The organism is Pseudomonas fluorescens Q2-87 (genome assembly GCF_000281895.1).
GTDB lineage: Bacteria > Pseudomonadota > Gammaproteobacteria > Pseudomonadales > Pseudomonadaceae > Aquipseudomonas > Aquipseudomonas fluorescens_S.
Map to the genome: position 1 here is coordinate 1,875,779 of NZ_CM001558.1, position 919,503 is coordinate 2,795,281.

At 60.6% G+C, this 919,503-nt stretch carries 794 protein-coding genes, 10 tRNA genes and 11 pseudogenes (2 of these 815 only partly in view); 449 read left to right on the plus strand and 366 right to left on the minus strand.

Annotated features, from left to right (window positions below):
* The 4 genes from PFLQ2_RS19210 to PFLQ2_RS19195 form a co-directional block, all read left to right on the plus strand.
* Positions 1-284, plus strand: partial view of a response regulator transcription factor gene (locus PFLQ2_RS19210; RefSeq protein WP_003179704.1) — the final stretch only. The gene continues 385 nt to the left of window position 1, outside the view; only the last 284 of its 669 coding nucleotides appear in the window; the start codon falls outside the window, past its left edge; the stop codon is at positions 282-284.
* Complete coding sequence (locus tag PFLQ2_RS19205; RefSeq protein ID WP_003179707.1) at positions 281-1,594, plus strand: sensor histidine kinase; 1,314 nt, start codon at positions 281-283, stop codon at positions 1,592-1,594. Before PFLQ2_RS19210 ends, PFLQ2_RS19205 begins: the two co-directional genes overlap by 4 nt.
* 159 nt (positions 1,595-1,753) lie before the next feature.
* The gene (locus PFLQ2_RS19200; RefSeq protein ID WP_192814259.1) at positions 1,754-3,070 is read left to right on the plus strand and encodes a Na+/H+ antiporter family protein; all 1,317 of its coding nucleotides are present in this window, start codon (positions 1,754-1,756) and stop codon (positions 3,068-3,070) included.
* Between the two features lie 237 nt (positions 3,071-3,307).
* Positions 3,308-4,987, plus strand: a complete 1,680-nt coding sequence (locus PFLQ2_RS19195; RefSeq protein ID WP_003179711.1) for a methyl-accepting chemotaxis protein — start codon at positions 3,308-3,310, stop codon at positions 4,985-4,987.
* Between the two features lie 159 nt (positions 4,988-5,146).
* Here PFLQ2_RS19195 and yegQ read toward each other — a convergent pair whose 3' ends face one another.
* Positions 5,147-6,478: a tRNA 5-hydroxyuridine modification protein YegQ gene (gene yegQ, locus PFLQ2_RS19190; RefSeq protein ID WP_003179713.1), complete on the minus strand. Its 1,332-nt coding sequence runs from the start codon at positions 6,476-6,478 to the stop codon at positions 5,147-5,149.
* 147 nt (positions 6,479-6,625) lie between these two features.
* On the opposite strand from yegQ, the gene PFLQ2_RS19185 reads away from it, so the two are divergent.
* A complete protein-coding gene (locus tag PFLQ2_RS19185; RefSeq protein WP_003179715.1) occupies positions 6,626-7,687 on the plus strand; it encodes an AI-2E family transporter in 1,062 nt (353 codons plus the stop codon).
* Here the strand turns inward: PFLQ2_RS19185 and PFLQ2_RS19180 are convergent.
* From PFLQ2_RS19180 to PFLQ2_RS19170, 3 genes are all read right to left on the minus strand, one after another.
* Positions 7,684-7,866 (minus strand): hypothetical protein, encoded by a 183-nt coding sequence (locus PFLQ2_RS19180; protein ID WP_003179717.1) that lies wholly within the window; start codon positions 7,864-7,866, stop codon positions 7,684-7,686. The two genes, PFLQ2_RS19185 and PFLQ2_RS19180, sit on opposite strands and share 4 nt — an antisense overlap.
* Before the next feature lie 89 nt (positions 7,867-7,955).
* A complete protein-coding gene (locus PFLQ2_RS19175; protein ID WP_003179723.1) occupies positions 7,956-8,150 on the minus strand; it encodes a hypothetical protein in 195 nt (64 codons plus the stop codon).
* Positions 8,151-8,395: 245 nt separating this feature from the next.
* Positions 8,396-8,471: transfer RNA gene (locus PFLQ2_RS19170), tRNA-Asn, on the minus strand.
* A gap of 233 nt (positions 8,472-8,704) precedes the next feature.
* On the opposite strand from PFLQ2_RS19170, the gene PFLQ2_RS19165 reads away from it, so the two are divergent.
* On the plus strand, positions 8,705-8,932 hold the full coding sequence (locus tag PFLQ2_RS19165; RefSeq protein ID WP_003179725.1) for a hypothetical protein: 228 nt from the start codon (positions 8,705-8,707) through the stop codon (positions 8,930-8,932).
* A 68-nt stretch (positions 8,933-9,000) separates the two neighbouring features.
* Here the strand turns inward: PFLQ2_RS19165 and PFLQ2_RS19160 are convergent, their stop codons facing one another.
* On the minus strand, positions 9,001-10,197 hold the full coding sequence (locus PFLQ2_RS19160; protein ID WP_003179728.1) for an amino acid aminotransferase: 1,197 nt from the start codon (positions 10,195-10,197) through the stop codon (positions 9,001-9,003).
* Between the two features lie 331 nt (positions 10,198-10,528).
* Between PFLQ2_RS19160 and uvrB the strand changes: the two genes are divergently transcribed.
* The 11 genes from uvrB (at position 10,529) to PFLQ2_RS19105 (ending at position 18,687) form a co-directional block, all read left to right on the plus strand.
* Positions 10,529-12,544 (plus strand): excinuclease ABC subunit UvrB, encoded by a 2,016-nt coding sequence (gene uvrB / locus PFLQ2_RS19155; protein WP_003179730.1) that lies wholly within the window; start codon positions 10,529-10,531, stop codon positions 12,542-12,544.
* Positions 12,545-12,776: 232 nt separating this feature from the next.
* Positions 12,777-14,258 carry a glutamate--tRNA ligase gene (gene gltX, locus PFLQ2_RS19150; RefSeq protein ID WP_003179732.1) on the plus strand — a complete coding sequence of 494 codons (1,482 nt, stop codon included), beginning with the start codon at positions 12,777-12,779 and terminating at the stop codon, positions 14,256-14,258.
* 146 nt (positions 14,259-14,404) lie between these two features.
* Positions 14,405-14,480: transfer RNA gene (locus tag PFLQ2_RS19145), tRNA-Ala, on the plus strand.
* Positions 14,481-14,559: 79 nt separating this feature from the next.
* Positions 14,560-14,635 (plus strand) — tRNA-Glu (locus PFLQ2_RS19140).
* Between the two features lie 53 nt (positions 14,636-14,688).
* Positions 14,689-14,764: transfer RNA gene (locus tag PFLQ2_RS19135), tRNA-Ala, on the plus strand.
* Positions 14,765-14,840: 76 nt separating this feature from the next.
* Positions 14,841-14,916 (plus strand) — tRNA-Glu (locus tag PFLQ2_RS19130).
* 182 nt (positions 14,917-15,098) lie between these two features.
* Positions 15,099-15,638 carry a TetR/AcrR family transcriptional regulator gene (locus tag PFLQ2_RS19125; RefSeq protein WP_003179734.1) on the plus strand — a complete coding sequence of 180 codons (540 nt, stop codon included), beginning with the start codon at positions 15,099-15,101 and terminating at the stop codon, positions 15,636-15,638.
* 28 nt (positions 15,639-15,666) lie between these two features.
* Positions 15,667-16,500, plus strand: a complete 834-nt coding sequence (locus PFLQ2_RS19120) for an alpha/beta fold hydrolase (RefSeq protein WP_003179736.1) — start codon at positions 15,667-15,669, stop codon at positions 16,498-16,500.
* 45 nt (positions 16,501-16,545) lie between these two features.
* The gene (locus PFLQ2_RS19115; RefSeq protein WP_003179738.1) at positions 16,546-16,995 is read left to right on the plus strand and encodes an acyl-CoA thioesterase; all 450 of its coding nucleotides are present in this window, start codon (positions 16,546-16,548) and stop codon (positions 16,993-16,995) included.
* A gap of 161 nt (positions 16,996-17,156) precedes the next feature.
* Positions 17,157-18,116, plus strand: a complete 960-nt coding sequence (locus PFLQ2_RS19110) for a tRNA dihydrouridine synthase (protein ID WP_003179740.1) — start codon at positions 17,157-17,159, stop codon at positions 18,114-18,116.
* A 118-nt stretch (positions 18,117-18,234) separates the two neighbouring features.
* Positions 18,235-18,687, plus strand: coding sequence for an Hsp20 family protein (locus PFLQ2_RS19105; protein ID WP_003179742.1), 453 nt, complete (start codon positions 18,235-18,237; stop codon positions 18,685-18,687).
* 119 nt (positions 18,688-18,806) lie between these two features.
* Here the strand turns inward: PFLQ2_RS19105 and PFLQ2_RS19100 are convergent, their stop codons facing one another.
* Together PFLQ2_RS19100 and PFLQ2_RS19095 are read right to left on the minus strand one after the other, a co-directional pair.
* Positions 18,807-22,085 (minus strand): EAL domain-containing protein, encoded by a 3,279-nt coding sequence (locus PFLQ2_RS19100; RefSeq protein ID WP_003179743.1) that lies wholly within the window; start codon positions 22,083-22,085, stop codon positions 18,807-18,809.
* 67 nt (positions 22,086-22,152) lie between these two features.
* Entirely contained in the window at positions 22,153-23,043 is an 891-nt protein-coding gene (locus tag PFLQ2_RS19095; protein ID WP_003179745.1) for a LysR family transcriptional regulator, read from the minus strand.
* A 157-nt stretch (positions 23,044-23,200) separates the two neighbouring features.
* On the opposite strand from PFLQ2_RS19095, the gene leuC reads away from it, so the two are divergent.
* From leuC to PFLQ2_RS18990, 21 genes are all read left to right on the plus strand, one after another.
* A complete protein-coding gene (gene leuC / locus PFLQ2_RS19090) occupies positions 23,201-24,619 on the plus strand; it encodes a 3-isopropylmalate dehydratase large subunit (RefSeq protein ID WP_003179747.1) in 1,419 nt (472 codons plus the stop codon).
* Positions 24,620-24,630: 11 nt separating this feature from the next.
* Complete coding sequence (leuD, locus tag PFLQ2_RS19085; RefSeq protein WP_003179749.1) at positions 24,631-25,275, plus strand: 3-isopropylmalate dehydratase small subunit; 645 nt, start codon at positions 24,631-24,633, stop codon at positions 25,273-25,275.
* Between the two features lie 155 nt (positions 25,276-25,430).
* A complete protein-coding gene (locus PFLQ2_RS19080; protein WP_003179751.1) occupies positions 25,431-26,195 on the plus strand; it encodes a class I SAM-dependent methyltransferase in 765 nt (254 codons plus the stop codon).
* 66 nt (positions 26,196-26,261) lie between these two features.
* The gene (leuB, locus tag PFLQ2_RS19075; RefSeq protein WP_003179753.1) at positions 26,262-27,344 is read left to right on the plus strand and encodes a 3-isopropylmalate dehydrogenase; all 1,083 of its coding nucleotides are present in this window, start codon (positions 26,262-26,264) and stop codon (positions 27,342-27,344) included.
* Positions 27,345-27,398: 54 nt separating this feature from the next.
* On the plus strand, positions 27,399-28,511 hold the full coding sequence (gene asd / locus PFLQ2_RS19070; RefSeq protein ID WP_003179755.1) for an aspartate-semialdehyde dehydrogenase: 1,113 nt from the start codon (positions 27,399-27,401) through the stop codon (positions 28,509-28,511).
* 311 nt (positions 28,512-28,822) lie between these two features.
* On the plus strand, positions 28,823-29,833 hold the full coding sequence (locus tag PFLQ2_RS19065) for an aspartate-semialdehyde dehydrogenase (RefSeq protein ID WP_003179757.1): 1,011 nt from the start codon (positions 28,823-28,825) through the stop codon (positions 29,831-29,833).
* A 209-nt stretch (positions 29,834-30,042) separates the two neighbouring features.
* The gene (locus PFLQ2_RS19060; RefSeq protein ID WP_003179758.1) at positions 30,043-32,637 is read left to right on the plus strand and encodes a FimV/HubP family polar landmark protein; all 2,595 of its coding nucleotides are present in this window, start codon (positions 30,043-30,045) and stop codon (positions 32,635-32,637) included.
* A gap of 258 nt (positions 32,638-32,895) precedes the next feature.
* Complete coding sequence (gene truA / locus PFLQ2_RS19055; RefSeq protein ID WP_003179760.1) at positions 32,896-33,720, plus strand: tRNA pseudouridine(38-40) synthase TruA; 825 nt, start codon at positions 32,896-32,898, stop codon at positions 33,718-33,720.
* 62 nt (positions 33,721-33,782) lie between these two features.
* Positions 33,783-34,415: a phosphoribosylanthranilate isomerase gene (locus PFLQ2_RS19050; RefSeq protein ID WP_003179763.1), complete on the plus strand. Its 633-nt coding sequence runs from the start codon at positions 33,783-33,785 to the stop codon at positions 34,413-34,415.
* A gap of 255 nt (positions 34,416-34,670) precedes the next feature.
* Positions 34,671-35,591 carry an acetyl-CoA carboxylase, carboxyltransferase subunit beta gene (gene accD, locus PFLQ2_RS19045; protein WP_003179765.1) on the plus strand — a complete coding sequence of 307 codons (921 nt, stop codon included), beginning with the start codon at positions 34,671-34,673 and terminating at the stop codon, positions 35,589-35,591.
* Complete coding sequence (gene folC / locus PFLQ2_RS19040) at positions 35,588-36,895, plus strand: bifunctional tetrahydrofolate synthase/dihydrofolate synthase (RefSeq protein ID WP_003179766.1); 1,308 nt, start codon at positions 35,588-35,590, stop codon at positions 36,893-36,895. Before accD ends, folC begins: the two co-directional genes overlap by 4 nt.
* Positions 36,879-37,544 (plus strand): SPOR domain-containing protein, encoded by a 666-nt coding sequence (locus PFLQ2_RS19035; RefSeq protein WP_003179767.1) that lies wholly within the window; start codon positions 36,879-36,881, stop codon positions 37,542-37,544. Before folC ends, PFLQ2_RS19035 begins: the two co-directional genes overlap by 17 nt.
* An 89-nt stretch (positions 37,545-37,633) precedes the next feature.
* Positions 37,634-38,194, plus strand: a complete 561-nt coding sequence (locus PFLQ2_RS19030) for a CvpA family protein (RefSeq protein WP_003179770.1) — start codon at positions 37,634-37,636, stop codon at positions 38,192-38,194.
* A 41-nt stretch (positions 38,195-38,235) separates the two neighbouring features.
* Entirely contained in the window at positions 38,236-39,741 is a 1,506-nt protein-coding gene (gene purF / locus PFLQ2_RS19025) for an amidophosphoribosyltransferase (protein ID WP_003179772.1), read from the plus strand.
* A 56-nt stretch (positions 39,742-39,797) separates the two neighbouring features.
* Positions 39,798-41,009: an O-succinylhomoserine sulfhydrylase gene (locus PFLQ2_RS19020; RefSeq protein WP_003179774.1), complete on the plus strand. Its 1,212-nt coding sequence runs from the start codon at positions 39,798-39,800 to the stop codon at positions 41,007-41,009.
* Positions 41,006-41,779 carry an SDR family oxidoreductase gene (locus tag PFLQ2_RS19015; RefSeq protein ID WP_003179776.1) on the plus strand — a complete coding sequence of 258 codons (774 nt, stop codon included), beginning with the start codon at positions 41,006-41,008 and terminating at the stop codon, positions 41,777-41,779. The genes PFLQ2_RS19020 and PFLQ2_RS19015 overlap by 4 nt, the downstream gene beginning before the upstream one ends.
* Positions 41,780-41,947: 168 nt before the next feature.
* A tRNA-Val gene (locus PFLQ2_RS19010) sits at positions 41,948-42,023 on the plus strand.
* A gap of 59 nt (positions 42,024-42,082) precedes the next feature.
* Positions 42,083-42,159: transfer RNA gene (locus PFLQ2_RS19005), tRNA-Asp, on the plus strand.
* 89 nt (positions 42,160-42,248) lie between these two features.
* A tRNA-Asp gene (locus tag PFLQ2_RS19000) sits at positions 42,249-42,325 on the plus strand.
* 268 nt (positions 42,326-42,593) lie between these two features.
* Positions 42,594-42,866 (plus strand): CopG family ribbon-helix-helix protein, encoded by a 273-nt coding sequence (locus PFLQ2_RS18995; protein WP_003179778.1) that lies wholly within the window; start codon positions 42,594-42,596, stop codon positions 42,864-42,866.
* Positions 42,866-43,141, plus strand: a complete 276-nt coding sequence (locus tag PFLQ2_RS18990) for a type II toxin-antitoxin system RelE/ParE family toxin (RefSeq protein ID WP_003179780.1) — start codon at positions 42,866-42,868, stop codon at positions 43,139-43,141. The genes PFLQ2_RS18995 and PFLQ2_RS18990 overlap by 1 nt, the downstream gene beginning before the upstream one ends.
* 36 nt (positions 43,142-43,177) lie before the next feature.
* Here PFLQ2_RS18990 and PFLQ2_RS18985 read toward each other — a convergent pair whose 3' ends face one another.
* Complete coding sequence (locus tag PFLQ2_RS18985; RefSeq protein WP_003179782.1) at positions 43,178-44,461, minus strand: NAD(P)/FAD-dependent oxidoreductase; 1,284 nt, start codon at positions 44,459-44,461, stop codon at positions 43,178-43,180.
* A gap of 183 nt (positions 44,462-44,644) precedes the next feature.
* Here PFLQ2_RS18985 and PFLQ2_RS18980 point away from each other — a divergent pair.
* Positions 44,645-44,721, plus strand: a tRNA-Val gene (locus PFLQ2_RS18980).
* Positions 44,722-44,971: 250 nt separating this feature from the next.
* Here PFLQ2_RS18980 and PFLQ2_RS30595 read toward each other — a convergent pair.
* Positions 44,972-45,313, minus strand: a complete 342-nt coding sequence (locus PFLQ2_RS30595) for a hypothetical protein (protein WP_003179784.1) — start codon at positions 45,311-45,313, stop codon at positions 44,972-44,974.
* Positions 45,314-45,640: 327 nt separating this feature from the next.
* On the opposite strand from PFLQ2_RS30595, the gene PFLQ2_RS18975 reads away from it, so the two are divergent.
* The gene (locus tag PFLQ2_RS18975; protein ID WP_033045954.1) at positions 45,641-46,045 is read left to right on the plus strand and encodes a hypothetical protein; all 405 of its coding nucleotides are present in this window, start codon (positions 45,641-45,643) and stop codon (positions 46,043-46,045) included.
* Between the two features lie 104 nt (positions 46,046-46,149).
* Here the strand turns inward: PFLQ2_RS18975 and PFLQ2_RS18970 are convergent, their stop codons facing one another.
* Entirely contained in the window at positions 46,150-46,518 is a 369-nt protein-coding gene (locus tag PFLQ2_RS18970) for a hypothetical protein (RefSeq protein WP_003179789.1), read from the minus strand.
* A 230-nt stretch (positions 46,519-46,748) separates the two neighbouring features.
* Between PFLQ2_RS18970 and PFLQ2_RS18965 the strand changes: the two genes are divergently transcribed.
* Complete coding sequence (locus PFLQ2_RS18965) at positions 46,749-47,234, plus strand: hypothetical protein (protein WP_152632707.1); 486 nt, start codon at positions 46,749-46,751, stop codon at positions 47,232-47,234.
* A 163-nt stretch (positions 47,235-47,397) separates the two neighbouring features.
* Positions 47,398-48,438: a DMT family transporter gene (locus PFLQ2_RS18960; protein ID WP_003179793.1), complete on the plus strand. Its 1,041-nt coding sequence runs from the start codon at positions 47,398-47,400 to the stop codon at positions 48,436-48,438.
* Between the two features lie 475 nt (positions 48,439-48,913).
* On the opposite strand, the gene PFLQ2_RS18955 is transcribed toward PFLQ2_RS18960, so the two are convergent.
* Positions 48,914-49,339 carry a hypothetical protein gene (locus tag PFLQ2_RS18955; RefSeq protein WP_225970859.1) on the minus strand — a complete coding sequence of 142 codons (426 nt, stop codon included), beginning with the start codon at positions 49,337-49,339 and terminating at the stop codon, positions 48,914-48,916.
* A 711-nt stretch (positions 49,340-50,050) separates the two neighbouring features.
* Here PFLQ2_RS18955 and PFLQ2_RS18950 point away from each other — a divergent pair.
* The 3 genes from PFLQ2_RS18950 to PFLQ2_RS18945 all read left to right on the plus strand — a co-directional run bounded on the left by PFLQ2_RS18950 (position 50,051) and on the right by PFLQ2_RS18945 (position 51,016).
* Positions 50,051-50,254, plus strand: a complete 204-nt coding sequence (locus PFLQ2_RS18950; RefSeq protein ID WP_033045955.1) for a hypothetical protein — start codon at positions 50,051-50,053, stop codon at positions 50,252-50,254.
* Positions 50,255-50,393: 139 nt separating this feature from the next.
* Complete coding sequence (locus tag PFLQ2_RS27655) at positions 50,394-50,606, plus strand: hypothetical protein (protein ID WP_033045956.1); 213 nt, start codon at positions 50,394-50,396, stop codon at positions 50,604-50,606.
* 140 nt (positions 50,607-50,746) lie between these two features.
* Positions 50,747-51,016, plus strand: coding sequence for a YceK/YidQ family lipoprotein (locus PFLQ2_RS18945; protein WP_003179799.1), 270 nt, complete (start codon positions 50,747-50,749; stop codon positions 51,014-51,016).
* Here PFLQ2_RS18945 and PFLQ2_RS18940 read toward each other — a convergent pair.
* Entirely contained in the window at positions 50,994-51,908 is a 915-nt protein-coding gene (locus tag PFLQ2_RS18940; RefSeq protein ID WP_003179801.1) for a LysR substrate-binding domain-containing protein, read from the minus strand. The two genes, PFLQ2_RS18945 and PFLQ2_RS18940, sit on opposite strands and share 23 nt — an antisense overlap.
* 106 nt (positions 51,909-52,014) lie before the next feature.
* Here PFLQ2_RS18940 and PFLQ2_RS18935 point away from each other — a divergent pair, with 106 nt between their 5' ends.
* From PFLQ2_RS18935 to PFLQ2_RS30375, 3 genes are all read left to right on the plus strand, one after another.
* On the plus strand, positions 52,015-52,464 hold the full coding sequence (locus PFLQ2_RS18935; protein ID WP_003179803.1) for a PACE efflux transporter: 450 nt from the start codon (positions 52,015-52,017) through the stop codon (positions 52,462-52,464).
* 81 nt (positions 52,465-52,545) lie between these two features.
* Positions 52,546-52,785 carry a hypothetical protein gene (locus PFLQ2_RS27660; RefSeq protein WP_152632708.1) on the plus strand — a complete coding sequence of 80 codons (240 nt, stop codon included), beginning with the start codon at positions 52,546-52,548 and terminating at the stop codon, positions 52,783-52,785.
* A gap of 263 nt (positions 52,786-53,048) precedes the next feature.
* Complete coding sequence (locus PFLQ2_RS30375) at positions 53,049-53,201, plus strand: hypothetical protein (protein WP_160167764.1); 153 nt, start codon at positions 53,049-53,051, stop codon at positions 53,199-53,201.
* A gap of 99 nt (positions 53,202-53,300) precedes the next feature.
* Here the strand turns inward: PFLQ2_RS30375 and PFLQ2_RS28685 are convergent, their stop codons facing one another.
* From PFLQ2_RS28685 to PFLQ2_RS30435, 8 genes are all read right to left on the minus strand, one after another.
* Positions 53,301-53,477 carry a DUF3606 domain-containing protein gene (locus PFLQ2_RS28685; protein WP_003179811.1) on the minus strand — a complete coding sequence of 59 codons (177 nt, stop codon included), beginning with the start codon at positions 53,475-53,477 and terminating at the stop codon, positions 53,301-53,303.
* A gap of 107 nt (positions 53,478-53,584) precedes the next feature.
* Positions 53,585-54,013 carry a DUF2628 domain-containing protein gene (locus PFLQ2_RS18925; RefSeq protein ID WP_003179813.1) on the minus strand — a complete coding sequence of 143 codons (429 nt, stop codon included), beginning with the start codon at positions 54,011-54,013 and terminating at the stop codon, positions 53,585-53,587.
* A gap of 435 nt (positions 54,014-54,448) precedes the next feature.
* Complete coding sequence (locus PFLQ2_RS18920; RefSeq protein ID WP_033045958.1) at positions 54,449-54,655, minus strand: hypothetical protein; 207 nt, start codon at positions 54,653-54,655, stop codon at positions 54,449-54,451.
* Between the two features lie 298 nt (positions 54,656-54,953).
* Positions 54,954-56,165: an MFS transporter gene (locus PFLQ2_RS18915; RefSeq protein WP_003179817.1), complete on the minus strand. Its 1,212-nt coding sequence runs from the start codon at positions 56,163-56,165 to the stop codon at positions 54,954-54,956.
* A gap of 38 nt (positions 56,166-56,203) precedes the next feature.
* Positions 56,204-56,590 carry an ectoine synthase gene (locus PFLQ2_RS18910; protein WP_003179818.1) on the minus strand — a complete coding sequence of 129 codons (387 nt, stop codon included), beginning with the start codon at positions 56,588-56,590 and terminating at the stop codon, positions 56,204-56,206.
* A gap of 19 nt (positions 56,591-56,609) precedes the next feature.
* A complete protein-coding gene (locus PFLQ2_RS18905; protein ID WP_003179821.1) occupies positions 56,610-57,791 on the minus strand; it encodes an acyl-CoA dehydrogenase C-terminal domain protein in 1,182 nt (393 codons plus the stop codon).
* On the minus strand, positions 57,784-58,815 hold the full coding sequence (locus PFLQ2_RS30430) for a hypothetical protein (protein WP_003179823.1): 1,032 nt from the start codon (positions 58,813-58,815) through the stop codon (positions 57,784-57,786). Before PFLQ2_RS30430 ends, PFLQ2_RS18905 begins: the two co-directional genes overlap by 8 nt.
* Before the next feature lie 18 nt (positions 58,816-58,833).
* Positions 58,834-60,372, minus strand: coding sequence for a class I adenylate-forming enzyme family protein (locus tag PFLQ2_RS30435; RefSeq protein ID WP_003179826.1), 1,539 nt, complete (start codon positions 60,370-60,372; stop codon positions 58,834-58,836).
* Positions 60,373-60,879: 507 nt separating this feature from the next.
* Here PFLQ2_RS30435 and PFLQ2_RS18890 point away from each other — a divergent pair.
* The gene (locus PFLQ2_RS18890; protein ID WP_003179827.1) at positions 60,880-61,386 is read left to right on the plus strand and encodes an anti-virulence regulator CigR family protein; all 507 of its coding nucleotides are present in this window, start codon (positions 60,880-60,882) and stop codon (positions 61,384-61,386) included.
* Positions 61,387-61,664: 278 nt separating this feature from the next.
* Here the strand turns inward: PFLQ2_RS18890 and PFLQ2_RS18885 are convergent, their stop codons facing one another.
* Positions 61,665-63,509, minus strand: a complete 1,845-nt coding sequence (locus tag PFLQ2_RS18885) for a sigma-54-dependent Fis family transcriptional regulator (protein ID WP_003179829.1) — start codon at positions 63,507-63,509, stop codon at positions 61,665-61,667.
* A gap of 421 nt (positions 63,510-63,930) precedes the next feature.
* Here PFLQ2_RS18885 and PFLQ2_RS18880 point away from each other — a divergent pair, with 421 nt between their 5' ends.
* Genes PFLQ2_RS18880 through PFLQ2_RS18855 form a run of 6 tightly spaced genes read left to right on the plus strand, consistent with a single transcriptional unit; the run spans position 63,931 to position 69,882 of the window.
* A complete protein-coding gene (locus tag PFLQ2_RS18880) occupies positions 63,931-65,025 on the plus strand; it encodes an ABC transporter ATP-binding protein (protein WP_003179831.1) in 1,095 nt (364 codons plus the stop codon).
* Positions 65,025-66,134: an ABC transporter ATP-binding protein gene (locus PFLQ2_RS18875; RefSeq protein WP_003179832.1), complete on the plus strand. Its 1,110-nt coding sequence runs from the start codon at positions 65,025-65,027 to the stop codon at positions 66,132-66,134. The genes PFLQ2_RS18880 and PFLQ2_RS18875 overlap by 1 nt, the downstream gene beginning before the upstream one ends.
* Positions 66,131-66,997: a carbohydrate ABC transporter permease gene (locus PFLQ2_RS18870; protein WP_003179834.1), complete on the plus strand. Its 867-nt coding sequence runs from the start codon at positions 66,131-66,133 to the stop codon at positions 66,995-66,997. Before PFLQ2_RS18875 ends, PFLQ2_RS18870 begins: the two co-directional genes overlap by 4 nt.
* 10 nt (positions 66,998-67,007) lie before the next feature.
* A complete protein-coding gene (locus PFLQ2_RS18865; protein ID WP_003179835.1) occupies positions 67,008-67,808 on the plus strand; it encodes a carbohydrate ABC transporter permease in 801 nt (266 codons plus the stop codon).
* 10 nt (positions 67,809-67,818) lie between these two features.
* Positions 67,819-68,091, plus strand: coding sequence for a DUF2160 domain-containing protein (locus PFLQ2_RS18860; RefSeq protein ID WP_003179837.1), 273 nt, complete (start codon positions 67,819-67,821; stop codon positions 68,089-68,091).
* A gap of 48 nt (positions 68,092-68,139) precedes the next feature.
* Positions 68,140-69,882: an extracellular solute-binding protein gene (locus PFLQ2_RS18855; protein WP_003179840.1), complete on the plus strand. Its 1,743-nt coding sequence runs from the start codon at positions 68,140-68,142 to the stop codon at positions 69,880-69,882.
* A 233-nt stretch (positions 69,883-70,115) separates the two neighbouring features.
* On the opposite strand, the gene PFLQ2_RS18850 is transcribed toward PFLQ2_RS18855, so the two are convergent.
* Complete coding sequence (locus tag PFLQ2_RS18850) at positions 70,116-71,057, minus strand: alpha/beta hydrolase (protein WP_003179843.1); 942 nt, start codon at positions 71,055-71,057, stop codon at positions 70,116-70,118.
* A gap of 183 nt (positions 71,058-71,240) precedes the next feature.
* Here PFLQ2_RS18850 and PFLQ2_RS18845 point away from each other — a divergent pair, with 183 nt between their 5' ends.
* Positions 71,241-71,477: a hypothetical protein gene (locus PFLQ2_RS18845; protein ID WP_003179845.1), complete on the plus strand. Its 237-nt coding sequence runs from the start codon at positions 71,241-71,243 to the stop codon at positions 71,475-71,477.
* A 26-nt stretch (positions 71,478-71,503) separates the two neighbouring features.
* Here the strand turns inward: PFLQ2_RS18845 and PFLQ2_RS18840 are convergent, their stop codons facing one another.
* From PFLQ2_RS18840 to PFLQ2_RS18765, 16 genes are all read right to left on the minus strand, one after another.
* Positions 71,504-72,298, minus strand: coding sequence for a ChbG/HpnK family deacetylase (locus tag PFLQ2_RS18840; protein ID WP_003179846.1), 795 nt, complete (start codon positions 72,296-72,298; stop codon positions 71,504-71,506).
* A complete protein-coding gene (locus PFLQ2_RS18835; protein ID WP_003179848.1) occupies positions 72,270-73,445 on the minus strand; it encodes a GNAT family N-acetyltransferase in 1,176 nt (391 codons plus the stop codon). Before PFLQ2_RS18835 ends, PFLQ2_RS18840 begins: the two co-directional genes overlap by 29 nt.
* A 5-nt stretch (positions 73,446-73,450) precedes the next feature.
* Positions 73,451-74,140, minus strand: coding sequence for a GNAT family N-acetyltransferase (locus tag PFLQ2_RS18830; RefSeq protein ID WP_003179849.1), 690 nt, complete (start codon positions 74,138-74,140; stop codon positions 73,451-73,453).
* The gene (locus PFLQ2_RS18825) at positions 74,137-76,032 is read right to left on the minus strand and encodes a hypothetical protein (protein WP_003179851.1); all 1,896 of its coding nucleotides are present in this window, start codon (positions 76,030-76,032) and stop codon (positions 74,137-74,139) included. Before PFLQ2_RS18825 ends, PFLQ2_RS18830 begins: the two co-directional genes overlap by 4 nt.
* Positions 76,033-76,361: 329 nt before the next feature.
* Positions 76,362-77,666: an oligosaccharide flippase family protein gene (locus PFLQ2_RS18820; protein WP_003179853.1), complete on the minus strand. Its 1,305-nt coding sequence runs from the start codon at positions 77,664-77,666 to the stop codon at positions 76,362-76,364.
* Positions 77,663-78,667: a polysaccharide deacetylase family protein gene (locus tag PFLQ2_RS18815; protein ID WP_003179855.1), complete on the minus strand. Its 1,005-nt coding sequence runs from the start codon at positions 78,665-78,667 to the stop codon at positions 77,663-77,665. Before PFLQ2_RS18815 ends, PFLQ2_RS18820 begins: the two co-directional genes overlap by 4 nt.
* Before the next feature lie 12 nt (positions 78,668-78,679).
* The gene (locus PFLQ2_RS18810) at positions 78,680-79,816 is read right to left on the minus strand and encodes a glycosyltransferase family 2 protein (protein WP_003179857.1); all 1,137 of its coding nucleotides are present in this window, start codon (positions 79,814-79,816) and stop codon (positions 78,680-78,682) included.
* Positions 79,809-80,768, minus strand: coding sequence for a glycosyltransferase (locus PFLQ2_RS18805; RefSeq protein ID WP_003179859.1), 960 nt, complete (start codon positions 80,766-80,768; stop codon positions 79,809-79,811). Before PFLQ2_RS18805 ends, PFLQ2_RS18810 begins: the two co-directional genes overlap by 8 nt.
* On the minus strand, positions 80,765-82,135 hold the full coding sequence (locus tag PFLQ2_RS18800; RefSeq protein ID WP_003179860.1) for an O-antigen ligase family protein: 1,371 nt from the start codon (positions 82,133-82,135) through the stop codon (positions 80,765-80,767). Before PFLQ2_RS18800 ends, PFLQ2_RS18805 begins: the two co-directional genes overlap by 4 nt.
* Positions 82,132-83,235, minus strand: coding sequence for a glycosyltransferase family 4 protein (locus PFLQ2_RS18795; protein ID WP_003179862.1), 1,104 nt, complete (start codon positions 83,233-83,235; stop codon positions 82,132-82,134). The genes PFLQ2_RS18800 and PFLQ2_RS18795 overlap by 4 nt, the downstream gene beginning before the upstream one ends.
* A complete protein-coding gene (locus tag PFLQ2_RS18790; protein ID WP_003179864.1) occupies positions 83,232-84,824 on the minus strand; it encodes a GumC family protein in 1,593 nt (530 codons plus the stop codon). Before PFLQ2_RS18790 ends, PFLQ2_RS18795 begins: the two co-directional genes overlap by 4 nt.
* Positions 84,825-84,840: 16 nt before the next feature.
* Positions 84,841-85,863 carry a polysaccharide biosynthesis/export family protein gene (locus PFLQ2_RS18785; RefSeq protein WP_003179865.1) on the minus strand — a complete coding sequence of 341 codons (1,023 nt, stop codon included), beginning with the start codon at positions 85,861-85,863 and terminating at the stop codon, positions 84,841-84,843.
* Between the two features lie 21 nt (positions 85,864-85,884).
* Positions 85,885-86,529 carry a CpsD/CapB family tyrosine-protein kinase gene (locus PFLQ2_RS18780; RefSeq protein WP_003179868.1) on the minus strand — a complete coding sequence of 215 codons (645 nt, stop codon included), beginning with the start codon at positions 86,527-86,529 and terminating at the stop codon, positions 85,885-85,887.
* The gene (locus PFLQ2_RS18775; protein ID WP_003179869.1) at positions 86,530-87,276 is read right to left on the minus strand and encodes a sugar transferase; all 747 of its coding nucleotides are present in this window, start codon (positions 87,274-87,276) and stop codon (positions 86,530-86,532) included.
* Positions 87,263-88,342: an NAD-dependent epimerase gene (locus PFLQ2_RS18770; RefSeq protein WP_003179871.1), complete on the minus strand. Its 1,080-nt coding sequence runs from the start codon at positions 88,340-88,342 to the stop codon at positions 87,263-87,265. The genes PFLQ2_RS18775 and PFLQ2_RS18770 overlap by 14 nt, the downstream gene beginning before the upstream one ends.
* Positions 88,339-89,703: a UDP-glucose dehydrogenase family protein gene (locus PFLQ2_RS18765; RefSeq protein ID WP_003179873.1), complete on the minus strand. Its 1,365-nt coding sequence runs from the start codon at positions 89,701-89,703 to the stop codon at positions 88,339-88,341. The genes PFLQ2_RS18770 and PFLQ2_RS18765 overlap by 4 nt, the downstream gene beginning before the upstream one ends.
* A gap of 400 nt (positions 89,704-90,103) precedes the next feature.
* Here PFLQ2_RS18765 and PFLQ2_RS18760 point away from each other — a divergent pair, with 400 nt between their 5' ends.
* The 6 genes from PFLQ2_RS18760 to PFLQ2_RS30440 all read left to right on the plus strand — a co-directional run bounded on the left by PFLQ2_RS18760 (position 90,104) and on the right by PFLQ2_RS30440 (position 96,656).
* Positions 90,104-91,801 carry a sulfatase-like hydrolase/transferase gene (locus PFLQ2_RS18760; RefSeq protein ID WP_003179874.1) on the plus strand — a complete coding sequence of 566 codons (1,698 nt, stop codon included), beginning with the start codon at positions 90,104-90,106 and terminating at the stop codon, positions 91,799-91,801.
* 147 nt (positions 91,802-91,948) lie between these two features.
* On the plus strand, positions 91,949-92,617 hold the full coding sequence (locus tag PFLQ2_RS18755) for an ABC transporter ATP-binding protein (RefSeq protein WP_003179876.1): 669 nt from the start codon (positions 91,949-91,951) through the stop codon (positions 92,615-92,617).
* Positions 92,617-95,085, plus strand: coding sequence for an ABC transporter permease (locus tag PFLQ2_RS18750; protein ID WP_003179878.1), 2,469 nt, complete (start codon positions 92,617-92,619; stop codon positions 95,083-95,085). The genes PFLQ2_RS18755 and PFLQ2_RS18750 overlap by 1 nt, the downstream gene beginning before the upstream one ends.
* Positions 95,075-96,145, plus strand: coding sequence for a lipocalin-like domain-containing protein (locus PFLQ2_RS18745; RefSeq protein ID WP_003179880.1), 1,071 nt, complete (start codon positions 95,075-95,077; stop codon positions 96,143-96,145). The genes PFLQ2_RS18750 and PFLQ2_RS18745 overlap by 11 nt, the downstream gene beginning before the upstream one ends.
* Positions 96,146-96,211: 66 nt before the next feature.
* On the plus strand, positions 96,212-96,454 hold the full coding sequence (locus PFLQ2_RS18740) for a hypothetical protein (RefSeq protein WP_003179882.1): 243 nt from the start codon (positions 96,212-96,214) through the stop codon (positions 96,452-96,454).
* 28 nt (positions 96,455-96,482) lie between these two features.
* Positions 96,483-96,656 (plus strand): hypothetical protein, encoded by a 174-nt coding sequence (locus PFLQ2_RS30440; RefSeq protein ID WP_003179884.1) that lies wholly within the window; start codon positions 96,483-96,485, stop codon positions 96,654-96,656.
* Between the two features lie 476 nt (positions 96,657-97,132).
* Here the strand turns inward: PFLQ2_RS30440 and PFLQ2_RS18735 are convergent, their stop codons facing one another.
* From PFLQ2_RS18735 to PFLQ2_RS18710, 6 genes are all read right to left on the minus strand, one after another.
* Positions 97,133-97,651, minus strand: coding sequence for an Hcp family type VI secretion system effector (locus tag PFLQ2_RS18735; protein ID WP_003179885.1), 519 nt, complete (start codon positions 97,649-97,651; stop codon positions 97,133-97,135).
* Between the two features lie 299 nt (positions 97,652-97,950).
* On the minus strand, positions 97,951-99,327 hold the full coding sequence (gene hglS / locus PFLQ2_RS18730) for a 2-oxoadipate dioxygenase/decarboxylase HglS (protein WP_003179887.1): 1,377 nt from the start codon (positions 99,325-99,327) through the stop codon (positions 97,951-97,953).
* 86 nt (positions 99,328-99,413) lie between these two features.
* Positions 99,414-100,634, minus strand: a complete 1,221-nt coding sequence (glcF, locus tag PFLQ2_RS18725) for a glycolate oxidase subunit GlcF (protein WP_003179890.1) — start codon at positions 100,632-100,634, stop codon at positions 99,414-99,416.
* A 1-nt stretch (position 100,635) separates the two neighbouring features.
* Positions 100,636-101,694, minus strand: coding sequence for a glycolate oxidase subunit GlcE (gene glcE / locus PFLQ2_RS18720; protein WP_003179891.1), 1,059 nt, complete (start codon positions 101,692-101,694; stop codon positions 100,636-100,638).
* Positions 101,694-103,193: a glycolate oxidase subunit GlcD gene (gene glcD / locus PFLQ2_RS18715; RefSeq protein ID WP_003179894.1), complete on the minus strand. Its 1,500-nt coding sequence runs from the start codon at positions 103,191-103,193 to the stop codon at positions 101,694-101,696. The genes glcE and glcD overlap by 1 nt, the downstream gene beginning before the upstream one ends.
* Positions 103,194-103,241: 48 nt before the next feature.
* A complete protein-coding gene (locus PFLQ2_RS18710) occupies positions 103,242-104,171 on the minus strand; it encodes an alpha/beta fold hydrolase (RefSeq protein WP_003179897.1) in 930 nt (309 codons plus the stop codon).
* 260 nt (positions 104,172-104,431) lie between these two features.
* Here PFLQ2_RS18710 and PFLQ2_RS18705 point away from each other — a divergent pair, with 260 nt between their 5' ends.
* Positions 104,432-105,517: a diguanylate cyclase gene (locus tag PFLQ2_RS18705; RefSeq protein ID WP_003179899.1), complete on the plus strand. Its 1,086-nt coding sequence runs from the start codon at positions 104,432-104,434 to the stop codon at positions 105,515-105,517.
* A 90-nt stretch (positions 105,518-105,607) separates the two neighbouring features.
* A complete protein-coding gene (locus tag PFLQ2_RS18700; RefSeq protein WP_003179901.1) occupies positions 105,608-106,846 on the plus strand; it encodes a M20/M25/M40 family metallo-hydrolase in 1,239 nt (412 codons plus the stop codon).
* Positions 106,847-107,003: 157 nt separating this feature from the next.
* Here PFLQ2_RS18700 and PFLQ2_RS18695 read toward each other — a convergent pair whose 3' ends face one another.
* The 3 genes from PFLQ2_RS18695 to xthA all read right to left on the minus strand — a co-directional run bounded on the left by PFLQ2_RS18695 (position 107,004) and on the right by xthA (position 110,076).
* Positions 107,004-107,357 (minus strand): DUF6124 family protein, encoded by a 354-nt coding sequence (locus PFLQ2_RS18695; protein WP_003179902.1) that lies wholly within the window; start codon positions 107,355-107,357, stop codon positions 107,004-107,006.
* Between the two features lie 356 nt (positions 107,358-107,713).
* Positions 107,714-109,048: a substrate-binding domain-containing protein gene (locus tag PFLQ2_RS18690; protein ID WP_003179903.1), complete on the minus strand. Its 1,335-nt coding sequence runs from the start codon at positions 109,046-109,048 to the stop codon at positions 107,714-107,716.
* A gap of 215 nt (positions 109,049-109,263) precedes the next feature.
* Positions 109,264-110,076 carry an exodeoxyribonuclease III gene (gene xthA, locus PFLQ2_RS18685; protein ID WP_003179906.1) on the minus strand — a complete coding sequence of 271 codons (813 nt, stop codon included), beginning with the start codon at positions 110,074-110,076 and terminating at the stop codon, positions 109,264-109,266.
* 177 nt (positions 110,077-110,253) lie between these two features.
* Between xthA and PFLQ2_RS18680 the strand changes: the two genes are divergently transcribed.
* From PFLQ2_RS18680 to PFLQ2_RS18670, 3 genes are all read left to right on the plus strand, one after another.
* On the plus strand, positions 110,254-110,904 hold the full coding sequence (locus PFLQ2_RS18680; protein WP_003179907.1) for a GNAT family N-acetyltransferase: 651 nt from the start codon (positions 110,254-110,256) through the stop codon (positions 110,902-110,904).
* A gap of 65 nt (positions 110,905-110,969) precedes the next feature.
* On the plus strand, positions 110,970-112,697 hold the full coding sequence (locus tag PFLQ2_RS18675) for an autotransporter assembly complex protein TamA (RefSeq protein ID WP_003179909.1): 1,728 nt from the start codon (positions 110,970-110,972) through the stop codon (positions 112,695-112,697).
* A complete protein-coding gene (locus PFLQ2_RS18670) occupies positions 112,694-116,368 on the plus strand; it encodes a translocation/assembly module TamB domain-containing protein (protein WP_003179910.1) in 3,675 nt (1,224 codons plus the stop codon). The genes PFLQ2_RS18675 and PFLQ2_RS18670 overlap by 4 nt, the downstream gene beginning before the upstream one ends.
* Positions 116,369-116,385: 17 nt before the next feature.
* On the opposite strand, the pseudogene PFLQ2_RS30605 reads toward PFLQ2_RS18670, so the two are convergent.
* A pseudogene (locus PFLQ2_RS30605) lies at positions 116,386-116,475 on the minus strand (metal ABC transporter ATP-binding protein); the annotation flags it as partial.
* 115 nt (positions 116,476-116,590) lie between these two features.
* Between PFLQ2_RS30605 and PFLQ2_RS18665 the strand changes: the two are divergent.
* The 4 genes from PFLQ2_RS18665 to PFLQ2_RS18650 all read left to right on the plus strand — a co-directional run bounded on the left by PFLQ2_RS18665 (position 116,591) and on the right by PFLQ2_RS18650 (position 121,468).
* Complete coding sequence (locus PFLQ2_RS18665; protein ID WP_003179912.1) at positions 116,591-117,064, plus strand: MarR family winged helix-turn-helix transcriptional regulator; 474 nt, start codon at positions 116,591-116,593, stop codon at positions 117,062-117,064.
* The gene (locus PFLQ2_RS18660; RefSeq protein ID WP_003179914.1) at positions 117,061-118,530 is read left to right on the plus strand and encodes an efflux transporter outer membrane subunit; all 1,470 of its coding nucleotides are present in this window, start codon (positions 117,061-117,063) and stop codon (positions 118,528-118,530) included. The genes PFLQ2_RS18665 and PFLQ2_RS18660 overlap by 4 nt, the downstream gene beginning before the upstream one ends.
* A 15-nt stretch (positions 118,531-118,545) precedes the next feature.
* Positions 118,546-119,745 carry an efflux RND transporter periplasmic adaptor subunit gene (locus PFLQ2_RS18655; protein ID WP_003179916.1) on the plus strand — a complete coding sequence of 400 codons (1,200 nt, stop codon included), beginning with the start codon at positions 118,546-118,548 and terminating at the stop codon, positions 119,743-119,745.
* 193 nt (positions 119,746-119,938) lie between these two features.
* Positions 119,939-121,468: a DHA2 family efflux MFS transporter permease subunit gene (locus tag PFLQ2_RS18650; protein ID WP_003179918.1), complete on the plus strand. Its 1,530-nt coding sequence runs from the start codon at positions 119,939-119,941 to the stop codon at positions 121,466-121,468.
* A gap of 119 nt (positions 121,469-121,587) precedes the next feature.
* Here PFLQ2_RS18650 and PFLQ2_RS18645 read toward each other — a convergent pair whose 3' ends face one another.
* Together PFLQ2_RS18645 and PFLQ2_RS18640 are read right to left on the minus strand one after the other, a co-directional pair.
* Positions 121,588-122,355 carry a UDP-2,3-diacylglucosamine diphosphatase gene (locus PFLQ2_RS18645; protein WP_003179920.1) on the minus strand — a complete coding sequence of 256 codons (768 nt, stop codon included), beginning with the start codon at positions 122,353-122,355 and terminating at the stop codon, positions 121,588-121,590.
* Positions 122,352-122,855: a peptidylprolyl isomerase gene (locus tag PFLQ2_RS18640; protein WP_003179921.1), complete on the minus strand. Its 504-nt coding sequence runs from the start codon at positions 122,853-122,855 to the stop codon at positions 122,352-122,354. Before PFLQ2_RS18640 ends, PFLQ2_RS18645 begins: the two co-directional genes overlap by 4 nt.
* 249 nt (positions 122,856-123,104) lie before the next feature.
* Between PFLQ2_RS18640 and PFLQ2_RS18635 the strand changes: the two genes are divergently transcribed.
* From PFLQ2_RS18635 to PFLQ2_RS18625, 3 genes are all read left to right on the plus strand, one after another.
* On the plus strand, positions 123,105-124,802 hold the full coding sequence (locus PFLQ2_RS18635) for a glutamine--tRNA ligase/YqeY domain fusion protein (protein ID WP_003179923.1): 1,698 nt from the start codon (positions 123,105-123,107) through the stop codon (positions 124,800-124,802).
* A 21-nt stretch (positions 124,803-124,823) separates the two neighbouring features.
* A complete protein-coding gene (gene cysS / locus PFLQ2_RS18630; RefSeq protein ID WP_003179925.1) occupies positions 124,824-126,206 on the plus strand; it encodes a cysteine--tRNA ligase in 1,383 nt (460 codons plus the stop codon).
* A gap of 239 nt (positions 126,207-126,445) precedes the next feature.
* Complete coding sequence (locus PFLQ2_RS18625) at positions 126,446-126,901, plus strand: DUF2214 family protein (protein WP_033045962.1); 456 nt, start codon at positions 126,446-126,448, stop codon at positions 126,899-126,901.
* Between the two features lie 196 nt (positions 126,902-127,097).
* Here the strand turns inward: PFLQ2_RS18625 and csrA are convergent, their stop codons facing one another.
* Positions 127,098-127,292, minus strand: coding sequence for a carbon storage regulator CsrA (gene csrA, locus PFLQ2_RS18620; protein ID WP_003179932.1), 195 nt, complete (start codon positions 127,290-127,292; stop codon positions 127,098-127,100).
* 248 nt (positions 127,293-127,540) lie between these two features.
* Here csrA and PFLQ2_RS18615 point away from each other — a divergent pair, with 248 nt between their 5' ends.
* Positions 127,541-127,903, plus strand: a complete 363-nt coding sequence (locus tag PFLQ2_RS18615; protein ID WP_003179933.1) for an SPOR domain-containing protein — start codon at positions 127,541-127,543, stop codon at positions 127,901-127,903.
* 50 nt (positions 127,904-127,953) lie between these two features.
* Here PFLQ2_RS18615 and PFLQ2_RS18610 read toward each other — a convergent pair whose 3' ends face one another.
* Both PFLQ2_RS18610 and PFLQ2_RS18605 read right to left on the minus strand, forming a co-directional pair.
* Complete coding sequence (locus PFLQ2_RS18610; RefSeq protein WP_003179935.1) at positions 127,954-128,643, minus strand: endonuclease; 690 nt, start codon at positions 128,641-128,643, stop codon at positions 127,954-127,956.
* Between the two features lie 5 nt (positions 128,644-128,648).
* Entirely contained in the window at positions 128,649-128,948 is a 300-nt protein-coding gene (locus tag PFLQ2_RS18605; protein WP_033045963.1) for a DUF1654 domain-containing protein, read from the minus strand.
* A 310-nt stretch (positions 128,949-129,258) separates the two neighbouring features.
* On the opposite strand from PFLQ2_RS18605, the gene PFLQ2_RS18600 reads away from it, so the two are divergent.
* The 7 genes from PFLQ2_RS18600 to PFLQ2_RS18570 are packed head-to-tail and all read left to right on the plus strand — an operon-like array spanning position 129,259 to position 136,236.
* Positions 129,259-130,215, plus strand: a complete 957-nt coding sequence (locus PFLQ2_RS18600) for a sugar ABC transporter substrate-binding protein (protein WP_003179941.1) — start codon at positions 129,259-129,261, stop codon at positions 130,213-130,215.
* 58 nt (positions 130,216-130,273) lie between these two features.
* Positions 130,274-131,827 carry a sugar ABC transporter ATP-binding protein gene (locus PFLQ2_RS18595; RefSeq protein WP_003179943.1) on the plus strand — a complete coding sequence of 518 codons (1,554 nt, stop codon included), beginning with the start codon at positions 130,274-130,276 and terminating at the stop codon, positions 131,825-131,827.
* Positions 131,824-132,801 (plus strand): ABC transporter permease, encoded by a 978-nt coding sequence (locus tag PFLQ2_RS18590; RefSeq protein WP_003179946.1) that lies wholly within the window; start codon positions 131,824-131,826, stop codon positions 132,799-132,801. Before PFLQ2_RS18595 ends, PFLQ2_RS18590 begins: the two co-directional genes overlap by 4 nt.
* 3 nt (positions 132,802-132,804) lie before the next feature.
* Positions 132,805-133,824, plus strand: a complete 1,020-nt coding sequence (locus PFLQ2_RS18585; RefSeq protein ID WP_003179947.1) for a LacI family DNA-binding transcriptional regulator — start codon at positions 132,805-132,807, stop codon at positions 133,822-133,824.
* Between the two features lie 24 nt (positions 133,825-133,848).
* Positions 133,849-134,763, plus strand: coding sequence for a ribokinase (gene rbsK, locus PFLQ2_RS18580; protein ID WP_003179949.1), 915 nt, complete (start codon positions 133,849-133,851; stop codon positions 134,761-134,763).
* Positions 134,760-135,164 (plus strand): D-ribose pyranase, encoded by a 405-nt coding sequence (gene rbsD, locus PFLQ2_RS18575; protein ID WP_003179951.1) that lies wholly within the window; start codon positions 134,760-134,762, stop codon positions 135,162-135,164. The genes rbsK and rbsD overlap by 4 nt, the downstream gene beginning before the upstream one ends.
* A gap of 43 nt (positions 135,165-135,207) precedes the next feature.
* Entirely contained in the window at positions 135,208-136,236 is a 1,029-nt protein-coding gene (locus tag PFLQ2_RS18570) for a nucleoside hydrolase (RefSeq protein ID WP_003179952.1), read from the plus strand.
* 44 nt (positions 136,237-136,280) lie between these two features.
* Here PFLQ2_RS18570 and PFLQ2_RS18565 read toward each other — a convergent pair whose 3' ends face one another.
* A complete protein-coding gene (locus PFLQ2_RS18565) occupies positions 136,281-136,478 on the minus strand; it encodes a hypothetical protein (RefSeq protein ID WP_003179954.1) in 198 nt (65 codons plus the stop codon).
* Positions 136,479-136,608: 130 nt separating this feature from the next.
* Here PFLQ2_RS18565 and PFLQ2_RS18560 point away from each other — a divergent pair, with 130 nt between their 5' ends.
* Together PFLQ2_RS18560 and PFLQ2_RS18555 are read left to right on the plus strand one after the other, a co-directional pair.
* Positions 136,609-136,914, plus strand: coding sequence for a hypothetical protein (locus tag PFLQ2_RS18560; protein ID WP_003179956.1), 306 nt, complete (start codon positions 136,609-136,611; stop codon positions 136,912-136,914).
* Between the two features lie 162 nt (positions 136,915-137,076).
* Complete coding sequence (locus PFLQ2_RS18555) at positions 137,077-137,391, plus strand: I78 family peptidase inhibitor (RefSeq protein ID WP_003179958.1); 315 nt, start codon at positions 137,077-137,079, stop codon at positions 137,389-137,391.
* Positions 137,392-137,459: 68 nt separating this feature from the next.
* Here PFLQ2_RS18555 and PFLQ2_RS18550 read toward each other — a convergent pair whose 3' ends face one another.
* Positions 137,460-137,672, minus strand: a complete 213-nt coding sequence (locus PFLQ2_RS18550; protein WP_003179963.1) for a cold-shock protein — start codon at positions 137,670-137,672, stop codon at positions 137,460-137,462.
* Positions 137,673-137,961: 289 nt separating this feature from the next.
* Positions 137,962-138,264, minus strand: a complete 303-nt coding sequence (locus tag PFLQ2_RS18545) for a hypothetical protein (RefSeq protein WP_003179965.1) — start codon at positions 138,262-138,264, stop codon at positions 137,962-137,964.
* 372 nt (positions 138,265-138,636) lie between these two features.
* Between PFLQ2_RS18545 and thrS the strand changes: the two genes are divergently transcribed.
* The 14 genes from thrS to PFLQ2_RS18480 all read left to right on the plus strand — a co-directional run bounded on the left by thrS (position 138,637) and on the right by PFLQ2_RS18480 (position 149,170).
* Positions 138,637-140,559, plus strand: a complete 1,923-nt coding sequence (gene thrS / locus PFLQ2_RS18540; protein ID WP_003179966.1) for a threonine--tRNA ligase — start codon at positions 138,637-138,639, stop codon at positions 140,557-140,559.
* A complete protein-coding gene (gene infC, locus PFLQ2_RS18535; RefSeq protein ID WP_169432615.1) occupies positions 140,559-141,110 on the plus strand; it encodes a translation initiation factor IF-3 in 552 nt (183 codons plus the stop codon). The genes thrS and infC overlap by 1 nt, the downstream gene beginning before the upstream one ends.
* Positions 141,111-141,170: 60 nt before the next feature.
* Positions 141,171-141,365 carry a 50S ribosomal protein L35 gene (rpmI, locus tag PFLQ2_RS18530; protein ID WP_002553160.1) on the plus strand — a complete coding sequence of 65 codons (195 nt, stop codon included), beginning with the start codon at positions 141,171-141,173 and terminating at the stop codon, positions 141,363-141,365.
* Between the two features lie 28 nt (positions 141,366-141,393).
* Positions 141,394-141,750 carry a 50S ribosomal protein L20 gene (gene rplT, locus PFLQ2_RS18525; RefSeq protein ID WP_002553161.1) on the plus strand — a complete coding sequence of 119 codons (357 nt, stop codon included), beginning with the start codon at positions 141,394-141,396 and terminating at the stop codon, positions 141,748-141,750.
* A gap of 109 nt (positions 141,751-141,859) precedes the next feature.
* Entirely contained in the window at positions 141,860-142,876 is a 1,017-nt protein-coding gene (gene pheS / locus PFLQ2_RS18520) for a phenylalanine--tRNA ligase subunit alpha (protein ID WP_003179979.1), read from the plus strand.
* 35 nt (positions 142,877-142,911) lie between these two features.
* A complete protein-coding gene (gene pheT, locus PFLQ2_RS18515) occupies positions 142,912-145,290 on the plus strand; it encodes a phenylalanine--tRNA ligase subunit beta (RefSeq protein WP_003179980.1) in 2,379 nt (792 codons plus the stop codon).
* Between the two features lie 3 nt (positions 145,291-145,293).
* Positions 145,294-145,596, plus strand: coding sequence for an integration host factor subunit alpha (gene ihfA / locus PFLQ2_RS18510; RefSeq protein ID WP_002553164.1), 303 nt, complete (start codon positions 145,294-145,296; stop codon positions 145,594-145,596).
* Positions 145,577-145,933: a MerR family transcriptional regulator gene (locus tag PFLQ2_RS18505; RefSeq protein ID WP_003179985.1), complete on the plus strand. Its 357-nt coding sequence runs from the start codon at positions 145,577-145,579 to the stop codon at positions 145,931-145,933. The genes ihfA and PFLQ2_RS18505 overlap by 20 nt, the downstream gene beginning before the upstream one ends.
* A gap of 89 nt (positions 145,934-146,022) precedes the next feature.
* A tRNA-Pro gene (locus tag PFLQ2_RS18500) sits at positions 146,023-146,099 on the plus strand.
* Between the two features lie 178 nt (positions 146,100-146,277).
* Complete coding sequence (locus tag PFLQ2_RS18495) at positions 146,278-146,793, plus strand: hypothetical protein (RefSeq protein WP_003179986.1); 516 nt, start codon at positions 146,278-146,280, stop codon at positions 146,791-146,793.
* Between the two features lie 116 nt (positions 146,794-146,909).
* Complete coding sequence (locus tag PFLQ2_RS27670; RefSeq protein WP_152632712.1) at positions 146,910-147,359, plus strand: hypothetical protein; 450 nt, start codon at positions 146,910-146,912, stop codon at positions 147,357-147,359.
* 185 nt (positions 147,360-147,544) lie between these two features.
* Positions 147,545-147,760, plus strand: a complete 216-nt coding sequence (locus PFLQ2_RS18490; protein WP_003179987.1) for a tautomerase family protein — start codon at positions 147,545-147,547, stop codon at positions 147,758-147,760.
* Entirely contained in the window at positions 147,757-148,413 is a 657-nt protein-coding gene (locus PFLQ2_RS18485; RefSeq protein WP_003179989.1) for a DsbA family oxidoreductase, read from the plus strand. The genes PFLQ2_RS18490 and PFLQ2_RS18485 overlap by 4 nt, the downstream gene beginning before the upstream one ends.
* Before the next feature lie 43 nt (positions 148,414-148,456).
* Positions 148,457-149,170, plus strand: coding sequence for an SDR family NAD(P)-dependent oxidoreductase (locus tag PFLQ2_RS18480; RefSeq protein ID WP_003179990.1), 714 nt, complete (start codon positions 148,457-148,459; stop codon positions 149,168-149,170).
* 271 nt (positions 149,171-149,441) lie between these two features.
* Here the strand turns inward: PFLQ2_RS18480 and PFLQ2_RS18475 are convergent, their stop codons facing one another.
* The 4 genes and pseudogenes from PFLQ2_RS18475 to PFLQ2_RS30970 all read right to left on the minus strand — a co-directional run.
* The gene (locus PFLQ2_RS18475; RefSeq protein WP_003179992.1) at positions 149,442-149,705 is read right to left on the minus strand and encodes a hypothetical protein; all 264 of its coding nucleotides are present in this window, start codon (positions 149,703-149,705) and stop codon (positions 149,442-149,444) included.
* 181 nt (positions 149,706-149,886) lie between these two features.
* Positions 149,887-150,558: a class I SAM-dependent methyltransferase gene (locus tag PFLQ2_RS18470; protein WP_003179994.1), complete on the minus strand. Its 672-nt coding sequence runs from the start codon at positions 150,556-150,558 to the stop codon at positions 149,887-149,889.
* A gap of 174 nt (positions 150,559-150,732) precedes the next feature.
* A pseudogene (locus PFLQ2_RS30965) lies at positions 150,733-151,242 on the minus strand (methyl-accepting chemotaxis protein); the annotation flags it as partial.
* A gap of 351 nt (positions 151,243-151,593) precedes the next feature.
* Positions 151,594-152,676: pseudogene (locus tag PFLQ2_RS30970) on the minus strand (HAMP domain-containing protein); the annotation flags it as partial.
* Between the two features lie 249 nt (positions 152,677-152,925).
* On the opposite strand from PFLQ2_RS30970, the gene PFLQ2_RS18460 reads away from it, so the two are divergent.
* Positions 152,926-153,969 carry a GlxA family transcriptional regulator gene (locus PFLQ2_RS18460; protein ID WP_003179998.1) on the plus strand — a complete coding sequence of 348 codons (1,044 nt, stop codon included), beginning with the start codon at positions 152,926-152,928 and terminating at the stop codon, positions 153,967-153,969.
* A gap of 69 nt (positions 153,970-154,038) precedes the next feature.
* Here PFLQ2_RS18460 and PFLQ2_RS18455 read toward each other — a convergent pair whose 3' ends face one another.
* Both PFLQ2_RS18455 and PFLQ2_RS18450 read right to left on the minus strand, forming a co-directional pair.
* The gene (locus PFLQ2_RS18455; RefSeq protein ID WP_003180001.1) at positions 154,039-154,452 is read right to left on the minus strand and encodes a hypothetical protein; all 414 of its coding nucleotides are present in this window, start codon (positions 154,450-154,452) and stop codon (positions 154,039-154,041) included.
* Between the two features lie 200 nt (positions 154,453-154,652).
* Positions 154,653-155,849 (minus strand): YbfB/YjiJ family MFS transporter, encoded by a 1,197-nt coding sequence (locus PFLQ2_RS18450; RefSeq protein WP_003180004.1) that lies wholly within the window; start codon positions 155,847-155,849, stop codon positions 154,653-154,655.
* Positions 155,850-155,960: 111 nt separating this feature from the next.
* Here PFLQ2_RS18450 and PFLQ2_RS18445 point away from each other — a divergent pair, with 111 nt between their 5' ends.
* Complete coding sequence (locus PFLQ2_RS18445; RefSeq protein ID WP_003180006.1) at positions 155,961-156,836, plus strand: LysR family transcriptional regulator; 876 nt, start codon at positions 155,961-155,963, stop codon at positions 156,834-156,836.
* 39 nt (positions 156,837-156,875) lie between these two features.
* On the opposite strand, the gene PFLQ2_RS18440 is transcribed toward PFLQ2_RS18445, so the two are convergent.
* The gene (locus PFLQ2_RS18440) at positions 156,876-157,598 is read right to left on the minus strand and encodes a pirin family protein (protein ID WP_003180007.1); all 723 of its coding nucleotides are present in this window, start codon (positions 157,596-157,598) and stop codon (positions 156,876-156,878) included.
* Between the two features lie 328 nt (positions 157,599-157,926).
* Between PFLQ2_RS18440 and PFLQ2_RS18435 the strand changes: the two genes are divergently transcribed.
* Positions 157,927-158,877, plus strand: a complete 951-nt coding sequence (locus PFLQ2_RS18435) for a GlxA family transcriptional regulator (protein ID WP_003180009.1) — start codon at positions 157,927-157,929, stop codon at positions 158,875-158,877.
* 185 nt (positions 158,878-159,062) lie between these two features.
* Positions 159,063-160,544 carry an ATP-binding protein gene (locus PFLQ2_RS18430; protein ID WP_003180011.1) on the plus strand — a complete coding sequence of 494 codons (1,482 nt, stop codon included), beginning with the start codon at positions 159,063-159,065 and terminating at the stop codon, positions 160,542-160,544.
* Here PFLQ2_RS18430 and PFLQ2_RS18425 read toward each other — a convergent pair.
* The gene (locus PFLQ2_RS18425; protein WP_003180013.1) at positions 160,491-163,295 is read right to left on the minus strand and encodes an ATP-binding protein; all 2,805 of its coding nucleotides are present in this window, start codon (positions 163,293-163,295) and stop codon (positions 160,491-160,493) included. The two genes, PFLQ2_RS18430 and PFLQ2_RS18425, sit on opposite strands and share 54 nt — an antisense overlap.
* Before the next feature lie 234 nt (positions 163,296-163,529).
* Here PFLQ2_RS18425 and PFLQ2_RS18420 point away from each other — a divergent pair, with 234 nt between their 5' ends.
* From PFLQ2_RS18420 to PFLQ2_RS18385, 8 genes are all read left to right on the plus strand, one after another.
* A complete protein-coding gene (locus PFLQ2_RS18420; protein WP_003180015.1) occupies positions 163,530-164,351 on the plus strand; it encodes an alpha/beta fold hydrolase in 822 nt (273 codons plus the stop codon).
* Between the two features lie 44 nt (positions 164,352-164,395).
* Positions 164,396-165,343, plus strand: a complete 948-nt coding sequence (locus tag PFLQ2_RS18415) for a LysR family transcriptional regulator (protein WP_003180017.1) — start codon at positions 164,396-164,398, stop codon at positions 165,341-165,343.
* Complete coding sequence (locus PFLQ2_RS18410) at positions 165,340-165,750, plus strand: DoxX family protein (protein WP_003180019.1); 411 nt, start codon at positions 165,340-165,342, stop codon at positions 165,748-165,750. The genes PFLQ2_RS18415 and PFLQ2_RS18410 overlap by 4 nt, the downstream gene beginning before the upstream one ends.
* Entirely contained in the window at positions 165,743-166,369 is a 627-nt protein-coding gene (locus tag PFLQ2_RS18405; protein WP_003180020.1) for an antibiotic biosynthesis monooxygenase, read from the plus strand. Before PFLQ2_RS18410 ends, PFLQ2_RS18405 begins: the two co-directional genes overlap by 8 nt.
* Before the next feature lie 129 nt (positions 166,370-166,498).
* Positions 166,499-168,337, plus strand: a complete 1,839-nt coding sequence (locus PFLQ2_RS18400) for an amidohydrolase (protein ID WP_003180022.1) — start codon at positions 166,499-166,501, stop codon at positions 168,335-168,337.
* Between the two features lie 146 nt (positions 168,338-168,483).
* Entirely contained in the window at positions 168,484-169,113 is a 630-nt protein-coding gene (gene ycaC, locus PFLQ2_RS18395; protein ID WP_003180024.1) for an isochorismate family cysteine hydrolase YcaC, read from the plus strand.
* A 508-nt stretch (positions 169,114-169,621) separates the two neighbouring features.
* Complete coding sequence (gene ltrA, locus PFLQ2_RS18390; RefSeq protein ID WP_033045965.1) at positions 169,622-170,914, plus strand: group II intron reverse transcriptase/maturase; 1,293 nt, start codon at positions 169,622-169,624, stop codon at positions 170,912-170,914.
* Between the two features lie 338 nt (positions 170,915-171,252).
* On the plus strand, positions 171,253-172,131 hold the full coding sequence (locus PFLQ2_RS18385; RefSeq protein ID WP_003180027.1) for a LysR family transcriptional regulator: 879 nt from the start codon (positions 171,253-171,255) through the stop codon (positions 172,129-172,131).
* A 54-nt stretch (positions 172,132-172,185) separates the two neighbouring features.
* On the opposite strand, the gene PFLQ2_RS18380 is transcribed toward PFLQ2_RS18385, so the two are convergent.
* Both PFLQ2_RS18380 and PFLQ2_RS18375 read right to left on the minus strand, forming a co-directional pair.
* Positions 172,186-172,662, minus strand: a complete 477-nt coding sequence (locus PFLQ2_RS18380) for a hemerythrin domain-containing protein (protein WP_003180035.1) — start codon at positions 172,660-172,662, stop codon at positions 172,186-172,188.
* A 220-nt stretch (positions 172,663-172,882) separates the two neighbouring features.
* Complete coding sequence (locus PFLQ2_RS18375) at positions 172,883-173,992, minus strand: NAD(P)/FAD-dependent oxidoreductase (protein WP_003180036.1); 1,110 nt, start codon at positions 173,990-173,992, stop codon at positions 172,883-172,885.
* Between the two features lie 159 nt (positions 173,993-174,151).
* Between PFLQ2_RS18375 and otnI the strand changes: the two genes are divergently transcribed.
* A complete protein-coding gene (gene otnI, locus PFLQ2_RS18370) occupies positions 174,152-174,934 on the plus strand; it encodes a 2-oxo-tetronate isomerase (protein WP_003180038.1) in 783 nt (260 codons plus the stop codon).
* 454 nt (positions 174,935-175,388) lie between these two features.
* Here otnI and nuoN read toward each other — a convergent pair whose 3' ends face one another.
* The 23 genes from nuoN to PFLQ2_RS18260 all read right to left on the minus strand — a co-directional run bounded on the left by nuoN (position 175,389) and on the right by PFLQ2_RS18260 (position 203,268).
* On the minus strand, positions 175,389-176,852 hold the full coding sequence (nuoN, locus tag PFLQ2_RS18365) for an NADH-quinone oxidoreductase subunit NuoN (RefSeq protein ID WP_003180040.1): 1,464 nt from the start codon (positions 176,850-176,852) through the stop codon (positions 175,389-175,391).
* 7 nt (positions 176,853-176,859) lie between these two features.
* Positions 176,860-178,392 carry an NADH-quinone oxidoreductase subunit M gene (gene nuoM / locus PFLQ2_RS18360; protein ID WP_003180042.1) on the minus strand — a complete coding sequence of 511 codons (1,533 nt, stop codon included), beginning with the start codon at positions 178,390-178,392 and terminating at the stop codon, positions 176,860-176,862.
* Positions 178,393-178,431: 39 nt separating this feature from the next.
* The gene (nuoL, locus tag PFLQ2_RS18355; RefSeq protein WP_003180044.1) at positions 178,432-180,285 is read right to left on the minus strand and encodes an NADH-quinone oxidoreductase subunit L; all 1,854 of its coding nucleotides are present in this window, start codon (positions 180,283-180,285) and stop codon (positions 178,432-178,434) included.
* On the minus strand, positions 180,282-180,590 hold the full coding sequence (gene nuoK, locus PFLQ2_RS18350) for an NADH-quinone oxidoreductase subunit NuoK (protein ID WP_003180046.1): 309 nt from the start codon (positions 180,588-180,590) through the stop codon (positions 180,282-180,284). The genes nuoL and nuoK overlap by 4 nt, the downstream gene beginning before the upstream one ends.
* 4 nt (positions 180,591-180,594) lie before the next feature.
* Positions 180,595-181,095 carry an NADH-quinone oxidoreductase subunit J gene (gene nuoJ, locus PFLQ2_RS18345; protein ID WP_003180049.1) on the minus strand — a complete coding sequence of 167 codons (501 nt, stop codon included), beginning with the start codon at positions 181,093-181,095 and terminating at the stop codon, positions 180,595-180,597.
* A gap of 9 nt (positions 181,096-181,104) precedes the next feature.
* The gene (nuoI, locus tag PFLQ2_RS18340) at positions 181,105-181,653 is read right to left on the minus strand and encodes an NADH-quinone oxidoreductase subunit NuoI (RefSeq protein WP_003180051.1); all 549 of its coding nucleotides are present in this window, start codon (positions 181,651-181,653) and stop codon (positions 181,105-181,107) included.
* Between the two features lie 11 nt (positions 181,654-181,664).
* Positions 181,665-182,672 carry an NADH-quinone oxidoreductase subunit NuoH gene (nuoH, locus tag PFLQ2_RS18335; RefSeq protein ID WP_003180054.1) on the minus strand — a complete coding sequence of 336 codons (1,008 nt, stop codon included), beginning with the start codon at positions 182,670-182,672 and terminating at the stop codon, positions 181,665-181,667.
* The gene (nuoG, locus tag PFLQ2_RS18330; protein WP_003180056.1) at positions 182,669-185,383 is read right to left on the minus strand and encodes an NADH-quinone oxidoreductase subunit NuoG; all 2,715 of its coding nucleotides are present in this window, start codon (positions 185,381-185,383) and stop codon (positions 182,669-182,671) included. The genes nuoH and nuoG overlap by 4 nt, the downstream gene beginning before the upstream one ends.
* Positions 185,384-185,525: 142 nt before the next feature.
* Entirely contained in the window at positions 185,526-186,884 is a 1,359-nt protein-coding gene (nuoF, locus tag PFLQ2_RS18325) for an NADH-quinone oxidoreductase subunit NuoF (RefSeq protein ID WP_003180058.1), read from the minus strand.
* Positions 186,881-187,378, minus strand: a complete 498-nt coding sequence (gene nuoE, locus PFLQ2_RS18320) for an NADH-quinone oxidoreductase subunit NuoE (RefSeq protein WP_003180060.1) — start codon at positions 187,376-187,378, stop codon at positions 186,881-186,883. Before nuoE ends, nuoF begins: the two co-directional genes overlap by 4 nt.
* Before the next feature lie 2 nt (positions 187,379-187,380).
* Positions 187,381-189,165: an NADH-quinone oxidoreductase subunit C/D gene (gene nuoC, locus PFLQ2_RS18315; RefSeq protein ID WP_003180062.1), complete on the minus strand. Its 1,785-nt coding sequence runs from the start codon at positions 189,163-189,165 to the stop codon at positions 187,381-187,383.
* Between the two features lie 73 nt (positions 189,166-189,238).
* On the minus strand, positions 189,239-189,913 hold the full coding sequence (locus PFLQ2_RS18310) for a NuoB/complex I 20 kDa subunit family protein (protein WP_003180065.1): 675 nt from the start codon (positions 189,911-189,913) through the stop codon (positions 189,239-189,241).
* 10 nt (positions 189,914-189,923) lie between these two features.
* Entirely contained in the window at positions 189,924-190,337 is a 414-nt protein-coding gene (locus PFLQ2_RS18305; RefSeq protein WP_003180067.1) for an NADH-quinone oxidoreductase subunit A, read from the minus strand.
* Positions 190,338-191,173: 836 nt separating this feature from the next.
* Entirely contained in the window at positions 191,174-192,499 is a 1,326-nt protein-coding gene (aceA, locus tag PFLQ2_RS18300; RefSeq protein WP_003180068.1) for an isocitrate lyase, read from the minus strand.
* A gap of 491 nt (positions 192,500-192,990) precedes the next feature.
* Positions 192,991-193,752, minus strand: coding sequence for a secretin N-terminal domain-containing protein (locus tag PFLQ2_RS18295; RefSeq protein ID WP_003180070.1), 762 nt, complete (start codon positions 193,750-193,752; stop codon positions 192,991-192,993).
* 252 nt (positions 193,753-194,004) lie between these two features.
* Positions 194,005-194,430, minus strand: coding sequence for a GNAT family N-acetyltransferase (locus PFLQ2_RS18290; RefSeq protein WP_003180072.1), 426 nt, complete (start codon positions 194,428-194,430; stop codon positions 194,005-194,007).
* Complete coding sequence (locus PFLQ2_RS18285) at positions 194,423-195,589, minus strand: cupin domain-containing protein (protein ID WP_003180074.1); 1,167 nt, start codon at positions 195,587-195,589, stop codon at positions 194,423-194,425. The genes PFLQ2_RS18290 and PFLQ2_RS18285 overlap by 8 nt, the downstream gene beginning before the upstream one ends.
* Before the next feature lie 85 nt (positions 195,590-195,674).
* Positions 195,675-197,045 (minus strand): adenylosuccinate lyase, encoded by a 1,371-nt coding sequence (gene purB, locus PFLQ2_RS18280; RefSeq protein ID WP_003180075.1) that lies wholly within the window; start codon positions 197,043-197,045, stop codon positions 195,675-195,677.
* A 188-nt stretch (positions 197,046-197,233) separates the two neighbouring features.
* Complete coding sequence (gene hflD / locus PFLQ2_RS18275; protein ID WP_003180077.1) at positions 197,234-197,857, minus strand: high frequency lysogenization protein HflD; 624 nt, start codon at positions 197,855-197,857, stop codon at positions 197,234-197,236.
* Positions 197,854-198,978, minus strand: coding sequence for a tRNA 2-thiouridine(34) synthase MnmA (mnmA, locus tag PFLQ2_RS18270; RefSeq protein WP_003180079.1), 1,125 nt, complete (start codon positions 198,976-198,978; stop codon positions 197,854-197,856). Before mnmA ends, hflD begins: the two co-directional genes overlap by 4 nt.
* A 58-nt stretch (positions 198,979-199,036) precedes the next feature.
* Positions 199,037-199,483, minus strand: coding sequence for an NUDIX hydrolase (locus PFLQ2_RS18265; RefSeq protein WP_003180081.1), 447 nt, complete (start codon positions 199,481-199,483; stop codon positions 199,037-199,039).
* 199 nt (positions 199,484-199,682) lie between these two features.
* Positions 199,683-200,561 carry a hypothetical protein gene (locus PFLQ2_RS27675; RefSeq protein ID WP_033045966.1) on the minus strand — a complete coding sequence of 293 codons (879 nt, stop codon included), beginning with the start codon at positions 200,559-200,561 and terminating at the stop codon, positions 199,683-199,685.
* 481 nt (positions 200,562-201,042) lie between these two features.
* A complete protein-coding gene (locus tag PFLQ2_RS18260) occupies positions 201,043-203,268 on the minus strand; it encodes an NADP-dependent isocitrate dehydrogenase (RefSeq protein ID WP_003180083.1) in 2,226 nt (741 codons plus the stop codon).
* Positions 203,269-203,750: 482 nt separating this feature from the next.
* Here PFLQ2_RS18260 and icd point away from each other — a divergent pair, with 482 nt between their 5' ends.
* Positions 203,751-205,007, plus strand: a complete 1,257-nt coding sequence (gene icd, locus PFLQ2_RS18255) for an NADP-dependent isocitrate dehydrogenase (RefSeq protein ID WP_003180085.1) — start codon at positions 203,751-203,753, stop codon at positions 205,005-205,007.
* 78 nt (positions 205,008-205,085) lie between these two features.
* Here the strand turns inward: icd and cspD are convergent, their stop codons facing one another.
* Positions 205,086-205,355 (minus strand): cold shock domain-containing protein CspD, encoded by a 270-nt coding sequence (cspD, locus tag PFLQ2_RS18250; RefSeq protein ID WP_003180087.1) that lies wholly within the window; start codon positions 205,353-205,355, stop codon positions 205,086-205,088.
* A 226-nt stretch (positions 205,356-205,581) separates the two neighbouring features.
* Here cspD and clpS point away from each other — a divergent pair, with 226 nt between their 5' ends.
* Both clpS and clpA read left to right on the plus strand, forming a co-directional pair.
* Positions 205,582-205,944 (plus strand): ATP-dependent Clp protease adapter ClpS, encoded by a 363-nt coding sequence (gene clpS, locus PFLQ2_RS18245; protein ID WP_003180089.1) that lies wholly within the window; start codon positions 205,582-205,584, stop codon positions 205,942-205,944.
* Positions 205,945-205,973: 29 nt separating this feature from the next.
* Complete coding sequence (gene clpA, locus PFLQ2_RS18240; protein ID WP_003180090.1) at positions 205,974-208,244, plus strand: ATP-dependent Clp protease ATP-binding subunit ClpA; 2,271 nt, start codon at positions 205,974-205,976, stop codon at positions 208,242-208,244.
* 236 nt (positions 208,245-208,480) lie between these two features.
* Here clpA and infA read toward each other — a convergent pair whose 3' ends face one another.
* From infA to trxB, 4 genes are all read right to left on the minus strand, one after another.
* Positions 208,481-208,699, minus strand: coding sequence for a translation initiation factor IF-1 (infA, locus tag PFLQ2_RS18235; protein ID WP_002553999.1), 219 nt, complete (start codon positions 208,697-208,699; stop codon positions 208,481-208,483).
* A gap of 100 nt (positions 208,700-208,799) precedes the next feature.
* A complete protein-coding gene (locus PFLQ2_RS18230; protein WP_003180093.1) occupies positions 208,800-209,507 on the minus strand; it encodes an arginyltransferase in 708 nt (235 codons plus the stop codon).
* A gap of 56 nt (positions 209,508-209,563) precedes the next feature.
* Positions 209,564-210,244: a leucyl/phenylalanyl-tRNA--protein transferase gene (gene aat / locus PFLQ2_RS18225; RefSeq protein ID WP_003180096.1), complete on the minus strand. Its 681-nt coding sequence runs from the start codon at positions 210,242-210,244 to the stop codon at positions 209,564-209,566.
* Between the two features lie 72 nt (positions 210,245-210,316).
* Positions 210,317-211,276 carry a thioredoxin-disulfide reductase gene (trxB, locus tag PFLQ2_RS18220; RefSeq protein ID WP_003180098.1) on the minus strand — a complete coding sequence of 320 codons (960 nt, stop codon included), beginning with the start codon at positions 211,274-211,276 and terminating at the stop codon, positions 210,317-210,319.
* A 318-nt stretch (positions 211,277-211,594) separates the two neighbouring features.
* Here trxB and PFLQ2_RS18215 point away from each other — a divergent pair, with 318 nt between their 5' ends.
* From PFLQ2_RS18215 to cysG, 6 genes are all read left to right on the plus strand, one after another.
* Positions 211,595-214,000, plus strand: a complete 2,406-nt coding sequence (locus PFLQ2_RS18215) for a DNA translocase FtsK (protein ID WP_003180100.1) — start codon at positions 211,595-211,597, stop codon at positions 213,998-214,000.
* A gap of 57 nt (positions 214,001-214,057) precedes the next feature.
* Complete coding sequence (lolA, locus tag PFLQ2_RS18210) at positions 214,058-214,681, plus strand: outer membrane lipoprotein chaperone LolA (protein WP_003180104.1); 624 nt, start codon at positions 214,058-214,060, stop codon at positions 214,679-214,681.
* Positions 214,682-214,816: 135 nt separating this feature from the next.
* On the plus strand, positions 214,817-216,142 hold the full coding sequence (locus PFLQ2_RS18205) for a replication-associated recombination protein A (protein WP_003180107.1): 1,326 nt from the start codon (positions 214,817-214,819) through the stop codon (positions 216,140-216,142).
* Entirely contained in the window at positions 216,139-216,513 is a 375-nt protein-coding gene (gene crcB, locus PFLQ2_RS18200) for a fluoride efflux transporter CrcB (protein ID WP_003180108.1), read from the plus strand. Before PFLQ2_RS18205 ends, crcB begins: the two co-directional genes overlap by 4 nt.
* A gap of 15 nt (positions 216,514-216,528) precedes the next feature.
* Positions 216,529-217,809 (plus strand): serine--tRNA ligase, encoded by a 1,281-nt coding sequence (serS, locus tag PFLQ2_RS18195; protein WP_003180110.1) that lies wholly within the window; start codon positions 216,529-216,531, stop codon positions 217,807-217,809.
* Positions 217,810-219,204, plus strand: a complete 1,395-nt coding sequence (gene cysG, locus PFLQ2_RS18190) for a siroheme synthase CysG (RefSeq protein WP_003180114.1) — start codon at positions 217,810-217,812, stop codon at positions 219,202-219,204.
* A gap of 123 nt (positions 219,205-219,327) precedes the next feature.
* Here cysG and PFLQ2_RS18185 read toward each other — a convergent pair whose 3' ends face one another.
* From PFLQ2_RS18185 to PFLQ2_RS18150, 8 genes are all read right to left on the minus strand, one after another.
* Positions 219,328-220,332, minus strand: coding sequence for a glutathione S-transferase family protein (locus PFLQ2_RS18185; protein WP_003180121.1), 1,005 nt, complete (start codon positions 220,330-220,332; stop codon positions 219,328-219,330).
* An 88-nt stretch (positions 220,333-220,420) separates the two neighbouring features.
* Positions 220,421-221,422 carry a glycosyl transferase family protein gene (locus PFLQ2_RS18180; protein WP_003180124.1) on the minus strand — a complete coding sequence of 334 codons (1,002 nt, stop codon included), beginning with the start codon at positions 221,420-221,422 and terminating at the stop codon, positions 220,421-220,423.
* On the minus strand, positions 221,419-221,754 hold the full coding sequence (locus PFLQ2_RS18175) for a TusE/DsrC/DsvC family sulfur relay protein (RefSeq protein ID WP_003180126.1): 336 nt from the start codon (positions 221,752-221,754) through the stop codon (positions 221,419-221,421). The genes PFLQ2_RS18180 and PFLQ2_RS18175 overlap by 4 nt, the downstream gene beginning before the upstream one ends.
* A complete protein-coding gene (tusB, locus tag PFLQ2_RS18170) occupies positions 221,751-222,044 on the minus strand; it encodes a sulfurtransferase complex subunit TusB (RefSeq protein WP_003180128.1) in 294 nt (97 codons plus the stop codon). The genes PFLQ2_RS18175 and tusB overlap by 4 nt, the downstream gene beginning before the upstream one ends.
* Complete coding sequence (tusC, locus tag PFLQ2_RS18165) at positions 222,044-222,406, minus strand: sulfurtransferase complex subunit TusC (RefSeq protein ID WP_003180130.1); 363 nt, start codon at positions 222,404-222,406, stop codon at positions 222,044-222,046. Before tusC ends, tusB begins: the two co-directional genes overlap by 1 nt.
* A complete protein-coding gene (tusD, locus tag PFLQ2_RS18160; RefSeq protein ID WP_003180133.1) occupies positions 222,406-222,798 on the minus strand; it encodes a sulfurtransferase complex subunit TusD in 393 nt (130 codons plus the stop codon). Before tusD ends, tusC begins: the two co-directional genes overlap by 1 nt.
* A 104-nt stretch (positions 222,799-222,902) precedes the next feature.
* Complete coding sequence (locus tag PFLQ2_RS18155; protein ID WP_003180135.1) at positions 222,903-223,232, minus strand: DUF6388 family protein; 330 nt, start codon at positions 223,230-223,232, stop codon at positions 222,903-222,905.
* A 2-nt stretch (positions 223,233-223,234) separates the two neighbouring features.
* Complete coding sequence (locus PFLQ2_RS18150; RefSeq protein ID WP_003180137.1) at positions 223,235-223,495, minus strand: hypothetical protein; 261 nt, start codon at positions 223,493-223,495, stop codon at positions 223,235-223,237.
* A gap of 142 nt (positions 223,496-223,637) precedes the next feature.
* On the opposite strand from PFLQ2_RS18150, the gene PFLQ2_RS18145 reads away from it, so the two are divergent.
* Positions 223,638-223,988, plus strand: a complete 351-nt coding sequence (locus PFLQ2_RS18145; protein ID WP_003180138.1) for a hypothetical protein — start codon at positions 223,638-223,640, stop codon at positions 223,986-223,988.
* 190 nt (positions 223,989-224,178) lie between these two features.
* On the opposite strand, the gene PFLQ2_RS18140 is transcribed toward PFLQ2_RS18145, so the two are convergent.
* Positions 224,179-224,613 (minus strand): GNAT family N-acetyltransferase, encoded by a 435-nt coding sequence (locus tag PFLQ2_RS18140; protein WP_003180140.1) that lies wholly within the window; start codon positions 224,611-224,613, stop codon positions 224,179-224,181.
* A 163-nt stretch (positions 224,614-224,776) separates the two neighbouring features.
* Between PFLQ2_RS18140 and ggt the strand changes: the two genes are divergently transcribed.
* The gene (gene ggt, locus PFLQ2_RS18135) at positions 224,777-226,504 is read left to right on the plus strand and encodes a gamma-glutamyltransferase (RefSeq protein ID WP_003180142.1); all 1,728 of its coding nucleotides are present in this window, start codon (positions 224,777-224,779) and stop codon (positions 226,502-226,504) included.
* Positions 226,505-226,541: 37 nt separating this feature from the next.
* Positions 226,542-227,075 (plus strand): cysteine hydrolase family protein, encoded by a 534-nt coding sequence (locus PFLQ2_RS18130; protein ID WP_003180144.1) that lies wholly within the window; start codon positions 226,542-226,544, stop codon positions 227,073-227,075.
* A 149-nt stretch (positions 227,076-227,224) separates the two neighbouring features.
* Here PFLQ2_RS18130 and PFLQ2_RS18125 read toward each other — a convergent pair whose 3' ends face one another.
* Together PFLQ2_RS18125 and PFLQ2_RS18120 are read right to left on the minus strand one after the other, a co-directional pair.
* Positions 227,225-228,085, minus strand: a complete 861-nt coding sequence (locus PFLQ2_RS18125; protein ID WP_003180146.1) for a CAP domain-containing protein — start codon at positions 228,083-228,085, stop codon at positions 227,225-227,227.
* A 386-nt stretch (positions 228,086-228,471) separates the two neighbouring features.
* Positions 228,472-229,437: an EamA family transporter gene (locus PFLQ2_RS18120; protein WP_033045967.1), complete on the minus strand. Its 966-nt coding sequence runs from the start codon at positions 229,435-229,437 to the stop codon at positions 228,472-228,474.
* A gap of 218 nt (positions 229,438-229,655) precedes the next feature.
* Here PFLQ2_RS18120 and PFLQ2_RS18115 point away from each other — a divergent pair, with 218 nt between their 5' ends.
* Together PFLQ2_RS18115 and PFLQ2_RS18110 are read left to right on the plus strand one after the other, a co-directional pair.
* Positions 229,656-230,786 carry a sensor histidine kinase gene (locus PFLQ2_RS18115; protein WP_003180150.1) on the plus strand — a complete coding sequence of 377 codons (1,131 nt, stop codon included), beginning with the start codon at positions 229,656-229,658 and terminating at the stop codon, positions 230,784-230,786.
* A 96-nt stretch (positions 230,787-230,882) separates the two neighbouring features.
* A complete protein-coding gene (locus tag PFLQ2_RS18110) occupies positions 230,883-231,974 on the plus strand; it encodes an SMP-30/gluconolactonase/LRE family protein (protein ID WP_003180152.1) in 1,092 nt (363 codons plus the stop codon).
* A 56-nt stretch (positions 231,975-232,030) separates the two neighbouring features.
* On the opposite strand, the gene PFLQ2_RS18105 is transcribed toward PFLQ2_RS18110, so the two are convergent.
* Positions 232,031-233,032, minus strand: coding sequence for a LacI family DNA-binding transcriptional regulator (locus PFLQ2_RS18105; RefSeq protein WP_003180154.1), 1,002 nt, complete (start codon positions 233,030-233,032; stop codon positions 232,031-232,033).
* A 166-nt stretch (positions 233,033-233,198) separates the two neighbouring features.
* On the opposite strand from PFLQ2_RS18105, the gene PFLQ2_RS18100 reads away from it, so the two are divergent.
* From PFLQ2_RS18100 to PFLQ2_RS18090, 3 genes are all read left to right on the plus strand, one after another.
* Positions 233,199-234,365: a Gfo/Idh/MocA family protein gene (locus tag PFLQ2_RS18100; protein ID WP_003180156.1), complete on the plus strand. Its 1,167-nt coding sequence runs from the start codon at positions 233,199-233,201 to the stop codon at positions 234,363-234,365.
* Positions 234,366-234,382: 17 nt separating this feature from the next.
* Positions 234,383-235,459, plus strand: a complete 1,077-nt coding sequence (locus PFLQ2_RS18095; protein WP_003180158.1) for a sugar phosphate isomerase/epimerase family protein — start codon at positions 234,383-234,385, stop codon at positions 235,457-235,459.
* Between the two features lie 63 nt (positions 235,460-235,522).
* Positions 235,523-236,755 (plus strand): nucleoside permease, encoded by a 1,233-nt coding sequence (locus PFLQ2_RS18090; protein WP_033045968.1) that lies wholly within the window; start codon positions 235,523-235,525, stop codon positions 236,753-236,755.
* Positions 236,756-236,773: 18 nt separating this feature from the next.
* Here PFLQ2_RS18090 and PFLQ2_RS18085 read toward each other — a convergent pair whose 3' ends face one another.
* The gene (locus tag PFLQ2_RS18085) at positions 236,774-237,430 is read right to left on the minus strand and encodes a polysaccharide lyase family 7 protein (RefSeq protein ID WP_003180162.1); all 657 of its coding nucleotides are present in this window, start codon (positions 237,428-237,430) and stop codon (positions 236,774-236,776) included.
* A 248-nt stretch (positions 237,431-237,678) separates the two neighbouring features.
* On the opposite strand from PFLQ2_RS18085, the gene PFLQ2_RS18080 reads away from it, so the two are divergent.
* Positions 237,679-238,014: a hypothetical protein gene (locus PFLQ2_RS18080; protein WP_003180164.1), complete on the plus strand. Its 336-nt coding sequence runs from the start codon at positions 237,679-237,681 to the stop codon at positions 238,012-238,014.
* Between the two features lie 135 nt (positions 238,015-238,149).
* Here PFLQ2_RS18080 and PFLQ2_RS18075 read toward each other — a convergent pair whose 3' ends face one another.
* The 7 genes from PFLQ2_RS18075 to PFLQ2_RS18045 form a co-directional block, all read right to left on the minus strand.
* The gene (locus PFLQ2_RS18075; RefSeq protein ID WP_003180167.1) at positions 238,150-239,913 is read right to left on the minus strand and encodes an L-lactate permease; all 1,764 of its coding nucleotides are present in this window, start codon (positions 239,911-239,913) and stop codon (positions 238,150-238,152) included.
* Positions 239,914-240,193: 280 nt separating this feature from the next.
* Entirely contained in the window at positions 240,194-240,745 is a 552-nt protein-coding gene (locus PFLQ2_RS18070) for a thioesterase family protein (RefSeq protein WP_003180169.1), read from the minus strand.
* Positions 240,746-241,274: 529 nt separating this feature from the next.
* Positions 241,275-241,643, minus strand: a complete 369-nt coding sequence (locus PFLQ2_RS18065) for a DUF6124 family protein (RefSeq protein ID WP_003180171.1) — start codon at positions 241,641-241,643, stop codon at positions 241,275-241,277.
* A 554-nt stretch (positions 241,644-242,197) separates the two neighbouring features.
* Positions 242,198-242,578, minus strand: a complete 381-nt coding sequence (locus PFLQ2_RS18060) for a RidA family protein (RefSeq protein WP_003180173.1) — start codon at positions 242,576-242,578, stop codon at positions 242,198-242,200.
* Positions 242,579-242,652: 74 nt separating this feature from the next.
* On the minus strand, positions 242,653-243,531 hold the full coding sequence (locus PFLQ2_RS18055; protein ID WP_003180174.1) for an NmrA family NAD(P)-binding protein: 879 nt from the start codon (positions 243,529-243,531) through the stop codon (positions 242,653-242,655).
* Between the two features lie 17 nt (positions 243,532-243,548).
* Positions 243,549-244,232: an SOS response-associated peptidase family protein gene (locus PFLQ2_RS18050; RefSeq protein ID WP_003180176.1), complete on the minus strand. Its 684-nt coding sequence runs from the start codon at positions 244,230-244,232 to the stop codon at positions 243,549-243,551.
* Positions 244,233-244,408: 176 nt separating this feature from the next.
* Entirely contained in the window at positions 244,409-245,338 is a 930-nt protein-coding gene (locus PFLQ2_RS18045) for a LysR family transcriptional regulator (RefSeq protein WP_003180178.1), read from the minus strand.
* 100 nt (positions 245,339-245,438) lie between these two features.
* On the opposite strand from PFLQ2_RS18045, the gene PFLQ2_RS18040 reads away from it, so the two are divergent.
* Positions 245,439-246,302, plus strand: coding sequence for an aldo/keto reductase family oxidoreductase (locus PFLQ2_RS18040; protein WP_003180180.1), 864 nt, complete (start codon positions 245,439-245,441; stop codon positions 246,300-246,302).
* Between the two features lie 157 nt (positions 246,303-246,459).
* Here PFLQ2_RS18040 and kefC read toward each other — a convergent pair whose 3' ends face one another.
* The 4 genes from kefC to PFLQ2_RS18020 all read right to left on the minus strand — a co-directional run bounded on the left by kefC (position 246,460) and on the right by PFLQ2_RS18020 (position 251,040).
* The gene (gene kefC, locus PFLQ2_RS18035) at positions 246,460-248,286 is read right to left on the minus strand and encodes a glutathione-regulated potassium-efflux system protein KefC (RefSeq protein ID WP_003180181.1); all 1,827 of its coding nucleotides are present in this window, start codon (positions 248,284-248,286) and stop codon (positions 246,460-246,462) included.
* Between the two features lies 1 nt (position 248,287).
* Positions 248,288-248,809 carry a glutathione-regulated potassium-efflux system oxidoreductase KefF gene (gene kefF / locus PFLQ2_RS18030; protein WP_003180183.1) on the minus strand — a complete coding sequence of 174 codons (522 nt, stop codon included), beginning with the start codon at positions 248,807-248,809 and terminating at the stop codon, positions 248,288-248,290.
* A 177-nt stretch (positions 248,810-248,986) separates the two neighbouring features.
* Positions 248,987-250,333, minus strand: a complete 1,347-nt coding sequence (locus PFLQ2_RS18025) for a sensor histidine kinase (RefSeq protein WP_003180185.1) — start codon at positions 250,331-250,333, stop codon at positions 248,987-248,989.
* Positions 250,330-251,040: a response regulator gene (locus PFLQ2_RS18020; protein ID WP_003180186.1), complete on the minus strand. Its 711-nt coding sequence runs from the start codon at positions 251,038-251,040 to the stop codon at positions 250,330-250,332. Before PFLQ2_RS18020 ends, PFLQ2_RS18025 begins: the two co-directional genes overlap by 4 nt.
* A 340-nt stretch (positions 251,041-251,380) precedes the next feature.
* Here PFLQ2_RS18020 and PFLQ2_RS18015 point away from each other — a divergent pair, with 340 nt between their 5' ends.
* From PFLQ2_RS18015 to PFLQ2_RS18000, 4 genes are all read left to right on the plus strand, one after another.
* Positions 251,381-252,163: an MlaA family lipoprotein gene (locus PFLQ2_RS18015; RefSeq protein ID WP_003180188.1), complete on the plus strand. Its 783-nt coding sequence runs from the start codon at positions 251,381-251,383 to the stop codon at positions 252,161-252,163.
* Positions 252,156-252,410, plus strand: a complete 255-nt coding sequence (locus PFLQ2_RS18010) for a hypothetical protein (RefSeq protein WP_003180190.1) — start codon at positions 252,156-252,158, stop codon at positions 252,408-252,410. Before PFLQ2_RS18015 ends, PFLQ2_RS18010 begins: the two co-directional genes overlap by 8 nt.
* Before the next feature lie 133 nt (positions 252,411-252,543).
* Positions 252,544-253,845, plus strand: coding sequence for an Nramp family divalent metal transporter (locus PFLQ2_RS18005; RefSeq protein WP_003180192.1), 1,302 nt, complete (start codon positions 252,544-252,546; stop codon positions 253,843-253,845).
* Positions 253,846-253,912: 67 nt separating this feature from the next.
* On the plus strand, positions 253,913-254,392 hold the full coding sequence (locus PFLQ2_RS18000; protein WP_003180194.1) for a VOC family protein: 480 nt from the start codon (positions 253,913-253,915) through the stop codon (positions 254,390-254,392).
* Between the two features lie 240 nt (positions 254,393-254,632).
* On the opposite strand, the gene PFLQ2_RS17995 is transcribed toward PFLQ2_RS18000, so the two are convergent.
* On the minus strand, positions 254,633-255,034 hold the full coding sequence (locus tag PFLQ2_RS17995; RefSeq protein WP_003180195.1) for a RidA family protein: 402 nt from the start codon (positions 255,032-255,034) through the stop codon (positions 254,633-254,635).
* A 125-nt stretch (positions 255,035-255,159) separates the two neighbouring features.
* On the opposite strand from PFLQ2_RS17995, the gene PFLQ2_RS17990 reads away from it, so the two are divergent.
* Together PFLQ2_RS17990 and PFLQ2_RS17985 are read left to right on the plus strand one after the other, a co-directional pair.
* Positions 255,160-256,089, plus strand: a complete 930-nt coding sequence (locus tag PFLQ2_RS17990) for a LysR family transcriptional regulator (RefSeq protein ID WP_003180199.1) — start codon at positions 255,160-255,162, stop codon at positions 256,087-256,089.
* 114 nt (positions 256,090-256,203) lie between these two features.
* Positions 256,204-256,596, plus strand: coding sequence for a GFA family protein (locus tag PFLQ2_RS17985; protein WP_003180201.1), 393 nt, complete (start codon positions 256,204-256,206; stop codon positions 256,594-256,596).
* A 3-nt stretch (positions 256,597-256,599) separates the two neighbouring features.
* On the opposite strand, the gene PFLQ2_RS17980 is transcribed toward PFLQ2_RS17985, so the two are convergent.
* Positions 256,600-258,060, minus strand: coding sequence for an aldehyde dehydrogenase family protein (locus tag PFLQ2_RS17980; protein WP_003180203.1), 1,461 nt, complete (start codon positions 258,058-258,060; stop codon positions 256,600-256,602).
* Between the two features lie 525 nt (positions 258,061-258,585).
* On the opposite strand from PFLQ2_RS17980, the gene PFLQ2_RS17975 reads away from it, so the two are divergent.
* The 12 genes from PFLQ2_RS17975 (at position 258,586) to PFLQ2_RS17920 (ending at position 272,810) form a co-directional block, all read left to right on the plus strand.
* On the plus strand, positions 258,586-259,254 hold the full coding sequence (locus PFLQ2_RS17975) for a haloacid dehalogenase type II (RefSeq protein WP_003180204.1): 669 nt from the start codon (positions 258,586-258,588) through the stop codon (positions 259,252-259,254).
* 34 nt (positions 259,255-259,288) lie between these two features.
* The gene (locus PFLQ2_RS17970; protein WP_003180206.1) at positions 259,289-260,563 is read left to right on the plus strand and encodes an NAD(P)/FAD-dependent oxidoreductase; all 1,275 of its coding nucleotides are present in this window, start codon (positions 259,289-259,291) and stop codon (positions 260,561-260,563) included.
* 86 nt (positions 260,564-260,649) lie between these two features.
* Positions 260,650-262,293, plus strand: a complete 1,644-nt coding sequence (locus PFLQ2_RS17965) for an ABC transporter substrate-binding protein (protein WP_003180208.1) — start codon at positions 260,650-260,652, stop codon at positions 262,291-262,293.
* A 43-nt stretch (positions 262,294-262,336) separates the two neighbouring features.
* Positions 262,337-263,293 (plus strand): ABC transporter permease, encoded by a 957-nt coding sequence (locus PFLQ2_RS17960; protein ID WP_003180210.1) that lies wholly within the window; start codon positions 262,337-262,339, stop codon positions 263,291-263,293.
* On the plus strand, positions 263,290-264,165 hold the full coding sequence (locus tag PFLQ2_RS17955; RefSeq protein WP_003180212.1) for an ABC transporter permease: 876 nt from the start codon (positions 263,290-263,292) through the stop codon (positions 264,163-264,165). Before PFLQ2_RS17960 ends, PFLQ2_RS17955 begins: the two co-directional genes overlap by 4 nt.
* Before the next feature lies 1 nt (position 264,166).
* Complete coding sequence (locus PFLQ2_RS17950) at positions 264,167-266,011, plus strand: ABC transporter ATP-binding protein (protein WP_003180215.1); 1,845 nt, start codon at positions 264,167-264,169, stop codon at positions 266,009-266,011.
* Entirely contained in the window at positions 266,008-266,316 is a 309-nt protein-coding gene (locus tag PFLQ2_RS17945) for a (2Fe-2S)-binding protein (protein ID WP_003180217.1), read from the plus strand. The genes PFLQ2_RS17950 and PFLQ2_RS17945 overlap by 4 nt, the downstream gene beginning before the upstream one ends.
* Positions 266,298-267,674: an NAD(P)/FAD-dependent oxidoreductase gene (locus PFLQ2_RS17940; protein WP_003180219.1), complete on the plus strand. Its 1,377-nt coding sequence runs from the start codon at positions 266,298-266,300 to the stop codon at positions 267,672-267,674. Before PFLQ2_RS17945 ends, PFLQ2_RS17940 begins: the two co-directional genes overlap by 19 nt.
* Positions 267,671-268,825, plus strand: coding sequence for an NAD(P)/FAD-dependent oxidoreductase (locus PFLQ2_RS17935; RefSeq protein ID WP_003180221.1), 1,155 nt, complete (start codon positions 267,671-267,673; stop codon positions 268,823-268,825). Before PFLQ2_RS17940 ends, PFLQ2_RS17935 begins: the two co-directional genes overlap by 4 nt.
* Positions 268,822-269,979 carry an acetylornithine deacetylase gene (argE, locus tag PFLQ2_RS17930; protein WP_003180223.1) on the plus strand — a complete coding sequence of 386 codons (1,158 nt, stop codon included), beginning with the start codon at positions 268,822-268,824 and terminating at the stop codon, positions 269,977-269,979. Before PFLQ2_RS17935 ends, argE begins: the two co-directional genes overlap by 4 nt.
* A gap of 253 nt (positions 269,980-270,232) precedes the next feature.
* The gene (locus PFLQ2_RS17925) at positions 270,233-271,690 is read left to right on the plus strand and encodes an NAD-dependent succinate-semialdehyde dehydrogenase (RefSeq protein ID WP_003180225.1); all 1,458 of its coding nucleotides are present in this window, start codon (positions 270,233-270,235) and stop codon (positions 271,688-271,690) included.
* Between the two features lie 40 nt (positions 271,691-271,730).
* Positions 271,731-272,810, plus strand: a complete 1,080-nt coding sequence (locus tag PFLQ2_RS17920; protein ID WP_003180227.1) for a tartrate dehydrogenase — start codon at positions 271,731-271,733, stop codon at positions 272,808-272,810.
* Positions 272,811-273,105: 295 nt separating this feature from the next.
* Here PFLQ2_RS17920 and PFLQ2_RS17915 read toward each other — a convergent pair whose 3' ends face one another.
* The 3 genes from PFLQ2_RS17915 to PFLQ2_RS17905 form a co-directional block, all read right to left on the minus strand.
* Positions 273,106-273,813: a cupin domain-containing protein gene (locus tag PFLQ2_RS17915; protein WP_003180229.1), complete on the minus strand. Its 708-nt coding sequence runs from the start codon at positions 273,811-273,813 to the stop codon at positions 273,106-273,108.
* Between the two features lie 41 nt (positions 273,814-273,854).
* The gene (locus PFLQ2_RS17910; RefSeq protein ID WP_003180231.1) at positions 273,855-274,712 is read right to left on the minus strand and encodes a GNAT family N-acetyltransferase; all 858 of its coding nucleotides are present in this window, start codon (positions 274,710-274,712) and stop codon (positions 273,855-273,857) included.
* A gap of 245 nt (positions 274,713-274,957) precedes the next feature.
* A complete protein-coding gene (locus tag PFLQ2_RS17905) occupies positions 274,958-275,884 on the minus strand; it encodes a 2-hydroxyacid dehydrogenase (RefSeq protein ID WP_003180233.1) in 927 nt (308 codons plus the stop codon).
* A 285-nt stretch (positions 275,885-276,169) separates the two neighbouring features.
* Between PFLQ2_RS17905 and gabT the strand changes: the two genes are divergently transcribed.
* From gabT to PFLQ2_RS17890, 3 genes are all read left to right on the plus strand, one after another.
* Positions 276,170-277,462: a 4-aminobutyrate--2-oxoglutarate transaminase gene (gabT, locus tag PFLQ2_RS17900; protein ID WP_003180234.1), complete on the plus strand. Its 1,293-nt coding sequence runs from the start codon at positions 276,170-276,172 to the stop codon at positions 277,460-277,462.
* Positions 277,463-277,538: 76 nt separating this feature from the next.
* A complete protein-coding gene (locus PFLQ2_RS17895; RefSeq protein WP_003180236.1) occupies positions 277,539-278,195 on the plus strand; it encodes a hypothetical protein in 657 nt (218 codons plus the stop codon).
* A gap of 45 nt (positions 278,196-278,240) precedes the next feature.
* Entirely contained in the window at positions 278,241-278,729 is a 489-nt protein-coding gene (locus PFLQ2_RS17890) for an Lrp/AsnC family transcriptional regulator (RefSeq protein WP_003180238.1), read from the plus strand.
* A gap of 131 nt (positions 278,730-278,860) precedes the next feature.
* Here PFLQ2_RS17890 and PFLQ2_RS17885 read toward each other — a convergent pair whose 3' ends face one another.
* Together PFLQ2_RS17885 and PFLQ2_RS17880 are read right to left on the minus strand one after the other, a co-directional pair.
* The gene (locus PFLQ2_RS17885; protein ID WP_003180240.1) at positions 278,861-279,814 is read right to left on the minus strand and encodes an alpha/beta fold hydrolase; all 954 of its coding nucleotides are present in this window, start codon (positions 279,812-279,814) and stop codon (positions 278,861-278,863) included.
* 673 nt (positions 279,815-280,487) lie between these two features.
* Complete coding sequence (locus PFLQ2_RS17880; RefSeq protein ID WP_003180241.1) at positions 280,488-281,288, minus strand: DUF6630 family protein; 801 nt, start codon at positions 281,286-281,288, stop codon at positions 280,488-280,490.
* Positions 281,289-281,333: 45 nt separating this feature from the next.
* Here PFLQ2_RS17880 and PFLQ2_RS17875 point away from each other — a divergent pair, with 45 nt between their 5' ends.
* Positions 281,334-281,774, plus strand: coding sequence for a GNAT family N-acetyltransferase (locus tag PFLQ2_RS17875; RefSeq protein ID WP_003180244.1), 441 nt, complete (start codon positions 281,334-281,336; stop codon positions 281,772-281,774).
* A gap of 53 nt (positions 281,775-281,827) precedes the next feature.
* Here PFLQ2_RS17875 and PFLQ2_RS17870 read toward each other — a convergent pair whose 3' ends face one another.
* The 3 genes from PFLQ2_RS17870 to PFLQ2_RS17860 form a co-directional block, all read right to left on the minus strand.
* Positions 281,828-282,808: a hypothetical protein gene (locus tag PFLQ2_RS17870; protein ID WP_003180246.1), complete on the minus strand. Its 981-nt coding sequence runs from the start codon at positions 282,806-282,808 to the stop codon at positions 281,828-281,830.
* Between the two features lie 55 nt (positions 282,809-282,863).
* Positions 282,864-283,229 carry a hypothetical protein gene (locus PFLQ2_RS17865; protein ID WP_003180248.1) on the minus strand — a complete coding sequence of 122 codons (366 nt, stop codon included), beginning with the start codon at positions 283,227-283,229 and terminating at the stop codon, positions 282,864-282,866.
* 100 nt (positions 283,230-283,329) lie between these two features.
* Positions 283,330-284,007, minus strand: coding sequence for a phytanoyl-CoA dioxygenase family protein (locus PFLQ2_RS17860; protein WP_003180251.1), 678 nt, complete (start codon positions 284,005-284,007; stop codon positions 283,330-283,332).
* A 284-nt stretch (positions 284,008-284,291) separates the two neighbouring features.
* On the opposite strand from PFLQ2_RS17860, the gene PFLQ2_RS17855 reads away from it, so the two are divergent.
* The 4 genes from PFLQ2_RS17855 (at position 284,292) to PFLQ2_RS17840 (ending at position 286,915) form a co-directional block, all read left to right on the plus strand.
* Positions 284,292-285,077, plus strand: coding sequence for an SDR family NAD(P)-dependent oxidoreductase (locus PFLQ2_RS17855; RefSeq protein WP_003180253.1), 786 nt, complete (start codon positions 284,292-284,294; stop codon positions 285,075-285,077).
* A gap of 87 nt (positions 285,078-285,164) precedes the next feature.
* On the plus strand, positions 285,165-285,905 hold the full coding sequence (locus PFLQ2_RS17850; protein ID WP_003180255.1) for an NAD-dependent epimerase/dehydratase family protein: 741 nt from the start codon (positions 285,165-285,167) through the stop codon (positions 285,903-285,905).
* A 67-nt stretch (positions 285,906-285,972) separates the two neighbouring features.
* Positions 285,973-286,605, plus strand: coding sequence for a hypothetical protein (locus PFLQ2_RS17845; protein WP_003180257.1), 633 nt, complete (start codon positions 285,973-285,975; stop codon positions 286,603-286,605).
* Positions 286,606-286,609: 4 nt separating this feature from the next.
* Positions 286,610-286,915, plus strand: a complete 306-nt coding sequence (locus tag PFLQ2_RS17840) for an NIPSNAP family protein (protein ID WP_003180259.1) — start codon at positions 286,610-286,612, stop codon at positions 286,913-286,915.
* Positions 286,916-287,498: 583 nt separating this feature from the next.
* Here PFLQ2_RS17840 and PFLQ2_RS17835 read toward each other — a convergent pair.
* On the minus strand, positions 287,499-289,484 hold the full coding sequence (locus PFLQ2_RS17835) for a M10 family metallopeptidase C-terminal domain-containing protein (RefSeq protein WP_003180261.1): 1,986 nt from the start codon (positions 289,482-289,484) through the stop codon (positions 287,499-287,501).
* A gap of 298 nt (positions 289,485-289,782) precedes the next feature.
* On the minus strand, positions 289,783-290,406 hold the full coding sequence (locus PFLQ2_RS17830) for a TetR/AcrR family transcriptional regulator (RefSeq protein WP_003180264.1): 624 nt from the start codon (positions 290,404-290,406) through the stop codon (positions 289,783-289,785).
* Between the two features lie 152 nt (positions 290,407-290,558).
* On the opposite strand from PFLQ2_RS17830, the gene PFLQ2_RS17825 reads away from it, so the two are divergent.
* The 4 genes from PFLQ2_RS17825 to PFLQ2_RS17810 all read left to right on the plus strand — a co-directional run bounded on the left by PFLQ2_RS17825 (position 290,559) and on the right by PFLQ2_RS17810 (position 293,954).
* The gene (locus PFLQ2_RS17825) at positions 290,559-291,317 is read left to right on the plus strand and encodes an SDR family NAD(P)-dependent oxidoreductase (protein ID WP_003180265.1); all 759 of its coding nucleotides are present in this window, start codon (positions 290,559-290,561) and stop codon (positions 291,315-291,317) included.
* Positions 291,318-291,388: 71 nt separating this feature from the next.
* Positions 291,389-292,351, plus strand: a complete 963-nt coding sequence (locus PFLQ2_RS17820) for an SDR family NAD(P)-dependent oxidoreductase (protein WP_003180267.1) — start codon at positions 291,389-291,391, stop codon at positions 292,349-292,351.
* A 138-nt stretch (positions 292,352-292,489) separates the two neighbouring features.
* Positions 292,490-293,140, plus strand: a complete 651-nt coding sequence (locus PFLQ2_RS17815; RefSeq protein ID WP_003180269.1) for an NADPH-dependent F420 reductase — start codon at positions 292,490-292,492, stop codon at positions 293,138-293,140.
* Positions 293,141-293,219: 79 nt separating this feature from the next.
* Entirely contained in the window at positions 293,220-293,954 is a 735-nt protein-coding gene (locus PFLQ2_RS17810; protein WP_003180271.1) for a gamma-glutamyl-gamma-aminobutyrate hydrolase family protein, read from the plus strand.
* Positions 293,955-293,998: 44 nt separating this feature from the next.
* Here the strand turns inward: PFLQ2_RS17810 and PFLQ2_RS17805 are convergent, their stop codons facing one another.
* The 3 genes and pseudogenes from PFLQ2_RS17805 to PFLQ2_RS28715 form a co-directional block, all read right to left on the minus strand.
* Complete coding sequence (locus tag PFLQ2_RS17805) at positions 293,999-294,637, minus strand: hypothetical protein (RefSeq protein ID WP_003180273.1); 639 nt, start codon at positions 294,635-294,637, stop codon at positions 293,999-294,001.
* 617 nt (positions 294,638-295,254) lie between these two features.
* Positions 295,255-295,494 (minus strand): annotated as a pseudogene (locus tag PFLQ2_RS28710) (helix-turn-helix domain-containing protein); the annotation flags it as partial.
* A 446-nt stretch (positions 295,495-295,940) separates the two neighbouring features.
* Positions 295,941-296,785: pseudogene (locus PFLQ2_RS28715) on the minus strand (IS3 family transposase); the annotation flags it as partial.
* 341 nt (positions 296,786-297,126) lie between these two features.
* Here PFLQ2_RS28715 and PFLQ2_RS27680 point away from each other — a divergent pair.
* From PFLQ2_RS27680 to PFLQ2_RS17755, 9 genes are all read left to right on the plus strand, one after another.
* Positions 297,127-297,888 carry a phosphoribosyltransferase-like protein gene (locus PFLQ2_RS27680; RefSeq protein WP_033045969.1) on the plus strand — a complete coding sequence of 254 codons (762 nt, stop codon included), beginning with the start codon at positions 297,127-297,129 and terminating at the stop codon, positions 297,886-297,888.
* 356 nt (positions 297,889-298,244) lie between these two features.
* The gene (locus PFLQ2_RS17785; protein ID WP_003180284.1) at positions 298,245-299,636 is read left to right on the plus strand and encodes an ATP-grasp domain-containing protein; all 1,392 of its coding nucleotides are present in this window, start codon (positions 298,245-298,247) and stop codon (positions 299,634-299,636) included.
* Positions 299,637-301,199 carry an asparagine synthetase B family protein gene (locus PFLQ2_RS17780; RefSeq protein ID WP_003180286.1) on the plus strand — a complete coding sequence of 521 codons (1,563 nt, stop codon included), beginning with the start codon at positions 299,637-299,639 and terminating at the stop codon, positions 301,197-301,199.
* 4 nt (positions 301,200-301,203) lie between these two features.
* The gene (gene blsG, locus PFLQ2_RS17775; protein WP_003180288.1) at positions 301,204-302,316 is read left to right on the plus strand and encodes an arginine 2,3-aminomutase; all 1,113 of its coding nucleotides are present in this window, start codon (positions 301,204-301,206) and stop codon (positions 302,314-302,316) included.
* A 104-nt stretch (positions 302,317-302,420) separates the two neighbouring features.
* The gene (locus tag PFLQ2_RS17770) at positions 302,421-303,233 is read left to right on the plus strand and encodes a hypothetical protein (protein WP_003180290.1); all 813 of its coding nucleotides are present in this window, start codon (positions 302,421-302,423) and stop codon (positions 303,231-303,233) included.
* Positions 303,211-304,611, plus strand: a complete 1,401-nt coding sequence (locus PFLQ2_RS17765) for an MATE family efflux transporter (RefSeq protein WP_003180292.1) — start codon at positions 303,211-303,213, stop codon at positions 304,609-304,611. The genes PFLQ2_RS17770 and PFLQ2_RS17765 overlap by 23 nt, the downstream gene beginning before the upstream one ends.
* Before the next feature lie 437 nt (positions 304,612-305,048).
* Complete coding sequence (locus PFLQ2_RS30380) at positions 305,049-305,837, plus strand: aspartyl/asparaginyl beta-hydroxylase domain-containing protein (protein WP_160167765.1); 789 nt, start codon at positions 305,049-305,051, stop codon at positions 305,835-305,837.
* A gap of 39 nt (positions 305,838-305,876) precedes the next feature.
* Positions 305,877-306,983 (plus strand): pyridoxal phosphate-dependent aminotransferase, encoded by a 1,107-nt coding sequence (locus tag PFLQ2_RS17760; RefSeq protein ID WP_160167766.1) that lies wholly within the window; start codon positions 305,877-305,879, stop codon positions 306,981-306,983.
* A gap of 225 nt (positions 306,984-307,208) precedes the next feature.
* The gene (locus tag PFLQ2_RS17755; protein WP_003180297.1) at positions 307,209-308,558 is read left to right on the plus strand and encodes a KamA family radical SAM protein; all 1,350 of its coding nucleotides are present in this window, start codon (positions 307,209-307,211) and stop codon (positions 308,556-308,558) included.
* 635 nt (positions 308,559-309,193) lie between these two features.
* Here PFLQ2_RS17755 and PFLQ2_RS17750 read toward each other — a convergent pair.
* Complete coding sequence (locus PFLQ2_RS17750; protein WP_003180299.1) at positions 309,194-309,466, minus strand: hypothetical protein; 273 nt, start codon at positions 309,464-309,466, stop codon at positions 309,194-309,196.
* Between the two features lie 492 nt (positions 309,467-309,958).
* Here PFLQ2_RS17750 and PFLQ2_RS17745 point away from each other — a divergent pair, with 492 nt between their 5' ends.
* Positions 309,959-310,960, plus strand: coding sequence for a LysR family transcriptional regulator (locus PFLQ2_RS17745; RefSeq protein ID WP_003180301.1), 1,002 nt, complete (start codon positions 309,959-309,961; stop codon positions 310,958-310,960).
* Here the strand turns inward: PFLQ2_RS17745 and PFLQ2_RS17740 are convergent.
* Complete coding sequence (locus PFLQ2_RS17740) at positions 310,957-311,418, minus strand: RidA family protein (RefSeq protein ID WP_003180304.1); 462 nt, start codon at positions 311,416-311,418, stop codon at positions 310,957-310,959. The two genes, PFLQ2_RS17745 and PFLQ2_RS17740, sit on opposite strands and share 4 nt — an antisense overlap.
* 272 nt (positions 311,419-311,690) lie before the next feature.
* Here PFLQ2_RS17740 and PFLQ2_RS17735 point away from each other — a divergent pair, with 272 nt between their 5' ends.
* Positions 311,691-312,377: a hydrolase gene (locus PFLQ2_RS17735; protein ID WP_003180307.1), complete on the plus strand. Its 687-nt coding sequence runs from the start codon at positions 311,691-311,693 to the stop codon at positions 312,375-312,377.
* Between the two features lie 44 nt (positions 312,378-312,421).
* Here PFLQ2_RS17735 and PFLQ2_RS17730 read toward each other — a convergent pair whose 3' ends face one another.
* The gene (locus PFLQ2_RS17730) at positions 312,422-313,297 is read right to left on the minus strand and encodes a LysR family transcriptional regulator (RefSeq protein WP_003180308.1); all 876 of its coding nucleotides are present in this window, start codon (positions 313,295-313,297) and stop codon (positions 312,422-312,424) included.
* Between the two features lie 171 nt (positions 313,298-313,468).
* On the opposite strand from PFLQ2_RS17730, the gene PFLQ2_RS17725 reads away from it, so the two are divergent.
* Positions 313,469-314,338, plus strand: a complete 870-nt coding sequence (locus PFLQ2_RS17725) for an NmrA/HSCARG family protein (RefSeq protein WP_003180310.1) — start codon at positions 313,469-313,471, stop codon at positions 314,336-314,338.
* Between the two features lie 275 nt (positions 314,339-314,613).
* Here the strand turns inward: PFLQ2_RS17725 and PFLQ2_RS17720 are convergent, their stop codons facing one another.
* The 3 genes from PFLQ2_RS17720 to PFLQ2_RS17710 form a co-directional block, all read right to left on the minus strand.
* Positions 314,614-315,516 carry a sugar phosphate isomerase/epimerase family protein gene (locus PFLQ2_RS17720; RefSeq protein ID WP_003180312.1) on the minus strand — a complete coding sequence of 301 codons (903 nt, stop codon included), beginning with the start codon at positions 315,514-315,516 and terminating at the stop codon, positions 314,614-314,616.
* 61 nt (positions 315,517-315,577) lie between these two features.
* Complete coding sequence (locus tag PFLQ2_RS17715; RefSeq protein ID WP_003180316.1) at positions 315,578-316,747, minus strand: Gfo/Idh/MocA family protein; 1,170 nt, start codon at positions 316,745-316,747, stop codon at positions 315,578-315,580.
* A gap of 18 nt (positions 316,748-316,765) precedes the next feature.
* Positions 316,766-317,689, minus strand: a complete 924-nt coding sequence (locus tag PFLQ2_RS17710) for a TIM barrel protein (protein ID WP_003180318.1) — start codon at positions 317,687-317,689, stop codon at positions 316,766-316,768.
* 137 nt (positions 317,690-317,826) lie between these two features.
* Between PFLQ2_RS17710 and PFLQ2_RS17705 the strand changes: the two genes are divergently transcribed.
* From PFLQ2_RS17705 to arsH, 3 genes are all read left to right on the plus strand, one after another.
* Positions 317,827-318,879, plus strand: a complete 1,053-nt coding sequence (locus PFLQ2_RS17705) for a LacI family DNA-binding transcriptional regulator (RefSeq protein ID WP_003180319.1) — start codon at positions 317,827-317,829, stop codon at positions 318,877-318,879.
* Between the two features lie 195 nt (positions 318,880-319,074).
* On the plus strand, positions 319,075-319,545 hold the full coding sequence (locus PFLQ2_RS17700; protein WP_003180320.1) for an arsenate reductase ArsC: 471 nt from the start codon (positions 319,075-319,077) through the stop codon (positions 319,543-319,545).
* Entirely contained in the window at positions 319,545-320,279 is a 735-nt protein-coding gene (arsH, locus tag PFLQ2_RS17695) for an arsenical resistance protein ArsH (protein WP_003180321.1), read from the plus strand. Before PFLQ2_RS17700 ends, arsH begins: the two co-directional genes overlap by 1 nt.
* On the opposite strand, the gene arsN2 is transcribed toward arsH, so the two are convergent.
* Together arsN2 and PFLQ2_RS17685 are read right to left on the minus strand one after the other, a co-directional pair.
* Positions 320,276-320,719 carry an arsenic resistance N-acetyltransferase ArsN2 gene (arsN2, locus tag PFLQ2_RS17690; protein WP_003180322.1) on the minus strand — a complete coding sequence of 148 codons (444 nt, stop codon included), beginning with the start codon at positions 320,717-320,719 and terminating at the stop codon, positions 320,276-320,278. The two genes, arsH and arsN2, sit on opposite strands and share 4 nt — an antisense overlap.
* Before the next feature lie 203 nt (positions 320,720-320,922).
* On the minus strand, positions 320,923-321,789 hold the full coding sequence (locus tag PFLQ2_RS17685) for a LysR family transcriptional regulator (RefSeq protein ID WP_003180323.1): 867 nt from the start codon (positions 321,787-321,789) through the stop codon (positions 320,923-320,925).
* Positions 321,790-321,894: 105 nt separating this feature from the next.
* On the opposite strand from PFLQ2_RS17685, the gene PFLQ2_RS17680 reads away from it, so the two are divergent.
* A complete protein-coding gene (locus PFLQ2_RS17680) occupies positions 321,895-322,818 on the plus strand; it encodes a DMT family transporter (RefSeq protein WP_003180324.1) in 924 nt (307 codons plus the stop codon).
* Between the two features lie 17 nt (positions 322,819-322,835).
* Here the strand turns inward: PFLQ2_RS17680 and PFLQ2_RS17675 are convergent, their stop codons facing one another.
* The 14 genes and pseudogenes from PFLQ2_RS17675 to PFLQ2_RS17615 all read right to left on the minus strand — a co-directional run bounded on the left by PFLQ2_RS17675 (position 322,836) and on the right by PFLQ2_RS17615 (position 337,425).
* The gene (locus tag PFLQ2_RS17675; RefSeq protein WP_003180325.1) at positions 322,836-323,378 is read right to left on the minus strand and encodes a hypothetical protein; all 543 of its coding nucleotides are present in this window, start codon (positions 323,376-323,378) and stop codon (positions 322,836-322,838) included.
* Between the two features lie 80 nt (positions 323,379-323,458).
* Complete coding sequence (locus PFLQ2_RS17670; RefSeq protein ID WP_003180326.1) at positions 323,459-324,100, minus strand: response regulator transcription factor; 642 nt, start codon at positions 324,098-324,100, stop codon at positions 323,459-323,461.
* The gene (locus tag PFLQ2_RS17665; RefSeq protein WP_003180327.1) at positions 324,093-325,145 is read right to left on the minus strand and encodes a sensor histidine kinase; all 1,053 of its coding nucleotides are present in this window, start codon (positions 325,143-325,145) and stop codon (positions 324,093-324,095) included. Before PFLQ2_RS17665 ends, PFLQ2_RS17670 begins: the two co-directional genes overlap by 8 nt.
* A gap of 73 nt (positions 325,146-325,218) precedes the next feature.
* A pseudogene (locus PFLQ2_RS27690) lies at positions 325,219-326,522 on the minus strand (AAA-associated domain-containing protein).
* 10 nt (positions 326,523-326,532) lie between these two features.
* Positions 326,533-328,278 (minus strand): ABC transporter permease, encoded by a 1,746-nt coding sequence (locus tag PFLQ2_RS17660; protein WP_003180330.1) that lies wholly within the window; start codon positions 328,276-328,278, stop codon positions 326,533-326,535.
* A 445-nt stretch (positions 328,279-328,723) separates the two neighbouring features.
* Positions 328,724-329,800 carry a protein-glutamate methylesterase/protein-glutamine glutaminase gene (locus tag PFLQ2_RS17655; RefSeq protein WP_003180332.1) on the minus strand — a complete coding sequence of 359 codons (1,077 nt, stop codon included), beginning with the start codon at positions 329,798-329,800 and terminating at the stop codon, positions 328,724-328,726.
* Between the two features lie 2 nt (positions 329,801-329,802).
* Positions 329,803-330,300 carry a chemoreceptor glutamine deamidase CheD gene (gene cheD, locus PFLQ2_RS17650; RefSeq protein WP_003180333.1) on the minus strand — a complete coding sequence of 166 codons (498 nt, stop codon included), beginning with the start codon at positions 330,298-330,300 and terminating at the stop codon, positions 329,803-329,805.
* Complete coding sequence (locus PFLQ2_RS17645; protein WP_003180334.1) at positions 330,297-331,133, minus strand: CheR family methyltransferase; 837 nt, start codon at positions 331,131-331,133, stop codon at positions 330,297-330,299. The genes cheD and PFLQ2_RS17645 overlap by 4 nt, the downstream gene beginning before the upstream one ends.
* Positions 331,130-331,666, minus strand: a complete 537-nt coding sequence (locus PFLQ2_RS17640) for a chemotaxis protein CheW (RefSeq protein ID WP_003180335.1) — start codon at positions 331,664-331,666, stop codon at positions 331,130-331,132. Before PFLQ2_RS17640 ends, PFLQ2_RS17645 begins: the two co-directional genes overlap by 4 nt.
* Before the next feature lie 39 nt (positions 331,667-331,705).
* Entirely contained in the window at positions 331,706-333,364 is a 1,659-nt protein-coding gene (locus PFLQ2_RS17635) for a methyl-accepting chemotaxis protein (protein WP_003180336.1), read from the minus strand.
* Between the two features lie 33 nt (positions 333,365-333,397).
* Entirely contained in the window at positions 333,398-335,497 is a 2,100-nt protein-coding gene (locus PFLQ2_RS17630) for a chemotaxis protein CheA (protein ID WP_003180339.1), read from the minus strand.
* Between the two features lie 30 nt (positions 335,498-335,527).
* A complete protein-coding gene (locus PFLQ2_RS17625; protein ID WP_003180340.1) occupies positions 335,528-335,812 on the minus strand; it encodes an STAS domain-containing protein in 285 nt (94 codons plus the stop codon).
* Positions 335,813-335,827: 15 nt separating this feature from the next.
* A complete protein-coding gene (locus tag PFLQ2_RS17620; protein ID WP_003180343.1) occupies positions 335,828-336,196 on the minus strand; it encodes a response regulator in 369 nt (122 codons plus the stop codon).
* An 11-nt stretch (positions 336,197-336,207) separates the two neighbouring features.
* Positions 336,208-337,425, minus strand: coding sequence for a methyl-accepting chemotaxis protein (locus PFLQ2_RS17615; RefSeq protein ID WP_003180344.1), 1,218 nt, complete (start codon positions 337,423-337,425; stop codon positions 336,208-336,210).
* 284 nt (positions 337,426-337,709) lie between these two features.
* Here PFLQ2_RS17615 and PFLQ2_RS17610 point away from each other — a divergent pair, with 284 nt between their 5' ends.
* Entirely contained in the window at positions 337,710-339,056 is a 1,347-nt protein-coding gene (locus PFLQ2_RS17610; protein ID WP_003180346.1) for an MATE family efflux transporter, read from the plus strand.
* 1,083 nt (positions 339,057-340,139) lie between these two features.
* Positions 340,140-340,808 carry an HAD family hydrolase gene (locus PFLQ2_RS17605; protein WP_003180348.1) on the plus strand — a complete coding sequence of 223 codons (669 nt, stop codon included), beginning with the start codon at positions 340,140-340,142 and terminating at the stop codon, positions 340,806-340,808.
* Positions 340,809-340,957: 149 nt separating this feature from the next.
* Here PFLQ2_RS17605 and PFLQ2_RS17600 read toward each other — a convergent pair whose 3' ends face one another.
* The 3 genes from PFLQ2_RS17600 to PFLQ2_RS17590 are packed head-to-tail and all read right to left on the minus strand — an operon-like array spanning position 340,958 to position 343,550.
* Positions 340,958-342,139, minus strand: a complete 1,182-nt coding sequence (locus PFLQ2_RS17600; RefSeq protein WP_003180350.1) for an acetyl-CoA C-acetyltransferase — start codon at positions 342,137-342,139, stop codon at positions 340,958-340,960.
* An 11-nt stretch (positions 342,140-342,150) separates the two neighbouring features.
* Positions 342,151-342,816, minus strand: a complete 666-nt coding sequence (locus PFLQ2_RS17595; RefSeq protein ID WP_003180355.1) for a CoA transferase subunit B — start codon at positions 342,814-342,816, stop codon at positions 342,151-342,153.
* A gap of 35 nt (positions 342,817-342,851) precedes the next feature.
* Positions 342,852-343,550, minus strand: a complete 699-nt coding sequence (locus PFLQ2_RS17590; protein WP_003180356.1) for a CoA transferase subunit A — start codon at positions 343,548-343,550, stop codon at positions 342,852-342,854.
* Positions 343,551-343,716: 166 nt separating this feature from the next.
* Between PFLQ2_RS17590 and PFLQ2_RS17585 the strand changes: the two genes are divergently transcribed.
* Positions 343,717-344,619, plus strand: a complete 903-nt coding sequence (locus PFLQ2_RS17585) for a LysR family transcriptional regulator (RefSeq protein ID WP_003180358.1) — start codon at positions 343,717-343,719, stop codon at positions 344,617-344,619.
* 116 nt (positions 344,620-344,735) lie between these two features.
* Here PFLQ2_RS17585 and PFLQ2_RS17580 read toward each other — a convergent pair whose 3' ends face one another.
* Positions 344,736-345,575, minus strand: a complete 840-nt coding sequence (locus PFLQ2_RS17580) for an NAD-dependent protein deacetylase (protein WP_003180362.1) — start codon at positions 345,573-345,575, stop codon at positions 344,736-344,738.
* Between the two features lie 194 nt (positions 345,576-345,769).
* Here PFLQ2_RS17580 and PFLQ2_RS17575 point away from each other — a divergent pair, with 194 nt between their 5' ends.
* The 11 genes from PFLQ2_RS17575 to PFLQ2_RS17525 all read left to right on the plus strand — a co-directional run bounded on the left by PFLQ2_RS17575 (position 345,770) and on the right by PFLQ2_RS17525 (position 354,598).
* Complete coding sequence (locus PFLQ2_RS17575) at positions 345,770-346,279, plus strand: ferritin-like domain-containing protein (RefSeq protein ID WP_003180364.1); 510 nt, start codon at positions 345,770-345,772, stop codon at positions 346,277-346,279.
* A 57-nt stretch (positions 346,280-346,336) separates the two neighbouring features.
* Positions 346,337-346,606 (plus strand): hypothetical protein, encoded by a 270-nt coding sequence (locus PFLQ2_RS17570; RefSeq protein ID WP_003180366.1) that lies wholly within the window; start codon positions 346,337-346,339, stop codon positions 346,604-346,606.
* Positions 346,607-346,636: 30 nt separating this feature from the next.
* A complete protein-coding gene (locus PFLQ2_RS17565) occupies positions 346,637-346,885 on the plus strand; it encodes a metallothionein (RefSeq protein WP_003180368.1) in 249 nt (82 codons plus the stop codon).
* 391 nt (positions 346,886-347,276) lie between these two features.
* Complete coding sequence (locus tag PFLQ2_RS17560) at positions 347,277-347,654, plus strand: general stress protein (protein ID WP_033045972.1); 378 nt, start codon at positions 347,277-347,279, stop codon at positions 347,652-347,654.
* 248 nt (positions 347,655-347,902) lie between these two features.
* Positions 347,903-348,784, plus strand: coding sequence for a manganese catalase family protein (locus tag PFLQ2_RS17555; protein WP_003180373.1), 882 nt, complete (start codon positions 347,903-347,905; stop codon positions 348,782-348,784).
* A 103-nt stretch (positions 348,785-348,887) separates the two neighbouring features.
* Positions 348,888-349,817, plus strand: a complete 930-nt coding sequence (locus PFLQ2_RS17550; RefSeq protein WP_003180375.1) for a ZIP family metal transporter — start codon at positions 348,888-348,890, stop codon at positions 349,815-349,817.
* A gap of 215 nt (positions 349,818-350,032) precedes the next feature.
* Positions 350,033-350,686 carry a hypothetical protein gene (locus PFLQ2_RS17545; RefSeq protein WP_003180377.1) on the plus strand — a complete coding sequence of 218 codons (654 nt, stop codon included), beginning with the start codon at positions 350,033-350,035 and terminating at the stop codon, positions 350,684-350,686.
* On the plus strand, positions 350,686-351,117 hold the full coding sequence (locus PFLQ2_RS17540) for a phage holin family protein (protein ID WP_003180379.1): 432 nt from the start codon (positions 350,686-350,688) through the stop codon (positions 351,115-351,117). The genes PFLQ2_RS17545 and PFLQ2_RS17540 overlap by 1 nt, the downstream gene beginning before the upstream one ends.
* Positions 351,114-351,923, plus strand: a complete 810-nt coding sequence (locus PFLQ2_RS17535) for a DUF3618 domain-containing protein (RefSeq protein ID WP_003180380.1) — start codon at positions 351,114-351,116, stop codon at positions 351,921-351,923. The genes PFLQ2_RS17540 and PFLQ2_RS17535 overlap by 4 nt, the downstream gene beginning before the upstream one ends.
* Positions 351,924-352,014: 91 nt before the next feature.
* Entirely contained in the window at positions 352,015-353,421 is a 1,407-nt protein-coding gene (locus PFLQ2_RS17530) for a saccharopine dehydrogenase C-terminal domain-containing protein (protein WP_003180382.1), read from the plus strand.
* A gap of 172 nt (positions 353,422-353,593) precedes the next feature.
* Complete coding sequence (locus PFLQ2_RS17525) at positions 353,594-354,598, plus strand: hypothetical protein (RefSeq protein ID WP_225970861.1); 1,005 nt, start codon at positions 353,594-353,596, stop codon at positions 354,596-354,598.
* Between the two features lie 10 nt (positions 354,599-354,608).
* On the opposite strand, the gene PFLQ2_RS17520 is transcribed toward PFLQ2_RS17525, so the two are convergent.
* Positions 354,609-354,803, minus strand: a complete 195-nt coding sequence (locus PFLQ2_RS17520; protein ID WP_003180386.1) for a hypothetical protein — start codon at positions 354,801-354,803, stop codon at positions 354,609-354,611.
* Positions 354,804-354,939: 136 nt separating this feature from the next.
* Between PFLQ2_RS17520 and glsB the strand changes: the two genes are divergently transcribed.
* On the plus strand, positions 354,940-355,848 hold the full coding sequence (gene glsB, locus PFLQ2_RS17515; RefSeq protein WP_003180388.1) for a glutaminase B: 909 nt from the start codon (positions 354,940-354,942) through the stop codon (positions 355,846-355,848).
* 57 nt (positions 355,849-355,905) lie between these two features.
* Here the strand turns inward: glsB and PFLQ2_RS17510 are convergent, their stop codons facing one another.
* Both PFLQ2_RS17510 and PFLQ2_RS17505 read right to left on the minus strand, forming a co-directional pair.
* On the minus strand, positions 355,906-356,235 hold the full coding sequence (locus PFLQ2_RS17510; RefSeq protein ID WP_003180389.1) for a hypothetical protein: 330 nt from the start codon (positions 356,233-356,235) through the stop codon (positions 355,906-355,908).
* Between the two features lie 547 nt (positions 356,236-356,782).
* On the minus strand, positions 356,783-358,729 hold the full coding sequence (locus PFLQ2_RS17505) for a DNA topoisomerase III (RefSeq protein ID WP_003180391.1): 1,947 nt from the start codon (positions 358,727-358,729) through the stop codon (positions 356,783-356,785).
* A gap of 242 nt (positions 358,730-358,971) precedes the next feature.
* On the opposite strand from PFLQ2_RS17505, the gene PFLQ2_RS17500 reads away from it, so the two are divergent.
* A complete protein-coding gene (locus tag PFLQ2_RS17500) occupies positions 358,972-359,379 on the plus strand; it encodes a response regulator (RefSeq protein ID WP_003180394.1) in 408 nt (135 codons plus the stop codon).
* A 140-nt stretch (positions 359,380-359,519) separates the two neighbouring features.
* Here PFLQ2_RS17500 and PFLQ2_RS17495 read toward each other — a convergent pair whose 3' ends face one another.
* Together PFLQ2_RS17495 and PFLQ2_RS17490 are read right to left on the minus strand one after the other, a co-directional pair.
* Positions 359,520-361,142 (minus strand): MFS transporter, encoded by a 1,623-nt coding sequence (locus PFLQ2_RS17495; RefSeq protein ID WP_003180397.1) that lies wholly within the window; start codon positions 361,140-361,142, stop codon positions 359,520-359,522.
* 207 nt (positions 361,143-361,349) lie between these two features.
* The gene (locus PFLQ2_RS17490) at positions 361,350-362,993 is read right to left on the minus strand and encodes a GMC family oxidoreductase (protein WP_003180399.1); all 1,644 of its coding nucleotides are present in this window, start codon (positions 362,991-362,993) and stop codon (positions 361,350-361,352) included.
* Positions 362,994-363,121: 128 nt separating this feature from the next.
* On the opposite strand from PFLQ2_RS17490, the gene PFLQ2_RS17485 reads away from it, so the two are divergent.
* The 4 genes from PFLQ2_RS17485 (at position 363,122) to PFLQ2_RS17470 (ending at position 367,222) form a co-directional block, all read left to right on the plus strand.
* Entirely contained in the window at positions 363,122-364,006 is an 885-nt protein-coding gene (locus PFLQ2_RS17485) for a LysR family transcriptional regulator (RefSeq protein ID WP_003180400.1), read from the plus strand.
* Positions 364,007-364,155: 149 nt separating this feature from the next.
* Positions 364,156-364,527, plus strand: a complete 372-nt coding sequence (locus tag PFLQ2_RS17480; RefSeq protein WP_003180402.1) for a c-type cytochrome — start codon at positions 364,156-364,158, stop codon at positions 364,525-364,527.
* 62 nt (positions 364,528-364,589) lie between these two features.
* A complete protein-coding gene (locus PFLQ2_RS17475; RefSeq protein ID WP_192814261.1) occupies positions 364,590-365,939 on the plus strand; it encodes a D-arabinono-1,4-lactone oxidase in 1,350 nt (449 codons plus the stop codon).
* Positions 365,939-367,222, plus strand: coding sequence for a DSD1 family PLP-dependent enzyme (locus PFLQ2_RS17470; RefSeq protein ID WP_003180405.1), 1,284 nt, complete (start codon positions 365,939-365,941; stop codon positions 367,220-367,222). The genes PFLQ2_RS17475 and PFLQ2_RS17470 overlap by 1 nt, the downstream gene beginning before the upstream one ends.
* Positions 367,223-367,275: 53 nt before the next feature.
* Here PFLQ2_RS17470 and PFLQ2_RS17465 read toward each other — a convergent pair whose 3' ends face one another.
* The gene (locus PFLQ2_RS17465; protein ID WP_003180407.1) at positions 367,276-368,220 is read right to left on the minus strand and encodes a SphA family protein; all 945 of its coding nucleotides are present in this window, start codon (positions 368,218-368,220) and stop codon (positions 367,276-367,278) included.
* A 206-nt stretch (positions 368,221-368,426) separates the two neighbouring features.
* Between PFLQ2_RS17465 and PFLQ2_RS17460 the strand changes: the two genes are divergently transcribed.
* From PFLQ2_RS17460 to PFLQ2_RS17390, 15 genes are all read left to right on the plus strand, one after another.
* Positions 368,427-369,470, plus strand: a complete 1,044-nt coding sequence (locus tag PFLQ2_RS17460; protein ID WP_003180409.1) for an AraC family transcriptional regulator — start codon at positions 368,427-368,429, stop codon at positions 369,468-369,470.
* Between the two features lie 84 nt (positions 369,471-369,554).
* Positions 369,555-370,307 carry a GntR family transcriptional regulator gene (locus PFLQ2_RS17455; RefSeq protein WP_003180411.1) on the plus strand — a complete coding sequence of 251 codons (753 nt, stop codon included), beginning with the start codon at positions 369,555-369,557 and terminating at the stop codon, positions 370,305-370,307.
* On the plus strand, positions 370,304-372,049 hold the full coding sequence (locus PFLQ2_RS17450) for a fumarate reductase/succinate dehydrogenase flavoprotein subunit (protein WP_003180414.1): 1,746 nt from the start codon (positions 370,304-370,306) through the stop codon (positions 372,047-372,049). The genes PFLQ2_RS17455 and PFLQ2_RS17450 overlap by 4 nt, the downstream gene beginning before the upstream one ends.
* Positions 372,050-372,073: 24 nt before the next feature.
* The gene (locus PFLQ2_RS17445) at positions 372,074-372,319 is read left to right on the plus strand and encodes a 4Fe-4S dicluster domain-containing protein (RefSeq protein WP_003180418.1); all 246 of its coding nucleotides are present in this window, start codon (positions 372,074-372,076) and stop codon (positions 372,317-372,319) included.
* 238 nt (positions 372,320-372,557) lie between these two features.
* Positions 372,558-373,964, plus strand: a complete 1,407-nt coding sequence (locus PFLQ2_RS17440) for an ABC transporter substrate-binding protein (RefSeq protein WP_003180419.1) — start codon at positions 372,558-372,560, stop codon at positions 373,962-373,964.
* Between the two features lie 129 nt (positions 373,965-374,093).
* A complete protein-coding gene (locus tag PFLQ2_RS17435) occupies positions 374,094-374,876 on the plus strand; it encodes an ABC transporter permease (protein ID WP_003180421.1) in 783 nt (260 codons plus the stop codon).
* Positions 374,876-375,724 (plus strand): ABC transporter ATP-binding protein, encoded by an 849-nt coding sequence (locus PFLQ2_RS17430; protein WP_003180423.1) that lies wholly within the window; start codon positions 374,876-374,878, stop codon positions 375,722-375,724. The genes PFLQ2_RS17435 and PFLQ2_RS17430 overlap by 1 nt, the downstream gene beginning before the upstream one ends.
* Entirely contained in the window at positions 375,721-376,683 is a 963-nt protein-coding gene (locus PFLQ2_RS17425; protein WP_003180425.1) for a HEAT repeat domain-containing protein, read from the plus strand. The genes PFLQ2_RS17430 and PFLQ2_RS17425 overlap by 4 nt, the downstream gene beginning before the upstream one ends.
* Positions 376,680-376,958 (plus strand): DUF971 domain-containing protein, encoded by a 279-nt coding sequence (locus tag PFLQ2_RS17420; protein ID WP_003180428.1) that lies wholly within the window; start codon positions 376,680-376,682, stop codon positions 376,956-376,958. Before PFLQ2_RS17425 ends, PFLQ2_RS17420 begins: the two co-directional genes overlap by 4 nt.
* A gap of 535 nt (positions 376,959-377,493) precedes the next feature.
* Positions 377,494-378,111: a transcriptional repressor LexA gene (lexA, locus tag PFLQ2_RS17415; RefSeq protein WP_033045973.1), complete on the plus strand. Its 618-nt coding sequence runs from the start codon at positions 377,494-377,496 to the stop codon at positions 378,109-378,111.
* Positions 378,111-378,743, plus strand: coding sequence for a translesion DNA synthesis-associated protein ImuA (gene imuA, locus PFLQ2_RS17410; protein WP_003180432.1), 633 nt, complete (start codon positions 378,111-378,113; stop codon positions 378,741-378,743). Before lexA ends, imuA begins: the two co-directional genes overlap by 1 nt.
* A gap of 7 nt (positions 378,744-378,750) precedes the next feature.
* Positions 378,751-380,172, plus strand: a complete 1,422-nt coding sequence (locus PFLQ2_RS17405; RefSeq protein ID WP_003180434.1) for a Y-family DNA polymerase — start codon at positions 378,751-378,753, stop codon at positions 380,170-380,172.
* Positions 380,169-383,246, plus strand: coding sequence for an error-prone DNA polymerase (locus PFLQ2_RS17400; RefSeq protein ID WP_003180436.1), 3,078 nt, complete (start codon positions 380,169-380,171; stop codon positions 383,244-383,246). Before PFLQ2_RS17405 ends, PFLQ2_RS17400 begins: the two co-directional genes overlap by 4 nt.
* 174 nt (positions 383,247-383,420) lie before the next feature.
* Entirely contained in the window at positions 383,421-385,532 is a 2,112-nt protein-coding gene (locus tag PFLQ2_RS17395; RefSeq protein ID WP_003180438.1) for a hybrid sensor histidine kinase/response regulator, read from the plus strand.
* Between the two features lie 95 nt (positions 385,533-385,627).
* Positions 385,628-385,906 carry a hypothetical protein gene (locus tag PFLQ2_RS17390; protein ID WP_003180440.1) on the plus strand — a complete coding sequence of 93 codons (279 nt, stop codon included), beginning with the start codon at positions 385,628-385,630 and terminating at the stop codon, positions 385,904-385,906.
* A gap of 57 nt (positions 385,907-385,963) precedes the next feature.
* Here PFLQ2_RS17390 and PFLQ2_RS17385 read toward each other — a convergent pair whose 3' ends face one another.
* The 5 genes from PFLQ2_RS17385 to PFLQ2_RS17365 all read right to left on the minus strand — a co-directional run bounded on the left by PFLQ2_RS17385 (position 385,964) and on the right by PFLQ2_RS17365 (position 392,190).
* The gene (locus PFLQ2_RS17385) at positions 385,964-386,983 is read right to left on the minus strand and encodes a branched-chain amino acid aminotransferase (RefSeq protein ID WP_003180442.1); all 1,020 of its coding nucleotides are present in this window, start codon (positions 386,981-386,983) and stop codon (positions 385,964-385,966) included.
* Positions 386,984-387,230: 247 nt separating this feature from the next.
* Positions 387,231-388,616, minus strand: coding sequence for a dihydrolipoyl dehydrogenase (lpdA, locus tag PFLQ2_RS17380; RefSeq protein WP_003180444.1), 1,386 nt, complete (start codon positions 388,614-388,616; stop codon positions 387,231-387,233).
* A 3-nt stretch (positions 388,617-388,619) separates the two neighbouring features.
* Positions 388,620-389,894, minus strand: a complete 1,275-nt coding sequence (locus PFLQ2_RS17375) for a dihydrolipoamide acetyltransferase family protein (protein ID WP_003180446.1) — start codon at positions 389,892-389,894, stop codon at positions 388,620-388,622.
* Positions 389,895-390,953, minus strand: a complete 1,059-nt coding sequence (locus PFLQ2_RS17370; protein ID WP_003180449.1) for an alpha-ketoacid dehydrogenase subunit beta — start codon at positions 390,951-390,953, stop codon at positions 389,895-389,897.
* Position 390,954: 1 nt separating this feature from the next.
* Positions 390,955-392,190: a 3-methyl-2-oxobutanoate dehydrogenase (2-methylpropanoyl-transferring) subunit alpha gene (locus PFLQ2_RS17365; RefSeq protein ID WP_003180454.1), complete on the minus strand. Its 1,236-nt coding sequence runs from the start codon at positions 392,188-392,190 to the stop codon at positions 390,955-390,957.
* A 192-nt stretch (positions 392,191-392,382) separates the two neighbouring features.
* Here PFLQ2_RS17365 and bkdR point away from each other — a divergent pair, with 192 nt between their 5' ends.
* Complete coding sequence (gene bkdR, locus PFLQ2_RS17360; RefSeq protein WP_003180456.1) at positions 392,383-392,871, plus strand: Bkd operon transcriptional regulator BkdR; 489 nt, start codon at positions 392,383-392,385, stop codon at positions 392,869-392,871.
* Positions 392,872-393,022: 151 nt separating this feature from the next.
* Here bkdR and PFLQ2_RS17355 read toward each other — a convergent pair whose 3' ends face one another.
* A complete protein-coding gene (locus PFLQ2_RS17355) occupies positions 393,023-393,886 on the minus strand; it encodes an MBL fold metallo-hydrolase (RefSeq protein ID WP_003180457.1) in 864 nt (287 codons plus the stop codon).
* 204 nt (positions 393,887-394,090) lie between these two features.
* Between PFLQ2_RS17355 and PFLQ2_RS17350 the strand changes: the two genes are divergently transcribed.
* Positions 394,091-394,891: a sulfite exporter TauE/SafE family protein gene (locus PFLQ2_RS17350; RefSeq protein ID WP_003180459.1), complete on the plus strand. Its 801-nt coding sequence runs from the start codon at positions 394,091-394,093 to the stop codon at positions 394,889-394,891.
* A 26-nt stretch (positions 394,892-394,917) separates the two neighbouring features.
* Here PFLQ2_RS17350 and PFLQ2_RS17345 read toward each other — a convergent pair whose 3' ends face one another.
* The 7 genes from PFLQ2_RS17345 to PFLQ2_RS17315 form a co-directional block, all read right to left on the minus strand.
* Positions 394,918-395,787 carry an aldose 1-epimerase gene (locus PFLQ2_RS17345; protein ID WP_003180462.1) on the minus strand — a complete coding sequence of 290 codons (870 nt, stop codon included), beginning with the start codon at positions 395,785-395,787 and terminating at the stop codon, positions 394,918-394,920.
* 161 nt (positions 395,788-395,948) lie between these two features.
* A complete protein-coding gene (locus tag PFLQ2_RS17340; RefSeq protein WP_003180464.1) occupies positions 395,949-397,229 on the minus strand; it encodes a TRAP transporter large permease in 1,281 nt (426 codons plus the stop codon).
* The gene (locus tag PFLQ2_RS17335) at positions 397,229-397,756 is read right to left on the minus strand and encodes a TRAP transporter small permease (RefSeq protein WP_003180466.1); all 528 of its coding nucleotides are present in this window, start codon (positions 397,754-397,756) and stop codon (positions 397,229-397,231) included. Before PFLQ2_RS17335 ends, PFLQ2_RS17340 begins: the two co-directional genes overlap by 1 nt.
* Positions 397,757-397,831: 75 nt before the next feature.
* Positions 397,832-398,800 (minus strand): TRAP transporter substrate-binding protein, encoded by a 969-nt coding sequence (locus tag PFLQ2_RS17330; RefSeq protein ID WP_003180468.1) that lies wholly within the window; start codon positions 398,798-398,800, stop codon positions 397,832-397,834.
* Positions 398,801-398,858: 58 nt separating this feature from the next.
* Positions 398,859-399,764, minus strand: a complete 906-nt coding sequence (locus PFLQ2_RS17325) for an SMP-30/gluconolactonase/LRE family protein (RefSeq protein ID WP_003180470.1) — start codon at positions 399,762-399,764, stop codon at positions 398,859-398,861.
* 42 nt (positions 399,765-399,806) lie between these two features.
* The gene (locus PFLQ2_RS17320) at positions 399,807-400,625 is read right to left on the minus strand and encodes an NAD-dependent epimerase/dehydratase family protein (protein ID WP_003180472.1); all 819 of its coding nucleotides are present in this window, start codon (positions 400,623-400,625) and stop codon (positions 399,807-399,809) included.
* 190 nt (positions 400,626-400,815) lie between these two features.
* Positions 400,816-402,003 carry an OprD family porin gene (locus PFLQ2_RS17315; protein WP_003180473.1) on the minus strand — a complete coding sequence of 396 codons (1,188 nt, stop codon included), beginning with the start codon at positions 402,001-402,003 and terminating at the stop codon, positions 400,816-400,818.
* 725 nt (positions 402,004-402,728) lie between these two features.
* Here PFLQ2_RS17315 and PFLQ2_RS17310 point away from each other — a divergent pair.
* The 3 genes from PFLQ2_RS17310 to PFLQ2_RS17300 all read left to right on the plus strand — a co-directional run bounded on the left by PFLQ2_RS17310 (position 402,729) and on the right by PFLQ2_RS17300 (position 406,313).
* Complete coding sequence (locus PFLQ2_RS17310; RefSeq protein WP_003180475.1) at positions 402,729-404,390, plus strand: MFS transporter; 1,662 nt, start codon at positions 402,729-402,731, stop codon at positions 404,388-404,390.
* Positions 404,387-405,529 (plus strand): HlyD family secretion protein, encoded by a 1,143-nt coding sequence (locus PFLQ2_RS17305; RefSeq protein ID WP_003180476.1) that lies wholly within the window; start codon positions 404,387-404,389, stop codon positions 405,527-405,529. The genes PFLQ2_RS17310 and PFLQ2_RS17305 overlap by 4 nt, the downstream gene beginning before the upstream one ends.
* A gap of 163 nt (positions 405,530-405,692) precedes the next feature.
* Positions 405,693-406,313: a TetR/AcrR family transcriptional regulator gene (locus tag PFLQ2_RS17300; RefSeq protein ID WP_003180478.1), complete on the plus strand. Its 621-nt coding sequence runs from the start codon at positions 405,693-405,695 to the stop codon at positions 406,311-406,313.
* A gap of 44 nt (positions 406,314-406,357) precedes the next feature.
* Here PFLQ2_RS17300 and PFLQ2_RS28735 read toward each other — a convergent pair whose 3' ends face one another.
* The 5 genes from PFLQ2_RS28735 to hydA form a co-directional block, all read right to left on the minus strand.
* The gene (locus PFLQ2_RS28735) at positions 406,358-407,416 is read right to left on the minus strand and encodes an RHS repeat-associated core domain-containing protein (protein ID WP_003180480.1); all 1,059 of its coding nucleotides are present in this window, start codon (positions 407,414-407,416) and stop codon (positions 406,358-406,360) included.
* 138 nt (positions 407,417-407,554) lie between these two features.
* Positions 407,555-408,676 (minus strand): RHS repeat-associated core domain-containing protein, encoded by a 1,122-nt coding sequence (locus tag PFLQ2_RS28740; RefSeq protein WP_003180483.1) that lies wholly within the window; start codon positions 408,674-408,676, stop codon positions 407,555-407,557.
* 252 nt (positions 408,677-408,928) lie between these two features.
* A complete protein-coding gene (preA, locus tag PFLQ2_RS17295; RefSeq protein ID WP_003180485.1) occupies positions 408,929-410,203 on the minus strand; it encodes an NAD-dependent dihydropyrimidine dehydrogenase subunit PreA in 1,275 nt (424 codons plus the stop codon).
* Entirely contained in the window at positions 410,204-411,571 is a 1,368-nt protein-coding gene (locus PFLQ2_RS17290) for an NAD(P)-dependent oxidoreductase (protein ID WP_003180487.1), read from the minus strand.
* A gap of 179 nt (positions 411,572-411,750) precedes the next feature.
* The gene (gene hydA / locus PFLQ2_RS17285; RefSeq protein WP_003180491.1) at positions 411,751-413,190 is read right to left on the minus strand and encodes a dihydropyrimidinase; all 1,440 of its coding nucleotides are present in this window, start codon (positions 413,188-413,190) and stop codon (positions 411,751-411,753) included.
* Positions 413,191-413,811: 621 nt separating this feature from the next.
* Here hydA and PFLQ2_RS17280 point away from each other — a divergent pair.
* From PFLQ2_RS17280 to PFLQ2_RS17265, 4 genes are all read left to right on the plus strand, one after another.
* Positions 413,812-415,296: an NCS1 family nucleobase:cation symporter-1 gene (locus tag PFLQ2_RS17280; protein ID WP_003180493.1), complete on the plus strand. Its 1,485-nt coding sequence runs from the start codon at positions 413,812-413,814 to the stop codon at positions 415,294-415,296.
* 152 nt (positions 415,297-415,448) lie between these two features.
* Complete coding sequence (locus PFLQ2_RS17275; RefSeq protein WP_003180494.1) at positions 415,449-416,732, plus strand: Zn-dependent hydrolase; 1,284 nt, start codon at positions 415,449-415,451, stop codon at positions 416,730-416,732.
* 85 nt (positions 416,733-416,817) lie between these two features.
* Positions 416,818-418,302, plus strand: a complete 1,485-nt coding sequence (locus PFLQ2_RS17270) for a helix-turn-helix transcriptional regulator (RefSeq protein ID WP_003180497.1) — start codon at positions 416,818-416,820, stop codon at positions 418,300-418,302.
* A gap of 239 nt (positions 418,303-418,541) precedes the next feature.
* Positions 418,542-418,787: a DUF1652 domain-containing protein gene (locus PFLQ2_RS17265; protein ID WP_003180498.1), complete on the plus strand. Its 246-nt coding sequence runs from the start codon at positions 418,542-418,544 to the stop codon at positions 418,785-418,787.
* Between the two features lie 49 nt (positions 418,788-418,836).
* On the opposite strand, the gene PFLQ2_RS17260 is transcribed toward PFLQ2_RS17265, so the two are convergent.
* Together PFLQ2_RS17260 and PFLQ2_RS17255 are read right to left on the minus strand one after the other, a co-directional pair.
* On the minus strand, positions 418,837-420,222 hold the full coding sequence (locus tag PFLQ2_RS17260; protein ID WP_003180499.1) for a sensor histidine kinase: 1,386 nt from the start codon (positions 420,220-420,222) through the stop codon (positions 418,837-418,839).
* The gene (locus PFLQ2_RS17255; RefSeq protein ID WP_003180500.1) at positions 420,200-420,883 is read right to left on the minus strand and encodes a response regulator transcription factor; all 684 of its coding nucleotides are present in this window, start codon (positions 420,881-420,883) and stop codon (positions 420,200-420,202) included. Before PFLQ2_RS17255 ends, PFLQ2_RS17260 begins: the two co-directional genes overlap by 23 nt.
* Before the next feature lie 274 nt (positions 420,884-421,157).
* Here PFLQ2_RS17255 and hcnA point away from each other — a divergent pair, with 274 nt between their 5' ends.
* The 3 genes from hcnA to hcnC are packed head-to-tail and all read left to right on the plus strand — an operon-like array spanning position 421,158 to position 424,145.
* Entirely contained in the window at positions 421,158-421,484 is a 327-nt protein-coding gene (gene hcnA / locus PFLQ2_RS17250) for a cyanide-forming glycine dehydrogenase subunit HcnA (RefSeq protein WP_003180501.1), read from the plus strand.
* The gene (gene hcnB / locus PFLQ2_RS17245; RefSeq protein WP_003180502.1) at positions 421,481-422,899 is read left to right on the plus strand and encodes a cyanide-forming glycine dehydrogenase subunit HcnB; all 1,419 of its coding nucleotides are present in this window, start codon (positions 421,481-421,483) and stop codon (positions 422,897-422,899) included. The genes hcnA and hcnB overlap by 4 nt, the downstream gene beginning before the upstream one ends.
* On the plus strand, positions 422,883-424,145 hold the full coding sequence (hcnC, locus tag PFLQ2_RS17240) for a cyanide-forming glycine dehydrogenase subunit HcnC (protein WP_003180503.1): 1,263 nt from the start codon (positions 422,883-422,885) through the stop codon (positions 424,143-424,145). Before hcnB ends, hcnC begins: the two co-directional genes overlap by 17 nt.
* Positions 424,146-424,442: 297 nt before the next feature.
* Here hcnC and PFLQ2_RS17235 read toward each other — a convergent pair whose 3' ends face one another.
* Positions 424,443-425,366, minus strand: coding sequence for a MurR/RpiR family transcriptional regulator (locus PFLQ2_RS17235; protein ID WP_003180504.1), 924 nt, complete (start codon positions 425,364-425,366; stop codon positions 424,443-424,445).
* 312 nt (positions 425,367-425,678) lie between these two features.
* Here PFLQ2_RS17235 and PFLQ2_RS17230 point away from each other — a divergent pair, with 312 nt between their 5' ends.
* The 14 genes from PFLQ2_RS17230 to PFLQ2_RS17170 all read left to right on the plus strand — a co-directional run bounded on the left by PFLQ2_RS17230 (position 425,679) and on the right by PFLQ2_RS17170 (position 442,720).
* Positions 425,679-427,616: a bifunctional 5-dehydro-2-deoxygluconokinase/5-dehydro-2-deoxyphosphogluconate aldolase gene (locus PFLQ2_RS17230; protein ID WP_003180505.1), complete on the plus strand. Its 1,938-nt coding sequence runs from the start codon at positions 425,679-425,681 to the stop codon at positions 427,614-427,616.
* A gap of 160 nt (positions 427,617-427,776) precedes the next feature.
* The gene (gene iolE / locus PFLQ2_RS17225; RefSeq protein ID WP_003180506.1) at positions 427,777-428,670 is read left to right on the plus strand and encodes a myo-inosose-2 dehydratase; all 894 of its coding nucleotides are present in this window, start codon (positions 427,777-427,779) and stop codon (positions 428,668-428,670) included.
* On the plus strand, positions 428,667-429,476 hold the full coding sequence (iolB, locus tag PFLQ2_RS17220; RefSeq protein WP_003180507.1) for a 5-deoxy-glucuronate isomerase: 810 nt from the start codon (positions 428,667-428,669) through the stop codon (positions 429,474-429,476). The genes iolE and iolB overlap by 4 nt, the downstream gene beginning before the upstream one ends.
* 31 nt (positions 429,477-429,507) lie before the next feature.
* Positions 429,508-431,010, plus strand: a complete 1,503-nt coding sequence (locus PFLQ2_RS17215) for a CoA-acylating methylmalonate-semialdehyde dehydrogenase (protein WP_003180508.1) — start codon at positions 429,508-429,510, stop codon at positions 431,008-431,010.
* 36 nt (positions 431,011-431,046) lie between these two features.
* On the plus strand, positions 431,047-431,868 hold the full coding sequence (locus tag PFLQ2_RS17210) for a TIM barrel protein (protein ID WP_003180509.1): 822 nt from the start codon (positions 431,047-431,049) through the stop codon (positions 431,866-431,868).
* A 167-nt stretch (positions 431,869-432,035) separates the two neighbouring features.
* Entirely contained in the window at positions 432,036-433,967 is a 1,932-nt protein-coding gene (gene iolD / locus PFLQ2_RS17205; protein WP_003180510.1) for a 3D-(3,5/4)-trihydroxycyclohexane-1,2-dione acylhydrolase (decyclizing), read from the plus strand.
* Between the two features lie 29 nt (positions 433,968-433,996).
* Positions 433,997-435,007, plus strand: a complete 1,011-nt coding sequence (locus tag PFLQ2_RS17200) for a Gfo/Idh/MocA family protein (protein WP_003180511.1) — start codon at positions 433,997-433,999, stop codon at positions 435,005-435,007.
* Positions 435,008-435,142: 135 nt separating this feature from the next.
* Positions 435,143-436,195, plus strand: coding sequence for a Gfo/Idh/MocA family protein (locus PFLQ2_RS17195; RefSeq protein WP_003180512.1), 1,053 nt, complete (start codon positions 435,143-435,145; stop codon positions 436,193-436,195).
* 142 nt (positions 436,196-436,337) lie between these two features.
* Positions 436,338-436,490 (plus strand): hypothetical protein, encoded by a 153-nt coding sequence (locus tag PFLQ2_RS30445; protein ID WP_003180513.1) that lies wholly within the window; start codon positions 436,338-436,340, stop codon positions 436,488-436,490.
* 51 nt (positions 436,491-436,541) lie between these two features.
* Complete coding sequence (locus tag PFLQ2_RS17190; RefSeq protein ID WP_003180514.1) at positions 436,542-437,468, plus strand: sugar ABC transporter substrate-binding protein; 927 nt, start codon at positions 436,542-436,544, stop codon at positions 437,466-437,468.
* 76 nt (positions 437,469-437,544) lie between these two features.
* On the plus strand, positions 437,545-439,098 hold the full coding sequence (locus PFLQ2_RS17185) for a sugar ABC transporter ATP-binding protein (RefSeq protein WP_003180515.1): 1,554 nt from the start codon (positions 437,545-437,547) through the stop codon (positions 439,096-439,098).
* An 89-nt stretch (positions 439,099-439,187) separates the two neighbouring features.
* Entirely contained in the window at positions 439,188-440,210 is a 1,023-nt protein-coding gene (locus tag PFLQ2_RS17180) for an ABC transporter permease (RefSeq protein ID WP_003180516.1), read from the plus strand.
* 325 nt (positions 440,211-440,535) lie between these two features.
* Complete coding sequence (locus PFLQ2_RS17175) at positions 440,536-440,940, plus strand: TraR/DksA family transcriptional regulator (RefSeq protein ID WP_003180518.1); 405 nt, start codon at positions 440,536-440,538, stop codon at positions 440,938-440,940.
* 175 nt (positions 440,941-441,115) lie between these two features.
* Positions 441,116-442,720 carry a methyl-accepting chemotaxis protein gene (locus PFLQ2_RS17170; protein ID WP_003180520.1) on the plus strand — a complete coding sequence of 535 codons (1,605 nt, stop codon included), beginning with the start codon at positions 441,116-441,118 and terminating at the stop codon, positions 442,718-442,720.
* Positions 442,721-442,800: 80 nt separating this feature from the next.
* Here PFLQ2_RS17170 and PFLQ2_RS17165 read toward each other — a convergent pair whose 3' ends face one another.
* From PFLQ2_RS17165 to PFLQ2_RS17160, 3 genes are all read right to left on the minus strand, one after another.
* Positions 442,801-443,037 (minus strand): DUF2789 family protein, encoded by a 237-nt coding sequence (locus PFLQ2_RS17165; protein WP_003180522.1) that lies wholly within the window; start codon positions 443,035-443,037, stop codon positions 442,801-442,803.
* A gap of 85 nt (positions 443,038-443,122) precedes the next feature.
* Entirely contained in the window at positions 443,123-443,353 is a 231-nt protein-coding gene (locus tag PFLQ2_RS27695; protein ID WP_033045976.1) for a hypothetical protein, read from the minus strand.
* Positions 443,354-443,484: 131 nt separating this feature from the next.
* The gene (locus PFLQ2_RS17160) at positions 443,485-443,721 is read right to left on the minus strand and encodes a hypothetical protein (RefSeq protein WP_003180526.1); all 237 of its coding nucleotides are present in this window, start codon (positions 443,719-443,721) and stop codon (positions 443,485-443,487) included.
* A gap of 427 nt (positions 443,722-444,148) precedes the next feature.
* Between PFLQ2_RS17160 and PFLQ2_RS17155 the strand changes: the two genes are divergently transcribed.
* From PFLQ2_RS17155 to PFLQ2_RS17145, 3 genes are all read left to right on the plus strand, one after another.
* The gene (locus PFLQ2_RS17155) at positions 444,149-444,598 is read left to right on the plus strand and encodes a hypothetical protein (RefSeq protein WP_003180527.1); all 450 of its coding nucleotides are present in this window, start codon (positions 444,149-444,151) and stop codon (positions 444,596-444,598) included.
* A gap of 187 nt (positions 444,599-444,785) precedes the next feature.
* Positions 444,786-445,796: an ABC transporter substrate-binding protein gene (locus PFLQ2_RS17150; RefSeq protein WP_003180529.1), complete on the plus strand. Its 1,011-nt coding sequence runs from the start codon at positions 444,786-444,788 to the stop codon at positions 445,794-445,796.
* 128 nt (positions 445,797-445,924) lie between these two features.
* Positions 445,925-446,362: a DUF3995 domain-containing protein gene (locus PFLQ2_RS17145; protein WP_003180531.1), complete on the plus strand. Its 438-nt coding sequence runs from the start codon at positions 445,925-445,927 to the stop codon at positions 446,360-446,362.
* Positions 446,363-446,410: 48 nt separating this feature from the next.
* On the opposite strand, the gene PFLQ2_RS17140 is transcribed toward PFLQ2_RS17145, so the two are convergent.
* The 7 genes from PFLQ2_RS17140 to PFLQ2_RS17110 all read right to left on the minus strand — a co-directional run bounded on the left by PFLQ2_RS17140 (position 446,411) and on the right by PFLQ2_RS17110 (position 453,651).
* Positions 446,411-446,773 carry a Na+/H+ antiporter subunit G gene (locus PFLQ2_RS17140; protein WP_003180533.1) on the minus strand — a complete coding sequence of 121 codons (363 nt, stop codon included), beginning with the start codon at positions 446,771-446,773 and terminating at the stop codon, positions 446,411-446,413.
* Positions 446,770-447,048: a K+/H+ antiporter subunit F gene (locus tag PFLQ2_RS17135; protein ID WP_003180534.1), complete on the minus strand. Its 279-nt coding sequence runs from the start codon at positions 447,046-447,048 to the stop codon at positions 446,770-446,772. The genes PFLQ2_RS17140 and PFLQ2_RS17135 overlap by 4 nt, the downstream gene beginning before the upstream one ends.
* Positions 447,045-447,533: a Na+/H+ antiporter subunit E gene (locus PFLQ2_RS17130; protein ID WP_003180536.1), complete on the minus strand. Its 489-nt coding sequence runs from the start codon at positions 447,531-447,533 to the stop codon at positions 447,045-447,047. The genes PFLQ2_RS17135 and PFLQ2_RS17130 overlap by 4 nt, the downstream gene beginning before the upstream one ends.
* Positions 447,530-449,215, minus strand: coding sequence for a monovalent cation/H+ antiporter subunit D (locus tag PFLQ2_RS17125; protein WP_003180538.1), 1,686 nt, complete (start codon positions 449,213-449,215; stop codon positions 447,530-447,532). Before PFLQ2_RS17125 ends, PFLQ2_RS17130 begins: the two co-directional genes overlap by 4 nt.
* Entirely contained in the window at positions 449,212-449,556 is a 345-nt protein-coding gene (locus tag PFLQ2_RS17120; RefSeq protein WP_003180540.1) for a Na+/H+ antiporter subunit C, read from the minus strand. Before PFLQ2_RS17120 ends, PFLQ2_RS17125 begins: the two co-directional genes overlap by 4 nt.
* Positions 449,556-452,480 carry a monovalent cation/H+ antiporter subunit A gene (locus tag PFLQ2_RS17115; RefSeq protein WP_003180541.1) on the minus strand — a complete coding sequence of 975 codons (2,925 nt, stop codon included), beginning with the start codon at positions 452,478-452,480 and terminating at the stop codon, positions 449,556-449,558. The genes PFLQ2_RS17120 and PFLQ2_RS17115 overlap by 1 nt, the downstream gene beginning before the upstream one ends.
* Positions 452,481-452,628: 148 nt before the next feature.
* Positions 452,629-453,651 (minus strand): DMT family transporter, encoded by a 1,023-nt coding sequence (locus PFLQ2_RS17110; protein WP_033045977.1) that lies wholly within the window; start codon positions 453,649-453,651, stop codon positions 452,629-452,631.
* On the opposite strand from PFLQ2_RS17110, the gene PFLQ2_RS17105 reads away from it, so the two are divergent.
* Together PFLQ2_RS17105 and PFLQ2_RS17100 are read left to right on the plus strand one after the other, a co-directional pair.
* On the plus strand, positions 453,646-454,209 hold the full coding sequence (locus tag PFLQ2_RS17105) for a helix-turn-helix domain-containing protein (protein ID WP_003180545.1): 564 nt from the start codon (positions 453,646-453,648) through the stop codon (positions 454,207-454,209). The genes PFLQ2_RS17110 and PFLQ2_RS17105 overlap by 6 nt on opposite strands.
* Before the next feature lie 14 nt (positions 454,210-454,223).
* Complete coding sequence (locus PFLQ2_RS17100; protein WP_003180547.1) at positions 454,224-455,672, plus strand: FAD/NAD(P)-binding protein; 1,449 nt, start codon at positions 454,224-454,226, stop codon at positions 455,670-455,672.
* 167 nt (positions 455,673-455,839) lie between these two features.
* On the opposite strand, the gene PFLQ2_RS17095 is transcribed toward PFLQ2_RS17100, so the two are convergent.
* The 3 genes from PFLQ2_RS17095 to PFLQ2_RS17085 form a co-directional block, all read right to left on the minus strand.
* Positions 455,840-456,955, minus strand: a complete 1,116-nt coding sequence (locus PFLQ2_RS17095; RefSeq protein WP_003180549.1) for a Gfo/Idh/MocA family protein — start codon at positions 456,953-456,955, stop codon at positions 455,840-455,842.
* Positions 456,956-457,127: 172 nt separating this feature from the next.
* Positions 457,128-457,895: an SDR family oxidoreductase gene (locus tag PFLQ2_RS17090; RefSeq protein ID WP_003180553.1), complete on the minus strand. Its 768-nt coding sequence runs from the start codon at positions 457,893-457,895 to the stop codon at positions 457,128-457,130.
* A 24-nt stretch (positions 457,896-457,919) separates the two neighbouring features.
* The gene (locus PFLQ2_RS17085; protein WP_003180555.1) at positions 457,920-458,987 is read right to left on the minus strand and encodes a phosphotransferase family protein; all 1,068 of its coding nucleotides are present in this window, start codon (positions 458,985-458,987) and stop codon (positions 457,920-457,922) included.
* A gap of 199 nt (positions 458,988-459,186) precedes the next feature.
* On the opposite strand from PFLQ2_RS17085, the gene PFLQ2_RS17080 reads away from it, so the two are divergent.
* Positions 459,187-459,582: a DUF4280 domain-containing protein gene (locus PFLQ2_RS17080; protein ID WP_003180557.1), complete on the plus strand. Its 396-nt coding sequence runs from the start codon at positions 459,187-459,189 to the stop codon at positions 459,580-459,582.
* Positions 459,583-459,728: 146 nt separating this feature from the next.
* Here PFLQ2_RS17080 and PFLQ2_RS17075 read toward each other — a convergent pair whose 3' ends face one another.
* The 10 genes from PFLQ2_RS17075 to tssB form a co-directional block, all read right to left on the minus strand.
* Positions 459,729-460,271 carry a toxin-antitoxin system YwqK family antitoxin gene (locus PFLQ2_RS17075; RefSeq protein ID WP_003180558.1) on the minus strand — a complete coding sequence of 181 codons (543 nt, stop codon included), beginning with the start codon at positions 460,269-460,271 and terminating at the stop codon, positions 459,729-459,731.
* Between the two features lie 13 nt (positions 460,272-460,284).
* Positions 460,285-462,294: a type VI secretion system tip protein TssI/VgrG gene (tssI, locus tag PFLQ2_RS17070; RefSeq protein ID WP_003180561.1), complete on the minus strand. Its 2,010-nt coding sequence runs from the start codon at positions 462,292-462,294 to the stop codon at positions 460,285-460,287.
* 12 nt (positions 462,295-462,306) lie between these two features.
* Positions 462,307-462,780, minus strand: coding sequence for a hypothetical protein (locus PFLQ2_RS27700; RefSeq protein WP_033045978.1), 474 nt, complete (start codon positions 462,778-462,780; stop codon positions 462,307-462,309).
* Positions 462,781-462,805: 25 nt separating this feature from the next.
* Positions 462,806-465,349 carry a type VI secretion system ATPase TssH gene (gene tssH, locus PFLQ2_RS17065; protein ID WP_003180563.1) on the minus strand — a complete coding sequence of 848 codons (2,544 nt, stop codon included), beginning with the start codon at positions 465,347-465,349 and terminating at the stop codon, positions 462,806-462,808.
* 1 nt (position 465,350) lies between these two features.
* The gene (tssG, locus tag PFLQ2_RS17060) at positions 465,351-466,376 is read right to left on the minus strand and encodes a type VI secretion system baseplate subunit TssG (protein ID WP_003180565.1); all 1,026 of its coding nucleotides are present in this window, start codon (positions 466,374-466,376) and stop codon (positions 465,351-465,353) included.
* A complete protein-coding gene (tssF, locus tag PFLQ2_RS17055) occupies positions 466,340-468,130 on the minus strand; it encodes a type VI secretion system baseplate subunit TssF (RefSeq protein WP_003180567.1) in 1,791 nt (596 codons plus the stop codon). Before tssF ends, tssG begins: the two co-directional genes overlap by 37 nt.
* A complete protein-coding gene (gene tssE / locus PFLQ2_RS17050) occupies positions 468,114-468,557 on the minus strand; it encodes a type VI secretion system baseplate subunit TssE (protein ID WP_003180568.1) in 444 nt (147 codons plus the stop codon). Before tssE ends, tssF begins: the two co-directional genes overlap by 17 nt.
* 12 nt (positions 468,558-468,569) lie before the next feature.
* Positions 468,570-469,067, minus strand: coding sequence for an Hcp family type VI secretion system effector (locus tag PFLQ2_RS17045; RefSeq protein WP_003180570.1), 498 nt, complete (start codon positions 469,065-469,067; stop codon positions 468,570-468,572).
* A 198-nt stretch (positions 469,068-469,265) separates the two neighbouring features.
* On the minus strand, positions 469,266-470,747 hold the full coding sequence (gene tssC / locus PFLQ2_RS17040) for a type VI secretion system contractile sheath large subunit (RefSeq protein ID WP_003180572.1): 1,482 nt from the start codon (positions 470,745-470,747) through the stop codon (positions 469,266-469,268).
* 30 nt (positions 470,748-470,777) lie between these two features.
* Positions 470,778-471,338 carry a type VI secretion system contractile sheath small subunit gene (gene tssB, locus PFLQ2_RS17035; protein WP_003180574.1) on the minus strand — a complete coding sequence of 187 codons (561 nt, stop codon included), beginning with the start codon at positions 471,336-471,338 and terminating at the stop codon, positions 470,778-470,780.
* Between the two features lie 224 nt (positions 471,339-471,562).
* On the opposite strand from tssB, the gene PFLQ2_RS17030 reads away from it, so the two are divergent.
* The 5 genes from PFLQ2_RS17030 to tssA are packed head-to-tail and all read left to right on the plus strand — an operon-like array spanning position 471,563 to position 479,075.
* A complete protein-coding gene (locus tag PFLQ2_RS17030) occupies positions 471,563-472,012 on the plus strand; it encodes a hypothetical protein (RefSeq protein ID WP_003180581.1) in 450 nt (149 codons plus the stop codon).
* A gap of 51 nt (positions 472,013-472,063) precedes the next feature.
* Positions 472,064-473,395, plus strand: a complete 1,332-nt coding sequence (gene tssK / locus PFLQ2_RS17025) for a type VI secretion system baseplate subunit TssK (protein ID WP_003180582.1) — start codon at positions 472,064-472,066, stop codon at positions 473,393-473,395.
* An 18-nt stretch (positions 473,396-473,413) separates the two neighbouring features.
* A complete protein-coding gene (locus PFLQ2_RS17020; RefSeq protein WP_003180584.1) occupies positions 473,414-474,175 on the plus strand; it encodes a DotU family type IV/VI secretion system protein in 762 nt (253 codons plus the stop codon).
* Complete coding sequence (locus PFLQ2_RS17015; protein ID WP_003180587.1) at positions 474,172-477,996, plus strand: type VI secretion system protein; 3,825 nt, start codon at positions 474,172-474,174, stop codon at positions 477,994-477,996. The genes PFLQ2_RS17020 and PFLQ2_RS17015 overlap by 4 nt, the downstream gene beginning before the upstream one ends.
* On the plus strand, positions 477,993-479,075 hold the full coding sequence (tssA, locus tag PFLQ2_RS17010) for a type VI secretion system protein TssA (protein WP_003180589.1): 1,083 nt from the start codon (positions 477,993-477,995) through the stop codon (positions 479,073-479,075). Before PFLQ2_RS17015 ends, tssA begins: the two co-directional genes overlap by 4 nt.
* Here the strand turns inward: tssA and PFLQ2_RS17005 are convergent.
* Positions 479,072-480,025, minus strand: a complete 954-nt coding sequence (locus PFLQ2_RS17005) for a 2-hydroxyacid dehydrogenase (RefSeq protein WP_003180591.1) — start codon at positions 480,023-480,025, stop codon at positions 479,072-479,074. The genes tssA and PFLQ2_RS17005 overlap by 4 nt on opposite strands.
* Positions 480,026-480,403: 378 nt before the next feature.
* Here PFLQ2_RS17005 and PFLQ2_RS17000 point away from each other — a divergent pair, with 378 nt between their 5' ends.
* Positions 480,404-481,684, plus strand: a complete 1,281-nt coding sequence (locus tag PFLQ2_RS17000) for a serine/threonine transporter (protein ID WP_003180593.1) — start codon at positions 480,404-480,406, stop codon at positions 481,682-481,684.
* A gap of 256 nt (positions 481,685-481,940) precedes the next feature.
* Here the strand turns inward: PFLQ2_RS17000 and acnB are convergent, their stop codons facing one another.
* Positions 481,941-484,550 (minus strand): bifunctional aconitate hydratase 2/2-methylisocitrate dehydratase, encoded by a 2,610-nt coding sequence (gene acnB / locus PFLQ2_RS16995; RefSeq protein WP_003180595.1) that lies wholly within the window; start codon positions 484,548-484,550, stop codon positions 481,941-481,943.
* A gap of 406 nt (positions 484,551-484,956) precedes the next feature.
* Here acnB and PFLQ2_RS16990 point away from each other — a divergent pair, with 406 nt between their 5' ends.
* Positions 484,957-485,427, plus strand: a complete 471-nt coding sequence (locus tag PFLQ2_RS16990) for a DUF1289 domain-containing protein (RefSeq protein WP_003180597.1) — start codon at positions 484,957-484,959, stop codon at positions 485,425-485,427.
* A gap of 168 nt (positions 485,428-485,595) precedes the next feature.
* Here the strand turns inward: PFLQ2_RS16990 and PFLQ2_RS16985 are convergent, their stop codons facing one another.
* Complete coding sequence (locus PFLQ2_RS16985) at positions 485,596-486,459, minus strand: universal stress protein (protein ID WP_003180600.1); 864 nt, start codon at positions 486,457-486,459, stop codon at positions 485,596-485,598.
* A 160-nt stretch (positions 486,460-486,619) separates the two neighbouring features.
* On the opposite strand from PFLQ2_RS16985, the gene PFLQ2_RS16980 reads away from it, so the two are divergent.
* Positions 486,620-487,225, plus strand: a complete 606-nt coding sequence (locus PFLQ2_RS16980; protein WP_003180602.1) for a tRNA-(ms[2]io[6]A)-hydroxylase — start codon at positions 486,620-486,622, stop codon at positions 487,223-487,225.
* A 123-nt stretch (positions 487,226-487,348) separates the two neighbouring features.
* On the opposite strand, the gene PFLQ2_RS16975 is transcribed toward PFLQ2_RS16980, so the two are convergent.
* The 3 genes from PFLQ2_RS16975 to PFLQ2_RS16965 all read right to left on the minus strand — a co-directional run bounded on the left by PFLQ2_RS16975 (position 487,349) and on the right by PFLQ2_RS16965 (position 489,757).
* Positions 487,349-487,837 carry a GFA family protein gene (locus PFLQ2_RS16975; protein ID WP_003180604.1) on the minus strand — a complete coding sequence of 163 codons (489 nt, stop codon included), beginning with the start codon at positions 487,835-487,837 and terminating at the stop codon, positions 487,349-487,351.
* Between the two features lie 199 nt (positions 487,838-488,036).
* Entirely contained in the window at positions 488,037-488,651 is a 615-nt protein-coding gene (locus tag PFLQ2_RS16970; RefSeq protein ID WP_003180606.1) for a DNA-3-methyladenine glycosylase family protein, read from the minus strand.
* 23 nt (positions 488,652-488,674) lie between these two features.
* Positions 488,675-489,757: a bifunctional transcriptional activator/DNA repair enzyme AdaA gene (locus PFLQ2_RS16965; RefSeq protein WP_003180608.1), complete on the minus strand. Its 1,083-nt coding sequence runs from the start codon at positions 489,755-489,757 to the stop codon at positions 488,675-488,677.
* A gap of 144 nt (positions 489,758-489,901) precedes the next feature.
* Between PFLQ2_RS16965 and PFLQ2_RS30385 the strand changes: the two genes are divergently transcribed.
* A complete protein-coding gene (locus PFLQ2_RS30385; RefSeq protein WP_003180609.1) occupies positions 489,902-490,396 on the plus strand; it encodes a hypothetical protein in 495 nt (164 codons plus the stop codon).
* Between the two features lie 77 nt (positions 490,397-490,473).
* Here the strand turns inward: PFLQ2_RS30385 and PFLQ2_RS16955 are convergent, their stop codons facing one another.
* A complete protein-coding gene (locus tag PFLQ2_RS16955) occupies positions 490,474-491,928 on the minus strand; it encodes a TrkH family potassium uptake protein (RefSeq protein WP_003180612.1) in 1,455 nt (484 codons plus the stop codon).
* 199 nt (positions 491,929-492,127) lie between these two features.
* Between PFLQ2_RS16955 and PFLQ2_RS16950 the strand changes: the two genes are divergently transcribed.
* Positions 492,128-492,715, plus strand: coding sequence for a LysE family translocator (locus PFLQ2_RS16950; RefSeq protein ID WP_003180614.1), 588 nt, complete (start codon positions 492,128-492,130; stop codon positions 492,713-492,715).
* A gap of 158 nt (positions 492,716-492,873) precedes the next feature.
* Here PFLQ2_RS16950 and PFLQ2_RS16945 read toward each other — a convergent pair whose 3' ends face one another.
* Positions 492,874-493,698, minus strand: a complete 825-nt coding sequence (locus PFLQ2_RS16945; protein ID WP_003180616.1) for a helix-turn-helix transcriptional regulator — start codon at positions 493,696-493,698, stop codon at positions 492,874-492,876.
* 32 nt (positions 493,699-493,730) lie between these two features.
* Between PFLQ2_RS16945 and PFLQ2_RS29775 the strand changes: the two are divergent.
* Positions 493,731-493,871: pseudogene (locus PFLQ2_RS29775) on the plus strand (GGDEF domain-containing protein); the annotation flags it as partial.
* A 186-nt stretch (positions 493,872-494,057) separates the two neighbouring features.
* Here the strand turns inward: PFLQ2_RS29775 and fabI are convergent.
* From fabI to gloB, 8 genes are all read right to left on the minus strand, one after another.
* Entirely contained in the window at positions 494,058-494,852 is a 795-nt protein-coding gene (gene fabI / locus PFLQ2_RS16940; RefSeq protein ID WP_003180618.1) for an enoyl-ACP reductase FabI, read from the minus strand.
* Between the two features lie 19 nt (positions 494,853-494,871).
* Complete coding sequence (locus tag PFLQ2_RS16935) at positions 494,872-496,482, minus strand: ABC transporter ATP-binding protein (protein ID WP_003180620.1); 1,611 nt, start codon at positions 496,480-496,482, stop codon at positions 494,872-494,874.
* A 1-nt stretch (position 496,483) separates the two neighbouring features.
* Positions 496,484-497,503, minus strand: a complete 1,020-nt coding sequence (locus tag PFLQ2_RS16930; protein ID WP_003180622.1) for an ABC transporter permease — start codon at positions 497,501-497,503, stop codon at positions 496,484-496,486.
* Position 497,504: 1 nt separating this feature from the next.
* Positions 497,505-498,578, minus strand: a complete 1,074-nt coding sequence (locus PFLQ2_RS16925) for a microcin C ABC transporter permease YejB (RefSeq protein WP_003180624.1) — start codon at positions 498,576-498,578, stop codon at positions 497,505-497,507.
* Positions 498,579-498,582: 4 nt separating this feature from the next.
* Complete coding sequence (locus tag PFLQ2_RS16920; RefSeq protein ID WP_003180625.1) at positions 498,583-500,439, minus strand: extracellular solute-binding protein; 1,857 nt, start codon at positions 500,437-500,439, stop codon at positions 498,583-498,585.
* A complete protein-coding gene (locus PFLQ2_RS16915) occupies positions 500,436-502,268 on the minus strand; it encodes an extracellular solute-binding protein (RefSeq protein WP_003180626.1) in 1,833 nt (610 codons plus the stop codon). The genes PFLQ2_RS16920 and PFLQ2_RS16915 overlap by 4 nt, the downstream gene beginning before the upstream one ends.
* 266 nt (positions 502,269-502,534) lie before the next feature.
* On the minus strand, positions 502,535-503,974 hold the full coding sequence (locus tag PFLQ2_RS16910; protein WP_003180628.1) for a transglycosylase SLT domain-containing protein: 1,440 nt from the start codon (positions 503,972-503,974) through the stop codon (positions 502,535-502,537).
* A 98-nt stretch (positions 503,975-504,072) separates the two neighbouring features.
* Positions 504,073-504,840 carry a hydroxyacylglutathione hydrolase gene (gloB, locus tag PFLQ2_RS16905; protein WP_003180629.1) on the minus strand — a complete coding sequence of 256 codons (768 nt, stop codon included), beginning with the start codon at positions 504,838-504,840 and terminating at the stop codon, positions 504,073-504,075.
* Between the two features lie 65 nt (positions 504,841-504,905).
* On the opposite strand from gloB, the gene PFLQ2_RS16900 reads away from it, so the two are divergent.
* The 4 genes from PFLQ2_RS16900 (at position 504,906) to PFLQ2_RS16885 (ending at position 507,960) form a co-directional block, all read left to right on the plus strand.
* Positions 504,906-505,664: a class I SAM-dependent methyltransferase gene (locus PFLQ2_RS16900; protein ID WP_003180631.1), complete on the plus strand. Its 759-nt coding sequence runs from the start codon at positions 504,906-504,908 to the stop codon at positions 505,662-505,664.
* 88 nt (positions 505,665-505,752) lie between these two features.
* The gene (gene rnhA, locus PFLQ2_RS16895) at positions 505,753-506,205 is read left to right on the plus strand and encodes a ribonuclease HI (protein ID WP_003180633.1); all 453 of its coding nucleotides are present in this window, start codon (positions 505,753-505,755) and stop codon (positions 506,203-506,205) included.
* Between the two features lie 52 nt (positions 506,206-506,257).
* The gene (gene dnaQ, locus PFLQ2_RS16890) at positions 506,258-507,022 is read left to right on the plus strand and encodes a DNA polymerase III subunit epsilon (RefSeq protein WP_003180635.1); all 765 of its coding nucleotides are present in this window, start codon (positions 506,258-506,260) and stop codon (positions 507,020-507,022) included.
* 323 nt (positions 507,023-507,345) lie between these two features.
* Positions 507,346-507,960: a GNAT family N-acetyltransferase gene (locus PFLQ2_RS16885; protein WP_003180637.1), complete on the plus strand. Its 615-nt coding sequence runs from the start codon at positions 507,346-507,348 to the stop codon at positions 507,958-507,960.
* Here PFLQ2_RS16885 and PFLQ2_RS16880 read toward each other — a convergent pair.
* Positions 507,926-508,819, minus strand: a complete 894-nt coding sequence (locus PFLQ2_RS16880; protein WP_003180639.1) for a LysR substrate-binding domain-containing protein — start codon at positions 508,817-508,819, stop codon at positions 507,926-507,928. The genes PFLQ2_RS16885 and PFLQ2_RS16880 overlap by 35 nt on opposite strands.
* 84 nt (positions 508,820-508,903) lie before the next feature.
* Positions 508,904-509,137 carry a hypothetical protein gene (locus PFLQ2_RS16875; protein ID WP_003180640.1) on the minus strand — a complete coding sequence of 78 codons (234 nt, stop codon included), beginning with the start codon at positions 509,135-509,137 and terminating at the stop codon, positions 508,904-508,906.
* 185 nt (positions 509,138-509,322) lie between these two features.
* Here PFLQ2_RS16875 and PFLQ2_RS16870 point away from each other — a divergent pair, with 185 nt between their 5' ends.
* Positions 509,323-509,883, plus strand: coding sequence for an NADPH-dependent FMN reductase (locus tag PFLQ2_RS16870; RefSeq protein WP_003180642.1), 561 nt, complete (start codon positions 509,323-509,325; stop codon positions 509,881-509,883).
* Positions 509,884-510,201: 318 nt separating this feature from the next.
* Positions 510,202-511,485, plus strand: coding sequence for an arsenic transporter (locus tag PFLQ2_RS16865; RefSeq protein ID WP_003180644.1), 1,284 nt, complete (start codon positions 510,202-510,204; stop codon positions 511,483-511,485).
* A 130-nt stretch (positions 511,486-511,615) separates the two neighbouring features.
* On the opposite strand, the gene PFLQ2_RS16860 is transcribed toward PFLQ2_RS16865, so the two are convergent.
* Positions 511,616-512,581: a DUF1853 family protein gene (locus PFLQ2_RS16860; RefSeq protein WP_003180645.1), complete on the minus strand. Its 966-nt coding sequence runs from the start codon at positions 512,579-512,581 to the stop codon at positions 511,616-511,618.
* A 105-nt stretch (positions 512,582-512,686) separates the two neighbouring features.
* On the opposite strand from PFLQ2_RS16860, the gene PFLQ2_RS16855 reads away from it, so the two are divergent.
* Genes PFLQ2_RS16855 through pepN form a run of 6 tightly spaced genes read left to right on the plus strand, consistent with a single transcriptional unit; the run spans position 512,687 to position 519,221 of the window.
* Positions 512,687-513,577, plus strand: a complete 891-nt coding sequence (locus PFLQ2_RS16855; RefSeq protein WP_003180647.1) for an NAD(+) kinase — start codon at positions 512,687-512,689, stop codon at positions 513,575-513,577.
* Positions 513,574-514,548 carry a metallophosphoesterase gene (locus PFLQ2_RS16850; protein ID WP_172680599.1) on the plus strand — a complete coding sequence of 325 codons (975 nt, stop codon included), beginning with the start codon at positions 513,574-513,576 and terminating at the stop codon, positions 514,546-514,548. Before PFLQ2_RS16855 ends, PFLQ2_RS16850 begins: the two co-directional genes overlap by 4 nt.
* On the plus strand, positions 514,545-515,420 hold the full coding sequence (locus PFLQ2_RS16845) for a rhomboid family intramembrane serine protease (RefSeq protein WP_003180651.1): 876 nt from the start codon (positions 514,545-514,547) through the stop codon (positions 515,418-515,420). Before PFLQ2_RS16850 ends, PFLQ2_RS16845 begins: the two co-directional genes overlap by 4 nt.
* A 42-nt stretch (positions 515,421-515,462) precedes the next feature.
* Complete coding sequence (locus PFLQ2_RS16840) at positions 515,463-515,723, plus strand: YeaC family protein (protein WP_003180653.1); 261 nt, start codon at positions 515,463-515,465, stop codon at positions 515,721-515,723.
* Complete coding sequence (locus tag PFLQ2_RS16835) at positions 515,720-516,550, plus strand: DUF2797 domain-containing protein (protein ID WP_003180654.1); 831 nt, start codon at positions 515,720-515,722, stop codon at positions 516,548-516,550. Before PFLQ2_RS16840 ends, PFLQ2_RS16835 begins: the two co-directional genes overlap by 4 nt.
* A gap of 13 nt (positions 516,551-516,563) precedes the next feature.
* Positions 516,564-519,221, plus strand: a complete 2,658-nt coding sequence (pepN, locus tag PFLQ2_RS16830) for an aminopeptidase N (RefSeq protein ID WP_003180656.1) — start codon at positions 516,564-516,566, stop codon at positions 519,219-519,221.
* Positions 519,222-519,420: 199 nt separating this feature from the next.
* Here pepN and PFLQ2_RS27705 read toward each other — a convergent pair whose 3' ends face one another.
* Positions 519,421-519,849: a hypothetical protein gene (locus PFLQ2_RS27705; RefSeq protein WP_033045979.1), complete on the minus strand. Its 429-nt coding sequence runs from the start codon at positions 519,847-519,849 to the stop codon at positions 519,421-519,423.
* Positions 519,850-520,254: 405 nt separating this feature from the next.
* Here PFLQ2_RS27705 and PFLQ2_RS16825 point away from each other — a divergent pair, with 405 nt between their 5' ends.
* Both PFLQ2_RS16825 and PFLQ2_RS16820 read left to right on the plus strand, forming a co-directional pair.
* Entirely contained in the window at positions 520,255-521,307 is a 1,053-nt protein-coding gene (locus PFLQ2_RS16825) for a WD40/YVTN/BNR-like repeat-containing protein (RefSeq protein ID WP_003180658.1), read from the plus strand.
* Positions 521,308-521,347: 40 nt separating this feature from the next.
* Entirely contained in the window at positions 521,348-523,723 is a 2,376-nt protein-coding gene (locus PFLQ2_RS16820) for an efflux RND transporter permease subunit (protein ID WP_003180660.1), read from the plus strand.
* 449 nt (positions 523,724-524,172) lie between these two features.
* Here the strand turns inward: PFLQ2_RS16820 and PFLQ2_RS16815 are convergent, their stop codons facing one another.
* The 3 genes from PFLQ2_RS16815 to PFLQ2_RS16805 form a co-directional block, all read right to left on the minus strand.
* Complete coding sequence (locus PFLQ2_RS16815; RefSeq protein WP_003180662.1) at positions 524,173-528,885, minus strand: hypothetical protein; 4,713 nt, start codon at positions 528,883-528,885, stop codon at positions 524,173-524,175.
* 135 nt (positions 528,886-529,020) lie between these two features.
* Complete coding sequence (locus PFLQ2_RS16810; protein WP_003180664.1) at positions 529,021-529,740, minus strand: FadR/GntR family transcriptional regulator; 720 nt, start codon at positions 529,738-529,740, stop codon at positions 529,021-529,023.
* Positions 529,741-529,963: 223 nt separating this feature from the next.
* On the minus strand, positions 529,964-531,700 hold the full coding sequence (locus PFLQ2_RS16805; RefSeq protein WP_003180666.1) for an IlvD/Edd family dehydratase: 1,737 nt from the start codon (positions 531,698-531,700) through the stop codon (positions 529,964-529,966).
* A 193-nt stretch (positions 531,701-531,893) separates the two neighbouring features.
* Here PFLQ2_RS16805 and PFLQ2_RS16800 point away from each other — a divergent pair, with 193 nt between their 5' ends.
* The 7 genes from PFLQ2_RS16800 to PFLQ2_RS30810 all read left to right on the plus strand — a co-directional run bounded on the left by PFLQ2_RS16800 (position 531,894) and on the right by PFLQ2_RS30810 (position 538,278).
* Positions 531,894-533,216 carry an MFS transporter gene (locus PFLQ2_RS16800; protein WP_003180668.1) on the plus strand — a complete coding sequence of 441 codons (1,323 nt, stop codon included), beginning with the start codon at positions 531,894-531,896 and terminating at the stop codon, positions 533,214-533,216.
* 157 nt (positions 533,217-533,373) lie between these two features.
* On the plus strand, positions 533,374-534,366 hold the full coding sequence (gene araD1 / locus PFLQ2_RS16795; protein WP_003180669.1) for an AraD1 family protein: 993 nt from the start codon (positions 533,374-533,376) through the stop codon (positions 534,364-534,366).
* A gap of 13 nt (positions 534,367-534,379) precedes the next feature.
* Positions 534,380-535,960: an aldehyde dehydrogenase (NADP(+)) gene (locus PFLQ2_RS16790; RefSeq protein WP_003180671.1), complete on the plus strand. Its 1,581-nt coding sequence runs from the start codon at positions 534,380-534,382 to the stop codon at positions 535,958-535,960.
* Between the two features lie 236 nt (positions 535,961-536,196).
* Positions 536,197-536,493, plus strand: a complete 297-nt coding sequence (locus tag PFLQ2_RS16785) for a DUF5629 family protein (RefSeq protein ID WP_050551598.1) — start codon at positions 536,197-536,199, stop codon at positions 536,491-536,493.
* The gene (locus tag PFLQ2_RS16780; RefSeq protein WP_033045980.1) at positions 536,480-537,655 is read left to right on the plus strand and encodes a lactonase family protein; all 1,176 of its coding nucleotides are present in this window, start codon (positions 536,480-536,482) and stop codon (positions 537,653-537,655) included. Before PFLQ2_RS16785 ends, PFLQ2_RS16780 begins: the two co-directional genes overlap by 14 nt.
* Before the next feature lie 155 nt (positions 537,656-537,810).
* Complete coding sequence (locus tag PFLQ2_RS16775; RefSeq protein WP_003180676.1) at positions 537,811-537,990, plus strand: hypothetical protein; 180 nt, start codon at positions 537,811-537,813, stop codon at positions 537,988-537,990.
* Positions 537,991-538,152: 162 nt separating this feature from the next.
* Positions 538,153-538,278 (plus strand): hypothetical protein, encoded by a 126-nt coding sequence (locus PFLQ2_RS30810; RefSeq protein WP_003180680.1) that lies wholly within the window; start codon positions 538,153-538,155, stop codon positions 538,276-538,278.
* Between the two features lie 146 nt (positions 538,279-538,424).
* Here PFLQ2_RS30810 and PFLQ2_RS16770 read toward each other — a convergent pair whose 3' ends face one another.
* The 9 genes from PFLQ2_RS16770 to PFLQ2_RS16730 all read right to left on the minus strand — a co-directional run bounded on the left by PFLQ2_RS16770 (position 538,425) and on the right by PFLQ2_RS16730 (position 550,980).
* Positions 538,425-539,027, minus strand: a complete 603-nt coding sequence (locus PFLQ2_RS16770; protein WP_003180681.1) for a glutathione S-transferase — start codon at positions 539,025-539,027, stop codon at positions 538,425-538,427.
* Entirely contained in the window at positions 539,024-542,665 is a 3,642-nt protein-coding gene (locus PFLQ2_RS16765) for an AAA family ATPase (protein ID WP_003180682.1), read from the minus strand. The genes PFLQ2_RS16770 and PFLQ2_RS16765 overlap by 4 nt, the downstream gene beginning before the upstream one ends.
* Positions 542,662-543,906 (minus strand): exonuclease SbcCD subunit D C-terminal domain-containing protein, encoded by a 1,245-nt coding sequence (locus tag PFLQ2_RS16760; protein ID WP_003180684.1) that lies wholly within the window; start codon positions 543,904-543,906, stop codon positions 542,662-542,664. Before PFLQ2_RS16760 ends, PFLQ2_RS16765 begins: the two co-directional genes overlap by 4 nt.
* A gap of 230 nt (positions 543,907-544,136) precedes the next feature.
* Complete coding sequence (locus tag PFLQ2_RS16755) at positions 544,137-545,774, minus strand: BatD family protein (protein WP_003180686.1); 1,638 nt, start codon at positions 545,772-545,774, stop codon at positions 544,137-544,139.
* Complete coding sequence (locus tag PFLQ2_RS16750; RefSeq protein ID WP_003180688.1) at positions 545,771-547,507, minus strand: vWA domain-containing protein; 1,737 nt, start codon at positions 547,505-547,507, stop codon at positions 545,771-545,773. The genes PFLQ2_RS16755 and PFLQ2_RS16750 overlap by 4 nt, the downstream gene beginning before the upstream one ends.
* Positions 547,504-548,583, minus strand: coding sequence for a vWA domain-containing protein (locus PFLQ2_RS16745; protein WP_003180689.1), 1,080 nt, complete (start codon positions 548,581-548,583; stop codon positions 547,504-547,506). Before PFLQ2_RS16745 ends, PFLQ2_RS16750 begins: the two co-directional genes overlap by 4 nt.
* Positions 548,576-549,070 carry a DUF4381 domain-containing protein gene (locus PFLQ2_RS16740; protein ID WP_003180691.1) on the minus strand — a complete coding sequence of 165 codons (495 nt, stop codon included), beginning with the start codon at positions 549,068-549,070 and terminating at the stop codon, positions 548,576-548,578. The genes PFLQ2_RS16745 and PFLQ2_RS16740 overlap by 8 nt, the downstream gene beginning before the upstream one ends.
* Positions 549,067-550,011 (minus strand): DUF58 domain-containing protein, encoded by a 945-nt coding sequence (locus PFLQ2_RS16735; protein ID WP_003180693.1) that lies wholly within the window; start codon positions 550,009-550,011, stop codon positions 549,067-549,069. Before PFLQ2_RS16735 ends, PFLQ2_RS16740 begins: the two co-directional genes overlap by 4 nt.
* A gap of 9 nt (positions 550,012-550,020) precedes the next feature.
* On the minus strand, positions 550,021-550,980 hold the full coding sequence (locus PFLQ2_RS16730; protein ID WP_003180695.1) for an AAA family ATPase: 960 nt from the start codon (positions 550,978-550,980) through the stop codon (positions 550,021-550,023).
* Positions 550,981-551,583: 603 nt separating this feature from the next.
* Here PFLQ2_RS16730 and PFLQ2_RS16725 point away from each other — a divergent pair.
* On the plus strand, positions 551,584-551,952 hold the full coding sequence (locus PFLQ2_RS16725; protein WP_003180697.1) for a DUF6124 family protein: 369 nt from the start codon (positions 551,584-551,586) through the stop codon (positions 551,950-551,952).
* 247 nt (positions 551,953-552,199) lie between these two features.
* Here the strand turns inward: PFLQ2_RS16725 and PFLQ2_RS16720 are convergent, their stop codons facing one another.
* From PFLQ2_RS16720 to PFLQ2_RS16690, 7 genes are all read right to left on the minus strand, one after another.
* Positions 552,200-553,915, minus strand: a complete 1,716-nt coding sequence (locus tag PFLQ2_RS16720) for an ATP-binding cassette domain-containing protein (RefSeq protein WP_003180699.1) — start codon at positions 553,913-553,915, stop codon at positions 552,200-552,202.
* Positions 553,916-554,349: 434 nt separating this feature from the next.
* Positions 554,350-555,327 carry a 2-hydroxyacid dehydrogenase gene (locus PFLQ2_RS16715; RefSeq protein WP_003180702.1) on the minus strand — a complete coding sequence of 326 codons (978 nt, stop codon included), beginning with the start codon at positions 555,325-555,327 and terminating at the stop codon, positions 554,350-554,352.
* Between the two features lie 14 nt (positions 555,328-555,341).
* Complete coding sequence (locus tag PFLQ2_RS16710; RefSeq protein ID WP_003180705.1) at positions 555,342-556,640, minus strand: MFS transporter; 1,299 nt, start codon at positions 556,638-556,640, stop codon at positions 555,342-555,344.
* A gap of 58 nt (positions 556,641-556,698) precedes the next feature.
* On the minus strand, positions 556,699-557,667 hold the full coding sequence (locus tag PFLQ2_RS16705; protein ID WP_003180707.1) for a sugar kinase: 969 nt from the start codon (positions 557,665-557,667) through the stop codon (positions 556,699-556,701).
* The gene (locus PFLQ2_RS16700; protein ID WP_003180709.1) at positions 557,660-558,442 is read right to left on the minus strand and encodes a sugar phosphate isomerase/epimerase family protein; all 783 of its coding nucleotides are present in this window, start codon (positions 558,440-558,442) and stop codon (positions 557,660-557,662) included. The genes PFLQ2_RS16705 and PFLQ2_RS16700 overlap by 8 nt, the downstream gene beginning before the upstream one ends.
* 71 nt (positions 558,443-558,513) lie before the next feature.
* Entirely contained in the window at positions 558,514-559,539 is a 1,026-nt protein-coding gene (locus PFLQ2_RS16695) for a LacI family DNA-binding transcriptional regulator (RefSeq protein WP_003180711.1), read from the minus strand.
* A 366-nt stretch (positions 559,540-559,905) separates the two neighbouring features.
* Complete coding sequence (locus PFLQ2_RS16690) at positions 559,906-560,259, minus strand: hypothetical protein (RefSeq protein ID WP_003180713.1); 354 nt, start codon at positions 560,257-560,259, stop codon at positions 559,906-559,908.
* Between the two features lie 430 nt (positions 560,260-560,689).
* On the opposite strand from PFLQ2_RS16690, the pseudogene PFLQ2_RS27710 reads away from it, so the two are divergent.
* Positions 560,690-565,557: pseudogene (locus PFLQ2_RS27710) on the plus strand (NAD-glutamate dehydrogenase).
* A gap of 649 nt (positions 565,558-566,206) precedes the next feature.
* On the opposite strand, the gene PFLQ2_RS16685 reads toward PFLQ2_RS27710, so the two are convergent.
* A complete protein-coding gene (locus PFLQ2_RS16685; protein WP_003180717.1) occupies positions 566,207-567,445 on the minus strand; it encodes an MFS transporter in 1,239 nt (412 codons plus the stop codon).
* Between the two features lie 118 nt (positions 567,446-567,563).
* On the opposite strand from PFLQ2_RS16685, the gene PFLQ2_RS16680 reads away from it, so the two are divergent.
* Positions 567,564-568,448, plus strand: coding sequence for a LysR family transcriptional regulator (locus tag PFLQ2_RS16680; protein ID WP_003180719.1), 885 nt, complete (start codon positions 567,564-567,566; stop codon positions 568,446-568,448).
* Between the two features lie 112 nt (positions 568,449-568,560).
* Positions 568,561-570,300, plus strand: a complete 1,740-nt coding sequence (locus PFLQ2_RS16675) for an OPT family oligopeptide transporter (RefSeq protein ID WP_003180721.1) — start codon at positions 568,561-568,563, stop codon at positions 570,298-570,300.
* A 57-nt stretch (positions 570,301-570,357) separates the two neighbouring features.
* Here PFLQ2_RS16675 and PFLQ2_RS16670 read toward each other — a convergent pair whose 3' ends face one another.
* The 6 genes from PFLQ2_RS16670 to PFLQ2_RS16645 all read right to left on the minus strand — a co-directional run bounded on the left by PFLQ2_RS16670 (position 570,358) and on the right by PFLQ2_RS16645 (position 576,643).
* On the minus strand, positions 570,358-571,281 hold the full coding sequence (locus PFLQ2_RS16670) for a hypothetical protein (RefSeq protein WP_003180722.1): 924 nt from the start codon (positions 571,279-571,281) through the stop codon (positions 570,358-570,360).
* A complete protein-coding gene (locus PFLQ2_RS16665) occupies positions 571,281-572,552 on the minus strand; it encodes an MFS transporter (RefSeq protein WP_003180725.1) in 1,272 nt (423 codons plus the stop codon). The genes PFLQ2_RS16670 and PFLQ2_RS16665 overlap by 1 nt, the downstream gene beginning before the upstream one ends.
* A gap of 124 nt (positions 572,553-572,676) precedes the next feature.
* The gene (locus PFLQ2_RS16660; RefSeq protein WP_003180727.1) at positions 572,677-573,726 is read right to left on the minus strand and encodes a type III polyketide synthase; all 1,050 of its coding nucleotides are present in this window, start codon (positions 573,724-573,726) and stop codon (positions 572,677-572,679) included.
* Positions 573,727-573,882: 156 nt separating this feature from the next.
* Positions 573,883-574,323, minus strand: coding sequence for a Zn-ribbon domain-containing OB-fold protein (locus PFLQ2_RS16655; protein WP_003180729.1), 441 nt, complete (start codon positions 574,321-574,323; stop codon positions 573,883-573,885).
* Positions 574,324-574,333: 10 nt separating this feature from the next.
* Positions 574,334-575,530, minus strand: a complete 1,197-nt coding sequence (locus PFLQ2_RS16650; protein WP_003180730.1) for a thiolase family protein — start codon at positions 575,528-575,530, stop codon at positions 574,334-574,336.
* 30 nt (positions 575,531-575,560) lie between these two features.
* The gene (locus PFLQ2_RS16645) at positions 575,561-576,643 is read right to left on the minus strand and encodes a hydroxymethylglutaryl-CoA synthase (protein WP_003180733.1); all 1,083 of its coding nucleotides are present in this window, start codon (positions 576,641-576,643) and stop codon (positions 575,561-575,563) included.
* Positions 576,644-577,058: 415 nt separating this feature from the next.
* On the opposite strand from PFLQ2_RS16645, the gene PFLQ2_RS16640 reads away from it, so the two are divergent.
* Positions 577,059-577,667, plus strand: a complete 609-nt coding sequence (locus PFLQ2_RS16640; protein ID WP_003180738.1) for a TetR/AcrR family transcriptional regulator — start codon at positions 577,059-577,061, stop codon at positions 577,665-577,667.
* Between the two features lie 37 nt (positions 577,668-577,704).
* On the opposite strand, the gene phlG is transcribed toward PFLQ2_RS16640, so the two are convergent.
* Positions 577,705-578,586 carry a 2,4-diacetylphloroglucinol hydrolase gene (gene phlG / locus PFLQ2_RS16635; protein WP_003180740.1) on the minus strand — a complete coding sequence of 294 codons (882 nt, stop codon included), beginning with the start codon at positions 578,584-578,586 and terminating at the stop codon, positions 577,705-577,707.
* Between the two features lie 148 nt (positions 578,587-578,734).
* On the opposite strand from phlG, the gene PFLQ2_RS16630 reads away from it, so the two are divergent.
* Entirely contained in the window at positions 578,735-579,406 is a 672-nt protein-coding gene (locus tag PFLQ2_RS16630) for a TetR/AcrR family transcriptional regulator (protein WP_003180742.1), read from the plus strand.
* Between the two features lie 55 nt (positions 579,407-579,461).
* Here PFLQ2_RS16630 and PFLQ2_RS16625 read toward each other — a convergent pair whose 3' ends face one another.
* Both PFLQ2_RS16625 and PFLQ2_RS16620 read right to left on the minus strand, forming a co-directional pair.
* The gene (locus PFLQ2_RS16625; RefSeq protein WP_003180746.1) at positions 579,462-579,680 is read right to left on the minus strand and encodes a tautomerase family protein; all 219 of its coding nucleotides are present in this window, start codon (positions 579,678-579,680) and stop codon (positions 579,462-579,464) included.
* A gap of 214 nt (positions 579,681-579,894) precedes the next feature.
* The gene (locus PFLQ2_RS16620; RefSeq protein WP_033046447.1) at positions 579,895-580,764 is read right to left on the minus strand and encodes a helix-turn-helix domain-containing protein; all 870 of its coding nucleotides are present in this window, start codon (positions 580,762-580,764) and stop codon (positions 579,895-579,897) included.
* Positions 580,765-581,124: 360 nt separating this feature from the next.
* Between PFLQ2_RS16620 and PFLQ2_RS16615 the strand changes: the two genes are divergently transcribed.
* Positions 581,125-581,889 (plus strand): SDR family NAD(P)-dependent oxidoreductase, encoded by a 765-nt coding sequence (locus PFLQ2_RS16615; protein WP_003180749.1) that lies wholly within the window; start codon positions 581,125-581,127, stop codon positions 581,887-581,889.
* A 146-nt stretch (positions 581,890-582,035) separates the two neighbouring features.
* Here the strand turns inward: PFLQ2_RS16615 and PFLQ2_RS16610 are convergent, their stop codons facing one another.
* From PFLQ2_RS16610 to PFLQ2_RS16600, 3 genes are read right to left on the minus strand one after another with little or no spacing between them, the layout of a single operon-like run.
* Positions 582,036-582,290, minus strand: a complete 255-nt coding sequence (locus PFLQ2_RS16610; protein WP_225970862.1) for a YceK/YidQ family lipoprotein — start codon at positions 582,288-582,290, stop codon at positions 582,036-582,038.
* 57 nt (positions 582,291-582,347) lie between these two features.
* Positions 582,348-584,132 (minus strand): IlvD/Edd family dehydratase, encoded by a 1,785-nt coding sequence (locus PFLQ2_RS16605; protein WP_003180753.1) that lies wholly within the window; start codon positions 584,130-584,132, stop codon positions 582,348-582,350.
* Between the two features lie 46 nt (positions 584,133-584,178).
* Positions 584,179-585,360: a fumarylacetoacetate hydrolase family protein gene (locus PFLQ2_RS16600; protein WP_003180755.1), complete on the minus strand. Its 1,182-nt coding sequence runs from the start codon at positions 585,358-585,360 to the stop codon at positions 584,179-584,181.
* Positions 585,361-585,474: 114 nt separating this feature from the next.
* Here PFLQ2_RS16600 and PFLQ2_RS16595 point away from each other — a divergent pair, with 114 nt between their 5' ends.
* The 4 genes from PFLQ2_RS16595 to PFLQ2_RS16580 all read left to right on the plus strand — a co-directional run bounded on the left by PFLQ2_RS16595 (position 585,475) and on the right by PFLQ2_RS16580 (position 589,639).
* Complete coding sequence (locus PFLQ2_RS16595) at positions 585,475-586,425, plus strand: LysR family transcriptional regulator (protein WP_003180757.1); 951 nt, start codon at positions 585,475-585,477, stop codon at positions 586,423-586,425.
* Between the two features lie 213 nt (positions 586,426-586,638).
* Complete coding sequence (locus PFLQ2_RS16590) at positions 586,639-588,021, plus strand: MFS transporter (protein WP_003180758.1); 1,383 nt, start codon at positions 586,639-586,641, stop codon at positions 588,019-588,021.
* On the plus strand, positions 588,018-588,758 hold the full coding sequence (locus PFLQ2_RS16585) for an SDR family oxidoreductase (protein WP_003180761.1): 741 nt from the start codon (positions 588,018-588,020) through the stop codon (positions 588,756-588,758). The genes PFLQ2_RS16590 and PFLQ2_RS16585 overlap by 4 nt, the downstream gene beginning before the upstream one ends.
* 32 nt (positions 588,759-588,790) lie before the next feature.
* The gene (locus tag PFLQ2_RS16580) at positions 588,791-589,639 is read left to right on the plus strand and encodes an ureidoglycolate lyase (protein WP_003180763.1); all 849 of its coding nucleotides are present in this window, start codon (positions 588,791-588,793) and stop codon (positions 589,637-589,639) included.
* On the opposite strand, the gene PFLQ2_RS16575 is transcribed toward PFLQ2_RS16580, so the two are convergent.
* Positions 589,620-590,585, minus strand: coding sequence for a LysR substrate-binding domain-containing protein (locus PFLQ2_RS16575; protein WP_003180764.1), 966 nt, complete (start codon positions 590,583-590,585; stop codon positions 589,620-589,622). The genes PFLQ2_RS16580 and PFLQ2_RS16575 overlap by 20 nt on opposite strands.
* 126 nt (positions 590,586-590,711) lie before the next feature.
* Between PFLQ2_RS16575 and PFLQ2_RS16570 the strand changes: the two genes are divergently transcribed.
* Positions 590,712-591,326, plus strand: coding sequence for a DUF1989 domain-containing protein (locus tag PFLQ2_RS16570; protein WP_003180766.1), 615 nt, complete (start codon positions 590,712-590,714; stop codon positions 591,324-591,326).
* An 86-nt stretch (positions 591,327-591,412) separates the two neighbouring features.
* The gene (locus PFLQ2_RS16565) at positions 591,413-592,354 is read left to right on the plus strand and encodes a LysR family transcriptional regulator (RefSeq protein ID WP_003180769.1); all 942 of its coding nucleotides are present in this window, start codon (positions 591,413-591,415) and stop codon (positions 592,352-592,354) included.
* Here PFLQ2_RS16565 and PFLQ2_RS16560 read toward each other — a convergent pair.
* Together PFLQ2_RS16560 and PFLQ2_RS16555 are read right to left on the minus strand one after the other, a co-directional pair.
* The gene (locus PFLQ2_RS16560; protein ID WP_003180771.1) at positions 592,340-593,698 is read right to left on the minus strand and encodes an amidase family protein; all 1,359 of its coding nucleotides are present in this window, start codon (positions 593,696-593,698) and stop codon (positions 592,340-592,342) included. The genes PFLQ2_RS16565 and PFLQ2_RS16560 overlap by 15 nt on opposite strands.
* A 38-nt stretch (positions 593,699-593,736) precedes the next feature.
* The gene (locus tag PFLQ2_RS16555; protein WP_003180774.1) at positions 593,737-594,405 is read right to left on the minus strand and encodes an FMN-dependent NADH-azoreductase; all 669 of its coding nucleotides are present in this window, start codon (positions 594,403-594,405) and stop codon (positions 593,737-593,739) included.
* A 176-nt stretch (positions 594,406-594,581) separates the two neighbouring features.
* Here PFLQ2_RS16555 and PFLQ2_RS16550 point away from each other — a divergent pair, with 176 nt between their 5' ends.
* The 12 genes from PFLQ2_RS16550 to PFLQ2_RS16495 all read left to right on the plus strand — a co-directional run bounded on the left by PFLQ2_RS16550 (position 594,582) and on the right by PFLQ2_RS16495 (position 607,036).
* Positions 594,582-596,168, plus strand: coding sequence for a purine-cytosine permease family protein (locus PFLQ2_RS16550; RefSeq protein ID WP_225970874.1), 1,587 nt, complete (start codon positions 594,582-594,584; stop codon positions 596,166-596,168).
* A 46-nt stretch (positions 596,169-596,214) separates the two neighbouring features.
* Entirely contained in the window at positions 596,215-596,766 is a 552-nt protein-coding gene (locus PFLQ2_RS16545) for a VOC family protein (protein ID WP_003180777.1), read from the plus strand.
* A gap of 90 nt (positions 596,767-596,856) precedes the next feature.
* Positions 596,857-597,645 carry a creatininase gene (locus PFLQ2_RS16540; protein ID WP_003180780.1) on the plus strand — a complete coding sequence of 263 codons (789 nt, stop codon included), beginning with the start codon at positions 596,857-596,859 and terminating at the stop codon, positions 597,643-597,645.
* Between the two features lie 233 nt (positions 597,646-597,878).
* The gene (locus tag PFLQ2_RS16535; protein WP_003180783.1) at positions 597,879-599,297 is read left to right on the plus strand and encodes an LLM class flavin-dependent oxidoreductase; all 1,419 of its coding nucleotides are present in this window, start codon (positions 597,879-597,881) and stop codon (positions 599,295-599,297) included.
* Between the two features lie 4 nt (positions 599,298-599,301).
* A complete protein-coding gene (locus PFLQ2_RS16530; RefSeq protein WP_003180786.1) occupies positions 599,302-600,273 on the plus strand; it encodes an AMP-binding protein in 972 nt (323 codons plus the stop codon).
* Positions 600,270-601,040, plus strand: a complete 771-nt coding sequence (locus tag PFLQ2_RS16525; protein ID WP_003180789.1) for an ABC transporter ATP-binding protein — start codon at positions 600,270-600,272, stop codon at positions 601,038-601,040. The genes PFLQ2_RS16530 and PFLQ2_RS16525 overlap by 4 nt, the downstream gene beginning before the upstream one ends.
* A complete protein-coding gene (locus PFLQ2_RS16520; protein ID WP_003180791.1) occupies positions 601,037-601,918 on the plus strand; it encodes a branched-chain amino acid ABC transporter permease in 882 nt (293 codons plus the stop codon). Before PFLQ2_RS16525 ends, PFLQ2_RS16520 begins: the two co-directional genes overlap by 4 nt.
* Before the next feature lie 4 nt (positions 601,919-601,922).
* Positions 601,923-602,981, plus strand: coding sequence for a branched-chain amino acid ABC transporter permease (locus PFLQ2_RS16515; RefSeq protein WP_003180793.1), 1,059 nt, complete (start codon positions 601,923-601,925; stop codon positions 602,979-602,981).
* Positions 602,982-603,054: 73 nt separating this feature from the next.
* Positions 603,055-604,392, plus strand: coding sequence for an ABC transporter substrate-binding protein (locus tag PFLQ2_RS16510; protein WP_003180795.1), 1,338 nt, complete (start codon positions 603,055-603,057; stop codon positions 604,390-604,392).
* A 63-nt stretch (positions 604,393-604,455) separates the two neighbouring features.
* Entirely contained in the window at positions 604,456-605,232 is a 777-nt protein-coding gene (locus PFLQ2_RS16505; protein WP_003180797.1) for an ABC transporter ATP-binding protein, read from the plus strand.
* Between the two features lie 168 nt (positions 605,233-605,400).
* Positions 605,401-606,633 (plus strand): SfnB family sulfur acquisition oxidoreductase, encoded by a 1,233-nt coding sequence (locus PFLQ2_RS16500; RefSeq protein ID WP_003180799.1) that lies wholly within the window; start codon positions 605,401-605,403, stop codon positions 606,631-606,633.
* A 10-nt stretch (positions 606,634-606,643) separates the two neighbouring features.
* Positions 606,644-607,036: a hypothetical protein gene (locus tag PFLQ2_RS16495; RefSeq protein ID WP_003180801.1), complete on the plus strand. Its 393-nt coding sequence runs from the start codon at positions 606,644-606,646 to the stop codon at positions 607,034-607,036.
* 89 nt (positions 607,037-607,125) lie between these two features.
* On the opposite strand, the gene PFLQ2_RS16490 is transcribed toward PFLQ2_RS16495, so the two are convergent.
* From PFLQ2_RS16490 to PFLQ2_RS16465, 6 genes are all read right to left on the minus strand, one after another.
* The gene (locus PFLQ2_RS16490) at positions 607,126-607,974 is read right to left on the minus strand and encodes an amidohydrolase family protein (protein WP_003180802.1); all 849 of its coding nucleotides are present in this window, start codon (positions 607,972-607,974) and stop codon (positions 607,126-607,128) included.
* Entirely contained in the window at positions 607,971-609,101 is a 1,131-nt protein-coding gene (gene ssuD, locus PFLQ2_RS16485) for an FMNH2-dependent alkanesulfonate monooxygenase (protein WP_003180805.1), read from the minus strand. The genes PFLQ2_RS16490 and ssuD overlap by 4 nt, the downstream gene beginning before the upstream one ends.
* A gap of 150 nt (positions 609,102-609,251) precedes the next feature.
* A complete protein-coding gene (locus PFLQ2_RS16480; RefSeq protein WP_003180807.1) occupies positions 609,252-610,355 on the minus strand; it encodes a sigma-54 interaction domain-containing protein in 1,104 nt (367 codons plus the stop codon).
* An 8-nt stretch (positions 610,356-610,363) separates the two neighbouring features.
* Positions 610,364-611,551 carry an acyl-CoA dehydrogenase family protein gene (locus PFLQ2_RS16475; RefSeq protein ID WP_003180809.1) on the minus strand — a complete coding sequence of 396 codons (1,188 nt, stop codon included), beginning with the start codon at positions 611,549-611,551 and terminating at the stop codon, positions 610,364-610,366.
* Positions 611,552-611,610: 59 nt separating this feature from the next.
* The gene (msuE, locus tag PFLQ2_RS16470; protein ID WP_003180810.1) at positions 611,611-612,174 is read right to left on the minus strand and encodes an FMN reductase; all 564 of its coding nucleotides are present in this window, start codon (positions 612,172-612,174) and stop codon (positions 611,611-611,613) included.
* 284 nt (positions 612,175-612,458) lie between these two features.
* Positions 612,459-613,349: a LysR family transcriptional regulator gene (locus tag PFLQ2_RS16465; RefSeq protein WP_003180813.1), complete on the minus strand. Its 891-nt coding sequence runs from the start codon at positions 613,347-613,349 to the stop codon at positions 612,459-612,461.
* Between the two features lie 167 nt (positions 613,350-613,516).
* Here PFLQ2_RS16465 and PFLQ2_RS16460 point away from each other — a divergent pair, with 167 nt between their 5' ends.
* From PFLQ2_RS16460 to PFLQ2_RS16445, 4 genes are all read left to right on the plus strand, one after another.
* Positions 613,517-614,599 carry a 4-oxalomesaconate tautomerase gene (locus PFLQ2_RS16460; protein WP_003180817.1) on the plus strand — a complete coding sequence of 361 codons (1,083 nt, stop codon included), beginning with the start codon at positions 613,517-613,519 and terminating at the stop codon, positions 614,597-614,599.
* 40 nt (positions 614,600-614,639) lie between these two features.
* On the plus strand, positions 614,640-615,965 hold the full coding sequence (locus tag PFLQ2_RS16455) for a dicarboxylate/amino acid:cation symporter (RefSeq protein ID WP_003180818.1): 1,326 nt from the start codon (positions 614,640-614,642) through the stop codon (positions 615,963-615,965).
* A 138-nt stretch (positions 615,966-616,103) separates the two neighbouring features.
* Entirely contained in the window at positions 616,104-617,408 is a 1,305-nt protein-coding gene (locus PFLQ2_RS16450; RefSeq protein WP_003180820.1) for a CitMHS family transporter, read from the plus strand.
* Between the two features lie 91 nt (positions 617,409-617,499).
* The gene (locus PFLQ2_RS16445) at positions 617,500-618,753 is read left to right on the plus strand and encodes an OprD family porin (RefSeq protein ID WP_003180823.1); all 1,254 of its coding nucleotides are present in this window, start codon (positions 617,500-617,502) and stop codon (positions 618,751-618,753) included.
* Position 618,754: 1 nt separating this feature from the next.
* On the opposite strand, the gene PFLQ2_RS16440 is transcribed toward PFLQ2_RS16445, so the two are convergent.
* Positions 618,755-619,357 carry a TetR/AcrR family transcriptional regulator gene (locus PFLQ2_RS16440; protein WP_003180825.1) on the minus strand — a complete coding sequence of 201 codons (603 nt, stop codon included), beginning with the start codon at positions 619,355-619,357 and terminating at the stop codon, positions 618,755-618,757.
* A gap of 159 nt (positions 619,358-619,516) precedes the next feature.
* Between PFLQ2_RS16440 and PFLQ2_RS16435 the strand changes: the two genes are divergently transcribed.
* The 4 genes from PFLQ2_RS16435 (at position 619,517) to PFLQ2_RS16420 (ending at position 625,429) form a co-directional block, all read left to right on the plus strand.
* Positions 619,517-620,683, plus strand: coding sequence for an ATP-NAD kinase family protein (locus PFLQ2_RS16435; RefSeq protein ID WP_003180827.1), 1,167 nt, complete (start codon positions 619,517-619,519; stop codon positions 620,681-620,683).
* 34 nt (positions 620,684-620,717) lie between these two features.
* Positions 620,718-622,121 (plus strand): aminomethyl-transferring glycine dehydrogenase subunit GcvPA, encoded by a 1,404-nt coding sequence (gene gcvPA, locus PFLQ2_RS16430; RefSeq protein ID WP_003180829.1) that lies wholly within the window; start codon positions 620,718-620,720, stop codon positions 622,119-622,121.
* Positions 622,118-623,674 carry an aminomethyl-transferring glycine dehydrogenase subunit GcvPB gene (gcvPB, locus tag PFLQ2_RS16425; protein ID WP_003180831.1) on the plus strand — a complete coding sequence of 519 codons (1,557 nt, stop codon included), beginning with the start codon at positions 622,118-622,120 and terminating at the stop codon, positions 623,672-623,674. The genes gcvPA and gcvPB overlap by 4 nt, the downstream gene beginning before the upstream one ends.
* A gap of 132 nt (positions 623,675-623,806) precedes the next feature.
* Positions 623,807-625,429: an acyl-CoA synthetase gene (locus tag PFLQ2_RS16420; protein ID WP_003180834.1), complete on the plus strand. Its 1,623-nt coding sequence runs from the start codon at positions 623,807-623,809 to the stop codon at positions 625,427-625,429.
* A gap of 20 nt (positions 625,430-625,449) precedes the next feature.
* Here PFLQ2_RS16420 and PFLQ2_RS16415 read toward each other — a convergent pair whose 3' ends face one another.
* Positions 625,450-626,022 (minus strand): TetR/AcrR family transcriptional regulator, encoded by a 573-nt coding sequence (locus PFLQ2_RS16415; protein ID WP_003180836.1) that lies wholly within the window; start codon positions 626,020-626,022, stop codon positions 625,450-625,452.
* A gap of 138 nt (positions 626,023-626,160) precedes the next feature.
* On the opposite strand from PFLQ2_RS16415, the gene PFLQ2_RS16410 reads away from it, so the two are divergent.
* Positions 626,161-626,862, plus strand: coding sequence for a glutathione S-transferase (locus PFLQ2_RS16410; protein WP_033045982.1), 702 nt, complete (start codon positions 626,161-626,163; stop codon positions 626,860-626,862).
* Here the strand turns inward: PFLQ2_RS16410 and yfcF are convergent.
* From yfcF to PFLQ2_RS16385, 5 genes are all read right to left on the minus strand, one after another.
* A complete protein-coding gene (gene yfcF, locus PFLQ2_RS16405; RefSeq protein WP_003180839.1) occupies positions 626,859-627,491 on the minus strand; it encodes a glutathione transferase in 633 nt (210 codons plus the stop codon). The genes PFLQ2_RS16410 and yfcF overlap by 4 nt on opposite strands.
* 171 nt (positions 627,492-627,662) lie before the next feature.
* The gene (locus tag PFLQ2_RS16400) at positions 627,663-628,775 is read right to left on the minus strand and encodes an alkene reductase (protein WP_003180840.1); all 1,113 of its coding nucleotides are present in this window, start codon (positions 628,773-628,775) and stop codon (positions 627,663-627,665) included.
* A 146-nt stretch (positions 628,776-628,921) separates the two neighbouring features.
* Positions 628,922-631,159 (minus strand): xanthine dehydrogenase family protein molybdopterin-binding subunit, encoded by a 2,238-nt coding sequence (locus PFLQ2_RS16395; protein WP_003180842.1) that lies wholly within the window; start codon positions 631,157-631,159, stop codon positions 628,922-628,924.
* Positions 631,156-631,629 (minus strand): (2Fe-2S)-binding protein, encoded by a 474-nt coding sequence (locus PFLQ2_RS16390; RefSeq protein WP_003180845.1) that lies wholly within the window; start codon positions 631,627-631,629, stop codon positions 631,156-631,158. The genes PFLQ2_RS16395 and PFLQ2_RS16390 overlap by 4 nt, the downstream gene beginning before the upstream one ends.
* Positions 631,626-632,906, minus strand: a complete 1,281-nt coding sequence (locus PFLQ2_RS16385) for a c-type cytochrome (RefSeq protein WP_371261175.1) — start codon at positions 632,904-632,906, stop codon at positions 631,626-631,628. Before PFLQ2_RS16385 ends, PFLQ2_RS16390 begins: the two co-directional genes overlap by 4 nt.
* Positions 632,907-633,202: 296 nt before the next feature.
* Between PFLQ2_RS16385 and PFLQ2_RS16380 the strand changes: the two genes are divergently transcribed.
* Positions 633,203-634,402: an MFS transporter gene (locus PFLQ2_RS16380; protein ID WP_003180848.1), complete on the plus strand. Its 1,200-nt coding sequence runs from the start codon at positions 633,203-633,205 to the stop codon at positions 634,400-634,402.
* 100 nt (positions 634,403-634,502) lie between these two features.
* Positions 634,503-635,417: a LysR family transcriptional regulator gene (locus tag PFLQ2_RS16375; protein WP_003180852.1), complete on the plus strand. Its 915-nt coding sequence runs from the start codon at positions 634,503-634,505 to the stop codon at positions 635,415-635,417.
* Between the two features lie 87 nt (positions 635,418-635,504).
* Here the strand turns inward: PFLQ2_RS16375 and PFLQ2_RS16370 are convergent, their stop codons facing one another.
* The 3 genes from PFLQ2_RS16370 to PFLQ2_RS16360 are packed head-to-tail and all read right to left on the minus strand — an operon-like array spanning position 635,505 to position 638,635.
* Entirely contained in the window at positions 635,505-636,809 is a 1,305-nt protein-coding gene (locus tag PFLQ2_RS16370) for a CitMHS family transporter (protein ID WP_003180854.1), read from the minus strand.
* 49 nt (positions 636,810-636,858) lie between these two features.
* Positions 636,859-637,587 carry a transporter substrate-binding domain-containing protein gene (locus PFLQ2_RS16365; protein ID WP_003180855.1) on the minus strand — a complete coding sequence of 243 codons (729 nt, stop codon included), beginning with the start codon at positions 637,585-637,587 and terminating at the stop codon, positions 636,859-636,861.
* 1 nt (position 637,588) lies between these two features.
* Positions 637,589-638,635, minus strand: coding sequence for an Ldh family oxidoreductase (locus PFLQ2_RS16360; protein WP_003180857.1), 1,047 nt, complete (start codon positions 638,633-638,635; stop codon positions 637,589-637,591).
* Positions 638,636-638,730: 95 nt separating this feature from the next.
* Here PFLQ2_RS16360 and PFLQ2_RS16355 point away from each other — a divergent pair, with 95 nt between their 5' ends.
* Positions 638,731-639,618, plus strand: coding sequence for a LysR family transcriptional regulator (locus PFLQ2_RS16355; RefSeq protein WP_003180858.1), 888 nt, complete (start codon positions 638,731-638,733; stop codon positions 639,616-639,618).
* Positions 639,619-639,664: 46 nt separating this feature from the next.
* On the opposite strand, the gene PFLQ2_RS16350 is transcribed toward PFLQ2_RS16355, so the two are convergent.
* Complete coding sequence (locus PFLQ2_RS16350; protein WP_003180860.1) at positions 639,665-640,036, minus strand: winged helix-turn-helix transcriptional regulator; 372 nt, start codon at positions 640,034-640,036, stop codon at positions 639,665-639,667.
* 106 nt (positions 640,037-640,142) lie between these two features.
* Here PFLQ2_RS16350 and PFLQ2_RS16345 point away from each other — a divergent pair, with 106 nt between their 5' ends.
* Positions 640,143-640,877, plus strand: coding sequence for an SDR family NAD(P)-dependent oxidoreductase (locus PFLQ2_RS16345; protein WP_003180862.1), 735 nt, complete (start codon positions 640,143-640,145; stop codon positions 640,875-640,877).
* Positions 640,878-640,926: 49 nt separating this feature from the next.
* Here PFLQ2_RS16345 and PFLQ2_RS16340 read toward each other — a convergent pair whose 3' ends face one another.
* A complete protein-coding gene (locus PFLQ2_RS16340; RefSeq protein WP_003180864.1) occupies positions 640,927-641,661 on the minus strand; it encodes an NADPH-dependent F420 reductase in 735 nt (244 codons plus the stop codon).
* 32 nt (positions 641,662-641,693) lie between these two features.
* On the minus strand, positions 641,694-642,458 hold the full coding sequence (locus tag PFLQ2_RS16335; protein WP_003180866.1) for an SDR family oxidoreductase: 765 nt from the start codon (positions 642,456-642,458) through the stop codon (positions 641,694-641,696).
* 99 nt (positions 642,459-642,557) lie between these two features.
* Between PFLQ2_RS16335 and PFLQ2_RS16330 the strand changes: the two genes are divergently transcribed.
* Positions 642,558-643,148, plus strand: coding sequence for a TetR/AcrR family transcriptional regulator (locus PFLQ2_RS16330; RefSeq protein WP_003180868.1), 591 nt, complete (start codon positions 642,558-642,560; stop codon positions 643,146-643,148).
* A 55-nt stretch (positions 643,149-643,203) separates the two neighbouring features.
* On the opposite strand, the gene dctA is transcribed toward PFLQ2_RS16330, so the two are convergent.
* Positions 643,204-644,511, minus strand: a complete 1,308-nt coding sequence (gene dctA, locus PFLQ2_RS16325; protein WP_003180870.1) for a C4-dicarboxylate transporter DctA — start codon at positions 644,509-644,511, stop codon at positions 643,204-643,206.
* Between the two features lie 102 nt (positions 644,512-644,613).
* Entirely contained in the window at positions 644,614-645,783 is a 1,170-nt protein-coding gene (locus PFLQ2_RS16320; protein WP_003180871.1) for a mandelate racemase/muconate lactonizing enzyme family protein, read from the minus strand.
* 99 nt (positions 645,784-645,882) lie between these two features.
* Between PFLQ2_RS16320 and PFLQ2_RS16315 the strand changes: the two genes are divergently transcribed.
* The 5 genes from PFLQ2_RS16315 (at position 645,883) to map (ending at position 649,055) form a co-directional block, all read left to right on the plus strand.
* Positions 645,883-646,758 (plus strand): LysR family transcriptional regulator, encoded by an 876-nt coding sequence (locus tag PFLQ2_RS16315; protein ID WP_003180874.1) that lies wholly within the window; start codon positions 645,883-645,885, stop codon positions 646,756-646,758.
* 203 nt (positions 646,759-646,961) lie between these two features.
* Positions 646,962-647,375, plus strand: a complete 414-nt coding sequence (locus PFLQ2_RS16310) for a PaaI family thioesterase (RefSeq protein WP_003180876.1) — start codon at positions 646,962-646,964, stop codon at positions 647,373-647,375.
* A gap of 154 nt (positions 647,376-647,529) precedes the next feature.
* Positions 647,530-647,850 carry a hypothetical protein gene (locus PFLQ2_RS29795; RefSeq protein WP_003180878.1) on the plus strand — a complete coding sequence of 107 codons (321 nt, stop codon included), beginning with the start codon at positions 647,530-647,532 and terminating at the stop codon, positions 647,848-647,850.
* 201 nt (positions 647,851-648,051) lie between these two features.
* Positions 648,052-648,258, plus strand: a complete 207-nt coding sequence (locus tag PFLQ2_RS16305) for a ParD-like family protein (protein WP_003180880.1) — start codon at positions 648,052-648,054, stop codon at positions 648,256-648,258.
* A gap of 2 nt (positions 648,259-648,260) precedes the next feature.
* A complete protein-coding gene (gene map, locus PFLQ2_RS16300) occupies positions 648,261-649,055 on the plus strand; it encodes a type I methionyl aminopeptidase (protein ID WP_003180882.1) in 795 nt (264 codons plus the stop codon).
* Between the two features lie 90 nt (positions 649,056-649,145).
* Here the strand turns inward: map and PFLQ2_RS16295 are convergent, their stop codons facing one another.
* Complete coding sequence (locus PFLQ2_RS16295) at positions 649,146-650,063, minus strand: AraC family transcriptional regulator (protein WP_003180883.1); 918 nt, start codon at positions 650,061-650,063, stop codon at positions 649,146-649,148.
* A gap of 105 nt (positions 650,064-650,168) precedes the next feature.
* Between PFLQ2_RS16295 and PFLQ2_RS16290 the strand changes: the two genes are divergently transcribed.
* Complete coding sequence (locus tag PFLQ2_RS16290; protein ID WP_003180885.1) at positions 650,169-651,047, plus strand: NAD(P)H-binding protein; 879 nt, start codon at positions 650,169-650,171, stop codon at positions 651,045-651,047.
* Positions 651,048-651,102: 55 nt separating this feature from the next.
* Here the strand turns inward: PFLQ2_RS16290 and PFLQ2_RS16285 are convergent, their stop codons facing one another.
* Entirely contained in the window at positions 651,103-651,873 is a 771-nt protein-coding gene (locus PFLQ2_RS16285; protein ID WP_003180887.1) for an alpha/beta fold hydrolase, read from the minus strand.
* Positions 651,874-652,258: 385 nt separating this feature from the next.
* Positions 652,259-652,999, minus strand: coding sequence for a sulfite exporter TauE/SafE family protein (locus PFLQ2_RS16280; RefSeq protein WP_003180889.1), 741 nt, complete (start codon positions 652,997-652,999; stop codon positions 652,259-652,261).
* Positions 653,000-653,098: 99 nt separating this feature from the next.
* Between PFLQ2_RS16280 and PFLQ2_RS16275 the strand changes: the two genes are divergently transcribed.
* From PFLQ2_RS16275 to PFLQ2_RS16265, 4 genes are all read left to right on the plus strand, one after another.
* Positions 653,099-653,362 carry a helix-turn-helix domain-containing protein gene (locus tag PFLQ2_RS16275; protein WP_003180891.1) on the plus strand — a complete coding sequence of 88 codons (264 nt, stop codon included), beginning with the start codon at positions 653,099-653,101 and terminating at the stop codon, positions 653,360-653,362.
* A complete protein-coding gene (locus PFLQ2_RS30610) occupies positions 653,325-653,516 on the plus strand; it encodes a DUF6434 domain-containing protein (protein WP_083455133.1) in 192 nt (63 codons plus the stop codon). Before PFLQ2_RS16275 ends, PFLQ2_RS30610 begins: the two co-directional genes overlap by 38 nt.
* A gap of 267 nt (positions 653,517-653,783) precedes the next feature.
* A complete protein-coding gene (locus tag PFLQ2_RS16270; protein WP_003180893.1) occupies positions 653,784-654,323 on the plus strand; it encodes a kinase inhibitor in 540 nt (179 codons plus the stop codon).
* A 5-nt stretch (positions 654,324-654,328) separates the two neighbouring features.
* A complete protein-coding gene (locus PFLQ2_RS16265; RefSeq protein ID WP_003180895.1) occupies positions 654,329-655,147 on the plus strand; it encodes a helix-turn-helix transcriptional regulator in 819 nt (272 codons plus the stop codon).
* A 37-nt stretch (positions 655,148-655,184) separates the two neighbouring features.
* Here the strand turns inward: PFLQ2_RS16265 and PFLQ2_RS16260 are convergent, their stop codons facing one another.
* Positions 655,185-656,342: an alpha/beta hydrolase family protein gene (locus PFLQ2_RS16260; protein ID WP_003180897.1), complete on the minus strand. Its 1,158-nt coding sequence runs from the start codon at positions 656,340-656,342 to the stop codon at positions 655,185-655,187.
* Positions 656,343-657,649: 1,307 nt separating this feature from the next.
* Here PFLQ2_RS16260 and PFLQ2_RS30975 point away from each other — a divergent pair.
* Together PFLQ2_RS30975 and PFLQ2_RS30980 are read left to right on the plus strand one after the other, a co-directional pair.
* Positions 657,650-657,811, plus strand: a pseudogene (locus PFLQ2_RS30975) (HAMP domain-containing protein); the annotation flags it as partial.
* 57 nt (positions 657,812-657,868) lie between these two features.
* On the plus strand, positions 657,869-658,669 hold the full coding sequence (locus PFLQ2_RS30980) for a methyl-accepting chemotaxis protein (protein ID WP_371261176.1): 801 nt from the start codon (positions 657,869-657,871) through the stop codon (positions 658,667-658,669).
* Positions 658,670-658,693: 24 nt separating this feature from the next.
* Here the strand turns inward: PFLQ2_RS30980 and PFLQ2_RS16250 are convergent, their stop codons facing one another.
* The gene (locus tag PFLQ2_RS16250; RefSeq protein ID WP_003180901.1) at positions 658,694-659,605 is read right to left on the minus strand and encodes a LysR family transcriptional regulator; all 912 of its coding nucleotides are present in this window, start codon (positions 659,603-659,605) and stop codon (positions 658,694-658,696) included.
* Between the two features lie 323 nt (positions 659,606-659,928).
* On the opposite strand from PFLQ2_RS16250, the gene PFLQ2_RS16245 reads away from it, so the two are divergent.
* The 21 genes from PFLQ2_RS16245 (at position 659,929) to PFLQ2_RS16145 (ending at position 683,783) form a co-directional block, all read left to right on the plus strand.
* Positions 659,929-660,867: a VOC family protein gene (locus PFLQ2_RS16245; protein ID WP_003180903.1), complete on the plus strand. Its 939-nt coding sequence runs from the start codon at positions 659,929-659,931 to the stop codon at positions 660,865-660,867.
* A gap of 14 nt (positions 660,868-660,881) precedes the next feature.
* Complete coding sequence (locus tag PFLQ2_RS16240) at positions 660,882-661,265, plus strand: Rieske (2Fe-2S) protein (protein ID WP_003180905.1); 384 nt, start codon at positions 660,882-660,884, stop codon at positions 661,263-661,265.
* 155 nt (positions 661,266-661,420) lie between these two features.
* On the plus strand, positions 661,421-662,545 hold the full coding sequence (locus PFLQ2_RS16235) for an FAD-dependent oxidoreductase (RefSeq protein WP_003180907.1): 1,125 nt from the start codon (positions 661,421-661,423) through the stop codon (positions 662,543-662,545).
* 126 nt (positions 662,546-662,671) lie between these two features.
* Positions 662,672-664,351: a DUF1302 domain-containing protein gene (locus PFLQ2_RS16230; RefSeq protein WP_003180909.1), complete on the plus strand. Its 1,680-nt coding sequence runs from the start codon at positions 662,672-662,674 to the stop codon at positions 664,349-664,351.
* Between the two features lie 12 nt (positions 664,352-664,363).
* The gene (locus PFLQ2_RS16225; protein WP_003180912.1) at positions 664,364-665,728 is read left to right on the plus strand and encodes a DUF1329 domain-containing protein; all 1,365 of its coding nucleotides are present in this window, start codon (positions 664,364-664,366) and stop codon (positions 665,726-665,728) included.
* Between the two features lie 71 nt (positions 665,729-665,799).
* Positions 665,800-666,903 carry a YCF48-related protein gene (locus tag PFLQ2_RS16220; protein WP_003180914.1) on the plus strand — a complete coding sequence of 368 codons (1,104 nt, stop codon included), beginning with the start codon at positions 665,800-665,802 and terminating at the stop codon, positions 666,901-666,903.
* Between the two features lie 4 nt (positions 666,904-666,907).
* Complete coding sequence (locus PFLQ2_RS16215; protein ID WP_003180916.1) at positions 666,908-669,442, plus strand: efflux RND transporter permease subunit; 2,535 nt, start codon at positions 666,908-666,910, stop codon at positions 669,440-669,442.
* A gap of 123 nt (positions 669,443-669,565) precedes the next feature.
* On the plus strand, positions 669,566-670,780 hold the full coding sequence (locus tag PFLQ2_RS16210) for an MFS transporter (RefSeq protein WP_003180919.1): 1,215 nt from the start codon (positions 669,566-669,568) through the stop codon (positions 670,778-670,780).
* A gap of 19 nt (positions 670,781-670,799) precedes the next feature.
* The gene (locus tag PFLQ2_RS16205) at positions 670,800-671,840 is read left to right on the plus strand and encodes an aromatic ring-hydroxylating dioxygenase subunit alpha (RefSeq protein WP_003180922.1); all 1,041 of its coding nucleotides are present in this window, start codon (positions 670,800-670,802) and stop codon (positions 671,838-671,840) included.
* 33 nt (positions 671,841-671,873) lie between these two features.
* On the plus strand, positions 671,874-672,671 hold the full coding sequence (locus PFLQ2_RS16200; protein WP_003180924.1) for a Rieske 2Fe-2S domain-containing protein: 798 nt from the start codon (positions 671,874-671,876) through the stop codon (positions 672,669-672,671).
* Positions 672,671-673,624, plus strand: coding sequence for a PDR/VanB family oxidoreductase (locus PFLQ2_RS16195; RefSeq protein ID WP_003180926.1), 954 nt, complete (start codon positions 672,671-672,673; stop codon positions 673,622-673,624). The genes PFLQ2_RS16200 and PFLQ2_RS16195 overlap by 1 nt, the downstream gene beginning before the upstream one ends.
* 81 nt (positions 673,625-673,705) lie before the next feature.
* Entirely contained in the window at positions 673,706-674,278 is a 573-nt protein-coding gene (locus PFLQ2_RS16190; protein WP_003180928.1) for a cupin domain-containing protein, read from the plus strand.
* The gene (locus PFLQ2_RS16185) at positions 674,275-675,267 is read left to right on the plus strand and encodes a fumarylacetoacetate hydrolase family protein (RefSeq protein WP_003180931.1); all 993 of its coding nucleotides are present in this window, start codon (positions 674,275-674,277) and stop codon (positions 675,265-675,267) included. The genes PFLQ2_RS16190 and PFLQ2_RS16185 overlap by 4 nt, the downstream gene beginning before the upstream one ends.
* A complete protein-coding gene (locus PFLQ2_RS16180) occupies positions 675,258-676,265 on the plus strand; it encodes an NAD-dependent epimerase/dehydratase family protein (protein ID WP_003180934.1) in 1,008 nt (335 codons plus the stop codon). Before PFLQ2_RS16185 ends, PFLQ2_RS16180 begins: the two co-directional genes overlap by 10 nt.
* Entirely contained in the window at positions 676,252-677,037 is a 786-nt protein-coding gene (locus PFLQ2_RS16175; RefSeq protein WP_003180936.1) for a cyclase family protein, read from the plus strand. The genes PFLQ2_RS16180 and PFLQ2_RS16175 overlap by 14 nt, the downstream gene beginning before the upstream one ends.
* Positions 677,034-677,768: a FadR/GntR family transcriptional regulator gene (locus PFLQ2_RS16170; RefSeq protein WP_003180938.1), complete on the plus strand. Its 735-nt coding sequence runs from the start codon at positions 677,034-677,036 to the stop codon at positions 677,766-677,768. Before PFLQ2_RS16175 ends, PFLQ2_RS16170 begins: the two co-directional genes overlap by 4 nt.
* Before the next feature lie 49 nt (positions 677,769-677,817).
* Positions 677,818-678,744: a LysR family transcriptional regulator gene (locus PFLQ2_RS16165; RefSeq protein WP_050551569.1), complete on the plus strand. Its 927-nt coding sequence runs from the start codon at positions 677,818-677,820 to the stop codon at positions 678,742-678,744.
* A gap of 315 nt (positions 678,745-679,059) precedes the next feature.
* Positions 679,060-679,854: an ornithine cyclodeaminase family protein gene (locus PFLQ2_RS16160; RefSeq protein ID WP_225970863.1), complete on the plus strand. Its 795-nt coding sequence runs from the start codon at positions 679,060-679,062 to the stop codon at positions 679,852-679,854.
* A 27-nt stretch (positions 679,855-679,881) separates the two neighbouring features.
* Positions 679,882-680,898, plus strand: a complete 1,017-nt coding sequence (locus PFLQ2_RS16155; protein WP_003180944.1) for a dihydrodipicolinate synthase family protein — start codon at positions 679,882-679,884, stop codon at positions 680,896-680,898.
* A gap of 15 nt (positions 680,899-680,913) precedes the next feature.
* Complete coding sequence (locus PFLQ2_RS16150) at positions 680,914-682,383, plus strand: NAD-dependent succinate-semialdehyde dehydrogenase (RefSeq protein ID WP_003180947.1); 1,470 nt, start codon at positions 680,914-680,916, stop codon at positions 682,381-682,383.
* A 266-nt stretch (positions 682,384-682,649) separates the two neighbouring features.
* The gene (locus PFLQ2_RS16145) at positions 682,650-683,783 is read left to right on the plus strand and encodes an FAD-dependent oxidoreductase (protein WP_003180949.1); all 1,134 of its coding nucleotides are present in this window, start codon (positions 682,650-682,652) and stop codon (positions 683,781-683,783) included.
* Between the two features lie 90 nt (positions 683,784-683,873).
* Here the strand turns inward: PFLQ2_RS16145 and PFLQ2_RS16140 are convergent, their stop codons facing one another.
* The 4 genes from PFLQ2_RS16140 to gcvA form a co-directional block, all read right to left on the minus strand.
* Positions 683,874-684,602 (minus strand): EthD domain-containing protein, encoded by a 729-nt coding sequence (locus PFLQ2_RS16140; protein WP_003180950.1) that lies wholly within the window; start codon positions 684,600-684,602, stop codon positions 683,874-683,876.
* 277 nt (positions 684,603-684,879) lie between these two features.
* Positions 684,880-685,641, minus strand: a complete 762-nt coding sequence (locus PFLQ2_RS16135; RefSeq protein WP_003180952.1) for a glucose 1-dehydrogenase — start codon at positions 685,639-685,641, stop codon at positions 684,880-684,882.
* Positions 685,642-685,678: 37 nt separating this feature from the next.
* On the minus strand, positions 685,679-686,506 hold the full coding sequence (locus PFLQ2_RS16130; protein WP_003180954.1) for an EamA family transporter: 828 nt from the start codon (positions 686,504-686,506) through the stop codon (positions 685,679-685,681).
* A gap of 75 nt (positions 686,507-686,581) precedes the next feature.
* Entirely contained in the window at positions 686,582-687,487 is a 906-nt protein-coding gene (gcvA, locus tag PFLQ2_RS16125; protein ID WP_003180956.1) for a transcriptional regulator GcvA, read from the minus strand.
* Positions 687,488-688,254: 767 nt separating this feature from the next.
* Here gcvA and PFLQ2_RS16120 point away from each other — a divergent pair.
* Together PFLQ2_RS16120 and PFLQ2_RS16115 are read left to right on the plus strand one after the other, a co-directional pair.
* Positions 688,255-689,403 (plus strand): ABC transporter substrate-binding protein, encoded by a 1,149-nt coding sequence (locus PFLQ2_RS16120; protein WP_003180958.1) that lies wholly within the window; start codon positions 688,255-688,257, stop codon positions 689,401-689,403.
* 24 nt (positions 689,404-689,427) lie between these two features.
* Positions 689,428-693,150 (plus strand): ATP-binding protein, encoded by a 3,723-nt coding sequence (locus PFLQ2_RS16115; protein WP_003180961.1) that lies wholly within the window; start codon positions 689,428-689,430, stop codon positions 693,148-693,150.
* Positions 693,151-693,216: 66 nt separating this feature from the next.
* Here the strand turns inward: PFLQ2_RS16115 and PFLQ2_RS16110 are convergent, their stop codons facing one another.
* The 3 genes from PFLQ2_RS16110 to PFLQ2_RS16100 all read right to left on the minus strand — a co-directional run bounded on the left by PFLQ2_RS16110 (position 693,217) and on the right by PFLQ2_RS16100 (position 696,879).
* Positions 693,217-695,070 carry an ABC transporter ATP-binding protein gene (locus PFLQ2_RS16110; RefSeq protein ID WP_003180962.1) on the minus strand — a complete coding sequence of 618 codons (1,854 nt, stop codon included), beginning with the start codon at positions 695,068-695,070 and terminating at the stop codon, positions 693,217-693,219.
* A 228-nt stretch (positions 695,071-695,298) separates the two neighbouring features.
* Entirely contained in the window at positions 695,299-696,042 is a 744-nt protein-coding gene (locus PFLQ2_RS16105) for a cache domain-containing protein (protein WP_003180963.1), read from the minus strand.
* A 102-nt stretch (positions 696,043-696,144) separates the two neighbouring features.
* Positions 696,145-696,879: a FadR/GntR family transcriptional regulator gene (locus tag PFLQ2_RS16100; RefSeq protein WP_003180965.1), complete on the minus strand. Its 735-nt coding sequence runs from the start codon at positions 696,877-696,879 to the stop codon at positions 696,145-696,147.
* A 273-nt stretch (positions 696,880-697,152) separates the two neighbouring features.
* Between PFLQ2_RS16100 and PFLQ2_RS16095 the strand changes: the two genes are divergently transcribed.
* The 7 genes from PFLQ2_RS16095 (at position 697,153) to cydB (ending at position 706,910) form a co-directional block, all read left to right on the plus strand.
* Entirely contained in the window at positions 697,153-698,646 is a 1,494-nt protein-coding gene (locus PFLQ2_RS16095; protein WP_003180967.1) for an aldehyde dehydrogenase, read from the plus strand.
* Between the two features lie 87 nt (positions 698,647-698,733).
* Complete coding sequence (locus tag PFLQ2_RS16090; protein ID WP_003180968.1) at positions 698,734-700,212, plus strand: APC family permease; 1,479 nt, start codon at positions 698,734-698,736, stop codon at positions 700,210-700,212.
* Positions 700,213-700,340: 128 nt separating this feature from the next.
* On the plus strand, positions 700,341-700,859 hold the full coding sequence (locus PFLQ2_RS16085) for a hypothetical protein (protein WP_003180970.1): 519 nt from the start codon (positions 700,341-700,343) through the stop codon (positions 700,857-700,859).
* Between the two features lie 192 nt (positions 700,860-701,051).
* Complete coding sequence (gene fdhF / locus PFLQ2_RS16080) at positions 701,052-704,027, plus strand: formate dehydrogenase subunit alpha (protein WP_003180972.1); 2,976 nt, start codon at positions 701,052-701,054, stop codon at positions 704,025-704,027.
* Positions 704,027-704,509, plus strand: a complete 483-nt coding sequence (locus PFLQ2_RS16075; protein WP_003180974.1) for a DUF1641 domain-containing protein — start codon at positions 704,027-704,029, stop codon at positions 704,507-704,509. The genes fdhF and PFLQ2_RS16075 overlap by 1 nt, the downstream gene beginning before the upstream one ends.
* Positions 704,510-704,522: 13 nt before the next feature.
* Positions 704,523-705,869: a cytochrome ubiquinol oxidase subunit I gene (locus PFLQ2_RS16070; RefSeq protein ID WP_003180976.1), complete on the plus strand. Its 1,347-nt coding sequence runs from the start codon at positions 704,523-704,525 to the stop codon at positions 705,867-705,869.
* A gap of 27 nt (positions 705,870-705,896) precedes the next feature.
* Positions 705,897-706,910: a cytochrome d ubiquinol oxidase subunit II gene (gene cydB / locus PFLQ2_RS16065; RefSeq protein WP_003180978.1), complete on the plus strand. Its 1,014-nt coding sequence runs from the start codon at positions 705,897-705,899 to the stop codon at positions 706,908-706,910.
* A 55-nt stretch (positions 706,911-706,965) separates the two neighbouring features.
* Here the strand turns inward: cydB and PFLQ2_RS28755 are convergent, their stop codons facing one another.
* The 3 genes from PFLQ2_RS28755 to PFLQ2_RS16055 form a co-directional block, all read right to left on the minus strand.
* The gene (locus PFLQ2_RS28755) at positions 706,966-707,127 is read right to left on the minus strand and encodes a DUF2986 domain-containing protein (protein WP_003180980.1); all 162 of its coding nucleotides are present in this window, start codon (positions 707,125-707,127) and stop codon (positions 706,966-706,968) included.
* A 68-nt stretch (positions 707,128-707,195) separates the two neighbouring features.
* Complete coding sequence (locus PFLQ2_RS16060; RefSeq protein ID WP_003180982.1) at positions 707,196-707,798, minus strand: flavin reductase family protein; 603 nt, start codon at positions 707,796-707,798, stop codon at positions 707,196-707,198.
* Positions 707,799-707,956: 158 nt separating this feature from the next.
* Positions 707,957-709,729, minus strand: a complete 1,773-nt coding sequence (locus PFLQ2_RS16055; RefSeq protein ID WP_003180983.1) for a S8/S53 family peptidase — start codon at positions 709,727-709,729, stop codon at positions 707,957-707,959.
* A gap of 286 nt (positions 709,730-710,015) precedes the next feature.
* Between PFLQ2_RS16055 and PFLQ2_RS16050 the strand changes: the two genes are divergently transcribed.
* On the plus strand, positions 710,016-710,273 hold the full coding sequence (locus PFLQ2_RS16050) for a DUF2790 domain-containing protein (RefSeq protein WP_033045984.1): 258 nt from the start codon (positions 710,016-710,018) through the stop codon (positions 710,271-710,273).
* A 43-nt stretch (positions 710,274-710,316) separates the two neighbouring features.
* Here the strand turns inward: PFLQ2_RS16050 and PFLQ2_RS16045 are convergent, their stop codons facing one another.
* From PFLQ2_RS16045 to PFLQ2_RS16025, 5 genes are all read right to left on the minus strand, one after another.
* A complete protein-coding gene (locus PFLQ2_RS16045) occupies positions 710,317-711,252 on the minus strand; it encodes a LysR family transcriptional regulator (RefSeq protein ID WP_003180986.1) in 936 nt (311 codons plus the stop codon).
* 69 nt (positions 711,253-711,321) lie between these two features.
* Complete coding sequence (locus PFLQ2_RS16040) at positions 711,322-712,272, minus strand: aldo/keto reductase (protein WP_003180988.1); 951 nt, start codon at positions 712,270-712,272, stop codon at positions 711,322-711,324.
* A gap of 22 nt (positions 712,273-712,294) precedes the next feature.
* Positions 712,295-713,758 (minus strand): efflux transporter outer membrane subunit, encoded by a 1,464-nt coding sequence (locus tag PFLQ2_RS16035; RefSeq protein ID WP_003180989.1) that lies wholly within the window; start codon positions 713,756-713,758, stop codon positions 712,295-712,297.
* Between the two features lie 21 nt (positions 713,759-713,779).
* Positions 713,780-715,258: a DHA2 family efflux MFS transporter permease subunit gene (locus tag PFLQ2_RS16030; protein ID WP_003180991.1), complete on the minus strand. Its 1,479-nt coding sequence runs from the start codon at positions 715,256-715,258 to the stop codon at positions 713,780-713,782.
* Entirely contained in the window at positions 715,258-716,394 is a 1,137-nt protein-coding gene (locus PFLQ2_RS16025; protein WP_003180994.1) for an HlyD family secretion protein, read from the minus strand. The genes PFLQ2_RS16030 and PFLQ2_RS16025 overlap by 1 nt, the downstream gene beginning before the upstream one ends.
* 257 nt (positions 716,395-716,651) lie before the next feature.
* Between PFLQ2_RS16025 and PFLQ2_RS16020 the strand changes: the two genes are divergently transcribed.
* Both PFLQ2_RS16020 and mug read left to right on the plus strand, forming a co-directional pair.
* A complete protein-coding gene (locus tag PFLQ2_RS16020) occupies positions 716,652-717,275 on the plus strand; it encodes a TetR/AcrR family transcriptional regulator (RefSeq protein ID WP_003180996.1) in 624 nt (207 codons plus the stop codon).
* Positions 717,272-717,787: a G/U mismatch-specific DNA glycosylase gene (gene mug, locus PFLQ2_RS16015; protein WP_003180998.1), complete on the plus strand. Its 516-nt coding sequence runs from the start codon at positions 717,272-717,274 to the stop codon at positions 717,785-717,787. Before PFLQ2_RS16020 ends, mug begins: the two co-directional genes overlap by 4 nt.
* Positions 717,788-717,833: 46 nt before the next feature.
* Here mug and PFLQ2_RS16010 read toward each other — a convergent pair whose 3' ends face one another.
* The 3 genes from PFLQ2_RS16010 to PFLQ2_RS16000 form a co-directional block, all read right to left on the minus strand.
* The gene (locus tag PFLQ2_RS16010; protein ID WP_003180999.1) at positions 717,834-718,574 is read right to left on the minus strand and encodes an HvfC family RiPP maturation protein; all 741 of its coding nucleotides are present in this window, start codon (positions 718,572-718,574) and stop codon (positions 717,834-717,836) included.
* Complete coding sequence (locus PFLQ2_RS16005) at positions 718,555-719,418, minus strand: HvfB family MNIO-type RiPP peptide maturase (protein ID WP_003181001.1); 864 nt, start codon at positions 719,416-719,418, stop codon at positions 718,555-718,557. Before PFLQ2_RS16005 ends, PFLQ2_RS16010 begins: the two co-directional genes overlap by 20 nt.
* 64 nt (positions 719,419-719,482) lie before the next feature.
* Complete coding sequence (locus tag PFLQ2_RS16000; protein ID WP_003181003.1) at positions 719,483-719,947, minus strand: HvfA family oxazolone/thioamide-modified RiPP metallophore; 465 nt, start codon at positions 719,945-719,947, stop codon at positions 719,483-719,485.
* 423 nt (positions 719,948-720,370) lie between these two features.
* On the opposite strand from PFLQ2_RS16000, the gene PFLQ2_RS15995 reads away from it, so the two are divergent.
* From PFLQ2_RS15995 to PFLQ2_RS15985, 3 genes are all read left to right on the plus strand, one after another.
* Positions 720,371-721,612, plus strand: a complete 1,242-nt coding sequence (locus tag PFLQ2_RS15995) for a DUF1835 domain-containing protein (RefSeq protein ID WP_003181004.1) — start codon at positions 720,371-720,373, stop codon at positions 721,610-721,612.
* A 133-nt stretch (positions 721,613-721,745) separates the two neighbouring features.
* Positions 721,746-722,429 carry a type 1 glutamine amidotransferase domain-containing protein gene (locus PFLQ2_RS15990; RefSeq protein WP_003181006.1) on the plus strand — a complete coding sequence of 228 codons (684 nt, stop codon included), beginning with the start codon at positions 721,746-721,748 and terminating at the stop codon, positions 722,427-722,429.
* Positions 722,430-722,548: 119 nt separating this feature from the next.
* Entirely contained in the window at positions 722,549-723,499 is a 951-nt protein-coding gene (locus PFLQ2_RS15985; RefSeq protein ID WP_003181008.1) for a bifunctional helix-turn-helix transcriptional regulator/GNAT family N-acetyltransferase, read from the plus strand.
* A 90-nt stretch (positions 723,500-723,589) separates the two neighbouring features.
* Here PFLQ2_RS15985 and PFLQ2_RS15980 read toward each other — a convergent pair whose 3' ends face one another.
* Entirely contained in the window at positions 723,590-724,471 is an 882-nt protein-coding gene (locus PFLQ2_RS15980) for an NmrA family NAD(P)-binding protein (protein WP_003181010.1), read from the minus strand.
* Positions 724,472-724,594: 123 nt separating this feature from the next.
* Here PFLQ2_RS15980 and PFLQ2_RS15975 point away from each other — a divergent pair, with 123 nt between their 5' ends.
* From PFLQ2_RS15975 to PFLQ2_RS15950, 6 genes are all read left to right on the plus strand, one after another.
* Entirely contained in the window at positions 724,595-725,206 is a 612-nt protein-coding gene (locus PFLQ2_RS15975; protein WP_003181013.1) for a TetR/AcrR family transcriptional regulator, read from the plus strand.
* A 73-nt stretch (positions 725,207-725,279) separates the two neighbouring features.
* Positions 725,280-725,834, plus strand: coding sequence for a TetR/AcrR family transcriptional regulator (locus PFLQ2_RS15970; protein ID WP_003181014.1), 555 nt, complete (start codon positions 725,280-725,282; stop codon positions 725,832-725,834).
* Positions 725,835-726,020: 186 nt separating this feature from the next.
* Positions 726,021-726,665 (plus strand): glutathione S-transferase, encoded by a 645-nt coding sequence (locus tag PFLQ2_RS15965; RefSeq protein WP_003181015.1) that lies wholly within the window; start codon positions 726,021-726,023, stop codon positions 726,663-726,665.
* A 103-nt stretch (positions 726,666-726,768) separates the two neighbouring features.
* Positions 726,769-727,767, plus strand: coding sequence for a quinone oxidoreductase family protein (locus PFLQ2_RS15960; RefSeq protein ID WP_003181018.1), 999 nt, complete (start codon positions 726,769-726,771; stop codon positions 727,765-727,767).
* Between the two features lie 203 nt (positions 727,768-727,970).
* Positions 727,971-728,396 (plus strand): YciI family protein, encoded by a 426-nt coding sequence (locus tag PFLQ2_RS15955; protein ID WP_003181019.1) that lies wholly within the window; start codon positions 727,971-727,973, stop codon positions 728,394-728,396.
* Between the two features lie 23 nt (positions 728,397-728,419).
* The gene (locus PFLQ2_RS15950) at positions 728,420-728,845 is read left to right on the plus strand and encodes a VOC family protein (RefSeq protein ID WP_003181021.1); all 426 of its coding nucleotides are present in this window, start codon (positions 728,420-728,422) and stop codon (positions 728,843-728,845) included.
* Here the strand turns inward: PFLQ2_RS15950 and PFLQ2_RS15945 are convergent.
* The 6 genes from PFLQ2_RS15945 to PFLQ2_RS15920 form a co-directional block, all read right to left on the minus strand.
* Positions 728,805-729,821, minus strand: a complete 1,017-nt coding sequence (locus PFLQ2_RS15945; protein WP_003181022.1) for a LacI family DNA-binding transcriptional regulator — start codon at positions 729,819-729,821, stop codon at positions 728,805-728,807. The genes PFLQ2_RS15950 and PFLQ2_RS15945 overlap by 41 nt on opposite strands.
* A 75-nt stretch (positions 729,822-729,896) precedes the next feature.
* Positions 729,897-731,402: a glycoside hydrolase family 32 protein gene (locus tag PFLQ2_RS15940; RefSeq protein WP_003181023.1), complete on the minus strand. Its 1,506-nt coding sequence runs from the start codon at positions 731,400-731,402 to the stop codon at positions 729,897-729,899.
* Complete coding sequence (locus tag PFLQ2_RS15935; RefSeq protein ID WP_003181026.1) at positions 731,399-732,544, minus strand: ABC transporter ATP-binding protein; 1,146 nt, start codon at positions 732,542-732,544, stop codon at positions 731,399-731,401. The genes PFLQ2_RS15940 and PFLQ2_RS15935 overlap by 4 nt, the downstream gene beginning before the upstream one ends.
* 23 nt (positions 732,545-732,567) lie before the next feature.
* Positions 732,568-733,410, minus strand: coding sequence for a carbohydrate ABC transporter permease (locus PFLQ2_RS15930; RefSeq protein ID WP_003181028.1), 843 nt, complete (start codon positions 733,408-733,410; stop codon positions 732,568-732,570).
* A complete protein-coding gene (locus PFLQ2_RS15925) occupies positions 733,407-734,366 on the minus strand; it encodes a carbohydrate ABC transporter permease (protein ID WP_003181030.1) in 960 nt (319 codons plus the stop codon). The genes PFLQ2_RS15930 and PFLQ2_RS15925 overlap by 4 nt, the downstream gene beginning before the upstream one ends.
* 21 nt (positions 734,367-734,387) lie before the next feature.
* Positions 734,388-735,662 carry an ABC transporter substrate-binding protein gene (locus PFLQ2_RS15920; RefSeq protein WP_003181031.1) on the minus strand — a complete coding sequence of 425 codons (1,275 nt, stop codon included), beginning with the start codon at positions 735,660-735,662 and terminating at the stop codon, positions 734,388-734,390.
* Positions 735,663-735,819: 157 nt separating this feature from the next.
* On the opposite strand from PFLQ2_RS15920, the gene PFLQ2_RS15915 reads away from it, so the two are divergent.
* Entirely contained in the window at positions 735,820-737,376 is a 1,557-nt protein-coding gene (locus PFLQ2_RS15915; protein WP_003181032.1) for a carbohydrate porin, read from the plus strand.
* Between the two features lie 161 nt (positions 737,377-737,537).
* On the opposite strand, the gene kdgR is transcribed toward PFLQ2_RS15915, so the two are convergent.
* Positions 737,538-738,320 (minus strand): DNA-binding transcriptional regulator KdgR, encoded by a 783-nt coding sequence (gene kdgR / locus PFLQ2_RS15910; RefSeq protein WP_003181034.1) that lies wholly within the window; start codon positions 738,318-738,320, stop codon positions 737,538-737,540.
* A gap of 156 nt (positions 738,321-738,476) precedes the next feature.
* Here kdgR and PFLQ2_RS15905 point away from each other — a divergent pair, with 156 nt between their 5' ends.
* From PFLQ2_RS15905 to uxuA, 6 genes are all read left to right on the plus strand, one after another.
* Positions 738,477-739,469: a sugar kinase gene (locus PFLQ2_RS15905; RefSeq protein ID WP_003181036.1), complete on the plus strand. Its 993-nt coding sequence runs from the start codon at positions 738,477-738,479 to the stop codon at positions 739,467-739,469.
* Between the two features lie 4 nt (positions 739,470-739,473).
* Positions 739,474-740,685, plus strand: a complete 1,212-nt coding sequence (manD, locus tag PFLQ2_RS15900) for a D-mannonate dehydratase ManD (protein WP_003181038.1) — start codon at positions 739,474-739,476, stop codon at positions 740,683-740,685.
* 53 nt (positions 740,686-740,738) lie between these two features.
* A complete protein-coding gene (locus PFLQ2_RS15895) occupies positions 740,739-741,770 on the plus strand; it encodes a Zn-dependent oxidoreductase (protein ID WP_003181041.1) in 1,032 nt (343 codons plus the stop codon).
* Positions 741,771-741,848: 78 nt separating this feature from the next.
* Positions 741,849-743,141 (plus strand): MFS transporter, encoded by a 1,293-nt coding sequence (locus tag PFLQ2_RS15890; RefSeq protein ID WP_003181045.1) that lies wholly within the window; start codon positions 741,849-741,851, stop codon positions 743,139-743,141.
* Between the two features lie 17 nt (positions 743,142-743,158).
* Positions 743,159-744,616: a mannitol dehydrogenase family protein gene (locus tag PFLQ2_RS15885; protein ID WP_003181047.1), complete on the plus strand. Its 1,458-nt coding sequence runs from the start codon at positions 743,159-743,161 to the stop codon at positions 744,614-744,616.
* Positions 744,617-744,634: 18 nt separating this feature from the next.
* Positions 744,635-745,810 carry a mannonate dehydratase gene (gene uxuA / locus PFLQ2_RS15880; RefSeq protein ID WP_003181049.1) on the plus strand — a complete coding sequence of 392 codons (1,176 nt, stop codon included), beginning with the start codon at positions 744,635-744,637 and terminating at the stop codon, positions 745,808-745,810.
* Positions 745,811-746,036: 226 nt separating this feature from the next.
* Here the strand turns inward: uxuA and PFLQ2_RS15875 are convergent, their stop codons facing one another.
* The 5 genes from PFLQ2_RS15875 to PFLQ2_RS15855 form a co-directional block, all read right to left on the minus strand.
* The gene (locus tag PFLQ2_RS15875; RefSeq protein ID WP_003181051.1) at positions 746,037-747,140 is read right to left on the minus strand and encodes a sigma-54 interaction domain-containing protein; all 1,104 of its coding nucleotides are present in this window, start codon (positions 747,138-747,140) and stop codon (positions 746,037-746,039) included.
* 195 nt (positions 747,141-747,335) lie between these two features.
* Positions 747,336-748,367 carry an HlyD family secretion protein gene (locus PFLQ2_RS15870; RefSeq protein ID WP_003181053.1) on the minus strand — a complete coding sequence of 344 codons (1,032 nt, stop codon included), beginning with the start codon at positions 748,365-748,367 and terminating at the stop codon, positions 747,336-747,338.
* Between the two features lie 6 nt (positions 748,368-748,373).
* Positions 748,374-749,930: an MFS transporter gene (locus PFLQ2_RS15865; protein WP_003181055.1), complete on the minus strand. Its 1,557-nt coding sequence runs from the start codon at positions 749,928-749,930 to the stop codon at positions 748,374-748,376.
* Complete coding sequence (locus tag PFLQ2_RS15860; protein WP_003181057.1) at positions 749,927-751,393, minus strand: efflux transporter outer membrane subunit; 1,467 nt, start codon at positions 751,391-751,393, stop codon at positions 749,927-749,929. The genes PFLQ2_RS15865 and PFLQ2_RS15860 overlap by 4 nt, the downstream gene beginning before the upstream one ends.
* 231 nt (positions 751,394-751,624) lie before the next feature.
* Positions 751,625-752,002 (minus strand): response regulator transcription factor, encoded by a 378-nt coding sequence (locus PFLQ2_RS15855; protein ID WP_003181059.1) that lies wholly within the window; start codon positions 752,000-752,002, stop codon positions 751,625-751,627.
* 391 nt (positions 752,003-752,393) lie between these two features.
* Between PFLQ2_RS15855 and PFLQ2_RS15850 the strand changes: the two genes are divergently transcribed.
* The 6 genes and pseudogenes from PFLQ2_RS15850 (at position 752,394) to PFLQ2_RS15825 (ending at position 763,343) form a co-directional block, all read left to right on the plus strand.
* Positions 752,394-757,865 carry a trifunctional serine/threonine-protein kinase/ATP-binding protein/sensor histidine kinase gene (locus PFLQ2_RS15850; RefSeq protein ID WP_003181062.1) on the plus strand — a complete coding sequence of 1,824 codons (5,472 nt, stop codon included), beginning with the start codon at positions 752,394-752,396 and terminating at the stop codon, positions 757,863-757,865.
* Between the two features lie 171 nt (positions 757,866-758,036).
* Entirely contained in the window at positions 758,037-758,630 is a 594-nt protein-coding gene (locus PFLQ2_RS15845) for a lecithin retinol acyltransferase family protein (protein WP_003181064.1), read from the plus strand.
* 93 nt (positions 758,631-758,723) lie between these two features.
* Positions 758,724-759,373, plus strand: a pseudogene (locus tag PFLQ2_RS15840) (response regulator transcription factor).
* 112 nt (positions 759,374-759,485) lie between these two features.
* Positions 759,486-760,748, plus strand: coding sequence for a serine hydrolase domain-containing protein (locus PFLQ2_RS15835; protein ID WP_003181067.1), 1,263 nt, complete (start codon positions 759,486-759,488; stop codon positions 760,746-760,748).
* Between the two features lie 118 nt (positions 760,749-760,866).
* Positions 760,867-762,201 (plus strand): alginate export family protein, encoded by a 1,335-nt coding sequence (locus tag PFLQ2_RS15830; protein WP_003181069.1) that lies wholly within the window; start codon positions 760,867-760,869, stop codon positions 762,199-762,201.
* A gap of 38 nt (positions 762,202-762,239) precedes the next feature.
* Entirely contained in the window at positions 762,240-763,343 is a 1,104-nt protein-coding gene (locus PFLQ2_RS15825) for a polyamine ABC transporter substrate-binding protein (protein WP_003181071.1), read from the plus strand.
* A 56-nt stretch (positions 763,344-763,399) separates the two neighbouring features.
* Here the strand turns inward: PFLQ2_RS15825 and PFLQ2_RS15820 are convergent, their stop codons facing one another.
* Positions 763,400-764,011, minus strand: a complete 612-nt coding sequence (locus tag PFLQ2_RS15820; protein WP_003181073.1) for a TetR/AcrR family transcriptional regulator — start codon at positions 764,009-764,011, stop codon at positions 763,400-763,402.
* Positions 764,012-764,421: 410 nt separating this feature from the next.
* On the opposite strand from PFLQ2_RS15820, the gene gabP reads away from it, so the two are divergent.
* From gabP to PFLQ2_RS15800, 4 genes are all read left to right on the plus strand, one after another.
* The gene (gabP, locus tag PFLQ2_RS15815; RefSeq protein ID WP_003181074.1) at positions 764,422-765,822 is read left to right on the plus strand and encodes a GABA permease; all 1,401 of its coding nucleotides are present in this window, start codon (positions 764,422-764,424) and stop codon (positions 765,820-765,822) included.
* A 308-nt stretch (positions 765,823-766,130) separates the two neighbouring features.
* On the plus strand, positions 766,131-767,852 hold the full coding sequence (locus tag PFLQ2_RS15810; RefSeq protein ID WP_003181076.1) for a type I secretion system permease/ATPase: 1,722 nt from the start codon (positions 766,131-766,133) through the stop codon (positions 767,850-767,852).
* Positions 767,845-769,215 carry an HlyD family type I secretion periplasmic adaptor subunit gene (locus PFLQ2_RS15805; RefSeq protein ID WP_003181079.1) on the plus strand — a complete coding sequence of 457 codons (1,371 nt, stop codon included), beginning with the start codon at positions 767,845-767,847 and terminating at the stop codon, positions 769,213-769,215. Before PFLQ2_RS15810 ends, PFLQ2_RS15805 begins: the two co-directional genes overlap by 8 nt.
* Before the next feature lie 2 nt (positions 769,216-769,217).
* On the plus strand, positions 769,218-770,567 hold the full coding sequence (locus PFLQ2_RS15800; protein WP_003181081.1) for a TolC family outer membrane protein: 1,350 nt from the start codon (positions 769,218-769,220) through the stop codon (positions 770,565-770,567).
* Between the two features lie 301 nt (positions 770,568-770,868).
* On the opposite strand, the gene PFLQ2_RS30985 is transcribed toward PFLQ2_RS15800, so the two are convergent.
* Positions 770,869-776,481 carry a putative Ig domain-containing protein gene (locus PFLQ2_RS30985; protein ID WP_033045985.1) on the minus strand — a complete coding sequence of 1,871 codons (5,613 nt, stop codon included), beginning with the start codon at positions 776,479-776,481 and terminating at the stop codon, positions 770,869-770,871.
* Positions 776,482-776,864: 383 nt separating this feature from the next.
* Here PFLQ2_RS30985 and PFLQ2_RS15790 point away from each other — a divergent pair, with 383 nt between their 5' ends.
* The 3 genes from PFLQ2_RS15790 (at position 776,865) to hemN (ending at position 780,162) form a co-directional block, all read left to right on the plus strand.
* Entirely contained in the window at positions 776,865-777,308 is a 444-nt protein-coding gene (locus PFLQ2_RS15790) for a CopD family copper resistance protein (protein WP_003181084.1), read from the plus strand.
* A 95-nt stretch (positions 777,309-777,403) separates the two neighbouring features.
* Positions 777,404-778,777: a coproporphyrinogen III oxidase gene (locus PFLQ2_RS15785; protein ID WP_003181086.1), complete on the plus strand. Its 1,374-nt coding sequence runs from the start codon at positions 777,404-777,406 to the stop codon at positions 778,775-778,777.
* Entirely contained in the window at positions 778,774-780,162 is a 1,389-nt protein-coding gene (gene hemN / locus PFLQ2_RS15780) for an oxygen-independent coproporphyrinogen III oxidase (protein WP_003181088.1), read from the plus strand. The genes PFLQ2_RS15785 and hemN overlap by 4 nt, the downstream gene beginning before the upstream one ends.
* A 221-nt stretch (positions 780,163-780,383) precedes the next feature.
* Here hemN and PFLQ2_RS15775 read toward each other — a convergent pair whose 3' ends face one another.
* Positions 780,384-783,041 (minus strand): excinuclease ABC subunit UvrA, encoded by a 2,658-nt coding sequence (locus PFLQ2_RS15775; protein WP_003181090.1) that lies wholly within the window; start codon positions 783,039-783,041, stop codon positions 780,384-780,386.
* Between the two features lie 316 nt (positions 783,042-783,357).
* Between PFLQ2_RS15775 and nosR the strand changes: the two genes are divergently transcribed.
* From nosR to nahK, 8 genes are all read left to right on the plus strand, one after another.
* A complete protein-coding gene (gene nosR / locus PFLQ2_RS15770) occupies positions 783,358-785,523 on the plus strand; it encodes a transcriptional regulator NosR (protein WP_003181092.1) in 2,166 nt (721 codons plus the stop codon).
* Positions 785,524-785,578: 55 nt separating this feature from the next.
* Positions 785,579-787,498: a TAT-dependent nitrous-oxide reductase gene (nosZ, locus tag PFLQ2_RS15765; protein WP_003181094.1), complete on the plus strand. Its 1,920-nt coding sequence runs from the start codon at positions 785,579-785,581 to the stop codon at positions 787,496-787,498.
* A 26-nt stretch (positions 787,499-787,524) separates the two neighbouring features.
* Positions 787,525-788,844 (plus strand): nitrous oxide reductase family maturation protein NosD, encoded by a 1,320-nt coding sequence (locus PFLQ2_RS15760; protein WP_003181097.1) that lies wholly within the window; start codon positions 787,525-787,527, stop codon positions 788,842-788,844.
* On the plus strand, positions 788,841-789,758 hold the full coding sequence (locus PFLQ2_RS15755; RefSeq protein WP_003181099.1) for an ABC transporter ATP-binding protein: 918 nt from the start codon (positions 788,841-788,843) through the stop codon (positions 789,756-789,758). Before PFLQ2_RS15760 ends, PFLQ2_RS15755 begins: the two co-directional genes overlap by 4 nt.
* The gene (locus PFLQ2_RS15750; protein WP_003181101.1) at positions 789,755-790,585 is read left to right on the plus strand and encodes an ABC transporter permease; all 831 of its coding nucleotides are present in this window, start codon (positions 789,755-789,757) and stop codon (positions 790,583-790,585) included. The genes PFLQ2_RS15755 and PFLQ2_RS15750 overlap by 4 nt, the downstream gene beginning before the upstream one ends.
* Positions 790,586-790,608: 23 nt before the next feature.
* Entirely contained in the window at positions 790,609-791,139 is a 531-nt protein-coding gene (locus PFLQ2_RS15745) for a nitrous oxide reductase accessory protein NosL (protein WP_003181102.1), read from the plus strand.
* Between the two features lie 366 nt (positions 791,140-791,505).
* On the plus strand, positions 791,506-792,669 hold the full coding sequence (gene nosP / locus PFLQ2_RS15740; protein ID WP_003181104.1) for a nitric oxide-sensing protein NosP: 1,164 nt from the start codon (positions 791,506-791,508) through the stop codon (positions 792,667-792,669).
* Positions 792,599-795,241 (plus strand): hybrid sensor histidine kinase/response regulator NahK/ErcS', encoded by a 2,643-nt coding sequence (gene nahK, locus PFLQ2_RS15735; RefSeq protein ID WP_003181105.1) that lies wholly within the window; start codon positions 792,599-792,601, stop codon positions 795,239-795,241. Before nosP ends, nahK begins: the two co-directional genes overlap by 71 nt.
* A 155-nt stretch (positions 795,242-795,396) precedes the next feature.
* Here nahK and PFLQ2_RS15730 read toward each other — a convergent pair whose 3' ends face one another.
* From PFLQ2_RS15730 to PFLQ2_RS15705, 6 genes are all read right to left on the minus strand, one after another.
* A complete protein-coding gene (locus PFLQ2_RS15730; RefSeq protein ID WP_033046458.1) occupies positions 795,397-796,062 on the minus strand; it encodes a response regulator transcription factor in 666 nt (221 codons plus the stop codon).
* A gap of 56 nt (positions 796,063-796,118) precedes the next feature.
* Complete coding sequence (locus PFLQ2_RS15725; protein WP_003181110.1) at positions 796,119-796,652, minus strand: PQQ-dependent catabolism-associated CXXCW motif protein; 534 nt, start codon at positions 796,650-796,652, stop codon at positions 796,119-796,121.
* A 231-nt stretch (positions 796,653-796,883) separates the two neighbouring features.
* Complete coding sequence (locus PFLQ2_RS15720; RefSeq protein ID WP_003181112.1) at positions 796,884-797,675, minus strand: ABC transporter permease; 792 nt, start codon at positions 797,673-797,675, stop codon at positions 796,884-796,886.
* Complete coding sequence (locus PFLQ2_RS15715; RefSeq protein ID WP_003181113.1) at positions 797,672-798,403, minus strand: ABC transporter ATP-binding protein; 732 nt, start codon at positions 798,401-798,403, stop codon at positions 797,672-797,674. The genes PFLQ2_RS15720 and PFLQ2_RS15715 overlap by 4 nt, the downstream gene beginning before the upstream one ends.
* A complete protein-coding gene (locus PFLQ2_RS15710) occupies positions 798,400-799,389 on the minus strand; it encodes a YVTN family beta-propeller repeat protein (RefSeq protein ID WP_003181115.1) in 990 nt (329 codons plus the stop codon). The genes PFLQ2_RS15715 and PFLQ2_RS15710 overlap by 4 nt, the downstream gene beginning before the upstream one ends.
* Before the next feature lie 26 nt (positions 799,390-799,415).
* Positions 799,416-800,582 (minus strand): ABC transporter substrate-binding protein, encoded by a 1,167-nt coding sequence (locus PFLQ2_RS15705; protein ID WP_003181117.1) that lies wholly within the window; start codon positions 800,580-800,582, stop codon positions 799,416-799,418.
* A gap of 427 nt (positions 800,583-801,009) precedes the next feature.
* Between PFLQ2_RS15705 and PFLQ2_RS15700 the strand changes: the two genes are divergently transcribed.
* Both PFLQ2_RS15700 and PFLQ2_RS15695 read left to right on the plus strand, forming a co-directional pair.
* Positions 801,010-802,263, plus strand: a complete 1,254-nt coding sequence (locus PFLQ2_RS15700) for a sensor histidine kinase (RefSeq protein WP_003181119.1) — start codon at positions 801,010-801,012, stop codon at positions 802,261-802,263.
* The gene (locus PFLQ2_RS15695; RefSeq protein WP_003181121.1) at positions 802,263-802,901 is read left to right on the plus strand and encodes a response regulator; all 639 of its coding nucleotides are present in this window, start codon (positions 802,263-802,265) and stop codon (positions 802,899-802,901) included. The genes PFLQ2_RS15700 and PFLQ2_RS15695 overlap by 1 nt, the downstream gene beginning before the upstream one ends.
* A 176-nt stretch (positions 802,902-803,077) precedes the next feature.
* On the opposite strand, the gene PFLQ2_RS27725 is transcribed toward PFLQ2_RS15695, so the two are convergent.
* Entirely contained in the window at positions 803,078-803,722 is a 645-nt protein-coding gene (locus tag PFLQ2_RS27725; protein WP_033045987.1) for a pentapeptide repeat-containing protein, read from the minus strand.
* Positions 803,723-803,851: 129 nt separating this feature from the next.
* Positions 803,852-805,708 (minus strand): quinoprotein ethanol dehydrogenase, encoded by a 1,857-nt coding sequence (exaA, locus tag PFLQ2_RS15690; protein ID WP_003181124.1) that lies wholly within the window; start codon positions 805,706-805,708, stop codon positions 803,852-803,854.
* 254 nt (positions 805,709-805,962) lie between these two features.
* Between exaA and pedF the strand changes: the two genes are divergently transcribed.
* The 12 genes from pedF (at position 805,963) to mqo (ending at position 820,795) form a co-directional block, all read left to right on the plus strand.
* A complete protein-coding gene (pedF, locus tag PFLQ2_RS15685) occupies positions 805,963-806,424 on the plus strand; it encodes a cytochrome c-550 PedF (RefSeq protein WP_003181126.1) in 462 nt (153 codons plus the stop codon).
* Between the two features lie 5 nt (positions 806,425-806,429).
* Positions 806,430-807,305 carry a substrate-binding periplasmic protein gene (locus PFLQ2_RS15680; protein ID WP_003181129.1) on the plus strand — a complete coding sequence of 292 codons (876 nt, stop codon included), beginning with the start codon at positions 806,430-806,432 and terminating at the stop codon, positions 807,303-807,305.
* Between the two features lie 9 nt (positions 807,306-807,314).
* A complete protein-coding gene (locus PFLQ2_RS15675) occupies positions 807,315-808,073 on the plus strand; it encodes a quinoprotein dehydrogenase-associated SoxYZ-like carrier (protein WP_003181132.1) in 759 nt (252 codons plus the stop codon).
* Positions 808,074-808,089: 16 nt separating this feature from the next.
* On the plus strand, positions 808,090-809,025 hold the full coding sequence (locus PFLQ2_RS15670) for a quinoprotein relay system zinc metallohydrolase 1 (protein WP_003181134.1): 936 nt from the start codon (positions 808,090-808,092) through the stop codon (positions 809,023-809,025).
* Between the two features lie 284 nt (positions 809,026-809,309).
* Positions 809,310-810,410: an RHS repeat-associated core domain-containing protein gene (locus PFLQ2_RS28765; RefSeq protein WP_003181135.1), complete on the plus strand. Its 1,101-nt coding sequence runs from the start codon at positions 809,310-809,312 to the stop codon at positions 810,408-810,410.
* A gap of 407 nt (positions 810,411-810,817) precedes the next feature.
* A complete protein-coding gene (locus PFLQ2_RS15665; protein ID WP_003181136.1) occupies positions 810,818-812,593 on the plus strand; it encodes a PQQ-dependent methanol/ethanol family dehydrogenase in 1,776 nt (591 codons plus the stop codon).
* Positions 812,594-812,894: 301 nt separating this feature from the next.
* Positions 812,895-814,415, plus strand: a complete 1,521-nt coding sequence (gene exaC / locus PFLQ2_RS15660; protein WP_003181137.1) for an acetaldehyde dehydrogenase ExaC — start codon at positions 812,895-812,897, stop codon at positions 814,413-814,415.
* Between the two features lie 243 nt (positions 814,416-814,658).
* Positions 814,659-814,730, plus strand: coding sequence for a pyrroloquinoline quinone precursor peptide PqqA (gene pqqA, locus PFLQ2_RS28770; protein ID WP_003243383.1), 72 nt, complete (start codon positions 814,659-814,661; stop codon positions 814,728-814,730).
* A gap of 133 nt (positions 814,731-814,863) precedes the next feature.
* The gene (gene ercA, locus PFLQ2_RS15655) at positions 814,864-816,021 is read left to right on the plus strand and encodes an alcohol dehydrogenase-like regulatory protein ErcA (protein WP_088021814.1); all 1,158 of its coding nucleotides are present in this window, start codon (positions 814,864-814,866) and stop codon (positions 816,019-816,021) included.
* Positions 816,005-817,375, plus strand: coding sequence for a hybrid sensor histidine kinase/response regulator (locus tag PFLQ2_RS15650; protein ID WP_003181140.1), 1,371 nt, complete (start codon positions 816,005-816,007; stop codon positions 817,373-817,375). The genes ercA and PFLQ2_RS15650 overlap by 17 nt, the downstream gene beginning before the upstream one ends.
* Before the next feature lie 208 nt (positions 817,376-817,583).
* The gene (locus tag PFLQ2_RS15645; protein WP_430452962.1) at positions 817,584-818,768 is read left to right on the plus strand and encodes a DUF1624 domain-containing protein; all 1,185 of its coding nucleotides are present in this window, start codon (positions 817,584-817,586) and stop codon (positions 818,766-818,768) included.
* Between the two features lie 383 nt (positions 818,769-819,151).
* Entirely contained in the window at positions 819,152-820,795 is a 1,644-nt protein-coding gene (gene mqo, locus PFLQ2_RS15640; RefSeq protein WP_003181144.1) for a malate dehydrogenase (quinone), read from the plus strand.
* Between the two features lie 115 nt (positions 820,796-820,910).
* On the opposite strand, the gene PFLQ2_RS15635 is transcribed toward mqo, so the two are convergent.
* On the minus strand, positions 820,911-821,387 hold the full coding sequence (locus PFLQ2_RS15635) for an Rrf2 family transcriptional regulator (protein ID WP_003181146.1): 477 nt from the start codon (positions 821,385-821,387) through the stop codon (positions 820,911-820,913).
* Positions 821,388-821,533: 146 nt separating this feature from the next.
* Here PFLQ2_RS15635 and PFLQ2_RS15630 point away from each other — a divergent pair, with 146 nt between their 5' ends.
* The gene (locus PFLQ2_RS15630; protein WP_003181150.1) at positions 821,534-822,427 is read left to right on the plus strand and encodes an NAD(P)/FAD-dependent oxidoreductase; all 894 of its coding nucleotides are present in this window, start codon (positions 821,534-821,536) and stop codon (positions 822,425-822,427) included.
* A 76-nt stretch (positions 822,428-822,503) separates the two neighbouring features.
* Here the strand turns inward: PFLQ2_RS15630 and PFLQ2_RS15625 are convergent, their stop codons facing one another.
* Together PFLQ2_RS15625 and PFLQ2_RS15620 are read right to left on the minus strand one after the other, a co-directional pair.
* Positions 822,504-823,355, minus strand: coding sequence for a CAP domain-containing protein (locus PFLQ2_RS15625; RefSeq protein ID WP_003181151.1), 852 nt, complete (start codon positions 823,353-823,355; stop codon positions 822,504-822,506).
* A 193-nt stretch (positions 823,356-823,548) separates the two neighbouring features.
* Entirely contained in the window at positions 823,549-824,322 is a 774-nt protein-coding gene (locus tag PFLQ2_RS15620; RefSeq protein WP_003181153.1) for an L-iditol 2-dehydrogenase, read from the minus strand.
* 260 nt (positions 824,323-824,582) lie between these two features.
* Here PFLQ2_RS15620 and PFLQ2_RS27735 point away from each other — a divergent pair.
* Positions 824,583-825,470, plus strand: a pseudogene (locus PFLQ2_RS27735) (helix-turn-helix domain-containing protein); the annotation flags it as partial.
* Here the strand turns inward: PFLQ2_RS27735 and PFLQ2_RS15615 are convergent.
* Positions 825,392-827,365: a sigma-54-dependent Fis family transcriptional regulator gene (locus PFLQ2_RS15615; RefSeq protein ID WP_003181157.1), complete on the minus strand. Its 1,974-nt coding sequence runs from the start codon at positions 827,363-827,365 to the stop codon at positions 825,392-825,394. The pseudogene PFLQ2_RS27735 and the gene PFLQ2_RS15615 overlap by 79 nt on opposite strands.
* Before the next feature lie 284 nt (positions 827,366-827,649).
* Here PFLQ2_RS15615 and PFLQ2_RS15610 point away from each other — a divergent pair, with 284 nt between their 5' ends.
* The 6 genes from PFLQ2_RS15610 to PFLQ2_RS15585 all read left to right on the plus strand — a co-directional run bounded on the left by PFLQ2_RS15610 (position 827,650) and on the right by PFLQ2_RS15585 (position 836,726).
* Positions 827,650-829,122, plus strand: a complete 1,473-nt coding sequence (locus tag PFLQ2_RS15610; RefSeq protein WP_003181158.1) for a benzaldehyde dehydrogenase — start codon at positions 827,650-827,652, stop codon at positions 829,120-829,122.
* Between the two features lie 72 nt (positions 829,123-829,194).
* Positions 829,195-829,962: a coniferyl-alcohol dehydrogenase gene (locus PFLQ2_RS15605; protein ID WP_003181159.1), complete on the plus strand. Its 768-nt coding sequence runs from the start codon at positions 829,195-829,197 to the stop codon at positions 829,960-829,962.
* A gap of 90 nt (positions 829,963-830,052) precedes the next feature.
* Positions 830,053-831,702 (plus strand): DUF1302 domain-containing protein, encoded by a 1,650-nt coding sequence (locus tag PFLQ2_RS15600; protein ID WP_003181161.1) that lies wholly within the window; start codon positions 830,053-830,055, stop codon positions 831,700-831,702.
* A gap of 15 nt (positions 831,703-831,717) precedes the next feature.
* Positions 831,718-833,079: a DUF1329 domain-containing protein gene (locus PFLQ2_RS15595; protein ID WP_003181163.1), complete on the plus strand. Its 1,362-nt coding sequence runs from the start codon at positions 831,718-831,720 to the stop codon at positions 833,077-833,079.
* Between the two features lie 69 nt (positions 833,080-833,148).
* The gene (locus tag PFLQ2_RS15590; protein ID WP_003181165.1) at positions 833,149-834,252 is read left to right on the plus strand and encodes a WD40/YVTN/BNR-like repeat-containing protein; all 1,104 of its coding nucleotides are present in this window, start codon (positions 833,149-833,151) and stop codon (positions 834,250-834,252) included.
* A gap of 53 nt (positions 834,253-834,305) precedes the next feature.
* On the plus strand, positions 834,306-836,726 hold the full coding sequence (locus PFLQ2_RS15585; RefSeq protein ID WP_003181167.1) for an efflux RND transporter permease subunit: 2,421 nt from the start codon (positions 834,306-834,308) through the stop codon (positions 836,724-836,726).
* A gap of 289 nt (positions 836,727-837,015) precedes the next feature.
* Here the strand turns inward: PFLQ2_RS15585 and mhpT are convergent, their stop codons facing one another.
* Positions 837,016-838,239, minus strand: coding sequence for a 3-(3-hydroxy-phenyl)propionate transporter MhpT (gene mhpT, locus PFLQ2_RS15580; protein WP_003181169.1), 1,224 nt, complete (start codon positions 838,237-838,239; stop codon positions 837,016-837,018).
* Positions 838,240-838,553: 314 nt separating this feature from the next.
* Here mhpT and PFLQ2_RS15575 point away from each other — a divergent pair, with 314 nt between their 5' ends.
* Positions 838,554-839,861: an OprD family porin gene (locus tag PFLQ2_RS15575; protein ID WP_003181171.1), complete on the plus strand. Its 1,308-nt coding sequence runs from the start codon at positions 838,554-838,556 to the stop codon at positions 839,859-839,861.
* Positions 839,862-839,880: 19 nt separating this feature from the next.
* Here PFLQ2_RS15575 and PFLQ2_RS15570 read toward each other — a convergent pair whose 3' ends face one another.
* Positions 839,881-840,369 carry a MarR family winged helix-turn-helix transcriptional regulator gene (locus PFLQ2_RS15570; protein WP_003181174.1) on the minus strand — a complete coding sequence of 163 codons (489 nt, stop codon included), beginning with the start codon at positions 840,367-840,369 and terminating at the stop codon, positions 839,881-839,883.
* Positions 840,370-840,583: 214 nt separating this feature from the next.
* Here PFLQ2_RS15570 and PFLQ2_RS15565 point away from each other — a divergent pair, with 214 nt between their 5' ends.
* From PFLQ2_RS15565 to PFLQ2_RS15555, 3 genes are all read left to right on the plus strand, one after another.
* Complete coding sequence (locus PFLQ2_RS15565) at positions 840,584-841,414, plus strand: p-hydroxycinnamoyl CoA hydratase/lyase (RefSeq protein WP_003181176.1); 831 nt, start codon at positions 840,584-840,586, stop codon at positions 841,412-841,414.
* A 108-nt stretch (positions 841,415-841,522) separates the two neighbouring features.
* The gene (locus tag PFLQ2_RS15560; RefSeq protein WP_003181178.1) at positions 841,523-842,971 is read left to right on the plus strand and encodes an aldehyde dehydrogenase; all 1,449 of its coding nucleotides are present in this window, start codon (positions 841,523-841,525) and stop codon (positions 842,969-842,971) included.
* A 140-nt stretch (positions 842,972-843,111) separates the two neighbouring features.
* Complete coding sequence (locus PFLQ2_RS15555; RefSeq protein ID WP_003181179.1) at positions 843,112-844,989, plus strand: feruloyl-CoA synthase; 1,878 nt, start codon at positions 843,112-843,114, stop codon at positions 844,987-844,989.
* 50 nt (positions 844,990-845,039) lie between these two features.
* Here PFLQ2_RS15555 and PFLQ2_RS15550 read toward each other — a convergent pair whose 3' ends face one another.
* Positions 845,040-845,357, minus strand: a complete 318-nt coding sequence (locus PFLQ2_RS15550) for a DUF883 family protein (RefSeq protein WP_003181181.1) — start codon at positions 845,355-845,357, stop codon at positions 845,040-845,042.
* A 157-nt stretch (positions 845,358-845,514) separates the two neighbouring features.
* Between PFLQ2_RS15550 and PFLQ2_RS15545 the strand changes: the two genes are divergently transcribed.
* A complete protein-coding gene (locus tag PFLQ2_RS15545) occupies positions 845,515-845,769 on the plus strand; it encodes a hypothetical protein (RefSeq protein ID WP_003181187.1) in 255 nt (84 codons plus the stop codon).
* A 3-nt stretch (positions 845,770-845,772) separates the two neighbouring features.
* Here the strand turns inward: PFLQ2_RS15545 and PFLQ2_RS15540 are convergent, their stop codons facing one another.
* Positions 845,773-846,681 carry a LysR family transcriptional regulator gene (locus tag PFLQ2_RS15540; protein WP_033045990.1) on the minus strand — a complete coding sequence of 303 codons (909 nt, stop codon included), beginning with the start codon at positions 846,679-846,681 and terminating at the stop codon, positions 845,773-845,775.
* Between the two features lie 86 nt (positions 846,682-846,767).
* Between PFLQ2_RS15540 and PFLQ2_RS15535 the strand changes: the two genes are divergently transcribed.
* A complete protein-coding gene (locus PFLQ2_RS15535; protein WP_003181191.1) occupies positions 846,768-847,691 on the plus strand; it encodes a carbon-nitrogen hydrolase family protein in 924 nt (307 codons plus the stop codon).
* Here PFLQ2_RS15535 and PFLQ2_RS15530 read toward each other — a convergent pair whose 3' ends face one another.
* Positions 847,692-848,162 (minus strand): LEA type 2 family protein, encoded by a 471-nt coding sequence (locus PFLQ2_RS15530; protein WP_003181193.1) that lies wholly within the window; start codon positions 848,160-848,162, stop codon positions 847,692-847,694.
* Positions 848,163-848,308: 146 nt separating this feature from the next.
* Between PFLQ2_RS15530 and PFLQ2_RS15525 the strand changes: the two genes are divergently transcribed.
* From PFLQ2_RS15525 to PFLQ2_RS15510, 4 genes are all read left to right on the plus strand, one after another.
* Entirely contained in the window at positions 848,309-849,025 is a 717-nt protein-coding gene (locus PFLQ2_RS15525) for a helix-turn-helix transcriptional regulator (RefSeq protein WP_003181195.1), read from the plus strand.
* 51 nt (positions 849,026-849,076) lie between these two features.
* On the plus strand, positions 849,077-849,418 hold the full coding sequence (locus tag PFLQ2_RS15520; RefSeq protein WP_003181197.1) for a nuclear transport factor 2 family protein: 342 nt from the start codon (positions 849,077-849,079) through the stop codon (positions 849,416-849,418).
* Positions 849,419-849,522: 104 nt separating this feature from the next.
* Positions 849,523-850,644, plus strand: a complete 1,122-nt coding sequence (gene zapE / locus PFLQ2_RS15515) for a cell division protein ZapE (protein ID WP_003181198.1) — start codon at positions 849,523-849,525, stop codon at positions 850,642-850,644.
* 57 nt (positions 850,645-850,701) lie between these two features.
* Complete coding sequence (locus tag PFLQ2_RS15510; protein ID WP_003181200.1) at positions 850,702-851,202, plus strand: GNAT family N-acetyltransferase; 501 nt, start codon at positions 850,702-850,704, stop codon at positions 851,200-851,202.
* Between the two features lie 119 nt (positions 851,203-851,321).
* Here the strand turns inward: PFLQ2_RS15510 and PFLQ2_RS15505 are convergent, their stop codons facing one another.
* Both PFLQ2_RS15505 and PFLQ2_RS30450 read right to left on the minus strand, forming a co-directional pair.
* Complete coding sequence (locus PFLQ2_RS15505; protein ID WP_003181202.1) at positions 851,322-853,061, minus strand: phosphoethanolamine transferase CptA; 1,740 nt, start codon at positions 853,059-853,061, stop codon at positions 851,322-851,324.
* Between the two features lie 278 nt (positions 853,062-853,339).
* Positions 853,340-853,513: a DUF6026 family protein gene (locus tag PFLQ2_RS30450; RefSeq protein ID WP_172680601.1), complete on the minus strand. Its 174-nt coding sequence runs from the start codon at positions 853,511-853,513 to the stop codon at positions 853,340-853,342.
* 247 nt (positions 853,514-853,760) lie between these two features.
* Here PFLQ2_RS30450 and gnd point away from each other — a divergent pair, with 247 nt between their 5' ends.
* Genes gnd through PFLQ2_RS15490 form a run of 3 tightly spaced genes read left to right on the plus strand, consistent with a single transcriptional unit; the run spans position 853,761 to position 857,100 of the window.
* On the plus strand, positions 853,761-854,765 hold the full coding sequence (gene gnd, locus PFLQ2_RS15500) for a phosphogluconate dehydrogenase (NAD(+)-dependent, decarboxylating) (RefSeq protein WP_225970875.1): 1,005 nt from the start codon (positions 853,761-853,763) through the stop codon (positions 854,763-854,765).
* The gene (zwf, locus tag PFLQ2_RS15495; protein WP_003181207.1) at positions 854,762-856,282 is read left to right on the plus strand and encodes a glucose-6-phosphate dehydrogenase; all 1,521 of its coding nucleotides are present in this window, start codon (positions 854,762-854,764) and stop codon (positions 856,280-856,282) included. The genes gnd and zwf overlap by 4 nt, the downstream gene beginning before the upstream one ends.
* Positions 856,279-857,100, plus strand: a complete 822-nt coding sequence (locus PFLQ2_RS15490; protein ID WP_003181210.1) for a Cof-type HAD-IIB family hydrolase — start codon at positions 856,279-856,281, stop codon at positions 857,098-857,100. The genes zwf and PFLQ2_RS15490 overlap by 4 nt, the downstream gene beginning before the upstream one ends.
* Before the next feature lie 163 nt (positions 857,101-857,263).
* Here the strand turns inward: PFLQ2_RS15490 and nhaB are convergent, their stop codons facing one another.
* From nhaB to PFLQ2_RS15475, 3 genes are all read right to left on the minus strand, one after another.
* Positions 857,264-858,766, minus strand: a complete 1,503-nt coding sequence (nhaB, locus tag PFLQ2_RS15485) for a sodium/proton antiporter NhaB (RefSeq protein WP_003181212.1) — start codon at positions 858,764-858,766, stop codon at positions 857,264-857,266.
* A 94-nt stretch (positions 858,767-858,860) separates the two neighbouring features.
* Positions 858,861-860,150 carry a delta-60 repeat domain-containing protein gene (locus PFLQ2_RS15480; protein ID WP_003181213.1) on the minus strand — a complete coding sequence of 430 codons (1,290 nt, stop codon included), beginning with the start codon at positions 860,148-860,150 and terminating at the stop codon, positions 858,861-858,863.
* 184 nt (positions 860,151-860,334) lie between these two features.
* Positions 860,335-860,601 (minus strand): hypothetical protein, encoded by a 267-nt coding sequence (locus tag PFLQ2_RS15475; RefSeq protein ID WP_003181216.1) that lies wholly within the window; start codon positions 860,599-860,601, stop codon positions 860,335-860,337.
* Between the two features lie 341 nt (positions 860,602-860,942).
* On the opposite strand from PFLQ2_RS15475, the gene PFLQ2_RS15470 reads away from it, so the two are divergent.
* On the plus strand, positions 860,943-862,268 hold the full coding sequence (locus PFLQ2_RS15470; RefSeq protein ID WP_003181218.1) for a sigma-54 dependent transcriptional regulator: 1,326 nt from the start codon (positions 860,943-860,945) through the stop codon (positions 862,266-862,268).
* A 157-nt stretch (positions 862,269-862,425) separates the two neighbouring features.
* On the opposite strand, the gene PFLQ2_RS15465 is transcribed toward PFLQ2_RS15470, so the two are convergent.
* The 9 genes from PFLQ2_RS15465 to PFLQ2_RS15425 form a co-directional block, all read right to left on the minus strand.
* A complete protein-coding gene (locus PFLQ2_RS15465; RefSeq protein WP_033045991.1) occupies positions 862,426-863,709 on the minus strand; it encodes a transporter in 1,284 nt (427 codons plus the stop codon).
* Positions 863,710-863,755: 46 nt separating this feature from the next.
* Positions 863,756-864,502: a hypothetical protein gene (locus tag PFLQ2_RS15460; protein ID WP_003181222.1), complete on the minus strand. Its 747-nt coding sequence runs from the start codon at positions 864,500-864,502 to the stop codon at positions 863,756-863,758.
* Between the two features lie 60 nt (positions 864,503-864,562).
* A complete protein-coding gene (locus PFLQ2_RS15455; protein ID WP_003181223.1) occupies positions 864,563-865,243 on the minus strand; it encodes a C39 family peptidase in 681 nt (226 codons plus the stop codon).
* 234 nt (positions 865,244-865,477) lie between these two features.
* On the minus strand, positions 865,478-866,467 hold the full coding sequence (locus PFLQ2_RS15450) for a hypothetical protein (protein WP_003181228.1): 990 nt from the start codon (positions 866,465-866,467) through the stop codon (positions 865,478-865,480).
* Positions 866,468-866,530: 63 nt separating this feature from the next.
* Positions 866,531-867,109, minus strand: a complete 579-nt coding sequence (locus tag PFLQ2_RS15445) for a hypothetical protein (RefSeq protein ID WP_003181230.1) — start codon at positions 867,107-867,109, stop codon at positions 866,531-866,533.
* Between the two features lies 1 nt (position 867,110).
* A complete protein-coding gene (locus PFLQ2_RS15440) occupies positions 867,111-867,557 on the minus strand; it encodes a hypothetical protein (RefSeq protein ID WP_003181232.1) in 447 nt (148 codons plus the stop codon).
* 325 nt (positions 867,558-867,882) lie between these two features.
* Complete coding sequence (locus PFLQ2_RS15435) at positions 867,883-868,407, minus strand: AAA family ATPase (RefSeq protein WP_003181234.1); 525 nt, start codon at positions 868,405-868,407, stop codon at positions 867,883-867,885.
* Positions 868,404-868,967, minus strand: a complete 564-nt coding sequence (gene pnuC / locus PFLQ2_RS15430; RefSeq protein WP_003181236.1) for a nicotinamide riboside transporter PnuC — start codon at positions 868,965-868,967, stop codon at positions 868,404-868,406. The genes PFLQ2_RS15435 and pnuC overlap by 4 nt, the downstream gene beginning before the upstream one ends.
* 211 nt (positions 868,968-869,178) lie before the next feature.
* Positions 869,179-870,813 (minus strand): methyl-accepting chemotaxis protein, encoded by a 1,635-nt coding sequence (locus PFLQ2_RS15425; RefSeq protein WP_003181238.1) that lies wholly within the window; start codon positions 870,811-870,813, stop codon positions 869,179-869,181.
* Between the two features lie 270 nt (positions 870,814-871,083).
* On the opposite strand from PFLQ2_RS15425, the gene PFLQ2_RS15420 reads away from it, so the two are divergent.
* Entirely contained in the window at positions 871,084-871,914 is an 831-nt protein-coding gene (locus PFLQ2_RS15420) for an undecaprenyl-diphosphate phosphatase (protein WP_003181239.1), read from the plus strand.
* Positions 871,911-872,339: a DUF1294 domain-containing protein gene (locus PFLQ2_RS15415; protein ID WP_003181242.1), complete on the plus strand. Its 429-nt coding sequence runs from the start codon at positions 871,911-871,913 to the stop codon at positions 872,337-872,339. The genes PFLQ2_RS15420 and PFLQ2_RS15415 overlap by 4 nt, the downstream gene beginning before the upstream one ends.
* 3 nt (positions 872,340-872,342) lie before the next feature.
* Here the strand turns inward: PFLQ2_RS15415 and PFLQ2_RS15410 are convergent, their stop codons facing one another.
* Together PFLQ2_RS15410 and PFLQ2_RS15405 are read right to left on the minus strand one after the other, a co-directional pair.
* Positions 872,343-872,696, minus strand: coding sequence for an MmcQ/YjbR family DNA-binding protein (locus tag PFLQ2_RS15410; RefSeq protein ID WP_003181244.1), 354 nt, complete (start codon positions 872,694-872,696; stop codon positions 872,343-872,345).
* Positions 872,693-873,601: a LysR substrate-binding domain-containing protein gene (locus PFLQ2_RS15405; RefSeq protein WP_003181246.1), complete on the minus strand. Its 909-nt coding sequence runs from the start codon at positions 873,599-873,601 to the stop codon at positions 872,693-872,695. Before PFLQ2_RS15405 ends, PFLQ2_RS15410 begins: the two co-directional genes overlap by 4 nt.
* A gap of 129 nt (positions 873,602-873,730) precedes the next feature.
* Between PFLQ2_RS15405 and PFLQ2_RS15400 the strand changes: the two genes are divergently transcribed.
* Positions 873,731-874,339: an FMN-dependent NADH-azoreductase gene (locus PFLQ2_RS15400; protein ID WP_003181248.1), complete on the plus strand. Its 609-nt coding sequence runs from the start codon at positions 873,731-873,733 to the stop codon at positions 874,337-874,339.
* A 183-nt stretch (positions 874,340-874,522) separates the two neighbouring features.
* A complete protein-coding gene (locus tag PFLQ2_RS15395) occupies positions 874,523-875,560 on the plus strand; it encodes an alpha/beta hydrolase family protein (protein WP_003181249.1) in 1,038 nt (345 codons plus the stop codon).
* On the opposite strand, the gene PFLQ2_RS15390 is transcribed toward PFLQ2_RS15395, so the two are convergent.
* Positions 875,554-876,747, minus strand: a complete 1,194-nt coding sequence (locus PFLQ2_RS15390; RefSeq protein WP_003181252.1) for an MFS transporter — start codon at positions 876,745-876,747, stop codon at positions 875,554-875,556. The two genes, PFLQ2_RS15395 and PFLQ2_RS15390, sit on opposite strands and share 7 nt — an antisense overlap.
* A gap of 342 nt (positions 876,748-877,089) precedes the next feature.
* Between PFLQ2_RS15390 and PFLQ2_RS15385 the strand changes: the two genes are divergently transcribed.
* The 3 genes from PFLQ2_RS15385 to PFLQ2_RS15375 all read left to right on the plus strand — a co-directional run bounded on the left by PFLQ2_RS15385 (position 877,090) and on the right by PFLQ2_RS15375 (position 883,247).
* Positions 877,090-879,081 (plus strand): hypothetical protein, encoded by a 1,992-nt coding sequence (locus PFLQ2_RS15385; RefSeq protein ID WP_003181255.1) that lies wholly within the window; start codon positions 877,090-877,092, stop codon positions 879,079-879,081.
* Between the two features lie 305 nt (positions 879,082-879,386).
* The gene (locus PFLQ2_RS15380; protein WP_003181257.1) at positions 879,387-881,519 is read left to right on the plus strand and encodes an autotransporter outer membrane beta-barrel domain-containing protein; all 2,133 of its coding nucleotides are present in this window, start codon (positions 879,387-879,389) and stop codon (positions 881,517-881,519) included.
* A gap of 234 nt (positions 881,520-881,753) precedes the next feature.
* Positions 881,754-883,247 (plus strand): hypothetical protein, encoded by a 1,494-nt coding sequence (locus PFLQ2_RS15375; RefSeq protein WP_003181259.1) that lies wholly within the window; start codon positions 881,754-881,756, stop codon positions 883,245-883,247.
* Positions 883,248-883,291: 44 nt separating this feature from the next.
* On the opposite strand, the gene PFLQ2_RS15370 is transcribed toward PFLQ2_RS15375, so the two are convergent.
* From PFLQ2_RS15370 to PFLQ2_RS15350, 5 genes are all read right to left on the minus strand, one after another.
* Positions 883,292-884,389: a fimbrial protein gene (locus PFLQ2_RS15370; RefSeq protein ID WP_003181262.1), complete on the minus strand. Its 1,098-nt coding sequence runs from the start codon at positions 884,387-884,389 to the stop codon at positions 883,292-883,294.
* A gap of 61 nt (positions 884,390-884,450) precedes the next feature.
* Positions 884,451-886,958 (minus strand): fimbria/pilus outer membrane usher protein, encoded by a 2,508-nt coding sequence (locus PFLQ2_RS15365; RefSeq protein ID WP_003181263.1) that lies wholly within the window; start codon positions 886,956-886,958, stop codon positions 884,451-884,453.
* A 25-nt stretch (positions 886,959-886,983) separates the two neighbouring features.
* On the minus strand, positions 886,984-887,745 hold the full coding sequence (locus PFLQ2_RS15360; protein ID WP_003181264.1) for a fimbrial biogenesis chaperone: 762 nt from the start codon (positions 887,743-887,745) through the stop codon (positions 886,984-886,986).
* Between the two features lie 109 nt (positions 887,746-887,854).
* A complete protein-coding gene (locus tag PFLQ2_RS15355) occupies positions 887,855-888,403 on the minus strand; it encodes a fimbrial protein (RefSeq protein ID WP_003181265.1) in 549 nt (182 codons plus the stop codon).
* Positions 888,404-888,654: 251 nt separating this feature from the next.
* Positions 888,655-893,739, minus strand: coding sequence for an RHS repeat-associated core domain-containing protein (locus PFLQ2_RS15350; protein WP_003181266.1), 5,085 nt, complete (start codon positions 893,737-893,739; stop codon positions 888,655-888,657).
* A 429-nt stretch (positions 893,740-894,168) separates the two neighbouring features.
* On the opposite strand from PFLQ2_RS15350, the gene PFLQ2_RS15345 reads away from it, so the two are divergent.
* The 7 genes from PFLQ2_RS15345 to PFLQ2_RS15320 all read left to right on the plus strand — a co-directional run bounded on the left by PFLQ2_RS15345 (position 894,169) and on the right by PFLQ2_RS15320 (position 912,064).
* Positions 894,169-896,649 (plus strand): hypothetical protein, encoded by a 2,481-nt coding sequence (locus PFLQ2_RS15345; RefSeq protein WP_033045992.1) that lies wholly within the window; start codon positions 894,169-894,171, stop codon positions 896,647-896,649.
* Between the two features lie 284 nt (positions 896,650-896,933).
* Entirely contained in the window at positions 896,934-898,745 is a 1,812-nt protein-coding gene (locus tag PFLQ2_RS15340) for a hypothetical protein (protein WP_003181270.1), read from the plus strand.
* 178 nt (positions 898,746-898,923) lie between these two features.
* Positions 898,924-901,410 carry a hypothetical protein gene (locus tag PFLQ2_RS15335; RefSeq protein ID WP_033045993.1) on the plus strand — a complete coding sequence of 829 codons (2,487 nt, stop codon included), beginning with the start codon at positions 898,924-898,926 and terminating at the stop codon, positions 901,408-901,410.
* A 50-nt stretch (positions 901,411-901,460) separates the two neighbouring features.
* Positions 901,461-903,743, plus strand: coding sequence for a hypothetical protein (locus PFLQ2_RS15330; protein WP_003181273.1), 2,283 nt, complete (start codon positions 901,461-901,463; stop codon positions 903,741-903,743).
* Between the two features lie 29 nt (positions 903,744-903,772).
* Positions 903,773-906,682: a hypothetical protein gene (locus PFLQ2_RS15325; RefSeq protein WP_033045994.1), complete on the plus strand. Its 2,910-nt coding sequence runs from the start codon at positions 903,773-903,775 to the stop codon at positions 906,680-906,682.
* 48 nt (positions 906,683-906,730) lie between these two features.
* Complete coding sequence (locus PFLQ2_RS28340; protein WP_050551570.1) at positions 906,731-907,222, plus strand: hypothetical protein; 492 nt, start codon at positions 906,731-906,733, stop codon at positions 907,220-907,222.
* A 120-nt stretch (positions 907,223-907,342) separates the two neighbouring features.
* Positions 907,343-912,064, plus strand: a complete 4,722-nt coding sequence (locus PFLQ2_RS15320; RefSeq protein WP_003181277.1) for an RHS repeat domain-containing protein — start codon at positions 907,343-907,345, stop codon at positions 912,062-912,064.
* A gap of 195 nt (positions 912,065-912,259) precedes the next feature.
* Here the strand turns inward: PFLQ2_RS15320 and PFLQ2_RS15315 are convergent, their stop codons facing one another.
* On the minus strand, positions 912,260-913,849 hold the full coding sequence (locus PFLQ2_RS15315) for an ABC-F family ATPase (RefSeq protein WP_003181279.1): 1,590 nt from the start codon (positions 913,847-913,849) through the stop codon (positions 912,260-912,262).
* A gap of 414 nt (positions 913,850-914,263) precedes the next feature.
* On the opposite strand from PFLQ2_RS15315, the gene lpxO reads away from it, so the two are divergent.
* Complete coding sequence (gene lpxO, locus PFLQ2_RS15310) at positions 914,264-915,163, plus strand: lipid A hydroxylase LpxO (protein ID WP_003181281.1); 900 nt, start codon at positions 914,264-914,266, stop codon at positions 915,161-915,163.
* 12 nt (positions 915,164-915,175) lie between these two features.
* On the opposite strand, the gene ligD is transcribed toward lpxO, so the two are convergent.
* Together ligD and PFLQ2_RS15300 are read right to left on the minus strand one after the other, a co-directional pair.
* A complete protein-coding gene (gene ligD / locus PFLQ2_RS15305; protein WP_003181283.1) occupies positions 915,176-917,164 on the minus strand; it encodes a DNA ligase D in 1,989 nt (662 codons plus the stop codon).
* A gap of 33 nt (positions 917,165-917,197) precedes the next feature.
* Positions 917,198-918,088, minus strand: coding sequence for a Ku protein (locus PFLQ2_RS15300; protein WP_003181286.1), 891 nt, complete (start codon positions 918,086-918,088; stop codon positions 917,198-917,200).
* Between the two features lie 190 nt (positions 918,089-918,278).
* On the opposite strand from PFLQ2_RS15300, the gene PFLQ2_RS15295 reads away from it, so the two are divergent.
* Together PFLQ2_RS15295 and PFLQ2_RS15290 are read left to right on the plus strand one after the other, a co-directional pair.
* A complete protein-coding gene (locus PFLQ2_RS15295; RefSeq protein WP_003181288.1) occupies positions 918,279-918,620 on the plus strand; it encodes a hypothetical protein in 342 nt (113 codons plus the stop codon).
* Positions 918,621-918,667: 47 nt separating this feature from the next.
* On the plus strand, positions 918,668-919,503 hold the 5' portion of the coding sequence (locus PFLQ2_RS15290; protein ID WP_003181290.1) for a PQQ-dependent sugar dehydrogenase. Its footprint extends 313 nt past the window's final position; the window shows 836 of its 1,149 coding nt (coding positions 1-836); the start codon lies at positions 918,668-918,670; the stop codon falls past the right edge of the window.

A 919,503-nucleotide genomic window follows, 5' to 3' on the forward strand; every position in this document is an offset into this window, starting at 1 on the left:
AGTCGGCCGGGCTGCATCTGGATGAGGGCCGCCAATGCGTGGTTCGCGACGGCACGGACATCCAGCTGACCGCCGCCGAGTTCCGGCTGCTGCGCTACTTCATGCTCCACCCCGAGCAAATCCTGTCCAAGAGCCACCTCGCCGAACATCTGTATGACGGTGAAACCGAGCGCGACTCCAACGTTCTCGAAGTCCACGTCAATCACCTGCGGCGCAAACTGGGGCGCAGCGTCATCGAAACCCGTCGCGGCCAGGGCTACCTGTTCGGCGGGCAGGCGCAGTGAGATCGATCCAGCGGCGCCTGAGCCTGGGCCTGATCGGTGTCATGGTGGTGGTCGGCCTGGTTCTGGCGCAAACCAGTTTGTGGCTGTTCGAGCTGGGCTTGCAGCGCTACCTGGAAGCCGGGCTGCGTAACGACAGTGAAAACCTGCTGGTTGCCCTGGTGCGCGGGCCACAGGGTTTGCAACTGGATGAGCGGCGCTTGTCGCCAGCCTATCAACGGCCGTTTTCCGGGCATTATTTCCGCATCGACTTCGCTGATGTGCATTGGCGTTCCCGCTCGCTGTGGGACCAGGAACTGCCCCGGCTCGACCATCCAGGCCTGCACAGCAACCTGCAACTGGGGCCCGAGGGCCAGAAACTGCTGGTGTTGCGTACCGACTATCGGCGACTGGGCCAGGGGATTTCCATCAGCGTGGCTCAGGACTACACGCCGGTGCGTGACAGCTTTCGGCGGATGCAGCAGGTCGGCCTCGGCCTGGGGTTGGCGGGGCTGCTGTTGATCCTGCTGCTGCAACGCCTCACTGTGCGCCGGGCCTTGCGTCCGCTGGATCGCGCCCGGGAGCAGATCGCGCAGTTGCAACGCGGGCAGCGTTCGCAACTTGATGAACAAGTGCCGCGGGAGCTGGAGCCCCTGGTGGCGCAGATCAACCACCTGCTGGCCCACACCGAAGACAGCCTCAAGCGTTCCCGCAATGCCCTGGGCAACCTGGGCCATGCCCTGAAGACTCCGCTGGCGGTGCTGCAAAGCCTGGCGTCCAATGCGAAGCTCGACCCCTATCCCGAGTTGCGCAAGCTGTTGCTCGATCAGTTGGAGCAAGTCAGGCAGCGTCTGAACCGTGAACTCAACCGCGCCCGACTGTCCGGCGATGCCTTGCCCGGCGCGCACCTGGATTGCGATGCCGAACTGCCAGGGCTGCTGGCCACGCTCAACATGATCCACGGCGAACACCTGCAACTGAGCTACGTGGCCCCACCAGGCTTGCATTTGCCTTGGGACCGGGAGGATCTGCTGGAGCTGCTGGGCAACCTGCTGGACAACGCCTGCAAATGGGCCGACGCCGAGGTGCGCCTGACGGTAAACGAGACAACCGCAGGGTTCAGCCTGGCCGTGGAAGACGACGGCCCGGGCATTCCCAAGGATCGCCGCGACCAAGTGTTCAGCCGCGGCACCCGACTGGACGAGCAGACCGATGGACACGGCCTGGGGCTGGGCATCGTGCGGGACATCGTCGACAGCTGGGGCGGGATGCTGGCGTTGGACGACAGCGAGTGGGGCGGGTTGAAGGTCGTGATCGAACTGCCCAAGCGCTGAAACCTGCGCCAACCCCCTGTGGGAGCGGGCGGTGATGGGTGCAAACATTGCGAGACGTTAAAACCCGCCGCATGACGCTTGCAGCCTGGCGCCGCTTGCTGCAAAGTCGCGACCTTTTTGTCCGGTGGCTTTCCATCGCTGTGCTTTGAGGTAACGATGATAAATGCAGTAATTGCCGCGGTTGGCGTCATGCTGGTGCTCAGCCTGTCCCGGGTGCATGTGGTGATCGCCCTGATTATCGGCGCATTGGTAGGTGGCCTGACCGGCGGCCTGGGGATCGAGGCGACACTCAAGGCCTTTAATGCCGGCCTTGGCGGCGGTGCGACGGTGGCGTTGTCCTACGCCTTGCTCGGTGCGTTCGCGGTGGCGATTGCCAAGTCGGGCATGGCCCACGCCTTGGCAGACAAGGTCCTGGCCTTGGTGGATCGCCAGGACGCCGCCGGTGGTTCTGGGGTCAAATGGGTCCTGATCGGCCTGCTGGGTACGGTCGCGGTCGCCTCACAGAACGTGTTGCCGATCCACATCGCTTTCATCCCGCTCCTGGTGCCGCCGCTGCTCTATGTGCTGACCAAGCTGCAACTGGACCGCCGCCTGATCGCGTGCGTCATGACCTTTGGCCTGATCACGCCCTACATGTTCCTGCCGGTGGGCTTCGGCAACATCTTCCTCAATGAGATCCTGCTGGCCAACATTTCCCGCAGCGGCGTGGACGTCAGCGGCATCAACGTCACCCACGCCATGGGCATTCCGGCGCTGGGCATGGTGTTCGGCCTGCTGCTGTCGTTGTTCAGCTATCGCAAGAAACGCGTCTATGACATGAAGAAAATCGCCCGGGTCGAGCAGGTAGCGGTGCGCTACAACCCGCTGAGCCTGACGGTGGCCAGTGTTGCCGTGGCGGCCGCGTTCGCGATCCAGTTGCTGGTGGATTCGATGATCATTGGCGCGCTGGTCGGGTTCCTGATTTTCTCCTTGTCGGGAGTGGTGCGCTGGCGCGAAACGGACGATCTGTTCACCGAAGGCATGAAGATGATGGCAATGATCGGCTTCATCATGATCGCTGCCTCGGGGTTCGCCGAAGTGATGAAGGCCACCGGTGAAGTCCAGAGCCTGGTGGAAGCCTCGGCGGGCTGGATCGGTCACAACAAGGGCATCGGCGCGCTGATGATGCTGCTGGTGGGACTGCTGGTGACCATGGGCATCGGCTCGTCGTTCTCCACGGTGCCGATCCTGGCGACCATTTTTGTGCCGCTGTGCCTGCAATTGGGCTTCAGCCCGCTGGCGATCGTCTGCATCGTCGGCACCGCTGGCGCCTTGGGCGACGCCGGCTCGCCTGCCTCGGACTCGACCCTGGGCCCGACCTCCGGCCTGAACATCGATGGCCAGCACCATCACATCTGGGACACCGTGGTCCCGACCTTCATCCACTACAACCTGCCGCTGCTGGCATTTGGTTGGGTGGCGGCGATGGTTTTGTAACGCTTCAACAAGGCTCGCGGACCGAGTCGCGCCCTTCGCGAGCAAGCCCGCTCCCACACTGAATCTGCGGTAAACACAGAATATGTGAACATCCGCGATCCTGTGTGGGAGCGGGCTTGCTCGCGAAGGGGCCTTTGAATCCTGTGATCCGCTGAATTAGGCATTGCTCTACAGTTTTGCCGTGCCTGGCCGTTAATACAGCTAACCACGCCAATAACACCCATAAGAGTGAACAGCATGCGCATGAGCCTGAAGGCTAAAGTCCTGTCCCTTGCGATACTGCCGGTATTGCTGTCCGCCGTGATCATCAGCCTGACCACGGCCTTCATTCTCAATGAACAAGCCAGCAAAGAGGTCCAGCAGACCCGCGAACGACTGCTGGCCGACGCCAAGGCCACACTGCAGAACTACGTGGCGGTGGGGCTCACCGCCATCAAGCCGCTGTACGATGCCGCGGCCCCGGGTGATAAAGAGGCGCGCGCCCAGGCGATCAAGTTGCTGTCGAGTGTCAGCTACGGCAAGGACGGCTACTTCTTCGGCTACGATTCCGAAACCGTGCGCCTGTTCAAGGCCAACAGCCCCGACGGTGTGGGCAAGAGCTTCAAGGACAACCGCGACCCCAACGGCGTCTACGTCAACCGCGACCTGGTGAAGGTCGCCAAGGACGGGACGCATTACCTGGAATACAGCTCGCCACTGCCCAATAGCCAGGAGTTAGTGCCCAAGCTCGGCTACACCGAATACCTATCCAAGTGGGACATGGCGGTCGGCAGTTCGGTCAACCTGGACGGCATCGAAGCCCAGGTGGCGTTGGTGGAGGCTAAGGTCCACGAGCGTGTGCAAGGCGTGATCCTCAGTATTGTCGGTATTGCCGCCGTGGTATTGCTGGTGATTGCGGTCGTGGGCCTGTTGCTGGCCAACACGATCTTGCGGCCGCTGCACCTGATGAAAGACAACCTCGACGACATCGCAGCGGGCGAGGGCGACCTGACGCGCCGTCTGGCGATCACCAGCCAGGACGAACTCGGTGAATTGGCCGGCTCGTTCAACCGCTTTGTCGACAAGATCCACGGCCTGGTGCGGCAGATTACCGACATGACCTCGCAACTGACCGGGCTGGTGACGCAAGTTTCCGAACAGGCCCAGCGCTCGGAGCAGGCCATGGAGCGCCAGCGTCACGAAACCGATCAGGTCGCCACCGCCATCAACGAAATGTCTTCGGCTGCACAAGAAGTGGCCCGCAGCGCCCAAGGCGCCGCCGTCGCGGCCCAGCAGACCGACGAGGAAGGCCAGTCCGCCAAGCGCGTGGTGGCCGGCAGCATCCAGCAGATTCACGCGCTGGTGAACGACATTCGCAGCAGCGGCGTGTCCCTGGACAGCCTGCAGCAGGACGTCGCCTCGATTGTCAGCGTACTTGGGGTGATTCGTTCGATTGCCGAGCAGACCAACCTGCTGGCCCTGAACGCGGCCATCGAGGCTGCGCGTGCCGGGGAAGCGGGGCGTGGATTCGCCGTGGTGGCCGATGAAGTGCGGGCCCTGGCCAGCCGGACTCAGCAAAGCACCCAGGAAATCCAGGGCATGATCGACCGCTTGCAATCGGGCACCCATGCGGCAGTGGAAGCGATGCGCCGTTCCAGCGAGGCCGGCGATGGCACCTCGGTGCGAGCCAACGAAGCGGGTGCGTCCCTGGACACCATGGCGCAACTGATCGGCACCATCAATTCGATGAACGCCCAGATCGCCAGCGCCGCTGAAGAGCAAACCGCCGTGGCCGAGGAAATCAACCGCAGCGTGCATCAGATCGCGGTGGCGGTGGACAGCGTTGCCGACGAAACCCAACTTGGCGCCCAGACCTCCCGCAGCCTGGCAGACCTGGGCCAGCGCCTGGGCAAACTGGTGGGGCAGTTCCGAATCTGATCCCGCCGCAGCAGGAGCTGCCGAAGGCTGCGATCTTTCGCTCTCGATCCAGATGTTTCGCCTGGGCTACCAGGCCCTATCGGGAGTGGAGGATCGCAGCCTTCGGCAGTTTCTGCTGGACGAATCGTTCCGCGAATTCAGTCGGGCACATTGCCCTGATCAGGCAGGCAAACCGCTCAGATCCCGCATCAACAACCCAAACTGCAAATCCACCGCATCCGGAATCGGCACATACACCACATGCCCATCTCCCGGCGCCACTTCGATGCCTTGGCCTTTGGCGTTTTGCAACTGATGCAGGTCGAAGTGGAAATTGCCCTTGGGCGTCATCAGTTCCAAATGATCCCCCAGGCCGAAACGGTTCTTGACCCGCACCTCGGCCAGGCGTTCGCGCCGTTCGCCGGTCAGTTCGCCGACGAACTGCTGGCGCTCCGACACCGAGCTGCCGTTCTGGTAGTTCTGGTATTCATCATGCACGTGGCGCCTTAGGAAACCTTCGGTGTAGCCGCGCTGGGCCAGGGACTCCAGGTCGTTCATCAGGGTGCGGTCAAATTCCCGACCGGCCACCGCGTCATCGATGGCGCGGCGATACACCTGGGCGGTGCGTGCGCAATAGAAGTGCGATTTGGTCCGGCCTTCGATCTTCAGTGAATGCACGCCCATGCGGGCCAGGCGCTCCACATGCTGGACGGCGCGCAGGTCCTTGGCATTCATGATGTAGGTGCCATGTTCGTCTTCGAAGGCCGGCATCGACTCGTCCGGGCGGTTCGCCTCTTGAAGCAGGAACACTTGCTCGGTGGGCGCGCCCAGGCCCAGGGTCGGCTCGGGTTGATAGGTGTGCACGATGTCGCCCACGGCGTTTTCCATTGCCGGTTGCGCCGAATACTTCCAGCGACAGGCATTGGTGCAACTGCCCTGGTTGGCGTCGCGCTTGTTCAGGTAACCGGACAACAGGCAGCGTCCGGAATAGGCCATGCACAGCGCGCCGTGGACGAACACTTCCAGCTCCATGGCGGGCACCTGCTGGCGAATTTCGGCGATCTCCTCCAGGGACAGTTCTCGCGACAGGATGATCCGGCTCAGACCCTGTTGCTGCCAGAACTCGACGCTCGCCCAGTTCACCGTGTTGGCTTGCACCGACAGGTGGATCGGCATCTGCGGGAAATGCCGGCGCACCAACATGATCAGCCCCGGGTCGGACATGATCAATGCGTCCGGCGCCATGGCGATCACCGGCTCCAGGTCCTTGAGGAACGTGCGCAGCTTGGCATTGTGCGGCGCGATGTTCACCACCACGTAGAAACGCTTGCCCATGGCCTGGGCCTCGCGAATGCCCAGGGCCAGGTTCGCGTGGTCGAATTCATTGTTGCGTACCCGCAGGCTGTAGCGCGGCTGGCCGGCGTACACCGCATCGGCGCCATAGGCGAAGGCATAACGCATATTTTTCAGGGTGCCGGCGGGAGCGAGCAGTTCGGGGGCGATGAAGGTCATGGTGGCGTCGGGGTCGCAAAAGCGCCGAGGGTACGCCAAGGTGGGCCGGGCCAGATTGACGTGGATCAATACCGGATGCAGATGCGACGGCACTCCGGCGGGTCCGGGCGGACTAATACATATCCCGCCCCTGGACATGGAAAGCTGATGAACCGAAAGATGCTGCAAAATAAATCCCAGATGTTGCTGTTGATGCTGGTCACCATCGCCTTCATCTGGATCCTCTTGCCGTTCTACGGCGCGGTGTTCTGGGCAGTCATCCTCGGTATCGTCTTTGCGCCCATGCAGCGCCGCCTGCAATTGAAATTCGGCTGGCACCGCAACGTCACCTCGTTACTCACCTTGAGCGTCTGCGTGGTCATCGCGATTTTGCCGGTGATTGTCATCAGCACCCTGCTGGTCCAAGAAGGCGCGGCGCTCTACAAGAGCCTGGAAAGCGGCGAGCTGGACATCGCCGATTACCTGGCCCGCTTCAAGGATGCCTTGCCGCCGTACTTCCAGCATCTGCTGGACCGCTTCGGCCTGGGCAACTTGAATGGGTTGCGGGACAAGATCGTCAAGAGCGCAATGCAGGGCAGCGAATTTTTCGCCACCCAGGCCTTCAGTTTCGGACAAGGGACGTTCCAATTCCTGGTCAGCTTCTTCGTGATGCTCTATCTGCTGTTTTTCTTTCTGCGCGATGGTGCCGAACTGGTGCGCAAGGTGCGTTCGGCGGTTCCCCTGGCCGAGCACCAGAAGCGTCGCCTGCAACTGAAATTCAACCGGGTGGTGCGAGCGACGGTGAAGGGCAACCTGCTGGTCGCTATCACCCAAGGGGCACTGGGCGGGCTGATCTTTTGGATTCTGGGGATCGAGACGGTGTTGCCATGGGCCGTGCTGATGGCCTTCCTGTCACTGTTGCCTGCGGTAGGGGCGGGTATAGTCTGGGCGCCGGTGGCGGTGTATTTCCTGCTGTCCGGGGCCATCTGGCAAGGCGTGGTGCTGACGCTGTTCGGGGTGTTCGTGATTGGCCTGGTGGACAACCTGCTGCGTCCGATACTGGTGGGCAAGGACACCAAAATGCCCGATTACATGGTACTCATCTCGACCCTGGGCGGGCTGGCGGTGTTCGGGTTGAACGGCTTCGTGATCGGGCCGCTGATCGCTGCGCTGTTCATGTCGTGTTGGGCCTTGTTTGTCGAAAGCACGCCACGGATACAACTGCCCTAGGCGCTGAGCACGTAGGGCCCGATGCGCTGCGACAAGGCCTGGGCGGCGGGCAGGGAAGTCAGCGGGCCGCTGATGGTCACGCCGTCCTGCACCAGATACCAGCAGGCCAGCAAGCCGCGGTCCCGGAGTGGGGCGGGGACGGCGCTGCCAATGACAGACATGATTTGAACCTTGGGCATGGGAAACCTCCATCAATCGATGGGGTTACCCTACGGCTCCGCCGGGACGAGGAAAAATCAACCGCCTCAATAGTAGGAATCGACGCCGCTCAATCGACCACCAGGTCGAGCATGTGCACCACTTCCTGCTCGTTGAGCAGGCCCTTGCGTACCAGGTTTTCCGCCAGCAGCGAGAGGAACTTGGCGCTGCGATGGCCTTCCAGGTGCTTGAGTTCGGTCAGCGCGTTGTACACCTTGCTGGAGGTGCACAGGCCAACGATGCGGTGGGGGTTTTGTGTAGGCATACCTTCGTCCTTGTTTTTATGAAGCTGTTGTTGACGGACAGCGCCAGCTTGCGGCACGGCCATGACGCTCAAGTGACAGCTTGGGTTGTCGGAAAAAGAAAGCAGGATTCAGACCATAATGCCTTTTTGGCGCCAGATTAATGTTCCGGCAGCGACCTCGGACAGGCTGATACGGCCACCGGTTGGTTTTCGCCCACAAAAAAGCCCCTGAATCTTTCGATTCAGGGGCTTGATGTGTTGCTGTCTGGCTCCACGACCTGGACTCGAACCAGGGACCCAGTGATTAACAGTCACTTGCTCTACCAACTGAGCTATCGCGGAATGACGCGTATGTTACTGATTGGAAAAGAGAAGTCAAGCTTCTAATGCCGGCCGGCAGATTCCCATGGCCGATGCCCATCGATTCGCAATTTGACGGTTACCGTCACCGCTCGAGAGGGCTACCATGGCCGCCCGGAAGTGGCAGTACGCGCTGACGGCCATTCGCCAGCACAGGTACGCGCCATGAACCATCTGTTACCGCTCCACACAGCCAGTGGCACCGAGGTGTCTCCATGAGCACCGCACATATCAGCTTGCCCAAGGGTGTGGGGCCGCACGCCGAGAAGCTTTACGACGCCATCACCCAGGCTAGCTCCGCCGAAGAGCTGAACCGTGCCGGGGGCAAGGCCGAAGGGTTTGTCCTGGGATTGGAAAGCACCAAGGCCATCAAGAGCCAAGTCGCCGAGTCGTTGTATGTCGTTTATGACGATGCGGCGAGTCAGCGGGCGAGTGAGTTGTAGCCTCGCCGGATACTAAAGCTCCAAAAAAAACGGGAAGCCATGGCTTCCCGTTTTCATCCCGGCGACCTTCAGATCACCTGGACAATCGCCTGGGTCACCGCCTCGATGTTGTTCTGGTTCAGCGCGGCCACGCAGATGCGGCCGGTGTCCAGGGCGTAGATGCCGAACTCGTTGCGCAGACGCGTCACTTGTTCAACGGTCAGGCCGGAGTAGGAGAACATGCCGCTCTGGCGTGCCACGAAGCTGAAGTCATGGCCTGGCGCGGCCTTGGCCAGCATGTCCACCATCTGGTTGCGCATGCCGCGAATGCGCAGGCGCATTTCGGCCAGTTCGGCTTCCCACTGGGCCCGCAGCTCCGGGCTGTTGAGTACGGCGGCAACGATGCTTGCGCCGTGAGTCGGTGGGTTGGAGTAGTTGGTGCGGATCACGCGCTTGACCTGGGACAGCACGCGGGCGCTTTCTTCTTTCGATTCGCTGACGATCGACAGGGCACCGACGCGCTCGCCGTACAGGGAGAACGACTTGGAGAAGGAGCTGGAGGCAAAGAAGGTCAAGCCCGACTCAGCGAACAGGCGCACGGCCGCGGCGTCTTCTTCGATGCCGGCGCCAAAGCCCTGGTAGGCCATGTCCAGGAACGGGATGTGGTTCTTGGCCTTGACCACAGCCAGCACGTTTTTCCAGTCTTCGGGGCTCAAGTCCACGCCAGTCGGGTTATGGCAGCAGGCATGCAGCACGACGATCGAGCGGTCGGGCAGGGCGTTGAGGTCTTCCAGCAGGCCGGCGCGGTTCACGTCATGGGTGGCGGCGTCGTAGTAGCGATAGTTCTGCACCGGGAAACCGGCAGTTTCGAACAGGGCGCGGTGGTTTTCCCAGCTTGGATCGCTGATGGCCACGACGGCGTCAGGCAGCAATTGCTTGAGGAAGTCTGCGCCGATCTTCAGTGCACCTGTGCCGCCCACGGCCTGGGTGGTGATGACCCGGCCGGCAGCGATCAGCGGCGAATCCTTGCCGAACAGCAAGGTCTGGACCGCCTGGTCGTAGGCGGCAATGCCGTCGATCGGCAGGTAGCCACGGGAAACGTGCTGAGCCACACGGGTCGTCTCGGCTTCAACGACAGCGCGCAGGAGTGGAATGCGCCCCTCCTCGTTGCAGTAAACACCTACGCCCAGGTTCACCTTATTGGTACGAGGGTCGGCGTTGAATGCTTCGTTGAGGCCCAGGATGGGGTCGCGTGGTGCCAATTCGACAGCAGAAAACAGGCTCATTATTGCGCGGCTCTGAATGGAGTGAGAGGGGACGTGTCGCGCTCCAGCCGAATGCACTAGAGCGGTGCACAAACGGGGAGCTAGTATAGAGGCCATCACCGGGCGCGGCGACAGGCGATTCGGCTTTTACGGTAAGTATTTTCGTTTTTTTTCGACCGTTAGTCCCTTCGCCGCATCAAAGTCTTCAAGGGGTGTAGGACGTTCGTCTTGAAAGCGAAGGCATTCACCTCCACATTGTGGGTATTCCAGCTTTTTCCTCGGGCGACATCAGTCGTTTCGGTCTTTCTCGTTCCTGTCGGCTGGCCGACCGGGGTGAACCAGAGGTTATGTCATGTCTCAATTCCAGCTCGTCACTCGATTCCAGCCCGCCGGCGACCAGCCGGAAGCCATCCGCCTGATGGTCGAGGGCATCGAGGCTGGCCTGGCGCACCAGACGTTGCTCGGTGTGACCGGCTCGGGCAAGACCTTCAGCATTGCCAACGTGATCGCCCAGATCCAGCGCCCGACCCTGGTGCTGGCGCCGAACAAGACCCTGGCGGCGCAGTTGTACGGTGAGTTCAAGGCGTTTTTCCCGAATAACGCGGTGGAGTACTTCGTCTCCTATTACGATTACTACCAGCCCGAGGCCTACGTGCCATCGTCGGACACCTTCATCGAGAAGGACGCCTCGATCAACGACCACATCGAACAGATGCGGCTGTCGGCCACCAAGGCCCTGCTGGAGCGCAAGGACGCGATCATCGTCACCACGGTGTCATGCATCTATGGCTTGGGCAGCCCGGAAACCTATCTGAAGATGGTGCTGCACGTGGATCGCGGCGACAAACTCGACCAGCGCGCCTTGCTGCGGCGCCTGGCGGATTTGCAATACACCCGCAACGACATGGATTTCGCCCGTGCGACGTTCCGGGTGCGTGGCGACGTGATCGACATCTATCCGGCAGAATCCGACCTGGAAGCGATCCGCATCGAGCTGTTCGACGATGAAGTGGAAAGTATTTCGGCCTTCGACCCGCTCACTGGCGAAGTCATCCGCAAACTGCCGCGCTTCACGTTCTATCCCAAGAGCCACTACGTGACGCCGCGCGAAACCCTGCTGGGCGCCATCGAGGGGATCAAGGTCGAGTTGCAGGAGCGCCTGGAGTACCTGCGTTCGAACAACAAGCTGGTGGAGGCCCAGCGCCTGGAGCAGCGGACCCGGTTTGACCTGGAAATGATCCTGGAGCTGGGCTACTGCAACGGTATCGAAAACTACTCGCGCTACCTGTCGGGCCGCCCGGCCGGTGCGCCGCCGCCGACCTTGTACGACTATCTGCCGGCCGATGCCTTGCTGGTGATCGACGAATCCCACGTCAGCGTGCCCCAGGTCGGCGCGATGTACAAAGGCGACCGTTCGCGCAAGGAAACGCTGGTGGAATACGGTTTCCGCCTGCCTTCGGCCTTGGACAACCGGCCGATGCGCTTCGATGAATGGGAAAGCGTGAGCCCGCAGACGATCTTCGTCTCGGCCACTCCGGGCAACTACGAGGCCGAGCATGCCGGGCGGGTGGTCGAGCAGGTGGTGCGGCCGACCGGGCTGGTGGACCCGCAAGTCGAGGTGCGCCCGGCGTTGACCCAGGTCGATGATCTTCTCTCCGAAATCAGCAAGCGCGTGGCGGTGGAAGAGCGGGTGCTGGTGACCACGTTGACCAAGCGCATGGCCGAAGACCTCACCGATTACCTGGCCGACCATGGTGTGCGGGTGCGTTACCTGCACTCGGACATCGACACGGTGGAGCGGGTCGAGATCATCCGCGACCTGCGCCTGGGTACCTTCGATGTACTGGTGGGCATCAACCTGCTGCGTGAAGGCCTGGACATGCCGGAAGTGTCACTGGTGGCGATTCTCGACGCCGACAAGGAAGGTTTCCTGCGTTCGGAGCGTTCGTTGATCCAGACCATCGGTCGCGCGGCGCGTAACCTCAATGGCCGGGCGATTCTCTATGCCGACCGCATCACCGGTTCCATGGAGCGAGCGATTGGCGAAACCGAACGCCGTCGCGACAAGCAGATTGCGTTCAACCTGGCCAACGGCATCACGCCCAAAGGCGTGTTCAAGGACGTCGCCGATATCATGGAAGGCGCCACCGTGCCCGGCTCGCGAAGCAAGAAGCGCAAGGGCATGGCCAAGGCGGCCGAAGAAAGCGCCCGCTACGAAGCCGAACTGCGTTCGCCGAGCGAAATCACCAAGCGTATCCGGCAATTGGAAGAGAAGATGTACCAGTTGGCTCGGGACTTGGAATTCGAAGCGGCGGCGCAATTGCGTGATGAGATTGGCAAGTTGCGCGAGCGGTTGCTGACTGTCTGAGTCTTTGCGGTGGCTTTGATGGCCTCTTCGCGAGCAAGCCCGCTCCCACAGTTGACCGCGTCGTCCAGGCTTCATGCGGTCTCCTGTGTGGGAGCGGGCTTGCTCGCGAATGGAGCGACGCGGTCTGAAAGAAAAGACTCATATCCCGCTCTGACTGGAGCCCGCCCGCCATCGCCTGTTACCATTCGCCCCCTGTTCGACCTTCGCTTTTATATTCTTTTCGAGACAAGCCATGACCACCGTCCGCACCCGCATCGCGCCGTCGCCCACTGGCGATCCCCATGTCGGCACCGCCTACATCGCTTTGTTCAACTATTGCTTTGCCAAACAGCACGGCGGCGAGTTCATCCTGCGGATCGAGGACACCGACCAATTGCGTTCGACGCGTGAGTCCGAACAGCAGATTTTCGACGCCCTGCGTTGGTTGGGCATCGACTGGAGCGAAGGCCCGGACGTCGGCGGCCCCCATGGCCCGTATCGCCAGAGCGAGCGCGGTGATATTTACCAGCAGTACTGCCAGCAACTGGTCGACATGGGGCATGCATTCCCATGTTTCTGCACCGCCGAAGAACTGGACCAGATGCGCGCCGAGCAAATGGCCCGTGGTGAAACCCCACGCTACGACGGCCGTGCACTGCTGCTGTCCAAAGAAGAAGTCGCCCGTCGCCTGGCGGCTGGCGAGCCTCACGTCATCCGCATGAAGGTGCCGTCCGAAGGCGTCTGCGTGGTGCCGGACATGTTGCGCGGCGATGTTGAAATCCCGTGGGACCGCATGGACATGCAGGTGCTGATGAAGACCGACGGCTTGCCGACGTACTTCCTGGCCAACGTGGTCGACGATCACCTGATGGGCATCACTCACGTATTGCGCGGTGAAGAATGGCTGCCGTCGGCACCGAAACTGATCCTGCTTTACGAGTACTTTGGCTGGGAACAACCGCAGCTGTGCTACATGCCGCTGCTGCGTAACCCGGACAAGAGCAAGCTGTCCAAGCGCAAGAACCCGACATCGGTGACCTTCTACGAGCGCATGGGCTTCATGCCCGAGGCGATGCTCAACTACTTGGGTCGCATGGGCTGGTCGATGCCGGACGAGCGTGAGAAGTTCTCGCTGCAAGAGATGGTCGAGCACTTCGATCTGTCGCGCGTCTCCCTAGGTGGGCCGATTTTCGACATTGAGAAACTGTCGTGGCTCAACGGCCAGTGGCTGCGGGACCTGCCGGTGGAAGAATTCGCCGCGCGCGTGCAGAAATGGGCCTTGAACCCTGAGTACATGATGAAGATCGCGCCCCATGTGCAGGGCAGGGTAGAAACCTTCAGCCAGATCGCGCCATTGGCCGGCTTCTTCTTTGCCGGTGGCGTGACGCCGGATGCGAAGCTGTTCGAATCCAAGAAGCTTTCTGGCGACCAGGTGCGCCAGTTGATGCAACTGATCCTGTGGAAGCTCGAAAGCTTGCGTCAGTGGGAGAAGGACAGCATTACCGCGACCATCCAGGTTGTGGTCGAGTCGCTGGAGCTGAAACTGCGCGATGCCATGCCGCTGATGTTCGCCGCCATTACCGGCCAGGCCAGCTCGGTGTCGGTGCTCGATGCGATGGAAATCCTCGGGCCGGACCTGACCCGTTTCCGCCTGCGCCAGGCCCTCGATCTGCTCGGTGGTGTGTCGAAGAAGGAAAACAAGGAGTGGGAAAAACTGCTGGGCGCGATTGCATAATCGGTCGATGGGGCAGGGCATACCCCGGTTTTCCGGGGTTTGTCGGTAAGTGATTGTTATCCCGGCAAAAAATTTTCAAATATGTTGAAAATAAATTTGACAGCCCTCCGATACGCCCTTAAGATTCGCCCCGTCCTCAGCGATGAGGGGCTATAGCTCAGCTGGGAGAGCGCTTGCATGGCATGCAAGAGGTCGACGGTTCGATCCCGTCTAGCTCCACCAATTTTACACTTCAAGGCCTGGCCACACCGGCCTTGAAGGGATCAACACTCAGCGTTGATCAGTTGTAGAAAGGGTTTGCGTCCCCTTCGTCTAGTGGCCTAGGACACCGCCCTTTCACGGCGGTAACAGGGGTTCGAGTCCCCTAGGGGACGCCAGTTTTACAGAAGCGATGTTGCAAGATGTCGCTCCGCCGCGAGGCGAAAAATCCGGGGCTATAGCTCAGCTGGGAGAGCGCTTGCATGGCATGCAAGAGGTCGACGGTTCGATCCCGTCTAGCTCCACCAAACGTCAGGTTCAAGGTCTGGCCACACCGGCCTTGAATCGATCAGTTCTCAGCGCTGATCAAGCAAGAAGGTTTGTGTCCCCTTCGTCTAGTGGCCTAGGACACCGCCCTTTCACGGCGGTAACAGGGGTTCGAGTCCCCTAGGGGACGCCACGATTACCCGCTCTGCGGGATTTTATAAGGGTCATTCAATTCTTGAATGGCCCTTTTGTTTGTCTGGCGTTCAGCCAATTCTCTATTTATCGAAAAAAGCGCTTCTGACCAACGGTCAGAATTTCTGCTTGCAGAAAATTATTATAGAGATAATATTTCAATCGTAATATTCGGAGGCAGCGATGAGCGATAAAAAAGCACAGACCCGTGAACGTATTCTCAAGGCGGCCAGCGACGCGCTGATCCAACGCGGCCCGGCTGAGCCGAGCGTGGGCGAGGTGATGGGCGCGGCAGGGCTGACAGTGGGCGGTTTCTATGCTCACTTCGAAAGCAAGGACGCCTTGATGCTCGAAGCGTTCAAGCAGTTGCTCAATCGGCGTCGCGGCCTGATCGCCGATATGGATGCCGAGTTGACCGGTGAAGAGCGGCGCGCTTTGGTGGCGGCGTTCTATCTGTCGCGCAAGCACCGGGATTCCACTGAACAAGCCTGCCCGATCCCCGCATCGGTTGGTGAGCTCGGACGGCTGCCGGATGCGTTTCGTGACGTACTCAATGAACACATCGAGCTGATGGCCGCGCAGTTGGCGGCCAGCCCGGAAGATGCCGACAAGGCCTTGGCCGACATTGCCTTGATGGTCGGTGGCCTGGCCCTGGCACGGGCTTTGGGCCCCGGAGAGTTATCGGATCGTTTGCTGCGGGCCGCCAAGTCGGCGGTGCGTTGAGCTGAGGCGCAAGCCCTGGAGACAAGCAATGGACAGGTTGAGCTGGATTCGTGGTGTCAATGGCACGCTGGGCCGGGTAGCGCCGCAGCTGGTAGCGAAGAAAATGCGCACGCTGTTCATGCGGCCCCGAAACCTGCCGCCGCGGGACTGGGAGTTGCCATTGCTGGCGAGTTCCGAGCGCATCACCTTGCGCTTTGGCTTATCGGCCTTGCGTTGGGGCAAGGGGCCGGCGGTGTTGCTGATGCACGGCTGGGAAGGTCGGCCTACCCAGTTCGCGGCGCTGATCACGGCGCTGGTCGAGGCCGGTTACACAGTCGTCGCCCTGGACGGCCCGGCTCACGGTCGCTCGCCTGGCCGCGAGGCGAATGTCCTGCTGTTCGCCAGGGCCATGCTCGAGGCTGCGGCTGAATTGCCACCGCTCCAGGCCGTGATCGGCCATTCCATGGGGGGGGCCAGTGCGATGCTGGCGGTTCAGTTGGGTTTGCGTACCGAGGCGTTGGTCAGCATTGCCGCGCCAGCGCGCATCCTCGGCGTGCTACGCGGTTTCGCCCGGCTGATGGGCATGCCGCCCAAGGCGCGCTCGGCGTTCATTCGCCAGGTGGAAAGCGATGTAGGCATGCCGGCTTCGAAGATGGATGTGGCGCACTACCAACTGGATGTGCCCGGATTGATCGTTCATGCCGAGGATGACACTTCGGTTTCGGTCAAGGAATCCGAATTGATTCATGAAGTCTGGTTCGACAGTCGTCTGCTGCGATTGCCTCAGGGCGGACATCAGCGGGTGCTGGCCGATCAACGCGTCGTTGATGGCGTGTTATCACTGCTGGCCGGACGCAGCCTGCAAGCGCGGCAATCGGCTTGAGCATCCGTTACACTGCCCCGATCCAAATTCTGACGGGAGAGGGGCATGGGCTGGGATCGGGCAACGCCGTTCATCATTGATCTCCAGGTAGCGGCCGAAGACATCGACGGGCTGGGCCACGCCAACAATGCGGTATACGTTACATGGCTGGAACGCTGCGCCTGGCGTCATTCCCAGCGCCTGGGGCTGGACCTGGTGGAGTATCGGCGGCTGGACCGAGCCATGGCGGTGGTGCGTCATGAAATCGATTACCTGGCAGCTGCCTATGAAGGCGACGAGTTGCAGTTGGCCACCTGGATTGTCGACTGGGACCAGCGGTTGAAGATGACCCGGCATTTCCAGCTGGTGCGCCCCAGTGACAACACCACCTTGTTACGTGCCCAGACCACCTTTGTCTGCATCGAACTGTCCACCGGTAGGCCCAAGCGCATGCCGGCGGAGTTCATCGAAGGTTATGGTGTGGCGCTCGATCCGTCTGGCATTTCCATAGACTGACCCAGCGCTATCGCGAGCAAGCTCGCTCCCACAGGGGATTGGAGTGGACGCGACTTCTCTGCTCACCAAAATCCTGTGGGAGCGGGCTTTATGGTGAATGCCGGGTATGCCGGCAAAATCCGGTAAACTGCCGCACGTTTTTTCGTTGAGTGTGTTTTTCCATGCAAATTGCCCTGGCACCCATGGAGGGGTTGGTTGACAACATCCTCCGGGATGTCCTGACCCGTGTCGGCGGTATCGACTGGTGTGTCACCGAGTTCATCCGCATCAACGACCGCCTGCTCACGCCGGCCTATTTCCACAAGCTCGGCCCCGAATTGTTGACTGGAGCCCGGACCGCTGCCGGCGTGCCGTTGCGGGTGCAATTGCTGGGGTCCGATCCGGTGTGCCTGGCGGAGAACGCGGCGTTGGCGTGCGAGTTGGGGTCGCAAGTCATTGACCTGAACTTCGGTTGCCCGGCCAAGACGGTGAATAAATCCCGGGGCGGCGCGGTATTGCTCAAGGAGCCGGAGCTGCTCAACCAAATCGTCGAGCACGTGCGCCGCGCGGTGCCCAAGCACATTCCCGTTACCGCCAAGATGCGCCTGGGTTTCGACAGCCCGGACGGCGCGCTGGTTTGCGCCACGGCCCTGGCCGAAGGCGGCGCGGCGCACATCGTGGTGCATGCCCGGACCAAGGTCGACGGCTACAAGCCGCCGGCGCACTGGGAGTGGATTCCCCGGGTCCAGGACGTGGTGAAGGTGCCGGTGTTCGCCAATGGCGATATCTGGAGCGTGGAAGATTGGCGCCGTTGCCGGGAGATCAGCGGCGTCGAGGACATCATGCTCGGGCGCGGCCTGGTGTCTCGCCCGGACCTGGCCCGGCAGATCGCCGCGGCCCGGGCCGGCGAGGAGGTCGTCGAGATGTCCTGGGCCGAGTTGCAGCCGATGCTCCAGGACTTCTGGGTGCAAGTGGTCGAGCAACTGACCCCCCGCCAAGCGCCCGGTCGGTTGAAGCAGTGGTTGGCGATGCTGACCCGCAATTACCCCGAAGCCGTTGAGCTGTTCAGCGCCGTCCGGCGGGAAACCGACCTGGATGCGGTGGGCCGTTTGCTTGGGGTGCACCGCACTGAAGCGGCCTGAAAAAAATTCAAAAAAAGCTCTTGAAAAGTATTTGGCGGACCCTAGATAGGGGTTACGCGATGCCGAATTCGGGTCGCGGAGACAAAAAACCTTGCTGAATTTTCAGGAGATTTGAATCATGAGTACTGCATTTTCGTTGGCCCCTCTGTTCCGTTCCTCGGTGGGCTTCGACCGTTTCAACGACCTGTTCGAAACCGCACTGCGCAACGAGCCGGGTAGCAGCTATCCACCCTACAACGTGGAAAAATATGGCGATGACGAGTACCGCATTGTGGTCGCCGCCGCCGGGTTCCGGGAAGAAGACCTGGACTTGCAGGTGGAGAAAGGCGTGCTGACCATCAGTGGTGGTAAACGTGAGGCCAGCAACGACAGCGTGACCTACCTGCACCAGGGCATTGCCCAGCGCGCGTTCAAGCTGTCCTTCCGGTTGGCGGATCATATCGAGATCAAGTCCGCCGGCCTGAGCAACGGTCTGTTGAGTATCGACTTGTTGCGGGTGGTGCCGGAAGAGGCGAAAGCCAAGCGCATCCCGATCAATGGGGTGCAGCAACAACCCGCGCTGCAAAACTGATGCATCGCAACTGAAGAAGGGCGCCAGATGGCGCCCTTTTTCGTTTTTGCAAGCAATGAAGGAATAGTTGTGGCGAGGGAGCTTGCTCCCTCATCACAAGAGCTTCCTATCCCGAACACTTAGGGCAACAACCGCTCAAACGCTTCCAGCGGCAGTGGCCGGCTGTGCAGGTAACCCTGGTACAGATGGCAGTCCAGCCCCTGCAGAAAGTGCAACTGCTCCAGGGTTTCCACACCCTCGGCAATCATCACCAGGTTCAGGCTGCGGGCCATGGCGACGATGGCACGGATGATTTCCGCGTCGTTGGGGTCACTGGTGGCGTCGCGCACGAATGACTGGTCGATCTTCAACGTGTCTACCGGTAGGCGCTTGAGGTAGGTCAATGACGAATAACCGGTACCGAAATCGTCCATCGCGAAGCTAACCCCCAACTTTTTGAGGCGACGCATCTTGCTGATCGTGTCGTCCAGGTTCTGGATCACGATGCCCTCGGTGATCTCCAGTTTCAGCATGGAGCAGGGCAGGCCGTGGGTGGCCAGGCTGTTTTCGATACGCTCGACGAAATCGCTCTGGCGGAACTGCCGCGGGCTGATATTCACGCAGAGGCTGAACCGCTGCGGGTCGATCTTGCCCCTGGCGATCAGTTGCTTGAAGCCATCGCAGGCTTCGTCAAGGATCCAGGTCCCGACTTCCAGGATCAGGCCGCTGTCTTCCAGTACCTTGATGAATTCATTGGGCGATTGGGCGCCCAGGTCCGGGTGATGCCAGCGCACCAGGGCTTCGGCCCCGATGATGCGGTTATCCCGGGCATCGACCTGGGGCTGGAAGTGCACGCTGAACTCGCCACGGGCCAGGGCCTGGCGCAGGTCGGTTTCCATGCGCAAGCGTTCACTGGCGGCTTTTTGCATGGTGGCGTGGAACATCTGCGAGGTGTTGCGCCCCGAATCCTTGGCGCGATAAAGCGCAATGTCGGCGCGCTTGAGCAGGTCCGTGGGCGTGGCGCCATGGTCGGGTATCAGCGCTATGCCAATGCTTGGCGTGACCTGCAGCCGCTGGCCGTCGAGAAACATCGGCTCCGAGAGCAGCTCACGCAAGGTGTCGGCCAGCTTCAATACTTGCGTGCCGACTTCGTTGCGGCTGCCTTCCAGACCGCTGAGCAGCACCACGAATTCGTCGCCGCCCAGCCGCGCCACGGTGTCTTCCAGGCGCACACTGGCCTCCAGGCGCGCGGTGATGATCTTCAGCACCGTGTCACCCACCGGATGGCCCAGGGAGTCGTTGATGTGCTTGAAGTGATCCAGGTCGAGAAACAGCAGGGCACCGCGCAGGTCATGGCGCTTGAGCAACGCGATCTGCTGGCTTAGCCGGTCCATCAACAAGGCCCGGTTGGGCAGGTTGGTCAGCGGGTCGTGATAGGCCAGGTGGCGGATCTGGGCCTCGGCGTTGCGCAGCAGGCTCACATCCCGGGCGGTCAGCAACAGGCAGGCGGTTTCGTTGAGCGTGATGGGTTCGACCGATACCTCCACCGTGAGCAATTCCCCACGCTTGTTACGCCCAAGCATTTCCTGGTGAAGCACGCGGCCCTTGAGTTGCAGCTCGGCCAGCAGGGCCGTGCGTTGTTTTTCTTCGGCCCAGATGCCGACCTCATAGACCGTATGCCCGATCACCTCGTCGGCGCGGTAGCCGGTCAGGCGGCAGAAACCGTCGTTGACTTCAAGGTAGCGGCCACTGTCGAGTTCGGTGATGGTGATGGCGTCGGGGCTGGAGTGAAACGCCTTGGCGAACTTCTCCTCGCTGGCCTTGAGGGCCGCTTCGGAGCGTTGTTGCTGGGTGATGTCCCGTAGGGTGGTGACGATGCAGGGCTGGTTGCCGACGTTGATCTGCCGACTGGAGATCACGCAGGTCAGCGGCTGGCCGTTCTTGTGATGAACGACGATGGCGACGTTGCTCAAGGATTGCTCGCGAATCACCCGTTCGATCCGTTGCAGGCTGCTGCCCGACGCGTCCCAAAGGCCGATTTCATCGGCGCTGAGGCCAATTACATCGCTGGCCCCCCAGCCGAAGGTCTGGGTGAAGCTGGAGTTGATTTCAAGGAACCGGCCACTGTCCTGATGAGTGACGCAGATCGGGTCGGGGCTGACCTGGAACAGCGTGGCGAATTTTTCCTCCGAAGCCGCCAGGCTCTGTTCGCGCTCCACCTGGTCGGTGATGTCCAGCAACGTTCCGGCCATGCGCAAGGGGCTGCCGTCGTCGTTGCGGTAGAGGCGGGCGCGGCTTTCCAGATAGCGAGAGCTGCCGTCGGGCAGTTGCACGCGGTAGGTCAATTGATAATTGCCCGCCGGGCCTTCGCGCAGACTGCGGTAGGCGTTACGCATGTTGTTGCGTTCTTCCGTGGGCACCCCCTCGAAGAAGGCATCGAACGATTCATGGAAGGGCTTGGGTTCCAGCCCGTGAAGCTGCGCTGCCCGTGCCGAGCCGTAGAGCATGCCACTGGGAATATGCCAGTCCCAAGTGCCCAATTGTGCGGAATCCAGGGCCAGGTCCAGGCGTTCCTGGCTGTCCTTGAGGGCTCGTTCGGCCAGCTTGCGATCGGTGGTGTCGAGAAAGGTACTCAACAGGTAAGGCTGGCCTTCCAGCTCGACTTTTTGCGCGCTGAGAAGACCGCTATGGACTTGCCCGTTGCTGGCGCGCAGCTCAACTTCCATGCTTGCCAGTTCGCCCCTGCCCTTGATGGCTTCGAGCAGTTTCGCCCGCTGACCGGGATCGACCCACAACCCCAGTTCCAGAGTGGTCCGGCCAATTGCGTCATGCAACGGCCAGCCAAACTGGCTCTCGAAATACTGGTTGGCCTCGCTGATCAGCCCGTCTTCCTGGCGGGTCAACAGCACCATGTTCGGGCTGAGGTGAAACAGCGTGGCGAAACGTTTTTCCGAGCTGCGCAACGCCTGCTCGCGCTCGCGCTGATGGGTAATCTCGCGGATGACCCCGATCATGCGAGGGCGGCCATGCTTATCGGGCAGCACACTGCCATTGATTTCCAGCCAATGCAGGCTGCCGTCGGGCCAGACGATGCGGTGGTGCATCGCCTGTTCCAACGGTGCACCGGCCACCGCGGCGTGAAAGGCGCGCAGGGCTTTGGAACGATCTTCGGGCAGCAATAAGTCCAGGTAGTCCAGGTCTGCTGGCAGCGGATGGCGCGGATCGAAGCCGAACAAGGCCTGGGTGCCTCGGGACCAACTGATCTGCCCGGTCTCGATGTCCCATGACCAGGCACCCAGGCGCGCACCGTTCAGGGCGGCCAGCAACTGCGGCGCGCTGTCCCAGCTTTGCTCGGACCGTTTCGGGTCGAGCGCCTGGATTCGCGGCAGGGGCGGGAGGTGGTCAGCGGGTTTGGGCATTGTTTAAAGAGCCTTGACAGGTTGAGCGTTGGGCACGGGCGTTGCGGCTCTATAGGAGTAGCACAACCTATGCCCTTGTCCCTGGCAGATCGACTTGTGCGTCCAGTAAGGCCATGAAAGCCCGTGCAGCGTTCGACAGCGTGCGTTCGGTGTGCAGGATATAGCCTAGCTGGCGACTGAGCTGTATGCCTGGCAAAGGGATGCGCGCCACCTGCTCGTCGAGCATGGTGCGCGGCAAAACGCTCCAGGCCAGGCCGATGGAGACCATCATTTTTATGGTTTCCAGATAATTCGTGCTCATGGCGATGTTCGGCGTCAGGCCCTGGGCTTCGAACAGCCGCTGCACGATGTGATGGGTAAAGGTATTGCCACCCGGGAAAACCGCCGGATGCAAGGCAATATCCGCCAGGCTGACCGCCTCGTTGCCCAACAGCGCATGTTCCGGGGCGACCACGAAATCCAGCGGGTCGTCCCACACGGGCGTGGCGCGCACCAGCGTGTGGGGTTCGGGAGCAAGGGTAATGACCGCCAGTTCCGCCCGGCCATGGAGGATTTCCTCGTAGGCCACTTCCGAATCCAGGAACTGAATGTCCAGCGCCACCTGCGGGTAGCGTCGGGTGAACTCCCTCAACAAGGGCGGTAAACGGTGCAGGCCGATGTGATGGCTGGTGGCGAGTGTCAGGCGCCCGGTCACTTCGCCGGTCAGGTTGGTCAGGGCGCGGCGGGTGTCGTCCAGCACGTTGAGAATCTGATAGGCCCGTGGCAGAAGGGCCCGGCCGGCTTCCGTCAGGCCTACTTCGCGGCCCAGGCGGTCGAACAGGCGCACCTTGAGTTGCTGCTCAAGGCCGGCAATGCGCTTGCTGATGGCCGGCTGGGTCAAGTGCAGGCGTTCACCAGCACCGGAGAAGCTACCTGTCTCGGCGATGGCAATAAAGGCATTGAGATTGGCGAGGTCCATGGTGGTTTCGCTTGGATTCCAGTTGGTTATGCAAAGTATGAAAAATATGAATTTGAGTTATTTAATGTAACCCCATAGCATCAGCCTCACAAGCCGAGGGGTCATTGATTCCATTCAAGACCCAGGGCATAGAAACAAGCTGATGAGGAACCGTCTGATGGCCGGCAAAACGCTCTACGACAAGCTCTGGGATTCGCATTTGGTCAAGCAGCGCGACGATGGCTCGGCGCTGATCTACATCGATCGTCACATCATTCATGAAGTGACTTCGCCGCAAGCTTTTGAAGGCCTGCGCCTGGCCGGACGCAAGCCTTGGCGTATCGATGCCAACATCGCGACCCCGGACCACAACGTACCGACTACGCCGGAGCGCAAGGGCGGCATCGAAGCCATTGCCGACCAGGTCTCGCGTTTGCAGGTGCAGACCCTCGACGATAACTGCGATGAATACGGCATCGTCGAATTCAAGATGAACGACGTGCGCCAAGGCATCGTCCACGTCATCGGCCCGGAGCAGGGCGCGACCTTGCCGGGCATGACCGTGGTTTGCGGCGACTCGCACACCTCGACCCACGGCGCATTCGGCGCCTTGGCCCATGGCATCGGCACTTCCGAGGTCGAGCACGTGCTCGCCACCCAATGCCTGGTCGCCAAGAAAATGAAGAACATGCTGGTGCGCGTCGAGGGCAAGCTGCCGTTCGGCGTGACCGCCAAGGACATCGTCCTGGCCGTGATCGGCAAGATCGGCACCGCCGGTGGTAACGGCCATGCCATCGAGTTCGCCGGCAGCGCGATCCGCGACCTGTCCGTCGAAGGCCGCATGACCATCTGCAACATGTCCATCGAGGCCGGTGCCCGCGTGGGCCTGGTGGCCGCCGATGAAAAAACCGTGGAATACGTCAAGGGCCGTCCGTTCTCGCCAAAAGGCGCGGAATGGGACCTGGCGGTCGAGGCCTGGAAAGACCTGGTGTCCGATGCCGATGCCAAGTTCGACACCGTGGTCGAACTCGACGCGACCCAGATCAAGCCGCAAGTCAGCTGGGGTACTTCGCCTGAGATGGTGCTGGCTGTGGACCAGAACGTGCCGGATCCGGCCAAGGAAATGGACCTGGTCAAGCGCGACTCCATTGTCCGCGCCTTGAAATACATGGGGCTGAGCGCCAACCAGGCGATCACCGACATCCAGCTCGACCGCGTATTCATCGGCTCCTGCACCAACTCGCGGATCGAAGATTTGCGTGCCGCTGCCGTTATCGCCAAGGGCCGCAAGGTTGCCTCGACCATCAAGCAGGCCATCGTGGTGCCGGGCTCGGGTCTGGTGAAGGCCCAGGCTGAAGCGGAAGGGCTGGACAAGATTTTCCTCGAGGCCGGTTTCGAATGGCGCGAGCCAGGCTGCTCGATGTGCCTGGCGATGAACCCGGATCGTTTGGAGTCGGGCGAGCATTGCGCCTCCACCTCCAACCGTAACTTCGAAGGCCGCCAGGGCGCCGGTGGTCGTACGCACCTGGTGAGCCCGGCCATGGCCGCGGCGGCGGCTGTGAATGGCCGTTTCGTCGACGTCCGCGAATTGATCTGAAGGAGCGCAGCATGAAAGCTTTTACCCAGCACACCGGTCTTGTCGCGCCTTTGGATCGTGCCAACGTCGACACCGACCAGATCATTCCCAAGCAGTTCTTGAAGTCCATCAAGCGCACCGGCTTCGGCCCGAACCTGTTCGATGAGTGGCGCTACCTGGATGTCGGCCAGCCGTACCAGGACAACTCCAAGCGGCCGTTGAACAAGGATTTCGTGCTCAACGCCGAGCGCTACCAGGGCGCCAGCGTGCTGCTGGCCCGCGAGAACTTCGGCTGCGGTTCGAGCCGCGAGCACGCGCCTTGGGCCCTGGAAGAGTACGGTTTTCGCAGCATCATCGCGCCAAGCTACGCCGACATCTTCTTCAACAACAGTTTCAAGAACGGTTTGCTGCCGATCATCCTCAGCGACGCTGAAGTGGATGAGCTGTTCCAGCAGGTTGAGGCCAACCCTGGCTATCAGCTGCAAATCGACCTCGCGGCCCAGACCGTGACCCGTCCCGACGGCAAGGTGCTGAGTTTCGAGATCGACGCGTTCCGCAAGCATTGCCTGCTCAACGGTCTGGACGATATCGGCCTGACCCTGCAGGACGGTGAGGCGATTGCCGCGTTCGAAGCCAAGCATCGGGCGAGCCAGCCTTGGTTGTTTCGCGATGCTTGATTGATTTGAGATTGAGGCAGGCAGTGCCGGCCTCTTCGCGGGCAAGCCCGCTCCCACAGGGGTTCTGTGAACATCACAAATCCAATGTGGGAGCGGGCTTGCTCGCGAAGGTGGCGGCACTAACAACGGCAAGCTACAACCCAAAAGGAAGTCCCATGACCAGCACCGCCCACAGTCAGGTAGTACAAAAGCAATTCGGTGAACAGGCCTCGGCCTATCTGAGCAGTGCTGTTCACGCCCAGGGCGCTGAATTCGCGTTGCTACAGGCTGCGTTGGCCGGTCGGGGCGATGCCCGCGTGCTGGATCTGGGATGTGGAGCCGGCCATGTGAGTTTCCACGTGGCGCCGCTGGCCGATGAAGTGGTGGCCTATGATTTGTCCCAGCAAATGCTCGACGTGGTCGCCACGGCGGCTGCCGAGCGTGGCTTGGGCAATATCAGCACGGTATGCGGCGCCGCCGAGCGCCTGCCGTTCGCCGACGCTGAGTTCGACTTCGTGTTCAGCCGTTATTCGGCGCATCATTGGAGCGACCTGGGCCTGGCGTTGCGCGAGGTGCGCCGCGTGCTCAAGCCGGGCGGGGTAATGGCGTTCATTGATATCCTGTCGCCGGGTACGCCGTTGCTGGACACCTACCTGCAAAGCATTGAAGTGCTGCGCGACACCAGCCATGTGCGCGATTATTCGGCCGCGGAATGGCTGCGCCAGGTCAGCGAAGCGGGGTTGCACACCCGCAGCACCGCTCGCCAGCGTCTGCGCCTGGAGTATCACTCCTGGGTCGAGCGCATGCGCACCCCCGAAGTGATGCGGGCGGCGATCTTGCAGCTGCAGCGCTCGATGGGCGACGAAGTGCGTGAATATTTTGAGATTGAGGCCGATGGTTCGTTCAGTACTGACGTACTGGTGCTGTGGGCCGAGCGATAGCATTTTTCCCGGCCAGGCCAAGGGTACAAAGCCCCGGCCCATGTCGACAGAGCAAACGAGGAAAGCATGAGCAAGCAGATTCTGATTCTCCCAGGTGATGGCATTGGCCCGGAAATCATGGCCGAAGCGGTCAAGGTCCTGGAATTGGCGAACGACAAGTACAGCCTGGGCTTCGAACTGAGCCACGACGTGATCGGCGGCGCTGCCATCGACAAGCACGGCGTGCCCCTGGCCGATGAAACCCTCGACCGTGCCCGCGCAGCCGATGCCGTGCTGCTGGGCGCCGTGGGCGGCCCGAAATGGGACAAGATCGAGCGCGACATTCGTCCTGAACGCGGCCTGTTGAAGATTCGTGCGCAACTGGGCCTGTTCGGCAACCTGCGTCCGGCGATTCTGTACCCGCAACTGGCCGATGCCTCCAGCCTGAAGCCGGAAATCGTCTCGGGCCTGGACATCCTCATCGTTCGTGAGCTGACCGGCGGTATCTACTTCGGCGCCCCCCGTGGCACCCGTGAGCTGGATAATGGCGAGCGCCAGGCCTACGACACCCTGCCTTACAGCGAAAGCGAAATCCGCCGTATCGCCCGGGTCGGTTTCGACATGGCCCGCGTGCGTGGCAAGAAGCTGTGCTCGGTAGACAAGGCCAATGTGCTGGCGTCCAGCCAACTGTGGCGTGAAGTGGTCGAGCAGGTTGCCAAGGATTACCCGGACGTCGAATTGAGCCACATGTACGTCGACAATGCCGCCATGCAATTGGTGCGTGCGCCAAAGCAGTTCGACGTGATCGTCACCGACAACCTGTTCGGCGACATCCTGTCCGACGAAGCGTCGATGCTCACCGGCTCCATCGGCATGCTGCCATCGGCCTCCCTGGACGCCAACAACAAGGGTATGTATGAGCCATGCCACGGTTCGGCGCCGGACATCGCCGGGCAGGGCATTGCCAACCCGTTGGCAACCATTCTGTCGGTGTCGATGATGCTGCGTTACAGTTTCAATCAGGTCGCTGCCGCCGACGCCATCGAGAAGGCCGTCAGCGTGGTGCTGGACCAAGGCTTGCGCACCGGTGACATCTGGTCGGCCGGTTGTACCAGAGTCGGTACCCAGCAAATGGGCGACGCAGTAGTCGCCGCGCTGCGGAATCTGTAATCTTTCGGGCCCACCGCTTCGACGGTGGCCCACTTTTGTATAGGTGTAGTTGCGATGAAACGTGTAGGTCTGATCGGTTGGCGCGGCATGGTCGGTTCCGTGCTCATGCAGCGAATGCTGGAAGAGCAGGATTTCGATCTCATTGAGCCGGTGTTTTTCACCACGTCCAACGTGGGTGGCCAGGGCCCGTCCGTGGGCAAGGACACCGGTGTGCTCAAGGATGCCTACAGCATCGAAGAGCTCAAGACCCTCGACGTGATCCTGACTTGCCAGGGCGGCGACTACACCAGCGAAGTCTTCCCTAAGCTGCGTGAAGCCGGCTGGCAGGGTTACTGGATCGACGCCGCTTCCAGCCTGCGCATGCAGGACGACGCGGTGATCGTCCTCGACCCGGTGAACCGCAAGGTCATCGACCAGCAGTTGGACGCGGGCACCAAGAACTACATCGGCGGCAACTGCACCGTCAGCCTGATGCTGATGGGTTTGGGCGGCTTGTTCGAGGCCGGTCTGGTGGAATGGATGAGCGCCATGACCTACCAGGCGGCTTCTGGTGGCGGCGCGCAGCACATGCGTGAGCTGATCAAGCAAATGGGCGTGACCCACGGCGCTGTCGCTGATGAACTGGCCAACCCGGCCAGCGCCATCCTGGACATCGACCGCAAGGTCGCCGAGGCGATGCGCAGCGATGCGTACCCGACCGAGAATTTTGGCGTGCCGCTGGCCGGCAGCCTGATCCCATGGATCGACAAGGAACTGCCCAACGGCCAGAGCCGTGAAGAGTGGAAGGCCCAGGCCGAGACCAACAAGATCCTCGGTCGCTTCAAGAGCCCGATTCCGGTGGACGGCATCTGCGTGCGCATCGGTGCCATGCGTTGCCACAGCCAGGCGCTGACCATCAAGCTGAACAAGGACGTGCCGATCGCCGACATCGAAGGGCTGATCAGCCAGCACAACCCTTGGGTCAAACTGGTGCCGAACAACCGCGAGATCAGCATGCAGGAGCTGAGCCCGACCAAGGTCACCGGCACCTTGAACGTCCCGGTTGGGCGTTTGCGCAAACTGAACATGGGCTCGCAATTCGTCGGCGCCTTCACCGTTGGCGACCAACTGCTGTGGGGCGCGGCCGAACCGCTGCGTCGCATGCTGCGGATCCTGCTCGAGCGTTGATCGATTGCTGCTGTGAAAGAACCCGTGCCTTGTGAGAGGTGCGGGTTTTTTTATCGGCTCAAAAATGCTCTGCCAACCGTGGGAGCGGGCTTGCTCGCGAATGCGGTAGATCAGTTTGCATCAATATTGAATGTGACGTCGTCTTCGCGAGCAAGCCCGCTCCCACACGGGATCTTCAGTGGGCACAGACCTGTGGGAGCGAGCCTGCTCGCGATGGGGCCAGCCCAGATACCACAAATCCCCCCGCCAATTGCCCGCATACCCATCACCCGGTAAAGTGCCGCTCCCCACGTTTTACCTGAGGTAGACCCATGAGCCAGTCCTTTGATATTGCCGTGATCGGCGCCACCGGTACTGTCGGCGAAGCCCTCGTGCAGATTCTCGAAGAGCGGGACTTCCCGGTCGGCAACCTGCACCTGCTGGCCAGCAGCGAGTCGGCAGGCAGTTCGGTGATGTTTCGCGGTAAAAACGTGCGGGTGCGCGAAGTCGACGAATTCGATTTCAGTAAAGTCCAACTGGTCTTTTTCGCCGCGGGGCCCGCAGTGACTCTGAGTTTCGCCCCGCGTGCCACGGCCGCCGGTTGCGCGCTGATCGATCTGTCCGGCGCCTTGCCGCCGGAGCAGGCGCCGCAGATCGTGCCCGAAGCCAATGCCCCTGTGCTGGCTGGCCTGGGCAAACCGTTGCAGGTCGGCAGCCCCAGCGCTTCGGCCATCGTGCTGGCAGTCGCCCTGGCGCCGCTGCGTGACTGCCTGGATATTCAGCGCATCAGCGTGACCGCCAGCCTCGCGGTGTCCGCCCAGGGCCGTGCCGCCGTGAGCGAACTGGCGCGCCAGACCGCCGAGTTGCTCAATGCCCGTCCACTGGAGCCGAAGTTCTTTGACCGGCAGATGGCGTTCAATCTGCTGGCACAGGTCGGCACCCCGGATGAACAGGGTCATACGCAACTGGAAAAGCGTCTGGTGCGCGAGTTGCGCCAGGTCCTGAATCAACCTTTATTAAAGATTTCCGTCACTTGCATTCAAGCCCCGGTGTTTTTCGGCGATAGCTTTAGCGTGACTGTGCAGTCTGCAGGCGCCATCGACCTGGCCAAGGTCAACGCAGCCCTGGAAGCGGCGCCCGGTATCGAGCTGGTGGATGCGGGCGATTACCCGACGCCGGTGGGCGATGCGGTGGGCCAGGATGTGGTCTATGTGGGGCGTGTACGCGGCGGTATCGATGATCCGGCTGAACTAAATATGTGGCTGACGTCAGATAACGTACGCAAGGGCGCGGCGCTCAACGCAGTGCAGGTGGCTGAGTTGTTGATAAAAGACCTGCTGTAAAAGATACTTGGGCACAATTTGTCGAATGATTCTAGCTGGGCGCTATGCTTGGCCAGAGTGCTGAAGGCGAACCCTCCTCTGGAAGCGTTCCCGAGGCATGAGTGAAACGATCGCGCGCACCGTCGCTTTGGGGCTGCGCGCAATGCCTTACGGCAGCGGCATCAATACCTTCTCGCTGGCCGAGGAATGTTCAAACAAAGGAAGAGGCTATGGTTCAAGTTCGCAAACTGGTGTTAGCAATAGCGGCCGCCTCGGCGCTGTCCTCCGGTATGGCGCAAGCGCTCGGGCTGGGGGAATTGACCCTGAAGTCGGCGCCGAACCAGCCCCTGGTCGCCGAGATCGAGTTGCTCGACGTTCAGCAACTGACCGCTGCCGAAGTCGTGCCGAGCCTGGCCTCGCCCGAAGACTTCGCCAAAGCCGGCGTCGACCGCCAGGCCTTCCTCAACAACCTGACCTTTACCCCGGTGATCAACGCCAACGGCAAGAGCATCCTGCGGGTGACTTCCAGCCAGCCGCTGTCCGAGCCGATGGTCAAGTTCCTGGTGCAAGTGATGTGGCCCAACGGCCGCCTGTTGCGCGACTACAGCGTATTGCTCGATCCGTCCAAATTCTCACCCCAGGCCGCCGACGCCGCCCGGGCGAAGCCGGCCCAGGTCGTGTCCACGCCGGTCACGGGCGCTACCAAGCCGTCGCAATACACCACCACGCCACGCGATACCCTGTGGGAAATCGCCGCCAAGGTGCGTAACGGTGGTTCGGTCCAGCAGACGATGCTGGCGATCCAGGCCTTGAACCCGAACGCGTTCATCAACGGCAACATCAACCTGCTCAAGACGGGTCAAGTGCTGCGCCTGCCGGACCCCGTGCAAAGCACTGCGCTGCCACAGCCACAGGCCATCGCTGAAGTCGCTGCGCAGAACGCTGCCTGGCGTTCAGGTCGTCGGGCTGTGGCGGGTGCCGGCAAGCAACAGCTGGATGCCACCAAGCGGGGCCGTGGCGAAGGCGCGCCGGCACAGGCTGCCGGTCGCGATAACCTGAGCCTGGTATCGGCCGAGTCGGCGAAGGCGGGCGCCAAAGGCAAGGGTGCTGCGGGCGATGCCCAGGCGTTGAACAACAAGCTTGCGGTGACCCAGGAGAGCCTCGACTCGGCTCGCCGGGACAACGAAGAGCTGAAAAGCCGCATGGCGGATCTGCAGAGCCAGCTGGACAAGCTGCAGCGCCTGATCGAACTGAAGAACAATCAACTGGCCAAGATGCAGGCCGAAGGCGCCGCGGTACCGCCTGCCGGTGAAGCGCCGCCAGCGATGTCCGCCGAGCTGACCCCTGCGCCAGCGGCACAAGCCCCGGCGCCTGCGCCTGAAGCGACCCCTGAAGCGACGCCGCCTGCTGCACCGGTCGAGCCGGCGCCTGCCGCTTCCAACGAACAAAAGTACAACGACCTGCTGACCAACCCGGTCCTGCTCGGATTGATTGGCGGCGGCGCGCTGATCCTGCTGTTGTTGCTCTTGCTGCTTGCCCGCCGCCGGAAGGCCCAGCAGGAAGCCGAGAAACACGTGCGCATGGCGCGCGCCCTTGAGGAGGAGGCCGATTTCTCCCCGGAGCTCGATCTGCCCCCGAGCAGCTTCGAGGGCATTGATGTTCCGCCACCTAGCGTAAAACTCGAGCCAAAACCGGCGCCAGCGCCTGCGCCGGTACCCAAGCCGGCTCCGGTGGTCGCGCCTGTGGTCGTTACGCCGCCCATCGCCGCGCCGCTGGTGGCTCCGGCTGCCGACCCTTCCGACGACGTGTTGCCCCTGGCCCAGTCCCATATCGATCGTGGTCGCTTGAATCAGGCGGCTGATCTGCTTGAACAAGGAATCAAGGCCGAGCCTCAGCGCAGTGACCTGCGCCTGAAGCTGATGGAAGTTTACGGCCAACAGGGCGACCGCGACGCTTTTGTCGCCCAGGAGCGTCAACTGGTGGCCAATGGCGACAACTTCGCCCAGGTCGAACAGCTCAAGAGCCGTTTCCCTGCCATGGTGGTCGCGACCACCGCAGGCCTGGCCGCTGCGGCAGTCGCAGCGGAGCTGGACGCGCAGTACGTCAAGGACCTGCTCGAAGACAAAGCGCCGACCGATGAGGAACTGGACAGCGCCTTTGACCTGAGCCTGGACGATATGGAAGCGACCCCGGTCGCGCCGGCACCCGAGCCCGTCGCAGAGCTGGATGCGTTCCCGGAAGACGACGACCTGAGTTTCGAGTCGGTGCTCAAGCAGCAGACCGAAGCCAACGAAAGCCTGGACGACCTGTCGGAGTTTGACCTGGATCTGGGCGCCGATGCGCCGGCCCCGACACCAACTGCTGCGCTGGATGACGAAGACTTCCTGCTTGACCTGGGCGACGACCTTAAAGGTTTCGACCTGCCTGCGCAGGACACGCCGCCAGTCGCCGATATCCCGGCTGACGACCTCGAATTGCCGGCCGATTTTGACCTGTCCCTGGCCGATGAAATGGACGCCCAGGATGGACCCAAGGACGCCTTCGAGTCCGAGTTGGACGATGTCAACGCCGAGCTTGATCGCCTGTCCGACAGCCTCGGCCAGCCGACGTTCACCGCCGAGGATGCGTTGGTAGGCGCTGAAGACGAGCCGGACTTCGACTTCCTCAGCGGCACCGATGAAGTCGCGACCAAGCTCGATCTGGCCCAGGCCTACATCGACATGGGCGACAACGACGGCGCCCGGGACATCCTCGGCGAAGTCCTCAGCGAAGGCGATGCCACCCAGAAGAGCGAAGCGCAGGAAATGTTGTCGCGCTTGGCTTGAGAAGAGCGGTAAATAAAAACGGCAGCCAATGAGGCTGCCGTTTTTGTTTGTGTTGGTTCACTCACCACAGGGACTTGTCCTGGTCCCAAGACCCACCTGGCCCCTTGTGGGAACGAGCTTGCTCGCGATGGCGTCGGCCCATTCGCCGCCGGATCACCGGTTGCACTGGCATCCCACTCGGCGCGCCTTATAATGCCCGCCTTTGCGTACCTTAGCAGGCTGTAATCCTTGGCAAACATAGACAACCCAGCTGCCGAAATGGCGGCTGAAGGCTTTTTACGGGTCGCCTTGGGCGTTGAATACAAAGGCTCGCGCTATCGCGGCTGGCAGCGTCAGGCTTCCGGTGTATTGACGGTGCAGGAAACCCTCGAGAACGCGCTGTCCAAAGTCGCCGACTCGCCCGTGTCGCTGCATTGTGCCGGCCGTACCGATGCCGGCGTGCACGCCTGTGGCCAAGTGGTGCATTTCGACACCCAAGTCGAGCGTTCGATGAAGGCCTGGGTGATGGGTGCCAACATCAACTTGCCCCACGACGTCAGCGTCAGCTGGGCCAAGGTGATGCCGGCGCATTTCCATGCGCGCTTCAAGGCCATCGCCCGACGCTATCGCTACGTGATCTACAACGATCAGATTCGCCCGGCGCACCTGAACGAAGAAATTACCTGGAACCATCGGCCGTTGGACGTCGAGCGCATGGCCGAGGCCGCGCAATACTTGGTTGGGGTCCACGACTTCAGTGCCTTCCGCGCCGGTCAGTGCCAGGCCAAGTCGCCGATCAAGGAGCTGCATCACCTGCGCGTGACCCGTCACGGCAAGATGATCGTGCTCGACATCCGCGCCAGCGCATTCCTGCACCACATGGTGCGCAACATCGCCGGCGTGCTGATGACCATCGGTGCCGGCGAACGGCCGGTGGAATGGATCAAGGAAGTGCTCGACAGCCGCATCCGCCGTTCCGGTGGCGTGACCGCACATCCGTTCGGCTTGTATCTGGTGCAGGTCGAATACCGCGATGAGTTCGAACTGCCGGAGCGTTACATCGGGCCACATTTCCTCACGGGCTTCTCGGAACTCGACGGCTGACGCCCTGCGCAGCATTTGCTAACATCCGGGACTTTCACGGATTTGCCTGAGGTTTTAACGACATGTCGGCCGTTCGCAGCAAGATTTGCGGAATCACCCGCGTCGAGGACGCGTTGGCGGCGGTCGAGGCTGGCGCCGATGCCATCGGGCTGGTGTTTTATGCCAAGAGTCCGCGAGCGGTGACAGTGCAGCAGGCCAGGGCGATCATCCAGGCCTTGCCGCCGTTCGTGACCCCCGTGGGCCTGTTCGTCAATACCAGTCGTTGCGAGTTGGGCGAGATACTCGATGCGGTGCCGCTGGCCCTGTTGCAGTTTCATGGCGACGAGGCCCCGGCTGACTGTGAAGGCTGGCATCGGCCCTACATCAAGGCGTTGCGGGTCAAGGCCGGTGATGACATTGCGGCCAGTTGCGAGGCGTTTGCCGGTGCCAGCGGCATTCTGCTGGACACCTACGTGGAAGGCGTTCCCGGCGGTACCGGCGAAGCATTCGACTGGACACTGGTGCCGCAGGGCCTGAGCAAACCGATCATTCTGGCCGGTGGCCTGACGGCAGAAAACGTGGCCGAGGCCATTCGCCAGGTTCGCCCTTATGCAGTGGACGTGAGTGGCGGGGTGGAGCAGGCCAAGGGCATCAAGGATGCGGCAAGGATTCACGCGTTCATGGCCGCTGTACGCAGCAGCCAGTCGTCAATGTGACGGCTGGCAGACTGCCGCCGTCCATACCAGCACTGTACAAAGCAGGCAGGCGCCGCCTCCGGGTGGGCCGATAGCAAAGTGGTAATCGCACTGCAGCGGTTGCCGGGATGGCTGAGAAGATTTGGGTTGCACGCAGGTCATGCTTCGCGCTGACCGTGTCTGCCCCTCGACTCGCCGCACAATGAATTTAGCTCAAGGGCATACGCGGGGCCGCGAACCAAAGCGTTCGGGCCGCCGGTACTGGAGAAAGAAAGCATGAGCAACTGGTTGGTAGACAAACTGATCCCTTCGATCATGCGTTCCGAGGTGAAGAAAAGCTCGGTGCCTGAAGGTCTGTGGCACAAATGTCCGTCCTGCGAAGCGGTGCTGTACCGCCCCGAGCTGGAAAAGACCCTGGACGTTTGCCCTAAGTGCAACCATCACATGCGCATCGGCGCACGTGCCCGTATCGATATCTTCCTGGACGCTGAAGGTCGCGTGGAACTGGGCGCCGACCTGGAGCCAGTGGACCGTCTGAAATTTCGCGACGGCAAGAAATACAAGGACCGCCTGACCGCTGCCCAGAAGCAGACCGGTGAAAAGGACGCCCTGGTGTCCATGAGCGGTACTTTGCTGGGCATGCCTGTGGTGGTCTCGGCTTTCGAGTTCTCCTTCATGGGCGGTTCCATGGGCGCCATCGTCGGCGAGCGTTTCGTTCGCGCCGCCAACCATGCCCTGGAAAACCGTTGCCCGATGATCTGCTTCGCCGCTTCCGGCGGTGCGCGGATGCAGGAAGCACTGATTTCCCTGATGCAGATGGCCAAGACCTCTGCCGTGCTGGCTCGTCTGCGCGAAGAAGGCATCCCGTTCATCTCGGTGTTGACCGACCCGGTCTACGGCGGTGTTTCCGCCAGCCTGGCCATGCTGGGCGACGTGATCGTCGGCGAGCCCAAGGCCCTGATCGGCTTTGCCGGCCCGCGCGTGATCGAGCAGACCGTACGGGAAAAACTGCCGGAAGGCTTCCAGCGCAGTGAGTTCCTGCTGGAACACGGCGCCATCGACATGATCATCCATCGCCAGGAGCTGCGTCCGCGCCTGGGCAACCTGTTGGCTCAACTGATGGGCCTGCCGACGCCGAAATTCGTCGCTGCGCCGATCGAGCCGATCGTGGTTCCGCCGGTGCCTGCAGGCCTATGACCCAACGTACCCTGGGCGACTGGCTTGCCTACCTCGAGCAGTTGCATCCATCGGCCATCGACATGGGGCTGGAGCGCTCGCAAACGGTAGCATCCCGCATGGGACTGGCCAAGCCGGCGCCCCGGGTCATCACCGTCACTGGCACCAACGGCAAGGGCTCGACCTGCGCCTTCCTGGCTTCGCTGCTGCGCGGCCAGGGTTTGAATGTCGGTGTCTACAGTTCGCCGCACTTGCTGCGCTATAACGAGCGGGTGCAGGTCAACGGTATCGAAGCCACTGACGCCGAGCTGTGCGAAGCCTTCGCCGCGGTGGAAGCGGGGCGGGGCGAGACTTCACTCACTTATTTCGAGATGGGCACCCTGGCGGCGTTCTGGCTGTTCGCCCGTGCCGGCCTGGATGCCGTTGTACTGGAAGTAGGCCTGGGCGGGCGGCTGGATACGGTCAATCTGGTGGATGCCGACATCGCACTGGTCACCAGCATTGGCGTCGACCATGCCGATTACCTGGGTGACACCCGCGAATCCGTGGCCTTCGAAAAGGCCGGTATCTTTCGCCAGGGTGCGCCGGCGCTCTGTGGTGATCTCAATCCGCCGCAGCCGCTGTTGGATAAGGTCCGTGAACTGAGCTGCCCGTTCTTCCTGCGCGGGCGTGATTTCGATCTGGCAATGACCGAGCAGCATTGGCAATGGCGCGGCAGCGACGCCCAGGGCAATCCGGTGGAGCTGCGCGATCTGCCGCTGCTGGATCTGCCGATGGAGAATGCCGCGCTGGCACTCCAGGCCTACCTGTTGCTGGGCTTGCCATGGGATGCCGGGCAGATCATCCAGGCATTGCAGGCGACCCGGGTCGTAGGGCGCCTCGATCGCCGTCAGTTCGATTGGCAAGGCAAGCGCCTGAACCTGTTGCTGGATGTCGGCCATAACCCCCATGCCGCGCAATACCTGGCTGAGCGCCTGGCGCGGCGGCACGTGGCAGGGCGGCGCCTGGCGGTGTTCGGGCTGCTCTCCGACAAGGATCTGGATGGCGTTGTCGAGGCGTTGGGTGCTAGTGTCCAGCACTGGGCGGTGACGCCGCTGGATTCGCCGCGCTCGCGTACGGCGGCGCAATTGCAGGAAGCCCTGCTGCGCCACGGCGCGCCGGTGCAAGCCTATGCCAGCGTGGCTGCCGCACTGGAAGGGCAGAGCGCCCAAGCCACGGCCGATGACGAAATTCTGTTGTTCGGATCATTTTTTTGTGTTGCCGAGGCCCTTCAATGGTTGGCCCGGCGCTCCACGGAGGAGGCTGCAGATGGCATTGCTGGATAAGGCGTACAAGCAGCGCATGGTCGGGGCCCTGGTGTTGGTAGCCCTGGCGGTGATTTTCCTGCCGATGCTGTTTTCCCGTCAGGACGAGCAACGCCAGGTCACTGTCGATGCGCCTGCCGCGCCCCAGGCGCCTTCGATGCCGCCGGTTCAGGTTGAGCCTGTAGCGGTACCGGAGCCGCAAGTGCTGCCTCAAGAACCTATCCCCAGCGACGATGAACTGGCTGGGCAACCGGCTGCGCCTTCGACGCCGATTGTACCTGCACCTGCGGCGCCAGCTGCGCCGAGCAAGCCGGCCGTTGCGCCAACGCCTGTACCTGCGGCCCCGGCCAGCAAGCCAGCCCCAACCCAGCCGATTACCGCTGCCCCCACCAAGCCGGACACCACGCAAAGCCGTGTGGATGCCAACGGCCTGTCGGTCAGTTGGTCGGTACAGTTGGCGAGCCTGACCAGTCGCGAAAGCGCCGAAAACCTGCAGAAAACCCTGCGCAGCCAGGGCTACAACGCTTATATCCGCTCCGCCGATGGCAAGAACCGGGTATTTGTCGGTCCGCTGATCGAGCGTGCCGAGGCCGATCGGCTGCGGGATCTGCTCGGTCGCCAGCAGAACCTCAAGGGTTTCGTGGTGCGCTTCCAGCCTGAACGCGGATAACGACGATTTATCTGATTTGAATCACGCAGCTTACCGATAGCCCTGGGCTCTGCTAAAATGCGCCGCCTTATCCGTCCGTAGGCTGCACCGTGCCATTTACCTGGGTTGACTGGGCGATCGTTGCGATCGTCGCCATCTCCGCATTGATCAGTCTGAGCCGCGGCTTCGTCAAGGAAGCCCTTTCGCTGCTGACCTGGATCATCGCGGGAGTCGTCGCCTGGATGTTTGGTGGTTCGCTGTCCCAGTACCTCGCCGGATACATCGAAACACCGTCGGCCCGCGTGATTGCGGGCTGTGCCATCTTATTTATCGCCACCTTGCTGGTGGGCGCAATGATCAACTATCTGATCGGCGAGCTGATTCGCGTCACCGGGCTTTCCGGGACGGACCGGTTCCTGGGCATGGCCTTTGGCGCTGCGCGTGGCGCGTTGCTGGTGGTCGTGGCCGTCGGGCTCTTGAGCCTGGGGCCGGTGCAGCAGGATACGTGGTGGCAGGAGTCCCGGCTCGTGCCACAATTTTTATTGGTCGCAGACTGGTCCAAGAACCTGATCCTGGGTTGGAGCAGTCAGTGGCTTGCCAGCGGTATCAGCGTACCCGCTGAAATACCGTTCAAGGAACACCTCTTGCCGATGGCCAAAACGCCGCAGTGAGAGTTGTTCAGTTCAGATCCATTAAGTAGGGGTTGCGTCGCATGTGTGGCATCGTCGGTATCGTCGGTAAGTCGAACGTCAATCAGGCGCTGTATGACGCGCTAACCGTGCTCCAGCACCGCGGCCAGGACGCTGCCGGTATCGTGACCAGCCATGACGGCCGGTTATTCCTGCGCAAGGACAACGGCCTGGTGCGTGACGTGTTCCACCAGCGTCACATGCAGCGCCTGGTCGGCCACATGGGTATCGGCCATGTCCGTTATCCGACCGCAGGCAGCTCGACGTCGGCTGAAGCCCAGCCGTTCTACGTCAACTCGCCCTACGGCATCACCCTGGCGCACAACGGTAACTTGACCAACGTCGAGCAACTGGCCAAGGAGATCTACGAATCGGACCTGCGCCACGTCAACACCAGCTCCGACTCGGAAGTCATGCTCAACGTATTTGCTCATGAGCTGGCCCAGCGTGGCAAGCTGCAGCCTACCGAAGAAGACGTGTTCGCCGCCGTGACCGACGTGCACAACCGTTGCGTGGGCGGCTACGCGGTGGTGGCGATGATCACCGGCTACGGCATCGTTGGTTTCCGCGATCCCCACGGCATTCGCCCCATCGTTTTCGGCCAGCGCCACACTGACGAAGGCGTCGAATACATGATTGCCTCCGAAAGCGTGTCCCTGGACGTGCTCGGCTTCACCCTGATTCGCGACCTGGCGCCGGGCGAAGCGGTCTACATCACCGAAGACGGCAAGCTGCACACTCGTCAGTGCGCGACCAACCCGTCCCTGACCCCATGCATCTTCGAGCACGTGTACCTGGCGCGCCCCGACTCGATCATCGACGGTGTCTCGGTCTACAAGGCCCGCCTGCGCATGGGCGAAAAGCTCGCCGACAAAATCCTGCGCGAGCGTCCGGAACATGACATCGATGTGGTCATCCCGATCCCGGACACCAGCCGCACCGCGGCCCTGGAACTGGCGAACCACCTGGGCGTGAAGTTCCGCGAAGGCTTCGTGAAGAACCGCTACATCGGTCGTACCTTCATCATGCCGGGCCAGGCCGCGCGGAAAAAATCCGTGCGCCAGAAGCTCAACGCCATCGAGCTGGAATTCCGCGGCAAGAACGTGATGCTGGTGGATGACTCCATCGTGCGCGGCACCACCTGCAAGCAGATCATCCAGATGGCCCGTGAAGCTGGCGCCAAGAACGTTTATTTCTGCTCCGCGGCCCCGGCCGTGCGCTACCCGAACGTCTACGGCATCGACATGCCGAGTGCCCATGAGCTGATCGCTCATAACCGCACGACCCAGGACGTGGCCGACCTGATCGGCGCCGACTGGTTGATCTACCAGGACCTGCCTGACCTGATCGAAGCGGTCGGCGGCGGCAAGATCAAGATCGAGCAATTCGATTGCGCGGTATTCGACGGCAAGTACGTCACCGGCGACATCGACGAGGCCTACCTGAACAGGATCGAGAACGCGCGTAACGATGCGTCCAAGGCCAAGACTCAGGCGGTCAGCGCGATCATCGATCTGTACAACAATTGAGTAACGAACCGGCCCTGAGGGGCCGGTTTGCGTTTAACCCATAAAGGAGTGACAGCATGAGTCAGGATTGGGATGCCGGTCGGCTGGACAGCGACCTTGAAGGCGTAGCGTTCGATACCCTGGCGGTTCGCGCGGGTCAGCACCGTACACCGGAAGCCGAGCATGGCGATCCGATGTTCTTTACCTCCAGCTACGTGTTCCGAACCGCTGCTGACGCGGCTGCACGCTTCGCCGGCGAAGTGCCGGGCAACGTTTATTCGCGCTACACCAACCCGACCGTGCGGGCGTTCGAAGAGCGCATCGCCGCCCTGGAAGGTGCCGAGCAAGCCGTGGCCACCGCCACCGGCATGGCCGCGATCATGGCTGTGGTGATGAGCCTGTGCAGCGCGGGCGACCATGTACTGGTTTCACGCAGCGTCTTCGGCTCGACCATCAGTCTGTTCGAGAAATACTTCAAGCGTTTCGGCGTAGAAGTCGACTACGTGCCCCTGGCGGACCTGGCCGGTTGGGATGCTGCGATCAAGGCCAACACCAAGTTGTTGTTTGTCGAATCGCCTTCCAATCCCCTGGCCGAATTGGTGGACATCGCCGCGCTGGCGGAAATCGCCCACGCCAAGGGCGCCATGCTGGTGGTCGATAACTGCTTCTGCACCCCGGCGCTGCAACAGCCGCTGAAAATGGGCGCAGATGTGGTGGTGCATTCGGCGACCAAATTCATCGACGGCCAGGGCCGTTGCATGGGCGGCGTGGTGGCCGGTCGTGGCGAACAGATGAAAGAAGTGGTGGGGTTCCTGCGTACCGCCGGGCCGACCCTCAGCCCGTTCAATGCCTGGATTTTCCTCAAGGGCCTGGAAACCCTCGGTCTGCGCATGAAAGCCCATTGCGCCAATGCCCAGGCCTTGGCAGAGTGGCTGGAACAGCAGGACGGCATCGAGAAGGTGCATTACGCGGGCCTCAAGAGCCATCCGCAGCATGACCTGGCCACACGTCAACAACGGGGTTTCGGTGCCGTGGTGAGCTTCGAGGTCAAGGGAGGCAAGGAGGGCGCCTGGCGCTTTATCGACGCGACCCGGCTGATTTCCATCACCGCAAACCTGGGGGACAGCAAAACCACCATCACCCACCCGAGCACCACCTCCCACGGCCGTTTGGCGCCCCAGGAGCGTGAAGCGGCGGGCATTCGCGACAGCCTGATCCGCGTCGCGGTCGGCCTGGAAGACGTGGCTGATCTGCAAGCCGATCTGGCCCGCGGGTTGGCGGCCTTGTGATCGAGCTGGCAACGCCGCCGAGCAGCACTCATGGCCGGGTCGCACTGGTCACGGGCGCCGCACGGGGCATCGGCCTGGGCATTGCTGGCTGGCTGATCTGCGAGGGTTGGCAAGTGGTATTGACCGACCTGGATCGTGAACGCGGCTCCAAGGTGGCGAAGGCGCTTGGCGATAACGCCTGGTTCATCGCCATGGACGTGGCGGACGAGGCGCAGGTCGCCAACGGCATCGCCGAAGTGCTCGGGCAATTTGGACGGCTTGATGCGCTGGTGTGTAACGCGGCCATTGCCGATCCGCACAACATCACCTTGGAAAGCCTGGACCTGGCTCACTGGAATCGGGTCCTGGCGGTGAATCTCGGTGGGCCGATGCTGCTGGCCAAGCATTGCGCGCCGTACCTGCGTGCCCACAACGGCGCCATCGTCAACCTGGCCTCGACCCGCGCCGCGCAGTCGGAGCCCGACACCGAAGCCTATGCCGCGAGCAAGGGCGGCTTGCTGGCCCTGACCCACGCTCTGGCCATCAGCCTAGGGCCGGAGATCCGTGTCAACGCGGTAAGCCCTGGCTGGATCGACGCACGGGACCCGTCCCAGCGCCGTGAGAAGCCGTTGACCGAGGCCGACCATGCCCAGCATCCGGCGGGCAGGGTAGGCACGGTAGAGGACGTGGCGGCGATGGTGGCGTGGTTGTTGTCGCGCAATGCCGGGTTTGTCACGGGGCAAGAGTTCGTAGTGGACGGCGGCATGACCAAGAAAATGATTTATAAGTGAGGAGCAGCTGCAAGAAGCGAGCGACAAGCTGCAAGCGATTGTGTGGCGTTGGCGCTTTTGACTTACAGCTTGAAGCTTGCCGCTCGAAGCTATTTTTGAAAAAAATCCAACCCTGCTATTGACTTAGCTTCGGCACCTGCGTAAATTTCGCGGCCTCAACGAAGCAAAGGGTGATTAGCTCAGCTGGGAGAGCGTCTGCCTTACAAGCAGAATGTCGGCGGTTCGATCCCGTCATCACCCACCATGTTTTACGAGAGTCTTGCGAAAGCAAGATGGAAGCTGTAAAAAAGCCTCCACCGACGCGCAGCGGTAGTTCAGTCGGTTAGAATACCGGCCTGTCACGCCGGGGGTCGCGGGTTCGAGTCCCGTCCGCTGCGCCATATTTTCCGAAGCAGGTTCGCCTGGTTCGAGATCAAGACCCAAGGGTCATGATCAGACGAGTTAACTGGACGCAAGTCCATAGCGATACGCAGCGGTAGTTCAGTCGGTTAGAATACCGGCCTGTCACGCCGGGGGTCGCGGGTTCGAGTCCCGTCCGCTGCGCCATATCTGCTTCGAGGCCCACTGAACGCCTTGGAGCTAGGAAGAAAGCTGCAGGGCTATCTTCTAGTCGATAGCAAAGACCCTGGTCGAAAGACCGGGGTTTTTTGTTTTTGTGGTCTGGGTTTTTCTGTCCCCCTTTGTCAGCTCTGACGGCACGTTTGACGATGCGTTCTTATTCAGTATGATTAACTTTAAATCGAATCGCCGAAGAGTTGCGTAGAATCAGGCGACCTGAACTCAAGAAGACGTAACGATTTGGAGTAATCCTGACATGGCTACCACCACGAAAACCCGATCTGTCACGGCTCACGTCCCTGAGCAACTGGCCCAAAAAGTCGATTTGATGGCGGAGCGTCTGGAACGCTCCAAAAACTGGATCGTTAAACAGGCACTGTCGGCTTGGATAGATCAGGAAGAAGAGCGTAGTCGCATGACTCATGAGGCCCTGGCTGATGTTGACGCTGGTCGGGTGATTGACCAGCAAGCTGTCCAAGCCTGGGCTGATAGCCTTAGTACCGACACTCCGTTGCCGGTGCCGCGCTGATGGAGTTGAAGTGGACGAGCAAGGCGCTCTCTGATATATCCCGGCTTTACGAATTTCTGGCGGCAGTGAATCAGCCTGCGGCGGCACGAACGATGCAGCAGCTCACCGCTGCACCGATCACGTTGCTGACCAACCCGCGTATCGGTGAACGCCTTGAAGAGTTCGAGCCGCGGGATGTGCGCCGAATTCAGATCGGCCACTATGAGGTGCGTTACGAAATAATAGATTCCACCGTTTACCTGCTACGCCTGTGGCATACCCGCGAGAATCGATAGCAGGGTTAGCCGGCTGCGGGTGATTAATCGCGAGTCTCAAAACCCAAGCTTATCCCTCAGCCCGTAATACCAAGCCCCCATCGCCGCAAACGGCGTGCGCAACAGTTGACCGCCAGGGAAAGGGTAGTGCGGCAGGTCCGCAAACGCATCAAAACGCTCAGCCTGACCACGTAGCGCCTCGGCCAGGACCTTGCCCGCCAAGTGCGTATACGTCACCCCGTGACCGCTGCAGCCTTGGGAGTAATAAATGTTATCCCCCAGGCGCCCGACCTGCGGAAGCCGCGACAACGTCAGCAGGAAATTTCCGGTCCAGGCGTAATCAATCTTCACATCCTTGAGCTGCGGAAATGCCTTGAGCATCTTCGGTCGGATGATCGCCTCGATATTCGCCGGATCCCTCGCGCCATACACCACGCCGCCGCCGAAGATCAGGCGTTTGTCGCCTGTCAGCCGGTAGTAATCGAGCAGGTAGTTGCAGTCCTCGACACAGTAATCCTGAGGCAACAAACGGTGAGCCAGCTCATCGCCCAACGGCTCGGTGGCTATCACCTGTGTGCCGCAAGGCATGGATTTGGCCGCCAGCTCCGGCACCAGATTGCCCAGGTAGGCATTGCCCGCCACGATAATGAACTTGGCCCTGACCTTGCCCTGGGGGGTATGCACCACCGGACTGGCGCCACGCTCGATACGCACCGCCGGCGACTGTTCATAAATCACCCCGCCCAGCGATTCCACAGCCGCCGCTTCGCCCAATGCCAGGTTGAGCGGATGGATATGCCCTCCGCTCATGTCCAACATGCCACCCACATACTCCTCGCAAGCCACCACCTCGCGAATACGCCGCTGATCCAGCAGCTCCAGCTGGTTATGGCCGAAACGCTCCCATAAACGCTTCTGCGACTCCAGATGACCCATTTGTTTAGCGGTGAGGGCGGCGAATACACCGCCATCCTTCAAATCACACTGAATCTGATACTTCGCCACCCGCTCACGAATGATCCGCCCGCCCTCGAACGCCATGTTGCCCAGCAACTGCGCCTGTTGAGGGCCAACGCTACGCTCGATCACGTCGATGTCGCGGCTGTAACTATTAACGATCTGCCCGCCATTGCGCCCCGAAGCCCCAAAACCCACCTTGGCCGCTTCCAGGATCGTGACCTTGAAACCGTTCTCCAGCAAAAACAGCGCAGAGGACAGGCCGGTGTAACCAGCGCCGATCACGCATACATCGGTTTCGACGTCATCCTGCAGGGCAGGGCGGGGCGGAACCGGGTTGGCCGACGCGGCGTAATAAGACTCTGGATACGATGTGTTCGCCATTCTGGAACCTCTGTTTTATATTTTTTACGAATGCGCCGATCCTACCCGAGATAAAAATCGGCCGCCAGCCACCTCCAAATCTTCGTCCCATCGGTGAAATTAAATATTTTGCATATTCATAGGGTTAGGTGAAAAAAAGGTGTTGACACCCCTTTGGAATTCCGTAGAATGCCGCCTCACAGCAGGCACGTAGCTCAGTTGGTTAGAGCACCACCTTGACATGGTGGGGGTCGTTGGTTCGAGTCCAATCGCGCCTACCAAACAAAATCCGCTCTGCTGGGCGGTCTAGAAGGGCTCACCGAAAGGTGGGCCCTTTTTTGTTGTCTGCGATTTGCAAAACTTTTGCAAAACCTTCACCTCAGAACGCCAATCCGGCGCCCACCTCGACGTACTCGATCGTCTTATCGCCATGCCCCTCCTGATAATGCTTCGTCATCTTCTCGTCCGCGTGGCCCATCAGCGCCTGGATGTAATCCATCGGGAAGTTCTGCTGCTCGTACAGCCATGCTCCTAAAGCGCGGATCTCGTAAAAGTGGGGCGCTCGCCCGCCGGCACATGATCATAGGCGTGCGCCGCGTCCCGCACCTTACTGAACTCCTTGGTCAGGTAGTCCGGCGTGACCGACGTCCAGTGATCCTTCGCATCGATCTGCTCGCGCCGCCTGGCCTTCGGTTTGTAGTGGATCAGGTACGGCGAAGCCAGCGGCGACCGTAGGCACTCGCCGACGACCTCACGCCGGGCGGCGCCCATGGTTATTTTCAGGTGGACTGGATTGTCATAGCCCTGAGTTTTGCCGGGTGAGAAGGTCAGCGTGTTTTTGTCCATGTCCGCCGCCGACTTCAGCCAGGTCACGATGTCTTCCCGGCGCTGAAGGCTGGCCAGTGCCAGGCGGATCGCGCGCTTCAGCCACGGCGGCGTCGTCGCGGCGTCAATGGGAAAAGGTGTGGGAAAAGGGGACAGATTTATTTTTGCTTCGCTACGCTGAGAATTTTCATCGAATGGATTCGCTTGGATCTACTAGCAGCCTTGAAAAAATCCGTCCCTTTTTCCTTGCCCAAGATCCTTCAGTTGAGCGATATGAGTCACGGCGCGCGAGGCGCACCTCTCCGCGGGCTAGGGTGGCAATTTGATGGCTGATAAGATTGAATAACCCAATTTTGCGAATGGATGAGGCTGGTTATGCAGTTTGCGCGAGGTTTACGGATTTTCGGTATCGCGGCGCTGGCGGTGATGGCAGCAGGGTGCAAGTCATACACAGAGAAGGCGGCGGAAGGGCTGCCAAACGCTCAAACCGCCGGTATTCGTGCGATTGAGAAGACGCTCACGATTGCCAGCGTGGACGGAGCAGATACTCTTTATGTCCTCTATACGCAGCGGACTGAGTATCGATTGACAGCGGGGCACCACCGCTTAGAAGTAAAAAAGTGGACGGGTACACGGGCGACACGGCCGATTTTCCGGGACGTCAATCTGATCGCTGGTCGAGAGTACGGTCTCAAGTCAGTGCCAAGCGAAGACTGGTGGGACTTCATGCTTGAGGATATGGAAACGGGTCAACGTGTAGACAAGCCAGTCAACCCGTAAAGTAACCGGTTTAGGGAGAAGTGGCAGGTCAACTCACAGTTGTGGTCTGTCCTGGGTTCCCCTGAGAGCTGACAAACCCTGAATGTCGTAGCCCGCATACACATCTACCATTTTGCAGAAAACCAGTATCTGGCGAGCTTCACTTGAGTCCTGAGGCCTACCTGCCCTTTGATGCATAAATCTTCAAGTTCTTCGACTGATCTTGGAGAATCCTTCTTCAGGCTAGGTCTGAGGCCATCCTGATAGGTCGGAGCAAATTCAGGACTTGCTTGCGAAAGAAGCCGGATCGCTTTCGCGTAGTCATCCTCAAGATCCTGCGGCAGAGCTCCGCACGCTGCTTTTGTTTGCTGATAAACCTTCCCCCACATGTAGCCCGATTGGTCAGGGGTATTGAGATCAGAATAGGTATTGGCTGTTGCAGGGGCGAAGTAAAAACTGAACGACATTGCCGCGATTAAAGATTGCTTGTGCATTGTTAGCTGGCCCTTCCGTGGTTGAGAAGGTCCATTCTATACGGCGTGTCGCCCGGGCTTTAACAGCCGAAACAAAAAAAGCTCTGTTAAAATCGCGTCACCATTTTTGAAAAGGAGCCGTTATGAAACGGATTGCGCTTCTAGCGGTTGCGGTTGCGCTCCTTAGCGGGTGTGCGGGACCCGCTTGGAAAATCTCAAGCACGACTCATACGCTTACCAAAAGAACCAGCATGATGGTCATCACTGGGAATTACCCAGCGGCGCAATCGATCTTTGCCGATCCATTGGAGCTATATCCTGTTGTGCGTAAAGAGGGTGAAGAACTCTATGTTGGGTTGATGGCTGGAGGCGATATTCGGCCACCCGTTGTGACAGCCGATATATGGATTGATCAGAACGAGGTCTGGATGATTTCGTCGCAGGAAACTCCTATATCCCTGACGCTTCCATCTATGGAGCTGTTACTCGGACTGAGCCCTGATGTCACAGAGCAGGCCCGGACCCAGGGGTTGGATGTCCTCAAGGTCATGGGCGGCAACGTACTTGCCAGGGGCGACAAAGCCAAGGCCATTCTGAAACAGATGCTTGCGGGCCGGGTTTTGAAATACAGGACGGTTGATATCAAACGGGCAACGTCTCCAACCCGTGAGGTTATTTTGGACGAATCGTTTTCTCATTCACTCCAAATGATCGGGGTGGATCAGAGGAGCTTATGAACGAAACAGTAACCGCCGCTGATATCGAGATCGATCCTGGTCTTCAATAAATGGCTGAGCGTTTTTTTCCGTAACCGTCCAGCCAATACCCCTTAGCAAGCGAAGCAAACCGTGCGCCTCGCGGTATGATGACTCTCCACGAAATTCTGGTGCGGAGTTATTGATGAACCTGAGCGTTTTGTATGCGTTGGCCGCTGCCGCGTTATTTGGCGCCAGCACGCCGCTTGCCAAGTTGCTTGGTCTCAATGTTCCCCCTGTATTACTCGCCGGCCTCCTTTACTTGGGCAGTGGTCTGGGTCTGACAGTTGTCCGTTTTGTGCGTGACCATGGCTGGAAACCGGTCGGTCTCGCGTCATCTGAATGGCCTTGGCTTCTCGGCGCAATCGCGTTCGGGGGAGTGCTCGGGCCCGTTGCGCTGATGTTCGGATTAACCAGGACATCCGGCGCGACGGCTTCGTTGATGCTTAATCTCGAAGCTGTGCTTACTGCATTATTGGCTTGGGTCGTATTCAAGGAAAACGCGGATCGGCGCATCGTGTGGGGCATGATTGCGATCATTGCCGGCGGCATGGTTTTGGCTTGGCCTCTGGAAAACATGCAGGATCATGATTGGCTAGGGTTGTTGGCGGTCTCTCTAGCCTGTTTGTGCTGGGCAATTGATAACAACCTGACACGCAAGGTTTCTGCGTCAGACGCGCTTTTTGTGGCAGGTTTCAAAGGCTTGGTAGCTGGCTTGGTCAATTGTTCGTTGGCGCTGCTCCTGGGATCCAGGCTTCTTGATTTTTCGGTGCTTGCGCCGACGCTAGTGCTCGGTTTTCTGGGCTATGGCGTCAGTCTGGTGCTCTTTGTCCTGGCGCTGCGTGGCCTCGGTTCAGCGCGTACAGGGGCGTATTTTTCGACTGCGCCGTTTCTAGGCGCGGCCATCGCAATCGTAGCTATGGGCGAGCCTGTGTCATTGTCGTTTTGGGCAGCCGCTGTGCTGATGGGGATTGGGGTATGGCTTCACCTCACTGAAAGCCACGCGCACGAGCACCAGCACATGCCGCTGACGCATGCGCATCGCCACGTTCACGATGAGCATCACCAGCACGAACATTCGTTTGAGTGGAGCGGGACTGGTGCACATAGCCATGTTCATGAACATGCGCAGATCCGGCACAGCCACCCCCACTTCCCGGATATCCACCACAGGCATCCCCATTAGATGCATGGATTGAAATACTCACGGCGCAATAGGCTGGAGTCTTGAATAAAAGTTGCTGGCGCCAAGAAGTGGCGTCCGCCGAAGTCACCTTGCATGAATCAGGTCGGCACCCACTGAGAGGGCAAAGAGTTGATCAATTCCACTGGCACGCTGCGTTGGCAGCCGCGTCAGCATATTTTTGAGTGAATCCAGGGACAGACCACGATTATGCAGGCTCCACCAAGCTCGGTCCCTCAAGCGGCTGCGTCCTGATCGCTTGTTGCCTTGACTCGTGGCAAATTGATGTTATGTGTTTTTTGCGAAGCTTAGAAAGGTAGCGCGGTAGATGTACCGTAACCATCTTCGCAGGCTGCGAAAAGGAATCTGTGGGATGGGTTCGAGGGGGCTTGTTACGGGCTGCGCGAAGACGTCGAGCGGGCGGGTACGGCACGCATAAAAAGCCCGCAAGAGAGGCGGGCTTATTCAGGGCTGACCTTTAAAGACAATCGGACTTGCCTATCTGAAATTCAGTGATTGGAGAGCTGCTTGAGTCATTGATTATGTATTTGATTAAGAGCCCCGACTTCACGAACTGTCCTAGACCTTTTTCATCGCAGGATACAGAGGCCGCAAGGGTCTTTTTTTCCTTAGTAAATACGTCGGAATCGATTTCATCTTTCGAGATTTTTGTAAGCGTATAGGAAATACGCATGATCCCGTCTGTATAGGTTACCGAATCGAGGCGAGTGTCATCGATTATCTTAGGGGACTGGGCATTCATGATGAGCGCGATCCCTTTGAGCTGGCGTTCTTGCTCTTCCTTTTTGTCTTCCGAAGCAGACCGGGCATGCCAGAGCTGAAGCAGGACAAAGAGAGAGATCATTACTGAAAAAAATAGGACGGGGCCGCGGTACTGCTTCAATTGAAATATCCATGTCAAAAGGCTATCAGTTATTTGATCATGCCGTCCCGCTCATCTCAAGCTGGAAAATGCCGATGATCGTGTGGTTGAAGAGGGTCCTGGTCTGTCTCCAGTTTTCTTTCCCTCCCTCGTCCGGAGGAAAGCACCACAGCCTTAACGCGAACCTCGTCCATTAATAGATTCGGGTGCGCCCAACGCCAGTTCAGACGGCTGCTGTTTCTAAGATGGCTGGATGAAATACAGTAATCTGTTACCAAATTGATGGGGCTTATATGAAGAAAGTAGTTTTGGCACTCATGCTGGTCGCCCTGACAGCCTGCATGCCTTATCGATCAGTGACCTCGACAGATCCAAATTGGATGCGTTTGGGTGGAGATGAGCCTGAAGGTTATCCAAGGACGTTTGTTGAGAATCTGAGCGGCAATTGCTCTTTGGTTACCGAGTCATGGTCTGAGGGAAGAATCAATGGTCGTCTGCTGTGGACCAAGAAGCAGTCTCGAAAGGCTGTTACCTGTCCATAGGCGCCTGTGTAAGGGCTGATTCCGCGCCGGGAAGATAGGGCAAATCACGAATATGAGACCGGCTAAATTAATGTGGGCATATCGTGGTCTGCCCCCCAATTTTCCCGTAGCGGCGCAATAGTGATGGTAGATTTTCAGCGACATGTAGCGAGCGCCCTGTTCGCAATCCAATTCAATGCGGAGGAACCGGATGACGACGAAACAGTCAGCAGACTCCAAAACAGCAACTGCCGCCGATATCGAGCGATCGATCCTTGCCCTCAATAAAATGGCTGAGCGTCTTTGGGGTGATGGCCGTGAAGCTGAAGCAAAGGCTCTTTTAGACGCCTTGGATGCACTAAACCGCGCGTTGGATCGCATTAGGATTGGGGAGAGCCGCAGGGTTCTCCATTGAAACGAAGCGGTGCTCAGTTTATTCCTTAAATGAATTTACCGACGGTCCGACTATATGGAATTACCTCCGCCCAAGGGACTCCACTGCTTGAGGAATATGTATTCCCCAATTGCGGTGAACTCCGCCCGAGGCAAGCGCAATGACGTCGTTCGAAGAATTCAGGGCAACATCCCATGGGCTTCTCAAGGAGCTGGACGCAGCGACGACGAAAATGATGATGTTGGTTTCTGCCAAAGAAATATCCGGTCCTTTTTGGGAGGATGCCGCCCAGCGGCATCATGACGCTGTGGATGCTTGGCATTCCTTTCTCAATATCCGTTCAGATCTCGCGGTGGGTCCGCCTTCTTCTTAAAAGCGAGGACGGAAGGGGCGGGGTCGTTGCGGGCGCAGGCGGCGCAGTGAGGAAAACGGGCGGCTTATGTCGCCCGTTTCGGATGGCTTGGAGTAGAGTGCGGATGGCTTTTCTTCTGTCCCGTATTGATGAGTAACTGCATGAAACTGTTCTTTGGCATGTTCGCCGTTGCTCTATTGGCGGGATGTTCGACGCTGGCTGAAACCTTCGATGATCGTCCGCGTTGCGGTGTTCATCCCTATTGCGGGGCTTCCACGGATATCGAGGTAATCAAGGCTGCAACGGACGAAAACGCCGGCATATTTCGCGCCTTGGTGCCGCTGGCAGTGATCGATCTGCCGTTCAGCCTGGTCGCCGATACGCTGTTGCTGCCGTATACCGCGTTCGCTAAAGAACCTGTCCAGCCCTGACGGTCGTTCCCTGCGTCACGCTGCCCAGCAACCACTCGTTAAACGCCCGCACCAGCGGTTGCCGCTCTCGCCCGGGCACGCACACCACGGTGTATCGCGCTCCCGCCAGGCGAATCTCAGGGCGATAGCTGATCAATTGGCCGCGTGCGATCGCTTCGGCAACCAGTACGTTGCTGGCGAGTACCAGTCCGTGGCCGACGATTGCGGCTTGCAAGGCGTGGTGCTCCTCGTCATAGCGCCGCAAACGGGCGGTGCCCAGCCAGTCCAAAGTGTTGGCCTTGGCACACCAGGTAGGCCAGTCAACCGCGACATTCACGCTACTCAGCCACGGCACATCGATCAGTTCCACGGGCGAGCCCGGTGCGGGCGGTTGCCAGTCGGGGCGGCAATAGACGCCAAAGTACTCGTCCAGCAACGGCTGCTCGAACAGCTGTGGGTCGGGTGTGAAGAGGGCGCGGATCGCCAGGTCGATGCTTGCATCCCGTCGCAGGTCCACCACGTCATTGCTGCTGTGCAGGCTGATGTCGATCTCCGGATGCAACCGATGAAAATCGCCGAGTCGCGGTATCAGCCAGAGGCTGGCAAATGCCGGTGTGGTACTCACGACCAAGGACTTCGCGCCACACGGCGGCGACAGCGCTTGCAGGCCATGTTGAATATCCAGCAAGGCGCGGTGCAGTTGCGGGTGGAGGCGCTCGCCGTCGACACTCAGGCGCACGCTCTGACTGGAGCGCTCGAACAGTCGCACGCCAAGGTAGGCTTCCAGGCTCTTGACCTGATGGGAAATCGCCGCCGGGCTGACATTCAGCTCGTGGGCTGCCGCCTTGAAGCTGCCCAGTCGTGCGGCGGACTCGAAGCCGCGCACGGCGGTGAGGGGCAGTTTGGCAAACATGGGCGGGTAGGTTACTCAGGTTGAGCGTGGCTCAATTTAGCTCAATTGTGCGCGGCTGCTCAACTTGCCAGGCTGTGGTCTCCCACCTCACTCCAGGAGCCCAGCGATGCAAGGCACGCCCCGTAAAATCCTTCAGGCCATCCTTTACGAAGCCGGTGGTGTGCTGTTCGTGGCGCCGGCGTTGGCGCTGATCTACGGGCAGGGCATGGGCTATTCAACCCTGCTGTCTCTGGTGATATCCGCGGTCGCGCTCGCCTGGAACATGCTTTTCAACGGTCTGTTCGAGTGGTGGGAGCGCCGGCAACGCAACCGTCAGCGAAACTGGCGGCGGCGACTTCTTCACTCGCTGGGATTTGAAGGTGGCTTGACACTGATTCTTACCCCCGTAATTGCGGCATGGCTGGGGATCAGCCTGTGGTTGGCGTTGGTGACCAACCTGGGGTTGTTTGCATTCTTCTTTTTCTATTCGCTGGTTTTTCAATGGCTGTTCGATCGAATGTTTGATGTGCCGCTTTCGGCGCAATCCGGCGGCGGGCCGGTATCCGATGCTCGTTGAGTAAACGTCGCCTCTCCCAGGTAATTGGAACTGTCGCCACACCGCAGGCTCTCCTGAATATCAATGATCGGGAGGCGCGGCATGAAGTGCTATCTATGTGGATTGGAAGGGCAGGAAGCCGAACCCATGTCGGGGGGCGAGCTCGTCAGCTGTCAGGATTGCGGCGTGTATAGGATTTCAGGGCTTGTGTTGAAAGAGCTTGGCGCAAAGCAGATCGATTACCTGAAGATGCGTGAAGACTTGCATCGCCAACGCCAGGACAACGCTACGTCCATTGCTGAGATCAACACCGAAACGGCCATCTGGCGCGCGGGTTCCTGATGGAATGGCAAGGGCAGACGTCTACAGAATCGCATTCGAGAACCAGCGCTGGACGCTCTACAAGGCTCACGGCTACAAACCGATCCTGCACGCTGAGACCCACGACGAATTGATCAACCATGTGCTGACATTGACGCGGGGGAAGGGCGTCATCGTTCGTTTCGCTTCTGAGGCTGGGGTTCGTGAGCTGAGGCTTGGAGAAGTTGAAACGGACGAGTCTTAGCCGACCGCGCTGAGCTAATTTGAACTGCCAGTGCAGTGGTATGCCCAACCCCTATCACCATGAGGACTGGCCAATGACGGATGAGCAGAAAAAAGAACAACCAAAGGACAACGCTCCTGCGCATTCAACCGAGCAGGAGCGTGAGCGTCTGAAAGACTTCAATAAGGATGGCATTCCGCCGGGTTCCTCCTGATTGAAGCGATTTCCAACGAACTTATCGATCCTTGTTAAGAAAGCAAGGTAGAGGTTTGTCTCGACGTAAAAAAGCCCTACATCAATGTAGGGCTTTTGATTATTTCTTAAGTTGCCGGCGAACATCTATGACCGCCGATCCAACGGCTTTCACGGCTGCCTTGAGCTCGTCTTCGGTGACGCCGAGCTCTTTCGTCCAGTATCTGACTTCCCACTCTTCGGAGGTGCTGATGCGGCTGCGGTCTTGCGGTCCGCGGTTGCTCAAGTCGTCTGCCATTGTAGAGCTCCTGGGTAAGCCTGGTAACACCAGGCGACACCCAGTAGACAGTCAATCCGCGCCGTTTGCGTCATTCGTTTTGCGGCGCGTCATGGCCAAGCTTGCGATCAGAGACGCATGCCTTTGAACGGATTCCAGCCTTGTTCACCTTTCACTTCTTTCAGGTAGTACGCGTAGTTAGTCATGAGGGTGTACATCATCGACATCGCAACGTTCAGACCCATGCTCAACGGTCGTGGGAAATCCATGCCGATGACTGCGAAGATCACGCTCAATACGATATTGATCGCCAGGAAAATACCAAGCAGGGCAAGATTTTTCTTCCAGAGGCCCAAGACGAACAGGTAGATAGGGCCGAAGAAAAACGCGATCACGTTGGCGTTGATAAGTATTTTTTTCTTGACGCCGGGCAGCGTCTTGACGGCTTCCTTGTATCTCGGATCGTTTGGCGCACCATAGGTTTCAAAAAAATCAAAGCGTTCCTGCCATTTGGCACTGTGTTTACCGGTGCTTTGCACTTGTTCAGTTGTGCTCATTTCAAGGCTCCTGCTTCCATGAATAGTTTTTCTTTCTTTCAAGAAAATCCTGCGCTCTGTTCCAGAGCATTGATTGCCTTGATCTTCGACGAAGGGCTCGAGTGAGTCGCCTGAAGTATTTATTTTGCCGTTTTATAACCGTCGTTGTTGAATATTCCGCACGTGCAGCTTGAGCAGTCGTCCGGTCTGTGACGTGCTTCACTCTATTTCTTTAAACGATTTTCTACTAATCCGAGGCCAGCAAGTAGCCGGTCGCCGTCCGGTGCTTTTCAATTCAGTCCAGGTCTTTCTGGCTCGGCTCATTCAGGCGAGATAGATAACTGTTTTGCGCAAGGCCTGCGAGCTGTACTCGGCGCGCTATCGGGTCGCGTGCAGCCCGCTCGATAAAGGCTTGGTAAGCCTCACTTTCGCCTTGCGGATTGAATCAAGGTCAGGTCAGAAACCCAGCGCAGCCGCTTCCCCGAACGAATGATCCTGCAGTGCCGCCATAAAGTGCAGCGGCATTTTCTGTGGCGCCTCGATGGGGGGCAACTCGAAACTTCCCACCACCTGACCCTGAAGCGCACTCAGCCGTATCGACTCTTCTTCCTTTGCTTTTGCCATTCTCGCGTGGTTCGCTGCGATTTCACTAAGAGTTGACACGGTACATCTCCGTTTGCTGACCAAGCATTGATTGATTTGCCGCCGCGTCAGAATTACGTCGTTCTTGGCTGCTGAGACAGGCCAGTGCAAACCCTGAGCCAGGCATGGCCGCCTATCGAGCCCAATATTTAACAAGCGACGAATGGTGGGTCTACTAGCCAAAACCGCCGAGATAGACGCTCAACAATGCCGGGCAACATGACCACCATGCCTCAACGATAAGTCACTGATAATACAAACTGACCCCTTCGAACCATTGTTTTTCCGGGCACCCCGGCATTCTGGATGCCAACATCGATTACTCTGAATCGATTCCATAGGCTGCCGGTGCGGGTGTCGCTTTTTTAAACACGACGACCACGGCAATGCCGATCAGGCTGGTGGCGAAGGCCAGCAGCAAAATCACCTGTTGTGTGCCGATGGGTGCGGCCAACACTGCGACCAGCAGGCCTGCCAACGGTTGGGACAGGTTGTTGAGCAGCGTAATGACACCTACCGTCTTGCCGAAATCCTGGGGCGGAATGATTTGTTGGCGGATGCTGCGCATGTACACGTTGAACATCTTGTCGAAGCCGACGACCAGCAGGAGGCCGACCACATAGCCCCATGCGTGGGGGCTGAACGCCGTGATGAACGCACCAGCGACAATCAACGTGTACGACAGGATTCCCAGCAATTTCATGGGCAGCGTGACCCGCGCCAGGAAAAACAGAATGACGATGGTGGTCACGGCACCGGCTGCCTGCACGCCGGCGTAATAATCCTTACCGGCGCCGTATTGGCCGATGACCATGGCCGCCGAAGTGGCGAGGGTGACACCAATGATCAAGTTGACGCCCACTGCCAGACTGATGACCTTCTTCAGTTCCGCCAGGTTACGGATATGGCCGAAAGCGATGCGCAACGGGTTGAGCCAGAGATCGCGATGTTGCTCGAACGTTTCCAGGGTGACCGAACTGGTGCGCTGCCAGTACAGCATCGTCAGGTCCGCCAATAGGAACAGCCCGGCAATCGCCAATACCACCCAGTGCCACGCCCACACCTCGAGCATCAGCGCGGCGATCAGTGGGCCCAGTACCAATCCGGTCTGATCGGCAATTTGCGAGTAAGACAGGGTCTTGGTGTAGGTGTAGTGCTTGAAGATGTAAGGCATCACCACTTCCCGGGCCATGATGCCCTGGGTGGTCAGTACGCCACACAGTGCCGAGAGGGCCACGATCCAGTAGATGCCGCCAAAGATCGTGTACAAGACCACCGCCGCGACACACGCCACGGCGCGATAGACCTGGCTGATGTGCAGGATACGGATGGGCGAGAACTTATCGCACAGCGCGCCGCAGATCGGGAACGACAAGTAGCGCGGCAAGGATTCGACGAAGAAGGCCAGGCCCGCCCAGGACACGCTGTTGGTGGTCTGGAACACAATCAGCGGGACGATGAACAGCAGTATCTGGTCGGCCAGCCGGGAGAGAAACATTGAGGTGAAAAAGGCCAGGTAATCCTTGCGCATAGTGTTCTCGTGTCGAGGAACGGGGAGCCGGTTGATGCTCAATAGGCAGAGCCGGACGCGTCATTGAGGTTGTGTCGCTCATCGCCCTTCAGAGGCGGATTGAAGACGCTGACCAGAATCAGATCCTGGTCTTTTCCACCACGCAGGTAATGGCGGTCATGCTGGTCAAGTACATAGATATCGCCGGGGCGAATCGGGTACACGTTGCCCTCCATGTCTTCGATTTCACCCTCACCGGCAATGCAATAGCAGGCCTCGAGGTGGTTGCGATAGTGCAGCAATGACTCTGTCCCGGCGCGCACCACGGTATGGCACACGGTGTAGCCCATGCCGTCTTTTTCAGTCAGCAACCGATGGCTGGTGCCGGCTCCCCACTCGACGAAGTGGGCGGTTTTTTCGATGTCGGATTTATTGCGAACAAACATGCCTGTCTCCTTGGTGGTGTTACGGCGTGATCAGTGCATGGGGGCAGGCCGGCGCATCGAGGACAAAGTCGGCGTAGCCCAACATGGCACTGTCCCAATGGACGTCACGGTGTGCCACCATGGCCTGTAGGTCGCGCCATTGATGGTGAAGCGTGTTATCGCGGGTCATGGACGAGGCGCCCGCATGTTCGACCAGGCGCTGGATGGCTTGAAGACAAAGCCGCGCCACGTAGCTGCGATCACGCTTGAGCCGCAGCAGTTCGTCCATGGACAGCGACCGTCGTGTCTGACCGGATTCATGCAGCATGGACACCAGCGTCGTGTACAAGGCCGTCGCCGCGGACAGTTGCGCGGCGCTATGGGCCAGCCGTTCCCTGGCCGGTGCCGGGATTTTCTGCTGTCTCAGCGATTCGATATAACTGGCATAGGCCCCTTCGGCACAGCCCAGCACGGGCCCGAGAAGGGACGTGGTGATAAAAGGCACGATCGGTACGCTGTACAAGTAGTCGCCGGGTAATTCGCTTGTCCGGTGCGCGAAAATGTCTTCCAGGCGGAAGACCTGTTCGGCGGGCACCAGGACATTGCGCAGCAACACATCGTGCGAACCCGTGGCCGCCATGCCGCAGGTGTCCCACGTATCCAGTATTTCCACGTCGCGGGTCGACACCACCACCAGCATCCGTTCTGAACCGGGCGTGCCGTCGTGATCGGTCACGGGCGCATTGAGCAATAACCAAGTGGCTTGTTCGATACCCGAGCTGAAGCGCCAGGTGCCGTTGACTCTAGTACCGTCCGCGTCCGGCAATAACCGACTGTGGGGACCGACCGATGCGGAAGCAAATAGCTGCGGCCGACCATTCGCGAACAACCGGTGCTGGCATGCCCGGCTCAGGCGGCCCGCAATGGCAGCATGCCCCCCCACCAGGCTGATCATCCAGGCCGTCGAGGCGCACGCGCGGGCGGCCAGTCGGGAGGCTTCCATCAGCACGGGCCAGCCGGGCGTGTCCAAGGGCTCACGGCGAGGGGAGACCAGTTCAAGCAACCCATCGTCGAATAACTCGTCGAATGTCGCCTGGCTCAATGTTCGGTTCTGCTCGGCATCGGCCGCGCGCTGCTGCCAGCCTGCCAGGCGCTGTCGAACCCGCTCTACTGGCGTTGGTCGGATCGCCCCGTCGAGGCTGTGCCTGTCATTCTCAAGCATCGGCGCGTTCCTCTACGTGCGACCGCGGGGCGCAATTCACATAGCCTATGGCGCGAGCCTCGAAGCAAAACCCTTCAGGTTGGTGGCTCGGGCCCAGCACGTTGAGGAATTGCTCGAGTCGGGCCCCATCGTCCGTGGCAACGAACTCATAGAAATTCGTACTGTTCCACAGCAGGTAGACGTGTTTGAAATGACTGGATAGCGCTTCGACGAGCTCGTGCATCAGCACTTGGCCGTTTTGCATTTGCTCCAGCATCTGTTGGCGTTTCCAGTCGATCTCTTCTTGAGTGAAATAACGTGTCTTGAAGCAGTTGTCTTTCATCCGCTCACGCTCCAGGTACTGCCCGACATCCTCGTGGTTGAGCTTTTCAAGAAAAAACACCAGGGCGCCGGGTTTCAGCAATGGCTTGATGTGATTGACCTGGGCTTTGCGGTCGCGGGTATAAAACTGGAAGGCCGCGGTTTCATAGACGTAGTCAAACCCTTCCTTGAATCGCCCGTAAGGCTCTTCAGTGAACAGTCGGGATTGCAGGGTCAGGAACGACTGGGGATAGAACAGGGAGCGCGCCGGGTCGGCATGCCGGTCGAAGTGAGATTGGTTGGCTTTGTTGGGTGAGGTGGTGAAGGTGTTGATCAAGCCCCGGGAATGCGCGGCGAGTGCGCGCCCATTGCTGCCGTCAAAGGCATCAATCTCGAAAAAACTGAAGGGGCGGGGCTCAGTGGCCTGCCGGGCTAGTGAGAGCCGCGTGAGGGCGACGCCGACTCTCGCCATCTCTTCCAGGATGTACGGAACGCTCGCCAGGAAATGCAGGAACAGAGGGCCGGCGTCCGCCACCAGTTGGTCGTGGTAGGCCACGACATCGGTATCGGCCATGGTGTGCCGCAGATGGCTGGTCAACGACTGCGCCGGAACCTGGGTCGCACCCGTGGCCAGGCGATGGAAGTGATCGGCCAGATGCAGCATCGAGCTGCTTTTCAGGTCTTCGTCCGGGCTGAAAGAAATCGCCGGCTGTGTAACGTCCATTTTTATCGCTCCCTGATATCAGATCAGTCCATTGGCGGTGATTTTTCCCGAGTCGGTTTTCGGCAACGCATCCATGAATACGTATTGGGTTGGCACCATGTGCCAGTCCAGCGATGCCTGGCAGTGCTCCAACAGCATCTGCTCTGTTGTGTCCTGGCAATCAGCTTCCAGTACGACGCAAGCCTTGGGGACAAACCCGGCGGACTCGTCGGCGACGGGGACTACCACAACCTGTGCGACCGAGGGGTGGGACGCCAGGCATTGTTCGATTTCCCGGGGGTTCACTTTCCAGAGGTTGCGGGCAAACAGGTCGTCTTTCCGGCAAACGTAGTACAGATAACCTTGCGCGTCCCTCCGGAAGAAGTCGCCGGTCCGGTAATACCTGTCCCGGCCGAAACAGTCGTATTTGAATGCCTTGTCTGTCTCTTCAGGCATCTTCCAATATTCCAGCATCAAATAGTCGCTGCTCACTAGAAGTTCGCCGACCACTTCCGGTTGTGTAATCGGCTCATCATGTTCGTTAACGATCACGGCATACAAGCCTTTAAGCGGTTTGCCTACCGAGCCGGGGTACCGTGCAATATCGGCGGGCGGCAGATAACTGACTCGCTTGCATTCGGTAAGACCGTAGTTGGAAAAGATGTCGACGTTGGGAAGTGCCTGTCTTATTTGTTGAATGTGCCGTGGGTAAAGCGGTTGGCCACTGCTGGAGATATAACGAAGTGAGGGTAATTGCCGTTGCCAATGTTCGCCCATGCTTGCCAGCAGGAAAAATACCGGTGGGAAGACATGCAGGCCGGTCACCTGTTCCCGTCTGATCACTTCGAGCACGTCGTCCGCACAGTGCGCGGGTTGGCTCTCGATCACCGCAGTGCCGCCAAAGAACAACGGCATCATGATGTTGTAGACGCCGTAGTCGGAAGCCAGGGTTGAATAACTGAGGATGACATCGTTGGCGGTATTGCCCAGGTAATCGATCACGCTGGTGGCTGCCGCGATCATGATGGGGTGGTTGACCACCACGCCCTTGGGGTTGAAGGTGGATCCGGAGGTATAGAAGATCGAGGTTGGCAGGCGCTCGTTGATAATGGGAAGCGGTTGTTCCAGGTCTTCTGGAGTCAATGTTTCCAGGGCTCTCTCGAGGCTGGATGCGTCCGCCGGGAGGATCTGGCTCGCACCAAACACGAGGATTGTGTCCAGGTTCGCCGCCGAGGCCAGCGCCCCTGAATCCTCATGGCGATCAGTGAGCAATACCCGGGCATCGGTGTGCTCCAGTTGATACAGCAGTTTGCTGCGGTTGTAGGTGGGGTGCGTCGCGGCAGTGATTGCGCCTATTTTCAACACGCCCAGAAAAGCCGCGATCAGGTCCGCGCTGATCCGCGAGTACAGGGCCACACGGTCGCCGCGCTTGACGCCGTACTTGATCAACACGGCGGCGATCAATGTGGCGCGCTTTTCCAAGGCGTCATACCGGGTATGGACACCGTCGATCACCAGTGCTGATTTGGCAGGCGTACGGCAGGCGTTGTTCTCAAAAAAATGATGAAAAAGAGGCATCAGCGATCCCTTGCAATAATTGCCTGATATTTCAATTGAATCGATGGTTCACCGGGGCGGCGATACGCATAGGCGAGAACAGATATATACCTGTGCGATCGAGAAGAGTATGTAGAGGCGATAGGCATTGGGGTGCCGAGAGGCGGCATACGCGTGATCTCCTTATTATTTTTATTGCCGTCCATGATCAAGCTATAGCTTGAAGTTGGCCTGATAGTTCCATTCAGAAGTTTGACTGTCAAGCGTGTCGGGCCGTTCTGGCGCAAGGATTTTGTCACGGTATCGTGACAGTATTATAAGTCTGTAAAGGTGTGGGAAATTACCTAAATACAAACCTTCAACCTAAGTAGGAATATACTTGAAGCCCTGCAGGCCCGAGCATTGATGGAAAGTGAGTGTTGCCTCGGTGCGTGAGCCTTGTACCCGTGGTTGCGGCTGCACGAACCCATGACCGTGCTGATCGTCTACATTGACAGGGGGGATATCCCTTTTCTTGAGGGCACTACCATGTTCAGATCACGCTCGTTGATTGCAGCTTTTACCTGCCTCGCCCTGGTGGCGGGTTCCGAGGTTGTCGTAGCGGACCCGGGCAACGGCAAGGGCAACGCCCAATTCGATCAAGGCCCGGGTCAAGGGCACGGAGGTAAAGGCGGGCAAGGCAACAAGGGCGGACAAGGAAACCCCGGTAACAAGGGCAATCAGGGCGGCAAGGGAAACCAGGGTGGCGGCGATTGGCATAACGGCCCGAGCCTCGACCGTGGCGGCATCCTGGGTGTGATTGGCGGTTATCGCGATTATTGGAGCCCCGGCCCAGCGTTGCCGCCGGGAATTCAGAAAAACCTGGCACGGGGCAAGCCGTTGCCGCCGGGCATCGCCAAGAAGCTTGATGGGCGGCTGCTGGGGCGGTTGCCGCACTATGACGGTTATGAATGGCAGCAGGTCGGCACGGACCTGATCCTGGTGGCGATCGCCAGCGGCATCATCTATGAAGTGCTCAACGGTGCGTTCGACTAATTCGGAGTAATGCCAGTCAGTTAAGCGAAACGCCTGTGGGAGCTAGCTTGCTCGCGAAAGCGGCCGGTCATTCAACATTGATGTTGGCTGACCCGACGCCTTCGCGAGCAAGCTCGCTCCCACATTTTTTCCGGGTTGTTCTCAGGTGCCGTGTTCACCAGAGATCCCCTGTGGGAGCTAGCTTGCTCGCGAAAGCGGTCGGTCATTCAACATTGAGGTTGGCTGACCCGACGCCTTCGCGAGCAAGCTCGCTCCCACATTTTCCTCCGGTGTCAGGATCAGCTTTCCAGTTGCCGCAGGCGTTTGTACAGCGTATTGCGGCTGACTCCCAGCCGTCGCGCCAGGTGCGAAATGTTCCCGCCCACTGCTTGCAACTGACGGTTGAGGTCCTCGGCGTCGTTCAGGTCCACCGCCAGCGGCTCGGGTGTTTCCATCGGTTCCATTTCCAGGTCGACAAAGAAGTCGTCGGGCAGGTGTTCCGGGCGGATCGGCTGTTCCTCGGCCATCGCCAGCGCCACTTGCAGCACGCTACTGACCTGGCGCAGGTTGCCCGGCCACGGATGGCGTTCGAACAGGTCCAGCACTTCGCGGCTCAGGCCGGCCCACTGGGTCGGTTCGCGATGGTGTTCCCAGAGGCGTTTGAACAGGGCCTGTTTGTCGCTGCGTTCGCGCAGCGGTGGCAGTTCCAGGGTCAGGCCGCCGATGCGGTAGTACAGGTCTTCGCGAAACCGGCCCAGTTGCACCTGTTCGCGCAGCGAGCGGTTAGTGGCGGAGATGATGCGGATGTCCACCGGGAACAGCTCGGCGCTGCCCACCGGTTGCACGCAACGTTCCTGCAACACCCGCAGCAATCGGGCCTGGGTGGGCAGGGGCATGTCGCCGATCTCGTCGAGAAACAGCGTGCCACGGTCCGCCTTGCGGATCAGGCCGATGCTGCCCTTTTGGTTGGCGCCGGTGAAGGCGCCTTTTTCGTAACCGAACAGTTCCGATTCCACCAGCTCGGCGGGGATTGCCGCGCAGTTGACCGCGATGAAAGCCTGTTTACAGCGGGAACTGGCCTGGTGCAGGGCTTTGACGAAGACTTCCTTGCCGACGCCGGTCTCGCCGTGGATCAGCAGCGGGATGTCTTTTTCCAGCAAACGCTCGGCCTGGCGTACGGCTTTTTCCACGCGGCTGTCACCCAAGTGCAGCGTGTTGAGGCTGATAGCATTATTCGCCGGGGCAGGTGAGGGCGGTGTTTCGGTGAAAATCCGCGCCTTGATCGACACTTGGCTCGGACGCCGGAGCAAACACTGGAAACGATTATTTCCGGACGCTTGCAGGGCAAACGGCAGGCCGTCGGGTTGGTTCAACAGTTCCAGTAGCGAAACCTTGAACAGGCTTTCGATGCTGACCCGCGACAGGCTAAGGCCCAGCAGGTTGTCCGCCCGGCGGTTGGCGGAAAGTACTTGGCCACTCTCATCGAAGACCAGCAGGCCGGCCCACTGACTGTCGAGGTTGTTCAATCCGGTGTTGAAGGTCAGTTGGAAATGTTCACCGCGAAACAGGTTGAGGATCAGCCGATTCTCCACGGTCTGGCTCATCATCTTGACCATGCCCAGGGTGTGGGACGGCGGCAGGTAGCTGTCGCTGGAGACGTCCAGCACCGCGATGACCTTGCGCTCGGCATCGAAGATCGGCGCCGCAGAGCCGGTCATGAAACGGTTGGCCTTGAGGAAATGTTCATCGTGTTCGATGTGCACCGCCTGTTCACAAGCCAGCGCAGTGCCGATGGCGTTGGTGCCCGTGCTGCGTTCCATCCAGCTCGCCCCGGCGCTGAAGCCGTGGGCCAGTCGCGGTTCGATGAAGCGCTGGGTGCCCCAGGAGGTCAGCACCTGGCCCTGGTTGTCGGCGAGCATGATCAGGCAGTTGGAATTGCTCAGGATGTTTTCGTAATACGGCAAGACTTCCTGGTGGGTGGTCTGCACCAATGAATGCTGGCTTTCCAGCAACTGGGCGACGCCGTCGGCGGGCAACTGGTCAAATGAAGGCACGCTCTGATGGCTCAGGCCAAAGGCGCGGCAGCGGGACCAGGAAGCCTGGATGATGGCCTCGTGGGACAAGGCTGGAGCAGGTGCGGCCATGGGGCACTCTCGCAGGTGCTGTTTTTATTGTTGTGTCCAGTCTCGCACAGACTCCTTGTGCTGGGGCAGGCCTGAATACCACTTAATACACACAGAACGGGTGGGAGCGGGCTTGCTCGCGAATGCGGTGTGTCAGTGAACATCAATGCTGCTGATCCACTGCATTCGCGAGCAAGCCCGCTCCCACAAAGTCATCATCAGGCTGCCGAAAACGTTCATTCAGTGTTGTTCAAAATTGTTCATTGTCAACCTGTTCATTGTTCAGTTGTTCATTCGCGGCTGTTCACTTCTGTTCATCAATGAACCCATTTTTCCCTTCATAAAAAGTAAAAACAAAGCAGATCAATAGCTTGTAATTTCTGGCACGCCTTTCGCTTTCTAGCTCGGGTCGCTTGACTCCAAATAATAAAAAGGCCGAGCCATGTCATTAAAGCTTGAGCACATCTGTCGCACCGTCGAAGGCCAGACCTGGATCGACGATGCCAATCTGAGTTTCGAACCCGGATCCTTCAACGTCCTGTTGGGCCGCACCCTGTCCGGCAAGACCAGCCTCATGCGGCTGATGGCCGGACTGGACAAGCCCGACAGCGGCCGCATCCTGATGAACGGCGTCGATGTCACCAACCGCCCGGTGCGGTTGCGCAATGTGTCGATGGTTTATCAGCAGTTCATCAACTACCCGACCATGACCGTTTTCGAAAACATTGCCTCGCCACTGCGCCAGGCCGGTGTGTCCGACGAGGTGATCCAGAGCAAGGTGCTGGAAACCGCCCGGATGCTGCGGATCGAGAAATTCCTCAAGCGTCATCCATTGGAATTGTCCGGCGGCCAGCAGCAACGCACGGCCATGGCCCGGGCCCTGGTCAAGGATGCCGAACTGATCCTGTTCGACGAGCCGCTAGTGAACCTGGACTACAAGCTGCGCGAAGAACTGCGCCAGGAAATGCGCGAGCTGTTCCAGGCCCGCCACACCATTGCCGTGTACGCCACCACCGAGCCCAACGAGGCCTTGGCTTTGGGCGGTACGACCACGATTCTTCACGAAGGCCGAGTGATCCAGAGCGGCAAGTCGTCCTCGGTGTATCACCAGCCGCAAACCGTGCTGGCCGCCGAGCTGTTTTCCGAGCCGCCGATCAACCTCATGCCGGGGCGCATTGCCGGCAATGAAGTGAGCTTCGCCAATTTCGTGCACTTCCCTCTCAACGTCGATTTGCGTCCGGTGGGCGAGGGTGAGTTCCGCTTTGGTGTGCGTCCCAGTCATATCTCGCTGGTGCCGAGCAACGACGACGACCTCGAACTGGCGGTGACCGTCGAAGTGGCCGAGATCAGCGGTTCGGAGACGTTCCTGCACGTGCGCAACGAGCATTTCCTGTTGGTGCTGCATTTGCCCGGGGTGCATGAGTACGACGTGGACGCGCCGATTCGCATCTACATTCCGACTCACAAACTGTTTGTCTTCGATGCCCAAGGCAAGCTGGTCCAGGCCCCGGGCCTGCGTATTGCGAGGGTTGCCTGATGGCCGAAATACGTTTGCAGAACCTTGCCCACAGCTACACCAGCACCCCGGCGGGCCCTGAGGATTACGCGATTCGCGAGATGAACCACATCTGGGAACAGGGCGGCGCCTATGCGTTGCTCGGGCCTTCGGGCTGCGGCAAATCCACCTTGCTCAATATCATTTCCGGACTGCTCAGCCCTTCCGAAGGGCAGGTGATGTTCGACAGCAAAGTGGTCAACGAGCTGACCCCGGAGCGGCGCAACATCGCACAGGTGTTCCAGTTCCCGGTGGTCTACGACACCATGACGGTGTTCGATAACCTGGCATTTCCACTGCGCAACCAGGGCATGGCCGAGGCCAGGATTCACACCAAGGTGCAGGAAATCGCCGAGGTCCTCGACCTGCAGAATTTGCTGGATAAAAAAGCCCGCAACCTCACCGCCGATGAAAAACAGAAAGTTTCCATGGGCCGTGGGCTGGTGCGCGACGACGTGTCGGCGATCCTCTTCGATGAACCGCTGACGGTGATCGACCCGCACCTGAAATGGAAACTGCGGCGCAAGCTCAAGCAGATCCACGAGCAGTTCAACATCACCATGGTCTACGTCACCCACGACCAGTTGGAGGCCTCCACCTTCGCCGACAAAATTGCGGTGATGTACGGCGGCCAGATCGTGCAGTTCGGTACGCCGCGGGATCTGTTCGAGCGCCCGAGCCACACCTTTGTCGGCTATTTCATCGGCAGTCCGGGCATGAACCTGATCGAGGTCACCGCGCAACCCGGTGGCGTCGGCTTCGCCTCGACTCACTTGCCGCTGTCCGACAGCCTGCTGCGACGCGTCGCCGAAGCCGAAGGCAAAAGCCTGAAGGTCGGCATTCGTCCGGAGTTCGTCCATGTCTGGGACGGCCCCTACGACGACGCGTTGCGCGCCGATGTTGTCCACGTCGAAGACTTGGGCACCTACAAGATCCTGACCCTCAACCTCGACGGCGCACCGCTGAAGGTACGCCTGGCCGAAGACAAGCCGGTGCCCGAAGGCACTGCGTACATCAGCTTTCCGGCTCAATGGCTGATGGTTTATGCCGATGAATACTTGCTGGAACCGTTGAGCGAGGTACAGCCATGAATAAGGTGCAGAACAACAAGGCCTGGTGGCTGGTGCTGCCGGTGTTCCTGCTGGTGGCCTTCAGCGCCGTGATCCCGATGATGACCGTGGTCAACTATTCGGTGCAGGACATCTTCGATCAGTCCAGCCGTTATTTCGTCGGCGCCGACTGGTACAAACAGGTGCTGCTTGACCCACGCTTGCACGATTCTCTGTTGCGCCAGTTCATCTACTCGGCGTGCGTGTTGCTGATCGAGATTCCCCTGGGTATCGCCATCGCCCTGACCATGCCGACCAAGGGCAAATGGTCGTCGCTGGTGCTGATCATCCTCGCCATCCCACTGCTGATTCCGTGGAACGTGGTGGGCACCATCTGGCAGATTTTCGGTCGCGCCGACATCGGGCTGCTGGGCTCTACGCTTAATGGCCTGGGCATTAACTACAACTATGCGGCCAACACCATGGACGCCTGGGTCACCGTGTTGGTGATGGACGTATGGCACTGGACTTCACTGGTGGCGCTGCTGTGCTATTCAGGGCTGCGGGCGATTCCGGATGTCTACTATCAAGCGGCGCGGATCGACCGGGCGTCCAGCTGGGCGGTGTTCCGTCACATCCAGTTGCCGAAGATGAAAAGCGTGCTGTTGATCGCCGTGATGCTGCGCTTCATGGACAGCTTCATGATCTACACCGAGCCGTTCGTGCTGACCGGCGGCGGGCCGGGCAACGCCACCACGTTCCTCAGCCAGACCCTGACGCAGATGGCCATCGGTCAATTCGACCTGGGTCCGGCGGCGGCGTTTTCCCTGGTCTACTTCCTGATCATTCTGTTGGTGTCATGGCTGTTCTACACCGCCATGACGCACTCCGACGCCAACCGTTGAGGCCCGCACGATGAGCAAGAGAAAGCTGATTCCGCTGCTGATCTACATTCTGTTCCTGCTGGTGCCTATCTACTGGCTGCTGAACATGTCGTTCAAGAGCAACACCGAAATCCTCGGCAGCCTGACGCTGTGGCCGGCGGATTTTACCTTCCACAACTACAAGGTGATCTTCACGGACCCGAGCTGGTACACCGGGTATTTGAACTCGCTGTATTACGTGAGCCTGAACACGGTGATTTCCCTGGGCGTGGCGCTGCCGGCGGCCTATGCGTTTTCCCGCTACCGGTTCCTCGGCGACAAGCACCTGTTCTTCTGGCTGTTGACCAACCGCATGGCGCCACCGGCGGTGTTCCTGCTGCCGTTCTTCCAGCTGTATTCGTCCATCGGCCTGTTCGATACCCATATCGCCGTGGCGTTGGCCCACTGTCTGTTCAACGTGCCGTTGGCGGTGTGGATCCTGGAAGGCTTCATGTCCGGGGTGCCGAAAGAAATTGACGAGACCGCCTACATTGACGGCTACAGTTTCCCCAAGTTCTTCGTGAAGATCTTCGTTCCGTTGATTGGCTCGGGCATCGGTGTCACAGCGTTTTTCTGCTTCATGTTCTCCTGGGTCGAGTTGTTGCTCGCCCGCACGCTCACCTCGGTGAATGCCAAACCGATCGCGGCGGTCATGACCCGTACCGTGTCGGCGTCGGGTATTGATTGGGGGGTGCTGGCGGCGGCGGGGGTGTTGACCATTCTGCCGGGCATGCTGGTGATCTGGTTCGTTCGCAACCACGTGGCCAAGGGCTTTGCCCTGGGCCGGGTCTGAGGAGTCGATGATGGAATGGATGAACTGGACCGCCCCTACGGCGGCATTCTTCGGGGTCATTGCCTTGTTGCTGGCGGGCATGACCACTTGGGAGTTGCGTTCGCCGAGCATCCCTCGGCGGGGTTTCTTGCCGATTGTCACCACCCGTGGCGATCGGTTGTTTATCGGTCTTCTCGGTAGCGCCTACCTGCACCTGTTGGTGATCGGCGCTACCGACTGGAGCATCTGGATAGCGTTCGCGTTGTCCCTGGTGTGGCTGTTGGCAGTGATGCGGTGGGGCTAGTCGCGAAGGTTCGACGATCAGGCTCTTAAACCCAAACAGGAGGTCTCTATGTTCGATAAAAACAATAAGCTGCGACATAGCGTTTCATTGGCAGCCGTGCTGGCACTCAGCGGGCTGAGTGCTGCGGCCTGGGCCGACGCTTATGAAGACGCCGCTAAAAAATGGATTGGTAGTGAATTCAAGCCGTCGACCCTGACAGCCGAGCAACAACTCGAAGAACTGAAGTGGTTCATCAAGGCCGCCGAGCCGTTTCGTGGCATGAAGATCAACGTGGTGTCGGAGACCCTCACCACCCACGAGTACGAATCCAAAGTGTTGGCCAAGGCCTTCGCCGAGATCACCGGCATCCAGATCAACCACGACTTGCTGCAGGAAGGCGATGTGGTTGAGAAACTGCAAACCCAGATGCAGTCCGACAAGAACATCTATGACGGCTGGGTCAACGACTCGGACCTGATCGGTACGCACTTCCGCTACGGCAAGACCGAAGCGATCACCGACCTGATGGCCAACGAGGGCAAGGCCTACACCTCGCCAACCCTGGACCTGAAGGACTTCATCGGCACATCGTTCACCACCGCGCCGGACGGCAAGCTCTATCAACTGCCCGACCAACAATTCGCCAACCTGTACTGGTTCCGTGCGGACTGGTTCGAGCGCGCGGACCTGAAAGCCAAGTTCAAGGAAAAATACGGCTACGAGCTGGGTGTACCGGTGAACTGGTCGGCCTATGAAGACATCGCCAAGTTCTTCTCCGAAGACGTCAAGGAGATCGATGGCAAGCGCGTCTACGGCCACATGGACTACGGCAAGAAAGACCCGTCCCTGGGCTGGCGCTTCACCGATGCCTGGTTCTCCATGGCCGGTGGCGGCGACAAGGGCCTGCCTAACGGTTTGCCGGTGGACGAGTGGGGCATTCGCGTCGAAGACTGCCATCCGGTCGGCTCCAGCGTCACCCGTGGCGGCGACACCAACGGCCCAGCGGCTGTGTTCGCCACCACCAAATACGTGGACTGGCTGAAGAAATACGCGCCACCGGAAGCGGCGGGCATGACCTTCTCCGAATCCGGACCGGTGCCGGCCCAGGGCAACATCGCCCAGCAGATTTTCTGGTACACCGCCTTCACCGCCGACATGACCAAACCGGGCCTGCCGGTGGTGAACGCCGACGGCACGCCGAAATGGCGCATGGCACCTTCGCCACGCGGCCCATACTGGGAACAGGGCATGAAGCTGGGGTATCAGGACGTGGGTTCGTGGACGTTCATGAAGTCCACGCCTGAGAAACAGAAACTCGCGGCCTGGCTGTATGCGCAGTTCGTGACCTCGAAAACCGTGTCGCTGAAGAAAACCATCGTCGGCCTGACGCCGATTCGTGAGTCGGACATCAACTCCCAGGCGATGACCGACCTGGCGCCGAAACTCGGTGGCCTGGTGGAGTTCTACCGCAGCCCGGCCCGTGTGCAATGGACCCCGACCGGGACCAACGTGCCGGACTATCCACGCTTGGCGCAACTGTGGTGGAGCCACATCGCCGAAGCGGCCAGCGGCGAGAAGACCCCGCAACAGGCCCTCGACGGCTTGGCCAAGGACCAGGACGCAATCATGACCCGCCTGGAACGCTCCAAGGCCCAGGCCACCTGCGCCCCGAAAATGAACCCCGAGCGCGACGCGCAATACTGGTTCGATCAACCGGGCGCACCGAAGCCGAAACTGGCGAACGAGAAGCCTAAAGGCGAAACCGTAAGCTACGCCGAACTGCTGAAATCCTGGGAGGCGGCCCGCAAGTAAAACGCCATCCGCAATGAATGAACGGCACCGTAAGGTGCCGTTTTTTTTCGGTGCGCAGAATCTAAAGCGACCCCACATCAACGGTGGGAGCGGGCTTGCTCGCGAAGGCGCCATAACATTCTAAATCAATGCAAACTGACCCACCGCTTTCGCGAGCAAGCCCGCTCCCACAAAGAATTTGTGGTGCGCCCATTACCTGCAAACACCCCACAGGATCTCCAAGGGTTTGAGTATTAGCCGGGCTTGGCGGAGCTTGGCTGGGCGCGTCCGGCGACGGGTGTTGGGGCCGGTTTCATCAGGGCGTCGAGTGCCTGCCGGTAGGTTCGGCCCGCCAGGCTCATGCTGTTGTTGTGGGTGGCGCCGGGCACCAGCAGCAGGCGCTTGGGTTCCTTGGCGGCGTTGAACAGTTGTTCGCTGAAGCGCGGCGGGACGTAGCGATCGGCGGCGCCATGGACGATCAACAGCGGCATATTGATTTCGTGGATTTTGTCGATCGAGTCGAATTTCTGCGACAGCAACCAGCGTACCGGCAGGGAGGTGTCCGCCATGGCGGTGGCGACGTCACCCAGCGAGGTGAACGTCGATTCGATGATCAGCCCCCGCACCGGCACGACGCTGCCGTTTTTCGCAGCCTTCTGGCCGAGTTCCGCAGCGAGGTCCACGGCCACTGCGCCGCCCAGGGAATGGCCGTAGATCAGCCGCAAGGCCGGGTCCGGTTGCAGCGCTTCAAGGCGCTCCCAGGCGATCCGTGCGTCTTCATAAACGCTGGCTTCCGACGGCAAGTCGCCATGGCTTTTACCGAAGCCACGGTAATCGATGGCCAGCACCGAAAACCCCAGGGCCCGCAACTGCTCGATACGGAACAATTGGCCGGTCAGGTTCCAGCGCACGCCATGCAAGTACAGGATCGCTGGCGCGTTCTTGCGTTCGGCCGGCCACCACCAGCCGTGGATGTTTTCTCCAGCCTTGAAACGCTTGGGCTTGAGATCGAATTCCTGCAAGCCAGTTGGCAAGCCACTGAACCAGGTCGCCGTCCCCGGCTCGATGCGAAAGACCAGCTCCCGCTCCTTGTGCTGCAACACACTGCAGCCCACCGGCAGCCCGACCACCAGCAAGGCCATGCACAGTGACGCCAGCCAACGCCGGCGCAGGCGAGAGAGCAAAGGTAAAAGCATCGACATGATTCGCTACGTGAGACAAAGGATGCCTTTTAGCAGAATTCCTTCACGCGATGGAGGGATTTCGGACGGTTCACATCAGGCTCCCTAAGCCCTGGACAGACGTCCGGCATTCCAATCGAACTTAGCCCACCCACCTCACTCGAAAATTCATGACCCATGAACATCGAGGAGCACGCCATGACAACCCAGCAATCCAATGGACAAGCGCGGCCTGGCGAGGGCGCAGGGGCCGTGCCAGCGAAGGACGCGAACGGCGAGCCGGTCGAGGTCGTGAAACGGGATATACAGGACCCCAACCAGGCCACCGACAACGTGGACAAGGCGGTCACGCCCACCTCCATCAGGAGTCGGGAACAAGATGCCGAAAAGTTGCAAGACAAGGTTTCAGAGGTGGAAAAGAAACTCGATCGTTGAAGCGTGGCTGTGCGCCAAAGGCACGATCAATGGATATCCCAATACTCAGCCAACGCCATGATCTGCACCGCGGCGCCATAAGCCACCATCGGCACACCCGCCAGGCGCTTTTGCAGCACGAGGGTCAGTGAGTCCCCCGGAAGCAGGCTGGCGTCGCCAAAATCCCCGTCCAGTTGCAGCGGATGGACGATGACCTCCAGCGAACCTAGGCGCGGCGGCGCGGCGTGGTGCAGGTCGGCAGGCGTGCAGACGTAGTCGGCTGTCGCGCCGCACAGGCTGCGCATGCGGCGGTTGAGCAGGGTCTTGAAGATGCGTTTGCGCAGGTTCAGGTTTGCCCCGAGGTTGCGCGCCAGCCGCATGGGCACGCCTTGCCGGGCGGCGAAGCGCGCCACTACTTCCCCGATGGGCCAAATGTTGTGCACGTGTTGGTGGGAGTCGAGGTGGCTGGGACGCAGGCCATGGTCCAGGCAATGCTGCCATTGGGCCTGGAGTTCTTCTTCCACGGCGGCAAGGTCCTTCGAACCGAGGCGCAGGCAGTAACGGGACAGGTTCAGGTCGAATTCGCCGTTGGGGTTGCAGAACGCAGGCCGCGAAGTGATCGCCTGGCTCAGCGGCGAGCCATAACTGAGGTTGAAGTGCAAGCCGATACGCCCGTCGAGCAGTGGTTGGCGCGCCAGTTCACAAGCCTGCTCGAAACCCGGCATGTTGGCCATGGCCGTGGCGGAACTGATCACGCCTGCCTCGAAGGCCCGCAAGACAAGGGCGTTTTCGCTGTCGGTAAGGCCGAAGTCGTCAGCGTTGACGATCACTTGGCGAGGCATCTTTGTTCTCCTGTTTTTGGATCAAGGACGATGCCGTCGTCTCGTTTTTTTTGGCCCGGCGCCTGCCGACCCACGGCTTCAGGCTCTTCCATAGCCGTAAGGCGAACCCCAGGAGCAGGCCGTCGAGCTGCCAGGAGTAGAAGCTCCAGCGCCAGTGCTCCAGTTGTCCGGTCATGCGTTCATGCAGTTGGTGGCTGGAGTTTTCAAGGCTGACCCGTGACGCATCGATCCACCGCCAGTTTTCGTCCAGGCCCCAGCGAATCCACTCTTCGAGCAATACCCGGCCACTGCCCAGGTCCGCGTGCTGCGGCAAGAATGCCAGGTTGTAGTCGTACAATCGGCCTTGGTCCAGCAGGCCCAGGCGATAGCTGATGCATTCGCCGTTCAGCTCCAGCGTCACCACCCGCACCAGCCCTTGGGCAGCGAGGGCGGTGAAGGCGTGGGTCATCCATTGCCGGCGAATGGGGGTGGCGAAGATGCCGACACCTTCCTCACCTTTCCAGCTGGCGTCCTCGACATCGGCCAGGGCGCGCAACAATTGCCCCATGCTGATGGCGTCTGGCGTTATCCGGCGGATCTGTGCACCACACGCAGCGATTCGCTTGCGTGCTCGACGCAGCTTGTAGCGTGGATCGCCAGAGATCTCCTGATGGTCGCTGTCGCTGATCAGGTGCACCGGCACCCGGCAACTGAGTCGCCGCTCTCCGGTGGAACTCAGCGCCATCCAGGCGCTGAGGACGCTTTGCTCACCGACCGGCTCGATCACTTCATTCAATTGCAGTAATGCGTGAGGCAAGTGTTGGCGGATCTGCATCAGCGCCTGGCCCATGCCTTCGGCGTCCAGGCGTGCCAGCAGAGCGATGCGATCGGCCATTGGAAAACCCAAGTGATGCAGCACCCGAAACCCCAGCCCGCCGATACGTTCGAGTCCCGATATCAGGGGCAGGCAAAGACACAAAGTCTGGTCCCGCCAGCCGAGCAGCACACGCAATTGCTGCTCGGGCAACAGGGCGAACTCCGCCGCTTGCAGCCAGGCCAGGGTGTTGAACGGCGTTGCGTCGGCCACCTGGGTTCGCAGCTGTTCATAAGCTGATACAGGAAAGTCCGCCGCACCCAGCGAGCGACACCATTGGAACCGGATCGCCATGGGCATCAAGTCGCCGAAGCCGAGGCAGCCGGCTGGGCCGGTTTACGGAAGGCATCCAGTGCCGTGTCGGTGTAAGACGTATTGCGCAGGAACTGCCAGCGACCGAACAAGCGGTACAGGTGCGTAATCTGCCCGCGTTCCTGGAAGCCCATGCGAATATGCATCTTGATCGCCTGGGTGTTTTGCAAATCGCAGACGTCGACCATTGTGTTGCAACCCTGGTCCGCCATGACCTTCCACACCTCCAGCTGCATGTCTGCCGATATTCTGGAACCCCAGTATTCACGGATCGCCTCGCCACCGAACTGAAAGTACTCGCCAGGCTTGATCGCAAAGTTGCAGTGATAGAAATGGCGATCGAAATAGTCCCGCGTACTGGCCCAGGCGAACCCCACGGTGTCGCCCTGATCATCCAGGTACATCAAGCCTGTGTAGCCTTCGGTCGCCAGCTCGCGCATGGTTTCGACACGGTCGCCGAAGTGTCGGGCAAAAGCATCGGCATTGCTGACCGTGATGTGCTCCAGGCGCATCGGGGGATAGGGCTTGAGGTTATGCGGCGGGAGCGGGGTCCGCACATCGTGCTCCAGCCACACCAGTCGGATGTGGGAAAACAGGTAGCGTCTGCATAGCTGCTTTAAAACGGTGTGCAGACCTTTTTTCTGGATGCGATCACACAATTTCTGCAGAGCGTTCATGGTGCCTCCTGACGGGTGGCAGGTTGGGGGGGAAGGGGAGCTGTCCAACCGAGGGCGAACACGGTTTCCCCTGGCAGGAGAAAACCGACCTGGCCGGCCTTGCAATCAAACGTAGCGCTTTGGCTGCGGTTGTCCGGGCCGAAATACAGCAGGGTCATGCCTGGTTGAGGGCAGGCCGTGCCGTCGAGGCTGACCTGATGGGCTCGTGTGCTTTTGTTCACACCCAGCAGACTGCGTTGCTTGCCGGTCGCCATGGCCAGTACATCGACTTCAAAAGCATCGTTGTCCAGGCGCAATACCTGATCGAGCCAGTGCTGTTGAATGAACTGCTGAGCCAGGCCCACGGGCTTGAGCTCGAAGTGCTGATCGTCCAGCACCCGCACCATGCCTTTGGGGTATTCAGGTTCGTCGGCGAGCATGAACCAGTTGAGCATGTCGAGCCATCCATCGGCGGAGGCGTTGATCGCCACCGATGTCCACCACAAGGCGGCGTAGTGGGTTTCCTGGTCGTAAGGGCTCAGGCTCGAGCCGCTGGACATGTTGGTCTGGTCCAACAGCAACGCCTTGCGGGGCCGGCCCTGGCGGTCCAATCCAACCAGGTTGGCGGCCTGCCGGACACTGTCGCGGTAGACCCGGGTCGCCAGCAGATCGCGGACCATCCATTCGTGCCAGGCCAGGGCGTCGATCTGGTCGTCGGACGTCGCGAGCAGGCGCCGTGCCCAGTCGATCCCGCGTTTGTCAGCCGCGTTGTCGACGAAGGGGCCGTTGGTGAACCGGGAGCTGGCGGGTATGGCGATGCGGACACCGGCGCGTGCGTTGGCGGGGTCGGCGCGGACCTGGGCAGCCATGCTCTGGAACAGTTGCTGGAAACTGGCGAAGTCCGGGTAGTTCAGGTTTGGCTCATCGGCAAAACTGAGGTAATGGAGGCCGTTGTTACCCGAAGCCCGGGTCGACATGAGCCAGGCTTGCAAGCCGCTGAGACTGGTCCGGTCGGCCTGCAGATCGGCGCGGCGTTGGCTGGCGGCCAGCAAGGTAATGTCTTGGCTGATGCCGAAGCGGTCCCGGTATAAGCGTCGAAAAGCATCTTCATGATTGGCCTTGGCCGCCATGACATCGACGAAGCTGTAGAGGGTGGCCGCCTGGGGTTTGAGCGCATCGAGCACTGGGTAGCTGGCGGGCGGCAATAACTCATAGGGCAGGTATATGCCCAGCTTGGGGGTCGTGCCGAGCGCCTCGGCATACAACGTCAGGTGGGTCTGCCCCGGATCCTGGCGCAGCGGTTGCAGGTGCGACGGGTCTTGGGCGAACAAGTTGGCGGTGCCGTCCAGCCAGAACGCGACCTTGCCGTTGCCTTGCAGACGCAGGCGCCAGATTTGGTCGACGTCCGCCACCGGGAGGGCCACCTGATCGAATTGCCAGTAGGCCCGGTATGGCTTGAGATTCACTTGCAACTGCTTTGTGTCGTCGACACGCCGGGCTTGCAGCGCATTTACGCCGCCGTGGAACTTGCCTGCCAGCACGGCCTGCTCGCCGGCTGCGACTTTGAAATACAACTCATCGCCATCGTGGGCCTCAGCACTGAAATGCACCTTGGCCGGGGCAAACAGGGCACGGGTACGCGGGTCGTGTTCAACGCTATAGCGCCGAAAACTGTAGCCGGGGATTTCCAGCCGATAACTGGCGGTACCCGGCAGCAGCGGCCATTGCTGTTCGCCACGGGTCTGGTCCGCCTTGACCAGGCGTTCACCCACCAAACGTCCCTGGCCGTTGAGCAAGTAAAGATGTTCGGTATTGGCCTCGGCCTGCCACGCGGGCACCCAGCGCACGGTTACGCTGTCTGGCCGGTCGGTTTGCAGGTACAGGCTGCCGTCGCGGATACCGGTCCATTGCATGGACGCGCCATGGGCCACGAACGCCAGGGCCCAAAGTCCCAAAAAGACTCCCAGTTTCCACCTGCCCCGCACCGGCCCTATCGCGAGCAAGATCGCTCCCACAGTGGACCTAAGGTGGTAGCAGATATCGTGTCCGACACCGCCCCCCTGTGGGAGCGGGCTTGCTCGCGAAGACGGCGGTACATCCACCATCCTCGCAAGCAGACCCACCGCTTTCGCGAGCAAGCCCGCTCCCACAATGGATTGGGGGTGGTCGCAGATATTGCAATCCACACCAACCCCTGTGGGAGCGAGCTTGCTCGCGATGGCGGTTTGGTTGGCGACGGTGTTCAAGCGGATTTCCCCAACAGCATCTGGCGCATCGGCAGAAAATCGCTGGGCAGGATGATCAGCGTTTGCCACAGCGCCACGCCGCTGAGACGGCAATACATCACCAGCAGCCCCAAGGTCACGCCCAGGTAGGCAATAGAGGATGCCGCTGCGGCGCCGACGATGCCGTAGACGGGGATCAGAACCAGGTTCAGCCCCAGGTTCAACAGCGCCCCCCCGCCCATCAGCAGCGAAACAGTGCCAGGGCGGTCCTTGCCCAGCAGGTCCAGGCGCAGGATGCTCGCAAAGCACAACCCGAACACCCCTGGCAGCAGCGCCAGCAGGGCCGGGTACGCCGGTTGGTAGGCGACGCCGAACAAGGTGACGATCAGCCATTCGCCGACCAGTACCATGCTCAGGCAGGCGCCCAGCATGGCCGTGGAAGTCAGGCGCAAGGCCAGCGGGGTCAGGCGCTTCATGTCTGTGTCTTGCTGCAGCAGGCGTTTCATCAGTGGCGTGGTGACCGCTTCCGGCACGATATGCAGCAGTTCGGCCGCCGCGCTGGCCATGGCGTAGTGCCCCAACGCCGTGCTGCCCAGCAGTGCGCCGATGAACAGGTAATCCGAGCGCAGCATCAGTTGCTGGAACAACAGGTCCGGATGACTGCGGACACCGTAACGCAACAGTTCTTTCTGAAGGGTGCGATCCCACCGCAGCGTGAACGCATGATCTCGGCGCAACCACATCCAGCCCGCCAGTACTACCAGGCTCAGGCCCGCCAGCCAACTGATCAGCGCCGCCTCCAGAGCCGTGTCTTTCCACATCCAGAACAGCGCCACGAACAGCAACAGCGGGACCAGGGATTCCATCAGCCGCAAGGCGTTGAACGCGCCCACTCCGCCGGATGCGTTGTGCAGCGTCAGCAGGCCGCTCTTGAGCACCGCCAGCGGCACGGCCAACAACAGCAGCCAGGCCAGCAGTCCCAGTTGCGTAGTGACGTCCAGTTCGGCGCCGAACTCGCGTACCAGCGCCACCACCAGCAGGGTCAGCAACCCGGCAAGCAGACAACCGAAGACCAGCACGTGGCTGATCAAGAGGCTCATCGAGCGATGCTGCGCCGCCTGATAACCCACGGCGGAATTCAGGCCGCCACTGGTGATGGCGCTGATCAGGTCCGGCAGGGTGCTGAGCAGCGCCAGAAGTCCGCGTTCGCTGGGGCCCAGGATCCGTGCCAGCAGCACGTTGCGCAACAGGCGCAAACCGATCATCGCCAGGCTTGTGCCCATGCTCAAGGCCAAGAGCTTCAGATAACGTGCGCGATTCATGAGCGGGCTCCTCGGCGAATGCGCCAGGCCAACAATTCAGGGTGACAGGCGTTGCGCTGGCTGACGCCGAAACGTGGCAGATTCAGAGGGTCGCCGTCGTGGCGATACAGGCCTGCCTCGGTGCCCAGCGCGAACGGAAAACCGTGGGCCGCCACCTGCTCGCGCACTCGGGCGTCATTGTCACCGTTGGGGTAGCAATACACGGGCAAGGGCTGGGCGCAGCCATTTTCCAAGGCCGTCCAACTGCGTGTCAGCTCCTCATGCAGGCGCTGGTCATCCAGCCCGGTCAGGATGGCGTGGCTGGCGCCATGGGGGCCGAAGCGGACCAGGCCGGAATCTTCCAGCATGCGCACCTGGGGCCAGTCCAGCGCCTGGGGCTGGGAGCCTTGGGGACAGACTTCGGTGAGGTCGCTCAACGTTCTCGGATCGAGGGTCTTGAGGCTTTGCAGAAAGTGCAGCAGCGCCAGGCTGCGGCGCTCGTCATCGATGTCGTCGAGCAGCACCGGCAACGGCCGACCGACGTGCTGCAACTGCTCGATCAGCGAGTGCCGCGCCACCTGCCCATGGCTGCCCCAGAGGGTTTCGCCGATGCTTTCCCACCAGAAATGCTGGCGGCTGCCGACGAAATCGGTGGACAGGAAAATGCTCGCGGGCATCTGGTACTGGCGCAGCAGGGGAAAGGCGTTCATGGCGTTGTCGCGCCAACCGTCGTCGAAGGTCAGGGCCACTCGGGGACGGTTCGGAACGCTTTCAGAATCGGCCAGCAACAAGGTCATCAGGGGCACGCACTCAAAGTACCGTTGCAGCCAGATCAACAAGTGTTCGAACGCCTCGGGCCCCACGCACAACTCGTTGCGGTGGGGCAGTTCGGCGGCGCGGTCGTTGTTCAGCACACGGTGCAGCATCAGGATGACGCCGGCGCCACGCAAGGGATGGCGACCCAGGGACGTGTTCAGGTACAGCCAGCCGCCGGTGCGCTTGAAAACGTATTTGATCGACATCGGCCGTGCTCCTTAGCGATTCTGCTCGGGGTTCCATTGGCTGTAGCGCTGGCCGCGCAGAAACTGCCAGAGGCCGATGCTCATGCCCGCCAGCGTCACCAGCACGAACGCGGCCAGGCGAAACGGACGAGGCAGGCGGTGACCCGCGTCCATCAACCCGATCAGCGCCATGGCATAGCCGAGCAGTTGAGCGATCAGGCTCAGGCGATAAAACACCTGCTCGTTCCACAACCAGGCATTGCTCAGCAGTAACGGCAGCAACAAGACCGGGGCCAGGCGGCGGATCAGCTTGTGGCTGATCAGCCCGATCGCATAGAGCCCATGACGCAGCGGATTGAGCAGCTCACGACGCTGGGCAAGGCTTTGCAAGCCGCCGACGGTGACCCGCTGGCGACGGCGAAACTGCTTGTCGGCTTCATCCACGCCCTGGTCGGTCACTCGAGCCCGGGGGGCATAGACGATGGACTTGCCGGCCGCTGGCGCGCAGGTGCTGAGAAAAAAGTCATCGTTGACTTGCGCCGGTATCGGTTGGAATAACGCTCGGCGCAAGGCCAGCAAGGCGCCGTCTGCCGAGACCATGCAGCCGGTGCGGCTTTCGACCCGGCGCAGCCAACCTTCATAGTGCCGATACAGGCTGTCTCCCAGGCTCAGGCCCTTGCCCGGTACGGGGATTTCCATATGGCCGGCACAGGCGCCAACCTCAGGATCCGCCAGCGGTGCCAGCAAATGGCCGAGAGTGTCGGGGAACCACTGATTGTCGGCATCGGTGAACACCAGGATCGCGCCGTTGCTGTGGGCCACGCCGGTATTGAGGGCGGCCGCCTTGCCCTGGCGTGGCAGGTCGAAAACGCTGACGCGCGGGTCGATCACTTTGCGCGCGCAGGCCACCGTGTCATCCGTGGAACCGTCGCTGGCAAGGATGATTTGCAGCGAGCGTGCCGGGTAATCCTGGGCCAGCAGCGTGCGCAATTTCGCTTCGATGTGCCGGGCCTCGTTATGGGCGGCGATGATTATGCTGACGTCCATCGGCATTGCCTTGGTATAGCGCCTCACCGGAAACAGGGGGGTGAGCAAGGTCAACATCACGGGGTAGCCGAGGTAGGCGTACACCGGCAGCAAGAGGCAAGACCAGTAGAAAAATTCAGCCACGGGCAGGTCTCCTGACATTCCATTGAAAAATATTGAGTAGCAGTGCGGCGCCGGTGAGGTGCAGGCGCACCCCGTGCAAGGCCCATAACTGCAAGGTTAAATGCGGGTCGCGCTGGCTCTGGCGCAGGCTCAGGACCAAGGCCGGCAACGTGCTGATCAACAGCAGGATCAGGCCCAGGCGTGCCTGACCCTGGAGCAGGGCGACCAGCGCCAGGACGTCCAGCCCCCAGGCGCCAATCGACAGCGCGGGGAAGCGCAACAGGCGCAGGCTCGGCCCGTGGCTGCGCAGCAACTGCCAGTGGCTGCCTTGGCGCCACAGCTCCTTGCTCATCCACTCGCGCCAGCTGGCTTCGTAGCCCCAATGCAGGGCCACGCTTTCATTGACCAGCAGCAGTTGCGCGCCGGCTTGACGCAAACGCAGGGAAAAATCCTTGTCCTCGCCAGTGCGCAGGGTTTCGTCGAAGCCGCCGACCAGTTCGAACCACCTACGGCGCATCAGCAGGTTGGCGCTGGGCAGCCACGGCACCCGATGCAAGGGGCGCGAACCCGGACGTTGGCTGCGACGCTGCCAGGCGCGGGCGAACCATGGCGCTGGTAGGGGCGTGTCCAGGTCCAGGCCCAGCACATCGCCCTGGCAGCCTTCCATTTCGATCATCCGCTTGAACCCGTCGGCGGGCATTTCGATGTCGGCGTCGATGAACGCCAGCCATTCACCGCTGGCCACCGCGGCGCCACGGTTGCGCAGGGCGCCGATGTGCACGCCAGGTACGATCAGCACCCGCGCGCCCAGCTCGTTGGCGATGCGCGGGCCGTGGTCGTCCGAGCCGTTGTCCACCACGATCAACTCGCAGTCCAGGCGCGCCTGGCGAGCGGCTTGCTGCAACGCCCGCAGCGTGCGGCCGATGTGCCGGGCCTCGTTGAACATCGGGATGACGACGCTCACGCAGCTCATGAACGGGCCTCCTGCGGCTCGGACTGTTCGGCGTCGTAGCGCAAGATGCTGGTCAAGGCGAGCATGATCCACAGCAACTTGTGGTTCGGCGCGCTGAGGAACATCAGGAACAACGCCAGCGACAGGAAACTCATGCCCAGGTGCGTCAACAGGTCCGCTTGGGCCCAGTCCCGGCGCTGCAGCCAGAGTTGGCGAGTGCGCATCAGGTTATAGAGGCCCAGTCCAATTGTGCCGACAAACATCAAGCCGCCTGGCACGCCGATTTCGCTGAAGATTTCCAGGTAGGTGTTATGGGCCTGGCGGTACAGATCTCCCCGTTTGCGATTGGCCGAGAACGCCTTGGCGTAGCCGGTGGGGGCGTAGTGCTCCGGAAACGTCCCAGGGCCTGAGCCGAGTATCGGGTTCTCGCGGATCATCTGGCTGCCCACCACAATGTACGAGGCGCGGCGACCCAAGGACCCGTCCTGGTAGGCGTTGGCTCCGGAACTGAGGATGCTCAACGACTGGATGCGTGCCATGTAGCCAGCCGGCATCAAGGCGATGGCCGCCGGGACCATGAGTGCCACACCGAGCATCGCGAACCCCAGGTGCCGAGGACGTATGCGTGGCAGTTGCGCCCGATAGTGATACAACCCGATGATCAGGCTGAGCAACAGCACGACCAGCCCCGAACGCGATTCGGTCTTGGTCATGCCGCCCAGCAACAGGATCAGGGCGCCACCCCAGAACAACCGGTACAACAGGTTCCGGCTGCGTATGGTCAACAACAATGCCAGCGGTACGGTAAACGCAATCAACAGCGCAAAGGCGTTCGGGTCTTCCAGCAAACCCGAGGCGCGGCCTTGGTCCTGGTATTTGGCCGAAAACATCGCCAGCACGCAGGTGGTGGCGACGCTCACAGTCATCAACCGGGCGAATATATCCAGGTTCATCTCGCGACCGATCAGCAAAGTGATCACGAACAGAATCAGCCCTACTGTGAGTTCACGCAGTTGTGTCAGGGACAGGTCCATGTTCTCCGAAATCAACAGGCTCAGGCCATACAGCATCATGAAGCCGATCAGGGGCTTCCAGATATTGCTGCGCAAGCGTGTCGCGGGAATCTGATGCAGGGCCAACTGCAACATCAGGATCAGGATCAGCGCCAGGCCAAAGAATTTGCTGGCGGAAAACGCGCTGTCCTTGAACAGGCCCTCGAACGGCACCAGCGCGGCAATGCCCAACAGGCCCCAGGCGGGCTTGCGATACAGCATCGTAACGCCGACCAGCCCGAGCACCGCGCCCGGTGCCAGGAACGGATAAGGGCTGGCCAGCAATGCCAGGCAGACCAGCCCCAGCAGACTGACGATCGAGAGCGGGACGATCATGGCCGAGCCTCCCGTGCCGTGCGGATATAAAGTTGCGACCAGCGTTCCGCCAGCGTGCGCAGGTCGTAGCGGTCGCGTTGGGTGCGACGGGCGTTGTCGGCGAGGATCTGCGCCAGGGGCGGTTCGCTGAACAGCGTTTCGATCTGTCGGGCCAGTTCGTCGGCGTCGGCCGGCGTGGCGAGCAGGCCGTTGTGACGGTCCTGCAGCACATCGGGAATACCGCCGACGCCGAACGCCACCACGGGCACACCGGCCTGCATGGCTTCGAGCAGGATCATCGGCGTGCCTTCGGTGCGCGAGCTGATCACCAGGACATCGAGGCGGCTCCACCAGGCATCCATATCGGTCTGATAACCGGGCAGTTCGATGCGCGTGGGCAGCCCGGCATCGGCGATGCGCTTGAGCAAGGGTTGGCGTTCCGGGCCGTCGCCGAGCATCACGGCGTGCAGCGACGCATGGCGCTGGCACAGCGGGATCATGGCGTCGAGGAACAGATCCGGACCTTTCTCGCTACTCAAGCGACCGACGTAGCCGACCCGCCAGTGTTGCCTGTCGTCGCGATGGGGCAGCGGCGTGGTGATGGCGGGCAGGCCGTTGGGGATCACGTCGAGTTTTTCCGCTTTCACGCTGGCCTCGCGGTGCAGCGCCGCGATGCTTTCGGCCACGCAAACCACTCGCTTGACCGGCGCGGTACGGCACAGTTGCAGGCTCAACCACGTATAGAAGCGTTGCTTGGGGCTGCGTGGCGTGAAGCCGTGCTGGGTGATGACCAGCGGCAGATTCAGCAGGGTGGCCGCGGCCCAGCCGAACAACAGGCCTTTGAAATTATGCGTATTGATCAGCGGGCGCTCGGCGCGTCGTTGCCGCAGATGCTGCAACAGTTCGGCCCAACTGGCGCAGTGATGGCAGTCGATCCCGGCCTGGCGGAACCGCGTGATCAAGGTCGGCGGCGCCGCCAGGAACAGCACCTGATGCTGGCCGGGTGTCGCCACGCAATGATCGAGCAGCATCCGCTCGGCGCCATAGAAGCCACCGCTGTCGAGCAGATGAATGATCGACAGAGGAGGGCTGCAGTGGGACGGGCTGAACGGCGCGTTCAATTTTTCACCCAATGAACAAGACTGGGCACGCTCCAGTTGCGGTGTGGGTTGACCTGTTCGGGCGATTGCTCGTTGATCACCAGCAGCACCGGTAGATCCAGCTGATGGCTGATTTGCGCTGGGTGCTTGAAGCGATGGTCGAAGAACTCACGGACATAGACCAGGGCGATCGCCAACAGCAGCCCACTGAACAAGCCGAACGCGATGATCAGCACCGGCTTTGGAAACGCCGCGGCGGTGGGTTCGTATGGCGGGCTCAAGACTCGGGCGTTGGACAGGTCGTTGTCCAGCGAACGGACGGAGCTGGCTTCGGCGAACCGCTGGGCATAGGTGGAGAACGCCGCATGCAGGGCGTTGATCTCGGTGTCCATCTGCCGCAGCTTGCTCTGGGTTTCCTGAAGTTGGTGGATGCGCTCCTTGAAGGTGGCAATGCGCTCGACCTTCTGATTGATCACTGAACTGACCACCGCCAGGTCGGTGGTGCGTTCTTGAATGCGGTTGTTCACCACTTTCAGGAACTGCTGGCGGGTGCGCATGATCTGCTCCCGGGCCAGCAGCATCGGTTCGCTGCCGGGCTGGAAGATCGCCAGGTCATTCATGTAGCGGCTGACCTGGCTGGTCAGTTGCTCGCCCATTTGCCTGATTTCCCGGTCTTCGAAGGCAATGTTGTCCACGGTGGTGGTGAAGGTGAACGGGAAGGTGTAGTCGTTGAACCGCGAGCTGTTCGCCGTCGCGAGACTGGTCTTGAGGTAATCGAGCCAGCGTTGGCTTTGCAGCAAGCGGTCCTGAAACAGGTTCAACGCCTGCTCTTCGGTGTTGATGGCGTTCAGGCGGAAGGTAATCTCTTCCTTGGGATCGGACGAACCGATGCCTTCAAGCAGAGCCAGGCGGTTGCCCTCCAAGCCGTCAAGGCGCGTCTGGTACTGAAGCTTTTTCTGCTCATAGAACGTCTGAGGCAACTCTATCGATTGCAGGTCCTGGCGACCGGTGAGGTAGTTTTCCAGCAGTTGCGCCACGAACCGGGTGCCCTGGGCCGGGTCGCCGAAGCTGTAGACGATCGAAATGACATTGGAGCCGGGCAGGGTCTCGATCTTCAGGTTTTCGATGGCCTCGTCGGTCAGCGTATCGAGCACGGTGTCGCGCATCGGATCGACCTCAAGTCCCAGGCCGTCGCGCAGCGGGTTGATGACGTACTCGCGCAGTGGCTGGGTGACGTAGTGCTTGAACGGCTCGCTTACCCACTTGTTGAAAATGCCTGGGCTTGGGGTGTATTCGCCCTGTTCGCGCAGGGTCTTGATGGTTCCGCGAATCAACGCCGGCGAGCGCAGGATGTTGCTCTCGGTCTCCATGTCCGCCAGCGACGGTGGAATGAACGTCGCGTTTTCCTGGTTCAGCGAAGTCGTGGCGTCGCCTTGGGAGAGTTTTTTCGACTGGACGATCACTTGGGCGGTGATATCGAAGCTCTGCTTGAGCATCAACGGCAGCACCAGGGCGATCACGGCAAAAATCAGGAAGACGCGCTTCACCCACTGCTTGTTGGCGAAGAAGATCCTGAAGAACTCGTGCAGATAGTTTTCCTTGGGGTTCATGATCGGTCACCTGGGGTCAGTTGCTGCCACTTTTGTTATCGAGGTCGTAGCCGAAGCTGACGCCAACGCCCTGGAACAGCACCACGTCGGCCAGTTGCCGGGCCATTTCACCGGCTTTGGCCAGGCCGGTCTTGGGCACGAAAAGCATGTCTTCCGGTTGCAGGTAGGCGATCTGCGAGGCGTCTCCATTCAGGGCCTTCTCCACGTCGTAGTGGCGGGCTTCAACCTGATTGCCGTTGCGACGCATGATCACCACCGAGTCGAGCCTTGCCTTGACGTTCGTGCCCCGAGCCAGGGTCAGCGCCTCGAGAACGGAGATCGGCCGGCGGATCGGGTAGGAACCGGGTTGGGCCACTTCGCCGAGGACATAGATCTCGTTGCCGGCGGTGGACTTGAGCAGCACGTCCACGGTCATGTGGCCGGGCAGTTGGGCATAACGCTCGTTGAGGAAGGTCTCCAGCTGGGTAACGGTCATGCCCTGAAGCGGCACCGAGCCGACTTCCGGGAAGCTGGCGTAACCATCCCGGCCCACAGTGATCTCCCGGCTCATGCCCGTGGCCGGATGGGTCAGGGTGTTGCGCAGGGTTGTCTCGCCAGACAGCGGACTGGTCACCATTACAGTCAATTGGTTGCGATTGGGCTGGAACAGCGATTTCTGATCATAGGCACGCTGCACCGCCAGGCGAGCCTCGTCGGTGGTCAGGCCGGCGACTTTCACCGAGGTATTGGCTCCCGGCAGTTCGATGCTGCCGTCGGGCATTACCTGTTGCGTGCCGTTGAGCTGGTTGGCGGCGGTGAAGTTCAACGCGACCTGGTCGCCCGGTTGCACACGGTAGGCCTGGGGGCCGGTGGTGCTGATGTGGAAAATCACATCCAGCACGTCCTGGGGCCGCAGGGTCTGCTCGACCTTGGGCATGTCGGTGGCCTGGGCATTGGCCGGCGCGGCCGTGAGGATCTGCACTGGCATGGAGCGGGTATCGGTATTGCTGGAGCAACCGGCAAGCGGCAGCAACAGCAGGACAAGCATTTTAACGTTCATCTCGTCATCCTTTTGGCACGCTTACAGGTTGTTGTAGAGCCATTTGGGCATGTAGTACTTGCGGCGGTTGAACACGCTACCCACCACTTTCGCGCCGGCCTGGGCCAGGCGCTGGCGGGCGGCCTGGGCCACTTCCCAGCGGGTGTCCTCGCCGCGTACCACCAGCACCACGCCGTCTACCTGGGTGCTGAGCACCAGCGTGTCACCCGCCGAATACACCGCGTCGGAGTCGATCACCACAAAGCGGTATTGGGCCGCCAGTTGCCTGAACAGCGGGCGCAGGCGCTCGGGGCTCAGGCGATCGGCGTTGCGGCCCAGGCGGCCGAGGGGCAGCACGTCAAAGGGCAGGCTGGACACTTGCACCACGCAATCCTGCAGCAAGGGCGGGGCGAGGCTGTTGAACAGCAGGTCGCTGAAGCCGCGCTCCTTGTGCAGTGACAGTTGTTGGCTGAGGTTGTGGGGCGACTGGCTGGCATCCACCAGCAGCACGCGGCCGTTACTCATCTGCGCCAGTTGGGCGGCCAGCGCCATCGCGCTGGTACTGGTTCCGGTGCCGTTGTTGGCGGCCGTCAGAAGCAGAATCCGCAGGGAAGGATCGAGCACGGTCGAGGTCAGGTTGGTCTCGCTCGGGCTCGCGATGGTCAGGATATTCGTTGAACCGTCCATTTAACTCGCTCCGTGGCCGCTGAAAACTTTGAATGGGGTAATCATCAGGATCTTCAAATCCAACAACAGGCTCTGTTCCGCGATGTAGCTGAGGTCCAATTCCACGCGCTGGTCGAAGTCGATATTGCTGCGCCCGGAGATCTGCCAAAGGCCGGTCATGCCGGGGTAGATGCTCAGGCGCACAAGATGGTTGTCCTTGTAGCGATAGGCGTTGAACGAGGTCGGCCGCGGGCCCACCAGGCGCATGTCGCCCGTCACGACGTTGATCAGGTTCGGCAGTTCGTCGAGGCTGCTGCGGCGCAGGAACCGGCCGATGGGGGTGATGCGTGGGTCGTTGTCGATCTTGAAGTCGATGGCATCGACACCGTGTTTGTTGAGGTGGCGCAGCGACTCCTTGAGGGCCTCGGCGTCCGCCACCATGGTGCGGAACTTGTACATGCCGAAGACCCGGCCGCGATAACCGGTGCGCTTCTGCACGAACAGGACCGGGCCCGGGCTGGAAAATTTGATCAGCAGGGCCAGGCCCAGCAGCAGCGGGCACAGCATCAGCAGGATCGCCAGGGCGCCAAGGCAGGCCACCACCCGGTTGGTGCGCGACACGGTCCAGGGCCGGCCGCCGTCACGACCGGTCAGCCAGCCTCGGCCTTGGCGGTGAATGGCGGCGTCCAGACGTCGACGGTGATCGGGGTCGATTCGTTTGTCGCGTCCGAAGGCGCTGATGGGTATGTCTTGCTCATGTCGGGTCATAGACGCCTCCGTTGAGGTTTGGCCGCAGGCGTTCAGCCGCGAGCGGTGGGCGGGCAGGCAGTGAGTAGTAGTCGACGAACCATTGGACGAAGCGGCCCAGGCCTTCGTCGAGGTCGATGCCGGGTTGGAAACCGGTGGCGCGTGCCAGGTCGCTGGCGTCGGCGCAGGTGTTGAGCACATCCCCCGCTTGCAGCGGCAGCAGCTCGATGCGGGCCGTCCGGCCCAGGTGTTTTTCCAGCAGCGCCACATAGGCGCGCAGTTCCACCGGATGCTGACCTCCGATGTTGTAGATCCGCCAGGGCGCGCGACTGGTGGCCGGGTCAGGTTGTTCCCCATCCCACAGTGGCGTGATGTGCGGCGGCTGGCCGATCAGCCGGGCGATGCTTTCGACGATGTCGTCGATGTAGGTGAAATCGCGTTGATGCTCGCCATGGTTGAACAGCTGCAACGCGCGCCCTTCGGCGATGGCCCGGGCAAACTGGATCGGCGACATGTCCGGCCGGCCCCACGGGCCATACACCGTGAAGAACCGCAGGCCGGTGCAAGGGATGCCGAACAGGTGGCTGTAGCTGTGGGCCATCAATTCATTGGCTTTCTTGCTGGCCGCGTACAGCGACAATGGGTGATCGACGTTGTCCCGCACGGCATAGGGCGTGCGCTGGTTGGCGCCGTATACGGAGCTGGAGGAGGCGTAGATCAGATGCTTGACGGGATGGCGCCGGCAGCTTTCCAGGATGTTCAGGAAACCGGTGAGGTTGCTGTCGATATAAGCCTGCGGATTCTCCAGGGAGTAGCGCACCCCGGCTTGGGCGGCGAGATGAATCACCACGTCCGGGCGACGGGTCTGGAACAGTTCGTCGACCGCCGATGCGTCGGCCAGGTCGATTCGGGCCAGGGGGAAATCGCCTGCCTGATCCTTCACCCAGGCCACGCGATCATGCTTGAGCTGTGGGTCGTAGTAGTCGTTGAAATTATCCAGGCCGCACACTCGATAGCCGTCGCGCAGCAGCCGCAGCACACAGTGGGCGCCGATGAAACCGGCCGCGCCGGTCACCAGGATATTCACGCTTGTGGCCCGGCGGTCGGAGTGCCGGGCACGGTGTGCCGCAGCCCGATACCGCGATACAGCAGCCCGGCGGCGGCCGGATGTTCGGGGTTGTACAGGTTGCGGCCATCGATGATCACCCGGGCGCGCAGCTTGTTGGCCAGCAGGTCGAAATCCACCACGCGAAAGTTCTTCCACTCGGTGCAGATCACCAGCGCGTCAGCGTCTTCCAGGGTGTCGTCGCGGGTGGCGCACAGGTTCAGGTCTTTGCGATAACCGTAGAGGCGGCGGCATTCGGACATGGCTTCCGGGTCGTAGGCCTGGACACGGGCGCCTTCGCGCCACAGCGCTTCCATCAGGTAGCGACTGGGGGCTTCGCGCATGTCATCGGTGTTGGGCTTGAACGCCAGGCCCCAGATGGCAATCGACTTGCCGGCCAGGCCTTCGGCGAACTGCTTGGCCAGTTTTTCGAAAAGGATGTGCCGCTGGCTGTCGTTGACGTCGGTAACGCTGCGCAGCAGGCGCAGCGGCATGCCGCTCTGTTCGGCGGTGTGCAGCAGGGCGCGCAGATCCTTGGGGAAACATGAGCCGCCGAAGCCGCAGCCGGGGTAGATAAAGTGATAACCGATGCGCGGGTCCGAGCCGATGCCTTTGCGCACCGCTTCGATGTCGGCGCCCAGCCGTTCGGTAAGGTTGGCCAGTTCGTTCATGAAGCTGATACGGGTGGCGAGCATCGCATTGGCGGCGTACTTGGTCAGCTCCGCGCTGCGGTTGTCCATGAACATCAGTTTTTCGTGGTTACGGCAAAAGGGCGCGTAAAGCTCGCTCATCTGGTCGCGAGCCAGCGGGTCGGCGGTGCCGATGATGATCCGGTCGGGGCGCATGCAGTCGGCCAGGGCACTGCCTTCCTTGAGAAACTCGGGGTTGGATACCACGCGCACGTTCAACTGCTTCAGGCCCCGACGCGTCAACGCCTGGCGGGCGCACTCGGCGACCTTGTCGGCCGTGCCCACCGGTACCGTGGACTTGATGACCAGGGTGCGGTCGCTGTCCATGAAATCGGCGATCTGCCGGGTGACCGCCAATACATGGCTCAGGTCTGCCGAGCCGTCTTCGTCGGCGGGGGTGCCGACGGCGATGAAAATCACTTCGCCATGGTTGACCGCGTCGCTGGCCTGGGAACTGAACGACAGGCGTCCGGCCTTGATGTTGTCTTCGAGCAGATTGGACAGGCCCGGCTCACTGATGGGCGGTACCGCCTGTTGCAGTTGCCGGATTTTGTTCGGGTCGATGTCGATGCATAAGACGCGGTGTCCGACATCCGCCATGGCGGCGGCCTGGATCAGCCCCACATACCCCGTTCCAAATACGCTCACGTCCATTTTTGGCGCGCCTCGCAGACCGATTGATGTAACTCGGATGAAACTGTTTAGAGGGGTATAGCGCAGCTTCGGAAAAGCGTGTCAGCAAAATGACAGTTGTCACTGTTGGCAATTCAAGTGAAATCCGGCCTTTTGATATCAAGTCATTGACTGCCTTAGGAAACCGCCTGTTTTATTGGTGTTAACGGGAATTTGACAAAGCGATAAACGGTAGTAATTCATAGATTTTAGAATTTGACTGCGTATTTACGTGTCGTTTTTGGGCTAACTTTTTTTTGACGCTTAGCTGAGGAGAGGCATTTCTTGCGCTTTGAAAGTCCGCTGCTAATGTGCAAAAACAAACCGCTTTTGATGTGCGGGAACGAACCGCTTTCAACGCTGTGCTTTGGTCGAGGAACACATGGCCCGATACCTCAAGGAACTGCTGCTGGTTCTCTATTTGCTCAAGGGCTACGGCTATTACTTGGAGCGGCTGGACGCGTTGGGCCTGGGGTTCGCGACTTTGCTGTATGGCGCGATGTTCGCGCTGTTGGTGGCGGCGCTGTGGCTGAGTGCCTGCATACGCCAGACGCTGGTCAGGCACGTGTTCGCCTTGGCGATGTTCGTCTCAGCGGTATTTTTCGAGGTCTATACCAGGGTCACCGACAGTTATCTGACCTACAGCCAGTTTGTTTCCATGGTGTACTCGGGGGGCTTTATCCAGGAGGCGGCTTATCAGTATCGCGACGTGATCATCAGCGCAGCGGCCAGCGGCTTGTTGCTGTTGTTCGGCATTGGGCTCAAGCCCAGGCGGTCGCTGTCGATGCCCGGTTACCTGCCGGTGGTCGCACCGGTGTTGGGGGTGTTGCTGCTCAGCGCGGTGTTATTCGTGCGAGCGGGCGAGGGGGCGCGAGGCCTGCCGGTGATGTACACGCCGTTGGCCTATTTGAATCTCTTCACCTACGAGTCCTTGCACAACACTATCGGCCCACGGGAACCAGTCAGCTTGGGGCGGCCATCGGCGGCGATCGACCACGATATTGTGCTGATCATCGACGAAAGCATTGGCGGAAACTATCTGGATATCAACACCCCGTTCGGCGTTCACACCGGCCTCAAGACGCCGCCGGACGGGGTGGATATCTTCAACTTCGGCTACGCGGCTTCTATCGCCAATTGCAGTGCCGACACCAACGTCACCCTGCGTTACGGCGGCACTCGCGCCGACTACATACGCATCAACAGCACGCTGCCGTCGATCTGGCAGTACGCCAGCAAAGCCGGTTTGCGCACCGTCTACATCGACGCCCAGCGCACCGGTGGCAATCTGCAGAACTTGATGACCGACCTGGAAAAAAGGGACATCGACGTGTTCGTCCAGTTCGACCAGACCAGCGTGCGCGACCGCGACATGGCGGCCGCGGCGAAATTGATCGAACTGCTGGGCGATGACCAGGCCGAACTGATCGTAATCAATAAGGTAGGGGCGCATTTCCCGGTGCACGACAAATACCCCGACGACTTCATGAACTACCGTCCGGCGTTGCCCCGTGGGCAATTCCAAGAAGTGGCTGACACCGGCAGGCGTGATGGATTCAATGGTCAGAAAGATGACTGGTTGCTGTACCGCAATGCCTACCAGAACACCTTGCTGTGGAACGTCGGCGAGTTCTTCAAGCGCATTTTCCAGCAGGCTGATTTGAGCAACGCGGTGTTGATCTATACCTCTGATCACGGCCAGGACCTGCATGAACGTGGCAACCCGGGCCTCGACACTCACTGCGGCGGCAACCCGGTGGCGGAGGAGGGGTTGGTGCCGCTGGTGGTGATCCAGGGCAGCCAGTTGCAAACCCTTGATTGGAACGCTGCCTGGGCGCGCAACAAAGACCGCTCGAGCCACTACAACATCTTCCCGACCTTGCTGCAGCTGATGGGCTACGACCCCGCCGGAATCGAATCGGCCTATGGAAAATCCCTGGCCCAACCCACCGATGACGACTTCACCTTCAATTACCGCTTCAACGCCCGACTGGGGGCGAAACCGGCCTGGAAGCACATCGACCTGGGCAGCATCGTGACACCGCCTCCTGGCCAGGCTGAAATGGCGGTGGGGCATTGATGGTGGTGGGGCAGTTTGCAGGGGGCGTTGAATGTACCGGCGCCTTCGCGAGCTTGAAAAGCACAGGCCAGTTGGGCAAGTTCATCTCTGGGGGCGATCACACAACTCCGCTATCCTGAATCTCATGTTTATCCACTGAGCCTGTTCATGCTTGAAGTGCGCGAGGTTTTCAAAAGCTATGCCACACCCCAAGGCCCGTTGCCGGTGTTGCAAGGCATCGACCTGACGCTGTCGCCGGGCAGCAGCCTGGCGCTGATGGGGGAGTCAGGCAGTGGCAAAAGTACGTTGCTGCATTTGGTCGCCGGGCTGGACAAGGTCGATCGCGGCAGCATTCGCAGTGGCGAGTATCGGCTCGAGGGAATGAGCGAGAGCCAACTGGCGAACTGGCGGCGCACGGAAATCGGCTTGGTGTTCCAGCAGTTCAACCTCATCAGCAGCTTGCCGGTGGAGGACAACCTGGCGTTCCAGGCGCGCCTGTGTGGCCGCTATGACGCTGCCTGGCAGGCTCATCTGGTGCAGCGGCTGGGGCTTGCGGACTTGTTGCGGCGTTACCCCGAGCAGCTTTCCGGCGGGCAGCAGCAAAGGGTCGCGTTGGGGCGGGCGCTGGCTTCGCGGCCGCCGTTGTTGCTGGCCGACGAACCCACCGGTAGCCTCGACGAAGCCACCAGCGATGAAGTATTGCAGCTGTTGCTGGAGTTGCTGGACGGCAGCTCCACCAGCCTGCTGATGGTCACGCACAGTCCGCGGGTGGCCGCTCGCCTGGCCCATCGCGTGGAATTGCATCGCGGACGGCTGGCGCAGGTGGCCCTGGGGTGATGATTCTTCGCCAGACCCTCAAGGCCTTGCTCAGCCATTGGCGCCAACACCCGGTGCAGTTTTTCAGCGTGCTGACCGGCCTCTGGCTCGCCACCAGCCTGCTCACCGGCGTGCAAGCCCTGAACAGTCAGGCCCGGGAAAGCTACGCCCGCGCCAGCCAACTGATCGGCGGCGAACCCCAGGCCAGCCTCAGTGCCCCCGGCGGCGGCATCTTCCCCCAGCAATGGTTCGTCGAGCTGCGGCGCCAGGGCTGGCCGGTGTCGCCGGTGTTGCAGGCGCGGGTGACGCTCAAGGGGCACGAAGATCAACGCCTGCAACTGATGGGCATCGACCCGGTGTCGCTGCCCCCCGGCGCGGCGCTGGCGGGCCAGGCGCGGGAAATGAGCGAGGTGGTGGAATTTTTCACCGACCCAGGGCGTACCTGGATCGCTCCGCAAACGCTGCAAGCACTGGAACTGGAGGAGGGCGACCGGCCCCAGACCGTCGACGGGCAAGCGCTGCCGCCGCTGCGTGTCCAGCAAGACATGGCGCCGGGCGTGTTGCTGATGGACATTGGCTTTGCCCAGCCGCTGCTCAGGCTGCCGGATCAATTGTCGCGGTTGTTGTTGCCCGCCACGTTCCGCGCGGCAGTGCCGGAAGCGTTCAACGGTCGTCTGCAGTTCAAGCGCGCCGACGAAGAGAACAACCTGTCGCGCCTGACCGAGAGTTTTCACCTGAACCTCGACGCCCTGGGTTTCTTATCTTTTGTGGTGGGGTTGTTCATCGTTCACGCGGCTATCGGGTTGGCCCTGGAACAACGTCGCAGCCTGTTGCGAACCTTGCGCGCCTGCGGCGTCAGTGCGCGGATGCTGGTCACCAGCCTCGCCCTTGAGCTCGGGGCGCTGGCTTTGCTGGGCGGGATCGCCGGGGTGCTCAGCGGCTATTGGCTGGCGAGCCTGCTGCTGCCCGATGTCGCAGCGAGCCTGCGGGGGTTGTACGGCGCCGAAGTCGCCGGGCATCTGAATCTCAGCCCTTGGTGGTGGCTCAGTGGCGTGGGCCTGAGCTTGCTGGGCGCGCTGCTGGCCGGGGCTGACAGTTTGCTGCGCGCCGCGCGCCTGCCGTTGTTGGCCCTTGCCAATCCCCAGGCCTGGCATCAGGCCCACGCGCGCTGGCTGCGTCGCCAGGGCTGGGTGGCGACATTGGCGGCGCTGGTTGCCGCGTCGGCCTTGATTTGGGGCGACAGCCTGGCCAGCGGTTTTGTCTTGATGACGGCGTTGTTGCTGGGCGCGGCGCTGGCCTTGCCGGTGTTGCTCAACCTCGCGCTGAACCTGTTGTTGCGGCGCAGCCGCTCGGTGCTCGGGCAATGGTTTGTCGCCGATTGCCGCCAGCAACTGCCGACGCTGAGCCTGGCACTGATGGCTTTGCTCCTGGCGCTGGCGGCGAATATCGGTGCGGGCAGCATGACCTCGGGGTTCCGCCAGACGTTCAGCCATTGGCTCGAACAACGGTTGACCGCCGAGCTGTACATCAACCCGCAAACCCCGGCCCAGGCGGGCGAGTTGCACGCCTGGCTCAAGCAGCAGCCGGCGATCACGGCGGTGCTGCCCAACTGGCAAGTCCTGATTCCCCTGCAAGGCTGGCCGACGGATGTCTACGGAATCATCGACCACCCTGCTTATCGCCAGCATTGGCCGTTGCTGGCGTCGGCCGGTGATGATCCCTGGGAACAACTGGCCAGCGCCGACACGCTCATGCTCAGTGAACAACTGGCCCGGCGCTTGAAGGTGGGCATTGGCGATCCATTGACCATTCCCACACCCCAAGGGCCGTGGACGCCGCGCATCGTCGGGATCTACGCTGACTACGGCAATCCGAAGGGGCATGTGCTGGTCAATGCCGAGCATTTGCTGGCGCACTGGCCGCAACTGACGCCCAGTCGCTTCAACCTGCGCATCGAGCCTGCCGCGATCGGGCCGCTGCTGGCCGCGCTGCAAGACCGGTTCAGCCTGGATGACAGCCGCATCGTCGATCAGGCGCGGCTCAAGGGTTGGTCGACCCAAGTGTTCGAACGTACCTTTGCCGCCACCGCTGCGCTCAACAGCCTGACCCTGGCGGTGGCCGGAGTGGCGTTGTTCATCAGCCTGCTGACCCAGAGCCAGAGTCGCCTCGGCCAACTGGCACCGCTGTGGGCGCTGGGTGTGACGCGGCGCCAATTGATGTTGCTCAACCTCGGCCAGACTTGGCTCCTGGCGCTGCTGACATTGGTGTTGGCCTTGCCCTTGGGGATTGCCCTGGCCTGGTGCCTGGACGCGGTGATCAACGTTCAGGCTTTTGGCTGGCGCCTGCCGCTGCAAGTTTTTCCATTGCAATTGGCGCAATTGCTCGCCCTGGCGATGTTCGCCACGCTACTGGCATCGGCCTGGCCGCTGTATGCGTTGTACCGCACGCAGCCGGCGGATTTGCTGAGGACCTTTGCCCATGAAGATTAGAGTCGCTCTGATGCTGCTGGCGCTGCTCAGTGGTTGTGACGATGCGCAGCCGCCGCAGAAAGGCTTTGCCGGCCTCGGCGATCAGGCGGTCGCGTTCACCCCGGTGGTGCCGGGACGGGTGTTCAGTTTTCCGGCCGACCATGGCATCCACGATGGCTTTCGCATCGAGTGGTGGTACGTCACCGCCAATCTCAAGGATGCCCAAGGTCATGATTTCGGCGTGCAATGGACACTGTTTCGCAGCGCCTTGAACGCTGGCCCTCAAGCCAATGGCTGGCGCAACCAGACCATCTGGCTTGGCCACGCCGCCGTCACGTCCGCCACCGTGCACCATGCCGCCGAACGTTATGCGCGAGGCGGCGTAGGGCAGGCCGGCGTGCAGGCGACGCCTTTCGATGCCTGGGTCGACGACTGGCGCTTCAGCAGCGTGGCTTCGGCGGCCGACCCTCTGGCGGACATGCGATTGCAAGCCCATGACTCGCGCTTCAGCTATGCCTTGCGACTCACCTCGACCCGTCCGCTGGTGTTGCAGGGTGACAAGGGGTTCAGCCAGAAATCCGAACAAGGCCAGGCGTCGTACTATTACAGCCAGCCGTTTTTCCAGGCCAGCGGCGAACTGGAAATCGACGGCCAGCGCTATCAGGTCAGCGGCCCGGCCTGGCTGGACCGCGAGTGGAGCAGCCAGCCGCTGACCGCCAACCAGACCGGGTGGGACTGGTTCTCCCTGCACCTGGGCAGCGGTGAGCATGTGATGCTGTATCGCATGCGCCACAAAAACGGCGCGCCTTACCTGACGGGCACCTGGATCGATACCCGGGGCCAGGCGCAAACCCTGCAGGCCGGGGAAATCGACCTGGAGCCGCTGGACACTGGCAAGGTCGCCGGCCGCTCGATGCCGATGCGCTGGGCGATCAGGATTCCCGGCAAGCAGCTCGATATCACCACCGATGCCCTGAACGCCAATGCCTGGATGAACCTGCGCATTCCCTATTGGGAAGGTCCGGTGCAACTTCATGGCAGCCACGACGGCACTGGCTATCTGGAAATGACCGGCTACTGACAATTGCTGGAACTCCCCGCGAACGTCGACCCTCATAGGTTATGAATGTCTTGCACGGAGCCCGTGATGAGCGATGACCTCAAACCTCCGTCGCTGGCTGATTGGCAGCGGCTGTTCGACGACAAAGCCTATTGGCAGCAGTCCCCCGACGCTCATTTCACAGAGTTGATGCGGGTGGCTGATGACTTGTTCGGTCTCGGCGCCATCGACCTGACGCAATGGCAGGATTTGAAAACGAGGGCCGAGCAGCTTCACCAGCGCTCCCCCGATGCCAATGTGGCTGAAGAAGTCGCCGACCCTGATGCCTGACCCAGGTTGAACGACCAAGGAGTTCGCTATGAAGCACAGCCCCGATCAACCCCAGCAAAACCCTGATGACCCGGCGCTGCCCGGCGAAGTGGAACGCGACAACGATGCCTTGCGACCCAACGATCCGGCCAAGCGCAAACAGGAGCAGGGTCACCCCGGGGCAGGGGAAACCGATGCGCAAAAGACCGGGCGGCGTGGTTGAGGCCAGGCGTACTGGTCAATATATAAAAAACTGTTAATGAAAGTGTAACTTGCCGTTACTTTGCGCCTTTCATTGTCCAGAATTCTTGTCCGCTATTTATTTGTATAGATATTTGTACAAAAAAGTATCTAAAGATATGGATGCCAGTGGCGTGGGAGTTTCCTTGACTGGGCTCGGAGGCAGGCTCCAATGCGGCCACTGCGCGGCCGAGCGGGAGCAAGCGCCCTCGCCACGGGTTCGGTTTGCAAAGGTTTTGTGTAACTGTGACCAAGGTAAACAATTATTTAAACAGGCTCGCGGACATAACCAGGAAGTTCCACTATTATTGTCCCCGTTCGCCCAGTGTCAGGCTCTTTACCAGTGCATGGAATGCCGAGGCCGTCCCACTGGGCGAACACCTTTCGATGTCAAACATCACCCATCATTTAATGAACATCGGTCAGTAGAACCGACCGGTGCATGACGTTGCTTTCGAATTAGCCGGCGGCAGGTACACGCCAGTCGTCGGCACCCATGGTGCTGCACGCGACGTGATCCCACCTGATCTTGCGAAACGAGAAATGTACATCTTGCAGATGAGTGAAATGCGAATTCGCCGGGTCTTGGCAGTTATGCATGTAGTCCTTGATCTCGACGATGATCGCGTCCTCCAGCGTGGTGGTGTAGTAGTGCTCCTGGATGCCGGCGGCCGAAGTGCGGTACCACTTGATTTCAACGATGACCAGTACTTCGCCTTCGGTCATCGCTTGCAGCAGCAGCGGCGAGGCCTTGTCGAACACCTTCGTGACGACCAAGGGGCTGTGTACACGTTGGCCGGTTGGCTGTCCGGACTGTGGGTCGCGCGGAATGGATACCTGGTGCTGGAAGCCCTGCACCATGATCTGGTCTGTGTGACCTTCCTGGTAAGTGTTGCCCACCGAATCGGCGGTAAACGCGCCTGCAGTGATCTCGCCTTGTTTGGTGCCTACGATGGACATATACGCTGGGGTAGCCAATGGATGCTCTCCTTCCTGGATAACTAAAGGGCCCCGGGGCGGGAAATCGACCGGGGTGGCCTGACGGTTATCAAGTGCTGTGCCAGTTTTGCCAATGTCTTTTAAATCAACGGGTTGAACAGGTCCGCTGACGAGTTGCCCTCCAGATATACCGAAAAACACCCAAGCAATTGCGCGGCTCAATGCAGCTCCTCGCACACTGACCAAACCCGCGGGACCTGCACCGCACGACCTGCCCGACGCACCCAGCGGCAGCCAGTGCCGTGCAATTTGTTGCCGTTTCGGCTGAAGGCTTGTGCCTACAGACCCAACGCCGCCCTGCACTCATCAATGGAGCGCTGTTGCGTCTGGGCATACAAGCCCAGCTCATCGATGGTCGTGCACCCCAGCGCCTCTTCGAAGGCCTGGCGGTTGGATTGCCCGGCGTAATGGCTCTGGGCGGCATCGCCGAGGTTCGACTGGAAGATCCCTGCGGCGCTGACGGGCAGGAAGTCCTCGTAGACCAAGGGCTCGGCACGCAGGTATTGCTGTTCCAACAGATGTTCGAGTGTGACGGACTGCCCGAGCGTGCCCTTGGCGGCGAGGCCCTTCGGCGTTACGAAATAGCGAAAGTACGCCAGTGCTTGCCGGCGCAAATCATCAGCATTGTCGGGGAAAGGCGCAAAGTGTTCGGCCATCAGCGCGTTGTAGCGCTCGGCGTTGGCTTCGTTGGGGAATTCCCCGAGGGCATCGCGGGCCGCGTTGAGCAATTGGTCGTAAAGCGCGCGGCCTTTTGGCGTGAGGGCGGCGCCGCGTTGTTCGATTTCGCCAAAGCGGGCGCTGTGGCTGCCCTGGCTCTGTGGCTGGTCGGTGAAGGCGACGGGCTCGTCGAGTGCCTTGAAACTGGTCTGGCGCAACAGGATCGGGCATTGGCGGCGGGGAGGGCCTTCGATCACGGCTTTGGGGGTGATGCCGTGCACGGGCATCTGGGCCTGGACGATATCGATGTCCAGGGTGCGCGGCGTCAGGTGGTTGATGTGTGGCCCCTTGAAGGCCACCACGTCGGCGATCAGGCGATGCTGGGCGCTCAGTTGCCGGTATTGTTCTGCGGTGACGGTGGCGCTGTGGTGCCAGCGAAAGGTCTCCAATGCTTGTAGGACGAAGTCATCAGCCTGCGGCGCCGTCAGGCCACCCTGGCGTTCGGCCAGATCGATGAGGTCGAGGGCGCTGGCGGTGAATATCTGACGTTTATCCAGCACCGATTCGGCAAACGCCCGTAGCTCGGCGTTCTCGATCAATTCCAGGCGCAGCAGCGAGGTGAACACGCGGAACGGGCTGACTTGCAATGCGGTTTCATGCACCGCGCGAAATGCGGTGGAATGCACCGGCACCCCGGCCGGCGTCAGGTCGTAATAACCCACCGGCTGCATGCCCATGACCGCGAACAGGCGGCCCAAGGTCGCCAACTCTGCGGCGGTGCCGACGCGGATCGCGCCATGGCGTTCCAGGTCCAGACGCTGCAGTTCGCCGGTGTTGCGCAGGTGGTCGGCCAGGGGCGGATCTTCTGCCAGCACCTGGGCGTTGGTTTGCTCGACCAATTTCATCAGTGCGCCATACAGCGGCACCTCGTCGCGGTACATGTCGGACATCGCTCTGGAGAAGCGCTGGCGGATCAGGTCGGGACTGATGAAGCTCATGGCGGGCGTTCCTGGTTCGGCTGATGGAAAGTGAAGGAAAGATCGCAGCCTTCGCTTGCCCCGACAAACGAAGAATCTTCAGGACTTCATTCTGCCAGGGACTGATCCACCAGCTCGATCCAGTGCCGCACGGGCGTGCGGCCGGCGCCGTCGAGGTGGTTCTGGCAGCCGACGTTGGCGGTGACGATCAGCTCCGGCTGGCCGCTTTCCAGCGCATTGAGGCGATTGTCGCGCAATTGCCGCGCCAGGGCCGGCTGGGTCAGCGAATAGGTGCCGGCCGAGCCGCAACACAAATGGCTGTCGGGCACGTGGGTGAGGTTGAAGCCCAGGCGCGTCAGCAAGGCTTCGATGCGGCCACCGAGTTTTTGTCCGTGCTGCAAAGTGCAGGGGCAATGGACGGCGATGCGTTGGTTCCTCGCCGCGCAAATCTGTTCCAGCGGTTCCTTGCCGAGTACCTGCACCAGATCCAGGGCCCGCTCGCTCACCCGTTTTGCCTTGGCGGCATAAGCGCGGTCGTGTTCCAGCAGGTGCCCGTAGTCCTTGATGAACGCACCACAGCCGCTGGCGGTCTGGACGATGGCTTCGGCGCCGTTTTCCAAGTGCGGCCACCAGGCGTCGATGTTCTGTCGGGCGCGGTCCAGCCCGGTCGCCTGGGCGTCGAGGTGATAATCCAGGGCGCCGCAGCAACCCGCCTCGCGGCTGGGAATGACGCTGATGCCCAGACGGTCCAGCACCCGTGCGGCCGAGGCGTTGGTGTTGGGCGAGAGGCCCGGCTGTACGCAGCCTTCGAGCATCAATACCGTACGTCCATGCCGGACCGCTGGTCGCTCGCCCTCAGGCGCGGAGCGTCGCGGCAGTTTGGCGCCCAGGCTCGTCGACAGCAGGGGGCGAAACACCGTCCCCAGGCGCAGCAGGGCCTTGAACCGCTGGGGGCTGCTCGCCAGGGTTCGCAGGCCCAGGCGCAGCGCCCGTTGGCCGACGGGACGGGGCACGCTTGCATCCACCACCGCGCGGCCGATATCCAGCAAGTTGTGGTAATCCACACCGGACGGGCAGGTTGTTTCGCAGTTGCGACACGACAGGCAGCGATCCAGGTGCAGCTGCGTGCTGGCGGTTGCAGGCTGGCCTTCGAGCACTTGTTTGATCAGGTAGATGCGCCCCCGCGGGCCGTCCAGTTCATCGCCGAGCAATTGATAGGTCGGGCAGGTGGCGTTGCAGAAACCACAATGCACGCAGCTGCGCAGGATCCGTTCGGCTTCCTCGGCTCGGGGCAGGTGTTTGGCTTCGTCGCTGAAACGGGTTTGCATATCAGAACTCCGGGTACATCCGGCCGGGATTGAACAGCCCCAAGGGATCGAGCTGGGCCTTGAGCTGGCGGTGATAGCGCAGCAACGCCGGGGCCAGCGGTTGGAAAGGGGTATCGGTGGCGCCATGACGGTAACAGGTGGCGTGACCGCCCAATTCATGGGCCAGGGCCTGCACCGTATCGGCATCGGTTTTCAGCCAGCGTTGTGCGCCGCCCCAATCGATCAACTGTGCGCCGGGCAGGGTGAGTGGACCGGTAGGGTTGGGCAGCGACAGGCGCCACAGCGGCAAGCCTTCATCAAAAAAAGCCAGCCGGTGCTCGTTGAGTGCCGTCCAGTATTGATCGTCGATCACTTCGCCGCCGAAGCGATCATGGGCAGCGCTGACCGAACCTTCGCCACCTTCCAGGCGCAGATGCAAACAGCTCCCGTCGTGGCTGGCCGCACTCAGAGGCAACGGCTGCCGGCCCCATTCGGTGAGTTTTTCCAGGGCTTGGGCGCTGCTCATTTCCAGGCGGATACTCAGGCTGTGGCGAGGTTTGGGCAGCACCTTCAACGACACTTCCGTGATGACCCCCAGGCAGCCGAAACTGCCGGCCAGCAGGCGCGACAGGTCATAGCCGGCGACGTTTTTCATCACTTCGCCGCCGAACCGCAACAAGGAGCCGTGGCCGCTGATCAGGCGGGTGCCAAGGACGAAATCGCGCACCGAACCGGCCCAGGGGCGACGTGGCCCCGACAGCCCGGTGGCGACCATGCCGCCCACCGTGGCGTTGTCGCCGAACGCCGGCGGCTCGCAGGGCAACCGTTGTCCGGCGGCGTCCAGGGTCGCGAGCAATTCTTGTAGCGCAGTGCCGGCGCGGGCGGTGATGACCAGTTCGGTGGGGTCGTAGTGGACGATGCCGCGATGGACGCGGGTGTCGAGCACTTCGCCGGCCACTTCACGTCCCAGGAAGGCCTTGCTGTTACCGCCCTGGATGCGCAGCGGCGTGGCGCTGTCCCGGGCACGGTTGACCTGGTCCAGCAACGACGCGCTGGCGTCGCAATTTGCTTCGCCGGTCATCAAAAGCGCTCCAGTTCGGGAAACGGCAACTGCCCCCCATGTATATGCATGGCGCCAAACTCGGCGCAGCGGTGCAGGGTGGGAATGTTCTTGCCGGGATTGAGCAGCCCTTCGGGATCGAACGCTGCCTTGACCGCGTGGAACAGCTTCAATTCGTCGCTGTTGAACTGCGTGCACATCTGATTGATTTTCTCCCGGCCGACGCCGTGCTCGCCGGTGATGCTGCCGCCGACCTCAACGCACAGCTCAAGGATTTTTCCGCCCAGGGCCTCGGCGCGCTCCAATTCGCCGGGCTGGTTGGCATCGAACAGGATCAGCGGGTGCATGTTGCCGTCGCCGGCGTGAAACACGTTGGCGACCCGCAGGTCATGTTCGGCACCCAGGCTGGCGATGCGTTGCAGCACCTGGGGCAAGGCGCGGCGTGGAATGGTGCCATCCATGCAGTAATAATCCGGCGCCAGGCGACCCACCGCCGGGAACGCATTCTTGCGTCCGGCCCAGAACCGCAGCCGCTCGGCCTCGTCCCGCGCCTGGCGTACTTCGGTGGCACCGGCCTGTCCCAACACCTGGCGGACCCGTTCGCAGTCGTCGTGGACATCGGCCTCGACCCCGTCCAATTCGCACAGCAGGATGGCTTCGGCGTCCACCGGATAGCCGGCGTGAATGAAGTCCTCGGCGGCGCGGATCGCCAGGTTGTCCATCATCTCCAGGCCGCCGGGGATGATCCCGGCGGCGATGATGTCGGCCACCGCTCGCCCGGCCTTGTCCACCGAATCGAAACTGGCCAGCAGCACCTTGGCGACCTGGGGCCGGGGCAACAGCTTGACCGTCACTTCGGTGATCACCCCCAGCAGGCCTTCGGAGCCGGTAAACAGCGCCAGCAGGTCCAGGCCCGGCGAGTCCAGGGCCTCGCTGCCAAGGGTCAGGCGTTCGCCTTCGATGGTGAGGATTTCCAGCTTCAACAGGTTGTGCACCGTCAGGCCGTACTTGAGGCAATGCACGCCGCCGGCGTTCTCCGCGACGTTGCCGCCGATGGAACAAGCGATCTGTGACGAGGGATCCGGCGCGTAATACAGCCCGAACGGTGCTGCCGCCTGGGAAATCGCCAGGTTGCGCACACCCGGCTGAAGCCGTGCGGTGCGGGCATCCGGGTCGATGTGCAGGATCTGGTTGAAGCCCGCCATTACCAGCAAAACGCCGCTTTCCAGAGGCAGGGCGCCGCCGGACAGACCGGTCCCGGCCCCTCTGGCGACCACCGGTACATGTTGGCCATGGCAGAGCTTGAGCAGTGCCTGGACCTGTTCGACTCGCCTGGGCAATACCACCAGCATCGGCGTGGTACGGTACGCCGAGAGACCGTCGCATTCATAGGGCTTGAGGTCTTCGTCGCGGTGGAGGATTTCCAGGTCTGGCAGTTGGGCCTGCATGGTCTTGAGCAAGGCCTGTTTGTCCACCTTCGGCAGAGGGCCGTCGAGGTGTTCGTCGTAGAGGATGTTCATGGGTTATACCTTCGAAAACGGTGACCCGTGGTATTGCTTTTATAGGGATCATTGCCCCAATCCCTTGAGAAATTCCCGATACAACGCTGCGGTTTTTCCCGGCCGTTCAACCATGGGCATATGGCCGACGCCGTCCCAGATCTCCACCCGCAAATCGGTGATGCCCTTGCTCCACACCGGCACGCTGCTGACGTCGATCAGCCGATCCTTGCGGCCCCAGAGCAGCAGCGACGGGGCGCGGATATCGGCCAAGCGAGGTTCCATTGGCGGGCTGGCGCGAAAGTCCACGAAGATTTCCGCCAGTTCGTCCCGGCGCTGTTCGTAGCGCTCGGCCATGGCCGCCAGCACCACGCTGGGTACCCAGGGTGGCGAGGCCATGGTCATTGCGTAGAACGGCGCAAAGTCGTCTCGCGAATCCACCAGGAATGGGTTATGCCCGGCGGCCAGGTGGCGCTCCATGTCGCTGGCCTGGGGGGCGGTGACGCCGGCCGGATCGATCAGCGCCAGGGTCAATAGCCGCTCCGGCGCGGTCGCCGCCAGCCAAGCGGCAAGGTAACCGCCCATGGAATTGCCGATGACATGGACCTTGTCCAGGCCGCAGGCGTCGAGCAGTTCGATGACGCGCCGGGCCTGGGTTGGGATGTCATAGCCACCCCCGGCCTTGAAGCCGGTTTCGCCATGGCCGGCCAGGTCGGGCACCACCACTCGATAGTCACCGACAAAATGCCGGGCAAAGCGCAGCCAGAGGTTTTTATCGGCGCTGTAGCCGTGCAGCATCAGGATGCTGCCGGGCGCCTCATAAGGCCCACCCTGCCAGGTCGATACGGTCATCTCGCTGATGGGCACGGTGATCTTGTGCAGCCGATAGAGGCGTGCCTCCAAGGCCATGCCCATGTCGTAGAGGACATGGCCTATGCCTGGATACGTCAACCAGCTCCAGGCGGTAAACACGGCTAGGACTACCCACAACACCAGCATGTTTTACCCTCCATGGGTCAGGACGCAATGTGCTCGGCCAACCTGGGCCCGCAGGCCAGGCAGTGATAAGTGAAGCTCAAACCCGGGAACATCGTTGCCCAATAACCCCCTTGTCATATATAGCCAAAATCCGGCCAGAGTCCCGCTTTTGGAAGAGAATAAATAACCCTGCATTCGGTGATGGCTATTTGATGGTGCCCTGATAGACTCCAGACAACCCTATCCCGATGATTCGGGAGACCCGCCGTGCAGAGGCCTGTATGCAAACAACGGGAAAAAAGGGGCTGTCGTTGGCCAGGAGGCTCTATATCTCGCGCATCCTGGGCCTGACGCTGGGGTTGTTGCTGGTCAGTGCCGCCATGTATCCACTTGACCCGCCGCGGTGGGTCTGGGGCTTGATGCTGTTCAATGGCTTGGTCTGGCCGCATCTGTCGTATTTCTGGGCCCGTCAGAGCGCCGTGCCGTACCACGCCGAACACCGCAACCTGTTGATCGATGCGCTGCTTGGCGGTTTCTGGGTCGCGGCGATGCAGTTCAATCCGCTGCCCACGGCCGTCACATTGGCGATGATGGCGATGAACAACGTCGCTATCGGTGGCCTGCGTTTCCTCATTGCCGGGGCGGCGGCGCAAATCGCCGGCATCGTCGTGGGCGGTGTGATATTCCCGCTGGCCTACGTTCCCATGACCAGCCCGGCACAGATCTACGCCTGTTTACCCTTGCTGTGCCTGTATCCGATGGCGCTGGGTTGGATCTGCTTTCGCCAGGCCTATACCCTTGGCCGGCAAAAACGCGAATTGTTGGCCCTGAGCCGCACCGACAGCCTGACCGGGCTGCTCAACCATGGCGCCTGGAAAGACCGCCTCAACGAGGAATTCCAGCGTTGCCTGCGTCATCCTGCGGACGGGGCAGGGCGCGGCGCGATTGCGTTGATCGACATCGACCATTTCAAAGCCATCAACGACACCTACGGGCATGTGACGGGCGACATCGTGCTGCGTCGGCTCGGCAAGATGCTCAGGCAGAATCTGCGAGCCGCCGATCTGGCGGGGCGCTACGGCGGGGATGAGTTCTGTGTGATTCTGCCGGACCTGACCCTGGCTAATGCGATGCACGCCATGGACGGTTTGCGCGAGCGTTTCGCGATGCTTGGCTACGAGCAGAACCCGGGGCTGAAGGTCCGCTTGAGCATTGGCCTGGCGGCCTTCAACCCGGACTATAGCGACGCCACTCTCTGGCTCAACGACGCCGACCAGGCGCTTTATGAAGCCAAGACCACCGGGCGCAACCGGGTCACGTCTCATCGGATCCGACCCGTGTTGGGGGCATCGGCCGTTCCTCTTTGAGGCGATCAACGAGACTTGCGGTCTAGAGCCTTGGCGGAATGTCGGGTAGGGTTGCCAGGGCACCCTCCGACACGAAACAAGGATGACATCATGACGATCACCCCTTTTCGCTCCCGTCTGGCCGCAAGTTTTGGCCTGAGCCTGGCCCTTGGCGCCTTCCTTCCCAGCGCGTTTGCGCAACCCCATCAACAAGTCCTGGCCGATGCCGAACAGTCCAAGGGCGAGGCCCTGAAACTGCTCGAACGGCTGGTGAACATCGATTCCGGCTCCGGGTATGTGCCCGGGCTGACCCAGGTGGGCGACATTGCCATCGATGAATTGAAAAAGCTCGACGCCACCATCGAGAAGGTGCCGAACTCGGACGGCACCCAGCACATCCTGGCGACCCTCAAGGGCACCGGTAAGGCGAAAATCCTGCTGATGGCCCACATGGACACGGTGTTCAAGGAGGGCTCGGCCGCCGAGCGTCCCTTCCACATCAAGGACGGCCGGGCCTACGGGCCGGGCGTGATGGACGACAAGGGCGGCATCGTCGCGGGCATCTATGCCTTGAAAATCCTCAAGAACCTCGACTTCAAGAACTACGCGCAGATCACCTTCCTGCTCGATGCCAGTGAAGAAACCGGCTCGGACGCCGCCACCGACCTGATCAAGAAAACCGCCAAGGCCCATGACGTGACCCTGAACCTTGAACCGGGTCGTCCGGCGGATGGCCTGGTGGTCTGGCGCAAAGGCAGTGCCACGGCGCTGGTTGAGGTCAAGGGCAAGGCGTCCCACGCCGGTGTCGCGCCGGAACTGGGGCGCAACGCGGCGATGGAAGCGGCGCACCAGATCCTGCAATTGGGCAAGCTCGGCGACGCGGAAAAGAAAACCACCATCAACTTCACGGTGCTCCAGGCCGGCGACCGGACCAACGTGATCCCCGACAAGGCCAGCGCCAAGGCCGATGTACGGGCAGCGGTGCCGGAAGAATTCGACCGCATCGAAAAAGACCTGGCCCGGGTGTCGCAGGACAAGCTCATCGCCGACACCGAAGTCACCACCAGCCTCAAGCGCGGCCTGCCGCCGATGCCGCAGACGGCGGAATCGGATCGCCTGATGGCCATGGCCCAAGGCATCTACGGTGAACTGGGGCGCAAACTCACCGAAGAAGGCAGCGGCGGCGCGGCGGACGCCAGCCTGTCGGCCGGGGTTGGGACGCCGACACTGGATGGCTTTGGCATTGTCGGAGGCAATATTCACACGCCGGAGGAATATGCCGAGGTTGAGAGCGTGGTGCCCAGGATCTATCTGCTGTCGCGGATGATCATGGAGTTGGCGGGGCGGTAACGCGCTATGTCGTAACGTCGAACATTCATAGAGTGAACGCCTCGAAACCTGTGGGAGCGAGCCTGCTCGCGAAAGCGATCTGTCTGTCGATCAAGTGTTGACTGACACACCGCCTTCGCGAGCAAGCTCGCTCCCACAGGGGAATGTGCTGCTGCGGCTAGCGCGCTTCGACGTTGTCCAGCGCGCGGTTGGCCAGTAGTCCGCTCAGTTCGATCAATTGCTGGATGCCCAGGGCAACATGACGTCTCGAGCCGTCCAGCTCGAAGGCCAGGTCGTTGACCATGGCATTGGCCGAGGCCAGGGTTTCGCTGAGATTGGCGAGCAGGGATTCGGTGTCGACACCGTTGATGACAGTGAAGAGTTGGTCGGGATCAGCCTCGGTCTTGTTGGTTTTGGGCTTGAGGTAGTAGTCGAGGGCGCGGTCGGCGGCTTTGTCGCGTTTTTTGGGGTGCGGTTTTTTGCGTGGCGAAGTCGGATCGGTGTCTGGCGGGTTGGGGGTTACTTTGAACATAGTTGAAGCTCCGATGCATTTGAAAAGGAGCCATCACCTGCTCGCTACCAAACGAATTGGGTGGTGGCCATACGAAGGTTGGTAGACCGGGCATCGGAGCCGGCGCCTCCGAAGAGGCCCTGCGCATGGCCACCAAAAAGCGAAGTGCATGACTGCACTTGCGGAGGGTGACGCTATGCACCGACAACCCGGGCTACCAAACCCGATCGCTGATTTGTCAGCGACCGGGAAACGATAAAGCCGGGCCTCCAGGCGCACAAGCCGGCGGATTCTGGCGTAGTTGTAGGTAATGGCGCAAGGCGAGGTAGCCCGGTCCTACATTGAAGTCAGCTGGATAAACACCCGGCCTTGGAATTTTAGTAAACCCAAACCTCCACCCGCCGATTCCTGACCCGTCCTTCGTCTTCATTATTAGCCGCCACCGGCATCAGCGCGCCGAAGCCGCGGACTTCGCGCAGGGTCACGCCGTACTTGACCAGTTCCCGCCGCACCGCCATGGCCCGCAATTTGGACAACAGGTCCGCCCGCGCCGGGTCGTCCTTGGCGTCGCCAAACCCCACCAGCGTCACACGTCGGTCGGTTTTGCCGTGCTGCTTTATATAGTCGAGCACGCGGCTGAGGTCTTGATGGGCCTTGTTGTCGAGGCTGGCGCTGCCTTCTTCGAAGCGAAAATTCACGCTCAGTCGCTGGGCCCGGCGGCTCAAGGCCTGGTAACCCTCGGGCATCAAGGCATTGGGCGTGACGGTCATGGCCTGGACGGTCTGGGCGACAAACCCGTTGGCCGCGACGATGGCCTGGCCCCTATCGCTCTGTGTGAACTCCACCAGTGCCTCGGCCCACGGATTCGCCTCCAGGGGTGGCAAATAAAAGAACAGGCGCCGGGACAGGGGATAGTCCTCGGTGGCGATTAAATGATTCAACGGCAACATGGGCTGGGAATTGCCGTCGACAATCGCCAGCGCCTTGGCCTGGCGCACGTAGGGTAAGCCGATGAAACCGATGCCTTGCGGGTCCTGGCTGACCGCGTCGGACAACTGTTCGCTGGACTCGAAGCGCCGCGCTGTAGGATCCAGCCGTTTTGTCTGTCGGTTGAGTACCAGTTCCTTGAAGGTGTCGTAGGTGCCGGATTGTTCATCCCGAGCATAAAGATGAATCGCCCCGCCGACGCCGCCCACCGACTCCCAGGTTCTGGCTTCGCCGCTGAATATCCGCGCCAACTGGACAGTATCGAGCTGACGCAGCGGATTTTGTGGATGAAGAATGATCGCCAGGCCATCGATGGCGATGACCTGCTCAGCGGTGGGACTTTTCAGATCGCCGAGGGAGGACAGGTCCTTCAGTTCGCTGTCCTTGATCGGTCGGGACGAGGCGGCCAGGTCGGCGCTGGCCTGCTTGAGGGCGGCGAAGCCGGTGCTGGAACCGTGGGCCGCGATGTCGATTGTCACGCGCCGGCCATCGGCGGTCTGGCCGACAATGCGCTGTTCATTGTCGCGCCCGGTGATTTCGCTGCTCACCCTGAACAATCCTTGAGCCTCCATCAAACCCTTGGCCAGGGCTGGCCCCAGTGCCGCGCCGATGGTGTTGGAGCCTTGAAGGCGCAGGGCAGGGCCGTGTTCGGGGATAGGCAAATTGCCGGCCCATGCCATGAACGGCAGCCAGAGGCCGATAAAAACGACAACGCACAGCCGCATGCCGGTACCTTCTGAACCCGAGGAGGTGCCGGAAGATTAAGTCAGTGAGGTTACTGAAAGGTGACAGGGGGGCTAACTATCAACCAAACCCAGCGAAAATCCCCTGTGGGAGCGGGCTTGCTCGCGAAAGCGGTGTGTCAATTGACATCCATACCGGATGTGCCGACGCCTTCGCGGGCAAGCCCGCTCCCACAAGGGATACGGGAAGCTTTGGATCAGCCCAGTTGCAGCCAGATCGGCGCATGGTCCGAAGGTTTTTCCATGCCGCGCAGCTCATAGTCCACGCCGGCGTCCTTGACCCGTGGCAGCAGGCCATGGGAGGTGAGGATCAGGTCGATGCGCAGGCCGCGCTTGGGTTCGTCCTCGAAACCGCGGCTGCGGTAGTCGAACCAGCTGAAGCGGTCGGTAACGTCCGGGTTCAGGTGGCGGAAGCTGTCCACCAGGCCCCAGTTCTTCAGGCGGGCCATCCATTCGCGCTCTTCCGGCAGGAAGCTGCACTTGCCGGTTTTCAGCCAGCGCTTCATGTTGTCCGGGCCGATGCCGATGTCGCAGTCTTCCGGGGAAATGTTCACGTCGCCCATCACCACCACGGGCTGGTCGTTGCTGAATCGGCTTTCCAGCAACTGCTGCAAGTCGTTGTAGAAACGCTCCTTGGCGGGGAATTTAGTCGGGTGATCGCGGCTTTCACCTTGTGGGAAATAACCGTTCATGATCGTCACCGGCACGCCATTGGCATCGGCGAAGGTGCCCCAGATGAAGCGCCGTTGGGCGTCGTCATCATCGCCCTCGAAGCCTTTGTGCAGGCTCAGCGGCGCCTGGCGGGAGAGCAGGGCAACGCCGTAGTGGCCCTTTTGCCCATGGTAATGCACGTGATAACCCAGGGCCTGTACGTCCGCCAGGGGGAATTGTTCGTCGTGGACCTTGGTTTCCTGCAGGCCGATCACGTCCGGCTGGTGCTTTTCGATCAGCGCCGCCAGCTGATGGGGACGGGCGCGCAGCCCGTTGATGTTGAAGGAGACGATCTTCATGGTCGGCTGTCCTGGCAAAACTGCGATGCTAGCTGACATGTGGGAAGGGAGCCAGCGTGGCAGTAGGACAAATGCGCTGCTAATGTCCTTTGCATGTAGGAACGATCACAACCCAATCGGGTTCGTACTCAATAAGAGCAAGGCCTCACCGAGCCTCGCCCCAGGAGATCCAACGTCATGCCTGAAACCGCCACCGCGATTGCCGACATCCATATGCTCGACAGCGGTTATTCCCGCGAAGCGCGTTCATTGCTGTACCAGGCGTATCGCCATGAGCCGACGTTCAGCTTCTTGTTCGAGTCCGAACGGCCCGGTTATGAACAGCGGGTACGGGCTACGGTGCGTGAACTGGTCAAGCAGCATTTTCTCCAGGACCTGCCGGCCATCGGCCTGCTGGTTAACGATCGCCTGATCGGCATCGCCCTGATCGCCCCACCACAACGACGCCTAGGCATTACCGAAAGCTGGGCCTGGCGCTTGCGCATGGTGTTGAGCACCGGTTTTCGCTGCACCCGGCGCTACCTGGATTATCACGCAGCGGTAGTTGCGTGCCTGCCGTCGGATTCCGTCCACGTGTTGCCGTTGCTGGGGGTCCATCCTCAATTCCAGGGCCAGCATTTTGGCGAACAATTACTTGAGGCAGTGCACAATTGGTGCGCGGTGGACGAACATTCCCAGGGCGTGGTGCTGGACACCGGCAACCCGCGTTATCTGGAATTCTATAAACGCCAGGGCTATGAGGAAATCGGTGAAGTGGCAGTAGGACCGATCCGCGAGCATGTGTTCTTTCATCCCAATCCGCAGGTCCTGCAAAGCGCAACGGCATAATCGGGCGAACTTTTAGGATCTGTCCGGCTCTATCAGGCTCCCAAGCTCGTGATAGCATCCGCGCCATGAATTTCCCAGGACGAATGACCAGTGGCGCGCTCTTGCTGTCCCTCAGCTGTGTGGCGCTGGCACAAAGTGAATTGGATGTACGGGTCAAACCTTCCGACGACGCACTCAAGGCCAACGTAGAGGGCTACATCGGTGGCGTGGGTGATCGTGACGAGGAGGCCTTGCAGCGCTTCAGTCGCGGCGCCGAAGAGCAGGCGCGCAAGGCCGCCCAGGCGCTGGGCTATTACCAGCCGCAGATCGACAGCGAGGTCAAGGGCGGCAAGACCCCACGGCTGATCCTGACCATCGACCCCGGCGAGCCTGTGCACCTGCGCAATGTCACCCTGCGTGTCGACGGCCCTGCAGCTTCCCTCAAGTCTTTTCGCTTACCCGATAACGCCGCCCTCAAGCCGGGCGCGGTGCTCAACCATGGTCGCTATGAAGACGCCAAGCGGCTGATCCAGAACCAGGCCTCGCGCTACGGGTTTTTCAGCGGGCGGTTCGTCAGCCAGAAATTGAGGGTGGATCCCCAGGCGGGTATCGCCGACATCGAGTTGATCTACGACAGCGGCCCGCGTTATACCCTGGGCCCGGTGCACTTCGAAGGCGATACCCCAATAGATGAAGACCTGCTGCAACGCATGGTGCCGTTCAAGGCAGGTACCGCGTATGACTCCGAACTGATTGCCGAGCTCAACCAGGCCCTGCAATCGAGCGGTTATTTCGAAGGTGTCCGGGTGGACGCGGCGCCCAGTGCAGCGACAGACAACGTGATCCCGGTGGCGGTCAAGCTCGACACTCGCAAGCCGCGCACCATGGGCCTGGGCCTGGGGTTTTCCACCGATGTCGGCCCGCGCGCCAAGGCCAACTGGACGCGCCACTGGGTCAATGCCCAGGGCCACAGTTACGGCTGGGAGACGGAGGTGTCGGCGCCCCGGCAGAACGTCGGCCTGTGGTACGACGTGCCGCTCGACCCGCCGCTGACCGATAAGATGCGCTACGCCGGCGGTTATCAATATGAAGAACTGGCCGACACCGACACTCTCAGCAAGCTGCTGACCGTGGGCCCGGAATGGCACAGCAAGTTGTCCAGCGGCTGGCAGCGGGTGGTCTCGCTCAAGTGGCAGCGTGAGGAATACCGCCTCGGTGACGACTCGGGCCTGAGCACATTGCTGATGCCGGGCCTCAGCTATTCCTACTTGCGCAGCGATAACCGCATCGATCCGCACAACGGCTATCGCCTGCAGTTCGACACCAAGGTGGCCAAGGAGGGGCTCGGGTCGGACAACAACCTTGTATATGGCACCGCCATGGTCAAGGGCCTGACCACGGTGTTCGACAAACATCGCCTGCTGGCCCGGGCCCAGGTCGGCGGCAGCGCTACCAATGGCTATAGATCGATCCCGCCGTCCCTGCGCTTTTTTGCCGGGGGCGACCAGAGCGTGCGCGGTTATGACTACCAGAGCCTGTCGCCGGAGAATTCCGAGGGCGACCGTATCGGCGGGCGCTACATGATCGCCGGCAGCCTCGAGTATCAATATTCAATCGCGGAAAAATGGCGGGTGGCGACATTCGTTGATCAAGGCAACTCCTTCAATAGCCTTGAACTGCCGAGCCTCAAGACCGGCGTAGGCGTTGGCGTGCGCTGGGTGTCGCCAGTGGGCCCGATCCGCCTCGACCTGGCCCATGCGCTGGACGACGAGGGCGGCATTCGATTGCACTTTTCCATGGGGCCCGAGCTGTGAAGCGTGGTTTGAAAAGAACACTACTGGCGCTGGCTGGTTTGCTGGTGGTGGCGGTACTGGCGTTAAGCACCGTGCTGGGGACGAGCTTTGGCAGCCGTTGGGCCCTGGGCCTTGTGCCTGGCCTGAGGGTGGAGAATTTCCAGGGACGATTGGGCGGGCAATGGAGCGCCGATCACCTGTTGTGGGAGCAGGACGCCAGTCGAGTGGAGCTGGATCGGCTGATCTTCGCCTGGTCGCCGCTGTGCCTGGCGCGCATGACGTTGTGCATCGATCAGCTCAAGGCCGACACGGTCAGTCTGCAATTGCCTGAGTCTGCCGATGAGCCAAGCAGCGGCCCCGTCACCTTGCCCGACCTGGATTTGCCGATCGCCATCGAATTGGGCGACGTGCAGATTGGCAGCTTGTTGTTCAACGGCAGCGAACAGCTCAAAGGCTTGCAACTGGCCGCCCACTGGACCACCGAGGGCTTGCAGATCGACTCGGTGCAATTGCAGCGTGACGAGCTGAGTCTGAAGCTGTCCGGGTTGTTGAAGCCGGGCGGCGATTGGCCTTTGCATGCTGAAGGTCAGCTCACCTTGCCGGCACCGGGCGCCACGCCGTGGGCCCTGGATCTGAAAGTCGATGGCGATCTGCTCAAGACCCTCCACCTCAACGCCGACAGCAGCGGCTACCTGCAAGGCCACTTGGTCGGTGAGCTGCAACCGCTCGCCGACAACCTGCCGGCCAAGGTGCGCATCACCGCCGACGGCTTCAAGGCCAGCGCCGACCTGCCGGACACGCTGGTGCTCAATCAGCTTGAATTGACCGGCGATGGCGATCTGAAAAACGGCTACCAATTGCTCGGCAAGGCAACGCTACCGGCCGAGAGAGGGCCGGTGGCGCTGCATCTGCAAGGAACAGTCGACGCCAATGGCGCACAGATCGCCGGCCTGGATCTTGATGCCGGCGACCAGCAGAGCCTGAAGCTCACCGGCCAGTTGGACTGGCGTGAAGGCCTGAGCGCCGATGCGAACGTGGCGTGGCTGGATTTTCCCTGGCATCGCCTTTATCCGCTGATCGACGAGCCCCAAGTAACGCTGCGCAGTTTCGCCGGGGAAGTTTCGTACACCGATGGCAAATACCTGGGCAACTTTCAGGCGGCGCTGGACGGTCCTGCCGGTGCTTTCAGCCTGGGCAGCCCATTCAGCGGCGACCTGACGCAAGTGCATTTGCCAGAACTCAAGCTCACCGCAGGGCAAGGCAAGGCCGAAGGACACGTGGACCTGCAGTTTGCCAACGGCATCGCCTGGGACACGGCGCTGCAATTGTCGGCGATCAACCCGGCGTACTGGCTTGGTGAATTGCCCGGTACGTTGGCCGGGCCGTTGCGCAGCAAAGGGTCGGTGCAAAACGGTGCCCTCAGCCTCGACGCAGACCTGGACCTCAAGGGCAAACTGCGCGGCCAACCGGCGTTGTTCCAGGCCAAGGCCAGCGGCACCGGCGAGCAGTGGAACCTCAGCGCCCTGGACATCCGCCTGGGCGACAACCGCATCAGCGGCACTGGCAGCCTGCAACAGAAGCTCACCGGCCAGATCGACATCAAGCTTGCGCGCCTGGCCCAGCTCTGGCCGCAATTGCGCGGGCAGGTCATCGGTCGTGTCGACGTGGCCGGTACGCTGAAGGCGCCCCAAGGCAAGCTCGGCCTGCAAGGCTCGCAGCTGGCATTCCAGGACAATCACCTGCAAAGCCTTAATCTGGACGCGACGCTCGACAGTGCGCAACGGGGCAAAGTCGATCTCAAGGCCAGCGGCATCCGCGCCGGTGAAACCTCGCTGGGCGTGCTGACGGTAAGCGGGCAGGGCGACATCCGCCAGCAAAAACTCAGCCTGGACCTGCAAGGGCCGCAACTCGACACCAGCCTGGTGCTCGACGGCATGCTCGACCAAGGCAACTGGCGCGGGCGCCTGGCCAGTGGCGAGGTCCAGGCCGGCGGTCAGGATTGGCGCCTGCAAGCCCCGGCGAAGCTGGAACGCCTGGCCAACGGTACACTCAACATCGGCGCCCATTTCTGGCGTTCAGGCCCGGCCAGCCTGTGTGGTGAAGACCAGCGCCTGATGCCGGAGCCCAAGCTGCGTTATCACCTCAAGCAGTTCCCCATCGAAAGCCTGGCCCAGTGGATGCCCAAGGATTTCGCCTGGCAGGGCCGCCTCAATGCCGACCTGCAATTGGACCTGCCGGCCAGCGGGCCAAATGGCCAGATTTTGGTGGATGCCAGCGGCGGGACCCTGCGGATCCGGGACAAGGAACAGTGGCTGGACTTCCCGTACCAGACCTTGACGCTCGACAGCCGCCTGACGCCGAAACGCATCGACACCCGCCTGGATTTCGTCGGCGCCAGGCTTGGCGAATTGATGCTTCAAGCGCAGATCAACCCACTGCCGGCCAGCAAGCCGTTGAGCGGTTCGTTCCGCCTGACCGGCCTGGACCTATCCGTGGCTCGGCCGTTCGTGCCGATGGTGGAAACCCTGACCGGCCATCTGAATGGCAGTGGCACCTTGTCCGGTGGTTTGCTTGAGCCCCAGGTCAACGGCAACCTGACGCTCAGCGACGGTGAAATGTCGGGCCCTGAACTGCCGGTCAGCCTCGAAGCCTTGCAGGTGCGGGCAATGATTGCCGGGGAAACGGTACGGTTGGATGGCGACTGGAAAAGCGGCAAGAGCGGGCAGGGCACGCTGAAGGGGAATATTGGCTGGGGCGAGGCCCTGTCCCTGGACCTGGCGCTCAAGGGCTCGCAACTGCCGGTCACGGTCGAGCCGTATGCGGTACTGGACGTGGCGCCCGACCTCAACATCACGATGCACGGCGAGCGGCTTTCGATTGCTGGCAAGGTCTTGGTGCCCAAGGGCGAGATCACCGTCCGTGAGTTGCCGCCGTCTACCGTCAAGGTGTCGGATGACACGGTGATCGTCGGCCACCAGACCGAGGAGGGCAAGACACCGATCGCCATGGCGATGGACATCGATGTGATCGTCGGCCAAGAGAAACTGGCTTTTTCCGGGTTTGGGCTGACGGCCAACGTGCAGGGCCAGGTGCACATCGGCGACAACCTCGACACCCGTGGCGAACTCTGGCTCAACGACGGTCGTTACCGGGCCTATGGGCAACGGCTGACGGTGCGTCGGGCACGGCTGCTGTTCGCCGGGCCCATCGATCAGCCGTACCTGGACATCGAAGCGATCCGCCAGACCGACGATGTAATCGCCGGCATCCGCCTGAGCGGCAGCGCCGAGCAGCCGACCACGCAGATTTTCTCGGAACCGGCGATGAGCCAGGAGCAGGCCTTGTCCTACCTGGTGCTGGGCCGGCCGCTGAGTACCACGGGCGAAGACAACAACATGCTCGCCCAGGCGGCGTTGGGCCTGGGGTTGATGGGGAGCTCGGGCGTGACCACCAGCCTTGCCAATAATCTGGGGATCGAGGATTTCCAGCTCGACACCCAGGGCAGCGGCGAGGCCACCAGCGTGGTCGCCAGCGGTAATCTGTCGGAGAAACTCAGCTTGCGTTATGGCGTCGGTGTGTTCGAGCCGGCCAACACCATTGCCCTGCGCTACAAGCTCAGCAAGAAGGTCTATCTGGAGGCCGCCAGCGGCGTCGCCAGTTCGCTGGATATCTTCTACAAGCGCGATTTCTGAACCCTTCCACCACATCATTGTGGGAGCGGGCTTGCTCGCGAATGCGGTGTGTCATTCAACAGATGAGTTGACTGATCTAACGCCTTCGCGAGCAAGCCCGCTCCCACATTTCTCTACGTTTGTCTGTCAGTTAGTAGCAAGCTAACTATTTATTTGACATTTGCTGCCTAAGCAGTAATATCTCGACATACATTCACTGCCTAGGCAGCAAACGGTGATCAGATGAAGCATTTCACGCCAGACAACTTTCACAATTGCCATCTCGGCATGCTGCTCGGACGCACTGCGCTGCTCAAGGATCGGATCATCGATACCCACATGGAACCCGTCGGCATCACCGCCGCGCAGTTCAAGGTCCTGATCATCATGGCCCAGTACGGTATCGAGACGCCGGCCGAGCTGTGTCGCTACCTGTCCCTGGACAGCGGTTCGATGACGCGGATGCTCGATCGCCTGGAACAGAAAGGTTTCCTCGTCCGCGAGCGTTCCGCCCAGGACCGCCGTCAAGTGCGCCTGGTGCTGACCGAGGCCGGCCAGGCCCTCGCTGATCGCCTGCCGTACATCGGCGCCCAAGCCATGAACCAGTTGGCCGGCGCCATCAGCCCCGAGGAGCTGAAAATCCTCGAACAGATCCTTAAGAAAATTCTGCTCGCCGCGGGTGACCCCATCACTGTGTCGCGAATGGGGGAGAAATGAAGCGTAGAACCTTGCGTACCCAATTGAGCCTGGTGCTGCTGGCCATGAGCCTGGCCGGCTGCGCCAGCTACAGTGGCCTGAAGACCGAGGGTATCAGCCTCCAGGCCCAGAGCCTCAAGGCCGGGCAGTCGTTGAACGGCGTCACGCTGTCGCCGGCGGCGTGGCCGAAAAGCGACTGGTGGAAAAGCCTTGGCGATCCGCAACTCGATGGTCTGATCCGTGAAGCATTGCGCGACAGTCCGGACATGCAGGTCGCCAGCGCCCGGGTTCATCAGGCCAGTGCCGCTGCCTATGCGGCCAATGCGGCGCGCATGCCGACACTGGACGCCAGTGGTGGCGTCAGCCGTTCGCGTCTGTCCCGTGACCAGGACCCGAGCGGGCAGGGCGGGGCATACAGCACCCTGCGCACGCTGGGTGTGGATTTCAACTACAACTTCGATCTCTGGGGCGGCCAGCGTGCTGCCTGGGAGGCCGCGTTGGGCCAGGCCCGTGCCGCCGAGATCGACCGCCAGGCCGCGCAACTGACTCTCGCCGCCGATGTGGCCCGGGCCTACAGCGACCTGGGCCAGGCCCATATCATTTATGACTTGGCTTCCGAGGACCTCAAGCGCACGCGGCAGATGCTCGACCTGGGCAGGCGTCGCCTGAATGCCGGGATCGACAGCGAGTACCAGTTCCAGCAGACCGAAAGCCTGGAAGCCAGCGCCGATGCGACGCGCATCGACGCGGAAAAACGTCTGCAGAGCGCGAAAATCGCCCTGGCTGTATTGCTGGGCAAGGGCCCGGACCGCGGCAATGAAATTGCCCGGCCCAACGTGTTGCAGGCCAGCGCAGTGGCGTTGCCGTCGAACCTGCCAGCCGAGTTGCTGGGTCGGCGTCCGGACCTGGTCGCGGCACGCTGGCGAGTCGAGGCGGCCAGCAAGAACATCGAGGCCGGCAAGACCAATTTCTACCCCAATCTCAACCTGAGTGCGGCGGCGGGAACACGGTCCTTGCTTGGAGATGCGATGTTCGGCTCGGCCAGCCGGTTCTTCAACGTGGCGCCCACGGTGTCGCTGCCGATCTTCGACGGCGGACGCCTGCGGGCGGACCTGGATGCCCGGGATGCCGACTATGACCTGGCGGTGGCGCAATACAACCAGAGCCTGGTCAGGGCGCTTGGGGATGTCAGCGACACCATCAACCAGTTGCGCGACATCGCCCGCCAGATCGGCGCCCAGCAACATGCCACCGATATTGCCCAGAACTCTTACGACACCGTGGTCCAGCGCTACGGCTCGGGCATCGGTAATTACCTGGACGTGCTGAGCATCGAGCAGCAACTGCTCCAGGCCCAGCGCCAACTGGCGAACCTGAATGCCGAGCAGATCGATTTGTCGATCCAACTGATGCAGGCCCTGGGCGGTGGTTTCGATACCCAGGCCTTGGCCGCGGCCACACCGGCCTCCACTGCGCCGAATAACTGATTCGAGGTACTTGTCATGGCTACTGCCGAAACGACTCAATCCGAACACGCCCAAGACAGCAAGAATTCGCGCAAGCGCAAGGTGATGCTGGGAACCCTGGCGCTGCTGGTCATTCTCGCCGGCCTGGGTGTCTGGGCCTGGCATGAACTCTATGGGCGCTGGAGCGAAAGCACCGACGATGCCTACGTGAACGGCAACGTGGTGGAAATCACGCCGCAAGTCACCGGCACCGTGGTGAGCATCGGTGCCGACGACGGTGACCTGGTGCGTGAAGGCCAGGTGCTGGTGCAGTTCGATCCCAACGATGCCGAAGTCGGGCTGCAAAGTGCCCAGGCCAACCTGGCCCGCACGGTGCGCCAGGTGCGCGGCTTGTACAGCAACGTCGACGGCATGCGGGCGCAGGTCAACGCGCAAGAGGCCGAGGTGCAAAAGGCCCAGGAAAACTACAGCCGACGCAAGAACCTGGCGGCCGGCGGGGCGATTTCCCAGGAGGAACTGTCCCATGCCCGCGACGACCTGACCTCGGCGCAGAACGCCCTGGCCAATGCCCGGCAACAACTCAAGACCACCAGCGCGCTGGTGGATGACACCGTCGTGTCGTCCCACCCCGACGTGCAGTCCGCCGCCGCGCAATTGCGCCAGGCGTACCTGGCCAACGCTCGTGCCACGCTGATCGCACCGGTCACCGGTTATGTCGCCAAGCGCACCGTGCAACTGGGCCAACGGGTGCAGCCGGGTACGGCGCTGATGGCGGTGATCCCGCTGGACCAGTTGTGGATCGACGCCAACTTCAAGGAAACCCAACTGCGTGACATGCGCATCGGCCAGCCGGTGGACATCGAGGCCGACCTGTACGGCAGCGATGTGAAATACAGCGGCACCATCGACAGCCTCGGCGCCGGGACCGGCAGCGCATTTGCCTTGCTGCCGGCACAGAACGCCACGGGGAACTGGATCAAGATCGTCCAGCGGGTGCCGGTGCGGATTCATATCAACCCACAGGAATTGGCCAAGCACCCGCTGCGCATCGGCCTGTCGACCCAGGTCAGCGTCAACCTGCATGACCAGAGCGGCCCGGTACTGGCCCAGCAGCCACCGCAGAAAGCCTCGTTCAGCACCCAGGTCTACGACCGGCAACTGGCCGACGCCGACGCGATGATCACGCGGCTGATCCATGAAAACAGCGCGGTTGCCAGTAAGACGGTGCAGCGCTAGTCAGTATCGCAGGCTGGTCTTTGCATTAGCAGGATGGTGAAAAACCCCTGTGGGAGCGGGCTTGCTCGCGAATGCGCTGTATCAGCCAACACAAATGTTGAATGTGGAATCGCCTTCGCGAGCAACCCCGCTCCCACAGGTTTTGCGTTGTGAGCCAAACGATTTCGCCACCTTCGCTTCATAGGATTTCGCAATGAGCAATAACGCGTCCTTCACGCCGCCCAGCCTGTTGCTCAGCACCATCGGGCTGTCGCTGGCGACGTTTATGCAGGTGCTCGACACCACCATCGCCAACGTCGCCTTGCCGACCATTTCCGGGAACTTGGGTGTCAGCTCGGAGCAGGGCACTTGGGTCATCACCTCGTTTGCGGTGAGCAACGCCATTGCGCTTCCGCTGACCGGATGGCTGAGCCGTCGGTTCGGCGAGGTGAAGCTGTTCTTGTGGGCGACCATGTTGTTCGTGCTCGCGTCGTTCCTGTGCGGTATTTCCACCTCGATGCCGGAACTGATTGGCTTTCGTGTGTTGCAGGGGTTGGTGGCCGGGCCGTTGTACCCGATGACCCAGACCTTGTTGATTGCCGTGTATCCGCCGGCCAAGCGCGGCATGGCCCTCGCGTTACTGGCGATGGTCACGGTGGTGGCCCCGATCGCCGGGCCGATTTTGGGCGGCTGGATCACCGACAGCTATAGCTGGCCGTGGATCTTCTTCATCAACGTGCCCATCGGGGTCTTCGCGGCGATGGTGGTGAAGCAGCAACTCAAGGCGCGGCCGGTGGTCACCAGCCGACAGCCGATGGACTACGTCGGGTTGATCATGCTGATCATCGGGGTCGGCGCGCTCCAGGTGATTCTCGACAAGGGCAACGACCTGGACTGGTTCGAATCGAACTTCATCATTGTCGGTGCGCTGATCTCGTTGGTCGCCCTGGCGGTTTTCGTGATTTGGGAAATGACCGACCGCCACCCGGTGGTCAATCTCCGGCTGTTTGCCTACCGCAACTTTCGCATCGGCACCCTTGTGCTGGTGGGGGGCTACGCCGGTTTCTTCGGCATCAACCTGATCCTGCCGCAGTGGTTGCAGACCCAGATGGGCTACACCGCCACCTGGGCCGGGCTGGCGGTGGCGCCCATCGGGATCCTGCCGGTGGTAATGTCGCCCTTCGTCGGCAAGTACGCGCATAAGTTCGACCTGCGTCTGCTGGCCGGGCTGGCGTTCCTCGCCATGGGCCTGAGTTGCTTCATGCGCGCCGGGTTCACCAATGAAGTGGATTTCCAGCACGTCGCCCTGGTGCAGTTGTTCATGGGCATTGGCGTGGCGCTGTTCTTCATGCCGACCCTGAGCATCCTGATGTCGGACCTGCCACCGCACCAGATTGCCGATGGCGCGGGGCTGGCAACATTTCTGCGGACCTTGGGCGGTAGCTTCGCCGCGTCCCTGACCACCTGGATCTGGATCCGTCGGGCTGATCAGCACCATGCCTACCTGAGCGAAAGCATCAGCACCTTCGAACCGGCCACCCGCGAGGCGCTCAACCAGCTCGGCGGCGCCAGTACCCCGGCCTATGCCCAACTCGACCGGATCCTCACCAGCCAGGCGTACATGCTCTCCACCGTGGATTACTTCACGTTGCTGGGATGGGCGTTCGTGGGGCTGATCGTGCTGGTATGGCTGGCGAAGCCGCCGTTTGCGGCGAAGGCGGGGCCGGCATCGGCGGGGCACTGATCGCGAGGTGAAATGCAATCTCCTGTGGGAGCGGGCTTGCTCGCGAAGGCGGCCTGACAGTCAACCATGATGTTGAATGTGAAGGCCCTTTCGCGAGCAAGCCCGCTCCCACAGGGAATTCAGGTTGGGCTGGAAATTGTGTCAGGTGCTGGCAGCTGCGGCGGCGGGGTAAACCCGAACGGCGCCAGCGCAAACCCCTGTTCATCCACCTGCAAGGCCCAGCCTTGCTTGTCCCAGTCCCCCAGCACAATGCGCCGGGCAGCGTGCTCGCCCAGTTGCAGCTTATGAATGGCGGGACGGTGGGTGTGGCCGTGGACCAGGGTCTTCACCCCGTATTGCTGCATGATCCGCGGGACCTCTTCTGGCGTGACGTCGACAATGTCGTTGGCTTTCATCCGCGTCTGCGCGCGACTTTCGCTGCGCAGCTTGCGCGCCAGCTTCTGGCGGCTGGCCAGGGGCAGGTGGCGCAGGATGAACAGCGTGACCGGGTTGCGCAGCCAGCGCCGCAGTTTCATGTAGCCTTCGTCCCGGGTGCAGAGGCTGTCGCCGTGCATCAGCAGCACCGGTTCACCCTTGAACTGCACGACACTCGGGTCCTTGAGCAGGGTGCAGCCGGCCGCCTTGCAGAAAGCCTGCCCCAGCATGAAGTCGCGATTGCCGTGCATCAGGAAAATGGCCGTGCCGCTGTCGCTCAACTCGCGCAGGGCCTGGCAGATGGAGCGCTGGAACGGGGTCATGGCATCGTCGCCGATCCAGGCTTCGAAAAAGTCGCCCAGAATGTACAACGCTTGCGCCGAGCGGGCGCGTGTGGCGAGTAAATCCAGAAACGCCCGGGTAATGTCCGGGCGCTCCTCTTCCAGATGCAAGTCTGAAATCAGCAGTATCACTCAATGATCTCGGCTTTCTCGATGATCACGTCTTCTGCCGGGACGTCCTGGTGGCCCGCCTTGGAAGTGGTGGAGACACCCTTGATCTTGTCGACGACGTCAGTGCCTTCGACCACTTTGCCGAACACTGCGTAGCCCCAGCCCTGGGTGGTCTTGCTGCTGTGGTTCAGGAAGCTGTTGTCGGCCACGTTGATGAAGAATTGCGCGGAGGCCGAATGCGGCTCCATGGTACGGGCCATGGCGACGCTGTATTTTTCGTTCGGCAAGCCGTTGTCCGCTTCGTTCTGGATGCTCGGGCGCTTGTCTTTCTTTTCTTTCATGCCTGGCTCGAAACCGCCGCCCTGGATCATGAAGTTACCGATGACACGGTGGAAAACGGTGTTTTCGTAATGGCCGGCCTTGACGTATTCGAGGAAGTTGGCAACGGTCAGCGGTGCCTTCTCGGCGTTCAGTTCCAGGACGATGTCGCCGTGGTTGGTGGTCAGTTTGACTTGAGTCATGATCGGTACTCTTTCAAGGAATTCGTGGGTTTCGGGGCTTTGACGCCCGCAACCGGTCTGGCTGTAATCGGCCAGGCTGGGCAGTTTAGCGCGCCATGCGCGAATTTCGAGGCTGTTTTTCATCTGACCGTCGATTAAATTCAATCGTTTACCGGCCTGGCCTGTCAGGTGCTTGACAGCATCGGCTATGATACGGGCTTTGATTTATCAGGCCGCACCCGGCCGCGCACTTGTACGTTCAAGGATCCTATGAGCAAGCCCACTGTCGACCCTACCGCGAATTCCAAGACCGGCCCGGCTGTGCCGGTCAACTTCCTGCGCCCGATCATCCAGGCGGACCTGGATTCGGGTAAGCACACACAGATCGTCACTCGCTTCCCGCCGGAGCCCAACGGCTACCTGCACATCGGTCACGCCAAGTCGATCTGCGTGAACTTCGGCCTGGCCCAGGAGTTCGGCGGCGTCACGCACCTGCGTTTCGACGACACCAACCCGGCCAAGGAAGACCAGGAATACATCGACGCGATCGAAAGCGACGTCAAGTGGCTGGGTTTCCAATGGTCCGGTGAAGTGCGCTACGCCTCGCAGTATTTCGACCAACTGCATGACTGGGCCGTTGAGTTGATCAAGGCCGGCAAGGCCTACGTGTGCGACCTGACGCCCGAGCAGGCGCGCGAATACCGTGGCAGCTTGACTGAGCCTGGCAAGGACAGCCCGTTCCGTGGTCGCAGCGTCGAAGAGAACCTGGACCTGTTCGCTCGCATGCGCGCCGGTGAATTCCCGGACGGCGCACGGGTGCTGCGGGCCAAGATCGACATGGCCTCGCCGAACATGAACCTGCGCGACCCGATCATGTACCGCATCCGTCACGCCCATCACCACCAGACCGGTGACAAGTGGTGCATCTACCCCAACTATGACTTCACCCACGGTCAGTCGGACGCCATCGAAGGCATCACCCACTCGATCTGCACCCTGGAGTTCGAAAGCCATCGTCCGCTGTATGAATGGTTCCTCGAACACCTGCCCGTGCCGGCCCACCCGCGCCAGTACGAATTCAGCCGCCTGAACCTGAACTACACCATCACCAGCAAGCGCAAGCTCAAGCAACTGGTGGACGAGAAGCACGTCAACGGCTGGGACGACCCGCGCATGTCGACGCTGTCGGGCTTCCGTCGTCGCGGCTACACGCCAAAATCGATCCGCAACTTCTGCGAGATGGTCGGCACCAACCGTTCCGACGGCGTAGTGGACTTCGGCATGCTGGAATTCAGCATCCGTGACGACCTCGACCACAGCGCCCCGCGCGCCATGTGCGTGCTGCGTCCGCTGAAAGTCGTGATCACCAACTACCCGGAAGGCCAGGTCGAGAACCTCGAGCTGCCGCGCCATCCGAAAGAAGACATGGGCGTGCGCGTCCTGCCGTTCGCCCGGGAGATCTACATCGACCGCGACGACTTCATGGAAGAGCCGCCAAAAGGCTACAAGCGCCTTGAGCCAGCCGGTGAAGTGCGCCTGCGTGGCAGCTACGTGATCCGCGCCGACGAAGCCATCAAGGACGCCGACGGCAACATCGTCGAGCTGCGTTGCTCCTACGATCCCGACACCCTGGGCAAGAACCCGGAAGGTCGCAAGGTCAAGGGCGTGATCCACTGGGTGCCGGCCGCCGCCAGCGTCGAGTGCGAAGTACGCCTGTACGATCGCCTGTTCCGTTCGCCGAACCCGGAGAAGGCCGAAGACAGCGCCAGCTTCCTGGACAACATCAACCCTGACTCCCTGCAAGTTCTCACGGGTTGTCGTGCCGAGCCTTCGCTGGGCAACGCACAGCCGGAAGACCGTTTCCAGTTCGAGCGCGAAGGCTACTTCTGTGCGGATATCAAGGACTCGAAACCCGGTGCTCCGGTGTTCAACCGTACCGTGACCTTGCGCGATTCCTGGGGTCAGTGATCAAGTCTTAAGGGAAACCCTGTGCTTACGATCTACAACACGCTCACCAAGAGCAAAGAAGTCTTCAAGCCGCTGGATGGCAACAAGGTCCGCATGTACGTCTGCGGGATGACCGTGTACGACTACTGCCACATCGGGCACGGTCGCAGCATGGTCGCCTTCGACCTGGTGACCCGCTGGCTGCGTTTCAGTGGTTACGACCTGACCTACGTGCGCAACATCACCGACATCGAAGACAAGATCATCAATCGTGCCCGCGAAAATGGTGAACCCTACGATGCGCTGACCGAGCGCATGATCCAGGCCATGCACGAGGACGAGGCGCGCCTCAATATCCTCAAGCCGGATCTGGAGCCGCGTGCCACGGACCACATCCCTGGCATGCTGAGCATGATCCAGACCCTGATCGACAAGGGCTACGCCTACGCACCGGGCAATGGCGACGTGTATTACCGCGTCGCCAAGTTCATGGGCTACGGCAAGTTGTCGCGCAAGAAGATCGAAGACCTGCGCATCGGTGCGCGCATCGAAGTCGACGAGTCCAAGGAAGATCCGCTGGACTTCGTGCTGTGGAAGGGCGCCAAGCCGGGCGAGCCGAGCTGGGATTCGCCGTGGGGCGCCGGGCGTCCGGGCTGGCACATCGAATGCTCGGTAATGTCCACCTGCTGCCTGGGCGAGACCTTCGACATTCATGGCGGCGGCAGCGACCTGGAATTCCCGCACCACGAAAACGAAATCGCCCAGAGCGAAGCCGCCACCGGTAAGACCTACGCCAACGCCTGGATGCATTGCGGCATGATCCGCATCAATGGCGAGAAGATGTCCAAGTCGTTGAACAACTTCTTCACCATTCGCGACGTGCTGGACAAGTACCACCCGGAAGTCGTGCGTTACCTGTTGGTGTCGAGCCACTACCGCAGCGCTATCAACTACTCGGAGGACAACCTCAAGGACGCCAAGGGCGCCCTGGAGCGTTTCTACCATGCGTTGAAAGGCCTGCCGGCTGTGCCGCCGGCCGGTGGCGAAGGGTTCGTCGCACGCTTTACCGAAGTGATGAACGACGACTTCGGCACGCCGGAAGCGTGTGCGGTGCTGTTCGAGATGGTGCGCGAGATCAACCGCCTGCGTGAGAGCGATCTCAATGCAGCGGCGGGCCTGGCGGCGCGTTTGAAGGAATTGGCCAGCGTATTGGGTGTGTTGCAGCTTGAGGCTGACGACTTTCTCCAGGCCGGTGCCGAAGGTCGTGTGGACGCCGCCGAGGTGGACGCATTGATCCAGGCGCGCCTGACCGCGCGGACCAACAAGGACTGGGCCGAATCCGACCGCATCCGCGACCAGCTCACCGCCATGGGCGTGGTGCTGGAAGACGGCAAGGGCGGCACGACCTGGCGCCTGGCGGACTGAGTCCACCTGGTCTATGTGGGAGCGGGCTTGCTCGCGAAAGCGGTTTGTCAGTCAATATTTATGTTGCTGACTTGACGCCATCGCGAGCAGGCTCGCTCCCACACTGATTTGCGTCGTGTCTGGCAGAAAAAATGTGGGAGCAAGCTCGCTCCCACATTTTTTTGTGCCCAGTCTGGCAATCATCCTTTTATGAGCTAGTACTGTCAGGTCGATTCGACGTTCTCTGGCAGGGCTCTTCCATGTTGGCTCATTGGTTTCTGGCGGCCATTCATCTTCTTGCGTTCGCCCTAGGTTTCTGGGCGGTGCTGACGCGCGGCACAGCGCTACGACGCCTGGCAGGAGGCGTGGACGCTGTTCGGAATGTGTTGATTGCGGACAATGTCTGGGGCGTGTCGGCGCTGGTGTTATTGGTCACCGGCGGGATGCGGGCTTTTGGCGGCTATGAAAAAGGCTCGGACTATTACCTGCACCAACCGCTGTTCCACCTGAAGATGACCTTTCTGGTGTTGATCCTGTTGCTTGAGATCGCGCCGATGATCACTTTGATCAAGTGGCGCGTGGCCTTGGGCAAGGGGGCGGCGATCGATCCATCGAAAGCCGGGCGGTTTGCGCGGATCAGCCACATCGAAGCCTTGCTGCTGGTCTTGATGGTGATCGCGGCCACCGGAATGGCCCGAGGTGTAAGCCTGGGCTGACCGGCCACATGCCTGCTTCGTTGCCATTAAAACGAAACGTCTGACAGCCATGCTGGTAGCCATGCCATTAGTATCGGTTCACGGGGCTGGACGAAGAATCAAAGGCGGGATGGAGCAGGGTAAGGCTCGGTCGACCTGAATCTTTAGCCAGCCATTGCGTCAATGCAAACGGGCTGGCTACGGACTGCTGCGAGGCTCAGGGAGTTTGCGGTTTGTCAGGGGCGGTAAGGCCTGCCTGAATACGCTGATAAATCTCTTCGCGATGCACCGCAACGTTTTTCGGGGCGTTGATGCCGATCCGGACTTGCTGGCCGCTAACGCCCAGAATGGTGATCGTGATGTCGTCACCAATGTTTATGCTTTCACCGACTTTGCGGGTGAGTATCAGCATGGTGTTCTCCTTGATTGCTTTATAGGGCACCTGATTCAGACAGTGCAGATGTCGGTACTGCTTATAGATTAGTGCTAAGTGTCAGAATGTGGGTGCCTCTTTCTGACGTACAGACGCAGCATTAATTCCCAGGGTGCGACTATACAGAGACGTCGAACAGGATTCTCGTGTTTTGAGCACTGTTTGCGGCGTTCTTGGCGGGCACGGGTGCTAAAATCTGCCCCTCATGTCTTCCGGGGGAAACTGTTGTGCGCAAATTGGCTTGGGTTATCGCGGTAATGATGCTGGCAGGATGTGGTGAAGGACGTGATGTCCAGGCACCGAAGCCCAAGCCCGCCGCGACGTCCGTACCGGTGGCCGCCGCACCGCAATGGGCTGTCGAGGTGCGGGGTGAAACGCCGCAGGCCGTCAGCGACCTGACCGGGTGGCTCATCGAGCACAGCTTCATGTCGAGTGTCGTCAGGGAAAACGGCAAGGACCGGGTCCTGGTTGGCCCGTTCAGTTCCAAGGCCGAAGCCGAAGCCAAGCAAGAGCAGGTCGTTGCCGCGTTGGTTCGGGCGAAAAAACGCAACATCGAGACATTCGTGGTGGATTTCCCGACGGCCCAGTGATCGGGCAGTACAAAACCCACAGTCGATTTGTGCTGTTCACAAATGTCGGGTCAACCACAGGCCTTCATGTCCACCGGGCCCACGAACTCATTGCCGCGCCCCATCACGCACGCCACGCTCTGGTTGCGCTGGCGTTCCCAGCTTTCGACCGGGTAGGTCTTGTCCCAGGCTTCGTACAGGCGCCGGTCCTGCTTCGAAAGGCGCAAGCCGTATTGTTTACTCATGTAGAAATACGTCCTGGCGATCATGCCCCGGATCGACGGACGAGGCATGACCTTCTTCGCCTTGAAATCCACCTGGGTCAGGCATGAGCCATACTGGCCTTTCTGCACGGGCAGCCAACCGAAGCTGAAATTGCTGCGGTCGCCATTCACTTCCCCGATGCTCGGCACCAGGTTATGGAGGTCGGCCTCGGCCCGTTGATAGACCGGGTCGTAGCGCGTGCAATTCTTGCGACCGCCTGCCTGCCAGCATTGACGCTGATGGCCGATCTCCCACGCCGGGACGATATGTTCCCACTCAATGCGTGCGGCGCGGCTGGCATTCTTGCGGGGCACATAACCGCAAGCCGCCAGGTTCACGCGATTGCCGGTGTATTTGCAGCCGCAGTAGAACTCGGTGGATTGCGGGGCGTAGAGTTTCCAGGCGACTTTCTTGGCTTCGTTGAAGGTGCGCGGCGCACCGGCCTGTGCGCCCGTGGCGATGAACACAAGCAATAAAGCAAAACAGCGAATACTCATCAGGCTCAATCTTCCTTCGGCACTACCCAGAAAACCTGCACGCCGCCATCGTCGCGATAGGCGAGGGTCACGTTGTCGTTCTCGTCGATTTCCTCCAACAGGCGCTCCCACTCATCCACCGGTTCGTCGGGAAGGCGGAATATCAGGGCTGCCTTGGCTTTTTGGGCAGTGGGGGCGTTGATGATTTTCGAGACCCGAAGGCCAAGTCGCGTATAGGAATCTAAAGGGGTAGTTGCAGCGGGAGGGGTGGCCACAGGATTATCCTTATTAAGCTGTACGTGCATACAGTATTTAACCGTAGGCATTTACGCAACTGCTTAAAATTCAAGAAAATCGTCTGACAGCGCTTTTTTCGTTTTGATGTAGGAAAAGTAATTTTTTTATTGAGCCGCGTAAACGGGCAAACTACCTGTTCATGAAATCGGCCGCTGCCCAGACGCGTACCTATGTTCAGACTCGACGGTCAACACGACGGGCTTACATCGTTAGCGCTGCGGGCCAAACCGCAACGTTGACAAATCAACGATCCCTTACCATAGTTCATTCCACGCAAACGTTTGCGCGGCGTTCCGTGCATTGATTTGCCCACAATAATCATAAGATCGGAGTGAACCCATGAAGTTGCCATTCGCTGGACGCCTTCTCGCTGTCGCCATGCTCGCGGCCGCATCCGCTACGTTGCCTTTCTCCTCGGCATTTGCCCAGACCGCTGAAAAACCCAAGGTCGCCTTGGTCATGAAATCATTGGCCAATGAATTCTTCCTGACCATGGAAGATGGCGCCAAGGCCTATCAGAAGGAACACTCCGCCGATTTCGATCTGATCTCCAACGGGATCAAGGATGAAACCGACACCGCCAACCAGATCCGCATTGTCGAGCAGATGATCGTGTCCAAGGTCGATGCCCTGATCATCGCCCCGGCAGATTCCAAGGCCATGGTCCCGGTGATCAAGAAGGCCGTCGATGCCGGCATCACCGTGATCAACATCGATAACCAGCTCGACCCAGCCGTGGTCAAGAGCAAGAACATCAATGTGCCTTTCGTAGGCCCGGACAACCGCAAGGGCGCGCGCCTGGTGGGTGAGTACCTGGCCAAGCAGCTCAAGGCCGGTGACGAAGTCGGCATCATCGAAGGCGTGTCCACCACCACCAATGCCCAGGCGCGGACTGCTGGCTTCAAGGATGCAATGGAAGCGGCGCAGGTCAAGGTCGTTTCCCTGCAATCGGGCGATTGGGAAATCAACAAAGGCAACCAGGTTGCCGCGTCGATGCTCAGCGAATACCCGAACATCAAGGCGCTGCTGGCCGGTAACGACAGCATGGCGGTTGGTGCGGTCTCGGCCGTGCGCGCTGCGGGCAAGGCGGGCAAGGTGCAAGTGGTCGGCTACGACAACATCAATGCCATCAAGCCGATGCTCAAGGACGGTCGCGTGCTGGCGACAGCCGACCAGTTCGCCGCCAAGCAGGCGGTGTTCGGCATCGAGACGGCCTTGAAGATTCTCAAGGGCGAAAAAGTCGACAGCGGCACCAACGGCGTTATCGAAACTCCGGTCGAGCTGGTGACCAAGTAGTTATCCTGGCGACACAACGGTGCTCGCCCATCCGGGCGAGCGCATTGGAGAGTTTGTTATGTCCGTTCGCGACCCGAACGCTGTCCTTTGCGTCAGCGGCATCGGCAAGACCTATGCCCAGCCGGTACTGACCGGCATCGACCTGACGCTGATGCGCGGCGAAGTGCTGGCGCTGACTGGCGAAAATGGCGCCGGCAAAAGCACCTTGTCCAAGATCATCGGCGGGTTGGTGACGCCGACCACCGGGCAGATGCAGTTTCAAGGGCAGGATTATCGCCCCGGCAGCCGTACCCAGGCTGAAGAATTGGGCGTGCGCATGGTGATGCAGGAACTCAACCTGCTGCCGACCCTGTCCGTGGCTGAAAACCTGTTTCTCGACAACCTGCCCGGCTGTGGTGGCTGGATCAACCGCAAGCAATTGCGCCAGGCCGCGATCGAGGCCATGGCCCAGGTGGGACTCGATGCGATCGACCCCGACACGTTGGTCGGTGAGTTGGGTATCGGCCATCAACAAATGGTCGAGATCGCCCGCAACCTGATCGGCGATTGCCATGTACTGATTCTCGACGAGCCGACCGCCATGCTGACGGCCCGTGAAGTCGAGATGCTCTTTGAACAGATCACCCGCCTGCAGGCCCGGGGCGTGGCGATCATCTACATTTCCCATCGTCTCGAAGAACTGGCACGGGTGGCGCAGCGCATCGCGGTATTGCGTGACGGCAACCTCGTCTGCGTCGAGCCGATGGCCAACTACAACAGCGAACAACTGGTGACCCTGATGGTCGGCCGGGAGCTGGGCGAGCACATCGACCTCGGCCCGCGCCAGATTGGCGCGCCGGCCCTGACCGTCAAGGGCCTGAACCGTGCCGACAAGGTTCGCGACGTGTCCTTCGAAGTCCGCAGCGGTGAGATCTTCGGCATCTCCGGCCTGATCGGGGCAGGGCGTACCGAACTGTTGCGCCTGATTTTCGGCGCCGATGCCGCCGACAGCGGCACTGTGGCGCTGGGCTCGCCGGCCAAGGTCGCGAACATTCGGTCGCCGGCCGATGCGGTGGCCCACGGTATCGCCTTGATCACCGAAGACCGAAAGGGCGAAGGCCTACTGCTGACGCAATCCATCGCGGCCAACATTGCCCTGGGCAACATGCCGGAGATTTCCAGCGCCGGCCTGGTCAATGGTCGCGACGAAAGCGCCCTGGCGCAGCGCCAGATCGACGCCATGCGCATCCGCAGTTCCAGCCCGACGCAGTTGGTGTCCGAGTTGTCGGGCGGCAACCAGCAGAAAGTCGTGATCGGTCGCTGGCTCGAACGTGATTGCTCGGTGCTGTTGTTCGACGAGCCGACCCGTGGCATCGACGTCGGCGCCAAGTTCGACATCTATGCACTGCTCGGTGAGTTGACGCGCCAGGGCAAGGCGCTGGTCGTGGTGTCCAGTGACCTGCGCGAACTGATGCTGATCTGTGACCGCATCGGCGTGCTGTCGGCCGGGCGCCTGATCGATACCTTCGAGCGTGACAGCTGGACCCAGGATGACTTGCTTGCCGCCGCATTCGCCGGCTACCAGAAACGTGATGCGTTGCTCAACGAAGCAGCGCCTAGGGATCTTTCATGAAAACCGCATCTGCCGTCGGCAAATCCAATGGCAACTTTTATGGTTTGGGCACTTACCTCGGCCTGGCCGGTGCCTTGCTCGCCATGGTTGCGCTGTTCTCGACCCTGAGCAGCCATTTTCTGTCTTATGACACCTTCAGCACCCTGGCCAACCAAATTCCGGACCTCATGGTGCTGGCGGTCGGCATGACCTTCATCCTGATCATTGGCGGCATCGACCTGTCGGTGGGCTCGGTGCTGGCCCTGGCGGCCTCGACGGTCAGCGTGGCTGTCCTCGGCTGGGGCTGGAGCGTCTGGCCGTCGGCCTTGCTCGGCATGGCCGTGGCGGCGCTGGCGGGTACGGTCACCGGTTCGATTACCGTGGCCTGGCGGATTCCATCGTTCATCGTTTCCCTCGGCGTGCTGGAAATGGCCCGGGGCCTGGCGTACCAGATGACCGGCTCGCGCACTGCCTACATCGGGGACTCGTTCGCCTGGCTGTCCAACCCCATCGCCTTCGGTATCTCGCCTTCGTTCATCATTGCCTTGCTGGTGATCTTCATTGCCCAGGCAGTGCTGACCCGTACGGTGTTCGGCCGCTACCTGATCGGCATCGGCACCAATGAAGAAGCCGTGCGCCTGGCGGGCATCAATCCCAAGCCCTACAAAATCCTCGTATTCAGCCTGATGGGCTTGCTGGCCGGTGTGGCGGCGTTGTTCCAGATCTCTCGCCTGGAAGCTGCGGATCCAAACGCCGGCTCAGGGCTCGAGTTGCAGGTGATCGCGGCCGTGGTCATCGGAGGCACCAGCCTGATGGGGGGGCGTGGCTCGGTCATCAGCACGTTCTTCGGTGTGCTGATCATCTCGGTGCTGGCGGCGGGCCTGGCGCAAATCGGCGCCACTGAGCCAACCAAACGCATCATCACCGGTGCGGTGATTGTGGTGGCGGTCGTGCTCGACACCTATCGCAGCCAGCGCGCCAGTCGGCGGGCCTGAGCCATGGCGACGATCAAGGATGTGGCAGCGCTCGCGGGGATTTCCTACACGACCGTGTCCCACGTGGTGAACAAGACGCGGCCAGTGAGCGAAGAAGTGCGGCTCAAGGTCGAAGCGGCTATCGAGCGCCTGGACTACGTGCCCAGCGCCGTGGCCCGGTCGCTCAAGGCCAAGACCACGGCAACTATCGGCCTGCTGGTGCCCAACAGCCTCAACCCGTACTTTGCCGAACTGGCCCGGGGAATCGAGGATTACTGTGAGCGCAACGGCTACTGCGTGATCCTGTGCAATTCCGACGACAACCCGGACAAGCAGCGCAGCTATTTGCGGGTGCTGCTGGAAAAACGCATCGATGGCCTGATCGTCGCTTCCGCTGGGGGCGATGTCGGCCTGGCCGAAGGGCTGGCCAACGTGCGCACGCCCATGGTTATCGTCGACCGCGGTCTCGACGGCGTGGACGCGGACCTGGTGCGCATCGACCATGAATACGGCGCGTACCTGGCGACCCGGCACTTGCTCGAACTTGGCCACCGGGATATCGCGTTCATCGGTGGCCCGGCCGATACCAGCGTGGCGCAGATGCGCCGGGCCGGTTACTGCCGCGCCCTGGAAGAGGCCGGGATCGAGCTGCCCGTCGGTCGCATGTTCGAAAGCGATTTCACCAGTACCGGTGGCTACCGCGCAGCAGCGCAGTTGCTGGAGAACCAGCCGCCAAGCGCGATTTTTGCCGCCAACGACATGATCGGCATCGGCGTGTTGCGCGCCGCTGCCGAGCGCAACGTGCGGGTGCCCAGCGAACTGTCCGTCATCGGTTTTGATGACATTCAAATGAGCCGCTATGTCTACCCGGCGTTGACCACGGTGGGGCAGTCGATCCTGCAGCTCGGCGAGATGGCGGCGCAAGTGCTGCTGCAGCGTATCGCGACGCCACGGGTTGCCACCGAACAGCGGATTGTCACGCCCAGTATTGTCCTGCGAGAGTCGACTGCGCCGCTGTCCGGTACATTCGCCCAATACCGCTGAAACCGAATTGATGAGTAGTGATGTATGCCAGCAAAAGTAGTGGTAATAGGCAGCCTGAACATGGACTTGGTGGCTCGGGCGCCGCGCCTGCCCCGTGGCGGTGAGACGCTGATTGGTGAGTCGTTCTGCACCATCCCCGGTGGCAAGGGCGCCAACCAGGCGGTGGCCGCCGCGCGCCTGGGCGCGCAGGTATCGATGGTTGGCTGCGTCGGCAGCGATGCCTATGGGCAGCAACTGCGAGGGGCGCTGCTGGCCGAGGGCATCGATTGCCAGGCGGTCAGTGCGGTGGACGGCTCGAGCGGCGTCGCGCTGATCGTTGTCGATGACAACAGCCAGAATGCAATCGTCATCGTTGCCGGTGCCAACGGTGCGCTCATCCCCGATGTCTTGGACCGTTTCGATGAGGTGCTGCAAGGCGCCGATGTCGTCATCTGCCAACTCGAGGTGCCGGATGCGACGGTGGGTTATGCCCTCAAGCGGGCCCGCGAACTGGGCAAGATCGTCATCCTCAATCCTGCCCCCGCGTCCCACGCGTTACCGGCCGATTGGTACGCCTGCGTCGACTACCTGATCCCCAATGAAAGCGAAGCAGCCGTGCTCAGCGCATTGGCGGTGGACTCCCTGGAAACCGCCGAATCCGCCGCGGCGCATTTGATCGCGGCCGGTGCCGGCAAGGTAATCGTGACCCTGGGGGCCCAGGGACTGATGTTCGCCAATGGCGCCAGCTTCGAACACTTCCCGGCCCCGCGGGTCAAGGCGGTGGATACCACGGCGGCGGGTGACACTTTTGTCGGCGGGTTCGCCGCTGCCCTGGCCAGTGGCAAAAGCGAGGTCGAGGCGATTCGTTTCGGCCAGGCCGCCGCCGCGCTGTCAGTCACCCGCGCCGGCGCGCAGCCTTCAATCCCAACTTTGCTCGAAGTACAGGCTTTCAAATCATGAAAAAGACGCCGTTGTTGAATGTGGCACTGTCGCGACTGATCGCCTCGCTCGGGCATGGCGACAAGGTGGTCATCGGTGATGCCGGCCTGCCGGTGCCGCCCCAGGTCGAGCTGATCGACTTGGCACTGACCCATGGCATACCGGACTTCGTCAGCACCTTGAAGGTGGTGCTCAGCGAAATGCAGGTAGAGAGCCACGTGCTGGCCGAGGAAATCCTCGACAGACAACCGGCAGCCCTGGCGACGCTCGACGCGCTGCATGCCGAAGGCGCGCTGGGCACGCGTGAACGGGTCAGCCATGAGCAATTCAAGATTCTCAGCCGAGAAGCCCGGGCGATCATTCGCACAGGAGAATGCTCCCCGTATTGCAACATCGTGCTGATCGCCGGGGTGACGTTCTAACCCGGCACCGTCGAGTTCTGTCAACCTGCACAAGGAGTGCGCCATGCACCGCTATGCTCAGAAAATGCACCAATTGTTCCGGAGTCTGCTGCTCTTGTCCTTGATCACTGCTACGAGCGCCCAGGCGGCGGAAAAGATCGACCTGATCATCGACACCGATCCCGGTGCCGACGACGTGGTGGCGCTGTTGTTCGCCCTGGCATCGCCCGAGGAATTGAACATCCGCGCGCTGACCACTGTCGCCGGCAACGTGCGCCTGGACAAGACTTCCCGCAACGCTCGCCTGGCCCGGGAGTGGGCCGGGCGTGAAGAGGTGCCGGTGTACGCCGGTGCGCCGAAGCCGCTGTTGCGCACGCCCATCTACGCGGAAAACATCCATGGCAAGGAAGGCCTGTCGGGTGTCACCGTGCACGAGCCCAAGCAAGGGCTGGCCAAGGGCAACGCGGTCAACTACCTGATCGATACGCTGAAGGCGGCCAAGCCCCACAGCATCACCATCGCCATGCTGGGCCCACAGACCAACCTGGCCCTGGCGTTGATCCAGGAGCCCGACATCGTCCAAGGCATCAAGGAAGTGGTAATCATGGGCGGCGCGCATTTCAACGGCGGCAACATCACGCCAGTGGCTGAATTCAACCTCTACGCCGATCCGCAGGCGGCCGAGGTGGTCGCCAAAAGCGGCGTGAAGCTGACATACCTGCCGCTGGACGTGACCCACAAGATCCTCACCAGTGAAGCGCGCCTGAAGCAGATCGCCGCGCTGAACAACAATGCCAGCAAACTGGTGGGCGATATTCTCAATGAATACGTCAAGGGCGACATGGAGCACTACGGCATGACCGGTGGACCGGTGCATGACGCGACGGTGATCGCCTACCTGCTCAAGCCGCAGCTGTTTACTGGGCGTTCGGTCAATGTCGTGGTGGACAGTCGCGAGGGGCCGACATTCGGGCAGACCATCGTCGACTGGTACGACGGCCTGAAAGCGCCGAAGAACGCGTTCTGGGTGGAAAACGGCGATGCCCAGGGCTTTTTCGATCTGCTGACCGAGCGTCTCGCGCGCCTCAAATGACCTGCCTGTCTGCGCGCCCGCAGGGTAGTTCCTGGGCGCGCAGTTCAATCCACCGCGTCAACGACGCTGGTATATCGTTCGAACGCCTGCTGGATGAAGTTGCGGGCGACCTCCGTGCCCAATTCCTTGACCAGCAGTTCTATGCCGATGATCGCCAGTTCTTCCGGGCTGGCCGGGCTGTAGGAGCTGTGGCCCTCCGTCCATTTGGCATTGATGGTGGCTTCGATGCTGACGGTGCTCATGGTAGGGCTCGCGAGAGTGGGAGGCTGTAGGTTGAGTTAAGCATTTTTGCCTTGGATTTGGCACTGCCACTTAGGCATCAGGCAAGGGCTGTGCGACACTTGTTTTTTTGTTTTTCAAGGAGCCATCGCAGTGCAGATCGACTTGAACGCTCCTGGCGGCCTGACCCTTGAGGCGGTTCGCCAGTTGCTCGCCTCAGCCAGCGATGACGAGCATACCCAGCTGCGGGTGACCAAGGGCGGCATCGCCTATCTGTCTTCGGGTGTGGTCGGCGGTGCCGACATCGACGGCCTGCTGTTTCGGCTCGAGACGTGGGCCAAGGGCTCGGGCTATGTCGGGCGAGTCGCTGCCAGCGACGAGGTCTGGGTCATGCAGATCTATAACGCGCTGAAGGACAATTGGCCTCATCCGCCCTTTGATTACATCGACGTTTATTAAGCGTCGTTCATATTCAGTCACGATTGCGGGCTGAACGGACGGCCGGGCTCAGGCAAACTCCGATTTTCCGAATGAGGGGCGGGCCAGTAGCCAAGGCGTTGAAACCAAGCGCCGTTTGGGTGGTCGCACGCTCTCTGTTTATTTTTTGAAAAAGGAGGCTTCATGCCTTGGAAGCTCGCGTCATTGAGTATCGTGCTGGTCGCCGCAGGCTTGAGCGGTTGCAGCAGTTCCCCTGAGTCGGCCCCGGACGCTGTGGCAACCGAGAGCGCCAACAGCCGCTGCGAAGCAAAGGCCGCTGAGTTCGCCATCGGCAAACAGGCCTCGCCGCAATTGCTGGAGCAGGCTCGCACCCGTGCCGGCGCGCAGAATGCCCGGATCCTCAAGCCCAATGACATGGTGACGCTTGAGTACCGCTCCGACCGGCTGAATCTCAATACCGACGCCAACCTGGTGGTCAACCGAGTGAACTGCGGCTGATCGAGCGTTTTCAATCGCCCATAAAAAACCCCGTCACATGGACGGGGTTTTTTTAGCGCGCCGAGAAATTACTCTGGGCGAACCTGTGCAGCTTGCATACCCTTTTGGCCTTTCTCAGCCACGAAGGAAACGGTCTGGCCTTCTTTCAGGCTTTTGAAACCGTCGCTTTCGATAGCTTTGAAGTGTACGAACAGGTCGTCACCGCCACCTTGAGGAGTGATGAAGCCGAAGCCTTTTTCATCGTTGAACCATTTAACGGTGCCGGTTTGGCGATTAGACATGGTGTATCTCCAAGAAACATATATTTTCAGTGTACTGTGCTGCTCAGGCCAACTGGGCACACCCGGGTATCATAGTCGAAATGTTCGATTTGGGAGCCCCCCGGACGCACTGTTTGCCAATCAGTCGTGTTTTCTTTACCGTCCCAACCCGCTGAAGCCCCCGGTTTTAAAGGGTTTTAGCCGAAAGTAAAGACGATAAAAAAAGCTGTAAAACCTGAATAAATCGTTCAAAAAAGCCTGAAATCAGTGTTTTTTAGCGCCTCAAGGCCTGCCTCGAAACCCTGTCCCGTCACTTTTTCGGCTTGTCGGTTGCCTTGCATTTTGCAATCTGTCCAAGGGCCTTTTGCTGCAGTTCCGGGGTGGCCTTGTTGTCCATCAGCGCCTGGATATCTGACGCCGGGTAGGACTTGATCGCATCGGCCCCGCAGGCACAATGAGATTTGGCGGCCGCAGCGCCGATCTGCGGTGTTGCCGCTTCCGTGCACTGGGCCATGTATTTTTCGCGTTCGCCCTTGGGCCAATCGGCGTGGGCGGTGAGCGGAAGCAGCAGGGCGAGGGGGGCGACTACTGCGAACAATGTATTCAGACGCATGCGAAGATGCTCCTTTGGGTCGATGTCTTGATATCTGAGGCGTTGCGCTCGCTTCAGTTCAGCACTCTGGCATAAAAACCTGGATTTGCACCGGCTTGAATTCGAGCACGGTCATGACCGTTCATCTGTGCTAGCATGCCGGGCTCGGGTATTTCTCAGGCTCCGGATGACGACAGGTCCCGGCGGCGGCAAATGTTCGATTAACCCTGATTTGAATCCCAGTCACTCTGGTTCGGTTTTCCCGGTTGGCCGCAAGGCTCCTGCCGCTGTAAGGCAGGCGTTCCTCGTTGAACGGCCTGGACTGGATCTTGTACTGGCTCATCCCAACCCACGTGACCTTTGGTAGGGGTCACCACTAGGAGAGGAGGCGCCATGCCAACTATTACTCTTCCCGATGGCAGTCAACGTTCATTCGATCACCCGGTTTCCGTAGCCGAGGTCGCCGCATCCATCGGCGCAGGCCTGGCCAAGGCCACCCTGGCCGGCAAGGTCAACGGCAAGCTGGTCGACGCCAGTGACGTTATCGACAGCGACGCCACGCTGCAAATCATCACGCCAAAGGATCAAGAGGGGCTGGAGATCATTCGCCACTCCTGCGCGCACCTGGTCGGCCATGCGGTCAAGCAGTTGTACCCGAGCGCGAAAATGGTCATCGGGCCCGTCATCGATGAAGGCTTCTATTACGACATCGCCTTCGAGCGTCCGTTTACGCCCGACGACATGGCCGCCATCGAACAGCGCATGCAGCAGCTGATCGAGAAGGACTACGACGTCATCAAGAAGGTCACCCCGCGCGCCGAAGTCATCGAAGTGTTCAAGGCTCGTGGCGAGGATTACAAGCTGCGTCTGGTAGAAGACATGCCGGACGAGCCGTCCATGGGCCTGTACTACCACGAAGAATACGTCGACATGTGCCGTGGCCCGCATGTGCCGAACACGCGTTTCCTCAAGTCCTTCAAGCTGACCAAGCTGTCCGGCGCCTACTGGCGTGGCGATGCGAAGAATGAGCAGTTGCAGCGCGTCTACGGCACCGCCTGGGCGGACAAGAAGCAGCTGGCGGCCTACATCCAGCGCATCGAGGAAGCCGAGAAGCGCGACCACCGCAAGATCGGCAAGCGCCTTGGCCTGTTCCACACCCAGGAAGAATCCCCGGGCATGGTGTTCTGGCACCCGAACGGCTGGACCCTGTACCAGGTGCTTGAGCAGTACATGCGCCAGGTCCAGCGTGAAAACGGCTATCTGGAAATCAAGACGCCGCAAGTGGTCGACCGCAGCCTGTGGGAGAAATCCGGGCACTGGGCCAACTACGCCGACAATATGTTCACCACCCAGTCGGAAAACCGCGACTACGCGATCAAGCCGATGAACTGCCCGTGCCACGTGCAGGTGTTCAACCAGGGCCTGAAGAGCTACCGCGAACTGCCGATGCGCCTGGCCGAGTTCGGTGCCTGCCACCGAAACGAGCCATCGGGTGCACTGCACGGCATCATGCGCGTGCGTGCATTCACCCAGGACGATGCCCATATCTTCTGCACCGAAGAGCAGATGCAGGCCGAATCCGCCGCCTTCATCAAGCTGACCATGGACGTCTATCGGGACTTCGGCTTTACCGAAGTCGAGATGAAGCTGTCCACTCGTCCGGAAAAACGCGTTGGCTCCGACGAATTGTGGGATCGCGCCGAAGCAGCGTTGGCCGCTGCCCTCGATAGCGCGGGCCTTGCGTACGATCTGCAGCCGGGCGAGGGGGCCTTCTACGGTCCGAAGATCGAGTTCTCGCTGAAAGATTGCCTCGGTCGCGTCTGGCAATGTGGTACCTTGCAGCTCGATTTCAACCTGCCGATCCGTCTGGGCGCTGAATATGTGTCCGAAGACAACAGCCGCAAGCACCCGGTCATGCTTCACCGCGCGATCCTCGGTTCCTTCGAGCGTTTCGTCGGGATTCTGATCGAACACTACGAGGGAGCATTCCCTGCGTGGCTGGCGCCGACCCAGGCAGTGATCATGAATATCACTGATAAACAGGCAGATTTTGCCGCCGAAGTCGAAAAAACTCTCAATCAAAGCGGATTTCGTGCCAAGTCCGACTTGAGAAATGAAAAGATCGGCTTTAAAATCCGCGAGCATACTTTGCTCAAGGTTCCCTTTCTCTTGGTTATCGGAGATCGGGAGGTCGAGATGCAGACTGTCGCTGTGCGTACTCGTGAAGGTGCTGACCTGGGCTCGATGCCCGTCGCCGAATTTGCTGAGTTCCTCGCGCAAGCGGTTTCCCGGCGTGGTCGCCCAGATTTGGAGTAATTATTATTAAGCGTGAAATGAGACAAGATAAACGAGCTGCACCGAAAGCCCCGATCAACGAGAATATCTCGGCACGCGAGGTTCGGTTAATTGGCGCTGACGGCGAGCAGATTGGCATCGTCTCGATTGATGAAGCGCTTCGTATTGCTGAAGAAGCCAAGCTTGATCTGGTAGAAATTTCCGCAGACGCAGTCCCACCGGTTTGCCGGGTGATGGACTACGGCAAGTCGATCTTCGAAAAGAAGAAGCAGATTGCCGCGGCGAAGAAAAACCAGAAGCAGATTCAGGTAAAAGAAATCAAGTTTCGTCCAGGGACGGAGGAAGGGGATTACCAGGTAAAACTGCGCAACCTGGTACGTTTCCTGAGTGATGGGGACAGGGCCAAGGTATCCTTGCGATTCCGCGGCCGTGAGATGGCCCACCAGGAGCTGGGGATGGAACTCCTCAAGCGGGTTGAACAAGACCTGCTCGAGTACGGTTCGGTCGAACAGCATCCTAAGATGGAAGGACGCCAGCTGATCATGGTCATCGCCCCGAAAAAGAAGAAGTAATCAACAGGGCACGGCAGGCCTTCTGATTATGTTTATCAACTGAATGCGGAGTATCCGAACATGCCAAAAATGAAAACCAAAAGTGGTGCTGCTAAGCGGTTTCTGAAAACTGCTAACGGTATCAAGCACAAGCACGCTTTCAAGAGCCACATCCTGACTAAAATGTCGACCAAGCGTAAGCGTCAACTGCGCGGTAGCAGCTTGCTGCATCCGTCTGACGTGGCAAAAGTCGAGCGCATGCTGCGCCTTCGTTAATTTTAGTCAAGAATAGAGGAAGTAACTCATGGCTCGTGTAAAGCGTGGCGTCATTGCCCGTAAGCGTCACAAAAAAATTCTGAAACTTGCTAAAGGCTACTACGGCGCACGCTCCCGCGTATTCCGTGTTGCCAAGCAAGCGGTAATCAAGGCAGGCCAATACGCCTACCGTGACCGTCGTCAGAAAAAACGTCAGTTCCGCGCTCTGTGGATCGCTCGTATCAACGCTGGTGCTCGTGTTAACGGTCTGTCCTACAGCCGTTTCATCGCTGGCCTGAAAAAAGCGTCCATCGAGATCGACCGTAAGGTTCTGGCTGATCTGGCAGTGAACGAAAAAGCGGCGTTTGCTGCGATTGTCGAGAAAGCTAAAGCCACCTTGGCTTAAGTACCCCCGGCAGTCACCGGGGTCCACCTCTGTGGGCCCAGGTGTCAAACGTCATAAATAGGGGAAGAGCCTTAAAGCTCTTCCCCTATTTTGTATCTGGAGTCTGTACATGGAAAACCTGGATGCGCTGGTCGCTCAAGCACTAGAGGCTGTGCAAAGCGCTGAAGATATCAATGCCCTGGAGCAAATCCGGGTTCACTACCTTGGCAAGAAAGGCGAGTTGACTCAGGTGATGAAGACCCTGGGGAACCTGCCGGCTGAAGAGCGTCCGCAAGTCGGCGCGCTGATCAACGATGCCAAGGAGCGTGTCACAGAAGTCCTGAATGCGCGCAAGGCGTTGTTCGAGGAAGCGGACCTGGCTGCCAAGCTCGCCGCCGAATCCATCGACGTGACCCTGCCTGGCCGCGGCCAGACTTCCGGCGGTCTGCATCCGGTAACCCGGACCCTGGAACGCATCGAGCAGTTCTTCACCCACATCGGCTACGGCATTGCCGAAGGCCCTGAGGTCGAAGACGACTATCACAACTTCGAGGCGCTCAACATCCCAGGCCATCACCCGGCCCGGTCGATGCACGACACCTTCTATTTCAATGCGAACATGCTGTTGCGCACCCATACCTCGCCGGTACAGGTCCGCACCATGGAATCGCAGCAGCCGCCGATCCGGATCGTCTGCCCAGGCCGTGTGTACCGTAGCGACTCCGATATCACCCACTCGCCGATGTTCCATCAGGTCGAAGGCCTGCTGGTTGATCGCGACATCAATTTCGCCGACCTGAAAGGGACGATCGAAGAGTTCCTGCGGGTGTTCTTCGAAAAAGAACTGGCCGTGCGTTTCCGCCCTTCGTACTTCCCGTTCACCGAGCCATCCGCTGAAGTCGACATGGAATGCGTGATGTGCAGCGGTAAAGGCTGCCGCGTCTGCAAGCAGACGGGCTGGCTGGAAGTCATGGGCTGCGGCATGGTTCACCCGAACGTGCTGCGCATGTCCGGGATCGACCCGGAAGAATTCTCGGGCTTTGCCTTCGGCATGGGCGTCGAGCGCCTGGCCATGCTGCGTTACGGTGTGAATGACTTGCGCCTGTTCTTCGACAACGACTTGCGGTTCCTCGCGCAATTTCGCTAGGTCGCGGTCCGTAACGAATCTATTAGGAGAACAGGATGAAATTCAGTGAACAGTGGCTGCGCGGCTGGGTAAGCCCGCAGGTAAGCCGGGACGAGCTGGTTGCTCGCCTGTCGATGGCCGGTCTTGAGGTCGATAGCGTAACGCCGGCCGCCGGTGAATTCAGCGGCGTGGTGGTGGGCGAGGTGCTGGGCACCGAGCAGCACCCGGATGCTGACAAATTGCGGGTTTGCCAGGTCAGCAATGGTACGGAAACCTTCCAGGTAGTCTGCGGCGCACCCAACGTGCGCCCGGGCCTGAAGATCCCGTTCGCCATGATCGGTGCCGAACTGCCGGGCGACTTCAAGATCAAGAAAGCCAAGCTGCGTGGCGTCGAGTCTAACGGCATGTTGTGCTCCCAGGCCGAACTGCAGATCGGCGAAGGCAACGATGGCCTGATGGAGCTGCCGGCCGATGCGCCGGTGGGCCAGGACATTCGTGAATACCTGAACCTGGACGATGCCAGCATCGAAGTCGACCTGACGCCGAACCGTGGCGACTGCCTGTCCCTGGCCGGTCTGGCCCGTGAAGTCGGCGCGCTGTATGCCGCCCCGGTTGCACGTCCTGCGGTCGCGACCGTGCCGGCCGTGCACGACGAAGTGCGTTCGGTTGAAGTCCTGGCGCCGGCGGCGTGCCCGCGTTACCTGGGCCGCGTGATCCGTAACGTCGATTTGTCCAAGCCGACACCGCTGTGGATGGTCGAGCGCCTGCGCCGCGCCGACGTGCGCAGCATCGATGCCGCTGTCGACATCACCAACTACGTGATGCTGGAGCTGGGCCAGCCGCTGCATGCGTTCGATCTCGCCGAAATCAATGGCGGCATCCGCGTACGCATGGCCGAGGAAGGTGAAAAACTGGTCCTGCTCGACGGCCAGGAAGTGACCCTGCGCAGCGACACGCTGGTAATTGCCGACCATGCTCGCGCACTGGCCATTGCCGGCGTGATGGGTGGCGAGCACAGCGGTGTCTCCACCACGACCCGTGACGTGTTCCTGGAAAGCGCATTCTTCGACCAGATCGCCGTCGCTGGCAAGGCCCGCTCCTATGGCCTGCACACCGATGCCTCGCACCGTTACGAGCGTGGCGTGGACTGGCAACTGGCCCGCGAAGCCATGGAGCGCGCCACTGGCCTGCTGCTGGAGATCACCGGTGGCGAAGCCGGCCCAATCATCGAAACCGTCAGCGAACAACACCTGCCAAAGATTGCACCGGTCACCTTGCGTGCCCAGCGCATCACCCAGATGCTGGGCATGGAAATGGATCCGGCCGAAGTCGAACGCCTGCTCAGCGCCCTGGGCCTGAACATCAGCGCCGACGGGGCAGGGCAGTGGCGTGTCGAAGTGCCAAGCCATCGCTTCGATATCAGCCTGGAAGTCGACCTGATCGAAGAACTGGCCCGCCTATATGGTTACAACCGCTTGCCGGTCCGCTACCCGCAAGCGCGCCTGGCGCCGCAGGCCAAGGCTGAAGCCCGCAGCGACCTGCCGGAGCTGCGCCGCCTGCTGGTGGCCCGTGGGTATCAGGAAGCAATCACCTACAGCTTCATCGATCCGCGTCAGTTCGAACTGTTCAACCCGGGAGTCGAGCCGCTGTTGTTGGCCAACCCGATCTCCAACGACATGGCGGCGATGCGCTCGTCCCTGTGGCCAGGCTTGGTCAAGTCGCTTCAGCACAACCTGAACCGTCAGCAGGATCGCGTGCGCCTGTTCGAAAGCGGCCTGCGTTTCGTTGGTCGGTTGGAAGGTTTGAAGCAGGAGCCGATGCTGGCCGGTGTCGTCTGCGGCAGTCGTCTGCCGGAAGGTTGGGCACAAGGTCGCGATGTCGTCGACTTCTTCGACGTCAAGGCTGACGTGGAAGCGGTGCTGGGCTTCGCCGGCGCGCTCGACGCGTTCACTTTCGTACCGGGCAAGCATCCGGCGCTGCACCCGGGGCAGACCGCGCGCATCGAGCGAGATGGGCGTGAAGTCGGTTATGTCGGTGCCATCCACCCTGAATTGTCGAAAACCCTGGGTCTTGATCGTCCTGTCTTCGTTTTCGAGCTGGTTCTGGCCGAAGTCGCACTGGGGAAAATGCCGAAATTCCAAGAGTTATCGCGCTTTCCTGAAGTGCGTCGTGACCTGGCGTTGCTGGCTGATCTCGAGGTTGCATCCAGCGCTGTGCTGGAAGTAATTCGTGAAAATGCAGGCGAATGGCTGACGGACCTCAGGCTATTTGACGTGTATCAGGGTAAAGGCATTGATCCGCATAGAAAAAGCCTTGCAGTCGGCTTGACCTGGCAGCATCCATCGCGCACTCTTAATGACGATGAGGTGAATACCGCAACGCAAAACATCCTCACCTCGCTCGAAAACAGGTTGAACGCCACGTTAAGGAAGTGACGTATGGGGGCTCTGACGAAAGCTGAGATGGCGGAACGTCTGTATGAGGAGCTGGGCCTGAATAAACGGGAGGCCAAAGAATTGGTCGAACTGTTTTTTGAAGAAATCAGGCACGCTCTCGAGGACAACGAACAGGTGAAATTGTCGGGTTTCGGCAATTTCGACCTTCGGGACAAACGTCAGCGGCCTGGCCGCAATCCGAAAACGGGAGAAGAAATCCCGATCACGGCTCGCCGTGTGGTCACCTTTCGTCCAGGGCAGAAGTTGAAGGCCCGAGTTGAGGCTTATGCTGGAACCAAGTCATAACGACGAACTACCCGTCATCCCGGGCAAACGCTACTTCACCATTGGTGAAGTCAGCGAGCTGTGTGCGGTAAAACCGCACGTGCTGCGCTATTGGGAGCAGGAGTTTCCTCAACTCAACCCGGTCAAGCGCCGCGGCAACCGCCGGTATTATCAGCGACAAGACGTGCTGATGATCCGGCAGATCCGCGCGTTGCTGTACGACCAAGGGTTCACCATCGGCGGCGCGCGCCTGCGCCTCTCCGGTGACGAGGCCAAGGACGACACAACCCAGTACAAACAAATGATCCGCCAGATGATCGCCGAGCTTGAAGATGTGCTGGTGGTACTCAAGAAATAAATTTCTGTTTTAAATACTTCCAGTTTTCAAAAGCTTGCGATATATTCCTGAGCGTTCCGCTGAGAAGCGGGACAAGATTCACGCCTAGTCGGGGCGTAGCGCAGTCCGGTAGCGCACTAGCATGGGGTGCTAGGGGTCGAGTGTTCGAATCACTCCGTCCCGACCATATTTTTCAATGACTTAGCCCAACTCTAACCAGTTGGGCTTTTTCATTTTCTTTTTTTAATGACCCGCTGCTATTCCGATGCAGCCCTTTCGAGGTCATCGCCGTAGTCAAAAAAGTGGAAACACACTTGAGGCTGTGCCAGCATCCGGACACGAACTTATGGCAAGGAAGCTGAACAATGATGGATGCCCTGGAAGGCACGCCACTCTGGGTTTACGGCGCATTTCTCTTGGTCTGCTACTACGGCTTAAGCGCAAGGAAAACCAGTCGTGAGAGCCGGCGATCCCTGATCATCACACCGGTTATCCTGGTGATCTGGTCACTCTTTTCCCTCAGCTACGCGGGTCGTGTTGAGCTGACCGTGGGCAGTTGGTTGACGGGCATGGTCTTAGGTGGCTTGGCTGCATTTGCGTTATTCCCTCGACGTGGACTGACGTTGGATGAGGAGGGCAAGCACCTGATCGTGCCGGGGACATATAAAGTTCTTGGTATCTCGCTTCTCTTTTTTGCCGTGAAATACTTCATCGGTTATCAAGCTGCCGTACATCCAGAACTCTCGGCCACGGTGGAAATGCTCGTCCTTGCTGGCACCGCTTCAGGGTTTACGGTCGGCTTGTTCTGCGGCCGCTCAGGCGTCTTTTACTCAGCATGGCTTGCACGTCGAGATGGCCATGAAAATAAACGTACGGTTTGATCTCGCTCGTCGATGGCTCGATGCGCGCTTAATCAGGCCACCGGCATGATTGCCTATTCACCATGTTTTGCCGGCCCCGCCGAGCACCGATGGTTTAACTCAAGAACGCCCAAATAATGTCGATACCCCGTTATCGTGCATTCATGGAGCGGGTGGAGATGTTTGGATATTTGGCAGGCAAGGCAAAGGCGTTATCAGAGTCTGTTGGAGACAAGGCGCTTTCTGCAAAGGACTCTATCCTGGACTCTGTTGGCGAAGGCAAGCACGCAGCCGCTGATCAAATGAATAAGTACTGGCCGCAGATCGAACGCGTGCTGGTGGATGGTTTGCTTACCGTCGCGCATGACCGCATAAAAGACGACGAGGTCTTTTTGCTCGTGGCGGAAAAAGCATTTGAGTTACTGCCTGCCCCTGTACGCCTTATCCTGCCAAGGTCGGTTTTCCTGGCGCAAACTGAGAAGCGCCGTGCGTCTATCGTTGGGATGATCGAGTCCAAGCGGGAACAGCGTTTGGCGTTGGAAGGTCCTGCTTCGACCGAAGTCGCGACAAAACCAGCTGATTCGTAACGGTCTAGGAATCAGGTAGCTGAGCCGATCACGATAGATCGGCTTTTTTGTGCGCGGACAATTCATTACACCACGTCACAAATGAAGTACCCAGCCCCACCTTTATCCCCTCCAGGTAACTTCCTAACATCCACTCCATGTCGCCGCTCCGCCATTCCGGCGGGGGGCTCACTGGAGACTTTCCCATGCCTTTCATCAGCGTTCGTATCACCCGCGATGGCGTCACCCAGGAGCAGAAAGCCCAGGTGATCGCCGAGATCACCCAGACCATGCAGACGGTGCTCAACAAGGATCCGCACCTGACTCACATCGTCATCGAGGAAGTCGACACTGACAACTGGGGCTACGCCGGTATCACCACCACCCAGTACCGCAAACACCTGGCGGAGTCGAAATCATGACACGCACGGTCAGTATCGACTTTGTTTCGGATGTGGTGTGCCCCTGGTGTGCACTGGCGGCTACGGCGCTGGACCAGGCGATTAAGAATCTCGCTGGCCAAGTTGTTGTCGACCTGACGTTCAAGCCCTTCGAGCTGAACCCGGATATGCCGGCCGAAGGTGAGAACGCGGTCTTGCACATGATGCGCAAGTACGGCCGCAGCGCCGAGCAAGTCGCTTCGCGCAACGAAATGATCATCGCCCGCGGCGAGGCCATTGGTTTCAAGTTCGATCTGGAAAAACGCAGCCATTTCTACAACACCTTCGATGCCCATCGCTTGCTGTTGTGGGCGGCGCAAGAGAGGCTTCAGGCCGCGCTGAACAAGCTGCTGATCGAGGCGTATTTCACCGACGGCCAAAACATCAGCGAGCGGGAAACCCTGGTGCGCCTGGCCAGCGAGGCGGGGCTTTCTACCGCTGGTGCACGCAAGGTCTTGGCAGAGGGCACGTATGCCATGGAAGTGCGGGAGCTGGAGCGTTTCTACCATCAGCGGGGGATCGATTCGGTGCCGGCGATGGTGGTGAACGGGCGTCAATTGATCGCTGGATCACAGTCGGTCGAGCAGTACGAAGAAGTCCTCCGGCAGCTTTCACAAGAGCCCGCCGAAGTCTGATTGCACAACTTTCTATCCATTTTTTACTGAGCGAGAAATCATCATGAGCCATTCAAAAAAAGTAGTTGTTGTAACAGGTGCTTCCCAAGGCCTGGGTGCAGGCATTGTCGAAGGCTTCCGCAAACTGGGTTATCAGGTCGTCGCGACGTCCCGTTCGATCAAACCTTCTACCGATCCGGACATCCTCACCGTGGCCGGTGACATCGCCGATCCCGCCACCGCCGAGCGCATCATCCGCGAAGGCGTGGCCCGCTTCGGTCGCATCGACACGCTGGTCAACAATGCCGGGGTGTTCCTTGCCAAACCGTTCACCGACTACACCTTGGAAGACTATGTAAACGTCGTGGCCACCAACATGGGCAGCTTCTTCCACATGTCGCAACAAGCCATCGCGCAGATGGAAAAGCAAGGCGACGGTGGCCACGTGGTCAGCATCACCACCACGCTGGTCGACCATGCTGTAGAAGGAGTGCCTTCGGTGCTGGCCTCGCTGACGAAGGGCGGCATGAACGCTGCCACCAAGTCGCTGGCCATCGAGTACGCCAAGCGCGGGATCCGGGTCAACGCCGTTTCGCCCGGCATCATCAAGACCCCGATGCACAGCGAGGAAACCCACGCCGCGCTGGGCAGCTTGCACCCGGTCGGCCACATGGGTGAAGTCGAGGACATCGTGGGTGCGGTCCTGTACCTGGACAGCGCGGCTTTTGTTACCGGGGAAATTCTCCACGTCGACGGTGGGCAAAGCGCCGGTCATTGATCAGGCTTCCCCGTTTGGTCGCGGTAACCAAGCCCAATCTGCAAGGATTGGGCTTTTCCATGCCTGGAAAAAATGCCAGGCCGATGGTTGTCGCCGTTGCGATCAGAAGATGAACTTGAACAAGGCAATGACCACGATCAGGCCGATCAGGAAAATGATACCTACGGTGCCGCCTAGAAATTTCAACATGATAGTGCTCTCATCGGATGGGCTTAAATGTCTAGACCACCGTCGACAATGCTCGTTTCGTTGAATATTCGCTCACGACGAATCAGTGAACCGCCCAGGACCTTGGAATGGCGACCTGATCGAATTTTGAAACGGTCTTGATCCAATAGCGCCGGTAATCGGTCTGGTCCGGCGCCAGGGGTTTGTGGGTTGACCAGTGGTGCTCCGCCTTCAGGCTCGCGCGGTACGCTTCCCATTCTTTCTGCTCGGCAACTTCCCTGGCCTTGATCCTGTCATCGAACCAACCCAGGACATACGCTTCGCCCTGATCCGTGCCGTGTGCTATCAGCAGATAAATTTCTGTCATTACCTGGTCCGCCGTTCAATCCTGAAACCCAGTTACTGGCCTTATCTGGGTATCGGCCGCTGTTGGATGTTTTTGAGGGTTATTGATCAGCGGCGTGGTTCGCGGAGCTGGACAAGTCGGCGACAGCCTGACAAAGCCAGATAGTCCAGGGCTGTAACGCGATGGGTCGGCTGCGTTTCACTCAAGTTTTGGGTTCAGCCACCAGCAACAGCGACTGCGGCACTGGGCTTTGCGGGTGCTGCGGCTCCTGCAGGCCGGCCAGTCGGAAGCCGGCCATCTCCAGCGCATTGAGCCAACTGGACAAGGTGCGAAAGTACCAGGGCATGGGCTGCCATTGGCCTTGGAACTCGGCGAAGGTTTCTTCTCGCCAGCCATCCTGGTAGTTGCCCGCCGCCGCGCTCCATGGATGCAGGGTCTGGATCACCAGGGCGCCGCCAGGAGAGAGCAGGGCGTTCATGGCGGCGAGCAGCGGGATAATGTCCTGGTGGAGCAGGGCGAAGTTGGCGCAAATCAGGTTGTAGTCGCGGCCGACGTCCACCTTGGCCTGGGCCAGTTCATCGTAGTTCGCCACATACACTTGGGAAGAGCCTGCCGCCCGCGCGGCGTCGACCAGTGTTGCGTCGCCGTCCACGCCGACCGCTTCGATGGCCCGCTCGGCCAGGGCCCGCAACAACCAGCCCTCACCGCAACCCAAGTCGAGCACACGCTCGGGTTGACGGCTCAGCACCGCCAGCAGGATGGCCTGATCGGTCACCTTGACGCGGCTTTCAAGGGCGCCGGTGCGCACGGCTTCGATCCAGGATTGGGCGTTGTGCTGCCAGCTCTGCACGAGGGCGGATTCGGGGGCGGGCATCGTCATGTCCGGATGGATGGGTGGAATACAAGGATAGGACAAGTGCGGCCTGGTCACTAACAGTCGACGTGGGTGTCCAGGTTGCGGTGAGCTTGTCCTGCACGATGGACGAGTATCCCGGCGCTTATGTTGTTCGGTGCAAGAGCCATCCCTGGCCCACGCACGGGCTACAGCTTAGAACTTGAAGCGCCCCACCAACCCCTTGAGTTGCCCGGAAATATCCGTCAAACGCCCCGAACCGGTCTGCGCCGAGTGAGCAAATTCCTCGACCAGCTGCGCATCGGCATGAATCTGCGCGATGTGCCGGTTGATGTCTTCGGCCACCTGGTGCTGCTCCTCGGCGGCCGTGGCGATCTGGGTGTTCTGGTCGCGAATCGAGTCCACCGAATGGCGGATCTTGTCGAAACTGTCCCGGGCTTGTTGGATGCGCTCGACGCTGGTTTGCGACACCTGCAGGCTGCCTTGCATCTGCAGCGTGACTTCCTGGGTGCGCCGCGCGAGGTTGCCGAGCAGGCTATCGATCTCGCCAGTGGAGTCGGCGGTACGCCGTGCCAGGGCGCGCACTTCGTCGGCTACCACGGCAAACCCACGACCCTGGTCACCGGCGCGCGCGGCTTCGATGGCGGCGTTGAGGGCGAGCAGGTTGGTCTGTTCGGCAATCGAGCGGATGGTGTCGAGGATGGTGTTGATGTTCTTGCTGTCCTGTTCGAGCGCCTGCATGGTTTGGGTGGACTTTTGCAGGTCGTCGCTCAGTTTCAACACGCTGCCAGTGGCTTCCCCGATGTGCTGCTGGCCGGTGTGCACGTCGCGGTAGCCCTCGTCGGCACTGGTGGCGGCCTGGCTGCAGGAACGGGCCACTTCGTTGGCGGTGGCGACCATTTCGTTGAAAGCGGTGCTCACCAACTCCACGGCCTGGCGCTGGCGCCCGGCGGCTTCGTTCATGTTCTGGGCGACTTCGCTGGTGTCCGCCGCAGCATTTTGCAGGTCGGAAGAGGCGCTGCCGATGCGCTGCACCAGTTGCGCGATCATGCCCAGGAATTGGTTGAACCAGCTGGCCAGGGTTGCTGTTTCGTCCTTGCCCTGCACCGTGAGTTTGCGGGTGAGGTCACCTTCACCTTCGGCGATCTCCTGCAGGCCGTTGGCAACGCCGCGAATCGGCCGGACGATCACGCTGGCGAAACTCGCACCGACGATGGCGAAGACCACGGCGAGGGCGGCGGCAATGACCGCGATCAGCCACGTCAGGCTCGACGCCTCGGCCATCACTTCGTCACGCTTGATCAGGCCGATGAAGCGCCAGCCCAGGCCTTTGGAGCTGACCACGTTGGCCATGTAGGGCACACCGTCGATTTCGATCTGGGTCACGCCATCGCTGCTTTTGGCCAGCTCGGCATAGTTGGGGCCCAGGTCGGCCAGCGGCTTGAAGTTGTGCTTGGCATCGGCGGCGTCTACCAGGACGTTGCCGTTGGCTTCCACCAGCATCAGATAGCCGCTGTCGCCCAGCTTGATGTTCTTGACCAGTTCGGTGAGTTGCTTGAGCGACACGTCCAGGCCAACGACGCCCACCAGTTTGCCGGCGGCGTCGGAGACCGTATGGACGATACCAATCAAGGAAACATCATCCGGCGCCCAATAATAGGCGTCGGTGCGCACGTTAGTGCCCGGGGCGGCGATAGCGGCCTTGTACCAGGGGCGCACGCGTGGATCGTAGTTGGAGATCTTCGGATCATCCGGCCAACTGGCGTAGCCACCATCCGCCAGGCCCACGGAAAGGTAGGCGGTAGTCGGGTGGCTCTTGGCGAATCTGTCGAAGATTTCCAGGAGCTGTTTGTTGTTCTCGGGCAAGGGGATCTGTGCCGCGTCTGCACCGGAATAGTTTTTCAGGTCCTTGGCTGCGACGATCCGTGGATCCTTGGCGAAAAACTCGACGTTCTGGCTGATGCCGTCGAAGAACTGCTTCATGCCATTGTCGATCTGGCGAATCTCGCGGCCGCTGCTGTCCAGGAAGTTGGTTTTCGCGGCGTCGCGCAGGTTCAAGACAACCAGCACCGCCACCAGGACGACCGGAAGGCAGGCGATGGCCGCGAACGCCCATGTCAGCTTCTGTTTGATATTCATGACTTCTCCCGCGGATATTTTTTTAAGTGTTGGAACGGCGGAAACATCAGCGGTGAGCGTTACGTGTTGGGTAAAGGGAACGCGCCCATGCCTACCTATAGCGTATCGACCAAGGTCGTATGGACTTGAGCGGCAGCCGGTTACCCAGGAGCGACCTGGTCACAGCGAAGCGATTGCAGGCAATGTCGCTTATCTGGAAGATGGCGCCGATGCAGGTCCGGATCATCTTTTGTGTGTCAACGAGGCCCCATGCCAAGCGCATTCGAAAGCGTACTCAAAAACAAGAACATGGCTTATCGCCCCGTTGGATCGCCCGCTGCCAGCCAGGCGCCCACCCGCGTTGCGTTTGTATTGATGGACAATTTCTCGATGATGTCCTTTACCGGTGCGGTGGATGCGCTGGTGACCGCCAACCTGATGGGCGACATGCCTCTCTACGAGGTGCTGACCGTGGGGGTTTCGGGAGGGCAGGTGACCAGTGACCTGGGCATTGTCATCTCCACCGACATCGAGTTGGCACAGATGCCGGAAGACCTGGATGTGCTGATCGTCGCCGGGGGCTTTCGCGTGAAGTTGCAAGGCCACGCCTTGTTGCGGCGCAAACTGCGGGTCAATGCTGCGTCGGGAGCGATAATGGGCGGGCTGTGGAACGGGGTGTTCTTTATCGCCGATGCCAATCTGCTCGATGGCTTCGAATGCGCTGTTCACCCGGAAAGTCGCGCCATGATGGCGGAGGTCTTCCCCCTCGTGAAGGTTTCCAACCGCGCCTATGTCCTGGACCGGGGCCGAGTCAGCTGTGCGGGTGCCAACAGTTCGCTGCGCATGATGTTGCAGTTGATTCGCCAGACCGGGGGAGCGGCGCTGGTGGGAGCCATCGAGGAAATTCTGCGCTGTGACGAGTCCGGCGATGACGCGACGGATTTGCCGCCGGTCTTCGTCGAGACAGACCCGACACTGCCGGAAAGCCTCAAGCTGGCGCTGGAACTGATGTGGCAAAACATCGAGGAGCCGTTGACCGTCGATGAGCTGGCTGCCTGCGTCAAGATCTCCAAGCGACAGCTGGAACGACGATTCTGCAGTTTTCTCGGGGCGACACCCACCCGTTATTACCTGGAGTTGCGCCTGACCCGTGCCCGCCAGCTCATCCAGCAGACCAATCGCTCCGTAACCGAAATCGCCGTGGCGACGGGCTTCGTCAGCTCGCCACACTTCCAACGACGTTTCCGGGATTTTTTCGGGGTTCCACCGGGCAGTTATCGGACCAAGTTCGCCCGCAAGCAGGCTCCTCTGTAACCCGTTGCCAGGGCTTGGACGACGGCGATGCCGCCTGGCGCTGCGGGATCAAGCTCGTGCGCGATCAGGTCAGGTGTTGTCGCCGTCTTGGATCTCGGCGGGCTGTGCTTCGACTTTCGAGGCGGTCTGGGATGCGGTCATGGTCGTGCCAGTGCACAGCACCTTACCCACTTCGGCGGCTATCGAGCCGTCGATGATTCGGCCCTCCATCTGATCGAATTGAGCTTTTTCCAGCGCCGCGAGGCTGCTGTACATGCCCATGTGACGTACGTTCTGGCTGGCGCAGTCGAGTTCCAGCTTCGTATAGTTGGTGAAGTAGACACCTGATCGCTGTACGGTGGCCTGGATGACGGTGCCGCTGTCGATAAACGAGACGATGGAATACTTGGCGTCCGAATCGTCGTAGAGGTAGTTGATTTTTTGAACGTCCGCAGTCGCCGCGCAGGCAACGGACAATAACGCCAAAGAAATAATGGTTTTCATGCTTTCTTCCATGAAATAAGCAAGTCAGAGAGGGTGATGGCAAAGTGCTAATATTTTGCCTTCACTTGCACTTCAGATCAATTGCGTTAGGTCGCAAAAAACGCCATTGGTCAGGATTCTGGTCATTTGGGGAACTTTATAGATCGGTCTGTCCGATAGCAACAAATGAGCGCATCCCAATTGGGGATGCGCTGGCCAGATCAGGAATATCGACGTTTTTTCAGCCCAGGCATGAGGTCAAGCACCAAGGCAAACGCTATCGCGCCGGCGGCAATCAGGAACAGCGCCGCATGATGGCCGCCGCTGGCATTGAACAGCGCCGAATAGGCGAATCCGGCAAGCGCCTGGAATGTCGCGAACGAAACGGTGGCCCGGCTCCAGGCGACCTGTTGGCGATGAGCGTCAGGCACCAGTTCATGCATGCGGGCCAGGGCCAGGGGCACGATGCCCGGTGGAAACGAACCGATGATCACCGCCAGCAACGCCAACGCCAGGAACGTATGGGAGATCGCCAGCAGGCCGAGGGCAATCGCCTGCACGGCCAATACCAGGCGAATGCTCCTGCGCGCGCCGAGATGGTCGGCCAAGAAGCCATGGCTCACCGGCCCGATAATCGCGCCAAGGCCGTACATGACCCAGACCAGCGCCCCGACGTGCGCACCGGCACCGAGGCCACGGGCTACATAGTCCACCAGGAACACCATCGCCGGCACGAGCCCGGCGGCCATGAACGCATATTGGGCGAATAACCGGTAGACGGCGGCAGGCGTAGTCTCGTCGGGGTCGGTCGCGCTGGATGCCACCGGGGGCAGATCCTGGGGCCAGCCGAACCAGCTCAGCCCGGTCAGCACCAATACCAGGGCACCGAGCCCCAGCCAGGTGGCTTGCAGGCCCAGGCTCAAGAGCGGCGGCACAATCGTGCCGGACCCGGCGATACCAAGGCCGATACCAAGGAAAATCGCCCCACTGGCCAGTCCTTTACGCGCCGCCGGTACATGGGGCAACACGGTCGACGCCACCAGCACCATGATCGCGCCGCCGGCGATTCCCGACAGCAGTCGCCAGGCGAAATACCAGCTCACCGACAAGGGAAAGGCACAGGCAAAGAAGGCGGCCGTGACGGCGAGCATCATCAGCCGCAAGGCATTCTTGCGGCTCAGGCGATGGGCCATAGGCCGGCCGAGCAGGGCGCCGATCAGATAGCCGACCAGATTCGCCGCCCCCAGGTAAACCACGTCATTGGCCGCGAACCAATGCGCCTCGATCAGCTCAGGGATCAACGGCGTATAAGCGAAGCGCGCCAAGCCGATGCTGACGAAGCTGGCGCAGAGGCCGGCGAAGATAGGTAGCCAGATGCCCGAAGGCGGGGATTCGAGCTCAGCGCAGGTGGAGGTCACGATAGCGATCCTGTGAAAGGTTTATGGCGTTCAGCTTATCGGCTATCGTTGCCGCACTAATGCAGCGATTTTGCGACATGGCGATGCAATTCTGCATCGTTCGGAGGCCAGATGAATTGGGATGATGCGCGGGTGTTTCTTGCGGTTTGCCGCGAATCGACCTTGCGCGGTGCCGCACGGGTGCTTGGCGTGGACCAGGCCACCGTCGGGCGGCGTATCACGGCGCTGGAGAAATCATTGGACGCTGCGTTGTTCCTGCGCACTCCTGACGGTTACGCGTTGACGGCGGTGGGCGAAGCGGCGCTCCAGGCGGTAGAGAAGATGGAGCATTCGGCGCTGGAGCTGGAACGGCGGATCCAGGGACTGGATGATCGGTTGATCGGCAACGTGCGTGTCGCCACCACTGATTCCCTGGCCATCGATTTCCTGATTCCGGCCATCGCCAGCCTGCATGCGCGACACCCCGATGTGCGGGTGCAACTGGATGCCTCCACGCAGATCCTCAGCCTGGTCAAGCGCGAAGCGGACATTGCCGTGCGCAATACCCGGCCGGACAACCCCGACCTGATCGCCCGGCGCATCGCGCGTTGGCCGGTGGGGTTGTTCGCGTCCCAGGCGTACATCGACGCCCATGGCGCCCCGCCGCCTGGCAGCGCGTTCGAAGGTCATGACCTGGTGGTCTATCAGCCGTACTTTCAAGGGAGCAAGGACTTTACCCTGGTCTCGGAACCGGTCAGCCGAGGGCGGATCGTCGCGAGCCTGAGCTCCAGCCTGCTGGTGCGTCGTTCAATTGCCGCAGGCATCGGTGTCGGGGAGATCCCCGTGTATATGGGCGAGCGCGATGGGTTGGTGCGGTTGTGGCCGGAGCGCACGCGCCCGCTGCCCTATGAGGTGTGGCTGGTCACCCATGGGGACTTGCGTCACACCGCGCGGGTGCGGGCGGTGATCGATGAAATTGTCGGGATATTTGCCCGTGAGAATGAGTGAATCCTGCGGGAGCGAGCCTGCCCTCGCAGGATGTCAACGTCATGGCATTTGCGGCAATTCCTGTGGCCGCAGGTCAAACACCAGCACCTCGGCATCGCGGCCGTTGCTCAGTGTCAGGGCCTGCTCCTGGCGCACCCGCACGCCGTCGCCTTCCTGAAGCTGCACGCCATTGAGCTCGACGGCGCCTCGTGCCACATGCACATAGGCATAACGATCGGCTGCCAGCGTCAGGGTGGCGCTCTCCTTGCCGTCGAACAGTCCGGCATAGACCCGAGCATCCTGGCGCACCTGGAGCGAGCCATCGGCGCCATCTGGCGAGATGATCAGTTGCAGGCGACCGCGTTTTTGTTCGCGGCTGAAATGCTCCTGTTGATAGCGGGGCTCGGCGCCACTGACGTTGGGCACGATCCAGATTTGCAGGAAGTGCACCCGCTCGTCCGCGCTATGGTTGAACTCGCTGTGGGCCACGCCGCTGCCGGCGCTCATCAACTGGACATCGCCGGGGCGGATTACCGAGCCTGTCCCCAGGGTGTCCTTGTGCTCCAGCGCACCTTCGAGCACATAGGAAAAGATCTCCATGTCCCGGTGCGGGTGTTGGCCAAAACCTTTGCAGGCGGCGACCCGGTCATCGTTGATCACCAGCAGGTCGGAGAAGCCCTGTTCATTGAGGTCGCGGTAGCTGGCGAAAGAAAAGGTGTGGAACGAGGTCAGCCAGCCATGGCGAGCGATGCCGCGGTCCGAAGCTTTGCGAAGAGTCAGCATGATGGTTCTCCTGATGTCTGTGGGCGGCGGCTGGCGCCGTTCGCCGGGTTCAGAAGAAGATTAATGGTTATCCGTGGAAGCAATAAGTAGGTATAAAGCGTAATACTGTCCGCTATAAGTGGACAATCATCGACGCCTACCGACAGTCGCTTCGCTTCGCCATAATGCCAGTGGTCAGTTTGCCGATGAGACTGTGGGAGCGGGCTTGCTCGCGAAAGCGGTGCAACATTCCCTACGATGTAGAATGTGGCCCCCTTCGCGAGCAAGCCCGCTCCCACAGGGGATCATCTGTTGCCTTTAGTTCCCCTGATTTCTGGCGTCGTACCCGATGAAAACCGTTGCAATGGTGCTGTTCCCCGATTTCCTGCTGCTCGACATGGCCGGGCCGCTCGAGGTGTTTTCCATCGCCAACCGTTATCTCGAGCCGGACCAGCGTTACCAGTTGCTGACCCTGGGGACCGAGCGCGGGCCATTGCGTGCCTCCAACGGCGTAACGGTACAGGCCGATATCCATATCGATCAGGCGTGGGCGGCCTATGACGTGTTGCTGGTGCCGGGCGGGCCAGGGGCCTACAACGATCGCCATCCCGGGCTGCACACTTGGCTGCGGGCCGCAGCGCAACGGGCCACGCGCTACGGTTCCATCTGCACCGGAGCCTTTGTACTCGGCGAGGCGGGCCTGCTCGACGGTTACCGCGTCACCACCCACTGGCACTACACAGAACGCCTGATAAAGCGTTTTCCCAAGGCCCGGGTGGAAACCGACAAGATCTACCTGCAGGACCGGCGCCTCATCACCTCCGGCGGCGTCACGGCCGGTATCGACCTGGCGCTGTCTATCGTTGCCCAAGACTATGGCCGCCTGGTGGCGCTGGATGTCGCCAAGGTGTTGCTGGTGGTGATGAGACGCCAGGGCGGGCAGGCGCAGTTCAGCCCTCTGGTGGCGGCCGTAGCGTCCCAAGAATCGGCGATTACCCGGGTGCAGCACTATGTCATGGAGCACCTGGAAGAACCGTTCACCATTGAGCGCATGGCCGCCTTGGCCGCCATGAGTTCGCGGCATTTCGCCCGGGTCTTCGCCCGCGAAGTGGCAATGACGCCCATGGAGTTCCTGCAAGGCGCGCGTATCGACCGGGCTCGCCAGTTGCTGGAAACCACCGATCTGCCCCTCAAGACCGTGGCGTTTCGCAGTGGCTTCGGCAGTGTGCGGCACATGCGTTTCCTCTTCAGTGAAAAGCTTGGCCTGACCCCGGTGCAGTATCGCCAGCAGTTCAGCTGAGCCTTTGTTGTCCGTCCAGGGCACCGTGATGTCCGTGATGCTCCCTGTGCCAGCATTGTTCTGACGCCTGCGCCTGCCAAGATAACGGCGAACCCTCTGGAAAGGATGCGCAGGAGCCAGGGCAGACACGTTCGGTGATCCGCAACGTTGATGCCAGGATCGGTTATTTAGCGCTGGATTGCCCCATGAACAGTCTCATCAAACCCGATAGCGAGCCGGCGGTATGCTTTGGTCCGTTTGCCTTTTACCGGCAGCGGCGCCTGGTGACCCGCGACGGTGAACCCCTGGCTCTGGGCGGTCGGGCCCTGGATATTCTCCAGGTGCTGGTGGAGCACGCCGGTCACTTTGTCAGCAAACAGGCGCTCATTGCCTGCGTCTGGCCCGACAGCGTGGTGGAAGACATCAACCTGCGCGTGCACATCGCGGCGCTACGGCGGGCGTTTGGCGACGGTCGGGACGGCGCCCGCTACATCCTCAATCATCCCGGACAAGGCTATTGCCTGGCGATGGCGCCAGGGAATCCCCGACAATCGGTGCCCCTGCTGGCCGAGCGGCACAACCTGCCCGCGCGCCTGAGCCCGGTAGTCGGACGCGACCTCGTCCTGGGGCGGTTACTCGCCCAGGTGCCCCGCCAATCGTTGACCACCGTGACCGGCCCGGGCGGGGTCGGCAAGACCACCGTGGTGCTGCGGGTGGCGGAACTGCTGCTGGAACACTTTGACAATGGCGCCTGGTTCGTTGACCTGGCCAGCATCCGCGAGCCGGCTCAGGTGTCGGTGCAGATCGCCACTGCGCTGGGCCTGGCGCCGGGGCCTTTATGTGCGCAGCTGGCGAGCGCCCGGTTGTTGTTGGTGCTCGATGGCTGCGAACACTGGCTGCCGGCCTGCCGGGAACTGGCCCGGGAACTGGCGACGACGGCGCCTGGCGTGTCGCTGTTGTTCAGTAGCCGCGAACCCCTGGACTTGCCTGGCGAACAGATTGTGCAACTGCCGGGACTGGCCGTGGCCTCGGCCCTTGAACCCCAGCACCTGCTATTGGCATGCCCGGCGGTGCGGTTGTTGATCGAGCTGGTCGGCGCCCGGCAACAGGGTTTTGCCCCGAATGGCCGCGACGTGTTGAACCTCGCGCGCATCTGTCAGCGCCTGGACGGCTTACCGCTGGCGCTGGAGCTGGCGGCGGCTCAGGTCGACGCCTTGGGGGTGGCCGGCGTTCTGGAGCAATTGGACTATGGGTTGTCAGTCCTCAGCCATGGGCGGCGTACGGCAGTGGCCCGTCATCGAAGTCTTGAAGCCGTGCTGGACGCCAGTTTCGAGCGCTTGAGTGCCGACGAACAGACCGTATTCTTGCGCTTGGCGGTGTTCGAAGAGCCGTTCACCCTGAAGGCGGCACTGGCAGTCATCAGTTGTGCGCAGCTGAGGGTCGAGCAATTGCCTGGCCTGCTGATGCGGTTGTCGAGCCTTTCGCTGTTGATGGGCGAGCCATGTGCCGAGGGGCTTCGGTACCGATTGCTCCACACCACCCGCGCCTATGCCACAGAAAAGCTGAGGCGCAAGGGGGAGTGGCATGTGTACCACCGCCGTTATGTGTTGCAGCAGGCATGGGGCTTGCGCCGGTCAAGGCTCCAGCCGGCAGGCCAGCGTCTTGAGCAGCGCGTCGGCTTCCACTAGGTCGGGGGTGTCGAAACCTTCGCTGAAGCGCCGATAGACCGGCCCGAGCAGCTCCCGCGCGGCGTGGTCCTGGCCCTGACGCTGCCAGAGTCGGGCCAGGGACAGGGCACTGCGCAGTTCCCAGGCCAGGGCGCCATGCTGTCGCGCCACGGCCAGGGCTGCCCGCAGGTGCTCTTCGGCTTGCCCCTCCAAGGCCGGGTCGTTGCGTGCCAGCAAGGTTTCGGCGCTGGCCCGCAGGATCTCCGCCGAGCACCAGCCTGCGGCGCCGCTATGGGCGCGCTCGATTTGCGCCGGGCTGACCAGATCGGCGCGCAGCGTGACGAGAATGTCCTGGATCAGCCCATGTGTCGGGCTCGTTGTCGGGACGTGGCCGTCGAACATGCAATCGTAATGGCAGGCCCAGTCGCGAAACAGCATGACTGAATGCTTGCTGGCCTGCTGCTTCAACAGTTCGAGTCTTTCCCGGGCGGTCGAATGATCGCCGTTGTAGAAAGCGATCACGCAACCGGTAATCGCCAGGGTATAGCAGATCGAGATGCCGTGGTTGATCTGCAGGGCAATCTGCAACGCCAGGTTGGCGGTGCGCCGTGCCTTCTCGGCAAAGCCTTGCAGCCACAGGATGCGCGCCAGGACGGTCAGCGCCGCCACGCTCTGGTCGTATTGCACGCCGAAACCGTGGGTAAAACGGCTGAGATGACCGCTCTGGGCCAAACGCTGGACCACCTGTTCGGCATCGTGTCGGGCGGCACGTTGATCACCGGTGAAGTGCAATGCCAGCACGCGCAGGCGTTGGGAGCTCAACGACGGGACCGGCTCGCCATGCAGCCCCAGCCGGTCGAAATCGAGGCTTTGTTCCAGGGCTCGTCGATAGTTGCCGCAACTGAGATTGACAGTCATCTGCCCGGACACCGCGCGCAGTTCGCCGGCCAAATCCTGGCATTGTCGGGCCAACTGCCGGGCCGTGACGAAGGCGCGGACGGTCGCCGGCGTGCCGCCCTCGGTGTGGTAGTTGAAACTGGCGTGGGCCAGTTCAAGGGCGAGGGTCAACCTTGGGCACGGAGCGGGGCTGGCCCGCAACAAGGCCAGGGCCTTGTTCACATAAAGGCCGTGCTCCTTGAGCAACGATAGCTCCTGCCAGAGGGGCAAGGTGCGGGCGGTCAGGCGGATCGCCACCGCGTGGGAGCCCTGCGGGCCCAATCCCCGATCCAGTGCTGCGCGGATGTCGTCGCGATAGGCCGCATAGCGGGCGATCCACAGGCGCGTCGGGGTGTTTTCCCAGTCTTTTTCCGCCTGCTCCATAAGGGTCAGGCAACGCTCGGCGTGGCGTTCCTGGCTGACCGGCAATTCCCCGGCTTCGGCCAGTTTTTCCAGGGCATAACGGCGGGTGGTGTCCAGCAGGTGATAGCGCACCTCCTCGTCGCCGATTTCCACATTGAGCAGTGACTTGGCCACCAACTGGCTGACCGACACCAGCACCTGGTCGGGGGCGACCTGCTGCCCGACGATCACCGCCGCGGCCGCTGCCAGATTGAAACTGCCCATGAACACCGCCAGCCGCCGCAGGCAGGTCTGCTCGCAAGGGGTCAGCAGCGCGAAGCTCCAATCCAGCGTGGCGTGCAGCGTCTGCTGGCGTGGCGCCGCGTCAGTGTCGTTGTGGAGCAGGGCAACGTTGTCTTGCAGTTGCCGGTGAAGCGCTTGCAGCCCGAAGAGGCCGATCTGCCCGGCAGCCAATTCGATCGCCAGGGGAATGCCGTCCAGACGCTGGCAGATGTCGACCACCAACGGGACTTCCTGATCGGTCAATTCGAAACCGTCGTGGCAGGCCATCGCCCGTTCGGCGAAGAGCTGCAACGCGGGGTACTGCAGGGCAGGGTAGCCCTCGATGCAGGTTCCTCGGGGTGGAAACGCCAGGGAATCCAGGCGCTGCACGTGTTCGCCCTCGGCCCGCAGGCTTTCACGGCTGGTCGCGAGGATGTGCAAGTGAGGTGCGCCGCGCAGCAAGGTTTCGCAGAGCTGGGCGACGGCATCGATCAGGTGCTCGCAATTGTCCACCACCAGCAACAGATGCCGCTCCTTGAGCTGGCGGGCAATGGTGTCCAGCGGATGACCGTCGTGCAGGGGCAGCTCCAGCAGGGCGCACAGGTTGGGAACGATCATCGCCGGGTCGTTGAGCGATGCCAGGTCCAGCAGGTAAGTACCGTCGCGGTAGTGCCCGATCAGTCGTTCGGCAACTCGCAGGGCGACCGTGGTCTTGCCGATACCCCCGGTGCCGACCAGGGTGACCAGGCGCTTGCGCGGCAGTTGCGCGACCAGGTTTTCCACCAGCCCTTGGCGCCCGATGATTCGGGTGCGCCGCAACGGCAGGTTGCGCGCCAATGACGGATGAGGGATGTGCATCAACTGTTCGACGGGCCCCGACGACACCGGCGCGACAAAGCTGTAGCCGCGTTGCGCCACGGTGACGATGTAGCGTTGCCCGGCCTGGCCATCGCCGAGGGCCTTGCGCAACGCCGCGACGTGTACCCGCAGGTTGGTGTCTTCCACCACGCTTTTGGGCCAGACCCGGGCGATCAGCTGTTGCTTGCTTACCACCTCACCGGCGTGCTCCAGCAGCACCAGCAGAATCTCCACCGCGCGCCGGCCCAGGCGCAGCGGTTGCCCGGCCTCCAGCACCAGGCGCTGGCGCGGATGGACCCGGTATGGGCCGAAATGCACCGTCTGTTCGACGGGCACGCTGACGTATTGGCTCATGTCGCTTTCAATCTTCCTGGTCCTGATGCAGGGCTTTACCCGAGCATATTCCTCAGGATTGGCCTCAAGCGCAACGGCGAATGCCTTGCGCAGCCTGTCTTGCGGGTACAGAACCTCGCCACAAAAGCGAAGTTTTAACACTCCCGTCCCGAAAAAATTAACAACGTTTAACTCACGCAAATGCCTCCCGCGGCCAGACCATCAACTCATCCACCCATCTCAAGGAGTCATGTCATGAGCACCTTCACCACCCGCGACGGCACCGAGATCTACTACAAGGATTGGGGCACGGGTCAACCGGTGGTTTTCAGCCACGGCTGGCCGTTGAACTCGGACAGTTGGGAGGCGCAGATGCTGTTCCTCGCATCCAAGGGTTACCGGGTCATCGCCCATGATCGCCGTGGACACGGGCGCTCCAGCCAGCCGTGGGATGGCAATGACATGGACACCTACGCCGATGACCTCGCCGAGCTGATCGAGCGATTGGATCTCAAGGACGCGGTGTTGCTGGGCTTTTCCACCGGCGGTGGCGAAGTGGCGCGCTACATTGGCCGCCACGGCGCGGCCCGCGTCGCCAAGCTCGGCTTGATTTCGGCGGTCACGCCGCTGATGGTCCGGACCGCGTCCAACCCAGGCGGCTTGCCCATCGAAGTGTTCGACGGTTTCCGCCAAGCCTCCCTGGCCGACCGTTCTCAGCTATATAAAGATGTGGCCAGCGCGTTCTTTGGCGCCAACCGACCGGGTGCCAAGGTCTCCCAGGGCATGATCGACTGGTTCTGGATGCAGGGCATGCTCGCCGGCCACAAGAACACCTATGACTGCATCAAGGCCTTTTCGGAGACCGATCTTTCCGAGGACCTGCGCAACATCGACGTGCCGACCCTGGTGGTCCATGGCGATGACGACCAGGTGGTCCCCATCGAAACCGCCGGCATTGCAGCCGCCAAGCTGTTGAAGAACTCGCAACTGCTGATCTATCCGGGCGCGCCTCACGGCCTGACCGATACCCACAAGGACCGGTTGAACACCGACCTGCTGGCGTTCATCCAGGGCTGAGCAAGTTCGCTCCCACAGGTTCGGCATTAACAGGAATAGCATCCATGAACCGCAACGACCTGCGCCGCCTCGACATGAACCTGCTGGTGATTTTCGAGGCGCTGATGTTCGAGAAAAACCTGACCCGTGTCGCCGAAAAGCTCTTCATGGGCCAGCCGGCGGTGAGCGCGGCGCTGGGACGCTTGCGCGATCTGTTCGATGATCCGTTGTTGATACGCCACGGCCGCGGGATGGAACCGACCCCGCGAGCCATGGCGATCCTGCAAGAGCTGCAACCGGCAATGGACACGATCTCCGGCGCGGTCAGCCGCGCCAAGGCGTTCGATCCGTCCACCAGTTGCGACGTGTTTCGCATCGGTCTGTCCGACGATGCCGAATTCGGCCTGTTTCCACCGCTGCTGACCCAGCTGCGCGAAGAAGCGCCGGGCATCATCGTGGTGGTGCGCCGGGCCAATTTCCTGCTGATGTCATCGCTGCTGGCCAGCGGTGAAATCAGCGTCGGCGTCAGTTACACCACCGACCTGCCGGCCAATGCCAAGCGCAAGAAGCTGCGGGACATCCCTTGCAAGGTCCTGCGTGGCGACAAGCGCCCGGGGCCGCTGACCCTGGACGAATACTGCTCGCGGCCCCACGCCATGGTTTCGTTTTCGGGCGACCTGAGCGGCAACATCGACCTGGACCTGGCGCGCATCGGCCAAACCCGCAAAGTGGTGCTGGCGGTGCCGCAATTCAGCGGGCTGCGGGCCTTGCTGGCCGGCACTGAGCTGATTGCCACCGTGCCCGACTACGCCGCCTGCGCGCTGGTGGAGGGCTGTGCGCTGCGGGCCGAGGATCCGCCATTCGAGATCAATGCGGCCGAGTTGTCGATGGTCTGGAGCGGCGTGCATGACAACGACCCGGCCGAGCGCTGGCTGCGCTCGCGCATTGCCGACCATATGTCCCAACCGCTGCCGGCAGCCGCCTCGGCGGACCCAATCGGAGCTCACCGATGAATACCGATGAACGCCGCATGCAGGACCTGGGCTTGCTGTTCCTGCGCATGAGCGGCGCGCTGTTTCTGCTGTGGGTCCATGGCTTGCCCAAGCTGCTCAACTACAGCGTCGAGCTGACTCGCATCGAAGACCCGTTTCACCTTGGCGCCGCGCCTACGCTGATCCTGGCGATTTTCGCCGAGGTGCTCTGCCCGCTGCTGATCATGGCCGGCGTGCTGGTACGCCTGGCGTGCCTGCCGATCCTGTTTCTGCTGGCCGTTGCCCTGCTGGTCGTGCACCCGCAGTGGAGCTTGGAAGAGGGGCAGTTCGGCTGGTTGCTGCTGATCATATTTACCAGCGTCTTCATTGCCGGCCCTGGGGGCCTGGCACTGAACACGCGTTTTGTTGGAGTGCTTCGCCATGTCTGAATCCCAAACCCTCGAATCCACTGTGCGCCCGGCAAAGCCTGGCCCCGACGAAATCGTCACCCTGGTGGTCAAGCACCGGGTCAAGGCCGGGCAGGACGCGGCTTATGAAGCCTGGTTGCGTCGCATCGTCGGTGTGGCCGGCCAATGGCCCGGGCATCTGGGCGTGGATGTGGTCCGGGGCAAGCAGGGCGGTCTGTCGCTGTTCACCTGCGTGCTGCGCTTCTGCTCCACCGAGGCCATGCAACGCTGGCTGGATTCCCCCGAGCGCCGCGAACTGATCGAAGAGGCCGCGCCGCTGCTGGCTGACGGCGACCAGACCGAAGTCGCGCCGCTCAAGGAGTTCTGGTTCACCCCGCTGGCCGATGCAGCCACGCCACCGCCGCGCTGGAAGCAGTCGGTGGTGACCCTCTTTGTCATCCTGCCGCACACCTTGTTGGTGCCGCTGATCTGGGGGCCGTTGCTGCAACTCAACGGGTTTCTTTCCAACTACGTGGTGGCGACGTTCCTCATCACGCTGACCATCGTGCTTTCGGTGGTGTACGTGTGCATGCCCCTGGCGACCCGTCTGTTCGCCCCTTGGATGGAAAATTCCAAGGCCCATGAACATCTGGAGCCCTAAGCATTACCGAGCCGTCATGACAAGCACTGTTGTGGTGAGGGGATTTATCCCCGTGGGTTCGCGAAGCGAGCCCTTCAAATGCCACCGCTCATTGATTCATCTGCACATCCAACGTCAAAGGTAACCCCGATGAACGCCGATCTGATTCTATTCAATGGCCAATTCCACACCGTTGACCGGGAAAATCCCCGGGCCAGCGCCGTCGCCATCAGCCAGGGCAAATTCGTTGCCGTGGGCACCGACGCCGAAGCCATGGCCTTGCGCGGCAGCGGCACCCAGGTCATCGACCTCAAGGGCCGCACCGTCATTCCCGGGCTCAACGACTCGCACCTGCACCTGATTCGCGGCGGCTTGAACTACAACCTGGAGCTGCGTTGGGAAGGCGTGCCGTCCTTGGCCGATGCCTTGCGCATGCTCAAGGACCAGGCCGACCGCACGCCGACGCCGCAATGGGTGCGCGTAGTGGGCGGCTGGAACGAATTCCAGTTCGCCGAAAAGCGCATGCCGACCCTGGAAGAACTCAACCAGGCCGCTCCCGACACCCCGGTGTTCGTGTTGCACCTGTATGACCGCGCCTTGCTCAACCGCGCCGCGCTGCGCGTAGCCGGTTACACCCGCGACACACCGAACCCACCAGGCGGCGAGATCGTGCGCGACAGCAAGGGCGAACCTACCGGCATGCTGGTGGCGCGACCCAACGCGATGATCCTTTACTCGACGCTGGCCAAGGGGCCGAAGCTGCCCCTGGAATACCAGGTCAACTCCACCCGCCAGTTCATGCGTGAACTCAATCGCCTGGGCCTGACCAGCGCCATCGATGCCGGCGGCGGCTTCCAGAATTACCCGGACGATTACGCGGTCATCGAGCAATTGGCCCGCGAGCAGCAGTTGACGGTGCGCATCGCCTACAACCTGTTCACCCAGAAGCCGAAGGAAGAACTCAGCGACTTCAAGAACTGGACCGGCAGCGTCAAGTTGCACCAGGGCGATGATTTCCTGCGGCACAACGGTGCGGGTGAAATGCTGGTGTTCTCGGCGGCGGATTTCGAAGACTTCCTCGAGCCGCGTCCAGACCTGCCGCCGGGCATGGAGCAGGACCTGGAACCGGTGGTTCGCCATTTGGTAGAGCAACGCTGGCCGTTCCGCCTGCACGCCACCTATGACGAATCCATCAGCCGCATGCTTGATGTGTTCGAGAAGGTCAACCGCGACATCCCGTTCAATGGCCTGCCGTGGTTCTTCGACCATGCCGAGACCATCACGCCGAAAAACATTGAACGCGTGCGGGCCCTGGGCGGTGGTATTGCGATCCAGGACCGCATGGCCTTCCAAGGTGAATATTTCGTCGACCGCTACGGCGCCAAGGCCGCCGAAGCCACGCCGCCGATCAAACGCATGCTGGCCGAAGGCGTGCCGGTGGGCGCAGGCACCGATGCCACCCGCGTGTCCAGCTATAACCCTTGGACTTCGCTGTATTGGATGGTCAGTGGCCGCACCGTTGGTGGCCTCTCGCTGCACGAAGAGGGCCTGCCACGCCTGACCGCACTGGAACTGTTCACCCATGGCAGCGCCTGGTTCTCCTCCGAGCAAGGCAAGAAAGGCCAGATCAAGGTCGGCCAATTGGCGGACCTGGCGGCCCTGAGCGCGGATTTCTTCAGCGTCGAGGAAGAAGCCATCAAGTGGATCGAATCGGTGCTGACCGTGGTTGACGGCAAGGTGGTCTATGCCGCTGGCGACTTCGAAAAACTTGGCCCTGCCAGCGTTCCGGTGCTGCCGGACTGGTCGCCGGTGGTCAAGGTCCCAGGCCACTGGCGCCCGACTTCGCCGTTGCAGGCGCAGGTCCACCAGTGCAGCGGCCCTTGCACCGTTCACTCCCACAGCCATGAACGAGCGCGGCTGTCGAACGTTCCGGTCAGTGATTTCCAAGGCTTCTGGGGCGCGTTTGGCTGCTCCTGCTTTGCCTTCTAACTGAGCACAAACACCTATCCCCTGTGGAGCGGGCTCGCCCGCGAATGCGCACTGACATTCAGCATTTTTGTCAACTGACACACCGCTTTCGCGAGCAAGCCCGCTCCCACAGGGGTTTTGTAATATCCATCCCAAGGAGTCATCCCATGAGCAACGTTCCCGCCTACAACCGCTTGAACAAAGACGATGCAGTGGTCCTGCTGGTCGATCACCAGACCGGCCTGATTTCCCTGGTCCAGGACTTCTCGCCGAACGAGTTCAAAAACAACGTGTTGGCCTTGGCCGACCTGGCCAAGTTCTTTGGCCTGCCGACCATCCTGACCACCAGTTTCGAAAAAGGCCCCAACGGCCCGATCGTGCCGGAACTCAAGGAAATGTTCCCGGATGCGCCGTACATCCCGCGTCCAGGCCAGATCAATGCCTGGGACAACGAAGATTTCGTCAAGGCAATCAAGGCCACCGGCCGTAAGCAACTGATCATCGCTGGCGTGGTGACTGACGTCTGCGTGGCGTTCCCGACCCTGTCGGCGCTGGCTGAAGGTTTCGACGTGTTCGTCGTCACCGACGCCTCGGGTACCTTCAACGAAACCGTGCAACAGGCCGCCTGGGTGCGCATGACTGCCGCTGGCGCGCAAATGATGAACTGGTTCTCGGTGGCCTGTGAGCTGCACCGCGACTGGCGCAACGACATCGAAGGCCTGGGCAACCTGCTGTCCCAGCGCATTCCGAACTACCGCAACCTGATGAACAGCTACTCGGCGCTGACGGCCAAGTAAGCTGCTCTGCTGGATGACACCGATGCCCGCCAATGTGCGGGCATCTTTGTATCGTGCGCCCAGCATGGGCGCAATCTTGTGGGTGAGAGTCCCGCCGTAAGCTGACCACAGCGAACGAAGTGAAGCGCAACTGTATGAGGGCGACCGAGTGTGGGGAGGAAGCGTGAATCGAAACCGTGAGCCGATGAACAAGAACCGGATACAAGGCGAAGCCGATCAGGGCGAGCGAGCGATAAATCGCGAAGCTCTTGTGGTCAAGGATCAGGCTGCGTAAATCCGGCGGTTGTGCGGGGAAGGATTGCGTTCTTACCTGGGGAGATCTCGCCTTGTGCCTGAAAGGGCGACGGCGCCAGCCGGAGCGAGAAGTCAGCAGAGGCCGTAGTAGTCTTTTTTTTTTTTGACGAAGGGCTGAACGAGAGAAAGCGTTATAGGCCATGTTGATGTGAACGACCGGAAGTCAGATGCCTGCCAAACGCGGGGCGGATGTGAGGACGCGAGCGGTGAAGCCGTGAGAAGCCCCGTCAGCGACGAGGTCAATCGCCCGCAAGATGAATCCGACAACGCAGGGCAAGGGCTGCTGGATCGGGCCTTTGCGAGAGAAAACCTGAAGCGGGCATGGAAACGGGTCAAGGCCAACAAAGGTGCAGCAGGTGTGGATGGTTTGGACATTGAACAGACTGCCAAGCATTTGCTGAGCCAATGGCCGACGATTTGTGAACAGCTTATTTCAGGAGCCTACCGGCCCAGTCCGGTAAAGCGTGTGGTAATTCCCAAACCTGACGGCGGCGAACGCGAGTTGGGCATTCCAACGGTCACTGACCGGCTGATCCAACAAGCACTGCTGCAAGTTTTGCAGCCACTGCTCGATCCAACTTTCAGTGAACACAGCTACGGCTTTCGCCCGGGGCGCAGTGCGCAGGAGGCCGTCTTAGCGGCTCAGCGCTATGTGTCTTCAGGACGCAAAGTGGTGGTGGATGTTGATCTGGAGAAGTTCTTCGATCGGGTCGACCACGATATTTTGATTGATCGTTTAAGCAAGCGGATTGCGGATCGGGCGGTTATCCGTCTGATTCGGGCGTATCTGGATGCGGGAACGCTGATCAATGGCGTGGTCGAGAAAAGCCGCTGCGGGGCGCCGCAAGGCGGCCCGCTGTCGCCGTTGCTGGCAAATGTGCTGCTGGACGAAGTGGATCGGGAGCTTGAACGCCGGGGCCATTGCTTCGTGCGCTATGCCGATGATGCGAATGTGTATGTTCGCAGCCGCAGGGCCGGGCAGCGGGTGATGGCTTTGCTAAAGCGCTTGTATGAAAAGCTGAACTTGAGCGTCAACGAGAGCAAGAGTGCGGTAGCGAGTGCATTTGGTCGCAAGTTTCTGGGATACGCCTTCTGGGCATCTCCACAAGGCGTCAAAAGAGCAGTGGCGGTCAAAGCACGCAAGCGGTTCAAACAGCGGATACGCGAACTCACCCGTCGCTCAGGCGGTCGCAGTATGCGACACGTTGTCGAGAACTTACGGCCTTATCTCTTGGGCTGGAAAACTTACTTTGGGTTATCGCAAACACCGAAGGTCTGGCGAGAGCTGGACGAATGGATACGACGCCGACTGCGAGCGATCCAACTTAAGCAATGGCGGCGTGGACCGACGATCTATCGCGAACTGCGGGCCTTGGGGGCCAGCGCCCAAACCGCACGGAAAGTGGCGGCTAACTCACGTAGTTGGTGGCGTAATAGCCGCTTTGAGCTTAACCGAGTGCTGGATGTGGCATGGTTCGACAGGCTGGGTCTGGTGCGACTCTCATAACCTCAATCTCTCGAACCGCCCGGTGCGGACCCGCATGCCGGGTGGTGTGGCAGGGGAGCGGCCTATGAAGGCCGCCCCCTATGCCGATTGGCAAATGACCTGTGGGGATCTATTCCTGAACCCGTGGCGAGGGGATTTAGCGAAACGTCGCACCGCCCCGCTGGGCTGCGAAGCAGCCCTAAAGCCTGCCAACCCGGTGTGTCAGAATGGCCACTTGATTCAGTGATTGGGTCTGCTGCGCAGCCCAGCGGGGCGGTGCGACGTTTCGCTAAATCCCCTCGCTACAGGTTTTGTATTCGGCCTGGATGTCTAAATAAAGCCCCACCCATGGAATGACAATGAACCCCTTCGAAGAAATGCGCATCTTTGTCCAAGTCATGGAATCGGGCAGCTTCACCGCTGCGGCGGACAAGCTGGGGTTGTCCAAGCAGTTCGTCAGCCGCAAGCTCATGGAACTTGAGCAGCGACTGGGGGTGCGCCTGCTCAATCGCTCGACGCGGCGGCTGGATGTCACGCCCTTGGGGCAGCGCTATTACGAGGCGGCGCTACGCCTGCTCAGCGATGTCGAACAGGTGGAGCAGGGCATCAGCGGCCAGACCAGCGAGCCCCGCGGGACCATTCGCCTCAGCGCGCCGCTGTCCTTCGCGGTGGCGCACCTGGGTAGCCTCTTGCCAGCTTTTTTGCAGCGCTATCCCGACGTCAGCGTAGAGGTGGACCTGAGCGACCGCTCGGTGGACCTGCTTGGGGAAGGCTATGACCTGGCGCTGCGCATCGGCGTGCTGGAAGACTCGACGCTGATCGCCCGGCGCATCGCGACCATCGAACGGGTGTACTGCGCCAGCCCGGCCTACCTGGCACAACGTGGCAAACCTGCGCGGCCTGAAGACCTGCGCCAGCACGACTGCCTGCCCTATGGTCACAGCCGTCAGGTCCAATGGCGTTTCGGTGGGGCCGGCAAACCGGTGACCCTGGAGGTCGCAGGTCGCATGCGCGCCAATAACGGCGATTTGCTCAGGGACGCCGCCATTGCCGGCATGGGCGTCACCTACCTGCCGACATTCATCGTCGGCAATGCCTTGAAAGAGGGGCGGTTGATCAAGGTATTGGAGGGGTTCGAGACCGAGCCGTTGGCGCTATCGGCGGTGTACCCGCAACATCGGCAAAGCTCACGCCCGGTGCAGGCGTTGGTGGAGTTCTTACGCGAACAGATGCGTTAAATGCCCGAACGCCTTCAGCCGCCATCTGACGGCTGAAGCGTTGACAGCACCGGATCAGGCGGCGAGGTTGGCGCTGCTCAGTTCTTTTTTGTACTGCGCTTTCAGGGTTTCCATTTGTTCACCCAAGGCATCCAGTTTTGCCTTGCCCAGCACTTTCTTGGCTTGCGGGAACATTTCCTTTTCTTCTTCTTCGATGTGGTGCTCCAGCAGCTCCTTGACCACTTTCACCCGGCCGGCGAATTCAGGCTGGGACGGGTCAGTGGCTTTCAGGTCGGGCAACACCAGTGAATCGACGGTGCGGTGTTCTTCCTTGGCTTCGTAATACATTTCAGCCTCTTCCTTACCGCCTTCCTGTTTGAAGGCGGGGTAGAGGATTTCCTCTTCCAGGCGGGTATGGATGGTCACTTCCATTTCGAGCTTGGCCAACAGCTCGGTGCGCTTTTTGACGGCGCGGTCAGTGGACTCGCTCAATTGAGCCAGAATGGCTTTGACGCGTTCATGGTCGGCTTTCAACAGATCGATGGCGTTCATGTGCAGCTCCTGGCAATTCACGGATGCGGGCAGGCTTCAAGCGCCGACGCCGCGTAGGAGGTAAATTGCATCAGCCGTGCCAGCCGGGGCTCTAGATAAATGCTTTTAAAAACAGTGTGTTGGAGTTAGCTGGATTTTCCTTCATCGTGCAGCCTGCATGACGGTGCAAGAAACGCCCTTGCACTTTGCGCTGCCCGGGCGTCCCGCGTGCGAGGTCGTGCTAAGTGCTTTCGATCAATTCCCGTACCCGCACGGCAATCGCCAGGCAGGCGGTCAGCCCTGGCGATTCGATGCCGAACAGGTTGATCAATCCTGGCACCCCATGCTCGGCCTGGCTGTCGATGCGAAAGTCGCGCGAGGGCTCGTCGGGCCCGCCGATCTTCGGGCGGATGCCGCTGTAGGCTGGTTGCAGGCTCTGGTCCGGCAGGCCCGGCCAGTAATTGCGAATCGCTGGGTAGAAGGCGGCGGCGCGGGCGGGGTCCACTTGGTAATCCTCCCGGGTAACCCATTCGATATCCGGACCGAACCGGGCCTGGCCGGCCAGGTCCAGGGTCATGTGGATGCCCAGGCCAGCGGTTTCCGGCGCGGGGTAGACCAGATGCCGGAACGGCGCACGCTCGGCCAGGCTGAAATAGTTGCCCTTGCACAGATAGGCATCGGGTACCGATTGCGGCGCCAGGCCGTCAATGCGACGGGCGAGGGCGGGCGCCTGGAGACCGGCGGCGTTGATCAGTTGGCGGCAGGACAAACGCATCTGCGCCGTGCCGCCCAATGTCAGCGTGAAACCATCGGCGGTAGCCTGGGCCTCCAACAATGGCGTGTGGAACGCGACCTGCGCACCGGCCGCTTCGGCATCGCCCTGCAACGCCAGCATCAAGGCGTGTGAATCGACGATACCGGTGGACGGCGAATACAACGCGGCGACACACGCCAGGGCGGGCTCCTTGTCCAGCGCCTCTGCCTGATCGAGCAACCGCAGGTCGTCCACGCCATTCGTCAGGCCCCGTTCCAGCAGCGCCTGGAGCCCGGCTACCTGCGCCGCGCTCGTGGCGACGATCAACTTGCCGAGGCGGCGGGTCTCGACGCCGTGGCGTTCACAATAATCGTACAACCTGCGCCGTCCTTCGACGCACAGCTGCGCCTTGAGGCTGCCCGGTGGGTAATAAATGCCGGCATGGATGACTTCGGAATTGCGCGAGCTGATGCCCGTGCCGATGGCGGCGCCCGCTTCGATCAGCAGCACCTCCCGGCCAGCGCGGGCCATCTCCCGGGCCACGGCGAGCCCAACGACGCCCGCGCCTACCACCACGCATTCAAAATCGACGTTCAACCTTTTATCTCCTCCCGGGCCGGTAAGTTGGCCGATCTCAAGGATAGCCTTGCTGGGATATTTGGACGTCATGCCGTCTGGATAGAATCCACGCTGCTCGGTACGCTGGGCTTTGGTATCAATCTGTTGATCTGCCCTTTGTCCAAGGAGAGTACTGATATGCCTCGTTTTGCTGCCAACCTCAGCATGCTTTATCCGCAACACTGCTTCTTGGACCGTTTTGCGGCCGCAGCGGCCGATGGTTTCGACGCTGTTGAATATTTGTTCCCGTACGAATACGGCCCCCAGGAACTCAAGCAACGGCTGGCGGACAACGGCCTGGTACAGGCCCTGTTCAACGCGCCGCCAGGGGATTGGGCGGCGGGAGAGCGGGGCATCGCTACGCTGCCGGGGCGCGAGTCGGAGTTCCGCGACGGGTTTGACCGCGCCCTTGAATATGCCGCCGTGCTGGGCAATTCGAAGATCCACGTGATGGCCGGTCTGCTTGCGTCCGAAGTCGAGCGCGCACGGCATCATGGTGTGTATTTGGAGAACCTTGCCTATGCCACTGCCCAGGCGGCAAAGGTTGGGGTCACTGTGCTGCTGGAGCCGATCAATACCCGGGACATGCCTGGGTTTTTTCTGAACCGCCAGGATCAGGCTCACGCTGTTTGCCGGGAGGTGGGCGCGGCGAACCTCAAGGTTCAGTTCGATTGCTACCATTGCCAGATTGTCGAGGGCGACCTGACCAGCAAAATGCGCCGTGACTTCAGTGGTATCGGCCACATCCAGATTGCCGGGGTGCCGGATCGTCATGAGCCGGATTCAGGGGAAATTAACTATCCGTTTTTGTTCGAGTTGATGGATGAGTTGGGGTATGACGGCTGGGTCGGCTGCGAGTATCGCCCTCGGGGGGATACTTCGGTTGGGCTGAAATGGTTGCGCGACTGGAACGCACGCTGAGTTTTTGTGGGAGCGGGCTTGCTCGCGAAAGCGGTGGGTCTGCTTGGATTGATTTTGAATGTGCGACCGTCATCGCGAGCAGGCTCGCTCCCACAGTGGATCATCGGTAGCGAAATATCCGGGCATGACACAAATCCCCTGTGGAAGCGAGCCTGCTCGCGATAGCGGTGGGTCGGCTATGCAGCCCTCACGGCAGCAGCAGTTCGATACCCTGCTTGCGGATGCCATCAGCGGCGGCCGGTGCGAGGGCGTTGTCCATGCATCGGCGCCTATACCGAAGAGCAGCTATTGGCATGGACGGCTGATGCGGCTGCGGATGGCTATTACACACCGATGCGTTCATGACTTGGAGCAAGAGAGGCCGGTCACGGGTTCTGAAGAATCCATCATCCCTCAAACGCAAAAACGGCACCGAAGGTGCCGTTTATGTTTTCTGCAATCTACCGCTACACGATCAACCCGCCAACCCCGACTGTTGAACCAACGTCAGCAACGGCTGCGGATACACACCGAGGAAGAACGCCAGTACGGCGATGGCCAGCAGCATCACGCCGCCTGCCTTCTGTTCCCAGTGCAGCTCGGCATCGTGGCGACGCAGGTTCGGTTCCATCAGGTAGAGGGTGACCATCACGCGCAGGTAGTAGAACACGCCGATGGCGCTGCCCAGCACCAGGGAGCCGACCAGCCACCATTGGTGAGCCTCGACGCCGGTGGCGATGATGTAGAACTTGCCGATGAAGCCGGCGGTCAGCGGGATGCCGGCCAGGGACAGCATCATCACGGTCAGCACGGCGGTCAGGTACGGACGGCGCCAGAACAGGCCGCGGTATTCGTACAGGGCGTCGGCGTCGCGGCCGTTGTACGGCGAGGACATCAGGGTGATCACGCCGAAGGCGCCGAGGCTGGTGATCACGTAGGTGACCAGGTACACGCCGATGGCTTCCACGGCCAGGCCCTTGCTGGCGATCAGGGCGATCAGCAGGTAACCGAAGTGGGCGATGGACGAGTAACCCAGCAGACGCTTGAGGTTGCTCTGGGTCAGCGCCAGCAGGTTGCCGAACAGGATCGACGCAATGGCGATGATGGTCAGTACGTTGCTCAGCACACCGCTGCTGGCCACTGGCGAGATCTGGAACAGACGCACCATCACCGCGAACACCGCCACTTTCGATGCCGTAGCCAGGAACGCCGCCACCGGCGCCGGGGCGCCTTCGTAGACGTCCGGGGTCCAGAGATGGAAGGGCACCAGCGACAGCTTGAACGCCAGGCCGATCAGCATCATGCCCAGGCCCAGTTGGGCGATTGGGCTAGGCAGGCCGGTGGTCGCCAGGGCCTGGCCGATACCGACGAAGCTCAGGGTGCCGGCTTCGGCGTAGAGCAGGGCCATACCGAACAACAGGAACGCGGAACCGGCGGCCGACAGCACCATGTACTTGATGCCGGCTTCCAGGGAGCGCTTGTTGAAGAAGGCGTAGGCCACCAGGCCGTAGACCGGTACCGACAGCAGTTCCAGGCCGATGAACAGGCTGGCCAGGTGCTGCGCGCTGACCAGGACCAGGCCACCGGCGGCGGCCATCAGGATCAGCAGGTACAGTTCTTCGCGGTTACCCGGGTAACCCGAACCGCCATCGCCGAGGTAGGCGTGGGCGAGGGTGACACAGGCCAGGGTGGCGACCAGGATCAGCGCCATGTACAGGCAGGCGAAGCTGTCGATCTGTATCAGTGGGGTGACTGCCAGCGGTGCGACTTTCAAGGCCGGCAGGATCGACAACAGGGCCAGGTTCAGCCCCGCCACCGACAGCAGGAAGGTCTGTGAGTGATTGCGCCGCCAGGCGATCGCCAGCATCACCACGATGATCGTGGCGCTGGTGATCAACAGCGGTGCAAGCGCGATAAAGTGTTGAATCGTGAATTCCATAGCGCTCTTACCGGGCCGAAGCGAGTTGAGAGAAGGCGGTGCCAAGCCACTGCTGCACGCCATGCATCGTGGCGGCAGAAGTGTCGAGGAACGGCTGCGGGGAAACGCCGAGGTAAACCAGCAGCACCGCAAGGCCGAGCACCATGATCAGTTCGCGACCATCCATGCCACGCAACACTTCGTCCGACTTGGACGGGCCGAAGTAGGCACGGTGGATCATGATCAGCGAGTAGACCGAACCGAACACCAGGCCAGAAGTAGCGATGGCAGTGATCCATGGGGCGCTGACGAACGAGCCGATCAGGATCAGGAACTCGCCGACGAAGTTGCCGGTACCCGGCAGGCCCAGGGAAGCGGCCGCGAAGAACAGGCTGATGGCCGGCAGGTAAGCGATGCGCGACCACAGGCCACCCATCTCACGCATGTCCCGGGTGTGCAGGCGTTCGTACAATTGGCCGCTGAGGATAAACAGCGCCGCCGCCGACAGACCGTGAGCCAGCATCTGGATCACCGCGCCTTGCAAGGCCAGCTGGCTGCCGGAGTAGATCCCGATCAGCACGAAACCCATGTGCGAGACGCTGGAAAACGCGATCAGGCGCTTGATGTCGGTCTGGGCGAACGCCAGGAACGCACCGTAGAAAATCCCGATCAGGCCCAGGGTCATGGCAATCGGCGCGAACTCGGCCGAGGCATTGGGGAACAGCGGCAGGGCAAAGCGCAGCAGGCCGTAGGCGGCCGTCTTCAACAGGATACCGGCCAGGTCCACGGAACCGGCGGTCGGCGCCTGGGCGTGGGCATCCGGCAACCAGGAGTGGAACGGCACCACCGGCAGCTTCACCGCAAAGGCGATGAAGAAGCCGAGCATCAGCACGTACTCGGTGGTCTTGGACATCTGCACTTTCAACAGGTCGGCGTAATTGAACGTAATCACGCCGGTGTTGTTGAAGTTGACCAGCACCAGCCCAAGGATCGCCACCAACATGATCAGGCCGGAAGCCTGGGTGAAGATGAAGAACTTGGTCGCCGCGTAGATCCGGGTTTTCTTGCCGTCCGAAGAACTGTGACCCCAGAGCGCGATGAGGAAGTACATCGGCACCAGCATCATTTCCCAGAAGAAGAAGAACATGAACAGGTCCAGCGCCAGGAACACGCCGATGACGCCGCCCAGGATCCACATCAGGTTCAGGTGGAAGAAGCCGACGTGACGCTGGATCTCTTTCCAGGAGCAGAGTACCGAGAGGATACCCAGCAGACCAGTCAGCAGGATCATCAACAGCGACAGGCCGTCGAGGGCCAGGTGAACGCTGATGCCGAAGCGCGCGATCCAGACGTGCTTGAACTCAAGCGCCCAGGTCGGATCGGCGCCAGGGGCCGGAGCAAATGAATAGTCGCCGGTCGCCCACAGCCAGAGGCCGAGCGCGAGTTCCAGGGACATGGTCAGCAGCGCAATCCAGCGCGGGAGCGTGGAGCTGGAACGCTCCGCGATCCAGCACAGCAGGCCGCCGATGAAGGGGATCAGGATTAGCCAGGGCAGAATCATGACGGGCTCGTTTCCTTTCGCAAGTTCGCAAGGTTCATATCAGACCGCTACCAGCACGATGGCGCCGATAACCAGCACGGCGCCAGCCGCCATGGAAGCCGCATACCAACGCAGTTGACCGGTCTCGGTACGGCTCAGGGCAGTGTGGCCGCCCTTGGCCATGCGCGGGATCAGGCCAATGGTCTGGTCGAGCGGGTCTTTGCGCAGAATGTGGCTGATCGCAAGGTATGGCTTGACGAACAGTTTGTCGTAGATCCAATCGAAGCCCCAGGCGGCGAACCACCAGGCCGACAGGAACCGCCCGATGCCGCTGTTGGCGATGGCCGTGACGAAACGGCGCTTGCCCAGGAACAGCAGGGCCGCCAGCAGGATACCCGCCAGGGCGATGGCACCCGAGGCGATTTCCAGGCTGTGCTTGGCTTCGCCACCGGCATGGCCGACGCTTTGCGGCAGCACATCGGCCAGCGGTGGGGTGATCATGGCGCCGACGAACGTCGACAGCACGATCAGCACCGACAGCGGCAGCCAATGGGCAATGCCATGGCCGGCGTGGGCTTCGGTCTTGGCTTCACCATGGAACGCGATGAAGATCAGGCGGAAGGTGTACAGCGAGGTCATGAACGCACCCACCAGGCCGGCGTACAGCAGGCCTTGGTTACCGCTGGCGAACGCTTCCCAGAGGATCTCGTCCTTGGAGTAGAAACCGGCAGTGACCAGTGGCAGGGCCGCGAGGGCCGCGCCGCCAACGATGAAGCTGGCGTAGGCCAACGGCAGTTTCTTCCACAGGCCGCCCATCTTGAAGATGTTCTGCTCGTGGTGGCAGGCAACGATCACCGCACCGGAGGCAAGGAACAGCAGGGCCTTGAAGAAGGCGTGGGTCATCAGGTGGAAGATCGCGCCTTCCCAGGCACCCACGCCCAGGGCCAGGAACATGTAGCCGATCTGGCTCATGGTCGAGTAGGCGAGGATACGCTTGATGTCGGTCTGGACCAGGGCGGCAAAGCCGGCCAGTACCAAGGTCACGCCACCCACGATGCCCACCAGGTGCAGGATATCCGGCGCCAGGGCGAACAGGCCGTGGGTACGGGCGATCAGGTAGACACCGGCGGTCACCATGGTCGCGGCGTGGATCAGTGCCGAGACCGGGGTAGGGCCGGCCATCGCGTCCGCGAGCCAGGTTTGCAGTGGCAGTTGCGCCGATTTACCGACAGCACCACCGAGCAGCATCAGGGTAGCCAATACGATCCAGAAGTCGCCGACCTTGAAGTGCTCCGGCGCCTTGACCAGCAGTTCCTGGATATTCAGCGTGCCCAGTTGCTGGAACAGGATGAACAGGCCGATGGCCATGAACACGTCGCCGATCCGGGTCACGATGAACGCCTTGAGCGCTGCGTTACCGTTGTTGCGGTTGCTGTAGTAGAAACCGATCAGCAGGTATGAGCACAGGCCCACGCCTTCCCACCCGAAGTACAGGAACAACAAGTTATCGCCGAGCACCAGGAACAGCATGCTGGCGATGAACAGGTTGGTGTAGGCGAAGAAGCGCGAGTAACCGGCTTCACCGCGCATGTACCAGGAGGCGAACAGGTGGATCAGGAAACCCACGCCGACCACCACGCCGAGCATGGTCACCGACAGGCCGTCCAGGTAAAGGGCGAAGTTGGGCGTGAAGCCTTCCACCGCCATCCACCGCCACAGCACCTGCACGAACACACCGCCTTCAGGCGCAGCGACGTTGAATTGCCAGATCACGTAGGCCGTGACGAGGGCAGACAGGCCGATGGAACCCACGCCAACCAGCGCCGAAAGGTTTTCCGACCAGCGTCCACGGGAGAACGACAGCAGCAGGAAACCGATGAGGGGAAATACGAAAGTCAAAAAGAGAAAGTTCATCCGCGCATCTCGCTGGCAGCGTCGATATCGAGAGTGTGGAAGCGGCGGTACAGCTGCAACAGGATCGCCAGGCCGATACTGGCCTCGGCGGCTGCCAGGCTGATCACCAGGATGAACATGATCTGTCCATCCGGCTGCGCCCAGCGAGCGCCCGCGACGATGAAGGCCAGGGCGGAGGCATTCATCATGACCTCCAGGCTCATCAGCACGAACAGAATGTTGCGGCGGACCATCAGGCCGACCAGACCGAGACAGAACAGGATGCCGGCAACCGCCAGACCATGCTCGAGAGGGATAGCAGGCATGTGATTACTCCTTCGCCTCGTTACGGCCCAAATGGAACGCCGTGACGGCTGCGGCAAGCAGCAGCATCGAGGCGAGTTCGACCACCAGCAGGTACGGACCGAACAGGCTGATGCCCACGGCCTTGGCGCCTACGGTGGTGTGGCCGATGGCCTGGCCGCTCTGGTGAGCGAACAGCACATACAGCAGTTCACCCAGCAGCAGGGCGGACAAGATCACCGGTCCGGCCCAGATGCCAGGCTTGAGCCATGAACGTTCCTGCTGGACCGCGGCCGGGCCGAGGTTGAGCATCATCACCACGAACACGAACAGCACCATGATGGCGCCGGCGTAGGCGATCACTTCCAGGGCACCGGCAAACGGCGCGCCGAGGGCGAAGAAGGTCATGGCCACGGCGATCAGCGAAATGATCAGGTAGAGCAGGGCGTGCACGGGGTTGGTGTTGGTGACCACACGAAGCGTGGACACCACCGCGATACCCGATGCGAAATAGAAAGCGAATTCCATCTTTCTTCCTTAAGGCAGCAAGCTCTTCACGTTGATCGGTTCGGCTTCGTTCTGCGCGGCGCCTTTTGGCTTACCGGCAATGGCCATACCTGCAACACGATAGAAGTTGTAATCAGGGTTTTTACCGGGACCGGAAATCAGCAGATCTTCTTTCTCGTACACCAGGTCCTGACGTTTGAACTCGGCCATTTCGAAATCCGGCGTGAGCTGGATCGCGGTGGTCGGGCACGCTTCCTCGCAGAGGCCGCAGAAAATGCAGCGCGAGAAGTTGATGCGGAAGAAGTCCGGGTACCAGCGACCATCTTCGGTTTCAGCTTTCTGCAGCGAGATGCAACCCACCGGGCAAGCCACGGCACACAGGTTGCAGGCTACGCAGCGTTCTTCGCCGTCGGGGTCGCGGGTCAGGACGATGCGGCCGCGGTAACGCGGTGCCAGGTAGACCGGCTCTTCCGGGTACTGCAGGGTGTCGCGCTTGCGAAAGCCATGACCGAAGATCATGACCAGGCTTCGCAGTTGGGTACCGGTACCCTTAACGATGTCGCCAATATATTTGAACATGGGTCAAATCCTCACTGAACCGCGGCCGCAGGCGCGTTCATCAAAACGATCGCAGCGGTCACCAGCATGTTGATCAGGGTCAGCGGCAGGCAGAATTTCCAGCTGAAGTCCATCACCTGGTCGTAGCGCGGGCGCGGGATAGAGGCGCGCAGCAGGACGAACAGCATGATGAAGAACGCGGTCTTCAGGGCGAACCAGACGAAGGACAGTTGCGGCAGAATGCCGAACGGACCGTGCCAGCCACCGAAGAACAGCGTGACCAGCAGCGCCGAGATCAGGATGATGCCGATGTACTCGCCGACGAAGAACATGCCCCATTTCATGCCGGCATATTCAATGTGGTAACCGTCGGCCAGTTCCTGCTCCGCTTCCGGCTGGTCGAAGGGGTGACGGTGAGTCACGGCCACGCCAGCGATGAAGAACGTACAGAAACCGAAGAACTGCGGAATGATGAACCACAGGTTCTGGGCCTGGTACTCGACGATGTCGCGCATGTTGAACGACCCGGCCTGGATCACGATGCCCATGAGCGCCAGGCCCATGAACACTTCGTAGGACACGGTCTGGGCCGAAGCCCGCAGGCTGCCGAGCAGGGCGAACTTGTTGTTGCTCGACCAGCCGGCGAACAGCACCGCATACACCGACAGGCCGGCCATGGCGAAGAAGAACAGCAGGCCGATGTTCAGGTCCGCCACGCCCCAGGTCGGGGTGATCGGGATGATCGCGAAGGCGATCAGCAAGGCGCTCATGGCCACGACCGGTGCCAGGGTGAAGATCACCTTGTCGGCAAACGGTGGCGTCCAGTCTTCCTTGAAGAACATCTTGATCATGTCGGCGGCGATCTGGAACATGCCGAACGGGCCGACGCGGTTCGGACCGTAGCGGTCCTGCCACCAGCCCAGCAGGCGACGTTCGACGAAGCTCAACAGTGCGCCTGCGACCACCACGGCCAGCAGGATCACGATGGCCTTGAGGACCGTCAGGATCACATCGATCACTTCAGGGGTGAACCAGCTCATTGCGCTGCCTCCTGCAGACCGTCGACGGTTTTGCCGAAAATCGCCGGTGGGATGCCCGCCAGGCCAGCCGGCAGGGCCACCAGGCCGGCGCCGAGTTCTTCATTGATGCGCAGCGGCAGGCGCAAGGTCTGGCCGGCCACGTTCAGGCTCAGCAAGGCACCATCGTTGACGCCCAGGCGGTCGGCTTCGGACTTGGCCAGCGACACGTAGGCGGCCGGGATGCGTTCTTGCACCGGTGCGGCCTTGGAAGAGTTCTCTTCGCTGCCGAACAGGTGATGGAACGGCACGACTTGCCAAGTGCCCGGTGCCGGGTTGAAGGCGCGAGGAACGCTGGCGAACCAGCTCAGGCCATCACCTTGGCTTTCGATCAGGCGCGTGCCCGGGTCGCCAGCACGCAGGTGACCACCGACTTCGTCCTGGAACTTGTTCCAGGCCTGCGGCGAGTTCCAGCCCGGCGACCAGGCGAACGGCACTTGCGAGCGCGGTTCGGCGGAGCCCGAGTAACCTTCCATGGAGAACGAGAACGCGGTGTCCTTGTCCTGGGAGGTACGGGGTTCGTGGACGCTGATGTCGGCGCGCATCGCGGTGCGACCGGAGTAGCGCAGCGGTTCGCGCGCCAGTTTCAGGCCCTTGATGCGGAACGAGGCCGATGGCGCCGCATCGACGATGCGAGCCAGTTGCGGGCTGCTCGAAGCGACGGCGGCGGTGACGTGGTCCAGTTGCGTCCAGTCGATCGGCTGGTTCAGCAGGGTGGCGCGCAGGGCGTGCAGCCAGCGCCAGCCCTCGTGGACCAGGATGCTGGCGTCCAGGTAAGTCGGATCGAATACCTGGAAGAAGCGCTGGGCGCGACCTTCCTGGCTGACCAATGTACCGTCGCCTTCGGCGAAGCTCGCCGCCGGCAGCACCAGGTGGGCGCGGTCGGTGGTGGCGGTTTTCTGGTGGTCGGCGACGATCACCACTTTCGCGGCGTTCAGGGCGGCGTCCACACGGGCTCTGTCGGTGCGGGTGTACAGGTCGTTTTCCAGCACCACGAGGGCGTCGGCACTGCCGTCGATCACCGCTTGCAGGGCGGCGTCCACCGATTCGCCACCGAGCATGGCCAGGCCGAGGCTGTTGGCTTCCGGCACGATCAGGCTGATGGAACCGTTCTTCTCGCGCAGCTTCAAGGCCTTGGCGATGTTGGCGGCGGCTTCGATCAGCGCCTTGGAACCCAGGGAGGTGCCGGCGATGATCAATGGACGCTTGGCCGCCAGCAGGGCGTCGGCAATGCGTTGGGCGAGGGCGGCTGCTTCGCTGTCCAGGCCTTCGACGGCCGGGGCGCTGGCGTCCAGGGCGTGAGCCACGGCGAAACCGATGCGCGCCAGGTCGTCAGGAGCGGCGTGGACGCATTCTTCGGCCACATCGTCGAGCTTGGTTTCGGCGAGGCTGGCGATGAACAGCGGATTCAACGCGTGCTGGCCGATGTTCTTCACGGCGGCGTCGAGCCACGGTTGGACGCGCATGGCGTCGGCCATGTCTTCGGCCTTGCCCTTGACCGACTGGCGCAGGGCCAGGGCCATGCGGGCGGCGGTCTGGGTCAGGTCTTCGCCAAGGACGAACACGGCGTCGTGGTCTTCGATGTCGCGCATCGTCGGCACGGGCAGTGGGCTGTCCTTGAGCACTTGCAGCACCAGGCGGATGCGTTCCAGCTCGCCGGCTTCGATGCCACTGTAGAAGTGCTCGGCGCCGACCAGTTCACGCAGGGCGTAGTTGCTTTCCAGGCTGGCCCGTGGCGAACCGATGCCGACGATGTTGCGGCCGCGCAGCAGCTCGGCAGCCTTGTCCAGCGCTTCGTCCAGGCTCAGCTTGGCGCCGTTGGCCAGCAACGGTTGGCGTGGACGATCGGTGCGGTTGACGTAGCCATAGCCAAAACGGCCACGGTCACACAGGAAGTACTGGTTCACCGAACCGTTGAAGCGGTTTTCGATGCGACGCAGTTCACCGTAGCGCTCACCCGGGGAGATGTTGCAACCGCTGGAGCAGCCATGGCAGATGCTCGGCGAGAACTGCATGTCCCACTTGCGGTTGTAGCGCTCGGAGTGGGTCTTGTCGGTGAACACACCGGTCGGGCAGACCTCGGTGAGGTTGCCGGAAAACTCGCTTTCCAGGGTGCCGTCTTCAACGCGACCGAAGTACACGTTGTCGTGGGCACCGAACACACCCAGGTCGGTGCCGCCGGCGTAGTCCTTGTAGAAACGCACGCAACGGTAGCAGGCGATGCAGCGGTTCATCTCGTGGGAGATGAACGGACCGAGGTCCTGGTTCTGGTGGGTGCGCTTGGTGAAGCGATAACGGCGCTCGTTGTGGCCGGTCATCACCGTCATGTCTTGCAGGTGGCAGTGACCACCTTCCTCACAGACCGGGCAGTCGTGGGGGTGGTTGGTCATCAGCCATTCGACGACGCTGGCGCGAAACACTTTCGCTTCTTCGTCGTCGATGGAGATCCAGCTGCCGTCGGTGGCGGGGGTCATGCAGGACATGACGATCCGACCACGCTTGTCATTTTCGTCGGTGTACTGCTTGACCGCGCACTGGCGGCAAGCGCCAACGCTGCCAAGGGCGGGGTGCCAGCAGAAATAAGGAATGTCGAGGCCCAGCGACAGACATGCCTGTAACAGGTTGTCTGCGCCATCGACTTCGAGCTCTTTGCCGTCTACGTGGATAGTGGCCATGGTTCAAAGTTCTTCGTTGGCCCGGTGTCAGCGGGCGTGGCTAATGGAATCTTGTTATTCGTCCGAATCCAAACAGCCTCGGTGAAAAGGCGTCATCGGACGAAAGGCGAAGGGCACGGGCCCTTCGCCTTGTTAAGCGTCGTTACGCGCCGACCATGGTCGGCGTGACCACCTGATTGAGATCCCCGGCGCGCGTTGGCGCGATGCCGGCCTCGAATTCAGGGCGGAAATATTTGATCGCGCTGCCCAGCGGTTCCACGGCACCCGGTGCGTGAGCACAGAAGGTCTTGCCTGGACCGAGGAAGCCCACCAGGCCCAGCAGGGTCTCGATGTCCCCGGCCTGGCCTTCGCCGTTTTCAATGGCCCGCAGCAGCTTGACGCTCCAGGGCAGGCCATCGCGGCAAGGGGTGCAGAAACCGCACGACTCACGGGAGAAGAACTCTTCCATGTTGCGCAGCAGGGACACCATGTTGACGCTATCGTCCACCGCCATCGCCAGGCCGGTGCCCATGCGGGTGCCCACCTTGGCGATGCCGCCGGCATACATTTGTGCGTCCAGGTGCTCCGGCAGGAGGAAACCGGTACCGGCGCCGCCAGGCTGCCAGCACTTGAGCGTGTAGCCGTCGCGCATGCCACCGGCATAGTCTTCGAACAGCTCACGACCGGTGATGCCGAACGGCAGCTCCCACAGGCCAGGATTCTTGACCTTGCCGGAGAAGCCCATGAGCTTGGTGCCCATGTCTTCGCTGCCGTCGCGGGCCAGGGATTTGTACCAGTCGACGCCGTCGGCAATGATCGCCGGCACGTTGCACAGGGTCTCGACGTTGTTCACGCAGGTCGGTTTGCCCCACACGCCCACGGCGGCAGGGAAGGGCGGCTTGGAGCGCGGGTTGGCGCGGCGGCCTTCGAGGGAGTTGATCAGCGCGGTTTCTTCACCGCAGATGTAGCGCCCGGCGCCGGTGTGGACGAACAGTTCGAAATCGAAGCCGCTGCCCAGGATGTTCTTGCCCAACAGGCCGGCGGCCTTGGCTTCTTCCACGGCACGGTTCAGGTGCTTGGCGGCGGTGGTGTATTCGCCACGCAGGAAGATGTAGCCCCGGTAGGTCTTCAGCGCACGGGCGCTGATCAGCATGCCTTCGATCAGCAGATGGGGCAGTTGCTCCATCAGCATGCGGTCTTTCCAGGTGTTGGGTTCCATTTCATCCGCGTTGCACAGCAGGTAGCGGATGTTGATGGATTCGTCCTTGGGCATCAGGCCCCACTTCACGCCAGTGGGGAAGCCCGCGCCGCCACGGCCTTTAAGGCCGGAGTCTTTCACGGTCTGGACGATGTCGTCCTGGGCCATGTCGATGAACGCTTTGCGCGCGGCGGCGTAACCGTTCTTGGCCTGGTATTCGTCCAGCCACACCGCTTCGCCGTCGTCACGCAGACGCCAGGTCAGGGGATGGGTTTCGGCCGAGCGCTGGATGCGGTTGGCGGGCCCGAAGGAAGTCAGGGTCATACGTAGCCCTCCAGCAGTTTGGCGACGCCATCTGGCTTGACGTCACCGAAGGTGTCGTCGTCGATCATCAGCGCCGGTGCCTTGTCGCAGTTGCCCAGGCAGCACACCGGCAGCAGCGTGAAACGGCCGTCGGCGGTGGTCTGGCCCAGGCCGATGCCCAGCTTGCCCTGGATTTCGCTGACCACCGATTCATGGCCGCCGATGTAGCAAACCATGCTGTCGCAGACGCGAATGATGTGCCGGCCCACAGGCTGGCGGAAAATCTGGCTATAGAAGGTGGCGACGCCTTCTACGTCGCTGGCCGGGATGCCGAGGATCTCGCCGATGGCGTAGAGCGCGCCATCGGGCACCCAGCCACGTTCCTTCTGAACGATTTTCAGGGCTTCGATCGACGCCGCGCGCGGGTCTTCGTAGTGATGCAGCTCGTGCTCGATGGCCGAGCGCTCGGTTTCGCTCAGGGCGAAACGGTCTGTCTGGATAAGCGTGCTGTTCATGCTTAGCGGTCCACGTCGGCCATAACGAAATCGATACTACCCAGGTACGCGATCAAGTCCGCGACCATGCTGCCTTTGATCACCGAAGGGATCTGCTGCAGGTGCGGGTAGCTTGGGGTGCGAATCCGGGTGCGGTAGCTCATGGTGCCGCCGTCGCTCGTCAGGTAATAACTGTTGATGCCCTTGGTCGCTTCGATCATCTGGAAGGATTCGTTGGCCGGCATGACCGGGCCCCACGAAACTTGCAGGAAGTGCGTGATCAAGGTCTCGATGTGTTGCAGCGTGCGCTCTTTGGGCGGCGGCGTGGTCAGCGGGTGATCCGCCTTGTACGGGCCTTCCGGCATGTTGCGCATGCACTGGTCGATGATCTTGATGCTCTGGCGCATTTCCTCGACGCGAACCATGCAGCGGTCGTAGGCATCGCCGTTGACCGCCAGCGGGACTTCGAATTCGAAGTTTTCATAACCGGAGTAAGGGCGTGCCTTGCGCAGGTCGAAGTCGCAACCGGTGGAACGCAGGCCGGCACCGGTGACGCCCCATTCCAGGGCTTCCTTGGTGTTGTAGGCGGCGACCCCGATGGTACGACCCTTGAGGATGCTGTTCTGCAGGGCGGCCTTGGTGTATTCGTCCAGGCGCTTGGGCATCCACTCGACGAAGTCCTTGACCAGCTTCTCCCAACCACGGGGCAGGTCGTGGGCAACGCCACCGATGCGGTACCAGGCCGGATGCAGACGGAAACCGGTGATGGCTTCGATCACCGTGTAGGCCTTCTGGCGGTCGGTGAAGGTGAAGAACACCGGGGTCATGGCGCCGACGTCCTGGATGTAGGTGCCCAGGAACAGCAAGTGGCTGGTGATACGGAAGAACTCGGCCATCATGATGCGAATGACGTCGACCTTCTCCGGCACCTTGATCCCGGCCAGTTTCTCGACCGAAAGCACGTACGGCAGGTTGTTCATCACCCCGCCGAGGTAATCGATGCGGTCGGTATAAGGGATGTAGCTGTGCCAGGACTGGCGCTCGCCCATCTTCTCGGCACCACGGTGGTGGTAGCCGATGTCCGGGACGCAATCGACAATCTCTTCGCCATCGAGCTGCAGGATGATGCGGAAGGCACCGTGGGCCGAAGGGTGGTTCGGGCCCAGGTTGAGGAACATGTAGTCCTCGTTCGCGCCCGAACGCTTCATGCCCCAGTCTTCAGGCTTGAAGCGCGCGGCTTCCTCCTCAAGTTGCTGCTTGGCCAGGGACAGGCTGAACGGGTCGAACTCGGTGGCACGGGCCGGGAAGTCCTTGCGCAGCGGGTGACCTTCCCAGGTCGGCGGCATCATGATGCGGGTCAGGTGCGGGTGGCCGGGGAAGTCGATCCCGAACATGTCCCACACTTCGCGTTCGTACCAGTTGGCGTTCGGCCAGATACCGGTCACGGTCGGCATGCTCAGGTCGCTCTCGGATAAAGCGACCTTGATCATTACGTCACTATTACGCTCGATCGACAGCAGGTGATAGAACACGGTGAAGTCGACGCCGTCGGGCAGCCCTTGGCGCTTGGTGCGCAGGCGCTCGTCCACGCCGTGCAGGTCATAGAGCATGACGTACGGCTTGGGCAGGTTGCGCAGGAAGGTCAGGACTTCGACGAGTTTGGCGCGGGCAACCCAAAGCACCGGCATGCCGGTGCGGGTCGGCTGGGCGGTGAACGCCTCGGGGCCAAAACGGTTGTTCAGTTCGACGACCACATCCTGGTCGTCTGCCTTGTAAGGCGGGATGTACAGAGCACTGCCTGTAGTCATGGTTATTTATCGCTTTCGGTCAACGTAAAGAATGAAGCCAGGTTCTCGTTTCTATGGAAGGAACAGAGCTGGATCAGACTTCGTCGGGGCTGCGCAGGTTGGTGACTGCGATACGCTGTTCGCGGCGCTGTTCCTTTTGCGATGGCATCTCGGCGCGATAGACGCCTTGATCACCAACGACCCAGGACAGTGGGCGACGCTCCTGGCCAATCGACTCTTGCAACAGCATCAAGCCTTGCAGGAACGCTTCAGGGCGAGGCGGGCAGCCGGGCACGTAGACGTCCACGGGCAGGAACTTGTCCACCCCTTGAACGACGGAATAGATGTCGTACATGCCACCGGAGTTGGCGCACGAACCCATGGAGATAACCCACTTCGGCTCGAGCATTTGCTCGTAGAGACGCTGGATGATCGGCGCCATCTTGATGAAGCAGGTACCGGCGATAACCATGAAGTCCGCCTGGCGTGGCGATGCCCGGATCACCTCGGCGCCAAAGCGCGCGATGTCGTGGGGCGCCGTGAAGGCGGTGGTCATTTCCACGTAGCAGCACGAAAGGCCGAAGTTGTACGGCCACAGGGAGTTCTTGCGACCCCAGTTGACCGTGCTGTTCAGCACGTCTTCGAGCTTGCCCATGAAGATGTTTTTGTGGACTTGATCTTCTAACGGATCAGCGACGGTTTCCCGCTCGCCGATCGGATACTGCTCGTTAGGAGCATCGGGGTCGATCCTGGTGAGATTGTATTGCATTGCCAAAGCCTCATTGTTTCAGCTTCGCTTGCCGCTTGCGCCGAGCTTCCGGAGCCCAATCAAGTGCCCCCACCCGGTAAAGGTAGACAAGACCTGCCAACAGAATTGCTATGAAAACGAGAGCTTCGACGAATCCGGTCCAGCCGCTTTCGCGGACGGACACAGACCATGCAAAGAGAAAGAGGGCTTCGATATCGAAGATCACGAAGAGCATCGCGACCAGATAGAATTTGGCTGAGAGCCGCAAGCGGGCGCCACCGGTAGGTAGCATGCCGGACTCGAACGGTTCGTTTTTGCTGCGGCCCCAGGCTCGTGACCCAAGGAGGCTCGACACACCGAGCATGAAGGCACACAGGCCGACGACGCCCAGAAGGAAAATGGCAAAGCCCCAGTTGTGGGCCATGAGTCCTGTCGCTTCGGGCATGCTGGAAATCCTTAACAGAGAGCAAAGGTCTCTGAGCTTGAAAAGAAATAACGCAGTGACGATATGTCGCAGCAATCAATCGCGGTGATTTTATGGCTAAACACCGGGCAAGTAAAATTCCTATAGCGAAATTATTTATTGGAATAAGGACATAGCACACCTCCGGAGCCCCGCGACCCCGGCCTGGCGGGCATTGGCGGTGGATTCATCAATAATATTTCGCTTCGAATGTAACAATGGCCACGCCTTTCAAATGATAATTATTATTGTTTGGGTGGGCTTTCGCCTGGAACCTTCAAGTAATGACTGAGAACTTGTCTTACATGGCCGCTACTGAACTCGTCGGCGCCGGCCGTTTTACTCTTTTTCTGACTGCCCGATACTGCGTTCGATCAATTTTTTTATCAGTTTGCTGATCCTTGTGGGAGCGGGCTTGCTCGCGAAGAGGGGGGGTCAGAAACGCACCTGTCAGCTGACACACCGTTTTCGCGAGCAAGCCCGCTCCCACAGGGTAATGCTGTGCACTTAAGGCAATCGACAAAACCCGTGGCGAGGGAGCTTGCTCCCGCTGGGCCGCGAAGCGGCCCCAAAACCTGCCAGATGCGGAGCATCAGACACGCCGCACCCGCCGGTTTACGACTGCTTCGCAGCCGAGCGGGAGCAATCTCTGGCCACAGGTCCATCATCTTTCTTAAATGACCAGCATTAGCTCCCACAGAGGGGTGTGTTGTCTGTCAAAGCGTAGGCGAAAAAAAGCCCCGAACCAGTCGGGGCGTCAGATCGTCGGCTTTGCGGTTAGCTTTTATTCGGTCCGCAAGGGCCGTTTGCGTCGTGGATCAGTGGAACTGTTCTTCTTCGGTCGAACCGGTCAGTGCAGTCACCGACGAGGTGCCGCCCTGGATTACGGTGGTCATGTCGTCGAAGTAGCCGGTGCCCACTTCCTGCTGGTGAGCCACGAAGGTGTAACCCTTGGCGGCGTCGGCGAATTCCTGCTCTTGCAGCTTCACGTAGGCGGTCATGTCGTTGCGGGCGTAGTCGTGCGCCAGGTTGAACATGCTGTGCCACATGTTGTGAATGCCAGCCAGGGTGATGAACTGGTGCTTGTAGCCCATGGCGGACAGTTCGCGCTGGAACTTGGCGATGGTCGCGTCGTCCAGGTTTTTCTTCCAGTTGAAGGAAGGTGAGCAGTTGTACGACAGCAGTTGGTCCGGGTATTCCTTCTTGATCGCTTCGGCAAAGCGACGGGCTTCGTCCAGGTCCGGCTTGGCGGTTTCGCACCAGATCAGGTCGGCGTACGGCGCGTAGGCCAGGCCGCGAGCGATGGCCTGGTCGAGACCGGCGCGCACCTTGTAGAAGCCTTCCTGGGTGCGGGTGCCCGTCACGAATGGCTGGTCGTACGGGTCGCAGTCGGAGGTCAGCAGGTCAGCGGCGTTGGCGTCGGTACGGGCCAGGATGATGGTCGGAACGCCGGCAACGTCCGCGGCCAGACGGGCAGCGGTCAGTTTTTGCACGGCTTCCTGGGTTGGAACCAGTACCTTGCCGCCCATGTGGCCGCACTTCTTCACCGAAGCCAGCTGGTCTTCGAAGTGAACGCCGGCGGCGCCTGCTTCGATCATGCTTTTCATCAGTTCGTAGGCGTTCAACACGCCGCCGAAACCGGCTTCAGCGTCAGCCACGATCGGCGCGAAGTAGTCGATGTAGCCTTCGTCGCCCGGGTTCTTGCCGGCTTTCCACTGGATCTGGTCGGCACGACGGAACGAGTTGTTGATGCGCTTGACCACGGTTGGAACCGAATCCACCGGGTACAGCGATTGGTCGGGGTACATCGATTCGGCGGAGTTGTTGTCCGCAGCCACTTGCCAGCCCGACAGGTAGATCGCCTGGATACCCGCCTTGACTTGTTGCACGGCCTGGCCGCCGGTCAGGGCGCCCATGCAGTTGACGAAATCTTTCTCGGGGCGGAAGGATGGCTTGGCGCCCTGGGTCACCAGGTTCCACAGCTTCTCGGCGCCCTGTTTCGCAAAGGTGTGCTCAGGTTGAACCGAGCCACGCAGACGGACGACGTCAGCAGCGGAGTAGTTGCGCTTCACGCCTTTCCAGCGCGGGTTTTCAGCCCAGTCTTTTTCAAGGGCTGCAATTTGCTGTTCGCGTGTCAGTGCCATGGAGATAAACCTCGTCGCATAGGTCTGGGGTGGAAAATTCCTTGCTCCTGCCGACTGCCATCAAAGGCGGGTAAGGCGGCTCGCTGGCCAGGGGCCGGGCGCACAAGTCGGTTGAGGCGAGGAGGCGACGGGATGAACGATGGGCTCGAGGGGAAAGTGAGCAGGTAGAGGCGAACTGCGGGCGCATTCGGGCGTCGTGGGCCTTCATACGAACTCAGAGTGATGCCGGGTTACCTAGTTACGCTTCCGTCCCTCGGGACAACTTCGTTCCAGTCGCAACCTCGTCAAACACACCTTGTGGGCGGTACAGACACGAATCGGCTCGCAGGGTAGTTGCAAGCGTCGACCCGAAGGCCCTTGCCAGGGCCCCTGATTAGCGGGAGCGAGGCCATCATGCCTTCGGTTTTTTGCCTCGTCAAACGTTTTGTAGTGCTTTTTTTATGGCACTACATCTTTGGTCTAATACGACTCATCAGTCAGTTTTTGGTGCTTCAGTTCAGGGTGTCGACCTTGACCCGTAAAATCATGTCGTCCCGGCCTTGGGTCGAGTAGCTGCGGGTCAGACCCTGTTTGTCGGCCTGGTTCTGCCGATTCACGCCGGCCAGGGTGATCCATTCTCCCAGGCGCCCGCTGACCGTTGTGTCGGTACTCTGGACGTTCACTACATCGGGACGTTCCTGGCTCATGCGGTCACGGTTGGTACTGATGCTCAGATGAACGGTCTCGCCGGTGACGCTGGCGGTGACATAGAAACCCTGGGTGACGTTGCGGTATTCAGTCTGGCTTTGCATGCGGCCGTAGTTGTCAGTCTGATTGCTGGTGAATGGCACGCTTTGGCCGACCTGGATCAGTGCGGGCTGGCCTTCACTGGCTTGTACCTGCTGCACGCCGCCCTCACGGCTGACGGTGCTGCGGTTGATGATGCGGGTCTGGCTGGGGGCGGCGCCGTTGATCGAGTAGCCCTGGTCGCCTTGCAGGTTGTTTTCGTTGGTGTCGACGGTGATCAACAAGCGCTTGGGGGCGGTGTCCAGTTGGGCGAGGAACTGCCTCAGCTCTTCGATCTTGCCGGGCTCGGCATTGACGATCAGTTGGTTGCCGTAGGCGCTGACCTGGCCGTCCTTGCCGATGAAGTTCTGCGCCACCGGCAGCAGGTCTGCGCTGGTGCGGTAGTTCAGTGGCACGACTTGCGTGTCGGCCATGACCGCCAGGCTGCAGCCGAGCAGCAGGGTGGTCAGCAGGGTGCGTAAGGACATGTCCATTTCTCCGCGAGACAAAGGCTTGATATTGCCAGTTTGTCGGCCCCGGTTGGGGCAAGTTGAATGGTAGACGGCAAAACGCCCCGGCATCGAAGGATGGCGGGGCGTTCTGGTGTGCTGCGCAGTTGTGGCGAGGGAGCTTGCTCCCGTTGGGTCGCGAAGCGGCCCCAAAATAGAAGGGCCGCTACGCAGCCCAGCGGGAGCAAGCTCCCTCGCCACAGGATATTGCGTTGCTGCTTCCGGCGGGCGTCAGGCCGAATGCCGCACCATGTCCACGTGAGGAATCCCGGCTTCCAGGAATTCCTCGCTGACCACCGCAAAGCCCAGCCGCTCATAGAACGGCGTGGCATGCACCTGGGCGCTGAGCATCTGCTGCTTGAGCCCGCGTTTCTCGGCTTCGGTAATCACGGCGTGCATCAGCGCGTCGCCCACCTTCAGCCCGCGCCAGTCCTTGAGGACCGAGACGCGACCGACATGGCCATCGGTCAGCAGGCGCGCGGTGCCGATGGGAAAGTCACCCTCGAACGCCAGGAAGTGCACGGCCCCCTGGTCGTCGGCATCCCATTCCAGCTCGGGCGGGACGGACTGTTCGGCAATGAACACGGTCTCACGAATGCGCCGGATCTCGGCGTTATCCTTTTGCCAGTCTGCGACACGAACGTGGATTTTATTCATCGGCGAACCCCAGGCTGCCTTGCTTGACCAGCTCGCAGATCAGGCCGCGACCGTCTTCATCGGCCAGCCATGGGCCGAGGTTCTCGATGTGCAGGGCGTCGGCGGCGCAGATCATTTTCAACAGCTCGCGCAGCTTGCCCGGCAGGTAGCGGCTCTGGCCGCTGGCGAACAGCAGCAGGTCATCATCGACTTCCGACCAGGCCAGGCGGGCACTCGGGTTGCGGATGATCACCGCGCCTTGCTCCAAGCCGGCCAGCAGATCGTCTTCTTCCAGCTCTGGGCCCACTACCAGTTCCGGGTAGCGCGGTTCGGTCATGAACTGGCCGAACCAGGTCAGCAGCAAGCGCTCGTCGCTCATGTGCTCGGCCAGCAAACCCTTGAGGCGGTCGAGGGCGTCGTGCTGGATCTGGTGCGGGTCGGCGACCGGGCGGGCGTCGGCGTCGGTGTAGCGTTCTTCGTCCGGCAGGAACTGGCTGAGGAAGTCGGTGAAGTGGGTCAGCACTTCGGCGGCGCTCGGTGCGCGGAAGCCCACCGAGTAAGTCATGCAGTCATCCACGGCCACGCCGCAATGGGCCAGGCGCGGCGGCAGGTAGAGCATGTCGCCCGGTTCCAGGGTCCACTCGTCGGTGGCCTCGAAGTCGGCGAGGATGCGCAGGTCGGCGTGCTCCAGCAGCGGGCTTTCGGAGTTGCACATCTGGCCGATTTTCCAGTTGCGCTTGCCATGGCCCTGCAGCAGGAACACGTCGTAGTTATCGAAATGCGGACCCACGCTGCCACCCGGGGCGGCGAAGCTGATCATCACATCGTCGATGCGCCAGCTCGGCAGGAAGCGGAAGTGCTCCAGCAGTTCGCTGACTTCCGGCACGAATTGATCGACAGCCTGCACCAGCAGTGTCCACTCGCGCTCCGGCAGCTTGCTGAATTCGTCTTCGGCGAACGGGCCGCGACGCAATTCCCAAGGGCGTTCGCCGTGTTCGATCACCAGGCGCGACTCGACTTCTTCTTCCAGGGCCAGGCCAGCCAGTTCATCGGCGTCGATCGGGCTTTCGAAGTCAGGAATCGCCTGACGGATCAGCAATGGTTTTTTCTGCCAGTAGTCGCGCAGGAACTCCCGTGCCGTGATGCCGCCCAGAAGTTGCAGTGGAATGTCAGGATTCATGTGTAACCTATTGAAAAAATATACTTTTCAGACGCGAATAAAAACGCCCGGCGCGGCCGGGCGTCTCAAAGGTAAAAGCCGTGGATCAGATGCGCTTGGCTTGTGCCGCTGCGTTGCCGATGTAGCTGGCCGGCGTAAGCTTCTTCAGCTCTTCGCGGGCTTGGGCCGGCATGTCCAGGCCATCGATGAAAGTCTGCAACGCTTCAGGGCTGATGCCCTTGCCACGGGTCAGTTCTTTCAGCTTTTCATACGGGTTTTCGATGTTGTAGCGACGCATCACGGTCTGGATCGGCTCAGCCAGGACTTCCCAGCAGGCGTCCAGGTCGGCGGCGATTTTCTGCTCGTTCAGTTCCAGCTTGCTGATGCCCTTGAGGCTGGCTTCGTAGGCAATGACGCTGTGGGCAAAACCGACGCCCAGGTTGCGCAGCACGGTGGAGTCGGTCAAGTCGCGCTGCCAGCGGGAGATCGGCAGTTTGCTCGCCAGGTGCTGGAACAATGCGTTGGCGATGCCCAGGTTGCCTTCGGAGTTTTCGAAGTCGATCGGGTTGACCTTGTGCGGCATGGTCGACGAACCGATTTCGCCGGCGATGGTGCGCTGCTTGAAGTAACCCAGGGAAATGTAGCCCCAGATGTCGCGGTCGAAGTCGATCAGGATGGTGTTGAAGCGCGCGATCGCATCGAACAGCTCGGCAATGTAGTCGTGGGGTTCGATCTGAGTGGTGTACGGGTTGAAGCTCAGGCCCAGCTCGTCTTCGATGAAGGCGCGGGCGTTGGCTTCCCAGTCGATGTCCGGGTAGGCCGACAGGTGGGCGTTGTAGTTGCCCACTGCGCCGTTGATCTTGCCCAACAGTGGCACGGCGGCGACTTGGGCGATCTGGCGCTCCAGGCGGTAGACCACGTTCGCCAGTTCCTTGCCCAGGGTGGTCGGCGAAGCCGGCTGGCCGTGGGTGCGCGACAGCATCGGGACGTCGGCGAAGCGGATCGCCAGTTCACGGATGGCCTGCGCGGTCTGGCGCATCAGCGGCAGCATCACCTCATCACGGCCTTCGCGCAGCATCAGCGCGTGGGACAGGTTGTTGATGTCCTCGCTGGTGCAGGCAAAGTGGATGAACTCGCTGACGTTGGCCAGTTCCGGCAGCTTGGCCGCCTGCTCCTTGAGCAGGTATTCGATGGCCTTGACGTCGTGGTTTGTGGTGCGCTCGATCTCTTTCACACGCTCGGCGTGCTCCAGCGCAAAATTGTCCGCCAGGGTGTTCAGTACCGCGTTGGCTTCGGCGGAAAACGCCGGCACTTCGCTGATACCAGGGTGGGCGGCCAGGCGCTGGAGCCAGCGCACTTCAACCAGGACGCGGGCACGGATCAGGCCGTACTCGCTGAAAATCGGGCGCAGGGCCTGGGTTTTGCCGGCGTAGCGGCCGTCAACAGGGGAAACCGCAGTGAGCGAAGAGAGCTGCATGGGGTGTTCTCGGACAGTCGGGCAACGAAATGGGGCGCGTATCATACATGAAATCCATCGCCGGTCCGTCGCCAACTGACCGGCGTATTACGCGTAACGAGATAAAGCTGTCATGTGGCGAGGGAGCTTGCTCCCGCTGGGCTGCAAAACAGCCCTCAAAAATCCACAAAAAAACCGGTCGAGGCGATTTATTCGCTGCGCATCAACGGGTAAAGCTCCTTGAGCAATTTGCGCCGGCTGATCACCAGTTGCCAGCGATGACCACCCAGTTGCCGCCACAGGCGTGCCGAGCGAATCCCGGCCAGCAACAGCGCGCGAATTTTCGAGGCATTGCTCGGCTGCTGCAGGTTGCGCATGTCGCCATGCACCTGGATGCGTTGGCGCAAGGTGCTCAGGGTGTCCTGGTACAGCGCGCCGCAGGCGGCAATGACGTTTTCGTGAGACGGGCCGAAGTGCTCGACCTGGGACTGGATCTGCGGCAAGCGTTTGCCGATGGTGTCCAGCAGGTCGTCGCGCTTGGCCAACTGGCGCTCCAGGCCCAGCATCGACAGGGCGTAGCGCAGCGGTTCGCGTTGCAGGGCGCTGGGATCGCGCTCCAAGGCGCCGACCAGCGCGCGGTAACCCTCGCGCAGGTTTAGGTCATCGCCGCCGTATACCTCCAGGGTGTCCTTGGGGTCGCGAACCAGCAGGCTGCCGAGCATGCAGCCCACGCCCGCTTCGGTGGCCTGGCCGGTCTTGGCAATCCTGTCCACCAGCACGGCGGCGAGAAACACACCGCCCAATGCCGTCAGCTGTTCCTGGATAGGCGTCATGCCTTGCTGCTCCAGGGCTCGGCGACTTCGATCACGCCGCCGCCCAGGCAGATTTCGCCGTCATAGAACACGACGGACTGGCCGGGCGTGACCGCCCGTTGCGGGTCGTCGAACGTAGCGCGATAGCCCGTGGCGGTTTTTTCCAGCGTGCATGGCTGGTCGCTCTGGCGATAGCGGACCTTGGCCGTCAGGCGACGCGGTTCGCTCAGATCGACCGGGTTGACCCAATAGATGTCGGAGGCGAGCAGGGCGCGGGAAAACAACCAAGGATGGTCGTTGCCTTGGCCGACGATCAGCTCGTTGTGCTCCAGGTCCTTGATCAGCACGTACCACGGCTCTTCACCGGCGTCCTTCAGCCCGCCGATGCCCAGGCCCTGGCGCTGGCCGATGGTGTGGTACATCAGGCCATGGTGGCGGCCGATGACCTCGCCTTCGGTGGTCTTGATCTCGCCTGGCTGGGCCGGCAGGTATTGCTTGAGGAAGTCGCTGAAGCGGCGCTCGCCAATGAAGCAGATGCCGGTGGAGTCTTTCTTCTTGGCGGTGGCGAGCTCGTGTTTTTCGGCAATCGCACGCACTTCAGGCTTTTCCAGCTCGCCTACCGGGAACAGGGTCTTGGCGATCTGTTCGCCGCCGACGGCATGCAGGAAGTAGCTCTGGTCCTTGTTCGGGTCCAGGCCCTTGAGCAGCTCGGTGCGCCCATCGATGTCACGGCGGCGCACGTAGTGGCCGGTGGCGATCAGGTCGGCACCCAGCATCATGGCGTAGTCGAGGAACGCCTTGAACTTGATCTCGCGGTTGCAGAGGATGTCAGGGTTCGGCGTGCGACCGGCCTTGTATTCGGCCAGGAAGTGCTCGAACACGTTGTCCCAGTACTCGGCGGCGAAGTTGGCGGTGTGCAGTTTGATGCCGATCTTGTCGCACACGGCCTGGGCGTCCGCGAGGTCGTCCATGGCGGTGCAGTATTCGGTTCCGTCGTCTTCTTCCCAGTTCTTCATGAACAGGCCTTCCACCTCATAACCCTGCTCGATCAGCAGAAGGGCGGAAACGGAAGAGTCCACGCCGCCGGACATGCCGACAATGACGCGCTTCTTGGATGTGTCAGAAGGGGCTGGATCACGCATGGGAATTTATGAGTGTCTTGAAAAAGGACGCGATTCTATCAGGCCCGGGCGCGCAAGGCTAAAGAGAAGGACGGATCAGCGCCAGGCTGTGGCGATGGCCGGCCAGGTAATCGTCGATGCAGCGGATGATCAGCTCGCTGCGCCAATGATCGCGCTGTCCGAGCAGTTCGTCGTGACTTAGCCACTTGGCGCCGAGAATGCCGTCGTCCAGTTGATAGTCGGGGCGATGGTTCAAGGCCTTGGCGGCAAAACACACGCGCTGGTAGGTGACGCCATTACTGGGGGCGGTGTACAGGTAGATGCCCACCACGTCCGTGGGTTCGACGTCCCAGCCGGTTTCTTCCAGGGTTTCGCGCACGGCCGCTTCGATCAGTGTTTCGTCAGGGTCCAGGTGGCCGGCAGGCTGGTTGAGCACCGCGCGTCCGCCCTTGGACTCTTCCACCATGAGGAAGCGGCCGTTGTCTTCGACGATGGTGGCGACGGTGATGTGGGGTTGCCAGTTCATGGGAGTCCTTATCTTGAAATTGGAATGCAGGCCGCTGTGGGCAGAGCTTGCTCGCAATAGCAACGGGTTACTCGATATTAAACGAATGATGAATCGCCGTCCCGAGCAAACTCCCATGCAGGTGATTGAGTCCTCCTGTCAGTGACCTGAATGTTGAGTTCAATTGCCCTTCTGGGCGCTAAGCAAGGTATGGCTATTCCTACAGAGCGATGCATATCGCATTCGGATAGTATTTGTCGAGGTAAGGAAAGTCTCGTAGGTCACAAAGTTTGCCTGTGCCTGCAAATGATCTGATTGTAATGGTTACCTGTTTTTTTGAAGTGTCGTGGTCAAATTCGATGATGGCAGTTGCGTCCGAAAACCCATCTTCTATCGTCAGGGTCGTTACGCCAGGTGGATAGCTTTTGTCCGGTGTCAGGTAGAAGTCGGTAGACATCGTCCCAACGAGCTTGTTAATTTTTTGTATTTCTCCTGGTGGGTATTCTTGGTATACGTCGCAGCCTGAAAGATAGAGCGTGACGTTACCTAGAAAAGAAAATCTGTCCGTGGGGTTGATAACGACTTGTAGGGCCTTTTTTTTCGGGGCAGGAAGCACGGGGCTGGTTGAAGGATGTTTGACGGCCTGGTCGTTGATTTGGATCGCGAGCCATTCGACCTTGTCTGACTGTTGGTCGAATTTTTTACCGGGTCTGTGCATTTCAAGTTGAATTAACCCTGGAAAGTCCTCGAAGACAATAGAGGGAGCCCTGACGCTTGCGCCGGGTGAGTTGGTTGAATAGATAACTTGATTTCCGAATTTGTTTAAATTGAATGTGTAGGTGGTGTCTGGGCTTGTAAAGGTTAGTTGTTGTGTGGTGGGGATGTAGTTATATATCTGTCCATGGCGATTGGGGCGGATGTCTGTAGAGCAGCGTAGGGCGTAATGGTCGGGAAATTCCTCTATTTTAGGGTATTCAAAAGGCTCATCAAGGCCCTCTCTCCTGAATAGGGTGGGAGAGCCTCGCAGTGGTTGGAGGTCTAAATTCCCAATGGTGAAGGGTATTTGAGCGTTCATAATGACTTGCGCAGTCTTTTTCACGGTGTATTTCCTCAGTCTATGAGTCAGGTAGTGAGTTTTAAGTGCGTGTTTTTCGCTGAAAACTCAAACTATCTAGGAAGGACTGCTATCGCTACGTAGCCGATGTAAGCAATCCGGTTTCGCTCACTTGAGGTCGATACACCTGCAGGCAATCAGAATGACGCCTGATCTGACTCTCTCTCGTTCTCTTGCCGAGACATCTCGCATCCAGCAAGCGTTGAAGAGGCATGTTCGGGGCACGCCGTGGCTTCCAACGCTCATGGTTTACTTCATGCGCCTTCAGTGAAGAGGGCGTACTTAGAACGATGTCGTTAAGCCTAGGTTTTGTCTTGATTCTGTCAAGCAGGTTTCTTGGTCCGGACTTAAGATGCCGCACATAAAAAATGCCCGTATCTTGCGATACGGGCATTTTCTCGTCAGGCCAAAAAGGGCTGGGTCACACAGGCCAGCATGAGCAGCCTACGAAACCCGCCTTACGCCCTTACACCAGCGCAGCAATCGCCGCGTTGAAGGTGCTGCTTGGGCGCATGGCCTTGCTGGTCAGCTCTGGGTTGGCGAAGTAGTAACCGCCGATGTCCACTGGTTTGCCTTGGACGGCGTTGAGTTCGGCAACGATTTTCTCTTCGTTGTCGGTCAGCGTCTTGGCCAGGGTCGCGAACTGGGCCTTGAGGGCAGCGTCGTCGTTTTGGGCGGCCAGTGCCTGGGCCCAGAACAGGGTCAGGTAGAAATGGCTGCCGCGGTTGTCAATACCGCCGACCTTGCGCGAAGGCGACTTGTTGCGATCCAGGAATTCGCCAGTGGCTTGGTCCAGGGTCTTGGCCAGTACCAACGCTTTAGGATTGTTGTACGTCACGCCCAGGTGTTCCAGGGATGCGGCCAGGGCCAGGAACTCGCCCAGGGAATCCCAGCGCAGGAAGTTTTCTTCCAGCAACTGTTGGACGTGCTTGGGTGCCGAGCCGCCAGCGCCGGTTTCGAACAGGCCGCCGCCGTTCATCAGCGGCACGATGGACAGCATCTTGGCGCTGGTGCCCAGTTCCATGATCGGGAACAGGTCGGTCAGGTAGTCGCGCAACACGTTGCCGGTCACCGAAATGGTGTCCTTGCCTTCGCGAGTGCGGGCCAGGGTGTACTTCATCGCGTCGACCGGCGACATGATGCGAATTTCCAGGCCAGCGGTGTCGTGGTCCTTCAGGTAAGTCTGGACCTTTTCGATCACTACGCCGTCATGGGCGCGCATTGGGTCCAGCCAGAAAATTGCCGGAGTGCTGCTGGCGCGGGCACGGTTGACGGCCAGCTTGACCCAATCCTGGATCGGCGCGTCTTTGGTCTGGCACATGCGGAAGATGTCGCCAGCCTCGACGTTCTGCTCCAGCAGGGTGCGGCCGGTGCTGTCCGAAACTCGTACAACGCCGTCGGCCTTGATCTGGAAGGTCTTGTCGTGGGAGCCGTATTCTTCGGCTTTCTTGGCCATCAGGCCGACGTTCGGCACGCTGCCCATGGTGGTTGGGTCGAAGGCGCCGTGTTGCTTGCAGTCTTCGATCACCGCCTGGTAGATGGTGGCGTAGCAGCGATCCGGGATCACAGCCTTGGTGTCGTGCAACTGGCCATCGGTGCCCCACATCTTGCCGGAGTCACGGATCATGGCCGGCATCGAGGCGTCGACGATAACGTCGCTCGGCACGTGCAGGTTGGTGATGCCTTTGTCGGAGTTGACCATCGCCAGGGATGGACGCGCCGCGTAGACCGCCTGGATATCGGCTTCGATCTGCGCCTGCTGCTCGGCCGGCAGGGCCTTGATGCGGGCGTACAGGTCGCCGATGCCGTTGTTCAGGTTGAAGCCGATCTGCTCCAGCACTTGGGCGTGCTTGGCCAGGGCGTCTTTATAGAACTCGGCAACGATCTGGCCGAACATGATCGGGTCGGAGACCTTCATCATGGTCGCCTTGAGGTGAACCGACAGCAGCACGCCTTTTTGCTTGGCGTCTTCGATTTCAGCGGCGATGAAGTCGCGCAGGGCCTTTTTGCTCAGCACGGCGCAGTCGAGGATCTCACCGGCTTGTACGGTGGTCTTTTCCTTCAGGACAGTGGCAGTGCCGTCCTGGGCGATCAGCTCGATTTTCACGCTGCCGGCGGCGTCGATCAGGGCGGCTTTTTCGCTGCCGTAGAAGTCGCCGGTGCTCATGTGGGCCACGTGGGACTTGGAGTCGGCTGCCCAGGCGCCCATCTTGTGCGGGTGCTTGCGGGCGTAGTTCTTGACCGACAGTGGCGCGCGGCGGTCGGAGTTGCCTTCGCGCAGGACCGGGTTCACGGCGCTGCCCTTGATCTTGTCGTAGCGGGCGCGAGCGTCTTTTTCGGCGTCGCTGGTCACGGTTTCCGGGTAGTCCGGCAGTGCGTAGCCCTGGGCCTGCAATTCCTTGATCGCGGCCTGCAGTTGCGGCACCGAGGCGCTGATGTTCGGCAGCTTGATGATGTTGGCTTCAGGCGTAACGGCCAGGTCGCCCAGTTCGGCGAGGTGGTCGGCTACGGCTTTGTCACCCAGTTGCTCGGGGAAGCTGGCCAGGATGCGCCCTGCGAGGGAGATATCGCGGGTTTCCACGGCGATATCGGCCGAAGCGGTAAAGGCTTCGACGATCGGCAGCAGTGAATAGGTGGCGAGGGCGGGCGCTTCGTCGGTGAAGGTATAGATGATCTTCGAGCGGGTGGGCATATTCGGATTAACTCTCTTCTTTGCTAAAGCATGCGCAGAAACTCGAGGGGCGCCGGGTAAGCGCGTTCGTTCAAAGTCATCCGTGAGCCGAATGTCGAGGTTTCTTCGCGGTGATGTTGGGTGCATCAGTCGAGCGTCAAGCGGTCGGGCCGCGGTAACGGACCGGCTTTTAACGGGCTGAGAGTCTTGTCGTAGAGCAGTCAGCCGTCGTGACCCTGTGGTCAGCGGCGGCATTATACATAGGTAGCTGGCAATCTGCCGATGGTTCATAGACCTTCGTACACGTCCATTGGTCTAAACGTCGCAGGCCAGGGGAGGCAAACTATGCTCATGATTGGCACTTTCCCCTTGGTTTTCAGGCTTATACGCAGCGAACTGCACGGCTTTGGTCTCGATGAGTCTAACGTAGGGTTTGCGTGCCGATTCAAGTGGGGTACGCTCGAACGCAAGCCAGATGTTCAATCCAAGCAATGGAGTTCAGCATGGGGTATCAAAAGATTCAGGTTCCAGCCGTCGGTGACAAAATCACCGTCAATGCAGACCATTCTCTTAATGTTCCCGACAACCCGATCATCCCCTTCATCGAAGGCGACGGCATTGGCGTCGATATCAGTCCGGTCATGATCAAGGTTGTGGACGCTGCGGTGCAGAAGGCCTATGGCGGCAAGCGCAAGATTTCCTGGATGGAAGTCTACGCCGGTGAAAAAGCCACCCAGGTCTACGACCAGGACACCTGGTTGCCCCAGGAAACCCTGGACGCGGTCAAGGACTACGTGGTTTCCATCAAGGGCCCGCTGACCACCCCTGTCGGTGGCGGTATCCGTTCGCTGAACGTGGCCCTGCGCCAGCAACTGGACCTGTACGTGTGCCTGCGTCCGGTGCGTTGGTTCGAAGGCGTTCCGAGCCCGGTCAAGAAGCCTGGCGACGTGGACATGACCATCTTTCGCGAGAACTCCGAAGACATCTATGCCGGTATCGAGTGGAAGGCCGGTTCGCCTGAAGCGACCAAGGTCATCAAGTTCCTTAAAGAAGAAATGGGCGTCACCAAGATCCGTTTCGACCAGGACTGCGGTATCGGCGTGAAGCCGGTTTCCAAGCAGGGCACCAAGCGCCTGGCGCGCAAGGCCTTGCAGTATGTCGTCGACAACGATCGCGATTCGCTGACCATCGTGCACAAAGGCAACATCATGAAGTTCACCGAAGGTGCCTTCAAGGAATGGGCCTATGAAGTGGCGGCCGAGGAATTCGGCGCGACCCTGCTCGACGGCGGACCTTGGATGCAGTTCAAGAACCCCAAGACCGGCAAGAACGTCATCGTCAAGGATGCCATTGCCGACGCCATGCTCCAGCAGATCCTGCTGCGTCCAGCCGAATATGATGTGATCGCCACCCTGAACCTCAACGGCGACTACCTTTCCGACGCCCTGGCGGCGGAAGTGGGGGGGATCGGTATTGCGCCGGGTGCGAACCTGTCCGACACCGTGGCGATGTTCGAAGCCACCCACGGTACCGCGCCCAAGTATGCCGGCAAGGACCAGGTCAACCCGGGATCGCTGATCCTCTCGGCGGAGATGATGCTGCGTCACATGGGCTGGACCGAAGCGGCCGACCTGATCATCAAGGGCACCAACGGCGCGATTTCGGCCAAGACCGTGACCTATGACTTCGAACGCCTGATGGACGGTGCCAAACTGGTTTCGTCCTCGGGCTTCGGCGATGCGATGATCTCGCACATGTAAGCGGATCGACGCTCGACACAATGCCCGGCTCGAGTGATCGAGCCGGGCATTTTCATTTGTCCGGGCTGCGACGGCCGGTCAATGGGGTTCGGTGACCCTGGCGCTGGCAGGGGCAGGCGTTGCTTCGGCGGTCACGCTGCTGATGTTGATCGCGTGCAGGCCTTTGGGACCCTGGATGACGTCGAACGTCACCGGTTGTCCAGCCTTCAGCGTCTTGTAGCCATCCATGTTGATTGCCGAGTAATGGGCGAAAAGGTCTTCATCATCCCTGCCGGCTGCGATAATGAAACCGTAGCCCTTGGCGTTGTTGAACCATTTCACCTTGCCATTCATCTTGACGACCGACATAAACCATATCCCTCTGCAACGCACTCCATCACTGGAGTATCATCCAGTCCATCCGCAGGCTAATCTTGAATACAGGATAGATTCCACGGACCTTTTTAACCCACGATGGGCTCTATTGGTTGTAACACCGTTTTCCCGATAGTCAAGGCGGCCAGGTGGTCGTGGTTGAAATCACCCGAAAGCGCCCCCATCACTGTATTCGCCAACTAAACGAACCTTTCTTTCCATGCATGCAGTCAGCCAGATTCGACTAACATTCAATCAGGATCGCCCGGATCTACACGACGACGATTCCGCAGGCATTGCTGTTCAGGAAGCAAAGCCCGCATTACAGGCGCCACCGATGTACAAGGTGGTTTTGTTCAACGATGACTACACACCGATGGATTTCGTCGTCGAAGTGCTCGAGGTGTTTTTTAACCTGAATCGCGAGCTGGCGACCAAGGTCATGCTGGCCGTCCATACAGAGGGACGGGCAGTATGTGGAGTGTTTACCCGCGACATCGCCGAGACAAAGGCCATGCAGGTCAACCAGTACGCCCGGGAAAGCCAGCATCCGCTACTCTGTGAAATCGAGAAGGACGGTTAACGCCGACCACTTGGGTATGAGGTGAAGCTATGTTAAACCGCGAGCTCGAAGTCACCCTCAATCTTGCCTTCAAGGAGGCTCGTTCGAAGCGTCATGAATTCATGACCGTCGAGCACCTGCTGCTGGCCCTATTGGATAACGAGGCTGCCGCCACCGTTTTGCGTGCCTGCGGCGCGAACCTCGATAAACTCAAGCATGATTTGCAGGAGTTCATCGACTCCACCACGCCATTGATTCCCGTTCATGACGAGGATCGCGAAACCCAGCCAACCCTGGGCTTCCAGCGTGTCCTGCAACGTGCTGTCTTTCATGTGCAGAGCTCGGGCAAGCGTGAGGTCACCGGGGCCAACGTACTGGTTGCCATTTTCAGCGAACAGGAAAGCCAGGCGGTTTTCCTGCTCAAGCAGCAGAGCGTTGCGCGCATCGATGTCGTCAATTACATCGCCCACGGTATCTCCAAGGTTCCAGGGCACGGCGATCACTCAGAGGGTGAGCAGGATATGCAGGATGACGAGGGCGGTGAGTCTTCTTCTTCAGGCAATCCGTTGGATGCCTATGCCAGCAACCTGAACGAACTGGCGCGCCAGGGTCGTATCGATCCGCTGGTCGGGCGCGAGGCGGAAGTCGAGCGTGTTGCCCAGATCCTGGCCCGGCGTCGCAAGAACAACCCGTTGCTGGTGGGCGAGGCAGGCGTGGGCAAGACCGCGATTGCCGAAGGCCTGGCCAAGCGCATCGTCGACAATCAGGTGCCGGACCTGCTGGCCAATAGCGTGGTGTATTCCCTCGACCTGGGTGCCTTGCTGGCCGGTACCAAATACCGCGGCGATTTCGAGAAGCGCTTCAAGGCGTTGCTCGGCGAATTGAAAAAACGTCCACAGGCGATCCTGTTCATCGACGAAATCCACACCATTATCGGTGCCGGGGCTGCGTCGGGTGGGGTCATGGATGCTTCCAACCTGCTCAAGCCACTGCTGTCGTCGGGTGATATCCGCTGCATCGGTTCGACCACGTTCCAGGAATTTCGCGGCATCTTCGAGAAGGATCGTGCCTTGGCCCGACGCTTCCAGAAGGTCGATGTGTCGGAGCCTTCGGTGGAAGACACCATCGGTATCCTGCGCGGCCTGAAAGGGCGGTTCGAGTTGCACCACAACATCGAATACAGCGATGAAGCCCTGCGCGCGGCGGCCGAGCTGGCCTCGCGCTACATCAATGACCGGCACATGCCCGACAAGGCCATCGACGTCATCGACGAGGCGGGTGCCTATCAGCGCTTGCAACCAATGGAGAAGCGCGTCAAGCGCATCGAAGTGCCTCAGGTCGAGGATATCGTGGCGAAAATCGCACGGATTCCGCCTAAGCACGTCACCAGTTCCGATAAGGAGCTGCTGCGTAACCTGGAGCGTGACCTGAAGCTGACGGTGTTTGGCCAGGATGCGGCCATCGACTCGCTGTCGACCGCCATCAAGCTGTCCCGCGCCGGCCTCAAGTCGCCGGACAAGCCTGTCGGTTCTTTCCTGTTCGCAGGGCCCACCGGTGTCGGCAAGACCGAGGCGGCACGGCAGTTGGCCAAGGCGATGGGGATCGAGCTGGTTCGCTTCGACATGTCCGAGTACATGGAGCGCCACACCGTATCGCGTCTGATCGGTGCACCGCCGGGCTATGTCGGTTTCGACCAGGGCGGCCTGCTGACCGAAGCCATCACCAAGCAGCCTCACTGCGTATTGTTGCTCGACGAAATCGAGAAGGCGCATCCGGAAGTTTTCAACCTGCTCCTGCAGGTCATGGACCACGGTACGCTGACCGATAACAACGGGCGCAAAGCGGATTTCCGCAACGTGATTGTCATCATGACCACGAACGCCGGTGCCGAAACCGCCGCTCGCGCTTCGATCGGTTTCACCCATCAGGACCACTCGTCCGATGCGATGGAAGTGATCAAGAAGAGCTTCACGCCTGAGTTCCGCAATCGCCTGGATACCATTATCCAGTTCGGTCGCCTCAGCCATGAAGTCATCAAGAGCGTGGTGGACAAGTTCCTTACCGAACTTCAGGCGCAACTGGAAGACAAGCGTGTATTGCTGGAAGTCACCGACGCGGCCCGCAGCTGGCTGGCAGAGGGTGGTTACGATGTGACGATGGGGGCACGACCAATGGCTCGCCTGATCCAGGACAAGATCAAGCGTCCGCTGGCCGAGGAAATCCTCTTTGGCGAACTGGCCGAGCATGGCGGTGTGGTTCACATCGACATCAAGGATGGCGAGCTGACCTTCGACTTCGAAACCACGGCCGAAATGGCCTGATCGTTACCTGTAACAAAAGCAAAAGGCGCCGAAAGGCGCCTTTTTGCTGTCTTTACCCCCCGTAGAGTCCTTTGGGAGCGGGCTTGCTCGCGAATGCGGTGGATCAGCGTGCAATGATGCTGAATGTGCAGCCGCATTCGCGAGCAAGCCCGCTCCCACACGAGGCCGCAGGGTGGAAGGCAAATCGCGGACAAACAAAAACGCCCGACATCAGCCGGGCGTTTTGTATTGACCTGTTAGCGAGCGCGGTAAGTGATACGCCCTTTGCTCAAGTCATAGGGCGTCAGCTCGACGCGCACTTTGTCGCCGGTAAGAATACGAATGTAGTTCTTGCGCATCTTGCCGGAGATATGCGCGGTTACGACGTGCCCATTTTCCAACTCCACACGAAACATGGTGTTGGGCAGGGTGTCGACGACAGTGCCTTCCATTTCGAAGCTGTCTTCTTTCGACATGCAGTAAAGCCCTCGGTATCCAGTGAATGGCCCGGTGCAACTGCGCCAGGCAAAAGCGGCGTGCATTGTGCCCGAAAAAGGGGGTTTAAGCCAAGGGGTTCTAACTAAGGACAACCCAGCGCTGGTTAATCAGCAGTTCAATGGGCCGATATTGCGTCTTGTAGTTCATTTTTTTGCAGTTCTTGATCCAGTAGCCCAGGTAGACCGCTTCGAGCCCCAGGCGCCGGCATTCGTTGATTTGCCAAAGGATCGCGAAACGCCCCAGGCTGCGCCGTTCCTCCTCCGGCTCGTAGAAGGTATACACCGCCGAAAGCCCATTGGGCAGCAGGTCCGTGACGGCAATGGCCAGCAGCCGTCCCTGGAGGCGGAACTCATAAAAGCGGGAAAATGGCAGGTCGCGTACCAGAAACGTCGAGAACTGGTCACGGCTGGGCGGGTACATGTCGCCGTCGGCATGACGTTGCTCGATGTAGCGTTGATAAAGATCGAAGTATTCCTCGCTGAACTGCGGCTTGGCCGGTCGGACCTGGACATCGGCGTTGCGCTTGAAAATACGCTTCTGCTGGCGATTGGGCATGAACTCGGCCACGGGAATACGTGCCGGAACGCACGCATTGCAATGCTGGCAATGAGGCCGGTAGAGATGATCGCCACTGCGACGAAAGCCCATTTCCGACAGGTCTGCGTAGACATGCACGTCCATGGGCTGGCTAGGGTCGAGGAACAGCGTCGTGGCCTGCTCCTCTGGCAGGTAGCTGCAAGAGTGGGGTTGAGTGGCATAAAACTTCAAACGCGCCAACTCGGTCATGATCAACCCTCGGATAAGCTTTAAATCTAATTGTAAGCCAGGAGTGCGGATGTCGCTCAGCAAACCCAGGTTGCATGGTTGGGCTGGTCCAGGTGCGCCTTGAGGTAATCGGCGAACGTCGTGCGCGGGATCGACCGGGCGCCCAGGCTGAGCAAGTGTTCGGTGGGCATCTGGCAATCGATCAGCACAAAACCGGCTGCCTTGAGGTGTTGGACCAGGATTGCGAAGCCGAATTTCGACGCATTGTCGGCTCGGCTGAACATGGACTCGCCAAAAAACAGCTGCCCCATGGCCAGGCCGTACAGGCCCCCGACCAGCGTTCCCTGGTCCCAGACTTCCACCGAATGAGCGAAGCCACGGCGGTGCAGTTCCAGATAGGCGGTTTGCATGGCCTCGGTGATCCAGGTGCCTTCGGCATAGTCTCGCGGTGCTGCGCAGGCCTTGATGACGGCGGCAAAATCCTGATCGAACGTCACGTCATAGCGCTGCTTGCGCAGCAGTTTGCCCAGGCTGCGCGATACATGCAATTCGTCGGGAAACAAGACCGTGCGCGGGTCGGGCGACCACCACAAGATGGGTTGGCCTTCGGAAAACCATGGGAAGCAGCCGTGGCGATAGGCTTGGATCAGCCTGTCGGCGGACAGATCGCCGCCGGCGGCCAGCAAACCGTTGGGGTCGCGCATGGCTTTTGCCAGTGGTGGAAAATCGAAAGTATTGCGTTGTAACCAGGTCAGCATCGTTATCCGGCTTGCAGAAGGGGAGGGCGGCAGGCTCAGCTCGCAAGCGAAAGCCCGCCTAGAGGTTAACCGTCAAACGGCCGGGATGTCATCGAGATACTTTTCGGCGTCGAGCGCGGCCATGCAGCCGGCGCCGGCGGAGGTAATGGCCTGTCGATACACGTGATCGGCCACATCGCCGGCCGCGAATACGCCCTCTATGTCGGTCGCGGTGACGTTGCCCTCGCTGCCGCCGCGCACCAGCAGATAACCGTCGCGCATCTTCAGTTGGCCCTGGAACAGCTCGGTGTTGGGTTTGTGGCCGATGGCAATGAACACCCCGGCCAGGGACAACGTGCTGGTTTCGCCAGTCTCGCTATGGCGCAGGCGCGCGGCCGTCACGCCACTGGCATCGCCCAGCACCTCATCCAGGTTCTGGTTCCAGTGCAGCTTGATGTTGCCATTGGTGGCCTTCTCGAAGAGCTTGTCCTGCAATATCTTCTCCGAGCGCAGCTTGTCGCGACGGTGGATCAGGTGCACCTCCCTGGCGATGTTCGACAAATACAGGGCTTCCTCGACGGCGGTGTTACCGCCGCCGACCACGGCCACTACCTGGTTGCGATAGAAGAAACCATCGCAGGTCGCACAGGCGGAAACGCCTTTGCCGGCGAAGGTCTCCTCCGACGGCAGGCCCAGGTATTGGGCCGAGGCGCCGGTGGCGATGATCAGTGCGTCGCAGGTGTAGGTGCCGCTGTCCCCGGTCAGTTCGAACGGGCGCTGCTGCAACTTGGCGGTGTGGATATGGTCGTAGACGATCTGCGTGTCGAAACGCTCGGCGTGCCGCTGCATGCGCTCCATGAGCACCGGGCCGGTCAGGCCTTCGACATCGCCGGGCCAATTATCGACTTCCACCGTGGTGGTGAGCTGGCCACCGGCCTGCAGGCCGGTAATGACAACGGGTTTGAGGTTGGCGCGGGCGGCATAGACAGCCGCGCTGTACCCCGCAGGGCCGGAACCGAGAATGATCAGGCGTGAATGCTTCGCTTCGCTCATAAAAACACCTCATAAGCCTTTGTCACAAAAGAGAATGCATGCTCAAATTGGCGCCCGTGCAACCCGTTTCTGGCTAGGCTGTCACCCAGCGTGCGGGCGATGCCTTGGGCCCGGCAAACCCGTACAATGCTTGAGTTTTGAACGCAGGACGGGCAAAAGATCAAAATCTTTGGCAACGCCTGCGGTTTTCTGGATGCACGTCACAGTGGTAAAAGTAGTACCGGTTGTGCACATTCACTTTTTTACCTGCTCGTCATGGGCAGTTTTTTATAGTCATTCAACAGATGGACGCGCCGTTGGCGCAGGAAAAGAAGCGTTTTGAAGAAATCCACCGCAGCACCCAAAACAGTCGTTCCGCTCTGGCGCCAGCAGTTGCACTACCGGCTCAAGGAAGGTGCATTGATCGCCATCGGTGCCTTGTGCCTGTTCCTGATGATGGCCTTGCTGACCTACGGCAAGGACGATCCGGGCTGGAGCCACAACAGCAAGATCGACGACGTGCAGAACTTTGGCGGCCCGGCCGGCTCCTACAGCGCCGACATCCTGTTCATGGTGCTGGGCTATTTCGCCTATATCTTTCCGCTGCTGCTGGCGATCAAGGCCTACCAGATCTTCCGCCAGCGCCACGAGCCGTGGCAATGGAGCGGCTGGCTGTTCTCCTGGCGCCTGATCGGCCTGGTCTTCCTGGTACTGTCGGGGGCCGCGCTGGCCCATATTCATTTTCACGCGCCAACCGGTCTGCCGGCCGGGGCGGGCGGGGCGTTGGGCGAAAGCCTTGGCGACCTGGCGAAAAATGCCCTGAACATCCAGGGCAGTACACTGCTGTTCATCGCTTTGTTCCTGTTCGGCCTGACGGTGTTCACCGACCTGTCCTGGTTCAAGGTCATGGACGTCACCGGCAAGATCACCCTCGACCTCATTGAACTGATCCAGGGCGCGATGAACCGATGGTGGGCGGCGCGCACCGAGCGCAAGCAATTGGTGGCGCAACTGCGTGAAGTCGACGACCGGGTCCACGACGTAGTGGCCCCGACGGTGCCGGACAAACGCGAGCAGGCCAAGGTCAAGGAACGCCTGATCGAGCGTGAGCAGGCGCTGAGCAAGCACATGTCCGACCGCGAGAAACAGGTGCCGCCGGTCATCACCATGGCCCCGGCCAAGGCGCCGGAGCAGAGCAAGCGCGTGCAGAAAGAGAAGCAGGCGCCGTTGTTCGTCGACAGCGCGGTGGAAGGCACCTTGCCGCCGATCTCGATCCTGGACCCTGCGGAAAAGAAACAGCTCAATTATTCCCCCGAATCCCTGGCGGCCGTCGGCCATTTGCTGGAGATCAAGCTCAAGGAATTCGGCGTCGAAGTCTCGGTGGATTCGATCCATCCGGGCCCGGTCATCACCCGTTATGAAATCCAGCCGGCCGCGGGCGTGAAGGTCAGTCGTATCGCCAACCTGGCCAAGGACCTGGCGCGCTCCCTCGCGGTGACCAGCGTGCGGGTGGTGGAAGTGATTCCCGGCAAGACCACCGTGGGCATCGAGATCCCCAACGAAGACCGGCAGATCGTGCGCTTTTCCGAAGTGCTGTCGACGCCTGAGTACGACAACCACAAGTCGCCGGTCACCTTGGCCCTGGGCCACGACATCGGCGGCAAGCCGGTCATCACCGACCTGGCGAAAATGCCGCACCTGCTGGTGGCCGGTACCACCGGTTCCGGTAAGTCGGTGGGCGTGAACGCGATGATCCTGTCGATCCTGTTCAAGTCTGGCCCGGAAGACGCCAAGCTGATCATGATCGACCCGAAAATGCTTGAGTTGTCGATCTACGAAGGCATTCCGCACCTGCTGTGCCCGGTGGTCACCGACATGAAGGACGCCGCCAACGCCTTGCGCTGGAGCGTTGCCGAGATGGAGCGCCGCTACAAGCTGATGGCGAAGATGGGCGTGCGTAACCTCTCGGGCTTCAACGCCAAGGTCAAGGAGGCCGAAGAGGCCGGTACGCCATTGAGCGACCCGCTGTACCACCGCGAAAACATCCACGACGAAGCGCCGCTGCTGCATAAGCTGCCGACCATCGTCGTGGTGGTGGACGAATTCGCCGACATGATGATGATCGTCGGCAAGAAGGTCGAGGAACTGATCGCCCGTATCGCCCAGAAGGCCCGTGCGGCGGGTATCCACTTGATTCTCGCGACACAGCGGCCGTCGGTGGACGTGATCACCGGCTTGATCAAGGCCAACATTCCGACCCGCATGGCGTTCCAGGTGTCGAGCAAGATCGACTCGCGGACCATCATCGACCAGGGCGGCGCCGAGCAACTGCTGGGCCACGGTGACATGCTCTATATGCCGCCGGGCACCAGCCTGCCGATCCGCGTCCACGGCGCGTTCGTTTCCGACGACGAAGTGCACCGCGTGGTGGAAGCCTGGAAACTGCGCGGTGCGCCGGAATACAACGACGATATCCTCAACGGCGTCGAAGAAGCCGGCAGCGGATTCGAGGGCAGCAGTGGCGGCGGTGATGACGATGCCGAAACCGATGCGCTTTATGACGAAGCGGTGCAGTTCGTCCTGGAAAGCCGCCGGGCCTCGATTTCCGCCGTTCAGCGCAAGCTGAAGATCGGCTACAACCGCGCCGCACGCATGATCGAGGCCATGGAAATGGCCGGGGTCGTGACGGCCATGAACACCAACGGCTCGCGCGAAGTACTGGCGCCGGGCCCGATGCGCGACTAACGACCTGGGCGGCCTGGTGACAAGCCGCCCGACCCCCACGACTTCATGAGGACTCCCATGCGCCTGATTCGCATGTTGCTGTTGCCCGTACTGGCCCTGACCACCTTGTCGGCCCACGCTGATGAAAAGGACGTGGCTCGCCTGACCCAGTTGCTGGAGCGCTCCCAGACCCTGACCGCACGCTTCTCCCAACTGACCCTCGATGGCAGCGGCACCCAGTTGCAGGAAACCGCCGGCGACATGGCCTTGCAGCGTCCGGGTTTGTTCTACTGGCACACCGACGCACCGGCCGAACAACTGATGGTGTCCGATGGCAAGAAAGTCTCCCTGTGGGACCCGGACCTGGAGCAGGTCACCATCAAGACCCTCGACCAGCGCCTGACCCAGACCCCGGCATTGCTGCTGTCCGGTGATATTTCCAAGATCAGCCAGAGCTTCGACATCAGCGCCAAGGAAGCGGGCGGCGTGATTGATTTCACCCTCAAGCCCAAGACCAAGGACAGCCTGTTCGACAACCTGCGCCTGTCGTTCCGCAACGGCCTGGTCAATGACATGCAACTGATCGACAGCGTCGGCCAGCGCACCAACATCCTGTTCACCGGGGTCAAGGCCAACGAGCCGATCGCCGCGTCCAAGTTCAAGTTCGACATCCCCAAGGGTGCCGATGTGATCCAGGAATAAATACACAGCCCACCCCTGTGGGAGCGGGCTTGCTCGCGAAGGCGGCGGATCAGTCAACACTGACGTTCAATGCAATACCGCATTCGCGAGCAAGCCCGCTCCGACAAGGGTCAAGTTGAGGTTGCATAAGCAGTGATGGACCTGTTTCGAAGCGCCCCGATTGCCCAGCCACTGGCCGCCCGTCTGCGCGCGACCAACCTGGATGAGTACGTCGGCCAAGAGCATGTGCTCGCTCGCGGCAAGCCTCTGCGCGAAGCCTTGGAGCAGGGCGCACTGCATTCGATGATCTTCTGGGGCCCGCCGGGCGTGGGCAAGACCACCCTGGCGCGATTGCTTGCAGAAGTCTCGGACGCCCATTTCGAAACGGTTTCGGCGGTGCTGGCCGGGGTCAAGGAAATCCGCCAGGCAGTGGAAGTCGCCAAGCAGCAGGCCGGGCAGTACGGCAAGCGCACCATCCTGTTCGTCGACGAAGTGCACCGCTTCAACAAGTCCCAGCAGGACGCGTTCCTGCCCTACGTGGAAGACGGTACGCTGATTTTCATCGGTGCGACCACCGAAAACCCATCGTTCGAACTCAACAACGCCTTGCTGTCCCGGGCGCGGGTCTATGTGCTCAAAAGCCTCGACGAGGCGGCGATGCGCAAGCTGGTGCATCGGGCGCTGACCGAAGAGCGCGGCCTGGGAAAGCGTCAGCTGAGCCTCAGCGACGAAGGGTTCCAGATTCTGTTTTCCGCCGCCGATGGTGACGGCCGGCGCTTGCTCAACCTGCTGGAGAACGCCTCGGACCTGGCCGAAGACGACAGCGAAATCGGCGTCGAGCTGTTGCAGAGCCTGCTCGGGGATACCCGCCGGCGCTTTGACAAGGGCGGCGAGGCGTTCTACGACCAGATCTCGGCGCTGCACAAATCCGTGCGCGGCTCCAACCCCGACGGTGCCTTGTACTGGTTTGCGCGCATGATCGATGGCGGTTGCGATCCGCTGTACCTGGCGCGGCGCGTGGTGCGCATGGCCAGCGAAGACATCGGCAATGCCGACCCGCGCGCCCTGAGCCTGTGCCTGGCGGCCTGGGACGTGCAGGAACGCCTCGGCAGCCCGGAAGGTGAGCTCGCCGTGGCTCAGGCCATCACTTACCTGGCCTGTGCGCCAAAAAGCAACGCGGTGTACATGGGCTTCAAGGCCGCGATGCGCAGCGCCACCGAGCATGGCTCCCTCGAAGTGCCGTTGCACCTGCGCAACGCGCCGACCAAGCTCATGAAGCAATTGGGTTATGGCGACGAGTACCGTTATGCCCACGATGAGCCGGACGCCTATGCCGCCGGTGAAGACTATTTTCCCGATGAGCTCGAGCCCCAACGGTTCTATCAGCCGGTGCCCCGTGGCCTGGAGCTGAAGATTGGCGAGAAACTCAACCACCTGGCGCAACTGGACCGCTTGAGTCCACGGCAGCGGAGAAAGCCTTGATCCCCTTGATCGTTGCGGTGTCCGCCGGCGGTATTGCCGGCACGTTATTGCGCTTTGCGGCTGGCAACTGGATCAATGCAAATTGGCCCCGCCACTTCTATACCGCGACGCTGGCCGTTAATATCGTGGGCTGTCTGCTGATCGGCGTTCTATACGGTCTGTTTTTGATTCGCCCGGAAGTGCCCATTGAAGTGCGCGCCGGGCTGATGGTCGGCTTTCTCGGCGGCCTGACGACTTTTTCATCCTTTTCACTGGATACGGTGCGTCTGCTGGAAAGCGGGCAGGTGCCGCTGGCCCTGGGCTATGCGGCCATCAGCGTATTCGGCGGGCTGCTTGCTACCTGGGCCGGCCTGTCCCTGACCAAACTTTGATAACGAGAGACCGACATGCTCGATTCCAAACTGTTACGTAGCAACCTTCAGGACGTAGCGGACCGCCTGGCATCCCGTGGCTATGCCCTGGACGTTGCGCGTATCGAAGCGCTGGAAGAACAGCGCAAGACCGTCCAGACCCGCACCGAAGCCCTGCAGGCTGAACGTAACGCGCGCTCCAAATCCATCGGTCAGGCCAAGCAGCGCGGCGAAGACATTGCTCCGTTGATGGCGGACGTCGAGCGCATGGCGGGCGAATTGAGCGCCGGCAAGGTTGAACTGGACGCGATCCAGACCGAGCTGGATTCGATCCTGCTGGGCATCCCGAACCTGCCTCACGAATCGGTGCCGATCGGTGAAGACGAAGACGGCAACGTCGAAGTGCGCCGCTGGGGCACGCCGAAAGCCTTCGATTTTGCCGTACAGGACCACGTCGCCCTGGGCGAGAAGTTCGGCTGGCTGGATTTCGAAACCGCCGCGAAGCTGTCGGGCGCCCGTTTCGCCTTGTTGCGCGGGCCGATTGCGCGCCTGCATCGCGCCCTGGCGCAGTTCATGATCAACCTGCACGTCACCGAGCACGGCTACGAAGAAGCCTACACCCCGTACCTGGTCCAGGCGCCGGCGCTGCAAGGCACCGGCCAGTTGCCGAAGTTCGAGGAAGACCTGTTCAAGATCAGCCGCGACGGCGAAGCCGACCTGTACCTGATTCCGACTGCCGAAGTCTCGCTGACCAACATCGTGGCCGGCGAAATCGTCGACGCCAAGCAACTGCCGATCAAGTTCGTTGCCCATACGCCGTGCTTTCGCAGTGAAGCCGGGGCGTCGGGCCGTGACACCCGGGGCATGATCCGCCAGCACCAGTTCGACAAGGTCGAGATGGTGCAGATCGTCGAGCCTTCGAAGTCCATGGAAGCGCTGGAAGGCCTGACCGCCAACGCCGAGAAGGTCCTGCAGCTGCTGGAGCTGCCTTACCGCACCCTGGCCCTGTGCACCGGTGATATGGGCTTCAGCGCGGTCAAGACCTACGACCTGGAAGTCTGGATTCCGAGCCAGGACAAGTACCGCGAAATATCCTCGTGCTCCAACTGTGGCGATTTCCAGGCCCGGCGCATGCAGGCGCGTTTCCGCAACCCGGAAACCGGCAAGCCGGAACTGGTCCACACCCTCAACGGCTCCGGCCTGGCGGTGGGTCGCACCCTGGTGGCGGTGCTGGAAAACTATCAGCAGGCCGACGGTTCGATCCGTGTGCCCGACGTGCTGAAACCGTACATGGGCGGCATCGAGGTCATCGGTTAAATGGATTACTTGCCACTGTTCCACAACCTGCGCGGCAGCCGCGTGCTGGTGGTTGGCGGCGGTGAGATTGCCTTGCGCAAATCTCGCCTGCTGGCCGATGCCGGCGCTTTGCTGCGAGTGGTTGCACCCGAGATCGAACCGCAGCTGCGGGAGCTGGTCGGTGGCAGCGGTGGCGAGTGTGTCCTGCGCGGTTACCAGGAATCAGACCTGGACGGTTGCGGGCTGATCATTGCCGCCACTGACGACGAACCGCTCAATGCCCGGGTGTCCGCCGATGCTCATCGGCGCTGCGTGCCGGTCAATGTGGTGGACGCGCCTGCCTTGTGCAGCGTGATTTTCCCGGCGATTGTCGACCGTTCGCCGCTGGTGATCGCGGTGTCCAGCGGCGGCGATGCGCCGGTGCTGGCGCGGCTGATCCGGGCCAAGCTGGAAACCTGGATTCCTTCGACTTATGGGCAACTGGCTGGGCTGGCGGCGCGTTTTCGCAGCCAGGTCAAAGGCCTGTTCCCCGATGTGCAGCAACGCCGGGCATTCTGGGAAGAAGTGTTCCAGGGCCCCATCGCCGACCGCCAACTGGCCGGGCAGGGTGCCGAGGCCGAGCGCCTGTTGCGGGAGAAAATCGATGGTCAGGCGCCGAGCGCGCCAGGTGAGGTTTACCTGGTCGGTGCCGGGCCGGGCGATCCGGACCTGCTGACTTTCCGCGCCTTGCGCCTGATGCAGCAGGCCGACGTGGTGCTGTACGACCGCCTGGTGGCGCCGGCGATCCTCGAACTGTGCCGGCGTGATGCCGAACGGATCTACGTCGGCAAGCGCCGCTCTGAACACGCCGTGCCCCAGGACCAGATCAACCAGCAACTGGTGGACCTGGCCCGACAAGGCAAGCGTGTGGTGCGATTGAAGGGCGGTGACCCATTCATCTTCGGTCGTGGCGGTGAGGAAATCGAGGAATTGGCGGCCCATGGCATCCCGTTCCAGGTTGTCCCAGGCATCACGGCGGCCAGTGGTTGCGCGGCCTATGCCGGGATCCCGCTGACCCATCGCGATCATGCCCAATCGGTGCGGTTCATCACCGGCCATCTCAAGGACGGCACCAGCGACTTGCCGTGGGCGGACCTGGTGTCACCGGCCCAGACCCTGGTGTTCTACATGGGGTTGGTGGGGCTGCCGGTGATCTGCGACGAGCTGATCAAACACGGCCGCGCGGCGGACACGCCAGCGGCATTGATCCAGCAGGGCACCACGTCCAACCAGCGGGTCTTCACCGGCACCCTGGCGGACTTGCCGCGTTTGGTGGCCGAGCATGAGGTTCATGCGCCGACCCTGGTCATCGTCGGGGAAGTGGTGCAACTGCGCGAGAAACTGGCGTGGTTCGAAGGGGCTCAGGGGCAGATCTAGGGAGACCGTGTCGCGCCCTTCGCGAGCAAGCCCGCTCCCACAGGTTTTGTGGCCACTGTAGAGATCCAGTGTGGGAGCGAGCTTGCTCGCGAAGAGGCCCTCAACTGCAACAAAGGTCCCGGATCAATCCCGGGCCCCAAGCCAAATCCCTTTCCCCTCCAACCGCTCCCGATCATGGGCAACGGTGAAGTCCTGCTCCGGCCCCTTGGGCACGATCCCGTTGGGGTTGATGGTCTTGTGGCTGCCGTAGTAATGCCCTTGGATGTGCTTGAAGTCCACGGTCTCGGCAATCCCCGGCCACTGGTACAGCTCCCGCAGCCAGTTCGACAGGTTCGGGTAATCGGCGATACGGCGCAGGTTGCATTTGAAGTGACCGAAGTACACCGCATCGAAGCGGATCATCGTGGTAAACAACCGAATATCGGCTTCGGTCAGGTATTCGCCGGCGAGGTAGCGTCGGGTATCCAGCAAAGCCTCCAGCCGGTCCAGTTCGGCGAATAACCCGTCGAACGCTTCTTCGTAGGCGGCTTGGGCCGTGGCGAAGCCAGCGCGGTAGACCCCGTTGTTCACCGACGGGTAGATCCGCTCATTGAGCGCATCGATCTCGCTGCGCAAGTGTTCGGGGTACAGGTCCAGATGATTGCCGGTCAAGCCATTGAAGGCGCTGTTGAACATGCGGATGATTTCCGCCGACTCATTGTTCACGATGCGCTGCTGGCGGTTGTCCCACAGCGCCGGCACGGTGACGCGCCCGGTGTAGTCCGGTGTGTCGGCGGTGTAGCGTTGATGGAGGAAGCTCAGGTCGTCGAGTTTGTCACCGGTGGAGCCGTGGGCCTTGTCGAAGGTCCAGCCGTTTTCCAGCATCAGGTAGCTGACCACCGAGACATCGATCAGGTCTTCCAGGCCTTTGAGCTTGCGAAAGATCAGCGTGCGGTGGGCCCAGGGGCAGGCCAGGGACACATACAAATGATAGCGCCCGGCTTCGGCGGCAAAACCGCTGTCGCCCGAGGGGCCGGCGCTGCCATCGGCAGTGACCCAGTGACGGCGCTGCGCCTGCTCGCGCTGGAACGTGCCGTCCTTGCTTTCATACCACTGATCCTGCCAGCGGCCTTCGACTAACAAACCCATCAGGATGTCCTCGCTCAATATTCATTGGAGGCGAGTCTATTCCGATAGGTTCGAACAAAAAGCGCAAAGGTTAGGCGCTAATGATCGGTTATATCGAACGGTCCCGGGCGGCCCAATATTGCCGGGCCTTATCGAAGGCTTCGTCGCGGCTTAGGTCCAGGCCACGCAAGGCCAGGGCCATGGTGGCGATCAGCGCCAGTTGCGGGTAGCTGTCTTCCACGTCACCGCGCCAGATGGCCTTGAGGTGTTCAGGGTCGAGGCTTTCCGGTTTGACGTGGCGCTGCTCGGCCAATCGCGGCCATTCTTCATCCCAGCTTGCGCCACCCGTGGTGCCGTACAAATGGCTGTCGGCGTCCGGGTTGATCTCGATCTCGCCGCCGTCGCCCTTGATCACGATAGCGGTGTCGCCCAACAAGCCGCTGGCGTCGCGGTGTACTGCCTGGTAGCCCGGATGAAAAATGCTCTGCAAGCCGCAGCGAGCGGCCAACGGATTGAGGATCCGCGCCAGGGAATGGATCGGCGAACGCAGGCCCAGGGTGTTGCGCAGGTCGATCATGCGCTGCATCTGCGGCGCCCAATCCACCAGCGGCATGAAGGCCAGGCCGCCATGGTCCAGCGCGCTGCCGACCTGTTGCCAGTCGCGGCACAACGGGATTTGCAAGAACGCCAACAGTTGTTCGGTGTAGAGCCGGCCCGCCGTGTGGGCGCCACCGCCGTGCATGAAGATCCGTACGCCGTTCTGCCCAAGGCACTTGGCCGCCAGAAGGTACCACGGCAAATGACGTTTCTTGCCGGCGTAGGTCGGCCAGTCGAGGTCCACCGCCAGCGCCGGTACCACCAGGCGCTCGCGCAGGGCTTCGGTGAAGCCGGCCATTTCCTCGGCGCTCTCTTCCTTATGCCGCAGCAGCATCAAGAAGGCGCCGAGCTGGGTGTCTTCAACCTTTTCATCGAGCACCATGCCCATGGCCTCACGGGCTTCTTCGCGGGTCAGGTTGCGGGCGCCGCGCTTGCCTTTGCCAAGGGCACGCACGAACTGGGCGAAGGGGTGTTCGGTGGGGGTTTCAAGGGTCAGTGCTGGGAAGTCGGTCATAAGCAATTCGTCGGTTTGGGCAGGCCCGCCAGCTTGGCGGCGAGTTTGGCGGGAGTGCCTTTGAACAATCGGTTCAGATGCAGGCTGTTGCCCTTGTCCGCGCCCAGTTTCAGCGCGGTGTACTTGATCAGCGGCCGGGTCGCCGGGGAAAGCTGGAATTCGCGATAGAAGCCGCGCAACAATTCAAGGATTTCCCAATGCTCGGGGCTCAATTCGATGTCTTCGGCGGCGGCCAGGGCCGTGGCGACTTCAGTCGACCAGTCGTCCAGGTCGGCCAGGTAGCCGTCCTTGTCCAGCGCGATGGTGCGCTCGCCCAGGTTCAGCGTGTTCATAGCCAGGTGTTGACCTTGTCGTGTTCGATCGACAGCTCGACGAAACCTGAATAGTTGATGGCTTCGGCCCAGTCGGGCGTGTCCAGGGCGCGGGCCTGGAGGTCCTCGGCCAGTACGAACAGGTTCAGGCCGGCAGCCTGCAGCGTTGCAAACGGTGCGCTACCCGGTTGCAAGGCATACGTCGCATCGCCACAGAGCAACAGCGCGTCCTGCGCGGCCATTACCCGCAGGCAACTGGCCAAGCGGTTATCGCCGAAAGGTGAGTGAGACAACACATGCAAAGTCGACATCAGAGAGTGATCACCTGGTCATAACGGTCGATGAGCGTGGCGATGTCCGCCGCGGTCAGTACTTTCATGTCGCTCAGCGCCAGCGCATCGGTAGCAACGCCGCGCGCTTCGGCGCTGTCGGCGCAGACAAACAGGTCGTCGACGCCAAACATCGACAACGCCTGCAAGTTCGCGCTCAGGTCCTTTTGCTGGACGGCCTTGGCGTTCTGGCCGCTGGTCAATTGGAACACGCCGTCATCGAGAAACAGCAGGCCAATAGGCAAGTCGAAGGCACCGCCGGCCAGAACGATGTCCAGCGCTTCCCGGGCACCGGGGCCGGACCATGGAGCCTGGCGGCTGATCAACAATAAAGATTGGGCCATCACGCGCCTCCAAAACAGATCAAGCGGTCGGCGTCCTGGATCGCGTCGTGCAACTGGCCGAGGCCGGACAAGGCCCAAGGCGCTTGGACGCTGATTGCCGAACGCTGGTAGCGCTGGGCTTCCTCGTCGTTCAACACACCACGGCGCAACGCCGCTGCGATGCAGACCACGCCGTCGAGCTGGTTGTCGCTGACGAACGTGCGCCACTGTTTGGGCAGGTCCTGTTCGTCCTGGGGCGTGACGACGCTGTCGCAAGCGTTATAGACGCCGTCCTGATAGAAAAACAGCCGCACGATGTCATGCCCACCCGCCAGTGCGGCCTGGGCAAACAGCAAGGCCCGGCGCGAGGAGGGCGCATGGGCGGCGGAAAACAGCGCAATGGCGAACTTCATGGCAGACCCGATCAGCAAAACTGCGGCCATGATAAAGCTTTATGGGCAGTGGGGCGATTGGCAAGGGCAGGGCAGGGCAGGGCCCTGACCACAGGGGGGCAGTGCTAGGCCTTCAGCCCATGCAACTCGCAATATTCCGCCCACTCCATCCCCGCCATCTCCGCCACTTCCTTATGCACTTCCAGGCGCTGGGCCTGGTAGTCCTCGGGTGAGGCGGCGGTCAGTTGCAGGGTCAGTTCCCAGGCGAACAGGCCGAGGCGCTCGGCTTCGGCTTCGAATGCTTCATGCAACCGTTCGGCGCGGTACTGCGCAGCGGTCTCGCCCTTGGCCTGGGCCAGCAGTGGGTTGAGGTTGTCCAGTTCGAGGCGCAGTTCGGGGCGCTCATCGAGAAATTTCTCCAGGGCCCGCTCGTGTTGCTGTTCGGTTGCTGCCATGGTTACTCCTTGAGTGACGAAGACTGCTTCTTGCTGGCCTTGGCTGCTGCCGCCAGGCATTCGAGGGCGAATTGCTCGGTGTAGGTCATCTGGATCGGCGTGGTCTCGCCCTTGACGGTGCGTTCGCCGTCGAGGATGTAGCGGATACGTTTGTCGGTCACACCGATTCGCTTGGCGATCCAGGACGGTGTCTGGCCGATCTGGCTGATCAGTTTGTCAGCGTATTCGGGGGTGGGTTTGTAGAACTCGGCGTTGGGCGTCATGGGGCGGTCCGCGATGGCAGTTGGAAGTGGCGCGACAGATTGCGCGAATCGTTGCGCGCTGTCGCGGGTAAATTTCAGTAAAGCAGCACGAAGGCTTGGGCCGCAGTGCTACAGTCCGTTTTTTTCTCAATGAGTGAACGCAATGCGAATGTTGACGGTGGCCCTGGCTGCAACGTTGCTGGCCGGCTGCGCGGGTTCGGCGATGAACGAGGCCCGGACTCAAGCCCCTTACAAGACCCTGACGTCGGACAAGCCCGAGCAGGTCGTGGCCCAATGCGTGCAGTTTTCCTGGCAGGACGAAGCCGTATTCGGCGTCGATGCCGGTGCCTACCTGCAACCGGGCAAGAAGGGGGGCTCGACGGTGTACACGCGTTCAGCCGAATCGTTCGTCGACCTCGAAGCCAGCGCTACCGGCACGGCGTTGAATTACTACGCCAAGCATGACGACTTCGTGGCCAAGCGCCGGTTGGCGGCGTTGGCGACGTGCCTCTGAGTCGATAGACCGAGGTGCCGGCGAGCGCGAGCAGGCTCGCTCCCACAGTTTTTCAGGGGGGCGCTAAGTTTGCGTTCACCGCACATCCCCTGTGGGAGCGGGCTTGCTCGCGAAGGCGTTGGGTCAGTCGACAGTGATGTTGAATGATAAGCCGCTTTCGCGAGCAAGCCCGCTCCCACAGGGTCTGATTTCAATCGGGGGTATCCAGGCGCTTCTGGAGAAAGAAGTGCTGGTGGCCAGGCGGGTAGTCGTCGATCTGGCCGATCTCCGTGAAGCCGTGCTTCTTGTAGAACGCTGGCGCCTGGAAATCGAAGGTGTCCAGCCAGATGCCCACGCAGTTTTTCTCCCTGGCCAATTCTTCGGCCATCCGCATCAATGCCGATCCCGTGCCTTGGCCACGGGCCTGCTCCGGCACTACCAACAACTCGATATAGAACCAACGGAAAAACACTCGCCCGTAAAGCCCACCGACCACTTCGTTGCTGTGCTCGTCGCGCACCAGCCAAGCGACCGTTTCCGGCACTGTTGCGCCGGTCTTGCTGGTGTTGTAGGCGCGCAGCGGGACCAGGATGGCCTCGCGGTCTTGCGGGGTGGGGGCGTCCGTGCGTTCGATTCGCAGCGTCATCGGTGCTGTCCTTATGGGGGGAAAAATCAACCGCACGAGCCTATCGCAAAGGCGACCCTGACGAAACCGGGCCGACCGCGAACAGGCACATTGCGCAAACCGAGCCATACTGCCTAGTGCTTTTGAAGCGATCCCGACCTTTAAAACAAGAAGAGACCGACTCATGAAGTTCGAATTGTTCACCCGGACCCTCGTCGCCACCTCCCTGACGTTCAGTTGCCTTTACGCCCAAGCCGCCTCCCAGGCGCCGGTTGCCGCCGAGAACGGCATGGTGGTCACGGCCCAGCATTTGGCGACCCATGTGGGTGTCGATGTCCTCAAGAATGGCGGCAATGCCGTGGATGCGGCCGTGGCGGTGGGGTATGCCCTGGCGGTGGTCTATCCGGCGGCAGGCAACCTGGGTGGCGGCGGGTTCATGACCCTGCAACTGGCTGACGGTCGCAAGACCTTTCTCGATTTCCGTGAAAAAGCGCCCCTGGCCGCCACGGCCAACATGTACCTGGACAAGGACGGTAATGTCGTTCCCGACCTGAGCACTCGCGGACACCTGGCCGTGGGCGTGCCCGGCACGGTGTCCGGCATGGAATTGGCGTTGCAGAAGTACGGCAGCAAGCCCCGCGCCGAACTGATCGCCCCGGCCATCAAGTTCGCCGAAGAAGGCTTCGCCCTGGAGCAGGGTGACGTCGATCTGCTGGAAACCGCCACCGACGTCTTCAAAAAGGACATGCGCGACTCCGGCGCGATTTTCCTGCACAACGGCGAGCCCATGCAGGTCGGCCAGAAGCTGGTGCAAAAAGACCTCGCCAAGACCCTGCGGGAAATCTCCGCCAAGGGCGCCGACGGTTTCTACAAGGGCTGGGTGGCCGACGCCCTGGTGACCTCCAGCCAGGCCAACAAAGGCATCATCACCCAGGCTGACCTGGACAAATACAAGACCCGTGAACTCGCGCCGGTGGAATGCGACTACCGCGGCTATCACATCATCTCGGCGCCGCCGCCCAGCTCCGGCGGCGTGGTGCTGTGCCAGATCATGAACATCCTTGACGGCTATCCGATGAAGGACCTGGGTTTCCATTCGGCCCAGGGCATGCACTACCAGATCGAAGCCATGCGCCACGCCTATGTGGACCGCAACAGCTACCTGGGTGACCCGGATTTCGTGAAGAACCCCATCGATCACCTGCTGGACAAGCACTACGCCGCCCAACTGCGCGCTGCCATCGAGCCGCAAAAGGCCGGTGATTCGCAGAAGATCAAACCTGGCGTGGCGCCCCACGAGGGCAGCAACACCACCCATTATTCAATCGTCGATAAATGGGGTAACGCCGTTTCGGTCACCTACACCCTCAACGACTGGTTCGGTGCCGGCGTGATGGCGAGCAAGACCGGGGTCATCCTCAACGATGAAATGGATGACTTCACCGCCAAGGTCGGCGTGCCCAACATGTACGGCCTGGTGCAGGGCGAAGCCAACGCCATCGCCCCGGGCAAGGCGCCGCTGTCGTCGATGAGCCCGACCATCGTCACCAAGGATGGCAAGACGGTGATGGTGGTGGGTACGCCGGGCGGCAGTCGGATCATCACCGCGACCTTGCTGACCATCCTCAACGTGATCGACTACGGCATGAACCTCCAGGAAGCCGTCGATGCGCCGCGTTTCCACCAGCAATGGATGCCCGAGGAAACCAACCTGGAAACCTTCGCGGCCAGCCCGGACACCCAGAAACTATTAGAGAGCTGGGGCCACAAGTTTGCCGGCCCGCAGGACCCCAACCACATTGCCGCGATTTTGGTAGGTGCCCCATCGTTGGGTGGCAAGCCCGTGGGCAAGAACCGTTTCTATGGGGCCAACGATCCACGCCGCAGTACCGGTTTGTCGCTGGGTTATTGAAGGTGGCCGGGTCCAACACCGTTGAAGAGGGAGCGTCATGAACACCGCTTTGTTGATCATCGATGTCCAGCATGCGCTGTGCAGCGGCGAGGAAGAATGCTTCGACAGCCAGCGCATTATCCAGACCATCAACGATCTGGGCGCCAAGGCCCGGGCTGTCGGTTTGACTGTGATCCTGGTCCAGCACGAAGAGTTGGAAGGCTCGCTGGCCCATGGTTCGGCCGGTTGGCAATTGGCGGACAGCCTGCTGACCGTGCCGGATGACTTGCGCGTGCGCAAGACCACGCCGGATGCGTTCTACCAGACCGATCTGTTGTCGCTGTTGCAGGCCCGTGGGATTGACCGTCTGGTGATCTGCGGGTTGCAAACCGATTATTGCGTCAACGCCACGGTGCGCCAGGCCCATGCCTTGGGGTATGAAGTGGTTTTGGTTGCCGATGCCCATTCCACCGTGGACAACGGCAGCATGGCGGCGCAGCAGATCATTGCCAACCACAACGACAGGCTGGGACGTTTGAGCAGTGCGGTGTCGCGAATCGATGTGCTGGCGGCGGCGGAGGTGCGCTTTTAGCCAACTCATCGGCACGATAAAACCGTGGCGAGGGAGCTTGCTCCCGCTCGACCGCGTAGCGGTCGCAAAAGCTTGGGGTCGCTTCGCAACCCAGCGGGAGCAAGCTCCCTCGCCACATCATCATATGGCTCATCATCGCGGTCGGCTTTTCAAGGCGCGCCAAACACCATCGTCCAGTAGATCCCGGCCCCACGGCTTGAGTCGCTGGCGGAAGCGGCGCCCATTTGGGTGAACATCGGGTTCATCAGGTTGGCGCAATGGCCGGGGCTGGCCAGCCAATCGTGCATCGCCTGGCTTGGCGAGCCTTGGCCGGCGGCGATGTTCTCGCCGAATTTGCGTCCACGGAAACCGGCGCTCTTGGCGCGGTCGGCGACCGAGCGACCGTCCGGGTCGCGGTGGGCGAAATAGTTGCCTCGCGCCATCGCGCGACTGTGCCCTTGGGCGGCTGTCCCCAAGGCTGCGTTCCAGCTCAGCGGTCGGGCGGCGGCGAAGCGTTGGCGCCCGCACAGGCGAGGTTGTGCCCTGACGGCGTTGACCTGGGCCAGCAACGTCTTGTCCGACGAAGCACCGCTGCTCATCGAGCCACCGGCCATGGGCTGCGCCAGCACCACGCGCCACTCGTCACCGACCCGATTGACGCCGATGTCGGCGTACTGGTTGTCCAGCAGCGCCGCGCAATGCTCGTCCGCCAGCATCTCGAAGGCTTCTTCGGCGTCCCGTGCGTCGGTCAGGCGAATACTGCGCACGGCACGGGCTTGATAGCCCACGTCTTTAAGCGTTTCCCGCAGGCCACCGTCGAAGCCGATCGGCAAGGCCAGGCTCGACCGTAACCCCAACGGCGGTGCGGCGCGCACCGTACGCCATTCGCAACGGTGCGGTTGGCTGCGGTAGTCGTTGATGGCGTCCACCAATTGCCGCTCGCCGCGGGCATGGGCAGGGCTGGTGAATAATGGCAACAGGGAGAGCAGGCACAGCGAAACGAAACGGCAAGAGCGAACGGGGTGGCGCATGGAGTGAACGGCTCAAGAGGGGAATTGCGGTAGCGTCAGGCTTGACGCCGATCCATCGGAAAATGCCTCGCTGCAGTTCGCAAGGCTTTCACGGCTGGGGTAGGACTGTGGGTTTGAGAACAAGTTTCGGGCGGGTGGAGACTTATCTTTGGGCCTGCCAAGCCTCTAGTGGAGAGAGAGTCATGCGGCAACGACAGCCATTGTGGCAAGGGAGTTATTGTGGCAACGGGAGCTATTGTGGCGAGGGGATTTATCCCCGATGGGCTGCGAAGCAGCCCCCAAAAGGCTAAACCGTCATCAGTCTGATGTACGGGGGCGGCTGGTTTCAGGGCTGCTTCGCAGCCATCGGGGATAAATCCCCTCGCCACAACAGTGTTCAGCCTGATCTAACGTGCAGCGCCAGCCACCGGCGCCTTGACCCGCTCAACCTTGCGATACGTCAGCAACACAATGCCCGCCACCACAATCGCGCCACCCAGTACCTGGCCGGGATTGAGCATCTGGTCCAGCACCAGCCAGCCGATCAACAGGGTCGCCAGCGGTTCGATGTTCATTACCGGGGCATTGCGCGGCATGTCCAGGCGGGGCACGGAAATGAACAGCACGATAAACCCGGTGCCATAGAGCACCACCAACGTCGCCAGGGCGAACCAGCCGGTGCTGGTGGCGGGAAGGTCGAAACCGCCGGGCAGGGCACCGGTCAGGCCGGCGAGGTTGACGCTGCTGAAGACAATGAAAATGGTCAACAGGCTGCGCACCGAGCCGCGCACCTGGGACAGCTTGTGGTCGGTGATCCACAGCGCGCAGGCGAAGACGCACGCGGCACAGAAGGCCAGGCCGACCCCAAGCAACCATTGCGGGCCGACACTTTGCTCGGACGATAGCCGGGCTGGCACCTCCAGCACGAACACCAGCCCCACCAGGATCATGCCCATCAACGCGGCGGTGCGCGCGGTCGGCCGTGGCCCGCCCAAGGCCCATGTCAGCAGCGCGAGCAGAATCGGAAAGACATTGCCCACCAACAGCGCTAACGCCACTGGCACCCGCGCCACGGCTGAATACAGGCAGAGGCTCTGCGCACCGATCAACAGCCCCAGGGTCAATTGCCAGCGCCAGGCGCCGGGCGGCAAGCGCAGGCTTTGGCGTTGCCACAGCACCATCGCCGCCAGCACCAGCAGCGTCCCGCCCGAGCGCAGCAGGATGGCCAGCAATACACCGGCACCGTCGTCGAACGCCGCCCGCGCGGCGACATGGTTGCCGGCGAAGGCGCAGCCCATGCACAGCAGGACGAGTACTGCGAGGTGGCGTGGTAAAGGAGTGGGGGAGGCAGGTGCAGCGGTAGAGCGAGTCATGGCAGCGTCTCGAAGGGTCGAATTATTTTTTGGTTATAGGTTGTCGTACAACATGGTTTTTACCCTATGGAGTGGCTAGAGACAAGGCCAAGATCCACATGACGGCTTTGTCGGCACGGCGACGCCTTCGCAAGACATCGCACGCAACCCCACGCTTTGCTGTACAACAATCGAACCGTTGTGTTGTTTACATCATTTCCCCTTTTGCGGAGCTATCCATGCGCCTGGCCGACTTCATCCTCGACAATATCGAGCCGATTCTGCAGGCGTGGGAAGACTTCGCCAAAACCATTACCCCCGCTTCCCATGGCATGGATTCGGCAGCCCTGCGCGACCATGCCATGCAGATGCTGCACACCATCGCCACTGACCTGCGCACGCCGCAAACGCGCAGGGAACAGATCGCCAAGTCCCACGGCGAGGCCCCGCCGGTTGAAGCCGAAACCGCTGCCGAAACCCATGCGATCATTCGTCAGTCTTCGGGTTTTACGGTGGAGCAAATGGTCTCGGAGTATCGGGCGCTGCGTACCAGTGTGCTTATGCTCTGGATGCCCCACACACGACTGGATCACGATCAGGTCATGAGCGACGTGATTCGGTTCAACGAGGCCGTGGACCAAGCTTTGGCGGAGTCTGTCGTCAGCTACTCGGGGGCGGTCGATGCGTCGCGCAACATCTTTCTTGGCATCCTCGGACATGACCTGCGAAGCCCATTGGGGGCGATCCTGTTGAGTTCCGAGGTGCTGCTGCGGGCCGGAGACCTGCCCGCCAAAGCCACCAAGATCACATCGCGCATCTACACCAGCGTCAAGCGCGCCAATAAAATCGTCGGCGACTTGCTGGATTTCACCCGGACCCAATTGGGAGCGGGCATTCCGGTGCAGCGTTTCAAGGGCGACCTGGTGGCGGCTTGCGAAGGGATGGTGGAGGAGGCGCGGGCCTATCACCCGGAAAACACGATCCTCTTTGAAACCACCGGTCCGCTGGAAGGACGCTTTGACCCGGCGCGCATGGAGCAGGTGTTCGCTAACCTGATCGGCAATGCCGTCCAGCATGGCACCGAGGGCACGCCGGTCACGGTTTCGTTGAGCACCGAAGAAGATATGGCGGTCATTGCGATCAACAACCAGGGCCAGCCTATCGAGAAAGATGCGATTGCGAGCATCTTCAACCCGATGATCCGACATCTGCGCAGCGGTGAGATGCAATACGGTCCTGCGGCCGGGTTAGGGCTTGGCTTGCACATCGCCTCGGCGATCGTCTCGGCTCACCAAGGCACCATCGAGGTTCACTCCAAGGCGCGAACGGGCACCACGTTCACCGTTCGTATCCCGCTGCACTCTGACTGATCGATGGTTTCGGTGGGCTGGGGTTCATACTTGTACGATGTCTTATCACGTAGTAAAACTGTCGTCCCGTCCAATAATAATTAACGGAGACGCACGATGGATGCTTCGCAAACTGCAACCGCCGCCGATCAGGGCCGCCGGGTATTCCTGAAAAAATCGCTGGTGGTCTCGGCCGCTGCCGCCACCTTGGGCAACTTGCCAGGGCTCGCTCAAGCCGAGCCTCTGAGCCAGCGTTACCCGGACCCGCTGGTCAATATCCTCGACCCCAGCTTCATGGACTTGCGCATTTTCAACGCCAGCGTGGAGAAGCTCGCCACCGGCCTGCGCTGGGCGGAAGGGCCGGTGTGGATAGGCGACGGTCGATACTTGTTGGTCAGTGATATTCCCAACAACCGCATCGTGCGCTGGGATGAAGTGACGGGCAGCCTGTCGGTCTACCGTGAGAATTCCAACTTCTCCAACGGCATGTGCCGCGATCGCCAGGGGCGATTGCTGGTGTGTGAAGGCTCTACCACTACGAGCGAAGGCCGGCGCATCACCCGCACCGAACACAACGGCACCCTGACCGTGCTGGCGGACAGTTTCGAGGGCAAGCCGTTTAACTCACCCAACGACATCGTCTGCAAGCGGGACGGTTCGGTCTGGTTCACCGACCCACCGTTCCAGACCGGCAACAACTATGAAGGGCACAAGATCGCGCCTACCCAACCCCACGCGGTGTACCGCATCGATGGTGAAACCGGCAAAGTCACCCGGGTAATCGACGACCTGGCGGGGCCGAACGGGCTGTGTTTCTCCCCGGACGAGAAAATCCTCTACGTGGTTGAAGGTCGCGCCAAGCCCAACCGCCTGGTCTGGGCGATCACAGTCAAGGACGACGGCACCCTGGGCGAACGGCGCAAGCACATCGAAGGCCTGGACTACGCCGCCCTCGACGGCATCAAGTGCGATGAAAGCGGCAATCTCTGGTGCGGCTGGGGCGGCAACGGCGACCCCAAGGCCGACCTGGAAAAACTCGACGGCGTGCGGGTGTTCAATCCGGAAGGCAAGGCCATCGGGCACATTTCCCTGCCGGAGCGTTGCCCGAACATCTGTTTCGGCGGCAGGGAAGGCAACCGGCTGTTCATGGCCAGCAGCCACTCGCTGTATTCGCTGTTCGTCAATACCCGCGGGGCGACGTTCGCCTGAGTGCAGGTATCGCTGTGGCAAGGGAGCCATTTCCCTTGCCACAGGTGCGGTTACTGTTAACGGCCCGGCAGCGCCGTACTGCCCCGCACCGTCAACTCAAACGGCAGCAACACATGCCGCTCGGCAATCGGCTTCTTCTCGATCAGCGCAATCAGCATCTGCACCGCTATTTGGCCAAACGCTTCGGCAGGTTGCGAAATGGTGGTCAGGGGCGGGTCGCAATACGCGGCGAAGGGGATGTCATCAAAACCTACCAGGGAAATATCCTCGGGCACCCGCAGGCCCATCTGCTTGATGCGCTTGAGCGCACCGATGGCCATTTCATCGTTTTCACAGAACAGCGCGCTGGGGCGGTCGGCCAGTTCCAGCATGGCGCCGGCGCCCTCGTACCCGGCCTTCAACGTGAAATCGCCATGGCAGATCAAACCCGGGTCGAGCGCAATGCCGGCCTGCTCCAGGGCTTGCTGATAACCGGCGACACGGTCCAGGGTCAGCGGGCTGCTGCGGGGCCCCTTGATGATACCGATGCGCCGGTGACCAAGGCCGATCAGGTGCTCGGTCATGGCTTGGGCGGCGGCTTGGTTGTCGAGGCTGATGGTCGGGAAGGGCGCGTCTTTGACCACTTCACAAGCATTGACCAGCGGCAGGGAATCGACACCCGGGGGGAGCGATTGGAAAGGATCGCTGGCGCGCAGCTGGATCACTCCGTCGGCCTGATGGGCGTAGACCAGGGCAGCGAACTCGCGCTCGATCTGCTCCCGGCCCTGGGTGTCGCATAGCAGCAATCGATAACCCGCCGCCTGCGCGGCCTGCTGCGCGCCACTGATGACCCGGGCGAAAAACGTGTTGGCGATGGCCGGCACCAGAATCACCAGGTTGCCGGTCCGGCGGGAGCGAAACTGCACCGCCATCAGGTTGGGTCGATAACCGGCCTGTTCCACCGCCGCATTGACCTTGTCCCGCGTCTCGGGAAGCACCCGTTCGGGCGACTTCAGCGTTCTGGACACCGTGGCCACCGAAACCCCCGCGAGCCGGGCCACTTCACGAATGTTGGACAAAATCACCTCAGCAAACAGGGGTACGGCTGGGGAGCTTACCGCAGGTTGGGCGCGTTACAAATGTCCAGGCGTGAACCCTTTGGGTTTGACACGCCGGAAAACTGAGCCTAGATTTCCGCCATGATGTAACCGGTTACATCGTCATCCTGACGAGAAGAGAAACGCGATGAATCCTGTAGCACCGAAAATAAGAATGGGCTTCGTCGGCGGTGGCGAGGGCGCTTTCATCGGCCAGGCCCACCGCCAGGCGGCCGGGCTGGACGGCGGTTTCGAGCTGGTGTGCGGCGCGTTCAGCCGCGACGTCCAGAACAATCAGCGAACCGCCGCGACCCTGGGCCTGCCCGCGTCCCGCTGCTACAGCGACTGGCAGCACCTGCTGGACACCGAAGCGGCGTTGCCGGCGGACCAGCGCATGGAGCTGCTGGTCATCGTCACGCCCAATCATCTGCACGCCCCGATAGCCAGCCAGGCGTTGAAGGCCGGTTTCCATGTATTCAGCGAAAAACCTGCGGCGATGAGCCTGCGTGAACTGCTCGCCTTGAAGGAAGTGGTTCACAGCAGCGACCGGCTCTATGGCTTGGCCCACACGTACCTCGGTTACGCCATGGTCTGGCAGGCCCGGGCCATGGTGCGCTCGGGCGTGATCGGTGCGGTGCGCAAAGTGCTGGTGGAATACCCGCAAGGCTGGCTGAGCCAGGACGTCGCTGGCCAAGGCAACAAACAGGCTGGCTGGCGCGACGACCCGCACCAGTCGGGGCTGGGCGGCTGCATCGGTGACATTGGCACCCATGCGTTTTCCCTGGCCGAATTTGTTGCCGGCCAACCCATCGAGCGGATCTGCGCCGCGTTGGGCACCCATCTTCCGGGGCGACAGCTGGATGATGATGTGTCGGTACTGTTCCAAATGAGCGACGGGGCCAGTGGCGTGTTGATCGCCAGCCAGGTCTGCGCCGGCGAAGAGAACCCGCTGAAAATCCGCGTCTATGGCGACAAGGGCGCGCTGGAATGGCGCCAGGAAGAACCGGCGAGCTTGATCCACCGCGCCCTCGACCAGCCCATGCGCATCCTGCGATCCGGAGTCGGCCAGCCGTGGCTGTGCGAGGCCGCGACCCAGCGCATGCGCCTGCCGGCGGGGCATCCTGAAGGGTATTTGGAGGCGATGGCCAATCTCTACGGCGATTTCGCCCGCGCCATTCGCGGCGATGTCCACGGCCACGAAGTCCCGGGGGTACCCGGTATCGACGTCGGCCTGCGGGGCATGGCGTTCATCGAAGCCGCCATCGCCAACCACCGCGGCAACGCCAAATGGACCGAACTGGTCTGCACCGCATGAATCCGGAGAGCCTTGTAATGTCCAGCCCTCAAACCCCGACGGGCCTGCGCGGCCCGGGTATTTTCCTGGCGCAGTTCATGTCCGCCGAAGCGCCGTTCGACACCCTGGCCAACATCGCCCAGTGGGCCGCCTCGCAAGGCTACAAAGCGGTGCAATTGCCAACGTCGGGCACGCAGTACATCGACCTGGCCCGGGCCGCCGAGAGCCAGGATTATTGCGACGAACTCAAGGCTACTTGCGCGCAATTCGGCGTTGAGATCAGTGAGCTGTCGACGCACCTGCAAGGCCAGTTGGTAGCGGTGCACCCGGCGTTCGACGCGCTGTTCGACGACTTTGCCCCGTCGCATGTGCGTGGCCAGCCCGAGGCGCGGACCGAGTGGGCGATCGAGCAATTGAAACTCGCCGCCCGCGCCAGCCAACGCTTGGGCCTCAAGGCGCACGCGACGTTTTCCGGTGCGCTGCTGTGGCCGTACATGTACCCTTGGCCGCAACGCCCCAACGGTCTCGTTGAGCAAGGATTTGCCGAACTGGCCCGTCGCTGGTTGCCGATTCTGAATGCCTTCGATGCGGCTGGCGTGGACCTGTGCTACGAAATCCACCCCGGCGAAGACCTGCACGACGGCGCCTCGTTCGAACGTTTCCTGGAAGCCGTCGACCATCATCCGCGGGCGGCGATTCTCTACGATCCCAGCCATTTGCTGCTGCAACAGATGGATTACCTGGGCTTCATCGACCGCTACCACGAGCGCATCCGCATGTTTCACGTCAAGGACGCCGAGTTCCGCCCGGATGCCCGTTCCGGGGTGTACGGCGGATACCAGGGCTGGGTCGATCGCCCTGGCCGGTTCCGCTCCCTGGGCGATGGCCAGATCGATTTCAAATCGATTTTCAGCAAGCTGACGCAATACGACTTCAGCGGTTGGGCGGTCTTGGAATGGGAATGCTGCCTGAAGGATTCGCAGCAAGGCGCCGCGCAAGGCGCCGCGTTCATCCAGCGGCACATGATCAACAAGACCCGCAAGGCGTTCGACGATTTTGCCGGGGTGACGGCGGATGAAGACTCCAATCGCCGGTTGTTGGGTCTGTCGAGATAACCGGCCCGACACATAAGCAGCATTTGGTTTTAACAAGAACAACAAATAAAAACGGTGACGGCCATGAGCCCAATGTATGCGCGCTTGAGCGTGATGATGTTCCTGCAATTCTTCATCTGGGGTGGCTGGTTCGTCACCCTCGGTACTTTTCTTTCCAGCACCCTGGGAGCCAGCGGCGGGCAGGTCGGGATGGCGTTTGCCACCCAGTCGTGGGGGGCGATCATCGCGCCATTCGTGATCGGCTTGATCGCCGACCGCTACTTCAACGCCGAGCGCATCCTCGCGGTCCTGCACTTGCTGGGCGCGGTGTTGCTGTTCCAGCTGTACTCGGCGCCTGATTTCGGCGTGTTCTACCCGTATGTGCTGGCGTACATGGTGGTCTACATGCCAACGCTGGCCCTGGTCAATTCGGTGGCATTCCGGCAGATGCGCGACCCGGCGCTGGAGTTCTCCCGCATCCGGGTGTGGGGCACCGTTGGCTGGATCGTCGCCGGCGTGGTCATCAGCTTTGTGTTTGCCTGGGACTCACGCGAGGCGATCTCCACCGGCGGTTTGCGCAATACCTTCCTCATGGCGGCCATCGCCTCGCTGGTCTTGGGTCTCTACAGCATCACGCTGCCAGGCACGGCCCCGCTCAAGGACCAGGCGAACGCTGGAGGTATCAAGCAATTGCTGGGGCTGGATGCCTTGGGGCTGTTGAAGGACCGCAGCTACCTGGTGTTCTTTATCGCCTCGATCCTGATCTGCATTCCCTTGGCGTTCTATTACCAGAATGCCAATCCGTTCCTGGCTGAAACCGGCATGACCAACCCGACAGCGAAGATGGCCATCGGACAAGTCTCCGAAGTGCTGTTCATGCTGCTGTTGCCGCTGTTCATCCAGCGCTTCGGTATCAAGCGGGCGCTGTTGGTGGGCATGTTGGCGTGGGCGTTGCGCTACGTGTTATTTGCCTACGGCAATAACGGCGACCTGGCGTTCATGCTGTTCACCGGCATTGCCCTGCATGGCATCTGCTACGACTTCTTTTTTGTTTCCGGGCAGATCTACACCGACGCCCAGGCGCCGAAGCATTTGCGCAGCTCGGCCCAGGGGCTGATTACGCTGGCGACTTATGGCTTGGGGATGCTGATCGGCTTCTGGGTGGCGGGGCAGGTGACCGATCACTTTGTCGCGGCAGGTGGGCATGACTGGCAGAGCATCTGGCTGTTCCCGGCCGGTTTCGCGTTAGTGGTGTTGGTCTGTTTCCTTTTTACCTTCCGTGGCCAGCAGGCGCTCGTCGTGCCGTCAAAGGCTTGAAGCAGGGCTGGGCGTCAGTCATTTGTGACTGGCGCTCAGTTTGGTGTAGGTGACTTTCCCGCCTTCATTGGAGTAGCCCTTGTTATCCAAAGTGTAGACGCCGGCCTTGAAATAGAAGTCGTAGCCCTGCCAGGACTTGTCCAGCATCACCTGTTTGCCACTGTTGCCGATCAGCACCGAGAGCTGGCCTTGCTTGTCCATTTGCAATGTGTACGAGAAGGATTTATTCAACGGCACCTTGGGCACGGTATAGATCACCGGGCTTTTCTTGTCCTTGGGTTTGACCCGGTATTCCACGTCGATATTACCGATGCCCTTTTCGTAGCGGTACACCAGCTTCAACAAGGGCGTCGGTGCATCCTTGGCGTGGATCTGCGCCACGACCACACGGCCTTCCGAAGGCACCTGGTTCACCGACAATTCGCCCTTGAGCGTGTTGGTGCCGCTGTTGTAGCGCCAATTGCGATGTTTTCCGTCTTTGCTGGTTTCCCGCAGTTCGGAACGCGGGTAGTCGCTGTTACCGGTATGGGAGCCGGTGACGGGCGCCCAAAAGACGATCCTTTGGCCGTTATTGTCGAAATACTTGTTATTCAAACTCGGCATGGCTTTGGTCGCCACGACCTGCGCGGGCGTTTGCACCGGCAGGGTAACGCTCCAGACAGTGACGTCAATCATGATGAAACCTCCAACGGGACCGGCCGTTATCTGGCGGCCGTCAAGACAAGGAAATTGCCTTCCGTGGCGTGGTTTTCATGCTATCGACGGGAGTCTGTTTCGCTGGAGGCCCAACTGACGGATGGCTCTGCGATGAGCCTCTAGGGCCCTTGAATGGGCGAGATGACGTTGTGTCTTTTTGTTGCTGATCGGTTAGAGTACGCGCCGCCCGAGAGATGGATCCCGGGCGTTTATCCATGGAGCCTCAAATGAATCACTTCAGTAAAGTCGTTGCCGCCACACTGTTGGGCCTGGCCCTGGCGGGTTGCACCGGCGCCCCGATGAAAACCCAGCAATACGACAGCAGCCAATACACCGTTGTCGGCCACAGCGAAGCGTCGGCCACCGGCCTGATGCTGTTCGGCTTGATCCCGATCCGTCAGAACAGCCGTTTCGTGCGCGCCCAGACCGCAGCGATCCAGGCCAAGGGCGGTGACGCCATGATCAACACCCAAGTCCAGGAAAACTGGTTCTGGGCCTGGGTCCTGAGCGGTTACACCACCTCGGTGTCCGGTGATGTGATCAAGCTGAAGAACGTTCAGTAAGCAGTGCCGTACAGGTAAGTAAGCTTACCTGTGGCGAGGGAGCTTGCTCCCGCTGGGCTGCGTAGCAGCCCTTTTTATGCGATTGCCGCGCAATCGAGCGGGAGCAAGCTCCCTCGCCACCACAGCCAATCCTGGCTAACGTCCTCCCACCACCATATGACTGAACGGCGCCACATACGCCTGCAACGTCACCAGCCCGCCCACCAGAATCGCCAGCACCACCGAGTGGAAAAACACGTAGCGCAGGATTTCCCCTTCGTGGCCGTACCAGCGTGTCGCGGTTGAAGCGACCACGATCGACTGGGCATCGACCATCTTGCCCATGACCCCGCCGGAACTGTTCGCCGCCGCCATCAGCACCGGACTGATTCCCAACTGTTCCGCCGTGACCCGTTGCAAGCCACCGAATAGCACGTTCGACGCCGTGTCCGATCCGGTCAGCGCCACGCCGAGCCAGCCCAGAAGAGTGCCGAACATCGGGTAGAAAATGCCCGTCGCGGCAAAGGCCAGGCCCATGGTGGCGTCCAGTCCCGAATAACGCGTGAGAAACCCCAACGCCAGCATCGCCACGATGGTGATCAGCGAGTAGCGCACCACCCAGAGTGTTCGCAGGTACTGGCGCAGCAGTTGCGGGATCGAATAACCCATCAGCAAGCCGCCGAGAACGGCCGCCAGGAAGATGCCGCTGCCGGTCGCGGTGAACCAATTGAACTTGTAAATCGCCTCTTCGGTTTTAGGCTGAGGCACCACCGGCGGGACCTTTTCGATCTGCTGGTGCAGGGTGGTGAAGGTCAGCAGGGGTGAGAAGATCGGATTCGCCTCGCGCATCGGCTTGCCTTGGGGATCAAGCTTGGCCGATTGGGTTTGTGGGTCTAGCGCCGGACGGGTGTCGAACAGGTTCTTGAAGCCTTGGGTGCCCCAGGCGAACACGAACACGGTGAGGATGATCCACGGCATCCAGGCCCGCAGCACCGCAGGTTTAGCATCGCCGGCGAAGGCGCCGCTGGCCACCGGTTCCTGCGCCTCGCTGGCGTCGATCTTCGAGTCATCGTGGCGCCCCGACAGCGCGGCGGAGGTGTGCACCGTGGCTGGTTTCCAGACCTTGAGAAAGCCGGTGAGACAGGCCATGGAAATCAGCGCGGCGATCACATCCACCAGCATCGGGCCGTGGTAGTTGGAGACGAGGAATTGCGGGATGGCAAAGCTGACGCCGGCCACCAGGATCGCGGGCCAGATCTCCAGCATCTTGCGCCAACCGGCAAAGGCCCAGATCAACCAGAACGGCACGATCACCGAGAAAAATGGCAACTGCCGGCCGACCATCATCGACAGCTCCATTTCATCCAGCCCGGTGACCTTGGCGAGGGTGATGATCGGCGTACCGAGGGCGCCGAACGCCACGGGCGCGGTGTTGGCGATCAAGGCCAGGCCCGAGGCCGCCAGCGGCGAGAAACCCAGCCCGATCAGGATCGCCCCGGTCACCGCCACCGGCGTGCCGAAACCCGCCGCGCCCTCGAAGAACGCACCGAAACAGAAGGCGATCAATAGCAATTGCAGGCGCCGGTCGTCGGTGATGCGCGCCAGGGAATCCTGCAGCACTTTGAACGAACCGTTCTCGGTCGTCAGCCGGTGCAGGAAAATGATGTTGAGGACAATCCAGCCAATGGGCAGCAAGCCGTTGGCTGCGCCATACAGCGCCGCCGACCCGGCCATGCCGGCGGGCATGCCGAAGGCGAAAATCGCGATCAGCAAGGCCGAGGCCAGGGCCAGCAACGCCGCCAGGTGTGCCTTGATATGAAAGAACGCCAGAGACGCCAGCATCACCACCACCGGGACCGCCGCCAGAAACGTCGACAGCACCGCATTACCGAAGGGATCGTAGACTTGTTGCCAGACCATGTTCCACCTCTGCTTTTTATTGTTGGAAGTGCAGGCCCCGGGGGGATTGGCAGAAAAGTATAGGCGGGGATTGGCGCGGCAATGTGGATCAGGCTGTTGTGGTGAGGGAGCTTGCTCCCGCTGGACCGGACTGGCGCCTGCGAGCGATGTGGCGAGGGGATTTATCCCCGATGGGTGGCGAAGCCGCCCCAAGAATCTTGTGTCGGTAGAAAAAGCCTGGGCCTGCTGCGCAGTCCATCGGGGATAAATCCCCTCACCACAGAGAGAAGTGGTGTGCCGGCTAATGCGTGCGTTCGCTTTCTTCCTGGCGAAGCTCAAGGCTCAAGCCGTCGCAGCTTTGCGACCAGTCGGTAAGCCAATCGGGCATCGCCGGGGATTGTTCGGCCAGCCCCAACTCACGAATAAACTCACCCGGCGCAATCGTGCCTTTGGCCGAGCGGAACAGGCCGCGCATGATCACCACCCCGACCACGCGCCCCTGGCTCATGAAGCGGTGCTCCATGAAGGTCCACTTGTCGTCCCAGCCGAGCATTCGGGTGTGCACCTCGAAGGCCTCGAACAACCTCAGCTCCCGGCGAAACTTGCCCCAGACGTCTCCCACAATCGGCACCGCGCGGTTGCGCAACGCCACTTTATAAGCGCCGCTGCGCAGCACGTAATCCATGCGGCCCACATCGGCCAGAGTGAAATAACGCCCGTTGGTGACGTGGCGGTTGAGGTCCAGGTCCAGCGGCCAGACGCGCATGCGCACCACAGTGGTGTCCAAGGGCGCCGTGGTTTTGCGCCAGGGACGACGAAACAGCATCAGCAGAAGTCGGAACCAGAGATTCATAAATGCGCCATGGGAGGGGAAAGCGGCGCACTTTAGCCCCCGGCGCCGGGTGCGGGCTAGGTGCGTAAATGACGATTTTCACGGCAATCGCGCATTTGAGGCATGTTTGGGATGTTGGGTCCGTGCACAGGCTTATGTGGCGAGGGAGCTTGCTCCCGCTGGGTGGCGCAGCCGCCCCAAGAGTCTTATGCCGAAACATAGCGCTTGGGCCTGCTGCGCAGTCCAGCGGGAGCAAGCTCCCTCGCCACGGGGATTGATGTTTGGCTCAATTTCGGGGGCTGCCTGTAAGGCCGTCATCGCGAGCAAGCTCCCACAATTGGGTTGGGGGTGTCCTGCGTATGATCGCCATGACATATGCCAAAAAGAGCTGAGTCAGAGCAACCCTATATCTGAATACACACACACCTGTGGCGAGGGAGCTTGCTCCCGCTGGGTGGCGAAGCCGCCCCAAAATCTGTGCCGGAACAAAGATATCGGGCCTGCCACGCAGTCCAGCGGGGATAAATTCCCTCGCCACAAGAGCGATGCATTATGGCGACGGGTGAGCTTCGACGTTGTCTAGTGCGCGGTTCGCCAGCAGTCCGCCCAGTTCGATCAGTTGCTGGATGCCCAAGGCAAAGTGGCGTCGTGAACCTTCAAGCTCAAAGGCCAGGTCACTGACCATGACATTGGCCGAGGCCAGGGTTTCGCTGAGGTTGGCGAGCAGGCTTTCGGTGTCGATGTCCTTGACGACCGTAAATAGCTGCCCGTGAAGGGGATCCGCTTCGCACTTGTTAGGTTTGGGCTTGAGGTAGTAGTCAAGGGCGCGCTCGGCAGCTTCGTCGAGTTTCTGGGTGTTGGTTTTTTTGCGCGGTGAAGTCGGATCGGTGTCCGGTGGGTTGGGCGTTACTTTGAACATAGATGAATCTCCAAATCTTAAAAGGAGAGCCATCACCCTCGCTACCAAACGAAGGGTGGCGGCCATACGCGGGTTGGTAGACCGGTGACTTGGAGAACCGGCGCGTCCGAGGACGCCCTGCGCATGACCGCCATAAAAAACAGATACCAAAGGGCCTCTGTTAGAGGGGCTATGCGACAAGTCAAAGCCGGGCTACCAAACCCGATCGCTGATTCTCAGCGACCCGGAAACGATAGAGCCCAGCCCCATGGCGCACAAGCCGGCGGATTCTGGCGTAGTGGTAGGTAATGACGCAAGACAACGTAGCCGGAATCAGAGCAATCCTACATCTGGATAAACACAGCCCCTGTGGCGAGGGGATTTATCCCCGCTGGGTCGCGCAGCGGCCCCAAGAATTGTGCTGGTACAAAGAGCTTGGGCCTGCTGCGCAGTCCAGCGGGAGCAAGCTCCCTCGCCACGGGGATTGATGTTGGCTCAATTTTGCGGGCTGCCTGTAAGGCCGCCATCGCGAGCAAGCTCGTTCCCACAATTGGAGCGGCGATGTGCAGAGAGTGTCAGCCTTTCGCCGCCATCGCCGTCACTTCCACCCGCATTCCCTCGACTGCCAGCGCCGCCACGCCCACGGCGGCGCGAACCGGCCACGGTTTGGCGAAGAAGCGCTTGTAGACTTCATTGAATGCCGCACGATCCGCCATGTCAGTGAGGTAAATGGTCAAGTGCAGCACGCGATCCATGGAACTGCCGGCGCCCTCCAGGGCGGTCTTGAGGGCTTGCAGCGTGCATTCGCTCTGAAGCGTGATGTCACCCAATTCCAGGCTGCCGTCGGCGTGGGTGGGGATTTGCGTGGAAACCAGCAGGCCGCCGAAACCGGCGACGTCGGAGGAAATGGAGTCCGCATCCGGATCTGGAATAAACGTGATGTCTGGGTTGCTCATGCAAAGCCTCGTGCTGGAAAAGAAAAAGGACCGCCGCAGTTTACCGTCCATTGCTGCGTCGTTCCTGCATTCCTTTACTCGTGCGCTCCCAGCCCGTTGTTTTGCGCCAGCGCCTGGATGTAGGCCTCAAGCGTCAGGGTGCCGTGCACGACGTCGTCGCCCACGTCGAAGCCACTGTCGAGGCTGACGGCGCTCATGCGCGCATAGGATTGCGCCGCAGCAGGGCTGAAACCGAGGCTCCGGAAGGTGCTTTCCCATTGGTCCCTGGGTATCACCTGTACCTCGACCGGTCGGCCGAGCGCCTGGGAAAAAGCCTGCGCCACATCGTTGGGCGAGTACAGGTGAGGCCCCTGCACGTTACGCACGCCAACGTCATCAACCGACGATAGCAACCGCGCGGCCGCCACTTCGCCCAGGTCCCGGGGCGCAACCATGGGGAAGGCCAGGTCGGCTGGAAACAGCGTGGGCAGCTTGCCGGTCTCGCGCACGGTATCGAGCAGGCTGTCCCAGTTACTCATGTAGTAAGCCCCGCGATTGATCGCCGCCGGGATCGACTGCTTGCGCAGCCCTTCCTCCAATTCCCACAAGACGCTGAGATCGCCGATACGCTCGCCGGGTTGGGCGCCGGCGGTGGATTGCACGACGATTTTCTCAAGGCCCGATCCGTCGAGTGCGGCCAGGATGTTGGCGACCGTGCGCCGTTCCACCGCATCGGTATCGGTACTGGGAGCAGCCGGCGGATTGAGAATGAACGCCCTGCGCCCGAGCCGAAAGACGGCGCGCAACGACTCGACGTTTTCGGCGTCCGCTTCGACGATTTGAGCGCCCCTGGCGCGCCATTCGGTCGCGTGGGTGGCGTTGCGGGTCATGATAATCACGGCATGCCCTGGCGCCAGCAAGGCTCGGGCCGTGGCCGAGCCAACGTGGCCTGTGGCGCCCATGATCACGTACATGGCCTTATCTCCCAAAGTCAAAGTCCGCCCTGGGCCGGACGGTGGGGTGTCATTGCCGGCTCAAGGTGCGGTTGCGCGCCGTTCAGGCGTGCGGCCAGCTGTTGCGCCTGCTCCCATCCCAGCGCGGGTTCCAGCCAGTCAAGCGCATCTTCGGCACTGAAGGCCAGTACCCGCTGCCGCTGGTTGGCGATGTCGCCATACGTCACCAGGGCCAGGCCGTCACAGCCAAACGGGGTCTCGCTGGCCTGGGCCAGGGCGGCCAGGAAGATCGGGGCCGACTGCCGGGCGGTCGTGTAGGTGAGGCGCTGCGCCTGAGAGGGCGAGGCGGGGGTTTGCGACTCATACCAACCCTCCACGGCGACCAGTACGCGGCCTTCGTGCTTGATGGGGTCGAAGACCTTGGAACGCATCACCAGATGCAAAGGCAGATGGGTCAGCGGCGGCATCGTTCCGACCGACCAGATCGGCGACCAACCCCAGCGAACCTTGATGCACTCCAAGTGCCCACCGCGACGGCGAATGGCGCTGACCTGCATGTTTGGCTCGATCAGGCTCTGGCGGTCCTGGACCCTGGACGGTGTTGTCACGTACAGGTCCAAGGGCGTCACGCTTGCACCGCAACGACTGCCGGGCGTGTCTCGCTGGGCGAAATACGCCAGGGAGTCTTTTGAAGAAACGTGCTGAACAAGACGGTCACACATAACGAACTCCCGGCAGTGAAACGCAAAGCATTCTTGATGTACCCGCCGTTCAGGCCGCGACGGTCGAAGCGCGTCATCGGGGCTTTCAGCGGTGTCATGTAGGTCCGAGCCGTGGCGAATGGCTTGGTTCGAAAATCCTTGCGGCGGGGGGACGAGTGGGCAATGGGGTGAATGCACTATCGCCTTTCGCGAGCAGGCTCGTTTCCACGCTGTTGTGCATTGATGAAATCCACAAAAGCCCTCAACGGCGAGGGCAGGTAGCGGCGGCCGGGGTAGTAGAGGAACGGTCCGGTAAAGCGCTGCCACCAGGGTTCGAGTACCGGCTCCAGGACGCCGCTGTCCAAGTAGGGGCGTAGCCAGTCCTCGAACAGGTAGACGATGCCCAACCCATCCACCGCCGCTTGCACCGACAGGTCCACCGCGCCGCCGATCCGCACGATCAACGGGCCGCTGGGGTCGACACTTACCGTCTCACCGTTGCGCTCATAGTCCCAGAGCGGCAACGCGCCGCTGGGGAATTTGCCGCGCAGGCACGCGTGTTGGAGCAGATCCCGCGGATGCTCGGGCCGGCCCCTGGCGTCCAGATAAGCGGGCGAGGCGGCTGTTGCAAAGCGCTGGAATCTTGGACCAATGGGGATGGCGATCATGTCCTGCTCAAGGCGTTCATCGTAACGAATACCGGCGTCGCACCCAGCCGCGAGCATGTCGACGAAGCTCTCCTCGGCGACCACTTCCAGGCGAATATCTGGATGGCTCTTGAGAAACGGCGTGATGATCGAAGGCAGCACCAGGCGGGCGGCACTGACCGGCACGTTCAGCCTGAGGGTGCCTGAGGGGCGGTCGCGGAAATCGTTGACCACGTCCAGCGCCGATTCGACTTCGCCGAGCGCCGGCACGATGCGCTCCATCAACCGCGCACCGGCCTCGGTCGGCACGACGCTGCGCGTGGTGCGGTTGAGCAGGCGCACGCCCAGACGGCTTTCCATGCGCCTTACGGCATCGCTGAGGCTGGAAGCGGATTTGCCGCTTAGCCGTGCGCCTTCACGAAAGCCGCCCGCATTGACCACCGCCACGAAGGCCAGCAAGTCTTGTATATCCGTCGCCATTGTTCTCTCCGTCGTACAGCCCGTGCTGATTGCACCTGATTATCAAGGGAATGGTCAACGCCTATAGTCGGCTCAATCATATTGATCCAAGGGGCACGACATGAACATTGCAGGCAAGGCAGGCACTTTTTTACTGGGCGACCGCACGGTCAATCGCATGGGTTACGGCGCGATGCAGTTGGCGGGGCCCCAGGTCTTCGGACCGCCGAAAGATCCGGCGGCCGCCGTCGCCGTGCTGCGCGAAGCATTGGCGAGCGGGGTCAACCACATTGACACCGCCGATTTCTACGGGCCCCATGTCACCAATCAGCTGATCCGCGAAGCGCTGCACCCTTACGCCCAGGACCTGGTCATCGTCACCAAGGTCGGCGCCGTTCGTGGCGCCGACGCGTCCTGGAACCCGGCCCACAGCCCAGCCGAGTTGACCCGTGCGGTCCACGACAATCTGCGCAACCTGGGCGTGGAGGTATTGGAGGTCGTCAACCTGCGGGTATGGGGCGATCTGCATTCGCCCACGGAAGATTCCATCGGGCAATCGTTCACAACGCTGGCCGAGTTGCAGCGCCAGGGCCTTATCCGCCACCTGGGCCTGAGCAACGTCACGGCAGCGCAGGTCAAGCAGGCCCAGGGCATTGCCCAGGTGGTCTGTGTGCAGAACCACTACAACCTGACCCATCGCGACGACGAACAACTCATCGCTGACCTGGGCCAGCAGGGTATCGCCTATGTGCCGTTCTTCCCCCTGGGCGGCTTTACACCGCTGCAATCGGAGACCCTTTCCAGCGTGGCGGCGCGCCTGGAGGCGTCACCGCTGTGCGTGGCCCTGGCGTGGCTGCTGCAACGTGCGCCGAATATCCTGCTGATTCCCGGCACATCGTCCTTGGCGCACCTGCGGGAGAATCTCACCGCGAGTGAGCTGAGCATCCCCGCACCGATGCTCGCCGAGCTGGACGCACTGGTCTAGGCCGCCAGGAAAGCCAACGTCTCGCCATCTTCCGGTATCAACAACCGGCCTGCGACGTTGGCCAGCGCGGCGCTCCAATTTGCAGCGGATGTTCAAGGCACTGAAAGGGCTTACGCCGGTGGCGTACCGGTGTAAATTCGGGCGTGTGTGACGCCGGTCAACCAGTCGTCTTTTCCGTTTCGTTGCGATGGTGTTCCTGCCAGTTGTCGACGGGGCGGGCACGGTCTTCGTTGAACATGTCCGTGAGCAGCGCATTGGCACGCCGAAAGGCATCGTGGCGGAACTTGAGGTCGTCTTCCGGCTGGGCGACGATTTCCTCCAGCATCTTGAGGTTCAGTCGGCGGAACTGATCCGCCCGCTCGCGCGCTTCGTAAGCCCCGACGCCCATGTGCTCCAGCGCACTGCGACCCAATGACAGCGCACTCTCGAAGGTTTCCCGCTCAGCCGCCTCCACGCCCATCTGCCGAAGGATGATGAGGTGCCCCATGTCCCGCGCCCGCACGATCAACTGCAACGCGGGGAAGTGCTCCTGGGCCAGGCGGGTCAGCGTCAGGTTGTCTTCTCGATCGTCGATCGCATTGATCAGCACCACCGCTTGGGCCGCGCCGGCTGCGTGCAGCAAGTCGAGGCGCGTGGCATCGCCATAAAAGACTTTCACACCGAATTTACGCAGCGTCTCGATGTTGTCGGGGTCGTGATCCAATACCACCACCTCGACGCCGCAAGACATCAACAGACGTCCGGCGATCTGCCCGAAACGCCCGAACCCTGCGATGATCACTCGTGGATTCTGCTGGTCGACGAGGTCGGATTCGCGTTTGTTTTTCTTGGCGACGGACTCGAAGCGATCCAGCAACACGATCAGCAAGGGCGTCAGGCACATGGACAGGGCCACCGCCAGGGTCAGGCTCTTGCCCCATTGATCGGTCAAGATGCCGGCCACGGTCGCCGCGCCGAACACCACGAAGGCGAATTCGCTGCCCTGGCCCAGTAACACCGCCTGCCAGGAGCGCTGGGCGGCGGGGACGTTGAGGAACCGGCCCGCCATCTTGATCACCAGCAGCTTGATCAGGATGAAACCCAGGGTCAGGGTGATGACTTTCAGCGGTGCGTTGATCAGGGTGCCGAAATCGATCGACATGCCGACACCGATGAAGAACAGACCCAACAACAGGCCTTTGAACGGTTCAATGTCGCTTTCCAGCGCATGGCGGTATTCAGAGCTGGCGAGCAGGACCCCGGCGAGGAACGCGCCCATGGCCATCGATAAACCGGCTTCTTCCAGCAGAAAGCCAAAGCCGAACACCAGGAAAAGCGCCACGGCACTGAAAATCTCCCGCAAGCCTGACCGCGCTGCGAAGCGCAGCAGCGGTCGCGTCACGTATCGTCCCAACAGTACGACGATGGCGATGGCGGCGACGATTTTGCCAATCGATAGCAACAGCGCCGTGCCCGAAGGCGTGTCGCCGTGGGCCGACAACAACGGAATCATCGCCACCAGCGGAATGGCCGCGATGTCCTGGAACAGCAGCACGGCGAAGCTGCTGCGGCCGACGGCGGTGGCGGTCAGGTTGCGTTCGTTCATGGCCTGCATGGCGATGGCCGTGGAGGACAGGCTCAGGGTCAGGCCGACCAGCAGCGCTGCCGTCCAGTTCAGGCCAAGGGCCGTGCAGAACAAGCCAATGGCAGCGCCACAGGCGAGCATCTGCAGGGCACCGCCACCGAACACCATCTTGCGCAGGGCCCAGAGCCGTTTGGGGTCGAGCTCGAGGCCGATGATGAACAGCATCAGCACCACGCCGATTTCAGCGAACTCCAGGATCGCTTTTACATCGGTAATCAGCTTCAGCCCCCACGGGCCGATGATGCACCCGGCCAGCAGGTAACCCAACACCGGGCCCAGGCCCAACCGGACGGCAATCGGCACGATCAACGTCGCCGAGCCCAGGTAAATGAGCAGTTCAATCAGGCTGTGCGTCTCCATTTCAATCTTCCTTCCAGGCGGCCAGGCGAGCGCCATAGTGTTCGATTTGTGCGTGTTGGGCGTCAGGGTCGGCGGCATAGGCGCCATGCACGACCACCGGCTCCAGCCAGCGCATGCCACAGTAAATGGCCGTGGCGTGAAGAGGTTGGGCCAGCGCCGAAAAATCGGGGTAGTCGCCGATTGCAAAATGCGCGTGATCGCCACCGGTGGTGACGGTCCACAGCAAGCGCTTGCCTTTGAGGGCAACGGCGTCTTTACCGTAGGCCCAGCCGTGGGTGAACACCTTATCGATCCACAGTTTCAGCAGGGGCGGTGCGCTGTACCAGTACATTGGGTGCTGGAGGACGATAAGCTCTGCTTGTTCCACCGCTCGCTGTTCCGCCTCGACGTCGATATCGAAGTTGGGGTAAAGCGCGTAGAGCGAACGTATGACCACGTCCGGGTTGGTCGACACTCGCTTGAGCATCTGCTGGTTGACCCGCGATTTGTCGGGGTAGGGGTGCGCATAAATGATAAGAATCATCGGTGAATTCCTTGGTTTGGCTCCGTCGATTCCTGTCTGTCGTGAGCGCGAACGATGGCATTGGGTCGAGCGATACAAACAAGAGCGCCTTCCCGGAACAGGGTCCAGGCCGGAAAAGCCGGACATCCTACCGAGGAAGGCGCTGAATGTTTAGAGCGGATCGGTACATCGGGCACTTCAGTCAAGCGGCAGCGAGACCCTGGCCTCCAATCCGCCACCCCGTCGATTCCTCAGGATCAGCGTGCCGCCATGCTCCAGCACTGTCGCCCGCGCCGCCGACAGGCCCAGCCCGACGCCGCCGGTGTGCTTGTTGCGAGAGCCTTCGATGCGAAAGAACGGCGTGAATACCCGCTCAGCGTATTCAGGGGCGATGCCTGGGCCTCGGTCCAGGATGCGAATGACCACTCGGTGGGCGTCGACCTCCAGCCGGATGGCCGGTTCGTGCCCATATTTTATGGCGTTGTCGATCAGGTTGATCAGCGCTCGCTTGATGCCGATGGGCCGACCCACATAGACAAGGCGATGGGCGCCGTCGAAGGAAACCTCGATGCCGGCATCCTTGAGATCGTCGACAATGGTGTGCAGCAACTCGGCCAGGTCGAAGGCGGTGGCGGTTTCCAGGCGCGCATCGTCGCGGAAGAACTCCAGGGCCGAATTGACCATCGCCTGCATTTCATCCACGTCCCTGAACAACCTGGACTGTTGCTCGGCGTCTTCGATGAATTCCCCGCGCAGGCGCATGCGGGTCAATGGCGCCCGTAAGTCGTGGGAAATAGCGGCGAGCATCTGCGTGCGGTCCTGCAGGTAGTGTTTGAGCTGGGCCTGCATGGCATTGAAGGCGAGGATCGCCTGGCGGATTTCGTGGGGCCCGATGACTGGAATGGGTGGCGCCTGGTGATCGACGCCAAAGCGCCTGGCGCCTTCGGCGAAGTGCTCCAGGGGCGCGGCCAGGTGCCGCGTAGCGATCAGGGCGACGCTCAACGTCGACAGCAGAATCAGGGCGATGATGATCAGGTTGCGTAACCATTCTTCTAACCCCCAGCTGCGCGATGGCACCGAGAACATCAGCCACGAATGGTCGCTCAATTCAATGATCGCAGCGTACTGACCACCGGGTTGACTGTCCGGCCAGTCGCCCGGCTCGTAGACTTCTATCCTGGCGTCCGGCCGGCCCAGTTGCTGGCGCAGGAAGGCCGAACCTTCGTTGAACTCCGGGTCGTCGATCACCGGCAACCGGGCATCTTCGTAGTGCCGCAACCATTGCGCGTTGAAACCCCGGTCGCTGGCGGCCATGGCGACGCCCGGCCTTTGGGACGGTGCGACGGAATCAACGATGCGCGTAATGGCGGCGGCCTTATCCATCAGGCCGGTTTCCATCAGGGGAGGGCGCGCCCAAGCACCGGCCAGCAGGCTGAACAGCTCATTGAGGGCCAACAAGGTCAGCATGGCGACCAGTGTGGTCAGAGCGATCCAGCGCGCCACCGTGTCCCGCGGGCGAGGCGGGCCCGGGCGTGGCCATTTCATCGTTTCACCACGTGGGGGCTGAACAGATAGCCGCTGTTGCGCACGGTGCGGATCATCGACGCGCCGGTGACATCGGTTTCCAGCTTGCGCCGCAGGCGGCTGACCTGGACGTCGATGCTGCGGTCGAAAGCGTCGAAGGTTTCCCCGCGTGCCAGATCCAGCAACTGCTGGCGGCTCAGCACACGGCGCGGATGCTCGGCAAATACCAGCAGCAGTTCGAACTCGCCGGTGGACAGCGGGATCATGACTCTTTCCGGCGAGCGCAGTTCACGACGGGTGACGTCCAGTTGCCAGTTTTCGAATTCCAGGATCGGCCGCGAAGTGTCAATCAGCGAGCCCCTGGCCTCGCCGGTGCGCCTGAGCACGGCGCGCACCCGGGCCAGCAGCTCCCGCGCGTCGAAGGGCTTGGTCAGGTAATCGTCCGCGCCCATTTCCAGGCCGACGACACGGTCGCTCAACTCGCCCATGGCGGTGAGCATGATGATGCCGACCCGATGTTCGGCCCGCAGGCGCTGGCAGAGCAGCAAGCCATTGTCCCCGGGCAACATGACGTCGAGGATGATCAGCTCCGGCATCCGCCGCTCGACCGCCTGCCACAGCGCGGCACCGTCGGCCGCCACTTCCACGCTATAGCCGTGTTGTTCAAGGAATTTGCGCAAGAGGGCGAGGACTTCGAGGTCATCGTCGACCAGTAGTAAATGGCTCACGGCGGGCACGCAGGATGATGAATACAGGAGGCGATACTAGGGGCAATCCATGGCCTGAGTCATATATTTCAATGCGGAAATAAAGTTGCGGATGGGCAATGTTCTGGAAATCTTCGGGCAAAAAAGCAGCGGCAGGATGGCCTCGATGCCAGTCAGTTAAAAACCAGCCCTACACCAACCCCGTGGCGAGGGAGCTCGCTCGCGCTGGGTCGTGGAGCCGCCCTAAAAAAGCGATGAGCGCTTCGCACTCAAGCGGGAGCAAGCTCCCTCGCCACGGGGTTCGGTGTTCGGCTTTTAACCGGCATAGGCAACACCTCACTCCTCGCTGAGATAATCCCGTATGCCGATTCCCAAGCCTGCTTCGATGTTTGTTCGACCCGCCGTTGTGGTTGTCCTGGCTGCCCTCACCAGCGCCTGCACCAGCACGCCACCTGCTACGGCGGGGGCTTGCGAAAGCGCGACCTACACCGTCCACGATCCCGCAGAACCGGTCAACCGCGGTATTTTCGCCTTCAACCGGACTGTGGACGACTATGTCTTGGCCCCCGTTGCCCGTGGTTATCTCAAGCTCCCGGAGTTCGTGCAGGCCGGCGTCCATAATTTCGTCGCCAACTTCGGCGAACCCAAGGTGTTCATCAATGACCTGCTGCAAGGCAACGCTCAACGCTCGGTCAATACCCTGGGGCGTTTTGCGATCAACACCACCGTCGGCATCGTTGGTTTGATCGATGTGTCGGGCAAGCTGGGCATCGAGCGGCACAAGGCTGATTTTGGCCAGACCTTCGGCGTCTGGAACATCGCCTCCGGCCCGATCGTTGAGCTGCCGCTGCTGGGCAGCAGCAACCTGCGGGATGCGACGGGCAAGGTGGTGAGTTTTGCCGTCGACCCGTTCGGCGACAACAGCGATACCGTCGAGACGCTGGGCACGGTCAATACCGTAGGCGGGATAGTCGACGGCCGCGCCGAGGCGTTGCCGCTGACGGATGAGTTGCAGACCCGGCCGGACTACTACTCGGCACTGCGAGACGCGACAGCACAACGGCGCGCCGATCTTGTCGCCCAGGGCAAATTGGGTTCGGCGGTCAACGCCGAGTGCCCGGATGGAAAAACCGCCAATGAATAGCGATGTGCTGGTGTTGCATCGGCGAGTCAAAATCATCGGCCAGGGCTCGCTGCATTGCCGGGAGCTTGAGCTGCGGCTGGCGGAGGATGGTCGGCATGTCTTGCTCAGTCGCTACTTGGAGTTGTACCGCCAGGAGCAACTGGGCGAGTGCACGGTCGAGCATTATCGAGTGCCCCTGGCGAGCATGATTCGCTGGATGGTCCACAACGGGGAGCGGGGCGGCGCTGAATCGCTGTGCCAGGGCTGAATTGGAGGCTTCATGAGGTAAAAGACATGAAACATTTTCACATAATTGCAGGGTAATTATGGTTGTACGATGTCGTATGAAATATGTTCGACTGTGGCCGTTTCTCACAAAAAAAATAACGGAGATTCCATCCATGACGAGCATTCCTTCCGTTGAGGATCAGGCTGCGGCCCCAGCGCAAAGCCGTTTCGTGCGCCTGTTGAAGCTTCTTGGTCCCGGCATCATCGCTGTATTGTCCTGGCTCGGCGCAGGCGACCTGATCACCTCTTCCGTGGCCGGCTCGAACTACGGCTACGCCATGATGTGGGTGTTGGCGGTATCGCTTTTGCTTCGCTACCTGATCGTCAACATCATCGCGCGTTTCCAGCTCTGCAATAACCAGGGCATGACCATCCTGCAGGGCTACGCCCAGCTCAATCCCTTCTTCGCCTGGTTCCTGCTGGTGTATGCGCTGCTCATGGGACACCTGATGAATGCCTACATGATCAAGGGCGCCGGTGAGGCCTTGGCCATGTTGCTGAAGACCGATTACCCGCTGCTCTGTTCGGTGGCGGTGGTGTTGGCGGTGTGGATGCTGGTCGGTCGCAATATCTATTCGATGATCGAAGGCGTGATGAAAGCGCTGCTGGCGATCATGACCCTGGCGTTCCTGGCCTTGGCGGTGATGTCCGGCCCTGATGTAGTCGGGATCGTCAAAGGCACCATTGGCTTCAGCATCCCGCCCGATGAAGGCGTGCACGGCGCGCTGCTGGTGGCGGTCTCGGTGATCGGTGCGGTGGCCGGTTCCATCGCCAACTTCGTTCACCCCTATGTCATGCGTCAGAAGGGCTGGGTCGGGCCGCAGCACAAGCGCATCCAGCGTAACGACCTGCTGTTTGCGGTGTTCGTCGGGATCATCATCAACCTGGCCATCTGGATCGTCGGCGCGGAAATCCTGCGGCCCAATGGCATTGAGGTGAACACCCTCGGCGACCTGGGCAAAGCCCTGGAAATGTACTTCGGCCCGATCGGTTGGTACGTGTTCTTCATCGGCGTGTTCGCCACGCTGTTCGCCAGCGTTTCCGGCAAGACCACGGCATTTCCGATGCTCATCACCGATGCCTTCCAGCACGTCAAGCCAGAACGTCGGGAGCGCTACGGTAAAGAATTCCACCGAGACCCGGCGCACAAATGGTTCATGCTGTTCATCCTCGTGACGCCATTGATCTGGTCGCTGCCCGGCATGCCTGACTTCGTCACGCTGACCATCGGCGTCAACGCGCTGAACATCGTTGGCTTGCCGGTCATCTCCCTGGGCCTGTTGATCATGTCCAACCAGAAATCGCTTCTGGGCAAGGAATACCGCAACAACCTGTTCGAGAACATCGCACTGGTCTTTGCCACGGGCCTGGCGCTCTGGGTTGCGTTCCAGTTGGGCGTCGACCTGTTCACCTGAGATTGGCCTTCATCCGAAAGAGGGGCTGCTAGACTTCACCGTCCAGTCCCTCTCTAGGAGAATCCGGATGAACAACAAGAACAGGATTTGTCTCTGGTACGACGGCACGGCGCTGGACGCTGCAAGGTTCTACGCCGACACGTTCCCGGACAGCGCGGTACACGCGGTCTACCACGCCCCCGGGGATTTTCCATCGGGCAAGCAGGGCGATGTGCTGACGGTGGATTTCACGGTGATGGGCATTCCTTGCATCGGCTTGAACGGTGGCTCGGCGTTCAAGCACAGCGAAGCGTTTTCGTTTCAGGTGGCAACCGACGACCAGGCCGAAACGGACCGGTTATGGAATGCGATCATCGACAACGGTGGCCAGGCCAGTGCTTGCGGTTGGTGCAAGGACCGGTGGGGGCTGTCGTGGCAGATTTCCCCGCGCGTTCTGGTGGATGCGGTCACCAGCTCCGATAAAGCCGTTGCCAAGCGCGCCTTTGAGGCCATGATGACAATGACCAAGATTGACATCGCGGCCATTGAGGCGGCGGTGAAAGGCTAGCCTGCGCTCCCACGGTAGATTTGCAGCGGGCTCCAGATTCGGGGCACATCCGAAAGTGGTGGGAGCGGGCTTGCTCGCGAAAGCGGCGGTCCAGCTTGCATGGGTGCTGAATGTGCCGACGTCTTCGCGAGCAGGCTCGCTCCCACAGGGGAGTTGCAGTGGGCTCCGGATTCGGGGCATACCCGCAAACCCTGTGGGGCCTGCTCGCGATGACGCCAGTCCATCCAATACCGATCCGGATCAACCGACAGTTCCAGGCAACCTGGCAATCACCTTGATTTCAAACTGGAACCCATACAGCCAAGTCACACCCACGGCGGTGAGGGTCGGGTGTGGCGCGCTGCCCCAGAACTCGGGCACCACTTTCCAGACGGTCTCGAAGGTCGACTGCGGGTCGACCATGAACACGGTGACATCCACCACATCGTCAAAACTGCAATCGGCCGCGGCGAGGATCGCCTCCAGGTTGTTGAACGCTTGCCGTACCTGATCCTCCAGTCCAGGCTTCGGCGAGCCGTCTTCGGTACTGCCGACCTGTCCCGACACAAATAAAAAACCATTGGAACGGATCGCCGGGGAATAGCGATTACGTTCGTAAAGCGCCTGGCGCCCGGCCGGAAAAACCACGTCACGCTGTGTCATAGATGCCTCCATCGTTAAGGAATTCAAATCACAATGTCGACTCTAGGGGCTTGTATCCGGGCGATAAACGAGCAACCTTGGCGTTCACTGTTTGTAAATCCCAAACAATCTGAGCCGGGGCACTAATGGACCGTTTCGATGCGATGCAGGCATTCGTCCGAGTGGTAGAGGCGGGCAGCTTCACCAAGGCGGCCGAAACCCTGCACATGAGCAAGACCACCGTGACCCAGTTGGTCCAGCAATTGGAGGCACGGCTGCGGGTCAAGCTGCTCAACCGCACCACGCGCAAAGTCAACGTCACCGCCGATGGCGCCGTCTATTACGAGCGCGTCATCCGCCTGCTCGCCGATATGGACGATGCCGAGACCAGCCTGTCCGGCGCCCAAGCGTTGCCCCGAGGCCGGCTGCGGGTGGACGTGCCGAGCCCGCTGGCCGCGATGATCCTGATTCCGGCCCTGCCGGCGTTCCATGCGCGATACCCTGACATCCAGATCGACATGGGCGTCAGCGACCGCATCGTCGACATCATCGATGAGAACGTTGATTGCGTGGTGCGCGGCGGTGAGCTGACGGACCAGACGCTCATCGCCCGGCGCGTCGGCGACCTGACCTTGGGCGTCTTTGCGGCGCCGAACTACCTGGCGCGCATGGGCACGCCTGGACATCCATTGGAGCTTGAGGATTCGCCGCATCACATCGTCGGTTTTCTCTGGGCTCGCACCGGCAAAGCGGTGCCTTACGCCATGCACAATCACAGCGAGCATCTGCATATCAAGGGACGCTACGTGCTGGCTATCGACGATGGCAATGCCTACCTTGCGGCCGGTTTGGCGGGGCTGGGCGTGCTCTGGCTGCCTGAATACATGTCCAGGCACCACGAAGCTCGAGGTGAACTGGTGCGCCTGTTCCATGATTGGCGCCTCGACCCGATGCCGCTCTACATCGCCTATCCACCGAACCGCCACATCAGCGCCAAGTTGCGGGTGTTCATCGCATGGGTTGCAGAGCTGATGGCAGAACATGCGCCGGTAGTCAGCAAGGAAAGAGCCGAATGATGGGACCGCGATATTGCTAATCGCGGTGCCGATGGTGGGTTAATGCGCTAAACCAAAGACGGGCAGGGGCATCAAAAGAAAATTCCGAGCACTGGTTCGCAGAGGAACTACACCATGAACCGATTCACCGGCGGTTGCCTGTGCGGCAACGTCCGTATCGAAGCCTCGGGGCGCCCTTACCGGGTTGGCCTTTGTCACTGTCTCGATTGCCGCAAGCATCACGGAGCGCTGTTCTACGCTGCGGCCGTGTTTGCCCAGGACGCGGTGACGATCCTGGGCGAGACCCGGGACTATGCCGGGCGTTTTTTTTGCCCTCGCTGCGGCTCGTCGGTTTTCGCCCGCAGCGGCGACGAGATCGAAGTGAACCTGGGCTCCCTGGACGCTCCCGACCAATTGATGCCGACCTATGAAAGCTGGACCGTGCGCCGCGAAGCCTGGCTGCCGCCGTTCCCGCTCGCGCACCATTACATACGGGACCGTGAGGGCAAGGATCGATCCGAGGACTAGCGATCAACCAAACCCGACAATCGCCTTGATTTCCAGGTATTCCTCAAAGCCGTGGATACCGTATTCACGTCCGTTCCCCGAGCGCTTGTAGCCACCGAACGGCGCCATGGGGTTCCACGCCGGGTAATTCAAAAGCACTTGCCCGGAGCGGATGCGCAAGGCAACGCTGCGCGCCAGTTCAAGGTCCTGCCCCTGGACATGAGCACCCAGCCCATAGACCGTATCGTTGGCGATGGCGACGGCTTCATCCACCGTGTCATAGGGGATGATGCACAGCACCGGCCCGAAGATTTCTTCCTGGGCGATGCGCATGCTGCTGTCCACCTGCGAGAAAACCGTCGGGCGGGTGTAGAAACCTCTGTCGAAGCCCGGCGCGCGCCCTGGTCCGCCGCACACCAGTTTTGCGCCTTCGCTCAGGCCTGCTTCGATCATGGTTTGCACCCGATTGAACTGGGCCTCGTTGGCGATGGGGCCCAGGACCGTTGCTTGCGATTGCGGATCACCGACGATGATCGCGTTAGCGGTCTCGGCGGCCAAGGCTTCGACTTGTGCCAAGCGGTTGCGGGGCACGATCATTCGCGTCGGTGCGCTGCACGATTGGCCGACATTGCGAAACGCCGACATCACCCCTGGCGGCACAGCGGCGGCGAAGTCGGCGTCCGGCAGCAACAGGTTCGGCGACTTGCCACCCAGTTCCTGGGTGACACGCTTTACCGTGGGAGCGGCGGCCTGGGCCACGAGAGCACCGGCACGGTTCGAGCCGGTGATGGAGATCATGTCGATATCGGGATGCGCCGCCATGGCTGCGCCGACCTCGGCACCGCTGCCGTTGACCAGGTTGAACACACCTGCCGGAAGGCCCGCGTCATGCACCAGTTGAGCGAAAAGCAGCGCGCTCAGCGGCGACAGTTCGCTCGGTTTCAACACCACCGTGCAACCGGCGGCAATCGCCGGGGCGACTTTGGCGGTGATTTGATAGAGCGGCCAGTTCCATGGCGTGATGAGACCGCAGACGCCGATGGGTTCGCGTTGAATGGCCGTGCCATTTTCGACGTTCTGGAAACGATAGGTCGCAAGCACGTCACGGGCTACCCGCACGTGTTCGGCCGCCAACGGTACCTGCATGGCCCGGGCAAAACTGATCGCCGCGCCCATCTCCAGCGAGAGCGCCTGGGCCAATGCTTCCTTGCGCTCAAGGATCAGCTCGTGGATTTTTCCAAGTATCACTACCCGAGCGTCTACCGGTGTCGCGGACCAGCCGGCAAATGCGGCACGCGCGGCGGCTACCGCCCGATCGACGTCTTCGGCGGAGCCACTGGCCACCTCAGCGACAATTTCCTCGGTCGCCGGGTTGACCACCGGCAGCGTGGCCGGATGGACTGGGGCTGACCAGGCGCCATCGATATAAAGCTGTCGTAGCGTTTGCGGGTCGACACTGTGGCGGTTAGAAGAAGAGGTGGTCATCCAACGGGCTCCCTGGAGCAGTTATGGCGCAGCCGCCGTGTGTTCTCAATAAGCTAACAAAGCAGCCTCGATGACATGTGCCGTTGTTGAGCCCGGCAAAGAATAATCTGCTGTCTCGACCGGGGTAACTTCGCAAACGTAGCGTTAGTGCTGCGAGCCATCGCCATCGCCATCGCGAGCAGGCTCGCGATGACGCCCACCCCTCCAACGAAGATGCCGAGGCGGCCCCACGCCCAGGCGTAGATTCTGCCGCGAACCCGCCCCGGCGAGCCTGTTTTACGCACCATAACTGCCCGCAAACCCGCAGGAACATGGGCGCAACGCCCACGCCTGGAGCATCCCGCAAAGTCTGCTGAGCGAACCCCGCAAAACGGTGGTTTGTACCAAGCGGCCTATATTTTTAATGGTTTTTCCACGGTCTCATGGTGTTGTAATGAAAACGTGATGCAGCGTTGCACTGAGGCCTCACGAACGGCGTCAATGTTTGCATCGTCATGCCTTTAACAACAATTCAGGACCGCACTCATGAGCTTTCTTCGACCCAAGTACATCACCTTCGACTGCTACGGCACGTTGACCAATTTCCAGATGGGCAACATGACGCGCGAGCTGTTCGCCGACCGTGTCCCGGCCGAGCAGATGGACCAGTTCGTCAAGGACTTCTCCGCTTATCGCCTGGATCAGGTGATGGGTGACTGGCGGCCCTATGATGAAGTCATCAAGACGTCCTTGGCGCGGGTCTGCAAGCGTTGGGGCGTGGAATACCGCGGCGAAGGCCAGCTGTATTATGACGCCGTTCCAACGTGGGGCCCCCACGCCGACGTGCCGGCCGGCCTGTCGAAAATCGCCGACAAGATCCCCCTGGTGATTTTCTCCAACGCGATGGACGAGCAGATCATGTCCAACGTCGACAAGCTCGGTGCGCCTTTCCATAAAGTCTTCACCGCCCAACAGGCCCAGGCCTACAAGCCGCGCCTGGCGGCCTTCGAATACATGCTCGATAACCTCGGCTGCGGGCCGGAAGACGTGCTGCACGTCTCGTCGAGTTTCCGCTACGACCTGATGTCGGCCCATGACATGAAGATCAAGCACAAAGCCTTCGTCGCCCGTGGGCATGAACAACCGGCCAACGCCATTTTTGGCTACCACCAGATCCCGGACATCGGCGGGTTGGCCGGCCTGGTCGGGCTCTGAGTCTCGGCGCACTTTTCAAGGCAAGGGGTTAGACATGGGCAGTGAGTCCTATTGGCTCGATACCGCACCGGCATTTACCGGTGCTCAGCTCGGCGGGTTGCCCGGGCAGGTTGATGTCGCCATCGTCGGTGGCGGGTTCACCGGCCTGGCAGCGGCCCGGGCCCTGGCCTTGAAGGGCGCCAGCGTGGCGGTGCTCGAAGCGGGCCGGGTGATTGGCGAAGCCTCGGGGCGCAATGGTGGGCATTGCAGCACCGGCGTCGCTCAGGATTACGCGGCATTAAGCGCCAGCCTCGGCGCCGAAAAAGCGCGCGCCTATTACCAGGCTTATGAAAGCGCCGTGCACAGCGTTGTTGCGCTGGTGGAGCAGGAGCACATCGCCTGCGACCTGACGCGCAACGGCAAGCTCAAGTTGGCCGCCAAACCGATGCACTACGAAGGACTGGCGCGCACCTGCGAACTGATCCGCAAGGAGGTCGACGCCGACGTCGAGTTGTTGTCCGCCCAAGAAACGCGGGAGGAAGTCAACTCGGCCCAGTTCCACGGCGGTTTGCTCCAGCGCAATGGCGTACAGATGCACATCGGGCGATTCGGGGTCGGCCTGGCGGAAGCCGCGGCGCGTCACGGCGCATCGATCTTCCAGGGTGTGGCGGTGAAGGACTGGAAGGCCAGCGGCGGCGGCTACCAAGTCAACACCAGCAAGGGAACGCTACATGCCACGCAGATTTTGCTGGCGACCGGCACCTGCCAGCAGGGTGGCTTGGGCTGGTATCGGCGCAGGATCGTGCCGGTGGGCAGCTTCGTGGTGGCGACCGAAGTGCTGCCTCAGGCGTTGATCGACAGCTTGCTGCCGGCCCGCCGCTCCTATGTCACCAGTCGCATGATCGGCAATTACTTTCGGCTGACCCCGGACAACCGTCTGCTGTTTGGCGGTCGAGCGCGGTTTGCCATGTCTGACAGCGTCTCCGATGCCAAGAGCGGCAAGGTTCTGCAAGCCGCCATGGTGCAAATGTTCCCGCAGCTGGCGAACACCCGGATCGACTACTGCTGGGGCGGGTTGGTGGACATGACCTCCGATCGGCTGCCTCGGGCCGGCCAGCATGACGGGGTTTTTCACTCCATGGGCTACAGCGGCCATGGCGTGCAGATGTCGGTGCACATGGGCCAGGTCATGGCCGAAGTCATGGCCGGCAGAGTCGAGGCCAACCCGTGGCGCGAACTCGATTGGCCGGCCATTCCCGGGCACTTCGGCAAGCCCTGGTTCCTGCCGCTGGTAGGCGCGTATTACCGCCTGCAGGACTACCTACACTGATTCATATGGCGTTGTTTTGTGTTTCAACCACGTTGCGTAAACCGTGCGCAACCGAGCCCTAATCACTTGCGGAAGGTAGAACTGACATGACTGACAATAAGAACAGCATCGACGGCCAGTTGATTACCGGCACAGAAAGCCTGCGTGTTTTCGAAGGGCTCAATCGCGGCATGTCGCGCCGCCATGCATTGCAGATGCTGGGGGTGGCGGGTGTAGCGGTGGCGGGCGCCGGCAGCCTGTTTGGCGCTGCCGGCAAACTGTTTGCCGATGAGGAAGCCAGTCCCGGCAAAGGCAAGCCCGGCGGGCGTATCCGCGTCGCCGGTATCTCCAGTTCCACCGCCGACACCCTGGACCCGGCCAAAGGCTCATCGTCTACGGACTATGTGCGTCACTACATGTTCTACAACGGCCTGACCCGTTTCGACAGCCACATGGTGCCGCAACTGGAACTGGCCGAACGCATCGACACCACCGACGCCACGCTCTGGGTGATTACCCTGCGCAAGGAAGTGGTCTTCCACAACGGCAAAGGCTTGACCGCCGCCGACGTGGTGTTTTCCCTGTTGCGACACAAGGACCCGATCACTGGATCCAAGGTCCTGCCCCTGGCGGAGCAGTTTGCCGAGGTCAAGGCCAACGGTACCCACGAGGTGCAGATACGCCTCAGTGGTCCGAACGCCGAGCTGCCTTCGATCCTGGCCATTTCCCATTTGCTGATCGTGCCCGAAGGCACCAGCGACTTCAGCCAGGGCATCGGCACCGGGCCGTTCAAGGTCAAGGAGTTCAAGCCAGGGGTTCGCTCGGTTGGTGCGCGCAACGCCAATTACTGGAAACCGGGGTTGCCTTACCTCGACGAGATCGAATTCATCGGCATCGCCGACGAACCGTCACGGGTCAACGCGTTGCTGTCGGGCGACGTGCAGATCATCAACGAAGTCAACCCGCGCTCGACCACACGCATCAAGGACAGCACCAACCACCGGGTTGTCGATTCGCCGTCGGGTAACTACACCGACCTGATCATTCGCCAGGACCAGATGCCCGGCCAAAGCCCGGAATTCACCGAGGCCATGAAGCTGTTGCTGGACCGCGAGCAAGTCAAGTCGGCGATCTTCCGTGGCTTCGCCAGGGTCGGCAACGACCATCCCATCGCCCCTGGCGCGCGGTTCTACAACGCCGACCTGCCACAACGGGCCTACGATCCCGAAAAGGCGCGCTTCCTGCTGAAAAAGGCCGGCATGGAAAGCATCAGCATGCCAGTGATGTGCTCGCCGGCCGCCACCGGCTCGGTCGACGTTGCCGTGCTGTTGCAGCAATCGGCCAAGCAGGCCGGGCTCAAGCTCGATGTCAACCGGTTGCCGAGCGATGGCTACTGGTCCAACCACTGGGCCAAGCACCCGCTGAGCTTCGGCAACATCAACCCTCGGCCGAACGCCGACATGATCTTCTCGCAATTTTTCCAGTCAACTGCGCCCTGGAATGAATCCGGCTGGAAAAACCCGCAGTTCGACCAGTTGCTGATCCAGGCCCGGGGTGAAACCGATGAGGTCAAGCGCGGCAAGATGTATGGCGACATGCAGGCTTTGGTGCATGAGCACAGTGGTATCGGCGTTCCCGTATTCATCAGCAACATCGATGGCGTCGACCAGCGCGTCAAAGGCTACGGCACCAATCCGCTGGGTGGTTTCATGGGCTACATGTTTGCCGAGCAAATCTGGCTGGACGCTTGATAAGCAATGTTTGGCTGCGTGACACGGCACAAGGGGTAGGGTGATGAATAGCAATACACTGTGGCTGATCGGCCGGCGCCTGGGTGCCGCGATCGTGACGCTGTTGATCGTATCGATGGTGGTGTTCGCCATCACGGCGGTGTTGCCGGGAGACGCGGCGCAACAGTCACTCGGACAGTTCGCCACGCCAGAACAAGTGGCCGCCCTGCGGGTGAAAATGGGGCTCGATCAGCCGGGTGTATTGCGTTACCTGCACTGGTTGACGAGCCTGCTCAGCGGCGACATGGGACTGTCGGTCTCCAACGCCGTGCCGGTCACTGAGCTGATGGCCGGACGGGTGCCCAACACCCTGATGCTGGCGGCCGCGACGGCGCTGGTGTCGGTGCCGGTGGCGCTGCTACTGGGCATCGGTTCGGCCATGGGCCGAGGCGGGCGCATCGATGGCTTCCTGAGCTTTTGCACCCTGGCAATGGTGGCGGTACCGGAGTTTCTGGTCGCCACCCTGGCGGTGCTGATTTTCGCGGTGAACCTGGGCTGGCTGTCGGCGCTGTCGTATTCCAGCGAAATCACCTCACCGCTGCAATTCATGCGCACCTACGCGTTGCCGGTGATGACGCTGTGCTGCGTCATCGTTGCACAAATGGCGCGCATGACCCGGGCGGCGGTCATCGATCAACTCGACAGTCCCTACGTGGAAATGGCCCGCCTCAAGGGCGTCAGTTCGGTGCGGGTGGTGCTGCGCCATGCCTTGCCCAACGCCATCGGGCCGATTGCCAATGCCATCGCCTTGAGCCTGTCCTACTTGCTGGGCGGCGTGGTGATCGTCGAGACGATTTTCAACTATCCCGGTATCGCCAGCTTGATGGTCGATGCCGTGACGAACCGCGACATGGCGCTGGTCCAGGCCTGCACCATGCTGTTTTGCACGGCGTACCTGATGTTGGTACTGATCGCTGATCTGTGCGCGATCCTTTCCAATCCGAGGCTGAGAAACCAATGAACAATCTCATGGTGAAATCGCCGCCTGCGGCGCCCGAACTGGCGGTGGGCAAGGTCGCTCACAAAGCGCCCTGGCTCGGCCTGATTGGCGCCGCGATGTGTGTGATCTGGCTGCTGATCGCCATCTTTGGTCCCTGGCTGGCGCCGCACCCGGTAGGCGAAGTGGTTTCCGACAATGTCTTTGACAGCCTCAGCGCCACGTACCCGTTGGGCACCGATTACCTGGGCCGCGACATGCTCAGCCGCATCCTGGTCGGTGCGCGTTTTACGGTTGGCCTGGCGTTGGTGGCAGCGGTCCTGGCCAGTGGGCTGGGCACCAGTTGCGCGTTGCTGTCGGTGGTCTCGCCCAAATGGCTGGACGAACTGATCAGCCGCCTGATGGACGCGTTCATTTCCATCCCGAGCAAAATGCTCGCGCTGATCATGGTCTCGGCCTTCGGCTCATCGGTGACCTTGCTGATCTGCACGGCGGTACTCAGTTTCATGCCGGGCGCGTTCCGTATCGCCCGCAGCATGGCGGTGAACATCGAGGCCCTGGAATACGTGCAAGTGGCCCGTACCCGTGGCGAGCGTCGGTTGTACATCGCCTGTGTCGAGATCCTGCCGAACATTCTCAATCCGGTGCTGACCGACCTGGGCTTGCGCTTCGGCTTCATCGTCCTGCTGCTCAGCGGCATGAGTTTTCTCGGCCTGGGCGTGCAACCGCCGGATGCCGACCTGGGCTCGCTGGTGCGGGAAAACATCGGCGGCCTCAACCAGGGCGCGCCGGCCATCGTGATACCGGCGTTGGCCATCGGCACCCTGACCATCGGCGTCAATCTGTTTATCGATCGCCTGTCGTCACGGCGCAATCGACGTACGGGAGGCCATTGATATGAGCGAATTGATCCGAGTCGAAAACCTGCGTGTGGTCGCCGGTGGCGAGCGCGGCGAAGTTGAGATCGTCAAGGGCGTGAGTTTCTCCCTGGAAAAGGGCGAAGTGCTGGCGCTGATCGGCGAGTCTGGCTCCGGCAAGACCACCATCGCCTTGGCGCTGTTGGGGTATGCCCGGCGCGGTTGTCGCCTGGCCGGCGGCGTGGTGCGCATTGGCGAGCATGACATGCTGGCGCTGGGTGAAAGCCAGCTGCAAGGCCTGCGTGGCAACCGTGTGTCGTACATTGCGCAGAGCGCGGCAGCGGCGTTCAACCCGGCGAAGAAACTCATCGACCAGGTGGTGGAAGGCGCGTTGATTCATGGCCTGGGCACTCGGGCCGTCCTCGAAGCCAAGGCCATCGAGCTGTTCCGCGACCTGTCGTTGCCTGACCCTGATCGCATCGGCCAGCGTTATCCGCACCAAGTCTCCGGCGGGCAACTGCAGCGGGTAATGGCGGCCATGGCCCTGATCAGCGATCCGCTGTTGGTGGTGCTCGATGAACCGACCACGGCGCTGGACGTGACCACCCAGATCGACGTGCTGCGCGCCTTCAAGCGTGTGGTTCGCGAGCGCGGGGCCACGGCGGTCTATGTGTCCCACGACCTGGCCGTCGTTGCGCAAATGGCCGACCAGATCGTGGTACTCAATGGCGGGCAGATTTTCGAACAGAGCGCCACCGAACCACTGCTCAAAAACCCGGCCCATGCCTACACCCGCAGCCTGCTGGCGGCAGCGCGGCCGGACACGACGATTCGTCCGCCCTGCGGTGTGGCCGAAGACACGCCGTTGCTGACCATCAGCGGTTTGACCGCCGGCTACGGCAACAAGAACCAGCACGGCATGCCGGCGATCCGTGTGCTCGAGGATATCGACCTGACGGTGCGCCGGGGCCAGGCCATCGGTGTGATCGGTGAGTCCGGCTCGGGTAAGTCGACCCTGGCACGGGTGGTGGCGGGGCTTTTGACCCCCGCACTCGGTGGGCTGACGTTCGATGGCCAGCCACTGGGCGGCAGCCTGTCCGAACGCACGGGTGAGCAGTTCCGGCGCATCCAGATGGTCTTCCAGAACGCCGACACAGCGCTTAATCCGATGCACAGCATCAGCACCATTCTCAGCCGGCCACTGAAGATGTATTTCGGGCTCAAGGGCGCAGCGCTGCGCGAGCGGATCGGCGAACTGCTCGACTTGGTGCGCCTGCCACGGGACATGGCCGAGCGCCGCCCCAGCGAACTCTCCGGCGGTCAGAAACAGCGGGTCAACCTGGCCAGGGCGCTGGCGGCCAAACCGGACTTGATCCTCTGCGATGAGGTGACCTCGGCCCTCGACACGGTGGTGGGCGCGGCGATTCTCGAACTGCTGCGCGACCTGCGCCAGCAATTGGGGGTTTCCTATCTGTTCATCAGTCACGACATCTCGACGGTGCGAGCGCTGTGTGACGACATCGTGGTGATGTACAGCGGCCACAAGATCCAAGAGGGCACGCGAAAGTCGTTCGCCCAGGCGCCGTTTCATCCGTACACCGAGCTGCTGATTCATTCGGTGCCGGAGTTGCGTCAGGGCTGGCTGGAAAGTTGCGGCGCCACGACCTGCGGCACGCTGCCGGCGTTGGGCCCGCGCGCCGATGTGCCAGGCCTGTGCACCTTTCTCAATCGCTGCCCGGTGCGGGTCGACGGCGTGTGTAACCACACCGCGCCGCCCCGGCAATTCATCGACGGCGGCAGTGAGATCCTCTGTCATCACGACGGCGGCGAGTTGCTCAAGAGCCAGCAGAATTCAAACAGCATGATCGTGGGAGCCTATGCATGAACGGTCGTTTCGTGAGGTTGGCCGAACAGGGCCGGCCCATCGTCAAGTTGAAGGTGGACGGCATGCCCATCGAGGCGTTGCAGGGCGACACCTTGATGGTCGCGTTGCTGACCCATGGCCCGGCGTTGCGCCAGTCGGAATTCGATCCGGGCAGCCGGGCCGGTTTTTGCCTGATGGGTGCCTGCCAGGATTGCTGGGTCTGGACCCGCAGCGGCGAACGCCTGCGCGCCTGCTCCAACGAAGTGCGTGAGGGACTGGACATCATCACCCAACAACCGGAGGCGATATGGCCACTGCGCGGATAGTCATTGTTGGCGCTGGGCCGGCGGGCGTTCGTAGCGCCGAGACCTTGGTGGCCGCCGGTTTCAAGCCGATCGTCATTGACGAGAATCGTCGCGATGGCGGACAGATCTACCGACGCCAACCCGAAGGGTTCACCCGCAGCTACGTGACGCTCTACGGCACCGAAGCGCGCAAGGCCCAGGACCTGCACGAAACCTTCGACCGCCTGCGCCCCCAGATCGATTACCGTCCGGACACCCTGGTGTGGAACTTGACGCCGGGCCAGCTGTGCTGCGTCAGCCAGGGCCAGCATTCGGTGGTGGATTACGACGCGCTGATCCTGTGCACCGGCGCAACCGATCGCTTGATGCCGATTGAAGGCTGGCAGCTGGGCGGCACCTACAGCCTCGGCGGGGCGCAAATCGCCTTGAAGGCCCAGGCCGTTTCCATCGGCCATCGCGTGGTGTTCATGGGCAGCGGGCCGTTGCTGTACCTGGTTGCCAGCCAGTACCTCAAGGCGGGTGCCAATGTCGCGGCGGTGCTCGACACCTCGCCGCTGGCCAAGCGCATCCAGGCCTTGCCCCAACTCATGGCGCGCCCGGGGTTGCTGTTCACCGGCATGAAGCTGCTGGCGCAGCTGTATCGGGCCAAGGTCCCGGTGCACTTGGGGATTTCGCCGCTGCAAGTGCTTGGTGAGGCCACCACGGGTGTCAGCGGCGTGCGGGTCCGCACCGCCAGCGCAAAGACCTTGACGGTGGATTGCGACGCCGTGGCGCTGGGTTATCACTTGCGGCCGGAAACCCAATTGGCCGACCTGGCGGGTTGTCGCCTGCGCTTTGACGAGGCGTCTGGCCAGTGGTTGCTGGACACGGATGAGCAAGGTCGCACGTCGGTCAATGGCGTCTACGCGGCTGGCGACGGGTCGAAGATCCGTGGCGCCGACGCCGCCGAGCATGCCGGGCGCCTGGTTGCCATGGCGCTGTTGGGCGATCTGCAGCAACCGGTGGACGCCGTGCAAGTGGCGGAACAGCGCCAGGCGCTCAAGGTGATGGATGCGTTTCGCCTCGGCCTGGCCCAGGCGTTTCCCTGGCCGGCGGCGCAAGCCAAGGCATTGCCGGACGAGGCCATCGTCTGCCGCTGCGAAATGATCAGCGCCGGTGAACTGCGGCGCACCGTCAGTGAAAAGGGCGCCTGCGAAGTCAACCGCGCCAAGGCCTTCAGCCGGGTCGGCATGGGCCGCTGCCAGGGCCGTTATTGCTCCCAGGCCGGGGCCGAAGTGATCGCGGCGGCGGCCGGGGTCGATGTCCAGGAGGTCGGCCGGCAGCGCGGTCAGGCTCCGGTCAAACCGCTTTCCATGCTCACCCGGGAGGTGGCGCCATGACGATACACAAGGCCGACGTAGTGATCGTCGGCGGCGGCCTGATGGGCTCGGCGGCGGCGTTTTTCCTGCGCCAACGTGGGCAATCGGTGATCTTGCTTGAGCGTGACCAGATCGGTCAGTACGCCAGCGGCGTCAACTTCGGCAACGTCCGGCGCCAGGGGCGCTTTCTTGGGCAACTGGAACTGGCGAACCGTTCCTGGGCGCTGTGGAAACGCCTGCCGGAGCTGATCGACGACGACCTGGAGTTCATCGCCAGCGGGCATATGCGCGTGTGTTATCGCGATGACGAGATCGCCGAGCTGCAAGCCTACGCAGACGCTCCCGAGGCGGAGCAACTGGACCTGAAGATCTTTCGTGGCGACGAGCTGCACAAGCGCTTTCCGTTTCTCGGCCCGGATGTGAAGGGCGGCTCCTACGCGCCCCATGACGGTCACGCCAATCCGCGCCTGGCGGCCCCGGCGTTTGCCCGGGCGGCGCGGCGCCTCGGTGCGCAAATCGAAGAACGCACCGAGGTGGCCGAAGTGCAGAAGGGCGGTGACGGTTTTAGTGTTACCACTACCGACGGCCGCCAGTTCAACGGCACGCAATTACTGATTACCGCCGGCGCCTGGGGCCAGAAACTCTCGGCGCAATTCGGCGAGCCGGTGCCGCTGGACACCCACGGTCCGCAAATGGCCGTCACCGAACCGGTGCCGTATGCCTTGCCGACGGTGATCGGGGTGTACACCAAGATCCCTGAGGAAGTGATTTATTTCCGCCAGATTCCCCGGGGCAACATCGTCATTGGCGGCGGCTATCGCAGCAAGCCGGACATGCTCAACCGCCGGGCCTATGTCGAGCCGCGCAGCATTCTCAACCAGTTGGAGCAGATGCGTCGGCTGCTGCCGGGCGTCGGCAACTTGAACATCATCCGCGTGTGGAGCGGCATCGAAGGCTACATGCCCGATTCGCTGCCGGTGATGGGCCCCAGTGGCAATGTCGATGGCTTGTACTATGCGTTCGGGTTTTGCGGTCACGGTTTCCAGCTCGGCCCAGGCGTCGGCGACGTCATGGCCGAACTGATCAGCACCGGCAGTACTCGAACCTCGATCGAGCCGTTTTCCATCCGCCGGTTCGCCCTTTCAGCCGAGCAAAGGAGCAAGGCCTCATGAAGCCCCGGGTTTTAGCCATTTTCCAGCGCCTGCTGGCGTTTGAGACGGTCTCTTCTGAATCGAACCTGGCCCTGATCGAGTACGTGCGCGAGCTGCTCTTGGGCAAGGGCATCGAGTCGTTGATCGTCAAGGATGAAAGCGGCAAGAAGGCCAACCTGTTCGCCAGCACCGGTCCGCGTGAGTTGCCCGGAATCTTGCTGTCCGGCCACACCGACGTGGTGCCCGCGGCGGGGCAGGCCTGGACCGTCCCGGCGTTCCAGGCGACCGTGCGGGACGGGCGGGTGTATGGGCGCGGCAGCTGTGACATGAAAGGCTTTATCGCGCTGGCCATCGACGCCATGCTCGACGCCGCCGACCATTCGTTGAGCCGGCCGTTGCAACTGGCGCTTTCCCATGACGAAGAGATTGGCTGCGTGGGGGTGCGTCGCTTGCTCGACGTGCTGCACCTGGCGCCAATGCGGCCATTCCTGTGTGTGATCGGCGAGCCGACCAACATGCAGTTCGTTCTCGGACACAAGGGCAAGGGTTCCTACCGCACCTATTGTCGTGGCCTGGAAGCGCATTCGTCCCTGGCGCCGCGTTCGGTCAATGCCATTCACGTGGCCTGTGATTTCATCGCGGCGCTGCGCCAGAGCCAGCAGCAACTGCAAGCCCAGGGCGCCCAGGACAGCGACTACGACGTGCCCTACAGTACCGTGCATGTGGGGCAGATTGTCGGCGGCAAGGCGCTGAACATCGTGCCCAACCTGTGCACCCTGGATTTCGAAGTGCGCAACCTGCCGGCCGATAACCTGGATCAATTCCTGGAGCAATTGCGCGAACGTGCCGAAGTGATCGTGCGCGAGGCCCGGCAACTCTCCAGCGTGGCGGACATCGAAATCGAAACCCTGAACGTCTATCCCGGCCTGGATACGCATCCGAGCGTCGAGGCCGTGCGATTCCTGAAAAACTTCGCCGCCCCCGGCACGGGTACCGCCAAGGTGTCCTTTGGCACCGAGGGCGGTTTGTTCAAGCAACGCCTGGACGTGCCGGTGGTGGTCTGCGGCCCAGGCTCCATCGAACAGGCACACAAGCCGGACGAGTTCATCGAGATCAGCCAGATGGACGCGGGGGAACGGTTTTTGGATGGGTTGTTGGGGGCGTTGAAACTCTAAGCCATACACAAGACAAATGTGGGAGCGGGCTTGCTCGCGAAGGCAATGTGTCAGTTAACAATGAGTCGACTGGCACGCCGCCTTCGCGAGCAAGCCCGCTCCCACATGGGGATCAGTGGTGAGGCTGGCACCTCGGTATAGCCTGCCGCCGCAGCGCAAAACTTCAGCATCCAACGCTGCCCAAGACCCGCTTTCAGCATCCTGCTTCGTGGCATCTCCCTAGACTGGAAATACCTCGGAACAGGACACGACCATGCTCAAGAACCAATTGAAAGACCCCAGCCTGTTGGCAGAACTGGCCTACATCGATGGGCAGTGGATGGGCGCCGACAACGCCGCCACCCTTGACGTCATCGACCCCGCCAGCGGCCAAGTGCTCGCCCGGGTGCCGGCCATGCAAGGCGTAGAAACCCGTCGCGCCATCGAGGCCGCCGAGCGCGCCTGGCCGGCGTGGCGCGCGCGCCCGGCGGCGGAGCGTGCGGCGCTGCTGGAGCGCTGGTACCAAGCCATGATCGACAACCTCGACGACCTCGCGCTGATCATGACCTGCGAGCAGGGCAAACCGCTCAACGAAGCCAAAGGTGAAATCCGCTACGGGGCCGGTTTCGTCAAATGGTTTGCCGAGGAAGCACGCCGGGTTTATGGCGAGACCATCCCCGCGCCCAGCGGCGACCGTCGCCTGCTCACGCTCAAGCAACCGGTCGGCGTCTGCGCCGCGATCACGCCATGGAATTTCCCCAACGCGATGATCACTCGCAAATGTGCACCGGCCTTGGCCGCAGGCTGCCCGGTGATCGTCAAGCCGTCGGACCTGACTCCGTTGTCGGCCCTGGCCCTGGCCGTGCTGGCCGAGCGGGTCGGGATTCCAGCCGGGGTATTCAACGTCGTCACCGGTTTGCCCGCCGGCATCGGCGAAGAGCTGACCGGCAATCCGACGGTGCGCAAGATTTCCTTCACCGGCTCCACGGCGGTCGGTCGGTTGTTGATGCGCCAGAGCGCCGAGCACATCAAGCGCTTGAGCCTGGAACTGGGCGGCAACGCACCGTTCATTGTGTTTGACGACGCCGACCTGGAGCAGGCCGTTACCGGAATCATGCTCAGCAAATTTCGCAACGCCGGCCAGACGTGCGTCTGCGCCAACCGCATCCTGGTGCAGGACGGTATCTATGAGCGTTTCGCCGAGCGGCTGGTGGAAGAGGTGGGCAAACTCAAGGTCGGCAACGGCCTGGAGGCTGACGTCATGATCGGCCCGCTGATCAACCTGGCCGCCGTAAACAAAGTCGCCCGGCACATCGACGACGCGTTGAGCCAGGGCGCGCGCCTGCTCTGTGGCGCAGTGCCTGGCGGCGACAGTCAATTCGTCCAGCCGACGGTGCTTGGCGAAGCCCACGCCGGGATGTTATTGGCCAACGAAGAAACCTTCGGCCCCGTCGCGCCGTTGATGCGCTTTAGCACCGAAGAGGAGGCATTGGCCCTGGCTAACGCTACGCCGTATGGCCTGGGGGCTTATTTCTTTACCCAGGATCTGCGCCGTTCATGGCGCTTCGGCGAGGCGCTGGAGTTCGGCATGATCGGCCTCAATACCGGGATCATTTCCATGGAAGTCGCGCCCTTCGGTGGCATCAAGCAATCGGGCCTGGGGCGCGAGGGCAGCAAATACGGCCTGGATGAATACCTTGAAGTCAAAGCCTTCCACATCGGTGGGCTGTAATGCGGCCGTCGTTTGGACAGACACCTGGGAGCCATGATTGATGAGCAAAGCATTTCGAATTGCCGCCATCGCCGGCGATGGCATCGGCAAGGAAGTCCTGCCGGAAGGACTGCGGGTACTGGAGCAGGCTGCAAAAAAGTGGCAACTGGACTTGAGCATCGAAGTGCTCGATTGGGCCCATTGCGACTATTACCTGGAGCACGGGCAGATGATGCCCAGCGATTGGTTCGAGCAACTCAAGGGCTTCGACGCGATCTACTTCGGCGCCGTGGGCTGGCCGGATAAAGTGCCGGACCATATTTCCCTCTGGGGTTCGCTGCTCAAGTTCCGGCGCGACTTCGACCAGTACGTGAACATTCGCCCGGTGCGGTTGTTCCCCGGTGTACCGTGCCCCTTGGCCGGGCGCGAAGCGGGGGACATCGACTTCGTGGTGATCCGCGAAAACACCGAGGGCGAATACTCGTCCGTCGGCGGCAAGATGTTCGAAGGCACCGAGCATGAGTTCGTGCTGCAGGAGTCGGTGTTCACCCGGCGCGGTGTCGATCGCATCCTCAAGTTCGCCTTCGACCTGGCCCAGACCCGACCGCGCAAACGCCTGACCGCGGCGACCAAGTCCAACGGCATCTCCATCAGCATGCCGTACTGGGACGAGCGCACGGCATTGATGGCCGAGCAGTACCCGGACGTGAAATGGGACAAACAACACATCGATATCCTCTGTGCTCGGTTCGTGTTGCAGCCGGACCGCTTCGATGTGGTGGTGGCGTCCAACCTGTTCGGCGACATCCTCTCCGACCTGGGACCTGCATGTGCCGGCACCATCGGCATCGCACCGTCGGCCAACCTCGATCCGCAACGGCGCTTCCCATCGCTGTTCGAGCCGGTGCACGGCTCAGCGCCGGATATCTATGGAAAGAACATCGCCAACCCGATCGCGATGATCTGGTCCGGCGCGTTGATGCTCGACTTCCTGGGTAACGGCGACGAACGTTATCGCGCGGCCCACGACGGGATTCTCCAGGCCATTGAACAGGTTATCGCCAAAGGCCCGATCACCCCCGACCTGGGCGGCGAGGGCTCGACCCAGGATGTCGGCAAAGCCATCGCCGCCGCGCTTTGAAAGACCTGCGACACCCTTTTGCCCGCGCACACTGCGGGCTTTTTTGGGGCTATAGAAAAGTTGATATTCACCACCGATCCCTGTGGGAGCGAGCTTGCTCGCGATGGCGGCGTAATGCTGTTCACTTAAGGCAATCGACAAACCCGTGGCGAGGGAGCTTGCTCCCGCTGGGCCGCGAAGCGGCCCCAAACCTGCCAAATGCGGAGCATCAGACACACCGCGCCCGCCGGTTTACGACTGCTTCGCAGCCGAGCGGGAGCAAGCTCCCTCGCCACAGGACCAGCATGAGTCCAAGCTATTTGACGACGTAGACCTTGCGCACATAGACGCTGCTCTGCCAGGCACACGGTGCATTCAGGGGCACGAACACGGTATCGCCGGTGTTGACCGTCAGGTCGCTGCCATCGGCTGTCTGCAGAGTAATGCTGCCTTCGAGCACGTGCATCAGTTCATGCAGTTTGTGCGGGCGTGACCGGCGGGTGTAGGGCGTCGAATCCCAGACGCCGATACGCAGGTTGGACGCTTCTTCGACAAACAGATTGTGCGAGCGACATTGGGGCGGCGGGCTGATCAGAATCTCACCATCCGGCGCCGCGGAGGGCGAGAGATGGGTGTGGGCGGGGAGCGCCGTTAGCCCGGGATGACGCGCGTCAACTACCGGGACATCAGCACAGAATGCCCACAGAGACTCCGCTTGCGCCTCGATCTCAAGGGCCGTCCCCAGACCGATCACCGCGCTCTCACCCGGCTTGAGCTGCAGCGTTTGCGCCTGACTCCTGAGGGTGACCGCGCCCGCATGCACCACGATGGTTTCATTGAAGGGGTAGTCGTCGACGCTGAACCGGCCACTCGCCCGGACCACACCGGCAGCCATGCCATCCGCCCCGGCATAGGCGATGAGTCGGTCAAACGGATCATCGGCGCCCAGCGAGCCTGATGTGAAAGAGGTTGAAGCGAGACGGCCGTCGGCGTGTGCCAACAGCACTGCGGTCGGTTCGAGCATGAAAATGATTCTCCAGGGCAACGTTGATGAGGACGGTTTTTTCAGCCAATGGCCTGGGTCACCAGCACGAACTGCCGCACCGCGCCGGTAGCCTCTGGGGGTGTGCCCCGTGCCATCTGGGCGACCGTGTCGACGTGCTTGAGCCCGGCCTCTTCCAACCAAGGTGCCAAGCCGCTGTTTGAGGGAATGTCGATGCGGACAAAAGCATCCGGCACCTTGGCCAGCAGCACTGCGATCAAGTGCCGGGCCTGCTCCAGGTCTTGAGCGACGACCGGACCAATGCAGCGACCACGGCCAAAAGGGCGTAGCAAGGCGAAGGCGCACAAGCGACCGTCCCGTTCCACGCCCACGGCCTCTTCAACCACTTGGAACAGGTCGTTCAATACGGCTTCGCGGTCCAGCCCACTGGCGGCATTGGCCAGGCTGACCAGCTCGGGCTGATCGGCTTCGCTCAGCGAACGGCAGCGCTCGCCGACGGCCAATGCCTGCGGGGCCGGTGCCTGCGCTTGTCCTTGATGCTGCTGGACGTGCCCAAAGTCGACGAACCCCTGGCTCGCATAAAGCGGAGCACCGGCCAGCGTCGCATTGAGGATGGGGGTTCTTGAACCGCACGCCTCGATAGCCAGCTCCATCAGTTTGCGACCGATGCCCTGGCCCTGGTATTCATCATCGACGATGACCAAACCAATGGTGGCGTGGCTCCCCTGCGGGCAGGTGAACGCGGTGCCGATCAAACGGCCTCGATCCTCGACGACAAAACCCTGGGCGACGCGCTGCAGCATCGCCCAGTCTTCCAGGCGATGAGGCCATTTCAACTGCACGGACAAGGCATGCGCCGCAGGGACATCGGCGGCCGTCATGGAACGATAGAAGTAGGTGGGGCGTTGCGAAGTGGACATGGCAGATCACCATTGAGAAGGTACTGATCGGACGGTTTTAATCCGCTGAAAGCCTTTGTATCTCACCTGCCAAGGGGCCTGGCAAGGGCCTCGGGTGGATTCGGCAGGTTCACTAAGCAGCGGCTGCGTCGACCACATTTCTTGCTCAAATCCATGGTCGGGCCAGCAGTAAATATCGGGGTGGGTTTCAACGCGGATGCCAGATCCGAAGGGCGTTAAGGCCTGTGCGCAACAGCCCTTGACGGTCAATAGTTTCTTTCACGGTCAACCAGCCCCAGCATCGATTCGCCCCGTTGATGCCGACGGATATTGTCCAGCAACACGCCGAACGCACTTTCAGGTTGGGTCATTGCCGCGATGTGCGGCGTCAGCAGGATCTGCGGGTGGTTCCAGAAAGGGTGGTCCGGTGACGCCGGCTCCTGTTCCAGCACGTCGAGCACCGCCGCGCTCAGTTGGCCATCGGCGAGCGCTTCCAACAGATCCGTTTCTACCAAATGTCCACCCCGACCCATGTTGACCAGGGCCGCGCCTCTGGGCAGGTGTTGGAACAACTGGCGGTTGAGAATACCTCGGGTTTGTTCGGTCAGGGGCAGGACGCAGACGACGATGTCGCATTGACCGAGAAACGCTGGCAGTTGGTCGCTCCCGGCAAAACACTCCACGCCGGCGATGTCATGCGCGCTGCGTGCCCAACCCGACAGGGCGAAGCCGAATGCCTTCAACGTGGCGAGTATCTGTTGTGCCTGCAAACCGAGGCCCATGACGCCCACCCGGCGCTGCGCTGCGGGCACCAGGCGGTGTGCCTGCCAGCGGCGTTCTGCCTGCTGTTGGCGATAGCGCAGCATGTCCCGATGCAAGCTGAGTACGGCAAAACTGGCGTATTCGCACATGCCCTGGCTGATGCCCGGATCGAGCAGGCGCACCACCGGCAGCGTTGCTGGCAAGCGGTCGAGGTCCAGCTGATCGACCCCGGCGGACAAGGCGAACAGCACCTCCAGGTTTGGCAATAACGTTTGCACGTCGTCCGGCGCCTGCCAAGCCGCCAAGTAGCGGATATCCCGCGGATCGCCGATGTCCGGCCAGGCACGCCATTCGATATCCGGAGCGTGTTCGGCGAACAACCGTCGCCAGAGTTCACCGCGTACCGGGTCAGCTTTATAGAGCAGGGCCATGGATCGTTTCTCGCCGGGAAGGAGGGATAACTAGCATGCCTCAACGCCAGAGCAGGATCTGTCGAAAGGGCCCGCATGGAAGCATCACGCTGCGTTGTAGGGCACCGTTTCCGGCAGATTACATGGGCTGCGATGTCGCTGGAGGATTCTGCTGTTTGCCGGGGTGTAAACAGTCGATCCGAATTTCTCAATGACCAAGTTCGGCTTAGACAATCGCGTCGAACGCTTAACCTGTGAACACACCGCAACCGCTTCCTGGGTGCGAGGCTCACGATGGGAAATGCCATGAACAGTAAAGTCGAAGAAACCCCTAGTCTGCTCCGTCAGCGTGATCAATTCGTGCCACGTGGCCTGGTTACCGCGCATCCGCTGGTGATCGACCGGGCCCAGGGCTCGGAACTGTGGGATGTGGACGGCAAGCGCTACCTGGACTTCGTCGGCGGCATCGGTGTCTTGAACGTCGGCCACAATCACCCCAAGGTTGTCGCGGCCGTGCAGGCCCAATTGCAAAAAGTCTCCCACGCCTGCTTCCAAGTGGTCGCCTACAAACCCTATCTGGATCTGGCCCAGCGCCTGTGCGAAATGATTGGCGGCCAGCAGGCCTATAAAGCGGCGTTTTTCACCTCCGGCGCCGAAGCGGTGGAAAATGCCGTGAAGATCGCCCGTGCCCACACCAACCGTTCGGCCGTGATCGCTTTTCGTGGCGGCTTCCATGGCCGGACCTTGCTCGGCACCACGCTGACCGGGATGAGCCAACCGTACAAACAGAATTTCGGACCGTTTGCGCCAGAGGTGTTCCATACGCCGTATCCAAATGCCTATCGCGGTGTCACCAGCGAGATGGCGCTGGGGGCGTTGGATGAGCTGTTGGCGACCCAAGTGGCCCCTGAGCGCGTCGCGGCAATCATCATCGAACCGGTGCAGGGCGATGGCGGTTTTCTCTCGGCGCCGGTCGAGTTTCTCCAGGGTTTGCGTGCGCTGACCGAAAAACACGGCATTGTGTTGATCCTCGACGAAATCCAGACCGGTTTCGGTCGCACCGGTAAATGGTTCGGCTTCCAGCATGCCGGCATCCAGCCGGACCTGGTCACGGTCGCCAAGAGCCTGGCCGGTGGCTTGCCGCTGTCCGGCGTGGTCGGCAGGGCCGCGATCATGGACGCACCGTTGCCCGGTGGCCTGGGCGGTACTTACGGCGGCAACGCGCTGTCTTGCGCGGCGGCGCTGGCGGTGATCGAGGCCTACGAACAAGAACAGTTGCTGGCCCGTGGCTTGGCGTTGGGTGAGCGTCTGCGCGAAGGTCTGTTGCGCCTGCAAACCCGCTACCCGCAGATTGGCGATGTGCGCGGCAGTGGTTTCATGCTGGCCATCGAGCTGATCAAGGACGATGAGGCGCGCACGCCGGACGCGGACTTGAACCAACGCCTGATCGATGAAGCACGGGCGGGCGGGCTGTTGGTGATCAAGTGCGGGGTGTATCGCAACGTCCTGCGCTTCCTCGCACCGCTGGTGACGAGCGACGCGCAGATTGACGAAGCATTGCAGATTCTCGACGCTGCCCTGGCACGCGTGTTGGGCTGACACGTCTCGCATTCAGGGCGCTTGCCCGGCAAATCAAGGAGCGTGGAGTGATGGAACATCATCGGAGGCTTTACCCATGAGTCTGACTGACTATCGAGCGTTGCTGATCGACTGCGATGAAGTCGTGGTGGATCGCGACGCCGGCATCTGGACGGCGTTGCAGCCGTTGCTGGAGAGTTATGGCCAACCATCGGACAAGGCCCAGGTGTTGGCCGAATTCGACGAGGTGCTGCAGGCTTTGTATCCACGTTTTGGCGAGCTGGGCTTTAGCGGTCTGCTGTGTTTCGCCCATCGCCAATTGGCCGAACGCTGGAAGCTCAAGGCGAGCTGGGAGGAGGGCATGAGCTTCGCCCGGTCCGCGGCGAGTTGGTCGTTGTTCGAGGATGCACCGGGCGCAATGCTCTATTTGCGCAAGTTCTATCGCTTGCTGGTGCAGGGGGATCGCGATGCAGAAGACCGCGGTGCCTTGTGTGAACGCCTGGGCATCGAACCGGACGATTTTATTTCTCTGGCCATCGATCCTTTGCAGGATCACGATTGGCTGGCCGCCAACGATCTTGGTGCCGAAGCGATTCTCCAAGTCACCCGCCCCGGTGCCCGTCGACGCGAAGCGGGGGCTGTGTGCCTGATCTGCCGTAACCCTGAGCAGCCTCCCCAGCCGTGCGCGGCGGACTACTGCATCAACAGCATGGCCGACCTGGTGGCTCAGCATCAGCTGTCCTTACGGCGCTGATTTTGTTAGAAGATTGTCCTACGAACGGCAGGCAAGAGGTATGCGATGGAAGGTTTAGCGAAACTGGACCGAATCGACATCAGCATTTTGGTAGAGCTTCAAAAAGACGGCCGCATGACCAACGTCAGCCTGGCCGATGCGGTAGGCCTGTCGGCCAGCCCATGCTTGCAACGGGTCAAACGGCTGGAATCGCTGGGGTATATTTCCAGCTACAAGGCCCATCTGAACCTGGCCAAGATTACCGATTCAGTGACGGTTTTCACTGAAGTCACCTTGAGCGACCACAAGCGCGAAGACTTCGCGAAATTCGAATCCAACATCCGTCTGGTGGATGAGGTGCTCGAATGTCACCTGATCAGCGGGGGCTACGATTACCTGGTGCGCTTCATGACCCGCAGCATCCAGGATTACCAGGAGGTGATGGAGAGCCTGCTGGACAAGAACATCGGCATCTCCAAGTACTTCAGCTACATCGTGATCAAATCGCCGGTGCGCAAGGACGAGATTCCGTTGCGTAAGCTGTTGCGCCACTAAATCGATAGCCACCCCCAAACCAGTGTGGGAGCGGGCTTGCTCGCGAAGGCGTCGGGCCTGTTTGCATTGATGTTGAATGCGCCGACGCTTTCGCGAGCAAGCCCGCTCCCACAAATGGATGTACGCAGGGCCTATTCCTTGAGGAATGTCAGCAGATCCTGATTGAGGCGGTCTTTATGCGTCTCGATCAGGCCGTGAGGTGCACCTGCGTAGACGATCAGTCGGGCACCCTTGATCAGCGCCGCCGAGGCCCGGCCTGAAGCGTCGATGGGCACGATCTGGTCGTCATCGCCATGGATCACCAGCGTCGGCACGTCGAACTTCTTCAGGTCGCCGCGGAAATCGGTGGCCGAGAATGCCGCGATGGAGTCATAGGTATTTTTGCTGCCGCCGAGCATGCCCTGCATCCAGAACGATTGGATTTGCGCCTGGGAAGGCTTGGCACCCTTGCGGTTGTAGCCGTAGAACGGGCCCGAGGCGATGTCCAGGTAAAGCTGCGAGCGATTCTCCAGGGACGCCTTGCGCAGGCCGTCGAACACTGCGATAGGCAAGCCACCGGGGTTTGTATCGGTCTTGAGCATCAGCGGCGGCACGGAGGACACCAGCACGGCTTTCTTCACCCGAGCGGTGCCGTGGCGACCGATGTAGCGAGCGACTTCACCGCCGCCGGTGGAGAACCCCACCAGGGTCACGTCCTTGAGATCCAACGTTTCGATGACCGCTGCCAGGTCGTCAGCGTAGTGGTCCATGTCGTTGCCTTCCCACGGCTGGCTGGAACGGCCATGGCCGCGACGGTCATGAGCAATCACGCGATAACCCTTGGAGGCGAGGAACATCATCTGCGCGTCCCAGCTATCGGAGTCCAGCGGCCAGCCGTGGCTGAACGTCACCACCTGACCGTTCCGTGGGCCCCAGTCCTTGTAGTAAAGCTGCACGCCATCCTTAGTGGTGATGTAGCTGGCGGACTGGACCACGCTCCCGACCGCGGACACGGTCGTACCAGCCTGGACAGGTGTCGCGGCTTCGGCGCTGAGGGTGGCGAACGCCAGTGCAGCAATGGCCAGGGTGCGGTTGAGTGTGTTCATCGTTTCTCTCTCCATAAGGTCGGTTTGATCTGCGGCGACCTTCATCGATCGCGTTGGCGGGCAGATTAGAGAGAGAGGGCGATGACGAGAACTGAGTGATATCGATAGCGACTATACGAAAATCCGATAGCTGGGCTTCGCTTTGCTGCGCACCAAACGATACGGGTCAGTACTTTCCCGTGGCGAGGGAGCTTGCTCCCGCTGGGCTGCGCAGCAGCCCCACACAGGGTATGCGGTGCATCTGAATGACCGAGTCGGCTGACTTGAGGGCCGCTTCGCGCCCCAGCGGGAGCAAGCTCCCTCGCCACGGTGTAATTGACCTGAACCTCATGTGGGAGCGAGCTCGCTCGCGATAGCGGTGGGTCAGCTTGCATCGTCGTTGGATGGACTGCCGCCTTCGCGAGCAAGCCCGCTCCTACAGGATGCTGCTCGCTTGAGAAGTACATATTCCCGTGGCGAGGGAGCTTGCTCCCGCTGGGCTGCGCAGCAGCCCCACACAGGGCATGCGGTGTATCTGAATGACCGAGGCGGCTGGCTTGAGGGCCGCTTCGCGCCCCAGCGGGAGCAAGCTCCCTCGCCACAAAAAAACGTACTCTTTGATTTAACCGAAAGAAGGCACTGGCCCCAACGCGTGATAAATCCAAGTACTGCTGCGACGGTTGCAAGCGACTACTCAATATTTGTAGACGATCCTCAACCGACCCATGATCTCCAGCGCATTCACCAGGCTCAAACCGTTCATGGGCAAGCAAGCGAAGGCCTGGTACTCATCGAAATGCGTGCCGATGGCCAACAACTTCAAATCATGGGCCTCCAACTGCCCGTTGAAATACTGAAGCAGCGCTCGCTCCCAATCGTTGGCGCGGTTGACGGCATCGATGGTCTTGGCATCAGGCTCGGAAATTTCAAGGCCCAACTGCCGTAGCGGTGCGAGGGCATTGACGGCGCTTACCCCGTAGGAAGACCATTCCTTCCATTCGAACTCAGCCAGCCGATTGGCCTGGGCAAGCGCCGACTGCACCTGAGTCCACGCCCAATCCCACTGCGCGACAGGCGCCGGCATGTTCTGGACAAGCGCCTGCGCTTGCTCTTCGTCGAACAGTTCATAGAACAGATCCGCCAGCGTATCGGCCAAGTCCGGCTGCGGCCCTTGGCCCTGGGTGTCCAGGTCTTGGCTCAAACGCAGCCATACGCTGTCCAGTTCCTCCCAATCTTCTTCATCCATCTCATCCTCGACCACCTGCGCCTGATGCCCGCGCTTGTAGTTATCCAGCTGCGTCTTGCGCACACGAATAACACCTTCGGCGAGATCGACCTGGTAGCTGCGGTAGTCCAGGTAGTTGGTCTGGAAGACGATGCGGTCAGGGAAGATGTCATGAGTGATGCTTTCTTCAGCATCGAAATAGGTAGCGCCTTCGGGCTTGCCGTGGGCGGCGGTGATGCGTTGGAATGGCAGTGGGTCGATTGGGTTCATGTGGGTTGGGCCGTTACGTGAGGGTTTCACTTTGTTGAGGACAATATGAAAATTCGAAACGCCTTACTAACCGATGCAGAATCGGTGTCTAAACTCCTGGGGCAGCTAGGCTACCAAGCCTCGCCACGGCTTATCCGAGATAAGCTTGAGATCTTAGGAGCCAGTACTTGCGATACCGTGCTGCTGGCGCAAGACGGTGTAAATGTTGTCGGCGTCATAAGCTTACACGTGCTGGAGCTGTTTCATCAGCCAGGTAGACTCGGACGTATTACCTCGCTAGTCATTGACGAAAACTACCGGGGACAAGGAGTAGGGGCGATGCTAGTTGCCGCTGCCGATGCGTTTTTTACAAAGCAACTCTGCACTCGGGTTGAGGTAACCAGCGGTGACCACCGAACAGAGGCCCACGCATTTTACGTGCGGCAAGGTTTCGCCGTTGACGAGCGTCGGTTTGTAAAGCGGTATGGATTTTCCGAGGCCGAGTAAAGCCACGCTATTAACGACCCTAAGGCAGGTAAAACCTGTCTTGATGACCACTGTCAGGAGTCTGCGCGATGGCCAACAGCGGCCAATTTCATCCGGCCTTGGATCGCCGTGCGCAGGCAACCCCAGGCAATGAATCCGATGATCAGCACCTCGGCTACGCCCACCAGAAAGTTGAATGAAAAGCTGAGCGGTTGCTCGGCCCAGTAAAAAGTCGTCGGGCGCGTTCGAAAGCCGCTTACGCGCAGCCGTCCAGTAAACAGAGCAGGCACCAATGCGACGAGGTGGGTCAGCTCAAGCACCGCCATGAAGGTGCCCATCAGCGTGAGCAAGGCGCGGGTGGGAATACCGAGTTTCTCGGTGGGTTCAGGTTCGGGCGTGGCTCCTTTTTGACGCCGCTGCCTGGCTTCCCTCACCACTTTACCGCTGGCTGGGGACGGGGCAGGCCTATAGGCAGCCTTCACAACAGCCGCCGAATCATCAACGACCTCAGTGGGCACCGCCACGTTCAGGTAGTCGGCCAACTCACGCAGCCACACGTCAGTGCGTTCACTTCCCGGCACTACCGGAACGTTATTGGTCGTCAGGCGGTGGGCGGTGCCATCGCGCATCATCAGCCACAGTTGGGTGTAGGCTTGCTCAGCCTGAGGACGGCGGCGCAGTTCGAGGTATTTGGCAGCATCGATTCTAAACACCGATTGCACGCGCTCGCGGCGTCCAAAAAAGTTTTGGGTGAGGCGCTTGCCTTCGCCGTCCATCCGTGACAACACCAACGTCTCGCGCATACCGGTGTAGACCACCAGCAGCAGACCAAGCGCAGGAATCAACAGCAGGCCGAGCACGATCAGCAGTGCCGACAGCGGATGAATATCAGCAAACAGCGAGAGCCCATCCGCGAACACAAACACGACGAACGCCAGCGGCATGATGAAGGCAAGCGCGCCCGCCAGCAGCACGAATGTGCTATGCACCAAGTTGCGCGAGTGAATATGCAGATCACCCTGCGCAGTGCGTTCGAACCGATGTCCTGTCAACATTCGAATCTCCAAAGGCGCTCAATGGGGGCGCTCAACTTTTTCCTCCGATAAGAAACTATTCCACAAGCTCGACATAATCAGATTCGCCACCGCCCTCCGCGCCGGACAACCAACCCCAGACGAAGTGGAGCGTGGTGCGGCCTGCTGGGTCAGCGCCCACCGTACCGCGCGACCAACCGGCAAGGATCTCACCGTCAGTGGTCAAGCATTGATAAAGAAGGTCGATGGTATCTGGGCCAGTCACACGACCAATCTGGGTTCCTATACGAATCCGCCCGCCTTGGTAGTTGCCAGTAATGGCCTCTTCGTTGACGAAGTAATGAAAGACCGTGCCGGCACCCGATAGCCCCTGGGTATTGTTCGCTACAGTGAATCGGCGATTATTCAAGCGTTCCCCAAGTTGAGACAAAGCCGTTTCCATCCGTTGCGTCCTTTGAATAGTCCATTGCGTAGCTGCGCACCTTAAACCATTTTTCCAAGCCTGATGGCACGGTCATGACAGACAGACCACCCAAGGAATGCTAACCCCCAAAATCAAAACCCAAAGGCTCGAACCGCTCGCTCGTGTCCATGCGAATATTTCTCAAGCTCACGGTTTCCAAATGCGACGCGTACAACGACTCCGAAAAATAGCTGATCAGAATGGAGCGTCGGCGAGCGCCCATCGTATTCAGGCTACCCGCATGGACCAAATCGACATCGAACACCAGGATGTCACCGGCACAGCCTGCAAGTTGTACGGTCCGTGACTCGTCATTGAAGTCCAATGGCGCGGCTCCCGCTTCGGGGCGATGGCTGCCGGGAACGAGACGGGTCGCGCCGTTTCCAGGGCCATAATCGTCGAAAAAAGCCAGGGCAATCGCGATGTCGCCTGGCCGTTGCGCCGATAAGTCGCGGTGCAGTTGCTGGTGGCCGCCACCGGCAAGAGGCTCGCGGCCCTCCACCTGTGAGAGGAAAAACCGCTCGGCGATCAATTCTCCTGCCACCGCCAGCACCTGAGGCAGACGGCACACCGCTTGAACTCGCGCATCGTCGTCCAGCATCGAATGACGCCAGTCCATGCCACGCGGCACGGGCCATTGATCCGACGGCCTTACGCCGGCATCGAACATGGCCCGAAGATCGTCCAACCACTCGGCTGGGATCGCGCCACGGAGCAGGGCGTAGCCATCTCGATGGAGTTGCTCGCGGCCAGTCATGATTCCTCAACTTCCTTGTGTGGGTGTTGGGAAGGTTAGTGTTCAAACCAAAGGAAGGCCACCAGGCAGATGGGGCGCCCAATTCATGAGGGCTCTAATGGACCGAACAGGCGTCAAGTCATGGCTGAATATGATTGCTGCTCGGTGGTTAAGCTAAGGTCTACTGGGGAAACGGTATGGCCAGGCTCGATCGCTTGAATGCTGTTAAATGTGAGGGTGTTTGGGCAGTTGTCTCGGTTGGCCTGACTTCCACTCTCCTACACATCAAGTACGTGGGGAACACCATGTTGAATACTGGGTTGAGAGGACACGTGGCACTTATCAGTGGTGCCGGAAGTGAAGTTGGGATTGGTATGGCAATTGCTCGCAGGCTAGGTGCATCTGGGGCGAGGCTGATCGTCACGGCCAGCAGTAACCGCATCGCTGATCGAGTCAGCGAGCTACGCGCCGAAGGGTTTGAAGTTGAAGGCCGCCCAACTGACCTCACCGATGAAACTCAGGTGCGCGAATTCGGCAAGTGGGCAGAGTCGGTCTGGGGGCAGGTGGATATTCTGGTGAACAATGCGGGGATGTCCATGCAAGGAAGCCCAGAGTCTTTCTCGGAACTGGCAGCGATGGATCTGCACGAGTGGAATCTTTCACTGGCTAGAAACCTGACTACGGCTTTTCTTCTAACCCGAGCCGTTCTGCCCGGTATGCAGGCGCGAAATTATGGGCGAATCGTCCACATCAGTTCCACCACAGGCACCCGGTGCAGCAATCCGGGCGAAGCCGCTTATAGCGCCGCCAAGGCCGCGATGGTTGGCATGAGCATGGGGCTTGCACTTGAAGTGGCTAAGCAAGGAATTACCGTAAACAGCGTCGCTCCCGGCTGGATTACGACCGGCTCAACCTCACCCATTGAAGCCGAGGCTGGGCGCTTCACCCCAATGGGTCGGGCAGGCAGCCCCCGTGAAGTGGCAGCGGCGGTTGCGTTCCTGGCGTCTCCAGAATCCAGTTACATCACCGGTGAAGTCATCGTCGTGGATGGTGGAAACTGTCTGGTCGAGAATAAATCCCCCCAAGCCTGAAATTGACGTTTGTTCTTATCGAAGGTTGTAAACCGGCCACAAGGCTGGGAGGCTGGCGTCAGGTTTTTATCATAGGGACATGCTGAAATGAGAACACGAAAAATCCTGGTTACAGGTGCTGCTGGCAAGATCGGCAGCGCTTTTTGGGCAGCGCAAGACGACAAGTCGGATTTGCGTTTAGCCGATATAGACGTAACAACACTTCCTGACGCTGCACAGCGTGTCTCTCTCGATATCAGGGATCCAGGCAGTTGCCTTGAGGCTTGCGAAGGCATACACACCGTGATTCATCTAGCGGCTGACCCTAACCCGGACGCCGATTTCATGGCCTCGCTGCTCCCAGTGAATATCGTGGGCACTTACAACATGTTATTCGCCGCAAAGGCACAAGGTTGCAAGCGTTTCATATTTGCAAGCAGTGCCCAGGTTATCGAAGGATACCCAACGGATGTGCAGATACAGGAATGTATGCCACCTAAACCAGGCAACCTTTACGGGGTCAGCAAAGCGTTTGGCGAGGCTCTGGCTTCGATGTATGCAAACGATGGTCACATGACAACCATCGCCGTCCGTATTGCCAATGTCGCTGAATTTCAACAAGGTGAAAGCCACAGCCCCAGGGACGTAGCTGCTTTTATCAGCTTTAGGGATGTTGTCGCACTGCTTGAAAGTTGCGTTGACGCCGAGCTAAGCGGATTCCATGTTATCCACGGGGTCTCAGATAACAGGTATAAGCGCCTCTCGATTGATAAAAGCAGAAAAATTGTTGGGTACGCCCCCACTGATGATGGGTTTGAGATTTTGGAAGGACGCGTGCGGTCAGATTGAATGCATTTAGAGCCTCCCAATCCGAGATAACCTGCGAGCTTTCCCATAAACGACATTGGATACGGTTATGAAAAGCTCTTTGAGGACGCTCGGAGCTGGCCTCGCCAACAGTATGGTGATTCCCGCCGCTTGGTTGTCGGGACTTGTGACGATGGCATTCTTGTGGGGCTTCATAACGTATTGGCCCCAAGAGCTTACCGTCGAAGGCCGCCAACTTTTCCTGGCTTCCGTTTCGATTTTTTGTGTCGCCATATGGCACCTGATACGGCGCAAGCGACGATCAAAAGCGCTTGTTACATCCATCAACCTAAAGGAAGGACTGAGCCTTGACCATACTCAGCGGCTCGGCTATCCAGGCCCGGTCTTTTTCGTCTTTGACCTTTCCAACAAGAAACTCGCTCAGTGCCAAAGCGCCACTGGCGACTATCAAATTCGAGACTTTTCGTGGGTAACAGGCTGGCAGTATGAGTGGAAACAGATTGATACCAGGGTGACGGGCGGCGTTATTCGAGTAGTCGATGGGGCAGGCATGAGCGTTCCAGCTGACGCGCTTTACCGTAAATTCATAAAATTCACGCTGGTCCTGACGGTTGCCGATACAAGTCATCCTCTCCTGCGTTTTCCAATGAACCGGAGCGCAGCTGAAGAGTGGTGCGCCCGGTGTAATGTACTTTTCAACCGCCCGAATTCAAAGGATTGATCCCATGATTACCTGCCACGTCAAATATGTCATCGACCCCTATCAGGTCGATGCGTTCGAACGCTACTCCCGCCAATGGATCAGACTGGTGACCCGCTTGGGCGGTCAGCATCACGGCTATTTCCTGCCCGCCGAAGGGGCCAACAATATTGCGTATTGCTTATTCAGTTTTGCCAACCTCGCCGATTACGAGCGATATAGGCAGGCGGCAGCACAAGATCAGGAATGTGTACGTTTAGTGGAAGAGGCGACTGAGTTGAAATTTATCTTGAGCTACGAAAGAAGCTTTATGCGCCCTTTGCTTGAATGACTGGAGAGGCGATTTGTTATCCACTCGTCAACCCCAGCCACCGATAAACCAGGGACGCATAGACCTGCCGCTATGCCCCTCATAGGTTGATTTTGTTCCAAGCCGCTCTCGGCAATAAAACAAGCTGAACACCGCTGGAATAATTAATAAGTTGAACAGCCACATGCGTGCGTCGGCTGATTTCGAGGTGATCGTTGTAAGAAAGTTGATTAGCACTGCGCCGATGATCAGCAGGTTATAGGCGATATGACGACGTTTCGTTAAAGCAAAGCTTTCCCAGTCATAACTCAGCCACCCATGGGAAAATTTGTCACATGCAGGACATCTATGGGTTGGGCGGCAAGGAGTCTGCGATGTAACCACAGCCAGGACAGCGGTATTTCATGGCCTTTTCCTCTGTCGTTAGCTAAATACGCCATCTCGCATTTTCGTCGCTCTAGAACGAGACTTATCAAGGGGCGCGCGACAAGGACGGCACGCAGGCTATGTAAGGAGGCTAGCAGGACACTGTCTATTTACCACTGGGCTGCCTACCCCAATGCCTCGGGTACGGCCCAAGGCAAGGAATAACCGGAAGTACGTCCTACACCCAGTCGTTAGCGACTCCAATCAATTGCACCACCTCGTCTTCCGGCGGCTCGGCGAAGATGATGTTCAAGTCACGGTAACCGGAGTGATCCCCTACCAAGCTCAGCTCGAATCGAGCCCCAGATGCGTCGGCTTCGTAACTCTTCAAGTAGGTCAGGTTCTTGGCTTCGTTGACAACCACGTCCAACGTGCCGTTGTAACCATTCCCCAGCCGGGTAAAGTCCAAGGCAGACAAATCGATGGCGTCTTCCCCGGCCGTATAGTCAATCAAGCGATCAGTATGGTTTTCGGTGGCGGTGCGGTAGCTGTCGCTCAGTTCGTCAAAGCGGAACACATCGTTATTACCGCCACCCACCAATACGTCCCGGTCCGCTCCGCCAGCCAATACATCATTGCCCAGCGCTCCATAAAGGCGATCATCGCCCTCAAACCCTTCGATGGTTTCGCCTCGAGCATTGCCTTGTAAACGATCAGTCCCAACGGTGCCCATCAACCTGGCTTGCTGGAACAGGATGTTGGTTTCATTCAGGGTTTGGCTCAAGTCACCGTCGAAGACCAATTCGAAGCGCTCCCCATCCGCGTTGGCATCGAAACTCTTGAGGTAGGTCCTCGTCCCGCTTTCATCGACTCGTATCGCAAGCGTGCCGTCATGTCCGTTGCCCAACCCGAGGAAGCCCAGGGAGGAGAGATCGATCGTATCAGTGCTGGGGTCGAAGTCGGTGATTCGGTCGCTATGAGCTTCGGTGGCAGTCCGGTAACTGTCGGTGACTGACTGATACCGGAACGTATCGGCCCCGGCGCCGCCCGTCAGCAGATCGCGACCTTGCTGGCCATCGAGCAGATCGTCACCGGCCCCGCCAACGATCGCATCGTCGAACGAGGCGGTACCTAGCAAAAAGTCGTCCTCGCGGCCACCGTCGAGATGGTAATAGCCGTCGTCGGGATTGCCGAAGCTGTGGTCCAGGCTACCGTCGGCGTTCAACTGAACCAAGGCGGCCAGATAGCCATCCGCGCGGGTGCCTTGGCTTCCGCCGATCAATAGCTTGCCGTCGGCCAGCACGATCATATCGGCTACGGCGAAAGGCGCGCTTTCCGAGCCCCAACGTGCCTCACCCTGATCACCGAAACCGGTGTCGAGCGAGCCGTCGTCGTTGAGTCGGATGACGACCGCAACTCCGCCCGAGGCACCGGCCAGCAGGATCTTGCCATCGTCCTGTATCACGAGGGCGTCGGCGTGAACCTTCAGGGCCAGGCTGCCCCCATTCGCAAAGCTGGTATCCAGCGTGCCGTCCGGGTTGAGGCGGGTCAGGGTGTCTCGCCCCGTGACCAATACCTTGCCGTCTCCCTGCAACGAAACGTCGATCGTGCCGCTGGGTTGAATGCCGATGGACTCAGGTAGGTGCAGGACCCCAGCCTCTGCGAAAGATGAGATCAAGGTCCCCGTCGCGTCGAAGCGGGCAATGTAGATCTCCCCAGAGGGATACGCAGCACTTGCGAAAAAGCTGCCGTCGCGTTGGACAGAGAACGATGCTTGCTGGCCTAAAGAGTCATTCCAGTAGAAGGGCACCAGCGCGGTGCCGTCGTTCCCAAAACTGGTATCGAGGCTGCCATCAGCCAAGGTACGACTGACGCCAGACACCCAGGCGTCGCCTACCTTCACATACTGCGCCACCAGATAGCCCCCTCCCGGCTGCACCGCGCCATTACCGCCGTCCTCGATATCGAGCGCCACAGGGAGCAAGGATTTACCGTCTCCACTGAAGTTGCGGTCCAGGCTACCGTCGGCATTGAACCGGACCAGACTGCCGGTGAAACCCGAATCCTCTTCGCCCCCTAGTCCCAGCCGACTGTAAGCGCCAAGCCAGACAGTGCCGTCCGGATCGACCGCGATACCGGCGACGTTGTCTGAGCCCCACAGTGTCGTGGCTACCATGCCTGTATGCCGAACAGCTGAAGCGGCGGTTGAAATACGCTGGCTCATGTCTATGCCTCCAATGGCGATTTTGTCGCCAAAAACAATAGACACGGGGCAGTGGGGTTTCCAGTGACGAGACGACGGGAGGTTGTTGGATGGGCTTCTTGCTCTGCTGGGGATGCGACCAGTTTCCGGCGCCTGCGCAGAGGAATACGTGAAAAGGGGACAGATTTATTTGCTGGAAATAAATCCGTCCCGAATGGCACTTATTTAACAGCTAACTAGCTGATACGACTGCGAGAATCAGGTTTCCATTGGGTCGAAGAATTTTTACGCCACGCCCGAGCCAATCCAGCCGAACGCCTCATTGCTTTTCTGAAGACTTACGCACCTTGGCGACGCCGTCATTGGAAGGCCATGTTGCCAAAGTCTGGTCAACGACCAACTCCAAGACATCGCTGCTAAAACCGGCCTTGGCCTGGACAGCCATGCCGTGGAGCACCGCCAGCAAGTAGACGGCCAGCGCAGCGCTATTGGCTGTTTGTGGCAAGTCGGCTTCAAGCTTCGCGCGTTCGAAGCGCTCGCGTAATGACGCTTCACCGTTGGCTCGTGCATCTATCAGGGCCTGACGAACGGGCTCAGCATCGTCGGAGCCAGCCAGGACTCCATGAATGCCCAAGCACCCTAGGTGATCCGGAAACCGCGTATTCAACTCCACCGTTCTGCGCAGTATGTGTTCGACCACATCCCGTGAAGTCGGGAGATCCATCGCTGCCTGAAAGAAATCCAGGTAGTGCGTGTAGTAATGATCGAGCGCCCGCAGAAACAGGGCCTGCTTGTTGCCAAAGGCCGAGTAGAGACCAGGACGTTCAACGCCCGTTGCTTGCGTAAGGTCGGTATACGACGCGCCTTCGTACCCTTTGCGCCAGAAGACGGAAAGGGCGGCATCCAGCACCGCATCAAGATCGAATTCGCGATGTCGCCCCATCAGTTGGCCTCGGCTTTTTTCATAACGACCGATATTAAATACGTTGACAGCCTGTGTAAACTCAAATTAACTAACGATCGTTATCGTAATGGGCAGTATGGAAAATGTACGCCGCCCCGGTAGTGTTTCTTCACAGCAAAAGGTGGTCGCTCATGCATCGTTCGTTGATCGGTAAGGTGGCACTTATTACAGGCGGTTCGCGAGGGCTAGGCGCAACCACGGCCATGGCACTGGCCGAACTGGGTGCTGATGTTGCAATCAGCTATGTGGCGTCTGCTGAAAAAGCAGCAGAGGTCGTCAGGCAGTTACAAGCTAAAGGCGTACGCGCGCTGGCTATCAAGAGTGATCAGGCGGACATGGCCTCGGCCAAACCGATGGTCGACGCCGTAATTGCTCATTTCGGGCGCCTGGACATCTTGGTCAACAACGCAGCGATCGCTGTACAGGGCAAGACCGTTGACGCTCCGGATCTCGATACTGTGAATCTGGATCGTCAGTGGCAGATCAATGTCATGGGAACCATAGCAACTACACGCGCGGCGGCACCGTTGCTGACTGACGGTGGACGGATCATCTTCATCGGTTCTCTGTTAGGTGGCCACGTTCCGTTCGCCGGTGCTGCCGATTACGCAGGCACCAAAGCGGCCATCGCCGGGTACGCCAAGGGCGTGGCGCGTGATCTGGGCCCTCGCAACATTACCTCCAACGTGGTCCAGCCCGGCGTGATGCCCACCGACATGGCGGCTGAAGTGCTCGGAGAGGGGGCTCCCGACGCGCTGTTGGACTTGCACGCCATTCGCCGGATTGCCTCGCTTGAAGAGGTCGCCGCCTTGGTGTGTTTCTTGGCCGGCCCAAACGGGGCGTACATCACCGGGGGTGTGATCGACATTGCCGGCGGTTTGAGCATCTGAACCCAGCAACGGGGCGCCGTCTTTCGGGCAAAGCGCAACGTATCTTCCAATGAGCTTTACGGAACTCCACCATGACAAAGAAATTCGACGCAAAAACAACCGCTGACGATGTGCTTGCCGGCGTGGATCTTAGCGGCAAGCAATACCTCGTCACTGGAATCTCATCAGGAATCGGGCTGGAAACGGCACGCTCGCTCGTCGCCCATGGTGCCAGTGTGGTGGGAACAGCCAGGGCGCTTGATCGCGCCGAGTCAGCCACCGCTTTGATTCGCGATGCAGGCGCGCCGGGACAGGGTGATCTGGAGTTGATCGAACTTGATCTCGCCTCGCTGGGAAGTGTAAAGGCCGCTGCAGATCGGTTGGTCAAGACTGGAAAACGGTTTGACGCAATCATTGCCAACGCTGGTGTGATGGCTACCCCGTTTGGCCTTTCGGTCGATGGCTTTGAGGTTCAGTTCGCGACCAATTATCTCGGGCACTTCGCGTTGATCCGGCAATTGGACTCGTTAATCGCCGACAACGGTCGGGTTATCTTGCTGTCGTCACAGGCCCACCGAGTCGCCGATGTTGACCTCCAAGACCTTAATTTTGAACAGCAGGCCTATGACGCATTTGTCGCCTATGGACGCTCGAAGACCGCAGTCTCTCTTTTTGCTGCCGAGTTCGATAGACGCCATCGAGACCGTGGCATCCGTTCGGCCTCGGTGATGCCCGGTAACAGCCTGACTGATCTCCCTCGGCATTTTTCGCCGGAGGAGCTACAGGCTTTATTCGATTTCGTTGGCAATGCACGTTCACAGGCAAATCTGCCGCCGGCGGAGCTTAAAAGTATCGCGCAAGCAGCGTCCACATCAGTCTGGGCAGCCGTTGTGGCCGATGCTGACGAAATCGGAGGGCGGTATCTGGAGGATTGCGCGGTAGCCCCGGTAAATGACTCGCCTGTTCCGTTTGCAGAGGGCGTTCGGTCGTATGCCCTGGATGCGCAGATGGGTAAAAAGCTTTGGGATAAAAGCGAGGCGTTGATACAGATGTAAGGAAGGGTGAGCGCTCCTTCACGACCTACCCGGGGTTATCCGAATCGTGACGGACCGCTTTTAAGATGGCGGAGCTTGAGGATGTAGATTGGCATCACTCAGCTCCAGTGGTAGTTGGCACCGGAGATAGATTTGCTCATGACAACCATCGGCATCATTGGGGCAGGCGAGGTGGGCAGCAACATCGCACGTGCGGCCATTGCGAACGGCTACCAAGTCGTCATCGCCAACTCCCGGGGCCCAGAGACACTAAAGGCGTTGGTCGACCAACTTGGCCCGTTAGCACGTGCTTCAACGGCTATCGGCGCGGCGCAGGCAGGAGATTTTGTAGTCATAGCCGTTGCGTTGAAGATGATCAATGACATGCCGACGCAAGCGCTTGCAGGGAAAATTGTCATCGACACGAATAATTATATGGCTTGGAGGGACGGCCAGTTTCCCATCGTCGACGAGGGCGTGAAGACCGTTCATGAGCTGCGACAGGAACAGCTGCCTACTTCCAAAGTGGTCAAGGCCTTCACGCACATCCAAGCGCCAAGAATCAACCTGTGGGGGCAGGCTGCCGATTCTCCGGACCGCTTGGCTTTAGCAGCCTCAAGCAACTTTCCTGAAGCCGTAGAGTGTGTGAGGCGCCTATATGACCAGTTCGGTTTCGATACCGTCGACAACAGCCCTTTGAGCGAATCTTGGCGCACTGCACCAGGGCAGCCAGCCTGGCGGCAAGAGCGCCAGACCTACGCGCAACTGTCGGCCAATATTGAGAGCGGGCGGCCCCTGCGCAACAGCTAAATGGAACAACCGAGCCCGCGCCACAATCCGATCCATAAACGCCTGCCATAAAAAATCGGGGGTCAAATCGCGTCTGCCCATGATCGGAGTCATTGCCTGCTCAGGCAAAATCGGTCCGCACACCGTCCAGCTCAGCAACGACAAATATGCCCAGGCTGTCGCCACCGCGGCCGAAGCATTGCCGGTCATCCTGCCGGTGTTTCCCGCGCTGCTTGACCCGGTCCACATCCTTGCCGGGCTGGACGGGCTGCTTTTCACCGGTTCTCCCTCCAACGTCGACCCCCGTTGCTACGGCGGCCCACCCAGCCCCCCAGACACCGAGCACGACGAGGCCCGCGATCAATTGGCGCTGCCGCTCTGGCGCGCGGCGGTCGAAGCGGGCGTTCCGGTGCTGGGTATCTGCCGCGGCTTTCAGGAAATGAACGTCGCCTTCGGCGGCACGCTCGATCAACAGCTCGATGGACCAGGCGCCGAGCACGAACCTACGGGCAACGAACCCGTTGAAGATCAATACGCCCGCACTCATGCCTTGACCGTCCAGCCGGGTGGGGTGCTTACGCGGTTGGGATTGGCGCAGAAGATCGAAGTCAATTCTGTCCACGGCCAAGGCATTGCGCGAGTGGGGCAGGGCCTGCGGGTCGAGGCAGTGGCCGAAGATGGGTTGGTGGAAGGGCTTTCGGTGGAAGGCAGCCAGGCGTTTGCCTTGGGCGTGCAGTGGCATCCGGAATGGCAGGTGATGGAAAATCCGGATTATCGAGCGATATTCCAGGCTTTTGGTGAGGCGTGTCGCAAGCGGGCGGAGCAGTCGCGATGATGGCTGCGACTGCATCCGCCACGGCACGGTGAGTGGCGTGAGCCTTATGGCTTAGGCTTGCCCAACTGCTTGCCCGTCTCGGTCACGATGGCGCTGAGACCCTGTTCGTTGATCTTCTTCCAATCGCTGTCGGTGGCCAGTTGCATGCTGTCGCGTGCGCCGGAAATGACTTCCAGTGGCGCTGCGCCTGGGGTTTCGATTTTCAGGTGGGCCTTGTTGTTCACCGCCACGCTGAACGCGCCTGGAGAGAACCACGACCAGTATTCGACGATGTGCACGTTCACATTGGCGGCGCTTGGCGTGGGTGTGCTCACCACTTGGTAACCGGCCTGCTGATAGGCTGTCGCCACCGCATTGCCCACCAGTTGCGACACGGTTCGACCCGATGGCAGCACTACGTCGCCCAGCCCTTTGCCATAACCGTTGCGTTTGCGGCCGACGGCCCGTTGGGTGACGCTGGTATCGTTCACTTCCGCATCGTTCTTCAAGGAAGGAATATCGGCGCTGCGGGGATCGACCTGGAACACCCGCTCATCCACTGCGCTGATGTACACCTGCTGCCCTTGGCCGGCGGTGCTGGCTTGCGGCGCGGGGCCAATGATATCGACCTCGGAACGGCTGGTCGCGCACCCCACGAGTGAGGCGAGGGCGATAGCGGCGGCGATGGCTTTGAAAGTTGACATGGTTGCTCCTGGCTGTTCGGTTGTCCTTTTCCCCGGCCCTTGGACGGACGTTGGGGCAGCAGAGCTTAATGGTTGCGCGGGGATTGGGGAAGCTTGGTTTGTGGCTTAATGCCATTATGTGCTGGCGACCCCGTTCCAAGGTGAACGTGCGGGTTTTACACCCAGGCGTTAGCGACTCCGATCAATTGCACGGGCTCGTCTTCCGGCGGCTCGGCGAATGTGATGTTCAAGTCGCGGTAAGCCGCTTCTGTCACAGCTTTGCGATCCCCTTCAGGCTCACGCATTTTTGGTAACTGACAACACCTTGATCAGTGCGTCCAGTGACCAGGCGTTGATTCTTGCCGATGTCGACTTCGGTCGGTTAGGGACCGGCCGCTTTCGGCCGATTCTGTTGAAAAAGTCGGCCATGGTTGCCACGGCAGAAAAGTACGCGCCTGAGGTTGAAATCTTAACTTTGGGCAGAGGCTTCCAAGCTCAGATTTCACGTAGCAGCGTGCAAAAAAGGCGTTTTCACCGTCCAATATTCAGGCCATTTGGGCGAACCGACTTTTTCAACAGAATCGGCCAATAGCTGCCGGTCATGAATATCTTCGTTTCATTTTTAAACCGCGAGATGGTTAGGGCCTTACGGCGCTGATATTTCCGAGGATCCTACCGGCATCTTTTGCAGGAGGAAGTCCAAATAATCGTGCGTAATCTCGACTGAACTGAGTTGCGCTTTCGTAGCCAACCTCAAAGACCGCAGCCATGACACTCTTCGCATTGGCCACCATCAGCGTCCTGGTCTGCAGCAGCCGTACCCGCTTCTGGAACTGCGAAGGGCTCAGATTGGTAACTGCCTTGAAGTGGCGATGAAACCGATAAAACCGCAGTCGCCAATGGGCGCATTTCGCTGGACGAGGAGGAAAGCTCCCAATGCCAGCGTCCTTTGGTGGGGCAAAACGTTGGGCAATCATCGTTCAGCATGTAGTTCCATTCGTTGCTTTCCCACATCCACGGCGCGGGCTGAAGCAGACTTGGAGAGGTGCCTTCTCTATAGACGGCCACTTCATGGTTTCGACCATTACCCCAAACCTCGACCGGTCGCGCTTGGAAATATTTGAGGGCGCGCTCGCGTAGTTTGAAGGCTGCCAGTCGAGCGTCGATGCCGCTTTGCACCTGCGCTGGTGTCCTACCCTCGGCCACTTCCATCACTGCCGTTCCGATATCAATGTCCAGTTGATGCAGAGGTTGCAGATCCAGGTAGAAGCGTCCGATTAAAGGCTCAGGCAGCTGGTCCGCACACCCCGCTTCTAGGATGATCCGAAGGCCTGCCACACTGCTCATAAGCCATATCCAGCGCTTTGATCACCAGCTCAGCGTCTGGCTTTTCCGACAGCGCTCAGCACACGATCCGACGAGTACAAAGATCCAGGACGACAGCTAGGTAATGCCACTTTCCTTGCGCCCAAATGTTGGTGATATCGCCGCACCAGGCTTGATTAGGCGCTGGAACGTCGAACTCGCGGTTCAATGTGTTCGGGATATCCAGTTTTTCTACTGCTGCTCGTTTGTAGGCATGGGAGACGGGTTGTTTACTGACTAAATCAAGCTCGCGCATCAAGCTACGCACTTTGAACCGACCGAGTTGCTCACCGTCTTCACGCATCAGCGACAGGATTCTGCGACTGCCCGCAGAGCTGCGACTTTGCGGGAACAGCTCACTGACGCGACTACGCAATCGAAGCCGTTCTACATCGGGCGTGCGGCGCCGCGGGCGCTGGGCGTAGTAGCACGAGCGAGTGACGTCAGACACCTTGCACAGTCAATCAACCGGCTCATGTGCGCTCAACTGGTCAATCAGCGCGAACGCTCGGGATCTTCCGACATCAAGAGCGCGGTAGCCTCTTTTAGTATCGATTTCTCTCGCTCAAGCCGAGCAATCCGGGCTTCCAGCTCCTGAATTTTTTGCTGTTCCGGAGTCAGTGCCTTGCTCTGCGGGGTGACGCCTGTATGTTCTTTCTGAATCTGGTCAACCCAGCGGCGCAATGCCGACTCACCAATGCCGAGTGAACGGCTGGCTTCGATGTAGCTGTAGTTTTGTTTAAGCACAAGGTCGCCAGCCTCGCGCTTGGATTCAAGAAGGAACGGCGTTGTTTGGTCAGACACCTCGATCTGGCGAGCATTCTCACCTAAATGGATGTCCGGCTTCATTAGACCACTACAATCATTAGAGAAGAGGGTGGTTGTTACCGAAATGTGGCAGTTATTTTCAATTCCTACATTTGGCCTTACGCTTGCCTTTCATGATCAGTCTCATAAGCTGGACCGGTCGGGGAGGCTGGGGATACACCGCAACACTAGCACTGTGGAGGCTTGTTTCAAAATGTAAACGGAGTATTGCGTGCCTGTGTGTTTCGCATGTAGTCTAATTCTATTGCACAGTCTGAGTGCACCGGCCAGGGAACACGGCCGCGAAAAAGCAATGATTACATAGCACAGGATTGTCTATGGCTTTTCATGACCCAGAAGTAAACCATGGCCTGCTTGAGGATGTCCTGGACCGTTTTTGCGTCCTTCTCGAGAAAAGAGCCATCACCGGCATCGGCAAAATTAGACTCGACCGCTGGATCGTAAATTTTCGTACTGATGAAGAGCACTACTTGGCGGCATGCATGCTGAACCGCCTGATCTATCGCTCGCAGGCGATAATCATCGAGAGCTCTATCGACCATCTGCTCAACTGCCTATTACCGACGTACCTGCGGAAAATTGACCATTTTCCTCGGCTCGACATTGAGAACTTCCTCGAAGTGCTGCAACTCGACGACAGCGACTTTCCGATTCGGATTGTTGGTGTGGACGGCAGTCGCGCGTTCGACGCGGGCAAAAGCGGCGGTGTAATCATTCGCCAGTACAAACGGTACGCCGGAATACCCAGATTCTTGACCTGCCGGTCCGATGCGCTTAGTGAACTTTCAAGAGTTGTCCGGCGCCTCGTTTCTGTCGATGACATACTGGGGACGGTTACTCAATTCGACAAACTCGCAAAGGAACATGCCCTGCCTGAAAAAGAGCGCGTCCACATCGTTTACTGTCCTCTGATCGCTCACGCGGCGGGCCTGAAAGCACCCAAAGACGCGTGTCCTTGGCTGATCGTCCTTCCGGTGGAAGTCTTCGATCACCGACATAACTTCTTCAGCGAGCTGAAAGACCACCCCGGGATCTGGGAAATATGCGAGCCGAAAATAAAGCCGCAGCTAATGCACTAAATAATTATGCAAATGTTTCATGACTACCATGGCCAAGAAGGGCTGGAGATTCAACTCACACAATAGTTGAATCAACGCGCATAGCGAAGAATCTAAGGGAATAGATTGTCATGCTGAACTACCCGAGTGAGCGCAAGCTGAACGTCCTGGGTCATGCCTTTTCTGAGCGAGATCAGCTGCCCATATAGCTCATTTAACTTCAGTAGATCGAACCAGTAGAGATATTTATTATCTCGCTGAGATTAACCTTCTAGTGCAATTCCAAAAAGATCTATACCGATACCCGGGTGGCATACGGTGCATACGTTAGCTCACTATCTTATTACACAACGACGCCAATTATCATGGAGCTACACATGAAGCCCGAAATACTAATCTTTATCGACAACGATTATCTATCAACCTCATTATATTTATATAGAAAACTTCACTTTCAAGCCGCGGCAAAAGAGGGCATCAGATGCATAACAATCATCGCAAAAGATAGCAAAAATATCAGGGAGTCCAGCGATGAAAGTGACGAAGTTGTCTTGGTTGATAGTATTGAAACTAGCGAAGTACTCTGCGCAATAGAACGTTTAAGTCGCATATACAACGTGAAAGGACTGTTTTGTTACCCGGCGCATGTCACACCGCGTGGGGACGCCAACTATGCAGTTGAAGAGGTCGCTATTAAATGCGGGCTCAAATATTACAGCGCCGAGCCGCTAGAAAACTGCAATAATAAGCACCTAATGCGTTCACAACTTAGCAATATAAAAGGTGTTAAGCCAGTAAAATTCCGGCTATTCAATGGGGATTTCGAAACTATTGATGAGCTTATATTTCCCGTTGTGATGAAGCCAGTATATGGAGGCGGCTCGGCGTTTGTCTCGATATGTGATGACCGGAAGGGTCTTGAAAAGGCATACAATCACTTCATACAAAGATTTCCTGACGTACCTGGAGCATGTTCTTTCTCAGGAACTAAAAAATGGCTTAGCTCTTCAGAGGAAGGCCCAGTTCTATATACTCCGGGTGTTTCCGTTTTAATTGAAGAATTCATCGAGGGGCCTGAAGGTTCTTTAGAGTGCTTAGTTATCGACGGTAGCATTCACCCGATGCTAATCTTCGAAAAGATGATAACAAGCAATACTTCTAATACGGTATTAGAAAAGGTCATAGTCACACCGCCCCAAAGCTTTTCCAACGACCAAATTTCGATAATAGTATCAGCTATTAGCGATTCTATAAAAGCGCTGAAGATAAAGAACGGATTTTTACACGTTGAGTTCAAATTATCCCCAGGCGGCCCCCAGGTAATTGAGGTAAATCCTAGGCTGGGTGGGTTCTTCGTGGACGAAGCTCTTAAGGATTTGTGCTCATGTGATGCGTATTCTTTAAACGTAAATTACCTAACAAATAAGCCAGTGACCATAGGGCATTATTTGGGGGATGACCTTCCGATCTTGCCTGAGGACGCCGTATACGCGATGCTCCTATTCTATCCAAATCGCTCAGGCTACATCAAAGCTATAAAACTCCCAGAAATTGATTCTGCATGTGAGATTTTATCGCAGGTACTGCCTACTACTAACGGGCACAAAGATGGATTCTTCGATGTAGAGAACGAAGAAGCTTATATCGCTAAGTTGTGGGTGAGGGCAACGTCCATAGATGAGATACTTAACTTCCATAAAAAGTATGAGAAAAATATTGAAATCGAAGTATCTGAATATAGCGAAGACAAATTAATGGGGGAGTGCTAGATGTGTGGGATAGCTGCAATATTTGAAACGTCTACTAGTTCTGATGGACGGCGCGACATTGAGGCTACTTTATTAGAAATGTTGGGGAGAATCTCTCATAGAGGCGCGGCTGAAAGATTTGGAGAGCGTTTTATATTTTCTAATGCTGCCATTGGTACCAATCGCTTGCCTATCGTGGAGAGAGAAGAAAATAATCAACCGTTCATAGATAAAATTTCTGGCCACGCAATTATATTTAATGGCGAGATTTATAATCTCGATGAATTGCGATTGATTTTATTATCGCAACGAGTGGAGTTTTTAGGCTGCTCAGATACTGAGCTGGTTCTTAGAGCCTATATTCACTGGGGAAGGTCTTGTCTGAGCCGGTTCAATGGAATATTCGCCTTTATTATCTACTCACCGGAAGACAACACTGTTTTTGCTGCGAGGGATCGGTTGGGCGTAAAGCCTCTATACTGGGCTCAAGTGGGATCCGTCCTCTATTTCGCATCGGAACTGAAAGCACTGATTGGGCTGAGCAACAAGACACAAGAAATTCTCCCCGGATATTATTGGGAGGATGGTCAACAAAAAGCATATTATTTAATTAGCGAAAGCATAGAGCTGAAATTTGATTGCAAGTCCGCGGTAGCTAAATGCAACGAGTTACTGCACCTTTCGGTAAAACGCCAAGTTAATACGGATCTTCCGGTTGGAGTAGTTTTCTCTGGCGGGCTAGACAGCGCGATTATTCTTTATCTTGCTAACCTATATCATAATAACGTCACCGCGTACACGGTAGGCGTGCCTGGCTCATCTGACGTAGTATTCGCTCAGAGACTATGCAAAGAACTCGGCATAAAAATAGTTGTTTGTGATGTTGATCGCGCAGACCTCATGCAATCTATTAGAACACACATATACGTGTCTGAGCAGTTTGAGCCTGTGGATATAACTGACGCATTAACTATAAATGCTGCTTTCTCCCGGATGAAAGAAGACGGCATACGTATAGCTTTATCTGGAGATGGAAGTGACGAGCTATTTGCTGGTTATGACTTCTTTCAAGGGGTCAGTGACCGTCGTGCACTTCAATTACATAAGGTTAGGAACTTGTATCGAACTGATCTACAACGTGTGGATAGAATGAGCATGTTCAATACGGTGGAATGCCGTGTGCCGTTTCTTGATAAAGATCTTTTCGATTTTATAATCTCGTTACCAATGGAATTTCATGTAAGAGATGATTTTACGAAAGCTTTGCTTAGAGACGCCTTCTCTCTCGAATTACCAGATTATATCACTCGGCGACCAAAAATGAGAATGTCAGAAGGGTCAGGTATAGGCGGACTCATATTTGACGTACTTCAATCCATGAATCAGAGCCTGGATTACAAGCCATTTCCGCTAGAAGATGATGCAGTTAATAATGCTGCTTTGATATTCCAAGAGTTCGGCTTTGGGCTTCCAAATAGTCGATATAAGATACAAGGTCTCGACTATCATAGCGGCGGATGGACGACCTCAAAAACTGCAGATATTGACAAAAATCTTATCAGTCACCCTGCCATCCAAGGATAATAAAATGATTATTGCAAAGGACACTCTGAGTAAACAGGATTTACTTTCTTCCGACCAATGGGGTGACTACAAGTTCCAGATGAAGAATGCCATCCGCACCAAGTCTCAGCTGGAAACCTGGGTGAATCTCAGTGAAACGGAGTTGAGGGGGATTGAGCAAACAGAGAGCCAGTATAAGTGGATGATTACTCCCTATTATGCATCACTGATGGATGAGACCAATGAGAATTGTCCGATTAGGCTGCAAAGCATACCCCACCCAAAAGAAGTTGAAGAGAGCAATCAGCAGGAAGAAGTAGATCCGGTTGGTGATATGGCTTACATGAAAACCAGGCGCGTCGTACATAAATATCCAAACCGGGTCATATTCCTAGTTTCGGATACATGTCCAGTTTACTGTAGGCATTGTACTAGAAAATTTCATACAACTGATAAGTCAGGTACTTATTACAACAAAGAACTTCCCGCTTCATATGATCAAGACATAGAGTACATCGCGAATAACAAAAATATCAGCGACGTATTACTCACCGGAGGCGACCCGCTAATTCTTTCAGATAAGCTTCTGCATAGTATTATATCTAGGCTCAATGCAATCCCCCACGTCGATTTTGTACGAATTGGCTCACGATATCCGGTTTTTCTCCCGCAGCGGATAACAGATGATTTTTGTAAGATGTTGTCTGAATTCAGATCGATCTGGTTTAGCACTCATTTCAATCATCCCGTAGAAGTGACTCCTGAGGCCTTAAGCGCGGTAGATAAACTCCTTTCCCACGGGATACCGGTGCAAAACCAGACAGTGCTGTTGCGTGGAGTTAATGACGACGTTGAAACTCTTAGAACGCTGAACCGGATGTTAGTGAAAGGCAGGGTAAGACCTTATTATCTTTATCACGCGGACAATGTTCAAGGCGTGTCGCACTTTAGGACGTCGATTGAAAAAGGGCTTGAGATTATGGAACAGTTGCACGGTTATGAAACTGGTTTCAGTGTCCCACAGTATGTTTACACCACCAAGCTTGGAAAGATTCCTCTGAATAACCAGTACTTTTATAAACTAGGCTCAAAGAAGTTTGTGCTCGGTTATGATCATAAAACGCTTGAGATCTCTTGAGCTAAATTGACGCGTGAGTGGTTCACTACACCTCGTGGCTTTGAAGCTACCTAACTTACCATTTCTTCGGTGTTGATATGATACTTACAAAATTAGACTACTCGATGTTAAAGCCAGAAGCTGTTGTAGCTCAATTTAAAGAGGACTTTAGTTATTCGTCCGACATAATAGTATTAGACCTCCCTAAAGCCAATGAACAGCGTCCAACGCCGAAACACTGGAAAGACGACTGTCATTCAAACTACGATGATTTGTTTCTTCAGCTTTCAAGGCATGTTGGTGATGTCTTCGGTTATAGCGACCTGCAGAACGGTAATCTTATTCAAGAAATATTCCCCATATTCAAAGATAGAAATAAGCAGTTGGGGAGTGGTTCTGTGCATTTAGAACTTCATACGGAAGACCCCGCTCTAGCCTATAGGGCAGATGTGCTAGGATTTTTATGCGTAAGAAACGACGATAAAATCCCTAACTTGCTGTCTTGCCCAGACTTCTCAACTATTGATGCAACACTCAAACATAGGTTAACTGAGAATCGTTATACAATTCTTTCCGACCGACCATCCACGATCGAATATAAGCCGAAAGCTCTAGAGACGGCGGTATTGCAAGAGTCTCCAGCCGAAGGTTACAGCTTCATTTATGATCCGGTCTACGTTGACTACAGTAAAATGTCTCAGTGTGAAGAACTAGTGTTTAAGGATTTTATCGCGCTGGTTGAGTCAGCCACCTTTAACTTATCAATGAATGAAGCGCAGGTTTTATTTATCAACAACTACAAGTGCGCTCACGGCAGGCCGGAATTTACACCAAGGTACGATGGAACGGATCGATGGCTAAAAAGAGTACAGATTTCCAAGGATATATCTAAGCACCTAGATCGGGAGTACAGTCTTGACATCATCACTGATATATAATCGTGCCGTGAGGCTTTCCCGTAGATATACATCTGAGATGCGCGAGAGTTTCCGGCTCTCGCTTGCCTTCGTATTTGGCAATATCGCGCATGTGATTATTGCTACTACGGACGTAATAATGGCTGGATGGATTAGTACAGAGGCGTTAGCTGCGTCGACTTTGGCACAGGGCCTCTACTATCTCCTGTTCTTATTATTTTCCGGATTGCTAGTCTCTACAATCCCATTTATAACTGATGCGTTGGGCTCTAAGGAAAAAGAGGAACAATATATATCTGTATCAACCAGTTGCGTTCAGCTCATAGCAGCTGCGTTTTTAATATGCTTATCAATACTCTATTTTACGAAAGAAATATTAGTTTTTTTCGGCCAGGATATTCTTTTGTCTCTCGAGGCCCAGAGATATATGAGTAGCCTGATGTGGAGCATTGGACCAGCGATTTTATTTGTACACCTCAGAAATGTTTTATCTATAATGGGGTCCGCGCGATATGCAGTTATCGCAATTATTATAGCGTCGGTCTTTAACTTCGTTGCGCACCTGATTCTAATATTTGGGTTTTTGTGGATACCCCCCTTGGGTTTGTTCGGTGCAGGTATAGCCACGACTCTAACAAACGTTCTGCTTTGTATGTTGCTGATCACATTCGGTTTAATGAATCCGCAGTTTAGGGAGCGTCGGCACTGCATAAAATTAATGGTAGTGAGATGGCGGTTGATGTTGCCTATTTTAAAAAACGGTATTCCGGTCTCTTTAACTCAAGCAAACGACACGCTGTTTTTCTTCATCCTTACAATTGTAGTGGGTAAATTTGGAGTCGTTGCATTGGCTGCTCATGGTATCGCAATGCAAGTTCTTCAAGTTGTATTTACAATACCTAATGGTATTTCGCAAGCATCTACCACAAGAATAAGCCTTTGCTCACCTTTAGGTTTGTATTCGCGGCGGACTAGTGACACAGGATGGAGTGCTCTATGGCTCAGCTGGATAGTGCTCACTGTGACATCTTCTATTCTGATTATTTTTTCTAATGATATCGTTCAGTTATTTGTTGCTCGCGATGACGGTGTAAATGACGAACTCATCATGCTATCTAGCCTCTTTGTCAGCATCTTAGGAATCTTCCATTTCTTTGATGGTAGTCAAATGGTCCTGCTCGGTATATTTAGGGGTCTGAAAAAGACTGTTATTCCGATGCTGCTCTCAATCATTTGTTTTTGGCTAGTGGGGCTGCCGCTAGCTCTATTACTTGCATTTTATACTGACCTAGGAGCAGCTGGTATATGGTGTGGCTTAGCGCTCGGACTTTTAGCGCTGTTCTCTCTACTTTTATTTAGATGGATTCAATACGAGCCTTCGGCGCAGGTTGCGACATGAGAAACCTATACGGCATTCGAGGCATAAATTATATACTGAAACACAGTATATCCGTGATAGCTTGCTTATTGTTATATGTATCTCTTATTCTGGCTGTTCCGATCGATCTCTTGTCGATATATTCTGTTTCCTACTGCTGTTTGCTATTTTTTCTTCTATATTCCGTCAGCTCCTGGCCGATTATTCGTTCCCAATTCGATATCCTTAATATCGTCGTACCTTACTCTGCCGTGCGACGCTATAGTAGCTGCTTGTGTTGGTTTGTTCCTCTCTCTATTTTTACTTTAGTGGCGGGTCTATATTACAGAACCGAATTATTGGGATTTGGACTTTTAGGAGCGAGCCAGGTATTACTCATTTACCTCATAATCCGGCTATATGCGACTGTAGTGATTGCCTGCAGGTCTGCTCTAAAGTGGCGGGAGCCGGTCGTCACATTGTGGCGCGATGTATTAGATGAACTTGGCGATATCGATGATAAAACACGTGAGTGTGTCCTTGATCTAATAGAATTGGAATGTTATGAGAGTAAATCATCATTACCTAGCCGCCTATCCAACCGCCTATCCAGCGGCCTATCTAAGCATGTTTCGCCTGTACCTTATGCTACGAATATAAATATCAATGGGTTTAAGTCGTTGTTTGGACCAAGAAAGCCTCTTTGGTCTAAAGACGATTTCAGCTTTCTCTCAGGCGTTGATACTCTACTCGCCGAGATGACGCAGGAATTAATCCAGCTCTATGATAAATATAAGAACACGCAAGAAAAATATCCCTTTCATGGCGACCCTTTGTGGAAATCAATTCCACTTTATAAAGGTGGTCAAAAAGTTGTTGTATACGCTGACCTTGTACCAAATACTATTCGCTTTGTTGAGGATATTGTGCCAGGTGCGACTATCAGAGAGGTTGTGCTTTCAAGCCTAGAGCCTGGCGGTCATATCGAACCGCATCTAGATTATGTTTATCCTATGCTGACGTTACATCTACCTATAGTTTGTTCTGACGATGGTTTGTCTGGGCTGAGAGTCGGGGAAGAGATCGTTAGTTGGAGAACTGGTGACATAGTAATCATTGATACGACTTTTCAACATGAGTCTTGGAACTATAGTAAATGTACTCGTGTAAATCTAATGTTTGATTTCTGGCCCCAGGATCTGGGACCGTCGGCAAAAGCTTTTTTCACTGAAGTCTACTCGCGGCAGATGCTGCGACATCTAAAATAATTACAGTTGGTTAAAATTATGTTAAGCCCGAGTCAGAAGTTGTCGCAGGTCTTAAGTAAAAGTCCTCAAGTGGGCGACTTAATTCAGATGCACGATGGTGAGTTCAATCTTAAAGTTCCGCAGGAAATTTCTCGCGCAACGATTAACGCCTTAACGAATGGACATACTGGCTATTGTGATCTTACCGGCATAGAGTCTTTAAAAAGCTCTTTGATCGAGAAGTGTTTTCACATGCATAGTAAGTTGTACGACCCAGCCGAGATTTTAGTCTCTAATGGCTCGAGTCAGGCTTTGTTTATGTTGATGAAATGCATATTAGCCAAAGGTGACGAGGTTCTTATTCCGAACCCATGCTGGCCCGCTTATAGATCTTACATAGAGCTTAACGAGGGCATTGCCGTCGATTATGAAATGGGCACTAAGCGTATCGACATAGCTGAAATTCGTAAGTTGGTCACTAGCAAAACTAGGGCGTTGATCGTTAACTCGCCGCACAACCCCACTGGCTCGGTTCTAAGTCGACAAGAAATTCTAGAGTTGGTGCTCTTATCTCAAGAGTTTGGATTTTTACTAATTTCCGACGAAGCCTACGAAGGCATCGTTTTTGGTAGCGGTGAACATGTTAGTCCTCTGGATCTTATGGTGGATACTAGCCTGCTGGTGGTTACACGTACGTTTTCAAAACTGTTCTCCATGTCTGGTTTTAGAATAGGCTATATGTTCGCGGATAGAAATATTATCAATCGCTGCTCCACGCTTCAGGGCGTTATGACGGATAATGCTTGTACATTTGCTCAGCACGGTGCCCTGGCAGCAACAGCTTTGCCTAAAAATATTCTTAAAACGCGTGTTGATGAGTTGCAACGCCGAGCCTATTACTGCCATCAATTGTTAAGCACTACGTTTGATATTGTAATGCCGCAGGGTGGATTTTTCCTATTTCCTAATATTTCCCGCGTATTGGGTGCTACTTGGGATTCGGACGCTCAATTTGTAGACGATCTCCTAAACGTAAAATCTGTTTCTACCACGCCGGGCTCTTCTTACGGTATGAAGGACCATATCCGAATATCAATTGCTTCCGTTAATGAAGTTGAAATTAAAGAGGCTTGTGGGAGAATTGTAGATTTTGTCCACCGTCGCTGATTTTCATGCGGCAAGTGTTAATAGTGTGGAAAAATTTGTCAATTGGAGGTTGCGCTTTCTTGGTTAGCCCACGCTAACCTTGTTGAGGTTTGGTTAAGTTTATATGCCTAAGATGCCATTGCGTCATCAGATATTATATGTGATCACGCATTAATTTTAGGTCAAGACAGTTCCATATTTTATCATTTCCTATATTCCATTAAAGAATCTTATTGGCTACTAATTATGCATTCTATAGAAAATCTAGCGGTGAGTGTTGATGACTTCACAAACAAATCAGAGGTTGAACGTTTCAAGGTTTATACCTTGAAACAAATTGACCACATTTCTCAGCTTGCTAAATTAGACAGCCAGACTATTTGGGAGATGAAGGTTGTGGCAAGCGTCTTGCCATTTCGGGTCAATGAATATGTTATAAAGAATTTGATCGATTGGGACAATATTCCCAACGACCCTATATACCAACTTACCTTCCCCCAGAAGGATATGCTGGATAAAGAGTCTTTTGATCTAGTGTCATCTTTACTTTTAAGGAGTTCCGAACGTTCAACGTGTGAGGTTGCGATAAAACAGGTTAGAGCTAGACTGAACCCTCATCCAGCGGGACAGCTTGAGCGTAACATCCCTTCACTGTCTGGCGTGACGGTAACTGGTGTCCAGCACAAATATCGTGAAACTGTGCTTTTTTTCCCAAGCGCTGGTCAGATTTGCCATAGCTACTGTACTTTTTGTTTCCGTTGGGCCCAGTTCACTGGAGACCAATCGCTCAAAATTGCTGCTAAGGAAAACACCCAGCTGTTGGATTACCTGCGGGCCAACCCTCAAGTGACTGATGTTTTAATCACTGGTGGAGATCCGCTGGTTATGAAGACAAGCAATCTACGTGCTTATCTAGAACCTCTTTTGACTCCTGAGTTCGAGCACATCCACACTATCCGAATTGGTACGAAAGCGCTTTCTTTCTGGCCTCAGCGGTTTGTGACTGATAGCGACGCAGGTGAACTTCTTGATCTATTTAGGAAGATTAGCATGCATGGGAAACACTTAGCTTTAATGGCTCATTATAATCATTGGGCGGAACTTGAGCCTGCAATTGCTCGAGAGGCTATTCGTCGTGTTCGAAAAACAGGTGCTCAAATACGTAGTCAGGGCCCGTTGCTGGCTCATATTAATGACTCTGCTGATGTCTGGGCGCGACTCTGGCAGACGCAAGTTGAACTAGGTATTATTCCTTACTATATGTTTATCGAACGTGATACCGGGGCTCGCCGGTATTTTGAAGTGCCTCTTATACGTTCGTGGGAAATTTACCGAGACGCTGTCAAACAAGTCTCAGGTATTGCTAGGACCGCCAGAGGACCTTCGATGAGCGCAGATCCGGGGAAAGTTGAGGTCTGCGGTGTAGCTGAAATTAGAGGAGAAAAGGTGTTTGTTTTACGCTTTATCCAAGCACGAAACCCGGATTGGGTGCAAAGACCATTCTTCGCACGATTTGATCCCGATGCTACGTGGTTCGATCAACTAAAACCGGCTTTCGGGGAGACTGCCTTCTTTTTCGAGGAGGAAGTTTCTTAACCCGTTTTTCCAGCCTTGCCGCTGATGATCAAACTACCAGGCTGAGAAAATGTGCTCTCACTCAATACCCTGTGCCCAGTTTTCATGGATCCGCGTTTCATAACCGAAGGAAGCGAGATCAACTGTGCATTTAGTATGCTGCAGCCCCTAATAGACCTGTATCGAATCAAAAAAGACCTGTTTCAGGGCTTTAAGGGAACCGGGAGACTCGCAGAGGGGAATTGCCAAGATTCGCCCCTTTTTGGGCGAAGCGTTCGAATGGCTGCTTCTGGCCGATTCTGTTGAAAAAGTCGGTTCGCCCAAATGGCCTGAATATTGGACGGTGAAAACGCCTTTTTTGCACGCTGCTACGTGAAATCTGAGCTTGGAAGCCTCTGCCCAAAGTTAAGATTTCAACCTCAGGCGCGTACTTTTCTGCCGTGGCAACCATGGCCGACTTTTTCAACAGAATCGGCCGAAAGCAGTCCATAGTGAACGCCCGCAGACGCCAGTTTATTAAGCCACGGCCTCAAAACTGGGGGCGAAAATCACGCGTAGATGCTGGGTAAGACTCAGCACATGCAGTGCAATTGGCCTGCGGAACTCCGCTCTACCAAACAAGCAAAAACGGGCGCTTTCAGGCGCCCGTCACTCCATCAGCCCTCAACCTGCGCCTGAAGCCGCCGACCAATCACCTCCAGCAAATCACATCCATCGCGCAACGGAATCACCAACAGCTGTGCGAAATCCGAAAGCACCACCGTGTCGCTGGCGGTCTCGGAGCGAAACGCGATGTTTTCCAATACCTGCGTCACCACGCGAATGCGGTAATCAGCGGTTGCGTGCAGGACGTCAAGCGGGGCTTGGGTATCGATGAGGAGGGAAGCGGGGGTGCAGTCGATGCCGGTGATGGGGACGTATCTTTCCATGTTTGAAACTCCAATCTAACGAGGACTCGAATAACCCAATCGTCGCCAAACAATCGGGTGGCAGTTGTACGCAGGTTGGCGAACCGGGATTGGAACCGGCAGACCCCAAGGTCTCCCACGCACAACTGCCATAACAGGCAGCCGTGCAAGTGTGCCAAGCCTCCGCAAAAAAAGCAGTACTTTTGCACCCAATTCCCAGGTCGCCAAACCTGGTCACCCTTCCGAGCGACGGGAACGACTATAGGTTCGAACACCCAACGCGGACTAGGTGACGGCTTCCGAGTGTTTCGTAGGAATCGAGAGACTTCGCCATGGAAACGAACCGACGGTTTCAGCTTGCGTAGGAACATTCTGATCGGGCTGGCTTCCGCAAAAGGCAACAGGCCTTTGCCTTGGCCGCGCTAACGACCCACCTCCCGTGTTGAGCATCACCTTGGTCCTCCCGACGCTTTTTTCGTATGATCCCCCAACACTTCAACTGGATGCAGCGGCGTGAAATCGTCACCTAAAAGTGCTTCAACAGGCCCGGCTGTGCAGGGTGGCGTCAAGTGGGATCTGAGCGAAGCTGTGAACCAGCTGTCCTGGGACGATTTGCGCATCATCAAATCCCTGAGTGAATGCGGCAATCGCGCCGCCACGGCCAAGAAGCTGGGCATCAACGTGTCCACCGTATCGCGTCGAGTGGCTCAGGTTGAGAAAACGCTCGGGGTGGCTCTGTTTGATCACCGTCGCTCTGGGTACATGCTCACGGCGGAAGGTGCGGAGTTGCGGGCGCTGGCGGAGCGCGTCGAGCTCGATATCGTCAGCGTCGCGCGGCGTGTTTCGCGCTCGGGCCAGGGGCTGCTCGGGAAACTTCGCATCACGACCAGCGACTCGTTGCTGCTGTACTTTCTCACTCCCATCATCGCCGACTTCAAGACCCTTAACGAAGGGATAGCGATAGAGGTTCTGGTGGGCAACCAGACATTGAGCCTGGCCCGGGACGAATCAGACATCGCGGTGAGAGCGACCAGCAAACCAGCGGAAAGCCTGGTGGGGCGCAAACTGGCGACCATCGCTTGGGCGCCCTATGGCAGCAGCAAAAGTGCATCGACTTGCGACCCTTTCGCGCAAGGTCAGGCGTGGGTGTCTTACTCCGCAGCGTTGAGCGGTCTCAAGGCAACGAGCTACGTCGACAGCCGAGTCGATGCCAGCTGCATTTCGTATCGCACCGATTCGGTCGCCGCAGCGAGTGTGGCAATCGCGGCGGGACTGGGTGTTGGGTTTCTGCCGTGCATGGTGGGCGATATCACGCCGGGGTTGATGCGCGTGGGGCCGGTGATGCCAGAGCTTCAGGACGAGCTTTGGTTGCTGACCCACCAGGACATCCGCAAGTCATGGCGAGTCAAAGCGTTCATGACGTTTTGCGCAGCGGCCGTCGCGGACCAGAAATCCTTGATCGAAGGGCAGCGAGCGCTCCCGGCCGCGCTAATCGAAACCGGGAGTGTGGCTTAGTCGGCTCGTGCACCGATCACTGCCTTGCAGACGATTTCAATCAGCTGCGAACGCTGGGCCAGTCTCGACACGCCGATGATGTTGCTGGCGCACTGGGGGCGTTCAGCGTCATAGGCGGCCTTGCGAATATTGCCCACCACGGCAAAGGCCGCGTCCATATCCAATACATAAAGCGTTTCTTCAACGACGTCTTGAAGTGTTGCGCCATAGAGCGCCAGCAACTTGGAGATGTTGTCGTAGGACGTGCGCATCTGTTCGCCCATCGAGGAGAAATCGCTGGGTTTGCCCTCGCTGTCCAGCGGCGCTGGGGCTACCAGGTTGCCGTCTTCATCGTGGCTGAACTGGCCGGATACATAAATCTCGTTTCCCACTTGCCTTGCCTGCGGATAGCCATAGCTCTGTTCCCATGGAACACCCCAGTAAGCGGTTTTGTTATTGAACGGTTGTGAGGCTGCCATTGCATTCTCCTGGTGCGTGACGGATCGCTCGAAACGGCAATTCGTGTGGTTGGAAGGCAAAGGCTAGCACTGGGGAAGCGTGCAAAAGAGCGCATTTTTGCGCCCATGAAAGCGCATTAATGCGCCCCAAAAGATGCTGGCTATCGGTTAACTTGTTTCCAGTCCGGGCCGCAGCCCCTTGTGTAAAGCGCTGCGGCCTCCATGACGAAAACGAAACTGATGTCGCCGTCGCGATCCGCACACCAACCATCACTCATTTAAAGGGAACCACAATGAACAATCCAAAAAACGAAGTGCTGACACCTCTGAACAGCCAAGTGATCTTCATCGACCAACAGCCGCAAATGGCCTTTGGCGTACAGAGCATCGACCGGCAAACGCTGAAGAACAACACTGTGGGTCTCGCCAAGGCGGCCAAGATCTTCAACGTGCCGACCACCATCACCACGGTGGAAACCGAAAGCTTCTCCGGCCACACGTACCCCGAGCTGCTCGCCGTATTCCCTGATGCTCCGCTGCTGGAGCGCACCTCGATGAACTCCTGGGACGACCAGAAGGTACGCGATGCGCTGAAGAAGAACGGCCGCAACAAGATCATCGTTTCCGGCCTGTGGACCGAGGTGTGCAATACCACCTTCGCGCTCTCCGCGATGCACGATGCCGGCTATGAGATCTACATGGTCGCCGATGCTTCAGGTGGCACCACGAAGGATGCCCACGACTACGCCATGCAGCGCATGATCCAGGCCGGCGTGGTGCCGGTCACCTGGCAGCAGGTGCTTCTGGAGTGGCAGCGTGACTGGAAGAATCGCGACACCTACGATGCGGTCATGAACCTGGTCAAGGAACACTCCGGCGCCTATGGCATGGGTGTCGACTACGCCTACACCATGGTGCACAAGGCGCCTGAGCGCGTTGAACACGGTCCGACCCTGGCGCCGACTGCGGCACCTATCTGAGTTCAGGAACAGCCACATTCTGCAGGGGCTCTGGGCGAATGAGCCTATCCCCTCAGAACCAGCGACATGTCCGGGTATCTGGCGCAAATGAAGTCGACGAACGCGCGAACCTTCGGCGCAGCAAGGCGCCTGGACGTGTGCAAAACCCAAAGCGCTGGCTCGATGCCTGACACCGTGCCCCACTGAACCAGTTCGCCGCGGGCAAGGTGGTTCCAGGCAATCGACTGTGGAATGAGGGCAACACCGCCGCCGGCGATAGCCGCATCGCGGACCATCAGCAGTGAAGAGAATCGCATTTTCGGAACCGGCTCCAAGACCAGCTGCCCGCCATCGAGGCTCCATTGGGTGGGCTGGAAACTCGACGTCACGATGCTGGCAACCGGTCTGATTGCGCCGGGCATCGGCTTGGCTATTTCAGGCGCAGCGACGACGACCAGTCGATCCTTGGCGAAGCACCGGCCGACCAGATTGCTGTCCGGGCTGGGGCTGATGCGAATGGCGATGTCGAACTGTTCCTCGACGAGATCCACCAGGCGATCTTCCGCCACCACTTCAATTTCAACTTGCGGGTAGGCCGCGCAAAATTCGGCGCCGATACGGCCCATCGCGAGTTGGGAAAACAGCACCGGCGCGGCGACTCGCAAGCGACCACGCGGCGTCGAAACGCCTTCGCGCGCCGCCGTCATGGCTTCGGTGACTTCGCTCAGCGGGCCCTCCGTTCCAGACATCAACAGCTCGCCGGCTTCGGTGAGTTTCAAACCGCGCGCGCTGCGTTCGATCAGCCTCACGCCCAGTTGTTCTTCGAGATCGGCAATGCGGCGCGACAGGGTGGCCTTGGAAATGCCGCTCGCACGGCTGGCCTTTCCCAGCCCCTCATTGGTGGCGACGAGGATGAAATCGATCAGGGCGTTGAGGTTCATGGGGTGTTCCGTTTTTGAAACGAGGTGTCTGGATTTTGTGGTCTTCGTTTTGTAAGTGCAACGGAATATTGTCTCGGCATCGCAGCTCGGTATGCCATCTCACGCACTGGCAAGGCCGTTGCGGACTTCCACGTTGATCCATCCCATTTATTCGATGCAGGAGTTTCAAACATGAGCATTCTCGTTATTGGCGCCACGGGCACTATTGGTTCACTCGTCACCCAAGGCCTTGCTGATGCAGGCGCCGAGGTCAAGGCACTGGTCCGCCAGGCCGGTAAGTGGGCCTTCCCGGCGGGCGTCACCGAAGTGGTCGGCGACTTGACCGATGTGGCCTCGCTGCGCGCTGCACTGTCGTCGGTGCGTACGCTGTTCCTGCTCAATGCAGTGACGCCTGACGAAGTCACCCAAGCCCTCATCGCGCTGAACCTCACTCGCGAGGCAGGCATCGAGCGCATCGTCTACCTGTCGGTGATTCATGCCGACAAGTTCACCAATGTCCCGCACTTCACCGGCAAGCATACGGTCGAGCGCATGATCGAGAGCCTCGACATGCCGGCGACCATCCTGCGCCCGGCTTACTTCATGCAAAACGATCGCATGGTCCAGCAGACGATTCAGAACTACTCGGTGTACCCGATGCCCATCGGCTCGGCGGGCGTCTCGATGATCGATGCGCGTGACATCGCCGACGTCGCCGTTGCCGAGTTGCTGCGCCGCGACAAGGCCCCATCCGCGCTGGAGCGTGTGACGCTGGAGCTGGTTGGGCCGCACGCGCTGACCGGTGCCTCGGTGGCGAAGACCTGGAGCGCAGCCCTGGGGCGCGAGATCGCCTACGCCGGTGATGACGTCGCCGCGTTCGAGGGGCAACTGGCTTCGTACGGCCCGACCTGGCTGGCCTATGACATGCGCTTGATGATGTCGGGGATCCAGACGTTCGGCATGCAAGCGGCGCAAGGGGCAGTGGAACGGCTCCAGACCCTTATCGGACACCCGCTGCGCAGCTATGAAGACTTCGTGCGCGAGGCTGTTGCCGAGGGTTGAAAACCTGGCGGTCCGGTACATCAGGCTGATCGAGCGGTCCTTGGGGGGACGGCTTCGCAGCCCGGCGGGAGCAAGCGCCCTCGCCACAAAGGCATCCGCCACAGCCAGGAAGTTTATTGGCGGCTGATAGGGATGGAGAGGCCCCATAATTTGCGCCAAGCACAACTCCCGTGGCGAGGGAGCTTGCTCCCGCTGGGTCGCGCAGCGGCCCTAACATGCTAAGGAGAAGGGGGCGGACTCATCCAGTACCGCCCCATTGCTCTGTCTAGATCCTGCTACTTGAAGTACCTGTCGACGTAGCGCTGGATCTCCTTGCGCATGAACCGTCCGGAGTCGTCAGCCCGTTCCTCCCATCCGAATACGCACGCGGTGACGATGCCATCGAAACCGGTCTTGGCGAGGGATTGGAAAAACAGGTCCCAGTCGATTTCGCCCTGATGCATGTCCATGTGCTGATGCACCGTCACTTTCGCGCCAGGCGGATTGACGATGTAGCGCAGTCCCGACGAAGCCTTGTGGTTATAGGTGTCGGCGATGTGGACGTGGGTGATCATCGAGCCCGCGTCGGCGATCATTTGCGCCATGTCATCACCGAAGTAAAAGGTGTGCGGCGTGCAGTACAAGAATTTCACGTTGTCCGAGCCGATGGTTTTAAGCATGTCCAAGGCTGGGTGCAGCGTCTCGCACCAATCTTCAGGGTGAGGTTCAACGTTGAGCGTCACGCCTTCTTTTTCAAACACCGGCACAAGCTCTTCCATCGAGCGCCACCAGGCAGCTTCGCTGGATTCATGGCTGTGGGCGCCGCCACAGCAACTCACCTTGTGTCCGCGATCAGGCGATGGGCCACGACCGAACTCCGAATTCATCGTGGTGCAGCCCATCTCCACGGCAATCTGAATCGCTTCTTTCCAGTAATTCACCGCGGCGCGGCGTTCGTCCTCATGGGGGCTGGCCCAGCGGTACATGGGCAGTAATGAGGCGAGCTGCACATTGTGATCGCGCAGCGCCTTCTTGAATTCGCTGATGCGTTCTTTATGGGCCCGTGGACGAACCCACCAAGGCAAAAAGTCATCCCTGGGCGATAGCTCGATGTATTCGAAGCCGAGTTCGGCCGTCTTGCGGCACAGCTCTGGCAGGCTCAAGTGACGGTGCATGTAAGGGTCGAGGGCGATTTTCATTGTTGTTCTCCGTTGGCTGTTCGATTCGCGGCAAAGCTTGAGTAATGAGCAAGGCAGGGCCTCAATAGGCCACCCAGGCGGCATCGTTATTGGCCGATTGCACACAGCGCTCGACCCAGCGCACGCCTTCGACCCCGGCATCTATGCCGGGATAGCGGATTGCGTCGAGCGCTTTCGTGTCCCCTCTATCGGAGGCATCCATGGCCAAGGCAAACCGGTAATAGAGATTTGCCCACGCTTCGAACAGGCCTTCGGGATGGCCACCGCCGATGCGATCATCGACCAACGCATTCGGGTGCAAGTAACCCATGCCGCGCTCCAATATTTGCGTGGGTTGGCCTTGGACTTCGAAACTCAGCTGGTTGGGGCGTTCATCCCACCATTCGATGCTCGCGCGAGAACCGATGACGCGGATTTTCTGACCGTGCATCGACCCTGCATTGACGGCACTCGACCACACCATGCCCATCACGCCGCCGTCGTATTCCATCAGCGTGTAAGCGTTATCTTCCAGCGGCGCACGACTGGCGACGAAACTTTGCCGGCTGCACATCAGCCGTTTGATTTTAAGGTCAGGCAGCATCACCTCTGACAAGTACAGCGGGTGCGTGCCGAGATCGCCCAATACGTAGCTGGGCCCAGCCTGCCGCGGATCGACGCGCCATTGCGTAGCCGGGTTCTGCGCTTCCACCGGAGCACTATGGAAGCCATGGGCAAACTGCATATGCACCATGCGGATGTCACCCAACTCACCGGCAGCGATCATTTCGCGTGCCTGTTCGATCAGTTGATGGCCTGCATAACCGTAGGTCACACCGACGATGCGGTTCTTTTGCATGGCCAGCTCACGCAGGGTTTCGGCCTGCTCGACGATGAAACACAATGGCTTTTCACACACCACATGCAACCCGGCCTCCAGCGCCGCCTTGGTAATGGTATAATGCGTGCCGTTGGGCGTGGCGATGGATACCGCTTGGATGCCGTCCGCACGCAGGGCTTCCTGTTCGAACATGCTCAGGTAATCGGCGTAGCAGCGCTCACGGTCGACCCCCAGCTGTTCGCCAAATTCGCTGCCACGCGCAGGGTCGATGTCGAACGCGCCCGCCACCAGGACGAATGTGTTGTCACGAAGTGCTGCGCAACGGTGGATGTAGCCGATCTGGCTCTGGCTTCCGCCGCCCACCATGGCCCAGCGGATCGGTCGCGGGATACGTTTGCTGCCGTTGATCATAGGTTTGTTTCCTGTCGGTCAGAATCCGATGTCTGCAAGGTAGGTGCGACTGGACCTGACATCGTCCAGGCTGCCGTTGGCGTTGCGAGGGTCGCGTTCTTGTTCGACGGTGATGTAACCCTGGTAATCCAGGCTTCGAACCAGGCGATACAAGTGGGGGTAATCGATCACGCCTCGCCCGATCGGGCACATCACACCTTTGCCACAGGCGTCGAAGAACGTGATGCGTTCATTCATGACCTGGTCGAACACGGCTTGGTCGATGTCTTTGAAATGGATGTAATCGAGTCGATGGGCATAAGCCTGTAACGAGGCCGCGGGGTCCATACCGGCGTAATAGAGATGGCCGGTGTCCAGGCACAGCCCGGCGACTTCGTCCGGGATATCCTCGACCAGCCGCGCCAGTTCGTCCGCAAACTCGATATGACCGCCTGCGTGGGGGTGAATCACGGGGCGAATGCCGTAATCATTCCAAGCGATGTCACAGATGGCGCGGATGTGGCCCATCATCGTTTGCCACGCCGCATCATCGAGGCGTTGCGCTTGTTCCGAGTGGCCCGCTGCGTAATCGCGATGCTCATGGCCCCAATCAATGATTACCAGGTAGGGGCCGGCGAAGCGCTGCCCGGGTTCCTTTTCAATAGCGGGCAACTGCTTGAGCAGTGCGCAGATATCGTGTGCTTGGCGGAGCAAGGAAGGCAGCTTCGCGGGTGTCGTCAGATCATCGAAAATTGTTCCCGCGACAACGCGCAGGCAGTTATCGGCAAGGGCAGCGTTGACGACGTCGGCGTCAAGCGGCAAGTAACCATAGGGGCCCAACTCGATACCTTGATACCCAGCCTCTGCGGCTTCGCCGAGCACGTTGCGCCAGGGCGGCAGGTCAGGATTGTCGACATCGTCGACGCCCCAGCAGCAGGGCGCTGTGGAGATATGAATCGGCATGAACGCACTCCGGCTTTGTTGTTATGGATGAGTGTTTAGCGCTGCCTCGATGCTATTTCAGTCGTAAGGATCACGGCTACGGGGGGATGGCTAACTGTGTCAAAACCCTTCATTATCAAAAAAAGGAATGTCAAAACATGTCAAAAGCGCCACGCCGAAAACTCCGTCCAACCATGGCTGATGTCGCTCGCGAAGCGGGTGTGAGCCTCTCCACGGTGGATCGCGTGCTGAACCTGCGAGCAGACGTGCGCACGGACACGGCGCATCGCATCGCAACGGCTGCGGCGCGCTTGGGTTTTCATGCCAAAGGCGTGATCGAGCAACGGGTGCTCAACGACAAGCCGACGGTGCGCTTGGGCTTTTTGCTGCAAAAGAGCGGGGTGGCGTTTTATCAGGGGCTTGCTCAAGCATTGTCGAACGCCGCGACGACGTTCACGCGGGCGCGCATCCGTGTGGTAATCGGTTATCTGGACGATCTTGACCCGGCAACGGTGGCTCAGCGCGTGCTGGCGCTGGGGAATCAAGTCGACGGTATCGGCATGGTCGCGGTCGATCATCCGTTGGTGCGTGACGCCATCGGCCGCTTGCGAGGTGCCGGCGTTCCGGTGGTTGCCCTGATTTCCGAACTGGCAGGGCCCGCCGACGGCTCGTACGTTGGTGTTGATAGTCGGCTGATGGGTCGCACGGCAGGGTGGTTTGTCAGTCGATTGGTCAGGGCGCCCGGTTCGGCAGCGGTGATGGTCAGCAGCCAGCGTTTCCAATGCCAGGAGCTGTGCGAGCTGAGCTTTCGCAGTTATCTGTCGAAGCACTCCAGCGATTGGGAATTGCTCGCTTCGCGCCTGACGCTTGAGGATGATGATTTTGCTTATGGCAATGCGCTGGACTTACTGAGCGGTGAGCCGGATCTCTCAGCCCTGTACGTGGCGGGCGGCGGCGTCGCCGGGGTGCTGCGTGCTTTGCGGGAGCTCAAGCAACAGGCGATCAGGCTGCCGGTGGTGGTGTGTCATGACTTGACGCCCCTGACCCGGGACGCGCTGAAAACCGACCTGGTGCAGGCTGTGCTCTCTCACCCGGTGGTAGAAGTGGCGGAACAGGCGGTGCAAACCCTGGTTGCAGCGGTCTCGGACCCAAACCTTGTCGCGAGGGTGATGTTGCCTATACAGATATCGGTCAGCGAGAGTGTCGACTGACGGCACGCGATGTTGGGCCGCAATCGCGCTTGTTGGCGTAACCCTATTATTGAATTTATGCTTGCGCTGGATAGGCGGATACACATATACCAACGCCGCTCACCTGCAGGACATGGAAGGACGACCTGTCCGCGAAGCAGCCTGTTACTGAAATCCGATCTTGATGCCCGCAAAAAAGCGGCTGGAGTACTCTCCATGCGAGTCCTGTTCATGTGTACGGCCAACAGTTGCCGGAGCGTGCTTTCTGAAGGTTTGTTCAACCATGTGGCGCCCAAGGAAATGACGGCGATAAGTTCGGGAAGCTTCCCGAGCGGGCGCCTCAATCCACGGGCGATCAGCACCTTGCAATCCCTTGGCGTGGACACTTCGGTGCTCTACAGCAAAGGCTCCGAAAGTTTCACCGATAACCCACCGGACATCGTGATTACGGTCTGTGACAAGGCCGGAGGCGAACCGTGCCCTGTGTACTTCGGATCTGCAATAAAGACTCACTGGGGCTTATCCGATCCCTCCGAAGTGGACGGTAGCGACGAGGAAATACAAGCGGCATTTGACGCTACGGTCGCCAAGATCCGCCAACGATTCGCCGCGTTTTTTACGCTCGATCCAAGCTCCCTGAGCGCGATTGAACTCAAGCAGGCGTTGGACCGGATAGGAGACATGTGATGAACGAGTCCAATAGCGACGAGCTTAATGATTTTCCAAACCTCGATCGGGCCCTGCTGGATGTCCCGACCCTCGAGAAGCTTTCCGGGCGAGAAGTGCCGGCGCATAAACCCCGCATACTTTTGCTGTATGGATCCACCCGTGAACGCTCCTTCAGCCAGTTGCTGACGCGAGAGGCTGCGCGCCTCCTGGAGCTCATGGGTGCCGAAACGGCGATCTTCGATCCTAGTGGACTGCCGCTGCCAGATGACGCGCCTATCGATCATCCCAAGGTGCAGGAACTGCGTGACTTGGTGATGTGGTCAGAGGGGCAGGTCTGGTGCTCGCCGGAACGCCATGGCGCCATGTCGGCAGTGTTCAAGGCGCAGATCGATTGGATTCCCCTGGCGCTTGGAGCGGTTCGTCCTTCCCAAGGCAAAACCTTGGCGGTGATGCAAGTTTGTGGCGGCTCGCAATCATTCAACACGGTCAACCAGCTTCGTGTGCTTGGGCGCTGGATGCGCATGGTCACGATACCCAATCAGTCATCCGTGCCAAAAGCGTTTCTTGAGTTCGACGAAGCCGGGCGCATGAAACCTTCGTCCTATTACGACCGGGTTGTCGATGTCATGGAGGAGCTGATGAAGTTCACGTTATTGGTGCGGGGCAGGGAAGACTATTTGGTGGATCGTTACTCCGAACGCAAGGAAAGCGCTGAAGCGCTTTCCAAGCGAGTCAATCAAAGGTCCATTTAAGCGATGCGCTTGGTCATGTAACTCGCCGTGGCGGGACACAGGCTGCGGAACTCAAGAGTGCCCTGAATGGCAGAAGGCGCAGCAGCCCGGTCACGATGTTCAAAACCGTGACGCTCGAAGAATGGAGCGGCAGTATTGGTCAAGAGGTGCAACGACTTGACCCCGTGACCCACCAGTAGCGCTTCCACTGATTTGAGCGCTTCTGAGCCGAGGCCTCCGCCTCGATGGGAGGGGAATATCAAAAACGAACGCAACAGGCGATCAGCAGTGGAACCCTCCACACCGACATAGCCCACCGGTTGATCGTCCTGATGAAACGCAAAGAAATGGCGCTCAGGCTCGTGGAGATCGGCATAGGGTAATCCTTCGGCCCGGAGCGACTCCATTAGCGAGTCGAGGTTGCCCAGTGGTGAAACTTTCAAGTGTTGAGCGATAGACATGAAAAATCCCTTAAGCCAAGTGATGGTTGACAGTCCAATGGCTGGTTTCGTGGAGGATGAATTGTGGTGGTAGTTCCAAGGCAGACTCCGTGTCCTGGTGCGTTGAGGACCATTGCTTTAGCGGTGTGGCATTTTCCAGCGAGTGCCAGCTTGGGACTGCTTCGCAGTCCAGCGGGAGCAAGCTCCCTCGCCACGGGGTGCAACTATCCTTCGAATTGGGCCTGCAACATCGCTAGAAATGCCTCTCTGGCGGGGTGCCGGCCAGCGTTTTCATGCCAATAGAATAAGTTGTCCATGCCCGTCAGCCCAGGGAAGTCGTAGCCTTTCCAGCCAGCTCCCTGACGGTATTGCTCATAGATCCCACGGGGCACCAGCGAAACGCCTGCACCAGCACTGACGCAGCCGACTATGGCGCCATAGCTGGCGATGCTGATGATCGGTTGGGCTTGGTCATGGCGTAATAACCACTGTTCCAATGCCAAGCGGTATGGGCAGCCCGTGGGCCACATGAAGATCGCCTTGCCTTGCAGGTCTGCCGCGTTGCGCAAGGGGCCGTGGGATTCGGAGGCGATGAGTACCAGCTCTTCGCGGTACATCACGGCGCGCTTGAGTCCGGGGCGTTCCACGTCCACCGCTACGATCACGCCATCGAGCCGGTGATGCTGGGTATCGTCCAGTAACTGTGCCCACGTTCCGGTGCTCAGTTCCAATGTCACTTGCGGGTACTGCGCGTGGTATTTGGCCAGCAGCTGGGGCAGGCGCCCCGTGGCGCTGGATTCGATGGCGCCGATGCGCAGTGGCCCGTTCGGCGTGCCGGCCGGGCTTACCGCACGGCGGGCTTCTTCCGTCAGGCCGAGGATTTTCGTCGCGTATCCCAGAAGCACCTCACCTGCAGGGCTCACCCGCAAACCGCGACCTTCGCGGAAAAACAATGGTGCGCCGAGTTCCCGTTCCAGGGATTTGAGCCGTGCGGTGATGTTGGAAGGCACGCAATGCAGCACTTCGGCGGCACGGGCGATGCTGCCGGTGTCGCAGACGGTCTTGAGCATGCGCAGTTGGGACAGTTCCATGGCTCATCCAAAGTGAATGGTTGGCTGAGTTTAAGTCACTTGTATTGATGATGGGTGGTTTCGATACTTCGGGCATCGACAGAGGGTCAACGCGCCGGAGCCCGAATGGATAACCGCTGTGAGACGCTGGAACGCTTGAGCAACCCCAGTAGGTTCAAGGTAAAGATTATTCTGGTGACGTTGTTCGTGATTCTTTGCTGGGCCTATTCGCCGATTGGTATTCGCATCGGCTTGCAGGCTTATGAACCCGGTCAACTGGCGTTGATGCGGTTCCTCATCGCCTCGGTGTTCATGGCCTTCGTTGCAATGGTGAAGGGCATTTCCCGCCCGCGTCCCAAGGACCTGCCGATGCTGGCTATCTTGGGCCTGTTCGCCGTGAGCCTGCACCACATCGCCCTCAATTACGGCCAGCGGGGCGTCAGTGCCGGTGCGGCCAGTGTGCTGGCCCAGTCCACGCCTTTGTTCAGCACGCTGCTGGCGCATTTTGTCTTCAAGGACAGAGTCGGCGGTTGGCAATGGGCCTGCGTACTGTGTGGTTTGCTGGGCGCTGGCGTGGTCGTCGCGGGGGATCGGGGCTTGGGTGAGGTGGATATCCATGGGATGTTGATCCTGTTGGCGGCGCTGTCCTGGAGCGTGTATTTCGCTTTGCACAAGCACCACTCCCATCGCTACGACGGGTTGACCATGGTTTGCTACACCGTCTGGTCGGGCACGATCCTGTTGTTGGTCTTCGCGCCGGGGCTGTTGGGCGCGGCGCGGGAGGCTTCGGTTTCGGTGGCCCTGGCGGTGCTGATCCTGGGCATTTTTCCCAGCGCGCTGGCGTACCTAGCCTGGGCTTATGTGCTGGCACACAGCAACGTGAGCCGGGCGTCCCTGGCGCTTTACCTGATACCGCCCACCGCGATGGTGATGGCCTCATGGGTCCTTGAGGAACGTCCGTCGAGGATGGTCATGGTTGGGGCAGTGGTGGTGTTGATGAGCGTGCTTGCGTTGAATCTTGAACCGGCGAGCAGGACAAAAGCCGGCTGATTCTGTGAGGCCCAGCTTTATTTCTTGACCTGATAATCCTGCCCCCAGACGCGCACAGTATTGATTTTCTCGTTCAACCCTTCGAACACGAACTTCTGCCGCACTGCCGTCTTCGGCGGGATGGTGATTTCATCAGGGTTTTCAAACCCTGCCAGCCGGTTGGCGTAACCCGCCTGGTCGATGGCGAGCAGGGCGCCCGTCTGGCCGAGGTTGATCAGGCGCAGTTGCGTGTCGGTGCTGTTCTTGAAGCCGAGGGTGACGCTGAAGGTGTCGTCAACCGGCTCCAGCTTCAGTACTTCAATGGCGACGTGGTCTTTCAGTTGCTCGTTGGAGGAAATGATCGCGGCGCCATCGGTGCCCTGGACCGACTCGCGGCCGTCGAGCACGCCTTCACTGACGCCGCCCAGCAGGTTCTTGCCGGCGGTGATGAACGTCGAGACGGCGGCCTTGGTGGAATCCTTGATGAGGCTGCCGTCCGTTGGCTCACCTTCGGCCAGGCACAGCGAGCTGAGCAGGAGGCTGGAGACGAATAGGGTGGAGCGTGACGGCAGAAAGGTCATACCTGGATCCTTAAGGGTGGCCTGCAATATCGCCCATCAGCAGGGCGAACGGCATCATAGCCGTGATCGGCGACCACTTGCTATGAGCCGCCGGCATCCTTGAGTTTTTCCGACATCTTGACCAGCGCCGCCAGCGAATCGGCATTCATCTTGCGCATCAGCGACCCGCGCCGCACTTTCACGGTCACCTCGCTCAAACCCAGCTGGGCGGCAACCTGTTTGTTCAACAGGCCCGAGACGACCAGGGCCATCACCTCGCGCTCGCCGTCAGTGAGCGCGTCATGACGGCATTTCAATTCGTCCATCAGCGCCGCCGCCTTGCGTCTTTCCCGGTCATGGTTCAGGCCCTGGCCGATGGCATCGAGCAGGTCCTGTTCGCGGAACGGCTTGGTCAAGAACTCCAGTGCCCCGGCCTTCATGGCTTTGACCGACATGGGAATGTCGCCATGGGCAGTGATGAATACAACGGGAATCTGGATGTCCAGGTGGGTCATTTTCTGCTGGAAATCCAGGCCGCTGAGGCCCGGCATGCGCACATCAAGGATCAGGCACGCGGGGGCGTCCGGGCGCGTAGCGTCCATGAACTCGCGGGCCGAACCGAACGCCATGCTCGCCAGGCCCACAGAAGCCAGGAGGTCTTGCAGCGATGCGCGCACCGAGCTGTCATCGTCGACGATGTAGATCATCGCTTCGGCAGGGCTCTGAACCTCGGTTTTATTCATCGGGCTCCCGTGTAACGGCCGGCAGGGTGAAGTGGAAGGTCGAGCCGGATCGCGGATCGCTTGAGGCCCAGATACGCCCGTCGTGGGCTTCGATGATGGAACGGCTGATCGCCAGGCCCATGCCCATGCCGTCCTGTTTGGTGCTGTAGAAAGCATCGAACACCCGCTCACGGTCGCCGGCGGACAAACCGCCGCCCTGGTCCGACACTGAAAACAGCAATCGATCAGGTGATTCGAGCGCGACTTGCACCGTCAGTACGCGGCGCTCGATATCGACCTGGCGCATGGCGTCGACCGAGTTCATCGCCAGGTTGAGCAGCACCTGCTGGATCTGCACTTCATCCGCCAGCACCGGCGGCAACCCGTCCTCGACCTGAACGTGTAATGTGATGTCCTGCTCGTTCAGTTCCCCCGCCAGCAATCGCAGTGCGGCATTGACCGTGTCAGCCACGTTCAGCCATTGCTTGGTGGGTGCCTGATGCCTGGCCATGCCGCGCAATCGGGCGATGATTTCGCTGGCGCGGTGGGTGTCGGCAACGATCCGCTCCACCGCTTGGCGGGCCTTGGGCAGGTTCGGTGGTTCGGTGGCCATCCAGCGCAGGCAGGCTCCGCCGCTGGTGGCCACCGCAGCCAGTGGCTGGTTGACTTCGTGGGCAATGGAAGCGGCGAGCTCGCCCAGCATGTTGATCCGGGTGATGTGGGCCAGGTGCGCGCGGGTTTGATGCACGGTGCGGATGGCGGTCGACAGACGCAGTGCCAGATAAGTCGTTCCAGCGATGGCCGCGAGGCTGATCAACACGTTGATCAGCCCGGCTTCGGTGTCGCCGAAACGCGTGAATCGATAGCTCAGGATCGTCAAGAGCATGCAGATGGCCGAGACGCCGGCCACCGCCCGTGCGGGCAGGATCCTCACGGCGATCAGCACCACCACGATCTGGAACACCCCCACCGCGATTTCCAGATCGGTAACGGTGTCTATCGCGGCGATGCCCAGGGCAAGCCCCAGCAAAAGCGCCACACGGAGCGCCAACGGGGTGCTCCTCATCGAATCTTCATCCGCATCGCTCCAACGCCAGGCCCTCGATCCAAGCAGTCTATACCGGGGCAGGTGAATCGCCTCAGGAAGGATTGTCCAGGCTGAACTGGTCGGCCACTTCGTCGTAGGCGAACAGCTCGGCATAACGGCCCCACTGGATGACACAGTCCAGCGTATTGGCCGCGTCGTGTTCGGACATGAAGTCCTCCAATTGATCGCGAAAGCGCCTGGCCGGTGCCGTGCGTGTCGGACGGTCGTCGAGCACCTTGCGAACGTGGCTTACCAACGGAACGTACCTGAGCAGATGCTGGGCAAACAATTGCTTGCGCTCGTCAACCGTCGAGTGCGCGTAGCGTTGCCCGGCGGGCAGCAGCGTTATGTGGCCGTCCTGCATGTCGGCCAGGCGCATGAGTTGCAGCACTTCGGCGACAGGCAAGAGGTCGCTGGCGGAAAATCGCAATGCCGTCGCAAGCTCGCGCAAATCCGCCTGGCCAGCGAACGGCTGGTCCTGCACCGCCTCGATCAGCCCCGCCAGGGCATTGGTGGAGATCGACGGCAGGACCATGCCCTTGCCGCTGCCTGCAAACATGCCCTGGCGCGGCGCCCCTTCTTGCGCTCCGCCGGCCATCTGCACGTAGATATGTTCGACCAGGGCCTGGAAGGCCGGGTCCGAGCGATGGCGTGGTTGATTGAGCTCAACGGCGATTTCCTTCATGACCCGCCCGGGATTGGAGGAAAAATCAGGATCCGGTCGCACATCAACACGGCTTCTTCAATGTTGTGGGTGACCATCAACATGGATTTGATCGGCATCCGTCCTTCGCACCACAACTCCAGCAGATCGGTGCGCAGCGTTTCGGCGGTCAAGACGTCCAGCGCTGAAAACGGCTCGTCCATCAAGATGATATCTGGAGCGACGACCAGTGCCCTTGCCAGGCCGACGCGCTGGCGCATGCCGCCCGACAATTCCTTCGGGAACGCGCTCTCGAAGCCGTCGAGGCCGATCATGTCGATGGCAGCCAAGGCCCGGCGCCGTCGCTCGGGGGCCGCCACATTCAAGGCTTCGAGGCCAATTTCGACGTTCTTCAACACGGTCAGCCAGGGGAACAGGGCGAAGCTTTGGAAGACCATGCGCACTGAACTCGAAACCCCTTGGGCGTCGGCCGGAAACTCAACCGCCCCGGTCGTGGGCGAAATCAGGCCGGCGATGGAGCGCAGCAAGGTCGACTTGCCGGAACCGGAGCGTCCCAGCAGACCGACGATTTCCCCTTCGTTCAAGCGCATGCAGACATCGTCCAGCACCACGCGCTCGGCGCCCCCTGCGGTGCCATAGACATGCCCAAGTTGCTGAACATCCACCAGGCAACGTTTATCGATTACTTGCATCGGATCACCCTCAATCTATTCGAAGCCGGCGTTCGGCAAACCTGTAAAGCGGGCGCCACAGCAGCCGGTTGAAGCCCACCACGAAAATCGACATGACCGAGACGCCCAGTGCCACGCGTTGCAGATCCCCGGCCGAGGTGGCCTGGGCGATATAGGAGCCCAGGCCGGACGCGTACAAATGGTCATTTCCCCAGGAGACTGCCTCGGCGACGATGCTGGCGTTCCACGAGCCGCCGGCTGCTGTGAGAGCGCCGGTGACGTAGTAGGGGAATACGCCCGGCAGCGCGACCTGGCGCCACCATTGCCAACCGCGCACGTGGAAACAGCGTGCGGCTTCGCGCAGATCGGTGGGCAGTGCGCTGGCGCCGGCGATGACGTTGAACAGGATGTACCACTGGGTGCCCAGCACCATCAGTGGCGACAACCAGATATCGGGGTCGAGCTTCAGCGCCACGATGGCGATCACCGCAAACGGGAACAGGACGTTGGCAGGGAAGGCTGCCAGCAGCTGTGCAACGGGCTGCAAGCGCTCGGCCCAACGCGGGTTCAAACCGATCCAGACGCCGATGGGCACCCATAGCACGCTGGCAAGGACCGTCAGCACGGCGACTCGCAGCAAAGTGGCAAGGCCCAGCCCCAACGTGCTGGCTACCTCTTCCAGGCCCAAGGTGCTGCCGATGAAACGCGACAATTGCAGGATGCCGGCCATGCACGCGGCGACGACCAGGGCGATCCAGGCCACGTCGGCTACACGACTGATGCGGGCGTTGGTCTTGAAGCGGATTGACGGTAATCGGGGGAGTTTCTCCAGGAATAACGCGGCCTTGAGGTTGTCCAGCGCAAGTAATGCCAGGGGCGCCAGCCGAGCTGAGCGCAGCAGGTCATAGACCCTGGACCGTGGGCGTTTCTGGGAGGCGGTTTGTTCGAAGCGGAATTTGTCCGCCCAGGCGACGATTGGCCGGAAAAACAACAGGTCATAAATGACGATCACCCCAGCCATGGCCAGCACGGCCCACGCGATGGCGGCGATGTCCTTGCGTTCGATCGCCAGGGCCAGCCATGAACCGATGCCCGGCAGGCTCACGGTGGTGTCGCCCACCGTGATGGCCTCGGCGGCGACCACGAAGAACCAGCCGCCCGACATCGACATCATCATGTTCCACACCAGGCCCGGCGTGGCGAAAGGCAACTCGAGCCTGACGAAGCGCTGCCATGGCGAAAACGCGAACTGCCGGCTGACTTCATAGAGATCGTGGGGCACGGTGCGCAGCGATTGATAGACGCTGAAGGTCATGTTCCAGACCTGGCTGGTGAAAATGGCGAAGATGGCCGCGCATTCCACGCCGGTTTCCTTGCCGGGGAACAAAGCCATGAAAAACACAACGGTGAAGGTGAGAAATCCCAGTACCGGCACGGACTGGAGAATATCCAGCGCGGGCAGGATCACGATGGCTGCCTTGCGGCTTTTTGCAGCCAGCGTCGCGACGACCAGAGAGAAAAAAAACGATGCGAACAGGGCGATGAACATCCGCAATGTGGTGCGCAGCGTATATTCCGGCAGGTGGGCCAGATCAAGCGACAGAGGCGATGCCTCAAGGGCGGCGAGCGGCTGGCTCATCTGATCCAGGCCATGGAATATGAACGTAGCCAGGCACACCAGCAGGCTCAACAGCACGATATCGGCCCAGCCGCAATGGATGGGGACTGTCCTGTCCTTTACGCGAGCCAATGCCGGTGTCGGGAATGAAGGACGCATGGGTCACCTCTGTCTACCTGTTCAAAAACCAGGACTGCGACCTCGCCGGCGGCCATCGGGATTCATTGATTCGAAGCGCATCTGGTCTGCGGCGTTGGATGCCGGGCAAGGTTAAGCGGTGTTCCGGTTGATGGCCACGCTGCGTTGGCACATGAAAATATACGTTGGTATATCCGTTGCGTCGGACACGAGGTATTTGTCTGATCCGTATTTTCCTGCGCCAGGTGCATCTGTAATGAACGCCATCTCCAGCCCAGAATAAACACGCGGTTCGCCTGGCAGACGACCCGTGTACTGCAATTTTTTGTCCCAGGAGTGCTTATGGCGAAGATGGCGATTTTTCTAGGTGGTTTTTTGGCCCTGACCCTGCTGATTGGCGTGCTGGCGACGATCTCACCCACATAGGCACGGGGGATTGGGTTGGTTTGAGGGAAGGATGTGCTGGTTATTTGTGCAAAATCACCTGGGCAATGTCTTGCAACCCCATGACCCGTTGGGCCGCGTTGAGTTTGATGGCTTCCTTGGGCATGCCGAAGACCACGCAGCTGGCTTCGTCCTGGGCCACGGTGCTGCCGCCGGCGTCGAGCATTTCCTTCAGGCCGCGGGCGCCGTCGTCGCCCATGCCGGTCATGATGATGCCGGTGGCGTTGCGGCCGGCGAATTTGGCGACTGAGCGAAACAACACATCCACCGAAGGGCGATGGCGATTGACCAAGGGGCCGTCCACCACTTGCACGTGATAAAACGCGCCGCTGCGGGTCACCATCATGTGTTTGCCGCCCGGTGCGATGAGCGCCAGGCCCGGGTGGATGCGATCGTTGTTGCGGGCCTCGCGCACTTCGATCTGGCAGAGGCTGTTGAGGCGCGCAGCGAACGATGCGGTGAATTTTTCCGGCATGTGCTGGACGATGACGATGCCTGGGCATACCCGTGGCAGGGCGGTGAGTACCGCTTCCAAGGCCTGGGTGCCGCCGGTGGATGTGCCCAGGGCGACGATGCGCTCGGTGGTTTGCGCCATGGCGTGGCCGTTGGCGGCCGGCAGCATCGCGTCGGCAGTCAGTTTGGTGGCTGGCATCAGCGGCGGCGGGGCGGGGCGCTTGCCGAGGTTGCGGACGTTGACCTGGGCCGCCGCCCGGATTGCCGAGACCAGTTCCGGTGCCGATTCCAATAAGAAATTCTTCAGCCCGGTGGTTGGCTTGGTGATGATTTCCACCGCCCCGGCGGCCATCGCCTGCAAGGTGGTTTCCGCGCCCTTGGGCGTCAGGGACGAACAGATCACCACCGGCGTCGGACGCTCGCTCATGATTTTTTTCAGGAAGGTGATGCCATCCATGCGCGGCATCTCCACGTCCAGCACGATGACATCGGGCCATTCCTTCGCCAATTTATCCATCGCGAAGATCGGGTCGGAGGCTGCGCCGATGACATGGATGTCCGGCGTGTCACTGAGGATCGCCAGCAATACTTGGCGGACCACGGCGGAGTCGTCCACCAGCAATACGTTTATCTTTTTCCCTGGCATGGTTAATGGCGAGTCCTTATCGGTTGATGCCTGACCCATACATCGCCAGTGCAAAGGTCGAAAACAATAGTCCGGTGGCCAGTGCTGCCCATGTCATGGGCGATCAGGTCCAGGTGATAGAGAGCGGCCATTTCCAGCGCCGCGTTGACGTTCAAGCGCGCCACGTCGCCGAAGGGCACATGGCGCTGCAGCTCAGGGAACATCTCACCGCCGCCGAACAACTTGAGCTGGTAGTCCTCGGGCTCGGTGTCGTGGGCGTGTGCCTGGCGGATGAACAGTTCGATGGCCTCGTCGGCGTACAAACCGTTCAATGCGGTGGAACAGCGCACCCGGCTGGGCAACATGAAATGGCACATGCCGCCAATCCTGCGCTGCGGGTGCCAGAGAGTGATTGCGACGCAGGAACCGAGAATCGTGCGCATGCGGGTCGGGGAGGTCGCGAAGCGAAACTCCCCCGGCTTCAGATACGCCTCGGGCACTTCTTTTATCGCGGCGTTCATGGCTTGCGGTAGATCGACGGGGCGACCAGTTTCAACGCATCGGACACCCCGTTGAGGCTTTCCGAATGGCTGACGATGAAATACCCGCCGGACTTGAGCCGCGGGATCAGCCGGGCGACCACTTTGCTTTTGGTCGGCTGGTCGAAATAGATCATCACGTTGCGCAGGAAAATCACATCGAACTCGCCCAACTCAGGCAGGGTTTCGTTGAGGTTGACCTGGATGAAGTTGACCCGGTTGCGCAGCGCCCGGTCGATCAAGAGTGTGCCTTGTTGGCTTCCGGTGCCCTTGAGGCAATATTTCACCAGCAACTGATGGGGCAGGTTGCGGGCGCGTTCCATCGGATAATGCCCGGAACGGGCCTTGGCCAGGACCTGGGTGCTGATGTCCGAGCCGATGACTTCCCAAGGCGTAGTGCCGAGGCTTTCGGCCAGGGTCATGGCAAGGCTGTAGGGCTCCTCTCCAGACGAACTGGCCGCGCTCCACAGGCGAAAGGTCTTGCCCGGCGTCGCGTGGGGCAGCACATGTTCGCGCAAAAAATCGAAGTGCTTGGGCTCGCGGAAAAAATAGGTCTCGTTAGTGGTGAGCAGGTCCAGCGCCACCTGCAACTCATCGGTGCGCTGGCCGTTCATGATCAGCTTGAAATAATCGCCGTAGCTGTCCAGCTCATAGTGCTTGAGGCGCTTGAACAGGCGCCCGGCCACCAGGGCTTTCTTGGCCGGCGACAGGTTGATACCGGCGGCCTGGTACAGCCAGGATTGAAACTGGTTGAACTCCCGGTCGGTGAGGGCCATTGAGTTCACCGTGCGTTCCCTGCAAATGTCTGTGCTCATGATCCGGGCGCTTCCAGCGCGGCGGGGCTGGCCTGGGCGAGTTCGGACATCTCGTCGATGGACAGCACGCGATCCACCTCCAGGACAATGACGAACTTGCCGTCGACCTTGGCCATGCCGCTGATGAAATCGGCGCGGATCTTCGCTCCGAAACTTGGTGGCGGCTCAATCTGCGAAGCCGGAATTTCCAGCACTGCCGACACCGTATCCACCAGCAGGCCAATGTCCTGGGCCTGTCCGTCAACGCTGGCGGCTTCGATGATTACCACGCAACTGCGGCGGCTGATGGCGGAATTTGGCCGGCCAAAACGGGCCGACAAATCCACCACCGGCACCACCGCGCCGCGCAGATTGATGACCCCGCGCACGAAGGCCGGCATCATCGGCACGACGGTTAGGTTGCCGTATTCGATGATTTCCTTGATGCACAGGATGCCGATGGCAAACATCTCCGTGCCGAGCATGAACGTCAGGTACTGCGCTTCTTCCTCGACCGCGCTGGCCGTTTGACGTGTGGTCGCGATGGCGCCCATTGCCTTTTCTCCTTTAAGCAAGCCTGTGGAACCGGGCTATCAGAACCGGGTGAATTCCGACTCGTCCGGCGCGCTAGCCATGTTGTAGGCGAACGCCTTGGGCATCACCGGTGCAGGTGCCCGGGCCGTTTTGCGGCTGGACGGACCGGGCGTGTTATCCGCCCTGGAAACCTGAACGGCGGATTTCGACGGCGAGTCCAGGGTGAAGAAGCTCATGGCCTGCTGCAGCTGTTCGGCCTGGCTGCTCATCTCCTCGGCGGTGGCGGCGAGCTCCTCGCTGCTGGAGGCGTTTTGCTGGGTCACCTGGTTGAGCTGGGTCATCGCCGTGTTGATCTGCGCCACACCCGCGGCCTGTTCCTCGGAAGCGGCACTGATTTCCTGCACCAGGTCCGAAGTCTTGTTGATCGATGGGACCATCTCATTGAGCAGATGTCCGGCCTTTTCGGCCATGTCGACACTGCTGGAGGACAGTTCGCCAATTTCCTGGGCCGCCACCTGGCTGCGTTCGGCCAGTTTGCGCACCTCGGCGGCGACCACCGCGAAGCCTTTGCCATGTTCTCCGGCGCGGGCCGCTTCGATGGCCGCGTTGAGCGCCAGCAGGTTGGTCTGGTAGGCGATGTCGTCGATGATGCTGATGCGCTGGGCGATTTTCTTCATCGCCACCACGGTCTGCTGCACCGATTCGCCGCCGTCGGTGGCTTCCTTGGCCGCCTTGCTCGCCATGCCATCGGTGACCTTGGCGTTCTCGGTGTTCTGGTTGATGCTGGCGCTCATCTGCTCGATGGACGCGCTGGTTTCCTCGACACTGGCAGCTTGTTCGCTGGTGGCCTGGCTCATCGATTGTGCGGTGGCGCTGACTTCTTCGGAGGCGCTGGCCAGGTTATCCGCCGCGTTACGCACTTCACCGATGATGTGCGACAGCTTGCCCACCATGTTTTGCATGGCGTTGAGCACCATGCCGGTTTCATCCTTGGAGCCGGCTTCGATCTTCGCGTTCAGGTTGCCTTCGGCCAGTTGCTCGGCCACGGCGGCGGCTTGTTTCAATGGGCGCGAAATAATTCGCGAGATGAACAGTGCCAGGGCCAGCCCCACCAACAGCGCGACCACCAGCGCGGCGATGATCGACAGGCGCGCGTTTTCGAACAGCGTTGCGCCGCGCTCGCTGGCCGCGGCGGCCCCGGTATCGTTGAGCTCTACCAGCTTCTGCAAGTCGGCGGTCACCAGATCGAATTGACGCTTGGACTCGCCCTTGAGTAGCGCATGGGCCTGCTCGGTCAGGTTCTGCCGGGACAGCGCAAGCAGGTCCTTACTGATCGCCAGGTAAGCGACCCAGTCCTTTCGGGCAGCTTCGAACAACTGGCGATCTTCTGCGTTGGAGAGCAGTTTTTCATAGGTGTCCAGACGTGTTTCGAAGGCTTTCCTGGCCTCTGCGGCTTCCTGTTCGAGCGTGCTGCGCTCCTGGTCTGAGTCGGCGGCGATGTGGCGGTTTTCTTTCAGGCGATAGCTCGCCCCGAAGAAACGCATGCCCGACGCCGCACGCATGGAAGGCATCCAGTTTTCGCGAATTTCAACAGTGGTGCCGTTCACCTGGCCCAGCTGGATGATCGAGAACACGCCCATGACGGCAGTGAGCGCCAGCACCACCAGGAACGAGGTGATCAGTTTGGTGGCGATTCTAAGATCGTAGAACCATTTCATTGGGGAATACCTCTCCATGGAGTTGCTAAAGCGTCAGCGAGCAGTGGCGTGTTGTGATGGGTTTGAGGTGTAGCGGTTTTCTATCTGTGCGATTTGGGTCAGCAGTGCCGGCACGTCGAGGATCAATGCCACGGCGCCGCTGCCCAAGATGGTCGAGCCGCTGATGCCGCGCAGTGCGCCGAACAGCTTGCCCAAGGGCTTGATTACGGTTTGGAATTCACCGAGCAGGTCATCGACGACCAGGCCGGCCTTGAGTTCGGCGTAGCGCACTACCACCACGTTTTGCCGGCGCGAAGCCGGGCCTTCGTGGTGGAAGTGATCGCGCAGGTACACCAGCGGCAGCACTTCGCCGCGCAAGTCGAGGTAGCCTTGTTCGCGGCTGGCGACGCCATCGTCTTCGCTCAGTTCGATGCACTCCTGGACCATGTCCAGTGGAATCACATAGGTGGATTGGCCGATGCCGACCAAGAACCCATTGATGATGGCCAAGGTCAGGGGCAAGCGGATGCGCACCACGGTCCCTTTGCCCGGTTGGCTGTCCAGGTCGACGGTGCCGCGCAGCAGCGTGATATTGCGCTTGACCACGTCCATGCCCACGCCACGGCCAGAAAGGTTGGTGACGGCCTGGGCGGTAGAAAAACCGGCTTCGAAGATCAGGTTGTAGATCTCCTGGTCGGTCAGGTTCGCACCCGGTGCGATCAGCCCGCGTTCCTGGGCTTTTTCGACAATGCGGTCGCGATTGAGGCCGGCGCCGTCATCGGCGATTTCCAGCACGATACTGCCCGAGTCGTGGTAGGCATTGAGGTGCAGGTGTCCCTTGGCCGGTTTGCCTGCCGCCAGCCGCGCCTCGGCGGTTTCGATGCCGTGGTCCATGGCGTTGCGCAGCAAATGCATGAGCGGGTCGCCGATTTTTTCCACCACGGTTTTGTCCAGCTCGGTTTCCGCACCGCTGATGATCAGGTCGATGTCCTTGCCCAATTCCTGGCTGACATCGCGCACCACCCGACGGAAGCGGTTGAAGGTTTCACCAATGGGGATCATGCGCAGGCGCAGGGCGCCATCGAGGATTTCCTCCACCAGGCCGGACACCGACGAGGCCGCTTCTTGCAGTGGGTCGTTCTGGCAGGTGCGTGCGAGCAAGCTGGCACCGGCGCTGGCGATCACCAGTTCGCCGACCAGATTGATCAGTTCGTCGAGCTTGTCGGCGTTGACCCGTACATACGCTCCGTCCCTGGCTTTGCCTTCGCTGGCCACTGCCTGTTTGTCAGACGTGACCTGGGCCGGCAGGCGAGGGGTCTTGCGCTGGTCCGGCAACAGTTCGCCGGTGGTGACCAGGGCGGTGCTTTCGTCAGCCTGTGCCTGCGCCGTCGCGACCAGGTCGGTGCTCGCTTGGGGCTCGGCGTCTTGTGCGGCAACGATGTCGATCACGCAATCCTCGCGGACAAAATCGAAGACCTCGTTGATCGCCCCATGGCTGGCATTCGAGCGAAACTCGATGTCGAAGCCCAGGTAGCAGGACTCGGCGTCCCAAGCGTCGATGGTCGGCATCGCTTCGGTGTTGGTGTCGATGCGGACGATCTCACCCAGCGTCTGCAGATAACGCAGGAACGACAACGGGTCCATGCCGTTGCGGAACACGTCCAGGCCAAAACGCAGGGAAATGTGCCAAAGGCTCGCTTCGCCGGGTGCGTCCGTTTCGGTTTCCTGCACCGGTTCTGGTTCGGTTGCGGCTGGGGGCGCCTGGTATTCCTGGAGAATCTGGCACAGCTCTTTTTCCCGGGCCAGGGCAGGGGGCTGCAACGTCGCGCCTTTATTGGCGACGACGTCGATCAGCTCAAGCATGTGGTCGCCGGACTTGAGCAGTACCGCGATCAGGCCCGGGTCCACCGCAACGCTGCCTTCGCGCAGGCGATCGAGCACGTCTTCGACGATGTGGGTGAAGCTGACGATCGGTTCCAGGCCAAACAGCCCGGCCGAGCCCTTGATCGTATGGGCCGCCCGGAAGATCGCGCCGATGGCGTCATCGTCGCTCGGGTCGGTTTCCAGTTGCAGCAGCGATTCCTCCATCGCTTGCAGCTGTTCCCGTGCCTCGACGATGAAGGTTTGTTGTGCCTGATCGAGATTGATGCTCACGCTCATATCCTTGTCGTATCCGACGTGTCTCTAGGCAACCAGGTTGCACAGAGCGAGTGTTTCCGTAACGGCTTTGCTTTGGCCGGTCACTGTCAGTTGGGTGCCGGCCTTGGGGGCCTCGCGCTGAATCATCAGCAGCAATTGCAAGCCGGCGCCATCCATCTCGGTGACCTGCGACAGATCCAGCGCCATATGTGGCGTCGCGCCCAGTCGTGGCAGCCATTGCGCGGACAGATCGGCAGCGGTGTAGATCGTCAGTTCACCGTCGATCTGCACTTGGGCCATGTCGCCGTTTGTTTCGTACAGCAGTGGCATTGAAGCCTCCGGCCATCAAGGAAGAATCAGCTTGGATACCGCCGCCAGCATCTGCGCCGGTTGGAATGGCTTGACCACCCAGGCCTTGGCGCCTGCGGCCTGGCCTTCCTGCTTCTTCGATTCCTGGGATTCGGTGGTCAGCATGATGATCGGCGTGAACTTGTAGCTGGCCAGTTTCTTGACCTCCTTGACGAAGGTGATGCCGTCCATGTTCGGCATGTTCACGTCACTGATGATCAGGTGCACTTTCTGGCCGTTGAGCTTGCCCAAGGCGTCCTTGCCATCGCTGGCCTCGATCACGTCATAGCCGGCACTTTTCAACGCGATGCCGACGACCTGCCGAACGCTCGCGGAGTCGTCGACAACCAATACATTTTTAGCCATGAATGGCGCTCCTAAAAGAAGGTTATTTCCTGTGAATCCTGTTGCGCGGCCGAGCTGCCGTGGTGATTACGGCGTTGCTCGTCGGTGGCGTAGGTGGTTTCCATGCGCGCCAGCCATTGGCGGGCGTCGATGGAGGGCGCCTGTTCGGGCGACTGGCTGGCCTGCTGCACATGCACATGCAGGTCTTCGATGTTGTCGCGCACATGGCTGAGGATCTGGCTGACCCGATCCTGGAATTGAAGACTGACCAGCACTTCGGTGAGTTCGTCGCGAATGCCGAAGCTTTCCCGCTGCAGCAGGTCGGCCGAGTCGGCCAAGCGCCCGGTGACGCTCTTGAAACGTTCGAGCACGCGCTGGATGCTGCCCTCGGACACGACCACTGATTGGCTGTCCTGGTCGGCGCCGCTGGAGGCGGCCTGGACCAACTGGGTGATAGAGGTGTTGATGACGTCGACCTTGGCTGACATCTGTTGGCCAGTCTCGCTGGACTTGCTCGACAGCGCGCGCACCGCATCGGCCACCACCGCGAAACCGCGCCCCGCTTCGCCCGCCCGGGCGGCTTCGATGGCGGCGTTAAGGGCCAACAGGTTGGTCTGCGCGGCAATCGCTGCGACATCGGCAGCCATGGTCCGCAATTCGCCGGTGTAGGCGGTGAGGTTGCGCACTTGGGCCAGGGTTTCGTCGCGGCTGGCTTGGGTGGACTTCAAGGAGTCGATGACCTTCACCAGTTCGCCTTCGCTTTGCGCCAGCACTTGAACGGCTCCGCCGCTGCTGCTGCCCGCCAACTCTCCAGCGGCCAGTTGCGAGGCTTGCACCGTCTCTTCAAGGCGAGAGGAAATACCAGTGAAACGGCTGGTCAGCGAGACGATCGCGGTTTCAGTCTGCTGGCGTGAGCTCTCCACTTGCTTGGCCCAGATCGGCATGGCGCCGAGGATCACTTCGTTGAGCTGAGCACTGGCTTGTTGCTGAATGCTGTTGGCGGCTTGCAGAGCGTGCTGGGCATCGGTCGCTGCAATGATACCTTCAAGTTGGCGGCCTTGAGACCGCGCGCCGATAACGCCGACAGCTAAACCAAGGATCACCAGCAGCACACTCAAACCGATGTTTTGCCCGCTCGTGCCGTTCAGCGTCAGCGTGCCAATGCTGGCGACAATCGCCACAGCTACGGGGTGCCAAAGGAGTGGCGAGGTTTTTGCGGTAAAAGAATGACCGGGGGAATACGGCGTCATGGTTCGGTCCCTGAACAGGTATTGCTGAAGAGTTATTTGCTAATGCCAAGTTATCTGCTGTAGCTACCCGGACTTTATGACCGGCTGTCAGTTCCCCGGCGCCAGCGGCTTGTCGCTGGCCATGTGCCATTATCCTATGATGCCACTGGTAAATTGTCGAGACTAGTCCAAGAAAATGAAATCGGATGAGCAAATGCGTGGCGAAGGGATTAAATCACTCGCCACAGGGAGGGTTTGAGCTAGATTAACGGCAGCCGAATTTTGAACCTGCCATCAGAGCCCACATGCCCACCCAGCCTCTTTGGAAAACCTACCTCCTGTTCCTGACACCCATGGTCCTGTCCAACTTCCTGCAGTCCATGTCCGGTACGTTCAACAGCATCTATATCGGCCAAATGCTCGGTACCCAGGCGCTGGCGGCGGTGTCGGGGATGTTTCCCATCGTGTTTTTCTTCATCGCCCTGGTGATCGGGCTGGGCGCGGGAGCCGGGGTGTTGATCGGGCAGGCCTATGGCGCGGGGGAAACCGGTACGGTGAAGGCTGTTGCCGGTTCGACACTGTTGCTGGGGGCGATCATCGGGCTGGTGGCGGCGGTGCTCGGCAGCGTCTTTGCGCGCCAGGCGTTGCAAGGGCTGGGCACGCCGGCCGATGTGCTGGAGGACGCCGTTTCGTATGCCCGGGTCATGATGTGGATCTTGCCGATCCTCTTGGTGTTCGTGGTGTTTACCCAATTGTTGCGCGGCGTGAGCGATACGCTGTCGCCGCTGCTCGCGTTGCTGGTGTCCACCAGCATCGGATTGATGCTCACGCCTGCGTTGATTCGTGGCTGGCTGGGGTTGCCGCAAATGGGCATCCAGAGCGCGGCATTCGCAGGGTTGGTGGGGACTTCGTCGGCCATGCTCTTGCTCGCGTGGCGCTTGAACCGTCGCGAGCATGCCTTGGCGCCGGACCGCGCCCTGTTCGCAGCGATGCGCCTGGACCGGGTCATCCTCGGCAAGGTGCTGCGCATCGGCCTGCCCACGGGGTTGCAGATGGTGGTGATCTCCCTGTCGGAGCTGGTGATCCTGGCACTGGTCAACCGCCACGGCTCCCAAGCCACGGCGGCCTATGGCGCGGTGACGCAGATCGTCAATTACGTGCAATTTCCGGCGCTGTCGATCGCCATCACCGCCTCGATCCTCGGCGCCCAGGCAATTGGTGCCGGACGCCTGGAGCGCCTGGGGCCGATTCTGCGTACGGGGCTGCTGATCAATGTCTGGCTCACGGGTGGGCTGGTGGTGCTGGGGTACTTGTTGTCTCACTGGCTGTTGGGGCTATTCATCACCGACCCGGTGGCGCGGGTCCAGGCCGAACACCTGCTGCATATCATGCTCTGGAGCCTGCTGGTGTTCGGCTTCCAGGCAATCGTCGGCGGCATCATGCGCGCCAGCGGCACAGTGCTGGTGCCGGTGGCGATCTCGATCTTTTGCATTGTCGCTGTGGAAGTGCCGGCGGCGTACCTGCTGGATGCGCATTTCGGTCTGCAAGGGGTGTGGATGGCGTTTCCCGTGGCGTACCTGAGCATGCTGTTGTTGCAGACCCTGTATTACAAACGGGTCTGGCAGCACCAGGCGATCGAGCGACTGGTGTAGATGACCCATGTTAAGTAGCCGGGGTATTTTGGGCCTGGCATAAAAACCTGTGGGTGTACGCGGCATTTGCGCAAGGCACCGGACCCTGTGGGAGCGGGCTTGCCCGCGAAGACGGCAGCACATCCACCATCACTTCAAGCTGACCCACCGCATTCGCGAGCAAGCTCGCTCCCACAGTGGATCGCGGGTGTACACGGCATTTGCGCAAGGCACCGGACCCTGTGGGAGCGGGCTTGCCCGCGAAGACGGCAGCACATCCACCATCACTTCAAGCTGACCCAGCGCATTCGCGAGCAAGCTCACTCCCACAGTGGATCGCGGGTATACGCGGCATTTGAGTAAGGCACTGGACCCTGTGGGAGCGGGCTTGCCCGCGAAGACGGCGGCACATCCACCATCACTTCAAGCTGACCCAGCGCATTCGCGAGCAAGCTCACTCCCACAGTGGATCGCGGGTATACGCGGCATTTGCGTAAGGCACCGGACCCTGTGGGAGCGGGCTTGCCCGCGAAGACGGCGGCACATTCACCATCACTTCAAGCTGACCCAGCGCATTCGCGAGCAAGCTCACTCCCACAGTGGATCGCGGGTATACGCGGCATTTGCGTAAGGCACCGGACCCTGTGGGAGCGGGCTTGCCCGCGAAGACGGCGGCACATTCACCATCACTTCAAGCTGACCCAGCGCATTCGCGAGCAAGCTCACTCCCACAGTGGATCGCGGGTATACGCGGCATTTGCGTAAGGCACCGGACCCTGTGGGAGCGGGCTTGCCCGCGAAGACGGCGGCACATTCACCATCACTTCAAGCTGACCCAGCGCATTCGCGAGCAAGCTCACTCCCACAGTGGATCGCGGGTATACGCGGCATTTGCGCAAGGCACCGGACCCTGTGGGAGCGGGCTTGCCCGCGAAGACGGCGGCACATTCACCATCACTTCAAGCTGACCCAGCGCATTCGCGAGCAAGCTCGGTCCCACATGAGATCTGAGTATGCCGAGGTATGGTGGCTGGCATGCAAACCCGTGGAGGCGCATGACGGTGATACAGTGGCCGTCATTCGCCACGCCTTCACGAGGATCCGATGCCTGCCACAATCCCCTCCGACACTGGTTACCGCGCCTTCCTCTTCGACATGGACGGCACATTGCTCAATTCCATCGCCGCTGCCGAGCGGATCTGGACTCGCTGGGCCCTGCGCCACGGCGTGGATGTGGCGACGTTCCTGCCGACGATCCATGGCGTGCGGGCCATCGACACCATCGCCCGCCAGCGCTTGCCGGGCGTCGATGCCAGGGCCGAGGCCGAGCAGATTACCCGGGAGGAAATCGAAGACGTCGAAGGTGTGGTGCAGGTGCCCGGCGCCTCACAGTTCCTGAAAAGCCTGCCGCCGGATCGCTGGGCAATCGTCACCTCGGCTCCCTTGGCATTGGCCTTGCGCCGTATGGAAGCGGCCGGCATTGCGCGTCCGCACGTGATGATCACCGCCGAAGATGTCAGCGAAGGCAAGCCTGACCCCGCGTGCTATCGCCTGGCCGCCGAGCGGTTGCAAGTGCCACCGCAAACATGCCTGGTCTTCGAAGACGCTCACGCGGGCATCCAGGCTGGCGAGGCGGCGGAAGCGGACGTGATCGTGGTGACGGCGACACATACCCATCCGCTGGCCAGCATCCATCCGCTGATCGAGGATTACCGAGGCCTGGCGGTGGACATGGTCGAAGGTGGACTGATGCGCCTGGGCATGGCTCGATAACCCCTACACGCTTCACGAGGCTGCCCGTGACAAACGCACGCCAGGCGCCCGGCAAAAAAAAACGGCGAAACCGAGGTTGCGCCGGTGGTGTTGCCAGTGGCGGTGCGGACATTCGTGGGGCCGCACCGCCACCGTAGAACCCTCTGCGACTAGGCCCGTTCCAGCGCCAGTGCGACGCCTTGACCGCCGCCAATGCACAAGGTCGCGAGGCCTTTCTTGGCATCGCGCTTGATCATTTCATGCAGCAACGACACCAGTACGCGACAGCCCGACGCGCCAATAGGGTGCCCCAGGGCGATGGCGCCGCCGTTGACGTTGACCTTGGCCATGTCCCATTGCAGCTCCCGGGCCACGGCCAGGGACTGGGCGGCGAAGGCTTCGTTGGCTTCGATCAGGTCCAGTTGATCCAGTGACCAGCCGGCCTTGTCCAGGCAACGCCGGGTCGCCGAGACCGGGCCGATGCCCATGATCGCCGGATCGACGCCAGCATTGGCGTAGGCGCTGATCTTTGCCAGCACCGGCAGGCCCAGGACCTTGGCTTTTTCGGCGCTCATCAGCACAACGGCGGCAGCACCGTCGTTGAGCGACGAAGCATTGCCGGCAGTGACGCTGCCGTCCTTCTTGAACGCCGGTTTGAGCTTGCCCAGGGATTCGGCGGTGGTGCCGGCGCGCGGCTGTTCGTCAGTGGCGAAGGCGACGGGATCGCCTTTGCGCTGGGGAATCAGGATCGGCGTGATCTCATCGGCGAACCGACCGCCCTTGATGGCGGCGACGGCTTTCTGCTGGGACGAGGCGGCAAAGGCATCCTGTTCTTCGCGGCTGATGCCGTACTTGTCCACCAGGTTCTCGGCGGTGATGCCCATGTGGTAATCGTTGAAGGCATCCCACAGGCCGTCGGTGATCATGCTGTCGATCACCTTCGCGTGGCCCATGCGCAGGCCGGTGCGGGCGGCCGGCAGCACGTAGGGCGCCAGACTCATGTTTTCCATGCCACCGGCAATGATGACGTCAGCATCGCCACAGCGAATCGCCTGGGCGCCGAGGTGCAGGGCCTTGAGGCCCGAACCGCAGACCTTGTTCAGGGTCAGCGCTGGCACTGCGTGCGGCAGGCCCGCCAGGATCGACGCCTGGCGTGCCGGGTTTTGCCCGGAGCCTGCGGTCAGCACCTGGCCAAGAATCACTTCGTCGACTTGCTCGCCGGCAAGGCCGGTCTGTTCCAGCAGGCGACGAATCACCGCTGCACCGAGTTCCGGGGCGGGAATGGAAGCCAGCGCACCCTGGAAACTGCCGATGGCGGTACGGGTGGCGGCGACAATCACGACTTCTTGCATCGAATCTCTCCTCACTGGGCAGCGAACTGCATTTCAGGGACGTGGTCCGGCACGATCAACTTGCCAGCGGTCTTGGCGACGATTTCCTCGACGCTGACGCCCGGGGCCCGTTCTTTCAGGATGAAGGCGCCGTCCTGGATTTCCAGGTACGCAAGGTCGGTCAGCACGCGCTTGATGCAACCGGCACCGGTCAGCGGCAGGCTGCAGCGGGGCAGCAGTTTCGACTCGCCGTCCTTGGACGCATGGGTCATGGTGACGATGATGTTCTCGGCGCCGGCCACCAGGTCCATCGCGCCGCCCATGCCTTTGACCAGTTTGCCGGGGATCATCCACGAGGCAATGTTGCCTTCGACGTCCACTTCGAACGCGCCGAGCACGGTCAGGTCGATGTGGCCGCCGCGGATCATGGCAAACGATTCGGCCGAAGAGAAGATCGAGGCGCCGATGCGCGCGGTGACGGTCTGCTTGCCGGCGTTGATCATGTCGGCGTCGACTTCGGCTTCGGTGGGGAACGCGCCCATGCCGAGCAAGCCGTTCTCCGATTGCAGCATGACTTCCATGCCTTCGGGGATGTAGTTGGCGACCAGGGTCGGAATGCCGATGCCCAGGTTCACGTAATAGCCGTCCTGCATTTCGCGGGCGACGCGTTGAGCCATTTGTTCACGGGAAAGTGCCATGGTGTTATTCCTTCATTCGGGCCGGGGGCAGGGGATCACTTACGCACGGTGCGCTGTTCGATGCGCTTTTCGAACGTGCCGCAAATGACCCGGTCGACGTAGATGCCGGGGGTGTGGATCTGCGTCGGGTCCAGCTCGCCGGGTTCGACGATTTCTTCGACTTCCACCACGGTGATCTTGCCCGCCGTAGCGGCCAGCGGATTGAAGTTTTGCGCGGTATGGCGGTAGACCACGTTGCCGAAATGGTCGGCTTTCCAGCCCTTGACGATGGCGAAGTCGCCGGTGATGGATTCTTCCATCAGGTACTGGCGGCCATGGAATTCACGCACTTCCTTGCCCTCGGCCACCGGCGTGCCGACGCCCGTGGCGGTGAAGAATGCCGGGATGCCTGCGCCACCGGCGCGCATTTTTTCAGCGAGGGTGCCTTGGGGGGTGAGCACGACTTCGATTTCGCCGCTGAGCAGTTGCTTCTCGAAGAGGGCGTTTTCACCGACATAGGAGGCCACCACCTTGCGAATCTGCCGGTCTTCCAGCAACACGCCGAGGCCGAAACCGTCGACGCCGCAGTTATTGGACACCACGGTGAGGTCGCGGATGCCCTTGCGCTTGATCTCGGCGATCAGGTTTTCCGGGATGCCGCAAAGGCCGAAGCCGCCGGCGATGACGGTCATGCCGTCCTTCAAGCCTTCGAGCGCTTCTTCATAAGAACTCACGCGTTTGTCGAAACCTGCCATAGACACCTCTTTTATTCTTGATGGGGTCGCAATGAAATGCAGTGTTGCGCCAAGTCATATATTTGTTAAGTTGATTTTTAGGTTGGATTTATTGATTAATCTCATTAATGAGTGACAGCCACTTGCTGCTCAAAACTTACCGCTTGCCGCTGGGAGCACAGCGACCATGACCCTCAAGCAAATCCGTGCCTTCCTCGCCGTGGCCCAGAGCCTGAGCTTTGCCGTCGCGTGCGAGCGACTGCATTTGTCCCAGTCGGCCCTGAGCTTGACGATCAAGGCGCTGGAAGAAGGCCTGGGCGGGCGCTTGTTCAGCCGCAACACCCGCAACGTGGCGCTGACACCCGAAGGCGAATCCTTGCTGCCGCTGGCCCGCCGGCTGATTGCCGATTGGGACAACGCCGAGGATGAAATGCGCCAGCGCTTCACCTTGCAGCGTGGTCGCGTGACGTTGGCGGCGATGCCTTCGTTCGCCGGCAACCTGCTGCCACCCATCCTCAAGACCTTCCGCGCCCGCTATCCGAATGTCAACGTCACGGTGAACGACGTGATCAACGAGCAGGTGCTGGAGATGGTGCGTGACCGGCATGTCGAGTTGGGCGTAGCGTTCGAGCCGATGCAGAGTTCTTCACTGGCCTTCACCCCGCTGTATCTGGATCGCTTCGTCGCGGTGGTGCCGCTGGATTCACCGTTGGCCCGGGTCAGCGAGATCAAATGGCAGGCCTTGCTGGAGCAGCCGTTCATCACCCTGCAACGGCCGTCCACCGTCCGGGTGATGCTGGAAGAGCATTTGCAGGCACGGGGCATGAAACTGCCGGTGGAATTCGAAAGCCACCAGTTGGCGACGGTCGGGCGAATGGTCGCCAGTGGGCTGGGCGTGAGCGCGGTGCCGGCGCTGTGTGTCGGGCAAATGCATGAGCTGGGCGCGCGTTGCATCACCTTGAGCGACCCGGTGATCGAACGGGCCATTGGCGTGCTGACCAAGCCCGGGCATGAATTGTCGGCGGCCGCGCAGGCGTTGTTCGATACGATCAAGGGGCAGGAGTTGGGTGCGCAGCTGGCCGCGAGTTGACCCCGGCCACTGTGGGAGCGGGCTTGCTCGCGAAAGCGGTGTATCAGTCGACAGCAGTATTGAATCTTCCATCGTCTTCGCGAGCAAGCCCGCTCCCACAAAGGGTCCGGGCGTTGCTAAAACGGGTGCTGTGTCAGCAACGGCAACAACCACTCGCAAGGCTCTTCCAGTTTCAAGTCCAGCAACTCGTCGGCCCGGGTCTTGCCCCGGTTGATCGCCAACAGTGGCTTGCCCTGGTCCTTGATCGCCTTGCAGAGCCGAAACGCCGAATAAGCCATCAGCGACGAGCCCACCACCAGCAGGCCATCTGCTTGCCGGACGGCTTCAGTGGCGCGGGTCGCAGTGGCGGGAGCGACATTTTCACCAAAGAACACCACGTCGGGTTTCAAGCGCTCACCGTCGCAATGGGGGCAGCGGGGTACCTGGAAGCGCGCCTCGAACGCCGAGTCCAGCAGGGTGTCGCCGTCGGGCGCCTGCACGGCGTCGACACCGGCCAGGTAAGGATTCTGCGCTTCCATCAACAACTGGATCTGCTGCCGCTCGCTGCGCTGCTCGCAATCCAGGCACAGCACGCGGTGCAGGCTGCCGTGGAGTTCAATGACGTCCTGGCTGCCGGCCTGGTCGTGCAGCGTGTCGACATTCTGGGTAATCAACCCGCTGATGCGCTGCTGTGCCTGCAACTCGGCCAAGGCTTCATGGGCCACGTTTGGCCGGGCCTGCCTCACCCGTGGCCAGCCCAGCATCGCCCGCGCCCAATAGCGTCGACGGGACTCGGTCTGGGCGAGGAATTCCTGGTACATCATCGGCTGGCGCCCCCGACGCACGCCCTCACTGTCGCGGTAGTCGGGAATGCCCGAGGGGGTGCTGATGCCGGCGCCGGTGAGCACCAGGAATCGGCGCCCGGCCATATGCTCCAGCAGCTGATCGAGCGGTTCGAAGTGAAGGTCGTCGGGCATGGCATGTCTCCGTTGGCCTGGAGCCGTTGAGGTTAGCATTCCCATCGACCAGTGAAACGATGGCGGCGCCTTTCGTCGCCCTGAAAGGCGGTTCCGCCAAACTTTCCTCAGCGCCGCGATATCCACTTTTATGTACGGTATTTCCATCATTGTCGCGCTGCGGTGCGGTGGCGACCTCTCGCAAGGAGAACGAAATGGCAACGCCTAAAGAGAACCTCCTGGACTGGCTCAACGACGCCCATGCCATGGAGCAGCAAGCGGAGAAAATGCTCAAGGCCCAGGCCGAACGCCTGGAGCACTACCCCGTACTCAAGGCCCGGATCGAGCAGCACATCGAGGAAACACTCGGGCAACAGAAGCTGGTGGACCAGTGCATCCAGCGCTTGGGTGGCAGCACCTCGATGATCAAGGACATGGCCGGCAAACTCATGGCTTTCGGCCAAGCCATGGGCGGCATGATGATGACCGACGAGGTGGTTAAGGGCGCGATGAGCGGCTACGTGTTCGAGAACCTGGAAATCGCTTCTTATACGGTGCTGATCGAGGCCGCCAAAGTGGCCGGTGACGTGGAAACGCAACGGGCCTGCGAACAGATCCTGCCGCAGGAAATCGCCATGGCCGATTGGTTGCGCGAACACTTGCCGGAAATCACCCAGGCCTTCCTGGAACGTTCCGCCAACCCGCATACCGAAGCCAAGCGCTAAAGGGCCCGTGTGGCCGGTTACGCCTGTAGCCGGCCAGCAGCCTTCACGAGGAGAGGCATGAATAAAACCACCGGTGAAGTACGCGCCATCAATCGCCAGAGCGGCCTGGTCGGCGTGCTCGTGGCAGATGCGGGCGGCCATACCGTTTTCGAATTGCGTTCGGTCAATGACATCAGCGTCGGGGACGTCATGGAGTGGGACTGCGGGACAGCGCTCGGCACACAGGTCTACCGCAACCTGACCAAGGGCTGGGCCGCCGATGTTTATGTCGAAAACCATGGCGTCGCGGCGGCGAATCTGGAAGTTCAATTACTGGTGGGGTCTTGAAGAGACACCGGACAACGCAGGAGGACGAGCATGAACGAGTTACGTTGCGGCTGCCCGGATTGCCACTGCAAGGTAGATCCGGAGCGCGTATTCAATCACGACGGCGAAGCCTATTGCAGCCAGGCCTGTGCCGAGCAGCACCCCAACGGCGAGCCCTGTCCGGCGCCGGATTGCCATTGTGAGCGCAGCGGCAAGGTCGGTGGGCGGGACATTACCAACAATCAACTGGACGAGGCCCTGGAAGAAACCTTTCCAGCCAGTGACCCGATTTCTCCCTGATTTTTCGCTTGAATCCGGGCATTGGCAGCAGCGTGCCCGGACACCGCAAGCCGGTCAGTGCGGTGGTGCAAGACAACACCGGCAGCCCGCGAGTTTTGGCTTCCTGGAACGGCGCGAGGCCAGGGTGACGAGACCGGTGCAAAGGGGTGCCGGCGCCATCCGGTCTTTGGCGGACGGCGTGGAAAGACACGCACTGTTCAAATAATTAATGGCGCGCCGCTTGGGCGATAGCGGGTTGTAATAGATCCAACTAGTGCATTTGAAAGTGAACTTCATCGTTACGACCGTTCGTCGTGGTATGCGCGCCTTTTTTCAAACCTTGGGCGGGACAGGTTTTCTCAATAAGACGAGCCAATGCGGTTCGCTAACAGCAACTAACGAGGTGAATGAAATGGCTAACACAGGCAATAACAACCCTGGCAATTTCGCTAACGATCGTGAGAAAGCATCGGAAGCGGGCAAGAAAGGCGGCCAGGCTTCGGGCGGCAACTTCGCCAACGATCCAGAACGCGCAGCCGAAGCAGGACGCAAGGGCGGTCACGTCTCGGGTGGTAATTTTGCCAACGACCCGGAACGTGCCGCAGAAGCCGGCCGCAAAGGCGGCCAAGCCTCGGGCGGCAACTTTGCCAATGACCCTGAACGCGCCTCGGAAGCTGGCAAGAAGGGCGGCCAGGCGTCGGGTGGCAATTTCGCCAATGACCGGGAAAAGGCCTCCGAAGCAGGCAAGAAAGGTGGTGAAAACAGCCACGGTGGCGGTCGCAAGTCGTAACGTCCCGAGGCTGCAGGTCCCGCGTTAATAGCGCGGGACCTGTACTGTATTCCTTTTCAAACACAACAGGTTTTCGCTTGTTGCGTATTCAATGACGCGGCGATATAGACGGCGACTTAATTGCAGTTTGCCGTTCGTCTTGTTTGTTGAATAAAAACCAAATTATCAACCGTATAACTTCTTCAGAGTCTTGTGGGCCTGTCGTTGGCAGTGTCCGCGTGTCTTATTGCTGATCGAGGAGTTCAATCATGTTTCTACATAATAAACGACTGCAATACACCGTGCGTGTCGCTGAACCCAATCCTGGGCTTGCCAACCTGTTGCTCGAACAATTCGGGGGCGCCCAAGGTGAATTGGCGGCGGCGTCACGTTACTTTACGCAGGCGCTGTCCGAGGACGATCCAGGCCGCAAGGATTTACTGATGGACATTGCCACCGAAGAGCTCAGCCACTTGGAGGTGATCGGTTCGATCATCGTCATGCTGAACAAAGGCGCCAAGGGCAAGATGGCCGAGGGCGTCGAGCAGGAAGGCCAGCTGTACCGGGACATCAATGGGGCCGGAAACGACTCGCACATCACCAGCGTTTTGTACGGTGCCGGTTCGCCGCTGACTAACTCGGCCGGTGTGCCCTGGACCGCCGCGTACATCGACACCATCGGTGAACCCACAGCGGACATGCGCTCAAACATCGCCGCCGAGGCTCGGGCGAAAATCGTGTATGAGCGGCTGATGAACGTGACCGATGATCCAGGCGTCAAGGAGGCACTGGGCTTTCTGATGACCCGCGAAATCGCCCACCAACTGTCCTTTGAAAAAGCTTTGCATGCGATCCAGCCGAATTTCCCTCAAGGTAAATTGCCAGGCATGCCGGAGTTCACCCATGTGTACTTCAATATGTCCCAGGGCGAGCCGACCGTTCGCGGTCCGTGGAACCAGGGCGACGATTGGGAGTTCGTCGAGAACCCAACCCCTGCGGTGGATGGCGGCGACGGAATGGCCAGCGTACAGTTGAGTGAAGCAGATGAAGCGTTGCTGATGGACATGAAGGCGCGGACGATGTCCAACCCTGAAAGCGATCCCACCACGGGCGCCGACTTGGGTTCGGGGATGCAAATTGACAAACTGTAAAGAAAGGCGAGGGGGGCGACTCCCTCGCCTGAATTTTCGTCGGGTCGTTCCCATTTTCATGGTAACGATCGGATAAGCCATGGTTAGACAGTAAGGACATTCGATGGACCAGCCCACCTCCCGAATCCGCTCGCCCTGGCGCACCTGGCTGGGCCCCGTGCAAAACAATCTGTTGCTGGGGGTGAGCTTCTGGCTGGGCTTGGCAGTGGTCGCGGCGCTGCTGCTGTATAGCGGCTACAACGCATTGGTCGGTGCTGACCGGCACAACTTGGGCTACGCGATCCTGGGCGGCACGTCCGGTTTCGTCGCCACTGCCCTGGGTGCGGTCATGGCAGTGGTGTTGCGGGATATCTCGTCGCGGACCCAGGACATCATGCTGGGTTTCGCCGCCGGGATGATGCTGGCCGCCAGTTCCTTCTCGCTGATCCTGCCAGGCATCGAAGCGGCGCAGATCATCTGTGGTAACCAACTGCTCGCCGCGTTTGTCGTGGTGGTCGGCCTGGGGTTGGGCGTGGCCCTGATGATCGGCCTCGACCGTTTCGTGCCGCACGAACATGAGCTGAGCGGCCGACGAGGCCCCCAGGCCGAGCGCATCAATCGCGTCTGGTTGTTCGTGCTTGCGATCACCTTGCACAACCTGCCGGAGGGCATGGCCATCGGTGTGAGTTTCGCCGACGGCGATTTCAAGGTGGGCTTGCCCCTGACCACCGCCATTGCCATCCAGGACATTCCCGAAGGCCTCGCCATTGCCATGGCGTTGCGGGTCACCGGCATCAGCACCTTGCGTGCCGCGCTGATTGCGGTGGGCTCGGGCCTGATGGAACCGCTGGGCTCGGTGATCGGCCTGGGCATGTCGTCGGGCGTGGCCGTCGCGTACCCCATCAGCCTGGGGCTGGCGGCGGGGGCGATGATCTTCGTGGTGTCCCACGAAGTGATTCCCGAGACCCACCGCAACGGCCACGAAACCCCGGCCACGCTGGGGCTGATGATGGGGTTTGCCGTCATGATGTTCCTCGATACGGCGTTGGGTTGAGGAAGGCCTCGACCGTTTCGGAACCTGCTTATATGCGCCCCTCGGGCAGGCTTTTGCGTGCCCAAGCGGCGCTCGATACCGCACAGCGTCCCACCGCAAAACTCGTTTGAACTCCCCCCTGTCACCCTCCGTCATCTGTTCTGAGAGACACGTATTGGGCATCACTGCGGTGGTTGCTCGTTATTGAGTTTTCATCACGGAGGCGATGGACAGACATGACTATCCCGGACAACAACCCCGAACGGCAAAGTGGTACATCGAACCAGGCGCGACCCGAAGAACACGTGGACGCTATCAAGGAAGATGTGAACGAGGCCATTGGCAGCGCCCGCGAAAAAGCCGACGCGCAATTTAGTCAGTACCGCGACACGGCGGCGGATCAGATCGACGCACTGGCCCGTGGCGCCAAATCGGCGATGTCGGAGCTCGAAGACAACGACACCCTTGGCCTGTCGCATTACCTGGCGGACATGGCCGATCGCATGACAGGCCTGGCCAGCACCTTGCGCAACAAGAGCGCCGAACAGCTGCTGCACGAAGGTTCGCGCCTGGCCCGGGACAACCCAGCGCTGTTCCTGGCAGGCAGCTTGGCGGTAGGCTTCGGCTTGTCGCGGTTCCTCAAGGCCGGCAGTTCGCCGGTTGCCAGCGATGGTGAAGACCCTGCGCAAGGGCATTCGACACCACCCCAGGGTGGTTTCGCCGCGGACCGGCCGTTCGACCCCATTCCCGATCCCATCGGCCCAGGCGCCGGTACCGCCAGTGGGCTTGCCACCGGCATTACCCCCACGTCACCCAATGTCCAGGACCATCCCAGTGACGCCGCCACCGGCTCGTTGCCCGGTTCGGCCAATAGCAAAGGAGCGTTGTAATGAACCGACAAGACCCTGATTTCCAGCGTCCCGCCGCAACTTCCGTGACCGACAACGATGCGTCGGTGGCGGGGCTGTTGAAGCAGTTGAGCCGCGAAGTCCCTTCGCTGTTTACCAAGGAACTGGCGCTGGCCAAGGCCGAGATCCAGGCAAGCGTCAATACCCTCAAGGCGGGCGTCGCCGGTGTCGCGGGCGGAGCGATCGTTCTATTGGCGGGTTTTGTCATCCTGTTGATGGCGGTGGTCTACGGCTTGAGCACCATGATGCAACCCTGGCTGGCGGCGCTGATCGTCGGCGCGGTGACGATGATCATCGGGTTCGTCATGGTGCAGTCGGGCAAAAAACAATTCGAACCCTCGCACTTCAAGCCTGACCGAACCCTCGATGCGTTGAACAAAGACCAGGAAGCCCTGCGGAGGAAAGCCTCATGAAGGATGAATTCAAAACCGAATCCCAGAAGAGCCCGGAAACCATCGAGCGTGAAATCGACGAGCAACGGGATCACATTAGCCATATCGTCGATGCCCTGGGCAGCAAGTTCACGCCGGGGCAGATGCTCGATCAGGCCATGAGCCTGATGCAGGGTAACGGCGCGGCTTTCTTCAGCAACCTGGGCACCAGCGTGCGCAACAACCCGGTGCCCACGGTGCTCACTACCGTGGGCCTTTGCTGGTTGATGCTGGGCCAGAACCATCCCCCACGCGTCGGCTACCGTGTCGGTCCGGACCAGGCGTCCAGCGGTTGGAGCGAGGGGCTTTCAGGTGGCCTGGACAGCGCCAAGGAACATCTGCACAGCACCAGCGATTCGTTGCGAGAAGGTTTTCACCATCTCAAGGACAAGGCATCGCACTTGGCCGATGACCTGGGGGCAGGGGCTCGTCATGCCCGGCACAGCGCTCACGAAAGGCGCGAGCGCATGTCCCATTACTCCCAAGAGTCGGGCGCGCAATTGAGCCGTCTGCTCAAGGAGCAACCCTTGATGATGGCGGCTGCCGGGATCGCCCTGGGCGCCATGCTCGGCGCCGCACTGCCCAGCACGTCCACGGAGCAGCGGGTGATGGGCAAGACCAGTGCCGGCATGGCTGACAAAGCCAAACGGACGGCGCGTGAGGGGTACGAGGCGGCGCGCGATACGGTGAGCCGGACCACCAGCCACCGTGATGACACGGCGCCCACGGCACCCAATGGCCAGGCGCGCTCCGGCACTGACCTGTCGGAGGGGCTCGGCACCTCATAGGCGAGGGCCCGACGGGCCGGCGCAGTGTGACCAACACCTGCGCCGGTCGGTTTTACAGCGTGATCAATCCGTCTCTCCAAGGAGAGAACACATGGCACAGCGAATACCGTTCACCGGCCATCTGATTGTCATCGGCTTTGGCTCCATCGCCCGGGCCACCTTGCCATTACTGTTGGGCCAGGATCACATCCCGGTCAGGCAGATCACCGTGATCGCACCGGTGATCGAACAGCAGATCTGGTTCAAGGATCGGGGCATTCGCTTCGTGCGCAAGGCATTGACCGAGCCTACCTTTGCCAAAATCCTGGACCGCTTCGTCAAGCCTGGAGATTTCATCGTCAACCTCTCGGTGGAGGTCAGCTCGCTGGCGTTGATGGCGTATGCCTGCGACAAGGGCGCGCTGTACCTCGACACGTGCGTGGAACCTTGGGCGGGCGGCTACAGCGACCCACAACTGAGCTTGTCGCGCCGCACCAATTACGCGTTGCGCTACCAAGTCCTGGACCTGCGCAAAAAACTCGGCAGAGGCCCCACCGCCGTCGTGGCCCACGGGGCAAATCCAGGCCTGATAACGCACCTGCTCAAGGCCGGCCTGGTGGAACTGGCGATGCAACTGGATCATCCGTTGCCACAACAGCGCGCAGGCGTGGATTGGGCCCGCCTGTGCATGCAGACAGGCATCAAGGTGATTCACTTTGCCGAGCGTGATACCCAGCGTTCCCTGCGCCTCAAGCAGGACGATGAGTTCGTCAACACCTGGTCGGTGGAAGGGTTCATCAGCGAGGGCCGCCAACCAGCGGAGCTGGGCTGGGGCACTCACGAACGCCGTTGGCCATCGTCTGCCCAGCGGCATCGCTTCGGCACACGCAACGCCATCTATCTGGAACGCCCAAGCGCCAGCGTACGGATCAAGACGTGGACGCCAATAGGCGGACCGTGCCTGGGACTGATGATCACCCATCATGAAACGGCTTCGACCGCCGATCTGCTGACGGTGAAAGAGCGGCAGAAGCTGATCTATCGACCCACGCTGCACTACGCCTACCATCCGTGCAACGACGCGCTGCTATCGATTCACGAACTGATCGGCCGCGGCTGGCAGCCCCAAGGCCAGCAACGCATCCTCAACGACGAAATCGACAGTGGCGGCATCGATGCGCTGGGTGTGTTGTTGATGGGCCACGGCCTGAATGCCTTTTGGTATGGATCGGTGCTGAGCATCGACGAGGCCCGGGCCCTGGTGCCATTCAACAACGCCACCAGCCTGCAGGTGGCGGCGGGGGTGTTGTCGGGAATCGTGTGGGCGGTGGAGCATCCGGATCGCGGCATCGTCGAACCGGAGCAGATGGATTACGAACGGGTGCTGGAAGTGGCCAGGCCTTACCTTGGCACCTTGATAGGCCAGCAAACCGATTGGACGCCGGTGGGGGCCGTGCATGAGCCGTCCCGGGACGGTGCGGCAGATGCCTGGCAATTCGAGCATTTCACCCGGTTCTGAAGGCGTCGCGGTATTACTCGGCTGACCCGAAGGCACCCGCGATGAAGCCCCTTGTGTGAGCGAGCTTGCTCCCACAGGGTTTTGTGTTTAGGCCGGTTGCGGTTTTTCGCGGCCTATACTCAACCAAGGGGTGACATGAATCCGGGGTGGCGCGATTGTGCTGCGTTCGCTGATGTTGGCTGTCTTGCTCGTTCTGGCGGGGTGCGCCACGCCACAGCGCGGTCAACAGGCAGCGACGGTGGCGGTTTCCCAGGACACCTGGCGACAGGTCGACCGGCAGATCATCGCCGCTTCGAAAAGCGCCCTGGAGCAGACCGGCGTCTATGCTAGCGGTTCGATGGAGCATTGGCGGGTGCTGGTGTACGAGCGCACCGAGGCTGAGTTCATTCCCTGGTTCAGCAGCTACTGGACGCAGGAGTGGCTGGCGATGAAGGTCGGCTGGTATTCCGCCAGTGCCAAGGGCGCGGAGGACTCTTCGGCCCGGCGACTGGCGGTTTACCTGCAGGAGCAATATCGCGACCAGGTGCTGGAGCCCGTGGCGGTGGAGATCGACCCCGAGGCAATCAGGGCCAGTGCGACGGATTATTACGTGCGCCTGGTCAATCAGCAGGTCCAGGTCATCGCCCAGCGGCATCGAATCCCCATTGAATGGATCAATCGGCGCCTGCACGCCATTCCGGCCATCAACCTGGGTCCGCCGGCGACGCGCAATGCTTCGTTGTACGAGGTGGTCCATACCGAACCATTGAACACGTTGCCGGCGTACGCCGCGCTGATTGACCACGTCAACAAGGCCGCCGCCACCGGTTCGGGGCCATCGGACGCGGTGATTGCCACAGTGGCCCAGCGCACCAGCGAGAAGATCGAAGGGCAGTTCGCCACGCGAGGGGCGGCAGGTGCAGCGGCGGCCGTGGCCGGGAAGGCGGCGGGAGCGCTGATTTCTGTGGGCGTGGCAGGCGTTCGCGCGATCATCCACGAAGGCGAGCGCCCGGAAATGGAGGCACAGATCCGCAAAAGCCTGAGCGCCGCGTTCGACGAGGCCTGGTTCAAATCGCTCAAGCATCCCCTCAGCGGGGTGATGGCGCCGGTGTACTACCTGGACGAGGAAATCGAGGGCAACCTGGTGGAAACGGAGCTGGCGAATCGGGCAGTGGTGTTGCCACAGATCGAGCCGTGACGGTGCTGGCTCATTCCGACCCGAGGGTGACGCGGCAGCCCTTGCGGCGGCGGATCTGTTCGTCGGTAGGGCGTTCCCTGACGAATTCAAAACGCGGCTCGCCTTCGCTGTAGACCACCAGCCATCCCCATTCCAGCTCACTTTCATCCTGTCCCGGCCTGGGCGGCGAGGCCCACCAGGGTTCTTTTTGCACGATTTGACGCATGGTGTTCCTCCTGCGGTTTGATCCTTTTCACTATAGCCCGCTCGATTTAAAGACTCAGTGTGCTCTGATCCCGTCCATCAGCGTCTAGCGTCTGTATCCCCGCACTCGAACGGGGAATGACTGGACCCCTGCGCATATGCAAGCACTGTTGAACGAGATCCTCGATGCGGTTCGCCCCCTGATAGGTCAGGGCAAGGTGGCCGATTACATTCCTGCCCTGGGCACCGTGGCGCCCAATCAGCTGGGCATTGCCGTGTACGGCAACGACGGCGAGATGTATTGCGCAGGCGACGCCGATACGGCGTTTTCGGTGCAGAGTATTTCCAAAGTGTTCAGCCTGGTGCAGGCCATCGGGCATTCCGGCGAAGCGATTTGGGAGCGTCTGGGTCATGAGCCGTCTGGCCAGCCCTTCAATTCCCTGGTACAGCTGGAATTCGAGCGGGGGCGACCACGCAACCCGTTCATCAACGCCGGCGCGTTGGTGATTTGCGACATCAACCAGTCGCGTTTCGCCGCTCCGGCGTTGTCGATGCGCGATTTCGTACGCCGCCTGTCGGGTAATCCCCAGGTGATGGTGGACGGCAAGGTCGCCGAGTCGGAATACCAGCACCGCGCCCGCAACGCTGCGATGGCTTACCTGATGCAGTCGTTCGGCAACTTTCATAACGACGTCGAAGCGGTACTGCGCAGCTATTTCAGCCATTGCGCCCTGAGGATGAGCTGCATCGACCTGGCCCGGGCGTTCTGCTTCCTCGCCAACGACGGATTCTGCAAGCACAGTGGCGAACAAATCCTGAGCGCCCGCCAGACCCAGCAGGTCAACTCCATCATGGCCACCAGCGGGCTCTATGACGAGGCGGGCAATTTTGCCTATCGCGTGGGCCTGCCCGGCAAGAGCGGCGTGGGCGGCGGGATTGTCGCCGTGGTGCCGGGGCGCTTCACGGTGTGCGTCTGGTCGCCGGAGCTCAACGTGGCCGGCAACTCCCTGGCCGGCATGGCGGCGCTGGAACTGCTCAGCCAGCGGATCGGCTGGTCGGTGTTCTAGATTCCACGAAAAAGGGCCCGTTCCTGTTGAGGAACGGGCCCTTTTATTCAAGTGGAATCAGCAGAGGCGGTCGATGACCCGCACTGGCGAGGTGGCCTGCATCGACTCCCACGCCTGGGTCAGCGTTTGCAGGACGCGTCCCATGAAGTCCTTGTCCGCGGCGGCCTTCTTGCCAACGTAGCCTTGGCCGCGACGGTACATCTTCAGCCGGGCACACAGGTCTTGCGTGTTCCTTTCGAACTCTTCTTCCTGGGTGTACGGCGACAAGCAGTCCATATGCACCTGGCCAGTCTTGCTGATCCACAGGATATGGCTGTCGAGGGTGTCCTTGTGTGCTGCGAACATGCGAGCCAGTTCATCAATAGATGGTTGATTATTCAGATTCATGTGTAAGCTCCTTGACCATTTGGTTGATCTGTCTGGTGGTTCGCAAAAACTTCGCTTCTCGGTAAGTGCCTGCCTGCTACCGAAACCAGGCCGTCAGCGTTCGTCTGTCGAACTTAGACAGGGTCATGCATCGGTTGTGTAGTGTTATCGAAGGGCTGCTACGCAAATGCGCTACAACGAAGAGAAACCGCGAAGAATCTTCAACCAGTGTCAACTCTCGAGGGGTCGACCACGTGCGTCATGAGGATTGATCGCCAGCGTTTCTCGTCCTTGTTACCGGACGGTCAGGCCAGGTCAGCACCTTCAATCTGCCTTGTGGGCAGTCCCTTATCCAAAAAAACAGCTCGGCGGTCAGACGAGCTTGCTCAAACAGTTGCCTGTACTCCCGATCGGGGAGACGTCTTCATCATGCAAGGGCAAACCGGAGGCGTCAACGGTTTTGTAGTGATTATTTTTGGTCACTACATATTGTCGGACAAAATGGTTTGGGTATGAGGATTCCGGTCAAGCCCCATTGATATGGCGTTCATGCTAGGACTGATTTTGCTCAGGTCGCCTTGGCCTTGCTTGCTTTACGCGGTGTACCGGCAGCCTTGCGCTTGGCCGGTTTGCGTTTGTTCTTCCACGGTGTAGCGCCGCGACCGGCGGGGCTGGCGGGGCCGCTGATGGTCAGGCTCATGCCTTGGCAGCGGGCGATGTGCTTGCTCATCCAGGCCGCTTGCCGGGTCACGAATTCTTCCAGGCTCATTTCACCGCTTTGCACCATGTCCAGCGCCTGTTCCCAAATGGCGGTGGTGCCCGGGTCGGCGATGGCGCGGGGCACGGCATCGATCAGGCTGAAGGCCGCCGGGGTGGCTGACAACGCCTTGCCGTTTTTCACCAGGTAACCCCGGTCGAGCAGCCCCTGGATAATCGAGGCCCGGGTCGCTTCGGTGCCGATGCCGGTGGTGTCCTTGAGCTTTTGCTTGAGCAGCGGATCGTCTACCAACTTGGCGACGTTCTTCATTGCCTTGATCAGGTCGCCTTCGGTGAAGGGTTTCGGGGGCTGGGTCCACAGGTCCTTGGGTTTCACCTCGTCCACGGCACAATCACGCCCCTCGGTCAGCGCCGGAAGGGTTTGCGGCACGGGCGCCTCGCGGCCTTTTGTCGGCGCCAACGCTTCGGGCAATGCGCGTTTCCAGCCCGGCTCGACGATCTGCTTGCCCACGGCACGCAGCGCCTGGCCGGCACAGTCGAAGTCGGCCTGGGTCCGGTCGTATTCATGATTGGGCAGGAATTGCGCCAGGTAGCGCGCACGAATCAGCGTATACACGGCGCGCTGCTTGCCCGCGAGTTTGTCGAGGTTCTTCGCGGCAGCGGTGGGAATGATGCCGTGGTGGGCACTGACCTTGGCGTCGTTCCAGGCCCGGGATTTGCGCTGCGGCTGCAAATGTTCGCGCAGCGGTGCAAGGCTTGGGTCAGCCTGGGCGAGGGCGGCGAGGATGGCCGGGGCTTCGCTGTGCTGGCTCAACGGCAGGAAACCGCAATCGCTGCGTGGATAGGTGATCAACTTGTAGGTTTCGTAGAGCGACTGGGCAATGTCCAGCGTCTCCTGGGCGCCGAGGCCGAGCTTCTTCGAGCAGACCTCCTGCAGCGTGCCCAGGTCGAACGGCAGTGGCGCCGCTTCGCGCAGGCGCTCGGTGCGCACTTTCAACGCCCGGGCGGTGGCAGCGTTGCCCATGGCCTGGGCAGCGTCCCGGGCGAGGGCCTGGTTCAGGCAGCGTTCCTGGTCGTCGCAGGCATCCGGGTCGGCGCGCCACTGGGCCATGAACGCCGTGCCGTCATGGCTCAGTTGCACGTCGATGGCCCAGTAGGCGACCGGCACGAAGTCGGCAATGCTGCGGTCGTGATCCACCACCAGCCGCAACGTGGGCGTCTGCACCCGGCCAACCGGCAACACGCCCTGATAACCGGACTGGCGCCCCAGCAAGGTGAACAGGCGACTCATGTTCATGCCGATCAGCCAGTCGGCCCGGGAGCGACCCAGGGCGGAGTGATAGAGGTTGAACGTCTCCGCCCCCGGCTTGAGGGCGGCCAGGGCCTTGCGGATCGACGCTTCGTCCAGTGCCGACAACCAGAGTCGCTGGATCGGCCCGCGATAGCGGCAATGCTCCACCAGTTCCCGGGCGATCATTTCGCCTTCACGGTCGGCGTCGGTGGCGATCACCAATGCCTTCGCTTCCCCCAGCAAACGCTTGACCGCCTTGTATTGGCTGGCGGTTTTTGGCTTGACGGTCATTTTCCATTGCGCCGGCACGATAGGCAGGTCAGCCAGCACCCAGCGCTTGTAGCGCGGGTCGTAGGCGTCGGGCGGCGCGGTTTCCAGCAGATGGCCGATGCACCAGGTAACCGTGACGTTCGGGCCCAGCCAGCAACCATCGCCACGACGCGTGGCGCCGAGCACGGCTGCGATGTCCTTGGCCTGGGACGGTTTTTCACACAGGTACAGCTGCATAGCGCCGTTTCTCTCAGCGGTTTTCTTGGGGCCTAGCATGGTCATGGTTGCGCGCCGGAGCAAGTTTTATCTGTATGGATATACAGATGAAAACGTTGCCCTGCGTTGCGGCGGATATCTCCGGGGCCGCATTCAGGCGATCCGTAGGCAAGCAGAATGAATTTCTCGCAAGGGGATCGCTCATAACTTGCAGAGCGGTACAAACCGCAAGAGAAGTTAATGGGGCCAAGGAGAGTCACTTAATGAATTCGATGCCAAACGGCAACGGACAGGCGACCACACGTTTGATCCTCGTCGTTGAAGATGATCCAACGATCCTGGAATTCCTCTGTGAAATCCTGGAAGACGAGGGATTTGTCGTCGAGCCACGGGAAAGCGCAGATGCGGCGCTGACGTTTCTCGAAGAAAGCGCCGATTACGTCGACCTGTTGCTGACCGATATCACCATGCCGGGCCTGATAAATGGTGCGGACCTGGCCAACCTGACCGGCGACCGCTGGCCGCAGATACCCTTATTGATCATGTCCGGTTTCGAAACGCCGGAAAGCGCCGGGATCAAGCATCACGCTTCGTTCATCGCCAAGCCTTGGGCGTTGGGGCAGATGCTGGATCTGGTGGAGAGCACGGTGAAGGATCACTCGGTTCATTGAGAGACTTGGCAGACAGCCTGTGGCGAGGGAGCTCGCTCCCGCTCGGTTGCGCTGCGACCGCCAGAGGGGCCTGCTTCGCAGTCCAGCGGGAGCAAGCTCCCTCGCCACGGGAGGATCAGGTTCCGCAGGGTTAATTACCCTCAGTTCTTATCCAAGTCCACATTCCGCGTTTCCCGCAGGCAGAACATGCCCACTACGAGGCTCACGCCGGTAATCACCACCGGGTACCAAAGCCCATAGAAAATATCGCCGGTGTAGACCACCAGAGCGAACGACACGGTGGGCAGGAAACCGCCGAACCAGCCGTTGCCGATGTGGTAGGGCAGGGACATGGAGGTGTAGCGGATCCGCGTCGGGAACAGTTCAACCATGAGCGCTGCCAGTGGGCCGTAGCACATGGCCGAAATGATGATCAGCGCCACGATCAAGGCGACGATCATCGGCCGATTGATCTGCTGGGCGTCGGCCTTCTGCGGATAGCCGGCCAGGGTCACGGCGCCGCGCAGGGCCGCTTCGTCATAGCCTTCGAGTTTCACGTCACCGACGCTGACCTGCACTGTGCTGCCGGTCGGGGCTGCGACGCTGCTGTAGGGCAGGCCTTGCTTGACCAGGAACGTCTTGACCTTGTCGCAAGGGCTGTCGAAACGTGCCTTGCCCACCGGGTCGAACTGGAAGGTGCAGGTGGCCGGGTCGGCAACCACAGTGATAGGCGCCTGACGGCTCGCCAGGTCGATGGCCGGGTTGGCATAGTGGGCCAGGGTCTTGAAGATCGGAAAGTAGAGCGCCGTCGCCAGCAGCAGGCCGATCATCAGCACGGGTTTGCGTCCGACCTTGTCCGAGAGCCAGCCAAAGAAGATGAAAAACGGTGCGCCGATCACCACGCTGACGATCAGCAAACTGTTGGCCAGGGCCGGGTCCATCTTCAGGAACTGGGTCAGGAAAAACAGCACATAGAACTGCGCAGCGTAGAACGTCACCGCTTGGCCTGCGTTGATGCTGAACAGGGCGATCAACACCACTTTCAGGTTTTCCCATTTGCCGAAGGACTCGCGGATCGGTGCCTTGCAGCACTTGCCTTCTTCTTTCATTTTCACGAAGGACGGCGATTCATGCAGGCTCAGGCGGATCCAGGTGGAGATGCCCAGGAGCAGGATCGACAGCAGGAACGGAATGCGCCAGCCCCAGACTTCGAATTGATCGCCGGTGAAGTAGCGGCAGCCCAGCACCACCAGCAGCGAGAGCAATAACCCGAGGGTGGCCGTGGATTGAATCCAGCTGGTATGAAAGCCGCGCTTGCCTATCGGGGCATGTTCGGCGACATAAGTGGCGGCACCGCCATACTCACCGCCCAGGGCCAGGCCCTGGAGCATGCGCAGCAGCACGAGGATGATCGGCGCGGCGATGCCGATGCTGGCGTAGTTGGGCAGCAGGCCGACGCAGAACGTCGCCAGGCCCATCAACACGATGGTGGCCAGGAACGTGTATTTGCGCCCGATCATGTCGCCCAACCGTCCGAACACCAGTGCACCGAACGGTCGCACGATGAAGCCGGCGGCGAATGCCATCAGGGCGAAGATAAACGCCGTGGTGTCATTGACCCCGGCAAAGAACTGTTTGCTGATGACCGCCGCCAGAGCGCCGTAGAGAAAAAAGTCGTACCACTCGAACACCGTCCCCAGGGAGGAGGCGAAGATGACTTTCTGGGTTTCCTGGCTGGTGCCTGCGCTACGCGTGGCTTCCAGGGGCTGAACGTGTTCAGACATAGCACTATCCCTCACAGTGATTGTTTTTGTTGTTCCACTGCCGACGCCGGTAGGGCGTCTTCTGCTTTGATGCGTTCCTTGAATCGACACGTTTTTTCCCTGTGGGAGCGGGCTTGCTCGCGAAGGCGGTGTGTCATCCACCATAAAAGGTGGCCGTATGATTGCATTCGCGAGCAAGCCCGCTCCCACAGGAGGCTGACTTGTTCTTCAGACCGCGGCAGGTACTTTTTCGATGCTGGTGTTCCTCGTGGCTGGGTTGAGGATCATCTGCGCCGCTTTCTCGGCAATCATCAATGTCGGCGAGCAAGTGTTGCCCGAGGTGATGCGCGGCATGATCGAGGCGTCGGCGATGCGCAGGCCCCTGATGCCATGGACGCGCAATTGCGCATCCACCACCGCGTCGCGGTCCTGGCCCATGCGGCAGGTGCCGACCGGGTGGAAAATCGTCGTGCCGATGCGGGCGGCGGCCTGGTGCAGTTCCTCTTCGGTCTGCAGGCTGGGGCCCGGCAGGTATTCCACTGGGTTGAAGCTGCCCAGGGCCGGGGCCGCGACGATGCGCCGGGTCAGGCGGATGGCGTCGGCGGCGACCCGCAAGTCTTCGGGGTGGCTCAGGTAGTTGGGTTGGATCAGTGGTGCTTCGTGCGGATCGGCGGAGCGGATGTCTACCCGGCCTCGACTTTGCGGACGCAGGTCGCACACCGATGCGGTGAACGCTGGAAAGCTGTGCAGTGGTTCGCCAAAACGCTCCAGGGACAATGGTTGGACGTGGTACTCCAGGTTGGCGCGGGTCTGTTCCGGGCCCGAGCGGGCGAACGCACCGAGTTGGCTTGGCGCCATCGACAATGGGCCGCTGCGGTCGTACAAGTAGCGCAGGCCCATGCCCATCTTGCCCCACAAGGTGCCGGCGATCTGGTTCAGGGTCCGGGCGTTTTCCAATTGATAGATCAACCGCAGTTGCAAGTGATCCTGCAGGTTGCCGCCGACGCCGGGCAGCTCATGAACCACGCCGATACCCAGGCGCTGGAGCAGGTTGCGCGGGCCAATCCCGGAGCGCTGCAGGATTGTCGGCGAGCCAACGGCGCCAGCGCACAGGACGATTTCCTTGCGGGCCTTGAAGGTCATGCCTTTGCCTTGCCAGCGAGCGCTGACCGCGTGGGCCCGATTGTCACGCAACAGCACGCGATCCACTTCGACGTCGGTCAATACGGTCAGGTTGGTGCGGTTGCGAATCGGTTTGAGAAAGGCCTTGGCCGCGTTCCAGCGCACGCCGGCCTTCTGGTTGACCTGGAAGTAGCCGCAGCCTTCATTGTCACCGCCGTTGAAATCGTCGACGTTGGGAAGACCGCTCTGTTCGGCGGCGGTACGGAACGCATCGAGGATCGGCCATGACAGGCGCTGGCGTTCGACCCGCCATTCGCCGGCGGCACCATGGAGTTCGGAGTCTCCGGCGAAGTGGTTCTCGCTCTGCCGGAACAGTGGCAGCACGTCATTCCAGGCCCAGCCGGGGTTGCCTTCGGCGGCCCAGCCATCGTAGTCCGCGGCCTGGCCGCGCATGTAGATCATGCCGTTGATGGACGAGCAACCGCCCAACACCTTGCCGCGAGGGTAGCTCAGGGCGCGCCCTTGCAGGCCGGGTTGCGCCTCGGTCTTGAAGCACCAGTCGGTGCGCGGGTTGCCGATGCAGAACAGGTAGCCGACCGGGATATGAATCCACGGATAGTTATCGCGCCCGCCGGCTTCGAGCAGCAGCACTCGATGCTGTGGGTTGGCCGAAAGCCGGTTGGCCAGCAGGCACCCGGCCGGGCCGGCACCCACGATCACGTAATCGTATTCATCGACGACAGGTTGCATTCGCGACCTCATTTATTGTTCTTGTGGGTCCATCCTAGTTGTTAGTTTTCGTTAAAAGAATGTTAGTTTTTGCGCAGCCGCTGTGCGTTTATAAACAGTCCCGCCCAAGAGGAATGCAAGGATGGCCCATGTTTGACTGGAATGACCTGCGCTATTTCCTGGAGCTGCAACGCAGCGGCCGTCTGCTAACGGCGGCGCGGCGGCTGAACACCACTCACGCTACGGTGGCCAGGCACATCGAAGCCATCGAGAAAAGCCTGGGTACGGCGCTGTTCGTCCAGCATGCCCAAGGCTATGAATTGACCCCTGCCGGCGAGGCGTTGCTCAAACACGCCGAGGCCATGGAAAACGTGGCATTGCTGGCCCAGGAGGACATCACCCAGTCCAGCGCGCCCCTGGGCAAGATCCGCCTGGGGGTGACCGAAGGGCTGGGCATCATGTTCCTCGCCAGCCGCATGGATGGGCTGTTCCAGCGTTATCCGGGGTTGGAAGTGGAGCTGGTGGCGGTGCCACGCTTTGTCAGTATCCTCAACCGTGAGGCGGAAATCAGCATTCACCTCGAACGCCCGTCGGCCGACCTGCTGGTGACCCGCAAGCTCACCGACTACAGCCTGGCGCTGTACACCAGCCAGGCCTACCTGGACCGCTCGCCACCCTTGCGGAACCGGGAAGACCTGGCCCGTCACGCCTGGATCGGCTACGTCGATGACCTGCTGTTCAGCCAGGAACTGATGTTCCTCAACAGCTTTTGCCGCAACCCCCGGGTGGTGTTCCACAGCACCAGCGTCATCGCCCAGCAACAAGCCGCGCGCTCAGGTTTGGGGATCGCCGTATTGCCTTGCTTCATGGCCAGCGGCGATCCGGCGCTGGTGCCTTTGTTGCCAGACGAAACCATCCGCCGCAGCTATTGGATCAGCACCCGCCGCGAACTGCATAAATCCGTACGGTTGCGGGTGCTGTGGGATTACGTGGTGCAGTTGTGTGAGCGGGAGCAGGGGCTGCTGATCCCCTGATCTCGATAAATTGGGTACAAGGCCTGGCCGCCCAAGCCCCCTTTTATGGCCCCCAATGCCCTCAAGCCGATGCCCTGACGTGCCTTAGTGTGGGAACTGCCAGACCCACAACAAAAAAGGCGCAACCATCGCGCTGCCAAGAGGGCTTTATGTCGGCAACCACGCCTTCCATCCTGCTTCACTGCGCCACCTTTGTGCTGCTCGGTTCGCTGCTCGCTGGTTGCGGCGAGGAAGCCAAGCCTCCCGCGGCCACGGTATTCACGGCCATGCCCGCGGACGCAGCGTTGGCCCAGGTCTACGACAGCAGTTGCAAGCTCTGCCACGCCAACCCCGGCGCCGGGGCGCCGTTGACCGGCGATACAAATGCCTGGGCGCCGCGCGTGGCCCAGGGCGCCGACACCCTGTTGGACCACGCAATCAATGGCTACAACGGCATGCCTCCGATGGGGCTGTGCATGCACTGTTCCGAGGAGCAGTTCGTGGCGCTGATCGCCTTCATGTCCGGCCAACCGATCCAGTGACCAGCGGGGACTACAGCATGACGATGGATTTCTCACGGCGCCGGCTGCTGCAAGGGGCCGGCATGCTCGCAGCTTTTACCGCGCTGGGCAGCCAGGGCGCCCTGGCCGAGTTGATGCGCGCGCCGCGACTGATTCCCTGGCGCAACTGGTCGGGGGCACAGAGTTGCTTGCCAGCCGCTCGCCTGGCACCCAAGGATCTCGACGAACTGGTGCAAGTGGTGACGCGGGCCGAGGGGCGGATTCGTCCGGTGGGTTCCGGGCATTCCTTCAGCGCGTTGGTGCCCACTGACGGGACGTTGCTGTCGCTGAGTTTTTTCAGCGGACTACTGGACCACGACGCGGCCAGCCTGCAGGCCGAGTTCGGCGGCGGTACGCCCATGTCGCGCATGGGCCCGGCGCTCAAGGCCATCGGCCAGGCGCTGCCGAACATGGCCGACGTGGATTACCAGACCCTGGCCGGCGCCATCGCCACCTCGACCCACGGTACCGGCAAGGCGTTCGGCTCGTATGCCTCGCAAGTGGTCGGCCTGCAGTTGGTAACGGCCAGTGGCGAGGTGCTCGATTGCGATGCCAAGCGCCACCCCGAAGTATTCCTGGCCGGTCGGGTGTCCCTCGGCGCGCTGGGCCTGGTGACCCGCGTCCGCTTGCAGAACCGTCCGGCTTATCGGCTGCGTGAGCGCCAATGGGTGGCCAAAACCGAAGAGCTGCTCGAGGACGTCGAAAGCAACACCCGTGACAATCAGCACTGGGAGATGCAGGTCGTTACCCATTCCGACTATGCGCTGTCGATAGCCCTGAACGAAACCACGGATCCGGCCACGCCGCCGATCAGCCCCGAAGAGGAGGGCGGCAACGAATTCGTCAGCTTGATCGAGAATCTCGACAAGTACGGCAGCGATTTTCCCGCCGCCCGCCGAGCACTGCTCAACAGCTTGCGGCTGCTGGCCAGTTTCGATGATCGGGTCGGTGATTCCCATGACATCTACGCCAACTCCCGCACCGTGCGCTTCAACGAGATGGAATATTCGGTGCCGGCCGAATGGGGGCCCGCGTGTCTGCGTGAGATCCTCGCGTTGATTCGCGACAAGGATCTGCGCACCTGGTTTCCCATCGAATACCGCTATGTGAAGGCCGACGATATTGCCCTGAGCATGTTTGAAGGCCGGGACAGTTGCTCGATCTCCGTGCACCAGCACTATCAGATGGATCATCACAATTTCTTCGCGGCCATCGAGCCGATCTTCTGGAAATACCAGGGCCGTCCACATTGGGGAAAGTTGCATTCCCTCAACGCCAAGGCGCTACAGACGCTCTATCCGCGCTGGGCTGAATTTACCCAGGTGCGCCAGGCATTGGACCCTGCGGGCAAGTTCCTCAACGGGCATCTTTCATCGATTCTGGGGGTGAGCTGATGGGCTTCAATCGTCGCGGTTTCCTGAGGGGTACGCTGGGCGCGGGGGTCTTGCTTGCTGGCGCCGGCGCCTGGTTTCGGCCTGATGACCTGGGAGGGCCGTACAGCGATTATTTCCGCCAGTTGAACCGCGAACTCAAGGCCAACGGCCCCATGCGTCCGGTGATGGTGGTGGACCTGGATCGGCTGGACCACAACATCGACGTGGTGACGGCCTCGGTCCGGCGCACCGGCAAGCAACTGCGCCTGGTGGAAAAATCGTTGCCGTCGCCCGGGCTGCTGCACTACATCGCCCAGCGGGCCGAGACCCGACGGTTGATGTCGTTCCACCAGCCGTTTCTCAATCACGATGCGGTGCAATTTCCCGAGGCCGATATCCTGTTGGGCAAGCCCTTGCCGGTGCGCTCTGCCGAGTTGTTCTATCAACGCCACAAGGGGCCGTTCGATCCGTCGCGGCAATTGCAGTGGCTGCTGGACACGCCCGAACGGCTTGAGCAATACCGGGCGCTGGCCCAGAGCCTGGGGATGCGTTTGCGAGTCAATATTGAGTTGGATGTCGGCCTGCATCGCGGTGGCGTGGCCGACGACGCGGCGCTGGACGCGATGCTCAAGCAGATCCGCGCCCATCCGGCGCAGCTGGAATTCGCCGGGTTCATGGGCTACGACCCGTTCGTGGGCATGGGCGTGCCCGAACTGCTGGCCAGTCCCGAGACGCTGCTGGCCCGGGTCATGGCGATCTACAAAACCAGGGTGGACTTCGTCCGTTTGCGCTACCCCGATTTATGGCATCCGAGCCTGACCTTCAACACCGCCGGCAGCCCCAGCTATCGCCTGCATGAACAGGAAAATCTCAGCACCGAAGTGTCGGTGGGCACGGCCATGCTCAAGCCCAGCCACTATGACCTGCCGTCATTGAGCGAGCACGTGCCGGCGGCCTTTATCGCCACCCCAGTGCTGAAAAGCACCGGCGCGGTGAACATCCCGGCGCTGGATGAGCGGTCGCGGATTTTTTCCTGGTGGGATGTGAACCAACGCGCCACGTTCTTCATCTATGGCGGCAACTGGATGGCCGACTTCGAATCACCGCGCGGCTTGAAGAGCAACGGTCTTTACGGCCGCAGCTCCAACCAGGAAATGGTCAACGGTTCCGAAGCGGTGGGGCTGGCGGTGGAGGACCAGGTGTTCCTGCGACCGACCCAGACCGAGTCGGTGCTGTTGCAATTTGGCGACCTGCTGGCGGTGCGGGGCGGCAGGATTGTCGAGAGCTGGCCGGTTTATAGCTGATTCAGTCCTGCCAAGACAAAACCTGCGGTGAAACGAATGCCTGTGAAACATTTCTAGAACGCAAACGGAATACTGATCTTGGCCCACAGCATCTCGCCCTCGGTGCGGTTTTCCACGGCGAATTCCTTGGCCCAGCGGATTTCGGCGCTGGCGTACTTGAGGAAGGTCAGGTGCAACGCCGGGCCGATGGCGAAGACCTGGCCGCGCACGCCGTCGTCCACATCCTGCCCGGCGAATTGCACGGTGCGGCCGTACTGTTTGTCGTCGGTGGTCTGCTTGAGGTAATAGCCGTTTAGCCCCAGCCTCAGGTTGTCAGTCACGCGATAGCTGGCGGAATAGTCGAAGTGGAAAATCTGCCCAGAACGGTAGTCGGTGTCCTTGTTCTTGCGGTTGAAACTGTAGGTGGTTTTCATCGACACCTCGGTGTCTTCCGAGGGCAACCAGGTGAAGGAAAACAGCGGCTTGTAGGTATAGAAATTATTGCTCGTGTTGGCCAATCGATCGGTGCTGTATTCGCCGGTCGGCACGGTGATTTCCACTGCTGCGGCCAGGGTCAGGTTCTTGCCCATGTCCCAGAGCACAATGGGCGAAATGGTGGTATCGCCCATGCCCTCGCGGGTGTCGTGCAGGCCGAACACCGAGACTTCCTGCTTGATCCAGGGTTGGGCGATGTAGATCCCCGCCCGCCCGCCGGCCACCCGCAACGGGCTGAGGTAATCGATACGTGGGACCACTGCCGTGGATTCGATTTCCACGTCCGGCAGTTCACCGCCCAACGAGCTGATATTGAATTTCCGGGCTTTGTAATGGTTGTAGTAGAGGTTGAACGCGACCATGTGGTCCGGAAGGCTGTCGACTTCCAGCGGCAACACAAAAAAGCCATCGGTGCCGGGGCCGATGTTGTCGACCCCCGATTCGCTAGCCAATGCGGGCAGGGTACCGGCGCTGGCCAGGGCGAGGGTCAGTTGCAAGACATATCTGCTGCGGATCGGGTTCATGGAGGGGCTCATTATTATTGTTGGAGAGGCACCGAAAGTCCGAGCCATACAAATAAGCCGTTCGCCGCTGCCGGGGCAGGGTAATGGCGGCCACGCAGGGGACTTGCGCGGCCAGATTTTTGTACCCCCTGATCTGCCGGGCCATGCTAACGTTGATGAAACAACCGGTTACAAAAACGCCTCCTAACGTGCTCCGGAACCCGCCCATGCCGATGAAAGTCGTCGATCCCACCTATGAACTGGCGCTGGTGTCGCCGTTTCTGCTGCAAACCCTGGCCGAGGTGGTGACGGACAAGGGCTTCGATGCCGCCAGCTTGTGTCGTGGCGTGGGGTTTGGCCTCGACGATTTGCAGGATCCTGCCCAGCGCATTTCCTACCGCCAGGCGGTGGCCATGATACAGCGGGCGCTCAGGCTGTTGCCCGATCAGGGACTGGGGTTGTGGGTCGGCGACCGTAACGTGCTCGGCACCCTGGGCCTGCTGGGCCACGTTGTGTCGTTATGCGAGACCCTGCGCGATGCCTTCGCCTTGGGCGTGCGTTACCAGCACACCACCGGCGGCATTGCGGTGACCAGCGTCGGAGAAACCACTGACCGAATCATGGTCGAGGCGACCTGCCGCCTGCCTTTTGCCGAGATCCAGATATTTGCGGTGGAGGAGTTTTTCGCCAGCCTCATGGTTTATGGCCGCGCGCTGGCCGGGCCCGACTTCAAGCCCCAGGCCGTGGAGTTCATGCACGCCGCGCCGTCCTATGCCCAGGAATACCTGCGGATATTGGGACCGGATGTGCGTTTTGGTTGCCGGCACAACCGCATGCTGATTGACGCGCACTGGCTGGGCGTGCGCTTGCCCAATCACCACCCGCTGGCTTTGCGCCAGGCATTGGCGTTGCTGGAGCAGGAGGCCACCGAGGTCCACCAGAAGATCGATCTGATCCAGGCCGTGGAGCGGGCGATCGCCCGGGACCTGACCCGTGGCAGCCACATCGAAAAAATCGCCGGCGATCTCAACATGAGCAGCCGCACCCTGCGCCGGCGCCTGACCGAACACAGCCTGACCTTCGAAGCCTTGCTCGAACAAGTACGCCGCAGCCGGACCCTGAACCTGCTGGCCAATCCCGAACTGTCCATCGAGCGCATCACCGAGGAAGTCGGCTACAGCGACGTGCGCAGTTTCCGCCGGGCATTCCGGCGCTGGACCGGAAAGAGCCCCAGCGCCTTTCGCAGCGAGGGCACTGAGGCTCAGCTCTAAGGTTATGTCCAAACGGTATTTCTCAAGCCCCGGGCCGTTTCCCTAAGATCACGTCATAACTCGTTATGACAAGTGAAAGGGTCCATGTCCGACAACGTTCTTTCCCTCAGCAGCGTGCCGCTGCACACCCAGCTACGCGACGTGTTGCGCTCGCGCATTCTCGACGGCCAGTACCCCCAGGGCAGCCAGATGCCCTCCGAAAGCGAGCTTGGCGCGCTGTTTCGCGTCAGCCGCATCACTGTGCGCCAGGCCCTGGGGGATCTGCAAAAAGAAGGGTTGATCTTCAAGATCCACGGCAAGGGCACGTTCGTGGCCAAGCCCAAGACCTTCCAGAACGTCAGCACGCTCCAGGGCCTGGCGGAGTCCATGACCGGCCGTGGCTTCGAGGTGATCAACCGCCTGCACAGTTTCAAGTTCATCGCTGCCGACAAGCTGGTGGCCGAGCGCTTGAAGATCACCGAAGGGGACACGGTGGCGCAGATCAAGCGGGTGCGGCTGATCAACCGAGAACCGATTTCCCTGGAGGTCACCTACCTGCCCAAGGCCCTCGGTGAGCGACTGGAAAAAGCTGACCTGGTGACCCGTGACATTTTCCTGATCCTGGAAAACGACTGCGCCTTGACCTTGGGGCACGCGGACCTGGCCATCGATGCGGTGCTGGCCGACAGCGACCTGACCCAGGCGCTGGAGGTCGAAGCCGGTTCGCCCATCATGCGCATCGAGCGCTTGACCCATGATGCCGACGGCCAGCCGTTGGACTTCGAACACCTCTATTACCGCGGCGATGCCTTCCAGTACCGCTTGCGGATCGACCGACAAAAGGGGACGCAGGCATGACCCACAGCTCCACGACTCGAAGTACCCTCGAACAGGAATACGACATTGTGGTCATCGGTGGCGGCACCGCCGGGCCCATGGCGGCAATCAAGGCCAAGGAGCGCAACCGCGACTTGCGCGTGCTGCTGGTGGACAAGGCCAACGTCAAGCGCAGCGGCGCAATCAGCATGGGCATGGACGGCTTGAACAACGCGATCATCCCCGGCCATTCCACGCCCGAGCAGTACACCAAGGAAATCACTATCGCCAATGACGGCATCGTCAACCAGGCGGCGGTGTACGCCTATGCGACCCATAGCTTCGAGACGATCGAGCAGTTGGACCGGTGGGGCGTGAAGTTCGAGAAGGACGAAACCGGCGACTACGCGGTGAAGAAAGTTCACCACATGGGCGCCTACGTGCTGCCGATGCCGGAAGGGCATGACATCAAGAAAGTCCTGTACCGCCAGTTGAAGCGGGCACGGGTGAGCATCACCAATCGACTGGTCTGCACCCGCTTGCTGACCGACGACGAAGGCGCAGTGAACGGCGTGATGGGCTTCGATTGCCGCACCGCCGACTTTCATGTGATCAAGGCCAAGGCTGTCATCCTCTGCTGCGGCGCGGCGGGGCGCCTGGGCTTGCCGGCCTCTGGCTACCTGATGGGCACTTACGAAAACCCGACCAACGCCGGCGACGGCTATGCCATGGCCTACCACGCTGGTGCCGAACTGGCGAACCTGGAGTGCTTCCAGATCAATCCGTTGATCAAGGATTACAACGGCCCGGCATGCGCCTATGTCACCGGACCACTGGGCGGCTATACCGCCAACAACAAGGGCGAACGCTTCATCGAGTGCGACTACTGGAGCGGCCAGATGATGTGGGAGTTCCATCAGGAACTCGAAGGCGGCAATGGTCCGGTCTTTCTCAAGCTCGATCACCTGGCCGAAGAAACCATCCAGAACATCGAAGAGATCCTGCACAGCAACGAGCGGCCCAGTCGCGGCCAATTCCACGCCAACCGTGGCACCGACTACCGCACGCAAATGGTGGAAATGCACATCTCCGAAATCGGTTTTTGCAGCGGTCATTCGGCATCGGGCGTGTGGGTCAACGAGCGGGCCGAGACATCGGTCAAGGGGCTTTACTCGGCCGGCGACATGGCAGCGGTACCGCACAACTACATGCTCGGGGCGTTCACCTACGGCTGGTTCGCCGGCAACAATGCCGCGGACTTCGTGGCCGGGAAAGATTTTTCAACGCTGGATGCCGGGCAGATCGAACGGGAAAAGGCCCGGGTCTATGCGCCGTTGGACCGCGAGCACGGCCTGCCGCCAGCCCAGGTGGAATACAAGCTGCGGCGCTTCGTCAACGATTACCTGCAACCGCCGAAGGTCACCAAGAAAATGCAGATCGGCCTGCAACGCTTCAGCGATATCCAGCGCGACCTGGACCAGATCAAGGCCCACAACGCTCACGAATTGATGCGCGCCATGGAGGTCAGCATGATTCGCGATTGCGCCGAAATGGCCGCGCGGGCCTCGCTGTTCCGCGCTGAAAGCCGTTGGGGCCTGTACCACTATCGGGTCGATCACCCACAACGCAACGACAGCGACTGGTTCTGCCATTGCCACCTGAAGAAGGGCGACGACGGCGTGATGACCTCGTTCAAGAAAGCTGTCGAGCCCTACATCATCGCCCTCGATGCCGACGAACTGCAGGCCTACGACCGGCTGCGGGTCGGTGCCGACGCGGCGTGAGCCTTCCACCCAGAGAGACCGCCCATGGCCTATCAACCCCAGGAAATTTTTTTCCGCTCCAATGCCCCCGTCACCGTGGACGAGGACAAATGCATCGCCCACAAAGGCTGCACCGTCTGCGTTGACGTCTGCCCCATGGACCTGCTGGCGATCAACCCGGCCACCCAGAAGGCCTACATGGCGTTCGATGAATGCTGGTATTGCATGCCCTGTGAAAAGGACTGCCCGACCGGGGCGGTAAAAGTCGAGATTCCGTACCTGTTGCGCTGACCGCGACACCGCATTCGCGAGCAAGCCCGCTCCCACAAGGGATCGAAGCCAGTCGCAAATCTTATGTACACCGATAAACCTGTGGGAGCCGGGCTTGCCCGCGAATGCGGCCAGTCCTGACACCCAAAAAGCCATCCGGCCGCACCCGGACGCTCTATTCAGAACACCCCTCGTTTCCCACCGTGCCCTGATCACGGCGGAGACGAATATCCAATAAATGATTCGAGGGGACACACCCATGTTATTGCGTGCAGCACTGGCCGGTCTGGTACTGGCTTCATTGACCCTGCCTGCCCAGGCAGAAACCATCCGTATCGCCATCGGCACCCAGGACACCACCATCAACTGCGCCGCCGGCGGGTTGTTGATCCGTGAGCTGGGCCTGTTGGACAAATATTTGCCCCACGACGGCGCCTACAAGGACGTCCAGTACGACGTCCAATGGAAGAACTTCACCAGCGGTGCGCCGCTGACCAACGAGATGGTCGCCGGCAAACTCGACTTTGGCGCCATGGCCGATTTCCCCGGGGCGTTCAACGGCGTGGCGTTTGAAACCGCCGGCAAGCACAGCCTGTTCATCAGCGTGCTGTCGGGCAGCACCCAGGGCAGCGGCAACGGCATCGTAGTGCCCAGTGCGTCGGGCGTGCAGTCGCTGGCCGAGCTCAAGGGCAAGACCATTTCCGTGCCGTTTGCGTCCACCGCCCACGGCATGTTGTTGCGCGCCGTCGCGGCCCAGGGCTGGGACCCGCTCAAGGACGTGAACATCATTGCCCAGCCGCCGGAGGTGGCCGGCTCGGCGTTGCAGGCGGGCAAGATCGATGCCCACGCCGACTTCGTGCCGTTCGCCGAACTGTTCCCCAGCCGGGGCTTCGCCCGCAAGATCTACGACGGTGCCCAGGCCAGCACGCCGACGTTCCATGGCGCGCTGGTGGACCAGGCCTATGCGAAAAAGTACCCGGAGATCGTCGTGGCGTACCTGCGCGCGTCTATCGAGGCCAATCAATTGCTGGCCGCCGAACCTGAGAAGTACAGCGAGCTGATCGCCAAGGTCACCGGAGTGGATGCCGAGGTCAATTACCTGTTCCACGGACCGCTGGGCGTGCAGACCCGAGACCTGACCTGGAAGCCGGAATATCGCCAAGCCGTCGGCACCGCCATCGACACCCTCAAGCTGCTGAAAAAGGCTGATCGTGGCCTGGATCTCAACACCTTCATCGATGACCAGTACATCCGCGCCGCCTTCAAGGCGTCGAACCTGGATTACGCGGCGCAACTGGGCAACTACGCCCAGACGCCCCTCAACACGGCCGACGCCCTGACTGGCAAAGCCATCAGCGATTTCAGCCGTGTGGCCGAGATCTGGGTGCGCGGTGAACCGAAGGTGCGCCATTACGCCTCGGCCCAATCAGCCTTCGCCGCGCTGGCCAGCCTCAAGCAGGAAGGCAAGGGCATCCGCGCTGTCTATGCCCAGGCCAGCGACAGCGGGATCAAGCTGTTGGCCGAACAAGCGTGGTTCGCCAGTGATGCCAAGGGCCAGCTCAGCGCGTTCCTGCTCAAGGGCCAGGCCCAGCAGTTTGCTAGCGCCCAGGGCGGCAAGGTCTTGGACTTTACCGAGGCCACCACCCAGGCGGTCGCCGCCCGCTGACTTGCAAATAACCTGTGGGAGCGGGCTTGCTCGCGAAGGCGTCAGCACATTCGACATCTTTGCAGGCTGACCCACCGCTTTCGCGAGCAAGCCCGCTCCCACAGGGACTCCACACCAGAGGATAAATCAGTGTTCTCAACATCCAAACGCTGGCTCCTGCGAGCCGCTTCATTGCTGCTTTGCCTGCTGTTCTGGCAGCTCGCCGCCAACGGCCACTGGGACCTCGGCCTGGTGACCTTCGCCAACGTACCGACGCCGCTGGCGGTGATCCAGGCTGCGCTCGGCCTGGGGGAGTCCGGCAATCTCGCTCGGCACTTGGGCAGCAGTCTGGGGCGAGTGTTTGCCGGCTATGGCGCGGCGCTGGTACTTGGCGTGGCGCTGGGCGTCGCCATTGGTCGTTCGAAATGGGCCGAAGATTTGCTGTTGCCGCCGTTGGAAGTCCTGCGACCGATCCCAGCAGTGGCCTGGATTCCCCTGGCGATCCTGATGTTTCCCTCCTCGGAACTGTCGATGGTGTTCATCACCTTTACCGGGGCGTTGTTTCCGATCCTGCTCAATACCGTGCACGGCGTCGAAGGCGTGGACCGACGGCTGATCGCCTCGGCGAAAAGCCTCGGTGCCGGACGCCGGGCGATCCTGCTGGAAGTGATCCTGCCGGGTGCCGCGCCGAGCATCATTACCGGCCTGGCCATCGGCATGGGCACGTCGTGGTTCTGTCTGGTGACGGCAGAAATGATCGCCGGCCAATACGGCATCGGCTACTACACCTGGGCGTCCTACACCGTACAGAACTACCCCGACATCGTCGTCGGCATGCTGCTGATCGGCGTGCTGGGCATGGGCAGCAGTTTGTTGATCAAACGCCTGGGCGGGCTGGCCACGCCTTGGCATCGACCGCGAGGAAAAGCCTGATGAGTGCAATGCAAACGTCGGAGGGGCGGATCGATATCCGTCAGTTGTCCATTGTTCTCGGCCAAGGTACCCAAGCCTTCGAAGCCGTCCAGGGCCTCGATTGCCAGATCGAGGCGGGCCAGTTCGTCTGCGTCCTGGGGCCGTCCGGCTGCGGGAAGTCCACGTTGCTCGGCGCCCTGGCCGGGCATCTGCAACCGCGCACCGGCGCCCTGAATGTCGACGGCCTGCCAGTGTCCGGACCTTCGCCCCAGCGGGGCATGGTGTTCCAGCAACACACGTTGTTTCCCTGGCGTAGCGTGCGCGACAACGTCGCCTTCGGCCTGAAGATGCGTGGCCTGGGCAAGGCCGAGCGGCACCGGGCCGCCGATGAAATCCTTGCCCTGGTGGGCCTTGAAGGGTTTGCCGGGCACTGGCCGGATCAGCTCTCGGGGGGCATGCAGCAACGGGTGGAAATCGCCCGGGTGTTGGTCAATCGGCCACGGCTGTTGTTGATGGATGAACCCTTCGGCGCGCTGGATGCGTTGACCCGGTTGAACATGCAGGAACTGCTGCTGGATATCTGGACGCGCATCCGCACCACCGTGGTGTTCGTGACCCACGATATCGATGAGGCGCTGTTCCTGGCCGATCGCTTGCTGGTGATGAGCCCGCGCCCCGGACGAATCATCGAGGACCTGCGCCTGGATTTCCCCCGACCACGCACGACCGAGCTGGTCACCCGCCCTGAATTCGCCCGTTTGAAGCGCCACTGCCTCGAGCTGCTGCGCCATGAAGAAGGCCGGCAACTGCCGCGCCTCAATCCTCTCGGGCTTCCCTCTGAAACCTCCTTGCCGCGATTTGCCCTATGACCTCTCTATTCGAAGACACCGACAACGACGACATCCTCACCCTGCAACCGCGTCTCACCGACGAGGACCCGGGCGTGCGCCGCATCGCCCTGATCGAACTGGCCGACCTTGAAGAGCCCGAAGGCCTGCTGTGGTTGGTCGATCGCCTGGCCCAGGACCCCAGCGCCGAAGTGCGGGCCGAAGCCGCGCGATTATTGGAAGCCTGGGAAGACGCCCCGGTGGTCGCGGCGCTGTGCCAGGCCCTGACCGATCCGTGCGCGACCGTGCAGGCCGCCGCCGCCCAGAGCCTGAGCCTGCTCAAGAGCGAAGCGGCGGGGAGGGTGATCCTGCCTTGGGCCGTCCATGGGGATGTCAGTGTGCGCGTCGCGGCGTTCAGGGCTTTGCGCGAGTTGCGTCTGGCCGACGCCGCGCCGGCAGCCATCGCCGCCCTGGCCGATGGCGATGCCAGCGTACGCCGCGAAGCGGTCGGCGTACTGGGCTGGCTCAAGCACCTCGACGCCTTGCCGGCCCTGGCCCGGCTTGCCAGTGACGACCCGGACAGCGACGTGCGCCGCGCCGCCACCGGCGCCCTCGGCCTGGCCTCGGATGCGCAAGTCTTGCCGGCCCTGCGCCAGGCGTTGCAGGACCCGGCCTGGGCGGTGCGCGAAGAAGCCGCCACGACCTTGGGCAAGGTCGGCCACGCCGATGCCGGCCCGGCGCTGATCGACGCGCTGGGCGACGATTATTGGCAAGTGCGCCTGCGTGCCACCCGCAGCCTCGGCCGCTTGCGCTACGCCCCGGCGTTGCCGGCCCTGATCGAAACCCTGGACCATCGCATCAGCAACTTGCGCAAAGAAGCGGCCCTGGCCTTGGGCGAGTTGGCTGATCCCAACGCGATCCCGGCCTTGCAGGCAGCCCAGGACGACGGCGATCCCGAAGTGCGCAAAGCCGTGCGCATTGCCTTGGGCCAACTGCAATGAATCCCCTGGCGATTGGCAATTCCAAGGGCAAAGGGCAATTGAAGCTCGACTGGCCCGACGGCCGCGAACAACACCTGGACCACGCGGCACTGCGCCGCCACTGCCCATGCTCACAATGCCGGGCGTTTCGCCTGAAAGGGCTGACGGTCCAGGTCGACCCACGGATCCGAGTGGTTGAGGTCAATGCCCAGGGATATGGAGTGCAATTGGTCTTCAGTGACGGGCACGAGCGCGGGATTTATCCATGGGCGTACCTGGCGGAGCTTGAAAACTGACACACCGTTATCGCGAGCAAGCTCGCTCTCATAATTGAATCGGGGTACGGCCGGAGAGACAGGCCGGCTATAAGGCCGCCTCGCCGGCTTTTGACCTGGGGGCCCCGTTGACCACGCTGGCCGAACGCAGGCATTGCGCAGTGGGCATCCCGGCATGGATGCCGGGATAGCCGCGCTGGGTCATGGATGACCCTTCGCGGCGGGCCCACGGAGCAATGCCGGAGAGAGGGCACACCGAGCCTAGGCGAGGTGCCTAGTGGTGGGGCAAGCCTTTTTTGCTTACTTTTTTTGGCGTCTGAAAAAAAGTGAGTCGCCGTAAGGGCGAAACCCTAAGTTGCCGTTACCGCAAAAATGGATATGTACTCAGTCCTAAATAACCTAGCCAGATGCCAGCCCTCCATGGCGAGCAAGCGAACACGTGAATTTGTGAGCACAGGAAGAAATGTGGAAGCGAGCTTGCTCGCGATGGCGGCAATCCAGGCGACCTGTCGAACTGACTGGCGGCGCTTGTCAGAGAAACCCCGAAAGAGTACAAATGTACTCCATGACGACTCTCACCCCCCGCCGCACCGCCATCCTGACCTTCATCCGCGAACGCATCGCCGAGCAGGGCCAGTCTCCCAGCCTCGCTGAAATCAGCGAGGCGTTCGGTTTCGCCTCCCGTAGCGTGGCGCGCAAACACGTGCTGGCACTCACCGAAGCCGGTTTCATCGAGGTCAACCCGCACCAGGCCCGGGGTATCCGCTTGCTGAACCAACCGCCGCGTCCCGAGCTCCTGGACGTGCCGGTGCTGGGGCGAGTGGCCGCCGGACGGCCGATCAGCGCCGATGCCGAGGTCCACAGCCGCCTGATGCTGGACCCGGCGATGTTCACCAGGGCGCCGGATTACCTGTTGCGCGTGCAAGGCGACTCGATGATCGAAGATGGCATTCTCGACGGGGACCTGGTGGGCGTGCAGCGCACACCGCAAGCCTCCAACGGCCAGATTGTCGTGGCGCGCCTGGACGGCGAAGTCACCATCAAGCGCTTCGAACGCATCGGCGAGCGGGTGCGTCTGCTGCCGCGCAACCCGGCCTACCAGCCGATCATCGTCGAAGCCGACCAGGACCTGGCCATTGAAGGCGTGTTCTGTGGCTTGTTGAGGCAAGGCTGATGGGCGCTGTCGTTGCATTGGACACGCTGTTCAACGGCGGTCAGGTCTGGAAGGGCCGGCCTGCGCCGCCGGCCGCCAGCCCGCAACCCACCGGTCATGCTGCACTGGACGCGGCGCTGCCCAGCGGCGGCTGGCCGGAAGCGGCCTTGACGGAGTTGCTCATCGCCGCGCCGGGCGTGGGCGAGTTGCAATTGGTATGGCCTACCCTGGCGCGACTGTCGGCAGCAGGGGAGCGGATCGTGCTGGTGGCACCGCCGTTCGTGCCCTATCCCCAGGCCTGGCAGAGCGCCGGCATCGATTTGCGTCAGTTGTCAGTGATCCGCGCCGATGAGCGCGATGCCCTGTGGGCCACCGAGCAATGCTTGCGTTCGGGCAGTTGCGGCGCGGTGCTGTGCTGGCCCCGTCAGGCGGATGACCGGGCCATGCGGCGGCTGCAAGTGGCGGCTGAAACCGGCCAGACCCTGGCGTTCGCCTGGCGCTCGATCCAGGAGGCCATCAACCCGTCGCCGGCGGCCCTGCGCATTGCCATCGATACGCGACCGGCGCAATTGCGCGTGCTCAAGTGCCGGGGCGGACTGGCCCGTTCGGCGCCGATTGCCTTTGCCTCGCTCATCACACAGACAGGGCACTGAGGTTGCGATGCGCTGGGTCTGTATTCTCTTCCCGCAATTGGCGCTGGACGCCGCGCTGCGCCAGCGCCCCGATCCAGACGAACCCCTGGCGCTGCTGACCGGCCCGGCCCAGCGTCGGGTACTGCAAGCGGTGAATGCGCAGGCAAGGGCCCTGGGCTTGCGTCCCGGCCAGACCATGACGGCTGCCCAGGCCCTGAGCAAGGGGTTCGCCACGGCCGAATACGACGCGACGCAGATCGAGCACTGGCAACAGTTCCTGGCGGCCTGGGCCTACCGTTTCAGCTCCCAGGTCAGCGTGCATTATCCGCGCACGGTGCTGTTCGAGATCGAGTCGAGCCTGGGCCTGTTCGGGCCCTGGCCGGTGTTCGAAGCGCGGTTGCGGGCCGAGCTGACTGAACTGGGATTTCGGCACCGCATCGTCGCCGCACCGAACCCGGTGGCGGCGCGGGTGTTGGCCAATGCCTATGACGCCTTGGTGGTGCCCGACAGCGAGGCCTTGCAGGCGTGCCTGGGACAGATGCCGGTGGACCGCATCGGCCTGGAACCCGACGCCGCCCTGGCTTTGTCGCGCATGGGCCTGCGCCGCCTGGACCAGGTCCAGGCCTTGCCCCGAAACACCTTGGCACGACGCTTCGAAGCCCAGGTACTCAAGCACCTCGATGCGCTGGTGGGCAGCCGCACCCTGGCGCTGTCGTTCTATTTACCGCCGGACCGTTTCGATGTGCGCATCGAACTCAACTACGACGTCCAGTCCCACCAGGCGCTGCTGTTCCCGTTGCGGCGATTGACCGGTGACCTGGCGGCCTTTCTATGCGGCCGCGACAGCGGCGTGCAGCGTTTTGACTTGCATCTGGAGCACGCCGGCTTGCCGGATACGCTGATCAAGGTCGGCCTGCTCAGCGCCGAGCGGGATCCTTCGATGCTCTTCGAACTGGCCCGGGGCCGATTGGAGCAAGTCCAGGTCGAAGCCCCTGTGCGCGGCTTTCGCTTGTGTGCCGAAGACCTGCCGAGTTTCGTGCCCCAGCGCCTGGAACTGTTCGACGAACGTCCCCAACAATCCTTGCCCTGGGAACAACTGCGCGAACGGTTGCGGGCCCGGCTGGGGGACGAAGCGGTGCAGGGGCTGGGGTTTCGTGACGATCATCGGCCTGAATGCGCTTGGCAAATGATCCCTCAGCTTCGCCCCCAAGTCTGTCCGGTGCGCGAGGGCGTACAGCGTCCCGGCTGGCTGCTCGACGAACCCCAGGCATTGCCGCCAGGCCAGGCGCATATCTTCATGGGCCCGGAGCGCATCGAGACCGGCTGGTGGGATGGCGCCGATGTGCGTCGCGATTATTACCTGATCGAAACCCGCACTGGGCAACGTGGCTGGGCCTATCGCACGGTGGGCGAAGACGGGCCGCTGTGGCTGCAAGGGTGGTTCGCATGAGCGTTGAGTATGCCGAGCTGCATTGCTTGTCGAACTTCAGCTTCCAGCGCGGCGCCTCCAGTGCCCTGGAACTCTGCCGTCGGGCCAAGGAGCAGGGCTATCAGGCCCTGGCGATTACCGACGAATGCACCCTGGCCGGGATCGTCCGGGCCTGGCAGGCGGCCAAGGAACTGGACCTGCACCTGATCGTCGGCAGCGAGATCCAGGTCGAAAACGGTCCGAAACTGGTGTTGCTGGTGGAAAACCTGGAAGGCTATCAAGCCTTGTGCCGGTTGATCACCCGCGCCCGGCGCCGCAGCGAGAAGGGCCGCTATCGCATTGTGCGCGAGGATTTCGATGAGCCCCTGCCAGGATTACTGGCGCTGTGGGTGCCTGATAGCAAGGATGGCGAGGTGCAGGGCCATTGGCTCCAGTCGATCTTCGCAGGGCGCCTGTGGCTGGCGGTCCAGTTGCATTGCGGGCAGGACGACCGCCGTCGGTTGGCGGATTTGCTGGCCCTGGCTGAACGCCTGAATCTTCCTGCCGTGGCCAGTGGTGATGTGCACATGCACGTGCGTGGTCGTCGTGCCTTGCAGGACACCATGACCGCCATCCGGCACCACGTCACGGTCGCCGAGGCCGGGCAACGCCTGCACCCCAACGGCGAACGCCATTTGCGCAGCCGCAAGGATCTGGCCGATCTCTACCCTCGCGCCTTGCTCGACGAGACACTGGACATCGCCCAGCGTTGCACCTTCGATCTCAGCCAACTGCGTTATCAATACCCCCGCGAGCTGGTGCCGGAAGGTCATGACTCGACGTCCTGGCTGCGGGAATTGACTGAGCGCGGAATGCGTAGGCGGTGGGAAGCGGGGGTGGAAGACAAGGTCCGCACACAGATCGACACTGAGTTGAAATTGATCGCCGAGCTGGGCTACGACAGTTATTTCCTCACCGTGCAGGACATCGTCAGCTTCGCTCGCGAGCGGCATATTCTCTGCCAGGGGCGCGGTTCGGCGGCTAATTCGGCGGTGTGCTACGCCTTGGGCATCACCGAAATCGACCCCAGTCATACCAAGATGCTGTTCGAACGATTCCTGTCCCGGGAGCGCAACGAGCCGCCGGACATCGATGTCGATTTCGAACATGAGCGTCGTGAAGAAGTCTTGCAGTACGTGTTCCAGCGCTACGGCCGTCATCGTGCGGCGCTCACGGCGGTGGTCAGCAGCTACCACGGCGCCGGGGCGGTGCGCGACGTCGCCAAGGCCCTGGGCCTGCCGCCGGACCAGGTCAATGCGCTGGCCGATTGCTGTGGACGCTGGAGCGATGAAGCTCCGCCGGTAGACCGCTTGCGTGAGGGAGGCTTCGACCCGGACAGCCCGGTGTTGCGTCGGGTGCTGGGCCTGACTGGGCAACTGATCGGCTTCCCTCGGCACTTGTCCCAGCACCCTGGCGGCTTCGTGATATCCGAACAACCCCTGGACACCTTGGTACCGGTGGAAAACGCGGCGATGGCCGAGCGCACCATCATCCAGTGGGACAAGGACGATCTGGACGCGGTCGGCCTGCTCAAGGTGGACATTCTGGCCCTGGGCATGCTCAGCGCGATTCGTCGTTGTTTCGACCTGATCGCGCAATACCGGGGCGAGCGCCATACCCTGGCGTCGCTGGCCAAGGACGATCAGGCCACATTCCAGATGATCAGTCGCGCCGACACCATCGGCGTCTTCCAGATCGAGTCCCGGGCGCAGATGGCGATGTTGCCCCGGCTCAAGCCCAAGGATTATTACGACCTGGTGATCGAAGTGGCGATCGTGCGGCCAGGCCCGATTCAGGGTGGGATGGTGCATCCCTACTTGCGTCGACGAAATGGCGAGGAGGCCATCACTTTTCCTTCGCCGGAATTGAAAGAGGTCCTGGGACGCACCTTGGGCATTCCGTTGTTCCAGGAACAAGTCATGCAGATCGCCATCGTCGCCGCCGATTACACTCCCGGTGAAGCCGACCAACTGCGCCGCTCCATGGCCGCCTGGAAACGCCATGGCGGGTTGGAGCCCCATCGAGAACGCCTGGCAGCGGGGATGAAGAAAAACGGCTACACCCCCGAATTCGCCGCGCAGATCTTCGAACAGATCAAGGGCTTCGGCAATTACGGCTTTCCCGAGTCTCACGCTGCCAGTTTCGCCTTGCTGACCTACGCCAGCAGCTGGCTTAAATGCCACGAACCGGCGGCATTCGCCTGTGCCCTGATCAACAGCTGGCCGATGGGGTTCTACAGCCCGGACCAGATTCTCCAGGATGCCCGCCGGCATCAACTGCAGATCCGCCCGGTGGACGTGCGCGCCAGTGACTGGGATTGCAGCCTTGAACCCATGGAAGGCCAGCAGCCGGCGATCCGAATGGGGCTGCGCCTGGTCAAGGGCTTTCGCCAAGAGGATGCCCGCCGTATCGAAACAGCCCGTCGGCAGCGGGCATTCTGTGACGTGGCCGACCTGGGCGAACGCGCGCAACTCGATGCCCGGGCGCAGGCGCAACTGGCCGATGCTGGAGCCCTGCGCGGCCTGGCCGGTGATCGCCATCGTGCGCGCTGGGAAGTGGCCGGGGTGCAGAAGCAGCTGGGCCTGTTCGCCGGATTGCCTAGCCAGGAAGAACCGCCCGTGGAGCTGCCGACACCGACGGTAGGGGAGAACCTGTTTGCCGATTACGCCACGCTTGGCACGACATTGGGGCCTCATCCGCTGGCCTTGCTGCGTCCCGAGCTGCGCGCGCGACGCTGCCGCAGCTCAAGGGAATTGCAGGCTGTGGAACATGGCCGCAACGTCAGCGTCGCCGGGCTGGTCACCGGACGCCAGCGCCCAGGCACAGCCAGCGGCGTGACCTTCGTCACCCTGGAAGATGAATTCGGCAACCTCAACGTGGTGGTTTGGCGCGACCTGGCCGAACGTCAGCGAAAGATCCTGGTGGGCTCGCAATTGCTGCGGGTCGACGGACGCTGGGAAAGCGTCGGCGAGGTCCGCCATCTGATCGCCGGACGCTTGAGCGACCTGACGGAGTTGCTGGCGGGTATCCAGGTGCATAGCCGCGATTTCCGTTGAAGCCTGTTGTTGTGCTGCGGACTTTTGGACCTGGGCAGGGAAGAATCCCTTGCTGGGACAGTGCCCGGATCGACCGCCATGAAACCAAACGCCAACCCCGCGCTCGAAGCTCTGGGCGCAAGGGACTTGTGATGTGTCAACTCCCAGCAGGTATTTGAGGTTCAGAATCTAGCCATGCAGTTTCTATCCCAGAATCACGGGTGCTCCGGGTGGGGTGCAGAAATGGCCGGGCGTATCCGGGCGTTCGATTGGAGCCAGACCGAACTGGGCCCTATCGAGCATTGGACCGCCAGCCTGCGCAGCGCCGTGCAGGTGTTGTTGGCTTCGCCCTTGCCGATGGTGATGTTATGGGGCCGCCAGGGCTTCATGATCTATAACGATGCCTACGCCGAGTTCGCCGGTGGCCGTCATCCCTATCTGCTGGGGCGAGCGGTGGAGCTGGGCTGGCCGGAAGTCGCCGAATTCAATCGCCACGTGCTCGACGTCTGCCTGGCCGGCGGCACCTTGTCCTATCGCAGTAAAGAACTGGTCCTGCTGCGTGATGGCAAGCCGGAAAATGTCTGGATGGACCTTTACTACAGCCCGGTACCGGACGATGACCAAACCCCGGCGGGCGTGTTGGCGATCGTAGTGGAAACCACCGAACATGTATTGACCGAGCGGGCGCGGCAGCAGGCCGAGCGCAGTTACCGCGCGGTCAATGAGCGCATCCAGCTGGCGCTTTCGGCCGGGCCGCTGCTGGGGTCTTTCGTCTGGGATGTCCAAGCCGACACGCTGTCTGGCGACGAGCGTTTCGCCCGTACTTTCAACTACCCGCCCAGTTGCCCGCTGGACGCTTTACCCATCGAGATCGCACGCCAGAGCATTCATCCGGACGACCTTGAGGAGGTTAGCCAGAAGACCGAACTGACGTTGCGCACGGGCACGCCTTACAGCGTCGAGTATCGGGTGCGTCGCTCCGATGGTGATTACCTGTGGGTGCAGGCCAGCGGTCGATGCGAATTCGACGCGACCGGCAGGCCCCTGCGTTTCCCGGGCGTGCTGATCGACATCAACGAGCGCAAGACCGCCGAAGCCTCGCTGCTCAAGTTCACGCGGGATCTGGAGCAGCGCGTCGCCGAAGAAGTGCAGGCGCGGTTGACGGCAGAAGAACAGTTGCGCCAGTCGCAAAAACTCGAAGCCATTGGTGGCCTGACCGGCGGCGTGGCCCACGACTTCAACAACCTGCTGCAAGTCATCGCCGGCAACCTGCACCTGCTGGCCCGCCATGAGTCGGACAACGCTAACGTGCAGCGACGGGTAAGCGCTTCCATCGAAGCCGTGGAGCGGGGCGCTAGATTGTCATCGCAACTGCTGGCTTTTGCCCGGCGCCAGCCGTTGTCTCCGGCGATCTACAACCCGCGGCGCATTTACGATGGCATGGGTGAGTTGTTACAGCGGGCCCTGGGCGAAACCATCCGGATTGACGTGACTTTGCCTGAGGAACCCTGGTGCATCCACGTCGATCGCAATCAGCTGGAAAACGCCCTGCTGAACCTGGCGATCAATGCCCGCGATGCCATGGGCGGCGAGGGCAACATCGACATGATCGGCGAGAACATCGCGCTCGATGAGGCCGCCTGTGCCGGCAAAGGCATCCCGGCGGGCGACTACGTGCGATTGTCGGTAATCGATCGCGGCGCAGGCATGCCGCCGGACGTCTTGAACCAAGTGTTCGAGCCATTCTTCACCACCAAGACCGACGGCCAGGGCACTGGGCTTGGCTTGAGCATGGTGTTCGGGTTCGTCAAGCAGAGCGGCGGTCATATCGAGATTGCCAGCACCCTGGGCGAGGGAACCCGGGCGCAGATGTATTTTCCCCGCAGCTTGCAACCTGAAACCACAGAACAGGTACCACACGACTCGCTCGAGCCTGGGGGGCAAGAGACGATCCTGGTGGTGGAAGACAATGACGAGGTGCGCAGCGCGTCGGTGGAATTGCTGGAGCAGGCCGGATATCGGACCCTGACCGCCGTCAATGCCGATGCGGCGATGAAGCTGCTGCTTGAAGGCGCCTCGGTGGACCTGATCTTCACCGACGTGGTCATGCCCGGCCTGATCAAGAGTTCCGACCTGGCCGCCTGGGCCAAGGTGCAGAACCCGCCGGTCCCGGTATTGTTCACCTCAGGGCACACCCGCGACATCATTTCCCGGAACCACCAGTTGAGCCCCGACACTCATTTGCTGAGCAAGCCCTACGGTCCGGATGCCCTGACCCGAATGGTGCGCAGCGTCCTGGGCAGTTGATCGCGGCGACCTAAACAAATGGAACCGAAGCCATTGTGTCCCCTTCGAATGGCTATGGCCGATTCACATGCGGCCCTGTCATGAACGAGGTGCCTATGAACGACGAACCTGCAACCACGCAGCAACAAGGACAGACGCAAACGTCGTCCCCGCGCAACGATCCGGCCATCGACCCACAGGTTCCGGCCGGCTCACCCAATACCCCCGTCAGCCCCACCGAGGGAGGCCAGGCCCAGAGCGCGACCCCGGAGGTCGATCAGAAAAAACACCATCAGGACAATGACAACACCTTCAGCCCCGGCTTCAAGCCTGACCCGGACCGGCCGAAATCCGATGACAACACTGATGCCGATATTGATACCGATGGTGGCTAGCCAACGAAAAAGCCCGACTTCACAGCCGGGCTTTTTTTTGACACGCTCAGGCGTGGATCACACCTTGACGATCCAACCCGCCGGCGCTTCCACGTCGCCGGTCTGCACGCCGGTCAGCTCCTTGTAGAGCTTCTGGGTGATCGGGCCGACTTCGGTTTCGCTGTGGAACACGTGCAGCTTGTCCTTGTAGCTGATGCCGCCAATCGGAGTGATGACCGCAGCGGTACCGCAGGCACCGGCTTCCTTGAAGTCCGACAGCTTGTCGATAAGCACGTCGCCTTCGATCACTTCCAGGCCCAGGCGCGATTTGGCCAGTTCGATCAGCGACAGGCGGGTGATGCCCGGCAGGACCGAAGGGGAGTTGGGGGTGACGAATTTGTTGTCGTGGGTGATGCCGAAGAAGTTCGCCGAGCCGACTTCTTCGATTTTCGAATGGGTCAGCGGATCGAGGTAGATGCAGTCGGCGAAGCTGGCTTTCTTGGCCTGGGAGCCGGGCATCAGGCTGGCGGCGTAGTTGCCACCGACCTTGGCCGCGCCGGTGCCTTGTGGGGCGGCACGGTCGAAGCTGGAAATCAGGAAGTTATGCGGGGTCAGGCCGCCCTTGAAGTAGGCGCCGACCGGGATGCAGAAGATCGAGAAGATGAACTCCGGCGCGGTGCGCACGCCGATGTTGTCACCCACGCCGATCACGAACGGACGCAGGTACAGCGCGCCGCCGGTGCCGTAAGGCGGGATGAAGCGCTCGTTGGCGCGGACCACTTGCTTGCAGGCTTCGACGAACTGCTCGGTCTCGACGAATGGCATCAGCAGGCGGGCGCAGCTGCGCTGCATGCGGGCGGCGTTCTGGTCCGGGCGGAACAGGTTGATCGAACCGTCCTTGCAGCGATAGGCCTTCAAGCCTTCGAAGCATTGCTGGCCATAGTGCAGCGCCGTGGAGCCTTCGCTGATGTGCAACACATTGTCGTCGGTCAGGGTGCCGGCGTCCCAGGCGCCATCGCGCCAGTGCGACAGGTAGCGTTTGTCGGTCTTGATGTAGTCAAAGCCCAGTTTGTCCCAATTGATGCTCTCGTTACCCATGACACCCTCTATTTCTTAACAACCGTCGAAACGGTTCAAGGCTTCTGACGTATTTTGGATGGGGACAACAATACTTCATTCCGGGGTTGTTTCGCAGCCTGCTCGATAAGGGGCAGGCATATTTTCCCGGCGTTTCACCTGTGGCGAGGGAGCTTGCTCCCGCTCGAGTGCGCAGCACTCGCAAAAAAGCCAGGGCCGCTTCGCTGCCCAGCGGGAGCAAGCTCCCTCGCCACGGTGGATATCATCGCTACAGATGCAACGCATGCCCCAACGCCCGCAACGCCGCTTCCTGCACGGCCTCACCGAGCGTCGGATGGGCATGGATGGTGCCGGCGATGTCCTCCAGGCGTGCGCCCATTTCCAATGACTGGCCGAACGCGGTGGACAGCTCGGACACGCCCACGCCGACCGCCTGCCAGCCGACAATCAGATGATTGTCCCGGCGCGCCACGACCCGCACGAAACCGCTTTTCGATTCCAGGGTCATTGCCCGGCCATTGGCGGCGAACGGGAAATTGGAAACGATGCAATCGAGCCCGGCCGCCTTGGCTTCGTCCGGCATCTTGCCGACCACCACCAGTTCCGGATCGGTAAAGCACACCGCCGCGATGGCCGTCGGGTTGAACTCACGATGCTGGCCGGCGATCAGTTCGGCGACCATTTCGCCCTGGGCCATGGCCCGGTGAGCGAGCATCGGTTCGCCGCTCAGGTCGCCGATGGCCCAGACGTTGCGCATGCTGGTCTGGCAGCGGTGGTCGATTTTCACTGCCGAACCGTTCATCGCCAAGTCCAGCGCTTCAAGGTTCCAGCCCTGGGTGTTGGGTTTGCGCCCGACCGCCACCAGCACCCGGTCAGTGGCCAGGTTCAACGTGTCACCCTGGGGATCGCGCACCTGCAACGTGCTGGCCTGGGCATCGAAGCCTTCGACGCTGTGCTTGAGATAAAGCTTCACGCCCAGTTGTTTGAGCGCCTCGTGCACCGGTTGGGTCAATTCACCGTCGTAGGCTGGCAAGATCCGTTCCTGTGCTTCGACCACGCTGACTTCGGCGCCGAGCTTACGATAGGCAATGCCCAGCTCCAGGCCGATGTAGCCTCCGCCGACGACCACCAGATGCTTGGGCACCGAGGTCGGGGCGAGGGCTTCGGTGGAGGAAATGATCGGCCCGCCCACCGGCAGCATCGGCAGGTTGACGCTTTTCGAGCCGGTGGCCAGCAGCAGGTGTTCGCATTGGATACGGGTGTCGCCAACTTCGACGGTCTTGCCGTCGAGCACCTTGGCCCAGCCATGGATGACCTGGACCTTGTGCTTTTTCAACAATGCCGCGACGCCCGTGGTCAGGCGATCGACGATGCTATCCTTCCATTCCACGCTCTTGCCGATGTCCAGGGTCGGCGCCGACACCGTGATGCCCAGGGCTGAGCCCTGGCTGTGGTGTCGGGTCTGGTGGAACTGCTCGGCCACGTGAATCAATGCCTTGGACGGGATGCAGCCGATGTTCAAGCACGTGCCGCCCAATGCCTGGCCTTCCACCAGGATGGTCGAGATGCCCAACTGGCCGGCGCGGATCGCCGCCACATAGCCGCCGGGGCCGCCGCCGATGATCAGCAGCGTGGTGTTCAAAGTCTGTTGCATTCGTTACTCCACGAACAGCGTTGCGGGTTGTTCGAGCAGGCCGCGCAGGGCCTGGATGAATTGCGCCGCGTCCATGCCGTCGACCACCCGGTGATCGAAGGAACTGGAGAGGTTCATCATCTTGCGGATGACGATCTGGCCTTTGACGACCATGGGCCGCTCGACGATTTTGTTCACGCCGACGATTGCCACTTCCGGCAGGTTCAGCACGGGTGTGCTGACAATGCCGCCCAACGCCCCGAGGCTGGTCAGGGTGATGGTCGAACCGGACAGCTCATCGCGACTGGCCTTGCCATTGCGGGCCGCCGTGGCCAGGCGCGAGATCTCCGCCGCGCTGTCCCACAGGCTACGGGCTTCGGCGTGACGCACCACTGGCACCATCAAGCCAACGTCGCTCTGGGTGGCGACGCCCACGTGCACCGCGCCTGAGCGGTGGATGACCTGGGCTTCGTCGTCGTAGCGCGCATTCATCTGTGGGAAATCCCGCAGGGCCACGACCAGCGCGCGCACCAAAAATGGCAGCAGTGTCAGCTTGCCGCGACTGGCGCCGTGTTTCTCATTCAAATGAACCCGCAGTTCTTCGAGGGCCGTCACGTCGATTTCCTCGACGTAGCTGAAATGGGCGGCGCGCTGGGTCGCGTCCTGCATGCGCTGGGCGATCTTGCGGCGCATGCCGATCACCGGGATCTGTTGGTCATCGTGGCGTTCGGCATAGCCCGAACCGCCCTTGGCCTGGGTCGATGGACCTTGGGCCAGATAGGCTTCGAGATCTTCATGCAGCACGCGGCCGGCCGGGCCGCTGCCCTGGACCAGGCGCAGTTGAATGCCCAGGTCCAGCGCGTGCTTGCGCACGGCCGGCGAGGCCAATGGGCGTTCTTCTGGATTGCGGGCCACGGGGGCCACGGCGGCGCAGCGTGGCGCGGCGACGGTTTTTTCCGGGGCCGGTTCAGACGTTGTAACGGGCGCAGGCTTTGGGGCCTGCACTGTGGCAGTCGATTTTGCCGGTTCGTTCAAGCTTTCCTTTACGTTGCCGGCGCCTTCCACTTCAATACGGATCAGTTCGCTGCCCACCGCCATCACTTCACCCGGCTCGCCGCCCAAGGCGATAACCCGACCGTGTACGGGTGAGGGGATGTCGACCATGGCTTTGTCGGTCATGACATCGGCCAGCACCTGGTCTTCGACCACCATGTCGCCCACCTTGACGTGCCACACCGACAGTTCAACTTCGGCGATGCCTTCGCCAATGTCCGGCATCTTGATAACGTGCGTGCCCATTCAGACCTCCATGACCCGTTTCAACGCCGCGCCCACACGGGACGGCCCTGGGAAATACGCCCACTCCTGCGCATGCGGGTAGGGAGTGTCCCAACCGGTGACGCGCTCGATCGGCGCTTCCAGGTGATGGAAGCAATGCTCTTGGACCAGCGACACCAACTCGGCACCAAAACCGCAGGTACGGGTGGCTTCGTGGACGATCACGCAGCGGCCGGTCTTCTTCACCGACTTGACAATGGTCTCCAGATCCAACGGCCACAGGCTGCGCAAGTCGATGACTTCGGCGTCGATGCCGGTTTCCTCGGCGGCGACCTGGGACACATAGACCGTGGTGCCGTAGGTCAGGATGGTCACGTCCTTGCCCGGACGGGTGATGGCGGCGACGTCCAGCGGCACGGTGTAATAACCGTCCGGCACTTGTGCCGAAGGGTGTTTGGACCACGGCGTCACCGGGCGGTCATGGTGGCCGTCGAACGGGCCGTTATACAGGCGCTTGGGTTCGAGAAAGATCACCGGGTCATCGTTTTCGATGGAGGCGATCAGCAGGCCCTTGGCGTCGTAGGGGTTGGAGGGCATCACGGTGCGCAGGCCGCAGACCTGGGTGAACATCGCCTCGATGCTCTGGCTGTGGGTCTGGCCGCCGTAGATACCGCCGCCGCAGGGCATGCGCAAGGTCATCGGCGCGGTGAACTCGCCGGCCGAGCGATAGCGCAGGCGCGCTGCCTCGGAAATGATCTGGTCCGACGCCGGGTAGACGTAGTCGGCGAACTGGATCTCGGCGACCGGCCGCAGGCCATAGGCGCCCATGCCCACCGCCACGCCGACGATGCCGCTTTCGGAGATCGGCGCGTCGAACACCCGCGAAGTGCCGTACTTGTTCTGCAGGCCTTCGGTGCAGCGAAACACGCCGCCGAAGTAGCCCACGTCCTGGCCGAACACCACGACGTTGTCGTCGCGCTCGAGCATCACGTCCATGGCCGAGCGCAGGGCCTGGATCATGGTCATGGTGGTAGTGGTCATGGCGGTGTCCAACGCAATATTGTTGTTGTGATCGTTCATGTCAGATCCCCAACTGCTGACGCTGGCGCTTCAAGTGCTCCGGCATCTCTTTGTAGACGTCTTCGAACATGGTCGCGGCGCTTGGAATCTGGCCGCCGGCGAGGGTGCCGTACTGCTCGGCTTCCTTCTGCGCGGCGATCACCTCGGCTTCGAGTTCGGCCGTGACTGCGGCATGTTCCTCTTCGGACCACTGGCCGATCTTCACCATGTGCTGCTTGAGGCGTGCGATCGGATCGCCCAGGGGGAAGTGGCTCCAGTCGTCTGCGGGACGGTATTTCGACGGATCGTCGGAGGTGGAGTGCGGGCCGGCGCGGTAGGTGACCCACTCGATCAGCGCTGGGCCGAGGTTGCGGCGGGCGCGTTCGGCGGCCCAGCGCGAGGCGGCGTAGACCGCCATGAAGTCGTTGCCATCTACCCGCAGCGAAGCGATGCCGCAGCCGACGCCGCGTCCGGCGAAGGTGGTGGCTTCACCGCCGGCAATGGCCTGGAAGGTGGAGATCGCCCACTGGTTGTTGACCACGTTGAGAATCACCGGCGCCCGGTAGACGTGGGCGAAGGTGAGGGCGGTGTGAAAGTCCGATTCGGCGGTGGCGCCGTCGCCGATCCAGGCCGAGGCGATTTTGGTATCGCCCTTGATCGCCGAAGCCATGCCCCAGCCCACGCCTTGGATGAATTGCGTGGCGAGGTTGCCGGAAATGGTGAAGAAACCGGCGTCCTTGACCGAATACATAATCGGCAACTGCCGGCCCTTGAGCGGATCACGCTCGTTGGACAGCAGTTGGCAGATCAGGTCCACCAGCGGCACGTCGCGGGCCATCAGGATGCTTTGCTGGCGATAGGTGGGGAAGCACATGTCGTCGATGTTCAAGGCCAGGGCCTGGGCGCTGCCGATGGCTTCTTCGCCAAGGCTTTGCATGTAGAACGACATCTTTTTCTGACGCTGGGCGACGACCATGCGGTTGTCGTAGATGCGCGTCTTGAGCATGGCGCGCATGCCCTTGCGCAGGATCTCGACGGGGATATCCGCGGCCCAGTCACCCAAGGCATTGCCTTGGTCGTCGAGCACGCGGATCAGGCTGCGGGCCAGGTCGGCGGTGTCGGCGGGTTCGACGTCGATAGGGGGTTTGCGCACCGTGCCGGCATCGGACAGATGCAGGTAGGAGAAGTCGGTCTTGCAGCCGGGACGGCCCGAGGGTTCGGGAACGTGCAGGCGTAGCGGTTCATACGCTGGGTTCATGGCTTTCTACGCTCGATCTTGTGAATTTCTTGTAGTGGGCGCGCTAGCTGACGAATTTCCCCGGGTAAGGGAAATTGTCCTACAACAATCATAGGCTCGACGCAGAAGAATATTTTTCTCTGTTAGCTTGCTGTTCAGATCATTTGCAGATAAAAAATCTGCACAACGATAAAAAACAGGATTATTTGTCTCATGCGTAAATTGGATCGCACCGACATCGGCATTCTGAACAGCCTTCAGGAAAACGCCCGTATCACCAACGCCGATCTGGCCCGCTCAGTGAATCTTTCACCGACGCCGTGCTTCAACCGGGTCCGGGCCATGGAGGAGTTGGGGGTGATCCGCGAGCAGGTGACCTTGCTCGATGCCGATATGCTGGGCTTGCACGTCAACGTGTTCATCCATGTCAGCCTGGAGAAGCAGGTGGAGGAGGCGCTGCAGCATTTCGAAGAGGCGATCTCCGACCGGCCGGAGGTGATGGAGTGCTACTTGATGGCCGGCGATCCGGATTATCTGATCCGCGTGCTGGTGCCGACGATCCAGTCGTTGGAGCGGTTCATGATGGATTTTTTGACCAAGGTCCCGGGGGTGGCGAACATCCGTTCGAGCTTTGCCCTCAAGCAGGTGCGCTATAAGACCGCGTTGCCGCTGCCGGCCAATGGCTTGACGTTGGGGACTTGAACCAAAAGGCTTTTAGGGCCGCTTCGCGCCCCAGCGGGAGCAAGCGCCCTCGCCACAGGATGGGGTTTGGGCCGGCCACCGACTCGCCAACCACTCATTTCCCGTGGCGAGGGAGCTTGCTCCCGCTGGGCTGCGCAGCAGCCCCCAATTTCTAAAGCTGGTTGATCGGGATTTTCAGGTAGATCACACCGTTGTCTTCAGCAGGCGGCAGGTGACCGGCCCGCACATTCACCTGGATCGCCGGCAACAACAGTGTAGGCATGCCCAACGTCTTGTCCCGCTCGGTGCGCATGGTCACGAACGTAGCCTCGTCGACCCCATCGTGAATATGGATGTTGTGCTGGCGCTGCTCACCTACGGTACTCATGCAATGGGGCTCGCGGTGCTCCGGGGGATAGTCGTGGCACACGTACAGGCGAACGCCGGCGGGGAAGGCCAGCAGCTTGCGGATCGAGGCGTAGAGTTGCTGGGCGTTGCCGCCGGGGAAGTCGCAGCGGGCGGTGCCTACGTCCGGCATGAACAGCGTGTCGCCCACCAGAATCACGTCGCCGTCGATCAGATAGGCCATGTCTGCCGGAGTGTGGCCGGGCACGTGCAGCGCGGTGGCCTTGAGGTTGCCGATGGAGAAGGACTCGTCGGCAGCGAATAGGTGATCGAACTGCGAGCCGTCCACCGCGAATTGCGGTTCGAGGTTGAACAACGCCTTGAAGACGCCCTGGACCTGGTTGATGGACTGACCGATGGCGATCTTGCCGCCCAGTTTCTGGCGCAGGTAGGGCGCGGCGGACAGATGATCGGCATGGGCATGGGTTTCCAGCAGCCATTGCACGGTCAGCCGGTGCTCGTGGACGAAGGCAATGATGCGGTCGGCCTGTTCGGTGGCGCTGCGTCCCGAAGTCGGGTCGTAGTCGAGCACTGGATCGACCACCGCGCATTGCCCACCGTCGTGCTCAAAAATGACGTGGGTGTAAGTCTTTGAGGCGGGGTCGAGAAAGCTTTGGATCTGCGCGGGCATGACAGCGAACCTGTGCGGGAAGAACTCATGAAAGGGCTGCTATGCAGCCCCGCGGGAGCAAGCTCCCTCGCCACATACCAATCTAAAATAGCTTGTTGCAACGCTTGGGACTTACAACATATGGTCCGCAGCTTAATGAGGGCCAAGGCGTCCTGCAAATGCGATCACACCTGCCAACAGGTGTGCGCGGCTTGAGAGAACCTTATGTTACTGGCAAGTTTTTTTGGTGTAGTCATGGGCCTGGTGCTCGGCCTGACGGGGGCGGGCGGTGGCATCCTGGCGGTGCCGGCGTTGGTATTGGGCCTGGGATGGAGCATGACCCAAGCCGCCCCGGTGGCGTTGTTCGCGGTGGGCAGCGCCGCCGCAGTGGGGGCCATCGACGGGCTGCGCCATGGCCTGGTGCGCTATCGCGCGGCGTTGCTGATCGCGCTACTCGGGGCGGTGTTTTCGCCGCTGGGCATCTACGTTGCTCATCAGCTCTCGGAAAAAATCCTGATGATGCTGTTCAGCCTGTTGATGGTGCTGGTGGCGGCGCGCATGTTGCGTCGCGAAAGCGTACAACCAGGCCCCAGCGACCACGGCGCGGCCAGTTGGGGCCAGAAAAATTGCATGCTCGACCGCGAGACCGGGCGCCTGGCCTGGACCGGCCGATGCACCGCCACGTTGTCGGCGTTGGGCGCGGTGACCGGGATGGTCTCGGGATTGCTCGGCGTCGGCGGTGGCTTTCTGATCGTGCCGGCGTTCAAGCAACTGACCGATGTGCAGATGCGCGGGATCGTCGCGACGTCCTTGATGGTCATCAGCCTGATTTCGTTGATCGGTGTAGTAGGTGCGTTTCATGCCGGGGTAAGCATCGACCGGGTCGGCGGCGTGTTTATCGCGGCGAGCATTCTCGGCATGGTGTTGGGCCGACGGCTATCGGCCCATGTCCCGGCCCGGGCATTGCAGGTGGGGTTTGCGGCGGTGTGCCTGGGGGTGGCGGTGTTCATGTGGGTGCGGGCGTAGCTACCAAGAACCTCGGTTGCACAGGGTCATAGCAGCCTGCACTGCATCGAAAACCCCAGCGTCACCGATTCCCCCTGCCTCAACAAGCGCAACCCCGGCCGTCCTGGCAGGTGGTGGGCGTTGACCGGATGGCTGACCGGTTCGATGCAGAAGAACCCCAGGTCCACCGGACAGTACAGCAGGAAATAATCGCAGCCGCTGGCCCGGCACTCCAGCTCGTAGCCCAGGTCTGGCTGCTGGATCAGGCAGTGCCCATTCCAACCGCCGAAGCCGTTGTCGACAAGCGTGTTGGGCAGTGAGCGCAGGTTCTCGAAGTTCCACTGATCAGGGACGTCGATCCGTTCCGTGGGCAGCTTCGCGGTGTCGCACATCCAGACTTCAGTTGCGCGGGTTTGCAGGCGTGTGCCGGCGGTGCGCGGGAAATACGGGTGCAAGCCCAGCCCATGCCAGGCGGGTTGTTCCGCCATGTGGGTGACGTGCATCGCGAGGTGCAACTGGCCGCTGCTCAAGCGGATGCGCAGGCTGGCGCAGTAGGCGAACGGGTACTGGCTGTCGAGCTGCAGCAACACTTCCTGGGCACTTTGTTCGGTCACTTGCCATGGCTGTTGCCAGGCGCTGCCGTGGATTGGAAAGGGATCGTTGGGGCTGTTGGGTTCCAGGGCGAGCCAGCCGCCGGGGCAATCGAAACCACCCTCGGCGATCCGGTTCGACCATGGGATCAACGGAAAACCGCCGAGCTTGCCGGGCAGGCCGTTTTCCACGGCGTTCGGAGCCGGGGGACGTAGCAGCGGCGCGCCGTTACTGCGCAGCGTCCAGTCGACCAGGCTGGCGCCCAGATGCGGGGCCAAGGTGAGGCGGGTCAGTTCGTCTTCGAGGTGCAGAAGAGGTGGGCTCATGGTGGTCGCGTCCGTCGAGTGGGGAAGCCTGTGTGGCGAGGGAGCTTGCTCCCGCTCGGCTGCGAAGCAGACGCCCTGCGTTGGAACCGGATGGGCCTGCTGTGCAGTCCAGCGGGAGCAAGCTCCCTCGCCACAAGGGGGCTTGCTTGCTGATGGAATGGTTACAACACCAGATGCGGCAGCCACAGCGAGATGGCCGGAATGTAGGTCACGAGCATCAGCACCACGAACAGCATGGCGTAGAACGGCAGCAGGGCCTTGACGGTGCTTTCGATACTGACCTTGCCAATGGCGGAGCCCACGAACAGCACCGCGCCCACCGGTGGGGTAATCAGGCCGATACCCAGGTTCACCAGCATGATCATGCCGAACTGCACCGGGTCCACACCGATGCCCACAATCACTGGCATCAGGATCGGCGTCAGGATCAGGATCAGCGGCGCCATGTCCATCACGGTGCCCAGCAGCAGCAGCATCACGTTGATGCACATCAGGATCACGTAGCGGTTATCCGACAGCGTCAGGAACATCGTGGTGATTTTCGCCGGGATCTCCATCAGCGTCATGATGTAGCCGAAGCTGGCGGCGAAGCCGATCAGGATCATCACGATAGAGATGGTGCGTACCGTACGGTGCATCAGTTTCGGCAACTCGCTCCATTTGTAGTCGCGGTAGATGCACATGGTCACGAAGAATGCCCACACCACGGCGATCGCGGCCGATTCGGTGGCGGTGAAAATGCCCGAGAGAATGCCGCCCAGGATGATGAACAAGGTCATCATGCCCCACATGGCTTCCTTGCAGATCTTCAACGCTTCTTTGAGCGGGATCACTTCGCCCTTGGGGTAATTGCGCTTCTTCGCAAAAACCAGGCACAGCGCCATCAGGCAAAGGTTCATCATGATGCCGGGGACGATGCCGGCCATGAACAATGAACCGATCGAGACGGTGCCGCCCGCGGCGAGCGAGTACAGCACAGCGTTATGGCTTGGCGGCGTGAGCAGTGCTTGTACCGAACCGCTGACGGTCACGGCGGTGGCGTACTCCCGCGGATAACCTTGGCGTGTCATTTCCGGAATCAGTACCGAACCGACCGAGGCGGTGTCGGCAACCGAGGAGCCCGAGATTGCACCGAAGAAACTCGACGCCACGAGGTTGACCAAAGACAGGCCACCGCGCACGAACCCCACCAGTACACTGGCGAATGCCACCAGTCGGCGGGACATGCCACCCTCGGCCATGATCGCGCCCGCGAGGACGAAGAAGGGAATGGCCAGCAGCGAGAATTTGTTCACCCCGCCCGTCACCTGGATCATCATGGCTTGGAACGGGATGTCGATCCAGAATGCACCGATCAGTGCAGAGGCACCGAGGGCGTAGGCCACGGGCATGCCGATCATGATCAACAACAAAAAACTGCCCAGCAGAATCAGAGCGTCCATTAAGCGGCACCTTCGTTTTCTTCAACCAGGTCGAACTGCACGACCCGACGCTGGCTTTGATCGCCCAGCAAGAGTTTTTCCAGCACAAAAATCAACGTCAGGAAGCCACCGATCGGTATCGGCATGTACGTGATGCCGACGCGCAGGGTAGGGATGGCGCTCATGAATTGATTCCACGTGGTCATGCACAGCTTGGTGCCCCACACGGTCATGAAAATGCACACCGCTGCCATCAACAGCTGGGAGACAACCGATGCGGCGGTTCTCAAGTGAGGCGGCATGCGAGAGGTAACCATGTCCACGGCCATGTGCGAGCCGGAGCGGTAGCTGGCGGCGGCACCGATGAAGGTGAACACGATCATCAGCAGGATCGCGGTAGGTTCCGGCCAGCTCGAGCCTGAGCCGAGCACGTAGCGGGCAAACACCCCCCAAGGGATCATCAGCGCAACGGCAAGGACAGAAAGGCCGGCCACCCAGATGCACGTCATGTAAATCTTATCGTTGATACGCAGCAGCAAATTCTTCATCGGGTTCCACCGTAACCGGGCGCGCCTTTTAACCGCAGGCGCGCCCAGCCGTTTCATTAGTACAGATTGAGGGACTTACTGGACAGCTTCGATGCGCTTGATCAGGTCGGCATACGGCGCGCCGTACTTGGCCCGCACCGGTGCAGTGGCGTCGTAGAAGGGTTTCTTGTCGACGGTGATGAACTCGACACCCGCGGCCTTGAGTTTTTCTTCACTGGCGGCGGATTTCTGGTCCCACAGCACGCGCTCTTCGGCCTGGGCAGCCTTGGCAGCCTTCTTGACCATCGCCTGTTGATCCGGGGTCAGTTTTTCCCAGGTGATCTTCGACATCACGATCGGCTCTGGCAGGATCAGGTGACCGGTCAAGCTGTAGTACTTGGCGTTCTGGTAGTGGTTGTGCTCGAGCAAGGTCGGCGGGTTGTTTTCCGCGCCGTCGATCACGCCGGTCTGCAGGGCACTGAAAATTTCGCCGGTGTCCATCGCGATGCCGTTGGCGCCCATGGCGTTCATCATCTCGATGAACATCGGGTTGCCCTGGACGCGGATTTTCATGCCCTTTAGGTCTTCGAGCTTGCGCACCGGCTTCTTGGTGTAGACGTTGCGCGTGCCGCCGTCCATCCAGGCCAGGGCCACCAGGCCGAATTCAGAGTTGGTGATCCGGTCGAGGATTGCATCACCCACGTCACCGTCGATGACGGCGCGCATGTGGGCCTGGTCGCGGAAAATGAACGGCATGTTGAAAACGTTCACGTCCGGCACCACAGGGCCGACGATACCCAGGCTGACCCGAGACATCTGGATCGCGCCGGCTTGCATTTGCTCGATGACTTCTTTTTCGGAACCCAATACGCCACCCGGGAAGAACTTGAACTTCAGTTCGCCCTTGCTCTGCGCTTCCAGGGTTTTACCCATGGATTCTTCGGCGACCACGGTCGGGTAGCCTTTGGGGTGGATGTCAGCGATTTTCATATCAAGGGCGTGCGCCGCTTGGGCCAGGAAGGCCAGGGGCAGGGCTGCGATCAGAAGGGTGCGTTTGAAATCCATGGTCAATCTCCAGTTTGTTGTTTTTTTTATGGCTCATTCAGCAAAGCGGTGAAGCAGATCATTTCGCGGCGTGTTTTGGCCCTCCGAAAGCCGGTTCAGCCAGGCCCTTCACGCCAGGGTTCAGCGCGAACACGCCGCCGGCCAGGGATTGCGGATCGTTATCGTCACCCGGGCGAATCGAGGTCACGAACAGGGTGTCCAGGTTGCTGCCACCGAAGGCGCACATGGTCGGTTTCTTCACCGGTACTTCCAGCGAGCGATCCAGCCGGCCGTCGGGGGAGAAGCGGTGGATGAGGCCGGCATCGTTGGCGCAGATCCAGTAGCAACCGTCGGCATCGACTGCCGCGCCGTCCGGGCGTCCGGCCAGGGGCATCATGTCGACGAACAGCCGCCGGTTGGACGGCGTGCCGCTGTCGATGTCGTAGTCGAAGGCCCAGATCTGCTGGACCAGCGGGTGCGAATCGGAGAGGTACATCGTGCGTCCGTCCGGGCTGAAACCCAGGCCATTGGGCACGATGAAACCGCTCAGTTGTGCCTCGACCGGGCTGCGTTGCCCGGCCTCGTAGCGGTACATCCGTCCTTCGTCGGCATTGGCGCCCATGTTCAGCACCATGCTGCCGGCCCAAAAACGGCCCTGGCGGTCGCAACGGCCATCGTTGAGGCGCATGTCGCTGCGGCTGTGCTCGACGTTTGCGCACAGTTCACTGTCCAGGCTGCCGTCGTCATGCGGGTGCAGGCGGAAGAAACCGCTCTCCATACCTGCTACCCAGCCACCGTCCTGATGGCGGGCAATGCAGGCGAGCATTTCCGGCGCTTCCCAACCCTGGATTTTTCCAGTGCTGGCATTCCAGCGTTGCAGGCCACCGTTGGGGATGTTCACCCAATACAGGGCGTTCTCCTCGGGGACCCACACCGGGCTCTCCCCGACGGCGTTACGTGCATCGACAATCAATTCGGCTTGCATGGCGATTCCTTGGTTCGTTCGTATCCCATGAAAACAGGCGAATCATTCGAACGGGCCGGCCGCCACAAAGGCACCGCCCTGGTAAACCATGGCCGGGTCATCGGCGGCCGGCATCGGCTGCGCTTCGACCTTGGCGCGGAAAATTTCCGAGCTGTCCTTGGGCTGGTAACCCAGGTGCGCGGCGTGGCTGTTGTCCCACCAGACGTCGCGGTTGGCTGACACGCCATAGACCACGGTGTGGCCGACGTTGGGGGTGTAGAGCGAGCATTCGATCAGTTGGGTGAGGTCGTCGAAGCTCAGCCAGGTGCTCATCATCCGGCGGTTCTGCGGCTCGGGGAACGACGAGCCGATGCGGATGCTGACGGTCTCGATGCCGTAGCGATCGAAATAGAAACTGGCGACGTCTTCGCCGTAGGACTTGGACAGGCCGTAGTAGCTGTCCGGACGGCGAGCGCAGTGGGCGTCGATGGTCTCGTCCTGCTTATAGAAACCGATCACGTGGTTGGAACTGGCGAAAATCACTCGCTTGACGCCGTGCTTGCGAGCGGCCTCATAAATGTGGAAAACCCCGCTGATATTAGCGCCGAGGATTTCCTCGAAAGGGCGCTCAACCGAAACACCGCCAAAATGCAGAATGGCATCGACGCCCTCTACCAGTTGGTGCACGGCCTGTTTATCGGACAAATCGCATGGCACGACTTCTTCGCTTTCATCGATGGCCGGTGCCATGTTGGCGATATCGGACAGGCGAATGTGACGTGCGAAGGGCTTGAGGCGCTCACGCAGGACTTTGCCCAGGCCGCCGGCGGCACCGGTCAGCAGCAGACGATTGAGAGGGTGGCGAGTGTGTGTCGTAGTCATGGAATTACCTGAGCAAACAGTGAGAGGTATTAGTTGTTATAAGTTGTCGTATGACTGTGGAGAAATATCCTTATCCTTCCGCTACCTTGTCAATGTTTGATCGACGAATCGCTCTAGACCGGCATCCTTGGCGTGGCTTGCCGCGCTGCCATGACCCGCTGCAAACGGGCCATGGCGGCAGATCCTGCGCTTAGAGGAGCGAAATCGGGTAGCTGATGAAAATGCGGTTCTCGTCGAATTCGTTGGTGCTGTAGTCCCGACGAATCGATGCGTTACGCCATTTCACATTGAGGCTCTTGAGTGCGCCGCTCTGCACGGTGTAAGCCAGTTCGCTCTCACGGCCCCATTCCTTGCCGTCAGTGATGGCGCCGGTGTGCACGTTGTCACCGCTGATGTAGCGGTTCATCAGGGTCAGGCCTGGCACGCCGACGGCGGCGAAGTTGAAGTCGTGACGCAATTGCCAGGATTTTTCCTTGGCGTTGTCGTAGCTGGAGTTGTAGCTGTCGTTCGCCAACGTGCCGCCGCTGGTGCCGTTGACGCGCATCCAGGCGTTGTCGCCACTGACTTTTTGCAGGCCAACGTAGAAGGTGTTGCCGCCGTATTTGGCCGAGAGCATGGCGAATGCGGTTTTGTTGTCCAGATCGCCCGCCAGCGCGCTGCCGTTTTCCTTGCCGATGAAGTAGCCGAGGTTGGCGCCCAGGGTCCAGTCGCCGATGGGCTGGCTGTGGGTCAGGTTGAAATATTGCTGCTGGTAGATGTCGGACAGTTCCGAGTACCAGACGCCGACCTGGGTGCGTTTTTCGTTGAAGGCATATTCGCCGCCGCCGAAGTTGAAACGGTCGGAGGTGATGGCGGCGCGGCCATTCATCGACATGTCTTCCATGCTCGCGTCGTTGCGCGGGCTGTTGCCACGGAACTGGCCGCCGTAGAGGCTCAGGCCGTTGATTTCGGTGGAGGTCACCTGGCCGCCACGGAAGGTTTGTGGCAGGGAACGGCCATCGTCGGAGCGCAGGATTGGCAGGACTGGCATCCATTCGCCGACCTTCAGCTCAGTTTTCGAGACCTTGGCCTTCAGGGCTACACCCAGGCGACCGAAATCATCGGCCGGGCGCCCGTCGTCGTGCACCGGCAGCAACTGCGTACCCGCCGTGCCACGACCGCCGTCGAGCTTGACCGAGTACAGGCCCAGCACGTCCACACCGAAACCGACGGTGCCCTGAGTGAAACCGGACTTGGCGTCGAGGATGAAGTTCTGGGTCCATTCCTCGGCTTTGCCTTGGGCGTTGTTCGGGTTGGTGAAGTTGCGGTTGAAATAGGCGTTACGCAGGGTCAACGTAGCCTTGGCGTCATCGACGAAGCCTTCGGCGTGAACGCTCATGGGGAGGAACAGTGCGAGGCTGCTGCAACCAAGCAGTGTCAGCGCTGGGCCGGAGTTGAGAAGGGTACGGCGGTTTGGACGGTTGTCGGGCGAAAAACGGACACGTGTGCTCACTATGACGCTCCCTACTTTTTTGTTGTTTTTATTTGTCATACGTCGTCGTACAACATGAGGGCGATTATTTGGAAGCTGTTCGTCGTTGTCAACTGGCCATTATCGGAAATGTCCAACTTGGCCTTGCTGCAAAATGAGGCATATCAATGGTTGTGACAGGTTCAGGTACAGGCCGGAGGCATTGGGGCGGTGCAAATCCTGGCTTCCAGAGTAGCCGTCCTTGCTGGCGGTCATGCGATGACTGGTCTAAGACATTAGTCGAATGCTCCCGCCAGCGGACGGTGATACCTCCGTGGCGAGGGAGCTTGCTCCCGCTGGACTGCGCAGCAGGCCCTTGGATTTTCATTCCGGGCCGGAATACCTGGGGCCGCTTCGCGACCCAGCGGGAGCAAGCTCCCTCGCCACAGGGGCTTTGTTTATCCAGATGTCGCATCGGTCTGATTCGGGCTACGTAGCCTCGCGCTGTTGCCTACCACCACGCCAGAACCCGCCGACGTGGCGAGGGAGCTTGCTCGCAACGTTGCGTAAAAGAACGGCACTTCTTGCTGCCTTTTACCGTCGAAAGGGCATCCGCCCACCTCTTCGGGTCTGTGTCAGAACAAGGTTTTTGAATGGATCGCTACGCCCCTCGGAACTGGCAACCCCATGAGCGGCCAACGTTGCCCGGTTCCCCTTCGACGCCCCTGCACCCAACGCCCAAGCGATTCGCCTACGCGTTGGTCGGCATACTGGTGGCAGTGACCGGCGGGCTGGGCAATTCATTGGTGATTGCCAATTTGCCGTACCTGCAGGGCGCACTTGGCGCCACCACTGCGGAGATGGCCTGGCTGCCGGCAGCGTATGTCATGACCAACGTCTCGATGAACCTGCTGCTGGTGAAGTTTCGCCAGCAATTCGGCTTGCGTGCCTTCACCGAAGTGTTCCTGGCTCTGTATGCCCTGGTGACGTTCGGCCACCTGTTCGTCAATGACCTGAACTCGGCGATTGCCGTGCGCGCCGCCCATGGCATGGTCGGTGCGGCCTTGAGTTCCCTGGGCCTGTATTACATGGTCCAGGCCTTCCCGGCCAAATGGCGACTCAAAGCGTTGGTGTTGGGCCTGGGCACTTCGCAACTGGCCTTGCCCTTGGCCCGGTTGTTTTCCGAAGACCTCCTGCAAATAGCCGAGTGGCGTGGCTTGTACCTGTTCGAGCTGGGGATGGCATTGCTCTCCCTCGGCTGCGTGTTGTTGCTCAAACTGCCGCCGGGGGATCGTTTCAAGACGTTTGAAAAGCTCGATTTCCTGACCTTCACCTTACTTGCCAGTGGCGTGGCGCTGCTTTGTGCGGTGCTCTCGTTGGGGCGCATCGACTGGTGGCTGGAGGCGCCGTGGATCGGCGTCGCCTCCGCAGCGTCGATCGTGTTGATTCTTGCGGGATTGGCAATCGAGCATAACCGCCGCAACCCGATGTTGATGACTCGTTGGCTCGGCAGTGGCGTCATGATCCGCCTGGCGCTGGCGGTGATACTGATTCGCATGGTGACCTCGGAACAATCCACCGGAGCTGTGGGGTTCATGCAAGCGCTGAACATGAGCAGCCAGCAGATGCACAGCCTCTACGTCGTGATGCTGGTGGGCAGCATCGCCGGACTGGCCAGCAGCGCCTTGACCATCAACCCGGCGCACCTGTTCATGCCGCTGATCATCTCCTTGGTGCTGATGGCCAGCGGTTCGGTAATGGACAGTTATTCGAACAACCTGACCCGTCCGCAGAACCTGTATTTCAGCCAGTTCCTGCTGGCGTTCGGCAGTACTTTCTTCCTCGGGCCGACCATGGTCCTGGGGGTACGCAATGTCTTGACCAATCCGCGTAACCTGGTGAGTTTCTCGGTCTTGTTCGGCATCTGCCAGAACCTCGGCGGCCTGATTGGCGCCGCCGTGCTGGGAACGTTCCAGGTGGTGCGGGAGAAATTTCACTCCAGCCATCTGGTGGAAAACCTCAGCCAGTTCGATCCTCGCGTGACCGCGCGGGTGGACAGCGGTGGCTCGGCCGTGGGCGCGCTGATCGCCGATCCGGGCCTGCGTCACGTGCAGGGCATCCGCAGCCTCGCCACGGCCGCGACTCGCGAAGCCAACGTGCTGGCCTATAACGACGTATTCATGTTGATCGCGGTCATCGCCGTGCTGACCATGATCGCTATTTCCATCCGTGCCCTGTGGCTGATGAGCACCACCCAGCCCGTCGCCGCAGCGCCTGTCCCTTCCGTACCCAGCCGCGGTGCCACGCCTTCATGACCGAACCGACCCCGACGACCACCAATGCCATCGCCGCCACCCCCGAAGACCAGGCGCCGCCTGCTGCGCCGGTTACCGAACCGCGTTCCTTGCGGGTGCGACTGCTCTCATCGCTCGGTTTCGCGGCGGTGGCAATTATCGGCGTGCTGATCGTGCTCTATGCCTGGCAACTCCCACCGTTCAGCAGCGCCGTGGAAACCACCGAAAATGCTTTGGTGCGCGGCCAGGTGACGATCATCGGGCCGCAGCTCAGTGGGTATGTCCATGAAGTGCCTGTGCAGGATTTCCAGTTCGTGAAGGCAGGCGACCTGTTGGTGCGCCTGGACGATCGCATTTACCGCCAGCGGTTGGACCAGGCGTTGGCGCAGTTGGCAACGCAGAAAGCGTCCCTGGCCAACGTGGTGCAGCAACGCAACAGCGCCGAGGCCACCATCAAGCTGCGTCAGGCCGCGCTGGCCGACAGCCAGGCCCAGGCGCGCAAGAGCGCGGCTGATCTGCGCCGCAACGAAGCATTGATCAGCGATGGCTCGGTGTCCCGGCGCGAATTGGACGTGACCCGTGCCGCCAATGCACAAACCATCGCAGCCGTGGCCCAAGCCCAGGCCAGCCTGGAAATCGCCCGGCAAGACCTGCAAACGGTGATCGTCAATCGCGGCGCCCTCGAAGCCGCCGTGGCCAGCGCCGAAGCAGCGGTGCAACTGGCGCGCATCGACCTGTCCAACACCCGCGTCGTAGCGCCACGGGACGGCCAGTTGGGCCAGATCGGCGTGCGCCTGGGGGCTTATGTCAATTCCGGCGCGCAATTGATGGCGTTGGTGCCGAACCAGAAATGGGTCATCGCCAACCTCAAGGAGACCCAGATGAACAATGTGCGGGTAGGGCAGGCGGCGAGCTTCACCGTGGACGCCCTCGACCACCGAAGATTCCAGGGCCACGTCGAACACATTTCCCCGGCCACCGGTTCTGAATTCAGCCTGCTGCAGGCCGACAACGCTACGGGTAACTTCGTCAAGATCGCCCAGCGCGTGCCGGTGCGAATCACCGTCGATCCTGACCAGCCCGAAAGCGAACGGCTGCGGCCGGGGATGTCGGTGGTGGTCAGCATCGATACTGCCGGCCAGGATGATTCATCGAAGTAAGGCCACGGCCCGGTTGGGTTGACTTGGCACAGGGTGAGCCAGCTTGCAGACCGGCTGGATGTGCCGCCGCCTTCGCGAGCAAGCTCGCTCCCACAGGGATCTGCGGTGTTTTCGAGAGTGGGTGAATGCTAGTCTTGGACAACGCTGTCGCCAGGGAGCCCTCATGGGCAATCACAAGATCGAGATTCGTCGCAGTAACGTAGAGAAAATCCTGTTGGCCGCCGAAAAGGTCTTTGCCGAAAAGGGCTTCGGCAGCACGGCCATGGCCGACATCGCCGCCGAAGTGCAATTGCCTCGTTCCAACCTGCATTACTACTTCAGCACCAAGAGCGAGCTATACAGCGCGGTGCTGTTCGACCTGCTGGAGGTGTGGAAGCAGGACGCCTTGTGCTTCGAGATGTTCGACGACCCCCGGGTGGTGCTCAGCAGCTACATCCGCGCCAAGATGAACCACTCCCGCAGCCGCCCCTACGGCTCCAAAGTCTGGGCCAACGAAGTCATCCACGGCGCCCCGACCCTGGGCCAGGCACTCGACGCCAGCCTCTATGACTGGGCCAAGATGAAGGAAGCGAAAATCCGCCAATGGGTGGAAGACAAACGCATCCTCCCGGTCGAACCCTCAAGCCTGCTCTACATGATCTGGGCCTCGACCCAGCATTACGCCGACTTCGACCACCAGATCAACATCCTCAACGATCACCAGCCGTTGTCGGACATGCAATTCGAACGGGCGGTGCAGACGGTGACCAGCGTGATTTTGCGGGGGATTGGGTTGGAGCCGTAGCCTCAAGTTGACACGCGGTAGCGTATTCGTTGAAGTTGAGTTAGTTATGTTTGCTCGCGAACTTGGGTTTGGTTTTGTGGTAGATTTTCCCAACGGCTTCTATTGACTCTCAGTTTAATTCGTGAGACTTCTGTGCGTTGTATATTCAGAAAGTCGTGTCTAGCGCCCTTCGTTAAACCAAGTTTATTTGCTTCAAGTGTCTTGGCTTCAAGTTTTTCTAATTGCGATTTGAGCAACGATTTCAATTTAGGATCAGCCCGGTCTGGGGTGTCTGGATTTTCGGAAAAATATTTTTTCCATTTGTCTGATAGCTCTTTATTCTTAGCTCTTTTATTGCGTATTCTAGCCGTGTCCGTGTGTGTTGAAAGTTTTTTGGTTGAGTGAAAACCTTCCTTCTCATATATGAGCGTTTTTCTTCTTGTCACCGCTGACGAGGTGGCTTCGCTGGCACTGATAGATGAATATTTTTTGTTTGGGTCAAATGACCTGATTTTGGGCGGACTGCGCGAAATAACTTTCAGTTGTAATCTCAGTTGCCCCCATCCATATGAGTTCGCAATAGCAATCCGAACATTCCCACTCGGATCATACCGATTAACCGGATCATTCCCACAATAAGCATACGCATTGATCCCCCCATCCCCAAAAGGACTCAACTCATCCGGACTGTTGAACCGCATCAACACCGGATTAAAAGCCCGGTTACCCTGTCCCAACAAATAATGCCCAGTTATCGATTCAGGCCGCTCCCCGTTGAAGCCGAGCAGACAACTCAAACCGCTTTCCCCTGTGCGATAACCGTAGGCGGTATAGGCCATCTGTCGCGAGTCTGCATCCGCCACTGTCCTGAGCAACGAACGTTGTTGATCCGTTGCCAACAGCGTCGTCTCGGCGGCGGCGGCGGCGGTGCCTGATCGTTGCGCCAGCGGCTGGGGGCCGTGACGCATGATTGTCAGCTGCGATTGATCCTCTATCTCGTTAACCAACTCGTCTTCTTGATAGAAACGTTGTGTACCTGGGTTCTCCAAAGGCTTCAAGCCTACGAGGCGATCCAGTGGGTCATATTGATAGCGGCACAGGATTTTCATTGGCGGCGCTGACATGGGCTGGGTTCTGTTTGGTGAACTGGGCTGTGTCAGACTCGGATATTTTTGGGAGCTCGTCTACTAGCAGAACTGTTAGTTCGGAGGGCTATGGGCGGGCTCGGTAGCTGATTCAGGTGAAGAGCAGATACTCTCGCTCTATTTCTTGTTCTTGCGAATTGCCTCGACGGCCCGTTTGTTGTCTTCAAGGAACTGCAGTTTGCCGCCCTGTCGAGCAACTGTAACTCTAGAGTATGCACGGTCACGTTCCATCTGCATGGCTCTAGTAGCTCTAGTGGCTCTAGTGGCTCTAGGGGCTTTGTTGGCTTGAAGTTCTGCTAAAGCGCTGGTGGCGGTGTGAAAATCAGTTTCAAGACTCTGTCTTATCGGTACTAGGCTGTCTGGGTATTCCCTTAATAGGTCGTCGATGAGTTCGTCATACTCGCGTGCCTTTATTGTGCGCGCGCCTGAGCCGCTAGAGCTTTTTGATTGTTGACCATTTCGAGGCGCAAAGGAGCTTCGGGCTGGACCTTCTGCAGGGAATTTTTTTAATCTCTCCGGGGGCTTATTAGGAATGCCAAATATTGTTTCGGGTGTTGAGTGATTATTGGCTATCAATTTTACTGATTGGTTGGTTTCGGTTTTGGAGGTGTGGGTAACAATGGGAGGAGTTCTAGTCCTTGCGGGTCTTTGTATCGGCAAACTAGCTATTTCGGCTAATGCGTTACGCCTTTGTATCAGGTGATAAGCAATATTCCCACTCGGATCATACCGATTAACCGGATCATTCCCACAATAAGCATACGCATTAATCCCCCCATCCCCAAAAGGACTCAACTCATCCGGACTGTTGAACCGCATCAACACCGGATTGAAAGCCCGGTTACCCTGTCCCAACAAATAATGCCCAGTTATCGATTCAGGCCGCTCCCCGTTGAAGCCGAGCAGACAACTCAAACCGCTTTCCCCTGTGCGATAACCGTAGGCGGTATAGGCCATCTGTCGCGAGTCTGCATCCGCCACTGTCCTGAGCAACGAACGTTGTTGATCCGTTGCCAACAGCGTCGTCTCGGCGGCGGCGTCGGTGCCTGATCGTTGCGCCAGCGGCTGGGGGCCGTGACGCATGATTGTCAGCTGCGATTGACCCTCTATCTCGTTAACCAACTCGTCTTCTTGATAGAAACGTTGGGTGCCTGGGCTCTCCAAAGGCTTCAAGCCTACGAGGCGATCCAATGGGTCATATTGGTAGCGGCACAGTATTTTCATTGGCGGCGTTGACATGGGCTGGGTTCTGCTTAGGTGACAGGGCTGTGTCAGGCTCGGATATTTTTGGGAGGACGTCTACTAGCAGAACTGTTAGTTGGATACGGCGCTTCTGGTGGGGTTACCCTGAGGTTTTGCGCTGTGGCTGAGGGCCCCTTCGCGAGCAGGCTCGCTCCCACAGGGGATTGGCGGTGCAGGATTTGTATTCGCCGTATATCCCCTGTGGGAGCGGGCTTGCTCGCGAAGAGGCCAGCCCAGACGCCTCAAATCTCAAGCTGTTACATGATAGGGATTGCGCGGATCATGGTTCCAATCCAGGAACGGCTTGCCGGTGTCGACCGTCACCATTTCGATGCAGTCCTGCACCGGGCAGGTGATCTGGCAGAGGTTGCAGCCCACACATTCCTCATCGATCACTTCATATTTACGGGTGCCGTCGGCCTGCTTGAGGCTGGCGATGGCCTGGTGTGAGGTGTCCTCGCAGGCGATGTGGCAGCGGCCGCAACCGATGCAGGCCTCTTGGTCGATTTTCGCGATGACCTGGTAGTTGATGTCCAGGTACTTCCAATCGGTGGTGTTGCCCACCGCGCGGCCGGAGAAGGCCTGGAGGTTGGCGTGGCCGTGGTCGTCCATCCAGCGCGACAGGCCGTCCTTCATCTCTTCGACGATGCGAAAACCATGCAGCATCGCCGCCGTGCACACCTGCACCGCGCCGCTGCCCAGAGCGATGAATTCCGCCGCGTCGCGCCAGCTGCCGATGCCGCCGATGCCGCAGATCGGCAAGCCTTGGGTCTGCGGGTCGCGGGCGATTTCGGCGACCATGTTCAATGCGATGGGCTTGACCGCCGAGCCACAATAACCGCCGTGGGTGCTCTGGCTGCCGACGCTGGGCAGGGCGACCATGCGGTCCAGGTCGACGCTGGTGATGGAGTTGATGGTGTTGATCAGCGACACCGCATCCGCGCCGCCTCGATGGGCCGCTCGGGCGGCGACGCGGATGTCGGTAATGTTCGGCGTGAGCTTGACGATTACCGGCAACGAGCAATAGGTCTTGCACCAACGGGTCACTTGCTCGACGTATTCCGGCACCTGGCCGACCGCCGCGCCCATGCCGCGCTCCGGCATGCCATGGGGGCAGCCGAAGTTCAGCTCAATGCCGTCGGCGCCGGTGGCTTCCACCAAGGGCAGGATGCGTTTCCACGACTCCTCGACGCAGGGCACCATCAGCGACACGATCAAGGCCCGATCCGGCCAATCCTTTTTCACCTGGGTGATTTCCCGCAGGTTGATTTCCAAGGAGCGGTCGGTGATCAGCTCGATGTTATTGATGCCCAGTACCTCGCGATTGGCACCGTAGTGGGCCGAATAGCGCGACGACACGTTCACCGCGGCGGGATCCTCGCCAAGGGTTTTCCAGACCACGCCACCCCAGCCGGCCTCAAAGGCGCGGACCACGTTGTAGGCCTTGTCGGTGGGCGGCGCGGAGGCCAGCCAGAACGGATTGGGGGCTTTGATGCCAGCGAAGACAATCGACAGATCGGCCATTTACGCAGCCTCCACGTTGAGCATGAGTTGAGCGTTGATCGCCTCGGCAGCGAGCTTGCCATGCTGCACCGCTTGTACCGTGAGGTCCTGATCCAGACTGGTGCAATCGCCGCCGGCATAGACCCCGGGAATGCTGGTGCGCAGCTGTTCATCCACCAGAATCCGTCCATCCTGGCGCTTGAGTTCCCGGGCCAGGGGATCTACCAGTGCGTCGTCATCGAACGCCTGGCCGATGGCTTTGAAAATGGCGTCGGCGGGCAGGTCGAAGGTTTCGGCGCTGGCAATCAACCGGCCACTTTCAAGGTGGGTGCGGGAGAAGCGCATGCCCCGCACATGTCCGGCGTCATCGAGCAATACCTGTTGCGGCTGGGCCCAGGTCAGCAGGCGCACCTGATTGGCCTTGGCGATGTCCTGTTCGTGAACGGTGGCGCCCATGTCCTCCAGGCCGCGGCGGTACACCAGGTTGACATCGCGAGCGCCGAGACGGGCCATTTGCACGGCCATGTCGATGGCGGTGTTACCGGCGCCGAGCACGATGCAGCGGTCGGCCAAGGGCAACTGGCTGAGATCGTCGGCCTGGCGCAGTTCGCGAATGTACTCGGTCGCGGCGAGCAGGCCTGGTGCGTATTCATCGCTCAGGCCCAGTTGTTTGCTGGCGGCCAGGCCAAGGCCGAGGAACACCGCGTCGAACTGTTGATGCAGATCGCTCAGGCTCAGGTTTGCACCGAGCTTCTGACCGTGGCGGATTTCGATGCCGCCGATCTCAAGAAGAAAGTCCAGTTCGCGCTGGGCGTAATCGTCCACCAGCTTGTATTTGGCGATGCCGTATTCGTTGAGGCCACCAGCCTTCTCACGGGCTTCGAAAATCACCACGTCATGACCGTGCATCGCGCTGCGGTGGGCGCAGGACAAGCCCGCCGGGCCGGCACCCACCACTGCGATGCGCTTGCCGGTGCTGGCTGCACGCTTGAACGGGTGTTCAGTGAAGTGGGCGTTGTCCACGGCATAGCGCTGCAACTGGCCGATCAACACCGGCGCACATTCATGTGCGTTATTGCGCACGCAGGCTTGCTGGCAAAGGATCTCCGTCGGGCAGACCCGAGCGCAGCTGCCGCCGAGGATATTGGCCGAAAGAATCTTTTTCGCCGCACCCTGAACGTTGTCCTGGTGAATGTTGCGAATGAACGAGGGGATATCGATCTCGCTCGGACAGGCGTTCACGCAGGGCGCGTCGTAGCAATACAGGCAACGGGAGGCTTCCAGGTGGGCCTGGCGCGCGTTGAGCGGTGGCGCCAGGTCACTGAAGCGGGCGGCGAGGGTGGCCGGGTCTTCCAAAGAATGGGGGAGATGATTCAAGGGCTGGATCATGGAATGGCCTCACGGTGTTTGAGGTGCTGCCTCTGGTGGGCAGTGGTTTTTCGTTGCCTGGACTGACGCCTTCGCGGGCAAGCCCGCTCCCACAAGGGATTTGCTGCACACCACACCTCTGCGGCTATCCCAGATCCAATGTGGGAGCGGGTTTGCTCGCGAAGGCCGAAGGCCTGGATTCAGCGTTTCACAGCGGTTGGCCTGTGCAATTCAGCCCGCTTGCTCAGCAAGTCGAACACCGCCGGATACGCCGGCCGTTCGATGTAGCGCCCCGCACCGCGCTCGGCCCGCAGGTCGCCATCGGCCCAGACCAATCGGCCCTGGCTGATGGTGTGGCTGGGCACGCCGCGTACGGTCTTGCCTTCGAAAATGTTGAAGTCCACTTGCTGGTGGTGAGTCTTGGCTGAAATCGTCCGGCTACCCTGCGGGTCCCAGAGCACCAGGTCGGCATCGGCGCCGACGCGGATCGCCCCTTTGCGTGGGTAGAGATTGAAGATCTTCGCGGTGTTGGTGGAGGTGAGGGCGACGAAATCGTGCATCGACAACTTGCCGCTGTTCACCCCTTCGTCCCAGAGCACGGCCATGCGGTCTTCGATACCGGCGGTGCCGTTGGGGATCTTGCTGAAGTCGTCGCGGCCGGCGGCTTTCTGCTCGGCGCAGAAACAGCAGTGGTCGGTGGCGGTGGTGTGCAGGTTGCCGGATTGCAAGCCGTGCCAGAGCGCCTCTTGATGCCCGCGAGGGCGGAAGGGCGGGCTCATCACGTAACCGGCGGCGGTCTGCCAGTCCGGATGGCGATAGACGCTGTCATCCAGCAACAGATGGCCGGCCAGCACTTCACCATAGACGGGTTGACCCTTGCTGCGGGCATAGGTGATTTCGTCCAGCGCTTCCTTGGTCGACACGTGGACCAGGTACAACGGCGTCCCCAGGGTTTCGGCAATACGGATGGCCCGGCTTGCGGCTTCGCCCTCCACCTGCGAGGGGCGCGATAATGGATGGGCCTCGGGACCGGTGATGCCCTGGGCCAGCAGCTTGCGTTGCAGGTGGTAGACCAACTCGCCGTTTTCCGCGTGGACCGTGGGCACCGCTCCCAGCTCCAGGCAACGCTCGAAGCTCGCCACGAGGGTGTCGTCGGCGGCCATGATGGCGTTCTTGTAGGCCATGAAATGCTTGAAGCTGTTCACGCCGTGATGGCTGACCAGCTCGGCCATTTCTTCGCGCACCTGCTCGCTCCACCAGGTGATCGCCACATGAAAGCCGTAGTCACTGGCGCTTTTTTCGGCCCAGCCACGCCATTGGTGAAAGGCCTCCATCAACGACTGCTGCGGGTTGGGAATGACGAAGTCGATGATCGACGTGGTGCCCCCGGCCAGGCCTGCCGCCGTGCCGCTGAAAAAGTCCTCGCTGGCAACGGTGCCCATGAACGGAAGCTGCATATGCGTATGCGGGTCGATGCCACCCGGCATCAAGTATTGCCCGCTGCCATCGAGCACCTCGGCATCGGCCGGAACGTCGAGGTTTTCACCAATGGCCTTGATGATGCCGTCGGCACAAAACACGTCGGCGCGATAAGTTTCATCATGGGTAAGAACGGTGGCGCCACGGATCAACAAAGACATTCCGAGTTCCTCGCAGGCATGACCGACTGTTGCCGGTTCTTTATGTTTTATCGAGCACGGTTGATAAATAACGCAGGCGGGCCGGTTTTATTCCTGTCACGCCTGTCAGGATTAGACGCTAGCTTGAGTTTATAAAATGAGCAAGATTATTTTTTATAAGCTTATTACGTTTATAACCTATTGAATTTAAACAATAAAAAAGCAAAATCCCCAAAATGGTGAGCATGCTCACCATTTTGACGCACTTGACAGGATCGAGATTTGAGCGAGATTTGTCATGGTAAATCAGCGGCTTGAAAGCCGTTGAAGCGCGGTCTAGACACTTCTCGTCGATTCGAGATGCACCACTTTGAATCTTTGACTCGACAGCGTGTGCAAGTCATCTAGCCTCATGTCGGCGATAACACCATTAAGTTTGGCTTTGGTTGGGACTAAAAGAATTAAAGATCAACAGGTTGCAAGTGTTATATCGATCGTCCGGTCAATTCGGCGGATCATTCGGCACGGTTATTGAGTGCTGTCGCTGCCAGCCGGGCTATCGGTAGCACTTGTGCCAGACATGCAAGTACTCCGGCCATCGCCCGTCGATGAGCAAAGAATAATGAAAACAGTGGAGCGGACATGACCAGATCAACAGTGACTGAGCGCGACGGATTGTTCGAGCTTGAAGCCGGCAACGACGTCCTCGACAGCCCCCGTTATAACCACGATATCGCGCCGACCAAGGTGCACGAGCGAACCTGGAACAAATGGCACATCACCGCGTTGTGGGTGGGCATGGCGATCTGCGTGCCGACCTACACCCTCGGTGGCGTGCTCACGGCCTATTTCGGCCTGACGGTGGGCGAGGCGCTGCTGGCGATCCTGTTCGCCAATATCATCGTGTTGATTCCCCTGACCCTGAACGCTTTTGCCGGGACCAAGTACGGCATTCCGTTTCCGGTGCTGTTGCGTTCGTCCTTCGGTGTCATTGGCTCGAATGTGCCGTGCCTGATCCGCGCGCTGGTGGCGTGTGGCTGGTTCGGCATCCAGACCATGTTCGGAGGATTGGCGATCCACTTGTTCCTGGGCTCGGTGTTTGAAGGCTGGAAGAGCCTGGGCGGCACCGGTGAAGTGATTGGCTTCATGGTGTTCTGGGTCATTAACCTGTGGGTGGTGTTGCGCGGTGCCGAATCGATCAAGTGGCTGGAAACCTTGTCCGCGCCGCTGCTGGTGCTGGTGGGGGCCGGCCTGTTGGTATGGGCGTTGCCCAATGTCTCCCTGACCGAACTGATGGCGGTCCCGGCCAAGCGTCCTGAAGGCGCCGGGGTGACCAGCTACTTCCTCGCCGGGCTGACGGCCATGGTCGGTTTCTGGGCGACCCTGTCGTTGAACATTCCTGACTTCAGCCGTTATGCCAAGAGCCAGAAGGACCAGATCGTGGGGCAGATCATCGGCCTGCCATTAACCATGTTCCTGTTCGCCTCCCTTGGCGTGGTCATGACCGCCGCCTCGGAAAAACTGGTGGGGGTGACGGTCTCCGATCCAGTGACCTTGATCGGACATATCCAGAGCCCGGTCTGGGTGGCGCTGGCGATGGTGCTGATCATCGTCGCCACGCTTTCGACCAATACCGCCGCCAATATCGTCTCACCCACCAACGACTTCCAGAACCTGGCGCCCAAACTGATCGGCCGCACCAAGGCCGTGATACTCACCGGGCTGGTGGGATTGGCGCTGATGGCCCACGAACTGCTGAAGAAACTCGGCCTGATCGTGTCCGAGGTCAGCCTTGAGTCGGTTTATTCCAACTGGCTGCTGGGCTATTCGAGTTTGCTGGGGCCGATTGCCGGGATCATGGTGGTGGATTATTTCCTGATCAAGAAACAGCAACTGGACCTGGCCGGCTTGTACCGCGATGACGTGTATCCGGCGTGGAACTGGAACGGCTTCATCGCCTTTGGCGTACCGGTGGTGCTGACGCTGTTGTCCCTGGGCAGCGATGCGTTCAGCTGGTTCTACAGCTACGGCTGGTTCACCGGCTCGGCGCTGGGCGGGGTGATTTATTACGGGTTGTGCAGTTTGCAGGGCGCCAGTCCCGCCGTCGTTAAATCACCCCTGCAATAACAGATGGATGCGGTCGAATGTGGGAGCGGGCTTGCTCGCGAATGCGGTGGGTCAGCCAGCAGTGATGTCGACTGACCCACCGCATTCGCGAGCAAGCCCGCTCCCACACTGAACCGCGTTGAGATTGAGATAACTGGTTTAAGGAGATCCCCATGAACGCTGCCATCGACGTCCTACAGTCCACCCTCCCGCACATCAACCGCGACCGCCTGTGGCAATCGCTCATGGACCTGGCGCAGCTCGGGGCCACGGTCAAGGGCGGGGTGTGCCGGCTGGCCCTGACCGACCTGGACCGCCAGGCCCGGGATCTGTTCGTGCAATGGACCGAGGCGGCCGGCTGCACGGTCAGCATCGATGCGGTGGGCAATATCTTCGCCCGCCGCCCGGGACGCAATCCGAACCTGCCGCCGGTGATGACCGGCAGCCACATCGACACCCAGCCCACCGGCGGCAAGTTCGATGGTTGCTTTGGCGTGCTGTCCGGGCTGGAAGTGTTGCGCACCCTCAATGACCTGAACATCGAAACCGAAGCACCGCTTGAAGTGGTGGTGTGGACCAACGAAGAAGGCTCGCGCTTCGCCCCATGCATGATGGGCTCCGGCGTGTTCGCGGAAAAATTCACCCTTGAGGAAACCCTGGCCAAGACCGACGCCGAAGGCATCACGGTGGGGCAGGCGTTGAACGCCATCGGCTATGCTGGCCCGCGCCCGGTCAGTGGCCATGCGGTGGGCGCCTATTTCGAGGCGCACATCGAACAGGGGCCGATCCTCGAAGACGAGGGCAAGACCATCGGCGTGGTGATGGGCGCGCTGGGGCAGAAATGGTTCGACCTGACCTTGCGTGGCGTCGAAGCCCACGCCGGCCCGACCCCGATGCACCTGCGCAAGGACGCCCTGGTGGGGGCCTCGATCATCGTCGGCGCCGTCAATCGCGCCGCCCTCGGCCATCAACCCCATGCCTGCGGCACGGTCGGTTGCCTGCAGGCCTATCCGGGGTCGCGCAATGTCATCCCTGGCGAAGTGCGCATGACCCTGGACTTCCGTCATCTGGAACCGGCGCGGCTGGACTCGATGATTGCCGAGGTCAAGCAGATGATCGAAGACACCTGCCGGCAACATGGCCTGACCTATGAACTGAAACCCACCGCCGACTTCCCGCCGCTGTATTTTGACAAAGGCTGCGTCGACGCCGTGCGCGGCGCTGCCCAGGGGTTGGGCCTGTCGCATCTGGACATCGTCAGCGGTGCCGGTCATGACGCAATTTTCCTCGCCGAACTGGGCCCGGCCGGCATGATCTTCGTACCCTGCGAGGGCGGTATCAGCCACAACGAAATCGAAAACGCCGCCCCCGACGACCTTGCCGCCGGCTGCGCGGTGCTGTTGCGCGCCATGCTCGCCGCCTCCCAGGCCATTGCCGAGGGGCGCATGGCGGCATGAATGGCGCGCTGCACTAACGTCACCCCATGTGGTCGTAACCCTCAACGCATCCATGCTTGAAAGGCACTGACCACATGGAGACCCAATGAACCAAGACGTCCCCAATACAGATACCAATCGCCGTCAATTGCTGCAGATCATCGCCGGGCTGTCGGACGGGGTGATGTTGATCGAAGTCGACCAGACCATTGCCTGGGCCAATGAAGCCGCCCTGGCCATGCACGGTGTCCAGGACATCAGTGAGCTGGGCGCCAATGCCAAGCAATACGCCCGCCGTTTCAACCTGCGCTATCGCAACAATCACCCGCTGACGGAGGATAACTACCCAATTGCCCGGGTCGCCCGTGGCGATGAGTTCAGCGATATCCTGGTGGAGGTGACGCCCGAGGCCGATCCGGATCGCACCTGGGTCCACCGGATCCGCAGCATGGTGTTGAGCGATCGCGGGGGCGAACCGGAATATCTCGTGCTGATTCTCAGTGACGCCACTGAATGGGCCAGCGCCGAACAGCGGTTCGAAAAGACCTTCGGCGCCAATCCGGCGCCGGCAGTGATTTGCCGTCTCAGCGACCTGCGCTACATCAAGGTCAACCAGGGTTTCCTGGAAATGACGGGCTACAGCCGCGACCAGGTGATCGGCCGTTCGGTGTATGAACTGGACGTGCTCGAAGCTGCGGAAAAACGTGACCTGGCCGTCGAGCGCCTGGGGCAGGGCGCGACCATCCCGCAAATGCAGGCCGAGCTTAAACTGCCCGATGGCGGGAGCAAGCAAGTGATTGTCGCCGGCCAGCCCCTGGACCTGCAGGACGAGGACTGCATGCTGTTTTCCTTCATGGACATGGAGCCGCGCCGCAAGGCTGAAACGGCGCTGCGCCAGAGCGAAGAGCGCTTTGCCAAGTCGTTCCGCCTGTCACCCGTACCGACCCTGGTGTGCAACGCCGAACAGCAGTTGATGGAAGTCAACGAAGCTTTTCTGCATACCACCGGTTATGCCAGCGAAGAACTGTTGGGCAAAACCGTGGAGGAAATCGGCTTTCTCGATAAGGATGCCAGGGACACGCTATTCGCCAGGCTGGAAAAGACTGCGGCTCTTTCAAAGCTCGACGTCAAGGTGCAAAAGAAGGAGGGGGAACTTATCGACTGCGAAGTCGCTGCCGATACGGTGCTGATCGAGGACAAGCCTTGTTACCTGCTAGTGTTGATGAACATCACCGAGCGCAAGCGCTCGGAGCTGGAGCTGGTGGCGGCTATCGAGGAGGTGATGAAGGATGCTTCCTGGTTCAGTCGGACCCTGATCGAGAAACTGGCCAACGTCAAAAGCATCAATGCCCAGGTGCCCAGTGCCTCGTTCACTGAATTGACGGCTCGGGAGCGCGACGTGCTGGGCCTGATTTGCCAGGGGCTGGCCGACAAGGAGATCGCCGCGCGCTTGAAGTTGGCACCCAATACGGTACGCAACCATGTGGCGACGCTGTATTCGAAACTGGACGTTCATAGCCGCAGCGAGGCGATTGTCTGGGCTCGGGAGCGCGGGTTGTTCGCCAATGAATGGCGGATGAAGGCACCATGATAGCCAGTGCAAATGCACCTGGCATGCTGGTGCAAATTCGGGTTCTGCGTGTGGGTCGGGGTCCTTAGGCTGTCAGGGTGCGATATCGCTACGGATGTCGCGTCCCCATGAAACAGTCAAGGAATACGCCACAATGTGCATCGAACCCCGTAAGTGCGAGATCGACAGGACGTCCATGCCTGCCCGGAAGTGGACGCTGTCCACCGTTCATTTGCGCCTTCGCAGCTGAGGTGCAACCCATGACTCATCTGGCACCCTTGCGCACCCGCCTCGAAGAAAGCTTTACGCCGCTGGCCTGTGAATGCAGCCTCAACGGCGACGGCACCCTCACCGTACGCCTCTATCACCGCGAAAGCGGCGAAGTGGACCTGGTGGTGAGCGGCATGAGCCTGGACAGCGTCCGCTCCGATGAAAGCATTGCCAAGCTGATCGACGAGCTGCGCTACGAGCTGAAAAACACCCCGCTGCATCGTTCCGAGCCCTGAGAATCCAGAATGGTTTGACAAGTAACCCTGTGTTCCTACGAGCCGGCCGTCACAACAATGTTGGCCGGCAATCGAGCGCCAGCCGCGCGCCGCCGTATTCACTGCTGTCCACTTCCAGCGTAAAGCCGTGCAAATTGACAATCGCCGCGACGATCGACAGGCCCAGGCCGAATCCGCCGTGCTGGCTGCTGCCCTCGGCGCGGTAGAAACGACGAAACACGGCCTTGCGCTCTGTCTCGGGAATGCCGGGGCCGGAATCGAGTACTTCGATGCGCGTGCTGTCACCCTGATCGACCCCCCGCAGAATCACACGGCCCCCCGTCGGGGTGAACTTGATCGAATTGCTCAGCAGGTTCGACACGGCCTCGAACAGCAGCGCCCTGTCGCCATTGAGCAGGGGCAGGCTGTCAGGTACTTCCAGCACGAAGGTCAATTCGCGCTCCTCGGCCAGCGGCAGGTAGAAATCATGCAGCTCCAGCAATAACTGCAAGGGATCGAGGCGCACGAAACCCGAGCGTCGTTGCTGGTCTTCCAGTTCGGAAATGCGCAGCAAGCCACGAAACCGCGCCATCAGGGTATCGGTCTCGGCAATCACCTGGTCCATCTGCAACGCCTCGGGCGAGCCGTCCGCAGCTTCTTGCTGGATGCGGTACAACTGAGCGCGCAAGCGGGTCAGGGGCGTGCGCAGGTCATGGGCAATGTTGTCGCACACGCCCTTGACCTCGTTCATCAAGCGTTCGATGCGATCGAGCATGGCATTGACGATCGCCGCCAGCATGTCCAATTCATCGCGCCGGCTCGACAGTGGCAGGCGATGGGTCAGGTCTCCGGCGACGATGGCCTCGGCACTGGCCTGCAACTGGCGAATACGTTGCAGCGGGCGACGGCGCAGCAGGTGCCAGCCGGCAATGCCCGGGAGGATCGTCAGCGACACGCCCCAGAACAACGCGTGGAGGATGATGCGTGTCACGGCGAACAGCGAGCCGTTGTCCCGCGCCAGGACCAGCCAGCGTCCGTCCTGGGTCCGGGTGGCCACTGCATCACAACTGTCGGAAGGCACGCTGGGGTCATCGGAATCGATACAACCGCCGAGCATATGAATCTTGCCGTCCAGCGGCAGGTCCCCAGGGATTTGCTGGATCGGGCCGCTCAGGTGGCGCAGTTGCGGATCGAACAGGCCATAGGCATCGACGCCGCGCTCGTCCAGCGTCAGGCTGGCCATGAGCGCATCGTCCAGTTGTTCGCCATGGATCCGCGCGAACAGATGCTGGCGTTGCATCAGGGAGTGCTTGGCCAGGCTGTCGAGGTAGCCGAACACTTCGTAGTACATCACCCCCATCAGGATCGCGCTCCAGATCACGAACAGTGAACTGTACAGCGCGAGCAAGCGGCTGCTGGAGGAGCGCCAGCCCTTAGCGGGGTTCAGCAATGACATAGCCGGAACCCCGCACGGTGCGAATCAGCGGGTCCAGGCCTGGCGGGTCGATCTTCTTGCGCAGGCGGCCGATGTGGACGTCGATCAGGTTGGTGCCGGGGTCGAAGTGGTAGCCCCAGACTTCTTCGAAAATCATCATGCGCGACAGAATCTGACCGCTGTTGCGCATCAGGAACTCGAGCAGCTTGTATTCGGTGGGCAGCAGGCTGAGCAACTGGCCGTTGCGGCTGGCTTCGCGGCTGATCAGGTTCAGTTCGAGGTCAGCCACCCGCAGGACGGTTTCCGGTTCCCGGGCACCGTTGTTGCGCCGAAGCAGCACTTCGACCCGGGCGGCCATTTCGTCGGTGGCGAACGGCTTGGTCAGGTAATCGTCGCCACCGGCCCGCAGGCCGCGGACCCGCTCGTCGACATCGGAAAGGGCGCTGATCATCAGGATCGGCGTGGCCACGCCCATGGTCCGCAGCGTGGTGACGATCACCAGGCCGTCGAGCTCGGGCAGCATGCGGTCGAGGGTGATCAGGTCGTAGTCACCGCTTACCGCGCGTTCCAGGCCCTCGCGGCCATTGTCGACCCAGTCGACGTCCAGGCCGTTGCGGGTCAGCTCGGCGACGATTTCACGGGCGGTCACGGCGTCGTCTTCAATGGTCAGGATGCGGTTCATGGGCGGTACCGTGTTGGGAAGTTGGAGCTATTGCGCTGCATTCTGCCAAAGAATACCTGTCGGCTTTCTGAAAAAAAGTTCATGGGCCGGCAAGCGGATTCACTGGCCTGGATCAACACTTGGTCACAAATAATCCCTAACATCCATTTCGTGCGCACTACTATGTTGCGTCTGTCGCCCTGCGTTGGCGCATCGCCGCTACCGGGAACCGATGCAAACCGAAGGGCGTGCCGCAAGGAGCCGAAGCCCCTCTGAACCTTCAAGGAAGAGCAGCATGATTCAACCTCAAGAACTTCTGTGCCGCAAATTTGATATCCAGCCCTTGGCACGGGCCGACATGACGGTGCGCCTGGATGGGCAGGCCGTCAACGCCGCCCAGGGTGAAACCGTCCTCTCTGTCATCCAGTCCCTGGGGCAACGCCAGGTGGCTCGCAACGATCACGACCAGATCAGCGGCGCCTATTGCGGCATGGGCGTATGCCAGTGCTGCCTGGTCAGGATCGACGGACGCCACAAGCGCCGCGCCTGCCAGACCCTGGTTCGTCCCGGCATGCAGATCGAAACCCGTGCCAACCGCATCACCGGGACGGAGGCGCCATGAACCTCGATCCGGTCATTGTCGGCGGTGGGCCGGCGGGTATGGCGGCGGCCATTGAGCTGGCCAGCCACGGAGTACGCAGCACCTTGCTCGAGGAAGCGCCGCGCCTGGGTGGCGTCGTGTATCGCGGACCGCTGCGCGATGGCGTGAACCTGGATTACCTGGGGCCGCGCTACAACGAAGCCCTGGACAAACTTCACGGCACGTTCCAGCGCCACGCTGCCTTGATCGACGTGCGCACGAGCAGCCGTGTCGTCGGTGCCGAGGGGTTCCGGGCATTGATGTTGCTGGACGCCGACGAGCGCCTGCGTGAGATTGCCTATTCCCACCTGGTCCTGGCCGCCGGTTGTCATGAACGCAGCGTGCCGTTTCCGGGCTGGACGCTGCCGGGCGTAATGATGCTTGGTGGCCTGCAATTGCAGATCAAGAGTGGGGCGGTCAAGCCGCCGGGGCCGGTAGTGATCGCTGGCACCGGGCCGTTGCTGCCATTGGTGGCTTGCCAGCTGCACGCTGCGGGCGTGGCGGTGGCCGGGGTCTACGAGGCCTGCACGTTCGGCAGGATCGCCAAGGAAAGCCTGGCGCTGTTGAACAAACCGCAGTTGTTTCTCGACGGCTTGAGCATGCTGGCCTATCTCAAGCTCAATCGAATTCCCATGCGCTACGGCTGGGGCGTCGTGCAGGCTGACGGTGAAGGGGAGTTGAGTATCGTCACCGTGGCGCCATATTCCACTGCCTGGGTGCCCGATCTCAAGCGCGCCGAACAGGTGCCGGCCCAGACCCTGGCGGTTGGCTACGGGTTTATCCCGCGCACTCAATTGAGCCAGCAGATGGGTCTGGAGCATGGCTTCAGCGAGGACGGCTATTTGCGGGCCGTGGCCGATGCCTGGCAGCAGAGCAGCGAGGCGCATATCCACCTCGCCGGTGACATGGGCGGGATTCGTGGTGGAGAGGCCGCCATGTTGAGCGGACGTATCGCGGCGCTGTCGGTGCTGATGCAACGCAACGTACTGGATTCGTCCACCGCCCTTGAGCACCGCGAGCGGTACCAGGCGCAGCTTGACCGAATTGTCCGCTTCCGCGCTGCCGTGGATCGCTACACCCAGCGTGGCGCCGGGCAAACCGCATTGCCGGCCGCCGATACGGTGATCTGCCGCTGCGAGCACGCCACTCGCGCCGACATCGACCGCGCCTTGGAACAGGGCGTGCAGGACATGGCCAGCCTGAAGATGCGCACCCGCGTGAGCATGGGCGATTGCCAAGGGCGGATGTGCGTCGGTTATTGCAGCGACCGGTTGCGCGAAGCCACGGGACGTGCCGATGTCGGCTGGCTGCGGCCACGCTTTCCCATCGATCCGATTCCCTTCTCAGCTTTCCAGAACGTTGGCTCGGAGGCTATTTCCCATGACCCAGCACTATGACGTGATCATCGCCGGTGGCGGTGTGATCGGGGCCTCCTGTGCCTATCAACTGTCCAAGCGCACGCACCTGAAAATCGCCCTGATCGACGCCAAGCGGCCCGGCAACGCCACCCGCGCTTCGGCCGGCGGCTTGTGGGCTATCGGCGAGTCCGTGGGCTTGGGTTGCGGGGTGATTTTCTTTCGCATGATGTCCGCCGACCGCAAGCGCAAGACCCAGGGCAGCGCCGTGGCGGTGGATGCCAGCACGCCACATATCCTGCCCCAGTCCTTCTTCGATTTCGCCCTTCAGTCCAACGCCATGTATCCCCAGTTGCACCGTGAGCTGCTGGAAAACCATGGGATGGACTGCAAGTTCGAGCGGACCGGGCTCAAGTTCGTGATTTACGACGACGAGGATCGTTTGTACGCCGAGCACATTGTCGCGTGCATCCCGCACCTGGCGGACCAGGTGCGCTGGCTGGACCAGGCCGCCTTGCGCGAGGCCGAGCCGAGTGTCAGCCATGAGGCCCGCGGTGCGCTGGAGTTTCTCTGTGACCATCAGGTCAGCCCGTTTCGCCTGGCTGATGCCTACACCGAAGGCGCGCGGCAGAACGGTGTCGATATTTTCTTCAACACCAACGTCACCGAGGTCTTGCGCGAGGGCACGCGGGTCACGGGCGTGGAAACCGCCGAGGCGGGGACTTTCCATTGCCGGACGCTGATCAACGCCGCCGGCGCTTGGGCGGCGGACCTGAGCGAGCAGGCCACCGGCGTGCGGATCCCGGTCAAGCCGGTCAAGGGCCAGATCCTGCTGACCGAACGCATGCCGAAAATCCTCAACGGCTGCCTGACCACCAGCGACTGCTACGTGGCGCAGAAAGACAATGGCGAAATCCTCATCGGCAGCACCACCGAAGACAAGGGATTCGACGTGACCACCACCTACCCCGAGATCGAAGGGCTGGTGCAAGGCGCGGTGCGCTGTATCCCGCAATTGGCTGACATCAACCTGAAACGCACCTGGGCCGGCCTGCGTCCGGGCTCTCCCGATGAGTTGCCGATCCTGGGGCCGATGTGCGGCGTGGAAGGCTACCTCAACGCCTGCGGCCATTTCCGCACCGGCATCCTGACCTCGGCCATCACCGGAGTGCTGCTGGACAAACTGGTGAACAACGAACCGCTGCCGCTGGACATCACACCTTTCCTGGCGGATCGCTTCGAAGTCGCACCGATGGCCGTCGGACCGAAGGAAGTGGAACTGGCCTGAAGGGACCCAATGAAGGACCTGAGGTGAACACAATCCCACAGTCATCCGCAAATGGACTGTGGGGTCGTGCACGAATCTGCCCAACAGCCACCGTCACCCGTGGCGAGGGAGCTTGCTCCCGCTGGGGCGCGAAGCGGCCCTGAGACCTGGCGACCCGGTGTGTCAGGCAATTGATTGGGGCTGCTGCGCTGCCCAGCGGGAGCAAGCGCCCTCGCCACAAGGGCGAGGGTGAGTCCAGCCTGCCGATCAGTTTCATCGCTTTTCCTTCAGCGGTTGGTTACAGGGTGGGACGAGGCGTTAATCCTCGAACCCTACCTGTTCATGAATTTCATCGACCTTGAGCTCCAGCCGGTACGCCACGGCGATGAACAATGCCTGGCACAAGCACAGGGTGGCGCTCAAGGAACGGAAGGCGAACGAACTGCCCTCGTTCACCAGCAGCACCGCATTGGCCCGCTTGGCCAGGGGTGACAGGTTGCTGTCGGTGATAATCAACGTCTTGGCCTGGTGGTGCTGGGCGATGCGCAGGCAGTGCTGGGTTTCCTTGCCGTAGGGTGTGAAGCTGATGGCGATGACCAGGTCGTTGGCCCGCACGCTGCGCATCTGCTCCCGATAGCTGCCGCCCAGGCCGGACACCAGGTGGATGCGCTTGTTGGTGTGCTGCAGGTTGTAGACCAGGTAATCGGCGACGGCGAACGAGCGGCGTACACCCACTACATAGATGTTGTCGGCGTTGACCACCAGGTCCACGGCTTTCTCGAACGCCTGGTCATCCAGTTCCAATCCCAGGCGCTCGATGCCCGACAGGGTCGCATTGACGCATTCACGGGCCAAGTCGCCGCCGCTGGCTTTCTGCGACTTGTTGGCGATCATGCTGCGGATGCGCTGCTGGTAGTTCTGTACCGGCGTGGTCTTGTGGGTATAGGCCTCGCGAAACAGCGCCTGCATTTCGCTGAAACCGCTGAAGCCGAAGCGTTGGGAGAACCGCACGATGGCTGACGGATGTACTTCGCATTCCCGGGCAATGTCGCTGATGCGATCGACCATGATCCGATCACTTTGCTGGCTCATGTAGCTGGCGATGCGCTTGAGTTGGCGCGGCAGGCTTTCGTATTCGTCGGTGATCAGTTGCAGCAGGCGCTCGGCATTGATCGGTGGGCTCGGGAGGGCGGGTTCGGACGCGCTCTCGGACGGCGCCGTCAGATCATCGGGGCGGGTCATAGAAAATCCTTCTGGCTTGTTCTTATAGGGCGGCCCCGAAAAAGGCTCGCCCTCGACAATAGGTTGGCTGGTCGCAGTCTACAGCGTAGGCGCAGGGAACATCAGGGGTGGACAACGTTGCAGTGATTGCTGAAACGATGCACTGCGCCTGGGTCGGTTAACTCATAGCGTATTGGAAAAAATATTCCACGTAAAAAATTTATAGAATAATTATTGATTATTGGCCGCTGCTCGTTTTAGTCTGCATCCACCAAGAGCGTTGACGCCGGTTTCGGCGATAAACGCAGGCTGATAAAAATAACAGGAGCCAGCATGGGCCAGACTCGTTTTGCCAGTGGGCGTCAATTGGATGTGATCTGCCTGGGACGCCTGGGCGTCGACCTTTACGCGCAGCAAGTCGGGGCGCGCCTGGAAGATGTGTCGAGCTTCGCCAAGTACCTGGGCGGTTCGTCGGCCAACATCGCCTTCGGCACGGCGCGACTTGGGCTCAAGTCGGCAATGTTGAGCCGCGTGGGCGATGACCACATGGGGCGCTTCCTGGTCGAGTCGCTGGCTCGCGAGGGTTGCGATGTGCGTGGCATCAAGACCGATCCAGAGCGCCTGACCGCCATGGTCCTGCTAGGCATCAAGGACCGCGAAACCTTCCCCCTGGTGTTCTACCGGGAAAATTGCGCCGACATGGCCCTGCGCGCCGAAGACATCGACGAAACCTTCATTGCCTCCAGCAAGGCCCTGCTGATTACCGGCACGCATTTCTCCACCGAAAGTGTCTACAAAGCCAGCACCCAAGCCCTGGAATACGCCGAGAAACACAACGTCAAGCGTGTGCTGGACATTGACTATCGTCCAGTGCTCTGGGGCCTGGCAGGCAAGGCCGATGGGGAAACCCGTTTTGTCGCCGATCAGAAAGTCAGCCAGCACGTGCAAAGCATCCTGCCGCGTTTTGACCTGATCGTCGGCACCGAAGAAGAATTCCTGATTGCCGGCGGCAGTGAAGACCTGCTGACGGCGCTGCGCACGGTGCGTTCGCTGACGGCGGCGACGCTGGTGGTCAAGCTCGGCCCGCAAGGCTGCACAGTGATTCACGGCGCCATTCCGACTCGGCTGGAGGACGGCGCCCTTTACCCTGGCGTACGGGTCGAAGTTTTGAATGTGCTGGGCGCTGGCGATGCGTTCATGTCAGGGTTCCTCGCCGGGTGGCTGGAGGACGCCAGCGATGAGCGCTGCTGCCAATTGGCCAATGCCTGCGGTGGCCTGGTGGTGTCGCGTCATGCCTGCGCGCCGGCGATGCCGACCCGTGCCGAACTCGACTATTTATTCAAGAGCCCGGTGCCGATCACCCGACCGGACCAGGACGCCGTGTTGCAGCGGCTGCATCAGGTCAGCGTGCCGCGCAAAACCTGGAAGCAGCTGTTCATCTTCGCCTTCGACCATCGCTGGCAACTGGTGGAACTGGCCCAGAAGGGCGGTCGCGACCTGAGTTGCATTGGCGAGCTCAAGCAATTATTCATCAAGGCGGTGGAGCGGGTCGAAGCTGATTTGCAGCATCAGGGCGTCGAGGCGGATGTGGGGCTGCTGGCCGACCAACGCTTCGGCCAGGATTCGCTGAACGCCGCCACCGGGCGCGGCTGGTGGGTGGCGCGGCCGGTGGAAGTGCAGAATTCGCGGCCCCTGGCGTTCGAACACGGACGCTCGATCGGCAGCAATCTGATCGCCTGGCCCCAAGAGCAGATCATCAAATGCCTGGTGCAATTTCACCCCGACGACGAGCCGCTGCTGCGCCTGGAACAGGAAGCGCAGTTGATGGGCCTGTACAAGGCTTCCCAGGTCAGCGGCCACGAATTGCTCCTGGAAGTCATACCGCCCAAGGATCACCCATCACCACACCCGGACGTGCTGTATCGCGCCCTCAAGCGCCTCTACAACCTGGGCATCTACCCGGCGTGGTGGAAGATCGAAGCCCAGAGTGCGGACGAATGGAAACAACTCGATGAGCTGATCCAGCAGCGCGATCCGTATTGCCGAGGCGTCGTTTTGCTGGGGCTCAACGCTCCGGCTGCGGCCCTGGCCGAAGGGTTCCGCCAGGCCAGCCAGAGCAGCACCTGTCGCGGGTTTGCCGTGGGCCGCACGATCTTCCAGGAGCCGAGCCGGGCCTGGCTCGCCGGGGAAATCGATGATGAAACCTTGATCCAGCAGGTGCAGGGCCGGTTTGTGGACTTGATCGAAGCGTGGCGCAGTGCCCGTGCTTGATGAGTTAACGCAAATCCAATGTGGGAGCGGGCTTGCTCGCGAAAGCGGTGTGTCAGGCGACATCAATGTTGAATATGCCGCCGCTTTCGCGAGCAAGCCCGCTCCCACAAGTGTCCAGCGTCGTTCTTCCTGATTTGTAAAAACAATAAAGGTGCAGCCCATGCCCGCTATTCGAATTGGCATCAACCCGATTTCCTGGAGCAACGACGACTTGCCATCGTTGGGTGGCGAGACGCCGCTGAGTACTGCGCTGAGCGAAGGCAAGGCCATCGGCTATGAAGGTTTCGAACTCAACGGCAAGTTTCCCAAGGACGCCAAGGGCGTCGGCGATGTGCTGCGTCCGTATGACCTGGCGCTGGTTTCCGGCTGGTACTCCAGTCGCCTGGCCCGGCGCTCGGCCGCCGAGGAAATCGACGCGATTGCCAGCCACGTCGAGCTGTTGGCGCAGAACGGCGCCAAGGTATTGGTTTACGGTGAAGTAGCGGACTCCATTCAGGGCCAGCGTATTGCACTGGTCGAGCGGCCACGTTTCCACACGGACGAAGCCTGGCAGGTCTACGCCGATAAGCTCACCGAACTGGCGCGCTTCACCTTGTCCCGGGGCGTGCGCCTGGCCTATCACCACCACATGGGCGCCTACGTCGAATCGCCGTCGGACATCGACAAACTGATGGCGCTGACCGGCAGCGAAGTGGGCCTGCTGTTCGATTCGGGCCATTGCTACATGGGCGGTGGAGAACCGTTGCAGGTGCTGCGCAAACACATCGAGCGCGTTTGCCATGTGCACTTCAAGGACGTGCGCAAGGCCGTGGTGCAGCTGGCGCGCAACAACCTCTGGAGCTTCCCCGACTGCATCATCAACGGCACCTTCACCGTGCCTGGGGACGGCGACATTGATTTCGCCGCATTGCTGGACGTCCTTCTGGCCGCCCACTACCAAGGCTGGTTGGTCGTCGAAGCCGAGCAGGACCCCGCGGTGGCGCCGAGTTATGCCTACGCCAAGAAAGGCTACGACACTTTGCGCGCCCTGTTGCAAGAAAGGAGCTTGTCATGAGTCTGTTGATCAAGAGTCAGCCCAGCGGCCGGACCATGGTCCAGCTGCCTGCCGGTGAACTGGAATACGTCGGTTTCACCGCCTACCGCCTGAGCCTGGGCGAAACCCTGCCGGTGGCCGCCGCCGACAAGGAAGTGTGCCTGGTGCTGCTCAGTGGGCGCATCAACCTCAAGGGCGAAGCACCGGGGCAGGGCGCCTTCGATTGGGACAACCTCGGTGATCGCCAGTCGGTGTTCGAGGACAAATCACCCTATGCCGCCTACCTGCCGCCGGGCAGCCAGGCCCAGGTGACCGCCCTGAGCGACGTGCAGATTGCCGTATGTGCCGCGCCGGGTTCGGCGCAAAACGAATACGGCCCGCGCTTGATCCGGCCCGACAGCATGAAGCGCAGCGTGCGCGGCAAGGGCGCCAATACTCGTTATGTCTGCGACATCCTGCCCGACAGCGAACCGGCCCATTCGCTGCTGGTGGTGGAGGTGCGCACGCCGTCGGGGCATTCGTCGAGCTACCCGCCCCACAAACACGACACCGACGACCTGCCGCACCAGAGCTTCCTGGAGGAAACCTATTACCATCAGGTCAACCCGTCCCAGGGCTTCGTGTTCCAGCGGGTCTACACCGACGACCGCAGCATCGACCAGGCCATGGCCGTGGAGAACAGCGACCTGGTGGTGGTGCCCAAGGGGTATCACCCGGTCAGCGTGCCCTACGGGTACGAGTCGTATTACCTGAACGTCATGGCCGGCCCGAAGCGGGTCTGGCAGTTCCATAACGACCCGCAGCACAGTTGGCTGCTGGACCTCTGATTTGCACCCATTCCCATGGAGAACAAGAACAATGAGTGACGCCCCGGTAGTAGGCCATTACATCAACGGCCGCGTGCAGGACAGCGACAGCGTGCGCTTGAGCAATGTCTTCAACCCGGCCACCGGTGCGGTGCAGGCCCGGGTCGCCCTGGCCGAGCCGAGTACCGTCGAGGCAGCGGTGGCTTCGGCGCTGGCGGCGTTCCCGGCCTGGTCCGAGCAGTCGTCCTTGCGCCGCTCGCGGGTGATGTTCAAGTTCAAGGAATTGCTCGACCGTCACCACGACGAACTGGCGCTGATCATCAGCCGCGAACACGGCAAGGTGCTGTCCGACGCCCATGGCGAGGTCACCCGGGGCATCGAGATCGTCGAGTACGCCTGCGGTGCGCCGAACCTGCTCAAGACCGATTTCAGCGACAACATCGGCGGCGGTATCGATAACTGGAACCTGCGCCAGCCATTAGGCGTTTGCGCCGGTGTCACACCGTTCAATTTCCCGGTGATGGTGCCGCTGTGGATGATTCCCCTGGCACTGGTGGCTGGCAACTGCTTCATTCTCAAACCTTCGGAGCGCGACCCGTCCGCCAGTTTGCTGATGGCTCGTCTGCTGACTGAAGCTGGCTTGCCCGACGGTGTATTCAACGTGGTCCAGGGTGACAAAGGGGCGGTGGATGCGCTGTTGCAACACCCGGACATCGAGGCGATTTCCTTCGTCGGCTCCACGCCCATCGCCGAATACATCCACCAGCAGGGCACGGCGCACGGCAAGCGCGTCCAGGCCTTGGGCGGGGCCAAGAACCACATGATCGTCATGCCCGACGCCGACCTCGACCAGGCGGCGGATGCCTTGATTGGCGCCGCCTACGGCTCGGCGGGCGAGCGTTGCATGGCGATCTCCATCGCTGTGGCGGTAGGGGACGTAGGCGATGAACTGATTGCTCGCTTGCTGCCACGCATCGATCAATTGAAGGTTGGCAATGGACAGCAGCCCGGAACCGATATGGGGCCGTTGGTGACCGCCGAACACAAGGCCAAGGTCGAAGGTTTCATCGATGCGGGCGTCGCCGAAGGGGCGCGACTGATTGTCGACGGCCGTGGCTTCAAGGTGCCAGGGGCCGAGCAGGGCTTTTTTGTCGGCGCCACGCTGTTCGACCAGGTCACTGCCGAGATGAGCATCTACCAGCAGGAGATTTTCGGCCCGGTGCTGGGCATCGTTCGCGTACCGGATTTCGCCAGCGCGGTGGCTTTGATCAACGCCCATGAGTTCGGCAACGGCGTGTCGTGCTTCACCCGCGACGGCGGTATCGCCCGGGCGTTCGCCCGCAGCATCAAGGTCGGCATGGTGGGCATCAATGTGCCGATTCCGGTGCCGATGGCCTGGCATTCCTTCGGCGGCTGGAAGCGCTCGTTGTTCGGCGATCACCATGCCTATGGCGAGGAAGGCCTGCGTTTCTACAGCCGCTACAAAAGCGTGATGCAACGCTGGCCCGACAGCATCGCCAAGGGTCCTGAATTCAGCATGCCGACTGCCCAATAACGCCTTTTTCGAATGACTGCCGGAGGGAAAACAACAATGAACAAGCCCCTGCGTTTTGCCTTGAACCGAATGGTTGCCCCGCGCCTGTCGCTGCCGGATTTTATCGACTTGGCGCTGGCGCTGAAAACCGATGCCATCGAGATTCGCAACGATCTCAAGGGCGTCGAGATTGAAGACGGCATGCCGCCGGCGCGCGTGCGTGAGTTGTGCGAGGAGCGCGGCATCAAGGTGCTGTCGATCAACGCCCTGTACCCCTTCGATGTGTGGAACGAAGAGCGCCGTGCCCAGGCCGTGCGGCTGGCCGACTACGCTCGCGAATGCGGCGCCGAAGGGCTGGTGATGTGCCCGCTCAACGACCGCGCCGATCCACGCAGCGAGGCCGAGCGTGCGGCGGGGCTGCGCACGGCGCTCAGCGAACTGGCGCCGATCCTGCGCGCCTTCGGCATCTACGGTTTCATCGAACCCCTGGGGTTCGAGGAGTGCTCGCTGCGCCATAAGCGCACGGCGGTGGATGCGATCGAAGCCGTCGGCGGGCTGGATGTGTTTCGCCTGGTGCATGACACCTTTCATCATCATTTGGCGGGCGAGCAGGCATTCTTTCCCGAGCTGACCGGGTTGGTGCATATCTCCGGCGTCGAGGATGCCCAGGCCCCCTTGGCGACCATTCGCGACGGACACCGGGTGCTGGTGGGCGAGGCTGACATCCTGGGCAATGCCAGGCAGATCGAGGCGTTGCTGGCCGGCGGGTATGAAGGTTACTTGTCCTTCGAACCGTTTGCCGAGAGCGTCCATGAACTGGCGGACATTCGCCAGGCGCTGGGGGCAAGCATGAGCCATCTGCAAAGCTCCCAGGCCTGACCCCGTTATCGACCTGATGAAGATCCCCTTGTGGGAGCGGGCTTGCTCGCGAAGGCGGCAGTACATCCAATATTGATGTTGACCGACATGCCGCTTTCGCGAGCAAGCCCGCTCCCACAGGGGATTTGAGACAGCCACCGAATTTGCATTCCAGACAAGGTGCAAGCATGACCACAACCCGACTGACCATGGCCCAGGCCTTGGTGAAATTCCTCGATAACCAATACATCGAGGTCGATGGCGTCCAAAGCAAATTCGTCGCCGGCGTCTTTACCATTTTCGGCCATGGCAACGTGCTGGGCGTGGGCCAGGCGCTGGAGCAGGACAGCGGCGACCTGGTGGTCCACCAGGGCCGCAACGAACAGGGCATGGCTCACGCGGCCATCGGTTTTGCCAAGCAGCACCTGCGCCGCAAGATCTACGCCTGCAGCTCGTCGGTTGGCCCTGGCGCGGCGAACATGCTGACCGCCGCTGCCACCGCGACGGCCAATCGTATCCCGCTGCTGCTGTTACCCGGCGACGTCTACGCCAGTCGCCAGCCGGACCCGGTGTTGCAGCAGATCGAACAGTTCCACGACCTGAGCATCAGCACCAACGATGCGTTCAAGGCCGTGAGCAAATACTGGGATCGCATCAACCGCCCCGAGCAATTGATGACCGCTGCAATCCATGCGATGCGCGTGCTGACCGACCCGGCCGAAACCGGTGCGGTGACTTTGGCGCTGCCCCAGGACGTGCAGGCCGAAGCCTACGATTACCCGGATTACTTCCTGCAAAAACGTGTCCACCGCATCGACCGCCGTCCGGCCACCGGGGCGATGCTCGGCGATGCCTTGGCGCTGCTCAAGGGTAAGCGCAAGCCGTTGATCATTTGTGGCGGCGGCGTGCGCTATTCCGGGGCCAATGCCGCGTTGCAGGCCTTCGCCGAACGTTTCGAGATTCCCTTCGCCGAGACGCAGGCTGGCAAGAGCGCCGTGGTGTCGAGCCATCCACTGAACGTCGGCGGTGTTGGCGAAACCGGGTGCCTGGCGGCGAACCTGCTGGCCAAGGAAGCGGACCTGATCATCGGCATCGGCACGCGCTATAGCGATTTCACCACCGCGTCGAAATGGCTGTTCCAACATCCTGATGTGCAATTCCTCAATCTCAACGTCAGCCCATGCGATGCCTTGAAGCTCGATGGCGTGCAACTGCTGGCCGATGCTCGTTCGGGCCTGGAGGCGTTGTCGGCCGCGATGGGCGACTATCGCGCCGAATGGGGCGGGCAGATCGCCGATGCCAAGACGCAACTGGACGCCGAAGTGGACCGGGTCTATCAGGCGGACTTCCAGGTCGAGGATTTTGTCCCGGAGATCAATGACCACATGGACCCGGCAGTGTTTCGTGAATTCATCGAACTCACCGGTTCCTGCCTGACCCAGAGCCGCGTACTGGGCACGCTCAACCAAACCTTGGCCGATGACGCCATCATCGTCGCCGCCGCCGGTAGCCTGCCCGGCGACTTGCAGCGCAGCTGGCGCAGCAAGGGCGTGGGCACCTATCACGTCGAGTACGGCTATTCGTGCATGGGCTATGAAGTGAACGCAGCCCTGGGCGTGAAACTCGCCGAGCCCGACAAGGAGGTGTATGCCCTGGTGGGCGATGGCTCCTACATGATGCTGCATTCGGAACTCGCGACCTCGATCCAGGAGCGCCGCAAGATCAACGTGGTGTTGCTGGACAACATGACGTTCGGTTGCATCAACAACCTGCAAATGGAACACGGCATGGACAGCTTCGGCACCGAGTTCCGCTTCCGCAACCCGGACACCGGCAAGCTCGACGGCGCCTTCGTGCCGGTGGACTTCGCCATGAGCGCCGCGGCCTACGGCTGCAAGACCTACAAGGTCAAGACCCTCGACGAACTGCACGCGGCCCTGGCCGATGCGCGGCGCCAGAGCGTCTCGACGCTGATCGACATCAAGGTGCTGCCCAAGACCATGATCCACAAATATCTGTCGTGGTGGCGGGTCGGCGTGGCGCAAGTCTCCACCAGCGCCCGCACCGATGCTGTCGCCAAGACCCTCAACGAACGACTGGCCAAGGCCCGTCAATATTGATTGCCCCAACACTACGAAAGGAGTTCCAAATGTCTTTGAAGCTGGGCGTCATCGGCACCGGGGCCATCGGCCAGGACCACATCCGTCGTTGCAGCCAGACCTTGCTCAACAGCCAAGTGGTGGCTGTGACCGACATCAATCTTGCCCAGGCGGCGAAGGTGGTGGCGGACTTGAAACTGACCGCCGAGGTCTACCCCGACGGCCACGCCTTGATCAAGGCGCCCGACGTGGAGGCGATCCTTGTCACCTCTTGGGGGCCGAGCCATGAGGAGTTCGTGCTGGCGGCGATAGCGGCTGGCAAACCGGTATTCTGCGAAAAGCCCCTGGCGGTGACAGCCGAAGGCTGCCGCAGGATCGTTCAGGCCGAAGTCGCCCAGGGCAAGCGCCTGGTGCAGGTCGGTTTCATGCGTCCTTATGATGAGGGCTACCGAGCGCTCAAATCAGTGATCGACAGCGGCCAGATCGGCGAACCGCTGATGCTGCATTGCGCCCACCGCAACCCCAGCGTGGGCGAAAACTACAAGACCGACATGGCGATCACCGACACCCTCATTCATGAGCTGGACGTGTTGCGCTGGCTGCTCGCCGATGATTACGTCTCGGTGCAAGTGGTCTTTCCGCGCAAGACCAGCAAGGCCTTGGCGCACCTGCGAGACCCACAAATCGTCCTTCTGGAAACCACCCGAGGCACCCGCATCGACGTAGAAGTGTTCGTCAACTGCCAGTACGGCTACGACATCCAGTGCGAAGTGGTGGGGGAGACCGGTATCGCCAAGCTTCCGGAACCGTCCCAGGTGCAACTGCGCAGTGGCGCCAAGCTGTCCAATGCGATCCTGATGGACTGGAAGGACCGCTTCATCGCGGCCTATGACGTGGAGTTGCAAGCTTTCATCGACGGCGTGCGCGCCGGGCAAGTGGGCGGACCGTCGGCCTGGGACGGCTTCGCCGCAGCGGTGGCGGCGGATGCCTGTATCGAGGCGCAGCAGAGTGGGCAGATCGTCAAGGTCCAATTGCCTGAACGCCCGCGTTTCTACGGCTAACATGGTCCTTCTGTGGGAGCGGGCTTGCTCGCGAAAGCGGACTGACATTCAACATTGATGTTGCCTGAAACACCGCTTTCGCGAGCAAGCCCGCTCCCACATGAGTTGTGTTTGTTCAGACCTAAAGGAGCTTTCATGCGAATCGGATTAGTCGGCTACGGCAAAGGCGGGCGATTTTTCCATGCGCCGCTGATCAGCAGCCTGCCGGGGGCCACGTTTGTCGGCGTGGTGACCCGGTCCGCCGAGCGGCGTCAGCACTTGGCCAACGATCATCCGCAGGTCCAGGCTTTCGACACGCTGCAGCAACTGGTGGCGGCTGGGGTCGATGTGGTGGTGGTGTCCACGCCTCTGGACGGGCGTCCGGCGGTGGTGATGGAGGCCATCGAACTCGGCGTAGCGGTGGTCAGCGACAAACCGTTTGCCCGTGACGCCGCACAGGCCGAAGCCATGGTGGTGGCGGCCGAACGGCGCAACGTGCCGCTGAGCGTGTACCAGAACCGTCGCTGGGACTCGGATTTCCTGACCTTGCGCAAGCTGCTCGAATCCGCTGCCCTGGGGCAGGTCGTTCGTTTCGAGTCCAGTGTCGAGCGTTATTCGCCGACGTCGTTGGGTAAAGGCAGCGGCGGGGGATTCCTGCGTGACCTGGGCAGCCATTTGGTGGACCAGGCGCTGCAACTGTTCGGCCCGGTAGCCCGGGTGTACGCCGAGCTGGACTATCGGCAGCCAGGCCAGGTGTTCGACAACGGCTTCTTCATGTCCTTGACCCATGTCTCAGGGGTGATTTCGCACTTGAGCGGCAATTGCGTGCAGAACGCGCCGCGTCCGCGTTTTCGGGTCAACGGCACCCAGGGCTGCTACACCGTAGAAGGCCTGGACGGCCAAGAGGCCCAGGCGCTGGCCGGGTTGAGTCCGGCAACCGAAGGCGAGCGCTGGGGCGTCGAGGAACATCGGCGCTGGGGCTGGTTCGAACACGGCAACGAGCGCGAGCGGGTGGCCTCGGAGCGGGGTTGCTGGATCGAGTTCTACCAGCGCCTGCAAACCGCGTTGCAGGGCGCTGGCCCTCTGCCGGTGGAGGCCCGCGATGCACTGGCGACCACGCAGGTGCTGGACGCTGCCCGGCAGAGTGCCGAGCAGGGTGAAGTGGTGGTTTTGACCACGCCCGTGGGTCATGGAATAAAAAACGAATAAAATTCTAAAACAGGTTGATATGGAAAATATTTTCCAATAAAGTCGATTCCAGGTTACCGACAATCCTGTTTGTTTTCCGCCAAGCCAGCCTTGAACGGATGACAGACGAAACAAAAACAAGAAACACAGCTAGGTACCGTCGATGAAAACCTTCAGCCGCTCTGCGTTTCACCTGTCACATCTGCTGCGCCTGTCCGCAGTCCTTCCCCTGCTCGAATCCCTGTGTATCCAGCGCAAGGGCGCCGTGGTGTGTTGCATGCCCGGTGCGCCCATCGTGCGCTTGCCCCGTTCCTGATCCGTCACGCCTTATCCATAAAACCAACAAAAAAGTGGAGAAAGACCGTTCATGAAGACCAAGACCCGCATCGCCTCGCTGGCCCTGTCATTGATGCTCACCAGCGGCGCTGCCCTGGCGGACCTGAAGATTGGCGTCAGCATGTCCCAGTTCGATGACACCTGGTTGACCTACCTGCGCGAATCCATGGACAAGAAGGCCAAGTCCCTGCCGGACGGCGTTACCTTGCAGTTCGAAGACGCCCGCAGCGACGTGGTCAAGCAACTGAGCCAGGTGGAAAGTTTCATCAGCCAGAAGGTCGACGCACTCATCGTCAACCCGGTCGACACCGCCGCGACCCAGCGCATCACCAAGGCTGCGGTGGCCGCCGGCATCCCACTGGTGTACGTGAACCGTCGGCCGGACGATCCGAAGTTGCCGGAAGGCGTGGTCACCGTTGCCTCCGACGACCTGGAAGCCGGTCGCATGCAGATGCAATACCTGGCCGACAAGATGGGCGGCAAGGGCGACATCGTGATCCTGCTGGGCGACCTCGCCAACAACTCCACCACGAACCGCACCAAGGGCGTCAAGGACATCCTCGCCAAATACCCGAACATCAAGATCGAGCAACAACAGACCGGCACCTGGTCGCGGGACAAGGGCATGACCCTGGTCAACGACTGGCTGACCCAGGGGCGTGAGTTCCAAGCGGTGGTGGCCAACAACGACGAAATGGCTATCGGCGCCGCCATGGCTCTCAAGCAAGCGGGCACCAAGAAGGGGAGCGTCTTGATTGCCGGGGTCGATGGCACGCCGGACGGCTTGAACGCCATCAAGAAAGGCGAGATGGCGGTCTCGGTGTTCCAGGACGCCAAAGGCCAGGCCGATGGCTCGATCGATACGGCGGTGAAAATGGTCAAGAAGCAGCCGGTCGAGCAGGCTGTCTGGGTGCCGTACCGCTTGATCACGCCGGATAACGTCGACCAGTTCAAGTGACGCCCGACGCACCGGCTCTACCACAACAATAAAACAGGCAAGGTCGCTTGCGACCTTGCTCAGGGAGTACCTGATCATGTTCGCTTCAGCCACTGCTTCGAGCGCCCCGGCGATGACGTTCCAGCCGGATGTAATACCTGACGACCCGTACCTGCTGGAAGTCGTCAATGTCAGCAAAGGCTTTCCCGGCGTGGTGGCCCTGTCCGATGTGCAACTGCGGGTACGTCCAGGCTCCGTCCTGGCGCTGATGGGCGAAAACGGCGCGGGCAAATCCACCCTGATGAAAATCATCGCTGGTATCTACCAACCCGATGCCGGTGAACTGCGCCTGCGCGGCAAGCCGGTGACCTTCGACACGCCCCTGGCGGCCTTGCAGTCCGGCATTGCAATGATCCACCAGGAACTGAACCTGATGCCCCACATGAGCATCGCCGAGAACATCTGGATCGGTCGCGAGCAGCTCAACGGGCTGCACATGGTCGACCACGGCGAAATGCATCGCTGCACCGCCAGACTGCTGGAGCGCCTGCGCATCAAACTCGACCCTGAAGAGCAGGTGGGCAACCTGAGCATCGCCGAGCGGCAGATGGTCGAGATCGCCAAGGCAGTGTCCTACGACTCCGACATCCTGATCATGGACGAACCGACTTCGGCCATTACCGAGACTGAAGTCGCCCATTTGTTTTCGATCATTGCCGACCTGAAATCCCAGGGCAAAGGCATTATCTACATCACCCATAAAATGAACGAAGTGTTCGCCATCGCCGATGAAGTGGCGGTGTTTCGCGACGGCGCCTACATCGGCCTGCAACGGGCCGACAGCATGGACGGCGACAGCCTGATCTCGATGATGGTCGGGCGTGAATTGAGCCAGTTGTTCCCGGTGCGGGAAAAGCCCATCGGTGAATTGGTGTTGTCGGTACGCGACCTGAGCCTGGACGGCATCTTCAAAGGCGTGTCCTTCGACCTGCATGCCGGGGAAATCCTCGGCATTGCCGGGCTGATGGGCTCGGGGCGGACCAACGTGGCCGAGGCAATTTTCGGTGTGACCCCGGCGACCGGCGGTGAAATCCGGCTGGACGGCCAACCGGTGCGCATCGGCGATCCGCACATGGCCATCGAGAAAGGTTTCGCCCTGCTGACCGAGGACCGCAAGCTCAGTGGCCTGTTTCCCTGCCTGTCCGTACTGGAAAACATGGAAATGGCGGTGTTGCCCCATTACGTCGGCAACGGCTTCATCCAGCAAAAAGCCCTGCGCGCCCTGTGCGAGGACATGTGCAAGAAGCTGCGGGTCAAGACCCCGTCGCTGGAACAGTGCATCGACACGCTGTCCGGCGGTAACCAGCAGAAAGCGCTGCTGGCGCGTTGGCTGATGACCAACCCACGCATCCTGATCCTCGACGAGCCGACCCGCGGCATTGACGTCGGTGCCAAGGCCGAGATCTACCGACTCATTTCCTACCTCGCCAGCGAAGGCATGGCGGTCATCATGATTTCCTCGGAACTGCCGGAAGTACTGGGCATGAGCGACCGGGTCATGGTGATGCACGAAGGTGACCTGATGGGCACCCTCGACCGCAGTGAAGCGACCCAGGAGCGGGTCATGCAACTGGCCTCGGGCCTGTCCTGATGCCAGTCGGCTCAGATAGACAAGTCGAGCATTAATCCCGTGGTGACGGAGCTGGCTTCCTCATCACAGATAAAAAAAGGTGAATGGCTATGAACGCGATACTGGAAAACAAACCCGCCGCCGCACCGGCCAGGACGCGCCGACGGCTGCCGACGGAGCTGAGTATCTTCCTGGTGTTGATCGGCATCGGCCTGGTGTTCGAAATGTTCGGCTGGATCATGCGCGACCAGAGTTTCCTGATGAACTCCCAGCGCCTGGTGCTGATGATCCTGCAAGTGTCGATCATCGGCCTGCTGGCCATCGGCGTGACCCAGGTGATCATTACTACCGGTATCGACTTGTCGTCTGGCTCGGTGCTGGCGCTCTCGGCAATGATTGCCGCCAGCCTGGCCCAGACCTCGGACTTCGCCAGGGCGGTATTCCCGTCCCTGACGGATTTGCCCGTGTGGATACCCGTGGTGGCGGGGCTCGGTGTGGGGCTACTGGCCGGGGCAATCAACGGCAGCATCATCGCCTTGACTGGCATCCCGCCTTTTATCGCCACCCTCGGCATGATGGTCTCGGCCCGCGGCCTGGCGCGCTACTACACCGAAGGCCAGCCGGTGAGCATGTTGTCCGATTCCTACACTGCCATCGGCCACGGCGCCATGCCAGTGATCATTTTCCTGGTGGTGGCGGTGATTTTCCACATCGCCCTGCGCTACACCAAGTACGGCAAATACACCTACGCCATCGGCGGCAACATGCAGGCGGCGCGGACCTCGGGCATTAACGTCAAGCGCCACCTGGTGATCGTGTACAGCATTGCCGGGTTGCTGGCGGGGTTGGCCGGCGTAGTCGCCTCGGCACGGGCGGCAACCGGGCAAGCGGGCATGGGCATGTCCTATGAGCTGGACGCGATTGCAGCGGCAGTGATTGGCGGAACCAGCCTGGCGGGCGGGGTGGGACGTATCACCGGGACGGTGATCGGGGCGCTGATCCTTGGAGTCATGGCCAGCGGATTTACCTTTGTCGGTGTCGACGCCTACATCCAGGACATCATCAAAGGGCTGATCATTGTGGTGGCGGTGGTCATTGATCAATACCGCAATAAACGCAAACTCAAGCGCTGATCGGTTTTTTCTGCGACAAAGCGCCACGCCTGACCCGCGTGGCGTTGCCATTTGTCTTCTTAATACAGCTATTGCACCGAATTTCTTGTTATAAACGCACTCCGACGATCACCAAAAGCCTGTCAGAGAACATTTGAAGGGGTTGTCGGACATTTTCCCTATGTTTTCAGTTGCTGAGGCCTCGACTCGGCCTTAGACTGCCGCCCCTCGTAAATTGAGTGCCGGGTGGCGCTTGGAAGAGACGGCGCCTTCCCGATGAGCGCGGCAGCTGCGCTGCGGGACGCTCCATAATTCGCCTTAATGCACGTTTTTTATAGAGATATCAATGACAAAGGAAAAGTTGCTGGCCATGCCGGCGGATGACTACATGAATGCCGAGCAGCTGGCTTTCTTCACCAAGCTGTTGCAGAACATGAAAGTCGAAACCCACGAGCGCATCGAACAGAACCGAATCGCCATTGAGAGCCTGGACACCCCGGCTGACCCGGCTGACGCTGCTTCCGTAGAAGAAGAGCGTACCTGGCTGGTCAACGCCATCGATCGCGACCAGCGCATGCTGCCCCAACTGGAGCAGGCCCTGGACCGTATCAACGATGACAGCTTTGGCTGGTGCGACGACAGCGGCGAGGCCATTGGCCTCAAGCGCCTGCTGATCAGCCCGACCACCAAGTACTGCATCGAAGCCCAGGAACGTCACGAGCAGATCGACAAGCACCAGCGTCAGGCTTGATTCGCGCTCTCTAAAAGATCGCGGCCTTCTTGAAGGAGGCCGCGATCTTTTGCTTTCCCGTGTCTGTCTCTCTACTCCCGTTGACCTGCTGCAAGAACGCGACTAATGGACCATGGATAATGGCTCGGTAGTGGCGTTTAATGCGGTCATAACAACGAAAAGTGTGGTGACGAACATGGCGACAGACGGATCTCTAACGGGTGCGGTGCCGGCCTCGGTACCTGAGACACACAGCAAGGCACGCTGGCTGACGCCGACCTTGCAGAGTCTTGCCTTGTCCTTGCTGTTGTGCGGCATGGCCCTGGGCGGCTGGTCGCTGTACCTGGGACTGCCCTTGGTGATGCTCATCGTCTGGTTGCCGCGCCTGCGTTCGCGCCTGGCCGCCGCGCCTGAACCGGCGACCGACACATTGGCCGACCTGACTCGCGATTTGTCCTACACCACCAGCCATAACGCGCTCTCGGCGGCCGGTGTCGCCTATTCGGTCAAGCAATTGGCCGGCAGGGTCCAGTCACAACTCGATGCGGCGGCGCAGATCGTCAGCAGTGCCGAGTCGATGATCGAAACCGAGCAGGCCACTTCCCAACTCAGCCAGCAGGCCCTGAGCGCCGCCAGCGAGGCCCATCGCAGCAGCGTGGCCGGGCGCAGCGAGCTGGTGGAATCCATCAGCCGCATGCACCAGCTCAGCCAGCGTGCCAACGACAGCCGTGAGCTGATCGAGGCCTTGAGCGTGCGCAGCGATGAGATCCAACGGGTCAGCCTGGTGATTCAGTCGATTGCCAGCCAGACCAACTTGCTGGCGCTGAACGCGGCCATCGAAGCGGCACGAGCCGGTGAGCATGGTCGTGGGTTCGCCGTGGTGGCCGATGAGGTCCGTGGCCTGGCCGGGCGCACAGCGGCGGCGACCGGCGAGGTCGGGGTGATGGTGGCGGACATCCAGCAGCGCACCGCCCAAGTGGTGGAACAGATCCGTCAACTGGCGGCTGATCTGGACAGCGGCGTGCGACAGGTGGAGCACACCGGCCAGCATCTGGAAAACATCGCCCGACTCGCAGAAGGGGTCGAGACGCAGGTCAGCGCCATCGCCCAGGGCACAGACACCAATCGCGAACAACTCGACAGCCTGTTCCATGCCATCGAGCAGATGCGCGGCGACTTGTCAGTCAGCGACCAGCAGACCCAACGCCTGGCCGAGGCGGCTGTGCAGATGGAGGGGCAGGCCGAAACCATCAGCGAACGCCTGGCCGAGGTGGGCCTGGACGATTATCACCAGCGGGTCTACGACCTGGCGCTGGAAGGGGCGAGCCGGATCGCTGCGCAATTCGAAGCCGACATCGACCAGGGGCGCGTCAGCCTTGAAGACCTGTTCGACCGTAACTACCAGCCGATCCCCAATACCCAGCCTGCCAAGTACCAGACCCGTTTCGACCGCTACACCGATCAGGTGCTGCCGCCGATCCAGGAACCGTTGCTGGCCCGACACGAGGGCCTGGTGTTCGCGATTGCCTGCACTCAGCAGGGTTACGTGCCTACACATAACAAGGTCTTCAGCCAGCCACTGACGGGCGACCCGCAGGTGGACACACTGAATAACCGCACCAAGCGCAAATTCTCCGATCGCACCGGGATTCGCTGCGGTAGCCACCAGCAACCCGTGCTGTTGCAGACCTACACCCGTGACACGGGGGAGCTGATGCACGATCTTTCCGTGCCGATCATGCTCAAGGGCCGGCATTGGGGTGGTTTGCGGTTGGGCTATAAGCCTGAGAAGCCGCGCTAGGCTTCGATACAAAACCACTGGCTTGCACGGGACTATGGTGGCGAGGGAGCTGTCTTGCACTTGGTCAAGGGTGGTTGCCGCTATTTACCGTCGTGCAGGCGCACATTGAGTTGATCCACCAGCACCGCCTCTTCGCCATCAGCGAGCAGCCAATCCCGCAGCAGTTCTTGCTGCTGGTCCGACCAGAAATCGGCTTCCACCAGTTTGATGTCCGGCGGCAGTGGGTGCGCCATGATGAAGTCGTCGATAGCGTTGCCGTCCGACGGCAGGCCGAGTTGATCGAATAGGGTGCTGAGGTCGTGCGAAGGCTGTTCCATGGGGGGCTCCTTTGGGTGGGCGCCGTCATGGCGCCCGGTTGCTTCCCTTTATCTGAGGCAAGCGGTCGCCAGGAGTTCGATCGGATCAGGCTTTCAGGGCCCCTTCATCCACCGCGACCTTCAGTGCCTTGGCCGCTTCCCTGGCGGCTTCGGCAGCGATTTCCGGAGTCTTGAACCAGCGATCCTTTTCCACTTGGTGCCAACTGACGGCGGTCAGGGGCGGCTTGGCACGCATTACGATGACGGCCTGGAACTCGCCTTCGACCTCTCTGGCTTCGCCCCGGATAAAAAACTCGCCGATATCAAATTCCGTCACGTCGCGCCTTCTCCTCAAATCATGTCATGGGTGCGCGAACTGCCGATAGGGGGCAGTCTTTGCTGGCGGGCAGTATGGCAGCAGTTGCCTATCGGCGGCTGAGTTTAGTCACGCAGCGACGTATTTACCGATCAGCCGTTGCGTTCCAAATGCCTGGCCAGGTTGCAGGCCTCGTTATGGTCGGTGCGGAAACCTCTTACACGCCCGGTGGAAGTTTCTTCAATATGAAAAAAACACTTGCCCGCCAGGACGACCCGGTAACGCGGTTGAATCAACGAGACTGGGAGGCAATCGACCCTGTCCAGGGGGGCGTGAGCTTCAGCAATGCAAGGGATGATGGGTTGGGGCAGGGCGGTGAAACTGGCCATGTGAATTCCTTTTCTATGGTTTACCGACGAATTGACGGGTACTTCGAGTAGTCTCCACGCCTCAGGCTGCTCTAGAATCGCCGGTGTCGTGTGGACGGTTGTGCCTATCTAAAGCAATTTTTTTTCGGCTCGATGTCAGAAAAATGCTTTTATAAGTGAGAAATTTCCCTAAAGTTAGTAGTCCCACTTTTCCGATGCTCAGCGTGGCGTTTTCCTTCAGCCTCTGACGCCCCGTCGGGAAAGACGGCGAGAGCGACAACCATTAGTCTGCTCTGCGCCCGGGACAGGGCGCACCGTTCACTTCGAATTTCTAGTTACAGGTCCATTGCGACATGACAGTCGGCACGGGTTCTCGTGGTCCGTCCTTTCCTGAGGGTGGGCCGTTTTCAAAGATGGGGATGTTTCCTTGGCAGTAAGTAATCTCGACATGCATGCGCTGTTTGTACTGGGTGACCTGCGGGCAAAACTGGTCAAACTCTTCCAGTCACGTTTCGTCTACATCACCGAACAGACCGCTGAAGGTATCTATGTTGCCGAAATCGACACCGAGTCGGCCCTGGTAGTCGATGACAAGCCCAGGCTTGAGCTCAAGGTCGGTGATCATTTCCGGGCCGCGGTATTGCCCAGTCGTGAAGGCGGCAAGTTTGAAATCCGCTTCCGCGAAATCAAACTGACGGTCTATGGCCTGGGTGACTACGCCTTCGTCACGACCACTGGCGGCCAGGCCATCCTGTTCAAGGAAGGCCACAGCGTGGTGACCGTATTTGCGGCCAACGAACAGCTGCAGGAAGGCCTGACCAAGACGCTCAAGGCGGTCACAGCCAAGGCGGCCAAATGGCGCAAGGGTGAACTTATATCCTTCAAGGCCAGCGAGTGACACGCTCGGTATCGGTGAAAAACGCCTGAGGACCGGGTTTGCACGGCCCCTGCGGTCAAACCGGTTACAGTTTCACTGGGTCTCGCTGGAACCTCGGCTACAGTCAATTGACTGAACTATTCAGGGACTTGCGTTTGGTTACGCAGGGCCGTTCAGCTATGGCTAGGTCTGGCACGAGGGATAAAGCATGAAACGAGTTCGACAGTGGCTGGCTGCCTGGGCCACCTTCGCCGTGTTGGTTTCGCCACTTGGGGCGTCGGCTGCTTCAGCACCGATCCATTTCGCTGACTTGAATTGGGAAAGTGGCAGCCTGATCACCGATATCCTGCGGATCATCGTCGAAAAAGGCTACGGGTTGCAGACCGACACTTTGCCGGGCACCACCATTACATTGGAAACCGCCCTGGCCAATAACGACATACAAGTGATCGGCGAGGAGTGGGCCGGCCGCAGCCCGGTGTGGGTCAAGGCCGAGGCCGAGGGCAAGGTGATCGCCCTGGGCGATACGGTCAAGGGCGCGACCGAGGGATGGTGGGTGCCGGAATACGTGATCAAGGGCGACCCGGCCAAGGGCATCAAGCCCTTGGCGCCGGACCTGCGCAGCGTCGAGGACCTGGCGCGCTACAAGCACGTCTTCAAGGACCCGGAGAGCCCCGACAAGGGCCGCTTCCTCAACAGCCCCATTGGCTGGACCTCCGAAGTGGTCAATAAACAGAAGCTCAAGGCGTACGGCCTGTCCGACAGCTACGTGAACTTTCGCAGTGGTTCGGGGGCAGCGCTGGATGCGGAGATCAACTCATCGATCCGTCGGGGCAAGCCGATCCTGTTTTATTACTGGTCGCCGACGCCACTGCTCGGGCGCTTCAAACTGGTGCAGCTGCAGGAGCCGCCGTTCGACGCCGAGGCCTGGAAAACCCTGACCGATGCCGATAACCCCAATCCCAAGCCAACCCGGTCGCTGGCCTCGAAACTGTCGATTGGCGTGTCAGCGCCGTTCCAGAAACAACACCCGGACGTTGCCGAGTTCTTCAGCAAGGTCGACCTGCCCATCGAGCCATTGAACAAGGCCTTGGCGGACATGAGCGAGAAGCGCACGCCACCCCGGGAGGCTGCTGAGGCGTTCCTCAAGGCCCATCCGCAAGTCTGGCAAGCATGGCTGCCCAAGGAAGTGGCAGACAAGGTTTCCGCCGGCCTGTAGGTCCTGTGGGCTGAACTCTTGATCCTGAGCAATGCGTCATCGGCTGGCAACTGGCACCCTGTGTCCGTCCAGCAAAATGCCAAATTCAAGCTAGGATGATTGTTCAACCTTTTTCAGGAGGCTGGCGAATGACGCTTCTATTGGCTCGGTCGCTGGTCGCAGTATTTGCGGCCATCAGCTTTATGCATGTGTATTGGGCCCTGGGTGGGCGCTGGGCGGCCTTGGCGGTGGTGCCCCAGGTGCCGGTCAAGCAAGGCGGGTCGCTGCGTCCGGCGTTCAACCCCTCGGGCTGGCTGACCCTGGTGGTCGCGCTGTCGCTGTTGATGATTGCGGTTCTGGTGTGCCTGCGGGTCGGCCTGCTGGCACCGCCCGTCACCCATCGTGCATTGCAATGGCTGATCAGCGCAGTTGCCCTGCTGATGTTCGCCCGGGCCATTGGCGAGTCGAACCTGGTAGGCTTTTTCAAGGAGGTCAAGGGATCGAGGTTTGCCAAGCTCGATACTTGGGTCTATTCGCCATTGTGTGTCGTGCTTGGGGCGGGCTTGCTGACAGTGGCCTGGGCCTGAACGACAGCGGGACACAACCCGTTTTGTGTGGCAAGGATGTCCTCGCTGTCAGCCATCCTTGCCGTTTCGGCGGCTACTGACCTCCGCCGGCACATCATCCCCCGCCATGCGCTTGCGAAACAACGCGGCGCGGGCCAGCAGGAGGGTGGTCACCGGTACGGTAACCGACAGCAGGATCGGTATCAGCCAGGCATGCAGCACCGGCCCGGACTTGAGCGCCGAAAAATAGATGATCGAGGCCAGCGCCACGCACCAGGCTCCCAGCGTGGAAGCCAGGGCCGGCGGGTGCATGCGCTGGAAATAATCCTTCAAGCGCACCAGGCCAATGGCCCCGGCCAAGGCAAAAAGGCTACTGAGCACCAGCAGGATCGCCACCGGGATTTCAACCCACATCGACAATTGGCCGGTCATTCGATCACCTCGCCACGCAACAGGAACTTGGCCAGGGCAAACGAGCCGACAAAGCCGAACAGGGCGATCAACAACGCTGCCTCGAAATAAGTGTCGCTGGCATAACGGACACCCAGCACCAGCATCATCAACATTGCCACGATGTACAGGTAATCCAGGGCCAGGACCCGATCCTGCGCCGAAGGCCCCTTGAACAGCCGCAACAGCGTCAACACCATCGCCACGGAAAACAGGAACAGGCTCAACACAATCGCATTGGACAGCAGCGGGCTCATTCGAAAATCTCCATCAGCGGGCGTTCGTAGGTGGTCTTGAAATGCGCGATGAATGACGCCTCGTCCTCCAGGTCGAATACATGCAGCAGCAAGACGCTGCGGTCCAGGGCCAGTTCCGACCAGACCGTCCCGGGGATCACGGTAGTAATCATCGACAGCGCGGCCAGGCCGTTAGCGTCGTGCAGGTCCAGCGGCACCTTGATGAACCGCGAGCGAGGCGGCCGACGTCCGGCGTTCAATACACTCCAGGCCACCAGCAGGTTGGAGACCAACACGTCGCGGCCCACCAGCAGGAACAAGCGCAGCATCACCCACGGGCGGCGAATGCGGATCGGGCGCGGGCGCAGCGGACGCATCATCAGCGGTGCCACGAAGCCCAACGCAGCCCCCAACAACATATGGCCGGCGCTTACAGACGCATTCAATACCAGCCACAGCAGCCAGAGCGCCAGGGACAACCAGGGGGCAGGAAACAGGCGCTTCATGGCTGTACCTCCCGCAGGGCGGCGCTGGCTTCGGGGCTGGGCACGGCGCGGGTGGCGAGCACCGACATCACGTAGTGTTCCGGGGTGTTCAGCGCCTCGGCGGCGGACTGGGTATAGCGCAGCAATGGCTCGGCCTTGAACGTCAGTGCGATGCCCAGCCCCAGCAGCACGATGATCGGCAGGCATTCGAAAGGCCGCAGCAATGGTGATGGGCGCTCCTGTGGCGTCCAGAAACGTTGGATGCCCAGGCGGGAGAAGGCAATCAACGAGGCCAGCCCCGACAGGATCAGCAACGCCAACAGGCCCCACGCCTGGTTCGACACCGGTGCCCCGGCGCTGGCCCCGAGCCCTTGGGGATTGAGCAGGGCACTCAGCAGGCCCAGCTTGCCGATGAATCCCGACAGCGGCGGCATGCCGATGATCAGCAGGGCGCAGAAGATAAAACTCAAGCCAAGGAACGCCATGGTCCAGGGAATCACTTGCCCGACGACGGCTTTCTGTTCGTCGTCGAGGTTGATGCCCTTGGGCGGTTCCAGGGATTCCAATGGTTTTGGCAAGGTGTCCAGGTCATCGTCCATGGACATGTCGTTGGCCGAGCGTGAGCGTTCGATCAGTTCGGCCAGCAAGAACAGCGCACAAAGCGCCAGCGTCGAGCTCACCAGGTAGAACAGGGCCGCGCCCACCAGGTTAGGTTGGGCAAAGCCAATGGCCGACAACAGGATCCCCGCTGATACGAGGATGCTCAGGCTGGCCATGCGCTCCAGGCGCTGGGCCGCCAGGATGGCGATGGCGGCGCAGACGATGGTCGCCATGCCGCCGTAGACCAGCCAATCGGCGCCGAAATAGGCGGAAGCGCCAGCCTGGCCGGAAAACAGCAATGTCCACAGGCGCAGGATCGTGTAGACGCCGACCTTGGTCATGATCGCGAACAGCGCTGCCACCGGCGCGCTGGCAGCGCTGTAGGCCGGCACCAGCCAGAAGTTCAGCGGCCACATGCCCGCCTTGGCCAGGAACGCCACCGCAAGTATGGCGGCCCCGGCGTGGAGTAAGCCGCGATCGGCTTCCGGCACCAGCGGGATTTTCAGGGCCAGGTCGGCCATGTTCAACGTGCCGGTGACACCGTAGATCAGCGCCGCGCCGATCAGGAACAGCGACGAGGCCAGCAGGTTGATGGAAATGTAATGCAGGCCCGACGACACCCGCGCCCGCCCCGAACCGTGCAACAGCAAACCATAGGAGGCTGCCAACAACACTTCGAAGAACACGAACAGGTTGAACAGGTCCGCCGTCAGGAAGGCCCCGTAGAGGCCCATCAGTTGGATCTGGAACAGCGCATGGAAACTGGCCCCGGCGCGGTCCCAGCGGGCGGTGGCGAAGAGCAGGGCGCTGACGCCGATGATGCCGGTCAGCACCAGCATCAGGGCTGATAGGCGATCGACCACCAACACGATGCCGAACGGCGCCTGCCAGTTGCCTGGCAGGTACACGCCGATGGACGCGGGCAGGGCCTGGTCCTGGGTCCAGCGCAGCAACAGCACGGCGATGCCCAGGCCCAGCAGGCTGGAGAACAGATTGATCCGAGCCTTGAGCGGCCGGTGTTTCTCGCCCAGCATCAGCATCACTGCAGCGGTCAGCAGCGGCAGCAGGATGGGCGCGGCGATCAGGTGAGGCGTCAACATCATTCCCGGGGCTCCCGGCCGTCCACGTGGTCGGTGCCGGTCAGGCCCCTGGACGCCAGCAGTACCACCAGGAACAACGCGGTCATGGCGAAGCTGATCACGATGGCAGTCAGCACCAGGGCCTGTGGCAGCGGGTCGGTGTAGTGCAGCAGGTCCTGGGGCACGCCGTCCTTGATGATCGGTTCCTTGCCGATGAACAGGCTGCCCATGCTGAAGATAAACAGGTTCACGCCATAAGACAGCAGGCACAGACCCATGACCACTTGAAAGGTCCGGGGCCGCAACACCAGCCAGACACCGGAGGCGGCCAGGACGCCAATTGCGATTGCGATGACTTCTTCCATCAGGCGGTGGCTCCTTTGACGGGGGCGACGGGTTTGGCTTGCAGGCCCGGTTTATGGGCCCGCACCGACTGGTGAGCCAGGGCGGTGAGGATCAACAGGGTGGAACCGACTACCACGGCGTATACACCGATGTCGAAGAACAGCGCGCTGGCCACATGGATATCACCCAGCAGCGGCCATTCGAAATGCCAGGTGTGGGTGGTCAGGAACGGATAACCCACGGCCATCGCCCCCAGGCCCGTGGCGGTGGCGAACAGCAGCCCGGTGCCCATCCAGCGCAGCGGTCGCAGGCTCATTTGCGCCTCGACCCACTGGGTGCCGGCGACCATGTATTGCAGGATGAACGCCACGGACATCACCAACCCCGCGACAAAACCGCCGCCCGGTTGGTTGTGACCGCGCATGAACAGGTAGAACGACACCACCAGGGCGACCGGCAGCAGCAAGCGGACCAGCACCGACGGCACCATCATGAAGCCCAGCGCGGTGTCGCTGGCATGGCGCGGGTTGACCAGGTCGGTGACCACATCCGGCGCCAGCAGGCGCTGTTGCGCCGGTAACTGCATGCTTTCCTTCGGAGGGCGGAAACGCCGGAGCAGGGCGAACACTGCCAGGGCCACCGCCACCAGCACGGTGATCTCGCCCAGCGTGTCGAAGCCACGGAAATCCACCAGCATCACGTTCACCACGTTGCTGCCGCCGCCTTCGGGCAGGGCCCGGCTGAGGTAGAACGAGGAGATGTCGTTGGGCGTCTGGCGCGTCAGCATCGCATAGGCCAGCAGCGCCATGCCGCCACCCACCGCGATGGACAACAGCAAGTCCCGCAGGCGCCGGATGCGCGCGCGTCGCTCACTGTTGGGCCGTGGCGATGCATCTTCGATCCGCCGTGGCAGCCAGCGCAGGCCGAGCAGGATCAGTACCGTGGTGACCACTTCCACCACCAGTTGGGTCAAGGCCAGGTCGGGCGCGGAGAACCAGACGAAGGTCACGCAGGTCATCAGGCCGCAGACGCTGACCATGGTCAGGGCCGCGAGCCGGTGGTACTTGGCTTGCCACGCCGCGCCCAGGGCACAGGCGATGGCCAGCAACCAGAGAATGACGAACACGATGGAACCGGGGATCTTCGGCCGGTCGCCCCAGACCAGCGTGGAATTCAGCATCGGGATCAACCCGGCGAGTACCGCCGCCAGCACCAGCCAGAATAACTGGGCTTGCAGGCGCCGGGTGCTGATCAGCCGCTCCAGCCGGCGGCCCAGGCGCATCATCACCACCAGGCTGCGCTCGAACAGGCGTTTGCCGCTGAACCGACCAATGAACGGGGTGCGTTTGATGTGCCCGCGCCTCAACTGATTGCGCAACAGCAGGTACAACACGACGCCGCCGGACATGGCCACCAGGCTCATGATCATCGGCGCGTTCAGGCCATGCCAGATCGCCAGGCTGTACTGCGGCAGCGTGCCGCCCACCACGGGCAACGCGGCCGCAGCCAGCAACGAACCGACCACCTGGGCCGGGAAAATCCCTACCAGCAGGCAAGTGAACACCAATAGCTCCACCGGTGCGCGCATCCAACGTGGCGGCTCGTGGGGCGTATGGGGCAGGTCGGTGGCGGTGGGGCCGAAGAACACGTCCACGGTGAAGCGCAAGGAATAGGCAACGCTGAACGTCCCGGCAATGGTGGCGATGATCGGCAGCGCCAGCTCGACCCAGGCCGTGGCGGAAATGAACACGGTCTCGGCGAAGAACATTTCCTTGGACAGGAAACCGTTGAGCAGCGGTACTCCGGCCATCGCCGCGCTGGCGACCATTGCCAGCGTGGCGGTGAACGGAATCAAGCGGACCAGGCCACTGAGCCTGCGGATATCCCGGGTGCCGCTTTCGTGGTCGATGATCCCGGCGGCCATGAACAGCGAGGCCTTGAAGGTAGCGTGATTGAGAATATGGAACACCGCCGCCACCGCCGCCAGCGGACTGTTCAGGCCCAGCAGCAGGGTGATCAGCCCTAAATGGCTGATGGTGGAATAGGCCAGCAGCCCCTTGAGGTCGTTCTGGAACATCGCGCAGTAGGCGCCCAGCAGCAACGTACAGGCCCCGGCGCCGCCGACGATGTAGAACCATTCTTCACTGCCCGACAGTGATGGCCACAACCGCGCCAGCAGGAACACCCCGGCCTTGACCATGGTGGCCGAGTGCAGATACGCCGACACCGGCGTGGGAGCGGCCATGGCATGGGGGAGCCAGAAGTGGAAAGGGAATTGCGCGCTTTTGCTCAAGGCGCCGATCAAGATCAGCGGGAGCAGGATGGGATAGAGGGCATGAGCTCGAATCAGGTCGCCGGCGGCCAGGACCTTATCCAGGTCATAGCTGCCCACCACATGGCCGAGCAGCATAACCCCGGCCAACAGGCAAAGCCCGCCGGCCCCGGTCACCATCAAGGCCATGTAGGCACCGCGCCGGGCGTCGGCGCGGTGATGCCAGTAGCCGATCAGCAAGAATGAAAACAGGCTGGTCAGTTCCCAGAAAAACACCATCTGCACCAAGTTGCCGGAAATCACCAGCCCGAGCATCGCGCCCATGAACGCGAGGAAAAAGGCGAAGAAGCGTGGCACCGGATCGTCCGGCGACATGTAGTAGCGGGCATACAGGGACACCAGCGTGCCGATGCCCAGCACCAGCAACGAAAACAGCCAGGCGAACCCGTCCAGGCGCAGCACGAAATCCAGGCCCAGGCTGGGTAGCCAGGAATACGTTTCACGAATCACGCCGCCATCGGCGATTTGCGGGTACAGCAAGGCCACCTGAACGGTGCCGACCAGGGCCACCAGGCCTGCCAGCAAGGATTCGGCGTTACGGGCGTTATGCGGCAGCAGTGCCGCGACACAGCTGCCAATGAAGGGCAAAAGCAATAGAACTATCAGTGACATAGGCTTCTATTCGGCGGGGGATGGCAAGGATCATACGTGGCGTATTCCCGATCACCAACCGCGAGGATGTCGCAGAATCCTACAGGGTAGGTGGAGTTTTCCTGTTTCGCGCCATCTCAGCTGAGCGGATCGCAATGATTTTCCGGGCTCAGCCTTCGCGCTCAAGCACCTCATCCACCTCGACGCCGCCTTTGTTGCGCGTCTTCAACTCACTGACAATCACCGCCGCCACGATCAGCACCGCGCCGAACAACGCAATCGCGGGCAACCGCTCGCCCGCCAGGCGCCCGGCAATGCCGGCCCACACCGGCTCGCCGGCATAGATCAGCGTGGCACGGGTGGGCGAGACACTTTTCTGGGCCCAGTTCATCGCCACCTGGATCGCGGCACTGGCCGCTCCCAGGCCTATGGCACTGACCAGCAGCAGCCAGGAAAAGTCCGGGATCGTTTCTTGGGTCGGCACCACCATCAGCAATGCCAGCACCGCCGTGCTTGCCAGTTGCACCACGGTTACCCGGCGCACGTCGACCTGGCCGGCATAGGCGCTGATCAGGATGATTTCGGCGGCGATGGCGATGGCGCTGATCAACGTGGCGATTTCACCAGGACTGAAGTTCAGCGATGCGCCGGCGGGCCCCGATACCAGCATCAGGCCGGCGAATGCCAGCATGATGCCGATGCTGGGCATCAAGCCAGGGCGACGGCCGAGTACCAGCCACTGCAACAGCGGCACGAACGGCACGTAGAGCGCGGTAATAAATGCTGATTGGCTGCTGGGGATGGTTTGCAGGCCGACGGTCTGCAAACCGTAGCCGAGCATGATCGCCACGCCAATGAAGCAGCCGGCCTTGAACTCGAACAGGGTCAGGTCGCGCAAATGACGCCAGGAGAACAGCGCCACGAACCCCGCGGCGGCGGCAAAACGCAGGCCGACGAAAAACATTGGCCCGCTGACCGTCATCGCGTGCTGCACCAGCAAGAACGTCCCGCCCCAGATCATGGTGATCAGCACCAGCACGCACTCGGCCTTGCTGAACCGGGAGAAACGGGAGGAAGCTTGAGGAGAATTCACCGATGCCATGACCTTGCGCGCTACTTGAGGCAGACGCACAATGCGCCCGAAGTTGGGCAGTATAATGCGCAACCCCAGCAGATGAGCAATATAGTGCACAAAGATAACGGCCAGCGGGCCTCCGTCCTCCAACACGTCAGCCAGAACGTGCGTCGCCTGCGGCATGCTGCGCAACTCAGCCAGACCGCGCTGGCGCAGCTGTCCGGCGTCAGCCGGCGGATGCTGGTGGCCATCGAGGCCGGCGAAAAGAACGTCAGCCTGACCACCCTGGACCGCGTGGCCGAGGCGCTCGACGTGGCCTTCAGCGATCTGATCCAGGCCCCCGACGCCCGCGACCCGAGCCGCATCAACGAGCTGGCCTGGGCGGGCACCATTGCCGGCAGCAAAGCCGTCTTGCTGGCAAAAGCCACCGCCAACCGCGAAGTCGAACTTTGGGAATGGCGCCTGGAGCCCGGCGAGCATTACCCTAGCGAACCCGATGCTGACGGCTGGAGCGAACAGCTTTATGTCTTCGAGGGTTGCCTGACGCTACTGTTGGGCAATGAAGAGCGCCGCATCGGCGCCGGTGAGTTTTTCATGTTCGCCAGCAACCAGCCCCATGCCTACCGCAACGATGGGCCGGTGGCGGCGAGATTCGTACGCAACGTGGTGATTTGATCCTGGAGAGCGGTATGGACACAGCGTTGGATCGACAGGCTCGCGACGTTACTCGCGAAGCCGATATCCTGATTATCGGCGGCGGCCTGAGCGGTGCCATGCTGGCGGCGCAACTCTTGCGCCTGCCAGGCCGACGCGAGGTGCTGATCGTCGAGCCGCGCAGTGAATTGGGCCGGGGAGAGGCCTACAGCGCCGTGGAGTTGGGCCACACCTTGAACGGTAACGCGGCGCGCATGAGTGTCGATCCGGACAACGCCGATGACCTGACCCAATGGCTCACCGCGTTCATCGAGGCGGGTGGCTGGCCTGAGTCGGATCAGCAGCATGTGCCAGTCAGCGAGCTGTTCCCACCCCGGGGGATTTTCGGTCTATATGTGCAGCAGCGCTTGGCGCAAGCCCGGGCGCAGGGTGCGCAGCACGGTTCCACGGCGGACCACGTCCGTGCGCAAGCCGTGGATGTGCAGATCGAGGGCGGTGCTGTACGGGTGACCTTGAACGATGGGCAGACCTTGCGTGGACGTTTCGCCGTGCTCGCCACCGGCATGTTCCCGGCGGCGCGCACCCCGCAGACCGCATCCAGCGGCTTGAATGCCGCTGCGCTGGATCCTTGGGATGTGGCTGCGATGCGCCAACTCGATCCCCAGTCGACGGTGCTGATTATCGGCTCCGGGCTGACCATGGTTGACGCCGTCGTGTCCCTGGAACAGGCCGGGCATCGCGGGCCGATCGAAGTGTTTTCCCGTCATGGGCTGCTGCCTCATGTGCGCCGCCAGCCACCCGCCTGGGTGGATTTCCTGGCCGAAGACCACAGCTTGCGTTCACCTCGGCAATTGATGCGGGCCCTGCGCGATCAATGCCGCCAGGCGATGGCCCAGGGCATCGATTGGCAGGCGCCGCTGGATACGGTACGCGCCCATATCGGGCGCTTGTGGAATCAGGCCAGCGATGTGCAACGCCGACAGTTCGTCCGGCATGTACGGCCATGGTGGGAGAGCCATCACCATCGTTCGCCGCCGTTGAGCGCCGAGCTGGTGGCGCGTTTGCATGGGGAAGGGCGGTTGCGGATCCAGGCGGCGTCGTTCAAGGGGTTGGCGTCGTCTCCCGAGGGCACAGTGGGTATCCGCATCCGTCGACGGGGCGAGGTCGGACTGACCGTGGTGCAGGGCGCAGCGCTGATCAACTCCAGCGGCATCGAATATGATTGGCGCCGGGTTGCGCGACCGTTGCCACAGCAACTGCTGGCCCGTGGGCTGATCCAGCCGGGGCCGCTGGCCCTGGGCATTGCCGCCCGTCCCGACGGCACGGTGCTGGGTGCCCAAGGGGAGGCGACCGGGCGCCTGTTTGCCATGGGCCCGCCGCTGCGGGGAATGTGGTGGGAAAGCACCGCCGTGACCGACGTGGCGAGCCAGGCCAAGGCGCTGGCGGCGCGGTTGGTTGAGCTGGATACCCAGGCTTTAGGCTGAACGCGGTCCCCCGTGGCGAGGGAGCTTGCTCCCGCTGGGCTACGTAGTAGCCCCAAAACCATTCACCCGGGTGTGTCAGGGGCATCGCATTCAGTCTCTATCAGGGCTGCTGCGCAACCCAGCGGGAGCAAGCTCCCTCGCCACAAAAGCCTTCGCTGAAGTGAACGTTATAGCTCGCTGACCTGCACCCAACGCTGCTCCCTAGCCGCCACACGAATCGCCGCCGCCAGCCGCTCCACTGCCCAGGCCTCGTCGAAGTCGGTCCCGCTGCCGCCTTCGCCGGCGAGGGCCATGATCAGTTCCCGCACCTCCAGTGTCTTCAATTCGTTGTACCCCAACTGGTGCCCGGCGGCTGGGCTGAACGCCGCATAGCCCGGCAGGTCCGGGCCGGCAAGCAAACGTTGGAAACCGGCCTGGCCGACACGGCACAGGCGCAGCTCATTGAGTCGCTCCTGATCGAATGCCAGCGTGCCCAGGGTGCCGCTGATTTCGAAGCTCAGGTGATTCTTGTAGCCGTGCTTGAGCCAACTGCTGGTCACCGTGCCCCGGGCGCCATTGGCGAAACGCAGCAGGGCGTGGACTTGATCATCCACCGCGATGGTCCGTTGTTCGCTACTGCCCGCGCTGGCTGGGCGTTGGCTGTGCACGGTCTGGCTGTCGGCGCACACCGCCTCGATGTCGCCCAACAGATGCCGGGCCATGGACAACAAGTGGCTGCCCAGGTCGGCCAGTGCGCCGCCGGCGTGGGCCGCTTCGCAACGCCATGACCACGGCGACGTCGGGTCGGCCATGAAATCTTCGCTGAATTCACCTTGGAAGCTGATGATCTGCCCCAGATCCCCGCGCTGGATCAATTCCCTTGCCAATTGAATGATCGGATTGTGCTGGTAGTTGTAGCCGACCCGCGTCACCACGCCGGCCGCCTTGGCAGCCCGTTGCATCTGCTCGGCCTGCTCCAGGGAAACTGCCAAGGGTTTTTCGCAATAGACCGGCTTGCCCGCCGCCAGCGCCGCCATGGCCATCGGAAAATGCAGGTGGTTGGGGGTGGTGATGGCGATCAGGTTGACCTTCGGGTCGTCAATCAACTGTTGCCAGTCGCTGTGGGCCGTCTCGAACCCCCAGCTCTGGGCGCACTGCCGGGCACGCTGCGGATCGGCGTCGGCCAGGGCTGCCAGTTTCAGGTTCAGGGGAAGATCGAATACCGCCTTGGCATTGTGGAACGCCAAGGCATGGGCACGGCCCATGAAGCCAGTGCCAATCAAACCGATGCCGAGTTCGCGCATGAAAAGGAGCCCTTTGAATTTTTATTTTCAGAAGGACTCTTTATGGAATAAATATTCCCTAATTGCAAATATTGGAATAAATATTCACCTGTGTCGTCACTACATATCCCTTGTGGGAGCGGGCTTGCCCGCTCCCACAAGGGATTTCACAGGTCTGTCATGGCGCGGGCTGTCAGGACAAGAACCCCCCATCCACATTCAACGCCACACCCGTGGTATAGCTCGACGCATCGCTGGCCAGGTACAGCACCGCGCCGGCCATTTCACTCGGGTCGGCCACGCGCTTGAGCGGGATCTGTGCCAGGGCGGTTTTCAGGATGGCGTCGTTCTTGACCAGTGCCGAAGCGAACTTGGTATCGGTCAGGCCCGGCAACAAGGCGTTGCAACGGATGCCGAACTGCGCGCATTCCTTGGCGAACACCTTGGTCATGTTGATCACCGCAGCCTTGGTCACCGAATAGATGCCCTGGAAGATTCCCGGTGAGATGCCGTTGATCGACGCCACGTTGATGATGCTGCCGCCGCCGTTCTCGCGCATCAGCTTGCCGGCTTCCACCGACATGAAAAAGTAGCCGCGGATGTTCACGTCCACGGTTTTCTGGAACGCGCCCAGGTCGGTGTCCAGTACGTTGCAGAATTGCGGGTTGGTGGCGGCGTTGTTCACCAGGATGTCCAGGCGCCCGAACTGCTCGCGGATGCCGGCGAACACCTGGCTGATCTGCTCCATTTCACCGATGTGGCAGGCGATTGCGGTGGCCTTGCCGCCTGCGGCGATGATGGCATCGGCCACGTGCTGGCAACCGTCGAGCTTGCGGCTCGAGACGATCACATGGGCGCCTTGCTGGGCCAGCAATTTGGCGATGGCCTCGCCGATGCCGCGGCTGGCACCGGAAACGAAAGCGATCTTGCCGTCGAGGTCGAACAACTGGGTCTTGGACATGCTGTTTCCTTGTTATAGGTGCGCTCAGAGCGTGGATTTGTTGATGACCTGCAGGCTCATCTGCTCCAGCAATTTGTTCATCTGAACGAACTGCGCGAAGCGTTTGTCCTGGGTCTGGCCGTGGAAGAAGCGGTAGTAGATCTGCTGGACGATGCCGGCGAGGCGGAACAGGCCATAGGTGTAGTAGAAGTCGAAGTTGTCGATGCGGATCCCGGCGCGCTCGGCGTAGTAGTCGACGAATTCGCGGCGCGTCAGCATGCCGGGAGCATGGCTGGGCTGGCGGCGCATCAGTTGCACGGGAGCCGGGTCGTTGGCTTCGATCCAGTAGGCGAGGCTGTTGCCCAGATCCATCAATGGATCGCCGATCGTGGTCAGCTCCCAATCCAGCACACCGATGATCTGCATCGGGTTCTCCGGGTCAAGGATGACGTTGTCGAAGCGATAATCGTTGTGGACGATGCTCGAGGTCGGATGGTCGGCGGGCATCTTGTCGTTGAGCCAGGCCCTGACCGTCTCCCATTGCGGCGCATCGGGCGTCAGGGCTTTTTCGTAGCGCTCGCTCCAGCCACGGATCTGCCGGGCCACGTAGCCTTCGGGCTTGCCCAGGTCGGCCAGGCCACAGGCCTTGTAATCGACGCGATGCAGTTCGACGAGCCGGTCGATGAAGCTCTTGCACAGCGCTTCGGTGCGGGCGGCGTCGAAGCCCAGTTCCGGTGGCAGGTCGGAGCGCAGGATGATGCCCTTGACCCGTTCCATCACATAGAACTCGGCGCCCATCACTGATTCGTCGGTGCAATGCACATAGGCTTTCGGGCAGTACGGAAAACCGTCGCGCAATTGGTTGAGGATGCGGAATTCGCGGCCCATGTCATGGGCGGATTTGGCCTTGTGGCCGAACGGCGGGCGGCGCAGGACAAATTCCTGTCCGGGGTATTCCAGCAGGTAAGTCAGGTTCGACGCGCCCCCGGGGAACTGGCTGATCCGTGGCATGCCGGTCAGGCCTGGAATGTGGGCCTTGAGGTACGGGTCGATCAGGTTGGCATCGAGTTCTTCACCGTCGCGCACGCGGGTGGACTGATCAGTAAACGCCATGCTTATCCCTTCTGCTTATTTTGGAGGCCATCGATCATTGGCTAATCTAATGGCGGGTGGCAGGCGTCACAAGCACGCCGGGGTCTTATAGGTTAGCGTGTTGCTGGATAATCAGCGGGCTTGATGCATTGCGGCGTGCGCGTCGGGCGTGGGCGAGCTAAGGTTTTGGAGGTCTGTCGCTTTCCAGGGAGCCACCGCGATGGGATGCCCGCAAGTCTGTAGCTCCGCAACGTTGCAATGCAGCTTCGGCGCGGCCCCGGCGGTGCTCAATGTGCTACCGGTCAATCGCCTGCTGACCGGTGGGATGCCGGCGGCAAATATCATGGATCACATCCCACTGGTGAACATCACCACGTTCGGCATGTGTCAGAGCCTGGCCAACCCAACCGTGGCCGCAGCAACGGCGGCGGCCTTGGGCGTATTGACCCCCATGCCCTGCATTCCGGCCACCGCCACCCCATGGTTCCCCGGCGGCGCACCAACCCTGTTGCTGGGCAACATGCCGGCCATCGACGCCAACAGCACCCTGATGTGCACCTGGGCCGGGGTGATCAAAATCGTCGTGCCGGGGCAGGTGCAGATGTTGATTCCTTGATCGGCAATCTTGCAGCATTGCACAGCCCCTTGTGGGAGCGAGCTTGCTCGCGATAGCGGTGGGTCAGTTGGTGGTGATGTTGGATGTGCCGGCACCTTCGCGAGCAAGCTCGCCACACTGGTTCCGGGGGTGAGGCAAGACAATCGTTATGCCTGCGCCGGATCATTCCAGCGTCTGAACCACCAGCGCAGCCTGGAGATCGGTTTGCCCTCGGCGTCCAGCGGCCGGCCGTCTTCGGCGTAGGCGTGGGCCGGCTCCAGCAGTTGACCGTTGAGGTAGCGGGCCTCGACGGCGGGGTTGCCGTTGGGGTGCATGCGCCGGTAACGGCCATCACGCACGCCGTGGCGATAAAACTCCGCTTCGGCCAGTTTCCCGTCGGGGAAGAAATTGTTCGCCTCACCGTGCAGCAATCCGCGCTGATAGGCCGCCTGGCGCTGCAATCCGCCTTCGGCGGCGTAGAAGCTCGCCACGCCCTGCAACTTGCCCTGCACGAACGGCAACAGCGCCGAGACCCTTCCGTTCGGGTGATACAACGTGCTGGTGCCTTGCAGTTCACCTTGGCTGTAAGTGAGCTTCGCCTGCGGGCGCTGGGCTTCTTCGATCAGCAACGGGCCGTCCAGATGGCCGTCGACCAGTTGCCCGCTCAGTTGGCTGTCGCCGCGTTCCAGATCGAGTTTTTTCGAGCCCATCGGCGCGCTCCTGTCAGTTGACCTTCACCAGGCCACCCTTGATCGTCAGCATGCCGCCGCCGTCCACGGTTTGCTCGGCGGCGGCCTTGTTCACCAGGCTGATACCGGCGTCGTTGGTCAGGGTGGTGCCGGCCTTGTTTTCCAGCGATGTACCGGCCTGGTTGCTCAGGGCGGTGCCGGCTTTCTGGCTGATGGAGGTGCTGGCCTGGGCCGCGAGGTCGGCACCGCTCTTGATCGCGAAACTGCCGCCGCTTTGCAGGGTCAGGGTGCCACTGACCTTGATGGTCAGGTTGCCATCCACCGTCAGCTCGTAGTTGCCGGTGACCTTGTGTGTGTAATTGCCGCCGGTGCTGTGGTTCTGGTCCGAACCCACGGTGACGGTGCGGGTGTCTTTCACATCGAGGCTGTCGCTGCCGGTCTGGATCGTCACGCTGCGCTTGCCTTTCTCCAGGGTGATGGTCTCGTCGCCGTCCTTGACCGTGCGGGTGCGGGCGTTCTGCACCGTGAGGGTTTCATCGTGGCCGACCGTGGCAGTGGTGTCGTTGAGCACGTTGATGTTGAAGTCTTTCTGGGCCTGGAGGAACACCTCTTCAGCGTCCTTCTTGTCCTCGAAGCGCAACTCGTTGAAACCGCCGCCGCCCTTGGAGGAGTAGGTCTTGATCCCGGACTGGGTCTGGTTCGCCGGCAGGGCGTAGGGTAGGGCGTTGTCGCCGTTGTAGACGCAACCGGTCACCAACGGCCGGTCCGGATCGCCGTCGATGAAGGTCACTATCACTTCCTGGCCGATGCGCGGCACGAACTGCATGCCAAAGCCCTTGCCGCTCCAGGGCAAGACCACGCGCACCCAGCAGGACGAAGTTTCATCGTTCTTGCCGGTGCGGTCCCAGGGAAACTGCAGCTTGATCCGCCCATATTCATCGGTCCAGATTTCTTCACCGGCCTTGCCCACCACCAGCGCCGTCTGGGTGTGCATGCGCGGTTTTGGCGTGATACGCGCCGGGCGATAAGCGGTGGCCTTGGGAATCGCCTCGAAGCGGTTGCGATAACTTTCGTGACTGGCTTCGTGACGGACCGAGGTCACGACCCAATCGATGTTCAATGTCGTGTCTTCATGACCGGCGAGGGTGAACCAATAACCCGGCACCAGCCAGCGGCAGTCGCTTTCGCCGACAAAACGCTTCTCCTCGCTGCGCAGGCCGTCCACCCGCTGCTTGGTCAACGCATCGCCCTGGGCCTTGGCGGTATAGCCGCCCGGATGTTCGTACATCGAATTCGGGCCCGCCACGGCTTCGGCCTGGCTGAAGAGCGAGGTTGTCGGGGTCGTGAATTCATAATCGGTCGCCTGGTAAACCCCGGCCACTGCTTGCAGGCACACTTGCCCAGTGCGAATGCCGTGCAGTTCGCGTTCGCCCATTTTCTGCCCGAGATAATTCACGGTCGGCCCGTTGGGAATCGGTGCGAAGGCATCGTTGCTGTCGGCCAGCACCAGCGTGTGCTTGCCTTCGTCATGGGTGAAGAACCAGAAGATTCCGTCCTCTTCCAGCAGGCGCGAGACGAAGGCCAGGTCGGTTTCGCCGTATTGCACGCAATACTCCCGTGGCGTGTAGCTGCCGCTGAGCTTGAGTTGGAAATCGGTGAAACCGTGGGCCTTGAAAATCGTCGTGACGATGTCCGATGTGGCGAGGTTCTGGAACACCCGGTTGTTGCTGGCAAGGCTCAACCACCAGAGCCAGGGCCGGAGCAAAAGTTGGTAGCGCTCGGCGGTGGCATCGGCCGGAAGTTGGCGGATCTCGGCCACCAGCCAGTCCAGCGGGCGCAGCAGGGCATCCTTGTGCAGCGTGGTGGTGACGTGGCTGGCTACGGCAGTGGTGAGGGTCAGTGAAGTGCCGTCGTTGATGCCATTGAGGGTGTGCGAGCCCAAGGCATTGAGGCTTTCTTCGCCCGACAGTGATTCAGGGTACAACGCCGACAGCGCAGTGGCGGTGAGGGAGAGGGTGGCATTGCTGTCGATACTTCTAGCCATTGTGCGTCTCTGTCACTGCTTGTTAAGCAGGTTTCCTATCCCCATGACCATTCTTTGATCAAAGTTCGGTTGGGCCCGCTTCTCCTGATTATGATTCGTGCAAGTAATCCAAAGATTATTCAGGTCGTTATAGATAAGCTGGAGTTGGGCCAAGTCGTTCCAATCTATGGCGGTGGCTCCCCATGCGGCAAAGCCGTTTGAGATGAGCGCAGCAACATCAGCATCGTAACTATTGGTATTCATAAGGCGTGAAAACGGAGTCCTATGATCGACCTGCGTGTGCTCTTTGACATGCAGCGATCCATTGTTTGTCAGTATTCGAGCATCCATTGCGCAGTAAGGGCAGCGGTAATAATTGAGTACTCGACCGCTGAGGCTTCTTTGCGGAACCGAGGGCGCGTTCTGATAGACCCAGTTGATGGTTTCCACCTCAAGGTAAGGAGTCTCCGGAGCTCCGTATAGCATCATGTTCTTGGCCAATCTCATGTTTCACCTCATGTCATTGGTAGGGTTATTCCAACACCCACTCCGCCAATTTCCCCGTCACCTGCGTCATCAAAACATTCTCGACATCCCGTGCTCCAGCCGCGCTGCACTTGGCGAGTACGGCCTTGACGATCCCGGCATCGAACTCGAACTGCTTGCCCGTCGCGGCCTTGTAGCGCCCACGCAATTTTTCCAGCTTCGCCAGCACAATCCCTTCCAGCGTCGCCTCATCCAGCGGCCGATACGCCACCACCGTCATGCGTGCCAAAAACGCCGGGCGGAACGCTTGCAACAGCACCTTGTGCAAGGCTTCGTTGAAGGCATCGGTGCCCAGTTGCGCAGCCGGCGTATCCAGCAACAGTTCGGCGCCGACGTTGCTGGTGGCGAGCATCACGGTGTTCTTGAAGTCCACCACCAGGCCGGTGCCGTCTTCCATCAAGCCTTTATCGAAGACGTTGTAGAACGCCTCGAGCACATCCGGGTGGGCCTTTTCGATTTCATCGAGCAGCACCACCGAATAAGGCTTGCGCCGCACCGCTTCGGTGAGCACGCCGCCGCTGCCATAACCTACGTAGCCGGGCGGGGCGCCCTTGAGTTGGCTGACGGTGTGGGCTTCCTGATACTCGGAAAGGTTGATGCTGATGAGGTTGCGTTCGCCACCGTACAAGGCATCGGCCAGGGCGTAGGCGGTTTCGGTCTTGCCGACCCCGGTGGGGCCCACCAGCAGGAACACGCCGACTGGTTTCTGCGGATCGGTGAGACCGGCGCGGTAGGCTTGCAGGCGTTGGGCAATGGTATTGAGTGCGGTGCCCTGGCCCATGACCCGCTGGCCCATGCGCTGGCCGAGGGTGCGCACGGCGTGGGCTTCGTCGGCGAGCATTTTGCCGACCGGGATGCCGGTCCATCCGGCGATCACGGCGGCGACGGTCTTGCTGTCCACCTGTTCCGGCACCAGTGGATCGTCCTGGCGAATGGCATCGAGGCCGGCCTCCAGGCGCAGCAGTTCGGCGGCCAGGTGGTCGATGCGGTTATCGAGGTCGGTGTCGGGTTTTTCGCTATCGGCGCGTTCGCTCAGGGCCAGCAGCTCGCGCCGGGTGTCGAGCAGTTCGCGCACTGCTTCGCGTTCTTCGCCCCAGCGGGTTTCCAGTTCGCGGATAGCTTGCACATTGCTGGTCGATTCGTCCTCCAGCAGGGTGATGCGCTCGCGGTGATCCAGCCCGGTGGCCTGTTCCCGGCGCAGGCGTTCGACTTCGTCCTTGAGGCTGTTCTGGCGGTGACGCAGGCTTTCCAGGGGCGGCGGTACGTCGTGCTGGCCAAGGGCGACCCGGGCGCAGGCGGTGTCGAGGACGCTGATGGCTTTGTCCGGCAATTGTCGACCGGAAATGTAGCGGTGGGACAGCTTCACCGCTTCGTGGATGGCCGCGTCCAGCACCTGCACGCCATGGTGCAGTTCCAGTTTGCTCGCCACGCCACGGAGCATTTCCACGGCGGTGATTTCGTCCGGCTCTTCGACTTGCACCAGCTGGAAGCGTCGGGCCAGGGCCGGGTCTTTCTCGAAATATTTTTTGTATTCCAGCCAGGTGGTGGCCGCCAGGGTGCGCAGCTCGCCCCGGGCCAGGGCCGGCTTGAGCAGGTTGGCTGCGTCGCTGCCGCCCTCGGCGCCGCCGGCACCGATCAGCGTGTGGGCTTCGTCAATGAACAGGATGATCGGTTTTTCGGCGCTGCGCACCGCGTCGATCACGCCTTTGAGGCGCTGCTCGAACTCGCCCTTGACCCCCGCGCCGGCCTGCAACAAACCGAGGTCGAGTACCCGCAGGGTGACCTCCTGCAACGAAGGCGGCACATCTCCCGCAGCGATACGCAGGGCCAGGCCTTCGACTACGGCGGTCTTGCCCACGCCTGGCGCGCCCACCAGGATCGGGTTGTTCTGCCGGCGCCTGAGCAGGATATCGATGCACTGGCGGATCTCGCCGTCGCGCCCGACGATGGGGTCGATGCGTCCGGCCCGAGCGTCGGCGGTGAGGTCCTGGGTGTACTGGTCGAGTACCGGGTCCTGTTTCTGAGGGGCGTCACCGGGTTTCGCCGGGCATTTGCCACCGACATGTTCGCGTGAGCTTTCGGTCCACTCCAGAAGATTGGCGCGCAGGGCGTCCCGGGGGATGCGCAACAATGACGAGGCGCTGTTGAGCAGCAAGCTGCGGCGTTCATCGCGGTCCAGCAGCGCGAGCAGCAGCAAGCCGGAACGGATGCTGTCCAGGCCCAGCACACTGGCCTGGACCACGGCGTCTTCCAGCAGGCCGATGGTCTGCGCCGACAGGGCGGGGGTGCGGGTGCTGCCGGATTTGAACAGGTCCAGGGCCTTGTTGGTTTCAGCCGTCACCGCGTCACGTTCGAGGCCGAAGCGCGGCAGCAGGCAAGCGAAGTCGCCGCCTTCGATGTCCATCAGTTCCAGCAGCAAGTGTTCGATTTCCACGTAGTGATGGCTGCGCTGCATGCAGCGTTGTGCGGCCCGTTCGAGGGCGCGGCGGTTGTCCGGGTTGAGGCGACCGATCAGGCTGGCCAGTTCCATGTCAGGTGATCTCCGGCTGACGCAGGCGGGTGACGATCTGTTGCACGGCCAGGTTCGGCTGACGTTGAAGGCCGCCGTTCCAGTTCAACCGGGGCGGTGCCTGGCGGCCCAGTTGCAGTGGGCCGGCCCCGCGGATCAACAGCACCAGGGTGCAGTCCAGGTCGGGACCGAAGTACAAGGCGAACAGGCTGGCGAGCAACGGGTGGGTTTCGCCATTGGGCAGCAGTCCGCTGGCCTGGCCGGCGTTCAGCGGGCCGAGGGTCAGGCGCACACCGGCATGTTCGTCCCAGACTCGGGTGCCGGCCACGGCGCTGCGCCCCAGACGCAGGTTGCGCCCGCCCGGTTGCAGGCGACTGCGGCTGGCGGGCGGGATGTCGCGCCAACTTCCCTCATAGCCGTTGAGCGCCACCGGCAGCCCGAATTGTTCGCGGACTATCGCTGCGAACCCGGCCAGGGAGCGGCGCCCGTCGGCGTACAGCGCGGTGCAGGCCAGCACGGCGGAGTCGGGTGCGGCCTGGCGTTCCTGCAAGGCCTTGGGCAGCAGGCCGGTCAGGGCGCGCAGTTGCGCCTGTACAGCCGAAGACCCTGGCGCGGTGAAGCCCAGGGCGATGCGATGTTTGCGCATCACTTTGTAAAGCAGGCTCAACAAGCGATGTTGGAACAGGTCGAGAAATTCCGCCGGCGCGTGATCCCGCGCTCGCGCCCGTTGTTGCAGCCATTCCTGATAAGCGTAGGGCAGCGGTCCGTCGGGACCGCCGAGACCGAAAATCGGCGTGGTCAGGATCGGTGGCGAGCCGGGTTCCTGGGTCAGGCGTTCGATTTCACTGGCGGCGAACAACGGGGTCAACGGTCCGCGCAGACGCAAGGCTTCGGCGTGCGGCGCGGTGCCGCTGCCCAGGGGTTCGGCCTGGGGATGTTCGCGCTCCAACAGCAGCAATGCCTGGAGCCATTCGAAGCGTTGCGGGTCGCGCCGCAGTCGTTGGCTCAGGTTCAGAGCGTCAGGGGTTTGCCGGCTTGGGGTTGCCATGTCTTCACCTCCTTGTCGGACTGGACCAGCACGGTGCGCACGAAGCGATTGGCGGTGGCATAGAGGGAAAAGAACTGCGCCAGCACCCCGGAGAACAGCACGGCGCTGCTGCCGACGAAGTGTTGCGGGTCCAGTTGCAGGCGTACTTCCAAGCCATTGCGCCAACCGCGCCAGGCATCCTCGCCGACGTGGGCGATGACCCGATCGCAGCCCAGCCCGAGCACCCCTTCGATCTGGCGCCGGGCACTGGCCTCGTCGCGCAGGTTGTGCAGTTCGAGGATTTCCCGCAGCGCGTCCAGTGCCTGGGGACCTTCGACCAGCGACAAGTGGTTGAGGGTCAACTGCGACACCAGGCGCCAGCGCGACTCCCCGTCCAGCCGTGGCAGGCTCTGGGGGCTGGGAGGGTTGCGCAAACGGGCCCAGGCCACCGGCCCCGGACGCTCGAAGCCCAACGGTGTGCCGGCCGGCAGGCTTTGGGCAAGGTGGCGATTGGTGCACAACAGTTCCGCGGTCAGGCTGTAGTCACGGGTCTGGGCGAGCGGGTCGAACTGGGTGTCCACCAGGCTGACCATCAGATCGGTGCCCAGTCGGTTGGGGCTCATGCCGCTGACCCGACGCGCGTGCCAGTAACAGGTCTGGTCGCTGCCGTGCTGGCTGCCGTAATAGGCCGGCACTTTGCGCACGCCCTGGCTGGACGTCGCACGCATGCCTCGAATGCTATGGATCTCGACGCTGTTTTCGCGGTGACTGTCGGCCACCAACCGGTATTCGCTACGGGTGCCGTCCGGGCGCAGGGGCTCGGACGTCCGGGGAAAAAGGTTGATCACCGGCGTGCAGCCCAGGGCGATGTCGCTGGCTTGCAGCGGCAAGCGATTGGCGGGCGCCCGGTCGAAAACGATGTACAGGTACAGCGCCGGGTTGTCGCTGGCGGCTCCGGCCAATGGCAGGTCGAAAAAGCCGAACTTGTCGGGAAAGGCAAAGTACTCCGCGAGCAAGCGCATGCCGGGATGCACGCCGTCTTCGTCCGGCAACAAGACTTCGTCACTGCCGAAGCCGACGATTTGCGGCAAGCCCACCAGTGGTTCCGGCACGCTGCCCGGTGGGCCGGCCAGGACTTTGATGGCATGGGCGCCCAGCAAATCGTAGAGCCAGGCGTTGATCATCGGCGAGGCCGCAAGGTGCACTCGCAGGCGGTCGATGCCCAGGGTCGACCATTGGCTTTCCCCCAGGCAGCGCAGGTTCAGGCGCAAGGCCGAGCGCGCCTGCACCACGCCGGTCAGCGCCTGGGCCTCGTCACTGCCCAGCAGCAACGCTTCGCTGACTTCAATCGGCCACAGGTGCACGGCGGCCGTGGTGCGGAAATGAATGCTCTGGCCCGTGTCGGTGGTGACGAACAACGGTGTGTCCCGAGGCAGCGGGTAGCCCTCGTTGAGGTTGCCTTTGCTCGGGTCGGGTTCGAACTGCACGATTGCGCACGATGGCAGCGGGCGCATGGCCAATGGGTAAAGCTGTTCGAGCAGGGCGTCGCTGAACTCGGCGTAATCGTCGTCGAGCCTGCGTTGCAGGCGCGCGGCCAACAGCGCGAAGCCTTCCAGCAGGCGCTCGACGTGCGGGTCGGGGCATTCGCCGGGGGATAGCTCCAGGCGCCGGGCGACCTTGGGGTAACGTTCGGCGAACAGGCTACCGGCGTGCCGCAGCCAAGTCAGTTCACGCTGGTAATAATCGAGCAGTTGCGGGTCAATCGAGTCGCTCATGTCGTACCTCAAGGCCGTCGCCGGCGTGCTCGATGACAAATGCCACAGGCCATGAGTGCAGGTCGCCGCGCAGCTCGCCCGACAGCCGTATGCACAATTGCTGCGGATGACCCGGCACCGGCGTGACCTGCACCTCGCCGAGTTGCAGGCGCGGTTCGAAATGGGTGACGGCCTGGCGGATTTCCCGAGTCAGTTGGCGACGATCATCGCTGCGCTGCTGTTGCAGCGCGGTCCAGTCGGCGATGCCGTAATCCAGGATGCTCGGCGGCTCGGTCAGCGCCCGTGGGCCGCGTCGGGTATTGAACAGGCGTTGCAGTTCGGCATGGACCGAGTCCTGCAACGCCTGTCGATCGAACGTCCGGCCTGTATCGTCCGCCGGGCTGGCCAGGCGTTCGAACAGGGGCGGGCGAAGCCCGAAACCGGCCATGGGCGCGCGCCGTCACTTGGTCATTTTGTTGGCCGCCAAGTCCCAGGTCGTGCCCGCCGTGCCTTCCTTGGTGCCGTCGTCTTTCTGGGCGGTGAGCTCCCATTTGATCTTGGTGAAGTTCAGCGACAGGGTTTCCACCGGCTTGCCGCCAGTACCGCCGCTGACGCTGACGTTGGACAGCACGACGTTGGTCAGGGTGTAGATGATGAACGGCATGAGTTTGCCACTGCCCTCGGCGGCGTTGCGGCCGATGGTGACGACGGCCTGCGGGATCGGCTTGCCGGCGCAGCAATACTCATTGAGCGAAGGGGTGGAGCTGTCGATGAATTTTGTCAGGGTGAACTCACCGATGTGGGGCCGGCCGGAGGTGCGCTCCGAGTTGCTGACGTCGTTGGTGACTTGCATCGCCACGTTGTGGCTGTAGGACATGACCTCGATCTTGTCCGTGAACCCCTCCAGCAGGCTGTCGCCCTTGATGTCGCCGCCGAGGTCGAGAATGATTGCATCCATTGTGTGGAACTCCTGAAGTCGAGTGGGGTGTTACCCGATACCGATCCGTTAAAGACGAACGCTGAACCTGTGGCGAGGGAGCTTGCTCCCGCTGGACTGCGCAGCAGTCCCAAAAAGCAGGGCCGCTTCGCGCCCCAGCGGGAGCAAGCTCCCTCGCCACATAGCCACATAGCCACATAGCCACAAAGCCAACAGCGGTCAGGCAGCAACCGGTGGCGGCAGGGTCGCCACCAGGCGGATCGAGGCGGTCAGTTCTTCAAGTTGGAAGTGTGGCCGCAGGAATACCGTCGCCTTGTAGGCCCCCGGCTTGCCGGCCACCTCGGTCACGTCGACCCGGGCTTCGCGCAACGGGTATTGCGCCTTGATCTCTTGGGGGGCGTTGTCGTTGATCAGCACGTAATCGGCGATCCAGTTGTTGAGGTAGGTCTGCACGTTGTCGCGGGTCATGAAGCTGCCGACCTTGTCGCGCATGATCACCTTCAAGTAATGGGCAAAGCGCGAGGCCGCGAGCACATAGGGCAACATCGCCGAGATCCGCGCATTGGCGTTGGCCTCGTTGGTGTTGTAGACCTTGGCCCTGTTGGTGGTCTGGCCGCCGAAGAACACCGCCACGTCGCTGTTTTTCTTGTGGCACAGGGCGATGAAACCCAGGTCGTTGAGTTCTTTCTCGCGGCGGTCGGTGATCGCCACTTCGGTCGGGCATTTGAGCGACAGGTCCCCGGAGCTGGTGCGGAAGGTATGGGCCGGCAGGCCCTCCACCGCGCCCCCGCCCTCGGCCCCGCGAATCGCCGCGCACCAGCCATATTTGGCGAAGGCTTCGGTGATGCGTTGCGACAGCGCCCACGCCGCGTTGCCCCATAGGTATTTGCTGTGGTCGGTGCCGTTGACGTCTTCGATGTAGTTGATGCCTTCCACCGGCAGCGTGTCCGGGCCGTAGGGCAGGCGCAGCAGGAAGTGCGGCAGCACCAGGGACACGTAGCGCGAGTCTTCGCTTTCACGGAAGGAACGCCACTTGATCAGTTCCTGGCTCTCGAAAATTTTCGACAGGTCCCGCGGCACCGCCAGTTCCGTGAAGCTGGTCATGTCGAACAGCCGTGGGCTGGCAGCGGCAATGAATGGCGCGTGCGCGGCGGCGGCGACGTTGGAAAGTTTTTCCAGCAGGCCGATGTCCTGCGGATGGCGGCCAAAGGTGTAGTCGCCCACCAGCAGGCTGAACGGGTGCCCGCCGAAGGTGCCGTATTCCTCTTCATAGATTTTCTTGAACAGCGCACTCTGGTCGAATTCGACGGCTTTCTCCAAGTCGTTCTGCAGCTCTTTCTGGGTGACGTTGAGCAGGCGCAACTTGAGTCGGGTGCTGGTCTCGGTGTTCTGCACCAGCAGGTGCAGGCCGCGCCAGGAGGCTTCGAGTTTTTGCAGGTCGGGGTGGTGCAACACTTCGTTGAGCTGGGCGCTGATCAGTTGGTCGATCTGGCTGATGCGGTCGTTGATCATCGCCACCGTATCCTTGTCGATGGCCATGCCTTCGTCGAGGACTTGGGTGGCAAATTCGGCCAGCATGTCGCGGGCGTAATCCTGCTGGCTGTCGTCGTGGGCCATGCGGCCTTCGGCGATGATCTTGTCCAGCAGGGACAGGGTCTGGGTCGTGCTCTCGCTGGTTTGAGCGCTGGATGAAGCAGGCATGGCTTTATCTCCCTTCAATGCTGAGCACGATCAGGCCTGTGGTTCGGCCGGGGCTGGGTCGTCGTTGGCGGCCACGGTCGGCAGCTCGGGCGCTACGTCCTGGGGCCGGGCCGACTTGATCTCTTGCAGGCCTTCGGTGTTGGCGATCACGTCGCGCAGCAGCTTGTCCAGGTCGTCGTTGCCGTCGAGTTTGGTCAGCAGGTCCCGCAGGCGCTGGCGGGCTTCGAACAAGCGGCGCAACGGCGTGACCTGTTCCACGACCTTGACCGGGTCGAAGTCATCGATGTGGCGGAAGTTGAGTTCGATGTTCAGCTTGCTGTCATCGCCGCTGAGGGTGTTGTTCACCTGCAGCGTGGCGCGTGGGGAGATGGAGGCGAGCACTTCGTTGAAGTTATCGCGGTCGATTTCCGTGAAGCGCCGCTCATTGAGCTTGGGCAGCGGCTCCAGTGGCTTGCCGGAGAGGTCGGCCAGAATGCCGACCACCAGTGGCAATTCTTTTTTCTCGATGGCGTTGCCGATTTCCACGTCGTAAGTGATCTGGACGCGGGGAGGGCGGACTCTGTCGAGCTTGTGCTGGGTACTTTCTGCCATGGCGGCCGACTCCGATGCATGTATGGAAGCAATGCATCGGGAGTCCCGCTCATCGCATTCCCTTGCTGATCCGCAGGTTGCAAATGGACGGCAGAAAACCTGTCATTCCCTTGACGAACCTGGTCCATTCGACCGTGTGGGTCGAACTACCCAAGACGCTAGAACAGGTCTATAAAAATGCAAGCGAAAACAATTTATGACCGCTGAGAAAAGGAAAATTCATTTTGCGTGTCTTTTTTTGCGGATTATTTCTGAGCCTGGCGCTCAGCGGTTGCTCGCTCTTTGCGCCCAGCGTCGATCTGGACAGCCTGACCCTGGACGTGGCGCCCCGCGCCAACGACGACACACCGATCGCCGTGGATTTTATCGCGGTGAACGACCCGGACCTGCTCAAACAACTGTCGGGCATCACCGCCAGCCAATGGTTCGCCGAGCGCGAACAGTTCCAGCGCGACTATCGTCAACTCATGTCCGTATGGGGATTGGAACTGGTCCCGGGGCAGTTCATCGACCGCCAACCCTTCCCGCTGGAGGGCAAGCGCGCCGCTGGACTTTTGGTCTTCGCCAGCTATAACACTCCCGGAGCCCACCGGCTTCGGTTGGACGATCAGCGCGAGGCCTGGCTGAAGTTCGACAGTCGCGAGATGACCCTCGTCGATGCCAGCCAGCCTTGAATGACCGCGGGCCGCCAAGCGCGGCGACATTGGGATGTCGAAGGGAGTCGTATGAGTCTGTTACCTGACGCGGTGTGCTGGCATGAGGGCATGCAATTGCTGCCCCAGCATTTTCAATTGCAAGGGCTGCGCGCGGAGGCCCTGGCGGCGCATTTTGCCGGTGCCTGCAATCCTTGGTTCTGGGGTGTCAGTCAACTGGAGGTCGACCCTTCGGCCCTGAGCGCCGGCCAGGTGCGGCTGTTGCAACTGCAGGGCACCTTGCCGGACGGACTGCCGGTCAATCTGCAAGCCGGCGTCGGACCGATCCTGGAGCTGGACGTCACCGAGGCGATCGACAAGACCGACGACGCCACCGTGACCGTGTACCTGGCCGTCAGCCCGCTCTGGCGCGCCGGGCAATTGCTGCCCCTCAAGGGACGCTTGCAATCGGTGGTCGGCGACGCGTTGCCGGACCTCACCAGCGGCGAATTCCCCGAGTCGATCACCGTCTGGCGGCCCAACCCCAGGCTGTGCACGCACCTGAGCAAAGCCGATTCGATCTGCCTGCCGCTGCTGCGCATCCGCAAAGAGGGTGGCGGATTCTGGCGTGTGCCGTACACGCCGCCGACGCCGGTGTTGTTGCCGGACTCAGGACTGGGGCGACGTGTCGCCGGGTTGTGCGCACGGGCCCGGGAAAAATGCCTGTTCCTCGCCGGTCGGTTGCGTCAGGCCCAGGCGGCCGGTAACCAGGACGATGCCATGGAGATCCGTCGGCAGTTGACCGCCTTGTGGGCGCGGCTGCCGGAGGTCGAGGGGGCGCTGAACACCCGGGTGGCGACGCCCCAGTCGCTCTATGGCTTGCTGCTGGGCCTGGCCGGGACGTGGTCGGCCCTCGATCCGCTGGCGGGCGTGCCGGCATTCGCGCCCCTGGATTTTCTCGAGTTGCAGCGTGGCTACGAGCCGCTGCTCGACTGGCTGGAGACCACCCTGGAACTGGTTCGCGCCGGTTATCGCAGCCTGGCCTTCGAGCGCGACGAGCAGGTTTTTTCGATCCAACTGCCCGACGACCAGCCCAACCAGCGCCTGGTGATCGGCCTGCGCATGCCCAACGGCGCCAGCGAGCAGTCGGCCGCAGAGTGGTTGCGCGGGGCGATCATCGCCTCCGCGAAGCACATCCCCTTGCTGAGTCGACAACGCATGAGCGGCCTGCCCCACGAGGCCATGAGCCGCAACGAACAGGTGGCCTACAGTGTGGGTGACGACACCCGTTTGTTCGTCGTAGCCGCCAGTGGGCAATGGTTCGATGGGCAATTGCCGTTGCACATCGTGGCCCCGGCGTCGGCCCAGGCCAGTAGCCCGTGGCAGGTGGTGTTGTTCGTGGCGCAAACCGGTGAAAGTGCCTGATCGCAGAAGGGGAGTCGTATGCCTGACGGAAGTGGCGGGGCGGTTCGGGGTCTGCATGAGGCGCCGCTGAGCAGCGCTTTTCGGCAGGCCTGGCTGAAGTGGTCCCAGGAATGGCAGGACTTGCCCAAGGACAGCGACGCTGCGGTACTGGTCAACCGGGTGGTGGAGTTTTCCGGGCGTAGCGCCCAGCGCCTGTGGCGGACCGCCTTTGCCACGGTTGGCGACGCCGCCACCGAGCAGGTCAAGGCGCTGGTTTATGCGTTTGTGGCATTGGTGGATGAAACCTTGCTGTTCGCCTCTTGGCCCGGCCAACTCGCCTGGCAGCAACACCCCCTCGAATCGCGCATGTATTCCAGTCGCCAGGCCGGCGAGCGAGTGCCCGCCGCCATCAAGAAACTGCTGGATGAACAGATGCCCGGTACCCGGGACCTGGCGAATGTCTACCTGCAATGCCTGATCCTCGGGTTCCAGGGCCGACTGCGCGGCGAGCCAGGGCAGGTGCAGCACGAGCAGTGGCGCGTTGCACTGTTCACGTTCGCCTGGCAGCACGATCCCGATTACCAAGACGTCAGCGAGCGCCTGGCCATGTCAGCGTCGGCCCCGCCGGTACGCAGGCCAGTGCAGCAATCGCTGCCGGACGGGTTTCGCCTGGGGCTGGCGATCCTGGCCATGGTGGTGCTGCTGACCGGTTTGGGGCAGGTGTTCTGGCGTGACATCCGCTCGGAACTGGAGCCGGTGTTGCAACTGAACGAGTCGGCGGCCCAGGAGCAGGATTCATGAACCTCGTCAGCATCGTTGCCTGGGTGGTAGTCGCCATCATCGTGGTGCTGTTACTCGCGGCCTTGATCTGGTGGCTCAGGACCCAGGGCGGAGCGGCGATTCGCAGTTTCTATGGCGCGGTGCACCACATGGAGCAGGAGCAGGGCACCCGGGACCGTTACCAGGCGCCGTGGTTGCTGATGCTCGGGCAAGATTCCGACAATGCCCAGTTGTGCGCCCAGTGGCGCTTGCAACCGACGGACAAGGCGGCGTGGTTCGGGCGTTGGTGGTCGGATGCCGAAGGCGCGGTGCTGGTAGTGCCCCAGGCGTTGTTCTTGCCCGATGAGGGCATGAACCGCCAGCGTGGCAACTGGTGGCGCCTGTTGGGCCTGATCTTGCGGCTGCGCAGCAAGCGGCCATTGGACGCGGTGGTCTGGACCGTTCCATTCGCCCTGCTCGAAGACATCGAGCACACCACCGATTTGAGCCTCAAGGTCCGGCGCTGCTTTATCGACTTGCTGCAACGGTTCGGCCTCAGCCTGCCGGTGTACGTGGTGGTTACCGGGATGGAGGCGTTGCCCGGCTTTCAGGAACTGGTCAGCGCGTTGCCCGCCGAGGGCCGCGAATCGATGCTTGGCTGGTCGTCGCCCTACGCGCCGGATGCGGCCTGGCAGTCGCACTGGAGCGATCAGGCGCTGGACCAGGTCAACGCCGCACTGTCGCAATCGATCATCGAAATCGGTGCGTTATCGGGGCAGTTGGGCACTGATCTCTATGGCCTGCCGGAACGTTTCGAAGGCTTGCGGCGGGCCGTTCAGCTCTTGCTGGAGCCGGTGTTCCAAGGCAACGCCCAAGGCGAAGCGCCGCGTTTTCGAGGCATTTATTTCACCGCCAGCCAGGCCCCGGCCGCCAGCGGGGATGGCTTGACTGCCAACGACAACATGCTGCGGCAAACGGTTTTCGCCCGGCAACTGTGGTCCCGGCGGCTGATAGCCGAACGTGGCCTGGCGCAGCCGGTGTCACGCCTGCTGCGACTGCGCCAGCGCTGGCATCGGCTGGCCGCAATGGTGGCGCTGGTGGTGGGCCTGGTCTGGCTGGCAAGCATGGTGTGGGTCTGGCAAGACTCGGTGGAACAAGCCGAAGGCCTGTCGCGACTCATCCTTGCGACCCACAAGAACCACCTCGTGATTGATGCGGATGAGCCGAAATTGGAGCCGACCCGGCACAACGTGCAGAATTACTGGGACATGCTGGAAAAGGCCCCAAGCTGGCGCTTCGTCTCGGTGGTGTTCCCCACGTCGTGGTTCTCCTCAGTGGACACTCAACTGCAAGAGGGCCTGCGCCTGACCGCCCGGCAACACTGGGTCCTGCCCCTGCGTGACTTGCTCGAATCAGACCTGGAACAGCTCAAGGCCATCCGCAATACCGAGCGGCGTGGCAACGTGCAAAGTGAAGACCCGGCGCAATGGCCAAGCTATTTGAAGGCCAGGGAACTGGTGGAGCGCGCCGTGCGCCTGGAGCAGCACAACCAGATGTTCAGCCAGGCAGTGAACAATCCCAAGGCACCGTTGGACGAGCTGGTGCTGTTGAGTGACAACGCCTTGTCGCTGAGCCTCAACACGGGCACGTTGAGCCGGGCGCGGTTCTATAATCGTGTGTTGTTCGATTCACAAAACTCTGATTTGAAAGCGCTGGACTTGAACGCTGCGCGTTCGGTGGTCTCGGATAACTTCACCGGCCTGATGCAGCGTTGGCTCGATCATTATTTCCTGGCGGATAACTTCGTGCGCCAGGCTGGCTACCTCAAGCTGCATCTGCAACGCCTGGAAGCGGGCAGCGGCAACTCCTTGAGCGAGCTTGAAGACCTGATGGCGTTGATCGACGATCTGCAGACGCTGGTCAGCCTGACCAACTCGGCCTGGGGACGAGGCAAGGGACAGGACCTGGTGCCCGGTTACGCGCAGATGATGGAAAAGGTCAGCCACAGCGCACTCCTGGGGCCGGATGTCGAGCAGGACCTGGAAAGCCAGGCGGCCAAGCTGCAGCAGAGCTTTCGGGACCAATGGATCGTCCAGACCGGTTCTCGGGACAACCTGCTGGTGCAGCAGGGCAGCGGCCTGCTGGTGCTGCAAGAGCATGTCACCGCGCTGAACGGCGCGGTGCAAGCCTTGTTCAAGCGAGACTTCGTGGCGCTGGCATTGCAGAAGGATCCGTCGAGCGGCAACTCGGATTCGATGGGCCAGGGCGATGGCAGCGATGATTTCAGCGTCGCCTTGAACTACTTCGCCAGCTTCAAGAGCTATGCCAATGAAGAACTGCCGCGTATCCCTCCGGACTACCGTGCTGCGCTGATGCAGGCCGCTGAAGTCGCTGCGGCGCAAGCCATGTGGTTGAGCCTGGCTGAAGGCGACGAGCAATTGCCCGGCATGGGTTTCAACGTACAGACCAGCCAGGCCGTTGCGCTGCAAAAAGCCTTCATGGACGTGCACCGTAGCGACTTGGCTATTCGTTTCCAACGCCTGCTCAACCGCCGTGCGCTGGCACAGATCAAGAGCGGCCTGAACGAGATCGATGCCCAGCCGCTGTTCAGCCAGCGGGCTGACGTCCAGCGGTGGGACGGTTCGAAAAACTTTGGCTTGCAACTCTATGGCGCGACGGATCCACAGGATCTGAAGTTGAGCTTGGATCAGCAGTTCGGCGCCATGCTGCAGATTGCCGAGCAGCGGATGCCGGCCCTGGAATGGCTGATCGTCCAGCAGGACAATCTGTCCGCCCTGGAGCATGACCAGGTGGCGCGATTCATGGCCCTCAACGATGAACTGCTCAAATACAAAAATCAGAACCCGGCCAGTTCGGCGGCCCAGCTGGAGCAACTGGTGAGCCGGGATTTCATCGCCATGGACACCACGTCCTGCGCGCAGATCCTGCAGACCTCCAGCCTCTCGGGCGGACGGGGTGACCTGGCGCGGCGCGCTGTCGCGTTGCAGCAGGGCGCCTTGCAACGGTGCCTGTACCTGCAACAGAACCAGGCCGCGACCGCCTGGAATGACCTGGCCAATTATTTCAACCAGTACCTGGCTGGGCGCTTTCCGTTTTCGCAGGATGTGCGGGCCAGCGATGCCGATCCGGCCCGCGTGCAGCGCCTGCTGGAATTGATCGACACGCGTCTGCCTCTGGCCCAGGCCGGGTTGGCTCTGAGCCAGACGCCGGATCGGTTGGCGGCCGAAGATTTTCTCAACCGCTTGAAACAGGCCGGGACTTGGCTCGGGCCGCTGTTCGTGCGGGACAAGAGCGGCATTCTTGGCGTGGAAATGGACGTGCGCTGGCGCACCGACCGCGACGAAGAGCGCGGCGCCGACCAGGTGATCGCCTGGGGGCTGACCGCCGGCAACCAACAGATCAACTACCCCGGTGATGCCCAGCAGAACCTGCGCTGGATGGTCGGGCAGCCGGTGCGCCTGACCTTGCGCTGGGCCCGCAACGGTTATCAGCGCCCGGCCAACGACCCCTTGCAACCGAACCTGGTGGTGCGCGACCTGGAGGCGGGCTGGGAGTACCAGGGCCCATGGTCGTTGCTGCGCCTGATGCGCTCGCAGGTGTCGGTCCAGCGCCAGCCGAATATCGACTACACCGATTTTCCGCTGACCTTGCAACTGCCGGTGACGGCCCAGACCCAGGCCCGCACGGCGCAGCAAACATTGATGTTCGTACGCCTGTCGTTGATGAGCCAGGGCTCGAAGCTGCCGCTGTCGATCCCGCCGCTGCCGACCCGGGCACCCCGTTCACCGTTCATGGCAGGCCCATCGAGCCCGGCCATTGCCACACGCGAGGAGGGTCTGTGAGCTTGCCGATAACCCCGTTGCCTGATCGGGTCAGCCAGTTGCTCGAACCGCTGAGTACCGAATTGCCCTGCGGCCCGGACCTGCGCTACGAACCGGAATTCGACCAACTGCGCGAGTTGCGCCGCGAGGACGACACCAGCTTGCCCACCGGCGTCTGGCAGTCGGCAGTCAAGCGCGCCCAATGGCCGGAGCTGGAAAGGCTGGCCACCACGTTGTTGCTGGAGCGCAGCAAGGACCTGATGATCAGCGCCTGGCTGGGGGAGGCCTGGTTGCATCTGACAGGGCTGGACGGGCTGCCGAGCAGCTTGGCCTTGGTGGCGGGCCTGTGTGAGCGTTATCCCGACCAGTTGCACCCCCTGGCCGAAGAGGGCGACCAGTCCTGGCGGGTCATACCGCTGGAATGGCTGGCCCGTCGCTACAGCGAAGTACTGCTGACGCGGGTGCCGCTGTTCGACGGTCGGGAGCAGGCGTTCGCGGTCTTTTGCCTGGACGACTGGCAACGCCTGCAACGCCAGCAGGTACTGGGCAATGACAGCAAGAATGCCAAGGCTTCGGCGGAAGCCGCGCGCAACGACCAAAAGAAAATCAGCGAACTGATTCGTACCACACCGCTGTCGTTCTGGTTGCATCGTCAAGGCAGCCTGATGTTGGGCCTGCAACATTTGCAACGGCTCGAAGCCTGGAGCGACGCTTACCTGGGCAATCTGGCCCCGGGCTACAAATCCTTGCAGGATGTGATACAGGCCCTGCTGGCGCTGGTAGAGGAGTTCATTGCGATGCACCCACAGCAACCCACTGTCACCCCAGTGCAGACGCCACCGGCCGTTGCGACGTCGACTCCGCAGCCGCAAGCGGCACCGCCCCAGGCTTTCCAGGAGCCGGCCAGCCGTGAAGAGGCCTATCGTCAATTGTTGGTGATCGCCGGCTACCTGGCCCGTACCGAGCCCCACAGCCCGGTGCCCTACCTGATCCGGCGAGGCGTGGACTGGGGCAACAAGCCATTGAACGAACTGCTGGGCGAGCTGATCAGCGCCGATGCCGAATCCCGGCGGTTGTGGACCTTGCTGGGCGTTCTCTAAGGCTGCGCGTCGGGTAGCGGTACCGGTGTCAGCACCGGCTTGCCGGAAAAAAACGCGTTCAGGTTCTGCCCCACCAACTCCACGGTACCGCGCGTCGCTTCCGGCGACAGGCCGGCCACGTGGGGCGTCAGCACGACATTGGGCAACTGTTTGAGCGCGTCTGGCACCTCGGGCTCGTGGTCGAACACATCCAGGGCCGCGCCGGCGATTCGCCGTTGTTCCAGAGCACTGACCAGGTCGGCGGTAGCCACCACGCTGGCCCGGGCGATGTTTACCAAAAAGCCGTTGGGCCCCAAGGCATCGAGGGCCTGTTTGTTGATCAGCTGGCGCGTATCCAGGCCACCGGGCGTGGCGATGATCAGGAAATCCGAGACCCGGGCCAGTTCCGTAGGCGTGGCGCAGAAGGTATAGGGCACGTCGTTGCGCACCCGGCGATTATGGTAGCTGACGCTCATGTCGAAACCGAGGGCGGCCCGCTTGGCAATCGCCATCCCCACCGCACCGAGGCCCAGCACCCCCAACCGCTTGCCGGCCAGGGAAGGGCGCATGACCTTCGCCCATTCGCCGCGGCGTACACAGGCGTCGGCCCGCGGGATATCGCGCACCAACGCCAGCAACAGCGCCATGGCATGGTCGGCCACCGAAGAAGCGTTGACCCCGGCACCGTTGGTCACCACGATCCCCCGGTCGCGCGCGGCTTGCAGGTCCACTTGCTCATAACCGGCACCGATCACACAGATGATTTTCAGGTTTGGAAGAGCGGCGATTTCCTCGGCAGTCAAACCCAGGGGACCACGGGTCAACACCGCGCTGAACCGCTCACCATGCTCGAAAATCGCTGTCTTGCGCTCGGCAGGCGTTGGCGCCAATTCCAGGTGATAGCCCTGGCGCTCCAGAATCGGCAGGTATTCATTGACGGTTTCAACCAGTACCAGAACGGTTGCGGTCATGCTGTGCTCCTGTGGGCGCTGGATCGGTTTCGGCTATTCAACCTGATTGTAGGAGTCGAGGGCAGGGGGGGTTGGCTTTTATCTTCATTTCGGCCCCGACATCACCTCTATGGGAGCGGGCTTGCTCGCGAATGCGCTGCGTCAGGCGACATCAATGGTGGCTGACCTACCGTTTTCGCGAGCAAGCCCGCTCCCACAGGACGGTGGTGATTCACTATAAAATAATCTGATCCGCACAACCGCTCCTCAGCTAAGTCTTTGCTTCTGCTCATGAATCCCGGACAATCGCGCCCCTGTTTCGGCCAGGGCGCTGCCTGTCGGGTTTTTCCGACTCGTCCCGGCCGGGTGCATGTGACCGGAACGCGGAGATCCGACCGGATGAATGATCAGGCCAATAGCGTTGAAGAGCGCTTTGAAACGATAGCCCCAGCCACCCTCAGCCAATGGAGCCGCCAGGATACCACTTGGATGTTGGGTCTGTTTGGCACCGCCATCGGTGCAGGTACGTTGTTTTTACCGATCAATGCGGGCCTGGGCGGATTTTGGCCGCTGCTGATCCTGGCGGTGCTGGCATTTCCCATGACGTTCTACGCTCATCGAGGCCTGACCCGCTTCGTGTTGTCCGGTCGAGACGGCGCGGACATCACCGAGGTGGTGGAAGAGCATTTCGGCCTCAAGGCCGGCGCGCTGATCACCTTGCTCTATTTCTTTGCGATTTTCCCGATCCTGCTGATCTACAGCGTGGCGTTGACCAACACGGTCGGCAGCTTCCTGGAGCACCAGCTGCATTTGCAGCCGCCACCGCGCGCCGTACTGTCCCTGGTGCTGATACTGGGACTGCTGGCAGTGGTGCGTTGTGGCGAGCAGGCGATCGTCAAGGCCATGAGCCTGATGGTCTATCCGTTTATCGTTGCACTGCTGTTCCTGGCGGTGTTCCTGATCCCGCACTGGAACGGCGGCATCCTGGCCACGGCATCGACGCCGCCTGAAGCTTCGGCGTTGCTGCATACCTTGTGGCTGGCGATTCCGGTAATGGTGTTCTCGTTCAACCATTCGCCAATCATTTCGGCGTTTGCGGTGGACCAGAAGCGTCGCTACGGCGTCAACGCCGAGGAGCGCAGTTCGCAGATTCTGTCCCGTGCCCATGTGTTGATGGTGGTGATGGTGCTGTTCTTCGTGTTCAGCTGCGTGCTGACCTTGTCTGCGGCGCAACTGGCCGAGGCCAAGGCGCAGAACCTGTCAATCCTGTCGTACCTGGCCAACCACTTCAGCAACCCGACCATTGCCTTTGCAGCGCCGCTGATCGCGTTCGTGGCGATCTCCAAATCCTTCCTCGGCCATTACATTGGCGCCAGCGAAGGTCTCAAGGGCTTGATCGCCAAGAGCGGACGTCGTCCAGCGCCCAAGACCCTGGATCGCCTGACGGCTGCGTTCATGTTGATGGTGTGCTGGATCGTCGCCACGCTCAACCCGAGCATCCTGGGCATGATCGAAACCCTGGGCGGCCCGGTCATCGCAGCGATCCTGTTCCTGATGCCGATGTACGCCATCCGCAAAGTCCCGGCCATGGCCCGCTATCGCGGCCAGGCCTCCAATGTTTTCGTGGCGCTGGTGGGGCTGGTGGCGATCACGGCACTGGTCTATTCCCTCCTGGCCTGATCGCCCCCTGTGGGAGCGGGCTTGCTCGCGAAATGGTGGGTCAGCCAAATGTTGATGTTGGATGTGCCGGCCCCTTCGCGAGCAAGCTCGCTCCCACATTGGTTTTGGGTGGTTGAAGAGTTTGCATGTACCACCAATCTCCTGTGGGAGCGAGCCTGCTCACGATAGCGGTGATTCAGTTGGGATCGAAATGACAGGCATAAAAAAACGCCGCCCCTCGCAAGAAGGGCGGCGTTTTTAGTCGGGCGTTGAAGCGTTAGGCTTGAACGACCGGGATGTTGGCGTTTGCAGCGGCTTCACGGAACTCGGCGATCTGGTCGAAGCTCAGGTAGCGATACACGTCCGCTGCCATGCTGTCGATCTTGCCAGCGTATTCCATGTACTCCTCGACGGTCGGCAGGCGACCCAGGATCGAAGCCACGGACGCCAGCTCGGCCGAAGCCAGGTAGACGTTCGCGCCGTCGCCCAGACGGTTCGGGAAGTTACGGGTCGATGTCGACACCACGGTGGAATTCGGCTCGACGCGTGCCTGGTTACCCATGCACAGCGAGCAGCCTGGCATTTCCATCCGTGCACCGGCCTTGCCGTAGATGCCGTAGTAGCCTTCTTCGGTGAGCTGGTGAGCGTCCATCTTGGTCGGCGGCGACAGCCACAGACGGGTTGGCAGCTGACCCTTGACCTGCTCCAGCAGTTTACCGGCAGCGCGGAAGTGACCGATGTTGGTCATGCACGAACCGATGAACACTTCGTCGATCTTCTCGCCAGCAACGCTGGACAGCAGACGGGCGTCGTCCGGATCGTTCGGCGCGCAGAGCACAGGCTCGCTGATGTCGGCCAGATCGATTTCGATGACTTCGGCGTATTCGGCGTCGGCATCGGCTTCCATCAGCTCAGGGTTGGCGATCCAGGCTTCCATCGCTTGGGCGCGACGTTCCAGGGTACGTGCGTCACCGTAGCCTTCGCCGATCATCCAGCGCAGCAGGGTGATGTTGGATTGCAGGTACTCGGTGATCGACTCTTTCGACAGCTTGATGGTGCAACCGGCAGCCGAACGTTCGGCCGAGGCGTCGGACAATTCGAAAGCCTGTTCCAGGGTCAAGCCTTCCAGGCCTTCGATTTCCAGGATGCGGCCGGAGAAGGCGTTTTTCTTGCCTTTCTTCTCGACGGTCAGAAGACCATTCTGGATGGCGAAGTAGGGAATGGCATGAACCAGGTCACGCAGGGTGATGCCAGGTTTCATCTTGCCTTTGAAGCGCACCAGGATCGATTCCGGCATGTCCAGCGGCATGACGCCGGTGGCAGCGGCGAACGCGACCAGGCCGGAACCGGCCGGGAACGAGATGCCCATCGGGAAACGGGTGTGCGAGTCACCACCGGTGCCGACGGTGTCTGGCAGCAGCATGCGGTTCAGCCACGAGTGGATGATGCCGTCGCCCGGACGCAGGGAAACACCGCCGCGGGTCATGATGAAGTCAGGCAGGGTGTGGTGGGTGGTCACGTCGATCGGCTTTGGATAAGCCGCGGTGTGGCAGAACGACTGCATTACCAGGTCGGCCGAGAAGCCCAGGCACGCCAGGTCTTTCAGTTCGTCACGGGTCATTGGACCGGTGGTGTCCTGGGAACCCACGGTGGTCATCTTCGGTTCGCAGTAGGTGCCAGGGCGTACGCCTTGGCCTTCTGCCAGACCGCAAGCCTTGCCGACCATTTTCTGCGCCAAGGTGAAACCCTTGGTGCTTTCGGCGGGTGCTTCAGGCTTCTTGAACAGGTCGAACGCTGGCAGACCCAATTCGGCACGCGCCTTCTCGGTCAGGCCACGGCCGATGATCAGCGGGATACGACCGCCAGCACGAACTTCGTCCAACAGGACCGGGGTCTTCATTTCGAAGGTGGTCAGGACTTCGTCGGTACCGTGCTTGCAGACTTTGCCAGCGTGCGGGTACAGGTCGATCACGTCGCCCATGTTCATGTTCGACACGTCGAATTCGATCGGCAGGGCGCCGGCGTCTTCCATGGTGTTGTAGAAGATCGGTGCGATCTTGCTGCCGAAGCAGAAGCCGCCAGCGCGCTTGTTCGGCACGTATGGAATGTCGTCGCCGAAGAACCACAGGACCGAGTTGGTCGCGGATTTACGCGAAGAACCGGTACCGACCACGTCACCGACGTAAGCGATCGGGAAGCCTTGGCCGCGCATTTCTTCGATCTGCTTCATCGGGCCGGTCTTGCCTTGTTCATCAGGCACGATGCCGTCACGGGCCATTTTCAGCATGGCCAGGGCGTGCAGCGGGATGTCCGGGCGGGACCAGGCATCGGGAGCAGGGGACAGGTCGTCGGTGTTGGTTTCGCCGGTGACCTTGAACACGCGCAGGCTGATCTTGTCGGCCAGGGTAGGGCGCTTCTTGAACCACTCGCCATCAGCCCAGGATTGCAGCACGGCCTTGGCGTGAACGTTGCCGTTCTTGGCTTTTTCAGCCACGTCGTGGAAAGCATCGAACATCAGCAGGGTGTGCTTGAGTTCTTCGGCAGCCACTGGCGCCAGCTCGGCGTCGTCCAGCAGGTTCACCAGGGTCACGATGTTGTAGCCGCCCTGCATGGTGCCGAGCAGTTCAACAGCGCGTTTCTTGTCGATCAGAGGGGATTTGGCTTCGCCTTTGGCGACGGCGGACAGGAAACCGGCCTTTACATAGGCGGCTTCGTCGACTCCTGGCGGAACGCGGTTGGTGATCAGGTCAACGAGGAAAGCTTCTTCGCCAGCCGGAGGATTCTTCAGCAGCTCGATCAGGCCTGCGGTTTGTTCGGCGTTAAGCGGCTGGGGAACGATACCCAGTGCTGCGCGCTCTTCGATATGTTTGCGGTAGGCTTCAAGCACAGTTATTACCCTCATCAGTGGTCCCAAATGGGTGTCCGGGACGCTCATCCAGAAACTCACGGTACCCATGCGCGTCGGGGGCTTTTTGAGCCACCATGCCAGGGTTTCCGGAGTTCCTCACAGAAGCTGCTTTCAAAGTTTTACGCCTGCAGAACGGGAGCTGATGAGGGTTGGCGTTGGGCTTTCCCCGCTGGAAAGACCCTCCGCCAACACCGCTCTGAAGGAACGACTGTGCTCGTGACGCTTTGAAAACAGCTTCTAACGGACATTGGCGCCTTAAAAGGCTGGCTGATTCTACGGCAAAAAAAAATTAAAGGTAAGTTCGGCTCCGAAGTTTGAGGGGTGATCAATCTTAGACAAAGGGCTAACATGCCGGCCTGTCCTGTTTTTGCGTGTGTTTTTCCTTATGCCCAACCAGCTCATCAAGACCCCTTGCGTCGGCCTTTGCTCCACTGTCTACGGTGACTTGGTGTGCCGTGGCTGCAAGCGGTTCCACCATGAAGTGATTCACTGGAACGGCTACAACGAAGAGGAAAAGCGCGCGGTGTGGATGCGGCTGGAACAATTGCTGGTGCAGGTGATGGTGGCCAAGTTGGAGGTTTTCGACCCCGTTGTGCTACGTCAGCAACTGGAAGCGCGCAAGATCCGCTTTGTACCGCACCAGTCGGAATACTGCTGGGCCTACCAGTTGATCGCCCGGGGCGCGCGGGTGATCAACAACCTGGAAGCCTACGGGATGGTGCTGTTGCCGGAGTTTCGCGACTGGGAACTGCCGGACCTGCGCGATGCCATTGATCGAGAGTTTTTCCTTCTGTCCGAAGCCCATTACCAGCGCTACATCGCGCCGGGGTTCCTGAAGGATGCGATCGGCGGCTGATGGCCGGCCATGTGTGCAAAGGAGCTTTTGTGCTGGGGAGCTTTTGTGGCGAGGGAGCTTGCTCCCGCTGGGTTGCGAAGCGACCCCGCCTTCAATTGGTGAATTGCCAGGCGCCTGCTGCGCAGTCGAGCGGGAGCAAGCTCCCTCGCCACAAGAAGCGAATACTGTTTATTCCTTGACCGCCAACTCCACCAGATGGTCCTCGACTTCCTGCGGCTTGAGTACCAGCACGTCGCTTTCCAGCGTATCGAGCACCGCTTCAGCGGTATTGCCGATCAGCACCCCCGACAATCCCGAGCGCGCCACAGTGCCGATCACGGTGACCGCCGCCTGGAGCTTGCGCGCCATGTATGGAATCAGGACGTCCGCCGGGCCTTCCTCGATGTGCAGGTGCTCGTCGTCAATGTCGAATTCCGCCTGGAACGCCCGGCATTGTTCACGATAGCGGGCCTCGATGGTTTCCTTGAGCTGGAACGTCGGGTCGGCGGACGAAAGCATCGGCGAGGGATGGGCGCTGATCACGTGCAGGTGCGCCTTGGCGAGGAGGGCGATGTCGTAGCCATGATCGATGATCGTAGTGTGCAGGTGGCGATGCTCGCCGTCGGCATTGCCGACATCGACAGCGGCCAGAATCACCCGGTCCTTCCAAGAACCGGTGGTTTTCACCAGCAGTACCGGCGTCGGGCAATGGCGTAGCAGTTTCCAGTCCGCCGGGGTCAACAGGGCTTTTTTCAGCGGGCTGTCGGGGAAGTGCTGCTTGATCACCAGGCCGCAGCCTTCGGCCTGCTGTACGTCGATGATGGTTTCGTAGAGGCTTTCGTTCCAGGCCTGCTCGGTGGTTACGCTGTAGCCGTCCGCCAGCAGCGCGGCCTTCAATACACTGAGCAGACCCGCATGGTCATGCTTTTTGTCGCACACCAGCAGGTGCAGGTGGGCCTGGGTCACTCCGGCGATCAGTTTGGCGCGCTTGAGCGCCAGGCTTTCCGAATGTTCGGGGTTGATGACCACCAGTATGCTGCGGATGGATTGCATGATCGGCGTCTCCAGCAAAGAAAAGGCGTAGCGTTGCTCAACTATAGTTGCTGTGGGTGAGTCGTCGACTTGATGCATATCAACGACCGTGGCTGGTGGTCCGGGGGCAGGCCGGTATAATCGGCGGCCTTCGCTCGACTACCTTTTTTCCGTGAGCCCCATGATCCTTCCCGAAATTCATGAATTCCTTGGCTGCCGTACGCCCGATGGCTGGGTCCAAGCCGCGCTGGCCGATCAGGAAACACTGCTGATCGATCACAAGAACTGCGAGTTCAAGGCCGCCAGTACGGCCCTGAGCCTGATCGCCAAATACCATTCCCACGTCGACTTGATCAATTTGATGTCGCGCCTGGCCCGGGAAGAGCTGGTGCATCACGAACAAGTCATGCGCCTGATGAAAAAACGCAAGATCGGCTTGCGCCAGCTCTCCGCGGGGCGTTATGCCTCGGGGCTGCGCAAGGTGGTGCGTAGTCATGAGCCGGTCAAGCTGGTAGACACGCTGGTAGTCGGCGCTTTCATCGAAGCCCGCAGCTGCGAGCGTTTCGAGGCATTGGTGCCGCATCTGGACGAAGAGTTGGGCAAGTTCTATTTCGGCCTGCTGAAAAGCGAGGCCCGGCATTTCCAGGGGTACTTGAAGCTGGCCTACCAGTACGGCGACGCGAAGGACATCGCCCAGGTAATCGACAGGGTGCGCGAGGCGGAGCGGGAGTTGATCGAATCGCCGGACGTGGAGTTTCGGTTCCATAGTGGTGTGCCAGCGCTCTAAATCTGCGTTGGCTGCACTGACGCCATCGCGAGCAGGCTCGCTCCCACAGGGGATTTGTGAACTTCCCAAGTCCGATGTGGGAGCGAGCTTGCTCGCGAAGGGGCCTTATGCAGCATTGCATCTCTAAGTGACCAGCCCCAGGCGCTCGTGCCACTGGGCTATCGACTCCTCGGGGTAGACCTCGAACTGCTGGTCGCGCGGATGCGCCTCGACTTCCACCCAGGGTGCCTTGGAGCCGAGCATCAGGTGAGTGTGCTCCGGCGGTACCGGCAGCGGCGTGTCGATGGCCGAGGCAAACGGGTGGATCAGTTCCGGCCACTCAGGGCTGAACAACCACAATCCGGAGCCGCAAAGGGAACAGAAGTGCCGTTCGGCGCTGCTGCGGTGGGCACGTTTTTCACCTTCATCCTTGAGCCGCGCGTGGTAGATCGAGATGTGCTTGCGCCCGCGCACCTTCAGGCTTTGGGCCTCGCCTCCCAGGTTGATCGCAAAGCCGCCTGCGCCCTGGGTCTTGCGGCAGATCGAGCAGTAGCAACGCTGGTAAGGGTAGGGATGGGCGCAAGCCAGGCTGAATGACACCGCGCCGCAGTGGCAGGATCCTTCGAGCTGCATGAGAACCTCCAATCAAGGTTGGAATGACTCTGGACAGCCTAGACGGTCAATGTTGTTCCGTTGAGTTGAGGGTGTCCCTGCGATCGCTTTCGCGAGCAAGCCCGCTCCCACAGGGGATTTATGTCGTTCGCCAATTTTCTGCCCGCTTGCGGTCAGTGTGGGAGCGGGCTTGCCCGCGAAGGCGTCAGTACAGGCAGCATCACTTGGGCACACGCCACAAATACCACGCCGCCACCGTCCGATAAGGACTCCAGGCCAGGCCGATCTCGATCATCTGCTTGCGGCTGGGCTGCTGCTCCAACCCCTTGAGCCGCCGATAGCCTTCGCGCACGCCAAAGTCATCCGCCGGCAGGATGTCCGGCCGCTCCAGGCTATAGATCAGCAGCATTTCCACGGTCCAGCGCCCCACGCCGCGCAACATCGTCAGGCGCTCGATCAAGGCTTCATCGTCCATGACCAGCGCTGTGGCGTAATCGGGCACCAAGCCGTCCAGGGCTGCCTGGGCAATGCCGTGAAGGGTCGTGATCTTGCTGGCGGAAAAACCGCAACCGCGCATCTGCGCAATGTCTGTCGCCAGCAGCTGTTCGGGCCGGGGAAACGTCAGTGCCGGGTACAGGGCCAGCAGCCGGCCAAGAATCGCATCGCCGGCCCTGGCATGTAGTTGCTGATAAGCGATGGCCCGCACCAACGCCTCATAAGGTTCCCGGGACGGCTTGGGTTGCAACAGGCAAGGACCGATCGTCTCGACATGGCGTTGCCAATCGTCATCCAGGCTTGCCAGGAACGTGCTCGCTTCGTGGTAGGGCGCAGGCATCGGGTGGTCACTTCGCGGGCCGATCAAAATGCCAGCGGCAGGGAAACCTGCACCGCGGCTTTTTCCAGCCGCAACAGGAAAGCCTTGCGCGGCTGCCCGCCACCATAACCCGTCAATGAGCCATCCGCACCAATCACTCGATGGCAAGGAATGATGATGGCCAGGCGGTTCTGTCCGTTGGCCAGGCCCACGGCGCGGCTGGCGCCAGGGCTGCCAAGCGCGGTGGCGATGCTGCCGTAGCTGCGGGTTTCGCCGTAGGGGATCTTTTGCAGTTCAGCCCAGACCCGGACGGCGAAGGCGCTGCCGGGCATGTGCAGCGGAACGCTGAAGGCTGTGAGTTTGCCGGCGAAATAGTCGGCCAGTTCGCTTTCGATCCGCTGTAGATGGGCGTTATGCCCCGGCGCGACCATGTAGCCGTAGCGCTGCTGCAGTTCCTCCAGTTCTTTCGTTAATGCCGGGCGGTCGAGAAACTCCAGCAACACCAGGCCGCGTCGTTCGGCCATCGCCAGCATCGGTCCCAAAGGCGTGGTCAGGCGCGTGAACAGCAAGGGTTCGCTGAGGGCGGCGCGCCCTGGCGTGATGTGGAAAGACTTCACGAAGGCATCCCGAAAGCCGCTCAACGACTCATAACCCGAATCGAACGCCGCGTCGTCGATGGTGCTGCCGTCCTTGATACCGCCGAGGGCAATTCCCAGGCGGCGGGTGCGCAGGTACGCATGGAATGTCATGCCGAAGTGCTGCTTGAACCATCGGCGCAGTTTCAGCGGTTCGATGCCTTGCTCCAGCAGCAGGGCGTCGGTCCAACGCAGGTCGGGTTCGGCGTCCACGGCCCTGAGCAGTGCCTGGATCCAGTCCGGGGCGATGGCGGCGGCATCCAGCGGCTTGCAGCGCAAGCAGGCCCGGTAGCCGGCGGACAACGCGTCATCGGCATGGGCGAAGAATTCCACGTTCTCCGGTTTCGGCTTGCGCGCCGTGCAACTGGGGCGACAGAAGATGCCTGTGGTCTTGACCGCAGTGAAGAACACCCCCTCGTAGGCGGTGTCTCGTTCGAGCATGGCGCGGACCATCTCGGCATGGGGTGGGAGCAGCGAGTCTTGTAGGTTCATGGCGTTGAGCATAGAACCGTGCCCGCAATGACTCCACCGGAAAATCGACAGCGAATTACAGGCATTTTGTCGGACGATTCCGAACAAAAATTGAACCTTCGAGTCTTAAAGGTTCAATCGCTGTTTTTGTCTTTCGGAGACATCATGTCCAAATCCAAGAAATCCCTGATTGCCGTTGCCGTTTGCACCCTGATGCTCGGCGCCTCGGCCTTGCTGCCTGCCGATCTGTCCCCCATCGGTGCGAGCTATGCCGCAGGCGGCGGAAATGGTGGTGGTGGCGGTGGCGGTAACGGCGGAGGCAATGGTGGCGGAAACGGAGGCGGCAATAGTGGCGGCCACGGTGGCGGTGTGGGCGGCGGCCAGGGCAATGGCAAATCCGCCGATTCCAGCGGCCTGGGCAAGGGCTTGGCCAGCGACCACGCCGGCACCCGTACCCGCGATCATGGCCTGAGCGGCAAGCACACCGGCACCACCCGCACCGACCGGACCAGCAAGGCCTCGCTGACTTCGAGCATCGCCAAGGACCGGGACACCCGCGGCTTGACCAAGGCTTCGGCCATTTCCACCGCCACGCCAGGTACCCACAACACCAAGGGCCTGACCAACGCGACCAGCTCCTCGATCAAGAACGACCGCTGATCATCATAAAAAACCGCGGCGCCATGGACAGGCGTCGCGGTTTTTTTTCGTCTTCCTGTCACCCATTACCTGAGCGTTCAGTACTTCCAGAACACCGGCGTGAACAATACCAGCACGGTCAGGATCTCCAAGCGGCCCAGGAGCATGCCAATGGTCAGTAGCCATTTCGCCGCATCCGGCAATGTCGAGAAATTGCCGGCCGGCCCGATGATTGTTCCCAATCCTGGCCCAACGTTGCACACGGCGGTGGCCGCGCCGGTCAAGGCGGTTGTCCAGTCCAGGCCGATCAAAGCCAGCCCCAGGGCGATACCGCCGATGGTGATGGTGAAGAAGAACGAAAACGTCAGTAGGGAGCGGACGATTTCTTCATCGATGGGATGATTGTTGTACTTTTTCCGGATCACCGCCCGGGGATGGATCAGTTGTTTCAAACTGCCCATCAGCAGCGCGCCGGCCACCTGGAAGCGAAAGATTTTCAGCCCGCCTGCCGTCGATCCCGAACACCCGCCGACAAACGTCAGGTAAAAAAACAGCAGCAAGGCGAAGCTGCCCCACAGGGTGTAGTCACCCAGCGCAACGCCGGTGGTCGTGACCACTGAAGTCACGTTGACAGCCACGATACGGAACGCATCCCACCATGTGTAATCGCTGTTCAGGCTCAGCCAGGTCCCGACCAGTAGCCAGGTAATGACCAGGAAGCCGATAAAACCCCTGACTTGTTGGTCTTTGAACAGCGCGCGCCGGTTGCCGCGCAAGGTGGCGACATACAAGGTGAATGGCAGCGAACCGGCCATCATGACAACGACCGAAACCCAATGAATCGCTGGCTGGGGCCAGTGTCCCAGGGAGGCGTCCGAGGTGGAAAAGCCTCCGGTGGAAATCAGCGACATTGCATGATTGATCGCTTCGAAGGGCGTCATGCCGGCCAGCCACAAAGCGAGGGTCGCGAGGGCCGTCAGCCCGGTGTAGATCCAAAGAATGTAGTTAGCCGCGACATGGGAACGTGGGGTGACCTTTTCCGACCAGTCCGACGATTCGGTCTGGAACAGCCGCATGCCGCCGACCCGCAGCAGTGGCAAGATCGCCACGGCCATGCCGATGAAGCCGATACCGCCGAGCCAATGCAACATCGAGCGCCACACCAACAGGCCGGGGGAGGCTGTGTCGAGGCCGGTCAGGACAGTCGAACCGGTGGTGGTAATACCCGACATCGTCTCGAAAAAGGCGTCGGTGTAGCTGATGTGCTGGATAAGCACCATCGGCAGGGCGGCGAAGGTGCAGACTACGAGCCAGCTGCCAGTGGTCAGTACATACATGTCCCTCGGGCGTAGTTGCGCATGTTCCGGACGACCACGGGCGATCAGCGCGACGCCGCAAACAAAGGTAATCAGGCTCGACCATAAAAATGCCGACAGGTCATCGTTTCGCTCATACAAGAACAGCGTCAGGATCGGGATCGCCATGCTGGCGGCCAGGGTAATGAGAAAAATGCCCAGAATGAAACCGATGAGCCGTAATACCGCAAAAGACATAGTGCGCGCCTGATTGAATGAGCCCCCGGATAGAATTCGTCGGGCGAGTGCCGTGGAAAGTTTACCTAAAAGACGCTGGGACAGTTCTGTTTCAAGCGGTGGAGGGTGGCGCCGCTCATTGGGCAGTTTTGTTCAATACCCGCGATGGTGAGCCATTCATCCTGATCGCTACCTCAACGGACATTAAAAAGGTATTGCGATGAGTCTGATTCTTTCCATGGCGGCGTTTGCCCTGGTCGCTTCCATCACGCCGGGGCCGGTCAACATCGTGGCCCTCAGCTCCGGGGCTCGGTATGGGTTTCGTGCCACGTTGCACCACGTGGCCGGCGCGACCCTGGGGTTTGTCCTGCTGCTGGTACTCATGGGGCTTGGGTTGCATGAAGTGTTGCAGCGCTGGCCGGGCCTCACGCGGGTGGTGCAGTTGGGGGGCGTGGGGTTCCTGTTGTTCATGGCCTGGAAACTGGCAATGGACAACGGGCATCTCGGCACCAAGGACGAGGATCGAGCGCCCTCGATGTTCTACGGCGCGCTGATGCAATGGCTGAACCCCAAGGCCTGGCTGGCTTGCGTGGCGGGGATGGGTGCATTCGTGGCCGATGGCGAGGCGCGGCTGGTGTGGCAATTTGCGGCGGTTTACCTGGTGATCTGCTACGTTTCGGTGGGTTGCTGGGCCTACGCTGGCAGCTTTTTGCGCACCTGGCTGGGCAATCCGGCGACCATGCGCCTGTTCAACCGGGCGATGGCGGTGCTGTTGGTGACCAGCGCGGTTTATCTGTTGTTGCCTTGAGCCAGAAGTGATTGTAACCCGGGCTTTGGGGAAAGAATGCTGTTGTGGCGAGGGAGCTTGCTCCCGCTGGGCGACGAAGTAGCCCCAGATTCTGACGACTGCTACGCAGTCGAGCGGGCGCAAGCTCCCTCGCCACAGGGGTGTGCAGTGGGGCGGTATCAACCACGATACTGGCCCGGCGTAGCCGCCAGGTGCTGCTTGAAGGCCCGTTGGAAATGCGCCTGGTCGGCAAACCCGCTGTCCAGCGCCACATCGGCGATCAGCTTGCCTTCGCGCAATTGACGGCGGGCGAACTGGATCCGGTGGTTGACCAGGAACGCATGGGGCGTCATGCCGTAATGGCGCTTGAAGGCGCGGCTCAGGTAAGACGGCGAGAGTTGGGCGGCGCTGCAAATGTCTTCGAGCTTCAATGCCTCAGTGCAATGGTCATGAATGAACTGCGCTGCCCGCATCAGGCCCGGATGGCTGCCGCGATCCGGCCGGCCGGCGGGGTTGAGGCGTTGTTGCAGGTCAATGAAGAACGCCTCGGCAGCGGCATGCTTGCCAGCGCTGCCTATCCGCTCATCCAGCAGTTGCGCATACAGCCCCTGCAAGGCGGCAAACAGGTCGGCGTCGCGGCTGTGGGTAGTGGCAAAGCCCTGGAAATCCAAGCTCTCATCAAAACCTGTACGACGCTGCAAGTCCCTCAGCCAGACGGTATCCACGTACAGCATCACGTACGACCACGGCTGATCGTCGATCGGATTGCACGCGTGGACATCGCCAGGGTTCATCAGCACCACCGTACCGCTCTCTACCTGAAAGTTCGATTGCTCGTGAAGATAGGTGCTGCGTCCAGCGGTGATCGCCCCAATGGAAAAATGGTCGTGGGAGTGTCGCGAATAACAGACCTTGCGGCCATCGGCGATGGCCCGGGCCTCGATGAAGGGCAGGGCCGCGTCGCGCCAGAAGCGTGGGGCGTCGTTGTGGTTGGCAGGCTTCATCAGTCCGAGTCCTGTGGGGTTGGATGTGTCTGAGTGTACTGCAACGCGGCTATGACATTCGTTTCGGCGTCGGCCAGATTGAATACGACCTGCAGCGGCATCCGTCGATCGACAGCCTGTTGCTCGAAGCGGATGCGGCCATGTATGCGCAGAAGCAGGCGCTTCGCAGATAACTCAAGCCAACCGCCGATCCAATGTGGGAGCGAGCCTGCTCTCGATGACGGCGGCACATCCGGCATCACTGCAAACGGACCCACCGCATTCGCGAGCAGGCTCGCTCCCACAGGGGATTTGTGGTGGGCATAAAAAAGCCGCTTGGCCTTTTCAGGGCAAGCGGCGTTTTTGCTGCAGCGTGAAGATTACTCTTCGAGGCTACCCATGGCGGTGGTGTTGAAGCCGCCGTCCACGTACATGATTTCACCGCTGATGCCGGAGGCCAGGTCCGAGCACAGGAAGGCGCCGGCGTTGCCGACTTCTTCGATGGTGACGTTGCGACGCAGCGGGGTTTGCGCTTCGTTGGCGGCCAGCATTTTGCGGAAGTTCTTGATGCCGGAAGCCGCGAGGGTGCGGATCGGGCCGGCCGATACGCAGTTGACGCGGGTGCCGTCCGGGCCCAGGGAGCCGGCCAGGTAACGCACGCCAGCTTCCAGGGAAGCCTTGGCCATGCCCATCACGTTGTAGTTCGGCATGGTGCGCTCGGCGCCCAGGTACGACAGGGTCAGCAGGCTGCCGTTGCGGCCTTTCATCATTTCGCGACCGGCCTTGGCCAGGGCCACGAAGCTGTAGGCGCTGATGTCGTGGGCAATGCGGAAGCCTTCACGGGTGGTGGCTTCGGTGAAGTCGCCGTCCAGTTGGTCGCCCGGGGCGAAGCCCACGGAGTGCACGATGCAGTCCAGGCCGTCCCACTTCTTGCTCAGGGCTTCGAAGACCTTGGCGATTTCTTCATCGCTGGCCACGTCGCACGGGAAGCACAGCTCAGGGTTCGAACCCCAGCCTTGTGCGAACTCTTCGACACGACCCTTGAGTTTGTCGTTCTGATAAGTGAAGGCAAGCTCAGCGCCCTCGCGATGCATGGCGGCAGCGATGCCGGATGCGATGGACAGCTTGCTGGCGACACCGACGATCAGTACGCGCTTACCGGCGAGAAAACCCATGTGTTGCTCCTCTTTCAGGTTATTCGGCAGCTGTTGGGGCCAGGAAGGCGGCCTCCAGCAACTGCTGTGTATAGGGGTGTTGCGGCGCGGCGAATATGCTGCGGGCATCACCTTGTTCGACCACTTGGCCATGCTTGACCACCATCAACTGGTGGCTCAGCGCTTTGACGACAGCCAGGTCATGGCTGATAAACAGGTACGTCAGGTTGTACTTGGTTTGCAGCGACCGCAACAGCTCCACCACTTGGCGTTGCACGGTACGGTCCAGGGCCGACGTTGGTTCGTCCAGCAGAATCAACGCCGGCTTGAGCACCAGGGCCCGGGCAATGGCGATACGCTGCCGCTGCCCTCCGGAAAATTCATGGGGGTAGCGGTTCCGGGTTTCCGGATCCAGGCCTACCTCCTTCAATGCCGCGATTATCGCTTGTTCCTGTTCGGCGTCGGTGCCGATCTTGTGGATCCGCAAGCCTTCGCCGACGATCTGGCCGACGCACATCCGCGGGCTCAGGCTGCCGAACGGGTCCTGAAACACCACTTGCATCTCCCGGCGCAGCGGCCTGACTTGTTGCTGTGTCAGGCTGTCCAACTGCTTGCCTTCGAAGCGGATCCCGCCCTGGCTGCCGATCAATCGCAGGATCGCCAACCCCAGGGTGGACTTGCCGGAACCGCTTTCGCCAACGATGCCCAGGGTCTGGCCCTGGGGCAGGCTGAAGCGGATGCCGTCCACGGCCTTGATGTAATCTACCGTGCGCTTGAACAGGCCTTTCTTGATCGGGAACCAGACTTTCAGGTCCTCGACCTGCAACAGTGGCGGGCCGACAACGTTCGTCGCCGGCTTACCGCTGGGCTCGGCGCCAAGCAGTTCCCGAGTGTACGGATGCTGGGGGGCGCGGAACAACTCTTCGCACGATGCCTGTTCGACGATGCAACCACGCTGCATGACACATACGCGATGCGCAATTCTTCGCACCAGGTTCAAATCGTGGCTGATCAGCAGCAGCGACATGCCCAATCGCGCCTGCAATTGCTTGAGTAATTCGAGGATCTTCAGCTGGACGGTGACGTCCAGCGCCGTGGTCGGTTCGTCGGCGATCAGCAGTTCCGGCTCGTTGGCAAGGGCCATGGCGATCATCACCCGCTGGCGCTGGCCACCGGACAGTTCGTGGGGCAGGGCCTTGAGGCGCTTGTGGGGCTCGGGGATGCCAACCAGCTCCAGCAACTCAAGGGTCCGGCGCGTCGCGACCTTGCCGGTGAGGCCCTTGTGGATGCCGAGCACTTCATTGATCTGTTTTTCAATGGAGTGAAGCGGATTCAGCGAGGTCATCGGCTCCTGGAAAATCATCGCGATCCGATTGCCGCGGATATGGCGGATGGTTTTTTCCTTCAGCCCCAGCAAATCCTGCCCGGCGTACTGGATGGTCCCGGTGGGGTGATGAGCCAGGGGGTAGGGCAGCAACCGCAGGATCGAGTGGGCGGTGACCGATTTGCCCGAACCACTTTCACCTACAAGGGCCAGGGTTTCGCCGCGCTTGATGTCGAAACTGACGCCTTCGACCACCCGCTGGCGCCGTTCGCCGACAATGAACTCCACCGCCAGGTCGCGTACTTCGATCAGATTGTCCTGGTTCATTTCACTTCCTCGGATCGAAGGCATCGCGAGCGGACTCGCCGATGAACACCAGCAGGCTCAGCATCAGGGCCAGCACGGCGAACGCACTCATGCCCAGCCAGGGCGCTTGGAGGTTGGATTTGCCTTGGGCCACCAGCTCGCCCAGGGATGGCGAGCCGGCAGGCAAGCCGAAGCCAAGGAAATCCAGGGCGGTGAGGGTGCCGATGGCGCCAGTGAGGATGAACGGCATGAAGGTCATGGTCGAAACCATGGCATTCGGCAGGATGTGGCGGAACATGATCGCGCCATTCTGCATGCCCAGTGCTCGCGCGGCGCGCACATATTCCAGGTTGCGTCCGCGCAGGAACTCGGCGCGGACCACGTCCACCAGGCTCATCCACGAGAACAGCAACATGATGCCCAGCAGCCACCAGAAGTTGGGTTGTACGAAGCTGGCCAGGATGATCAGCAGGTACAGCACCGGCAGCCCGGACCAGATTTCCAGGAAACGCTGCCCGGCCAAGTCTACCCAACCACCATAGAACCCCTGCAAGGCGCCGGCGATCACCCCGACGATCGAGCTGAGCACTGTCAGCGTCAGGGCGAACAGCACCGAGATGCGGAAACCATAAATCACCCGCGCCAGGACATCACGGCCCTGGTCGTCAGTGCCCAGCCAATTCATGGCGGAGGGCGGTGCCGGGGCCGGGACTTTCAGGTCGTAGTTGATGCTCTGGTAGCTGAAGGGGATTGGCGCCCACAGCACCCAGGCGTCCTTGGCGGCCAGCAGTTCGCGGATGTACGGGCTCTTGTAGTTGGCTTCCAGCGGGAATTCGCCGCCGAACGTGGTTTCCGGGTAGCGCTTGAGGGCCGGGAAATACCAGCCATCGTCGTAATGCACCACCAGTGGCTTGTCGTTGGCGATCAACTCGGCGCCCAGGCTCAGCCCGAACAGGATCAGAAACAGCCACAGCGACCACCAGCCGCGCTTGTTGGCCTTGAACAGTTCGAAGCGCCGGCGATTGAGAGGGGACAGGTTCATCTCAATGCTCCCGGCTTTCAAAGTCGATGCGTGGATCGACGAAGGTGTAGGTCAGGTCGCCGATCAGTTTCACCACCAGCCCCAACAGGGTGAAGATGAACAGGGTGCCAAACACCACCGGGTAGTCGCGGTTGATGGCTGCTTCGAAACTCATCAGCCCGAGGCCGTCGAGGGAAAAGATCACTTCCACCAACAGAGAACCGGTGAAAAAGATCCCGATGAACGCCGAAGGGAAGCCGGCGATCACCAGCAACATCGCGTTGCGAAATACGTGGCCGTAGAGCACCCGATGGCGGGTCAGGCCCTTGGCCTTGGCTGTGACCACGTATTGCTTGTTGATTTCGTCGAGGAAGCTGTTCTTGGTCAGCAGGGTCATGGTGGCGAAGTTGCCGATCACCAAGGCCGTCACGGGCAAGGCCAGGTGCCAGAAGTAATCGAGAATCTTGCCCCCCAGGGTCAGTTCTTCGAAGTTGTTCGAGGTCAGCCCACGCAGCGGGAACCAGTCGAAATAGCTGCCGCCGGCAAAAACCACGATCAGCAGGATCGCGAACAGGAACGATGGGATGGCGTAGCCGACAATGATAGCCGAGCTGGTCCACACGTCGAAATGGCTGCCGTGCCGCGTGGCCTTGGCGATGCCCAGCGGGATCGACACCAGGTACATGATCAACGTGCTCCACAGCCCGAGGGAGATGGACACCGGCATCTTTTCCTTGATCAGGTCGATGACCTTGGCGTCGCGGAAAAAACTGTCGCCGAAGTCCAGGCGGGCATAGTTCTTGATCATGATCCACAGGCGTTCGGGCGCCGACTTGTCGAAGCCGTACATGCGCTCGATTTCCTTGACCAGCGCCGGGTCCAGGCCCTGGGCGCCGCGATAAGAGGAACCGGCCACCGACACCTCGGCACCGCCACCGGCAATGCGGCTGGTGGCGCCTTCGAAACCTTCGAGCTTGGCGATCATCTGTTCCACAGGCCCGCCGGGCGCGGCCTGGATGATGACGAAGTTGATCAACAGGATGCCGAACAGGGTCGGGATGATCAGCAGCAGCCGCCTAAAGATATAAGCCAGCATCGGGTTACTCCACGCTCTCAGGTGTGGCGTTGATCTGTTGTTCCATCACTTGTTTTTCTACTTCCGCAGCGGGCTTGGTGTCCGGCTTGACCCACCAAGTGGTGGTGCCAATGTCATAGGTGGGCGTGATCTTCGGATGGCCGATGTGGTTCCAGTAGGCTACGCGCCAGGTCTTGATGTGCCAGTTGGGAATGACGTAGTAACCCCATTGCAGCACCCTGTCCAGCGCACGGGCATGGGCCACCAGGCTCTTGCGTGAGTCGGCATTGATCAATTGCTCCACCAGCTGGTCTACGGCCGGGTCTTTCAAGCCCATGGTATTGCGGCTGCCAGGCTTGTCGGCGGCGGCCGACATCCAGAACTCGCGCTGTTCGTTGCCCGGCGAACTGGATTGCGGAAAGCTGCCCACCACCAGGTCGAAATCCCGCGAGCGCACGCGATTGATGTACTGGGACACATCCACGCGGCGGATGACCAGGTCGATGCCCAGGTCGCTGAGGTTGCGCTTGAATGGCAGTAACACCCGCTCGAACTCGGTCTGGGCCAACAGGAATTCCAGCACAACTGGCTTGCCTTGGGCATCGACCATCTTGTCGTCGACGATGCGCCAACCGGCTTCTTGCAGCAATTGATACGCCTTGCGCTGCTGGTCGCGGATCATGCCGCTGCCATCACACACCGAAGGTTGGAAAGCGTCGGTGAAGACCTGCTCGGGAATCTTGCCGCGCAGGGGCTCGAGAATTTTCAGCTCGTCCTCGCCGGGCAGGCCAGTGGCAGCCATTTCCGAATTCTCGAAATAGCTGCGGGTGCGCGCGTAGGCACCGTTGAACAGTTGTTTGTTGGTCCACTCGAAATCCAGCAGCAGGCTCAAGGCCTGGCGCACCCGTACGTCCTGGAAGACTGGGCGGCGCAGGTTATAGACGAAGCCCTGCATGCCGGTGGGGTTGCCGTTGGGGATCTGTTCCTTGATCAATCGGCCTTCGGTCACCGCCGGGATGTTGTAGGCGTTGGCCCAGTTCTTGGCGGTCATTTCCAGCCAGAAGTCGAACTGCCCGGCCTTCAGCGCTTCGACCGCCACCGTGTTGTCGCGGTAATAGTCGGTGGTCAATACATCGAAATTGTAGAAGCCGCGGTTGACCGGCAGGTCTTTGCCCCAGTAATCCTTCACGCGTTCATAGCGGATCGAACGCCCGGCTTTCACCTCAGCGACCTTGTAGGGACCGCTGCCGAGTGGGATCTCCAGGTTGCCTTTGTTGAAGTCGCGATTGGCCCACCAATGTTTTGGCAATACCGGCAGTTGGCCGAGGATCAGCGGCAATTCGCGATTGTTGGTGTGCTTGAACTTGAACAGTACCTTGAGCGGGTCTTCAGCGATGACTTCGGCGACGTCGTTGTAATAACCGCGAAACATCGGAGCGCCGTCCCTGGTCAGGGTTTGGAAGCTGAAGACCACGTCCTCGGCCCGCATGGGGTGGCCGTCGTTGAAGCGGGCTTCGGGGCGCAAGTAGAAACGTACCCAGGCATTGTCCGGGGCTTTTTCGATTTTTTCCGCAACCAGCCCGTATTCGGTAAAGGGTTCGTCGAGGCCTTGCCTGGCCAGGGTGTCGTAGATCAGACCGATGTCATCGGCCGGTACACCTTTGCTGATGAACGGGTTGAGGCTGTCGAAGCCACCGAAACCGCCCTGGCGGAAGACGCCGCCCTTGGGGGCGTCGGGGTTTACGTAGTCGAAATGCTTGAAGTCGGCCGGGTACTTGGGTGGCTCGCTGTACAAGGTCAAGGCGTGCTGCGGCGCAGCGCAGGCCAGCCCGGCGAATAGCAGGCTGCTGGCGTGCAGGAGCAGGGCGCGAAAAGGCTTCATTGATCTTTCTCCGAAGATTTCAGCCACCATGCGCTCAAACCCAAGGTGTAGGGCGGCGTGGTGACAAAGGCAAACCGGTTGCGGTACGCCAGGCGATGATAATTGAGATACCAGTTGGGAATGCAGTAATGCTGCCAGAGCAGTACGCGGTCCAGGGCTTTGCCGGCGGCAACCTGTTCATCGCGGGTCTGGGCGGCCAGGAGTTTCTCCAGCAGATGATCGACCACCGGGTTGGCGATGCCCGAGTAGTTCTTGCTGCCCTTGACCCCGACCTGGCTGGAGTGGAAGTACTGCCACTGCTCAAGACCGGGGCTGAGGGTCTGGTTCAAGGTCAGCAGGATCATGTCGAAGTCGAACTGGTCCAGGCGTTGCTTGTATTGGGCGCGATCCACGGTGCGCAGCCGGGCCTGGACGCCAATGCTGGCGAGGTTTTCGACATAAGGCTGAAGGATGCGCTCAAGGTTGGGGTTCACCAACAGGATTTCGAAACTCAGCGGCTGGCTGTCGGCGTTCACCAATCGCTGGCCGTTGAGGGTCCATCCGGCTTCTTTCAATAATGCCAAGGCTTTGCGCAGGGTTTCCCGAGGAATGCCGCGACCGTCGGTCTTGGGCAGGCTGAAAGGTTCGGTGAGCAGTTTGGGCGGCAGTTGTTCCCGGTAAGGTTTGAGCAGCAACCATTCGTGGCCCACCGGCAGGCCGGTGGCGGAGAATTCACTGTTGGGGTAGTAACTGAGGGTGCGCTTGTAGGCACCGCTGAACAGCGTGCGGTTGGTCCACTCGAAATCGAACATCATCCCCAAGGCCTCACGCACCTTGACCTCGGCGAAGGTGCCGCGCCGGGTATTCATGAACAGGCCCTGGGTCTGGGTCGGGATCTGGTGGGGGATTTGCGCCTTGATTACGTCGCCGCGTGTGACCGCCGGGAATTCATAGCCGTTGGCCCAGTTCTTGGCCTGGTGTTCGATGTAGATGTCGAACTCACCGGCCTTGAAGGCTTCGAAGGCCACGTCACTGTCGCGATAGAATTCCACGTCCATGCGGTCGAAGTTGTATTTGCCACGATTGACCGGCAGGTCTTTGCCCCAGTAATCCTGGACGCGTTCGAAGACCAGTTGGCGCCCTGGCTGCACTTTAGTGATGCGGTAAGGCCCGCTGCCCAGGGGTGGTTCGAAGGTGGTGGCCTTGAAGTCGCGGTCTTTCCAGTAGTGCTGGGGCAACACCGGCAACTCGCCCAGGCGCAGGATCAGTAGCGGATTGCCCGCGCGCTTGAAGACAAAGCGGATTTTCAGCGGGTTGAGGATATCGACCCGCAGCACTTCCTGCAGGTTGGTGCGGTATTGCGGGTGACCATCCTTGAGCAGGGTTCTATAGGAGAACGCCACGTCATAGGCGGTAATCGGCACGCCGTCATGAAACCGCGCCTCGGGGCGCAGGTTGAACACCACCCAGCTGCGATCTTCGCTGTATTCCACCGATTGGGCGATCAGGCCGTAGCTGGACGTCGGCTCATCGCCGGACGGTGCGTACTGCCCAGTGCCGACCATCAGCGGCTCGTTCAGCTCGTTGATGCCGTATTGCAGGAAATTCGCTGTGGAAATCGGGCTGCTGCCCTTGAAGGTGTACGGGTTGAGCGTATCGAAGGTGCCAAACGCCATGACCCGCAAGATGCCGCCCTTGGGCGCTTGCGGATTGACCCAGTCGAAGTGGGTGAATCTGGCCGGATACTTGAGCGTGCCGAACTGCGCGTAGCCATGGCTTTCGCTGATGGCTGCGCTGGCGGGAGAGCTCAAGGCCAGGCTGATCAGGAAGAAAAAGAGGGGACGTATCAAGTCTGAGATTCGATCCAGGCGGCTTGGGCATTATGGCCCGTACAGTAACAGCTTGTATCGGCAGGAAAAAGGCGGGGCTTAGGAGGAGGGCTGGCGGTTTAGCGGATACCTGTCAGGCAGAGCGCTTTTGTGGCGAGGGAGCTTGCTCCCGCTGGGTTGCGAAGCGACCCCGATTTGGCCCCTCGGTGTGACAGACGGATTGAGTGGCTGCTTTTGGGGCTGCTTCGCAGCCCAGCGGGAGCAAGCTCCCTCGCCACATGAACCCCTCAGTGAGGCGAGTAGACCGTCAGCATCTGCCCAGGCTTGAGCGCGTTGCCCATGCGCGGGTTCCAGCGCTTGAGGTGCTGCATCTCGACGTTGAAGCGCTTGGCTACAACGTACAGCGAGTCACCCTGTTTGACCTTGTACTGGGTCTGCTTCTTCTGGTCCTTGCTGTTGGCGGCTACCACGGTGCTGATGCGCTTGCCGGTGGCCTTGGCGTCCTGCATGACCAGGGTCTGGCCGACCTTGAGCTTGTTGCCGCTGAGTTTGTTCCAGCGTTGCAGGTCCTTGGTCTGGACATTGTTGGCCTTGGCGATCTGTGCCAGGTTTTCGCCGCGCTTGACGCGGTAGGTGCGCCGGGCGCCTTCCACTTCGCTGTCATCGGCGGTTTCGAAGACCGGCTGGAGCGAGCGCGGGCTGATCAATTCTTCCGGACGCATCGTCGACAGGCTGGCGGTGAGCAGTTGGGCCTTGGACGTAGGCACCAGCAAGTGCTGGGGGCCGTCGATGGTGGTGCGCTGCTTGAACGCCGGGTTGAGCTGGAACAACTCGTCTTCGTCGATGTTCGCCACCGCCGCGACCTTGGACAGGTCCATGCGCTGGTTGATCTCGACAACCTGGAAGTAGGGTTCGTTGGCGATCGGGTTGAGGTTCACGCCGTAGGCATCGGGGGAAAGCACGACCTGGGACAACGCCAGCAGCTTCGGCACATAGGCCTGGGTCTCGCTGGGCAGTGGCAGGTTCCAGTAATCGGTGGGCAGGCCAAGCTTTTCGTTGCGTTCGATGGCGCGGCTGACCGTGCCTTCACCGGCGTTGTAGGCCGCCAGGGCCAGCAACCAGTCGCCGTTGAACATGTCGTGCAGGCGTGTCAGGTAGTCCATGGCCGCCGTGGTGGATGCGGTGATGTCGCGCCGACCGTCGTAGAAACGCGTCTGGCGCAGGTTGAAGTAGCGCCCCGTGGATGGAATGAACTGCCACAACCCCACCGCGTTGGCCCGGGAATAGGCCATGGGGTTGTAGGCGCTCTCGATTACTGGCAGCAGCGCCAGTTCCAGCGGCATGTTGCGTTCTTCGAGGCGCTCGACGATGTAGTGGATATACAGGCTGCCGCGTTCACCAGCGTTTTCCAGGAAAGAAGGGTTGCTGGCGAACCACAGACGCTGTTGTTCGATACGCGGGTTGACGCCCGCCGTTTCCTGCAACTGGAAGCCCTGGCGCATACGCTCCCAGACATCCTGGGGCACTTGCGGGCTGGGCTTTTCACTCAGCCAGACAGGCTTCTGTTTGGCGCGAGCGGCGATATTCGGGGTGTGTGCCGCGTCGGTCTGCGACACCTGGCTCGTGCTCTGGCAGCCCGCCAAAGTGGCGGACACAGCCACCGCGATGGCTTGAGCCAAGCGGGTCAATGTGTCTGACTGGACGGACCTGCGTATAGATGACGACATTGGCTGGAAGTAAGTTCCGGGCAAAAATGTCGGCCGATTCTAGAAAGCGCACCCCAACAGGTCAACCTTTCAGAATTTTTGATCAATCGATAGCTGCCTTAGAACTTATCTTTCCAAGCTCTCAAGGCCGCAAAAACCTCACTCGGCGTCTGGTTTCGCTGGCCGTTCCGTTCGTCTGCTTTTTGTTTAACGGATGTTTCAGCGGTACGCAGAAACGGGTTGGTCATTTTTTCCAGGGCCAGGGTCGACGGCAGGGTCATGACGCCTTCGTTGCGTTGGCGGCTGACTTTTTCCAGGCGGGCGGCGATGTCCGGGTTGTTCGGCTCCACCGCGGCAGCGAATTTCAGATTGCTGAGGGTATATTCATGGGTGCAGTAGACCAGCGTATCTTCAGGCAGGGCGGCAAGGCGGCTGAGGGAATGGTGCATTTGCTCCGGCGTGCCTTCGAAGAGCCGGCCGCAACCGGCGGCGAACAGGGTGTCGCCACAGAAGAGCAGGCCCCCGTGGTAGTAGGCGATGTGCCCTAACGTATGGCCGGGCACGGTGTAGACATCGAAATCCCAGCCCAGCACGCTGATCCTGTCGTTGTCATTGAGGGCCTTGTCCCGCGCCGGGATGTTTTCGCTGGCCGGACCATAGACGGTGGCGCCTGTCGCGTCTTTCAACACCTGGACGCCGCCAACGTGATCATGATGATGGTGGGTGATCAATATATCGCTGAGGACCCAGCCGGGATGGGCATCGAGCCAGGCTTGCACCGGCACGGCATCGCCCGGGTCGACTACGGCGCAGCGTTGGGTAGAGTGGTCCTGTAACAACCAGATGTAGTTATCGGTGAACGCGGGCAGGGCAGTGATCTGTATCATCGCGGAATTCGCCAAGCGGAAAACAAAGGCGCATCTTAGAACTTCCCGGCGCGTTGGAGAATGCAATGACCGATGAAGCGTTCGCTCAGGCTGATCCTGACTGGCTGGCGTTGATCAGCGCCGCTCGTGAATGGCTGTCCGGCCCTGTCGGGCAATTTTTGCTGGACGAAGAACGACGCATGCTCGAAGACGAGCTGGGCCGGTTCTTCGGCGGCTACCTGGTTCACTACGGGCCTTCGGCGCAGACGCCACCGTCGGCGCCACAGGTCCAGCGTAACGTGCGCCTGGGGGCGCCCTTGCCCGGTGTGGAGATTGTCTGTGAGGAGCAGGCCTGGCCGCTGAGCGAGCATGCCGCCGACGTGGTGGTCATGCAGCATGGACTGGATTTCTGCCTGTCCCCCCACGGTCTGCTGCGCGAAGCCGCCAGCAGCGTGCGCCCTGGCGGGCACCTGTTGATCATTGGCATCAATCCCTGGAGCAGTTGGGGGCTGCGGCGTGTGTTTGCCCACGATGCCTTGCGCCAGGCCCGCTGCATCTCGGCCTCGCGGGTGGGCGACTGGCTCAACCTGCTGGGCTTCGCGCTGGAGAAACGCCGCTTCGGGTGCTATCGTCCGCCGCTTGCGTCGCCCAAATGGCAGGCCCGCCTGGCCGGCTGGGAGCGCAAGGCCGGTGACTGGCAACTTTCCGGGGGCGGTTTTTACCTGCTGGTCGCGCGCAAGATCGCGGTCGGACTGCGTCCGGTGCGCCAGGCACGACGTGAGCCGATGGGCAAGTTGATTCCCTTGCCGATGGCCAAGGTCAATCGTCGCCACATCGAGCCGTAACCCCTTTTTGATGGTCTTGCCGGTATCCGGCGGCGGGCAATGTCCGCCGCGATCGGCGGGCCTTTGCATTTATTCTGGATAGATTGGCATGAGCGATAGCGTAGAACTCTTCACAGATGGCGCCTGCAAGGGCAACCCCGGTCCGGGCGGCTGGGGGGCACTGCTGGTGTGCAAGGGCGTGGAGAAGGAACTCTGGGGCGGTGAAGCCAATACCACCAACAATCGCATGGAGCTGATGGGCGCGATTCGCGGATTGGAAGAACTCAAGCGGTCTTGCGATGTGCTGCTGGTAACGGACTCGCAGTACGTGATGAAAGGCATCAACGAGTGGATGGCGAACTGGAAAAAGCGCGGCTGGAAGACCGCCGCGAAGGAACCGGTGAAGAATGCCGACCTCTGGAAACTGCTGGATGAACAGGTCAACCGCCACAACGTCACCTGGAAATGGGTACGTGGCCACATCGGCCACCACGGCAACGAACGGGCCGACCAATTGGCCAACCGTGGGGTGGATGAGGTGCGGGGGTATAAGCAGGCCTGAGCGTGCTAACATCCGCGCTTTTGCAAGCATGCCCGTTGAGAGCTGAACACTGATGGCCAACAGATCTGTTGTACTCGATACCGAAACCACCGGCATGCCGGTGACCGATGGTCACCGGATTATCGAAATCGGTTGTGTCGAACTGATCGGCCGGCGCCTGACCGGTCGCCATTTTCACGTCTACCTGCAACCGGACCGGGAAAGTGACGAGGGCGCTATCGGCGTCCACGGCATCACCAACGAATTCTTGGTGGGCAAGCCGCGTTTCGCGGAAGTGGCCGATGAGTTCTTCGAATTCATCCAGGGCGCGCAGTTGATCATCCACAACGCTGCGTTCGACGTGGGTTTCATCAACAACGAATTCGCCCTGATGGGCCAGCACGACCGGGCCGACATCACCCAGCATTGCACCATCCTCGACACCTTGATGATGGCCCGGGAGCGGCACCCGGGGCAGCGCAACAGCCTCGATGCCTTGTGCAAGCGCTACGGCGTCGACAACTCCGGTCGCGAGCTGCACGGCGCCTTGCTCGACTCCGAGATCCTGGCCGACGTCTACCTGACCATGACCGGCGGCCAGACCAGCCTGTCCCTGGCCGGCAATGCCTCGGACGGCAACGGTACCGGCGAAGGTTCGGGCAACCAGGCCACGGAAATCCGTCGCTTGCCGGCTGACCGCAAGCCCTCGCGGATCATTCACGCCAGCGAAAGCGACCTGGCCGAGCATGCCGCACGTCTGGAAGCCATCGCCAAGTCCGCTGGCGCTCCGGCACTGTGGACGCAGTTGGCCGAGGCACAGGCCTCCGCGAACGGATGAGACCCCTGTGGGAGCCAATGCGCTCATTCAAGGAAGCGAAGAGTCTTGTGGCGAGGGAGCTTGCTCCCGCTGGACTGCGAAGCAGCCCCATTTTGTGAGCGCTTCGCACTCAAGCGGGAGCAAGCTCCCTCGCCACGATGATTCCGGTAAACCCTGAACGAACGGCTGCATCCATGTTCATTTCTCGCCACAATCGCCACGACCTTCTACCCTGAGGTAACGGCAGGCTACGGAACCCGCTTGATGTGTGAAAATTTGAAAGGCAAGGACACTGGATGGCAACGCGCCGTGGGTTGCCTCAAGGAATGAGGACTTTTCCCGCTATGCAGCCGGTTATGAATCCCAAGCACCCCGGGTTGTCGGTGCGTGTCGTCGATGACGGCTTCGCCGCCTACATCTGGGGCAGTGATTTCAGTTTCGAGGTCAGCCACTACGGTACGGCGCAGATGGGCCGCCCGGTGAGCCAATGGGCCGTGACGCCGATTGTTCCCTATCGCAAGTGCTATGGCATCGATCCCGAAGAGTTCGCCAGTTTTCGCGACGCCCCGGACAGCGAAATCTTCATGGCCTTTCTGGATGATCAGCCAGTGGGTCATATCGTGGTCAGTACCAACTGGAACGGTTTCGCCCATATCGACGAACTGGCGGTGCATGCCCCGGCGCGACGCCATGGGGTGGCCAAGGCGTTGCTCGATGTTGCGCAGTTCTGGAGCCGCAAGAAAAAACTCCCAGGGATCATGCTGGAAACCCAGAACAACAATCTGGGCGCGTGCCGTCTCTATGAGCGTTGCGGCTATGTGCTGGGCGGCATCGATCACCTGCGCTATCGCGCCATTGACCGCCACACCGCTGAGGTGGCCCTGTTCTGGTACCGGTTGTTCGACGATCCGCTGGGCATGTCGATCAATGGCCCAACAACGCCTCGGCTTGTTCCGTAATCCGCTCCAGCAGCGACTGGAGGGCGGGCGAGGGCGTCGTGCCATCCAGGCTCAGGGCATAAAGATTGATCGGTATGGCGGGCGACACCGGGCAGACATCCAGGCCGCCATTCCTGGCGCCTGAGGCGGTAAACGGGTCGACAATGGCCAGGCCTTCGCCGGCTTCGACCATGGCCCGCATCATTTGATGAGTCTGGACGCGAATCTGGATCAGCGGCGCTGGGCGTAGCGCTGCCAGTTTGTGCTCGAAGGCTGGGCTTAGCGGATCGTGGCCATCGAGCCCGACCAGCGACTGGCCTGCCAAATCTTGAATCGAAATGTATTTCTGCCGTGGTTGCAGCCAACCGTGGGGGGCCAGCAATTGCAGCTTGCCCTGGCCGATCATCTGGCAGCGGATGTCGGGATGCTCGGGGTCGTGCAGGCTCAGGCCCAGGTCGCTTTCCCGCAGCAGCAGGCTCTGGACGATCTCGCGGGTCGGCTGGCTGAGCAAGGTGCACGGCGCGTCCGGATGGCGTCGGCGCAACGCCGCGATGCTTTGCGGCAGCAACTGCTGGGCCAGCGGCGGGGTACAGATGATGCGCAGGGGCGGCGCCTGATAATGTTTCAGGCTGCTAGCCAATCGTTGCACCGGTTCGAGGGTGTCGTAAACCCGCGTAATGCCGTCACGCAGCTCAAGGGTTTCCCGGGTAGCCTGCAAGCGCCCGCGCACGCTGGCAAACAGCATGAAGCCCAGTTGTGCCTCGGCATCGCGCAAGATCGCCTCGACCTCCGCCACCGGCAATTGCAGCCATTCGGCGGCCGTGCCGAGGTGGCCGGTTTGCAGCAGCGCCTGGATCACTTCGATGTGGCGTAAACGCATGCAAGAGGTCCGTGTTCGGCGGGTGAGCCATTGAGTGGCCGAATCCTAACCCAACTCCGGGCATGACTTCTGCTTCATGGCAAATTATGAAGCTATTTGCGTTTCCGGTTCGCGTGTCAACTCGACGCCTGACTGCACCAGCACGAAGCGGTCTTCGTCGAGTTTCGTGACTCGATCACCGATGGCCAGCTTGTACGTGATGACAGGCTCCTTGCCGTTACCGTCCAGCGACGGGGTCGATTCCTGGAACTCATGCACCGAATAGACGCGACCTTCGGCGTCCCGCGCATGAAATTGTCCGACAAGTACTGCTGCCATTGCTTAGAACCTCTGGAAATAGATCACTCGATTTGCGGTTCTGTAGACCCTGCCCAAGCGCGGTAAGTTTTCCCACAAGAAAAAAATAGTCCAGCCGGCAAGTTTTCGTTGCTCCACTGGTCCAAATTGTCCTCCGATCATCTATAACTAGGGCTCCTTCGAACCGACAGTCGAGAATGCCTCTCATGAGTAATGTCTACACAGTGGCCGTTTTGGTGGGAAGCCTGCGCAAGGCATCGATCAACCGCAAGATTGCGCTGGCACTGGCTGAGCTGGCTCCTGCCAATCTGAAACTGAACATTGTTGAAATCGGCGAGCTGCCACTTTACAACGAAGACATCGACGTGACGCCGCCGCCGGCAGCCTACGCCACGTTCCGCCAGCAGGTCGGCGCCGCCGATGCCTTGTTGTTCGTCACCCCCGAGTACAACCGCTCGGTACCGGCACCGTTGAAAAATGCCATCGACGTCGGCTCGCGTCCCTACGGCCAGAGTTGCCTGAGCGGCAAGCCGGGCGCGGTGATCAGTGCTTCGCCAGGTGCCATCGGTGGTTTCGGTGCCAATCATCATTTGCGCCAATCCCTGGTGTTCCTCGATGTGCCCTGCATGCAGCAGCCGGAAGCTTACCTGAGCGGCGCCGGGACGGCCTTCGACGAGGCGGGCAACCTGTCGGAATCGCTCAAACCCTTCCTGCAGAAATTCATCGACGCCTATGGCAAATGGGTCGAGCAGCATAAAAAGGCCTGATCGGGTCTCGAACCCTCAGCAGCCCCCTGTGGCGAGGGAGCTTGCTCCCGCTGGGCTGCGCAGCAGACCCAAAAACAGGGACGCCAGGCGCTGGAGCGCCAGCCCGACCCAGCGAGAGCGAGCTTCCTCGCCACAAACGTATCCGAATGTTGTATCCCGGCTTTACTGAATAATCCAAGCTCCCTATATTCGCCCCTCGCACCCACGATCCACCTTCGCCATGCCCGATTCCCTCCGTCGCCTTGAAGTCTTCCAGGCCCCGGCGGCGGCATTGCTGCTGGTTTTATCCCTTCATTTACCTGCTCAAGGCTGTTGCGCATGCTCATCGCGTCGTTGATTTTCCTGCTGACCATCACCCTGGTGATCTGGCAACCCAAGGGGCTTGGCGTTGGCTGGAGCGCGACGCTGGGTGCGGTGCTGGCGTTGTTGAGTGGGGCGGTGCAGGTCAGTGATATCCCGCTGGTGTGGCAGATCATCTGGAACGCCACCGGCACGTTTGTCGCGCTGATCATCATCAGCCTGCTCCTGGACGAGGCGGGGTTCTTCGCCTGGGCGGCCCTGCATGTGGCCCGGTGGGGGCGGGGCAGTGGGCGCAAGCTGTTTGCGTTCATGGTGTTGCTGGGCGCACTGGTGTCGGCGCTGTTCGCCAATGACGGGGCGGCGTTGATCCTGACACCCATTGTGATTTCGATGCTGCTGGCGTTGCGTTTTTCGCCGGCGGCAACCCTGGCGTTCGTAATGGGCGCCGGTTTTATTGCCGACACGGCGAGCGTGCCGCTGGTGGTGTCGAACCTGGTGAACATTGTTTCGGCGGACTTCTTTGGCATCGGCTTCAACCGCTACGCGGCGGTCATGGTGCCGGTCAATCTGGTCAGCGTGGCGGCCAGCCTGGCGATACTGCTGTGGTTCTTTCGCCGAGACATCCCGCGGGACTACGACCCGCAGCAGTTGGACGATCCGGCGTCTGCCATTCACGACAAGGCCACCTTCTATGCCGGTTGGGCGGTGCTGGTGATCCTGCTGCTGGGCTGTTTTGCCCTGGAGCCGCTGGGAATCCCGATCAGCGCCATCTCGGCGGTATGTGCCATGTTGCTGCTGGCCATCGCCGCCAGAGGCCACAAGATATCCACCCGCAAAGCGATGAAAGAGGCGCCGTGGCAGATCGTGATTTTCTCCCTTGGCATGTACCTGGTGGTGTACGGCTTGCGCAACGCCGGGCTGACCGGATACCTGGCCCACTGGCTTGATGGCTTCGCCGAATATGGTGTGTGGGGCGCGGCCATGGGCACCGGTATTCTGACGGCACTGCTTTCGTCGATCATGAACAACCTGCCGACGGTGCTGATCGGCGCCTTGTCCATCGATGCCAGCCAGGCCACCGGCGCGGTGAAGGAAGCGATGATCTATGCCAACGTCATCGGCAGCGACCTGGGCCCGAAGATTACTCCGATCGGCAGCCTGGCGACCCTGCTGTGGCTGCATGTGCTGGAGCGCAAAAATATCCGGATAGGCTGGGGGTATTACTTCAAGGTCGGGGTCGTGTTGACGGTGCCGGTGTTGCTGGTGACGCTGGCGGCGCTGGCGGTGCGGTTGTCACTCTAGACCGAGGAGGCTTCATCGCGAGCAGGCTCGCTCCCACAGTGACCGCAGCGTCTGCAATTTCAATGGTGAACAGAGACACCATGTGGGAGCGAGCCTGCTCGCGATGAGGGCCTGGTAGACACCCTCAAATTCAGCCGTTGCCCGGCACATCCGGCCAAAGATCGGCCACCAGGAACAGCCGCTCGGCCTCTTCCCACTCGCCCTCTGCACTTTCGGTCAGGCGCACCATCAGTTGCGCTGGCGCCATGGAGTCGAGGGCCATTCGCCAGGCGTCCAGTTGCTCGGTGCTCCAGGTCTGGTCCGCTGGATAATGGGCTGGGGCCAGCCAGGCGGCGCGGGGCAGGGGTTGCCAGCGGCCTGGCGGACGTTGGGCGACGAAGGCTGGCCAATCGCGCTGATGCAGCCAGCTTCCCCGTAGATGCCTGGGGTGCGCACCGGCCGGTGGTTCGGCCTTGCCCGGCCAGGGATACAACAAATAACCGCCGAGCCAGAGTTCGGAACGAAACACCTCGATACCGGACGGCTCAACACCCAGTGCCGCCAAGGCCTTGCGGCTTTCCGGACGTGCCGAGATCGGCAGTTGGTGCTCGCGCAAATGCGCCAGTTTGCGGTCGAGTCGGTCATGGCAGCCCGGGCCGAGCCATTGCGCGGTGTCCTGGCCATTGCCGTGCTGGGGGCCGAGGTACAACTTGATCGCCAATTCCAGATGATGGACGCCGTCGCCATCGCGCAGCAGCAGGTCCAATTCGCCCAGCGTATGGCCGGCGTGCCGGATCGGCAGGTTCGCGGCAATCAGCTCGATGCCCGGGGCGTGTTGCACGGCAAATTGCCACAGCCTTTCGTAATACAGGCCCAGGCGCCGTGTTCGCCCTTGGGACAGGCAATGCAGCAGTGGATAGCTGTCACGGTCCAGTTGCCGCAACCAGTATTCCAGTCGATGAGGATCTTGCACCCAGCCACTGCCGGCCAGGGGGTGGCGCTGGGGCCAGGGTGGGTCGATGAGCATCGGCGGGGCAAGTATCGCCCACGCCAGATCGCGCACTTCGGGATGGCGCAGGCGGCGGGGCAAGTCCAGCAATTCAGGAAACAGGATCATTTTGCGAGCATAGCCGCTGTGGTGAAGGCTTAAAGAATTTTGTCTATGGAGCGCTTTCGCCCATAATCGTGTTTTTCGCCCGCAGCAGACCCTCGCAGGAGCCTCATGGAGCAATTTCGCAATATCGGCATCATCGGTCGCCTGGGCAGTTCGCAGGTGTTGGACACCGTTCGCCGACTCAAACGTTTCCTCCTGGAGCGGCACCTGCATGTGATTCTCGAGGACACCATTGCCGAAGTGCTGCCAGGGCACGGCCTGCAAACGTCCTCGCGCAAAATGCTCGGCGAAGTCTGTGACATGGTGATCGTGGTTGGCGGCGATGGCAGCCTGTTGGGGGCCGCCCGGGCCCTGGCGCGGCACAATATCCCGGTGCTGGGGATCAACCGGGGCAGCCTGGGGTTCCTGACCGATATTCGTCCCGACGAGCTGGAGATCAAGGTCGCCGAGGTGCTGGACGGCCATTACCTGGTGGAAAACCGCTTCCTGCTGCAAGCCGAGGTTCGCCGCCACGCCGAGGCTATTGGCCAGGGCGATGCCCTCAATGACGTGGTGCTGCACCCCGGCAAATCCACGCGCATGATCGAATTCGAGCTGTACATCGATGGCCAGTTCGTCTGCAGCCAGAAGGCCGACGGCCTGATCGTCGCCACGCCCACCGGATCCACGGCCTATGCGCTGTCTGCCGGAGGCCCGATCATGCACCCCAAGCTCGACGCTATTGTGATTGTGCCGATGTACCCCCATACCTTGTCTGGGCGACCCATTGTGGTCGATGGCAACAGTGAGCTGAAAATCGTCGTGTCCAAGGATATGCAGATCTACCCGCAAGTGTCCTGTGACGGTCAGAACCATTTCACCTGCGCGCCGGGTGACACCATCACCGTCAGCAAGAAAGCGCAGAAGCTGCGCCTGATCCACCCGCTGGATCACAATTACTATGAAGTCTGCCGGACCAAGCTCGGTTGGGGCAGCCGGTTGGGGGGTGGAGGCGACTGATGCTCGATCCCGCGCGCAGTTACGACCTGATCGGCGACGTGCACGGATGCGCCCTGACCCTTGAACGCCTGCTGGACCGACTCGGTTACCAGAAGCAGGGCGGGGTCTGGCGGCATCCGTCGCGCATGGCCGTGTTCCTGGGCGACATCATCGACCGGGGTCCGCGGATCCGCGAGGCGCTGCACATCGTCCACGACATGGTCGTGGCTGGCCAGGCGCTATGCATCATGGGCAACCACGAGTTCAATGCCCTCGGCTGGAGCACACCGGCCTTGCCCGGCAGTGGCCAGCGCTACGTGCGCGAACATACGCCGCGCCATGCTCGCCTGCTCAACGAAACACTGACCCAGTTCGAGCAGCACCCCGGCGACTGGCATGACTTCCTCAAGTGGTTCTATGAATTGCCGCTGTTTATTGATGCCGGCCATTTCCGGGTGGTGCACGCCTGTTGGGATGCCGGCCTGATCGAACCGCTACGCGGGCTGTTCCCGGACGGCTGCATCGACGAGCACTTCCTCCAGGCCTCCACCCAGGTGGGCAGTTTCGCCTGCACTGTATTCGATCGTCTGCTGCGCGGCACCGATATGCGCTTGCCCCACGGTTTGACCCTCACCGGTGGCGACGGCCTGACCCGTTCGTTTTTCCGCACCAAGTTCTGGGAAGACAACCCGCAAACCTACGGTGACATCGTGTTCCAGCCCGACGCCTTGCCCGAGCCCGTGGCGCGCACGCCGCTGTCGCCGGATGAAAAGAACAACCTGTTGCGTTATGGCGTCCACGAACCGTTGCTGTTCGTCGGGCATTACTGGCGCAGCGGCAAACCCGCGCCGATCCGCCCGAACCTGGCCTGCCTGGACTACAGCGCGGTGCTGTACGGCAAGCTGGTCGCTTATCGCCTGGACCGGGAAACCCGCCTGGACCCGCATAAATTCGTCTGGGTCGATGTCGAGCGCCCGGAGGCGATGCAATGAGTGCCGTCGCCGTCTTGCGCTTGCCCTTGGCTGCGGATCTGAGCGGGTTCGTCAAACTGTTGCAGCGCATGCAAGTGCCCCATCGAGTCAGCGAGGAGGCGGGCGAGCAGGTCTTGTGGGTGCCCGATGAAATCAGCGAAGACGTGCGCTCTTTGTACGCACGCTTTCCGGCCGGCGATCCCGAGCAGCAATTGCAACTGCCGGACGCGGGCAGTACCGCGCGCCGGCCGGGCTTTGTCGAGCAACTGACGCGCAGCCCGGTCACGGCCCTGATATTGCTGCTGAGCCTGATCGTCGGTGCGGTGACCCTGCTGGGGGAGAACCTGCAAACCTTGCGCTGGCTGACGTTCCTCGAGTTTCGCGTCGTCGGCGACTATATCCAGTTCACGCCCCTGGCCGACAGCCTGGCGGCGGGGCAGTGGTGGCGCCTATTCACGCCGATGCTGATCCACTTCGGTTTCCTGCACATCGCCATGAATGGCATGTGGTATTGGGAGCTGGGGCGGCGGATCGAAGCGCGCCAGGGCGGCATCAATCTGTTGGGGCTGACACTGCTGTTCAGCCTGGCGTCCAATTTCGTCCAGTATTTTGTCAGCGGCGCGACGCTGTTCGGCGGTTTGTCCGGCGTGTTGTATGGCCTGCTGGGGCATTGCTGGATTTATCAACTGCTGGCGCCGAACCCGGCTTATTACCTGCCCCGTGGCGTGTTGGTGATGATGCTGGTATGGCTGGCGCTGTGCCTGTCGGGGCTGGTCTCGCTGATCGGTTTCGGTGAAATCGCCAACGGTGCCCACGTTGGCGGGTTACTCGTCGGCTGCCTGACCGGACTGTTGGGTGGGCTGTTCGCTCGCCGTAAATGGCCCTCTGACTGACGCTAGTGTTTTTTGAAAAATGCGCGACTGCGCGGAGATCTCATGTCCTCGTTCAACGAAATGATCCAGAACATCACCCCCGACATCTACCAAAGCCTGAAGCTGGCGGTGGAAATCGGCAAATGGTCCGATGGCAACAAGCTCACCGCCGAGCAGCGCGAGCTGTCGCTGCAGGCCATGATCGCCTGGGAGATCCAGAACCTGCCCGAAGAAGAACGCACCGGCTACATGGGCCCGCAGGAATGCCAGTCGAAGTCCACCGAAGTGCCTAACATCCTGTTCAAGTCGGACGCCATCCATTGATCGAGATTGGCCGCGGTGCAATCAGCAAGATGTCGGCGCGCCTTGACGGGCCGACCGTTCAATACGCCTTTCGCCTGGGCGATATCGAGGTGCCGGTCAACCCGTTGATCGGCAGCACGGTACGCCTGGAGTTTCTCGGTGCGATCCACTGCACCCATTGCGGACGCCGGACCAAGACCAGTTTCAGCCAGGGCTATTGCTACCCCTGCATGACCAAACTGGCCCAATGCGACCTGTGCATCATGAGCCCGGAACGTTGCCATTTCGACGCGGGCACCTGCCGCGACCCGGCCTGGGGCGAGCAGTTCTGCATGACCGATCATGTGGTGTACCTGGCCAACTCCTCGGGCGTGAAAGTCGGCATCACTCGTGCCACGCAATTGCCGACCCGCTGGCTGGACCAGGGCGCCAGCCAGGCGTTGCCGATCCTGCGGGTCGCCACCCGCCAACAGTCTGGGTTCGTCGAGGACCTGTTCCGCAGCCAGGTGGCGGACAAGACCAACTGGCGCGCCTTGCTCAAGGGCGATGCCGTGGCGGTGGACCTGCCACAAATTCGCGATTCGCTGTTTGAAAGCTGCGCCCAGGGATTGCAGGGCTTGCAGGAACGATTCGGCCTGCAAGCGATCCAGACCATAGCGGACGTCGAACCCATCGAGATCCGTTATCCGGTGGAGCAGTATCCGGCCAAGATCGTCAGCTTCAACCTGGACAAGAACCCGATCGCCGAAGGCACGCTACTGGGAATCAAGGGCCAGTACCTGATTTTCGACACCGGCGTGATCAACATTCGTAAATACACGGCTTACCAGCTCGCCGTGCATCAGTAGAAGGATTCGACCCATGCGCACCGAACAACCGAAGATGATTTACCTGAAGGACTATCAGGCGCCCGAGTACCTGATCGACGAGACGCACCTGACCTTCGAGTTGTTCGAGGACCACAGCCTGGTCCATGCGCAACTGGTGATGCGCCGCAACCCTGAGCACGGCGCTGGGCTGCCGCCGCTGGTGCTCGACGGCCAGCACCTGGAGCTGATTTCGCTCAAGCTCGACGACGCCGACCTGGGGCAGGGCGATTACCAGTTGGATGACAGCCACCTGACCTTGCACCCCAAGGCCCAGGCCTTCACGGTCGACACAACCGTCAGGATCCACCCGGAAACCAACACCGCCCTGGAAGGCCTGTACAAATCCGGCAGCATGTTCTGCACCCAGTGCGAAGCCGAAGGCTTCCGCAAGATCACCTATTACCTCGACCGCCCGGACGTGATGAGCAAGTTCACCACCACGGTGGTGGCCGAGCAGCACAGCTATCCGGTGCTGCTGTCCAACGGCAACCCGATTGCCAGTGGCCCTGGCGAAGACGGCCGGCACTGGGCAACCTGGGAAGACCCGTTCAAGAAGCCCGCCTACCTGTTTGCCCTGGTGGCCGGGGACCTGTGGTGCGTCGAAGATACCTTCACCACCATGAGCGAGCGCACCGTAGCGCTGCGCATCTATGTCGAGCCGGAAAACATCGACAAATGCCAGCACGCCATGACCAGCCTGAAGAAGTCGATGCGCTGGGACGAAGAGGTGTATGGCCGCGAATACGACCTGGACATTTTCATGATTGTCGCGGTCAACGATTTCAACATGGGGGCCATGGAGAACAAGGGCCTCAATATCTTCAACTCCAGCGCTGTGCTGGCCCGCGCCGAAACCGCCACCGACGCCGCGCACCAGCGGGTCGAGGCGATCGTTGCCCACGAATATTTCCACAACTGGTCGGGCAACCGCGTGACCTGCCGCGACTGGTTCCAGCTGTCGCTCAAGGAAGGCTTCACGGTGTTCCGCGACGCCGGTTTCTCCGCCGACATGAACTCCGCCACCGTCAAGCGCATCCAGGACGTGGCTTACCTGCGCACCCACCAGTTCGCCGAAGACGCCGGCCCCATGGCCCACCCGGTACGTCCGGACAGCTTTATCGAGATCTCCAACTTCTACACCCTGACCGTGTACGAAAAGGGCTCGGAAGTCGTCGGCATGATCCACACGCTGCTGGGGCCTGAGGGTTTCCGCAAGGGCAGTGACCTGTACTTCGAGCGCCACGATGGCCAGGCGGTGACCTGCGATGACTTCATCAAGGCCATGGAAGACGCCAACGGCGTCGACCTGAGCCAATTCAAGCGCTGGTACAGCCAAGCCGGTACGCCACGGCTGGCAGTGAGCGAGTCCTACGACGCCGCAGCCAAAACCTACAGCCTGACTTTCAGCCAGAGTTGCCCGCCGACCCCGGACAAGCAGGAAAAGCTGCCGTTCGTGATTCCCGTGGAACTTGGCTTGCTGGACAGCAAGGGCGCTGAAATACCTTTGCGCCTGGCCGGTGAAGCGGCGGCAAGCGGCACCTCGCGGGTGATCTCGGTCACCGAAGCCGAGCAGACCTTCACCTTCGTCGACATTGCCGAACAGCCGCTGCCATCGCTGCTGCGTGGTTTCTCGGCGCCGGTGAAGCTGAGCTTCCCGTACAACCGCGACCAATTGATGTTCCTGATGCAGCACGACAGCGACGGCTTCAACCGCTGGGATGCCGGCCAGCAGTTGTCGGTGCAGGTGTTGCAGGAGCTGATCGCCCAGCATCAAAAGGGCGCTAGCCTGTCGCTGGACCCACGCCTGGTCAGTGCGCTGCGCAGCGTGCTATCGGACGAATCCCTGGATCAGGCCATGGTTGCGGAAATGCTTTCGCTGCCAAGTGAAGCCTACCTGACGGAAATCAGCGAAGTGGCTGACGTCGAGGCGATCCATGCCGCCCGCGAATTCGCCCGCCGGCAATTGGCCGAAAACCTCTTCGAAGCGCTGTGGCTGCGCTACGAAGCCAACCGCGACTTGTCGAAACGCACACCGTATGTGGCCGAAGCCGAGCATTTCGCCCGTCGCGCGTTGCAGAACATCGCCCTGTCGTACTTGATGCTCACCGGCAAGCCTGAGGTGTTGAGTGCAACCCTGGAGCAGTTCGATAGCGCCGACAACATGACCGAACGCCTGACGGCGCTGGCGGTGCTGGTCAACTCGCCATTCGAAGCCGAGAAGGCCAAGGCCCTGGAAGTGTTCGCGGAAAACTTCAAGGGCAACCCGCTGGTCATGGACCAGTGGTTCAGTGTCCAGGCCGGCAGCCCGCTGCCTGGCGGCCTGGCGCGGGTCAGGGCCTTGATGGAGCACCCGGCATTTAACATCAAGAACCCGAACAAGGTGCGGGCACTGGTCGGCGCCTTCGCCGGGCAGAACCTGATCAACTTCCACGCCGCCGACGGCTCGGGCTATCGCTTCCTGGCGGACCTGGTGATCCAGCTCAACGGCTTCAACCCGCAGATCGCTTCGCGGCAGTTGGCGCCGCTGACCCGCTGGCGCAAATACGACAGCGCCCGCCAGGCACTGATGAAGGCCGAGTTGGAACGCATCCTGGCGTCCGGCGGGCTTTCTGCCGATGTGTTTGAAGTGGTGAGCAAGAGCTTGGCGTGACCTTGAAGCCGCGGTCTGCCTGGCGGACCGCGGTGCACCCTATCGCGAGCAAGCTCGCTCCCACAGTAAATCTTCGGTGAACACATATTTTGTGTTCAAGCGCACAGGGTCTATACAAAAAAAGATCAATTTTGAGAGGTAAAAGGCAGGGCACTAGTATTCTGCAGCTTTATCTGCGGGGGCTCATGAGAGTACCGGCCTAAATGCTTCTTTTAGAGAAGTTAAGTTCTATTCCAGAGCCAAGAATGGCCAGTGACCATAGGTTGTCACTCACCGTATAGTTTCTAGCAAGTAGAATGTTCAAGCTGAGAGCCTCGACCAAGGCTTCTTCATTTTCTGCTGCTGGATCCTCTGTTTCTTTAATGAATTCAGTGCTTAAGCATCTAAGGTCATCATGGAAAGTAATACTGGCAGAATATTTATTACTGTGTCCAATGCTTCCCATTACTTTGTAATTTATAAAGGTGGCACCCATATATTTATTGATAAAATTGAATGATGGCAGATTCATGTCCCATGAGTATCCTGTTCCTTCCAGCAGCTTGCTTATGGTTGGGGTCTGCATGACGTAGCTATTGTAGGGTTCTACATCAAAGCCTTTTCCTTCAACATTTTTAGTGGTTGTCATGACACTCGCTCCTCTTGCGATTGTTAATGCAATTCTGCGCAAGTTCTATAAGTCACTGTTCGGTGTGATGAGTGTCGATTAGAAAAGGGCAGAGGGCTACTGTCAGAAATAACAGGGTTTTATATTGATTTTGAATAGGCGATATAGGTTGTCATGACAAAGTAATCCCCTGGCCAGCCCTCGCCATCACCCCACCGAATACCCCGCCATTCACCCCCTGCGCCAATCCCCCTGGTTAACAAAAGATAACGTGGCGTCGATTGTCAGACCTTTCGAAAGCCCGATAGGATAGGTCAGCTTCCGAAGTGGCTCTAGATTGCAGGTTTCAGGGCTATGCTCCAGGACTGCAAGGTGGAGGAGCCTGCTTACGGCGCCCACCTAACAATAATAATGGGGGAAAGGTCTATGAATGAGCCTGTCATGGCTGTGGGGCGCTGCCGCCCGCCGATGCTGCGCAAAGTCGCGTTGCTGGCTGCGGTGCTCTCGCTGCTGGGCTCTGCCGTGTTGTCGGCACCGGTGATGGCCGTTGCGGCCTCGACCACCGATATCATCTATTCCGTTGAATCGGCCAAGGCCAGCAAAACCCTGATGCTCGACGTGGTCCACGCCGGCCAGCGCCTGGTGGCGGTGGGGGATCGTGGGCACATCGTTTATTCGGATGACCAGGGCAGCTCCTGGACCCAGGCCAAGGTGCCGACCCGCCAATTGCTTACCGCAGTATTTTTTGTCGATGACAAACACGGTTGGGCCGTGGGTCACGACGCGCAGATCCTTGCCAGCGACGACGGTGGCAGTACCTGGACCAAGCAATTCGAAGACCTTGCCCGTGAAGCGCCGCTGCTGGACGTCTGGTTCAAGGACGCCAGCACCGGTTTTGCCGTGGGCGCCTACGGCGCGTTGTTGGCAACCACCGATGGTGGCAAGCACTGGGAAGATGCCAGTGATCGGCTCGACAACGAAGACCAGTTCCACCTCAACGCCATCGCCGCCGTGAAAGACGCCGGGCTGTTCATCGTCGGCGAGTCCGGCAGCATGTTTCGCTCCGCCGACTGGGGCCAGTCCTGGGAAAAGATCGAAGGCCCATACGAAGGCTCGCTCTTCGGCGTCATCGGCATCGCCCAGCCCTCGACACTGCTGGCCTACGGCTTGCGCGGCAATCTTTATCGCTCCGTCGATTTCGGCGATACCTGGGAGCAGGTCGAGCTGAAGGCCGCCCGTGGCGCCCTGGAGTTCGGCCTGTCCGGGGCCACGTTGTTGGCGGACGGGTCCATCGTGATCGTTGGTAACGGCGGCAGCGTGGTTCGCAGCACCGACGACGGCGAGACCTTCAGCGTATTCAATCGCCCTGATCGCATTTCCGTGGCGGCTGTCACGGCGGCGGGCAACGGCAACCTGATCCTGGCGGGGCAGGGAGGCGTTCGCGCCACCACGGCCACCGGTGCCGAACTGAGCAAATGAGTCGGGCCTGCAAGGGCATAAAAACAAGAAGGCGGACCCCATGAGCAGTCATCATCAAGACAAGGCGACGTTCCTCGAGCGCCTGATTTTCAATAACCGCCCGGCAGTGATCATCATTTGCCTGCTGGTCAGCATCTTCCTGTTCTGGCAAGCCACGCTGATCCGGCCGTCCACCAGTTTCGAAAAAATGATTCCCCTCAAGCACCCCTTCATCGAGAAGATGCTTGAGCACCGCAATGACCTGGCAAACCTGGGCAACACGGTACGGATTTCCGTGGAGGCCACCAACGGCGACATCTTCTCCAAGGAATACATGGAGACCCTGCGCCAGATCCACGATGAGGTGTTCTATATCTCCGGCGTCGACCGCTCCGGGCTCAAGTCGTTGTGGAGCCCAAGCGTGCGCTGGACCGAAGTGACCGAGGAAGGTTTCGCCGGTGGCGAGGTGATTCCCCAGAGCTACAACGGCTCGGCCGACAGCCTCGACCTGCTGCGCAACAACGTGCTCAAGTCAGGCCAGGTCGGACGCCTGGTGTCCAACGATTTCAAATCGAGCATCGTCGATATTCCGCTGCTGGAGTCCTATCCGGACCCTCAGGATCAAGGCAAGTTGCTGGCGCTGGACTACCAGAAGTTCTCCCACGAGCTTGAAGACAAGATCCGCAACAAGTTCGAAGCCCAGAACCCCAACGTGCAGATTCACATCGTCGGATTTGCCAAGAAGGTCGGCGACCTGATCGACGGCCTGGTCATGGTGGTGCTGTTCTTTGGCGTGGCCTTCGTCATTACGCTGATCCTGCTGTACTGGTTCACCAACTGCATGCGCAGCACCGTTGCGGTGTTGACTACCACACTGGTGGCGGTGGTCTGGCAACTGGGGTTGATGCATGCCGCTGGTTTCGGGCTCGATCCGTACTCGATGCTGGTGCCGTTCCTGATCTTCGCCATCGGCATTTCCCATGGCGTGCAGAAAATCAACGGCATCGCCTTGCAGTCCAGCGAGGCGGACAATGCACTGACGGCGGCGCGGCGCACGTTCCGACAACTGTTCCTGCCGGGCATGATCGCGATCCTGGCGGACGCTGTCGGCTTCATCACCCTGCTGATCATCGACATCGGCGTGATCCGCGAGCTGGCCATCGGCGCCTCCATCGGCGTGGCGGTGATCGTGTTCACCAACCTGATCCTGCTTCCGGTGGCGATCTCCTATGCCGGTATCAGCAAGCGTGCCATCGAACGCAGCAAGAAGGATGCGACTCGCGAACATCCGTTCTGGCGCACGCTGTCGAACTTCGCCAGTGCCAAAGTCGCGCCGGTGTCCATCGCCTTGGCGGTTATCGCCTTCGGCGGCGGGCTCTGGTACAGCCAGAACCTCAAGATCGGCGACTTGGACCAGGGCGCACCGGAACTGCGTCCGGACTCGCGCTACAACAAGGACAACAATTTCATCATCAGCAACTACTCCACCAGCTCCGACGTGTTGGTGGTGATGGTCAAGACCAAGGCCGAAGGTTGCTCGCGCTATGAAGCCATGGCGCCCATCGACGAGCTGATGTGGAAGATGCAGAACACGGAGGGCGTGCAGTCGGCGATTTCCCTGGTGACCGTGTCCAAGCAGATGATCAAGGGCATGAACGAGGGCAACCTGAAATGGGAAACCCTGTCGCGCAATCCTGATGTGTTGAACAACTCCATTGCCCGGGCCGATGGCCTGTACAACAACAGTTGCTCCCTGGCACCGGTGCTGGTGTTCCTCAACGACCACAAGGCCGAGACGCTGGACCGGGCGGTGAAGGCGGTGCAGGACTTCGCCAAGGAAAACAACCGGGACGGCCTGGAATTCATCCTCGCCGCCGGTAACGCCGGTATCGAGGCGGCCACCAACGAAGTGATCAAGGAGTCGGAACTGACGATCCTGATCCTGGTGTACATCTGCGTCGCGACCATGTGCATGATCACCTTCCGTTCCTGGGCCGCAACGTTGTGCATCGTGTTGCCGCTGGTACTGACCTCGGTGCTGGGCAACGCCCTGATGGCGTTCATGGGCATCGGCGTGAAAGTCGCGACGTTACCGGTGGTGGCGCTTGGCGTCGGGATTGGCGTGGACTACGGCATCTACATCTATAGCCGCCTGGAAAGTTTCCTGCGGGCTGGACTGCCGCTTCAAGAGGCGTACTACCAGACGCTGAAGTCCACCGGCAAGGCCGTGCTGTTCACCGGCCTGTGCCTGGCCATCGGTGTGTGCACCTGGATCTTCTCCGCCATCAAATTCCAGGCAGACATGGGCCTGATGCTGACGTTCATGCTGCTGTGGAACATGTTCGGCGCGCTGTGGCTGCTGCCGGCGCTGGCGCGGTTCCTGATCAAGCCTGAAAAGCTGGCGGGGCAGAAGGGCAATTCCTTGTTTGCACACTGATCACCAGCACAAAGCACACCCACCCTGGCAAGGAGCCGCTGGGGCTGGGTGAGTCAGGCCACTCAAGGCACTCATTGCCAAACACAATCCTGTGGTGAGGAGATTTATCCCCGCTGGGTTGCGGAGCAACCCCCAAACCCGGCACCCCGGTGTAATAGGCTGATCACCTCTAGCCTTTTAGGGCTGCTACGCAGCCCAGCGGGGATGAATCCCCCACCACAATACTGACAGCAACCCGGTTCATGTGGCGAGGGAGCTTGCTCCCGCTGGGTTGCGAAGCAGCCCCCAAACCAGGCACCCCGGTGTAATAGGCTGATCGCCTCCAGCCTTTTGGGGCTGCTACGCAGCCCAGCGGGAGCAAGCTCCCTCGCCACGGTCTTGTGTTTGGCTACAGGCTGGGTGAGTCAGGCCAATCAAGCCACTTCTGACCAAACACGAACCTGTGGTAATCAAGGCGCCAACGGCAAGAACTTGCTTTGCGCCAATGGCCTGCCGATCTGGCCTCGATGCACATTCACCACCGCGTAAGGGCTTTTGGCCTTGGCGAGCATCGAATGGTAGTGCTCCTTGCGTTGTTCCTTGGTTTTCAGGTGCGCGACGCTGAAGTCCGCTTTTGGCGTATCGGCGGTTTCGTAATGAAAATGCGCATACCAGAGGGGCCAACCGTCCCGGTCGTTGACGGCGTACTCCTGGAGAAAATCCTTGCGAATCCCGGCCAGGGCCTTGCGTTCGCCGAGCCTTGCGACTTGTATGAGGTTTTTCTCGAACAGGTAGCGAAGGTTGCTGTCGGTCGGGGGCAGTTGCAGGCTCAATTCGGTGCGCAGTTCACTGCCTCGGGTGGTCATCCGCGAAACGGCGCTCGACAGCTGCTCGGTCAACGCCTGATCGCCTGCGGTGCGTGGCGTTTTCGTCGCCGTGAAAGCCCTTTCCAGCTCTTCGGAAAATTTGCGGTAGCGACTCGCCTCGTTGTTCATGATCTCCTCGATTTCCTGAGGGAAGCGGCACTGTGTTTTGTAGCGCTCGGCGTTTGAGAGACTGTTTTCCAACTGATCCAGCAATTTTCGCGCATCGGCCTTGATCGTCTTGATCGACCGGGTGCGAGGCGTTGGGGCCGGTCGTTGAACTTCGACGACGTCCCAGACATCGTCGTGTTGCGAATACATGGCGAGCAATTTGTCATCGACTTCGGAGCGCAACTCCACGACGTCGATGGGCAGGCTGGTGCCGGCCGGCTTCAGGTCCCCGATCAAGACGCCCCCCTTGCGGGTCTTGATCACCTTCTTCTGCGGGCGTCCGGAAGGCGTCTTGCTGCGTTTTGGCGGGCGTTTGCGTGGTTGTGGTTCAGGTTTGAGTTCGGCGGCGAGTTTCCTGGAAGCGTCCTCGTACAGACTTTCCACCAGCCTGAATAACCTGCCGAAGTAAGAAGTGTCGATGTCGCCGGCATTGAAGGCCTTGATGCCCTGCATGGCATCGAGCGCTGCGCCATAGTGCTCGGTCAGGCTTACCAAGACTTCGAGCTGTTCCGATGGGGTCAGCTCGTAGGTGCCCAGGTCCGATTGGGAGCGCGCCTGTTCCATCAATAGCTTGGTGATGCTGTGCAAGTTCTCGGGAAGGTCAGAGTCGGGATCCTTGAACACGAGCGCCGCCAAGGTGGGTAATTGCAGGGCCTTGGTCGCCAGTGCGGTTCTTTCATCTTGTGGCCGGTCCCTGGTCAGGCGCTCGAACACTTGCGCGCCGGCGGCATCCAGGTTCAACAGCGCATCCAGGTAGCGGTCACGAAGCTCCAGCCAATGGATCGAGCGATCGTTGATGTCACTCAAAGCATCCAGGTACTTGAAGTAGCCCTGGACATTCGCAGCGACGGCGGCCTGCAATCCGTCCGCATTCTCAGTGAACTGGCTGTGGGCGGCATCCAGTGCCGTCAGATCGAACTCGCTGATCAGGAAGGCCTTGCGGGCGTTGTTGACTACATTTTCCATCAAGGCGCGAATGATCTTGGGCGGCAGGGCCATGTCCAGGCTGGCGTACTCGTTCACATGCTCCAGCAGCTTCAAATAGCAGTCGGTCTGTTCCTGGAGCAGCTTATAAAACTGCGCCCTTTTTGCCGCGCGTTGCTCCTCGGTAAACGCGCCTGCCTGGGTCCTGCTCATGACCTCTTGGGCGACATCCAAGGCTCGTTGTTGACTGGCTTCCTGCGCATGGTAATTCTTGAGTTCCTGGCTCAGTTCGGCTGCGCGTTGAGTCCTCAGGTTGCGCATTTGAGCCAAGCGCTTGGGTGGCATGCCACCGCGTAGCCGAAGGCGCAGGTCGAAGGACCAGTTGCCATGGGTATCTGCTCGCAACACCGGGCCATTGCGCGCCGGATCGCGCGGTGCACGAGGGTCGATCATCGTCGCGCTGCCATCCGATTCCGGGGTGACTCGATACAGCTTGTCGTCCACCAATGCGTGCCACTTGTTGTCGATCACGTATAAGCCGGTGTACGGGCCATAGGTGACTGGCCCGGGCAGCCTCGCCGGGCGCGGCACCTGCAAGTTTCCCAAGCGGGTGCGTTGCTGTGCGGTCAGGCTGCGGCGGGCGCTGGCGAAACTGAAGTCCAGGTTCATGCTGGCGGCCTTGGACGACTCCCCCGGCAAGGCAACAGTGCCCTCACGGATGACGGGCGGCTCGAGCAAGGGCCAACGCTCCGGGATGATGCGCGGCGCAGGCGGGCGCATGGCCTGCTGCTTCAGGGTTTCGGGCAAGGGCTCCGCCAGGGTAGCGCGAGTGGATGGCAGCTGGCCCGCCAACAGGGCGAGGTTAAGCAGCAGGTCGACGGCGGCGAGTTCCCGTGTCACCGCGTCTTCGCTACTCAATGCCGGAATGTCATGGCTGGCGCTGGCCATCAGGCTCCATAGCCAGACGGCGGCCATGGCCGGGCCTCGCAACAGGGGCATCAACAGCGTGTTGAACAGCAGGCTGGAACCTTGGAGCAGAACGGCCCAGCGACTTTCGCTGTTGGAAACCGATGCCCGGTCGGCCTGGCTGACCAAGGCTCGTGCGTTGCTGCCGTAGAGGTACTGCATCAACTCGCCGTTGCGCAGGAATTGCTGCAATTCGTCGTCGACGCTGTCGATGGCGAGTGTCGCCGGAGCAGGCTTGGCCGGAACGCTGAATTCATCGCCCTGGAAAAAACGCACGATGTGCGGCTCCAGGAAACCGCCGTTGGCATAGATCGGGCGCGCGGCGGCGGGCATCCAGGTCAGGACGCTGTTCTGCAGCTCACCGGGGGTGACGATGGCTTGCAGCAGCGCTTCGCGCGTCGGGTATTGCAGCAGCGACGGCGCGTAGAGTGGGCGATACAGCAGGTGCGGGCCGGTTCGGCTGTCTTGCGGCTCGATGATGAACATGTTGATCACGGTGTCGGGGTGGGCCTCGGGCTTGCGCAGGAAAGCCAAGTGCCGAATGACCACCGAGCGGTCGCGGACCCGCTGGCTGTCAGGATCGGATTTGAGCAGCGCTTCAACCAGGCGCAGACCTGGGCGGGTCACGCCGTGTTCGTTGCTGAGCATCTGCTTGAGCGCTTCCAGCGGCAGTTGAGCCGGGATCTGCTCGGCGAACATCCGTTCACGTTCCCGGGCTTGAGTCCCTTCGTCCAACAAGTGTTGTTGCAGATAGCGAGGGTAGCTCGTGCCGATATCGACCTGTTCGATCAACCCACCCTTGCGAGTGATGAAGTCCGGCGTCAGCCACGGGGGAAGCGTCAGCCCCAGGCGATGGGCGAGCGCCAGGTTGCCGCTGGGTCGGGCAACGAGGTTGTTGATGGCCAGTTCGGTCAGGGTCATCGTTGTTTTTTCGATGATCCCGGAAGTGCCGGGATAACCGGCGGCGACGCTGAAGGTCAGTTGCACATCGTCGGGCTGGTATTGGCGAGCATCTATCGTGTTCGACAGGCTGGCGTCGGTGTTCTGCAATTGTTCAAGCAAGGCGTCGGCTGCATAGGTCCTGATGTCCTTGATATCGCTGAGGTAGGTCCGGCCTTGATTGCGCTTCTTGGCGCTGGCCAGGGCCAGGCTGTAGTGCTGGAACGTCGTTTGATCGAGGGTGGACGCGTTTTTCAACCAGTCGGGCAATAGCGGTTCGAGTCGCGCCGAGGTTTCAGGCGTGAGGCGCGGGCCGTCCAGCAGATAACGGGCCGGGTCGCTCAATTCTGCGTAAAGCGACTTCAGGTCTTGCAGGCCGATTTGGGAAGGCAATTGCACAGCTGCCAGGTCGGCCAATTGCTGCTCCAGGATCAGGGCTGCCTGGGTGTCGAAGACGTTGCCATCGATCTCGTTGCGTCGGCAGGTAACGGTCTCGACGGCGTAGCGGCTGGCAATCCGTTCGCCCCAGTGGCTCGTAAAGGCGTCCAGGGAAGCGAAGGACTGCACGACGCCGCAAGGGCTGCATAACAGAAAGACATCGGTATTTTTTGTGGTGTGGGCCAGGAGTATTTCACTGGCGATCAGCACGGTGTCGTGGTCGCCCCCGATCATCCGGGTTTCCAGGCTGTAGGCATGCACGGCGGGCTGGCCCTTGCCAAGCAAGCGCCGGTCGCGATCCGGCCATCGGACGATCTGGTCCAACGCTTGGCGTGCCGCATTGGACAGGCCCGGCTGTTGCAAGGCGCAGGCGTGCAGTCTGTTTTTGAGCACGTCGCTGAGCCAGCGCCAGCGGCTGATGGAGTCTTGAGGATCGGCTTGAGAGGGGGCGGCGATGTCTGCGTTCCAATAGCGGGTCAGCGCATCGGCCAGGCCGATCTGCACGCTCCAGGGCAATTCAAGCAAGAGCTTTTCGATCACCTTCATGTCCAGCGTTCCCTCAGCCGACCTCAGTGGGTGCGGCATTTTTTCCGAGAGAAAGCACGCCAGGCCACCGGCATCGCTGAAATCCACGGGTGTGCCCAAGGCTAGGTAATCGAGGACGCGGGACATGAACGGCTGGAGTCGCCAGCCGCGAGTGGCGACGTCCGGAGTGGCGAGCAGGGTCTTGGAGAGGTCGAAGGCCAGCGACGGGTATTTTTCCTGAATGGCCTGTTCAAGCATGCGTCGAGCGAACTGCTCGAAGGTTGGGCGACTGGCAAATTGCAGGTTGACGCTCTGAGCAAATGCAGCGGGGCTGTCAGCCGGTGAAGGCGAGGTCATGGGAAATCCTTTTCATGGAGTCGTTGGAAATGACGCCTGGAAAAGTATCGACCTCTGGCTCTCGTGCGGGCGGTATATAGATACCGCCGCGGCGGATGAAATGTGTGTCAGGCCGGGGAGGGCCGAAGCATGGGATCAGGCGGGATCGGCGCCCAGCACCACATTCAAGGCACTGCGGGCATCGTCCAGTTGCACCAGCGTGGCATGCCGGGCACCGAGGGCATCACGGTTTTCGATGGCGGTGAGAATCGCCTTGTGCCGTGGCATCGCCAGCTCATGCAGGTTGGGGCGCTGGTTGGAATGCTTGAGCGCTTCGGCGATGGCGACCGACAACATGTTGCACAGGTTGGCGAGCAGGTCGTTGTGGGTGGCGTCGGCGATGCGGCTGTGGAAATCCAGGTCTGGTTGCAGCACGGCTTCGGGGGTCGGTGCGACCTCCATGCGCTGGTAGGCTTCGCGGATGGCGGCGATATCGCTCTCGTCGGCGAACTGGGCGGCGAGGGCGGCAGCGGCCGGCTCGATGATGCTGCGCACGCTGGTCAGCAGATTGAAGAACTCATTCTGCGGACTGCTCTGCATCAGCCAGTGCAGTACGTCCGGGTCGAGCATGTGCCATTCCCGCCGAGCCTTGACCACCGTGCCCACGCGCGGTCGCGAATACACCAGGCCCTTGGCGACCAACACCCGGGTGGCCTCGCGCAGCACCGGGCGGCTGACAGCGTACTCCTCACACAGCAAGGCTTCGGCGGGCAGTTTATCGTCCGGCTTGAAGCGCCCGGAGACGATCTGCATGCCCAGTTCCTGGACGATGCGCGCGTGCATGCTCTTGCGGTCGGAGGGTTTGCGGTAATCCATGGGGCGTGGCGCGATCCTGTGCGTGGGGGTGCTGCGCATGATAGCAGGCGCGGCGATGGCGGGTCGCTAGTGCGAGCACGGTCTGGAACTCAGAGAAGATCCAAATGTGGGAGCGGGCTTGCTCGCGAATGCGGTTGAACATTCAACATTTGGGTTGACTGTCACACCGCATTCGCGAGCAAGCCCGCTCCCACAGGACCTTCTGTTGAGCATGAATCAAGGGTCAGTGGGAGTGACGCGGCACCTCGGCCCCGCGGCAACCGACCAGGAAGTCGAAGTCACAGCCCTGGTCCGCTTGCAGCACATGGTCGATGTACAACTGGCGATAGCCGCCCACCAGCAGTTGCTGCGGCGGGGCGAGGTCGGCCAGGCGGGCGGCGAGTTCGGCGTCGGAGATGTCCAGGTGCAGGCGGCCACTGGCGCAATCCAATTCAATCCAGTCGCCTTCCTTCACGGCTGCCAAAGGTCCGCCGGCGGCGGCTTCCGGTGCCACGTGCAGCACTACTGTGCCGTAGGCCGTGCCGCTCATGCGTGCATCGGAAATCCGCACCATGTCCGTCACGCCCTGGGCCAGCAGCTTGGCCGGCAAGCCCATGTTGCCGACTTCCGCCATGCCCGGATAACCCTTCGGCCCGCAGTTTTTCATCACCAGGATCGAGTTGGCGTCCACATCCAGTTCCGGATCGTTGATCCGCGCCTTGTATTCGTCGAAGTTTTCGAACACCACCGCGCGGCCGCGGTGCTGCATCAGTTCAGCGGTGGCAGCGGACGGCTTGAGCACAGCGCCCAATGGCGCCAGGTTGCCGCGCAGCACGCAGATGCCGCCGTCGGCGCGGATCGGGTTGTCCAGGGTGCGGATGACTTCATCCTGGCCATAGATCGGCGCGTCCTTGGTGTTCTCGCCGAGGGTCTTGCCGTTGACGGTCAAGGCGTCCGGGTAGGGGATCAGATTCGCTTCGCCAAGGCGACGCAGCACCGCGGGCAGGCCGCCAGCGTAATAGAACTCTTCCATCAGGAAACGTCCGGAAGGCTGCAGGTCGACGATGGTCGGCATACCGCGACCGATGCGGGTCCAGTCGTCCAGGTCCAGTTGCACACCGATGCGGCCGGCGATGGCCTTGAGGTGGATCACCGCGTTGGTGGAGCCGCCGATGGCCGCGTTGACACGGATGGCGTTTTCGAAGGCTTCCTTGGTCAGGATTTTCGACAGTTTCAAGTCTTCGCGGACCATCTCCACGGCGCGCATGCCGGACATATGGGCCAGCACGTAACGCCGGGCATCTACCGCAGGTATGGCCGCATTGTGCGGCAGGGAAGTGCCGAGGGCTTCTGCCATGCAGGCCATGGTCGACGCGGTGCCCATGGTGTTGCAGGTACCGGCCGAGCGGGACATGCCGCCCTCGGCCGCGAGGAAATCGTCGATGGTGATGGTGCCGGCCTTGACCTGCTCGCTCAGTTGCCAGACGACGGTGCCCGAGCCGATGTCTTGGCCCTTGTGCTTGCCGTTGAGCATCGGCCCGCCGGTGACGACGATGGCCGGCACGTCGCAACTGGCGGCGCCCATCAACAGCGCGGGGGTGGTCTTGTCGCAACCGGTGAGCAGGACCACGCCGTCAATCGGGTTACCGCGAATCGCTTCTTCCACGTCCATGCTCGCCAGGTTGCGTGTCAGCATGGCGGTGGGGCGCAGGTTCGATTCGCCGTTGGAGAACACCGGGAATTCAACCGGGAAGCCCCCGGCCTCGATCACGCCGCGCTTGACGTGCTCGGCGATCTGCCGGAAATGCGCGTTGCATGGCGTCAGCTCCGACCAGGTGTTGCAGATGCCGATGATCGGCTTGCCGTGGAACTGATGGTCGGCGATGCCCTGATTTTTCATCCAGCTGCGGTACATGAAGCCGTTTTTGTCGGCGGTGCCAAACCATTGGGCCGAGCGCAGGGAGGGTTTCTTATCAGACATGATAGATTCTCTTATTGTATGACTATATTGTTCTAGCGTGAGCGTAACATAAGCGCAATTTGCGCGGTTTGGAAGTGTTGTTGGGTAAATAGTATTACTATATAGTCCGATTCAACGGAGGGGTTGTCCTGGCGGTCATTCGCGAGAGAAATCCCCCGAGGTTCTATAACAACAACAATCGGAGAACGGTCCCATGAGCCAGGAATTGCGGCTTATTCGTCGCATCACGCTGAAACTGATTCCCTTCCTTATCCTGCTGTACCTAATCGCCTACGTGGACCGCTCCGCCGTCGGTTTCGCCAAGTTGCACATGGGCGCCGACCTCGGCATTGGCGATGCCGCCTACGGCCTGGGTGCAGGGCTGTTTTTCATTGGCTATTTCCTGCTGGAAATCCCCAGCAACCTGATGCTGGAACGCTTCGGTGCCCGACGCTGGTTCGCCCGGATCATGATCACCTGGGGCGCCATCACCATCGGCATGGCGTTCGTGCAGGGGCCGCACAGCTTCTATGTGATGCGCTTTTTGCTGGGTGCGGCCGAAGCCGGGTTCTTCCCGGGCGTGCTGTACTACATCACCCAATGGTTCCCGGTGCGCCATCGCGGCAAAATCCTGGGCCTGTTCATTCTGTCCCAACCGATCGCGATGATGATCACCGGCCCGGTGTCCGGCGGCCTGTTGGGCATGGATGGGGTGCTGGGCCTGCATGGCTGGCAGTGGTTGTTCATCGTCATCGGCCTGCCGGCGGTGCTGTTGACCTGGCCGGTGCTGCGTTACTTGCCCGATGGTCCGCTACAGGTCAAATGGATGGACCAGGCCGAAAAGGACTGGCTGACCGGCGAGCTGAAGAAGGACCTGCAGGAGTACGGCCAGACTCGCCATGGCAATCCGCTGCATGCGCTGAAGGACAAACGGGTCCTGCTGCTGGCGCTGTTCTACCTGCCGGTGACCCTGAGCATCTACGGCCTGGGCTTGTGGCTGCCGACGCTGATCAAACAATTCGGTGGCAGCGACCTGGTGACTGGTTTTGTCTCTTCGGTGCCTTATATCTTCGGCATCATCGGTTTGCTGATCATTCCTCGCAGCTCCGACCGCTTGAACGATCGCTACGGTCACCTGGCCGTGCTGTATGTGTTGGGCGCCATCGGCCTGTTCCTCAGTGCCTGGCTGTCGGTGCCGGTGTTGCAATTGGCGGCGCTGTGCCTGGTGGCGTTTGCACTGTTTTCCTGCACAGCGGTGTTCTGGACCTTGCCGGGGCGGTTCTTTGCCGGCGCCAGCGCGGCGGCGGGCATTGCGCTGATCAACTCGGTGGGCAACCTGGGTGGCTACATCGGGCCGTTCGTGATCGGCGCGCTGAAGGAATACACCGGTAACCTGGCGTCGGGGCTGTATTTCCTGTCCTGCGTGATGGTGTTCGGCCTGGTGTTGACTGGCGTGGTGTATCGGTTGCTGGAGCGCAAGCATGCGTTGCCGGCGGATCAGTTCGCGGCCAGTGCCCGTGGGGCGACGCGTACATAAAATTCGAAGGCTGAGATGAACAATGTGGGAGCGGGCTTGCCCGCGAAAGCGGTGGGTCAGCTTGCATCAATGTTGAATGTACCGCCGTCTTCGCGGGCAAGCCCGCTCCCACAGGTGATTGACGGTGTATTTAAGTATTGTTTACAGGGAGAACATTATGCGTTTAGTTCAGTTCGAATTGCCTAACGGCGAACGTCGCGTCGGTGTAGTCGACGGCGACCAGGTGCGGGAAGTGCAGGGCGCCGGTACCGTGCGCGACCTGGCGCTGGCCGCCATCGAGGCGGGGGTGAAGCTTGAGCAGCAGGTCAACAGCCTGGGCCTGGGCGCCGGCCATGACTACGCGCAGTTGCTCAGTGAGCTGCGCATCCTGCCGCCGCTGGATCACCCGGATCCGGCGCACCTGCTGGTCAGCGGCACTGGCCTGACCCACCTGGGCAGCGCCTCGGCCCGGGACAAAATGCACCAGCAGGCGGGCGACGAAAGCGCCATGACCGACACCATGCGCATCTTCAAGTGGGGCGTGGAAGGCGGTAAGCCCCAGGCTGGACAGGCCGGTGTACAGCCGGAATGGTTCTACAAGGGTGACGGCAGCATCGTCGTGCGCCCGGGCCATCCGTTTCCGTTGCCGCCGTTTGCCGAAGACGCCGGCGAAGAGCCGGAAATCAGTGGCCTGTATGTCATCGGCCACGACGGCAAGCCTTATCGCCTGGGCTTTGCCGTCGGTAACGAGTTTTCCGACCACGTGATGGAGCGCAAGAATTACCTGTACCTGGCCCACTCGAAATTGCGCAGCTGCAGTTTCGGTCCGGAACTTCGCGTGGGTGAACTGCCTCAACATCTGTCCGGGACCAGTCGTATCTTGCGCAACGGCGAGGTGCTGTGGCAGAACGAGTTCCTCAGTGGCGAGGCCAACATGTGCCACAGCCTCGAGAACCTGGAATTCCATCACTTCAAGTACAGTCAGTTCCTGCGCCCGGGGGACGTACACGTTCACTTCTTCGGCACCGCGACGCTGTCGTTCGCCGACGGCATCCGCACCCAACCGGGGGATGTGTTCGAAATCAGCCAGGCTGAATTCGGCGCTCCGCTGGTCAACGGCATTGCTCCGGTAGACGCGGTGTTCAACCCGGGTACTATCGGCACACTTTAAAAGGAGACTTGCGATGAACCAGATCCTTGGTCACAACTACATCGGCGGGACGCGCAGCGCGGCCGGCCAGACTCGCCTGCAAAGCGTCGACGCCAGCACTGGCGAGGCCTTGCCGCATGACTTCGTCCAGGCCACGGCAGAAGAAGTCGATGCCGCCGCCAAGGCCGCCGCCGCGGCTTATCCGGCCTACCGGAGCCTGAGCGCGGCGCGCCGGGCGGAATTTCTCGAGGCCATTGCCGACGAACTGGATACCCTGGGCGACGAGTTCGTGGCTGTGGTCTGCCGTGAAACCGCGTTGCCGGCGGCACGGATCCAGGGCGAGCGCGGGCGCACCAGTGGCCAGATGCGTCTGTTTGCCAAAGTCCTGCGCCGCGGTGACTTCTACGGTGCGCGCATCGACCGGGCATTGCCTGAGCGCACGCCGCTGCCGCGTCCGGACCTGCGTCAATACCGCATCGGACTGGGGCCGGTGGCGGTGTTTGGCGCCAGCAACTTCCCCCTGGCGTTTTCCACGGCGGGTGGTGACACCGCGTCGGCCCTGGCCGCCGGGTGCCCGGTGGTGTTCAAGGCCCACAGCGGCCACATGGCGACCGCTGAGCACGTCGCCGACGCGATCATCCGCGCGGCGGAAAAAACCGCGATGCCAGCCGGCGTCTTCAACATGATCTACGGTGGCGGCGTCGGCGAATGGCTGGTCAAGCATCCGGCGATCCAGGCCGTGGGCTTCACCGGCTCACTGCGGGGTGGACGTGCCCTGTGCGACATGGCGGCCGCCCGGCCACAGCCGATCCCGGTCTTTGCCGAGATGTCGAGCATCAACCCCGTGATCGTGTTGCCGCAAGCGCTGCAAGCCCGCGCCGACAGCGTCGCTCGCGACTTGACCGCCTCGGTGGTGCAGGGTTGCGGCCAGTTCTGCACCAATCCCGGCCTGGTGATTGGCATTCGCTCGCCGCAATTCACTGCTTTCACCCAACAGGTGGCTGCGCTGATCGGCGACCAGGCGCCGCAAACCATGCTCAATGCCGGCACGCTGCAAAGCTACGGCAAAGGCCTGGAAAAACTCCTGGCGCACCCGGGCATCGAACACTTGGCCGGCCGCGCGCAACAGGGCAACCAGGCCCAGCCGCAACTGTTCAAGGCCGATGCCAGCCTGTTGATCAACGGCGACGAGGTCTTGCAGGAAGAAGTGTTCGGCCCGACCACAGTATTCGTCGAAGTGGCGGACCAGGCGCAACTCAGCGCCGCGTTGAATGGCCTGCACGGCCAGCTGACCGCAACGATGATCGGCGAGCCGGCGGACTTCGAGCAGTTCAGCGAATTGACGCCGCTGCTGGAACAGAAGGTCGGTCGCATCCTGCTCAACGGGTATCCGACTGGGGTCGAGGTGTGTGATTCGATGGTTCACGGCGGGCCTTACCCGGCGACCTCCGATGCCCGTGGCACTTCGGTAGGGACATTGGCAATCGATCGTTTCCTGCGTCCGGTGTGCTTCCAGAACTATCCGGACAGCTTGCTGCCGGAGCCGCTGAAGAACGCCAACCCGCTGGGCATCCAGCGGCTGGTGGATGGGGTGCCGGGGCGCGAGGCGCTCTGAGGGTTGCGGTGAGGCAGGCGCATTGAAGTTGGATGGGCCGGCCTCTTCGCGGGCAAGCCCGCTCCCACAGTGGATTTGTACGGATACAAAATGTGTGTTCGCCGCTCATCCCATTGTGGGAGCGGGCTTGCTCGCGAAGGTGACAGTCCAGTCAACCTCGCTTCTGAAGTTATGGCCCAAGGCCCACTCGCACATTGGGTTATCATGCCAACTTTCCCAACGACCGACTGATCACCATGACTGCCGTAACCGCCCCCCTGCTGCAAGCCCTCGAATCCTGCGACATGCTGATTATCGACGGGCTGCACGCATTCAATTTTGAGCTCGACGAGCAGGACCAGTTGCACGTCGAGTGCATGAACGGCCGCACCCTCGAGCACTGGCGCTTCACGCCGGCGCAAATGCAGGCCGCGACGTTCGACAAGGCCTCGAATCACTGGATCATCACCAGTGACTCCGGCGACCACCATCTGGAATGCGTGGAAGCGACCAGCGGCCACGACGATGAGGACGACGAAGATGAAAATGCGTAGTCTCTGGCCACTGTTGATGGCCGGCAGCGTGGGCGCCATGGGCGTCCAGGCAGGTACCGACGAGCGTCATCAATTGCTGGTCGGTTCCTACACCGCCGGCCAGAGCCAGGGCATCTACCGCCTGCAATTCGACAGCCGTACCGGCCAGCTCGATGCCAACCCACTGCAAGTGATCAAGACGGACAACCCTTCGTGGCTGACCCTTTCCCCTGACATGACCCGGCTGTTCGTGGTCAACGAAAACGGACCGGGCCAGAAAGACCCGGTGGGCAAAGTCAGCAGCTACGCCATCGACGCAAAGTCCCATGACCTGAGCCTGATCAACCAGGTGCAGTCCCTGGGCAACGAGCCGACCCATTCCAGCCTCACGGGCGACGGTCGGCATCTGCTGGTCAGCAATTATTCAGTCGTGGAAGACCCGGGCGGCACCCTGGCGGTGTTGCCGGTGGACGCCAGCGGCAAGCTGTCATCCGTGGTGCAGTTGAGTAGCCATCAGCCAAGTCGGGTCAATCCCGAGCGGCAGCTATCGGCTCATGTGCATTCTGCCGTGTCCTCACCCGATGGCCGGTTTGTGTTCGCCAACGACCTGGGAGCGGACAAAGTCTTCATCTACCGCTACGACCCCAAGGCCAACCCCGAGCTGCCGTTGACCGCCGCCGATCCGGCCTTCGTGCAACTGCCGCCCGGCAGCGGTCCGCGTCACCTGCTGTTCAGCGCTGATGGCAAGCACGCCTGGCTGACGATGGAAATGAGCGCGCAAGTGGCCGTGTTCGATTACCAGGACGGACGCTTGACCCAGCGTCAACTGGTCGACCTGGCGGCGGGCAAGCCTCAGCCGGGCAGGGCAGCGGCGGCGTTGCATGCTTCCCGGGACGGCAAGTTCCTCTATGTGAGTAACCGTGGCACCACCAATGAACTGCTGGTGTTTGCCATCGACCCGGCCGCAGGCACGCTGAAAGAGCTGCAGCGGCGCTCCGTCGAGGGAGATCATCCTCGGGAGTTCAGCCTCGACCCAAGCGGCAAGTTCCTGCTGGTTGCCAACCAGAAGAGCAACCAGATCGTGGTGCTGGAGCGTGATCCCAAGACCGGCTTACTGGGTAAAACCGTGCAGAAACTGCCCATCGATGCGCCGAGCGATGTGAAATTCATTGTCCCTCAATAGACCGCAGGCCCCGTTATTCGGGGCCTGCGCGGTTGTATCAAGAAGACTGATAGTCGCTAGTATTGCAAAGCATTTCAAAGCGGGACGCCTCGGCGCGTAAGTTTGCTTCACGGCCCCACCGGCCATTAAGCCAACTGAATCCGAGGACTACCGCCATGAACCTGAATCTCTTCTCCGTCATCGCCGCTTCCGCTATCTCCGCCACCGTAGCGCTGCCAGCCAGTGCCAGCATCGAGATCAGCAACAAAAAAAACAGCACCCAGAGCTACACCCAGAAATACCTGCAACAGAGCGCCAATTTCTATGCAGCGCTGGACCACAAGATCCAACACTGAGCGCCCCGCAACCAATGAAGCCTGCGATCTTTTCGTCTTTGACTGAAGAGAAAAGATCGCAGGCTTCGTCGTTTATGAAAATACTTGCTGTAATATCATATAGCCATGTGTTTAAATTTGACGCTGACAAATTGACTCCTTTGCAGATTAAGGATCGACACCATGGCAATGCGTCTGGCAGTGATGTTGCTGTTTCTTTATTCAACCCCGATTGTTTCAGCCGCCCAGCCGGATTCCGGCGAGTTGGAAGTGGCGCGCGAGCGATTGTTGAGTTTGCTTAGCGACTGATCGGGTCGGTTGGAAAGGGCAGGTTGCCTATGTGGCGAGGGAGCTTGCTCCCGCTCGATTGCGCAGCAATCGCCATAAAGGGTCCGCTGCGCGGCCCAGCGGGAGCAAGCTCCCTCGCCACGTAAGCGTTTGCATCGAATGAATGGTTACTTGGCCATGATCGCCACGAACAGCTCGGACGTCAGAAACCGTTGCAGCCACCGCTGCAAATGCGGATAAGGCGCCTGGGCGAACCACTCGCGATCGACATGGGCAAACTGCCGCACGAAGGGCATCAGCGCCACGTCGGCCAGGCTTTGGTGATTCGCCGCCAGGAACGGCCGCGCTTCGAGCAGCGCTTCCAACCGCCCCAGAAAAACCTCCCCCTCGGCCCGATAATGCTCCATCGGCTGTCCAGGATGGCGCTCGGGGTATTTGTAGCGGTTCAGGTGCTGCTTGAACACCTGGTCGTTTTCCTCGATCAGCGTCGCCGTCAACGCTTGTCCCTCGCAATCATGCAACAGCCGCCAATCGTTTGGGTCATTCCGGTCCAAGGCCCAGGCCATGATTTCCAGGCTCTCATCGATCACCCTGCCATCGGCTTCCAATACAGGCACCGTGCCTTTGCTGGACAGTGCGAGCATCTGGGCTGGCTTGGCCTTCAGGCTGACTTCGATAATGTCTACCTCGACAGCGCTGTAGCGCAGCGCCATCCGCGCTCGCATCGCATAGGGGCAGCGGCGGAAGGAGTAGAGCGTGGCGCAGCTCATTTCACCTCCACCGTGCTCAGTCCATTGCCCTGGCGACGAACCTGGATCTGTACCGGAATCCGCTCATGCATTTCCTGCACGTGGGAAATCACCGCGACCTTGCGACCCTGGGCCTGCAAGCCATCGAGGGCGTCCATCGCCAGTTGCAGCGATTCGGGATCGAGGCTGCCGAACCCTTCGTCGATGAACAGCGACTCGATTTTCAGCGTGCTGGATGCCATCGAGGCCAGGCCCAGCGCCAAGGCCAGGGAAACGAGGAAGGTTTCGCCGCCGGACAACGAGTGCACTGAGCGCAGTTCATCGCCCATCTCCGTGTCCATCACCAGCAGCCCGAGCATGCTGCCGCCGCGTTTGAGTCGGTAACGGCGCACCAACTGGCGCAACTGGGCGTTGGCGTGGTGCACCAGCAAGTCGAGGTTGTAGGCCTGGGCCAGTTTGCGGAAACGGTCGCCGGTGGCGGAGCCGATCAGGGCATCGAGGCGTGCCCAGCGCTGGTATTCGGCGTAGGCCTGTTCGATCTGTCGGGCCAGGGCCTGGTTGGCGTTCTGTCGGCGCAGGTCCTCGGCCTGCTGGGCTCGTAACTCGGCGCAGTTTTGTTCGCTGGCGGCGAATCGGGCTTGCAGCGCGGTGAGGGCTTCGGCCAATTGCTCCGGCAACAGATTGCCGTTGTGCTGGGTTTGGTGGTTCTGTAGGCGCTGCTCGCGTTCGGTCAGCAACACACGGGCCTGCTCGATGGCTTTTTCGCTGTTGAGCAAGCGCTGGCGCAATTGGCTGATATGTTGCTCATCCAGGCCGAGCAGGGCGTCGATAGCGGCGTCGTCCAGTTCAGGATGGCCGGTGCGCCACTGTGTGATACCTGCAGCCAGGGCCTGAAGCTCCTGCTCCAGGGATTGCGCCTGTTCCTGGCGGGCCTTGAGTTCGGCGGCCAGTTGCACAAGATCGTTGCGCAACTGCTGCAACCGTCGATTGGCCGTCGCCTCGGCCTCCCGTGTCTGTTCCAGGCTCTGGTCGAGTTGGTGCTGCCATTGTTCGGCGCTGGCGTGTTGGCCGAGCAGTTGCGCGAGTTTTTCCTGGCAGGCCTGCTGTTGCTCGCTCAGGGCGTTGAACTGCAGGCGTGCCGCTTCCAGTTGTTGGATGCGGGTCTGCTGGCGGTCCTGCTCTTTTTCCAGAGCTTGCAGGCGCTGGAGCTGCTCGCCGAGTTCGTCGCGCTGCTGTTCCAGTTGCTCAAGGCGCTGGGCGATCTGCTGGTCGAGCTGCATGAAGGTCGCGGCGGGCTCGGTGCGCAAGGCCTGTAGCGTATCGGCCGGCAACAGGGCGCTGAAGTGGTTCAACTCTTCGTCCAGGCGCTGGCGATCCTGAGCCAACGCTTGCTGCTGGTTGGTCAGGTGCTGCGAGGCCTGCTGGCTCGCTGTTTCGGCGTTGCGCAGCTGTTGCGCCAGGCGCGCGGCGTCCTGCTGCAGCGTCAGCAGGGCGGTCTGTCGCTGTTCGTCCTGGCCGATGCGCTGGTGCAGCTGGCTGTTCTGCTGGGCCAACCAAGCGTCGCGTTTTTCCGGATCCTGGGCCAGCAATTGCGCCGACAGCGGGTGGGCTTCCAGGCTTGGCGCCAGGCTTTGTTGCTGGACAGCGAGTTGTTCCTGCTGCTGTTTGAGTTCCTTGAGCTGGGCGATGACGCCACTGTATTGCGCGCGCAGGTCGATGACTTTTTCGTTGAGCTGCTCGACCGCTTTACGAACGTTGGCCTCTTCGTTTTCATCGTGACGACCGAGGCTCTGCAGCAGGGCTTCGGGCTGATGATAAGGATGCTCGACGCTGCCACACACTGGGCAGGGCTGTTCGTCCTGCAACTGTGCGCGCAATTGCTCGACGCTTTCGCTGCGGGCCAGGCGCTGACGTTCCAGCAGGTCACGGGTGACGCGCAGGGTCTGTTCGGCAATGGTCAGTTCGGCCTTGGCTTCGCCGCCTTCGCGCACCAGTCGGTCGCGTTCCTGCAACGCCTGTTGCTGGCGTTGTTCCAGGTCGGCGCCACGTTTGTCCAGGTCTTGCTGGCTGGCCCACAGCCGGGTCAGCTCTTCGAACGCTCGTAGTTGCTTGCGGTTGTCTTGCAGCAGTGTGCCGAGCAGTTGGAGCTGTTCGGTCACCGCTTCCGGTTCGGCGCCGGCTTCCTTGTAGAGCACTTCAAGTTCTTGCCGGCGGGTCGTCAGCTCTTCGGCGGTGCGGGCGGCATCCTGCTCAAGCGTGGCGAGTTCGGCCTGGCCCTTGCTCAATCGATTGCCGATCAACATCAATTGTTGGAGTCGATCACGATAGGCATTCCACGCATCGCTCAGCGGTGCAAGGTGGATGCTTTGTTCAAGCTCGCCAGCGATGCGCTGCAAACGCTCGGCCACTTGTTTCTGCTGTTCGAGCAAGGTGTCGATCGTGCGCTGGCCTTCGGCGCAGACCTGTTGTGCCTGTTCCTGGCGTTCGGCGGCAAGGTTCGCCTCTTGGGCCAGGCGGGCGAGGGTGCTTTGCTCGTCGAAGGCCTGGCGCAGCAGCGGTGCGCTGTCGACGCTTTGTTGCCGGGCGCTGGTCAGCGAGCGTTGCGCTTCGTCCAGGGCTTTTTCCAGTTCGGCCTGCTGTGCATGCAAATCGATCTGCTGCTGGGTGAGGTGCCGGATCTGCGCTGCCAGCGGTTCAAGCTGACGATTGAGTTCGGTCTGGCGAACGAATTGATGCCGTTGCGGCGCCAGTTGCTCCAGGCGCGTCAGTTTCAGGCGTTCATCGGCCAGGGCGCTCCAATCGGCCTGGGCCTGTTGCAACTGCTCGGCGGCACTGGCCTGTTCGTCCTTCAATACATCCAGGTCCTTGAGCCAGGTGTGCTGTTGCTCCAATTGCTTGAGCTGCGCCTGTTCGGTCTTGAGCTGTTGCTGGGCTTCGTCGAAACGCTGGTCGAGCTCGGCCCGGGCCTCGGGTGCCAGCGGTGTGACGCCGGTGGCCTGGTCCTGCAATTGTTTGTGGCTTTCCTTGGCCTGCTTGGCCTTGTCGAAGGCACGGCGGCCGAGGCGGGTGTACAGGGCGGTGTCGGTGAGTTTTTCCAACAGCTCACTGCGCTCGTTGTCGTCGGCCTTGAGAAAAGCACTGAACTCGCTCTGGGCCAGCAGCACGGCGCGGGTGAACTGCTCGAAGTTCAGGCCCAGGGCTGCTTCGAGCTGGGTCTTGTATTCGCCTTTCTGGCTCGCCAGCAGTTGATCGTTGTCCAGGTCGCGCAAGCTCTGGCGGCTGGCTTGCAACTTGCCGCCGGCTTTCTCCCGGGCGCGATTGGCTTCCCAGCGGGCGCGATAGCGGCGGCCGTCGATGCCGCGAAAATCCACTTCGGCATAACCGTCGCCCGTACCACGGCGCAACAGGGTACGTGGATCGCCCGTGGCGATTTCGCCGTCGGCGTCCGGCACCTTGGCATCGCGTCCGGTGTTGTTGAGGCGCGGCACGGCGCCGAACAGCGCCAGGCACAAGGCGTCGAGCAGCGTGCTCTTGCCGGCACCCGTGGGGCCGGTAATCGCGAACAGGCCGGCGCTGGCCAAGGGCTCAGCGGTGAAATCGATTTCGAACGGCCCGGCCAGGGAGGCGAGGTTTTTCAGGCGGATAGCGAGGATCTTCATGGTTGCTCGCTCTCCATCTGCACGTCTTGCAACAGCACGGCAAAATCCTTGAGGGTCTGTTCGTCCACGTCGTTGCCGTAGGTGTCCTGCCAGGCGCGGCTGAACAGTTCCTGCGGGCTGAGTTGGTCCAGTTCGATCAGGGCGGCGCCATCATCGCTGCCCCCGGCGCTGCCGCTGCCGGCGTATTCGGCGGCAATGCGCACCAGTCGCACGGCTTTGCCTTGCAGCGCGGTTTCCACTTGGTGGCGCAGGTCTGGCTGCGGCTCATCGAGGCGCACCCGCACTTCCAGCCAGGGTTGGCGCTGGATGTCGGCCAGCAGGTCGATGTCGGGCAGGTCCTCAAGTTGCAGAAGAATGTCGGCCAGCGCCGCCGGGCCCAGGCGTTGCAGGTTGACGGCACGGGGAATCAGCCGTGGCTCGACCTTGAGCAGCGTTTCCCCGTCCAGGGTCACGTCGAGGATCTGATGCTGGTAGCCGATTTCCGAGAACGACAGTGGAATCGGCGAGCCGCTATAGCGGATGCGCTCTTCGCCGTTGACCTTTTGCGGCTTGTGCAAATGACCCAGGGCGACATAGCTGATGCTCGAGCCGAACAGGCTGGCGGGCAAGGCCTCGGCATTGCCAATGATCAGGCTGCGTTCGGAGTCCTCGGACACCGAACCGCCGGCCATGTGCGCATGGCTGACGGCAATCAGCGCCTGGCCCTTCTTGCGCTTGGCGTTGGCGGCGGCGATCAGCCATTCATGAACCTGGCCGATGCCCCGCAAATAGTCATCGCCCAGTTGCGCGCCGGTGACTTCAGCCGGCCGCAGGAACGGCAGGGCCAGGCACCAGGCCTTGACCTTGCCCTTGGCGTCGGGCAGCGGCAACAGCAGACGCTCGACATCCAGTTGGCCGTCGTCCAGCCACAACACCCGACCCAAGGCATGGGTGCGCAAACGCCGCATCAGGGGCGCCGGCAGCTCGATCCGTGAGCCCGAGTCGTGGTTGCCGGCGATCATCACGATGGTCAGGTTGGCGTTTTGCTCATGGGCGCTGACGATGAAATCGTACAGCCGCTCCTGGGCTTTGACCGGCGGGTTCACCGTGTCGAAGATATCGCCGGCGATCAGCAGTACGTCGGGTTTTTCACTGTTGAGCTGGCGCAACAGCCATTCGAGAAAACAGGCGTGTTCGAAATCGCGGTCCTGGCCGTGCAGGTTTTGCCCCAGGTGCCAGTCGGAGGTGTGAAACAGACGCAAGGTGAACTCCAGAAACAGATGATGGCCGCCTGAAGAGGGCGGCTAAAAGAAGCAGAGTTTACTGGGAAACGGGGGAGAGGACCTGCTCGACTTTGCAGGATTGGAGCAAGGCCTGTGGCGAGGGAGCTTGCTCCCGCTCGATTGCGCAGCAATCGCAAGAAAGGGGCCGCTGCGCGCCCCAGCGGGAGCAAGCTCCCTCGCCACAAAAAACAGCGCCCCAGGAAACAGGATTATTTGGGATAAAGCGGCGGCAATCCGCTGTCGCCCAGAGGGTCCTGGGAGCGTTCGGCAGCGGGAATGGTGCGGATCGCCCGCCACAGGTCATCGCCTTGCCATGTCTGGCCGGTCTCGCTGTAGAGCGCGCCGTTGAGGCCGTCGAGGGCGTCGGACAGTGGCACGAAGCGCGCCGCCATGTCGGCCAGGGTTTCCGGTTGTTGCCGGGCCCAGGCGTCCAGGGCTTGGCGGGTGGCGTGGGGGTCGTTGGCCAGGCAGGTGCGCTTGAGATCATCGAGCAAGGTGCGCGGGCTCGGCCCGGCCTGGGTCGAGCGCAGGACGGCCGGCTGCCAGCGGCCTCGCCACCACAGGCCGAAGCCCAGCACGGTGGTGCAGGCCAGGATCAAGGTGCTCAGTTGCCAATACCAGAGCGTGTCGCTGTCGACCGTGGTCACGACCTGCGGCGTACCGGCCGGCGTGTCCACCATCAGGCTGGGATTGTTCGCCACTTGCAGGGTCCGCGCCGGAAGGCTGGTGCGGTCCAGGTGATCTTCCAGGGTGTTCCACCAGACTACTTCCACCGGCGGCAGCTCGATGGTGCCGCTGCGATTGGGTACCAGTGCTTCGCGGTCTTCACGGCTGCCCACCAGTCCGCGTTCGCTGCTGCGGCTGCTGAGGACCGGTTGGTCCGGGTAGCGCCTCAGGCCATTGATCTCGGTGGCCGGCAGAGGCGGCAGTTGGGCGCTGGCCAGGCCTTCGGCTTCCAGGGTCAGGCTGCGGGTCAGGGAGTCGCCGACCTGGCTGTGGGTCGGTTCCGGGCTCCAGCTCTCGCTCAATGACAGGCTGCGTGCCGGCAGCCAAGGTACATCGGCTGGGTAGCTGGCGGGCTTGGGGTTGACGGTCAGGCGCAGTTGCTCGGAACTGACGCGCATCAACTGGCCGGGCTTGGGACCCGAAGGGACGGCATCCTGGGCCACCGGTTCGACCAGGGTGGCGCTGAAGGTCTGGGCGGGAATCGCCAATTCGCCGCTGCGCTGCGGATAGATGCCATAACGCAGTTCGATCACGCCATGGCGCACATCGTTGATGACTTTCTCATAGGTGCGCGACTCGCCCAACTGCTCGGTGCGGGCGTCGGGGATGTGCAGCGGCGTCAGGCTGCTGTCGTCGTAGAGCGACACCGAATGGTAGATGCGCAGGGTCAGGATCGCCTGGGCCTGCACATACACCTGGGTCTGGTCGAGGCTCGCTTCGATGAATACCGGCGCCAGGGTGCCGGACGCATTGCGGGTTTCGCTCTCGATCACTTGCAGGGTAATGGGCTGGCTGGTCGTTTCCCCCAGTTGCAAAGGCGGGATGACCACGGTGCCGCTTTGGCGCGGCAGCAGGGTCACGATCCAACGGGTGGTGGCGCGGTTCTCACCGTCGAGGGTGGTCAGTTGGTTGACCTGGCGGGTACCGCGCACATCGAACAAGGCCTGGAGCGGGCCCAGGTCGGGTTTGCCAAACAAGGTCGCGTCATTGGATTCCAGGGTCAGCTCGACCGTTTCCCCGGAATTCAAGCGGCTGCGGTCCACGCTGGCCGTCAGCTGCGCGGCCTGGGTTGCAGAGGCCCAGAGCAGCAACACGAGAAGAAGGGCGGTGAAGCGGGTCATTGGGTTTTTCCCTGGGCCTGATGGCTTTGCTGTTCATACCAGAATTTACGCCTGAGCAGTTCGCCAGGGTTATCCGGGATCTGGCGCAGCCATTGTTCCATGGCCTGGCGCTGTTCTTCATCGTTGCGCTGCCCGGCGGCGGGGCGCAGGGGCGGCGTGGTGGTCTGCTCATCGGGCAGTTCGCTGCCCGGTACATCCTGGGCCGTGGGCGGTTGCGCTGTCCGGGGCGGCTGGGACTCGTCCGGCGTCGCTGTGCTCTCGGAGGAGGGCTGTCCAGGCTCCGAAGACTGGGTGGCGGTATCGGCATCCGGTGATTGCTCGGCGGGGCCCGGCTCCTCGCTTTCGGCAGGCTTGGGTTCTTCCGCAGGCGGTGCCTGTTCTTTCAACAGGCTTTCCACCAGTGCTTTGTTGGTCTGGGCGGGACGCAGGTCCGGTTGCAATTCCAGGGCCTGTTCATACGCATCCAGCGCCGCCTCCAGTTCGCCACTCCTGGCCAGGGCATTGCCACGATTGTAATGGGCGCGGGCGTCGGTGCCCTCGGCGAAGCGCCGGGCGGCTTCGCCGTAGTCGCCGGCTTCGTACAGGGCGACACCTTGCCATTGGCGGTCCTCGAAGTGCGCGGCGGCCTCGGCCGGGCGTTTCTGCTTGAGCAGATGCTGGCCCTGCTGATCGGGGCGCAACCACAGGTCCTGAAATTCGAAGGCGTGCCCGGTTTGCGGCAACATGAACAGCAGCGGCAGGCAGAACAGCCAGCCTCGACGCCCGGCGCAAGCGGCCAGCAGCAACAGCGGCAGTAGCAGCCAGTAACCCTGGTCGGCCCAGGTGTCCAGCCGCAACGTCTGGCCGTCGCTGCGCAGATGACGCGGGCCGTCCATCAGGCCCAGGCCGCGCAGGTCGCTGTCGTCCAGGCGCGCGGGCCGATAACGGCCGTCCAGCTCGTTGGCGAAGGATTTGAGGCCCGGGCTATCCAGGCGCGGCATCAGGATCGCGCCCTGGGCGTCCTTGAGGTAACTGCCGTCTTCTTGGGCGACCGGGGCGCCTTCGCGGGTGCCGATGCCCAACATCAACCATTGCGTGGCGGAGCCGTCCAGGACCTGACGGATGCCTTGGCGCTCTTGTTCGTTCAACGACGAACCAATCAGCAGGATCCGACCGTGACCCAGCTCGCCCTGGTTCAGCAGGGCAATGGCCTTGTTGATTGCGAGATCGGCACGATGGCCGCTTTGCGGCATGATCGATGGCGCGAGGGCTTCGAGCAGGTTGGCGCTGGTGGACAGGTCATCGGACAGCGGCACCAGCGTGTGGGCACTGCCGGCATAGACGATGATGGCGGTCTGGGCATCGCTGCGGCTTTGCAGCAGGTCCAGCACCTTGCGCCGGGCCTGTTCCAGGCGTGTGGGAGGAACGTCGGTGGCGAGCATTTCCGGGGTCAGCTCCAGCACTACCACCAGCGGGTCGGCGGGTTTCTGGCTGGTCTGTTCGACCCGCGCCCAGCTCGGGCCCAGCAATGCGAGCACGATCAACAGCCAACCCAGGCCCAGGGCAATCCACGGCAGTTTGCTTTCACGGCCGTTGCCGCCACTGAGCAGCGCGGCATGAAACGCGGCAGGCAGGATCATCTGCCAGCGGCCCACCCGTTTCTGCCGATGCCACAGTTGCCAGAGCAACCAACCGAGCAGCGGTAGCAGCAACACAAACCAGGGGCGCAGCCAATGCGGCCATAAAGCGATCATCGGCGCCTCCGCAAGCGCAGGCGCTTGAGGCGCTGGCGCCATTCGGTGTGTTGGGTCGGCTGGAACAGCGGTTGCGTAAACAGGCGCTGCAATGGGTTGTCAGGCCAGCGTACCCGGACCACCAGCAACACGCTCAACAACAGCGCAATGGTCAGTGGCCAATGATAAAGCGCCAGGGCGGGGCGGGCCTGGGTCGGTTGCTGGGCCACCGGTTCAAGCTGGTCGAGGGTGGTCTTGATCGTCAGTAATTGTTCACCATCCTGGGCGCGGAAATAACGGCCGCCCGTGACCTGAGCGATGTCCTTGAGGGTTGGCTCGTCGAGGTCCAGGCTCGGGTTGACCCCCAGGAAGCCTGCGGTGCCGCTTTGTTCCGGATCGGCGCCGATGCCGATCGGATAGATTTTCACGCCTTCTTCAGCGGCCAGCCGCGCGGCGGTCAACGGGTCTATTTCGCCGCCGTTGTTGGCGCCATCGGTGACCAGGATCAGCACGCGGCTGTGGGCCGGGCGCTGGCGCAGGCGCTTGAGGGCCAGGCCGATGGCATCGCCGATGGCGGTGTTCTTGCCGGCGATGCCGATGCGTGCTTCGTCGAGCCAATGTCGCACGGTGCGGCGGTCGAACGTCAGCGGGGCCTGCAGGTACGCCTGGCTGCCAAACAGGATCAGGCCGACCCGGTCACCTTCGCGACCTTCGAGGAAATCCCCCAGCATGTGCTGGACCAGCGAGAGGCGACTGATCTCCTCGTCCTTCCACTGCATGTCAGGGAAATCCATGGAACCGGAAACGTCCACCGCCACCAGCAAGTCGCGGCCGCTGGAGGCAATGGGCAACGGCTCCCCCAGCCACTGCGGTCGGGCGGCAGCCATCAGCAACAGCAGCCACAGCAGCATGAAGGGGGCTTGTTGGCGCCAGGTCGGCAGGTTGGCCCTCGCTCGACGCCCGACGAGGCCTTCGAGGTCGTCCAGGAAGCTGACCTTGAGCGCTGGCTCGCCGCTGTCGGCCGCCGGCAGCACCAGGCGCATCAGCCAGGGCAGCGGCAACAGGGCGAACATCCACGGCCAGGCGAATTCAAACATGTTTGCGAATCCAGGTTTCGACTGCCTGGGTCAGGCCAGCAATGGCTTTGTCGTCGAGCTTGCATTCGGGTTTGTAGGCACCTTCAACGAGCACCATCCAGCGGGTCAGGCCGGCCGCCGGGCAGCGGTTATCCAGGAAGGCCAGCCATTTACGCCCGTTCAGGGTATGACTCTGGCTGTAGGGATAATGGTTGCGGCACAGGCGCTTGAGCAGCCCGTTGAGTTGTTGCAGCCAGGCGCCTGCCGGCGCGCCGTCGTAGGGCTTGGGCAGCAGGGCGAGTTCGGCCAGGGCAGCCAGGCGCACCGGGTCCAGGGGCTGATCGGCACGGGCAGCGGTGCGCTTGGCGGGTATGAACCGACGCAGTTGCCACAACCCCAGGCCCAGCAGCGGCAACATCACCAGCAGCAACCACCAGCCCGGCGCCGGGGGCCAGAAACCGATAGGGGGCGGCGCCATCAGGGGCTGCAATTGATCCAGGCTGCTCATCGGCTTTTCCCGGCCCGCTTGGGGTTCAGGTATTCGCGCAGCTGTTCGACCATGTCGCCTTGGGTGCTGAGGGGCATCATCAGGATCCGCAACTTTTGCGCCAGCATCTCCCAGCGCTCCTGGCGAGCCTCGGCCTGGGCGCGATAGGCCTGGCGCAGTTCGAAGTTCAGCGTATCGAGTTCCAGTTGCGCGTCGCGTTGGGCGAAACGCAGCAAGCCGGCGGCCGGCAAGGCATGGTCCAGCGGGTCCGACAGCGGCAGCAGCAACAGGTCGCAATGACGCGACAGCAGGCTCAGTTGCTGCTCGGCGCTGTCGGACAGCGCGCGCTCGTCGCAAATCACGATCACCAGGCTACCGGGCCGCAGCACTTCCCGGGCCCGACGCAGGGCGATGCCGAACGAGTCGCGGTCCGGCTCGCCTTCGGTGTGCAATGACTGATTGACCCGCACCAGACGGTTGAGCAGTTGCAGAAGGCTCTGCTTGCTGCGCCGGGGCTTGACCTCGTAATGGGTGTTATTGCCGAACACCAGGCCGCCGACCCGATCATTGTGCCCCAGCGCGGCCCAGCCGATCAGGCTGGCGGCCTGGGCGGCGAGTACCGACTTGAACACCAGCCCCGAACCGAAGAACAGCCGATGGCTTTGCTCGATCATGATGAAGATCGGTCGTTCCCGTTCTTCGTGAAACAGCTTGGTGTGGGGTTCCTGGGTCCGGGCGGTGACGCGCCAGTCGATGGTGCGCACGTCGTCACCGGCCTGGTAGACCCGCACCTGATCGAAGTCCACCCCGCGCCCGCGCAGCTTGGAGTGATGCAGGCCGATCAACGGGCTGCGCTGGCCCGGCGTCGAGAACAACTGCACTTCGCGCACGCGATGGCGCATCTCGATCAGCTCCGAAAGGCTGACGCGGATGCCCGGTGCGGGCGCCAGTGGATTATTCATGACGCATGCTCAAGCGACAGCGACGACGTCGAGAATCCGCTGCACGACCCGGTCCTGGTCGATGCCGGCGGCCTCGGCTTCGAACGACAGAATGATGCGATGGCGCAGCACGTCGAACAGCACGGCCTGGATGTCTTCCGGGCTGACGAAGTCACGCCCGGCCAGCCAGGCGTGGGCACGGGCACAGCGGTCCAGGGCAATCGAGCCCCGGGGGCTGGCGCCGTAGGCAATCCACTCGGCCATCTCCGGGTCGAATTTGGCCGGGTTTCGGGTGGCCATGACCAGTTGCACCAGGTATTCCTCCACGGCATCGGCCATGTACAAACCGAGGATTTCCTTGCGGGCCGAGAAAATCGCCTGCTGGCTCACGCGGCGTTCGGGCTTGGTTTCGCCGTTCAGCGCTTCGCCCCGGGCCTGCTGCAGGATGCGGCGTTCTACCGCGGCATCGGGAAAACCGATCTTGACGTGCATCAGGAACCGGTCGAGCTGGGCTTCGGGCAGCGGGTAGGTGCCTTCCTGCTCGATCGGGTTCTGTGTGGCCATTACCAGGAACAGCGGCGACAGTTCATAAGTGCTGCGCCCAACGCTGACCTGCCGCTCGGCCATCGCTTCCAGCAAGGCCGACTGGACCTTGGCCGGGGCACGGTTGATTTCGTCCGCCAGCACCAGGTTGTGAAAGATCGGCCCTTGTTGGAACACGAAGCTGCCGGTTTCCGGGCGATAGATTTCCGTGCCGGTGATGTCGGCAGGCAGCAGGTCGGGGGTGAACTGGATGCGATGGAATTGCGCTTCGATCCCTTCGGCCAGCTCCTTGATGGCCTTAGTCTTGGCCAGCCCCGGCGCGCCTTCCACCAGCATGTGGCCGTCGGCGAGCAAGGCGATGAGCAGGCGCTCGATGAGTTTTTCCTGGCCGAGGATCTGCGTTGAAAGAAAGGTTCGCAGCGCCAGCAGCGCTTCACGATGTTCCATCGATGACTGTTCCTGGAAGGGGTGGCCCCGCACGTCTGGATAACGCCGGGGCTGGGGGCAATACTTTAATGCATGGCAGGGGGTGGCGACTAACGGGATTTTGATCGGCCGTGTGAATTGTGATCGGCTTGGAAAGATTGTGGGGGTGGGTTTGCTTGCCATAAATACCACCCCGACAGGCGCACTTACCCCGTGGCGAGGGAGCTTGCTCCCGCTTGACCGGGCTGGCGCTCCAGTGCGAAGCACTAACAAAATGAAGGGGTGTTTATCTGGATGTAGGAGTGTTCTGTATCGGGCTACGTTGTCTTGCGCCATTGCCTACGACTGCGCCAGAATCCGCCGGCTTGTGCGCTTGGGAGGCAGGTTTTATCGTTTCCGGGTCGCTGAGGAATCAGCGATCGGGTTTGGTAGCCCGGTTTTCTACATGACGCAAGCGTCACTTTTTACAAGTGCATCTCAGCATTTGTATTGATGGTGGCCATGCGTAGGGCGCTTTCGAGCGCGCCGGAGTTCATGTGGGCCGGTCTACCAACCTTCGTATGGCCGCCACCCTCGTTTGGTAGCGAGGTGGTGGTTTCTCCTATCCCGCATGAGATTCCATTTATGTTCAAAGCTACCCCGAATCCCCCGGACACCGATCCGACCTCACCGCGCCCAAAAACCAAGTCCCAAAAACACGACAAAGTCACCGACCGAGTCCTCAACCATTACCTGAACCCCAAACCGGGCAAACCCGAAGCGGAACCCGCCCCCGGCCAACTCTTCACCGTCAACAAAGACATCGACACCGAATGCCTGCTTGCCAACCTCAGCGAAACCCTGGCTTCGGCCAACGTCATGGTTAATGACCTGGCCTTCGACTTGGATGGTTCACGCCGGCATTTCCTCCTGGGCATCCAACAGCTGATCGAACTGGGCAGCCTGCTGGCGAACCGTGCTCTGGACAACATCGAAACCCGTCAGCCGACATAACCCCCGTGGCGAGGGAGCTTGCTCCCGCTGGGCTGCGCAGCAGCCCCAAACCGAGCCGGCGCGGTTCCCCAGACACACCGCGCCGGGCGGGCCTGCGACTGCTGCGCAGCCGAGCGGGAGCAAGCTCCCTCGCCACAAGGGATTTGTGTCATTCCGTAAGTGCTGGGTGAACCGCAAAACCTTGGGAGCGAGTCTGCTCCGGGCGGCGATCCGACGATGACGGCAGCAGATCCAGCACCCTATTTCGCTAGTTCTGCGTCCGAATCTCATCCACCAGCAGCTTGACTGCGGGCCTGTCGAGCAGCTCCCGCCACGGACCATCGTCCACGATTGCTCCTTCATGTATCACGATGACCCGGTCAAACCGATGCAGGTGGTCAATGTCATGGGTGACACAGATCAAACCCTGCCCGGAGAAAACGTCGAATAACAGGTCCCAAAGGGGCGTGGTCAGCCTGGGTTCGATGGATGCGCTGGGCTCGTCGAACAGATTGAATTTTCCGGGCTTGTTGATCAGGCGCAGCAGCGACAAGCGTTTAGCTTCGCCTCCGGAGATATTCGATGCATTTTCGCTGACCTGCCGTGTCGTCACGAGCTCATCCAGTTCCAGTTGCCGTATGGCTCTGGGCAAATCCGGCGATGCGCTGCCTCCGAACAGAACCGATTGTTCAAAAGAGCCTTCCAGAAACCGTGGTTGTTGAGGACAGTATCTCAAGGCGTCCAAGTGCGCTTGACCGGTCAAAAATGAGACCGGCACCGCGTCGATACTCAGTTGGTCTCGCGTTAATGCATCAAGCCCGGCGAGGGCTTCCAGAAAAGTGGTCTTGCCTGCGCCGCTAGGGCCCGTAACGGCCACTGACTGCCCTTGGGTAAACGCCAGGGAGCGCTTGATCGACAGGCGAAGCGATCCCGTTCCTGCCACTTCGCAGGCTCCGAGTTCCAGGACAGAGGACCGCTGCAAATCAACCCGCGCCAGCCGATTGCTGCAATCGAAATTCGGAAGTGATAGCAGACCCTGAAATTGACGCTGGTCTGCAAGGAACTGATCAAGCACACGATACCCTTCAGTCAAAGTTGAAATACTGACCAGATAACTCCCCGCGATTGAAAAAATGGCAACCAGCTGCCCGACACTGATACTGGGCTGCCCCGACAGTTGGTCCACGACGCCCCAGTAGAGCAAGCCCCCAGTGGAAAGGCTTACGAACAGTATCTTGGCGGTGCTCAGCAGGCCGCCGGATGATGCCGTCGTCACCGCCGCGTTGGCATAACGTCCGAACGCCGCATTCAACGGGTGCAGGGCCGTAGGTATGGCACTTTCCAGTTTTATGATTTTCCCCGCGTTGAGGGTGTTGTAGAGGTGGGCACTTAAATCGTCTTCCTGCTCATTGACAGCATCGATGTGTTTTCTCCGCCATCTGATGATTTTATGGGTGGCAGCCAGATAGATCATTCCGAATGCCGTCATGCTCAAGAAAACTCCAATGCCCCCTATGTAAATAAAAGCAGTCCCAACAACTATGAATTCCAACAGTACGGGGAGCGCAATGGTCACCATGAACGTCAGTAGTTGTTCGTGAGCAGTAATTCCGCGCTCAACCGATTTGATGAAGTGGCCGATTCTCCAAGAATTGAATAACGAAAACTCCTTGCCGATGAGTTCGGTGATCCACTCCTTGGAAGCGTTCATGATAATGCCCTGTACCAGTTTGGACAGTGCATGGATTTGCAGTGGAGTGATGATCGCGTGAATACATCCCGCGACAATCAGGCCTGTCGTCAGTGCGAGCAGTGTGCTGGAGGTTGGACTTTTATTGCCTTGCAGGGTGTCGATGATGGTTCCAAGTAACAATGGAGGGGCGAGCGTGATGAGTTTGAGTGCGATGATTGTTGCGACGGTTAATATCAGAAGCGACGTATGTTTTTCGCATGCGGTTTTAATAAGCATTTGTATAGATAGCATACGACCGTCCATGAGGAGCTGCGGTTTAGGCATTAACTGGCGTGTTAGCGGTGCGCGAAGGGCGTGCGCGTATGAAGTTATATGAATAGCAGTCGGTTTTTGGATGTGCTAGATCCCAACATCCGACGTTGTTGTGGGGGGCTTCCTGATAATCGGTAAGACGTATCTGAAGGAAAAGCTGCCGCGGATTTTTATGTGCATTTGTCAGGGCAGGATTTGTAGGGGGTTAACTTAAGGGGCGTCCACACACCCTGAAAGTCGGCCGTATTTTTCGGCTAACCCATTGTGGCGAGGGAGCTTGCTCCCGCTGGGCTGCGCAGCAGCCCCGAAGCCCCACCTCGGTGTATCAGGCTGGCCGCATCCAGCCCTTTAGGGGTCGCTTCGCAACCCAGCGGGAGCAAGCTCCCTCGCCACAGCTGTGCTTGGCTGATTGCTCAGCCCACCCAAGCCCCCGCATTCACCAGATTCACCGGCCGTTCACCCGCCAATGCCGCCAACAGATTGTCCACCGCACAGCGCGCCATCGCTTCCCGTGTCTCGTGGGTGGCCGAGCCCATGTGCGGTGTCGCCACCACGTTATCCATTTGCAACAGCGGCGAATCCGCATCCAAGGGTTCACGCTCGAACACGTCCAGCCCCGCACCACGGATCTGCCCGCTGCGCAGGGCGTCGATCAGTGCGGCTTCATCCACCACCTTGCCCCGGGAGATATTGATGAAGATGGTCTCGGGACGCATCCGGGCAAACGCCTGCGCGCCGACCAGCCCTTGGGTTTCAGCCGTCAGGGGCAAGGTCAGGCAAATGAAGTCGGCCTGCCGAAACAATGTTTCGAGGCTGCAATAGCGCGCATTGAAACGCTGCTCGACTGCCGGCTTGGCCGAATGGCTGTGGTAGATCACCGGCATGCCGAAGCCGAAGTGACCGCGCTGGGCCAGGGCTTCGCCGATGCGGCCCATGCCGATGATGCCCAGGGTCTTGCCATGGACATCGCTGCCAAAATGCTTGGGGCCGATGCTCTGTTGCCAGCCGCCAGCACGCACCAGGTTGGCCAGCTCCACCACGCGGCGGGCCGTTGCCAGGATCAGGGCAAAGCCGGTGTCTGCGGTGGTTTCGGTGAGCACGTCCGGGGTGTTGGTGAGCAGGATCCGGCGTTCGGTCAGGTAGTCGATGTCGTAGTTGTCGACCCCCACCGAGACGCTGGCAATGGCTTGCAGGTTCGGCGCCAGGTCCAGCAACGGTGCGTCCAGCTTGAGGCTGGCCCCCAGCAAGCCATGGGCGCTGGACAGGGCCTCGCGCAGTTGCGCCAGGCCCTGCGTGTCGAGGCGCTCGATGAGCGTGACCTGGGCCTGCGCTTGCAGACGGGCCATCAGTTGCGCTGACAGCGCTTTGTACAACACCACGTGCTTTTTCATGGGCAGGTCTCGATTCAGGAATGGGCGGACGCCGAGCGTGGCGTCGCGGTTTTGGACACGGCCCGGTCACTGGCGCCGGGCTTGAGGGCGAGGGTCAGCACCACTGACATCAACAAGGCGCCGCTCATCAGCAGGAAGGACATGCCAGGGGAGCCGGTGGAGCCGTTGAGGTAACCCACCAGGTAGGAACCGCCGAACGAACCCAGCGCACCCATGCTGTTGATCAACGCCATGGCACCGCCGGCGACATTGGCGGGAAGAATTTCTGGAACGATGGCGAAGAACGGCCCGTACGGGGCGTACATGCAGGCCCCGGCGATCACCAGCAGGCTATAGGACCACCAGAAATGCTCAGGCCCCAGCAGGTAGGAGGCGTAGAACGCGATGGAGGCGACCAGCAGCGGTGGCCAGACGAAGCGCTTGCGTTTTTGAGCCTTGTCCGATGCCCAGGACACGCCCAGCATGCCGATCACCGCCGCCAGGTAGGGCAGCGACGACAGCCATCCGGCCTCGACCATGCTCATCTGCAAGCCGGCCTTGAGAATTGATGGCAACCACAGCACAAAGCCGTAGACGCCGATGCTCCAGCAGAAAAATTGCAACGCCAGGATGATGACCTTGGGCGAGCGGAAGGCTTCGGCATAGTTCTTTACGGCCTTGATGCCGACCTGTTCGGCTGCCAGTGCGCTTTCCAGGTCCTGTTTTTCCTGGTCGCTGAGCCACTTGGCCTGGGCCGGACGGTCATCAGCGAGGCGCCACCAGATAAAGGCCCAGAGCACTGCCGGCAGGCCTTCGATGATGAACATCCAGCGCCAGTCGAATTGCTGCACCAGGTAACCCGACACCACCGACATCCACAGCATGGTCACCGGGTTGCCGAGGATCAGGAAGGTATTGGCGCGCGAGCGTTCTGCCCGGGTGAACCAGTGACACAGATATACCAGCATCGCCGGCATCACGGCGGCTTCGACCACGCCGAGCATGAAGCGGATCACGATCAGCCAATACGCGTTGGAGACCACGCCTGTCAGCGTTGCCAGTGAACCCCAGAGGATCAGGCTGACGAAGATCAGCTTCTTCACGCTGTGCTTTTGCGCGTAGATCGCCCCCGGTACTTGGAAGAAGAAGTAGCCGAGGAAAAACAGCGCCCCCAGCAATGACGACAGCCCAGGGGTAATCATCAGGTCCTTGGCCATGCCCGAAGCGGCGGCGAACCCGTAGTTGGCCCGATCCAGATAGGCCAGGCTGTAGGTGATGAACACGATGGGCATGATGTACCACCAGCGACGGGTGGCGAGGTTGAGCGTTTGCATGTCTTTGACTCCTGAGCTTGTTGTTTTTGTTTGCAGCAGGTGTGTTTTGCGGTGGCCTCTATCGCGAGCAAGCTTGCTCGCGATGGGCGGTTTCAAATTCAGCCAGTAACTCCGCTCGGGTCGGCAAACCCTCCATGTCTCCGCGGCTCTGTACTGCGCGGCTGCCAATCCAGTTGGCGCGCTGCACGGCCTCGGTGATGGCGCGGCCTTCGAGCAACGCACTGACCAGACCGACGGCGAAGCCATCGCCGGCGCCCACGGTGTCCACCACCCGGGCCACCGGCACGCCGGCGATAACGCCTTCGTCCAGGAGCGTGCGGTAATAGGCGCCGTCCGCGCCGAGCTTGATCACCACGGCTTCGGCGCCTTGGTCCAGATAAAACGCGGCGATGTCGGCCGGGTCATCGAACCCGGTCAGCAACCGCCCTTCGCTGAGCCCCGGCAAGACCCAGTGGGCGAGGGCGGCGAGGCGATTGATTTCGCTGATCATCGTCGACTCGCTGGCCCACAGGCTCGGTCGCAGATTGGGGTCGAACGACAGGCTGCGACCGGCCTCGCGCATACGTGTCATCAGTTCAAAGGACATGCCACGGGCCGTAGCCGACAGCGCCGGCACGATGCCGGTCGCGTGCAAATGACGGGCGCCAAGCAGCGGTGGCGCGATGGATTCGATCGACAGGCAACTGGCCGCCGAACCACGGCGGAAATACTCGACCTGCGGGTCGCTACCATCGTCGGTACGGGATTTGAACTGGAACCCGGTGGGGCGCTCCGGATCGACTGCCACATGGCGACAGTCCAGGCCTTCGTTCTCCAGCGTCCGGGTGACGAAACGCCCCAGGGAATCGGCGCCGACCCGGCTCAGCCACGCCACGTTGAAGCCAAGCCGCGACAGGCCAATGGCGACATTGCTGTCGGCCCCGGCGATGCGTTTGTGAAAGTGATCGACGCAGGCCAGGTCACCGTTCTGGTCGGCCACCAGCATCGCCATGGTTTCGCCGAACGACAACACATCGTACTCAGACATGGGCAGGCTCCCGGCGTGGCTGCCCGAGGCGGGCAAGGGTGGCGACATGTTCGGCGGTCAATTGCAGCAAGTCGTCGCCTTGCAAGGGGTACTCGGCGGCGCGCATCACGCCGGTTGGCATCTGCTTGAGCAACTGCTCCCAAAGATGCAGGTCCGCCATTGCCGGGGGCACCGCAACCAGTTTGCCGTCGGCGCGCCGGGCCACGGCCTTGCAGTGCACATAAACCACATGCCGTCCGAGCTGCCGGGCCGCCACGGCGGCCGATTGGTCCTGCCATTGCCAGTTGCCAATGTCGAAGGTCATGCCGATGGGCAACCCAAGCTGCTCAGCTGCGGCGAAGAACCGTTGCAAGGGTTCGATTCGCCCGCCCTGCAAGGTCTGGTCGTTTTCCACCAGAAGCTGTACCGGGCTTGTGGCGAGCGCATCCGCCAGGGCTGACAGGTCATGGGAGTCGCTGAAATGACCGAGTGAGACTTTCAGCCAAGTCGAGCCGAACGTCTCGGCGCGTTGCAAGGCAGGCGTCAGGGCGGCATTAGGTTTGGACCGGCCCGCCAGCCACAGCTCGAGCGGGGATGAAAAAATGCTTTGCAGACCTTGGGCCTGGGCATTGGCGGCCAGTTCGGCGGGCTGTTCGGTGGTGAGCAGTTCTTCGCGCCATTCGATCCGCGAGGCCCCGGCGGCCGCCAGCAGAGGGATGAAGCTGCCTTGGCCATGTTGCCGCACCAGGTCGGCGCCGTAGCTGGAAAGGCTGATGGAAACGTCTGGTTTGTGCATTGTTGTTATACCTCTGAAACCGGTTTCAGTTTGGTTCAAAAAAATTTATGGGGTGTGCTTCAGGGCCTCAATCACCGAAGAACGCCAGACGTCGACCCGCGCACAATCAACCGCGCCGCAAAATCCAGGGTCCGTACCGGCCCGGTGTCGCCGCGCAGGCGCTTGAGCAGACACTCGAAGGCTTGGGCACCCATTTCCGCCGTGGGTTGGGCGAGGGCGGTGATGCCGCTGCCGACCAAGGGGTACCAGTCCAGATCGTCGAGCGCGATCAGGCCGATGTCGTCGAACAAATGGCAGCCCAGTTCACGCAAGACTTGAGTGGCAGCCAACGCGGCAATGCCATTGGCGCAGAACAGCGCCTTGGGGCCGTGGCCTGGCTGGGCGAGAAAGGTCTTGATGCGCGTGGCCAACTGGTCGCAGATCTCCACGACGACGCCGGCCAAAGCTGGGCGTCGAGCGACTCCGTTGGTGAAACTGTCGACCCGCTCGATCCGCGAACTGGTGCCGTCGAACGGCTCGGTCACCAGCAGCAGATCGCGGTAGCCTCGTTGTTCAAGATGTTCGAGCGCCATCTCGACAGCGGCAGGGTTGTCCAGCCCCACCAAGTCGCTTTCGAGCCGGTCGACCTTGCGATCCACCAGCACCAGGGGCATTTCACGGCGTAGTTCCAGCAGTTCGTCACGATGATGGCCAAGGGTGTTCACGATCAGGCCTTCGATGTTGTACGCGCGCAACAGCGCCAGGTGCTGGCGTTCCTGCTCGTCATCGCGGTCGGTGTTACACACCACCAGGCTATAGCCATGGCGGCGGCAAGCGGTTTCCACGCCATGCATGACGGCAATTGAATAGGGGTTGCGGATATCGGCCACCAGCATGCCGATCAGACGGGTGCGGCCGCGCTTGAGGCCACGGGCCATCTGGTTTGGGCGATAGCCCAGCTCGCTGATCGCCTGCTCGATGCGTCGGGCGATGGCCTCGGAGAGCAGGGCGCGGTCTTCGCCAATGAAGCGCGAGACGCTGGCCTTGGATACCCCGGCGCGCTCGGCGACATCAAGCATGGTCACGCGACTGCGCTGGGCGGCGGAGAAAGAATTCACGGATAGAAACCTGCTTATTGGAATTATTGAGCGGTTCTGAAACCGGTTTCAGGAAACATCAGAATCCAGATGCCCGTCAAGCGGATCTCGACATGAGTGCGACCGACGGTGGTGAGCTCTAAGCGACGAATCAGCGGGAGGAGGGAAGAAAGGCCCCGACATACTGTGGCGAGGGAGCTTGCTCCCGCTCGGCTGCGCAGCAGTCGCCATTCGTGCTGGCGCGGTTTAGCTGCCAGATCGCGGTGTGTGGTTTTTGGGGCTGCTGCGCAGCCCAGCGGGAGCAAGCTCCCTCGCCACATGTGTTACCGACGCCATTGCTCTGTGGGAGCGAGCTTGCTCGCGATGGCGCCTATGAAAACGCTGGAATCAGTCCTGTCTTACATAGGTCCCTGTACCCCGCAGAATGTTCTGCAACGTCAGTTCCACTTCGGCCAAGTCCGCCGCATCGCTGTCATGAGTGATTTCCAAGACGTCATCGCCATTGAGCGCATCGGCGTCCGCTGCGGCAATTTCGATCTTCAGCAGGGTCGGGCTGAGCGTCACCTTCACCCCATCAAGCGTCGAAGGCTCGCCATCCAGAGTGATTTCCAGTTCATCTTCGTCGGGGTAGCGGGTCATCAGGAACATGTCGCCCTGGGCGCTGTGGCAGCAGAGCATGGCCATGTTGTCTTCTTCTTCATCACACGGGTTGGCGATCAGAAGGGCGGTGGTCATTTTCATGGTGATGGCTCCAGGATCGAGTGCACCTGCGGGGTGCAAAAAGTGGATTCTGCCAGTGCGAACGATTTTCTGCTGGTTTACCGCCTCGGGGTGCCGTTTGGTCCCCAGCCTGCTAGGGTTGTCCGGTGCGTACCGGCTGTTTAGCTAGCCGATGACCGAATATGTCGCAGCGCTGCAAGCAGGCACGTTGTCGCACTCGTTAAGCTGCGCAACGGATGTGCACCTGCAAAAGCCACCTCCGGGTGCTTTTTGCAGGTGTCCATGACATGAAATTACATGGAAAAGGATGTGACCTGCGGGTCTCGTCCAGCTTCACCCACCTGTCATCCTGTTTCCTCTGCCCGAGAATCAGGAACGGGATGGCCGACAGCCCTGCAAGGGGTTGCACGCGACGCTTTCATCAATAACAAGCCCAAGCGGAGTACCACAGATGGCGTTCTTCACCGCAGCCAGCAAAGCCGACTTCCAGCATCAACTGCAAGCGGCACTGGCGCAGCACATCAGTGAACAGGCACTGCCACAAGTGGCGCTGTTCGCTGAACAATTCTTCGGCATCATTTCCCTCGATGAACTTACCCAGCGCCGGTTGTCTGACCTCGCCGGCTGCACCTTGTCCGCCTGGCGCCTGCTTGAGCGCTTCGATCACACGCAACCGCAAGTGCGTGTCTACAACCCCGATTACGAACGCCACGGTTGGCAGTCGACCCACACCGCGGTCGAAGTGCTGCACCACGACCTGCCGTTCCTGGTGGATTCGGTACGTACCGAGCTGAACCGCCGCGGCTACAGCATTCATACCCTGCAAACCACCGTGCTGAGCGTGCGTCGCGGCAGCAAGGGCGAGTTGCTGGAAATCCTGCCCAAAGGCACCCAGGGCGACGACATCCTGCAAGAGTCGTTGATGTACCTGGAGATCGACCGCTGTGCCAACGCCGCCGAACTCAATGTCCTGAGCAAGGAACTTGAGCAAGTGCTGGGCGAAGTGCGGGTCGCGGTGGCTGATTTCGAACCGATGAAGGCCAAGGTCCAGGAAATCCTGTCGAGCCTGGACAACAGTGCCTACGCCACCGATGCCGATGAAAAAGCTGAAATCAAAAGCTTCCTGGAATGGCTGGTGGGCAACCACTTCACCTTCCTGGGCTACGAAGAGTTCGTGGTGCGCGATGAAGCCGACGGCGGCCACATCGAGTACAACCCCGATTCGTTCCTCGGCCTGACCAAATTGCTGCGCGCCGGCCTCACCGCCGATGACCTGCGCATCGAAGACTACGCGGTCAATTACCTGCGCGAACCGACCCTGTTGTCGTTCGCCAAGGCCGCGCACCCGAGCCGCGTGCACCGTCCGGCCTACCCGGACTACGTGTCGATCCGCGAGATCGACGCTGACGGCAAGGTCATCAAGGAATGCCGCTTCATGGGCCTGTACACCTCCTCGGTGTATGGCGAGAGCGTGCGGGTCATTCCGTACATCCGCCGCAAGGTCGCGGAAATCGAGCGTCGCTCCGGCTTCCAGGCCAAAGCGCACCTGGGCAAGGAATTGGCCCAAGTGGTGGAAGTACTGCCGCGTGACGATTTATTCCAGACCCCGGTGGACGAGCTGTTCAGCACCGTCATGTCCATCGTGCAGATCCAGGAGCGCAACAAGATCCGCGTGTTCCTGCGCAAAGACCCGTATGGCCGGTTCTGCTACTGCCTGGCCTATGTGCCTCGTGATATCTATTCCACCGAAGTGCGCCAGAAGATCCAGCAAGTGCTGATGGATCGCCTGAAGGCGTCGGACTGCGAATTCTGGACCTTCTTCTCCGAATCCGTGCTGGCCCGTGTACAGCTGATCCTGCGGGTGGACCCGAAGAACCGTCTCGACATCGATCCGGTCCTGCTGGAAAAAGAAGTGGTCCAGGCCTGCCGCAGCTGGAAGGACGACTACGCCAGCCTGGTCATCGAAAGCTTCGGCGAAGCCCAGGGCACCAACGTACTGTCGGATTTCCCGAAAGGCTTCCCGGCCGGCTATCGTGAGCGTTTCGCCGCGCACTCGGCCGTGGTCGACATGCAGCACCTGCTGAGCCTGAACGAAAAAATCCGCTGGTGATGAGTTTCTACCAGCCGCTGGGCCAGGTCTCCGGCCAGCGCGAGTTGCACTGCAAGCTGTATCACGCCGACACGCCGCTGGCGCTGTCCGACGTGTTGCCGATCCTGGAAAACCTCGGTCTGCGGGTGCTGGGCGAGTTCCCGTACCGCCTGCGCCACACCAATGGCCGCGAGTTCTGGATTCATGACTTCGCATTCACCGCTGCCGAAGGCCTGGACCTGGATATCCAGCAGCTCAACGACACCTTGCAGGACGCTTTCGTCCACATCGTGAGCGGCGATGCCGAAAACGATGCGTTCAACCGCCTGGTGCTGACCGCCGGCCTGCCGTGGCGCGACGTGGCGCTGCTGCGTGCCTACGCCCGTTACCTGAAACAGATCCGCCTGGGCTTCGACCTGGGCTACATCGCCAGCACCCTGAACAACCACACCGACATCGCTCGTGAGCTGACCCGGTTGTTCAAGACCCGCTTCTACCTGGCGCGCAAGCTCAGTGGCGACGACCTGGAAGACAAGCAACTGCGTCTGGAACAGGCGATCCTCACGGCGCTGGACGACGTCCAGGTGCTCAACGAAGACCGCATCCTGCGTCGCTACCTGGACCTGATCAAGGCCACCCTGCGGACCAACTTCTACCAGACCGACGCCAACGGCCAGAACAAGTCCTACTTCAGCTTCAAGTTCAACCCGCACCTGATCCCGGAACTGCCGAAACCGGTGCCCAAGTTCGAGATCTTCGTGTACTCGCCACGGGTCGAAGGCGTGCACTTGCGCTTCGGTAACGTGGCTCGCGGCGGCCTGCGCTGGTCCGACCGTGAAGAAGACTACCGCACCGAAGTGCTCGGCCTGGTAAAAGCCCAGCAAGTGAAGAACTCGGTCATCGTGCCGGTGGGCGCCAAGGGTGGTTTCCTGCCGCGTCGCCTGCCGCTGGGCGGCAGCCGGGACGAGATCGCGGCCGAGGGCATCGCCTGCTACCGCATCTTCATCTCGGGCCTGTTGGACATCACCGACAACCTCAAGGACGGCGCCCTGGTGCCACCGGCCAACGTCGTGCGTCATGACGACGATGACCCGTACCTGGTGGTGGCGGCGGACAAAGGCACCGCGACCTTCTCCGACATCGCCAACGGCATCGCCATCGACTACGGCTTCTGGCTCGGCGATGCGTTTGCGTCCGGCGGTTCGGCCGGTTACGACCACAAGAAAATGGGCATCACCGCCAAGGGTGCGTGGGTGGGCGTGCAGCGCCACTTCCGTGAGCGCGGCATCAATGTCCAGGAAGACAGCATCACCGTGGTGGGCGTCGGCGACATGGCCGGCGACGTGTTCGGCAACGGCTTGCTGATGTCCAACAAGCTGCAATTGGTGGCCGCGTTCAACCATCTGCACATCTTCATCGACCCGAACCCGGAGCCGGCCAGCAGCTTTGCCGAGCGCCAGCGCTTGTTCGACCTGCCGCGTTCGGCCTGGACCGACTACGACACCAGCATCATGTCCGAAGGCGGCGGTATCTTCTCGCGCAGCGCGAAGAGCATTGCCATTTCGCCACAGATGAAAGAGCGCTTCGACATCAAGGCCGACAAGCTGACCCCGACCGAACTGCTCAACGCCTTGCTCAAGGCGCCGGTGGATCTGTTGTGGAATGGCGGTATCGGCACCTACGTCAAGGCCAGCAGCGAAAGCCACGCCGACGTTGGCGACAAGGCCAACGATGCACTGCGCGTGAACGGCAACGAACTGCGCTGCAAGGTGGTGGGCGAGGGCGGCAACCTGGGCATGACCCAACTGGGTCGCGTCGAGTTCGGCCTCAATGGCGGCGGTTCCAACACCGACTTCATCGACAACGCCGGTGGCGTGGACTGCTCCGACCACGAAGTGAATATCAAGATCCTGCTCAACGAAGTGGTGCAGGCTGGTGACATGACCGACAAGCAACGCAACCAGTTGCTGGCGAGCATGACCGACGAAGTCGGTAACCTGGTGTTGGGCAATAACTACAAGCAGACCCAGGCCCTGTCCCTGGCGGCACGCCGCGCCTTCGTGCGGATCGCCGAATACAAGCGCCTGATGAACGACCTGGAAGCCCGCGGCAAGCTGGATCGCGCCATCGAGTTCCTGCCGGCTGAAGAGGCGATCAACGAGCGCGTCTCGGCGGGCCATGGCCTGACCCGTGCCGAACTGTCGGTGCTGATCTCCTACAGTAAAATCGACCTCAAGGAAGCGCTGCTCAACTCCCTGGTTCCGGACGACGATTACCTGACCCGTGACATGGAGACGGCGTTCCCGCCGACGCTGGTGAGCAAGTTCTCCGAGGCCATGCGTCGCCATCGCCTCAAACGCGAGATCGTCAGCACCCAGATCGCCAACGACCTGGTCAACCACATGGGCATCACCTTCGTTCAAAGGCTCAAGGAGTCTACGGGCATGAGCCCGGCGAACGTGGCGGGCGCGTATGTAATCGTTCGGGATATCTTCCACCTCCCGCACTGGTTCCGTCAGATCGAAGCCCTGGACCATCAGGTTTCCGCCGACGTGCAACTGGAGCTGATGGATGAGCTGATGCGCCTGGGTCGTCGCGCGACGCGCTGGTTCCTGCGTAGCCGCCGCAACGAGCAGAACGCTGCCCGTGACGTCGCTCACTTCGGTCCGCACCTGGCGGCGTTGGGCCTCAAGCTCGACGAACTGCTGGAAGGCCCGACCCGCGAAGGCTGGCAGACCCGCTACCAAGCGTACGTGGCAGCCGGGGTGCCGGAATTGTTGGCGCGCATGGTTGCTGGTACCGCCCACCTGTACACCTTGCTGCCGATCATCGAGGCGTCCGACGTCACCGGGCAGAATGCTGCCGATGTGGCCAAGGCCTACTTCGCCGTGGGCAGCGCCCTGGACATCACCTGGTACCTGCAACAGATCAGCGCACTGCCGGTGGAAAACAACTGGCAGGCCCTGGCCCGCGAAGCGTTCCGCGATGACATCGACTGGCAGCAACGGGCGATCACCATCTCGGTCCTTCAGGAAGGCGATGGCACCCAGGACGTGGAAACCCGCCTGGCGCTGTGGCTGGAGCAGCATCACGAAATGGTCGAGCGCTGGCGCGCCATGCTGGTGGACATCCGTGCCGCCAGCGGCACCGACTACGCCATGTACGCGGTTGCCAACCGCGAGCTGCTGGACCTGGCGTTGAGTGGTCAGGCGGTCGTGACGGCCAACTGATCCTGCGTTGAATAAAAAAGCCCCGCATCGAGAGATGCGGGGCTTTTTTCGTTTTTTTCTCGAAATTGACAGATAAAGCCGTTGCGGCATGCCTGTCGGTGGACCGCGCTAGGGTTTTGTCTTCGCGTCGGTCGAGACGACGCGATCATAACCGACAGGGTGTGACGCCTCGGTGGGCACCCATAGCCGTTCGCTTCGACATTTCAATTTCACGCCTTTGCGCGGTGCCATGACCCGGGTGGTCTCCAGGCACATTTCCTTGGTCGCGTAGGTTGGCTGCATCTTTCGTTCCTCCACGCAACCTTCGATACCACTGCAGATAGTCATGACCACAATGTATACCGTCATCATCCTGGTATTGCTCCCATCGAAACGATGCGATTGATGCGTCCTGCGTCAGCCTTCTCTGGCTTAAACGAGTAGCAATGACAGGCGGATGATGAGCCTGTATCCAAGCTCCCAGCAATGGCGTATTGATGCCTTCTGTCGGGAAAATGACGATATTTTCACAATTGTTATTTATGTCAAAAATGCCGCCAATATGTTGGCGAAAAAAAGATGTCGGGCGGGTTAAAGCTATGGGCAAAGCTGCCAGTTACGTGTCGATGGATGTCGCGAGCCGAGCCCACATCCGTCAGGCGCGACACGCTTACCGTGGGCCTTTACCCGCATTCGGGGCTTCGCCCGAAGGTGCTGGAAAGCCATGATGCTTCGCGGACCACACCACCACTAACGTCACCAGCAGAAGACCCACTAGCACAGGGGCGAATACCGCGACACCGCGGTGATCGAGCAGCAAGCCTCCGATGATCCCCCCACCGGCGATGGCCAGGTTCCAGGCCGTGACCAGCATCGATTGGGCTACATCTGCCGCCTCTCCCCCCGTCTTGGCAATTGCGGTTTGGAACAGTGTTCCCGCGCCGCCAAAAGCGATCCCCCAGGCGCCCGCCGCGATATAGACCGCAACCAGGCTATCGCTGAGCCCCCACAGCATCAGCGCCGCGATGGCGAACAGGCACGTGCCGGCGAGCGTCAATGGCCGAAGGTGCCGGTCAATCAGTACGCCGACGATCCAGATACCCACCAGTGACGCGACGCCGAAAACCAGCAATACGCGTTCTGTCCGGTCCGCCAGCCCGGCCGCGCCCAGGAACGGGGCGATATAGGTAAACAGAATGTTGTGCGCCAGCACGAACGAAAGCACCACGAGCAGTACGGGCCGAACGCCGGGCAGCGTGACGACATGACCCAAGCCAAAGCGCTTGTTCGCGGCTTGCCCAGGAAAATCAGGCACCTTGAGGCGCACCCAGACCATCAAGGCCACGGCGAATAGACTCATGATCGCGAAGCTCATGCGCCAACCGATCAGGTTGCCCAGCAAGGTGCCGGCAGGTACGCCCAGGGATAACGCCAGTGGCGCACCGACCATGGCTATCGCAATGGCCCGGCCTTTCTGGTGCTCGGGCACCATGCGCGCGGCATAGCCTGCCAGCAAGGCCCAGAGCAGCCCGGCTGATACCCCGCCCAACAGCCGGGCGATGATCGTCAAGACGTAGCTGGTGGAAAGTGTGGTGACCGTGTTGGCGACGGCGAAACCGGCGATGGCGAGCAACAGAAGAGACCGGCGCCGCACGCCCTGGGTCGCGGCCGTCAGTGGAATGGCCGCCAGCAGCGAGCCGATTGCGTAGACCGTCACCAGTTGGCCGGCCAGCGCTTCGGAAATGGCCAGGCCTTCACTGATTTGGGGCAGGAGGCCAGCGGGCAGCGCTTCGGTCAGGATCGTGACGAAGGCCGCCAAGGCCAGGGCAAACAGTGACCCGATGGGCAGCGGCGCGGCTTCGACAGCTGCTTGCGCAGGTGCAGCGATATGGGGGTTTGCAATCGTCATGTTTCACCTATCGATAGCGGGTTTCATACATGCCGACTACGGTAGGGGGCCGTCCACGACGGGACAAGAATGCTAGAGTGCCGAACACATCGGAAAAAATGTCCGTAATGGAGTGGCAATGGAATCGCTGAGTGGCATTGAGTTTTTTGTCCGGGCCGCTGAAACCCGCAGCTTTTCAGAGGCCGGACGGGCGCTGGGCATTTCTTCCTCGGCGGTGGGCAAGAGCGTCGCCCGATTGGAGGCGCGGCTGGGGGTGCGTCTGTTTCATCGCAGCACGCGAAGCATCACGCTGACGGCCGAGGGCGCGCTTTTTCTTGAACGCTGTCGGCGCATTCTCTGCGAAGTGGAGGCGGCCGAACTGGAACTGTCCGAGACCCGGAAGGCGCCCAGCGGTAAGTTGCGGGTGAGTCTGCCGCTCGTTGCAGATTTGGTGATGCCCACGTTGATAGCCTTCATGCGCCGCTATCCAAGCATTGAACTGGACCTGGATTTTTCCGATCGGCTGGTGGATATCATTGAGGAAGGCTTCGATGCGGTCATTCGTACCGGAGAGCCGAACGATTCGCGGTTGATGTCCCGTCCATTGGGCCCGTTCAAGCTGGTGGTGGTGGGTTCACCCCGTTATTTTGCCGAACACGGTACGCCGCGGGTCCCCGCTGATCTGCTGCGCCATGCCTGCCTGCTGTATAAATTTCCCAGCACGGGCAGGTTGCAGGCCTGGCCGGTCAGGCAGGAAGGGGAGGCCGAACTCAACCTCCCGGCCACCCTGCTTTGCAATACCACCGAGGCGTTGTTGCATGGGGTGCGCGATGCCTTGGGAATTGCCTGCGTGCCGGACTTTACGGTGCGCGATGCGATCGCCGGGGGTGAGCTGGTCACCGTGCTGGACGACTTCAACCAGCATCAGAGTACGTTCCGTATGCTGTGGCCATCCAGCAAACATCTGGCCCCGAAGCTGCGGGTGTTCATTGATTTCATGCATGCCGAGTTGTTCAAGCGTTGAGCGAAGTGGCCTGGGCAGCTCAAGGCATTGCCCTTGCCCGGTGTGAACCTTCCGGCAACACAGCGCTCACTTGTTAAGTCGTCGCGTTTGATTTTGCCGATAAGGATTTCGCATGCTGCCAACCTCTTCATCGATTCCCTTGAGCCCTCCTGTCGAGCGCGAGTTCAGCGTGCGTGCGGTCAGCACGGGCATCGTGCTCGGTATCCTGCTGACACCCTCCAATGTATACGCGGGGTTGAAGATCGGTTGGTCGTTCAACATGTCGATCATTGCCCTGCTGATCGGCTATGGCATCTGGCAGGGCCTGGCCCGGCGTTCAGCCGACGGGCTGCCCTGGACGCTGCACGAAAGCAACATCAACCAGACGGTGGCTTCTGCCGCTGCGTCGATCATTTCCGGTGGACTGGTCGCGCCCATTCCGGCCTACACGTTGCTGACCGGCGAACAGTTGGATGTTATCCCGATGGTTGCCTGGGTCTTCTCGGTGAGCTTCCTGGGAATCTGGATTGCGTGGTACCTGCGCCCGTCGCTGCTCAACGACAAGGCGCTGAAATTTCCCGAAGGGATGGCGACCCTGGAAACCCTGCTGCACATCTACAACCATGGTCATGAGGCGGCGACGCGTTTGAAGGTGCTGCTCAGTGCCGCATTGCTGTCCGCAACGGTCAAGTGGGTGGACACCTTTTTCTGGGCCTTTCCACGTTGGTCGCCCAACAGCCACTTGGAGCGCCTGACCTTTACCGCTGACCCTTCGCTGCTGTTGGTGGGGTTCGGTGGGATCATCGGTATTCGGGTTGGCCTGACGCTGCTGCTTGGCGCCGTGCTGGCGTGGGGTGGGCTGGCGCCGTGGCTGCTGGAGCAGGGGCTGGTGCAATTGCCGCAAGGCAGCAGCGGCCCGCAGTTCGCTGCGTTGGTGGAATGGCTGCTGTGGCCCGGCGTCAGTCTGATGGTGTGTTCGACGCTGGCCTCCCTGGCGATTCGTCTGTGGGCCTTGCATGCGTCGACCAAGGCGGGCGGCGCGGCAATATGGACGCGGCCCAAGGCAGGGCCTGCCAGCGGTTTTCTGTTGGCGATTGTCTTGGTGGTCGGCCTGCAGACGCTATTGTTCGGTATCAGCCCGTGGATGGCATTGCTGACCATTCCCCTGGCGATCTGCCTGGCGGCCGTGGCGGCGAGAGTGGTGGGCGCGACGGGTATCCCGCCCATCGGTGCCATCGGTCAATTGTCCCAACTGAGCTTCGGCATCGTTGCACCGGGGCAGGTGCCGATCAATTTGATGAGCGCCAACACTGCCGGAGGTTCAGCCGGCCAGTGCACGGATTTGATGAATGATTTCAAGGTGGGCCGGGCGATTGGTGCGACGCCGCGCAAGCAGTTGTTCGCCCAGACGCTGGGGATTTTCGTCGGTAGCATTGTTGGCGTATTGGCCTATCTGGCGTTGATCCCCGATCCTCAAGCCATGCTGCTCTCCGAAGAGTGGCCGGCCCCGGCGGTCGCCACATGGAAAGCCGTGGCGCAAACCTTGACCCATGGCCTGGATTCGTTGTCGGTGAGCATCCGCTGGGCGATTTTCGTCGGCGGTGCGGTCGGTTTGCTGCTGGGCGTTTTCGACAGCCTGTTGCCCGAGCGTCGCGCCCGTTATCTTCCCAGCACGGCGGCTTTGGGCCTGGCATTCGTCTTGCCCGCCTCGATATCACTGATGATGGCCCTCGGTGCGGTGCTCACGTGGGCTGTGAGCAGCCGCTGGCCGAGCCTTACTGAACGCTTTGCCATCACCGCTGCCGCCGGATTGATTGCCGGAGAGAGCATGACCGGCGTGGGGGCTTCGTTGTGGCAGATGATGGGCGGCTAGCGGATTTGGCCGGATGATTATCCGTGTCTTCGTCGAAAACCTCCCAGCGCCAAGCCTCTAGAACTTTTTAGGCGCCGACAGGGGATGTTCGCTGCACGGATTGTGCGAAGCGTGCGGCTTGGGCAGGGGAAGCAGCGACGCCAGTTCTTCCTCGACGATTTGATTGCTCATGGTCAATTCCAATTCGGGGCAATCAATGCTGAGCCAATCGCCATGCTGCAGTGGCACCGGCGTAGTGCGGTGGCTCAAGCTATGGAAGACATAGTGAACCAGCCCAGGTTCGAGAAATTGCTCATGTTTCTCCAGGAAGCCTTGCGAATACCGACGCAGGCTTTGCCAGCGGTGCACGCTCATCCGATGGTGGCTCGCCGCCAGGGGCAGGCCGTCGCGTTCTATCTGGACGTTGATGGCCAAGTCAGCCTGTAACTCTCCCAGGATCAGGGCGGGGGCGATGGCGCAGGTCCGCAAACGCGCATGGGTGGAGGAAACGGCGTCACGGCTGTGCAGCACATGATCCTGGATATCGGTGCCCAACGTAAAACCAATGAAGCGCAGCGCGCCAAAATGGTCGACCCAGTAAAGGCAGACAATGCATGGCTCGCTGCTGATGCTTTGGGCGTGGTAAGGAATCTGCAACGGGTCCCCGTCAGTCTTGAGCAATCGACCGTTGCCTTTGTAATACCAGGCCTGTTCCGTCTTGGCGGTGCACAGTGTGATCTCGCTGACCTGAACAGCCAAGTTGTCATCGGGTTTGAGCGGCGGCCTGTATTTCGCGCCTGTGGGCGAGAGCGGATAGGGCGTCGATGGGAGGCTCCTGAGGTAGGATTCCCAATCCATGTTCAGGCGAGCGCAGTGGCTCAGGGCTTCATAAAGGTTTCCCTGCGGTGATCGTACTTCCAGGCTTTGCCCGGATTTGAAGTCGAATACACCCAGCCCGCGCAGCGGCTGCGGCGAGTCCAATAGCATTACGTAATGCGTCATCACTTATCCTCCAGCGTCAAGCGAGCGGGCAGGGGGCCGTAGTCCGCACGGTCATTGAAAACAGGGCTGGCTTCCTTGAGCCGCAGGGACAGCAACCCGCCCATCAAACTACCAGCCAGTGCCAGAAACAGAATGGCGGTAAGCCCCCAGTTCACGGCGATGTACCCGGCGACCACGGGCGCAACGCCACCGCCCAGGATTTCTCCGCAACCCACCACCAGGCCCGTAGCGGTGGCCAGTAAACTGGGTGGCACTGATTCGCTGGTCAGTGGGCCGACGGTGATGCAGATCAGGCTGAAATTGATGAAAGATAAAAAGAACAGCTGGAGGAACAGTAGCCACGGTAACGGCGGGGAAATGATGAGCAAGCCGACCAGTAGTGTGCTGATCAGGAAGCAGATGGAAACGACAGGCTTGCGGCCCAGTTGGTCAGACAAACCGGGAATGACGAGCTGGCCGAAAAAACCACCCAGGCCGATCGCGGAGATGATCATGGCCATGGAGAAATTGCTCAGGTGCAAGACGTCTGTCAGGTAGCTGGGGAGCAGGGCGCACAGGACGAATTGGCACGTCAGTATGCATAGCATCAAGGCAATGTTGAGGCGCACGTTGCCGCTGGACAGGGCTGTTCGCCATTGGCTGCCGGAGGGTTCTACGAGCGGCCTTGGATGGGGCGCCTGGCTCGGTTGGTAGGTTCGATACAGATACCAGGCCACCAGCAGGCCCGGCAACGAGATGATGGCGAACACGGCGCGCCACGATCCGAACATTTCAAACAATACGCCCGCCAGCAGCGGCCCCAGGCACAGGCCGATGATGGGAAACAGTGCCTGCTGGATGCCCAGGTTGAGCCCGCGTCGGCACGGCTGCGAAACTTCATCGGTGACAATGATGCTGACCGGGGTGAAGGCGCCTTCGCAGATCCCCATCAAGGCGCGCAGGAGCACCAGGCCCATAAGGCTTGAGATCAACGCAGATGCGCCGGCCAGGAGCGATACCAAGGTAATCGAAAGCACCAGCAGTTGCTTGGTGCCCAATCGCCTGATAGCAACGCCCATGAAGAGGGCCGAGCCTCCCCAGGCAAATGCCAGGATCGCCGATAACAGGCCCAGGTCCTGATAGTCCAGGGCCAGGTCATGCATGATCACCGGGAACAACGGCATGATAATGAATCGATCAAGTCCTACCAGCCCGAAGCTCAGCGACAAAAGAACGACCATGCGTCTTTCGTAGCCACCCCAAGGTCGAGTGGCAAGATACGTACTCTCCATGTTCTTCCCCTTCTTTCCTTAGCCCTTTCGACGTTTTCTCGAAACGGGTGAACGCTTGTGTTCGATACTCCTGTAGCCAGGGGCGGATCCGCCCCCGGCTTGGTGCGTGCAATGTGTTGGTCTGTCAGGCCACCCACTTGCCCACGGCCATTTCAGCTGTGAAGCCAGGGCCGAAGGCTGCCAGCATGCCGGTCGCTCCATTGGCCGGCCCGCTGTCGAACTGGCGCTTGAGGACGTCGAAGACCACCACGCTGGCAATATTGCCGGCCTCGCTCAAGCTGTCGCGAGACTGCGCGACCCTGCCAGGTTCCAGATCGAGCTGCAGCACCAGCTCATCAAGAATTTTTCGTCCACCGGTGTGGAAGATGAAAAAGTCATTTTGAGCGCAATGTTGGTTGAAGGTCTCGAAGTTCAATTCCTCCATCATCGGGGCCACGTCTTTAATGGAGTTCATGACGGCTTTGTCCAGGGTGAAGTGAAAGCCGCTGTCCTTGACGTCATATTTAATGTAGTGCTCGCTGTCAGGCAGGAAATAAGAGCCGGTTTTGGCGATCTTGAATCCCGGCGCCTTATCGTCGGCGCGCATTACGCAGGCCGAGACGGCATCGCCGAACAGCGCTGCGGATATGAACGCGTGCAACTTGGTGTCCTGTGGTTGATAGCAGAGTGACGAGAACTCCAGCGAGACAATAAGGGCGTGGTTGTCTGGAGACAGGCTGGCAAAGTCGTTGGCTCGATTAATCGCCGCGGCGCCTGCCACGCATCCCAATTGAGCGATCGGCAATTGTACGGTCGACGTTCGCAGTCCCAAGTCATTGATCAGGTGGGCTGTCAGCGATGGCATCATGAACCCGGTGCAAGAGGTAACGGCGACCATCCGGATGTCGTCCGTGGTCAAGCCCGCGTTTTCAATGGCCTGGCGCGCGGCGATTGAAGACATGCGGCGAGCCTCTCGCTCATACACGATGCTGCGGTGGGTAAAGCCGGTATGCACCGCAAGTTCATCGATGGGCAAGACCAGATACCGTTCATTGACTTGGGTGTTTTGAATCATCCGTTTAGCCAATGCCATGCGCGGATGATCGTCATGCAACTGTTCCAAGTGATCGATCATCTGTTGTTGGGTAATTTTGTAATGCGGGAAAAGCAAGCTGGGTTTGCAAAGAGTAGACATGACAAGTCCTCGGCTGAAAGCCAATAAAGAGTAGAAAACCACGTTTAAGGCAATGGCAAAGCAGGACTCTGAAAAGCAGAATCAAACAACGGGCCGGTTGGCCGGAAATAGCGACTGTTGTTATGGATGGCGCGGTATGCAGCAGTAACTTGTTTGTTATTTCGCCAATACGAATTTATAAGCGTATTGCCACGCCAGGTTGCTTTCCCGAACGTGCTTGCGAATAACCATTCGCACTGGTGCTCCAGTCACGACTTGCCGGGGATCGACGACATCGACGATTTCCGAGGCGATCACCAAGCCATCGTCCAGGCGCACCATTGCCATGAAGCGCGGGACGGTTTCGCCATATCCCATGGCCGCGAGAATGGGGTTTTCAGCATGGGCGCTGACCTGGATCGTGCCGGTGCGTGCGCAGCGATACGGTTCCACGTTCAATGAGTTGCATGCGCCGCAGACGGTGCGCCGTGGGAAGAAGATTTCTTCGCAATCCTGGCAGCGGCTGCCTTCGAGACGATATTTTCCGCCATGTTCGCGCCATTCGCGCAACATGCTGGCGGTGGTCATGCGGTGTATTTGTTCTGGGTAAAGGGACATGGTCGGCTCCTTAATCGTTGGAAAGCACAATGACGCTGTTATGCGCGGCGTAACCGCCCAAGTTCTGCGAGACGCCAATGCGAGCGTCCTTGACTTGGTTGTTGGACTCGCCGCGAAGTTGTCGGAACAGCTCGGTAATGTGCAGGATGCCGTCGCAACCAGAGGCGTGGCCGCGGCCAATATTGCCGCCATCGGTGTTTAATGGCAGTTGCCCGTCGAGGGCTATGCCGCCTTCCAATACAAAGTCGCCTGCCTGGCCTGGACCACATACGCCCATGGATTCCATCTGAATCAATCCGGCACCCAGCAAGTCGTAGACTTGGGCCACATCGATATCCTTGGCGGTGATGCCGGCTTTTTTGTAGGCGATTTCGGCGCAAGCAATGGAGTTGGCGGAAACCGCCATGCCGACGTCTTTTGGCAGGCCTGGATATTTCAGGGTCGGGTTGTGATAGCGCGTCCCGAAATAATGGGATACGCCGGTATAGGCACAACCACGGACGAATACCGGTTGGGTCGTGTAGCGGTGCGCCAGGTGTTCGGCGACCAGGATGGCGCAACCGCTGGCTTCACCCCAGGCCAGCATCGAGCCACATGCTTCGCTGTTCTTGAGGGTTTCAAGGGATGGCACCGGCACGCCATAGCGGGTTGCCGTGGGCGTGTTGTGCGCATAGATGCGCATTTGCCGACCAAACGTTGCCAGGACATCCGCTTCGCGTCCTGCATAGCCAAATTTTTCAAAATATTCGGCGGTTGCGAGGGCAAAGGCGTCGGTGTGCGAAATGCCCAGGAAATAATCGTACTCACATTCGGTACTGGAGCCGATGTATTCGGCATAGTTGAAGTGGTCGGTCATTTTTTCAAAGCCACCACACAGGACGATGTCGTACTCACCCGAGGCGACCATCTGATGGGCCATCTGAAAGGAAACCGAGCTGCTGGTGCAGTTGGCAGTGCTCATGAACGTCGGGGCAGGGCTGATGCCCAGGGCATCGGAAATAGTCGGGCCCAGGCCGCCGTATTCGGAAATACCTTCACCGTGATATCCATAAGCGACTGCCTGAAGTTCACGGGGATGCATCTTGATGGCGTTGAGCGCCTGATAGGCGGACTCGACGATCATCTCCTTGAAGGTTTGACGGACTCTGGAGCTGCCGGGTTTGGAAGTATAGGCAGCCGAAACGATAGCAACGCGTCGTGCGCTCATTGGAAGTGCTCCTTGCTGGATGGTTGGGAATCAGAGGTAGGCTGTCAGGGCGTAGTCAGGCCGCAAGTATTTGAACTCGTACTTGATCGACGTCCCGTAATCCACGTAATACTTGTCTTCCAGCAGCGTGCGCAGCGCAACGTTGGTCTTTTGGTAGGCTTCGATGGCATCGGTCACTGTCAACGCAATCGCATCGCTGCCCGCACCAAACCCGTACGACACCAAGAGGATTTTTTCACCCGGACGCGCTCGGTCCAGTACGCTCACCAAGCCCAGCAACGGACTCGCGGCCCCCGCATCACCGACACTCTGGGCATAAATGCCAGGTTCGATCTGCGCTTTGGTGAAGCCCAGGCCTTTGCCAAGAGAGAAGGGGGTCGAAACCAGGTTTTGCTGGAATACGACATAGTCGAAATCGCTGGCCTGTACATTCATCTTGGCCATCAATCCCGACGCAGCACGATGGGTCTGGTCTTCAAGGCCAATGCTGTTCTTGTCGGAGCCCAGCCCCATTCCTGAGCGAATGTAGCGGTCTCCCTGGGGGCGGATGTTGTCAGCCACATCGGCGGCGCAAGAAAAGCTGGCATCGAAATGCGCGATCACATTTTCAGTACCCAACAACAGTGCGGCGGCTCCCGCTCCGGCGTAGGACTCGGTCAAGTCGCCGGGGGCGGTGTTGCGGTTGATCGTATCGGCGCCTATTGCCAGTGCATTGCCGGCCATGCCCGAGGCTACCAGGGCATAGGCGATCTGCAGGGCGCTGGTGCCTGATTTGCCGGCAAACTGTACGTCCGCGCAGAAGGCGTCATAACCGCAGCCGAGCATTTCCAGAATGACCGCGGCCGAGGCGCGGGAGTCATATGGGTTGGTGCACGTACCCAGGTACAGCGCTTCCAGGTCGCAAGAAGGGGCTTTGTCCAGCGCACGTTGAGCGGCCAGGACACTCAAGGTAATGACGTCCTCATCGGGTTGGAGTACAGCCCTTTCAACGACGCCCAGTTGGTTGGTGACCAGACTCAAGTCTGTGTTTTTCCAGACGTGGATCACGTCTTCCACTTTAAGGCGGCACACCGGGATGCCCGCGCCATAGCTCACAATTCCTACTTTATTCACGTGTACTTCCTCCAGATTCCTTTCTTCACCTGCCAGCGGATAGCCGTGACCGATGCATGAAATATTTAGAAACTATCTAACGGTGCCCGCAAAGTGTCGTTGGCAGTCCTATGCCCGGAAATCGGGCTCCTCAAGGGGGAAAACTACAGTTCCTTTGAGGGAGAACGGGTTTATTATCCTTCTATTATTATGTATGATACGAAACGTGCCGTATCGTTAAGGTCTTGTTAAAAATTGATGACTATTTATCGGGTTTCTTCCTATCTAGTGGCAAGTTCCGCTATTGAGGTGTGCAGTTAAGCAGAAACTTAGATCATAAAAACATACAAAACGAAACGATCCGTTTCATTGCTTTTCGAGAGAATCCTATACCTTGCGTCTCTTTTGTCAAGCGCCATATTGGAGATTTTGAATTATGGCCCGTAAACCGTCTCGGAGCTCCATTGGCTCATTGAGGAGCCCACATACGCACAAAGCGATCATCATCTCCGCTATAGAAACACTCAAGGAGTGCGGTTATTCAGGGTTGAGTATCGAGGCTGTGGCTCGCCGTGCCGGCGCGAGCAAGCCGACCATCTATCGATGGTGGGGTAACAAGGCGGCTTTGATCGCCGAAGTCTACGAGAGCGAAAGCGAGCAGATTCGCAAGGAGCCTGATAAAGGATCCTTCAAGGAGAACCTCAATTTCCTGCTGCTCAATCTGTGGAAGGTCTGGAGAGAAACGATTTGCGGGGAGGCGTTTCGGTGTGTCATCGCTGAAGCCCAGCTCGACCCCAGTACGCTGCCCAAGCTGAAGGATGAATTCATGGAGCGTCGTCGGGAATTGCCGCGAAAGCTGGTGGAAAACGCCATCCAGCAAGGTGAGTTGCCCAAGGACACGTCCCGTGAGTTGTTGTTGGACATGATCTTCGGATTTTGCTGGTACAGGCTGTTGACTGAGCAACTGGAAGTGGAGGGTGACATCAATGAATTCACGACGCTTCTGTTGAACGGCGTGTTGCGTACGACTTCGGCGGCGGAGTAAGGCGCCGCCGAAGCCTGTTCAAGGGTGAGGATTGGCCTTACGCCGCGCCGCTGAACTGTGCATGAAGGCCAGGCAGGATACTGGCCAGGTGGTTGAACTCACACAGATCATGCACAGCAAATTCATAAGCCAGGGTTTCCAGTTCGGCTTCCCCAAACCCGTTTTCCTTCAACAACTGCGCGGCGCGTTCGGCACCGGGAAAACGCAGCATCGCTGGGTGGCTGCCCACCCAGTAACGGCTGGTCAGGTACAAGCCTTCGGGGCATTCCTTGAACAAGTGCACCATGAGCGATATCGGCACTTGCGGCTGATCCGCCAGGCTCATCAAGGCGCTGACGCTGCCGTCTATTTTTGATTCGCGATACAGGTCCGCAGAGAAACCCAGCTCGCATGGATCCCTGAAGTGGATGTGCAGGTGCATAAGGCGGTCACCGACGTATTCGGACGCGCAGAAGGTGTTTCCATACAAGCTCTGTTCAAAGTTCAGGGTGTCATCGGTGAGGCGTTCGTTATGGACGCAGGGGTTTTCCACATGGGCATAGGGGAACCACAGGGTATAGCGTTCGGCCTCCAGTGGATGCCACATGAACCACCACTTGAGCATGTTGGCGGTGCAGTTAGGGAAAAACTTGCGACTTTGCACATAGGCCATCGGACCGGGCAGCAGGGCGTATCCGGCCTCTTCGCTGACGAAATCCGCCGCCAGCATGCGATTGAGGTCTTCAACACTTGGAGTCAGGGTATCGGCCAGGGGCATCGGTCCTTGCTGGATCTTCTCCACTGCGCTGAGCGGCACATTGATCTTCGAGCGGAAAAATTTGGCGTAGGGCTTACCCTGTACGGCTTTATGATTGACCAGGAACTGCTTCTGCATCGGCAATGAGAAGTAGGTGAAAGGTGTCATTACGCGCGCTTCCATGACGATGATTCCTTGCTGAGGCGTGAAAACCTGCAGATATCCGGGGCAGAGCCTTCACGCGGTGTTGTAAAGGGACAATGACGGGACCAAAATAGGTAGCCCGAAATAAAAAGTCAAATTTGAATTATAACTATCGAGAGTTGAGCTCATGGACAATGCCATTGGCAAGCCTTCCCCATCCCGCGCGTCGCGGCTCGATGGGCGAGCAACGCGGCTGCAAATCCTGGAAAAAGCGGGCGAGTTGTTTGCTGAACAGGGGCTGGCCAATACCACCAGCAAGCAGATTTGCGAGCATTCACACGCCAACAGTGCGGCTGTGAATTACCATTTCGTCAACAAGGAAGGGTTGTATCGTGCGGTGTTGCTCGAAGCCCATGCCCGACTCGTGCAATTGCAAACGCTGATTTCCCTCAGCGAGCAGCCAGGCTCGCCGCAAGACAAACTGCGCGCGCTCATCACACTGTTGGTCGAGCGCGTGCATAACCACCCGGATGGTTGGGCGCTGAAAGTGCTGACACGTGAACTGCTTTCGCCGTCTCCCGAATTCGAGGCGGTGCTCAAGGAGCAGTCTTTCCCCAAGGCACACATACTGCGGGGCTTGCTTGGCCAAATCATGAACCTGCCGGCCGACCATCCCACCACGCTGCGCAGTGCAATCAGTGTCTTCGCGCCCTGTCTTTTCTTGCTGATAGCGCATCAGCCTTTGAAGCGACATGTGCTGCAAGGATTGAGCATCGAGCCGCAGGGGCTGATCGAGCACATGATGAGCTATGCCCTCGGTGGCCTCCAGGCGGTGGCGGCCACGGCGCATGGAACATGATATTGGGTAAAGACCCCGGCAAGACGGGGTCGATGGCTTCGGCGGTGCGAGCGCGTTAACGGCCTTTTGCAGGCAAGCCCATTTTTTCAAGTGTCAGTGTTTCATCGGCACGTCCCCAGCCGCCGTCTGCGACCTCTTCGACCAGGACCATGCTGAAAGGGCGGACCTGCTCGCCAAAGTACTCGACGAACATCTCGGTCGTACGATGGATGATTTCCTCTTTGCGAGCGTGGTCGAGGATCCCTTCAGGGAATTTGTAGTTGGCGAATGGCATGGTTCTACTCCGTTGGCTTGATCAGATTGGGCGCTGAGCCCCGGAGCGCATTCTTCTGGGTCGGATCCATGGGATAAATCCCTGAAAGTTGCCATGTGAATTCAATGACGACGAACAATCGATACCTGAAATGGCGTTCCTTCGCGTCAGCCGGCTATCCGTAGCGTTGAGCTCAGATGCCATGAGCTGGATCGTAAAAGCCTCTGTAGATCCCTCACCCTTGGCGGTAGGCGCTGGGCGTGAGACCGATCTGGCGACGAAAGACCTGTGAAAAATGGCTGGGGCTGGAATACCCCACCTCCAGCCCCACGTCGATGACGCTGCGGTCGGTCTCGACCAGCAGACGCCGGGCCCGATCCATGCGCAGGCGGATGAAGTACTGCGATGGCGACAGCCCCGTGGCGCGCTTGAACATCCGGCTGAAGTGGTACTCACTCAAATCGGCAATCTGTGCCAGGTATCCGAGGCTGAAGTCATCGGCCAGCCGCTCATTCATCGCCTCGAGGACGCGTCGCAGCTTGTACGCTTGAAGCGCATTGCTGCGTCGCGTATTGCCGTGTGGGTCGGGATAACGGCGGATCAGATGCACGGCCAGCGCCTGGGCGAGGCTGTTTACGAATAACGGGCTGGGGTGGCGTTCTTCGATCAGCTCGATGCGCAGCTGATTGACGATGAAACTCACCCGCTCATCCTGGGCACCGGAAATGTCGGCGAAGCTTACCGCAACCGCGTGCTCACCCAGCAGATCGCGGGCGGCCATGTCGATCAGCGGCAGGCCGAGGTACAGGTGCATCACTTCGAAAGTTTCGCATTCGATTGTCTGCCAGCGCATCTCGTAGGGCTCACGGGTGCTGGTGAGAAAAAAACCGCCAGCCCGCACGATGGCCGCTTCCCACTCGCCGCCGAGGACACGCTCCTCGACCCTTGCCGTGCCTGCCAGCACCAGGACCAGCAAAGGCTCCGCTACGGCGGGCACCCGTATCGGTTCGACAATGCTGTGATGGCTGAAGAACTGCAGCACGACATCCTGCATCGGTGCCAGCGGTGGTAACGCCTTCGCCGTTCCCGGCAAGTGACGGGGCATCGATTCGGCTGTGACGCGCGGCACATTGGCGGCAGCCGGATCTTCATGTTCGTGTGGGTGCACAGCAGGCTCCATCGACGACGCCCCTCAACCGGGGCTGGCGGCGCTAGGTTAGCGCAGCCACCGTACCCCGGATCAAGCAACTCGCTGGGTCAGTTCGCCCAGGGCGGGAATGGAAACGCGCGGGACGATGGCGGCGGCGCATTGGCACTCACCTTGGCGCAAAACTGCGACAGTTCCGGCAATTCAGCGAAAGCTCGTTCTCCTGCATTGCGAGACAGTGAAGCCGTCGATAACGACAGCGCCTCACAGGCGCCGAGCCGGCGAATGTCTCTTCGGCTCGCAACGCAGGAGAGCACCATGACTGATATCAAGCAAACCCATCCCAACGAAGTCGAAGGCAAAATCGCGCTGGTCACCGGCGCCGCCAGTGGCATCGGCAAGGCCATCGCATTGCTGCTGCACGCGCGTGGCGCCAAGGTCATCGCCGAAGACCGCAATCCCGCCGTCGAAGAACTCGCCCGCCCCGGGCTGGTGCCACTGGTGGCCGACATCACCGAAGATGGCGCCGCGGAGCGCGCGGTCGGCTTGGCTGTCGAGCGATTTGGGCGGTTGGATATCCTGGTCAATAACGCCGGAATCATCATCAACAAGTTGGTCGTCGATATGACCCGTGAAGATTGGGAACGCATCCAGGCGGTCAACGCCACAGCGGCCTTCCTGCATTGCCGCGAAGCGGTCAAGGCGATGATGCCCAACCAGTCTGGAGCCATCGTCAATATAGCGTCCTACGCGTCCTATTTCGCCTTCCCGACCATTGCTGCCTACACCGCGTCGAAAGGTGCACTGGCCCAACTGACCCGCACATTGGCGCTCGAAGCGATCGGGCACGGGATTCGCGTCAACGCGGTGGGCGTCGGTGATGTGGTGACCAACATCCTCAACGACGTGGTCGATGACGGTCCAGCCTTCCTGGCCCAGCACGGCGAAGCCGCGCCCATTGGCCGCGCAGCACAGCCTGAGGAAATCGCCGAGGTCGTCGCATTCCTTGCCTCGGACCGCACGAGCTTCATCGTCGGCTCGGTGGTCATGGCCGACGGTGGAATGACTGTCACGGCGGGTTGACCGACCTTCCTGCTCGTCGGGTCTGACGTGCCGGGCCGGCCGCAAGCGATCGAGGTGTTGGCTGGCCGTCGGCTATCGCGAGCAAGCTCGCTCCTAGCCCAATGAGTTCATGGCATTGAGATTTCCACGAGCCCATCGGATGACGATTACTCTTCGGAGTCCCGCGGATGAAAAATGGTGTAAGGCAGGATCAACGTATCGGCGACGAAACTCAAAGGCAGGTCGATGATCGCAAACGGGGTCAACGCCCCGTAGGCTCCGGCGTTGCCCTCCGTCGAGGATTTTATTATTTCGATATCGGTAGAAACGCCGCAATAGGGATGGAGGCCGCACATATGCCCATAGCTGGAGCTTTCGTTGATCGTCGCGCAGCCTGTCAGCAGCGTTGTTGCCAAAGCCATTGGTACGATCCGCATGACATCGCCTCATCCTGATAAGTGCGCGACTGTAGCATTTTGTCAGTGCGAATGACGCGGCTCACCGCTACGGGCGATCACCCGCAGATGCAACGTGGCCGGCTCCAGGCACCCCCCTGTGGAAAGCTGTCCCACCAGTTGCCGATACAACTCCTGCCAAGGCGTTTGCGACGGCGGGATATTGGGCGTCCACTCCAGTCGACGCTGGGCCATTTCAGCCTCGTCGATGAGCAGGTTCACGGTGCGTGTGTTCAAGTCCACTTTCAGCCGGTCGTTGGTTTTCAGCAACGCCAGGCCGCCGCCTACCGCTGCTTCCGGGGACATGTTGAGGATCGACGGGCTGGCCGAGGTGCCGCTCTGGCGGCCGTCGCCGAGGCAGGGCAGGGAGTCGATGCCTTGTTTGATCAGGGCGGCGGGCGGGGCCATGTTCACCACTTCGGCGCTGCCCGGGTAGCCCACCGTGCCGGCACCGCGAATGACGAGAATGCAGCGCTCGTCGATGTCCAGCGCCGGGTCGTCAATGCGCGCGTGATAATCCTCCGGGCCTTCGAACACGATGGCTCGGGCTTCGAAGCTGTTTTCAGCGCCGGGTTCGGACAGGTAGGTCTTGCGAAACGCCTCGCCCACCACCGACATCTTCATGATCGCGCTGTCGAAAAAATTACCGCTGAGCACGATGAACCCGGCACGGTGCTTGAGCGGGGTTTCGAACGGATGGATGACATCGGCGTTGCTGGTCAGGCTGCTGCTGACGATTTCGCCAATGGTCTTGCCGCTCACCGTGGCGCAGTCTTCATGGAGACGCCCGGCTTTTTGCAGTTCATGCATGACCGCTGGCACGCCGCCGGCGCGATGGAAACCTTCACCCAAATACTTGCCGGCCGGCATGCAATTGACCAGCAGCGGCACGTCCTCGCCTATCCGTTGCCAATCATCCAGGCTCAGCTCGACGCCCATGTGCCGGGCGATGGCGATCAGGTGTGGCGGGCAATTGCTGGAAGCACCCAGCGCCGAGGCGACAGCGATGGCGTTCTCGAAAGCCTCGCGGGTCATGATCTGCGAAGGTCGCACGTCTTGCAGCACCAATTCGCAGATGCGCTTGCCGGTGGCATACGCCATTTGCCCGCGCTCGCGATAGGGCGCCGGAATGCTCGCGCAACCGGGTAGCGACATGCCCAAGGCTTCGGCCAGGGCATTCATCGACAAGGCAGTGCCCATGGTGTTGCAGTGACCCACCGACGGCGATGCGGCGGTGGTCATTTCCATGAAGCCTTCGTAATCGATCTCGCCGGCGGCCATCAGGTTGCGAGCGTGCCAGAGCACGGTGCCTGAACCGATCAGTTCGCCCTTGTGGTGACCGTCGAGCATCGGGCCACCGGACAGGACAATGGCGGGCAGGTCGGTGGTCGCAGCGGCCATCAGGCAGGCTGGGGTGGTCTTGTCGCACCCGGTGGTGAGCACCACGCCGTCCAAAGGATAGCCGTGAAGGATCTCCACCAATCCCAGGTAGGCCAGGTTGCGATCCAGCGCGGCGGTGGGGCGACGCGACTGTTCGGCGATCGGATGCACCGGGAATTCCATCGGAATGCCGCCGGCATCGCGAATACCGGCCTTGACCCGTTGTGCCAGCTCCAGGTGATGACGATTGCAGGGCGTCAGGTCGCTGCCGGTCTGGGCGATGCCGATGATCGGGCGCCCCGATTGCAGCTCCTCGCGGGTCATCCCGTAGTTCATGTAGCGCTCGACATACAACGCGGTCATGTCGGCGTGGGCAGGGTCGTTGAACCATTGCTCGCTGCGCAGGCGGCGTCTTGGTGTGTCACTCATGATTCGTTCTCTCTTGTAATTAGTAGAATCGCCAAACTCTGTTGCGTCAGCGGGCGAGCAACCCTCGCGATGCCAGGTTGCGCAGCAGGGCGCCCACGCCGAAGGTCCAGGGCGCGGCGTCAGAGCTATGGGTCACCTGGTTGTGCAGGCTTCCCAGCAACGGGCTGCTGATGCTGACCCGGTCACCCAGTTTGTGGGTGAAACCGCTGCCGGCATGGTCACGGTCTTCAGTGGGGGCGAACAGAGTACCCAGAAACAGCAGGAAACCATCCGGGTATTGGTGATTGGCGTTGAGTGTCTGCTCCACCAGATCCTGCGGGTCGCGACTGATCTGGCTCATGGAGCTCGATCCTCGCATGCGGTAGCCGTCTTCACCTTGGACTTCCAGGTCCACCACGCAGGCCCGCACATCATCCAGGCTGAAATGTTCGTCGAACAGGCGAATGAACGGACCGATGGCGCAGGACGCATTGTTGTCCTTGGCCTTGCTCAACAACAGCGCGCTGCGGCCTTCGAAGTCCCTCAGGTTGACGTCGTTGCCCAGGGTTGCACCGTGGATCCGGCCACGGCTGTCGACGGCCAGCACCACCTCCGGCTCCGGATTGTTCCATTGGGAATCTGGGTGAATACCGATCTGGCTTCCGCTGCCGACGGCAGCCAGCACCGGCGCCTTGGTGAAGATTTCCGCGTCCGGGCCGATGCCGACTTCCAGATATTGCGACCACATGCCCTGTTCGATGAGCAGGGCCTTGAGGCGCATGGCTTGCTGGGAACCCGGCACGATGGCGCGCAAGTTGTCGCCGATCACACTGCGCACGCTGGCCCGCACGGCTTCGGATTTCGCTGCGTCACCGCCGGCTTTTTCCTCGATCACCCGCTCGATCATGCTGGCGGCAAAGGTCACGCCAGCGGCCTTGATCACTTGCAGGTCCAACGGCGGCAACAACGATGGTTTGGACGGGTCGGCGCCAGCCCCCGTATTGGCCAGCAGGGCTTCGACAGTGGTTATGAAGGTGCCAGGCGTCTGTTCCACGGCTGCCAGTGGCGACTCGGTCTCCAGCAAGTCACTCAACGTCGCAAAATGATCCGATAGATCGAACACGCCGTCACTGCGCAGCACGATCGGCGATGGCCCGGCGATCCGGCCAGGCACCCAGGCGCGGCCAATCAGCGTTGCGGCCAAGCCATCGACCGGCAGGGTGTTTTCGGGAGTAAGCAGTAGCGACATGGAAAGTCTTCCTGATTCGTGAAGCTTTCACGCTAGGGCGGGCAGCCGATAAACTCCAATGAGATATATTCAGTATTTGATAACGCCCGGTTATTGCCTGTCCGAGGGATGTTCATGTCCGATCTGTCGTTCTCCAGCTTTTGTGGCTGGCTCAAGTTTCGTCATCTGGTGCTGATCGATACCTTGGGACGCACCTGCAACATGCACTTGGCAGCCCAGCAAATGAACCTCAGCCAGCCGGCCATCAGCAAGATGCTCAAGGAAATCGAAAGCCTGCTCGGCTTTGCCCTCTTCGAGCGGCGACCGCGCAGCATGCCGCCCACTGCGTTGGGCGAGCACGTGCTGCGTTATGCGCAGATTGCCTTGAACGATGCACGTTCGTTCGTCGAGCAAATCAGTAGCCTGCGCGAAGGCGGTCATGGCTATCTCAAGGTCGGCGGGATTTTTGCCGCCACGGCGGTGGCCTTGCCCGAGGCTATCCTGCAGATCAAACAGCGCTGGCCGCTGCTGTCGATCGAGGTGGTGGAGCAGACCAGCAATCATCTGATGGAAATGCTTGAGGAGAAAAAACTCGATCTCGCGGTGGCGCGTTTTACCGATCAAAGCCAGCAGCAGCGCTATGACTTCCAGCCACTGGCGCCGGAACCGTTCTGCATCGTGGTGAACAACCGCCACCCCCTGGCAAATACCGGGCCCACCGCTCTTGAACAACTGGTGGACCTGCCATGGATTCTCTATCCGGTCGGGACGCCGATTCGCGCGCGCATGGAATTGGCGTTTGCCGAAGCCGGGGTGCGGATGCCGCGTAATACGATCGATACCATCTCCATGCAGACCTTCCTCCAGGTACTGCAACGCGGCCCCATGATCGGCATGTTGCCCAACGCGATGGTCGATCCGCTGCTTGAGAGCGGCCAGCTCAACACCCTCGACACTCCCTTGCATCTGGTGCCGCAGGATTACGGCATCCTCACCCGAAAGGACGAACCCCTGGCCGGGGCGGCGCTGGAGTTCGCCGAAATCCTCAAGGAAAACGCTCGCCTGGGCGCGATGCCACCTGTTTAAAGGCTGGGGTGAACTTGTGGTGAGGGGATGAATCCCCTCACCACAGTGATTTATCTATTCGATAACTTGGAGTTATTGCCTAATCCAAAAATGCCATTGGGAAAGAATCGTTTCCCGACAGTAGAGTCCCCTTTCAATCGCCGGATGAGCTGCTCATTCGACGTGACCCAATAAAAACAATCAGGCATGTCCACATGCCCCAGGGGTTACCTCATGCAAACCATATCCGAGCATTTGCCCGCCCAGGCGCAGGCCGGCGAACTCGACTTCGAAGACCGCACCTACCGCAAAGTCATCTGGCGCATCCTTCCGGTGCTGCTGCTGTGTTACATGGCGGCGTACCTCGATCGGGTCAACATCGGTTTCGCCAAGCTCGATATGCTCAACGAGCTGCAATTCAGCAACACCGTCTATGCCTTGGGCGCCAGCATGTTTTTCTGGGGTTATTTCCTCTTCGAAGTGCCCAGCAACCTGCTATTGCATCGCTTTGGCGCACGGTTCTGGATCGCGCGGATCATGCTGACCTGGGCGGTGGTCTCCATGGCCGTGGCCTACACCGTGCCGTTGGCGGCCTTTTTCCACATTGAATCGAGCAGCATGTTCTACGTGCTGCGCTTCCTGTTGGGCATCTGCGAAGCCGGGTTCTTCCCTGGTGTCATCCTTTACCTCAACTACTGGTTTCCGACCCACCGACAAAGCCGCGTGATGTCCGGTTTCCTGCTCGCGCTGCCGGTCAGCCTGACCCTCGGCGGCATATTGTCCGGTTGGCTGATGAACAGCATGCAAGGGGTACATGGCCTGTCGGGTTGGCAGTGGATGCTGCTGATCGAGGGCATTCCTTCGATCATCATGGCGTTCGTGGTGATCGTCTGCCTGGCGGACAACATCGATAAGGCCAAATGGTTGTCCGCAGCGGAAAAAGCCATGCTCAAGGCCAACCTGCACACCGACAACCAGGGCAAGGCCACGCGTCTCAGTGAGGTGTTCTTCAACCCTCGGGTGTGGTTGCTGGTGTCGATCCTGTTGACGTTCAACACCGGTTTCTACGGCCTGGCCTTCTGGATGCCCTCGATCATCAAGAGCACCGGTATCACCAACAGCCTGCACATCGGTTTGCTCACCGCTATTCCGTATTCGGTGGCGGTGGTGGCGATGCTGCTCAACGCACGGCATTCCAACCGCACCGGCGAGCGACGCCTGCACGCGGCCATTCCGGCTTTTATCGGCGGTGCCGGGCTGATCCTCAGCGCTTACTTTGCCAACAACCTGGTGTTGTCGGTGCTGTTCCTCAGCGTTTCTGCCTCGGGGATCCTCAGCCTGATGCCGATCTTCTGGACCTTGCCAGGCACAGTACTGTCAGGCGTCGCCGCAGCTGCCGGCATCGGCATGATCAACGCGATCGGCAACCTCTCGGGCTTCACCGGCTCGATGATCACGGCCGTGGCCGAAACCCTGACGGGCAACATCAACAATGGCACTTACGTGTTGGCCTTGTGTCTGCTGGTTAGCGGCGGATTGATTCTGGCCATCCCTGCCTCGATGCTCGCCAGGACACCCAAGCCCGCCGCCACTGCAGCGGAACTGGAGACGGCATGAACATGCAGAACAAGCGGGTCCTGGTGACCGCGGCGGGACAGGGCATCGGCCTGGCCAGCGCCATGGCGTTCGCCGAGGCGGGCGCCGAAGTATTCGCCTGTGACATCGATATTCGCGGGTTGGCAGGTCTTGAAGGGATCACTGCGCTGACGCTCGATGTCACATCTGCCGAAGGCATCAGCGCCGCGTGCGAACGGATCGGCGGCCTCGACGTGCTGTTCAACTGCGCGGGCTACGTGCACAGCGGCACCCTCCTGGACTGTGACGAAGCGGCCTGGGCTCGTTCGCTGGACCTCAATGTCACGGCCATGTACCGGATGATCCACGCGTTCCTGCCCGGCATGCTGGCCCGTGGCGGCGGCTCGATCATCAACATGTCGTCGGTGGCTTCCAGCATCAAGGGCGTGCCGAATCGCTTTGCCTACGCTGCCAGCAAGGCGGCGGTGATAGGCCTGACGAAGTCCGTCGCCATCGACTTCGTCGGCCAGGGCATTCGCTGCAATGCGATCTGTCCGGGTACCGTGGACTCGCCGTCGCTGCGTCAGCGCATTGCCGCCCAGGCGGCTCAGCAGGGCGTCGATGAAGCGCAGGTCTACCGGCAGTTCCTCGAACGCCAACCCATGGGCCGTATCGGCAGCACTGAAGAAATCGCGCAGTTGGCCTTGTACCTGGGCAGCGATGCGTCGACCTACACTACCGGTGGCGTGCATGTCATTGATGGCGGCATGAGCCTCTGAATCCGGATTCACGTTGAGAACAGGAGAACTTCATGAAACTGTTGCGTTACGGCGAAAAAGGCTCGGAAAAACCCGGCCTGCTGGATGCCGACAATCAGATCCGCGACCTGTCGGCCCATGTACCGGACATCGCCGGCCAGGTGCTGACGCCGGACAGCCTGGCCGCGCTCGGCGCCCTCGATCCGCGCAGCCTGCCGATTGTCGCCGGCCAGCCTCGGATCGGCGCCTGTGTCGGACAGGTCGGCAAATTCATCTGCATCGGCCTGAACTATGCCGACCATGCCGCCGAGTCGAACATGGACGTGCCGAAAGAGCCGATCATCTTCAACAAATGGACCAGCGCCATTTGCGGGCCGAACGACGACATCCAGATTCCCCGCGGCTCGCTCAAGACCGACTGGGAAGTGGAACTGGGCGTGGTCATCGGCAAAGGCGGGCGCTACATCGACGAAGCCAATGCAATGGAGCACGTCGCCGGTTATTGCGTCATCAACGACGTATCTGAGCGCGAATGGCAACTGGAACGCGGCGGCACCTGGGACAAAGGCAAGGGCTTCGATACCTTCGGCCCCCTTGGACCGTGGCTGGTGACGCGGGACGAGATCGCCGATCCCCATACGCTGGACCTGTGGCTGGAAGTCGACGGGCACCGCTATCAGAACGGCAACACCCGGACGCTGATCTTCAGCGTGCCGCAGTTGATCGCTTATCTGAGCCGGTGCATGAGCCTGCAACCAGGGGATGTGATTTCGACTGGAACGCCACCCGGTGTCGGCCTGGGCATCAAGCCTGATCCGGTGTTCCTGCGCCCGGGGCAGACCATGCGGTTGGGGATTGCCGGGCTGGGTGAGCAACGCCAGGTCACGGTGCAGGCGGACTGAGCTGCTTTATTCGCTGCCTCACGTGGGCGCTGTTCGGTGAATCCCCCTCCGATACGCTCCGGGCGGGATGATCGACTTGCAGATTGGGCTTTAGGTACCGCGCGAATTCACGTGCCAGTTGCGACGGCTCTTCCTGCGTGGGAAGCAGCAGCGCAATGGCGTATTTGATCGCTGGCTTGAAGGGCCTCAGGACGAGGTCGCGGGTGAAGGGCCGGCTGACCACCGGATCGACGATCCCGACGCCCAATCCTGCACGGACCAGTTCGCATGCCGTGGCGAAGAACTCTGTCTCGGCCACCACGTTCCAGGATGACCCGTACGCCGAAAACGCCATCGCCAACTGCTGGTAGATGGGATCACCCTTGAACAGCGAAACGAAGGGCACGCCGTCCAGGTCCGCCGGGGTAATCATCTCCAAGGCTGCAAGCGGATGGTCGATTGGCAGCATGCATTGGCATTCGTAGGACAGCACTTCCATGCTGGAGGTCGGGTAGTCGAGCGGCAGTTCGGCAATGGCCAGGTCGAATTGCTGTGTAGTCACCAACTCGCGAACGGATTGTGAATTGCGAGTGATGATCTTGAGCTCCAGGCCCGGGCGCTCCTTGGCGAATTCAGCCATCAGGCGCGGCAGGAGGCTGATCGAGATGCTGGCGTAGGCGGCAATCGCCAAGTGGCCTCGTTTGCCCGTGCGAATTTCCTTGGCGATGCGCTGGGTTTTCTCCACGGCTTCCAACGCACGTTGCGCCTCGACAAAAAACAGCCGGGCTTCGGGGGTGGGTTGCAGGCGACCGCCCTTGCGCACGAACAACGTCAGGCCTGTCTCATGTTCCAAATTGGCGATGGTGCTGCTGATGGCCGGTTGGGAGATATTCAGCAGCTCTGCCGCACGGGTCATCGTGCCGTGGATCATCAAGGTTCTGAAGCACTCCAACTGCCGGATCCGCATCGGTCACCCTATAGATTCAACTTATACTGAAGCCACTTTATATTATTGGTTTGCGGTTTTCTCTTATGTTTTCCTTGATGGCAGGTACACGGTCGGCCGCCTATCAGCGCAGAGGAAAACAGCCCCATGAACACAATGACTTCGATTGGCCCCGGCGAGGGCATCCTCCTGCCTGCACGGCAGGGGGTAGCGATCCAACTGCACCAGGGGCAGGTCCTTAAGGTGATCAATACCCATGGCAAACAGGTCGTGGACACCTGGGCATTCAACCCGGGCGACCTGAGGGAAGCCATGTCGATGGAGCATAGCCGTCCCTTCTGGCTGAAGCTCAACCCCCGCGAAGGTGATAGCTTGCTGACCAACAAGCGCCGCAAGATCCTGACGCTGGTTGAAGACACAACTCCGGGTGTCCACGATACGCTGGTGGCCGCGTGCGACCCGACGCGTTACGTTCAACTCGGGGTCGTCGGCCACCACGCCAGTTGCAATGAAAATCTCTTCCAGGCCTTGGAAGTCATTGGCCTGCAAGCGCCCGACACGCCGAGCCCCTTGAATCTTTTCATGAATGTTCCGGTGCACCAGGACGGGCGTATCGAGTTTGTCGAGCCGGTCAGCCAGCCAGGGCAATATGTTTGCCTCCAGGCGGAAATGGACGCTGTGGTGGTCCTCTCCGCCTGCCCCCAGGACGTTACGGCGGTCAACGGTAAGCGGCCCCAGGACATCCATTACTGCATCCTCTGACGGACCGACAAACCTGCTGGCAAATGTCGCTCGCCGGCAGGACACTGGCTATATCGCAAGCACTCAGTCGGGTGCCGGAGAACACCATGCGCAAAATACCGCCCCTGAATTCCGTGCGAGCATTTGAAGCGGTCGCGCGCCACCAGAGTTTTTCTGCCGCGGCGAACGAACTCTCTGTGACCGTCGCCGCGGTCAGTCATCAAGTCCGGCAGCTGGAAGAGGGGCTGGGGCAAAAGCTCCTGGAAAGAGGACGGATGGTGACCCTCACGCCTGCGGGAAAAACCATCTATCCGCTGCTGCGGGATGGCTTCGACCAGATTGCCCAGGCGTTCACCCTGTTAGGCGGGGATAAGGCCGGCGATGCCATTCAGGTGTCGACCACACGGGCGTTCGCCGAGCGTTGGCTAATGCCGCGCCTGGCGAAGTTCAACGAGATTCATCCAAACATCCTGGTGTCCATTCACGCGTCGGAGAAGCTGGTGGACCTGCGGTCCGAAACCGTCGACCTGGCCATTCGATACGGTCCGGTCGATGCCGACGTGCGGGGTCCGGTGTTGTTCGAGGACCGGTTTATCGCGGTCGCGGACAAGAGCATTTGCCCGGTTGAGCACAACGCGACGATCGGCGATTTTCATAATCGCCCGCTGCTGGCATTCAAGTGGAAGAACCAGGCCCTCGAAGCGCCTTCATGGTCCGCCTGGTTGGCCGGGGTCAAGCACAACGCCGTCGGGGATTTGCGCATTTCCTGGTACAGCGAGGAAACCCTCGCGCTGCACGCTCTGGAGCGGGGCCTGGGGCCTTTGCTGTGCAGCGATGTGCTGATTGACGATGAGCTTCGTTCCGGGCGGATCCGGCGGGTGGAGGGACCGGCCTTGTCGGGGTTCACTTATCACCTGATCGAAGACAACCATGGCCGCCCACGACGCAGCCTTGCGTTGTTCAGGGAATGGCTGCTGGACGAGGCCAAGTCATTCAGGGCCAATACCCTCAATGACTTGGCCGCGCCTCAGCGGCTACTCACTACCTGAGGCCTGCCGGGAGAGGCTTGACTCTATCGCCAGGCATGCACCGAGCAATGTGTCATCACGGCCTCGGGTCGTCGAGAACAGGACAGAGGTGGCAAGCCCGAGGGTGTCCTTGCCGGACGGAATGGCCACTCCTGGCATGTCCAGCAAGCTGCCGATCATGGTGAGTGACAAGGTTTCGAGGTTGACGGTCGCGAACAGCGTGTCGTCATTTTCCAGAGGCGCCATGGGCGGGGCGACGTGCTTGACCGTCGGCATGACCAGGAAGGCGCCGTCGAGCTCTTGCTCGATGGCCGACATCAACACTGCGCGGGACTGTCGAATCCCGGCTTCGGCGGCTGGGTCGATACCCTTGGCCGAACGCAGCCGCGCGCCCACGCGCCTGTCCATCCGAGCCCCTTCCGGGCTTTCCACGATCGAGCCCAGGAGGCGCCAGGCTTCTATCGCCCCCAACCAGCCCGAGCGGCCAATCAATTCACGGGTAAGGGCGACGGCGGCAATCGTCCTAAATTCGACCCGGGCACCAGCGGCGCGCAGCCGGGCCATCATCGAGAGCAGATTCTGCCGTACCACTGGCTGTAGCGTTGGATTGGACAGCACGCCGTCGTCGACCACAAAGCGCAGTTTCGAAAGCTTCGCAGCCTGGGCAGTTGGACCCTTGAACCCGCGCATGGCCCCATCGAGGGCGGCGCAATCGGCCACGGTATGGGCGAAAACGCCCAGGCTGTCGAGCGTGACGGCAAGGGGATGAACACCTTGCATGCTGTAGCGGTCGGTGGAGGCCTTGTAGCCAACCAAGCCGTTGAACGCTGCCGGAATGCGTATCGAACCGGCCGTGTCCGTGCCGATGGCGCCGTTGACAATGCCCCGTTGCACCGCGATGGCCGAACCGGAAGAGGAGCCGCCGGGCACACGGATTTCATCGACCGTGAAATCGGCGATCGGTGTGCCGAAATGCGGGTTCAAACCCAGGCCGGAATAGGCAAACTCGGTGAGGTTGGTTTTTCCCAGTGGGATCATGCCCTGGGCCGTAAGCGCTGCGATGACTGCCGCATCCTCGACGGCCATGGCCGCGTCGACCCGTGTGATGGAGCCGGCCGTTGTACGGCTGCCGACAATGTCCAACAGGTCTTTGACTGCATAGGGGATGCCATCCAAGGCGCTTAGCGCGACGCCTTGCTGCCAGCGCCGGGTCGAGGCGCTGGCATCGTCGAGGGCACGTTGTTCCAGCAGCGAAATAAACACATGCTCCGCGTCTTTCGCCGTCGCCAATGCGGACGCGATCAACTCATCAGGTGTCGTGAGCCCCTGCCTCAATCGCTCGGCGGTTTGCAGCATCGTGATCATGTTGTCTCCCTGTTTGGATGGACGGCGATGCCTGGCGTTCACGCTGGAGACAGCTGGCATTGCCTTTCCTCGACCATCTGCCGGACCAGGACCGGAACCGCGTCGAAGGCGTTGGCGATGGACGCCTCATGGCGCGCGTCGGCAAACTCCTGGTAATCGATGGAGATGGCGTGGGTTTCATTCACGCCCAGGTAGTGCGCGCAGGTCTGGATATGCGTGTCCAGATGATTCATGGTCTCGCGAATGCCGCCAGGACCAAACCCGAACTCACCCCGGGAAGTCAGAATGACCAGCTTCTTGCCACTCATGATGGGCTCCAGCGGGTGGTCGCCGCGCTCCAGATCGAAGGTGAAGGTTTTGCCGATGCGAATCACTTTGTCAAACCAGGACTTGAGCGCGGCCGGCATCCCATAGTTGTACATCGGCGTACCAATGACGATCACGTCGGCGCGGTCGATCTCCTCGATCAGTTCGTCCGAGAGACGGATTTCCTCACGTTTCTGCGGCGTCAGGTGTTCTTCGGGAGTAAAGACCGCGGCAATCCACGCCTCGGTCACGAAGGGGGGCGGATTCAGGCCAACGTCACGGGTGATGACTTGGGCCCCGGCATCGCGCTCAAGCCAGGCGTCGACAAATGCCTGGGACAGTTTACGGCTGAGGGAGCGGTCGGTTCGTGCGCTGGCATCAATATGGAGAAGGGTGCTCATGTGGTTTTTTCCTGCTAAGCCTGGGGCGGAATTACCCCAGTGACGAGAGCAAGTTGGCCACGACGCTCAATCTTTACACCATTGATATTTCTTTGACCTGCGTTAAGTAAAACTCAACCAACGATTATTCTTTTCCGAACGACCCCAGACGTTTCTCGTTTTTGGGTTTGAAGTGGATGCTTCATGTTGGGAAGCAACGTTCAGTTGAGAAAAACTTAATCGGCACGTTTTCTAAAGGGCGCTTTAGTTATCGTCAATTACCTAAATTGGCAGACCTCGCTTTAATGGCTGCGGGCGATACACGTGGTCGCCGCTCAGCGAGGAAAACAATAATGTCAATGCGTCGCGAATCTGAAAAAAGCTTAATCAATGAGGCCAACTACGATGCGCTCGGGCTTGAGCCCGTGCCCGATAGCCATCGTACTTCTACGCCCCTGGATCAGTTCTGGATCTGGGCCGGGGCGAATGTGGCTCCGATCAATTGGGTGCTGGGCGCCATCGGCATCCAACTGGGTTTGAGCCTGCTCGAAACCCTGCTGGTGATCGTGGTCGGCAATCTGTTGGGCGCCGCCCTGTTCGGCGGCATCTGCATCATGGGGCACCGCACCGGGGTGCCTCAAATGGTGCTGTCCCGGCTGGCGTTCGGCCGTCGTGGTGCCTATCTCCCTACCTTCATGCAAGTGCTGATGCCGATGGGGTGGGTGGCCACCAACACTTGGATCGTGCTGGACCTTGCAGTGGCCGCCCTGGACAAAATCGGTATCAGCGGTGGCATGGAACTCAAATACGGCATCGCCCTGGCCGTCATGGTGCTGCAGGTCGGTATTGCCGCCTGGGGCTTCAATGCCATCAAGTGCTTCGAGCGCTACACCATGCCGGCGATCCTGCTGATCATGGTGGTGATGACCGGCCTGGCCTTCACCCATGTGGATATCCAGTGGCAGCGTTCGACGATCGAGGGCATCGGCAAGCTCTCGGCCATGAGCAGCCTGATGACGGCAATCGGGATCGGCTGGGGCATTTCGTGGCTGGTGTACGCCTCGGACTACACCCGCTTTACGCAGAGCGAGCTGTCGGATGGGCAAGTATTTCGCTCGACCTTTCTCGGCATGTTCCTGCCTACGGTGTGGCTGGCATTCCTGGGCGCCGCGATCGCGTCCGCCGGCGCCGGCTCGGACCCCGCGCAACTGATCATTGCGGTCTTCGGCACGATGGCGTTGCCGGTTCTGCTGGTGCTTCTACATGGTCCGGTGGCCACCAATATCGTGGTCATCTACTCGGCGGCGCTGGCGACGTTGTCCCTGGACCTTAGGGTTGCGCGCTGGGTGGTTTCGATGGTCTCGGGCGTGGTGGCGCTGTTCATCCTCTATCTGTTCCTGCAATCGGGCGAGTTTGTGCATGCCTTTGAAAACCTGATGGTGTTTTTCGTGGTGTGGATCAGTCCATGGGCGGGTATCACCTTGGTCGACTTTTTCCTGATTCGCCGGGGCAAAGTCGATGTGAAGTCACTTTATTGCCATCACTCTCGAAGTTCCTGCACTGATGTGAACTGGCGGGGTGTGTTTGCACTTGCGGTGGGTGTATTGGCGGCCTGGTTATTTCAAGTAGGCACCATTAAATCGCTGCAAGGTCCTCTTGCGATGGCATTGGGCGGTATTGATCTTTCGTGGTTGGCGGGGTTCTGCGTAGGCGGCGGTATGTATTACGCATTGCACCGCTCGCGGCGAACTGAAGTTGTTCGCTCGTCAGTCATGGCTAAGTAAACGTAAGTGCTGTGCAACGATTCATTCATCAAAGAGGTTATTGCAAATGTCTCATCTTGAACAAACCAATGTGCTGGCTGCGTTGAACGGCGGCGCCGAGATCGATGGGTTCCTGGGCAACGTCGTGGAGATCGCCATCGTGACCCGTGATCACAAACGCACCATGGACGGCTTGCTCAAGCTGGGGATCGGCCCATGGCGGGTTTACACCTTCAGCCCGGAGAACACCGAAAACCAGACTTACCACGGTGAACCAGCCGACTTTGTCCTGAAGGTCTGCTTCGCCCAATCCGGAAATATGGTCTGGGAGCTGATGGAGCCCGTCTCCGGGCCGACGATTTTTGCCGATTTCCTGGACAAGCATGGCGAAGGCATCCAGCACGTGGCCTATGACTGCAACAACATCCCGTTCGAGGAGCGCATCGCCGAGTTGCAGCGACGCGGTTTCAAATGCGTGCAGTCCGGCTCCTGGATGGGCGTGAATCATTTCGCCTTCTTCGGCACCGAGGCGGATACCACTACCGTATTCGAAACCTATGCCTTCCCTGGCGACTGGGATTACCCGGAACCAGAGTCGTGGTATCCGCCACGGGCATAACCCGCCGCGGCACCACGCAGCTTCGCCTGGGCGTTGGCAGCATCAGCACCCAGGCTTGGCCACTTCGCAACGACACGGGAGTAGAGCCTCATGAACAACGTCCGGATGGATAACATCAGTTGGGTCGACTATGAACGTCGAGTGCAATCGGGGGCGGTGGTCTTGCTGCCCATCGGTGCCACGGAGCAGCACGGGCCCCATTTGCCCCTGGGCACCGATGCCTTGTTGGCCAGTGCAATCAGCGAAGACGTGGCCAGGGAAATCGGCGGCGTGGTAGCCCCGGCCTTGTCCTATGGCTATAAATCCCAGCCCAAATGCGGTGGTGGGCAGCACTTCTGCGGCACTACCAGCGTGGACGGTGCGACCCTGATCGCCATGGTTCGCGATGCCGTGCGCGAGTTTCATCGCCATGGCGTGAAGCGTCTGGTCCTGGTGATCGGGCACTACGAAAACCAGTGGTTCGTGACCGAAGGCATCGAGCTGGCGATGCGTGACATCGGCGCGCAAGCGGGGCTGGAAGTCATGCGCCTTGAGCATTGGGAGTTCGTGAAATCGCAAACCCTGGACAGGATCTTCCCGAACGGCTTTCCGGGCATCGCGCTGGAGCACGCGGCGGTCATCGAGACGTCGATGATGCTGCACTATCACCCGGAGCTGGTGTGCCTGGAGAAGATTCCTGACCACGGGCCGGCTGAGTTCCCGGTCTATGACATGTACCCGACACGAACAGAATGGGTCCCGGCCAGTGGCGTGCTGTCCTCCGCGCTGGGGTCCAGCGCAGAGAAGGGACGCCTATTGGTGGTGGATGTGATCAGTGGCATTGCCCAGGCCGTCCGATCAGAGTTCCGGCTTGCTGCGACTCTGCCGTCGCTCTTCTGAGTGTCGACAGCTCCTGCCGCACTTCGGTGGTCATGGATGAATGGGTCATGTGTTGCACTGTTCGCCACCGGACAGTTGATCAACAGCGTTGTCCCCGTGCAGGCATTTCCAATGGATGGGGTTATTATCTAACCGACTGTATTTAAACGAATAATTACTTGGCATGAATCGTGTTGATAGTGCATTGAGAGGCACCGGGAAAGTGGTGCTGAACCTATCGAGCAGGAGTCACCATGCCACGGGAAATTCGTTTGAATGCCTTCGAGATGAACTGTGTCGGTCATCAGTCGCCGGGTCTTTGGAGGCACCCCAAGGATCGTGCCTGGCAATATAAGGATCTGGACTACTGGACCGACCTGGCCAAGCTGCTGGAGCGCGGCAAGTTCGACGGCATTTTCATTGCCGATGTGATCGGCATCTACGATGTGCTCGGCGGCAATGGCGATGCGGCCATCCGCCAGGCGACTCAGGTGCCGGTCAACGATCCGCTGGCGTTGATCACGCCGATGGCGCTGGTGACCGAACACCTGGGTTTCGGCCTGACTGCTTCGCTGACTTTCGAGCACCCGTATCCTTTCGCCCGCCGCCTCTCCACCCTGGACCACCTGACCAAGGGCCGCATCGGCTGGAACATCGTCACGTCCTACCTCGACAGCGGCGCGCGCAACCTCGGGCAAAAAGCCCTGAGCGACCACGACGCGCGTTACGACTACGCCGATGAATATCTGGAGGTGCTCTACAAGCTGTTCGAAGGCAGTTGGGAGGAGGGCGCCGTGGTGCGTGACCGCCAGCGCGGTATTTTCACTGACCCAAGCAAGGTTCACGAGATCCGTCACCAGGGCACGCATTTCCAGGTGCCGGGCATTCACCTTTGCGAGCCTTCGCCGCAACGCACGCCGGTGCTGTACCAGGCCGGGGCGTCGAGTCGCGGCAAGGACTTCGCCGCCGGGCACGCCGAGTGTGTATTCGTTGCCGCGCCGTCCAAGGTGATCCTCAAGAAGACCGTGGCGGATATCCGTCGTCGCGCCGCCGAGGCCGGGCGTGATCCGCGCAAAGTGCTGATCTTCAACCTGCAAACGGTGATCGTCGACGAGACCGACGCCAAGGCGCAGGCCAAATGGCAGGAGCTGAAATCCTATAGCAGCTACGAGGGCGCATTGGCGCTGATCTCCGGCTGGACCGGCATTGACTTCGGGCAGTACCGACCCGACCAGGTGCTCAAGCACATCCATACCAACGCCATTCAATCGGCGGTGGAAACCTTTTCCACCGCCGACCCGGACAAGCAGTGGACCGTACAGGAACTGGCGGACTGGGTCGGCATCGGTGGTTTCGGGCCGTTGATTGTCGGCAGTGCGCAGACCGTGGCTGACGAGTTACAGGCCTGGGTCGAAGACACCGATGTGGACGGTTTCAACCTGGCTTATGTCCTGGCCCATGAAACCTTCAGCGACGTGGTCGAGTTGCTGGTGCCGGAGTTGCAAAAGCGCGGTGCCTACAAAACCGAATACCGCCCCGGCACCCTGCGCGACAAGCTGTTCGGCGATGGACCGCGACTGCCGGCCAACCACCCTGGCGCGGGCTATCGGGACTTGGGCCGCAAGACCCCGCGGGCCAGCGTAGTTGAGCCGGCCTTGGCCGGCGAGGAGTAACCGCATGAGCATCTACGAACTCAATGCGCCGCTGCCCGACGTGGTCACCGACAGTGCCTTGGTGGCGTTGCAGCGCTGGGCCCGGGAACGGCCGACACAAATTGCCCTGCGTCATCGACGTCTCGGCGCGTGGAAGGCTTGGCGCTGGATCGATGTGCAGCGCGAGGTCGATCGCATGGCCGATGGTTTACGCCAGCAAGGCTTTGGCCCCGGTGCGCGACTGGCACTGAGCGGCGCTTTCGAACCGAGCCTGTTGATCCTGGCGCTGGCCGCCCGCCAATTGGACGGGCACAGCCTGGTGATCGACCGCGACAGCCGCGGTGAAGATTTGCAACGACAGTTGCGCCTGGCTCGCCCGGCGTTTGCCTTCGTCCAGCATCGCGAGAGCGTGTCCCACTGGCTCAACTGCGGTCTGGATCAGCAGTGGCCGCTGCGGCTGTACTCAACCCAGGTCAACGCCGCCGCCAGCGGTTTATGGCAAGTGCAGTCGTTGTCGGTGCTGTTCGTCACGCAGGCGCCGCAGGCCCAGCGCCAGGGTTGGGCACAAGCCGCAGCAGACGAGGTGGTGTGGGTCGATGAAGGCACCGAGTGGCACGAGGGTCTGGGCCATTTGCTCAGCCGTTGGCTGGAGCATGGCGAAGGCCTGGCGTTTCCGGAGACCCGTGAATCGGCGAGCCGCGACCGCCGCGAAATCGCCCCGACTGGCTTGCTGCTGTCCAGCGCACGTGTCGAGTCGCTGGCGGCGGAAATCGAAGCGCGCCTGCCACAGCAGGGCAGTTGGCAGCGGCGCCTGTGCGAATGGACCCTGATTGATCCGCGACGTGGTTTTCGCCGCTGGCTCAAGGCGCGGGTACGGCATCTGCTGGGCTTGCGGCGATTGCGTCGGATCGAGGTGCCGAGCGCGCCGGCCGGCGTCGCAGTGGGCAACCCGACACACCCATCCTGGTTGCATGAATACCTGGAGCGGGCGGCATGAATGCCTTGCTGGAGGTGCGTAACGTGTCGCTGTCGTTCAAAGGCGTAAAGGCGATTTCCGACCTTTCGTTCAGCGTGCGGCTGGGCGAAATCTGCGCGCTGATCGGGCCGAACGGTGCGGGCAAGAGTTCGCTGCTGAACATTCTCAACGGGGTCTACCGGGCCGATGCAGGACAGTTGTTCTTCGCGGCCGAGCCCCTGCGTCGGCCGCATCCGTTGAAGGCGGCCCGGCTCGGTATTGGCCGGACATTCCAGAACAATGCGCTGTTCAAGAAGATGAGCGTGGTGGACAACCTGCTCACCGGCCTGTCGCGTTTCCAGCGCACGTTCTTCCTTGAACAGGCGTTCGGCCTGCCGCGTGCCCGGCGGGAGGCGCGAACATTCGCCGAGCGTGCCGAGCGGGTGCTGGAGTTCCTCGAATTGCAGGCCTGGCGCGATGTCGCGGTGGGCAGCCTGGCCTACGGCCTGCAAAAGCGCGTGGAGCTGGGTCGGGCGCTGATTGCCCAGCCGACCCTGCTATTGCTCGACGAGCCGATGGCTGGGATGAACGCCGAGGAAAAACAGGAGATGAGTCGCTTCATCGCCGACGTCAATCGCGACCTGGGCACCACGGTGATTCTCATCGAGCACGACATTCAGGTGGTCATGGGGTTGTCCAGCCATGTGGTGGTGCTGGACTACGGACGCAAGGTCGGCGATGGCACGCCGGCTGAAGTCCAGGCCAATCCCGACGTGATCGCGGCCTATTTGGGGGCGCCTCGTCCATGAACTTCTTTTTTGAAACCCTGATCGGCGGGCTGTTGGCCGGCACCATGTACTCTCTGGTCGCCATCGGCTTCGTGCTGATCTATAAGGCCAGTGGCGTGTTCAACTTCGCCCAGGGCGCCATGCTGTTGTTTGCCGCGCTGACCTTCGTCAGTTTGCGCGAGCAGGGCCTGTCGTTTGCCTTGGCGCTGGTCTTGACGGTGCTGGTGATGATCATCGGTGCGCTGCTGATCGAGCGGCTGGTGTTGCGGCCGCTGGTCAACCGTTCGCAGATCACCTTGTTCATGGCCACGCTCGGCCTGTCGTTCGTCATCGAAGGCCTGGCCCAGGGATTGATGGGCGCCCAGGTGCGCGCGTTGGACCTGGGCATCGAGGACGTCCCGCTGTTTGTCGGCGAGATCATGGTCAGCCAGTTCGACTTGATCGCCGCCGGAGTGTCGGCGCTGCTGGTGGCGGTGCTGGCCTTGCTGTTCAACAAGACGCGCATCGGTGTCGCCCTGCGCGCGGTGGCCGACGATACCCGTGCAGCGCTGTCGCTGGGCATCAACCTCAACCGCATCTGGCAGATCGTCTGGGCCGTGGCCGGGGTGGTCGGGCTGGTCGCCGGGTTGCTCTGGGGCGCACGCCAGGGCGTGCAGTTCTCGCTATCACTGGTGGTGCTCAAGGCGTTACCGGTGCTGATCATCGGTGGTTTCACCTCGATCGGCGGCGCTATCGTCGGCGGATTGATCGTCGGTGCGGCCGAGAACCTGGCCGAAGCCTATATCGGCCCGCTGGTTGGCGGAGGCATCACGCCCTGGTTTGCCTATTTCCTCGCGCTGATTTTTCTCTACATCCGCCCGGCCGGCCTGTTCGGCGACCGGGTCATCGAGCGGGTATGACCTTATGACCAATCCTGTTGCGACCCTCAACGCCAGCTTCGATGAAGCACCGCTGACCCTCGTGCGTCGCCGCTGGCAACCCGGCTTGTTGGTCCTGCTGCTGGTGGCCTTCGTCGGGTTGCCTTGGTTGGGCAACGACTACTGGCTCAACGCGATTCTGATTCCTTTCCTGGTGCTGTCGCTGGCGGGCCTGGGGCTGAACTTGCTGACCGGCTACACCGGCCAGACGTCGGTGGGTGCGGCCGGCTTCATGGCCGTCGGCGCCTTCGCCACTTACGGCTTGCTCTTGCGGGTGCCAGGGCTGCCGCTGGCACTGATCGGCGGTGGCGTGATTGCCGGGCTGGTGGGGCTGGTGTTCGGCATACCCAGTTCGAGGATCAAGGGTTTCTACCTGATGGTTACCACGCTCGCCGCGCAGTTCTTCCTGGAATGGGTGTTCGCCAAGTTTCCCTGGTTCTACAACTACGCTTCGTCCGGCACCATCAGTGCCCCGCGCCTGGAGCTGTTCGGCCACAACCTGAGCACCCCGGTCGGTCGCTACCTGTTGACCCTCAGTTGCGTGGTGCTGTTGACCTGGGTGGCGGTCAACCTGGTACGCAGCCAGGTCGGCCGCAACTGGATGGCGATCCGCGACATGGACACGGCGGCCGCCGTGATCGGCATTCCGGTGGAGCGCTACAAGCGCATGGCCTTCGCCGTCAGTTCCTTTTACCTGGGCGTCGCCGGGGCGCTCTGGGCGTTCGCCTACCTGGGCACGGCCAGTGCCAGCAGCTTCGACATCAACCGCTCGTTCCAGATTCTCTTCATCATCATTATCGGTGGCATGGGCAGCATAGCCGGCAGCTTCATCGGCGCCGCGTTCATCAGCCTGACGCCCATCCTGCTCAGCCATGCGGGGCTATGGCTGTTCAACGGCAACGTCGATGGCGGGCAATTGCAGAACCTGCAAAAAGTTCTCTTCGGCGGCTTGATCGTCTGGTTCCTGATCAGGGAGCCGGAAGGACTGGTGCGCCTGCTCGGCGACCTGCGCGAACGCATCAAGGCCTGGCCGCTGCGGTTCTGATTTCAACTCACCCTGACGGACCTTGACCCAACCCTGGGAGAGGAGTCTCAACCTTTCATAAGAAGTGCATTCCATGCGTAAAATCTTGCCTCGCTTGCTGTTTTCCAGCCTCTTCGTATTGGGTGCCCAGGCCCTGCTACCTGCCGCTACCCAGGCGGCGGCCAACCAGCAATTCTTCCCACTGGCCACCTACCGGGTCGGCGCCTATGCCTCCAGCGGCATCCCGGTTTGGGCCGGCATGATCGACTACCTGCGCTACATCAATGAGGTGGAAGGCGGCATCAACGGCGTAAAACTGGTCTGGCAGGAATGCGAGACCGAATGGACGGCGGAGAAGGGCATCGAGTGCTACGAGCGCTTCAAGAACGGCCTCGATGGCGCACCCGTGGCGATCTATTCGCCCAACGGCGCGCCGGCTGCCTATGCCCTCGCGGACAAGGCCGAAGCCGACAAGATTCCCTTGATCACCCTCGGCTACGGCCGTACCGAAGCCACCGATGGCCGGGTGTTTCCCTATAACTTCCCGGTCATGTTGACCTTCTACAGCGAAGCCTCGGCGTTCATCAATTACGTGGCCGAGCGCGAAGGCGGGTTCGATAAGCTCAAGGGCAAGAAAATTGCCACGGTCTACCACGACTCCGCCTACGGCCGGGAAACCCAGGGACCGCTGGCGCTGCTGGCGCAGAAGTACGGCTTCGAAAACATCCAGATTCCGGTGGCTGATCCGGGCAATGAGCAGGCGGCGCAATGGCGCCAGGTGCGGCAGGTCAAGCCAGACTGGGTATTCCTGCGCACTTGGGGCGTGTCCACCCCGGTGGCGATCAAGACCGCGGCGCGGTTCGGCTTCCCGGTGGATCGCATCGTCGGCGACATCTGGGCCAGCTCCAACGAAGACGTGCTGCCGGCCGGTGAGGCGGGTAAGGGCTATTTGGCCCTGACGCCTTATCCGGGCGGCGCCGAGTTCGACATCCACCGGCGCATTCGTCAGTACATCCTCGATACCGGCAAGAGCGACCTCAAGGATCCGAAGAGCTTCGGCAGCGTGTACTACAACTCCGGCCTGGTGAACGCGGCCATCGCCGTCGAGGCGATCCGCACCGGACAGAAGAAATTCGGCAATCGTCCACTCAACGGCGAAGAAGGCCGCTGGGGCCTGGAGCACCTTGATCTCAACGACGCGCGCCTCAAGGAGATCGGTTACCTGGGGCTGATGCAGCCGCTGAAGTTGTCATGCAGCGACCATGAGGGCGGTGGCGCGGCCAAGGTACAGCAGTGGGACGGCCAACAGTGGAAGCTGATCACCGACTGGGTCCAGGCCGATCGCGCCACGTTGCGTCCGTTGATCGACGCCAAGGCGGCCGAGTATGCGAAGGAAAAAGGTGTGACCGCCCGTGATTGCGCAGCGCAGTAGGCAGCGCATGCTTGGAAAATCCAAAGACAACCGGGCGCCAGTGCGCCCAAGGGGTAGGAAACAATGACCAGTGCGATCCTTCCTGTCACCCAGGGCAACGAGTTGCTGGCGGTAGACGACATCGAAGTGATTTACGACGGCGCGATCCTCGCCGTGGCCGGGGTTTCCCTGCGGGTCGGACAGGGCGATATCGTTGCTCTGCTTGGCGCCAATGGGGCCGGCAAGAGCACCACGCTCAAGGCCATCTCCGGGCTGGTCCAGGCCGACCGGGCGCAAGTCAGCCGGGGCCATATCCACTTCCAGGGCCGCGACACTGCCGGCGTGGCGGCCAATGTGCTGGCCCGCCAGGGCATCGTCCATGTCCTGGAAGGCCGGCATGTGTTCGCCCACCTGACCGTCGAGGACAACTTGCGCAGCGGCGGCTTCCTGCGCAAGCCGACGCGACGTGAGCTGGAGCAGGACCTGGAGCGCATCTATGCCTGGTTCCCACGCCTGAAGACCAAGCGCAAGACCCAGGCCGGGCTGACGTCGGGCGGCGAACAGCAGATGCTCGCCATCGGCCGCGCCTTGATGACCCATCCGCGCCTGGTGTTGTTGGACGAGCCTTCGATGGGCCTGGCGCCGATCCTGGTCGAGGAGATCTTCGCCATCGTCGCTCAGCTCAATGCCCAAGAGGGCATGAGCTTTCTCATCGCTGAGCAAAACATCAATGTCGCGCTGCGCCACGCCAGCTACGCCTACATCCTGGAAAACGGCCGGGTGGTAGGCGAGGGTGGCGGGGCCGAGCTGGCGGCGCGGGAGGATATCCAGCATTTCTATTTGGGAGGCAAGGCCGGTTGATGCGTGACCGACGCACTGTTTGCCCGGCAACAGCGAATCTGCAATTTGCCGCTCCAGAGGCTTTTTCGTGTTGTTGATTGTCTTTCAACCAATTGAAAACAAAGGATTTTATAGGTTGGTACGGGCTGTGCTTAGGCCTAGGAGAACCCGTTACGCATGGAGTAGCACATGACCCAGTCAACGATTTTGGACTTGCCCCAACAGGCCCGCCCGGCGCCCCGCAGCCCGGCCCATATCATCCGCAGCGACGCCGAGGCCATTGAGGTGGCGCAGCGTCTGGCCGAGGATTTCGCTCGCGAAGCGGCGCTGCGCGATCGTGAGCGGCGCCTGCCTTGGGACGAACTCGAGCGTTTTTCCCAGAGCGGATTTTGGGCGATCACTGTGCCGAAAGCCTACGGTGGCGCTGGGGTGTCCTATGTCACCCTCAGTGAGGTCATCGCTACCATCTCTGCGGCCGATTCGTCCCTTGGCCAGTTGCCGCAAAACCATTTGGGCGTGCTCAGCAACCTCGGCCTGACCGGCAGCGAGGAGCAGAAGCAACGCTATTACGCCAAGGTGCTGCAAGGCTATCGCTTCGGCAATGCCTTCTCCGAGGCGCGCAGCCAATACGTCACCACGTTCCAGACGCAGATCCGTTTCGACGCTGACACGGCGGTACTCGACGGCGAGAAGGCCTACTGCACTGGGGCGCTGTTCGCTCATATCGTCCCGGTTGCCGGGGTGGACGAGGCGGGTCATGTGCACATCGCATTGGTTGCGCGCGACGCGGCGGGCCTGACGGTGCTCGACACCTGGGATGGTTTTGGCCAGCGAATCACCGCCAGCGGCCAGGTGCGCATCGAAGGCGTACGGGTGCCTGCCAGCGATGTGGTGCCGGCCGGCAAGGCCTATGAGCAACCCACCGCCGACGGCCCGATCTCGCAAATCATCCAGGCCGCGGTCGACACCGGCATTGCCCGTGGCGCTTTTGCCGAGACCTTGCGCGTCGCCCGCCAGGCACGTCCGTGGGTGGACAGTGGCCTGCAACACGGCTGGCAGGACCCCCTTGGGCAAGCGCTGATCGGTGAGCTGGCCTGGCGCCTGCAAGCGGCCGAGGCGATTTTGCATCGTGCGGCACAGGCAGTCGACCGTGCCGTCGCCGAACCCACCGAGGAGCGGGTCGCCGAAGCGTCGGTTATCGTCGGCCAGGCCAAGGTGCTCTCTACGGAAATTTCCCTGGAAGCCTCCAGCCGCCTGCTGGAGCTGGGCGGCACGCGCAGCGTCTCGGCCAGTCAAGGCCTGGACCGTTTCTGGCGCAACGCGCGGACCCACACCCTGCATGACCCGGTGCGTTGGAAATATCACCTGGTGGGCAACCAGCTTCTCAACGGCGTCAAGCCGCAACGTCATTCCTGGAACTGAGGTATCGAGCATGTCCAACGTACATTCTCAAGGTCGCAGCGACCTGGCCCATGCCCGTCATGTCGAGGCGGCACTGCTTGAATACCTGCGCGGGCAGAGTGCTCGTCACGAGGCGCTGGTGATCGCCGCGGTCGGCGAACTGCGCATCCGCATCGACGCCGCCGATGCCTTGCTTGAACGCGCCGACCAGTCCCAGTCAGCGGCGATTGCCTTTCGCTTGGCGGCGGCCGAGGCGGCGCGCCTGTCCGGCCATCTTTACTTCGAACTGGCCGGCCGTAGCCTGCCGCGACCGCTGCCGGACAGCGCCGAACCGGCGCTGCTGACCCAGCGTCGGCTGTTGGGGGATCATTACCTCAATGGCGCGGCGTTGGCTGATGGGCAAGAAGCTGGATCGAACGGATGAAGCATCCAGATTGAGACCGTATGCGCCACAGGGGATTTGCGTCCAACGCATCCCCCCCTGTGGCACGAGCTTGCGCAAGCGACCTCGCTTCAGCTCAGGCCGAATAACCTTCGTGCGTTACCGTGGAAAAACTTCTCCAGCGCCTCGTCCTTCAACCCCAGTTGCAGGGCGTCTTCGATGCTCTGACGGATCGGGCGGAAGGTGTAGGACGAGCCAAACAGCAACTGATCGGCCAGGTAACCATTGGCGGCCTGCACGTAACCCTCACTCCCCGGCAGGAACAGGTACATGTCCGGCACCAGGTGAACGTTTTCGTAGCGGAACGCGATGCCGAGGGCCTGTTGCACATTGGGCCAATAGCCGTGATAGACGACGATCGCCAAGTCCGGGAATGCGCGGGCGACCGCGGCCAGGCGCGCCGGGTCGTTATAGGTTGGGTTCGGCGTGGTCGGCCCGCTCATCAGGAACAACGGGATGCCGCGCTTTTGCAGGTGCTCGTAGATCGGCCAGTACAGCGCATCGTCGGGATGCCGGGCCGGTTCGGCGAAGCCCGGTTCCAGGTCGATGCCGGCCAGGCCCAGCGAGTCGATGGCCCGGTCGATTTCTGCCAGGGCGCCTTCGATGCCCTGTAGCACCGGCTCCACCGCGCCGATGCCGATCAGTGATGCATGACCGTGGACGATTTCGTGGATGCGCTCATTGGGCAGATGCTGCCCCGGGGTGTGGCGCCCGACCACCACGGCTTTGTCCAGCCCGGCATCACGCACCTCGGCGAGAAAACCCTGTGGGGTCAGCGAACGCTCGAAATGATCATCCGCGCCGCGGGTGCCGACGCGCCGATTGAGCCAGCGCGCCACGTCATGCTCGGGCGAGCCCGGGACGCCACCGAAGAAAGGATGCAGGTAGGCCGGGCGACAGCGCAGGTCGATGATTTTCATGCGACTTTCTCCTGGCCGGCACGCACATCGAAGGCGCCGCCGGTGAAGGCGCCATCCACGGTGACCTTGCCTTTGCCCGGCAGCAACGGAAACACCAGCTCGGCAAAGCGGTACGCCTCTTCCAGATGTGGGTAGCCGGACAGTACGAAGCTGTCGACGCCCAGGTCGGCGTATTCCTGCAGGCGCGCGGCGACGGTTTCTGGATCGCCCACCAGGGCTGTGCCGGCACCGCCACGTACCAGGCCGACGCCGGCCCAGAGGTTAGGCGCCACTTCCAGCTGGTTGCGATCACCGCCATGCAGCGCGGCCATGCGCCGCTGGCCTTCGGAGTCCATTTTGGCGTAGTTGGCCTGGGCGGCGGCGACAGTGGCGTCATCGAGGTGGCTGATCAGTTCATCGGCGGCGGCCCAAGCGGCTTCGCTGGTTTCCCGCACGATCACATGCAGGCGCACGCCGAAGCGCACGCTGCGGCCATGCCTGGCGGCGCGGGCGCGCACGTCGGCGATTTTCTCGGCCACGGCCGCCGGTGGTTCGCCCCAGGTGAGGTAGGCATCGACATGCTTGGCGGCCAGCTCGTGGGCGGCCTCGGACGAGCCGCCGAAGTACAGCGGCGGATAGGGCTTTTGCAAGGGGGCGAAGAAATTCTGTGCGCCCCGGACCTTCAGATGCTTGCCGTCGAAGTCGACGGTTTCGCCTTGCAGCAGGCGGCGCCAGATGGTCAGGAACTCATCGGAGGCTTCGTAGCGCTCATCGTGGGCAAGGAACACACCGTCGGCTTGCAGTTCGGTAGCGTCGCCGCCGGGAACCACGTTGAGCAGCAGGCGACCGCCGCTGGCCTGGTCCAGGCTGGCGGCCTGGCGCGCCGAGGCGGTGGGGTTGCCGAGCGACGTGCGCAGCGCCACCAGCAGCTTGATGCGCTGGGTCACTGGAACCAGGCTGGCGGCGGTCACCCAGGGATCGAGGCAACTGGCACCGGTGGGAATCAGCAGGCCGTCGTAGCCGAGCTGGTCGGCGGCCACGGCGATTTGCCGCATATAGGCGTTGGTCGCCGGTCGGCCACTGCCGGAATGCCCCAAGTAACGGGTATCGCCGGAGGTGGGAAGGAACCAGAAAATATCCAGGCTCATGGGGTTTGATCCTTTTGCTGTTGGGAGTCTGGAAGGGCGCTGGGCCCTTCCGGTATCGCAACGCTTGGCATTTTGGAAGGGTTGGCCGGTCACCCTGTGGCTACGGCTGGGGCCGTTGCGGCGGGCGGGGCATTGCCCGGTTTTTTGTTATCAGATCGACAATTGAATGGCCCGGGTGGGCCGTTCCTGGGTGTCCGGGCGGCGGCGATTGACCACCAATTCGCCAATGGCGATCAGGCGTGCGCGGGTGACGTTGCGACTGAGGCCAAGCAGGTTGGCGGTGCGCACCTGGTTGCAGTGGCAAAAGCGGTAGGCGGCCCGCAGCAGGCTGTCTTCGACTTTCTCGTGAAGGCCGCCGGACTGTTCTTCGAACAATCGGTGAAAGGTCCGCAATAACTGTTCATCGGCGCTTTCGCCGGCGCTTGCCTGTGGCTGTTCCTGGCGTTCGATGCGGATCGGCGACAGGCGCAGGTCGTCTTCCTGCACCAGGCCGTTGCGGCACACCAGAAGGGTGTGGTGGAGGACATTCTCCAGCTCGCGGATGTTGCCTGGCCAGCTGTAGTCCACCAGTTTGCGCTCGGCCTGCGGGGTCAGGCGTACTTCGCCGTAGCCCAGGCGCTGGCAGTAGGTTTTGATGAAGTGGCGCGTCAGCGGCACGATGTCGCCCGGTCGCTCGCGCAGTGGATAGAGTTGCAGACTCACCACATCGAGGCGGTAGTAGAGGTCTTCGCGAAAGTTGCCGGCACTGATGGCCTTGTCCAGTTGCACGTTGGTGGCAGCGACCACGCGCACGTTGATCGCAATGCTCTTGCGTGAACCCAGGCGCACCACCTCGCGTTCCTGCAACACACGCAGCAACTTGACCTGGATGGCCATGGGCAAGTCGCCGATCTCGTCGAGGAATAGGGTTCCGCCGTTGGCTTCCTCGAACCAGCCGGCCTTGGCGGCGAGGGCACCGGTGAACGCGCCTTTTTCATGGCCGAACAGCTCCGCCTCTACCAGCGATTCGGAGAACGCACCGCAGTTGACCGCGACAAAGGGACCGTTGCGCCGGCCGCTGAGGTTGTGGATGTGGCGTGCGACCAGCTCCTTGCCCGTGCCTGTCTCGCCAATGATCAGGACGCTGGCCTCACTGGGGGCGACCTGTTGCACGTGAGCGAGAAGCGCCTGCGATCTAGGGTCTTCGAAGACCTGCGCGGTCGCCCGGATCGAGGTGGCCAATGTCGGCGAAGGTGGAAGGGTCAGCAGTTGCATGGGCATCCCTATGAGTAGAAGGAGGGGGTGGGCCGCGTCTGGCTCAGCGCCCATTCACCCAGTTCGTGGAGTTTGTAATCCACCGGATCGTGCAGGCTCTGGGTGCGCAGGTTGCGCCAGTGGCGGTCCAGGCGCAGCGACGCATGGGTGGCGCGGGCGCCGGTGACTTCGAACAGGCGGCTGCAAATGTCCAGGCCGGTGCGCACGGCAGCGACCTTGGCGGTGGCGATGGACAGCGCCAGTTGCGCGCGTTCCTCGGCGCCCAGGGCATGGCCCTTGTTCCAAGCGGCATCGAGCTGCTCGGCGGCGCGTTCCACCAGCAGGCGCACCCCCTCCAGGCCGACCCAGAACTCGCCGAAGTGGCGCAAAATGTACGGGTCTTCGCTGACATGCTGGGCCTTGGAGCGGAACCACGGTCGACCTTCCTTGAGCGTGTAGTGACGGGCCTCTTCCAAGGCACCTTCGGCAATGCCGAGGAAAATATGGGCGAAGTGCAGTTGCGCGATCAGCGGACGCAGGCAGGCGAAGGGCGTGCTCAGGGGGCCGGGATCGAGCAGCAACTCGTTTTCTTCCACCCGCACCCGTTCGAAGGTGGCGCTGCCGCTGTCGGTCTGGCGTTGGCCCATGTTGTCCCAATCACCGTGCAGGGTAATGCCAGTGCGGCCGCTGGGAATGGCGGCGATCAATAGCTTGCCGCTGGCGCTTTCATCGATGGCCGAGGCGATCAGCATTTCCGAGTCGCTGGCGCCGGAGCAGAAGCTTTTCTTGCCGGAAAACTCACGCCAACCGTCGAAGGTCTTGACCACGGTGCGGGTATCCAGTGGGTTCAACGCATTGCCCCAGAACCAGTTCTTGCGGGCGGTCTGTTCGAACCAGGGCTGCCACTGATCGGGGCGGGAAAACAGGCGCACGGTGGCCAGCATCAAGTGCTGGAAACCGAAGACGTGGGCGATGGAGCTGTCCACCTTGGCAAATTCGCGCACCACGCCGAGGGTTTCGCTCCAGCTGGCACCGAGGCCGCCGAATTGCGTGGGGATGCTCAAGGCCAGCAAGCCGCTTTGGCGGATGGCATCGCGTTGCAGCTTGGGCGTGCCGCCGGCCTCGTCGCGCTCGACGGCGGTTTCAGCGAACTCCGCCGCCAGTCGGCGAGCGGTTTGCAGCGGCGTCAGTACCGTGGGTTGTTGATGGGTTCTCAAGCGATGTCCCTCGCAAAAAGGCCGTCCAGGCAAATGCAGTCGTGATTCATGCGGATTCCTCAGGCGATTTTGCGCAGTGCCTGCGCCTGGCCAGTGAACAGGCGAGCGGCACGTTCGGCGGCCAGTTCGATGCGGGCTTGCAGACCCTGGCTGGCGAGGCGGTAGTCAACGAAATCGGTCTCGCTGGCATAGACGCCGATGGGCAAGGTGAGGGACTGGAAGAAGCTGAACAGCGGACGCAATTGATGATCGAGGACCAAGGCGTGACGCTCACTGCCACCGGTGGCCGCGAGCAAGACCGGCGTGTTGACCAGCGCGTCCTGGCCGACCAGGTCGAACAAATGCTTGAACAAACCCGGATAGGTGCCACGGTAAACCGGCGCGGCGACGACTAGCAGATCGGCCGACTCAATCAGTCGCAGTTCATGCTCGACCGTCTCTGGCAATTCCTTGCGCCACAGTGCAGCGCCAAGCGGACGGGCAATGTTGCCCAGTTCGATCAGGTGGGGGTCGATGACCAGATGCTGACCGAGTTCGCCCAGGATGGCTTCGGTCAATGCCAGTGTGCGCGAGGGGCGGGCGGTACCGCCGGAAACGGCGACGACTTTCAGTGGAGTGCTCATCCTAGGTGTTCCTGTTGGACTGTTGATCGAGGTACAGGGGCTTGAGCAAGGGCCGTACCAAGGTGCGCCGCTCAGTGTTTGCTGGGGGCTGGAGGCGGGGAGTGGGGGCGGGCTGTTGATTTTGCGCAGGGTTTGTTGAGTTGCTGTTGCCCGGCAGACAGTTAGGCTACTGTTTCTGGCGCAACAGCTTCGCGTTCATAAGGCCAAGGAGTGCTTCAAATGCAGCGAGTGGAGTGGCTTGAGCATCAAATCGATCTGCTTCGTTAGGACTGCGTGTGAATCGCTTACTGCGGCCATTGCTCAAGCAGAATCGAGACGAACTTCTCCGCGGCGGGAGACAGAGATGCGCCCCGTCGATAGACCAACCCCAGTGATCGGTTTACCACGGGTTCGATCAGCGGCACGCTGACCAGCGTTGGGTGGTCCCCGGCGGGCATTGCCAGGCTGGGCATCGCCGACACCCCGAGGCCAGCCTCGACCAACCCCAGCGACGTGGACAAGTGCTGCACTTCGTAAAACCACTGCGGACGCCAACTCAGGCCTGACAAGGCGTGATCGAGCAGCATGCGGTTTCCGCTCAGGCGGCCCACCCCGATCAACCGATAATCGCTGAGTTCCGACCAGGTGACGGCGCTACGTTGAGCCAATTCATGGTCCCGTCGGCAGGCCAGCACAAACGGCTCGTTGACCAAGGGCACGAACTCGATGTCCGGATGCTGGCCGCTCATCATGTTGATGCCAAAATCGGCTTCGCCTCGTAGCACCGCCTCCAATCCTTCGTTGGCGCTGAGGTCGAGCAGGCGGATGCGGATCTTTGGGTAACGCTCGTTGTAGAGGCGGATCACCGAAGGCAGGAAATAGAACGCTGCGGTAGGAATACACGCCAGTGTCACCCGGCCGATCTGTCGCTCTGCCAGTTCGCGGATGTTGAGAATCGAGTCATCGAAATCGTCCAACAGGCGCCGCGCCTTGGGCAGGAAGTCACGACCGACGCTGGTCAGGCTGACTTTGCGTGTCGTGCGGTCGAGCAGGGCGGTGCCCAATCCTTCTTCGAGCTTTTTCATCCGTCGGCTCAGGGCCGGCTGGGACAAATGCAACGCATCGGCAGCCTCGTGGAAGCTGCCCAGCTCAGCGATTTTCACGAAAGAGCGAATGTCCTGAAGTTCGTATTCCATGGCCTTTCCCATCGATGTGCGCGATATGTCATGGGTTCATCCTAGGATAATTCTTTTGTGAAACGCAATAATCGCTCCGATCTTTGCATTGGAAACACTTTTTAAACCCTGCCACTCTTGTTCTCAGCACATCAATTGTCCAGATTGATCAACAAGAGTTAATGCTCATGCAACGAATTCCTTGTGTCTTAATGCGCGGCGGTACCTCCAAGGGGCCGGTATTCCTTGCCTGGGACTTGCCTGCTGCCATCGCGGAACGTGACGAGTTGCTGCTGAACCTGATGGGCTCCGGCCATGAGCTGGAAATCGACGGCATCGGTGGCGGTAGCCCGCAAACCAGCAAGGTGGCGATTGTCAGCCCTTCGCTTCACCCTGAGGCGGACGTCGACTATCTGTTTGTCCAGGTCATGGTCTCCCAGCGTCGGGTCGATACCGCACCCAACTGCGGCAATATGCTGTGCGCGGTCGGCCCGTTCGCTATCGAGCAGGGTCTGGTCAAGGCTTCCGGCGACTTGACCTGTGTGCGCATCCGCAACCTCAATACCGGGACCTTTGTGAATTCCGAGGTCCAAACCCCCGGCGGCAAGGTCAGCTATGAGGGCGATACCGCCATCGACGGCGTGCCGGGTACTGCGGCCCCGGTGCAACTGACCTTTCTCGATGCTGCCGGCAGCAAGACGGGGAAACTCTTTCCAACCGGGCAGCCTCAGGATCTGATCGATGGGATTGCGGTGACGTGCATCGACATGGCAATGCCGATGCTGATCGTTGAAGCTGGCCAGCTTGGCAAGCGCGGCGATGAAAGCCCTGCCGAACTGGACGCCGACCAGGCCTTTCTGAAACGCCTGGAGTCCCTGCGACTGAAAGCCGGCCTGGCCATGGGCCTGGGGGATGTCAGCGACAAGGTGATCCCCAAGCCAGTGCTGGTGTCTGCGCCCACCTCTGGCGGGACTCTCCAGGTGCGTTATTTCATGCCGCACAACTGTCACCGCGCCCTGGCGATCACCGGCTCCATTGGCCTTGCGACGGCGTGCGTGACCGAGGGCAGCGTCGTCGCCCAGTTGCTCGGCGGTGTCCGCGAGCCGCGCTTGCAGCAAGTTCGTATCGAGCACCCGAGCGGCGGGATCGATGTCGTATTGTCCTATACCGGCGAGAAGGGTGAGACGATTCGTGCCTCGGTGGTGCGTACCGCCCGCAGGCTTTTTTCAGGTTTCGTCTACGCGACCGCTACCCACCGACTCGCCGGCTAGCCAGGCAGTCCGGGTCGCTTGCATCAGAACAATTCTAAAAATGGGTGATGCCATGAAAGTTGTTAAATCGCTGTACTTTCAGATCATCTGCGCCGTGTTGCTGGGCGTGGTCGTCGGGCACTTCTGGTCGCAACAGGCAATCGCCTTGAAGCCTCTGGGTGATGCCTTCATCAAGTTGATCAAAATGATGATCGCGCCGGTGGTGTTCTGCACCATCGTCACCGGCATTGCCGGCATGAGTGACAAGCGATCCTTGGGTCGCTTGCTGAGCAAGACCATGCTGCTGTTCCTGGCGCTGACGTTGATCAGCCTGATCATCGGCCTGGTGTCGGTCTACCTGTTCAAGCCCGGTGCAGGCATGAATATCGATCCAACCCACCTGAGCACCCAAGGCCTGTCGCAGTACACCGAGTCCGCCGCGAAACTGGGTGTGGTCGAGTTTTTCATGCACATCATTCCCGACACGTTCATTGGCGCATTCGACAAAGGTGAAGTGCTGCCGGTGTTGTTCATCGCCGTTCTCTGTGGCTTTGCCTTGTCGTCCCTGGGCGAGCGCGGCAAACCCGTACTCGATGTGCTGGAGTCGGCTTCGCACATGGTCTTCAAGATATTTTCCTACCTGATGCGCTTCGCTCCGATTGGCGCATTCGGTGCATTGGCCTTCACAGTCGGGCAATACGGCATCACTTCCTTGGGTTCTCTGGCCAAGCTGATCATGACCCTCTACATCGCCTGCGCCTTCTTCGTCTTCGTGGTGTTGGGCGGCATTTGCCGCGCCCATGGCTTCAGCCTATGGAAGTTGCTGCGTTACCTGCGCGAGGAATTCCTGGTGGTGCTGGGGACCTCCTCGACCGAGCCCGTCATGCCGCGCATGCTGGAAAAACTCCAGGCCCTGGGCTGCAAGAGGGGGGTAGTAGGACTGGTGCTGCCCACGGGTTATTCGTTCAACCTCGACGGGACCGCGATCTACCTGTCGCTGGCGGCGGTTTTCATCGCCCAGGCCTGCAACATCGAGCTGACGCTGACCCAGACCATCACCATGTTGGCGATCATGCTGCTGTCGTCGAAGGGCGCCGCGGGGGTGACCGGCAGCGGTTTTGTCGCGCTGGCCTCGACCCTGACGGTCATCCATGACATTCCCCTGGCCGGCCTGGCCCTGTTGATCGGAATCGACCGATTCATGTCCGAGGCCCGGGCACTGACCAGCCTGGCGAGCAACGCCGTAGCAACCGTGGTAATCGCGCTCTCGGAGAATGCCTGCGAGCGTGAAACGCTGTTGAGAACATTGGACGGCAAGCCATCGCCCACAGTGGCCCAGGTGACGGACCAAGCCTGGAATGAGGCAAAAGCCGTCAAACACCTCTAGCGGTCACTGCTGAACCGACATCACGATCTTGTCTCACCAACCCTTCGCCAGGCACACCCGACCGTGCCGCCTGGCGGATGGGCGGCTGTGTGCCCGGGTGTCGGCCAAGCTCACTCATAACAACAAGAGATCTGACTTATGCTCGCTTTACTTGGCTTGGCCATGGTGGTGGTCTTCACGTTTCTGATCATGACCAAACGCTTGTCGCCGATCGTTGCCTTGACCGTTGTGCCGATTGTCTTCGCCGTGATCGGCGGGTTCGGCTCAACCACCGGCAAAATGATGCTGGACGGCCTGAAAATGGTCGCCCCATCGGCGGCGCTGTTGCTGTTCGCGATTCTGTTTTTTGGCCTGATGATCGATGCCGGCCTGTTCGATCCGCTGATTCGCAAACTCCTGAAGCGGGTCAACGGCGACCCGATGAAAATAGCCGTAGGCACTGCGCTGCTGTCGCTGGTGGTGGCGCTGGACGGTGACGGCACGACGACGTACATGATCACCTGCGCAGCGATGTTGCCGCTGTACAAGCGCATCGGCATGAACCCGATGATCCTGGCGACGGTGGCCATGCTCTCACTGAGCATCATGAGCGGCATGACGCCCTGGGGCGGGCCGGCGACGCGGGCCATCGCGGCACTGGGCCTTGATGCCGGTGAATATTTCGTGCCCTTGCTACCGACCATGATTGGCGGTGCGATGTGGGTGGTGTTCACGGCATTCCTGCTGGGCCGTGCCGAGCGCAAGCGCATTGGCAATGTCCAACTGCAGAGCGGCGGCGGTGACTGCTACATCAAGGCAATCATCGAGGACACCCCGCACAAGCGCCCGAAACTGGCCTACGTCAATCTGCTGCTGGTGATCGCCGTCATGACCGCGCTGGTGATGGGGATCATGCATTCGGCAATCCTCTTCCTGATCGGGTTCGTGCTGGCGCTGATGATCAACTATCCGCAGCTGGATATTCAGAAGGAGCGCATCCTTGCCCATTCGGGCAATGCCATGACGGTGGTCCTGCTGGTGTTTGCCGCCGGCATCTTCGCCGGGATTTTTTCCGGGACGAAAATGGTCGATGCGCTGGCGCAAACCCTGGTGGACTGGATTCCACCGTCCTGGGGCCATCTGTTTCCCCTGGTGGTCGCGATTACCAGCATGCCGTTGACCTTCGTGCTGTCCAACGATGCCTATTATTTCGGCGTCGTGCCGATCCTGGCCAACGCCGCCGCAGCCTACGGGATCGATCCGGTCGAAATCGCGCGGGCCTCCATTCTCGGTCAGCCGGTACACCTGATGAGCCCGCTGGTGGCCTCGACGCTGTTGCTGGTGGGCATGGTGGATCGCGATCTTGGCGATTTCCAGAAAGCCACCGTCAAATGGGCAGTACTCACCTCCCTGGTGATTACCACGCTGGCCTTGCTCACCGGGGCCTTGACCCTGTTTTCCTGATTCATCCATCACCTTCGCACTTATGCCTGTCGTGCCTCAATCGAGGCGCGCGCCGGCCTGCGCGCTCAATAACAACAACGAGTAGTTCGACATGACCGGTTTTTTTATCCGTGGGGCTTTGTTTCCAATGCTCGGCCTGTTGCCACTGGCCACCGCCAGCGCCGAGGGATTCATTGACGACAGCAAGCTCAAGCTGCAATTGCGCAACGTTTACTTCAACGAAAATTTCCGTGACGAGCATGGCATGAGCGCCCGAGCGGCAAGGACCGCCAAGAGCGAACGCACCGAATGGGCCCAAGGTTTTCTGTTGGATTACCAGTCAGGTTTCACACCCGGCACCGTCGGTCTTGGTGTCGACGCCCTGGGTCTGCTTGGCGTCAAGCTGGACTCTGGACGTGGCCGCAGCGGCACCGGTCTGCTGCCGGTGCAGGATGACGGTCGCGCAGCCGACGAGTTCGCCAGCGCGGGTATGACCGCCAAGGCCAGGCTGGCCAAGACCACACTCAAATACGGTACCTTGCTGCCCAAGACTCCGGTATTGGTCTACAACGACGCACGGCTGTTGCCCCAGACCTACCAGGGCACGCAAATCAGCAGTACGGACATTGATAATCTGGCGCTCACCGGTGGGCATCTGGAACGTTTCAAACTGCGGGACTCAAGCAACAGCATGCCGATTGTCCCCGATGGATATGCGGGCGATCAGTCAGGGGATTTCAATTATGCCGGTGCCGACTACAAGCTGGGAAAGAACCTCCGGCTGAGCTATTTCTACGGTGAGCTGGAGAACTTCTACCGCCAGAACTTTGCCGGCATCCAGCATGATCTGCCCCTTGGCGCCGGAGTGCTGACCAGCGACCTGCGTTACTTCCACAGCGTCGATTCGGGGACGGCCTACGCAGGCAAGATCGACAACGACATGCTCAGCGGCCTGCTGTCCTATGCGGTTGCCGGCCACACGCTGAGCGCTGGCTACCAGAAACTCAGCGGCGGGGCAGGCTTGCCTTACGTCAGCGGTGCCACGGTCTATTCCTTCAGCAACGTCGGTATCGGCAAGTTCATCGAGGAAGACGAGAAGACCTGGATGCTCGGCTACGGCTACGATTTTGCCCGCCTCGGTGTTCCCGGCCTGACCTTTTCCACTCGCTACCTGAGCGGTAGCGACGGCAAGTCCGATTCCACCGTCAACGAGTGGGAACGTGACGCCGAGATCGCCTATGTGGTGCAGCAGGGCAGCTTCAAGGGCTTGGGCGTGAAGCTGCGCAACTACGTCTACCGCTCGGATTTTTCAAGGGGCCGTGACAGCAACCGGATCTACTTTACCTACGATGTTGCCCTTTGGTAGGTCAGCGCGCCGTGGTGTCCGTCAGCAATAGTCCGGAAGCCAGGGCCAGGAAGCCCTCTACGACTTTGTCGCAGGCCAGGTGAGGATCCTGCGCATTGGCCATCCATAACGAAGCCCCGAGCAGGGCGCCCATGATCAGGCGCGCTGTCGCTTCGGTGTCGACCGTGCGGATCGTCCCCTCATCGAGCAGTCGCTGCAGGCTGCGTTGAGTGCTGCGGATGCAGGCGCTCTGGCTGGGCCACTGCGATGGATCGCCGAGTACGGCGGGTCCATCGAGAAATACGATGCGCTGGATTTCCGGTTCCAGGGACATCTTTATATAAGCGATGGACTCATCGATGAAGCCGTCCCAGGTCGTGGCGGCTTCGTCGATGATCGCTGACAGGCGCTTCACCATTTCTTCATCGATCTGGGCGATGACGGCCTGTAGCAGACCTTTCTTGTCACCGAAATGATGATACAGCGCCCCGCGTGTCAGGCCGGCTTGAGCGGTCAGATCGTCCATCGAACTGTCTGCATATCCTTTCGCTGCAAATGCCTCTCGCGCCGCCTTGATGAGCTTGCCGCGAGTCTCCGTAATCATGTCCGCACGCTTCTGCGCCATCGGTCGACGTCCTCAAAAAAATTTAACATTCATGGCGTATGCGAATTGACATACGTGGCGTATGTCGTATTGTGTCTCACATACGAGGCGTATGCAATCAGCCTGGCGACTTGTTTGCAGGCGCTGGAACGCCGTAAAGCCAGTACAGGATACCGATCGATGCATGAGCAGGGCGACTTCAATGTTTCTCTTTCGAGCCTGGGCGAGGGCAAGACCATTGGGCTGATCGTCAATCCCGTCGCCGGCATGGGTGGGCGCGTGGGCTTGAAAGGCACGGACGGTCCCGATGTGCTGCTCGAAGCGCTGCGCCGTGGCGCGCAGCCAGTCTCAAGCGAACGGGCTTGCCTGGCGCTCAAGCGTCTTGCCGTCTCGAAGGTGCCATTTCGATTGATCACCGGCTCTGGGGCGCTGGGAGAAGAGGCCGCGCGCGCCGCAGGCCTCGACCCTGTCGTGGTGTACCGCTCGACGCCCGGGTCGAACCGGCCAGACGACACGCGCAATGCCGCGCTGGTCATGGCATATGCCTCGGTCGATCTGCTGCTTTTTGCAGGGGGAGACGGCACGGCACGCGATGTGTTGGGCATGGTCAGTGACCGAGTGCCCATCCTGGGGATCCCGACGGGCGTGAAAATGTATTCGGCGGTTTTCGCGACCAACCCGCAAAACGCAGGACACCTTGCGGCGCGATACATCGCCGCAGAGCGCTCGGTGCGCGTTCGCGAGGCCGAGGTCATGGACATCGATGAGGATGCCATGCGCCGCGATCAGGTATCGACACGGCTCTATGGCTACGCGCTCAGCCCTCATGAGCGCCACCTGGCACAAAACGCCAAGGCGGGCTCAGCACCTGATGCGAATCTCGCGCTCGACGCCGTGTCGCGGCAGATCGCTCGCCAAATGAGAGCCGGCTGTCTCTATCTGCTAGGGCCTGGCACAACGACGCGACGGGTCATGAATGCGCTGGGCTTGTCGGCGACGCTGCTCGGCGTGGACGCGGTAATAGACGGCGCTCTCGTTGGTGCCGACCTCAACGAGCAGGCATTGCTCCAGCTCATGGAGGACCACGAAACCCGCATCATCGTCGGCGTGCTGGGGGGACATGGCAGCTTGTTTGGGCGTGGCAATCAGCAGCTCAGCGCCGAGGTCATCCGCAGGGCAGGGCGCGACAACATCATTGTCGTCGCCCCCATGGAAAAGCTGCTGTCGCTGGAGGCCGGCTGTTTGCGTGTCGACACCGGGGACACCGAAGTCGATGCCCTGCTTAGCGGCTACCTGCAAGTGCACACCGGGCCCGAGCGGTCCGTTTTCTTCAGGGTCCGATCCTGATCATTTGTCCCACCCGCAAACCGAGGATAACCCCATGAGCAATCATGTCGCCCACCCCTACATGGCGAACTCCGTACCTGCACTCAAGCAAGCAATGCTCGACTCGATCGGTGTCGACAGCATCGAGGCGTTGTTCCAGCAAATTCCACAGGCTCATCGCCTGCAACGTCCGATCAACCTGCCGCCAACACTGAACGAGAGCGAGTTGCGTCGGCATCTGATCAGCACGCTGTCGAAGAATAAAACCTGCGAGCAGAACCTCAATTTTCTCGGCGCCGGTTGTTGGCAGCATCACGTTCCTGCCGCGTGTGACGAAGTGGTACGGCGCAACGAGTGGTTGACGTCGGTGTTCGGCGAACCGAGCTCTGATCACGGTCGCAACCAAGCCTGGTTCGAATTCTGCAGCCAGCTCGGCGAGCTTTTGAACATGGACCTGGTTGGCCTGCCCGTGCGCAGTTGGGGCTGCGCTGCGGGCCATGCCCTTCGCATGGCCACGCGCATCACCGGGCGCAACGAAGTGGCAGTGGTGCGCGCCATCGATCCGGAACGGCTGTCGATCATCCGCAACTACTGCGAACCCATCGACATGCCCAGCCATATCACCGTGCGGCTCGTTGACTACGATCCGGCAACCGGCCTGCTCGATCTCAGTCACCTACGAGCTTCGATAGGGGCGCAAACGGCGGCGGTCTATTTCGAGACGCCGTCCTATTTCGGCGTGATCGAGCAGCAGGGTGCCGAAATCGCCGCTATTGCCCACGAGGCGGGGGCTGAAGTAATTGTCGGTGTCGATCCCATTTCCCTGGGCGTGCTGGCCGCGCCGATCGATTTCGGAGCGGACATCGTCGTTGGGACCACCCAGCCGCTGGGGGTGCATATGCATTGTGGCGGCGGCGTCAGTGGCTTCATCGCCACGCGGGACGAAGAGCGTTATGCCCACCAGTATCCGACGCTGTTCATCAGCATCGGCGAGACCACGCAGCCCGGCGAATACGGCTTTGGCCTGAGCCTGTTCGAGCAGTCGTCCTATGGCTTGCGCGACAAGGGCAACGATTGGACCGGGCACTCGGTGTACATGTGGGCCATCGCCAATGCGGTCTACATGGCACTGATGGGGCCAAAAGGCTTTGAAGACGTGGGCAATCTCATCCTGCAGCGGAGTCACTACGCGGCGAAGCTGCTGGGCGAAATCCCTGGGGTGCGCGTCACGTTCCCGAGCGGTTTTTTCAAGGAGTTCGTGGTGGATTTCTCCGCAACCGGGCTCAGCGTGAAGGACATCAACAAGCAGCTTCTGGCGCAGGGGATTTTCGGCGGCAAAGACCTGACGCAGGACTTTCCAGAACTGGGGGCTAGCGCCCTCTACTGCGTCACGGAGATTCACACACTGGCGGACCTTGAGCGTCTGGCCGCTGCACTCAAAGGGGTCATCGCACAATGAACACACCACTCAAGCAATACCATGCTCCCGTCTGGAGCGAACCGGTCATTCTGGAAATGGGTTATCCCGGGCGCCGTGGGGTGATTTTTTCCACCGCAGAAGAAGCGGTGCAAGCGGCCGTCGGCAGCGGCGCCGATCTGGTTCCGGCCAAGATGCGCCGTTCGCGCAAACCGGCATTGCCGGAAATGTCCGAGCCCGAGGTGCTGTATCACTATCTGCGCCTGTCGCAGCAGACCCTGGGCATGATGAATATCAGCCTGTTCGGCACCTGCACCATGAAATACAACGCTCAGATCAACGAGGCGACGGCATGGCGGCCGGAAATCACCCACGTGCATCCTTATCAGGACGAGGACACCTTGCAAGGCGCACTTGAAGTGGTGCATGGCATGGACATGATCCTGCGTGAATTGTCCGGGATGGATCAGTTCATTTTCCAAGCGGGTGGCGGTGCCGATGCCGCTTACACCAGTTGCGCGGTGACCCGTGCCTACCACGCCTCCAAAGGCGAGCTGGCGCAGCGTGACGAGATCATCACCACGATCCAGACGCACCCGAGCAGCGCCGCCACTGCCGCCGCTGCCGGCTTCAAGGTCGTCACACTGATGATTGAGGAGAACGGTTACCCATCGCTCGAATCGCTCAAGGCTGCGGTGTCCAATCGCACCGCAGCGCTGATGGTGAACAATCCCGATGACATGGGCGTGTATAACCCCGAGATCCGCGAGTGGGTGCGGGTGGTGCACGAGGCGGGCGGCTTGTGCTTCTACGATCACGCCAACTTCAACGGTGCGATGACCAGGATTCGCGCCCGTGAACTCGGTTTCGACGCATGCATGTTCATGTTGCACAAGACCTTCGGCGCGCCGAAAAGTGGCGTAGGCGGGCCAGCGGTCGGAGCTTATGGGTGCTCGGCGCAGCTCGCGCCTTTCCTCCCGGCTCCGGTGGTGGCATTCGACGGGGAGCGTTATCGCCTCGATCATGATCGCCCGCAGAGCACCGGCAAGATACGCGAGTTCTGGGGCAACGTTCCGGTGGTTCTCAAGGCCTACGCCTGGTCGCGGGCGATGGGCGCAGAAGGCATGGCGCAGGCCTCTGATATCTCCGTCCTGGCCAACAACTACATGGAAAAAGGGCTGTTGGCGATTCGCGGCGTGACCCGGTCTCACCCCGAAGCAACGAGCCCGCGTATGGAGATGACGCGCTACAGTCTCGAGCAGCTCAAGGAAGACACCGGGGTTGACGTCCATGATGTGCAGAATCGCATGAGCGATTTCGGCATCGATCCGATGTGGAGCAGCCATCACCCCTGGCTGGTGCCGGAGCCGTTCACGCCAGAACCGGGGGAAATGTATGGCAAAGAAGCGCTGGATACTTGGATTGCCGTGCTTGCGAGGATTTCCGACGAGGCCTACTCGACCCCGGAAATCGTCAAGACAGCGCCGCATAACCAGGCGATCCACAGGCTAAAGAGTGCCGCCCTGGACGACCCGCAACATTGGGCCATGACCTGGCGCGCGTTCTTGCGCAAAAACAAAAAGCAGGCGAGTTGACCCAGGATCATCCGCGTAGCGGCACCGTCGATCAGGCGAGGCCGCTCATGAAACCTGATCAGAGCTAACAATCAGCCATCGAAGGTAGCAGCATGACAGCACAGGCTGGCGGCCTTCCTACAGGAAAACATCATGTCGATTTTCGAAACGGGCCTGGCGCCCTCGGCGGTCAATCATATGGCTTTGTCGCCACTGAGCTTCATCGAGCGCACGGCCTCTGTGTATGGCCAATACCCGGCGGTGATCCACGGCTCGATACGGCGTAACTGGCAGCAGACGTACGAACGCTGCCGACGGCTCGCCGATGCGCTCAGCGGGCGGGGGATCGGCAAGGGCGATACCGTGGCGGTGATGCTGCCCAACATCCCGGCGATGCTCGAGGCTCATTTTGGCGTGCCCATGATCGGCGCCGTGCTCAATACCTTGAACGTCCGCCTGGATGCCCAGGCTATCGCCTTCATGCTTGAACACGGCGAGGCCAAGGTATTGATCGCCGACCGTGAATTCCACGGTGTTGTCCAGGAGGCGTTGAGTCTGTTGTCGAAACCGCCATTGGTGGTCGATGTCGACGATCCAGAATTCGGCGAAGGCCGCGCCATCAGCCCGCTGGACTACGAAGCGTTTCTGGAGGAGGGCGACCCAGCGTTTGCCTGGCCATGGCCGGACGACGAATGGCAGGCGATTTCCCTCAACTACACGTCAGGCACCACGGGGAACCCCAAGGGCGTGGTCTATCACCACCGTGGGGCCTATCTCAATGCACTGGGCAATCAGATGACCTGGGCCATGGGAAATCATCCGGTGTATCTCTGGACCTTGCCGATGTTTCACTGCAATGGCTGGTGCTACCCGTGGACAGTGACTGCGCTGGCCGGTACTCACGTCTTTCTGCGCCGCGTGGATCCGCAGAAGATTCTCACCCTGATCGGTGAACACCGGGTCAGCCACCTGTGTGGCGCGCCGATCGTCCTGAATGCATTGGTCAACTTGCCGGACGCTTCCAGGGTCACGATTGATCACCCGGTCAGTGCGATGGTGGCCGGCGCCGCACCGCCGGCCAAGGTGATCGAAGCCGTCGAGGCCATGGGCATCAAGATCACTCATGTCTATGGCCTGACCGAGGTCTACGGCCCGGTGACGGTGTGTGCCTGGCACGCGCAGTGGGATGAGCGATCAGTGGACGAGCGTGCGAGGATCAAATCGCGCCAGGGTGTGCGCTACCCGACCCTGGAAGGCCTGATGGTCGCTGATCCGCAAACCCTTCAGCCGGTCGCCTGCGACGGGACCCGCATCGGCGAAATTTTCATGCGCGGGAACACCGTCATGAAGGGCTATTTGAAAAATCCGCAAGCCACCCAGGAAGCCTTCAAAGGCGGATGGTTCCATACCGGCGACCTGGCGGTTCGTCACCCCGACGGCTACGTCGAAATCAAAGATCGTCTCAAGGACATCATCATTTCCGGTGGCGAGAACATTTCCACCATCGAGGTCGAGAACGTTCTCTATCGGCATCCTGCGGTACTGGAAGCCGCCGTGGTTGCCCGCCCTGACGAAAAATGGGGCGAAACGCCCTGTGCCTTCATCACGCTCAAGCCCGGACATCAGGACATCCTGGAGGCGGACATCATCCTGTTCTGTCGTGAGCACCTGGCGGGGTTCAAGCTGCCCAAAACAGTGGTCTTCAGCGAGTTGCCGAAGACATCGACGGGCAAGATCCAGAAGTATGTGCTGCGCGATTGGGCCAAGGCACTTTGAGGCAATCTCTGTAGCGGACCTCAGCCATCTGCCGTTGGGATCAATCCCGCTTCCTGATAACTGAGGACGAGGTCATCGAACAGGCCGATGTCGAGTCGCGTCCGGGCGATGAGTTGGGCGCCGGCGATCGCGGTATAGATGGCGCGGCCGCGCCGCTCGCACACCTGCGGGCTGCCCAACCCGAGCTCGGCCAGCATGCTCGCCAGCCATGCGACGTTCATGTCCGCAAACGCCTTGATCTGGACTTTGACTGTTTCGGGCAGGTCCTCGTATTCCGCTGCCATGAAGCTCGACAGGCATAACCGGTTGCCGTCTTCCAGCGACTTGCGAAAGATCGACGGGTAGCGTTGCAGGCAGTGACGCGGGTCAGGATCGGCCTCGCGTATCGCCTCCAGGAGGCGGGAGGCGTCTTGCCAATAACGTTCGGCGACGGCGGCGCCCAGGTCAGCCTTGCTTGAGAAGTGGTAATAGATACTGGCGTTCTTGATCCCCACTGCCTCGCCGATGCTGCGGAAGTTGATGCCGTTGTAGCCATGCGCCTGAGCGGCTGCCTTGGCAGCTTCCAGGATGGCTTCGCGCGCGTTCTCGGTCACTCTCAACTCCTCGCTGATAGATCTGGTAACGGCGATTCTACTCGCACAAGCGTTTACCTGCCAATTGGAAGGTAGGGGTTGACAGGGTAAAAATGAGCAGCCAAGCTTTGCCTACCAATTGACAGGCAGGTGAAAGAAATGAGCGCTTCAAAACCTCAGCCAGATACCTCGGCAATCCCAATGATGAAAGTCCACGACTGGTTCGATGGCCCGTACCCCGCCCGCGTACGCATTGCCCTGGCGGAAAAAGGCCTGCTTTCGCGCGTCGAATTTGTCCCGGTGGATTTGTGGAAAGGCGAGCACAAGAAACCAGCGTTTCTGGCGATCAATTATTCCGGGACGCTACCGGTGCTGGAGTTGAACGACGGCACGCTCATTGCCGAGTGCACCGCCATTACCCAGTACCTGGATGCGCTGGATGGCAGCCCCACGCTTACCGGCGAAACGCCGGTCGAGAAGGGCGTCATCCACATGATGACCAAACGTGCCGAAATCGAATTTCTCGATGCGGTCAGTGTGTACTTCCATCACGCCACCGCCGGGCTGGGGCCGGAGGTCGAGCTTTATCAGCACCCCGAGTGGGGCGGTCGGATGCGCGACAAGGCCATCCGAGGCATGCACTATTTCGACAACTTGCTCGAAACCCAACCCTTCATTGCCGGCGACAAATTCTCGATGGCCGATATAGCGGTCCTGGGCGGCATGATCTTCGCCTCCCTGGTGAAACTGCCGGTGCCTGAGGAATGTGAAGCCTTGCGCGCGTGGCACGCCCGGATGCAGGAGCGTCCCAGCGTGCAGCAATGGCGGGCGATGGTTGAGCGTGGCGCACCGCAAAACTAGATCGCAGGACGCAGCAGGCCGACCCACTCCTGTACGGTGGGTCGTTGCCATTGACGCTGCGCGTATTCCACCAGCGCGGTGGGCAAGGCGTCGCCGTTGAGTATCAACCGGTTGAGCATCAATGCCAGGTCGACATCGGCAATCGACCATTGGCCGAACAGGTACTCCGGGCTGTCCGCCAGCAGTGCTTGTGCGGCACCGATCAGCTTGCGCGTCGCCGACTCGGCAGCGGGTGATAGAGGCCCGGACTTGAGACCATAGAACACCACCATTGTGGATCGCTCCTGGCGAATGGGCAGCAGGTCACTGCGCAGCCACGCCTGGACTTGCCGTGCCTTCGCGCGCTGCCGGTGGTCTTTTGGGTAAACCGGTATCAGCGGAAAAACATCGTCCAGATACTCAGTGATCGCCGACGACTCGGACAAGGCGAAGTCGCCATGTACGAGCGTGGGGACCCGCTGGGTCAGGGAGAGGCTGGCATAATCCTCGGCCTGGTTTTCGAGGGTGTCGAGGTCCAACGGAGTCATGTCGAATTCGATGCCCTTTTCGCGAAGTGCCACGAAAGCCGACAGGGCGTAAGGGCTGGTGAACTGGGCATCGACGTACAAGCGCAGGCGGGCATTATTCACGGGTTCATCTCCATATGCAGGAAGGAGACACGCTACGGGTTCCGAGGCGATAAATAAAATGCATGATTTTCATGGGCGTATTCCTGGCCGGAATGCGCTGCCAAATGCCTTTATTTGAGCGCAGGTGATTCAGCCTCCGTTCGCATCCCCCCGAAACCCGCCGAGCCCGGCTCAGGAATAAACCGGATAATCCACATATCCACGCTCATCGCCACCAAAGAAGGTGCTCGGGTCCGCCGAATTAAGGGGCAGCCGGTCGCGAATTCGCCGTGGCAGGTCTGGATTGGCCAGGAAGGGTCTGCCGAACGCAATGATGTCTGCGCGACCGTCGATCAGCGCCTGTTCCGCTGTCTCGGGGTCATAGCCACCGGCGATCATCAACACACCGTCCCATGCCGCGCGCAACTGGCCGATGATTTCATCCCAGCGCGGATCGAAGTGCTCGTCCTTGACGGTGCCAACCACGGCGGGCTCGACGAGGTGCAGATAGGCCAGCTTCCATTGATTCAGCGAACTCACGATGTAGCCGAATGTCGCCTGAGGTGTTTCATCGCCCATGCCCATGAAGCGTCCCATCGGCGTGAGGCGTACGCCTACCCGTTCTGCGCCCACTTCATCGATGACGGCGGCGACCACTTCCAGTAGCAACCGTGCGCGGTTTTCCAGGTTTCCGCCGTAGGCATCCTCGCGCTGGTTACTGTTGCTGTTGATGAATTGGTCCAGCAGGTAACCGTTGCCTGCATGAATTTCCACGCCGTCCATTCCTGCATCGAGCGCATTGCGCGCGGCCCGGCGGTAGTCGTGGATGATGTCGACAATCTCAGGGGCTTGCAGTGCTCGTGGCACCGGTACGTCGCTCCAGACCCCATTGCCATCCGCGTCGACGATGAACGTCTTGCCCGGCACCGGCAGTGCGCTTGGGGCAACCGGGCTTGCGTTGTCGGGTTGAAAGCTTGGATGGGACACACGGCCCACATGCCAGAGTTGCATGAAGATCAGGCCACCGTCCTTGTGCACTTGGCTGCTGACTTCACGCCAGGCTTGCACCTGTTCGGCGCTGTAGATGCCCGGCGTCCAGGCATAGCCCTGGCCCTGCCGGGAGATTTGCGTCGCCTCGGTAATGATCAACGCGGCGCTCGCACGCTGACGGTAATACTCGGCGTTCATGGCCGTTGGAACGTCGCCCGGTTGCCCGGCGCGAGAGCGTGTCAGCGGCGCCATCGCCACGCGATGAGGAAGTGTGAAGGGGCCCATTGCGATAGGTTGGAACAGATGCTGAGTCATGCGGTGTCTCCAGTTTTGGATGCAGAAGCAAGTTGGCGTCGGACGTTGGGTCAGGCACCGGATGACTTAAGTTAATCGGCGGGAGGCGGCTTGATAATCCGTGCAAAGCCCAACACTGCGTTGCGTGAAGCGCAACGCAGGGCAGGTCAGGAGGGCTGCTCCGAGCGGGTCAGGGGCAGGTTCAACCAGCGTCGGCCGGTGGCGTCTGCCACGGCGTTGCCGATGGCGGCGGCCATGGGACCCTGGACGATTTCGGCGGCGCCCAGGAACGGCTGTCCCGGTTGGTCGAGCAGATGAATGTCAACTTTCCTGGGCACCTGTGCAAAACGCAGGATCGGGTAGCCGCTCCAGTCGTAGCTGCGTATACCCCCGGCGTCATAGGAGACTTTTTCATACAGCGTCCAACTGGTGGATTGGACGATCCCGCCTTCGACCTGGTTGCGCAGGCCATCGGGATTGACGATCTGGCCGACGTCCACCGCCGTGACCACATGATCGACGTGTATTTCGCCGGTCTGCGGGTGTACCTGGAGACGTACCGCGATGGCGCAATAGCCCATGATGTTCTTGTACCGAGCAAACGCGAAACCGATACCGGCGCCAGGTTCGTCGCTTTTTTGCGGCCAGCCAATGGCGTCGCGAACCCGCTCCACCACGGCCCGTGCCCGGGGATCCACCAGGTGGGCCAAGCGCAAGGCAACCGGGTCGACCCCGGCCCTGGAGGCGAGCTCATCCATACACGCTTCGATCGCGAATATGTTGATGTGCGCACCCAGCGAGCGCATCGCCGAGGTGCGAAACGGCATCTGCGTGACGAAATTCATGTCGATGCGGGTGGAAGCCAGCTCGTACAGCGGCACGGCGTTGCGATCGCCATCGCCTTCAGGTTGGGCGATGGGCACCGAAGGCGCGGACGCGAACGGTCGAGCCAGCAGTCGCGCCGGCAGCAGTCGTCCGGCATTGACGATGCGTTCGTTGTGCGGCGTCGTCCACAGTTCGTAGTGCCAGTCCTGCAATCGACCTTGCGCATCCAGGTTGGCGTCGACCTCGGTGACCATCGCCGAGCTGTATGGCTCCCAGAGGTTTTCCTGCTCGCGCATCCATTGGACCCGGATCGGCATGCCCGGCATTCGCATGGCAATCAACGCGGCGTCGGCCGCCGCATCGTCTGCGCCGTTGTGGCCATAGCAGCCGGAGCCCTCGGTGTGGATACAGCGAACGCGCTCGGGAGGGAGCCGGACCATCTCGGCGATCCCGGCCCGCAACGGATACACGCCCTGGGTGTGAGTCCACACCGTGAGGGTGCCGTCCTTGAACCAGGCCACGGCGCAGGACGGGCCGATGGAGCCATGCATCAGGTATTGCTTGGTCACACGGGCCTGGTAGCGAATGTCGGTCGCGCCCTTGGCCGTGCCTTCATGGCTGATCGGATAGGGCCGTGAGGGCAGGCGCTTGAGCAACGCGTGGATGTCTGCGGATTCGGGTATGGCTTGTCCGCCGCTCCAGCGCGCCGATTCGTATCCGCTGCGCATCGCTTTGATCGCTTGCCATTCATCCCGCGCCACCACCGCAAGATAATTGCCGTCGCGAATGACCTGCACGACCCCGGAGAGCGCTTCGATCGACGCCGCATCAAAGCCCTGCAGGGTACAGCCGGGGCGGGGTGGGCGAATCACCCGAGCGTGCAGCATGCCCGGTAAACGGATGTCCTGGACAAACGCGGCGCCACCGCTGACTTTGGCGGGGATATCCAGCCGTTGCAGCGAATGGCCGATCAGTTTGAATGGCATCGCAGGCGGTGCCGGCGAATCGGATTTGGCGTAGCGATGCAGATCGACGTGCTTGACGGCGTCGGCGTAGGCCATGCGTTGTCCGCTGGGGCCGAGAATGATGCCGTCCCGGGTCGTCAACAGCGCAGGCGTGACTTCCCAGCTACGCCCCGCCGACTCCAGCAGCAGTTCACGCACTTGCGCCGCCGCGTTGAACAGCGCGGTCCCGCTGTCGAAAATACTGTGACTGCCGGCGGTGTAGCCTTCGTTGGGTGTCAGCGCCGTGTCGGCGGTGAGCAAGTTGATCGCCGACGGGGAGACTTCCAGGCGTTCAGCGGCGATTTGCAGCAGAGCAGTCTTGACCCCAGTGCCCAATTCAACCTTGCCGGTGTAGACGGTGATGCCGTCTGGGTCGACGCGGATCCAGGCATCGAGATAGGGGTTGGTGCGCAGGCTGCCGGGCAGGTCTGGAGCCAGCACCACCGTGCCAAGGGTATCGACTTCGGTGTCCGCCCATGCACGTCGCGCCGCTGGCGCCAGCGTAAATGCCACCAACAAGGCGCTCCCCCGCAAAAACGCGCGGCGGCTGTAATCGGCGGTTTTAATCCCGGTCATAAAACACTCCCGTTTTGCCTGGCAACTTGGTTGATCGCGTCGATAATTCGCAAGTGGGTGCCGCAGCGACACAGGTTGCCGGACATGTGTTCTCGGATGGTCTGTTCATCCGGATGAGGGTTGCTCTCCAGCAATGCCTGCGCACGCATCAGCATCCCGGCGATGCAGTAGCCGCACTGGGCCGCCTGTTTGTCGATGAAGGCCGCTTGCAACGGGCCGGGATGGTCGGCTGTGCCGAGGCTTTCCACCGTTCGAACCTGCTTGCCGCCAAGGCCTGCGCAAGGGGTCACGCAGGAAAATACAGGCTGGTCATCGACGATGACCGTGCAAGCGCCGCATTGTCCCAGGCCGCACCCGTACTTGGCGCCGTTGAGCCCCAGGTGGTTGCGCAGCGCATAGAGCAGCGGCATGTCGGGATCGAGGTCCAATGCGTGGGCCGAGCCGTTGACGTTGAGCGTGACTTGGGTCATTTCGTCTCCTGACGTATCGCTTCGAGAATGGGGGAAAGGTCGGTCCAGGCTTGCTCGGGTCTGGCTTGCCGGCGCAGGTAGGCGGCGATTGCGCTGAGTTGAGCGTCGTCGAGACTGTCGGCGAACGGCGGCATCACCGGTCCCGGACTGCCTGGCGTTGCGGGGATGCCTTCGAGCACGGTCTTGAGGAAATTGCGCGGGCTCGGCGCTTGCAGGGTTGAGGTACGATCCAACGGCGGACGCTCGTCGATTTCGCGCATCGGTGCGGCCGGCCCATGGCAGCCGGCACAGGCGCTGGCGAACAGCAGGGCGCCAGTGGTTTGATCGGCGGTCTCGATATTTTTGGCGCCGGGTTGGATCTCGGTGACGGCAGCCCTGGCGGGAAGACTCAGCAGGTACTCGGCGATTGCCTCTGCGTCGCCGACCGGCAAGCGCGCCAGGCTGAGGCTGACCGGACGCATCGGGCCGGCAGCAGTCCCATGTCCATCCACCACTTCGCCGCGCAGGTAGTTCACCAGTTGTTCGTTGTTCCACCCATTGGCGCGACGGCTCATGCCCAGCAGCGAAGGCGCGTCCCAGCCATCCACGGATCCGCCGGCCAGGCTTTCGCCGGACTTCTCGGCACCGATCAGGTTCAGCGGGGAATGACAGCCCGCGCAATGGCCGGGGCCTTCGACCAGGTAGCGCCCGCGGTTCCATGCCTCGGATTGCTGCGCCACTGGCGTCAATGGCTGTCCGTGCAGGAACAGCAAATTCCAGAACGACACCAGCGGCCGGATGTTCATCGGGAAATTCATACGGTTTTGCCGGGCCGGGGAGTGCACGGCCGGGCCGCTCATCAAATACCCATAGGCGTCGGCAATGTCGCCCGCCGTCATGCGCCGGTAATGAACGTACGGGAACGCCGGATACAGGAAGTGGCCATCGCGGGCGATTCCTTCACGCATCGCCCGCTCGAACGCCGGCAATGACCATTGGCCAATGCCCGTCTGCGGATCGGGTGTGAGGTTTGTGCTGTAGAGCGTGCCGAACGGCGTCACCAGAGGCAACCCTCCGGCCATGTACGGACCGCCGGGGCGCGTATGGCAGACCGCACAATCACCCGCTTCGACGACTCGCGCACCGCGTTGCAACTGCGCGGCATCGAACGTTCGCGGGCGCTCGATGGGCGCAATCGCCGGGCGCCACATCAGCAGGGCGGCACCGATCGCGCCTATCGAAGCCAGGACCGCGACGCCGATCCATAGCGGCCTGGACCTCATGGAAATGCCCATCATGAGCATTCCAGGCGCCAGGCAGGCGCGATGAACATTGAGAATGGATTCGAGGTCATGAACGGCTCCTTGGGCAACCGGGGAAGGGCGCCGATGGGAAGTCCTGCGCCGAGTGCCCAAGGGTAGAGAAGAGCCGCGCGCCGGAGTATCAGCGGATCGCGCAAAGGCCCGTTGCGCCAAGCGCAACACCGCTGGCGTTGCGTGCCGCGCATCACTGCGTTGCCGGTGCGATGGATTCTCGCAACTGACGGCGGCCCTTAGCCTTGGCATCACTTTCCCGAACCTACCGAGGTGTCATCATGCTCATGGGCAATCCCGCAGCGACGGCCAAGGCCGAACAATCCGCATCACTTTCCGGCCTGATGGTCGCGTTCCTGGCGTTCTGCTGCGGCGCGGTCGTGGCCAATCTCTATTACGCCCAGCCGATTGTCGAACTGATCGCGCCGCAGATCGGCCTGTCCAGCGCCAATGCGAGCCTGATCGTGTCATTGACCCAATTTGGCTACGCACTGGGCCTGTTGTTGCTGGTGCCGCTGGCTGACCTTGCGGAGAACCGGCGCCTGGTGGTGGGCTTCACACTCGCGTCGAGCGTTGCCCTGTTGTGTGCCGGGCTGACGCATTCGCCGTCGATATTCCTCGTATTGTCATTGCTGATCGGCCTCACATCGGTCGCGGTGCAGATCCTGGTGCCGCTGGCGGCGCACCTGGCGCCTGAAGCGACCCGTGGCCGCGTGGTGGGCAACATCATGAGCGGCCTGTTGCTGGGCATCCTGCTGTCGCGTCCGCTGTCGAGCCTGCTGGTCAACGTGTTCGGCTGGCGCGGGGTGTTCTTCAGTGCGGCGGCACTGATGGCCGTCATCGCGATGATCACTGCGGTTGCGTTGCCGCGCCGCGTGCCGACGCATCGGGCGACTTACGCGGCGCTGATCGGCTCGGTGTTCGCGCTGGCTCGGCGCCATTCGGTCCTGCGTCAACGTTCGTTGTACCAGGGATTGTTGTTCGCCAGCTTCAGCCTGTTCTGGACCCTCGCACCCATCGAGCTGATGCGTCATCACGGCTTCAGCCAGGTGCAGATTGCGATTTTTGCCCTGGTGGGCGCCGTCGGTGCCGTGGCGGCGCCTATCGCCGGACGCCTTGCCGATGCCGGCCATGGCCGTCGCGGAACACTGGTCGCGCTGCTGTTGGCGCCGGTCTCCTTGTTGATCGCTGCGCTGCCCGGCAGTGGTTACATCTGGCTTGTGGTGTGCGCGGTGCTGCTGGATTTCGCCGTCCAACTGAACATGGTGCTGGGCCAGCGCGAGGTGTATTCCATCGACCCGCACAGCCGGGCCCGATTGAATGCGGTGTACATGACCAGCATCTTCGTCGGAGGTGCCTTGGGATCGTTGGTGGCGAGCCCGCTCTATGAGCATTTCGGCTGGAGCCACTCGGCGATGGCAATCGCCGTGCTGCCTGCCTTGGCCCTGGTGATATTCATGAGCCGCAAGGCAGATGCCTGATCAACAGGCACCGAGGAGCCCGGCGAAGCACGGTCCTGCGAGACGGCGAGCGAACGGTGAGGCACAATCAGCCCCGTTCCTTTTCGACCGGACTCCGCTTATGGACAAGTTGCTGGCATTGAAGATGTTTGTTGAAACCGTGCGTTGCGGTGGTTATTCCTCTGCGGCGCGCAAACTCGGGATCTCCACGTCTTCGGTGACTCGCCAGGTGGCGGGGCTGGAAAGCGAGCTGGGCGCCAGCCTCCTCAACCGCACGACCCGCAACACCAGCGTGACCGTCGCCGGGCAAGCCTACTTTGATAAAGCCGTGGCTATCCTGGAGGCCATCGATGAAGCCGACGCTGTGGTCGCCGACCGCGGCAGCGAGGCGCAAGGACATCTGCGAATCAGTGTCCCCGTCGAGTTTGGCCGGCGAATCATCGCGCCGCATCTGGACCAACTGCTCGACCGCCATCCGGGACTGGAGATCAGCGTATCGTTGAGCGATCAGGTCGGTGACCTGTTGAGCGAGCAGATCGATGTGTCGGTGCGCCTCGGTTCGTCGGTGGTCAGCGAGGACATCGTCAGCAAACGGGTCGGGACTTTCCAGCGCTGGGTTGTTGCCAGCCCGGATTACCTCGGTCGTCACGCAATGCCGGCGCATCCCCATGATTTGCTCGGGCATCAGTGCCTGCGCTTCGATTACGGCGGATCGCATCAACACTGGACCTTCCAGGGCGACGAGCAAACCCTCCAGCTCAACGTGCACGGCCGGCTGCAAAGCAACAACGCCGACATCCTGCGCGAGGCGGCCATCGCGGGTGGCGGGGTGGCCCTCCTGGCCGACTGGCTGGTACGCGATGACGTTGCCGCAGGCCGGCTGACACGCTTGCTGGAACATTACGAAGTCAATCCCGGCAGTGCGAGCAGTTGCATCAATGCGCTGTATTTGCCCAATCACCGAGGTTCCAGTCGCATCAATGTGTTCATCGATTTTCTTGGGGAGATCCTGGGTGCTGGTGGGCTGGAGCAGTGATTGCTCCGCTGGAGTATCTTGCACCGGGTCGGGTGCGGCCAGGTCTGGGCCGAAGGCCGCTCTCGAGTGCATCGGCTGGCACTGTTCTCAAGTGAACAGCGTGATTGCCCCCGTCAGTAGCGACGCGATGGTCATTAACAGCGAGAGCACCACCGCCCACTTGATCGTGGCTCTTTGAAAGTCTCCGAGGTCTCGATCGATCATGCCGACCAGCAGTAAGGTGGACGCCACCAGCGGGCTGATCTGGTGCACGGGCTGGCCCAATACGGATGCACGAGCAATTTCCATCGGGCTGATACCGTAGGCCGCCGCCGCATGGGCAAGGATAGGCACCACGCCGAAGTAATAAGCGTCATTGGACAGCAGGAACGTCAGCGGCATGCTGGTGACTGCCACCACCAGCGGGAATAGATGCCCCCAGGACGGTGGGATAATGTGCACCATCAATTGCGCGATCGCATCGACCATCTTGGTGCCGGAAAATATTCCCGCAAACACCCCCGCTGCAAATACCAGCAGCACCACGACCATGGCATTCGCGGCGTGAGCGAGCATTCGTTCTTTCTGTAAATCCAGGCGTGGGTAGTTCATGACCAGGGCGACCACGAAGCCCAGTAGAAAACTGACCACTGAATTCAATAGCCCGGTAACGAGGCAGACCATCACCGTCAGTACGAGGATCAGGTTGGGCACCACCCTGCCTGGTTTTTTATGTTCGCCATGGCCAATGATCGAGTCGATGTAGCAATCATCGCCACCACTGGACAACGTCATGACGCCGATTCGCCGACGCTCGCGCCGTCCCAGTACGTATGCGACGTACAGCACCCCGGATGCGCCGGCGGCCATGGTGGGCAGTAGCGGGATGAAAAACTCTGCGGCATCGAGCCCCAGCACCGCGATGACGCGAGTTGCCGGCCCGCCCCATGGTGTCATTCCCCCCATCACACTCAAGGAAAGCACACAAATGCTGGCAAGGATCATGGGGTTCATCCGGATGCGCTTGTACAGCGGCAACATGGCTGCACAGGTAATCATGTAGGTGGTTGTGCCGTCGCCATCCAGCGCAGTGGTCAACGACAGGATGGCCGTGCCGAGTGCAATCTTGACCGGGTTGCCGTTCACGGCCTTCAAGATCATCTTGATCATTGGATCAAACAACCCGGCGTCAAACAGCACACCAAAAAACAGAATCGCGAACAGCAATAACGCTGCGGACGGCGCCACCATCTTGATGCCGTCGAGCATCATTTTATCGGTGGTCAGCGCAAAGCCCGCGATGATCGAAAAAATCACCGGCACCACGACCAGCGCAACGATGGGCGAAAGCCGTTTCGCCATGATCAGGTAGGTAAATACCACGACCATTGATAAACCGAGAAATGCCAACATGTCAGGTACTCTTGTTTTTATTTGTGTATGACGCCGGTGTGCGCGACCGTCAGTCAGCGACCGTGGCGCCGACGATGCCGTGACGCTTGATGGCCTCGGCCACGAAGCCGCTGGCCTTGGCCCACTCGACGAACTGGCGCAAGCGTTCAGCGGCTTCCCTGCCATACGTATGGGGAACGCCCATGGCCTGGCGGATCTGCATGAAGCTTCCTGGCAACAGACGCAGGCCGGTAAAGCGCCTGGCATCGAGCTCGAGCTGTTGCTTCACGCCCGCCGCTACATCGGCGCCCCTGGCCAGGAAGATCTCGACGACGGTGGGCGATGTGGGTGAGCGAATAATCGCGGCGCGCTTCAGTTCGCGCGTCAGGTGCAGGTCGTAAGCGCTACCTTCGCCCACCACCAGTTCGATACCTGGGTTGTCCACCTGAGCTATGTCGCCCAGGGGTGAGTCATCTCGGACCAGGTAGCAGCCTTCGATCAATACATAGGGTTCGCTAAAGGCCAGTTGTTCGGCACGAAGCGGGTCGATGGCGAAGAAGCCGAAGTCGGCCTGGCCTTGCGAAACCGCTTCCACGGACCTGCCGGCGCTCTCGAACACATGCAGCTCAAGCTGCAACCCAAGCTGCGCAGCAAAGGCCTCGGCGAGATCGACCGATACGCCGGCCGCATGTCCGCTATCGTCCAGGCGCGCGAGAATGGGGTTGCCCACATTGATCGACGCACGCAGTACGCCAGTGGCGCTGAAGAGGGCAGCAAGGTTGTCTCTTGATGGGCTCATTTCAGGCCACCCGCTTGGCGTATTGGTCCAGGAGCCGTTCGGTGGCGGCATCCATCGGCACGCCATCTTGCAAATACCGCCGCATCTTCTTCAGTTCGATCTCCCCCGGTACGATCACCGGCGATGCGGCGTCGACCGCCGGGCTTTGATGCAGGATTGTGGCGAAATCGATCATCCGCGCCTGCAACCAGGCCGGGGAGCCAAGGCGTGCGGTGTCGATCAGAATGAAAAAGTGCCCCAGGTTTTGTGGTTCTTCGGGTGCATCGACCCAGGACTTCACGTGGGTCAGATAGGCGGCGTTCGAGAGCAGACCGGCCAGCAGATCCACCACCAGGGCAAGCCCATATCCCTTATGGCCACCGATGGGTAACAGGAAGCCGTCCAACGCCGCACGGGGATCAATGGTGGGCTTGCCGTTGGCATCTGTTGCCCAGGTGTCGGGAATACTTTCCTGGCGCGCGAGGGCATTGCGGATCTTGGCGCGTGCGACCACGCTCATGGCCATGTCCAACATGAAGTGATTGCCATCCGGGTTGGGTACGCCAAACCCCAGGGGGCTATTGCCCAGGCGCGCATCACTGCCGCCTGATGGTGCGATGGTGGTGGTCGCGTTACTGCCGATGATGCTGGCGAAGCCTTGCTCGGCCGCGATGTAGGAGTACGGCGAAACTGGCCCGAAGTGATTGCTGCCGCGCGCCAGGACCAGGCCGATTCCATACTGCCTGGCAATCTTCATCCCGGCTTCCAGGGCCGTCATGCCGACCAGTGGGCCGACTGCATTGCGGCCGTCAACCCGTGCAATGGCGGGGGCCAGACTCTCTAGCGCCGGCTCGGCTGAGGCACTGATACCACCGGACGCCAAGCGCTCGCCATAGGACTCAATGCGGCTCAGACCGTGGGTGGTCAAACCGAACAGATCCGCCAGCACCAACACGTCGCAGACGAGTTCGGCAGCCTTTTGGGTCAGCCCCAACCCTTGGAAGGCCAGGCGCCCGAGTTGGCGCACATCTTCAACAGCAATAGCAGAGGGTTCGTTGTTGTTATGCATGGAAATGACTCATTGATTTCGACTGAGTTGACAGGGTGCGGGGCGGAGATTAAAAAGAGAAACGCAAATAAGAGATGGATTTATGAGGGAAGCGCATGAATTTCGATCTCGCAGATCTGCGCGGTTTTCTCGCGGTGGCCGACCTGGGCAGTTTCAGTGCTGCCGCGCAGGCGCTGCACCTGTCGCAATCGGCACTGTCGCGTCGCGTCGAAAAGCTGGAACTGGCATTGGGGGTTCAGTTGTTCGAGCGCACGACTCGCCGAGTCGAACTCTCCACCATCGGTCGTGGTTTCCTGCCGCGGGCGAGAAACGTATTGAATGAGCTAGAGAATGCGTTGATAGGTTTTCATGACTTGGCCTACCGGCTCTCGGGAGAAGTCACCATCGCGTGCGTGCCCTCGGCGGTGGCGTATTTTTTGCCAGACGTCATTCGGCAGTACCACGCCAAATATCCCGGTATCCGGGTGCGGGTCATCGATGAATCTTCATCTGCCATTTTGACCGTCGTGGCCAGGGGCGAAGCGGATTTTGGCTTGACGTACATCGGCACCCAGGATGCCGACGTGGTGTTCCAGCCTTTGCTGGAAGAGGCGTTTGTGGTTGCTCTGCAAGTCGGCCATCCGCTAAGCGAATGCGAGTCGCTGACCTGGGATGACCTGACCGGGACGGACTACATCAGCCTGGCGCAAGGCAGCGGCAACCGCTTCCTGATCGACCAGGCGCTGGCCAACCGAGATAGACGACCCAGGTCTTTTTGTGAAGTGAAGCATGTGCCCGCCCTCGTCAGCCTGGTGGAGGCAGGGCTCGGCGTTGGAGTGGTGCCCAAGTTAGCCATGCCGGCGGAGGGTCACGCGACCCTGGTCACGCGCCCGCTGACGAACCCGGCGATCAGCAGGACCCTGGGGCTGATATCGCGTCGCGGACGAGCACTCTCACCCGTGGCACAACTGCTATTTGACCTGCTGATCGCGATCAAGCAGTAACGACCTACCGGGCACCGTGTCCGACTCAGCGGTTTTCAAGCACTTGCTAGGGCAACGTGTCGCGCGTGGCGAAGATACGAGTCATTTCCGCCATGTGCTCGGTTCCCCAGGTGCATAGCGGAACGATCGCTTCAGCCAAGCTAAGACCGAGCGGTGTGAGCGCATAGTCGACACGCGGCGGCACCTCCTTGTAGTCGGTCCGAGCCAGCACGTGATCGGCCTCCAGATCCTTCAACGCCTGGATCAGCACCTTGTCGCTGACGCCCTGGACCAAGCGCTTGAGTTCGCCGTAGCGCTTCGGACCGTCGCGCAGGAAAAACAGGACCAGCGGTTTCCACTTGCCCGAGATGATGCGCAGCGTGGCGTCGAGCCCGCAGGAGAAACCGCCGGTACCGCAGGTTTGAATAGGTGTGGTCATTTGATACTTACCAAAAGGTGCATACTTGTCCGAAGGTTATCAGGTCTGCATAGTGGTCCTCAAGCAAGCGATTCCCTGCTTGCGCTCACTTTAGAGGATGTATGTCATGACCAGACTGAATGGAAAGACCGCGGTGATCACCGGTGGCGCTACCGGAATCGGCCTCGCCGCAGCAAAGCGTTTCATCGAGGAGGGCGCTTTCGTCTACCTCTTCGGCCGCCGACAGGAAACGCTCGACGCCGCTGTGGCTGAACTCGGGCCCAATGCACGCGCGGTGAAAGGCTCGGTTTGCGACCTGGCCGACCTCGACCGACTCTACGCGGCGGTAAAGGCCGAGCGCGGGACCCTCGATATCGTCTTCGCCAATGCCGGGGCGGGAAGCCCGGTTGCGCTCGGCGAGATCACCGCCGAGCACATCGATAAGACCTTCGAGACCAATGTGAAGGGCACGATCTTCACGGTCCAGAAGGCGCTGCCGCTGATGGGCCGGGGCGGTTCGATCATCCTGACCGGATCGAGCGCCGGCACCACGGGCGCTCCGGCATTCAGTGTCTACAGCGCGAGCAAGGCCGCCGTGCGCAACCTTGCGCGGACCTGGGCGCAGGACCTCAAAGGCACCGGCATTCGAGTCAACGTGCTCTCACCAGGGCCGACGGCGACCGAACTGGCGAGGGCCGCGCTAGGCGAAGAGGGCATGAAAGTCTTCGCCTCGATGAATCCGCTCCAGCGCATGGCTGATCCGGCGGAGATCGGTGCGGTGGCGGCCTTTCTTGCGTCGTCGGACAGCAGCTTCATGACCGCCAGCGAAGTCGCCGCCGACGGTGGCCTGGCGCAAATCTGACGCACTCGCTGGCCGGTCGCTCCATTTGGAGTCCCACCGGATCCGGTAGTCAGGCCGTCATTGAACGATTCGTGGCAACAATCTGTTCATGGTTGAACTGACTGCCTGGGGCCATGAACTTGTCCATCAGTGCGTCGCGGTTCAGAGGAGCTCGCACCTTGTCAGCCGCGTCCAGCGCCAGTTTAAGTTCGGGCAATGTCAACTCGGTGCAATAAGCCGGTGTGCCTGGCTGCTGACGCCACGAGTCTTCAAGGCGGCCGGCGGCCAGCGCGGCAAAGCCTGTATCCTCGACAAGGTTTTTGGCGATTGTCACTGCTTTGGGGTCATTCCCAGCAACAGGCAAGGCGATGCGCGTAGACGATCCGGCGGGTTGGCCGTTGTCGGCAAGAGTCGCTGCGAGGACGGCGTTCCATGCCTTGATGACTGGCCGACCAATTTGTTCACTTACCCAGATGCTTTCGGGCTTACCGTCGTCGACTTCTTTGATCGCACCGTCACGTCCTGGATAGTAATTGGACGTGTCGATGACGACGGTTTGTTCGGCAGCATTACCTATCGTCTGCCTGAGATCCGGGTATTTGGCGAATGGAATCGACAGGATGACGGCGTCCACGTCGGACACGGCATCTTCCTTGGTGACCGCCCGCACACCGATTTCGTGGGCAAGGTTCTGTAGGCTCTTGGGGCCCTTCGAGTTGGCCAGTTTAACGTCATGGCCACACGCTGCGAGCTTACGGGCGAGGGTAGCGCCAATGTTGCCGGCGCCGATAATTCCGATCTTCATTTTTCACTACCTCAACAATGACAGCTTCAATTTCAATCCGCCGATGGTTTGTAACTTGCAAGCATCTCCAGAACTTCATCATGGGAACCGCTCGCCTCAGCGAACCGTAATGGTTTGGCGCGTTCGACGATGAGTTCGTGCGGAGTCGGAGAGATCTTGAGCAGTTCGAACACCTCATTCAGGAACTCATCCAAAGGCATCGCGTGCTCGTCATTTTCCTGCCCGAGCAGAGTGGTCCGCACACCCGGTGGCGCAAGTTCGAGGACCTCGATCGAGGAGGCCTGTAGTTGCACCCGAAGACTTTGAGTGAACGAATGGACGGCCGCTTTGGTTGCACTGTAGGTGGGTGTCGCGGGCAGCGGGACGAATGCCAAAGCCGAGCTGACGTTGATAATCGTTGCGCTGGGTTGCTTGATCAGTTGGGGAGTAAAGGCATACACCATGCGAATCGTGCCAAGTAAGTTCGTGGTCACGGTGTCTTCGGCTGTGCCCAGGTTTTCCGGACTCGTTAGATCTTCCCAATGCATGATGCCAGCGTTGTTTATGAGGACGTTGAGATCCGGATGACTGATCGCAAGCGCCTCGCTGCTGCGCTGGATGGATTTTGGGTCGCAGACGTCCAGCAATACTGAATCGATGCCTGGATGTTCCGACACGATCTTATCGAGCAGAGCCTTGCGACGTCCCGCGATGATGACCTTGTTGCCCGCGTTGTGAAGCCTGAGCGCCAGGCCAAGGCCAAGGCCTATGCCAGAGCTTGCGCCAGTAACCAGAATCGTGTTGCCAGTGCCGTTCATAGTAAACTCCAGTGGAAATGTGCAAGCGGACAGTTGTCCATTTGCAGAACGTACCGGACAGCTGTCCGCTTTGCAATGTAAAAAGGAAAAACTTTGCTCATGACTGACGAAGTGGTGATGCGTTCTGATGCCAAGAAAAACCGGGAGCGAATTCTCGAGGTCGCTGTGGTCGAGCTGACTGCCGATCCTGCGGTACCGCTGAGCACGATCGCGAAGAAGGCTGGCGTAGGGCAGGGCACGTTCTATCGCCACTTCGCGACCCGGGAGAAATTGGTCTTCGAGGTTTATCAATTCGAGATGCAACACGTGGCCTCGTTGGCGGAGCAGCTGCTGGCCACTAAGCCACCCAAAGAGGCTCTCCGAGAATGGATGGACCACCTTGCTGAATACGCAATGACAAAGGCCGGGCTCGCGGCTGCGATACGACAAGCTGCCTCTTCCTACGAGTTTCCGGGGAAGTCGGGATACGCACCCGTCCAGACAGCCGCCGAATTGTTGTTGAGGGCCAATGAAAAGGCCGGGACGATTCGTAGCGGGGTGACTCATGACGACTTTTTCCTGGCCATTGCCGGCATATGGCAAGTCGATTCCCAAAGCGAATGGCGCCCACGTCTCGCCAGATTGATGGACTTGGTGCTGGATGGCCTATGCGTTGGCAGCCCCGAAAGCCTGAAGAAAAACAGCGAGTAGAGAACCACCCGGGTCATGCCATGTTTGAAGCGCAATGACCCGAGTGGCTTGTGAATCATTTTTGCGCCAGCAAGGCCTTTCTGGCCGACTTTTCGTGTTTCATTGCCGCGATTTCGCGCTCGCAGGCCTCGACGTCGAACGAGTTGTCCCACTTGGCGATGGCGATGGTGCCGATGCCGTTCCCGATCAGGTTAGTAACGGCTCGGGCTTCGTTGAGGAAACGGTCGATGCCCAGCAGCAACACCAGGCCAACCAAGGGAATTGAATGGATGGTCGTGAGCGTTGCAGCCAGCGTCACAAACCCCGCGCCCGCCACGCCTGCCGAGCCTTTTGAGGTCAGCAGAAATACACCGAGCAGAATCATCTGGTCCACAAACGTCAGTGGCGTATTGGTCGCCTGGGCGATGAAGATGGCGGCCATGGTGAGATAGATGCAGGTACCGTCCGCATTGAAGGTGTAACCCGTAGGCAACACCATGCCCACGACCGATTTTTTGCAGCCTAGCTTTTCGAGCTTCACCATCATTCTCGGCAGCACGGCTTCGGTTGAGCAGGTGCCGAGGGTAATGAGAATTTCATCTTTGAAATAACGAAGAAATTGCATGAGCGGCATGCCCGACCATCGAGCCACCGTACCCAGCACGACCACGATGAAAATCAAGGTTGTGAGGTAGAGCGCGACCAGCAACTGGCCGAGCGACAACAAGGTGCCGATCCCGTATTTGCCGATAGTGAACGCCATGCCGGCACCGGCACCTATCGGCGCCAAGCGCATGACCATCGCAACGATCTTGAACAGGCCTTGCAGGAACAGATCAATGGTGTTGATCAGCGGCTTGCTGGTTTCACCCATTTGGACCAGCGCAACTCCCATCAATACCGAAAGCAGAATGACCTGCAGCATGACGCCATTGGAGAAGGCGCCCATGAAGGTCTGCGGGATGATATTGAGAAAGAAATCAATGATGCCGCCTTGCTCACTGGCCGCTTGGCTGTATTTGCTGACAGCACTTCCATCAAGGGCACCAGCGTTGATGTTCATACCGACGCCAGGCTTCACGATGTTGACCACGATGAGGCCAATGACCAGGGCGATGGTCGACAGAATTTCGAAGTAGACCAAGGCTTTTACGCCAATTCGCCCAACCTCTTTAATGCTGCCCATCTTTGTGATACCCACGACGACGGTCCCGAAAATAATCGGCGCCAACAGCATTTTTATCAGCTTGATGAAGCCATCGGCAAAGGGCTGGAGCTTGGCTCCGACATCAGGTACGAAGTAACCGATTGCAGCACCTATCACGATACCGATCAGCACCTGCACATACAGTTGGCCGTACCAGCGAGACTTGGAGATTTCCACGGGAGCACCTCATTTTATTTTTGTGATGGGCATGTGGCGTGGCGTCAGTGGATGACGCCTGACGCTGCGGCCTCTTTCACAGAGACCGCAGGATGTGAGTGATCAGCCTTCGCCCAACTCACGCATTACCGCGTACAAAGCGGACTTGGCTTCGAAGCCAACGCCAGGGATATCCGGCAGGCCGACATAACTGTTTTCCACCTGGATTCCGTCAGCGAAGCCGCCGAAAGGCTGGAACACGTCCGGGTACGATTCGTTGCCGCCCAGATGCAGGCCCGCTGCGATGTTCAGCGACATCTGGTGACCGCCGTGCGGAACGACGCGGCGGGAAGACCAACCCATTTCTTCCATCACCTTCAAGGTGCGCATGTACTCCACCAGTCCATAGGACAGCGCGCAGTCGAACTGGAGATAATCACGGTCGGGACGCATGCCGCCGTGGCGCAGGAGGTTACGGGCATCCTGGTGGGAGAACAGGTTTTCCCCGGTAGCCATAGGCAGTTCATAGTGATTGGCAAGCTCAGCCTGGAGTGCATAGTCCAGCGGATCGCCGATCTCTTCGTACCAGAAGAGGTTGTACTGCTTGATCGCTTCTGCGTAAGCGATACCTGTTTGAAGATCGAAGCGACCATTGGCATCGACCGCCAGGCGACGACCGTCCCCAACGACTTCCAGCACCGCTTCGATACGACGGATATCTTCGTCCAGTGGCACCGCGCCAATTTTCATCTTGACGACGTCGTAGCCACGATCCAGATAACTCTGCATTTCCGCTTTGAGCTTGGTCTGGTCTTTGCCCGGATAGTAATAGCCACCCGCTGCGTAGACCCAGACCTTGTCATCGGCCACGCCGTCACGGTAACGGTCGGCGAGCAGGCGATAGAGGGGTTTGCCTTCAATCTTGGCAACGGCATCCCACACGGCCATGTCGATGGTGCCCACTGCGACCGAACGCTCGCCGTGGCCACCTGGCTTTTCGTTGGTCATCAGGGCTTTCCAGATGGCGAACGGATCCAGGTTGTTGTTCTCATGGTCGACGAGCGTATCTGGATCCGCTTCCGTGATGCGCGCCAGGAAACGATCACGCATCAATGCGCCTTGCCCATAACGGCCATTGGAGTTGAAGCCGTAGCCGATGACGGGCTTACCGTCGCGAATAACGTCCGTGATGACAGCGACAACCGAGCAGGTCATTTTCGAGAAATCGATATAGGCATTGGCGATTGGGGAGGCAATCGAAACAGTTTTTTCGCGGATGTCTACGATGCGCATGACGGGTTCCTCTTGTTGTTGATGGCCCCACGTTATGCTTTGCGATGACACCCGCCCAATGCTATTAATGCCGCACCCTATGCACAGGAGGCATGGCCCTTGGAGCTCGTTTGGCTTGAAGATTTTTCGGCGCTTGCGGAGTACGGCAGCTTTGTTCGGGCGGCTGAGGCACGGCATGTTACGCAGCCGGCGTTCAGTCGCAGAGTGCGCTCGTTAGAGAGTTGGATGGGGGTGCAACTGTTCATTCGAACGCCTCAAGGCGCGACGCTTACTGAAGCAGGGCGGCAAATATTGCCAAGTGCCCAAGAGGCTGCCAGACGCTTGTACCGAATGCGCAATGAGGCCCAGGAGGTCGCTGGCATGGCCGCCAAGTCGCTTCAATTCGCGGCGACGCACTCCCTGTCATTTACCTTCTTCCCCAAGTGGCTGCGAAGCTCAGAGAGCGGCGCCCCAATCGAGGCTGTGCAACTGCACTCCGATAGCATGGCTGTCTGTGAGCAGATGCTTATACATGGCCAGGTTCAGTTTCTGCTCTGCCATCGCCATCCCGACGTTCCACCTCTACTGGCCCCTGATCAGTTCATCGGCAAGAAGGTGGGTGAGGACGTTCTCGTTCCCCTTGCGAGCGCTGGCGCTACTTTCGGCTCCTCGCCTGCGGCATTGCCATACCTTGCTTACACCCACGAGTCCGGCTTGGGACGCATCGTCGCTCACCGGCTGCGGGGCAAAGAAGAGTACCTTCACCTCAAACCGCTTTTCAGCAGCCACCTTGCAGCGGTACTGATGTCCATGGCCCTGGAAAGCAAAGGCGTGGCCTGGTTGCCCAAGAGCCTCACCGAGCAGGAAATACTGGATGGTCGCCTGGTCAGGGCGCTCGACGAAAGTTGGGATATACCGTTGGAGATCCATCTGACCCGTCCCTCTGCGCCACTCAGTCAATCTGCGGAAGAGTTTTGGGGCAGGGTGGGGCAGTGATTGTGTCCGCATACGGTTCAGCAACTGATAAGCAGCCGGCCGACATACCGTGTTGCTCATCCCATTTGAGGATGCTCTGTTTATGGTTGCAGATTCCGCATACGTATAGTCCTTGTCCCGGTGCCCGATCGCAAATAAACCCGCTTAGTTGAAATTTGGTATTCAGGCCAATACGCCGTCCAAAATGGACACAAGGAAGAACCATGGACGCTAGAGCTATTCCCGAAGGTTTTACCCCGTTTGGCCGCAGCAGTCCGCTGCTTGATTTGCTCGGCCCGATCTACGCGAGAGGCAGCGGGCTGGAATTGCAACTTGGATTATTGACTGACTCACGACATGCCAATGGCCGCGGCACCTTGCATGGAGGTGTATTGGCGACATTAGCCGATGTGGGCATGGGGTACGCCATGGCATTTTCCAGCGACCCTCCGCAGCCATTGATCACGGCCAGCATGACGTTGGATTATCTCGGCGTGGTGCAAATCAATGAATGGCTGGAGGTACGTCTCGAATACTCCAAAAAAGGACGTCAACTGGCGTTCGCTGCCGTCAGCTTGCATGTGGGTGATCGAACAGTGGCACGCGCGAGTGCGGTGTTCTCTGTGCCAATGAATTGAAAATATCCGTCCATCCAATTCGCCGAATACTGGGCATTTGCCGGTAAAGTTCGGAGCACGTACTTTTCCGGTCTAATCAATTCCTCTCTTTATTGAGGAGGGCCATTGCTCGCTGTTCTGAAATCGGCATTACCGTTGGATTTGTATTCTCGACATGGATGTAGACAAACCAGTGATCCGGGGAAGAGTGAAGAATCCTGTGAACATTGAAGGGCCTATTCCCGCCTATTCCGCGGGAGCCCAGCGCCGTGTGATCCTGTCGAATTTCCGCATGTTCAATACCGTGCCGCGCCATGGCGTTGCTAAATGCTTGGTCGACTCGTTTTTTGTTGCGGCGCTGAAGGGTCATATGCGCGCGGTATATCGCATAGCAAAAAAATACGCTGAACGTCATCAATATCAGCCCGAGGCCGAACTTGCTCCAGAGAGAATCGTCCATGCCGAGTTGCCCTTAGGTAGTCCCGATGCCCGTTGAGGCATGTTGACGGGATTCAAAGCAGCATAGCAGTAGCTCGCTGGCCGACCCGTTGAAATCGGTCTGTTGAAACTGCCGCCCCTCATCGCTCGGCGATACCGCCACTGCCTCCGATTCTGCTTTACCGTTTGGTCATTGCACTTGGTTTCTACGCTTACGAAGCATATGCTTGTCATATATGAAACGTATAGAGCGAAACCCATGGGCATTGTAAACATCGACGACGAATTACACGATCAACTGCGCCGAGCCACCAAGGTGTCCGGTCGGTCCATCAACGCGCAGGCTGCTTTCTGGATCAAGGTCGGCCTGTTGTGCGAGATAAATCCTGAGCTGACCTTCAACGAGATCATCCGCCGTGAACTCGGCAGCGCGGGCGTGCGTGCACAGCCATTGGTGGTGAGTTGAGCATGATCAAGAATCCCGGGCAGGTAGCCCTGCTAGCGGAGTCTGGCCGACTCCTGGCGTCTGTGTTCGAACTGCTGGATAGAACCAAGCTTACGGGGATGTCGACACTCCAGGTCGATGCCCTGGTGGAGCGTTTTATCGTCGATGACCTCAAGGCCCGACCGGCGAGCAAAGGCCAGTATGGCTATGGGTTCGTACTCAATTGCTCGGTGAACGAGGTGGTTTGTCACGGTGTGCCATCGCCTGCCAAAATTTTGCGGGATGGCGATATCGTCAATCTCGATATCACCTTGGAAAAGAATGGCTACATCGCCGACTCCAGCAAGACCTACCTTATCGGTGAGGTCAGCGCCGCTGCCCGGCGCCTGGTCGATGTCACCTATGATGCGATGTGGCGGGGTATATGCGCGGTGCGGCCAGGTGCGCGGCTGGGTGACATTGGGGCGGCCATCGAGCGCCACGCCAAATTGAATGGGTACTCTGTGGTGCGTGAATACTGCGGCCATGGCATCGGCCGGGAAATGCATGAGGAACCTCAGGTGCTGCATTTCGGCAAGCCCGGCACCGGCCTGGTGCTGCGCGAGGGCATGGTGTTCACCATCGAGCCCATGCTCAATCAGGGCACGAACCATGTCCGGACCGAGGCGGATGGTTGGACGGTCGTGACCAGGGACGGAGCGCTTTCCGCTCAGTTCGAGCACACCGTTGCGGTGACTTCTTCGGGTGTTTCGGTGTTGACGTTGCGCCCGGAAGAGTTGGGTAGGGCGCGGGAACTGGAACCTCTCGTCGTTTCGTAACTGAAAACCAGACTGAGCCGTGTCTATTGTTTCTGGCGACAAATCGCTACCGGAGGCATGGACATGAGGCAGCGTATTTCACCCGACGCTTCAGGCAGGCGCGGTTGCTTTGCTGGCGTACTGCCTGGGCGAGCAGCCCAGAATGCGTTTGAACGCCGTGCTAAACGCGCTCTCCGACTCGTAGCCAATCGACAGCGCGACAGTGGATACCGAGTCGCTTGAGCTCAGCAATTTTTCCGCCGCCAATAGCATCCGCCAGCGGCTGAGATATTCCATTGGCGAGGCGCCGACCTTGGCTTTGAATTTGAGCGCAAACGTGGAGCGCGATACGCCGGCGCAGGCGGCCAACGTCTTTAATGTCCAGGCCTGAGCGGGCGCCTCGTGCATGGCGCTAAGCGCGGCGCCTAATTGTTTGTCCGCCAGCGCATAAAACCAACCGATGCGCTCTGTCACCTGCTGCGCCAGATGCACGCGCAGGGCCTGGATCAACATCATGTGTGCCAAATGTTGGGCGATTAAAAAGCCGCCCGGCTGCCCTTCGCGCAGTTCGCGTCGCATGCGCTCCAGTGACCAGCGCAGGTCGGTCTGGTCGTCGTTGCCGCGGATATGCACGATGGGCGCAAGCAGGCCCAAGAGAAAATCAGCATGCAGGCCATCCAAGGAAAAACGGCTACCTGCCAGAAAGAAATCGCCGCCCCCGTTGTACGTCACGATGCCGTCCGGCCGTTTCGCCGGAAACAACGTGGCGCCGTCGATGGGCGCCAGCGCGGGGTCACTGGCCAAACGAAAGCGCCGCCCGCGTGGCAACAAAAAACAATCGCCCTCCTTCAGCAACAGGGGAGCCGCGACGCCTTCCATAATCAACCAACACTGGCCGGTAATAACCGCATTAAATTTGATCGCGTCATACGAGGTGAACTGGATTGACCAGTCCCCACCGGCAGCGAACCCGGCAGACACATAGCTGTGAGGTTTGAGCAGCGAAAGCACTTCAGAAAGCGGGTCCATGCAAGATTCCGGACGATGGCCAATGTATTTTAGATTTCCAAGCATAGATCGTATTGATCGACGCCGTCACCATGGAGATCATTTCGCCAGATTCAGGAGCGCACCATGATTGTCGTTACCGCCCCCACCAGCAACATTGGCTGCCAGGTCATTGAGCGATTATTAGCTGCCGATGCGCCCGTCAGGGTCATCGCACGCGACTCATCACGATTGTCGCCAACCGTACGGGAGAGTTGCGAGGTAATCGAAGGCTCTCACAGAGACGACGCTGTCGTGGATAAAGCCTTCCAAGGGGCTGACGCGATGTTTTGGTTGGTGCCGCCTGATCCGAAAGCCCCCAGCGTGAACGCGGCCTATCAGGATTTTAGCCAGGCCGCGTACCGGGCAATCAAACGTCATGGCGTGGCACGCGTGGTCAGTGTCTCCGCACTTGGGCGGGGCGCGGCGAAACAGGCAGGTCTGGTCAGCGCATCACTGGCCATGGACGATCTGCTGGCAAGTACCGGCGCCCACTACAGGGCTTTGGCGATGCCCACGTTTATGGACAACCTTCTGCGCCAAGTGAGCTCGCTCAAACAGGCCGGTGTATTTTTCTCACCCATCTCCGCGGACCTTAAACTGCCCACCTGCGCGACACGAGACATTGCCGCGGTGGCCTGCAAGTATCTGCTGGATAGCCACTGGACCGGGTACAGCGATGTGCCGGTACTAGGACCGGAGAACCTGTCATTTAACGACATGGCGCACATCATTTCGCAGGTGCTGGAAACCCCCGTGCGCTATCAACAGATACCGTTCGAGGTGTTCAAGGAGAATTTGCTCTCGCAAGGCATGTCGCCCGCTATGGCTCAAGGCGTGGTCGACATGATGATCGCGAAAAACCAGGGCCTCGACAACACAACCCCGCGAACTGCGCAAAGCACAACACCTACGAGCTTGCGGCAATGGTGCGAAGAAGTTCTTAAACCGGCTATACAGGCGTAACACGTATTCAACGACAAAAGGCCCGCATGCGCGGGCCTTTTGCTGCCGGTTGCCTTTATTTCGCAGCTTTCTCAATCAGGTTAGCCACCACCTTCGGGTTGGAAACCATCACCACGTGGGAGGCGCCTTTAACCACGACGGTCTGCTTGGAATGCGCACGCTCCGCCATGAACGCCATCGCCTGTGGAGGAATGTTCTTATCCTTATCGCCGTACACGAACCAGGACGGAATGGTTTTCCAGGCTGGGTCGGTAGCGGCTTCGTTCAGCGCGGCGACGGTGACGGGACGCTGACCGGCAGCCATCAGGCGAGCTTCAGCCTCAGGGACATCGGCTGCGAACTGGTCGTGGAATTTATCCTGTTGGATGTAGAGATCCTTACCGCCATCGGCCAGTTCGACCGGGGCCGACAAGGCCGAGGCCAGGGTGCCGCCCGGGAATCGTCCAGACAGTTGCGCCGCAGTCTCGCCAGCTTCCGGGGTGAATGCGGCCACATACACCAGGCCCTTCACGTTCTGCTGGCCGTACGCCGCCTCGCTGATCACCGAACCGCCGTAGGAGTGGCCGACCAGGACCACCGGTGTCTTGATGTTCTTGACGATGCTTGCCACGGATTGGGCGTCGCTGCTGACGCCACGCAGTGGGTTCGCTGCGGCAATGACGGGATAGCCGTCCTTCTCCAGGATTTTGACCACGCCATTCCAGCTCGACGAGTCGGCGAAGGCGCCATGTACCAGAATCACAGTGGGTTTGACGTCAGCAGCGTTTGCAAAACCAGCGGCTGCGAAAGCGGTGGCGAAGGCCAAGCCAGTAAGAATCTTTTTCATGAGTAACTACCTGTAAGAGAAGGAAAGGGAATTGCCGGGTTCGGTGTTATTGGACGACGACGTGCAGGTGCACATCGAGGTTGCTGCGGGTGGCGGTTGCTGCTGCGGTGTAGAGTGCTGTCATGATTTCGCTCCTGATATCGATCCAATCGCTGCTGGTTTTGCTTAGCGCTAAATGTTTGCGCGCTAAGAAGTTGAGATAAAGTTAGCGGTACAAACACTTGCGCGCAAGATAAATTTACAAAAAAATTGTTCTTTTTATAAGGTTCTGTTTTTAAAGAAATATTTTTCGACGTGGGAGGAAGGGGATCGCCCGACGACGCATGTGGATCGAAGAAAAATGATCGAAGGCGTTTGCGGACACAGGAAGCGCGGCGGATCGTTGTCAGGAGAGGCCTCGCACCAACAGCATAATGGCGCCGATGAATACGACGCCCTCCATCAAGAGCGAGTGCCGACCCGGCGTCACGTTGCGCAGCAAATGGCGGGCAACAAATGCTCCGGGCACCGTTGCCAGGCCAATCAAGAGTCCTGCAAGGACCAGTTCGGAATTGAGCTGCTGGAAGCCGCCAAATATGACGACCTTGACCAGCCCCATCGTTAGCGAGACGACGGCATCGGTGGCGATGAGAGGCGCGCCGAATAGCCCTGACGACAAGAGGATGCCGCTCAGGACCGGACCGGTTCCGGTCATCGCCCCGTTGATCAGCCCAAATCCCACGCCGGCAATACCTTCTCCATAGGCGCCAAGTTGGTGGCTGGACGGTGAGCGTAGGCGCCGGTGCATGATGCTCAGCAACATGACGCCGCTGAGCAGCAGGCAGATCCATCGTGACGACAACAGGGTGTAGCTGTATGCACCCAAGGCGCATCCGGGCAAGCCGCCGCACAATAACCTCTTGACGTGGACCCACTCGACGGCCTGCCGGAACGCCCATGCACGGCTTCCGTTGGTCAAGACCATGCCTACCGCCATGAGCGGTATGACATTCTCAACGCCCACGATGGGGATCAGCACCATGGGGAGGATCAACCCCGTCCCGAAGCCTGAAATGCCCCCAATCAACGATGCGGCAAATGCCACGGCGGCAATCAAGATGGCTTCATACGCGCCAACATTGTCCATTTGTAATCGCCTCATTCGTTCCGCAAAAAATCGCAAGAACGATCAAATGCCCCGCGTGTTCATTTGCTAACGTTGCTCCAGCTTTCTAGGAGCGTCTACATGCTGAACATCGAAAAAGCCTTGTGGTACATCGAGGCGGAGTTGAAATCCGGCCTGGATCTTGGGTGTGTTGCGCGCCACTGCAATATTTCTCCGTTCGCGCTAGCGCGTTTGTTTGCACTGTCGACGGGTTGGCCGGTGATGCGTTACATCCGCGCGCGGCGTTTAAGTCAGGCGGCGTTGGCGTTACGTCGAGGAGTACCGGATATCCTGCAAGTGGCGCTGGATGCTCACCCGAGATACCCACGTCTGCAAGGGTTATAAAAATACTCAGAATGTACGCAGATTCATGGTGGAGCACTGCGGCACGGGCTTTAAGTTCGACAGGGACTTTATGGCCTGGATACGTAATGGGGAAACGAAGACCATAGGGGATGTCGTTGACGAATGGGCACGAAGAAATCCTGGTGCCCACTGAGCCGAGTTATCCAAGAAATCCTTGAGTATGTCTGTGGATAACCGCGTCGCCGCCAGGCGGATCGGGCGTTTCAAGCGACGATCAAAAAATAGCCACATTGCCGGTGGCGCATCCCGCGGACCGGCAGGAATAACTGATAAATTTCCAAGGGTTGGCGAAATCTCATTCACCGGAGCGTTTCGGCACACTAGTCGAGCATTTCGGCACAGTAATCCCCCCGTGCGCTCTCTAGACTCATGCTTCTCACAAGGCTTAGAAGAGGTCACGATGAACATCAGAACAATCCTGTCCGCATTGTCCATGAGCGTCGCTCTCACCGCGCACGCTGCCGATTTTTCGTTGACGAGTCAGGATATTGCGCAAGACCGTCCGCTGACCAGTCGAGAGGTGTTCCAGGGGTTCGGTTGTGAAGGGGGCAATACGTCGCCGGAGCTTTCCTGGAGCAATGCCCCGGCGGGTACCAAGAGTTTTGCAGTCACAGTCTACGATCCTGATGCCCCGACCGGCAGCGGTTGGTGGCATTGGACGGTAGTCAACTTGCCGACTTCAACCACCCATTTGCCCCGGGGAGTGGGCTCGAACCTGCCTGCTGGTGCAGTACAAGGTCGCACCGATTATGGCCAAGCGGGATTCGGCGGCGTTTGCCCTCCAGTAGGGGATAAACCTCATCGCTATCAATTCACCGTATGGGCGTTGAAAGTCGATAAGCTACCCCTCGATAATCAGTCCAGTGGCGCCCTGGTGGGCTATATGCTCAATGCCAACGTCTTGGCCAAAGCGACCATCACTCCCATCTACGGACGTTAAAAACGATGCGCCCATGTGTCGGCACACAGCACCGGGAAAACACGATCGATGCGTTTGTCATCCGGGCGCGACAGCCCCATACCTTGCGGCGGGTATCGATATTCGCCACCACTTTGTGCCGCGTGCGCCAGGGACAAAAGCTGCTGCAATGGGATGATCGAGCGATGCGCGCCGGGTCGCAACATCTGATCCTGATGCCGGCCGGACGTGAGCTCGGTATTTCCAACTTCCCGGGTCGCCAGGGTCATTACATTGCCGATGCAGTGACCTTTCCCGGTTCGGTGTTGCGTGACTTCAGCGCCCGGTATGGCCAGCAGATCATGAGCTGCAACCAGGCTCCGACATCCGATCTATGTGTCCCCTTGGACAGGCATATCACCCAAGCGTGGGACCAGTTGTTGGCCGCCATTAATGCACAGGCTCCCCACGCTTTACGCACGCATTATGCGCAGGCGGTTCTATTGAGCCTGGGCCTTGGCGGCTTCGCCGGGCCGCTGCTGATGGATCGCAACGATTCACTGCGCGAGCGGGTGCAGCGACTGGTCATGAGTGGCCCGGAGAAAGACTGGACAGTTGCCAGCGTCGCACAGCAATTGAACCTCGGTGAGTCGACGCTGCGCCGGCAATTGGCCAATGAAGGGGACAATTTCAGGAACATCCTGGAAGGCGTTCGGCTGGCAATGGCGCTGCAATGGCTGCAAACCACTTCTCGACCCATCGGTGAGATTGCCGGCGCCAGCGGTTATGCATCGGCCTCACGTTTTGCCGTGCGCTTTCGCTCTCATTACGGCCTGTCGCCCCGGGATTTGCGAGCGACAATCTAAGTACCCACTTCAGCCAGTCATAAAGAAGACTCGACCGTCATGCGGTACGACCGCCGAGCACTTCTGCGACCCAGTCGGCAATGTACTGGCCGGCGTTGATGCTGTTGTCGAAGCTCGAATGCTGCACGCCTCCTTCCCGCTCGGTGAATATTTTCAGCTCGCGCTTAGGGCTGTTGATCAATTGTTCGTAGGTGCGCTGTGCCCACTTCAACGGGATCTGCGAGTCCTTTTCACCGTGGGTGACGAGGAAGGGCACCTTGATGCGATCCAATATGCCGTCCAAGTGGACATTCTCGGCGATGGCCATGAACTCATCGGTGTCTTTGGCGCCCCATACCCAGGCCACATGCGACCAGTAATGGGGAACCGGGAAGCTGCCTTCTTTTTCCATGCGGCGTTTCTGCACATCGCGCCAGTCGTGGTTGGCACCCCATACCACCCCACAAGCGAAGCGCGGTTCGAAAGCGACTGCGCGAGGGCAGTAATAGCCGCCGAGCGATACACCTTCCAGGCCGATGCGCTTGCCATCGATATCACTGCGGGTTTGCAACCAGTCCACCACGCGGCTGGCCCAATGCTCACTGTCGAAACGGGCGGTCAGGTGATGCAGGCGCAGTGCTTCGCCGGTACCGGGCTGGTCGATGATCAGCGACGACACGCCACGTTTCGCCAGCCAGGCGGGCAGGCCGACGCGGTATTTCATTTCTTTGGTGGAGTCCAATCCGTTGACCTGCACCAGAATCGGCGCCGGGCCAGTGACGCCTTCGGCACGGACCAGCAGACCTGAAATGTGCTTGCCCTCGTAGGGGATTTCAACTCGTTCGCAGTTCTCTTGCGACAGTTCGATACCGCGTTGGAAGGTCTTTAGAAAGCGCTGGTATAACTCTGCGCGGCCAGGCGCACCATGGGCTTGCAGGCGTTCGCAGCTCAAGTAGTAGGTGGCGGCGCGGTTGTATTTTTCCCCGGCCGATAACCGTCGGCCTTTGGTTTCGTCTTCCTCAGCCAAACCGCAAAGCTTGTCAGCCATTCTCGCCCAGGTTTCACGGAAGGCTTTGCTGCCAGCGGCGTCGGGCTGCTTGGCGGCCTCTTGGAGCGGCGCGCACATTTCTTCGATTTCGCCGATGCGGGCACCCATCTCGATGGCGAGGTCGACGGAAAGATTCCAAACGTAGTTAGTTGGGAAGTAGCGGAACATGATTGTTATTGTCCTTGTACAGGCAAAGGCAGGCAGCCAGGTCCGGGCCAGCTGGATCGGGCTCAGACGGTTTGAAGCAGGCTAAGGGGAGGCCAATTGTTTGGCCAATCGCGAGTCGGGATGGCAGGTATCGCGAACGACGATGGCCTGTGTGGATGGGGCCCGGGTTATGAGCTCCAAGCGCACATTCCAAGCCGTAAATCCAGATACCTATCATCGTACTTCACGATTGCTCCTAGCGAAGGATGCGATTGGTGCTGTCCAGATTCGATTCATTAAAGTCCGCCGCATACCGTACCGCCGTTGGCGGATGGCACCACTGGATCCTGCCGCTTGATGAACTGTAGCCACCGTCCGTCACGGCATTCTTTTCCCTGCTGTGTAAGGAGATGGGCATGTTTGCACTGAGCCGTGTGCTCGGCGATCTATCGGTGGGTGCCAAGCTGTTGCTGGGTTTCGGCCTGGTACTGCTGGTGACTCTCGGAGTGGCGGCCACCGCGTTCCATTCTCTGGGTGTATTGCAGCAGCGCGGGGAGCAATCGCGTCATGAGTCGTCGATCCAGGCACTTATCCTGCGTGCCCGCATCGCCGAGAAGGAATTCGCCCTGGATCTCTCTCCACAGCGCCTGGACCAGGTGCGCGAGATTATCGGCAAACTGAGCCAGCAACTCGATGACGCACCAGCCAGTAGCGCATCCCGCGCCACCATGCGCACGGCTGTCAGCGCGTATCTGGAGCAATTTCTCGGCTATGCCGATTCCTTGCGTCGAGCCCGCGAAGCCCGCCTGCATATGCAGGCGCTTGCGCAGACCGCAGGTGGCCGTTTCACCTTACTGTTTCTTGATCAACTGGATGCACTTAATGTCCAGCTAGGGCAAGGGACTCCGCCGAGCAGTGATCAGATGGTGCTGCTGGAGCAGACCGCTGCGCTGCGGGACAAGCTCGCCAAGCTGCGTGACAGCGAGCTGTATTACTCGCTCGACGGCGAGGAGCATTACCGCAGCGACTGGGAAATGAGCATGAGCGACCTGCTGGCCGCCATGCAGGCGCTAGATCTGGGTGAGCAACAAGGCGAGTCGCTGCAGGAGGCGAGCACGGCCTTGAGCGACTACCGCAAGGCTTTCGTCGAGTTCGTTGGCAGCCGTGGGCAAAGTGCGCAAAACAGCGCGGCGATGAATGCGCAAACCGAACAGGTGAGCCTGTTGCTGGCCCAGGCCGAAGAACAGCAGAAGCTGGCGGTACTGGACGATAATCGTAGCGCCTATCGTCAATTGGGTCTGATCACCGTCCTGGCGTTGGCCTTGGGCATGGGGGCCAGCCTGCTGATCCGCCAGTTGATTCTCCAGCCGCTGCGCCAGGCCGTGCAATTGGCTGAGCGTGTGGCGGCAGGGGATCTGAGTCAGCCGCCATCGGAGAGCGATCGTCGCGATGAATTGGGCCAGCTGTTGAGCACAGTGGGTAGCATGCTGGGCAATCTGCGCGGATTGGTCGGGCGCATCGACCGTGGTGTCGGCTCGCTTAACGGCATGGCCCGCAGCCTGGCCGAGGTGACCCAGAGCAATAGCCGTGGTGTCGAGCAGCAGCGCCAGGAAACCGAATTGGCAGCCACTGCCATGCAACAGATGGCTGCCACGGCGCAGGAAGTCGCCCGCAACGCGGGTGAGGCCAGCGAAGCGGTGGCCCACGCCGACGAACAGGCCCGTGAGGGCGATGAGCTGGTACGTCTGGCGGGTGGCAAGATCGATCATTTGGCAGTGGAGATGAGTGGTTGCGCACAAGCCATGCAATCCCTGTTGGTGGAGAGCGCAGCGATTGGCGGGGTGCTCGATGTCATCAAGGCGGTGGCCGCGCAGACCAACCTGCTGGCGCTCAACGCTGCCATCGAGGCTGCGCGTGCTGGTGAGCATGGTCGCGGTTTCGCCGTGGTCGCTGATGAAGTGCGTGGGCTGGCTCGGCGCACTCAGCGTTCAACCACGGAAATCGAAGGGCTGATCGCTCGTCTGCGAGGTGTTGCCGAGCACGCCGCCGAGCGCTTGCAAGGCAGCCACGTGCTGAGCGATGAGACGGTGGTGCTTGCCGCCCAGGCCTCCCAGGCGCTGGCGCGAATCACTCGGGCGGTGTCGCGCATCGAGCAGATGAACCAGCAGATTGCCGCCGCTGCCGAGCAGCAGAGCGTTGTGGCCGAGCAAGTCAGTCAGAGCATGACGCGGGTGCGCGAAGTGGCCGAGGGCAGCGCAAGGGAAAGCCTGCAGCTGCAAGTCTCAACGGCCGATTTGCAACAGATTGGCGGCGAGTTGAATGCGGCCGTCGGGCACTTTCGCACTTGATTCGTCTCTGGGCAGCGGGAGCAACTATTGCTCCAGCTCGTTGATGATCTGACTGATTTTCGCCCGCAGCCAACGATGCATCGGGTCCCCATCCATGGTGCGGTGCCAGAGCATGAACTCACGCATGACCGGGATTTTCACCGGTGGCTGCAGGATGCGCAGCGGCAGGTAGTTGGCATAGAGCTCGGCCATGCGCTGGAGCATGGTGGCGACACGTTGGGTGCCGACGATCAACTGCGGCAAGGTGTTGAAGTCGTGGGTGACGACTTCCATGCGACGCGTGAAGCCGTACTGGCTCATCAGCCATTCTTCGACGCTCAGTTGCCGGTTACGGCCAAAAATCACCGATACGTGGCCCATCTCGATGTACTGATCGAGCGTGATGCTATCGCCCACTTGGGTGTTGCCGTCCCATACAACACAAACGTGCTCTTCTTCGAACAATAGCTGCGATGGGTGGCCATCGATGAGGTAGCGCTCAGGCACGATCATCATGTCGGCTTCGCCGCGCATCAGCAGCTCGGTGGACGTGTCGCCGGGGCCAAGCAGTTCGAAAGTAATGTGCGGGGCTTCCAGGTAGATCTTCTGAATTACCCGGGCAAACAGGACACTGATCAGGTAGTCCGAAGTAATCAGGCGGAAATGGCGCTTGCTGGTGGCGGGGTCGAACACTGGTTTGGCGGTGATTGAGGACTGGATCGTCAGCAATATCTCCCGTACGGGCGCCGCCAGTTCACGGGCATAAGGCGTGGGCTGCATCTTGCGCCCGACCTGCGCCAGCAATTCATCTTCGAAATAGGCACGTAGCCTGCCCAGTACCCCGCTGGTGGCGGATTGGGTCATGTGCAGGCGTTCAGCGGCGCGGGTGATGTTCTGTTCTTCCAGTAACACATCAAGCGCCACCAGGAGGTTGAGGTCCAAATGGTTGAAACGCATGGCGGCCTCGATTCTTGTATTTATTTTGTAAATACATTCCGGCGTTCCCATCGCCGCGTCAAGCCCCTTGAAAGGGCGGATCGACGATGATTATTCGATCGTCCCCGCTCTTGGCTCGGTGCGCACAGGTATCGCGTTTGCCGATAGGTCGCATCCCGACAAGCGATTAGTCAGTGGGCTTTCCCGACGTCAGTATCGGCTCGCAGTCGGTTGGCCGTGACGCTTTATCGACTCCAAAACAACAAGATCGGCAGCGCATCGTCCGGCATTGCTCCGCAACGGGGTGTCGACCTTGCGCCGAATAAATTAATGGAGTGGTAACAATGAACATCATCGGCCTTGATGCCTTGGTTTTTGGCGTCGACGACATCCAAGCCTGTACCCATTGCCTGCGTGACTACGGCCTGCAACCTGTCGATGTCGACAGCGAGGGCGGCCGTTTTGAAGCCCTCGACGGCACTGCGGTGATTATCCGTCGTGCTGACGATGCCAGCCTGCCGGCGGCCATCGGGCCTGCGCCCTCGATTCGTGAAACCATTTATGGCGTGGCCAGCGCGGCTGACCTTGAGGCCATCGCCGACGAGCTGGGGCGTGATCGCCCGGTAACCCGCGGTGCCAACGGCTCGGTGCACAGCGTTGACGACATGGGGTTTGCCGTTGGTTTCCAGATCAGCGTCCGCCGTCCATACAGTGCGCCCGCCGACCTGACCAACGCGCCGGGCCATGTCGCCCAGCGCCCGGTCAACCAACCTGGCGTCAATCCCGATATGCAGGCGCTGCCGCGTACCCTTTCCCATGTGGTGTATTTCGTGCCGGATGCGGTCAAGGCCGAAGCCTTCTACAAGCGCCTGGGCTTCGTGACCACCGACACCTTTGTCGGCGCCGGTCCGTTCATGCGCCCGGCGGGTTCCGATGATCACCATTGCCTGTTCATGATCCAGACGCCACCGCATATGAAAGGCTGCGAGCACTTCACTTTCCACATGGGCAGCGGCACGGAAGTGCTACTGGCCGGGCGACGCTTCGAGCAGAACGGCTGGGCCAGCTTCTGGGGGCCGGGCCGTCACCTCTTTGGCTCCAACTGGTTCTGGTATTTCAACAGCCCGTTGGGTTGCCACATCGAATACGACGCCGACATGGACAAGCACGATGATGCCTGGCAAGCACGCCAGGCGCCGTTGTCGGCGGATAACTCGCAGCTGTTCCTGTTCACGTCCAGGGAAAAATGGTTTCCGAGCGGTCCGCCGCCCAAGCAGGCGTGAGTGCCGATCCGTCCATGAGCCATGCCGCCATTGCTCTGTGCCGCCTGGATGAACTGCTCGAAGGGCAGGCCCGTGGATTCGATCCGCTGGGTGCGGGAAAGGACAGCGTCTTCGCCCTGCGTCACCGCGGTGAGGTGCGGGTTTATCGCAACAGCTGCCCGCATCTGGACGTGTCCCTGGAGTATCGCAAGGACCGTTTTCTCAGCGCCGACGGTAGCCAGATCGTCTGTTACGCCCACGGTGCCCGGTTCCTTCCGGACAGTGGCCTGTGCGTCTACGGACCGTGCCTGGGGGAGCGCTTGGGCGCTCTGCAATGGAAGGTCGAGGCCGATTGGCTGGTGCTCGAAGCGGGTCAGTTGGAGGCATTTGGACCGTCATTAACGTATCGCGGTTTCTGATACATCGTATCCCTACATGCGATTAGTCAAACGCCTGCTTTGCCGAGAAAGTGGGCACAACGCGGTAGCGAATGCGTGCAGAAGTACCCAGTGGCGAGGCCTCGAATCGCTCCTGCGGAGCCAGCGTGAATAACAAGAATAAGAGTGAGACAAGCATGAACCCAGTGAAGAAGGTGCTTATTGTCGGCGGTGGTATCGGTGGTCTGTGTGCCGCAATCGCATTGCGCCGCCAGGGCATCGACGTCGAGCTTGTCGAACTCAAGGCGCAGTGGACCGTCTATGGCGTCGGCATCATCCAGCAGAGTAACGTCGTGCGTGAGATGGCCAAGCTGGGTGTGCTGGACGGCTACCTGGATGCCGCCTGCGCATTCGAGGATGTGACCATCTCCAACACCGCCGGGGAGCAACTGGCGCGCTTTCCAGGCCAGCGCCTGGCTGGCTCCGAGTATCCCGCCAACGTCGGCATCTCGCGTCTGGCCCTGCATCAAGTCCTCAGCGAAACCACGATTGCCCTGGGCGCCTCGATTCGCCTGGGCCTGAGCGTACAAACGCTGGAGCAGGCGGGCGAGGGCGTCGACGTGCTGTTCACCGATGGCAGTCGCGGCCGTTACGACCTGGTCGTGGGGGCTGATGGCCTGTACTCCCATCTGCGCGATTTGTTGTTCGGCGAGCAATACCAGCCGCGATTCACCGGTCAATCGGTGTGGCGCTACAACTTTCCACGTGCCCCTGGCATCGATCACCTGGCCACCTTCCAGGGACCCGCCGGCAATGCCGGGCTGGTGCCGCTGGGGCACGACCAGATGTACCTGTTCGTGACCTCCCATGAGCCCGGTAACCCGAGGATGGATGCCTGCACCCTGGCGTCTGAGATGCGCCAGCGCCTGAGCGGTTTCACCGGCCTGATTGGCGAACTGCGCGAGCAGATCAAAAACAACGACCTGGTCGTCTACAAGCCGCTGGAAGTGGTGTTCGTCAACGAGCCCTGGTACCGCGGTCGTGTCGTGCTGATCGGCGATGCGGTGCACGCCACCACCCCGCACCTGGGGCAGGGCGCTGGCATGGCCATTGAAGACGCCGTCGTGCTGGGCGAGGAGCTGGTCGCCGGAGGCAGCGTCGAACAGCAGCTCGAACGCTTTATGGCGCGCCGTTATGAGCGCTGCAAATTCATCAGCGAAAGCTCGGTACTGGCCGGTGACAAGGAAATGGACCACGACCGTAGCTTCGACCGGATCGGCCTGGTCAGGCGGATGCTCGAGGTCACGGCAGAGCCCATTTGAGGCGCAGGCAGGACTGATTTCGCTTTCCCAAGGATGTTCATGCCCGTGCAGGCCTGGCCTGGCTCTACGGCGGGCGCTGTTTACCAGAAGAGCTGACATACAACAACAATAAAGAGGGTTACTTCGATGGCTACTCGCAAGCTCGCTGCCTCGCGGCGCGTCCCCTTCACCCTGACCCTTGCGGCCAGCCTGGGGCTTGGCGCTTCGGCTGCCCAGGCGTTTCAGATCGATACCGGCAGTCCGGATCTCAGCTTGCGTTGGGACAATACGCTCAAGTACAGCTCGGCCTGGCGCCTGAAGGACTCCAGCAGCAAGCTCAGCCAGGGGCAGACGGCGCAGAACCAGAATGACGGCGATAACAACTTTGGAAAAGGGCTGATCTCCAATCGCCTGGACATTCTTTCCGAACTGGACATCGGCTATCACGACTTTGGCGCTCGCCTGAGCGGTGCGGCCTGGTATGACACCGTGTACCAGGACCGCAACGACAATAACGACGCAGCCAGTGCCAACCAGCGTTCGGTCGGCTTCGACGAGTTCACCAGCGACACGCGTCACCTGCATGGCGGCGATGGCGAACTGCTGGATGCGTTTGTCTACTGGAACGGTGAACTGGCCGACCGTGCGATGTCAGTTCGTGCGGGGCGTCACGGTCTGATCTGGGGTGAGAGCCTGTTCTTTGGCGGCAACGGCATTGCCGGGGCCATGGCGCCGGTGGACGTGGTCAAGGCGCAATCGGTGCCCAACACCCAGTTCAAGGAAATCACCCGGCCGGTCAACCAGCTTTCGACCACTTACCAACTGACCGATGATATGTCATTGGGGGCCTTCTACCAGTTGGAGTGGGAAGCTACCCGTTTACCCGGCGCCGGCAGCTACTTTTCCACCAGCGATACCATTGGCGAAGGCAATGAACGGCTGATCACTGGCGGGCCATTTCCGGATTTCCTAGGCGGTAATGCCAACAGCCCGGCGGCGTTTTTCCACGGCAAGGACAAGAAAGCCAGGAGCTCCGGCCAGGGCGGCCTGCAGCTCAAGTACAACACCGGGACGACGGATTACGGCCTGTACGCGCTCCAATATCACGAGAAAACGCCCTCGTTGTATTTGAAGCCGAATGCCACCGGACCGAACTTCAGTACCGGGCAAATCGGCGAATATTCCTGGGTTTACCCGGAAGACATCCGTGTCCTGGGTGCCAGTTTCGCGACTTCCGTGGACGAGTACAGCTTTGCCGGTGAGGCGTCCATGCGCTGGAACATGCCGCTGGTGTCCAACGCCCAGACCGTCCTGCCGGGCGTCGACGCGGACAACAATGATGACGCTTTGTACGCCGTTGGCCGGACGGCCCACGTCAACCTCAATGTCCTGGCATCGCTGGGCCCTTCCTTCGTCGCCAATGAAGCCAGCCTGGTAGGGGAAGTCGCCTGGAATCGCCTGCTGGCAGTGACCAAAAATCGCGCCGCTCTCGACCCTAACGCCACCGATGACGGCCTGGGCTTGAAGCTGGTGTACACGCCCACCTATCGCCAGTTCTTCCCTGGCGTGGATCTCAGCGTTCCGGTGGGCATCAGCTATTTCCCCATGGGCAAGTCGGCGGTGATCAGCGGGTTCGGCCCCGATAGAGGAGGGGACATGAACATCGGCGTCTCCGCCACGTACCTGGACCAAGTGACCGTGGGACTGACCTACACCCACTTCTATGGTCCCGAGGACACCAGCCTCAACGCCGCCAACCAGTTCAACTTCAAGCAGTCGCTGAAAGACCGGGATTACCTGGCTTTCTCCGTCAAGTCCACGTTCTAAGAGGATTCGCGCATGACCATTCAGTTCACTCTAAAGGCCTTGTGCTTAACCCTGCTGGCCGCCGCCGCGCCGATGGCCCTGGCCGCCAGCGCCGAACAAGCGGCCGCGCTGGGCAAGACCTTGACGCCCTTCGGCGCGGAGAAGGCGGGCAATGCCGACGGCAGCATTCCGGCTTGGGACGGTGGCTACACCAAGGCCGATCCAGGCTACGTCCCGGGCGGCAAGCGTGGCGATCCGTTTGCCGCGGACAAGCCGTTGTATAGCATCACCGCCCAGAACCTGGCCAAGTACGCCGACAAGCTCAGCGACGGCACCAAGGAGCTGTTCAAGCGTTTCCCGGAGACCTACCGCATCGATGTCTATCCGACCCGGCGCACGGCGGCCGCACCGCAGTGGGTCTATGACAATACGCTCAAGAATGCGACCCGCGCCAAACTGGTCAACAGCAGCGCCGGCCTGATCCCCGACGGGGCCTATGGCGGGATCCCGTTTCCGATTCCACAGAACGGTACCGAAGCCATTTGGAACCACTTGCTGAACTGGCGCGGCACCTCGGTGGCGGCGCATTTTCGCCACTATCTGATGACGGCCGACGGCAACCAGGTGATGACCAGCGACGGCCTGTTGACCCAGGAGATGCCCTACTACTTCGAGGAGGGCGGCCCTGAAAACTACTCGGGCGACTACTGGCAGGTGCACTTTGTCAATTCCGGCCCGGCGATTCGTGCCGGCGAGCAGATCCTGGGCCGTGAGAACATCAACGGTGACAAATCCCAGGCCCACGTCTATTTGAGCGGCCAGCGCCGGGTGCGCACGCTGCCCAACGCTTGCTGCGATACCCCTACGCCGTCCACTGCCGGGGTCATGTCCTTCGACGAACTGTTCGTGTGGCAGGGACGTACGGACCGGTTCGACTGGAAACTGGTGGGCAAGCAGGAAATGTATGTTCCCTACAACACCAACAAGGTGCAGGCGGCCGCTCAGCCGCAAGACCTGTTCGCCAAGCACCATCTGAATCCTGACTACGTGCGATGGGAGTTGCACCGCGTCTGGGTAGTCGAGTCGACGTTGGCCGCCGGCAAGCGTCACCAGTTGCCCAAAGGCCGCTACTACCTCGACGAAGACACGTGGCAAGCCCTGCTCGGCGACCGCTGGGACGCCAGCGGCCAACTGGCCAAGACCCTCTGGTCCCTGCCTTCCGTATTGCCCGACCTGCCAGGCCTGGTGCAGCTGTCGGCCGGTTTTTATGACCTGACTTCGGGGGCATGGTTTATCCAGAACGTCTACGCCGGATTGCCGGACCAGTATCACGCGGTCGATCGCTACAAGGCCTCCGAGTTCTCGCCAGCGGCGATGGCCGGGCGCGGCGTGCGTTGAGTCTGAGCTGAGCGTGAAGGGCAGGCCTGTTGGCCTGCCCTTGGGGTGCGAGTGTTTTTCCGAGGTGGGTTATGAACAGAATCAGTCAGGCGGGCGCTTTGCTCTTGGCCTTGTATTTGCCCTTCGCCACGAGCGAGTGCCTGGCAGGGGCAAACACCGTGGGCGCGCCGCTGAACACCCCGGCCATGGTGGTGCCGGCTGCGCAGAAGAGCGTATTACTCGATCTGGCGCGGGCCGGCACACGTGTGGTGGCCGTAGGCGAGCGTGGCCTGGTGCTGCTTTCCGATGACAACGGGCAAAGCTGGCGTCAGGCATCGGTGCCGGTATCGGTCAGCCTGACGGCGGTGCAGTTCGTTGACGCGCAAAAGGGATGGGCTGTCGGTCACTCCGGTGTGGTATTGGCCACTCGCGATGGTGGCGAGCACTGGACGCTGCAACTCGACGGTGTACGCGCGGCACAGCTTGAACTGGATGCAGCCAGGGCCGACCAGGCCACGGCGGCCAACCCGGATGACGCATTGGCACGTGTACAAACGGCCGAACGGGTCGTCGCCGAGGGCGCGGACAAGCCCTTTCTGGCACTGGACTTCATTGATGCACAACACGGGCTGATCGTGGGGGCCTACGGGCTGGCGCTGTGGACCGCCGATGGCGGTGCGACCTGGCAATCGCGGATGGGTCACATCGCCAACCCGAACGGGATGCACCTGTACGCCATCAGTCACCAGGGGACACGTTGGTTCCTCGCTGGCGAGCAGGGTTACCTGGCGCGCTCGGATGACGACGCGGTTTCGTTCAGTCAGTTGCAAAGCCCTTACGAAGGCAGTTTCTTCACCCTGCAAACCCGCGCCGATGGCGCCCTGTTGGCGGGCGGCCTGAGGGGCAACGCTTTTATCTCCAAGGATGGTGGCGACAGCTTCCAACGCCTGTCAGTCCTCATGCCGATTTCATTCAACGATGCCACCCGCCTGGCCGACGGCGAGGTGCTGCTGGTCAACCAAAGCGGTGCGCTGTTTCGCAACGGCGAACAGACCGGGGAGGCGCTGCTGCCACTCGGTGAGCCCTTGGGCAAGCCTGTTTCAAGTCTGATCGAGGCAGCCGATGGCAGCCTGATCGTCGCCGGTTTCACTGGGCTGCAGCGTATTGCGCAGCCATCCACTGCCGCTTCGGAGTGAGATCATGACGTCCCCTAGCCATTTCACCCCGTCTCCTGCGAATGCCTTCGATGACTTTGATCCGCGTTCCGGCTCGGTACTCGAGCGGGCCCTGTTCAACCATCGCCTGTGGGTGTTGCTGCTATGCCTGGCGACCACGTTGGTGCTCGGCTGGCAGTCCAGTCGCGTCGAGCTGAACGCCAGCTTCGAAAAAATGATCCCTACCCAGCATCCCTACATCGCCAACTACCTGGAGCACCAGCAGCAGTTGAGCGGGCTGGGTAACGCGGTGCGCATCGCCGTGGTCAACAAGCGGGGCGATAACTACGACAGCGCCTACCTCAAGACCTTGCAAGCGTTGAGTGACAAGATCTATCTGCTGCCCGGCGTCGACCGGGCTTACATGAAATCCCTATGGACGCCGGCCACGCGCTGGGTGGCGGTGACCGAAGCGGGCCTGGACGGCGGGCCGGTCATTCCCGACAACTACGATGGCGGTGCCGACAGCCTCGTGGCCTTGCGGCGCAATGTGCAACTGTCCAACGAAATCGGTCAGTTGGTGGCGTTCGACCAAGCCTCGAGCATCATCCATGTTCCGTTGTTGCAGCGGACCCCTGACGGGCAGTTGTTGGATTACACCAAGCTGTCGCAACAATTGGAGTCGCTGCGCAGCCAATACCAGAGCGACAGCGTCGACATTCGCATCACCGGTTTCGCCAAGAAAATCGGTGACCTGATCGCCGGCCTGCGGCAGATCCTGATGTTCTTTGCCGTGGCCATCCTGATCACCGCCGTGGTGCTCTACTGGTACACCCGCTGCATACGCAGCACGTTGCTGGTGGTGTTCTGCTCGCTGGTGGCGGTGGTCTGGCAGCTTGGCCTGCTGCCGCTGTTGGGCTATCAACTGGACCCTTATTCGGTGCTGGTGCCGTTCCTGGTGTTTGCAATTGGCATGAGCCATGGCGCCCAGAAGATGAACGGCATCATGCAGGACATCGGTCGTGGCATGCACCGTGTGGTCGCCGCGCGCTTCACCTTCCGCCGCCTGTTTCTCGCCGGCCTCACCGCATTGCTCTGCGACGCCGTGGGCTTTGCGGTGCTGATGATCATCAAGATCCAGGTGATCCAGGACCTGGCGATGATCGCCAGTATCGGCGTGGCCGTGCTGATTTTCACCAATCTGATCCTGCTGCCAGTGCTGCTTTCCTATGTGGGGGTCAGCCGCCACGCTGCGCGGCTGAGTCTGAAAAGCGAACACGCCGAACAAGCCGGCCAGAATCGCCACGGGTTCTGGCGTTTCCTCGATCTGTTCACCCAGCGTCGCTGGGCGGCGTTGTGCATCGCCCTGAGCCTGGCACTGGCGACGGCCGGCTTCGTGGTCAGCCTGCAATTGAAAGTCGGCGATCTGGACGCCGGCGCCCCCGAGCTGCGGGCCGACTCACGCTACAACCAGGATGACGCGTTTCTGACCCAACATTACGGCGCCAGCAGCGACCTGTTCGCGGTCATGATCAAGACGCCGGCCAGCGCCTGTTCGCGCTACGACATCCTGAGCAAGGTCGATGCCCTCGACTGGCAACTGCGCACCTTGCCAGGGGTGGATTCGACCAATTCGCTGGCGCTGCTCAACCGGCGGATGCTGGTCGGCCTGAGCGAAGGCAGCCCGAAGTGGTACGAACTGCAAAACAACCAGGCGATGCTCAACATGGTCACCGCCGGGGCGCCGCGTGGGCTGTACAACGAAGACTGCAGCCTGCTGACGCTCTATGCCTACCTCTCCGACCACAAGGCGCAAACCCTGACTCGCCTGGTGGATCACGTCGAGCAATTCGCTGCAAAAAACAATACCGACGAGGTGCAATTCCTCCTCGCCGCTGGCAATGCCGGGATCGAGGCGGCGACCAATATCGTGGTCAAGCAGGCCAATCGCGAAATGCTGTTCTGGGTCTACGGCGCCGTAATCCTGCTGTGCCTGATCACGTTCCGTTCCTGGCGCGCCACGATTTGCGCGGTGATTCCGCTGATGCTCACCTCGATTCTCTGTGAAGCGCTGATGGTCTGGCTGAACATCGGCGTCAAGGTCGCGACCCTGCCGGTGATCGCCCTGGGCGTGGGCATCGGCGTCGATTACGCGCTGTACGTGATGAGCATCCTGCTCGGCCATATGCGCCAGGGCACGAGCCTGTCGCAGGCGTATTACCGGGCACTGCTGTCCACCGGCAAGGTGGTGATGCTGACCGGTGTGACCCTGGCCATCGGCGTCGCCACCTGGATGTTTTCGCCGATCAAGTTCCAGGCCGACATGGGCGTGCTGCTGGCCTTCATGTTCGTCTGGAACATGGTCGGTGCGCTGGTCTTGCTGCCGGCCCTGGCTCACTTCCTCTTGCCGAGCAAGCGCGTCAGTAGGGGGCAGACCGAGTCTGGCCCCCTTGATGAGGCCCACCGCCCAGTGGCTGTGCCGCAGGCGAACGCCACGGTCGAGGCGGCCAAAGTGCCGCGCCTGCAAAGCAAGAAGACTTCCGGTCACGATCAAACAGCGGCTAATCCAGTCGCGCCATAACAAGAAAGGACTTAGCCATGCCTCGTCTGTATCTGTTCCAGCAGCCTCTCTGGCTTGACCTCATCGCCGGCCTGGGCGCCTTCGGTATGGCGTTCTGCGCGGCCCACCCGTCGGAGGTGCACCATGAGCGTTGAGCGTCAGGCGGGCTTGCCGCAGTCGTTTTTATTGTTGCTCGGCAGTTGCTTGCCGGTGCTGGGTGCAGTGCTGCTCGCACCCGTGCTGCCGCGTATGCAGGAGCACTTCGCCCAGACACCGGGCGTGGCGGTGCTGGTGCCGATTGCCCTGACGCTACCGGCGCTGATGATTGCTTTGCTGGCGCCCTTCGCCGGGATCATCGCCGACCGGCTCGGGCGCAAGCCGTTGCTGATCGGGGCCATGTTTCTCTACACCCTCTGCGGCGTGTTGCCGCTCTGGCTGGAGTCGCTGCCGGTCATCGTGATCAGCCGCGCCGGCATCGGTTTGGCCGAGGCGGCGATCATGACCTGCTGCACCACGATGATGGGTGACTACTACAGCGGCGCGCGGCGTGAACGCATGTTCGCGTTGCAGATGGTTGCCACCTCATTGTCGGCGGCGATTTTCATCGCCATCGGTGGCGTGCTCGGCGAGCACGGCTGGCGCACACCGTTTGCCTTGTATGGGCTAGGGCTGGTGTTCCTGCCGCTGATGGCCTGGCTGCTGTGGGAGCCGCGCGCGCAGGTTGTAACAGCAACAACCGCGGTGGGCAGGGCCTTTCCCTGGCGCGCCCTGGCACCCTTGTACCTGCTGTCATGCCTGGCTGGCTTGAGCCTGTTCATCGTGCCGGTACAAGTCGGTTACCTGCTTAACCTGTTGCACATCGACGGATCCCAGCAGATCGGCATGACCATGGGCGCCAGTCAGCTCGGTGTGCTTGCGGGGGCGCTGGGTTTTCGCCTGATCAGTGGCGTGCCGCCTTACCGGAAAATGTTCCTGGCCTTTGTCACGGCGGGGATTGGCGGCGCACTCCTGGCAATCGCCCAGAGTCATGGCGTGGTAGTGGTCGCCGTGCTGATCAACGGCTTGGGCATCGGGTTGATGATGCCGACCCTGATCACTTGGATCATGGCCCATGTCGACTTTCCTCAGCGCGGCCGCGCCGCCGGTGGTTTCACGGCGATGTTCTTCGCCGGCGAGTTCATCAGTCCGCTGGTCGTGCTGGCTATCACCGGCGCAGCGGGCGGCGCTTTGCCGATCGCGCTGGGGATTGTGGCAGCTGCCCAGCTCTTGATGGCCCTGGCCTGCCTTCGACTGCGCGGCAACGGAGTGGTTTTTCCGACAATTGTGGGCCAGGCGCAAAACGGCGTTTCACCAAAATAAGAACAACGAGGAGACCGTGATGAATTATTTGCTTAACACCTGGTACATCGCCGGGTGGGCAGACGAGCTTGCGCAAGAGGCGTTGCTGGGAAGAACCATTGTCGAGCGACCTGTTGTGTTCTTTCGCGACAGTCAGGGCGTGATCCAGGCGATCGATGACCGCTGCCCACACCGGTTTGCCCCGCTGCACATGGGCAAGGTTGTTGGTGACAGTATCCAGTGCCCCTACCACGGGCTGCGTTTCGATGGCGCCGGCAAATGTACCCATAACCCCCATGGCGAGGGGACCATTCCCAAGGCCGCGTGTGTTCGCGGGTATCCGGTCGTCGAGCGCCATGGGGCGATCTGGGTCTGGCTTGGCGATCCGGCGCTGGCCAGCGATGCGCTGATCCCCGACTTTTCCTTTTTTGAACAGGCGCCAACCCATGCCAAGGGCAAAGGGTACTTGCCAACCCGTGCGCACTACGAGCTGCTGTCCGACAACATCATGGACCTGAGCCATGTCGATTTCCTGCACCCCGATACGCTGGGCGGCGGGGCGTTGTCGCGGGTGCGCGCCAGTGTCGAGGAGTTGCCCAACGATCGCGTGCGCATCAGTTGGTGGGCGCCTGACGACGTGCCGCCGCCGGCGTTCGGCGCGCACCTTGAAGACTCGACTCGGGCTGACGTCTGGGCCGAAGTTATCTGGCATGCACCGGGCCTGATGCTGCTGGGCAGTGGCGCCACTTCCCCAGGACGCCCCAGGGAGCAGGGGCCGGTGACGTGGAACCTGCACTTGATGACCCCGCAGGACGCGACGAATACCCATTACTTCTTCGCCAATACGCGCAGTTTCGAGCAGCACAACGAACAGTTGAATGGCTTTGTTCAGAAGATGCTGATCGGCATTTTTTCCGATGAAGATAAACCCATGGTCGAGGCCCAGCAGCGCCAGATAGGTGAGGTTGAATTGCTTGACCTTAACCCCGTACTGCTTCCCGTCGATGCCGGTGCCGTGCGCTGCCGCCGGGTATTGCGTCGATTGATCGAGTCCGAGCGGACGAGTGCTGAACCCAAGTAGTCGGCAATCCATTGTCCGAAAAGAGGAATTGCGATGAGTTTTCTACGTAACGTCTGGTATGCGGCCGCATGGGGAAGTGAGGTCAAGGTCGGGGCGCTTTTCCAACGGACCCTGCTGAATGAGCCGGTTGTATTTTTCCGTGATTCCCATGGCGCTGCTCAAGCCATCGCTGATCGGTGCCCACACCGTTTCGCGCCCCTGGGCATGGGCGTGCTCAAGGGCGATGCCGTGCGCTGCCCGTACCACGGCTTGGAATTCGATGGCAGCGGCAGCTGTGTCCACTACCCTCACGGCGATGGCGCCATTCCCCGGGCAGCCAAGGTCAAGGCCTATCCCCTGGTTGAACGCTACAGCCTGCTGTGGATCTGGATGGGCGATATGAGTCTGGCCGATGCCACGCTGATCCCGGACTTCAGTTGCATGGACGGTGATCATTGGTATGTCGGCAAGCGTTATCTGCACGCCAAGGCCAACTATGTGCTGGAAACCGACAACATCATGGACCTTAGCCATATCGAGTTCCTGCACCCCAGCACGTTGGGGGGTGATGGCGTCAAAGGTGCGCTGACCAGCGTGCTGGAGGAGGGCAACACTGTCTGGTCCAACCGGCAGACGGTTGCCGAGGGCTTGGCGGAACAGCAGGCAACCGCAATCAACCAGCCTTTTCACGATGAAGACCTGCCGATGCTCGAGGCTCAGCAGCGGATGATGGGCGATAAGTCTTTCTGGGACTTGAAGCCGGTCTTGTTGATCGGCGATGCCGGAGCCATTCGAGCCCGTCGTGTACTCGACCGGCTGATCGCTGCTGAACAACAAGCGAGTGCCCAGTGATGATCGACGTCGTCGTGACCCGCAAGCATCGCGAAGCCGAGGGCATCTGCAGCTTCGAACTGGCCGCCGTCGATGACTCTCCACTGCCGGCCTTCAGTGCCGGCTCGCATATCGACGTGCACCTGCCCAACGGCCTGGTGCGCCAGTACTCGCTGTGCAATCACCCCGAAGAGCGCCACCGCTACCGGCTGGGCGTGCTGCTCGACCCCGTGTCTCGTGGCGGTTCGCAGGCCATGCACGAGCAGGTGCAGGAAGGTAGCCGGCTGCGTATCAGCGAGCCGCGCAACCTGTTCCCGCTGGAGCATGGGGCGCAGTACAGCGTGTTGTTCGCCGGCGGTATCGGCATCACGCCGATCCTTTGCATGGCCGAGCGCCTGGCCCAGATCGGCGCTGCCTTCGAGCTCCATTACTGCGGCCGCTCAACTGAACGGATGGCCTTTGTCGAATACATTCGGCGTTCGACATTTGCCCATCACGTGCAGGTTCACGTGGACGATGGCGAGCAGGCCCAGCGTCTCGACGCTGCACGGGTGCTATCGGCACCTGCCACCGACCATCACCTGTATGTCTGTGGCCCTAACGGCTTCATGGAACATGTGCTCGGTACGGCGCGCGAGCAGGGCTGGGCCGAGGCGCAATTGCACCGTGAATATTTTGCCGCCGCTGCTGTTCCTGCCCATGAGGCGGGTGGTTTCGAGGTGCAGCTAGCCAGCACCGGGCAGTGCCTGCCAGTGCCCGCCGATCGCAGCGTGGCCCAAGTGCTGCTGGAGGCCGGCATCGATATTCCCTTGTCCTGCGAGCAGGGCATCTGCGGCACGTGCCTGACGCGCGTACTGGAGGGGGAGCCGGAGCATCGCGACATGTTCCTGACCGATGCCGAGAGAGCCCGCAATGACCAATTCACCCCTTGCTGCTCACGAGCCAAAAGCGCGCGACTGGTGCTCGATCTTTGATGACTGCCCACGATCGAGCTCTGTCCGCTGCCGCGCCACTTTTCGCCAAGCCCCGTTGGCAAACTGATTGAGGAGTCTTACATGCAACAGCTTCCCGGATTCAAACGCGTGGTCACCGGGCACGATGCCCAAGGCCAGGCGGTGGTCGCCCTCAGCGGGCCGACGCCCAGTAGTTTTCCGCTCAAATCGGTGCCCGGCACGGTCTTCCATGAGATCTGGAACAGTGCCGCCAGCCCGGCCGTGCTGGATAACGGCGATGATCCCACGAGCAAGCCGCTGCAATTGAGCCCCGCACCGCTGGGCAGTGTGATCCGCGTGGTGGATATTCCGCCTGACAGTGTGCAGAACCAGGTCAGTGCCGACGCTGCCGCGGCGGCCTTCGCCGAAATCGGTCAGGCCCATGCAGGTACGGGGCAGGCTGACTCCAAACACAAGCTGATGCACCGCACCGAAACCCTCGATTACGGCGTGGTCACGGAAGGTGAGGTCTGGCTGGTATTGGATGGCGAGGAGGTGCATCTCAAGCGCGGTGACATCGTCGTGCAACGAGGCACCAATCACGCCTGGAGCAATCGCACCGAACAGATGGCACGCATGTTGTTCGTCCTGCTCGATGGTCGCTTTGCCCCCGAACTGCAAGGAGCACCGGTATGAAGCTGAGCACCCTGAAGAATCACAGCCGCGACGGCCGCTTACTGCTGGTATCGCGCGACCTGGCCTGGGCGGTGGACGCCAGCGACATCGCTGCAACGCTGCAGCAGGCCGTCGATCATTGGCCAAGCGTCGAGAGCGCTTTGCGCGCCCGCTATGACGCCTTGAACGAGGGGGCATTGGCAAGTGCCTTTGCCTTCGATCCGCAGCAGGCCGCGGCGCCGTTACCGCGTGCCTGGCAGTGGCTGGATGCCTCGTCGTTCCTCAGCCACGGGGAGCGGATGCAGAAGGCTTTTGCGCTTGATCCCATCGAAGGTGTCGAACACACACCGCTGATGTATCAAGGCTGTGGCGACGATTTCCTGGGGCCCCACGATGACATCGTGCTGCCCAGCGAAGCCCATGGCATCGACTTCGAAGGTGAGTACGCGGTACTGGTCGATGACGTACCCATGGGGTGTTCGGCAGAAGAGGCCGCAGGCCATATCCGGCTCATCCTGCAAGTCAACGATGTGAGCCTGCGAGCGCTGGCGCCCCGTGAAATGAAGACCGGTTTTGGTTTTATCCAGGCCAAATCCTCATCGAGCTTTGCCCCGGTGGCGATTACGCCCGACGAGTTGGGCGAGGCCTGGCGCGACGGGCGTGTGCATCTGCCGCTGCGAGTCGAGTGGAACGGCCAGTGGTTTGGTCACGCCAACGGCGGCGCCATGCATTTCGGTTTTCCTCAGTTGATTGCCCATGCCGCACTCACCCGGCGCCTCAGGGCAGGCTGTCTGATCGGTTCCGGTACCGTTTCCAATGCCGACCTCAGCGTGGGCGCTGCCTGTATCGCCGAACGGCGTGCCGTGGAAATGATCGAGCACGGCGCACCACAAACGCCGTTCATGCACTTCGGTGATCGTGTGCGCATGGAAGTCTTCGATCAGCAAGGGCAGTCGGTATTCGGAGCGATAGACCAAAGGGTCGTGAGGGGAGACCTGCCATGCGCGTAATGATTACCGGGGCCAATGGATTTGTCGGACGGGCCCTGGTGAAGCGATTGCTCGAATCCAATCAATTGCACGGCCGGTCGATCAGCGCGTTGATCTTGCTGGACAAAGAGTTGGTGGGCTTTGCTGAGGACAAGCGTCTGCGCCGGCATTGCGGCAGTGTGACCGACGCTGCGTTGTTGCGTCGTGCGCTGGCCGATGGCATCGACGTGGTGTTCCACTTGGTCAGTATTCCCGGTGGCGCAGCCGAGCAGCACTATGCCCTGGGCTATCGGGTCAATCTGCTGGCGAGCTTGGAGTTGCTTGACCAGTTGCGCGAGCAGCCTGGCGCGCCAGTGCTGGTGTACGCCAGCAGCGTGGCGGTGTACGGCGGCGACCTGCCGGAACGTATCGATGAGCGCACTGCACCGCGCCCGCAATTGAGTTACGGCGCGCACAAGCTAATGGTAGAGACGGCGCTCAATGACCTGGCCCGACGGGGCGAGGTGGACGGCCGTGCGGTGCGCCTGCCAGGCATTGTCGCCCGTCCACGGGAACCCAACGGGCTGCGTTCGGCGTTCATGAGCGATCTGCTGCACGCCTTCGCCGAAGGCGAGCCGTATTGCTGTCCGGTTTCGCCCCAGGCGCAGGCTTGGTGGATGTCCGTGAAGTGTTGCGTAGATAACCTGCTGCGGGCCGCCGAGCTGCGGGCAGACGAACTCGGTGAATCACGCGTCTGGCAGTTGCCGTTGCTGCACCTGTCCATCGCCCAGGTCATTGATGCCCTGGGCACTGCCTACGGCCAGGAACGCCGCGCGCTGATCAGTTTCGCACCGGATGCTGCACTGCAAGCGTTGTTCGGCCAGTTTCCCGCAATGAAAACTCCCCAGGCCCGGGCCCTTGGCTTTCGTCATGACGGCTCCGCCGGCGCCTTGATCCGCAACAGTTTGAATGCCGCTGCCCCGGCGCGCCGAGCGCGTGGGCGTGCCAAAACCGGAGTGACCGAAAATGCAATCGACTAAACGCCGTCTGGTGGACCTCTCCGTTACCCTGGACAACAACCCCTACACCGATCCGCCGCCGTTGTTGCCGAAGATCGACTACATGGACCATCAACAAGGTTGGCCGGAGATGGCCGCGATGTTTCCCGGGCTGTCCAAGGCGCAACTGCCTGGCGATGAGTCCTGGGCCGCTGAACGCCTGCAAATCACCACTCACAGCGGCACGCACATGGATGCGCCCTGGCATTACGCTTCGACCACTGACGGCGGCAAGCCGGCTTTTGGCATCGACGAACTGCCGCTGGACTGGTGCCTGCAACCTGGCGTGAAACTGGACTTTCGTCACCTGCCGGACGGCCATGTGGTCAGCGCCGTCGAGGTGCAAGCCGAGCTGGCGCGCATCGGCCATGACTTGCAGCCGTTGGACATTGTCCTGGTCAACACCCGCGCCGGAGCCTTGTTCGGTCAGCCGGGCTATCTGGATGCCGGAGTGGGCATGGGGCGTGAGGCCACTTTGTACTTGCTGGAGCGCGGTGTGCGTGTGGTCGGCACCGACGCCTGGAGTTGGGATGCACCATTCAAGTACACGCGCGAACGCTTCGCGGCCACGGGCGACGCCTCGATCATCTGGGAAGGGCACAAGGCCGGGCGCGACATCGGCTACGGCCAGATGGAGAAACTGGCCAATCTGGAGTGCTTGCCGGCCCATGGCTTCCAGGTGTCCTGCTTCCCCTACAAGATCAGGCACGCCTCGGCCGGCTTCGTCCGCGCTGTAGCGATTTTCCAGGAATGAGCGGGCCCGCGGACGGTGCAAAGAAACGTGGCAGCCTTTCCCAGGGGCTTGAGACCGTGCTGTCGGCGCACATTCTTGAGGGGCGGCTGCGGGGCGGTGAACAGTTGCCCACCGAGACGGCCCTCATGCTTGAGCATGGGGTCAGCAGAACGGTGGTGCGCGAGGCCATGTCGCGTCTGCAAGCCGCTGGAATGGTTGAGACACGCCATGGCATCGGGACGTTTGTACGCGGTAGCGCGCTGTCGCTGGAAACCTTTATCGACCCGGCCACGATTGGCATCATCGTCGATTCGTTGGCGATCATGGAGTTTCGCATCGGTCTGGAGGTAGAAGCCGCCGCACTCGCTGCCCAGCGACGCACCCCCGTTCAGCTGGATGAATTGCGAGTTCTACTCGATCAGCTCGGGCAGCGTGACGTCAGCGTGAGTGAGCGGGCAGCGTTGGATTTCCAGTTCCATTTGAGCGTCGCCCAGGCGACAGGCAATCCGTACCTCGCCAATACACTTCGCAACCTTGGCGTCGTCATCATTCCGCGCAGCCGCCTGGATTCTGCGCGTCTTTTTCATGACGAACCTTTGCACTACGAACAGCGCGTGCAAAGCGAGCATGAGCAGATTTACCAGGCCATCCTGAATCAGGACCCGGAGTGGGCGCGCGCTGCCATGCGCTTGCACCTGAGTGATAGTCGCGAGCACCTGCATCAGGTTCATGAAGAGCTGGAAGGAGGGTAGGCATGGCGAGCACGAGCTGCACCGCAACAAGAACCTGCGAGGGGCTCATATGCTCGATCCCATAGCGCAGCCTGCGGCCACTGCTTTGACAATTGTCGATCCCCGTTGGGCGTTGTTCGTCCAGGTGGCGGCGGCGGGCAGTCTCAGTAAGGCGGCAGTACTGCTGGATATGCCTCAGTCCATGGTAAGCAGAGGCATCGCCCAGCTCGAAACCCAATGCGGCGAGCGTCTGTTCCATCGCACCGGGCGAGGGGTGGTCCTGACTGAGTTCGGGGAGCAACTGCTGCCTTGCGTATCGGGTCTTCTCGCGGACGCCGAGGGCCTTGCCGACGATATTCGCAACCGGCGTGGAAAACCGGTGGGCGAAGTCGTCGTCGGCATGCTGCCTTCTGCGGTACGTCGGTATGCCGGTACACTTTTTGCGGCCGTGCAAGCCCAGATGCCGGGGGTGCGATTGCATCTGATTGAAGGTGCGAGTGCTCAGCTCGAAGAGCAGTTGCACGATGGTCGTCTCGACATGGCCTTGGTGTTGCGCGAGAACGAAGCCAGCATTGGCGAGGCGTATCTGCTGGCCAGGCTGCCGCTGCATTTGGTAGGGCCTGTCACCGATCCAGTCTTCGATCATCCAGATATCCCATTGAAGCAGTTATCCGGATTGCCGCTGGTGGTGCCAGGGCGCCCCCATCTGCTCAGAGCCAGGCTCGATCACCTGGCGAACGAGCATGGCGTGGAGCTGTGCGTCGCCGTGGAAGCCGACTCTGTCCAGCTCCAGTACGAAGTCGTGGCGGCGGGTGGGGGCTATGCGATTGCCTCGGTGCTGCCGGGCTCGCTGGATAACCGACTGATGTCGTCGCGTATCGTCGCGCCCGTTCTTGAGCGCTTTGTCGTGCTCGCCGAGTCTCCCCGCCGTCCGGTCACTCGTGCCTCCCGTGAGGTTCGGCGGTTGATCTGCAACCTGGCCATGCCATCGATTTGAGCGATAGCTGCTTTCGATGCCGAGCAGTATTCGGCGTGATGTGCGCCTCGTAGGGTGTCAGTCAATCAATGGCTGATACCCGATGGCGAGGTTAGCGATATGCATGATTCTCCAGTGTCTCCAGTAACTGCCCCCACGCTCTTTCTCAGCGACGCCGATGTTGCCTCGCTCTCTGACTGGAGCTCCGCCGTTGCTGCGCTCGCGCAGGCGTATGGCTGCCCCGTATCCGATGCCATGGTGCCGCCTCGGTCCATGGCCCGGGGCGAGGGGATCTGGCTGCGCAGTTTGACGGCTGTCCCTCCGGCGGGTGGCCACATGGGCTGCAAATTGATCGCGGCCTCCATGCGCGCCCGTTGTGCCAGCTATCTGATCGCCTTGTTCAATCAGAAAACCATGGCCCTCAGTGCGTTGATCGACGGCAACCGGGTCACCGGATTGCGTACGGCTGCAACCGCCGCCCTGGCGGTGGATCTGCTGGCGCCTAAGCGGGCGCTGCGGGTTGGCGTGATCGGTGCGGGGTTCGAAGCGCGTGGCGCGCTTGACTGCCTCAAGGCTGTGCGGGACGTGGTCCAGGTGCGGGTGTTCAGTCCGACGCCCGCGAGCCGCGAGCGCTTCGCCGAAAGTTTCAGGCCTGCCCTGGATATCCAGGCGGTCAGCAGTGCGCAAGAGGCGGTGCAGGATTGCGATGTAGTGATTTGTGCCGCGCGCAGTCGTGACGAATCTCCTGTGTTGCTGGGGGAGTGGCTGCCTGCGGGCGCTACGGTGGTGTCGTTGGGCTCCACCTTGCCCGAGCAACGGGAGGTCGACCCGACCACGATGGATCGAGCGGTTTGCATCGTCGCCGATATGCCGCAAGAAGTGCTCCACGATACCGGTGACGCCATTGCTGCGATCAGCGCTGGTGTGTATGTCGCCGACAAATTGGTCGCACTGGCGGACCTGGTCGCGGGCCGTGTCTCGCCGCGTCAAAACGCAAGCGACATCGTCCTCTACAAATCGGTGGGCTCGGCGCTGCAGGACGTCGTCATTGCCCAAGCGCTGTACGAGCGCGCCAAGCGACAAGGCCTCGGTATCGAGCTGCCCGCCAGCATCGTTCCTGTCTCGAAATAAACCCTCCACTGTTCGAAGGAAATCATCATGGCTACCTACCAGAAAGCTGATGCCCGTGTCTGGGCCCGCGACAACCTGATTGGCTGCTCGGCCGTCACCATCCCCAGCTTCAGCGCCGACTTGAAGCGTCTCAATGAGCGCGGCATTCGCCACGACATCGAACTGACGGTCGGATTGGGCTACAGCGCCACATTGCTGTGCAGCGAGTTGGCGATCACTCCCCAGGAAAATGCCCAGTTCACCGCCTGGGCCCGGGAGTCGGGGAAAGACTTGATCCTGTTCTTCCATGCGGCTTTTGGCACCCTCGCCGAGAACATCGAGGCGGTGAAGCTCGCCGAGAAAGCGGGGGCAGACATCGTGCTGCTCTCGTACCCACCGCAGTTCTGGCCGACCAACGAGCAGGAAATCTACGACTACACCAAGTCATTCTGCGATGCGACGGACCTGGCGGTCATGCTGTTCCCGATTCCGCTCTGGGGCTTTGAACGCGTGCATCCGGCGGGCATGTCGCTGGAGCTGGTGCGTCGTTTGTTGAAAGACTGTCCGAACATCGCGGCCATCAAGTCCGAGCAGGGATTCCCTCTGCCGGCCGGCATCTGCGAGATGTATTACCACTTCCGTGACCAGGTCGTGATCAGTTGCCCGATCGAAGGCGATGCCATTCCGTTGATGAGCCTGATGAAGCTGCAATTTTCCGGCACCAGCAACACCGCGTGGATGAGCGACTACTACCCCAAGGCATTCGAACTGGCGCGCACGGGCCGGTTCGAGGAGGCAATGGAACTGTACTGGAAGGTCAACCCGGCACGCAGTGCCAACGGCGCCGCCGCCCAGAGCTATGCGGGCGGCACCGGGGTACTCAATCGCACAATGTGGAAGTACCAGGACTGGCTCGCCGGCTTTAACGGCGGCCCACTGCGTGCCCCGGCGATGCGCGTGCCGGATCGCTTCATGAAGTCTTTGCGTCAAGGGCTGGTTGCGGCGGGTCTGCCGGTGACTTCCGATCCTGATAGCGCCTTCATGATCGGGCGTCACCCTTGCTGATAGGAGGATTTCAACGTGAAGCATTTATTGAAAGATCCCACCCTGTGGCGTACCGGTGCCTATATCGGTGGCGAGTGGCTGGACGAGACGCCCCATGGTCGGTACACGCTGCGTAATCCAGTCGATCAAACGGTACTTATCGAGCTGCCACGCTGCCGCGAAACCGAAGTGCGCCGCGCCATCGATGCCGCGCAGGAGGCCTTTGGTCCATGGCGCCGCTTGACGGCCAAGCGCCGTGGCGAGGTGCTGCGCCGCTGGTATGAGTTGATGGTTGAACATCGCGAGGATATCGCCACGCTGATCACCTTGGAGGAGGGCAAGCCACTGGACGAGGCCCGTGGTGAAGTCGATTACGCCGCTTCCTTCGTGCGATGGTTTTCGGAGGAGGCCACGCGAGTACGCGGTGACCTGATCCCTGGCGTGAAAGACACCCAGCGTATCGTCACCTTGCGGGAGCCTATAGGGGTTTGTGCTGCGATTACCCCATGGAACTTCCCTGCGGCGATGATCACCCGCAAGGCGGCTCCAGCGCTTGCGGCGGGCTGCACGATGGTGGTGAAACCGGCAAGCCAGACACCCATGACCGCGCTGGCGCTCGCTGAGTTGGCGCAACGCGCTGGGGTGCCCGCCGGTGTCTTCAGTGTGATCACGGGCAATGACACCCGAGACATCGCCGGAGAGCTCACGGCCAACCCGTTGGTGCGCAAGCTCACTTTCACCGGGTCTACAGAAGTGGGCCGGCTGCTGTTGGCGCAAGCGGCGCAAACCGTCAAGAAGTGCTCGATGGAATTGGGCGGCAACGCCCCGTTCATTGTCTTCGACGATGCTGATCTTGACGCTGCCGCTGACGGGGTGATGTTGGCCAAGTTTCGCAACAGCGGCCAATCCTGCATCGGCGCGAACCGTGTATTGGTGCAGGCTGGGGTGTATGACGCGCTGGCCGAGCGCATTGTCGAACGCGTGGCACGTCTGAAAGTGGGCAACGGTTTGGAGCCCGGTGTGCAGGTGGGGCCCATGATCGATGAAGCGGCGGTGCAGAAATCGCAAGCGCTTGTCGACGGTGCCCTGGCGCAAGGTGCCCGATTGCTGGCGGGTGGCAGCCGTCACGCCATCGGCGCAGGTTTCTTCCAACCCACGGTGCTCGCCGATGTGACGCATGGGATGCGGATCGCCCGGGAGGAGATCTTCGGCCCGGTCATGCCGCTGCTGCGTTTCGAGACGGATGACGACGCGATCGCAATGGCCAACGACAGCGAGTATGGCTTGGCCGCCTACTTGTACAGCCGTGATGCGGCGCGTATCTGGCGCAATGCTGCACGCATCGAGTCGGGCATGGTCGGGATCAACTGCGGTTTGATATCCAATGAAGTCGCCCCCTTTGGCGGGGTGAAGCAGAGCGGTCTTGGGCGAGAAGGATCCCACCTTGGCATCGACGAATTCCTGGAGGTGAAATACCTCTGTTGGGATGGCCTCGAAAGCGTCTGACATGAAGTAGCCTGGGGGCCATGGATGTCGGTGTGCACACGCCGGAATTCATCGGCCCTCTATACTTATCCGCGACACCCATCACCGCCAGCGATACCTCGGATTGTGGAATGCGATTTCAGCGTGGGTATCCGATTCGATAGTCTCGTCATTGATCCAACATTGTCAGTCGGAACTTCATGAGTCTGCGGCATCGACGCGGCAGGATTCGTCGGTGCGCAATGCAATGTCAGCCCGGTTGAAATAAGAATAATTAGGAGTGCGTGATGATTGCAGCAGTCAAGAAGGTCCTGGTTATCGGAGGTGGGTTTTCCGGTATGACAGCGGCCATCCAGCTCGCCCGTCAGGGCGTCGAAGTGGATCTGGTGGAAATAGATCCGTTGTGGTGCCCCCTGGGGGCAGGTATTACGCTGAGCGGTCCCACGCTGCGAGCGCTGGATACCGTTGGCATTCTTGAACGGGTGGCCGAGGAAGGGTATCTCTCCACCGATTTCGATGTGTTCTCACCGGCAGGCGACCTGATCGTGCAGTTGGCGCTTCGGCCTCCCGTCAGCCATAAGCAGATCCCCTGTGGCGGCGGCATCCTGCGCCCGGTGCTGGCTCGGATCTTCGCCGATAAGACCCGGGAAGTGGGCACTCACGTGCGCCTTGGCATTACCTTCGACAGTATCGTCGAGCGGGGGGATGGCGTTGAAGTGTCTTTCACCGACGGGACCGCTGGGCGCTATGACCTGGTCATCGCCGCCGATGGCGTGCATTCGCGGATACGAAAGGAGCTGTTTGCCGGGGCTCCATCGCCCAGACCCATACACCAGAGTGTCTGGCGTGCGGTGTTGAAGCGACCGCCGGAAATCGTCCGTCCTACTCATTGGCTGGGACGCACCAAGGTCGGTGTCAATCCGATTTCCGCCACCCATATGTACATGTTCCTCATGGAAAACCGCGACTCTAGCGAGTGGATTGATCCGGCGAATTGGCCAAGCGAAATGGCGCGCCTGTTGGGTGAGTTCCCGGCCCCGATCCTGCAGACGCTGGTGCCGCAACTGTACAAGCCGGGCGCCAGTATCGACTACCGCCCGCTGGCCAATCTGTTGGTACCGCTGCCATGGCATAAAGGCCGCATCGTGATGATCGGCGATACGGTGCATGCCACCACGCCGCATCTGGCATCCGGGGCCGGCATTGGTATCGAGAGCGCCATTGTGCTGGCCGAAGAGCTGTTCGCCGCCAGCGATCTACAGGCTGCCCTCAGCCGGTTCGAAGCTCGGCGCTGGGAGCGTTGCCAGTTAGTGGTCGAGAATTCCGCACGGCTGTGCGAGATCGAAAAGAGCGGCGGCGACAAGCAGGAGCATGCGCGGATCATGGGCGACTCCATGGCGACGTTGGCTGAGCCAATCTGATAGATCGCTGGCCTTCGGCTGGGTGGGGGAGGACAGGCCATTGCAACGGTGGCGTCCTCGCCCACGACGAGCGTCCTGCTGGGGGCTGCCCTAGAGTTCCAGGATGACGACTTCTTTAACGTAGACGAAAAAAGATTCGGACGACGCTGCGACCCCTTCATCAGAAAGCTGCTGGAACAGGGCTCTCTGGTACTGACGAAAGACCGAAAGATCGGCTTCGTTTTCAAACCACATGCTGGAAACGCCTTCGTAGACGGCTACTTCTGGTCCGAAATAAGCGGTCACCCTGTCACCCTCGGGAAGATACTTGGAGCGAACATGCCTGCGTAGCGCCTGTTGAAACTCAGGCTGCTGATCGCTCAGGGTGTCGTGGGCCAGATCCCAGGCGCTGAAAAAAGTCTCCAGCGTCACCGCCGGGTGCTTCTTTATAAAGATCATCGCCTTGCATTCAAGAGGCGCAGTACCGCCAGTGGATGTTTCTACTTCATCCATCAGTTGAGCAACTTGTTTGGAAAGGTCAGCGAAATTTTCTGCGTCAGGCCCAGTGGTTTGTTGGGTGTAGGGATCGCTGAAGGTTTGAATTAAACCTGGCATGTCGTCAAAGAATAATTCAGTGATCGAATCCCTGTGAAAGGTTTGGGTGTAAGCAGTGTCGGTGTCAACGCCGAAGGCGGAGTCAATAACATGATTTTGCACGTATCGCTTGACCCCTAAGGGTTTGGCTTTAGCGATTTTTCCATGCTCGTGCTCGATATAATCTAAAAATTCCCAATGGGTCATTCCGGGTTTTCGGCGTACAGCGGCTAGAATTTTAATCATGAGCGTGCTCGTTTTTGTGGGTTTTATTAGCCGAATTGATCGTCTGATATCGAATGTCTTTTCTTGCAGGCTATAGTTCTGCAAATAAAAGATACGGCTAAAATTGTTCCCCCAACCAATCGGTGTTTCTGCTGGCAGGTATCGCGTAAATATATAGTTGACGGGTCTTTACCTGGTTCTTTCGCCCTGGGTTACTTCTATTTGAATGTCTCAGGGTGGCCATGGATGGTTCCTGCAAGATAATGTCGATGTGATGATCGCTGTCTTTCGCACCAGCTCATTTCCCACCCGTCACATCGAGAAACGTACCAGTAACGAACGATGCCTCCGCACTGGCCAGCCATAAGATGGCCCGGGCCACTTCTTCTGGCTGACCGCCCCGGCCCATGGGGATCGAGTCCTTGACGCGATCGACCCGCCCCGGTTCGCCGCCACTGGCATGCATTTCGGTGTAGATGTGGCCGGGGCGAATACAGTTGACGCGGATTCCTTCTCGCGCCACCTCTTTGGCCAACCCGATGGTGAAGGTTTCCAGGGCTCCCTTTGACGCCGCGTAGTCGACATATTCATTGGGACTGCCCAGGCGCGCCGATGCCGAAGAGACATTGATCACCACGCCGCCCGGACCGTTGTGCCGGTAAGACATGCGCTTCACCGCCTGCTGGGCACAGAGAATCGGACCAATGGCATTGACCGCAAAGATGCGCTGCATGCGTTCGAAGCCGAGGTCCTCCAGGCGCGATTGTACCGACAGCATCCCAGCGTTATTGACCAGTACGTCGATACGTCCGAACGTTCGATCAATGGCCGCGAACAAATGGGCGACCTGCTCGGGGTCCGCACTGTCGGCCCGCATGGCCAGCGCCCGGCGACCCAACGCTTCTATATCGGCTGTTACAGCCAGTGCCGCGGCCTCGTTGGTTACGTAGCTGATTGCGACGTCATAGCCTTTTGAGGCGGCTAGCCGTGCGGTGGCGGCACCCACTCCGCGACTGCCGCCGGTTATCAGAATCAGCGGTGCCTGCGAGACGTTTTCCATCGAGATGACCTCCTGCAACAGTGAGAATTCGGCTGCGTCAGCCAATGATGAGGGTGCCACTGGCGATTACTGCGCATGCCAGGAGCCGGCGGACGGTAAGTGTCTCGCCGAGGAATGCGTAGCCAATCAACACGGCAAACAGCACGCTGGTTTCGCGCAATGCCGATACCGCGCCCAAGGGCGCTTCGTTCATGGCGTAGATAACTATTCCATAGGCCAACAGCGAGACCAGCCCGCCGGACAACGCGGCCAATACTCCGGGCCGCACGCAGAACAAGCTGCGGGCGTCGCGCAGACCGATGTAGACCGCCGGCATCAGCACGCCCCACAAGACGCTCATCCAGACGGTATAGGCGAGTGGCGCGCCGGAGAGCCTGGCGCCGATGCCATCGGTGACGCTATAGGCGGCGATGAAGCAGCCGGTTCCCAGCGCATAGGGCAGGCTGGGAACCGACAGGTTGCGTCCCCTGAAGGCCAGCGAAATGATTCCGCCTGACACCAGCGCAATTCCCAGCAACGCACCGGGGGCGATGCTTTCTCCGGCGAAGACGGCGCCGCCCAAGGTGATCAGCACCGGTGACGATCCACGGGAAATCGGATAGACCTGCCCGAGGTCGCCGACTCGGTAGCTGCGTACCAGAAACAGGTTGTAGCCGACATGCAGCAACGCCGAAAGCACCGCATAGCCCCAACTGGCAGCCGCTGGCGGCACCAGGAACACCGCGGCGATGGCACTGGCGATGGCCACGGCGATGCACATGACTGTCATCGACCACAGTCGATCAGCGCCGCCACGCAGCAGCGCATTCCAGCCGGCATGCAGGAGCGCGGCGAAAAGAACCAGCAAAGTGATATGGATAGGCATGCGCCATTTTTAGCAGGCTGCTCACCCGGACTACAGCGAAGTCTCCTCATTGCTTCATGAGTGAATCCTCATGCATCAGCCATAAGCGCGTTGGACCTTCAGTGCCTCACTGATCAACCACTGGCGAAAGTTGACGATGTGCGGCTGCGATTCGATGCCTCTTGGGCAGACGAAATAGTAGGCAAGCGGTGATGGGAAGGGCACATCGAACAGCCGCACCAGTCGGCCATCGCTGATTTCCGTTTCAACATGCCCGCTGCGTACCAGGGCGACGCCTTGGCCGAGCAAAGCGGCCTCTACCGTCATGTTGGTATCGCCAAACCTGACGCTTTCCTTGAGCGGCAAAAACTCCAATCCGACTTTTTGGAACCAGTCCTCCCACTTCGGTACCATTTCGGCGCCATCGCGGTTCAGCAGCGGGTAGTGCAACAACTCGGCCGGGCTGCGCGGTGTCCCGAAGCGTTGCAGCAGATCGGGACTTGCCACCGGAAACACTTGCTCGCCGAACAGGAACTCTGAGTGCAGGCCGGGGTAAATGCCCTTGCCAAGGCGGATTGCGACGTCGGCTTGGGCGTTGGAGAAGTGGATGATCTTGTCCGAGGTGTCTAGCGAAACCAATAATTCGGGATGCTGTCGGGACAGACCGGGCAAGCGTGGCAGCAGCCATTTCAAAGCGAAGGAATACGTAGTGCTGACTTCGAGTCGGACCCTGCCTTTTTGCTCACGCAAATCGCCCAGGGTCGCCTCCAGGCTCATGAAGAACTCCCGGACAATGGGTGCCAGGGTAGCTCCCGCTGCCGTGAGGCTTAATGATTTGCCACGCTCGAACAACTGCAATCCCCAGAGGGCCTCGAGATGCTTGAGCTGGTGACTGACTGCACTTTGAGTGACATGCAGCTCCTGCGCAGCGGCGGTAAAGGTCGCGTGCCGTGTGGCTACTTCAAAGGCGCGCAACGTCGCGGTCGGTGGCAAATCTCTCATGTATACGGTGTCCCGGCGAGTCGTCAGAAATGGCAGTCATGAACGCTTGCTCATGATAGAGCATGCTGGGAGGCATTGAGTGCGGGGCGATGCGGGGAGCAATCTGGTTTTGCCGAATAGGCGGGTACTCTTGTGCTTGGGCGGGTTACTGACACTTCCAGGGATGCATGTTCAAGGTCCCGTCCCTCCTGCCGCTCTTCACCGCGATCGCGGGCTGTCAGAGCCTTACCCGTCCTCAAGATTTCGAATCCTCCCTCGTTGGCTTGCGCTGCATGATGATTGTCGGTGCGAAGCCTTTCAAACAGAAAAACCTGCTTTATATCGTAATGCTGTTCATTTAAGAAAGATGATGGACCTGTGGCGAGGGAGCTTGCTCCCGCTCGGCTGCGAAGCAGTCGTAAACCGGCGGGTGCGGTGTGTCTGATGCTCCGCATATGGCAGGTTTTGGGACCGCTTCGCGGCCCAGCGGGAGCAAGCTCCCTCGCCACGGGTTTGTCGATTGCCTTAAGTGAACTGCATTAGCTTTATATCGAGCGCTATGCCAACTATGGAAATGCTGGGTGCATGGCTAAGTTGGGCAAGCTCTATCAAGAGGGCGGACACGGCGTTGACCCGGATATGCGGCGCAAAATCGTGTAGCTGATTGGGCTACGCGACCGGATTGATGGACATTTCCATGGCCGCGCGCGAAGCGGGCACGCGGAGACTATGCTCATCGCTACTGCGCGAATGTATTGATCCGTCAGTCGCCAAGGAAAGGAGTCTGTATGCGTCTAGTTCTTAATGCCCGGTTCTATGATCGGATGGGCCGGATGAGCCATCTGGCGACACGTCGATATCAGCGGACTTTGATCGCCTTGTGGGTAACCGGGCTGGCGATGGTGGCGGCCAATGCCACCCAAGCTGCCGACAGCGGCGTCGCCGGCGGCGCTACCGCAAGCTATAGCATTGCTTTCAGCAACTCCTACGCAGGCAGTGATTTCCGCAAGGTGATGGTGCGCAACTGGCAGGAGATTGCGCTCCAAGCGCAAAAGGATGGCTTGATCCGGGAGGCGCCGGTGGTCAGCGCGAATAACTCGGCTTCGGAACAAGCGGCCCATATCCAGGACTTGGTCGTTCAGGGCGTCAACGCCATCGTCATCCTGGCCGCGTCCGACACGGCCCTCAACGGGGTGATCCGCGACGCCTGCAACGCCGGCATCGTGGTGGTGGTCATGGCCAGCCTGGTTACCGAACGCTGTGTCTACACCGTGGACTACAACTGGTCCGCCATGGGCCGCGTGGAAATGGATTATGTCGCCGAGCGCCTCAAGGGCCACGGAACACTCCTGGAAATCCGCGGGATTGCCGGCGACGCCACCGATCAAAACATCAGCGACGGCATACGCAAGGCCGCCAGCGACTATCCGGGCCTGAAATTCGCCAAGACGGTCTACGGAAACTGGACCGCATCGGTCGCACGCAAGGAGGTGGCGCTGGCGTTGCCATCGCTGCCCAGCATCGATGCCGTCGCTACTCAGGGTGGCGACGGCTATGGCGCGGCCATGGCGTTCAAGGCGGCGGGACGCCCTTTGCCGATCATCGTGATGGGCAACCGCCAGGACGAACTGGCGCTGTGGAAACAGGAACGCGACGCCAATGGCTACGAGACCGTCTCGGTTTCCGCTTCCCCGAGCGTTTCCCAGGTAGGTTTCTGGGTGGCCCAGCAGATCCTGGCGGGCAAGCAGGTGCCAAAGTTCGTCGAAGTGCCGCTGGTACGTATCGACGCGAAAGACCTGGACGCCTGGCTCGCCACGATGCCGGTGGGTGGTGCCGCCAACCCTTTGTACAGCCAGGCTTCCGTGGCGGCGATGATCGACGCGGCCACCAACAATACGGCGCCGCCGACGCCTTTGCCGGAGGTTACGAAACAGTAGCGGCGGGCGAGGAGTCGAGGCGCCATGTTGATATTCAAGTCCGCCGGGGGCAGGCCCATTGCCGTCAGGATTGGCCTGGCGGTCGCCGCGCTGGTGTTCCTGATGCTGGCGGTATCGCTGGTGAACCTTTACGGCCTGCGAGGCATGGTCCGGGCGGTGGATTCTGCCAGCCATTCCGCGGAAATCCTGGCCTCGGTCAACGGCGCCACCGGGCGGGTGGAAAATTTCATCGCCACCCGCGACCAGGAAAGCCTGTCCCAGGCCGAAGGCATGGTGGCGACGGCTATCGCCGGGCTCAACGCCATTCCGGTGGTCGAGGCGCAATCGCTCAAGGGCAGCCTGGAGAGGCTCGCGGCGGCGATCGCTGCCTTGCGGACGGCGACCCTGACCATGGACGGCGAAACGGAGAACATGACCGCCCACCATGGCCGGATGCGAGAGGCGACGATCCTTGTCGAACAGGGCATTGCCGACGGGCTCAAGGAGGTTGATTCCCGCGCCGCCGACCACGAGGCGCGGGTGGACAACATCGAAAGCGCCCATCGCATCCTGGATATCCTGCGCAACGGCGAGGGAATCATCACCGCCAATGTAGCCAAGATGCTGGTGACCGGTGATAAAGCGGCGGCCACTGCGGCGCGCAACGCCTGCGCCGCACTTGCGCCCGTGGTCGAGCAATTGCGCGAGGCGATGGCCTCACCGCAAGAGGCGCAGGCCCTGGACCAATTGGCGGCGGCGGTCGCTGCTGTCAGCCTGGCAGTCGGGCACCTTGATGAGGCGCCCAAGCTTCGGGGCGGCGAGGCTTTGCGGCATCTTGCCGAGATTGGGGACGTGACCGAGCGCCTCGATGCAATGTTGGCTGACGTGGACGAACACGTTGCCCATGACGCCAGCGACATCCAGGCAGCCACCGGTTTGCTGCACAACGCAGCCGCGTTGTCCAAGCGCTTCGCCGAGCGTGTGGCCACCCTGGAGGCGCAAACCTTGTCGTTTCGCCTGTCGCCGTCGGCCGAGGTCGCCAGCTCTGTTGGCGACATCCTGGACGAACTCTCTCGTCTTTCTCGCGTCCTTCCGTCATCCGTTGGGCTGAAAGCCGAGGCCAGGCCGCTGACGGTCAGCGATCAGATTGCCGGCTACCGGGCGGCATTCGCCAGGTTCCATCAGGCCAGCAACGCCTTGAGTGACGCGCGCGACCAGGTTCGCAACGAGGCACGGAGCGCCGGCCTGCTGGTTGCGCGCTTTGCTGGCGAAGCGCGCTCCGCCGCCTTGATCCACAATGACCGCGGCATGCTTGCGACGATCCTCGCCGGTACCGTCGCCATCCTGCTGGCCGGCGCTATCGCCTGGAGCACGTCGCGGTTTATCGCGCAGCCCATCGTGGCCTTGGCCTCGGTCATGCGCCGCCTTGCGGCCGGCGACCTGAACGCCGAGATCGCCAGCGCCGGGCGCGGTGACGAGATAGGGATCATGACCAGCGCCGTACGGGTGTTCCAGGAAAATGCCCAGCGCATCCAGGTACTGGAAGCCGAGGCCGAGGCCGAACGACAGCAAGTCCAGGCATCGTTGGAGAGGATGGTCGCCGAACGGACTGACACGCTGCACCAGCAGACCGAGGTGTTGGAGGCGCAGGCCGTCGAGCTCATTCAGGCGCGCAACCAGGCCGAGACGGCAAATCAGGCAAAGAGCGATTTTGTTGCCACGGTCAGCCATGAACTGCGCACGCCCTTGACCCTCATTCTCGCGCCTCTGGAGCAGCTCTCGGCGGCCACCACGCCACCGGCGGACTGGCATGTGCAAATCGACCGCGCCCAACGCAACGCGCTGCGCTTGATGAATCGGGTGAATGACATCCTCGATTTTTCCAAGGCCGAAGCGGGCAAGTTTGAGTTGTGTCCGGCGCCCATTGACCTGAACAGGACCGTTGGCGTGCTGGCTGAAGACGCCGCCATGGTGGCTCAGGGCAAAGGCTGCACCTTGACCAGCAGCATCGATCCCAGCCTCGGCACGGTGTTCCTGGATCCCCGGCATTTCGAGAAGATCCTCCTCAATCTGGTGAGCAATGCCATCAAGTTCACGCCCGCTGGCGGTACCGTGCATCTGGCAGTGACCGCGCTCGACGGCGAGCGATTTGAGTTCGCGGTGCATGACTCGGGCATTGGCATCGCGGCTGACAAACTGCCGCTGCTGTTCCAGCGGTTTTCCCAGATCGACAATTCCGCCACGCGCCACTACAGCGGCACAGGCATCGGTCTCGCCCTGGTCAAGGACCTGGCCGAACTGATGGGAGGCGAAGTCGGTGTCAACAGCGAGCCCGGACGGGGTTCGTGCTTCTTTGTCCGGCTTCCACTGGGCACTGAGCCCAACACCGTGCCCACCGAAACCAACGACTCCCACGAGCGATCCTCACCCAGCACAACGACCACCGCCGAACAGCGCCACCTGCGTTTGGACGACGGCCACCCTGGCAGTCGCAGCGACCGGGCCTGGACGGAAGGCGAGGGCGACGAGCAGCGCCCGGGACATGCTTTGCAATCCAGCGTGCTGGTGGTAGACGACAGTCCGGAAATGCTGAGCTACCTCAGCGAGCTTTTGCATGCCGACTACAACGTCGCCACCGCAGTCGATGGCGAGCAGGCCTGGGCGCTCCTGCAGCGTCGCCCCATCGATGTCGTCGTCTCGGATGTAATGATGCCGAAGCTCGACGGCTTCGGCCTGACCGCCAGAATCAAGGCGAGCGCCGGTTTCGCCCATCTCCCCGTGATCCTGCTGACCGCCCGTGGTGGCAGCGAGGCCTGCGTCTCGGGGCTGGAAAGTGGCGCCGATGACTACATAGCCAAACCCTTCTCGCCGCTGGAGCTCCAGGCTCGCATACGTGCAGTGCTGCGCATGAGCCAGGTGCAAGCCGAGCTGAATGCAAAATCCCGCCAGGCGGGCATGGCCGAAATCGCCACCACGGTGCTGCACAACGTTGGCAACGTCCTCAACAGCGTGAACGTATCGGCCGAGCTGGTCAGCAGCCTGATGCGCGGCTCCAAGGCGCAGGGGCTGGGCAAGGTGGCTCAGCTGATGAACGACCACGTCCATGACCTGAGCGATTTTCTCACCAGGGACCACAAAGGAAAGATGTTGCCCAGCTACTTGCTCAAGCTGGCGGAGGTGGTGACGGCAGAGCAGCAGGGCATCATCGAAGAACTCGGGCAACTCACCAAGGGCATCGACCACATCAAAAACATTGTCGCTGCCCAGCAGTCCTATGCCGTTGCCGTCAGCATTGTCGAGACAATGCCGGTCCCGGAGTTGATCGATGACGCCCTGCGCATGAGTGCCGGCTCACTGGCGCGCCAGGAGGTGACAGTGGTCAAGAAGATTGCCGAGTTGCCCCTGTTGTCGCTGGACCGGCACCGGATGCTGCTGATATTGGTGAACTTGATCACCAATGCCAGGCAGGCGTTGAGCGGCGTGATCGATCGCAGCCCGCGTATCACATTCAGCGCCTTTATCGCTGACGGGCCGGCACTGCGCATTACCGTGGCCGACAACGGCAACGGAATTACGCCAGAGCACCTGACGCGGATCTTTTCGCATGGTTTCACGACCCGTAAAGACGGTCACGGTTTCGGCCTGCACAGCTGCGCCCTAGCCGCGCGGGAAATGGGCGGCAGCTTGATCGTGCAGAGCGACGGGGCTGGGAAGGGCGCGACTTTTATCCTCGATATTCCTCTCGATGCTCCACCGGATAAGCGATGAGCACCGAGCTGGTGCCGGCTCGGTCTGCACACGCTGTCGCTGCAACCGTGTTATTGGCAAGCGCGGCTATTCCACCGCCTCGGCGACTCCTTGATCCTCACCCAGGAACCCGCCGCTCTGGTGGTGCCACAGACGCGCGTAGGTGCCGTTTTTCGCCAGCAGTTCGGCGTGGGTACCTTGTTCAATGATGCGCCCGTCATCCATGACAATCAGTCGGTCCATGGCCGCGATCGTTGACAGTCGATGGGCGATGGCGATCACGGTCTTGCCCTTCATCATTTCATCAAGACTTTCCTGGATGGCGACTTCGACTTCCGAGTCCAGGGCGCTGGTGGCCTCGTCAAGCAACAGGATGGGAGCGTTCTTGAGCATCACCCGGGCGATGGCGATGCGTTGGCGCTGGCCGCCCGAAAGCTTGATGCCGCGCTCGCCCACCAAGGTGTCATAGCCGCAATGACCTTGTCGGTCGCTCAGTTGGTTGATGAAACCATCGGCCTGGGCGTTGGCTGCGGCCCTGCGGATTTGCTCATCGGTTGCATCCGGGCGGCCATAGGCGATGTTGTCGCGTATGGAGCGGTGCAGCAGGGAAGTGTCCTGAGTGACCATGCCGATGGCGCTGCGCAGGCTGTCTTGCGTCACCTGGGCGATGTTCTGGCCGTCGATACGAATCTCACCGCTGTCGACGTCGTAAAAGCGCAGCAACAGGTTGATCAGCGTGGACTTACCTGCACCGGAACGACCCACCAGGCCGATCTTTTCGCCCGGGCGAATATCCAGGCTCAGGCCATCGAGGACCTGGCGTTCACCGTTGTAATTGAAACTGACATTATTGAAAGTCACCGCGCCGCCAGCGGGCACCAGCACGCCGGCGTCAGGCGCATCCACCACCTTGGGGCCTCGGGTCAACGTCTCCATGCCATCCTGCACGGTGCCGATGCTTTCGAACAGCGAGGTCATTTGCCACATGATCCAGTGCGACATGCCGTTGATACGCAACGCCATGGCGGTAATGGCGGCCACGGCCCCGGTACCGACTTCATCCTGGTGCCACAACCACAGGGCATAGCCGCCGGCGCCAAGGATCAGCCCGACCACCAGGGCCTGGTTGACGATCTCGAACTGGCTGACCAGGCGCATCTGGCGAAAGCCGGTGAGTTTGAAATCTTCCATGGCTGCCCGTGCGAAATGCGCCTCGCGTTTGGAGTGCGAGAACAGTTTCACCGTGGTGATGTTGGTGTATGCGTCGGAAATGCGCCCGGTCATCGAAGACCGTGCATGGGCCTGTTCCTGCCCGACTTGCCCCAGGCGCGGCACGAAGTACAGCATGGCCAGGCCGAACAACGCGATCCAGGCAATAAACGGCAACATCAGTTTCAGCGCGAAGCCGCCGGCCAGGGCGATGATCGCAATGAAGTACACGCCGATCCCGGGGGCGATTTCGATGACGGTGAACAGCACTTCGCGCACAGCGAGCGCCGTCTGCATCACCTTGGTCGTCACCCGGCCGGAGAACTCGTCGGAAAAAAAGGAAAGGCTTTGCCGCAGCATCAAGCGATGGAAGTCCCAGCGCAGCCGCAGCGGCAGATTGATCGCCAAGACCTGGTGCTGCACCATCGTGCGCAACGCCACCAGCCCGATACTGGTGAGTAACACGATGGCGATGCCCCACAGCACTCGACTTTCCTGCCCTTGCGCATCGCCACCCGCTTTCCAGGTCGAGAGCAGGTCCACGACTTGCCCCAGGAAGGAAAACAACCAGGCTTCATAAATCGACACGCCAGCGCTGAGCAACGCAAACGCAAGGATATAACCGCGGGCGCCGCGGGTGCAGGCCCACAGGAACCGTACCAGGCCGACAGGGGGCGGTGGTGCTTCATCAGGTGGAAAGGGATCGAGTCTTCGTTCAAACACACGAAGCATTGTGGCCTCCGAAAGGTACAGGGTCGGCAGATTTTGCCATTTAATGGCTGTCTTGAGGATTTTACGAGGGCAAGCGGCGGCGTTGTTCTCGGCCGGCAAGTGAGCGATGCCGCGCCGAGACTCAGGATTGCGTGCAGCTCATTGAGGCGCTGCTGAGGGATTAGTTCGGTTTAAGCGCTTTTCGTTTAATTCAGTTCTGCTTTCCACCGACGAAGCGACAATACGACTTCAAAACCTTGGGACAGGCCGTTCGACGACGCGCCAATAGGACGATGTATCGATAAGGCTCAGGACTCGACCTTGCTCGGTGTCCTGGTTCAGAGCACCTCGGATCAAATCACCGGCCAGCCAACTTGGGGTATTGGCTGCCAGTACTCGGCCTTCGGAATTGAGCAGTAATGCTTCGTTACTGACTCGCATGAGGCTGCGTACGAGCAGCGGCTCCAGGGAATGCAGGGAAATATCGGCGGCGGCTACACCGATAAAATGATCGTCGAGAAAAATGGGGACCGAAAAGGCAACGATGTACAACTCAGTACCGTACAAATCCACAAACGGGCCATCTATCGAAGGCTGTCGGGTTTGCTGGGGACGGGTGTACCAAGGCATGTGCACATAATCGTAGAACCGTTCGCTACGGCTATTGAAATTCAACGTCAGAGGCTGGATCTCATCTTTTTGCGCTCGGCACCACCACTCCAGATGCATCTCGCGATCTTCCAACTCTCCAGGCGCGAAGACCACGCCAGCGCCATGAAACTTGAGGCTTTCCGAGTTCAGGATCTGCCGGATCACAGGCAGCAATGGCTTGAGATCAGCTTGGCCAGGGCGCTTCGTTTTGCTGCGCCGATATTCCCAGATGCTCAGTACTTGGGCGCTCATGTCATTGAGCCCCTTGAACACGTTACCAATGGAAGCGTTGATCAATGAGGCACATTGGGACAGTTCTGTTGCTGACATTTCGTTAGCCATGGCTCTACCTCATGACTCGGAGGGGACAATGCAACGCCAGCGGTTGGCGCGGAGTGCGTCGAGCCGTGTGGCGAGCAGGTAGTTCAGCAAGTTTCATTCCACTCAGGAGTCATCTTCGGCCATTTGCTGTAGCCGCAGGGAACTCAGGCGGCGAACGCCGCGTGCGACATGTGCTTCGGCCAATGCGCCAGCCAGGTTTGCATCGTTGGCTGTGATGGCCTCCAGAATAGCCCTGTGTTCCCGCTCGATGGTTTGCGGCTCCGGTTGTCCGGCGAAGGGCAGCCATAGCAGTTCCCCAAGCTCCGCCTGCAAGCGCGCTTCGCTGTGGGTCAGGCGCACGGATTGCGCGGCCACGGCTATCTCGATATGAAACCGGGCATCGGCTCGCCGGTACTCTCGTCGCCCTTGGGCGTTGGCTAGCGCATCGATGAAACCACTGAGTCTTGCATGCTGCTCGGGCCCGGCGCGCTGGGCGGCGAGTCGGGCGGCAGCGCCTGAAATGGCGGCATGTTCATCGGCCAGGTCACGCAATTCCAGCGTGCTGAGTTCCCGTAACTGATCGAACAGCGACTGATCTGTGGTTTGCGGCGCGGCGCAAATGAAGCTGCCACCGTTGCGTCCACGTCGGGTTTCGATAACCCCACGCTCGCGCAAGACCGCCAATGCGTCCCGCAGGGTAACCGTCGCAACGCCAAGTTGGGTGGCCAGGGCGCTTTCGCTGGGTAGCTGTTCGCCTTCTGCGAACAGACCCAAGTCGATCATTTCTATCAGGCGACGGGTAACGGACTCCGTTTTCCCTTCCTGATGAATGCGGATGAGACCTGAAGCAGGGCTCATGGTTGATTCATTCATGAACGACGCCGTTTGCGTGTGTGGCAAGAAATCGGTGAACGCGTCAAGCGCGCACGGACGTGATGCTTAAAAATTCTATTTCATATTTTATATATTTTTTTGCGTCTGGAGCCTGGCGATTCTAGATATTTACCGCATAAAAAGTCAAAAGTAACCGCCATTTTCTGATTTTTAAGGGGTTCTCAGCGGTTAAAAGATATGGTTCCATATGTTTAAGCGATCTGAGATCGCATCCCCCGAATCCAGGAGCGCGTTGAAATGAGTCAGTTGACCCGATCAGAGTGGGAGACCAAAGCCAAGGCGTTGAGCATTGAGGGGCGAGCTTTCATCGATGGCAATTATGTGCCGGCCGATTCTGGCGCCACCTTCGAATGCTTGAGCCCGATTGATGGGCGCTTGCTTGGCTTGGTTGCCAGCTGCGATGCGGAGGATGCGGATCTGGCGGTCGTCAGCGCCCGGTCAGCATTCGAATCCGGTGTTTGGTCACGCCAGGCTCCGGCAATGCGCAAGGCAGTGATGGTGCGTTTTTCCGAGTTGTTGCAGATCCATGCCGAAGAGCTGGCGCTGTTGGAAACACTGGACATGGGCAAGCCCATATCCGATTCGCTGTCTGTCGATCTCCCAGGGGCCATCGACAGCATTCGATGGTGCGGTGAGGCCATCGACAAGATCTACGATGAGGTCGCGGCGACCTGGGTCGATCAGATCGGCCTGGTCACCCGGGAACCGGTTGGGGTGGTGGCTGCCATCGTGCCGTGGAATTTCCCGCTGATGATGGCGTCCTGGAAACTGGGGCCGGCGCTGGCGACCGGCAATTCGGTCATTCTGAAACCCTCGGAGCGTTCGCCGCTGACCGCAATCCGCATCGCCCAGCTCGCGTTGGAAGCAGGGTTGCCCGCAGGCGTGCTCAATGTTCTGCCTGGCTATGGCCACACGGTGGGCAAGGCGTTGGCCTTGCACCGCGATGTGGATGCCATCGCCTTTACCGGATCGACCCAAGTGGCCAAGCAGTTGTTGGTCTACGCGGGCCAGTCGAACATGAAGCGGGTCTGGCTTGAAGCTGGCGGTAAAAGTCCGAACATCGTATTTGCCGATGCCCCTGATTTGCAGGTGGCCGCCGAGGCAGCGGCGGCGGCTATCGCTTTCAACCAGGGTGAGGTGTGCACCGCAGGTTCACGCTTGCTGGTTCAGGCCTCAATCAAGGAGCGTTTTGTGCCCATGGTGGTCGAGGCGATGAGAGGCTGGAAGCCAGGGCATCCACTCGATCCGGACACGAACGTCGGCGCTCTGGTGGACGGACGTCACCTGGAAGGTGTGCTGCAGCGCATCCAGGAAGGGCAGGCGCAAGGTGCGCGATTATTGTTGGGTGGGCACGCCGCGCAGGTGGAAGTCGGCGGCAGTTATGTCGAGCCAACGTTGTTCGATCATGTCAGCAACTCGATGAAAATCGCCCAGGAAGAAATCTTCGGGCCCGTACTGTCGGTGATCGAATTCGACGATGCCGAAGAGGCGGTGCGCATAGCCAATGACACCCCCTACGGGCTGGCGGCTGCTGTTTGGACGGCTGACCTGTCTCGCGCCCACACCATGGCCCGCGCACTTCGTGCCGGGAGTGTCTGGGTCAACCTCTATGACGGCGGGGACATGATGGCGCCGTTCGGCGGCTACAAGCAGTCCGGCAATGGTCGGGACAAATCTTTGCACGCCTTTGATAAGTACACCGAGATCAAAGCCACCTGGATACAGCTTTGAGCTAGTCCTCGTTAAGCGCTCGCAGGCGGGGCTGCTCCGCCTGCTTGATTCCCACCCATACAAATTCCTTTTTAAAGGATGTAAACCATGAACAGCTCGTTAGGCTCCACGGTGGTTGCGGACCAGGACGCGGAGCAACTCCGTGCGCTTGGGTACACGTCGAATTTCGAACGCAGCATGAGCCTGTGGGAGAACTTCGCCCTCGGGTTCACCTATCTGTCGCCAGTGGTGGGGGTCTACACCTTGTTCGGCCTGTGCCTGGCTGCGGGTGGGCCGCCGATGTTCTGGTCCTACCTGTTGGTGGGAGCCGGTCAAATGCTGGTGTGTCTGATTTTTTGCGAAGTGGTATCCCAGTATCCGATTTCCGGTGGTGTCTATCCTTGGGCCCGTCGCCTGGTGGGCAAGAAATGGGCGTGGATGGTCGGGTGGATCTATGCCATTTCCCTATGTGTGACCATTGCTGCCGTTGCGCTGGGTGCTGGTCCATACATTGCCAACCTCATGGGCTTTGAATCGTCGCCAGTGACCAATACCGTCGTCGCTCTGATTCTGACGGCCATCGCCACGGTCCTGAACCTCAGTGGCACCAAGCTATTGGCGCGGGTGGCGATGTTTGGCTTCCTTTGCGAATTGGTTGGGGCCCTGCTGATCGGTGGATACTTGCTGATCTTCGAGCGCCACCAGCCCTTCAGCGTACTGTTCAATACGTTCGACATTTCTATCGACGGCGCTTATTGGCCGGCTTTCCTTGCCGCCTCGCTGGCGGGGATGTTCCTGTACTACGGTTTTGAAGCCTGCGGTGATGTTGCTGAAGAAACACCCAACCCCAGTCGTCAAGTCCCCAAGGCGATGCGGATGACCATTTGGATCGGCGGTGCCGCCTCGATTTTCGCCGCCCTGGCGTTGATCCTTGCGGTGCCTGACATCGCCGCCGTTATCTCCGGCCAAGACAAGGACCCGATGTCCACTATATTTGGAGCGGCGTTTGGTCCTGTCATGTCTCGTGTAGTCATGGGCGTGATCACGGTTTCGTTTGTTTCCTGCGTGCTGAGCTTGCAGGCATCTGCCAGTCGCCTGCTCTATGCCTACGCCCGAGACGAAATGCTCATGGGTAGCGCCATGTTGAAAAAGCTCTCGCCCGCTACCCATGTTCCGACCGCCGCCCTGATGGTCTGTGGTGTGCTGCCGGCGATCATCGTGTGTGTCGGCTTCTATCTGCAAAACGCGGTTGCGTTGGTGGTGAGTTTTGCCGCCATCGGCATCTACCTGGCGTTCCAGATGATTGTCAGTGGTGTGTTGTACGCGCGCATGCGTGGTTGGAAACCCCAGGGTCAGTTCACCTTGGGGCGGTGGGGCTGGATCGTGAACATCGCAGCGCTCTGCTACGGCTTGTTCGCGATTGTAAACATGTCCTGGCCGCGTACTCCGGATGCGCCCTGGTACGTGAACTACGGCATCGTGCTGGTCGGCGCCATTGTGATTTTCGTGGGGCTTGTCTACATGGTTCTGTTTCGTCCCTACGAAAAAGGTACCGCTCCGGCCGCGGATGCGTGGAAAAAAACCTAGATGACATCGCCGCCTGCCGCCCAGTGCGGCAGGCGGATCCATTACACCCAATTTTTCATAAGCCTGTTTAATTTCAGAAAACCCGCTAGCATCCGCAACGATCCCTCCGCATCCTTGGACCCCACTTCATGAATTTGCGTTTGCTTGCAGCCAGTCTGTTTCTCACCAGTACCCTGAGTCATGCCGCCGGGCCGGAACCCACTCCCAAGGCCTTGGAAGAACAGATCGGCCACTTGGTGGCGCTCCTCAAGGACAGCTATGCCACTGGCTACCCCGACGCGGCGATGACCCAGACGTTGGATACCGGAGAGGATAGCCAGGTAACGCTTGTGGTCTTCACCATCGAAGGCTTTGGCATGGGCAACAATTACAGCCAATACCTGGCGGCTTTTACGCCCGAAGAGAACGAAGAGGGCGTGACGCACTACAACCTGCTGGATGTGATGCGCATTGGCGGCGACAGCTGGCGTTCGATCGATAAGCTGGACGCCAAGCTGGTCAGTGACCCTACGGGCGAGCAAACCCTGATCGATATCCCGGCGATGCAGAACACCGACGACGATGCGCCGAACTTTCCAACCAAAGCCGCGGTTATTCACTTGTCGCTGGATGGCGCCCAATCGGTCCGGCTGATGGAAGTGAAGTGAGGCACTTCTGACCCGTCTCATGGGCGCTCACTCCCATCGAAACGCCAGCCTCCCGGGCTGGTTGCGAAAAAAAGGAACGTTTAAGCCTACTGAACGTCGACTCTGTAACTAAACATTTCACCTAAGTCCATACGCTGTCGCGCGGTTCTGAAACAGACGCAACGACAGCGAGCGGCCAGCAGGTCAGCCCTTATGAGCGAAGAAATGAAGTGCAGTGTCGAGTTCAACGGTCGTGCCCTCGAAGGGAAGGCCGACCAGCCGCTGATTGATTTCCTGGCAGAGCAGGGCATCCATCTGCCCCATATCTGCTATCACCCAGCCCTCGGGCCGATACAAACCTGTGACGTCTGTTGGGTCGAATACAACGGCGAAATGGTCCGCGGTTGTACGCTGCGTTCAGCCGACGGTATGAACCTGACCAGCAATGTTCCCCATGTCCAGGCCGCGCAGGAGGAGGGGGTCGACCGTCTTCTCGCCAAGCATGAGCTGTATTGCACGGTGTGTGAGCACAACACCGGCGATTGCACGCTGCACAATACATTTGCCGACATGAACCCTGCGATTCAACGTTACAAGTACCAGCGCAAACCGTACGACAAGGATCATTCGAATCCGTTTTATACCTATGACCCTGACCAATGCATCCTCTGCGGGCGCTGCGTAGAGGCTTGTCAGAACGTCGAGGTCAACGAAACGCTCAGCATCGATTTCACCCAGGAACATCCGCGGGTGTTGTGGGATGGCGCAACCACCATCGAAGGCTCCAGTTGCGTGAGTTGTGGCCATTGCGTCACGGTTTGTCCGTGCAATGCGTTGCTGGAAAAAACCATGCAACCGGACGCAGGTCCTCTAACGTCGATGCCGCAAAACATCAAACGGCCCATTATCGATGCAGTGAAAATCATTGAAAACACCATCGGGGCACCGCCCATTACCGCTGTTTCGGTCATGGACATGCATTGGCGACAACCTGAAATCAAGCGCACCAAAACCGTATGCACCTATTGTGGCGTGGGCTGTTCGTTCGAAATGTGGACCCGTGACCGCCAGTTGCTGAAAGTGCAGCCGGTGATAGACGCGCCGGCGAACGGGATTTCGACGTGCGTCAAAGGCAAGTTCGCCTGGGACTTCGTCAATAGCGAAAAACGCCTGACCACCCCGTTGATCCGGGAGAACGGCCAGTTCCGCGAGGCCGGCTGGGATGAAGCGTTGGCGTTGGTCGCCGAGCGTCTGTTGAGCATCAAGCGTGATCACGGTGCCGACGCCATCGGGTTCATCGGCTCCAGCAAGGCCAGTAACGAAGAGGCCTACCTGACGCAGAAAATCGCGCGCTTGATCATCGGTACCAACAGCGTCGACAACTCCTCGCGTTATTGTCAGAACCCCGCGACACAAGGGCTTTTCCGCACGGTCGGCTACGGAGGCGATGCCGGTACGATCAAAGACCTGGAACAAGCGGACCTGATCGTACTGGTGGGCAGCAATCTGGCGGAGAACCATCCGGTGATTGCCTCGCGAATCAAGGCAGCACGCAAGCTCCGCGGGCAAAAACTGCTGGTGGTCGATCCTCGCAGACACGAAATGGCCGAACGTGCCGACCTGTTCCTGCAAATCAGGTCCAGCACCGACATCGTCTGGGCCAGCGCAATGTCGCGCTACATGTTCGATCATGGCTATGCGGACACGGCATTTTTGCAAAATCGAGTGAACCAGGTGGACGAGTACCGTCGCTCGCTGGAGCCGTTTACCCTGGGCTTCGCCGCCCAAGTGACCGGCCTGGCGGAAACCGACCTGACCGCTGCGGCGCAGATGATCGGTGAGGCAAAAAGTGTCTGCCTGTTGTGGGCAATGGGCATCACCCAGCACAGCCACGGCGCAGACACCAGTACGGCGCTCTCGAACCTGCTGCTGGTCACCGGCAATTATGGACGTCCGGGCACCGGCGGATACCCGATGCGGGGCCATAACAACGTTCAGGGGGCCAGTGATTTTGGCTGCCTGAAGAACGTTTATCCCGGCTATGAAAAGGTCACCGACGAAGCCGTCCGTGCCAAATGGGCCAAGGCGTGGGGGGTCGCCCCCGAGCAGTTGTCGAACAAGGTGGGCGAAGACAATTTCCTGATGGTGCAAGACGCCGCGAAGCGAAAGATCAAGGCGATGTACGTGATTGGCGAGGAGACCGCGTTCTCCGACGCTGACACCGAAAACGTGCACGAGGCGTTCAAAACGTTGGATTTCATGGTCGTCCAGGACATTTTCTTCAGCCGTACCGCGCAGTTTGCCGACGTGGTCCTGCCAGGCTGCCCCAGCGTTGAAAAAGAGGGGACGTTCGTCAACACCGAGCGTCGAATCCAGCGCTTTTATGAAGTGTTTGCCCCGTTGGGAAACAGCCTGCCCGACTGGCGCATCCTGACCGACCTGGCGAAGAAGATGGGGCATGACTGGGGTTATGAGCACCCCTCGCAAATTCTTGACGAAGTCGCCGGCATTGCGACGTTGTTCGCCGGTGTGAGTTACGAGCGCCTGGAGGGCTGGAAATCGCTGTTATGGCCGGTACGGCCAGATGGCACGGATACGCCGCTGCTCTACACCGACCGTTTTCACACCAGCGACGGCAAGGCGGTGCTTTATCCGCTGGAGTACAAGCCCCCGGCGGAAGCGCCGGACAGCGAGTTCGATCTGATGCTGGACAACGGCCGGATGCTTGAGCATTTCCAGGGCAATAACCAGACAGGGCGCGGCGACCGTCTCGATTCACTGTCGCCAGAATGGTTCGTCGAAGTCAGCCCCGAGCTGGCCGCGCAGCGCGGCATCGAGGACGGCACGATGGTCCGGATCACGTCTCGTCGCGGCGCTGTCTCGGTGCCGGCCGTCATCACTGATCGGGTTCAGGGAAACGTGCTTTTCCTGCCAATCCACCAGGGCAAGCCCGGCATCAATGAACTGACCGGGGAACATCATGACCCAGACGTGAACACGCCCGCCTACAAGGAAGTCGCGGTGAAAATGACCATCATGAGGGAACAATCCCGAAGGCCCACCTTGCCCCGCGGCAATTTCCGCAATGGCCACCGGACGCCGAACGACGGCGTGGACGTTGCGGCGAAATGGGCACGAGACGATTACGCGCCAATCGACGCACCAGCGCCCCACCCGGAGAGATGCTAATGGCCGAGCCCATCGACTACGACGTCAAGCCGAGTAAAACCGGGCTTGACGCAAGGGAGGAACTTGATCGACTCCTCCAGAGCCTCCACGAGCACGGCGTGTTGCGCATGGCCAATGATCTGGTCTGCGCGAACACCGCGATCGCCAAAGTGCTTGTGGACGGTCTGAACAAAGAGGGAACGCTCAACGTCATCCAGAACCTGTCGATTCTGGCGATGGCGCTGTCTCGTGTTCCCCCCGAGGATTTTTACCGCGTGGTCTTCGCCTTGAAGGATGCCGGCGCCGCCATCAGCCAATGGACCGCACCCGATGACAAAAGGGCCGCGCCGGGCGTTCGCGGCACCTATCGCCTGCTGCAAGACGAATCGCTTTGGCGGGCGATAACCCCGCTGCTGGAAGGTTTGAAAGCGATGGGCGAGGGGATGAAAAGACCGGTCGACAAACCCATCAGTGACTTCGCTGGCAAACCCAGCGACGCGTGACTGGAGCCTGTCCATGGAACCGATGGATCCGGCGTTGCTGCTGGCGCGCTACCAGTTCGCGTTCACCATCAGCTTCCATATTGTCCTGGCGGCATTTTCCATTGGCTTGGCCAATTACTTGATGGTGCTCGAGGGGCTGTGGTTGTGGCGCAAGCGTCATGTCTACAAGGACATCTACACCTTCTGGCTGAAAATTTTTGCATTGACGGTCGCGGTCGGCACGGCGTCCGGGCTGGTCATGGAATTTCAGTTCGGCATGCACTGGAGTGCGCTGTCGCGGCGCGCAGGCGCTGTGCTGGGGCCCTTGATGTTCTACGAGGTGATGGTGGCTTTCTTCCTTGAAGCCGGCTTTATCGGTGTGATGCTCTTTGGCATGAACAAGGTCGGGCCACGCCTGCATTTTCTGTCCACCTGCGCCGTGGCCGTGGGTTCGTTGTTCAGTGCTTTCTGGATACTGTCCGCCAATTCATGGATGCACACGCCGGCTGGATTCAGCATCGGCGGCGATGGCCGCTTCGTCCCGGTCGACTGGCTTGCGATCGTGTTCAATCCATCGTTTCCCTACCGCATGGTGCACATGAGCCTTGCAGCCTTTCTCGGCACGGCGATGCTGGTCGGCGGCGCGGGGGCCTGGCACTTGTTGCGCAACAGTGCTCATACGTCGGCCAGGGTCATGTTTTCCATGGCGCTATGGATGGCAGCGCTGGTGGGGCCCTTGCAAATCGTGGCGGGTGATCTGCACGGTGAAAATACCCGAGACCACCAGCCGCAAAAGCTCGCCGCCATGGAAGGGTCCTGGCGGCGGCCTGAGGCAGGCCAAGGCGAACCACTCAGGCTGTTTGCGGTGCCTGACCAGGTCAACCGCAAAAACCAATTCGAGCTGGCCATTCCGCATCTGGGCTCGCTGTATTTGCGACATGACTGGACCGGCACCATCAAGAGTCTGGAGGAGTTCGCGCCGCAGGATATTCCGCCGGTGGCCGTGGTGTTCTATGCGTTCAGGGCCATGGTGGGCATCGGACTGCTGATCGTTGCATTGGGGATTGCCAGTCTTGTCCTGCGTTGGCGCGGTCGGCTCTATGAGTGTCGATGGCTGCTGCGCTGCTCGGTCATCATGGCCCCGGCGGGATTTGTGGCGATGATCTGTGGGTGGATCGTGACTGAGGTCGGGCGCCAGCCGTTTACCGTCTACGGATTGATGCGCACGGTCGACAGCCACTCCGGGCAACCGCTGTCGTTCGTCGCGGGCAGCACGCTGGCCATCATGGTGGTCTACCTGATGGTCTTTAGCCTGGGGTTATTTTATTTGCTGCGGGCGATTGCCCGCTTGCCAGCCGATGCCCAGAGGGCCGAAGAATGAACACCTGCGCTGGGCAAGGACATCGTCATGTTCATTTCTGAGGCGTTGCTCCCCGATCTTGCCGCCGCAGCGATCGCGTTCACCATCATCACGTACGTCGTCCTGGATGGGACTGACCTGGGTGTCGGAATACTCTTCGCCACGCGCCGTGACGCCAACGAAAAAGCAATCATGGTGAGTTCCATCCTGCCGATCTGGGACGGTAACGAGACGTGGCTGGTGCTGGGTGGCGGAGGGTTGCTGGCCTTGTTCCCGGTAGCCTACAGCCTCATTTTTTCCGCCCTGTACATGCCGGTCATCGTCATGCTGCTGGCGTTGATTTTCCGGGCGGTTGCGCTTGAGTTTCGCGCTGATGCGTCTTCGCGGATGAGGCGTTGGCTTGACGTTACATTGGTCGCCGGATCGTTGATCGCGGCGTTTTGCCAAGGCGCCATCATGGGCTGCGTGGTGCAAGGCATCGAACAGCAGGATGGCCAGTTCGCCGGCAACGGTTGGGAATGGCTGAGTGCGTTTTCGCTGACCTGTGGCGCGGTGTTGGTCATCGGCTACGCGTTGCTGGGCAGTTGCTGGTTGGTCTGGCGTACCGAAGGCCACTTGCAAGCGACGGCCAGGCGCCAGGCGCGAATACTTGGCTGGCTGACGTTGTTGGGGATGGCCGCCATCGTCGTCTGGACCAGCCAGTTGCTGCCGGTCTACCGCGACAATCTTGCAGAATCAAGCCTGAGCGTGCCGCTGTTGTTGGTCCAGGGTCTGTTGCTGGTAGGGTTTCGTTGGGCCTTCTCCAGCCGTTTCGAATTCCTGCCGTTGTTTGCCGTACTGGGATGGTTCGGCGTGGCCTTCGTTGCGGCGATCATCACGCTGTACCCGCTGATCGTGCCGTCGGCGCTTTCGATAGAGCAAGCCTCGGCCCCGGCGTCGAGCCAGTCTTTCATGCTGGTCGGTTTCGCTGTGCTGGTGCCGGTCACGCTTGCCTACAACACCTGGGGGTTCTGGGTGTTTCGAGGCAAGGTGAAGCGCGAGCAGGTTGACTCAGGCGCATGACGGAAGTGCCCCTTCCCATGCTTGTAGAACCGGGGCAGATGTACGTTCTATCAGTTCAATCCTCGGCGGGAATCTCGGCGTCTTGACTGGCTTGCTCGGCCAGCTTCAATCGGTCAGCCTTGCTGATGTATTGGGTTTTGCTTTTGGGCGCCAGTTTGGCGCTGGCTTTCTTGGCGTTGGCCTTCAACAACTGGTTGATCTTCTTACGACGGTTCATACCTTTTCTACTCGGCTGGCAGGTTTACGCATCATAACAGCTTGGATCATCGGTCAGGCTCGTCGCCATCAGGCATCTTCCGGCAGCACGGCCCCGGCACTTTCGGCGACCAGCGAGTCGCCAATGGCGTAGAACTGCCCACCGGCAATGTAGTGCAGGCTGCGCAGTTGCGTGGGCGCAGTGTCGAAATACCAATGCCCGTCGCGGAATACGCGGGTGTCTGCCCAGGCGCCGACGACTTCTGCGATGAACAGGTCATAGGCCTGCTGGTTGTGGGTTTCGGGGATCAGTCGACAGGCCAGCCAGGCCGAGCAGCCGGCAACGAATGGCACATCGTGGCCGTCAATGCTGAACAGCTCGACACCGCTGTGTGCAAGTTTATGCGGGTCGTCGAGCAGGCTGAGATTGCCTACCTGATAGGTGAGCTCAAGCTGGGCCACGGTTGGCACTTGAATCACCAGCATGCCGCTTTTTTCCACCAGCGCTCGCGTCCGGGTGCTCTTGTCCAGGACCACGGTGAGCTTGGGCGGCGAAAAGTCCAGCGCACAGGCCCAGGCAGCGGACATGACATTGTCGACACCGTCGTGGCGGGCAGAAACCAGGACGGTGGGGCCGTGGTTGAGGAGGCGATAAGCTTTCGGCAGCGGGACGGGGGCAATGTTGGCGTTCATCGATGCTCCTTGGGTCAGGGGAGGGTTAACAAGCCAGGCGGCAACCGGGCGCTATTCTGTCAGCTTACGCAATGGAGCGCGGAGCATCATTGCAACAGAACGTGCGATGGCTGCCTTTGCTCCGGACAATCGCCTTGCGCCGCCCGGCAGTGCGCGTTTCAGCGCACGCGCTTGCGGCTCTGCACCGCCAGGTCCAGGGCTTTTTGCATGTCCAGCCGCGCCGAACGGCCCACGTCCTTGTCGTTGAGCTGGTAGCTGCGCTCGGAGGGCAGGATGGGCGCGGTGAGGTCCTCGGCATCCATCCGTTCGAAGTCGTGATTGTCGCCGATAGTCATGGCGCTGCGGCGCAGCAGCATGCGCACTTGCTCGGGTTCGAGTTGCGGGTTGATGGACAGCATCGCCGCCACCAGGCCCGCAACCATGGGCGTTGCGTAGGACGTACCGCAATGCACCGCACCGGCCTGGCCGGCGCTGACCGTCGAGGCGTGGGCGCAAGCGGCGGCTGTGATGTCGACGCGCATGTCGATATTCGAGGAACGGCGCTTGACCGCATAGGCCGGGTCGTCGACTGCGATCCCGGCGCGCGCGCTGCGCTGGTGGCCGCCGACCACCAGCAGTTGCTCGGTAATGAACGAGGAGGGCAAGCGGTATTCATCGCTGCCCGAGAACGATGAGCCATTGCCGGCGGAGTTTATTACCACCACGTCGGGATGTTCCTTGCGCAGCCACAGGAAGAACTCCTCGAGCAACTCCTCGTACCCACCCATGGCGATGCCCGAGCGCAGCAGTGAGTCCACCTCGTCGCCTTTGACGTCTTTGGCGCCGACGCGATGAATGCCCCAGCTCCAATTGAGCACGCGCACGCCGTCTTCCACGAGGTTAACCGAGGCGGCGATATTGGCAGTGATTCCGGCATCGGAATTGCGCTCGACAATGACCTCGAAGCCACCGCTCGCCTGGTCCAGACCACGCAGCAAGCCCGTGTTGCCGCCATTGTCCCAGCGCGCGGCGAGGATGCCGGCGACTGTGGTGCCATGGTTGTCCGGCTTATCCGCATCGCGTGCGTAGACGCAAGTGCGCGGCAGCGAGCAAGCCCCGACGTAGTCCGCAAAGTCCGCGGTGTCGAAATCCACCGCGCGCTCGATCAAGCCGATGCGCACCGGTTGGGGCTGCACAGGCGTCTGCCGCCCGGGGACGCGCCGCTGATAGTAGTTCACCGCATCGAGAAAGCGATTCGCGGCCCATTCATCCGAGTCCGTGGCCGGTTTTTTCGGCTCCTCAGCCTGTGCCTCGACAGGGGCTTGTTCGGCCTCTTCGGCGGCGGACTCCTCGATCACCACGGCGTCCACGCTGGTCTCGCTGCCCAGGCGCAGTACCAGTGCGTCACGCTGCACCAGGTCGCTGGCGGGCAGGCGCAGTTGGTACAGGTTCAGCGGCGCAATGCTGCCGACGACCGTCGCGCCGTACTTATGGGCAAGACGCTCAGCCTCCTGGTGGCCGTCCTGGTCTTCTTCGATCAGCACGCTGACCAGATCGACGTATGTGGTCAAGCCGTCCATGTTCTTCGCCACTTCGTCCGGCCCTGCGGCCAGTACGTGGCTGTTACGCAGGGTCAGCCAGGCCGCGTTGCTGGAGCGTGGGCCGTCCTCCAGCCAGAGGGGAGCGCTCTGGTAACCGTCGCTGGCCAGGCGCAAGCGCAAGTTTTGCCCGTCGCGCTGCACCGCATCCGCAGGTATCGCCTTCGCACCCAACTTCAAGCGTGGGGTTCCATCGCCCATGCCGTGCACGGTCAGGCACCATTCCTGGTGCTGGCTTTGCAGCAGGTCACCGCACCGTTTCAGGCTTGCCAGGCGCAGTGGCTCTTGCGCAGCGGCCGGCGCACTGGCGGCCAAAGCGAACAACGTGGCGAGGGCAGCGGATCGAAGGGGCATTGGGCGGGGTTCCTGGGCAGGCTCGTTTTGTTCCGACTGCGGCAATGCCTGCTTCGTTCAGGGCGAGACCATTCAAGGAGGGGCCGGTAGCAATTATCGGCACAAGCGCGGCAATCGACTTTTCGATCAGCAGTGGGTCTAGGAGTGCCCAGCGCTGATTCATAGGGATTTGAGCAACACTGTTTGTCCTGTCGATCGATTTTTACGCGCTCGGGCACCCCTTAACATCGTCTCCAAGCCGCAAGCATTAGCTGATGCGGACACAACCAACGAGACGGTGAAGAACATGAACATGAAAAAAATCGCAGCGCTCCTGATGCTTGCCAGCCTGGGCGCCAATGCTTATGCGGACACGACGAATACTTCGAGCACCCCGATCGAAACCTACAATTACTCGACGAAGCTGGACATCGAACACGTGATCTCCATCACCGAACCAGCGAACGAATGTGCGCCCGTGCCGGTACAGATGACTTATGAAGACTCCCATGGCCAGCGGCATGTCCTGCAGTATCAAACGATGGGGACCGGTTGCTCCAATTGACCGGTGCGTAACGATGGAGGGTCGACACTCCATACCTGCCGCACTAAGTGTTTTTAGCTCCGACAATAGCTGCATCCGATGCCAGCAACTGCGGGATTGATTGCTTGAGAAAATCCACCCAGGTTTTGGTTTTCGCATCCATGAACTTGCGCGATGGATAGATCGCGAACAGGTTCAACTCCTCCAGTCGGTACTCAGGCAACACCCGCACCAATGTCCCCGCCCTCAGACCGCGTACGGCCGATGCGATTGGCTGAACGCCGATTCCCATGCCTTTTTCAATCGCTGTGGTCATGCCATCGGCAGTATTGATGTGAAAAGGCGAAGCGCCAATGGTGATGGTTTCCAAGCCTCGCGGGCCGTCGAACGTCCATTCCTCAGCCGGCATCACGGTGTTGACGATACGCAGGCACTCATGCCCGCCAAGCTCGCCGGGAGAGTCCGGCACACCGCGTTTGGCCAGATAGGCAGGTGATGCGCAGAGGACGCTGTAAGTCATGCCCAGCCGTTGGGCGACGAAGCCCGAGTCCGGCAGGTCGCGTGCCAGCACAATGGACATGTCGTAGCTTTCCTCCAGTAAATCCGGAACGCGGTTGGTGAGGGTCAGGTCGAACAAGACCGTCGGGTGAATTTCCCGGTAACGGGCAATCGCGTCGATTACGTAGTGATTGCCAATGGCCGACATGGCGTGAATCTTTAAACGACCGACTGGCACGGTGTGGGCAGTTCCCGCTTCTTCCTCGGCCTCGCGTACGTTGTCGAGGATCTGTTCGCAGCGTTGCAGGTAGCGCACGCCCGCTTCCGTGAGCGCGAGACGGCGGGTGGTGCGGTTGATCAAACGGGTGTGCAGGCGGGCCTCAAGGGCCGTGACGGCTTTGGAAACGTTGGTGGTCGTGGTGTCGAGCAGTTGCGCTGCGGCAGTGAAGCTGCCGCTTTGGGCTACGGCGTTGAAAAAACGCATGCTCTGGAAGAGGTCCATTTTTTCATCTCGCGGTTCGGGCAGGGAAGTTTGGGGAGGGCGGCCCTTGCGCAACCGCACCGTCGTCTATCAGCTTGTACGGGCAATAAAGCCTGGAACACCGGTTTCGATCACTGAGTTGAATCGAATCCGGGTGGTAATGTCCTCTTTGATTTCTCGCATCGCCCGGTGCGGCAGCGTCGCCAGATGGAAATTTTCCCGTATACGGTCCGGTTTCGCCGAAGTCGTCAGGAAAGCCGTCCCGCGTTGAACTGCCCACGCCAGCGCCACTTGTGCCGGGGTGCGTTGTACATGCCGGGCGATGCCGGTGAGCACCGGATCTTCCAAGACATTGGGCAGCATTCCATGCCCCAGCGGCGCAAACGCCAGCAAGATAATCCCGTGTTGTTTGCAAAACTCCAGCATTTCCCATTCCGGCAGGTAAGGGTGCGATTCTATCTGCACCACGGAAGGCTTGATTCGCGCGCCGGCAACGATGGTTTCCAATGCCTCCAGCGTTATATCCGAAAGGCCGATGGATTTGCAGAGGCCTTCGTCCACCAAGCTTTCAAGGGCGCGCCAGGTGTCGAGCAGGGTAATGCCGCCATCGTATATGACGTGTCCGAAAACGTCCCGTGGATCCTGTTCGTCGCCGGGTTGGAAGGCGAACGGAGTGTGGATCAGATAGCAATCGAGGTAGTCGACCTGAAGGCGCCGGCAGCTCGCTTCGAACGCCGGCTTGACCCGTTCGGGTCGATGGTTGGTATTCCACAGTTTGGTGGTGATGAACACATCCTCACGGCGGATTTTACCGGCGGCAAATACCTGCTGGAACGCTATGCCAATCCTGTCTTCGTTGCGATAGCGCTCGGCGCAGTCAAAGTGCCGGAAACCCGCCTCCAACGCATATTTGACTGCGTCGCAGGTGGCTTCCAGATCACGGAACAGCGTGCCAAATCCTACGGCGGGCATCGAGCCAGCGCCGTTATTCAGCGGCAGGCGCGTGTCGCGAAGGTCATCGTGAAAGGCTTCGTATGTCATGTCGGTTCTCCTAAAGGGGCCATCAGAGTGGTAAGGAATCGGTACGAATCGTGGCGACATTGGGCACGATGACGCCTGCGTCATTGCCGCCCAGGGCCACGAACAGCTGGACCACGTCCAGATAACGCGCGGTCTGTACGCGGATCTGCCCGAGCAGCGCTTGCTCATAGGCGCGTTCGGCTTCAAGCACTTGCAGGATGCTGTTTTCGCCCTGGGCGTAAGCCTGTTGGTTCAACTGCAAACTGGTGTCGGCGGCGCGCAAGGCGTCGTCCTGCGCAGCGTTCTGCTCGGCACCGTGATTGATGGCCTGCAAGGTGTCCGCAATCTGGCCAAATGAGCTAACGACCGTGTGCTGATAGCGGGCGAGGGCGGCGTTGTAACCGTCAACGGCGGCCTGGCGCTCAGCCTTGAGTGCGCCGCCATTGAAGATCGGCGCAGTCATTCCGGCGGCCAGACCCCAGAGGGCGGCGCCGCCATTGCCGGATGCGGCTTGGGTCAGTGAGGCCGAAAGCTCGACGTGCGGATAAAGGCTGGCAGTCGCTACGCCCACTGCTGCGCTGGCCATATGCAACTCGGCCTCGGCTTGCAGGATGTCCGGACGTGTGCGAGCCGTCTCGGACGGCAGGCTGACCGGAATGCTCGACGGTGAAGCAAAGTCATCGAGGACGAAGTCTGGCGCGATCCAGTCCGCCGGGCCTTTGCCGGCAAGGATCGACAGTGCGTGCCGAGCAGCGTCGCGCTGTTGGGCGAGTGGTGGCAGCAGCGTGCGATCCTGGGCAAGGCGGGTTTCGGCCAGTGACACGTCGATCCGGGTCGTGGTGCCGCTCTGGTGTGCCCGGCGGACCAGTTCAAGGTTTTTCGCATCGTTGGACAGCAGCGTTTGTACTGCCCTGATTTGCGCATTGGCTGAGGCAAGCAGCAGCGCTTGCTGGGTGACGTCCCCGGTCAGCGTGAGGTAGGCCGCCTCATAACGATGCTTCTGCAGGTCCGCGAATGCTTGTTGCCCTTCGACCGCGCGTTCGAGGCCGCCAAACATGTCCAGGTCGAAAGCCACCCGTGGGCCGATCGCATAAACATTCGACACGCTCGGCTCAGACGCTGTGTGGGTGCGTTGACGCCCGGCGGTAGCGCCAATATTCACTTGCGGATAAAAGGCACCTTCCGCCGCCGCAACAGACGCCGCGGCTTGGCGAATGGTCGCATCGGCGGCCACCAGTTCGAGGTTGCCATCGATGGCTTGGCGCATGACTTCGTCGAGCTTGGGCGAACGGAACGCCGACCACCAATGGCCATTGATCCGCTTGCCCATTTCAAACTGCCCACCGGCCGATTGCTGCTCGGCCTGTGGGTCGTAGTGCTGCGACGAACGGGTGGCAGGGCGCACAAAGTCGGGGCCGACGGTGCAGGCGCAAAGCATCAAAGCCATCCCTAGCGCGTTGACGGTGCACAGGAACGCAGAACGGGTGAAGCGCAGGGACGTTTTCATTTTCCGGACTCCACGAAAATATCAGTTGGCTGCAACAGGCTTGCGAAGGAACAACACCAGTGGGCTGACGATGAGTATCGCCACCAGCAAGATCTTGAATTGACCCACCACTGCAACGAACGCCGCCTGGTGGGTGACCAGATGATTAAGACCTTCAAGCGCCGATGGCGAGATGGGCGGTGTCATCCGATAGGGCGTTAAATGACTCGCCAGCGCCACGTGCATCGCCTGGGTGTTATTGAAGAAATAGAGTTGCACCACCGCCACGCCGAGAGTGCTGCCGTAGACGCGCATCAAGTTGAAGAATCCGGCGGCCTCGGGACGCAAGGTCGGCGCGATCGTGCTGAACGCGACCTTGCTCAGCGCCGGCATCAGGATGCCGAGGCCGATCCCTTGGACGAATCCGGTCACCGCCACGGGCGTCCAGTCCATGAGGGGTGAATAGCCGAGCATCAGCCAATTGGCATAGGCCACCAGGGTGATGCCGACCACGATGAATAGGCGAACGTCGATCCACACCGGCGCGCGCCCCATCAGCAGGAACGCCCCAACCAATGCGATGCCCCGCGGGACTGTCAGCAAACCCGTGGTATCCGGGGGGTAGCCGAGGATTTCATCGAGCATCGGCGAGGTCAGCGCCATCGTCGACAGCAGGACGAAGCCAAGGGCGAAGAACATCACCGTCGACAGGATGAAGTTGCGGTCCCTGAGCAATCCCTTGCCGAGAAAATGCACCTTGGCAGTCAGCACATGGACGAGGAACAGGTACAGCCCGAGTGCACAGGACAGCGCTTCGACCCAGATTTCCGGCGAGTCGAACCAATCCAGGCGTTCGCCACGGTCCAAGAGCATTTGCAGGGCGATCATGCCGAGGGTGAACGTGCCAAAACCGAAGAAATCAAACGGCGGGCGTTGGTCGACTTTCCTCTCGATGAGCAGCAACGCGACGACCATGAAAATGTACGCGGCCAGCGGTAGGCTCAGGTAGAACATCCAGCGCCAGTCGAGCCATTCGCAGACCCAGCCGCCGATACCAGGCCCGCTGACGATCCCCAGCAGCACCAGCGCCGTCCACTTCGGGCCAAATGCCGGGCGGCGCTCGGCGGGCAGCGTCTCCAGTGCGATCGCCATCGACAGCGGTGCCAGGACGCCGCTCGTCAGGCCTTGCAAGATGCGTGCGCCAATGAACGCCGGCGGCGAGCTTGCCAACGTGCCCAGCCACAAGCCGAGGGCGAACAGCAGGATGGCGACTTGGTAGACACGTTTGAGGCCAAAGCGCGCAGCCAGCCATTGCGCCACGGGCAGGGTGATGGCGCTGGCCGCCAGGTAGGCCGTGAAGATCCACCCGGCCTGATCGTCCGTCATCGAAATGCTGCCTTGTATCAAGCGCAATCCGGCATTGGGCAGCGGCAAGTTCACCGACTGCATGTAGGTGGCCAGCAAGGCAACCAACCTGAGCGAGCGCGCGTGCGGTGCGGTAAGAGCAGCGGTGGCGTTCATCAGGAGTTACCCGCAGTCAACAGCGACTTGAGCGGATACCACCAAGGCGTGCGGTACCCGGTATCGACTCGGACCGTGGCGCTGGTGCCAGAAAACAAAGGCATCGATGGATCCGCCTCGTCCAGCTCGAGACGCACCGGAACCCGCTGTACCACCTTCACCCAGTTACCGGTGGCGTTTTCCGGCGGCAACAGGGCGAAGTCGGCCCCGGCGCCGGGGCTTAGGCTGACCACGTGCGCCTTGAACTGCCGATCCGGGTACGTGTCGAGGGTGATGGTCGCCGTCTGGCCGGCTCGCATGTGCGTGACTTGCGTCTCGCGAAAGTTAGCCTCGACCCAGATCTCCCCGTCGCGGATCATCGCGAACGCCGCCGCGCCGTTATTGACGTAGTTACCGACTTGCAGGTCGTCGACTTTGGCGACGATACCGTCTTGCGGCGCGGTGACCGTGGCGTAGGCCAGGTGCAGCTGCGCTTCGTCAAGCTGAGCCTTGGCCTCACGCACCGTCGGGTGGCTGTCAATCGTGATGTCTGGATTGCCGTTCAGGGCAACGACGGTGCTGGCGATTTGTTGTTCCATCGAGGCGATGCGTTGACGGGATATCTTGAGGTCGGTTTCGGCGCGCTCATAGACGGCTCGCGACACGAACTCGGTGGCGACCAGGGCTTTTTTACGGCCGAACTCCTTCTGGTCGTAATCCGCCGCCGCCTTGGCCGATTGCAGCTCGGCCTGTTGCTGGCGATAGCTCGCCTTGAGTCCGTCAATGCGCAAACGTGCGATATCCAACTGTGCTTCGGCACGCTGGACGTCGATCAGAAAAGGTTCCGGGTCGATACGGAACAGCATTTCGCCCTTGCGGACCCGTTGGTTATCGTCGACAGCGATTTCAACCACCTGCCCGGAAATACGCGAGTTGATCGATGTCTTGGCCACGCGGGCATAGGCATTGTCGGTAGACACAAACGGTACGTTTGCAAGGTATTGCCCGTAGCCGATGACGGCCAGGAGCGCTGGAACGCCGGTCATCAGCAGCGGGCGCAGTTTCTGTTTCAGCGATTTTTCCGGTGGCGCGTCAGCAAGGTTCGGCCCTGGGTGTGCATTGGCTGGTGTTGCTGGGAGAACGAATGGCTTGGTCATGATCGAGTACACCCTTAACCGGGAAGTCGGCCGGTCCTGCGCGAAGTTCGCCAGGTCCGATGTCGTTGATTGCTGTGAGTCACCAAACTCGTACGCGGTGGGGAGGATCACTCCGTGCCGCTGTTTCGTCGTCACCAGAGCCTGATTCGAGCGCCGTTACAACAAAGCTGAGGGTCGAGGAATTTTTGATTCCTTAATTTTGTGCGATGGTGTAAGAATATGGCTGACCCTATTGGCATGCAAGGAATTTATACGACATGGCACAAAATAAAACTCCAGGCGCGAAAGGCCGTGGCCGGCCACGCGCCTACGACCCGCAGACAGCGCTTCAACAAGCGCTAGGGGTGTTCTGGAATACGGGTTATTCCGCCGCCTCGCTGGACAGCATCGCCAGCGCCGCCGGCATGAACCGCCCGAGTCTCTATGCAGCCTTTGGCGATAAACATGCGATCTACATCAAGGCGCTCGACCAATACTGGGAAACGGCCCATTGCGCCATGCAAGACGCATTGACCGATACCAGCCTGACGCTGGAGCAAGCCCTGATGCGCTTTTACGAAGGGCAGTTGGCGATTTACTTTTCGGGCGATGGCCAGCCTCGTGGCTGCTTCGCGATTGGCACGGCGACCACCGAGGCTGTCGAGGATCCGCAAATCCGTGATGTGCTTTCGCTTCGACTGAGCCAGCTCGACGCCGACCTTGAGGCACGCCTGCGCCAAGCCATCGACTCGGGAGAGTTAAAGGCCGATGCCGACCTGAGAGCCCTGGCCGGTCTTGCCTCTTCGCTATTGCACAGCATTGCCATTCGCGCGCGGGCGGGTAAATCCCATGATGAGCTGGCTCACCTTGCGCGCAGTGCCGTCAAAGTCATGTGCCGTTGAGCGGCGCAACAGAGGGGCTGGAAGACATTCTGGCTGAAGGCCTGTCGGTGATTTTTTGCGGAATCAATCCGGGCTTGTTGGCGAAGGCGCAGGGGCATCATTTCGCCGGGCGGGGCAATCGTTTCTGGCGGACGTTGCATCTGGCTGGGTTCACTGCGCAACCAGTGTCACCGGAAAATGACCGATCAATCCTTGGCTATCATTGCGGATTGACCACCGTGGTTGCCCGTCCGACTGCCCGCGCTGATCAACTGACGGCCCAGGAGTTCGAGGCTGTCGCGGTAGAGTTCGAGCAAAAGATTGCCCGCTATGCACCGCGTCATGTGGCGTTTCTCGGCAAGGTGGCCTACGCCGGTTTGTCCGGGCAGAAAGTCATTGAATGGGGGCTTCAACCCAGGACGTTCGGCGGAGCAGCCGCCTGGGTGCTGCCCAACCCCAGTGGACGCAACCTGGCATTCACATTGGAGCAACTGGTGGCTGCGTATCGGCAACTGCATCGGGCTGCGCGCTGACGGGCGACTCCATGCGATCGCCCAACGGGCCAGGCGATCTGTCCGTTCAGTCCATACGAGTGCCCAACACAATACCTTGCACCCTGAAATCATTGAGTGCCGCCACCCCGACAGGCAGAAGTTCCTGGGGCGGGACGCCTACCGTTTCGGCCAGGGCGATCAGATGCTCATGCCCGCTGCGCCGATGCTCAGTCAGCGATACCAGCAAGGTGTACGCCAGCGGTGCAAGGCGTGAAAAGATCACTTGGTCGCCACGACGTCGAAGCAGGAGCAAAGTGGGCGCCGATGATGGTTCGGCAGGCTGATGACCGGGCCCGATGTCGCACACCGGCCAAAGATAGGCGCGGGTCCAGGCCAGTGCCGAGACCACGGGAATGCCTTGGATCAGGTCGCCGTTCGGGTCATGGGCTGGGTCTTTCGCATCGCTCAATAGAAGCGCGCTCTCGCTCCATTCGTGGTGTGCCAGTTCGGCCAGCCACGCAGGGTAACCATGGCTATCGGTGCGTTGTTCCAGATGGCCGACAAACTCACCGGCGATCTGGGTGAACAGAGGTGTCTGGCTCCGGTGTCCGGCATAGAAATCGTTGACCAGCCTCTGCCAGTCTGCCGTAGCCAGGGTGCGGCGGATGACTGGGAAACTGCCTGCCAACAACGACTCGATATTGCCGAGAAACAGTTGCCGATAGACGGCCAGGCGCCGTGCTTGCAGCCCAGGCGGGCCCGGATTTCTTGGGTCGCGCACGTAATTGGCCATGCAGCTCAGTTGTTCAAGCAATCGTGCGGACATGCTGCGCCTCCAATCCTGTTTGCCGACCGAACTGCTGGAGGCGCTTGATCTGATCGATCTCCGCAAGCAGCTGCGGCAATGGAGGGAAATTGAAGTCCCGCTCCAGCAGCGTCGGCACCGGTCCCAGTCGTTCATAGGCCTGATGCAGTAGCGCCCAGACGTCTTGCTTGACCGACGCACCGTGGGTGTCGATTTTCAGGTCATCGGCCTCATCGTAATGCCCAGCGACGTGCAGGTAAGTGACCCGCCGCGTCGGGATCGCCGCGAGGAATTCGCTGGCGTCGTACCGGTGATTGATGGCGTTGACGTAGAGGTTGTTGACGTCCAGCAGCAGATCGCAGTCGGCTTCATCGAGCACGGCCCGTATGAAATCGATTTCGCTCATGGCTTGGAAGGGCGCTGCGTAATAGGAGATGTTTTCCACTGCGATGCGCTGGCCCAACACGTCCTGTGCCTGACGTATGCGCGCCGCGACATGGTGCACGGCTTCGTCGGTGAAGGGGATCGGCAGCAGATCATAAAGATGGCCCTGATCGGCGCAGTAGCTCAGGTGCTCGCTGTAGATCGTCACGGCGTAGCGATCCAGAAAGCCGCGTGTTGCACGCAACAGCTCAAGGTCGAGCGGCTGGGCACCGCCGAGCGAGAGCGACAGCCCGTGGCAGGTAATCGGGTATTGCTCGGCCAACCGATCCAACTGCTGGGCATAGACCCCGCCGACGCCGATCCAGTTATCCGGCGCGCACTCCAGGAAATCCACGGCGCCGGCGTCCATCGTCATGAGGTCCGCGAGCATGGCGCGGCGCAGGCCGAGCCCGGCGCTGGTGGGTGAGACGGTAATATTCATGGCTGTCTCCATACATGACAAAGCCCTCCCGGCATAAAGGCCGAGGAGGGCGGGCGTGCAGAAATTATTCTTTGGCCTGGCTCATGCGGGTGAACAGTTCGGTGGGCACCTTTTTACCGTTGGCGGTGTATTGGCCGGTGCGGTACTTGTAGGTTTCAGCCTCGGACAGATAGCCGTCGTGATTGCTGTCCATTTTTTCGAACTCAGCCTGCTGGGTCGGTGCGACGCTCAGGAATTCCTTCAGCGATACGCGATCGTCATGGTCGTTGTCGGTGCGGGCAAAGGAGGCATCGCCACATTTGCCTTCACCGCATTTACCTTCCGACTGGCTGACTTTTTTGCTCGTCTCAGCCGCGCCACACTTGCCTTCGCCGCACTTGCCCTCGGAAGTTTTTTCAGCCGAGGCCAATTGGTAGCCCTGGGGCAGGGCTTCTACTGCGAAGGCCGATTGGGCCAGGCTGAAGCCGCCAGAAATGGCCAGTGCGGCGAGAGCGAGGCGAGCGGAACTCAAGGTGTTTTTAGCGTGCATATCGTTTCTCCAAAGAAGAACAGCGTGTCCCCGGGCAACGTTGCGCGGGGCTTGTACCGTGACGCCTGTGCCGATGCCTGGAACCCGGCCCTGCGAGCAATTCGTCAGGATCCGGTAGCGGGAGGCAGGTGTGAGCGGACGGGGCTATTTGGCGTTTTCGATGTATCCCGGATGTTTCGGTTCGAGGGGTAATTTGTATTGGAGTGTGTCGCGGATACAGTGCGGTGATAGCAGGCTTGCACAAAGGCCAGGATCATCTGCCGCGTCAGTGCCGATTGCGATGATCAGGCGTTACCGCTAAAGTCCGGCCTTGGGCGTGCGCTGCGCCCGCGGTCCGCGCGAAGGGTAACCCCAGGCATGCTTGTAGAATTCCCTAACCCAGCTCCCGGCTTGTCGGCGGACCGAGCCCCTTGAGGAGTTGGCATGCCCGCTAACAAAACTTCCCGTCATCACGGCCTGGTGGATCTGGCCTCACTGCGCAAACGCGCCAAGCGCCTGCTCAAGGCATTGAAAAACAACGAGGCCGACGAAGCCTGCGAACAGTTGCGCATGCTTGGCCTTCCGGGCCCCGATTACCGCCTCGCCGACGTCCAATGGCTGGTGGCCCGTGAGGCCGGATTTGCCAGTTGGCCGAAACTGGTCGCCCACGCCGATGCTGTCGCGTTTACCTCCCGCCACCCCGATTTTGCCGCGACCGGCGAAGCCAGGGTGCAACATTGGCGTTGCGGAAATGACATCGAGCGCAGCCTGCGTGTCGCAGGTTTCGGCGGGGCGTTTCACATGTTCGATGATCCGATGGTGATGGGTCCCGTGCCTGCGTTGCCCGAGGATGAATACTGGTCGGTGCGCGCCAAGTACATCCAGCAAACGTTCGGTCTCTCGGCGGCGCAGGTCGAGAGTCGCCAGGCCCGGCAGCGGGCGGCATTGGCGCAGTTGCACCGGGACAGCGAATTGGTGCTGTGGTGCGAGGGCGACGCCTACGATCAGCTGTTCCTGATCCGGCTGCTGGCAAGCCTGCCCTGTCTGCCACGCCGACTCGAGCTGATCGAGATGAACCAGGTCCCCGGTGTAGAGCGGTTCATCGGTATCGGTCAGCTGGCGCCGGACCTTCTCGCCTGGCTGTGGCCGCAGCGACGCCCGTTGGCAGAGGCAGCCTTGTCCCTGGCGCGCCAAGCCTGGGCCGCTTATACCGCCCCGAACCCGAGCGCCTGGGCAAGCCTTGCCGGCCAGTCGCATCCGGCCTTGCCCCTGTTGGGGCCGGCCCTGGCGCGGCAACTGCAGGAGCTTCCCGGCGCGGACGATGGCTTGAGCCTCACCCAGCGATTGGCGGCGCGCATCCTCGCCACCCACGGCGAGTTACCTGCCGGCAAGGTGTTCGAGCATCTGATGATGCGGTATGAGCCATTACCGTATCTAGGCGACTTGATGTTCCACGCGCTATTGCAACCGTTGATCAACGCGCCCGCGCCGTTGATGAGCGAGGCCTCGGGCGCCGACTGGAGGCAGCGCTCGTTGCGACTGACTGCGCTGGGGGAGCGGGTCCTGGCCGGGCAGGCACACTGGCTTGACCAGGCGCCACCGGATCGCTGGGTGGGCGGGGTGTTTATCGTTGCCGACCAGGCGCCTTGGGTGGTCAGTGCACAGGGGCAAGTGTGGCGTCGCTGAAGCGCTGCGAGAGCGCTTCGTTCACCGGCTGATGGGTTGGCACGGCCGTTTGAACGTCTGCTCCAACGCAGCCTCTGAGAAGAATGCAGGGCGGACCGCGCACTGCCTCTTCACGTTTGGAGGATAGGCTCACATGAACATCTTAATGGTCCTTACATCCCACGATCAGTTGGGCGACACCGGCAAGAAGACCGGTTTTTGGCTGGAAGAATTCGCCGCTCCTTACTACGTTTTCCTCGACGCCGGAGCGACCGTCACGCTCGCCTCGCCCAAGGGTGGGCAACCGCCGCTGGACCCCAAGAGCGATGAAGAGAATGCCCAGACCGATGCGACGCGCCGCTTCGGCACGGATACCGCGGCCCAAGCAGCGTTGGCCGACACCTTGCCACTGGGCGAGATCGACCCCTACAACTTCGATGCAGTGTTCTATCCAGGCGGTCACGGGCCCCTGTGGGACCTCGCCGAAGACGTGGACTCCAAGACCCTGATCGAAGCCTTCTACGCGGCCAATAAACCGGTGGCAGCCGTGTGCCACGCTCCCGGCGTGCTCAAGAACGTCAACGCACCGGATGGTCAGCCCGTGGTCAAGGGCAAGAAAGTCACCGGCTTTACCAACTCCGAAGAGGAAGCCGTCGGGCTGACCCAGATAGTGCCGTTTTTGGTGGAGGACATGCTCAAGGCAAAAGGGGGCGAGTATTCCAAGGCTGCGGACTGGGCGAGCTACGTGGTCGAGGACGGGCATTTGATCACGGGCCAGAACCCGGCTTCGTCTGAAGCTGCCGCCAAGGCGTTGTTGAAGCGTCTGGCGCAGGAATGAGCTGTCCAGGATCGATAGTTTCAACTGGCAGGGCGTCTGGAGGAGAACCAGGTGCGTGCTGGATAGCGCATACTGAGTATGGTTGTATCGTGCAACCATATTTAAATTGGAGTTCCCACATGAATATCGATCCTGCCCTGGTCGACGGAATTCGCACGGCGTCGCGCACGATGGTTCGAGAGTGGGGATTCTTGGGCGCAACGCTTGCAACCACCGTCTATTCGCCTTCGGCCGTGCACGCCCTGCTGGAAATCGAGGCAGCGAATACCCTGACCGCAGCCCAGCTCGTGCAGGTGCTTGGCCTGGATAAATCCAGCGTCAGCCGCATGGTGGGTAAACTCATCAAGGCGGGAGAGTTGCAAGAAAGCGCTGGCAATGATGGTCGCATCAAAAAACTTCAACTGACCCAGCAGGGGAGAATGACCGTTGCCCGAATTCATGCTTATGGGCAAGCGCAGGTGAAATCCGCAATGCAAAAGTTGAATCCTTCGCAACAACGGACCGTTGCACTAGGGTTGGCGGCGTATGCCCACGCCCTGACGATAGCCCGTACGGGCGAAGCTGAAGCTCCGGGTGTTTGCATCGAACTGAGCACTGGCTATCGTCCGGGGATCATTGGGCGGTTGGCCGAGATGCATGCGGGTTTCTATTCCACGCATTGGGGCTTCGGTCCGGTTTTCGAGAGCCAGGTCGCGTGTGGTGTCGCCGAGTTTGTTGGCCGTCTGGATCAGCCATGTAACAGCATCTGGAGTGCGATTGTCGATGGACGCATCGTGGGTTCGATTGCCATTGATGGCGAAGACCTGGGCAGAAATGAGGCCCACTTGAGGTGGTTTATTCTTGAGGACGAATGTCGTGGCTGCGGCGTAGGCCGCCAGTTGCTGGATGAGGCGGTGGGATTTTGTGACCGAGTCGGTTTCGACGCTATTCAGCTCTGGACCTTCCAGGGCCTGGACGCTGCACGCAGACTCTATGAGGCCTCTGGGTTCGAGTTGACAAAAGAGGAGCAAGGAAACCAGTGGGGCACAGTCGTCACCGAACAGCGATTCACGCGGTACAGGAACGGCTGATGGAGCGGTACATTTCATCGACGAATAGGGTGATGCAGGGCGCCTGAAATGACATAAATCCATGGCACCCCGCAAACACCTCGCAATGCATCAAGCGTCAAACAAAGCCTTGTGCCGTGTGACGAAGGTTTTCACGGTCATCGGCGGCTGGCCGGTTACCTCTTTGATGATTGAGTCTTCGCCTGCGAAAACGCCGTGCTGGTAGTCCTGTGCAACCTCAATCAGGTGTTGAATCAGGAACGCTGGTAGCCCATCGGCGGACAGTTCCCGGCGGTATTCATCAAGGCTGATGGGCACATAGGTGATTTCTCGACCCAGAACCTTGCCGACTTCGTCCGCTACGCCTTGCTGGCTCAGTTCAACCGGGCCGTGCAGCGGGTAGATCTTGCCCTGGTGGGGTTCTGGATTTTCCAGGATTGCCGCGATCAGTCGTGCTTGATCCTCTGCCGCGATGGGAGCATGACGACCGTCGCCAAAGGGCAGGCGGATTTCGCCGTTCCTGACGATGTGTTTGCGCCAGTGTGGGTAGATCAGCCATTGGGCGAAATAAGTTGGGCGCAGGTGGGTCATGGCCAGGCCCGACCAATCGAATACTTGTTCCGCCGTGAAGTGGTCGAGTGCCGCATTGCTTTTTGCCACTCGCCGCGAAGAAATCTGCGACATATTGACGACAGCTTCCACGCCCGCCTCTCGTGCAGCCAGCGCAAAGCGAGCCGTTGCCTCGATTAGACCTGGTGCAATTGGATATACGAAGTACGCTCGCTTGATGCCTTCCAGGGCGCTCCGAATCGCGTTGAGATCCAGCAGGTCCGCAACGACAACCTCTGCGCCGGACACACGCAGCTTCGCGGCTCTTTCATCGTCGGTGTGCACCAGTGCACGAACCGGCATATTTTTCTCGAGCAATATTTCAACGGTCTTGCGCCCGGTAAAACCGGTAGCACCTGTGACAAGCGTTTTTGGCGCATTCATCGTTCATCTCTCTCTGTGGAATTCCGCTCATGCGGAGGGGGTGGGGAATATGATGATTGAAATATTATTAGATTACGATCACAATCCAAGTCAATGGGCAGCCTGTAAATAAAGGGGATTCGAATGCGCAAGACCAGAGATGAGGCGGCCGCTACGCGGCGACGGATCATCGAGTCGTCCCGAAGTGAGTTCCAGCGCAACGGCATCGATGGAAGCGGTCTGACAGGGCTGATGGCGGCTTCGGGATTGACCCAGGGGGGCTTCTACAAACACTTCAAATCCAAGGCGCACTTGGTGTCTGAAACAACGGCGTCTGCCGTGACCGATCTGGCCGATCAGCTTGATGAGCTTGCGCGAGAGGAGGAGGGAGCACTGGAGGCGATCGTCCGCGCATACCTTTCACCGGGTCATCGTGATGGGGACAAAGGCTGTCCTTACGCCGGCTTGGGCAGTGAATTGGCCAGGGGCGATCAGCACGTGCGTGGCGTTGCTGTAGAGGGTTTCGAGCAGATGGTGAACGTGCTGTCGCGACAAATAACTGATGCGCCTGCCGAAATTGCCAGGGAGCGGGCAATATTGACGATGTGCGCGATGATGGGGGCGTTGACCATCGCGCGAATCGCCAAGGGGGAGGCGTTATCCGACGAGGTGCTGCAGGCTGTAAGCGCCCAGTTGATGCATGGGTTGCAAGCCCGTGGTGAAGGCTGCGATGAAAGATACGGTCCTGGCCAATGAGTACTTGAGTCAGTGGACGGAGCGTTAATCATCGATATACTCGTCAGCTTCCCTATCAACAGCTAGATAGTCTATGGACACCCGCCAGCAGATTCTCCAGATTTCCCGTCGCGACGTTCAAGCGAGGGGTTATAACGCCTTGAGCTTTCGCGAGTTGGCCAAGCAGATTGGCATCAAGAGTGCCAGCATCCACTACCATTTCCCCACCAAGGGAGATTTGGGTGCTGCATTGGCAAGGCAATACACCGAGGACGGCGCGGCCTACCTCAGCACCTTGCTCCAGACTTGCACCAGCGAGCGTGAGTGCCTCGACCAATATGCGGCGATCTTTCGCGCCGCGCTCGAAAATCAAAACCGTATGTGCCTGTGTGGGATTCTTTCGGCCGAGGTTGAAGACCTGCCACCTGAGGTTCGCCTTGAGGTGCGGAGGTTCAACGAGGCCAACCTCGATTGGCTGACCGAGGTCCTCGCGAAGTGGCGCCCAGAGCTGGAAGACGAGACCAGACGTCGTCGAGCGCTCGGAATCTTTTCAGCACTGGAGGGCGCGCAACTGATCGCCCGGGGCAGTGAAGACATTGCTGCCTTCGACCTGGCCTTGCAGGCCTATCGTGAGGTGGGTCTGCTCTGAGCAGGCCCGCAACCCAAGCCATTTGTACTTGCGAGGGTGCCGCTTCCTTGAAGCGGCACCCGATCCGACATCGAGTTTCAATCTCTGGGAAATTATTAATAACCTATCGGTAGATAGGTGTTGACACGGCATAAGCTTTCGAGCGAACTTATACCTACCGATAGATAGGTGTATTTGGAGCTTTGCATGAAAGTTTATGACATCCCTGGTTTCCCCAACCCCCTGCGCGTTCGTATTGTCCTGGCCGAAAAGGGCTTGGGGGCGCACGTTGACTTCATCAAAATCGACCTGCCCGCAGCGGAACACAAGCAACCGGCGTTCCTGGCCATCAACCCGCTCGGTACCGTGCCGGTACTGGAGCTGGATGACGGCACCTACATTTGCGAATGCACGGCCATTACCGAGTACCTGGATAATCTGGACGGCAACCCGATCCTTACGGGCAAGACGCCGAAGCAAAAAGCCATCATCCACATGATGCAAAAGCGTGCGGAGTCTGAATTGGCGGATCCGGTGGGATTCTATTTCCACCACGCCACGCCTGGCCTGGGCGCCGCTTTGCAGCCTTACAAAAGTCCAGAGTGGGAAGGGCGTGTGGAGTGGGGCAACCGTCAACGCGACAAGGCGGTGAACGGCATGAGGTACTTCGATCAAGTCCTGCGTGGCCAGCCGTACATCGCCGGTGAGCAGTTCTCCATGGCTGACATTACTGTGCTCGCCGGACTGATCTTCGCCGGCTTTGCCAGCATTGCCATTCCGGAAGAGTGCACCGCGCTCACTGGATGGCAGGCGAAGATACAAGAGCGTCCCAGCGTGAAGCATCCAGCCTGATACCACACGTGCCTCGGCCGGGAAGTGGCCGAGGCACACACACACACAATCGCCCTTGCCAGGGTGAAACTGATCTGATGTGGCATTTATCGAGGATCTCACTATGAAAGCGATGCAGTTCCGCAGCTTTGGTGGCCCGGATGTCCTTGAATACCTCGATTTGCCGTCCCCGTTGCCAGGGCGCGGAGAGGTATTGATCGACACCAGCGCCATCGGCGTGAATTTTCCCGATATCCGTGAACGGTTGGGGATGTACAACCGCCCCGAAACTCGTGTCGGCGGTGTCGCGTTGCCGCACGTGGCGGGGCTTCAAGCGGTAGGACGGGTTTGCGCGGTCGGAAAGGACGTCGCCGTTGAGTTGATCGGGCGCAAAGTCATGGCCTTGATGGTCAGCGGCGCCTACGCACAGCAAGCCGTTGCCCGGGTAGACATGTTGGTGACATTGGCCGACTCTGCCGACGACATCGCCATGGCAAGCCTGCCTTGCCAGGGCGTTACGGCATTTCTCGCCCTGCGCACTTGTGCGCATTTGCAGGCAGGCGAAAGCGTGTTGATCCAAGGGGCTGCGGGAGGGGTTGGCAGTCTGGCGGTGCAGATCGCTAAAGCGTTGGGCGCGCAGACGGTCTTTGGAACGGCCAGCACCGAAGACCGCCGCGCATTCGTGCGCAGCCTCGGGGCTGACCATGCCCTTGCCTACGACACGGCCAACTGGCCCCACGAGGTGCTGGAACTGACTGCTGGGCGCGGGGTGGATGTGATACTCGAGACCATCGGTGGTGACGTGTTCGATCAGAACTTCGAATGTCTGGCCATGTTGGGGCGCTGTGTTGTCGTCGGTTCCACGCGAGGCCCCGGCCTGCCGTTTGCGCCGCGTCGACTGATGGCCAAGGCGCAAACCCTGGCGGGTATCTATTTACCGACTTTCTTCCACTATCCAGGATTGATCCGCGAGGCCCTGCAGTTTCTCGCTGACGGCGTCTCAAGCGGTGCGATCAAACCGATAGTCGGAGCCACGCTGCCGTTGAGTCAAACGGCAGAAGCCCACGCTATGCTGGAGGGACGACAAGTACACGGCGTGATTGTCCTTGATCCGCAGGCCTGAGCGCACTGCTGCCATGAAGTCGGACCTCCCGTGCTAGCGTCTTGGCTTCGTTGAACCCTCGCCCGGTGTTTGCTCGCGCATGCCTACGCTCGCGCGAGTTGACGAAAAATAATTTCGCCAGCCTGTCGATTTCCTCCGTCGCCGTTCGACTAGCCTGTAGAGCCGCCACCAGGACGGCTTATCTGCCAACAGGAGATCAGGCCATGCGTTTTTTGGTAATCGTCAAAGCCAGCCCCGAATCGGAAGCCGGAGAAATGCCCAGCGAAGAGCTGCTGACGGCAATGGGTGCCTACAATGAAGCGCTGGTCCAGGCCGGGGTGATGCTCGCCGGTGAAGGCCTGCATCCCAGCGCTAATGGCGTACGTGTGCAGTTTTCCGGAAAGAACCGGACCGTGATCGACGGCCCCTTTGCTGAAACCAAAGAGCTGATCGCCGGTTTCTGGATCTTCAAGGTCCAGTCGTTGCAGGAGGCGATCGACTGGGTCAAGCGCTGTCCGAACCCGATGGTCAGCGACAGTGAAATCGAAATCCGCCAGATCTTCGAGCTCGAGGATTTCGGCGAGACCTTTACCCCCGAGTTGCGTGAACAGGAAGAACGCCTGCGCACGCAGATGTCCGGTCAATCCTGAAACCTGACAACAGGAGATTCACCGTGAGAATCATTCCCTACCTGACCTTCAACGGAAACTGCCAGCAAGCCTTCGCGTTGTACCAGGAAGTGCTGGGCGGCGAGCTGTTTTCCATGTCTTTCGCACAAGCGCCAGAGGAAGCCGGCGTGCCCAAGGACCCGAACCTGATCCTGCACGCTTGCCTGACCGTCGGCGCATTCAGCCTGATGGCCTCCGATTGTCCGCCGGGCCAGCCGTTTCGCAAGCCGCAAGGCGTGTCGGTTTCGCTCAATGTCGACAGCGTGGCCGAGGCCGAGCGCCTGTTCCATGGCTTGAGCGCCGGTGGCAGCGTGTACATGCCCTTGGAGAAAACGTTCTGGGCGGAACGTTTCGCCATGTTCGAAGACCGCTTCGGGGTTGCCTGGATGGTTAATTGCGAGGGGGCGAAGCAGGAACGACTGAAGCTCTGACAACCAGCGGACAATCCACTGGCTGGACGCCCGGCATCTCAAGACCCTCGATCAGGTGCCGGGCCGCCTGGCGGCCAATCTCGTAGTAGGGCAGTTGCACCGTGGTCAGTGGCGGGATGAACAACTCGGCAATGCCGATCATATTGTCGTAGCCAAGCACCGCGACGTCGCCAGGAATTTTCAAACCACGGCCCAACAACACTTGGTAGGCACAAAACGCAATGCGGTCATTGCCACAGATGAGAATGTCGAATTGTGGGCGGCCGTCGATGATGTGCCGGTCGAGGATGGGGGCGGTTTCATCGTAGGCATCATGATCGGAAAGGTCGTATTGCAGGAGGGCTTCATGGGCCAATCCGAACGCCTGACAGGCACGTTGCAGGCCTTTTTGGCGCAAGCCCCAAGCGAGGCTCTGTCTTGGTAGGTTGATGCACAAAGGGCGTCGATAGCCCTGGCTGAAGGCGTGATGTACGGCGCGATACTGTCCCGCCTCATCGTCAGGTACATAGCTGACCACGCGATTGTCATCGGCCAGGCAATTGGCAAGTATCAGCGGCTTGTTCTGCAAACGCTCAGGAATACTCACCTGGCGCAAGCCCATGGCGCTGAAGATCAATCCGTCGGGACGGTGCGACAGCATCAGGTCGATGTTCTGGTCGGTGGGCGGATTGCTCAGCAGGTTGAGGATAAAGACGTTCCAGCCCGCCTGCTGCGCAGTCTGCTCGATGGACAGTAGAAGCTCTACCGCGAACGGCGTGGTTGCGGTGTCCAGTGCGAATACGCCAATGGTTCGGGACTGCAGGTTGTCGCCGCGCATCTTTCGTGCCGAAAGGCTTGGGACGAACTGCAATTCGTCAATCGCGCGACGTACCCGCTGAAGGGTCTCGGCGCTCAACTTTTCCGGATTGTTGAGCGCTCGGGAAACCGTCATCAGAGACACGCCGGCCAGCTGTGCAACGTCTTTTACTGAAGTCATGCGGGATGCGACCGGTCGGGTTGACGCGCAATCATGACATAAGGGCCGGGCTTGCCGCGACTCGAATGACGAGGCTCATAGCCATCCCGAAGCCAGCGGCCAAGCCTTGGGGATGGCGACGCGGCCGCCGTTCCCGCTCGCGAACAGCTTCACTGCGAGGCTGTCAGGCCTAGGATAGAGGCGGCTGCTGAAACTGAAGCATCCCTTCATATCGAACACTTCTATGGACGAGCGATCGAGAAAGATGCGCAGTTCCAGCTGCGCTTGTGCCGGGTCGATCGACACGCTGCGCTGGCCACTCACCTGTGCACCCGAGCGATTGCGATCGAGCACCAAGCGTTGCAATGACGCATCGTAGTAAAGCAGGGTTTGTTCCTGGCCATCGGCACTGCAGCGCAAGGCGATACCCAGATGGCCGTCGGTGCAGTCGCGTAGGTCCAGATGCACGTGGATTTCGAGCCGATCGCCGGTCACCTGTGGCACCCATAGGCTGCCCGACTCGTCCCACCAGGGCGTGCTCGGTAGCGGCGACTCGCGCAAAGCCGTCAACTCCCGGGCCGGAAATACGCAAAGTCGATCAGCCCGCAACTCCAGTTCGCGCGGTAACCCGAGCATGCCGCACCAGTGATGAGCCTGGCTGGGCATCGGGCTTTCCCACATGTCGAGCCAGGCCCAAACCAGGCGCCGGCCATCGGCGGCCACGAGCGTTTGTGCGGCATAGAAATCGTGCCCGTTATCCAGCTCGATGAAAGGCCCGCCAGTGAAGTGCCATTCATTGTCGAGTCGGCCCACTCGATATCCGGTCTGGTACTTGTTCAACCGTTCGTAGCCTTGGGGTTGCATGCCCTGGGGGGAGTAAAGCAGCACGTCGTGCCCGTCCATTCGAAACAGATCCGGGCATTCCCACATGTAGCCATCGCCCTCTGTGCCGCTGGAAACATAATCGAGGAACTCCCAGGCGTGCAGGTCGGTTGAGCGGTACAGCGGCAGCAACGGCCTGTCGCCCAGGCGGGCGCCGGCTATCAGGTACCAATGGTCACCTTCCTTCCAGACCTTGGGATCACGAAAGTGCATGATCGCGACTTGCGGCGCGCTCTCGATGACGGCGCCATGCTTGACGAAGCGGATGCCGTCGACACTGGTGGCCAGGCACTGGACTTGGCGAATCAGGCGTTCATCGCCCACTTCTCCCAGCCAGGTGTGCCCGGTATAGATCAACGCCAGCGTATCACCGCACACCACCGCACTCCCTGAGAAGCACCCGTCGCGGTCGAAGTCATCCCCCGGTGCGAGGGCGATGGGCAGATGCTGCCAGTGGACCAGGTCAGCGCTCTTTGCATGCCCCCAGTACATCGGGCCCCATTTCGCGTCGAAAGGGTGGTGTTGGTAGAACACGTGATATTCGCCACGAAAGTACACCACACCGTTCGGGTCGTTCATCCAGCCTGCCGGAGGGCTGAGATGATAGGCCGGTCGATAATCCTCGATGATGCGAGACTGGCCGTGGCTCAGTGCCTGTTGGGCAAGTTCGAGGGTGGAGGGCAAGGAGGGGATAGCTATTGCATCGGCAGGCAAGGTCATAGCGCACCTGCCCGTGCCGAGCGCTGGATAACGCCATCCGGCAGGGCTTCCACAGCATGCGAATGGGCCCTCAAGGCCGAACCGGCGGCATCGAACAAGTGCAAATTGTTGGCCTCCAGTTGCAGTTCGACCCGGTCACCCACTTGCCACCCGGGGTTGGCCTCGCACCGGCAAATCAGCGGATCATCCTGGCCGGTTTCCATGTGCACGTAGGTTTCGCTGCCCAAGTATTCGACGCCCGTTACCACGACGCCTGCAGCACCTTCAGCGGCTTTGAGCGAAACATGTTCCGGACGAATTCCCAGGGTCAGCGGGACATCCGCTATAAGGTGGGAGCTGTCCAAGGGCAGGGAAGTCATGCCCAGCAAATGGCAGTCGACCAGGCTGGTTGCGCCTGGGGCATGCAGGCGTGCCGGCAGAAAATTCATCCGAGGCGCGCCCAGAAAGCCAGCGACAAAACGGCTGGCCGGACGCTCATAGAGTTCACGCGGCGAGCCCACCTGTTCAATGTGTCCACCATTGAGCACGACGATCTTGTCTGCCAGGGTCATCGCTTCTACCTGGTCGTGGGTGACGTAGATCATGGTCGAGCCCAGGCGTGCATGCAGCCGGGCGATTTCATCACGCATTTGCACACGCAAGGAGGCGTCCAGGTTGGACAGCGGCTCATCGAACAACAAGATGTCCGGTTCCCGCGCCATGGCTCGCCCCATGGCTACGCGCTGACGCTGCCCTCCCGATAATTCCTTTGGCTTGCGTTGCAGCAGTTTGTCCAATTGCAGGATCTGTGCGGTTTTCAGTACACGCTCGCGCAGGCTGCTTTTTTCGGTCTTGGCCAGTTTGAGCCCAAAGCTGATGTTGTCGTAGACGCTCATGTGTGGATAGAGCGCATAGGACTGGAACACCATGCCGACGCCGCGCTCGCGCGGCTCCAGGTCGTTGACCCGTCGTCCGTCGATCAGCAGGTCGCCATCACAAATGGAGTCCAGCCCGGCGATCAGTCGCAACAAGGTCGACTTTCCGCAGCCAGAAGGACCGACGAACACCACGAATTCGCCCGCCGCGATCTCCAGGCTGACATCGCGCAGAATGCGTGTACCGCCCAGTTGCTTGTTCAGGTTGTGTAGCTTCAACTTGCTCACGATGCTGCTCCTTATGTTGGGCTTCAACCCTTTAACGCGCCGGTAGTGAGACCGGAAACGATTCGGCGCTGGAAGATCAGCACCAGAACCACCAATGGGACGGTGACCAGCACCGATGCGGCCATCAACAGCCCCCAAGGCAACTCATGGGGGCTGCCACCGGAGATCAGGGCGATGGCGACCGGGACCGTGCGTTGCGTGTCTGTGAGGGTGAAGGTCAGGGCAAACAGAAACTCGTTCCACGCGGCGATGAACGCCAGCAGGCCGGTGGTGACCAGGGCCGGCCAAAGCAACGGCAACAGCACGCGGGTGAGGGTGACCCAGGGCGAGGCGCCGTCCATGATGGCTGCCTCTTCCAGTTCATGGGGCAGTTGTCCCATGAAGGTCGTCAACACCCAGACGGTGAAGGGCAGAGTGAAAATCGTGTAGCTCAGAATCAGCGCCCAGGACGTGTTGTACAGCCCCAGGGCGCGTATCACCTCGAACAATCCCGACAGCACCGCGACCTGGGGAAACATCGACACGCCAAGGACCAACATCAATACCGTGCCACGCCCCCGGAATTTCACCCGGCCCAAGGCGTAGGCGGCGGTCAGGCTGAGGAACAGCGCCAGGGTGACCACGCACAGCGCCACGACCAGCGAATTGCCAATCGCCCGTAGGAATGAGGCTTGGTTGAGTACTGCGGCGTAGTTGGAAAAGCCAGGGTTGTCGACCCAATAGCTCACCTGGAACAAGGCGCTGGAGGGCTTCAGCGACGTCACGATGGCGTAGTAGAAAGGAAATACCGCATACAGCAGTAAAAGCCCGATCAGGCACCAGAAGCCAAGGCGCAACAAGGTTTTTTTCAGCTGGCGAGGGCTCATGAGCGCACCTCCAGTTGACGGCGTCCCAGGTACAGATAAAGCATGGCGATTATCGCAACGACCAGAAACAACAGGGTCGACGCGGCGCTGCCGTAGCCGACATCCTGGAACTCAACCAAGTGCTGGCGGGCATAGACCGACATGCTCATGGTGCTTGACGAGTTCGAGGTCAGCACATAGATAACGTCGAACACTCGCAAGGAGTCGAGGATGCGAAAGATCGCCGCCACCAGCAAGGCAGGTACCAACAACGGCAGGGTGACCCGCCAGAACACCTTCAATGGATGAATGCCATCGACCCGGGCGGCCTCGTAGCAGTCGCCCGGCAACATTTGCAAGGCTGCAAGCATCAGCAACGTCACAAAAGGAACCGTTTTCCAGACATCGACGATGATCACCGCCCACATCGACAAATCCGCGTCTGCCGTCCAGGCCAACGGCGCGTCAATCAGGCCAAGGCTCAGCATCAAGTGATTGATGATCCCGAACTGGTCGTTGAGCATCCATGACCAGATCTTCGCCGAGACAATGGTAGGGATCGCCCAGGGAATCAGGATCAATGCGCGCACCAAGGGACGTCCCGTAAACGTGACGTTCAACAGCAGCGCCACCATCAGCCCCAGGAAGATCTCCAGTCCGACCGACACCACAGTGAACTGCAAGGTGTTGCGCACGGCGTTCCACCATTGTGGGTCGACCAGGACGCCTGACCAGCCGGAACTATTGTGGAACAGGTAATTGCTCAAGCCGACGAAGGTGGCGCCGTGGGTGTCCGCCAGGCTGGCGTCGGTCAGGCTGAACCAGAATGTGCGCAATAGCGGCCAGGCTGCCACCAAGGCCAGGCAGAGCAACATCGGAGTGAGAAACAGCCAGGCGGCGCGTACTCGACGACGCTGGAGCGGGGTCTCCCGGGAGGGCAGGTACTCGGGGGTTGCATGGGTAGCGGAGACAGACATGGCGATTTTCTTCCTTGTGGCTTACCAGTTCCGGTGTTTGATGCGCGTCAGTTCGCTTTCCAGTTCCACCAGCGCCTGGTCGACGGGTCGCTCGCCCGACAGCACACCGTGCACTTGATCGAAGAACGCGTTGGAGACCCGCGGATAGCGTGAGGCGGTGATCGCGGCGGGGCGCATGACCCCATCGTTGAGGATGCTGTGCAGTTGGCTGTAGTACGGCATCGCCGCGAGCAGTTCGGGATCTGCGTAGAGGGATTCGATTACCGGGTTATAGGCGCCGACCAACGCACGGTGTTTTTGTTGTTGAGCGCTGCTGAGGTAGCTCACCAAGTCCGCGGCGAGTTTTGGATGAGCGCTGTAGCGCGATACTGCCAAGCCCCAGCCACCGAGCGTGGAGGCATGGGTGCCGGTTTCGCCACCGCGGGGCAGGGGCGCGACGCCAACCTTGTCTTTCACGGCGCTGTCCGGGCTCTGCACCAGGGCCCAGACATACGGCCAGTTGCGCATGAACAGAGCATTGCCCGACTGGAACACGCCACGTCCTTCTTCCTCGGTGTAATTGAGCACGCCACGGGGGGAGATGTCGCCCACCCAGCTTTTCGCCAACGTCAAGGCCGCCCTCGCAGCCTGGCTGTTAATCACGATCTCGCCTTGTGAATTGACCAGGCCACCTGCTGGTTGGCTGCTGATCCATTCCAGCGCATTGCACGTCAAGCCCTCGTAGGCGCGGCCCTGGAACAGGTAGCCCCAGGCATTGGTGTTGCCGGCGCTGCGTTCGGCCTGTTGAACCGACCTGGCGGTAGCGGTCATTTCCTCCCAAGTCTGTGGCACCGGCTTGTTGTACTTCTCAAGCAGGTCCTTGCGGTAATACAAAAGCCCCGAATCGGTGAACCACGGCATGGTCACCAAGCGCCCGTTCACCGTGGCGTTATCCACCTGGGCCTGAAAGTAGCCCTGGGTCGCGTTGGCAGGAAGGAGTTCCCGCAAATCCATTAAATGCGTGGCCAGCATGCCCGGCCACACCATATCGATCTGGATGATGTCGATGTCGCTGGATTGCGCACTGAGGATTTGTTGATAGAACGACAGCCGCTCGGTCGCCGAGTTTGGCGTGGACACGACTTCAACGCTGTTGCCGGTTTGTTTCGACCATGCCTCGACGGCCTCCTTGCAGAGTTGCAATTCCGCGCCCACGGCGCCGCAGGAGATCGTCAGATTGGCCGCCATAGAGAGGGAAGGAAACCCGATGCAAAGGCCGAGCAGCGCTGCGGGAAGGAGCGATTTGAGCTGTTTCATGAAGCCCTCTTTATTTTTGTTTTTAGAAAAGTTAACGTTAACATCGCCAAATGTAGCAGTGTATTTGCGGTGAGGCATCCTTTTTTTCCTGGATTTAGACAATTCAGAAAAGGTCGGTTGCGGGACAGAACAATAAAAACAAAATTGGGAAAAACACATGCAGAAAGCATCAAGCTGGTTACTCGCAAGCGTGCTCGGCGCGTCGGCGGCCACTTCTCAGGCCGCGACGTTGGAGGAGCGCATGGCGGCGTTTGAAGCTCGGGCAAGTGCCGCCGAAAAGCGTGCCGCCGCCGCCGAACAGCAAACCCAGGCACTCGCCAGGGAATTGCAGCAAATCAAACTCGCCGCGCCCGCTCCTCAATCGACTTTGCCTGCCGTTGTGACGTCCACAGTCGACGCCCGCCTGGCGAAACTCGAAGCCCACCAGCAGGGCACCGACAAAAAGGGCGGCAGTGCGAGCCTCGCCGACGGGTTCAGCTTCAAGGGCTACGCTCGCTCTGGCTTGCTGATCAACGATGGGCTCGGAGGCGGTCGCGGCGGTCCTTATACGACCCCGGCCGGTTCAGTCGGGGGGGCCGTTGGGCGGCTCGGCAACGAGGATGACACCTACATGCGCATTGACCTCTCGAAAGAAACGTATGCGCAGAACGGCACCCGCGCCAAGTTCACTGTCTCCATCGCCGATGGCGTAGAAAGCTCCAATGACTGGACGGCCAACGAAAGTAATCTGAACGTGCGCCAAGTGTTCACCGAACTCGATCATCTCGCGGAATTCAAGGGCAACGCGACGTTTGAAAACGCCACGCTTTGGGCTGGCAAACGATTTGACCGGGACAATTTCGATATCCACTGGCTGGACTCGGACGTTGTCTATCTGGCCGGCACGGGAGGCGGGATCTACGACATACAGATGGGTAAGGATTGGCGTTCGAACTACTCGCTGATCGGTCGCAACTACGGGGATTTCAGCGAGGGCGGCGTCGATGCCGATGTGGAAAGCTACATTCTCACCTCCAATCAGTTCTTTGAAGGTGGGCAGTGGCAATGGATGTTCAACGCCATAGGGGCAAGGAAAAACGACGTTGGCACCCGCACCAATGAAGCAGGCCTGACGCCGGCCGATTCCGGCTTGCACAGCATGGTGGCCAATCACCAGAAAAACTTTTTCGGCCGCGAGGGGTTTTTCAAAACAGCACTGCTCTATGGTCAGGGGCTGGGTGCCGAGGTCAAGAACGTCGGCTCGGATGGCGAGCTGATCGACGATGCCCGGGCCGTACGCCTGGCGCTTTACGGCGAGACGCCCATCGCGTCTGCCTGGCGCATCGGCCCAAGCTTGCTGGCTGAACGGAGCAAGAACCGGTACGTCAAGGGTGACGACTATCGCTGGATGACCCTGAACGTGCGCCTGGCCAATGAGATCAACAGCAATTTCGAGATGGCCTACGAAATGAGCTGGCAGACCATGAAGCTCGATCCCAAGGGCTACCTGCAACGCAATGCAGTCGACGGTGACTTCTGGAAATTCACCGTCGCCCCAACCTTCAAGCCTGACTTGGGGGATCTGCTTACCCGTCCTGAATTACGGCTGTTCGCCAGCGTCATGAACTGGTCTTCGGACCTGGACCGATACAGCGCCACGGATGCCTTCGGCAAGACGGACTTCAACGCAGGCGGGGTGTGGCAATACGGCATCCAGATGGAAACCTGGTTCTGAGTTTCGTCTTGCAGGATTCACAAGCTTAGAGAGATGCCCGTGGTGCCTGTGGAAGCGAGCTCGCGATAGCGGTATTCAGCTAGTTCACTGTTGGATTAGCTGTCCTCTTCGCGAGCAAGCTCGCTTCCACAGGTTTAATGGGCTCTGGGTTGGCACACGACTCAACCTGGATGCCACCCCAACTGGCTCGAAATCTGTTGGCTGGCTTGCATCAGCTGTTTGACATAGTCCTGCTTCAACTCCTCCCTGAAGCGAAAGCACGGGAAGGACACGCTCATCCCACCGATGACATGACCAAAACGGTCACGAATCGGTGCCGCCAGGCAGCGCATGTTGTCTTCGAACTCTTCATGGTCTTCGGCATAGCCTTGCCGGCGGACGGTTTCCAGTTCCTGCAGGTACGCCTCGACGCTGGTCAAGGTGTTGGCCGTTCGGCGCTCGAAGCTTTCTTCTGCCAGGTGCGCGAGTAACTCCTGCTCTTCGAGCCAGGCCATCAGCACCTTGCCGATGCCGGTGCAGTACAGCGGCGCGCGCCGGCCGATGCGCGAGTACATGCGAAGGTTGTACTTGGAGTCGATCTTGTGCACGTAGACGATGCTGCCCTCGTCGAGAATCCCCAGGTGCACCGTCTCGCCGGTCAGTTCGTTGATCCGGCGCATGCCCGGTTCCGCTTCCCGAACGATGTCCAGGTGGGGCAGGGCCTGGGCCCCCAGTTCGAATAGCCGGACGCTGAGGCGATAGCGATCCTCGGCATCCTGCACCACATACCCACGGGCCTTGAGCGACTGCAAGAAGCGATAGACCGTGGCTTTGGACATGTCCAGTTTGTTGGCGATTTCCGAGACGCCGCTTTCTTCCGGATGCTCGGCCAAGGCCTCGAGTACGGCCATGGTCCGGCCGACTGCCGACACCTGGTCGTTGCTTGGGATGACGCTGTTGTCCATGAAGGCTCCAACGTGAAAAGTAAAACCCAAGGATATACGCAAGCAGATTAAAACGCTGTTTCATTTTTTCTTGACGAGGGAAAAAATCTGACTAGACTCGGGCCTTGAGAGAAAAATGAAACGCCGTTTTAAAAAAACACAAAAAGGCGCGTAATGATGAATCAAACACGGACCCATGGCTCGCATACCTGCCCCTTGAAAGTGGCGCTGGTGGGCGAGTGCATGATCGAGATGCGCGGCGAGCCGGGTGCAGTGATTACCCAGACCTTCGGCGGCGACACGCTCAACACGGCGGTCTACCTGGCGCGATTGACTCCTCGTGCCGCAGTGACGGTTGACTATGTGACGGCCGTGGGCAGCGATGCATTCAGCGTGGCCATGCGCCGCTCCTGGCTGAACGAAGGGGTCGCCGACGCCCATGTACGGGTGTTCGAAGATGCACTGCCGGGCCTGTATTTCATCCAGACCGATCTGCACGGCGAGCGGCGTTTTCTTTACTGGCGTGGTGAAGCAGCGGCACGGCGCATGTTCGATGGTCCCGAGGCCGACGCGACGCTGAATGCGCTGGCGGATTTCGACTACGTCTATCTGAGCGGCATCAGCCTGGCGATCCTGACCCTCGATGGCCGCGAGCGCTTGATGCACGCCTTGCAGCGCGCTCGCCGAGCAGGCACCCGCATCGTCTTCGACAACAACTACCGTCCCCATCTCTGGCCCGATCCGGAAACGGCGCGTCAGGCCTACCGCGACCTCCTGCACCTGACCGACCTGGCCCTGGTCACTTGGGAAGATGACGCCATCCTGTTTGGCTATCCCGACGCTGACGCTTTGTTCAGCGCCTATGCGCAGGCCGGAATCGGCGAGGTGGTGCTCAAGCGCGGCGCGGCTTCCTGCCTGATCCAATGCCCGGCGGGCCGTTTCGAAGTGCCCGCGCAAAACGTTGCCCACGTCATCGACACCACTGCCGCCGGCGATTCGTTCAGCGCCGCTTACCTGGCTTGCCGCCTGCAAGGCGGGGAGCCGACGCAGGCCGCGCGCTGGGGCCATCGCCTGGCTGCCCAGGTCGTTCAGTTTCGGGGTGCACTGATTCCCCCGGCGGCCATGCCGAACATGGGCACGTCCTCACTTCCTTCTGTTGCACAGGTCTGACTTTATGAAAATTGTTGAAGCGCGCGTCATTGTTACCTGCCCGGGCCGCAATTTGGTCACCTTGAAGATCGTCACGGACGAAGGCATTTACGGCATCGGTGATGCGACCTTGAACGGCCGCGAACTGGCGGTCGTCGCTTATCTGGAAGAGCATGTCCTCCCGGCGCTGATCGGCCGCGACGCCCACCGCATCGAGGACATCTGGCAGTACCTGTACCGTGGCGCCTACTGGCGGCGGGGCCCGGTGACCATGACCGCCATCGCCGCCGTCGATGTGGCGCTCTGGGACATCAAGGCCAAGACGGCGAACATGCCGTTGTATCAGCTGCTCGGCGGCAAGAGCCGGGAGCGGGTGATGGTCTACGGGCACGCCACCGGTAAAGACATCGAAGGTTGCCTGGATGAAGTCGCCCGCCACGTCGAATTGGGCTACAAGGCCGTGCGCGTGCAGTGTGGGATCCCGGGTATCGCCACCACGTATGGCGTCGCCAAGCGCAGCGGTGAACGCTATGAGCCTGCCGACAGCGATCTGCCGGCTGAACACGTCTGGGACACGGCCAAGTATCTCAACTACGTGCCCAAGCTGTTTGCCGCCGTGCGCGAGCGTTTTGGCGACGACCTGCACATCCTGCATGACGTGCACCATCGCCTGACGCCCATCGAAGCGGGGCGCCTGGGCAAGGCCGTGGAGCCGTACAACCTGTTCTGGCTCGAAGACTGTACGCCGGCGGAAAACCAGCAGGCCTTTCGCCTGATTCGCCAGCACACCACCACACCGTTGGCCGTGGGCGAGGTGTTCAACTCCATCCATGACTGCCGCGAGTTGATCCAGGAACAACTGATCGATTACATCCGCACGACGCTGGTGCATGCCGGCGGCATCACCCATGTGCGGCGCATCGCCGATTTTGCCGCGCTGTTCCAGGTGCGCACCGGCTTTCACGGCGCCACCGACCTGTCGCCGGTGTGCATGGGCGCGGCCCTGCATTTCGACACCTGGGTGCCCAATTTCGGCATCCAGGAACACATGCCTCACGAAGCACGCATCGATGAAGTCTTCCCCCATGCCTATCGCTTCGAGGACGGCCACTTCACCCCGGGCGATGCACCGGGGCACGGCGTCGATATCGACGAAAACCTGGCTCGCCAATACCCCTACAAGCGCGCCAGCCTGCCAGTCAACCGTCTCGAAGACGGCACGCTCTGGCATTGGTGAAACAGTCTTGCCCATTCAACAAACGGGGCGAGTGTCCCGTCAGGAGTGACCCGATGAAAGCGTTCCAGGTAAGAGCACCCTTCGAGTTCGGGTTGGCCCAGGTCGACTCGCCGCAGGTTGCCCGTGGCGAAGTCCAGGTCGATGTAGCCTATGCCGGCATCTGTGGCTCGGACATGCACATCATTCACGGGCAGAACGCATTCGTGCGTTTCCCCCGTGTCACCGGCCATGAGTTTTCCGGGGTGGTCCGGCAAGTCGGCGAAGGCGTAGAACACCTTCAAACGGGCGACCGCGTGTGCATTGATCCGGTGATCAGCTGCGGCACCTGCTATCCGTGTCGCATCGGTCGGCCCAACGTCTGCACCCGGCTGCAAGTGATCGGCGTGCACCGCGACGGCGGCTTCAGCGAGCAGGTTTGCGTACCGGCGCAAAATGCCCACCGCTTGCCCGATTCGATGTCCCTCAGCCACGGCGCCTTGGTCGAGCCTTATTCCATTGCCCTGAACGTGCTCGATCGCATGCAACCCCATCCGGGCGACAGCGTGCTGATCTACGGTGCCGGTGTCATCGGCCTGACGTTGGTGCAGATGGCCCGGGCGCTGGGCCTGACCGACATCACCGTGACCGATGTCATCGACAGCCGCCTGGAAACGGCGCGGGCACTCGGCGCGAGCCGGACCCTCAACGGCCAGGAAGTCGATGTCGAAGCAACCATGCGAGAACTCACCCAGGGCGAGGGCGTGCCGTTGATTGTCGATGCCGCCTGCATTCCCGCGCTGATGCCGCAGATGGTGCGCCTGGCTTCGCCGGCCGGTCGCATCGGCTTGCTGGGCTTCAATGCCACGCCCAGCGACCTGGTGCAGCTGGAAATGATCAAGAAAGAACTGACCCTGGTGGGCTCACGGCTTAACAACCGCAAGTTCCCCAAGGTGATCGAGCTGATCGCCAGCGGCCAGTTGCAGGTCCAGGACCTGATCAGCCATCGCGTCACCTTCGACGACATGCCCGGCGCCATCGAGCTGATCGAAAAACACCCTGAGCAAACCCGAAAAATCCTGGTGGAGCTGACGAGCGCCCATCACTGAGTCGTTGGTCTCACCGGTTTCATCGTGCCTGTAATGGGCATCCTCACCGAATAAACACAACAAGCGGGAGGTTCCACCATGTTTGGTCAAGGACGTAGCTTAATCATCATCATGCTGTTCCTGGCCGGGGTCATCAACTACCTCGACCGGTCGGCATTGTCCGTCGCGGCCCCTTTCATCCAGAAGGACTACGGTCTTAGCACGGGTGAGATGGGCATGATCTTCAGTAGCTTTTTCGTCGGCTATGCCGCCTTCAACTTCATCGGTGGCTGGGCCGCCGACCGCTACGGCGCCAAGACCACCTTACTGCTGGCAATGGTGCTGTGGTCGCTGTTCAGTGGCCTGACCGTGCTGACGGTGGGCTTTGCTTCACTGGTGCTCATCCGGATTCTGTTCGGCATGGGTGAAGGACCGCTGAGCGTCACCACCAGCAAGATGGTCAACAATTGGTACACCCCCAAACGCAGGGCTCGGGCGATAGGCGCGTCGATGTCCGGCACACCGCTGGGCGGGGCGATTTCCGGCCCGGTGGTGGGCTTCATCGCCGTCACCTACGGCTGGAAGATGTCGTTCATTATCATCATGGTGATCGGCCTGGTCTGGGCCGCGGTGTGGTTCAAGTTCGTCAGGGAACGGCCAGTGGGCGAGGGCGCTGAGGATATTCTTCGCGCCGAGGGGCAAAGCGAGTTGGCGGCACAACCGGTGCTCCCGCTGCGCTTCTACCTCAAGCAGCCGACGGTGCTGTTCACCTCCCTGGCGTTCTTTTCCTACAACTACACGCTGTTCTTCTTCCTGACCTGGTTCCCCAGCTACCTGACCATGGCCCACGGCCTGAACGTCAAGGACATGAGCATCGCCACGGTCATTCCGTGGGTGTTGGGCTTCCTCGGCCTGGCCCTGGGTGGTTTCATTTCCGACTTCGTGTTCAAGAAGACCGGGCGGATGATGTTCTCGCGCAAGGTGGTATTGGTGACGTGCCTGTTGGCCTGCGCTGCCTGCATCGCGTGTGCCGGGATGGTCAGCACGCTGTATCCGGCGGTCATTCTCGTCGCCTTGGCGGTGTTCTTCCTTTACCTCACCGGCGCCATTTACTGGGCGATCATTCAGGACACCGTTCCGGCGGCGCGGGTTGGCGGCGTGAGTGGTTTCATGCATTTCCTGGCGAACACATCGGGGATCATTGGCCCAACCCTCACCGGCTTTTTGGTGCAGTTCACCGGTTCGTTCACCAGTGCATTCCTGCTGGCGGGGCTGCTGACCGTGATTGGTGCCGCGTGTGTGGCGCGTTATGTGAAACCGCTGGCGGTGGCTGACGCCGGCGACTTGGCGGCAAAACGCCCGCAATCGGCTTCGGCCCTGAGCCACCCCTGAACAGAAGGAGCGTGTCGATGCTTGATGTGAAACTTGTTCCCAGCACGGGCGCCTCGCCGCAGATCGGTATCGTGCACCTGGGCCTGGGGGCGTTTCATCGCGCCCACCAGGCGGTCTACCTGCAGCGTCATCTCAATCGCCATGGCGAGAGCGAATGGGGGCTGTGCAGCGCCAACCTGCGCTCCAATCGCACACTGGTCGATCAATTGCGCGAGCGGGACGGTCACTATCACGTTGCCGAATACCGTGATCGCGAGCAGGTGACGCTGCGCGAGATCGGCGTACTGCGCGAGGCCTTGTACGTAGGCGAGGGCGGCCAGGACTTGGAATCGTTGTTACAGCGCATGGCCGCACCGCAGACACGGATCGTCACCCTGACCGTCACCGAAAAGGGCTATTGCCTGAGTCCATCCTCGGGACAGTTGCGCCGCGAAGATCCGCTGATTGCCCATGACATGGCTCATCCGCAAACGCCCCGTTCGGCCCCCGGCATCGTCCTTGAAGCCCTGCGTCGTCGCCGCGCCGCCGGCACTCCGGCCTTCACGGTGCTGTGCTGCGACAACATGCCGGACAACGGCCAGCGCACCCGCCAGGCGGTCAGTGCATTGGCGGCGATTCAGGATGCAGCCTTGGCGAAGTGGGTCGAGGAACAGGTAGCGTTTCCCAGTTCCATGGTCGACCGCATCGTGCCGGCCATGGATGGCGAATCCTTTCGCCGACTCGCGCAGGAACTCGACTGCCACGATCCGGCGGCGGTGGTGTGCGAAAGCTTCAGCCAATGGGTGATCGAGGATCGCTTTCCCCTCGGCCGCCCGGACTGGGAGCTCGAAGGCGTGCAGATGGTGGACGACGTGCGCCCGTTCGAAACGATGAAGCTGCGCATGCTCAATGGCAGCCATTCGCTGCTGGCCTATGTGGGATTGCTGGTCGGCCACGAAACGGTTTTCGATGCCGTCAGTGACGCGAACCTGCTGCGCCTGATCGGGCGTTACATGGCCGAGGAAGCCGCGCCCACCCTGGACATGCCGGCGGGTATCGATCTTTCAGTCTATGCCAATGACCTGAAGGCCCGCTTTGCCAATGACAGCTTGCAGCATCGCTTGCGCCAGATCGCCATGGACGGCTCGCAGAAACTGCCGCAACGCTGGTTGCTCGGGGCACAGCAGTTGCTCGATCAAGGGCGTGATATCGCTTGCATCGCCCTGGGTATCGCCGCGTGGATTCGCTATTGCACTCAACCGTTGCCTGGCCAACTGGCGCAGCTGATTGACGATCCATTGAACGCCACCTTTGCCGACCTGGCGGGGCGTTTCGAAGGCGAAGCGCTGGTGAAGGCCTTTCTTGAAGTGGATGAGGTTTTTCCGGCGCAGTTGTCGGCTCGTGCAGCCTTTCACGATGCCGTGCAAAGCGCCTATGCCGCCCTGGCCCGTGACGGCATGGGCAAGCTTCTAAGCACCTTTGCCGCACCCAACTGACAAACAAGGAGAAAAAATATGGAACAGACATGGCGTTGGTTTGGCCCCAAGGACCCGATATCCCTGGCGGACGTCCGTCAAACCGGTGCGACCGGCATCGTCACGGCGCTGCACGACATTCCTAACGGCGAAGTGTGGCCGGTGGAGGCCATCGCTGCGCGCAAGCAGATGATCGAGGACGCCGGCTTGAGCTGGTCGGTCGTGGAAAGCATTCCGGTGCACGAGGACATCAAGCGAGGTTGCGGGCGGCGTGACGAGTACATCGCCAACTACCAGCAAAGCGTGCGTAACCTGGCGGCTTGCGGCATCGATATCGTCTGCTACAACTTCATGCCGGTGCTGGACTGGACCCGCACCGACCTGACTTATGAACTGGCGGATGGCGGCTGGGCACTGCGGTTCGACCAGACTGCATTTGCCGCGTTCGACCTGTTCATCCTCCAGCGTCCGGGCGCTGAGGCCGAGTACGCTGCCGAGGATGTCCAGCAGGCCAAGGCCTACTTCGAACAGCTTTCGCCTACCCAGCGCGACACCTTGGTCGATACCCTGATCGCAGGCCTGCCCGGTGCCGAGGAGCATTACAACCTGGACAATTTCCGGGCCTTGCTGCGCACCTATGCCGACATTGACGAAGCCAAACTGCGTGAACATTTGGGTTATTTCTTGCGCGCGGTGATCCCGGTCGCGCAGGAGGTGGGTGTGCGAATGGCCATCCACCCGGACGATCCGCCCCGGTCGCTGCTCGGTCTGCCGCGCATCCTCTCCACCGCAGAGGATGCCCAGTGGCTGCTGGACGCTGCGCCAAGCCCGGCCAATGGCTTGACGTTCTGTACCGGTTCCTATGGCGTGCGGGAGGACAACGATTTGGTGGCGATGGCCAAGCACTTTGCTCCGTTCATCTACTTCACCCACCTGCGCTCCACCCGTCGTGAAGCGAACCCACGAAGCTTCCACGAAGCCCATCACCTGGATGGCGACGTCGACATGGTCGGGGTCATCAGTGCGTTGGTGGCTGAAGAACGCAGGCGTGAACGCGAAGGCGGCCCGCGCTTGCCACTGCGACCGGACCATGGCCATCAACTGCTCGACGACCAGCACCGCAAGAGCAACCCCGGCTACTCACTGATCGGCCGCCTCAAGGGCCTGGCCGAACTGCGCGGCGTGGAACTGGCCGTGCGCCGGCAACTGGGTTAGCCCTGTCCGGTTTGGCTGGGCAAGCCAGCCAAACCTCACCCAACGCTGGGCCGTGGCCGGGGGCAGGTGCTCGCTTGATTGTTCATAAATCCCCAGCCAACCCACCCAAAGCCGGGCCGGTGTTCTTGTGGTAAGGGCATGTCATGGCTGGCCAATACCTGCCTGCATATTCCACCGTTCCTCCAACCACCCCCAACCACCAGGGCTGAGTTGTAGGGATATACGTTCAGGTTGACAGGTTGATCACCTGGCCGTCCCGCGTGTTCAGCGACGGTCGGCGTTTGTTGACCACCAGTTCGCCGATCTGGATCAGCAGCGTACGGGTGACGTTGCGGCTCAGTCCCAACAAGCTCGCGGTGTGGACTTGATTGCAGTTGGCGTATCGGTAGGCGGTGCGCAACAGCTGCGCTTCGACCTTTTCATACAGGTCGCCATGCTCTTGCTCGAGCAGCTTTTCAAAGGCTTTTTGCAGCAGCGCGTCGGCCGTTTGGGGGATGGACGCTTGTGGGCTGTCTTGGCGTTCGATGCGAAAGTTCGACAGGTGCAGGTCCTGTTCGCCGATCACATTGTTGCGGCAGATCAGCAGCGTGTGATGGATGACGTTTTCCAGTTCGCGGATATTCCCCGGCCAGGAATAATCGAGCAATTTTCGTTGTGCCTGGGCATCCAGCGTCACTTCGCCGTGACCCAATCGGCGGCTGTACTGCGCAATGAAATGGCGTATCAACGGCAAGATGTCGCCGGGCCGTTCGCGCAGGGGCTTGAGCGCCAGGCTGACCACGTTCAGGCGGTAATAGAGGTCTTCGCGAAAGTGCCCGGCATTGATGGCTTTTTCCAGCTGCACGTTGGTCGCCGCCAGCACGCGCACATCGATCTTGATGCTCTTGCGTGAGCCCAGGCGAACCACTTCCCGTTCCTGCAACACCCGCAGCAGCTTGACCTGGATCGCCAGCGGCAAATCGCCGATTTCATCAAGGAACAAGGTGCCGCCGTCGGCCTCCTCGAACCAGCCGGCCTTGGCCGTCAAAGCGCCGGTGAAGGCGCCTTTTTCGTGCCCGAACAGTTCGGCCTCCACCAGCGACTCGGAAAAAGCCCCGCAGTTGACCGCAATGAACGGCTTGTCGCGACGGGCGCTGAGGTTGTGTACGTGGCGAGCCACCAACTCCTTGCCGGTACCGGTCTGGCCGATGATCAGTACGCTGGCATCACTGGGCGCCACTTGTTGCAGGTGGGCCAGCAAGGCGCGGGAGGTCGGGTCTTCGAAGACCTGGGCCGTGGCGCGTATCGAGGTGGCCAGGCCGGGAGAAGGGGGAAGCGTGAGGAGCTGCATGACGGTGGCCCGTTTAATGAAATTGCAGTGACTGAGAGGTGCTTGCCCGTGGTAACGACAGAGCGCACCGCGCGAGCCATTCGGCTTAAGGCTTAATCTAAATGATCTAAAAAACATAAAACAAATAACTTTAAGTTATTTGCTTAAGTCTTTAGCCCATACCGATGCCCCTCGTCTGCTGCTGTTGGCCTGTGGTTATGGAGCGGTTCGAATGTGCGGAGTGACAGACATGCCTACCCGTAGCCTGGCCGCTGCGGGCTGGTCGGGATTGAGGCGAATGCGCACCGGAATGCGCTGCACGATCTTGGTGAAGTTGCCAGTGGCGTTGTGCGGTGCGATGGCCGAGTAGCTGGCTCCGCTGGCTGGTCCGAGGCTTTGCACCGTTCCTTCCAGTGCCTGGCCCGGCAACGCGTCGACGTCGATACTCACGGCTTGGCTTGTCTCTACCTGGGCCAACTGCGTTTCCCGGAAATTGGCGGTGATGTAGACCGCATCGAGGGGCACGATCGCCAGCAACGGGCTGCCAGTCCTGACGAAAGCACCGACACGCACGGATTTTTGCCCGATCGTGCCGTCGAGCGGTGCGGTGATTCGGGTATAGGAAAGCTTCAATTCGGCGATGGCTTGTGCGGCCTGTGCATGGGCAAGGGCCGCCGTGGCTTTTTCCAGGTCGGCCTTGAGCACGTCAACTTGTTGCCGCGCCGCCTCCAGCACGGCTTGGCTCTTGTCTCGGCTGGCCGATTGAATGCTCAGTTGCGCTTCGGCCTGTTGCTGCGCTTGCACGGTTCCCGATCCGTCAGTGGCCAGGTTGCGATAGCGGGCATGGTTGACGCTGGCCAGCTTCAGCGCAGCCTCATCGGCGGCCAACGCGGCTTGGGCCTGGCGAATGGTGGCGTGCTGTTGGGTCAGGTGCGCTTGCAGGCTGGAAATGCCTGCTTGGGCGCTGGCGACCTGGGCTTTCGCCGCGTTCACGGCTGCGACGAAATCGCGGTCGTCGAGGGTGGCGAGCAGGTCGCCTTTTTTTACCCATTGGTTGTCCTCGACCGAGACCGTCTCGACTGTACCTGAGACCCGTGGCGCCACGACCGTGAAGTCGGCCTGGACATAGGCGTCATCGGTCGACTGTATCGATGCGCCGGATTCCGGACGATTGAAATAAACAACACCACCGATTGCCACGACGAGCAGCATGGCACTGGTGATCTGGGCTTTCTTTGGAAGGGCCATGATGGATTACCCGTAGGAGGAGGGTGACGAGGCGGCCTGGATGACAGGCGCGGGAATATGAGTCAGGCGAAGCACGAGGGGAATCAACAGCAGTGCCAGCACACCCAACACGCGATAGGCATCGGCGACCGACAGCACCAGCGATTGCTGGCCGAAAATGCCCATCAATTGTGACGGTTCAAGGCCTTGGGCATTGCTCGCCAGCGCTGCGTGATCGAGCAGCCTGTCGCCATGGAAACGGCCCCGCAGCGTAATGAGCTGTCCCACCACCGCCGCACCGAACAACGATCCGAAGGCTCGCAACGTGTTGATGGTCCCGGACACGTAGGGCCCTTCGGCGGGCTGCACCACGCTGGTGATCAGGAACAGCATCGACACCACCGCCATGGGTTGTCCAAAGGCTTGCAGCGTCTGCGCCAGGACAAACTGGTCGCGGTTCCAATCGCTGGTCAATTGCGCGCCGCAAAGGCAGGCGAGGGCGATCAGCAACAATCCCAACGCGAACACATGGCGTGCATCGACCCACTTCTGGTACAGCAGCAGCGCCACCACCGGACCGAGGATCAACTGCGGCAGCGCGACGATCAGGCCCGTCGAGGCCATCTGCAAAGGACGATAGTCCTGTAGTGGGCCGAGATAGCTGGCCGGCAACAGCGAGCTGGACATCAGCACCACCAGCAGCGAGACGAACAGGGTGCAACCGAGCCCAAGGTTGCGGCGTCCCAGGATCTGCAACTTGATGAATGGCGAGGGGTGATACCACTCGGTGATCAGGTAGACCGTCAGCAGGGCCAGGCCGGCGACCAACGAAGCACTGATCAATGACGAATTGAACCAGTCCAGCCGCACGCCCTGGTCCAGTGCGATGGTCAGCAGTCCGAACGCGAATACACCGCAAAGCATGCCGGGCCAGTTGGCTTGCCTAAAGCGTGGGATTTGGATCGGTTCCTGGGGCAAGCCCCAGGCAATCAGCCCGGCAGCGATCAGGGCGAGGGGAATGATCTGCCAGTAAACCCAGCGCCAGTCATACAGCACATCCGTCCAGTGCCCGGCGAGCCAGATGGACAGATTGGGCGCGAAGGTCGCCGTCATCGCATACATGGCCAACCCATACAGGCGGATGGGCGGCGGCAGGAATTTCAGGGCAGCCATCATCAGCAACGGAATTGTCGTGCCGCTGGCAAGACCCTGTGCGAAGCGCAAGACCAACAGCAGATCCAGGTTGTGGATGAAGGGCAGGATCAACGCCAGCAGCGAACACGTGCCGAGCATCCACAATTCCAGACGGCGGACCGAAAGCGTAATGGCAAACCACGCCGAAAACGGCATGGCGATCAGTTCCCCGGCGCTGTACGCCGTCGTGAGCCAGGAGGCATCGTCGAAGCCCAGGCCCATGGCGCCTCTGACATCGGCCAGCGCCAATGCGCCGACCCGAGTGTTCAACCCTGCCATCATGGCCGCAATAAAGATGCCCAGGAGCCCGACCAATGGGCGCTTCGAAGGCTTGGCCTGGGTGGCTTCGCGCGCCACGACATGGATGGGCGACGGTGCGAGGCTGTTCATTGGACCGCCTCCGGCACCCAGCCACCGCCCAGGGACTTGTAGAGATTGACCACGGTCAGCGTGGCATTGGTCGTACTGTCATTGAGACGGGTCTGGCTGGAAAGCAGGTTGAGTTGCGCCGTCAGTACACTCAGATAATCGGTGGCGCCTTGCTGGTAGCCTCGTTCGGCCGCATGCAGTGCCTGCTTGTTCTGCTCATAGGAAACCTGCAAGTCAGCGTGCTGACGTTGCTGGGCGGCCCAGGCGTCCAGGGCGTTATCCACCTCGTGCCAGGCACGCAACACGGTTTGCCGATAAGCCAGGGCAGCGCTTTTTTGCCGTGATTCGTTCAGCGCCAGGCGCTGGACCAGCCGTCCGCCCTGGAAGATCGGCAGGTAGACCGTTGGGCCGACTGAAAAGAAACGCGAGTCCCAACTGGCGAGATCGCCACCCTCGAAGGCTTCGACGCCGATTTTTCCTTTCAAACCGATGCGTGGATAGAAATCCGCCTTGGCCACGCCAATGGCCGCGGTGGCGGCATGCAGCTGTGCTTCGGCGCGAAGGATGTCCGGACGTCGGCGGGCCAGGTCAGACGAGACGCCCACCGGAACGCGAGCAGGTAGCGAAGGCAGAGGCATGGCCGTGCGCAGTTGCGCGTCGAGGGCCCGGGGCTGTTCTCCCATCAATAACGCCAGCGCATTCATCTGGGCGTTGCGACGCTGGCTCAGCTCTGGCACCAGGGCCTTGATCGTTGCCCATTGCGCATGAGCGGAAGAGGTTTCAAAGCGCGTCGCGACGCCGTTACGTTCGCGGCTTTCGGCCAGGCTGAGGGTCCGTTCGGCAATCGCCAGGTTCTGCTCGGCGATGTCCAGTTGAGCCTGGGTTCCGCGCAGTTGCAAATAGGTTCGAGCCACTTCGGCGGACAAGGCCACCCGCGCAGCTTCACGGTCATACACCGTGGCTTGCAGGCTCGCCGCGGCACCCTCGCGCAGGCGCTGGGCGCGGCCCCACAGATCGATTTCCCAACTGGCGTCGAAGCCCAACTGCCAGAAATTGCTCGGGTCAGTCGGGGCGCCCAGTGCGGCAAACCTGCCGTTTTCGCTTAGCGCCTCACGGGTGTAGCTGGCGTTGGCGCCGACGCTGGGTAGCAGTTGTGAAGCGGCAATCCCCAGCTGAGCCCGGCTTTGTTCGATGCGTTCGGAGGCCACTTGCAGATCGAGATTGCCCATCTGTGCGCGAGATTGCAGCTGCGTGAGCATTGGGTCGTCGAACAGCAGCCACCATTGGCTTGGAACAGCGGCTTCGGATGGCGGGACGACGCTTTCGTATTCTGGCCGCGGCGTCAGTTGCACGGCCTCAAGCGTGCCCTGCGGTTTCATGAAATCCGGGCCCACCGTGCAGCCGGCAAGGGAAACTGCGCCGAGCAGGTTGATCGCGCCCATGAGTTTCAAGATGCATCGAGGTGAATCGAAGAAGGCCAACATAGCCCGGTCCCCCGAAAGGTCGCAGTGTTGCTCGGTAAGCGCAAAAAGGGCGGTGGCCGGGCACGAAGTGCAGAGGTTGGTGTTTGGTCCAGCGAGTGGCCCGCTGTGAGGTCATGTTAGGGGTGGATGCAGGCGGGGGGCACCTCTACCTCGGTTCAGTCGCGCCATACATAGGTGGTGCATGGCTATACCAAGGTATACCGGGCGCAAGGGGGGCATTGCGCAGCCGTCTCAAGGTCGCTGGCGCAGGGCGACTTCGATGCAGTTCAACAATTTATTGGCATCACAGGGCTTAGGCAGGCACGCGATCAGCCGCGGTGTGTTGGCGCCGAGGCTCGGATAAGCGGTGATGAATATGGTGGGGATCCGAAAACCCATCGCGTCGAGCCGCTCATGCAATTGCACGCCGGTCATGCCTGGCATCTGGATATCGGAGATCAGGCAGTGCGTCTGCGCTGGGGCTTTGGCGTCGAGAAAGGCTATCGCGCTGGGATAGGTCTGGACTTGATAACCGCTGGACCGCAAAAGGCTTTTCAGGGCGATGCGAACGGATTCGTCATCATCAACCACGGCAATGGTCGTCGTATTGCGCATCGGCATGTCATGCATAGGAGTCGCTCGTAACAGCGCCTGTCGTCGCTACAACATACGCGCTCTCATGAGGTGAAAAAGTATACCTGTGTATGACGCGCTAAACCCTAAGGGTGGAGGTGAGCCGCTGTTCACTCGCGTATAACGGCGCGCAGCCAGGGTGTATTGACCAGTGGAAATTCACTGTGAAGGGCTTGCGCGAGGCGCTAATCTAGACGGTGGCAACACAACCGTTTTGGATCCCGACGCCGCCTCCCGTCGTCGGGTATCCGGCGCAGCCACGGAAGCCGCCTGTCTGGCGACCACATCGGCACCTGCGACACGGCACTGGACGACAGCCCAACGGCAAAATGCGGCAGATAACAACCTGCATCAATCTACATAGCGTTCCTGTGCCGGTGATAAGAGCATGCAAATACGATGGGACGATGGTGAGCGTATCTTCTGTCGGGAATTACGTTCAGGGGTAGACGGCGATTGCAACGTCCTGGTTGTGCGGCCCGCCGCCGAGCAGCCGCGCCCTGGCTGTCTTGAACGTCTCGCCCACGAGTTTGGCCTGCGGGACGAGTTGGACGGTACCTGGACGGCTCAACCGCTCGAGCTGTTGCGCGAAGGCGCGCAGGTGCAACTGGTGCTGGAGGATCCGGGTGGCGAGCCGCTTGTCCAGCTGTTGAGCGCGCCCATGGAGACAGGCATGTGTTTGAGTCTGGCCGTGGGCATCGCCGTGGCGTTGGGCAAGCTCCACCAGCGGGGCCTGGTTCATAAAGACATCAAGCCCAGCCATATCCTGGTGAACTGCGCCGATGGGCAGGCCCGGCTCACCGGTTTTGGCCTTGCCTCGCGTTTGCCCCGCGAGCGGCAGGCGCCCGAGACCCTCGCCGGTACGCTCGCCTATATGGCTCCCGAGCAGACCGGCAAGATGAATCGTTCGATCGATTCGCGCAGCGACCTCTATTCCTTTGGCGTCACCCTTTATCAAATGCTGACGGGTTCACTGCCATTCATGGCCAGCGATCCGATCGAGTGGGTGCACTGCCATATCGCCAAGAAACCTTTACCTCCTCGTGAGCGGGTGGCAACCGTTCCCGAGGTGCTTTCACGTATCGTCATGAAACTGCTCGCCAAGACCGCCGAGGAACGCTACCAGACGGCGGCGAGCGTTGAACACGACCTGAAACGATGCCTTGAGGACTGGCAGCAGTCGGGCCAGATCAGTGCCTTTGCCTTGGGTGAACATGGCGCGTCCGACCGGCTGCGGATTCCCGAGAAACTCTATGGCCGCGAGCGCGAGGTCGACACCCTGGTTGCCGCGTTTTCCCGGATCGTTCACAGCAGCGCACCGGAACTGGTATTGGTCACTGGCTATTCAGGTATCGGCAAGTCCTCGGTGGTCAACGAACTGCACAAGGTGCTGGTGCCTCCTCGGGGGCTTTTCGCCAGCGGCAAGTTCGATCAATACCAGCGCGACATTCCTTATGCGACGCTGGTGCAGGCTTTCCAGAGCCTGGTCCGCACGCTGCTGGGCAAGCACGACGCGGAACTGGCGAACTGGCGCGAGGCGTTGCAGCAAGCGTTGGACGCCAATGCGCGGCTCATCACCGACCTTATTCCGGAGCTCAAGCTCATCATCGGTGAGCCGCCACCGGTTCCGGCACTTGACCCGCAACAGGAACAGCGTCGTTTCCTCCTTGTGTTGCGGCGTTTTATCGGTGTGTTTGCCAGGGAAGATCATCCGCTTGCATTGTTCCTCGATGACCTGCAATGGCTCGACGCGGCAACGCTCGACTTGCTGGAGGATCTGCTGACCAGCTCCGATGTAAGGCACCTGATGCTGGTGGGGGCTTACCGCAGCAACGAAGTGGACGCCACGCACCCGCTGACGGGCAAGCTGCAGGCCATTCGCAACGCGGGCGGCAAGGTCAACGAAATCATGCTGGCGCCGCTCGCCAAGACGCATATCGAACAATTGATCGCCGAGGCGCTGCATGACGAGCGTGAACGCATCGAGCCACTGGCACAGTTGGTGCTCGACAAGACGGCGGGCAATCCGTTCTTCGTGATCCAGTTCCTCCAAGCGCTCGCCGACGAACAATTGCTGACTTTCGATCATGAGGCGCGGCAGTGGTGGTGGGATCCGGACCGCATCCATGCCAAGGGCTACACCGACAATATCGTCGACCTCATGGTCGGCAAACTGATCCGCCTGCCGGTCGAGACGCAGCAAGCGTTGCAGCAGCTGGCCTGCCTGGGCAGCGTCGCCGGGCTCAAGGCGCTGTCCACGGTCCTGGGCGTCCCCAAGACGCAGGTGCGAGCGGCGCTGTGGGAAGCGGTTCGCCAGGAACTGGTCGAGCGGCTGGACGGCGCCTATGGTTTTGTCCACGACCGTATCCACGAAGCCGCCTATTCACTCATACCCAAGGCTTCCCGTGCCGAGGTGCACTTGCGTATCGGGCGGCAATTGGCCGCACAGATGTCCTCGCGCGGGCTTGAAGAGGCGATTTTTGAGATCGTCGGCCAGCTCAATCGCGGCGCGGCGTTGCTGACCGACCCGGCTGAGCGAGAGCAGTTGGCACAATTCAACCTCATGGCCGGCCAGCGTGCGAAGGCATCGACGGCCTATGCGTCGGCACTCAATTATCTCGCTAGCGGGGCCCAGCTGTTGGATGACGATTGCTGGACGCGTCGCCCCGGGCTGGTTTTCGCGTTGGAATTGAACCGGGCTGAGTGTGAATTGCTCACCGGGCAGCTCGCTGCGGCGGATGAACGCCTGACCCTGTTGTCGAGTCGCGCTACGACGGTGAACGACCGTGCCAGTGTTGCATGCCTGCTGATGGACGTTTACCTGCTCCTGGACCGCAGCGATGGGGCGGTTACTGTTTGTCTCGCCTACCTGCGGCATGTGGGCATCGAGTGGTCGGCGCATCCGAGCGACGAAGACGTGCGCCGCGAGTATGACCGTATCGGTGCGTTATTGGGCGGGCGGGCAATCGAGGATCTCATCGACTTGCCGATGATGGAGGACGCGACGTCGCTCATGACCGTCAATGCCCTCGGCAAGCTCTTCGCACCGGCCTTGCAGAGCGATGCGAACCTGGCGGACCTGCTGATTTGCAAAGCGATCAACCTGAGCCTGGAGGGAGGCAATTGCGACGCTTCCTGTGTGCTTTACGCGAATTTTTTCCGAGTCGCCGGGCGGCGGTTCGGTGATTACCAGATGGGGTTCCGGTTCGGCCAGCTCGGCTGCGACCTGGTTGAGCACCGCGGCTTGAAGCGATTCGAGCCCAGCACCTATCTGTGTTTCTCGTGTTTTGCCGTGCGCTGGATGAGGCCCGTCGGGCAATGCCGAGACTTGCTGCGTCGTTCGTTTGCCGCAGCAAACCGGATCGGCGATCTGCCCTACGGCGCCTACGCGGGCAATAACCTCACCGCCGATCTGCTCTTTGCTGGCGAGACGTTGTCCGACGTGCAGGGCGAGTCCGAGCGCGGCCTGGCTTATGCGCGTAAGGTGCGCTTCGGGTTGGTGGTCGATTTCATCCTCACGCAACTGATGCTGATCCGAATGATGCGCGGCTTGACGCCCACGTTCGGTCGATTGGACGACGGCGAATTCAATGAGCGGGAAACTGAGGCTCACTTGGCCAGCAATCCGGACCTGGTCCTGGCCGAGTGTCTGTATTGGGTTCGTAAACTGCAGGCCCGCTACATGGCCGACGAACCTCAAGCGGCGTTGGAAGCTGCCGCGCGGGCACAGCGCTTACTCTGGGTTTGCCAGGCATTCTTCGAAGAAGCCGAATATCATTTTTATGGCGCGCTGGCCTGCGCCGCCTGCTGCGACAACGCCCCGGAGGAGAAGTACAAGCACTACCAACTGACGCTGACTGCCAGTCATCAGTGGCTACAGAACTGGGCACAGCAATGTCCGCAGAACTTCGCGAGCAGGGCGCTGCTGGTCGGCGCCGAAATCGCCCGTGTCGAAGGGCGCGTGGTCGATGCCCAGTTGCTCTATGAACAAGCCATAGAGGCTGCGCAGGAGAGCGGCTTTGTCCATATCGAGGCGCTTGCCAACGAGCTCGCAGCGCGTTTCTATACGGCGCGCGGCTTCGCCAAGATTGCCCGTGTCTACTTGCAGGACGCCCGTTACGGCTATCAGCGTTGGGGCGCCGATGGCAAGGTCAGGCAACTTGAGGGCCGATACCCGTCGCTGAGGACTGAAGCGCCTGCGTTCGGCCCGACGACCACAATAACGACACCGGTTGAACATCTGGATTTTGTCACCGTGCTGAAGGTCTCCCAGGCGTTGTCAGGCGAGATCGTCCTGGAGAAACTGATCGATACGATCATGGCCACGGCAATCGAGCAGGCCGGCGCCGAACGTGGGCTGTTGATTCTGTCCGACGGCGCTGAGCAGCGGATCGCCGCCCAAGTGATCGCTGGCGACAACACCACCCAATTGCGCGATGCGCCGGTGAGCGCGGCGTTGCTGCCGGAGTCGATTCTCTATCATGTCCTGCGTACACAAGAGAGCGTGTTCCTCGACGATGCCGCGGTCGATGCGCCATTTGCCGCGGATCCCTATATCCACCAACAACAGGCCCGTTCGATTCTCTGCCTGCCGTTGATGAACCAAGCCAAGCTCGTCGGCGCCCTGTATCTGGAAAACAATCTTGCCGCCCACGTGTTCAGCCCGAGCCGGATCGCTGTGTTGAAGTTGGTGGCTTCCCAGGCGGCCATCTCGCTGGAAAATGCCCGTTTGTACCGCGAGGTCGCTGAGCGCGAGGCGAAGATTCGGCGCCTGGTGGACGCCAATATCATCGGCATCCTGGTCTGGAATGCCGACGGCGATATCATCGAGGCCAATGACGCCTTTCTTCGGATGTTGGGATACGAACGGGACGACCTGACCTCGGGGCGCTTGAGTTGGCGAGACCTGACGGCACCGGAATTTCGAGAGTTCAGCGAGCGTTCATTGGCGCAGGCCCTGGAGACCGGACACGCCCGGCCCTACGAGAAGGAATATTTCCGCAAGGACGGCAGCCGATTGCCGGTCATCGTCGGTTTGGCGATGTTTGAGGCCGGCAGCCGGGAAGGGGTGGCCTTTGTGCTGGACCTGACCGAGCGCAGGCAGGCGGAAGAAAAAATCCGCGAAAGCGAGCGACGCTATCGTGAGGTGCAAACCGAACTGGCCCACGCCAATCGTGTCGCCACCATGGGCCAGTTGGTGGCTTCGATTGCCCATGAAGTCAACCAGCCGATTGCCGCCGCCATCCTCAATGCCGATGCCGCGCTGCGTTGGTTGAATGCCCAGCCGCCTGAACTGGAGGAGGTTCGACAGGTGTTGGGCCGGCTCATCATCGATGCCAATCGCGCGGCGGATGTGTTGGGGCGCATCCGGGGCCATATCCGCAAGGCGCCACCACAAAAGGAACCAATGGATATCAGGGCCGCCATTGACGAGATGATCGAATTCACCCGTGGCCAGGTCATCAAGAGCGGCGCCTCGATCCAGACCCGACTTGCCGACCGCTTGCCGCTCATCAAGGGCGACCGTGTCGAGCTGCAACAGGTGCTGCTCAACCTGATCGTGAATGCACTTGAGGCGATGAACAGCGTCCCTGAAGGCGAACGGCACTTAACGATCTGCGCAACGTTGCAAGATGTGGGTTGTGTGCTGGTGAGTGTGAGCGATTCGGGGCCAGGGTTCGCCTCGCAAAGCGTCGAGCAGGCGTTCACGTCGTTCTACACCACCAAGCCGACCGGACTGGGCCTGGGGTTGTCGATCTGCCATTCGATCATCGAGTCCCATGGCGGCTGCTTGAAGGCAACCATCAACCCACCTCGAGGGGCCACGGTTCAGTTCACATTGCCGGTTGTGCAGGGGTGAGCTCGTTTATCGGTGCCAGGCCATGACAAAGCTGGCGGGCAGTGGCGCTGTTCGCTTAATACTTAAGTTTTAAGCCCGCATATCAATAGGTCGCTTGAACCAATCTTACGTACACATGATGCGCCGCAACCTTGGCGATACAGTGACTTCAAGGGTTGCGGAGCATCAGCCATGAACTATTTAACCAGCCGGGCAATTGATGAACGTTCTGCACTTCGTTCAATAGCGCTTGTTTGCATGGCGCTCTTAACGACGAATGCTTGCTATCGCGTGAGTATCTCGATACCTGAGGGACGACTTCCCGCAGAAACTCGCAAGTGCGACACGACTGACGGCTTGGTGAAGTTGGTCGATCTTGAACAACCGACGAACAACGTACCGATAGGTGCGCATCTGATCAGCCCACGCGGTTTCTACCTGCACCATGGGATATACCTGGGCGACCATGACGTCGCTCATTATTCCGGGTTCAGCGGTTCGCTCAGATCCGGGCCCATCGAAGTGACCGACCTGGAGCATTTCGCCAACGGCAAGCCGATCTGGATGTTGCCAGAACAGGGTCAGTATTCCTGCGATGAAATTGCCCAGCGGGCGCGATCGAGACTCGGTGAGAATCGTTACCGCATTCTCTCCAACAACTGCGAGCACTTTTGCAACTGGTGCGTCAGCGGCAAAAACTACAGCCTCCAAGTCAACGCTTACTTCAAGCGGCCCCGTTATCTATTCGCTTTTATTTCGGCGTTGGAGCCGTATCTGATTGCCTGATTTTTGGCCCAGGGCAGGGGGACTTGCGAGCCCATTACGACACGGTCGCTGTGCTACAATTTTTTCTCTTTCAATCCGTCCAAGGTAACGTCCATGACTGGCAGTTCTTCATCCAGTGAACCGGGCCGCAAAGGCTCTGTCGTGTTCGTAGTGGATGACGATGACTCCATGCGCAATGCGCTGAGTAATCTTTTGCGCTCTGTTGGGATCCATGTCGAGACGTTCGCCTCCACCGCTGAGTTTCTTCGGCAACCCAAGACCGAAGGCGCCAGTTGCCTGGTGCTTGACGTACGGCTCCAGGGCGTCAGCGGCCTGGACTTCCAAGCTCAGTTGGCCAACTCGAACGCCAATATCCCGATCATTTTCATCACCGGCCACGGCGACATCGAGATGTCGGTCAAGGCGATGAAAGCCGGTGCCGTGGATTTCCTGGCCAAACCGTTTCGCGAACAGGACTTGCTGGACGCGGTGTCCGCCGCGCTTCAGGCGGATGTCAGGCGCCGGGAAATCGAGCAACAATTTTCGGATCTGCATGCCCATTACCAAACGCTCACGGTCCGTGAAAAAGAAGTCATGGCCCTGGCCGTAAAAGGCCTGATGAACAAGCAAATTGCCGGGCAAATGAACCTGAGCGAAATCACCGTGAAAATCCATCGTGCCCACGCCATGAAAAAATGCAGGCCAAATCCTTCGCAGATCTGGTTCGCATGGCGCAATCCTTGGGCACCGGGCAGGGGAACTGAGCCAGACAGATTTTCTGCTTGTCGGTAAAAAGATTTATTGACTAAAAAATTACATCGGGTAATTATTCTCCTGCATCTGCTTTTACGCAGAGTCATTTCCAGGGGCAACCCGATGAATCAGAACACCGTGCCTTCATTGGCCAGTCTTTACGTCGAGACTCATGAATTGTCATCCGACGCCCGCAACGCGCCTTTGCTTATGCAAGGTTTTCCTGCCGAGTCCAACCACCGCGTCACCTGGAACAACTGGATGCAGCCCCCTTTCAACCAATGGGGGTTTCGCAACCTGGCGCGCCTGCGCCCGAGTATTGATGTGCAGGCAGGTACTGGGCCGGTCAGCCCTTTGATAGCGGCTCACCAAGTGTTGGATGCGCTGCATTTCGACAGCGAGTCGGGTTTGAGCATCAGCGTGATCGAGCACCTCGTTGCCAGCCAGACCGATGGGTTCCTGGTGCTTCAGGGCGACACCGTACTGTTCGAACGGTACTTCAATGGCCAGCGTCCCGAGGACCGGCATGTCATGTTTTCCGTGACCAAATCGCTGATCGGCACCTTGGGCGAACAGCTGGTTTGCGAGGGGTTGCTGGACACCGCGTTGCCTGCGGCGCATTACGTGCCGGAACTGGCTGGAAGCGCATTTGCCGATGCAACCGTGCGCCAGTTGTTCGACATGGCCGTGGGCATCGATTACAGCGAAGTCTATGAAGATCCGCATTCAGAGAGTTCCCAGTACGGCTATGCCAGCGGTTTCCAACCGGCGCCCGCGCAATACGGGCAGTTCGAATCCCTGTACCAATACTTGCCAACCCTGAAGAAACGCGGCAGCCACGGCGGGTTTTTTCATTACGTGACAGCCACCACCGAAGCGTTGGCCTGGGTCATGGAACGTGCCTGCGGCAAGGCTTGTCATCAGTTGCTGCAAGACATCTGGAGCCAACTGGGCTGTGAGCGCGACGGCTATTTCCTGGCCGATCCCTGGGGGCGCAACGTTGCCGGCGCCGGTTTCAGTGCCACGTTGCGGGACATGGCGCGGTTCGGTCGGCTACTGGCCAACGAAGGTCGTCATGAAGGGCGACAACTGCTCTGCGGCGAGGCAATCGCCGGTATCGTCGCTGGCGCCGATCCGGCGATCTACACGACATCCCCGGACTTCAGCGCGTGGACCCCAGGCGCGTCCTACCGCAGTCAGTGGTACGTCTTCAACGACCACAGCCAGGCGCTCTTGGCGGGCGGTATCCACGGGCAATACCTGTTCATCGACAAGCCATCCGGCGTGGTGGTCGTCAAGCAATCGTCCCTGGACGAAGCCGTCAGTCCGTTCGACGGCGACAGCGTGCGCATGCTGCGGGCTATCGCGGCGCACCTGACTCGCTGACCACGTCCGCCCATTACAAGAATTTGTGTTCCGTTCACCTGGCCCGGCCAGGTGTTGGCGAGGCCCTGCGCCGCCATTTACTGCCCTGTAACAACAATAAATCAGACAGGAGCTTCATATGGTTTGCATGACACGTTGGTCCCGAACGCTGTTGGCGTTCGGCTTACCCCTGACCGCCCAAGCCGCTTGGGCGGGATACACCTTCGAGGAAGGCGCCCTCAAGGGCGAGGTCAATCTTAGCGCCGGTGCGGCGACACTCTCCACGCGCAACGTCAATTTCGGCAGTGGTCGGGTGGACATGCGTAGCCGCAGCAACGACGGCACGAAAATCGACTGGCAGGAATTCTACGTCAAGCCTGGCGTCACGCTGGACTACGCCTTGCAGCCGGATTTCAGTCTGTTGGCCGGCGGTTCACTCGTGGCCGCGACCACGGTAGGTGATGGTGATGCCGGTGGTTTCACGCGCAGCTCCGATGGTGATGTGGCGCTGGAGGAGTTGTACGGTGGTTTCCGGGCTGGGGAGTGGAAGTTCACGGCTGGCCGGCAGAACTACATGATCGGCAACGGCTTTATCGTCATGGACGGCAACCTCGATCAGCTCAAGGACGGTGCCTATTGGCTCGCGCCAAGAACGGCGTTCAAGGATTCGGCGATCCTGGCCTGGGACCACGGCGCCCTGAAGACCCAGGCGTTCACCCTGCGCACCGATGACGATCTGGGAGATTTCCGGATGACCGGTGTCAACCTGGACTACAACCTTGATAGCCAGGTGACGTTGGGCGCCATGGCGATGAAGGTCAACGCGCTTGCGCCCAAGGGCACGACGCCATTGAGCCGGGACGGCATGCAGGTGTACAACGTCCGGGCTCTCAACGCCAAGATGCCGGGGTTGCCGGCGCTGACGCTGAACGCCGAATATGCGCTGCAGCGGGGCAACGGTTCCGGAGTCGATTACCACGCCAAGGCGTGGTATGGCCAGGCGGACTATGCCTTCGACACGTTACCGCTGACGCCTGTCCTGGGTTATCGCTACGCCAGTTTCTCCGGTGACAGTGATCTCAGCGACAATCGCCAGGAGTCCTGGGACCCGCTCAGCAAAGGGTTTATCGATTGGGCAACCTGGCTGGTGGGCGATGTCGTTGGCAATTACCTGCTGTTCAACAGCAACGAAAACGTCCAACAGTTTTCTCTCAAGACTCATCTCAATGAAACCCTGACACTCGGTGCGATTCACTACCAGTTCTGGTTGGACGAGAAAAACTACCTGGGGGCAGCGGTCAGTGACCGGCGCTTCGCCGACGAGAGCGTCATCTTCCTGGATTGGGCGGCGTCGAAGTCACTCACCACCTCGCTGTCCTATAACTGGGTCAAGCCAATGGCCGCGGCCAAGCAAGTGTTTGGCGACGATCAGAAGTTCAGCGCGCTGGAACTCTATCTCACCTACCGCTACTAAGTGCCGCGAGCCCCGGGGCCGCGCTGGAGTGTTTGAGCATGAACAAGTTTTTGCGTAACACCTTGCTGGGCGCAGTCGTTTCCTTGTCGGTAAGTGGGGCAACCCTTGCCGAGGAGCGGACGGTGCGGATCTACAACTGGATCGAGTACCTGCCGCCGGAGATCCTGAAAAGCTTCCAGGAAGAAACCGGGATCCGCCCGATCTACGACGTCTTTGATAGCGTCGAAACCTTGGAGTCGAAACTGCTGACCGGTAACTCCGGGTACGACGTGGTGTACCCAAGCAGTTCCAATGTCAGCCACATGATCGCCGCCGGGGCAGTGCAGCCGCTGGACCGCAGCCAATTGCCGAACTGGCAACACCTGGACCCCGAGTTCATGAAATCCCTCGAAGCGGTGGGTGACCCGGGCAACCGTTACGCGGCGCCGTACCTGTGGGGCACGACGTTGATCGGCTACAACGTCGACATGGTCCGCAAGGCGTTGGGTGCCGATGTGCAAATGAACACCTGGGACATTCTTTTCAAGGAAGAGAACATGGCCAAGCTGGCCAGTTGCGGCGTCGGCTTGCTCGACGCCGCCAACGAAATCGTGCCGATTGCCCTGCATTACGAAGGCCTCGATCCCAACAGCCAGAAACGCGAGGATTACCCGCGGGCCCAGGCGGCGATGCTCAAGGTCCGTCCCTACATCACTTATTTCAATTCGTCGCGCTACGGCATGGACCTGGCCAACGGTGAGATCTGCGTCGGGGTCGGTTGGTCCGGCGGCGTAGCCTTGGCCAAACGACTGGCAGAAGATGCAGGGAAGGGGGTCAAGGTGGAGATGGCCTTGCCCAAGGAAGGCGCACCGATGTGGTCGGACGTGATGATGGTGCCGACCAACGCGCCCCATGTCGCGGAAGCCTACGCGTTCATCAATTACATCTTGCGTCCGGACGTCATTGCGCGGATCAGCAACAAGATCGGCTACCCCAACCCGAACAAGGACGCGACGGCGCTGGTCAATCCTGAGATCCGCAACAACCCGGCGATGTATGTGCCGGACGAGGCGCGCAAGACCCTGTTCGCATTGGCGCCCGTGCCGGCAGCGGTGGAGCGGATTCGTACCCGCACCTGGATCACCATCAAGACTCAGCGTTGAGCCTGCTGCCCGGCGTGTAACGCCGGGCTTGCCGGAACGCGTTGCGCCACGTTTGTTCAGGCGCGCATGCCGTAGAACAGCAGTTCGGTGATGCGCCTGACCTGGGCGGAATGAGCTTCGACGTCCGGCTGCTCCTGGTTGACCAGCCGATACAGTTGCAGGTGCGAATAGTCGTTCAGCAGGAACGCGGCCAACTCAACGTCAAGGTCGGGCCGCAGTTTGCCGGCCTGCTGCAACTCCCTGATCAGCCCACTGATTTCGGCCCTGAGCGCATCGTTCATGGCGCGATAACCTTCGGGCAATCCGTTGTCGCCACCAAACAGGATCAGCGGCAGCAACTCGCGCCACAGGCTTGGGTGCATGACTTCCAACGCGTAACCGGTCAACAGGCGCTCCAGATAACACAGCGCTTGGACCGGGTCTTGGATTTCAGGAATCTGGCTGCGGGTGTCCTTGAGCGCACGCCGGTCGGCCTCGTGGAGAATTTCGAGGATGATCTCCTGCTTGTTGCCGAAATACTTGAACACCGTAGGGGCCGATACACCGGCCTGGCTGGCGATCTGTTCGATGGTGGTGGTCTGGAAACCCTGGCGTTCGAACAATTCGACGGCGGCCTTGCTGATGGCTTGGCGGCGTTCGGCTTTCTGACGTTCACGCAGTCCGCTCACGGGAGGTCCTTGTTGATAAGAAGAGGTTGAAGACCCTTGGCGCACCAACAGGATTGCTGGTTGGCAACGAGCTGGGCATAGGCATGCAAAATACTTAACCCAGTAAAGTTTTTAAAGGGTTTATTTCCTTGGCGCTCCTCAATGCCAGGCTGGATACCGCGGCCTAGACGCCTGCCAGCAGGCAAAACGCCATGCTCCACTTGGCGAAATCAGGCACGGAGATGGCGCGTTCAGGTAACTGACTCGGCAGGGAAGACAGGTAACGTGGCGCGACTTTCGCCATAAGTGCGCACGTTCGCCCGGGGTGGATCAACACAGCCAAGAGGTGCCGCTTCCAGGAGGGGCGCGAAAACCGCAAACACCGACTGCCCTGCGCGCGGCTCAATGTTCGATTACAAGAGAATAAGAAAATGACCAGCCCCAGTTTCAAGGATTCGAACGGACATCTGGCACAGGGCTTCAAGCCTCGTCACGTCACTATGTTGTCCATTGCCGGAATCATCGGTGCAGGTCTGTTCGTGGGATCGGGCCATGCCATCGCCGCCGCCGGCCCGGCCGTCATGCTGGCCTACCTGTTTTCCGGGTTGCTGGTGGTCCTGGTCATGCGCATGTTGGGTGAGATGGCGGTCGCCAACCCGGACACTGGCTCCTTCTCCACATATGCCGATCAAGCCATCGGACGCTGGGCGGGCTTCACCATCGGTTGGCTCTACTGGTGGTTCTGGGTGTTGGTGATTCCTATCGAGGCGCTGGCCGCCGGTCATGTATTGAATCAATGGTTTCCCGCCATCGATGCCTGGTTGTTTGCCTCGGTGTCGATCGTGGCGCTGGCCGTGACGAATTTGTTCAGCGTGTCCAAGTACGGCGAGTTCGAGTTCTGGTTCGCCATGGCCAAGGTCGTGGCGATCATCGGCTTCATCTCCCTGGGTTTTGCTGTGCTGATGGGGTGGATTCCCGAACGTGAAGCCAGCGGCCTGAGTCGGTTGATGGAGGAGCATGGCGGGTTCGCCCCCAACGGCTTGTCGGCGGTGGTGGGAGCGTTCATTACCATCATGTTCAGTTTTATCGGCACGGAGGCGGTGACCATCGCGGCGGCTGAATCCGATAATCCCGCGCAGAACATCGCCAAGGCCACTCGTTCGGTGATCTGGCGTATCGGTGTGTTCTACCTGCTGTCGATCTTCGTGGTCATTTCCGTGGTACCTTGGGACGATCCGCTCCTCGCTTCAGTGGGGTCCTACCAGCGTGCATTGGAGCTGATGAACATCCCTCACGCCAAATTCCTGGTGGACGTGGTGGTGCTGATTGCCGTGGCCAGTTGCATGAACTCCTCGATCTATATCGCTTCGCGGATGCTGTACTCCCTGGGGCGCCGTGGCGATGCGCCAAAGGCATTGAAGGTGACGTCATCGGCCGGCGTTCCGAGGTCTGCAGTCATTGCCAGTACCGTGCTGGGTGCTGGTATCACCTTGTTCAGTTATTTCATGCCCGCCGGGCTGTTCCAGTTCTTGCTCGCCAGCTCCGGCGCCATCGCCTTGCTGGTGTACCTGGTGATCGCCATTTCACAGTTGCGCATGCGGCGGATGTTGCAGCGCCAGAATATCGAGTTGCCTTTTCGCATGTGGCTGTTTCCCTGGTTGACCTGGTTGGTCATCGTGTTCATTTCGGCGGCGCTGGCAGTGATGATGGTTGCGCCCGAGCACCGCAGCGAGGTCAGTACAACCCTGGGCCTGGCGCTGATCATTTCTCTTATCGGCCTGCTGACGTCGCGGCATCCGCCCGAGCCGGAGCGGGTCGCTTCCCTCGGCTAGCCCGCTCGTTTTTGCCCTGTTGACGCCACGTTACTGGCGTCAACAAACCCGCCTTTCTCGCCCATTCAAGCGGCAAGAACCTCAGTCTTGAGGCGCGGCCCCTCCGCCTGTCACCCACTTGCAAACCCAGCCCTGCGAACCGGCACTAAGCTGCGGCCGCGTTGTCAGTAATTGGCGTCTGTAGGGATGAGGATCGTCCCTGGTATCGGCACGTTAGCTGGATAGTTTTTTCTCGAGCATCCTCGGGAAAAAGAGCCTCGCGATGGATTGCGTCCTGGACCGACAATTTCTCTTGCAGGCGATTTTCCATGGGGTTTCTACTTGATCCGCGTCATGACATCGATGCTGCCTTACTGAGCTACCGCCGCGTGTTCTGGTCGTTGGCGCTGTTCAGTGGTGTCATCAATCTACTGGTGCTGGTGCCGTCGCTGTACATGATGCAGGTGTACGACCGGGTCCTCACCAGCCGCAACGAAACCACGTTGTTCATGCTCACCCTGATTGCCTTGGGGCTGTTCATGTTCAGTGCCCTGATCGAATGGGTACGCGGCGAGGTGATGATTCGCATGAGCGCAGGGCTGGACGAGGCCCTGGGCGAGCGGATTTTCGATGCGGCGTTCGCCCGCAGCCTGCGCGAGCACAACGCCAACCCGGCGCAAGTGCTCAGCGATCTGGCCACGCTGCGGCAGTTGATCACCGGCCAGGGCCTGATCGCCTTGCTCGATGCGCCTTGGCTGCCGATCTTTCTGCTGGTGGCGTTCATTTTTCATCCCTGGTTCGGTGTGCTGACGCTGGTGCTGGCCTTGGTGCTGATCGGCCTGGCGCTGTGGGGCGAACTGGCGACGCGTTCGCGCCTGGGGGAAGCCAATCGGTTGGGCGTGCAGTCGTCGATTTATGTGAACAGCACGCTGCACAACGCTGAAGTCATCCAGGCCCTGGGCATGCTCGGGCCGTTGCGCCAACGCTGGAGCCTGCTACAGCGACGCATCATCGCTGCCCAGGCCCACGCCAGCGACCGTGGCGCACGCATCACGTCTGCGACCCGTTTCGTGCGGATTTCCGGGCAGTCCCTGGCCCTGGGCCTCGGAGCGTTGCTGGTGCTTGAGGGGCAATTGTCGGCGGGCATGATGATTGCGATGTCGCTGTTGCTGGGCCGGGCCCTGGCGCCCGTGGAAATTGCCATCGGCTCGTGGAAACAATTCAATTCCGGCCGCCAGAGCTATCAGCGCCTGAGCCAATTGCTGACCCAACACCCACGTGAGCGCCTGCGCATGCCTTTGCCCCCGCCCACCGGTGCGGTACGCCTGGAGCAGCTGTATGTCGGCCCGCCCGGGGCCACGCAACCGATCCTGCGGGGCATTCATTTCAGCCTGGCCAAAGGCGAAGTACTCGCTGTCGTCGGCCCCAGCGCCAGCGGTAAATCGACCCTGGCCAGGGCAATGGTCGGGGTGTGGCCAGCCATGGGCGGGTCGGTGCGCCTGGACGAGGCCGAAATCAGCCAATGGACCCACGACGCCCTCGGCCCGCACCTGGGCTACCTGCCGCAGGACATCGAGCTGTTCGACGGTACGGTGGCCGACAACATTGCCCGCTTCGGTGAGCAGGATGCCGACAAAATCATCGCCGCCGGGCGGCACGCGGGTATTCACGAGATGATCCTGAGGTTTCCCAAGGGCTACGACACGCCGCTGGGGCCAGGCGGGCTTGGCTTGTCCGGCGGCCAGAAGCAGCGCCTGGGCCTGGCTCGGGCGCTCTACGGACGACCTTCACTGATTGTGCTCGATGAGCCCAATTCCAATCTCGACGAGGCCGGCGAGCTGGCGCTGATCCAGGCCATCAATGTGCTCAAGGCAGCTGGCAGCACGGTGGTACTGATTACCCATCGGCCCAGTGTGCTGGCCGTGGTCGATCACATCCTGGTGCTCAAGGACGGGACTCAACAGGCCTTCGGTCCACGGGAACGGGTACTCAAGGCACTGATGCCGGGGCCGAGGGCGGCAGCGGTCAGGGAGGCGGGCGAAGATGCGTGATCTGACACCGGCGGCACAAACGTTCAGCGAGCAAGGGCTGAGCGTGCGCAATTCAACTTTGCTGCCCAGCGCCAGTACCGACGCCAGGGGCGCGGCGCGCTACGGGGTGGGTTTTCTGGTCTTGACGCTGGGAGGTTTCCTGCTTTGGGCCTGCCTGGCGCCGCTCGACCAAGGCGTGGTCGGCAGCGGCACCGTAGTGGTGGCGGGCGAACGCAAGGCGGTGCAGTCGCTGGTGGGCGGCGTGGTGGAAAAACTGCTGGTCAGCGACGGCGACCGTGTCACCCAAGGGCAGCTGTTGGTGCAGCTCAACACCGTGCAGGCCCAGTCGCAACTGGACGTGACCTTGGGCAAATTGCTCAATGACCGCAGCGTTGAGGCGCGGCTGATTGCCGAGCGTATAGGCGCTGCCGAGATCCAATGGCCCGCTGAATTGCTTGAGCGTGCCGATGAGCCACGGGTCAAGGCTGCGATGGCTTTGCAGAACCAGTTGTTCATCACCCGTCGCGCTGAGCTGGGCAGCCGCTTGCAGATCATCGAGCACGAAGCCGCGGCGTTGCAGCAGCAATTGCAAGGCTACGAGGGCGTCAAGCGCAACTACGATGCGCAGATGCGCTTCCAGCAGCAGGAGCTTGAAGGCCTGCGGGACCTGGCCCGAGAAGGCTACGTGCCGCGCAATAAACTTTTCGAGGCCGAGCGCAACGCCGCCCAACTGGCGGGGCAGATCGCGTCCGGGGTGGGCGACGTCGGCAGGACGCGCCAGGCGATCAACGAAAGCCGGCTCAAGGCCTTGCAGGCGCAACAGGAATTTCGTCGCGATGCCGAAACCCAACTGAGCGAAGTCTCGGCCGAAGCCGCAGGGTACGCCGATCAGATCCGCGCCTTGCAGTTCGAAGTCGACAACGGTGCGATCCGCGCCCCGGTATCGGGGCAGGTCATGGACCTGAGCATCCATACCGTGGGCGGTGTCGCGCAGGCCGGCCAAACCCTGATGCAAGTGGTGCCACTGGACGCGCCGATGGCGATCACGGCGCGTTTCGAGCCGCTGATGGCCAACAAATTGCGCCCGGGGCTGCCGGTGCATGTGCATTTCACCGCGCTGCAACGGGTGGATACGCCGACGGTGACCGGCACAGTGACCACCGTATCGGCGGATCAGTTGATCAATGAGCAGACGCACCAGCCGTACTTTTCCGCCAAGGTCGAGATTCCCGCCGACACCGTCGCATCGTTGCAGAGCGCCGGCCTGCTGGTGCGTCCGGGCATGCTCGCCGATGTCACCGTGGTGACCGGCGAGCGCACGTTGATGAACTACCTGATGAAACCTTTGCGCGAGCGCTTGTTGGCCGCCTTCAAGGAGGAATGAAGATGATGGGGCGGTTCCGGTATGGCGCTCGTGTGTTGCTGAGCCTGTGTACCAGTTATGGGGCGGTCAGCCCGGTGTGGGCTGCCGAAGGTGGGCTGAGCCTGACGGCTGCCTACGATGCCTCGCGTCTCAATGACCCGACCGTGCAATCGGCTGCCCATGCCTACGATGCTTCGCGGCATGAAGAGGCGATCGGGCGCGGTGGCCTTTATCCGCAGGTGTCGCTGACGTCCCGTTATGGCTATGGCGGGCGCACCGATGGCGGTGACGACCGTGGCTATGTCAACAGTAACGATTACCAGGCGAACAACGTCACCCTCGCGGCGCAACAACCGCTGTACGACAAGGGCCGTTGGGCGGCGTACCAGGAGGGCAAGGCGCGGGGGCAGTTGGGCGTGCAAGTATTCGATGTTGCTGGCCAGACCCTGTTTGACCGGGTCGCCAAAGGCTATTTCGACGTGGCCCGGGCCGAGAACGAGATCAAGCTGATTGCCCAACAAAAAACCGCGATCCAAGGCTTGGTCATCCAGAGCAAAAAGCTCTATCAGGGCGGCCAGGGCGCGGTCACCGATATCGATGAAGCCCAGGCGCGGCTCGATCTGGTGGAAGCCCAGGAGACTGAAGCCCAGGCCCGCCGCGTGGCGGCGCTGCGGGCCTTGTCCGGTCGCGCCAGTGTGCCGATCGATGACATCCAGCCGATGCGCGAAGAACTGGCCACTGCCAGCCCAATCCCACCGGAGCAGGACCTGCCGTACTGGACGGCGATCGCCCGCGAAGCCAGCCCCGAGCTGGCCGCCCGGTTGGCGGCGGTGAAGGTCGCCGAAGCCCAGGCCGACAGCCAGCGCGCCGGGCATTATCCGACCTTGTCGCTGACCACTCAGTTGACCCGCCGGGAAACCCGCCAATACCAGGAACTCGACCCGCGCCAGGACACCTATTACGTCGGCGTGCAACTGGACATTCCGCTGTATCGCGGCGGGGCGGTGCGTGCCTCAGTGGCCAAGGCCGAAGCACAACTGGCCGGGGCCCAGTCGGAATACGATGTACAGCGCCAACAATTGGCCGAGGACATCGAGACCGATTACCTGGGCGTCGTCGCCGGTTTCACCAAGAGCAAGGCGATGCAGCGGGCAGTGGAGTCCAATCAGCGGGCACTGACCTCGACCGAAAAGGGCTTCCAGGGCGGCGTGCGTTCCACCGTCGACATTCTCGATGCGCAGCAGCGACTGTTCCAGGCCCGGCGAGACCTGCTCAACACCAAACTCGACATGCTGCAAAGCTACGTGAGCCTGCACACCCACACCGGCCAAATGAACCGCGCCGTGCTGGAACAAGTGCAAAGCCTGTTCTAGACAACCCACTTGCAGGACGGCTCGCAACCCGGTTCACGTGGCGAGGGAGCAAGCTCCCTCGCCACGGTTTTGTGGTTGGCTCGGGCTGGGTTGATAAGGCCACAAAAGCACCCACTCCCAGACCCTGTGGCGAGGGAATAAATCCTCACCACAAAAGCCGCCTACATTCTCAGCTGTGATTCACCTGGGTTTCCCTTGGCACCGCATACCCCTGTGGGAGCGAGCTTGCTCGCGAAGACGGCGGATCAGCTTGCATCCATCTTGGATGGGCTGCCGTCATCGCGAGCAAACTCGCATCGTTTCAGGCGGTAAAGTCGCTGGCGTGCAGCTCCTTGACGCCGACCAGTTCGAACTCGAACTCGGGGGTGGCGTCGGCGTTGGTACTGCCGGAGAGGATGCCGTCGGCGAAACGCAGTTGGCCGGTGGCGTTGGTGGGGTCGAAGGCGGCGCTGCCGATGAACGTGAAGGCATCCAGCGTCGCGGTCTGTGGGTTGGCGTCCAGGCCGGTGAGATCCAGATGATCACCCTCGGTGCTCTTGAAACCGTTGATCACATCGCGCAAGGCACCCACGCCCATCTCCGACAACGCCCCGAACACGTAGGTGTCCGCGCCGGTGCCGCCGGTGAGGTTATCGGTGCCGGCGCCACCGATCAGCCGGTCATCGCCCGAACCGCCCACCAGCGTATCGTTGCCCGCGCCGCCGTTGAGGATATTCCCCGCGCTGTTGCCCGACAGTGTGTCGGCATAGGCGCTGCCGGTCAGGTTCTCGATGAATTTCAAGGTGTCGAGCCCGGAGCCCACGGTGTTTTGCTGCGCTGACGTGGAAAGGTTGACGGTAACGCCCGAGAGGGCGCGTTCAAACGACGCCGTGTCGTTGCCGTCGCGCCCGTCCAGCACGTTGTTGCCGGCGCCGGCGAACAGCGTGTTGTCCAGGGCGTTGCCGGTGCCATTGGCGGCGCCGGCGCTATCGATATACAGATTCTCAACGTTGCTGCCCAAGGTATAGGCCGCCAGACTGCTGTGCACACTATCGATTCCGCCTGGCGTGGCGTTGCTGTTGGTCTCGATCACGTTGTCGTCGACGTTGTCGACATAGTAGGTGTCGTTGCCATCGCCGCCGCTCATGCTGTCGGCCCCGGCGGCACCGTCGATCACGTTATGGGCGGCGTTGCCGGTGATGAAGTTGCGCCGTTCATTACCGGTGCCGTCGATGTCCGACACGCCGGTAAGCACCAGGTTCTCGAGGTTGGCCCCCAGCGTCCAACTGACCGAGGCCTGCACCGTATCAATCTGCGAGGCCGAGGTGTTGGTTTCCACCACGCTGTCGAAGGCATTATCGACCACATAGATATCGTTGCCATCGCCACCCGTGAGGGTATCGGCGCCCAAGTCGCCATCCAGCGTGTCATTGCCGGCGCTGCCCACCAGGGTATCGTCCTGATCGGTGCCGGAAATGTGCCCACCTTGGTTCTGGGCGTTATCGAAAATGTCCTGCACGCTGTTGTTATCGTTGGGATTGCCCTGGAAGCCCAAGTCTCCGGCAATGTAATCGGCCAGGCGCTGGCCGACGATTTCCGCCGACTCCTCGTGTAGATGCCAGACGTCATCGGGGTACACCAGTGGATCGACTTCATAGCGCAAGGGCAGGTCGGTGTAGTCCACCGCCAGCTTGACGTCGGCGCGCTCGGCGGCGATGGCTTCCTGGACGGCGCGGACGTAACCGACGCCGTCGACGATGGACGCGATTTTGTCTTCCGAATAACCCCGGGCACGGGCCGCATCCTGCTCGTAGTGACCAGTCTCCATCAGGTACACGCTGAAGTTGCCGAACTGAGCGTGCAGGTAATCGAACACTTTCAAGGTCGCGGCTTTATAGGCTGCAGCCGCTGCGGCCTTGTCGGTCGAGCGGGCGATTTCCTGGGCGGCTTCTTCGCCCTGGCCCCAGATGATGCCCATGGTCACGTTGTCGATCGATTGCAGTTCGGTGAGCTGATCGCGCAGCAACGTCACGGCCCGCAACAGCGCAGGCCCGGGTTGGTTGGTGTCGGTCAGCCACCAGCACAGCTTGAGCTCCTCGGCGCCCAGGGTCGACAGGCCATTGACCGTGCTGCCGCCCACGGCGATATCGATGCCGTTGCCATCGGCATCGGTGAACTGGCTGCGCACGTCATAGGTGGTGTAGCGGTCCAGGTCCTTGACCAGCATCGAGGTGCCGGATTGATCGTCGTCCTCGGTCATGCGCAGCAGGCGCGCGTTGGATTGGCCGAGGGTCGGCAGGTAGAGGATGTCTTGTTGGGCGCGTTCGCCGAAGACAAAGTCGCTGGCAGTCAGCGTATTGAGGTAGTTGCCGTTGAGGGCGATCTCAAAGCGATTGCCATCGGCGTCGGCTTCGGCGGACTTGATGTAGGTCTTGTCGCCAGCCGCGTTCAACGTCATGTACAGCGTGCCGTTGCTGCCATCGCCAAGACCGATGAAGCCCAGGCTCGAAACGTCGATCTTGTCGACCCCGACGGTGAAGTCATAGAGCGTGTCGGTGGCCGTGACGCCGCCGGTGTCGTAGTCGCGGTAGCTATCGAGCATGTTGGTGTAGCGGAACGTGTCGGCGCCGTCGCCGCCGTATAGCGAGTCGCGGCCTGCACCACCGTCGACTATGTCCGCACCGGCGCCGGCCTTGATGGTGTCATTGCCTGCGAGGCCGAGAATCAGGTCGGAACCCGCCGTGCCATTGAGGGTTTCGCCATTGCTGGTTCCGGTGATGGTGTTGGCGGGTGCGTCGGCCACCGCCAAGGCGAAGCTGTCGCTGACCGACGCACCGGACGGGTCGGTGGCCTTGACCAGCACGTTGTAGTTACCCGAAGCGGTGCTGGTGGGCGTACCGGTGAAGGTCAGGTTGGTAGCATTGAAATGCAGCCAGGCGGGCAGGGCGCTGCCATCGGCCAGGGTCGCGGTGTAGCTCAGTACATCCTGGTTGGCGTCGGTGAAGCTGTCATGGGTCACGGTGTAGCTGAACGGCGTGCTTTCGGTAGCATTCTGGTCGAGGAGCGGGATCGTCACCACCGGTGCCACGTTGCTGGGTGTGTTCTGGTCGGCGAAGACAAAATGATTGGCCGTCAGGCTGTTCACCAGATTGCCTGCCAGAGACACCTCGAAGCGGTTGCCATTGGCGTCGACGGTGAGGTCCTTGAGGTAGGTGCGATTGCTCGTGGCGCTGTAGGTCACTTGCAGCGTGCCGTTCAAACCGTTGCCCAGGCCGGTGTAGCCAAGGGCCGAGACATCGATTTTGTCCGCCGCCACATCGAAATCGAGAATCTGGTCACTGACGCTGGTGGAGCCGGTGCGGTAGCTGTCGAGTTTCGAGGTGTAGCGGAACACATCGGCCCCGGCCCCACCGGTGAGTTTGTCCACGCCGGTGCCGCCCACCAGGATGTCATTGCCCGCGCCGCCGTTGAGGGTGTCGTTGCCGGCACCGCCGAACAGCTGCTCGTTGGCCGCCGTGCCGGTCAAGGTGTCGTTGTTCGGCGTGCCATTGATGATGACGGATGTGGGGACGTCTTGTACGGCGAGGGTGAAGGCGTCGCTGACGGTGGCGTTGCTTCCATCGGTCGCCGTGACTTGGATGGAATAAGTGCCCGACGCCGTGTCGGGTGGCGTGCCGCTGAAGGTGCGGGTCGCGGCATTGAACGTCAGCCAGCTGGGCAGGGCGCTGCCGTCGGCCAACTTGGCGGTGTAGCTGAGGCTGTCGTTATCCGGATCGGTGAAGCTGGTGGCGGGCACCACGTAGCTGAACGGGGTGTTTTCGGTCGCGTTCTGATCCAGTAGCGGCGTCGCCAAAACGGGCGCCTGGTTGGTTGGCGAGGACGTGGCGAAGACGAAGTTGGCGCTGGTCAGCGTATTGAGGTAGTTGCCGTCCAATGCCACTTCGAAGCGGTTGCCATTGGCGTCGGCGTCCAGGGACTTGATGTAAGTCTTGGTGCCGGCGCTGTTGAGTACCAGGTACACGGTGTTGTTCTTGCCGTCTCCCAGCCCGGTGAAACCCAGGGCGGACAGATCGATCTTGTCGGCGCTGACGTTGAAGTCGGTGATCAGGTCGCCCAGGTTGGCGCCGCCGGTGTTGTAGTTGCGGTAGCTGTCCAGGCGATTGGAGAACACGAACGTGTCCGCACCGGCGCCACCGGTGAGGGTGTCCATCCCGGCGCCGCCGTCGAGCTTGTCGTCGCCCGCGCCGCCACTGAGACTGTCATTGCCCGCCAGGCCGAGCAATGTGTCGGCGGCGTCACTGCCCAGTAGCGAGTCGCTGCCAGGGGTGCCGGTGATGACCCGGTTGAAAATGAAGTTGCTGGCAGTCAGGGTACTGGCCAGGTTGCCCGAGAGAATCAGCTCGAAGCGATTGCCACTGGCGTCGGCATCGTAGTCCTTGATGTAGGTGCGGTTGTTGCTGGCGCTGTAGCTGATCTGCAGGGTGCCGCCCCGGCCGTTGCCCAACCCGGTGAAGCCCAGGCCCGCGAGGTCGATCTTGTCCTGGGTGACATCGAAATCGGTGATGGTGTCGTCGAAGCTTGCGCTGGCGTTGCGGTAGCTGTCCGACTGGGCGACGAAACGGAACGTGTCCGCACCCGTGCCGCCGGTGAGCTTGTCGACGCCGGCCCCGCCCACCAGGATGTCGCTGCCGGCCGCGCCATTGATGGTGTCGTTGCCCGCGCCGCCGTAGAAGATCTCACTGGCGGCGCTGCCCAGCAGGGTGTCGTTGCCGGCCGTACCTTGTACGGTGGTCATCGGCACCGTGGCGCTGACGTAGCTGCCATCGCCGTAGACCAGGGTCGCGCCCTTACTGGTGTGGCTGATGGTATTGGCGATGATGGCGTTGCGATCGGTGCCGTCCTCATTGCGCTCGGCCACACCGTAGGTCGACAGGTTGCTGCCGCTGATGATGTTGCCCTGGATGATGTTATCGCTGCCGTTGAAATACTTGCCGGACACGCCCAGGGTGTCATCGTAGGACTGGATGATGATCTCCGGTACCGGGCTGCCCAGGGAGTTGTTGTTGAGGGTGTTATCGATGATCTCGACGTGGTTGCTGCCGTAGATACGAACACCGGCGCTGGCGTTGTCATGGATATCGACGCCGCTGACGGTCACGTCGCTGGAGAGCTTGACCAGTACACCCTCGGCACCGTTGCCATAGACCTCGCCACCGGTGATGGTGATGTTGCTCGGAGAGGGGATGTTCTCGCTGCCGCGCTGCACGACGATGCCATTGCCGCCGTTGTTGTAGGCCACATTATTGGTGAGCGTGAAGTCATGGGTGCTGGTCACGACGTTGAAGCCGTGGCGGTCGTTGTCGTAGGCGACATTGTTTTCAAAGGTGCTGTCGCTGAGGAAGTCGGCGACGAAGCCGTCCAGGCCGTTGCCGTGGGACACGCTGTTCTTGATGACCATGTTGACGGTCTGCTCGTGGGGGTCGAAACCGTACCCGGAGCAATCCTTGATCTCGACGCTGTCGAGGGTGACGTTGGAGTCGTAGCCTTCTTCACCAGGGATATAGCCGTTGAACCAGCCGTCGATCTTGCCCGTGGTGTGGTCGCGGTTGCCGTCGATGGTGAGGTTGCTGACCCCGAAATCGTGGGTCTCCTCGCCATAGGCCGAGCGGATGACACCGGTGATCTTGGTGTCGGAGCCGTCAGCCACCTTCACGGTGGTTTCACCCATGCCGTCGCCATACAGGTAGACATTGCTCTTGAGCATCAGGCAACCGTCGGAGGGTTCCTCGCCTCCCGAAACGATGTACGTCCCAGTCGGCATATAGACCTGCCCACCCCCCGCGGCTGCCGCCGCATCGATCGCACTTTGTATCGCCGCCGTGTCGTCAGTAACGCCATCTCCTTTGGCGCCAAAATCTTGAACATTAAAAATCATGAGCTTATCTCCGTATCAGGCTTAAAACCTCGGTAGATGCCAATATTCCATCGGCGGCCACCGTGTTATGACCCAGCGGAGCGAAAAAGTTGTGACCGCGTATCGGCAAAGTGTCAAAAAAACGGACTTAACTGATCAGCGGTTGTGAGGTGTTTCAAAAAAGTAACGTTCTATTGACGGTTGGCGAGCCCTGTGGGAGCGAGCTTGCTCGCGAAGACGTCGGCACATTCAACGCGGATGTAACAGACCTGCGGACATCGCGGGCAAGCTCGCTCCCACAGGGGGCCTGCGTTTTCCTTGATTGGCATCAACCCCAGGTCGGGCCGCAGGCGCTAACCTCGGAACAACCGCCGTCCCGCAGAAGAGGGCGGCCGAGGAGCGCCATGATTTATCCGCTGTTTCTGACGTTGCACCTGTTCGCCGCGCTGGCCTTCATCGGCACGGTTTTCTTCGAGGTGCTGTTTCTCGAAAGCATCCGCAAACAACTGCCCGCCAAGGTCATGGTGCTGCTGGAACAGGGCATCAGCCGGCGTGCCCGACAACTGATGCCCTGGATATTGCTGGCGTTGTTCGGTGCCGGTGGTGGCATGGTCTGGCTGCGGTACTGGCCGGCGTTGATGTCGCCGCTGCAATCATCCTTCGGCCTGTTGTTGAGTCTCAAGATCGTGCTGGCGGTCAGTGTGCTGGGGCATTTTCTCTGGGCCATGTGGCTGTTCAAAAGCGCGCGCATGAATGCTCGCTACGTCCACATCATCCATACCAGCGTCTTCCTGCACATGGTGGCGATCGTGCTGCTGGCCAAGGGCATGTTTTATATCACCTGGTAGCCCCGGCGGCGTGGCGTCGAGGCGCTTGATACAAGTCAAGGTGACCTGGCGGGTTACAGCGGACACTGTCGCTGCGCAGCCACTCGGAGATTGTCATGTTCGACCTGTTCCAAACCCTCGGCGAGCGACCTTCGGGTCGCGTCCCGGTGCTGGGTGATTTCGATTGTCCGGTCGGTACACGGAAATTCCACAGCGGCATCGGTTCGCTCGATTTGCTTCGAGGGTTGCGCAGCAGCCGTCAGAAGCAACGGCCGCTTTCCCTGGCCGTGCACCTGCCGTCGCAATTGCGGCTGGCATCGTGTTCGCCCCTTGCCAGCGATTGTCGGTGCGGCGAGATCGAGGGTTACCTGCAACGCCTGACCTATGAAATGGGCCTGGTCGGTTGTCACCTGGGCGCAGGCCGGTATGTCGAGCAGTTTTGCCTGACCGGTGGCACGCCGGTGATTGCCCATTTGCAGAAGCTGATGGGGAACCTGCGCAAGCGCTTCGATTTCTGCAAATACGACGGCGGCGACTACAGCATCGAGGTGGATCTGCATCATACCGACTGGTCGACCATGGGTTTGATTCGCGACCAGGGCTTTACCCACGTCAGCATCGGCGTTCCGGATATCGGTGCCGACAGCGACCTGCCGGTGGATTGTTATCAAAATCCGGCCCCGATCCATTCCCTGATCGATGCGGCGCGCACGTTCGGTTTCCGCTCGATCAACATTGACCTGGGTTACGGCCACGCCTGGCAGACGCCGAACAGCTTCGCCCTGAAACTGGCAACGCTGATCGAGCTGGAGCCGGACCGGCTGCACATTTTTGACTATGCCCATGCGCCGTACCGTTATCGCTCGAAAAATGCCGGGGCGGCCGGCGCGTTTTGCAGCCCGGCGGACAAAGACGCCATGCGCAGGATCTGCTGCGAACAGCTGATCGGGGCCGGTTATCACTACATCGGCCTGGGCCAGTTCGTCAGGGCTGACGATGACCTGGCAGTGGCCCAGGAACACGGACGCCTGCATCGCAACTGCCAGGGTTTTACCCGCCATGGTTGCTGTGACCATGTGGGGTTCGGGTTGTCGGCGGTCACTCAAATCGAACACCTGTACGTGCAGAACACCGACGACCTGCTTGAGTATTGCCAGCAGCTGGACGCTGGGCAGTTGCCGGTCTGGCGCGGTTGGCGCTGTGAGGCGCAGGACCAGGTCAAGGCCTGCGTGGTCGAGCAGCTTGCCTGTGACCTGGAACTGGATATCGCGGCCATCGAGGCGCGTTTCGGCTTGGTGTTCCGGGACTATTTCGCACCTCTCTGGCCGGTGCTGGAGGCCTTGCACGACGAGGGGTTGATCGAGCTCTCGAACCGTTTCATCGGCGTCCTGCCCGCCGGGCGGTTGAACGTGGATGCGATCTGCAATCTGTTCGACCAAGGCCCGGATGACGCAAGCCCCTATCCTTTTGAAAAGTTGAACCGCTCATGAATGCTGCCTCCGGTTTCAATCGTGCCCTGGTGGAGAAATACGACCGTCCCGGGCCGCGCTACACGTCTTATCCCACGGCTCCGCAGTTCCATCAGGCGTTTGCCATGGACGAATATCGCCACGCAGCCCAGCGCAGCAACTTGGCACCGGTGCCGAAACCGTTGTCGGTGTACATCCATATCCCGTTCTGCCAGAGCCTGTGCTACTACTGCGCGTGCCATAAAATCATTACTCGCAAAAGCCATCGCGCCACCGAATACCTGGCGTACCTCAAGCGCGAAATCGCTTTACAAGCGGCGCTGTTCGACCGCTCGCGCAAACTGACCCAACTGCACCTGGGCGGCGGCACGCCGACTTACCTGACCCATGAACAGTTGGCCGACCTGATGGTCTGTCTGCACCAATCGTTCGACATGGACGACAGCGAAGAGCATGAGTTTTCCATCGAGGTCGACCCTCGGACCATCGATGCGCAACAGATCCAAGGTCTACGTCAGCTGGGGTTCAATCGCTTGAGTTTTGGCGTCCAGGATTTCGATGCCCGGGTGCAGGCGGCCGTCAATCGAGTGCAGAGCGAAGCCCAGGTCGTCGAGTTGGTGGAAGCGGCGCGCCAGGCGAATTTCAAGTCGGTGAGCGTCGATTTGATCTATGGCCTGCCGTTGCAGACCATCGCCAGTTTTGACGTGACCCTGGACAAGATCATCGCCTTGCGGCCCGACCGCATCGCCACCTACAGCTACGCGCACCTGCCGCAGCGGGTGCGGGCGCAACGGATGATCCGGCCCGAAGACATGCCGCCGCCGGAGCGCAAGCTGGAACTGCTCGAACTGACCATCAACCGCCTGACCGAGGCCGGCTACGTTTACATCGGCATGGACCATTTCGCCTTGCCCGACGACGAACTGGTGCGCGCGCGCGCCCAAGGCACGCTGCAACGCAATTTCCAAGGGTATTCCACCCATGCCGATTGCGACCTGATTGGCCTGGGCGTGTCCTCGATCGGCAAGGTCGGCGACAGTTACAACCAGAACGTCAAGGAAATCTCCCAGTATTACGCGCGTCTGGATCAAGGCTTGCTGCCGGTGCAGCGCGGCTATCGGCTGAGCGACGACGATCGGCTGCGGCGCGAAGTCATCAGTGAACTGATGTGCCATGGAAGAGTGGAATTTGGCCAGATCGACTCGGCCCATGGCATTCGTTTTACCGAGTACTTTGCCGATGCACTGAGCCAGCTCCAGGAGCAGGTGCGCGACGGACTGCTTGAAATTCACGATGACGCGTTGGTATTGCTACCCCAAGGCCAATTGATGATGCGCAGCGTGGCCATGACCTTCGATGCCTACCTGGAGGCGGATCGGACGGTCCAGTATTCGCGCACGGTTTGATTTCAACGAATGAATCGCCATACCCGTGGCGAGGGAGCTTGCTCCCGCTGGGCTGCGCAGCAGCCCCTCAGTTCAGTCGCTGCGGTGCGTCAGGTTGATCGAGTGCGGGTTTTGGGGGGCGCTTCGCACCCCAGCGGGAGCAAGCTCCCTCGCCACGGGTTGTGTGGGCGGTTAGTTTTTTTCGCCGCTTGCTCCCGCTGGGGTGCGAAGCGCCCCCGACCTTATTGGCCAGGCAGCAATGCCCTCGCCAGAAACCCTGCCGTCCGGCTGTCCGGGCATTCGGCCACGTCGGCCGGCGCACCGCACGCCACGACGCTTCCGCCTTGGGAGCCCGCGCCAGGGCCAATGTCGATGACCCAGTCGCTTTGGGCCACTACCCGCATGTCGTGCTCCACGACCACCACGGTGTGGCCTTCATCGACCAGTCGATTGAGTTGCACCAGCAGGCGATCCACGTCCTGGGGATGCAGCCCGTTGGTGGGTTCATCCAGAACGTACAGTGTTGCCCCGCGGGCCTTGCGCTGCAGTTCGGTCGCCAGCTTGATCCGCTGCGCCTCGCCGCCGGACAGTTCGGTGGCCGGCTGGCCGAGACGCAGGTAACCCAGCCCGATATCCTGCAGCACTTGTAATGCGCGCCTGGCCGGGGCTTGCTCGGCAAATACCTCGAGCGCCTGGTTCACGGTCAGTTGCAATACCTGGGAAATGTCCAGGCCCTGCCAGCGAACTTCCAAGGTCTGCGGGTTGTAGCGCGCGCCGTGGCAGGTGGGGCAGGGAGCGTACACGCTGGGCATGAACAACAATTCAACACTGACAAAGCCTTCTCCTTCGCAGGTCTCGCAGCGGCCCTTGGAGACGTTGAAGGAAAACCTCCCGGCGTCGAAGCCCAAGTCCCGGGCCTGTCCCGTCGCGGCGAACAACTTGCGCACGTGATCGAACAAGCCGGTGTAGGTGGCGAGGTTGGAACGCGGCGTGCGGCCGATGGGTTTCTGGTCCACCTGCACCAGTCGCTTGACCGCGTCGAGCCCGGCGCTGATGCGACCGCCGCTGATTTGCGCAGGTTCGTCTTCCAGGCTCTGCTCGTCGGCTTCGCTATCAGAGGTGGCCTGACCCAGATGGGTGCCGACCAGATCCAGCAGGGCCTGGCTGACCAGGCTGGATTTTCCTGAGCCGGAAATGCCGGTCACAGCGGTGAAGCAACCCAAGGGGAAGGCCGCGCTCAGGTTATCGAGGTTGTTGCGAGTGATGCCTTCCAGGCGCAGCCAATCCTTGGGTGCCCGTGGGCTGCGAGCGGTGGCGTGTTGCTCGCCGAATAGGTAGCCGCGGGTCCGTGATTCGGGCACGTGTCCCAGGCCTGCCGGTGGACCGCTGTAGAGGATTTTCCCGCCTTGTTCGCCGGCGTCCGGACCCACGTCGACGAGCCAGTCGGCGCGGCGCATCGTATCCAGGTCATGTTCGACCACAAATACCGAGTTGCCCGCTTCCTTGAGACGTTGCAAGGCGCCAAACAGCGCTTCGCTGTCGGCCGGGTGCAGGCCGGCGGAGGGTTCGTCCAGCACATAAATCACTCCGAACAACTGGGAATTGAGCTGCGTCGCCAGGCGCAGGCGTTGCAGTTCGCCGGACGAGAGTGTCGGCGTGCTGCGCTCCAGGGCGAGGTAACCGAGGCCCAGGTCGATGAGGGTGACGATCCGTTCCAGCAGTTCGGCGGCGATGCGTTGCGCGGCCAGGCGTTTTTCCAGGGAAAGGTTGGGGGTGTGGCGCGCGTCGGGCCCTCCGGCATGAGGATTGTCGCCCCGAGCAGCGCGTTGGTCCCGGGCCAGGCGGGTTTGCTGGTGCGTCAGGACCTGCCCTGGTTCTTCGGCTTGTTCGAGGTAGGCGGGCGCCAGGACACTTCGGAGCACCTCGGCCAATTCCAGCAGGGGCAGTTGCGACAGCTCGGCGATGTCCAGGCCGGCGAAGGTCACCGTCAGTGCCTCGCGCTTGAGGCGCTTGCCTTCGCACAGCGGACAGGGACTGGCCCGCATGTACTGGGCGACGCGCTTGCGCATCTGCGCGCTTTGCGAATGCATGAATGTGTGCAACAGATAACGCCGGGCGCCGCTGAACGTACCCTGGTAACTGGGCTCGAGCTTGCGCTTGAGGGCGGCGCGGGTCTGGGCCGGGGTGAGCCCGGCGTATACCGGGACGGTGGGCGTTTCTTCGGTGAACAGTATCCAGTCGCGCTGTTTTTTCGGCAGGTCGCGCCAAGGGATGTCGACGTCATAGCCCAGGGTCACGAGGATGTCCCGCAGGTTCTGGCCTTGCCAGGCCATGGGCCAAGCGGCCACGGCCCGTTCGCGAATGGTCAAGGAGGGATCCGGCACCATCGACGCTTCGGTCACTTCGTAGACGCGCCCCAGGCCATGGCATTGCTGGCAGGCACCTTGGGGCGTGTTGGGCGAGAAGTCCTCGGCGTAGAGCATCGGCTGGTCGGCCGGATAACTACCCGCACGGGAATAGAGCATACGGATCAGGCTCGACAAGGTGGTGACGCTGCCCACCGAGGAGCGTGCGCTGGGTGTGCCGCGCTGTTGTTGCAAGGCCACCGCCGGCGGCAAGCCCTCGATGCTGTCGACATCCGGCACGCCCACCTGGTCGATCAGGCGCCGCGCATAAGGCGCGACGGATTCGAAGTAGCGACGCTGGGCTTCGGCGTAGAGCGTGGAGAAAGCCAGCGATGATTTGCCCGACCCCGACACGCCGGTAAACACCACCAGGGCATCGCGAGGGATGTCCACGTCGACATTCTTGAGGTTGTGTTCGCGAGCACCACGTACCCGGACGAAGCCGGTGCCTTGCGGCGAGTCAACGGTTGAAGCAGGAGCGGAGCGTGGGGGCATCGGGCATTCCTTGTGGACGTTGGTGCAACGCATCGGGGCGTTATGGCGATGGGAAAGTGGACTGGAACACAGCGCTGATCATTATGCGACCGGGTTGAACCGTTGGGGTGCGATAAAAATTTGCTCCGGGCGCAAGAGGTGACAAAGCGCTGCAGGTTTCCCCTCGCCACAAGAAGCAGTTCAGCTGGACTGCTCACTGACCACCGGGTCCTGGATCGCCGGGTTTAGTTTTTCCAAGTTGATTTCAATCAAGGGCCGGGCAGGGGGGCGGGTCTTACCATGATCGCCAAGATCCTGTCCTTAAGCCCTGGCGTCCATGACCCCTCACTTTGTGATGTTCCCCTCCCGCTTTTGGCTTCACGGGCTGTTCGTTTTCCTGCTGTTGTTCGCGGGCCATGCCCAGGCCAAGGACTACGGTGAAATCCAGCAGCAACGCATTCACCATGTCTTGGACCAGACCGACTCGATTTCCGCGCCCGAAGGACAGTTCAAGGTTCGCAAGCTGTCCGCTGCCGGCAAGCTCCTGGGCTATGTGTTTCAAAGCCTGGACGTGGTGGACATTCCCGCGTATTCAGGCAAGCCGATCAATGTCCAGGTGATCCTTGATCCGGCCGGTGTCATCCTCGACGCCTACGTGCTGGAACACCACGAACCGATTCTGCTGATCGGCATCGCCGAAGAAAAACTTCACGCGTTCAGCGCCCGCTACAGCGGCATCAAGGTCAATCAACGGGTCGTGGTGGGGCATTCCAGCGACCCGAACGCGGTGACGGTGGATGCGATTGCCGGTGCCACCGTGACGGCGATGGTGGTCAATGAGGTCATCATGCGCGCCGCCCATGATGTGGCGGTGTCCCTGGCCCTGGTCAAGGGCGATGCGGGATTGGCGGTGGCGCCGGCCCGGGTGCGGCAAGACATTTACCAACCCGCCGACTGGAAGACCCTGACCGGTAATGGCGCCATACGCCGCCTGCACCTGACCCGCGGCCAGGTCGACGCGTCCTTCAAGGGGACGGAGGCTGAGCAGGTTGAACTCGCCAGCGCCGAGCAGGCCGACGATACGTTCATCGACCTGTACCTCACTCACCTGAACCCGCCCACCATTGGCCGCAACCTGCTGGGCGAAGCGCAGTACCGCAGTCTGATGAACACGCTCAAACCCGGCGAGCAAGCCATCGCTGTCATGGGCAGCGGGCGTTACTCCTTCAAGGGCTCGGGCTACGTGCGCGGCGGCATTTTCGACCGGGTGCTGTTGCGCCAGTTTGGCGACGTGATCAGCTTTCGCGACATGGATTTCCAGCGTCTGGATGACGTAGCCGTCGAGGACATGCCTGAATTCGACGAAATGGCGATTTTCATTGTCCGTGCCGTCCACCGCTTCGATCCCGGCTCGCCCTGGAGCCTGGAACTGCTGATACGTCGGCAGACCGGGCCGGTCAGTGGGATCTTCAGCAGTTTCGAACTGGCTTATCAACTGCCCGAGCCTTACCTGGAACGGCCATTGCCCACGCCCGAGCAACTGGCGGCGGCCGAAGAAGCCAGCCGGCCGATGTGGCTGACGCTCTGGTATCAGAAAAGCCTGGAAATCACGGTGCTCGGCGTGGCGTTGCTGGTGCTGACGGCAATCCTGTTTTTCCAGGATTCGCTGGCCCGGCGGCCGAGGTTGTTGCATTGGTTGCGTCGGGGCTACTTGGTATTCACCGTGGTGTTCCTTGGTGGCTACGGGCTGGCGCAGTTGTCGGTGGTCAACGTGCTGACCTTCGTCCACGCCTTGTTCGAAGGTTTTCGCTGGGAACTGTTCCTCACCGATCCGCTGATCTTCATCCTCTGGGTGTTCACCGCCGCCAGCATCCTTCTGTGGGGACGCGGGGTGTTCTGCGGCTGGCTGTGTCCGTTCGGCGCGTTGCAGGAACTGATCAACGAACTGGCGCGCAAGCTCAAGGTGCCTCAATACGAATTGCCGTTCGCCGTGCATGAGCGGCTGTGGGCGATCAAATACATCATTTTGCTTGCCCTGTTCGGCATCTCGCTGGAGTCGATGGCCACCGCCGAACGGCTGGCCGAAGTTGAGCCGTTCAAGACCGCCATTACCCTGCGGTTCGACCGCCAGTGGTGGTTCGTCGCCTATGCGGCGGGCCTGCTGCTGATCAACGTGTTTACGCGAAAAGTCTATTGCCGCTACGTCTGCCCGTTGGGCGCGGCCCTGGCGATGCCTACCCGCCTGCGGTTGTTCGACTGGCTCAAGCGCCGCAAGGAGTGTGGCGACCCCTGCCAGTTGTGCGCCAAGGAATGCGAGATCCAGGCGATTCATCCCGACGGCCGCATCAACGCCAACGAATGCCACTACTGCCTCGACTGCCAGATGACCTGGCACAACGAAAACAAATGCCCGCCGCTGATCAACAAGCGCAAGAAACGCGGCAAGGCGAGCAACACCGATTCGCAGTTGATCCCCGTGGTGCAGGTGAGTTCGACGCCATGAGGCTCGCCAATGGCCTGTTTCCCTTGACCCTTTCCTTCTTCATGGAGCACACAGCATGAGCGATAAAAAAACCGAACCCACTGGGGTGGCGGAAGAACCCCGGGGTGTCAGCCGGCGCAGCTTCCTCGGCACCGGTGCGGTAACGGGTGCGGTCCTGGCCGGCGCCACGGCACTGGGCGCCGGGACGTTCACTCGCGAATCCTGGGCCGCAGCAGCCAAGGAAGCCAAGTCCAAGATCCACGTCGGGCCCGGTGAGTTGGACGAGTACTACGGTTTCTGGAGCGGCGGCCACCAGGGCGAGGTGCGGGTGCTGGGCGTACCGTCGATGCGTGAGCTGATGCGCATCCCGGTGTTCAACGTCGACTCGGCTACCGGTTGGGGGCTGACCAACGAAAGCAAGCACATCCTCGGCGAAAGCGCGAAATACCAGAACGGTGATTGCCATCACCCGCACATTTCCATGACCGACGGCAAATACGACGGCAAATACCTGTTTATCAACGACAAGGCCAACTCCCGGGTCGCGCGCATTCGCCTGGACATCATGAAGTGCGACAAGATGCTCACGGTCCCCAACGTGCAAGCCATCCATGGCCTGCGCCTGCAAAAGGTGCCGTACACCAAGTATGTGTTCGCCAACGCTGAGTTCGTGATCCCGCACCCCAACGACGGCCATACCTTCGACCTGCAGGACAAAAACAGCTTCACGATGTTCAACGCCATCGATGCCGAGAAAATGGAAATGGCCTTCCAGGTCATCGTCGACGGCAACCTGGACAACTCCGATGCTGACTACACCGGCAAATACGCCGCCAGCACCTGCTACAACTCCGAGAAGGCCTACGACCTGGGCGGCATGATGCGCAACGAGCGCGACTGGGTGGTGGTGTTCAACATCCCGCGTATCGAGGCGGCGATCAAGGCCGGCAAATTCATCAACCTGGACGGTTCGAAGGTGCCGGTGGTCGACGGTCGTAAAACCGATGGAAAGGACTCCGAGTTCACCCGCTACATCCCGGTGCCGAAGAACCCCCACGGGCTCAATACTTCGTCCGACGGCAAATATTTCATCGCCAACGGCAAGCTGTCGCCCACGGTGTCGATGATCGCCATCGACCGCCTGGATGACCTGTTCAACGACCGTTTCAAGGATCCACGCGAAGTGATCGTCGCTGAGCCTGAGCTGGGCCTTGGGCCTTTGCACACGACCTTCGACGGACGTGGCAACGCCTACACCACCTTGTTCATCGACAGCCAGGTGGTGAAGTGGAACATGGACGAGGCCATCCGCGCCTACAAGGGCGAGAAGGTCAATTACATCAAGCAGAAGCTCGACGTGCAGTACCAGCCCGGCCACAACCACGCGTCCCTCACCGAAACCAGCGAGGCGGACGGCAAGTGGCTGGTGGTGTTGTGCAAATTCTCCAAGGATCGCTTCCTGCCTACCGGCCCACTGCATCCGGAGAACGATCAACTGATCGACATTTCCGGCGAGGAAATGAAGCTGGTGCACGACGGCCCGGCCTTTGCCGAGCCCCATGACTGCATCCTCGCCCGGCGCGACCAGATCAAGACGCAGAAGATCTGGAACCGCGCCGATCCGTTTTTTGCCGAGACCGTGGCCCGGGCGAAAAAGGATGGAATCAACCTGGAAACCGACAACAAGGTCATCCGCGACGGTAACAAGGTGCGCGTGTACATGACGTCGATGGCGCCGGCTTACGGCCTGACGGAGTTCACCGTCAAGCAGGGCAACGAGGTGACCGTGACGATCACCAACATTGACCAGATCGAGGACGTCACCCACGGCTTCGTCATGACCAACCATGGCGCAAGCATGGAGATCAGCCCGCAACAGACCTCATCCATCACCTTTACCGCCGACAAGGCTGGCCTGCATTGGTACTACTGCAGCTGGTTCTGCCACGCCCTGCACATGGAAATGGTCGGCCGCATGCTGGTTGAAAAAGCCTGAGTCAACTCATCAAGGAGACCCTTTCAATGACCGGGAACACGCAGCCACCTGCGGGCCACGCTTGCCGACCGGTCATTGCACTGGTGCTTTGTCTACTGTCGGGCGGCGCGATGTGCGCGCCGCAGCCGATCACGAATCTGCCCTTGCAGGCCGATGGCGAGCAACAATGGCGCCTGCCTGCGGGGCATTACCAAGGCTCGTTCAGTATCGATCAGCCGATGACCCTGACCTGTGCGCCGGATGCGGTATTCCAGGGGCAGGGCGAGGGCAACGGGTTGATCATTCGCGCGCCGAACGTCCAAGTCCAGGGTTGTACGTTCCTGGATTGGGGCCATGACCTGACCGCCATGAACGCTGCCGTGTTCATCCAGCCGGTCGCCCAAGGCGCCGTGGTTCGTGCGAACCGCATGCAGGGGCAGGGCTTCGGCATTTGGGTCGATGGCACGCGAGACGTCAGCCTGATCGACAACCGCATCCAGGGCGACCCCAACCTGCGTTCCCAGGATCGCGGTAACGGCATTCATCTGTACGCCGTGCACGGTGCCCGAGTCATCGGTAACCAGGTGCACGAAACCCGCGATGGCATCTACATCGACACCTCCAGTGGCAACCTGCTCCAGGGCAATGTCCTAGAGGACCTGCGCTACGGCGTGCATTACATGTTCGCCAACGATAATCGCCTGCTGGACAACGTCACCCGGCGTACCCGCACCGGTTATGCCTTGATGCAAAGCCGGCAACTGACAGTCATCGGCAACCGCTCCGAGCAGGATCAGAACTACGGGATCCTGATGAACTACATCACCTATTCGACCTTGCGCGACAACTTCGTGACCGACGTGCGCGACGGGTCCACCGGCGACACCATGATTACCGGCGCCGAGGGCAAGGCCCTGTTCATCTACAACTCGCTGTTCAACCGCATCGAAGGCAATCACTTCGAGCGCAGCGCCGTGGGCATCCATTTGACTGCCGGCTCGGAGGACAACCGCATCGCCGGGAATGCCTTCGTGCATAACCAGCGCCAGGTCAAATACGTCGCCACGCGATTGCAGGAGTGGTCGGCGGACGGGCGCGGCAATTATTGGAGCGATTACCTGGGCTGGGACCGTAATGGCGATGGCCTGGGCGATGTGGCCTATGAACCCAACGATAACGTCGATCGCCTGCTGTGGTTGTACCCGCAGGTACGGCTGTTGATGAACAGTCCGGGGATCGAACTGCTGCGCTGGGTGCAGCGGGCCTTCCCGGTAATGAAATCCCCTGGGGTGATGGACAGCCATCCGCTGATGGAAACGCCGGCCCGTCCCCCCCAACGCAACAGTGCCCAGGAGGACGCGTCTTGAACGTCGTCGAGATCGAAGGCGTCAGCCAGCGCTATGGTGACGTCGCCGTGTTGCGCGAGCTGAACTTGAACCTGGCCCAGGGCGAAGTGCTCGGCCTGTTCGGCCATAACGGTGCGGGCAAGACCACCACCATGAAGCTGATCCTCGGTTTGCTGCGGGCCAGTGAGGGTGAGGTGCGTGTTTTCGGGCGCAATCCCGGCGATCCGGCCGTGCGGCGAATGCTCGGTTACTTGCCAGAGAACGTGATGTTTTATCCGCAGTTGAGTGGGCTGGAAACCTTGCGCCATTTTGCTCGGCTCAAAGGCGCCGCGCCGGAACAGGTCGAGCGCCTGCTCGAAGAGGTGGGATTGGCCGAGGCCGCCCGGCGCCGCGTGCGCACCTATTCCAAGGGCATGCGTCAGCGCCTCGGGCTGGCCCAGGCGCTGCTCGGCCAACCGCGCCTGTTGCTGCTGGACGAACCGACCGTTGGCCTGGACCCCATCGCCACCCAGGACCTGTATCAACTGCTGGATCGCCTGCGTTGGCAGGGCACCAGCATCATTCTGTGTTCGCACGTCTTGCCTGGGGTGGAAGCTCACATCAACCGCGCCGCGATTCTCACCCGAGGCCGCCTGTTGGCCCTCGGCAGCCTGGCTCGGTTGCGCGAGGACGCCAGGCTGCCGACGCTGATCCGCGCCTCGGGCCTGTCTCGGGCCGACTGGCTTCGCCAACATTGGCGCAGCGAAGGGCACGTCACCCAGGGATGGGGCGCGGAAGGAGTCCAGGTGTCCGCGCCGGACGGCAGCAAGCTCGCCTTGTTGCGCCAGTTGCTGGCCCAGGACGACCCGACGGATGTCGAGATCAAGCCGCCGTCCCTGGAAGACCTGTACCGTCATTACATGGTCCGTGCGGCCGCCGAGGAGGCCAGCCAATGAACCCGATCTGGAACATGGCGCGCAAGGAGTTCAGCGACGGCCTGCGTAATCGTTGGTTGTTGGCGATCAGCCTGTTATTCGCGGTGCTTGCCATTGGCATCGCCTGGCTTGGCGCGGCGGCGTCCGGGCAATTGGGCTTTACCTCGGTACCGGCGACGGTGGCGAGCCTGTCCAGCCTGGCGACTTTCCTGATGCCGTTGATTGCGTTGCTGCTGGCCTATGACGCGATTGTCGGTGAGGACGAGAGCGGCACCTTGCTCTTGTTACTCACTTATCCGTTGGGGCGCGGCCAACTACTGTTGGGCAAGTTTGTCGGCCACGGCTTGATTCTGACTCTGGCGACGTTCATCGGCTTCGGCTGCGCGATGCTCGCCATCGCGCTGTTGGTCGATGACGTCGAGCTGAGTCTGCTGCTCTGGGCGTTCGGCCGTTTCATGCTGTCCAGCACCTTGCTGGGCTGGGTGTTCCTGGGGCTGGCCTATGTGTTGAGCAGTCTTTCGGCGGAAAAATCCACCGCGGCCGGGTTGGCGCTCGGAGTGTGGTTTTTCTTCGTACTGGTGTTCGACTTGGCCTTGCTGGCGCTGCTGGTGCTGAGCGAGGGCCGGTTCAGTCCGGATTTGCTGCCCTGGTTGCTGCTGTTCAATCCCACGGATGTGTATCGGTTGATCAATCTGTCCGGGTTCGACTCGGCGTCCACCGGTGCGGCGGTGCTGACCCTGGGCAGCGACCTGCCGGTGTCGGGGCCTTGGCTCTGGTTGTGCCTGTGGGGGTGGCTGGCGGTTCCGTTGTGGCTGGCGCACCGGTTGTTCAATCGCCGGGCGCTGTGAATGTCTGATCTGAGGAGCATGCAATGATTAACAAGGTGTCTTTGACGGCGGGCCGTTTCCTGGCCGGGATAATGGTGTGCCTGGCGCTGGCGGCGTGCGGCAAGGCTGGGCCACCGCCGGCCACCGAGGCGGCGCTGGCGTTTCATCCCAGCGATGAATGCCATGTCTGCGGCATGCTCATCAACGACTTTCCCGGGCCCAAGGGCGCGGCAGTCGGGGCGAACGGGGTGAAGAAGTTCTGCTCGCCGGCAGAGATGCTGGGCTGGTGGCTGCAGCCGGAAAACCATCGCGCCGACGTCAAGCTGTACGTCCATGACATGGGCCGCAGCCATTGGAACACACCGGACGACGCCCACCTGATTGATGCTCGCACGGCCTATTTCGTCGTCGGCTCGGGGCTCAAGGGTGCCATGGGCGTCGTACTGGCCTCGTTCTCCGACGCCCAGGCAGCACAAAAACTTGCCAGTGACACCGGCGGCCGCGTGCTGCGCCTGGAAGACATCGACCAGAAACTGCTCGGGCAGGCGACAGCCATGGCGCCGATGAGCCACTGATACACAGCCCTGGCGCCTATGTGGCGAGGGAGCTTGCTCCCGCTGGGGTGCGAAGCGCCCCCAAAACGCCGCACGCAGACAACCTGACCCACCGCAGTAATTGAGCTAAGGGCTGCTGCGCACCCCAGCGGGAGCAAGCTCCCTCGCCACGGGGGCTGTGGGGGCCGGGGGTTTTGGGGTAGGTCATGCGGCGCCGCCACAAGAAACAGCTCACCCTGATGGCCGCTGTGGTGGATCAGATTTGCTTGCCACAGCATCAACCTTCTCATCCCATGGAAGCGTCCACCCACTACCCAAGTAGCATTCGTGGCTCAGGCGCGGGTTCGTACACTCAGGGTTCCTATCACGCACCCGCCGGAGGCGACGATGCAGCAGGCCCAGAGCGAAGGTGTGGTGAGCGCCATGTCCCAGGCTACGGATGTCCAGCAGGTGGCCCAGGCACTGGCGCGGCAGTTGTTGCACCCACACTTGGGGTTCGTGCTGTTTTTCTGTTCCGCCGAATACGATTTGCCGGCCCTTGGCGCGGCGTTGTCCCAGAGTTTCGGCGGGATTCGCCTGGTGGGTTGTACCAGTGCCGGGGAAATCACCACCCAGGGTTATGGCCGCAATTGCGTGACGGCGGTGGGGTTCGATCACCGGCATTTTTCCATCGCCGCCGAGCTGATCGGCGAAATGGAGCACTTCAGCCTGATCGACGCCCAGCAAATGGTCGAGCGCCTGGCCAGCGGCTGTCGCAGCAATGCCTTGGCCCCGATCAAAGGCCACAGTTTCGCCCTGACTTTGCTCGACGGTCTGTCCAGCCGCGAGGAAATGGTGCTGGCGGCCCTGAGTGCCGCGCTGGGGGATATTCCGCATTTCGGCGGCTCGGCCGGCGACGACAACTACCTGACCCACACCCACGTCTATTTCGAAGGCCAGTTCCACAGTGGTGCGGCCGTGGTGGTGCTGATCAATACCTGGCTGGAGTTCGAAGTCTTCACCACCCATCACATCCTGCCGCGTCAGGAAAAACTCGTGGTGACTGGCGCCGACAGCACCTCGCGACGAGTTTTTGAGCTCAACGCCGAGCCCGCCGCCGAGGAATATGCCCGGCACATCGGCGTGCCGGTGAGTGCGCTCGATTATCGGGTGTTCGCCGCCCACCCCCTGGCCGTGCGCATCAATGACCAATATTACGTGCGGGCGATCCAGCAGGTGCACCCGGACCTGAGCCTGAGTTTCTATTGCGCAGTGGAAAACGGCATCGTCCTCACGGCGATGACCCCGGGCCCGTTGCTGCACAACCTGCAAGAGCTGTTCGAAGGTTTGCAGGCACGCCTCGGCGACTTGCTGTTGACCATCGGCTGCGACTGTTTCCTGCGGCGCCTGGAACTGGAGGACCGCGGTGGCCTGGAGCAGATCGGGCAATTTTTACGCGAGCAACGGGTGATGGGCTTCAACACCTATGGAGAACAGTTCAATGGCATGCACATCAACCAGACCTTCACCGGAGTTGCCATTGCCCGCCATCGCGTCCCTGGCCACCGCTGAGCTACAGGCGCAGATCGCCAGCCTGCAGCATGAAAACCACAAGCTGCGGCGCATCAACGAGGCGCTGATCGAACGGGTGGAGTCCGGTGTGACCCGGGGCAACGACCCGTATGCGGCGTTCCAGCATTCGGTGGTGCTGGCCGAGCAGGTGCGCGAGCGCACCGATGCCCTGAACCAGGCCATGGCCGAGCTCAAGGCCGGTAATCATTTGCTGGGCGAGGCGCGGCTACGAGCGGAGACCGCCCACCGACACCTGATCGATGCCATCGAGAGCATCTCGGATGCGTTCGTGCTGTTCGATGAGCAGCAACGCATCGTCCTCTTCAACAGCCGCTTCAAGGCCTTTTGGGTCAACAGTCGGGTGCGGATCATCGCCGGGATGCGACTTTCCGAGGTCAAACGCCTGATGACGGCCAACGGGCTGTTCAGTGAGGAGCCTCGGGGCCAAGCCGACGAGCATGTGCTGTATCGCTTGCAGAACGGTCGCTGGCTGCAAGTCAGCGAACGGCCGACCCAGGAAGGCGGACGGGTGATCCTGTTCACCGACATCACCGACGTCAAGCTCAGTGAAACTGTGCGCCGCGAACAGGCCATCGCGCAAAAATCCCACCTGTTGCAGCGGGCGGTGGACAACTTGTCCCAAGGCGTGGCGATGGTCAACGCCCAGGGCGTGCTCGAATTGTGGAACCGACGCTTTCTCGAACTCAGCGGCCTGGCACCGGTGGCGGCCCATCGACCTTTCAACGAAGTGATCGCCGACAGTGAGCTGCAGTTGCTGACGCCTGCCAGTCGCGACAGCAGCGGCCGGATGATCCATGAGTGCGAGCAGCGCCTGTCCGATGGCCGGGTCCTGGAAATCCGCACCCATCCGCTGCCCACCGGCGGCTACGTCAATACCTTCACCGACATCACCGAGCGCTACCAGCACGCCGAGGCGCTCAGTGAAAGCGAGCGCTGGATCCGTCTGATCACGGACCATGTGCCGGCGCTGATTGCCTACCTCAACGCCGACCTGGTCTATGAATTCACCAACAAAGTCTACGAACAATGGTATTGCTGGCCCCGTGGCGTGATGCTCGGCCAGAGCCTGCGCGAGGCCCACAGCGAGCAGCATTACCAACGCCTGGAGGCCTACGTGGCGAGGGCGTTGGCGGGCGAAAGCGTGACGTTCGAGTTCGCCGAAACCAATATCAACGGCCAGGAGCGCTACATGCTGCGCTCCTACGTGCCCAACCGCTTGGCCAACGGTGAGGTGGTGGGGATTTTCGTGCTGATCCGCGACATCACCGAGCGCCGACGCACCGCCGAAGCGTTGCACCAGGCCTACCAGAATCTTGAACAACGGGTCCAGGAACGCACGGCTGAACTGACCTTGCTCAATGACCAGTTGCTCAAGGAGATCGACGAGCGCAGCCGCGTTGAATTACGGCTGCGCGAGGCCAAGCGCGAGGCCGAGCAGGCCAATCTGTCGAAAACCAAGTTCCTGGCCGCCGTCAGCCATGACTTGCTGCAACCCCTCAACGCCGCGCGCCTGTTTACCAGCGCATTGCTGGAGCGCCGCGAGCCGGTGGCCAACGCGCATCTGGTGCGCAACGTCAGCAACTCACTGCAGGACGTCGAGAACCTGTTGGGCACCTTGGTGGACATCTCCAAGCTCGACGCCGGGGTGATCAAGGCCGATGTCGCGCCATTCGCGCTCAGTGAGCTGCTCGACAACCTGGCGGCCGAGTACGTCCAGGTGGCCCGCAGCGAAGGGCTGGCGCTGCACTATGTTGGTTGCTCGGTGCTGGTACGCAGCGACATGCAATTGCTGGCGCGGATCCTGCGCAATCTGCTCAGCAACGCCATCCGGTACACCCCGGGTGGCCGCGTGGTGCTGGGCTGTCGTCGCCACGGCCGGCGGGTCTCGATCCAGGTTTGGGACAGCGGCATCGGCATTGCCGAAGATCGCTTGGAGGAGATATTCCAGGAGTTCAAGCGCGGCGATGTGCAGCGTCCGGACCAGGACCGCGGGTTGGGCCTGGGGCTGGCGATTGTCGAGAAGATCGCCGGGATTCTCGGGCACCGGATCCAGGTGCGCTCCTGGCCGGGCAAGGGCTCGATGTTTGCCATCGAAGTGCCCTTGAGCGCCACGGCACCCAAGCCCTTGCCATGCCTGGACATGAGCGAGCCGATGCTGGAGCGACTGCGCGGGGCGCGGGTCTGGGTGCTGGATAACGACGCGGCGATCTGCGCCGGCATGCGCACGTTGCTGGAGGGCTGGGGTTGCCAGGTGGTGACGGCATTGTCGGAACAGGACCTGGCGCGCCAGGTGGACAACTACCATGCCGAGGCCGACTTGCTGATCGCCGACTATCACCTGGACCACGATCAGAACGGCGTGGACGCGGTGGCGCGGATCAACGCCTGTCGCGCCTCAGCGATCCCGGCCATGATGATCACGGCCAACTACAGCAACGAACTCAAGCAGCAGATCCGCGAGCGCGGCCACACCTTGATGCACAAGCCGGTGCGGCCGATGAAGTTGAAGATCGCGATGAGTCATCTGTTGGGTCTGCCCCGCAACCCTTGAGCCGAACCCGATTCTGTGGCGAGGGAGCTTGCTCCCGCTGGGGCGCGAAGCGGCCCTGAAACCTGAGAACTCGGTCTGCCTGTCAGATCCATGGGGCTGCTGCGCAGCCCAGCGGGAGCAAGCTCCCTCGCCACAGGGGACCAGGGGGTATCTGTTCAGCGCCGCAGGTAAGCCCCGAAATCAATGTCCCCGGCACTGAGGATCGCCTGCACCCGGTTGTGTACGTTGAGCTTGCGCAGGATCGCCGAGACATGGGCCTTGACCGTGGTTTCGGCGATGTCCAGGGTGTAGGCGATCTGCTTGTTCGACTCGCCCTTGGTCATGCGTTCAAGCACCAGCAGTTGCTTGCGGGTCAGGGCCTGGAGCAGTTCCGGGGGGAACGCCGGGGTTTCGTTCAGGCGCCGGCCCATCGGGCTTTTCTGGGTACGGATGATGTCTGGCGGCAGGTACACGTTGCCATTGAGGATTTGCTCGATGGCGTCGGTCATCTGTGAGCGTGGCGAGGATTTAGTGATGAACCCCACCGCACCATAAGTGATGGCTTGCAGCACCACCTGCTTGTCCTGCTCGGCGGAAACGATCACCACGGGAATCGTCGGCGCCTCGTTGCGCAGGTTGATCAGGCCATTGAGCCCATGCATGCCCGGCATGTTCAGGTCCAGCAGGATCAGGTCCAGGTCGTCGTGTTCGCGGGTCAGTGCCAAGGCGCTGTCCAGGTCGGCGGTTTCCATCACCTCGCTGCCAGGAAATCCGTCGCTGATGACGTTGTGGATGGCTTCGCGAAACAGTGGGTGATCGTCGGCTATCAGGATTTTATACATGGCCATTCACCTCGTTATTGTCTTATGGGCAGAGCAGTTGCACGCAGTATTCAACATCACGGAAAGGGCTCGGGCCGGGCTGCTTGCACGGGCAGGTTGGCCGCTTCCCAGGCATCGAGGCCATCGCGATACCAGTACAGTTGCTTATAGCCCATGGCAGCGGCGCGTTTTACCGCGTTCCAGCTCAACCAGCAATCGGAGCGGCAATAAAAGACCAGCGGTTGGTCCGTCCGCCCGGCGGTGGCCTTGCGCAAGTGCTGGCTGAAGTAATCCTGCCAGGCCGGGTCCAGGTCGCCGTCGCCGGTGTTGGCCAGCCACAGGCTGCCTGGAAGATTGGCATGGGGTTCGTTGTCGATAAAGCGTCCCTGGACCCACGGCCGGCGGTAGACGTCGATCAGGAGGGGCGGCGAGGGTTGTTCGAGCAGTTGCTGCAAGGCGGGCGTATCGAGGGTCTGCGCACCGTCAACGGCGGCGGGTGTCGGGCTGCGGTATTGGGCAATGCGATAGCCCTGCGGGGAAAACAGCAGCGTATCGGCCTGGGCGGCATTCAGCGCCAGGCCCAGCAAGACCATCGCCAGCAAACGGGGCATAGGATTTATCCTTTTTGTTATGCGCCCATTACATGCCAGGGTGAAGGTCTTGTGAATGCGACCATAGACAGGAAAACCGGTACTAAAGTAGTAATTTGGATATATGCAGGTCGACACAGCCCTGTGGGAGCGGGCTTGCTCGCGAAAGCGGTGATTCAGCTTGAATCAATGTTGAATGTGCCGCCGTCTTCGCGAGCAAGCCCGCTCCCACAGGGCCTGGCGCTAACTGGTTCAACCCGCCTTGCGCAACGCCGCTTGCTGCGGATTGAAGGTCCACACCGCCAGCAACGCAAACAGCAACGTCAGTCCCACGCACACCGCCATCGCCAACGGGTTGAACTGTTCGTACAGGGCAAAACGTACCAACTCCACCCCATGGGTGAACGGATTGACCGCGCACAGCCAGTACAGCCAAGGACTGGCCTCGAGCATTTTCCACAACGGATACAGCGCCGAAGACAGGAAGAACATCGGAAAAATCACGAAATTCATCACCCCGGCGAAGTTCTCCAGTTGCCGGATGGCGTTGGACAGCAACAGGCCCAGGGCACTGAGCAGCAGCGCCACCAACAGCAGGGCCGGCAAGGCCATTAGCAGGCCCATGGTCGGCGGCTGGATGCCATACAGCCAAGCGATGGCGAGAAACGCATAGACCTGCAACAGCGAGATCAGCGAAGTCGCCAGCAACTTGCTCGCCAGCAGGAAAGCCCGGGGCAGGGGACTGGTGAGCAATACGCGCATGCTGCCCATTTCCCGGTCATAGACCATCGACAGCGAACCCTGCATGCCGTTGAACAACAGGATCATGCAGGCCAGCCCCGGCACGATGTACACCTCGTAGGGGACGTAGGTGTCATAGGGCGCAATGATCGCAATACCGAGGGCCGCGCGAAACCCGGCGGCGAACACCAGCAACCACAGCAGCGGCCGCACCAGGGCACTGAGCAGTCGCGTGCGTTGCAGCACGAAGCGCAGCCACTCGCGCGTGACGATCCCGCTGAAACAATGCCAGTACGCGCTCATGGCTGGACTCCGGAGGCAGTCAAACGGTTAAAGGCCGAACCCAGGGTGCCGCCATGTTCCAGGCTCACCGCGTCGGCCTGCCCGCTGGCGACCAGGCGGCCCTGGTGCACGATCAATAGATCGTCGCTGGGTTGCACCTCGTCCAACAGGTGAGTGGTCCAGAGCACGCTGATGCCGTGTTCGCTGCACAGTTGCCGAATATGCAGGCCGAGGGCCAGGCGGCTGGCCGGATCAAGGCCGACGCTGGGTTCGTCCAGCAGCAGCAAGCGCGGTTCATGCAACAGGGCCCGGGCGATTTCCACCCGGCGCCGATGCCCTCCGTTGAGGTCGCGCACCCGCTCATGGCGGCGCTCGGTCAGGTGCTGGCGGGCCAGTTCGGCATCGAGACGGGCGCTGCCATGACGCCGCGAAAAACCATGCAACGCCAAGTGGTAGCGCAGGTTTTGCTCAATGCTCAAGTCCAGGTCCAGGGTGCTCTGTTGGAACACCACGCCCAACTGGCGCAGGGCCGGCCGGGGCGATTTTTGCAGTGAATGCCCCCCGACGCGGATATCGCCGCGTTGCAGATCGTACAGGCGCGTGAGCAGGGCGATCAGCGTCGACTTGCCGGCTCCGTTGGGCCCCAGCAGCGCTGCGAAACGCCCGGCGGGCAGGTTGAAAGTCATGCGTTTGAGGGCTTCGCGTGCGCCGTAGGCAAAGCTCAGGTCAATCACCTCAAGGGCGTTCATGGTGTCACCACCACGCCCCACGGATAGCGCCCGACCTTCACCGACTTGAGCACCTTGCGGCTCTGTACATCAATCACCGAGACATCGCCGCTGACGCCATTGGTTGCTAGCAATTGCTTCTGGTCCGGGGTGAACGCTAACTGCCAGACCCGTCGGCCCACCAGCAGGTAATCCAGCACTTCGAAGGTCTTGGCATCGATGACTGCCACGTGATTGGCCGGGCCCAGGGCAACGAAGGCGAACTTGCCGTCGGCGCTGAGCTTGATGCCCACCGGTTGCACCTTGTCCGGGTGCACACCCTTGATCTGGAACGTCAGGGTCTCGAGGATTTTGCGCGTCGCCACGTCGAGAATCGTCAAGGTCCCGCCGATTTCCGCCGAGGCCCAGAGCTGTGAGCCGTCGCGGCTGAACTCGACGAAACGAGGCCGCTGGTCGACCAGGGTGCTGTCGGCCAGGGTCTGGGTGCTGGTGTCGATCCAGTGCAGCATGTTGGTGGTCTCACTGGTGTTGACCGCCCACCTGCCATCGGGGCTGACCGCCATGCCTTCGGGCTCGACGCCCACGCCGATCTGCCCCAGCACTTCGGAGGTCTGGGTGTCGATCACCGTCACCAGGGCGTCGTCCTCGTTGGAGACGTAGAGCCAGCGGTCGTTGGGGTGCAGGGCGAATTGCTCCGGGTCTTTGCCGGAGGGCAGTTCCTTGATGATCTTGCGTGTGGCCACGTCCATCACCTGGACCCGGTCCGAATCACTGGCGCAGATGTACAGCAGGCGATTGTCGTGGGAGAGCAGCAGGCCTCGGGGACGCTGGCCCACCGGCAGGGTCTCGATGACTTCCAGGCTCTGCATGTCGATCAGGCTCAGGCTGTTGTCTTTCTCGTTGGAGACCCAGGCGATGCTGGCGGCGGCGGGACCGGCGGCAAGCAACGCAGCGCCCAGGGCGAAGGCTTGGCAGAGCAGGGCCGGGTAAAACGGCGGGCGGCGCATGGCGGTTTCCTTATTGTTGTTATCGATCAGGGATAGCGGCAGCTCACTTCGGGCTGGTCGTAGCCCAAGCTGTCCATTTCATTGGTGGGGTGCAGAAAACCTTCCTGGGGCGAAGTGCTGACCAGCGCGCGCGGCTGGACCAGCTCGATCGGCTGGCGCAGTTGGCCGTTCCATGGCCGATAGCTGAGCTTGCGGCCTTTGAAACCGTCCAGGGGCAATTGCTCGCTGAGGGCCAGTTGGCGGATCGCGAACGGGTCGTCCTGCCGCAACTTGCTCACGGCGGCGGCGATGCTGCGCACAGCGATCCAGGCGGCAAAATCCCGGTCGTTCATCCAGCGTCCGGCCAGGGCTTCGAAGCGTTTTTGCAGTTGCGCCGCGCCGTAGGTTTCCACGGTCTTGTGCCAGCCGGTGGGTGTCAGCCCTTGGGTGCCGGCCACCGGGCGGGGAAACCAGGTCTGGTAGGGCACGTATTCGCCGAAGTCGCCGCGTTCGTCGGCCACCAGCACCACGTCGTACTCGGCTGTCTGGGTGAAGAGTGGCATGTCGGCCTGGGCGCTGCGGCGCTGGTCGTTGTCGAACTGCCAGGGTTTTTCCGCGACGATTTTCATGCCGAAGCGTTTCATGGCCCGGCGCAGTGCGGCGGCGTAGGCCTGGTCCTCGGGCGTTTGGCCGACGATGAGCAAGGCTCGCTGCCATTTGCGCACCACGCTGAACTGCACCAGCGCATCGGCGAGCATCGCGCGGTCGGGCAGGCTGTGCAGCACGTTGCCCAGGCAGTCGGTGGTGCGCAGGCTGTCGTCGGGGCTGCCGGCGTTGAACAGGAGGCTATCGGGAAAAGCGGCACTGAGTTGGCGCAGGGTGTCGGCAGGGGCGTTGACCACGAACAGCCGCAGGCCTTGGTCGTGTTGCGTCCGGGCGGCCTGGAGCAGTGCCTCGGGACTGTCGACGCTGGCGCTTTCCAGACGGTAGTCATGCTTGAGGAAACGCCCGGTGCTGTTGCTGTCGATGATGGCCAGCTCGGCGCCGCGCAAACCGGCATCGGTGGGTTCGGCAATCACGTTGGACAGCAGCGGCCCTGGGTCGGGGCGATACCCCAGGTAGCCGATGCGCACCTGCAACGGCGCAGCATCGCCCCCATGAGCGGAGGCCGCTGCCAGCAGAAAAACCAGGGCGTAACCGACGAGCCGGCGCATGACATCCTCCATTGCAGGTAGCGCCAGCATAGGAACCCCGTGGCCGTGGGGAAATATGCAGAAAGTACCGCCGGGGCAGTACCAAGGTAGTAACTCAACGGGGATGGCAGGGTTTTACGATGCAAGGCAATCGTCATCATCTGGAGCGACAGACCATGCGGATTCTCAAGACCCTGCTGCTGCCGTTTCTGTTGATTCTGAGTTTGATCGGGGTTGATCGGCTGCCCGGTAAACACGGATTGTGCGATCGCCAAAGAACATGCAAACAACCCGGATCTCCTGTGGGAGCGGGCTTGCTCGCGAAGGCGGCAGCATTGTCGAAATCGACGCAAGATGATCCACCGCTTTCGCGAGCAAGCCCGCTCCCACAGGGGATTTGCGTCCGGAGCTGGGGGTGTGAGTTTGTCCCAGCAATGGAGCGCTAAGCATGTCGGCCCTCTGGCGAATCAACCTCTGGGTCACGGCGTTTTTTGCCCTGGTGACCCTGGCCTGCGCCATCCTGTTGTTGCATCAGGCTGTCGCTGACGTGAAGCGCGAGCTGCAATCGGCCGAGTCGGTGGTGCATTACCTGCGCGAAACCGCCGAGCGCGATCCGGCCAGCCTCCAGTCGCGGTTGACCGGCAGCCTGCGTCATGTGCGGGTTCATTGGCTTGCGCCAGGGGCCGCGCTTGCGGCGGATGAAGGCGGGATCCAGGCCTGGCTGGGCCGTCACTTGCTGGACGATGGCCCTGCTGCGCAGGTGGTGGACCTGCGTGACGGTCGGCGGGCGTGGATTGCCGTCGATCCGAAGGATGAGATCGAGGAAATTATCGATTCGCTTGTGCAACTGCTGGGCGTCTGCGCGATGGCGCTGTTGCTCAGCCTGCTGGTGATTCGCTGGGGCGTGCGCCGGGGCATGCGCTGGCTGGACGAGTTGCTGCATGCGCTGCGCCAGGTGTCTGCCGGGAACTTACAGGTGCGCTTGCCCGCTGAAGGTGTCCCGGAGGCGCAGCAACTGGCGGGGCATTTCAACCGCATGACTACCGGCCTGGCCCAGGCCCGGGCGGACAATGCCCGGCTCACCGAGGCCTTGTTGGCCGTGCAGGAAGAAGAGCGCCGCCAACTGGCGCAAACCCTGCACGACGACCTGGGCCAGTACGTGGCGGGCATTCGCGCCCGGGCCTGTCTATTACGTTTGGTGGCCGATCAGCCGGCATCGCTGGCGCAGACTGTCAGCCAGCTGGAAGATCATTGCGAGCACCTGCACCAAGGGTTCCGAGCGTTGGTGCATGACCTGTACCCGGTGGTGCTGCAGCACCTGCCGATGGGCGACGCCATCGCTTCGCTGGCCGAGCAATGGCAAAAAAACCAAGGCATTCGCTGTCGTCTTTGGGTCGATGAGGTGCTGCCGCAGCTGTCCGCACCGGACAAGACTCATCTGTATCGCCTGTTGCAGGAAGCGCTGACCAATGTAGCCCGGCACGCGGACGCAACCGAGGTGCGGATTCGCCTGCGACATCGCGCAGGACACCTGCGTTTGCTGATACGCGACAACGGCCGCGGGGCGACGCAGCCAGCGCGCGCTGGGGTTGGCCTGCATTCGATGGCTGAACGAGCCCGTAGCCTCGGTGGCGAGCTGCGCATCATCAGTCGACCGAATTGCGGGTGGGCGTTGGCTTTGAACATACCTTTGGAGGCGTGATGAACATCTTGTTGGTGGACGACCATGCAGTGGTTCGGCAGGGCTATGCCAGTCTTTTGCGAGCGCTGATGCCGCAGCTGCAGGTCCGGGAAGCAGCCACCGGTGAGGAGGCGCTGAACCAGGTCCAGGAGCAAGTGCCCCACCTGGTGATCATGGATTTCAGCCTGCCGGGCATCAGCGGCCTGGAAACCACCCGGCGCTTGCGCCAGCGCCTGCCGCAACTGCGGGTGTTGTTCTTCAGCATGCACGATGAGTTGCCGTTGGTGCGCCAGGCGCTGGACGCCGGTGCCGCCGGCTACCTGACCAAGAACTCGGCGCCCCAGGTGTTGATGGAGGCGGTGCGACGGGTACTGGCCGGGCATGCTTACATCGAGCCATCCCTGGCCACGCAACTGGCCTGCGCCAACTCCCGGGACAACACCGACCCGCGCCTGCAATGCATGACCCAGCGAGAGCTGGAAATTTTCGTCATGCTCGCCAAAGGCACCCCCGCGCGCACCATCGCCGAACAGCTGTGCATCAGCGCCAAGACCGTGTCCAACCACCTGACACTGCTCAAGAGCAAGCTACAGGTCAGCTCCCATGCGGAATTGGTGCACTTGGGGATCGATATGGGGGTGGTGCGGGTGGCGGGCTGAATATCTGGTTTGAAATGCGATCATTTGTGGCGAGGGAGCTTGCTCCCGCTGGGGTGCGGAGCGCCCCCAAAACCCGGCACCTCGGAGTATCAGGTTCATTGAGTTTGACCCTATTGGGGCTGCTTCGCAGCCCAGCGGGAGGAAGCTCCCTCGCCACAGGGGAGGCGCGCGACCCGCTATTTATCCCACGACGTTGGACATCCCGTACACCCGCGCATATTCGCATCCTGGTAATTCCCATAGTGCTGGCGTGAACCGCTCAGGTTGGCGTCTTCCAGATTGCTTTCGCCGAGCTTGGCTTCCTGCAGGTTGGCGTCGCGCAGGTCGGCGCCCTTGAGGTCGGCCTTGCTCAACCAGGCCATCTCAAGGTCGGCAGCCTGCAGATTGGCCTCGGTCAGCTTGGCGCCGGACAGTCGAGCGAACTGAAGGTAGGCGGCCGTCAGGTCGGCACGCTGGAATTGCGTCCCTTGGGCGAACAGGCCCCAACCCTGGATTGCCTTGAGCGTGGCGCCGCTGAAGTCGGCCAGGCGCAAGTTACTTTGCTGCAGGCTGGCGCGGGTCAGGTTGGCGCCTTGCAGGTTGGCCCGTTCCAGATTGGCAAGGTCCAGCCGTGCATGACGCAGGTCGGCGTTGCGCAGGTCGGCGCCGCTGAGATTCATTTTGCGCAGGTCCTGGTTGGCCAGCCGGGCGCCACGCAGGTCGGCGCCAGGGCATTGGCTGGATTCGGCGATGACGCAGCCGTTGAGGGTAAGGGGGGTGTCGGTGTCGTCGGCGTTGGCAAAGGCGCCAACGAACAGAAGCAGCAATGACAATGATTTCATGGTATGAGCTCTAGCAATTGTGGGAGCGGGCTTGCTCGCGAAGAGGCCAGCACAGTCAAAATATTCATTAACTGAACCACCTCATTCGCGAGCAAGCCCGCTCCCACTGAGGACATAGGGAGGTCAGTGCTACTTTTGCGCCGTCGCTTTATCCCAACTCGGAATCTTGAACACCCAGAACGACCCACCCTGGGCGACGGGTTTGGTCAGCTCGGCCATGTCGCCGCCCCACAACGGCACGGCACCGCCGTAGCCGACGGTCACGCCAATGAATTGCTCGCCGTCCTGTTCCCAGGTGATGGGCGGGGAGACGATGCCGCTGCCGGTCTGGAATTTCCACAGCTCCTGTCCCGTCTTGGCATCAAAAGCCTTGAAAAAGCCGTCGCCGGTGCCGGTGAACACCAGGTTGCCTTTGGTCGCGAGGACGCCGGCCCACAGTGGCAGCGGCTCTTTGTGCTCCCAGACCACCTTGCCGGTGGTGGGGTTCATCGCTCGCAGGGTGCCGACGTGATCGTCATACATCCGCTTGATGCGAAAGCCCATGCCCAAGTACGCAGAGCCCTTTTTGTAATTCACTTCCTCGGTCCAGTATTCCTCTTTCCACTGGTTGCCGGGGACATAGAACAGCCCAGTGTCCTGGCTGTAGGCCATGGGGTTCCAGTTCTTGCCGCCGAGGAAGGGTGGCGAGACTTCCACCGGTTTGCCCTTGGTTTCACCGGGCAATGGCTTGGCCGGACGCTGCCCCGGGTTCTCCACCGGGCGACCGGTCTTCAGGTCGATGTGGCTGGCCCAGGTGATGTTGTCGACGAAGGGGAAGGCGTTCTGCAGTTTGCCGTTGTTGCGGTCCACCACGTAGAAGAAACCGTTGCGGTCGGCGTGGGCGGTGGCCTTGGTCACCTTGCCGTCCTTGTCCTTGTAGTCGAACAGCACCAGCTCGTTGTTACCGGAAAAATCCCAGGCGTCGTTGGGGGTGTGTTGATAGAACCACTTCACTTCGCCAGTGCTCGGGTCGACGCCGACCTGGCCGGAGGTATAGAGGCTGTCATAGTCGTGTGGGTTGCCATCCTTCGCGGTGCGGGCCCATGTATTCCATGGGCCGGGGTTGCCCGCGCCGACGATGATGGTGTTGGTCTCGGCGTCAAAACTGGCGCTCTGCCAAGGCGCGCCACCGCCATGGCTCCAGGCTTCGACCTTGCCGGTTTCGGTGGTTTTGTCGTCGGGCCAGGACGGCGCCTTGACGTCGCCGGTCGGGGTGCTGTCCTTGCCGTTGAGGCGGCCCATGTGGCCCTCGACGAAAGGTCGCATCCAGACTTCCTCACCGGTATCCGGGTCGCGGGCAAACAACTGCCCGACCACGCCGAACTCGTCGCCGGAACTGCCATGGATCAGCAGCACCTTGCCGCTGGTCTTGTCCTTGATCAGCACTGGGGCACCGGTCATGGTGTAGCCGCCAGCGTGGTCGCCGAATTTCTTGTTCCACACCACCTTGCCGGTGTTCTTGTCCAGGGCGACCAGCCGCGCATCCAGCGTGCCGAAGTAGATCTTGTCGCCGTAGATGGCCGCGCCGCGATTGACCACATCGCAGCACGGGCGAATGTTGTCCGGCAGCCGGTGATTGTAGGTCCACAGGCGCTTGCCGGTCTTGGCGTCGAGGGCGAATACCCGCGAATAGGATCCGGTGACGTACACCACGCCGTCGCTGACGATGGCCTGGGATTCCTGGCCGCGTTGCTTCTCGTCACCGAACGAGTAGGACCAGGCCGGTGTGAGCTTGAACACGTTCTTGTCGTTGACCTGGGCCAATGGGCTCCAGCGCTGGGCGTTGGTGCCCATGCCGTATTGCAAGACGTCCTTGGTGGTGAGGTGGTCGTTGGCGATGTCTTCCCAGGTCACGGCTGCGTTGGCATGGGTGCTCAACGACAGACTGCCGGCCAGCAGCAAGGCAACGGTCAGGGAGGAGAGGGCGGGTAGCGTTTTTATTCTCATGGTGGCAGTTCCCAGTGAAAGGTTTTGGCCTGACTAGGGTGAGTTGCGCCACGACCCGGCCGATACGGAAAAAGTCCCGCCCTTGCCGGGAAGACTTCCCGAACCGCCTGTCTTTGCGACTTGCTTCGGATGGCTTGCTACCAAGGAACTACACCGCGGCCACCAAAGCAGCATTCGGCTGGGGCGAGGGGGTTCCTAAGATGACGGCACGGCCTCTGTAGAGAGGTCTTGCGTGCAATCCAGAGGGCATAACAATGACAACAAAACGCAACGCCATCATCGCTTCCGCATTGCTGATTGGGCTGATCGGCGTAGGCTCCGCGTGGGCCCATGGCAACGTAGTGCCCCAGGCAGTGGAAACCAAGGGGCTGACCCCGATCAAGGACACCGGCGTGACCGTGGACGGCGACGGCTGGGCCGCGGTAAACCCCTATCGCACCTCGCCCGAGCATGACCGGGCCCTGGAAATCGGCTCATCGGCCTACAACCAGAACTGCGCCGCCTGCCACGGCCTGGAGGCCAAGTCCGGCGGCATCGCCCCAGACTTGCGGATGCTCGACGCGGCCGAAGCCGGCGATGAATGGTTCGTCGAACGCGTGCGTCACGGCGCGGTGCGCGATGGCCGGGTCTACATGCCGAAGATGGCCGACTACCTGAGCCAGGAAGCCTTGTGGGCGGTGCGCACTTATCTTGACAGCGTGCACGTCGAGGAGTGATCGCCATGCGCCTGTTCGCGTGGGTAGTGTGCGGCTTGTTGCTGTGCGGGCAGGCGGCGCAGGCACAGGTGCGCAGCTACGACCAGATGATCGTTGCCGGTGAGCTGAAAGTGGCCGTCTACAAGGACTTCGCCCCTTACAGTTTTGAAGACAACGGCCAACCCAGGGGCGTAGACGTGGAACTGGCTCAGGCGCTGGCCAAGGCATTGGGCGTGCGTCTGCAATTGATCTGGGCGCCGCCCGGCGAGAAGCTCGATGACGACCTGCGCGATTACATTTGGCGCGCCAGTCCGCTGCACCACCGACAACTCGCCGATCTGATGATGCGTGTTCCGTACGATCACGACTACGTGCAGAGACGCAACGACATCGGGGAACTGGAAAACGCCCAGGTGGTGATGTTCGGGCCCTACCAGCAAGAGTGCTGGCAGGTGGCGTATGACCGTCGCCGGTTGGATTCGGTGGGCAGCGTCGCGGTGTTCCAGCAGCACCCCATAGGCGTTGAAGTCGACAGCGTGCCGTCGTTCTACCTGACTTCAGTGTTCAACGGCATGCTCAGCGCCAAGACTCGCCATTACCCAGGCGTTGGCCAGGCTTTCAAGGCCATGCAGGCTGGGGAAGTCGACGCGGTCATGGCCATGCGCGCAGAAGTGGATTGGCAAGTGCACGAGGCCGCCGATCCGCAACTGGCCCTGGCGGAAAATGCCTACCCGAACATGGGCAAGCAACGTTGGGAAATCGGCATGGCGGTGCATGAAAGCAACCGACAGCTGGCCTATGCGGTGGAAGAAGCGCTGGAAGGCTTGATCCGCGACGGCAGTGTCAAGACGGTCTATGCCCATTACGGCCTGCGCTATGAAGTGCCGGAAATGTATCAATAGGAGCGCGGGATGAAATGGCCCATGTGGTGCCTGTTGTGGTGCGGCCTGCCGATGATCGCGCTGGCGGCGGTCGAGCCGGGCAAGGATCCGGTGCCCTCGGTGATGTGGGTCTTCTATCACAAGCAACTGCTGGGCGACGCGCCGTTCGTGTTCGACGACCGGGTCCGGTTGCTGGCGCCACCCTTCGCCGAGGATGCGCGCCAGGTGCCGCTGGAAATCGATGCCCGGGCGTTCACCGGCGACGTGGTCCGGATACTGGCCTGGGCCGAACTGAACCCGTTGCCGAAAATCGTCGACTTCCAACCGGGGGAGCGGGTGCTGCCCTGGCTGTCGATCCGCATCCGTATCGAACAAGCCACTCCGCTGCGCGCCGCTGTACAGACCCGCGATGGCCTGTGGCACGTTGGCTCGACCTTGATCGACGCGGCTGGCGGCGGCTGCACCGCGCCCAGTGTGGTGCGTACCCAGGCCGGTTGGGAGGAGCATCTGGGCGAAGTGCTCGGCGCCCGTTATCCCCGTGGTGACGCCAGTCGCCTGCGCCTGCAAGTGGCCCATCCGATGGATAACGGCCTGGTCAGTGGCATCCCTGAATTCTTCCTCAATCAAGCCCAATTACTGGATGTCGACGGCCACGTGCTGGCACGCCTGGAGCTATTCCCGGCGGTCAGTGAAAACCCCAACCTGGGTTTCGACATCCAAGGCCCCGGGCAGACCCGCCTGGTGATGCGCGATAACAGCGGCAACGCCTTCGAAGCGGCGATTCCCTGACTCAAAGGAGCGCGCCATGCGCTGGTTATTGCTGATTCTCATAAGTTGGAACGTGGCTGCATGGGCCGGGACGGATTATTCACTCAAGCCACGGCAAATCGCTGAGGGTACCTGGCTGCTGGAAGGCAGCACCGAAAACTTTGCCAAGGACAATGGCGGCAACATCGTCAACACCGCCTTCATCATCACCGACGCCGGTGTCGTGGTGATCGATACCGGGCCGTCGAAACGCTATGGCGAGGCTTTGCGCCAGGCCATCGCGGCGACCACCGACAAACCAGTGATCCAGGTCCTGCTGACCCATCATCACCCCGACCATGTGCTGGGCAACCAGGCCTTCAGCGACGTGCCCATCGGTGCGTTGGCGGGGACCACGGACCTGCTGCGCCAGCAGGGCGATGCCATGGCGGAGAACATGTACCGGCTGGTGGGCGACTGGATGCGCGGCACCGAGGTGGTATTGCCCACTCAGGTGGTAACGCCCGGTGTGCTCAAAGTGGGTAATCACGCCTTGCGCCTGCTGCAACTGGCCGGGCACACCGGGGCGGACCTGGCGATTCTCGATGACACCACCGGCGTGCTGTTCGCCGGTGACCTGGTGTTTTACGAGCGCGCCCTGACCACCCCCAACAGCCCGGGCCTGGACGTGTGGCTCAACGACCTCGATACCCTGCAAGCCTTGCCTTGGAAACAGATCGTGCCCGGTCACGGCCCACTGGCGACTGACGCCCAGCCCTTTGCCCAGATGCGCGATTACCTGGGCTGGCTCGACCAACTCATGCGCGACGGCGCGGCCCGGGGCGACGACATGGCCGAGATGATCCGCAGCCCCATCCCAGAGCGCTTCGCCGGGATCAGCTTGAGCCGTTATGAACTGATTCGCAGCGTCAGTCATCTCTATCCACGCTATGAGCGGGCGGGGATGAAGCGGGTGGATGCCCAACCGCAATAGTCTTGGCGGTATGAGATCCTGTAGTGAGGGGATATATCCCCGTTGGGGCGCGAAGCGACCCCGTCTTCAGTCATTTGGTACTGAGTTAACCGAACTGGGGCTGCTGCGGAGCCACCCCCCCTCGCCACAAAGGGAGGTGCTCGCCTAATTGAGATCACATTGCCGAACTGTGTCCAAAAGCGTGGTGTTCCAATTCGCCAACCTAACAGTTCTGTTAGTAGTCGCCTGATGAAGTTACCGAATACCCTTCAGTTGCACGTCAACACTTACGAGGGTGTCATCCTATGCCTACCCAACACGAACCGTTGCTCTGTCGATACCATTACGACCCGCTCGACCGTTTGATCGGCTGTACGTTGCTGAATGGGCCTGAATCTCAGCGTTTCTACTGCAAAAAACGCCTGGTCACAGAGATTCGAGGCACGATAAAAAAATCAATATTCCAATACAACGACCAGCTACTCGCGCAACAGTGTCATGGCGTTAAGTTTGACACTGCGCTGCTGATAACCGATTGCCAGCGGTCGGTGTTACACACGCTCAGTGAGAACAGCCAGCGACAACCCATCGCCTATTCACCTTACGGTCATCGCCCCATTGAACGCGGTGTAGCCAGTTTGCTGGGGTTCAACGGCGAACGAGCGGATCCGGTGACCGGGCATTATTTATTGGGTAATGGGCGTCGGGCGTTCAGCCCGGTGTTGATGCGATTTAACAGTCCAGACAGTTTTAGTCCGTTTGGGGAAGGTGGGCTAAATGGATATACATACTGCTTGGGTGACCCGATTAATAGATGCGATCCTACAGGGAACTCTCCACTGGCATGGGTAGGCCTGAAAACAAAGCACGTGGGTGAAGGTCTTTGGACAAAGAAAGGGGTCACCAGCTTTGAAGGAAAACGTGCGTTAAAAAGAATTCAAGCTTTAGATGAAGCGATTGAGGCGATTAAACGTGATGCTCAGAGGCAGCTCTTCCAAGCAGATAAGAAGGTATTGAACGCGGGGGGCGGCCCCAAAAAAAACACCACGCCACAAACCGGAATCCGACTTGATAACCTTGCTTATAAGGCGGCGCGCCCTGAAGAACATCCGTTTTCTTCACTGGCAGGCAAATTCAAAGAACCTTATTTAGAGCCGATGCAGCGCCAAGCGGGCATCGAACAAACTAAGCATCGTGGTATCTTCGATTATTTGGAGAAGAAGGTAGCGGATAAAAACGAGTATCTTGCAGGCGCCCTAGAAGACAACAGTCTCAAGTTCGACGAGGAAATAGTTGATGCATATAAACGTAGGTTGCGATTGTATGCACTGAAAGCTAGGTCTCAGTCTGATTTGGTTGCAGAGCAAAACCGAATTCGCAATAAATACTTGACTTATTTTCCTTAAGGGCATCGCCCCGGAAATAGTTGAATCCGTATCGCGCTAGACTGCAATCAGCCACATTTCAAGAGGTTGCTACATTGGTGAAAGAACGTAACCGAGCTCACGCAAAGTACTTGCGCGGTGGATAGAAAGACCTTAAGCAGACTGCATTGGACAGATGCCCAAGGAATTGTGGGGTTTTACCGACGAGACCGCCGCACAAACGTCAGGGTGCTCAAATAAGAGGGAGCAGTTGCTCATTCCTTCACCACGGAGGCGTTGCGTTGGCCGACCAAGCCGCCTTTGGCATGTACCAAGGAACTAGAAAACTCAACACTGCGGGCAATTGTTGCCAGAGGCCCTGAGCCCAAGAATCTGCGACAGACCGGGAAAATTTCCCGGGTATAACAATAACCGCAGAGGTAGCCGTCATGAGTCATCCCGCACGTCGCCAACCGTTCGCCGTGAGCCTGCTGCTCAGTGCCATGCTGCTGTCCGGTTCGGCCCTGGCCGCCGTGACCGATCAGGAAATTCTCCAGGACCCGAAAAATACCCAGCAGATCGTGACCAACGGCCTGGGCGTCCAGGGCCAGCGCTATAGCCCGCTCGACACGCTCAACATTGATAACGTCAAGGACCTGCGCCCGGTCTGGGCGTTCTCCTTCGGTGGCGAAAAGCAGCGCGGCCAGCAGGCCCAGCCGATGATCAAGGACGGGGTGATGTACCTCACCGGTTCCTATTCTCGGGTGTTTGCCGTGGATGCACGCACCGGCAAGAAGCTGTGGCAGTACGATGCGCGCCTGCCCGATGACATTCGTCCATGCTGCGACGTAATCAACCGTGGTGTGGCGCTGTATGGCGACCTGGTGTTCTTCGGCACCCTCGACGCCAAGCTGGTGGCCCTGAACAAGGACACCGGCAAGGTGGTGTGGAGCAAGAAGGTTGCCGACCACAAGGAAGGCTACTCCATCAGCGCCGCGCCCCTGGTCGTCAACGGCAAACTGATCACCGGCGTGGCCGGTGGCGAGTTCGGTGTGGTGGGCCAGATCAGCGCCTACGATCCGAAGAACGGCGATTTGCTCTGGACTCGCCCGACGGTGGAAGGGCACATGGGCTACGTCTACAAGGACGGCAAGGCGGTCGAGAACGGCATCTCCGGCGGCGAAGCCGGCAAGACCTGGCCGGGCGATCTCTGGAAAACCGGCGGCGCGGCGCCTTGGCTGGGCGGCTACTACGATCCGGAAACCAACCTGCTGCTGTTCGGCACTGGTAACCCGGCGCCATGGAACTCCCACCTGCGTCCTGGCGACAACCTCTATTCTTCGTCGCGCCTGGCACTGAACCCGGACGACGGCACGATCAAGTGGCACTTCCAGAGCACGCCGCACGACGGCTGGGATTACGACGGCGTCAACGAGCTGATTTCATTCAACTACAAGGAAGGCGGCAAGGAGATCAAGGCTGCGGCCACCGCTGACCGTAACGGCTTTTTCTACGTGCTCGATCGCACCAACGGCAAGTTCATCCGTGGCTTCCCGTTCGTTGACAAGATCACCTGGGCCACTGGCCTGGACAAGGATGGCCGGCCGATCTACAACGAGGCCAGCCGTCCGGGCGCACCGGGCAGTGAAGCGAAGGGCAGCTCGGTGTTCGTCGCACCGGCGTTCCTCGGCGCGAAAAACTGGATGCCGATGGCCTACAACCAGGACACCGGGTTGTTCTATGTGCCGTCCAACGAATGGGGCATGGACATCTGGAACGAGGGCATCGCCTACAAAAAAGGCGCCGCATTCCTCGGGGCCGGTTTCACCATCAAGCCGCTGAACGAAGATTACATCGGCGTGTTGCGGGCCATCGATCCGAAGACCGGCAAGGAAGTCTGGCGCCACAAGAACTATGCGCCGCTGTGGGGTGGGGTGTTGACCACCAAGGGCAATCTGGTCTTCACCGGCACGCCTGAAGGGTTCCTGCAGGCCTTCAACGCCAAGACCGGGGAAAAGGTCTGGGAATTCCAGACCGGCTCCGGCGTGCTGGGTTCGCCCATCACCTGGGAAATGGACGGCGAGCAATACGTCTCCGTGCTCTCCGGCTGGGGCGGCGCGGTGCCGCTGTGGGGCGGCGAGGTCGCCAAACGCGTGAAGGACTTCAACCAGGGCGGGATGCTCTGGACCTTCAAGTTGCCGAAAGAGTTGGTGGCCAAGCGCTGAAGTCTGTCTTGCACTGTGGCGAGGGAGCTTGCTCCCGCTCGGCTGCGAAGCAGTCGCCAACCTGGCGGTCCTGGTTTCGTCCAGGAACAGAGGCACGGGAGTGCTCCGCACTCCAGCGGGAGCAAGCTCCCTCGCCACAACCGCATGTGCGACAGACTTGAGCTGGCGCTTCTTACCCGAAAACCTACGACCAAATAACGAGAGGCCCCCTGCCAACGACGCATTCGTCAGGCAGGCGGGGCTCTCTACCATCGGCCTATCGCCTGTCCCGTGACAGGCATCGACCAGGCAGAGGCCCAATATGATCTACGCACAACCCGGAACCCCAGGCGCCGTCGTTTCTTTCAAACCACGCTATGGCAATTTCATCGGCGGCGAATTTGTCGCGCCGGTCGACGGCGAGTATTTCACCAACACGTCCCCGGTCAATGGCGAAGTCATCGCCCAATTCCCGCGCTCCAATGCCGCCGACATCGACAAGGCCCTGGATGCCGCCCATGCCGCTGCCGACGCCTGGGGCAAGACCTCGGTGCAGGACCGCTCCCTGGTGCTGCTGAAAATTGCCGACCGTATCGAGCAGCACCTGGAAGTGCTCGCCGTCAGCGAGACCTGGGATAACGGCAAGGCCGTGCGCGAAACCCTCAACGCCGATGTGCCGCTGTCGGCCGACCATTTCCGTTATTTCGCCGGTTGCATCCGCGCCCAAGAAGGCGGGGCTGCAGAGATCAACGAGCTGACCACGGCCTATCACTTCCACGAGCCACTTGGCGTAGTAGGGCAGATCATTCCGTGGAACTTCCCGCTGTTGATGGCCGCCTGGAAACTCGCCCCGGCCCTGGCCGCCGGTAACTGCATTGTGCTCAAGCCGGCGGAGCAGACGCCGCTGTCGATCACCGTGTTCATCGAACTGATCGCCGACCTGCTGCCGCCCGGTGTGTTGAACATCGTCCATGGTTTCGGTCGCGAAGCCGGTGAAGCCCTGGCTACCAGCAAGCGCATCGCCAAGATCGCTTTCACTGGTTCGACCCCAGTCGGTTCGCACATCATGAAATGCGCCGCCGAGAACATCATCCCGTCCACCGTGGAGTTGGGCGGCAAATCACCGAACATCTTCTTCGAAGACATCATGCAGGCTGAGCCGGCCTTCATCGAAAAGGCCGCCGAGGGCCTGGTGCTGGCGTTTTTCAACCAGGGCGAAGTCTGCACCTGCCCATCGCGGGCCCTGGTACAGGAATCGATCTATGCGCCGTTCATGGCCGAAGTCATGAAAAAAATCGCCAAGATCAAGCGCGGCAACCCGCTGGACACCGAGACCATGGTCGGTGCCCAGGCTTCGCAGCAGCAATACGACAAGATTCTTTCGTATCTGGAAATCGCCCGGGAAGAGGGCGCTGAACTGCTGACCGGCGGCGCGGCCGAGCACTTGGACGGGGACTTGTCGAGCGGTTACTACATCCAGCCGACCCTGCTCAAGGGCCACAACAAGATGCGTGTGTTCCAGGAAGAAATCTTCGGCCCGGTGGTGGGGGTGACCACCTTCAAGGACGAAGCCGAAGCCCTGGCAATCGCCAACGACACCGAGTTCGGCCTCGGCGCCGGCCTGTGGACCCGCGACATCAACCGCGCCTACCGCATGGGCCGGGCGATCAAGGCCGGTCGCGTGTGGACCAACTGCTACCACCTGTACCCGGCTCACGCTGCGTTTGGTGGCTACAAGAAGTCCGGTGTCGGCCGTGAAACCCACAAGATGATGCTCGATCATTACCAGCAGACCAAGAACCTGCTGGTGAGCTACGACATCAATCCGTTGGGGTTCTTCTGATCCCAATGCCCCATAAAACCCTGTGGGAGCGGGCTTGCTCGCGAAAGCGGTCTGTCAGTCACCACGATGGTGAATGTGTTGACGCCTTCGCGAGCAAGCCCGCTCCCACATGGGCGGTTAGGTGATGCTTCAATTGCTACCAACGCACCCCACCCACCGCTTCGAAAGTAGCATTCGAGCCCTGGGCGCCGCGTGCATTAATGACCTTGCCGGAATCGCCCGGTACAAGAAGAGGAAAGACCCATGTGGACTAAACCCGCGTACACCGACCTGCGTATTGGCTTTGAAGTGACGATGTACTTCGCCAACCGATGAGTATCGGCCCGGCCTGGTGGTTTCCAGGTCGGGCTACCCATTGGTCTGATTGCAATCACGGCGGGATGCTTTAGGCTCAGGGGATCCCCAGACAATAACAACAGGCTTACCGATGAGCCACGCACCTGAAAAGATGAGCCTCAGCCCGCTGCGCAAGTTCGTTTCCCCTGAAATCATGTTCGGTGCAGGTTGCCGCCACAACGTCGGCAATTACGCCAAGACGTTCGGCGCACGCAAGGTGCTGATCGTCACCGACCCCGGAGTGATCGCCGCCGGATGGGTGGCCGACGTCGAAGCCAGCCTGCAGGCCCAGGCCATCGACTACTGCATCTGCAGTGCCGTATCGCCCAATCCACGGGTCGAGGAAGTGATGCTCGGCGCCGAGCTGTACCGGGAAAACCATTGCGACGTCATTGTCGCGGTCGGCGGCGGCAGCCCCATGGATTGCGGCAAAGGCATCGGCATCGTCGTTGCCCATGGTCGCAACATCCTCGAGTTCGAAGGCGTCGACACGCTGCACGTGCCCAGTCCGCCACTGATCCTGATCCCCACCACCGCGGGCACTTCGGCGGATGTGTCGCAATTCGTGATCATCTCCAACCAGCAAGAGCGCATGAAGTTTTCCATCGTCAGCAAGGCGGCGGTGCCGGACGTGTCGCTGATCGACCCGGAAACCACCTTGAGCATGGACCCGTTCCTGTCGGCCTGTACCGGCATTGACGCGTTGGTACATGCCATCGAGGCATTCGTGTCCACCGGTCACGGTCCGTTGACCGATCCCCATGCGCTGGAAGCGATGCGCCTGATCAACAACAACCTGGTGCAGATGATCGCCAACCCGGCTGACATCGCCCTGCGGGAAAAAATCATGCTCGGCAGCATGCAGGCCGGCCTGGCGTTTTCCAACGCGATCCTCGGTGCGGTGCATGCGATGTCCCACAGTCTGGGCGGGTTCCTGGATTTGCCCCACGGCTTGTGCAACGCGGTGCTGGTGGAACACGTGGTGGCGTTCAACTACAACTCGGCGCCGGATCGCTTCAAGGTGATTGCCGAGACGCTGGGCATCGACTGCCGGGGGCTCAACCACCGGCAGATCCGCACGCGCCTGGTGGAACACCTGATCGCCCTCAAGCGCACCATCGGGTTCCACGAGACCCTGGGGCTGCATGGCGTGAGCACCTCGGACATTCCGTTCCTGTCGCAACATGCGATGCACGACCCGTGCATCCTCACCAACCCTCGGGAGTCGAGCCAGCGGGATGTCGAGGTCGTCTATGGCGAAGCCCTCTGACGAACAGCAAAAAGCCTTGGCCGGGCTGCTGGGGCTGGGCAATCACTCGACGCGCAAGAGCCACTATCCTGAGCTGGCGGCGCGCCTCGATGAACTGGAACAGGCCCGGCAGCACTTGCAGCGGCTCAATGACCAGTTGGAGCAACGGGTAGCCGAACGCACCGACGCGTTGTTGGAGGCCAACCATAACCTGCAACGGCAGATCGCCCAGCGCGAGCTGGTCGAGCAGCAGTTGCGCGACGCCCGGGACGCGGCCCAGGCCGCCAATCGCAGCAAGGACAAATACCTCGCCGCCGCCAGCCATGACCTGCTGCAACCGCTCAACGCTGCGCGCCTGTTGATTGCCACCCTGCGCGAGCGGGAATTGCCGGCGACCGAACGGGTGCTGGTCGAGCGGACCCACCAGGCGCTGGAGGGGGCGGAAGACCTGCTCACCGATCTGCTGGATATTTCCCGGCTGGACCAGGCCGCGGTCAGGCCCGACGTGGCCCCGTATCGCCTGGATGAATTGCTTGGGCCGCTGGTTTCGGAATTCCAGTCGGTGGCCGGTGCCGCAGGGTTGGAGCTGCGCGTGCGTTTCGCCGATGAAGCGGTCATGACCGACCTGCGATTGATGACCCGCATCCTGCGCAACTTTCTCAGCAATGCCTGCCGCTACACCGAGCGCGGTGGCATTCTCCTGGCCGCCCGGCGCCGGGGAGAGCGGTTGAGCCTGGAAGTCTGGGATACCGGGCGCGGCATTGCTGCCGATTGCCTGGAGTCGATCTTCCTCGAGTTCAACCAGTTGGACGTCGGGCGTGCGGCAGATCGCAAAGGCGTGGGCCTGGGGCTGGCGATCGTCGAGCGCATCGCCCATATCCTCGGTTATCGGGTGCAGGTGCGTTCCCGGCCGGGACGCGGCTCGGTGTTCAGTATCGAGGTGCCGCTGTCCGCTGAAAAACCTTTGCCTGCGTCGCTGGCACCCGTGCAGGCAGTGACCGGAAATCCCCTGCCAGGGCGCCGGCTGCTGGTGATCGACAATGAACTGAGCATTTTGCAAAGCATGGCCGCGTTGCTGGGGCAGTGGGGCTGTGAAGTGCTGACCGCCACCGACGAAGCGGGCGCCCTGGATGTGTTGCAAGGGCGGGCGCCGGAACTGATTCTGGCGGATTTTCATCTGGATCATGGGGTGGTGGGCTGTGAAGTGGTCAAGCGCCTGCGCGAGCATTTCCGGCAATCGATCCCGGCCGTGATCATCACCGCCGACCGCAGCGACCAGTGCCGCCGCGCCCTGCGCAAACTGAACGCGCCACTGCTCAACAAACCGGTCAAGCCCGGCAAGTTGCGAGCGGTGCTGAGTCAGTTGCTCGGGTAGCGACACGGCAAACTAAGTTGGGGCCGCTTCGCGCCCCAGCGGGAGCAAGCTCCCTCGCCACAAAAGCTGGGCCGGTGTGTTTTGTGGGGGAGGGCTAGAAAATTTATGTTATGTTATCCGATCTCGTTTGGCAGGAGTTCTCATCCTGGCCTTGCATGGACCAACGACCTTCATTCCGAGTACCACCATGAGCCTGTCCCATAGCGTGATGAGTCCACCCGGCGTCATCACGCCCGCCCTTGCGACCCTTACCACCAAAACCTCTATGCGTATGCTTGCCATCGACGCCCTGCGAGGGTTTGTCATGTTGCTGATGCTGGTGGACCATGTGCGCGAAACGTTTTTCCTGCACCACCAGGTCAGCGATCCGATCGACGCCCTGAGTGTCACTCCGGACCTGTATTTCACTCGGCTGCTCAGCACGCTTTGCGCTCCGGTGTTCATCTTCCTCACTGGCCTGTCGGCCTGGCTCTACAGCCAGAAACACAGCGCCGGCGAAACCTCGCTATTTCTGCTCAAGCGCGGTCTGTTCCTGATCTTGCTGGAACTGACCTTCGTGTGTTTCGCCTGGAACGCCGAGTTCCCGCCCAAGACGTTGTGGCTGCAGGTGATTTGGTGCATCGGTCTGTGCATGATTGCCTTGGCCGCGCTGCTGCACCTCAAGCGCGGTTGGTTGATTGTGCTCGCAATCGTCATTGTCGCCGGGCACAACCTTTTCGACGGCGTGGTACTGGGGCCGGATTCGCCGTTTTTCGTGCCGTGGTCGATCCTGCATCAGCGAGCGTTCATCGACATCACCGAGTTCACTCGCGCCCGCACCACCTATCCAGTGTTGCCGTGGATCGGCGTGATCCTGCTGGGCTGGGCCATCGGCCCGTGGTTTGGCAAAGAGGTAGAGTCGGCCGTGCGGCTGCGGCGATTGTTCAAGGTGGGCATCGGTATGCTGCTGGCCTTCGTGCTCATTCGTTACCTGAACGTTTATGGCGACAAGCCCTGGATACAGACAGGCGATGCGCTGCGCACCGTCATGAGTTTCCTGAGCGCGACCAAGTATCCACCTTCGCTGATGTTCCTGATGCCGACCCTCGGTGTGGGTTTGATCCTGCTGGCGTGCTTTGAAAAGGCCCAGGAGCGCGGAGCCATTGCGCTCTTGGGCATCTATGGCGGCGCGCCGATGTTCTTCTACCTTCTGCACCTTTATGTGCTCAAGGCGCTGTACCTGCTGGCGATGGCCATCTGGGGCGCCAACCAGGGCGCCTATTTCGGCTTCGACCATTTGCCTTGGGTGTGGCTGTGGAGCGTGCTATTGGGCACCGTGCTGTTTTTCCCGACGCGCTGGTTTGCCGGGTTCAAGCAGCGTCGTCGTGATATCGCGATCCTCAAGTACTTTTGAGCCGAAGCGTACCAATCCCACGGATCGCGCTGGCCAGAGCCATTAAAATGCCGTCATTTGGTCGGCGTTTTTGCCAAGAATGTAAAAAGACGCTTCGGTCTGTTTATTTCCTTATGTAAACTCCCCCCGCTGCGACAATCGGGCACGGCCATGCCAGGCCCGATGAACACGGTTCGCAGCGTCCCTCACCCAGCTGAAGCCAAGACCTACAAGAAGTCAGCGCCGGAGAGATATAAACGAGAGGCCGACGCATTGTTCGGCCCTGTAGGTCCATCCTCCAGTCCGTCTCGATACCCATCCTGCTGGCGTTGCCGGGCTTAGGATGTGCTGTGTCGTTGATTCGGACAGGTGGACGGAATGGCGTTCATCCTAGGGATACACACATGTTGAAGAAAACACACACGGCGCTTCTGGGCCTGGCGATGGCGATGGGTCTTGCGACCACGCACGCCGCCGAGCCAAAAAAAGTGGATGTCTTGCTCATTGGTGGGGGCATCATGAGCTCGACTCTAGGCGTCTGGCTCAATGAGCTGGAGCCGGGCTGGACCATGGAAATGGTCGAGCGCCTGGACGGTGTTGCCGAAGAGAGCTCCAACGGCTGGAACAATGCCGGTACCGGTCACTCCGCGCTGGCCGAGCTGAACTACACGCCGGAAGACAAGAACGGCAGGGTTGATATCTCCAAGGCCATCGAAATCAACGAGGCCTTCCAGATTTCCCGTCAGTTCTGGTCCTGGCAGGTCAAGAACGGAGTGCTGAAGAACCCGCGCTCGTTCATCAACTCCACGCCGCACATGAGTTTCCTGTGGGGCGACGAGAATATCGCGTTCCTGAAGAAGCGCTACGACGCCCTCCAGGCCAGCCCGTTGTTCGCCGGTATGCAGTACTCCGAAGATCGCGAGCAGATCAGCAAGTGGGTTCCCCTGATGATGCAAGGGCGTGACCCGAGCCAGAAGGTCGCGGCCACCTGGAGTCCGTTGGGTACTGACGTGAACTTCGGCGAAATCACCCGCCAATTCGCCGCATACCTGCAAACCAAGCCAAACTTCTCCCTGAAGCTCTCCAGCGAAGTGGAAGACATCACTCGCAATGCAGACGGTAGCTGGCGCGTTTCGTACAAGAACCTGAAAGACGGTACCGAAACCGAGACCGATGCCAAGTTCGTATTCATCGGCGCCGGCGGTGGTGCCTTGCACCTGCTGCAGAAGTCCGACATCCCCGAAGCGCGTGAATACGCTGGCTTCCCGGTCGGCGGCTCGTTCCTGGTCACCGATAACCCAACCGTTGCCCAACTGCACTTGGCCAAGGCCTATGGCAAGGCTTCGGTTGGCGCACCGCCGATGTCGGTCCCGCACCTGGACACCCGTGTGCTCGATGGTAAGCGTGTGATTCTGTTTGGCCCGTTCGCAACGTTCTCCACCAAGTTCCTGAAGAACGGTTCGTACTTCGACCTGCTGACCAGCACCACCACGCACAACATGTGGCCGATGACCAAGGTTGGTATTGAACAGTACCCACTGGTTGAATACCTGGCCGGCCAACTGATGTTGTCGGATGAAGACCGTTTCAACGCCCTGAAGGAATACTTCCCGGACGCCAAGCAAGAAGACTGGCGCCTGTGGCAGGCCGGCCAGCGCGTGCAGATCATCAAGCGTGACGAGGAGAAGGGCGGCGTCCTGAAGCTCGGCACCGAAGTGGTCGCTTCCCAGGATGGCAGCATCGCTGGCCTGCTGGGTGCCTCGCCAGGCGCCTCGACCGCCGCGCCGATCATGCTGACCGTGCTTGAGAAGGTCTTCAAGGACAAGGTTGCCAGCCCGGCCTGGCAGGAAAAACTGCACCAGATCGTGCCAAGCTACGGCACCAAGCTCAACGAGAGCCCTGAACGTGTCGCCCAGGAATGGGCCTACACCAGCGATGTCCTGCAACTGGCCCCGCCACCGGTAATCGGCAAGACAGGCGCCACCGCTGCACCGGCCACGCCGGCCGCTGCGCGCGAAGCCAATCCAGCGGCTGACATGGCGCTGTAACCGGACGCTGTCTGGTGAAATACAAAAAAACGCCGCTCATTGAGCGGCGTTTTTTTGGGTGATCGATAAACCCAATGTGAGCGAGCTTGCTCGCGATGGCGACCTGAAAGCCGCATCAATCCTTGATCGGCCCCCGATGCGTAAGGTCATGAACACCTGTTCCACCGATTTCCTTGAACCTCGCCTCAAAATCCTCCGCCAACTGCGCCAGGGTAATCGCCCCCAGGCGCTGGAGCAGCAAGGCCTGGGCTTCGTCGAACGCATCCGTCAGCGCCGCATTCACCGCTTGCTCCACCAGGCATTGCGGATGATCGGTGGAAAGGCCGATGGCAAAAATCGACGTGCTGCCCAAGGCCTGGTGGATGTCGAGCAACGTCATGTCCGACAGCGGCTTGCTCAAGGTCCAGCCGCCGCGATGGCCTTTCTCCGAGGTGACATAACCCTGTTCCTTGAGCAGCGCCATGGTCCGGCGCACCACCACCGGGTTGGTGCCAAGCATTTGCGCGAGGGTGTCGGACGTGGCCGATTGTTGGTGGCGGTCCATGTGGATCAGCACGTGAAGCATGCGGGACAGGCGAGTGTCGGTTCTCATGAGCGTTGCAGCGTTCTGTGGCGGAGACGGCCGTGAGTATCGCCTGTAATTGCAAAGGTTACGAGATCGTTGACAGTCGCTTTTCAAGGAACTTACGATGTATCGAGAGTTTCGAGTTTCGTCGAAACCATTCCAGGAGATTGATCATGCGCTACGACGTCATCATCGTAGGCGGCAGCTATGCCGGTATGTCCGCAGCCCTGCAACTCGCCCGAGCGCGGCGCAACGTGTTGGTGATCGATGCCGGCCAGCGGCGCAACCGGTTCGCGGCCAGCGCCCATGGCTTTCTCGGGCAGGACGGCCGGGCCCCGGGTGAGATCATTGAGGACGCCCGATTTCAGCTATTGGCTTACCCGACGGTGGAATGGCTAGCGGATACCGCGACCAAGGCCAGCCAGGAAACGGCGGGCTTCACTTTGGAAACCCTCGGCGGGAAACGCTACAGCGCCCAGCGCCTGTTGTTGGCCACCGGGGTTATCGATGACTTGTCAGACGTCGAAGGGCTGGCGCAGCGCTGGGGCAAAAGCATATTTCACTGCCCGTATTGCCACGGCTACGAATTGGAACAAGGGCCGATAGGCGTGCTGGCCACTTCCGAAATGTCCTTGCACCACGCATTGATGCTTCCGGACTGGGGACCCACGACATTCTTTACCCGCGGCGTGTTCGAACCTGACCCATTGCAGCGCGCCAGCCTGGAACAGCGCGGAGTGACAATCGTGCCAGAGCGCGTCGATCGCATCGAAGGTTCCCGGGCCGATGTCGTGTTGGCCAATGGCCGCGTGGTGGCTGTCGACGGCTTGTTTGTGCTTCCCCATACGCGGGCGGCCAGTCCATTGGCCGCCTCGCTGGGTTGCGAATTTGAAGACGGACCGCTCGGGTCTTTCATCCAGACCGACATGACCGGCCAAACCAGCGTTCCCGGGGTGTTTGCCACGGGCGACGCGGCCATGCCGTTCGGATCGATCGCGTTGTCGGTGGGGGATGGCGTACGGGCGGGATCAGGCGTGCACCGGTCGTTGATCTTCGCGGCTCACTGAAGGCAGCACTCACCAACCCCGTTTTAGGGACTGCTTCCTCTACACCTGAACCGCTATCGCGAGCCCAGCCACCGCATTATTGAGTGCCAAACATCGCCGTCCAATAAATACCGGCATCGCTTTTCGGATCAGTCGCGTACCCAGCCCCGAGTTCGCGAAACTGCGGATTCATCAGGTTGGCGCAGTGCCCCGGGCTCGCCAGCCAGCCGTCGACGACCTTGAGGGCCGTGTCTTGTCCGGCGGCGATGTTCTCGCCGATCAACTGTCCCAGGTAACCGGCCAGTTCGGCGCGGTCGCCGGGCATGCGGTTGTCGCGGTCCTTGTGGTCGAAGAAGTTGTTGTTGGCCATGGCGCGGGTATGGTTCACGGCGGCCAGGGCCAGCGTAGCGTTCCAGGCCAGTGGGGTGGTGGCGGCAAAGGCTTCGGTGCCGCAGCGGCGAGGCTGTGCCCGAGCGCTGTTGATCAGCTTCAGCAGCTTCTGGCCTTCGGCCTGCCAGTCACCCAGGCGCGCGGACAGCAGCGGACGGGCCAGTACGATGCGCCATTCGCGATCCAGGCGGCTGACACCGATGTCGACGAATTGCGGGTCCAGGACCACCTGGCAGAAGCTTTCCTGCACGGCCTTCATGGCCGATTGTGCATCCCGTGGCCCGGACAGGCTGATGGCTTGCACGTTGACCATCGGATAGGCCGCTCGCGCCAGCGCCTGCTGCAGGTCGCCGATGCCATTGGCCGACAGGATCAGCCGGGTGTCCATCGCCAGGGGCGGTAACTCCAGCGAGGCCTGGCCGGCGCAGCTTTGGGATTGGCTGCGGTAAAGGTTGATGGACTCGACCAGTTGCGTCTCTTCGGTGGCGGCGGCACTGGCGGCGAATGCCAGGCCGAGCGAAAGCACGACAAGACGCATGGCGGATGAAATGGCACGCATGTAAATCTCCCTTGAGCGGACGGCGCCTATGATGCGCAATTTTTGCCCCGCTGGGGCAACGGTATTCACGCTCTCTTGAAATCCCTTGGAACGGCACCGTTGGGTACCGTTCGGGACAATCCTCAAGTAGTGGGATCAGTTTTCGAGCGAATAAGTCCATTTCCGTCGTTCCAAGGCCTGAAAACATCGACCATCAGCTCATCCAATTGCCTCCGTCGACATTGTAGGTCTGGGCCACTACATACTCGCTTTCCGCCGACGCCAGGAAAATCGCCATGCCGACGAGGTCTTCGGCAGTGCCCATCCGGCCATAAGGCACCTGCTGCCCGACTTGGCGTTTCTTTTCCCCCAGCGGCAGGTTTTCGTGGCGGGCGAACAGCGCATCCACGCCGTCCCAATGCTCGCCGTCCACCACGCCGGGCGCGATGGCGTTGACGTTGATGCGGTGCTTGATCAGATCCAGCCCGGCGGACTGGGTCAGGCTGATCACCGCCGCCTTGCTGGCACAATACACGCCCACCAGCGCCTCGCCACGCCGGCCGGCCTGGCTCGCCATGTTGATGATCTTGCCGCCATGCCCCTGGCGGATCATCTGCCGGGCCGCAGCTTGCAGCGTGAACAGGGTGCCGGCGACGTTGATGGAAAACAGTCGCTCGTAGCTCTGGCGGGTAATGTCGACGATGGGCGCCAGGTCGAATAGCGCGGCGTTATTGATCAAGATATCAAGCTTGCCGGCCTGGGCCACCACTGCGTCGATCGCCTGGTCAATGGAAGCCTGGTCGGTGACGTCCATTTTCACCGCGTAGGCGCTCTCGCCCAGCTCGGCAGCGGTGGCCGTGGCTCGTTCAAGGTCGATATCGGCAATCGCCACCGTGGCCCCCTCGTTGATGTAGGCCTGGGCAAACGTCCTGCCGATACCACGGGCGGCGCCGGTTACCAGGGCGCTTTTTCCTTCCAGTCGTTTCATAAGGTTTTCCTGCCTCAAGTTGCGTCAAATGGGTGGAGCCACGGGGGTAGGGCGGACCTGCCGTCTCCAACGGCCGGCCGATTACAGCAGCGCCCATGGAGGCCGGCAAACGCAGGGATGATCGCCCGCTGATACTTTTTTAACGCGTAACCGCAGGGCACCCTCGGGTTAAAAAAGTATCGGTGAGGGGGCGTGTCGAGACTGGCGAAACACCGCAGGCGCGGCGTAAGGTGCTCGTCATAACGACTAAGAGGCGCGACATGCCTGATCACCGAACGCCCCTGTTCGAGCAGCGACCGGCCGAACTGGAAGTCATCCTGCCCGAGCCCGAACACAGTTTTCGCTGGTACGAGCACGATTACCCGTACCCGTTGGCGCGCTGGAACCATCATCCCGAATTTGAAATCCATCTGATCCGCCAGGGCAGCGGAAAGCTGTTGGCCGGTGACTATATCGGCCCGTTTGGCCCCGGCCACGTCGCAATGATCGGCCCGAACCTGCCCCACGACTGGATGGGCGACCTGGCGCCCGATGAGCACTTGGCCGGGCGCGACGTGGTGCTGCAATTCGACGGCGCGACGCTGCTGAGCTTGCGCCGGACCCTGCCCGAACTGGGCGATCTGCACGGGTTGTTCGAGCGCGCTCGCCGTGGACTGGCGTTCCGCGGCAGCACCGCGCAACACGCCGGCTACCTGCTTGAAACCATCGGCCCGGCCCAGGGGTTGGCGCGCCTGGCGCTGTTCCTGGAACTGCTCGATACGTTGAGCCGGGCCCCCGAGGACGAAGCGCAAGTCCTGGCGAGCCCGTTCTACGCACCCAGCCTTGACGCCCGCAGTTCCGAGCGCATCCATAAAGCCTTCGAATATCTGCAAGCTGAACTCACCGGCGATGTGCGGCTGTCGGTCATCGCTCGCCAGCTGGACATGAGCGAACCGGGTTTCTCGCGTTTCTTCAAGCGCATCACCGGGCATGGCTTCATCGACCTGATGCGCAAGCTGCGGGTCCAGCGCGCCTGCCGGTTGCTGCTACAAAGTGAAATGCCGGTGACCGACATCTGTTTTGAGGTGGGCTACAACAACCTGTCCAACTTCAACCGACACTTTCGCATCGAGATGAACCAGACGCCGAGTGAGTATCGGCGGGGCGCGTTCGCCCTGGTTGAGGGAGCTTCCCCAGGAGCGAGCTGTGGGAGCGAGCTTGCTCGCGAAGACGGCAGCACCGCCACCATCGATGCGAACTGAGCCACACAACTAAGGCAGGTCCGGCATTTAGTCCGGGATACTTTTTGATGTTTTTTCAACCGATAGGCGAACTGTGCCCGGCTCAGCCCCAACGAGCGCGCCGCCGCCGCCAGGTTGCCGCTGCTCAGTTGCAGGGCTTCGCTGATCAGTCGTGATTCCAGGCCGTCAATCGAGAAGTCCGAGTCCAGTTGGCTGAGGGACTGGAGCAACGGCGGTTTTTCTGCGGCATCGTTGGCGGCCAGGCCCATCGGCGAGAGGCCGCCGTGATGGTCCACGGAATACGCATCCACCGGCAGTTGCTCATTGCGAAACAGGTGCATCAGGTCGATCGCCTGGCCTTCTTCGCTGGCGATCAGGCCGCGCTCGATGAGGTTTTGAAGTTCCCGGACGTTTCCCGGAAAGTCATAGCGCAGCAGGACCTTCAAGGCGCGCATGGTCAAGCCCATCGGGACGCGCCCGTATTCCTGGCAAAAGCGCTTGAGGAAGGCATTGATCAGCAACGGTATGTCATCGCGGCGTTCACGCAGGGGCGGCAGGGCGATGGGGTAGACATTGAGCCGGTAGAACAGGTCTTCACGAAACGCGCCGTCCGCCACGGCTTTGCGCAGGTCGATGTTGGTGGCCGCCACGACCCGCACATCGACCTTGATGCCGTGGCCGCCGCCGATCCGTTCGATTTCCCGCTCCTGCAAGGCGCGCAGCAACTTGCTTTGCCCGGCCAGGCTCAGGCAGGTGATCTCGTCCAGGAACAACGTGCCGCCGTGGGCGCGCTCGAAACGACCTGGGCGCGAATGGGTGGCGCCGGTGTAGGCACCACGCTCGACGCCGAACAGTTCGGCCTCGATCAGGTTGTCGGGAATCGCCGCGCAGTTGAGGGCTATGAACGGCCCATCACGGCGGCGACTCAGTTGATGCAACTGGCGGGCGAACATCTCCTTGCCCACGCCGGATTCGCCGCTGACCAGCACGGTAGCGGGCGTCAAGGCCACCCGTTGCAGGGCTTGGGTCGCGGCGTTGAAGGCTGCGCTGGCACCGATCAGTGGTTGTTCGCTGTCAGCCAGCGGGGCGGTGCCGGCAACGTTGTCGGACCGAGTGTCGGCGCGCGCGACAATCGCAGGTTGTGAGGCGTTGAGGTAATTCAGGTCTTGCTCGACGTCCCCCCATTGCTCTGCGGTCTTGCCGACGACGCGGCAACGCTCGTGGCCCATGCCTCGGCATTCCACTTCGCGGAATATCACCAGTTGCCCGAACAGCCCACTGACGAAGCCGATGGCATAGCCCAGCTCAGTCCAGCACACCGGATCCTGCCCGGTGCCATAGGCCGCGACATGCTCGTCAGCCTCGCAGGAGTGATGCCAGAGGAACTCCCCCTCATAGAATCCCGAGTCGGAGTCGAACTTGAAATGCAGCGGTTCGACTTTGGTCATGCCTTCAAGGGTATGCAGATGCGTGCCTGCGCGAAACACCGCCGCGGCATTGGCGTGGGGCCAGCGTTCGCGAATCAGCCGCGCGTCCCGGGCGCCCGAGGAATAGCCGGTGCGGGTGAGCATGCCCCGTGCCTGCTCCAGTCCTTGGCGTTCGATGATTTCCCGGCGCAACGCCCCAAAGGACGAGCTGTGCAGCAACAACATGCGTTGGTCGTTGAGCCAGATACGCCCATCGTCGGGGGAAAAGAACAGGCAATCGGTGAGCTCTGCCGGCGTGGGCGAACTGCTGTCGCTCAGCTCGTTGCTGTCTCCGCGGGGGTGGTAATGCTCGGTGGCGACCCGCAGGTCGGGCAATTGGCAGTGGGGATTATTCATTGTTATGCCCCTGGATAGTGATGATCCAAATGATCACCTGGCGAGATAGTTATTAAGCATAACTTTATCAAATGAACAAGCGGCAGCTGGCCAACGGCCAGGTCGGTGATGGTTAAGCGGGCACGGTGCCAGACCAAGAGCCTTGAACCAGAGCCCTGAGTCAGCTTTATCGCGGTACGCAGGCAAAACCGGCACAGCGCTTGCTCAAGCACTTTCACGGCGTTTGCGGCGCGACCTTCCAGGTGCGGCAAACGATGACAACAACAAAGAGCCGGGAGTTATACATGTCTGCAGCCAAAAGCCACCTGCTGTCTGAGGTGATCGAGTCGGAATGCGTTTTCAACGGTGACTGGGTGCCTGCCTCGGGCCCGCTGCAAGCGATTATTGAGCCGGCCACCGGCGAGCGACTGATGCGCAGTGCCACGGCTGACGCCGCCGACATCGCCAAGGCCAGTCGCGATGCAGCCCTGGTCCAACCGGCATGGGCAGCGCTGGGCCCACGGCAACGCGCGGCGATCTTTCGCAAGGCGGCCGATGTGGCCGAACGGTCTTTTGCGGAACTGGCGCTGTATGTCGCTCGGGAAACCGGAGCGGCCTTGTTCAAGGGTCAGCACGAGGTTCGTGAGGCGATCGTGCTGCTGCACCAGGCGGCGGGCATGCTGTCCCAGGCCCACGGGGTGGTGCTGCCCAGCGAGGCGGGGCGCTTGTCCTATGCGCGCCGCTTGCCCCACGGCGTGATTGGGGTGATCTCGCCGTTCAATTTTCCGTTGGTGCTGTCGATGCGTTCCGTAGCGCCAGCCCTGGCAGCGGGAAACGCGGTCGTGCTCAAGCCCGATCCGCAAACGCCGGTCAGTGGCGGTTTCCTGATTGCCCGGCTGTTTGAAGCCGCCGGGTTGCCCAAGGGGCTGTTGCAAGTATTGCCCGGTGCGGCGGATGCGGGGGAGGCGCTGTGCCGCGACCCCAACGTGAAAATGATTGCTTTTACCGGCTCTACCGGTGCCGGTCGCAAAGTGGCCGAAGTGGCCGGGCGCAACTTGAAGAAAGTCGCGCTGGAATTGGGCGGCAAAAACCCGCTGATCATCCTCGAAGATGCCGATCTGGATCTGGCCGCCCGCAATGCAGCGTGGGGCGCCTGGATGCACCAGGGGCAGATTTGCATGGCGACCGGGTTGATCCTGGTCCATGAATCCATTGCCCAGGACTTCACGCGCAGATTGGTCGAGAAAGCTCGGGCATTGACCGTGGGCGACGCCGCCCGCGAAGAAGCGGCGTTGGGCCCGTTGATCAATCAGCGGCAGCTGCAACGGGTGCATGACATCGTCAGCGACAGCGTCCGGGCCGGCGCCACGCTGGAAACCGGCGGTGAATACGACCGGTTGTTTTACCAACCCACCGTGCTCAGCGGTGTGAAACCGGGCATGCGCGCGTTCGAGGACGAAGTCTTTGGTCCTGTGGCGACGGTGGTCAGTTTCGCCAGCGACGATGAAGCCATCGAACTGGCGAATCGCACTGAGTACGGCTTGTCGGCGGCGATCATCTCGCCCTCGGTGGGACGGGCCATGGCCATCGGCGAGCGGCTCGAGTGCGGCATGTTGCACATCAATGACCAGACCGTCGCCGATGAGTGCGTCAACCCGTTCGGCGGACGCGGTGCCTCGGGCAACGGCGGCAGCGTCGGCGGGCCGGCGGACTGGGACGAATACACACAGTGGCAATGGGTGACGGTGAAGGATAAGGCGCCGATCTACCCGTTCTGAGGCTTGTTTTTTAAACAGGGGCCAATGAGCTGAGGCCCCTGCGAGCAGACAAAAATAATAAGAGGACTCAACATGAAACTCGACAACAAGATTGTGCTGGTCACCGGTGTCTCGTCGGGTATCGGTGCTGCCACGGCAAGCGTGTTGCGCGCTCACGGCGCCCAAGTGATTGGCGTGGATCTCAAGGCTCCGAACATGACCCTGGACGGTTTTGTGCAGGGCGATTTGAGTAGCGCCGAGAACATCGAACGCTTGCTGCCACAGCTACCCGCACGGTTCGACAGCCTGTGCAATATCGCCGGTGTGCCGGGCACCGCAAACCCGCAACTGCTGGCGCGGGTCAACTACCTTGGGCTGCGCCACCTGACCGGTTCGCTGTTACCGCGCATCAGCGCTGGCGGCAGCATCGTCAACATCGCCTCGATCCTCGGCGCCGAGTGGCCGTTACGCCTGGAGCAGCACAAGGCGCTGGCGCGTATCGAAGGGTTTGCCGCCGGGCAAGCCTGGCTCGCCGATCACCGTGTGCCGGACCAGACCTGTTACCAGTACTTCAAGGAAGCGCTGATCGTCTGGACCTACCTACAGGCCCAACCCTGGTTCCTGGAGCACTCGGTGCGCATGAACAGTGTCGCGCCAGGTCCGGTTTTCACACCGATCCTCGACGACTTCGTGAGCATGCTCGGCGAGGCTCGGACCCAGGCCGATGCCCATCGCATGAAACGTCCCGCGTATGCCGATGAGGTGGCGGTGGTGATTGCTTTCCTGTGCGCCGATGAGTCGCGATGGGTCAACGGCATCAACCTGCCCGTCGATGGCGGATTGGCCTCCACTTACATCTGAATGCACACCCGTAGAAAGCGGCGCACGCCGCTTACCCGAGCGTGGTGGCTGCAAAGCCATGCCTGAAAATAACAATAACGAGAAGCGTCCATGGATAACGTCAAAGATTGCCTTCGTTTCAAGCATTGCGCCTTGTTCCTGGCGTTGTGCAGCACCGGTGCGATGATCGAAAGGGTCGAGGCCATGCAAATGGACCTGGGCGACTCCGACTGGAAACTGCGTTGGGACAACACCATCAAGTACAGCCAGGCCTGGCGTCTGCAGGGCCAGGACAGTCGCGTGGTCAACGCGCCTACCGCCAACGGCCTCTACCCGTCGATCCAGAGCCAGGGCGACAAGAATTTCAGCAGTGGCCTGGTCTCCAACCGCCTGGACCTGTTTTCCGAAATGGACCTGAGCCGGCAAAACTATGGGCTGCGCGTGAGCGGCGCGGCTTGGTACGACGACATCTATAACAAGGACACCGACAGCAGCGAGCAGACGCACTTTCTCAGCGAAACCCGCAAGCTTCATGGCCGCGACGCGGAAATTCTCGACGCCTTCGTGTTCTTGCGCGGTGATTTGGGCGAAGACTCCCAGGGCGTGGCGCGTCTGGGCCGCCACAGCCTGATCTACGGCGAAAGCCTGTTCTACGGCGGCAACGGCATCGCCAATGCCCAAGGCCCAACCGATGTGGTCAAGTTGCTCAGCGTGCCGGGGACCCAGTTCAAGGAGATCCTGCGCCCGGTCAACCAGATCTCCGGCCAATTGCAGATCAACCCGCAGTTGTCGGTGGGTGCGTACTATCAGTTTGAGTGGGAGCGTTCCAATCTGCCGGGCGCCGGCAGCTACCTGAGCGATGCCGATGCCATCGGTCATGGCAGCGGCCCCCTGCGGGAAGTGTTCGGCAACGACACGGTGAATGGCGGCGATCTGAAACCGCGCAATTCGGGGCAGGGCGGCATGCAGATCCGCTTCAAGCCGACCGGCACCGAGCTGGAGCTGGGTTTCTACGCGGCCCAGTATCACGATAAGGCGCCGATCGGGTTGTACGCGTACCTGGACGGTCCCGCCGCAGCGGCCACTGGGTTGCCCATCCTGGGTTCCTATCGTCAGGTCTACGCCGAAGACATCAAGACTGCCGGTGTCAGTTTCTCCACTGCCTACGGTCCGTTCAATTTTGCCGGTGAAACGTCGGTGCGCTGGAATGCGCCCTTGGTGAGCAACCTGCAAGTGGTGACGCCCGGGATGGAAGCCGACGGCGACGACCATTCGTTGTTCGCCCGGGGCAAGACCGCTCACGCCAACCTGTCGGCGATTTACCTGCTGTCGCCCACAGCATTCTGGGATGGCGGATCGGCCCTGGCCGAACTGGCTTGGAACCGCACCCTGAGCGTCACTGAAAACGCCGCCGCGCTGGATTCCAACACCACCCGCGATGCCACCGCGCTGCGAGTGTTGATGGAGCCGGCGTACTTTCAGATCGTCGACGGAATCGACCTGACCGTGCCGATCGGCATGGGCGTGGTGCTCGATGGGCGGTCCTCGGCCGTCAACAAGTCCGGCTTCGGCAATACCCATTCCGGCGACTGGAGTGTCGGGCTCAAAGCCACCTATTTGCAGCGCTGGGACGTCGGCCTCAACTACGTGAATTTCTTCGGCGCACCGAAAGCCGGGCTGCGCGAGGACGGCAATTTCAGCTACGGACAATCGCTGGCCGACCGCGACTTCGTCTCGCTCTACGTAAAAACCTCATTCTAATAAGGTGGATTCGCCATGCAGAACAAAGGATTCCTGAACATTTGCGTCCTGGCCCTTGCCCTTGCCGGCATGAGCCTGGCCCAGGCGGCGGTGTCGCCTGAACAGGCCGCACGTTTGAAAACCGATCTGACTCCCCTGGGCGGCGAGCGCGCCGGCAATGCCGATGGCAGTGTCCCGGCCTGGCAGGGCGGCTACACCCAGGTCTCACCCGGCTATAAAGCGGGCGACAAGCGCCCCGATCCGTTCGCCAGCGAAAAACCGCTGTATACGATCAAGGCCTCGAACATGGAGCAGTACGCCAGCGAGTTGGCCGAAGGCACCAAACTGCTGTTGAAGAAGTACCCGGACTATCGCCTGGACGTGTACCCGACCCATCGCTCGGCCGCCGCCCCGCAGTGGGTGTATGACAACACCAGCAAGAACGCCACCCGCGCTACGTTGGAGGTGGACAGCGAGAAGGTCTCCAACGCTTATGGCGGCATCCCGTTCCCGATCCCGGAAAACGGTGCGCAAGCGCTGTGGAATTACCGGTTGTCCTGGCAGGGCGGCGACACCATCAGCTCGCCTTTCGATACCTGGCTGATGACCGCAGGCGGCAAGAAAGTCCAAGCGACCCGGGCCCAATACACCTACCAATTTCCTTATTACGTCGAAGGCGGCAGCCTGGAAAACTATTCGGGCAAATACCTGCTGGGCAAACTCTTGACCGAGCTGCCGTCGTCCAAGGCCGGCGAAGGCCTGATGACCCATTGGGACCTGGACCCGGCCAATCGCGCGGCCTGGCAATATCTGGTCGGCCAGCGCCGGGTTCGCCGGGCACCGAACATTGCCTATGACACGCCGGACTTCGTGACCTCGGGTGTCGGCCTGTTCGACGAAGCGTTCATGCTGTTCGGGCCTACCGATCGTTATGACCTCAAGCTGGTGGGCAAAAAAGAACTGATCGTCGCCTACAACAATAACCGTGCCGCGCTGGCCAAGAGCGACGACCTGGTCAAGGTGAATTTTCTGAACCCCGATCTGGTGCGTTGGGAGAAACATCGGGTCTGGGTGGTCGAGGCCACGCTCAAGTCCGGCAAGCGCCATGTCGTCCCGCGTCGGACTTACTACATCGACGAAGATTCCTGGCAGATCCTCATGGCTGACGGCTATGACGCCCAAGGCAAGCTCGGCCGCCAGATGTATTCGTTGACGCTACTGGCCCCGGACCTTCCGGCCCTCACCGCACAGGTCATGTGGGGCAGCTACAACCTCGACACCGGCGCCTACTTCCTCAACTCATCGAGTAACGACTTGGCGGTCCAGTACCAGAAAGTCGCGAAGCCTTCGGCGTCCTATTTCACGCCGGATGCCATGGCCAACGAAAACATGCGCTGATCCGGTGGCGGCCGTGGCGAGAAAGAGCTTTGCCGCGGTCGCTTACGATTGTTCTGGCGGGATAACGATATGAATGTTGAAAAAATCGTTGCGAGACGCGGTCCGTTGTGGGGTGTTTGTGCCTTGGCGTTATGCCTGTTGGCGAGCGTGCCTCTGGGGGCACAGGCCTCGACGTTTGCAGTGCTGCAGCAGCCGGCATTGCCAACTTCCAAAGCCCCGCGCACGGTATTGCTCGGGCTGGCCCGGGCCGGCGACCGACTGGTGGCGGTCGGCGAGCGCGGGATCGTGTTGCTTTCCGATGATACAGGAGTGAATTGGCGCCAGGCCAAGGTGCCGGTCAGCGTCAGCCTGACGGCGGTGCAATTCGTCGATGCCGAGCAGGGCTGGGCGGTCGGTCATCTGGGCGTGGTGCTGCATACCCAGGACGGTGGGGAAACCTGGCAAAAACAACTCGACGGTGAGCGGGCCAACGCACTGGCGGTGCAGATCGCCGAGCGCGACGCCCATCAACCCGGCGGTGCCAGCAATCTGGTGCAAGCACGACACATGCTCGATGACGGGCCGGATAAACCGTTTCTCGACCTGTATTTCAGTGATCGCCTGCGCGGGTACGTCGTGGGCGCCTACAACCAGATCTTCCGTACCGACGACGGCGGGCGGAGCTGGCAGCCGTGGATGCGGCATGTGGACAATCCGCAGGGCTTGAACCTGTATGGCATCCGCGCCTTGGGCAACGATCTGCTGCTGGTGGGAGAGCGCGGCCTGCTGTTGCGTTCGGCCGATGCCGGCCAGTCATTCCAGGCATTGAAATCGCCTTATGAGGGCAGCTTTTTCGGCCTGCTCAGTACCCGCGATGGGGCGTTGATTGCCTATGGTTTGCGCGGAAATGCGTGGTGGTCCGATGACCGTGGCGGCAGTTGGCGACGCCTTGATACCGGTGTCGAATCAACATTGGCGACTGCGCTTGAGCTGCGCGACGGCAGCCTGCTGTTGGCCAGCCAAAGTGGTGAGCTTCTATTCAGTCACGACCAGGGTCGAAGCTTTGACAAGCGTCAGAGCCGCAGCGGCCGGACCGTCGCCGCCATGCAACAGGCGGTCGATGGCAGCCTGGCTAGCGTCGGTTTGAGCGGCGTGGCCGCTGACCAGGATCCGCGTGCCTCCGGTAAACCTTGAAACTTCACGGTGTAGCGCTATCGGGCCACGGCTCGTGCAACAGGGAGTCAAACTTGAAAGACGACAAAATCCAGACCGTGATCAGCCGCCAGGAAGACTTCGACCGGGCGTCAGGCAACTTCGCCGAACGCGCGATCTTCAACCATCGACCGCTGGTGATCCTGCTGTGCCTGTTAGTGACGTTGGTGCTCGGTTGGCAAGCCACGCGCATCGGCATCAATGCCAGCTATGAGAAAACCATTCCCACGGGGCATCCCTACGTCGCCAACTTCCTCGACAATCGCAGTGAGTTGAGCGGCTTGGGCAACTCGTTGCGCATCGCCGTGGAGGTCAAGCAGGGGAGTATTTTCACCAAGGACTACCTCAACACCCTGGCCAAGCTCAACGATGAACTCTATCTGTTGCCGGGCGTCGACCGGCCTTATATGAAGTCGCTCTGGACGCCGACCACCCGCTGGACTGCCGTCACCGAAGAAGGACTCGACGGCGGCACGGTGATTCCTGACGACTACGATGGATCAGCGACCAGCCTCGAGCAGGTGCGGACCAACGTGTCCCGCTCCGGAGAAGTCGGTCAACTGGTCGCGGGCAACTTCAAGTCCAGTGTGATTTTCGTGCCGTTGCTGGAAATCAATCCACAGACGGGTAAGGCGTTGGACTATGGCGAGTTTTCCCGTCAATTGGAGGCGTTGCGAGACAAGTACCAGACGGACGACCTGCAGATTCATATCACTGGTTTTACCAAGATCGTCGGTGATCTGATCGAGGGGATGACCCAGGTACTTCTGTTCTTTGTCGTGGCGGTGCTGGTGACGGTATTGGTGCTGTTTGGCTACACCCGTTGCGCGCGCAGCACCCTGGTGGTGGTGATCTGTTCGCTGGCGGCGGTGCTCTGGCAACTGGGGCTGCTGGCCCTGCTCGGTTATGAACTGGATCCTTACTCTGCATTGGTGCCGTTCCTGGTGTTCGCGATTGGCATGAGCCATGGCGCGCAGAAGATGAACGGCATCATGCAGGACATCGGCCGTGGTACTCACAGGGTGGTCGCCGCGCGCTATACCTTCCGCCGACTGTTTGCGGCGGGCATCACCGCTTTGCTCTGTGATGCGGTGGGCTTTGCCGTTCTGCTGTTGATCAATATTCGGGTGATCCAGGACTTGGCAATCACCGCCAGCCTCGGTGTGGCGGTGCTGATTTTCACCAACCTGATCCTGCTGCCGATCCTGCTCAGCTATATCGGCGTGAGCCCGGCGGCGGCACAACGCAGCCTGAGTTCGGAAACCACCGAGCAGCAGGCGCAGATCAAGCATCCGCTGTGGCGTGTACTCGACCTGTTCACCCAGCGGCGCTGGGCCATTGGCGCCATGGTGGTTGGCTTGCTGTTGGCCGCGTGTGGTTTTGCCGTGAGCTTGCATTTGAAGATCGGCGATCTGGACCCCGGCGCTCCGGAATTGCGCGCCGACTCGCGCTACAACCGCGATGCGCTGTTCATGACGCAAAACTATGCGGCCAGCTCGGATATTTTCGTGGTCATGATCAAGACCCCGGAGGACCAATGCACCCGTTACGCCAGTTTGTCGGCGGTGGACGCGCTGGCCTGGCAACTGGAGCAGTTGCCCGGCGTGGAGTCGACCACTTCGATGGCGGCACTGAGCAAGATCGCCACGGCCGGTTATAACGAAGGCAACTTCAAATGGTATGAACTGATCCCCAACGACGGCGCGTTGGGCGCCGTGCAAACCCGTGCACCGCGGGAGCTGTTCAACCAGGGTTGTTCAATGCTGTCGTTATACGTCTATCTTGCCGATCACAAAGCTGACACCTTGAACCGGGTGGTGGAGGCCAGTGAGCAGTTTATCGCTGGACATCACGTGCCAGAGGTCAAGTTCATGCTGGCGGCCGGCAGCGCGGGTATCGAAGCGGCGACTAATATCGTGGTGAAGAAGTCCATGCGCGAGATGCTGTTCTGGGTCTACGGTGCGGTCAGCCTGCTGTGTCTGCTGACCTTCCGCAGCTGGCGCGCAACCCTGTGCGCGATGCTGCCGCTGATGCTCACCTCGATCCTGTGCGAGGCACTGATGGTGGGGCTAGGCATGGGGGTGAAAGTTGCGACGCTGCCCGTCATTGCCCTGGGCGTGGGCATCGGCGTCGACTATGCGCTTTATGTGCTGAGCGTGATCCTGGCTCGAATGCGTGCCGGTGACACCCTGGCCCAGGCGTATTACCAGGCGCTGCTGTTCACCGGCAAGGTGGTGTTGCTGACAGGTATGACGCTGGCTGTGGCTGTGTCGACCTGGGCCTTTTCACCGATCAAGTTCCAGGCCGACATGGGGATCTTGCTGGCCTTCATGTTCCTGGTGAATATGCTCGGTGCCTTGATCCTGCTGCCGGCCTTGGCCTGGCTGCTGCTGCCACAGAAGGTCTTCGCAAAAAAGCCTGAACTGACCCGGCAGGAGCGGTGGGTTAGGGGGTGACTGCGTTCATTCAGGTGAACATCGAATCTGTGGGAGCGAGCTTGCTCGCGAAGGCGGCGTACCAGTCGACCTGTTGCTTCCTGATGTACCCAATCCAATGCTGTGGGTCATGGCAAATAGGTTGAATTCGCTGACATCATCGCGAGCAAGCTCGCTCCCACAATTGGATCGAAGCACGCCGAAGAGTCAGGCCGCCTCGCGGCGGCCCACGGAGCAATGCCGAAAGTGGGCCGCTGTAGGAGCGAAGCCATAAGCCGCCGTTACGACGACAACGGATAGGTACGCCGAATCAGGAATGCTTCACAACCGGCCTTGCCGCCCCGAGCCCCAGCCCAGTCGAACGGCGCATCACCCCAAGAACAGCCAGCGTCGCGACCACCAACCCCGGTGAAGTCGCCAACAATACGGCAGCAGTCCCACCCCCAGCCGCCAGGATCTGTCCAGCCGCCAAAGGACCAGCAACCGAACCCAACCGTCCGATAGCGACCGCCGCACCTACGCCAGTCGCACGCACAGCAGTGGGGTAGGAGGGCGGTGCCAGGGCATAAAGCACCAACTGCGCAGCCATGACAAACAACCCCGCGGCGAACCCTGCCATCGCCATCGGCACGATGCCGACGGACAAGCCGACCCCGGCCAGGGCGCTCAGCAGACCGGCATAGACAAACAGCACCACCTTCACGCCATTGCAGCGGTCCAGCAACAGGCCACCCAGTAACGAGCCAAGTGCACCACCGATGTTGAACAGCATCTGCACCAAGCCGGCCTGAGGTTTGCTGAAGCCCTGTTCCACCAATAACGATGGCAGCCAGTTCAGCAGCATGTACATGACCGTCAGGGTGAAAAAATAGCTCAGCCATAGCGCCACGGTAGTACGGCTGCGACCTTCAGCGAACAGCGCCTGGGCGGTTGTGCCGCGCCGTTGGCCGCCATCCTGCGCCTGGCGAAAAGCGCTGGATTCAGGCAGCCACAACAGCATCAGCGGAACCACCAACAAGGGAGCCAAGCCACCGATGAAAAAGGTCATCTGCCAGTGCTCGCCAAAAACCATGGCGACCACCGCGGCCAAGGCACCGCCCAACGGCACCCCCGCATACATCACGCTGATGGCCGTGCCACGGCGTTCTTCTCCCACGGCTTCGGCACACAACGCAATGAGGTTGGGCAGGGCGGCGCCCAGGCCCAGGCCGGTCATGAAGCGCACCAACAGCAGGCTGGAAAAATGCTCGACATGCGCAGTGCTGAGGGAAAACACACCGAACAGCAGGACGGCGGCGATGAGGATCTTCTTGCGACCGATGCGATCGGCGATCCAACCGCCGAAGAACGCCCCAGGCAAAAGGCCGATGATCCCGGCGCTGAAAACCCAACCCATCATTTTCGGGTCCAGGGCAAACGTCTGCCGCAAGCCGGCGGCGGCAGTGCCGGCCGATTGCAAATCGAAACCTTCGATCAACGCAACGATAAAACACAAGGCAATGGTCAGCGTCGCACGACGCGCCGGCTGGTTCATGGCAAATCCTCTTATTGTTTTTGTCCGGACACCGGCCTGGGAAGCAGTCCGGTCGCTGGATTTAAGATTAACAAAGCTAACTAAAAAATGAATGACATGCAGTGGAGGGCTGTAAGTGGAAGGATTCGGCCGAAGAATCAGAGGCTTAAGCATAAAGACCGAAAAAAACAGTAAATTGGTTAATGATATTAATGTTCGATTATCGGTCACTGCAGATTGACGAAGCGCCATCACCGTTTCCATTCTTGGTGCGCATGGCCCGCCGACACCCAAGGCCGGCCGATCAAAAACAACAACAATAAGTGGACTCGAACATGCCGAAAATTGCCCGGGGCGCTGTTGCGCTGCGTCCTGTTTCACCCTTCGTCCCCCTGCTGGCCAGCCTCGGCTTGAGCCTGGGTTCCAGTGCCGTACTGGCCGAGGGATTGCTCGACGACAGCCACGGCACCTTGACCCTGCGCAATTACTACCTGGACCGCGACTACAAGGACGACGGCGCCAAGACCGCAGCGCGGGAATGGGCCCAGGGCCTGATGATGAACGTGGAGTCCGGGTTCACGCCGGGCACCGTCGGTTTCGGCATGGACGCCCGGGGATTGGTGGGCATCAAGCTCGATTCGTCGCCGGATCGCAGCGGCACTGAACTGCTGCCGGTCTCCAGCAGCGACAAACGTGCAGCCGACGAATATTCGCGCTTGGCGCTGACCGGCAAGCTGAGGGTCGGCCAGACTTTGGTAAAGACCGGCGATGTCTCGATCTTCCTGCCGTTTGCCTTTGCCAGTCCGTCGCGCCTGCTGCCGCAAACCTTTCGCGGCACGACGCTCAGCTCCAAGGATATCGACGGACTGACGTTGAACACGGGCTACATCGACCGGATCAACCGCCGCGACTCCACCGACTACCAGCCGATGACCATCGCTTCGCCCAATCGCCGTTTCAATGGCGCGGCAACCTCGTCCCACATGGCGTATCTGGGCGGTGATTATCAAATCAATAAAGACCTCAGCGTGCGGGCCTACCACGCCGAAGTGGCGGACCTGTACCAGCAGGACACCCTGGCATTGCTGCACAACCTGCCGTTGGGCAACGGTGTGTTGACCACCGACTTGCGCAGCTTTTTCAGCGATGACAACGGTGCTGCCAAGGCGGGGAAAGTGGATAACCGCAATGTCTCGGCGCTGATCGGCTATCGCTTGGGTGGGCATCGCGTGAGCCTGGGTTACATGCATTCCAGCGGCGATACGGCCACGCCTTATGTGTCCGGCACCGAGTTGATGGGCTTGAGCGAAATGACCATGAGTTCGGATTTTCTCAACGCCCGGGAACGCACCTGGCAGGCGATCCATGATTATGACTTTGCGGCCGTGGGCGTACCGGGCCTGAGGACACGACTGCGTTATGTGCGCGGCGATCACATCGACCTGGCGGCCCTCAACGCCGAGGATCGCAAGGAGCGTGAATTCCAGATGGAACTGGGCTACGTGATCCAGGGCGGCCCGCTGAAAAACGTCGGGCTGCTGGCGCGCAAGTCGATCTACCGTAACGATTTTCCAGGCACGGCGGCGTTTCGCGATGAAAACCAGACCCGGTTCCTGGTGACCTACAGCGTACCGATCTGGTAGCGAACGGTGTGCCTGTCAGTTACTGCTGATAAACCTTCTTCAACAGCCGCAACAATTGCGTCCGCTCGCCGTCCGAAAGCGCCGCCGTGGAATCCAGATCGCTCTGCACGGCAATCTGCTGGAGTTCTTTGAGCAGGGTCTCTCCGGTCTTGCTCAGGAAAATCCCGTACGAACGCTTATCCGGCTTGCAGCGCACGCGCACGGCCAGGGCCCGGCTCTCCAGTTTGTTCAACAGCGGCACAACCTGTGGCGGCTCTATCGCCAGGGCCTTGGCCAGGTCGGCCTGCATCAGGCCAGGATTCTGGTCGATGATCGCCAGGGCCGAAAATTGGGCGGGCCGTAAATCGTGCACGGCGAGCCGGTTGATAAGGTTCTGGAACAATTTCAACTGGGCGCGGCGCAGGGCATAACCGATCAGGTCATCCAGCGCGGCGTCCAGCGGCGCCTGCGCGTCGGTACCGGTGGCCAGTGGCTCAACGGGTTCGGCAAGCTTGGAAGACTTGGTCATCGAAGTGAACATCCTCAAGGTGAGTGGTTAACAAGGCTATCCAGTTTGCCGGGGTTGCGCCGCCGTGGCTACGGCCGAGCGCGAAATTCAAGATCCCGCCAATCCCAGCAAGTACTCAGAAAATACAGATAAACGAATTAATAGTTAATTGACATAACTAAATTTGCGGTTTAGCTTTTACTCATCTTCAGCCAAGAACAAGAGAGCGCGCATCATGAGCAATTACGACGGTCGCTGGAAAACGGTCAAGGTCGACATTGAGGAAGGCATCGCCTGGGTCACCCTCAATCGCCCGGAAAAACGCAACGCCATGAGCCCGACCCTCAACCGCGAGATGATCGACGTGCTCGAAACTCTGGAACAGGATCCCGCCGCCGGTGTACTGGTGCTGACCGGGGCCGGCGATGCCTGGACTGCGGGCATGGACCTCAAGGAATATTTCCGCGAAGTGGATGCCGGGCCGGAAATCCTCCAGGAAAAAATCCGTCGCGAAGCCTCGCAATGGCAGTGGAAATTGCTGCGCATGTACGCCAAGCCCACCATTGCGATGGTCAATGGCTGGTGCTTCGGTGGTGGTTTCAGCCCTCTGGTGGCCTGCGACCTGGCGATCTGCGCCGACGAAGCGACTTTCGGCCTGTCGGAAATCAATTGGGGCATTCCGCCTGGCAACCTCGTCAGCAAGGCCATGGCCGATACCGTGGGCCATCGCCAATCGCTGTACTACATCATGACCGGCAAGACCTTCGGCGGGCAGAAAGCTGCCGAGATGGGCCTGGTCAACGAAAGCGTCCCCTTGGCGCAACTGCGTGAAGTCACCGTTGAACTGGCGCGCAACCTCCTGGAGAAAAACCCGGTGGTGCTGCGGGCCGCCAAGCATGGCTTCAAGCGCTGCCGCGAACTGACCTGGGAGCAGAACGAGGATTACCTGTACGCCAAGCTCGACCAGTCCCGTCTGCTCGATACCGAAGGCGGCCGCGAGCAGGGCATGAAACAGTTCCTCGACGACAAGAGCATCAAGCCCGGCCTGCAAACCTACAAGCGCTGAAGCGCCAAGGCGAACAGCGGGCGCATCCCGCTGTTCGCCGTGTCGCCCTGGCGCTACTGTTACACCGCTTTGATGCATTCCCGATAAAGACAATAAAGAGGAATCACCATGCTGGACGTGCCCCTGTTGATCGGCGGCCTGTCGTGTCCCGCCCGTGACGGCCGGACCTTCGAGCGCTGCAATCCGGTAACCGGTGAGGTGGTCTCGCGCGTTGCCGCCGCCACCCTGGAAGATGCCGATGCCGCCGTGGCCGCCGCGCAAGCCGCGTTTCCCGCCTGGGCCGCGCTGGCCCCCAACGAACGCCGCACCCGCCTGCTGCGCGCGGCCGAGCAATTGCAGGCTCGTAGCGGCGAATTCATTGCGGCTGCCGGCGAGACCGGTGCCATGGCCAACTGGTACGGTTTCAACGTGCACCTGGCGGCAAACATGCTGCGCGAAGCCGCTGCGATGACCACCCAGATCAATGGCGAAATCATTCCTTCGGATGTGCCCGGCAGCTTCGCCATGGCCTTGCGTCAACCCTGCGGCGTGGTACTGGGTATCGCACCGTGGAACGCGCCGGTGATTCTCGCCACCCGCGCCATCGCCATGCCGCTGGCCTGTGGCAACACGGTGGTGCTCAAGGCTTCCGAGATAAGCCCGGCCGTGCATCGGTTGATTGGCCAGGTGCTGCAGGACGCCGGTTTGGGCGACGGCGTGGTCAATGTCATTTGCAACGCCCCGGCCGATGCGCCGGCGATTGTCGAGCGCTTGATCGCCAACCCGGCGGTACGCCGAGTGAATTTCACCGGCTCGACCCATGTCGGCCGTATCGTCGGTGAGCTGTCGGCGCGCCACCTCAAGCCGGCCTTGCTGGAATTGGGCGGCAAGGCACCGTTGCTGGTGCTGGACGACGCCGACCTGGACGCAGCAGTCGAGGCCGCAGCCTTCGGCGCGTACTTCAACCAGGGGCAGATTTGCATGTCCACCGAGCGCCTGATCGTCGACGCCAGCGTGGCCGACGCCTTTATCGCTCGGCTGACCGCCAAGGTCGCCACGCTGCGCGCCGGCGATCCCACAGCCGGTGATTCGGTGCTCGGTTCGCTGGTGGATGCCGGCGCCGGCCTGCGCATCAAAGGGCTGATTGACGATGCCTTGGGCAAAGGGGCAACGCTGCTGGCGGGCGGACAATTGGACGGCAGCATCCTGCAGCCGACCCTGCTTGATGGCGTCACCGAACACATGCGCCTGTACCGCGAAGAATCCTTCGGCCCCGTGGCGGTGCTGCTGCGCGGTGACGGCGATGAAGAACTGCTGCGCCTGGCCAACGACTCCGAATTTGGCCTCTCGGCGGCCATTTTCAGCCGCGACACCGCGCGTGCACTGGCCCTGGCCCAACGAATCGAATCGGGCATTTGCCACATCAATGGTCCGACCGTGCACGACGAGGCGCAAATGCCCTTCGGCGGGGTCAAGTCCAGTGGTTACGGCAGCTTTGGCGGCAAGGCGTCGATCGAGCATTTCACCCAGTTGCGTTGGGTGACCCTGCAGAACGGTCCACGGCATTACCCGATCTGAAACCCGTCGCACCGCAGGCGACGCGCTTCGAATCCGTCGCCCGGTGCAGGCCAGAATAACAATGACAAGGCCGCAGCCAGACGCTGCGGGGCTGCGCTCGCTTTGTGCGAACCGAGTCTGCCTTGGTGGAGGAAATGTACGTGAGTTCCCTATTCAGATCGTCCTCCCAACCCGACCCAGGGCGTTATCGCCAGGTGTCGATTGGTCATCCCGCCGTCGAAGTCACGCAAGAGCACGGCATCTTGCACATGCGCTCCCTCGAGCCCTTGGCCCCGATGCCGGCGCGTCTGCTCGATCGCCTGGTGCATTGGGCCGAGGTGCGTCCGCAACAGACTTTCATCGCGGCTCGCGAGGCTGGCGGCGACTGGCGCAGGGTCGGTTATGCCGAGATGCTCGAGCGTGTCCGGGCCATCGCCCAAGGCCTGCTGAGCTTCGGTTTGTCGGCCGAAAGGCCCTTGGTGTTGCTCTCGGGCAATGACATCGAGCATTTGCAAATGGCCCTCGGCGCGATGTACGCCGGGATTCCGTACTGCCCGGTGTCGCCGGCCTATTCATTGCTCTCCCAGGATTTCGCCAAGCTGCGTCACGTCTGCGACCTGCTGCAGCCAGGGTTGGTGTTCGTCAGCGAGGCCGCACCGTTCGAACGAGCGATAAATGCGGTATTGCCGGCGGATATTCCCTTGGTTACGGTGCGCGGCGAGGTACCGGGGCGAGCCAGGACCGGTTTTGCCAGCTTGCTGGCACAACCCGGCGGCGTCGAGGCCGAGAGCGCTTTCGCGGCCACCGGCCCGGACAGCATCGCCAAGTTCCTGTTCACCTCGGGCTCCACCCGGCTGCCCAAGGCGGTGATCACCACTCAACGGATGCTCTGTGCCAATCAACAGATGCTGTTGCAGACCTTTCCGGTGTTTGGTGAAGAGCCGCCGGTACTGGTGGACTGGCTGCCGTGGAATCACACCTTCGGCGGCAGCCACAACGTCGGTATCGTGCTGTACAACGGCGGCACATTTTACCTGGACGACGGTAAGCCCACGGCCCAGGGCTTTGCCGAAACCCTGCGCAACCTCAAGGAAATCTCGCCCACCGCCTACCTGACCGTCCCCAAGGGCTGGGAGGAATTGGTCACTGCCCTGGAGCAGGACGCTCAATTGCGCGAGCGCTTCTTCAAGCGCATCAGCCTGTTCTTCTTTGCTGCGGCCGGCCTGTCACAAAGCACTTGGGATCGCCTCGACAGGGTCGCCGAGCAGCACTGCGGGGAGCGCATCCGCATGATGGCGGGCCTGGGCATGACTGAGGCTTCGCCGTCCTGCACGTTCACCACCGGGCCATTGTCCATGGCCGGTTACATCGGCCTGCCGGCCCCTGGTTGTGAAGTGCGCCTGGTGCCGGTGGACGGCAAGCTGGAAGGACGCTTTCGCGGGCCGCACATCATGCCTGGCTACTGGCGCTCACCGCAGCAGACGGCCGAGGTGTTCGACGAGGACGGTTTCTACTGCTCGGGAGATGCGATCAAGCTGGCCGATTCGAGCAATCCGCAGTTGGGATTGATGTTCGATGGGCGGATCGCCGAGGATTTCAAATTGTCGTCCGGTGTGTTCGTCAGCGTCGGGCCGCTGCGCAACCGCGCGGTGCTGGAAGGCACGCCTTACGTTCTGGACTTGGTGATTACCGCGCCTGATCGCGAATGCCTGGGCGCGCTGGTATTGCCACGGCTGGCGGAATGCCGACGTCTCTCAGGCCTGGGCCCGGACGCCAGTGATGCCCAAGTGCTCGCCAGCGCAGCGGTCCGCCAGTGGTTCGCCGACTGGTTGCAACGCCTGAATCGCGAAGCCAGCGGCAACGCCAGCCGCGTGGAGTGGATTGCCTTGCTCGATGAACCGGCGTCCATCGACCGCGGCGAAATCACCGACAAGGGCTCGATCAACCAAAGGGCAGTGCTGCAATGGCGGGCGGAAAAAATCGAGGCGTTGTACCGCGGTGAAGACACATCGATCCTGCGTGCGGGATCGCAAGGCTAGATAGAACCCCCTGTGGGAGCGAGCAAGCCCGCTTCCACAGTTCGTGGTACTTAACGCCGTCCGAGCAGCAGGCCCACCACCAAACCAAAACCGGCGGAAATCGCCACGGTTTGCCATGGATGTCCGCCAATATAGACCTCAGTGGCATCGACCATCGGACGGGTGCGTTCGCGTGCGCTGTTCAGCGAATCCAGGGCCTGTTGCAGTTTCTGGGAGATCTGGCCGCGCAGGTTTTCCGCGTCTTCGCCAACCAGCGACACACTGCTTTTGAGCAGCTTTTCTGATTCTTCGATCAGTGCCTGCAATTCGCTGAACGCTTGATCCTTGATTTGCTCTCCGTTGGCTTGGACAGTGCTTTTACGGGCCATTGAGGTACTCCTTGGTGATGGTGCAGTGAACAATGGAGTGCGGCGCCTGGGCAAAAGTTGCAGTGACCGGCCTTCGCAGCGCAGCCCATCACAAATGGGTTAAGACGTTTCCCTGCAAGGTGTAAGATGGCGCCTATTTACGCAACAGGTAATTCCCATGAGTTTCAATCTGGCTGACAAGCCCTTGGCCGAGCGTGCCGCGCTGGAAGACGAAAAATCCCGACTCTTTGAACTGTGGCAAAACAACCTGGGCAAGGCCAAGGGCGATGCCGCCCGCCTGTTCGGTGAGCGTTCCAAACGCAAGGGTAAATGGGCCGAGTGGGTGCGTGCCGAGCTGGATGGCATGTCGCCGCCCGAATACGCCAACATGGTGCGCAGTGAAGTCAATCGCCTGATGGCCGCCAACAAGTAAGCCTTATGAGAAGGTCGCGACGATGGACTCACGAACCCTGACCACCGCCGGGTCCATCTGCGTGGGGGTTCGCCAGCCCAATTCGATAGGGTAGCGGGGCAGAGCCAAGGGGCAGGGCAGCAAGGCCAGGCCGCTGAGGGATGCGATGGCCCGGGCGGCGTGGGCCGGAATGGTCGCCACGGCCTGGCTGCCCCTGAGCAGGAACGGTAGCGCGGCGAAGTGCGTGGTCGAGGCGCATACCCGCCGGCTCAGGCCAAGCCCGGCCAACCCTTCATCGGTAATGCCGATAAAACCGCCCGACGACACCAGCAAATGCTCACGAGCCACGAATGCGTCGAGGCTGAGCGCTTGCTGGCCCTCCGTCAGGCTGGCCGGGTCCACCAGGCAGGCGTAATCGCCTTCGCCCAGGATGTGACGGCTTAGCAACCGCTGCGCAAATCCGCCCGCCGTGATCGCCAGATCAAGGTTGCGCTCCATCAGGGCCCGTCCGACGATCTGGCTGTGGGTCTGCCGGAAAATCAAGCGCAGGCCCGGGGCCCGGCGGGCCACTTCCTCGATCAGCTGTCGCCCGTGGGCAATCTCGAAATCATCAGATAAGCCAACGATCACCGAACGGCCTTCGTAATGGCTGGCGTGCGGGTCGACCATCGCCAGGCTCTGGCGGCATTTGTCCAATGCGTCGCTAATCACCGGCTTCAGCTGATTGGCCCGCAGGGTGGGCGCCAGGCCTCGACCGGTGCGCACGAACAATGGGTCGCCATACAAATCTCGAAGTCGGCGCAGGGCCGCGCTGATGGCTGACTGGGTCACGCCCACGCGCAAAGCCGCACGACTGGCGCTGGATTCGTCGTGCAGGGCTTCGAAGATCTTGAGCAGGTTGAGGTCGACGTCGGCGATATTCATATGGCTCATATCATTTAGCAGCGATTGGGGCTTTATTCATGATCGGCTGGCGTCTGAAAATCAGCAACACCTGATGACCCGAGGAGTTGCAAACCATGCCCAAATCCATTGTCGCCGCCCTGCAGATAGGTTCGATGCCTGGAGGCAAAGAGCAGACCCTGGCGCAGATTCTTTCTTACGAAGATGCCATTCGCCAGGCCGGTGCTCGTCTGGTGGTGATGCCCGAAGCCCTGCTGGGCGGATATCCGAAGGGTGAGGGGTTTGGCACTCAGCTGGGTTATCGTCTGCCGGAGGGGCGCGAGGCATTTGCCCGCTATTTTGCCAACGCCATTGACGTGCCCGGTGTCGAGATCGAAGCACTGGCCGGCCTTTCGGCACGCACCGGAGCGAGCCTGGTGCTGGGGGTCATAGAGCGAGCCGGTAGCACGTTGTACTGCACCGCGCTGTACTTCGAACCCGATGCCGGCCTGGTGGCCAGGCACCGCAAGCTGATGCCCACCGGCACCGAGCGGCTGATCTGGGGCATGGGCGACGGTTCGACCTTGCCGGTGGTCGACAGCCAGGTCGGTCGTGTCGGCGCGGCGGTGTGCTGGGAAAACATGATGCCGCTGCTGCGCACCGCGATGTATGCCAAAGGCGTGCAAGTCTGGTGTGCGCCGACGGTGGATGAGCGGGAAATGTGGCAGGTGACCATGCGCCACATCGCCCACGAAGGTCGCTGTTTCGTGGTCAGCGCCTGCCAGGTCCAGGCCTCGCCGCAGGCGTTGGGCATCGACGTACCGAATTGGCCGGCCGAGCGTGCGCTGATCGCCGGTGGCAGCGTAATCATCGACCCGATGGGCGAGGTGCTGGCGGGGCCGCTGAAAGACACGGCCGGGTTGTTGACGGCTGAAATCGATACCGATGAACTGGTGCGGGCACGCTACGACTACGACGTGGTCGGGCACTATGCCCGGCCCGACATCTTCGAGCTGGTGGTGGATGAGCGCGCCCGGCCCGGCGTGCGTTTTACCGGCTGATCACCATGTGGCCGTGGAGCCCCGCAAGTCGAGGGTGCCGCGATCGACGAAACGCATCGTGCCGAACAAACCACCGGCGAGCTTGCCCTTGAGTACATAGGGCAGGTTGTCCAGGCGTTGGGTCTGGCTCAGGCCCAGGGTCTGGCGCAGGACAGTAAACGCCGAGATGCTCACGGGGACCGTCAGTATTGCTTCGGAAAAACGGGGGATGGAGCCGGTCTGGTCACTGACCCCGGTCGCGAGCGTACGGCCGTTGACCTCCAGGTCCAGGGCCACGCCGTTGTAGTCGATGGTGGTTTCGTTGGGGTTCTGCAGGCGCAGCTTCACGGCAAAGCGCACCTCCAAGTCCTGGCTGGCCAAGGGTTCGATGCCGACTACATTGATATTCAGCGGATCACGGTGGGGGAAGAGGGCGCAGGCGCTCAGGTTGAGCAAGATCAGTAAGAGGGACAAGCCGAAGATTCTGCGCATGGGTAGTGGTTCTCATAATAAAAAGGCAGAGCTATCGCTCACCATAACTCACAATCTCCAACGCCGGAGGCAAGCGGGTAGGCTCCTGACAGTTTCTGACACCAGCCTCTGCTAATCTGCATCATCTTTTTCCCGGACAATCCATCGTGTCGCGAACCAGTCGACTGCTCACTCTGCTGCAAGTCCTGCGAGGCAAGCGTTGCCCGGCCACCGCCGCGAGTCTGGCTAGCGAACTGAAGGTCTCGGAGCGCACGGTATACCGCGATATCGCCGAACTGACAGCCCTCGGCGCGCCGATCCAGGGCGAGGCGGGTATTGGCTATGTGTTGCGCAGTGGGCTGTTCCTGCCGCCGCTGATGTTCACCGCCGATGAAATCGAGGCCATTGTCCTGGGCTTGCGCTACGTCGACCAGCGTGCCGACGAGGTGCTGGGCAAGGCCGCTGCCGATGCGTTGGCGAAGGTTGCCGCAGTATTGTCGCCAGACGTGCGTGATGCCTTGCGCAATCCCACGGTCCTGCCCGGGCCAGCGGGTTATGGCTATCCGCAGAACACGGTGGAGCTGAACGTGTACCGCCAGGCCATTCGCGCCCAAGCCAAGCTGCACATCGATTATGCCGATGTGAACAAAACCCCGAGCCAGCGCTTGATCTGGCCCCTGGCCCTGGGCTTTTTCAATGAGGCGCGGGTGGTGGTGGCCTGGTGTGAACTGCGCGGCGCCTACCGGACCTTTCGCACCGATCGGATTGCCGCCGCCACCGAACAGGGCGAGCGATACCCCGGCCGACGCAGCGATCTGCTGCGGGCCTGGTTCGCGCTGATGAAAGTCGATGAGTCAGGGCGTTTTACTCCTGACAAAAACTGACACAGCGCTGGTCTAGCATGGAGCCAGATCGATTAAACAAGGAGCCGTATCATGTCCAATCCAGTCGCTTCCCTGGCCCCGGCCATCGCCGGTTACATCGCCGCCGCCAATGCCTGCGACAGTTCTGCTGTGACGCGTTTTTTTGCCGAGGATGCCAACGTGTTCGATGAGGGCCAGCACCGCGTCGGTACCCAGGCCATCGCCCAATGGATGGAGGACACCGCCCGGCGCTTCCGGCCCCGGGTTGAAGTGCTCGATGTCCAGCAGCGCACCGGCAAGGTGCTGGTACACAACCTGATTTCCGGGACATTCCCGGGCAGCCCGCTGGAGTTGCGCTACACCTTCCGCCTCGATGGACAGGGCAAGATCACCCGCCTGGATATCTCGACCTGAAGGCGCAACCTGGAAGCTGTTCGGGTAGTTTCATGGTGCAGGTGTAATCACTCGCTCAAGGGGCATGGCATACTCCTCACCTTCGTTTACCGGACCTGGGCCGTATGACTTTCGACTCCCCCCTGAGCGCCTGGCAGCAAGCCATCGAACAGCACGGCTTCGTCCAGGACGAGGCCCAGGAATTGGCCATCATGGCCTTGGAACAATGCCATCAGGCCTTGCATGAAGGGCGCAAGTCAATCAAGGGTGTCTACCTCTGGGGGCCGGTGGGGCGTGGCAAGACCTGGTTGATGGACCGTTTCTACGAAAGCCTCAGGGTCCCGGCCCGCCGCCAGCATTTCCACCATTTCATGGCCTGGGTGCATCAGCGTTCGTTCCAGCTCACCGGTACCCCAGACCCATTGCAGGCTCTCGCCCGGGAACTGAGCCAAGAAGTCCGGGTGCTGTGTTTCGACGAGCTGTTTGTCAACGACATCGGCGATGCCATCATCCTCGGGCGCCTGTTTCAGGTGATGTTCGAGTTGGGAATGGTCATGGTCAGCACGTCTAACCTGCCGCCGGAGGAACTCTATGCCAACGGCCACAACCGGGAGCGATTCCTGCCGACCATCACCGCCATCAAGCAGCACATGCAAGTGGTGCCGGTGAATGGCTGGCAGGATCACCGCCAGCATCCGGGCACGCTGCAGCAGCGCTATTGGGTGCGCGAGGGCGGGCAGCCCGACCCGCTGGCCGAAGTCTTCGGCCAATTGGCCGCAGGACAGGCGTTGGGCAACGGGCCGGTGGAAGTCGGGCATCGATTGCTGGAGCCGATCCAGGCCAGCGATACGGTGCTCTGGAGCCGCTACTTCGATGTATGCGAGCAACCGTTCTCGGCCGTGGATTTCATGGCCCTGTGCGACCGCTTCAGCGTCATCCTGCTCAGTGATGTGCCCAGCCTCAGCGCCGTGCAACGCGAAGGACGCATCGCCCGCGGTACGGAAGATGGCGTCGAGCGGGTCGAGGCCGGTGATCGCGAGCTGCCGCAGTTGTCGGTCCATGACGATGGCGTTCGGCGCTTCATTGCCTTGGTCGACGAGTGCTATGACCGCAAGGTTCCGCTCTACCTTTCGGCCCAGGTGCCCATGGATGAGTTGTACACCGAGGGCTATCTGCAATTCCCGTTTCGCCGTACGCTCAGCCGCTTGCAGGAAATGCAATTGCAACGTTTCGGTCAGCCCGCCTGACCAGCCACCCGCCGACGGCCAGGCCGCCGGTTTTACTCAAGAGAGATGGTAATGGTCATGGAAGAAGCCAGGGATGTCCTGGTACTGCAAGCCAGCTACAGCAATCCGGTCCACGCTGAAGCGATCTGTCATGTGCTCAACGCCTATGCCGAGGATCCGATGGGGGGCGGTCATTCGCTGCCCGCTGAGGTGCTGCTGCACCTGCCCGAGGAATTGGCCAAGCGCCCCCATGCATTCAGCGTACTGGCGTTCGTCAACGGCGAACCGGCCGGGCTGGTCAATTGTTTCGAAGGATTTTCAACGTTCGCCTGCCGGCCGCTGGTCAATATCCACGACGTGGCGGTAATAAAGGAATTTCGTGGGCTCGGGTTGAGCCAGAAGATGCTGCAGAAGGTTGAGGACATTGCCCGCCAGCGCGGTTGCTGCAAGATCACTCTCGAGGTGCTCGAAGGCAATGCCGTGGCCCAGGCCAGCTATGCCAAGTTCGGCTTTGCCGCCGGCATGTTTGACCCCGCCCACGGGCGTATGCAGTTCTGGATCAAGCCCCTTCAGGCGTGATGCTGTTCAATCGGGTGTTGTTGGAATGACTGGCGCGGGAGCAAGCTCCCTCGCCATAAATTCCCTAGATCCCTAGCCGCTCAGCATTGCCTGTAGAAGCGGGGCGCCTATCGATTTCGTTACTTCTGTACGACTTCAGCCACCGGCGCCTTGGGCTTCATCAGGCTGAAATCGATCAGCCCTTTGTGCTGGCTTTCGTACGGGTTGCCGATCAACAGCGGCCGTGCCTTGAAGTCTTTGCTGACCAGGCTCTTGCTGCGATCCAACTCATCGAAACTCAGGCCCGCCAAGTCTGCCCAGGTATGGATCAGTTGGGAGCTGCTGTAGGGCCGTGACAGATCGCCGGCAAAGCTCCAGTCGTGGGTTTCGCGCCACTTGGGCGAAGCCCAGGCCATGAACGGGATGGTGTACATCGGCGCGGTCGGCTTGGCTTCGTTGCGGCCCAGGGTGCTGTGGCCCACCGAGTCGAAGACATCCTCCCCATGGTCCGACAGGTACAGCAGGAAACCATTGGGGTCGCTCTTGGCGTAATCCTTGATCAGGCTGGAGACCACGAAGTCGTTGTACAGCACGGCGTTATCGTAGCTGTTGTAGGTCGGGACCTGATCGTCGCGCAGGCCCGCCGGTACGCCCTGGCGGTCGGTGAACTTGTCGAAGGTCGGCGGATACCGGTACTGATAGCTCATGTGGGTACCGAGCAGGTGCACCACGATCAGTTTGCGCGGTGCGCTGTCGGCCAAGGCCTTGTTGAACGGCTCGATCACATCGCCATCGTACTGGGCGGCGTTCTGGTTGCGGTTGTTGTTCAGGTACACCTGTTCATCGGCCTGCTGGGAGAAGGTCGTGAGCATGGTGTTGCGCTTGGTCATGGTCTGCTGGTTGGTGATCCAGAAGGTCTTGTAGCCCGCCTGTTTCATCATGCTGACCAGCGATGGCGTGCTCAAGTACAGGTCTGGGTTCTCTTCGTCAGCGAACGTCAGCACTTGCTGCAACGCTTCGATGGTGTAGGGGCGCGGTGTGATGACATTGTCAAAAACCGACAGTTGGTCCTTGAGCTTGTCCAGTTCCGGCGTGGTTTCCCTCGGGTACCCATAAAGGCTCATGCGCTGGCGGTTGGTGGATTCGCCGATGACCAGTACCAAAGTGGCTGGCTGGTCAGCCATGGTGTCCTTGAGATTGCGCAGCGGCGCGATGTTGCTGGCGCTATGGAGCATGCCCTGCATGTTTTCCAACTGCTCACCGTAGCGACGATAGGCCACCAGCATCTGCCATGGCACCGCCGGCTCGATGCGATCTTCGAACTTCTCGAGGCCTCCGGCGAAGCTGCCGGTACGCTGGGTCTGCTTGATCAGCGGATAACCGACCACCGCCAGCACAATGGCGGCTGCCGCTACCAGGGCCTGGCCACGTGGCAAGTAAACCGGGCGAACCCGAGTCCACAGCAAATAGCCGACAACGGTATGGGCCAGGAACGCGGCGACCATCCACCAGGCAAAATATTGCGTCAGGTACTCGCCCGCTTCAGACACGTTCGATTCGAACATGATGAAGATGACGCTCTGGGAAAATTCCTGCTGGTAAATGAAGAAGTAGCCCAGGCTGGCCATGGAGCAAGCCCACAGCACGATGCCGATCAGGGCGGCGAGCAGGCGGGTGCGGGCGGGGAAGAGCAGCAGGGGCGCGAGCCACACCGCACTCATCACGAACGCTTGGCGAAACCCCGTGAAGCCGGACGTGTCACTCAGCAGGATGAGCAGTTGGGTGATGCCCGAGAAATACCAGAAAAACAGAAAAAGCCAGCAAAGTCCGGCCCAGTCGAAACCTTTCGCAGTCGTTTTGCTGCGTTTGAACAAACTCATCAAGCGCTCCAGCCTCAATCGACGCAGCAGCCGGCACCGGATTGGTGACCGCAGGCCCGCGCCGAGCAACCTTAAAGGTTGCGAGTATCACGATTGGGGTGTGAAAACTTTGTGAGTTTTTCGGTTATAAAACGCTGGCTTGAGTGCGAAAGCACCTGAGGCTCGGGAGTTTGCTCCTGCTGGGGCGAGCAGCGGCCCCAGGTTTTTGCGGTTGCTGCGCAACCGAGTGGGAGCAAGCCCCCTCGCCACAGATATTGCTTGCCATGCTGCGGGCGCGTTTACCGCGCCACAGCCTGGCCTTGGTGGGGGAGTTGTGCGTGTTGCAATTGCATGCGCAACTGCATCACTTCATCGAGCAGCAGATCACGTTCTTCCTTGAGAAGGCGCAATTCGTCGCGACGAATGGTCACATAAAGGGTTTGGGGAGGACGTGCGGTAACGACAGGGCCCATTGCTCACCTCGCAAATGGCTACATCAACTATAGAGATGCCGCCAGGTTTTGGTCGACACCTCTACTATCGGCGCCGATTCTGATTTCTTTTGCTTGTGATTGGAACTTTTTATTTTCATGGTCGCTGTGTCTTCGGCCGGATCTTGAGCGTTATCCCTTGTGATCGCTCGAATTACCCGGAAACTATGTCGCAATGCTCTGGACTAACCTCCAACTGTCGTTTGAGCTAAACCTTTGACTTACCTTTATTTGTAGTAGGGAGCATCAGCACATGCAACTCGGGATCATCGGACTGGGCCGCATGGGCGGCAATATTGCGCGGCGCCTGATGCTCAATGGGCACACCACCGTCGTCTATGACCGCAATGCCGCTTTCGTCGAAAACCTGAGCCAGGAGGGCGCGACAGGCGTCGCGGACCTGCCGGCGCTGGTCGCCGGCCTGGAGAAACCGCGGGCGGTCTGGGTGATGCTGCCGGCCGGCGCACCCACCGAAGACACCATCAATGTCCTCAGCGATCTGCTTGAGCCGGGGGATGTGATCATTGATGGCGGTAATACGTATTACAAGGACGACATCCGACGCGCCCAGGCCCTGTCGGAAAAAGGCCTGAGCTACATCGACGTTGGCACTTCCGGCGGCGTTTGGGGCCTGGAGCGTGGCTATTGCATGATGATCGGTGGCGACACCGACGTGGTGAAACGCCTGGATCCGCTGTTCGACAGCCTGGCGCCGGGCATGGGCGACATTCCGCGCACCCGCGACCGCAAATCGGACGATGACCGTGCCGAACGTGGTTATATTCACGCCGGGCCGGCAGGCTCCGGGCATTTCGTGAAGATGATCCATAACGGTATCGAATACGGGATGATGCAGGCCTTTGCCGAGGGTTTTGACATCCTCAAGACCAAATCCAGCGAAAGCCTGCCGCCGGAACAGCGTTTCGACCTGAACGTGGCCGACATCGCCGAAGTCTGGCGCCGTGGCAGCGTGGTTTCATCCTGGTTGCTGGACTTGACCGCCGACGCACTGGCCAGCGATCCGAAACTGGACGGCTTTTCCGGCGAAGTCGCCGACAGCGGTGAAGGGCGCTGGACCATCGAGGCCGCCATCGAACAAGCGGTGCCGGTCCCGGTACTTTCCAGCTCGCTCTTCGCCCGTTTCCGTTCCCGCCAGCAAAGCACCTACGGCGACAAAATGCTCTCGGCGATGCGCTTTGGCTTCGGCGGCCATGTGGAGACGCCGAAAAAATGACCTCGATCGCCAGCAAATCCAAGGCAGAACCCGCGCCGCCGACCACGTTGTTCCTGTTCGGCGCCCATGGCGATCTGGTCAAGCGCCTGCTGATGCCGGCGCTCTACCACCTCAGTCGTGACGGTCTGTTGGGCGATGGGCTGCAGATCATCGGTGTCGACCACAACGCCATCAGCGACGTGGACTTTGCCAGGAAACTCGAGGACTTCATCCGCAACGAAGCGGCGAGCAAGGGCGGCGATGCCGACCGCGCGCTCGATCCGGTGCTGTGGGCCAAATTGGCCCGGGGCATCAGCTACGTCCAGGGTGACTTTCTCGATGACAGCACCTACCAGGCGCTGGCGGCTAAAATCGCCGCCAGCGGCACCGGCAACGCGGTGTTCTACCTGGCCACCGCGCCGCGCTTTTTCAGTGAAGTGGTCAGCCGCCTCGGCGCGGCCGGGCTGCTTCAAGAGCAGGAGGATGCTTTCCGGCGGGTAGTGATCGAGAAGCCGTTCGGCTCCGACCTGCACACTGCCGAAGCATTGAATACCTGCTTGCTCAAAGTAATGAGCGAAAAACAGATCTATCGGATCGACCATTACCTGGGCAAGGAGACGGTGCAGAACATTCTCGTCAGCCGTTTCTCCAACAGCCTGTTCGAGGCGTTCTGGAACAATCACTACATCGACCACGTACAAATCACCGCCGCCGAAACCGTCGGTGTGGAGACCCGTGGCAGTTTTTATGAGCACACCGGCGCCCTGCGGGACATGGTGCCCAACCATCTCTTCCAATTGTTGGCGATGGTGGCCATGGAGCCGCCGGCCGCATTTGGCGCAGACGCGGTACGCGGGGAAAAAGCCAAGGTGGTGGGGGCGATTCGGCCCTGGTCGGTGGAACAGGCTCGTGCCAATTCGATACGCGGCCAGTACACCGCCGGCGAAGTCGCGGGTAAACCGGTCAGCGGCTATCGCGAGGAAGCCAACGTGGCCGCCGACAGCAGCACCGAAACCTACGTGGCCCTGAAGGTCATGATCGACAACTGGCGTTGGGTGGGCGTGCCGTTCTACCTGCGCACCGGCAAACGCATGAGCGTGCGGGATACGGAAATCGTCATCTGCTTCAAGCCGGCACCTTACGCGCAGTTTCGCGACACCGAAGTCAACGAATTGCAACCGACCTACTTGAGAATCCAGATTCAGCCCAATGAAGGCATGTGGTTCGACTTACTGGCCAAGCGGCCGGGGCCGGCCCTGGACATGGCCAATATCGAATTGGGTTTTGCCTACAAGGACTTCTTCGAAATGCAGCCGTCCACCGGTTACGAAACCCTTATCTACGATTGCCTGACCGGTGATCAGACGCTGTTCCAGCGCGCCGACAACATTGAAAACGGCTGGCGTGCGGTGCAGCCGTTCCTCGATGCCTGGCAGCAGGACGCCACGGTCCAGCCGTATAGCGCCGGAGAAGACGGCCCGTCGAGCGCCAATGATTTGCTGACACGCGACGGTCGCGTCTGGCATGGCCTGGGATGAGCGATCTGTTGAAACAGCCCATCCGCTTTTTGCTCAGTGACATGGACGGCACCCTGCTGCTGCCCGATCACAGCCTGAACCAGCGCACCATCGAAGCCGTGCGTTCGCTGCGCGAGGCCGGCGTGTTGTTCAGCCTCGCCACCGGGCGCCCGCCTCGGGCGATGCTGCAGCAGATCGAGGCCTTGGGCGTCGACCTGCCTACGGCCGCGTTCAATGGTGGCACGCTGGTACACCCGGACGGCAGCTTCCTGGCGGTTCATTACCTGCCGCCCGAGGCGGCCCTGGCCACGCTGGCGCTGTACGCCGACCAGCCAGGCATCGAGGTGTGGGTCTTTGCCGATGGCGATTGGCTGGTCCGTGACGCCAACGGTCCCATGGTGCCGGTGGAAACCCGTGGCCTGGGCTATCCGCCGGTGCAGGTGGAGAGTTTCGAGCCTTACCTGGACCGTATCGACAAGATCGTCGCCACCAGCGCCAACACGGATTTGTTGGTGGAGCTGGAGGCTCGGTTGCATCCGCTGCTCAAGGGCCAGGCCCAAGTGTCACGTTCGCAGCCGATCTACCTGGACGTCACGGCGATGAAAGCCAACAAGGGCGAAGCGCTGTCGACCCTGGCGGCATTCCTGGAGGTGCCGCTGGAACAGACGGCCGCCATGGGCGACGGCGGTAACGACCCGGCGATGTTCCATCGCGCGGGCTTGTCGATTGCCATGGGGCAGGCGGAGGAGGCGATCAAGCGTCAGGCCGACGTGATTACCGCAGCCAACACCGAAGATGGTGCGGCCCTGGCGATCGAGCGATACATCCTGCCACGCTGACCCTGGCTCTTGTGGCGAGGGCGCTTGCTCCCGCTGGGCTGCGCAGCAGCCCTGGCCCTTCGATCTGAATCAGCATCAGGTATCGCAGGCTGTCTTGAGGGGCGCTTCGCGCCCCAGCGGGAGCAAGCTCCCTCGCCACGGGGTTTCGCTCAGCCCAGCATTTCTATAGCCAGTACGTCACCGCATACCACCCCAAGCCGCCCATCACCACGGTGTAGGGCACCGCCATCCAGACCATCCGGCCATAGGACAGGCGAATCAGCGGGGCAATTGCCGAAGTCAGCAAGAACAGGAAAGCGGCCTGGCCGTTGGGCGTGGCGACGCTGGGCAGGTTGGTGCCTGTGTTGATGGCCACCGCCAAGGTCTCGAACTGTTCGCGGCTCATGTGTCCGGAAACAAAGGCTTGCTTGACTTCGGTGATGTAGATGGTTGCCACGAAGACGTTGTCGCTGATGGCCGACAGCAGGCCGTTGGCGATGAACAACATGCCCGGTTGCTGATCGGCGGGCAGGGCCAGGACCCATTGGATAAGCGGTGTGAACAGCTGCTGATCATGAATGACCGCGACCACGGCAAAAAACACCACCAGCAACGCAGTGAATGGCATGGCGTCCTTGAACGCAGTGCCGAGCCGGTGCTCGTCGGTGATTCCGGTGAACGCGGTGATCAACACAATGACCATCAGGCCGATCAGGCCGACTTCAGCAATGTGCAGGGCCAGGCCAACGATCAGAATCAGCGCGGCGATGCCCTGTACGATCAGGGCCGCGCGTTGGCGTGAGGTGCGTTCGCGATTATCTTGCTCGGCATAATCAGCCAGCACGGCGCGAACATTGTCCGGCAACAGCGTGCCATAGCCGAACCAACGCAATTTTTCCAGAATCACACAGGTCGCCAGCCCAGCCACCAGCACCGGTAGCGAGACGGGTGCGACTTTCAGGAAGAAATCCGCGAAATGCCAACCCATCTCATGGCCGATCAGCAGGTTCTGCGGTTCGCCTACCAGGGTGCATACGCCGCCCAGGGCCGTACCTACGGCGCCGTGCATCAGCAGGCTGCGCAGGAATGCCCGGAACTGATCCAGGTCGGCATGGTGCAACGATGGTAATTCATGATCTTCATCGACGCTGCTGTCCAGACGTGGGTCGTTGCCCGACGCTACGCGGTGATACACCGCATAAAATCCCACCGCAGCGCTGATAATCACCGCTGTGACGGTCAGGGCATCGAGGAACGCCGACAGGAACGCCGACAGGAAGCAGAACATCAAGGCCAGCAATGCCTTGGAGCGCACGCCCAACAGCAGACGCGAGAACAGGAACAGCAGCAGGTCCTTCATGAAGTAGATCCCTGCCACCATGAACATCAGCAGCAGGATGACCGGGAAGTTGTGCAGCAGTTCGTCGTACAGCGCCTTGGGCGTGGTCATGCCCAACACCAGGGCCTCGATCAGCAGCAGCCCGCCGGGCATCAAGGGGTAGCACTTGAGGGCCATGGCCAGGGTGAAAATAAACTCCACGACCAATAGCCAGCCGGCAGCGACGGGCCCCACAGCCCATAGCACCACGGCATTGAGAATTAGGAAACTGATGATGCACGCCTTGTACCAGCGCGGGGAATGCCCCAGAAAGTTGTGCGCGAACGCTTGAGCCATTGAACCGGGCATTGGCTGCTCCTTTTAATTAGAAGCGCGCAAGTTGCCGTAAGAAATGGGGAATATCAAGCGTAGGAATGAATACCGGTTTCCCTGGCAATCCGGCTCAGGCCCAGTATCGCGTGACCACTGCACGGTAATGGCCATGAAGCGAGTAACCCCCCACCAGGATTTTTCCGTCGGCCTGCACGGCCAAGGCGGTCGCGGTGTCCAGGCTGTAGCCGAGCCGAGTACGGACCCAGCCGGCACCCTGGCCGAATTTCACGTCGAGGCTGGCGTCCGGCAGATGCCGGGCAAGTACGAAATCGGCCTCGATGCCGCCGATGGTGGCCCCGGCGCTCAGGAGCTTACCGTCCGGTTGGGCGAGGGCCGCGGTCCACTGGCTGCAGGAGTGGCCGATTTTCAGCAGGTGGCACTGGCCCTCGTTGTCATGACGGTCGGGTTTGCCGTCCGGGCGGACTTTCAGGGACAGGGCGTGCATCGGGTCGCGGCTGCTGCCGAACGCCTGCAAATCACCGTTCCTGTGCTGAACGATCTGGTTGATCATGGCGCTGTGGCCCTGGGCCTGGATTGACACGAACCCGTCCTCACCGAAGCCCTCATCGAGTTTGCCCCAGGGGTCATAGCGGGCCAGCAAGCCTTGCTGGGGCAAGTCAATGGAGCCACCTACGACAATGTTGCCGTCGGCCTGGAGCGCCAGGCAGCCCAGCCAGGTATTTTTCAGCAGGCGCCGGACCATCACGAACCCGCGACCGTTGAACGAGTCATCCAGTGTTCCGTCGGGCAAGAGCCGGATCAGAACGCCGACATGGTCGCAAAATTGGTAGTGATGGTTGGCGAGCAAGAGAATTCGGCCATCGTCTTGTACGCGTATGTCGCAGGCTTCAAGGCCGGGTATGCCAGGCGGTAGCCAGCAATCGCGCAGGCCTCGGGAAAGGTTGCCGCAGAGTCGGACGACCTGTCGGCCGCCATGACCGAAATGCGGGACGAGACGGCCCCGAGAATCGAACAGTGCCAGGGCGGGGAAGGTGTGGTCGCTGTTCTCATAGTGGAGCCCGGACAGCAGGATATGCCCATCGGGCAATTCAATGACCTTGGCTGCCGTTGCTTCGGAATCGTTTTCGAACGAGCCGATCACGCAACCGCACGTTCCGAAGTCCGGATCGATCGAACCGTCCAGGTTGAGCCGCGCAAGCCCGAATCGGCTGCCGTCGACCGTCTCGACCCGGGCGGCGAGCAGGATTCGTCCGCTGCGGTCGACGGTCAGCCCGGTGGTCAGGCTCGAGGAATGCTCGGCGAAACATACCCAGGCCTTGCCCTTATCGGCAAACCCCGGGTCGAGTTGCCCAGCGTGGGCCGCAGCCCGTGGGAGCGCAAACGCGAATTGATCGGGCATGCATGCCTCTCCTTGCGCGTCGACCGGCCCAGTGGGGCGACGACTGCATGAGGGCAACATTCAATCCCTGAATATGGAAACGCACAACTGTCATGCTATGCAGAATCAGGGACGATTCGTGCCATAACAATGGCTTTGCGATCCACTGCCAAGCCTGCAATCAATAGCAGGCGTTAGCGATGCGTTATTCAGGCATGGACCAGGATTGCAACTTGTAGCCTTCCTGGCTCAGTTCGGCGCGGGCCTGTTTCAACAAGTTGGCCAGTTGGGCCGGGTCGGTATAGGCGCTGCTAGGGATCTGAGTGCGGCCAATATGCGTATTGGTGCGGTCGATGACGGTCAGGCTGAGTTCACCGTTGCCGTCTTGTGGAGCCCAGGCCACGCATTGGAAAGGACGAAATGCGCGGTCGGCAATCAAAAGAGCTTCGTTGATACGGAGCGGGGCGTTCATGGCGTTATCTCTTAAATATGCCCAATCAAATGATGTGCCGTCGGTTGGGCGTACCGTGCGGCTGGTTACTTGTACTGATGTCCCCAACAGGGGGGCAGGTCACACATTCTTTAAATAAATTTCGATTTTCTTTCAGACCCGCCTCTCGGGCTTTTGTTTGAAAGCGTCATGAAAGAGTTCCAATAAACACCGTCTCATTAAGTGCCGCTTATAACCGCTTTGACGCGGTTCCAATAATCAATTGATACAAGAGGGTGTCAACTTCTTGCTACTGTTAGATGCAGGTCTGCCAAACGACTGTTTCTAATCATATTTCCTTATTTTGGCGCCAAGGATCAGTCATGATCGAAGCCAGTACGTCACGTCGTCTGCTCGTGGTAGATCCTTGCGACGATTGTTATCGCCTATTGCCGGGTCTGCGCACTGTCGGTTGGGATGTGGACAGTTGCTCCCTTGAACATGCCAACGACCGCTCCTGCGACGTCGGCCTCCTGCGGTTACAGCCCTTTCATCTGGAGCGCCCGGAGGCCGTCAAAGAGTTGATCAGCCGCAGCGGAACCGAATGGATCGCCGTGCTCAGCCAGGAGGTGCTTCGCCTGCAAAACGTAGGCGATTTCGTCTGTGAATGGTTTTTTGACTTTCACACGCTGCCTTTTGACGTGTCTCGGGTCCAGGTGACGCTGGGCCGGGCGTTCGGCATGGCGCGCCTGAGGGGGCAAGGCTCGATTCATATCGACCAGCCCGAACATGAATTGCTGGGCGACAGCAAGCCGATCCGCGAGCTGCGCAAACTGTTGAGCAAGCTAGCGCCTGCGGAATCGCCGGTATTGATTCGCGGCGAGAGCGGCACCGGCAAGGAACTGGTGGCGCGTACGCTGCATTACCAGTCGCACCGGCGCAACAAGCCGTTCATTGCGATCAACTGTGGCGCCATCCCGGAGCATCTGATCCAGTCCGAATTATTCGGCCATGAGAAGGGCGCCTTCACCGGGGCTCACCAGCGCAAGGTTGGGCGGATCGAGGCGGCCAACGGCGGCACCCTGTTCCTGGACGAAATAGGTGACCTGCCGTTGGAGTTGCAAGCCAACCTGCTGCGCTTCTTACAAGAAAAACACATCGAGCGGGTCGGAAGCAGCCAGCCGATTGCGGTCGATGTGCGAATACTGGCGGCCACCCACGTCGACCTGGAAGCAGCCATCGAGAACAAGCGTTTTCGGGAAGACTTGTACTACCGCTTGAACGTGCTGCAGGTGGTCATGGCCCCTTTGCGTGAGCGCCACGGCGACCTGGCGATGCTTGCCAGCCACTTCTCCCACTTCTATAGCCAGGAGACCGGTCGTCGGCCCCGCAGTTTCAGCGAGGATGCGCTGGTGGCGATGGGGATGCACGATTGGCCGGGCAATGTGCGGGAACTGGCCAACCGTGTCCGTCGCGGGTTGGTGTTGGCTGAAGGGCGACAGATCGAAGCCCGGGACCTTGGCCTGGCCAGCCACCAGGGCGTTGTCGCACCGATGGGTACCCTCGAAGACTACAAGACCCGTGCCGAGCGCCAGGCATTGAGCGATGTGCTCAACCGCCACAGCGACAACCTGAGCGTGGCGGCCAGGGTGCTGGGCGTGTCCCGGCCGACGTTCTATCGGCTGTTGCATAAACATCAGATTCGCTAGACCAGCCAATACAAAACTCAGCTGTGGGAGCGGGCTTGCTCGCGAAAGCGTGGGGTCAGGTTAATCAATACGACTGACATACCGCCTTCGCGAGCAAGCCCGCTCCCACAAATATTTGCAGCGTCCTAGAGACATGCATCGCATATCCCTTGATCCATCAGAAGTAATACGGAAACTTCAGGCTAAAGGTGAAATCCGGCGCATCATCAGTCAAGCCGATGGACAGGTTGGGCACGATGGTCAGGTTGTCGGTGGCGGCGACGGTCATGCCGATGTTGAAGTAACCGGCGTTGGCGTCGCTGGAAACCACCGATTCCCAATCCCCACCGTCCTGTTTGAGCTTGCTCTTTTTTTGGATCAGGTCGGAAACCGAGAACGACATGCTCATCTTCTCGTTCAAGGCGAAAGCAATCCCGCCGCCGATCTGGAAGCTGTCGCCGATCCGCACCTTGCCCGGGGTTTTTTGGTTGACCGTCGAACTGATGTCGTCGAACGATTCTTCCAGGTTATGGGTATAGGAAAGGGTGCCGAACAACACGGCCGGATCGAAGGTCTTGACCAGTGAGAGCCCGGGCGTGATCGACCAGACGCCGTTGCCGGTGGGCAGGTCCTCAGGCACGAACAGGTTGGTGTTGGCCTGGGATTGGCGCAGCTTGATGCCGAACGGGTCCTTGCCGGTTGGCGCCTTGACACGCAGGGTGACCACTGCGTCCGGGGTGTTGACCGATTCGTCCATGAACTTGTAGGCGATGCCGAAGTTGACGTCGCCGATGGTGGGGTCGCGGGTGACGATTTCTTCACTGGTCACGCCAGCAGCGCCGTTATTGGCACCACCGGACTGATACGTGGACTCGCGGTAGACCACCGGCACGTTGAGGTCGAACTGCCAGCGATTGTCGAAGTTATAGCGCCCGGTGAGGTCCAGGGTCCAGGTATCGGCCTTGATCCGGTCAAGATTGATATTGCCCAGGAAAATCGAATCCAGGGCCAGGAAGCCGTTGAGAATCAGTTGTCGCGTGTCGTAGCGTGAGTAGGTCACGCCGGTCTCGAAGCTGAACTTGCCACCGCCGAAGAAACCGCTGGCCTCGTCATAGAGGTTGGAAACGCTCTGGGCCGGTTGCGAGTCATCGGCCAGGGACTGCCCATAGCCGCTGCCGCCGGTCGTTGCCGCGCCAGCACCCGCCACGGTCTGGCTGCCTTTCATGTCCGCCGGGGATTTGGCCAGGCGCTTGGGAGGCGGGCTGGCGGGCTGGTCCTCGACCTGGCGAACTCGCTGTTCGAGCACCGCCAGGGCTTTCTGCTGGACCTCGTATCGTTGCTTGAGCTCGAGGAGTTCCTGTTTCAGGGCCTCGATGTCGGCGTCCGGTGCTGCTTGCAGCACGGCCGCCGGGAACAACGTGGTTAGACACATCACAGCGCGCAACGATACGGATCGATACATGAAATATGTCGTCCTGAATTGCCCAATGATCGGAAATCAGCGTAGTTCAATAACCGAGGTTTCGGAGGCCTCTTAGTTGATTAAGGTTGCAGTCCAGCGCGCCGGCGCTGGGGCCGTTATTGTTCAGCACCACGTTGAGTTGGGTCATGTTGCTGACCAGGTTGCTGTTGCCCAGCAGGCGGGTGTTTTGCAGCAGGCCGCCCTGGGCGACTTGTTGGAGGGCGCTGCCCTGGTTGTGACTGGCCTGGATGGCCATTTGCACGCCGTTGCCCGTGGCGGTGACCGCGACGCTGCCGGCGGCGTTGCTGCCGGTGATGGTCTGGCCCTGGGTCAGCAATTGGCCTTGGGAGGGTGTCAGCGCCGGGGCCTGGCTGCTTTCCTTCACATTGATGGCCACATTGTTGTAGGCACTGTTGCCGTCTCCCGCCGCGCGTACGCTCTGGGTTACGCCTTGGCTCGAACCCAGGCCTGCACCGCCGGTGATGTTGCCGCTGCCCTGTTCCGGAACGCTGCCGTTGCCGGTCTGCTGGATGGTCGAGACGTAGAACTCGGGTTTGACGGTAGCCGCCTGGATCTGCATGGCGCTGGTGGCGCCGATCAAGTCGCCGCTGGCGTTGCGCCAGGTGCTGCTCATGACGATCCCGAAGCTGATGACGCGTCCGGGCATGACATAACGACCGCGCAGCTCGGCAAGCTCCTGGTCCTTGACTTCGATAGGTTTGAATCCGGCATGGGCATAGCCCGAGGCAGTCGCCGCCAGGCAGGCGAGCGACAGCCAGTATGAAGTTCTCATGTACTGCTCCCGGAGCGTCCTGCTCCTTTTTTGTACTTATTGTTGGCAGTGAGTCGGCGATTAAAAAAAGTCGCTCTGTATGAAGCCGAAATCCATCAGTTCCGCATCCCTGACCGGGTTGAACCCGTCCAGTTTGTTGCGTGCCGTCAGCGGTTGAGGCGGGCTGCGCAACGCATTGGTCTTGTCATAACCCGGGCCGACGATGGCAAAGACGATGCCATTCCAGCCTTTTACGAAATCATCATGGGTGTAGCGCTTGTGGCCCAGCACCGGGTCGCCGATGTAGACCCACTGCTTGTCGGCCCGCTGCAACACCACAAAATGTTTGTAGCCGCGTATCTCCATCAGGACCACGACCGGAATCGTCACCGCTTCGAGTTTTTCGGGCGGTATCCGGTAGCCCCGGGCGCGCATGCCGATGGTTTCCACGTAGCGCTTCATATCCAGCATGGAAAACCCTTGGGTGCGGACCAGGTGCTGGTCGGCATTGACCAGCATGCCCTTGATGACGTGTTCTTCATCGACGTCCAGCCAATAGGCCTGGCGCAGCACCGTGGCCAGCGCGGCGGCGCCGCAACTGAAATCGGTTTTCTGCTCGACGATGTCGCTGAACTTGCGCTCACGTACGCTTTGCACCGGTTTGTAGACCAGCATGCCGCCTGGCAGGGCAGCGACGGGCATCTGCGCGGCTTCAGCTACGCAAGCCATGCAGAGCAGCAGGGAAAGGGCAGTCGCACGCATGATCGAAACGCCTGATGGACATCCGGGAAAAAAGCCCCTTTTGCAGGCAATGTCCGTTAGTCAACGGTTGAGGTGAATCCGTGGCGAGGGAGCTTGCTCCCGCTTGAGTGCGAAGCACTCATGAACAATGGGTCTGCTTCGCAGCCCAGCGGGAGCAAGCTCCCTCGCCACAAGATTCATCCAAGCCTTGAGTGAACAGCATTTACCCGTTTCCGGGGCTTCGTTTCAGCGCGCCTACATGCAAGCCTTGCAACCGGCAGCGATGGACAGCGAATTGCTCTGCTGGTTACCCACGCCTGCCGACACGTTGGCGCCGCCGTTACCGGAGAAGCCGTTCATGGAATTGCTCATGGTGGCGTTGTTGATCACAGGGTTTTTCCAACCGTCGCGGGTCAGCACCTGCTGAGTGTTGCTGCCGGCCAGTTCGAAAGTACCCACGGCGGAGAACTTGAACTTGTCGTCATCGTGACCACCACCGTAGCCGCCGCCTTTGTTGTCCCAGCCGCCATGGTTGTCGTCTTCGGCGGTACCGGTGCCTTTGGCCTTGAAGGTGCCGGAGGCGCTGTAGGTGCTGGTGAGCGTGTCGGTCTTGTAGGTCCGCACGCCTTTGTTGTCGACCTGAAGGCCGGTGGAGGACTGGTCAGCTGCGGCAGAGGCTTGTGCGACACGGCCCCCGGAGACGGCGATGGCCAGGTTGTTTTTCTGTTGGTTGAAGTTGCCGGCGGTCACGTTGATGCCGATGTTGCCGGAGCCGCTGTTGCCCGCATTGGTCAGCGAGGCGTTGTTTTGCGTCGAGTTGTTTTTAACGTAGTTGTTGTTATTGACTTGCGTAGCGCTGGAAGCCGCGACAGCCGAGCCGAAGATGAAGCTTTCGTCTGCGGTGGCCAGGGCGGCGGCGTTGTCCTGCTGGTTACCGTCGCCGCCTGCGACGTTGGCGCCCATGTTGCCATTGCTGCTATTGAGCGAGTCTTTTGCTTCTGCGGTGTTTTTGGTGGCCTGGTTGGTCACCACGTTGCCGTCGCTGTTCTGCTCATCCAGCACCGTGGCCCCAGCGCCGGCACTGATTGAAAGCAGTTGGTCCAGGGTCGGTCCTTGCTGATGGCCATTGTTGCCATGGCCGTGACCGTTGCCGTGACCGTTGTCATTTCCGCCAGCCTGTGCAGCCATTGCCATGACCGCGGCGAGGGCGAAAACCAATGGTTTGAGTGCCATTGTAGGTTTCATGGTGTTTCTCCTTGCGTGTCGTTGGTTAAGTGTCAGTACTTTCTTATGCTTGCGGTGCCCGGGTCAGTCAGCGACCCGGATGCTCAGGGTGTTAGCCATGCGGTTCCCCACCCCTGCACTCTGGTTCACCTGGATGACCCCTCGGCTGCCGGTGAAAGCCTGGTCGCTGGTAACGACCTGGCGGCCGCCAGTTGGGGCGCCAGTTGCGCCTGAGTTCGGTAACAGCGCCACGTTCTGTTGCGACAAGGCGCTGTCGTCAATGCTCTGCGGCTGGGCACTGATGCCCACCCGCATGACATTGGCCATTTGATTGTTGGCGCCGGCGGACTGGTTGACGCCCAAGACCCCGTTGCCATTGGAAAATGAATTGCCGCCGATGCGGGCCGTCGCGTTCATGGCCGGATTGGCCGGGGTGTCGAGGCGCTGCTGCACCTGGGTGGCGGCCTGGGCCTGGGTGCCAATGGCGATAGCCCGGGTGTTGGTCTGCTGGGTCTGGTCGCCAGCCGCCTGGTTGACGTTGAAGTTACCGGTGTATTGGCCGCCGGAATTCTGCAAATTGGCGTTATTGACCACCGCCACACCTGGATCGGCGAAGGCAACGGCGGGGCCGAGCAGGGCGAGTAGCAACAGGGCTGGCTGCATGTCACTGCCCTCCCGCGAGCCGACCCAATGGGGCCAGCCCTGAACTCAACGAGCGGTTGATGGTGCCGGAAATCGCGCCACCGCTGCCGCCGCCATGCCCGGCGCCCATGCCGGGCATGCCGTTGGGGTTGGTGACGACGTTCAGGCCCTGGACGCTGGTGTTCGGGGTGACGGTGTTGCGGATCGACGAGCCGCTGGCAACGCTGGCGAATTCGCCGTCGCTCAGTTCGGTGCTGGTGGTCGCCTGATGGATTCGTTCGGAAGGGTTGGCATTGACGGTAGTCGGGTAGGGGTCTTTGCCGCCGTTGCGACCGATGGGAATGGGTTGCACATCACGGTTGAGCACAATGACGCCATTGCCTTCGGCGTGTACCGGCAGGCTGAGCACCCCACTGGCGGCGCAGCCAACCATCAGCAAACAGGACACACTTTTCTGGAAAGTCCCCACGGCATCGATTCCTTCTTCTGCGGGCTGGGCTTTGGTCCAGCGTTGCGAATCGGGAGAGAGCAGATGTCGTGCCGGTTTTTAGAAAGCCTTTGGAATCAGCGGCTTGTAATTCATGGACAGGCTGTAGGGCAAAATCTGTTTCATTGTTGAAACAGGGCATTGAGTCGCCGGTCGCCTGCAAGCCATCCCCGCGCTCTGGATCCAGGCTTTTAAGCACCTGTATCAGGAACGTGACAATCTTGATGGCATTTTGGCGAAGGGGCTTTGGATCCGGGTTTCACTCGGCAGCGTTGTTTCAGCGATGAAACAGCTGACACGGGGACAGTCAGGTTTCGAGCAGCCGGGCCACGGCCGCGAACACCTGGGCCTGCCGACGACCCCAATCCCCTCCGACCACTTGAAATGGCTGCCGGTGATGAACCAGCCAACCCTCGATGGCCTGAAAAAACTTCAGCCGTTGCTCAAGTTCGGGCTGGCAGCGCAGGCCGTCACCGGTCCATTCGACCTGTTCGGGGCTCAGCAGCAAGTGCAGGTCATAATGGCGCGCCAGCAAGGCCGGTTCGAGCCAGCTCGGGCAATCTCCGAACAAGGTCTGGCTCCAGAGGATATTACTCAGCAGGTGCGTATCGAGGATCAGCAACGACGGCCGAGCAGCGCGAGCGGCGTCCTCCCAGGCCAGTTGGCCGCTGGCGATTTCGGTGATGTCGCCCAGGCAGGTATCGCGCGGATTTTGCTCCATGAAGTAGCGAACGTATTCATCGACCCGCAAGCCGCCGAAGTGCTCCTGCAATTGCGCCGCGAGCCAGCTCTTGCCGCTGGACTCCGGGCCGGTCAGCACCACTACCTTCATGTGCGCAGCGCCGGGTCGGCGCGCCATTCCCGCCAGCCTTGTACCGCCAGCAAGGTAAACAGGGCGTACAGCGCGGCGGTCAGATACAAGCCCTTGTAGACGAACAGGCCGACAAAGATCAGGTCCAGGGCGATCCACAGCGGCCAGCATTGCACGCGCTTCTGTGCCATCCACCACTGGGCCACGAGGCTGAAACCGGTCAGGGCCGCGTCGAGCCAGGGCTGCGCGGCATCGGTCCAGTGCGCCATGGCGGCGCCCAGCAGCAGGCTGCCTGCAGCCCCGACGGCCAGGCCAAGCAACACCGACGGCCCGCCCAGGCGTGAAACCTGTCGTCCCTGATGATCGTGCCCTGCGCGTGTCCATTGCCACCAGCCGTAGAGTTGCAACACGGCATAGATCACCTGCAACAGCATGTCCGAGTACAGCTTCACTTCGAAGAAAATCCAGCTGTACAGCAGCACCATGACCAGGCCGATCGGCCAGCACCAGGGGTTCTGCTTGACGGTCAGCCAGACAGCGATCACGCCGAGGGCTGCGGCAAACAGTTCAAGCCCGGACATGGCGGTTCCTTGGGGAAGTCGGAGAGGGCGGGGATTGTAAACGTTATGGCGTGGGCAGCTCCAACCTCAATGCTGAATGTGCCCCGTGGCGAGGGAGCTTGCTCCCGCTGGGCTGCGTAGCGGCCCCTTTTTTGTGAGCGCTTCGCACTCAAGCGGGATCAAGCTCCCTCGCCACAATGAATCACAACAGTCTTAAGTGAACATTGGCCCGTCAGACCCGGAACTGCTTGAGCAACCCGTTCAGCTCTTCGCTCAGTGCCTTGAGGCGTGTGCTCGCCAGGCTGGACTGTTCGGCCGCGATGGCGGTGCTGTGGGACAGGCCCGCCGCTTGGGTGACGTTCTGGTTGATGTCTTCCACCACGTGAGCCTGTTGCAAGGTGGCGCTGGCGATGGATGCGTTCAGGCTGTTGAGGTTGCGCAGGGCCTGGCCGATTGCATTGAGGCTGGCACCTGCCAGACCGGCCTGTTCGATGGTCAGTTGCGAGGCCCGGCTGCTGTCGCTGATGACTTTCACCGCGGCTTCCGAATGATTCTGCAAGCGTTCGATCATCGCCTGGATTTCGGCGGTGGACTTTTGCGTGCGCTGGGCCAGCAGGCGCACCTCATCGGCCACCACGGCGAAGCCCCGGCCTTGTTCCCCGGCGCGGGCGGCTTCGATCGCGGCGTTGAGGGCCAGCAGGTTGGTTTGCTCGGCAATGGAGCGAATCACTTCCAGCACGCTGCCAATCTGCGTGCTTTCGCTCGCCAGGGTGCGGATCACTTCCACCGCCTGATCGATGGTCTGGGACAGTCGGTCGATCTGCTGCAAGCTGCCGTCGATGTTGACCTGGCCTTGCTGGGCCTGGGACTCGGCGTCGCGCATCTCGCTGGCGGCGTGCTCGGCGTTCTTGGCCACATCCTGCACGCCATAAGTCACCTCGTTGATTGCGGTGGCCACCAATTCCATCTGTTGCGATTGTTGCTGGCTGCGTTCCTGGGCCTGGGCGGCATCGTTGCCCAGCTCGCTGGAAGACTGCCCCAAGGCGCTGGCCGAGGCCTGCAACTGGCTCACCACTTGCCGCAGCTTGGCGGTAAAGGCGTTGAAATGCCGGGCCAGCTGGGTGACTTCGTCCTGGCCATGGGTGTCGAGGGTACGGGTCAGGTCGCTTTCGCCGCTGGCGATGTTGGCCATGGCGTTGACCGTTTCCTGCAAGGGGCGAACGATGCTGCGCACGATCAGTGTCAGCAGCAGGGCCATGAGCAGGGTAATCACCAGCCCGATCAACGAGGCCTTGACCACTTGGGACTGGAATTCGGCTTGAACGTCATCCACATAAACGCCCGAGCCGATGACCCAGCCCCACGGTTCGAACAATTGCACGTAGGAAGTCTTGCCCACCGGTGCCTCGGCGCCTGGTTTCGGCCAGAGGTAGTTCACCATGCCGGCGCCCTTGGACTTGGCGATGGTGACCATCTCGTTGAACAGCGCAAAGCCGTTCGGGTCGCGGATCGCCGAGAGGTTCTGGCCTTCGAGTTTCGGGTTGGTCGGGTGCATGACCATGACCGGCGTGAGGTCGTTGATCCAGAAATAATCAGTCTGGTTATAGCGCAGGCCCCGCACGGCGCTGAGCGCCTGTTTCTGCGCGGCATCGCGGGTCAGGGTGCCCGCCGTTTCCAAACCGTAGTAATAGCTCAGCACGCCACTGGCGGTCTGCACCACATGCTGGGTTTTCTGCACCTTGGCTTGGTAAAGATCGCTATGGATCTGTTTCAGCATCAGTGCACCCAGCGTCACCAACATCACGATGGCGACGACCAGGATGAGCCACAAGCGTCGGCTGATCGACACACTGCGCAAGCTATTCATACGCTGTCACTCCGGTTTCTTATTCTTGTCATAACGACGGCGGCACTTTAGCGCCCGCCGGGTACGCGTGATTGACCTGGGTCATAACGCGGCAGCGTTATCAGGGCTTGTCTGTTAGGATTTCGGCCCCGCAGCGTAAAACCTGAGCCGATCCGGATGTTTCATTGGTTTTTTTTCGATGATCGCCGTTATCGTGCACGCCTGCGGGCACCTGCATGACACTTGAATATTGATGAGACCCGCACCAGCAGGGTCTTTTTTGGGGGATGAATGGATTTGTGGACTGCCTTTTCGGCACTGATTCTTGGCGTAGTGGAAGGCTTGACGGAGTTCCTGCCGATTTCCAGCACGGGGCACCAGATTGTTGTCGCTGACTTGCTCGAATTTGGCGGCGAGCGTTCGATGGCGTTCAACATCATCATCCAGCTCGGCGCGATTCTCGCGGTGGTCTGGGAGTTTCGACGCAAGATCTTCGACGTGGTGCTGGGCTTGCCAACCCAGCCCAGCGCTCGTCGGTTCACCGCCAACCTGCTGATCGCCTTCCTGCCCGCCGTGGTATTGGGCGTGCTGCTCGCCGACTGGATTCATCACTACCTGTTCAACCCGATCACCGTGGCTGCAGCGCTGGTGATAGGCGGTTTTGTAATGCTCTGGGCCGAGAAGCGCCAGCACCAAGTGCACGCTGAAACCGTCGACCAGATCACCTGGAAGGACGCCTTGAAGGTCGGCCTGGCCCAATGCATTGCGATGATCCCCGGCACTTCCCGTTCGGGCGCGACCATCATCGGCGGGCTGTTGTTCGGCTTGTCGCGCAAGACCGCGACCGAGTTCTCGTTTTTCCTGGCGATGCCGACCATGGTCGGTGCGGCCGTCTATTCGGGCTATAAATACCGCGAACTGTTCGTCCCGGCGGACTTCCCGGTGTTCGCCATCGGCTTCGTCACCGCGTTCATTTTTGCCATGATTGCGGTCAAGGCCCTGCTGCGCTTCATCGCCAGCCACAGCTATGCCGTATTTGCCTGGTATCGAATCGCCTTTGGCCTGCTGATCCTGGCCACGTGGCAGTTCGGTTGGGTGGACTGGACCGCCGCCAAGCCATGAGTGATCCGGCCATCCGCAAGCCCGCTGTGCGCAATGCCAGCGGTGCGGTGCAGAACCTGCGGCTCAAGCTGACGGTGTTTGCGCTGTTGTGTGCGTTGCCGCTGTTCGGCTCCTTGGTTCTCGGGCTCAAGGAGGCGTCCTGGGTGCCACTGGTGGCCTATGGCGGCGTCAGCGTGGTGGCGTTCGTGTTGTATTGGAATGACAAGCGCAAGGCCCGCGCCGACGCCTGGCGCACCCCGGAGAACGTGCTGCACGCCGTGGAGCTGGCGGGCGGTTGGCCTGGCGCCTTGCTGGCCCAGCAGGTGTTTCGTCACAAGACCCGCAAGGTGTCGTTTCAAATGGTGTTCTGGTTCATCGTCCTGCTGCACCAGGTGTTCTGGATTGACCAGCTGTTCCTCGGCGGCCATCTGCTGGCGTTGTTCTGAACCTCACTGGAGCAGCAGGCCAACCTGCGTGCGCTTGGGCAATTTGCTGACCACCAATTGGTGGGAGCGTTGCAGCAAGCCACGCAGTTCTTCGGCGCCCAACGGGTAGGGGACTTGCATGATTACCCACTGGGCCCGTGCCAGGTACGGTGCCGGATGGATGCCCGGCCGGTCGCAGTGTCCAAGAAACAGATCCTTGTCGACCTTGAACGCCAACGAGTCGCCCCGCAACCCCTGAAGGGCAAACATCTTGTTCCCCGCGATGGAGAACACCCTGACGCCGCCCCATTTGTAGTCTTCCCTGGCGCCCGGCAAGCCCAGGCAGAATCGTGCGACATCCTCTTCGCTCAAGCTCATATCAATCTTTCTCCGCATTTTTCGAAAGCTTCCACCAGATGGTCGATCCACGCACGCACCGCCGGCAGCATGCCGCGTCGGTGGGGATAGACCGCCTGGAGCCAGCCGTCTGGCAACGACCACCCGGGCAATAGCTCAACCAGTGTGCCGTCGCGCAGTTCCTCCTCGCAATACATGCTCGGCAACAAGGTAAGCCCCAGGCCTGCGAGCGCGCAGGCGCGGCGCACGATGAAATCATCGATGCCCAGGCGCGCTTCCAGGGCCAAATCGACGCTGGCGCCGCCGTCATTGCGCAAGCGCATGTGCACCAGGCGATCAGCATCCAAGGCGCCGAGCACCGGCAAGTGCTTGAGGTCCTGCGGAACGTCTATCCGTCGCCCTTGGACGAACGCCGGGCTGGCGACCAGGATCAGCCGCGCCTGGCGCAAGCGCCGAGTCATTAGCAGCGGGTCTTCGTCGCCGAGGTCACGGACCCGCAGTGCCACATCGATGCCTTCGCTTATCAGGTCAACGCGGCGGTTCACCAAGGTCATTTCCAGCTGGACTTGGGGAAACTTCGCCATGAACGACGCGATTACGTGCGGCAGGATCTGGTGAGCCAAGCCTACCGGGCTCGAAACGCGCAGTCGCCCGCGCGGCTCGCTGGACATGCTCGCGACCGCTTCATCGGCCATTTCGGCCTCCAGCAGCATGGCCTGGCAATGGCGCAGATAGCGTTCGCCCACTGCTGTCAGTTTCAGCTGGCGGGTGGTGCGTTGCAGCAGGCGTGCGCCGAGCCGCTCCTCCAACTCGGCGATACGCCGGGACAGCCGCGACTTGGGGACGCCCAATACACGTCCGGCCGCCGCAAAGCCGCCGGCTTCGACGACTTTGGCGAAGTAGTACAGATCGTTGAGGTCTTGCATGTTGCGCTCGATTGTCCTGTCAGTGGGACGAACTATCGCATTTATGCTGCCTTATCGGTTATTGGTTTGATCGATAGGATGATCGCCAATTGATCGCCTGGTCGCGATCCTCACTTGGAGAGCACTCTCATGAAACTGTTGCATATCGATTCGAGCATCCTTGGCGACAATTCCGCTTCCCGCCAATTAAGCCGTGAGCTGGTCCAGGCCTGGCAGGCCGCCGAGCCTGGCATCGTGGTGACCTACCGTGACCTGGCCGCCGATGCCATCAGCCATTTTTCTGCCCAGACGTTGATTGCCGCAGGCACCAGCGCTGAATTGCGGGATGCCGCCCTGCAACACGAGGCTGAGCTTAGCGCTACCACGATGGCCGAATTCCAGGCCGCCGACGCAGTGGTCATCGCGGCGCCGATGTACAACTTCAGTATTCCGACCCAGCTCAAGGCGTGGATCGACCGCATCGCCGTCGCCGGGCAGACGTTCCGCTACACCGAAGCTGGCTTCGAAGGCCTGTGCGTCGGCAAAAAACTGGTCATCGTCTCCACCGCAGGCGGCTTGCATGCCGGCCAGCCGAGCAGCGTGGGCCATGAGGAATACCTCAAAGTGATGTTCGGTTTCCTCGGCATCACCGACATCGAGTTCGTCCGTGCTGAAGGGCTGGCCAAGGGAGACGACATGCGTGCCAAGGGCCTGAACGAAGCCAAGGCTCAAATCAGCGAACAGTTCGCCGCCGCGTAAGGCTTGTGTAAAAACACCCGCCCCTTCGGGCAGCCTTGGTAAAACCCTGTATTCTGGTCAACATTGGATGGCCAGGGTGCAGGGTTTTCTTGCGTCTGGCGTTGAGCTTCTGGCGCAGGTTATGCAAGCCAAGGCTATGCGCTACCAGGCATGCTGCGTGGTGGCGAAGGGTGGAAAAAAACGATGATACGTCTTGGTGCAGCGGTACTGCTTTGCCTGCTGGGCAGCCCGGGGTCGGTGCAGGCCGCGCCGGCCCCGCATCCTCATTGGAGCGCTGGTTTTCACGAACTCAGCTTTCTTGATCCATTGGATCAGCAGCCGATGCACGCCATTGCCTTTTATCCGTCCACCGCCAGGGAACAGTCCAGCCAGTTGGGTGGCTACCAGATCGACGCCGCGCCCGAGGCCCAGATTGCCATCGGCCGATTCCCGCTGCTCATGTTGTCCCATGGCAACACCGGCACGCCGCTGGCCCTGCATGACCTCGCCACTTCGCTGGCACGCAAGGGGTTCGTGGTGGTGGCGGTGATTCATCCCGGCGACAACGCCCAGGACCATAGCCGGCTGGGTACGCTCAGCAACCTGTACGGGCGGCCGATCCAGATTTCCGAAGCCATTACCGCAACGCTCAATGACCCGATGCTCTCGCCTTTCGTCAACGCTGGGCAAGTTGGCGTGATCGGTTATTCAGCGGGCGGCGAGACGGCGTTGATCCTCTCTGGCGCCACACCCGATCTCAACCGCTTGCGTCGCTACTGCCAGGAACGCCCGGATGACCGTGACGCTTGCAGCACCCAGGGCGAAGTGATCGCAGACCGGGACGACTTGCAACCAGTGGCCGATCCCAGGGTTCGGGCGTTGTTGCTCATGGCTCCGTTGAGCCTCAAGTTTGGTCGCCATACCCTGGCTGACGTCCATGTGCCGGTGCTGCTTTACAGCGGCGATGGCGACAAGCTGGTGGCTTTCGACAAGAACGCCGCCGCGCTGGCCCGCAAACTGCCCATCGCGCCGGACTTCAAGACATTGGCCGGGGCAGGGCACTTTGTGTTCCTGGCACCCTGCACCGAAGAGCAGATCGCGGCAATGCCGGCGCTGTGCACTGACGCTGATGGCATTGATCGCAAGGACATCCATCGCACGATGATTACCGAGGCCAGCCGCTTCTTTGGCCAGGCGCTGGGCAAACCGAGCCGGGCGGGGTTGCGGACCGCTGATCAATAATCGGCTTTTTCGGCTCGGCCTCGCAGCAACAAGGTCAGGCCCAGCCCGGTAACAGAGAGCAGTGCCGCGCAGAAGAAAATCGACGAATAGCCCAGGTTCAACGCCACCGCGCCCATCAAGGGTCCGGCAATCGCCAGGGCCAGGTCAAAAAATACCGCGTAGGCGCTCAAGCCTGCGCCGCGGCTGGTGTTCGGCACTTGCTTGATGGCCTCGACACCCAGCGCCGGGTACACCAACGACAGCCCAAAGCCCGCCAGCCCTGCGCCAACCAGCGCGAAGGCGGTGGAGGGTGCCACCCAGAGCAAGGCCAGGCCCAGGGTTTCGATGCTCATGCAGGCGATGGCCGAGTTGAACCCTCCGAAGCGGGCGATGCTGGAAATGAACAATAACCGCGCGAGGATGAAGCAGACGCCGAAGACCGTCAGGCACCAGGCCGCGCCGGTCCAGCCGCGGCTGACATAAAACAGGGTGATGAAAGTGGTGAGCGTGCCGTAGCCGATCGAGGCCAGGCTCAAGCTCGCCCCATAGGGCGCAATACGCCCGAATACCGCCCAGAAAGGCAGGCGCTCGCCACGAAGCACCGGCACCGAGGGTTTGTTGCGAATCATCAACAGCGCGCCCCCGGCCAGCAACGACAAGACGATGCCCAGGCTGGCGAAGCCCAGCTCACCGACCATCACTACCCCCAGCGGAGCGCCGATGGCAATGGCGCCGTACGAGGCAATGCCATTCCACGAAATCGAACGTGCCGTGTGCTCCACACCGACCTGGCCCATGCACCAACTGATGGTGCCCACGCCAATCAGGCCCTGGGCCACGCCGAGCAGCAAGCGGCCGGCAATCAGGATCAGCAGGCTGGGCAGCGGGAAGCTTTGCAGCATGGTCGAGAGCAACGTCAGGACGCCGCTGAGCACGATCCCCGACAAACCATAGACGATCGCCCGCTTGGTGCCGACGCTGTCCGACAGCCGCCCGGCCATGGGGCGGCTGAGCAGGGTCGCCAGGTACTGTGAACCGATGGTCAACCCGGCCACCACCGCGCTGAAGCCCAATTGTTCATGGACGTAACCGGGTAGTACGGCAATCGGCAGGCCGATGCAGAGGAAGGCGATGAAGGTGTAGAAAACGATGGAGACGATCTGCAGGGTGATCGACAGGGAGCTGGAGGCAGGTGAGGGCGTGGGCATAGGGCTCGTTCGCGGGCAGCGGTAAGAGAGCCTCATCATGGCGCGAGGTGAGGATAAAAGAAAGCAGGCTAACTAAATGTGCTGGCACGGGATGCGGCCTGGGCTTGGCGAATAGTCCCTTGGTTTGAACCCCCGGCTTTTCTGGCGGGCAGTCGCTGCTTGGGCTCTGTAAAAGGACGACCTGTCAACTCTGACAGTATCCAAGATATGAAAGAGGGCGTTCAATCAGTCGCAGGCCCTATTGGTCGATGTGAAACGCTTCGAGATGTCCATGGGCATTGTGTGCCGAGCTTTACGGCGGTAGCTCCAATCACGACGGTCTGAATATCAGGAGAATCGGATATGGCAAGCGTGGACAAGAAAACCAGTGCGGCGCAGGCTCGTATTGACTACCTCGCGCAGCGACGTGAACAGCATTCAGGGCCCAAGGCTTTGGATCCTCCTGAGCTTCTGGCCAGGGTGGTTGATAGCACAGACGGTACGCTCCATAGCGAAGATCTGGATAGGGATCTGCAAGTCAAATTCTTGGGTTTCTCTGACTTGCCGGCACTTCCGAATGATGAGTCGATCATGTATTTGCAGTTCGCTTCGGGTGCGACGCCTGATGAAGATGACTATGAAGACGTTGCTGAAAGAAGCTTTCCTTATCCGGTCGACCCGCAAACCGCTTTTCCGTTTGAACTGACCCTTGAGCGCAAGCACTTTGCCATCGATGGCGTTTATACATTCAGAGCGTATTTAGATAGTTACAACCACCAGAAAGACAAGTCACTACCTACCACTCGTATTTTCGATAGCACGCCCCCCTATAACCATAAGGAGCCCGAACCGTTAACCATTATGTCTCCCATCACCGATGCTGTTTTGGCGGCTAATCCTCTTGGGGTTCCGGCGATCCTTGACGAATATGACGACCGTGCGGCAAGCGATGAATATTTTCTGTGGTACGGAACACTCCCGTTGCCGGATAACCTGCCCGGTACCCCGCCTACGGTCACAGGTTTTGTACCGAATGACCTGACATTACGGATACCTGTCGACGTCATTCAGAGGGTGGGGGATGGTGGCTGCTATGCGGTGTATGCACTGCGCGACAAAGCGCAGAATCGCACTCCGCTGTCTGACCTAACCCGCTTGGGCGTGGCCTTGGGCACTTGGCCGCCCCCTGATCTTCAAAGAGTCGAAGTACCGCAAGCGACATTCAAGGGGTTCCTCGATTTTCAAGATGCTCTGGATGGCGTGGATGCAGTCGTCAAAACCTATACGGGGCGAAAGGGGACCGATTACATTGAGGTGACCTGGGGAACGACAGTGCTTCCTTTGGAAACCATGGGTTTGGCCCCAACCAAGAGCATCCGCATCGACCCCGACGTGCTGCGTAGCGAATACGGCGCTGCGACCGGGCCGATTAGTATTCAAGTAAGTTATCGCGTACTTCGAGGCACGGAGCCCTATGGTTCGGACATTGAAACAGGGATTACGGTCGTGACCAATTTTTGGCTACCGGGGCCCACGCCCACCGATCCTTGGCCTGATCCGATCAATGGTGACATCCCATTGGGTGACGTCTTTGGCGAGAATTCAACAACGCCTAACGTTTTGACCCGAGCGCACAATAATAAAAATGCCAACTTTGTATTTAAGTTGTACCCGAATGTGAAGGCGGACGAAATCGTAAAGATTTACTGGAACGGCGAGCACGTCGTCGAAGCCGATTATACGGTCTTGCCCACTGATAAAGAGGGCTATGAAAAAACGCAAATCATTCCGTGGTCCTACATCGACAACGGCGGCAATGGCGACGAGGTGCCGGTGTGGTACTGGATCAATTCTCCCAATTCTCCCAACCGCCAACGTTCGGACGACACGCCGGTCGAGGTGAGCGCGGTCATCTTCAAGCCCGCTGCGCCGACCTTTCCCGATAAAAGTGGCCCGTTCTTGAATTGCGATTCGCTCTATGGTCCCGACTACGCCATTCGTGTGCAAGTGCCTGATCTATCGGGCCCGCCTTACAACTTGGGCAACGGGGATCAGGTGACCCTGCACTGGGTCGCGCTGGCGGGTACCGCTGGAGAAACGCCGATCGATGGGGCCGAGAAGGATGAAACGGTCACCCTGGATGACACCACCTGGCCGGTGACAGGCTTCATCTGGCTGGTAAAACCCTACGAAAAGCACCTTCTGCCCACGTATGACCCATTTGGTCCGGGGGGCAGTGAGGGGCGAGGGCGAATCACCTACTCCTATGTTGTAGATGGAGAGACGATTACTTCTGAGGAGAGCGAGGCGCGGGTGACCATGTTCCTAGGTCACGGCTCGTGCCCACTCCCTTGATCATCATCACGTATCCGGCGGTGAAGGTGCGACCCCTTTGCCGCTGGAGTTAGGTCTGTTTACTTTTGCGTGATCAAAGAAGGAGTTGTCGGTAGAGAATCAGAAAAGTCCTACATATGCCCACAGGGCTAATCTATAGACTCGCCGGCCGTATTAAGTGTCGCCCGGCGAGTTGCTAGCCTGGATATGACACTTGGAATTAACTTTCCTTCTCCAGGGAATCAAGCATGATATTTTCCAATTGCACGTTTGCATTAAACCCTATATCGCGGTGTCTTGCGCTGGCCTCCGTTGCCCCGTTTATCATGGTCTGTCAATTCACTCAGGCCCGTACATTGACGGACGAAGACCTGACCATTGGCGCTGGGGGCCGTCCCGACAATTATCAGCTGTTTGGTAACTCCACCCTGACCGCCAATGGTGCCTCCACCCAGGATATTCAGGTGGCTATCGGTGGCACGGTCAATCTAAATGGCACGACAGTCACAGGTGGATCCAGTAACGGCGTGGAGTTGGTCGATAGTACTGCAAACATTGCCGCCAACAGCACCGTGACCAGCAACGGTATAGCGCTGGCCTTGACGGGCAATGTGTTGGGGGCCAAAGCCACGGTCACGGACAGCTCGCTCATCGGCGGCGCCCGCGGCGCCTCCCTCAGTGCTGCAAGTGAGCTGACGCTGAGCAACGCCACGGTGACTGCAACGGGTGCCACGGGCACGGGTATCGTCAGTTTCGGTGGCACGGTCCAGGCCAGCAACAACACCCGAATCACGGGCGGTCAGAACGGTGTTGTCTTGCGTAATGACATCTCTTCGGTAAAGGAAAACCAGCTAACGCTGGATGCCAGCCATGTCGAAGGCTTGAATGGTGCGGCCATCGTCGTGAGCAGCGTTGCCGGACTCCCTGATCGCGAAGCGGTGATCGACGTGAGCAATGGCTCGACCCTCAAGGGCAGCGATGGTGTGATGCTGCAAGTTACGAACGGTGGCATGGCGGGGCTGAATGTCGATAACAGCGTTCTGCTCGGTGATGTGGTGGCCGAAGCGGGCAGCGTCGCGAAGGTGGCCTTGAGCAACTTCGCCACCTTGACCGGGCGCCTGGAGAACGTCGATACCCTGGCGGTCAATAGCTTGGGCAAATGGGTCATGGTCGAAGACAGTCAGCTAAAGAATCTGTCGATGGCAGGGGGGGAGGTTCAGTTTGGTCAGCCTGGCAGTTTCTATACCTTGTCGGTGGAGAATCTCAGCGGTAACGGCAATTTCATCATGCATGCGGACTTTTCCAACGGGCAAGCCGATTTTCTGAATATCACGGGGACAGCAACCGGTACTCATACGCTTGACGTGGCCAGTACCGGTGCGGACCCGACGCTGACCAACCAGCGCATCCATGTCGTCCACGCGGCCAGCGGCGATGCTGCGTTCTCGTTGATCAATGGCCGGGTAGACTTGGGTACTTATTCTTATGATTTGCTCAAGGATGGCGCCAATGACTGGTATCTCGATGGTGCGAGCAAAACCATCAGTCCTGGTACGGCGTCGGTGCTGGCGCTGTTCGATGCCTCGCGTACGGTCTGGTATGGCGAACTGAGCACGTTGCGTTCGCGCATGGGCGAAGTGCGGATGAACCAGGGGCAGTCTGGCGGCTGGATGCGGGCGTATGGCAACCGCTTCGATGTTTCTGCCGACTCCGGAATGGCCTATAGGCAGACCCAGCAGGGATTGGCTTTTGGTGTGGATACCCCCGTGCCGTCAGTTGGGGATGGACAGTGGGTGTTTGGCCTGATGGGTGGTTATAGCCGGTCCGACCTGGACCTGATTCATGGGACCTCGGGCACGGTCAACAGCTTTTATGTCGGTTCTTATGCCACTTGGCTGGACGCCGAGAGCGGTTACTACTTCGACGGCGTGCTCAAGTTTAACCGCTTCCAAAATGAGTCCAAGGTCAGTCTCAGTGACGGGGCACAGGCCAAGGGGCGGTACGACACCCATGGATTGGGCACCACGCTGGAGTTTGGTCGGCATATCAAGTTGGACGAAGGCTATTTCATCGAGCCTTTTGGGCAAGTCTCGGCGCTGGCGGTTCAGGGCAAACGTTACCAATTGGATAATGGCATGGCTGCCGATGGCAACCGGAGTTATTCCTTGCTGGGCAAAGTGGGTGCAAGTGCCGGTCGGGATATCGACCTGGGTAATGGGCAGATGCTTCAGCCTTACCTCAAGGCGGCGCTGGTCAACGAGTTTGCCAAAGACAATCAGGTCAAGGTCAATAGCACAAGCTTCAACAATGACCTTTCCGGTTCTCGCCTGGAGTTGGGAGGTGGCGTTGCCATGAACGTCGCGGATAAAGTGCAAGTGCACGCCGACGTCGATTACAGCCAAGGCAAAAAGATTGATCAGCCATGGGGAGTAAACTTCGGCGTGGAATACAAGTTCTGATCAGCTTTGTTTAAAAGGTCAGCTCCGTGGATTGTTTTCACGAGACGGCATGAGGGTTAGTCAAACGAGCAAGGACCGTAACGGTCCTTGTTTCATTTTCATGAACTCTTTTTTGGAGTCTGTCAACTGAGCAGTTCTGTTAGTACTCAACGGTTTGGTTTTGGAATCTAATGGGCATCTCTGGACAGTAGTGGCTTTGGAGGCGTGGTTACTCATGTGTTGATAGGAGGGTCCATGATGTCAAATTCGAAAAATTCCAGTACGTTCGGCAAAAACCAAGTCCCGATTTACGATCCGCCTACGGTCGTGGCCTTGCCAAATATCGACGGAGGCGAAACCAATCTGCTGCATAAGAGCGCCCTGGAAGCGCCCTTGCCCATCACTATTCCCAAGTGGTTGAATTCCAATCCCAAGCCCCATGAGCCGGAGTGGGTCACGCTGTATTGGGGAGACGATGATCTGGAAACAAAGACCTGGACCGCCGAGGTGCCCGACGCGGATCGGGTATTTTATGTTCCGGTCCATTTCCTCATCCATGGTGAATATTCACTTCATTATTTTCTACACCTGTACAACATGGCCGAGGCTGACTCTTTTGATCTTACCCTGACCATCGATACCCTCAAGCCGCTGCTCAACCAGACTGACGACCTTGCGCAGTTTCCTGAAGCGATCCTGACAGGTGGGGTAACGGCCCAATATCTAGAGCAGAACAACGATCAAGTGAAGGTCGGTATCCCCCGTTATGATGAGCAGCGGGGTGGCCCCAAGGTCGGCGATATCATTACCTTGTATTTGAACGAAAAAAACGGAACCGGAGACCCAGATCAGCTAAAGGTCGGTGAATTGACTGTTCCGCACCCGGTACCCAACGCTCTTGAGGGCGTGTATGAGGGGAAGGCGTTTCGCGACTTTGGCGATCGTGTGGGGTATGCGCGATATCGTGTCGAAGACCGGGCGGGGAACATCAGTGAGTTGTCGGGGCGGGTTGAGCTGGATGTGAAGGCTGCACCGACACCGCGTGATCTGTCCTATCCATGGGTGAGAGAAGCCTCCGGCAACCCGCAGGCCAGTCGGCTCGATCCAAACCTTGCGGCTGTCGTCAATAATGGCGTCATTGTTGCCATCCCTCAAAACGCGATCATCTCGGATACGGAGACCGCCGCCGTACTGTTTGGTGAAGAGGGTAGTTTCGGATTCTATCGCGCTGACACACCCATCGTCACAGAAGGGCGGGAGTACCGCATTCCCAAGGAGTATGTCGCCCGCAACCTGCGAAAAAACATACCGATAATCTTCGAGGTGACCGGTCCCAATATTCCCACACCGCTTGAGTCTCAGACGCACAGCCTGACGATCTCCAGCCTGAGCGGCGGGTTGCCGGTCCTTCAGTCCACCAGTTTTAATGCGACGATGTTGAGCTTGGCCAGCATTCCCGAGGGCGGGGCGGCTGTTCTCAGGCTGGGTAGCTGGAAGTACATGGCGACGTCACAGTTCCTCAGGGTCGAGATGAGGGGATTGCTGAGTGCGGGAGGCGCTCACACCGTGACGATTCTCGATGCTCAGCCTGTGACTTCGGTGGGTGAAATGCAAGCAGGACAGATACTCAAGACGGAGCTTCGCAGATTTCAAATCGGTGAAAAGCTCACTTTCATCGCGAAGGTCAGCTTTGACAATAAGCAGACCTGGCACGACTTTCCAACCATAGATCCTCAATTAACCAACTGACCCTTGAGCATGAGGTATTACCGTTTCAGGGATGCGCCTCGCGCTCATTTGTAGGTCATGGTGAAAGTCAACGCGCCTTTGGCCACACCGGGAGTGACGTGAGGCGCTATCTGGTAGAAGCGTGCGTTGAAGTCCAGCACCGTCGTGCCGGATGTGATGGGCACCAGGGGAACTTCCATACCCAGTGCGACAGGGGTCAGGCCGTCGCCCCTGAGGATCTGAACACCTACGCCTGATGCTCCAGAGTCTGCGGTCAGGCTGAAAACGCCGTTGTTTTCATCGACGGGGACGGACCCCAGAACACCATCGAGCTTGATCGTTGCGACGGCGATATTGCCATCTGACGGGTCGGCTTCGCAGGCGCTGAGCGTGATGGTAAAAGGCGCAAGGGTGGTGCCGAAGCCGGGGCCTGTGAACTCGGAGGTGTCCCAGGTCCCTAGTGGCACTGGATTGACGCTTACCGGGTTGCCCGAGATGCCGCAATGAGCCTGAATCACCGTGCCCACGGGGCCTACGCCGAACCCTTTGCCGACGCCGGTAAAGGTCCCGCTGAACAGTTCGCGGCCATCCAGTGGGTTGGGACCGGTCGGAATGGGGCCGGTTTTGATCAGGGTGGTGTAGGTCCGCAGGTTGCGCAATGTAAAGCGTATGAACGTGGTGATCTGGTCCTGATAGCCAGCGAAGGGCACGATCGGGCGATAGGTCGGTCCGCCGATGGGGATGAAGGTGTTGTTGCCGCTGCCATCGAAGGGAAAATCCAGGCGGATCAAGGCGCCCACGCCTGGAATATTGGTGTTGAATACCTTGCCGTTCACATCGAACCCGTCAACCGGCGGCAACTGGCCGGCGAACAGCGGGGCGGTTGGCTGGGCCTGGAAGTTGAGGATGGTGCCGGGGGTATCGACGCTGCAGTCCAGTTGCGAACCACCGCCGCTGGTGAAGGTGTGTTTGTTCAAGGTGCCGATGACACTTCCTACGGCAGCGTCCCGAGGGACATAAAGCGTGCCCAATTGAGGCTGGAAATGCAGGGGGCCACTTCCGGCCTCCCACCAGCACGTATCGGGGGCGGCGAATGCGGATGAAGTCGGGCTGCCGGTGACCAGCACCAGAGATGTCAGCAGCAGTCGTGTCGATTGTTTCATGGTGTTTCCTGTGGGGTCGGGCATGACAATAGGCTGTTTGCCAGTGGCTGGATGGCGCGTGTCAATGGCATGTCAGCGCCTGAATGCGATAGCCCTGCACCTGCTCCATCGTCTGCGGATTGACGTCCAGCCGGCATTGAGGGGCGTCGCCCGGTGCCCAGTGCACGTTAAGTTGTTGTGGCTCGGGCCCTACAGAGAGCAATACCTGGCCGGCCTGGCCCACGGTACCCAGAACAGTGCCCTGGGCATCGCTGACCTGAGCGCCGAAAGGCAGGGCCTGGCCGTGAGCCGTTTGCCCGCTGATCAACAGGCGATTGATGGTGCGCGCGGTGAAGGTGGTCTTGACCACGGCCCCGCGGCGTGGGACGACTTGCGCGGTGCCATTGTCGATCTCGATTTCAGGCCCCAAATCATCCGTTTGCAGGGACACCTGGTTCATTCGATAGGGCCGCAGGTAAGGGACCAGCGCGAAGCCTTGGGCATTGGTTTTCACGCCTGTCGCGTTCTTGACTCCCACACCGGGGATATCCGGTACCTCAACCAACGCCAGCGTTTCTCCCAGGTACGGGCCGGCTTCGATACCATCGGCATGAAGCAGCAATGCGCCGCTGGCGTTCAGTGAGGTCGTGCGGTAGTGGCTGCTTTGAGTGATCCCGGCGCCGACGCTGCCAGTGGCTCCTTGAAAACCTAAAGCCAACTCGGCTGACTGTCGCTGTTGCGAGTCGTGGCTGATGCTGGTTCGATAGTTGAGCCGGTTCTCAAGACTGTTACCACTCAGGCTGGCCCTCTGGCTGTGGCGCCCAGCGTTGTTCTGTACGTCGAACGTGGCAGTGCTCGAAGGCATGAAGTCCAGCGGCAATGATACGCTCAACCCCATTTGGCGCTGCTCGCCCACGTTGCGTTTGTCGCTGTCTCTGAGCGATTGCAAGGCATAGACGTTATAGGTCACGCCTTTGTGTTGGGTATTGAAGTTGAACTGGAACTGGCGTTGGGTGTTATTCGTTTGCCAGTAATCCTGGTGCGAGAACGTCAGGTTGACGGAGCTGTGTTTCCCGATTTTCTGGTTGATTGCCGCTTCGAGACGGCTGCGTCGGCTGCCGAAAAAACGGACGTCGTGCTCGCGGTCGCGCACCGCTTCGTCGAAATCGCGGTAACCCTCGGTGGAATAGCGATAGCCAGCGAAACGCAGCTGGGTCCCGCTTTGGAATGATTTGCCGTATTTGACCGAGTAACTCTTGCCTTGCACGTCCTGGCTTGCCTGCGTATCGGAGTGACTCAGGTCCAAGGCCAGGGCGCCCAGCGCACCCAAGTCCCGGGAGGCCCCCAGTGTGACGGCCCGATAAAAGTCGCTGCCCATCGCGCCGCCATATAACGTCGTGCTCCAGCCGAGCCCCCAGGCCAGCGTACCTTGCCAGAGCAGAGGGTGGTCACCCTCGCTGATGGCGTTGTAATGCCCCACTGTCGCGCTGTAACGCCAGAGACCTTCGCGCAAAAGATTGCTGAGTGTGGCGTAAGGCTGCGTGTAGCGATGAACCTGGCCATCGGCTTCGGTTAATACAATTTCCAGTTCACCGCTGCCGCCCACGGTAGTGAGATCATCGATTTCATAAGCGCCGGGGCTGACATAGGTGGAGTAGATCGGGTAACCGTTTTGCAGGACCTCGAGCTTGGCCCGCGTCTGGGCCACGCCTCGTATGACAGGGGCATACCCCTGAAGGGCATCGGGCAGCATGTCTGGGTCCGAGGCAATGATCGCGCCCTTGATGGGCAGGCTCCTGAACACATCGCCCCGGGTAAAGGTTTCACCCAGGGTCAGATTGGCTTGCAAGCCGGGAAGATCGCGCTGGGCATAGGTATAGGCGCTGCTCCACTCGCGTTGGTTCTGTTCGTTGCGGCGTAACGTCTGGTTGCTGCGCAAACGCCAGGCGCCCAGATTCAGCCCACTGTTGAGGTACAGGTCATCACTCTGGCTGGAGCCGCCTTGTTGATGATTGCTCTGCTGCGCCGACACCTGGTAATTAATAAAGGCCGCGTTGATTCCGTGATCCCAGCGCTCGGGGTCGGCATAACCTGACTGATTCCTGCGCATGGCGATCTGGGGAACCGAGAGTGACAACCACAGCTTGGCGCCTTCGAACTCGATATTGGCCCCGGGGACTGCGCTGGCCAGGTCGATGCAGTCGGTGTTCAGCGCTTGGTTGTCGGCCAGGTCGTCGAGACGTACGCCCAGCTCTTGAAGCAAATCGGACGATAGGCAGGGCAGCAGGTCGCCCTCGGGGCTGAGGCTGAAGTCGAGCTCACGCAGGCCAAAGGAGCGCCGGTTGATTTGAAGTTCGACCCGATAGCGCCCCGGCCCAAGGTCCTGACGCTGGCCCAGCGCACTGAGTGCCAATGCCCCGGCATCGTGAGTGTATTCCGGATGCTGGCGCAGGAAACCGGATTGGAATTCAACCGTCGCATCGGCCAGCGCGGGTGTGATATCGAGCAGTGCCGTACTGGCACCCAGGGCGACCCAGCGAGCCAGGCGTGCTTCGCCGCCGATACCCGAGCGTTTCAAGAGTCGAGTCATTAAAAGTGTCCGAGAGCGCATGGCGTCACAGTGTTGAAGGGAGCTGCACGGGGGCGGTCAAAGGCGCGCTGAAAGCGCCGTAGTCATTGACTGTGGCGAAAGTGACCTGCAAGCCGGCTGTCGGTTTGATCCGGCCCAAGGCAAATGTCTGGCGTTGCAGCGGCGCCGACATGGCCGGGTTATTCAGTTCTTCGGATTGGCGCTGGTCGCTGACTTCAAGCCGGCTGAATGAGACATGGAAGGGGGTTGGGTTGTAGACCACCAACTGCACCGAGCCGTTGACCTGCTCGATCGACCACTGCAGATCCTTGAGGCGGGCTTGCGGGTTGTCTTTGATTTGGCTGGGGCGATAGAACAGTTTGATCCGTGTGCGCAGGGCGATATTCAGGGCGTTGGTGTGGCTGGTATCGGCCTGAGGAATTTCCTGGACGTTGAAATAGAACAGCGATTCACGGTCCGTCGGCAAGGTGTTGGGGAGTGCATTGATCTGCACTTGTTGCTCCTTGCCGGGGTTGAGCCGGAACAACGTGGGTGACGGCATGAAGGGGACGGCGGTGGTGGTGTCGTCGGCAGCGGTGTTTACCCAGGTTTGGACGGCAAATATATTCTCGCTGGGGTTGGCGATGATCAGCGAAACACTGCGTTTATCACTGTCGAACACCACGCGGGTGCCGCTCAGGCTCAGCGCCGCCTGACTCTGGGCACTCTGGAAAAACAAGATCGACAGTGCCGCGCAGGCGCCAAGAATTGACCGCGCGGCCCCAGGCTGTTTGATGAACGTGAACATAGAAAAGTACCGGTGGATCAGGCGCGGGGCAGCGCCTGAGGTGCAGTGCGCTTGCGCCACGGGGAGCCCGGCGTACAAGCCGGCAACTCATGGCGTGCGCGGGCGGAAATCAGATGATGTTCACAAGGAACATGATGTGCGCCGAGGCAGGTCCCGGCGTTACCGTGGCAGCGGTCGAGCGATAACGGGCATGGAAGAGCATGTCGGTTTCGCCGCCGGCGACCAGGTTGTACGCGACGGAGCTTGTGCCGGGTGCGATGGCGGCGCCCGACTTGTCGCGGATCGCGATGGACACGCCCGTCGCATGGCCCGGTGTCGGGGCAACGGCAAAGTAGTCGCCGCTGCTGTCGGCGGCACCGTTGAAGGTCGTAGTGGCGGTTTGGCCAGGGGCGATCACACAGCCTGAGCCGCCTTTGACGCGCAGGACAAAGTCCTTGCCCAGCAGTTCATCCCCGACCTGGGTGAAGTGACTGGCATCGACACTGCCCATGTAAACGGTATTGCCGATGGTGCCATCGCCTGGGTTGACGACTTCGATGGGGCAGGTACTGGCGGTGATTTCACCTTGGAAGTGGATGGTACCGGTGTTGGCAAGCGCCGCGGTGCCTGCCAGGTTGGTTGCCAGGCCAAGGCACAGGGCGAGGGAAGTTTTTTTCATGGGGGGAATCCAGTGGACGCAGTGCTCGGCATTCAAGGCGTGAGACCGGACGGGGCGCACTGCGATTTGGCCGGTGTCGATAAGGTCTCTCTGGATAAGTTTAAGAAACGGCGTGGGGGGCGGGATATGAGAGAGTTCTCATTGTGAGCGTGGGGTGTCAGGGAGGTGGAACAGGATGTTTCGGGGGGGGAGGCACCAACCGCGACCGAGGTGTTCTCGGTCAGGTTGGTGTTCAGGTGAGTGAGGGGGAGTCACGCATTTCTGACATTTTTATTGATCAACGCTGTTTCCTTCAGATGTTTCGGTATTCCGCTGGCCCCCAATATTGTTTCGAATGTTTTTTCACCGTGCACATTTCCCCAGTAAGCAGCGCCGGCAACGGTGGCTCCTCTTTTTCTTGCTGCCAGTGCGACGGCGAGCTGGTCTTGCGCAGTTGCAACGAGCCTGTTCTGAGGACCGCCGGTGTTCCTGAGTTGTTTCCCCATTTGAATCTGCTCGAGTAAATTTTTTTGCGCGTCGTCAACCCAAAGTGCTGGTGGCATCGGAGGAGGGGCAGGGGGCGCTGCATTCTGTACTGCCGAACTCACCACGGCTGAACTGCGATAGTAAGGCAGGTTAGGAGTCAGCCTCGCTTGGGGTATTTTAAAGGTCGAGTGGCCCACACCGTGCCTTGAGGTTTTGCTGATCCCGGCCATGACGAGCCCGTTGAACCACTTAGGCCCCTGTTTTGCTGTCTGTGATGCTATAGCGCGTCCTACACCGTAACCACCGACCGCGCCAACCAAGCCAATTCCCAGGCCCGCGTAGTCCAATATCTGGCCCACCAGCAAAGCGTCCTCATTATCATCGGCTGTTGCCGCTTTGATCGCCGTAGTAATGACCCCCAAACCTACGGCAGTCACTGATGCTACGTTAGCAATCACGGCGGCAACCAATGCCAGGCCACTCAGACCGCCTGTGGGGATCCAGGTAATGACAGCAAAGACAGCCGCAACGACAGTCACGGCGGCGCTAATAGCGACAGCGACCCAGTTTTTACTTCGTTTGTACGCGCCCGGAACCCGATCCTCATCCGGGTGTTTCATGCGCGAGACCGAACTCACATGGCCCGTCGGGTCCTTGAAGCGAATCGGGTTACCCAGGCAATAGCAGTAGGGGTTGACGCCACCGGCACCGAAAGGGCTGAAGGAGTCCGGGCTGTGAAAGCGCATCAGCACCGGGTTGTAGGCGCGATAACCGTTGCCCAGCAAGTACCAGCCACTGCTACTTTCCCGCACCTCGCCATTGAAGGCCCGAACGCTCAATAAAGGTTCTTCGCTGCTGCGCTCGCCGTAGGCGCTATAGATAGCGGCGCGTAACGCGGCACCTTGGCATTCGCCCAGTACACTGCCATTGGCATCGGTGAACAACAGCAGGTTTTTCGACGGATCACCCGGTTGGTGTTGGCCCAGGACCTGGTCTGTGGCGGTGAAGAAGTGGGTCTGTGCGGCGCTCTGGATGGTATAGCTCAGTTCGTCACCTTGGTAGAGGCGCAAGGATTTCGCCTGGGTACCCTCCTGGGAACTGATCAGGCGATCATGCCCATCGTACTGGTATTGCATGACCGGTTGCTGGCTGACGGAGCGCACTTCCAGCAGGCGGCTCTGGCTGTCGTAGCGCAGCAATTGCCCCTGCTCATCGTTACGCATGTTGCCATTATCGTCGTAGTCGAAGGTCTGTTCCTCCGTGGGGCCTCCATCGAGGCTGCGGGTCATCCTGACCAGGCGACAGGGGTCGTCATCGGCGTAGAAGTATTCGTTGACCTCGCTGGCCCCTCCCGAAAACTGGCTCACTCGTAGGGTGATGTTGTCCAGATCATCGAAAATGTACATTTGTTGCTCGATGGCGCGACCGGCTTCATCCTTGGGCAAGTCCCGGCCCGAGCAGGTATGGACGCCCAAGCGGCCACGGTCGTCGTAGTCGAACGCCTCCAGGAGCAGGCTGTTCAGAAGGCCTGCCTCCTCGACTTGCAGATGACGTGTCTTGAGCTGCCCGTCGGGATACCACGCCTGCTCGATGGTCCGTGTCGAATGCCCCGGCAATGTGATCGTCCGCAGGATTTCCTGATCCTGATCGTCATACGTCAACTCGGTGATGAGCGTGGTGTTGGCGTCAGTATCAACGCTGGTGGTTTTGCTCAAGCGACTGAGAGCATCGTATTCGAATGTCGCTTCCAGGCTACCCTGAACGCTGCGCGTAACGAGTCCCGCGCTGTCGTATTCGTAGACGTTTTCGACGGTGTTGAGGTGGTTGATATCCAAGCGCTTGCGCAGTTGTCCGCCCGATGTGCTGATGTATTGGGTTTCCCAGGACAATCCCTGCTCATCGACCCATTGCTCACTGCGCACCTGGTTGGTGATGTCGTATTCGTAATGACGCGAACCTTGCTCGTTCTGTGCCTTGACCAGACGAGCCGAGACCGGGTGGTAGTCAAAGGCGCTCTGTGCATCGGGCGAATGAATGGCGGTGGGCTGATCGGTCAGTTGCAGACTTTTATATTCATAGGTGATCACCGCGCCGGCGGCGGTGGTTCTCGTGTTGGGTTGCAACTGATCGTCGATGTAGCCGAGCGTTTCGCTGCGCATGCCGGTCTGGGTTTCGGTCAGGCGTTCCAGGCCGTCGAAGGTCTGGGTGCCGATCAACACGGGGTCGGGTGAACTGCCGGAGGCGGGTTTCACCCACAGCGCCGTGGGCAGTTCCGAGCGGCTGTGGGTGGCATACTCGCGTGATACTACACACTGGTCCGGCAAGGTGGTGGTGACCATGCGGGACCAGGGGTCATAGCTGTAAAGCGTCTTGCGTTTGAGTTCGTCGACCTCTTGTGTGCAGTTACCCTGGCCATCGTACTGGTAAGTGCGGGTGGCAAGTACCTGGCCCTGTGCATCGAGGCTGGCTGTCTGCGCCGGTTTGTCCAGCAAGTTGATGCGGGTCTCGCTTTTGCCACTGATCATCGGAGAGTGGCCAGGGCTTTGCCGCCACCGGGTTTCCACCAGACCGTTCCAGGGAGATGGGTGACCGACGGCGATGCCGATGGGGTTGAATTCGGTGTGGGCCTGCACACCGTCAGGGCCAGTGACACAGGACTGTTCGCCCCAGTCGTCATACTCATAGATGGTGGTGTAGGCGAAGGAGCGTCCTTCAAAATAATCGTAGCGGGTTTCTTCGATCAGCTCGCCCAAACCGTTGTAACGAGCCTTCCAGGTTTGTTCGACGCGCGTGGGGTTGGTTTCGCTCACATTATCGCGCTCTTCATAAATCTGGCGCCCCAGCCCGTCAATTTGGGTTCGGGTGGTGATTCCGCGTGTGTTGACGGCATCTCGCCCACTGAAGTGCCCCACGCCGGCAGAAGGGAAGTACCGATAGGTGCGTACAGCCTTGAATTCGCTGCTTCGGGGCGCCGTGGTTTCACGAACCAGCCGTCCTAGTTTGTCGTACTCATAGCTGATTTCCATGTCGCTCGAGTGCAACAACAAGAGCTTTCCGGTCAGTGCCGAAGTTTGCTCGATATTGACTTTCTTGACACCGTCGAAATCGGTACTCAAGGTCGTGGTGAGCTGGATGGCGGGTTCTGGAAAGTCGATGCCGGAGAGTCTTTTGTAATCAGTATCAGTGTAGGTGGTGGCGCCATTGAGGCGTACAGCCTGTCGCGACAATTGACCATGACGTAAAGGGTCGTTCAGGTCAGTCCAGTATTGGTAGGTGGTGCTCTGCAACGCCTCCTCTCGTTCCTGGGGGGTGCCGACATCATGCACTTGAACCAGAACTTGCTCGTCGAGCGTGACGGGCCTCGCGAGCGGGGTCCTGGCCAGTGGAGGTATTTCGATGTAGCGGTAGTGGGTCCGCAAGGTGGGGGCCGGCTCGTGGTCCGGTGCGGGCGTCACCGTGCTGCTCTTGACTTTGCAGACAAACCCATAAGGGTTGTCGGGGAAGTCCGCTTCGCCAGAGGCGCGGTAGTAGACGTTGGTGGTGGTGATGCCACTGGCCTCAACGTGAGTCAGTTCATTGCCGGAGCTGTCGTAGGTGTAGGTCTCTGTTTCTGCGCGTTGACGTGTCGGGTTGCTTTTAAGCCGCCAGCGATTGATCACCTGCGTAGGCAGTTGATAGGTATTCGGTTGATCCAGCACCGAGCCGTTGCGCAAAGGGTAAACGGTTTCGGTTTCCTGGATGTTGTCACCTTGCGTCGTGGTCTGGAGTATGAGCGAGTGGAAACGGTTGAACGTGCGTTTGACACTGCGCACAGGTCTTCCTGTCAGGTAATGGGTTTCCACGGTGCTGTAGTCGTAAGTACCGCTCTGATAGATCAGCGGGTCCTTGTTGTCGGTGCCCCATTGGATCGGCAAGGTGTTGCCCAGGAAGTTCTTATCATCCGGATAGGTGTATTCGACTTGCACCTTGTCCGGGTTGTCAGGGGCGCCATCTGGATAAATCTCGTGACGGCTGACACGTGGCAGGTAGCGGCCTGACGGGCCGGGGAAGCTGTGTTCGCTGTCATAGACGATCAGTTCACTACCGCCCAACGGGTTTTCCACCTTGGTCACCACGGTGTGCCCATGTTTGATCACGTAGTCGAATCGCCAGTAACCCCGTTGGCCGGATTCATCGGCAGGCAGGGCAATGGTGCGGGCATATTTCAGCTCGCCCGAGTCGAAAGTCATCGTATAACGCGCCCGCGCAGGGAGCGCCTCATCGACATTGGGGTAGAGATCCAGATCCAGTTTGCCGGCGTCGCGCCGCACGCTCAACAAGGGGATCCCCGCGTCGTCGTTGACCGATTGCAGCAGCGTGTGTCCGTTGAATGAGGTATAGGCAAGGACCAGCCTGTGGCCCAGGGGGCTATAGATTTCGATCGGAACGGCGACGTGGTCGCTACCCATGCCGCGCTCTCGCAAAATTTCCACGGTGCCGGTCTTGTGCACCAGCATGAACTGTTTCTTATCTTGAAATGGCGTGTATTCGAAGAATCGGAAACTGTCGAGTTTTTTGGTCTCCATCAGCAGTTCCCCGTCCACGCCATTGGCGGTCACGGTGTGGCGTTCGCCCGTGCTCGTGGATAAAACCTGCTTGTTCATATCGTATTCGGACAGCTGCACATTCCAGCCGATGCCATAGCCGCTGTCCGTTGTGTTGAGAGCGCTGAAAGCCAATGCCAGCGAAAAGCCCGGGCCGCGCAAATCGTTGCCCTTGAGTTCGGGTAAGTCGAGGGATATCCGGTATTGCCCGGTACGTGGGTCAACGCCACTTTGCAGCGACTGCATGAAGTTGAATGCGTTGGAGGGAACGGAAGTATCGGCACTCATGGGGGCACACCTCAATGAGTCATCGAAAGCCATAATGAATGGCGCCTTTTAACGGCAGGGCTACGGCGAGTTGTCGATACGGTAACAGTCTGCAGAGCGCCAGTAACCTAACAGTTCTGATAGTGTTCGGCGCGATCGGTCAGGGGTAAAACGTCTTTATCGCTGCATGAAAACTCAACGAGGGTGGCGAACCGTTGGGGGAAGAGTCCCTGCGTCTGTTTTTATGTAGGTAAGCGCTTGCGGCGCCTTGAAAGCACTATTTTTTTGATGGAAAGACTGATTGTCGTTGAAAGGCCAGGTTCGGGAATTGCTCTTTGCTGTTTTGGCGATCAGATGGTTTCGTGACGTTTATCTCGATAGGAAGCGCTCAGTCGTGAGTTTGCGAGACGGCTCGGCTCACCGTTGATTTTGATATTTGAGGGTATGGCAATGGCAACTACCTATACGTTGGCAGAGCTTCTGAGCTGGATGAAGGATCAGGATCGCATGAGCAAATGGGATGCGATTGTGGCCATGGAACGCAACAAAACCAATCTGCTGCTGATTCAAAACTACATTGATAAGTTCAGTTACGGCAGCTATATCCCGTACATTACCGGAGCCATTGCAACAGGTGGTACCTGGGGCATTTTTCGGGAATATATTCAAGAGTTTGTAATGGATGTACCTCGTTTGCATTACGAGGATACCGGTCTTGATAATTCGAAGGCCAATCTGCGGATGGCCGTTGTGGCCGGTCGTCAAGTCTCCATCAAAAAAGACGTGACGGTGTGGCATGCCACGCGCATCTTGGATTATGACCCGCTGGACGGGCCGAGCTTATTCCTGGACCTGTTATTGCCCGAGGTGTCGGAAGAAATTGCCGACAATGGGAATATCCGCCTGGACCTGAGCAAAAGCGATAACTTCCGCTTGACGTTTGTCGAAACCCAGACAGAACAAGAGCAGGCCGGCAGAGTTCTCAAAGCCTTGTTTAATCGATTGAATGATGAACAGCGTGTCTGGACCCTGGGCACGATTAAGCGGGGCACCAACCCCATGATGCAACCGCGCTCTTTCGCCTTGCGCACGCAGCGGGGTGCTCAGGAGGGCGAGGGAGCGATGCTTGCCTTTGTGCGCATGGAGGGTAGACATGAGGGAGACACGCCTGGCTCTAACAGCGGTTTTCGTTACTTGATTCCGAATGACGCCGGAAGGAATTACTCTGCCACTGTATTGGTAGGGCGAGGCCGAGTAGTTATTGCTGAGTTGGTACGGTCGCTGGGGGAAATGATTGATAGCGATGATTTTGATTTTGTTTTTGATCATGATAGCGGAGACGTTACTGCGACAGCTAAAGGCGGGGGTATTACGGTTCCTCGTGGGATATTTAATCATCGTTTGGATATGAATCCCGTAGTGGGGGGGCCAATATGGGCGGATCTTGAGGTTGTTCATCCTGAATTTTTTCTGGCAGCCAGTGGAAGTCTGAAGGTTGCGCTGCGGGGGCAAGAGATTAGCGTCGAGTGGCCGTGTAGCGGGACTATTGACGCTAAAATTAATGTTTTAGAAAGTAATTATTATCCACTTCAATCGCTCATAGATTTGTATCCGGGCACTACTTTGCGTTACGGCTTAACCGTCACGGCGACCTATCAATTGATTGATGATGCCGCCGGCGGCGCGTTAAAAAGAATAAAATTTGATATTGAAAGCGATGCAGTCCCTGAGCCAGGCGATGATTTTTCCGAATTTGACGATGCCGTTAAGCGTAAGTTGATTTTGGAAGGTCAAACAATAAATATAACGCTTATACTGTTTTTTTTGCTAGGGCTGGCGATGGTGCAGGCTGCTGAAGTTTTACTTCGGTTGTTGGCGATGGATGCGTCGGGGATGATGGAGGGGGCAATCAAAGATCAGTTCCCTACGGGCCGCGTTGTGTCGGGATTTATTGCGGAAAATCTCGAGCTTAACTACGGCGAAACCATTCAGATGCTCAATTTACAGTCCCCTTATGATGTCGGTCTGTTCGGTCGCATCAATCCCGCTCAAACAACGTTCGCCATCACTACGCCGGAACCCCGCATTACCGCCGGCACACCGCACTATGCTTTTGAGGTTTTTCCTGAAAGAACCGGCCTGAAATGGGCTGTTGAAGACCTGCAGCGTCGTGCTGTCAGCGCAGGTACGATCGATGAAAATACAGGGGTCTACACACCTCCGGCAGCGAGTCAGATCGAGGGGCGTTTCACCCGTGTACGGGTCACCGCAACCGACCCTGTTACCCAGTTCAGCAGTTCTGCCTTGGTGACGGTAGTCCGCTCGCGCTTGACGATCAATCCACTGATTCAGATGTGCAATAAAGACGAGCGTGTACCGTTAAAGCTTGGCTATCTGAAGGACGATGAGGACAGCCCTGCGCCTACGGTGGTCATCAACAATCCGGTTCCGGGGGAGAGCGGTTCTATCGAATCCAATAATGGCGTTTACACCTATGTCTCGAATAAAGACGTCGTCGAAGAGAAAACCTATGTGATGGATGAACTCGTGGCGACTTATAAAGGGTATACGGCGTCGGTTTACATGGTGGTTACACAGACAACTCCCGCGATAACCATTCAGGCCCCTGACAGTTTGGAAGGATTGACAGAAGTCGCTTTAAGAGCCATGGCCAATACCACTGATATTACCGAACACGTTGAATGGAGTATTGAATTCAACGGCCCCGGCTCATGGCACAGCGAAACCCCAGGCGTCTATAAGGTTGACGAAATGGCCCCGCAGGCTTTTGTGTTCATCAGAGCGTCCTGGGACTCGGTGGTTATAGGTGTTCTTGAAGGTCATCTACTGCTCGCGATGCCCTTGCTCGATATTCCCGATGTGCCGCTGAGTGTTGCCGAGACTGATGGCGAGACAGGCCTGGCTTATTGATCTGTATAACGACTTGCTTGCAACCCATTTATTGAAGCGACCCATGGGCTCGACGCCTTGGTGCAATGCAATAGCGTTGTAGTCGACATAATCGTCGGTCATGACATTGCCGCGATAGCCATAAATGAACGGCGCTTTTTAACGGGAGGGCTACGGCGAGTTGTCGATACGGTAACAGACTGCAGAGCGCCGGTAACCTAACAGTTCTGATAGTGGTCGGCGCGATCGGTCAGGGGTAAAACGTCTTTATCGCTGCATGAAAACTCAACGAGGGTGTCAAATCCATGAATACAAAAGATGCCCCGCCGGCTCCCCACATTCCGCTACTCGGTCGCGATAACGTGATCGATCTGGAGGTGTTGGGAACAGACGACTTGTTGACCTATGTGCAGTATCCAGGGCTTGCAATAGGTCATGGGATCGAACCCAACTGGCGAGGGCGCAGCCCGTTGGGCGAAGCGATCGATGAAACCAACTACCAGGATGTCGATGACCGTTTGGAACATGACGAGAATGGTCATCCAAGAATGCCGATAGTGATTGAGAACGCCAAACTCGTCAGCCTGGATCAGGGCGAAGTGTTTTACTCCTATCGGCAATCGGATGGCGGACCGCTGGGGGAAGAGTCCCGGCGTCTGTTTTTTTATGTGGGCAAGCGCGTCGGTGTTCTGAGCTTGCCTGTGGCGCAGATGAAGGAATCTCACGCATTGTGCGTGGACCCAAGCGCCATCGCCGGCCCCGCGCTCATCTCCACCGCGCCTTATCAGGCGATGGCCGAAGGTGATGAGCTTACTTTCACCTGGGTGGCCCATCGGGCTACCGGAGGGACCCCTACGACCCATACGATACGCCGGACATTGAGCGCCGATGACGTGGGCAAAACCCTGGAGTGGTCTTTGCCCAAGGCACAACTCACATTGATCCAGAACGGTGGTCACGGGGTTATGCGTTATCAGGTGCAGTACGCCGATCCACAGGATCCGCTCACGCCCGAATCAACTTCCGCCGAACAGACCATTACGGCAGTGGACACCCTTGAACCGTTTTTGCCCGAACTGATTGTCGTGGGTGCCGACAGTGGCTCGATTGACCCGGCACGACACCCCGATGGCTTGCCCGTGCAGGTGCCACTGTATGACAGCCGGCAGCCGGGTGACGTGGTGACGGTATATGCGCAAGGCGACACCAACCTGCTCGCTACCGCGTTGCTGGATGTGTCGGCGGTCGAGAGCGGGATCATCACGCTGGTCCTCGAACACCGCTGGTTACAGGAGAACAACGGCAAGGTTGTCGAGCTGCTTTATCACTATGCGCGGGCAGGGGTTTCGTTCAGCTCGCGCCCGTTGACGCTGATGGTTCGGCGCCCCCTTGAGCTGTATGCACCGAATGTGGATAAGGCCTCTCTTTACGATGACGACGGGTCGGGCGTGGTCAAGGGGTGGGTGAATGCCGCTGATGTGCTGACCGGGGCCGTCATCGATATCCCGCAGGACTCCGTGATTGGCAACGATGACAAGGTCAGCATGATCTGGGACGGCTTTGGCGATCCGCTGGTGGTGACGACACCCACGATTGGCAACGACAGGCGATTCAACATTCCCCGTACAGCCGTACCGATGAATGTGGGGAAACATGTTGTGATTCATTACGAGGTTCTGCCGCCAGATGAAACCGTTCCTCACAATTCACCGTTTTATGATCTGGAAATAAAAAACTTCGACAGTGGTTGGCCGCGGATCCAGGCGGAAAGGCCGAGACTTAGCGGTGGTTCTATCAAGTTGAGCGAGATCACCGACCCGGTCATGCTCTTTAAGTTGGAAAGCTGGCATTTCATGGCAGAAGGGCAACTTCTAAAAATTCAGGCAAGCGGCGTATCGTCAGCGACAGGCCAAGTAGTGACTCATACGATGCGTGACGAAACGCAGCCCCTTACCGACGATGAATATAATGTTGGATATATATTGCCAGCGCTTGATAAGGGCTTTTTAAATTCGCTGGTAATGGCTGAAAAACTTTCTATCTTGGTCCAGTTGAGTTACGACCAGGGCAGCACTTATAAGAAAGTGGATGAACGGCTGTTTCTTCTGGCGCCCTGAACGCACGATTTTTTTTATGGAAAGACTGATTGTCGTTGAAGAGCACGGCTCGGTAATCGCTTTTTGCTGTTCTGGCGATCAGATGGTTTTGTGAAGTTTATCTCGATAGGAAGTGCTCAGTCGTGAATATGTGAGACGGCTCGGCTCACCGTTGATTTTGATATTTGAGGATATGGAAATGGTAACTACCTATACGTTGGCAGAGCTTCTGAGCTGGATGAAGGATCAGGATCGCATGAGCAAATGGGATGCGATTGTGGCCATGGAACGCAACAAAACCAATCTGCTGCTGATTCAAAACTACATTGATAAGTTCAATTTGGGCAGCTATATCCCGGCCATCACCGGAACCATTGCAACAGGTGGCACCGGTGGCAATTTTCGGGAATATATTCAAGAGTTTGTAATGGATGTACCTCGTTTGTATTTCGAGGATACCGGTCTTGATAATTCGAAGGCCAATCTGCGGATGGCCGTTGTGGCCGGGCGTCAAGTCTCCATCGAAAAAGACGTGACGGTGTGGCATGTCACGCGCATCTTGGATTATGACCCGCTGGACGGGCCGAGCTTATTCCTGGACCTGTTATTGCCCGAGGTGTCGGGAGAAATTGCCGACAATGGGAATATCCGCCTGGACCTGAGCAAAAGCGATAACTTTCGCTTGACGTTTGCCGAAACCCAGACAGAACAAGAGCTGGCTGGCAGAGTTTTCAAGGCCTTGTTTAATCGATTGGATGATGCACAGCGTGTCTGGACCCTGGGCACGATTAAGCGGGGCACCAACCCCATGCTGCAACCGCGTTCTTTCGGCTTGCGCACGCAGCAGGGTAGCCAGGAGGGCGAGGGAGCGATGCTTGCCTTCGTGCGCATGGAGGGTAGACATGAGGGAGACTTTCCTGGTGCGAACAGTGGTTTTCGTTACTTGATCCCGAATGACACCGGAAGAGATTACTCTGCCACTGTATTGGTAGGGCGAGGCCGAGTAGTTATTGCTGAGTTGGTTCGATCGCTGGGGGAGATGATTGAGAGCAATGATTTTGATTATGTTTTTGATGACGGTAACGGAGATATTGTTGCGACAGCTAAAAGGGGGGGGATTAAGATTCCTAGTGGGACATTTAATCATCGTTTGGAGATGACCACCCTGTTGGGTCCAATATGGGCGGATCTTGAGGTTAGTCATCCTGAATTTCTTCTGGCGGCCCGTGAACGTCTGAAGGTTGAGCTGCATGGACAACAGATCAGCGTCCGGTGGCTATGTGCCGGGACTGTTAGAGCTAGCATGAATGTCGTAGCAACTAATTATAATGGGCTTCAAGAGCTCATAGATATATATCCGAGCAAGAACTTGACTTATCATTTAATCGTCACGGCGTATTACCAATTGATTGATGATGGCGCCGGTGGCACGTTGAAAAGAATAAGGTATGATGTTGAAAGTAGTGTAGATCCTGAGTCCGGTGTTGATATTTTTAAGTTTGTCGATGCCGTTAAGCGTAAGTTGAGTCTGGCAGATCCGGTAGATCCAATAGTGGATTTACTACTCAGGCTGTTTATTTTAATGGGGCTGTTAATGCTACAGATTGCTGAAATTTTACTTAATTTGTTGGCGACGGATGCGTCGGGAATGATCGCGGGTGCAATCAAAGAGCAGTTCCCTACGGGCCGCGTTGTGTCGGGATTTATTGCGGAAAATCTCGAGCTTAACTACGGCGAAACCATCCAGATGCTCAATTTACAGTCCCCTTATGATGTCGGTCTGTTCGGTCGCATCAATCCCGCTCAAACAACGTTTGCCATCACCACGCCGGAACCCCGTATTGCCGCCGGCGGGCCGCACTATGCTTTTGAGGTTTTTCCTGAAAGACCCGGCCTGAAATGGGCTGTTGAGCACTTGCGGCGTCTCGCTGTTGGCGTAGGTACGATCGATGAAGACACAGGGGTCTACACACCTCCGGCAGTGCACCAAGTCCAGGGGCGTTTCACCCGTGTACGGGTCACCGCAACCGACCCTGTTACCCAGTTCAGCAGTTCTGCCTTGGTGACGGTAGTCCGCTCGCGCTTGACGATCAATCCACTGATTCAGATGTGCAATAAAGACGAGCGTGTACCGTTAAAGCTTGGCTATCTGAAGGACGATGAGGACAGCCCTGCGCCTACGGTGGTCATCAACAATCCGGTTCCGGGGGAGAGCGGTTCTATCGAATCCAATAATGGCGTTTACACCTATGTCTCGAATAAAGACGTCGTCGAAGAGAAAACCTATGTGATGGATGAACTCGTGGCGACTTATAAAGGGTATACGGCGTCGGTTTACATGGTGGTTAGACAGACAACTCCCGCGATAACCATTCAGGTCCCTGGCAGTTTGGAAGGATTGACAGAAGTCGCTTTAAGAGCCATAGCCAATAACAGGGATATAACCGAACACGTTGAATGGAGTATTGAATTCAACGGCCCCGGCTCGTGGCACAGCGAAACCCCAGGCGTCTATAAGGTTGACGAAATGGCCCCGCAGGCTTTCGTGTTCATCAGAGCGTCCTGGGACTCGGTGGTTATAGGTGTTCTTGAAGGTCATCTACTGCTCGCGCTGCCCTTGCTCGATATTCCCGATGTGCCGCTGAGTGTTGCCGCGATTGAGGGCGAGACAGGCCTGGCTTATTGATCTGTATAACGACTTGCTTGCAACCCATTTATTAAATGAGGAAAGTAGCGATGGCCAGTTATTCGGTAACCGAACTGTTAGGCTGGATGCAGGGCACCAGCCAGATGCGCGAGTGGGATGCATTGTTTGCCTTGTCGGGTCATTCGGTGAACCAGGCGCTACAAAAGGACCATGCACTCCGATTGAGCCAGGGCATAAGCCTGAATGGCCTCACCGGAAGTTACGAGGTGCCGGATACTCCGCTTACCCATCACTTGATCGGGTGCTCATTGAGTTATCCCGAGATTTCCTTTCCATCAACGTCGTATGTATCGAATGCTGTGGGTTCATCCCTGCAAGTGAGCGGCGGTCGAGAAGTGATCACGCAAAAAAAAATTGATCAACAGCTTATCCGGTCGGTTTTTCTCTTTAGTCCACTTAGTGCTTATAAGTTGGTCACAGACGAGCAACCGGTTACTTTCCAAGAGCCAGCAGCCGGGCGCGATGCGCAGGTCGTGCTGGACCTGATGTTGGCGGAAGAACTCAGGCTGACGAGTTCGCCGGTGCTGGAGGAACAGGTCGCTGGCGGCGAGTTTTTCAAGGCGCAATTTGAAGCCTTGGCCGATGAACGTTCCGTATTTCCGTTGGCCAGGTTCCCGGATCAGGAAAATCCTTTCCTGTGTATCAAGTCCATTGATGTGGGCACTCAATCGAGCGGCGAGATCGCGAGCGAAGGGGCGTTGCTGTTTTATCAAACCATGGCGATGGGCAGGCCCGGCAACAAACCGAGCGAATACCGATACCTGATCGCCAATGACGCCGATAAGGACTACGCCAGCACCGCGCTGTTCTCGTCCAGGCTGATCAATCGGGCCGCGTTCGGTGGGGCACTGTTGAGCATGTTTGGCAGCAATCACTTCGAACTGATGGAAGACGATGGACGTGTGATAGGCATGAAAGCCACCTCGGGCGAGTTGACCATTACAGCTCGCGATTATAAGGACAATCTGTACGACTTTGGCTGTGACTCTTTTGGTATCTCGCTGGTGCAAGGAGCTCAGCCACTGACGGCCGAATTTGAACTGACTCGGGCCGTTCAGCATTGGCAAACCAGGGCCGATGTGCCACTGCGTTATCGACTCCAGGGCAGCACGGGGGGATGGACCTCTTTTACGGTGACGTTCACCTTCAGCCTTGAGCAGGTGTTCCGGATGATGGTCGATGAGTTCGCGCCGTACGAAGTCGGTGCCGAGTTATTTGTGCCACGCACGCAGACGCCGGACGTGACGTACATCAGCGGCCTGCCGGATAACACACCGCAAATCCTGCGCGACCGGATCGTGGCGTTTATCGGGCATGCGGTTAAAACCGCGTTGATCGAGCAGTACGCCGAATGCCTGACGGCCACCGGTACCCAAGGTTTTTTGGCGGATGTAGACCTGGCGGGTGCCCACCGGTTGCAATCGGAAGTCGTGGCGCTCCCACAGGATTATGTCGACTTTGGCCGGGTTCTTTCCTCCAGCGCCTCGTTCACGATCCGTGCGCCGAAAACGCTGTTATTGCCTGGGGAAATTGTTTCGTTCGAGGTGGAACCGACCGCCCCCGGAGTCAGTTTCACGGTAGAGGCGCCGGGTGCTTTGGATCCTGGAAGGATGACGCCTGAAGGGGAGTACCGGGCACCGCCGGCCCATACACTGGGCGCAGCCCCTCTTCAGGTATTGGTCATTGCCCATGATGAGGCCAGTGACGAGCGAAGTGTGGTCGTAGTAACGGTTGTCAGGGAAAGCCTTGTGGTCAATCCCGTTATTCAAGTGTGCAACCCGCAGGATCGCATTTCGTTTTTGGCGGGCTCCATCGGTGGCGGACCATTGACGTGGGAAATAAAGAATCGGGTACCGGGCGAAAGTGGAGATTTGGTCCCCAATCCTGCCACCGGTGGATACGACTATATTGCCGCCGACGAGATCACGGGTGAGGCCGCCTTTGTTTTCGATGAAATCAACGTGACCGATGAAGACAGCGGCAATACATGGTCAAGTTATGTGGTGGCACAACATAAAAACACGATAATGGTTATAAAACCCGATCTTGAATCTTCCGCCGAAGGTGAACTTCAGTTACGCGCCACGATTAACCACTTTCCCATCGAGGCAGAGTGGTTCCTCCCCTTTGACGGTCCCGGAGAAATCGATAGCGATACGGGGTTGTATCGTGAAGGCGGACCCAGAGCACAACCTTGCGTCGTCATTGGCGCAAAATGGGTTGAACCCGTGCTTGGTCTATTTGAAGGTTACACCATCGTGCCATTACCGTTAGCCGATTCAGGTGCGGTCATTCGAGCGTTGAGTTTGTAATCCATCCTTTTATTGGAAGAGGATTTATCATGGCTACGTTGAATGAAGTTCTTGCGCTTATGCAGGGTAGACTGACTACCCGGGGTTGGGATGCATTATTCATATGCGACCGCCTTCGCATTAATTATCTTCTGGAACAGCAATATGTAACGCGTTATGAAGAGTTCACTTTCTTACCCTATTTGAATGGTCGCACTGTCATTAACGCGTCTGAGAGTCAGTCTGTCGAGGTTAAATCAATCGTTCTCGGTGCGCCGAAGGTGTCTTTCGAGAGTGCGACCTTAGCGGACTCCAGCGCTACGGTAACGATGAATATCGTGGGCGGGGAAATCAAGACGTGGCAGTCTCGAGTGGGCGCTTCGGACGTTCTATTGTCCACGGGTTACATCACCGAACAGCAGGGTTTCACCCTGACGATGAAGGTCAACTTGTTCTTGGTGGTGGCTGAAGTCGACCGGCAAGGCCGTATCACGATGGATTTGAAGGGGGCCAGTACCTTTACCTGCGATCTCTTGGGCGGGGAGCACGCAGAGCGCCTCGGTGTCTATTTTGAAGAGCAGTTTGACAAATTGTCGTCGGACCAGACGGTGTTTCAGCTGGGACGAATCGGCCTCAAGGGCTATCACGGGCTTGCCCCAAGGCGTTTCCGCCTACGGACCCAAGCTGCACCCGGGGCGAAGGTCAGAGGTGCGGCAAATGAAGGCGATGGTGTGGTGCTCGCATTGATCGAACTGCTGGCCGGTAGTGGCCCGGGGCAAGAACTCGGTGCCGATTTCCCTTACTTGATGCCCGATGACACCAATCCTGGTGGTGATCGCAAATACACCGCCTTGTGGGTGTTATCCCGGGACATGCTGAGGTATGCCAGCAATAACAACGTGGAGTTACCGGCGCATCTATCCTTCCCCGGACTGAATTTCTACGAAGAAGTCTCGCAACACACACCTCATGACGTGGTGTCGTTTGGTCGCATCAGCCCGGCACAGACCAGCATACGCCTGGAGCCCGCGTTCCCAGCCATCGAGGCCGGGGGGCGACAGCAATTCCGGCTGCTCGATTGGGAAGGCAGGACGCTGACGGCCAAAACGTGGGAAGCCGTCAGCATGCAAAGTCACTCCGAGGACGGGCACGGCACCATAGACAATGGCTTGTATAGGGCGGTGTCGTCGCAACGTATTGGCTACCACTCGTTGCGTGTGCTGGTGACGGCTACCTATGAAAACAACGGCAAAACCTACACAGCCTCGACTTTGCTCAGGGTGGATTACAGCGAGGTGGAAATCGCGCCGAAACTGGTGACCCACTTGCTCAAGAAGGAGCCTGCCGAAGTTACATTGAACGCAACCGCGATGAGGCAGGAAGCCCGATGCAGCCTGCTTGCGCCGCTACAAGGCAGCCTGACCAGGGTTGCCGACACGCAGTGGCGGTTCGTGGCCAGCGCCGAGGCTGAGCTCAAGAGCTTCTCGATTCAGAAGGTGCTGTGCGAGACGCTCGGTGCTGACGTCAAAACAACGCAATCTACCCTGGTGCTGGATAATGCCCAGTCGTTTTTAAGCGTCGAGCCGGCTGTGGTGGAGCGTCTCAATGCCGGCAATACGGTGCAAATGAACCAAGATGTTTCTCTGATGCCGCAGGTGCCGCGGCGGTGGCGAGTGGTCAGTGGTGTCGGCAGCGTGGACGAAGGGCTTTACACCGCCCCACCGCAAGGGGTGGAGCAGACAAGCGTGGTGTTGTGCGAAGTCGTACGTAACGGCGTGGTGTTTTTCCGGGGCTACAGCGTGATTGGCGAAAAACAGCAGGACCCGGATCCGACTTGGGAAGTCCCCCTGGCCCTGTTCACGATCAAAGTGGTGGGTGGGCCGGAGCTGGAAACGCAAGGTAATGTGCTGACCAATGGTTACCAGCAACTTCATGTTCAAGTCAGCACCCAGACAAATGGCGTGTGGGATCCAATAGACGAAGAGCTCAAGTACTACAAACTGAGTTTGACGGAGTTGGCAAGCATGCGCCTGCTCTACAAAAATTACAATGAGCTGCCTTTTATACCGGTGGAGGATCTGGGAGTCGATTCGGGGGCGTCACAAGAGTTGCAAGTGCATAAAATCTTGAGTCCTTACTTCGACCTGGCCATTCCATCTAACCCCGGCCAAGTACCGAATGCCGACGCTCTGCGAGCAAATGATTCTCTGGTCGAGCAGGATTTCTATCTTCATTCCGTTGCGCCCGTCAATAGCACCGCGGTGCTGCATGCCAGATTTCAGAAAGATAACGCCGATGGCGGTGGTGAGTGGATCGATACAGCGAAAGACGGGGAAGAGGGCATCGGTAAACGAATCACCGTCAGGTCCGTGAAGCCTGCAGAGTTTGTATATGATCTCACTCGGGTGCGCATAGCCGGTGGCAGCGGAGGCGAACCTGGCAATGATAACGCTGACTTCGATTTGATTCTTAAAAGCCAGGATTGGTGGACGTTCAAGTGCAGGGGGCAGGACTTTATCATGCTCGAATGGCTACTTCCTGATCAATTTGAACCGGGTGTTCCGGAATTTATTAATGTGTCTTCCATTCGCTGGGAAAGCGAAAAGCTGGAGGAGACTATGTTTAGTTGGCTGGGCTATTATTTTGAAGATGTTACTGGAAATAATGATTTAAAAAACAAAGTGGCTTTCGATGATTTAATGCCTGATGTTGTAAAAGATCCCCAACTTCTGGATGTTGCCAAATCCACTCGGTATGAACCCTTCACCTTTGCTGTTTTACTGTGTCGAAACGATAACATTCCGTTCATTTTGCCTCGCGCCCATCCGCGTCCGCAGTTGGATCGAGATTTGAAGGTTGCCTTGCGAGACAAGAACGGCAATCTTCACAAACAGAGAATTTCATTCAAGCCCAAGGGAACCTATTATCATCGTAATTATCTGGATAATACGGCTTTATGATCTTTCCCCTTCGTCCATGATTGGTCGAACCTTTGCAGGTGACTGACAATGAACATTTTTACGAAAATAGGCGCCGGCTTGCTGATTGTCGCCGTTCAGGCGATGACTGTTGTTTTGGCTCAGGGAAGTATTAAGCTATATCAAAAAGGGAGTATAGAGGATCCAGGTAAAACATGCGTTCTGGCTATACCCGCATCATATAAAGACTATGATCTGGCCTATCATGGTTGCAGTAATGATGTGTACAGCTTTTTTACCCTCGACAATGTGGAGTCTGCCGTGAGGATTGCCTTCGGTTCGGAAAGGGACTGTCGAGTTACAGGGGCGGGCTATACCGGCGATTGGTACTATATGGTGAAGACCTATATTCAACCCACTAATACATCCTTGATTTCACTTCCGGGTACAGTGGCATCGGCGATACCAGGGCAACTTCTCAAGCCGGGATTGATGTTTGTAGAGGGGAAAAACAAAAATAATAAACCTGTCGAAGGTAAGCTGTCCTGTCTTTATATATGGCCCGGTACGCCTGCAACTTAATCATGCTTGCCTAGCGCTCACTTTTGGCGGTGAAATCTAAAAGCAAGCTGTCGTGAAGTTCAAGGTTTCTCAATATTGGCGCATGGTTTTCTGAGTTTTTTCTTTCCAGAGGTGACAATCATGACCGACTCCACAGCGGTACATTCCAACGCTTTCAATTTCATGAGTTACGTAGCGGGCGGGGTTGATCCCCGAACCAATCAATACACTTTTTCCATCAACTTCCCTGAATTCAAACCCAACTTCTTGAACGGTCCGTTGCTGTCCCTGGCCATGGGCTTCAATCCCATGAACCGTCATGACAGCGGTTACGGCACCGGCTGGAACTTGCAGCAATCGCAATATCGGGTTCAGCGGCAAATCCTGACCTTGAACAGCGGCGAGCGTTACAAGGTTACGGCGCAACGGGAGGAAGGGGTTCTGGTCGAGCTTCTGATGAAGGAGAAAAAGCTCAACACCTTCCGTTTTTACCGTGATAAAGACGACGATCAACTCTACCGGCTGGTGCATAAGTCCGGTCTGGTCGAAGAACTCAGGGTCCATGGCCGGGGAGACGATGCGGTTGCCTTGCCTGTCCGGATGATCGCGCCGGAAGGTCATGCGGTGACGCTGGGGCACTTGCCCTTCGGTGCCCATGATTTCCGGCTTGCGAGCATCAGTGATGAGCGCGGCGATTTGCTCAAGGTAGACCGTCAGGAGGGCAGCGTCATCCTGGACCTGCACCCCACTGCCGGCGCCAATGGCACGCCGTTGGCGCGCTATTCGATGACGCTGGATTCCGGCACCGAGAAGTACGTCAACGTCATTACTTTGCCGAGCGAAGCGGGTCGGAACGTTGCCTGGCGTCTGAATTACAGGCCAGTGGGCGAATACACCTGCATCGTGTCGGTGGAGACGCCACTGGGCGGGCGGGAAGAAGTGGTCTATGACGCGCAGGGCCATGAGTTTCCCACCGGCAGTGGTCGTCAGCCCATACCCCGGGTGAAAGAACACCGGGTGTTCCCTGGCAGCGGACAGCCCATGGTAGAAACGCATTACAGTTTCACCGACGGTTCGACCTACCTGGAGACCAATAATTTCCTGGGTCGCAATCTGGCGCTGAGTTGGAACGATGAAGGGTTGGATAACCTCTATCAGTTCACTGGCAGCCATTACGCCTACGGTTGCACCGAGCATCTGATGGATGGAGGGGTGGAGGTCCAGCGTATCAAACGTACCTTCAACCAGTTTCACTTGCTCACCCTGGAGACCACGACGCGCAACACGGCACAGCAGGAAGTCGAGACTGTGTATGGTCAGATCCCCGGCGGGTTCGATAGCCAGCCAGCCTGGTTTCAACTCCCTCACGAAGTCACCAACCGCTGGCGGTTGGGTAGCCAATTACGTAGCGAAAAGTCTAGCAGCACCTATGACAGCTACGGCAATCTGTTGGTCCAGACCCATCCCACAGGTATTGTCGAAACCAGTTTTTACTACGATAAGGACGGAGAAGATGGCTGCCCGAAAGACCCCGATGGCTTCGTGCGCAATCTCAAAAGTCAAACCCAGACGCCCGCTCCTGGCTATGTGGCCGGTGCGCCGACCCTGCGGACCGATTATCGCTATGTGCTGTATCCATCGCTGGACGGCAGCGGACGTTCGTCGTGGCTGGCGCTCCAACGTGAAACGCTCACGCGAACGGCTCCCGGCGCCGTCATGGAATTACGTAGCACGGCCTATGAGTACTACCACGACAAGGACGACGCGCGGGCGCATGAGGTGCATGGACGCCTGAAGCGCCAGTCGGTTGCTTTGAATGAAAAAGCAACGATAACCGCCTACACGTATGGGGTGACGATGGGCACCCTGGCCGACGAGACGGTTCTGCAAACAGTGGAAACACTGACGACAGACTTCGATCAGGTGCACAAAATCATTACATTGGAAAGCTCGCTACTCAACGGCGAGTCGCTGCTTGAGCGCGACGACAATGACGTAGAGATACGCCGCACTTACGATGTGCTGAATCGGGTCACCAGTGAAACCGTGGCGCCGAACGACCCACGCTACAAGGCAACGCGCAATTATGAATATTATCTCTCCGCCAGCATTGGGCAACGGGCCGAGCAATGGTTGTTCGATGTCAAGGGCGTGAAGACCGTGACGGCATTCGATGGGCTTAACAGGGCGGTTTACGAAGAGCGCAACGATGCCGACAGCAGCCAACCGACAATGCGCCAAACCTACGCCGCCCAGTACGATGTTTTCGGGAACCTGATCGAACAGACCGAATACGATTGGTGGGGAGCGCAGGAGAAACCCTTCAAGACACGGTTTCTGTTCGACGACTGGAATCAGCCCTTCTGCGAGATCGGCTCGGACGGCGTGGAGCGCTATAAGCAAGTCAACCCCATTGGCGATCGAAACTGGTCAGGCCCGATTGAACGAAGCTGGGAGCAGGATTTGACGGAGGTCCATTTTAGCGGGATCACTGAAACGCGTCTCAACCTGTTTGAAAAGCCTGTCCAGACAGAGCGTCTGGCCTTGAATGAAAGCGTAATCAGTCGGCAAAAGTATAGTTATGACGGGTTGGGACGGTCGGTGAAGGAAGAGTTGGGCCTCAGGACTCCGTTGCGCGTTACCGAGTACAGCTATGATGCTTTCGACCGTATGACGCAAACCATCTTGCCTCAAGGTGCCAGGATTGTGCGCGAATATGCCGAGCACAGCGCTGAAGATTGGCCTACACGCATCAGCGTGGATGGACAGGAACTGGGAACGCAAACGTTCGACGGGCTGGGCCGCATGACCGAGTCGGTCACCGGAGGGCGTTTGCAACGCTACGAATACGATCCGCAGCAGACCCGACCTAAGACCGTGACCCCCGCCAGTGGTCAAACGGTCGAATACCAGTACATGCCACAGTTGAGTGATGAACCTCTGCGTCGCCAACTTTCAGGTGGGGATATCTGTAACTACGAGTATGACCCGGCCAACGCGCGATTGACGAAGGCCAGCGTGGGCGGGCGGACACTGGCACGTACTTATTTCAGTTTTGGCGAGACCAAGAGCGAAACCGTTGAAGCGGATGGGCAAACTTTCGCGATGGCCTACGAGTATAGTTTTCGCAGTCGTTTGCTCAGCTATACCGATGTGCTCGATCAAATACAGCAGTATGAATATGACCCTAAAGGTCGATTGGAGCGTACATCCTTGGGGACGACTTCGTCGGCCTTCACTTACGACGCCTTGGGGCGTGTCGCTACCATCACCACGCAGGACATCGTCGACGGCGCACCGGCGAGAACCCTGGGTATCAGCCTTGAATACGATGAGTTTCATCGTGAAATAAAGCGTACGTTCGACCTTGATGGTGTTATCCAGGTATTGGATCAGGTATATGACGAGTTTGACTGTCTCGTGCGACGCACCTTGACCGAAGGCCCCCAGACGCTGCGTGACGAAACCTATGCCTATGATCTTCGTGGACGCCTGGAGACGTATACCTGTGCGGGCAGCCAACCGCCAATTGATCCGTATGGCAACAGGCTCTCGGGGCAAACCTTTATCTTCGATGCGATGGATAATCTGATCATCGTTATCACAGAGACGGTCGATGGAAAAAACAACATGGCCGAATATCATTATGAAAACCCGCAAGACCCTGCCCAGCTGAGTCGAGTCACCAATTCAGGGGATGCGGGGCATCCAGACGAGCTGGTGCTTTCCTATGATGCCAACGGTAACCTGGTTCAAGACGAGCAAGGCCGAGTCCTGGAATATGACGCGCTTAATCGGCTGCTCAGTGTGAGTGAGTCCGGATCGGGTAAAGCGGGTAACTTCCAGTATGATCCGCTGGACCGGTTATCCAATAACGATGACGGTGGCGGTTCCCAGCAACATTTTTACAAGGACGATCACATCGCCAACCTTGTGGACGGGGAGCGGAGCAGTACCTTCATGCGCGGCGATGACCATTTATTGGCAGAGCGTCAGGGCGACAACACGCTGTTACTGGCCGGTAATTTCACCAACAGTGTAATGAATGAAGTCAGCTCCGACTCAACCCATTCTCTTGCTTACAGCCCTTATGGCTATCGTAGCGCCGAACAACCTATCAATACCGAACTGGGTTTCAATGGTGAACTGAGGGAGGCTCAGACCGGAGGATATATGCTGGGAAAGGGTTACCGGGTGTATAGCCCGGTGCTCATGCGATTCAATAGCCCGGACAGCTGGAGTCCATTCGGCAAGGGGGGGCTCAATGGGTATGCATACAGCCAGAGGCCGCTCGATGAGGTAGACCCTACGGGGCACTTCGTTGTTAACGCGGCGTTGGGCGCCTTGCTTTTAGGCGTTATAGCTGCCTCCACAAGTGTTGGTGCGGCTCTCACCGACGACAACACGGCTCGCATTGTGTTTATCGCCATTGCTTCGGTAACGGCGGCGGCGTCGATTGGTTTAGGCGCGTCGGCGTTTAGGATGACCCCAGCAACGAATAGAAGGCCCGTTGCGCATCCACAGTCTCGCGCTGGAACTTCTTCTCGCCCTACAGGCTATGGGTCGAGACCGACTAACGATCCATTCGCTGGTGCTACTGCTCCCCGGCTTTCTGTATCCTCAGCGTCGGGAAGGGCTGGCGATCCATACGCTGCTACTGCTCCCCGGCTTTCTGCATCCTCAGCGTCGGAAGGGCCTAGCGGTCCATACGCTGCTACTGCTCCCCCTCCTTCTAATCCGCCGAGTTATTCTACCGCGACAGGAAAATCAGGCATGCCACCTAAGTATACTGAGGTGGATTTGAACGAGCTACTGAGAGGGGCGACAATAAGAATGAATGGTATTAGAAGCACAGCTCCATAAGCCTAACCCGCGCAACGCCATTCCTTCACTGTGCTGTTAAAGCCCAGCGTGTTCATGGCGCACGTGTTTGTCGGATTTCCTCATTCTTCTTGCATGAACGGTATCACGGGATAGGCGCCTTGAAATACAAAAAGCCCTGTCACAGTGGACAGGGCTTTTTACTTGCCGCTTGAAGCTTGTAACTCGCAGCTGCCCTTAGAACACCACACCCTGGCTGCGCAGGTAGTCGTCGTAGGTGCCGCTGAAGTCGACCACGCCGTCCGCGCTCAGCTCGATGATGCGGGTCGCCAGGGACGAGACGAACTCGCGGTCGTGGCTGACGAAGATCAGCGTGCCTGGGTAGTTTTCCAGCGCCAGGTTCAGCGCTTCGATGGATTCCATGTCCAAGTGGTTGGTCGGTTCGTCCATCACCAGCACGTTCGGTTTTTGCAGGATCAGCTTGCCGAACAGCATGCGGCCTTGCTCACCACCGGAAATGACCTTGACCGACTTGAGGATCTCGTCGTTGGAGAACAACATGCGGCCGAGGGTGCCACGTACCAACTGCTCGCCGCCTTGTGTCCATTGCCCCATCCAGTCGAACAGGTTGACGTCGTCTTCGAAGTCATGGGCGTGGTCCTGGGCGTAGTAGCCCAGTTCCGCGGCGTCGGTCCATTTCACGGTACCGGCATCGGGTTCCAGTTCATTGACCAGGGTGCGCAGCAAAGTGGTCTTGCCGATGCCGTTCGGGCCGATGATCGCCACGCGCTCGCCGGCTTCGACGGTGAAGCTGAAGTCCTTGAACAACGGCTTGCCGTCAAAACCCTTGGCCATGCGCTCGACGATGACCGCCTGGCGATGCAGTTTCTTGGTCTGCTCGAAACGAATGAACGGGCTGACACGGCTCGATGGCTTGACCTCGGCCAGCTGGATCTTGTCGATCTGCTTGGCACGGGAGGTGGCTTGCTTGGCTTTCGAGGCGTTGGCCGAGAAACGGCTGACAAACGATTGCAGTTCCGAGATCTGCGCTTTCTTCTTGGCGTTGTCCGACAGCAGTTGCTCGCGGGACTGGGTCGCCACGGTCATGTACTCGTCGTAGTTACCCGGGAACAGGCGCAGCTCGCCGTAGTCCAGGTCGGCCATGTGGGTGCAGACGCTGTTCAGGAAGTGGCGGTCGTGAGAGATGATGATCATCAGGCTCGAACGCTGGGTCAGCACGTTTTCCAGCCAGCGGATGGTGTTGATGTCCAGGTGGTTGGTCGGTTCGTCGAGCAGCAGCACTTCAGGATCGGAGAACAGTGCCTGTGCCAGCAGTACACGCAGTTTCCAGCCGGGCGACACTTCGCTCATCGGGCCGAAATGCTGTTCGATGCCGATCCCCAGGCCCAACAGCAGCTCACCGGCACGAGACTCGGCAGTGTAGCCGTCCATCTCGGCGAATTCGGTTTCCAGCTCGGCCACGGCCATGCCGTCTTCTTCGGTCATTTCCGGCAGCGAATAGATGCGATCGCGCTCGGCCTTGACCTTCCACAGCTCTTCATGGCCCATGATCACGGTGTCGATCACGGTGAATTCTTCGTAGGCGAACTGATCCTGGCGCAGTTTACCCAGGCGCACGTTTGGCTCGAGCATCACCTGGCCACCCGATGGCTCCAGGTCGCCGCCAAGGATTTTCATGAAGGTCGACTTGCCGCAACCGTTGGCACCGATCAGGCCGTAGCGGTTACCCGCGCCGAATTTGACAGAGACGTTTTCGAACAGCGGCTTGGCGCCGAACTGCATCGTGATGTTAGCTGTAGAGATCAAAGGTTTATCCTGCGGAACATTCAGAGTAGCTAAGGGTGCGGCAGTACCTGTTCAGTACCTGTTTGCGCAGGTCCCGACCGCGCAAAGGCGTTGCGGTCGAAGCGCAAGGGTCCATCCGGCATAAGAGGACAGCAGCATACGGAACGCCTTGCCCGTGTCGATGTGCGTCGAAGCCGGCGTAGAAACCGGGTTCGCGTTGTCGGGCAAGGGGGGCGCGTGAAGTTTGGCGGCGATTGTACTGATCTGGCCGCATTAACGATAGGGTGTTGCCCGGGCAAGACAGTTTTTCACAATTGAAGGATAACCATCTGTTACAAAATATGGCTAAATTGCCATCTCACTTAATGCCTTCGCCTTGCCGCTCGGCCGGCCGGCCGGAAAGGTTACCTGATCCCTTGTTGTGTGACTGATTCCGTGAAGCTGATCATCGTCGCGATCTACATTCTCTCCATCGGCTACGTGCACCTGCGGGGGCATGTGCGGCACACGTTGGGACGCCAGCTGAGCGACCACTCGTCGTTTCTCGCGCCGATCAATTGCCTGCTCTACCTGTGTTCGAAATTACCTAACAAGCCGTACCTCAGCCCAGCGGACTTTCCCGACCTGAGTCCTTTGCAAACTCACTGGCAAGAGATTCGCGCCGAAGGCCAGCGCTTATTGCAGGCCGGTGAGATCAAGCGCTCCAATCAATACGATGACCTTGGCTTCAACTCGTTCTTCAAGACCGGTTGGAAGCGCTTCTACCTGAAGTGGTACGGCGACAGCCATCCTTCGGCCATGAAGCTGTGCCCGCGCACCACCGAACTGGTCCAGAGCATTGGCTCGATAAAGGCCGCGATGTTCGCTGAGCTTCCACCGGGTTCGAAGCTGGTCCGCCACCGTGACCCGTACGCAGGGTCCTATCGCTATCACCTGGGGCTGGAAACGCCCAACGATGCAGGTTGCTACATCAATGTCGATGGCGAGCCTTATCACTGGCGTAATGGCGAGGCGGTGATGTTCGACGAAACGTTCATACACTACGCCGAGAACACCACGGCCCATAACCGCATCATCTTGTTCTGCGATGTCGAGCGGCCGATGAGATTTCGCTGGGCCACCGCGTTCAACCGCTGGTTCAGCCGCACCGTGATGGCCGCCGCCGGTGCGCCCAACGACGCCGGGGACAAGACCGGCGGGCTGAACCGGGCGTTTTCCAGGCTCTACACGATCCGCTTGCAAGGCAAAGCGCTGAAGAAACGCAATCGCAAGCTGTATTACCTGCAGAAGTGGGCGTTCTTCGGCGGACTGCTCGCGGTATTCGTCTGGATCTGAAGCCCCATTTGTTCACTCGTCGGGTTTGCGTGCCTCCAGCTGCTCCCACATCCTGGCAGTGATCCGCTGGCGATGGCTGTAGCCTTCCCAAGGATCGGCGCCGAGGCCCTTGGCCCGTTCCAGCGCAGTATGAATGTCCCATTGCTGGGCGTTGCGCAGGTCGTCCAGTTCGGCCCGGGCAATCGGCACCGAGACCGGCAGGCCGGGGCGGGCCCGTACCGAATAGGCAGCGACCGTACTGGCACCTCGTGAGTTGCGCAGGTAATCGACGAATATCTTCCCGACGCGATTCTTCGGCCCCATGGTCGCGGTGATCCGTTGCGGCGCTTGCCGGGTCAGGAACTGGGAAATCGCCTTGGCAAATGCCTTGGTGGCTTCCCAACCTTCGCTTCGCGCCAACGGCACGATGACGTGCATGCCTTTGCCTCCGCTGGTCTTCAGGAACGCCTGCAAGCCCAGCTCGTCGAGCACCGACAAGGTCATGCGGGTCGCTTCGATCATGGCTCTCCAGGGCAGCGATGGGTCGGGGTCCAGGTCCAGGACAAACAGGTCAGGCGTTTCGATCCGGTCATGGGTCGCCGTCCAGGTATGCAGTTCCACCGTGCCCATCTGCGCCGCGCTGACCAGCGCGTGGACGTCATCGATTTCCATCAGGGCGGCATGGCCCGGGTCCAGTTGGGGATCCAGTTGCTTGATATGGGGAATCTCCAGCCGATCAGCGTGTTTTTGAAAGAATTGTTCTTCGCCAACACCCTCCGGCGCCCGCAGCAGCGCGACTGGCCGCAGCTTGAGGTGCGGCAGGATCCAAGGGGCAATGTCCAGGTAATACTGGGCCAGTTCGGCCTTTTGCACACCGCTGACGCCGTCGATCACCCGCTCAGGGTGGGTGATCATCACGCCGTCGACTTTGGCCGCGTTGGCTTTGTTGCGACGCTTGGGCGTTGGCGCGGCGGCCTTGATCGGCATGGGCTGCTCGCGAATCACTTTGTCGGCCGCCTTGCCGGTCGGCAGGCCCACGAAAATGGCCTGGCGCACCAGGCCTTCGCGGGTCCATTCGCTGAACTCGACCTCACAGGTCAGGCTCGGCTCGACCCATTGCACGCCGCGGCCTTGGGCGCCATTGAGCGGCGCCGCCAGTGGCGAGGTATCGCGCTGCTGTGTGCACAACTGCTCGTGAAGGTGTTTGATCTGTACCTGGCTAAAGCCCGTGCCAACGCGACCGGCATACGCCAGGCCGGTCGGTCCGTTGACTGCCAGCAGCAGCGCGCCGAACCCGTTGCGCTTGCCCTGGGGGCGGGTGAAGCCAACAACGACGAAGGCTTGGCGCAACCGGCATTTGAGCTTGACCCAATCAGCGTTGCGCCCTGATAGGTAGGGGCTGCCCAAGCGCTTGCCGACCACGCCTTCCAATGAAAGCGCATTGGCGCTCTCAAAGATGTCGTGCTGGCTGGCGGCAAACGACTCGGAAAATCGCAGGCGTTTGCTGGCGTTATCCTTGAGGGTTTTTTTAAGCGCTGCGCGGCGTTCCTCTACTGGCGCCTGGCGCAGGTCGGCCCCGTTGAGGAAAGGGGCGTCGAACAAGAAGTACACCATGTCGACGGTTCGGCAGATTTCGAAGGCCTGGCGCAGGGCCGGGAAATTGGAATGGCCGGAGTCGTCGAGCAGGACCAGTTCGCCGTCGAGCCAACTGTCCCCCAGCTTCAACGCGGCGAGGGCGTCGGCCTGCGGTTGGAGTCGATCAGTCCAATCCTGGAAATGACGGTTGAATAACCGGACTTCACCGTCCTCGATTCGGGCCAGCAGCCGATAACCGTGGAATTGGACTTCGTAACGCCATTCCCCGCTGGGCGGCTCTTCCACCGGCGTCGCCAGTGGCGGAGCAAGGCGTTCGGGGAGTCGGCTTTGCACGAACGCCGTATCCGGTTGCCCAGGATCGCGGGTTGTGATTTTGTCCGGCTCGGCGTCGGACACACGGGCAGATTCACTCTTAGCCTTGGCCATGACAGATTCCCTTGTATATAGCACGCCAGGGTTTTAGCCCCGGGAGGCCTTGGTGGCTTTCTTAGCAGGAGCGGATTTGCGGGTTTTCGCAGATTTTGCGCTGGGCTTGTCGGCGGTTTTGTCCGGTGCCTTGCCCTTGCTGCCCAGGCTGCGCTTGAGTAGCTCGGTGAGGTCGATGACATCGGCGGTCTTGCGCTGTTCTTCGCCTGGGTCGCTCTCCACCGCTTCGAGCCGGCCTTCGTTGGCCTTCTTCTCCACCAGCGCCATGATCTTGTCCTGGAAACTGTCCCGGTACTCCTCCGGTTCCCAATCGGCGCTCATGTCCTCCACCAGGCGCTTGGCCATTTCCAGTTCGCCCTTGACCAGCGTCGGGTTCGTGACCTCATCGCCCAGCTCCAGGATATCCAGGCCGCGCACTTCGGCGGGCCAGCGCAGCATCACCAATACCAGCGCGTCTTCAAGGGGCATGAGGGCGGCCAGGTGCTGGCGGGTATGCAGCACGACGTGGGACAAGGCCACTTTATTGGTGTTGATCAGGGTTTCGCGCAGCAGCGCGTAGACCTTGCCGCCGCGCTTGTCAGGGGCCAGGAAATAGGGCGTGTCGATGTTTTGCAGGGGAATCTTCTCACTGTCGACAAACGCGAAGATATCGATGGTCTGGGTGGATTTGGGGTGGGCCGAGCGAATTTCCTCTTCGCTGATCAGCACGTATTGGCCTTTCTGGTACTCGACGCCCTTGACGATATCGTCCTTGGTTATTTCCTTGCCGGTGACCTTGTTGACCCGCTTGTAGCCCACGGGGTCCATGCTGCGCTTGTCCAACCAGTCGAAATCGACACCCTGGGATGAGGTGGCCGACACCAGCGCCACAGGAATATGAACCAGTCCGAAACTGATCGCGCCTTTCCAGATTGCCCGTGCCATGGTGTGTGTTTTCCTTGCCGGTGATTGTCTCTCTGGTGACCTTCGCGCTTCAGGAAAAGTTTCCGTCGGATGCCGTCTACCGCGTTGTCCGGAGACGCTTCGTTACATCTTCCCGCGGACATTTTGCTTAACAACGTCGAACCTGCGGCGTAGCGTGCTTTCGATATGCCTGAATCCCGGAGGTGCCCGAATGAACAGGCTGCTGCTCGTTATCATGACGCTACTACTGGCTGGTGCTGCCCAGGCCTCGACGCCCGGCCACGACGCCATGCTCGTGGCCCAGAACCTGCCGGGCAACAACAACCCCTACAACAGCCCGACGCGGCGGGCCAATCCCAACAGCATGCAGGGCACCCAGCCCAACGTGCCGATGATCCGGCAAAACCCGACAGTGCCTGCCCCGCGTGCGCCGACCCTGGAAAACGGCGGAATTGGCAACGGCTATCCCCGATCCGGCCAACCGCCGGGTTCGCCGCAGCCCACGATCCGGTCGCCTGCGCCCTCTGGCAACACTCAAGACCGCAATCGCTAGGTGCCGCAGGCGGGTTGTCTCTTTCCACCTCACAGAAGGAAATGTGCATGTTGCGTAAAACACTCCTGGCCGCTCTGTGCGCCAGCGCTGTCCTGTCCCTTGCCACGCCGGCCTCTGCCGCGCCAACCCAGACGTTGAAGAGCGAAGAGGGCACTCTCGAGGTGACTACCGTGGCCAAGGGCTTGGCCCACCCTTGGTCCGTCGCCTTCCTGCCAGGCCAGCAAGGCATCCTGGTGACCGAACGCTCAGGCAATCTGCGCCTGGTAGCGCCTGACGGAAAATTATCCGCGCCATTGAGCGGCGTGCCTAAGGTCTGGGCCAAGGGCCAGGGCGGGCTGCTGGACGTGGTGCTGTCGCCGGACTTCAAGCAGGACCGCACCGTCTACTTGTCTTACGCCGAGGCCGGTGAAGACGGCAAGGCTGGCACCGCTGTAGGCCGCGGGCAGTTATCCGAAGACCTGAAACGCATCGAGCGCTTCGATGTGATCTTCCGCCAGCAGCCCAAGCTGTCCACCGGCAACCATTTCGGGTCGCGTCTGGTTTTTGATCGGGACGGCTACTTGTTCATTACCCTGGGGGAAAACAACGACCGGCCCACGGCCCAGGACCTGGACAAGCTGCAAGGCAAAATCGTGCGGATCTATCCTGACGGCAAGGTACCGGACGACAACCCCTTCGTCGGCCAGAAAAACGTCCGGCCGCAGATCTGGTCCTACGGGATCCGCAATCCCCAGGGCGCAGCCCTCAATCCCTGGAACGGCACACTGTGGGAAAACGAACACGGGCCCAAGGGCGGCGATGAGCTGAACATTGTCGAGCGCGGCAAGAACTACGGCTGGCCGCTGGCGACCCACGGCATCAATTATTCCGGTGCGCCTATCCC

Excerpts from the sequence above, each read along its gene's own strand:
- PFLQ2_RS19195 (WP_003179711.1), top strand. The coding sequence starts at position 3,308 with ATGCGCATGAGCCTGAAGGCTAAAGTCCTGTCCCTTGCGATACTGCCG.
- yegQ (WP_003179713.1), bottom strand. The coding sequence starts at position 6,478 with ATGACCTTCATCGCCCCCGAACTGCTCGCTCCCGCCGGCACCCTGAAA.
- PFLQ2_RS19185 (WP_003179715.1), top strand. The coding sequence starts at position 6,626 with ATGAACCGAAAGATGCTGCAAAATAAATCCCAGATGTTGCTGTTGATG.
- PFLQ2_RS19180 (WP_003179717.1), bottom strand. The coding sequence starts at position 7,866 with ATGCCCAAGGTTCAAATCATGTCTGTCATTGGCAGCGCCGTCCCCGCC.
- PFLQ2_RS19175 (WP_003179723.1), bottom strand. The coding sequence starts at position 8,150 with ATGCCTACACAAAACCCCCACCGCATCGTTGGCCTGTGCACCTCCAGC.
- PFLQ2_RS19165 (WP_003179725.1), top strand. The coding sequence starts at position 8,705 with ATGAGCACCGCACATATCAGCTTGCCCAAGGGTGTGGGGCCGCACGCC.
- PFLQ2_RS19160 (WP_003179728.1), bottom strand. The coding sequence starts at position 10,197 with ATGAGCCTGTTTTCTGCTGTCGAATTGGCACCACGCGACCCCATCCTG.
- uvrB (WP_003179730.1), top strand. The coding sequence starts at position 10,529 with ATGTCTCAATTCCAGCTCGTCACTCGATTCCAGCCCGCCGGCGACCAG.
- gltX (WP_003179732.1), top strand. The coding sequence starts at position 12,777 with ATGACCACCGTCCGCACCCGCATCGCGCCGTCGCCCACTGGCGATCCC.
- PFLQ2_RS19125 (WP_003179734.1), top strand. The coding sequence starts at position 15,099 with ATGAGCGATAAAAAAGCACAGACCCGTGAACGTATTCTCAAGGCGGCC.
- PFLQ2_RS19120 (WP_003179736.1), top strand. The coding sequence starts at position 15,667 with ATGGACAGGTTGAGCTGGATTCGTGGTGTCAATGGCACGCTGGGCCGG.
- PFLQ2_RS19115 (WP_003179738.1), top strand. The coding sequence starts at position 16,546 with ATGGGCTGGGATCGGGCAACGCCGTTCATCATTGATCTCCAGGTAGCG.
- PFLQ2_RS19110 (WP_003179740.1), top strand. The coding sequence starts at position 17,157 with ATGCAAATTGCCCTGGCACCCATGGAGGGGTTGGTTGACAACATCCTC.
- PFLQ2_RS19105 (WP_003179742.1), top strand. The coding sequence starts at position 18,235 with ATGAGTACTGCATTTTCGTTGGCCCCTCTGTTCCGTTCCTCGGTGGGC.
- PFLQ2_RS19100 (WP_003179743.1), bottom strand. The coding sequence starts at position 22,085 with ATGCCCAAACCCGCTGACCACCTCCCGCCCCTGCCGCGAATCCAGGCG.
- PFLQ2_RS19095 (WP_003179745.1), bottom strand. The coding sequence starts at position 23,043 with ATGGACCTCGCCAATCTCAATGCCTTTATTGCCATCGCCGAGACAGGT.
- leuC (WP_003179747.1), top strand. The coding sequence starts at position 23,201 with ATGGCCGGCAAAACGCTCTACGACAAGCTCTGGGATTCGCATTTGGTC.
- leuD (WP_003179749.1), top strand. The coding sequence starts at position 24,631 with ATGAAAGCTTTTACCCAGCACACCGGTCTTGTCGCGCCTTTGGATCGT.
- PFLQ2_RS19080 (WP_003179751.1), top strand. The coding sequence starts at position 25,431 with ATGACCAGCACCGCCCACAGTCAGGTAGTACAAAAGCAATTCGGTGAA.
- leuB (WP_003179753.1), top strand. The coding sequence starts at position 26,262 with ATGAGCAAGCAGATTCTGATTCTCCCAGGTGATGGCATTGGCCCGGAA.
- asd (WP_003179755.1), top strand. The coding sequence starts at position 27,399 with ATGAAACGTGTAGGTCTGATCGGTTGGCGCGGCATGGTCGGTTCCGTG.
- PFLQ2_RS19065 (WP_003179757.1), top strand. The coding sequence starts at position 28,823 with ATGAGCCAGTCCTTTGATATTGCCGTGATCGGCGCCACCGGTACTGTC.
- PFLQ2_RS19060 (WP_003179758.1), top strand. The coding sequence starts at position 30,043 with ATGGTTCAAGTTCGCAAACTGGTGTTAGCAATAGCGGCCGCCTCGGCG.
- truA (WP_003179760.1), top strand. The coding sequence starts at position 32,896 with ATGGCGGCTGAAGGCTTTTTACGGGTCGCCTTGGGCGTTGAATACAAA.
- PFLQ2_RS19050 (WP_003179763.1), top strand. The coding sequence starts at position 33,783 with ATGTCGGCCGTTCGCAGCAAGATTTGCGGAATCACCCGCGTCGAGGAC.
- accD (WP_003179765.1), top strand. The coding sequence starts at position 34,671 with ATGAGCAACTGGTTGGTAGACAAACTGATCCCTTCGATCATGCGTTCC.
- folC (WP_003179766.1), top strand. The coding sequence starts at position 35,588 with ATGACCCAACGTACCCTGGGCGACTGGCTTGCCTACCTCGAGCAGTTG.
- PFLQ2_RS19035 (WP_003179767.1), top strand. The coding sequence starts at position 36,879 with ATGGCATTGCTGGATAAGGCGTACAAGCAGCGCATGGTCGGGGCCCTG.
- purF (WP_003179772.1), top strand. The coding sequence starts at position 38,236 with ATGTGTGGCATCGTCGGTATCGTCGGTAAGTCGAACGTCAATCAGGCG.
- PFLQ2_RS19020 (WP_003179774.1), top strand. The coding sequence starts at position 39,798 with ATGAGTCAGGATTGGGATGCCGGTCGGCTGGACAGCGACCTTGAAGGC.
- PFLQ2_RS18995 (WP_003179778.1), top strand. The coding sequence starts at position 42,594 with ATGGCTACCACCACGAAAACCCGATCTGTCACGGCTCACGTCCCTGAG.
- PFLQ2_RS18990 (WP_003179780.1), top strand. The coding sequence starts at position 42,866 with ATGGAGTTGAAGTGGACGAGCAAGGCGCTCTCTGATATATCCCGGCTT.
- PFLQ2_RS18985 (WP_003179782.1), bottom strand. The coding sequence starts at position 44,461 with ATGGCGAACACATCGTATCCAGAGTCTTATTACGCCGCGTCGGCCAAC.
- PFLQ2_RS18975 (WP_033045954.1), top strand. The coding sequence starts at position 45,641 with ATGCAGTTTGCGCGAGGTTTACGGATTTTCGGTATCGCGGCGCTGGCG.
- PFLQ2_RS18970 (WP_003179789.1), bottom strand. The coding sequence starts at position 46,518 with ATGCACAAGCAATCTTTAATCGCGGCAATGTCGTTCAGTTTTTACTTC.
- PFLQ2_RS18965 (WP_152632707.1), top strand. The coding sequence starts at position 46,749 with ATGATGGTCATCACTGGGAATTACCCAGCGGCGCAATCGATCTTTGCC.
- PFLQ2_RS18960 (WP_003179793.1), top strand. The coding sequence starts at position 47,398 with ATGAACCTGAGCGTTTTGTATGCGTTGGCCGCTGCCGCGTTATTTGGC.
- PFLQ2_RS18950 (WP_033045955.1), top strand. The coding sequence starts at position 50,051 with ATGACGACGAAACAGTCAGCAGACTCCAAAACAGCAACTGCCGCCGAT.
- PFLQ2_RS27655 (WP_033045956.1), top strand. The coding sequence starts at position 50,394 with ATGACGTCGTTCGAAGAATTCAGGGCAACATCCCATGGGCTTCTCAAG.
- PFLQ2_RS18945 (WP_003179799.1), top strand. The coding sequence starts at position 50,747 with ATGAAACTGTTCTTTGGCATGTTCGCCGTTGCTCTATTGGCGGGATGT.
- PFLQ2_RS18940 (WP_003179801.1), bottom strand. The coding sequence starts at position 51,908 with ATGTTTGCCAAACTGCCCCTCACCGCCGTGCGCGGCTTCGAGTCCGCC.
- PFLQ2_RS18935 (WP_003179803.1), top strand. The coding sequence starts at position 52,015 with ATGCAAGGCACGCCCCGTAAAATCCTTCAGGCCATCCTTTACGAAGCC.
- PFLQ2_RS27660 (WP_152632708.1), top strand. The coding sequence starts at position 52,546 with ATGAAGTGCTATCTATGTGGATTGGAAGGGCAGGAAGCCGAACCCATG.
- PFLQ2_RS30375 (WP_160167764.1), top strand. The coding sequence starts at position 53,049 with ATGCCCAACCCCTATCACCATGAGGACTGGCCAATGACGGATGAGCAG.
- PFLQ2_RS28685 (WP_003179811.1), bottom strand. The coding sequence starts at position 53,477 with ATGGCAGACGACTTGAGCAACCGCGGACCGCAAGACCGCAGCCGCATC.
- PFLQ2_RS18925 (WP_003179813.1), bottom strand. The coding sequence starts at position 54,013 with ATGAGCACAACTGAACAAGTGCAAAGCACCGGTAAACACAGTGCCAAA.
- PFLQ2_RS18915 (WP_003179817.1), bottom strand. The coding sequence starts at position 56,165 with ATGCGCAAGGATTACCTGGCCTTTTTCACCTCAATGTTTCTCTCCCGG.
- PFLQ2_RS18910 (WP_003179818.1), bottom strand. The coding sequence starts at position 56,590 with ATGTTTGTTCGCAATAAATCCGACATCGAAAAAACCGCCCACTTCGTC.
- PFLQ2_RS18905 (WP_003179821.1), bottom strand. The coding sequence starts at position 57,791 with ATGCTTGAGAATGACAGGCACAGCCTCGACGGGGCGATCCGACCAACG.
- PFLQ2_RS30430 (WP_003179823.1), bottom strand. The coding sequence starts at position 58,815 with ATGGACGTTACACAGCCGGCGATTTCTTTCAGCCCGGACGAAGACCTG.
- PFLQ2_RS30435 (WP_003179826.1), bottom strand. The coding sequence starts at position 60,372 with ATGCCTCTTTTTCATCATTTTTTTGAGAACAACGCCTGCCGTACGCCT.
- PFLQ2_RS18890 (WP_003179827.1), top strand. The coding sequence starts at position 60,880 with ATGTTCAGATCACGCTCGTTGATTGCAGCTTTTACCTGCCTCGCCCTG.
- PFLQ2_RS18885 (WP_003179829.1), bottom strand. The coding sequence starts at position 63,509 with ATGGCCGCACCTGCTCCAGCCTTGTCCCACGAGGCCATCATCCAGGCT.
- PFLQ2_RS18880 (WP_003179831.1), top strand. The coding sequence starts at position 63,931 with ATGTCATTAAAGCTTGAGCACATCTGTCGCACCGTCGAAGGCCAGACC.
- PFLQ2_RS18875 (WP_003179832.1), top strand. The coding sequence starts at position 65,025 with ATGGCCGAAATACGTTTGCAGAACCTTGCCCACAGCTACACCAGCACC.
- PFLQ2_RS18870 (WP_003179834.1), top strand. The coding sequence starts at position 66,131 with ATGAATAAGGTGCAGAACAACAAGGCCTGGTGGCTGGTGCTGCCGGTG.
- PFLQ2_RS18865 (WP_003179835.1), top strand. The coding sequence starts at position 67,008 with ATGAGCAAGAGAAAGCTGATTCCGCTGCTGATCTACATTCTGTTCCTG.
- PFLQ2_RS18860 (WP_003179837.1), top strand. The coding sequence starts at position 67,819 with ATGGAATGGATGAACTGGACCGCCCCTACGGCGGCATTCTTCGGGGTC.
- PFLQ2_RS18855 (WP_003179840.1), top strand. The coding sequence starts at position 68,140 with ATGTTCGATAAAAACAATAAGCTGCGACATAGCGTTTCATTGGCAGCC.
- PFLQ2_RS18850 (WP_003179843.1), bottom strand. The coding sequence starts at position 71,057 with ATGCTTTTACCTTTGCTCTCTCGCCTGCGCCGGCGTTGGCTGGCGTCA.
- PFLQ2_RS18845 (WP_003179845.1), top strand. The coding sequence starts at position 71,241 with ATGACAACCCAGCAATCCAATGGACAAGCGCGGCCTGGCGAGGGCGCA.
- PFLQ2_RS18840 (WP_003179846.1), bottom strand. The coding sequence starts at position 72,298 with ATGCCTCGCCAAGTGATCGTCAACGCTGACGACTTCGGCCTTACCGAC.
- PFLQ2_RS18835 (WP_003179848.1), bottom strand. The coding sequence starts at position 73,445 with ATGGCGATCCGGTTCCAATGGTGTCGCTCGCTGGGTGCGGCGGACTTT.
- PFLQ2_RS18830 (WP_003179849.1), bottom strand. The coding sequence starts at position 74,140 with ATGAACGCTCTGCAGAAATTGTGTGATCGCATCCAGAAAAAAGGTCTG.
- PFLQ2_RS18825 (WP_003179851.1), bottom strand. The coding sequence starts at position 76,032 with ATGCAATGGACCGGTATCCGCGACGGCAGCCTGTACCTGCAAACCGAC.
- PFLQ2_RS18820 (WP_003179853.1), bottom strand. The coding sequence starts at position 77,666 with ATGAATCGCGCACGTTATCTGAAGCTCTTGGCCTTGAGCATGGGCACA.
- PFLQ2_RS18815 (WP_003179855.1), bottom strand. The coding sequence starts at position 78,667 with ATGTCGATCAAATACGTTTTCAAGCGCACCGGCGGCTGGCTGTACCTG.
- PFLQ2_RS18805 (WP_003179859.1), bottom strand. The coding sequence starts at position 80,768 with ATGAGCTGCGTGAGCGTCGTCATCCCGATGTTCAACGAGGCCCGGCAC.
- PFLQ2_RS18800 (WP_003179860.1), bottom strand. The coding sequence starts at position 82,135 with ATGATCGTCCCGCTCTCGATCGTCAGTCTGCTGGGGCTGGTCTGCCTG.
- PFLQ2_RS18790 (WP_003179864.1), bottom strand. The coding sequence starts at position 84,824 with ATGAACCCCAAGGAAAACTATCTGCACGAGTTCTTCAGGATCTTCTTC.
- PFLQ2_RS18785 (WP_003179865.1), bottom strand. The coding sequence starts at position 85,863 with ATGAACGTTAAAATGCTTGTCCTGCTGTTGCTGCCGCTTGCCGGTTGC.
- PFLQ2_RS18780 (WP_003179868.1), bottom strand. The coding sequence starts at position 86,529 with ATGGACGGTTCAACGAATATCCTGACCATCGCGAGCCCGAGCGAGACC.
- PFLQ2_RS18775 (WP_003179869.1), bottom strand. The coding sequence starts at position 87,276 with ATGACCCGACATGAGCAAGACATACCCATCAGCGCCTTCGGACGCGAC.
- PFLQ2_RS18765 (WP_003179873.1), bottom strand. The coding sequence starts at position 89,703 with ATGGACGTGAGCGTATTTGGAACGGGGTATGTGGGGCTGATCCAGGCC.
- PFLQ2_RS18760 (WP_003179874.1), top strand. The coding sequence starts at position 90,104 with ATGGCCCGATACCTCAAGGAACTGCTGCTGGTTCTCTATTTGCTCAAG.
- PFLQ2_RS18755 (WP_003179876.1), top strand. The coding sequence starts at position 91,949 with ATGCTTGAAGTGCGCGAGGTTTTCAAAAGCTATGCCACACCCCAAGGC.
- PFLQ2_RS18750 (WP_003179878.1), top strand. The coding sequence starts at position 92,617 with ATGATTCTTCGCCAGACCCTCAAGGCCTTGCTCAGCCATTGGCGCCAA.
- PFLQ2_RS18745 (WP_003179880.1), top strand. The coding sequence starts at position 95,075 with ATGAAGATTAGAGTCGCTCTGATGCTGCTGGCGCTGCTCAGTGGTTGT.
- PFLQ2_RS18740 (WP_003179882.1), top strand. The coding sequence starts at position 96,212 with ATGAGCGATGACCTCAAACCTCCGTCGCTGGCTGATTGGCAGCGGCTG.
- PFLQ2_RS30440 (WP_003179884.1), top strand. The coding sequence starts at position 96,483 with ATGAAGCACAGCCCCGATCAACCCCAGCAAAACCCTGATGACCCGGCG.
- hglS (WP_003179887.1), bottom strand. The coding sequence starts at position 99,327 with ATGAGCTTCATCAGTCCCGACCTGATCCGCCAGCGCTTCTCCAGAGCG.
- glcF (WP_003179890.1), bottom strand. The coding sequence starts at position 100,634 with ATGCAAACCCGTTTCAGCGACGAAGCCAAACACCTGCCCCGAGCCGAG.
- glcE (WP_003179891.1), bottom strand. The coding sequence starts at position 101,694 with ATGACCGGCGAAGCAAATTGCGACGCCAGCGCGTCGTTGCTGGACCAG.
- glcD (WP_003179894.1), bottom strand. The coding sequence starts at position 103,193 with ATGAACATCCTCTACGACGAACACCTCGACGGCCCTCTGCCGAAGGTG.
- PFLQ2_RS18710 (WP_003179897.1), bottom strand. The coding sequence starts at position 104,171 with ATGCTGGTGTTGTGGGTAGTCCTAGCCGTGTTTACCGCCTGGAGCTGG.
- PFLQ2_RS18705 (WP_003179899.1), top strand. The coding sequence starts at position 104,432 with ATGCAAACAACGGGAAAAAAGGGGCTGTCGTTGGCCAGGAGGCTCTAT.
- PFLQ2_RS18700 (WP_003179901.1), top strand. The coding sequence starts at position 105,608 with ATGACGATCACCCCTTTTCGCTCCCGTCTGGCCGCAAGTTTTGGCCTG.
- PFLQ2_RS18695 (WP_003179902.1), bottom strand. The coding sequence starts at position 107,357 with ATGTTCAAAGTAACCCCCAACCCGCCAGACACCGATCCGACTTCGCCA.
- PFLQ2_RS18690 (WP_003179903.1), bottom strand. The coding sequence starts at position 109,048 with ATGCGGCTGTGCGTTGTCGTTTTTATCGGCCTCTGGCTGCCGTTCATG.
- xthA (WP_003179906.1), bottom strand. The coding sequence starts at position 110,076 with ATGAAGATCGTCTCCTTCAACATCAACGGGCTGCGCGCCCGTCCCCAT.
- PFLQ2_RS18680 (WP_003179907.1), top strand. The coding sequence starts at position 110,254 with ATGCCTGAAACCGCCACCGCGATTGCCGACATCCATATGCTCGACAGC.
- PFLQ2_RS18675 (WP_003179909.1), top strand. The coding sequence starts at position 110,970 with ATGAATTTCCCAGGACGAATGACCAGTGGCGCGCTCTTGCTGTCCCTC.
- PFLQ2_RS18665 (WP_003179912.1), top strand. The coding sequence starts at position 116,591 with ATGAAGCATTTCACGCCAGACAACTTTCACAATTGCCATCTCGGCATG.
- PFLQ2_RS18660 (WP_003179914.1), top strand. The coding sequence starts at position 117,061 with ATGAAGCGTAGAACCTTGCGTACCCAATTGAGCCTGGTGCTGCTGGCC.
- PFLQ2_RS18655 (WP_003179916.1), top strand. The coding sequence starts at position 118,546 with ATGGCTACTGCCGAAACGACTCAATCCGAACACGCCCAAGACAGCAAG.
- PFLQ2_RS18650 (WP_003179918.1), top strand. The coding sequence starts at position 119,939 with ATGAGCAATAACGCGTCCTTCACGCCGCCCAGCCTGTTGCTCAGCACC.
- PFLQ2_RS18640 (WP_003179921.1), bottom strand. The coding sequence starts at position 122,855 with ATGACTCAAGTCAAACTGACCACCAACCACGGCGACATCGTCCTGGAA.
- PFLQ2_RS18635 (WP_003179923.1), top strand. The coding sequence starts at position 123,105 with ATGAGCAAGCCCACTGTCGACCCTACCGCGAATTCCAAGACCGGCCCG.
- PFLQ2_RS18625 (WP_033045962.1), top strand. The coding sequence starts at position 126,446 with ATGTTGGCTCATTGGTTTCTGGCGGCCATTCATCTTCTTGCGTTCGCC.
- csrA (WP_003179932.1), bottom strand. The coding sequence starts at position 127,292 with ATGCTGATACTCACCCGCAAAGTCGGTGAAAGCATAAACATTGGTGAC.
- PFLQ2_RS18610 (WP_003179935.1), bottom strand. The coding sequence starts at position 128,643 with ATGAGTATTCGCTGTTTTGCTTTATTGCTTGTGTTCATCGCCACGGGC.
- PFLQ2_RS18605 (WP_033045963.1), bottom strand. The coding sequence starts at position 128,948 with ATGCCTACGGTTAAATACTGTATGCACGTACAGCTTAATAAGGATAAT.
- PFLQ2_RS18600 (WP_003179941.1), top strand. The coding sequence starts at position 129,259 with ATGAAGTTGCCATTCGCTGGACGCCTTCTCGCTGTCGCCATGCTCGCG.
- PFLQ2_RS18595 (WP_003179943.1), top strand. The coding sequence starts at position 130,274 with ATGTCCGTTCGCGACCCGAACGCTGTCCTTTGCGTCAGCGGCATCGGC.
- PFLQ2_RS18590 (WP_003179946.1), top strand. The coding sequence starts at position 131,824 with ATGAAAACCGCATCTGCCGTCGGCAAATCCAATGGCAACTTTTATGGT.
- PFLQ2_RS18585 (WP_003179947.1), top strand. The coding sequence starts at position 132,805 with ATGGCGACGATCAAGGATGTGGCAGCGCTCGCGGGGATTTCCTACACG.
- rbsK (WP_003179949.1), top strand. The coding sequence starts at position 133,849 with ATGCCAGCAAAAGTAGTGGTAATAGGCAGCCTGAACATGGACTTGGTG.
- rbsD (WP_003179951.1), top strand. The coding sequence starts at position 134,760 with ATGAAAAAGACGCCGTTGTTGAATGTGGCACTGTCGCGACTGATCGCC.
- PFLQ2_RS18570 (WP_003179952.1), top strand. The coding sequence starts at position 135,208 with ATGCACCGCTATGCTCAGAAAATGCACCAATTGTTCCGGAGTCTGCTG.
- PFLQ2_RS18565 (WP_003179954.1), bottom strand. The coding sequence starts at position 136,478 with ATGAGCACCGTCAGCATCGAAGCCACCATCAATGCCAAATGGACGGAG.
- PFLQ2_RS18555 (WP_003179958.1), top strand. The coding sequence starts at position 137,077 with ATGCCTTGGAAGCTCGCGTCATTGAGTATCGTGCTGGTCGCCGCAGGC.
- PFLQ2_RS18550 (WP_003179963.1), bottom strand. The coding sequence starts at position 137,672 with ATGTCTAATCGCCAAACCGGCACCGTTAAATGGTTCAACGATGAAAAA.
- PFLQ2_RS18545 (WP_003179965.1), bottom strand. The coding sequence starts at position 138,264 with ATGCGTCTGAATACATTGTTCGCAGTAGTCGCCCCCCTCGCCCTGCTG.
- thrS (WP_003179966.1), top strand. The coding sequence starts at position 138,637 with ATGCCAACTATTACTCTTCCCGATGGCAGTCAACGTTCATTCGATCAC.
- rpmI (WP_002553160.1), top strand. The coding sequence starts at position 141,171 with ATGCCAAAAATGAAAACCAAAAGTGGTGCTGCTAAGCGGTTTCTGAAA.
- rplT (WP_002553161.1), top strand. The coding sequence starts at position 141,394 with ATGGCTCGTGTAAAGCGTGGCGTCATTGCCCGTAAGCGTCACAAAAAA.
- pheS (WP_003179979.1), top strand. The coding sequence starts at position 141,860 with ATGGAAAACCTGGATGCGCTGGTCGCTCAAGCACTAGAGGCTGTGCAA.
- pheT (WP_003179980.1), top strand. The coding sequence starts at position 142,912 with ATGAAATTCAGTGAACAGTGGCTGCGCGGCTGGGTAAGCCCGCAGGTA.
- ihfA (WP_002553164.1), top strand. The coding sequence starts at position 145,294 with ATGGGGGCTCTGACGAAAGCTGAGATGGCGGAACGTCTGTATGAGGAG.
- PFLQ2_RS18505 (WP_003179985.1), top strand. The coding sequence starts at position 145,577 with ATGCTGGAACCAAGTCATAACGACGAACTACCCGTCATCCCGGGCAAA.
- PFLQ2_RS18495 (WP_003179986.1), top strand. The coding sequence starts at position 146,278 with ATGATGGATGCCCTGGAAGGCACGCCACTCTGGGTTTACGGCGCATTT.
- PFLQ2_RS27670 (WP_152632712.1), top strand. The coding sequence starts at position 146,910 with ATGTCGATACCCCGTTATCGTGCATTCATGGAGCGGGTGGAGATGTTT.
- PFLQ2_RS18490 (WP_003179987.1), top strand. The coding sequence starts at position 147,545 with ATGCCTTTCATCAGCGTTCGTATCACCCGCGATGGCGTCACCCAGGAG.
- PFLQ2_RS18485 (WP_003179989.1), top strand. The coding sequence starts at position 147,757 with ATGACACGCACGGTCAGTATCGACTTTGTTTCGGATGTGGTGTGCCCC.
- PFLQ2_RS18480 (WP_003179990.1), top strand. The coding sequence starts at position 148,457 with ATGAGCCATTCAAAAAAAGTAGTTGTTGTAACAGGTGCTTCCCAAGGC.
- PFLQ2_RS18475 (WP_003179992.1), bottom strand. The coding sequence starts at position 149,705 with ATGACAGAAATTTATCTGCTGATAGCACACGGCACGGATCAGGGCGAA.
- PFLQ2_RS18470 (WP_003179994.1), bottom strand. The coding sequence starts at position 150,558 with ATGCCCGCCCCCGAATCCGCCCTCGTGCAGAGCTGGCAGCACAACGCC.
- PFLQ2_RS18460 (WP_003179998.1), top strand. The coding sequence starts at position 152,926 with ATGCCAAGCGCATTCGAAAGCGTACTCAAAAACAAGAACATGGCTTAT.
- PFLQ2_RS18455 (WP_003180001.1), bottom strand. The coding sequence starts at position 154,452 with ATGAAAACCATTATTTCTTTGGCGTTATTGTCCGTTGCCTGCGCGGCG.
- PFLQ2_RS18445 (WP_003180006.1), top strand. The coding sequence starts at position 155,961 with ATGAATTGGGATGATGCGCGGGTGTTTCTTGCGGTTTGCCGCGAATCG.
- PFLQ2_RS18440 (WP_003180007.1), bottom strand. The coding sequence starts at position 157,598 with ATGCTGACTCTTCGCAAAGCTTCGGACCGCGGCATCGCTCGCCATGGC.
- PFLQ2_RS18435 (WP_003180009.1), top strand. The coding sequence starts at position 157,927 with ATGAAAACCGTTGCAATGGTGCTGTTCCCCGATTTCCTGCTGCTCGAC.
- PFLQ2_RS18430 (WP_003180011.1), top strand. The coding sequence starts at position 159,063 with ATGAACAGTCTCATCAAACCCGATAGCGAGCCGGCGGTATGCTTTGGT.
- PFLQ2_RS18425 (WP_003180013.1), bottom strand. The coding sequence starts at position 163,295 with ATGAGCCAATACGTCAGCGTGCCCGTCGAACAGACGGTGCATTTCGGC.
- PFLQ2_RS18420 (WP_003180015.1), top strand. The coding sequence starts at position 163,530 with ATGAGCACCTTCACCACCCGCGACGGCACCGAGATCTACTACAAGGAT.
- PFLQ2_RS18415 (WP_003180017.1), top strand. The coding sequence starts at position 164,396 with ATGAACCGCAACGACCTGCGCCGCCTCGACATGAACCTGCTGGTGATT.
- PFLQ2_RS18410 (WP_003180019.1), top strand. The coding sequence starts at position 165,340 with ATGAATACCGATGAACGCCGCATGCAGGACCTGGGCTTGCTGTTCCTG.
- PFLQ2_RS18405 (WP_003180020.1), top strand. The coding sequence starts at position 165,743 with ATGTCTGAATCCCAAACCCTCGAATCCACTGTGCGCCCGGCAAAGCCT.
- PFLQ2_RS18400 (WP_003180022.1), top strand. The coding sequence starts at position 166,499 with ATGAACGCCGATCTGATTCTATTCAATGGCCAATTCCACACCGTTGAC.
- ycaC (WP_003180024.1), top strand. The coding sequence starts at position 168,484 with ATGAGCAACGTTCCCGCCTACAACCGCTTGAACAAAGACGATGCAGTG.
- PFLQ2_RS18385 (WP_003180027.1), top strand. The coding sequence starts at position 171,253 with ATGAACCCCTTCGAAGAAATGCGCATCTTTGTCCAAGTCATGGAATCG.
- PFLQ2_RS18380 (WP_003180035.1), bottom strand. The coding sequence starts at position 172,662 with ATGAACGCCATCGATCTGTTGAAAGCCGACCATGAACGCGTCAAAGCC.
- otnI (WP_003180038.1), top strand. The coding sequence starts at position 174,152 with ATGCCTCGTTTTGCTGCCAACCTCAGCATGCTTTATCCGCAACACTGC.
- nuoN (WP_003180040.1), bottom strand. The coding sequence starts at position 176,852 with ATGGAATTCACGATTCAACACTTTATCGCGCTTGCACCGCTGTTGATC.
- nuoM (WP_003180042.1), bottom strand. The coding sequence starts at position 178,392 with ATGATTCTGCCCTGGCTAATCCTGATCCCCTTCATCGGCGGCCTGCTG.
- nuoL (WP_003180044.1), bottom strand. The coding sequence starts at position 180,285 with ATGAACTTTCTCTTTTTGACTTTCGTATTTCCCCTCATCGGTTTCCTG.
- nuoK (WP_003180046.1), bottom strand. The coding sequence starts at position 180,590 with ATGCCTGCTATCCCTCTCGAGCATGGTCTGGCGGTTGCCGGCATCCTG.
- nuoJ (WP_003180049.1), bottom strand. The coding sequence starts at position 181,095 with ATGGAATTCGCTTTCTATTTCGCATCGGGTATCGCGGTGGTGTCCACG.
- nuoI (WP_003180051.1), bottom strand. The coding sequence starts at position 181,653 with ATGTTCAAATATATTGGCGACATCGTTAAGGGTACCGGTACCCAACTG.
- nuoH (WP_003180054.1), bottom strand. The coding sequence starts at position 182,672 with ATGAGCTGGTTCACCCCTGAAGTGATCGATGTGATCCTGACGGTCCTC.
- nuoG (WP_003180056.1), bottom strand. The coding sequence starts at position 185,383 with ATGGCCACTATCCACGTAGACGGCAAAGAGCTCGAAGTCGATGGCGCA.
- nuoF (WP_003180058.1), bottom strand. The coding sequence starts at position 186,884 with ATGACCCTGACTTCCTTCGGGCCCGCCAACCGCATCCAGCGCTCGGCC.
- nuoE (WP_003180060.1), bottom strand. The coding sequence starts at position 187,378 with ATGAACAGCACGCTTATCCAGACAGACCGTTTCGCCCTGAGCGAAACC.
- nuoC (WP_003180062.1), bottom strand. The coding sequence starts at position 189,165 with ATGACTACAGGCAGTGCTCTGTACATCCCGCCTTACAAGGCAGACGAC.
- PFLQ2_RS18310 (WP_003180065.1), bottom strand. The coding sequence starts at position 189,913 with ATGCAATACAATCTCACCAGGATCGACCCCGATGCTCCTAACGAGCAG.
- PFLQ2_RS18305 (WP_003180067.1), bottom strand. The coding sequence starts at position 190,337 with ATGCCCGAAGCGACAGGACTCATGGCCCACAACTGGGGCTTTGCCATT.
- aceA (WP_003180068.1), bottom strand. The coding sequence starts at position 192,499 with ATGGCACTGACACGCGAACAGCAAATTGCAGCCCTTGAAAAAGACTGG.
- PFLQ2_RS18295 (WP_003180070.1), bottom strand. The coding sequence starts at position 193,752 with ATGTCCTTACGCACCCTGCTGACCACCCTGCTGCTCGGCTGCAGCCTG.
- PFLQ2_RS18290 (WP_003180072.1), bottom strand. The coding sequence starts at position 194,430 with ATGAATAAAATCCACGTTCGTGTCGCAGACTGGCAAAAGGATAACGCC.
- PFLQ2_RS18285 (WP_003180074.1), bottom strand. The coding sequence starts at position 195,589 with ATGAATCCTGACATTCCACTGCAACTTCTGGGCGGCATCACGGCACGG.
- purB (WP_003180075.1), bottom strand. The coding sequence starts at position 197,045 with ATGCAGCTCTCTTCGCTCACTGCGGTTTCCCCTGTTGACGGCCGCTAC.
- hflD (WP_003180077.1), bottom strand. The coding sequence starts at position 197,857 with ATGACGCCTATCCAGGAACAGCTGACGGCATTGGGCGGTGTGTTTCTC.
- mnmA (WP_003180079.1), bottom strand. The coding sequence starts at position 198,978 with ATGCGTGATCCAGCCCCTTCTGACACATCCAAGAAGCGCGTCATTGTC.
- PFLQ2_RS18265 (WP_003180081.1), bottom strand. The coding sequence starts at position 199,483 with ATGAACTGGCAACCCCACATCACCGTCGCCACCATCGTCGAAGACAAC.
- PFLQ2_RS18260 (WP_003180083.1), bottom strand. The coding sequence starts at position 203,268 with ATGCCCACCCGCTCGAAGATCATCTATACCTTCACCGACGAAGCGCCC.
- icd (WP_003180085.1), top strand. The coding sequence starts at position 203,751 with ATGGGGTATCAAAAGATTCAGGTTCCAGCCGTCGGTGACAAAATCACC.
- cspD (WP_003180087.1), bottom strand. The coding sequence starts at position 205,355 with ATGTCGGTCGTCAAGATGAATGGCAAGGTGAAATGGTTCAACAACGCC.
- clpS (WP_003180089.1), top strand. The coding sequence starts at position 205,582 with ATGCATGCAGTCAGCCAGATTCGACTAACATTCAATCAGGATCGCCCG.
- clpA (WP_003180090.1), top strand. The coding sequence starts at position 205,974 with ATGTTAAACCGCGAGCTCGAAGTCACCCTCAATCTTGCCTTCAAGGAG.
- infA (WP_002553999.1), bottom strand. The coding sequence starts at position 208,699 with ATGTCGAAAGAAGACAGCTTCGAAATGGAAGGCACTGTCGTCGACACC.
- PFLQ2_RS18230 (WP_003180093.1), bottom strand. The coding sequence starts at position 209,507 with ATGACCGAGTTGGCGCGTTTGAAGTTTTATGCCACTCAACCCCACTCT.
- aat (WP_003180096.1), bottom strand. The coding sequence starts at position 210,244 with ATGCTGACCTGGTTACAACGCAATACTTTCGATTTTCCACCACTGGCA.
- trxB (WP_003180098.1), bottom strand. The coding sequence starts at position 211,276 with ATGAGCGAAGCGAAGCATTCACGCCTGATCATTCTCGGTTCCGGCCCT.
- lolA (WP_003180104.1), top strand. The coding sequence starts at position 214,058 with ATGCGCCTGATTCGCATGTTGCTGTTGCCCGTACTGGCCCTGACCACC.
- PFLQ2_RS18205 (WP_003180107.1), top strand. The coding sequence starts at position 214,817 with ATGGACCTGTTTCGAAGCGCCCCGATTGCCCAGCCACTGGCCGCCCGT.
- serS (WP_003180110.1), top strand. The coding sequence starts at position 216,529 with ATGCTCGATTCCAAACTGTTACGTAGCAACCTTCAGGACGTAGCGGAC.
- cysG (WP_003180114.1), top strand. The coding sequence starts at position 217,810 with ATGGATTACTTGCCACTGTTCCACAACCTGCGCGGCAGCCGCGTGCTG.
- PFLQ2_RS18185 (WP_003180121.1), bottom strand. The coding sequence starts at position 220,332 with ATGGGTTTGTTAGTCGAAGGCCGCTGGCAGGATCAGTGGTATGAAAGC.
- PFLQ2_RS18180 (WP_003180124.1), bottom strand. The coding sequence starts at position 221,422 with ATGACCGACTTCCCAGCACTGACCCTTGAAACCCCCACCGAACACCCC.
- PFLQ2_RS18175 (WP_003180126.1), bottom strand. The coding sequence starts at position 221,754 with ATGAACACGCTGAACCTGGGCGAGCGCACCATCGCGCTGGACAAGGAC.
- tusB (WP_003180128.1), bottom strand. The coding sequence starts at position 222,044 with ATGTCGACTTTGCATGTGTTGTCTCACTCACCTTTCGGCGATAACCGC.
- tusC (WP_003180130.1), bottom strand. The coding sequence starts at position 222,406 with ATGGCCCAATCTTTATTGTTGATCAGCCGCCAGGCTCCATGGTCCGGC.
- tusD (WP_003180133.1), bottom strand. The coding sequence starts at position 222,798 with ATGAAGTTCGCCATTGCGCTGTTTTCCGCCGCCCATGCGCCCTCCTCG.
- PFLQ2_RS18155 (WP_003180135.1), bottom strand. The coding sequence starts at position 223,232 with ATGGCAGCAACCGAACAGCAACACGAGCGGGCCCTGGAGAAATTTCTC.
- PFLQ2_RS18150 (WP_003180137.1), bottom strand. The coding sequence starts at position 223,495 with ATGACGCCCAACGCCGAGTTCTACAAACCCACCCCCGAATACGCTGAC.
- PFLQ2_RS18145 (WP_003180138.1), top strand. The coding sequence starts at position 223,638 with ATGCGAATGTTGACGGTGGCCCTGGCTGCAACGTTGCTGGCCGGCTGC.
- PFLQ2_RS18140 (WP_003180140.1), bottom strand. The coding sequence starts at position 224,613 with ATGACGCTGCGAATCGAACGCACGGACGCCCCCACCCCGCAAGACCGC.
- ggt (WP_003180142.1), top strand. The coding sequence starts at position 224,777 with ATGAAGTTCGAATTGTTCACCCGGACCCTCGTCGCCACCTCCCTGACG.
- PFLQ2_RS18130 (WP_003180144.1), top strand. The coding sequence starts at position 226,542 with ATGAACACCGCTTTGTTGATCATCGATGTCCAGCATGCGCTGTGCAGC.
- PFLQ2_RS18125 (WP_003180146.1), bottom strand. The coding sequence starts at position 228,085 with ATGCGCCACCCCGTTCGCTCTTGCCGTTTCGTTTCGCTGTGCCTGCTC.
- PFLQ2_RS18120 (WP_033045967.1), bottom strand. The coding sequence starts at position 229,437 with ATGACTCGCTCTACCGCTGCACCTGCCTCCCCCACTCCTTTACCACGC.
- PFLQ2_RS18115 (WP_003180150.1), top strand. The coding sequence starts at position 229,656 with ATGCGCCTGGCCGACTTCATCCTCGACAATATCGAGCCGATTCTGCAG.
- PFLQ2_RS18110 (WP_003180152.1), top strand. The coding sequence starts at position 230,883 with ATGGATGCTTCGCAAACTGCAACCGCCGCCGATCAGGGCCGCCGGGTA.
- PFLQ2_RS18100 (WP_003180156.1), top strand. The coding sequence starts at position 233,199 with ATGAATCCTGTAGCACCGAAAATAAGAATGGGCTTCGTCGGCGGTGGC.
- PFLQ2_RS18095 (WP_003180158.1), top strand. The coding sequence starts at position 234,383 with ATGTCCAGCCCTCAAACCCCGACGGGCCTGCGCGGCCCGGGTATTTTC.
- PFLQ2_RS18090 (WP_033045968.1), top strand. The coding sequence starts at position 235,523 with ATGAGCCCAATGTATGCGCGCTTGAGCGTGATGATGTTCCTGCAATTC.
- PFLQ2_RS18085 (WP_003180162.1), bottom strand. The coding sequence starts at position 237,430 with ATGATTGACGTCACTGTCTGGAGCGTTACCCTGCCGGTGCAAACGCCC.
- PFLQ2_RS18080 (WP_003180164.1), top strand. The coding sequence starts at position 237,679 with ATGAATCACTTCAGTAAAGTCGTTGCCGCCACACTGTTGGGCCTGGCC.
- PFLQ2_RS18075 (WP_003180167.1), bottom strand. The coding sequence starts at position 239,913 with ATGGTCTGGCAACAAGTCTACGATCCCTTCGGTAATGCGGTGCTGTCG.
- PFLQ2_RS18070 (WP_003180169.1), bottom strand. The coding sequence starts at position 240,745 with ATGAATCTCTGGTTCCGACTTCTGCTGATGCTGTTTCGTCGTCCCTGG.
- PFLQ2_RS18065 (WP_003180171.1), bottom strand. The coding sequence starts at position 241,643 with ATGTTCAAAGTAACGCCCAACCCACCGGACACCGATCCGACTTCACCG.
- PFLQ2_RS18060 (WP_003180173.1), bottom strand. The coding sequence starts at position 242,578 with ATGAGCAACCCAGACATCACGTTTATTCCAGATCCGGATGCGGACTCC.
- PFLQ2_RS18055 (WP_003180174.1), bottom strand. The coding sequence starts at position 243,531 with ATGTACGTGATCATGGGCGCCACAGGCCACGTTGGCTCGGCCACGGCC.
- PFLQ2_RS18050 (WP_003180176.1), bottom strand. The coding sequence starts at position 244,232 with ATGTGTGACCGTCTTGTTCAGCACGTTTCTTCAAAAGACTCCCTGGCG.
- PFLQ2_RS18045 (WP_003180178.1), bottom strand. The coding sequence starts at position 245,338 with ATGGCGACGGATATACAAGACTTGCTGGCCTTCGTGGCGGTGGTCAAT.
- PFLQ2_RS18040 (WP_003180180.1), top strand. The coding sequence starts at position 245,439 with ATGAACATTGCAGGCAAGGCAGGCACTTTTTTACTGGGCGACCGCACG.
- kefC (WP_003180181.1), bottom strand. The coding sequence starts at position 248,286 with ATGGAGACGCACAGCCTGATTGAACTGCTCATTTACCTGGGCTCGGCG.
- kefF (WP_003180183.1), bottom strand. The coding sequence starts at position 248,809 with ATGATTCTTATCATTTATGCGCACCCCTACCCCGACAAATCGCGGGTC.
- PFLQ2_RS18025 (WP_003180185.1), bottom strand. The coding sequence starts at position 250,333 with ATGAAATGGCCACGCCCGGGCCCGCCTCGCCCGCGGGACACGGTGGCG.
- PFLQ2_RS18015 (WP_003180188.1), top strand. The coding sequence starts at position 251,381 with ATGCCGATTCCCAAGCCTGCTTCGATGTTTGTTCGACCCGCCGTTGTG.
- PFLQ2_RS18010 (WP_003180190.1), top strand. The coding sequence starts at position 252,156 with ATGAATAGCGATGTGCTGGTGTTGCATCGGCGAGTCAAAATCATCGGC.
- PFLQ2_RS18005 (WP_003180192.1), top strand. The coding sequence starts at position 252,544 with ATGACGAGCATTCCTTCCGTTGAGGATCAGGCTGCGGCCCCAGCGCAA.
- PFLQ2_RS18000 (WP_003180194.1), top strand. The coding sequence starts at position 253,913 with ATGAACAACAAGAACAGGATTTGTCTCTGGTACGACGGCACGGCGCTG.
- PFLQ2_RS17995 (WP_003180195.1), bottom strand. The coding sequence starts at position 255,034 with ATGACACAGCGTGACGTGGTTTTTCCGGCCGGGCGCCAGGCGCTTTAC.
- PFLQ2_RS17990 (WP_003180199.1), top strand. The coding sequence starts at position 255,160 with ATGGACCGTTTCGATGCGATGCAGGCATTCGTCCGAGTGGTAGAGGCG.
- PFLQ2_RS17985 (WP_003180201.1), top strand. The coding sequence starts at position 256,204 with ATGAACCGATTCACCGGCGGTTGCCTGTGCGGCAACGTCCGTATCGAA.
- PFLQ2_RS17980 (WP_003180203.1), bottom strand. The coding sequence starts at position 258,060 with ATGACCACCTCTTCTTCTAACCGCCACAGTGTCGACCCGCAAACGCTA.
- PFLQ2_RS17975 (WP_003180204.1), top strand. The coding sequence starts at position 258,586 with ATGAGCTTTCTTCGACCCAAGTACATCACCTTCGACTGCTACGGCACG.
- PFLQ2_RS17970 (WP_003180206.1), top strand. The coding sequence starts at position 259,289 with ATGGGCAGTGAGTCCTATTGGCTCGATACCGCACCGGCATTTACCGGT.
- PFLQ2_RS17965 (WP_003180208.1), top strand. The coding sequence starts at position 260,650 with ATGACTGACAATAAGAACAGCATCGACGGCCAGTTGATTACCGGCACA.
- PFLQ2_RS17960 (WP_003180210.1), top strand. The coding sequence starts at position 262,337 with ATGAATAGCAATACACTGTGGCTGATCGGCCGGCGCCTGGGTGCCGCG.
- PFLQ2_RS17955 (WP_003180212.1), top strand. The coding sequence starts at position 263,290 with ATGAACAATCTCATGGTGAAATCGCCGCCTGCGGCGCCCGAACTGGCG.
- PFLQ2_RS17950 (WP_003180215.1), top strand. The coding sequence starts at position 264,167 with ATGAGCGAATTGATCCGAGTCGAAAACCTGCGTGTGGTCGCCGGTGGC.
- PFLQ2_RS17945 (WP_003180217.1), top strand. The coding sequence starts at position 266,008 with ATGAACGGTCGTTTCGTGAGGTTGGCCGAACAGGGCCGGCCCATCGTC.
- PFLQ2_RS17940 (WP_003180219.1), top strand. The coding sequence starts at position 266,298 with ATGGCCACTGCGCGGATAGTCATTGTTGGCGCTGGGCCGGCGGGCGTT.
- PFLQ2_RS17935 (WP_003180221.1), top strand. The coding sequence starts at position 267,671 with ATGACGATACACAAGGCCGACGTAGTGATCGTCGGCGGCGGCCTGATG.
- argE (WP_003180223.1), top strand. The coding sequence starts at position 268,822 with ATGAAGCCCCGGGTTTTAGCCATTTTCCAGCGCCTGCTGGCGTTTGAG.
- PFLQ2_RS17925 (WP_003180225.1), top strand. The coding sequence starts at position 270,233 with ATGCTCAAGAACCAATTGAAAGACCCCAGCCTGTTGGCAGAACTGGCC.
- PFLQ2_RS17920 (WP_003180227.1), top strand. The coding sequence starts at position 271,731 with ATGAGCAAAGCATTTCGAATTGCCGCCATCGCCGGCGATGGCATCGGC.
- PFLQ2_RS17915 (WP_003180229.1), bottom strand. The coding sequence starts at position 273,813 with ATGCTCGAACCGACCGCAGTGCTGTTGGCACACGCCGACGGCCGTCTC.
- PFLQ2_RS17910 (WP_003180231.1), bottom strand. The coding sequence starts at position 274,712 with ATGTCCACTTCGCAACGCCCCACCTACTTCTATCGTTCCATGACGGCC.
- PFLQ2_RS17905 (WP_003180233.1), bottom strand. The coding sequence starts at position 275,884 with ATGGCCCTGCTCTATAAAGCTGACCCGGTACGCGGTGAACTCTGGCGA.
- gabT (WP_003180234.1), top strand. The coding sequence starts at position 276,170 with ATGAACAGTAAAGTCGAAGAAACCCCTAGTCTGCTCCGTCAGCGTGAT.
- PFLQ2_RS17895 (WP_003180236.1), top strand. The coding sequence starts at position 277,539 with ATGAGTCTGACTGACTATCGAGCGTTGCTGATCGACTGCGATGAAGTC.
- PFLQ2_RS17890 (WP_003180238.1), top strand. The coding sequence starts at position 278,241 with ATGGAAGGTTTAGCGAAACTGGACCGAATCGACATCAGCATTTTGGTA.
- PFLQ2_RS17885 (WP_003180240.1), bottom strand. The coding sequence starts at position 279,814 with ATGAACACACTCAACCGCACCCTGGCCATTGCTGCACTGGCGTTCGCC.
- PFLQ2_RS17880 (WP_003180241.1), bottom strand. The coding sequence starts at position 281,288 with ATGAACCCAATCGACCCACTGCCATTCCAACGCATCACCGCCGCCCAC.
- PFLQ2_RS17875 (WP_003180244.1), top strand. The coding sequence starts at position 281,334 with ATGAAAATTCGAAACGCCTTACTAACCGATGCAGAATCGGTGTCTAAA.
- PFLQ2_RS17870 (WP_003180246.1), bottom strand. The coding sequence starts at position 282,808 with ATGTTGACAGGACATCGGTTCGAACGCACTGCGCAGGGTGATCTGCAT.
- PFLQ2_RS17865 (WP_003180248.1), bottom strand. The coding sequence starts at position 283,229 with ATGGAAACGGCTTTGTCTCAACTTGGGGAACGCTTGAATAATCGCCGA.
- PFLQ2_RS17860 (WP_003180251.1), bottom strand. The coding sequence starts at position 284,007 with ATGACTGGCCGCGAGCAACTCCATCGAGATGGCTACGCCCTGCTCCGT.
- PFLQ2_RS17855 (WP_003180253.1), top strand. The coding sequence starts at position 284,292 with ATGTTGAATACTGGGTTGAGAGGACACGTGGCACTTATCAGTGGTGCC.
- PFLQ2_RS17850 (WP_003180255.1), top strand. The coding sequence starts at position 285,165 with ATGAGAACACGAAAAATCCTGGTTACAGGTGCTGCTGGCAAGATCGGC.
- PFLQ2_RS17845 (WP_003180257.1), top strand. The coding sequence starts at position 285,973 with ATGAAAAGCTCTTTGAGGACGCTCGGAGCTGGCCTCGCCAACAGTATG.
- PFLQ2_RS17840 (WP_003180259.1), top strand. The coding sequence starts at position 286,610 with ATGATTACCTGCCACGTCAAATATGTCATCGACCCCTATCAGGTCGAT.
- PFLQ2_RS17835 (WP_003180261.1), bottom strand. The coding sequence starts at position 289,484 with ATGAGCCAGCGTATTTCAACCGCCGCTTCAGCTGTTCGGCATACAGGC.
- PFLQ2_RS17830 (WP_003180264.1), bottom strand. The coding sequence starts at position 290,406 with ATGGGGCGACATCGCGAATTCGATCTTGATGCGGTGCTGGATGCCGCC.
- PFLQ2_RS17825 (WP_003180265.1), top strand. The coding sequence starts at position 290,559 with ATGCATCGTTCGTTGATCGGTAAGGTGGCACTTATTACAGGCGGTTCG.
- PFLQ2_RS17820 (WP_003180267.1), top strand. The coding sequence starts at position 291,389 with ATGACAAAGAAATTCGACGCAAAAACAACCGCTGACGATGTGCTTGCC.
- PFLQ2_RS17815 (WP_003180269.1), top strand. The coding sequence starts at position 292,490 with ATGACAACCATCGGCATCATTGGGGCAGGCGAGGTGGGCAGCAACATC.
- PFLQ2_RS17810 (WP_003180271.1), top strand. The coding sequence starts at position 293,220 with ATGATCGGAGTCATTGCCTGCTCAGGCAAAATCGGTCCGCACACCGTC.
- PFLQ2_RS17805 (WP_003180273.1), bottom strand. The coding sequence starts at position 294,637 with ATGTCAACTTTCAAAGCCATCGCCGCCGCTATCGCCCTCGCCTCACTC.
- PFLQ2_RS27680 (WP_033045969.1), top strand. The coding sequence starts at position 297,127 with ATGGCTTTTCATGACCCAGAAGTAAACCATGGCCTGCTTGAGGATGTC.
- PFLQ2_RS17785 (WP_003180284.1), top strand. The coding sequence starts at position 298,245 with ATGAAGCCCGAAATACTAATCTTTATCGACAACGATTATCTATCAACC.
- PFLQ2_RS17780 (WP_003180286.1), top strand. The coding sequence starts at position 299,637 with ATGTGTGGGATAGCTGCAATATTTGAAACGTCTACTAGTTCTGATGGA.
- blsG (WP_003180288.1), top strand. The coding sequence starts at position 301,204 with ATGATTATTGCAAAGGACACTCTGAGTAAACAGGATTTACTTTCTTCC.
- PFLQ2_RS17770 (WP_003180290.1), top strand. The coding sequence starts at position 302,421 with ATGTTAAAGCCAGAAGCTGTTGTAGCTCAATTTAAAGAGGACTTTAGT.
- PFLQ2_RS17755 (WP_003180297.1), top strand. The coding sequence starts at position 307,209 with ATGCATTCTATAGAAAATCTAGCGGTGAGTGTTGATGACTTCACAAAC.
- PFLQ2_RS17750 (WP_003180299.1), bottom strand. The coding sequence starts at position 309,466 with ATGGAAAGATACGTCCCCATCACCGGCATCGACTGCACCCCCGCTTCC.
- PFLQ2_RS17740 (WP_003180304.1), bottom strand. The coding sequence starts at position 311,418 with ATGGCAGCCTCACAACCGTTCAATAACAAAACCGCTTACTGGGGTGTT.
- PFLQ2_RS17735 (WP_003180307.1), top strand. The coding sequence starts at position 311,691 with ATGAACAATCCAAAAAACGAAGTGCTGACACCTCTGAACAGCCAAGTG.
- PFLQ2_RS17730 (WP_003180308.1), bottom strand. The coding sequence starts at position 313,297 with ATGAACCTCAACGCCCTGATCGATTTCATCCTCGTCGCCACCAATGAG.
- PFLQ2_RS17725 (WP_003180310.1), top strand. The coding sequence starts at position 313,469 with ATGAGCATTCTCGTTATTGGCGCCACGGGCACTATTGGTTCACTCGTC.
- PFLQ2_RS17720 (WP_003180312.1), bottom strand. The coding sequence starts at position 315,516 with ATGAAAATCGCCCTCGACCCTTACATGCACCGTCACTTGAGCCTGCCA.
- PFLQ2_RS17715 (WP_003180316.1), bottom strand. The coding sequence starts at position 316,747 with ATGATCAACGGCAGCAAACGTATCCCGCGACCGATCCGCTGGGCCATG.
- PFLQ2_RS17710 (WP_003180318.1), bottom strand. The coding sequence starts at position 317,689 with ATGCCGATTCATATCTCCACAGCGCCCTGCTGCTGGGGCGTCGACGAT.
- PFLQ2_RS17705 (WP_003180319.1), top strand. The coding sequence starts at position 317,827 with ATGTCAAAAGCGCCACGCCGAAAACTCCGTCCAACCATGGCTGATGTC.
- PFLQ2_RS17700 (WP_003180320.1), top strand. The coding sequence starts at position 319,075 with ATGCGAGTCCTGTTCATGTGTACGGCCAACAGTTGCCGGAGCGTGCTT.
- arsH (WP_003180321.1), top strand. The coding sequence starts at position 319,545 with ATGAACGAGTCCAATAGCGACGAGCTTAATGATTTTCCAAACCTCGAT.
- arsN2 (WP_003180322.1), bottom strand. The coding sequence starts at position 320,719 with ATGTCTATCGCTCAACACTTGAAAGTTTCACCACTGGGCAACCTCGAC.
- PFLQ2_RS17685 (WP_003180323.1), bottom strand. The coding sequence starts at position 321,789 with ATGGAACTGTCCCAACTGCGCATGCTCAAGACCGTCTGCGACACCGGC.
- PFLQ2_RS17680 (WP_003180324.1), top strand. The coding sequence starts at position 321,895 with ATGGATAACCGCTGTGAGACGCTGGAACGCTTGAGCAACCCCAGTAGG.
- PFLQ2_RS17675 (WP_003180325.1), bottom strand. The coding sequence starts at position 323,378 with ATGACCTTTCTGCCGTCACGCTCCACCCTATTCGTCTCCAGCCTCCTG.
- PFLQ2_RS17670 (WP_003180326.1), bottom strand. The coding sequence starts at position 324,100 with ATGAATAAAACCGAGGTTCAGAGCCCTGCCGAAGCGATGATCTACATC.
- PFLQ2_RS17665 (WP_003180327.1), bottom strand. The coding sequence starts at position 325,145 with ATGAGGAGCACCCCGTTGGCGCTCCGTGTGGCGCTTTTGCTGGGGCTT.
- PFLQ2_RS17660 (WP_003180330.1), bottom strand. The coding sequence starts at position 328,278 with ATGCGTCCTTCATTCCCGACACCGGCATTGGCTCGCGTAAAGGACAGG.
- PFLQ2_RS17655 (WP_003180332.1), bottom strand. The coding sequence starts at position 329,800 with ATGCCAGGGAAAAAGATAAACGTATTGCTGGTGGACGACTCCGCCGTG.
- cheD (WP_003180333.1), bottom strand. The coding sequence starts at position 330,300 with ATGAACGCCGCGATAAAAGAAGTGCCCGAGGCGTATCTGAAGCCGGGG.
- PFLQ2_RS17645 (WP_003180334.1), bottom strand. The coding sequence starts at position 331,133 with ATGAGCACAGACATTTGCAGGGAACGCACGGTGAACTCAATGGCCCTC.
- PFLQ2_RS17640 (WP_003180335.1), bottom strand. The coding sequence starts at position 331,666 with ATGGGCGCCATCGCGACCACACGTCAAACGGCCAGCGCGGTCGAGGAA.
- PFLQ2_RS17635 (WP_003180336.1), bottom strand. The coding sequence starts at position 333,364 with ATGAAATGGTTCTACGATCTTAGAATCGCCACCAAACTGATCACCTCG.
- PFLQ2_RS17625 (WP_003180340.1), bottom strand. The coding sequence starts at position 335,812 with ATGCCACTGCTGTACGAAACAAACGGCGACATGGCCCAAGTGCAGATC.
- PFLQ2_RS17620 (WP_003180343.1), bottom strand. The coding sequence starts at position 336,196 with ATGGCTAAAAATGTATTGGTTGTCGACGACTCCGCGAGCGTTCGGCAG.
- PFLQ2_RS17615 (WP_003180344.1), bottom strand. The coding sequence starts at position 337,425 with ATGACGCCGTATTCCCCCGGTCATTCTTTTACCGCAAAAACCTCGCCA.
- PFLQ2_RS17610 (WP_003180346.1), top strand. The coding sequence starts at position 337,710 with ATGCCCACCCAGCCTCTTTGGAAAACCTACCTCCTGTTCCTGACACCC.
- PFLQ2_RS17605 (WP_003180348.1), top strand. The coding sequence starts at position 340,140 with ATGCCTGCCACAATCCCCTCCGACACTGGTTACCGCGCCTTCCTCTTC.
- PFLQ2_RS17600 (WP_003180350.1), bottom strand. The coding sequence starts at position 342,139 with ATGCAAGAAGTCGTGATTGTCGCCGCCACCCGTACCGCCATCGGCAGT.
- PFLQ2_RS17595 (WP_003180355.1), bottom strand. The coding sequence starts at position 342,816 with ATGGCACTTTCCCGTGAACAAATGGCTCAACGCGTCGCCCGCGAAATG.
- PFLQ2_RS17590 (WP_003180356.1), bottom strand. The coding sequence starts at position 343,550 with ATGGCAGGTTTCGACAAACGCGTGAGTTCTTATGAAGAAGCGCTCGAA.
- PFLQ2_RS17585 (WP_003180358.1), top strand. The coding sequence starts at position 343,717 with ATGACCCTCAAGCAAATCCGTGCCTTCCTCGCCGTGGCCCAGAGCCTG.
- PFLQ2_RS17580 (WP_003180362.1), bottom strand. The coding sequence starts at position 345,575 with ATGCCCGACGACCTTCACTTCGAACCGCTCGATCAGCTGCTGGAGCAT.
- PFLQ2_RS17575 (WP_003180364.1), top strand. The coding sequence starts at position 345,770 with ATGGCAACGCCTAAAGAGAACCTCCTGGACTGGCTCAACGACGCCCAT.
- PFLQ2_RS17570 (WP_003180366.1), top strand. The coding sequence starts at position 346,337 with ATGAATAAAACCACCGGTGAAGTACGCGCCATCAATCGCCAGAGCGGC.
- PFLQ2_RS17565 (WP_003180368.1), top strand. The coding sequence starts at position 346,637 with ATGAACGAGTTACGTTGCGGCTGCCCGGATTGCCACTGCAAGGTAGAT.
- PFLQ2_RS17560 (WP_033045972.1), top strand. The coding sequence starts at position 347,277 with ATGGCTAACACAGGCAATAACAACCCTGGCAATTTCGCTAACGATCGT.
- PFLQ2_RS17555 (WP_003180373.1), top strand. The coding sequence starts at position 347,903 with ATGTTTCTACATAATAAACGACTGCAATACACCGTGCGTGTCGCTGAA.
- PFLQ2_RS17550 (WP_003180375.1), top strand. The coding sequence starts at position 348,888 with ATGGACCAGCCCACCTCCCGAATCCGCTCGCCCTGGCGCACCTGGCTG.
- PFLQ2_RS17545 (WP_003180377.1), top strand. The coding sequence starts at position 350,033 with ATGACTATCCCGGACAACAACCCCGAACGGCAAAGTGGTACATCGAAC.
- PFLQ2_RS17540 (WP_003180379.1), top strand. The coding sequence starts at position 350,686 with ATGAACCGACAAGACCCTGATTTCCAGCGTCCCGCCGCAACTTCCGTG.
- PFLQ2_RS17535 (WP_003180380.1), top strand. The coding sequence starts at position 351,114 with ATGAAGGATGAATTCAAAACCGAATCCCAGAAGAGCCCGGAAACCATC.
- PFLQ2_RS17530 (WP_003180382.1), top strand. The coding sequence starts at position 352,015 with ATGGCACAGCGAATACCGTTCACCGGCCATCTGATTGTCATCGGCTTT.
- PFLQ2_RS17525 (WP_225970861.1), top strand. The coding sequence starts at position 353,594 with ATGTTGGCTGTCTTGCTCGTTCTGGCGGGGTGCGCCACGCCACAGCGC.
- PFLQ2_RS17520 (WP_003180386.1), bottom strand. The coding sequence starts at position 354,803 with ATGCGTCAAATCGTGCAAAAAGAACCCTGGTGGGCCTCGCCGCCCAGG.
- glsB (WP_003180388.1), top strand. The coding sequence starts at position 354,940 with ATGCAAGCACTGTTGAACGAGATCCTCGATGCGGTTCGCCCCCTGATA.
- PFLQ2_RS17510 (WP_003180389.1), bottom strand. The coding sequence starts at position 356,235 with ATGAATCTGAATAATCAACCATCTATTGATGAACTGGCTCGCATGTTC.
- PFLQ2_RS17505 (WP_003180391.1), bottom strand. The coding sequence starts at position 358,729 with ATGCAGCTGTACCTGTGTGAAAAACCGTCCCAGGCCAAGGACATCGCA.
- PFLQ2_RS17500 (WP_003180394.1), top strand. The coding sequence starts at position 358,972 with ATGAATTCGATGCCAAACGGCAACGGACAGGCGACCACACGTTTGATC.
- PFLQ2_RS17495 (WP_003180397.1), bottom strand. The coding sequence starts at position 361,142 with ATGTCTGAACACGTTCAGCCCCTGGAAGCCACGCGTAGCGCAGGCACC.
- PFLQ2_RS17490 (WP_003180399.1), bottom strand. The coding sequence starts at position 362,993 with ATGCAACCTGTCGTCGATGAATACGATTACGTGATCGTGGGTGCCGGC.
- PFLQ2_RS17485 (WP_003180400.1), top strand. The coding sequence starts at position 363,122 with ATGTTTGACTGGAATGACCTGCGCTATTTCCTGGAGCTGCAACGCAGC.
- PFLQ2_RS17480 (WP_003180402.1), top strand. The coding sequence starts at position 364,156 with ATGTCGGCAACCACGCCTTCCATCCTGCTTCACTGCGCCACCTTTGTG.
- PFLQ2_RS17475 (WP_192814261.1), top strand. The coding sequence starts at position 364,590 with ATGCTCGCAGCTTTTACCGCGCTGGGCAGCCAGGGCGCCCTGGCCGAG.
- PFLQ2_RS17470 (WP_003180405.1), top strand. The coding sequence starts at position 365,939 with ATGGGCTTCAATCGTCGCGGTTTCCTGAGGGGTACGCTGGGCGCGGGG.
- PFLQ2_RS17465 (WP_003180407.1), bottom strand. The coding sequence starts at position 368,220 with ATGAACCCGATCCGCAGCAGATATGTCTTGCAACTGACCCTCGCCCTG.
- PFLQ2_RS17460 (WP_003180409.1), top strand. The coding sequence starts at position 368,427 with ATGCCGATGAAAGTCGTCGATCCCACCTATGAACTGGCGCTGGTGTCG.
- PFLQ2_RS17455 (WP_003180411.1), top strand. The coding sequence starts at position 369,555 with ATGTCCGACAACGTTCTTTCCCTCAGCAGCGTGCCGCTGCACACCCAG.
- PFLQ2_RS17450 (WP_003180414.1), top strand. The coding sequence starts at position 370,304 with ATGACCCACAGCTCCACGACTCGAAGTACCCTCGAACAGGAATACGAC.
- PFLQ2_RS17445 (WP_003180418.1), top strand. The coding sequence starts at position 372,074 with ATGGCCTATCAACCCCAGGAAATTTTTTTCCGCTCCAATGCCCCCGTC.
- PFLQ2_RS17440 (WP_003180419.1), top strand. The coding sequence starts at position 372,558 with ATGTTATTGCGTGCAGCACTGGCCGGTCTGGTACTGGCTTCATTGACC.
- PFLQ2_RS17430 (WP_003180423.1), top strand. The coding sequence starts at position 374,876 with ATGAGTGCAATGCAAACGTCGGAGGGGCGGATCGATATCCGTCAGTTG.
- PFLQ2_RS17425 (WP_003180425.1), top strand. The coding sequence starts at position 375,721 with ATGACCTCTCTATTCGAAGACACCGACAACGACGACATCCTCACCCTG.
- PFLQ2_RS17420 (WP_003180428.1), top strand. The coding sequence starts at position 376,680 with ATGAATCCCCTGGCGATTGGCAATTCCAAGGGCAAAGGGCAATTGAAG.
- lexA (WP_033045973.1), top strand. The coding sequence starts at position 377,494 with ATGTACTCCATGACGACTCTCACCCCCCGCCGCACCGCCATCCTGACC.
- imuA (WP_003180432.1), top strand. The coding sequence starts at position 378,111 with ATGGGCGCTGTCGTTGCATTGGACACGCTGTTCAACGGCGGTCAGGTC.
- PFLQ2_RS17405 (WP_003180434.1), top strand. The coding sequence starts at position 378,751 with ATGCGCTGGGTCTGTATTCTCTTCCCGCAATTGGCGCTGGACGCCGCG.
- PFLQ2_RS17400 (WP_003180436.1), top strand. The coding sequence starts at position 380,169 with ATGAGCGTTGAGTATGCCGAGCTGCATTGCTTGTCGAACTTCAGCTTC.
- PFLQ2_RS17395 (WP_003180438.1), top strand. The coding sequence starts at position 383,421 with ATGCAGTTTCTATCCCAGAATCACGGGTGCTCCGGGTGGGGTGCAGAA.
- PFLQ2_RS17390 (WP_003180440.1), top strand. The coding sequence starts at position 385,628 with ATGAACGACGAACCTGCAACCACGCAGCAACAAGGACAGACGCAAACG.
- PFLQ2_RS17385 (WP_003180442.1), bottom strand. The coding sequence starts at position 386,983 with ATGGGTAACGAGAGCATCAATTGGGACAAACTGGGCTTTGACTACATC.
- lpdA (WP_003180444.1), bottom strand. The coding sequence starts at position 388,616 with ATGCAACAGACTTTGAACACCACGCTGCTGATCATCGGCGGCGGCCCC.
- PFLQ2_RS17375 (WP_003180446.1), bottom strand. The coding sequence starts at position 389,894 with ATGGGCACGCACGTTATCAAGATGCCGGACATTGGCGAAGGCATCGCC.
- PFLQ2_RS17370 (WP_003180449.1), bottom strand. The coding sequence starts at position 390,953 with ATGAACGATCACAACAACAATATTGCGTTGGACACCGCCATGACCACT.
- PFLQ2_RS17365 (WP_003180454.1), bottom strand. The coding sequence starts at position 392,190 with ATGAACCCAGCGTATGAACCGCTACGCCTGCACGTTCCCGAACCCTCG.
- bkdR (WP_003180456.1), top strand. The coding sequence starts at position 392,383 with ATGCGTAAATTGGATCGCACCGACATCGGCATTCTGAACAGCCTTCAG.
- PFLQ2_RS17355 (WP_003180457.1), bottom strand. The coding sequence starts at position 393,886 with ATGCCCGCGCAGATCCAAAGCTTTCTCGACCCCGCCTCAAAGACTTAC.
- PFLQ2_RS17350 (WP_003180459.1), top strand. The coding sequence starts at position 394,091 with ATGTTACTGGCAAGTTTTTTTGGTGTAGTCATGGGCCTGGTGCTCGGC.
- PFLQ2_RS17345 (WP_003180462.1), bottom strand. The coding sequence starts at position 395,787 with ATGAGCCCACCTCTTCTGCACCTCGAAGACGAACTGACCCGCCTCACC.
- PFLQ2_RS17340 (WP_003180464.1), bottom strand. The coding sequence starts at position 397,229 with ATGGACGCTCTGATTCTGCTGGGCAGTTTTTTGTTGTTGATCATGATC.
- PFLQ2_RS17335 (WP_003180466.1), bottom strand. The coding sequence starts at position 397,756 with ATGAAGAATTTGCTGCTGCGTATCAACGATAAGATTTACATGACGTGC.
- PFLQ2_RS17330 (WP_003180468.1), bottom strand. The coding sequence starts at position 398,800 with ATGGATTTCAAACGCACCCTTCTGATCGCAGCCCTGCCCCTGGCCTTC.
- PFLQ2_RS17325 (WP_003180470.1), bottom strand. The coding sequence starts at position 399,764 with ATGCAAGCCGAATTGATTGTCGATGCACGTAACGCCGTCGGGGAGAGC.
- PFLQ2_RS17320 (WP_003180472.1), bottom strand. The coding sequence starts at position 400,625 with ATGACTACGACACACACTCGCCACCCTCTCAATCGTCTGCTGCTGACC.
- PFLQ2_RS17315 (WP_003180473.1), bottom strand. The coding sequence starts at position 402,003 with ATGAGCGTTCACGCCGAAGGCTTCGTCGATGACGCCAAGGCTACGTTG.
- PFLQ2_RS17310 (WP_003180475.1), top strand. The coding sequence starts at position 402,729 with ATGGATCGCTACGCCCCTCGGAACTGGCAACCCCATGAGCGGCCAACG.
- PFLQ2_RS17305 (WP_003180476.1), top strand. The coding sequence starts at position 404,387 with ATGACCGAACCGACCCCGACGACCACCAATGCCATCGCCGCCACCCCC.
- PFLQ2_RS17300 (WP_003180478.1), top strand. The coding sequence starts at position 405,693 with ATGGGCAATCACAAGATCGAGATTCGTCGCAGTAACGTAGAGAAAATC.
- PFLQ2_RS28735 (WP_003180480.1), bottom strand. The coding sequence starts at position 407,416 with ATGTCAGCGCCGCCAATGAAAATCCTGTGCCGCTATCAATATGACCCA.
- PFLQ2_RS28740 (WP_003180483.1), bottom strand. The coding sequence starts at position 408,676 with ATGTCAACGCCGCCAATGAAAATACTGTGCCGCTACCAATATGACCCA.
- preA (WP_003180485.1), bottom strand. The coding sequence starts at position 410,203 with ATGGCCGATCTGTCGATTGTCTTCGCTGGCATCAAAGCCCCCAATCCG.
- PFLQ2_RS17290 (WP_003180487.1), bottom strand. The coding sequence starts at position 411,571 with ATGATCCAGCCCTTGAATCATCTCCCCCATTCTTTGGAAGACCCGGCC.
- hydA (WP_003180491.1), bottom strand. The coding sequence starts at position 413,190 with ATGTCTTTGTTGATCCGTGGCGCCACCGTTCTTACCCATGATGAAACT.
- PFLQ2_RS17280 (WP_003180493.1), top strand. The coding sequence starts at position 413,812 with ATGACCAGATCAACAGTGACTGAGCGCGACGGATTGTTCGAGCTTGAA.
- PFLQ2_RS17275 (WP_003180494.1), top strand. The coding sequence starts at position 415,449 with ATGAACGCTGCCATCGACGTCCTACAGTCCACCCTCCCGCACATCAAC.
- PFLQ2_RS17270 (WP_003180497.1), top strand. The coding sequence starts at position 416,818 with ATGAACCAAGACGTCCCCAATACAGATACCAATCGCCGTCAATTGCTG.
- PFLQ2_RS17265 (WP_003180498.1), top strand. The coding sequence starts at position 418,542 with ATGACTCATCTGGCACCCTTGCGCACCCGCCTCGAAGAAAGCTTTACG.
- PFLQ2_RS17260 (WP_003180499.1), bottom strand. The coding sequence starts at position 420,222 with ATGTCATTGCTGAACCCCGCTAAGGGCTGGCGCTCCTCCAGCAGCCGC.
- PFLQ2_RS17255 (WP_003180500.1), bottom strand. The coding sequence starts at position 420,883 with ATGAACCGCATCCTGACCATTGAAGACGACGCCGTGACCGCCCGTGAA.
- hcnA (WP_003180501.1), top strand. The coding sequence starts at position 421,158 with ATGATTCAACCTCAAGAACTTCTGTGCCGCAAATTTGATATCCAGCCC.
- hcnB (WP_003180502.1), top strand. The coding sequence starts at position 421,481 with ATGAACCTCGATCCGGTCATTGTCGGCGGTGGGCCGGCGGGTATGGCG.
- hcnC (WP_003180503.1), top strand. The coding sequence starts at position 422,883 with ATGACCCAGCACTATGACGTGATCATCGCCGGTGGCGGTGTGATCGGG.
- PFLQ2_RS17235 (WP_003180504.1), bottom strand. The coding sequence starts at position 425,366 with ATGACCCGCCCCGATGATCTGACGGCGCCGTCCGAGAGCGCGTCCGAA.
- PFLQ2_RS17230 (WP_003180505.1), top strand. The coding sequence starts at position 425,679 with ATGGGCCAGACTCGTTTTGCCAGTGGGCGTCAATTGGATGTGATCTGC.
- iolE (WP_003180506.1), top strand. The coding sequence starts at position 427,777 with ATGCCCGCTATTCGAATTGGCATCAACCCGATTTCCTGGAGCAACGAC.
- iolB (WP_003180507.1), top strand. The coding sequence starts at position 428,667 with ATGAGTCTGTTGATCAAGAGTCAGCCCAGCGGCCGGACCATGGTCCAG.
- PFLQ2_RS17215 (WP_003180508.1), top strand. The coding sequence starts at position 429,508 with ATGAGTGACGCCCCGGTAGTAGGCCATTACATCAACGGCCGCGTGCAG.
- PFLQ2_RS17210 (WP_003180509.1), top strand. The coding sequence starts at position 431,047 with ATGAACAAGCCCCTGCGTTTTGCCTTGAACCGAATGGTTGCCCCGCGC.
- iolD (WP_003180510.1), top strand. The coding sequence starts at position 432,036 with ATGACCACAACCCGACTGACCATGGCCCAGGCCTTGGTGAAATTCCTC.
- PFLQ2_RS17200 (WP_003180511.1), top strand. The coding sequence starts at position 433,997 with ATGTCTTTGAAGCTGGGCGTCATCGGCACCGGGGCCATCGGCCAGGAC.
- PFLQ2_RS17195 (WP_003180512.1), top strand. The coding sequence starts at position 435,143 with ATGCGAATCGGATTAGTCGGCTACGGCAAAGGCGGGCGATTTTTCCAT.
- PFLQ2_RS30445 (WP_003180513.1), top strand. The coding sequence starts at position 436,338 with ATGAAAACCTTCAGCCGCTCTGCGTTTCACCTGTCACATCTGCTGCGC.
- PFLQ2_RS17190 (WP_003180514.1), top strand. The coding sequence starts at position 436,542 with ATGAAGACCAAGACCCGCATCGCCTCGCTGGCCCTGTCATTGATGCTC.
- PFLQ2_RS17185 (WP_003180515.1), top strand. The coding sequence starts at position 437,545 with ATGTTCGCTTCAGCCACTGCTTCGAGCGCCCCGGCGATGACGTTCCAG.
- PFLQ2_RS17180 (WP_003180516.1), top strand. The coding sequence starts at position 439,188 with ATGAACGCGATACTGGAAAACAAACCCGCCGCCGCACCGGCCAGGACG.
- PFLQ2_RS17175 (WP_003180518.1), top strand. The coding sequence starts at position 440,536 with ATGACAAAGGAAAAGTTGCTGGCCATGCCGGCGGATGACTACATGAAT.
- PFLQ2_RS17170 (WP_003180520.1), top strand. The coding sequence starts at position 441,116 with ATGGCGACAGACGGATCTCTAACGGGTGCGGTGCCGGCCTCGGTACCT.
- PFLQ2_RS17165 (WP_003180522.1), bottom strand. The coding sequence starts at position 443,037 with ATGGAACAGCCTTCGCACGACCTCAGCACCCTATTCGATCAACTCGGC.
- PFLQ2_RS17160 (WP_003180526.1), bottom strand. The coding sequence starts at position 443,721 with ATGGCCAGTTTCACCGCCCTGCCCCAACCCATCATCCCTTGCATTGCT.
- PFLQ2_RS17155 (WP_003180527.1), top strand. The coding sequence starts at position 444,149 with ATGCATGCGCTGTTTGTACTGGGTGACCTGCGGGCAAAACTGGTCAAA.
- PFLQ2_RS17150 (WP_003180529.1), top strand. The coding sequence starts at position 444,786 with ATGAAACGAGTTCGACAGTGGCTGGCTGCCTGGGCCACCTTCGCCGTG.
- PFLQ2_RS17145 (WP_003180531.1), top strand. The coding sequence starts at position 445,925 with ATGACGCTTCTATTGGCTCGGTCGCTGGTCGCAGTATTTGCGGCCATC.
- PFLQ2_RS17140 (WP_003180533.1), bottom strand. The coding sequence starts at position 446,773 with ATGACCGGCCAATTGTCGATGTGGGTTGAAATCCCGGTGGCGATCCTG.
- PFLQ2_RS17135 (WP_003180534.1), bottom strand. The coding sequence starts at position 447,048 with ATGAGCCCGCTGCTGTCCAATGCGATTGTGTTGAGCCTGTTCCTGTTT.
- PFLQ2_RS17130 (WP_003180536.1), bottom strand. The coding sequence starts at position 447,533 with ATGAAGCGCCTGTTTCCTGCCCCCTGGTTGTCCCTGGCGCTCTGGCTG.
- PFLQ2_RS17125 (WP_003180538.1), bottom strand. The coding sequence starts at position 449,215 with ATGATGTTGACGCCTCACCTGATCGCCGCGCCCATCCTGCTGCCGCTG.
- PFLQ2_RS17120 (WP_003180540.1), bottom strand. The coding sequence starts at position 449,556 with ATGGAAGAAGTCATCGCAATCGCAATTGGCGTCCTGGCCGCCTCCGGT.
- PFLQ2_RS17115 (WP_003180541.1), bottom strand. The coding sequence starts at position 452,480 with ATGTCACTGATAGTTCTATTGCTTTTGCCCTTCATTGGCAGCTGTGTC.
- PFLQ2_RS17100 (WP_003180547.1), top strand. The coding sequence starts at position 454,224 with ATGGACACAGCGTTGGATCGACAGGCTCGCGACGTTACTCGCGAAGCC.
- PFLQ2_RS17095 (WP_003180549.1), bottom strand. The coding sequence starts at position 456,955 with ATGCGCGAACTCGGCATCGGTTTGATTGGCACTGGCTTCATGGGCCGT.
- PFLQ2_RS17090 (WP_003180553.1), bottom strand. The coding sequence starts at position 457,895 with ATGTCCAAGACCCAGTTGTTCGACCTCGACGGCAAGATCGCTTTCGTT.
- PFLQ2_RS17085 (WP_003180555.1), bottom strand. The coding sequence starts at position 458,987 with ATGGCGTTTACTGATCAGTCCACCCGCGTGCGCGACGGTGAAGAACTC.
- PFLQ2_RS17080 (WP_003180557.1), top strand. The coding sequence starts at position 459,187 with ATGGGATGCCCGCAAGTCTGTAGCTCCGCAACGTTGCAATGCAGCTTC.
- PFLQ2_RS17075 (WP_003180558.1), bottom strand. The coding sequence starts at position 460,271 with ATGGGCTCGAAAAAACTCGATCTGGAACGCGGCGACAGCCAACTGAGC.
- tssI (WP_003180561.1), bottom strand. The coding sequence starts at position 462,294 with ATGGCTAGAAGTATCGACAGCAATGCCACCCTCTCCCTCACCGCCACT.
- PFLQ2_RS27700 (WP_033045978.1), bottom strand. The coding sequence starts at position 462,780 with ATGAGATTGGCCAAGAACATGATGCTATACGGAGCTCCGGAGACTCCT.
- tssH (WP_003180563.1), bottom strand. The coding sequence starts at position 465,349 with ATGGAACTGGCCAGCCTGATCGGTCGCCTCAACCCGGACAACCGCCGC.
- tssG (WP_003180565.1), bottom strand. The coding sequence starts at position 466,376 with ATGGCAACCCCAAGCCGGCAAACCCCTGACGCTCTGAACCTGAGCCAA.
- tssF (WP_003180567.1), bottom strand. The coding sequence starts at position 468,130 with ATGAGCGACTCGATTGACCCGCAACTGCTCGATTATTACCAGCGTGAA.
- tssE (WP_003180568.1), bottom strand. The coding sequence starts at position 468,557 with ATGGCCGGTTTCGGGCTTCGCCCGCCCCTGTTCGAACGCCTGGCCAGC.
- PFLQ2_RS17045 (WP_003180570.1), bottom strand. The coding sequence starts at position 469,067 with ATGGATGCAATCATTCTCGACCTCGGCGGCGACATCAAGGGCGACAGC.
- tssC (WP_003180572.1), bottom strand. The coding sequence starts at position 470,747 with ATGCCTGCTTCATCCAGCGCTCAAACCAGCGAGAGCACGACCCAGACC.
- tssB (WP_003180574.1), bottom strand. The coding sequence starts at position 471,338 with ATGGCAGAAAGTACCCAGCACAAGCTCGACAGAGTCCGCCCTCCCCGC.
- tssK (WP_003180582.1), top strand. The coding sequence starts at position 472,064 with ATGAGTCTGTTACCTGACGCGGTGTGCTGGCATGAGGGCATGCAATTG.
- PFLQ2_RS17020 (WP_003180584.1), top strand. The coding sequence starts at position 473,414 with ATGCCTGACGGAAGTGGCGGGGCGGTTCGGGGTCTGCATGAGGCGCCG.
- PFLQ2_RS17015 (WP_003180587.1), top strand. The coding sequence starts at position 474,172 with ATGAACCTCGTCAGCATCGTTGCCTGGGTGGTAGTCGCCATCATCGTG.
- PFLQ2_RS17005 (WP_003180591.1), bottom strand. The coding sequence starts at position 480,025 with ATGACCGCAACCGTTCTGGTACTGGTTGAAACCGTCAATGAATACCTG.
- PFLQ2_RS17000 (WP_003180593.1), top strand. The coding sequence starts at position 480,404 with ATGAATGATCAGGCCAATAGCGTTGAAGAGCGCTTTGAAACGATAGCC.
- PFLQ2_RS16990 (WP_003180597.1), top strand. The coding sequence starts at position 484,957 with ATGCCCAACCAGCTCATCAAGACCCCTTGCGTCGGCCTTTGCTCCACT.
- PFLQ2_RS16985 (WP_003180600.1), bottom strand. The coding sequence starts at position 486,459 with ATGCAATCCATCCGCAGCATACTGGTGGTCATCAACCCCGAACATTCG.
- PFLQ2_RS16980 (WP_003180602.1), top strand. The coding sequence starts at position 486,620 with ATGATCCTTCCCGAAATTCATGAATTCCTTGGCTGCCGTACGCCCGAT.
- PFLQ2_RS16975 (WP_003180604.1), bottom strand. The coding sequence starts at position 487,837 with ATGCAGCTCGAAGGATCCTGCCACTGCGGCGCGGTGTCATTCAGCCTG.
- PFLQ2_RS16970 (WP_003180606.1), bottom strand. The coding sequence starts at position 488,651 with ATGCCTGCGCCCTACCACGAAGCGAGCACGTTCCTGGCAAGCCTGGAT.
- PFLQ2_RS16965 (WP_003180608.1), bottom strand. The coding sequence starts at position 489,757 with ATGAACCTACAAGACTCGCTGCTCCCACCCCATGCCGAGATGGTCCGC.
- PFLQ2_RS30385 (WP_003180609.1), top strand. The coding sequence starts at position 489,902 with ATGTCCAAATCCAAGAAATCCCTGATTGCCGTTGCCGTTTGCACCCTG.
- PFLQ2_RS16955 (WP_003180612.1), bottom strand. The coding sequence starts at position 491,928 with ATGTCTTTTGCGGTATTACGGCTCATCGGTTTCATTCTGGGCATTTTT.
- PFLQ2_RS16950 (WP_003180614.1), top strand. The coding sequence starts at position 492,128 with ATGAGTCTGATTCTTTCCATGGCGGCGTTTGCCCTGGTCGCTTCCATC.
- PFLQ2_RS16945 (WP_003180616.1), bottom strand. The coding sequence starts at position 493,698 with ATGAAGCCTGCCAACCACAACGACGCCCCACGCTTCTGGCGCGACGCG.
- fabI (WP_003180618.1), bottom strand. The coding sequence starts at position 494,852 with ATGGGTTTTCTCGCCGGTAAGCGCGTACTGATCGTCGGTGTCGCCAGC.
- PFLQ2_RS16935 (WP_003180620.1), bottom strand. The coding sequence starts at position 496,482 with ATGAACCAGGACAATCTGATCGAAGTACGCGACCTGGCGGTGGAGTTC.
- PFLQ2_RS16930 (WP_003180622.1), bottom strand. The coding sequence starts at position 497,503 with ATGAACCTGTCCCCTCTCAATCGCCGGCGCTTCGAACTGTTCAAGGCC.
- PFLQ2_RS16925 (WP_003180624.1), bottom strand. The coding sequence starts at position 498,578 with ATGCTGGCTTATATCTTTAGGCGGCTGCTGCTGATCATCCCGACCCTG.
- PFLQ2_RS16920 (WP_003180625.1), bottom strand. The coding sequence starts at position 500,439 with ATGAAGCCTTTTCGCGCCCTGCTCCTGCACGCCAGCAGCCTGCTATTC.
- PFLQ2_RS16910 (WP_003180628.1), bottom strand. The coding sequence starts at position 503,974 with ATGTCGTCATCTATACGCAGGTCCGTCCAGTCAGACACATTGACCCGC.
- gloB (WP_003180629.1), bottom strand. The coding sequence starts at position 504,840 with ATGATACAGATCACTGCCCTGCCCGCGTTCACCGATAACTACATCTGG.
- PFLQ2_RS16900 (WP_003180631.1), top strand. The coding sequence starts at position 504,906 with ATGACCGATGAAGCGTTCGCTCAGGCTGATCCTGACTGGCTGGCGTTG.
- rnhA (WP_003180633.1), top strand. The coding sequence starts at position 505,753 with ATGAGCGATAGCGTAGAACTCTTCACAGATGGCGCCTGCAAGGGCAAC.
- dnaQ (WP_003180635.1), top strand. The coding sequence starts at position 506,258 with ATGGCCAACAGATCTGTTGTACTCGATACCGAAACCACCGGCATGCCG.
- PFLQ2_RS16885 (WP_003180637.1), top strand. The coding sequence starts at position 507,346 with ATGCAGCCGGTTATGAATCCCAAGCACCCCGGGTTGTCGGTGCGTGTC.
- PFLQ2_RS16880 (WP_003180639.1), bottom strand. The coding sequence starts at position 508,819 with ATGCGTTTACGCCACATCGAAGTGATCCAGGCGCTGCTGCAAACCGGC.
- PFLQ2_RS16875 (WP_003180640.1), bottom strand. The coding sequence starts at position 509,137 with ATGGCAGCAGTACTTGTCGGACAATTTCATGCGCGGGACGCCGAAGGT.
- PFLQ2_RS16870 (WP_003180642.1), top strand. The coding sequence starts at position 509,323 with ATGAGTAATGTCTACACAGTGGCCGTTTTGGTGGGAAGCCTGCGCAAG.
- PFLQ2_RS16865 (WP_003180644.1), top strand. The coding sequence starts at position 510,202 with ATGCTCATCGCGTCGTTGATTTTCCTGCTGACCATCACCCTGGTGATC.
- PFLQ2_RS16860 (WP_003180645.1), bottom strand. The coding sequence starts at position 512,581 with ATGATCCTGTTTCCTGAATTGCTGGACTTGCCCCGCCGCCTGCGCCAT.
- PFLQ2_RS16855 (WP_003180647.1), top strand. The coding sequence starts at position 512,687 with ATGGAGCAATTTCGCAATATCGGCATCATCGGTCGCCTGGGCAGTTCG.
- PFLQ2_RS16845 (WP_003180651.1), top strand. The coding sequence starts at position 514,545 with ATGAGTGCCGTCGCCGTCTTGCGCTTGCCCTTGGCTGCGGATCTGAGC.
- PFLQ2_RS16840 (WP_003180653.1), top strand. The coding sequence starts at position 515,463 with ATGTCCTCGTTCAACGAAATGATCCAGAACATCACCCCCGACATCTAC.
- pepN (WP_003180656.1), top strand. The coding sequence starts at position 516,564 with ATGCGCACCGAACAACCGAAGATGATTTACCTGAAGGACTATCAGGCG.
- PFLQ2_RS27705 (WP_033045979.1), bottom strand. The coding sequence starts at position 519,849 with ATGACAACCACTAAAAATGTTGAAGGAAAAGGCTTTGATGTAGAACCC.
- PFLQ2_RS16825 (WP_003180658.1), top strand. The coding sequence starts at position 520,255 with ATGAATGAGCCTGTCATGGCTGTGGGGCGCTGCCGCCCGCCGATGCTG.
- PFLQ2_RS16820 (WP_003180660.1), top strand. The coding sequence starts at position 521,348 with ATGAGCAGTCATCATCAAGACAAGGCGACGTTCCTCGAGCGCCTGATT.
- PFLQ2_RS16815 (WP_003180662.1), bottom strand. The coding sequence starts at position 528,885 with ATGACCTCGCCTTCACCGGCTGACAGCCCCGCTGCATTTGCTCAGAGC.
- PFLQ2_RS16810 (WP_003180664.1), bottom strand. The coding sequence starts at position 529,740 with ATGGATTACCGCAAACCCTCCGACCGCAAGAGCATGCACGCGCGCATC.
- PFLQ2_RS16805 (WP_003180666.1), bottom strand. The coding sequence starts at position 531,700 with ATGTCTGATAAGAAACCCTCCCTGCGCTCGGCCCAATGGTTTGGCACC.
- PFLQ2_RS16800 (WP_003180668.1), top strand. The coding sequence starts at position 531,894 with ATGAGCCAGGAATTGCGGCTTATTCGTCGCATCACGCTGAAACTGATT.
- araD1 (WP_003180669.1), top strand. The coding sequence starts at position 533,374 with ATGCGTTTAGTTCAGTTCGAATTGCCTAACGGCGAACGTCGCGTCGGT.
- PFLQ2_RS16790 (WP_003180671.1), top strand. The coding sequence starts at position 534,380 with ATGAACCAGATCCTTGGTCACAACTACATCGGCGGGACGCGCAGCGCG.
- PFLQ2_RS16785 (WP_050551598.1), top strand. The coding sequence starts at position 536,197 with ATGACTGCCGTAACCGCCCCCCTGCTGCAAGCCCTCGAATCCTGCGAC.
- PFLQ2_RS16780 (WP_033045980.1), top strand. The coding sequence starts at position 536,480 with ATGAAAATGCGTAGTCTCTGGCCACTGTTGATGGCCGGCAGCGTGGGC.
- PFLQ2_RS16775 (WP_003180676.1), top strand. The coding sequence starts at position 537,811 with ATGAACCTGAATCTCTTCTCCGTCATCGCCGCTTCCGCTATCTCCGCC.
- PFLQ2_RS30810 (WP_003180680.1), top strand. The coding sequence starts at position 538,153 with ATGGCAATGCGTCTGGCAGTGATGTTGCTGTTTCTTTATTCAACCCCG.
- PFLQ2_RS16770 (WP_003180681.1), bottom strand. The coding sequence starts at position 539,027 with ATGAGCTGCGCCACGCTCTACTCCTTCCGCCGCTGCCCCTATGCGATG.
- PFLQ2_RS16765 (WP_003180682.1), bottom strand. The coding sequence starts at position 542,665 with ATGAAGATCCTCGCTATCCGCCTGAAAAACCTCGCCTCCCTGGCCGGG.
- PFLQ2_RS16755 (WP_003180686.1), bottom strand. The coding sequence starts at position 545,774 with ATGACCCGCTTCACCGCCCTTCTTCTCGTGTTGCTGCTCTGGGCCTCT.
- PFLQ2_RS16750 (WP_003180688.1), bottom strand. The coding sequence starts at position 547,507 with ATGATCGCTTTATGGCCGCATTGGCTGCGCCCCTGGTTTGTGTTGCTG.
- PFLQ2_RS16745 (WP_003180689.1), bottom strand. The coding sequence starts at position 548,583 with ATGTTTGAATTCGCCTGGCCGTGGATGTTCGCCCTGTTGCCGCTGCCC.
- PFLQ2_RS16740 (WP_003180691.1), bottom strand. The coding sequence starts at position 549,070 with ATGAGCAGCCTGGATCAATTGCAGCCCCTGATGGCGCCGCCCCCTATC.
- PFLQ2_RS16735 (WP_003180693.1), bottom strand. The coding sequence starts at position 550,011 with ATGAATAATCCACTGGCGCCCGCACCGGGCATCCGCGTCAGCCTTTCG.
- PFLQ2_RS16730 (WP_003180695.1), bottom strand. The coding sequence starts at position 550,980 with ATGGAACATCGTGAAGCGCTGCTGGCGCTGCGAACCTTTCTTTCAACG.
- PFLQ2_RS16725 (WP_003180697.1), top strand. The coding sequence starts at position 551,584 with ATGTTCAAAGCTACCCCGAATCCCCCGGACACCGATCCGACCTCACCG.
- PFLQ2_RS16720 (WP_003180699.1), bottom strand. The coding sequence starts at position 553,915 with ATGCTATCTATACAAATGCTTATTAAAACCGCATGCGAAAAACATACG.
- PFLQ2_RS16715 (WP_003180702.1), bottom strand. The coding sequence starts at position 555,327 with ATGAAAAAGCACGTGGTGTTGTACAAAGCGCTGTCAGCGCAACTGATG.
- PFLQ2_RS16710 (WP_003180705.1), bottom strand. The coding sequence starts at position 556,640 with ATGCAAACGCTCAACCTCGCCACCCGTCGCTGGTGGTACATCATGCCC.
- PFLQ2_RS16705 (WP_003180707.1), bottom strand. The coding sequence starts at position 557,667 with ATGTCTGAGTACGATGTGTTGTCGTTCGGCGAAACCATGGCGATGCTG.
- PFLQ2_RS16700 (WP_003180709.1), bottom strand. The coding sequence starts at position 558,442 with ATGCACAAACCAGACGTTTCCATCAGCCTTTCCAGCTACGGCGCCGAC.
- PFLQ2_RS16690 (WP_003180713.1), bottom strand. The coding sequence starts at position 560,259 with ATGAAAATGACCACCGCCCTTCTGATCGCCAACCCGTGTGATGAAGAA.
- PFLQ2_RS16685 (WP_003180717.1), bottom strand. The coding sequence starts at position 567,445 with ATGACGATTGCAAACCCCCATATCGCTGCACCTGCGCAAGCAGCTGTC.
- PFLQ2_RS16680 (WP_003180719.1), top strand. The coding sequence starts at position 567,564 with ATGGAATCGCTGAGTGGCATTGAGTTTTTTGTCCGGGCCGCTGAAACC.
- PFLQ2_RS16675 (WP_003180721.1), top strand. The coding sequence starts at position 568,561 with ATGCTGCCAACCTCTTCATCGATTCCCTTGAGCCCTCCTGTCGAGCGC.
- PFLQ2_RS16670 (WP_003180722.1), bottom strand. The coding sequence starts at position 571,281 with ATGACGCATTACGTAATGCTATTGGACTCGCCGCAGCCGCTGCGCGGG.
- PFLQ2_RS16665 (WP_003180725.1), bottom strand. The coding sequence starts at position 572,552 with ATGGAGAGTACGTATCTTGCCACTCGACCTTGGGGTGGCTACGAAAGA.
- PFLQ2_RS16660 (WP_003180727.1), bottom strand. The coding sequence starts at position 573,726 with ATGTCTACTCTTTGCAAACCCAGCTTGCTTTTCCCGCATTACAAAATT.
- PFLQ2_RS16655 (WP_003180729.1), bottom strand. The coding sequence starts at position 574,323 with ATGTCCCTTTACCCAGAACAAATACACCGCATGACCACCGCCAGCATG.
- PFLQ2_RS16650 (WP_003180730.1), bottom strand. The coding sequence starts at position 575,530 with ATGAGCGCACGACGCGTTGCTATCGTTTCGGCTGCCTATACTTCCAAA.
- PFLQ2_RS16640 (WP_003180738.1), top strand. The coding sequence starts at position 577,059 with ATGGCCCGTAAACCGTCTCGGAGCTCCATTGGCTCATTGAGGAGCCCA.
- phlG (WP_003180740.1), bottom strand. The coding sequence starts at position 578,586 with ATGGAAGCGCGCGTAATGACACCTTTCACCTACTTCTCATTGCCGATG.
- PFLQ2_RS16630 (WP_003180742.1), top strand. The coding sequence starts at position 578,735 with ATGGACAATGCCATTGGCAAGCCTTCCCCATCCCGCGCGTCGCGGCTC.
- PFLQ2_RS16625 (WP_003180746.1), bottom strand. The coding sequence starts at position 579,680 with ATGCCATTCGCCAACTACAAATTCCCTGAAGGGATCCTCGACCACGCT.
- PFLQ2_RS16620 (WP_033046447.1), bottom strand. The coding sequence starts at position 580,764 with ATGCCCCGTCACTTGCCGGGAACGGCGAAGGCGTTACCACCGCTGGCA.
- PFLQ2_RS16615 (WP_003180749.1), top strand. The coding sequence starts at position 581,125 with ATGACTGATATCAAGCAAACCCATCCCAACGAAGTCGAAGGCAAAATC.
- PFLQ2_RS16610 (WP_225970862.1), bottom strand. The coding sequence starts at position 582,290 with ATGGCTTTGGCAACAACGCTGCTGACAGGCTGCGCGACGATCAACGAA.
- PFLQ2_RS16605 (WP_003180753.1), bottom strand. The coding sequence starts at position 584,132 with ATGAGTGACACACCAAGACGCCGCCTGCGCAGCGAGCAATGGTTCAAC.
- PFLQ2_RS16600 (WP_003180755.1), bottom strand. The coding sequence starts at position 585,360 with ATGTCGCTACTGCTTACTCCCGAAAACACCCTGCCGGTCGATGGCTTG.
- PFLQ2_RS16595 (WP_003180757.1), top strand. The coding sequence starts at position 585,475 with ATGTCCGATCTGTCGTTCTCCAGCTTTTGTGGCTGGCTCAAGTTTCGT.
- PFLQ2_RS16590 (WP_003180758.1), top strand. The coding sequence starts at position 586,639 with ATGCAAACCATATCCGAGCATTTGCCCGCCCAGGCGCAGGCCGGCGAA.
- PFLQ2_RS16585 (WP_003180761.1), top strand. The coding sequence starts at position 588,018 with ATGAACATGCAGAACAAGCGGGTCCTGGTGACCGCGGCGGGACAGGGC.
- PFLQ2_RS16580 (WP_003180763.1), top strand. The coding sequence starts at position 588,791 with ATGAAACTGTTGCGTTACGGCGAAAAAGGCTCGGAAAAACCCGGCCTG.
- PFLQ2_RS16575 (WP_003180764.1), bottom strand. The coding sequence starts at position 590,585 with ATGCGGATCCGGCAGTTGGAGTGCTTCAGAACCTTGATGATCCACGGC.
- PFLQ2_RS16570 (WP_003180766.1), top strand. The coding sequence starts at position 590,712 with ATGAACACAATGACTTCGATTGGCCCCGGCGAGGGCATCCTCCTGCCT.
- PFLQ2_RS16565 (WP_003180769.1), top strand. The coding sequence starts at position 591,413 with ATGCGCAAAATACCGCCCCTGAATTCCGTGCGAGCATTTGAAGCGGTC.
- PFLQ2_RS16560 (WP_003180771.1), bottom strand. The coding sequence starts at position 593,698 with ATGATCACGATGCTGCAAACCGCCGAGCGATTGAGGCAGGGGCTCACG.
- PFLQ2_RS16555 (WP_003180774.1), bottom strand. The coding sequence starts at position 594,405 with ATGAGCACCCTTCTCCATATTGATGCCAGCGCACGAACCGACCGCTCC.
- PFLQ2_RS16550 (WP_225970874.1), top strand. The coding sequence starts at position 594,582 with ATGCTTCATGTTGGGAAGCAACGTTCAGTTGAGAAAAACTTAATCGGC.
- PFLQ2_RS16545 (WP_003180777.1), top strand. The coding sequence starts at position 596,215 with ATGTCTCATCTTGAACAAACCAATGTGCTGGCTGCGTTGAACGGCGGC.
- PFLQ2_RS16540 (WP_003180780.1), top strand. The coding sequence starts at position 596,857 with ATGAACAACGTCCGGATGGATAACATCAGTTGGGTCGACTATGAACGT.
- PFLQ2_RS16535 (WP_003180783.1), top strand. The coding sequence starts at position 597,879 with ATGCCACGGGAAATTCGTTTGAATGCCTTCGAGATGAACTGTGTCGGT.
- PFLQ2_RS16530 (WP_003180786.1), top strand. The coding sequence starts at position 599,302 with ATGAGCATCTACGAACTCAATGCGCCGCTGCCCGACGTGGTCACCGAC.
- PFLQ2_RS16525 (WP_003180789.1), top strand. The coding sequence starts at position 600,270 with ATGAATGCCTTGCTGGAGGTGCGTAACGTGTCGCTGTCGTTCAAAGGC.
- PFLQ2_RS16520 (WP_003180791.1), top strand. The coding sequence starts at position 601,037 with ATGAACTTCTTTTTTGAAACCCTGATCGGCGGGCTGTTGGCCGGCACC.
- PFLQ2_RS16515 (WP_003180793.1), top strand. The coding sequence starts at position 601,923 with ATGACCAATCCTGTTGCGACCCTCAACGCCAGCTTCGATGAAGCACCG.
- PFLQ2_RS16510 (WP_003180795.1), top strand. The coding sequence starts at position 603,055 with ATGCGTAAAATCTTGCCTCGCTTGCTGTTTTCCAGCCTCTTCGTATTG.
- PFLQ2_RS16505 (WP_003180797.1), top strand. The coding sequence starts at position 604,456 with ATGACCAGTGCGATCCTTCCTGTCACCCAGGGCAACGAGTTGCTGGCG.
- PFLQ2_RS16500 (WP_003180799.1), top strand. The coding sequence starts at position 605,401 with ATGACCCAGTCAACGATTTTGGACTTGCCCCAACAGGCCCGCCCGGCG.
- PFLQ2_RS16495 (WP_003180801.1), top strand. The coding sequence starts at position 606,644 with ATGTCCAACGTACATTCTCAAGGTCGCAGCGACCTGGCCCATGCCCGT.
- PFLQ2_RS16490 (WP_003180802.1), bottom strand. The coding sequence starts at position 607,974 with ATGAAAATCATCGACCTGCGCTGTCGCCCGGCCTACCTGCATCCTTTC.
- ssuD (WP_003180805.1), bottom strand. The coding sequence starts at position 609,101 with ATGAGCCTGGATATTTTCTGGTTCCTTCCCACCTCCGGCGATACCCGT.
- PFLQ2_RS16480 (WP_003180807.1), bottom strand. The coding sequence starts at position 610,355 with ATGCAACTGCTGACCCTTCCACCTTCGCCGACATTGGCCACCTCGATC.
- msuE (WP_003180810.1), bottom strand. The coding sequence starts at position 612,174 with ATGAGCACTCCACTGAAAGTCGTCGCCGTTTCCGGCGGTACCGCCCGC.
- PFLQ2_RS16465 (WP_003180813.1), bottom strand. The coding sequence starts at position 613,349 with ATGGAATACGAACTTCAGGACATTCGCTCTTTCGTGAAAATCGCTGAG.
- PFLQ2_RS16460 (WP_003180817.1), top strand. The coding sequence starts at position 613,517 with ATGCAACGAATTCCTTGTGTCTTAATGCGCGGCGGTACCTCCAAGGGG.
- PFLQ2_RS16455 (WP_003180818.1), top strand. The coding sequence starts at position 614,640 with ATGGGTGATGCCATGAAAGTTGTTAAATCGCTGTACTTTCAGATCATC.
- PFLQ2_RS16450 (WP_003180820.1), top strand. The coding sequence starts at position 616,104 with ATGCTCGCTTTACTTGGCTTGGCCATGGTGGTGGTCTTCACGTTTCTG.
- PFLQ2_RS16445 (WP_003180823.1), top strand. The coding sequence starts at position 617,500 with ATGACCGGTTTTTTTATCCGTGGGGCTTTGTTTCCAATGCTCGGCCTG.
- PFLQ2_RS16440 (WP_003180825.1), bottom strand. The coding sequence starts at position 619,357 with ATGGCGCAGAAGCGTGCGGACATGATTACGGAGACTCGCGGCAAGCTC.
- PFLQ2_RS16435 (WP_003180827.1), top strand. The coding sequence starts at position 619,517 with ATGCATGAGCAGGGCGACTTCAATGTTTCTCTTTCGAGCCTGGGCGAG.
- gcvPA (WP_003180829.1), top strand. The coding sequence starts at position 620,718 with ATGAGCAATCATGTCGCCCACCCCTACATGGCGAACTCCGTACCTGCA.
- gcvPB (WP_003180831.1), top strand. The coding sequence starts at position 622,118 with ATGAACACACCACTCAAGCAATACCATGCTCCCGTCTGGAGCGAACCG.
- PFLQ2_RS16420 (WP_003180834.1), top strand. The coding sequence starts at position 623,807 with ATGTCGATTTTCGAAACGGGCCTGGCGCCCTCGGCGGTCAATCATATG.
- PFLQ2_RS16410 (WP_033045982.1), top strand. The coding sequence starts at position 626,161 with ATGAGCGCTTCAAAACCTCAGCCAGATACCTCGGCAATCCCAATGATG.
- PFLQ2_RS16400 (WP_003180840.1), bottom strand. The coding sequence starts at position 628,775 with ATGACTCAGCATCTGTTCCAACCTATCGCAATGGGCCCCTTCACACTT.
- PFLQ2_RS16395 (WP_003180842.1), bottom strand. The coding sequence starts at position 631,159 with ATGACCGGGATTAAAACCGCCGATTACAGCCGCCGCGCGTTTTTGCGG.
- PFLQ2_RS16390 (WP_003180845.1), bottom strand. The coding sequence starts at position 631,629 with ATGACCCAAGTCACGCTCAACGTCAACGGCTCGGCCCACGCATTGGAC.
- PFLQ2_RS16385 (WP_371261175.1), bottom strand. The coding sequence starts at position 632,906 with ATGATGGGCATTTCCATGAGGTCCAGGCCGCTATGGATCGGCGTCGCG.
- PFLQ2_RS16380 (WP_003180848.1), top strand. The coding sequence starts at position 633,203 with ATGCTCATGGGCAATCCCGCAGCGACGGCCAAGGCCGAACAATCCGCA.
- PFLQ2_RS16375 (WP_003180852.1), top strand. The coding sequence starts at position 634,503 with ATGGACAAGTTGCTGGCATTGAAGATGTTTGTTGAAACCGTGCGTTGC.
- PFLQ2_RS16370 (WP_003180854.1), bottom strand. The coding sequence starts at position 636,809 with ATGTTGGCATTTCTCGGTTTATCAATGGTCGTGGTATTTACCTACCTG.
- PFLQ2_RS16365 (WP_003180855.1), bottom strand. The coding sequence starts at position 637,587 with ATGAGCCCATCAAGAGACAACCTTGCTGCCCTCTTCAGCGCCACTGGC.
- PFLQ2_RS16360 (WP_003180857.1), bottom strand. The coding sequence starts at position 638,635 with ATGCATAACAACAACGAACCCTCTGCTATTGCTGTTGAAGATGTGCGC.
- PFLQ2_RS16355 (WP_003180858.1), top strand. The coding sequence starts at position 638,731 with ATGAATTTCGATCTCGCAGATCTGCGCGGTTTTCTCGCGGTGGCCGAC.
- PFLQ2_RS16350 (WP_003180860.1), bottom strand. The coding sequence starts at position 640,036 with ATGACCACACCTATTCAAACCTGCGGTACCGGCGGTTTCTCCTGCGGG.
- PFLQ2_RS16345 (WP_003180862.1), top strand. The coding sequence starts at position 640,143 with ATGACCAGACTGAATGGAAAGACCGCGGTGATCACCGGTGGCGCTACC.
- PFLQ2_RS16340 (WP_003180864.1), bottom strand. The coding sequence starts at position 641,661 with ATGAAGATCGGAATTATCGGCGCCGGCAACATTGGCGCTACCCTCGCC.
- PFLQ2_RS16335 (WP_003180866.1), bottom strand. The coding sequence starts at position 642,458 with ATGAACGGCACTGGCAACACGATTCTGGTTACTGGCGCAAGCTCTGGC.
- PFLQ2_RS16330 (WP_003180868.1), top strand. The coding sequence starts at position 642,558 with ATGACTGACGAAGTGGTGATGCGTTCTGATGCCAAGAAAAACCGGGAG.
- PFLQ2_RS16320 (WP_003180871.1), bottom strand. The coding sequence starts at position 645,783 with ATGCGCATCGTAGACATCCGCGAAAAAACTGTTTCGATTGCCTCCCCA.
- PFLQ2_RS16310 (WP_003180876.1), top strand. The coding sequence starts at position 646,962 with ATGGACGCTAGAGCTATTCCCGAAGGTTTTACCCCGTTTGGCCGCAGC.
- PFLQ2_RS29795 (WP_003180878.1), top strand. The coding sequence starts at position 647,530 with ATGGATGTAGACAAACCAGTGATCCGGGGAAGAGTGAAGAATCCTGTG.
- PFLQ2_RS16305 (WP_003180880.1), top strand. The coding sequence starts at position 648,052 with ATGGGCATTGTAAACATCGACGACGAATTACACGATCAACTGCGCCGA.
- map (WP_003180882.1), top strand. The coding sequence starts at position 648,261 with ATGATCAAGAATCCCGGGCAGGTAGCCCTGCTAGCGGAGTCTGGCCGA.
- PFLQ2_RS16295 (WP_003180883.1), bottom strand. The coding sequence starts at position 650,063 with ATGGACCCGCTTTCTGAAGTGCTTTCGCTGCTCAAACCTCACAGCTAT.
- PFLQ2_RS16290 (WP_003180885.1), top strand. The coding sequence starts at position 650,169 with ATGATTGTCGTTACCGCCCCCACCAGCAACATTGGCTGCCAGGTCATT.
- PFLQ2_RS16285 (WP_003180887.1), bottom strand. The coding sequence starts at position 651,873 with ATGAAAAAGATTCTTACTGGCTTGGCCTTCGCCACCGCTTTCGCAGCC.
- PFLQ2_RS16280 (WP_003180889.1), bottom strand. The coding sequence starts at position 652,999 with ATGGACAATGTTGGCGCGTATGAAGCCATCTTGATTGCCGCCGTGGCA.
- PFLQ2_RS16275 (WP_003180891.1), top strand. The coding sequence starts at position 653,099 with ATGCTGAACATCGAAAAAGCCTTGTGGTACATCGAGGCGGAGTTGAAA.
- PFLQ2_RS30610 (WP_083455133.1), top strand. The coding sequence starts at position 653,325 with ATGCTCACCCGAGATACCCACGTCTGCAAGGGTTATAAAAATACTCAG.
- PFLQ2_RS16270 (WP_003180893.1), top strand. The coding sequence starts at position 653,784 with ATGAACATCAGAACAATCCTGTCCGCATTGTCCATGAGCGTCGCTCTC.
- PFLQ2_RS16265 (WP_003180895.1), top strand. The coding sequence starts at position 654,329 with ATGCGCCCATGTGTCGGCACACAGCACCGGGAAAACACGATCGATGCG.
- PFLQ2_RS16260 (WP_003180897.1), bottom strand. The coding sequence starts at position 656,342 with ATGTTCCGCTACTTCCCAACTAACTACGTTTGGAATCTTTCCGTCGAC.
- PFLQ2_RS30980 (WP_371261176.1), top strand. The coding sequence starts at position 657,869 with ATGGCCCGCAGCCTGGCCGAGGTGACCCAGAGCAATAGCCGTGGTGTC.
- PFLQ2_RS16250 (WP_003180901.1), bottom strand. The coding sequence starts at position 659,605 with ATGCGTTTCAACCATTTGGACCTCAACCTCCTGGTGGCGCTTGATGTG.
- PFLQ2_RS16245 (WP_003180903.1), top strand. The coding sequence starts at position 659,929 with ATGAACATCATCGGCCTTGATGCCTTGGTTTTTGGCGTCGACGACATC.
- PFLQ2_RS16240 (WP_003180905.1), top strand. The coding sequence starts at position 660,882 with ATGAGCCATGCCGCCATTGCTCTGTGCCGCCTGGATGAACTGCTCGAA.
- PFLQ2_RS16235 (WP_003180907.1), top strand. The coding sequence starts at position 661,421 with ATGAACCCAGTGAAGAAGGTGCTTATTGTCGGCGGTGGTATCGGTGGT.
- PFLQ2_RS16230 (WP_003180909.1), top strand. The coding sequence starts at position 662,672 with ATGGCTACTCGCAAGCTCGCTGCCTCGCGGCGCGTCCCCTTCACCCTG.
- PFLQ2_RS16225 (WP_003180912.1), top strand. The coding sequence starts at position 664,364 with ATGACCATTCAGTTCACTCTAAAGGCCTTGTGCTTAACCCTGCTGGCC.
- PFLQ2_RS16220 (WP_003180914.1), top strand. The coding sequence starts at position 665,800 with ATGAACAGAATCAGTCAGGCGGGCGCTTTGCTCTTGGCCTTGTATTTG.
- PFLQ2_RS16215 (WP_003180916.1), top strand. The coding sequence starts at position 666,908 with ATGACGTCCCCTAGCCATTTCACCCCGTCTCCTGCGAATGCCTTCGAT.
- PFLQ2_RS16210 (WP_003180919.1), top strand. The coding sequence starts at position 669,566 with ATGAGCGTTGAGCGTCAGGCGGGCTTGCCGCAGTCGTTTTTATTGTTG.
- PFLQ2_RS16205 (WP_003180922.1), top strand. The coding sequence starts at position 670,800 with ATGAATTATTTGCTTAACACCTGGTACATCGCCGGGTGGGCAGACGAG.
- PFLQ2_RS16200 (WP_003180924.1), top strand. The coding sequence starts at position 671,874 with ATGAGTTTTCTACGTAACGTCTGGTATGCGGCCGCATGGGGAAGTGAG.
- PFLQ2_RS16195 (WP_003180926.1), top strand. The coding sequence starts at position 672,671 with ATGATCGACGTCGTCGTGACCCGCAAGCATCGCGAAGCCGAGGGCATC.
- PFLQ2_RS16190 (WP_003180928.1), top strand. The coding sequence starts at position 673,706 with ATGCAACAGCTTCCCGGATTCAAACGCGTGGTCACCGGGCACGATGCC.
- PFLQ2_RS16185 (WP_003180931.1), top strand. The coding sequence starts at position 674,275 with ATGAAGCTGAGCACCCTGAAGAATCACAGCCGCGACGGCCGCTTACTG.
- PFLQ2_RS16180 (WP_003180934.1), top strand. The coding sequence starts at position 675,258 with ATGCGCGTAATGATTACCGGGGCCAATGGATTTGTCGGACGGGCCCTG.
- PFLQ2_RS16175 (WP_003180936.1), top strand. The coding sequence starts at position 676,252 with ATGCAATCGACTAAACGCCGTCTGGTGGACCTCTCCGTTACCCTGGAC.
- PFLQ2_RS16170 (WP_003180938.1), top strand. The coding sequence starts at position 677,034 with ATGAGCGGGCCCGCGGACGGTGCAAAGAAACGTGGCAGCCTTTCCCAG.
- PFLQ2_RS16165 (WP_050551569.1), top strand. The coding sequence starts at position 677,818 with ATGCTCGATCCCATAGCGCAGCCTGCGGCCACTGCTTTGACAATTGTC.
- PFLQ2_RS16160 (WP_225970863.1), top strand. The coding sequence starts at position 679,060 with ATGGGCTGCAAATTGATCGCGGCCTCCATGCGCGCCCGTTGTGCCAGC.
- PFLQ2_RS16155 (WP_003180944.1), top strand. The coding sequence starts at position 679,882 with ATGGCTACCTACCAGAAAGCTGATGCCCGTGTCTGGGCCCGCGACAAC.
- PFLQ2_RS16145 (WP_003180949.1), top strand. The coding sequence starts at position 682,650 with ATGATTGCAGCAGTCAAGAAGGTCCTGGTTATCGGAGGTGGGTTTTCC.
- PFLQ2_RS16140 (WP_003180950.1), bottom strand. The coding sequence starts at position 684,602 with ATGATTAAAATTCTAGCCGCTGTACGCCGAAAACCCGGAATGACCCAT.
- PFLQ2_RS16135 (WP_003180952.1), bottom strand. The coding sequence starts at position 685,641 with ATGGAAAACGTCTCGCAGGCACCGCTGATTCTGATAACCGGCGGCAGT.
- PFLQ2_RS16130 (WP_003180954.1), bottom strand. The coding sequence starts at position 686,506 with ATGCCTATCCATATCACTTTGCTGGTTCTTTTCGCCGCGCTCCTGCAT.
- gcvA (WP_003180956.1), bottom strand. The coding sequence starts at position 687,487 with ATGAGAGATTTGCCACCGACCGCGACGTTGCGCGCCTTTGAAGTAGCC.
- PFLQ2_RS16120 (WP_003180958.1), top strand. The coding sequence starts at position 688,255 with ATGCGTCTAGTTCTTAATGCCCGGTTCTATGATCGGATGGGCCGGATG.
- PFLQ2_RS16115 (WP_003180961.1), top strand. The coding sequence starts at position 689,428 with ATGTTGATATTCAAGTCCGCCGGGGGCAGGCCCATTGCCGTCAGGATT.
- PFLQ2_RS16110 (WP_003180962.1), bottom strand. The coding sequence starts at position 695,070 with ATGCTTCGTGTGTTTGAACGAAGACTCGATCCCTTTCCACCTGATGAA.
- PFLQ2_RS16105 (WP_003180963.1), bottom strand. The coding sequence starts at position 696,042 with ATGGCTAACGAAATGTCAGCAACAGAACTGTCCCAATGTGCCTCATTG.
- PFLQ2_RS16100 (WP_003180965.1), bottom strand. The coding sequence starts at position 696,879 with ATGAGCCCTGCTTCAGGTCTCATCCGCATTCATCAGGAAGGGAAAACG.
- PFLQ2_RS16095 (WP_003180967.1), top strand. The coding sequence starts at position 697,153 with ATGAGTCAGTTGACCCGATCAGAGTGGGAGACCAAAGCCAAGGCGTTG.
- PFLQ2_RS16090 (WP_003180968.1), top strand. The coding sequence starts at position 698,734 with ATGAACAGCTCGTTAGGCTCCACGGTGGTTGCGGACCAGGACGCGGAG.
- PFLQ2_RS16085 (WP_003180970.1), top strand. The coding sequence starts at position 700,341 with ATGAATTTGCGTTTGCTTGCAGCCAGTCTGTTTCTCACCAGTACCCTG.
- fdhF (WP_003180972.1), top strand. The coding sequence starts at position 701,052 with ATGAGCGAAGAAATGAAGTGCAGTGTCGAGTTCAACGGTCGTGCCCTC.
- PFLQ2_RS16075 (WP_003180974.1), top strand. The coding sequence starts at position 704,027 with ATGGCCGAGCCCATCGACTACGACGTCAAGCCGAGTAAAACCGGGCTT.
- PFLQ2_RS16070 (WP_003180976.1), top strand. The coding sequence starts at position 704,523 with ATGGAACCGATGGATCCGGCGTTGCTGCTGGCGCGCTACCAGTTCGCG.
- cydB (WP_003180978.1), top strand. The coding sequence starts at position 705,897 with ATGTTCATTTCTGAGGCGTTGCTCCCCGATCTTGCCGCCGCAGCGATC.
- PFLQ2_RS28755 (WP_003180980.1), bottom strand. The coding sequence starts at position 707,127 with ATGAACCGTCGTAAGAAGATCAACCAGTTGTTGAAGGCCAACGCCAAG.
- PFLQ2_RS16060 (WP_003180982.1), bottom strand. The coding sequence starts at position 707,798 with ATGAACGCCAACATTGCCCCCGTCCCGCTGCCGAAAGCTTATCGCCTC.
- PFLQ2_RS16055 (WP_003180983.1), bottom strand. The coding sequence starts at position 709,729 with ATGCCCCTTCGATCCGCTGCCCTCGCCACGTTGTTCGCTTTGGCCGCC.
- PFLQ2_RS16050 (WP_033045984.1), top strand. The coding sequence starts at position 710,016 with ATGAACATGAAAAAAATCGCAGCGCTCCTGATGCTTGCCAGCCTGGGC.
- PFLQ2_RS16045 (WP_003180986.1), bottom strand. The coding sequence starts at position 711,252 with ATGGACCTCTTCCAGAGCATGCGTTTTTTCAACGCCGTAGCCCAAAGC.
- PFLQ2_RS16040 (WP_003180988.1), bottom strand. The coding sequence starts at position 712,272 with ATGACATACGAAGCCTTTCACGATGACCTTCGCGACACGCGCCTGCCG.
- PFLQ2_RS16035 (WP_003180989.1), bottom strand. The coding sequence starts at position 713,758 with ATGAAAACGTCCCTGCGCTTCACCCGTTCTGCGTTCCTGTGCACCGTC.
- PFLQ2_RS16030 (WP_003180991.1), bottom strand. The coding sequence starts at position 715,258 with ATGAACGCCACCGCTGCTCTTACCGCACCGCACGCGCGCTCGCTCAGG.
- PFLQ2_RS16025 (WP_003180994.1), bottom strand. The coding sequence starts at position 716,394 with ATGACCAAGCCATTCGTTCTCCCAGCAACACCAGCCAATGCACACCCA.
- PFLQ2_RS16020 (WP_003180996.1), top strand. The coding sequence starts at position 716,652 with ATGGCACAAAATAAAACTCCAGGCGCGAAAGGCCGTGGCCGGCCACGC.
- PFLQ2_RS16010 (WP_003180999.1), bottom strand. The coding sequence starts at position 718,574 with ATGTCCGCACGATTGCTTGAACAACTGAGCTGCATGGCCAATTACGTG.
- PFLQ2_RS16005 (WP_003181001.1), bottom strand. The coding sequence starts at position 719,418 with ATGAATATTACCGTCTCACCCACCAGCGCCGGGCTCGGCCTGCGCCGC.
- PFLQ2_RS16000 (WP_003181003.1), bottom strand. The coding sequence starts at position 719,947 with ATGCACGCTAAAAACACCTTGAGTTCCGCTCGCCTCGCTCTCGCCGCA.
- PFLQ2_RS15995 (WP_003181004.1), top strand. The coding sequence starts at position 720,371 with ATGCCCGCTAACAAAACTTCCCGTCATCACGGCCTGGTGGATCTGGCC.
- PFLQ2_RS15990 (WP_003181006.1), top strand. The coding sequence starts at position 721,746 with ATGAACATCTTAATGGTCCTTACATCCCACGATCAGTTGGGCGACACC.
- PFLQ2_RS15985 (WP_003181008.1), top strand. The coding sequence starts at position 722,549 with ATGAATATCGATCCTGCCCTGGTCGACGGAATTCGCACGGCGTCGCGC.
- PFLQ2_RS15980 (WP_003181010.1), bottom strand. The coding sequence starts at position 724,471 with ATGAATGCGCCAAAAACGCTTGTCACAGGTGCTACCGGTTTTACCGGG.
- PFLQ2_RS15975 (WP_003181013.1), top strand. The coding sequence starts at position 724,595 with ATGCGCAAGACCAGAGATGAGGCGGCCGCTACGCGGCGACGGATCATC.
- PFLQ2_RS15970 (WP_003181014.1), top strand. The coding sequence starts at position 725,280 with ATGGACACCCGCCAGCAGATTCTCCAGATTTCCCGTCGCGACGTTCAA.
- PFLQ2_RS15965 (WP_003181015.1), top strand. The coding sequence starts at position 726,021 with ATGAAAGTTTATGACATCCCTGGTTTCCCCAACCCCCTGCGCGTTCGT.
- PFLQ2_RS15960 (WP_003181018.1), top strand. The coding sequence starts at position 726,769 with ATGAAAGCGATGCAGTTCCGCAGCTTTGGTGGCCCGGATGTCCTTGAA.
- PFLQ2_RS15955 (WP_003181019.1), top strand. The coding sequence starts at position 727,971 with ATGCGTTTTTTGGTAATCGTCAAAGCCAGCCCCGAATCGGAAGCCGGA.
- PFLQ2_RS15945 (WP_003181022.1), bottom strand. The coding sequence starts at position 729,821 with ATGACTTCAGTAAAAGACGTTGCACAGCTGGCCGGCGTGTCTCTGATG.
- PFLQ2_RS15940 (WP_003181023.1), bottom strand. The coding sequence starts at position 731,402 with ATGACCTTGCCTGCCGATGCAATAGCTATCCCCTCCTTGCCCTCCACC.
- PFLQ2_RS15930 (WP_003181028.1), bottom strand. The coding sequence starts at position 733,410 with ATGAGCCCTCGCCAGCTGAAAAAAACCTTGTTGCGCCTTGGCTTCTGG.
- PFLQ2_RS15925 (WP_003181030.1), bottom strand. The coding sequence starts at position 734,366 with ATGTCTGTCTCCGCTACCCATGCAACCCCCGAGTACCTGCCCTCCCGG.
- PFLQ2_RS15920 (WP_003181031.1), bottom strand. The coding sequence starts at position 735,662 with ATGAAACAGCTCAAATCGCTCCTTCCCGCAGCGCTGCTCGGCCTTTGC.
- PFLQ2_RS15915 (WP_003181032.1), top strand. The coding sequence starts at position 735,820 with ATGCAGAAAGCATCAAGCTGGTTACTCGCAAGCGTGCTCGGCGCGTCG.
- kdgR (WP_003181034.1), bottom strand. The coding sequence starts at position 738,320 with ATGGACAACAGCGTCATCCCAAGCAACGACCAGGTGTCGGCAGTCGGC.
- PFLQ2_RS15905 (WP_003181036.1), top strand. The coding sequence starts at position 738,477 with ATGAATCAAACACGGACCCATGGCTCGCATACCTGCCCCTTGAAAGTG.
- manD (WP_003181038.1), top strand. The coding sequence starts at position 739,474 with ATGAAAATTGTTGAAGCGCGCGTCATTGTTACCTGCCCGGGCCGCAAT.
- PFLQ2_RS15895 (WP_003181041.1), top strand. The coding sequence starts at position 740,739 with ATGAAAGCGTTCCAGGTAAGAGCACCCTTCGAGTTCGGGTTGGCCCAG.
- PFLQ2_RS15890 (WP_003181045.1), top strand. The coding sequence starts at position 741,849 with ATGTTTGGTCAAGGACGTAGCTTAATCATCATCATGCTGTTCCTGGCC.
- PFLQ2_RS15885 (WP_003181047.1), top strand. The coding sequence starts at position 743,159 with ATGCTTGATGTGAAACTTGTTCCCAGCACGGGCGCCTCGCCGCAGATC.
- uxuA (WP_003181049.1), top strand. The coding sequence starts at position 744,635 with ATGGAACAGACATGGCGTTGGTTTGGCCCCAAGGACCCGATATCCCTG.
- PFLQ2_RS15875 (WP_003181051.1), bottom strand. The coding sequence starts at position 747,140 with ATGCAGCTCCTCACGCTTCCCCCTTCTCCCGGCCTGGCCACCTCGATA.
- PFLQ2_RS15870 (WP_003181053.1), bottom strand. The coding sequence starts at position 748,367 with ATGGCCCTTCCAAAGAAAGCCCAGATCACCAGTGCCATGCTGCTCGTC.
- PFLQ2_RS15865 (WP_003181055.1), bottom strand. The coding sequence starts at position 749,930 with ATGAACAGCCTCGCACCGTCGCCCATCCATGTCGTGGCGCGCGAAGCC.
- PFLQ2_RS15860 (WP_003181057.1), bottom strand. The coding sequence starts at position 751,393 with ATGTTGGCCTTCTTCGATTCACCTCGATGCATCTTGAAACTCATGGGC.
- PFLQ2_RS15855 (WP_003181059.1), bottom strand. The coding sequence starts at position 752,002 with ATGCATGACATGCCGATGCGCAATACGACGACCATTGCCGTGGTTGAT.
- PFLQ2_RS15850 (WP_003181062.1), top strand. The coding sequence starts at position 752,394 with ATGCAAATACGATGGGACGATGGTGAGCGTATCTTCTGTCGGGAATTA.
- PFLQ2_RS15845 (WP_003181064.1), top strand. The coding sequence starts at position 758,037 with ATGAACTATTTAACCAGCCGGGCAATTGATGAACGTTCTGCACTTCGT.
- PFLQ2_RS15835 (WP_003181067.1), top strand. The coding sequence starts at position 759,486 with ATGAATCAGAACACCGTGCCTTCATTGGCCAGTCTTTACGTCGAGACT.
- PFLQ2_RS15830 (WP_003181069.1), top strand. The coding sequence starts at position 760,867 with ATGGTTTGCATGACACGTTGGTCCCGAACGCTGTTGGCGTTCGGCTTA.
- PFLQ2_RS15825 (WP_003181071.1), top strand. The coding sequence starts at position 762,240 with ATGAACAAGTTTTTGCGTAACACCTTGCTGGGCGCAGTCGTTTCCTTG.
- gabP (WP_003181074.1), top strand. The coding sequence starts at position 764,422 with ATGACCAGCCCCAGTTTCAAGGATTCGAACGGACATCTGGCACAGGGC.
- PFLQ2_RS15810 (WP_003181076.1), top strand. The coding sequence starts at position 766,131 with ATGGGGTTTCTACTTGATCCGCGTCATGACATCGATGCTGCCTTACTG.
- PFLQ2_RS15805 (WP_003181079.1), top strand. The coding sequence starts at position 767,845 with ATGCGTGATCTGACACCGGCGGCACAAACGTTCAGCGAGCAAGGGCTG.
- PFLQ2_RS15800 (WP_003181081.1), top strand. The coding sequence starts at position 769,218 with ATGATGGGGCGGTTCCGGTATGGCGCTCGTGTGTTGCTGAGCCTGTGT.
- PFLQ2_RS30985 (WP_033045985.1), bottom strand. The coding sequence starts at position 776,481 with ATGATTTTTAATGTTCAAGATTTTGGCGCCAAAGGAGATGGCGTTACT.
- PFLQ2_RS15790 (WP_003181084.1), top strand. The coding sequence starts at position 776,865 with ATGATTTATCCGCTGTTTCTGACGTTGCACCTGTTCGCCGCGCTGGCC.
- PFLQ2_RS15785 (WP_003181086.1), top strand. The coding sequence starts at position 777,404 with ATGTTCGACCTGTTCCAAACCCTCGGCGAGCGACCTTCGGGTCGCGTC.
- hemN (WP_003181088.1), top strand. The coding sequence starts at position 778,774 with ATGAATGCTGCCTCCGGTTTCAATCGTGCCCTGGTGGAGAAATACGAC.
- PFLQ2_RS15775 (WP_003181090.1), bottom strand. The coding sequence starts at position 783,041 with ATGCCCCCACGCTCCGCTCCTGCTTCAACCGTTGACTCGCCGCAAGGC.
- nosR (WP_003181092.1), top strand. The coding sequence starts at position 783,358 with ATGACCCCTCACTTTGTGATGTTCCCCTCCCGCTTTTGGCTTCACGGG.
- nosZ (WP_003181094.1), top strand. The coding sequence starts at position 785,579 with ATGAGCGATAAAAAAACCGAACCCACTGGGGTGGCGGAAGAACCCCGG.
- PFLQ2_RS15760 (WP_003181097.1), top strand. The coding sequence starts at position 787,525 with ATGACCGGGAACACGCAGCCACCTGCGGGCCACGCTTGCCGACCGGTC.
- PFLQ2_RS15750 (WP_003181101.1), top strand. The coding sequence starts at position 789,755 with ATGAACCCGATCTGGAACATGGCGCGCAAGGAGTTCAGCGACGGCCTG.
- PFLQ2_RS15745 (WP_003181102.1), top strand. The coding sequence starts at position 790,609 with ATGATTAACAAGGTGTCTTTGACGGCGGGCCGTTTCCTGGCCGGGATA.
- nosP (WP_003181104.1), top strand. The coding sequence starts at position 791,506 with ATGCAGCAGGCCCAGAGCGAAGGTGTGGTGAGCGCCATGTCCCAGGCT.
- nahK (WP_003181105.1), top strand. The coding sequence starts at position 792,599 with ATGGCATGCACATCAACCAGACCTTCACCGGAGTTGCCATTGCCCGCC.
- PFLQ2_RS15730 (WP_033046458.1), bottom strand. The coding sequence starts at position 796,062 with ATGTATAAAATCCTGATAGCCGACGATCACCCACTGTTTCGCGAAGCC.
- PFLQ2_RS15725 (WP_003181110.1), bottom strand. The coding sequence starts at position 796,652 with ATGCCCCGTTTGCTGGCGATGGTCTTGCTGGGCCTGGCGCTGAATGCC.
- PFLQ2_RS15720 (WP_003181112.1), bottom strand. The coding sequence starts at position 797,675 with ATGAGCGCGTACTGGCATTGTTTCAGCGGGATCGTCACGCGCGAGTGG.
- PFLQ2_RS15715 (WP_003181113.1), bottom strand. The coding sequence starts at position 798,403 with ATGAACGCCCTTGAGGTGATTGACCTGAGCTTTGCCTACGGCGCACGC.
- PFLQ2_RS15710 (WP_003181115.1), bottom strand. The coding sequence starts at position 799,389 with ATGCGCCGCCCGCCGTTTTACCCGGCCCTGCTCTGCCAAGCCTTCGCC.
- PFLQ2_RS15705 (WP_003181117.1), bottom strand. The coding sequence starts at position 800,582 with ATGCGCCGGCTCGTCGGTTACGCCCTGGTTTTTCTGCTGGCAGCGGCC.
- PFLQ2_RS15700 (WP_003181119.1), top strand. The coding sequence starts at position 801,010 with ATGTCGGCCCTCTGGCGAATCAACCTCTGGGTCACGGCGTTTTTTGCC.
- PFLQ2_RS15695 (WP_003181121.1), top strand. The coding sequence starts at position 802,263 with ATGAACATCTTGTTGGTGGACGACCATGCAGTGGTTCGGCAGGGCTAT.
- PFLQ2_RS27725 (WP_033045987.1), bottom strand. The coding sequence starts at position 803,722 with ATGAAATCATTGTCATTGCTGCTTCTGTTCGTTGGCGCCTTTGCCAAC.
- exaA (WP_003181124.1), bottom strand. The coding sequence starts at position 805,708 with ATGAGAATAAAAACGCTACCCGCCCTCTCCTCCCTGACCGTTGCCTTG.
- pedF (WP_003181126.1), top strand. The coding sequence starts at position 805,963 with ATGACAACAAAACGCAACGCCATCATCGCTTCCGCATTGCTGATTGGG.
- PFLQ2_RS15680 (WP_003181129.1), top strand. The coding sequence starts at position 806,430 with ATGCGCCTGTTCGCGTGGGTAGTGTGCGGCTTGTTGCTGTGCGGGCAG.
- PFLQ2_RS15675 (WP_003181132.1), top strand. The coding sequence starts at position 807,315 with ATGAAATGGCCCATGTGGTGCCTGTTGTGGTGCGGCCTGCCGATGATC.
- PFLQ2_RS15670 (WP_003181134.1), top strand. The coding sequence starts at position 808,090 with ATGCGCTGGTTATTGCTGATTCTCATAAGTTGGAACGTGGCTGCATGG.
- PFLQ2_RS28765 (WP_003181135.1), top strand. The coding sequence starts at position 809,310 with ATGCCTACCCAACACGAACCGTTGCTCTGTCGATACCATTACGACCCG.
- PFLQ2_RS15665 (WP_003181136.1), top strand. The coding sequence starts at position 810,818 with ATGAGTCATCCCGCACGTCGCCAACCGTTCGCCGTGAGCCTGCTGCTC.
- exaC (WP_003181137.1), top strand. The coding sequence starts at position 812,895 with ATGATCTACGCACAACCCGGAACCCCAGGCGCCGTCGTTTCTTTCAAA.
- ercA (WP_088021814.1), top strand. The coding sequence starts at position 814,864 with ATGAGCCTCAGCCCGCTGCGCAAGTTCGTTTCCCCTGAAATCATGTTC.
- PFLQ2_RS15650 (WP_003181140.1), top strand. The coding sequence starts at position 816,005 with ATGGCGAAGCCCTCTGACGAACAGCAAAAAGCCTTGGCCGGGCTGCTG.
- PFLQ2_RS15645 (WP_430452962.1), top strand. The coding sequence starts at position 817,584 with ATGAGTCCACCCGGCGTCATCACGCCCGCCCTTGCGACCCTTACCACC.
- mqo (WP_003181144.1), top strand. The coding sequence starts at position 819,152 with ATGTTGAAGAAAACACACACGGCGCTTCTGGGCCTGGCGATGGCGATG.
- PFLQ2_RS15635 (WP_003181146.1), bottom strand. The coding sequence starts at position 821,387 with ATGAGAACCGACACTCGCCTGTCCCGCATGCTTCACGTGCTGATCCAC.
- PFLQ2_RS15630 (WP_003181150.1), top strand. The coding sequence starts at position 821,534 with ATGCGCTACGACGTCATCATCGTAGGCGGCAGCTATGCCGGTATGTCC.
- PFLQ2_RS15625 (WP_003181151.1), bottom strand. The coding sequence starts at position 823,355 with ATGCGTGCCATTTCATCCGCCATGCGTCTTGTCGTGCTTTCGCTCGGC.
- PFLQ2_RS15620 (WP_003181153.1), bottom strand. The coding sequence starts at position 824,322 with ATGAAACGACTGGAAGGAAAAAGCGCCCTGGTAACCGGCGCCGCCCGT.
- PFLQ2_RS15615 (WP_003181157.1), bottom strand. The coding sequence starts at position 827,365 with ATGAATAATCCCCACTGCCAATTGCCCGACCTGCGGGTCGCCACCGAG.
- PFLQ2_RS15610 (WP_003181158.1), top strand. The coding sequence starts at position 827,650 with ATGTCTGCAGCCAAAAGCCACCTGCTGTCTGAGGTGATCGAGTCGGAA.
- PFLQ2_RS15605 (WP_003181159.1), top strand. The coding sequence starts at position 829,195 with ATGAAACTCGACAACAAGATTGTGCTGGTCACCGGTGTCTCGTCGGGT.
- PFLQ2_RS15600 (WP_003181161.1), top strand. The coding sequence starts at position 830,053 with ATGGATAACGTCAAAGATTGCCTTCGTTTCAAGCATTGCGCCTTGTTC.
- PFLQ2_RS15595 (WP_003181163.1), top strand. The coding sequence starts at position 831,718 with ATGCAGAACAAAGGATTCCTGAACATTTGCGTCCTGGCCCTTGCCCTT.
- PFLQ2_RS15590 (WP_003181165.1), top strand. The coding sequence starts at position 833,149 with ATGAATGTTGAAAAAATCGTTGCGAGACGCGGTCCGTTGTGGGGTGTT.
- mhpT (WP_003181169.1), bottom strand. The coding sequence starts at position 838,239 with ATGAACCAGCCGGCGCGTCGTGCGACGCTGACCATTGCCTTGTGTTTT.
- PFLQ2_RS15575 (WP_003181171.1), top strand. The coding sequence starts at position 838,554 with ATGCCGAAAATTGCCCGGGGCGCTGTTGCGCTGCGTCCTGTTTCACCC.
- PFLQ2_RS15570 (WP_003181174.1), bottom strand. The coding sequence starts at position 840,369 with ATGACCAAGTCTTCCAAGCTTGCCGAACCCGTTGAGCCACTGGCCACC.
- PFLQ2_RS15565 (WP_003181176.1), top strand. The coding sequence starts at position 840,584 with ATGAGCAATTACGACGGTCGCTGGAAAACGGTCAAGGTCGACATTGAG.
- PFLQ2_RS15560 (WP_003181178.1), top strand. The coding sequence starts at position 841,523 with ATGCTGGACGTGCCCCTGTTGATCGGCGGCCTGTCGTGTCCCGCCCGT.
- PFLQ2_RS15550 (WP_003181181.1), bottom strand. The coding sequence starts at position 845,357 with ATGGCCCGTAAAAGCACTGTCCAAGCCAACGGAGAGCAAATCAAGGAT.
- PFLQ2_RS15545 (WP_003181187.1), top strand. The coding sequence starts at position 845,515 with ATGAGTTTCAATCTGGCTGACAAGCCCTTGGCCGAGCGTGCCGCGCTG.
- PFLQ2_RS15540 (WP_033045990.1), bottom strand. The coding sequence starts at position 846,681 with ATGAGCCATATGAATATCGCCGACGTCGACCTCAACCTGCTCAAGATC.
- PFLQ2_RS15535 (WP_003181191.1), top strand. The coding sequence starts at position 846,768 with ATGCCCAAATCCATTGTCGCCGCCCTGCAGATAGGTTCGATGCCTGGA.
- PFLQ2_RS15530 (WP_003181193.1), bottom strand. The coding sequence starts at position 848,162 with ATGCGCAGAATCTTCGGCTTGTCCCTCTTACTGATCTTGCTCAACCTG.
- PFLQ2_RS15520 (WP_003181197.1), top strand. The coding sequence starts at position 849,077 with ATGTCCAATCCAGTCGCTTCCCTGGCCCCGGCCATCGCCGGTTACATC.
- zapE (WP_003181198.1), top strand. The coding sequence starts at position 849,523 with ATGACTTTCGACTCCCCCCTGAGCGCCTGGCAGCAAGCCATCGAACAG.
- PFLQ2_RS15510 (WP_003181200.1), top strand. The coding sequence starts at position 850,702 with ATGGAAGAAGCCAGGGATGTCCTGGTACTGCAAGCCAGCTACAGCAAT.
- PFLQ2_RS15505 (WP_003181202.1), bottom strand. The coding sequence starts at position 853,061 with ATGAGTTTGTTCAAACGCAGCAAAACGACTGCGAAAGGTTTCGACTGG.
- PFLQ2_RS30450 (WP_172680601.1), bottom strand. The coding sequence starts at position 853,513 with ATGGGCCCTGTCGTTACCGCACGTCCTCCCCAAACCCTTTATGTGACC.
- zwf (WP_003181207.1), top strand. The coding sequence starts at position 854,762 with ATGACCTCGATCGCCAGCAAATCCAAGGCAGAACCCGCGCCGCCGACC.
- PFLQ2_RS15490 (WP_003181210.1), top strand. The coding sequence starts at position 856,279 with ATGAGCGATCTGTTGAAACAGCCCATCCGCTTTTTGCTCAGTGACATG.
- nhaB (WP_003181212.1), bottom strand. The coding sequence starts at position 858,766 with ATGCCCGGTTCAATGGCTCAAGCGTTCGCGCACAACTTTCTGGGGCAT.
- PFLQ2_RS15480 (WP_003181213.1), bottom strand. The coding sequence starts at position 860,150 with ATGCCCGATCAATTCGCGTTTGCGCTCCCACGGGCTGCGGCCCACGCT.
- PFLQ2_RS15475 (WP_003181216.1), bottom strand. The coding sequence starts at position 860,601 with ATGAACGCCCCGCTCCGTATCAACGAAGCTCTTTTGATTGCCGACCGC.
- PFLQ2_RS15470 (WP_003181218.1), top strand. The coding sequence starts at position 860,943 with ATGATCGAAGCCAGTACGTCACGTCGTCTGCTCGTGGTAGATCCTTGC.
- PFLQ2_RS15465 (WP_033045991.1), bottom strand. The coding sequence starts at position 863,709 with ATGTATCGATCCGTATCGTTGCGCGCTGTGATGTGTCTAACCACGTTG.
- PFLQ2_RS15460 (WP_003181222.1), bottom strand. The coding sequence starts at position 864,502 with ATGAGAACTTCATACTGGCTGTCGCTCGCCTGCCTGGCGGCGACTGCC.
- PFLQ2_RS15455 (WP_003181223.1), bottom strand. The coding sequence starts at position 865,243 with ATGCGTGCGACTGCCCTTTCCCTGCTGCTCTGCATGGCTTGCGTAGCT.
- PFLQ2_RS15450 (WP_003181228.1), bottom strand. The coding sequence starts at position 866,467 with ATGAAACCTACAATGGCACTCAAACCATTGGTTTTCGCCCTCGCCGCG.
- PFLQ2_RS15445 (WP_003181230.1), bottom strand. The coding sequence starts at position 867,109 with ATGCAGCCAGCCCTGTTGCTACTCGCCCTGCTCGGCCCCGCCGTTGCC.
- PFLQ2_RS15435 (WP_003181234.1), bottom strand. The coding sequence starts at position 868,407 with ATGAAGGTAGTGGTGCTGACCGGCCCGGAGTCCAGCGGCAAGAGCTGG.
- pnuC (WP_003181236.1), bottom strand. The coding sequence starts at position 868,967 with ATGTCCGGGCTTGAACTGTTTGCCGCAGCCCTCGGCGTGATCGCTGTC.
- PFLQ2_RS15425 (WP_003181238.1), bottom strand. The coding sequence starts at position 870,813 with ATGAATAGCTTGCGCAGTGTGTCGATCAGCCGACGCTTGTGGCTCATC.
- PFLQ2_RS15420 (WP_003181239.1), top strand. The coding sequence starts at position 871,084 with ATGGATTTGTGGACTGCCTTTTCGGCACTGATTCTTGGCGTAGTGGAA.
- PFLQ2_RS15415 (WP_003181242.1), top strand. The coding sequence starts at position 871,911 with ATGAGTGATCCGGCCATCCGCAAGCCCGCTGTGCGCAATGCCAGCGGT.
- PFLQ2_RS15410 (WP_003181244.1), bottom strand. The coding sequence starts at position 872,696 with ATGAGCTTGAGCGAAGAGGATGTCGCACGATTCTGCCTGGGCTTGCCG.
- PFLQ2_RS15405 (WP_003181246.1), bottom strand. The coding sequence starts at position 873,601 with ATGCAAGACCTCAACGATCTGTACTACTTCGCCAAAGTCGTCGAAGCC.
- PFLQ2_RS15400 (WP_003181248.1), top strand. The coding sequence starts at position 873,731 with ATGAAACTGTTGCATATCGATTCGAGCATCCTTGGCGACAATTCCGCT.
- PFLQ2_RS15395 (WP_003181249.1), top strand. The coding sequence starts at position 874,523 with ATGATACGTCTTGGTGCAGCGGTACTGCTTTGCCTGCTGGGCAGCCCG.
- PFLQ2_RS15390 (WP_003181252.1), bottom strand. The coding sequence starts at position 876,747 with ATGCCCACGCCCTCACCTGCCTCCAGCTCCCTGTCGATCACCCTGCAG.
- PFLQ2_RS15385 (WP_003181255.1), top strand. The coding sequence starts at position 877,090 with ATGGCAAGCGTGGACAAGAAAACCAGTGCGGCGCAGGCTCGTATTGAC.
- PFLQ2_RS15380 (WP_003181257.1), top strand. The coding sequence starts at position 879,387 with ATGGTCTGTCAATTCACTCAGGCCCGTACATTGACGGACGAAGACCTG.
- PFLQ2_RS15375 (WP_003181259.1), top strand. The coding sequence starts at position 881,754 with ATGATGTCAAATTCGAAAAATTCCAGTACGTTCGGCAAAAACCAAGTC.
- PFLQ2_RS15370 (WP_003181262.1), bottom strand. The coding sequence starts at position 884,389 with ATGAAACAATCGACACGACTGCTGCTGACATCTCTGGTGCTGGTCACC.
- PFLQ2_RS15365 (WP_003181263.1), bottom strand. The coding sequence starts at position 886,958 with ATGACTCGACTCTTGAAACGCTCGGGTATCGGCGGCGAAGCACGCCTG.
- PFLQ2_RS15360 (WP_003181264.1), bottom strand. The coding sequence starts at position 887,745 with ATGTTCACGTTCATCAAACAGCCTGGGGCCGCGCGGTCAATTCTTGGC.
- PFLQ2_RS15355 (WP_003181265.1), bottom strand. The coding sequence starts at position 888,403 with ATGAAAAAAACTTCCCTCGCCCTGTGCCTTGGCCTGGCAACCAACCTG.
- PFLQ2_RS15350 (WP_003181266.1), bottom strand. The coding sequence starts at position 893,739 with ATGAGTGCCGATACTTCCGTTCCCTCCAACGCATTCAACTTCATGCAG.
- PFLQ2_RS15345 (WP_033045992.1), top strand. The coding sequence starts at position 894,169 with ATGGCAACTACCTATACGTTGGCAGAGCTTCTGAGCTGGATGAAGGAT.
- PFLQ2_RS15340 (WP_003181270.1), top strand. The coding sequence starts at position 896,934 with ATGAATACAAAAGATGCCCCGCCGGCTCCCCACATTCCGCTACTCGGT.
- PFLQ2_RS15335 (WP_033045993.1), top strand. The coding sequence starts at position 898,924 with ATGGTAACTACCTATACGTTGGCAGAGCTTCTGAGCTGGATGAAGGAT.
- PFLQ2_RS15330 (WP_003181273.1), top strand. The coding sequence starts at position 901,461 with ATGGCCAGTTATTCGGTAACCGAACTGTTAGGCTGGATGCAGGGCACC.
- PFLQ2_RS15325 (WP_033045994.1), top strand. The coding sequence starts at position 903,773 with ATGGCTACGTTGAATGAAGTTCTTGCGCTTATGCAGGGTAGACTGACT.
- PFLQ2_RS28340 (WP_050551570.1), top strand. The coding sequence starts at position 906,731 with ATGAACATTTTTACGAAAATAGGCGCCGGCTTGCTGATTGTCGCCGTT.
- PFLQ2_RS15320 (WP_003181277.1), top strand. The coding sequence starts at position 907,343 with ATGACCGACTCCACAGCGGTACATTCCAACGCTTTCAATTTCATGAGT.
- ligD (WP_003181283.1), bottom strand. The coding sequence starts at position 917,164 with ATGGCCAAGGCTAAGAGTGAATCTGCCCGTGTGTCCGACGCCGAGCCG.
- PFLQ2_RS15300 (WP_003181286.1), bottom strand. The coding sequence starts at position 918,088 with ATGGCACGGGCAATCTGGAAAGGCGCGATCAGTTTCGGACTGGTTCAT.
- PFLQ2_RS15295 (WP_003181288.1), top strand. The coding sequence starts at position 918,279 with ATGAACAGGCTGCTGCTCGTTATCATGACGCTACTACTGGCTGGTGCT.